General features: G+C 36.6%; 644 protein-coding genes, 9 tRNA genes, 3 pseudogenes and 2 riboswitches (2 of these 658 running past the window's edge). Of the genes and pseudogenes, 379 read left to right on the plus strand and 277 right to left on the minus strand.

Annotated features, from left to right (window positions below; translation table 11 throughout):
• The 4 genes from tgt to ACHZAX_RS01965 all read left to right on the plus strand — a co-directional run.
• Positions 1-341: the 3' portion of a tRNA guanosine(34) transglycosylase Tgt gene (gene tgt, locus ACHZAX_RS01950; RefSeq protein WP_124993242.1), read on the plus strand. 790 nt of this gene lie to the left of the window's left edge; 341 of the gene's 1131 nt are visible here — the last part of the coding sequence; the start codon falls outside the window, past its left edge; the stop codon is at positions 339-341.
• A 119-nt stretch (positions 342-460) separates the two neighbouring features.
• On the plus strand, positions 461-1537 hold the full coding sequence (locus ACHZAX_RS01955) for an LptF/LptG family permease (protein ID WP_101311117.1): 1077 nt from the start codon (positions 461-463) through the stop codon (positions 1535-1537).
• Between the two features lie 201 nt (positions 1538-1738).
• Entirely contained in the window at positions 1739-3283 is a 1545-nt protein-coding gene (locus ACHZAX_RS01960) for an acyl-CoA carboxylase subunit beta (protein WP_101311116.1), read from the plus strand.
• A gap of 12 nt (positions 3284-3295) precedes the next feature.
• Complete coding sequence (locus ACHZAX_RS01965) at positions 3296-3604, plus strand: biotin/lipoyl-containing protein (RefSeq protein ID WP_101311115.1); 309 nt, start codon at positions 3296-3298, stop codon at positions 3602-3604.
• Positions 3605-3669: 65 nt separating this feature from the next.
• Here ACHZAX_RS01965 and ispE read toward each other — a convergent pair whose 3' ends face one another.
• A complete protein-coding gene (ispE, locus tag ACHZAX_RS01970) occupies positions 3670-4485 on the minus strand; it encodes a 4-(cytidine 5'-diphospho)-2-C-methyl-D-erythritol kinase (protein WP_320017825.1) in 816 nt (271 codons plus the stop codon).
• 191 nt (positions 4486-4676) lie between these two features.
• Between ispE and dnaB the strand changes: the two genes are divergently transcribed.
• Positions 4677-6209, plus strand: a complete 1533-nt coding sequence (gene dnaB, locus ACHZAX_RS01975; protein WP_320017826.1) for a replicative DNA helicase — start codon at positions 4677-4679, stop codon at positions 6207-6209.
• 47 nt (positions 6210-6256) lie between these two features.
• Complete coding sequence (locus tag ACHZAX_RS01980) at positions 6257-7546, plus strand: hypothetical protein (RefSeq protein WP_320017827.1); 1290 nt, start codon at positions 6257-6259, stop codon at positions 7544-7546.
• Between the two features lie 842 nt (positions 7547-8388).
• Here the strand turns inward: ACHZAX_RS01980 and ACHZAX_RS01985 are convergent.
• Entirely contained in the window at positions 8389-9090 is a 702-nt protein-coding gene (locus ACHZAX_RS01985) for a YjjG family noncanonical pyrimidine nucleotidase (RefSeq protein WP_320017828.1), read from the minus strand.
• Positions 9091-9211: 121 nt separating this feature from the next.
• Between ACHZAX_RS01985 and ACHZAX_RS01990 the strand changes: the two genes are divergently transcribed.
• From ACHZAX_RS01990 to ACHZAX_RS02035, 10 genes are all read left to right on the plus strand, one after another.
• Positions 9212-11353, plus strand: coding sequence for a PA14 domain-containing protein (locus ACHZAX_RS01990; protein WP_320017829.1), 2142 nt, complete (start codon positions 9212-9214; stop codon positions 11351-11353).
• A 134-nt stretch (positions 11354-11487) separates the two neighbouring features.
• Positions 11488-15807, plus strand: coding sequence for a choice-of-anchor L domain-containing protein (locus tag ACHZAX_RS01995; RefSeq protein ID WP_320017830.1), 4320 nt, complete (start codon positions 11488-11490; stop codon positions 15805-15807).
• 339 nt (positions 15808-16146) lie between these two features.
• Positions 16147-18528: an HYR-like domain-containing protein gene (locus ACHZAX_RS02000; RefSeq protein WP_320017831.1), complete on the plus strand. Its 2382-nt coding sequence runs from the start codon at positions 16147-16149 to the stop codon at positions 18526-18528.
• Between the two features lie 18 nt (positions 18529-18546).
• Positions 18547-19224, plus strand: a complete 678-nt coding sequence (locus ACHZAX_RS02005) for a hypothetical protein (RefSeq protein WP_101311383.1) — start codon at positions 18547-18549, stop codon at positions 19222-19224.
• 19 nt (positions 19225-19243) lie between these two features.
• Complete coding sequence (locus tag ACHZAX_RS02010; protein WP_101311384.1) at positions 19244-20053, plus strand: hypothetical protein; 810 nt, start codon at positions 19244-19246, stop codon at positions 20051-20053.
• A gap of 28 nt (positions 20054-20081) precedes the next feature.
• Positions 20082-20936: a hypothetical protein gene (locus ACHZAX_RS02015; RefSeq protein WP_101311385.1), complete on the plus strand. Its 855-nt coding sequence runs from the start codon at positions 20082-20084 to the stop codon at positions 20934-20936.
• 85 nt (positions 20937-21021) lie between these two features.
• Positions 21022-21771, plus strand: a complete 750-nt coding sequence (locus ACHZAX_RS02020) for a hypothetical protein (RefSeq protein WP_320017832.1) — start codon at positions 21022-21024, stop codon at positions 21769-21771.
• A 6-nt stretch (positions 21772-21777) separates the two neighbouring features.
• The gene (locus tag ACHZAX_RS02025; protein WP_101311387.1) at positions 21778-22482 is read left to right on the plus strand and encodes a PKD domain-containing protein; all 705 of its coding nucleotides are present in this window, start codon (positions 21778-21780) and stop codon (positions 22480-22482) included.
• A gap of 48 nt (positions 22483-22530) precedes the next feature.
• A complete protein-coding gene (locus ACHZAX_RS02030) occupies positions 22531-25059 on the plus strand; it encodes a T9SS type B sorting domain-containing protein (RefSeq protein WP_394698206.1) in 2529 nt (842 codons plus the stop codon).
• Between the two features lie 214 nt (positions 25060-25273).
• Positions 25274-26332, plus strand: coding sequence for a PorP/SprF family type IX secretion system membrane protein (locus ACHZAX_RS02035; RefSeq protein ID WP_101311389.1), 1059 nt, complete (start codon positions 25274-25276; stop codon positions 26330-26332).
• 120 nt (positions 26333-26452) lie between these two features.
• Here the strand turns inward: ACHZAX_RS02035 and rsmI are convergent, their stop codons facing one another.
• Together rsmI and ACHZAX_RS02045 are read right to left on the minus strand one after the other, a co-directional pair.
• Positions 26453-27166, minus strand: a complete 714-nt coding sequence (gene rsmI, locus ACHZAX_RS02040) for a 16S rRNA (cytidine(1402)-2'-O)-methyltransferase (protein WP_320017834.1) — start codon at positions 27164-27166, stop codon at positions 26453-26455.
• 2 nt (positions 27167-27168) lie between these two features.
• Positions 27169-27801 carry a hypothetical protein gene (locus ACHZAX_RS02045; protein ID WP_101311391.1) on the minus strand — a complete coding sequence of 211 codons (633 nt, stop codon included), beginning with the start codon at positions 27799-27801 and terminating at the stop codon, positions 27169-27171.
• 212 nt (positions 27802-28013) lie between these two features.
• Between ACHZAX_RS02045 and ACHZAX_RS02050 the strand changes: the two genes are divergently transcribed.
• From ACHZAX_RS02050 to ACHZAX_RS02060, 3 genes are all read left to right on the plus strand, one after another.
• On the plus strand, positions 28014-28604 hold the full coding sequence (locus tag ACHZAX_RS02050) for a thymidine kinase (protein WP_101311392.1): 591 nt from the start codon (positions 28014-28016) through the stop codon (positions 28602-28604).
• 11 nt (positions 28605-28615) lie between these two features.
• Entirely contained in the window at positions 28616-31090 is a 2475-nt protein-coding gene (locus ACHZAX_RS02055) for a bifunctional UDP-N-acetylmuramoyl-tripeptide:D-alanyl-D-alanine ligase/alanine racemase (protein WP_320017835.1), read from the plus strand.
• Positions 31091-31328: 238 nt separating this feature from the next.
• A complete protein-coding gene (locus tag ACHZAX_RS02060) occupies positions 31329-32090 on the plus strand; it encodes an Eco47II family restriction endonuclease (protein WP_320017836.1) in 762 nt (253 codons plus the stop codon).
• Here the strand turns inward: ACHZAX_RS02060 and dcm (ACHZAX_RS02065) are convergent.
• The 3 genes from dcm (ACHZAX_RS02065) to ACHZAX_RS02075 all read right to left on the minus strand — a co-directional run bounded on the left by dcm (ACHZAX_RS02065) (position 32066) and on the right by ACHZAX_RS02075 (position 36085).
• Positions 32066-33319 (minus strand): DNA (cytosine-5-)-methyltransferase, encoded by a 1254-nt coding sequence (gene dcm / locus ACHZAX_RS02065; RefSeq protein WP_320017837.1) that lies wholly within the window; start codon positions 33317-33319, stop codon positions 32066-32068. The two genes, ACHZAX_RS02060 and dcm (ACHZAX_RS02065), sit on opposite strands and share 25 nt — an antisense overlap.
• Positions 33320-33566: 247 nt before the next feature.
• Entirely contained in the window at positions 33567-34283 is a 717-nt protein-coding gene (locus tag ACHZAX_RS02070; RefSeq protein WP_101311394.1) for a Crp/Fnr family transcriptional regulator, read from the minus strand.
• 155 nt (positions 34284-34438) lie between these two features.
• Positions 34439-36085, minus strand: coding sequence for an NAD+ synthase (locus ACHZAX_RS02075; RefSeq protein ID WP_320017838.1), 1647 nt, complete (start codon positions 36083-36085; stop codon positions 34439-34441).
• Between the two features lie 298 nt (positions 36086-36383).
• Here ACHZAX_RS02075 and gldB point away from each other — a divergent pair, with 298 nt between their 5' ends.
• From gldB to ACHZAX_RS02090, 3 genes are all read left to right on the plus strand, one after another.
• The gene (gene gldB, locus ACHZAX_RS02080; protein WP_320017839.1) at positions 36384-37397 is read left to right on the plus strand and encodes a gliding motility lipoprotein GldB; all 1014 of its coding nucleotides are present in this window, start codon (positions 36384-36386) and stop codon (positions 37395-37397) included.
• 101 nt (positions 37398-37498) lie between these two features.
• Positions 37499-38272, plus strand: coding sequence for a nitrilase-related carbon-nitrogen hydrolase (locus ACHZAX_RS02085; RefSeq protein ID WP_320017840.1), 774 nt, complete (start codon positions 37499-37501; stop codon positions 38270-38272).
• Positions 38273-38281: 9 nt separating this feature from the next.
• Positions 38282-38839 (plus strand): 5-formyltetrahydrofolate cyclo-ligase, encoded by a 558-nt coding sequence (locus ACHZAX_RS02090; RefSeq protein WP_320017841.1) that lies wholly within the window; start codon positions 38282-38284, stop codon positions 38837-38839.
• A 48-nt stretch (positions 38840-38887) separates the two neighbouring features.
• Here the strand turns inward: ACHZAX_RS02090 and ACHZAX_RS02095 are convergent, their stop codons facing one another.
• Positions 38888-39058 (minus strand): DUF362 domain-containing protein, encoded by a 171-nt coding sequence (locus tag ACHZAX_RS02095; RefSeq protein WP_096429549.1) that lies wholly within the window; start codon positions 39056-39058, stop codon positions 38888-38890.
• Between the two features lie 201 nt (positions 39059-39259).
• Complete coding sequence (locus ACHZAX_RS02100; RefSeq protein ID WP_320017842.1) at positions 39260-40441, minus strand: M20 metallopeptidase family protein; 1182 nt, start codon at positions 40439-40441, stop codon at positions 39260-39262.
• 429 nt (positions 40442-40870) lie between these two features.
• On the opposite strand from ACHZAX_RS02100, the gene ACHZAX_RS02105 reads away from it, so the two are divergent.
• From ACHZAX_RS02105 to ACHZAX_RS02140, 8 genes are all read left to right on the plus strand, one after another.
• Positions 40871-41971: a DUF1573 domain-containing protein gene (locus ACHZAX_RS02105; protein WP_320017843.1), complete on the plus strand. Its 1101-nt coding sequence runs from the start codon at positions 40871-40873 to the stop codon at positions 41969-41971.
• Between the two features lie 273 nt (positions 41972-42244).
• A complete protein-coding gene (gene meaB / locus ACHZAX_RS02110) occupies positions 42245-43372 on the plus strand; it encodes a methylmalonyl Co-A mutase-associated GTPase MeaB (RefSeq protein WP_320017844.1) in 1128 nt (375 codons plus the stop codon).
• A gap of 92 nt (positions 43373-43464) precedes the next feature.
• Positions 43465-44559 carry a TlpA disulfide reductase family protein gene (locus ACHZAX_RS02115; protein WP_320017845.1) on the plus strand — a complete coding sequence of 365 codons (1095 nt, stop codon included), beginning with the start codon at positions 43465-43467 and terminating at the stop codon, positions 44557-44559.
• Between the two features lie 227 nt (positions 44560-44786).
• Entirely contained in the window at positions 44787-45650 is an 864-nt protein-coding gene (locus ACHZAX_RS02120) for a metal ABC transporter solute-binding protein, Zn/Mn family (RefSeq protein WP_101311404.1), read from the plus strand.
• A gap of 11 nt (positions 45651-45661) precedes the next feature.
• Positions 45662-46402 carry a metal ABC transporter ATP-binding protein gene (locus ACHZAX_RS02125; RefSeq protein WP_101311405.1) on the plus strand — a complete coding sequence of 247 codons (741 nt, stop codon included), beginning with the start codon at positions 45662-45664 and terminating at the stop codon, positions 46400-46402.
• A gap of 3 nt (positions 46403-46405) precedes the next feature.
• Positions 46406-47242, plus strand: coding sequence for a metal ABC transporter permease (locus tag ACHZAX_RS02130; protein WP_320017846.1), 837 nt, complete (start codon positions 46406-46408; stop codon positions 47240-47242).
• Between the two features lie 89 nt (positions 47243-47331).
• Positions 47332-48726, plus strand: coding sequence for a dihydrolipoyl dehydrogenase (gene lpdA / locus ACHZAX_RS02135; RefSeq protein WP_320017847.1), 1395 nt, complete (start codon positions 47332-47334; stop codon positions 48724-48726).
• Between the two features lie 143 nt (positions 48727-48869).
• Positions 48870-50258, plus strand: coding sequence for a C1 family peptidase (locus ACHZAX_RS02140; RefSeq protein WP_320017848.1), 1389 nt, complete (start codon positions 48870-48872; stop codon positions 50256-50258).
• Positions 50259-50353: 95 nt separating this feature from the next.
• Here ACHZAX_RS02140 and ACHZAX_RS02145 read toward each other — a convergent pair whose 3' ends face one another.
• Positions 50354-50809, minus strand: coding sequence for a hypothetical protein (locus tag ACHZAX_RS02145; protein WP_320017849.1), 456 nt, complete (start codon positions 50807-50809; stop codon positions 50354-50356).
• A gap of 232 nt (positions 50810-51041) precedes the next feature.
• On the opposite strand from ACHZAX_RS02145, the gene ACHZAX_RS02150 reads away from it, so the two are divergent.
• Positions 51042-51521 carry a Dps family protein gene (locus ACHZAX_RS02150; protein WP_101311410.1) on the plus strand — a complete coding sequence of 160 codons (480 nt, stop codon included), beginning with the start codon at positions 51042-51044 and terminating at the stop codon, positions 51519-51521.
• Positions 51522-51563: 42 nt separating this feature from the next.
• On the opposite strand, the gene ACHZAX_RS02155 is transcribed toward ACHZAX_RS02150, so the two are convergent.
• The 4 genes from ACHZAX_RS02155 to ACHZAX_RS02170 all read right to left on the minus strand — a co-directional run bounded on the left by ACHZAX_RS02155 (position 51564) and on the right by ACHZAX_RS02170 (position 55528).
• Positions 51564-52175, minus strand: coding sequence for a DEAD/DEAH box helicase (locus ACHZAX_RS02155; protein WP_101311411.1), 612 nt, complete (start codon positions 52173-52175; stop codon positions 51564-51566).
• Between the two features lie 112 nt (positions 52176-52287).
• On the minus strand, positions 52288-53190 hold the full coding sequence (locus ACHZAX_RS02160) for a DMT family transporter (protein WP_320017850.1): 903 nt from the start codon (positions 53188-53190) through the stop codon (positions 52288-52290).
• A 269-nt stretch (positions 53191-53459) separates the two neighbouring features.
• Entirely contained in the window at positions 53460-54638 is a 1179-nt protein-coding gene (locus ACHZAX_RS02165; RefSeq protein ID WP_320017851.1) for a MalY/PatB family protein, read from the minus strand.
• 143 nt (positions 54639-54781) lie between these two features.
• Complete coding sequence (locus ACHZAX_RS02170; protein ID WP_320017852.1) at positions 54782-55528, minus strand: hypothetical protein; 747 nt, start codon at positions 55526-55528, stop codon at positions 54782-54784.
• A 256-nt stretch (positions 55529-55784) separates the two neighbouring features.
• Between ACHZAX_RS02170 and ACHZAX_RS02175 the strand changes: the two genes are divergently transcribed.
• The 3 genes from ACHZAX_RS02175 (at position 55785) to ACHZAX_RS02185 (ending at position 61515) form a co-directional block, all read left to right on the plus strand.
• Complete coding sequence (locus ACHZAX_RS02175; RefSeq protein WP_320017853.1) at positions 55785-56777, plus strand: lytic transglycosylase domain-containing protein; 993 nt, start codon at positions 55785-55787, stop codon at positions 56775-56777.
• A gap of 31 nt (positions 56778-56808) precedes the next feature.
• The gene (uvrA, locus tag ACHZAX_RS02180; protein WP_324292979.1) at positions 56809-59670 is read left to right on the plus strand and encodes an excinuclease ABC subunit UvrA; all 2862 of its coding nucleotides are present in this window, start codon (positions 56809-56811) and stop codon (positions 59668-59670) included.
• Positions 59671-59847: 177 nt separating this feature from the next.
• On the plus strand, positions 59848-61515 hold the full coding sequence (locus ACHZAX_RS02185) for a nucleoside kinase (protein WP_101311416.1): 1668 nt from the start codon (positions 59848-59850) through the stop codon (positions 61513-61515).
• Positions 61516-61809: 294 nt separating this feature from the next.
• Here the strand turns inward: ACHZAX_RS02185 and smpB are convergent, their stop codons facing one another.
• The 3 genes from smpB to ACHZAX_RS02200 all read right to left on the minus strand — a co-directional run bounded on the left by smpB (position 61810) and on the right by ACHZAX_RS02200 (position 63554).
• A complete protein-coding gene (smpB, locus tag ACHZAX_RS02190) occupies positions 61810-62256 on the minus strand; it encodes an SsrA-binding protein (RefSeq protein ID WP_101260304.1) in 447 nt (148 codons plus the stop codon).
• A gap of 33 nt (positions 62257-62289) precedes the next feature.
• The gene (locus ACHZAX_RS02195) at positions 62290-62880 is read right to left on the minus strand and encodes a YIP1 family protein (RefSeq protein WP_101311417.1); all 591 of its coding nucleotides are present in this window, start codon (positions 62878-62880) and stop codon (positions 62290-62292) included.
• A 101-nt stretch (positions 62881-62981) separates the two neighbouring features.
• Entirely contained in the window at positions 62982-63554 is a 573-nt protein-coding gene (locus ACHZAX_RS02200) for a Yip1 family protein (protein ID WP_320017854.1), read from the minus strand.
• A 143-nt stretch (positions 63555-63697) separates the two neighbouring features.
• On the opposite strand from ACHZAX_RS02200, the gene miaA reads away from it, so the two are divergent.
• Complete coding sequence (miaA, locus tag ACHZAX_RS02205; protein ID WP_320017855.1) at positions 63698-64612, plus strand: tRNA (adenosine(37)-N6)-dimethylallyltransferase MiaA; 915 nt, start codon at positions 63698-63700, stop codon at positions 64610-64612.
• On the opposite strand, the gene ACHZAX_RS02210 is transcribed toward miaA, so the two are convergent.
• A complete protein-coding gene (locus tag ACHZAX_RS02210; protein ID WP_320017856.1) occupies positions 64609-65244 on the minus strand; it encodes a cysteine hydrolase family protein in 636 nt (211 codons plus the stop codon). The genes miaA and ACHZAX_RS02210 overlap by 4 nt on opposite strands.
• Positions 65245-65447: 203 nt before the next feature.
• Between ACHZAX_RS02210 and ACHZAX_RS02215 the strand changes: the two genes are divergently transcribed.
• The 4 genes from ACHZAX_RS02215 to ACHZAX_RS02230 all read left to right on the plus strand — a co-directional run bounded on the left by ACHZAX_RS02215 (position 65448) and on the right by ACHZAX_RS02230 (position 71630).
• Positions 65448-66512 carry a sensor histidine kinase gene (locus tag ACHZAX_RS02215; protein ID WP_101311300.1) on the plus strand — a complete coding sequence of 355 codons (1065 nt, stop codon included), beginning with the start codon at positions 65448-65450 and terminating at the stop codon, positions 66510-66512.
• A gap of 15 nt (positions 66513-66527) precedes the next feature.
• Positions 66528-67232, plus strand: a complete 705-nt coding sequence (locus ACHZAX_RS02220) for a LytR/AlgR family response regulator transcription factor (RefSeq protein WP_218973162.1) — start codon at positions 66528-66530, stop codon at positions 67230-67232.
• 290 nt (positions 67233-67522) lie between these two features.
• The gene (locus ACHZAX_RS02225) at positions 67523-68356 is read left to right on the plus strand and encodes a hypothetical protein (protein ID WP_101311299.1); all 834 of its coding nucleotides are present in this window, start codon (positions 67523-67525) and stop codon (positions 68354-68356) included.
• A gap of 154 nt (positions 68357-68510) precedes the next feature.
• Positions 68511-71630 carry an ATP-binding cassette domain-containing protein gene (locus ACHZAX_RS02230; protein WP_320017857.1) on the plus strand — a complete coding sequence of 1040 codons (3120 nt, stop codon included), beginning with the start codon at positions 68511-68513 and terminating at the stop codon, positions 71628-71630.
• 46 nt (positions 71631-71676) lie between these two features.
• On the opposite strand, the gene ACHZAX_RS02235 is transcribed toward ACHZAX_RS02230, so the two are convergent.
• On the minus strand, positions 71677-72582 hold the full coding sequence (locus ACHZAX_RS02235) for a DMT family transporter (protein ID WP_320017858.1): 906 nt from the start codon (positions 72580-72582) through the stop codon (positions 71677-71679).
• Between the two features lie 268 nt (positions 72583-72850).
• Between ACHZAX_RS02235 and ACHZAX_RS02240 the strand changes: the two genes are divergently transcribed.
• Entirely contained in the window at positions 72851-73591 is a 741-nt protein-coding gene (locus ACHZAX_RS02240) for a DUF6261 family protein (RefSeq protein WP_320017859.1), read from the plus strand.
• Positions 73592-73725: 134 nt separating this feature from the next.
• Here the strand turns inward: ACHZAX_RS02240 and dpp5 are convergent, their stop codons facing one another.
• The 3 genes from dpp5 to bcp form a co-directional block, all read right to left on the minus strand.
• On the minus strand, positions 73726-75822 hold the full coding sequence (gene dpp5, locus ACHZAX_RS02245; RefSeq protein WP_320017860.1) for a dipeptidyl-peptidase Dpp5: 2097 nt from the start codon (positions 75820-75822) through the stop codon (positions 73726-73728).
• 196 nt (positions 75823-76018) lie between these two features.
• Positions 76019-77044 (minus strand): recombinase RecA, encoded by a 1026-nt coding sequence (recA, locus tag ACHZAX_RS02250; protein WP_101311294.1) that lies wholly within the window; start codon positions 77042-77044, stop codon positions 76019-76021.
• A 24-nt stretch (positions 77045-77068) separates the two neighbouring features.
• Complete coding sequence (gene bcp / locus ACHZAX_RS02255) at positions 77069-77536, minus strand: thioredoxin-dependent thiol peroxidase (protein ID WP_320017861.1); 468 nt, start codon at positions 77534-77536, stop codon at positions 77069-77071.
• Between the two features lie 367 nt (positions 77537-77903).
• On the opposite strand from bcp, the gene ACHZAX_RS02260 reads away from it, so the two are divergent.
• From ACHZAX_RS02260 to ACHZAX_RS02300, 9 genes are all read left to right on the plus strand, one after another.
• On the plus strand, positions 77904-80108 hold the full coding sequence (locus ACHZAX_RS02260; RefSeq protein ID WP_320017862.1) for a hypothetical protein: 2205 nt from the start codon (positions 77904-77906) through the stop codon (positions 80106-80108).
• 15 nt (positions 80109-80123) lie between these two features.
• Complete coding sequence (locus ACHZAX_RS02265) at positions 80124-80408, plus strand: ATP-dependent Clp protease adaptor ClpS (RefSeq protein ID WP_320017863.1); 285 nt, start codon at positions 80124-80126, stop codon at positions 80406-80408.
• Between the two features lie 26 nt (positions 80409-80434).
• Positions 80435-80899, plus strand: coding sequence for an NfeD family protein (locus ACHZAX_RS02270; RefSeq protein WP_101311290.1), 465 nt, complete (start codon positions 80435-80437; stop codon positions 80897-80899).
• Positions 80900-80909: 10 nt separating this feature from the next.
• Positions 80910-81887 carry a flotillin-like protein FloA gene (gene floA, locus ACHZAX_RS02275; RefSeq protein ID WP_101311289.1) on the plus strand — a complete coding sequence of 326 codons (978 nt, stop codon included), beginning with the start codon at positions 80910-80912 and terminating at the stop codon, positions 81885-81887.
• Positions 81888-82087: 200 nt separating this feature from the next.
• Positions 82088-82174: transfer RNA gene (locus ACHZAX_RS02280), tRNA-Ser, on the plus strand.
• Between the two features lie 63 nt (positions 82175-82237).
• A tRNA-Pro gene (locus ACHZAX_RS02285) sits at positions 82238-82312 on the plus strand.
• Between the two features lie 69 nt (positions 82313-82381).
• A tRNA-Pro gene (locus ACHZAX_RS02290) sits at positions 82382-82456 on the plus strand.
• Between the two features lie 59 nt (positions 82457-82515).
• A tRNA-Pro gene (locus tag ACHZAX_RS02295) sits at positions 82516-82590 on the plus strand.
• A 122-nt stretch (positions 82591-82712) separates the two neighbouring features.
• Entirely contained in the window at positions 82713-83918 is a 1206-nt protein-coding gene (locus tag ACHZAX_RS02300) for an L-serine ammonia-lyase (RefSeq protein WP_320017864.1), read from the plus strand.
• A 63-nt stretch (positions 83919-83981) separates the two neighbouring features.
• Here ACHZAX_RS02300 and ACHZAX_RS02305 read toward each other — a convergent pair whose 3' ends face one another.
• Positions 83982-85628: a M28 family metallopeptidase gene (locus ACHZAX_RS02305; protein ID WP_320017865.1), complete on the minus strand. Its 1647-nt coding sequence runs from the start codon at positions 85626-85628 to the stop codon at positions 83982-83984.
• A 190-nt stretch (positions 85629-85818) separates the two neighbouring features.
• On the opposite strand from ACHZAX_RS02305, the gene ACHZAX_RS02310 reads away from it, so the two are divergent.
• From ACHZAX_RS02310 to ACHZAX_RS02345, 8 genes are all read left to right on the plus strand, one after another.
• Positions 85819-86241: a DoxX family protein gene (locus ACHZAX_RS02310; protein WP_101311286.1), complete on the plus strand. Its 423-nt coding sequence runs from the start codon at positions 85819-85821 to the stop codon at positions 86239-86241.
• Positions 86242-86245: 4 nt separating this feature from the next.
• Complete coding sequence (locus ACHZAX_RS02315) at positions 86246-86761, plus strand: hypothetical protein (RefSeq protein WP_101311285.1); 516 nt, start codon at positions 86246-86248, stop codon at positions 86759-86761.
• A gap of 317 nt (positions 86762-87078) precedes the next feature.
• Complete coding sequence (locus ACHZAX_RS02320; protein WP_320017866.1) at positions 87079-87396, plus strand: hypothetical protein; 318 nt, start codon at positions 87079-87081, stop codon at positions 87394-87396.
• Between the two features lie 261 nt (positions 87397-87657).
• Positions 87658-88968 carry a sigma-54-dependent transcriptional regulator gene (locus tag ACHZAX_RS02325; protein ID WP_320017867.1) on the plus strand — a complete coding sequence of 437 codons (1311 nt, stop codon included), beginning with the start codon at positions 87658-87660 and terminating at the stop codon, positions 88966-88968.
• Positions 88969-89043: 75 nt separating this feature from the next.
• Positions 89044-89568, plus strand: a complete 525-nt coding sequence (locus tag ACHZAX_RS02330; protein ID WP_320017868.1) for a TlpA disulfide reductase family protein — start codon at positions 89044-89046, stop codon at positions 89566-89568.
• Between the two features lie 610 nt (positions 89569-90178).
• Positions 90179-90805 carry a hypothetical protein gene (locus tag ACHZAX_RS02335; protein ID WP_101311281.1) on the plus strand — a complete coding sequence of 209 codons (627 nt, stop codon included), beginning with the start codon at positions 90179-90181 and terminating at the stop codon, positions 90803-90805.
• 102 nt (positions 90806-90907) lie between these two features.
• Positions 90908-91852, plus strand: coding sequence for a tRNA-dihydrouridine synthase family protein (locus ACHZAX_RS02340; protein ID WP_320017869.1), 945 nt, complete (start codon positions 90908-90910; stop codon positions 91850-91852).
• Between the two features lie 4 nt (positions 91853-91856).
• Positions 91857-92525 (plus strand): adenosylcobinamide amidohydrolase, encoded by a 669-nt coding sequence (locus tag ACHZAX_RS02345; protein ID WP_101311279.1) that lies wholly within the window; start codon positions 91857-91859, stop codon positions 92523-92525.
• Here the strand turns inward: ACHZAX_RS02345 and ACHZAX_RS02350 are convergent.
• Positions 92498-93046, minus strand: coding sequence for an AAA family ATPase (locus tag ACHZAX_RS02350; RefSeq protein ID WP_101311278.1), 549 nt, complete (start codon positions 93044-93046; stop codon positions 92498-92500). The two genes, ACHZAX_RS02345 and ACHZAX_RS02350, sit on opposite strands and share 28 nt — an antisense overlap.
• Before the next feature lie 6 nt (positions 93047-93052).
• Entirely contained in the window at positions 93053-94525 is a 1473-nt protein-coding gene (locus ACHZAX_RS02355; protein WP_320017870.1) for a cobyric acid synthase, read from the minus strand.
• Between the two features lie 374 nt (positions 94526-94899).
• Here ACHZAX_RS02355 and ACHZAX_RS02360 point away from each other — a divergent pair, with 374 nt between their 5' ends.
• From ACHZAX_RS02360 to ACHZAX_RS02375, 4 genes are all read left to right on the plus strand, one after another.
• Positions 94900-95355 carry an Lrp/AsnC ligand binding domain-containing protein gene (locus ACHZAX_RS02360; RefSeq protein WP_101311276.1) on the plus strand — a complete coding sequence of 152 codons (456 nt, stop codon included), beginning with the start codon at positions 94900-94902 and terminating at the stop codon, positions 95353-95355.
• A gap of 140 nt (positions 95356-95495) precedes the next feature.
• Positions 95496-96881, plus strand: coding sequence for an aminopeptidase P family protein (locus ACHZAX_RS02365; RefSeq protein ID WP_101311275.1), 1386 nt, complete (start codon positions 95496-95498; stop codon positions 96879-96881).
• 367 nt (positions 96882-97248) lie between these two features.
• Positions 97249-109488 (plus strand): T9SS type B sorting domain-containing protein, encoded by a 12240-nt coding sequence (locus ACHZAX_RS02370; protein WP_320017871.1) that lies wholly within the window; start codon positions 97249-97251, stop codon positions 109486-109488.
• A gap of 229 nt (positions 109489-109717) precedes the next feature.
• The gene (locus tag ACHZAX_RS02375; protein WP_101311273.1) at positions 109718-110713 is read left to right on the plus strand and encodes a PorP/SprF family type IX secretion system membrane protein; all 996 of its coding nucleotides are present in this window, start codon (positions 109718-109720) and stop codon (positions 110711-110713) included.
• 91 nt (positions 110714-110804) lie between these two features.
• Here ACHZAX_RS02375 and ACHZAX_RS02380 read toward each other — a convergent pair whose 3' ends face one another.
• The 3 genes from ACHZAX_RS02380 to ACHZAX_RS02390 form a co-directional block, all read right to left on the minus strand.
• Positions 110805-111518: a hypothetical protein gene (locus ACHZAX_RS02380; RefSeq protein WP_101310829.1), complete on the minus strand. Its 714-nt coding sequence runs from the start codon at positions 111516-111518 to the stop codon at positions 110805-110807.
• Positions 111519-111623: 105 nt separating this feature from the next.
• The gene (gene yaaA, locus ACHZAX_RS02385) at positions 111624-112394 is read right to left on the minus strand and encodes a peroxide stress protein YaaA (protein WP_320017872.1); all 771 of its coding nucleotides are present in this window, start codon (positions 112392-112394) and stop codon (positions 111624-111626) included.
• A gap of 332 nt (positions 112395-112726) precedes the next feature.
• The gene (locus ACHZAX_RS02390) at positions 112727-115309 is read right to left on the minus strand and encodes a S9 family peptidase (RefSeq protein ID WP_320017873.1); all 2583 of its coding nucleotides are present in this window, start codon (positions 115307-115309) and stop codon (positions 112727-112729) included.
• Between the two features lie 603 nt (positions 115310-115912).
• Between ACHZAX_RS02390 and ACHZAX_RS02395 the strand changes: the two genes are divergently transcribed.
• Positions 115913-117349, plus strand: coding sequence for an MATE family efflux transporter (locus ACHZAX_RS02395; protein ID WP_101310826.1), 1437 nt, complete (start codon positions 115913-115915; stop codon positions 117347-117349).
• Between the two features lie 374 nt (positions 117350-117723).
• Here ACHZAX_RS02395 and rlmD read toward each other — a convergent pair whose 3' ends face one another.
• Positions 117724-119133 (minus strand): 23S rRNA (uracil(1939)-C(5))-methyltransferase RlmD, encoded by a 1410-nt coding sequence (gene rlmD, locus ACHZAX_RS02400; protein WP_101310825.1) that lies wholly within the window; start codon positions 119131-119133, stop codon positions 117724-117726.
• Between the two features lie 209 nt (positions 119134-119342).
• Between rlmD and ACHZAX_RS02405 the strand changes: the two genes are divergently transcribed.
• Complete coding sequence (locus tag ACHZAX_RS02405; protein ID WP_320017874.1) at positions 119343-120458, plus strand: glycoside hydrolase family 10 protein; 1116 nt, start codon at positions 119343-119345, stop codon at positions 120456-120458.
• A 238-nt stretch (positions 120459-120696) separates the two neighbouring features.
• Here ACHZAX_RS02405 and ACHZAX_RS02410 read toward each other — a convergent pair whose 3' ends face one another.
• Entirely contained in the window at positions 120697-121137 is a 441-nt protein-coding gene (locus ACHZAX_RS02410; RefSeq protein ID WP_320017875.1) for a SpoIIAA family protein, read from the minus strand.
• A gap of 163 nt (positions 121138-121300) precedes the next feature.
• Between ACHZAX_RS02410 and ACHZAX_RS02415 the strand changes: the two genes are divergently transcribed.
• The 4 genes from ACHZAX_RS02415 to rlmB all read left to right on the plus strand — a co-directional run bounded on the left by ACHZAX_RS02415 (position 121301) and on the right by rlmB (position 126126).
• Positions 121301-121936, plus strand: coding sequence for an AAA family ATPase (locus ACHZAX_RS02415; protein WP_320017876.1), 636 nt, complete (start codon positions 121301-121303; stop codon positions 121934-121936).
• Positions 121937-122132: 196 nt separating this feature from the next.
• Positions 122133-124073, plus strand: coding sequence for an ABC-F family ATP-binding cassette domain-containing protein (locus tag ACHZAX_RS02420; protein WP_320017877.1), 1941 nt, complete (start codon positions 122133-122135; stop codon positions 124071-124073).
• Between the two features lie 55 nt (positions 124074-124128).
• A complete protein-coding gene (locus ACHZAX_RS02425; RefSeq protein ID WP_320017878.1) occupies positions 124129-125373 on the plus strand; it encodes a DUF418 domain-containing protein in 1245 nt (414 codons plus the stop codon).
• A 12-nt stretch (positions 125374-125385) separates the two neighbouring features.
• The gene (gene rlmB / locus ACHZAX_RS02430; RefSeq protein WP_101310819.1) at positions 125386-126126 is read left to right on the plus strand and encodes a 23S rRNA (guanosine(2251)-2'-O)-methyltransferase RlmB; all 741 of its coding nucleotides are present in this window, start codon (positions 125386-125388) and stop codon (positions 126124-126126) included.
• A gap of 383 nt (positions 126127-126509) precedes the next feature.
• Here the strand turns inward: rlmB and ACHZAX_RS02435 are convergent, their stop codons facing one another.
• The 4 genes from ACHZAX_RS02435 to ACHZAX_RS02450 form a co-directional block, all read right to left on the minus strand.
• Complete coding sequence (locus tag ACHZAX_RS02435; protein WP_320017879.1) at positions 126510-127595, minus strand: 3-oxoacyl-ACP synthase III family protein; 1086 nt, start codon at positions 127593-127595, stop codon at positions 126510-126512.
• Between the two features lie 278 nt (positions 127596-127873).
• Complete coding sequence (locus tag ACHZAX_RS02440; RefSeq protein WP_320017880.1) at positions 127874-128428, minus strand: chalcone isomerase family protein; 555 nt, start codon at positions 128426-128428, stop codon at positions 127874-127876.
• 40 nt (positions 128429-128468) lie between these two features.
• Positions 128469-128762, minus strand: coding sequence for a PQ-loop repeat-containing protein (locus tag ACHZAX_RS02445; protein ID WP_101310816.1), 294 nt, complete (start codon positions 128760-128762; stop codon positions 128469-128471).
• Positions 128763-128764: 2 nt separating this feature from the next.
• Positions 128765-130003 (minus strand): mechanosensitive ion channel family protein, encoded by a 1239-nt coding sequence (locus tag ACHZAX_RS02450; RefSeq protein ID WP_101310815.1) that lies wholly within the window; start codon positions 130001-130003, stop codon positions 128765-128767.
• Between the two features lie 110 nt (positions 130004-130113).
• Between ACHZAX_RS02450 and ACHZAX_RS02455 the strand changes: the two genes are divergently transcribed.
• A complete protein-coding gene (locus ACHZAX_RS02455; protein ID WP_320017881.1) occupies positions 130114-131397 on the plus strand; it encodes a M64 family metallopeptidase in 1284 nt (427 codons plus the stop codon).
• A 79-nt stretch (positions 131398-131476) separates the two neighbouring features.
• On the opposite strand, the gene ACHZAX_RS02460 is transcribed toward ACHZAX_RS02455, so the two are convergent.
• Positions 131477-131812, minus strand: a complete 336-nt coding sequence (locus tag ACHZAX_RS02460; protein WP_101310813.1) for a DUF6249 domain-containing protein — start codon at positions 131810-131812, stop codon at positions 131477-131479.
• 361 nt (positions 131813-132173) lie between these two features.
• Here ACHZAX_RS02460 and ACHZAX_RS02465 point away from each other — a divergent pair, with 361 nt between their 5' ends.
• Together ACHZAX_RS02465 and ACHZAX_RS02470 are read left to right on the plus strand one after the other, a co-directional pair.
• Positions 132174-132749 carry an RNA polymerase sigma factor gene (locus ACHZAX_RS02465; RefSeq protein ID WP_101310812.1) on the plus strand — a complete coding sequence of 192 codons (576 nt, stop codon included), beginning with the start codon at positions 132174-132176 and terminating at the stop codon, positions 132747-132749.
• Between the two features lie 30 nt (positions 132750-132779).
• Positions 132780-133202: a hypothetical protein gene (locus ACHZAX_RS02470; RefSeq protein WP_320017882.1), complete on the plus strand. Its 423-nt coding sequence runs from the start codon at positions 132780-132782 to the stop codon at positions 133200-133202.
• Between the two features lie 98 nt (positions 133203-133300).
• On the opposite strand, the gene ACHZAX_RS02475 is transcribed toward ACHZAX_RS02470, so the two are convergent.
• The 6 genes from ACHZAX_RS02475 to ACHZAX_RS02500 form a co-directional block, all read right to left on the minus strand.
• Positions 133301-133672 (minus strand): DUF3127 domain-containing protein, encoded by a 372-nt coding sequence (locus ACHZAX_RS02475; protein ID WP_101310810.1) that lies wholly within the window; start codon positions 133670-133672, stop codon positions 133301-133303.
• A gap of 20 nt (positions 133673-133692) precedes the next feature.
• Positions 133693-134130, minus strand: a complete 438-nt coding sequence (locus tag ACHZAX_RS02480) for a peptidylprolyl isomerase (RefSeq protein WP_101310809.1) — start codon at positions 134128-134130, stop codon at positions 133693-133695.
• 351 nt (positions 134131-134481) lie between these two features.
• The gene (locus ACHZAX_RS02485; protein WP_101310830.1) at positions 134482-135183 is read right to left on the minus strand and encodes an FKBP-type peptidyl-prolyl cis-trans isomerase; all 702 of its coding nucleotides are present in this window, start codon (positions 135181-135183) and stop codon (positions 134482-134484) included.
• Positions 135184-135213: 30 nt separating this feature from the next.
• Positions 135214-135816, minus strand: a complete 603-nt coding sequence (locus tag ACHZAX_RS02490; RefSeq protein ID WP_101310808.1) for an FKBP-type peptidyl-prolyl cis-trans isomerase — start codon at positions 135814-135816, stop codon at positions 135214-135216.
• A 157-nt stretch (positions 135817-135973) separates the two neighbouring features.
• A complete protein-coding gene (gene mnmC2, locus ACHZAX_RS02495; RefSeq protein ID WP_320017883.1) occupies positions 135974-136666 on the minus strand; it encodes a tRNA (5-methylaminomethyl-2-thiouridine)(34)-methyltransferase MnmC2 in 693 nt (230 codons plus the stop codon).
• Positions 136641-138158: an MATE family efflux transporter gene (locus tag ACHZAX_RS02500; RefSeq protein ID WP_320017884.1), complete on the minus strand. Its 1518-nt coding sequence runs from the start codon at positions 138156-138158 to the stop codon at positions 136641-136643. The genes mnmC2 and ACHZAX_RS02500 overlap by 26 nt, the downstream gene beginning before the upstream one ends.
• Before the next feature lie 165 nt (positions 138159-138323).
• Between ACHZAX_RS02500 and dinB the strand changes: the two genes are divergently transcribed.
• The 4 genes from dinB to ACHZAX_RS02520 all read left to right on the plus strand — a co-directional run bounded on the left by dinB (position 138324) and on the right by ACHZAX_RS02520 (position 142265).
• Positions 138324-139391, plus strand: a complete 1068-nt coding sequence (gene dinB, locus ACHZAX_RS02505) for a DNA polymerase IV (protein WP_101310805.1) — start codon at positions 138324-138326, stop codon at positions 139389-139391.
• A 223-nt stretch (positions 139392-139614) separates the two neighbouring features.
• On the plus strand, positions 139615-140397 hold the full coding sequence (locus ACHZAX_RS02510) for a 5'-nucleotidase (protein ID WP_320017885.1): 783 nt from the start codon (positions 139615-139617) through the stop codon (positions 140395-140397).
• Positions 140345-141319, plus strand: a complete 975-nt coding sequence (locus tag ACHZAX_RS02515) for a bifunctional metallophosphatase/5'-nucleotidase (RefSeq protein WP_320017886.1) — start codon at positions 140345-140347, stop codon at positions 141317-141319. The genes ACHZAX_RS02510 and ACHZAX_RS02515 overlap by 53 nt, the downstream gene beginning before the upstream one ends.
• Before the next feature lie 58 nt (positions 141320-141377).
• Entirely contained in the window at positions 141378-142265 is an 888-nt protein-coding gene (locus ACHZAX_RS02520; RefSeq protein ID WP_320017887.1) for a cation diffusion facilitator family transporter, read from the plus strand.
• A 172-nt stretch (positions 142266-142437) separates the two neighbouring features.
• Here the strand turns inward: ACHZAX_RS02520 and ACHZAX_RS02525 are convergent, their stop codons facing one another.
• Complete coding sequence (locus ACHZAX_RS02525) at positions 142438-142791, minus strand: helix-turn-helix domain-containing protein (protein ID WP_320017888.1); 354 nt, start codon at positions 142789-142791, stop codon at positions 142438-142440.
• Positions 142792-143793: 1002 nt separating this feature from the next.
• Between ACHZAX_RS02525 and ACHZAX_RS02530 the strand changes: the two genes are divergently transcribed.
• From ACHZAX_RS02530 to ACHZAX_RS02545, 4 genes are all read left to right on the plus strand, one after another.
• Positions 143794-144354 (plus strand): hypothetical protein, encoded by a 561-nt coding sequence (locus tag ACHZAX_RS02530; RefSeq protein WP_320017889.1) that lies wholly within the window; start codon positions 143794-143796, stop codon positions 144352-144354.
• 17 nt (positions 144355-144371) lie between these two features.
• A complete protein-coding gene (locus tag ACHZAX_RS02535; protein WP_320017890.1) occupies positions 144372-147473 on the plus strand; it encodes a SusC/RagA family TonB-linked outer membrane protein in 3102 nt (1033 codons plus the stop codon).
• A 33-nt stretch (positions 147474-147506) separates the two neighbouring features.
• Positions 147507-148991, plus strand: coding sequence for a SusD/RagB family nutrient-binding outer membrane lipoprotein (locus ACHZAX_RS02540; protein ID WP_320017891.1), 1485 nt, complete (start codon positions 147507-147509; stop codon positions 148989-148991).
• Between the two features lie 95 nt (positions 148992-149086).
• Entirely contained in the window at positions 149087-150061 is a 975-nt protein-coding gene (locus ACHZAX_RS02545) for a metallophosphoesterase family protein (protein ID WP_320017892.1), read from the plus strand.
• Between the two features lie 302 nt (positions 150062-150363).
• Here the strand turns inward: ACHZAX_RS02545 and ACHZAX_RS02550 are convergent, their stop codons facing one another.
• Complete coding sequence (locus tag ACHZAX_RS02550; RefSeq protein WP_101310796.1) at positions 150364-151287, minus strand: DMT family transporter; 924 nt, start codon at positions 151285-151287, stop codon at positions 150364-150366.
• A gap of 116 nt (positions 151288-151403) precedes the next feature.
• Entirely contained in the window at positions 151404-152123 is a 720-nt protein-coding gene (locus tag ACHZAX_RS02555; protein WP_320017893.1) for an XRE family transcriptional regulator, read from the minus strand.
• 260 nt (positions 152124-152383) lie between these two features.
• Between ACHZAX_RS02555 and ACHZAX_RS02560 the strand changes: the two genes are divergently transcribed.
• The 3 genes from ACHZAX_RS02560 (at position 152384) to ACHZAX_RS02570 (ending at position 156085) form a co-directional block, all read left to right on the plus strand.
• Positions 152384-153775, plus strand: coding sequence for an aldehyde dehydrogenase family protein (locus tag ACHZAX_RS02560; RefSeq protein WP_320017894.1), 1392 nt, complete (start codon positions 152384-152386; stop codon positions 153773-153775).
• Positions 153776-154159: 384 nt separating this feature from the next.
• Positions 154160-154873 carry a pirin family protein gene (locus ACHZAX_RS02565; RefSeq protein WP_320017895.1) on the plus strand — a complete coding sequence of 238 codons (714 nt, stop codon included), beginning with the start codon at positions 154160-154162 and terminating at the stop codon, positions 154871-154873.
• Between the two features lie 192 nt (positions 154874-155065).
• Positions 155066-156085, plus strand: coding sequence for a LacI family DNA-binding transcriptional regulator (locus ACHZAX_RS02570; RefSeq protein ID WP_320017896.1), 1020 nt, complete (start codon positions 155066-155068; stop codon positions 156083-156085).
• Positions 156086-156130: 45 nt separating this feature from the next.
• Here the strand turns inward: ACHZAX_RS02570 and rlmN are convergent, their stop codons facing one another.
• Positions 156131-157174, minus strand: coding sequence for a dual-specificity RNA methyltransferase RlmN (gene rlmN, locus ACHZAX_RS02575; protein WP_320017897.1), 1044 nt, complete (start codon positions 157172-157174; stop codon positions 156131-156133).
• Between the two features lie 68 nt (positions 157175-157242).
• Complete coding sequence (locus ACHZAX_RS02580; RefSeq protein ID WP_320017898.1) at positions 157243-157914, minus strand: ferredoxin--NADP reductase; 672 nt, start codon at positions 157912-157914, stop codon at positions 157243-157245.
• Positions 157915-158103: 189 nt separating this feature from the next.
• Here ACHZAX_RS02580 and ACHZAX_RS02585 point away from each other — a divergent pair, with 189 nt between their 5' ends.
• Positions 158104-159084: a DUF4097 family beta strand repeat-containing protein gene (locus tag ACHZAX_RS02585; RefSeq protein ID WP_320017899.1), complete on the plus strand. Its 981-nt coding sequence runs from the start codon at positions 158104-158106 to the stop codon at positions 159082-159084.
• Positions 159085-159972: 888 nt separating this feature from the next.
• Here the strand turns inward: ACHZAX_RS02585 and ACHZAX_RS02590 are convergent.
• Together ACHZAX_RS02590 and ACHZAX_RS02595 are read right to left on the minus strand one after the other, a co-directional pair.
• Complete coding sequence (locus ACHZAX_RS02590; RefSeq protein ID WP_101310788.1) at positions 159973-161517, minus strand: MFS transporter; 1545 nt, start codon at positions 161515-161517, stop codon at positions 159973-159975.
• A gap of 151 nt (positions 161518-161668) precedes the next feature.
• A complete protein-coding gene (locus tag ACHZAX_RS02595; protein ID WP_320017900.1) occupies positions 161669-163039 on the minus strand; it encodes an MFS transporter in 1371 nt (456 codons plus the stop codon).
• A 256-nt stretch (positions 163040-163295) separates the two neighbouring features.
• Here ACHZAX_RS02595 and ACHZAX_RS02600 point away from each other — a divergent pair, with 256 nt between their 5' ends.
• Genes ACHZAX_RS02600 through ACHZAX_RS02610 form a run of 3 tightly spaced genes read left to right on the plus strand, consistent with a single transcriptional unit; the run spans position 163296 to position 166389 of the window.
• The gene (locus tag ACHZAX_RS02600) at positions 163296-164717 is read left to right on the plus strand and encodes a nicotinate phosphoribosyltransferase (protein WP_101310786.1); all 1422 of its coding nucleotides are present in this window, start codon (positions 163296-163298) and stop codon (positions 164715-164717) included.
• Between the two features lie 40 nt (positions 164718-164757).
• The gene (locus ACHZAX_RS02605; RefSeq protein ID WP_320017901.1) at positions 164758-165894 is read left to right on the plus strand and encodes an alanine racemase; all 1137 of its coding nucleotides are present in this window, start codon (positions 164758-164760) and stop codon (positions 165892-165894) included.
• Between the two features lie 57 nt (positions 165895-165951).
• On the plus strand, positions 165952-166389 hold the full coding sequence (locus ACHZAX_RS02610) for a DUF2062 domain-containing protein (RefSeq protein ID WP_320017902.1): 438 nt from the start codon (positions 165952-165954) through the stop codon (positions 166387-166389).
• A 246-nt stretch (positions 166390-166635) separates the two neighbouring features.
• Here the strand turns inward: ACHZAX_RS02610 and ACHZAX_RS02615 are convergent, their stop codons facing one another.
• Entirely contained in the window at positions 166636-168096 is a 1461-nt protein-coding gene (locus ACHZAX_RS02615) for an aminoacyl-histidine dipeptidase (protein ID WP_101310783.1), read from the minus strand.
• A 321-nt stretch (positions 168097-168417) separates the two neighbouring features.
• Here ACHZAX_RS02615 and ACHZAX_RS02620 point away from each other — a divergent pair, with 321 nt between their 5' ends.
• The 7 genes from ACHZAX_RS02620 to ACHZAX_RS02650 all read left to right on the plus strand — a co-directional run bounded on the left by ACHZAX_RS02620 (position 168418) and on the right by ACHZAX_RS02650 (position 178709).
• Positions 168418-169659 carry an ROK family protein gene (locus tag ACHZAX_RS02620; RefSeq protein WP_320017903.1) on the plus strand — a complete coding sequence of 414 codons (1242 nt, stop codon included), beginning with the start codon at positions 168418-168420 and terminating at the stop codon, positions 169657-169659.
• Between the two features lie 270 nt (positions 169660-169929).
• Entirely contained in the window at positions 169930-170829 is a 900-nt protein-coding gene (locus ACHZAX_RS02625; protein ID WP_320017904.1) for a nucleotidyltransferase family protein, read from the plus strand.
• Between the two features lie 17 nt (positions 170830-170846).
• On the plus strand, positions 170847-172226 hold the full coding sequence (gene glmM / locus ACHZAX_RS02630) for a phosphoglucosamine mutase (protein WP_320017905.1): 1380 nt from the start codon (positions 170847-170849) through the stop codon (positions 172224-172226).
• A 63-nt stretch (positions 172227-172289) separates the two neighbouring features.
• Complete coding sequence (gene gluP, locus ACHZAX_RS02635; protein ID WP_320017906.1) at positions 172290-173513, plus strand: glucose/galactose MFS transporter; 1224 nt, start codon at positions 172290-172292, stop codon at positions 173511-173513.
• A 56-nt stretch (positions 173514-173569) separates the two neighbouring features.
• The gene (locus ACHZAX_RS02640; RefSeq protein WP_320017907.1) at positions 173570-174673 is read left to right on the plus strand and encodes a phosphotransferase enzyme family protein; all 1104 of its coding nucleotides are present in this window, start codon (positions 173570-173572) and stop codon (positions 174671-174673) included.
• Positions 174674-174811: 138 nt separating this feature from the next.
• Positions 174812-177139 (plus strand): glucosamine-6-phosphate isomerase, encoded by a 2328-nt coding sequence (locus ACHZAX_RS02645; RefSeq protein WP_320017908.1) that lies wholly within the window; start codon positions 174812-174814, stop codon positions 177137-177139.
• Between the two features lie 616 nt (positions 177140-177755).
• Positions 177756-178709 carry an ROK family protein gene (locus ACHZAX_RS02650; protein WP_320017909.1) on the plus strand — a complete coding sequence of 318 codons (954 nt, stop codon included), beginning with the start codon at positions 177756-177758 and terminating at the stop codon, positions 178707-178709.
• A gap of 57 nt (positions 178710-178766) precedes the next feature.
• Here the strand turns inward: ACHZAX_RS02650 and ACHZAX_RS02655 are convergent, their stop codons facing one another.
• Genes ACHZAX_RS02655 through ACHZAX_RS02665 form a run of 3 tightly spaced genes read right to left on the minus strand, consistent with a single transcriptional unit; the run spans position 178767 to position 185653 of the window.
• A complete protein-coding gene (locus tag ACHZAX_RS02655) occupies positions 178767-180113 on the minus strand; it encodes a Gfo/Idh/MocA family protein (protein ID WP_320017910.1) in 1347 nt (448 codons plus the stop codon).
• A 24-nt stretch (positions 180114-180137) separates the two neighbouring features.
• Entirely contained in the window at positions 180138-181538 is a 1401-nt protein-coding gene (locus tag ACHZAX_RS02660) for a NapC/NirT family cytochrome c (RefSeq protein WP_320017911.1), read from the minus strand.
• Positions 181539-181549: 11 nt separating this feature from the next.
• On the minus strand, positions 181550-185653 hold the full coding sequence (locus ACHZAX_RS02665; RefSeq protein ID WP_320017912.1) for a hybrid sensor histidine kinase/response regulator transcription factor: 4104 nt from the start codon (positions 185651-185653) through the stop codon (positions 181550-181552).
• A 410-nt stretch (positions 185654-186063) separates the two neighbouring features.
• On the opposite strand from ACHZAX_RS02665, the gene ACHZAX_RS02670 reads away from it, so the two are divergent.
• From ACHZAX_RS02670 to ACHZAX_RS02710, 9 genes are all read left to right on the plus strand, one after another.
• Positions 186064-186990: a discoidin domain-containing protein gene (locus ACHZAX_RS02670; RefSeq protein ID WP_320017913.1), complete on the plus strand. Its 927-nt coding sequence runs from the start codon at positions 186064-186066 to the stop codon at positions 186988-186990.
• A 77-nt stretch (positions 186991-187067) separates the two neighbouring features.
• Positions 187068-190064, plus strand: coding sequence for a SusC/RagA family TonB-linked outer membrane protein (locus tag ACHZAX_RS02675; protein WP_320017914.1), 2997 nt, complete (start codon positions 187068-187070; stop codon positions 190062-190064).
• Between the two features lie 238 nt (positions 190065-190302).
• A complete protein-coding gene (locus ACHZAX_RS02680) occupies positions 190303-191964 on the plus strand; it encodes a RagB/SusD family nutrient uptake outer membrane protein (RefSeq protein ID WP_320017915.1) in 1662 nt (553 codons plus the stop codon).
• Between the two features lie 48 nt (positions 191965-192012).
• Complete coding sequence (locus ACHZAX_RS02685) at positions 192013-192135, plus strand: hypothetical protein (protein ID WP_320017916.1); 123 nt, start codon at positions 192013-192015, stop codon at positions 192133-192135.
• Complete coding sequence (locus tag ACHZAX_RS02690) at positions 192132-193934, plus strand: DUF3472 domain-containing protein (protein ID WP_320017917.1); 1803 nt, start codon at positions 192132-192134, stop codon at positions 193932-193934. Before ACHZAX_RS02685 ends, ACHZAX_RS02690 begins: the two co-directional genes overlap by 4 nt.
• Positions 193935-194184: 250 nt before the next feature.
• Positions 194185-194418: a hypothetical protein gene (locus ACHZAX_RS02695; protein WP_320017918.1), complete on the plus strand. Its 234-nt coding sequence runs from the start codon at positions 194185-194187 to the stop codon at positions 194416-194418.
• A 606-nt stretch (positions 194419-195024) separates the two neighbouring features.
• Entirely contained in the window at positions 195025-196686 is a 1662-nt protein-coding gene (locus ACHZAX_RS02700) for a hypothetical protein (RefSeq protein WP_320017919.1), read from the plus strand.
• A 255-nt stretch (positions 196687-196941) separates the two neighbouring features.
• Positions 196942-197406: a hypothetical protein gene (locus ACHZAX_RS02705; protein ID WP_320017920.1), complete on the plus strand. Its 465-nt coding sequence runs from the start codon at positions 196942-196944 to the stop codon at positions 197404-197406.
• Between the two features lie 251 nt (positions 197407-197657).
• Positions 197658-198533: a hypothetical protein gene (locus tag ACHZAX_RS02710; protein WP_320017921.1), complete on the plus strand. Its 876-nt coding sequence runs from the start codon at positions 197658-197660 to the stop codon at positions 198531-198533.
• A 376-nt stretch (positions 198534-198909) separates the two neighbouring features.
• On the opposite strand, the pseudogene ACHZAX_RS20825 reads toward ACHZAX_RS02710, so the two are convergent.
• Positions 198910-199176, minus strand: a pseudogene (locus tag ACHZAX_RS20825) (IS91 family transposase); the annotation flags it as partial.
• On the opposite strand from ACHZAX_RS20825, the gene ACHZAX_RS02715 reads away from it, so the two are divergent.
• The 6 genes from ACHZAX_RS02715 to galE all read left to right on the plus strand — a co-directional run bounded on the left by ACHZAX_RS02715 (position 199145) and on the right by galE (position 207654).
• A complete protein-coding gene (locus ACHZAX_RS02715) occupies positions 199145-200380 on the plus strand; it encodes an ATP-binding protein (RefSeq protein WP_320017922.1) in 1236 nt (411 codons plus the stop codon). The pseudogene ACHZAX_RS20825 and the gene ACHZAX_RS02715 sit on opposite strands and share 32 nt — an antisense overlap.
• A gap of 1071 nt (positions 200381-201451) precedes the next feature.
• A complete protein-coding gene (locus ACHZAX_RS02720) occupies positions 201452-202027 on the plus strand; it encodes a Crp/Fnr family transcriptional regulator (protein ID WP_320017923.1) in 576 nt (191 codons plus the stop codon).
• 74 nt (positions 202028-202101) lie between these two features.
• Positions 202102-203295: an MFS transporter gene (locus ACHZAX_RS02725; RefSeq protein WP_101309827.1), complete on the plus strand. Its 1194-nt coding sequence runs from the start codon at positions 202102-202104 to the stop codon at positions 203293-203295.
• A gap of 15 nt (positions 203296-203310) precedes the next feature.
• Positions 203311-204309, plus strand: a complete 999-nt coding sequence (locus tag ACHZAX_RS02730) for an aldo/keto reductase (RefSeq protein WP_320017924.1) — start codon at positions 203311-203313, stop codon at positions 204307-204309.
• Positions 204310-205030: 721 nt separating this feature from the next.
• Positions 205031-206515 carry a Gfo/Idh/MocA family protein gene (locus ACHZAX_RS02735; RefSeq protein ID WP_320017925.1) on the plus strand — a complete coding sequence of 495 codons (1485 nt, stop codon included), beginning with the start codon at positions 205031-205033 and terminating at the stop codon, positions 206513-206515.
• A gap of 122 nt (positions 206516-206637) precedes the next feature.
• The gene (galE, locus tag ACHZAX_RS02740; RefSeq protein ID WP_320017926.1) at positions 206638-207654 is read left to right on the plus strand and encodes a UDP-glucose 4-epimerase GalE; all 1017 of its coding nucleotides are present in this window, start codon (positions 206638-206640) and stop codon (positions 207652-207654) included.
• A 220-nt stretch (positions 207655-207874) separates the two neighbouring features.
• Here the strand turns inward: galE and ACHZAX_RS02745 are convergent, their stop codons facing one another.
• The 7 genes from ACHZAX_RS02745 to uxaC form a co-directional block, all read right to left on the minus strand.
• Positions 207875-208933: a LacI family DNA-binding transcriptional regulator gene (locus ACHZAX_RS02745; RefSeq protein ID WP_320017927.1), complete on the minus strand. Its 1059-nt coding sequence runs from the start codon at positions 208931-208933 to the stop codon at positions 207875-207877.
• A 147-nt stretch (positions 208934-209080) separates the two neighbouring features.
• Positions 209081-210529, minus strand: coding sequence for an MFS transporter (locus tag ACHZAX_RS02750; protein ID WP_320017928.1), 1449 nt, complete (start codon positions 210527-210529; stop codon positions 209081-209083).
• A 46-nt stretch (positions 210530-210575) separates the two neighbouring features.
• Entirely contained in the window at positions 210576-211757 is a 1182-nt protein-coding gene (gene uxuA / locus ACHZAX_RS02755; protein ID WP_320017929.1) for a mannonate dehydratase, read from the minus strand.
• A gap of 117 nt (positions 211758-211874) precedes the next feature.
• Positions 211875-212714 carry an SDR family oxidoreductase gene (locus ACHZAX_RS02760; protein ID WP_320017930.1) on the minus strand — a complete coding sequence of 280 codons (840 nt, stop codon included), beginning with the start codon at positions 212712-212714 and terminating at the stop codon, positions 211875-211877.
• A gap of 6 nt (positions 212715-212720) precedes the next feature.
• Positions 212721-213392, minus strand: a complete 672-nt coding sequence (locus ACHZAX_RS02765; RefSeq protein WP_101309835.1) for a bifunctional 4-hydroxy-2-oxoglutarate aldolase/2-dehydro-3-deoxy-phosphogluconate aldolase — start codon at positions 213390-213392, stop codon at positions 212721-212723.
• Positions 213393-213471: 79 nt separating this feature from the next.
• A complete protein-coding gene (locus ACHZAX_RS02770) occupies positions 213472-214509 on the minus strand; it encodes a sugar kinase (protein ID WP_101309836.1) in 1038 nt (345 codons plus the stop codon).
• A gap of 24 nt (positions 214510-214533) precedes the next feature.
• The gene (gene uxaC / locus ACHZAX_RS02775) at positions 214534-215937 is read right to left on the minus strand and encodes a glucuronate isomerase (protein ID WP_320017931.1); all 1404 of its coding nucleotides are present in this window, start codon (positions 215935-215937) and stop codon (positions 214534-214536) included.
• 748 nt (positions 215938-216685) lie between these two features.
• Here uxaC and ACHZAX_RS02780 point away from each other — a divergent pair.
• From ACHZAX_RS02780 to ACHZAX_RS02910, 27 genes are all read left to right on the plus strand, one after another.
• Positions 216686-219463 (plus strand): two-component regulator propeller domain-containing protein, encoded by a 2778-nt coding sequence (locus ACHZAX_RS02780; RefSeq protein WP_320017932.1) that lies wholly within the window; start codon positions 216686-216688, stop codon positions 219461-219463.
• A gap of 622 nt (positions 219464-220085) precedes the next feature.
• On the plus strand, positions 220086-223346 hold the full coding sequence (locus ACHZAX_RS02785; RefSeq protein WP_320017933.1) for a SusC/RagA family TonB-linked outer membrane protein: 3261 nt from the start codon (positions 220086-220088) through the stop codon (positions 223344-223346).
• A 38-nt stretch (positions 223347-223384) separates the two neighbouring features.
• Positions 223385-225187, plus strand: coding sequence for a RagB/SusD family nutrient uptake outer membrane protein (locus tag ACHZAX_RS02790; protein WP_320017934.1), 1803 nt, complete (start codon positions 223385-223387; stop codon positions 225185-225187).
• Positions 225188-225221: 34 nt separating this feature from the next.
• Positions 225222-226766: an IPT/TIG domain-containing protein gene (locus tag ACHZAX_RS02795; RefSeq protein ID WP_101309841.1), complete on the plus strand. Its 1545-nt coding sequence runs from the start codon at positions 225222-225224 to the stop codon at positions 226764-226766.
• A 76-nt stretch (positions 226767-226842) separates the two neighbouring features.
• The gene (locus ACHZAX_RS02800; RefSeq protein WP_320017935.1) at positions 226843-228102 is read left to right on the plus strand and encodes an alginate lyase family protein; all 1260 of its coding nucleotides are present in this window, start codon (positions 226843-226845) and stop codon (positions 228100-228102) included.
• Positions 228103-228565: 463 nt separating this feature from the next.
• Complete coding sequence (locus tag ACHZAX_RS02805) at positions 228566-229786, plus strand: glycoside hydrolase family 88 protein (RefSeq protein WP_320017936.1); 1221 nt, start codon at positions 228566-228568, stop codon at positions 229784-229786.
• Between the two features lie 118 nt (positions 229787-229904).
• A complete protein-coding gene (locus ACHZAX_RS02810; protein ID WP_218973084.1) occupies positions 229905-231386 on the plus strand; it encodes a glycosyl hydrolase family 28 protein in 1482 nt (493 codons plus the stop codon).
• 107 nt (positions 231387-231493) lie between these two features.
• Positions 231494-233197, plus strand: coding sequence for a glycoside hydrolase family 43 protein (locus ACHZAX_RS02815; RefSeq protein WP_320017937.1), 1704 nt, complete (start codon positions 231494-231496; stop codon positions 233195-233197).
• Positions 233198-233278: 81 nt separating this feature from the next.
• Positions 233279-234256, plus strand: a complete 978-nt coding sequence (locus ACHZAX_RS02820) for a family 43 glycosylhydrolase (protein ID WP_320017938.1) — start codon at positions 233279-233281, stop codon at positions 234254-234256.
• Between the two features lie 14 nt (positions 234257-234270).
• Positions 234271-235668, plus strand: a complete 1398-nt coding sequence (locus ACHZAX_RS02825; protein ID WP_320017939.1) for a glycosyl hydrolase family 28 protein — start codon at positions 234271-234273, stop codon at positions 235666-235668.
• Positions 235669-235843: 175 nt separating this feature from the next.
• Entirely contained in the window at positions 235844-236614 is a 771-nt protein-coding gene (locus ACHZAX_RS02830) for a hypothetical protein (RefSeq protein WP_320017940.1), read from the plus strand.
• Positions 236615-236639: 25 nt separating this feature from the next.
• On the plus strand, positions 236640-237476 hold the full coding sequence (locus tag ACHZAX_RS02835; RefSeq protein ID WP_320017941.1) for a hypothetical protein: 837 nt from the start codon (positions 236640-236642) through the stop codon (positions 237474-237476).
• A 25-nt stretch (positions 237477-237501) separates the two neighbouring features.
• A complete protein-coding gene (locus tag ACHZAX_RS02840) occupies positions 237502-239790 on the plus strand; it encodes a heparinase II/III domain-containing protein (protein ID WP_320017942.1) in 2289 nt (762 codons plus the stop codon).
• Positions 239791-239792: 2 nt separating this feature from the next.
• Positions 239793-241751 (plus strand): glycoside hydrolase family 97 protein, encoded by a 1959-nt coding sequence (locus ACHZAX_RS02845; RefSeq protein WP_320017943.1) that lies wholly within the window; start codon positions 239793-239795, stop codon positions 241749-241751.
• Between the two features lie 88 nt (positions 241752-241839).
• Positions 241840-242775 carry an ROK family protein gene (locus ACHZAX_RS02850; RefSeq protein WP_320017944.1) on the plus strand — a complete coding sequence of 312 codons (936 nt, stop codon included), beginning with the start codon at positions 241840-241842 and terminating at the stop codon, positions 242773-242775.
• Between the two features lie 100 nt (positions 242776-242875).
• Positions 242876-244060 (plus strand): MFS transporter, encoded by a 1185-nt coding sequence (locus ACHZAX_RS02855; protein ID WP_320017945.1) that lies wholly within the window; start codon positions 242876-242878, stop codon positions 244058-244060.
• A gap of 438 nt (positions 244061-244498) precedes the next feature.
• On the plus strand, positions 244499-247699 hold the full coding sequence (locus ACHZAX_RS02860; protein ID WP_320017946.1) for a SusC/RagA family TonB-linked outer membrane protein: 3201 nt from the start codon (positions 244499-244501) through the stop codon (positions 247697-247699).
• Between the two features lie 21 nt (positions 247700-247720).
• Positions 247721-249355: a RagB/SusD family nutrient uptake outer membrane protein gene (locus tag ACHZAX_RS02865; protein WP_101309850.1), complete on the plus strand. Its 1635-nt coding sequence runs from the start codon at positions 247721-247723 to the stop codon at positions 249353-249355.
• Between the two features lie 16 nt (positions 249356-249371).
• On the plus strand, positions 249372-251360 hold the full coding sequence (locus ACHZAX_RS02870) for a hypothetical protein (RefSeq protein WP_101309851.1): 1989 nt from the start codon (positions 249372-249374) through the stop codon (positions 251358-251360).
• 72 nt (positions 251361-251432) lie between these two features.
• A complete protein-coding gene (locus ACHZAX_RS02875) occupies positions 251433-253115 on the plus strand; it encodes a cellulase family glycosylhydrolase (RefSeq protein WP_320017947.1) in 1683 nt (560 codons plus the stop codon).
• A gap of 81 nt (positions 253116-253196) precedes the next feature.
• On the plus strand, positions 253197-256052 hold the full coding sequence (locus ACHZAX_RS02880; protein WP_320017948.1) for a TIM-barrel domain-containing protein: 2856 nt from the start codon (positions 253197-253199) through the stop codon (positions 256050-256052).
• Positions 256053-256118: 66 nt separating this feature from the next.
• Positions 256119-258536, plus strand: coding sequence for a glycosyl hydrolase family 95 catalytic domain-containing protein (locus ACHZAX_RS02885; RefSeq protein WP_320017949.1), 2418 nt, complete (start codon positions 256119-256121; stop codon positions 258534-258536).
• Positions 258537-258564: 28 nt separating this feature from the next.
• Complete coding sequence (locus tag ACHZAX_RS02890) at positions 258565-260742, plus strand: beta-glucosidase (RefSeq protein ID WP_320017950.1); 2178 nt, start codon at positions 258565-258567, stop codon at positions 260740-260742.
• A 66-nt stretch (positions 260743-260808) separates the two neighbouring features.
• Positions 260809-264903, plus strand: coding sequence for a hybrid sensor histidine kinase/response regulator transcription factor (locus tag ACHZAX_RS02895; RefSeq protein ID WP_320017951.1), 4095 nt, complete (start codon positions 260809-260811; stop codon positions 264901-264903).
• A gap of 107 nt (positions 264904-265010) precedes the next feature.
• Positions 265011-266408 (plus strand): sialate O-acetylesterase, encoded by a 1398-nt coding sequence (locus tag ACHZAX_RS02900; protein WP_320017952.1) that lies wholly within the window; start codon positions 265011-265013, stop codon positions 266406-266408.
• A gap of 20 nt (positions 266409-266428) precedes the next feature.
• Positions 266429-267514, plus strand: coding sequence for an SGNH/GDSL hydrolase family protein (locus tag ACHZAX_RS02905; RefSeq protein ID WP_320017953.1), 1086 nt, complete (start codon positions 266429-266431; stop codon positions 267512-267514).
• A 222-nt stretch (positions 267515-267736) separates the two neighbouring features.
• Positions 267737-269815, plus strand: coding sequence for a beta-galactosidase (locus ACHZAX_RS02910; RefSeq protein WP_320017954.1), 2079 nt, complete (start codon positions 267737-267739; stop codon positions 269813-269815).
• Between the two features lie 175 nt (positions 269816-269990).
• Here the strand turns inward: ACHZAX_RS02910 and ACHZAX_RS02915 are convergent, their stop codons facing one another.
• Positions 269991-270185 (minus strand): hypothetical protein, encoded by a 195-nt coding sequence (locus ACHZAX_RS02915; RefSeq protein ID WP_320017955.1) that lies wholly within the window; start codon positions 270183-270185, stop codon positions 269991-269993.
• A gap of 319 nt (positions 270186-270504) precedes the next feature.
• Between ACHZAX_RS02915 and ACHZAX_RS02920 the strand changes: the two genes are divergently transcribed.
• The 4 genes from ACHZAX_RS02920 (at position 270505) to ACHZAX_RS02935 (ending at position 283625) form a co-directional block, all read left to right on the plus strand.
• Entirely contained in the window at positions 270505-280035 is a 9531-nt protein-coding gene (locus ACHZAX_RS02920; protein ID WP_320017956.1) for a T9SS type B sorting domain-containing protein, read from the plus strand.
• A gap of 32 nt (positions 280036-280067) precedes the next feature.
• The gene (locus tag ACHZAX_RS02925) at positions 280068-281123 is read left to right on the plus strand and encodes a PorP/SprF family type IX secretion system membrane protein (protein WP_320017957.1); all 1056 of its coding nucleotides are present in this window, start codon (positions 280068-280070) and stop codon (positions 281121-281123) included.
• Between the two features lie 86 nt (positions 281124-281209).
• Positions 281210-282568 carry a hypothetical protein gene (locus ACHZAX_RS02930; protein WP_320017958.1) on the plus strand — a complete coding sequence of 453 codons (1359 nt, stop codon included), beginning with the start codon at positions 281210-281212 and terminating at the stop codon, positions 282566-282568.
• 1 nt (position 282569) lies between these two features.
• On the plus strand, positions 282570-283625 hold the full coding sequence (locus ACHZAX_RS02935) for an endonuclease/exonuclease/phosphatase family protein (RefSeq protein ID WP_320017959.1): 1056 nt from the start codon (positions 282570-282572) through the stop codon (positions 283623-283625).
• 43 nt (positions 283626-283668) lie between these two features.
• Here the strand turns inward: ACHZAX_RS02935 and ACHZAX_RS02940 are convergent, their stop codons facing one another.
• Both ACHZAX_RS02940 and ACHZAX_RS02945 read right to left on the minus strand, forming a co-directional pair.
• Positions 283669-285117 (minus strand): monomeric [FeFe] hydrogenase, encoded by a 1449-nt coding sequence (locus ACHZAX_RS02940; protein WP_101311348.1) that lies wholly within the window; start codon positions 285115-285117, stop codon positions 283669-283671.
• A 123-nt stretch (positions 285118-285240) separates the two neighbouring features.
• A complete protein-coding gene (locus ACHZAX_RS02945; RefSeq protein ID WP_320017960.1) occupies positions 285241-286689 on the minus strand; it encodes a CCA tRNA nucleotidyltransferase in 1449 nt (482 codons plus the stop codon).
• Between the two features lie 193 nt (positions 286690-286882).
• Between ACHZAX_RS02945 and trxA (ACHZAX_RS02950) the strand changes: the two genes are divergently transcribed.
• The 6 genes from trxA (ACHZAX_RS02950) (at position 286883) to ACHZAX_RS02975 (ending at position 293383) form a co-directional block, all read left to right on the plus strand.
• Positions 286883-287239, plus strand: a complete 357-nt coding sequence (trxA, locus tag ACHZAX_RS02950) for a thioredoxin (protein WP_101311350.1) — start codon at positions 286883-286885, stop codon at positions 287237-287239.
• A gap of 149 nt (positions 287240-287388) precedes the next feature.
• On the plus strand, positions 287389-287832 hold the full coding sequence (trxA, locus tag ACHZAX_RS02955) for a thioredoxin (protein ID WP_320017961.1): 444 nt from the start codon (positions 287389-287391) through the stop codon (positions 287830-287832).
• Between the two features lie 89 nt (positions 287833-287921).
• Positions 287922-288018, plus strand: a riboswitch (TPP riboswitch).
• 63 nt (positions 288019-288081) lie between these two features.
• Positions 288082-290544 (plus strand): TonB-dependent receptor, encoded by a 2463-nt coding sequence (locus ACHZAX_RS02960; protein ID WP_320017962.1) that lies wholly within the window; start codon positions 288082-288084, stop codon positions 290542-290544.
• Between the two features lie 54 nt (positions 290545-290598).
• A complete protein-coding gene (gene pnuC, locus ACHZAX_RS02965) occupies positions 290599-291189 on the plus strand; it encodes a nicotinamide riboside transporter PnuC (RefSeq protein WP_320017963.1) in 591 nt (196 codons plus the stop codon).
• A gap of 53 nt (positions 291190-291242) precedes the next feature.
• On the plus strand, positions 291243-291860 hold the full coding sequence (locus ACHZAX_RS02970; RefSeq protein ID WP_320017964.1) for a thiamine diphosphokinase: 618 nt from the start codon (positions 291243-291245) through the stop codon (positions 291858-291860).
• A 263-nt stretch (positions 291861-292123) separates the two neighbouring features.
• On the plus strand, positions 292124-293383 hold the full coding sequence (locus ACHZAX_RS02975) for a hypothetical protein (protein WP_320017965.1): 1260 nt from the start codon (positions 292124-292126) through the stop codon (positions 293381-293383).
• Between the two features lie 52 nt (positions 293384-293435).
• Here the strand turns inward: ACHZAX_RS02975 and ACHZAX_RS02980 are convergent, their stop codons facing one another.
• Genes ACHZAX_RS02980 through ACHZAX_RS03000 form a run of 5 tightly spaced genes read right to left on the minus strand, consistent with a single transcriptional unit; the run spans position 293436 to position 299216 of the window.
• A complete protein-coding gene (locus ACHZAX_RS02980) occupies positions 293436-295301 on the minus strand; it encodes a sensor histidine kinase (RefSeq protein WP_320017966.1) in 1866 nt (621 codons plus the stop codon).
• A 39-nt stretch (positions 295302-295340) separates the two neighbouring features.
• Positions 295341-296765 carry a D-alanyl-D-alanine carboxypeptidase/D-alanyl-D-alanine endopeptidase gene (dacB, locus tag ACHZAX_RS02985; RefSeq protein ID WP_320017967.1) on the minus strand — a complete coding sequence of 475 codons (1425 nt, stop codon included), beginning with the start codon at positions 296763-296765 and terminating at the stop codon, positions 295341-295343.
• Positions 296758-296958, minus strand: a complete 201-nt coding sequence (gene xseB / locus ACHZAX_RS02990) for an exodeoxyribonuclease VII small subunit (RefSeq protein ID WP_101259469.1) — start codon at positions 296956-296958, stop codon at positions 296758-296760. The genes dacB and xseB overlap by 8 nt, the downstream gene beginning before the upstream one ends.
• Positions 296951-298363, minus strand: a complete 1413-nt coding sequence (xseA, locus tag ACHZAX_RS02995; protein WP_320017968.1) for an exodeoxyribonuclease VII large subunit — start codon at positions 298361-298363, stop codon at positions 296951-296953. The genes xseB and xseA overlap by 8 nt, the downstream gene beginning before the upstream one ends.
• A gap of 52 nt (positions 298364-298415) precedes the next feature.
• Positions 298416-299216, minus strand: coding sequence for a toxin-antitoxin system YwqK family antitoxin (locus ACHZAX_RS03000; protein WP_320017969.1), 801 nt, complete (start codon positions 299214-299216; stop codon positions 298416-298418).
• A gap of 329 nt (positions 299217-299545) precedes the next feature.
• Here ACHZAX_RS03000 and ACHZAX_RS03005 point away from each other — a divergent pair, with 329 nt between their 5' ends.
• The 6 genes from ACHZAX_RS03005 (at position 299546) to ACHZAX_RS03030 (ending at position 305862) form a co-directional block, all read left to right on the plus strand.
• Positions 299546-300232 (plus strand): hypothetical protein, encoded by a 687-nt coding sequence (locus tag ACHZAX_RS03005; protein WP_101311359.1) that lies wholly within the window; start codon positions 299546-299548, stop codon positions 300230-300232.
• A gap of 402 nt (positions 300233-300634) precedes the next feature.
• The gene (locus tag ACHZAX_RS03010) at positions 300635-303757 is read left to right on the plus strand and encodes an SIR2 family protein (RefSeq protein WP_320017970.1); all 3123 of its coding nucleotides are present in this window, start codon (positions 300635-300637) and stop codon (positions 303755-303757) included.
• A 52-nt stretch (positions 303758-303809) separates the two neighbouring features.
• The gene (locus tag ACHZAX_RS03015; protein ID WP_320017971.1) at positions 303810-304346 is read left to right on the plus strand and encodes a hypothetical protein; all 537 of its coding nucleotides are present in this window, start codon (positions 303810-303812) and stop codon (positions 304344-304346) included.
• The gene (locus ACHZAX_RS03020; RefSeq protein WP_320017972.1) at positions 304339-304557 is read left to right on the plus strand and encodes a hypothetical protein; all 219 of its coding nucleotides are present in this window, start codon (positions 304339-304341) and stop codon (positions 304555-304557) included. The genes ACHZAX_RS03015 and ACHZAX_RS03020 overlap by 8 nt, the downstream gene beginning before the upstream one ends.
• Positions 304558-304717: 160 nt before the next feature.
• The gene (locus ACHZAX_RS03025) at positions 304718-305086 is read left to right on the plus strand and encodes a nuclear transport factor 2 family protein (protein ID WP_320017973.1); all 369 of its coding nucleotides are present in this window, start codon (positions 304718-304720) and stop codon (positions 305084-305086) included.
• A 20-nt stretch (positions 305087-305106) separates the two neighbouring features.
• Positions 305107-305862: a hypothetical protein gene (locus ACHZAX_RS03030; protein WP_320017974.1), complete on the plus strand. Its 756-nt coding sequence runs from the start codon at positions 305107-305109 to the stop codon at positions 305860-305862.
• On the opposite strand, the gene dcm (ACHZAX_RS03035) is transcribed toward ACHZAX_RS03030, so the two are convergent.
• Entirely contained in the window at positions 305859-306839 is a 981-nt protein-coding gene (dcm, locus tag ACHZAX_RS03035) for a DNA (cytosine-5-)-methyltransferase (protein ID WP_320017975.1), read from the minus strand. The genes ACHZAX_RS03030 and dcm (ACHZAX_RS03035) overlap by 4 nt on opposite strands.
• Before the next feature lie 192 nt (positions 306840-307031).
• A complete protein-coding gene (dnaK, locus tag ACHZAX_RS03040) occupies positions 307032-308933 on the minus strand; it encodes a molecular chaperone DnaK (protein WP_320017976.1) in 1902 nt (633 codons plus the stop codon).
• A gap of 358 nt (positions 308934-309291) precedes the next feature.
• On the opposite strand from dnaK, the gene panB reads away from it, so the two are divergent.
• Together panB and ACHZAX_RS03050 are read left to right on the plus strand one after the other, a co-directional pair.
• The gene (panB, locus tag ACHZAX_RS03045) at positions 309292-310110 is read left to right on the plus strand and encodes a 3-methyl-2-oxobutanoate hydroxymethyltransferase (protein WP_101311365.1); all 819 of its coding nucleotides are present in this window, start codon (positions 309292-309294) and stop codon (positions 310108-310110) included.
• Positions 310111-310230: 120 nt separating this feature from the next.
• Entirely contained in the window at positions 310231-310929 is a 699-nt protein-coding gene (locus ACHZAX_RS03050; RefSeq protein ID WP_180327392.1) for an RluA family pseudouridine synthase, read from the plus strand.
• Between the two features lie 180 nt (positions 310930-311109).
• On the opposite strand, the gene cdd is transcribed toward ACHZAX_RS03050, so the two are convergent.
• A complete protein-coding gene (gene cdd, locus ACHZAX_RS03055) occupies positions 311110-311595 on the minus strand; it encodes a cytidine deaminase (RefSeq protein WP_320017977.1) in 486 nt (161 codons plus the stop codon).
• Between the two features lie 321 nt (positions 311596-311916).
• Between cdd and ACHZAX_RS03060 the strand changes: the two genes are divergently transcribed.
• Together ACHZAX_RS03060 and ACHZAX_RS03065 are read left to right on the plus strand one after the other, a co-directional pair.
• Positions 311917-312852, plus strand: a complete 936-nt coding sequence (locus ACHZAX_RS03060; RefSeq protein WP_101311367.1) for a glucosaminidase domain-containing protein — start codon at positions 311917-311919, stop codon at positions 312850-312852.
• 283 nt (positions 312853-313135) lie between these two features.
• Positions 313136-313477: a hypothetical protein gene (locus tag ACHZAX_RS03065; RefSeq protein WP_101311368.1), complete on the plus strand. Its 342-nt coding sequence runs from the start codon at positions 313136-313138 to the stop codon at positions 313475-313477.
• Between the two features lie 173 nt (positions 313478-313650).
• Here the strand turns inward: ACHZAX_RS03065 and ACHZAX_RS03070 are convergent, their stop codons facing one another.
• The 3 genes from ACHZAX_RS03070 to ACHZAX_RS03080 form a co-directional block, all read right to left on the minus strand.
• Complete coding sequence (locus ACHZAX_RS03070) at positions 313651-314031, minus strand: hypothetical protein (protein ID WP_394698208.1); 381 nt, start codon at positions 314029-314031, stop codon at positions 313651-313653.
• 19 nt (positions 314032-314050) lie between these two features.
• Positions 314051-314632: a sigma-70 family RNA polymerase sigma factor gene (locus ACHZAX_RS03075; RefSeq protein ID WP_320017978.1), complete on the minus strand. Its 582-nt coding sequence runs from the start codon at positions 314630-314632 to the stop codon at positions 314051-314053.
• A gap of 703 nt (positions 314633-315335) precedes the next feature.
• Entirely contained in the window at positions 315336-316319 is a 984-nt protein-coding gene (locus ACHZAX_RS03080) for an NAD-dependent epimerase/dehydratase family protein (protein ID WP_320017979.1), read from the minus strand.
• A gap of 270 nt (positions 316320-316589) precedes the next feature.
• Here ACHZAX_RS03080 and ACHZAX_RS03085 point away from each other — a divergent pair, with 270 nt between their 5' ends.
• On the plus strand, positions 316590-316961 hold the full coding sequence (locus ACHZAX_RS03085; RefSeq protein WP_320017980.1) for a hypothetical protein: 372 nt from the start codon (positions 316590-316592) through the stop codon (positions 316959-316961).
• A 522-nt stretch (positions 316962-317483) separates the two neighbouring features.
• Here ACHZAX_RS03085 and ACHZAX_RS03090 read toward each other — a convergent pair.
• From ACHZAX_RS03090 to ACHZAX_RS03130, 9 genes are all read right to left on the minus strand, one after another.
• Entirely contained in the window at positions 317484-319268 is a 1785-nt protein-coding gene (locus ACHZAX_RS03090) for an acyl-CoA dehydrogenase family protein (protein WP_320017981.1), read from the minus strand.
• A 115-nt stretch (positions 319269-319383) separates the two neighbouring features.
• Complete coding sequence (locus ACHZAX_RS03095) at positions 319384-320559, minus strand: acetyl-CoA C-acyltransferase (protein WP_320017982.1); 1176 nt, start codon at positions 320557-320559, stop codon at positions 319384-319386.
• A gap of 26 nt (positions 320560-320585) precedes the next feature.
• Positions 320586-322988: a 3-hydroxyacyl-CoA dehydrogenase/enoyl-CoA hydratase family protein gene (locus ACHZAX_RS03100; RefSeq protein WP_320017983.1), complete on the minus strand. Its 2403-nt coding sequence runs from the start codon at positions 322986-322988 to the stop codon at positions 320586-320588.
• A gap of 21 nt (positions 322989-323009) precedes the next feature.
• A complete protein-coding gene (locus ACHZAX_RS03105; protein ID WP_320017984.1) occupies positions 323010-324779 on the minus strand; it encodes an AMP-dependent synthetase/ligase in 1770 nt (589 codons plus the stop codon).
• A gap of 286 nt (positions 324780-325065) precedes the next feature.
• Positions 325066-326031, minus strand: coding sequence for a methionyl-tRNA formyltransferase (gene fmt / locus ACHZAX_RS03110; RefSeq protein ID WP_320017985.1), 966 nt, complete (start codon positions 326029-326031; stop codon positions 325066-325068).
• A 6-nt stretch (positions 326032-326037) separates the two neighbouring features.
• On the minus strand, positions 326038-326205 hold the full coding sequence (locus ACHZAX_RS03115; RefSeq protein ID WP_180327393.1) for a DUF5522 domain-containing protein: 168 nt from the start codon (positions 326203-326205) through the stop codon (positions 326038-326040).
• A 1-nt stretch (position 326206) separates the two neighbouring features.
• A complete protein-coding gene (locus tag ACHZAX_RS03120; RefSeq protein ID WP_320017986.1) occupies positions 326207-326677 on the minus strand; it encodes a nuclear transport factor 2 family protein in 471 nt (156 codons plus the stop codon).
• Complete coding sequence (locus tag ACHZAX_RS03125) at positions 326670-328130, minus strand: LptF/LptG family permease (protein WP_320017987.1); 1461 nt, start codon at positions 328128-328130, stop codon at positions 326670-326672. Before ACHZAX_RS03125 ends, ACHZAX_RS03120 begins: the two co-directional genes overlap by 8 nt.
• A 185-nt stretch (positions 328131-328315) precedes the next feature.
• Positions 328316-328690, minus strand: a complete 375-nt coding sequence (locus ACHZAX_RS03130) for an START-like domain-containing protein (protein ID WP_101311379.1) — start codon at positions 328688-328690, stop codon at positions 328316-328318.
• A gap of 367 nt (positions 328691-329057) precedes the next feature.
• Here ACHZAX_RS03130 and ACHZAX_RS03135 point away from each other — a divergent pair.
• The 4 genes from ACHZAX_RS03135 to tsaA all read left to right on the plus strand — a co-directional run bounded on the left by ACHZAX_RS03135 (position 329058) and on the right by tsaA (position 330853).
• Positions 329058-329131, plus strand: a tRNA-Met gene (locus tag ACHZAX_RS03135).
• A gap of 389 nt (positions 329132-329520) precedes the next feature.
• Positions 329521-329594 (plus strand) — tRNA-Met (locus tag ACHZAX_RS03140).
• Positions 329595-329697: 103 nt separating this feature from the next.
• The gene (locus ACHZAX_RS03145; protein WP_245870355.1) at positions 329698-330210 is read left to right on the plus strand and encodes a DUF4494 domain-containing protein; all 513 of its coding nucleotides are present in this window, start codon (positions 329698-329700) and stop codon (positions 330208-330210) included.
• Between the two features lie 145 nt (positions 330211-330355).
• Positions 330356-330853 (plus strand): tRNA (N6-threonylcarbamoyladenosine(37)-N6)-methyltransferase TrmO, encoded by a 498-nt coding sequence (tsaA, locus tag ACHZAX_RS03150; RefSeq protein WP_320017988.1) that lies wholly within the window; start codon positions 330356-330358, stop codon positions 330851-330853.
• A gap of 137 nt (positions 330854-330990) precedes the next feature.
• Here tsaA and ACHZAX_RS03155 read toward each other — a convergent pair whose 3' ends face one another.
• The 10 genes from ACHZAX_RS03155 to nifH all read right to left on the minus strand — a co-directional run bounded on the left by ACHZAX_RS03155 (position 330991) and on the right by nifH (position 341365).
• Positions 330991-332109, minus strand: a complete 1119-nt coding sequence (locus ACHZAX_RS03155; protein ID WP_320017989.1) for a homocitrate synthase/isopropylmalate synthase family protein — start codon at positions 332107-332109, stop codon at positions 330991-330993.
• Positions 332110-332146: 37 nt separating this feature from the next.
• The gene (locus ACHZAX_RS03160) at positions 332147-332452 is read right to left on the minus strand and encodes a (2Fe-2S) ferredoxin domain-containing protein (RefSeq protein ID WP_320017990.1); all 306 of its coding nucleotides are present in this window, start codon (positions 332450-332452) and stop codon (positions 332147-332149) included.
• A gap of 46 nt (positions 332453-332498) precedes the next feature.
• A complete protein-coding gene (locus ACHZAX_RS03165; protein WP_320017991.1) occupies positions 332499-333758 on the minus strand; it encodes a radical SAM protein in 1260 nt (419 codons plus the stop codon).
• A 53-nt stretch (positions 333759-333811) separates the two neighbouring features.
• A complete protein-coding gene (locus ACHZAX_RS03170) occupies positions 333812-335209 on the minus strand; it encodes a nitrogenase component 1 (RefSeq protein ID WP_320017992.1) in 1398 nt (465 codons plus the stop codon).
• Positions 335210-335214: 5 nt separating this feature from the next.
• Positions 335215-336546 (minus strand): nitrogenase iron-molybdenum cofactor biosynthesis protein NifE, encoded by a 1332-nt coding sequence (gene nifE / locus ACHZAX_RS03175; RefSeq protein WP_320017993.1) that lies wholly within the window; start codon positions 336544-336546, stop codon positions 335215-335217.
• Between the two features lie 173 nt (positions 336547-336719).
• Positions 336720-338102, minus strand: coding sequence for a nitrogenase molybdenum-iron protein subunit beta (nifK, locus tag ACHZAX_RS03180; protein WP_320017994.1), 1383 nt, complete (start codon positions 338100-338102; stop codon positions 336720-336722).
• Positions 338103-338116: 14 nt separating this feature from the next.
• Positions 338117-339748 carry a nitrogenase molybdenum-iron protein alpha chain gene (gene nifD, locus ACHZAX_RS03185; RefSeq protein WP_320017995.1) on the minus strand — a complete coding sequence of 544 codons (1632 nt, stop codon included), beginning with the start codon at positions 339746-339748 and terminating at the stop codon, positions 338117-338119.
• A gap of 10 nt (positions 339749-339758) precedes the next feature.
• Entirely contained in the window at positions 339759-340139 is a 381-nt protein-coding gene (locus ACHZAX_RS03190; RefSeq protein WP_320017996.1) for a P-II family nitrogen regulator, read from the minus strand.
• Positions 340140-340157: 18 nt separating this feature from the next.
• Positions 340158-340484, minus strand: coding sequence for a P-II family nitrogen regulator (locus ACHZAX_RS03195; protein ID WP_394698209.1), 327 nt, complete (start codon positions 340482-340484; stop codon positions 340158-340160).
• 56 nt (positions 340485-340540) lie between these two features.
• Positions 340541-341365, minus strand: a complete 825-nt coding sequence (gene nifH / locus ACHZAX_RS03200) for a nitrogenase iron protein (protein WP_321318269.1) — start codon at positions 341363-341365, stop codon at positions 340541-340543.
• 520 nt (positions 341366-341885) lie between these two features.
• On the opposite strand from nifH, the gene ACHZAX_RS03205 reads away from it, so the two are divergent.
• The gene (locus ACHZAX_RS03205; RefSeq protein ID WP_101310168.1) at positions 341886-343442 is read left to right on the plus strand and encodes a sigma-54 interaction domain-containing protein; all 1557 of its coding nucleotides are present in this window, start codon (positions 341886-341888) and stop codon (positions 343440-343442) included.
• Between the two features lie 28 nt (positions 343443-343470).
• Positions 343471-343956: a GNAT family N-acetyltransferase gene (locus ACHZAX_RS03210; RefSeq protein ID WP_320017998.1), complete on the plus strand. Its 486-nt coding sequence runs from the start codon at positions 343471-343473 to the stop codon at positions 343954-343956.
• A gap of 458 nt (positions 343957-344414) precedes the next feature.
• Here the strand turns inward: ACHZAX_RS03210 and hemH are convergent, their stop codons facing one another.
• The 4 genes from hemH to ACHZAX_RS03230 form a co-directional block, all read right to left on the minus strand.
• Positions 344415-345428, minus strand: coding sequence for a ferrochelatase (gene hemH, locus ACHZAX_RS03215; protein WP_320017999.1), 1014 nt, complete (start codon positions 345426-345428; stop codon positions 344415-344417).
• Positions 345429-345729: 301 nt separating this feature from the next.
• Positions 345730-346623 carry an oxygen-dependent coproporphyrinogen oxidase gene (gene hemF, locus ACHZAX_RS03220; RefSeq protein WP_320018000.1) on the minus strand — a complete coding sequence of 298 codons (894 nt, stop codon included), beginning with the start codon at positions 346621-346623 and terminating at the stop codon, positions 345730-345732.
• A 37-nt stretch (positions 346624-346660) separates the two neighbouring features.
• Positions 346661-346972: a DUF6787 family protein gene (locus ACHZAX_RS03225; RefSeq protein WP_320018001.1), complete on the minus strand. Its 312-nt coding sequence runs from the start codon at positions 346970-346972 to the stop codon at positions 346661-346663.
• A gap of 191 nt (positions 346973-347163) precedes the next feature.
• Positions 347164-348678 (minus strand): peptide MFS transporter, encoded by a 1515-nt coding sequence (locus ACHZAX_RS03230; protein ID WP_320018002.1) that lies wholly within the window; start codon positions 348676-348678, stop codon positions 347164-347166.
• A gap of 310 nt (positions 348679-348988) precedes the next feature.
• On the opposite strand from ACHZAX_RS03230, the gene ACHZAX_RS03235 reads away from it, so the two are divergent.
• Positions 348989-350500, plus strand: coding sequence for an NAD(P)H-hydrate dehydratase (locus tag ACHZAX_RS03235; protein WP_320018003.1), 1512 nt, complete (start codon positions 348989-348991; stop codon positions 350498-350500).
• A 76-nt stretch (positions 350501-350576) separates the two neighbouring features.
• Positions 350577-351719: a DUF4831 family protein gene (locus ACHZAX_RS03240; protein WP_320018004.1), complete on the plus strand. Its 1143-nt coding sequence runs from the start codon at positions 350577-350579 to the stop codon at positions 351717-351719.
• 88 nt (positions 351720-351807) lie between these two features.
• On the opposite strand, the gene ACHZAX_RS03245 is transcribed toward ACHZAX_RS03240, so the two are convergent.
• From ACHZAX_RS03245 to ACHZAX_RS03270, 6 genes are all read right to left on the minus strand, one after another.
• The gene (locus ACHZAX_RS03245; protein ID WP_320018005.1) at positions 351808-353079 is read right to left on the minus strand and encodes an adenylosuccinate synthase; all 1272 of its coding nucleotides are present in this window, start codon (positions 353077-353079) and stop codon (positions 351808-351810) included.
• A 243-nt stretch (positions 353080-353322) separates the two neighbouring features.
• A complete protein-coding gene (locus ACHZAX_RS03250) occupies positions 353323-353781 on the minus strand; it encodes a Fur family transcriptional regulator (RefSeq protein ID WP_101259429.1) in 459 nt (152 codons plus the stop codon).
• 101 nt (positions 353782-353882) lie between these two features.
• Positions 353883-356129, minus strand: coding sequence for a RelA/SpoT family protein (locus tag ACHZAX_RS03255; RefSeq protein WP_101310092.1), 2247 nt, complete (start codon positions 356127-356129; stop codon positions 353883-353885).
• 182 nt (positions 356130-356311) lie between these two features.
• Positions 356312-357628 carry a M16 family metallopeptidase gene (locus tag ACHZAX_RS03260; protein WP_320018006.1) on the minus strand — a complete coding sequence of 439 codons (1317 nt, stop codon included), beginning with the start codon at positions 357626-357628 and terminating at the stop codon, positions 356312-356314.
• A gap of 2 nt (positions 357629-357630) precedes the next feature.
• Complete coding sequence (locus ACHZAX_RS03265; protein ID WP_320018007.1) at positions 357631-358869, minus strand: M16 family metallopeptidase; 1239 nt, start codon at positions 358867-358869, stop codon at positions 357631-357633.
• 34 nt (positions 358870-358903) lie between these two features.
• On the minus strand, positions 358904-359857 hold the full coding sequence (locus ACHZAX_RS03270) for an NAD(P)H-dependent flavin oxidoreductase (protein ID WP_320018008.1): 954 nt from the start codon (positions 359855-359857) through the stop codon (positions 358904-358906).
• A gap of 373 nt (positions 359858-360230) precedes the next feature.
• Here ACHZAX_RS03270 and ACHZAX_RS03275 point away from each other — a divergent pair, with 373 nt between their 5' ends.
• The 3 genes from ACHZAX_RS03275 to ACHZAX_RS03285 all read left to right on the plus strand — a co-directional run bounded on the left by ACHZAX_RS03275 (position 360231) and on the right by ACHZAX_RS03285 (position 366024).
• Entirely contained in the window at positions 360231-362006 is a 1776-nt protein-coding gene (locus ACHZAX_RS03275) for a chloride channel protein (protein WP_320018009.1), read from the plus strand.
• A gap of 306 nt (positions 362007-362312) precedes the next feature.
• Complete coding sequence (locus tag ACHZAX_RS03280) at positions 362313-364121, plus strand: chloride channel protein (RefSeq protein ID WP_218973095.1); 1809 nt, start codon at positions 362313-362315, stop codon at positions 364119-364121.
• Positions 364122-364248: 127 nt separating this feature from the next.
• Complete coding sequence (locus ACHZAX_RS03285; protein WP_320018010.1) at positions 364249-366024, plus strand: chloride channel protein; 1776 nt, start codon at positions 364249-364251, stop codon at positions 366022-366024.
• Between the two features lie 37 nt (positions 366025-366061).
• On the opposite strand, the gene ACHZAX_RS03290 is transcribed toward ACHZAX_RS03285, so the two are convergent.
• From ACHZAX_RS03290 to ACHZAX_RS03300, 3 genes are all read right to left on the minus strand, one after another.
• Positions 366062-366652, minus strand: coding sequence for a hypothetical protein (locus tag ACHZAX_RS03290; RefSeq protein WP_320018011.1), 591 nt, complete (start codon positions 366650-366652; stop codon positions 366062-366064).
• 136 nt (positions 366653-366788) lie between these two features.
• Entirely contained in the window at positions 366789-367295 is a 507-nt protein-coding gene (locus ACHZAX_RS03295) for a hypothetical protein (RefSeq protein ID WP_320018012.1), read from the minus strand.
• Positions 367296-367329: 34 nt separating this feature from the next.
• Positions 367330-367812 carry a hypothetical protein gene (locus tag ACHZAX_RS03300; RefSeq protein ID WP_320018013.1) on the minus strand — a complete coding sequence of 161 codons (483 nt, stop codon included), beginning with the start codon at positions 367810-367812 and terminating at the stop codon, positions 367330-367332.
• Between the two features lie 435 nt (positions 367813-368247).
• Here ACHZAX_RS03300 and glyA point away from each other — a divergent pair, with 435 nt between their 5' ends.
• Together glyA and ACHZAX_RS03310 are read left to right on the plus strand one after the other, a co-directional pair.
• Positions 368248-369528, plus strand: coding sequence for a serine hydroxymethyltransferase (glyA, locus tag ACHZAX_RS03305; RefSeq protein ID WP_101310101.1), 1281 nt, complete (start codon positions 368248-368250; stop codon positions 369526-369528).
• A gap of 204 nt (positions 369529-369732) precedes the next feature.
• Positions 369733-370503 (plus strand): sulfite exporter TauE/SafE family protein, encoded by a 771-nt coding sequence (locus ACHZAX_RS03310; protein ID WP_101310102.1) that lies wholly within the window; start codon positions 369733-369735, stop codon positions 370501-370503.
• Between the two features lies 1 nt (position 370504).
• On the opposite strand, the gene ACHZAX_RS03315 is transcribed toward ACHZAX_RS03310, so the two are convergent.
• The 5 genes from ACHZAX_RS03315 to ACHZAX_RS03335 form a co-directional block, all read right to left on the minus strand.
• Positions 370505-371452, minus strand: a complete 948-nt coding sequence (locus tag ACHZAX_RS03315) for a cell envelope integrity TolA family protein (RefSeq protein WP_320018014.1) — start codon at positions 371450-371452, stop codon at positions 370505-370507.
• 9 nt (positions 371453-371461) lie between these two features.
• Positions 371462-371854, minus strand: coding sequence for an ExbD/TolR family protein (locus ACHZAX_RS03320; RefSeq protein WP_101310104.1), 393 nt, complete (start codon positions 371852-371854; stop codon positions 371462-371464).
• 7 nt (positions 371855-371861) lie between these two features.
• On the minus strand, positions 371862-372572 hold the full coding sequence (locus ACHZAX_RS03325) for a MotA/TolQ/ExbB proton channel family protein (RefSeq protein WP_320018015.1): 711 nt from the start codon (positions 372570-372572) through the stop codon (positions 371862-371864).
• 121 nt (positions 372573-372693) lie between these two features.
• The gene (nhaD, locus tag ACHZAX_RS03330; RefSeq protein WP_101310106.1) at positions 372694-374082 is read right to left on the minus strand and encodes a sodium:proton antiporter NhaD; all 1389 of its coding nucleotides are present in this window, start codon (positions 374080-374082) and stop codon (positions 372694-372696) included.
• Positions 374083-374245: 163 nt separating this feature from the next.
• Complete coding sequence (locus ACHZAX_RS03335) at positions 374246-378613, minus strand: translocation/assembly module TamB domain-containing protein (RefSeq protein WP_320018016.1); 4368 nt, start codon at positions 378611-378613, stop codon at positions 374246-374248.
• A gap of 221 nt (positions 378614-378834) precedes the next feature.
• Between ACHZAX_RS03335 and tsaD the strand changes: the two genes are divergently transcribed.
• Positions 378835-379857 (plus strand): tRNA (adenosine(37)-N6)-threonylcarbamoyltransferase complex transferase subunit TsaD, encoded by a 1023-nt coding sequence (gene tsaD / locus ACHZAX_RS03340; protein WP_320018017.1) that lies wholly within the window; start codon positions 378835-378837, stop codon positions 379855-379857.
• A 37-nt stretch (positions 379858-379894) separates the two neighbouring features.
• Here tsaD and ACHZAX_RS03345 read toward each other — a convergent pair whose 3' ends face one another.
• From ACHZAX_RS03345 to ACHZAX_RS03370, 6 genes are all read right to left on the minus strand, one after another.
• The gene (locus ACHZAX_RS03345) at positions 379895-380332 is read right to left on the minus strand and encodes a hypothetical protein (protein ID WP_101310109.1); all 438 of its coding nucleotides are present in this window, start codon (positions 380330-380332) and stop codon (positions 379895-379897) included.
• A gap of 87 nt (positions 380333-380419) precedes the next feature.
• Complete coding sequence (locus tag ACHZAX_RS03350; protein WP_320018018.1) at positions 380420-380962, minus strand: class IV adenylate cyclase; 543 nt, start codon at positions 380960-380962, stop codon at positions 380420-380422.
• 143 nt (positions 380963-381105) lie between these two features.
• Positions 381106-381672 (minus strand): chemotaxis protein CheB, encoded by a 567-nt coding sequence (locus ACHZAX_RS03355; protein ID WP_320018019.1) that lies wholly within the window; start codon positions 381670-381672, stop codon positions 381106-381108.
• Entirely contained in the window at positions 381672-382505 is an 834-nt protein-coding gene (locus ACHZAX_RS03360) for a CheR family methyltransferase (protein WP_320018020.1), read from the minus strand. Before ACHZAX_RS03360 ends, ACHZAX_RS03355 begins: the two co-directional genes overlap by 1 nt.
• 3 nt (positions 382506-382508) lie before the next feature.
• A complete protein-coding gene (locus ACHZAX_RS03365; RefSeq protein WP_320018021.1) occupies positions 382509-384104 on the minus strand; it encodes a response regulator in 1596 nt (531 codons plus the stop codon).
• 82 nt (positions 384105-384186) lie between these two features.
• A complete protein-coding gene (locus ACHZAX_RS03370; protein ID WP_320018022.1) occupies positions 384187-387933 on the minus strand; it encodes a response regulator in 3747 nt (1248 codons plus the stop codon).
• A 310-nt stretch (positions 387934-388243) separates the two neighbouring features.
• Here ACHZAX_RS03370 and ACHZAX_RS03375 point away from each other — a divergent pair, with 310 nt between their 5' ends.
• The 3 genes from ACHZAX_RS03375 to ACHZAX_RS03385 all read left to right on the plus strand — a co-directional run bounded on the left by ACHZAX_RS03375 (position 388244) and on the right by ACHZAX_RS03385 (position 390542).
• On the plus strand, positions 388244-388780 hold the full coding sequence (locus ACHZAX_RS03375) for a hypothetical protein (protein ID WP_320018023.1): 537 nt from the start codon (positions 388244-388246) through the stop codon (positions 388778-388780).
• On the plus strand, positions 388764-389309 hold the full coding sequence (locus ACHZAX_RS03380) for a PepSY-associated TM helix domain-containing protein (RefSeq protein ID WP_320018024.1): 546 nt from the start codon (positions 388764-388766) through the stop codon (positions 389307-389309). The genes ACHZAX_RS03375 and ACHZAX_RS03380 overlap by 17 nt, the downstream gene beginning before the upstream one ends.
• Before the next feature lie 189 nt (positions 389310-389498).
• Entirely contained in the window at positions 389499-390542 is a 1044-nt protein-coding gene (locus ACHZAX_RS03385) for a tetratricopeptide repeat protein (protein ID WP_320018025.1), read from the plus strand.
• 65 nt (positions 390543-390607) lie between these two features.
• Here the strand turns inward: ACHZAX_RS03385 and ACHZAX_RS03390 are convergent, their stop codons facing one another.
• Positions 390608-391114, minus strand: coding sequence for a LytTR family DNA-binding domain-containing protein (locus ACHZAX_RS03390; protein WP_101310118.1), 507 nt, complete (start codon positions 391112-391114; stop codon positions 390608-390610).
• A 519-nt stretch (positions 391115-391633) separates the two neighbouring features.
• Between ACHZAX_RS03390 and ACHZAX_RS03395 the strand changes: the two genes are divergently transcribed.
• Positions 391634-392716 (plus strand): sensor histidine kinase, encoded by a 1083-nt coding sequence (locus ACHZAX_RS03395; protein ID WP_320018026.1) that lies wholly within the window; start codon positions 391634-391636, stop codon positions 392714-392716.
• A gap of 34 nt (positions 392717-392750) precedes the next feature.
• Here the strand turns inward: ACHZAX_RS03395 and ACHZAX_RS03400 are convergent, their stop codons facing one another.
• Both ACHZAX_RS03400 and ACHZAX_RS03405 read right to left on the minus strand, forming a co-directional pair.
• On the minus strand, positions 392751-395096 hold the full coding sequence (locus ACHZAX_RS03400; protein WP_320018027.1) for an ABC transporter permease: 2346 nt from the start codon (positions 395094-395096) through the stop codon (positions 392751-392753).
• A gap of 32 nt (positions 395097-395128) precedes the next feature.
• On the minus strand, positions 395129-395842 hold the full coding sequence (locus ACHZAX_RS03405; RefSeq protein WP_101310121.1) for an ABC transporter ATP-binding protein: 714 nt from the start codon (positions 395840-395842) through the stop codon (positions 395129-395131).
• A 225-nt stretch (positions 395843-396067) separates the two neighbouring features.
• Between ACHZAX_RS03405 and ACHZAX_RS03410 the strand changes: the two genes are divergently transcribed.
• From ACHZAX_RS03410 to ACHZAX_RS03445, 8 genes are all read left to right on the plus strand, one after another.
• Positions 396068-397441, plus strand: coding sequence for a sigma-54-dependent transcriptional regulator (locus tag ACHZAX_RS03410; RefSeq protein WP_320018028.1), 1374 nt, complete (start codon positions 396068-396070; stop codon positions 397439-397441).
• A 10-nt stretch (positions 397442-397451) separates the two neighbouring features.
• Entirely contained in the window at positions 397452-398810 is a 1359-nt protein-coding gene (locus tag ACHZAX_RS03415) for a sensor histidine kinase (RefSeq protein ID WP_320018029.1), read from the plus strand.
• A gap of 83 nt (positions 398811-398893) precedes the next feature.
• A complete protein-coding gene (locus ACHZAX_RS03420) occupies positions 398894-399472 on the plus strand; it encodes a TetR/AcrR family transcriptional regulator (protein WP_156195257.1) in 579 nt (192 codons plus the stop codon).
• 128 nt (positions 399473-399600) lie between these two features.
• Positions 399601-400674 carry an efflux RND transporter periplasmic adaptor subunit gene (locus ACHZAX_RS03425; RefSeq protein WP_320018030.1) on the plus strand — a complete coding sequence of 358 codons (1074 nt, stop codon included), beginning with the start codon at positions 399601-399603 and terminating at the stop codon, positions 400672-400674.
• Positions 400671-403727, plus strand: a complete 3057-nt coding sequence (locus ACHZAX_RS03430) for an efflux RND transporter permease subunit (protein ID WP_101310126.1) — start codon at positions 400671-400673, stop codon at positions 403725-403727. The genes ACHZAX_RS03425 and ACHZAX_RS03430 overlap by 4 nt, the downstream gene beginning before the upstream one ends.
• Before the next feature lie 107 nt (positions 403728-403834).
• Entirely contained in the window at positions 403835-405199 is a 1365-nt protein-coding gene (locus ACHZAX_RS03435) for a TolC family protein (RefSeq protein ID WP_320018031.1), read from the plus strand.
• 92 nt (positions 405200-405291) lie between these two features.
• A complete protein-coding gene (locus tag ACHZAX_RS03440; protein ID WP_101310128.1) occupies positions 405292-405480 on the plus strand; it encodes a hypothetical protein in 189 nt (62 codons plus the stop codon).
• Positions 405473-406552: an adenylate/guanylate cyclase domain-containing protein gene (locus tag ACHZAX_RS03445; protein ID WP_320018032.1), complete on the plus strand. Its 1080-nt coding sequence runs from the start codon at positions 405473-405475 to the stop codon at positions 406550-406552. Before ACHZAX_RS03440 ends, ACHZAX_RS03445 begins: the two co-directional genes overlap by 8 nt.
• On the opposite strand, the gene ACHZAX_RS03450 is transcribed toward ACHZAX_RS03445, so the two are convergent.
• From ACHZAX_RS03450 to ACHZAX_RS03485, 8 genes are all read right to left on the minus strand, one after another.
• Complete coding sequence (locus ACHZAX_RS03450) at positions 406529-409372, minus strand: ATP-binding protein (RefSeq protein WP_320018033.1); 2844 nt, start codon at positions 409370-409372, stop codon at positions 406529-406531. The two genes, ACHZAX_RS03445 and ACHZAX_RS03450, sit on opposite strands and share 24 nt — an antisense overlap.
• 200 nt (positions 409373-409572) lie before the next feature.
• Complete coding sequence (gene rsxA, locus ACHZAX_RS03455; protein ID WP_101310131.1) at positions 409573-410145, minus strand: electron transport complex subunit RsxA; 573 nt, start codon at positions 410143-410145, stop codon at positions 409573-409575.
• A 12-nt stretch (positions 410146-410157) separates the two neighbouring features.
• On the minus strand, positions 410158-410742 hold the full coding sequence (locus tag ACHZAX_RS03460; protein ID WP_101310132.1) for an RnfABCDGE type electron transport complex subunit E: 585 nt from the start codon (positions 410740-410742) through the stop codon (positions 410158-410160).
• Complete coding sequence (locus ACHZAX_RS03465) at positions 410735-411355, minus strand: RnfABCDGE type electron transport complex subunit G (protein ID WP_124992214.1); 621 nt, start codon at positions 411353-411355, stop codon at positions 410735-410737. Before ACHZAX_RS03465 ends, ACHZAX_RS03460 begins: the two co-directional genes overlap by 8 nt.
• Positions 411356-411357: 2 nt before the next feature.
• Positions 411358-412353, minus strand: a complete 996-nt coding sequence (locus tag ACHZAX_RS03470; protein ID WP_101310134.1) for an RnfABCDGE type electron transport complex subunit D — start codon at positions 412351-412353, stop codon at positions 411358-411360.
• Positions 412354-412430: 77 nt separating this feature from the next.
• The gene (gene rsxC / locus ACHZAX_RS03475) at positions 412431-413759 is read right to left on the minus strand and encodes an electron transport complex subunit RsxC (protein WP_320018034.1); all 1329 of its coding nucleotides are present in this window, start codon (positions 413757-413759) and stop codon (positions 412431-412433) included.
• A 15-nt stretch (positions 413760-413774) separates the two neighbouring features.
• Positions 413775-414725 carry a Fe-S cluster domain-containing protein gene (locus ACHZAX_RS03480; protein ID WP_320018035.1) on the minus strand — a complete coding sequence of 317 codons (951 nt, stop codon included), beginning with the start codon at positions 414723-414725 and terminating at the stop codon, positions 413775-413777.
• Between the two features lie 3 nt (positions 414726-414728).
• Positions 414729-415223 carry a SoxR reducing system RseC family protein gene (locus ACHZAX_RS03485; protein WP_101310137.1) on the minus strand — a complete coding sequence of 165 codons (495 nt, stop codon included), beginning with the start codon at positions 415221-415223 and terminating at the stop codon, positions 414729-414731.
• A gap of 603 nt (positions 415224-415826) precedes the next feature.
• On the opposite strand from ACHZAX_RS03485, the gene ACHZAX_RS03490 reads away from it, so the two are divergent.
• On the plus strand, positions 415827-416252 hold the full coding sequence (locus ACHZAX_RS03490) for an HIT family protein (protein WP_101310138.1): 426 nt from the start codon (positions 415827-415829) through the stop codon (positions 416250-416252).
• Positions 416253-416400: 148 nt separating this feature from the next.
• Here ACHZAX_RS03490 and recG read toward each other — a convergent pair whose 3' ends face one another.
• The gene (recG, locus tag ACHZAX_RS03495) at positions 416401-418506 is read right to left on the minus strand and encodes an ATP-dependent DNA helicase RecG (protein ID WP_320018036.1); all 2106 of its coding nucleotides are present in this window, start codon (positions 418504-418506) and stop codon (positions 416401-416403) included.
• A gap of 252 nt (positions 418507-418758) precedes the next feature.
• Here recG and ACHZAX_RS03500 point away from each other — a divergent pair, with 252 nt between their 5' ends.
• The 3 genes from ACHZAX_RS03500 (at position 418759) to ACHZAX_RS03510 (ending at position 420465) form a co-directional block, all read left to right on the plus strand.
• Entirely contained in the window at positions 418759-419526 is a 768-nt protein-coding gene (locus tag ACHZAX_RS03500; RefSeq protein ID WP_101310140.1) for a hypothetical protein, read from the plus strand.
• A 95-nt stretch (positions 419527-419621) separates the two neighbouring features.
• Entirely contained in the window at positions 419622-420182 is a 561-nt protein-coding gene (locus tag ACHZAX_RS03505) for a cob(I)yrinic acid a,c-diamide adenosyltransferase (RefSeq protein WP_320018037.1), read from the plus strand.
• A gap of 61 nt (positions 420183-420243) precedes the next feature.
• Complete coding sequence (locus ACHZAX_RS03510) at positions 420244-420465, plus strand: DUF2795 domain-containing protein (RefSeq protein WP_054714819.1); 222 nt, start codon at positions 420244-420246, stop codon at positions 420463-420465.
• Positions 420466-420484: 19 nt separating this feature from the next.
• Here the strand turns inward: ACHZAX_RS03510 and ACHZAX_RS03515 are convergent, their stop codons facing one another.
• The 6 genes from ACHZAX_RS03515 to guaB all read right to left on the minus strand — a co-directional run bounded on the left by ACHZAX_RS03515 (position 420485) and on the right by guaB (position 428486).
• Positions 420485-422065: an OstA-like protein gene (locus ACHZAX_RS03515; RefSeq protein ID WP_320018038.1), complete on the minus strand. Its 1581-nt coding sequence runs from the start codon at positions 422063-422065 to the stop codon at positions 420485-420487.
• Positions 422066-422071: 6 nt separating this feature from the next.
• Positions 422072-423037, minus strand: coding sequence for an AAA family ATPase (locus ACHZAX_RS03520; protein ID WP_101310143.1), 966 nt, complete (start codon positions 423035-423037; stop codon positions 422072-422074).
• A 78-nt stretch (positions 423038-423115) separates the two neighbouring features.
• Positions 423116-424468 carry a peptidylprolyl isomerase gene (locus ACHZAX_RS03525; RefSeq protein ID WP_101310144.1) on the minus strand — a complete coding sequence of 451 codons (1353 nt, stop codon included), beginning with the start codon at positions 424466-424468 and terminating at the stop codon, positions 423116-423118.
• 10 nt (positions 424469-424478) lie between these two features.
• Positions 424479-425321, minus strand: coding sequence for a hypothetical protein (locus ACHZAX_RS03530; protein WP_101310145.1), 843 nt, complete (start codon positions 425319-425321; stop codon positions 424479-424481).
• Entirely contained in the window at positions 425314-426933 is a 1620-nt protein-coding gene (locus tag ACHZAX_RS03535; protein ID WP_320018039.1) for a peptidylprolyl isomerase, read from the minus strand. The genes ACHZAX_RS03530 and ACHZAX_RS03535 overlap by 8 nt, the downstream gene beginning before the upstream one ends.
• Before the next feature lie 83 nt (positions 426934-427016).
• Positions 427017-428486: an IMP dehydrogenase gene (gene guaB, locus ACHZAX_RS03540; protein ID WP_101310147.1), complete on the minus strand. Its 1470-nt coding sequence runs from the start codon at positions 428484-428486 to the stop codon at positions 427017-427019.
• 179 nt (positions 428487-428665) lie between these two features.
• Here guaB and ACHZAX_RS03545 point away from each other — a divergent pair, with 179 nt between their 5' ends.
• From ACHZAX_RS03545 to ACHZAX_RS03580, 8 genes are all read left to right on the plus strand, one after another.
• Positions 428666-430573 carry a RecQ family ATP-dependent DNA helicase gene (locus tag ACHZAX_RS03545; protein ID WP_320018040.1) on the plus strand — a complete coding sequence of 636 codons (1908 nt, stop codon included), beginning with the start codon at positions 428666-428668 and terminating at the stop codon, positions 430571-430573.
• A 99-nt stretch (positions 430574-430672) separates the two neighbouring features.
• Positions 430673-431302, plus strand: coding sequence for a DUF5063 domain-containing protein (locus ACHZAX_RS03550; RefSeq protein ID WP_101310149.1), 630 nt, complete (start codon positions 430673-430675; stop codon positions 431300-431302).
• A 43-nt stretch (positions 431303-431345) separates the two neighbouring features.
• The gene (locus ACHZAX_RS03555) at positions 431346-431930 is read left to right on the plus strand and encodes a 3'-5' exonuclease (protein ID WP_101310150.1); all 585 of its coding nucleotides are present in this window, start codon (positions 431346-431348) and stop codon (positions 431928-431930) included.
• A gap of 149 nt (positions 431931-432079) precedes the next feature.
• Positions 432080-433267 (plus strand): class I SAM-dependent rRNA methyltransferase, encoded by a 1188-nt coding sequence (locus tag ACHZAX_RS03560; RefSeq protein WP_320018041.1) that lies wholly within the window; start codon positions 432080-432082, stop codon positions 433265-433267.
• Positions 433268-433392: 125 nt separating this feature from the next.
• Complete coding sequence (locus ACHZAX_RS03565; RefSeq protein ID WP_320018042.1) at positions 433393-434601, plus strand: DEAD/DEAH box helicase; 1209 nt, start codon at positions 433393-433395, stop codon at positions 434599-434601.
• Positions 434602-434620: 19 nt separating this feature from the next.
• Positions 434621-435823, plus strand: a complete 1203-nt coding sequence (locus ACHZAX_RS03570) for a protoporphyrinogen/coproporphyrinogen oxidase (protein ID WP_320018043.1) — start codon at positions 434621-434623, stop codon at positions 435821-435823.
• Between the two features lie 27 nt (positions 435824-435850).
• Positions 435851-437983: a Tex family protein gene (locus tag ACHZAX_RS03575; protein WP_320018044.1), complete on the plus strand. Its 2133-nt coding sequence runs from the start codon at positions 435851-435853 to the stop codon at positions 437981-437983.
• A gap of 43 nt (positions 437984-438026) precedes the next feature.
• Positions 438027-438263: a hypothetical protein gene (locus ACHZAX_RS03580; RefSeq protein ID WP_320018045.1), complete on the plus strand. Its 237-nt coding sequence runs from the start codon at positions 438027-438029 to the stop codon at positions 438261-438263.
• A gap of 315 nt (positions 438264-438578) precedes the next feature.
• Here the strand turns inward: ACHZAX_RS03580 and ACHZAX_RS03585 are convergent, their stop codons facing one another.
• The 6 genes from ACHZAX_RS03585 to ACHZAX_RS03610 all read right to left on the minus strand — a co-directional run bounded on the left by ACHZAX_RS03585 (position 438579) and on the right by ACHZAX_RS03610 (position 445060).
• Positions 438579-439304 carry a head GIN domain-containing protein gene (locus tag ACHZAX_RS03585; protein WP_101310158.1) on the minus strand — a complete coding sequence of 242 codons (726 nt, stop codon included), beginning with the start codon at positions 439302-439304 and terminating at the stop codon, positions 438579-438581.
• A 193-nt stretch (positions 439305-439497) separates the two neighbouring features.
• Positions 439498-440316: a uroporphyrinogen-III C-methyltransferase gene (gene cobA, locus ACHZAX_RS03590; RefSeq protein ID WP_320018046.1), complete on the minus strand. Its 819-nt coding sequence runs from the start codon at positions 440314-440316 to the stop codon at positions 439498-439500.
• A 408-nt stretch (positions 440317-440724) separates the two neighbouring features.
• On the minus strand, positions 440725-442428 hold the full coding sequence (locus ACHZAX_RS03595; protein ID WP_320018047.1) for an NADPH-dependent assimilatory sulfite reductase hemoprotein subunit: 1704 nt from the start codon (positions 442426-442428) through the stop codon (positions 440725-440727).
• Positions 442429-442526: 98 nt separating this feature from the next.
• A complete protein-coding gene (locus ACHZAX_RS03600; protein ID WP_320018048.1) occupies positions 442527-444302 on the minus strand; it encodes an assimilatory sulfite reductase (NADPH) flavoprotein subunit in 1776 nt (591 codons plus the stop codon).
• A 33-nt stretch (positions 444303-444335) separates the two neighbouring features.
• Positions 444336-444818, minus strand: a complete 483-nt coding sequence (locus ACHZAX_RS03605) for a precorrin-2 dehydrogenase/sirohydrochlorin ferrochelatase family protein (protein ID WP_101310162.1) — start codon at positions 444816-444818, stop codon at positions 444336-444338.
• Between the two features lie 11 nt (positions 444819-444829).
• Positions 444830-445060: a DUF2061 domain-containing protein gene (locus ACHZAX_RS03610; RefSeq protein WP_101310171.1), complete on the minus strand. Its 231-nt coding sequence runs from the start codon at positions 445058-445060 to the stop codon at positions 444830-444832.
• A gap of 754 nt (positions 445061-445814) precedes the next feature.
• Between ACHZAX_RS03610 and ACHZAX_RS03615 the strand changes: the two genes are divergently transcribed.
• The 7 genes from ACHZAX_RS03615 (at position 445815) to ACHZAX_RS03645 (ending at position 449528) form a co-directional block, all read left to right on the plus strand.
• Positions 445815-446033, plus strand: a complete 219-nt coding sequence (locus ACHZAX_RS03615) for a hypothetical protein (protein ID WP_143470902.1) — start codon at positions 445815-445817, stop codon at positions 446031-446033.
• Positions 446034-446140: 107 nt separating this feature from the next.
• On the plus strand, positions 446141-446395 hold the full coding sequence (locus ACHZAX_RS03620; protein WP_101310164.1) for a hypothetical protein: 255 nt from the start codon (positions 446141-446143) through the stop codon (positions 446393-446395).
• 21 nt (positions 446396-446416) lie between these two features.
• Complete coding sequence (locus tag ACHZAX_RS03625) at positions 446417-446605, plus strand: PspC domain-containing protein (protein WP_101310165.1); 189 nt, start codon at positions 446417-446419, stop codon at positions 446603-446605.
• A 273-nt stretch (positions 446606-446878) separates the two neighbouring features.
• A complete protein-coding gene (locus ACHZAX_RS03630) occupies positions 446879-447592 on the plus strand; it encodes a hypothetical protein (protein ID WP_101311419.1) in 714 nt (237 codons plus the stop codon).
• A 133-nt stretch (positions 447593-447725) separates the two neighbouring features.
• The gene (locus tag ACHZAX_RS03635; RefSeq protein WP_101311420.1) at positions 447726-448106 is read left to right on the plus strand and encodes a pyrophosphohydrolase domain-containing protein; all 381 of its coding nucleotides are present in this window, start codon (positions 447726-447728) and stop codon (positions 448104-448106) included.
• 16 nt (positions 448107-448122) lie between these two features.
• Complete coding sequence (locus ACHZAX_RS03640; protein ID WP_101311421.1) at positions 448123-448914, plus strand: PhzF family phenazine biosynthesis protein; 792 nt, start codon at positions 448123-448125, stop codon at positions 448912-448914.
• A 38-nt stretch (positions 448915-448952) separates the two neighbouring features.
• The gene (locus tag ACHZAX_RS03645) at positions 448953-449528 is read left to right on the plus strand and encodes a pentapeptide repeat-containing protein (RefSeq protein WP_320018049.1); all 576 of its coding nucleotides are present in this window, start codon (positions 448953-448955) and stop codon (positions 449526-449528) included.
• A 54-nt stretch (positions 449529-449582) separates the two neighbouring features.
• On the opposite strand, the gene ACHZAX_RS03650 is transcribed toward ACHZAX_RS03645, so the two are convergent.
• On the minus strand, positions 449583-451253 hold the full coding sequence (locus ACHZAX_RS03650; RefSeq protein ID WP_320018050.1) for an alanine/glycine:cation symporter family protein: 1671 nt from the start codon (positions 451251-451253) through the stop codon (positions 449583-449585).
• Positions 451254-451520: 267 nt separating this feature from the next.
• On the opposite strand from ACHZAX_RS03650, the gene ACHZAX_RS03655 reads away from it, so the two are divergent.
• The 3 genes from ACHZAX_RS03655 to ACHZAX_RS03665 all read left to right on the plus strand — a co-directional run bounded on the left by ACHZAX_RS03655 (position 451521) and on the right by ACHZAX_RS03665 (position 455534).
• Positions 451521-452147: a hypothetical protein gene (locus ACHZAX_RS03655; protein ID WP_320018051.1), complete on the plus strand. Its 627-nt coding sequence runs from the start codon at positions 451521-451523 to the stop codon at positions 452145-452147.
• Positions 452148-452265: 118 nt separating this feature from the next.
• Positions 452266-452943, plus strand: a complete 678-nt coding sequence (locus ACHZAX_RS03660) for a tetratricopeptide repeat protein (protein WP_320018052.1) — start codon at positions 452266-452268, stop codon at positions 452941-452943.
• Positions 452944-453041: 98 nt separating this feature from the next.
• On the plus strand, positions 453042-455534 hold the full coding sequence (locus ACHZAX_RS03665) for an endonuclease MutS2 (protein WP_320018053.1): 2493 nt from the start codon (positions 453042-453044) through the stop codon (positions 455532-455534).
• A 553-nt stretch (positions 455535-456087) separates the two neighbouring features.
• Here the strand turns inward: ACHZAX_RS03665 and ACHZAX_RS03670 are convergent.
• Positions 456088-457266, minus strand: a complete 1179-nt coding sequence (locus tag ACHZAX_RS03670; RefSeq protein WP_101311428.1) for a CD0519/CD1768 family membrane protein — start codon at positions 457264-457266, stop codon at positions 456088-456090.
• 243 nt (positions 457267-457509) lie between these two features.
• On the opposite strand from ACHZAX_RS03670, the gene recQ reads away from it, so the two are divergent.
• The 9 genes from recQ (at position 457510) to ACHZAX_RS03715 (ending at position 474503) form a co-directional block, all read left to right on the plus strand.
• Complete coding sequence (recQ, locus tag ACHZAX_RS03675) at positions 457510-459624, plus strand: DNA helicase RecQ (protein WP_320018054.1); 2115 nt, start codon at positions 457510-457512, stop codon at positions 459622-459624.
• Between the two features lie 241 nt (positions 459625-459865).
• Positions 459866-461983, plus strand: a complete 2118-nt coding sequence (locus tag ACHZAX_RS03680; RefSeq protein WP_320018055.1) for a S9 family peptidase — start codon at positions 459866-459868, stop codon at positions 461981-461983.
• Between the two features lie 81 nt (positions 461984-462064).
• Positions 462065-462832, plus strand: a complete 768-nt coding sequence (locus ACHZAX_RS03685) for a LytR/AlgR family response regulator transcription factor (protein ID WP_101311431.1) — start codon at positions 462065-462067, stop codon at positions 462830-462832.
• A 402-nt stretch (positions 462833-463234) separates the two neighbouring features.
• Positions 463235-464974: a hypothetical protein gene (locus ACHZAX_RS03690; RefSeq protein WP_320018056.1), complete on the plus strand. Its 1740-nt coding sequence runs from the start codon at positions 463235-463237 to the stop codon at positions 464972-464974.
• Between the two features lie 69 nt (positions 464975-465043).
• Positions 465044-465904, plus strand: coding sequence for a BT1926 family outer membrane beta-barrel protein (locus ACHZAX_RS03695; RefSeq protein ID WP_320018057.1), 861 nt, complete (start codon positions 465044-465046; stop codon positions 465902-465904).
• 340 nt (positions 465905-466244) lie between these two features.
• Positions 466245-468794, plus strand: a complete 2550-nt coding sequence (locus tag ACHZAX_RS03700; protein WP_320018058.1) for an NACHT domain-containing protein — start codon at positions 466245-466247, stop codon at positions 468792-468794.
• Between the two features lie 184 nt (positions 468795-468978).
• On the plus strand, positions 468979-472983 hold the full coding sequence (locus ACHZAX_RS03705) for a hypothetical protein (protein WP_320018059.1): 4005 nt from the start codon (positions 468979-468981) through the stop codon (positions 472981-472983).
• A gap of 36 nt (positions 472984-473019) precedes the next feature.
• Positions 473020-474252, plus strand: a complete 1233-nt coding sequence (locus tag ACHZAX_RS03710) for a nucleoside recognition domain-containing protein (RefSeq protein WP_320018060.1) — start codon at positions 473020-473022, stop codon at positions 474250-474252.
• 44 nt (positions 474253-474296) lie between these two features.
• The gene (locus tag ACHZAX_RS03715) at positions 474297-474503 is read left to right on the plus strand and encodes an RNA-binding S4 domain-containing protein (RefSeq protein ID WP_156196232.1); all 207 of its coding nucleotides are present in this window, start codon (positions 474297-474299) and stop codon (positions 474501-474503) included.
• A gap of 89 nt (positions 474504-474592) precedes the next feature.
• On the opposite strand, the gene ACHZAX_RS03720 is transcribed toward ACHZAX_RS03715, so the two are convergent.
• Entirely contained in the window at positions 474593-474976 is a 384-nt protein-coding gene (locus ACHZAX_RS03720) for an SRPBCC domain-containing protein (protein ID WP_320018061.1), read from the minus strand.
• Positions 474977-475195: 219 nt separating this feature from the next.
• Here ACHZAX_RS03720 and ACHZAX_RS03725 point away from each other — a divergent pair, with 219 nt between their 5' ends.
• The 20 genes from ACHZAX_RS03725 (at position 475196) to ilvA (ending at position 502202) form a co-directional block, all read left to right on the plus strand.
• Complete coding sequence (locus tag ACHZAX_RS03725; RefSeq protein WP_320018062.1) at positions 475196-476494, plus strand: dihydrolipoamide acetyltransferase family protein; 1299 nt, start codon at positions 475196-475198, stop codon at positions 476492-476494.
• Between the two features lie 3 nt (positions 476495-476497).
• Positions 476498-478594 carry an alpha-ketoacid dehydrogenase subunit alpha/beta gene (locus ACHZAX_RS03730; RefSeq protein WP_245870433.1) on the plus strand — a complete coding sequence of 699 codons (2097 nt, stop codon included), beginning with the start codon at positions 476498-476500 and terminating at the stop codon, positions 478592-478594.
• 124 nt (positions 478595-478718) lie between these two features.
• A complete protein-coding gene (locus tag ACHZAX_RS03735; protein ID WP_101311439.1) occupies positions 478719-479228 on the plus strand; it encodes a flavodoxin in 510 nt (169 codons plus the stop codon).
• A 668-nt stretch (positions 479229-479896) separates the two neighbouring features.
• The gene (locus ACHZAX_RS03740; RefSeq protein WP_320018063.1) at positions 479897-482077 is read left to right on the plus strand and encodes a S9 family peptidase; all 2181 of its coding nucleotides are present in this window, start codon (positions 479897-479899) and stop codon (positions 482075-482077) included.
• A gap of 484 nt (positions 482078-482561) precedes the next feature.
• Positions 482562-482939, plus strand: coding sequence for a NifB/NifX family molybdenum-iron cluster-binding protein (locus ACHZAX_RS03745; protein WP_101311442.1), 378 nt, complete (start codon positions 482562-482564; stop codon positions 482937-482939).
• Positions 482940-483305: 366 nt separating this feature from the next.
• A complete protein-coding gene (locus ACHZAX_RS03750; RefSeq protein WP_320018064.1) occupies positions 483306-485267 on the plus strand; it encodes a GNAT family N-acetyltransferase in 1962 nt (653 codons plus the stop codon).
• 21 nt (positions 485268-485288) lie between these two features.
• Positions 485289-485828 (plus strand): hypothetical protein, encoded by a 540-nt coding sequence (locus tag ACHZAX_RS03755; protein ID WP_320018065.1) that lies wholly within the window; start codon positions 485289-485291, stop codon positions 485826-485828.
• 437 nt (positions 485829-486265) lie between these two features.
• Positions 486266-486532: a YtxH domain-containing protein gene (locus ACHZAX_RS03760; protein ID WP_101311023.1), complete on the plus strand. Its 267-nt coding sequence runs from the start codon at positions 486266-486268 to the stop codon at positions 486530-486532.
• A 69-nt stretch (positions 486533-486601) separates the two neighbouring features.
• Complete coding sequence (locus tag ACHZAX_RS03765) at positions 486602-486970, plus strand: hypothetical protein (RefSeq protein ID WP_320018066.1); 369 nt, start codon at positions 486602-486604, stop codon at positions 486968-486970.
• An 88-nt stretch (positions 486971-487058) separates the two neighbouring features.
• A complete protein-coding gene (locus tag ACHZAX_RS03770) occupies positions 487059-487262 on the plus strand; it encodes a hypothetical protein (RefSeq protein ID WP_320018067.1) in 204 nt (67 codons plus the stop codon).
• An 835-nt stretch (positions 487263-488097) separates the two neighbouring features.
• Positions 488098-489933: a dihydroxy-acid dehydratase gene (ilvD, locus tag ACHZAX_RS03775; RefSeq protein WP_320018068.1), complete on the plus strand. Its 1836-nt coding sequence runs from the start codon at positions 488098-488100 to the stop codon at positions 489931-489933.
• A 91-nt stretch (positions 489934-490024) separates the two neighbouring features.
• Positions 490025-491761 (plus strand): biosynthetic-type acetolactate synthase large subunit, encoded by a 1737-nt coding sequence (gene ilvB, locus ACHZAX_RS03780; protein ID WP_320018069.1) that lies wholly within the window; start codon positions 490025-490027, stop codon positions 491759-491761.
• A gap of 121 nt (positions 491762-491882) precedes the next feature.
• On the plus strand, positions 491883-492398 hold the full coding sequence (gene ilvN / locus ACHZAX_RS03785) for an acetolactate synthase small subunit (RefSeq protein WP_101311018.1): 516 nt from the start codon (positions 491883-491885) through the stop codon (positions 492396-492398).
• A gap of 104 nt (positions 492399-492502) precedes the next feature.
• Entirely contained in the window at positions 492503-493549 is a 1047-nt protein-coding gene (gene ilvC / locus ACHZAX_RS03790; RefSeq protein WP_320018070.1) for a ketol-acid reductoisomerase, read from the plus strand.
• 455 nt (positions 493550-494004) lie between these two features.
• Positions 494005-495498: a 2-isopropylmalate synthase gene (locus ACHZAX_RS03795; RefSeq protein ID WP_320018071.1), complete on the plus strand. Its 1494-nt coding sequence runs from the start codon at positions 494005-494007 to the stop codon at positions 495496-495498.
• Positions 495499-495573: 75 nt separating this feature from the next.
• Positions 495574-496974 (plus strand): 3-isopropylmalate dehydratase large subunit, encoded by a 1401-nt coding sequence (gene leuC, locus ACHZAX_RS03800; RefSeq protein WP_320018072.1) that lies wholly within the window; start codon positions 495574-495576, stop codon positions 496972-496974.
• A 91-nt stretch (positions 496975-497065) separates the two neighbouring features.
• Positions 497066-497650 (plus strand): 3-isopropylmalate dehydratase small subunit, encoded by a 585-nt coding sequence (gene leuD, locus ACHZAX_RS03805; RefSeq protein WP_320018073.1) that lies wholly within the window; start codon positions 497066-497068, stop codon positions 497648-497650.
• A 14-nt stretch (positions 497651-497664) separates the two neighbouring features.
• Positions 497665-499236, plus strand: coding sequence for an alpha-isopropylmalate synthase regulatory domain-containing protein (locus ACHZAX_RS03810; RefSeq protein ID WP_320018074.1), 1572 nt, complete (start codon positions 497665-497667; stop codon positions 499234-499236).
• Positions 499237-499434: 198 nt separating this feature from the next.
• A complete protein-coding gene (gene leuB, locus ACHZAX_RS03815) occupies positions 499435-500505 on the plus strand; it encodes a 3-isopropylmalate dehydrogenase (protein ID WP_320018075.1) in 1071 nt (356 codons plus the stop codon).
• A 437-nt stretch (positions 500506-500942) separates the two neighbouring features.
• Positions 500943-502202: a threonine ammonia-lyase IlvA gene (gene ilvA, locus ACHZAX_RS03820; RefSeq protein ID WP_320018076.1), complete on the plus strand. Its 1260-nt coding sequence runs from the start codon at positions 500943-500945 to the stop codon at positions 502200-502202.
• 141 nt (positions 502203-502343) lie between these two features.
• Here the strand turns inward: ilvA and ACHZAX_RS03825 are convergent, their stop codons facing one another.
• Entirely contained in the window at positions 502344-502868 is a 525-nt protein-coding gene (locus ACHZAX_RS03825; RefSeq protein WP_320018077.1) for a transposase, read from the minus strand.
• 241 nt (positions 502869-503109) lie between these two features.
• The gene (locus ACHZAX_RS03830; protein WP_320018078.1) at positions 503110-503838 is read right to left on the minus strand and encodes a DUF6261 family protein; all 729 of its coding nucleotides are present in this window, start codon (positions 503836-503838) and stop codon (positions 503110-503112) included.
• Between the two features lie 723 nt (positions 503839-504561).
• On the opposite strand from ACHZAX_RS03830, the gene ACHZAX_RS03835 reads away from it, so the two are divergent.
• From ACHZAX_RS03835 to ACHZAX_RS03860, 6 genes are all read left to right on the plus strand, one after another.
• Positions 504562-506169 (plus strand): DUF6377 domain-containing protein, encoded by a 1608-nt coding sequence (locus ACHZAX_RS03835; protein WP_320018079.1) that lies wholly within the window; start codon positions 504562-504564, stop codon positions 506167-506169.
• 932 nt (positions 506170-507101) lie between these two features.
• Positions 507102-509177, plus strand: coding sequence for a glycoside hydrolase family 97 protein (locus ACHZAX_RS03840; protein ID WP_320018080.1), 2076 nt, complete (start codon positions 507102-507104; stop codon positions 509175-509177).
• 1034 nt (positions 509178-510211) lie between these two features.
• Complete coding sequence (locus ACHZAX_RS03845) at positions 510212-513487, plus strand: S41 family peptidase (protein ID WP_320018081.1); 3276 nt, start codon at positions 510212-510214, stop codon at positions 513485-513487.
• A gap of 421 nt (positions 513488-513908) precedes the next feature.
• Positions 513909-514496 carry a hypothetical protein gene (locus ACHZAX_RS03850; RefSeq protein WP_320018082.1) on the plus strand — a complete coding sequence of 196 codons (588 nt, stop codon included), beginning with the start codon at positions 513909-513911 and terminating at the stop codon, positions 514494-514496.
• 24 nt (positions 514497-514520) lie between these two features.
• On the plus strand, positions 514521-515939 hold the full coding sequence (locus ACHZAX_RS03855; RefSeq protein ID WP_180327365.1) for a flotillin family protein: 1419 nt from the start codon (positions 514521-514523) through the stop codon (positions 515937-515939).
• Between the two features lie 321 nt (positions 515940-516260).
• A complete protein-coding gene (locus ACHZAX_RS03860; RefSeq protein WP_320018083.1) occupies positions 516261-519092 on the plus strand; it encodes a M16 family metallopeptidase in 2832 nt (943 codons plus the stop codon).
• A 127-nt stretch (positions 519093-519219) separates the two neighbouring features.
• On the opposite strand, the gene ACHZAX_RS03865 is transcribed toward ACHZAX_RS03860, so the two are convergent.
• The 6 genes from ACHZAX_RS03865 to ACHZAX_RS03890 form a co-directional block, all read right to left on the minus strand.
• Positions 519220-520521: a S28 family serine protease gene (locus ACHZAX_RS03865; protein WP_320018084.1), complete on the minus strand. Its 1302-nt coding sequence runs from the start codon at positions 520519-520521 to the stop codon at positions 519220-519222.
• Positions 520522-520565: 44 nt separating this feature from the next.
• A complete protein-coding gene (locus ACHZAX_RS03870; protein WP_394698210.1) occupies positions 520566-521951 on the minus strand; it encodes an aminopeptidase P family protein in 1386 nt (461 codons plus the stop codon).
• A 504-nt stretch (positions 521952-522455) separates the two neighbouring features.
• Complete coding sequence (locus tag ACHZAX_RS03875) at positions 522456-523061, minus strand: LysO family transporter (RefSeq protein ID WP_101310998.1); 606 nt, start codon at positions 523059-523061, stop codon at positions 522456-522458.
• A 79-nt stretch (positions 523062-523140) separates the two neighbouring features.
• Entirely contained in the window at positions 523141-523425 is a 285-nt protein-coding gene (locus tag ACHZAX_RS03880; protein WP_218973145.1) for a LysO family transporter, read from the minus strand.
• Positions 523426-523606: 181 nt separating this feature from the next.
• Entirely contained in the window at positions 523607-524617 is a 1011-nt protein-coding gene (locus ACHZAX_RS03885; RefSeq protein ID WP_320018086.1) for an aldose epimerase family protein, read from the minus strand.
• A 177-nt stretch (positions 524618-524794) separates the two neighbouring features.
• On the minus strand, positions 524795-525067 hold the full coding sequence (locus ACHZAX_RS03890; RefSeq protein ID WP_101310996.1) for a DUF493 family protein: 273 nt from the start codon (positions 525065-525067) through the stop codon (positions 524795-524797).
• Between the two features lie 261 nt (positions 525068-525328).
• Between ACHZAX_RS03890 and ACHZAX_RS03895 the strand changes: the two genes are divergently transcribed.
• The 3 genes from ACHZAX_RS03895 (at position 525329) to ACHZAX_RS03905 (ending at position 530986) form a co-directional block, all read left to right on the plus strand.
• Positions 525329-526450 carry an efflux RND transporter periplasmic adaptor subunit gene (locus tag ACHZAX_RS03895; protein ID WP_320018087.1) on the plus strand — a complete coding sequence of 374 codons (1122 nt, stop codon included), beginning with the start codon at positions 525329-525331 and terminating at the stop codon, positions 526448-526450.
• A gap of 6 nt (positions 526451-526456) precedes the next feature.
• Entirely contained in the window at positions 526457-529621 is a 3165-nt protein-coding gene (locus tag ACHZAX_RS03900) for an efflux RND transporter permease subunit (RefSeq protein WP_320018088.1), read from the plus strand.
• A gap of 75 nt (positions 529622-529696) precedes the next feature.
• Positions 529697-530986 (plus strand): TolC family protein, encoded by a 1290-nt coding sequence (locus tag ACHZAX_RS03905; RefSeq protein ID WP_320018089.1) that lies wholly within the window; start codon positions 529697-529699, stop codon positions 530984-530986.
• A gap of 214 nt (positions 530987-531200) precedes the next feature.
• Here the strand turns inward: ACHZAX_RS03905 and ACHZAX_RS03910 are convergent, their stop codons facing one another.
• Together ACHZAX_RS03910 and ACHZAX_RS03915 are read right to left on the minus strand one after the other, a co-directional pair.
• Entirely contained in the window at positions 531201-531662 is a 462-nt protein-coding gene (locus tag ACHZAX_RS03910) for a PaaI family thioesterase (protein WP_101310992.1), read from the minus strand.
• Positions 531663-531940: 278 nt separating this feature from the next.
• Complete coding sequence (locus tag ACHZAX_RS03915) at positions 531941-532411, minus strand: PPC domain-containing DNA-binding protein (protein WP_101310991.1); 471 nt, start codon at positions 532409-532411, stop codon at positions 531941-531943.
• Between the two features lie 709 nt (positions 532412-533120).
• Here ACHZAX_RS03915 and ACHZAX_RS03920 point away from each other — a divergent pair.
• Positions 533121-533864 carry a DUF6261 family protein gene (locus ACHZAX_RS03920; RefSeq protein WP_320018090.1) on the plus strand — a complete coding sequence of 248 codons (744 nt, stop codon included), beginning with the start codon at positions 533121-533123 and terminating at the stop codon, positions 533862-533864.
• 548 nt (positions 533865-534412) lie between these two features.
• Here the strand turns inward: ACHZAX_RS03920 and ACHZAX_RS03925 are convergent.
• The 7 genes from ACHZAX_RS03925 to ACHZAX_RS03955 form a co-directional block, all read right to left on the minus strand.
• Positions 534413-535813: an ATP-binding protein gene (locus ACHZAX_RS03925; protein WP_320018091.1), complete on the minus strand. Its 1401-nt coding sequence runs from the start codon at positions 535811-535813 to the stop codon at positions 534413-534415.
• A 388-nt stretch (positions 535814-536201) separates the two neighbouring features.
• Complete coding sequence (locus ACHZAX_RS03930) at positions 536202-536894, minus strand: hypothetical protein (RefSeq protein WP_320018092.1); 693 nt, start codon at positions 536892-536894, stop codon at positions 536202-536204.
• On the minus strand, positions 536887-537408 hold the full coding sequence (locus tag ACHZAX_RS03935) for a hypothetical protein (RefSeq protein ID WP_320018093.1): 522 nt from the start codon (positions 537406-537408) through the stop codon (positions 536887-536889). Before ACHZAX_RS03935 ends, ACHZAX_RS03930 begins: the two co-directional genes overlap by 8 nt.
• 88 nt (positions 537409-537496) lie before the next feature.
• Positions 537497-538156: a metallophosphoesterase family protein gene (locus ACHZAX_RS03940; protein ID WP_320018094.1), complete on the minus strand. Its 660-nt coding sequence runs from the start codon at positions 538154-538156 to the stop codon at positions 537497-537499.
• A gap of 171 nt (positions 538157-538327) precedes the next feature.
• Entirely contained in the window at positions 538328-539281 is a 954-nt protein-coding gene (locus ACHZAX_RS03945; protein WP_320018095.1) for a glycosyltransferase family 2 protein, read from the minus strand.
• Positions 539282-539285: 4 nt separating this feature from the next.
• Complete coding sequence (locus tag ACHZAX_RS03950) at positions 539286-540869, minus strand: ArnT family glycosyltransferase (RefSeq protein WP_320018096.1); 1584 nt, start codon at positions 540867-540869, stop codon at positions 539286-539288.
• The gene (locus tag ACHZAX_RS03955; RefSeq protein ID WP_320018097.1) at positions 540832-541563 is read right to left on the minus strand and encodes a phosphatase PAP2 family protein; all 732 of its coding nucleotides are present in this window, start codon (positions 541561-541563) and stop codon (positions 540832-540834) included. The genes ACHZAX_RS03950 and ACHZAX_RS03955 overlap by 38 nt, the downstream gene beginning before the upstream one ends.
• A gap of 389 nt (positions 541564-541952) precedes the next feature.
• On the opposite strand from ACHZAX_RS03955, the gene ACHZAX_RS03960 reads away from it, so the two are divergent.
• A complete protein-coding gene (locus ACHZAX_RS03960; RefSeq protein WP_320018098.1) occupies positions 541953-542702 on the plus strand; it encodes a phosphatase PAP2 family protein in 750 nt (249 codons plus the stop codon).
• 214 nt (positions 542703-542916) lie between these two features.
• Here the strand turns inward: ACHZAX_RS03960 and ACHZAX_RS03965 are convergent, their stop codons facing one another.
• The 4 genes from ACHZAX_RS03965 to ACHZAX_RS03980 form a co-directional block, all read right to left on the minus strand.
• Positions 542917-543243: a sodium ion-translocating decarboxylase subunit beta gene (locus ACHZAX_RS03965; RefSeq protein ID WP_320018099.1), complete on the minus strand. Its 327-nt coding sequence runs from the start codon at positions 543241-543243 to the stop codon at positions 542917-542919.
• A gap of 126 nt (positions 543244-543369) precedes the next feature.
• Positions 543370-543813, minus strand: coding sequence for a type II toxin-antitoxin system death-on-curing family toxin (locus ACHZAX_RS03970; RefSeq protein ID WP_320018100.1), 444 nt, complete (start codon positions 543811-543813; stop codon positions 543370-543372).
• Positions 543810-544826, minus strand: a complete 1017-nt coding sequence (locus tag ACHZAX_RS03975; protein ID WP_320018101.1) for a DNA-binding protein — start codon at positions 544824-544826, stop codon at positions 543810-543812. The genes ACHZAX_RS03970 and ACHZAX_RS03975 overlap by 4 nt, the downstream gene beginning before the upstream one ends.
• 559 nt (positions 544827-545385) lie before the next feature.
• Positions 545386-548670, minus strand: a complete 3285-nt coding sequence (locus ACHZAX_RS03980; RefSeq protein WP_320018102.1) for a DEAD/DEAH box helicase — start codon at positions 548668-548670, stop codon at positions 545386-545388.
• A gap of 711 nt (positions 548671-549381) precedes the next feature.
• Here ACHZAX_RS03980 and ACHZAX_RS03985 point away from each other — a divergent pair.
• Positions 549382-550092, plus strand: coding sequence for a DNA-binding domain-containing protein (locus ACHZAX_RS03985; protein WP_320018103.1), 711 nt, complete (start codon positions 549382-549384; stop codon positions 550090-550092).
• Between the two features lie 415 nt (positions 550093-550507).
• Here ACHZAX_RS03985 and odhB read toward each other — a convergent pair whose 3' ends face one another.
• Positions 550508-551755: a 2-oxoglutarate dehydrogenase complex dihydrolipoyllysine-residue succinyltransferase gene (gene odhB / locus ACHZAX_RS03990; protein ID WP_320018104.1), complete on the minus strand. Its 1248-nt coding sequence runs from the start codon at positions 551753-551755 to the stop codon at positions 550508-550510.
• A gap of 136 nt (positions 551756-551891) precedes the next feature.
• Entirely contained in the window at positions 551892-554747 is a 2856-nt protein-coding gene (locus ACHZAX_RS03995) for a 2-oxoglutarate dehydrogenase E1 component (protein WP_320018105.1), read from the minus strand.
• 248 nt (positions 554748-554995) lie between these two features.
• On the opposite strand from ACHZAX_RS03995, the gene ACHZAX_RS04000 reads away from it, so the two are divergent.
• From ACHZAX_RS04000 to ACHZAX_RS04015, 4 genes are all read left to right on the plus strand, one after another.
• Positions 554996-555664, plus strand: coding sequence for a YiiX/YebB-like N1pC/P60 family cysteine hydrolase (locus ACHZAX_RS04000; protein WP_320018106.1), 669 nt, complete (start codon positions 554996-554998; stop codon positions 555662-555664).
• A gap of 41 nt (positions 555665-555705) precedes the next feature.
• Complete coding sequence (locus ACHZAX_RS04005; RefSeq protein WP_320018107.1) at positions 555706-558576, plus strand: PD-(D/E)XK nuclease family protein; 2871 nt, start codon at positions 555706-555708, stop codon at positions 558574-558576.
• Between the two features lie 164 nt (positions 558577-558740).
• Positions 558741-560687 carry an OmpA family protein gene (locus ACHZAX_RS04010; protein ID WP_320018108.1) on the plus strand — a complete coding sequence of 649 codons (1947 nt, stop codon included), beginning with the start codon at positions 558741-558743 and terminating at the stop codon, positions 560685-560687.
• Positions 560688-560698: 11 nt separating this feature from the next.
• On the plus strand, positions 560699-561859 hold the full coding sequence (locus ACHZAX_RS04015) for a cysteine desulfurase family protein (protein ID WP_101309345.1): 1161 nt from the start codon (positions 560699-560701) through the stop codon (positions 561857-561859).
• A 459-nt stretch (positions 561860-562318) separates the two neighbouring features.
• On the opposite strand, the gene ACHZAX_RS04020 is transcribed toward ACHZAX_RS04015, so the two are convergent.
• Positions 562319-562867 (minus strand): hypothetical protein, encoded by a 549-nt coding sequence (locus ACHZAX_RS04020; RefSeq protein ID WP_320018109.1) that lies wholly within the window; start codon positions 562865-562867, stop codon positions 562319-562321.
• 473 nt (positions 562868-563340) lie between these two features.
• Here ACHZAX_RS04020 and ACHZAX_RS04025 point away from each other — a divergent pair, with 473 nt between their 5' ends.
• Positions 563341-566451, plus strand: a complete 3111-nt coding sequence (locus tag ACHZAX_RS04025; protein ID WP_320018110.1) for a glycoside hydrolase family 3 N-terminal domain-containing protein — start codon at positions 563341-563343, stop codon at positions 566449-566451.
• On the opposite strand, the gene ACHZAX_RS04030 is transcribed toward ACHZAX_RS04025, so the two are convergent.
• The 3 genes from ACHZAX_RS04030 to ACHZAX_RS04040 all read right to left on the minus strand — a co-directional run bounded on the left by ACHZAX_RS04030 (position 566422) and on the right by ACHZAX_RS04040 (position 568686).
• Positions 566422-566880 (minus strand): CYTH domain-containing protein, encoded by a 459-nt coding sequence (locus ACHZAX_RS04030; RefSeq protein WP_320018111.1) that lies wholly within the window; start codon positions 566878-566880, stop codon positions 566422-566424. The two genes, ACHZAX_RS04025 and ACHZAX_RS04030, sit on opposite strands and share 30 nt — an antisense overlap.
• 18 nt (positions 566881-566898) lie before the next feature.
• A complete protein-coding gene (locus ACHZAX_RS04035) occupies positions 566899-567666 on the minus strand; it encodes a type III pantothenate kinase (RefSeq protein ID WP_101309340.1) in 768 nt (255 codons plus the stop codon).
• A 63-nt stretch (positions 567667-567729) separates the two neighbouring features.
• The gene (locus ACHZAX_RS04040) at positions 567730-568686 is read right to left on the minus strand and encodes an NAD(P)-dependent oxidoreductase (RefSeq protein WP_101309357.1); all 957 of its coding nucleotides are present in this window, start codon (positions 568684-568686) and stop codon (positions 567730-567732) included.
• 464 nt (positions 568687-569150) lie between these two features.
• Here ACHZAX_RS04040 and ACHZAX_RS04045 point away from each other — a divergent pair, with 464 nt between their 5' ends.
• Complete coding sequence (locus ACHZAX_RS04045) at positions 569151-570320, plus strand: ATP-grasp domain-containing protein (protein ID WP_320018112.1); 1170 nt, start codon at positions 569151-569153, stop codon at positions 570318-570320.
• Positions 570321-570337: 17 nt separating this feature from the next.
• Positions 570338-570862, plus strand: a complete 525-nt coding sequence (locus tag ACHZAX_RS04050; RefSeq protein ID WP_320018113.1) for a GNAT family N-acetyltransferase — start codon at positions 570338-570340, stop codon at positions 570860-570862.
• A 14-nt stretch (positions 570863-570876) separates the two neighbouring features.
• Here the strand turns inward: ACHZAX_RS04050 and ACHZAX_RS04055 are convergent, their stop codons facing one another.
• The gene (locus ACHZAX_RS04055) at positions 570877-571428 is read right to left on the minus strand and encodes a GNAT family N-acetyltransferase (protein WP_320018114.1); all 552 of its coding nucleotides are present in this window, start codon (positions 571426-571428) and stop codon (positions 570877-570879) included.
• A 289-nt stretch (positions 571429-571717) separates the two neighbouring features.
• On the opposite strand from ACHZAX_RS04055, the gene ACHZAX_RS04060 reads away from it, so the two are divergent.
• On the plus strand, positions 571718-572173 hold the full coding sequence (locus ACHZAX_RS04060) for a cold-shock protein (protein ID WP_101309336.1): 456 nt from the start codon (positions 571718-571720) through the stop codon (positions 572171-572173).
• Between the two features lie 85 nt (positions 572174-572258).
• Here the strand turns inward: ACHZAX_RS04060 and ACHZAX_RS04065 are convergent, their stop codons facing one another.
• The 4 genes from ACHZAX_RS04065 to ACHZAX_RS04080 all read right to left on the minus strand — a co-directional run bounded on the left by ACHZAX_RS04065 (position 572259) and on the right by ACHZAX_RS04080 (position 575226).
• The gene (locus ACHZAX_RS04065; protein ID WP_101260024.1) at positions 572259-572450 is read right to left on the minus strand and encodes a cold-shock protein; all 192 of its coding nucleotides are present in this window, start codon (positions 572448-572450) and stop codon (positions 572259-572261) included.
• A 467-nt stretch (positions 572451-572917) separates the two neighbouring features.
• The gene (locus ACHZAX_RS04070) at positions 572918-573109 is read right to left on the minus strand and encodes a cold-shock protein (RefSeq protein WP_101260022.1); all 192 of its coding nucleotides are present in this window, start codon (positions 573107-573109) and stop codon (positions 572918-572920) included.
• Positions 573110-573462: 353 nt separating this feature from the next.
• A complete protein-coding gene (locus ACHZAX_RS04075; RefSeq protein WP_320018115.1) occupies positions 573463-574218 on the minus strand; it encodes a DUF4197 domain-containing protein in 756 nt (251 codons plus the stop codon).
• A 120-nt stretch (positions 574219-574338) separates the two neighbouring features.
• On the minus strand, positions 574339-575226 hold the full coding sequence (locus ACHZAX_RS04080; RefSeq protein ID WP_320018116.1) for a hypothetical protein: 888 nt from the start codon (positions 575224-575226) through the stop codon (positions 574339-574341).
• Between the two features lie 359 nt (positions 575227-575585).
• On the opposite strand from ACHZAX_RS04080, the gene trhA reads away from it, so the two are divergent.
• The gene (trhA, locus tag ACHZAX_RS04085) at positions 575586-576269 is read left to right on the plus strand and encodes a PAQR family membrane homeostasis protein TrhA (RefSeq protein ID WP_320018117.1); all 684 of its coding nucleotides are present in this window, start codon (positions 575586-575588) and stop codon (positions 576267-576269) included.
• A 113-nt stretch (positions 576270-576382) separates the two neighbouring features.
• Here trhA and ACHZAX_RS04090 read toward each other — a convergent pair whose 3' ends face one another.
• Together ACHZAX_RS04090 and ACHZAX_RS04095 are read right to left on the minus strand one after the other, a co-directional pair.
• Entirely contained in the window at positions 576383-576709 is a 327-nt protein-coding gene (locus ACHZAX_RS04090; RefSeq protein ID WP_101309332.1) for a hypothetical protein, read from the minus strand.
• A gap of 218 nt (positions 576710-576927) precedes the next feature.
• Entirely contained in the window at positions 576928-578307 is a 1380-nt protein-coding gene (locus ACHZAX_RS04095) for a tryptophanase (protein ID WP_101309331.1), read from the minus strand.
• Between the two features lie 483 nt (positions 578308-578790).
• Here ACHZAX_RS04095 and ACHZAX_RS04100 point away from each other — a divergent pair, with 483 nt between their 5' ends.
• From ACHZAX_RS04100 to ACHZAX_RS04110, 3 genes are all read left to right on the plus strand, one after another.
• A complete protein-coding gene (locus ACHZAX_RS04100; protein ID WP_320018118.1) occupies positions 578791-580422 on the plus strand; it encodes a DUF3078 domain-containing protein in 1632 nt (543 codons plus the stop codon).
• Positions 580423-580536: 114 nt separating this feature from the next.
• On the plus strand, positions 580537-581004 hold the full coding sequence (locus ACHZAX_RS04105) for an HAD family hydrolase (protein ID WP_101309329.1): 468 nt from the start codon (positions 580537-580539) through the stop codon (positions 581002-581004).
• Between the two features lie 100 nt (positions 581005-581104).
• Positions 581105-581533 (plus strand): rhodanese-like domain-containing protein, encoded by a 429-nt coding sequence (locus ACHZAX_RS04110; RefSeq protein ID WP_143470861.1) that lies wholly within the window; start codon positions 581105-581107, stop codon positions 581531-581533.
• On the opposite strand, the gene ACHZAX_RS04115 is transcribed toward ACHZAX_RS04110, so the two are convergent.
• Positions 581530-582027, minus strand: a complete 498-nt coding sequence (locus ACHZAX_RS04115; protein WP_320018119.1) for an O-acetyl-ADP-ribose deacetylase — start codon at positions 582025-582027, stop codon at positions 581530-581532. The genes ACHZAX_RS04110 and ACHZAX_RS04115 overlap by 4 nt on opposite strands.
• A 232-nt stretch (positions 582028-582259) precedes the next feature.
• Here ACHZAX_RS04115 and ACHZAX_RS04120 point away from each other — a divergent pair, with 232 nt between their 5' ends.
• A complete protein-coding gene (locus ACHZAX_RS04120) occupies positions 582260-583354 on the plus strand; it encodes a 6-phosphofructokinase (protein WP_101309326.1) in 1095 nt (364 codons plus the stop codon).
• Positions 583355-583585: 231 nt separating this feature from the next.
• Here ACHZAX_RS04120 and ACHZAX_RS04125 read toward each other — a convergent pair whose 3' ends face one another.
• The 7 genes from ACHZAX_RS04125 to ACHZAX_RS04155 form a co-directional block, all read right to left on the minus strand.
• Entirely contained in the window at positions 583586-584011 is a 426-nt protein-coding gene (locus ACHZAX_RS04125) for a thiol-disulfide oxidoreductase DCC family protein (protein ID WP_101309325.1), read from the minus strand.
• A 44-nt stretch (positions 584012-584055) separates the two neighbouring features.
• Positions 584056-585093, minus strand: a complete 1038-nt coding sequence (locus ACHZAX_RS04130; RefSeq protein ID WP_320018120.1) for a permease — start codon at positions 585091-585093, stop codon at positions 584056-584058.
• 15 nt (positions 585094-585108) lie between these two features.
• Entirely contained in the window at positions 585109-585813 is a 705-nt protein-coding gene (locus ACHZAX_RS04135; RefSeq protein ID WP_320018121.1) for an aromatic aminobenezylarsenical efflux permease ArsG family transporter, read from the minus strand.
• 110 nt (positions 585814-585923) lie between these two features.
• Positions 585924-586391, minus strand: coding sequence for a nitrophenyl compound nitroreductase subunit ArsF family protein (locus ACHZAX_RS04140; protein WP_320018122.1), 468 nt, complete (start codon positions 586389-586391; stop codon positions 585924-585926).
• Positions 586392-586402: 11 nt separating this feature from the next.
• A complete protein-coding gene (locus tag ACHZAX_RS04145) occupies positions 586403-586639 on the minus strand; it encodes a thioredoxin family protein (RefSeq protein WP_101309321.1) in 237 nt (78 codons plus the stop codon).
• A gap of 93 nt (positions 586640-586732) precedes the next feature.
• Positions 586733-587029: an ArsR/SmtB family transcription factor gene (locus tag ACHZAX_RS04150; RefSeq protein ID WP_320018123.1), complete on the minus strand. Its 297-nt coding sequence runs from the start codon at positions 587027-587029 to the stop codon at positions 586733-586735.
• 269 nt (positions 587030-587298) lie between these two features.
• Positions 587299-588057, minus strand: coding sequence for a hypothetical protein (locus tag ACHZAX_RS04155; RefSeq protein WP_320018124.1), 759 nt, complete (start codon positions 588055-588057; stop codon positions 587299-587301).
• Between the two features lie 614 nt (positions 588058-588671).
• Here ACHZAX_RS04155 and ACHZAX_RS04160 point away from each other — a divergent pair.
• A complete protein-coding gene (locus ACHZAX_RS04160) occupies positions 588672-589331 on the plus strand; it encodes a PQLLE family protein (RefSeq protein ID WP_101309318.1) in 660 nt (219 codons plus the stop codon).
• An 80-nt stretch (positions 589332-589411) separates the two neighbouring features.
• On the opposite strand, the gene ACHZAX_RS04165 is transcribed toward ACHZAX_RS04160, so the two are convergent.
• Positions 589412-589957 carry a DUF4395 domain-containing protein gene (locus tag ACHZAX_RS04165; protein WP_320018125.1) on the minus strand — a complete coding sequence of 182 codons (546 nt, stop codon included), beginning with the start codon at positions 589955-589957 and terminating at the stop codon, positions 589412-589414.
• Between the two features lie 214 nt (positions 589958-590171).
• Entirely contained in the window at positions 590172-592622 is a 2451-nt protein-coding gene (gene pheT / locus ACHZAX_RS04170; protein WP_320018126.1) for a phenylalanine--tRNA ligase subunit beta, read from the minus strand.
• A 427-nt stretch (positions 592623-593049) separates the two neighbouring features.
• On the opposite strand from pheT, the gene surE reads away from it, so the two are divergent.
• From surE to lpxB, 3 genes are all read left to right on the plus strand, one after another.
• The gene (gene surE, locus ACHZAX_RS04175; protein WP_320018127.1) at positions 593050-593832 is read left to right on the plus strand and encodes a 5'/3'-nucleotidase SurE; all 783 of its coding nucleotides are present in this window, start codon (positions 593050-593052) and stop codon (positions 593830-593832) included.
• Positions 593816-594115 (plus strand): hypothetical protein, encoded by a 300-nt coding sequence (locus tag ACHZAX_RS04180; RefSeq protein WP_101309314.1) that lies wholly within the window; start codon positions 593816-593818, stop codon positions 594113-594115. Before surE ends, ACHZAX_RS04180 begins: the two co-directional genes overlap by 17 nt.
• A 253-nt stretch (positions 594116-594368) precedes the next feature.
• Positions 594369-595496 (plus strand): lipid-A-disaccharide synthase, encoded by a 1128-nt coding sequence (gene lpxB, locus ACHZAX_RS04185; RefSeq protein WP_320018128.1) that lies wholly within the window; start codon positions 594369-594371, stop codon positions 595494-595496.
• A gap of 23 nt (positions 595497-595519) precedes the next feature.
• On the opposite strand, the gene ACHZAX_RS04190 is transcribed toward lpxB, so the two are convergent.
• Both ACHZAX_RS04190 and ACHZAX_RS04195 read right to left on the minus strand, forming a co-directional pair.
• The gene (locus ACHZAX_RS04190; RefSeq protein ID WP_320018129.1) at positions 595520-596263 is read right to left on the minus strand and encodes a GIN domain-containing protein; all 744 of its coding nucleotides are present in this window, start codon (positions 596261-596263) and stop codon (positions 595520-595522) included.
• Positions 596253-597362, minus strand: a complete 1110-nt coding sequence (locus ACHZAX_RS04195) for an acyloxyacyl hydrolase (RefSeq protein ID WP_320018130.1) — start codon at positions 597360-597362, stop codon at positions 596253-596255. The genes ACHZAX_RS04190 and ACHZAX_RS04195 overlap by 11 nt, the downstream gene beginning before the upstream one ends.
• Before the next feature lie 196 nt (positions 597363-597558).
• On the opposite strand from ACHZAX_RS04195, the gene gldF reads away from it, so the two are divergent.
• The 6 genes from gldF (at position 597559) to ACHZAX_RS04225 (ending at position 604965) form a co-directional block, all read left to right on the plus strand.
• Positions 597559-598290 (plus strand): gliding motility-associated ABC transporter permease subunit GldF, encoded by a 732-nt coding sequence (gene gldF, locus ACHZAX_RS04200; RefSeq protein WP_320018131.1) that lies wholly within the window; start codon positions 597559-597561, stop codon positions 598288-598290.
• Between the two features lie 12 nt (positions 598291-598302).
• Positions 598303-600015 (plus strand): gliding motility-associated ABC transporter substrate-binding protein GldG, encoded by a 1713-nt coding sequence (gldG, locus tag ACHZAX_RS04205; RefSeq protein ID WP_320018132.1) that lies wholly within the window; start codon positions 598303-598305, stop codon positions 600013-600015.
• Positions 600016-600315: 300 nt separating this feature from the next.
• A complete protein-coding gene (gene dnaN, locus ACHZAX_RS04210; RefSeq protein ID WP_101309356.1) occupies positions 600316-601446 on the plus strand; it encodes a DNA polymerase III subunit beta in 1131 nt (376 codons plus the stop codon).
• A 99-nt stretch (positions 601447-601545) separates the two neighbouring features.
• On the plus strand, positions 601546-602313 hold the full coding sequence (locus tag ACHZAX_RS04215) for a 3'-5' exonuclease (RefSeq protein ID WP_101309308.1): 768 nt from the start codon (positions 601546-601548) through the stop codon (positions 602311-602313).
• 10 nt (positions 602314-602323) lie between these two features.
• Positions 602324-602935 (plus strand): fumarylacetoacetate hydrolase family protein, encoded by a 612-nt coding sequence (locus ACHZAX_RS04220; RefSeq protein ID WP_320018133.1) that lies wholly within the window; start codon positions 602324-602326, stop codon positions 602933-602935.
• A 233-nt stretch (positions 602936-603168) separates the two neighbouring features.
• Positions 603169-604965 carry an AMP-dependent synthetase/ligase gene (locus ACHZAX_RS04225; RefSeq protein WP_320018134.1) on the plus strand — a complete coding sequence of 599 codons (1797 nt, stop codon included), beginning with the start codon at positions 603169-603171 and terminating at the stop codon, positions 604963-604965.
• 70 nt (positions 604966-605035) lie between these two features.
• Here the strand turns inward: ACHZAX_RS04225 and ACHZAX_RS04230 are convergent, their stop codons facing one another.
• The 5 genes and pseudogenes from ACHZAX_RS04230 to ACHZAX_RS04250 form a co-directional block, all read right to left on the minus strand.
• On the minus strand, positions 605036-605905 hold the full coding sequence (locus ACHZAX_RS04230) for a class I SAM-dependent methyltransferase (protein ID WP_320018135.1): 870 nt from the start codon (positions 605903-605905) through the stop codon (positions 605036-605038).
• Between the two features lie 117 nt (positions 605906-606022).
• Positions 606023-606448: a GNAT family N-acetyltransferase gene (locus ACHZAX_RS04235; protein WP_320018136.1), complete on the minus strand. Its 426-nt coding sequence runs from the start codon at positions 606446-606448 to the stop codon at positions 606023-606025.
• Positions 606435-607133 (minus strand): NfeD family protein, encoded by a 699-nt coding sequence (locus ACHZAX_RS04240; RefSeq protein WP_462677421.1) that lies wholly within the window; start codon positions 607131-607133, stop codon positions 606435-606437. Before ACHZAX_RS04240 ends, ACHZAX_RS04235 begins: the two co-directional genes overlap by 14 nt.
• Positions 607134-607169: 36 nt before the next feature.
• Positions 607170-607868: pseudogene (locus tag ACHZAX_RS20830) on the minus strand (NfeD family protein); the annotation flags it as partial.
• Between the two features lie 96 nt (positions 607869-607964).
• Positions 607965-608771, minus strand: a complete 807-nt coding sequence (locus ACHZAX_RS04250) for an EI24 domain-containing protein (protein WP_320018137.1) — start codon at positions 608769-608771, stop codon at positions 607965-607967.
• Between the two features lie 189 nt (positions 608772-608960).
• Between ACHZAX_RS04250 and purB the strand changes: the two genes are divergently transcribed.
• The 4 genes from purB to ACHZAX_RS04270 all read left to right on the plus strand — a co-directional run bounded on the left by purB (position 608961) and on the right by ACHZAX_RS04270 (position 613375).
• Positions 608961-610298, plus strand: a complete 1338-nt coding sequence (gene purB / locus ACHZAX_RS04255) for an adenylosuccinate lyase (protein WP_320018138.1) — start codon at positions 608961-608963, stop codon at positions 610296-610298.
• 117 nt (positions 610299-610415) lie between these two features.
• Positions 610416-612239 carry an ABC transporter ATP-binding protein gene (locus ACHZAX_RS04260; RefSeq protein ID WP_320018139.1) on the plus strand — a complete coding sequence of 608 codons (1824 nt, stop codon included), beginning with the start codon at positions 610416-610418 and terminating at the stop codon, positions 612237-612239.
• Between the two features lie 55 nt (positions 612240-612294).
• Positions 612295-613029 (plus strand): carbon-nitrogen hydrolase family protein, encoded by a 735-nt coding sequence (locus ACHZAX_RS04265; RefSeq protein WP_320018140.1) that lies wholly within the window; start codon positions 612295-612297, stop codon positions 613027-613029.
• A 190-nt stretch (positions 613030-613219) separates the two neighbouring features.
• Positions 613220-613375: a hypothetical protein gene (locus tag ACHZAX_RS04270; protein ID WP_180327258.1), complete on the plus strand. Its 156-nt coding sequence runs from the start codon at positions 613220-613222 to the stop codon at positions 613373-613375.
• A 77-nt stretch (positions 613376-613452) separates the two neighbouring features.
• Here ACHZAX_RS04270 and ACHZAX_RS04275 read toward each other — a convergent pair.
• Positions 613453-613525: transfer RNA gene (locus ACHZAX_RS04275), tRNA-Trp, on the minus strand.
• A gap of 256 nt (positions 613526-613781) precedes the next feature.
• Between ACHZAX_RS04275 and ACHZAX_RS04280 the strand changes: the two genes are divergently transcribed.
• Positions 613782-614225, plus strand: a complete 444-nt coding sequence (locus tag ACHZAX_RS04280) for a (4Fe-4S)-binding protein (RefSeq protein WP_320018141.1) — start codon at positions 613782-613784, stop codon at positions 614223-614225.
• Between the two features lie 34 nt (positions 614226-614259).
• On the opposite strand, the gene ACHZAX_RS04285 is transcribed toward ACHZAX_RS04280, so the two are convergent.
• The 14 genes from ACHZAX_RS04285 to ACHZAX_RS04350 all read right to left on the minus strand — a co-directional run bounded on the left by ACHZAX_RS04285 (position 614260) and on the right by ACHZAX_RS04350 (position 638451).
• On the minus strand, positions 614260-615126 hold the full coding sequence (locus ACHZAX_RS04285; RefSeq protein ID WP_320018142.1) for a DUF4249 domain-containing protein: 867 nt from the start codon (positions 615124-615126) through the stop codon (positions 614260-614262).
• Positions 615127-615130: 4 nt separating this feature from the next.
• Positions 615131-617713, minus strand: a complete 2583-nt coding sequence (locus tag ACHZAX_RS04290) for a TonB-dependent receptor (protein ID WP_320018143.1) — start codon at positions 617711-617713, stop codon at positions 615131-615133.
• 8 nt (positions 617714-617721) lie between these two features.
• Positions 617722-618672, minus strand: a complete 951-nt coding sequence (locus ACHZAX_RS04295) for a FecR family protein (RefSeq protein WP_320018144.1) — start codon at positions 618670-618672, stop codon at positions 617722-617724.
• A 144-nt stretch (positions 618673-618816) separates the two neighbouring features.
• A complete protein-coding gene (locus ACHZAX_RS04300) occupies positions 618817-619365 on the minus strand; it encodes an RNA polymerase sigma-70 factor (RefSeq protein WP_101309295.1) in 549 nt (182 codons plus the stop codon).
• 142 nt (positions 619366-619507) lie between these two features.
• Positions 619508-619807, minus strand: a complete 300-nt coding sequence (hpf, locus tag ACHZAX_RS04305; protein ID WP_101309294.1) for a ribosome hibernation-promoting factor, HPF/YfiA family — start codon at positions 619805-619807, stop codon at positions 619508-619510.
• A 349-nt stretch (positions 619808-620156) separates the two neighbouring features.
• Complete coding sequence (gene bglX / locus ACHZAX_RS04310; protein ID WP_320018145.1) at positions 620157-622430, minus strand: beta-glucosidase BglX; 2274 nt, start codon at positions 622428-622430, stop codon at positions 620157-620159.
• A gap of 32 nt (positions 622431-622462) precedes the next feature.
• A complete protein-coding gene (locus ACHZAX_RS04315; protein WP_320018146.1) occupies positions 622463-623923 on the minus strand; it encodes a glycoside hydrolase family 30 protein in 1461 nt (486 codons plus the stop codon).
• 92 nt (positions 623924-624015) lie between these two features.
• Positions 624016-625551, minus strand: coding sequence for a RagB/SusD family nutrient uptake outer membrane protein (locus ACHZAX_RS04320; RefSeq protein ID WP_320018147.1), 1536 nt, complete (start codon positions 625549-625551; stop codon positions 624016-624018).
• Positions 625552-625654: 103 nt separating this feature from the next.
• A complete protein-coding gene (locus ACHZAX_RS04325; RefSeq protein WP_320018148.1) occupies positions 625655-628720 on the minus strand; it encodes a SusC/RagA family TonB-linked outer membrane protein in 3066 nt (1021 codons plus the stop codon).
• Positions 628721-629079: 359 nt separating this feature from the next.
• A complete protein-coding gene (locus ACHZAX_RS04330; RefSeq protein ID WP_320018149.1) occupies positions 629080-630813 on the minus strand; it encodes a glycoside hydrolase family 9 protein in 1734 nt (577 codons plus the stop codon).
• Positions 630814-630825: 12 nt separating this feature from the next.
• Complete coding sequence (locus ACHZAX_RS04335) at positions 630826-633258, minus strand: GH36-type glycosyl hydrolase domain-containing protein (RefSeq protein WP_320018150.1); 2433 nt, start codon at positions 633256-633258, stop codon at positions 630826-630828.
• 63 nt (positions 633259-633321) lie between these two features.
• Positions 633322-634926 carry an MFS transporter gene (locus ACHZAX_RS04340; RefSeq protein WP_320018151.1) on the minus strand — a complete coding sequence of 535 codons (1605 nt, stop codon included), beginning with the start codon at positions 634924-634926 and terminating at the stop codon, positions 633322-633324.
• 9 nt (positions 634927-634935) lie between these two features.
• Entirely contained in the window at positions 634936-635676 is a 741-nt protein-coding gene (locus ACHZAX_RS04345; protein WP_101309286.1) for an NUDIX hydrolase, read from the minus strand.
• Positions 635677-636495: 819 nt separating this feature from the next.
• A complete protein-coding gene (locus ACHZAX_RS04350) occupies positions 636496-638451 on the minus strand; it encodes a response regulator (protein ID WP_320018152.1) in 1956 nt (651 codons plus the stop codon).
• Positions 638452-638943: 492 nt separating this feature from the next.
• On the opposite strand from ACHZAX_RS04350, the gene ACHZAX_RS04355 reads away from it, so the two are divergent.
• The 4 genes from ACHZAX_RS04355 (at position 638944) to glpC (ending at position 644893) form a co-directional block, all read left to right on the plus strand.
• Complete coding sequence (locus ACHZAX_RS04355; RefSeq protein WP_320018153.1) at positions 638944-640407, plus strand: hypothetical protein; 1464 nt, start codon at positions 638944-638946, stop codon at positions 640405-640407.
• A gap of 339 nt (positions 640408-640746) precedes the next feature.
• Positions 640747-642372, plus strand: coding sequence for an anaerobic glycerol-3-phosphate dehydrogenase subunit A (gene glpA, locus ACHZAX_RS04360; protein ID WP_320018154.1), 1626 nt, complete (start codon positions 640747-640749; stop codon positions 642370-642372).
• 12 nt (positions 642373-642384) lie between these two features.
• Complete coding sequence (gene glpB / locus ACHZAX_RS04365; protein ID WP_320018155.1) at positions 642385-643626, plus strand: glycerol-3-phosphate dehydrogenase subunit GlpB; 1242 nt, start codon at positions 642385-642387, stop codon at positions 643624-643626.
• A 7-nt stretch (positions 643627-643633) separates the two neighbouring features.
• Complete coding sequence (glpC, locus tag ACHZAX_RS04370) at positions 643634-644893, plus strand: anaerobic glycerol-3-phosphate dehydrogenase subunit GlpC (RefSeq protein WP_320018156.1); 1260 nt, start codon at positions 643634-643636, stop codon at positions 644891-644893.
• Between the two features lie 244 nt (positions 644894-645137).
• Here the strand turns inward: glpC and ACHZAX_RS04375 are convergent, their stop codons facing one another.
• Both ACHZAX_RS04375 and ACHZAX_RS04380 read right to left on the minus strand, forming a co-directional pair.
• Positions 645138-645389 (minus strand): hypothetical protein, encoded by a 252-nt coding sequence (locus ACHZAX_RS04375; protein ID WP_394698213.1) that lies wholly within the window; start codon positions 645387-645389, stop codon positions 645138-645140.
• A 29-nt stretch (positions 645390-645418) separates the two neighbouring features.
• Positions 645419-645862: an Hsp20/alpha crystallin family protein gene (locus ACHZAX_RS04380; RefSeq protein ID WP_320018157.1), complete on the minus strand. Its 444-nt coding sequence runs from the start codon at positions 645860-645862 to the stop codon at positions 645419-645421.
• A gap of 523 nt (positions 645863-646385) precedes the next feature.
• Here ACHZAX_RS04380 and ACHZAX_RS04385 point away from each other — a divergent pair.
• Positions 646386-647282, plus strand: coding sequence for a hypothetical protein (locus ACHZAX_RS04385; protein ID WP_320018158.1), 897 nt, complete (start codon positions 646386-646388; stop codon positions 647280-647282).
• Between the two features lie 9 nt (positions 647283-647291).
• Here the strand turns inward: ACHZAX_RS04385 and ACHZAX_RS04390 are convergent, their stop codons facing one another.
• Positions 647292-649688 carry a PAS domain-containing hybrid sensor histidine kinase/response regulator gene (locus ACHZAX_RS04390; RefSeq protein ID WP_320018159.1) on the minus strand — a complete coding sequence of 799 codons (2397 nt, stop codon included), beginning with the start codon at positions 649686-649688 and terminating at the stop codon, positions 647292-647294.
• A gap of 588 nt (positions 649689-650276) precedes the next feature.
• On the opposite strand from ACHZAX_RS04390, the gene ACHZAX_RS04395 reads away from it, so the two are divergent.
• Positions 650277-651809 (plus strand): alpha-N-arabinofuranosidase, encoded by a 1533-nt coding sequence (locus ACHZAX_RS04395; RefSeq protein WP_320018160.1) that lies wholly within the window; start codon positions 650277-650279, stop codon positions 651807-651809.
• Between the two features lie 146 nt (positions 651810-651955).
• On the opposite strand, the gene ACHZAX_RS04400 is transcribed toward ACHZAX_RS04395, so the two are convergent.
• From ACHZAX_RS04400 to ACHZAX_RS04430, 7 genes are all read right to left on the minus strand, one after another.
• Entirely contained in the window at positions 651956-653512 is a 1557-nt protein-coding gene (locus tag ACHZAX_RS04400; protein ID WP_320018161.1) for a carboxylesterase/lipase family protein, read from the minus strand.
• A gap of 321 nt (positions 653513-653833) precedes the next feature.
• Complete coding sequence (locus ACHZAX_RS04405; RefSeq protein WP_320018162.1) at positions 653834-655441, minus strand: alpha-N-arabinofuranosidase; 1608 nt, start codon at positions 655439-655441, stop codon at positions 653834-653836.
• Between the two features lie 27 nt (positions 655442-655468).
• Positions 655469-656503: an arabinan endo-1,5-alpha-L-arabinosidase gene (locus ACHZAX_RS04410; protein ID WP_320018163.1), complete on the minus strand. Its 1035-nt coding sequence runs from the start codon at positions 656501-656503 to the stop codon at positions 655469-655471.
• 22 nt (positions 656504-656525) lie between these two features.
• Positions 656526-658139, minus strand: coding sequence for an arabinan endo-1,5-alpha-L-arabinosidase (locus tag ACHZAX_RS04415; RefSeq protein ID WP_320018164.1), 1614 nt, complete (start codon positions 658137-658139; stop codon positions 656526-656528).
• Positions 658140-658373: 234 nt separating this feature from the next.
• Complete coding sequence (locus ACHZAX_RS04420) at positions 658374-659951, minus strand: RagB/SusD family nutrient uptake outer membrane protein (RefSeq protein ID WP_320018165.1); 1578 nt, start codon at positions 659949-659951, stop codon at positions 658374-658376.
• 25 nt (positions 659952-659976) lie between these two features.
• Entirely contained in the window at positions 659977-662991 is a 3015-nt protein-coding gene (locus ACHZAX_RS04425) for a SusC/RagA family TonB-linked outer membrane protein (protein WP_320018166.1), read from the minus strand.
• Between the two features lie 155 nt (positions 662992-663146).
• On the minus strand, positions 663147-667499 hold the full coding sequence (locus ACHZAX_RS04430) for a two-component regulator propeller domain-containing protein (RefSeq protein ID WP_320018167.1): 4353 nt from the start codon (positions 667497-667499) through the stop codon (positions 663147-663149).
• Positions 667500-667791: 292 nt separating this feature from the next.
• On the opposite strand from ACHZAX_RS04430, the gene ACHZAX_RS04435 reads away from it, so the two are divergent.
• The 6 genes from ACHZAX_RS04435 to ACHZAX_RS04460 all read left to right on the plus strand — a co-directional run bounded on the left by ACHZAX_RS04435 (position 667792) and on the right by ACHZAX_RS04460 (position 675891).
• Complete coding sequence (locus tag ACHZAX_RS04435) at positions 667792-668472, plus strand: NUDIX hydrolase (protein ID WP_101309269.1); 681 nt, start codon at positions 667792-667794, stop codon at positions 668470-668472.
• 166 nt (positions 668473-668638) lie between these two features.
• Positions 668639-670123, plus strand: a complete 1485-nt coding sequence (gene araA, locus ACHZAX_RS04440; protein WP_320018168.1) for an L-arabinose isomerase — start codon at positions 668639-668641, stop codon at positions 670121-670123.
• Positions 670124-670205: 82 nt separating this feature from the next.
• The gene (locus ACHZAX_RS04445; RefSeq protein WP_320018169.1) at positions 670206-672062 is read left to right on the plus strand and encodes a sodium:solute symporter family transporter; all 1857 of its coding nucleotides are present in this window, start codon (positions 670206-670208) and stop codon (positions 672060-672062) included.
• 91 nt (positions 672063-672153) lie between these two features.
• The gene (locus ACHZAX_RS04450) at positions 672154-672840 is read left to right on the plus strand and encodes an L-ribulose-5-phosphate 4-epimerase (protein WP_101309266.1); all 687 of its coding nucleotides are present in this window, start codon (positions 672154-672156) and stop codon (positions 672838-672840) included.
• A 38-nt stretch (positions 672841-672878) separates the two neighbouring features.
• A complete protein-coding gene (locus ACHZAX_RS04455) occupies positions 672879-674591 on the plus strand; it encodes a ribulokinase (RefSeq protein WP_320018170.1) in 1713 nt (570 codons plus the stop codon).
• Positions 674592-674769: 178 nt separating this feature from the next.
• Entirely contained in the window at positions 674770-675891 is a 1122-nt protein-coding gene (locus ACHZAX_RS04460) for an aldose epimerase family protein (protein WP_320018171.1), read from the plus strand.
• A 78-nt stretch (positions 675892-675969) separates the two neighbouring features.
• On the opposite strand, the gene ACHZAX_RS04465 is transcribed toward ACHZAX_RS04460, so the two are convergent.
• On the minus strand, positions 675970-677028 hold the full coding sequence (locus ACHZAX_RS04465) for a M24 family metallopeptidase (protein ID WP_320018172.1): 1059 nt from the start codon (positions 677026-677028) through the stop codon (positions 675970-675972).
• 271 nt (positions 677029-677299) lie between these two features.
• Between ACHZAX_RS04465 and ACHZAX_RS04470 the strand changes: the two genes are divergently transcribed.
• From ACHZAX_RS04470 to ACHZAX_RS04550, 17 genes are all read left to right on the plus strand, one after another.
• Positions 677300-681337 carry a hybrid sensor histidine kinase/response regulator transcription factor gene (locus ACHZAX_RS04470; protein WP_320018173.1) on the plus strand — a complete coding sequence of 1346 codons (4038 nt, stop codon included), beginning with the start codon at positions 677300-677302 and terminating at the stop codon, positions 681335-681337.
• 359 nt (positions 681338-681696) lie between these two features.
• Positions 681697-684669 (plus strand): SusC/RagA family TonB-linked outer membrane protein, encoded by a 2973-nt coding sequence (locus tag ACHZAX_RS04475; protein WP_320018174.1) that lies wholly within the window; start codon positions 681697-681699, stop codon positions 684667-684669.
• A 91-nt stretch (positions 684670-684760) separates the two neighbouring features.
• Complete coding sequence (locus ACHZAX_RS04480) at positions 684761-686419, plus strand: RagB/SusD family nutrient uptake outer membrane protein (protein WP_320018175.1); 1659 nt, start codon at positions 684761-684763, stop codon at positions 686417-686419.
• A gap of 48 nt (positions 686420-686467) precedes the next feature.
• Positions 686468-687463, plus strand: a complete 996-nt coding sequence (locus ACHZAX_RS04485) for a DUF4859 domain-containing protein (RefSeq protein ID WP_320018176.1) — start codon at positions 686468-686470, stop codon at positions 687461-687463.
• Positions 687464-687732: 269 nt separating this feature from the next.
• The gene (locus ACHZAX_RS04490; protein WP_320018177.1) at positions 687733-689634 is read left to right on the plus strand and encodes a DUF4859 domain-containing protein; all 1902 of its coding nucleotides are present in this window, start codon (positions 687733-687735) and stop codon (positions 689632-689634) included.
• Between the two features lie 190 nt (positions 689635-689824).
• Positions 689825-691963, plus strand: coding sequence for a family 43 glycosylhydrolase (locus ACHZAX_RS04495; protein ID WP_320018178.1), 2139 nt, complete (start codon positions 689825-689827; stop codon positions 691961-691963).
• A 256-nt stretch (positions 691964-692219) separates the two neighbouring features.
• Positions 692220-694631, plus strand: a complete 2412-nt coding sequence (locus ACHZAX_RS04500) for a glycoside hydrolase family 127 protein (protein WP_320018179.1) — start codon at positions 692220-692222, stop codon at positions 694629-694631.
• Positions 694632-694669: 38 nt separating this feature from the next.
• Positions 694670-697075 carry a glycoside hydrolase family 127 protein gene (locus ACHZAX_RS04505; RefSeq protein WP_320018180.1) on the plus strand — a complete coding sequence of 802 codons (2406 nt, stop codon included), beginning with the start codon at positions 694670-694672 and terminating at the stop codon, positions 697073-697075.
• Positions 697076-697116: 41 nt separating this feature from the next.
• On the plus strand, positions 697117-699480 hold the full coding sequence (locus tag ACHZAX_RS04510) for a beta-L-arabinofuranosidase domain-containing protein (protein WP_320018181.1): 2364 nt from the start codon (positions 697117-697119) through the stop codon (positions 699478-699480).
• Between the two features lie 223 nt (positions 699481-699703).
• Positions 699704-702709, plus strand: a complete 3006-nt coding sequence (locus ACHZAX_RS04515) for a SusC/RagA family TonB-linked outer membrane protein (protein WP_320018182.1) — start codon at positions 699704-699706, stop codon at positions 702707-702709.
• 10 nt (positions 702710-702719) lie between these two features.
• Positions 702720-704336 carry a RagB/SusD family nutrient uptake outer membrane protein gene (locus ACHZAX_RS04520; RefSeq protein ID WP_320018183.1) on the plus strand — a complete coding sequence of 539 codons (1617 nt, stop codon included), beginning with the start codon at positions 702720-702722 and terminating at the stop codon, positions 704334-704336.
• A gap of 158 nt (positions 704337-704494) precedes the next feature.
• Positions 704495-705691, plus strand: coding sequence for a glycoside hydrolase family 27 protein (locus ACHZAX_RS04525; protein WP_320018184.1), 1197 nt, complete (start codon positions 704495-704497; stop codon positions 705689-705691).
• A 15-nt stretch (positions 705692-705706) separates the two neighbouring features.
• Positions 705707-706531, plus strand: coding sequence for a M90 metallopeptidase family protein (locus ACHZAX_RS04530; RefSeq protein WP_320018185.1), 825 nt, complete (start codon positions 705707-705709; stop codon positions 706529-706531).
• A gap of 85 nt (positions 706532-706616) precedes the next feature.
• Positions 706617-708884 (plus strand): S9 family peptidase, encoded by a 2268-nt coding sequence (locus ACHZAX_RS04535; RefSeq protein WP_320018186.1) that lies wholly within the window; start codon positions 706617-706619, stop codon positions 708882-708884.
• A 282-nt stretch (positions 708885-709166) separates the two neighbouring features.
• Positions 709167-710072, plus strand: a complete 906-nt coding sequence (locus ACHZAX_RS04540) for a helix-turn-helix domain-containing protein (protein WP_101309248.1) — start codon at positions 709167-709169, stop codon at positions 710070-710072.
• A gap of 339 nt (positions 710073-710411) precedes the next feature.
• Positions 710412-722678 (plus strand): MBG domain-containing protein, encoded by a 12267-nt coding sequence (locus ACHZAX_RS04545; RefSeq protein WP_320018187.1) that lies wholly within the window; start codon positions 710412-710414, stop codon positions 722676-722678.
• Between the two features lie 68 nt (positions 722679-722746).
• Complete coding sequence (locus ACHZAX_RS04550; RefSeq protein ID WP_320018188.1) at positions 722747-724180, plus strand: OmpA family protein; 1434 nt, start codon at positions 722747-722749, stop codon at positions 724178-724180.
• A 365-nt stretch (positions 724181-724545) separates the two neighbouring features.
• Here the strand turns inward: ACHZAX_RS04550 and ACHZAX_RS04555 are convergent, their stop codons facing one another.
• Positions 724546-724824 carry a family 20 glycosylhydrolase gene (locus ACHZAX_RS04555; RefSeq protein WP_320018189.1) on the minus strand — a complete coding sequence of 93 codons (279 nt, stop codon included), beginning with the start codon at positions 724822-724824 and terminating at the stop codon, positions 724546-724548.
• Positions 724825-725281: 457 nt separating this feature from the next.
• On the opposite strand from ACHZAX_RS04555, the gene ACHZAX_RS04560 reads away from it, so the two are divergent.
• The 4 genes from ACHZAX_RS04560 to ACHZAX_RS04575 all read left to right on the plus strand — a co-directional run bounded on the left by ACHZAX_RS04560 (position 725282) and on the right by ACHZAX_RS04575 (position 731206).
• Positions 725282-727669 carry a glycoside hydrolase family 2 protein gene (locus ACHZAX_RS04560; protein ID WP_320018190.1) on the plus strand — a complete coding sequence of 796 codons (2388 nt, stop codon included), beginning with the start codon at positions 725282-725284 and terminating at the stop codon, positions 727667-727669.
• A gap of 336 nt (positions 727670-728005) precedes the next feature.
• A complete protein-coding gene (gene istA / locus ACHZAX_RS04565) occupies positions 728006-729292 on the plus strand; it encodes an IS21 family transposase (protein WP_320018191.1) in 1287 nt (428 codons plus the stop codon).
• A 252-nt stretch (positions 729293-729544) separates the two neighbouring features.
• Complete coding sequence (gene istB, locus ACHZAX_RS04570; RefSeq protein WP_320018192.1) at positions 729545-730306, plus strand: IS21-like element helper ATPase IstB; 762 nt, start codon at positions 729545-729547, stop codon at positions 730304-730306.
• A 132-nt stretch (positions 730307-730438) separates the two neighbouring features.
• The gene (locus ACHZAX_RS04575; RefSeq protein WP_320018193.1) at positions 730439-731206 is read left to right on the plus strand and encodes a transposase; all 768 of its coding nucleotides are present in this window, start codon (positions 730439-730441) and stop codon (positions 731204-731206) included.
• Between the two features lie 160 nt (positions 731207-731366).
• On the opposite strand, the gene ACHZAX_RS04580 is transcribed toward ACHZAX_RS04575, so the two are convergent.
• From ACHZAX_RS04580 to ACHZAX_RS04590, 3 genes are read right to left on the minus strand one after another with little or no spacing between them, the layout of a single operon-like run.
• Entirely contained in the window at positions 731367-731567 is a 201-nt protein-coding gene (locus tag ACHZAX_RS04580; RefSeq protein WP_394698300.1) for a tyrosine-type recombinase/integrase, read from the minus strand.
• Between the two features lie 12 nt (positions 731568-731579).
• A complete protein-coding gene (locus ACHZAX_RS04585) occupies positions 731580-732308 on the minus strand; it encodes a LytR/AlgR family response regulator transcription factor (RefSeq protein ID WP_320018194.1) in 729 nt (242 codons plus the stop codon).
• The gene (locus ACHZAX_RS04590) at positions 732305-733372 is read right to left on the minus strand and encodes a LytS family sensor histidine kinase (protein WP_320018195.1); all 1068 of its coding nucleotides are present in this window, start codon (positions 733370-733372) and stop codon (positions 732305-732307) included. Before ACHZAX_RS04590 ends, ACHZAX_RS04585 begins: the two co-directional genes overlap by 4 nt.
• Before the next feature lie 131 nt (positions 733373-733503).
• Here ACHZAX_RS04590 and ACHZAX_RS04595 point away from each other — a divergent pair, with 131 nt between their 5' ends.
• From ACHZAX_RS04595 to ACHZAX_RS04605, 3 genes are all read left to right on the plus strand, one after another.
• Positions 733504-734436, plus strand: coding sequence for a viperin family antiviral radical SAM protein (locus tag ACHZAX_RS04595; RefSeq protein ID WP_320018196.1), 933 nt, complete (start codon positions 733504-733506; stop codon positions 734434-734436).
• Between the two features lie 109 nt (positions 734437-734545).
• Complete coding sequence (locus ACHZAX_RS04600; protein ID WP_320018197.1) at positions 734546-735643, plus strand: IS4 family transposase; 1098 nt, start codon at positions 734546-734548, stop codon at positions 735641-735643.
• Complete coding sequence (locus tag ACHZAX_RS04605) at positions 735556-736158, plus strand: cytidylate kinase family protein (RefSeq protein ID WP_320018198.1); 603 nt, start codon at positions 735556-735558, stop codon at positions 736156-736158. The genes ACHZAX_RS04600 and ACHZAX_RS04605 overlap by 88 nt, the downstream gene beginning before the upstream one ends.
• Before the next feature lie 206 nt (positions 736159-736364).
• Here ACHZAX_RS04605 and ACHZAX_RS04610 read toward each other — a convergent pair whose 3' ends face one another.
• From ACHZAX_RS04610 to ACHZAX_RS04630, 5 genes are all read right to left on the minus strand, one after another.
• Positions 736365-737576, minus strand: a complete 1212-nt coding sequence (locus ACHZAX_RS04610) for a site-specific integrase (RefSeq protein WP_320018199.1) — start codon at positions 737574-737576, stop codon at positions 736365-736367.
• A gap of 250 nt (positions 737577-737826) precedes the next feature.
• A tRNA-Ser gene (locus tag ACHZAX_RS04615) sits at positions 737827-737914 on the minus strand.
• A gap of 181 nt (positions 737915-738095) precedes the next feature.
• A complete protein-coding gene (locus ACHZAX_RS04620) occupies positions 738096-739631 on the minus strand; it encodes an ATP-binding cassette domain-containing protein (RefSeq protein WP_320018200.1) in 1536 nt (511 codons plus the stop codon).
• A 300-nt stretch (positions 739632-739931) separates the two neighbouring features.
• Positions 739932-740246 (minus strand): L-rhamnose mutarotase, encoded by a 315-nt coding sequence (gene rhaM / locus ACHZAX_RS04625; protein ID WP_320018201.1) that lies wholly within the window; start codon positions 740244-740246, stop codon positions 739932-739934.
• Between the two features lie 48 nt (positions 740247-740294).
• Positions 740295-741251 carry a glycoside hydrolase family 43 protein gene (locus ACHZAX_RS04630; RefSeq protein WP_320018202.1) on the minus strand — a complete coding sequence of 319 codons (957 nt, stop codon included), beginning with the start codon at positions 741249-741251 and terminating at the stop codon, positions 740295-740297.
• 188 nt (positions 741252-741439) lie between these two features.
• On the opposite strand from ACHZAX_RS04630, the gene ACHZAX_RS04635 reads away from it, so the two are divergent.
• Together ACHZAX_RS04635 and ACHZAX_RS04640 are read left to right on the plus strand one after the other, a co-directional pair.
• Positions 741440-745723, plus strand: coding sequence for a hybrid sensor histidine kinase/response regulator (locus ACHZAX_RS04635; protein WP_320018203.1), 4284 nt, complete (start codon positions 741440-741442; stop codon positions 745721-745723).
• A 101-nt stretch (positions 745724-745824) separates the two neighbouring features.
• Positions 745825-748314 carry a glycosyl hydrolase 115 family protein gene (locus ACHZAX_RS04640; protein ID WP_320018204.1) on the plus strand — a complete coding sequence of 830 codons (2490 nt, stop codon included), beginning with the start codon at positions 745825-745827 and terminating at the stop codon, positions 748312-748314.
• A gap of 682 nt (positions 748315-748996) precedes the next feature.
• On the opposite strand, the gene ACHZAX_RS04645 is transcribed toward ACHZAX_RS04640, so the two are convergent.
• The 7 genes from ACHZAX_RS04645 to ACHZAX_RS04675 all read right to left on the minus strand — a co-directional run bounded on the left by ACHZAX_RS04645 (position 748997) and on the right by ACHZAX_RS04675 (position 765509).
• A complete protein-coding gene (locus ACHZAX_RS04645; protein WP_320018205.1) occupies positions 748997-751825 on the minus strand; it encodes a glycoside hydrolase family 2 protein in 2829 nt (942 codons plus the stop codon).
• A 97-nt stretch (positions 751826-751922) separates the two neighbouring features.
• Entirely contained in the window at positions 751923-753344 is a 1422-nt protein-coding gene (locus ACHZAX_RS04650) for a glycoside hydrolase family 28 protein (RefSeq protein WP_320018206.1), read from the minus strand.
• A gap of 14 nt (positions 753345-753358) precedes the next feature.
• A complete protein-coding gene (locus ACHZAX_RS04655) occupies positions 753359-756139 on the minus strand; it encodes an alpha-L-rhamnosidase (protein WP_320018207.1) in 2781 nt (926 codons plus the stop codon).
• Positions 756123-756872, minus strand: coding sequence for a rhamnogalacturonan acetylesterase (locus ACHZAX_RS04660; protein WP_320018208.1), 750 nt, complete (start codon positions 756870-756872; stop codon positions 756123-756125). Before ACHZAX_RS04660 ends, ACHZAX_RS04655 begins: the two co-directional genes overlap by 17 nt.
• A 66-nt stretch (positions 756873-756938) precedes the next feature.
• Entirely contained in the window at positions 756939-760103 is a 3165-nt protein-coding gene (locus ACHZAX_RS04665) for a glycoside hydrolase family 88 protein (protein WP_320018209.1), read from the minus strand.
• A gap of 264 nt (positions 760104-760367) precedes the next feature.
• The gene (locus ACHZAX_RS04670; protein WP_320018210.1) at positions 760368-762314 is read right to left on the minus strand and encodes a RagB/SusD family nutrient uptake outer membrane protein; all 1947 of its coding nucleotides are present in this window, start codon (positions 762312-762314) and stop codon (positions 760368-760370) included.
• Positions 762315-762350: 36 nt separating this feature from the next.
• The gene (locus tag ACHZAX_RS04675; protein ID WP_320018211.1) at positions 762351-765509 is read right to left on the minus strand and encodes a SusC/RagA family TonB-linked outer membrane protein; all 3159 of its coding nucleotides are present in this window, start codon (positions 765507-765509) and stop codon (positions 762351-762353) included.
• A gap of 253 nt (positions 765510-765762) precedes the next feature.
• Between ACHZAX_RS04675 and ACHZAX_RS04680 the strand changes: the two genes are divergently transcribed.
• The 7 genes and pseudogenes from ACHZAX_RS04680 to ACHZAX_RS04710 all read left to right on the plus strand — a co-directional run.
• Positions 765763-766917, plus strand: a complete 1155-nt coding sequence (locus ACHZAX_RS04680) for a glycoside hydrolase family 88/105 protein (protein WP_320018212.1) — start codon at positions 765763-765765, stop codon at positions 766915-766917.
• Positions 766918-766928: 11 nt separating this feature from the next.
• Positions 766929-768140, plus strand: a complete 1212-nt coding sequence (locus ACHZAX_RS04685) for a rhamnogalacturonan acetylesterase (protein WP_320018213.1) — start codon at positions 766929-766931, stop codon at positions 768138-768140.
• A 10-nt stretch (positions 768141-768150) separates the two neighbouring features.
• A complete protein-coding gene (locus ACHZAX_RS04690; protein WP_320018214.1) occupies positions 768151-768891 on the plus strand; it encodes a DUF4450 domain-containing protein in 741 nt (246 codons plus the stop codon).
• Between the two features lie 12 nt (positions 768892-768903).
• Positions 768904-770337, plus strand: coding sequence for a rhamnogalacturonidase (locus ACHZAX_RS04695; protein WP_320018215.1), 1434 nt, complete (start codon positions 768904-768906; stop codon positions 770335-770337).
• A 72-nt stretch (positions 770338-770409) separates the two neighbouring features.
• Complete coding sequence (locus ACHZAX_RS04700; protein ID WP_320018216.1) at positions 770410-772674, plus strand: rhamnogalacturonan lyase; 2265 nt, start codon at positions 770410-770412, stop codon at positions 772672-772674.
• Positions 772675-772748: 74 nt separating this feature from the next.
• A complete protein-coding gene (locus tag ACHZAX_RS04705) occupies positions 772749-775742 on the plus strand; it encodes a glycoside hydrolase family 2 protein (protein WP_320018217.1) in 2994 nt (997 codons plus the stop codon).
• An 18-nt stretch (positions 775743-775760) separates the two neighbouring features.
• Positions 775761-776201, plus strand: a pseudogene (locus ACHZAX_RS04710) (GDSL-type esterase/lipase family protein); the annotation flags it as partial.
• A gap of 60 nt (positions 776202-776261) precedes the next feature.
• On the opposite strand, the gene ACHZAX_RS04715 reads toward ACHZAX_RS04710, so the two are convergent.
• Both ACHZAX_RS04715 and ACHZAX_RS04720 read right to left on the minus strand, forming a co-directional pair.
• Positions 776262-777131 (minus strand): DUF4861 family protein, encoded by an 870-nt coding sequence (locus ACHZAX_RS04715; protein WP_320018218.1) that lies wholly within the window; start codon positions 777129-777131, stop codon positions 776262-776264.
• A 510-nt stretch (positions 777132-777641) separates the two neighbouring features.
• Positions 777642-781910 carry a hybrid sensor histidine kinase/response regulator gene (locus ACHZAX_RS04720; protein ID WP_320018219.1) on the minus strand — a complete coding sequence of 1423 codons (4269 nt, stop codon included), beginning with the start codon at positions 781908-781910 and terminating at the stop codon, positions 777642-777644.
• Between the two features lie 572 nt (positions 781911-782482).
• On the opposite strand from ACHZAX_RS04720, the gene ACHZAX_RS04725 reads away from it, so the two are divergent.
• The 8 genes from ACHZAX_RS04725 (at position 782483) to ACHZAX_RS04760 (ending at position 800573) form a co-directional block, all read left to right on the plus strand.
• Positions 782483-785722: a SusC/RagA family TonB-linked outer membrane protein gene (locus ACHZAX_RS04725; RefSeq protein WP_320018220.1), complete on the plus strand. Its 3240-nt coding sequence runs from the start codon at positions 782483-782485 to the stop codon at positions 785720-785722.
• A gap of 116 nt (positions 785723-785838) precedes the next feature.
• Positions 785839-787905 (plus strand): RagB/SusD family nutrient uptake outer membrane protein, encoded by a 2067-nt coding sequence (locus tag ACHZAX_RS04730; protein WP_320018221.1) that lies wholly within the window; start codon positions 785839-785841, stop codon positions 787903-787905.
• A gap of 805 nt (positions 787906-788710) precedes the next feature.
• Positions 788711-790840, plus strand: a complete 2130-nt coding sequence (locus ACHZAX_RS04735; protein WP_320018222.1) for a hypothetical protein — start codon at positions 788711-788713, stop codon at positions 790838-790840.
• A 27-nt stretch (positions 790841-790867) separates the two neighbouring features.
• A complete protein-coding gene (locus ACHZAX_RS04740) occupies positions 790868-794473 on the plus strand; it encodes a DUF4450 domain-containing protein (protein ID WP_320018223.1) in 3606 nt (1201 codons plus the stop codon).
• Positions 794474-794720: 247 nt separating this feature from the next.
• Entirely contained in the window at positions 794721-796241 is a 1521-nt protein-coding gene (locus ACHZAX_RS04745; protein WP_320018224.1) for a sialate O-acetylesterase, read from the plus strand.
• Between the two features lie 18 nt (positions 796242-796259).
• A complete protein-coding gene (locus tag ACHZAX_RS04750) occupies positions 796260-797411 on the plus strand; it encodes a glycoside hydrolase family 88/105 protein (RefSeq protein ID WP_320018225.1) in 1152 nt (383 codons plus the stop codon).
• 21 nt (positions 797412-797432) lie between these two features.
• Entirely contained in the window at positions 797433-799088 is a 1656-nt protein-coding gene (locus tag ACHZAX_RS04755) for a glycoside hydrolase family 28 protein (RefSeq protein WP_320018226.1), read from the plus strand.
• A gap of 45 nt (positions 799089-799133) precedes the next feature.
• Positions 799134-800573 (plus strand): glycoside hydrolase family 28 protein, encoded by a 1440-nt coding sequence (locus tag ACHZAX_RS04760; RefSeq protein WP_320018227.1) that lies wholly within the window; start codon positions 799134-799136, stop codon positions 800571-800573.
• A gap of 89 nt (positions 800574-800662) precedes the next feature.
• On the opposite strand, the gene ACHZAX_RS04765 is transcribed toward ACHZAX_RS04760, so the two are convergent.
• Complete coding sequence (locus ACHZAX_RS04765; RefSeq protein ID WP_320018228.1) at positions 800663-801538, minus strand: AraC family transcriptional regulator; 876 nt, start codon at positions 801536-801538, stop codon at positions 800663-800665.
• A gap of 136 nt (positions 801539-801674) precedes the next feature.
• Between ACHZAX_RS04765 and rhaT the strand changes: the two genes are divergently transcribed.
• From rhaT to ACHZAX_RS04790, 5 genes are all read left to right on the plus strand, one after another.
• Positions 801675-802745, plus strand: coding sequence for an L-rhamnose/proton symporter RhaT (gene rhaT / locus ACHZAX_RS04770; protein ID WP_320018229.1), 1071 nt, complete (start codon positions 801675-801677; stop codon positions 802743-802745).
• A gap of 97 nt (positions 802746-802842) precedes the next feature.
• Positions 802843-804108, plus strand: a complete 1266-nt coding sequence (locus ACHZAX_RS04775; RefSeq protein ID WP_320018230.1) for an L-rhamnose isomerase — start codon at positions 802843-802845, stop codon at positions 804106-804108.
• Positions 804109-804184: 76 nt separating this feature from the next.
• The gene (locus tag ACHZAX_RS04780) at positions 804185-805546 is read left to right on the plus strand and encodes an FGGY-family carbohydrate kinase (RefSeq protein WP_320018231.1); all 1362 of its coding nucleotides are present in this window, start codon (positions 804185-804187) and stop codon (positions 805544-805546) included.
• 27 nt (positions 805547-805573) lie between these two features.
• Positions 805574-806728: an iron-containing alcohol dehydrogenase gene (locus tag ACHZAX_RS04785; protein WP_320018232.1), complete on the plus strand. Its 1155-nt coding sequence runs from the start codon at positions 805574-805576 to the stop codon at positions 806726-806728.
• A 60-nt stretch (positions 806729-806788) separates the two neighbouring features.
• Positions 806789-808087 (plus strand): class II aldolase/adducin family protein, encoded by a 1299-nt coding sequence (locus tag ACHZAX_RS04790; RefSeq protein WP_320018233.1) that lies wholly within the window; start codon positions 806789-806791, stop codon positions 808085-808087.
• Between the two features lie 78 nt (positions 808088-808165).
• Here ACHZAX_RS04790 and ACHZAX_RS04795 read toward each other — a convergent pair whose 3' ends face one another.
• Positions 808166-812242: a hybrid sensor histidine kinase/response regulator transcription factor gene (locus ACHZAX_RS04795; RefSeq protein ID WP_101309054.1), complete on the minus strand. Its 4077-nt coding sequence runs from the start codon at positions 812240-812242 to the stop codon at positions 808166-808168.
• Positions 812243-812582: 340 nt separating this feature from the next.
• Here ACHZAX_RS04795 and ACHZAX_RS04800 point away from each other — a divergent pair, with 340 nt between their 5' ends.
• The 20 genes from ACHZAX_RS04800 to ACHZAX_RS04895 all read left to right on the plus strand — a co-directional run bounded on the left by ACHZAX_RS04800 (position 812583) and on the right by ACHZAX_RS04895 (position 845249).
• On the plus strand, positions 812583-814727 hold the full coding sequence (locus tag ACHZAX_RS04800; RefSeq protein ID WP_320018234.1) for an alpha-glucuronidase family glycosyl hydrolase: 2145 nt from the start codon (positions 812583-812585) through the stop codon (positions 814725-814727).
• Between the two features lie 171 nt (positions 814728-814898).
• A complete protein-coding gene (locus ACHZAX_RS04805) occupies positions 814899-817787 on the plus strand; it encodes a glycosyl hydrolase 115 family protein (RefSeq protein ID WP_320018235.1) in 2889 nt (962 codons plus the stop codon).
• Between the two features lie 129 nt (positions 817788-817916).
• Positions 817917-820670 (plus strand): beta-galactosidase GalB, encoded by a 2754-nt coding sequence (gene galB, locus ACHZAX_RS04810; protein ID WP_320018236.1) that lies wholly within the window; start codon positions 817917-817919, stop codon positions 820668-820670.
• A gap of 553 nt (positions 820671-821223) precedes the next feature.
• Complete coding sequence (locus ACHZAX_RS04815) at positions 821224-824379, plus strand: SusC/RagA family TonB-linked outer membrane protein (protein ID WP_320018237.1); 3156 nt, start codon at positions 821224-821226, stop codon at positions 824377-824379.
• A 59-nt stretch (positions 824380-824438) separates the two neighbouring features.
• Positions 824439-826070: a RagB/SusD family nutrient uptake outer membrane protein gene (locus ACHZAX_RS04820; RefSeq protein WP_320018238.1), complete on the plus strand. Its 1632-nt coding sequence runs from the start codon at positions 824439-824441 to the stop codon at positions 826068-826070.
• 43 nt (positions 826071-826113) lie between these two features.
• Complete coding sequence (locus ACHZAX_RS04825; protein WP_101309050.1) at positions 826114-827499, plus strand: glycan-binding surface protein; 1386 nt, start codon at positions 826114-826116, stop codon at positions 827497-827499.
• An 82-nt stretch (positions 827500-827581) separates the two neighbouring features.
• On the plus strand, positions 827582-829768 hold the full coding sequence (locus tag ACHZAX_RS04830) for an endo-1,4-beta-xylanase (protein WP_101309049.1): 2187 nt from the start codon (positions 827582-827584) through the stop codon (positions 829766-829768).
• A 745-nt stretch (positions 829769-830513) separates the two neighbouring features.
• The gene (locus tag ACHZAX_RS04835; protein ID WP_101309048.1) at positions 830514-831983 is read left to right on the plus strand and encodes an MFS transporter; all 1470 of its coding nucleotides are present in this window, start codon (positions 830514-830516) and stop codon (positions 831981-831983) included.
• Between the two features lie 105 nt (positions 831984-832088).
• On the plus strand, positions 832089-833222 hold the full coding sequence (locus ACHZAX_RS04840; RefSeq protein WP_320018239.1) for an endo-1,4-beta-xylanase: 1134 nt from the start codon (positions 832089-832091) through the stop codon (positions 833220-833222).
• A gap of 121 nt (positions 833223-833343) precedes the next feature.
• The gene (locus ACHZAX_RS04845) at positions 833344-834315 is read left to right on the plus strand and encodes a glycoside hydrolase family 43 protein (protein ID WP_320018240.1); all 972 of its coding nucleotides are present in this window, start codon (positions 833344-833346) and stop codon (positions 834313-834315) included.
• 68 nt (positions 834316-834383) lie between these two features.
• Positions 834384-836324 (plus strand): sialate O-acetylesterase, encoded by a 1941-nt coding sequence (locus tag ACHZAX_RS04850; protein WP_320018241.1) that lies wholly within the window; start codon positions 834384-834386, stop codon positions 836322-836324.
• A gap of 40 nt (positions 836325-836364) precedes the next feature.
• Entirely contained in the window at positions 836365-837990 is a 1626-nt protein-coding gene (locus tag ACHZAX_RS04855) for a glycoside hydrolase family 43 protein (RefSeq protein WP_320018242.1), read from the plus strand.
• A 209-nt stretch (positions 837991-838199) separates the two neighbouring features.
• Positions 838200-838838 (plus strand): NUDIX hydrolase, encoded by a 639-nt coding sequence (locus tag ACHZAX_RS04860; protein WP_320018243.1) that lies wholly within the window; start codon positions 838200-838202, stop codon positions 838836-838838.
• Positions 838839-838892: 54 nt separating this feature from the next.
• Positions 838893-839699: an SDR family oxidoreductase gene (locus ACHZAX_RS04865; protein WP_101309045.1), complete on the plus strand. Its 807-nt coding sequence runs from the start codon at positions 838893-838895 to the stop codon at positions 839697-839699.
• Positions 839700-839709: 10 nt separating this feature from the next.
• Positions 839710-840915 (plus strand): mannonate dehydratase, encoded by a 1206-nt coding sequence (gene uxuA, locus ACHZAX_RS04870; protein ID WP_320018244.1) that lies wholly within the window; start codon positions 839710-839712, stop codon positions 840913-840915.
• A 282-nt stretch (positions 840916-841197) separates the two neighbouring features.
• Entirely contained in the window at positions 841198-842529 is a 1332-nt protein-coding gene (locus ACHZAX_RS04875) for a hypothetical protein (protein WP_320018245.1), read from the plus strand.
• A gap of 167 nt (positions 842530-842696) precedes the next feature.
• Positions 842697-842984: a helix-turn-helix domain-containing protein gene (locus ACHZAX_RS04880; protein ID WP_394698215.1), complete on the plus strand. Its 288-nt coding sequence runs from the start codon at positions 842697-842699 to the stop codon at positions 842982-842984.
• Positions 842985-843116: 132 nt separating this feature from the next.
• A complete protein-coding gene (locus ACHZAX_RS04885) occupies positions 843117-843713 on the plus strand; it encodes a BT4734/BF3469 family protein (protein ID WP_320018246.1) in 597 nt (198 codons plus the stop codon).
• The gene (locus ACHZAX_RS04890) at positions 843706-844089 is read left to right on the plus strand and encodes a PriCT-2 domain-containing protein (RefSeq protein WP_320018247.1); all 384 of its coding nucleotides are present in this window, start codon (positions 843706-843708) and stop codon (positions 844087-844089) included. Before ACHZAX_RS04885 ends, ACHZAX_RS04890 begins: the two co-directional genes overlap by 8 nt.
• Positions 844086-845249, plus strand: coding sequence for a VapE domain-containing protein (locus ACHZAX_RS04895; protein WP_320018248.1), 1164 nt, complete (start codon positions 844086-844088; stop codon positions 845247-845249). The genes ACHZAX_RS04890 and ACHZAX_RS04895 overlap by 4 nt, the downstream gene beginning before the upstream one ends.
• Before the next feature lie 503 nt (positions 845250-845752).
• Here the strand turns inward: ACHZAX_RS04895 and ACHZAX_RS04900 are convergent.
• The 11 genes from ACHZAX_RS04900 to ACHZAX_RS04950 form a co-directional block, all read right to left on the minus strand.
• Positions 845753-845902 (minus strand): hypothetical protein, encoded by a 150-nt coding sequence (locus ACHZAX_RS04900; RefSeq protein WP_320018249.1) that lies wholly within the window; start codon positions 845900-845902, stop codon positions 845753-845755.
• A 237-nt stretch (positions 845903-846139) separates the two neighbouring features.
• A complete protein-coding gene (locus tag ACHZAX_RS04905; protein ID WP_320018250.1) occupies positions 846140-846535 on the minus strand; it encodes a WapI family immunity protein in 396 nt (131 codons plus the stop codon).
• Between the two features lie 2 nt (positions 846536-846537).
• Positions 846538-852828, minus strand: coding sequence for an RHS repeat-associated core domain-containing protein (locus ACHZAX_RS04910; protein ID WP_320018251.1), 6291 nt, complete (start codon positions 852826-852828; stop codon positions 846538-846540).
• A gap of 116 nt (positions 852829-852944) precedes the next feature.
• Positions 852945-853400, minus strand: coding sequence for a T9SS type A sorting domain-containing protein (locus ACHZAX_RS04915; RefSeq protein ID WP_320018252.1), 456 nt, complete (start codon positions 853398-853400; stop codon positions 852945-852947).
• A gap of 1101 nt (positions 853401-854501) precedes the next feature.
• Positions 854502-855713, minus strand: a complete 1212-nt coding sequence (locus ACHZAX_RS04920) for a site-specific integrase (protein WP_320018253.1) — start codon at positions 855711-855713, stop codon at positions 854502-854504.
• Between the two features lie 250 nt (positions 855714-855963).
• A tRNA-Ser gene (locus tag ACHZAX_RS04925) sits at positions 855964-856051 on the minus strand.
• Between the two features lie 145 nt (positions 856052-856196).
• Positions 856197-857138 carry a molybdenum cofactor synthesis domain-containing protein gene (locus ACHZAX_RS04930; protein ID WP_320018254.1) on the minus strand — a complete coding sequence of 314 codons (942 nt, stop codon included), beginning with the start codon at positions 857136-857138 and terminating at the stop codon, positions 856197-856199.
• A 12-nt stretch (positions 857139-857150) separates the two neighbouring features.
• Positions 857151-857609, minus strand: coding sequence for a cyclic pyranopterin monophosphate synthase MoaC (gene moaC / locus ACHZAX_RS04935; protein ID WP_101311216.1), 459 nt, complete (start codon positions 857607-857609; stop codon positions 857151-857153).
• Positions 857610-857645: 36 nt separating this feature from the next.
• Entirely contained in the window at positions 857646-858473 is an 828-nt protein-coding gene (locus ACHZAX_RS04940) for a GTP 3',8-cyclase MoaA (protein ID WP_320018255.1), read from the minus strand.
• The gene (locus ACHZAX_RS04945) at positions 858430-859605 is read right to left on the minus strand and encodes a molybdopterin molybdotransferase MoeA (RefSeq protein WP_320018256.1); all 1176 of its coding nucleotides are present in this window, start codon (positions 859603-859605) and stop codon (positions 858430-858432) included. The genes ACHZAX_RS04940 and ACHZAX_RS04945 overlap by 44 nt, the downstream gene beginning before the upstream one ends.
• Positions 859606-859609: 4 nt before the next feature.
• Positions 859610-860155, minus strand: coding sequence for a hypothetical protein (locus ACHZAX_RS04950; protein WP_320018257.1), 546 nt, complete (start codon positions 860153-860155; stop codon positions 859610-859612).
• A 114-nt stretch (positions 860156-860269) separates the two neighbouring features.
• Positions 860270-860411, minus strand: a riboswitch (molybdenum cofactor riboswitch).
• 248 nt (positions 860412-860659) lie between these two features.
• Between ACHZAX_RS04950 and ACHZAX_RS04955 the strand changes: the two genes are divergently transcribed.
• Entirely contained in the window at positions 860660-861595 is a 936-nt protein-coding gene (locus ACHZAX_RS04955) for a cation diffusion facilitator family transporter (protein ID WP_320018258.1), read from the plus strand.
• A 26-nt stretch (positions 861596-861621) separates the two neighbouring features.
• Here ACHZAX_RS04955 and ACHZAX_RS04960 read toward each other — a convergent pair whose 3' ends face one another.
• A complete protein-coding gene (locus ACHZAX_RS04960) occupies positions 861622-862272 on the minus strand; it encodes an HAD family hydrolase (RefSeq protein ID WP_320018259.1) in 651 nt (216 codons plus the stop codon).
• 137 nt (positions 862273-862409) lie between these two features.
• The gene (locus tag ACHZAX_RS04965) at positions 862410-863141 is read right to left on the minus strand and encodes a hypothetical protein (RefSeq protein WP_101311222.1); all 732 of its coding nucleotides are present in this window, start codon (positions 863139-863141) and stop codon (positions 862410-862412) included.
• Between the two features lie 652 nt (positions 863142-863793).
• On the opposite strand from ACHZAX_RS04965, the gene thrA reads away from it, so the two are divergent.
• The 11 genes from thrA to ACHZAX_RS05020 all read left to right on the plus strand — a co-directional run bounded on the left by thrA (position 863794) and on the right by ACHZAX_RS05020 (position 876865).
• Positions 863794-866229, plus strand: coding sequence for a bifunctional aspartate kinase/homoserine dehydrogenase I (gene thrA / locus ACHZAX_RS04970; protein WP_320018260.1), 2436 nt, complete (start codon positions 863794-863796; stop codon positions 866227-866229).
• Positions 866230-866254: 25 nt separating this feature from the next.
• Positions 866255-867181, plus strand: coding sequence for a homoserine kinase (locus ACHZAX_RS04975; RefSeq protein WP_320018261.1), 927 nt, complete (start codon positions 866255-866257; stop codon positions 867179-867181).
• 65 nt (positions 867182-867246) lie between these two features.
• Entirely contained in the window at positions 867247-868542 is a 1296-nt protein-coding gene (gene thrC, locus ACHZAX_RS04980) for a threonine synthase (RefSeq protein ID WP_320018262.1), read from the plus strand.
• 469 nt (positions 868543-869011) lie between these two features.
• Entirely contained in the window at positions 869012-869284 is a 273-nt protein-coding gene (locus tag ACHZAX_RS04985; protein WP_101311226.1) for an HU family DNA-binding protein, read from the plus strand.
• Between the two features lie 74 nt (positions 869285-869358).
• Positions 869359-870042 carry a TrmH family RNA methyltransferase gene (locus ACHZAX_RS04990; RefSeq protein WP_101311227.1) on the plus strand — a complete coding sequence of 228 codons (684 nt, stop codon included), beginning with the start codon at positions 869359-869361 and terminating at the stop codon, positions 870040-870042.
• A gap of 170 nt (positions 870043-870212) precedes the next feature.
• A complete protein-coding gene (locus ACHZAX_RS04995; RefSeq protein WP_101311228.1) occupies positions 870213-870920 on the plus strand; it encodes a LytR/AlgR family response regulator transcription factor in 708 nt (235 codons plus the stop codon).
• A gap of 54 nt (positions 870921-870974) precedes the next feature.
• Positions 870975-872168, plus strand: coding sequence for an aspartate aminotransferase family protein (locus tag ACHZAX_RS05000; protein WP_320018263.1), 1194 nt, complete (start codon positions 870975-870977; stop codon positions 872166-872168).
• Between the two features lie 50 nt (positions 872169-872218).
• Positions 872219-873028, plus strand: coding sequence for a hypothetical protein (locus ACHZAX_RS05005; RefSeq protein ID WP_320018264.1), 810 nt, complete (start codon positions 872219-872221; stop codon positions 873026-873028).
• Positions 873029-873033: 5 nt separating this feature from the next.
• Complete coding sequence (locus tag ACHZAX_RS05010; RefSeq protein WP_320018265.1) at positions 873034-874998, plus strand: dipeptidyl-peptidase 3 family protein; 1965 nt, start codon at positions 873034-873036, stop codon at positions 874996-874998.
• Positions 874999-875130: 132 nt separating this feature from the next.
• Positions 875131-876405, plus strand: coding sequence for a M28 family metallopeptidase (locus ACHZAX_RS05015; RefSeq protein WP_101311588.1), 1275 nt, complete (start codon positions 875131-875133; stop codon positions 876403-876405).
• Positions 876406-876412: 7 nt separating this feature from the next.
• A complete protein-coding gene (locus tag ACHZAX_RS05020) occupies positions 876413-876865 on the plus strand; it encodes a hypothetical protein (protein ID WP_101311587.1) in 453 nt (150 codons plus the stop codon).
• Between the two features lie 486 nt (positions 876866-877351).
• Here ACHZAX_RS05020 and ACHZAX_RS05025 read toward each other — a convergent pair whose 3' ends face one another.
• Entirely contained in the window at positions 877352-879985 is a 2634-nt protein-coding gene (locus tag ACHZAX_RS05025) for a DUF5686 family protein (RefSeq protein ID WP_320018266.1), read from the minus strand.
• 407 nt (positions 879986-880392) lie between these two features.
• Between ACHZAX_RS05025 and htpG the strand changes: the two genes are divergently transcribed.
• On the plus strand, positions 880393-882444 hold the full coding sequence (htpG, locus tag ACHZAX_RS05030; protein WP_101311584.1) for a molecular chaperone HtpG: 2052 nt from the start codon (positions 880393-880395) through the stop codon (positions 882442-882444).
• Between the two features lie 831 nt (positions 882445-883275).
• Here htpG and ACHZAX_RS05035 read toward each other — a convergent pair.
• The 5 genes from ACHZAX_RS05035 to ACHZAX_RS05055 all read right to left on the minus strand — a co-directional run bounded on the left by ACHZAX_RS05035 (position 883276) and on the right by ACHZAX_RS05055 (position 889793).
• Positions 883276-883707: a hypothetical protein gene (locus ACHZAX_RS05035; protein WP_320018267.1), complete on the minus strand. Its 432-nt coding sequence runs from the start codon at positions 883705-883707 to the stop codon at positions 883276-883278.
• A 1-nt stretch (position 883708) separates the two neighbouring features.
• The gene (locus tag ACHZAX_RS05040; protein WP_320018268.1) at positions 883709-886552 is read right to left on the minus strand and encodes a hypothetical protein; all 2844 of its coding nucleotides are present in this window, start codon (positions 886550-886552) and stop codon (positions 883709-883711) included.
• A 116-nt stretch (positions 886553-886668) separates the two neighbouring features.
• Positions 886669-887169 carry a PAAR domain-containing protein gene (locus ACHZAX_RS05045; RefSeq protein ID WP_320018269.1) on the minus strand — a complete coding sequence of 167 codons (501 nt, stop codon included), beginning with the start codon at positions 887167-887169 and terminating at the stop codon, positions 886669-886671.
• 666 nt (positions 887170-887835) lie between these two features.
• The gene (locus ACHZAX_RS05050) at positions 887836-889164 is read right to left on the minus strand and encodes a DEAD/DEAH box helicase (RefSeq protein WP_218973175.1); all 1329 of its coding nucleotides are present in this window, start codon (positions 889162-889164) and stop codon (positions 887836-887838) included.
• A gap of 104 nt (positions 889165-889268) precedes the next feature.
• The gene (locus ACHZAX_RS05055; protein WP_320018270.1) at positions 889269-889793 is read right to left on the minus strand and encodes a DUF7935 family protein; all 525 of its coding nucleotides are present in this window, start codon (positions 889791-889793) and stop codon (positions 889269-889271) included.
• Positions 889794-889980: 187 nt separating this feature from the next.
• Between ACHZAX_RS05055 and ACHZAX_RS05060 the strand changes: the two genes are divergently transcribed.
• Together ACHZAX_RS05060 and ACHZAX_RS05065 are read left to right on the plus strand one after the other, a co-directional pair.
• A complete protein-coding gene (locus ACHZAX_RS05060; RefSeq protein ID WP_320018271.1) occupies positions 889981-891174 on the plus strand; it encodes a pyridoxal phosphate-dependent aminotransferase in 1194 nt (397 codons plus the stop codon).
• A 138-nt stretch (positions 891175-891312) separates the two neighbouring features.
• On the plus strand, positions 891313-891927 hold the full coding sequence (locus ACHZAX_RS05065; protein ID WP_320018272.1) for a hypothetical protein: 615 nt from the start codon (positions 891313-891315) through the stop codon (positions 891925-891927).
• A gap of 416 nt (positions 891928-892343) precedes the next feature.
• Here the strand turns inward: ACHZAX_RS05065 and ACHZAX_RS05070 are convergent, their stop codons facing one another.
• From ACHZAX_RS05070 to ACHZAX_RS05090, 5 genes are all read right to left on the minus strand, one after another.
• Entirely contained in the window at positions 892344-893543 is a 1200-nt protein-coding gene (locus tag ACHZAX_RS05070) for an FprA family A-type flavoprotein (RefSeq protein WP_320018273.1), read from the minus strand.
• A 199-nt stretch (positions 893544-893742) separates the two neighbouring features.
• Positions 893743-894414, minus strand: a complete 672-nt coding sequence (locus tag ACHZAX_RS05075) for a Crp/Fnr family transcriptional regulator (protein ID WP_320018274.1) — start codon at positions 894412-894414, stop codon at positions 893743-893745.
• A 124-nt stretch (positions 894415-894538) separates the two neighbouring features.
• Complete coding sequence (locus ACHZAX_RS05080; protein WP_320018275.1) at positions 894539-895774, minus strand: ABC transporter permease; 1236 nt, start codon at positions 895772-895774, stop codon at positions 894539-894541.
• A gap of 58 nt (positions 895775-895832) precedes the next feature.
• The gene (locus tag ACHZAX_RS05085) at positions 895833-896759 is read right to left on the minus strand and encodes an ABC transporter ATP-binding protein (RefSeq protein WP_320018276.1); all 927 of its coding nucleotides are present in this window, start codon (positions 896757-896759) and stop codon (positions 895833-895835) included.
• Positions 896760-896838: 79 nt separating this feature from the next.
• Positions 896839-899127, minus strand: a complete 2289-nt coding sequence (locus ACHZAX_RS05090) for a T9SS type B sorting domain-containing protein (protein ID WP_320018277.1) — start codon at positions 899125-899127, stop codon at positions 896839-896841.
• Between the two features lie 270 nt (positions 899128-899397).
• Between ACHZAX_RS05090 and ACHZAX_RS05095 the strand changes: the two genes are divergently transcribed.
• The 4 genes from ACHZAX_RS05095 (at position 899398) to ACHZAX_RS05110 (ending at position 902999) form a co-directional block, all read left to right on the plus strand.
• Positions 899398-900684: an ABC transporter substrate-binding protein gene (locus ACHZAX_RS05095; RefSeq protein WP_320018278.1), complete on the plus strand. Its 1287-nt coding sequence runs from the start codon at positions 899398-899400 to the stop codon at positions 900682-900684.
• Positions 900685-900719: 35 nt separating this feature from the next.
• A complete protein-coding gene (locus ACHZAX_RS05100; RefSeq protein WP_101311565.1) occupies positions 900720-901427 on the plus strand; it encodes a GTP-binding protein in 708 nt (235 codons plus the stop codon).
• A gap of 184 nt (positions 901428-901611) precedes the next feature.
• On the plus strand, positions 901612-902640 hold the full coding sequence (locus ACHZAX_RS05105) for an ATP-binding cassette domain-containing protein (protein WP_101311564.1): 1029 nt from the start codon (positions 901612-901614) through the stop codon (positions 902638-902640).
• A gap of 116 nt (positions 902641-902756) precedes the next feature.
• Positions 902757-902999 (plus strand): hypothetical protein, encoded by a 243-nt coding sequence (locus ACHZAX_RS05110; RefSeq protein WP_101308493.1) that lies wholly within the window; start codon positions 902757-902759, stop codon positions 902997-902999.
• 575 nt (positions 903000-903574) lie between these two features.
• Here the strand turns inward: ACHZAX_RS05110 and ACHZAX_RS05115 are convergent.
• Complete coding sequence (locus ACHZAX_RS05115) at positions 903575-903706, minus strand: hypothetical protein (protein WP_320018279.1); 132 nt, start codon at positions 903704-903706, stop codon at positions 903575-903577.
• Here ACHZAX_RS05115 and ACHZAX_RS05120 point away from each other — a divergent pair.
• From ACHZAX_RS05120 to ACHZAX_RS05130, 3 genes are read left to right on the plus strand one after another with little or no spacing between them, the layout of a single operon-like run.
• A complete protein-coding gene (locus ACHZAX_RS05120; RefSeq protein ID WP_320018280.1) occupies positions 903705-904256 on the plus strand; it encodes a hypothetical protein in 552 nt (183 codons plus the stop codon). The genes ACHZAX_RS05115 and ACHZAX_RS05120 overlap by 2 nt on opposite strands.
• Before the next feature lie 44 nt (positions 904257-904300).
• Positions 904301-904873 (plus strand): cytochrome b/b6 domain-containing protein, encoded by a 573-nt coding sequence (locus tag ACHZAX_RS05125; RefSeq protein ID WP_320018281.1) that lies wholly within the window; start codon positions 904301-904303, stop codon positions 904871-904873.
• A 25-nt stretch (positions 904874-904898) separates the two neighbouring features.
• Positions 904899-905549, plus strand: coding sequence for an HD domain-containing protein (locus ACHZAX_RS05130; RefSeq protein ID WP_101308490.1), 651 nt, complete (start codon positions 904899-904901; stop codon positions 905547-905549).
• A gap of 582 nt (positions 905550-906131) precedes the next feature.
• Here ACHZAX_RS05130 and ACHZAX_RS05135 read toward each other — a convergent pair.
• Positions 906132-906437 (minus strand): hypothetical protein, encoded by a 306-nt coding sequence (locus tag ACHZAX_RS05135; protein WP_101308488.1) that lies wholly within the window; start codon positions 906435-906437, stop codon positions 906132-906134.
• A gap of 390 nt (positions 906438-906827) precedes the next feature.
• Between ACHZAX_RS05135 and ACHZAX_RS05140 the strand changes: the two genes are divergently transcribed.
• The 3 genes from ACHZAX_RS05140 (at position 906828) to ACHZAX_RS05150 (ending at position 908496) form a co-directional block, all read left to right on the plus strand.
• Positions 906828-907781 (plus strand): CorA family divalent cation transporter, encoded by a 954-nt coding sequence (locus ACHZAX_RS05140; protein ID WP_320018282.1) that lies wholly within the window; start codon positions 906828-906830, stop codon positions 907779-907781.
• A 103-nt stretch (positions 907782-907884) separates the two neighbouring features.
• Complete coding sequence (locus ACHZAX_RS05145) at positions 907885-908094, plus strand: hypothetical protein (RefSeq protein WP_320018283.1); 210 nt, start codon at positions 907885-907887, stop codon at positions 908092-908094.
• A gap of 39 nt (positions 908095-908133) precedes the next feature.
• Entirely contained in the window at positions 908134-908496 is a 363-nt protein-coding gene (locus ACHZAX_RS05150) for a DUF1801 domain-containing protein (RefSeq protein WP_320018284.1), read from the plus strand.
• A 154-nt stretch (positions 908497-908650) separates the two neighbouring features.
• Here ACHZAX_RS05150 and ACHZAX_RS05155 read toward each other — a convergent pair whose 3' ends face one another.
• The 3 genes from ACHZAX_RS05155 to ACHZAX_RS05165 form a co-directional block, all read right to left on the minus strand.
• The gene (locus ACHZAX_RS05155; RefSeq protein WP_320018285.1) at positions 908651-908893 is read right to left on the minus strand and encodes a hypothetical protein; all 243 of its coding nucleotides are present in this window, start codon (positions 908891-908893) and stop codon (positions 908651-908653) included.
• Positions 908894-908896: 3 nt separating this feature from the next.
• On the minus strand, positions 908897-910033 hold the full coding sequence (locus ACHZAX_RS05160; protein WP_320018286.1) for a hypothetical protein: 1137 nt from the start codon (positions 910031-910033) through the stop codon (positions 908897-908899).
• A 159-nt stretch (positions 910034-910192) separates the two neighbouring features.
• Complete coding sequence (locus ACHZAX_RS05165; RefSeq protein WP_320020422.1) at positions 910193-910414, minus strand: YibE/F family protein; 222 nt, start codon at positions 910412-910414, stop codon at positions 910193-910195.
• A 160-nt stretch (positions 910415-910574) separates the two neighbouring features.
• On the opposite strand from ACHZAX_RS05165, the gene ACHZAX_RS05170 reads away from it, so the two are divergent.
• Positions 910575-910769, plus strand: a complete 195-nt coding sequence (locus ACHZAX_RS05170) for a hypothetical protein (protein ID WP_101308482.1) — start codon at positions 910575-910577, stop codon at positions 910767-910769.
• Positions 910770-910940: 171 nt separating this feature from the next.
• Here ACHZAX_RS05170 and ACHZAX_RS05175 read toward each other — a convergent pair whose 3' ends face one another.
• The 3 genes from ACHZAX_RS05175 to ACHZAX_RS05185 form a co-directional block, all read right to left on the minus strand.
• A complete protein-coding gene (locus ACHZAX_RS05175) occupies positions 910941-912095 on the minus strand; it encodes a YibE/F family protein (protein ID WP_320018287.1) in 1155 nt (384 codons plus the stop codon).
• 134 nt (positions 912096-912229) lie between these two features.
• Entirely contained in the window at positions 912230-913759 is a 1530-nt protein-coding gene (locus ACHZAX_RS05180) for an alkaline phosphatase (protein ID WP_320018288.1), read from the minus strand.
• A 96-nt stretch (positions 913760-913855) separates the two neighbouring features.
• Positions 913856-915757 (minus strand): AMP-dependent synthetase/ligase, encoded by a 1902-nt coding sequence (locus ACHZAX_RS05185; protein ID WP_320018289.1) that lies wholly within the window; start codon positions 915755-915757, stop codon positions 913856-913858.
• 325 nt (positions 915758-916082) lie between these two features.
• Here ACHZAX_RS05185 and ACHZAX_RS05190 point away from each other — a divergent pair, with 325 nt between their 5' ends.
• Positions 916083-917555, plus strand: coding sequence for an aminotransferase class V-fold PLP-dependent enzyme (locus ACHZAX_RS05190; protein ID WP_320018290.1), 1473 nt, complete (start codon positions 916083-916085; stop codon positions 917553-917555).
• 97 nt (positions 917556-917652) lie between these two features.
• A complete protein-coding gene (locus ACHZAX_RS05195) occupies positions 917653-918591 on the plus strand; it encodes a metallophosphoesterase (RefSeq protein WP_101308476.1) in 939 nt (312 codons plus the stop codon).
• A 15-nt stretch (positions 918592-918606) separates the two neighbouring features.
• Here the strand turns inward: ACHZAX_RS05195 and ACHZAX_RS05200 are convergent, their stop codons facing one another.
• Positions 918607-918984: a DUF7670 domain-containing protein gene (locus tag ACHZAX_RS05200; RefSeq protein WP_320018291.1), complete on the minus strand. Its 378-nt coding sequence runs from the start codon at positions 918982-918984 to the stop codon at positions 918607-918609.
• Positions 918985-919160: 176 nt separating this feature from the next.
• On the opposite strand from ACHZAX_RS05200, the gene ACHZAX_RS05205 reads away from it, so the two are divergent.
• On the plus strand, positions 919161-919850 hold the full coding sequence (locus tag ACHZAX_RS05205; RefSeq protein WP_320018292.1) for an HAD family hydrolase: 690 nt from the start codon (positions 919161-919163) through the stop codon (positions 919848-919850).
• A gap of 2 nt (positions 919851-919852) precedes the next feature.
• Here ACHZAX_RS05205 and ACHZAX_RS05210 read toward each other — a convergent pair whose 3' ends face one another.
• The 3 genes from ACHZAX_RS05210 to ACHZAX_RS05220 all read right to left on the minus strand — a co-directional run.
• A complete protein-coding gene (locus ACHZAX_RS05210) occupies positions 919853-920431 on the minus strand; it encodes a peptidylprolyl isomerase (RefSeq protein ID WP_320018293.1) in 579 nt (192 codons plus the stop codon).
• Between the two features lie 346 nt (positions 920432-920777).
• The gene (locus ACHZAX_RS05215) at positions 920778-921926 is read right to left on the minus strand and encodes a hypothetical protein (protein WP_320018294.1); all 1149 of its coding nucleotides are present in this window, start codon (positions 921924-921926) and stop codon (positions 920778-920780) included.
• A gap of 310 nt (positions 921927-922236) precedes the next feature.
• On the minus strand, positions 922237-922746 hold the 3' end of the coding sequence (locus tag ACHZAX_RS05220; RefSeq protein ID WP_320018295.1) for a DNRLRE domain-containing protein. It continues 840 nt past the right edge of the window; 510 of the gene's 1350 nt are visible here — the last part of the coding sequence; its start codon lies off the right edge, out of view — the gene reads right to left on this strand; its stop codon occupies positions 922237-922239.

Genomic DNA, 922746 nt, shown 5'->3' on the forward strand with positions numbered 1-922746 from the left:
CGAGAGGTGTTGATATGTTTGATTGTGTAATGCCTACCAGAAATGGAAGAAATGGTATGATTTTCACAAGTGAAGGAATTATCAATATTAAAAACAAGAAATGGCATGATGATTTTTCACCAATAGATCCTAATGGAACATCATATGTGGATCAGGCCTATTCAAAAGCTTACGTTCGGCATTTGATTCATTCGGGGGAGTTGTTGGGTTCTCAAATTTGCAGTATTCACAATCTGGCTTTTTATTTGTGGCTGGTACGCGAAGCAAGAGAGCATATTAATGCAGGAACTTTTGCATCATGGAAAGAAATCATGGTTAAAAAATTAGCTGCCCGTTTATAACTGTTAAAAAAGCTTACAATAGATTCTGCTCGATTGGTAATTGAAGAATAAGTTATACTTTTATTCCGAAATTTGTTATTCTGCAATTTTCGGGAAATAAGGAATTTAAAATTCAGGTTTTGAGAAAATTAGATTTATACATTATCCGAAAGTTTTTGGGAACTTTCTTTTTCGCTATTGTTCTGATAATAAGTATTTCGGTTATTTTCGATTTTTCGGAACATATCGATGAATACATCGATAAGGAAGCTCCTCTAAGGGCAATCATCTTCGATTATTATTTAAATTTTATTCCCTATTTCGCCAATCTTTTTAGTGCGTTGTTTACTTTTATTGCCGTAATTTACTTTACCTCTAAAATGGCTTATGATACTGAAATAATTGCCATTTTAAGCAGTGGGGTAAGCTTTCGCAGATTGATGTATCCTTACTTTATTTCAGCACTAATTATTGGAATATTTTCGTTTCTTCTAAGTAATTATATAATTCCTCCAGCGAATCAAAAAAGGCTGAATTTTACAGCGACCTATATCAGTAAGCAATTCAGAAATAACGAACGTAATATTCACAGGCAAATAGAGCCGGGTGTCTTTATTTACATGATTAATTACGAAACAGCCAGTAATACAGGATATAAGTTCGCGTTGGAGAAATTCGAAGGAAAGGAGCTGGTCTCTAAGTTGACATCCAGATCGATTCGGTGGAGTAAGGAGAAAAATAAATGGACTATAAATGATTATTTTATTCGAAGAATAGATGGGGATAAAGAATCATTTGAAAACGGAAGGACGAAGGATACAACTTTTAATTTTGGACCGGAAGAGTTTGGCTCTAAAAAAAATATTGTTGAGGCAATGAATTTGCCTCAATTGAACGCATACATTGAACAACAGTCCATGCGGGGTGACAGCAATATTGAAGCTTATAAGATTGAGAAATACAAGAGAATGGCGAATCCGTTTTCGACTTTTATTCTTACGCTTATTGGTGTATCACTTGCATCACGCAAAATTCGTGGAGGAATGGGTTTGCATTTAGGGATTGGACTACTGTTAAGTTTTTCATTTATACTTTTTATGCAGATATCTATCGTATTTGCAACAAACGGAAGTATGAATCCAATACTTGCTGTTTGGTTGCCTAATATTGTTTTTTCATTCATAGCGGTATATTTGTATCGAATCGCGCCAAAATAGAAAAAATCTAAATAGTTTTTTGTGAATTGATTTGATTATCAAGCTAAAGAGCTTATTTTATATGTGGCTAAATATGGGGTGGAGTTGAGTAGAGTTTTTTTCTACCCTAAAATTTAGTAATGTTGTATCTTGGAATTTCATGAACTGATGAAATTCAACATATATATGAAAGTATATATTTTCTAACTAAATGTACAAATTATGTCATTGAAACGAAACATTCTTGATCTTAGAAAGAGAAAAGAAAAAGTGCTTCAAGGTGGCGGTGAAAAAGCCATTCAGAAGCAAGTTGCGATGGGGAAATTGACTGCCAGAGAAAGAGTAACATCTATTTTAGATGAAGATTCTTTTCATGAATACGATATGTTTGTTGAGCACGAAGCTCGCGACTTTGGTATGGAAAAGAAAGAACTTCACGGTGATGGTGTTATCATTGGTACCGGTACTATTTATGGTGAGCCGGTGTGTATTTTCGCACAGGATTTTACCGTAGCCGGAGGTTCTCTAGGTCTGATGCATGCACGTAAAATTACGAAAATCATGGATCATGCATTAAAAATGCGTGTGCCATTGATTGGTATTAATGATTCGGGGGGAGCCCGTATTCAGGAAGGTGTTAATTCACTGGCAGGATATGGTGAAATCTTTTTCCGAAACACTCTTGCATCCGGAGTAATTCCTCAATTGTCAATAATTCTTGGTCCTTGTGCCGGAGGAGCTGTTTATTCTCCTGCACTTACCGATTTTGTGTTTGTGGTAGAGAACATTTCTAAAATGTTCATTACTGGTCCTGAGGTAATAAAAACAGTTTTGGGTGAGGAAATCACGATGGAAGAACTGGGTGGTGCTAAAGTTCATAGCGAAATAACTGGTAATGCTCATTTTTATGCTCTTAGCGAATACGAATGCTTCGAACAAATTAAGAAGCTGTTAACTTTCATTCCATGGAATAATACTAAAAAAGCTAAGGCATTTCCTCCTAAGCCACCAAGACCAGAATACAAAATTGAAGAAATTGTTCCTTCTGATCCTACTCAGCCATATGATATCCGAAACGTAATCAAATCTGTTGTCGATGATTCTGATTTCTTCGAAAGTATGGAGAATTTTGCACGAAACATTGTAGTTGGTTTCGGTAGGATGAATGGTGAAACTGTTGGTTTTGTTGCTAATCAGCCATTAGTGCTGGCGGGTGTATTGGATTGTGATTCATCAGATAAGGCAGCACGTTTTATTCGTTACTGTAATGCTTTTAATATTCCAATTGTTACTCTTGAGGATATGCCGGGTTATTTACCAGGTGTAGATCAAGAGCATATGGGTGTTATTCGTCACGGAGCTAAGATTCTTTATGCGTACAGTGAAGCTACAGTACCTAAAATTACTGTAATCATCCGTAAAGCCTACGGTGGAGGTTATATTGCAATGAACTCCCGCCATATGAAGGCTGATTTCATGTTCGCATGGCCAAATGCCGAAATTGCTGTTATGGGACCTGATGGAGCCGCTAACATTATCTTTAAAAAGGAGATTATGGCAGCAGCCGATCCTGAAGCTATGAGAAAAGAAAAAGTAGCTGAATACAGAGAGAAGTTTGCTAATCCTTATGTTGCGGCAGCTAAAGGTTATATCGATACAGTTATTGAACCACAGGAAACACGTAACATGTTGTTGCATTCAATTGAGGTTTCAAGTAACAAAGTTGATAGCAGACCTGCGAAAAAACACGGTATTCCTCCATTCTAAAAAGTATTCGACATGGGAAATTTAAAAGAATTCAACGTTGATGGTACTGTTTATACAACAGAACTAACCAAAAAGTTTGAGAATAGAAAGCCTTGGGTTAGACCTAATCCGAAGCATATTAATTCATTCATTCCAGGTACAATTGTTGAGATTTTAGTTAAAGAAGGGCAGGAAGTTAAAGAAGGTGAAAACCTGATGATTCTTGAAGCTATGAAGATGAAGAATCAGATTAAAATGCCTTTTGATGGTAAAATTGCCAAGGTTTATGTAACTGAAGGAGAAAAGGTTCCCAACAGATTATTAATGGTGGAAATTGAGTAATCTTTCTGAACTGAAATAAAAATGAGCCTGTTCGTTATGAACAGGCTCATTCTGTTTTAAGGTTTTTACAGTCTGCTTTTCCAGCAGAAACATTCACTCCATATTTCAGGGCACTCGGGTTCATCTTTAAAAATTCCGAATAATGAAGAGCCACTGCCCGACATTGAAGCATAAACTGCGCCCATGTTGTATAAATCATTTTTAATGTTTCCTAATTTGGGATGATTTGGAAATATGCTGTTTTCAAAATCATTAAAAATTAAGTTTTTCCAGTTTTGGATGGGTTCAGTTATAAGTTCTTTTAATGATTTGTTGGGTTGCGAAGGTGTAACTCTCGAATAAGCTTCGGGTGTGCTGATGTGGATGTTTGGCTTTACCAGAAGGATGTGATACCCGGAAAGGTCAATATGTATCTCTGAGAAAATATCTCCTTTCCCTTCTGCAAAAACAGGTTTGTTGGCAATAAAAAAAGGACAGTCGCTGCCAAGTTGTCCTGCCAATTTTTCCATCTCGTTAAATGAAAGTCCTAGTTTGTATTGTTCATTCAACATTTTTATCATGAAAGCAGCATCCGAAGATCCTCCTCCTAATCCTGCACCAAATGGAATATTTTTGTGCAGATGAATATTGGTTGAAGGGATATTGCATTTCCTGTAAAGCAAGTCAAATGCTTTGCAGACAATGTTATCCTTATCGTCTATTTTTATAGGAATGCCTGATGAACTGAAGTTGTAGATTGTTTCTTTGTTCGAATCGGCAATTTCCAAACCATCTGTAAGAGGAATGGGGTAAAATATAGTTTCTATGTTGTGAAATCCGTCAGATCTTTTTTCAACGATATTTAAGCCGATATTGATTTTAGCATTTGGGAAGCGAAGCACAAGTAATAAGTTTTATGATTGAATGGTAAAAATACTTGATTTATAAGAGCAAAAAAAATCAATTTGTAGTATTTTTATTTTCTATCTTTGACACTGCATTCTATATTTTTTTTAGAATTTTTTTTGAGCTTGAAAAAGTGCTTAGTATGCTGATTTTAAAGGAAAAGTAAACTGTTAGAATTTAATATTTTATGGCTGGGGCAAATAAATATAACAATCAACCGAAGAACAAAGTAGATCTTGATTATGGGAAAGTTCCTCCGCAGGCATTAGAGCTTGAGGAAGCTGTTCTGGGAGCATTGATGCTTGAAAAAGATGCAATGATTTCGGTTGGGGATATTTTAAATGCTGATTCCTTTTACAAGGATGCTCACCAAAAAATATACAAAGCTATACTATCACTTTCAATTAACGAGGAACCTGTTGATATCCTAACGGTTACTGAAGAGTTAAAACGACATGGCAATTTAGATGCTGTGGGTGGGCCTTTTTACATTACCCAACTTACAAATAGGGTTGCATCGGCAGCTCACATCGAATTTCATGCACGTATTATTGCTCAAAAGTTTATTCAGCGCGAATTAATTCGGGTTTCATCCGAAATTCAGACTCAGGCTTTTGATGAGAGTGTTGATGTTGCTGATTTGCTGGACAGGGCACAGCAAGATGTTTTTGAGATTGCAGAGGGAAATATCAAAAAAGAATCCTCGCATATTCGTCCACTGGCTGATGAGGTAATCAACCAAATTGTGGAAGCAGGGAAACGAACCGATGGTTTAAGTGGTGTCCCTTCCGGTTTTACTGCATTGGATAGAATTACATCCGGATGGCAAAAATCTGATTTGGTAATTATTGCGGCTCGTCCTTCTATGGGAAAAACAGCATTCGTGTTGTCGATGGCCCGGAATATGGCGGTTGACCACAAAGCACCAATAGCCATTTTCTCACTCGAGATGGGTGGTGATCAGTTGGTGAAACGTTTAATATCAAGCGAAACAGAATTAGGTTCTGAAAAGTTGAGAAGCGGGCGTTTGGAAGATTTTGAATGGGAACAATTACATGTTAAAATTAAAGATCTGGTTGAAGCCCCAATATATGTGGATGACACACCTGGTTTGTCAATTTATGAGCTGCGATCCAAATGTCGCCGTTTAAAGGCGAAACATGATATTAGTTGTATTGTGATTGACTATTTGCAGTTGATGACAGCTGGTTCTGATATGCGTGGCAATCGTGAGCAGGAGGTGAGTTTAATATCACGGCAATTAAAGATCATCGCAAAGGAATTAAACGTTCCGGTAATTGCTCTTTCTCAGTTGAATCGTGGTGTTGAACAAAGAACAGGGGATGCAAAAAAACCAATGCTTTCCGATTTGCGTGAATCGGGTGCAATTGAGCAGGATGCCGATATGGTGTTGTTTATTCACCGTCCGGAAAGATATGGAATAACTGAGGATGCTGAAGGAAATTCATTAATTGGTATTGCAGATATTATTATTGCGAAACACCGTAATGGTGCTGTCGGAGAAATACAGCTTCGTTTCCGTAACCAGTTGGCCCGATTTACCGATTTGGAAGGTGAATCATTAAACCCATTTGTTACGCCGGGTTTAGAGGATGTGAAAACATTCAGTTCCAGCATGAATCAGGAATCTTCCGGCTTTGATGATTTTAGTGCAGGATTTGGTGGGGGCAGCGATTTTGATGATGCTGCACCATTTTAATGACCTTATGAAACGTCTTCTCAAATAGAATGTGTTATTTTGTTTTTATGATAGAAGATAGATTGTTCCCGAAAATATTTTTTCGAAAAATAGTTATTTTACTGTTTTTCGCCTTATCTGCATATACATCCTTTTCTGCAAGTTTATTAATTCAGATGGATGATACTCAGAAGAATCATCTTAAAGCCTATGGTATTGCTTTTTGGACTCTGGAAAAGGATTATCAGATTCATTGGTTGCTAAATTATCGAGGAGGATCTTTTTTGCTTCCTTTCCAGAAAGAAATTCAGGATGAGTGTCAGATTCGAGGTGTCAGTTTTTCTGTTCTCAGCGATGTTTCTGCTCAGCAAATATTGACTGAGATTGCGAGCGATGAGTTGAATATGGATGCCGTTAAGTTGGAAAAACCGCCTTTGATTGCAGTTTATTCGCCAAAGGGGAAAAAACCTTGGGATGATGCAGTAACCCTGGCACTTAGCTACGCCGAAATTCCTTACGATATTATTTATGATGATGAGGTGATGACCGGGAAACTGTCGAAATATGATTGGCTGCATTTGCATCATGAAGATTTTACAGGGCAGTTTGGTAAATTTTATACCTCATACCGAAATATGAAATGGTATAAAGATGAGGTACAGTCCAATATGGAGATGGCTAACCGATATGGTTTCTCGAAAGTTTCCGATTTAAAAAAAGCAATTTCTGTTAAAATAAGAAATTTTGTAGAGGTTGGTGGATTTTTATTTGCAATGTGTTCTGCTACTGACACTTTTGATATAGCACTGGCATCGGGAGAACATGATATTTGTGATGCTGTGTTCGATGGAGATCCTATTGAGCCGGATGTTCAGTCTCAACTGGATTTTTCAAAGACATTTGCCTTTCAGAATTTTACGCTTGAAAGAAATCCTACTGTATATGAGTTTTCGGATATTGACGTGACTTTAACCAGGAAACTAAGGCAGGAGGAAGATTATTTTTCTTTGTTTGAGTTTTCTGCAAAATGGGATCCGGTACCAACCATGTTGTGCCAGAATCATAAGAATTTGATAAAAGGTTTTATGGGACAAACCACTGCTTTTAAGTTGGAGTTGATAAAACCAAGTGTACTTATAATGGGAGAAAATAAAGCTGCTGGTGAGGCGCGATACATTCATGGAAATTTTGGGAAAGGAACCTGGACTTTTTATGGGGGACACGATCCTGAAGATTACCAGCATTTAGTTGGGGATCCGCCTACTGACCTTAATTTGAAAAAGAATTCGGCCGGTTACCGCTTAATACTAAATAATGTACTATTTCCTGCTGCTAAAAAGAAGAAACGTAAAACGTAAAGAGAGTCGAAAGGTCCAAAAATCAAATGTTTTCGACTCATGTTCCTTGTCCTTTGGTTTGTTTTCTTTCTCTGTGTTCCTTTGTGTCCTCTGTGGTGGAAGGTATTTTGTGCTACTCCGTAGTCCGTTATTCTTGGTACTAGTCCCTAGGTTTTACTTTTATTTTCTTTAAACTTTCTCAGAATTCGGCCGGTTACCGCTTAATACTAAATAATGTACTATTTCCTGTTGCTAAAAAGAAGAAACGTAAAACGTAAAGAGAGTCGAAAAGTCTCGAAAGGTCAAATAGTCGAAAAGTCGAAAGGTCCAAAAATCAAATGTTTTCGACTCATGTTCCTTGTCCTTTGGTTTGTTTTCTTTCTCTGTGTTCCTTTGTGTCCTCTGTGGTGGAAGGTATTTTGTGCTACTCCGTAGTCTGTTATTCTTGGTACTAGTCCCTAGGTTTTACTTTTATTTTCTTTAAACTTTCTCCGTGGTACTTGTTTTCTCCTTGTCCCTTGACACTTTTTACAGAATTTAGGGCAAAAGAAAAGGCTGCGTCCCCTAAACGCAGCCTTCGTATTTCAACATCGGTTATATACCAGTTTCAATATATTATTAACCATTTGTAATCTATTAACCTTAGTAACTTCACTAACCCTTTAGAAGTATTTATGAATGTCACAGTACAAACCGATGTTGGCAGCAAAACTTGTTTGCATATCAGGTTTTGCTGATTACCTCTGCAAATATAAATGATATTTGCTTACTATTGATCTGTTAAGTGGTCTTTTTTATTGTGAATTGTTGAAGAACATTAAAATTTGATTGCAGATTGTAATGTAAATATGTTGGTTAGCATATTACAGTATCCTTTTGATTTCTAATAAATCATTAATCTCAAATGTTGGCTCGTCTTTGTGATTGATTTTGTGTGGGTTAAAATAAATTTGATCCATTTGGACTTTTTTTGCACCGGCAATGTCTGTAGAAAGATCATCCCCGATCATTATGCTGTTCTTTGCACAAGCGCCGGCCATCTTAAACGCATATTCAAATATTTGCTGAGTTGGTTTATTGGCACCAGCATCTTCCGAAGTTATTACTTCCATGAAATAACTGTCTAGTTTTGAATTTTTTAGTTTCTTAGCCTGCACTTCAATAAAACCATTGGTGATAATATACAATTGGTATCCTTTGTTTTTTAAATATTCAAGAATCTGATGCGAATTTGGGAAGGTAGCCGTTTGTAAAGGACTAATTTCGATAAAATCATTTGCAATCTCTTTTGCCAAAACCAAATCATCAAGTCCTGCTTCTTTTAATGTCAGGTAAAATCTTCGGTACATCAAATCCTCTTTTTTTATTCTGTTTTGATAATAGGCATTCCACAATTTGCCGTTATGATATTCATATCGTGATTTGAAAAACAGGAAACTTCCAAATATTGATTGCAATTGGTAATCCCTAAAGAGCAGATTTAGGCTTGCCTCGGAATTTTTATTGAAATCCCAAAGGGTGCGGTCAAGGTCGAAAAAAATATGTTGGTACTTTAAATTTGTCATTGCAGTAGGTGGTTGATTCTGTATTTTACAGGATAAAAGTAAACAAAAGTGGTAGTTTTGCGTACTATGCTTAAGTTTTTAGTCCCAAAATGAGTTTACCATCTGTCTTTAACTGTAAAATATGTACTCTACAAAAATACTCTTTATTAAATTCTCAATACTTTTTATTATTTATTTATGTACAAGTGCAGGACTTAGTGCACAAGAAGTTACTTTGGCTGAATATCGGTTTACTACAAATGGAGATTTGAGTGCGGAATCAGGTGCTATTGGTGCTCCAAATCTTAGTACGGATGGCAATCTATATTTTTCGGCTAATTATGGGAATTCTAAGTCTTCTCTTTATACTGATGTTGATGGACAAAGGCTTGAATTAAGTATTTCAACTGTTGGTTATAAGGATATTAAAGTGGAGTGGGATGGTGGTTATTGGTATGGGAATACCAATAAAACTCATCAATGGTTACTTTCAGCAGATAGTGGTGCTGGCTATGGTGGAACTTTGTATACTCAAAATTGTCAATATAATCAATGGGAACAAGTATCATATTCTTTGAGTAGTGGATTTGATAACAATTCCAGTGTGAAAATTAGGATTACGTCTAATGTTAGCAATAGTAGGTATGTGTATCTGGATAACTTAAAAGTTAAGGGTACGCTATTGGCTCCGGACACAGAGGCTCCCGTTTTTCAAAATCCTCAACCAAATATTACAGTTAATGCATCGGGAAGTGATTGTGGCGAGATTGTTAATTATGATATTCCTCAAGCTACTGATAATTTTCCTGCTTTTTCAGGAACTCTTCCTGGATTCACCTATTTGGGAGAACTGTATAATCATACTTATTACTATTCAAATGCCAGTGAAAATGCCACTACAGCAATACAAAATGCCATTAACAGCGGAGGTCATTTAGTTACAATTACCAGTCAAGCTGAGAATGATTTTATAGATAGTAAAGTTGGAGATATTTGGATTGGTTTGACTGATGCTGCAACTGAAGGAATATTTGTATGGGGAAACGGGGAGCCTGTAACTTACTTGAATTGGAGAGGGGGAGAACCAAATAATTCAGGAAATGAAGATTATACTCAAATGTATGATAATGGAGAATGGAATGACCTTCCTGATACTTACTGGAAGCGTTATGTTGTTGAATTTGAAGGTGCTTTAGTCACTCAGACGGGTGGTTTGCCATCTGGGGCATTGTTTCCTGTAGGGACTACAGTTAATACATTTACTGCGACAGATAATGCGGGCAATACAGCAACACATAGTTTTAATGTTACAGTTGTTGATGTTACTCCTCCAAAAATCTCACAATTGCAGGCAGATTATTATGATGGGAAAAATTTCGATACGTTCATGGAAACTTTACCCGTTGATGAAATAAATTATTCATGGGGATCTGGTGCACCAGAATCTTCGTTGGTAGGAAATGATAATTTTTCGATTCGCTTTCAAGGTAATATTCAAGCTGTTCAGGCAGGAACTTATACATTTTATACTACTTCTGATGATGGTGTGCGACTTTGGGTTGCGGGTCAGCAGGTTATTAATAATTGGACAAACCATAGCCCTACTGTTAATACAGGAACTATATCTTTATCTGCAGGACAAATTGTTCCAATCGTGCTCGAGTTTTATGAACAAGGTGGAGGAGCAGTTATTAAATTGGAGTGGCAGGGGCCAGGTGTTTCCCGACAATTTGTAAAAAGTAATAGTACTGGAACTTGTCAGGATATTACATTGGATCTTAGTGCAGCCGGTGGCTTGTATAATTTAACCGCAGATGAGGTTGATCCTGGTTATTCAGATGAATGTGGTATAGCTTCCAGAAGTTTGAGTAAGAGTGTTTTTACTTGTGATGATGCTGGAAGTAATTCAGTAACTTTTACGGTGGTTGATGTTAATGGCAATTCCTCGGAATGTATAATAGACGTTATAGTGACTGGTGTACCGGATATTAGCTTACCTGTTGTTGGCGATACGAAGTGTATTGGTGATGGTGCGCAACTTACTATACAAGGAAGCGAAAGTGGTGTTGTGTATTCCGCCTATAAAGGAGGAGTTCAAATTGGGAGTTCTGTTACAGGTAATGGTGCTGATGTTAGTATGAATATACCTACATTAGGTTTTTCTGTTGGGGATAATTTGATCAACATTAAAGCAGTGAGTGCTGTGTGTGAAGCGAACTTAACAAATACGGCGATTGTTGTAATTTATCAAAGTCCAAATCCAGAAGGCATTTATCATGAGTAAGTTGATAGGGGGAATTTGGTTTTTACGAAAAATTAAACAAAATTTCTTTTTTTACGTAAGCCATAGCAATTAAGAATAATTAATTATTTTTGAGCTCGACTATTTATTTGCCAGATATTTCTGAAAATTAGCCTATGAAAGATTCTACTCTTAATTCTTCTTTTGCCTCATTGTTACTTCGGATACTGTATGCTATTTTTCTTTTTACAGGTATTTCTATAGAAGTTAATGCTCAAACAGATCGTGTAATGCCAACCTCAGGGACTACAACTGTGAATGTAGTGACTGGAGATCGCTTTGTTGATAGTGGAGGGGCTACTTCTAATTATGGAAGAAATGAATCTGGTGTTATTATTTTTAGTTCAGCACCAGGTACTGTTATTCGTGTAGTTTTCACAAATTTTGCAGTTGAACAAAGCTGGAATTGTAATAAGGATGCTTTAAGTGCTCATGATGGAAACAGTACTGGTTCCACTCAGATTGGTACTTATTGCGGATATAATCTGCCTTCAATAATTACCTCTAGTGGGAATTCAACTACATTTTCTTTTGTTTCTGATAATAAATGGTCGACTAATTCAGGTTGGGTGGCCGAAATTTTGGTTATCGATGAAAGTGAGGCATTTTGTATACCATCTGTATCTAACTACCAATGGGGAAATAATGAATATATTAGTAACGTGCTTATTGGTGATATTAATAATAATAGTGGTTCTGATGGGTACAGCGATTATACAAACTCTCAGTCGACCGATGTTAAAATTGGGACTGATAATTTGTTGACGGTCACCAATGGTCGTTATGATAATGATACATATGGGGTTTGGGTGGATTGGAATCAAGATGGCGATTTTGAAGATGCAGGAGAGACCATTGCATCGGAAAGTGGTGATGATGTTTTTACCGTAATAGTTACTCCGCCTTTTGGTGCCGTGGTTGGAACTACAACAATGCGAATAAGAGTTAATTATTTGGATACAGCTACACCATGCGAGAATACAACTTGGGGAGAATTGGAAGACTACACCTTGAATGTAATTGCGAGCGGAGCCAGCCCGATTGCAATATGTAAAAGTTACACAGTTCAGCTTGATGCCTCTGGAAATGCAAATATAACTCCAGCAAATATAAATAATGGAAGTAATGATGTTGAGACAGCCAGTGCCGATTTACTATTGAGCTTGGATAAAAGTACTTTTGATTGTTCGAACATAGGTGTTAATGCGGTGACCCTTACTGTTGAAGATGAAGATGGGAATCAATCAAATTGTACTACGAATGTTACAATTGAAGATAATCTAGCTCCATCCTTATTGAATTTAATTGCAGAATATTATAATGGAGTAGCTTTTGATGAACTGAAGTACTCAGAATCTGTGACAGAGATTAATACCAATTGGGGGAATGGCTCTCCAAATACAGCTCTTCTTGGAAATGATAATTTTTCAATTCGCTATAGTGGAAGTTTTGTTGTTCCTGAAACTGGAGATTATACTTTTTATACAAATTCAGATGATGGAGTACGTCTTTTTGTTGATGGTTCCATGATCATTAATAATTGGACGAATCATGCTCCCGTGATTAACCCTGCCACGCTAAGCTTAAGTAAGGGCTCACATACAATTACACTTGATTATTTTGAAAATGGAGGAGGAGCTGTCATTGAATTGGAATGGGAGTCTGCTGATGCAGGAATAGCCCGGCAGGTGTTCTCTAAATCATCTATTGCTGATCATACAACTGTCGAAATTACATTAATACTTAATGAATCGGGTGCAGCCACTCTAAATGCAATAGACGTAGATCCGGGTTTTATTGATGCCTGTGGGGTGACGTCTAGAAGTCTGAGTAAATCAAGTTTCTCAAGTGCAGATATTGGAGTTAATACTGTAGTGCTTACAGTTGAAGATGCTGGTGGAAATTCTACAAGCTTTAATGTAAAAGTGACTGTTCAGGCTTTTATACCTGAGGTTAGTCTGTCCGTTGATGTAAATTCAATCAATGAGAATGGTGGAAAGGCCTTTCTTACAGCCACATTAAATGGAGTTGCTTCTACTGATGTTTTGGTTGATCTCGCTATGTCTGGTGTTGCTTCAGCTTCAGATTATTCAATATCTAAACCTCAGATTAAAATACTGAAGGGGAATTTAACAGGCAGTGTAACCTTAAGTGCCGTTGATGATTCAGACGTTGAAGGGAATGAAAGTTTGAATGTTAGTATTTCTAATGTTACAGGAGGAACAGAAAATGGGACTCAGATGGTGATGATTTCTATTGTTGATGATGATCTGCCTTCGACTGATCCCATACAGGTTGACCGACAAAGTCCTGAAAATGGCTATTCTCCTAATGAGTTAGTTCAGAATGTTTTAGTGAATGGTTGTTTGGTTGCTGATAATGTAACATACGGAGGGGATGTTAATCGAGGAATAGGATATTTTAATGCAGGAACTTCAGATTTTCCTCTTTCATCCGGAATTATACTTTCAACAGGAAATGTTCAGTCTGCTGAAGGCCCAAATAATAGTACTGGTGTAAGTTCAAATATTGGAGGTGCAGCCGTTGATGCAGATGTTACCAGATTGACTGGTAGCCCAAATGATGTTCAGATTTTGGAATTTGATTTTATTCCAGCTGGAGATAAGCTTGAGTTCAGGTATATATTTGCTTCTGAGGAATATCCGGAATATGCCTGCGGATCATACAATGACGTTTTTGGATTTATTATAAGTGGACCGGGAATTTCAGGGCCATTTTTAAATGGAGGAAAGAATATTGCCTTACTCCCAGGGAGTTCGAATTTTGTATCAATTAACAATGTTAATAATAGTGGTTGTGGTAGTTCAACTTATTACGTTGATGGAACAGGAGGATTTGCAACCCAGTTTGATGGACGGACTACTGTATTGACCGCTAATGCCGATGTTCTTCCTTGTCAAACCTATCATATCCGATTGATAATTGCAGATGTTGCGGATGATAAATATAATTCTGCAGTATTTCTTGAGGCTGAAAGTTTTAAATCTAACGAAGTTGTGATTCAAAATGGAATAGGCATTGAGAATGATGTTGATATTATGTATGAAGGTTGTAGTAATAGTTATATCAAATTTGTTCGGTTAGAGAATTTAGATGGAGAAATGAAATTTGATTTAAATATTTCAGGAACTGCCGAAAATGGTGTTGATTATATTTATGTAGATCAGTTGGGAAATCAGATTGGAGATGGTAAGTTGCCAAGTTCGGTTACTATACCTGCAGGAATTGCTGAGGTTGTTTATTACTACAAAGCATTATCTGATACGGGAATTGAAGGCGATGAAGAGTTGCGTCTCTCTTTTCTAAAAAGTTGTCCCTGTTCAGCACCGGATTACTATGAAAAGGTTGTGACTATTATTGATGTACCTGAAATAGAAGCTTCTCCAACAAGTTTGGTTTCTTGTATGGGAGCTACACCTGTTGCTACAATAACAGTTGATTTGAAGAATGGTTTAGATCCGTCAGATTATCAATATAGTATAGATGGAGGAGCTTTTCAGGATGACAATGTTTTTACACTAAATAATCCGACGGTAGGAACAGTTTATACCGTTACGGTTCAAGATAGATTTGCTTGTCGTTCTGAAGATTTTGATGTGACTATTCCATCGGTAACTCCTATCGCCGCGGAAGCAGGACCATCTAAACAAATTTGCGAAGGTGCAACTGTTCAGTTAAATGGTAGTGGAGGTATTTATTACGAATGGTCTTGTTCTCCTGCATCTGGATTAACGTATTTAAGTAATGTTAATTCTTCAAACCCTACTGTAGCAAATACTATTCCTTTTGGAACATATACATATACATTAACTGTTAAAGAGTCATCATCAGCTTCGGCTTCCTGTATTGATACCGATTTTATGGTTCTGACGGTGAATGAAAATTCACATTTTACGATCGCTTCAGATAAAACAGAATATTGTAGTGGAGAGGTGATTAATTTAGCTTCAACTATTTTAAATAGCAGTGGAGGTGATATCTATTCATGGACGCCTGTTGCAGGTATTGCCAGCCCAACTTCTGCGAATACAACTGCAATTTATAATACTGCGGTTCTAAGTGCTAAAGATTTTTCATTAACAGTTACAAAATCAAATGGTTGTAAAAATACGGAGTATATATCTGGGGTGTTAGTAAATCCACATCCGCTTGTGTCTCTTAACCCATCAAGCAATCTTTGTTCAGATGGAAGTAATGGTTTATTAAATGTAGATGTATCTGGAGGAACACCTTTTGGTTCTACTCCCCTTTATAATTATTCGTGGAGTCATGATGGAAGCCTGAATTCATCCAATGCAACAGGACTTAATTCTGGTAGTTATTCTGTTACAGTAACCGACTCTAAATCATGTGCCGAAGTTGGAAGTTACATTATAGGGACTGAACCTGCCCCTAAGGGAATATATCACGAATAGATACTAATATTGCAATGTTATTTAAATTGCAAATAAATAGTGCGTGGTAGATATTGGGTTAAGAATGGTGTAGAGCGTCTGTTTTTATAAAATTAGACTAGCGGTATTAAAACCTTGATTAATGAAAGATATTTTTAGGTTAAACAAAAATAAGTTACATAAAAAAATGCTTAAATCTGTGTTTTGCAGCTTGTTGTTGAAAAATTAAACAAATAATAAGCTGTTTATTATAAATAAAACACAACACTTTTTAACAATTGCCGTATCAGTGATTAGTTATAAGAAAAAAATGATTTATTTTGTTGCCTAATATATAATTTCCACTATAAAACAGAACGCTTGACGAAACTTTTACACATAAAAATTTTCATACTGGTTATTCTGATTACTTTGGTAAAAGTCGATCTTTATGCTCAGACAGTATTATCTCCTGCGGAAGATGTGTGTGCTGGTGAGTTAAAGCAATACAAGGTTGAAGGAAGTGCTGGATCTACAATTTATTGGTCTGTTGAAGGAGGTACCGTTTACAATGGTGGTTCTCCTGTTATTGATCAGGATTTGGTGACACCTGGGTTTCAGTATAGTGAGCTTATTGTTTCTGGTGAAAGTTTAATTGGAATATTGTGGAATGTTACTGCGGGAGATTATTTGGTTCGAGCATTTGAAGAAACAGCTGGTTCGTGTGTTTCTGCTAATATGGATCTGACTGTTACCGTAAGTAATTTACCGGATCAAAGTCTTACACTTAATAATTCTGCTGTTTGTCCTGGAGGAACAGCATCAATAACTCTTACTAACAGTGAATCTGGAGTTAATTATCAATTACGTTTAGATAGTGATGATAGTGATGTTGGAACTGCGATCGCAGGAACCGGTGGGAACATCACATTTGATGTTAATCCGTTAGTAACTACTGTTTATAATGTATACGCAGAAAATTTAGTTTCTACATGTGGTGTTGAGCTTGATAACAAAAGTACAGTAACAGTTGAGGATGTAATTGATCCTGTCGCAGTATGTCAGAATGTAACAATACAACTAGATGCTTCTGGTAATACAAGTATAACTCCTGCTCAAATTGATAATGGAAGTACCGATAATTGTACTGCAGTTGCTTCTCTTGAATTTTCCTTAGATAAAACAAATTTTACCTGTGCTGATTTAGGTGCAAATACGGTTGTTTTAACTGTGACAGATGCATCTTCTAATGTCGGAACGTGTAATGCAATAGTAACTGTTGAAGATACGACTAAACCTGTAGCAGACGCAGCAAGTTTAGCCGATGTTACAGCCCAGTGTGAAGTAACAAGTTTAACAGCACCGACAGCAACCGATAATTGTGACGGAGCAATCAGCGGAACACATTCAGAAACGTTCCCGATTACAGCATCAAAAACTGTAGTTTGGACTTATACTGACGGATCAGGCAACAGCACAACACAGACTCAGAATGTATTAATTAATGATACAACGGATCCATTAGCAGACGCAGCAAGTTTATCAGATGTTACTGCCCAGTGTGAAGTAACAAGCTTAACAGCACCGACAGCAACCGATAACTGTGACGGAGCAATCAGCGGAACACATTCAGAAACGTTCCCGATTACAGCATCAAAAACTGTAGTTTGGACTTATACTGACGGATCAGGAAATACCAGTACACAGACTCAGAATGTATTAATTAATGATACAACGGATCCATTAGCAGACGCAGCAAGTTTATCAGATGTTACAGCCCAGTGTGAAGTAACAAGCTTAACAGCACCGACAGCAACCGATAACTGTGACGGAGCAATCAGCGGAACACATTCAGAAACGTTCCCGATTACAGCATCAAAAAATGTAGTTTGGACTTATACTGACGGATCAGGAAATACCAGTACACAGACTCAGAATGTATTAATTAATGATACAACGGATCCATTAGCAGACGCAGCAAGTTTATCAGATGTTACAGCCCAGTGTGAAGTAACAAGTTTAACAGCACCAACAGCAACCGATAATTGTGACGGAGCAATCAGCGGAACACATTCAGAAACGTTCCCGATTACAGCATCAAAAACTGTAGTTTGGACTTATACTGACGGATCAGGAAATACCAGTACACAGACTCAGAATGTAGTAATTAATGATACAACGGATCCTGTAATTCCAATACTTTCAGATGTAATTGGAGAATGTACTGCAACAGCCATAGTACCGACTACAACAGATAATTGTGCTGGTGTTTTGACAGGAACAACAAGTGATCCTTTAACATACAATACTCAAGGAACTCACGTAATAGCATGGACTTTTGATGATGGAAATGGAAATTCAATTGTTGTAAATCAGAATGTAATAATTAATGATGTAACAAGTCCAATTTTAGCTGATTTATCAGATCTAAATATTATCGATTGCGCAGAAGATGAAAGCGTAATTCCTCAAGTGAAATCATTTACAGGCTTAGATATACAAGCAACTAGATATTCAGATAATTGCGCAACAAGTTTTATTGTTCAATATCGAATTCAATTACCGGATTCTTCATTTGCAAATGCATACGGTACAAAGGCTTTAGGGGCTAATTCGTTATCGGATCCATCCGGGTTTGAATTTCCTGAAGGAATCTCAATGATTCATTTTAGAGTATTGGATGCTAGTGGTAATATTTCAAATGCACAAACATATACAGTTACGGTTAATCATAAACCGATACCATCAGGAATAATTTATTAAATTTTAAATATAGTCAACATGAAAACAAATTTTACAAAACTATTAAGCGTATGCTTTTTCCTTTTTCTTGGATTTGCAGCTTCGGCGCAGACAGATACAAGAAGTGTTGGAGAAACCAAAGCTTATACTGTTACTCCCGAAAGTGGAAGTAATGGTTTACTGTGGACCCTATCGGGTACCTCAGGAACAGATTGGAATATTACTGCAGGAGCATTGAATTCAGGCTCAATTACAGTTTTATGGATGAAACCAGGTACGTACAACATGACTTTCACTGAAACAGAGAGCCATACAGGAGTTGATTGTTCTACCACAAAAAACTTAACAGTAACTGTTAATGCTGACTTTGATGTAGTGATCGCTGATGCGGTATCGGATTGTGCGACTGGTTCTACCGGTAACTCCACAGTAGACTATACCTTGACTAAGACAAATGGTGCTGCGGATTGGACATTCGATTATGCAACTACAGGTTTAACTCCTGAATTGTCTGGAACTGCAGTTGCAGTATCAGGAAATACGTATACTCTAACTTTAACTGTACCTAATTTAGCTGCAGGTGCGGATCAAACTTTTTCAGTTACTATTAGTAATGTAAAAGATAGTTTTGGTAACAGTGATAATACTGCTGGGAATAATGTTACTGGTGACGTAACTATTTATGGTGTGCCAAATACAGGAAACATTACATTTTAATAAGTTAAAATAAATCGATATGAAATCTCTTTTAAAACTTTTAATGGTTTTCGTGGGAGTATTATTAATTACTAATACTCAGGCACAAAATACAGGTACCACTCCATATGCTGGATCAACGCATGCATATACTATCACAAAAAGTAGTATTGCAGGTACAACCTTAGCTTGGTCTGTAACTTCGGGTACTCCAGGAACAGAGTATAACTTTGTTGGAGCAACGGATGGAGTAACTGCTAATGTAGAATGGTTACTTGCTGGTACATACATTTTACAAGTGGTTGAAACAAGAACAGATGTTACTCCGGCTTGTCCAACAACTCGTCAGATTTCTGTAACTGTAACTGCAAATACATTTGATGTTGTAGCTGCTTTAGTTACTTCTGCAACAGATTGTGCTACTGCATTTAACCCGGTTGTAGATGTTACTGCTGATGGCGATAATTCGAATGATGTATTTGGAACAACTACAAGAGAATATACAGTTAGTATGACTGGTGGAGATATAGCTAAAACATGGTCGTTTGATTATGCAATTAGCGATATTGCTACATCAGATAACGTAACAGGCGTTCTTGTAAATGGAGTTGCTGCTTTAACAGGTACAATTAATGTTCCTGCGAATACTGCATCTAAGACAATTACTGTTGAATACAATACCAATAAAAATACTGCTGGTGTGAATGGACAAGATCCAAATATCTCAATTGCTCTTACTATTTCTAATGGTAAAGATGAGTTAGGAACTCCTGACAGCAATGCAGTAAATGATGTGGCAACTTATACTGTAAATGCTGTTCCAGCAACTACAGGTATTATAACAGACTAATAGTAAACTCTGATAAAATTAATTGATCATGAAAAGATTATTAAAAATAACTCTGGTTCTTGCAATTTCTTTAATTGCTTTTGGAACATACGCACAGGATGCAACTCATGGAGTTGGTTCTATTCATAAATTTACAGTAAATGTGGATGCTAGTAAAGTACATTTGGCAGATCACGTAGGTAACACTTACACATGGGCTGTTTTTCAAGCTGATGGTACAACTGCTGCTGTAAGTGGAACAGATTATTCATTCACATCTGCAGGAGCAGGTGTGGACGCGAATACTGTAAATATTCAATGGTTACAAGCCGGGACTTTCTTTGTGGAAGTAACTGAAGCAAATGTTGCTGGAGCCTGTACAACCTTAAGACGTTTACAGATTCTTGTTTCGACTGGAACTATTGACTTGGCGGTTATTGCATCTGACAATGCAGGTGCTGTTGTTACTGGCGGTGCATTAACTGATTGTAATGATGGCAGTGGAGCACTAATTGATAATATAACGAATGATTTTGGTTCTTCAACTCGTTACTTTACAGTTTCGATGGCTAATGAGAGTAATCCTTGGACAACAGGAGCATGGGGATTTGATTTCGCAACTTCTGTCGCTTCAACTGTAACTTCATCAGCTGGTGGTACTGTAACTGGTTCAAGCGTAGCCGTAGCATCGGGAACTTCGCAAGTGATATTAGCTGTAACAACTGCTAACACTCCTGGAATTTCACCAGCGAATGATATAACATTGAATTTAGTTGCTTCTGGTGCGTTTATTACAACCGGAGCAGGAAATACAAGTGAAGATGTAGCTAATGCAGCTAATAATACACCTGATTCATTTGTTATTACAGCATCACCTGAAACGAGTGTGATTGCTATTGACTAAATATTGTAAAGTTTGTTGACTTACATATAGAATCCTTCCCGGACTAAGGTTCGGGAAGGTAATTCAAACATAAAAATAGAAAGATTTGTTTAAAGGTATACTGCATAGAATTCTGATTGTCATTGTATTTACAATGATGGCTTTGGCTTCAGCTAAGGCACAGAGTCCGTATGTAATATTGCCTGGTAGTACGCATAAACTTACTATTACTGATCATGTTGGGAATACTTATGAATGGAAAGTTTATAAGGTGAGCAACTGGACAGATCAAAAAGACGCTTTATTGGCGGATAATGATGGATTGGGAGGAGATGATGACTTTTTATTTGTTGGGGGAGAATTTGAAAAATCTGAAGTTGACATTATCTTCTTAAATGAAGGAAAGTATTACGCAATTGTGGAAGAGTTTAATGCAGGAACTACTTTTTGTTCTTCTCGAAGAGCTATACCCGTTGAGGTATTTGGCACTGAAGCCACTATTGTATTTAAAGATCTGACATCAGATGATTGTGCTGATTTAGATCCACAGTTTGCTGCAGAAATGATAGCAATGTTTAATTCAGGTACAGTGTTACCTGAATCACAATACCCGATTACAGTGAACTATCGTTTAGATGGGGATACTGCTGATCGAACTGCAACTGTAAGTTTTGCAGATAAAATGCTCCATGTAGCGGGTGTTATTGAAGATGAAAATATTGACACTATAAATACTATTACCATAAAGAGTGCAACCAATAAATATGGGGGTACGTTAAATGTGGTAACAGGAAAAGAAATTCATACAAGAACAATTAATAAGAAACCAAAAATATCGATCATAAATTTAAATTAAACTACTATGAAACTGACTAAAATATTTGGCTTGCTATTTATCAGCTTAATTGCATTTGCAGGAACTGTTAGTGCACAGGATCAAACTGTAACTATTAACACATCTCATACTTATAATGTTGATCCTGTTGCAGGAGTGACTTATACTTGGGCTACAACAGGTGGTACCAGCACTGATCTGGTTGCGCAAACAGGAAATTCTATGACACTGATCTGGGATGTTGCGGGAACATATGATGTAACAGTTTTTGGGACTGATGCAAATGGCTGTTTGACTGAAACAAGAACATCTCAGGTTTTAGTTGTTGGTGCAGCTTCTGTAATGTTTGCTAATTTACCTGCAAATGATGCAGTTGTAAGTTGTTCTCCATTATTGGGTGGTACTTTAACAGTTAGCGATTTCGATGTTGTATTCACCGGTGGTGTAGCTCCGTTCGAATTGACATATGAGATTACTGCTATTGATAATTCAAAAGAAACTAAGGTGGTTACAATGGGTACTGCAGGTGACGCAACTCCTTTAACAGGACAATTGTCAATTTCAGATTTTGAAAATCTAACTGCCGGTGATCAAACAGTAAGCATTCAATTGATTAGTGCAAAAACTGCTGATAATGGAACTGTTGCTGTTGATACTGATCTTGCTGATAACACAAGAAGTGTTACTGTTCATGGTAAGCCAGTTATTTCAGGTACTATTACACTTAACTAGAGATTAGTTTAGGAGTTTTATTTAAATAATTAAAAGAATAAAAATTAGATGTTGAAAACCTTACTACATAAAACACTGCTTACTGCAATAGCCATCCTTTTGGGAGGATGGGCTGTTGTGGCACAGCAGTATGTGGTTAAGGGAACAACACTTAATTTTAAGGTGGATGAAGTTACTGGTTATGAATATCATTGGTCAGTAACACATACATCAAGCGGTTCAGTAGCATATCTTGCATCAAAAACATTTGAATCAGGCGATTATGTATTCGCTAACGAAGGTGATTATGAGGTGAAAGTATATCCGGAGGATTTAGGGACACATTGTTTTGGTGATCCTTTAACCATGATGGTAGTGGTTGATGGCGCAGCTCCAACCGCTGAGTTTGATGATTTAGAGGTACCCTATGTTTGTTCTGCAAATAATGGAGGAGATGCAAATGGTAAAGTGAATATTACCGTTAATTATTCGGGTCCTAAGCCATGGACATTTAAAATTTCAGTGGATCGTGCACCTGCAGTAATGCCTGTTGGAGCAGACGAGCTGTATGGGAATACTTTTGAGTTTGAGCTTGAAATTCCGAATACTACCGGTAAAACACATAGAGCTGAGATTTTGTTGGTTGAAGCTAAAACAGTATCAGGAATTCCTGTAACTGAAGATCTTGCCAATCAAACTTTAGAGGTTGATGTAATGGCCTTGCCAAATACTATATTCGGGGATTATGCTCCGGTAATTCAGGCAGGAACAATTCAGTCTTATACTGCAACCATCGAGAAGAATGAAAATTATGAGCTTTTTGTTCCAGGTGGAGCAACAGTTCTAAATGAAAAGACGAAGAAGCTAAGCGATAAGTTCCATAGTGAATTAAGTTTTGATGTTCAATGGGGAAATACGCCTGGAGATTATCAGATAAAATTGTTGGAGCGCACAGCTTTTGATTGTGCCGGAGATACAATTTATGCAGCTATTAGTGTTGTTGAATCTTTCGTAGTTAGTTTGGGTGGAGATATTCAAATTTGTGAAGGAGAGCGTGCAACTTTAACTCCGACCATCGACTTTGATGGAACTTATACTTACCTATGGTCAGATGGATCAACAGGTTCTTCATTATCCGTAACTGAGACGGGAACATATTCTGTTACAGCAACTGATTCCGGAACAGGTAAATCATCATCGGCAACAGTAAATGTTAATGTGTTAACAGCTCCGCTTGTTGATTTGGGAGCGGATTACGAATTGGCTGATGCTGAAACAAAGGTGTTGGATGCAGGAAATCCGGGATTAACCTATTTCTGGTCGACAGGTGAAACGAGTCAAACAATAAGCGTTAATAGTAGTAATACTTATAGCGTGGATGTAACTAATGTAAATGGATGTGTAGGAACTGATGAAATCATTATAAGCAGTAAAAGCGATGTATTTGCTATAAATTTAGGTGGCGACAAAAACATTTGTGATGGTGAAGAGGTGATTTTAAATCCAAATCCAAGCATTTCTCAAAACTATACTTACCTATGGTCAAATGGAGCAGGAACCTCCACACTTACTGTGAGTGAGTCCGGTATTTACTCGGTAACGGTAAGAGACGGTGCTGGCAATGAAAAAACCGATGAAATTGAAGTAATTGTGCATGCTTTACCAATTGTTGATTTAGGTGGAGATATTACATTATACGATGGTGAAACCACGACTTTGGATGCCGGAGTTTCAGGATCAGGTTTGGTTTACGAATGGAGTTCCGGAGAGTCAACCCAGACAATATCGGTAAGTGATGAAAATGTATATTCTGTGAAGGTTACAGATGAATACTCATGTTATAATACAGATGATATTAGTGTTGTTCGAAAAGACGGTCATAAATTCTCTGTAGATTTAGGTGGTGATATTCAGATTTGTGAGGGTGACAGAGTGTATCTTGAACCAATTATTGATAGAACATTTATTTCTGATCCTATTTATAAATGGATACCGTCAGAGTCAACTGAAAAGGGAATCCTTGTCAATCAATCAGGTAAATATTGTGTTGATGTAACGGATCCATTTGGTAATACAGAAGGAGATTGTATCGAATTAACAGTTAATCCTTCGCCTATTGTGGATCTTGGAGAAGACCTTATTGTTCAAACCGGAGAAAATGTAACTCTTGATGCTGAAAATAATGGTAGCTTCTACCGTTGGTCAACAGATGATATTTCTCAGACTATAAATGTGAGTCAGGCCGGAGAATATTGGGTTGAAGTAACCAATCAACAGAGTTGTATGGGAAGGGATACGATAAATGTAGTTTATCCGGAAGGTGATCAATTTGTTGGATTAGCCAGCGGATTCTCTCCAAATGGAGATGGTAAAAACGATGTTCTGTTTGTTCGGGGTAACAATATTGGTTCAATGAATTTGATTATTTATAACCGATTGGGACATAAAATCTTTCAATCGAACAGACAAGATGTAGGATGGGATGGTACCTATCGTGGAGTAAAACAAGATATGGATGTTTATGTTTTCTTCCTGCAAGTGACCTTCCTTGATGGTAGTTCTGTACAAAAGCGCGGAAATGTTACACTACTGTACTAATATAGTTGATGAATAAAATGGATTATTACTGTTAAATTTCATCATATTAATTATATTTATGCCAAATAATTTGTCGCAAAAAAATAAATGTAAAATAAAATATTTCGCAGTGGGTAATAGGCTATTATTACCCATTTTTATATTTTTGCTTGGGGTATTTCGTTTTGCTGGTTGAAAACTTTGCTAATCGGCTGAAAGACCCGTAAAATTGGATATGAGGAAGAGTTTAATTGTTTTTATACTAATATCGTTATTCGGGGTCTGTCAAGTCTCCGCTCAGCGTGTGCACTCTTCTCAATTCTATTCTATCCCATTATTGTTAAACCCAGCTCTTACGGGAAATTCTGATTATAACCTTCGGGGCGGGATGAATTATCGTAACCAGTGGAATAGTGTAACAACGCCTTTTGTTTCTCAGGCAGTTTTTGTTGATGGTAAATTATCGACTCAACTATTAAGTTCTTCATGGCTTGGTGTTGGAGGTATGATCTTCAATGATAAAGCGGGAGAAGGTAGTTTAAAGACCACTCAGGTCATGTTTTCAGGATCATTAAATAAAAGTCTGAATGCAGGGAATACATTGTTCTTACATATGGGAGTTGGTTTGGAACTAGTTAATAAATCAGTTGATTATAACAAATTGGTTTTTGATGATCAATGGGATGGTACACTTTTCGATCCAAATTATCAAACAGGTGAACCTTTGGGAACGCAATCTTTATTTTACACTGACTTTTCTGCTGGGACTATGGTTACCTTTTTTAAAGGGAAATCAAAATATTTTATGGGGATGGCAATTAGTCATATAAATCAACCCAATGAATCCTTTTACGCAATTACCAATAACCTTAAAAGACGATTTGCATGGCATGGAGGAGTAGAGTCCAGATTATCTTCGAGATTATATGTCAAGCCCGAAATTATGCATACTACCGAGAGTGGTTCAAACGAGTGGATTGCCGGAACCAATTTTATGATGTTGTATGGAGAAAAAGGCACCATTCTTCATTACGGATTGTGGTATCGTTTTACTCAGGATATTATTCCTGCATTCGGATATGAGAAAAACCGCATGAAATTTATGATTAGCTACGATATTAATGTCTCTGATTTACAGGCCGCATCTTCTAACAGAGGTGGTTTGGAGATTTCTCTGACTTACAATTATAACTATTCCAATCCCAGGGAAATCAGAAAGTTGAAGCGTCGTCAGAAAGTTAAAAAATTGGGTGATAAGGCAATCTCTTGTCCTAAATTTTCACATGAAGACTAAATTAATTGCGAATTAGTAATTATGAGTTAGAAGTTAAGCGTATATTAATGTTAATATTTAATCTGTGTCTTATGTGTATCTGAAGAAAGGGATTCGTAATTATTAATTGGTAATTCGTAATTACATTCTGTCTTTTTTTACGTATTCTTTCTTCTTTTTCTCAACAAGCTTACCGCCAATAACAATTACAATTTCACCTTTTACAGTTTTAGAACTGAAATGAGCGATTAGTTCAGCGAGAGTGCCACGTACATTTTCTTCGTATAGTTTCGTTAACTCACGGGATACAGATGCTTTTCTATCTTCTCCCATTACTTCAGCAAATTGCTCTAAGCTTTTCACTAAGCGGTGTGGAGATTCATAAAAAATCATTGTTCTTGATTCTTCAGCCAGTTCGTCTAATTTAGACTGACGCCCTTTTTTTTGCGGTAAAAATCCTTCGAAACAAAATTTTTCATTTGGCAAACCGGAATTCACTAAAGCAGGGACAAATGCTGTTGCTCCGGGTAAACATTCAACATCAATTCCATTATCAAGACAATGTTTCACCAAAAAGAACCCGGGATCTGAAATAGCCGGTGTTCCGGCATCAGATATTAAGGCAATGGTTTCACCGGCTTTAATTCGGTTAACGATGTTTTCGGCCGTTTTGTGTTCGTTAAATTTGTGATGTGAGTGTAAGGGTTTTGAAATTTCGAAATGTTTTAATAAAAACCCAGATGTTCTTGTGTCTTCAGCAAGAATTAAATCTACTTCTTTTAATATTCGTAAGGCTCTTAAAGTAATATCTTCTAAATTTCCAATTGGAGTTGGAACAAGGTATAGTTTCGACATGTTTAAAATTTTCTTTTGGTGATTTCGATGAATTGGGTTACGGTAGGATCCTCCAGATCCCACTCTTTTTCAGCTTTTATCCAATTCATAACAGATTCAAAAGTACCTGCTTTATTTATGAAGGAAATGGCTGTATTGTATTCATCTATATTGTTTTCGAAAAGCTCACGGGCAAACAAAAAGCGATCATTAATTCCAATAGCCGACTGAATATCTTTCAGTTTCTGAGATGGAAGTTTCTCGCCTATCAGTTGAATAGGTTCCGATTGAACTTTTTGGATTACAATTTCTGATTCTATTTGCTCTTTTTTTTCAGTTTCAGGTTTTTCAGTACTGATATTGTCAATTACCTGTTGTTTTTCAGAATTTGTATTAGAAAAATCAATTTCTTTTTTGATTGGTTCAGGTGAAGCAGATATAATTTCTTCAGGAATATCCGTTGAAACTGTCCCGGCCGGTTTTAATTCACAATTCTTTTTCAGGATTTTAAAATCCTGACTTAAACCCAGTATTCTGGAATCAAGTAACTCAATACCATCATTTAAATCCGCAGGCTTATTGGTGAAATGTTCCAGTAAGTTTTGAATTTCTTCGGTTTTACTTTTAAGCAGTTGAATGACTAATTTATTATCCATGACCAGAATTTTAATATGCAACAGAATTCTATGTACTAATTTACAAAAGTAAAGCTAATTTTTTTTGTATTGATTGGTTGAGTGGTTTTTTCGGTTCAAACAAAATATTTTTTAGGGAGGTATTGTTTAAAAGTTTATTAGCTCAGTAATGCAAGTATGAAAGTGTTTTCCTATTTTTGTCTATCTATGTAAAATAACCTAAAGTTTATCACATGTTTCTTGAGAATGATATTAACAGAGCTGGCAGTAATGGTTGGATCGAAGTAATAGTTGGTTCTATGTTTTCGGGTAAAACCGAAGAATTGATCCGTCGGTTGAACCGGGCAAAAATTGCCCGTCAGAATGTTGAAATATTTAAACCTCATATCGATGTGAGATATTCAGAGGATGAAGTGGTTTCGCATGATTCCAACTCCATTCGCTCAACTCCTGTTGAAACATCAGCAAATATATTGTTGCTTGCCAGTAACGTTGATGTGGTAGGTATTGATGAAGCTCAGTTTTTTGATGCCGGCCTGTCTGACGTTTGTAACGAATTAGCCAATCAGGGTATTCGAGTGATTGTTGCCGGCCTGGATATGGATTTTAAGGGCAATCCTTTTGGTCCGATTCCGAGTATTATGGCTACTGCAGAATATGTTACCAAAGTTCATGCAGTTTGCATGCGTTGTGGAAATTTAGCCAATTACTCGCATCGTTTGGCTGAGGCTGATAAATTAGTGTTGTTAGGCGAAAAGAGTGAATATGAACCGCTTTGCCGAAATTGTTACCAGAAAATTTACAGAACATCTTCAACAAAATAAGCGGATGTATTATGACTGTTGCACAATCATATACTATTGAATCAGTAGCTTCTATAACAGGAGGTGTTTGTTATGGGAAAGAAAATCTCATTGTTAAAACCCTATCGATAGACAGCAGGTCATTACAACTTCCCGAGGAAATTTTATTTTTTGCTTTAGTTGGTGCGCGGCACGATGGTCATTTATACATCAAAGATTTGTATCAAAAAGGGGTTCGTGCATTTGTTGTTAGTAATTCTGAATGTACAGATTTAAAACAGTATCCTGAGGCCGGCTTTATTTTGGTTCCCGATACGCTTCGTGCTTTGCAGAATTTGGCCGAAAATCACCGAAAGAATTTCTCTTTTCCTGTAATGGGAATTACCGGCAGCAATGGAAAAACTATTGTAAAAGAGTGGCTGTATCAGTTGCTGAATGAATCGTATTCTATTGTTCGCAGTCCCAAAAGCTATAATTCTCAGGTGGGAGTTCCGCTTTCTGTCTGGAACATGAACAGTGAGGCCAATCTGGCCATTTTTGAGGCTGGTATTTCTCAACCGGGAGAAATGGATCAACTCTCAAAAATTATTCAACCTACCTATGGGATTTTTACTCATTTTGGGGATGCACATCGCGAGAATTTTAAGGATGAAGTTCAGAAATTAGAAGAGAAGATAAAATTATTCTCTTCCTGCGATTCGATTGTGTATTGTGCCGATAATAAACTTGTAGATGAATCATTAAAGTCCCGGTATGGACAGAATAAAGAATTGATTTCCTGGTCAAGAAATCAGGCTGCCAATCTGATGGTTGTTTCGGAAGAAATAAAAGGGAACCGGACATTCATTAAAATCAAATATAAGAAGGAAACAAAAGAAATAAATTTGCCTTTTAGCGATAAAGCTTCAATTGATAATGCAATTACCTGCTGGCTTTGTTTGCTGAACCTGAATGTTGATGATGAAACCATAAAAGAACGATTCCTGAAATTAGAACCAATTGCCATGCGATTGGAAATAAAAGAGGGAATAGGTGATTGCACCCTTATTAATGATTATTACAATTCAGATTTGGGTTCGCTGGGAATTGCCTTGGATTTAATGAATCAGCAACAAAAAGATAAGAGCAAAACCCTTATTTTATCAGATATTTTTCAATCGGGTTATACAAATCATCAGCTTTACAAGGCGATATCCAAATTGCTCGAACAGAAGAAAATAAATCGTCTGATTGGTATTGGGGAAGGCATTTCGTCGCAATCGAAACTATTTACCTGCAATGCTTCTTTTTATCGCTCAACCGATGTATTTCTGGCAGATTTGAATCGAAATCAGTTTAAGGACGAAATTATTCTAATAAAAGGAGCAAGAAATTTTCATTTCGAGAGAATTTCAAATGCGCTTCAATACAAAGCACACCAAACGGTTTTGGAAGTGAACTTAAATGCCATGGTTCACAACCTGAACTACTTTCGTTCTTTATTAAAACCAAGTACCAAACTGGTAGTAATGGTAAAAGCTTTTTCTTACGGAAGCGGATCAACCGAAATTGCTAATTTACTGCAATATCACCGGGTTGATTATTTAGCCGTTGCCATAGCCGACGAAGGTGTCGAACTAAGAAACGCAGGAATCACGATCCCAATTATAGTGATGAATCCGGAGCCTCATAGTTTCGATACCATGATTGAGTATCGCCTTGAGCCAGAAATATACAATCAGACTATTTGTCTTGAATTCGAAAAAGCATTAAAACGAAATGGAGTAAGAAACTATCCTATTCACATAAAACTGGATACAGGAATGAATCGTTTGGGTTTTGTTCATCACGATATTGACACTTTGTTGTCACTGATTGTGAACAATGATCATTTCTTTATCAGTTCTGTATTTTCCCATTTGGCAGGTGCAGATGAGCAGCAACACGATGATTTTACAGCTCGGCAAATTAATTCGTTTACCCAATGGAGCGATCAAATATTGTCGCAGTTTTCGTATCCTATCGATCGGCATATTTTAAATTCAGCCGGTATCGAACGTTTTCCGCAAGCACAATTCAATATGGTTCGTTTGGGAATTGGTCTTTATGGAATCAGTGCCACGCATCAGGAAAAACTGATGAATGTGAGCAGCCTGAAAACTACAATTTCGCAGATAAAAGAAGTGTCGAAAGAGAATACCGTAGGTTACGGACGAAAAGGGCAATTACAGACCGATACACGCATTGGAGTTATCCCAATAGGTTATGCCGATGGTTTCAACCGTAAACTGAGCAACGGCCATGGAAAAGTGATGGTGAACGGGCAATTGGTGCCTGTTATTGGCAATATTTGCATGGATATGAGTATGATTGATTTGACCAATACCGATGCTAAAGAAGGAGATTCCGTTCTGATTTTTGGCGACGATTATTCGGTAAGTAAATTGGCCGAACAATTGGAAACCATTCCCTACGAAATTCTCACCACCATTTCGCGTCGGGTAAAACGCGTTTATTTTCAGGAATAAAAATATTTTGGGTGTTCCCCTCGTTCCTCGTGGCGGGCTTTTCACTCTTACTCCTCGCTCATTCTTCGCTGTGGGGTATCCGTTACAATCCCTAACACAGCAGATTTAATTAGAAGTATTATTGAATCGAAACTGTTTTATGCTGTTGATATTTGTTGCTTAATTAGGATTTGTTAAATAGGAAAGTATTTTATACATTCGACATATTCTATTTAATAAAATTTAACTTAAATAAATAATGAGTAATAATTATCTGTCTTATATCTCTGATAAACATCTCATAGATTGTATTGAGAACTTGTATAATTCATATTTGAGAGCCAAAGAGAATATTAGTAAAAAAAAGTTTTATAATAATAAGGTTGATACAATTAAATTAACATTTGATGCAAAGTTTAATAAATTAGATGAGGAGACTTTAATAAAAACTGAGATTAGCCGACAGATTGATAAGTCTATTAATAACTCCATTGGAACTTTTCATGAACAAATTTTAGGTGGGGTAGAAGGTTATGAAGCAGGAAATTTAAGTGGATATGACATTAAAGCAACGAATAATACACTTTTTGCGGATATAAAAAATAAACATAACACGATGAATAGTAGTTCTGCCGAAAGTTTGTTTCAAAAGCTTGCCTCTTACGCAGATGCTTATAAAACTGCTAATTGTTACTGGGTACAGATTTTGGCTAAGAAAAGTTTTATTGAGAAGTGGTCTGGTGATATAAATGGAAAGGAATATAGTCACTCAAGAGTTTATAAAATTTCCGGAGATCAATTTTATAAATTATTAACTGGACGTGATAATGCCTTGTTTGAGTTGTATGCGGTATTACCAAAAGCCATTGATGATTTTATGGCAAGAATAGCACCACAAGGAAGAGAAATTGCTTCCGCACTTGAAGAAATAAATCAAAGTGCAGAAGATTCAAATAGGAATATAATAGATACAATAACTTTTGATAATTACAGTTATTATTTAGGTTTTGATTCTTTGTGATAATAGCTGTTTAAAAATTTCACAATAGAGTATCCTATTTCCTGTCCTAGATTAACAGGAACAGCATTGCCAATTTGTTTGTACTGTTGAGCCATAGAGCCTGAGAAAATCCAATTGTCTGGAAAGGTCTGAATTCTGGCGTATTCGCGAATTGTGAAAGGTCTGGTTTCATCTGGGTGACATCTTTCTGTTTGTTTTTGAGCTGGGCTGCATGTAAGTGTTAAAGATGGTTCGTCCCAGCCAATCCTGCGAGCCATTCCTGTTTTGCCTCCTCCTAGATAAAAACTGCCTCCCATATAGTCTTTTTGAATATCTAGTGGAAGATCTCTCCAGTATCCCTTTGGAGGAACTAAATCTAAAACCTCTTTTTTTGATTCCGGGTATTTTGCTCCTTCAGATTTAGGCACATCAGATTCGAATAAAGAGCCTTTTTTTAGTGCATCAATAAGATTGTATGTTTTTTTATGAGGTATAGGATACTCATATTCAGTTTTTATATCCTTTCGAATACCAACTAGAATAAGCCTTTCGCGTTTTTGGGGAACTTTATAGTGAATTGCTTTAAGAACTTGTATAGGAACAACTTTATACCCAATTTCATCTAGAATAGAGATCATTCCCTGCAGTGTTTTTCCTTTTTCATGACTTAATAGGCCTCTAACATTTTCGCCAATACAAATTGGTGGATTAACCTCTTGAACTACTCTGGCAAACTCATAAAATAAAGTTCCTCGGGCATCATTTAAACCTAATTTTTTACCGGCGTAACTAAACGCTTGACAAGGGAATCCTCCTGTTACAACATCAATCTTATTTTTATATTCTAAAAAATTATATTCCCGAATATCGCCTTCTAAAACATTCCAGTTAGGACGATTGTTACGTAATGTCTGACAAGCCCATTTATCTATCTCATTAAGGCCTACGCACCTTAGTCCAGCTCTCTCCAGTCCTATTGCTAATCCGCCCGCACCGGCGAATACTTCTAAGACAGAATAATCGCTTTCAGGTTCAACATAATTTGATGTTTCTTTTTCAGGATTATATAATTCTCCAAGAAGTAGTTGAATATCGCTTTTTTTATAAACCCGATAATTAGATACCGGTTCTCTAAATGCGACTAAAACTCCTTCATTATCCCATCTCCTAAGAGTTTCTTTGCTTTTACCAACAAGTTTAGATGCCTCTGCAAGAGTGATATACTTATTTATAACCATATTATATAACATTACACAATGGTTACGAATATATGAATAAAAATTGAATATGAAAAGCCTGAAACTAAATTAACAATAATAAAATAAGTCATCTGATTGATATTAAAAAGATTACTTGATTCTTGATTTCTTAATGTTTGAAATATAAAGGAATTTTTTTTATGAGTAATAATGTGCAACCGTCTTGTTTTGTTAAAATGTTTCTTAAAATAAAAGCCATCCCTAACGAGATGGCTTGCTATATTTTAAGAAGCAGCTCTTATCCAAGTTTACTCACACGGTCTAATCTAACCTTATCTAAAATCTTAATTTTCCGGCCATCAATTGAAATGATTCCTTCGCTTGCAAAAGTGGAAAGGGTACGAATTGCATTTGATGTTGTCATGTTTGATAAGTTCGCTATATCTTCTCTCGAAAGATAAACCTTTATGGTTGCTTCATCATCTTCAAAACCATATGTATCACGAAGAAAAAGCAGCGATTCAGCCAATCTTCCTCGAATGTGTTTCTGAGTAAGGGTGATTGTTCTGTTGTTTGAAAATCCTAATTCGGTAGAAAGCGAACGTATAATGCACAAAGAAAGGTCCGAATTGGTTTTAATGAATTTCAGCATCAATTCGTAGCTAACTGTACAGGTTATAGAATCTTCAATTGCAACAGCCGAAGCAATGTTGTTTTCTTCGGCAAAAAGTGCACGGTATCCAATAAAACCAATAGGTTTTGCCATTCGAACAATTTGCTCGCGACCGCCTACGCCTTCCTTAAATATCTTTACTTTTCCTTCAGATAAACAAATAAGCCCAATTGGTCTTTCACCCTCTTTGTAAATGTATTCACCTTTCTTAAAAAAAGAACAGGTCATGTTCGCCATTAACTCTTCTTTTTCAGAAGGAGTAAGAACATTAAATACTGAACTCGAATTATTAATTACTTCCCCACAAATAATCTCTCTGGATTTTCTATCATTCTCAATCATATACAAGGTGGAATATGGATTTAAAATACGTTGTATGTTTTAAAACACTTCAAAAGTATATAAATGAAATGAAATGTGAAAATGAATACAGAAATAATTCATTATTTAGGTGATGTTCGACAACATGCTGTTAAGTAGGTGTTTATACCCATTAATTAGTGTTTTGCTACTAAGGGGATTTTTCGGCCAAAGCCGAAAGCCTTCGATGAAACGCGTAAAATAGGCGGAGTCTGGAATCTTTTGTATTCATTCATATTGACTAACCTGAGCGCTTTTTGAACCGTTACTCTTTCGAAACCATCTTGAATAATTTCTTCCGAAGACATATTTTTTTCTATATATCGAAATAAAATGCCGTCTAACACATCGTAATCTGGTAAAGAATCCGAATCTTTTTGATCGGGACGTAATTCGGCAGATGGTGGTTTTACAATTGAGTTTTCAGGAATTACCTCTTTATCTTTATTGATGAACCAGGCCAATTTAAAAACATCGGTTTTGTAAACATCTCCCAATACGGACAAGCCTCCGTTCATATCTCCATACAAAGTGCCGTATCCAACTGCCGATTCACTCTTATTTGATGTATTTAGAAGGATGTGTCCAAATTTATTCGATAAGCCCATAACCAGTGTTCCTCTTACGCGGGCCTGTATATTTTCTTCAGCAACATTAAAAGGGAGATCGTCGAATATCGGCTCTAAGGATTTCTGAAATTCCTGAAAAATATTCTGAATTGGGACAATATCGTATTGAATGCTTAAGTTTTCAGCCAAGTCTACTGCGTCTTTTATGGAATGATCCGAAGAGAATTCGGAAGGCATCAACAGAACCCGTACATTTTCTTTGCCAAGAGCTCGTTCTGCCAAAACCACTGTTACGGCCGAATCAATTCCGCCTGAAAGTCCCAGTGTCGTTTTGGTGAATCCCATTTTCCCGAAATAATCTTTCAGGCCTAAAACCAAGGCATCATGAATTTTTTCTATGTAATTTACATTTCTGGCTTCTGCTTTTTTATTTTCAATCGCTTCAAGATCAACTATTTGATAGTCTTCCTCGAAATAATTTAATCGTTTGGCTACTTCTCCCTTCGAATTCATAACCAGAGAGTCACCGTCAAAAATTAATTCGGTGTGTGCACCAATCTGATTGACGTAGAATATTGGAAGTTGATATCTTTCCGAAGTTGCCTTCAAAATATTGGTTCGTAAATCTTGCTGATTATAGGAAAATGGCGATGCTGCAATGTTTACCACAAAATCAGGATTGAGTTTGCTTAGCTCTTCCATCGGTGAAATTGTGTACAATGCTGATTTTGCAAAGTTGTTGTCTACAGGTTGGGTTTCCCATAAATCTTCACAAATAGTGATTGCAATTTTTTTTCCTTTCAATTCAACCAAAGAGAATTCTGTATTGGGCTCAAAGTACCTGTATTCGTCGAAAATATCGTAATTAGGCAACAGAGTTTTATTGTGAATGCTCTCAATTTTCCCGTTGGAAATGAAATATGCAGAATTGTATAAATTTTTCCCTTTCGGATGAGGATTTACCGATGGTCCTCCAATTACGGCAGCAATATCAATGCAATGCTCCGCTACTTTTTGAAGTGCTGATTTAGACTTCTCAACAAATTCCTTACGTTCCAGTAAATCTTTTGGCGGATATCCACAAATGGCTAACTCTGAAAACAGAACCAAATCTACGCCGCTTTTGCGCGACTTATTGATTGCTGAAATAATTTTTTCAGTGTTGCTCTCGAAATTACCAATATGATAGTTTAATTGGGCTAATGCTATTTTCATACTTAAAAGATATGAGTCCCGAAATCTTTCAGGATGAGAAGAAAGATCATTTAATCTGCTGTCTCATTTTAATAATTGAATACTTTAAAGCTGTACTTGTTTTCAGCTTAGCAAATTTAGTGATAAAAATATGGAATAGGTATTCCTTCTATCAGCAAAAACAAAACCGTGACAAAATTAATTAATCCTTGTATTTATTAAGGCATTGTAAGGAAAAACCAATTTTTGAACCGGGCTTAACTTATTTTTAATATTTTTGAGAAACACAAAAACAAATACCTACAATTAAATCATAAGAATGCAGTTAAATCACTACAAAAATACAAGTGCGAGTATTTTAATCTTGTTGCTGGGTTTTCTTTATTCATGTAATTCGGACACTAAAAGTCCTGATGTTTCAAATATTGATTTGGAAGTGAAAATTCAAAGATTTGAGCAAGAGCTTTTCGCGGTAAAACAAGAATCAGATTTAAATCAGTTAAGACAGCAATATCCTGATGTATTGCAATTGTATAGTAACAAAGTGATTGGTCTGGGAGATTCAGATGATTCTGATTATATGGTTTATTTGAATAAGTTTTTAATTGATTCAACAATGAACCAGGTTGCTGACAGCGTTGCAAAAAAGTTTCCGACTCTGGATAAAGAAGAAAAGGAGTTGACAAATGCTTTTAAATATTTGAAATATTATTTTCCGGAAAAGCCGATCCCAAATTGTTATTCTCAAATTTCAGGATTTAATCAGTCGATTGTTGTTGCTCAAAATTTGATTGGAATAAGCTTGGATAAGTATTTGGGAAAAGATTGTGCATTTTATTCCTATTTGGGCACGCCAATGTATGCCAGAGAAAATATGATTCCTGAAAGAATTGTTCAGGATGTTGTGCTTGCTTACGCCTTAACTGAATTTCCTTTTACTCCGTTAAAGGATGATTTAATCAGCAATATGATTTATCAGGGAAAAATAAGATACTTTTTACAAGCCATGATGCCCGAAAAGAGCGAAGCCGATGTGATGAAGTATTCGCAAAAAGAATTGGAGTGGTGTGAGGAGAATGATGAGTTGATGTGGGGATATATTATTGAGCAAAAACATTTGTTTACAAGCGAATACCGTACGGTTATTAAGTATATAAACGATGGGCCGTTTACTCCGGGAATGCCTCAGGAATCGCCTTCCAGAACCGGTATTTGGATTGGATGGCAAATTGTAAAAGAATACATGGTAAAACATCCCGAGGTAACTATAAATCAGTTAATGACTGAAAATGATTATGCTGCAATGTTGCGGGAATCTGCTTATCAGCCTTAAAATGATCAAAAATGAAACGTCCATAACAAGGATATTTTGACACACAGGGAGATGATTATCATGGTAAGTTCTATATGACAAAAACTTAAAATTATATTCATATGAAAATTGCTTTGATTCAATTTGCACCTGTCTTTGGTGATTTACAATCAACGATAAAATCTTTAAGGGTATTGTTTTTCAGAGCAAAAGAAGCCGATTTAGTCGTTCTTCCAGAACTGTCCAATACCGGCTATAATTTCGATTCGAAAGAAGAAGCTTTTGAACTGTCGGAAACCGTAAAGGACAGTGTTTTTCTTGATTTTATTCAAGAATCGTGCTTGCAGCATAATTTTACCGTTGCCACTGGATTTTCAGAGAAGGATGGTGATCAATTGTACAATTCTGCTGTTTTGATGAATGCAACAGGGCTTGTTGGAACCTATCGGAAACTTCATTTGTTCATGAATGAAAAAAATATTTTCGAGAAAGGAAATTTAGGCCTTCCTGTTTTTATTGTTGATGATGTTAAAATAGGAATCCTGGTTTGTTTCGATTGGATGTTTCCTGAAGTTTGGCGTAAATTAGCTTTGCAAGGAGTCGATTTAATTCTTCATCCTTCAAATTTGGTATTGCCATATGCACAATCGGTAATTCCTTCCTATGCATTGGTGAACAGAATTTTTATTGCCACAGCAAATCGAATTGGAACGGAAAAAGAACTTTCTTTCACAGGTCAGTCTGTTATTGTGAATCCAAAAGGAGAAGTTATTGCTAAAGCTGATAAGCTAGAGCAGATTTTGTTTGTAGATATTGATCCTGAATTGGCCAGAGATAAAATGATTACGAAGAACAATAATGTTTTTAAGGATAGAAGAACTGATATTTATGAATAAGAGCCAGAAATGAGTGTGTTAAAGCGAAATATTGAAGAGGAAAAAGCAAGAATCCGAAAGGAGATAAGAGCTGTAAAGCAAAATTATTCTTTTGAGCAGAAAAAAGAGTTGAGCTTACCTATTTTGAAACGTTTGGAACAACTTCCGGAATTTATCCAAGCCAAAACAGTAATGCTTTACTGGTCGATGAAGGATGAGGTTTATACTCACGATTTTGTTTGCAAATGGGCCAACGAGAAAAGAGTGATTTTGCCTAGTGTTAAAGGAGAAACTTTGGATTTGAAACTTTTTGTAGGAGCGGATCAGCTGATAGAAGGTGAACATTATGGTATTCCAGAGCCTGAGGGATCTGTATTTATGAATGAGGACGAAATTGACCTGATTTTGATTCCTGGAATTGCTTTTGATCGGGAAAAGAATAGGATGGGTAGAGGAAAAGCCTATTACGACAGGTTGTTACAGTCGTTAAGTTCTTTTAAGGTTGGTATTTGTTTCGATTTTCAGGTTTTGGATCATGTACCAATTGATGAGCATGATATTAAAATGGATGTAATAGTATTTCAATAAAAAAGCCAGTGATTATCTCACTGGCTTTTTAATATCGCTAAATTACGATTATTCTGCGTGAATAGCTTCCACAGGACAAGCGTCAACGCAAGTACCACAATCAGTACAAAGATCAGCGTCGATTACATAATGCTCATCACCCATAGAAATTGCTTCAACAGGACATTCTCCTTCGCAAGAACCGCAAGAAATACAGTCGTCGTTAATTACGTAAGCCATTTTCTTTAAATTTTTAGTGTTAATACTATCACAAATGTAATATCATATTTTTAATGGAGAAACAATTTCGCCGAGAATTATATTATTTTGAAACAGATTAAATAATGAAGAATAAGCTTAGGTAAATAATTTGCACTCCCTATTGTGCAGAATTAAAGATGTTTGTTTTTTTATTTGGTTGATTTTAGCTAATTACGAGAACTATTTGTTTAAATATGAAATCGCTAACCACGCCATTGTACTCATTGATGTTCGTAATGAATCATCATTTGCTTCGAAAGTTGAAGTGTGCAAAGAGCCGTTTTTTTCAGATTGGACTCCAAAACGATAAAAAGTAACAGGATATTTCTGTGAATAGAAGCCAAAATCTTCGGTGGTCATTCTAATATCCATATTTACAACTTTTTCTTCGCCCAGTAATTCAATCGCATTTATTTTAGCTTCATGAGTGAAGTCTTCGTGATTGACTAAAAACGGATAGCCATGACGAATGTCTACTTCACATACCGCACCCATTCCTTTGGCTGTTGATTGAGCTATGTCAATAATTAATTGTTTGGCCTTAGCTCTCCATTCTTCATTCATTGTACGAAAGGTTCCTTCTATTTTTACTTCATCCGGAATGATATTGGTCGCTCCGTCAGCAATCATTTTTCCGAAAGAAAGTACGGTTGGGATTCTTGCATCGCAATGGCGGCTGACGATTTGCTGCAGTGCTATAATTATATGTGAGGCTATAAGAATTGTATCTGTGCATTTGTGAGGCATAGCAGCATGTCCGCCTTTGCCTTTAACGGTAAGATATATTTCATCACCGGATGCCATATACATACCAGATCTAAATCCTATAGTTCCAGCAGGCATATCCGGTAAAACGTGCTGACCAAGTATCCATTCCGGTTCAGGTTGTAAAGCTCCTTCTTCCATCATTAATTTGGCACCACCAGGTAATAATTCTTCTCCAGGCTGAAAAATAAGTAAAATTGTACCTTCCCATTCATCTCGGAATTCCGATAGAATCTTGGCTGTTCCAAGCAGACTGGCCATGTGCATGTCGTGTCCGCAGGCATGCATAACACCTTTGTTACGAGAGCAGTATTTATTATCCGGATTTTCGTTAATGGGCAAGGCGTCCATATCAGAACGAAGTGCAATAACCTTCTTTGCAGGGTTTTTTCCTTCAATTTTCCCAACAATCCCGGTTTTTACAAAGCCACATTTATAGGGAACTCCTAACTCACTCAAATAATTTTGAATAAATTTAGATGTTTCAAATTCTTCGAAAGAAAGTTCAGGATGAGCGTGCAGATGAGCTCTTATTTCTTTTATTTCATCATTAATCTGTTCTGAGAATGCTAATATTTTGGTTTTTAGTTTTGTCATTTGTGGTTTTTGGTTAATTTGCTGCAAATCAATTTCTTGTTTGGTTGATTAGTATCGCGTGGTAATATTTTAGGCATTTGAAATTTCACTTCAATCAAACACAAATCTACTAAATAGTTACAACAGATAGAAAGGTAAGCAATTTTGAAAGAAAATAATTTTGAACAGATAAACTTGGTTCGGTTTTTGGTTTTGGATACTGAAGAAACTCACTAATATTTTAGTATCCATAATCTTGAAAAACAAATGGAAAATATGTTATGGTTGCCTTTTGATTTGACTTAACAACTATTTAACGATATTTAGGTTTTCTTTTAGTGAAAAATAATTAATTTTGTTTGTTTGGCTAAATTTTCAAGGATTTTATGAACTCTTTAAATTGTTTGCCGTAATATACAAGATCATTGTAAATTAAAATAATTAATTGTTATGAGTAGAAAAGTATTTTATTTGTTGGTTGTTGCTATTCTAGGAAGCACATTGTCTGTGTCTGCTCAGGATGCTGCACCAGTAATGAAATTTGACACAAAGGAGTACGATTTCAAGACTTTTAAGGAAGAAGATGGATTAACATCTTACTCGTTTGAATTTATTAATACCGGAAATCAGCCGGTTATTATTAACCAGGTACGGTCCTCCTGCGGATGCACATCTCCGGAATGGAGTAAGGAACCAGTTGCGCCAGGGCAGAAAGGATTTGTGAAAGCAACTTTTGACCCTAAGAATCGTCCGGGGCCGTTCAATAAGTCGATAACGATAACTGCAAATACGAATCCAGCAATTACTATATTAAGAATTAGTGGTAATGTAATTGCCAGAGAAAAAACTGTGGCTGATTTGTATCCAAGAGAAATGGATGGCCTGCGATTGCAGAACAATCATCTTTCTTTTACTAAAGTGAAAAATACAGAGGTAAAAGATGCTTCAATGGAAGTTTATAATGATAGTGACAAACCAATAAGTATTGGATTTAAAAGAGTGCCTGCTCACTTATCTTTGAAGATGGTTCCTGAAACATTGCAGCCAAAACAAAAGGGTCAGATTATTGCGACTTACGATGCCAGCAAGAAAAAAGACTGGGGATTTGTGATTGATTACCTGGATGTTTTAATCAATCAGGAATATAAATCGGGTAACCGGCTAACTGTTAGTGCTAATTTGGTTGAGGATTTTTCAAGTTTATCGAAATCGGAATTGGCTAATTCTCCAAAAGTTGAATTTGTAAAGGATGTATTTGATTTTGGAGAATTAACTCAAGGTGAAAAAGCAGAATATTCTTTCACAATGAAGAATATGGGTAAATCTGATTTGATTATCAGAAAAACTAAAGCTTCATGTGGATGTACAGCTATTGCTCCGAGCACTAAGATTGTTAAAGCAGGTGAAGCATCGGAAATTAAAGTGGTATTTAATTCCAGAGGAAAAAGAGGCCGTCAAAATAAAATGATCACTGTGATTACAAATGACCCTGTTGATTCGGAAGTAAAACTTCGTATTTCGGGAAATGTGGTGATGCCTAAAACGAATTAATTGAGATTCTAAAATTAAGTTGTGAAACGTTCATGCCAAGGTGTTTTGACACTCAGGGGGATGATTCCGGAATGGTAATCCCGAGCTTTCGTGACCAAATAGCAAATAAAAACAAATAATAATCATATGAAATTATAATCATATGAAAGGCTTTTCCATCAGGAAAAGCCTTTTTTGTTGCTGACAAACATATACACTTTTCATGATGTTTACTAAATCATTACTTTGTAAATTTATAACTTCGCAAACAGAAACGAAAGGAAATTTCTTGTCATGACAGATAAAAATAAAAGAGATCATATCGAAAATGCACCTGATTACAAGGCGCTCAAAGTAAATAAAGGGATAAGTAAACCACCATCTATTAATCCAAGGATTGCAGATAGACTTATAAAGAATAAGCGTAAAAAACATTCTGTTGAGGATTATGTGCAGGGTATTTTAGATGGGAATATTGGGATGTTAAGTCAGGCAATAACTCTTATCGAAAGTTCAAAACATGAACATCAATCCGTAGCTCAGGAAATTATTGAAAGGTGTTTGCCTTATTCCGGAAAGTCTGTCAGGATTGGAGTAACAGGAGTTCCTGGAGCCGGGAAAAGTACCTTTATTGAAGCATTTGGAAAACATGTAACCGGACATGGGCATAAATTGGCAGTATTGGCAATTGACCCAAGTAGTGAAAGGAGCAAGGGTAGCATTTTGGGAGATAAAACGCGGATGGAGGAGTTGGCAGTTGATCCCAAAGCTTATATCCGGCCTTCACCTTCGGCCGGATCTTTAGGTGGAGTTGCACGCAAAACCCGCGAAAGTTTAATTCTTTGCGAAGCTGCTGGTTTCGATACAATTTTGATCGAAACAGTTGGTGTAGGACAGTCGGAAACAGCTGTACATTCTATGGTAGATTTCTTTTTACTGATTAAAATTGCCGGTGCCGGTGATGAATTGCAGGGAATTAAGCGGGGAATTATGGAGATGGCCGATGCGATCAGCATTAATAAGGCCGATGGGAATAATATTCACAAAGCTCAATTGGCAAGAGTTCAATTCGAAAATGCCCTGCATTTATTTCCTCAATCACCTTCGGGGTGGATTCCTAAAGTACTTACCTGTTCTTCTATAGAGAAAACCGGTATTGATGCGATTTGGGATAATATTATGGAGTATTGCTGTCATACGCAGCAAAATGGATACTTTGATCAGCGAAGAAGTGAACAGGCTAAATATTGGATGTATGAAACTATTAATGAGCAATTACGTGATAGGTTTTATCATTTGGAATTAATAAAAGGGCAAATTCCTGATTTTGAAAAGAAGGTTTTGAATGATGAGATGAGCTCTTTTGTTGCGGCACACAAACTATTGGATGCTTATTTTAGTGATGTAAAAAATAAAGAATAAAGCACTTGGTTTACTGAAAAACTTTTCTTTTTATTGTTTTATTTGGTAGTTTTAATGTCTAATAAAAAAAACAGATCAAAATACTTAATCACATGAAGAAAATTTTTATCGCAATTGCAGCGATTGGCCTTTTTTTAGGCTCTTGTACATCTAAAGATCAGTACAAATTAACTGGAAAAGTTGAAGGTATGACTGAAGGGAAAGTTTATCTTTCTAAACTTCAGGATAATAAATTGGAGAAAACAGATTCAACAGAAATGACTGCAACAGGTTTTTCTTTCGAGGGAACTGTTGCATCTCCGGATCTTTACTACCTTGAATTGGAGGGGCAGCGAGGCGCAATTCAATTGTTTCTTGAGAATACAGCAATTACTGTTGATGCTAATGTTGAAAATTTAAGGGAAGCTAAGGTTACAGGTTCTTTAAATCAAGATGTTTTAACAAATTTTGGTGCATTGCAGAAAGGATTTCAGGAAAAACAACAAGCTTTATATTCTGAATATCAAAAAGCAGCGGAAGCAAAGAATCAGGTTGCTATGGATTCTATCGAAGCAGAATTTAATAAATCAGAAGCTGATAAATTTACTGCAAGTAAGGAATTTTTAAAGTTGAATGGAAACACTGCAGCGGCAGCATTCGTTGCCTACAGAATTGCATCTCCGCTTGAAGTTGCCGAAATGGAAGAAGTTTACGCTGTGTTAGGAGAGAACGCTCTTAAATCATCTTACGCAGGATTACTTAAGGATAAAATTGAGGTGTTGAAAAAAGTTTCTGTTGGGCAACCTGCTCCTGATTTTACTTTAAATACCACAGAAGGAAAACCACTTAGCTTATCTTCTTTTAAAGGTAAGGTTGTTGTAATTGACTTTTGGGCATCATGGTGCGGGCCTTGCAGAGGGGAAAATCCCAATGTGGTTAAGATGTATACTGAGCTTCATCCTAAGGGAGTTGAGATTTTAGGTGTGTCTTTAGATGATAAGAAAGAAAAATGGTTAAAAGCGATTGAAGACGATGGGTTAGTTTGGAATCATGTATCTGATTTGAAAGGCTGGGAATCTTCTGCCGCTAAATTATATGGTATTAGTGGAATTCCTGCTACAGTAATCGTTGATCAAAACGGAGTTATTGTGGCAAAAAATCTAAGAGGTGAGGAATTAAAAGCAGCCATTGAGAAATTGGTTCAGTAGTTTTTATAGATAAAAGCATTTTTGACCCGAGAGATAATTAAATTTATCTTTCGGGTCATTTTTTGTTAAATGAGTTGGTTTTCACTAAATTCAAGTTCTGAATTCATTCGGTTATCTGTGTGATATACAATGAAAATTTAAACGGAAAATCTTTGTGGAAACAAAAAAACATCTACTTTTGTTATTTAAAGTAGATCTAAATAAAACAATATCCCCAAAACTTAGAAATGCACTTAGTAAATAAATTTATTCTGATCTTGCTTGCAGGAATTACAATGTCTTGTCAGTCAGGTAAAATCGAGAAGGACCCAAATTTGATATCGGTAAGTATATTGCCTCAAAAATATTTCATTGAGCGGATTGCAGGTGATGATTTTAAAGTGAATGTTTTGATTCCTCCGGGAGCCAGTCCGGCAACTTATGAGCCAACGCCAATGCAAATGAAAGATGTTGCCAAATCAATTGCATATCTTAGAATTGGATATATTCCCTTCGAAACTGTTTGGCTGGATAATTTATTGGAAGGAACAGATGGTATTAAACTTATTGATCTTTCGAAAGACATCGAATTGATCAAAGGTCAGGAGAAGCATGGCGATCATTTTCATGAAGGTGGAATTGATCCTCATATTTGGTCATCACTAAAATCAGTAAAAATACTTAGCAAGAACTTGTATCAGGAACTAATTAAAATGGCTCCTGAAAAGAAGGATATTTATGAAAAAAATTATCAGCAGTTTCTTTCTGAAATAGAAGAATTAGATCAGGTAGCTGAAGCTTCTTTGAGTAATAAAAAAGGAATGTCATTTATGATTTTTCATCCGGCTTTGACCTATTTGGCAAGGGATTATAACCTAAATCAAATATCTGTAGAGATGGATGGCAAAGAGCCTTCTCCAACTCATATGAAACACTTGGTAGAGGAAGCTCAGCGATTAAGTATAAAGCATGTTTTTGTTCAGAAACAATTTAATGTTGAGAATGCCAAAGCAATTGTTGCCGAAATTAATGGCGATGTTGTTGTTATTGATCCTTTGGCAGAAGACTGGCTGACAGAAATGAAACGAATCATTACTATACTTAAAGACTGAAATTGTCGGAAATGAAAAAAATTCTGGAATTAAAATCGCTGACTGCAGGATACGATGAAAAGATTGTATTGAAAGGAGTGAATTTGGTGGTGAAAGAAAATGATTTTTTGGGAATTATCGGTCCTAACGGTGGAGGTAAAACAACGCTGTTAAAAGTCATTTTGGGTACTATAAAGCCTGTTGAGGGAGAAATACTGCCGGATGGTAATGACAGATGTATTATTGGGTATTTGCCTCAAATCAATCAAATTGATAATAAGTTTCCTATTCCAGTTAAAGAGGTTGTTCTTTCTGGATTAATGTCTCATAAAAAGATATTTGGAAGATATAATAGTGAGAACAAGAGGCGTGCGGATGAATTAATGACGCAAATGGGCATTATTCATTTGAAGAATAAAAATATTGGAGAGTTGTCTGGCGGACAATTGCAGCGTGTGTTTTTGTGCAGAGCAATTATTGCAGATCCGAAGTTGTTGATTTTAGATGAGCCGGATACTTATGTGGATAGCAATTTTGAAGGAGAGTTGTATGAAATTCTTCATCATTTAAATTCTCATATGGCCATTATCATTGTTTCTCATGATGTTGGAACAATATGTTCTCATGTAAAGTCAATTGCTTGTGTGAATGAAACGCTATGTTACCATGATTCGAATGTGATATCGCAAGAGCAGTTGATGGCCTATAATTGCCCGATTGATTTAATAACACATGGCGAAGTTCCTCACCGAGTACTAAAGCATCACAAGTAAGATATGAACGAACTAATAGAGTTATTTCAATATAATTTCTTTCTAAACGCAGTTGGAGCAGCAATTCTGGCGAGTATTTCCTGTGGAATTATTGGTTCTTATATTGTTGCACGAAGAGTTGTTTTTATCAGTGGCGGAATTACACATGCCTCTTTCGGAGGAATTGGCCTTGCCTGGTATTTAGGATTGAATCCGGTATTTGGAGCTGCGGTTTTTGGTGTGTTATCTGCTTTAGGAATTGAATGGATCTCGAAAAAAACTGACGTGAGACAAGATTCTGTTATTGGAATTTTATGGGCTTTTGGAATGGCTTTGGGTATCCTTTTTATTTACATGACACCTGGTTATGCGCCCAATTTAATGAGTTTTTTATTCGGGAATATTTTAACTGTCGGAGCCTTGGATTTATACCTGCTTTTAGGTTTATGTGTATTCACAATTGCTGTATTTTTCTTCTTGTTACGGCCAATTTTATTTGTTGCCTTCGATGAAGAATTTGCACGAACACAGAAAGCTCCGGTTCAGTTTTTAAATTATTTACTGATATCATTGGTGGCTTTGACCATTGTTTTAAATATTAGAGTGGTTGGAATTATTCTGGTGATTTCTTTTTTGACAATTCCGCAAACCATAGCCAATATGTTTACGAATGATTTTAAGAAAATGATCTTCGGATCGATAGCATTTGGAATTTTGGGATCGTTTATTGGCTTGCTGGTTTCTTATCGAATTAATGCACCTTCAGGAGCAACAATTATTTTTTCGTTTGTGATTCTGTTTGTGATAGCAAAACTTGTTCAATTAGTAATGATTTCGGTTAGGCGGAAAAATTTGGCTTAATTCAATTGAAGAGGGTAAATCTTCTGAATTAAGAAAGAATATATAAATTAGTAAAACAAAATTTGTACTAATATAAACAACAAAATAAAATGAGTTACGATTTAATAGTAGTAGGAAGTGGTCCAGGTGGTTACGTAGCCGCCATTCGCGCTTCACAATTGGGTTTGAATGTTGCAGTTGTTGAACGCGCCGAATTGGGTGGGATTTGTTTAAACTGGGGTTGTATTCCAACCAAATCTTTGCTGAAATCAGCACAAGTATTTGAATATATGAAACATGCCGGAGATTATGGATTAACAATTGAAGGCGAGGTTAAACCTGATTTTGAAAAGGTGGTTGCCCGTAGTCGTGGCGTGGCTGAAAAAATGAGTGGTGGCATTCAGTACCTGCTTAAAAAGAACAAAATTGAGGTAATCAATGGTTTTGGAAAATTAGTAGCTAATAAAACGGTTGAAGTTACGGCCGAAGATGGAACTAAATCCAATCATGAAGCAAAGCATATTATTTTGGCAACAGGAGCGCGTTCCCGCGAATTGCCAAATCTTCCACAGGATGGAAAAAACATTATCGGATACCGCAAAGCATTAACTTTGGAGAAATTGCCTAAATCAATGATTGTAGTTGGTTCCGGAGCAATTGGATCGGAGTTTGCATACTTCTATTCTACTATGGGAACTCAGGTTACTTTAGTAGAATTTTTGCCGGAAATTCTTCCTGTTGAAGATGAAGAGGTATCGAAGCAAATGGGACGTAGTTTCAAGAAGAATAAAATTAAAGTCATGACCAATTCTACAGTTGAATCGGTAGAAGGGGCAGATGGCAATCTAAAAGTGAATATTAAAAATAAGAAAGGCGAAATTGAAGTTCATGAGTGCGAAATCGTGCTTTCAGCAGTGGGAATTGCGCCTAATACTGAAAATATTGGTTTGGAAGAGGTAGGAGTGGCTACTGAAAATGGCAGAGTTCTTGTTGACGACTATTTCAGAACCAATGTGGAAGGTGTTTATGCAATTGGTGATATAATAAAAGGACCTGCTTTGGCTCACGTTGCTTCAGCCGAAGGAATTTGTTGCGTTGAGAAGATTGCCGGAATGAATGTTGAGCCAATTGATTATACAACCATTCCCGGATGTACATATACAGTTCCTGAAGTTGCATCGATGGGATTGACCGAAAAAGCTGCGAAAGAAGCCGGATACGAGTTGAAGATTGGTAAATTCCCATTTTCTGCATCGGGAAAAGCAAGTGCGGCCGGAGCCAACGAAGGATTTGTTAAACTTGTATTTGATGCTAAGTATGGTGAATTGCTGGGAGCTCATATGGTGGGCGCTAACGTAACCGAAATGATTGCAGAACTGGTTACTGCCCGTAAGCTGGAAACAACAGGTCATGAATTGATTAAGGCGATTCATCCGCATCCAACCATGTCGGAAGCTGTCATGGAAGCCGCCGCTGCTGCTTACGATGAGGTGATTCACATTTAAGAGACACGAAAATAATGCCGTATAAAAAGCCATCCTTTAGTTTATAGGGTGGCTTTTCTATTAAAATCAGGCGTTTTTTTAGATTCGTTTTTTTAAGTTTGTGAGAATTAATTTAAAACTTCAACCGACTAACTACAAAAAAAATGAAGAAATTTTTATTGGTACCTATTCTTGCATTGACATTCAGTACCATGTCAATTGGACAAAATAAGGGAACTGTAGATGCTAAAATGTTGAACGAGATTCGTTCAAGTTTCAAATTGGATGCTTCGAGCAGAGCAATTCAAAATGCAATTACCAATTCGGAAAGCATTAGAGAGCTGTCTCTGAATCATGAAAAGATTGGGAAAACAGATCACTTTTTCAAATACAGAGTTGATGTAAAGGGAATTACGAATCAGGAAAGTTCAGGCAGATGTTGGATGTTTACTTCTATGAACACAATTCGTCCGGAAGTAATGAAAAAATTTAATTTGAATTCATTCGATTTTTCTCACAACTACAACTATTTCTGGGATTTGTTTGAGAAATCAAATTTGTTTCTTGAGAATATAATTGCAACTGCTGATCGTACGATGGATGATCGGGAAGTTGTTCTTTATTTTAAAGGCCCTGTTGATGACGGTGGCGTTTGGAATTCTTTTTTTAACATAGCTAAAAAATATGGTGTTGTTCCGGCGGAAGTAATGCCGGAAACAAAGGTGAGCAATAAAACCCGAGAAATCACCAGCTTGATCAATGAAAAACTAAGAGGAGAGGGATACAAGCTTCGTAATATGATTGCTGAAAAAGCATCGGTGAAAGATATTGCATTGGCGAAAATGAACGCTTTAAAATCAATTTACCGCATGCTGGCTTTAAGTTTGGGCGAACCTCCGGTAAATTTTTCATGGAGATTTAAGGATGCTGACGGAAAAATCAGCGAAAGTAAAATGTATACTCCTAAAGAATTTTTGGCTGAAATTAATCCCGATTTTGCGAATACTGAATTGGTGATGATCATGAATGATCCGACCCGTGACTATTATAAGGTATACGAAATTAAGAATTACAGAAATGTTGAGGAAGGAATAAATTGGACGTATTTAAATCTTCCGAATGATGAGATTAAGAAGTTTGCAATGGCTTCTATCAAGAACAATGAAGCAATGTATGCATCCTGCGATGTAGGAAAACAGCACAACAGAAAAGCAGGTGTACTGGATTTGAATACCTATGATTATGAGTCTTTAATGGGCGTTGAATTCGATATGGATAAAAAAGCCAGAGTTTTGACTCGTCAATCCGGTTCTTCTCATGCAATGGCATTGATTGGCGTTGATGTTGATGAAAATGAAGTGCCTGTGAAATGGGAATTTGAAAATTCGTGGGGAAGTACCTCAGGAAATAATGGATATTTAACTTTCACAGATGAATGGTTCTCGGAATATATGTTTCGTGTGGTAATCAACAAAAACTATTTGGATGAGAAAGCGAAGGAGGCACTTAAAACCACTCCGATATTACTGCCGGTTTGGGATTATATGTTTTAGGCTCAGCCCAAAATAAATTTATAGTAAAAGAACCTCGAAACTGAGGTTCTTTTTTGGTTTGTGACTTGTCTGTAGTGACAAGGAGCTATGTTGAGCTAATGAATAACATTTAGATTTAATAGCTGACCTATTTTTTGAGCTTCCAGTTTGGCTTCCAATAAATCTTTACACCTTTTAAAAGGAACTTTTCGATTGCGGTTTTTCAGAAATAAAACCACAAAGCAATCATCTGTCTTCAAATTCGTTTCTTTTTGTTCGGGAATATAGGAATCCCGCAGAATAATAGATGAGATTCCGGCAACACGGTCAATATTTTGCAAACTTCTCCACGAGCCCGATTTGAATAGTCCAAAGTAGGAGTAGTAGAACTTGTATTTTTTATCGTCCTTGTCCAGGTAGATTCCAGAGTAGGAAAATGCCATAAACGATCCGATTAGAATTAATAATAGTGTGAGAGGGAGAATGGATGAATAAATTCCCACAAGCATGATTATCCAGCCAAGTATCGATCCCGCTTGCCCAAATAGTTTATCGAGTTTGTTATGAATCATCTTTTTGGTTATTTAGTTTAATTACTATATAACCGTAATTGATACCAATTTACCCTACTTCTGTTTTATCCTTATTTTTTAAGGGTGAAAACGTGGTTCCGAATATTGATTTGGGAGTAGTAATTTCATTAATAAGTTTTTCTTATTGACATATGATTTTTAATAATCTGAATGATGTGATATTTGTATCAGAGAATTAGAAATAATATTAATAAACTAAAAATAAGAAAACATGAAAAACAGTAAAAGTAACCTGGAAGTAGTAGAATTAAATGCAAAAGAAAGAGAAGTAGAGCAATTGCAAATATTGTTGGCCAATTATCAATTGTATTATCAGAATTTACGCAATTTTCATTGGAATGTAGGGGGAAACGATTTTTTTGAGCTGCATGCCAAATTTGAAGAGTTGTATGTTGATGCCAGCGATAAAGTAGATGAAATTGCAGAGCGGGTATTAACATTGGGAGGTCATCCTTTGGGAAATTTTTCCGATTACGTTGCCATTTCAACCATTCAGGAAGCCAACTCAAATTGTTCAGGTACCGATATGGTGAAACAAATAATTCAGTCGCACAATATTTTAATCGGGAAGGTAAAAGAAGTATTAATTCAGGCAAATGAAAATGAGGATGAAGGAACTTTAGATATTCTGCCAGCCTATGTTTCTTATTTTGAGAAGCTAAACTGGATGTTTAAAGCTTATTTGCGCTAAAATAAAATGCCTCCAATTTTTATTGGAGGCATTTTTTATATCTTATTCAAAATCCAGAACAATAGGAGAATACATGTAGTTTTCCATGTAATCTTCCATTTTATTGGTGATTTTATTCGTAAATACAATTCGTTGTGATTTGGGAAGATTATCAGATAGTCGATTAATATCCGAAACAATTTGTTCTTTTATAATCATCTCAGCATCATCAATGGCAACTATTTTTAAATTGCTGAGATTGATTCCGCTAAATGAGTACAATTCGTTGAATTTTCTTGCTGTCGCGATAACAATATCCGAACCGGCATAGATCAAATCGCGAAGCTTGTGTAAATTTCCCGCATCACCTTCGCTAAATATCCGCAGGCTGGTATTGTGACTTAGCGCCAGAAACTGTTCTTTCAGTTGAATTGCCTTCTCTCTATCCGAAACAACAACAATGGCTCTGGGTACATCCTCAAATTCAGCTTTGAGCTGCTGAATAATACCAATAATTATGGTATGGGTTTTTCCGGATTCATCAGGAGCTTTAACAAATAAATCAACACCGCTTTTTATTTTTGAGATGCAACTCTTTTGAACTTCTGTTGGAGTTTCAAAACCATATTCTTCAATAGCTTCTAAAAGCTGTGGATCTAATTTTTTTAAAAACATTGGGGGATTGTATTTTTTGTATTCAATGCAAAATTACTAAATATACCATCATTAGAAACTTTATAGTGATATTTGAAAGAAAGAGGCAGGTAGAGTTGTCTCTTTTCTTATTCTATAAAGGTTTACAGCAAACTCTACTTACCTTTTTTTTATTTGTAAGATAAACACCCAAAAGAATACATGCCATACATGTCAGATGCAGAATAGTAATGGTTTCGCCATCAATAACGCCCCAGAAAACAGCAAAAACAGGAATGATGTAGGTTACCGATGAGGCGTAAATTGCAGAACTGTATCTGATTAAGCTATTCATTAACAGCATGGCAAGAGCAGTTCCAATTATTCCTAAAGCCGCCAATGCAAGAAAATGAATTGGCCAGTTTGGTGATTGAAGAACAGGTTCGAAATCTGTTGTTGCCAGATAGATTAATGCTGCAGGACCGGTAAAAAAGAAAGCCAAAGAGGTAATCTGAATACCCGTTAAATGAGATAATTTCGATTTAATTTCGTTGATGTTGATTCCGTAAAATACGGTGGCGAGAACAATTAGCAAGGCATGGCTGTTCACATTTCCCAAAGCCAACTCCTTACCTGAAGTAATTAAGCCCAAAGCACCAATTAGTCCGATCACCAAACCTGTAACCTGCAGCCATTTGAATTTAGTTTTGTGTAGCAGTATTCCAATGGCTAATGTGAATATTGGAGTAAGAGAATTCAACATGCCAGCCAATGCACTGTCAATTTGAGTTTGTGCCTTGGTAAACAGAAAAGCCGGGATAAAACTTCCAATAAAGCCAGCAATCAAAAGACTTTTTAAATCTTTTTTTTTCAGAAACTTTAAATTCTTAACTGAATAAGGCAAAAGCACCAGCGAGGCCAAAAGCATACGGATGCCTGCTGCCTGTTCGCTGCTAAAACTTTTCAATCCAATTTTCATCAGAATAAAAGAAGATCCCCAAATAAAGGCGAGCAACAGTAAAATTAAGAATTGAAACCAAGCTTTGTTCCAGTGCATAGTGTAGTGTTTTTTAGGATGTCAAAAATACTAGAAATTAGTTATATAACAAGAAGTCGGGATGGCTAATATAAAATGAGAGGAAAAACTAATTTTCTAAAAATAAACCCCCGATATCAGTTTATCGGGGGTTTGTGTGAAAAAACAGATTGAGGTTTTGCGCAAAAACCAACAATTGATCGTCGTTTAATTTTGCAAGACATTGTGGTAGTAACTTAATCTCACCTCTTTATTCCGTTTTTTGGTAAAAGGTAACCCTTAAAAAGGAATTATTTTTTTAATTGGTTTACAGTCAACTTTATTTTATTCAGAGCTTCCTCTACTACAGATCGGGGACAACCAATATTTATGCGCAGGTATCCCTCTCCTTCGGGTCCAAATTTAGTGCCGTCGTTCACAGCCAATCCTGCTTTGTTAATCAATAAATCATGAAGGTCTTTGGTCGAAATTCCCAGCGACCTGTAATCCAGCCAAAGCAAATAAGTTGCCCCGGGTTCAACCAGTTTTATTTCGGGAATGTATTCCTGCAGATACGTTCTTAGAAAATCAACATTGCCTTTTAAGTAGACCATTAGCTGATCCAGCCATTCAGCACCTTCCTCGTAACCCGCCTGCATGGCAACGTGTCCAAATAAATTTCCCAAATCCAAATGCAGGGCCGATACCATTTTCTTGTATTTTTTTCGAAATTCAGGATTCGCAATAATAATTACAGAACTTGCCAGACCTGCAACATTAAAAGTTTTCGAAGGCGCAATACAGGTAACTGTTCTTTGATTTAAATCCTTTGACAGCGAAGCCAGCGGAATGTGTTGGTATCCTTCAAAAATTAAATCCTGATGAATTTCATCAGAAATAATAAAGAAATCATAAGTTTTGGCAAGATCTCCAAGTTGAAGCAATTCTTTTTTGGTCCACACTCTGCCAACAGGATTGTGAGGATTGCATAGGATCAATGCTTTTAATCCCTGTTTCGCCAATTCCTCCAGCTGATTAAAATCCATTTCGTAACCCGTCTCTGTTCTTATCAAAGGATTGTAAACCAGCTCTCGCTTGGTGTCATTTACAACATGATAGAAAGGGTGGTAAACCGGAGGTTGAACAGCTATTTTATCACCTTCGTTGGTTAAGCTCATTAGTAAAAGCGACAAACCGGTAACCACACCCGGACTTGTTGATATCCATTTTTTACGAACAGACCAGTTGTGTCTGGTTTGAAGCCATGTTTGAATGCTTCCAATACAATCGTCGCTGCGAAACGAATAGCCGTAAATTTCATGATTTGCTCTTTTTATAATGGCATCGGAAATGCACGGGGGCACTTTAAAATCCATATCGGCTACCCATAGGGGAAGAAGATCTTTTTTCCCAAAGAATGCATCAAGTTTATCGTACTTTATGCAGTCCGTATTTTTTCTATCAATAATTTCATCAAAATTGTAACGCATATTTTCTTTTTTTAAGAAGAGTGAATTTAGATAAAAGGCTCAACTAAAAAAAGACTTTCAGGAGTAAGATTTTTGATGATAAAGAAATCGTTCGGGGTATTGTTTTCTTTTGGATAAATGTAAACGTGTGGTCTGAGTGAGTTTTACGGTAATTCTTTACCCGATTCGGCAATCAGTTCAACAATACCAGAGCCATACACACCTAACTCCCAATAGTGTCTGTTTATGCATCCGGAAGGACAATCACCCCAGCCATAGCTGTAAATCAGGTGAATGAAATCGGAAGTGTAATCTATAATTTCAATTTGAGATCCATCGCCTATGCATAAAGTTGATTTCGCAGAAAGTATGAAAGGGATTTTCTTCAGTTCGGAGGCCAATGCCAAATGATTAATCCCGGTTTCCGATCGATATTTGTATTGATTATTTCCAAGGGAATCAAGACTGATATTGTACTCGTAGATGTAATCATCCAGTTGCCTGTGATCCGAATAGCCATTATGATACCAGGAATTGATATGAGTATTTATAGTGTCTGAGCTTAGTATGCCTTCGTGCAGCTGAACGGGGCAAAGAGCATGAATCTGATATTCTCTGATTTCATGAGCCGATTGCAGTAAAGAATCCAAAAAGACCATTTGAAGAGCTGATATGACTGGCGCTACATGGGATTCATTGATCTCGATATTGTTTAATTCCCTGGTTTCTTCATTTAAGTACAGGTTTAAACAAAGAAGTTTGGCATCGTCCAAAAGAATTTGAAAAGTTGAGTCAGAAACTCTGGAGTCCTGAATGATATCAGTAGGAAAATCGATCGTAGTTTCACCATCACATGCAGCAAAGAATATGCCTGCCAAAAAGGAAGAGAGAATAAAAAGGTAGTTTTTCATTCTATTTGATTTTGGAAAAAGGTTCGTAATAGCCTTACGTGTTGTGATGCAATAGCTTATCTGTTATATAACGGATTCGAAATGAATTTGTTGCATTTTTATCTGAAAAAAAGGAATAAATAGTTGATTTAAATTATTTAGAATCATTCTTGATCAATGGTGGATTTTTGATGATGTAAACAGGTGTTTTTTCGGAACATTTCTGATTGAATTAGAGTAGAATCTTATACTTTTGGTAACCAATAAAAGATCAGGCATGACAACATATACTTCATTAAAAAATACTTTCATTATTATCGTTCTTCTGGGAGGAATCTACATGGCGGCTCAATTGTTTAATTATTCGAAGATTGATGATCCGGCAAAAGAGCATATTGGAAGCGAATACATGAGTAAATACAATGTGTACGCTTTAAAAACGCCCGATAAAATGACTTTTGCCGGTGAAAATGTACCATTGGAAAGGTGGGATGTGAAAGAATCTTTTGATAGAGAACTGTTGGTAAATACCTACTGGCAATCGCAGACACTTCTCTTTATTAAAAGAGCCAATCGTTATTTTCCCATTATCGAACCAATTCTGAAAGAGCAGGGTGTACCCGATGATTTTAAATATTTGGCATTGATCGAAAGCGGATTGGTTCCTACTGCAGAATCATCGGCAGGTGCTGTAGGAATATGGCAATTTATGAAGGGAACAGCTAAAGATTATGGTTTGGAGGTTGAAACAGAGGTGGATGAGAGATACAATGTTGAAAAATCGACCATCGCGGCCTGTAAGTATCTGAAGAAGTCGTATGATAAGTATGGAACCTGGAGTTTGGTTGCAGCATCCTACAATGCGGGCAGAAGGTTTATCGATAAACAATTGCAGCTGCAGGATGCAGGGGATTATTTTGATTTGCTTTTAGGGGAAGAAACAGGTAGATATGTATTTCGTATTATGGCTATTAAACGAATAATGGAGAATACGGATGAATTTGGATTTAGATACAGGGCATCCGATTTGTATCCAAATATCCCAACTCGTAAAGTGAAAGTTTCGGGAAATGTTGATGATTTTGCTGTCTTTGCAAAGGAAAATGGGGTTAATTATAAGATACTAAAGTATTTTAACCCTTGGCTTCGAAAAGCTTATCTAACAAATTTATCTAAAAAAGAGTACGAAATTACACTTCCTGCCAAAGGATATATTAATTTTGCATTTTCTGAATATAAAAGCCCTTCAGATTCTGTTGCGGTAAAGTAGCAAATTAAAGGGTGTAAAAGGAGATTGTAAATTGAGTATCAAAGACAGCAAGAATAGAAATGGGGAAGAGCGTCTGGAAACTGAAAGCATTGAGGTTTTTGGTGCCCGTGTTCATAACCTCAAAAATATAGATGTAAGCATCCCAAGGAATCAACTTTCGGTAATTACAGGATTAAGCGGAAGTGGAAAATCCTCTTTGGCTTTCGATACAATTTATGCCGAAGGTCAGAGGAGATACATAGAAACTTTTTCGGCCTATGCCAGACAGTTTTTGGGCGGAATGGAGCGTCCGGATGTAGATAAAATTACTGGTTTGAGTCCGGTAATTTCCATCGAACAAAAAACGACCAATAAAAATCCTCGTTCCACAGTTGGAACCATTACCGAATTATATGATTTTCTTCGACTTCTTTATGCCAGAGCAGGTATAGCCTATTCTTACGAAACGGGCGAGGAAATGGTGAAATATACCGATGAGCAGATTATCAATTTAATTCATGAAAAGTTCAGCGATAAAAGAATTCTTATTCTTGCTCCAATTGTAAAAGGCCGTAAAGGTCATTATAAAGAGTTGTTTGAGCAGATCAGGAGTAAAGGATTTCTCTACGCGCGTGTTGATGGTGAAATTGTTGAGCTGTACCATGGCTATAAAGTCGATCGGTATAAAAATCATGACATTGAAGTTTTGATTGATAAGTTGGTAGTTGAGGAGGTTGGAGATAAGCGTCTGAAGGAATCTGTGCAAACCGCAATGAAACATGGAAAGGGAATTACCATGATACTGGATAAGGATACTGATGAAGTGAGGTTTTACAGTCGCCTGCTGATGTGTCCTACCACTGGAATTTCCTACAATACTCCGGCACCGCATAGTTTTTCATTCAATTCTCCGCATGGAGCTTGTCCAAAATGTAAAGGTTTGGGGCGGGTAAATGCCATCGATATGGATAAGATTATTCCGGATGCGAATTTGAGTATTCGTGAAGGTGGAATTGTTCCTTTGGGAAAATATAAAAATTCATTGATATTTTGGCAGCTCGAAGCGATTGGCCGAAAGTATCATTTTGTGATGGATACGCCCATAAAAGAAATACCCGATGAGGCGCTAAGCATTATTTTGGATGGTTCCAGCGAAACATTCAAATTGGAAAATACACCATTGGGCGCATCTTCCAATTACTTTCTTAGTTTCGATGGAGTGATTAAGTACATTTCAAATCAGGAAAGCAATGTAACATCGAAAAAAGCTAAAAAATGGGCGGAGCAATTTATCATCACAAAAGTTTGCGAATCCTGTAATGGCAATCGTCTTAAAAGAGAATCTCTTCATTTTAAAATCCACGATAAAAATATCTCAGATGTATCAACGATGGATCTGGGCTTGTTGAGTGAATGGTTTCGGGATTTGGAACAGCACTTAAATGAAAAACAGCAAATTATAGCTCAGGAGATATTAAAGGAAATCCGATCACGTTTAGGCTTCCTGATTGATGTTGGTTTGGAGTATCTGTCTCTTAACAGAAGTTCTGTTACTCTTTCGGGTGGAGAATCGCAGCGCATTCGACTTGCTACCCAAATAGGTTCTCAGTTGGTTAATGTGCTCTATATTCTCGATGAGCCAAGTATTGGTTTGCATCAAAGAGACAATCAGCGGCTGATTTATTCACTGCAGCAACTGCGAGATTCGGGGAATTCAGTAATTGTTGTTGAGCACGATAAGGATATGATTCTGTCAGCCGACTATGTGGTTGATATGGGACCATTTGCCGGAAAGCATGGTGGAGAGGTTGTGGTTGCAGGAACACCTTCTGATATTTTAAAAGGTGATAGTTTAACTGCCCACTACTTAAATGGTGATAAGAAAATTATCATTCCTGAAAGCAGACGGGAAGGGAATGGAAAAACAATAAGCCTGAAAGGTTGTACGGGGAATAATCTGAAAAATGTAAATGTTACTTTGCCTTTGGGTAAATTTATTTGCGTTACCGGTGTTTCGGGAAGTGGCAAGTCAAGCTTGATAAATGGAACACTGCAGCCAATTTTATCTCAGCATTTTTATCGGTCGGTTGCAGATCCTTTGCCGTACGAAAAAATTAGCGGGATAAAGAATATCGACAAGGTTGTAGAGGTGAATCAATCGCCTTTAGGTCGCACACCGAGATCCAATCCGGCTACATACACCAATTTATTTGGTGATATCAGAAAGTTATACGAGAAATTACCGGAGTCGCAGATTCGTGGATACAAGGCCGGACGATTCTCTTTCAATGTGAAAGGCGGCCGATGCGAAACCTGTCAGGGGGCTGGAGTTCGGTCCATCGAAATGAATTTTCTGCCTGATGTTTACGTGCATTGTGATGAGTGCAACGGAAAGCGTTACAACAGGGAAACTTTAGAGGTGCGTTACAAAGGAAAATCGATTGGCGATGTTCTGGATATGACCATTAATCAATCGGTGGAATTTTTTGAACACATTCCTGCTATTCAAATGAAACTGAAGGTTCTTCAGGATGTTGGATTGGGATATATAACTCTTGGACAGCCATCTACAACTCTTTCGGGAGGTGAGTCGCAAAGGGTGAAACTGGCAACAGAGCTGGCCAAAAGAGATACCGGGCAAACTATGTACATTCTCGATGAGCCAACTACAGGTTTGCATTTCGAAGATGTGAGAGTTTTGCTTGAGGTATTGAACCGATTGGTGAATAAAGGAAATACAGTTGTAGTGATAGAGCACAATATGGATGTAATTAAAGTTGCCGACCACGTAATTGATATTGGAGTTGAAGGAGGTCGGAATGGTGGCGAAATCTTGTTTGAGGGTACACCCGAAGATCTGCTTGCATGCAAGAAATCATTTACTGCTCAGTTTCTGAAAGATGAAATGAAATAATTTACAATTGAAATTTAATGAAAAGGATCTCTAAATAGAGATCCTTTTGTTTTTATTAAATTGGGATTGTGTGAAGCTTAACAAAAATTAACCCGACAGCTTTTAAATGTGACATCCTAATTGTTATCTTTAAAAACAGTATAATCATAACCGGGCACATTGTAAATTTAGAATTCTATGGGAAAATTGATTGATATTTATTTTGAAGATATAAAAGAGAAAAGATCTTATCCAATTGGCACCAATCTTCAGACAATACTTGCAGATCTCAAGCCACAACCTAATGGGGCTGTGCTTGGAGCAATGGTTAATAATAAGCTTAAAGAGTTAAGTTATGAAATTTACAAGCCTAAAAATGTAAAGTTTGTGGATGGAACACATCCAGATGGGCGCAGAATGTACGTCCGTTCATTGTGTTTCCTTCTTTACAAGGCAGTTCATGATTTGTATCCAAAAGCAGGTTTCAGGGTCGAGCATTCAATTTCGAATGGCTTGTATTGTCGGATAACAGATAAGAACATACTGCTTACGCCTGATGATATTGAAAATATAAAAGAGAGAATGATTGAGATCATGGAGGCTGATCTGCCTTTTGTTCGAGAAGAAATTGAAACAGAGAAAGCAATAGAATTATTCGAAGCTCAGGGCTTGAAAGAGAAAACCAGTCTGTTTCGCACCCGGGGAAATCTATTCACATCCGTTTACCATTTAGGCGATAGTGTTGATTATTTTTATGGTTTTTTGGTTCCGTCTACAAGCAAACTGAAGGTGTTTGATTTATTGCCCTTTGCCCAGGGAATGTTGCTTATGACTCCTGGACGAAGAAATCCTTTGGAAACGGAAACCTTTATTCCTCAGGAAAAAATGCTAAAGATATTTAGTGAATACAAACGTTGGGGAAATGTTTTAAATATTGCTAATGTTGGTGATTTGAATGGCTATGTGGAGAATAACAATATTTCAGAGCTGATAAAAATATCGGAGGCTTTGCACGAGAAGAAAATTTCTCAAATAGCAGATAAAATCAGAAAGAAAAGAAAGCATGTAAAGCTCATCTTGATTTCCGGACCTTCATCATCAGGGAAAACAACCTTTGGAAAAAGATTAGCCATTCAGCTTAAAGTTGCTGGTCTTCATCCGGTAAATTTGTCTTTGGATAACTACTTCGTTAACCGGGAAAAAACTCCTAAAGATGAAAATGGAGAGTACGATTTTGAGGCGTTGGAATCTTTGGATGTTCGCCTTTTTAATGAGAATTTGGTGGATCTTCTGAATGGTGTAGAGGTTGAGTTGCCAAAGTTTTCATTCGAAACCGGTACTCGTTATTTCGACGGAGAAAAGTTGAAAATTAATGGCAAGCAGGTTTTAGTTGTGGAAGGAATTCATGCTCTGAATCCAAAATTAACTCCTCTTATTGCCGATGATTCAAAATTTAGAATTTATATATCTGCTTTAACCTCAATTTCTATTGATGGTCACAACAGGATTCCATCAACAGATAACCGTCTGATTCGAAGGATTGTTCGGGATCATAAATATCGAAATTACAGTGCTTTTGATACGATTAGTCGTTGGCCGAGTGTTAGGCGTGGTGAAGAAAAAAATATTTTCCCGTATCAGGAAGAGGCTGATGTGATGTTTAATTCAGCTCTTCAGTACGAATTGGGTGTTTTAAAGAGATATGCAGAACCAATATTGAAAGAGATTCAGCCCAATCAGGCAGAATATTCGGAAGCAAACAGGCTGTTAAAGTTTTTTAGTTACTTTCTTCCAATCAGCGATGCTGAAATACCTCCTACTTCCTTAATGAGAGAGTTTCTAGGTGGAAGTACTTTTGAGTATTAGTTTGTTAATAACTTTTTCCCTGTTCATATTCATTCCTGTTTTGGTTGTTAATATCCTTACTGACTAAAACAGGAATTTTTAGTTGTTAACAGTTGCGTTGATCTAAAATAGGGGTATTTAGAAGTTATTAACAATTAATCAACACTGTTGATAGCTTGTTAATACTCTGTTAAAAAGTAAGAAAATGGATTTTGCCTGGGTTTTTAGAACCGGGGTGCAAATATAGGATAAAAAGAAGGAGTTCTGGAAGGAAATATCTTGTTTTTTTTAATAAAAAATGATGCATTGAGCTAACTACCTCTTCATCATACGGTCTATCTCAATTTTGTGATCGCGTTGTTTTAAACTTTCCCTTTTGTCGTAGTGTTTTTTTCCTCTGCAAAGCGCAATTTCCATTTTTGCAAAACCTTTTTCGTTCAGGAAAATTCTCAAAGGAACAATGGTTAAACCACTTTCTTTAGTTTTTCGATCCAATTTATCCAACTCTTTTCGGTTAAGAAGGAGTTTTCGTTCTCTTTTTTCTTCGTGATTATAGTATGAACCAAATTTGTATTCTGAAATGTGCATTTCTTTTACGTAAAGTTCATTTGCGCTAAAGTAGCAAAAGGAGTCTCCTATGTTTGCTTTCCCTGCACGTATGGACTTGATTTCGGTTCCAAATAGTTGAATTCCTGCTACAAAGGTTTCGATGAATTCATATTCGAAGCTTGCTTTTTTATTTCTGATATTTATTTTCTGCATTGTAAATTCTTTATTGCCCGACAAATTTACGATTTAAATTGTAACCGGAAGCTTGAAAATAACGGAAAACATTCGTTCAAATATTAGTGGGAGAACTAAAATAAGCAAACTGGCTACAATTGTAAAGCCTGGTTTTTTATTTTCGGCTATAGGAAGCAGAGGAGATATTCCCAACCATAAAACACGAATAAAATACAATTCGAAAACCAGACATATCTGATTAAGAAAAGAGTAGGGTGAAAATAATTTTGCAAAACTGTGGAATAAACAGAAAACAGCTCCACTGTATACAATTAATTGATAGATAGTTGATGTCTTAATTTGTAATTGGAAGTTAGGAGCCAATAGTTCAATCATTTTTCCGGCCGTTAAAAAACCCAGGTTTAAGGAAATAAAAGAAACAATAAATTGAGAAATCACAATGCTAAGACTTCCTGTGTGGATGAAAGCTCCGATGGAAGAAAGAAGTGAGCAGACGGCAATTACAGGAAATGCAAAATGTATAAAAATAGATTTCACATCGGGTGTTTCCAGAGCAATAGCTTCCCACTCCTTTTTTGGTTCAATAAGCAGATTAAACCATCTGGAGAAAGAGTATGTAATTTTTTGTATGCGAAAATTCATTGCTGTAATTTCTTAATATTGATTGATATCAAAATTAAACAAGCTTTTTTAATTTACTGTGCTTTTTCGCAAAATTGTAGGCTTCTGTTACAGCTATTTTATTAAAATCCCATAAGGCTGGCTATTCCAATAAAAAATGCTCCTAAAACGGCATATATAGAAAGTAAACCAATCAGTATAAATGTAAAATAACCCGATTTTTTATCATCAGGAATAGATAGTATGGGAGATATTCCTTTGTATAGGATGTAAAAGCTAAAAAGACTTAAAATGGTCAGGTAGTTTATTGTGGGAATTAAAAATGCCAGTGAATTGAATAAAATACCTGGGATAAAGGAGAAACCAACAAGAGTGAAAGCTCGGTTAAATCTATCTTTTTTATCTTTGAATTGTGCAAATTTACTAACAAGAAGTGTGGAAATGTAGATGGATAGAATGGAAAATAAAAATGTTGCACTTGCCGAAAATAAGTGCATATTAATGTGTTGAGAAGGATTTTGGTCGAATAATTGATAACCTGAAAAATTACAAATGGCCATTAAGAATAGTAAGGGGAGCAAAAGGCTTAAGAATAATTGTTTTGGGCTGTGGTCTTCAGTTGAGATCGATTTCCAGGTTTGTTCAGGATGAATAAAAAGGAGTAGACTGTGTTTGTATGCACTTAGGTTTGTCATATTGAATAGAGTTATTGGTGAATTCAAAAAACTTAAAGTAATTTTACTGCGTAGTTTACATACACAGTCTTGTCTTATTGTAAGATAAACATTATCCGGATAAACAAAAACGGATCGTTTTAAGTTCGGAAAAAATATTTAAGATGCAGAATAACCTATTAGTTGTACTAGGAGCAACCGCTACCGGAAAAACAAGTCTGGCTGTAAAGTTGGCAAAGGAATTTAACGGCGAAATCATTAGTGCCGATTCGCGTCAGATTTACCGTGGAATGGATTTGGGTACGGGTAAAGATCTGGATGAATATGTTTTGGATGGAACTCCAATTCCTTATCATTTGATTGACATTGCTGATGCCGGTTATAAATACAACGTTTATGAATTTCAGCAGGATTTTGTAAAGGCTTTTGAGCAGATTACCGCAAAAAAGAAAATGCCTGTTGTTTGCGGAGGAACGGGAATGTATTTGGAGGCAGCCTTGAAAGGCTATAAGCTGATTGCCGTTCCAAAAGATCAGGCCTTTCGGGATACAATGCTTGATAAATCCATGGATGAGCTAGGCGTTATTCTTCGTTCTTACAAAGAAGTGCACAATAATTCCGATTTAGAAACACAAAAAAGAGCCATTCGTGCGATTGAAATAGAACGTTACTATGCTTCACATCCGGAAATTGAAATGGATTACCCGCAGCTGAATCCATTGCTGATAGGAATTAAGTTTGATCGTGAAATTAGACGGGAGAGAATTACTCAGCGCTTAAAAGAGCGGCTAAAATCAGGAATGGTTGAAGAAGTTGAGGCTTTGATGCAATCGGGAGTTTCGGCTGAAGATCTGATATATTATGGTTTGGAATATAAATTTTTAACACAGTATGTTGTTGGCGATCTAACTTACAATGAAATGTTCTGTGGTCTGGAGGTGGCAATTCATCAATTTGCAAAACGGCAAATGACCTGGTTTCGGAAAATGGAACGCAGCGGCTCAAATATACATTGGCTGGATGGTTTTATGCCTTTAGAGGAGAAAGTGCAAAAAGTAAAAGAACTGGCTGCTCTTTAATTCAGGTGTTTTTCAATTTCCGCAAATGTGATCCTTTTAACCTTTAATTGATCCCACTTGGAAAAGGGGAGGGGGATATTTGGTAATTCTTTAATTGCGTCCTCAATTACGTAAACCGAAATGCCGCGTTTGGCTAAACCAACAACAGCAAAGTCTACGCAAACATTGGTTGTAACGCCATACACAAAAACTTTTTTAGGTGCAATTAGTTCCAGTACTGCGTTAGTGTTCTCATTTCCTTGAAATACATCGAAAGCATCTTTTCGAATTACAATATTTCGGTTGATGATAAAATCACGAATGTCCTTCTCCGAATACTTACTATTCCAAAATACTTCTGAAAATGGAGTTTCTGGTATTGTTTCGCTCATGTATTCGGCTCCGGAGGTATTGGCCATACAATGCGGTGGAAAACTTGTAACGAAATCAGGAGTGTCAGACAATTCTTTTGAATTGGCATAATGAAAATCAGCAGTATTAACTACCTGAATATTATTGCTTTTTGCAAAAGCAGTTATTTGCTTTAGAGTAGGTTTAATTTGCTCAGCACCAGGAACGTATAGTTTCCCTGATGCACTCATGAAATCAAATTGAGTGTCAACATTCCAAAATAAAATATCTTTTGCAAACATAGAGTGTTCCTTATTTAAATTTGTATTTACTACAATATTACAACAGCATAAAAAGATATCAAAATCAAAACATTACTTATTCGGTGTAAGACATCTGAAAATTATCACCTTTTAACGGGAGAATTGCATGTGACAACGAATAATTTTCACTCCTGATTAATTCTTTTCTACTTTAATTTTGAAAATCATAGTTGAGAATATTTATGACTAACATAAAAAAGATATCCCCTAGTCGGATTGCTTATCATATATTGTTTTGGGTGCTTGCCTTTACGTTTTGGTTGTTCACCATGTTTGTGGCAAGTAATTTTAAAAACATACTAAGATTAGAACCTGTTTTAATGACATTTGTGTTCAATCTGTGTTTTGCTGCGGCGGTTTACTTTAATCTGCTTATTTTGATTCCATTGCTGTTTAAGAGGCAACGGTTTTTTCTGTATGTCATTTCCTTGTTGGGAGTGATTTCTTTGGCGGCTTTTTTTATTGATTTTTTGTTGGTTTATCCTTTGGGACGATTTGTGCAGGGGGAACAGTTTTTCGAGGAGTTGACTTTTGTTGTATGGTTCAATTTTGCATTTTTCACATTTATTTATGTTGGGGTTACCAGTTTTTTATCCTTAATGAGAGAGTGGTTTGTTTTGCAAAAATTATCATTTCAATTAAAAGATATTGAAAAGGAGAAACTGGAAGCAGAACTGAAGGCACTGAAGGCTCAGATAAATCCACATTTTCTGTTTAACACGCTAAATAACATTTATTCTCTTACGCTTGATAAATCGGATAAAGCGCCTGGTTTAGTGTTGAAGTTATCCGATTTAATGCGGTATATTTTGTACGATTGCAATGATCGTTACGTTTTGTTGGAGAAAGAGCTGGAGTTTATAAAGAATTATCTGGATTTACAGAAAATTAGATTGGATGATAGTATTCCGGTAAAAATGGAAGTGAAAGGTGACGCAGCAAGAAGCAAAATTGCCCCTCTCTTGTTTGAACCTCTTATCGAAAATGCATTTAAGCATGGTTCTTACGGAAGGAATAATGGTGGTTTTGTAAATATTCTCTTTAATTTTGAAGATAAGAATCATATTGAATTGTCAATAGAGAACCGATCGGAGAATGGTTGGAATAAAGAGAATGAAAAGAATGGTGGTATTGGAATAAAAAATGTAATTCGTCGGTTGGAGTTACTGTATCCTGAAAAACACCGGCTGGAAATTAAAGATGAGAATAACCTTTTTAAGATTAGCCTGCAAATTGATTTGTCCTAACTAAGTTTAGATCCTATGAAGTTGAAATGTTTAATAGTTGATGATGAGCCGTTGGCACAGCGGGTTTTGGAAAAATATATTTCGGAATTGCCAGGGCTTGAGCTGAAAGGGAAATGCAGCGATGCTATTGAGGCAATGGAAGTCTTGCAGGAGCAAGAGGTCGACCTTATTTTTCTGGATATTAATATGCCTCGTTTGAGCGGAATCAATTTTTTGAAAACCTATAAAAATCCACCCATGGTAGTAATTACCACGGCTTACACGGAGTATGCCTTGGAGAGTTATGAGCTGAATGTATTGGATTATCTGAAAAAACCTTTTTCATTTGAGCGATTTTTACAGGCGGTTCAAAAGGCAGAGGAAAGAGTGAGAGGTGGGGCGGAACCGCAGGAAACAGATAAGGACGAGCGGGAATTTATTTTTGTTAAGGCTAATAAGAAAACCATTAATATTAGTCTCGACTCAATTTTATATGTTGAAGCTTTAGGCGATTACGTTAAGATTTTTACAAAGGAAGGACATGTTGTAACTTATCAATCACTGAAAGGAATTGAGCGTTTACTGCCATCGCATAAATTTTACCGGATTCACAAATCCTACATCGTATCCTTGTCGAAAATTAAATCGATAGAAGGAAACATGGTACACATGGAAAAGAGTACGATTCCAATTGGAAATAATTACAAACAGAGTTTCTTTCAAAGAATACATCCGGCATAATATTATAATCAAGTTCTGTTTTTCAAGAGGTTCTGTGGAATTTTTTGCAGGACCTCTTTTTGTGTGTAAAGCTGTGTTTGTATCTGATTGATTCGCAGTAAAAATGAAGTGTGTATTGTTATGGAATATGAGATGGGTTTAAACTTATAATTTCTACTATGTTTGGAGCATTGAAAACTGGAATTAAGAAGTGTAAATATATTGGGGATTTCATGCTTGTAATTCGCTCCCTTTTTGTTAAATTTAGGCCTGAAAAAGTTGAATTTTTGATTTAAAAAAAATGAAAATCCATGAAAAAACTGACTAATTGCCGTTATATTGCTTTTCTTGTAGTAGTTGTCTTAGCTTTTAACTTTGTTGGCTGTAAGCCAGTTGGTAAAAAGAATACTGAAGGACAGACCGTGAAGCCTTTATTAAAGAAAGCAATTGAGAATGAGGTGAAAGATGTAGTTTATCCTCTTCCAACCACTTTTGAGTTGACCTCGATGTTGAATCGTATTGGTGCTGATTATATATTAGGCCTTTCTAATTCATCAGAGAATGCTGATAAATATTTTACTGAAAAAGCCAGAGCCTTGAATCTTGGTGTGTATAGTGCAGATTTGAGTTATGCAAGTACATATCAGCGCAAGCAGGAAACAATGTTGTTTTTGAAAGCATCAAAAGCTTTGATTGATAATCTGGAAATTACCAGTGCTTATAATGAAACTCTTGTAGAAGAGGTTGAAAAGAATTTGGATGATAAAGATCAGTTGGTGAAAATAATTACAAATTCGTTTTACGATACTTATGAGTTTTTAAATAAGAATGCCAAAGGTAATCTATCACTAATGGTTGTTAGCGGTAGCTTTATTGAAGGGTTGTATATTGCAACTCATATTTCTGAGAATACTTATTCTAATCCGGAAATTGTAAAAGTAATTTTTGATCAAAAGGAAGTTTTGGAGAAATTGCTGTCGGTATTGGAACCAGAGGCTAAGGATCCTAATATTGATTCTTTATTGATAGAATTAAATGGCCTTAAACTTAGCTATGATAAGATTGTTGATGGAAGTATGGATGAAGAACAGCTTAAGGAAATTACCACTAGTGTTGCTAAACTTAGAGATTCTATCGTTCAGTAATTGTTCGATGTAACAAGATATGTGACTGCCTTTCTTTTCGGAAGGCAGTTTTTTTATGCCAAGATCATTGGTTCAACTATCCTTTTGTTTACGAAATAAATTGTATTTTTAAAAATAGTCTGGTAAAGGCAAACCATAAATTCTGAGAAAGTAAATGGGGGAATCGATTTTAAATGCACTAATGCACCTTTTTGCCATTGTTGCCAATGCCAAAGAAGAAGGTGTTTCGCGGGAAGGAAAAGTAATTGTAGAAGGTTTTTTGAATCGCTATGTGAATTTCGAACTCCAGGTTGAGTATCTGCGATTATTTGAGAACTATTCTGAATTCTACCGTCGTGAGATGGAGTATCAGGCAAATGTGCATTCTCAGCAAGCCAATATTCTTTCATTAACAGAGGCCTCCAAGGTTTGTACTAAGATAAAAGCAGAATTGGTTCAGGAAGAACGTTTGATTGTTTTGCTGCGTTTGCTGGAATTCGTTTATGAAGATAAGATTGTCAGCGAAAATGAATTTGAGTTTATTAGTATTGTTGCGGAAAGCTTTAAAATACCCAGATCTGAATTTATCAATTGTCTTGCTTTTGTTTGGGGTGATACGCTCGATAAATACGACAAAAGTAAGTTCCTGATCATCGATAATAAGGTGACAGAGTGGTCCGAGAATCTGTCTTGGTTCATGAAGAAAGATGTAAAAAAGACAGAAAACGATTTTAAGCATTTGTTCTGTGACAACTTGTATGGAAGAATTGTTGTTCTATTCGCACAGAGTGTGAATTTATTGGTATTCAAATACGAGGGAGAGTTAAATCTTTATCTGGAGGGAAACAAAATAAAACCGGATAAAACTTACCAGTTAAGTAATGGTTCGATAATTAAAGGGCCCAATATTAAATCAATTTATTTCTCGGATATTGCCGGTAAATTTTTGAAGGAAGAGTCGCAGCAGAAAATAATATTCTCGGCTAAGGATATTGAATTTAAGTTTCGAAACTCAAACAATGGAATACACAAATTTAATATTTCGGAAGAGAGTGGGCAGCTGATTGGAATCATGGGAGGAAGTGGTGTTGGTAAGTCCACATTACTCAATGTTTTGAATGGAAATTTAAGTTTAAATTATGGTGAAATTCGTATTAATGATTACGATATTCATAGAAATAAATTGGCAGTTCAGGGATTGATTGGTTTTGTTCCGCAAGACGATTTATTGATTGAGGAATTGAGTGTTTTTCAAAATCTGTATTATAACGCCAAGTTATGCTTTAAGGAGTACAGTGAAATTCAAATCTTGAAAAAAGTATTGAAGATACTTCAGGATTTGGATCTGTATGAAGTGAGAGACCTTAAAGTGGGGAATCCATTAAACAAATTTATTAGCGGAGGACAGCGGAAAAGGATAAATATCGGTTTGGAGCTGATGCGGGAACCGGCTATTCTGTTAGTAGATGAACCTACATCCGGCTTGTCTTCTACCGATTCGGAAATGGTTATGAATCTGCTTAAGAGGCAAACGTTAAAGGGCAAATTGGTAATTGCCAATATTCATCAACCTTCGTCTGGAATATTTAAGATGTTCGATAAGCTTTGGATTCTCGATCGTGGTGGTTATCCTATTTATAACGGCAATCCGATTGATGCAATTGTTTACTTCAAGACTCAGAATTCGCAGGTAAATGCTTCCGAGAGTGAGTGTGTAACTTGTGGAAATGTAAATCCTGAACAGATATTGCAGATTGTTGAAACCAAATTGATTGATGATCAGGGAAAACCAACCCGCGAGAGACGAATTCTTCCAGTGGAGTGGTATCAGAAATATAAGGACAATATAGAATCCAATCATTTGCCATTGCGTGCCGATAAAAAATTACCACAAAGTGATTTTAAGATTCCAGGAAAATTAAAACAATTTTCAATTTTTTGGATTCGGAATGTTCTTTCGAAATTAACCAACAAGCAATACCTGATAATTAATTTGTTTGAGGCGCCACTACTTGCCGTGATATTGGGTTATTTTACAAAGTACACTACCGATGCAGGATATGTGTTTGGTGAGAATAAAAATTTTCCGGTTTTTCTATTCATGTCGGTTGTGGTTTCTATGTTTTTGGGATTAACCGTAAGTGCCGAAGAAATTATTCGGGACAAAAGGATTTTACAACGGGAGAAATTTCTAAACTTATGCAGGCTAAGTTATCTCAGCTCTAAAATCATCTTCTTATTTATTCTCTCTGCAATTCAATCTTTATCTTTTGTATTGGTTGGCAACTATATTTTGGAGGTTGAAGGAATGCTTTTTTCCTATTGGTTGGTATTGTTCACAACTTCATGTTTTTCGAACATGATCGGATTGAATATTTCGGCAGGATTGAATTCCGTGATTACTATTTATATCTTAATTCCTTTAATTCTGGTTCCTCAGCTCTTGTTGGGAGGGGCAATGATTAAATTTGATGATCTGCATGCCGGGATTACTGATAAGGTTTACGTCCCAATTGTTGGCGATTTTATGACTACGCGCTGGGCTTACGAAGCTTTGGCAGTTACTCAGTTTAAAGACAATAAATTTGAGAAACACTTCTTTGAGTTTGACAAAGGAATTAGTGATGCCTCTTTTAAAAGTTCATTTTTGATTCCTAAAATTGAATCTGTTTTACTGGAATGCGAACGAAGTATCGAGTTTGAAAAAAATTCAGACGATACAGAGGATCAATTTGATATGATTAGGAATGAGATTTCTCAATTGGGAAGTGAAGCAGGAATAGATATTTTTCCTGAGTTAAAGAAGTTGAATGTTCACGATTTTAATTTAAATGTTGCCGAACAAACCAGGAGTTTTTTGGATAAGATAAAGCTTTACTATTTGGGTTTGGCAAGTGAATCTGGTTATAAAAAAGACTTTGAGTATTCCCGTTTGGTCGATTCTTTGGGGCACGATGGTGTTTATGAGTTTAAGCAAAAATATTACAATAATGGTTTGGCTGATTTGGTTTTGAATAAAACGGAAATTAATAAAATGATTGAAGTAGATGATCAATTGATTCAGAAGAAAGATCCTGTTTTAATGTATCCGGATTCGAGATTTGGACGTTCTCATTTTTATTCTCCGGTAAAACGAATCGGCAGTTTTTATATCGATACATTTTGGTTCAATCTTGCTGTAGTTTGGCTGGGCACCGGCTTTTTGTTTCTGTGCTTATGGTCTGATGTGTTAAGAAAAGTAATGAACTACATCGAAGGGATTAAGCTGGTTCATAAAGAAAAGAAACGGAAGTAGCACTTAATTTGAATCAGCTGACAAAGTCATTGAACTTGTTGGAGTTTTATTTTACTACTTTTCGATTCAGATAATTAACAAAAAGCAAACTGCAGGCAATCACAATCATCCCGATAATTGAGAGCAAATCAGGATGTTCATCAGGAAGAATTAACCAGCTTAATGAAGCACCAAAAATTGGGACGATAAATTTCCATGTATTTAAATTGGAAACTTTTACGCCGGGACGTTGCAGCAAACCAAACCAAATGGTGATGGCAAATGCCGAAACCATAGCTAGCCAGGCCAGGGAAAAGTAATATTCACCTGAATAAATCGTAGTCCACGACGGATTTTCGATGGGAATAGAGATTAGCATCAGTACGGCGCCTCCAATGATCATCGAAAAGGAAGCCAGTACCCGTGGAGGCATGTCTTTTGCATCACGCGACACAATTACATTGCCGGTACTTCCTACAATGTTATTAAGGATTAAAATTCCTACGCCAAGTGGAATTGTTGTTGTCAGAACAAAATCAGCCCTGCCCAAACTAATAATACACACGCCGCATATTCCTAAAATAATGGCAAATATTTTTTTCCAGCTCATCTTGTCATTAGTAAGCATAAAATGGGCAAAAATAGCTGCGAACAAAGGTTGCGCACCAATTAACATGGCCGCCAAAGCACCCGGAACAAAACTAATTCCCGTATAGAACAATCCGTAAAGGAAAGTGGTTTGCAGCAAAGCTACCCAAAGAATGAACCGCCATCTTTTTTTCGATTCCTGGATTTTATACTTCAAATCTTTAATGAAGGGAAGAATAATTAATCCCGAAAGGAGAAATCGAATACCAGCAAATTGAAGCGGGGTAGTGTATTTTAAACCTATTTTAATTGCTGTAAATGGAGTTGCCCAAAGCAAGCATGCAAATATGGCCAATACGGTAGTTGAGAATAGGAATTTCTTCATGGGGCTCGGTAAATTTTCTGTAAACTTAGGGATTTTTAGTTGATCTCTGAGAAGAAGTGTGTTTTAATATTTACGTAGTTTATTGTGTTATATAAATAACTAAACCGATACGTTTAAGCTATTAATACAATATAAAATAGCATATAAATAGTAGTTATTACTAATTATAAGGTGTAAAAATAATTTTAATGATAAGATGATGTAATTTATTAGTTGTAAAATATATGTATCTTAATGGTTTATTATTTTAGTACAGAAAAATAATCCGATGAATCAACAATTATTAGCACATGCCAAAGCAATTGAGGTAGGAATGATTGCAATTGCGATAGTAGACTTCTGGAAAATGAAGAAGCCAAAAATAAATGATCACCTGCACCTGAATCTGGAAGAGTTAAACATTCAAAATAAGATTCTTCAAGATTCATTTGGAACCGTGCGTAATGGTGCTTATACTTTGGAGATGAAAAAGCTGAATAGTCAAATAGCAAGTTTATTTGTTGGCTTAAAGTATATGATAAAGGCTTACTTACATCATCCCGATAAGGAGATTGTAAACAGTGCAGGGAGAGTTTGGGGGCAACTTGCAGCCATTGGTGCAGATACTCACAAGAAAAATCTGGAAAAAAAAATTTCTGGTTTGCAAATATTAATTGAGAGACTATTATCAGGAAAACTAAAACCTGATACCGATAAACTAAAGGGAATCGAGAAGTATTTAACTGTTTTACACCTGAGCCTTGATCAATTGACAGCGCTTTACCGATTAACCAATAATGAGCAGGTTAAACGTAAACAAAGCGTGCAGACAACGGCACAGGCTCATATGGTGCATCGAATATTAAATGATGATATTTTTCCTTTTTTATTCACTTTCCGACAGGTAGATCCTGATAATTATGGGCCCTTAGCCAGGCTCGCCGAAATCGAATTGGCGGATATAAACAAGGTAATAAGAGCACGAAGAACCAGATGGGCAAATAGGAAGAAAGAGGATGAAAGAATTTGAATTCTCTTCCATTGTTCAGTTTTTGTTGTTTCTATTGAGCGGTAAAGACGATGATTTTTAAATTTAAATGGAAATAAAAATCCCCATCAGATTTTCGTTTGATGGGGATTCGGTATTGTAAATTTCTTTAAATTCTATTTTGCTTCTTTCACATATTTGTCAAGCCAGTTGGCGAAAGTACGCTGCCATAAAATTCCGTTTTGAACGCCCAAAACCCAATGGTTTTCTTCAGGTAAATGAAGAAACTGAGCAGGAATTCCGCGCAGACGTGCTGCATTAAATGCCTGCATTCCCTGCGATTCAACAATGCGGTAATCTTTTCCGCCGTGTATAACTAAAATCGGAGTATCCCAATTCTGAACAAATTTATGTGGTGAATTAGCATAAGAGCGTTGAGCAATCTTGTTGTCTTTCTCCCAGAAAGGACCGCCAAGATCCCAGTTTACAAACCACATTTCTTCGGTTTCTAAATACTGAGCTTCCAAATTGAACATGCCGTCGTGAGCAATAAATGCTTTGAATCTTTTTTCGTGGTGTCCGGCCAGCCAGTATGCTGAAAATCCACCGTAAGAAGCGCCAACGCAACCCAAACGGTTTTCGTCAACAAACGGTTCTTGTTTTACTGCATCAATAGCACTTAAGTAATCTTTCATGTTTTGACCGCCATAGTCGCCGGAAATTTGTTCATTCCACTCCTGTCCAAAACCGGGCAAACCTCTTCGGTTGGGTGCCACTACAATGTAGTCATTGGCTGCCATCATCTGGAAATTCCAGCGGTAACTCCAAAACTGTGAAACTGTTCCCTGCGGACCACCTTGACAATAAAGCAAAGCAGGATATTTTTTGCTGGCATCGAAATGAGGAGGATAAATTACCCAAACCAACATTTGTTTGTTGTCGGTGGTGGTGATCCATCTTTTTTCAACCTTGCCCATTTCAAGTTGGTCAAGAATATTTTTATTCACAAATGAAATCTCTTTTGCTTCACCCGTTGCCGGATTTACATTGTAGATTTCAGCTGGTTTCGACATCGATACTTTGGTTGCAATTAGTGCATCACCGGCAATGTGTATTGTATGGTAATCGTGAATGCCTTCTGTTATTTGTTTGATATTGCCATCGGCCAGGTCAAGTTTGTAGATTTCCTGAACGGCATGCCATCCCGAAATAAAATAAATACTTTTGCTGTCGGCAGTCCAGGTTAATGATTGAGCATTCTGATCGAAATCTTTTGTGTAGAAAGTTTTTTCGCCGGTAGCCAAATCCATTACAAATAAGCGGTTTTTGTCAGCTTCGTAACCATTTCTTTCCATGCTTTCCCAAGCCATCTTGCTGCCGTCGGGCGAGAATACCGGGTTCATATCGTAGCCCATCATTCCTTGCGTCATGTTTTTGGTTTCGCCGGAAGCGATATCATAAAAGTAGATGTCCGAATTGGTCGATTTTGCATATTCCACACCCTGTAATTTGCGGGACACATAGGCCAGGGTTTTTGAATCGGGTGACCAGGCTGTTTGTTCGGTTCCACCAAATGGTTTTACCGGAGCCGACCATTTTTCACCAGGCATAATATCTTTTCCTGATGTGATTTTTTCACTGTAATCAGCAAGGAAAATGTGAGTGTATGTATCTACCCAGCTGTCCCAGTGGCGGTAGTTCATGTCGTTAATTACGCGGGCATTTGCTTTCGGAAGATCCGGATATAAATCTTTTACTGCTTTTTCCAATTGTACTTCTTTCAGATAGAATATTTTACTCATGTCAGGTGAGTAATTGAATGCATCAATGCCTCCTTCAATATCCGAAACCTGAACAGGATTGGTTCCGTCAGGATTCATTTCCCACATTTGAGTGGTTCCGCTGGCAGAGCTAATGTATGCGATTTTTTTGCCGTCAGGCCTCCAAATTTCGTTGAATTCCTTTTTTTCTGTATTTGTTAACTGAACAGGCTCGCCACCTTCAACAGGAAGAGTATATAAATCTCGGTACGAGCGGTTTTCTTCTTTGTTGAAATAGCTTACTCCGTATAAGATTGTTTTGCCGTCAGGGGAAATGTTCTCTCCGCCAAGACGTCCGAATGACCATAAAACTTCAGGAGTCATTACATCCGACTCTAGTTTGGTTTCCGGTGTTTTGTACGATGAATCGTCTTTTGGTTCCTCAGCTTTTTGTTGACAGGATGATAATCCTGTAACAATTGCCAAGCCTAACAAAAGTTTTTTGTTTGTCATGATTGTATAGGTTTGTTGTGTTAATTTATTTCAGCACCGTAAATGTAAGAAATACGAAGAACATTTAATAATTGATTTGTTCGTACTATAAAGACGCGATATGTTCTAAGTTTAGATAGAAGGTGTTTTCGTTTTATAAGAAAAAAGACCCTCAATTTTATTGAGAGTCTTTCTATGTATTTTTTTTGCAGAAAAATTATACTGCAGCTATTGGATTATTGATTGCTTCAATAATTTTAGCTTCTAATTCTTCAGCCAATTCAACATTGTCAATAAGAAGTTTTCTTACTCCTTCGCGACCTTGTCCTAATTTAGTATCGCCATAAGAAAACCATGATCCACTCTTTTTAATTACGTTGTAAGTAACCCCAAGATCGATGATTTCACCTGTTTTGGAAATTCCTTCCCCGTAAATAATGTCAAATTCAGCTTTTCGAAATGGAGGAGCAACTTTATTTTTCACAACCTTAACACGGGTGTGATTACCGTTCACTTCATCACCATCTTTAATTTGTCCGATTCTTCTGATATCCAGACGAACAGAAGAGTAAAATTTAAGTGCATTACCACCGGTTGTAGTTTCAGGGTTGCCAAACATCACACCAATTTTTTCACGCAATTGATTGATGAAAATACAGGTTGTGTTGGTTCTGTTGATGTTCGCTGTAAGTTTACGTAAAGCCTGAGACATCAAACGGGCTTGAAGTCCCATTTTCGATTCACCCATTTCGCCTTCAATTTCAGCTTTAGGAGTTAAAGCTGCAACCGAGTCAATAACAATTATATCAATTGCAGATGAGCGGATCAGCTGGTCAGCAATCTCTAAAGCCTGCTCCCCATTATCCGGTTGAGAGATCAATAAGTTTTCAGTATCAACACCTAATTTTTCAGCATATGCACGATCAAATGCATGCTCTGCATCAATAATGGCAGCAATACCTCCTGCTTTTTGTGCTTCAGCAATAGCGTGAATGGCCAGAGTAGTTTTACCTGAAGATTCCGGTCCGTATATTTCAATGATTCTTCCTCTTGGAAGTCCGCCCACACCTAATGCCATATCTAAGGATAGAGATCCTGTTGAAATGGTTGCAATATCTTCAACGGCATTGTCACCCATTTTCATAATGGCACCTTTACCGTAGGTTTTATCAATTTTCTCCATGGTTAACTGGAGTGCTTTTAGCTTTTCCTTGTTGATTTCTACAACTTCTTTTGCGCTCATAATATATTTTCAATTATTTATTTTCTACACTAAGTCCATTTCAGATAAAATCTGATTGGTATGATCTTTTGTTTGTACTTTGGTAAATACTTTCTCAATAATTCCTTCTTCCGAAATTACAAAAGTTGTTCTCAAAACTCCCATATAAGTTTTTCCGTATAACTTTTTCTCACCCCAGGCACCATATGCATCTAAAATTTCTTTTTCTGTATCAGCAATTAAATTAAATGCTAAATTATACTTTGCAGCAAATTTTTGGTGCGATGATATTTTGTCCGGACTTACCCCAATTACTTCAAATCCTTTTTTTGTTAGATCATCGTAGTTTTCGTTTAAATTACACGATTCCGCAGTGCATCCGGGAGTATTGTCTTTCGGATAAAAGTACAGAATGACTTTTTTACCTTTGAAATCAGAAAGTTTTATTTCTTTCTCATTTTGATTTAAACCAGTGAATTCCGGTGCGTTATCTCCTTCTTTTAAGTTTGTCATGGATTCAGAATTTGAATTGCAAATATACCTTTATATGCATAGAGGCACGAATTTTTAGCGTTAAAATTATCAACCACTGAAGTTAAAAAAAAAAGCTTCTAAAACATGATGAATGGATTTCTTTTTTATTTTTTCAACTCGTTATTTTGTTAATCTTAATCTCTGTTTTGTTATTTCGTACTTACACATTATATATTATCTTTGTTATAAAATAATTACTATCTTAACTTTTTGTTAGATCCTGCATATTACAAGAGGTTTTTGTTGATGTAAATGATACGTTGCAGGAGGTTTATTGTTTTTTGGTTGTTAATTGGAGGGAAGCATTCTTTGTTTTCCCAATTTCCATTTTCAAGAAATTGATTCTATGAATAATAAAATGAGATTACACTACAGTTTACTTTTTCTTTCTTTTTTCTTCCTCCAGTTTTCGGTTGCACAAAGCTTTAGTGGAGGGAAAACAGAACAGCAGATTGAGCAGGAGGCTTTTACATTCTTCGACGGGGAGAATTTTATTAATGCATTGCCGTTGTATCAGGAATTAATAAATGTGTATCCTCAGGATCCGGAATACAATTATTATCTGGGAGTTTGTCAGGTTGAAGTGAATGAAAATATAAAGGAGGCAATTCAGCATCTTAAGATTGCATCAACGAAAAATGTAAATGCATCGGTTCCATATTATTTGGGACGGGCTTTTCATATGAATTATGAGTTTAATTCCGCAATAAGGTATTATCGGAAGTTTCGCGAATATTATAAAAAGAAATCGATTGGTATCGATCGGTTAATTGAGATGTGTCAGAATGGTTTACCTCTGGTAAATTCTTATTATGTGGTTGATGTAAAAAATAAAAAGGTAGTAAACAGGAGTGAATTTTTTAGGCACTACGATATTGAAGGTTTTGAGGACCGGTTGTCAAAGAAAGATAAATCTCTTACATCCAGATATGATGGTGAAGGAGATAAAGAGGTAGCTTGTCTGGCAAATAAAGGACAGTATATTTACTTTTCAAGTTATGGGAAAAATAAAAAGACAGGACGGGATTTGTATCGTGCCAAACGATTAAGAAACGGTGGATGGGGAGAATGGGAAGCACTAAACTCTCTAAATACTGTTTACGATGAAGCATATCCGTTTATGTCGAATGACGGAAGAACTCTTTACTTCTGCTCTCAAGGTCACACTAGTATGGGAGGATTTGATATTTTCAGATCGGTGTACAATGAAATATCTGACACTTGGAGTGAACCTCAAAATATGGGATTTCCGATTAACTCGACATCTAACGATTTGTTTTTTGCAACTGATTTGAACGATGAGTATGCCTGTTTTACTTCAAGCAGGGAGAATGGGAAGGATGAAGTAACTATCTACAAAATAAAATTAGCTGATTATCCGGAACAAAAAGTAGTGATGAACCCTGATCTGTTATCCAATATTGCAATATTAAATGTGGGCAGCAGTAATGTCGATGGAAATTTATTTGAACAAGGTGCGGAAGAACCTTCTTATTCGATGAAATATAACAAAGAAGATTTTCCATACTTTAATTTTCCGGTTACCAGTGAATTGACGTATCATTATTTGAATGAGTTTAAATCGAGCGAGGCCAGGGAGATTTTTATTGAAGCTAAAAATGACCAGTTTAATTCGGATAGTTTAATTGATGGGACGGAAGATTTAAGAAGCCAGTTGAATGGTTTGGAAGGAATGCCTCATAATGTTTTGGCTAATAAGATATCTAAACTGGAACAGAAGTCCTTCGAATTGAGTAAACAGGCCGAAAATAAATTATTGAAGGCTCAATCTCAGGAATCAGATTATCTGAATAAAAATATTATTGGAACTGTCACCGCAGAGGTGCACGCTCCTTCCAGTAAAGGACAATTGGTAATGAGTTCGGAAATAATTCCTTCCACAAATTCAAGGTCTGGTGCTAAAATTGTGAATAAAACTGAGGATGGATATGTTTATCATTTGCAGGTCGGCGTATTCTCTAACAGAGCAGAATCAGGCTTCTTCTCGGGTTTAGATGACGTGAAGGAAGAAATTGTTGGGAATGGGAAATTGTATAAATACATGGTAGGAATTTACTCAACATTTGCTGACGCAAAGAAAAAAATTCCTGAAGTTCGTCAATTGTTTCCCAATGCTTTTGTTGTAGCTTATAAGGATGGTATTAAAACCAGTTTAAGTACAGCAATTAAGGCAACCGATCAGGATTATAAGCCTGAGCCTCAACCTGTGGCTGCTGTTGTTAATACAAAGGCAATCCAGACAGTTACAGATGATCATGTTAATTTTAGAGTTCAGGTGGGAGCATATTCCGGTGAAGTTCCTGAGGATGTTAAGTTAAAATTGGAAAATTTCTCAAAGTACCCAATAGACTATTCCAAAGATTACAGAGGGTATACGATTTGCACTGTTGGTAATTTTGATTCTTACAGCAAAGTGAGTAAATTGAAAATGGAACTTCGTGAGGCCGGTTTAGTGGATGCTTTTACTGTGGCATTTTCAGATAACGATAAAATAACTATTCAGCAAGCACTCGAAATACTTAGACAATAATAGAGGAGATTGATAATGTTAGGGATTAATAAAACACATACAGATAAAGAAGAGAGCGATGTAATCAGCGATCTTTTAAACCGCAATACATTGATGCTGATTAATGATGATTTTCATACCTTCGATTTTGTTGTTGATGCATTGGTTGATGTTTGCAGTCATAATCCTGATCAGGCAGAACAGTGCGCTTACATCACTCACTATAAGGGGAAGTGTGATGTGAAAAAAGGAGATATGAGCACCATTAAACCTATGAGGGATAGGTTAGCAGAAAAAGGATTGAAAGTAAATATTGTTTAGCTTCAAATAAACCAGATTTATAACAAATGACAGCATTAATCATTGTACTTCTTATCGTATTTGGTATTGTTCTTTTACTGTTGGAGTTTTTGGTAATTCCAGGAATTACAGTTGCGGCCTTGGGAGGTGTGGTAATGATAGTCGGAGGTATTTATATGTCTTATCACCATTATGGAAATTCTATAGGACACCTTACTGTTTTGTCTGCTGTTGTTTTTAGTGGGATATCTTTGGTTTTAGCCTTAAAGTCGCAAACGTGGAATAAAATAATGCTAAATACAGAAGTCGATTCTAAAGTTCAAAAACTGGATGATGAAAATATTACTATTGGTGATCAGGGGATTTGTGTTTCACGTCTTGCACCAATGGGAAAGGTGAAGTTGGATAATAAAATTGTTGAAGCAAGATCTACAGGTACTTATGTTGATGAAAAAACAAAGGTTGTTGTTGTTGGTATTGTTGATAAGATTGTAATTGTAAAACCTATCTAAAATAAATCAAATGGAAATTGGTGCATTAATAATGTTAATTGTCGCCGTTGGGGTTGGAATATACATACTATTCTATTTCGTCCCAGTTGGTCTTTGGTTTTCAGCTCTGTTATCAGGAGTTAAAATTTCTTTACTTCAGCTCGTGTTTATGAGATGGAGGAAAGTTCCGCCAAAAGTGATTGTAAGTGCCTTAATTGAAGGTACAAAAGCAGGCTTGATTTTGAATCGGGATGAACTGGAAGCTCACTATTTGGCTGGAGGTCGTGTCGCTCAGGTAACGCATGCTCTGGTGTCAGCTTCAAAAGCTAATATCGATTTGACGTTTAAAATGGCTACGGCCATTGATTTGGCCGGTAGAGATGTGTATGAAGCCGTTCAAATGAGTGTTATTCCTAAAGTCATCAATACTCCTCCTGTAACAGCCGTTTCTAAAGATGGTATTCAGTTAATAGCTAAGGCCAGGGTTACTTTACGTGCTAATATCCGGCAATTGGTTGGAGGAGCAGGAGAAGAAACTGTGTTGGCAAGGGTAGGAGAAGGAATCGTATCTTCAATTGGGTCAAGCGAATCTCATAAAACGGTTCTTGAAAATCCTGATTTTATTTCACGTGTAGTGCTGGAGAAAGGATTGGACGCTGGTACCGCTTTTGAAATTTTATCGATTGATATTGCTGATATCGATATAGGAAAAAATATTGGAGCGGTGCTGCAAACAGATCAGGCTGAAGCCGATTTAAAAATAGCACAGGCAAAAGCAGAAGAGAGAAGAGCCATGGCTGTTGCTCTTGAGCAGGAAAATAAGGCATTGGCACAGCAAATGCGGGCAAAGGTGATTGAAGCGGAGGCAGAAGTTCCCCGGGCAATGGCCGAAGCTTTTCGAAATGGTCAATTGGGGATTATGGATTATTACCGAATGAAGAATATCGAAGCAGATACTAACATGAGGGATAATATTGCAAATCCATCAGATAAAGGGAAAAAGAAATAAATAAAATGATTTAATTTCAATTGGAACCGGGGAGTATTCGTATACTTTCCGGTTTTATTTTGGGTAATTTGAAAAAAAAATGAAATGAATCTCATTGATTTATAATTTACTATAATCCAAAGCACTGAAATCTTCTATTAATGGGAGGTAAATATTTTGCACATCTGAATTTTTTACATACTTTTGCTACCGCAAGATCAGGAGAGGTGGGTGAGTGGCTGAAACCACCAGTTTGCTAAACTGACGTACGGGAAACTGTACCGGGGGTTCGAATCCCCCTCTCTCCGCAATTTTTTCTATGAAGATGGAAAATGGAGTTGGTGAAATTTATTTCTCCTTCCGCAAATTTTCGGGGTGTAGCGTAGCCCGGTTATCGCGCCTGCTTTGGGAGCAGGAGGTCGCAGGTTCGAATCCTGCCACCCCGACGAAAATTTTTCAGAGGAGTTTAAAAACTTCTCTTTTTTTATCTAAATAGAGTACCGGAATGAAAGTTTCGGGGTGTAGCGTAGCCCGGTTATCGCGCCTGCTTTGGGAGCAGGAGGTCGCAGGTTCGAATCCTGCCACCCCGACAATATTTTAGAGAAGTTTTAAAGCTTTTCTTTATCAAATAGAATACCGGATTAAGTTCCGGGGTGTAGCGTAGCCCGGTTATCGCGCCTGCTTTGGGAGCAGGAGGTCGCAGGTTCGAATCCTGCCACCCCGACAAAAAAGAGAGATCATTTGGTTTCTCTTTTTTTGTGCAAAATATTTTCAAATGGCATATTGAGTATCTATTGACTTTCTTACATTTGCATCCAACTTACACAACAACAACAAAACGTCATAATGGAATCAATAAAAGAACTTTATCGAATTGGGTACGGACCTTCGAGTAGCCATACAATGGGACCGCGGAAAGCAGCAGAACAGTTTTTGCTGCGCCATCCTAACGCAGATAAATATGAAGTAACTCTGTTTGGCAGTCTGGCAGCTACAGGTAAGGGGCATTTAACGGGTGTTGCAATTGAAAAGGTATTTGAGGAGAAAGATCTGGATTTGATTTGGAAGCCTGAAGAGTTTTTGAAAAGGCATCCTAATGCGTTGTGTTTTAAAGCTTTTTCTGCATCAGATGAGTTAATTGAAGCATGGACTGCTTACAGTATTGGCGGTGGAGCAATAATAGATGACAACAGTGAGGTGTCTGCCCAAAAAATATATGGGTTGACCACAATGGATGAAATATTAGAGTGGTGCAAAAGCAATAAAAAGCAACTTTGGGAGTACGTGGAATTGATGGAGGGAGATGGTATTTGGGACTATCTGGATGAGGTTTGGACTGCAATGAAAAAGGCTGTAAAAAGAGGGATGAATAAAGAAGGTGAACTTCCGGGAGGTTTAGAGCTGGAGCGCAAGTCTCATTCATATCGATTAAAAGCGAAAACTTTAAGCGGACCTATGAGAAAACGATCCATGTTGTATTCATTTGCCTTGGCTGTTTCAGAAGAAAATTCTAGTGGAGGTGTAATTGTAACTGCTCCAACATGTGGCGCCTGTGGTGTTTTACCTGCAGTTCTTTACTATCATAAGAAATTCTATAAGTTTGGGAAAAAGGATGTGTTGAAAGCTTTAGCAACCGCGGGCTTAATTGGAAATTTGGTTAAGACCAATGCTTCGATTTCGGGAGCAGAAGTTGGTTGTCAGGGAGAAGTGGGTACAGCTTGCGCCATGGCTTCCGGAGCTGCGACTCAGTTGCATGGAGGAACTGTATATCAGGTTGAATATTCTGCCGAAATGGGTTTGGAACATCATCTGGGACTTACTTGTGATCCTGTTCTTGGTTTGGTTCAAATACCATGTATTGAACGCAATGTTTTTGCAGCAGCACGCGCATTAAACCACAATACCTACGCTTTGCTTTCAGATGGCCGTCACAGAATTAGTTTTGATCAGGTAACTGAAACAATGATGAAAACCGGACTTGATTTACCTTACACGTACAAAGAAACGTCTTTGGGAGGATTGGCTTCATTAAAGGTCTTTAATTATAAATAAAGCACGAATAAAATGAGCTTGATTCTATTATAAATCAAGCTCATCTCTTTAATAGATCTAAATTTATTTTAGATCTTTTTCTCTTCTTGATTTAAATTCCGATCCATCTTTCCATTTTGGAAATTCATCTTGATTGGCAAGTTCCCAACCAACACGAAAAAGCAGCCGGGCATCTTCGGCAACACCATCTAAATTCCACCATTCTTCGTATTCATCAAAAGGTTTGTGGTAATTATTGCTTAGCCACTCTTTTTCTTTTGCAGACATGTATTCTATTCCTTTTTCTCTGCTATTGTTGTTGCCACGAGCAAATAATGCCGGAACACCTACGCGTGCAAAGCTGAAATGATCCGATCGGTAATACATCCCCGATTGAGGATTAGGATCAGGCAGGATATATCTATCTTGTTTTTCAGCTTCGATTCTTACTATGTCTTCCAGATCTGATTGTCCATATCCTGTAATCATTACATCTTTCATGCGGCCATAAGGCAACATCAAATCATTGTTAATATTTGCAACAGTTTTGTTTAGCGGAAAAATAGGATTATCAACATAAAATCCCGACCCATTTAGTCCCGATTCTTCGGCAGATGGCGCTAAAAAAACAATTGACCGGCGAGGCTGATGAGGCATGGCTTTAAAAGCTCTGGCAATTTCAAACATCCAAGCAAGAGAGGTTCCATTGTCAACAGCACCATTGTAAATTGAATCTCCATTCATTTTTGGACCAATTCCAAGATGATCCCAATGAGCAGAATAAAAAACATATTCATTTGCCAGATCTGTTCCTTTTATTATTCCGAGTACATTGTGTGTGACGTCAAAATGAGCTGAATTTTTAAAGGCAACACTTACTTTCGTGCTTAAATTAAAACCTGTAAATTCTTTTTGCTTGGCTAATTGAATCTCCGTGTCCAGATTCTTATCTGCATCAGCAAATAATTGTTTGGCAGCATCTAAAGTTATCCAGCCTTCAACTAAACATCTTGATTGATAATTATCCTTAGCTTGCTGATATAATTTCGGAACCGATGCTGAGTTTAAAACTACTGACCATGGATATCCCGCAGGTTCGTCTTGATGAATAATTAGTATTCCTTTGGCTCCTTGGCGGGCTGCTTCCTCGAATTTATAGGTCCACCGACCATAATATGTCATTTCATTGCCCTTAAAGAAACTTTTATCAGTTGAGCCAAAACCGGGGTCGTTCACCAAAACAATTACGGTTTTTCCTTTAACGTCCAGATCTTTATAATCGTTCCAGCCGTATTCCGGAGCTGCAATTCCGTAGCCTGCAAATACCAATTCAGATTCTGTTAATGCGATTTCATTCTGAATGCGTCGGGAGAAGGTGACAAAATCTTTTCCATAAGTTAATTTTCTTACTTTGTCAGGTGATTTTAAACTAAGAAATTGGGGAGCCGTAAGTGATATCTCGACTAAGGGAACGTCCTGAAAATAGGATTCCTTGTTGATTGGATCAAGCCCTATTTCTTTATATTGCTGTGCGATATAGTTAATTGTTTTTACTTCACCTTCAGAAAATGGTTTTCGTCCTTGATATTTATCGGATCCCAATTCTTTGATGTAATTGATCATTCTCTCTGTTGAGATAACCGATTCTGCATTTTTTAAACTTTCATCGGAAGAACTGCACGCCATTGTTAGTGTGGCGATTGTTAGTGTTAGTAGTGTTTTTATTTGCATGTTGTCTGTTTTGCTTAAAAGTAGGAAACAAAGTTTAAATAATTGTAATGCATAACATATATTGTTTCTGTCTTTTTAATGTGATTCAGCTTACAATTTATGATTGGGATCCAAGCTATCTTGCATTTTAATAAGAAACTTAGAATACGTCCTGCTATTTTTGTAGATTTAAAAAAAAAGAAAAATTATTATGAAGTCGAAACGAAAATATCGAACTGTTGAAATGTTGCTAAGAATAGTAACGGCTATTATATTGATTCAAACATTACATTTTAAATTCACAGGCCATCCTGAGGCCGTTCATATCTTTTCTGCAATTGGGATGGAACCATGGGGACGGTTTGGTATTGGAGCAATTGAATTGATCACAGGCATTTTGTTTTTTCTACCTAATTTATGGAAAGCAGCAGCTGTAATAACCTCAGGATTGATGATTGGGGCAATTGGGATTCATTTATTTACCTCGGTAGGTATTGTTGTTGAATATGATGGTAGTTCTGATGGAGGTCAGTTATTTGCAATGGCAGTTGTTGAATTACTCTTTAGCTGCATATTAATGTATAGGGCTAATTTGCCGGAGATGTATAAGGGCTATTTCTCCAAAGGAGATTAGATTAATGATGGAAAAGCTTTCATATCAGGAGAAATGTGCTTGTTCCCGTAGTAGTTTTTGTACGTATGTGGAGCGTCAGGAATATTTTACTGTTTACGAAAAAGAATATCTGGTAAAGATTATCGTGAATGATAATTTGTCTGGAGTGTTATACGTTAGTTCTGTTTTAGTTGTTTGGAGTTTTATTGCAGGAATAATTGATGCAGTGCTTTTTCCTGGAATTATTGCTTATGCCATTTTTCATGGAGTTGTCGATTATAAAGTTCTTACTCCGCCGGTTGTATTTCTACTCGTTAATTTTTTAGTTAAGTTAATTTACATTGCAAGCAATTTAAAAGACAGAGTAAAGCACAATGATATATTTATTTCGGCCTTGCCATATGCTGGTTCTGCTTATCTTCTGAAAAAATTTCTGATTAATGATAAATTATTATCGAAAGCTGTAGTTCTTTACTTGAAAGAGAAAAAACTGCAGGCTAAAGATTATTTTCTAAACTTGATTATTAAAAGAAATAAGTAATCGAATGGATACTCTTTACAATACACCCTTTGCTCCAATTTTTTATAATTCCCTTTATTTGTATCAAAAGAATAAATATTTACGTGCTGTAAATTTATTTTATAGTAAATAAAAAGTGGAATTTATCCCCACATAACTGTGTAGTCTACAATTTTATGATGAGGGGTTTATTAATGCTTGTATTTATTTAAGGTTTGTAATTTTCACAAATAGAGTGTTTTGCGGTGTCTCTTGTCGCTGTACGGCATTTATGGCATAGAAATTTCATAATAGATCATGTTATTATATTTTAATATTTAATTAAAAATTGATTAGTTATGAAAAGAGTTTTGATTGTATCAGCAGTAGCATTAATGTGTAGTTTAAGTATTCCAACATCAGTTTCGGCTGGAAATTTAGTTTCAGGGACAAGTTTTGTGCAGGAAGATGTGAAATATGAGGAATTAAAAGCCGAAGAACTTCCTAAAATGGTTCAGACAGCACTTACGGAATCATATTCGGAGTATGCAATTCTTAAATCATTTATCGGAAATGATGGATCGTACAAGATTATCTTGTCTAAACCAGAGGGAAATATTGCTGTTTATTTCAATGCGAAAGGAGAATTCGTAAAACAGGAAGATTTGGCGGTTTAAGAAATAGATCCATTTAAGCAATTTATCCAAATTTTTAATGCTTAGACCTCTATCGAAGTTGTATTTCAATATTTCGATAGAGGTTATCTTGTTGTCTTTTAAATATCAGAGGAGTTCAATTTCACAAAACAAAATTGATCAGTATTGTGAAATGTCTATGGCAAGGATATTTTGACACGCAGGGAAATTATTTCAGTATGGTAAGTTCTCCCGAAACAATTTCGGGACAGGCTATATGGCAAAATATACAATTATAATGATATGAATAGTATTCTTATTGTGGATGATGATGCAACACTTTGTTTGATGCTGAAAAAATTTTTTGAGAGAAAAGAGTTTTTTGTTGCTACTAGTTTTTCATCGGTTGAGGCAAAAAAAAAGATTCAGTCGAAATTTTATGATATCGTACTTACTGATTTGAGAATGCCCGAGGGGTGTGGTATGGAAATCATAAGTTTTGTGAAGAAAATAACTCCAAAGACTGTAGTGGTTATGATGACAAGTTATGCAGATATCTCATCTGCAATAAAATCGATTAAATTGGGAGCATATGATTTTATTTCGAAACCATTTGTACCCGATGAAGTTTTGGATATTGTTAATAAGGCTCTTGCACATGAAAACCCTATTGTAAAATCGAAATCGCAAGTACCATCAGGTATTCAGGATTATTATCAGGGCAAAGGAAAATTATCGAAGCAATTACTAAAACATATTGATTTAATTGCACCAACACTAATGTCAGTATTAATTGTAGGTGAGAGTGGTACCGGAAAGGAAATTGTCGCGAAAATGATTCATGAAAAAAGTGATAGGTCTCAAAAACCATTTGTTGCCGTAGATTGTGGATCCATATCAAAAACTTTGGCTTTGAGTGAATTTTTCGGACATGAAAAAGGGGCATTTACAGGAGCTGTTACAGATAAAATCGGACACTTTGAGGCTGCGGATGGAGGTGTTCTGTTTTTGGATGAGGTAGGAAACCTTAATCATTCTACGCAAGTTCAATTATTGCGAGCTTTACAAGAAAGAAAAGTAAAGCATGTAGGCAGTAATAGAGAGGTATCGGTTGATGTTAGGATTCTTGCTGCAACAAATGAGGATTTAAATGAGTCGAAGCAGATTGGTGCTTTTCGGGAGGATTTATATCATCGCTTAAATGAGTTTCAGATTAATGTTCCTCCTTTAAGAGAAAGAAAGTCCGATATTATGCATTTTGCAGAATTTTTTCTGAATATGGCCAATAACAGTCTGGGGAAATCGGTAGTTGGTTTTGATAAAAGTGTAGAATATGTTTTTACTAATTATGCTTGGCCAGGTAACTTAAGAGAAATGAAAAATACCGTTCAGCGTGCAACACTGCTTACAAAAAGTGAGTTAATTACTTTAAATGAACTGCCGTCTTCTTTTTATGAAAATACTCAGGAATATCTAAATCCTTTATTTGAATCTGAAGGTGAGAGGATTAAAAGAGTTTTAAATATTTCGGATTATAATAAAAGTAAGGCTGCACGCTTGTTAAATATGGATAGAAAAACCCTTTACAGAAAAATTAAGATCTATAAATTATGAAGTAGATGGCAAAGTTTATCTAAATTTAATCTTTATTTGTTTAGTAATATATTTTTTTTTAATCTGAGAGTAGAAATGAATAAGGTAATTATAACAATTGGTTTTATTATGGGATTGGTTTTTTCAGGAATGGCGCAAGCTCAGGATTCCAGAGGGTATATAGTGAAAGTAGGAGATGTGGCACCTGATTTCGAAATGAATTTGACCGATGGAAGTAAATTGAAGTTGTCTGACTTAAAAGGAAAAGTTGTGATGCTGCAGTTTACGGCTAGTTGGTGTGGAGTTTGTCGCAAAGAAATGCCGTTTATCGAGAAGGAGATTTGGCAGAAGCATAAAGAGAAGGATTTTGCCTTATATGCTTTGGATTTGGACGAGCCACAAGAAAAGGCTGAGAAATTAATTGCTGCAACAGCAATAACTTATCCGGTTGCATTGGATGAAGGGGCAGGAATATTTACTAAGTATGCACACAAGGAAAGTGGTGTGACTCGTAATGTAATTGTTAATAAGGAAGGCAAAATTATTTATCTCACCAGATTGTTTAATCGTGAAGAGTTTGATGGGATGAAAATGGTGATTGAAAATGAATTGAAAAAATAATTTGTTGTTTATAAAAAATGCAGCAGATGAAATTAATTGCATTTTTTCAGCATTTATCCTTTCATGCAAGGAGCAAAATGGATTTTCTTTTTGCTTAAATGAAATGCATATCTGAAAAGAAAAAGGGCGGTGACTAGCCGCCCTAAACTACTACTTAAATTTACTTATGAATTAGTACAATCAATCACCTAAGTGTTTAACAGACTTTCTTCATCAACAAAGATAATGTATGATGTTAATTTTTATTGTTAAAACGCATCCTTTTTTATGAACCAATGATTTTGATAAATGAATCGCCATTTATTGATGAATAGTTATTTCTTTTTTGGGGAGAGAAACTCTATTTTTTTTTGCATTTGCATTATTGTGATTCATTTCCGGTCTGATTAGTATAAAAAATAAATCAGAAAGTCTGATATATTAGATGGATTAAATTCATCAATAGGTATATCATTAATTCCTCCATTTAGTCTTTTTTAGTTGTAGATATTTAAATCACTAAAATATTCATTTGTTTTACTTTCACAATTGAAAAATGCCTAATTTTATGCCTATCTTAAGGGGATCAAAAAGATTTTGATTTAGTTTAATTATTTAGCAGTAATAGTTTATGGACAAGGATTTTATTCATATTATAGAGAAGGTAAGGGCTTATTTATTCAAAAATGGTTTAAGTGGTTTTTCTTTTGATAAAGTTAAAGACTTTGGGGTGTCGCCATCTGATGTCTCCAAATTTGTTGATTCGGTAGAGGAGTTGGTTGAAAAAATTCTTGAATACGAACGAAAATCGTTTGAGTCCATTTTTACTCAATACAATTTTGAAGGTCAGAATGCGATTGATATATTATTTATCGTAAGTCAGGAGATGAATGATCGTTTCGAAAATTTAACACCATCCGTTACAATGGAATTTGAGAGTCATTTCCCGGAAGTGTATAAAAAGCATATGGATGAGCGGATGGAATTCATTTTTGATAAAATTAAAATAAATGTTGAAAAAGGAATAGCGCAAGGCATGTATCGCGATGATCTTAGCAGCGAGATTGTTGGGCGGATGTATCTGGCAAGACTTGAGGACATGCATAATCCTGAACTATATCCTCCGGAGAGGTTTAAATTTGGTACAATCTACGATACAATGATTGATCAATTTGTAAAAAGCATTGGTACCGAGGATGGAATTAATTATTATCGTCAGCGAAAACAATTACTGGGTGTTTTAAGTTTTGGACGATAAAATGATATTTGCAGGAATAGGTTCTCCTGTATTTTGGACTATTTATTCAGGCGATTGTCTTCCAAAAGCATTTGGGAGCGACAAACAAGAAATTATAATCACATGAAAATTTCATTAGCACCTCTTCAGGGATATACTGATTGGGTGTTCCGACAAGCATATGAAAAATGCATTGGGGGCGTAGATGAATTCTATACCCCTTTTCTTGTTCTTCAAAATTCAGGAGAAATAAGAACCTCTCACAAAAGAGAAGTAGAACCTTTTTTGGAGAGAAATAATCGATTGGTGCCTCAGTTTCTAAGTGGATCTGTTGAAGAGTTTCAATTTTTTGAGACGTATCTTTCAGGTTTAGGCTATGAAAAAATGAATTGGAATTTAGGGTGTCCTTTTCCTATGGTTACCGGGAAAAAGAAGGGATCTGGCTTGTTGCCATATCCTGAAAAGATAAAGGATATTCTGGAACGAGGATATTCCGGGAAAATAGACCTGTCGATTAAAATGCGGTTGGGTTTGGAGGATAAATCGGAGATACTTTCGGTTTTGGATGTGATGAAGAACTTTAATATTGATGAAATTATCGTTCATCCCCGCATTGGCAGGCAAATGTATAAGGGAAGTGCCGATAGGGATTATTTTCAGCAAATACAGGAAGGTTTTAGTAAAACAATTGGCTTTAATGGTGATGTTGAGACACTTGATGACTTTGAGAGCTTGAATGCTCAATTGCCAAACCTAAATCATGTGATGATAGGAAGAGGAGTTCTGAAAGATTATTGGTTGCCGGCAAAAATAAAGGGAATAGAAATTCCGTCTGCAGATATTCGTAAAAAAGCATTGCGTAAAATGTACGATGAAATTTTTTCTACTTATACTTCATTTTTAAGTGGAGATACACAGATCCTGCAAAAAGTGAAGCCGTTTTGGGAGTATTTCTCCAGCCATTTTGAGAATGAGAGAAAAGTTTACAAAGGAATCAAGAAATCGGGAAGCTTGAAAAAATATAACGAGGCTGTTTCGTTTGCATTCCAACAAAATGTAAAGGAGTAGAAGAATGAAATTTTCAATCGAATTAACGGATCAATTCCTTCATGTTGAGTTTAAGAATCCGGTTAGGATGGTAAGTTCTGCAATTTTAAACGGTGGTTGCCAAATTGCTGACCATTTTTTGAATACAAAGGTTGATGCTAATTTTAAAGGAGAAAGAACTGATTTTGAATCTCCGGATATTACGCTTAAAGGAATAGCTGACTCCCAAAATTGGGAAGGGAATTGTGTGGGAATGATGACTGCGGCCTTAATGAGTTCATTCCGAAGAATTCGAGTTGAAAAGCAGGGGGTTTGGATAGAGGTTTTTGTTACATCCGGAGTGTCAAATGCCCGCAGGGCAGGAGACGAGGCCGATTATCAATTCGTGAATGAGAAGTGTCAAAAAATAGGGACTATTAATATTCTGGTTACTACTAATGCTAATCTTTCTGATGCAGGTATGGTTGAATGCATAATGATGGTGGCGGAAGCAAAAGCAGCTTGTCTGCAGGATTTGAAAGTTCTGAGCCCGGTTAGTGGATTATTGGCAACGGGAACAGGAACTGATTCCACGGCAATTGCATGTGGTACAGGTCCTATAGTTCAGTATTGCGGCAAACATGTTTTGTTTGGGGAAATGTTGGCAAAAACAACTTATGAAGCCATTTATAAATCATTATCGGCGACTAAATAATTGGTAATAAATTGAGCTCTTTCTGTTGCTGAATATTTAGGAAGTTCAACAACAGTAAAACCCAATTCTTCATAAGTGTTTTTTAAGAAAACCGATATTTCCTTTGCATCTTCAAATGATTCCGGTCTTTCTGCATCGTTGATAAAAATCTCTTTCCAAGGCGGAGCAAGAAATACGGTTTGGTTGTATTGGTCGGATTTTTTAAAATATTTTAATGGAACAGTCAAGTTTCCTCGTCTTACGTAGGCAATAATGTCAGGTAACCCACGATCAAAAAAACACTTTCCTTCGGCTTTGCATTCAGTAAGTTGATAACTCATACGCTCATAACAAATTTCTGCAAATTCGGATAGATTCTGCCAGGGAACTTTATCTCCGCCAATTTGATGTTGCTCCTGAATAACAATCCTTGATATTTCTTCAAAACACTGATAGCCTTGTTCTGATAATTTATTTAAAAGAGTAGATTTTCCTGATCCCGGACCACCAGTAATTATGTATCGATTATGGTACTTGTTCATGTTCAGTTAATCTTCTTTTAAATGAGCGTAAAATAGATCCATATCGATGTTTTCTCTTATTAAATCAGCCAGTTTGTCGTATTGGTTTTCTTTAAATTCCTGATAATTAAAATCACTTTCTTGTTCCAGATTGAATCCGGATAACAGGTGTTGAATCACAATTTTGTTGTCCAGAATACCATGAATATAACTTCCCCAACAGTTCTGATTTAGAAAATAGCCATCAGTTTTTCCATTGGATAAAATGCATAGTGGTATGTTATTTTGGACAGCAATAGTTTCTCCCATATGAATCTCATATCCAAAGCACTCTTGATTTGAATCCCTGAATTTGAAAGTGCATTGTTCTGTGAGTTTTTCATTGGTGATTGTTGTTTCTACAGGAAGAATCCCCAAACCCGCAGTGCTTTCAATGTTGCCTTCAATTTGTAGTGGATCACTAATCTTTTCACCCATCATTTGATAGCCACCACAAATACCGATTACTTTTTTTCCATTTTTGTGTGCTTTAACAATAGATAAGGCAACACCGTTTTGTTTTAGTTCCTGAAGATCGGAAATGGTGTTTTTGCTTCCCGGAAGGATTATGATGTCGGCAGTTTCTATTTCTAAAGGATTGTTTGTATAGTAAAGATGAACTCTTGGATCGTGTTCCAGAACGTCAAAATCAGTAAAGTTGGCCATGCGTGGTAAAATAACAACAGCGCAGTTGATCTTTTCTTTACTGGATGTTTTTGATTTTTTTCCGAGACTAACAGAATCTTCTTCCTCAATATGGATATCTTTAAAATAAGGGAGAATTCCGATAACAGGTTTGCCGGTAAGATCTTCAATAATCTTTTTCCCGTCTTCGAATAGTTTTATGTCTCCTCTAAATTTATTGATAATAATTCCCTTGATTTGCTTTCGTTCGTCTTCGTCAAGTAACTGAATACTTCCATAAACACTCGCGAAAACACCACCTTTATCTATATCAGCTATTAAATAGGTAACCGCATTGGCTTCAACAGCCATTCGCATGTTGGTTATGTCACGGGTTTTTAAATTTAGTTCTGATATGCTGCCCGCTCCTTCCAATACTACGGGATTGTATTTTTGGTTCAATCGATGAAATGCAGATTTTGCTTCTTCAAATAAAGCATGCTTATTATTCCCCATAAAATATTCGACCGCAGTTTGAGTGCCAATAGGTTTTCCATTCAAAACAACTTGTGAACTTTTATCATTTGTAGGCTTTAGTAATACGGGATTCATATCTGTATGACAAGCTAATCCGCAGGCTTCAGCCTGAACAGCCTGCGCTCGGCCAATTTCAAATCCTTCCGGTGTTGCGAAAGAGTTTAGTGACATATTTTGAGCCTTGAATGGTGCTGGTTGATAGCCATCCTGCTTAAGAATTCTGCAAAACCCTGTGTTGATAATGCTTTTTCCAACATCCGATCCTGTTCCGACAAACATTAATGGTCTTAATTTAATCATAAAGTGTTTATTTTCAATTCAACTAAAGGAGATAGTTGATATTTAAAAAGAGCAATTTCAACTGGCTTTCAAAATTAGTCTTTTTTTATCGAGTTGTTTTTGTTGTAAAACAGTATTTTTGGGAAATTTAGTGAAGTTTGACTAAATAAAATGTAAGGTTGAGGTCTGAGTGAATTGGTTCTAAATATTGTTGATCTGTAGTTTTAGATTTTATTTGCTTATGAATTAGTAATAATTTTGCTAATATTGTAATGAATTGTAACAAGTGGTCTCTTTATAATATTAAACTAGCAGCATGACAATGTGGCTTGTGTAGAATGTTTAAATTTTTTGGAACCATCGACTAACTATTTAAATCTAAATTACAAATACTAATGAAAGTTCAAATTGATGCTGTAGATCAGAAGATTCTATCTTACTTGATTAAAAATGCAAGGATTCCATTCTTGGAAATAGCCAGAGAGTGTGGAATTTCTGGTGCAGCAATTCATCAAAGAGTTAAAAAACTGGAAGATGCAGGAATTATTGATGGATCTAGATTTATTGTTAAGCCAAGAGCTTTAGGATATGAGGTGTGTGCCTTTGTTGGTATTTCTCTTGATCATGCACATCAATATAAAATGGTTGTTGAGAAAATTGATGCTATTCCTGAAATAGTAGAATGTCATTTTACCACTGGTAACTTTACATTTTTGGTAAAGATGCTTTGCAGGGATAATCAACATTTGATGGATATTTTAATTAATACACTACAGAATATTCCCGGAATATCAAAAACGGAAACATTTATTTCTCTGGATCAAACAGTTGACCGGGAAATTAAACTATAATAATAATTTATTGAATTATGAGGCTTTCATTATCGGAAGCCTTTTTTTGTATCTATAAATAGTTGTTATCGTTTACCAAATAACTCTCTTTTTTGTATCTTTCGAATTCATTTTACAAAACACTTAAAATACAAAGCAATATGTTTCCAAAAGAAGTATACATTAAAAGACGTAGCCAATTACGTGAAATAATGAAAGACGGAATTGCATTGGTATTAGGTAATCCTGAAGCGCCAATGAATTACGCCGATAATGTTTATCATTATCGTCAGGATAGTACATTTTTGTACTTTTTCGGTATCGATCATCCAGGTTTTGCCGGTGTTTTTGATATCGATAATAATAAAGATTACATTTTTGGTAACGATGTTGATATTGATGATATAATTTGGATGGGACCACAGCCAAGTGTTGCAGATCAGGCAGCACGTTTTGGTGTTGAAAACACAGCTCCGTTTAATGATTTGAAATCTCTTGTTGCTGAAGCAATAAAAGAAGGTCGAAAAATCCATTTTCTACCTGTTTATCGTGCCGAAAATAAAATTTTGATTCATGAAATGTTAGGTACGCCTTTGAATGCAATTAAAGAGAATGTATCGGAGGAATTTGTTAAAGCCATTATTTCACTTCGTGAAATAAAAGATGAGTATGAGATTAAGGAATTGGAGCGTGCTGCTGCAATTGGTTATGAGATTCATACCACAGCAATGAAAATGGCCAAAGATGGAGTTTACGAAAGAGAAATTGCCGGAGAATGCGAAGCCATAGCATTAAGAGCGGGAGGACTGCTCTCATTTCCAGCTATTGTTTCAAGAAGAGGAGAAACCTTACACAATCATGAGCATGGTAATCTGCTTAAAGCTGGAGATTTATTGCTTGTGGATAGTGGTGCTGAAACAGATTCTCATTATGCTTCTGATAATACCCGAACAATTCCTGTAGGAGGAAAATTTAGTCAAAAGCAAAAAGAAATATATGAGATTGTACTGGCTGGAATCAACAAAGGGAATGAGTTGATTCGTCCATGGGTTACTTATCAGAGTATTCATCTGGAGGTTTGTAAAGTACTTGCCAAGGGCTTAAAAGAGGTTGGTTTAATGAAAGGTGATATTGAAGAAGCTGTGAAAGCTGGAGCACATGCCTTATTTATGCCTCATGGGCTTGGGCATATGATGGGATTGGATGTGCACGACATGGAAAATTTCGGTGAGAATTTGGTTGGATACGATGAAAAGGTACAGCGGATTGATCAGTTTGGAACTGCTTATTTGCGTCTTGGAAAAGAGCTAAAGCCAGGTTTTGTAATCACTAATGAGCCGGGGATTTATTTTATTCCGGCACTAATGGACAAATGGAAGCAGGAAGGATTGCATTTGGATTATATCAATTACGATAAAGTTTATGAATATCGTAATTTTGGAGGTATTCGTTTGGAAGATGATGTGTTGGTAACTGAACAAGGAAATCGTTTGATTGGAAAGAGGATTCCAATTAGTATAGAGGAAGTAGAGAAAATAATGCGTTAAATACACGCAGTAGGCATATTTTAAAGGCAGCATTTCTGGAGAATGCTGCCTTTTATTATTATCGTTAATTCGTTTAATTTTACTTAAATTTGCTTTTTTATAATATTCATGTAACAAAAATCATCTTTTATCAGTTTAAACAGATACTTTGCGGAGCTTTTTTAGGCCCACAAGGAAATGATAAATTGATTTAATGAATTGTATTGTTTAAATCTGTTTAAACTATCTGTTTGGGTGGTTTTGTGAGTTGTTTTGATTGATTAATTTATGTTGCTTTTTCAATGTAAAGTGTCTTTCATTGCAAATTAATTTCGTTTTAACTTTGAATCTTAATGACATGAGAAATGGTAAAATTTCTACCCTATTAATGAAAGTATTTAAGTTAGCCTGTATTGGTTTATTGTTTATTTTGCCATTCAGCGGAATGGCTCAGTATGACTATGAGCATTATGTGCCGCCGTTTTATTGTTCTGCTCAGGTGGGAAAACAAGAACTTTTCTTGTCAACCAATTCTGAAAAAGACCTTAAGGTTTTTATTGAAGATGGACAAGGTAATACAGTAGCAGGCCCGTTTACAATTAATCGTAATCAAAGCAAAACTTATGTTTTTAAAACTCCGGGAGGAGCTACGTATAGTTCGCATAATTCGAGTACTTATCCTGATGGGTGTAGTTATTCGTATGGAATTATAGGACCAAAAGAATTAAACAAACCTTTAAACGGAAGGGGTTTAAGAATTTATTCGTATGATGGTCCTTTCTTCGCAAATATAAGGCATGGCTTTAGTAATGGCGGGGAATATGGAGCATTAACGCATGGAGGTTCTCTTTCGGCAAAAGGAGCGTATGCCAAAGGAAAAGATTTTTATTCAGGGCATTTGTATAGCCACACAATTAATTATTCAGATCCTTCGTATAGTGGAGGTTATCCTATTCGAAGCCACTTTATTTCAGTGATGGCTGTTGAAGATGGGCAGACAACCGTTAATTTTTCTGGAATTAAATGTAAGTACATTACAAAATACGATGGTGCAAATGTAGTTTTACAATCAATAGATCCTTCTGATGTTATAACGGGGACACTAAGCAAAGGGCAGAGTTATGTCATTGGGGTAAATTTGCATACTAGTCAATTTAGTGGCGAAACTGCCATGGTGCGAAACGGAATGAATGGGACGCATATTACATCAACTCAAAAAATTGTTGTGAATTGTGGTTCATGGACAGCAGGGGCGAAGCCATCTCAGGATATTGGTTTCGATCAGATTGTTCCGGTGGATCAGGTGCGAGACAAATACATAGTAATGAAAGGAGAAGGAAAGGCTGAGCCAGATCCTACTGCTTATTATGCTGGACAGGAAAGAACTATTGTTGTGGCAACCCAGGCAAATACCGAAGTATGGGTAAATGGAAACAATAAAGGTACACTGGCTGATGCAGGCGATTTTATCATTTTGGATGACATTGTTAATCCTAAAGCACTTCCAACACTTTATATTGATACAAAAGGTAAAGATGTATATGTTTACCAAACCATGTGTGGTACAAGTCAGGACTGGACAAATATTGGACTTAATTTTATTCCTCCTCTTACAGGATTGGGAATTAAGGAGGTTGTGATTCCTCAAGCTAATTACATTACTACCGGTACCGGAGGTCTTATAAATCCAACGGTTACGGTTTTGTCGCAAAAAAATGTAGATGTACAGCGTAATGGAATATCCTTAAGTAATCCTCAGAATGTGCCTGGAACAACAGAATGGGTATATTATAAAGTACCGAATATAAGCGGTGATTGTCGTTTTACAGGGAGTAAGGCTATAAATGTTGCCTGGACAGCGAGTTCCTATACTTTGGGTGCTGCAGGATACTATTCTGGTTTTACAAAGGCAGTATCTCCAATTCATCCTACCTTAAATATAGATAAAGAAATAAGTCTGGTTTGTGAAAGTTATGATGATAATATAAGTGTTGCTCTTGTAGAACCATTCCCAGACTTTTATGAATGGTATGTAAATGATTTTACAGGGGATCCAATTATTGAGAATGGACCGCTGGTTGTGCCAGCTCCGGATGTAGAAACGATCTATTATGTTTTGGGATATTACAGAGATCCAAGTTTGGATATTTTATTTAACGGTGATTTTTCTGATGGTTTTAATGGGTTTGAGTCTGATTACGAAATAGTTACCAGTAATCTTGTTGACCCTGGAAATTTCGCATTGGCATCCACCCCTGTAGCAGAAAATCCTGTTTTAGCTGACTTTGGAGCAATGGACGGAGGAAGAATGTTCTTAGGATATTCGGATAGACAAGGAGAAGTGGTTTATCAGGTGAATGAATTACCTGTAGAAGAAAATTTCAGTTATATTTTTAAGTTGCACGGGCGTTTGGCAAAAGAGAACTCGACTTATAATCAGTCGCTTAAAGTGCTTGTTAACGATGAGGCAATTATTGAAGATTTTAAAATAGACAAATCTACAGAGTGGCAATCGGTTTCAGCTCTTTGGAAACCGGGAACAGCAAGGAAGGCAACAATTAAGATACTTAATCATAATCTTGATACTCAGGATGCTTTTTTTGCTTTGGATAGTATATCATTCGTTCAGGCAGTTCAGGATACTGCAAAATTCATCGCGAAGGTTGTTCCAAATTTCAGTTATGGAAGTGATGGCGATATTGTTCATTTTTGTAAAGGTATACAGAATTCATTGGATGTTTCAAATGGAGATATAACCTGGTACGACTATTCATGGTCTAAAGGTGGTGTCGATTTGGTTGATGGAACAGAATTTAGTGGAGTTAAATCACATGAATTAGTTTTTGTTAATCCTCAGAAATCACAAGAAGGGCAGTATATATGTACTATCGGATTTAAACCGGAATATCAAGACTGTGGAACTTCCGGAGCTACAGTGGATGTTACATTAAATGTATTAGTTGATGAGGAAGCAACAGTAAGTATTGATACAGACAAGACTAGTTTTTGTTCGGGATCAAGTACGATATTAAATGCGTTGGTAACTGGAGATGCTGGAGATGTAAAATGGTATGTTGATGGAGGAACTTCTCCTGTATCATTGGAAAATCCGTACACATTTAATTACCCAACCGGAACCTATACAGTTCGTTGCGAGGTTGAGAATGGTTGTGGGGTTGCATCTGATCAGGTTGTTATTAATGTGTTATCAACACCAGTATTAAATAGTATAACTTCAAATGATGATTTGTGTGTGGGGCAGGATATTGTTTTAACTGCTCTGGCAACAGGTGATGGTGTTTTAACTTATGATTGGAAAAGAGGATCTCAAACACTATCAGAAACAGGAAGTGTATTGAATTATACTGCTTCAATGTTAGATAGAGATGCTACATTTAAAGTTAAAGTAACCAGTGTTTATACAATTGCCGGTGAAACAGTCGAGTGTCCAAATAGTTTGGGGATGGCTGTATTTGATTTGGATATTTATCCATTGGTAGAGTTTGATAAACTACTGCAGGATGCAACGGTTTGTGAAGGGAATAATCATTCATTTAGTGTGGATATGAAATATCCCGGTGATTTTTATACCTATAGTTGGAACAAAGGCGGAGTTGATTTATTGAATAATTTATCTTCTCTTAATTTATCAAGTGTTAAGAATGCTGATGCAGGAAATTATAGGGTAGATGTTACAAATCGATGTAATTCTGGATTTTCGGCCGCAGATTTAATTGTAACCCCTAAAATTAAAGTAAATGGGTTTAGTTTAGACAATACTGGTCCGTTTTGTAATACCACTAGTGTTACAGCAACTTTTGATGTTGATATTAATGGAGCAGTATATATTTATCAGGTAAAGGAGCCTGATGGAACAATTAAAACCATAACTAATCCATATACCTTTACGGTTGATGCAAGCCATCAGGGAATCTGGGAATTTTTTGCTGGAAGTTCTTGTGATGCTCCGGTTTCTTTTAAGCGTACATTAAATATGTTTTCTGATTTTGGGACTCTTTCAGTTGCTGATGTTGGAACTTGTATTGGTGAGAATGTAACCTTTGAAGCTAAAGTATCTACAATACCTACCGCCACTGTTCTTCATTATGTTTGGACGGACAATTTAGGAAATCCAATTGGAACAGATTCTGATAAATTGGAATTGTCGAATGTTCAGGATGCTGACTTTGGAAACTACAAAGTTGTTGTTACCGATCAGTGTGGAAATACGAAAACAGCAACTGCCAATTTAACGAAAGAAGCTGTTACTTCTCCGGCAACAGGAACATCGACTGTTTGTGTCGGCGATAATTTTTCAACGACAATAACTTATTTAGGATCTCCTGTTTTCGAATGGAGATTTGGGGATAAGGATTCAGGCCCAATAGTTGGAACGACAGAAACTTTGAGTTTGACAAATGTTAGTTTGGCGGATGCGGGAGTTTATTATTGTAATGTTACTTTGAGCTGTGGAACTGCGGTTATTCAAAGAGAATTGAAAGTTAATACACATGTTTCCCTTGTTGATCCTTCTGATAAAATAATTAATATTTGTGAGGGTGAAAAACCATTGCTTAGTTTACTTACTACTGAGATTAATGGTAATTCTGCTGATTATTCAATTGTTTGGAAAAACTTTGCCGGTACGAATATAGGAATAGGAACTTCTATTCAACTGGATGCACATACTATTGTTGGTCCATATTTATATACCGCAACTGTTGTTGGAAAGTGTGAAACTCCGATAAAGACATATCGCGTTATTGTACATGCTAAGCCAGTAATAAGTGCTTTAGACAATACTCTGGCAGAGTGCTCCGGATCAGTTAGTTTAGATGTTTCGGCATCGGGAGAACATAAAGGGATTGTATGGTGGAAAGATGGAGCTGTAATTACAGATGGTAATGCTGATCCTGCTGATTTTGTTATTAATCCTGCCACAAGTCCTGCAGATGACGGTGATTACATTGCAAAAATTGAAACAGATTATTGTGGTGATGCACAAGTAACAATTAATCTTGATGTTAGAAATACAATTGTAGTAACTAATCAATCTCCTGCCAATACAGTGGTTTGTGAAAATGTTGCCACTAATTTATTTGTGACTGCAACAGGAGATAATATTGCATACAAATGGTATAAGACAACGGACCCTTCTACTACTTTATCGGATAAATCTAATTTAGATTTAGGAAATATTTTATTCTCTCAGTCAGGACAATATAAATGTGAATTAAGTAATGATTTAAATTGTGGAAATCAGACGCTCACATTTGATGTTCAGGTTAATAAACATGCTGCTGTAACAAATCCTGCAAATGTTGTGATGTGTGAAACAGATGCAGATCCTGTTTTTACAGTCATAGGCACAGGCGAGGCTCCGGTAACTTATCAGTGGTATGATAAAAATAACATTGCAGTAGCTGGTGCAACCAGTAATTCATTAACAGTAACTTCACCCGTTAACGGACAAAGTTATTATTGTGTTGTTTCGGGTAGTACTTGTAATACTGCGACTTCAAATAAAGCAAGCTTAACCATTATTAAAAATGTAGCTGTTACAAACCCTCTGGATCGAACAATTTCAGATGGAGCAAATGTTAGCTTTAGTGTTGTAGCTTCGGGTGAACCATCTTATACTTACAAGTGGTATGAGAATACTGGGTCTGGATGGAATCTCCTTTCAAACGGAGGGAAATATTCAGGTGTTAACTCGGCCAAATTGCAAATAACCGGTGCTGATAAAGCAACTTTTAATGGAAACCAATATCGATGTGAGGTTATTAGTTCTGGAGCGGTTTGTGCTTCATCAGTAACCAGCAATCCTGCAACACTAACGGTTACAGAGGTTACAAAGATTGCTGTTCAACCAACAAACACAACTGTTTGTTTTAATACCAATGCCAGCATTAGTGTTGAAGGTACAACAGCAGGATTAACTTACACCTGGTACTACAAAAAAGGAGCAGGAGCATACGAAACGGCTAACGGTAAAGATGGAATTTCTACTTCAGAAGCTGGATTAGTGTCAACATTAACAATTCCTGCGGATGATTTGGATATCAATAATTGGAAGTTTCAATGTGTTGTAAGTGATGGTGTTAGTGCTGATCAATATTCGAATGAGCTTGTCATAAATGTTTTGGCTGATATTTCAGTTACAACTGTTGATGCAACTTTTACTCCTTGCGTTGGTCAGGCATTTTCAATGTCAGTAACTGCAACGGGTGATAATATCAGATACAAATGGTATAAAGTTGGAGCTGAATCCTCAATTTTATCGACAAATGCTTCCTATAATATGGGTACCATTTCATCAGCTAAGGCAGGAACTTATAAATGTGAAATTTATAATAATGAACATTGTAGTGATGAGGTGAGAACTTTTGTTGTGGATGTGAAGGAATTGCCTGCTGTTACAAATCCTGCTGATGTTACTATGTGTGCAAATGATACAGATCCTGCTTTTACTGTAACGGGAACAGCTGAAGGAATTGTAAACTATGAATGGTATGATAAAGATGATAATCTTGTAGTTGGAGCGACAAGTAATATTTTAACAGTAACAAGTCCGGTTAACGGGCAGAGTTATTATGCTGTTGTATCAGGAGATTATTGCTCAACGGCGAAATCGAATAGTGCAAGCCTAACTGTTTTATCAGAAGTTAGTACAACTAATCCTGTTGATATTACTGTTGCCGATGGTGGTAATGCGAGTTTCAAGGTGACAGCATCCGGAGAACCAATTTATTCTTACCAATGGCAAGAGGATTCTGGTTCTGGATTTACTGATTTATCTGACGGTGCTGAATATTCTGGAACCACATCTTCCCAGTTAAAACTAACAGGAGTCTTAATGACAAATGGATTTGATGGAAACAAGTACAGATGTATTGTTACCAGCTCATCTTGTTCAGGAATAGCTACTAGTTTACCTGCAACTTTGACTCTAAATAATATTATTAAAATAAAAGATCAACCTGTTGATCAGAAGCTTTGTGAAACCAATACAGCTACTTTCACTGTTGAGGGAACGGGTGCTGTTACCAGTTTTATTTGGAAATATGACAAAGGTGCGGGTTTTGTAGATGCCGATGGACAAGACGGTATGACTGTTGTAACAGGAGGAGGAATTTCTACATTGACAGTTGCTAATTCAACAACAGCTATGAATTCCTGGACATTCAAATGTGTATTAAGTGATGGATTGACTGATGATGATACTAATGTTGTTCAGTTGGAAGTTTATGAAGCTATCAACGTAACAACAGCTGTAACTAATAACCTATCAAAATGTGAAGGAGAATCCCTTGTTCTTTCTGTTGCGACAAGTTCTGGCAGCAATATTCAGTATAAGTGGTATGAAAGTACAAGTCCGGGAGTTGTATTATCAACAAGTTCGAGCTACGATTTGGGCAATGTTTCGTTAGCTAATGAGAAAACATATAAATGTGATGTTTATAATGATCTTGCTTGTGGAGACGCTACTATAAGCTATGTGATAGATATTAAGGAAGATGCAACAGTTACTGATCCTACAGATAAAATAATGTGTGCCAGTGATGCCAATCCGGTATTTTCTGTTACAGGAACAGCTGAAGGAACAGTAAATTACGAATGGTTTGATAAAGATGATACTTCAGTTGGAAATACTTCCAGCCTAACGGTTACGACACCGGTTGATGGTCAATCTTACTATTGTGTTGTTTCGGGTGATGCGTGTAATACTGCGACATCCGCAGTTGCAACCTTAACAGTTTACGAAGAAGTTTCGATTGTTGATGATCCTTTGAACAGTACAATTCCTGATGGTGGAAATGCAACATTTACAGTAAAAGCTGCAGGAGAACCTGATTACACTTACCAGTGGCAAGAAGATACTGGTTTGGGATGGAATAGCCTTTCAAATGGAGGGAAATATACCGGAGTTACAAGTGCAACTCTTAGTATTACCGGAGCAGATCAGACAAATTTTAATGGAAATCAATACCGTTGTATTGTTGGAAATACAAAATGTTCTGCAAATGCAACAAGTAATCTGGCAACATTAACGATAACTTCTGTTGTTAAAATATCAGGGCAACCACAGAATATGGAAGCCTGTTTGGGGGGAGCTGTAGATTTTGAAATTACTGGAAAAACTTCAGGTTTGAATTACGATTGGGAATACAGTACAGATGGTATTGTTTATAATACTGTAAGCGGAGTTCCAGAATTAAATGTTGTAACAGATGTTAATGGTTCAAAATTAGAAATAGCAACAACAACTCTTGCAATGAACAGTTGGACTTTCCGATGCATCGTTCGTGATGGTGTGAGTGCTGCTGAAACATCTGGTGTTGCTTCGTTAAATGTTGTTGAACCAGTTAGTTTTGATGCTATTGCTGATGAGAATTTATGCTTTGATGTTGAGAAACAAATCAGTTTGGCTAATCTTTCAGGAACAGAGCCAATCTCATTTTCCTGGATGAAAGGTGCTGCTGAAGTTTCAACCACATCAACAGTAAGTATTGGTGCTTCAGATAATGGAAATTATCAGGTAACTGCTGGTAATGGTGGTGTTTGTCCTGATAAAACAGATAATTTTGTAGTTTATCATTATGACGAACTTACAATTGCTGCTTGGGGTAATTCTTCTCAGGTTTGTATTGGAGATACCGAAGTGTTATCTGTTGGTGTTACAACAATAGATGCAGCTAAGACAGCAAGCTATAATTGGTATAAGGATAATGTGCTAATAGGTACAGATCCAAGCTTCAGCTTGACTGCGACAGATAAAGCGCAAACGGGTATGTACAAAGTTGAAGTTTCAGACGGATGTACTACTAAAACAGTTTCTGGTTATGTAAGTGTTTATGAACCAATTGCAGCAAGTAATACATGGAATGCAGAAACAACCTTGTGTATTGGTGCAGAATTAAAATTGGAGACTAAAGTTATTGGTGATGTTACATCATATGTATGGACTAAAGATGGTGCAGGTTTTGCCGCGAATTCAACTTACGTAAAACCTTCTGTTGATGCTGCTGATGCCGGTACATATATTTGTACTGTCTCTGGAAATTGTGGGGTTGATATCGTATATACAATAAAAGTAAAAACATTGGATGTACCTGAAATTACAACGGGGATAGATGCTATTGCTGCAGTTTGCGAAGGAGAGTCTTTAGTACTCGGACCAATTGTTGTAAGCGGAACTTATGATGATCCTGTTTGGACACTAAATGATAATGTTACTCAAGTAACGACTACTGTTGATCAATTGGATTTAGGAACGGCAGAATTATCTGAAGCGGGAAATTATCTGGTTACTGTTAATAATTTATGTGGTTCGGATGCTTCTTTAGGCAATCAGGTGATCAATCCAATTTTAACTCTTAATCCAATAGCATCCCAAACTGTTTGTGCAGGAAACGACGTTGTGTTTAGAGCAGTTGCAACTGGAGCAAACCTCAATTATCAGTGGTTGGTTGACGACGTTGATCAATTCAATGATTCACCAGAATTAGTACTTGATGCTTCTGTTGTCGTACCTTTCGATTTAAATACATCCAAAACTTATAATGTTGAATGTAAGATTACCAGTACAACAGGTTGTGGTGACGATTCTCAATCAACAACTTTAACTGTTAAACCGAACACTCTACTTCATGCAACACTTAAAAATGTTCCTAAATATGTAGGTGAAAGTTATACAATGACAGTAGACGTAACTGGTGTTGATTTAGTTTTTGAGTGGACTCATGAATTAACAGATGGAACAAAAGTACCTTTGACAGAAACAGGGCCTTCTGTAACTCTTACTAATATTGCGATGGCTGATGCCGGTTATTATACTTGTAAAATTACTGGAGCTTGTGGTCAAAGATTGGCGTCAGGTAAATTAACTGTAAAGGAACCTGTCACTATTGTTTCCGGATTGAATACTTTAGAGGAAAAGTGTGTTGGCGATCCTTTAAGTTTGTCAATATCTGCAACAGGCCAAATCTCATCAGTTAAGTGGTTTAAAAATGATAATCTGATTCCTTCTGAAACAAGTCTGAATTTATACTTTGCTGCACTTGGTTTAGCAGATGCTGCAGTTTATACATGTGAGATTGAAGGCGAAGGAATTTCTGTAATAACTGAGACAACAACAGTACGGGTTTATTCTCAAACAGTTTTAAATACTTCCTTAAGTGATACGACCCTTTGCGAAGGAAGTGTTTTGGATTGGGTTCCTGATATTGATGGAACATCGAGCATGACATTTGAGTGGACGATGGACGGAGTTAACGTATCTGATCAGAAAATACTTCATTACGATCCACTAGCTTTAGGTAACGAAGGCAATTACGAAATTCAGGTTACGAGTATGTGTGGTGATGTTTCTTCAAGTGCGAATTTGGAAGTTATTCAGTTGCCGGTATATGTCTCTTCATCAGTTGGAAAAGCTGTTTGTGAAAATGAGCCATTGGTTGAATTTACAGTTGAATATACAGGAGAACTGCTAAAATATCAGTGGAGAAAAGATGGTATTGATCTTCCTGGAAAAACAAGTGAGACTTTAAGTCTTACAAATATTAAGCTTTCGGATGACGGAGATTATAATTGCAGAGTATATTCTACTTGTGGAGAAGAATTTAGTCCGGTGGTTGCTTTGAATGTAACACCGCAATTGCAGGTTCTGTCAGATCAGGTTGATATGGAAGTTTGTGCTGGTGAAGATGTATTGTTTACAGCAGATGCTGTGGGGAATAATGTAAATTACCAGTGGAAAGTTGATGGAGTTGATGTTGTTGATGTTCCAGGAGTTATTAGCGGAGCAAATACATCATCATTATCGATTGATTCGGCTCAGGTTTCCCATAGTGGTTATTATACTTGCATTTTATCTGATGATTGTACCGATTACCGATCAACGAAACCAACAGAATTAGTTGTTCATGCTCTTCCAAATACTGCGATTTATGGTCGAATGGCACTTTGTGCTAAAGAAGATCGTGTGACTTATGTGCTCAATCAGGTAAATGCTGATGTTTACAGTTGGAATGTTGACGGTGGTATATTTGCCGGTCCTGAAGAAGGAGCAAAAACCAGAGTTACATGGGAGGAACTTTCTCCGGGCAGTCTTTCTGTTTCGATTAGGGATTTGGCAACAGGTTGTCAATCTCGAGTTGATTCTGCAGTTGTATTAAATGCACTTCCAAACGTGAACTTAATAAGCTTAGGCTCTAAAGGAGTTTGTGAAAATGGATTCGTGTTAACCGGAGGTTTCCCTGAAGGTGGAATCTATTGGATTAATGGAATCTCACAAACAGAATTTAATCCTTCTGATCGTGGTGCAGGAACCTATGCGGTACACTATTCTTATACAGATGGAAACGGATGTTCGAATGTGACACCAGTTACTAATTTAACGGTAGATGTTTTACCAGTAGTTGATATTACTGATGATATTACTGTAGGTAGTTGTATTCCGACACCGCTTAGTGCTAAAACAGACGAAGATAATATCCAGTGGTTTAAAATGCAGGATAACAATAGGGTTTTACCGGATAATTTAGATAATCCTAATTCAATGAATCCTACATTTACACCTGGAAAATCGCAGGTATTATTGGCAATGGTTAAGGATGAGCATGGTTGTGAAGGAATTGATTTATTAAACCTTTCAGTAGCTCCTCTTCCTGTTGTAACAACTATTAATGATACAACAGTTAGTCAATGCAATCAGTTGGTTTTGCAAACCGATATCGTTGGAGATCAAGATGTAATTAGTTGGACAAATCCAGATCATTTGGATCATTCGGATATAAGAAGTCCTAAAATTATTGATGCACCTGCAGGAACACATACTTATTCCATTAGTGTAACTGATTTATACGGTTGTGATGCTGCAGGAGAAGTAACTGTTACCATGGTTGCTGATCCAACTTTAGAAGAGGATATGTTTGGCTGTTATGGTGATAAGTTTGAAGTTGATGTAGCGGGTAAGGAGAATCCTGTTTGGAATGATGATGATAGTTCACCGGTAAGAACGATTGACAAGCCAGGAGAATATAAATTGGAAGTTTCCAACGATTATGGTTGTGGTGATGAACAATTGTTCGTAATTAATCCAAAAATGGAGTTAGGACTAAAAGATACATTGGTTTTCGAAGGACAAACAGTGACATTTGCTCCTAATCTTCCTTTGGAGTTTACACCTTACTTTTTTGACTGGCAGGATGGTAGTATCGCTCATAGCATTGAAGTATCGAAAACAGGAATGTATAAATTAAGTGTTTCAGATAATCTAGGTTGTGTTGCTGTCGATTCTGCTTACGTGGAAGTGAAACCTGTTGGAATTGAGTCATCAAATGCATTTCTACCTTTAGCCGATGATGGAACGAATGATAGATTCTTTGTTGGCGATAATGAGAATATGGGAGGAAATGCCGATGAAAGATTCTCAATTATTGAAGAGTTTGAGATGTATGTTTACGATCGTTGGGGAGAATTGCTGTATAAGACTAACGAGCAAGGGTACAAAGGCGGATGGAATGGACAATACAAAGGGAAACTTTGTCCGGCCGGAGCATATGTTTGGGTTGTATTTATAAATGGGGAACTCACCAATAAAGGAACCTTTATGTTGATAAGATAATTTGAAGAAAGTTTTATTTTACGTGTGTTTGAGTTTCTGTTCGCAGAAACTCAAACTGCGTGAAATAACATTCATTACTAATAACGATTTAAGGAATTGGAAATTTGGTTTTGTAATGAAAAAATAAAATAATGCCGGATTTTGTTAACAAAATAAATTTTGGCGCGTATAGTTTGAATTAACCACTAAATGAAAATTCTCCTGGCGGAGAACTTTAATTATACTATTTATGAAAAAGGCACTATTCGCTTTTTGTATATTGATTGCAGGAATTGTTTCTACGGGTAAAGCTCAGGATATTCGGTTTTCTCAATTTTATGCCAATAAACTCTATTTAAATCCAGCTCTCGCTGGTTCTACTAATTATTCTAATGTAAGTTTAAATTATAGGAACCAATGGCCAAATTTGGATTTACCCTACGTAACCTATAGTGTTTCATTTGATAATTTTTATGAAGCTGTAAACGGGGGAATTGGAATCATGGTTATTCAGGATGATCAGGGAGACGGAGCACTAAAAACGACAAATTTTGCAGGAATGTATTCATTTTACCTGCGGATTAATGATGATTTAATTGTGAGACCAGCCATTCAAGCGTCTTTTCTGCAAAAAAGAGTAGATTGGACGAATTTAGTGTTCCCCGATCAGGTGTCACCAATTCATGGTAAAATATTTGAGCATAATAATAATAATGATCCTGCGAACAGGAAAAAAGATGGATGGGATTTCTCGTTGGGAGCAATTGCCTACTATAAAGACTTTTATTTTGGTATTGCGGCTCATCATCTGGCAAAGCCGGATCTTAGTTTTGATGATGAACATGAAGATAAATTGGAAACCAAATATACTTTTCATGCAGGAGCTGAATTTGTATTGGGTGGAAGAAGTCGTAGCTATGTTGATAAATGGATTTTGGCTCCGGCACTGTTATTTCAAAAACAAGGTGATTTTTCTCAGATGAATTACGGTTTATATGCCAGTAAGAGTTCAATGGTTTTTGGATTGTGGTTTAATCAGAATTTTGAGCTGAATTACGATTCATTTATAGCTATGGTTGGTTTTGTTACCGAAAGGTTTAAAGTCGCTTATAGTTACGACTACGCAATTACAAAATTGATCCATACCAATACAGGAGCACACGAGGTTTCGTTCTCATTTCCTTTGGCATTTGATACCAGTAAAAGGAAAAGAAAGATTAAAGCTGTTCGTTCTCCCGTATTTTAACAGCATTGTAATACAAATAGAAAATAAATAAAACTCATAAAGAAAGGGCTGTCGTTATCGACAGCCCTTTTCATATTTGATTCAAATTTAATTATTTAATTCTTTCAATAAATTTGGCTCTAATCTTTTTCAATAATTCAAGGTCAAGATTTTCAGCATAAATACGGATCATGTCTACAGCTTTAAAATTGTCGTAAATAAAGCCGAGAGAGGCATCAAAATGGAACATATCCATATTGTATTTCACCTGCTGTGTTAAGTGCTCAAATTGCTTCCAGCTTAGCTTCTGTGGAATGGTAAAATAGCCATGGTTTGGTTCAATGTGATCCGAGAAATATCCATTACCAAGTTCATCCAATGCAAAAAATTTATCCAATTGAATCATTGCTTTGGAGTTGTGCGGTATTGTCGCATTCGATTTTAAATTAATACCTTCTTCTATGTAGCACGATTGCAGATCTTTTATTTGATCATACTCGGTTAATCTTCTGATTCTTATTACATGATAAACATCGTTATAAATTGTAATGGTACCCATAGCAGCATGAAAATCCACTTCAAAATAAGACATGATTTTTTGAGTAACCCGTGTAAACTCTTCTAAATCACATTTTTTGCTGGTTACCAAATAAATGTAATGAGGTTTAATATCTTTTTGAATTCCTTCATAATATTCATAGTAGCCGGGAAAAGGGTTGGTCGCTTCTAAAACAATTGTATTAGGCAATATTTTACTGTCAATAACTTCAAGGGTTTCCTCTTTAAGCAGGCTTCCGAATTTAACTACAATGTTCTTATCAGTCATAGGAGAAGGATTTTCAGGTTTTTATTGAGATTGTCTTATTTAAACTTAGTAAAAATTGCGAGTAAAAACAAGGCCTTAAACGCTTTTAAATAAGGTAATTTTTCTTTAATGATCTCTTGTGAAAACAGGATTATTTTCGGTTGAAAGCATTGGGTTGTACATGTATCCATCCAAATCAAAAGCTTTTAATTCTTCGGGATCAGTAATTTTATTCTGAATAATGAATCGAGTCATTAATCCTCTTGCTTTTTTGGCAAAGAAGCTAATCATTTTGTATTCTCCATTTTTTAAATCCTTAAATACAGGAGTGATAATTTCAGCTTTTATTTTCTTTTTATTAATCGATTTAAAATATTCGTTGGATGCTAAATTGATTAAATGTTTGTGATCGTTTTCTTTTAAACTCTGATTAATTGATTTCGTAATCGTATCTCCCCAAAATTGATATAAATTGTCTCCTCTGCCTGTTTTTATTTTTTTGCCCATTTCAAGACGATAGGCCTGAATTAAATCCATTGGTTTAAGAACACCATACAATCCGGAAAGGATTCGAAGATCTGTTTGAGATCTGATAAAATCCTCCTCAGAGAAAGTTGTGGCATCAATACCCGTATAAACATCTCCTTTAAAGGCCAATAAAGCTTGCTTGGAATTCGCCGTAGTAAAGGGAGTATTCCACTCGTGGAATCGTTCAAAATTCAGTTGTGCCAGTTTCGGACTTATTCCCATCAGATCCGCAATGTTGTCGACTTTAAGTTTGCGGAGCTCTTTGATTAAAAGTTTGGATTCTTTTAAAAAAGAAGCATCAGAATATAGGTTTGAGAGTGCCGGACTTTCGAAATCCAGTGTTTTAGCGGGCGATATTACAATTAGCATAGCGTACTTTTTTAGTGTTGAATTTAAAATTACTTATAATTGACTGAAGCATCAATAGTGTTTATCATTATTGATAAAGACTTAGGTTTTGTCTATGAATTGATCCTGAAAAGCAAAAGGGTGCTCTGCTTAAGAACACCCTTTAATTTATCAGCATATTTTAGCCGGCTTTGGAGTATGGGATAAGCATCGGTATCAGAAAAGAACGCAGTAATTAGCCCTTGGTCTTTATCTGCCAACGGCTGATTGCTAATGACTTTTGCCATTGAAGAACACAACTAAAATTACAATTTGCTCTTGAAATCAAAGCGTTAACAATCAAAACCGTCAGACTATAAATTCTTATCCGGATATAAATCCTCCCACCATTGTGGCTGGTTTTTTAAGTGTTTTGCGAAATAGGCAAATATGGTGTTGTTCCAAAGTATTCGTTGAGTGTAATTCTTAATGTGATGATCTTGATTCTTTACTTGAACAAAGTCTACATCTTTTCCCAGTAATTTTAATGCCTGATACATTTGAATGCTTTCACCAAGAGGTACATTCGTGTCAGCACTTCCGTGAATTAGTAACATTGGTGTTACAACTTTATCTGCATTGAATAATGGACTTTGATCGATATATAGTTTTCGATTGTTCCATGGAAATGATTTGCCGGAAGCATTCACACTATAGGAATATCCCCAATAACCTTCGCCCCAGTAACTGGTAATGTCGCTAATGCCGGCATGCGAAATGGCTGCCACAAAAATATCGGTTCTGGTTTGCAGCAACATGGTCATAAAACCACCGTAGGATGCTCCAATACAACCAACATGATCTGCATCGGCAAAGGAATGGGCTTTTAAGAATTTTTTGGTTCCTTCAATAATTTCATCAGCGGTGGTAATTCCCCAGTTGTTTTGGTGCTCAGCTGAAAATTCCTGTCCAAAACCAACAGCTCCGCTTGGCTGAAGCAGATAAACAACATATCCCATTGATGCATAAAGATTCAAAGGATATCTGCCACCGTAACTTCTTTCAACAGGTGATGTGCCTGCATAATAATTTACAATTACAGGATATTTTTTATTGGAGTCGAAATTTGGAGGATAGTAAACTCTTCCAATAATGGTTTTACCATCTTCTTTGGTGAAATTCCAGTCTTCTGTTTTTCCAAATTCCACGTGTTTCAAATTCTCTTTTTGCGGATCGGAGATCAGTTTACTTGTATTCGAAGCCAATTCATAAACAAAAGCTTTGTAAGGTGAAGATATACTGCATGCTGTGCAGGCAATGTTTTTTCCGTTAGCCGAAAGGCTAAAGTTGCCAATAACATCTGAATTTATTTGTAAAGTGTTGAACGCCTTACTCGTTGGTTGGTAACGATACAGTCGGATATAATCTTTATCATTTGCTTTTAAATAGATATTTTTGTCCCTTTTGTTCCAAACAGCCTGGCTAACCGATGGGTCGAAATGAATGGTAATTGGATCGGCTTTTTTGTTTTTCAGATTGAAAATGTACAATTGTCCGTCATAATTATTGGCCAATGGCTGTTTGCCAATGTTTTCGCCAAGTTTACCAAAACAGGAAGGACCTGCCTGAACCAAAAGCTGAGTGCCGTCGGGAGAATATTGTGCCGAACCACCAAATAGTTTGTCTTTCCAGATGGTATCAATCCCAAAAGTTTCGAGGTTCATCTGATAAAGATTTTGTTTATCGTATGGATATTCCTTGTAATCGGGATGTGATTGAGAAAAAAGAATGTATTTGCTGTCGGGACTGATATCCTGCAGACTGGTTGTGATCGTTCCATAGGTTAAGCGTTGCTTTACGCCGCTGGCAACATCCAGTTTGTATAAGAAACTTCGGGTTCGAAACCAAGGCAAACGATCTTCCATTCCCTGAATTTTTCTGATCTTCCAATCTTCCGAATAATCTTTCGTTACTGAGAAAATGATTTGTTTTCCATCGGGAGTCCAGTTGTAATCCGAAAAGTCAGCAATACTATTGGTTATTTCCGTTTCTCTTCCGTTTTCAAAATCAAAAACAAAAAGACTAGTTTTTTCGTTGTATTCTTTGGTGTACGAAATACGGTTTCCTGTAGGCAGCCACTGTATGTTTGCCAGTTGACTTCCCCGGAAGGTGTATAAGGTTTTTCCGCTCTCAATTTCCTGAATTTCTTTCCAGTTCTCACTATTGTCCGATGGAGGAAGTGTTCTGCTAAAGCTTAGCAAGGCTAATTTTCCATCGGAAGATAATTCGATGTTTTGCACATTTTCACCATCCAATACTTTATGAATGGTAATGCTTTTCTCAGGCGATAAGGATAATGTTATATTGTTTTCATCCCAGGGCTTATTGGGAGTAATACCAAGTTTAAAGTCGTTCTTTTTCCCGCTAACAACTTTTACAAGAATGCAGTGTTTACCGGGTTCAAGCTTAAGTTCTTCCGAAAGCTCCTTGGCATCATCAGTTTCCTCCCCGTAGTGAGAAATCTTTTTTTCTCCATCAATATATACTTCAAGCATTGGATAGGCTTCTACAATTAATTTTGCTTGCAGCCATTCATCCGCAGAGAAATAAGACGCATAAAACAAAAGGCTGTTTTCGGCAGATTTGCTGTTTGTAAAACCTTTTTTATTGGCGGCTGTTTTGCTCCATTGTAAGTTTTCACCGTTCCACTTTAAATGATCCTTTTCAGCAGGTTGAAGTTCATCTATTTCAAGCTGATTGTCCTGTAAAAGGTTTTGTAATTCGAAGGTTTTTCCTTCGATGTTTTTTGTAGAGTGGAAAGCTGGCAGTTGTAAACTTACAGGATCGGTTTGAAGCCAGTTTTCAATTGTAATGCTTTTGCTGTTCTCTTTTTGTGCGAAGCTGCATGTGGTTGCAGTTAGCAGTACCATCATTGTAGGTACAAAATATTTTTTCATCTGTTTATAATTTTAAGTTTTTGTCAGATAGCCTGTCCCGAACTTGTTTCGGGAGAATTTAGCCTGCTGAGATGATCATTTCCCAGTGTGTTAAAAACCGCTTTGGCATTTTAAACATCAATACTATGGAATTTTAGTTTGATAAAAAAGGATATTTGTTGGGAAACCAGTCCTTTTTAGATATCTGTGCCGTTTAACACGATAAGTGCAAATTCATTTGTTTTTTATTCAATATTTCGGGAGTTGTAAAAAAAAAAGGTCATGTTATAAATGAATTAATGAAAATGACTTATATTTGTTTTACTCAAAAAAACGGAGGAAAGCTATGAATACAATTGTCACATCATCACCTTGCACTTATAAGAGCTAAACCAGCTTAAGCTTTCCGTATTCACATTAATTTTTATTTTTTTATTGTAACGGGGGCGAAAGCCACTCGATACGTATATCTACACACCTAAAATTTTGGAGGGTAAATTATGAGCACATCAATGTATTGCTGCGGGCAAGCCACGGTGAAAGATCCGGTTGGCAATAAAACAAATTGTTTTAGAATAAGAGAAAGAGTAAACGAGTTTATTGAACATCAAAAACGAAAACAGAATGCACCATAATATAAGAGTAAGGGAAGGAATTTTAGATCAATTAAATAAACTTGGGAGACTGTGGAACTATTTTCTGGAGGCACTCTCGGGAAGTGAAAAAATATATACCAACGGGAAGATTAGCAAAGCGCTTTTTATGCTTGCGATTCCTATGGTATTGGAAATGATTTTTGAATCGGTATTTGCTGTGGCCGATATATTTTTTGTTTCCAAATTGGGTGACGATGCTGTGGCTACAGTAGGAATTACCGAATCGGTGATTACCATTGTGTATGCAATAGGTTTTGGATTATCGATGGCAACAACCGCTTTGGTTGCCCGGCGAATAGGCGAGAACAAACCAGAAGAAGCATCAAAGGTTTCATTTCAGGCCATTGTAACAGGTGTGTTTGTATCTGTATTTATTGCGTTTGCCGGGATTTTTTATTCGAAGGATTTATTGGCTTTAATGGGAGCCAATTCAACCATTGTGAATGAAATGTCGGGGTATGCGACCATTATTTTGGGAAGTAACGTGATTATCATGCTTCTTTTTATCAATAATGCCATATTTCGTTCGGCGGGTGATGCTGCTTTATCGATGAGGGTATTAATTGTTGCGAATTGTTTGAATCTTGTTTTGGATCCATTGTTGATTTTTGGTTGGGGACCAATCCCGGCCATGGGAGTAGAAGGAGCCGCTATTGCTACAAGTCTGGGACGAGGCTTGGCTGTAGTTTACCAATTTGTTATGCTTGGCAAGGGAAAAGGGAAGATTCATTTAAAATGGAAACATATTCAGCTAAAATGGGCGACAATTAAGCAATTGGTCAGCTTATCGGTTGGAGGAATAGGGCAAAGTATCATTGCTACATCGAGCTGGATTGGTTTGATGAGGATCATGGCAGAATTTGGAAGTGCAGCTATAGCTGGTTATACCATTGCCATTCGGCTGCTGATATTCATTCTCCTGCCTTCATGGGGATTGAGCAACGCAGCTGCGACATTGGTTGGGCAGAACCTGGGAGCAAATCAGCCCGACAGAGCAGAGAAATCTGTTTGGGCGGCAGGAAAAATTAATGTCGTGTTTTTGGGCTTAATGGGAATTGTATTTTACTTGTTTCCACGTTTTTTTATCGAGTTGTTTACACCTGATCAATTCATTGTTGCTAATGGAATTCAGGCTTTGCAGGTAATCAGCATGGGTTTTGTTTTTTATGGTTTGGGAATGGTGTTGTTGAATGCAATAAACGGAGCCGGTGATACCCGGACACCAACCTATTTCAATCTGATTAGTTTCTGGATTATTGAAATTCCACTTGCTTATTTTCTGGCCATTCAATTGGGTTGGGATCAAAAGGGAGTATTTTATTCGATAATAATAGCAGAAATGACGCTTACATTAATTGCCCTTTTTTGGTTTAAACAAGGGAAGTGGAAGTTGATGAAAGTATAGTGAATAAAGCCTGAAGAACAACGAATGTTTCTTCAGGCTTTTTTTTTTGGCAGTGAAACAGTTAATAGCCGGATTTTGGTTACTAAGCAGGGAAATTTTGTTTTATAACGAAGGTGAGAATACCGCATAGTGAGGCAGCGTTTGAAGGATGCTTACCGCAAAAAGTTGCGGTGCTGTTCGCAAAAAATTGCGGTAACGTTCGCAACTTTTTGCGGTAAGCATAAAATGTGAAGGCTATGGTTTGTGATCGTTTTTTTCAAAATAGCTGTTCAATGAACTGTCATAGCATATTTAAATGTTGTGTTGGGAATTAATTCTAAATAAAAATCCCTCTTAAAGCAATTTAAGAGGGATTTTCTGTTCATTTTGAATGATTACCTTCTCTCCAGCTGCACAATATTCTCCACATGATGTGTGTGTGGGAACATATCAACAGCCTGTACTTTGGTTACTTTGTAGGCTTCGTCCATTAGGGCTAAATCGCGTGCCTGAGTGGCCGAATTACAGCTTACATAAACAATGCGTTTGGGAGCTGCGTGCAAAATTGTTTCCACTACATCGGCGTGCATTCCTGCTCTTGGCGGATCAACAATAATTGTATCCGGCTGACCGTGAAGCTCTATAAATTCTTTGGTGAGAACATTTTTCATATCGCCGGCGAAAAATTCAGTATTGCTGATTCCGTTAATTTCAGAATTCACCTTAGCATCGGCAATGGCTTCGGGAACGTATTCAATGCCAATTACTTTTTTTGCCTGTTTGGCAATAAAATTAGCAATGGTTCCGGTTCCGGTATACAAATCGTAAACTACTTCGTCACCTGTTAATTCGGCAAATTCGCGTGTTTTGCAATACAAATTGTAGGCTTGCTCCGAATTGGTTTGGTAGAACGATTTTGGACCAATTTTAAAACGCAGATCTTCCATTTGCTCAAAAATATGGTCTTCTCCTTTGTACAGGATGGCTTCCTGATCGGTAATTGAGTCGTTGGCCTTTTCGTTAATCACATACATTAATGAGGTGATTTCCGGGAATTTTTCTGCAAGGTGTTTTAGTAATCCTTCCCGTTTTTCAACATCTTCATGGTAAAAAACAACAATAATCATTACATCACCTGTTGAAGAGGTTCTAATTACCAGTGTTCTTAGAAAACCTTCCTGATTTCTGATATCAAAAAAGGATAAATCATTAGCGAAAGCATATTCTTTTATGGCCAAACGAACCGCATTTGATGGTTCGGGCTGCAGATGACATTTGTTGATATCAACCACCTTGTCGAATAATTTTGGCACGTGAAAACCAAGCGCAGGAGTTCTTTTTATATCATCGCTAAGTGCAATTTCCTCGTTGGTAAGATAACGCTTGTTCGAAAACGTAAATTCCAGTTTGTTGCGGTAAAATTCAGTTTTTTCTGATGCCAGAATATCATTTATACCATTCAGTTCTACTTTGCCAATCCGTTCCAAATTGTCAATAACTTCCTGTTGTTTAAATTTTAGTTGTTCTTCGTAGGGTAGATTTTGCCATTTGCAGCCACCACAAACTCCAAAATGCTCACAAAATGCATCTATTTTCATTGGAGAATGTTGGTGAAAAGCAACAGGATAGCCTTCCATAAAACTTTTGCGCTTCTTGTTGACCTGCACATCAACAATATCGCCAGGTATTACACCGGTAACAAATACAATTTTGTCATCAACTTTACCAATTGCCTTGCCTTCGGCGGCTAACTTCTCTATTACTAGTTTTTCCAGAAGTGGTTTTTGCTTTCTATTTCTTCCCACGATTCAATTGTTTTTAAATATGGCCACAAAGATAGATAAAAGTCGAAAGGTCGAAAGGTTGAAAGGTCAAAAAGTCGAAACACATTCTCATTATTATCAGAAATGCCCTAAACTAAAGCCTAAGAGCAAAAAGAGAATCGCTGTTTCTACTTAATTTTATATCTTTACTTCGTATTCCAAAGCCACATTTCAATTTTTATAAAAGTACTATGAACAAGTTACTTGCTGTTTTTGCATTGTTTGTATTGATTTCGTGTGGAACGAAACCAACAACAAAAGTTCCATGTTTTGCATGGGTGGGTGGTCCCGGTGAGGCCACAGATATTGAGTTAAAAGCAAACTTTACTGATTTAAAAGAAAAAGGAATTGATGGTTTGATGTACAACGGAGGTCATGATCTTTTAGTTTATCAACGTGTTGGTAAAATTGCCAAAGAGGCAGGCCTCGAATTTCATACATGGATACCAACTATGGTACAAGGACGTGATGAAAACATTCCTGCGGAATTGTATGCCGTTAATGGAAACGGGGAATCAGCTTACGAGAAACCTGCTTATGTAGATCATTACACATTTTTGTGTCCGAACAGGGAAGAGGTCTATCAATATTTGTCTGCATTATATACCAAAATCGCTGCCTTGCCGGAAGTTGATGGAATTCATTTGGACTATATCCGTTTCCCGGATGTAATTTTGGCGAAAGGACTTTGGAAGAAGTACGGTTTGGTAATGGATAAGGAATATCCTGAGTATGACTATTGTTACTGCGACAAGTGCAAAGCCGATTTCAAAGCTAAAACGAGTATTGAAATTACCAATCAGACCGCAGCAAGAGATATTCAGGAATGGAAACAATTCCGTCAGGATTTAATCACGAAATTAGTAAACCGTTTGGCTGAGGATGTACATGCGCAAGGAAAAGAAATTACAGCGGCAGTATTTCCCGGTCCGCATTCTCACGCAGTGAAAATGGTTCGTCAGGAGTGGGATAAATGGAATTTAGATGCTTTTTACCCAATGAATTATAACGATTTTTATTTAGAGGGCACAGAATGGGTTGGTAAGATGTGTAAAGAATCATCTGAAAGTGTAAAGGGAGAAAAACCTGTTTACAGCGGTTTATTCATTTGTCCAAAGCCTGATTCTAAGTCGAAAGAAGCAGACCCTGAAAATCATGGTTTACTGCCGGAGGAATTGGGCGAAGCAATACGCGAGTCGATGGTTAACGGAGCAAAAGGAATTTGTTTATTTACGCCCGATAGAATGACTGAAGCTCATTGGGCGGAATTTAAAAAAGCGATTTATAAAGATTATTCTAAAAAGTAAAGCATAGCCATGTTACGATGCATCTTTTTTAACGAAGATATGGCTGAAAGAAACATTTTATAAGGCATGTTTTGATGTTAATTTGGTATTAAATCTGGAAACAGTAAGAGGATGTCCAAAAAGTAATGTCTTGTATTGGACTGTCATGTTGAAGTCGAAACATCTGTTTTTCAGAGTGAAAGATTCTTCGACAAGCTCAGAATGACAATAAAAATGAACTTTTTGGACACCCTCTTTTTTATTTTAACACAATTGTGTTTTTAAAGCCTTCAAGCATCGATTTTATTTTGTCAATACTAACATCTGAATGCAGCCAGTTAATAGCTGGTTCGAGGGAACTAAATACTCTTATTGGTATATCGAATACTTCTTTTAAGCCATCGATGAAAAGTATGGTGTTTACAACCTGACTTGGTGTGTCTGTAACAACAGCAATACGGTTAATTTTTAAAGTTAATTCAGACTTCGAATAGAATTCGATAAAAGCATCATTCATTTTATGAAAAGGCTTATCGGTATTTTCTTGAATGTCAACCAAAACGCTAAATTTAGGCACTTGGCTTAAATTAGCTTCAATTTTATTTTTTAATTCAAATACATCTTCAATCTTCGTCTCTCCGCAAAAGCATTCTATAAGAAGCTTGTGTTCCTCTACATAGTTGTAATAAGAATTCCCCACTTTTTTTTATTTTGTTAATTAATTGATTTGCATATTCATAGGTTGGTTTTTTTATGGGTTTGCAAATGTAATTCTTTTTATAAAACTACCAAATGATTTTTTCCGGATTGAAGATTAAATGTTAGGTTTGCAAAATATTTAAACACAAACATATAAGCGAAGTATGAATCATTTATTTGTTCCCAATATGGGACGGGTCGATTTTGAGGATATTGTTTTTGATAAGGAGTTGTCGGTTCAAGTGGAACAGTTTTTAAGAGAGTATGAACACCTTGAAATACTGAATAGATTTGGTTTGCCGGTAGTGAATAAACTCTTGCTTTTTGGGAAGTCAGGTTGTGGAAAAACTATGACAGCCAGGGCAATTGCCAATAAGTTGGGCAAAAAGTTGAAAACGATTAATTTGGGTAATATTGTCTCGTCTAAATTAGGAGAGACTTCAAGAAATATTGCAGCAGCATTTAAAATGGCAGAAACTCAGGAAGCTGTTTTGTTTTTCGATGAGTTCGATTCTTTGGGCAAAGAAAGAAACTATGACAATACCGATAGCAGTGAGATAAAACGGGTGGTGAATAGTATGATTCAACAGATTGATTTGTTACCAAAAAACTCGATTCTAATTGCGGCGACCAACCAAATTGACCTAATTGATGAGGCCTTGGTTCGCCGTTTTGAGTTGAAGCTGGAATTTCACAACCCTTCAAAAATTTATTTGGATCAATTGTACGATCGGTTGATATCAAAATATCCGAAGGAATATCAGAAAGTAAACCGGATTTATGATATCTCTTTTGCCTAGGCTGAAACCATTGTGATGCTCGAAGTGAAAGAAAATATCATTCAATCAGAATTAATAAAAAAAGCAAAAATTTTGAAGGAAGATAAGCTGACTGTGATTTGTGATAATTAGGATGCTTGTATTTACTGATCAATGATTACAGATAACTGAGAACTGTTGTTATCTTTGTCGCTTTAACAGAAAAACATGAATTAGTATGATCTCTATTAACAATCTTACGGTTGAATTTGGTGGCTTTACCCTTTTTAAGCAAGTAAGTTTTATTGTAAATACTCGTGACCGAATTGGATTGGTTGGGAAGAATGGTGCAGGAAAATCAACTTTGCTAAAAATATTTGCCGGTTTTCAGGCACCTACAACAGGAACTGTATCATTACCAAATGAGATTAAAATAGGATACTTACCTCAGCAGGTAAATCATATCGACGGTAATACTGTGATGGAAGAGGCCTTATCTGCTTTTGAAGAGGTGTTAGGTTTAGAAAAGGAAATTGCAGCAATTAATTCGGAAATTGCCGAACGAACCGATTACGAATCGGAAGAGTACATGAAGCTGATAGAGCGGCTTACTGATAAAAACGACCGCTACCATATGATGGGTGGTGAAAATATCGAGGCCGAAGCTGAACGTACTTTACTTGGATTGGGATTTTTAAGAAGTGATTTTATTCGACAGACTACAGAATTTAGCGGAGGATGGAGAATGCGCGTAGAATTGGCCAAAATCTTGCTGCGTCGTCCACATGTTTTCCTTCTCGATGAGCCAACGAATCATTTGGATATTGAATCAATTCAGTGGCTGGAGGATTTTTTGAAAACTTATCCGGGAGCCGTAGTATTGGTGTCTCATGACCGGGCATTTTTGGATAATATTACCAATAGAACCGTAGAAATTTCTGTTGGTAAAATATACGATTACAAAGTTCCCTATTCACAATATGTTGTTCTGCACGCAGAGCGTCGCGAACAGCAAATGAAAGCCTACATTAATCAGCAAAAACAAATAAAAGATACTGAAGACTTTATTGAGCGTTTTCGATATAAGGCAACAAAATCGGTTCAGGTTCAGTCCCGTATCAAGCAATTGGATAAAATTGACCGTATCGAAATTGATGAGGAGGATAGTTCGAAACTAAGCCTGAAATTTCCACCGGCACCACGATCGGGCGATTTGGTTTGTGAGGTGAAAAATTTGAGTAAGACATATGGTGATCATTTGGTTTTAAATGAACTCGAATTTGTAATTGAAAGAGGAGAGAAACTTGCTTTTGTGGGTAAGAATGGAGAAGGGAAATCAACACTGGTAAAAGTCTTGATGGGCGAACTCGAGCATACGGGAACATGTAAGTTGGGACACAATGTGAAGATTGGCTATTTTGCTCAAAATCAGGCTCAGATGCTAAATGAAAACAAATCGGTATTCGAAACTATTGATGATGTTGCTGTTGGAGATGTCCGTACTAAGATTCGTGATATTTTGGGTGCTTTCATGTTTCGGGGCGAGGATATTGATAAAAAAGTGAAGGTTTTATCGGGAGGAGAGCGTTCCCGTTTGGCGATGATTCGCTTGCTTTTGGAACCAGTGAACCTCCTTGTACTCGATGAGCCTACCAACCATTTGGATATGAGATCGAAAGATGTTTTAAAAGAAGCATTGAATCAATTTGATGGTACGGTAATCGTAGTTTCTCACGATCGTGAATTTTTAAATGGTTTGTCATCAAAAGTGTACGAGTTTACCAATAAAAAGATAAAGGAACATTTGGGTGGAATTTATGATTTTCTGCAGACCAAGAAGATGGATTCCTTAAAGGAATTGGAAGTGAAGAAAGCTGTTTCTGTAGTTCAGGCAGATGTTGCGCCTTCTGATAATAAGTTGAATTATTTGGAGCGGAAAGAGATGAATAAGAAGATCTCTAAAATGGAAAGAGCTGTTTCAAATTCAGAAGATAATATAGCACGATTTGAAGAGCAAATAGCACAGATGGAAGAGTTACTTGCAAATCCTGAAAATATGCAGGATCAGTCTCTTTTTTCGAAATATGAAAAAGCCAAAAAAGATCTTGAAAAAGAAATGTCTGATTGGGAGAATTTAAATGAAGAATTAGAGCAGCTAATTGCCGAAAAAGGGGAATAGTAAATTTTAAAGTTCGAAGTGTTGATTTTTAGATAATTACTATCTTGGAACAAAAATGATGACCTCACTTTCTGCAAAGCCAACCTTACGCAATGAAAGAATTCAATCTCTCGATATCCTTCGGGGATTTGCTCTTTTAGGAATTTTGTTGATAAATATTCAGTTGTTTGGGCTTCCCAATGCCTCTTTTTCCAACCCATCAGTAATGGGAGAGTTGTCTGCATCCGATTATATATTCTATTATTTCGTGAATGTATTTGGTGAATTGAAGTTTATGACCATCTTCTCCATTTTATTTGGAGCGGGTATTGTTTTGTTTATTAACCGGCTAAATGACAAGGGATTTGATGGTTCAAAATTTCACATTCGACGCATGATGTGGTTGCTGCTGTTTGGAATGCTGCATGCTTATTTAATTTGGTTTGGAGATATTTTGGTTGCTTATGCCATTGTGGGTTTGATCGCTGTTCTGCTTCGAAAGTTGAAAGATAGATGGAAAATAATTCTGTGCGCACTACTATATCTAATCCCTATGGGATTTTATTACTTGGTAGGGAGCTCCATTGAAAGTATGTCACCCGAAATGGCTAAAGAGGCTATGGCAGATTTTAGCCCTGCACCAAACCTGTTGGCAGCTGAAATAGATTTGTATCGAATAGGAAGTTGGTTTGATATTTTCGTGAAAAGAGCTCAGTTGAATATGAATTATCAGGTAGGCTCATTTTTTATGCTGTCATTATGGAGAACAACCGGAGTCATGCTGCTGGGAATGGTATTGCTGAACAATGAAGTTTTGGCCGCGAAAAAATCGAAACTATTTTATTTACTGATGGCTATTCTGGGAATTGGCATAGGTACTTTCTTTGCCAATGAAGGATTTCATCGCATTGTTGAAACTAAATGGGAGGTAATTCATTTCTTTAAATATGGCTATCAGTTCAATTATTTTGGCAGTTTATTTTCCTCATTGGGCTATATTGGTTTGATCATTCTGATTTATCAATTGAAAATTTTGCGTTTTTTAACAAAAGGTTTTGAAGCAGTTGGTCGAATGGCTTTTACGAACTACCTTTGTCAATCCATAATTTGTTCCATTATTTTTTATAGTTATGGTTTTGGAATGTTTGCACGTTACTCAAGAATAGAATTACTGATTTGGGTTTTGTTAATCTGGACTTTTCAATTGATTTCTTCCATTATTTGGTTGAAATATTATAAAATGGGACCATTTGAATGGTTGTGGCGATATCTGATATATAAGGAGAAGCCACAATTATTAATGAATGTAAAACACCAATAAGCAAATTAATCGATGGCTAAACAAAGACAAGAGATGTTGTTCGGAATCAGAGCAACAATGGAAGCAATAAAAAGTGAAAAGGAAATTGAAAAGGTATTGATCAAAACGGGATTAGCAGGTCCTTTGTTTCAAGAATTATTCGATTTAATCCGCGAAAAGGGAGTTGAATATCAATTTGTTCCTGTTGAGAAGTTGAATTCTTTGGATCAGCATAACAATCAGGGAGTTATTGCTTTAATTGTTCCAATTCCTTATCAGGAAATAGAAGAAATTGTACCTGAACTTTTTGCTCAGGGTAAAACACCTCTTTTATTGCTTTTAGATGAAATTACAGATGTGCGGAACTTTGGTGCGATTGCCCGTTCTGCTGAATGTGCTGGTGTACATGCCATTGTAATTCCTTTTAAGAATTCAGCAAAGATTACTCCTGATTCTATAAAAACATCCGCCGGAGCTTTGTATAACATACCTGTTTGCAGGGTTCAAAATTTAAAGACGCTTGCCCGTTATCTGAAGAAAGAAGGAATTCGAATTATCGCAGCAACCGAAAAGGCTGAAAAAGTTTATACTGAAGGTGATTTTACATTAGCAACAGCTATTGTTATGGGATCGGAAGATGTTGGTATTGAGGATGCTTTGCTTCGCTTGGCTGACGAACAGGTTAAAATTCCAATTACCGGATCAATCCAATCATTGAATGTATCTGTTGCAGCATCCTTAATGGTATACGAGGCAGTGAGACAAAGAAGTTAGTCTTCTAAAAGAACATAGATTTGAACGCAGAAATTTAATTTCTGCGTTTTTTGTTATTGGTTAACAATAATAATCAAGAGAAGATTTAAATCGTTTTTTAATAAAGTTTTATTGAGGAAAATAAATTCTGACCTCGAATAGTCAGTCTGTCTTAAAAAAGAATTACCCGAATCAAACGAATTTGATCGGGTAATTATCTATAGTAATCTTAGGGTTAGAATGCAGTTTGATTCTGACTTCTGAATATTGTCTATCTCCTCTGTCTCCCTGTGTGTTTCAGATTCAGCTCCGCTAATTTGCTAAAATTAATTTTGGATTGCAAACCTTTTCGAAGATTCTTTTGAAGAAAGACTTGTTTTTTTACGCATCACTTTAGCATACAATTAAACCTTATAAACAAAAGCATTAATATTCATACCAGCACCAACAGAAGCAAAAACAACATAATCACCTTCATTTAATTTATGATCGTCTAATTTATCTTTGGCAATTTGATCGTAAAGAATTGGTACAGTTGCGACTGAATTGTTTCCCATTTCTTTAATAATCATTGGCATTATATCCTTTGGAATATTTTTTTCCTGATACAAACGGAAGAGTCTTTTAGCAATGGCTTCATCCATTTTTTCGTTGGCCTGATGAATAAGAATTCTTTTAATATCCTTAATTCCCAAACCGGCCTTATCAATACTTTCCTTTACTACGCCCGGAACATTTGTGATGGCATACTCGTAAATTTTACGTCCGTACATTTTAATGAAAAGACTATTGCTGTTTCCTTCAAAATCGGCATTGTCCGAAATGTCAGCACGCAAAAAGAAAGCCTCATTAATCGTGTCAGTTCTCATGGCATGAGATAATATTCCCGATGCTTCTTCTGCTTCACATGCTTCCAATATTGCAGCACCGGCGCCATCAGAATAAATCATGCTATCTCTGTCGTGCGGATCACAAACTCTTGACAAAGTTTCTGATCCAATAACCATTACCCGTTGCGCATCGCCCGATTTGATATAATAATCAGCTTGAATCATACCTTGAATCCAACCCGGACATCCAAATAAAATATCGTAAGCTATCGTTTTAGGATTCTCAATTTGAAGAAGATTTTTCACTTTTGCAGCTAAACAAGGCAACTGATTTGTCAGCGTAGAGTTTGGTTTAACATCTCCAAAATTGTGGGCAACGATTATATAGTCTAAACTTTCTTTATCTATTTTAGATGATTCTAAAGCATCTTTTGCTGCTAAATAAGCAAGATCAGAGTTTTGTTGATCATCAGAGGCATATTTTCTCTCCGTTATACCGGTAATATCTTTAAACTTTTCTATTATTATTTCGGGAGATGTTTCAATTTTCTGTCCGTTTGGTTCGAAAAATTCATGATTTAAAAAATGCTCATTTTTAATTTGAACTGTCGGGATATAACTACCTGACCCAACAATTTTCGAAAATCTTTTGGTACTCATTGTTATTGTTTTTGTTTCAAATAATTAAATGTGCACTTATTTTTAGGTGCACAAAATTTTCTTAAGAGACAATTTTTTGGTGTCCGAAAGATTTGTGTTTATTGATAAGTTGAAAGGTCAACTTACAGTTAGGTATACGTAGCTAAGGTAGATATTTATTTTAAATTTGGTGTTTTTTAAACGAAATTTAGGTGTTCTATTGCAATTTCACCAATCATAAAAGAAATAGGTAATACCTAACTAAAATAGTTTGAATATGTGTAATGCAAAGGGATTGACTAGTTTACTAATTTCTCTTTTAGGTTTTTATCTGCTGGTTTGTTACAAAGCCATATGCCAAATAGGGCTTGTTTGAATGACAACCCTTGAATAGATTGTTTTAATTTACCGTTTTTATATACTAAAGTTCCGTCTGCAGGCGAGTATATAAATTCAAAAACGTCTTTTTTCTCAATACCTCCCAGAAAAACAGAGATAAAATCATCAATTTCCTGTTTAATATTTTCCATTTCACCATTTGTAGCATTCTTAAAGCCATCTCTGGTGGCTTTTTCCATTTTTTCTGATGTAATTAATCCGGATATAATTTCCAAGCGGATTCCCATACTCTCATCTGCGGTGATAATTTTTCCAGCATCATTCATATCTTTTGAAAGATACAGACCCATTGCGTACATGTCCATCCAAAGTTTAACACGAGTTCCTGCACCTTTTAATTGCAATGAGTGCTCCTTAATAATCAGTTCGTTTGGTAGTTCAATCCCGCCAATTCTTGTTTGAGAAAAACCGTAAAAGCTTGAGAGTAAAAGAAAAAGAGTAAGTAGTTTTTTCATCTTTTTTAAGTGATTAGGTTGATGTCTGATGTAATTTTCATTAACTGAATATCAGTTTAGCGTAACACAGGTAAAAGGTAGCAAATATATTTACTAAATAATTAAGCCACAGTGGGTATTGACGCTTATTGGATTTTAAATCTCCGTTTACAATATAAATAAAAGTAAAGAACACTCCAAAAGCCCACATGAGTAAAAAAGGCCAGTTAAAACTTGAAACATCATGTGTTTTGTAGGTTTGTACTACCTGAGGTATTACGCCAATGCTTAAAATAATATTCCCAAACCAACCTAATGATTCAAAGAAATTCAATTTTGGTAATGTTGTTTTCATTCTTAATTTGCTAATTTTTGAAAATCATCTCCAGTTGGATTTTGGAATACTCTTAAATTAAATTCCGGAACAATTGCTAATATATGATCGAAAATATCAGCTTGAATGGCCTCGTAATTTGCCCATTCCTGGTCGTTTGAGAATACGTATATTTCTAAGGGTAATCCTTTTTCTGATACTTGTAACTGGCGCACAAGGAATGTCATATCATTATGAATTTTGGGGTGTTCCTGAAGATAAGCTTCAATATATTTTCGGAAGGTACCAACATTGGTCAGTCTTCTTTGATTCACAGGAATTTCACCTTCTGGATTGTTTGCCCGGATTTCATTCTTTTTTTCAATCAGATAATCCTTTAGCAAACGAATTTTTTCAAATTTTTCGATTTCTTCTTCACTTAAAAAATGAATCGATTTTACATCCAGATTTAGATGGCGTTTTATTCTTCGGCCACCTGATTCTTCCATTCCTTTCCAATTGTTGAACGATTCAGAAACCAAAGCGTATGTTGGAATGGTACTAATGGTCTTGTCCCAGTTTTGAACTTTAACAGTGTTTAAGCTGATATCTATAACAGTTCCGTCGGCTCCTTTTGATGGCATTGATATCCAATCGCCAATGTTTACCATCTTGTTGGCAGACAGTTGAATAGAAGCAACAAATCCGAGTATTGTATCTTTAAATATTAATAGAATAACAGCAGCAAAAGCTCCCATTCCAGCAAGAATTGTTAGTGGATCTTTATGAATAAACAGAGCTACAATGGAAATAATTCCCATTGAGTAAAAGAAGATTTTCACAATCTGCAGGAAACCTTTAATTGGTCTGGTTTTACTAATGGGGAGTGTATTGTAAATATCATTTCCAGCATTCAAAAATGTGTCAATCAGCATGATTGCCAATATCACCATATACACATATGAACTATTTTGGATGAAATTATTTAAGCCTTGATGATCAAGCATTCCTGCACTAAAATATATGATTGCGGCGGGAGCAAAATGTGCTATTTTATTGAATACTTTTCGTTCCAAAAGAATATCATCCCAATTTGTTTTCGTTTTTCGAACCAATTTGGTGATGATTGTGATTAAGACTTTTTTTGCAATAACATCACATATCCATGCAATGAAAATAACAATAATGATTGCGATGACTGATTGTAGTATTATTGCCCAATATTCGGTTATTCCTTCGTTGATCAACCAATTTTTTAATTGAACGCCCAAAAGTTCTTTCATGAAGTAAAAAGTTATAAATTAAAAATCTAAGATATCTATTCCTTGCAGGAAAAGAAAAGTGTATTCATTATAATTTGTAAATTTAGGCTCTAAATGCAAAAACAACTATTATGACGACAAAATCTTTACTGGTATTTGTACTAATTGCAATCTCTTCGGTTTGTTACGGACAAAATATTTTTGATAAATATTTTGAAAGTAAGACTCTGAGGATTGATTATATGATGGGTGGTGATGCCAATTCTCAAACTATTTTTCTGAAAGAATTGAAAGAAGAGCCTAATTGGGGAGGAAGTAAAATCAATTTAATTGATCAGTTTGGATATGGAACATTCCGTTTTAAACTTTTTGATGTGGAGTCCGGAGAATTAATTTATTCAAAGGGTTTTAACTCTTTGTTTCAGGAATGGCAGTCAACAGCCGAAGCAAAAGAATTAAAAAGAGCATTTTATCAGGTAAACGTAATGCCTTATCCTAAAAAAACAGCACTATTTGTGTTGGAATCCAGAAACTGGGATGGCAGTATGGAGAAAATATGGGAATATAAGATTGACCCGACTAATTATTTTATTGGTAAAGAAAAGCCCGGGAGTGTTTCATTTACAAAGATTATGGGAGATGGAGATCCTGCGGAAAGTGTAGATATTGCTTTTATAGCGGAAGGGTATACTGCTGATGAAATGGAAAAATTTAGGGCGGATGCCAAACGTGTAGCAGGTTATTTGCTTGATGTACCTCCATTTAACAGATATGCAGACCGATTTAATATATATGCTTTAGAAGCCGTTTCCGAAGATTCAGGAACTGATATTCCGGGCGAAAATATCTATAAAAACACTGCTGTAAATACTACTTTTTATACTTTCGATGTCGATCGTTACCTAACAACTTTTGATATTAAATCCATACATGATATTTCTGCAAATGTTCCTTACGATCAGATATTTGTGTTGATTAATACTGATAAGTACGGTGGAGGTGGATTCTACAATTATTATTCAAGTTGCTCGGCCGATAATGCATTGTCCTACGAGGTGTCGAGTCATGAATTTGGTCATGGGTTTGCCGGTTTGGGAGATGAATATTATTCCTCGGAAGTGGCATACGAAGATTTTTATAATCTGGAAATTGAACCTTGGGAGCCAAATATTACCACTCTGGTTAATTTTGAGTCGAAATGGAAAAATATGCTCGATGATTCGATTCCGGTTCCTACACCGCGAACGAAAGATTTTATTGATAATTTAGGCGTGTTTGAAGGTGGAGGTTATATGGCCAAAGGGATTTATTCTCCCATGCAGGATTGTAAAATGAAATCGAATAAAATGAAGCATTTTTGCCCGGTTTGTGAGAAAGCTGTTGAAAAGGTGATCCTGTTTCATATCGGGAAATAAATGATGTTAAGACCTCATAATAAGAAAATAAAAAAAAATGCGTTCCGGTTTGGAGCGCATTTTTTGTAAAAGGCTTGGTTTATTTCTCAGCCTCTTGTTTTTTCGCTAGTCCGTAGAATACTAACAGAGCAAGTCCACCAAATAAGAAGATCATTGAAAAGTAAGATACTTCTTCATTTAAACCAGTGTAAGCATCTAAAATGTTTCCTATTAGAATTCCAATTGCGAGACCAATTAGAAGAACGCCGTATTTTAAGCTTTCTAAAGTACTGCACTTTTTGTCTCCGACTAAAAGGCTCATATCCATGCCTTTTTCAATTAATGCCTTTCTTTCTTTGTGACGATGAACTAAAAATATGATCAAAGGAACGATTCCGAATGACGAAATGATTGCTATTACTGCAGTTATATCCATGATTAAAGTTTTTAAGATTAAACTATTATTATATTGATTATGAACGAAAATTAAAGCTTGATTTTTGCATTCAACTTTATGACGCCACCTCTTTCAAACAGGTTACAAATATTTTAAGATATTTTTAACGCTTACAATTATTTCATTAAAAATCATTGTCTTAACTTGCTATTAATGAATTGCAAAAAAAAATATTGAATTTATAGAATAAGCTGTAACCGATTTTAGATTCTTTGCGTCTAAGTTGTAGATGGTTCAATAAAAAGGGAAAAAAGAAGTGAATCAACGCAACATTATGAAGCGAAACGATGTCTTTTTAGTTGGTGACCTTGTTTTTCTAAATTGAAAGCACAATCTGTATATGAAGTTTCAAAAGGATAGCTATTATATAGCCAGAATTAGAGAAGGAGATCCCGGGGCATATGCTTTTCTTGTAAATAAATACAGGAAGATGACATTTAATGTTGCCTTACAATTGATGGGAAATCGTGAAGATGCCGAAGAAATTGCTCAAGATGCGTTTTTGAAAGCATATCAGGCCTTGGATAGCTATAAAGGAGATGCAAAATTTTCAACCTGGATATATCGAATTATTTATAATACAGCAATATCGCGATTAAGAAAGAAAAAATTAGATGTAAGTTCTATTGATGATGATTTTACAAGTTCGGTAAATGTTAAATCGACTCAATCAGCCTTGCAGGAAGTAAGAAATATAGAAAGGAAAAAATATCTTTCCGAAGCATTAAACAGGTTGCCTGCTGATGAAAGGTGTCTGATTACTCTGTTTTACCTGGAAGAAAATTCGGTAGATGAGGTTTGCTCTATTACCGGTTTAAGTGCTTCCAATGTTAAGGTGAAATTGCATCGTGCAAGAAAAAAGCTTTATAATCTGCTGGAGTTGGCTTTGCATGGTGAATTAAAAACGATATTATAGATATTCGAAAGAATATAAAATTAGACTACAATGAGCAAAAAAGAAGATATCTATAAAGATGATTTTATCAAAGAACTGATGAAGGATGTTGAGTTGGAGGATCCTTCTGCTCAATTTACGAATAGGGTTATGGATATGGTAATGCAGGATTGGCTTGCAAAACCAATTGAAATGAAGAAGCCTATTTCGAGAAATCAATGGATTTGGATAAGCGGACTTATTTTACTTGTTGTACTTATTCTTTTGGGGACTGATGTTAGAACCTTAATTCGTGCTGCTGAAAATCCATTTTTACATCAAATTGATGCTGTATTATTACAACCAATAAATCAGACCTTAATTAAGGTATTTGAGAGTTTAATTAAACTTCCGGTAATGGTTTACATTGTTGCTGTTTCTTTTGGAGGATTAGTGGCTTTCGATAGAATTGTTAATAAATTATTGCATCATTAATAGGAGAGCAAACACAGTCGGTATTGTATCGGCACTTCAGTAATATTTGATTTTTTTAATTGAAAAAACCGCACTTTTTAGTGCGGTTTTTGTATTTTCTAAAAAGGAAGATCATCTTCTTCCGGTGCAGGAGGAACGTCCTCTGCTCTAAATTCAGGCATTTCAGGAACCGGAGAACCAGCTTGTACTTTTTCAATTCTCCAGGCTTCAAGATTCGAAAAGTAGTTTACTTTTCCATCTTTTTCCCATTTACGGCCACGAACATTAAAAGAAACTTTAATTTCTTCGTACAAAGAAATTGTTTCCAATAAATCGCAGCGATCCTGTGTTAGTTGAAATTTAATAAAATCATTCCACTCAGAATTTCTTTCATTTTCAACTTCAATAACAAATTCTCTTTTTTTGAAACGATCGCTGATTGATTGAGTTTCCTCTTTCACGATCATCTTACCATTAATTTCAAAATTCATAATGTTCTATATATTTTGTATTATTCTTTTACGATTACAATTTTATCAATGCTGTCTCCTGCACGAATTGCATCAATCACCTCTAAGCCTTCAACCACTTTGCCAAAACAAGTATGCTGGCGATCTAAGTGGGAAGTGTTTTCGCGGCTATGGCAAATGAAAAATTGCGATCCACCAGTATTTCTTCCGGCATGAGCCATCGATAAAACGCCTCTGTCGTGATATTGATTTTCACCATTCAATTCACAATTGATTGAGTAACCTGGCCCGCCGGCACCTGTGCCATCCGGACAACCACCTTGAATCACAAAATTTGGAATAACCCGGTGAAAAGTCAGGCCATCGTAAAATCCAGATTCTGATAGATTAACAAAGTTCTCAACAGTTTTCGGAGCATCATTCTCAAAGAATTCCACTTTCATAATTCCCTTTTCGGTATGAATTTCTGCGTGCATCATTTTTATTTGTTTTAAATTATTTCAATTTTAGTATCAAAAGGAGAATTCCGACTCATTAATTCTCCTGCACGAGAATATTGAGAAGTAATTGTTTCCATTTGCAAAAGTCCGGTTTTTATAAAATAGAAGGATGTGCTTTGTTAAGACACTGGTTATAAGTGCATTTATATAAAATTAATCCATTCTTCTAAAAACAAGATTTTAAATTTACAACAATGCAATTGCAGTTGCAAAAGAATGCAAATCTAAAAAAAGATTCTTTGTCAAAAAAGAAAAAAGAACCCCTTCTGGAAAACTCCAAAAGGGGTGATTGTTTCTAAATTAATTGTCCTGATTAAAAGGAGTAATCAATTATTTTTTTTCTTCGTCTTTTACGATATCCAACAATTCAACTTCGAAAATTAAAGTTTCGTTTGCTTTGATATCAGCTCCCATTGCACGTGGACCGTAAGCAAGGTTCGAAGGAATAAATAATTCCCATTTAGAACCTACAGGCATTAATTGTAATGCTTCAGTCCATCCTTTAATTACACGGTTAGCAGCAAATGTAGCTGGTTCGTTTCTTTTATAAGAAGAGTCAAATTCATTACCGTCAATAGTCGTTCCTTTGTAGTGAACTGAAACTTTATCAGTAGCAAGAGGTTTAGGACCGTCTCCTTCGTTGATAATACGGTATTGTAAACCACTTGCAGTAACAACAACACCTTCTTTTGATTTGTTTTCTTCTAAGAATTTTTGACCTTTAGCTAAGTTTTCAGCACCAATTTTTTCCTGAAGACCTTTGATGTAGTTGTTGATAACTGCATTTCCTTTTTGAGGATCAATTACCAATGAATCTTTGTCAAGAGAAGCATACAATGCAGCCAAAAGAACTTCTTCGTTCAAATTAGTAAGTCCGTTACGCTCAAGGTTAGTACCAAAACTAGCACCTAAACTATAACTAACAGAGTCAAGTTCGTTGTTTAGAGCAACACTTTTATTTCTTTTTTGATTACAGGAAGCCAATGTTATTAGTCCAAGACCTAGTACAATAGATAATACTTTTAGTTTCATTTTTTTGGATTGTTATGGTTATTAATATAATTATACGATTTCAAGTAATTCAACTTCGAAAATTAAAGTTGTGTGCGGGCCGATAAGGTTTCCAGCACCCTGTGCACCATAAGCTAAGTCCGAAGGAACATATAGTTTCCATTTTGAACCTAAAGGCATTAGTTGCAGAGCTTCGACCCAACCTCTAATAACTCCATTTACCGGAAATACAGCAGGTTCACCTCTTTTTACAGAGCTATCGAAAACTGTTCCGTCAATTAAAGTTCCATGGTAGTGACATTTAACACTGTCAGTTCCTTTTGGAGTGTCTCCTTTTCCTTCTGTGATAATTTCGTATTGAAGTCCGCTTTCAAGGCTTACAACACCTTCTTTTTTAGAGTTCTCTTCTAAAAATTTTGTTCCTGCTTCAACCGCTTTTCCAGCTTGTTCTTCCTGCAGTTTACCAAAAAATTCCTGAAGAATTCCATTGGCCTCTTCCGGAGATAGTTCCGGCATTTTTCCATTAAATGCAGCATCCAAAGCTTCCATAAATGGCTCAACACTAATTGTTTTAACTCCTGAAGTTATTAAATTACTTGCGATGCTTAATCCAAGGCAATAACTTACCTTATCTTGTTCTTCTGTGTACTTCATTCGGGTATTGTATATTTAATTATAATAATTCAATTTTATTTATGATCAGCAAGATCATAAGAATCGTCTAAGGTAAAACTTTTCTCTCAGAATATCGAAAATCAACTTGTAATTAACCTTTTTTTGCATTTAACTTCCAATAAAAAAAGATCTTCATTCAATTATTTGGTTTTGTGTTGATGCATAACTTCTTTGCCCGCAGCATTTGTCGTTTACCGGGTGGGCCAGGCAGACGTTTTACCTCAAATCCTGCACCTCTCAGAGCTTGTTTTATGATTCCTTTTGTAGAGTAGGTTGTTAAAACTGCATCTTCTTTCAGGTGATTGTGCAGCTTTTCAAAAATATCCTGAGTCCATAAATCGGGCTGAATATCAGGAGCAAAGGCATCAAAATAAATAAGATCATACGCAGCAGGGAAAATGAATTTTCTGAGATCGCCCTGCAGTTTGTTTAGTGTAAATGCTTTTGTGATTTCAACTTCCTGATTCCATGCTGTCTGATGCAGCTTAAAAAAAACGTCTCTGTCTGATCCTTCTATTTGATCGGTGTAATTCAGGCTTTGAATGTGTTCTTTTTTTATCGGATACAATTCTATTGAATGATAAATAACGGTTCTGTTTTGTTTTTCGGCTTCAATAAGAGTGAGGAAGCAGTTTAGTCCTGTTCCAAAACCAATTTCTAAGATGTGAATTGGATCCTGCGTGCAAAAATTGAATCCTGCATTTACATACACATGCATCGCTTCCTGAATAGCGCCATGAGTAGAATGATAATGCTCATTTAATTCAGGAACAAAGAGGGTATGAGAACCATCTTCAGTTATTTTAAGCTCTCTTTTTAAATTCTTCATTCTCGATTGGATTAATGATTGTAGAGGACTGGCGTAATCTGCTTGGAATTATTCTTATCCATAAACGTTTTAAAGGAATTGGAGACTTGTTTTCGGGATGTTTGTTCAGTAAAAAAAGGAACCACAAAAATAAAATACTTCCTTTTAATATGCTGCTAATGGTTAATCCCCACCAAACACCTGTCGCCGAAACAGACTCAGAAGATATCCAGTTCTGAAATTCAGGTAGATAATCAACTAAAGTGTAGCTCAATATATAGGCAAAGGGAATTCGCATCAGGTTCCCAATAATTCCAATTATTGCAGGTGGAACTGCCCGTCCAATTCCGTTAAAGGCTCCTGTTGCTGTAATTTCAACACACATAAATATCTGTGAAATACCAAGAATAAAAAGGTAAACCATGCCCATATGCACCACATTATTTTCACTGTTATTTATAAACAATCCGAAAATATGATCGCCTGCAAAAAGGAAGAGCAAAGTACTAATGAATCCTATAAAACCTGCGATTCCTAATGTGATGAAGAAACCTTTTTGAATGCGTCTCCATTTATTTGCTCCATAATTCTGACCTGTGAATGTGCCCAATGCAGTTGAGAAACCCGAGGCGGTCATCCAGGATAGTGCTTCTATTTGTGATCCTATCGATTGAACTGAAAAAGGAATGGGATTTCCATGAGAAATATTGTTAATCACCCTTGCTAAAATCATAGCGATAAAGGCAAAACAAGCTGATTGGAGGGCAACAGGACCTCCGATCTTTAGGATTGGGAGGAAGAATTCTTTTTGAATTTTCCCTAAATAGTTTTTGATTTGTAAAGGATTCTGCCTGATATACAAGTAGTATATAAATAGTAGAAAAACACTTAGCTGAGAAATTACGGTCGCGATTCCTGCACCTTCGGCACCCATACCTGGAATACTTCCCCAACCAAAAATAAGAATTGGATCGAGTATCATATTTATAATCAAGCCGGAGGCATTGATCCAAAATGAGGTTTTTGTATTGCCAACACCATTATAAATACCCGCCATAGTGATGTTGGAATAGGTAAATGGCATTCCAACGGCAATTATCCGAAGGTATTTTAAGGCCGTTCCGTTTACAAATTCACTTTTAATATTAAAAAGACCTACAATAGAGTCGGCAAATATCCATACTGATAAAGCAAATGCAATGGAGATAATAAAAGATAAACTGAACGCGTTTTTTGCAAATGATTGTGCCCGTTCAAGATTTTTACTTCCAATTGATTGTGAAATTCCAACTTCAGCACCAATTTTGGTGATAAAGAGGAGTGAAGAACCAAACCAAACCAGATAAAGAGCTATTCCAACAGCACTTACAGTTTCGCTTCCAACTTGCCCCAACCACGCCATATCCGTCATGTTGTATGCCATTTGCACAAATGAGGTGGCAATTATTGGGATAGCCAGTTTTATAATTTGAGGAAAAATTTTTCCTCTGGTAAGATCTTTAATTTGATTCACTTTACTTATTTTGGTTCTTACAGGAACGGGTTTGGTTGTATTTATTCCCTATTTTCGCAAAGTGTTGAATAGGGAATATGAATCGATTCGCTTTTTTAGGGCGTGTAAAAATACAAAAATTGAAACGATTATTTTTTAAATTGTTTCTGGATATTTGAATTGAAAATGGAAGAGGAATATCGCAAAATAATTCACGTTGATATGGATGCTTTTTTTGCCTCGGTAGAGCAGAAGGATAATCCCGAACTTCGAAACAAACCAATTGCGGTTGGTGGATCCGGAGACAGGGGAGTTGTTGCTGCTGCCAGTTACGAAGCGAGAAAATTCGGTGTGCGTTCTGCAATGCCTTCTTCTATCGCGAAAAGGAGATGCCCTAATTTGATTTTTGTAAAGGGCAGGCATGACCGATACAAAGAAGTTTCGAAGCAAATTATGAGTATTTTTCATGAATTCACCGATTTGGTAGAGCCTCTTTCTATTGATGAAGCTTTTTTAGATGTTACTCACAACAAGAAAAATCTGCCTTCTGCGAGTCTGATTGCCAAAGAGATTAAGGAAAGAATTAAGGAGGTGACCGGTTTAACTGCTTCGGCAGGAATATCAGTAAATAAGTTTTTGGCTAAAATTGCTTCCGATTATCAAAAACCAGACGGTTTATTTGTTATTCCTCCCAAAGATGTTGAGCAGTTTATTGAGCAATTATCAATTGATAAATTTTTTGGAGTTGGAAAGGTTACTGCTGATAAAATGCATCAGTTGGGTATATTCAGGGGCAAAGATTTAAAGGAGAGAAGTCTGGCCGAATTAACCCGTACGTTTGGAAAAGCCGGAGTTTACTACTTTCAGATAGCACAAGGGATTGATAACCGTCCGGTGAATCCCAACCGGGTTCGTAAATCGGTGAGTACTGAGCATACATTTTATACGGATTTATCGAATAAAGATTTGATCAGAAAAGACATGATTGCAACTGCAGAAGATTTACTGCGCCGATTAAAAAAGAGTGGTTTTAGAGGAAGGACTTTAAGTTTAAAAGTGAAATACAGCAGCTTTGAACAGGTAACAAGAAGTAAAACCATTCTGCAGGAATTGAATCGGTTGGATCAAATTCTTAATCTGGCAAATGAATTGTTAAACCAAATTGAACTGAAAGAAAGCATTCGATTGCTGGGTTTAACTGTTTCCAATCAAATCAATTTTTCTGAACCTCAGCAATTAACCTTGGATTTTTGATTAATTCAGATTTATATAATATAGAAATCAAGCTATTTTTATAATTTTACATTCCCTTAAAAAAGGACAAGGGTGTGTTTAATCTCTCTTTCATCTATTTTCACATGAAAAGTACATGACAAAGGTGTTTTGACACACAGGGGGATGATTATTGGTTCATGGTAAGTTCTCCCGAAACAAGTTCGGGACAGGCTATATGGCAAAAACATACAATTATAATCATATGAAATTATATTTTAATAACTCAATTAGGATACTATTCTTACTGCTGATTTTTTCAGGTTGTTCTGTAAGCAGTAAGATAAATAAGCCTGATCATCAACAGAATTACACGATTGATTCGGTGATGGATTCTTATTCGCAGAGGGATACTGCTTTTGTGCATGTTATCGAAAGCTATAAATCTCAGCTCGACGGAGAGATGAATACAGTTATTTCTGTTTGTGATGAAGAAATGATTGCCGGCAAACCAGAGAGTAAATTGTCTGATTATATTGCCGATGCAATGCTTGCCATTGGGAAAGAATTCTGTGTTGAAAATCAATTGTCTCACTCTGTTGATTTGGCGATTATGAATCAGGGGGGAATTCGCACAGGAATGCCTAAAGGGGAAATAACAACGGGGCGAATTTTTGAAATGCTGCCTTTTAAAAATAAATTAGTGATTGTTGGAATGAAAGGGGACGATTTAATGAAACTTTTGAATCAGGTTGCCGGGTTTGGAGGCGAAGGTATTAGTGGTGTAAAAATGGGAATTAAGGATAAGCAGGCGGTTGATGTTCTTGTTAATGGAGCGCCGGTTGATTTGGAAAAAACATATCACATTTTATCAATAGATTATTTGGTGAATGGTGGCGGCGGACTGTCTGCATTTGAGACAAGGGAAACGTTCAGACATTTGCACCTTAAATTAAGATCGGAAATGATCAAATACATTAGCCGGGATTATCAAAATGGAAAACATATTTCGGCAGAACTGGACGGGAGGATTTACCATGAGGAATAGAAGGGATTTTTTGAAAAATATAGGTGTGGCGGGATTGTTTTTGGGAACAGGTATTCTTCCCAAAAGTGCTTCTGCTGCTAAAAAAGAATTACAGAAAATCACGGTTCTTCATACCAACGATTTGCACAGCCGTATTGAACCTTTTCCAAAGGGCGACCCTGAATTTGGTGGTTTGGGAGGTTTTGCAAGAATTCACGCTTTGGTTCAAAAAATCAGAAAGGAAGAGGAATTGGTTTTGTTGCTGGATGCAGGAGATGTATTTCAAGGCACACCTTATTTTAATTTCTTTAAAGGGGAAGCCGAATTTAAATTAATGTCGAAAATGCGTTATGATGCCGGAACACTTGGGAACCATGAGTTTGACAATGGTATTGAAGGAATTGCCGGTCAGTTGAAACACCTTAATTTTCCACTGCTGAATGCTAATTATGATTTTTCAGAAACAGAATTGGAAGGAAAGATACCTGAGTATAAAATATTCGATAAAGGAGGTTTGAAGATTGGTGTTTTTGGATTGGGGGTAGATTTAGACGGTTATGTTGAGCCTAAAAACAGAGGTTCTGTTTCCTATGTTGATCCTGTTGATGTTACTGAGAAAATGGTGGGTATCTTAAAGGATGAAAATGCATGCGATTTGGTTATTTGTCTTTCGCATTTAGGATTGAGAAATGATTTTGGGAGTGATTGTGATCTCGATTTAGCGAAGCGTACCAGAGGTGTTGATTTAATTGTAGGAGGACATACGCATACCTTATTGGAAACTCCGGAACGGGTTCTGAATTTGGATGGTGAAGAGGTTCTTGTCAATCAGGTTGGATGGGCAGGAATTGCTTTGGGAAGAATTGATTTTTACATCGATAAGAAAAATAAAACCAAATTAGCATCTTCAAAACTTCTTTCGGTTAATGAAGAATTAGTTTAATTGATATAATAATTGCAGCAAACTCAGGTTAATAACTTGTTGCTAAAGTTCGTTTACATTGAAAAATTCCAAGTTTAAATTAGACAAATCGAATTGGGCCTCGGTAGAAGGCTGGCTTTCAATAATTGGGAATATATTGCTTTTTGGATTAAAATACTGGGCTGGTTTGGCGACAGGTTCCATTGCAATTATTGCAGATGCATGGCATACCTTGTCGGACAGCTTAAGTTCTGTAATTGTAATTGTTGGTGCTAAGATTTCGAAGAAGCCTGCGGATGAGGATCATCCTTTTGGGCACGGACGAGCTGATTTAATAAGTGCCTTTATTATTGGAATCTTACTTCTCCTGGTGGCGTTCGATTTTATCATTGAATCCTATCATACCCTGCAAAGCCGGGAGTCATCGGAATTCGGAAGCATTGCTGTTGTTGTAATGATTGTGTCGGTTGTAACAAAGGAATTGTTGGCTCAATTTGCCTATTTCGGAGCAAAGAAAACCAATTCCAAAGTGTTAAAAGCTGATGCATGGCATCATAGAAGTGATGCAATATCTTCTTTGGTTATTTTGGTTGGAATATTTTTGGGTCCTTATTTTTGGTGGATCGACGGAGCTTTGGGAATGATAGTTGCCATACTAATTGGTCATGCCGCGTATGAAATTATTAGTGATTCCATTCACTCCTTATTGGGAGAGAGTCCCTCCGATACAATCATTCAGGAACTAAAAATGACCATTGAAGAAGTTAGTCCGGGTAATTTGGAACCTCATCATTTTCATCTTCATGTTTATGGGGATCATACAGAATTAACCTTTCACATATTGCTTCCGCAGGATATGCCAATAAAACAGGCTCACGATATTGCAACAGTACTGGAAGAATCCATTCTCGAAAAATATGGTTACGTTTCAACCATCCACATTGAACCGCATACACAGATTAATTGAATTGGGGTATTTGTGTCAAGCCATATTTGAATAATGAGTGAACCACGGACGGCGAAAAAAAAACGGTCTAATGCCGATATCTAATTTGTCAGCCGTTAAAAGCAAAGCTTAGAGATGGATACTGCAAATTAAAAACCGGTATTACGCCCCGAAAGGGCTGTTTAAACAACAATCACCTTCCTTGCAATCCAATCACCTCCTTTAGTAAATCACGCTCTTTTTTTAAATCTTCAATCTCCTTTTTCAAATTCTCAATTTCAGCGTCGCGCAATGTATTACCAGAGTCAACAGGATTTTCGATTCCAATTTCGTTGGCTAAATAGCGGAATACATTTAAATCGAGAGCCTCGCAAATAGTCCATAAGCGCCGTATTTGCATGCCTGGATTTTTGAGCATAAAAAGCACCGACGAATGATTCATTTGCAACTGGCGGGCCAACTCTGTATTGCTAATGTATTTCTCTTTCATTCGATTAACGATATAATCGTTAAGGTTTACGGGCATTTCATATTTCTTTTTAGTCATCTTGTTTTATGCTGTTTTTGGTGGCAATGCCATAGGATATTGATGCAGTTATATTTATAAAAGACGAAAGTTACAATAAGAAATATAGAATGTCAATATGGTACCGGAATTAAACCTGATATTTTATTGGTATTTACAACTGATTGAGGAGTAAAAATTTCATAAAGAATGATTATAATCTTAATTATTTTGAAAAATTAAATGTTTTTATGGTTATTTTATGTATTTCTGGTGCTAATTTATTGATAACAGTATTTTTTATAGTAAATACCATTGATAAATTTATAAAATCAGATTGGAAATTAATAATGTATGAGTCTTAATTATGGATGTATTGTAGGAAATTAATAAAATAAGATGAATAAATCATAATATACGAAATGAAATACATCATAAACATAGTGTAAATCAGATTAACACGAGAGAAACTACGTATTAACTTAGTTTAACTCTAATCTGAGTTCTTATTTCGGATTATTAATTGGCAGATTGCTTTGACTCAGAGCTTTTTTGTTCTTTCTCAAGAAGAAAACTGCTGCAATTGTATCACCAATTGCGAACACAGCACTATGCACAGCATACTATCTGTTTTATTCATTTAAGAGTGAATTGATCTCTACCTGCAAATAACTGAATGATTTCCGTCGAAATAGACTGCTTGTTTTCCTGTCATTGTTTCAGTAAAGTTTCAAAAGAATTTCAGTTCATTTTAAATTAACCTTTAGTTGTTTTGCCGACTGATGGGTTTGTGATGAAAGTTAGGATGTTTCCCTCCCGTTAAAACACAGTATCATCTTTTAATTGTCAATTGGTGAGTAGTTTATGCTTGTTTTATTTTGATTATTTCCTGCGAATCTGATTTGCTGTTTCCATGTTGTTTTTCATACAGATACATTTCAATATTTAAAATAAAGTTTACCCTAAGCTTATCATTAGGCAGCATGTGTTCCTGTACTTTGAGCCAGATAAAAAGCTTGAATATTCACAAATACATATGACGATATGAAAATTAGAACCACCTTAATTTTAGCCTTAGTGTTAGTCTTGTCAGGATTACGGGCACAGGAAGTTGCCAGTTTAAATTCTGATGATGTGACGGTATGGCCGGCATCAAATAAAAACGGGAATGATTTTTCAGAATCAACACCCGACGAACAATTCACATTTACTTACTACAGTCCTGATGAGGAAAAACTTTCCTTGCCGGTAAGGGCATCTGTGGAAAGTACCTGGGGGACAGAAATTGCTCAGTATTATGCACTGTTCGAGAGTGTTTACATGTATGAGGAACAGCCGGTAGCGGGAGACCCTAATGTGGTTTTGAGGATCAGAAAACCCCGCATTTATAAAAGTATAAAGGGAATTGAAAATTACCTGAGAAAAGAATTAAAAAAGGAGACTTGCTCTATGTCGAGTGCAAGTCAGCAAATAAAGCAGATACTGAAAATTGGCATCGCGGCTATAAGCGAAGATAGCGAATGGTTTGAGAAACAACTAAAGAAACAGAAAAGCAAAAATGAAGAGATTGCTCTTTATAATAAAATTGTATTAATCAATATCTAATTTGACATTTAATCGAAATGAAAAAAATTACTTTACTACTTCTGATTTTTACGAATGTACTGATCGTAAATGCTCAGATAAAATTGTCGGGTCGGGTTAACGATCAGCAAGGCAATTCGTTGCCGGGCGTTAATGTTGTGCTGAAAGGGACAGTAAAGGGAACGGTTACTTCTCTTGATGGTAATTACAGTATCGAAGTAAAATCTGATGATGTTCTGGTATTTTCGTTTATGGGATTTGCTACGAAAGAAGAGCCTGTTAACGGACGTACGCTGATTAATGTAGTGCTTGGCGAAGATGTGCAGCAACTGAATGAGGTTGTAGCTACAGCAATAGGTATTAAACAGCAAAAGAAAAAAATTGGATACGCTACAGAAAAAATTGTTGATGATGTAATTGTTCAGGCGAAAAGTTTGAATTTGGGAGGTGCTTTAACCGGGCAGGTTGCAGGATTAACGGTAACCAATCCAACAGGTATTTTTCAATCTCCTGATTTTCAGCTTCGGGGTAAAAAACCTCTGATTGTATTGGATGGAATTCCGGTTGAGACAGATTTTTTTGACATTCCTACTGAAAATATTGAAAGCATAAACGTATTGAAAGGAACTTCGGCTTCTGCTCTTTACGGAAGCAGAGGAAAAAATGGAGCTATACTTTTGACTTCTAAAAAAGGGACATCAAAAGAATTGCAAACAACAGTTTCAACAACCTTGATGGTGTCAGCAGGATATGCTGCTTTTCCTGATCCGCAGCATGAGTACGGCAGTGGCTCTAACGGACAATATGAATTTTGGGATGGAGCTGATGGTGGTATCTCTGATGGAGATATGACCTGGGGACCTAAATTTGAACCGGGAAAAATGATTGCTCAATGGAACAGTCCGATACGCGATAAAGTAACCGGTGAAACAATTGAATGGTATGGCGGGGTTAAAAACACTAAATATGATGATCGGTCACGTTATCAGAGAGTCCCAACTCCATGGATTCAGCACAACAATTTAAAGAACTTTTTGAGTACCGGAATTATTTCGAATACCGATATGTCAATCAGCATGAAAACAGATCGTGGACAATTTATGATGACCGGTAAGTATGCTTATCAGAAAGGTCAGGTTCCCAGTTCCCGTGTTAACAGCGGCGGTTTAAATTTTAATGGAAGTTATAAATTGACTGAAGATCTTACCCTGGAAGGTGGTTTGTCTTACTCTAAGGTATATTCTCCAAACTATCCACGATACGGATACGGACCTAAAAATCACATGTACACAGTTTTAGTCTGGATGAGTGACGATGTGGATGGTGAGGCTTTAAAAAATCACTTTTGGATACCGGGACAAGAAGGATATCAGCAGGCAAATTACAATTATGCGTGGTACAATAATCCATATTTTGCTTCCAGCGAATTAAAGCAGGCTCACGACAGAAATGTGATATCGGGTCAGGTGAAACTGCGTTGGGATATTCTTCCAAATCTTTCAATACAAGGGCGGGGTGCTGTTCGAATGAAGGATTTGTTTGAGAACATGCAAAGTCCTAAATCGTATATGAATTACGGCGATTCCCGTGAGGGTGATTACAAGACCTGGAATAGCGAGCAGACTAATTTCGATACCGATGTATTGCTTACTTATACAGCTAATATCTCCGATGATCTTAATTTAACAGTGAATGGAGGAGCTTCTTATTTTTACAGAAAATATCAGCAGGAATATGCGGCTACCGATGGATTAATTGTACCGGGAATTTACAATATGGGGAATTCTCAGGGGCCCGTTATGGCTACTAACTATTTAGAGGAAAAAGCGACATCGAGTGTGTATGCTACGGCAACTCTGGATGTTTTTAAATCGTGGTTTTTAACACTAACAGGTCGTAACGATAAGTCGTCAACCATGCCTACTCAAAACAACTCTTATTTTTATCCATCAGTTGCTTTGAGTACTATGGTTTCCGATTATCTTCCAATGCCAAAATACGTTGATTATCTTAAAGTGTATGGTTCATGGGCACAGGTATCCAGTGATTTGGATCCTTATCAGATAGAGTCAACCTATTCCAATAACGGGACATTTGGGATGAGTCCGAAAATCAGCTATCCGGCAGGAATTGTGAATTCAAATATAAAACCTGAAAAATCAACTTCAACAGAGTTTGGCTTGTCAACTTCATTTTTCAAAAATCGTTTGGGTCTTGAAGGAACTTATTACAAGGTGATTGATGAAAATCAGATTATACAACTGCCTTTATCCAAAGCTTCCGGATTTTCCAGTCGTTATGTAAATGGAAACGAGTATGAAACAAAAGGTTTGGAGCTTGCGCTTTCGGCTAAATTAATTAACAAGGCTTTTAAATGGAATGTAAGAACCAATTGGAGCTTTAATAAAAAGACGCTCACAAAAATTTACGGAGGAGAAGAAAAATATAACGATCTGCGGGTTGGCGACAGAGCCGATGATATGTGGGGAACACAATGGCAAAAAACTGATGACGGGCGGTTGATTATTGATCCCAACACCGGATTGACTATAAAAGACAGTGAAAAAGGATATTTGGGGCATTCAGATCCTAATGCCCGCTTCGGATTTCAGAATACATTTAACTACAAAAAATTCACTCTTAATGTCGATTTCGATGGAGTAATTGGTGGTGTGATGTCATCCAAAACCATTCAGAAATTATGGTGGGGAGGACGCCATCCCGAATCTACAACTGGCAGAGATGCTGAGTATGCAGCCGGAAAAGCAGTGTATGTTCCTAAAGGTGTTAATGTTCTTGCTAATGGAGATATCGTAGAAAACACGACTGCAGTCAGCTGGCAAACCTGGAGTCAGAATTATCCATACCGTGCAAATGTAACCGAAGATGAAAACAAGAAATTTGCCAATGTTTTTGATCGTTCCTATGTGAAACTTCGCAAGGTCGCTCTTACTTATAATTTTGATAATAACAATAAGGTGAGGCTGCTGAATGGGGCTGCTATTACTCTGTTTGCAAATAATGTGGCGGTTCTGAAAAATATTCCGCTTGTAGATCCTGATTTTAAAACAGGGAACGACGACGATTTGCAGGATCCATCAGCACGTTACATTGGTGTAACAACAAAATTCACTTTTTAATAAACATCCAAAGTGTCCAAAAAGATAATAAAAATGAAAATGATTGTTAGAATATGTACTTGTATATTGTTAGCTGCAGTAGCTGTTTCATGTACTGATTTTGAGGAGCTTAATAAGGATCCAAATAAACCAACCCAAACCTCACCTCAGCTTTTGCTAACTACAGCATGTTGGGATGTATTTAGCGAATTTGATAATTTTCAATACGAATCGCGAATGCTTGTAGCTACTGATGGAGAAAGCTCTGAACAGTTTTACAACTGGACAAGAGGAGATTTTGGTTCTTTTGATAATTTGAGAAATATACAGAAACTGGAAGAGGAATCCGTACGTGTAAGCTCCGATGCTAACTTGGCTCTTGCAAAATTTTTTAAGGCATGGTATTTCTATAACTTAACCATTAAGTATGGAGATATCCCTTTTTCTGAGGCTTTGCAAGGGGAGACCAACGAAATATATACCGCAAAATACGATACACAGGAAGATGTTTTTGTTGGAATTTTAAATCTCTTGAAAGAAGCTGATACTTTGTTGGAAGGAAATACTGAGATTATTACCGGAGATATTCTGAATGATGGTTCGTTGCCAAAATGGCAAAAATTAGTAAATGCCTTTCGTTTAAAGGTCTTGCTTACCTTATCTCACAAATCAACTATTGGAGGAGAATCTGTAGCATCACGTTTTGCAGGCATTTATTCCGGTAAAGCATTAATGAATGATGTAAGTGAAAGCACACAGATAAACTTTTTGGATCAATCGGGAAGCAGATACCTGAATTTTAATTCAAGTAGCTTTGGATCGGGATTGTATATGGATTCAACCTTTGTTCAAAAATTAATTGACCGGGAAGATCCCCGTTTGTTTGTGTATTGTACCCAAACACCAAATGCTCTTAAGGCAGGTAAAGCTGTTAACGATTTTACATCTTACGAAGGAGGAAATCCAACAGTACAATACAGTCTTGTAAACGCAAAAGCAGTGGCCGGAAATATTTCCAAGCCCAATTCCCGTTATTACGACGATCCGGTATGCGAATCAATGATGTTATTAGGATATCCTGAACAACAGTTTATTATTGCTGAAGCAATTTTAAGAGGTTGGATTAGCGGCGATGCTGTGGCTGAGTACAACAAAGGAATTAAAGCATCTTTTTCATTTTTTGCGGGTCAGGCATCAACAAAAGGCTATAGTTCGTATTTAAGTGCCGAAGCATGTGATCAATATCTGCTGAATTCTTTTGTTGATTTGGATCAGGCTCCATCGGTAGATATGAAGATCTCGTATGTAATCACACAAAAGTATCTTCAAACTTATTTTCAGGCTGGTAAAACTCCGTTTTTTGAGCAGCGCCGAACAGGTTATCCAATTTTTGAAACAGCACCGGGGGTAACAATACCTAACCGTTGGATGTATCCTCAAACGGAATATGATTACAACAAAACAAATGTAACCGAAGCCGTAACCCGCCAATTTTCAGGTAAGGATGATATCCGCGAAACTCCCTGGTATTTGAAATAGGGTAGTTTCATTTGTAATTAATTTTTCCTCGCTTCTCATCTGTAAGGATCAGGAGTGGGGAAATGCTTTTATTAAGTTTAAAAATATAGTAAGTAATGAAAAAAATAAGTCTGATATTATTCAGTTTTTTAATCGCTCAAATGTCTTTCTCTCAATCTGTTGAGTTTAAGTTTAACCCGAATGGGGAATTTAAAATCCTGCAACTGACAGATACGCATGTCACTGCAGGTAAAAACAATCAGCAGCACGTTATGGATTTGCTCACTACTTTGGTTCAGGAAGAAAACCCTGATTTGGTTGTGTTTACCGGCGATGTAGTAACAGATAGTGACAATCCTAAACCTTGTTATGAAATATTTGCTGAATTCTTTAAAAAGCACAAGCTGCATTGGGCTGTAACACTTGGAAATCACGATTCAGAGAATAAAATGCCTAGAAATAATGTTGTGTCTATTCTGAATGGTCTTGATTTTTGCATTAACCAATCTACAAATAATTTAAAGGGTACAAATTTTTTGTGTGAAGTAAAAAGCAGTACCAACTCTGACAGCAAGGCGATACTTTATTTTTTAGATTCTCAGGATTACAGCACAATAAAACCAAGAGTAGATGGTTATGGTTGGTTTTCAACCGAACAGGTGGTTTGGTACAAAGAGCAAAGCCAGAAGTTCATTGATGAAAATAAGGATACGATTCCTGCTTTAGCATTTTTCCATATCCCCTTGCCGGAGTATACTGATGCCTGGTGTAACAGTAAAGCATTTGGGACAAGAAAAGAGGTAGAGTGCTGCTCGAAAATTAATAGTGGCATGTTTGGTGCAATGGTAGAGCAGGGCGATGTTATGGGGACTTTTGTTGGGCACGATCACGTGAACGATTATGTTGCATCATATTACAATATTGCTCTTGCATACGGTCGTGCTTCAGGTGCGGAGAATACCTATGGTGACTTAAAGCAGGGGGGCCGGGTTATTGTATTGAAAGAAGGTAAACGAACATTTGATACATGGATTCGTGAAAAAGATGGAGAAGTAAAACAGGTTTGTAATTTTCCTGATTCGTTCCAATAATATCCTGTTACAATCTATATCAAGCTTTCGCGGATTTGGGTGAGTTTAATACCAATTTAATTTCAAAACAGACTTTAAATAAAATGAATTAATTTTTAGCTGTATCGAGGCAAAAAAGTAAAGCACAGCCATGTTACGATGCATCTTTTTTAACGAAGATATAGCTGAAAAGAAACATTTTATAAGGCATGTTTTGATGTTAATTTGGTATAAATACCAAACGCGATATTATTTAAGACATGATTGAATACATCGTTTTTAGCAATTGGTATTTTGTTGAAAACGATGTATTTGCTTATCTGTTAAATTTTGTTTTTCCTTGAGAAAAGAACTGCCGTAATTGCGCCGCCAATCACTAATACCGCACCAAGCATTGAGTAAATACTTAAACTGTCTGTTTTTATCCACGCTACATTCATCGAGGATAAAACGGCCATGGATGTTAGTGTGATAATTGGATTCACAGTAACAATTATACTTACTTTATAGGCTTCGGTGTACTTGAAAGCCAATGCCAGACAACCATAGGCCACGAGAGTATTCATGCCCAGAAAAATCACGATCACCCACGAGGAAAAATCAAGATTTGAGAAGGCTGTAAAATCAACAAAAGGAGCGTAGAGAATAGCCGGTACTCCGTAAAGAACCATGTTTAACAATTGAGCCGGATGTTTTTGCACCAGTTTTTTTTGCAGTGAAGCATACAAAACCCACATTACCGCTCCTAATTCGATCCAGAAAAACCCCGTGTTGAATGCTTCGGTATCTTGTATAAAGGCTTGCAGCTGATTTCTGTAAAAAAGAAATAAACCCAATCCTGCAATTCCAAATCCAAGTAATTGTTTGCTGTTTAATTTCTCTTTAAAAAAGAAAACTCCGACCATCGCTAATAAAATAGGAGCTGTTTGCATCGTAATTTGCGCATTACTCGGGCTGGTATAATTTATTCCCTGCATAAAACCCAGATAATTTACACCCAAAGCAAGTGCGGCAATTATCAGGATAAAAGGAGGTCGTTTTATAATATTTAATTGCTTTTTGTCGGTTATTAAATAGTAGAGAAACAGAATAGAAAAGGCAAACGTAAAACGAAACCAGACTATAGAAACGGGATCCAGATCTTTCAGGCTGACTTTTAAGAAAATTGGGAGAAACCCCCATAAAAGTGCTGTAACCATGGCGTACAAAACACCTTTGTAATTGCTTGAAATCCCCTTTAGACTCATTATTTTTGTTGGATTAAACTAATTTATTTAGAATGATTTTACAGAGCTAAAAGTAGGAAAAAAAAGGATGAAGCAATTCGCTGTCAGGATTTAAATTTGAAGATTTTTATCGTCTTTTATTTTTTATTATTTCCAGCCGGTTCAGGCAATGTAAAGCTTACAAATCCCAAGGATTTCCATACCTCCAATACTTGATTCAGGCTTACCTCAAAAGATAAATATTCCGGGTTGTCAGAATTGAGCAGCAATTGATTGTTTTTAAAATCTTTTTTTACTCGTTTATATACTATTCCATCGTCCTTAGTCAATACAATACAGCAGCTGTTCTCTTTTATTAGTTCCCAATCCTGAACGTATTCACAAATTATGTATGCGCCGGAAGGAATTGGCAGCATGCTGTCTCCTTCAATCTGAAAAGCCCGGTAGGTTTTGTTTTCCGATAGTTCGGCAAATGGCATTCTGAAATTGGGCAATTCGCTGATAAATTCAGCATCAGAATATCCGTTAAGGTAACCTGCAGCGGCTTTTACTGGAACCAGACTGATCATTTCTTCATTTTGTGCATCCACTAAAATGGGCAAAACCCGAAGTTTGTCTCCTTTGGTGTCCTGTGTTTTTTCCTGATCCAATTTGCTGATATCCTCGTTAACCAATTCATCTAAATTACGTTTGAAGAATTTCGAATATTTCATCAATGTGGTAATTTTGGGGACACTTCTTTTTTTCTCGTATGCACTGATTGATGAGGCTCCTATGCCAATTCGGTTCGATAATCTGCCTTGAGACAATCTTTTGCGCAGGCGTAAATGTTTAAGATTTTTATTTAAGTTTTCCATGCTGAGGCTTTGTACAGGTGAAATTTTTCGAGTTGCAAATGTACATGTTTGGAGCTTCTTTCGGAGAATAGGAAAGAACAATTTACCGGATTTTCTGTCTGTTCCGATATAGTTTGTTGAAGATTAATGAATTATAATGTGCAGATATCAACTCTTTAAATATAGTCCGTTCAATTATTGATTAAAATCAAATGGTTTTGAACGAAGATCTTTACTCGAAAACCTGTATTTTGTAGTATCAAAATAAATAAGTTGATACAATGAACACAATAAAAGTAAATTCCCCGTTCGATGGCAGTTTAATTCAGGAAATTCCTTTGCTCGATGAGCATCAGGTGGAAGAAAAGTTGGCCAAAGCCTATGCCTTGTTTCAGGACCGGTCCCGCTGGCTGAAACCCTTCGAACGCATTGCCATATTGGAAAAAACAAAAGCCATTATGCAGACGCGGGTCGAAGAATTGACAAAAACTGCGGCTTCCGAAGGCGGAAAACCTTATCAGGACAGTAAAGTGGAAGTGCTTCGTGCAATTAACGGCGTACAATTGGCCATTGAACACATTGGTCAGTTAAAAGGAGAGCAAATCCCCATGGGAACCACAGCCGCCTCCGTAAACCGATGGGCATTTACCCTGCGCGAACCAATTGGCGTGGTTCTCAGCATAAGCGCTTTTAATCATCCGCTAAATTTGGCAGTGCATCAAATTATTCCGGCTTTTGCCGTTGGCACACCCGTTATCATCAAGCCGGCAACATCAACACCGCTGTCGGCAATCGGGTTGGTAAAAATTATGAAAGAAGCGGGATTACCAGAGGATTGGGCAGAGGTGGTTATTTGCAGCCGCCAAAATGCCGAAAACATGGTGAAAGATTCACGGATCAACTATCTTTCATTCATAGGTTCGGCCGAGGTGGGATGGAATCTGCGGTCTAAGCTGTCGCCGCGAACCCGATGTGAATTGGAGCACGGAGGTTCTGCGCCTGTAATTGTCGGGGCAGATGCTGATCTTTCGCAAACCGTTCCCGCATTGGCAAAAGGAGGATTTTATCATGCCGGTCAGGTATGTGTATCCGTTCAGCGGGTATATGTCCACGAAAATATCATCGAAGAATTTACTGCTCAACTGGTCGCAAAAGCCAATGCTTTGCATGTTGGAGATCCTATGGATCCTAAAACAGAAGTGGGACCGTTAATTCAGACTTACGAGGTAGATCGGGTAGAGCAGTGGGTAAACGAAGCGGTTAACGAAGGAGCGAAAATAATGTGTGGCGGGAAACGGATTTCTGATACCTGTTATCAGCCAACAGTTCTTCTGAATCCTGATTCTGAATCGAAAGTTTCTCAGCACGAGGTGTTTGGTCCGGTGGTTTGTGTCTATGCTTATTCCAAATTGCAGGATGCCGTTAATCGCGCAAATTCATTGCCTTTGGCCTTTCAGTCAGCCATTTTCACCTCTAATTTAGATGTGGCTCTTGATGCCGTCAATCAATTGAATGCATCGGCCGTAATGGTAAACGATCACACCGCTTTTCGTGTCGATTGGATGCCTTTTGGCGGGCGCGATGCATCAGGAATCGGCATGGGAGGCATTCCGTATTCCATGCACGAAATGACCCGCGAAAAACTCATGGTGATTAAATCGAAAGTATTGTAATTAATAGTCCGTTAGATTTTAGTAATTAGTAACTAGTTTTATTTACAAGATGCTTATTTTTAATATTTTAACCGGTAATGCTTTGTTCGTAAAACACACTAAAAATCAAATATCTACAAAACCTTAACGAACTGTTTGTAATAAAAGTCAGGGCGGAATTCATTTTTCGCCTTTTTTCATGTTTTGGGCGTGTCCCTCCGGGTCAGGCTTTCCGTTACTACTCCTCGCTCATTCTTCGCTGTGGGGTATACACTCCAATCCTTCACGCAGGCTGATATTAGCTTTCGCTTCAACAAATAGTACAAACCAAACGCAATTCTGTCCATTTACCAACAAGCACCTCTGTATTAACTTTGTAGTAAAGATTTATAACAGGAGGTAAATATGGATAAGGTATTTCACGAAGCAGGAACAAGAGGAAGTAGTCAATTGGATTGGTTGGATAGCAAGCACAGTTTTAGTTTTGCTGATTACTACTGTCCGGAACGAATCCATTTTGGAGCGTTAAGAGTGATTAATGATGATGTTGTTAAAGCAGGAATGGGTTTTGGAACTCACTCGCATCAAAATATGGAAATCATTTCAATTCCATTAAAAGGGGCATTAAAGCATAAAGACAGTGCAGGACATTCCGAATTAATTAAAGTGAATGATGTTCAGGTAATGACAGCAGGACGAGGAATAATGCATTCTGAATACAATGCATCTGAAACGGAAGATGTACATTTTCTTCAGGTTTGGATCATTCCTGAAAAAGAAGGGCTGGAACCAGGTTACGATCAACGATCATTTCCGGATGTAAATGAGAATGGTGAATTGCAACTGCTTGTTGCTCCAAAATCATCACAACATAATGCTTTAAAAATTAATCAGAATGCATATGTATTCCGGGCAAAAGTAACTAGTGGAAATACACTCGAATATACAATAAACGGTAACGCAAACGGAGTTTATGTTTTTGTTCTTAACGGAGAGCTGACAGTTGATGGAGAAATTCTTCGGCCGCGGGATGGTATAGGTGTGAATGGTGTTAATTCATTGGAGATTATGGGTATTGTTAATTCAGAATTTTTGATTTTTGAAGTACCAATGCATTAATTAAATGTTAAGAATGGCTTAAGCTGACCCGTGATGTTGAAAATGGGTGTAATCAACCACTAAAAAGTAGATTTCACAGGATGGAAGCTGTCTAAATTATATTATCTTTGTTTCTTGTCGGGAAAAGTGATATAAATCAGTATTTTTATTACAATTTCAGACAATCGAATGTAAGATTCTAAAATTATTACTATGGCAAACAGACCTGTAACCATTAAAGACATAGCTGAAAAACTAAGTATTTCAGTTTCTACTGTCTCCCGTGCTCTTAAAAACAATCCCGAAATTAGCTTAACAACCAGAGAAGCAGTTCAGAAATTGGCAAAGGAATTAAAGTACCAGCCAAATCCGTTAGCTGTTGCTTTAAAAACACAAAAATCGAATACTATTGGTGTTGTTGTTCCGCAAATTGTTAGTTCTTTTTATGCTACTGTTGTAAAAGGAATTGAGCAGATTGCTGATGAGCACAACTATCAGGTGTTTGTTAGTTCTTCAAATGAAAGAATCGAAAAGGAAGAGAAAAATGTAAATGGCTTCCTGAACATGAGAATGGATGGAATTATTCTATCACTTACCCGTGCAACAACTACATACGATCATATTCATAAAATACAGGATCTGGGAGTGCCAATGGTACTTTTCGATAGAACATCTAAAGAATTAGAGGTTTCTAAAGTTGTTGCTGATGATGCTGCAGCTGCTCATACGGCAGTAACTCACTTGATTAATGGTGGTGCCAAAAGAGTTGCGTTCATGACCGGACCTGAGTTTATGCTATTCGGAACAAACAGACTAAGAGGCTATAAAAAAGCCTTGGAAGACAAAAATATTCCTCTGGATGAAACATTAATTTCCCGATGTGATTTTACTGTGGAAGATGCGAAAAGCCTGGCATTGGATTTATTGGCAAGGGCCAATCGTCCGGATGCTATTTTTGCTATAAATGATGATATGGCGATTGGGGCAATTGCTGCCGCAAAAGAGTTAGGCCTTAAAATTCCTAATGATCTTGCAGTAGTAGGATTCTCAAATAGCCGCAGATCGCGTTATATGGAACCTTCAGTTTCTACGATGGATCAAAATCCAAAAGAGGTTGGCCGGGAAGCTGCAAGATTACTGTTCGAACAAATGGAAAAAACTCCTGATGCCAAAGCGATAAAAGAGGTTGTTGTTCATGCCGATTTGATTGTTAGAACATCAAGTGACAGATAAAAATATAGATAAAAAAAATCCTGCTTAGTTAAGCAGGATTTTTTTTTAGAAATCTTCTTCTTGTCTTTTTACCAGTTCTTTTGTAGAAAGTAAACCGCAAGCCGCAAAAATATCAAGTCCTCTCGATCTTCTGACCGTTGTTGTAATTCCTTTTTTCGTTAGCTGCTCTTTAAAATCTTCCATCGTTGCATCATCAGATCCGTCAAGTGGAGTATCTGGAATTGGGTGAAAACGAATCAAATTGATTCTGCATTTAATTCCATCCAAAATCCGGCAAAGCTCTTTTACATGACGGGGCGTATCGTTAATTCCTTTAAACATGATGTATTCGAAAGAAATTCTGCGCTGAAGACCAAAATCAAAATCACGAATTATTTTCAATACATCTTTTATTGGATATACATTTTGAACCGGCATCAATTTTTTTCTTTCATCTTCGAAAGGAGTATGCAGACTAACAGCCAAATGACATTCACTATGGTTAAGAAATTCAATCATCCCAGGAATTATTCCAATTGTAGACACGGTGATCCTTCTTGGGCTCATAGCCATTCCATAATCCGAGGTTAGAATCTCCAGGGATTTCATCAGTTCAGGAACATTATCCAAAGGTTCTCCCATTCCCATGTAAACAATATTGCTTAAATTTTCTCTTTCGGGCAAACTCCTTATTTGATTGATAATTTCGCCGCTTGATAATTGTCCCTGAAAACCTTGTTTACCGGTCATGCAAAACAAACAACCCATTTTACAGCCAACCTGAGAAGAAACGCAAAGTGTATTTCGTTTCTGATCCGGAATGTAAGCGGTTTCTATAAATTTGTGAGCATGAGTAGTTGGGTAAAGGTATTTTTTTGTGCCATCAACCGAAACCTGTACTTTGGTTGATGCAGTAATACCAAGATCGTAATTCTCCAGCAAAGCAGTTCTTGCCTTCAACGAAAGGTTAGACATTTCTTCAATACTGGTAATGTCTTTTTTATACAACCAGTCGGCAATTTGCTTAGCTGTAAATTTGGGAAGCTTTAATTCAGTAACAATTTGAATCAGTTCTTCAAGTGTTTTTCCTAAAAGGGTATCTTTGGCCATTATTCTATTTTATAATTACACGAAAGCAGCGATTTTTATTCAGTCTGCTTTCATGTAAATTAATTGCATTAAAAGTAAATTTCAGCTACAATTCTTTCGTATTCAACTCCACGTTTAATCAAAAGGTCGCGAACTTCAACTACCATTTCAGGACTGCCGCATAAAAAGAAGCGGCAATTTTCCGGTAGTTTCTTTACATCCTGCAAATATCGTGTTAATCTTCCATGATACAAACCCTCAGCTTTATCTTGTGAGCAGCAACGAATGTAATTCTCTTTTAAAACAGGAATAAATTCTTTTTCAAAATAGAAAGAATGATCATATCTGCCTCCATGAATAAGGGTTTTGTTCTTGAGTAAACCTGAGCGAAACATGGCTGCATAAGGTGCAATTCCTGTTCCCGATGCAATCCACCATGCCGGCGATTCATCATCAATAAAATCTCCGTCAGGATTTGTCACATAAAGTTCTGATCCAGGTTTAATTTCGCTGAGTCTGGGGGTTAACCAGCCATCATCCTTCAAATTGTATAACACCTGAACTTCAGCGTCGTTTTCACCACTGGCTATGGTGTACAATCGTGGTGTTACACTTAAATCCGTGGTTAATCCAATGTACTGTCCGGCAGTAAAACTCTTTACTTTTTTATATTTTAAAACAAATACTCCGGGAGCAATTGCTTTGTTCTCAATTACTATGGTGGTTGAAAGTTTATTTTTTTGTTCTGTTATTGATTCCATATATTATTTGATTTTAATGGCGCAAAGATAATAAATTATTTATAAAGATTCTAAATTGTGATCAAATCAAATTTCTTTCCTTTTTGTAACTTTTATCGCAGGTTGAGCGTCTCATAATACATTAGGAATAGATTGAGAATCTGCTCTTGATTATTAATTTACTAATTCAATTTTTAAAACCCGTATAAAATGAAAACTCAAAATTTAATTAAAAGGAATCTATTACTTCTGGTCTTGTTCCTGTTTTCTCTTAATTCCTTTTCTCAAACGGTCTTTGCCGATGAAAAGGCAAATTATGATGGTGTGAAAAAAATAGTTGTAGAAGGAAGATTTTGTGATGTTACCTTGTTGGGTGAAAATCGTGAGGATGTAAAATTTGAGGGGACTATTAAAGGAGTATCCAGAAATGGGAGTTCTTATAAAATCAATCACAGGTTGGAAGGGAGCACTTTGAGAGTATGGGTAGAATCACCAAGAACATCTTGGGGGAATATTGATGCATCATTAAAATTTTTAGTCCCAACACAAATGGAGATTGACGTGAAAAATTCTTCAGGGGATGTTTATTGTGAGAATATTTCTTCGGATTACACCAAAATACACGCTTCTTCGGGCGATGTGAATGTGAAAAATATAATCTCTGATCTTGAGGTGATAACAAGTTCAGGAGAGATTAGTTTGTACGAAATCAAAGGGGACCTAAACTCGCAATCAAGTTCGGGGAATCATGAATATAATAAAGTGGCCGGAAATGTAAAATGTAATGCAACCTCAGGCGATATAGAAATGGTAAATGTGATTGGAGATATTTCTTCCCGAACCTCGTCCGGAAATCAGGAGTTTGATAAAGTGGAAGGGCAAATTAAAAGTATTTCTTCTTCGGGAAATGTTGGGATTCTTAATTCAAAAACAATTTTAAATTTAACCAGTAGTTCTGGTAATTTGAGAGGACAAGGATTGGTTTTGTTGGGAGAATCCTGTTTTAAAGCTACCTCGGGAGATGTTAGCATGAACTTGTTAAATGATTTTGAGCAATTGAGTTTTGATCTTTCAGCATCCTCAGGATCGCTTAGGGCGGGTAACCGTAAAGGAGATGATAACCTGTATCTCAAGAGTGGTGAAATATGGGTTCATGGAAAAACCAGCTCTGGAAATCAAACTTTTAAATAAGTAGTTGTTGGGCCTGTTCGAAAACGTACATCGTGTGTGATGTATACGTACACTTTTAAAGATGTAAATATCTTTACATTGTGTATAATTATTTGAAAAACAGAATTATATGCATTTTGGCCTGTAGATTGTTGTTGTATATTCGAAATCATTTGTTAAATGATTTCCCAAATATTGGGAGTGGTGTCCCGGGATTTTGGTTTTAATAGCATAATTAATTGGTTTTCTTTAATATGCCGTAACATTCAATTAGTTACGGCATATTATTTACCCTTATGACTTCAATTAGTTAGCAAAACCATCATGTTGCGTATTTGTTGTTTCGTAACATTTTAGAAAATGGGAAAAAAAATAAATTTAACTTTTGATTAAATATAATTTTTCCAGGTAATAAACAGTTAGCGCGGTAATCGGGTCAAGATTTTATTGTTAGGCAATGATACCAATAATTGTCTAACAGAAGTTCGGGAATATCTATAGGGGAAACTCCCGGACATTTTTAGTTGGTAATTGTTGGATGCAATGTGGTAATTCTAGACAACAATTCTAAAGGCTCCAAAATATAAGGGGTAACAAAGGATGCTCAAATTTGGGCATCCTTTCTTTACTTGGAAAAGTTGCGTACTCATTAATAAATCACAAAAGTGTAAAGGTGTGTGTCCGCTATAGAAACTTACAGGTCTGACAGAATCCTATTTGAAGTTTTCAAACCGCTAATGCCCTTATTTGGCACTTGCGTAAACCATACGGAAAATCACATTAAAAAAAAGTCGTTATCATGATTACTGGATTAGCCTGTCCCGATTAGATAGGTCGCCTGAGAGGATACTAAAAAAGCCGTCCTTTGGACGGCTTTTAATATATAAGTGGTTTTATAAAATCACCAGTTTAGCTGGGTAATTCCAAACCATAGTTTTGTTTTCTGTCAGCCTTTTTCAGTAAGAATGATAAGAAAATGGAAATTACACCACAGCCTACCAATACCAAAATCGGGATTGTATAATCTTTAGGTTGTCCTTCAGGTATTCCTTGATTTACAAAATCAAGCAGTGCTCCAATTCCCCAAAAGAATAATGCCAAACCCCAGTTTTGAAGGGTAAACATGGTAGCGTAAGCAGTTCCTAATCTGTTTTCTGCAACAATTTTAGCAACCGAAGGCCACATGGCTGCTGGTACTAAAGAGAATGCTACACCTAAACTTAATAATCCAAAATAAGCTATATATACATTATCTAATATCGATAGAGAGATATGAGCAAAAATCAGAAGTAATGATCCAAGAATCATTAAGGATGCTGCTTTTCCTTTTTTATCTACATAATTACCAAAAATAGGAGTGAATATAATTGTACCAAGAGGGATTAAACTCGCTGTTTTAGCACCATTTCCTAACCAAATTGCTAAAATATCTTTCATCACAAACAGATAAACACAGAAAGCAATCAGCGCTCCCGTTTTAAATAAAAATCTGGTTTGTTTATTTTCAAAGTTATTAGGTACAACAGCAAAAAGAATTGCAAACAAAAAGAAAATAAGATATACGCTTGAAGCTCCAATTGCTTTGCTTCCCCATAAAATTACTTCTCCCGCTTGAGGTAATATTTCTGAGAAACCGAATTTGTTTATCAATAAATCAGGAGCATATTGCATAAATGGGAAAATGGCAGCATAAAAGGTTACACAAAGAAGAGCAATGTATAAAAACGATTTGTTCTTGATTAATGCAACTAAATCAGAGAATTTAAAGTCTTCTTCAGGATCACAAACTTCGCCACTTTTATCACTATTCGCTTTTTCTTGTTTATCCAACTTAATGTCAAATACGGTATAAATCAGGAACATGATAAGAGCCAAGCCAATAAGTGAGGCAGCAAAAGTAACAGCAGGAGAAACATGTCCTCCTCCAATATCTAATGAAAGTGCCGTACCCATCGCACTGCCCAATCGGCCAAATCCCATATTGATAGCCATGGCCAAGGCAAGATCGTAACCTTTAAACCATTTTACAATGGTTCTGGTTGCTACAACACAAACAACTTCAAGTCCCGATCCAAATAGAACCCGGCCTACAATAATCATGTTTAACATGGTGCCGTGTTCAGTTCCGAAAAATCCCGAAGCAGCTAAAGCGGAAATGGATCCTCCCAGAACTGCAAGACCACCGAATACAATACCTGCAACCCGTATTCCCCATTTGTCGAGCATGATACCTCCAATAATGATCATACCAAACATATTGGCAATGGTGGTTAATGCAAGAATCCGACCAAATTCTTCACTGGAAAATCCCATTTCCGATTCCATCAGCCCTTTTAAGCCGGAAAAGAAATCCTGAAACCAGTAGGTACTAAAAGTTAGTCCCGAAAGGAGGATTAACATTGCCCAACGCATTGCAGACGAGTCGCGCAACGTTCTTTTTAATGTTTCTGTCATTTTCGTTGTATTTTTTAAATTAAACTCAGGTTTAAGAGGTTACTAAATTAAGATAAATGAATAAAAAAACAAATCAGAAACTGTATTGGGACTTATATGAAAAAAGCCGTCCCGAAGGACAGCTTTTTTTATATGATATTTACTATTTAGGCTATTTTTGAATATTTGGTAATTCTAAGCCATAACCTTTTTTCTTATCTTCCATTTTTAATAACATACCAACAATTATTGCTAAAGCTCCTAAGCCTGTAAAAATAAGCATTGGATTTGTGTAATCGTATAATGGTACTGCTGTGCCGTTAGCTTTTGCTAATGCAACTTCAGGATTCGATTGGTCCAATACATATCCAATTAACAATGGAATTCCCATTAATCCCCAGTTTTGAATCCAAAAGATCAATGAAAAAGCGGTTCCCAATTGATTTTCAGGAATGATTTTTGGAACAGAAGGCCACATTGCTGATGGCACAAGGGATAATGCTATTCCTAAAACGATAGTTAATACGACTGCTACTTGCCAATAATTTAATATCGGTAGAGAGAAAATTGAGTGCACAATCAAAATAAGAATTGCTCCTATAATCATGATAGTTGCTCCCTTTCCTTTTGTGTCGTAAATCCCTCCAAAAATAGGTGTTAGGAATAGTGTTCCCAATGGTAATAAACCAGGAATACTACCTGCTATTTCTTGATCTAAACCATATTTATTAACCATTAAATCTGCAGCGTACTTTATAAAAGGAAAAACTGAGGAATAAAATAACACACATAAAACAGCTATTAACCAAAATCCTTTATTCCCAACAATTTGTCGTAAATCTGAGTATATGCTCAACCATAATTCATTCATAGACATTGGCTTCTTAACTTCTGCATTAAGATCAGCTTCTGACAACTCTAATTTTTTATCCATAGACATATAGATGAAAAATGCTATGAAACCAATAATCAATAGCACCAATGCAAAAGCAATAGGTGCAGAAATACTTGGTGCCATTTTTTCAACTAGTTGTCCATTCTCAACAACTGTATGAACGCTTGAGAAATACATTGCCAAGGGTACTGGAGCAACTAAAGCTAGCATCGTTCCCAATCTGGCAACAGCCATTTGCATACCCATTGCAAATGCCATTTCGTGTCCTTTGAACCATTTAACGATTATTTTAGAGACTGTTATTCCGGCAATCTCAACTCCAATAGCAAAGATAGCAAATCCTATAGATGCCCAAAATACTTGACTGTGCATGCCCAAGATAGTATCGGTATCTAGAGTTGGATTTGTAACTGCCCAAAACTTAATTGCAGCACCAACAACCATAATACCTGACGACATTAAGCCTGTAAAACGAGCACCCATTTTATCAAGGATAATTCCTCCAAAAATGAGCATCAGTAGGAATACATTAAACCAGCCATATGCACTGGTGAATATTCCGTAGTTTGTACTCGACCATCCAAACTCGGATTCCAGCATTGGTTTTAAAGGAGACATTACATCGGTTAAAAAATAACCTGCAAACATTGTGATGGAAATTATTCCCAATGCTCCCCATCGTGCTGCTTTCGAATCTCGAAGAGTCAGTCTTAGTGCTTCAGTCATATTCTTTTATTTTATCTGTTAGAGTTGAGTAATTGTTTAAGGGGTGCTAAAGTAAGATTAATCCTTAAAGAAACAAAAAGCAGATATCATGTTTTATCTAAACATATCGATTCCAGATTTCTGGGCATAGTATCATATATTACTTATCTTTAGCAAGATTTTTATTTAAGTTAATCCAATGGACACATTAACAGAAAATACAGGCTTGTATACCGATTATTATGAGCTGACCATGGCTCAGGGATATTTTTTAAGTGGTAAGGAAAATGAACAAACCGTTTTTGACTACTATTACAGAACCAATCCGTACGAAGGTGGTTACCTTATTTTTGCAGGATTGCAAGACCTGCTTCAAATATTAAAAAACTTTAGTTACAGTAAAGAAAATATTGAATTTCTGAAGAAAACAGGATTGAAAGATGAGTTTCTGGAGTATTTAAAGGATTTTAAATTTACTGCCACTGTTTACAGTATGAAAGAAGGGGAAATTGTGTTCCCAAATGAACCTTTGGTAAGGGTCGAAGGAAATATAATCGAAGCTCAGTTAATTGAGACCTTACTTCTGAATTATTTGAATTTCCAGTCGTTAATTGCCACAAAAGCTTGTCGGATAAGAGATGTAATTGGTGATAAGGATTTTGCTGATTTTGGATTGCGAAGGGCTCAGGGCTTGGGTGGAATACATGCCAGCCGTGCCGCTGTGATAGGAGGAGCCAATGCAACATCGAATGTTTACAGTGCATTTAATTACGATATTCCGCTTACGGGAACACAGGCTCATGCCTGGATTCAGAGTTTTGATTACGAAGTGGAAGCATTTCGGCGTTATGCTGAAATCAATCCGGATAGTACTGTTTTACTGGTTGATACTTACAATACACTTAAATCGGGTATTCCTAATGCAATAATTGTTGCAAAGGAATTAGAAGCAAAAGGATACAAAATGATCGGCATTCGTTTGGATAGCGGCGATTTGGCCTATTTAAGTAAAAAGGCCCGAAAAATGTTGAATGAGGCTGGTTTGGAATATGTGAAAATCATCGCATCAAACCAGCTAAATGAGTATGTAATTAAAAGTTTGAACGATCAGGGCGCACAAATTGATGGTTATGGAATTGGCACTGAATTGGTTACAGGAAAAGATGCCGGAGCTTTAGATGGAGTTTATAAATTGGTTCAGAACAATGGAATCCCAAGATTGAAAATATCTGAGAATATTGAAAAAATCACCATGCCAGGAAAGAAAAAGGTGATTCGTTACTTTGATGAGGATGGAATGTTTTTTCGGGATGGTATTTTATTAGAGAATGAAGAATCGACGAATCGCTTGTTTCACCCTTTTCACAGCCATAAACACACCTATGTAACGGGCTTTTCGAGCGAAGAGCTTATGAGTAAAGTGATGGAAAACGGGGAAATATTAATTGAAAATCAATCTCCGGTCGAAATAAATGCATATGTAAGGAAGCGATTTGCACAGTTGCCTGATGAACACAAGCGGTTTATTAGTCCGCACATTTATAAAGTTGGTTTTTCAGAAAATATACTAAGTGTGAGAGATCATATTTTAATGGATTTACGATCAAAAATAAGAGAATAGCACTGTTTTTTTGATTGAGTACCATTTAAAATTAATTTCGATGCAAAATTTAGATTCCAAAATAATTCGTCCTACTCTTTTGCTTGACAAAGCAAAATGCATTGCCAATATTGAAACAATGCAGGCCAAGGCAAAGCGTTCCAATACGCGTTTGCGTCCTCATTTTAAAACACATCAATCGGCTGAGATTGGTGAGTGGTTCAAAGAAAGAGGAGTAGATTCAATTGCTGTTTCATCCATGCAAATGGCGGAATATTTTGCCAATAACGGATGGAAAGATATTACTGTTGCTATTGCTGTAAATGTGCGTGAAATTGATTTGATTAACGAATTAGCTTCAAAAATTCAGCTGAATTTAGTTGTTGAATCGCAGGAAACAATTGCGTTTTTGCAATCAGAATTAAAACATGCTGTTGGTGTATTTATTAAAGTTGATACAGGTTCTCAGCGCTCAGGTATGCCTGCTGAAGCAACTGGTTCTATTCGCTTATTGGTAAATTTAATGAATGAATCCGATAAATTAAACTGCAAGGGTTTTTTGGCTCATACAGGGCATAATTATCAGGCTTCAGATCAAAAGGAAATACACAAGAACCATAGTAAAACACTACTGGATTTAAATGAATTAAAGGATGTTTTTCGAAAAGAAATTCCTGGTCTTGAAGTATCCTTAGGGGATACACCAGCCTGCAGTATTAGCGATGAATTTTATGGGATTGATGAAATTCGTCCGGGGAATTTTGTCTTTTACGATATTATGCAATACGTGTTGGGATCGTGCGATGAGGATCAAATAGCTGTGGCGATGGCCTGTCCTGTTATTGCCAGAAATATTGATCGCAACGAATTGGTAATTCATGGTGGTGGAGTGCATTTTTCCAAAGAATATTTGGAAGCAGATGACGAGGGAACGAAACTTTTTGGCAGTATTGTTCGCATTACCAAAAATGGATGGAGTGAAATTATAGGCGGAGGGTATTTAGCAAGCCTGTCTCAGGAACATGGAATTATCCGCTGCAGCGACGAGTTATTCGATGAATTCGTAATTGGAGATTTAATTGGAATTTTGCCGGTTCATTCGTGTATGACTGCTAATTTAATGAGGCGTTTCATGACAACTGAAGGGAAATGGATTGAAACAATGAACAGTAAACAGTTGTCAGAGAACGGTGATTAGTAAACAATTATCAGTGCGATTTGTTTGCTGATGAAGGTGATGAATTATTAGGAAGTGATGCAAAGATTTAAACTTGACAAACTTAAAAAAGTTATTGTTACGGAAGTTACCTGTACCGACAATTCCAATTCTGTTATTGCTTTGTCTTTGGCATTAGGTGTATTTCTTGCATTTTCACCAGCTTGGGGTTTTCAAACAGTACTTGCAATAAGCTTAGCTTTGTTTCTGAAATTAAACAAAGTGCTGGCTTTGATAACCGTGAATATCAGCAGTATACCTCCATTAATTCCTTTAATTGTAATTGCGGGTTATCAGACCGGAGCGCTTGTTTTGCATGGTGAATTCCAGAAGGAAGTGCCCGATTTGATGGATTTAAGGAATTTGGGTGAAAATTACCTGCAATTTGCCTTGGGTTCGTTGGTGTTTGCAATAATGATTGGTGTAATTTTCTATTTGGTGATTTTTCTGATTTTAGGAAGATATCGGAAAGTTTAAAAGAAAGCGATGGGGTTTTTTGTGATACACCCTTTCGCCTGTCGGTACTTTGTTCACAATATGATTTCAAATTGCGTTCACAATCTTCACTGCTTTACGATACCCTGCAAGAGGAAAGATTCAACTCTTTTTTCTTTGTGTGGCTTAGTGGGTATCCTTCGAGTTTAGTTTGTGGTTAAATTCTTATGCTATAAAAAAAAAGGAACGCACAATCGTACGTTCCTTAGATATCAGTATTTGATAATATTATTTAACTGGAATGTTTTTCAAAGTTTCAACTAAGAAATCCCAGAATTTAGTAACGGTATCAATTTTAACTTTCTCATCCGGAGAGTGAGGGAAACGGATCGTTGGTCCGAAAGAAATCATATCCCAATGAGGATAAACAGCTCCTAATAAACCACATTCCAAACCAGCGTGAATCGCTTTGATTTCAGGAATTTTTCCGTATTTTTTATTGTACACTTCCTGCATGGTTTTCAAGATTGGAGAATCCATGTTTGGTTTCCATCCAGGATATTCACCTTCCAATTTTACTTTCCCGCCAGCCAATACAAAAGTGGAAACAATTGCTTGTCCCAAATCGTCTTTTGCTGAGTTTACTGATGAACGCAATAAGGCCTGAATGGTAACAACACCATCTTCACTTACCACACGTGCAAGGTTAGTTGATGTTTCAACCAATCCCGGCATGGCATCGCTCATGCGGATAACACCGTTAGGACAAGCGTAGATAGCGTTGATTAAATTTTTCTGGCTCTTGTTTTTGAACACGTGCTTTGGAGCATCGGTTGGCTCAGCAAAAAATGCTAAATCAGGCTCTACGGCAGAAAGTTCCGCTTTGTAGATTGCTTCGTATTCAGCAACTCCGGCAAGGAATTTCTCAGTATATCTTTCAGGAACGGCAACAATTGCAAACGACTCACGGGGAATCGCATTACGCAAAGATCCACCGTCAACAGAAGACATTCTTAGTTTGTATTTTTTAGTTGCCACTTTTAAGAAGCGGAACAATAATTTGTTTGAGTTTCCACGGCCCAAAATGATTTCCATTCCTGAATGACCGCCTTTTAAGCCTTTCATGTATAGCTTGTAGCCAACATATCCTTTTTCAAGTTTGTCTTCTTTGTATTTGAAAGTAATATTGGCATCGATACCACCAGCACAACCAACATACAGTTCGCCTTCATCTTCCGAATCCATATTTAGAAGGATATCACCATCTAAAACGTCGTTTTGAAGACCAAAAGCACCGGTCATTCCTGTTTCTTCGTCAGCAGTAAATAAAGCCTCAACAGGACCATGCTCAATATCTGCAGCCTGAAGAACAGCCATTGCTGCAGCAACTCCCATTCCGTTATCAGCACCTAGAGTTGTTCCTTTTGCAGTTACCCAATCGCCGTCAATAAGTGTTTCGATAGGATCTTTTTCAAAATCGTGAACGGTGTCAGCATTTTTCTGAGGCACCATATCCAGATGACCCTGCAGTACAATTCCTTTACGGTTTTCGAAACCTGGGGTCGCCGGTTTTTTAATGATGATGTTCCCAACAGCATCTTTAATGGTTTCCAGTCCCAAATCCTGTCCGAATTTCATCATGAAATCCTGAATTGCATTTTCGTGCTTCGATGGGCGTGGTATTTGTGTTAATGAATAAAAGTTTTCCCAAATAGCCTTAGGTTCGAGGCTTAAAATTTCTTTGCTCATTAGTATATTCCTCCGTTAAATTTTAGTGTTAATTATTCAAGAGCACTAAAGGTAGTATTTTTTAGTAAAGCCGAAAAGAGAATCGGGAAAAGTGATTGTGAATTAAGGATTTTTAAGAATACAGTAAAATTAGTACCGGGATATAACGGTTCTTTTAATAAAGGGCTAATTATTTTTTTGTCCGCTTTGGGTCTTAGTAAGGCCTGGTATTTACTAGTGTTTTATTAATAACTTCATTTTAAAGAATCATCATCTTTTAAAAAATATTTTAAAAGATGATGATTCTTTGCGAAAACTATATATATTTATCCTTTCAAAAAAATGATTAAAAACGAGATTAAATTGGAATTAGAATTTCTATACGAAAAGACACTTGAAGGTACTGTTAATGCTAAAAATAGGAAGCAGGATCAGTATCGTAGAATAATATCCCATTTGTATTATAATGGAGTTGCTTCAATTGCAGAGATCGTGAAAACGGCAAAAATGAGTCAGCCTTTGGTTGCTTCGCTTGTTGAAGATCTTTTGGGTTTTGGGGTGATTCTTGAAAATGGAATTGGAGAATCAATTGGAGGAAGACGTCCAAATTTATATTGTATGAATCCTGAATATCAATATGTAGTTGGTGTTGATATTAATCTGCATACACTCAATTTAGCTGTTTTCGACTTGAACAATCAGTTGATATACCGCGAGGAGTTTAAAGAATTTGAGTTGGAAAACAGCAGTGAGTATTGTCAGGCATTGATCGGAAAAATTAATGTTGCTCTTGATAATATAAATATTGGGAGGGAAAAGGTGTTGGCTGCAGGAATTTCAATTCCTGGTTTGGTTGATGCTGAAAAAGGATTGACCCATACGCATTTGTCGTTTGCGGAAGAAGGTCTAAGGGCTTATCTGAACCGGAAACTTGGATTTCCAATTTTGCTTGATAATGATGCCCGTACCATGGCATTAGGTGAGAAAGCTTTTGGAAAGGCCAAAGATAAAAAGAATGTGTTGTGCTTGAATTTAAGTAATGGTATTGGTTTGGGAATGATTTTGAATGGTGAATTGCATAGTGGTAAAAATGGATTTGCCGGTGAGTTTGGTCATATTTTAATCGATCCGGAGGGAACACTTTGTAATTGCGGGAAAATTGGTTGTCTGGAAACGCTGACCTCAGGGAAGATTTTGGTGCGGCAGATAAAAGAAGGAATTGAGAAAGGTCAGGAAAGCTTTTTAGCCAAATATCAGGATGAGGGGAAAAAGATTGATTTAAGAGCTGTTGTGGATGCAATTTTAGCCGGTGATCAGTTTGCTATTGACCAATTGAACAAGATGTGTGAATATCTGGGGAAAGGTTTGGTGACTTTGATTCACTTACTGAATCCTGAAATGATAATTATTGGAGGAAGATTGGCTCAGGCAGGAAAATATATAATCAGTCCGGTAAGCATGTGGATGAATAAATATGCTATGGATAAAATTAGTTCGGAGACTGAGCTGGTAAATTCTGATTTGCTGGATGATGCCGCTCTTATGGGAACCATGGCAAACGTTATGAAAAAAATATTTAAGTAACAGTTAGTGATTAGTTAAGAAGAGAATTGTCTCCCTGTTGTTTTCAACTTGCGTTGAAGATTTGTGTAGAAGTAGTGTTCTTACAGGGAGCAATTTTCATAAAGTATGGTGACCATCTGCCTTTTCTAAAAACCATTGGAACATTGTAGTAGTAGTGATGCACGGCAGGTGGTTGCTTTTTTTTTTTTGAGAAAACCTTTGCAGAAATGTATTGGTAAGGATAAAATTGAAGGGTAAAAATTGATTTGAACATTGATATTTAGATAAGATATGCAACCTACGTTATTGGTATTAGCCGCAGGGATGGGAAGTCGGTATGGGGGATTGAAGCAGATCGATCCGATTGGGCCAACGAATGAAACCATTATTGATTATTCGATACATGATGCAATTGAGGCCGGTTTTGGTAAGATTGTTTTTGTGATTAGAGAGAGTTTTGAGGAAGAGTTTAAAGAACTTTTTAATGCAAAATTAGCTGGTAAGATTGAAGTTGATTACGTAAATCAGGAAATAGGAAAGGTTCCTGAGGGATCAGTATATAATTTGGAACGTGAAAAACCTTGGGGAACAGGTCATGCAATTTTAATGGCTAAAGACTGTATTAATGAACCTTTTGCAGTAATTAATGCAGACGATTACTATGGAGTTGAGGCTTTTACAACTATTGCAGAGTATTTAAGCAACTCTATTACTGATGAAGAAAACTGCATGGTTGGCTACCAGTTAGGCAATACCATTTCAGAAAACGGTTCGGTATCAAGAGGAGTTTGCGGAACAAATGAGAATGATCACCTGACTACCGTTGTTGAACGGACTCATATTGAGAAGTTGGAAAATGGAATCGCATACAAGGAGAATGAAGAGTGGGTTCAGCTGGTTCCGCAAACGACTGTTTCGATGAATTTTTGGGGTTTTACTCCTAAACTATTCGATTATCTGGAAGCTCAGTTTACCCTTTTTCTGAAGGAAGAAGGGGATCAGTTGAAATCTGAATTTTTTATTCCTTCTGTAGTTGCCAATATCATTAAAGATGGAAAAACACAGGTTAAAGTATTGAAGTCGGATGCTCAGTGGTTTGGAGTGACTTACCGGGAAGATAAAGAAAAAGCGGTTAAAGCGATTGGAAAATTGATAGAGAAGGGAATATATCCTTCAAAGTTGTGGGCATAATTTTATAGGAGAGAAAAATGACTTTAATAAAATCAATATCAGGTATTAGAGGTACTATTGGAGGAAGACCAGGGCAATGCTTAACACCAATGGATATCGTCAGCATATCAGGAGCATTTGGCATGTGGCTGCAAAACAGCGGTGCAGCTAAAAAAGTAATCGTTGGCCGTGATGCCAGAATCAGCGGGGAGATGGTAAACCAACTGGTGGTTGGGGCATTGCTTTCAGTTGGTATCGAAGTAGTTGATCTTGGATTGGCAACAACACCATCAGTAGAAATGGCTGTTACCGATTTAAAAGCCGGCGGAGGTATTATTATTACAGCAAGTCACAATCCTAAAAATTGGAATGCACTTAAATTATTAAATGCAAAAGGCGAATTTATTTCTGATCAGGATGGAAAGGATTTGCTTCGCCTTGTTGAAGCACAGGATTTCAATTACAATGATGTTGATGATTTAGGAAAGTACTCTAAGAAAGATGATTACTTGGAAACTCATATTCAGCATATTCTTAATCTGCCATTAGTGGATAAAAAACTGATTGAAGAAGCTGATTTTTCCGTTGCAGTTGATGCTGTAAATTCGGTGGGGGGAATTGCAATTCCTCAGTTGCTGAAAGCTTTAGGAGTGAAAAGGGTGACGGAAATCAATTGCAATCCTGATGGTAATTTTGCCCATAATCCGGAACCTCTCCCTGAAAATATTGTGGAAATATCGGAATGTGTTAAGAATGAAAAGTTAGACCTTGGTATTGTTGTAGATCCGGATGTTGATCGTTTGGCTTTGGTTTGTGAAAACGGGCAGGCATTTGGCGAAGAATACACTTTGGTGTCGGTCGCTGATTATGTACTTCAAAATACAAAAGGCAGTTTAGTTGCCAATTTATCATCAACCATGGCACTTCGCGAAATTGCCAAAAAGCATGGCGTTGAGTTCTATGAATCAGCAGTAGGCGAGGTGAATGTGGTGCGCGAAATGAAGAATCATTCGGCAGTAATAGGTGGTGAGGGCAATGGAGGTGTGATTTATCCTGAACTGCACAATGGAAGAGATGCCCTTGTTGGAGTGGCATTATTTCTTACCTATCTGGCTAAATCAAAATTAACCTGCTCAGAACTGCGGGCAAGTTATCCCGACTATAAAATTATAAAAGAGAAAATAGAGTTGGAGGGTGTTTCCAATTTGGATGCAATCCTGGATCAGGTTCGCAGGAAATTTATCGATTATCCCTGCAATACCATTGACGGGTTGAAGATTAGTTTTCCTGAAGGATGGGTACACCTCAGAAAATCAAATACGGAGCCCATTATTCGAATTTACGCCGAAGCAACTACTGAGAAATATGCCGGTAATTTAGTGGATTGTGTAAAGCAGTTGATGAAAAACACAATTTGAGGAAGCGATTATTTTAGACATTAGAATATAATACAGAAATAGTAATCTTATAAATTTTAAATTATGGTAAGCGCACAAGTAGTGGATACTAAGGTAAATAGGTACGTAGTTCCTCTTATTATAGTTGGAGTCATGTTTTTTGCAATTGGATTTGCACTGGGGATAAACAGTTATATTATTCCGCTTTTAAATAAAGCTTTGGATATTTCTTCTGCCGAATCATACTTAGTGATTGCAGCTACTTTCTCAGCCTTTCTGATTTTTGGATATCCAGCATCATTGGTGATTGGTAAAATTGGCTACAAAAAAACAATGGCATTATCTTTTATCATGTTTGCAGTTGGTTTTTATTTATTTATTCCTTCTGCAAGAATGGAAAGTCTGCCTCTGTTTTTGCTGGCTTCCTTCATTAGCGGTATGGGAAATACTTTCCTGCAGGCTTCTGTCAATCCGTACATTACCATATTGGGACCTATTGAAAGTGCCGCAAAGCGGATGAGTTACATGGGGATTGCCAATAAACTGGCCTGGCCGATTGCGCCGTTATTTTTGGCTTTGATTATTGGAAAAGAAGTGGACAGTGTATCACTAACCGACATAAACATCCCTTTTTACATTATTATTGGTGTTTTTGTTCTTCTGGGAGTATTGGCACTATTGGCTAAACTGCCTGAAGTAAAAGCAGTAGGAGAAGATGAAGATTCAGCAGACGATTGTCCTTATGCAGCAAATAAAACATCAGTTTGGCAGTTTCCACACCTTTTGTTAGGCGTGCTTGCCCTTTTCCTATATGTTGGAGTTGAAACCGTTTCGTTAGGAACCTTGGTTGATTATGCAACTGCTCTGGGCTTAGCCAATGCGGAATATTATGCATGGATTGCGCCGATAGGTATGGTTATTGGATACATCTGCGGAGCCGCTTTAATTCCTAAATATCTTAATCAGGCTACAGCTCTTCGAATTTGCGCGGTAACAGCCTTGTTTGGATCCTTAATGGTTGTGCTTTCACCTCAGGATTTATCGATTTACTTTATCGCTTTTATGGCCTTGGGATGTTCTTTAATGTGGCCTGCTTTGTGGCCGCTTGCAATGACTGATTTGGGAAAATTCACTAAAGCAGGCTCATCCTTAATGGTTATCGCTATTGTTGGTGGTGCTTTAATTCCAACAATCTACGGTTTTATGAAGGATTTTGCCGGAGCACAAAATGCCTACTGGGTTTGTGTTCCTTGTTTTCTTTATATTCTTTACTACGGTTTAAAAGGACATAAAATAAGAACAAAATAATGAATCCAATTTGGGCATGAGTAATCATTTGCCGTGCCCTCATTCAAAGATGAAATATGACAAATAATTTAAAAGAAATAGCTTCGAAATTCTCTATTGAAGGGGAAATAGCAGATATTAAACCTCTTGGGGAAGGGTTTATTAACGATACATTTATTGTAACGACCGTTGCTGAAGAAGACCCAAGCTATTTATTTCAACGCAAGAATAAGAACATCTTTAAGGATGTTCCCGGAATGATGGGAAATATCTTAAAAGTGACAACTCACCTTAAGCAGAAAATAGCTGCAGCAGGTGGTGATATCATGCGCGAAGCAATGACAATTACACCTGCAAAGAATGGTGATTTGTTTTACAAAGATGAAGAGGGCGACTTTTGGACAATGTGTCTTTTTATTAAAGACAACCTGACCTATGAAGCTGCGGACAGTCCGGAATTGGCTTATGCAGGAGGAAAGGGAATCGGTAAGTTTCAATCGATGTTATCGGATATGAAAGAACCATTGGTGGATATTCTTCCAGGCTTTCATAACATCAGATTCCGTTTTAAGCAATGGGATGAAGTATTGAGTAAAGATCCTGCAGGCCGTAAGGCTGGATTGACTGAAGAGATTGCCTGGGTTGAGAATCGCCGTAAGGAAATGCTTGAATTCTGGACTTTGGTTGAGAACGGAACCATTCCTACACGGGTAACTCATAACGACACTAAAATCAACAACATACTTTTTGATAAAGAAGGAAATGATTTGTGTGTGATCGATTTGGATACCGTATTGAACAGCACCGTGCTGAATGATTACGGGGATGCTATGAGATCATACACCAATACTGGCTTGGAGGATGATGAGAATTTGGATCAGGTGAGCATGGACATGGAAATATTCAAGGCATATACCAAAGGATATCTGGAAGAAACAGTTTCGTTTTTAACAGCTTCGGAATTGGAATACCTTGCTTTTTCGGCCAGATACATCACTTTCGAACAGGTTCTTCGTTTTTTAATGGACTATATCGACGGAGATCAGTATTACAAAATAAAATCACCGCAGCACAATTTAATCAGAACTCATGCTCAGTACAAATTATTAACAAGCATGGAAGAGCAATATGAGCAAATGAAGCAAGTGGTATCAAAATACAGCAAAGAATTATCAGTGTAATAAACAAGGTTTTTGTTTCTGATACCAAACCCGGTATTTAATCGTGTGGTAGCGTAATTTAAAACAAACAGTCATTCTCTCACGAAAGTGAAGTGTTTTAAACGAGTAAGGTTAAGAGATTATAGAAATAAAAAGAAAATGAAAACATTATTTACATCAAAAGTAGAGCAGGCATTCCATGAATTATCAGGAGTGCAGGAAATTACAGCCAAAATACCTTATGTAACGGTTGATAATTTTCCAAAATTGGGTTTGATGACTTCACTTCGTTTTTTGGAGTGGGCAGAACAAAACCCTCAGGGAGTAATTAGTTTGCCAACCGGTAAAACTCCGGAGTATTTTATCAAGTATACTCAGTTTCTTCTTGAGAATTGGAACAAGCCTAAAGGAATCGAAATCCGCAGTCAGTATGGACTTGGGAACATGGCAAAACCAGATTTGAGTGGTTTGCAGTTTGTTCAGATTGATGAGTTTTACCCGATTGATCCGCGCCAGCACAATAGTTTTTACAACTATGTGATGAAATACTATATTGAAGGTTTTGGCTTGGAGAAATCCAATTCGTTACTGATTAATTCAGAGGAAATTCCTTTGGTGGACAATAAACATTTTTTGGAAGTTTTTCCTGATTACAATATTGATTTGTCGCTTCGTTACCGCGAGGCAACAAGTGTTGTGGAAGAGATGCAGCAGAAATCAATTTTCATGATTGATAACTGGTGTACTTCTTACGAGCAAAAAATCCGCGATAAAGGCGGCATTGGGTTTTTCCTGGGCGGAATTGGTCCTGATGGTCATATTGCCTTTAACACCCGTGGATCGGATCATTTTTCGACTACACGGTTAACAAAAACAAATTTCGAGACACAAGCAGTTGCGGCAGGCGATTTGGGCGGTATTGAAGTATCAAGAAACCGTTTGGTAATAACCATTGGCTTGGATACAATCACTCACGATCCAAATGCTGTTTCCATTATTTTTGCTGCAGGCGAAGCTAAAGCTGATATTGTAAAAGGATCACTGGAAAGCGAACCTGATGCGATTTATCCGGCTTCGGTACTTCAGCGTCAGAAAAACAGCCGCTTTTATTTAACAACGGGAGCGGCCTGTAAATTGACCGATAGCGTGAACCAATTTTACAAAACAGGAGATTGGACAAAGGCAAAAAGTGAAAGAGCGGTTATCGATCTGTGTCAGAAAATCAATAAGTATGGTCATCATTTAACTTTGGAAGATTTAAAGGCTGATCCTTACACCAGTCAAATTCCTGATTTGAATGAAGGAACTGTTCAGACTGTGATTGATTCCATCAAAAAGAAGTTGGAAAAAGGGATGAAGCCTGATACCAACGAGGTAATTTACCATACCGGTCCGCATCATGATGATATCATGCTGGGAATTATGCCATACACCAACCGTCAGATGCGTTCGGCAACCAATGATGTTCATTTTTCTGTTCTTACATCCGGTTTTACCGCAGTAACGAATGGTTTTGTTATAGGTGTATTAAAAGAGTGTCAGGAATTTATCGCCAAAGGTGAAATTCAGATGCTTGAATATCCTGATTTCTTCGAGGTAGGATTTAGTAAGAAATGGGATAAAGATGTATATCATTTCCTGAATTCGGTTGCAGCCCGAAATCAAAACGGAAAGCGAAGAGGTTTGTGTCATCGTGTAATTCGTGCTATTGTTGAAACCTGGAAAGTAAACAGCAAGGAACATCTGAATGAGACAATTGCTTTTATTATTGCAGATTTGGAAAGCAGTTACGATGGAGGTAAAAATTCTCCTGAAGTTCAGAAAATGAAAGGGATGATTCGTGAGTTTGAAGAGGAGTTGGTTTGGGCTCATTTCGGTACTCCTGTAAAAAATGTTCATCACCTGCGTTTGGGATTCTATAAGGGGGATGTGTTTACAGAAACACCTGAAAAGAACAGGGATATGCTTCCGGTTTTGGAGGAATTCAGAAAATACAAACCAACAATTATTAGTTTGGCTATGGATCCGGAAGGCAGTGGACCGGATACTCATTATAAAGTATTGCAGGCCATTGCAGGAGCAGTTAAGGAGTGGAAAGAAGAGGAAGATTTATCGAAACTTCGAATTGTTGGTTACCGAAATGTTTGGTTTAAATACCATCCTTCCGAAGCCGATTCTATTGTTCCGGTTTCTCTGAATGCTCTTGATGTTATGGAAAACTCATTTACCGAAAGTTATTTAAGTCAGGTGAATGCATCTTTTCCAAGCTACGAGTACGATGGCAAATTCAACGAGCTGACACAAAAGGTTTGGGTGCAGCAGTTGAAACAAATTCAGTTGCTTTTAGGCAAGAATTTCTTTTACGAAAATAGTCATCCATTGGTACGTGCTACTCATGGTTTGGTTTATATAAAAGAGATGAATGCTGAAGAGTTTGTGGCTATGGCACAAGACTTGGAAAAAGCAGTTGAGGAAAATCCGTTTTAAGTACCACACATAAATACCTCAGGATCGGGGGAGTATTCTCCCGATCCTTTTTTTTTGCAGTGTAACGAATAGATCGGAAACAGAATAAACAGAATAAAATGAGTTGGATTTCTTACTTTTGCGGAAGTGTACCCCCGCAATCGGACAATATAGAGGAATTATCGTTTTGCATGCAGCAAAAAAGTCCCCTTTAGGGGATTTAGGGGTAAAAAAGATAAACCCGACACGATACCGTTTCTCATATTTAGTATGAAACGTCCATGTCAAAGCGATTTTGACACACAGGGAGATGATTATTCTCAGCTTGGTAATTCCGAAAGCTTTCGGAACCATATGGCAACTTAAAAACAAATAATAAACAGATGAAAAGAGATGGAATTTAAGAATATGATACATTTTATTTTTAGGAAAACAATAGTCGTAGCACCACGACGGTAATGGTCGTAGTACCACGACGGTAATGGTCGTAGCACCACGACGGTAATGGTCGTAGTACCACGACGGTAATGGTCGTAGTACCACGACGGTAATGGTCGTCCACGACGGTAATGGTCGTAGCACCACGACGGTAATGGTCGTAGTACCACGACAATTTTTTGTATTAAAATCAATTGGAATGACAGATATAGCAATAGGTATAGACATAGGAGGAACCAATACAGTTTTTTCGTGTATTGACGCGAACGGAAAATCATGGGGAAATGGAATCATTCCTACTCAGGAGCAGGAACGATTCGAGGATTTTCTGAATGACTTGTGCAATTTAATGGATAAGACGATTGAAGATTCAGGTGAAGATTTGAAACTAATTGGAATAGGGATTGGAGCTCCCAATGGAAATTACCATACCGGTACCATCGAAAATGCCGCCAATTTACGGTGGAAAGGATTGCTGGAAATTTCCCGTTTGGTGAAGGAACGCATGAATGTACCTGTAAAATTGACCAATGATGCCAATGCTGCCGCTTTGGGTGAGCGTATATTCGGAGGTGCCAAAAACATGGATGACTACATGGTGATTACTCTGGGTACAGGTTTGGGTAGCGGCATTGTTGTAAACGGCGGTTTGCTTTACGGACATGATGGATTTGCCGGAGAAGTCGGACACATTATTATGCGCCCGGAAGGACGGGAGTGCGGCTGTGGACGAAGAGGTTGCCTGGAGACTTATGTATCGGCTACCGGAGTAAAACGAACTGCATATAAGATGTTGGCGAAGCATATGGGTGATAGTTCTTTGCGGGCTGTTCCGTTTAATGATTTAACTGCTAAGATGGTTGCTGATGCGGCCAATAACGGAGACCTGTTGGCGATGGAAGTGTTTGCCTATACCGGAAAAATGTTAGGGGAAGCTTTGGCAAATGTGGCTTCGGTAACCAGTCCTAAAGCTATTTTCTTTTTTGGAGGACTGGCAAAAGCAGGCGAGCTTCTTTTTGAACCCGTTCGTGAGGCAATGGAGAAGAATTTACTCTTTCTGTATAAGAATAAAATCAGCCTGTTGCCTTCTGAATTAGGCGATGATGCGGCAGTTTTAGGCGCAGCCGCTTTAATATGGAACGATCAGGCGTAATGATTCCAATAAAATACTGATTGATATAGCCGTTTCACAATGTGGTGAAACGGTTTTTTACTTCGGACTACTTCCTGGTTTGGGTATTTCTTTTGAAACAGCAACAGCTCCAATCACATAAGTTTTTGGTCCCAAATACAAATCAGAATTCATCATTTCGTCCCAGCTTACTTCTTTTCCGGTATAAGCAGCTATTCTTCCCATAATACCGGTAAGGGTTGATGCTGCAATTTGGAAAGCCTCATTTACCGGATTGCCGGTTCGAATGGCTGTAAGCAAATCGATATGTTCCTGATCGTAAGGATTTGTTGCAAGTCGGCTTACGTTAGAACCATTCCCTTTGCGGGGATAATCAAAAGTCCATTTTACCGATCCGTCAGGATTGTATATTGTGTTTTCACAATTTGTACTTCCTTTGCTGCCTTGAATACGATCAGAAATTGAATTGCTGCAATCATTAATCTGACGGCACATGCTGTGATAATGAACCTCTTTATCGTACACAAAATCGACACTGAACATGTCGTACTGATCGCCGGTAATTCTTTGCTGCCGGGCACCAAAACCAAGAGCCTTTTCGGGATGTTTGCCTACAAACCAATTCACGGTATCTAAATTGTGAACATTTTGTTCTACAATATGATCGCCCGAAAGCCAGCACCAGTTCACCCAGTTTCGAATCATATTTTCCAGCTCAGACCAACCGGCCCGGGGATTTCTGTGCCAGAGTTTACCCACATTGTAATAGCTGTTAGCCGATACAATTTCGCCGATTTCTCCCTTGGCTACCTGTTTAAACGTTTCAATGTAATCCTGCTGATGACGTTTTATGGTACCGGTAACTACCGATAATCCCAACATTTTAGCCTTTTCGGCAGATACCATTACGGAACGGACACCAACCGGATCAACAGCCACAGGTTTTTCCATGAATACATGCTTTTTGGCTTTTACACAAGCTTCGAAATGTTGTGGTCTGAAGTGCGGAGGCGTTGCAAGAATCACAATGTCTATGTCGCAGTTCATCAGTTTTCCGAAGGAATTGATACCTGAGAAACACTTGTCGGGAGAAATTTCAAGTCCCTTTTGTTCTTTTATTTTCAAACGACAAGCATCAATACGGTCTTGAAAAACATCAGCCAAGGCAACAATTTCAACATTGGGTCCGGCATTCAAAAAGTTTAATGCGGCACCAGTTCCCCGGTAACCACAGCCAACAATTCCAGCTTTTAAAAGTGGTCCATCAGGAGCTCTGTTCAACATGGGAGGAAAAGTATATTCTCTCTTTTTGCCCGATTGACAAGAAGTTAGAAAGGGATTAATTCCAATGGCACCTATGATTCCTGCAGCGGCAGCATTGCGCAGAAAATTTCTTCGGCTGTTGTTGTAATCATTGCTATTCATATTGTCGCAGAGTAAAAATGAAGATTATTTGATTCTGTTGTTCTGATTTTCCTGAGGCCATTCGCAAACTACACGGAAACCAACATCATTGCAATCGGAATACCACCAGATGCTTTTAGGGATTTGAGGATCGGTTATCATCCATTTGTCATGTTGAGTATGATCTTTAAAGCTCCAAAGAAGCTCCTGAGCAGAGCTTTTAAATGATCCTCCTTTGATTAGATGTTCGGTTTTCTGATCTATTCTTACCGTATCAAGGCAAAATTCGCGAACATTGCCCGGCAGGTTATAAATTCCGTATCTGTTTGGCAAAACCTCTTTCGGCAAACCCGTTTTTCCATTGCTGTTTTCTTTCCAAATCACGTAATTGTTAATTTTACCACCCGGTTTTTTAAATAGATTCAGAACAATATTTTTTGCTGTATAATCTGACGTTTTACCACCAAAAAAGAATTCTTCATTTTCATTGGTTCCGGTAGCGTATTCCCATTCTGTGGCAGTTGGCAAACGGTAAGTTTTCCCTGTTTTTTGAGAGAGCCATCTGCAATAAGTATTTGCAGCATGCCAGGTCATGGTAATTGCGGGCCGGTTTCCCATTCCCCATCCTTGCGAAGGATCTCCAAAGGGTGGGGTTGCTCCTGAAATGGCATCAACATCAGTATTGGTTTCGGTACGGCCTTCCGATTCAGTTTCGCGAAGGAATGCCTGGTATTCATTCCATGTCACCTCTGTTTTAGCTATAAAAAAGGATTTATTCAATTCTTTAACTATTGGCAGAGCGATCATTTCAAAAGCAATTGATGTTCCCGGTATTTTTTCTGTGAAATTCTTGAAATCGCTTACTTCGGCAGCCTTGTTGTATTTTATTTCAGTTTGTGAGGATTTTAAAAAATCGAAGTTTCCAATGTGCGATTTCTTTTCACCATGCCCAACACCTAAATGGCAATTGAAACAATCCAAATCAGCTTTATTGTTTTTATAGTAAAGATGTGCTTCATCTCCTTTCTTTGACAAGTGCAGGGGAAATAAATTTTGGTGACAGCTGATACAGGATTCTGTGAACGTATGATGCTTTGCTTTTTCCAGAGTGGATTTTTCGGTCCAATTAATCTTGTTCATATCCTTACACCAATAGGAGTAAAGGTCTCTTGCGCCTGCTTTTATTTTTTCAGGCCAATAAGCCATATGTTCTTTGGGTGGTAAATGGCAATCAACGCAGTGAACGGTAACACCACTTTTATTGTTGTGATGAGATGATATTCTCCATTCATTATCGGTATTAGAATGCACATGACAAGACATGCAGTATTCATCGGAGGAACTCAAATGATCAATTCCCTTAAGGCCTGTAACAAATACAAGTGCAAAAAGGAAAGACGAAAGTATGAACAGAAGAAATTTGTATTTACGGAGGGACTTATTCATCAGAAAATCAATTAATCAATATCCGGGCTTAAATTATCTGAAGAACTCAACGCTTTGTATTCTAGTTTGTATTGCTTAGGTGTTTTTTTATACTCTTTCTTGAAACATTTGGAGAAATATTTCGGATCATTAAATCCTACTTTAAAAGCAATTTCCGAGATGGTTAAATTGTGATTAAATAGTATAGGAACGGCTTTTCGCAATCTGAATGTGCGGACAAAATCGACTAGTGTTTTACCTGTTAAAGACAGAAATCTTCTGTAAATGTTGGAATAGCTCATGTTTAAACTCACGGCTAGTTCTTCCAATCTAAATTCCGGATCTTCAAAATTATTCTCTATTTCCTGAAGAACCGATTCTATGAACTTCTCATCCGGAGATTCTATTTCAAGCTCTTTGCAATCTGTAAGAATCTCAGCGCGATATTGTTCGATTACTCTTCTTTGAGCGTCTAAAATGTTGTTTACTTTTAACAAGAGCTCTTTTACATTAAATGGTTTGTTAATGTATTCAATAGCACCAAATTTCAGCCCTTCCAGTTTCGAGCTTGTCGTATTTTTTGTTGTCAGTAATATAATTGGAATGTGACGGGTGCATTTTTTCTCTTTTAAATTTTTGCAGAGTGTAATTCCGTCCATAATCGGCATCATTACATCACTTAAAATGATATCAGCCTTGTAGTCAGACAGGCAGGAAAGAGCCTCCTGTCCATTTTGAGCAACTCTTACATTGTAGAACATTTTAAAGCTATCTTCCAAAAACAGCAGCATTTCATAATTGTCTTCAACAATCAAGATGTTTTTTTTGTTTTCATCAGGAATTAATTCTCTTAATTCCTGAGTGATATTTGAAGGTAGAACCGGAGTTTCATTTATTTCTTCCCTGCCGGATTCATGATAAGCAAATTCGTCCTGTCCGAAATGCTGATTACCGGTTGGTATTGAAATGGTAAATGTAGTTCCTTTATGGAGTTCAGATTCAACAGAGATTTCCCCTTTGTGCAGGAGAATTAATTCTTTGCTTAAGGCCAGTCCTATTCCGGTTCCTCCAATTGCTTTTCCATCTTTCGATTGATAAAACAGATTAAAGATATTTGTGAGTTCATTGTTTGGAATCCCAATGCCGGTATCGGTTATTTTAATCTCTGCTTTTCTTTCTTCAATATTCTCAGTAACGGCGATTGTAATTTTTCCTTCCCTGGGAGTAAATTTGAAGGCATTGGCCAAAAGATTGTAAATTACATGCTCCAGTTTTTGCTGATCGTACCAAAGCATAATTTCTTCTTTTTCAACTCCTTCCACGTTAAAATCAATTTGCTTGAATCGGGCTTGCTCCATAAAAGAAAGAGCTGTTTTATGAATATCTTTAATAATGTTATTCTCGCTGACACTGATTTTTAATTTTCCCAATTCCTTATTTCGTATTGTCATTAATTCCATTGCAATCCGCGACAATCGGTTCGCATTGTTCTTAATAACCTGCAGGCGCTGTCTAAGCAGTAAATTCCCCTCTGCGCGTTCAATCATGTTTTCGATGGGCGATAAAATCAAGGTTAGCGGCGTTTGAATTTCATGCGACATTTTTGCGAAGAAATTCATCTTCAATTCATATAATTCCTTGTCCTTTTCATTTTGAAGTTCTTTTAAATACAGTTTTTTCTTTAATCGGGCCCACATAATGGAATAACGAATGATAAAAAAACTGATGATTAAAATCAGGAATGTATAAATCAAATAAGCCCACCATCTTAGCCAAAACGGAGGAAGAATTTTAACCTCTATTGTTTGAGTCTGAATATCCCAAACGTTTCTTTTGGTTCCTGCTTTTACTTCAAACGTATAATTGCCGTAAGGGATATTGGTATAAGTGGCCACCCGCATGTTTTCGGTGGTGATCCAATCATTATCAAATTCTTTTAGCCGGTAGGCATAAAAATAGTTTGGATCCAGATGATCGTTTATTACTGAGAATTGAAAAGAAAAAGAGGTCTGTTTGTGATTGAGCGTCAAAGTTTTTATTTGTTCGATACCTGCTTTCAGTTGTTCCGGAATTAATTCTTCTGCATCCCGGTTCACAATTTTAAGCTGATTAACGCGAAGGCGTAACTCCTTTTTTGTTTTTTTTATTCGGGAGGGATCAAAATGATTTAATCCTCCCACACCTCCAAAATAGAGGATCCCATCTTTATCTTTGGCAGCACTTCCCGAAAGAAAGCGATCTTTTAAAGTGCCGTTTTTCCAGGAATAAAAATAACTGCGGCCCGCCGCAAGATCCAGATGAGAAATACCGTTTACCCGTGAAACCCATAAATTTAAGCTGTCTGCAGCAATCACAGCTATTACTCCGTGAATTTCTTCATTACTAAATCCGGTAATAGGTACTGTTTTTTTCTCTTTAGTACTGAATTTAAGTAGTTTGGAATAAGAATTTACTAAATAGAGATTGCCGTGATCATCTGTAGTACCGTGGCTGATACTATTCTCAGGCTTATTTTTAGTGTTTACTAATTGAAAAGGGATGAAAAAGGAATCTTCCAATTTTTTTCCCTCTTGAAATAAGAACAATCCACCGTCAATCATTCCTATCCAAATCTGATTGTTTTCATCTTCTAAAAAGACCTCTGCAATACTTCCTTTAAGGCCGTTTTTATTGTGCGGATAAAAGGCTGTTTGTTTGCCGGATAGTGAGTAGACAGATATCCCCACGTTACTGCCAACCCAAATTCTGTTTTTATTGTCGATAAATAAAGACCTGATATCTGTAGCCATCTGTCCGACCTTATTTACTGCTTTTATCGATGAAAATTTATTTGTCTTTGTATCGTAAAGGAGCAATCCGTTAAGGTAAGTTCCAATCCATTTGTTTTGGTTTTCATCCTCAACCAGGGCTTGAATGTAATTCCCTGTCAGTCCATTGGCTGTGTTGGTTTTTGCAGCAAATTGCTGAACTGCCTTTCCCGTTTTATCAATTATGGTGATTCCTTCTCCATCAGTACCAATCCATAGATTTCCATTTTTACATTTTAATATGGATAGAACCCTTGCCGGGGAACCCGAAAGACTGCCGCTGTAATATCCAAAAGTTGATGATTCACTGGGTAATATATTGATATTGCCATAATTTGTGAAGACCCAGATATCATTGTTGTTTGTTTCTCCCAGTCCTATAATTGTATTGCTCTGTAATGAAAATTTATTGGTTTTCGAATGAGTGTATCTTCTTACTTCTTTTGTTACCGGATTCACTTGATACAGTCCGCCTCCGTCAGTACCCGCCCAAATGATTCCTTTGCTGTCGCGGAAAATGCGGATGATCATATTGGTTGGAACAAAATGTGAAGTTTTGGCTTTGTTGTGAAAATGATCGTAGGTTTCTGTTTCCGGATCGTAAGAAAATAATCCGTAAAGTTCTGTTCCAATCCAAAGATTTCCATTTTTATCAGTTGTTAAGATAGTGGTGTTGAATGGATTATTGAAAGGGCCTTTTAGTTCGGTAAGTTCCCGGGTTGATGTATTTCCCTTAAAGATTCGTCCTTTGTTGGTGCTGAACCATACAATATCGTTTTTTCCTTCTGTAATGGATGTAATGGTTTCATTGGATGAGTAAATGTCAAATCTAATAATTGTTGAATCGGCAAGAGACTGACCGATTACTGTTCCGAAATTGCTGCCCAACCAAATTACCGAAGAACCAACGTATACAGATTCCAGTGTTTGATGTTCTGCTAACATGGTGATGTTGGAATATTGCGGCGAAAATTTTTCTGATGACATCAGTTTGGAAATCGAGCCTTTTTTAGATACGCACCAAATGTCTCCCCGGGAATCTTTTAATAAGCTGAGAATTGAGGCAGCAGATGCTTCCTTTCCAAATATTTCGCTGTTTGAATATTGGCGGTAATCATATCCGTCAAAGCGCAGAATACCCGTGTGCGAATTAAGCCACAGATAACCAAGTGAATCTTCTGCTACACTTGTGGCAATGGTTTGCTGTCTCCCTGATTCTGCTCTTACATGAATAAAATTCGTTGATTCATCTGCGTATGAAAAGAGATACGTAGTACAAGCCAGTAATAGTAGAATCAGTTTAGCTGCAGGTGAATTTTTTCTCAACATGATGTATCTGTTTCTAAGTTCAGGTACAAACAAAAATAGACATCTGTTAGAAGCCTTCCAAGCAGAATTCAAATAAAATTGATTGAGTGGATGTGTGTAAGTGTCTTAAAATTAACAGTATGGGAAAATGTCTACCACTTAGCCTAAAATATCCACCTCCCAATATTAAATAATCCCCAATATTATATTCTCGAATTTAATAGTTCTTACTCCGGGTAAGAGATAATACGTGTTAAACCATGCAACTCATTCCAAACAATTTCGCCATGAGACGATATTGGCACAATGCAGCAGATGAGTTCTAAAAAAAATATCACGTTAGAATTACTTGCAATGGCTTCAGTGTCATGAGTGAAACTATATTATTAACCCAATACTTAAATCTTGTATGTTACATTAACTCTAATCTTATGAAGAATCAAAAAATGAAAAAAAGTAATTATCAGAAATTCATAAAAATGGATCTTTCCCGGATCGCATTTTTGTTATTTGCGATGGTTTCAATTTCTTTTATTACCAGTTGTGATAAAGAAGAAACAGTCAGTTTACCGGTGACCGTTACAGGCGAAGTTACCGACATTACAGGTCAGGATGCTGTTGTTAGTGGCAGCCTAACATCAAACGGGGGATCAAAAATTCTTGCTATGGGAATTTGCTGGACGACTGAAGATCGTGACCCAACAGTAGAAGATAATTTTACAGCAGTAGGTGAATTTACTCCAAATGGTATTTTGCAGGAAGATTGGAATTATGCAGCAACGCTAAACGGTTTAGCTGTTAAAACGGCCTATAAAGCCAGAGCTTATGCCTCAAATGAAGCAGGTACTGCTTATGGAGAAACCATTTCATTTACTTCTAAAGCAGGAAAAACTTTCCATACGCTGACAAATGAAATGATTGATACCTATACGCAAGAAGTTGAGGAAGGACCTAAGGAATCTCTTATTGATGACGATTTTGAGACCTATTGGCATTCAGCCTGGTCTGATGAGCCCGGCGCAGAAGTTATGCCACTGCCTCATCATATTCAAATTACATTTGCCGAAGATAAAAACATTGGAGGATTCCAATTCTGGACCAGAAGTACATCCAACAGATCAAACGATCCTGTCAAATTCGATGTGCAAACAAGTACAAATGGAACTGATTATACAACAGTATGGACTTCAGAAACTATAGCAACTCAGCCACGTCCTGCTGACAACACGATCGCTTTTGATAAGAATTATTCTTCTAAATATTTTAGGATTAGAGTTCTTGACACACGTACGACTGGATTAACCCACACTACAATGAGTGAGATAAAAGTGTTTGAAGATGGTATGCTGCCTTATTAAAAGGGAGTTGATGCAGAATCATCAGGAACAACATGTATAATAGTTTATTTATCTAATTGTGATTTAAGATATTAATTATGAGATATTTGCAACAAATATATATTTTTCGGAATAATATAAAAAATAAAATAAGGACCAATACTCCCGGTATTCAAAAAGCGATAAGTTTGTTTGTTTTTATGCTGTTTTTCACAGCAATTGCAAGTGCACAATCTGCTGAAATAAAAGGGAAAGTATTGGATAACGATACTCAGGAATCATTACCAGGTGTTAGTATTATAATAAAGGGAACTACCCAAGGTGCTATAACTGATATGAATGGAGATTATACTTTAAAAGTAAGGCAAGCAGATGCGCTTTTGGTTTTTTCATTTATTGGTTATGAATCACAGGAAGTACCGGTTAACGGTCAGGCAACTATTAATGTTAACCTAAAAAGTTCAACCAGTGATCTTGATGAGGTTATGGTTATTGCATATGGAACGACAAAAAAATCAAATTTAACGGGTTCTGCTGTAGCATTGGACAGCGAAGACCTAAAAGATGTTTTTGTATCGAATGTAGCATCCATGCTTCAAGGAAAAGTTGCCGGAGTGTACTCATCCGCAGGAAGCGGGCAACCGGGTTCCACTTCCGAAATCACTATACGTGGAAAAGGTTCATTGTCAGGAACGACATCACCTCTTTGGGTGGTTGATGGTATTATAATGGGCAATTCTGACCCTGGCTATAGTCCTGCTGACATTGAAAGCATTACTGTATTGAAAGATGCTTCGGCCACATCATTGTATGGATCTTTGGCAGCTAACGGGGTTATTTTATTACAAACTAAAAGAGCAAAAAAAGGGGAGTCCAAAATAAACGTCAATGCGACCTACGGATACACTACATTTAACACCGGGAATTTCTCAGTGATGAATTCTCAGGAATTATATGATTATCATAAAACATGGAATCCTGATGTTACAGAAGACGTATTAAACACGGATACTGATTGGATGAAGATTGGCACACAAACCGGAAAAGCACAAGAGTATAACGTGAACTATTCTGGTGGAAACGAAAAGATGACTGCCTATTTATCCGGTACTTACTACAACGAATCGGGTGCTTTAAAAGGATACGAATACGAACGTTATTCAGCGATTGCAAACTTTGATATTAATGCAACTGAACGCCTTAAAATAAAAGCGAATTTTTCCGGCGATTATCGTACCACAAAAGACCAGCAGCATTCCACATATGCTATGTTTACTTACATGCCATGGGATGAACCTTATTTGCCTGATGGTTCTGTTTTAGATCCAAGAGTTGATAGTGGTAAAGAATATTTACTCGCAAACAATAAAGTTTGGTATGGTAGAGACGAAAACAATTACCTGTACGATCTGCAATACAATTATGGCACATCACGCAGCAACAATCTTCGTGCAAATATCGGCTTTGATTATAAAATTAACGAATGGTTGACTTTTTCTTCCATGAATAACATCGCTCTTAATTTTGGACATTCTGAATGGTATACTGATCCTCGTTCTGTAAGTGGACAGGCAGACAGAGGAACATTATATGATAGTTATAGTTTTAGCCAAACCCGTTTTACCAACCAGATGCTTCGAATGAACAAGACTATTGGTCTTCATGCACTGAATGCATTTGTTGCATGGGAATATACAGATTACCATTCTGACGATGCCGAAGCCACAGGCAAAGGTATTGCTGCCGGCCTAACTGTACTTAACACCACTGCAGAAGCTGTTAGTGTTGGCGGGTACAAAGGGGAAAGTGCGAAACAAAGTATGCTGGTGAATTTGCAATATGCCTATGACGATCGTTACCTGGCTACCGCTTCGTTTAGCAGACAAGGTTCAAGCAGCTTTGGTCCAAACAAGCAATATGGAAACTTTTGGTCAGCAAGTATAGGCTGGAATGCCCATAGCGAAGAATTCCTGAAAGAAGTAGAATGGTTAAACACTTTAAAATGGTCTGCCAGCATGGGACAGGTAGGTAATGCTCCCGGAGGATTTCAATATCTTGGATACTTTGCTTTTGTAGATCAATACAATGGAAATAGCGCAGCTACACCTTATCAAAAAGGAAATCCTGATATTAGTTGGGAAAAAGTAACCAGTTACAATACAGCCATCAATACAAGATTATTCAACCGGGTAAGTATAAACTTAGACTTGTATTATAAAAATAGTGATAACCTGTTAACATATGTTCCACTTCCTGCATTGACTGGTTATAGCGGCATATGGATGAATGTTGGACGGGTTACCAACAAAGGGTATGAGCTGACTGTTTCACCCGAAATAATCAAAACTTCCAGATTTAAGTGGGATATGACTTTAAACCTTGCATACAACAAAAACAGGGTGGAAGAAATATACGAAGATAAAGCCTATACAAGTGGTAATACCAGAATCGAAGAAGGTTATGATATGGATGCATACTATCAACGTATATGGTACGGTGCAAATCCTGCCAACGGTGAGCCACTTTGGGAAAAAGTTACGAAAAACGAAGATGGCACAGAAACAATCAGTTTAACTTCAGACTACGCTGATGCTACTTTGCAGTTTACCGGAACCAAAGGGACTCCGACATATACAGGAGGTATCCTTAATAAATTTACGTTTGATAATTTCACTTTAACTGCCAACATAAGTTTTGTTGATGATATTTATAAATACAACAGTAACAGAGAATTATTTGACAGCGACGGATCATATGCTTCGTTTAATAATATGAATTTGGCTGATGGCTGGAGTCGTTGGGAAAAACCAGGAGATGTTGCCACTCACCCAAAACCATTTAAAGGAGGGGTTAATGCAAATAAAAACTCATCACGGTATTTAGAAGATGCAAGTTACATCCGTTTACGTAATGTAACCCTGGCATACAACCTGCCTAACAACCTATTGAATGTACTTAAGATATCAGGAGCCTCAGTTTATGTAAGTGCGGATAATATGATTACACTAACCGATTGGTCAGGAATGGATCCGGAAACCGGAGAATTATACCCACTGTCCAAAAAAATTATGGCAGGTGTAAAAATAAATTTTTAATAAGTAAAAATTATTAATGTTGAAAAAGATGAAACGAGCCACGAAAAACTCTTCGTCACAGACGAGTATGATTATCAAACGGCGACTTCCATATAACCTTAATAAAAAAATATAAACACATGAAACGAGCCATGAGAGCTAGACTCACACAAAGGAGGATGACTAAATTGGCGAGTTCTCCCGAAACAAGTTCGGGACAGGCTATGTGGCAAAAACTTACAATTATAAACACATGAAAATGAAAAATATATATTCTTTTATTGCGATTCTTTTAGCGCTTTCTTTTAGTGCTTGTGATATCGCCAGAGAACCGTTTCAGGATTTATCGGATGATAAAGTATTTGCCGACGAATTAGGTATCGAAGCCGCAGCTTTAGGGACTTATGCCTTATTGAAAAAGAATGAGTTTATGCGCCCTTATCACTTTCATGGTGAATTTGGAGGCGACAACATTGCATTAAGCGGTTCCACCACCGACGCCTTATTTTATATGTACAATTATCAGCACACTCCAACGAACGGCCACCTAAACAGCTTGTGGTCGGGATGTTATAAAGGGATTGTGAATGCGAATAAGGTAATTGACAAAGCGCAGGCAGGTACGCCCCGTTTGAATCATGTTATTGGTGAAATGTATTACCTGCGTGCATTCTTTTATTTTAATTTGGTAAATATTTGGGGACGGCCTTATGCTCAAAACCCAAGTTCGAATCTGGGTGTTCCAATTATTTTAGATGCTGAACCAGATGCAGATAATTTACCTCCCCGCGCTACTGTTAAGGAGGTTTACGATCTGATTTTAAGTGATTTGTTAAAAGGTGCAGAATTGATGAGTGAATTTAAAAGAATTGATTCAGAATATAACATATATGCATCGGAACAGGCTGCCAACGCTTTATTGTCCAGGGTGTATTTATATATGGAAGATAATGCAAAAGCAGCGGAGTATGCGACCAAAGTTATCGACTCAAAAAATTTCACATTACTGGAAGGCTCTGATTATGAAACTTTCCCAACAATGGTACCGGAAGAAAATTCGGAAATTATATTTGCATGCAGAGCATTAAAAGACGAAGATGACTACGGTTGGTATGCTTTTGGTGGTATGTATGCAACAATTGACGGGGTAGGCTGGGGCGAAATGTATGCTTCCGAGCCATACAGGAATTTGCTGGATAAAAACCCTTCGGATAGAAGACATAAATTCATTGATCCTCAGTATGTAGATGGAGACGATTATGAGATCACCTATTCTTACGACAAATCATCTCCGGCGGGTTCAAAAATGTTCAAAATGTATGCTGTGACTAATAATGGCGGCAATTGGGAATATGATTACAATGGTACAAAAACTGTCTCAACCGAACTTGTAAATGGCAACACAGTGTATTTTATCACTGAAGGGGAGAATATCAGTGGAAAAACCTATGTGAAACTGACAAAGAAAATGCCTGTAAGACAGGGATACCCTAAATATTTCGTGATAAAATGTTCGAATCAGGAAGGACAACCACAATTGTTTTCGCCGGTTATTTCGCGTCTGGCAGAAATGTATTTGAATCGTGCCGAAGCACGCGCTAAAGAAGGTGACACATCAGGGGCATTAGATGATATTAACATTATCAGAGAACGTGCAAATATTGATACTTACTCTGCAGTTCCTGCGGGTAGAACTCTTCTTGAAATAGTGCTTGAGGAACGACGCATAGAACTTGCTTTCGAAGCTCACCGCCGTTACGATATCTTCAGGAATGGCTTAACTTTAGATCGTAGATACCCGGGTACACACGATAGAGGTGCTAATCCTTTATTAACAGTTCCGGCAACAAGCCCTCGTGTTGTTGACTATATTCCGGAAGCTCAGATTTTAGCACAGCCTAATTTGGAACAAAATCCTTAATTCAGAAAAAACATTTCATACAAAAAGACTTTTGCCAAGTCTTTTTGTATGAAACGTTCATGCCAAAGTAATTTTGACACACAGGGAGATGATTATCCAGGCATGGTAAGTTCTCCCGAAACAAGTTCGGGACAGGCTATATGGCAAAAACTTAAAATTATAAATACATGAAAATTACCAAATTAAGTTTACTAATTTTTATACCGGTTTTGTTATTTCTCTATTCTTGCGACAAGGAAAAAGCGACAAAAGAAGATTCAGATTTAAAAAAAGGTAAATCTATAACTTATGATTTGTCAATATCAGTTCCTTGTGAAGGAAATAGTTGGGTTGTTGGGGATCCTGCAGCTACCGAAAATATTGTTGTAACAGGAGGTATTAAAAATTGGACGAATTCAAGCGATAAAATCCGCACCTATTTTTATGCAAAAACAACTGGAACGATTCAAGTTGGTATTCGTGCCAAATTAGCCGTATCCAGCACACTAAAAATAACTCTTGGAGATGAAATGCAGGAGCTTACCTTTGAAAAAGGAAATGCCTATAAAGATTATAATGTGGGCACCTTTACTGTTCATCAAACAGGCTATCAATTTATTGAACTGGAAGGCGTAAGCAATGGTGGAAGTTCTTTTGGTGATATTTCAGATATCTTATTAGGGGATTCGTCGTGGAGTTCTGACATAACTTATGTGGATGCAGAATGGTTCTACTGGGGGAGAAGAGGTCCTTCCGTTCATTTAGGTTATCAGGCACCGGACAATAAAGAGATCACCTGGTTTTACAACGAAGTTACTGTTCCTGTTGGAAAAGATCCAATAGGATCTTATTTTATGGCGAATGGTTTTTCATCCGGCTATTTTGGAATGCAAGTCAATTCAGCAACCGAAAGACGGGTGTTATTTTCTGTATGGAGTGCATTCGACACGCAGGATCCAAATCAGATTCCGGCAGAGTATACAGTGCAGCCTCTGGGATATGGGGCAGGCGTAACCGTAGGAGAGTTTGGTGGTGAAGGCTCTGGAGCTCAGAGTTATTTAGTTTATGACTGGAAACCGGGAACCACCTACAAATTTCTATTGAAAGGTGAATCCAATGTTGATAATTCGATTGATTATACGGCTTATTTTTATGCACCTGAAGTTGGCGAATGGAAGTTGATAGCCAGTTTTAGAAGACCATTTTCTACTGGCAAACATCTAACCCGCCTGCATTCGTTTTTAGAGAATTTCAATACCACAATGGGTGATGAAACCAGACAAGTGGATTACACCAACCAATGGGTTTATGATACTCAGGGAAGCTGGAGTGAAATGACTAAGGCAACATTTACAACAGATGCTACCGGAAGTAACGGCGCACGATTGGATTATGATGGCGGAAAAGAAGGGGATCATTTTTACCTGAGAAATTGTGGCTTTTTTAGTGATAATGAAACACCCAACACATCGTTTACGAGAACAGCTAATGGAACAGCACCAGCTATTGACTTTTCTAAATTAGAAATCCCCTCCATTTCAACTCAAACCTTAATGGACAGAACAGGATGGACAATAGTAGATTTCAGCACACAGGAAGATCAAGGAGGCGAAGGAGATACAGGTCGTGCTGCCGATGTGCTTGATGGAGACGAAAATACTTACTGGCATTCGTGCTGGTCGGGTTGCACTGCAGCAGCTCCTCATCATATTACCGTTGATATGGGACAAGCCAATACTGTAAATGGTTTTAGTTTTACACAAAGACAGAATCTGTCCAGAACGGTTCAGGATTTGGAAATACAAATAAGTGATGACAATGCATCTTGGGAAAGCCTGGGAGATTTTGTCCTGGAAAAGGCGACGAACCAGCAAACTATCGAACTAAACACAGCAAAAACATTCCGGTATTTTAAGTTTATTGCTAAAGTATCTCATGATGGAACCGATAATGCTGCTATGGCAGAAATTGCGGCTTTTATCGCAGAATAAGTTGAAATTGTAGTAAGAGGCCGTCCAAAATTTAAATTTGAGTCGGCCTTTTTTACCAGTTTAATTTCAAAACAGACTTTACTTAAAATGAATTAATTTTTAGCTGTATCGAGGCAAAAAAGTAAAGCACAGCTATGTTACGATGCATCTCTGCTTTTGCCAGACAATATCCTGAACCTTTAAAGCAATTCTATTTGATACCACCAAAACTGACCGCTCCCAACAGCTGGCGCGCGAGCTTTTCGACCTGTTGAACAAGATTGACGGCGTAAAAAACAGCAAAAACCGACCGGAAAAGCTGATGCGCGACAGAGCCTGCACCTACCTGAAACAATTGGTCGACGAAATTCGTGCTTATGGCAAGTACGCCTTCTGGAACGACAAAGAGAAACAAAAGAGGTATTCGAGTGAGTATCAAAGAAAGGTTTACAAGAAATACACTGAGGCAAAAGCAAGTGAAAAAATGCCAAAACCACTACAATAGTTGACTTGTTTACCAATAGGAGCACTTTTTTACCAATAGGAGTTAATTTTTGCCAATAGATTAGAATTGCCAAGCAATAGAATGTAATTTATTCCAATAGGAATAGTAATTATCACAATAGACACATAAAATTAGCAATAGACATATAAAGAATGCCGATAGCAATACCAATTCAAGCAACTGGAATCATTTTTTTTAATTACTGCATACAACTGAAGAAAAGGAAATACCCCGAGCGAGAGCTTGGGGTGTTTTTTTTATTTTGCATGATAAGGCAAAAAGCTCAGCTTATTTCCTGCTTATTTAATTTGATTCTGCTTTGCTAAACAATATTCATTTTATAATTTAGTAAACCTTTAACAAGAGCATGTAAATGAGCTGAAATTTACACTCATGTTTCTACTCAAAATATTAGTTTAATTAAGAATCCGATTAATGACATTTTTAGTGATTCATCATAATATGTGTACATTACTGCCCTATATGGGTCGGTAAATACACTTTTTAAAAAAATATAAACGAAATAAAGCCCATTGCTTTATTTAGGAGTTTATGGGCAAGCTAAAAAGAGCATCGTGCTAACATCAAACGATAAAAGAATCTAAAATGAGTGATAGTTTAAGAGATATTGCAAATCAGATTAATCAAATGTCAAAAGATTACGAGTTTGGCACTCTTCAAGATATTCGCAAGGATTTAAAAGGATTAAAGAAAAAAGCCAACAGCAATATTTTTGTGGACGACTCAAAAACTATGACTGACACTTGGGCTTTCCACTATGGTGGAAGGACTGAACTTCAATTTAATATCGGATTTGAGGATGAAGGATTTCGATATGGATTAGCATTTTCACTAGAACCAAGCCAAACATTACCAGATATTAATCTTTTAAAACCAAAAATTAAAAAACTTAATGCTTTGTATGAGGAAAAACCTGAACTTTTTTCGGATTACAAAATGTGGTATTGGCAAAATGGAGAAAGGAGTGAGATATTTGATTTTAGAAAAATAAGTTCTGACCTCATCCAAATTGGGACTTTTATCTTTTTCGGCAAATTAGTTGAGGAGGGTAAACATGACTATGGGGTAATCCTCAATACTTTCGATAAAATGTTGCCCATTTATACATCTGTAGAAACGGAGATTCCAGAAACTAATGTTCAAAACACAAAGACCTGTGTGTTAAAACCTATAATGTGGAATACAAACAATTACAAAGGTCCATCTGGATTTATAAGTGCTGGTGGATTTTCAAAAGATTATGGTTATGGACATGAAGAGTGGAATAATGATAATAAATGGATTTGGCGAAATTACAAAGTCTTTCATACAGAGAGTAAACCTAAATTACTGGAATATTCAAGTGATGGTAACTTATGTATAGTAATGATTGCCTCATTTGATAAAAATCAATATGCTGTAGGTATTGCAACGAATGTATATCATAACGAGGATGAGGAAAGAAAATTAATAGCGACTGAACTAAATACTTTTGATAACTATAATCAAGTATGGCAACAAGATTCAGTTAGAATTGCTTTCGACAACGATAAAGAAAATTTCCTTAAGCATTGGCAAAAGAATTATACATGGGTTCAATGGAAATGTCCAATTGAAAATTATTATTGGTTTGAAAAACCTATTTTGCTTAATCCGCATGATTTTTCGGATAAAGAAAAACTGATTTCTATGCATGGTAGTTATCAACGAGTATTGCCACAACAAATTTTGCAGACATTATCAAAGTATTTATCAGATAAAGCAGAAATAATTGATTGGTTAACTTCTGGCGAATTTGATACTGATTGGTTAGCCGATACGGCAAAAGTTAGTTCAAATGCAAAATTAAGAAAGAAATACTCTGGAAGTGGAGCCAATGCTCCGACAACGAAATCATTTTCTTATTGGGTGAAAGGACAACGAAATATTGAACCTTTACACGCAAAATTGCAAGCACTTTTTGTAAAACACCTTTCTAAAAAGGGCATCAGCTACGAGGAAAACAAAGACTTCATTGATGTGCAATATAAGCATGGGACTAAATTGTATTATTGTGAAATTAAACCTACTCAGAATATGGACAGTAAATATGCTATTCGTATTGCGGTTGGACAATTATTAGAATATCAATATTTCAATCAAAAAAATGCAAATTTGGAAATTGTTATTAGTTCAAAGCCAAAAGATTCCGAAATTGACTTTGTGAAATCATTAAATATGAGGTTGACTTATTTGGATGAACTAACAAATGAATTTATAACAGAATAAAGCCAGCCCATGTATAAAAATAATAGCCGATATAGTAGTAAATTCAAGGGTTGTAGCCCGCTTCAACTTTCTTGTAACCTGACAGGAAGGTGCCACGCAATCGGCTACTATTCTTATACTAAACGTTGGCAACAAGGCTAAAAAACGACAATGACACAGCAGATAAAAATAATAACGATTTTGACTTTGGGATTTTTGATATTTGACTCTTGTTCTGTATATAGGTCTGAGACTTGTATCGGCAAGATTGGAAATTTGAATTATGAAAACACATATATCAAGAAAAACAGGTATGAAGGAGTGATTTTTTCAAAAGACTATATTGGATTAATGAATAGTTCGGATAATAAATTCACTCCAACACAGACTGATATTGATTCCGCCGAAATAGTGTTAAGGAAAGGAATTAAATTAATTAATGTAAATAGACCTAATCAGTTTGACAATTGTCCAGTGATTGATAGAAAACTTGGAAAATATATAAGACAGTATTTCGGATACATTGACACAAACGGAGATAAAATAATATTCATCAATTGCTTTTGGGATAAAAAAGGATTTTATGGATTCATTGACAGAATATTTTACAAAGAACCTGACGATACAAAATGGAAAACCGAAGAAAAATATGTTTTGGACGGTTGCAGTTATTATTGGTCGATTAAGCTGAACTTGACTAAAAAGACACTATATGATTTTGGTGTAAATGGAATTGGATAAAAGACAGATGAACAAAGCCCAGTTGCCAACACGCGGTATAAAAAATTGCCGGGACAGTAGGTTATTTAAGGGTTGTAGCCCGCTTCAACTCTTGTGTAACTTGACAGGAAATTGCACGCAATCGGCAACTTTTCATACCGCCAACCGTTACAAAACATTTAAAACAAACATCATCCTTGTCAATTTAAATAAGTTAGAATCGTTCGAATCTGCATCAGATAAAGGCCTAGAAATTAAGAAATTCAATACATATGAAAGAGGAAACAATAATATTAGAATTATATGAGGACGAGCATAACTTGCAACTAGTACGCAGAATTTATTATCCAGATTACCATAAAGACAAAGCCTCTACCCAAGGCGTTAACATTGAAAATAAAGAAAACTTTATATATATACACAATGGTCGACTTAGTTGGCCCTCTAATGACCATGATATAGAATCCTCAGGTGCTATTGTAGCAGCTGAACAGGAGAAAGTTTTTTTGCAATTATTTAAAACTTATCCTTCTAAAAAATATTATAGTGATAATAGTATTTTTGAAACTGTTGTTTTAACTAAACATATTATATTAGAAGAGGATATTACGGTTTGGGAAAGAAGATCTGGATCCAGAATTTTTAGACATGCCTGTATTCGAACAAAAGATTACAAACATCTTGATGAAAAATGGTATAAGCAACGTAAAATTTTTCAAACAGAACCAGATATATTAGAAGAAGTATTTTTAAATCTAAATAGTCGAGAAGACAATCTTGATCTAATCATGATAACTAGAATTGATTCTGAGGATTATACCATATCTATATTAAATAATTCTTACGAAGACTTAAGTTACAGATTCACTTTAAAATATCCATGTGGTAAAGTAATAGTGCCTACTGAAAATAAAGAACGGTTTAAAGTTATATTCGACAGGTATAAAGAAAAAGTTGAAATATCAGAAAAAAAAGATAGTACAACCTATAATCTATCCATAGATAAAAAAATGCTATTAGACTTAGATTTATCAGTTTGGGAAAGAAACGAAAACAAAATATTTATTTCTCATCTATGTGTTAATGAATCTTTTTACAGATATTCAGAATTTTATTGGCGCAGGCAGCCAATAGTATTTAATAGTTAGAAAAGTATTATTAGTTAATTGAAATGCAGTGAAAGCATTAACAGACAGAGTTTAAATTACAATCTCTAGTGATTATAAACATACCGTAAACCTATAGCTACATTATAAAAGAAAACATTTTGTAACAACTAAGCGTTCGTGTGGCAGGAACTGCCCAGCATGAACGGTGGGTTGACGTAACCGATGACAGAATTCTGACTCTTATGGGGAATGGTGTAAGTGAAAACCTTTTTAGAAAGGGAATTTAATATGGAAAGATTTTTAAATGCAGTAATTTCAAAGAATAATAGAAAGTTGTAGATCCGTCTACAGCTTTTTTTGTGTTTTAGATTTAGAATAGTTGACAATGGCACATAGCTATGGCAGTAGCCTTTTGTTAAGACTTTATTTTTACAATAGCCTGAATAATTGATGTATCAAGAGCTTTGATGTTTTTCGGAGGGCCTCGATTATCAAAATACCGGATAGTGATGAGTTCTCCTTTTTTACAAGTTGGACAAATTCGATGTTTACTTTTTTGTTCTAGGCAAATAGTAATCGAGCCCAATTTCTCGTTCAAAATGGGCAGTATTTCTTGTTTTAGCGAACTAGAAAGTATGCCGTAATGACGAATGCGTGTAAACCCCTTTGGCAAAAATGACAATAGTGTTATTGTAGGTGTTGCAAAAGCGAAAAGATTGATGGAAGATATTCCAAATAAAATTCAAACGCAGCTAGGAATTATTTGTGATGTTGATTTGAAAGATGAAGATGGAAAAGATTACATCGAAATTGATGTAAAACCATACGATGTTTTAATTTCATATCAGGGTAAATATCATTACAGAAGTGGAAGTACAAAACAAGAACTTAAAGGAAATGCACTTAATAAACTTCTTTTAAAGAAAGCTGGTAAAACTTGGGATGCTGTTGTTGAACCACGGGCTAAATTTGATGATATTGACACATTGGCAATTGAGGCTTTCAAAAAAGGGGCAACTACAAGCAAAAGGTTACCGTTTATTGCTGATGAAGAAGATATTGAGCAAATTCTAGATAATCTGCTATTATTGGAAGATGGAAATTTAAAACGTTCAGCAATTCTTTTGTTCGGAAAGAATCCGTGTCGTTTTTTCATAAATGCATTCGTGAAAATTGGACGATTTGGACAAACAGATGATGATTTACGTTTTCAGGAGGTAATTGAAGGAAACGCTTTTCAATTGGCAGACAAAACTTTAGAAATTCTTGATAGGAAGTTTTTTGTTTCCCCGATTTCATATAAAGGACTACAACGTGTAGAAAGTTGGGAATATCCTTATGAAGCAATTCGAGAGGTTATTTTGAATGCGATTGTGCACCGAGATTATATGGGTGCGCCAATTCAAATAAGCGTTTACAATGATAAATTGATTGTTTGGAATGAGGGTTCATTGCCAGAAGATTTGACATTTGAGGATTTAAAAAAGAAGCATTCATCTCGACCTCATAATCCGTTCTTAGCGAGTGCATTCTTTAAAGGTGGGTTAATTGAAGCTTGGGGACGAGGAACAATCAAAATTATCAATGAATGTAAAAAGGCAGGTTTACCTGAACCAATTATAGAATATTCCTCTGGTGGAATTAGTGTGACAATTTTAAAGAATATTTTTTCAAAGAAATATCTTTTAGAAAAAGGATTGAATGAAAGACAAGTGGAAGCAGTTATCTATACCAAAGAAAATGGAAAGATTACAAATAGCATCTATAGAGGAATATTTGGGTTAACAGAAAAAACAGCTTTTAGAGATTTCGAAAAACTAATTGAACTAGAAATCTTAATAAAGGTTGGAGAAAGAAAAGGTACATATTATAAACTAAAGGTCTGATAAATGTCCGATAAAATGGCTGAATGTCCGATAAATGTCCGAAACACAAAAGTCAGGCGAAGTTGGAGCAGGAACATCATATAAATTGATTGGCTCATAATTGGCTCAATTGGCTCAAAAATGATTCTCAAAACCAGCCCAATTTACAAGCACATTGCCAAAGCTCCTCGAGCCAATGCTCAACCAACGCTTTGTCAAAGAGCTTGAAAGCCGTCCCGATTTGTCCACAGGGCATTAGGGTTTGCCTACGCTCAAAAAACAAAATAAATTCGTGCTCCGTAAGCAACTTCGGTGCGGATTGATAGAAAAAACAAAGAGTTCTAAATAATAAATTAATAAGCAATGAAGGAACACCAGCATACAATCGAATAGCCCGCCCCGCTAGTAATCACTAGCAGGGAGAGGCTTTTACTCCACTGTACGTAGTGTGCCAAGAGGCTGCACATCGGCATAAAACCGTGCAGCATGCTTTATTTGAGATGGTGGAAAGCAGTTGTAAGCTTGACCCACCGATGTCGTTTTACAGGAGAGGGCATCAATTGAAGCGAAGCGTAAATCATGAGTGCTTTTGAAATAAACAATTTACGAACTAAACCACCTAAAGGTGCTTTGGTAAAGAGCCATGGTATTGAGCGTTTAGGAATTGCGAAGCAATCACGAACACCCGTGATAATTTTCGTGAGTAAAATCTATACCAAGCAGGTATTAATAGAAGAGATGAATGAAAGTGAACCACTGAAGAGGTGTCGGGAAGTGGTAATATTCTGTCAAAAGTCGCAAAGTATGTTATGCGACGAAAGTACAAACGTTACAAGAATAGTATTTGTCGCGCTTATGCGTGGCTTAAGAGAATAAAGAAACAGTTTCCCTATTTGTTTTATTCACTGGAAATTGAATTTTTCTATTTAACTTGTAACTCGATTTATATACGACAAGAGCCGTATGATGGGAGACTATCACGTACGGTTCTGTGAGAGGCTTAGGGTGAATTGAAAATCGACGAAGTCAAACTCCCTTTGCCTACTCGACGCAAGACCGTTATGTGTAACTCAAAAAAAACACCTGAAATAAATGAACAAGCATCCTTTAAGGCAACAAATAGAAGAAATTATAAAGCTAACCGATAATGAATTTGACTTTGTGCTACAGCATTTTCGAAAAAAGTCATTTAAAAAGCACCAAATTATTCTTCACGAAGGAGACTATGCACAGTTTGACTTCTTTGTAGTTAAAGGATTAATGCGTGTTACAAAATTGGATTTTGACGGCAAAGAGCATATTCTACAGTTTGGAATGGAAAATTGGTGGATAACAGATGCAGAAGCTTTCCACAACAAAACGAAATCAACACTCATCGTAGATTGCCTTGAAAACACAGAAACACTTTCTTTGTCTTTAGAGAGCAAAGAGAAGTTGAGTAGGGAATTGCCGAAAATGCAAACTTTTTTTCTTAAAAAAACAACGAACGGATACATTGCTTTACAAAAGCGCATTCTGTGTTTTTTGAGCAGCAATGCAAATGACCGTTATCACAATCTTCTTACTTTATATCCAGGTCTAATCCAGAGAGTTCCTAAAGCAATGATAGCTTCTTATCTTGGTGTTACAAGAGAAACTTTAAGTCGGTTGTCAAAAATTAAAGCTTAAAATGTGACAAACCTCACACCATTTTTTTGACAAATGTCCTGTTCAGCAAAGTATGCTTTTCAGAGCTTTGTTATATGAAACATACATTAGTTACAAAAAAGAGTCGGTTACCTATTGCAATTTGGGCTTTGACTGTAAGTGTTTTTGCTATTGGGACAACAGAAGTTGTTATGATTGGCTTGTTGCCCACCATCGCAAAAGAATTTTTAACCAGTATATCTTCAGTAGGTTGGTTGGTAACTTCCTACGCCATAGGTGTAGCAATTGGTGGGCCAATTGTTACCGCTTTTACCAATAAAGTAAATCGCAAAAAATTACTGCTTACAATAGTATTATTTTTTGTTCTCAGTAATGGTTTAGCTTCTATTTCGTTCAATTTTACTCTTTTGATTATTGCAAGAGTATTATCAGGGGGTGCTCACGGAGTGTTTGTTGGCATCGGTGCAAATATTGCCAGTAGTATGGTTTCAGAAGAAAAAAGAGCTACAGCAATATCCATTATGTTTACAGGGTTAACAGTTGCTATGGTAACTGGTGTACCGCTTGGCACTTATATAGGGCAACAATTTGGGTGGCGTTATACCTTTGGTGGTATTGCCGTGGTAGGTTTTATTTGCTTATTGGCTAATCAACTTTGGTTACCAAACACTATAAAGAAAGGTGAAGCTATTCGTCTTAAGGACCAGTTCAAGGTTTTGACGAACAAATCAATGCTTTTAGGTTTTTCTTTGACCACATTTTCGTTTGCTGCACTTTTTGACACATTTACCTACCTATCGCCATTATTGGAAAAAATATCTGGGTTTACAGAAAATCAAATCACTTTAATATTACTACTTTATGGAATTGCTGTTGCATTTGGAAACCTCCTAGGTGGCAAGTTCTCCAATAAAAAACCTGCCAAAACGCTCATTATTTTATTTGCAATAATGTTTGTAACATTTGGGTTAATGTTCGCCTTGTTACCGTATAAAATACCCACACTTATTTTGATTGCAATAATGGGTTTTATCGGTTTTTCAACCGTTCCCGGAATGCAATTGTATGTAATACAGCTTTCAGAAAAATACTTGGCAGGAACAGGGGATGTTTCTTCGGTCTTGAATATTTCAGCATTCAATGTAGGAATTGCATTAGGTTCGTCTATTGGCGGTATGCTTATTTCAAAATCGTTGGGTCTATTGTCAATTACCTTAATGAGTGCTATATTTTCAGTACTCGCTATTATAATGGCAATTAATAGTATAAAAAGAGAAAAATTATTTTAACATAAAACATATAATATGGAATACAGAAATTTAGGAAATTCAGGATTGAAAGTACCAGTATTAAGCCTTGGAACAGGTACCTTTGGAGGAACTAACGAATTTTTTCAGCGTTGGGGACAAACAGACGCAAAAGAAGCTACTAGACTTATTGACATTTGTATTGAAAGGGGAATCAACTTTTTTGACACAGCCAATGTCTATTCAATTGGTGATTCAGAAATTGTTTTAGGCAAAGCATTGAAAGGTAAAAGAGATAAAACAATCATTTCTACCAAAGCTACTTTTCAAATGGGAGAACATCCCAACGAAAAAGGCTCGTCTCGATACCACTTGATGAATGCACTTGAAGAAAGCTTAAAACGACTGAATACAGATTATGTCGACTTATTTTTAATGCATGGTTTCGACAAAAACACACCTATTGAAGAAACATTAAGAACTCTAGATGATATGGTAAAAAGTGGAAAAGTTAGATATATTGGCTGTTCAAATTTTTCTGCTTGGCAATTGATGAAATCGCTTTCCATTTCAGAGAAGCTAAACTTAGAAAAATATGTTGTTTATCAAGGCTATTATTCGCTAATTGGTCGAGACTACGAGCAGGAATTAATGCCACTTTTAGAAGACCAAAATATGGGATTGATGGTTTGGAGTCCACTCGGTTGGGGGAGATTAACAGGGAAAATAAAAAGGGGAATGGAAATAAAAGGCGGTAGAATAAAGTCTGGAGGAGATATTGGAGCACCACCAGTTGATGATGATTTTTTACTTAATGCTGTGGACGTTTTGGAAAAAATCAGCAACGAAATCGGAAAATCAATACCACAAATTGCTATCAATTGGTTGCTTCAAAACAAAAGTGTTTCTAATATAATAGTCGGAGCAAGAAACGAAAATCAATTGTTATGGAACATTGAATCTGTCGATTGGAATTTATCCGATGAACATATAAAACTACTCAACAAAATTTCGGAACAAACACCGATTTATCCTCATTGGGTAGGAGAAAGATAAAAGGCTACACATAATATTGCATAAAAATAATAGCGGCTTTGGTGATTAATCAAAGCCGTTTTTTTTATTTACAATCGATTTTAAATGAAAGGTTAGCGTTTCATAATCTGCTATTATCCTTATACTCACCGTTACAGGGCATTCCCCACATAAGAGCAAGCAATTAATTACTGTTGCTAACGAATATCATCTTCGATTAAATTTTCCTGCTATATTTCGAGAGACTCTTTGTAAGACCGATTCTTTAACTGGTGCATTCAAATCCCGTGGTGCATTCTGGTTGAAATGAAACCCATTTTTTAATTTTTTAAAACTTGTATCCTTTTGTTTTTGGAGTATATTATTGTGCTCCGAAATTGAAAAACAATACAATTCAGGAGGTTGCGGTTTTACCGTAATGTGTTTTTAGGAAAATGTCTGCCAATTAGCTTAAAATATCCACTTATAAATAAAGGATGTTTATCATTTTTGACTTTGGAAATATTGGTATTCATATCAAGGTCTTGTGCAATAAAAAATGAATTATAAATAGGTTTCAATTTTGTTTTTTATTGAATCGGATGTGCTGATCAGTTTGAGAAAAATGATTTTTCAATGCAAGAGCTGAAGATTGCTTTTGAGGAAGAATTCTATATAATACCAAATTAATTTCATCGTAGGTAAATAGTAAAAATTGAGGAAGAAGGGCTGTAGCAGAAAATCAATCGAATAAAAATATATTATGGCAACAAACAGAAGAGCATTCCTAGGGAATTTGGCTTTAGGAGCTGGTGTTTTAGCAGCTGCGCCTCTTGCAGCATGCAGTGGCACAAAAGATGAAAGTAAATTTCCACACATCAAAGAATTGGTGGGAAAGAATCCAAAGATGAATTTTAATATGTGTGGTTACGCTGCACCAAAATTGGATACTGTGCGGGTAGGATTCGTAGGTATTGGTGATCGTGGTTCGGGAGCAGTAAAGCGCATGACTTTTATTGAAGGTGTAGAAATTGCCGCTTTATGCGATATCAGACAGGCGGCTGTTGACGGTGGACAAAAAATACTTGCCGATGCAGGTCTTCCTAAAGCAAAAGAGTTTGTGGGCGGAGATCTTGGGTTTAAGGAATTGTGCGAAAGTGGGTTGGTCGATTTGGTTTATATTGCCACTCCGTGGGAATGGCACGTACCTGTTGCAATTGCAGCCATGGAGGGCGACAAACATGCGGCAGTCGAAGTTTCAACGGCAAAAACTCTGGATGAGTGCTGGCAAATGGTTGAAACATCGGAGCGAACCCGCAAGCACTGTGTTATTCTGGAAAACTGCTGTTACGATTTCTTCGAAATGCTGACTCTGAATATGGCACGTCAGGGAGTGTTTGGTGATTTGGTTCATGGAGAAGGAGCTTACATACACGATTTGGATTATTGGCATTTTAACAAGCCTAAAGACAATCAAATGACTGACGGTGCTTACACCAAAATGTGGCGGATGCACGAGAACAAGCGAAAAGCGAATGTGTATCCCACCCATGGTTTGGGGCCGATTTGTCAGTCAATGAATATCAACCGTGGTGATAAGATGGAATATCTGACTGCTATGATGTCGGATGATTTTACCTTGAAACGCCGAATTGAAGAAAAAGCCAAAGAAGATCCGTTTTTCGAGCAGTTTGTTGGATGGGATATGCGTGGAAATATGGATTTGCAATTGATTCGTACCAACAAAGGGCGCACCATTATGATTCAGCATGACATTAGTTCGCCTCGTCCTTATTCACGTATTCACCTGTTGAGTGGAACGAAGTGTTTTGCACAGAAGTGGCCTTTGCAGCACATTGCCTTTGGACATAATGTTGCTGATGAAGCGAAGATGAAAGAGCTGGAAGAAAAATACACCCCTGAGTTGATTCGAAAAGTAGGAGAGATGGCCAAGCAGGTTGGCGGTCACGGAGGTATGGATTTTGTAATGGATTGGCGTTTGATTGATTGTTTGCGAAACGGACTTCCTGTGGATATGGATGTTTATGATGCTGCGGCCTGGAGTTGTATTACGCCATTAAGTGAATGGTCTATTGCAAACAAATCCAATTCAATTGAAGTTCCTGATTTTACTCGTGGTGCATGGGAAACCAATGCTCCTATCGACCTCACCTTAACAGGTGCAGGAACAACCGAGGTTCGGAATTTAATTAAAGCGAATTCTAAAGGACAGTTGAACGTTCATTAAGAAAGTTACACAGTTAATTTAAGCAATAGTGAAGTTGTGTTTTTATTGATTATTAGACTTCACTATTGTTGTTTTTGCAAAGCAACTAATGTAAATTTGTTTTTGATACTAAATTATATTAAATGAACAAACAAATTCTGGTAACCGGAGGAACTGGCTTTATAGGTTCACATACTGTTGTTGAGTTGCAAAACAGTGGTTACGATGTGGTGATTGTAGATAATCTTTCGAATTCGAAAGTAGAAGTATTGGATAAAATTAAAGAGATATCCGGCATTCGTCCAAAATTCGAGCAGTTTGATTTAACCGACAGACAAAAAGTAAAGGATTTCTTTCAGAAATATTCGGATATAGTAGCCATTATTCATTTTGCGGCATCGAAGGCTGTTGGTGAATCGGTTGAAAAACCATTGATGTACTACAACAATAATCTGAACTCTTTGATGAATATCATGGAGTCGATGATGGAATTTAATGTATCCAATCTTGTATTCTCATCTTCGTGTACAGTATACGGACAACCTGATCGTTTGCCGGTAACTGAGCAAACTCCAAGAAAAGAAGCAGAATCTCCATACGGAAATACCAAAACTATTTGTGAGGATATCATTCGTGATACAATTAAAGCATGTCCATCGCTTAAAGGGATTGCACTTCGATATTTTAACCCGATTGGTGCACATGCTACGGCAAAAATTGGGGAGTTGCCTTTAGGTGTGCCAAATAATTTGATTCCTTTCCTTACACAAACTGTGGCTGGTATCCGCCCGGAGTTGAGTGTGTTTGGTGATGATTATAACACTGCCGACGGTTCAGCAATTCGGGATTATATTCATGTGGTGGATTTGGCCAAGGCTCATGTTGTTGCCATTGAAAGATTATTGAATAACAGAAATAAGGAAAACTACGAGTATTTTAATGTTGGTACAGGAAACGGCGTTTCTGTTCTTGAGATTATTAAATCATTTGAAAGAGCAACGGGAGAGAGAGTTCCTCATAAAATTGTGGCTCGTCGGGCAGGTGATATCGAAAAAATATATGCCGATACGTCTTTTGCAAATGAGGAATTGGGATGGAAAGCAGAGAGCACTCTTGACGAAACGCTTCTTTCTGCCTGGAAATGGCAATTGAATATTTGAAGTTTAAACCAAGTGGCAAAGAATTATTTTAAGAGGATGTCCGAAAAGTAAAGTTTCCCTTGGAAATGTCATGTTGAGCGAAGCCGAAACATCTGTTATTCAAACATAAAGATTCTTCGTCCCGATTCATCGGGATCAGAATGACAATAAAATTGAACTTTTCGGACACCCTCTTATTCTTTTTATTGAGAATTACAATTTGGAAAAAGAGTATTGAAAACTAAGCCTCATATAATTTAATACATTCCCGATTGATAATATCAACAGGAAGATACTCATCTTTTGGAATATCGTGATTCAAAAGAACATATTCGAATAATTTTTTTACGGCTTTAAATCCTTGTTGGTGGGGATGCTGACCAATTAAGAAATCAATAGTTCCGTGATTTAGATATTTGATGTTTTGTTCGATAGGATCAAAACCTACAAGAATAATATCACTGAGCTCGTTGCTAATCAGATATCTTGCTATCTTATAAACCTTGGATCCTGTTATAAAAATGGCTTTTATGTTCTTGTTTTTCTTGATTACAGAATCTAATTTTTCTTTAATAATTTCAGTATCAGATTTAGGAATTTCAATGCTTATTTTCAGACCTTGATTTTTTCCTTTATCCATAAAATAGCTTAAAAATCCTTGTGTTCTTTGATTTAAGTGATGAACATTTTCCAGATTTTTAGCCAGATTAATAATTAAAATATCTCCATTTTCGGGAATGCCAAAGTCTATTAAATTAGCGGCAACTCTTCCGCCGTGAAAACCATCACTGCCAACATAAGCTAAATAGTTGCTTTTTGATAATTTTGATTCGATAAAAACATATGGAATTCCTTTTTGATCAAGTTTTTCGGTGAAATCAAGACTTTCTTTTGAGAAAATAGGAGAGAATACAACCCCCGAAGGATTAAGCTCTAAAACTGCTTCGGCTTGTTTAATGAAATCTTGTTCATTGTAATGTTCGAAAAAGAAATTTTTAACTTTTACTTGAAATTGTTCTAATTCCAAGGCGGCTTCAGTAATGCCATTTAATGGTCTTTTCCAAAATATATCTTCCTCGGTTGGGCTTGGCAACAAAGATGCAAAAACACATTGCTTTTTAGAAGTAAGTGCTCTGGCAATAAGGTTAGGTTGATAGTTATTTACTTTTGCGATTTCCAGAATTTTATTCTTGGTTTCTTCCGCAACTTCTCCTCGATTGTGGAGTACACGATCTACCGTACCAACAGAAACACCTGCCTGTTCAGCTATGTCTTTTATTCGAATCTTCGCTTTGGTCATTTCTAGTAAATAAAAAAATCAGGAAGGAATTTATCCTTCCTGAAATTAACAAACTCTAACTACAATTATGAAACAAAAGTAATACATTTACTCATAAAAAATTTAGAATCCTAAGGGTAAAGTATTGAGGGGTTTATTGAATTGCGGTTATTCTGTTATTGGCTTGTAATGAGGAACCAAAGATTTCATAATGGCCCAACCAATTAAATAAGCAACCGCACAAATTGAAAAAATGATGAAATAACCTGCTCTGATTCCTTCAAAGCCCATAAACTTCATATTGGTGTTTGCTGCAAAGTCGAAAAGAACTCCAGAACCTTTATTGATACAGAATGAACCTAAACCTCCGGCCATTCCTCCAATTCCGGTAATGGTTGCTATTGATGAACGGGGAAACATATCACCTGTAGTAGAGAAGATATTTGCAGACCATGCCTGATGTGCAGCTCCGGCGATACCAATGATAATAACAGGAAACCAATAAGAATAAGTACCTAAGGGTTGAGCTAATAAAGCCAAAAGAGGGAAGAATGCAAAAATAAGCATCGATTTCATTCGTCCGGCATATGGATCCATTCCTTTTTTATCAACAAAATAAGTTGGGAGCCATCCGCCAATAATAGACAACAATGTGATAGCATATAAAACAAACAGTAATAATTGTGCTGTTGTGCTGTTGGAAGTTAAACCGTAAACATCACTTAAGTAGGCTGGAGTCCAGAATAAAAAGAACCACCAAACACCATCAGTCATGAATTTACCAATAATAAACGACCAGGTTTGTTTGTATTTAAAAGTATCAACAAATGATATTTTCAGACTTTCGTTTGCCGTAGTTTTGTCATCATCACTACTGTCGTCCTGATTAATATATGCTAACTCGGCAGGGTTTACTTTACTGTGTTCGTGAGGTTTTTTGTACATGAACTTCCAAAAGAATATCCAAACAAATCCTAAAGCCCCTATAATAATAAATGCCATTTCCCATCCAAAATGAGAAGCAATTACCGGAATTGTTATTGGAGCAGCCAATGCTCCTATTGTTGCTCCGGCATTAAAAATACTAGTTGCATAAGCCCTGTCTTTTTTAGGGAAATATTCTGCTGTTGTTTTAATTGCAGCCGGAAAGTTTCCAGCCTCACCAATGGCAAGAACAAATCGTGCAAAGACGAAAAGAACTACACTAACATTAATAATTTTAGAGACGTTGCTCACCTGTTTTATGGCTTCTTTTGCATTTTCAAAATCAAGAAACCATTCGCCGCTAACAATACCCGATGTGGCAATACCACAAAAAGCATGTAATACAGCTCCTACTGACCAAATACCAATAGCCCAAATAAAACCTCTTTTTGTGTCCAGCCAATCAATGAACCGGCCTGCAACTAAAAGGCCTACGGCATAAAAAACAGAGAACAAAGCGGTGATATTACCATAGTCGTTATTGGTCCAGTGAAATTCCGGGGCTATAAAATCTTTCCATGTCAGCGAGAGTACTTGCCGATCCATGTAATTAATTGTCGTTGCAAAGAATAGTAATGAACAGATTTGCCACCTGTACTTAGTCATATTTCCTTTTATCTGTATTGCAGTCATTTATTTATCGTTAGAGATTAATAATTTTATTTTTTAAAGACAAACTTTATAAATTTTTGCTTATTCCTAATTCAAGACCTCGTAATTCTGCCAATCCTTTCATTCTGCCGTACAAAGAATATCCTGGGTTTGTCTTCTTTGGAAGATCATCCAGCATTTTATTGCCATGATCGGGGCGCATCGGAATTTGCCAGTCTTTTCGGCCTGATTCTTTACGTTCTTTTTCTTCTATCAGTAAAGCTTTCATTACAGCCGGAATATCAATATCTCCATCAAACAAGTAGTTTTCGAAGAAGTTTCCTTCCTCGTCTCTGGTCACATTTCTAAGATGAACAAAATTGATTCGGGGAGCTAATATCTTTGTCATTTCCGGCAGATCATTAAAATGACCAGCACCAAACGATCCTGTACACAATGTAATTCCATTTGAAACCGAGTCAACTACTTTAGTTAATTCCAGAGCGTCTTCGATGGTGCTTACAACTCTAGGTAAGCCAAGCAAAGCACGTGGCGGATCATCCGGGTGAATGGCCATTCTTACACCTGCTTGTTCGGCAACAGGAATGATTTCCTGCAAAAACTCATGCAGATGTTTTTTCAATTTGGATGCATCAATTTCTTTGTAGCCATCCAATACTCTTTGGAAACTTTCCAAAGTATATGATTCTTCGGCACCAGGGAGACCTGCGATTACATTTCGGGTAATTTTTTCGATTTCGGCTTCCGACATGCTGTCAAACTTTTCCTTGGCACGGGTTACCATTTCAACAGAATAATCTTCATCCGCATTTTGACGCTTTAAAATATAAATATCAAAGGCGGCAAAAGTCACCATGTCGAATTTTAGTGCATTCGATCCATCAGCAAAGTTGAATTCCAAATCGGTTCTTGACCAATCCAAAACAGGCATAAAATTGTAGCAAATGGTTTCAATACCACATTCACCTAAGTTTTTGATGCTCTGCTTGTAATTTTCTATGTATACTTTGTAATTGCCGGTTTGTTTTTTTATATCCTCATGAACTGGCACACTCTCAACCACCGACCAAGTTAGTCCGGCAGCTTCAATTTCGGATGTTCTTTTTTTGATTTCGTCAATGGGCCAGACTTCTCCGTTTGGAATTTGATGAAGAGCCGATACAATACCGGTTGCTCCGGTTTGTCTTATTTCCTGAAGTGAGATTGGATCGTTTGGACCGTACCATCTCCATGTTTGTTCTAATGACATGTTGTTTGTTTTATAGTTAATGGACAAAACGGACAAGAGGTGATTGAATTCTTGTTCCGTTTTGTCACATAAACACGCTAACCTAACTATAATATATAATTAAAACTAAAAAGCCTGTTAAACTCCGCTATACGCACTAAATCCTCCATCAACAGGAATCACAATTCCTGTTACAAATGCCGACCAGTCCGATAGCAGATATAGTAGGGTACCCTGCAATTCTTCAGGAGTACCGTAACGTTCCATTGGTGTATTGTTAATAATTTTTACGCCTCGTGCAGTTGGCTCACCTGTTGATTCATCGGTTAGCAAAAAACGATTCTGATTTGTCAGCAAAAATCCAGGAGCTATTGCATTTACACGTACTCCCATTTTTGAAAAATGAACTGCTAACCATTGCGTAAAATTGTTCACAGAAGCTTTTGCTGCCGAATAAGCTGCAATTCTGGTCAGAGGACGGTAAGAGTTCATCGAAGATACATTTACTATTGAACCTCCTTTTTTCTCAATCATATCCATGGCAAACACCATCGTTGGAAGAATCGTTCCTTTAAAGTTCAAATCAAAAACTCTATCAAAACCCTCCATTTTCATTCCAAAGAAAGTTTCTTCCAGATTTTCAAGATCAGAATCTACCATTTGATCTACACCAGATGTAGCCAGAGGTGAATTCCCTCCGGCTCCATTGATAAGATAATCTACACTCCCCAGCTTATTATTGATTATCCTCTTTGCTTCCTGCAGTGATTCTTTATCAAGTACGCTTGCTGCAACCCCAATTGAAGAAACATTGTATTTGGTTTCAATTTCCTGAGCTAATTTTTCAACAGCATCAGCATTAATATCAATCAATGCCGTTTTTACACCCATTGCAGCCAATGATTTAGCCATAGTAGAGCAAATTACTCCTCCGGCACCGGTAACAACGGCTACTTTATTTCTTAAATTGGTTTCCATTTTGGTTTATTTTCTGATTTCTTTGATGATAGAGACAGCATTTGCAGTTGCAGCTTCAATTGCTTCGTAATTGAATGATCCATCTGAATTTTTCACCATCAGCTGAGATCCCATTCCTACACAATGTACACCAGCATCAAACCATTTCGTTAGGTTCTCTTTTTCTGGTTTTACGCCGCCGGTAGGCATAATTGAAGACCATGAGAAAGGCCCTTTTACGGCTTTTACAAACTCAGGACCACCCACTTGTTCTCCTGGAAATATTTTCACAACCTCAGCACCTAATTCTTCAGCGTATGAAATTTCTGTTAATGATCCACAACCCGGTGACCAGGCTATTTTCCGACGGTTACAAACTTTAGCCATTTCCGCATTTAAGATTGGAGAAACAATAAAATTTGCACCCAACTGGATGTATAATGAAGTTGTACCGGCGTCAATAATAGACCCGACGCCTAAAATCATTTCCGGACATTCTTTAGCAGTCCATTTAATTAGTTCTGCGAAAACTTCATGTGCAAAATCGCCGCGGTTAACGAATTCAAATACGCGGGCACCACCTTTGTAGCATGCTTTAACAATCTCTTTACAAACTTCTATATCTGAATGAAAGAATACAGGAATCATTCCCACTTCTTTCATTTTTAAAGCAACTTCTATTCTTGAATATTGAGCCATTTTTTTTTATTAATTATGAATTGAGAATTAGGAATTATATGTCTGAAGTATTCTTCATTTATAATTCATAACTCATAATTTATCTGGCAACCCGTCCGGATGCATCACCTTCCATTAACTTCACCACTTCGTCAACAGTAACTTGATTGTAATCGCCATAGATTGTATGTTTCAAACAAGATGCTGCAACCGCAAAATTTAGAGCTTTCTGATCATCTTTTGGCCATGTAATTAATCCGTAAATTAAGCCTCCCATAAATGAATCACCGCCACCAACACGATCAACGATGTGTGTTATTTGGTACGTATTATTTGCTTTGTACAATTCTGTTCCATCATATAAAACACCTGTCCACGAATTGTGGTTTGCGCTGATAGATCCGCGTAAAGTGGTAATTACTTTTTTACAACGGGGAAATTGTTTCATGATTTGTTGAGAAACAGATAAGTAAGCTCCTGCTTCAACATGTCCGCCGGTAACATCAACACCTTCTGGTTTGATTCCTAAAACTTTTTCAGCATCTTCTTCGTTTCCTAATATTACGTCGCAGCCGGCAACTAATTCAGGCATCACTTCGTTTGCAGTTTTGCCGTATTTCCAAAGATTTTTTCTGTAGTTTAAATCAGTTGAAACGGTAATACCTCTTTTGTTGGCTTCTTTAATAGCTTGTAAGCAAACGTCAGCAGCACCTTGTGAAATGGCCGGAGTAATACCGGTCCAATGAAACCATGATGCACCTTCAAAAACTTTTTCCCAGTCAATCATTCCGATTTCAAGTTCAGCAGCAGCAGAATTAGCTCTGTCGTAAACCACTTTACTGCCTCGGCTAACAGCTCCAGTTTCCAAAAAATAAATTCCCAAACGATCTCCACCCCAAACGATGTTGTCAACACCAACGCCGTATTTTCTTAAATCCATCATACAAGCGTGGCCAATATCATTCTTTGGAAGACGGCTTACAAAATCAACCTCAATGCCATAATTTGCCAAAGAAACGGCAACATTAGCTTCTCCTCCGCCATAAGTAGCGTTAAAATTATCAACTTGAGAAAATCTAGCATAACCAGGTGTTGCAAGTCTTAGCATGATTTCACCGAAAGTAACTACTTTATTCATCTTTATTATTTTGTTTGAGTAAGATTAAAAATTGAAATAGTTTTTAGCATTATAGTAACAGATTCCCTGCACTATTTCTTTCAACAATTCTTCGTTGTACGGAATTAATCCCTTTTCAACATCGTTACCAATTAGGTTACAAAGAATTCTGCGGAAATATTCGTGACGGCTGTAGCTTAAGAATGATCTGGAGTCAGTTAGCATTCCAACAAAGCGACTTAAAAGTCCAAGATTAGAAAGTGCATTCATTTGTTTCTCCATGCCATCTTTCTGATCCAAAAACCACCATCCTGATCCCCATTGAATTTTACCAGCGATCTCACCATCCTGAAAATTCCCCAACATGGTTGCATAAACTTCGTTATGCGCAGGGTTTAGATTGTAAAGAATGGTTTTGGTTAATTTCTCTTCCGTTGCCAATCGATTTAGGAATTTTGACATGTCTTCAGCTACCAATTTGTCCGCAATTGAATCGAATCCGGTATCGGCACCTAATTTGTTGAACATTCCGGTGTTATTGTTACGAATAGCACCAATATGGAATTGCTGAACCCATCCTTTTGAATGATCCAAAACAGCAAATTCATACAACATTGCTGATTTGAATTTCAAAACGTCTGACTCGATTAATTCTTCACCTTTATGGATTTTTGCAAAGATTTCAGTGGCTTCATCATTTGTATATTCAGCGGCAAAAAATTGCTCTAAACCATGATCGGAAGCCTTACAACCCATTTCAGCAAAGAAATCATGTCTTTTTTGAAGTGCCGAAAGTAAATCTTCAAATGTGTTGATTTCCATTTCGGAAGCAATTGCCAGTTTGTTGATGTATGCGTTGTATTCTGATGCATCATCAACAGCCATTGCTTTATCTGGTCTCCATGATGGAACCACTTTGGTTTCAAATCCGGAATCTTTAATTGCTTTATGATATTCCAACGAATCGGCAGGATCGTCGGTTGTACCGATAACTTCAACATTGGCTTTGCGAATTAAGCTTCTGCATGAAAACTCAGGAGTATTCAATTTTTTATTGCACTCGTTCCAGATTTCCTCTGATGTATCAGGACTTAATATTTTTTCAATGCCAAATGGTTTTTTTAGCTCCAAATGTGTCCAGTGGTAAAGAGGGTTGCGCAATGTATAAGGAACAGTACAAGCCCAATTTTCGAATTTCTCTCTGTCAGAGGAAGATTCTCCGGTGACACCTTCTTCTTTTATACCGTTGGTTCTCATAGCTCTCCACTTGTAGTGGTCACCATATAACCATATCTGAGTCATGTTTTCAAATTGCTTATCATCCGCTATTTCTTTTGGGGAAATATGGCAGTGATAGTCGATAATTGGAAGATCGGCTGCAAATTCATGATACAGTTTTTTCGCTGTATCGGTCTCAAGAATAAAATCTTTGTCTAAAAATTTCTTCATCGATATTGTATCAAATAAGTTTCGTTTTCGCACACGGGAGTTTGTAAAAAAAATGTTTAAAACGATTGTTTAAATAATAAAAACCTTTTCAAAGTTTAAATCTAAAATACTTCCGTGTTCGGACACGAAGATAGTGAGGTTTTTTATTTATAGCAAACGAGTGGGTGATTTTAAATTAAATTTATTTAAGGTATAGCTGATTTTAATTCGTTATAATAGTCAATGCTAATCAATGCAAATCCTTTGGAATTGGTGAAATACCACATGTTAAAGAGTGTCGTAAATGATGTGGTGAATTGTAATAATGAATGCATTATTTAAATTGTATCTAGTTAATAATAAGGGGATTTGTATTTATTGTTTTGCTTGGTAAGTTAATTATTGATTTTATGAACAGGTATTTCTATGAAATCTGTTTTTCAAAACTTTTATATTTCGAATACAATATTTTGATTTTATGGATTGTAGAGAGCCGTATAGCGATCATAACCATTATATCATAGCTGTTTGCAGTTCTAGTATATTTTGAGGTTTTTTTATAGTTTAGAGGCTTCATTAGTATTATTTGTTTATTTTAACAAGCTTTAGTGAAATTTAACTGTCTGCATGAATTTTGAATTTAACTAAATGATTGCCGAGAGTGTATTTTTTGCTTAATCTGCTATTAAAAGCTGAATGGAATTATGTTAGTATTCCATTAGTTTATTCTGTATGATTTTTTAGTCATTATAAAACCTACTGGAACCTTATGAAATTGCTGAGTGTTATTATTTTCTTTATTGGTATTTCATTCAATGTTTATTCAAATAAGAATGAATCGTATGTGTTTAAGCATATTTCTGTTGAAGATGGTTTGTCTAATAATTTTGTGAAGAGTATCTATAAAGATCATTTTGGTTACTTATGGTTTGGTACATTGGATGGAATTAACAGGTACGATGGAGCTGAAATAAGAACATTTAGTGATTATTTCCCGAAAAATACGACAAGTGTTACCTCTATCTTTGAAGATTGTCATGGTAAAATGTGGATTGGTACAGAAACAGGACTTTTTTACTGGGATAGAATAGGCAGTACGTTTACGAAATTTAACAATGAAAAATTAGGGGATAAAAGAATTGATAAAATATTGGGTTATGGTAAGGATAGCTTGTTATTTTTTTCAGGCAGCGATTTCTTTTTTATAGATTCTCAATCGTTTGAGTTAAGCTCCATTTCCTTTCATAAGGATATTCATAATTTACTTAATCATATAACTGATTTTTATGTGGAGGATGATCAATTATATATTTCTACAGAAGGTGGGTTTATTGAATATGATTTAGTGGCTAGAAGTTCGTTGCTGTATAATGAATCAAATTTTGGTGAAGATGATTGTTTACATTTCTCACGCATTACGAAGCATAATAATTTACTTTTTTTTGGTACTCCAGATAAAGGGGTGATAAGTTTTAATCTTGAAACCAGGAAATTTTCGGAAATAGCGGGTACAGAGGGAAGTATTGTTTTATCACTTTCATGTTCTGAAGATTGTTTATTTATAGGCACAGATTCGAATGGATTATTAGTTTATGATTTTAAGCAAGAGCAAATTAAAAGAATTGAACATGATGACAATTTCCCATCCTCCATTTCTTCTAATGCTGTATATTCAATATTGATAGATGAAAATAAGACTTTATGGACTGGAACCTATGCCGGAGGGGTTAGTTTTTCTTCTTTGAAAGACAATAGTTTTAAAATATTAAATTCGGTAAGAGACGTTTCGTTTTTTAATAAAAGCGTTAGATCCTTGTGCTTTTGCGATTCAGTGCGATTGATCGGAACCAGAGATGGTATGTATGTGTTAAATGGTCAAGAGAGAGTTAAGTATTTTTCAATGCAAAACTCTGTATTAAAAGCTAAAATTATATTGTCAATGTTTCAGTATAATACTGAAACAGTATTGGTAGGAACATATAGTGGAGGTATATACGTGTATTCTCTTAAAACCGAAAGTTTAAAAGAATGGAAGGCGGATTGGTTTAGTGGGCAGTGCATTTATGCATTTGAGCAGGATAGCCATGGAAATTTATGGATAGGTACTTTAGATGGGGTTTTTAAAGTTCATGATAATAACGTAACGAAGTACGATGCTCAAAATAGCCCAATTCAGGAAAAATTAGTATATGCTTTAAAAATTGATCGTTTGAATCGTTTGTGGGTTGGTACTGATAAAGGAGTTAAAGTTTACAGTAATTTGAATAATAAATTAGTGCAGGTAACTGATTTTAAGTCTTTGTCTGGGTATAAGGCAAGCAGCTTTTATTGCGACTTGGGAAATATGATGTGGGTTGCTGTAGAAAAGCATGGACTTTATGGCATTAATGAAGATCTTGAGGTTGAACTTAGTATCTTGAAAGAAGATGGTTTATGTGATAACTCTGTTTCAAGTATTATTGAGGCTGATGCCGGGGAATATTGGATAAGCACTTTAAAAGGAATAAGCCGTTATAGTTCATATGATCATTCGTTTGATAATTTCTTCTTTTCAAATGGTTTGCCTGGTTTGGTGTTTAATCCAAATGCTGTAATTAAAGACCAGTTGGGAACTCTTTGGTTTGGAAATGAAAAGGGATTGGTATACTTTGATCCCAAGTCTATTAAGGAAAGTACGGATGAAAATAATTTAGTACTTACTGATATTTATATTGGAGGCAAACAGATTAATGAGAATTTAGTCAATAAACTTGATATTCCGGTTGAAAATGTTGAAGTTTTAAGATTAAGAGGAAAAGACAATAATATTGGTTTCAGATTTATCAATTTGTTTGTGCCACTTGCTGCAGAAACCAGATATGCTGTAAGGTTGGAGAAAAAGAATTCTGATGACAGTGAATGGATAAAATTGGATTATCAAAGAAAGGTGTACTTTAATTCTTTAAAACCAGGAGAATATAAATTTTATATGGGGGTTGTGGATAGAGCAGATTCGGTGTTGGCTGATAGTGTGAAAGTTTTAAGAATTCGAATTGCTTCTGAATGGTATCAGAGTCTTGCCGTTTTTTTGGCTGTGCCCCTTTTTTTAATCATGGCTGTTTTTCTTTTTATTTACTTGATAAAAAAAGCCCGTAAAAAATTGGCATCGTATAACGATCAGACTAAAGAAAAGTATGAGTTTTCGCGTTTGGATGAATCTCACAGCAGTAAACTTTTTTCAGAAATTAAAAATTATTTGGTTTCCTCGCAGCTATATTTAAATTCGGAATTAAAAATTGCAGATCTTGCTAAATTAATGAATTACTCCACTCAGGAGATTTCGCAGGCAATCAATCAAAATTTTGGACAGGGATTTACCGATTTTATCAATCATTATCGGGTATTGGAAATTAAAAAGGAAATGAAAGATCCGGCAAACAAGAATTTAACTCTAACTGCAATTGCCGAGAAATGTGGATTTAATTCAAAATCATCCTTTTACAGGGCATTTAAAAAAGTGTCTGGTCAAACCCCAGCTGAATATTGGTCTGAAATACACGACAAGTAAGCTGATAAATTTCATGAAATATGAAACAAATGTAAGGCAAATAGCTTATCTGTTGTTATATCTTTAATTTTGAGGATAGCATTGTGATAAGTAGTTTATTGAATCTTTATACTTTGTGCTGCTGCTTGTGTTAAGAAAACATTAAGTGAAAAAAAATGACTCCTTGAGCTCCTTTTAAATTTTCGTGATGACAAAATAATTGGCAAAAATTGACATTTTAAGTCGAATATTGTCAAGTTTAATGAATCTATTGCCTCTTTTTTATTTTCTCAAAATACAGCTTGATAGAGATTGTTTTCAAGTACTTATATTGAGTGTCAGATTGTAATATGACGCCTTTTTCGTTTTGTAAGTGGTAAGTAATTAGAGTGTTGTATGTTTTCAAATTTTTCTATCTCTATTTGTCTTTAATGTTCTGCCGTGGTGTTTCATTTTAAAATGACACAGTATAAAGTTTGTTTCATTGTATAACTCCAAACCTATTTTCAGCAATTAAAGTTTACAAATATTAACAATTGATCTAGTTTTGATGACACCAACGTTAACGTTTGCGTTTTGACGTAACATGATAAAACTAGTAAGTATTGTCTTCTAAATTAATATGAACTTAAACTTAATTTTCATGATTAAATCTATTAACTGTTGCAGCAAAAGGAATAGCAGATTGCTCAACATTAAAATCTGGTTTAAACCTATTGTAGTAGTATGTTTACTGATGCTGCAGGTGTTAAACGTGCAGGCAGTGTCTGCCAAGGATAGTGTCGGCGAAAGTAAGGCCGAAACCATGCAGGTTGAAAAGAAAGTCAGCGGTAAGGTGATAGATGATCAGGGTTTTCCGGTTCCTGGTGCTTCTGTAGTTATAAAGGGAACAACAATCGGAACAATTACCGATATTGATGGTAATTATGCAATTACTTCCGAAATAGGATCTGTTTTGATATTTTCTTTTATAGGGATGGAAACGCAGGAGGTAGTGGTTGGCGATCAATCGCTTGTTAATATCACTCTTCTTACTTCATCTATTGGCTTGGAGGAAGTGGTGGCCGTAGGTTATGGTATGCAAAAGAAATCTACAATGACTGGCGCTGTGGAACAGGTGTCTTCTAAGGCACTTGAAAGTAGAGCTGTTTCTAACCCAGTACTTGCATTGCAAGGCCAGACTCCTGGTTTGACAATCACCAGAACATCTTCCCGTCCTGGTAATGAGGATATAAATATGCAGATTCGTGGAGCTACTTCTGTAAATGGGGTTAGCCCGTTAGTGGTTATCGATGGAGTACCTGCAGCAACCGGTAATGCATTTTTTTCAATGAATCCCGATGATATTGAAACGGTGACGGTATTAAAAGATGGAATGGCTGCCATTTACGGATCGAGGGCTGCCGGTGGTGTTATTCTTGTAACAACAAAGAGGGGTAAAGGCAAAATGAAAGTTGATTACACCGGAAATGTGCGTATTAATACACCCGGTATTAAAACTCCTACTGCAAATATGCAGGAATATGCGACTTTGTGGTTAGATGCTAATGCACAGGAAACATCACCTCTTTGGTGGTTTGCCGGAAAGGACGAAATGTTGAGAATGCAGCAGGGAATTGAAGGAATATATTCTACGACACACTGGGGCGACATATTTATTGGTCAGGGTGACAGATATCCTGAATTGTTTCAGACACGTACTTCCCAACAGCATTCTTTAAGTGTTTCAGGATCATCAGATAAAACGAACTATCGTTTTTCAGTTGGTTATGCCAATAATGTGGGTAATCTTGCTACCGCTTACGACGGGCAAAAACAGTACAACCTAAAGTTGAATTACGATTTTAAAGTTTCTGATAGAATAACTTTAACGTCAGGTGTTACTTATCAGAAAGATCATACATCTTCCCCTTCAGGAGGGATCGACTGGTCAATGACTTCTCAGGATCCTCCGTTTTTTCCGGCTAAAAATCCTTATGGACAATGGCATTCTAATTTTGGAAATGCAGGGAATCGAAATGCGACAGCTCTAACTACCGATGGTGGAAGAGATGATAAATATAATAGCTTAACAAGAATTGATTTGAAAGTTAATGTTAAACTAATAAAAGACCTTGAATTTGAAAGTTCTGCTTCAATTCAGGAAAACCAATTTAGAAGGGAAATTTATAAATTGACTGTTCCGCTTTATACGTGGGATGGAGATCCAGCTGCCGGTTCGCTTAATTCAACCTCCAGTATCAGTGCTGAGACTCAAAATATTTACTATCAAAATTACAATTCTTTATTGCGTTATACCAAAGAGTTGGGCAATCATCGTATTTCAGCTTTGGCAGGTGTTTCTGCAGAAAAGAACGAATTTAAGAAACTGTTTGCCTCTCGTTCACCCATTACAGACAATGGAGTGTACGACCTTAATGCGGCAGATTATACCGACAAAGCCGGCAATAGCGGTGGTAGAAACCAATGGGGATTGTATTCTTACTACAGCAGGTTAAATTACAGCTATAATGATACCTACCTGTTTGAAGTACTTGGACGCAGCGATGCATCTTCTAAGTTTGCAGATGGTTCAAGGACAGCTAATTTCTTCAATGTTTCCGGAGGTTGGGTATTAACGAACGAAGATTTCGTGAAAGATCTTAACCTAAGTGCAATTGATTTTTTGAAGTTAAAGGTCAGTTATGGTGAAACCGGTTTGCAGTCTGGTATTGGTTTGTATGATTATTATTCAACCATTGGTTTAGGTACTGTTGTTTTAGGAAGCACTCCTGCAACTCAACCTTCGGCCGGTATAAGTGGAAATGGATTAAGTATGGATCCTTCAACTACCTGGGAACGTGTAGCGATGAAGAATATTGGTTTTGAAATGCGTTTGTTGAACAACCGCTTGTCTGCCGATTTTAACTATTACGAAAAACTCAATGATGGGATGTTAATTAGACAGACCTATCCTTCTATACTAGGAGGAACAGCTCCATATTCAAACAGTGGTGAATTAGAAGTAAAAGGTTGGGAAGCAATCGTGAATTGGAGAGATAAAATTGGTGATTTTACTTATAACATAGGTTTTAATATTACCGACAGTCGCAACAAGCTTGTTTCATACGAAGGAGCAACGACCTTTAATGCAGGATTGAATGATAGAATAATTGGTCGTCCTCTGGGTTCCTGGATGATGTATGAAACAGATGGATTTTTACAAAGTCAGGATGAAGTAGATGCCTACTATGCCAAATATACAGGTGGTTTGAGTGGGGATGCAGATTTAACGGCTTTGAAAGCAAGTGATCCTACAGCAACTTTACGCCCGGGTGATGTTAAAAAGGTTGATTTGGATGGCAATGGTTATATCAGTGCATTGGGAGATCCTGCTAAAGATAAAGGCGATTTGAAATACATGGGGGATAATGCTCCGCATTTTGTTTTTGGTTTGAATTTGGGTGCTTCGTGGAAAGGTTTCGATTTTAACGCTTCCTTCCAAGGAGTAGGCAAACAGTATATCCAACGAGGAGATTATTTGGCATACCCATTTAATGCAATTTGGTGCAATCAAAACGCTTCTTTTATTGGGAAAACATGGGCACCTGAAAATACAAATGCGTATTATCCGCGCTTAAGTACGTATACTAAACGTAACGAGTACAATTATAAAAACAATGATTTTATGTTACAAAATAACCGTTACATCCGCTTAAAATCATTGATTATAGGTTATACTTTACCAAAGGAGTGGCTTGCAAAAGCAAATATTGAGCGGGCAAGAGTATTTTTCTCTGGTAATGACTTGTGGGAAAGTACTTCGATTAAAGATGGTTACGATCCCGAACAGGGGATGGGTTCAAACAACGCAGGATACCCATTTATGAGAACATGGTCATTAGGTGTTAATCTTAGCTTCTAGCCTAATTTATTAATTGATCAAAAACAAATTATAATCATATGAAAAAAATATCAATTCTTATAGTTATCGGTTGCCTGATTATACTGGCAGTTTCATGCAGGAATGATTTTCTGGATTTGGCTCCGCAGGATCAACTGACCGAAGCATCATATTTTAAAAATCCTGATCAGTTTAAAGCTTCCACAGCTTCATTTTATGATAAGATGATAAGTTGGAAAAATGTCGACGGTGTTAATGTTTTCGGTTTCATGGATTTTGGATCTGATCTTTCTTCCAATGTAAAGGACCGTGGTTATGCCGGACAAGGGAGTTACGGACTTGGTTCTCTTACTTTACCAGACAATGATCAGTTTTGGGATAATTCTTACAAATATATTCGCAGTGTAAACCTTCTACTTGAAAAAGCCAGAGCCTATGAAGGCGATAAGGATGATATCAAACAGTATGTGGCTGAATCAAAATTTTTTAGGGCATGGCATCACTTCTTTTTACTGCAGCGTTTTGGAGGTGTTCCAATTGATACTGTAGTAATTGATTTGGATTCACCGGAATTGTATGGTGCGCGAAATAGTCGATACGAGGTTGTAGACCAAGTTCTTGCTGATTTGAATGCTGCGATTCCAAATCTGCCTACCGAACAGACTATTCCTGATGCAGACAAAGGGCGCGTGAGTAAATGGGCAGCCGAGGCATTTAAAGCCCGTGTTGAGCTTTATGAAGCTGCCTGGCGGAAATATACCGGTACTACTACCGATTTTACAGGTTCTGCCGGGCCCGCTAAAGATCAGGTTACAGAATTTTTGACTGATGCTGTGGCTATGGCAAAAGATGTAATGGATCATGGAGGATACGAGTTGTGGGATTACAACACCGGATTAAACAACAGGAGTAATTTCTACTTGTTCACGATTGACGGAACTGGTTCAAACCCTATGGGATTGGATAAGCCAAGCAATAAGGAATTTATTCTACAAAGTGTATACGACTATGAGTTACGTCAAAGTGCTGTTCAAATTACCCGTGAATCATGGAGATTAACACCTAGCCGAAAACTGATGGACATGTATTTGTGTACCGATGGTTTGCCTGCTGATAAATCGCCTTTGTTCCAGGGATATTCCGATGTAAGCAAGGAATTTGAAAACAGGGATTACCGGATGATATCCAATGTTTTGGGAGATGAATCTATACCTGCTGCAGGGGCTGTGAGTTTAACCGATGGGGTTCTCTATGGTTTTGGTAATTTTAAATTTACGAGCTGGAATTTTACAGAAAATTCTTATCGTCCGGATAACACAGAATCATCAAACTATCCTCAAATACGTTTGGCCGAAGTTTTTATGATTTATGCTGAAGCATTGTATGAATTAAACGGTAGTATTAGTGATGCTGACCTTGACATTTCTATCAATTTAATTCGGAAAAGAGCTGGTGTTGCAGCATTAACAAATAACTTGGTTTCTGCTAATGGCTTAGACATGTTAACTGAAATCAGACGTGAAAGAGCATTGGAAATGTACAGCGAAAACAATCGTTTTAATGATTTGAAACGTTGGGGTATTGCTGAAACTGAATTGAACCAGAATGTTTGCGGTATGGTAGTAGGCGATGCTTCTTATCCAACCGATTTTAAGGATGCAGCGGGTGTTGCGACAGATAAATACACTCCAAATAAATATGGGTATGGCGAAACTGTTGTAAAAACTGCAGATGGCGACTTGAATTGCCTTGTGATAATGCCTGCTGCCAGCCATGATTTTCAGCGGAAACATTATTTGTTCCCATTACCAACACAACAGTTGCTGTTAAATCCAAATCTTGTTCAAAATACTGGATATTAGGAGTATTGTAATATTTAATTAAAACATAGTATTTATGAAATCATATATAAAAAACATCCAATTCTTAGTGGTGTTTATGGTCTTAGCAGTCATATATAGTGGTTGCGATAAAGATCCCGAGATAAAGATGTATACTTATCCTGCTCCTCTTCCAACTGGGTTTAGCCCAGCCAGCGGATATGCAGGTACTTTGATTACAATTGAAGGTTCTGATTTTGGGGATTATAAGAACGCAGTCTCAGTATTTTTTAATGGTGTTGAGTCCGATTTGATCGTTTCATGTAAAGATGATGAAATCGTAGCACAAGTTCCTGACGGTGCTATTTCTGGGAAAATATCATTAAAAGTATGGACGGAAATAATTGATTCTATTGGTTCATATGTAGTTATACCATCTTCTGAGGTATCTTATTTAAGCTCTGAAAGGGGTAAACCAGGCGATGAAATTTCAATAATCGGTGAAAAGTTCGGCACTAATTTGGCAGATGTGCAAATTTTTATTGGTGATGCAGAAGCTGTAGTAATTTCAGTTTCAGATAATGAAATAAAATTCACAATTCCTGATGCCAGCTCTGGAGTATTGACATTATATGTAGGTACGCAAGTGATTCCTGTATCATATTTCCTTATTGGAGATGAACTGTTAACGGGTACACTTATTGGACATAGTAGTTCATGGGGCGATAATCCGGCTACATATATTACTGCAGCAGTTGATGGAGATATAACCACTTTTGTTGATGGTGCAACCAAAACTGGTTATGTAGGTTATGATGTTGGCGAAGGAAAAACAGCATTATTAACTTCCGTTCGTTATGTGCCGCGTGCATCTCATCCGCAACGTATGACTGGCGGAGAAATTCGTGGAGCAAATGATCCTACACTTTTTGATGCTGTAACATTATATACAATTACAGAAGAGCCAACTGTTGAGGTTTATACTGAGGCGGCTATTACTACCAATGAAAGTTATCGCTACATCTACTATTACTCAGCTGAGGGAAACTGTAATATCGCCGAAATTGAATTCTATGGGAATATTACTGATGCGGTTATACCAGAAGGAAAATTTATGTTTGAATTTGATGATCCAACTGCAGCTAATTATTGGGTAGGCGTAAACAGCTCGACTCCCACAAATGTAATTGAAGATGGGAAATTAAAAGTGACTTTTAATGCAAGTCAGTTTGAAGGAACAAACAAACGTCGTGCCGATTTAAAATATGTTGAAGGAGGAATTTTCCCAGGCGATTCTCCAACAGGAGCATGGAGATATTCATCAGAGTATCCTATTCTGGCTTATAAAATTTCGTTTACAGGCACAGGTGCTGCGGCTCCGGTTGCGGGTAATATTAAATTAGATAGGTTTGATAATAAAAACAATTCATATTTAGTAGACTTCATTTCAGACAACGTTATCTATTATGATATATCTACTGTAATTACTGAGAGTCAGGATTTAGCTTCATGGCAACTTAAGATTGCAGATATAACGTCGACAGAAGAAACAGGTTATGAGGTAGATTGGATAAGAACATTTAAAAATAAAGAAGAGTTACAGGCATTTATTGGTCAGTAAGTAATTATTAAAAATCATGCCTGAGCATATAGTACAGGCATGATTTTTCAAAAAATTAGGAATAATACTTTAACTCATGAAAAAAATATTTATTGCATTTTTAGTTGTCCTGCCATTTCTCATTTTTGGTTGCGGTGGCGGAGATGGATCTGCTGTCGTTGTGGAAGAAGAAAAACCACCAGTTGTAGAGGAAGAAGAATTTCCGATTGATCAAAACAAAACTTTTATACATCCGGGAATGCTTCATACAAAGTCTGACTTTGACCGAATAAAGTTGAAGGTTAAAGCAAATGCTGAGCCATGGCTGGCTGGCTGGAATATGCTGATTAAAAATGCGCACGCCAGCTTATCTTATAAGCCAAATCCTGTTGTAAAACTGATTCGGGGAGGAAATTCTGCGGAAGAACCGGAAGCTGATAATTACAGTCGTGCATTTAACGATGTTGCAGCGGCTTATCAGTGTGCTATCCGTTGGAAAATAACAGGTGATGATGCTTATGCCGATAAAGCTGTTCAGATTTTAAATGTATGGGCATCTACTTGCGAAAGAATTAGTGGGAACTCTAATGTAATGCTGGCAGCAGGAATTTATGGCTATCAGTTTGCTAATGCTGCAGAAATTCTGAGGGACTATGAAGGATGGGAAAGTGCAGATTTTGAAGCTTTTAAACAATGGTTGCTGGATGTTTTCTATCCACTTAGTTCTGATTTTTTAGTTCGGCATAATGGCACTTGTATTAGTCATTACTGGGCAAATTGGGATTTAGCAAATCTTGCTGATATAATGGCTGTTGGTATATTGACCGACCGGGCAGATATTTATAATGAGGCCATTGATTATTTAATTAATGGAGATGGCAATGGACAACTAAAAAAAACAATTTATTTTATTCATCCTAACGGACTGGGTCAAATACAGGAAAGTGGGCGTGATCAAGGGCATGCGCAATTATGTATTGGCCTGCTTGGAACGATTTGCGAAATGGCCTGGCACCAAGGAGATGATTTGTATGGTTATGATGATAATCGGGTACTGAAAGGAGCTGAGTACGAAGCAAAGTATAATTTTGCAAATTTAAGTGTTCCTTTTGAGCCTTATAATAACTGTGAAAATTGGAGTAGTACTGAAATTAGTCCTGATGGAAGAGGTAGTTTCCGTCCGATCTGGGCTAGATTATACAATCATTATGTTGTAGAGCAAGGACTTTCTGCTCCATATATTGAGTTGGCAGCTCGGGTGCACCTCCCAGAAGGTGGAGGTGGCGATTACGGACCAAACAGTGGAGGTTTTGATAATTTGGGTTTTGGGACACTAATGTATTCATTGGAAAAATAAATTAGGAAATGTTTAAATCAATTTAAAAAAAATATATCTATCCTATTTTTTTGTGAGATTCTTGTGGGTGAGTTGTGAAAATGATAGCATGGTTATGGTTCATGATTCAAGCAATGACGACATTGTTGTTACCATCAATACAGTTTTTGTCTATCCTATTACACCATGGATAATTTCGACAGGATAAAAGCGAAAGTGAATGATGCGAGGAGCCATACCCGTTCGAATGGAATAAGTTAGTTGCGAATAGTCTTTTTCTTCACCATGCAAGGTCTCATCAAAATGCCATTTGTTGAAAAGTTTCAGAGGATTAAAGTCATGCTAAAAAAGCAATTGGGATTCCTGGTGCCTGATTAATATGAAACAACTACAGAAATCCATAGCAAGTTTGAATAGGTAGATGAAAGAATCGGTTTTACAGACAGAAAGTTGATGTAATCCGTTTCCTAAAAGAATAAAAAGAATGGAAAAAAGATTTAATAAAATTGTAACTCTCTTTGCAGGTCTTGGACTATTGGTTTCATGTGTTTCCGAAAATAAGATAGAAGAAACTTTTGGAGTAAAAAAACTGGTGGATAACTGCGTTGAAAAAACTATATTGACTATTAACGGCTTGACTGATGCAGATAGTCTGCCACGCAATATTTTGCAGGGACAAACAGAATGGAATAAGGTTGGTATTCATGACTGGACTAGTGGTTTTTGGCCTGGAATTTTATGGTATGCGTACGAAGCCTTAGGCGACTCAACAATTTTGAGTAATGCCCGTAAGTTTACGGAGCCTTTGTATGGGGTGTTGGATGTTCCTGTAGACAATCATGATTTGGGTTTTATGCTGAATTGTAGTTTTGGCAATGGTTACAGACTAACGAAGGATTCTGCTTATCATGATTTTTTGCTTGTGGCAGCAGATTCGTTAGCTACCCTGTTTAATCCTAAAGTAGGAACAATTCTTTCGTGGCCTGCCATGGGTGAAAAAATGGGTTGGCCTCATAATACCATTATTGATAACATGATTAATTTGGAGTTGCTATTCTGGGCATCGAAAAACGGAGGCAGTCACGATTTGTATGATATGGCGGTACGTCATGCTGAAACCTGCATGAATACTTTGGTTCGACCTGACTATACTATTTATCACGTAGCTGTTTTCGATACCATTAACGGGCATTTTATTAAAGGTGTGACTCATCAGGGTTATAGCGACAATTCGATGTGGACCCGCGGACAAGGATGGGGAATATATGGTTATACTATGGTTTACAGAGAGACAGGCAATGAAAAATTTCTGGATTTGGCAGAAAAGCTTGCTGATAAATTTATTGAGCGATTGCCCGAAGATGGAATACCATATTGGGATTTTGATTGCCCATCTATACCCAATGCACCTAAGGATGCCTCAGCAGCAGCTGTTGCGGCCTCGGCAATGTTGGAACTTTCGACTTTTATGAAAAACGAAGAATTAACAACTAAATACAAGGATGCTGCTGTTTCCTTGCTAACCAGATTATCATCAGATGATTATTTGAGTAAGGATAAAAATAAAGCAATGCTGATGCATTCTACAGGACATTATCCAAATGGAAGTGAAATTGATGCTTCGATTATTTATGCTGATTACTATTACATGGAGGCTTTAGTGCGGTTGAAGAAAATGAACGCTAAATTGTTATCAGATAAGTAGGGTTGAAGAGTTAGAAACAGATAAAATGAAACGAGCAATGATAAAAATGTTTCTCACACACGAGGATGACTATTAGAGCGAGTTCCATATGACAACTGAAAAACAAAATTATAATCACATGAAAAAATATTTGGAGAACTGCAGTATAAATTTAAAATCAGGCTATTTCTTTATGAGGATATTGATACTGACCTTATTTATGGTGAGTACAATCTCTATTAAACCGGCGTATTCAATTGATAGCTTACTAGTTTATCCTGCTCCTGAAGGCGCAATTCTGAATAATAATTTTACCGTTAGTGTGAGAATTCCCGGTAAGGAATGGCAGGAGATTTCTTCGTATTTGGTTAAAGTGGATGAAGTAAAAGAAGCCAATCATCATGTCGAAAATGCTTCGATGAGTTATTTCGACTTTTCAGGAGAAGTTGAAGTTGCTGTAACATTTAATAAAGGAACTATTCATTCAGGTCGGGTGCGTCCGCTGTCATACGGTATTGAATCACAGATAACAGGGAATACTTTACTATTTAAATTGAATAGTCCCCAAAATCTTTCGGTTGAAGTGAATGGTGACATTTTTCACAACCTCCATCTGTTTGCCAACCCAATTGATGAATTCATTCCTAATAAAGAAGATTCTAACCTGATTTATTTTGGTCCAGGTATTCATAGAATTAAAGGAGGTAAACTAAAAGTAGCATCTGGCAAAACAGTATACTTGGCGGGGGGAGCCATCCTGATGGGGCAGGTTCTTATCGAGGGGGTTCATGATGTGAAGTTACTCGGGCGCGGAATAATCGACCACTCTGTTAAAATGGGCGTTCGGATTGCCAATTCTCAAAATGTTGAGGTCGAAGGTATTTTTTGTACCCAGTGTGCCACAGGAGGATCTGATTCTGTAGTTATCCGTAATGTAAAAAGTATAAGTTACTATGGTTGGGGAGATGGAATGAATGTTTTTGCCAGTAATAATGTTTTATTCGATGGTGTTTTTTGCCGAAACTCGGATGATTGCACAACGATTTACGGAACCCGCCTTGGTTTTATTGGAGGGTGCAAAAACATTACCATGCAAAATTCAACACTCTGGGCAGACGTTGCCCATCCCATCCAAATTGGAACCCATGGAAACACGCTAAATCCAGATGTACTGGAAGATTTGAATTACATTAATATCGACATTCTCGACCATAAAGAAACCCAAATTGATTATCAGGGTTGTATGAGTCTGAATGCCGGGGATAGCAACATGATTAGGAATGTGCGGTTTGAGAATATTCGGGTTGAAGATTTTCGACAAGGACAATTGGTTAATCTGCGGGTTTTCTTTAATAGTAAATATTGTACTTCTCCCGGACGGGGCATTGAGAACATTCTTTTTAAAAACATTACTTATAACGGGAATAATTCTGAAATTTCTATTATTTCAGGTTATGATGAAACCCGAAAAGTTAAAAACATTGTTTTTGAGAACCTATTAATCAATGGTAGATTGATTACTGATGATATGCCGGGAAAACCCAAATGGTTCAAAACAGGTGATATGGCAAGGATTTATATTGGGGAACATGTCGAGGGAGTTGTGTTTAAGGCCAAATAAGAATATAATCAAGATAAACTTGGAATGTATACACTCCTCTGCCAGTCGGGTAAATGTGCCTAATGTTGGGCTTGTTTATAATTTAAAAACTATAAAATAGATTCAGCATGAAGATTTTTTTCACAGATCACAGATTCGGTTTAATATTAATTAGTTTATTGATAATTGCATCCCTTTTGGGATGCAATTATAATGAAAAACCATCATCAAAAAATGAGTATACAAATACATCCAATTATGTCTCAAAAGTATGGAAATCAGATAATGAAGATGGCACCTACACCAATCCAATACTGAATGCAGATTATTCCGACCCGGATGTGATTCGCGTTGGAGACGATTATTTCATGACCGCTTCCAGTTTTAACTGTAGTCCGGGCTTACCTATTCTTCATTCAAAAGATATAGTAAACTGGAAAATTGTAAACTACGCCTTGCCTCATCTCAATTATAAAGAGTGTTTTGATGTACCTCAGCATGGGAAAGGAGTATGGGCGCCCTCCATTAAATTTCATAACGGAGCCTATTATATTTACTGGGGCGATCCCGATTGGGGAATTTATATGGTAAAAACCAACAATCCTTTTGGCAAGTGGAGCAATCCTGTTTTGGTAAAAGAAGCAAAAGGTGTCATCGATCCAAGTCCGCTTTGGGATGAAGATGGTAATGTGTATCTGGTAACTGCATGGGCAGCAAGCCGGGCCAATATAAACAGTGTGCTTACCATCTGGGAAATGAATGCAGAGGGCACAAAAATTATTTCTGAAGGAAAGCATGTTTTCGATGGACACGAAAATCATCATACTGCAGAGGGGCCTAAGTTGTACAAAAAAGATGATTACTATTACATTTTTGCACCAGCAGGCGGAGTGTCAACCGGCTGGCAACTGGTGTTGAGATCGAAAGATATTTACGGACCATATAAAGAGAAAGTCGTGTTAGCACAAGGGAAAACGGATATCAACGGGCCACACCAGGGAGCTTGGGTAGAAACGCAGACGGGAGAATCGTGGTTTGTACATTTTCAGGAAAAAGGCGCGTATGGACGAATTCTTCATCTTCAACCCGTTAATTGGGTTGAAGGTTGGCCGGTTATGGGAATTGACAACGATGGAGATGGTTGTGGCGAACCGGTATTAACCTATAAAAAACCTAATGTCGGGAAGAACTATCCAATCAACACCCCGGCAGAAAGTGATGAGTTTAACGATGGTAAACTTGGTTTGCAATGGCAATGGGCAGCCAACCACTCCATTAAATGGATGGTGCATCTGCCGGGGCAGGATTATTTGCGCTTATTGGCATATCCAAAACCTGAAACTACAACTCCTTTGTGGATGATCCCTAACCTTTTGATGCAGAAATTTCCGGCACCTGAATTTACCGCTACCACAAAACTAAAGCTAACTTTGGAATGGGAGGTGTGGCAAAGTAAAATGGCCGGATTGACTGTTATGGGCAACGATTATGCTTATTTAGCTCTGGCAAAAGATGAGGAAGGTTATAAAGTTGAACTATACAACGGTAGCATGATCGATAAATACACAGCCAAAGAAAGTTTGGAAGCAGCTGCAAGTATATCATCCAATGAAGTTTTTTTTAGGGTAGATGTCGCTGCTCTGGGCTTATGTTCCTTCAGTTACAGCGAAGACGGAACTAATTTTAAAAAGATAGGTATGCCACATCAGGCACAACCGGAGTTGTGGATTGGTGCTAAAGTAGGGCTGTTTTGTACTGCTGACCCCAGATTCAGAATGGGCGGATATGCTGATTTTGATTGGTTTAGGATAGATGAATTACAGAAGAAATAGTAATCTGAATAATATAGAGAATACGAAGAGCTGCTAATTCTGGATGAAAACTGATCAACTGTAAATTTAAAACGATAAAATATGAATGATAGAAAAACCAAAAATTGTTTGTTGCTAATTTTGATTATTGCAGGCATATCGGCTTGCAGTCGTCAAGAAGCAAAAATAATTTCCAATCCTATTGTTGATGGTTATTTTGCTGATCCTTCCATCGTTTTTTATGAAGGTAAGTACTTCATTTATGCAACTATAGATCCCTGGGGAGGCGAAGAATTGGCGGTTTTCGAAACGGTAGATTTTCTGCAATTTGAGCAAAAGCACATTAATTGGCCAACAAAACAAGCGTGTACAAGCCCTACTTCCGGGAATGATATGGTTTGGGCACCTTCTGTAGTACAGGGAACGGATGGGAAGTTTTATATGTATGTTTCAGTTGGCAACGAGATTTGGGCTGGTGTAGCAAACCACCCGCTTGGGCCTTGGAAGAATGCGAAGGAAGATGGCACTCCACTCATACCGGGTAATATGATTCCCGGGTACCACATGATTGATGCAGAGTGTTTTATCGATGACGATAATCAGGCATACCTGTATTGGGGATCAGGCTTAAACTGGGTGAATGGCAAATGTTTTATGGTTCCTTTAGCAGCTAATATGGTTGATTTTCAGAAAGAGCCAACAGATGTGACACCTCCTAATTATTTTGAAGGACCGGTTATGATGAAAAAGAACGGAACTTATTACCTGATGTATTCTAACGGAAAAGCAATTGATCATACCTATAATGTTCGATACGCCACCGCAAAAAGTCCATGGGGCCCATTTGAAGAAGGTTCCAATAGTCCCATCCTTAAAACTTCTGCCGACAGCACAACTTACGGCCCCGGTCATCACTGTCTGTTTTCTCGCAATGGACAGGATTATATGCTCTATCATCGAATTTTTCCGCAGAAAGAAGACTATGTTTTGAGACAACTTTGCCTCGATAGTTTAAATTTTGATTCTCAAGAAAATATCAAAAATGTTAAGCCTCAGGGGGTAGCACCTTTTATTCATTAAAAAGAGAAAAAAAAATGAAATATATTATTTGGACATTATTAGTAGGGATTACTTCAGTTATACAAGCACAGGAACTGATTACATACGAAGTACCCCGCCAGTTGTTTTACTCGGCACATAATGATGATTTTACAGTTAAAGTCCGCATCCCCGGAGGCGAATGGAAAGATCTTTATGAGTATAAAGTTGGGGTGGATATGGACACCCAAAGCACTGCATCGATGGTTTCATTCGATTTTACCGGAACGGTTGAAGTGCAGGTTCGAAAGAATAATGGATTGGTGAACGCAGTGCAAATCCGTCCGTTGTCATATGGAATTACTCCAAAAGTACAGGAGCGAATCATTACTTTTACGCTCGATCAGCCACGCAAAATATCGCTTGAGGTTAATGGCGACAAACTACAAAACCTGCATATTTTTGCCAATTCAATCCTGAAAGACAAACCTGATCCAGATGATCCGAATGTGATGTATTTTGGTCCAGGTATTCATCAACCCAAAGACCTGCCTGGCGATGTATTTCGCATCCCTTCAGGAAAAACAGTATTTATTGATGGAGGTGCTGTTATAAAAGCCAAGTTGTTGGTTGATACCGCGCATGATGTAAAAATAGTTGGGCATGGCATTGTTTTTCAACCGGAAAGGGGAGTTGAAGTTCGTCATTCACAAAATGTGACCATTGACGGCCCCATATTCATTAATCCCAAACATTACACAATATATGGAGGCCAAACAACTGGTTTGACTGTGCGAAATATTAAATCGTTTAGCAACCAGGGCTGGAGCGATGGCATTGACCTCATGTCGTGCTCTGATGTGCTAATTGACGATGTGTTTATGCGAAATTCCGACGATTGTATCGCTATTTACGGGCATCGATGGCAGTTTTATGGTAATGCTCAAAATTATCAAGTTAAAAATTCAACACTTTGGGCCGACATTGCACATCCGATAAATATCGGAGGGCATGGAAATGCAGAAGCTGGCGGTGATACCATTGAAAATATAACTTTTACCAATATCGATATTTTAGAACACGATGAAGATGATCGAAACTATCAGGGGTGTTTGTCTATAGCCTGTGCTGATAATAATCTGGTAAGAAATGTGAGCTACAAAAACATCCGTGTTGAAGATTTTCAGGAAGGACAGCTATTTCATTTCAGAGTTGTGTTTAATCCAAAATACAGCTCAGCTTCTGGCCGGGGAATTGAAAATATTACGTTGGAAAATATTGAATACAATGGAAATGGTGCAAACCCATCCACCATTCATGGATATAATAAGGACCGATTAGTGAAAGATATTCAGTTTAAAAACTTAAAAATTAACAGTAAGTTGATTGAGAATGCATCTGAAGGTAGCGTTAAGATTGGTGAATATACGGATGGTATAAAGTTTAAAAAGTGATATAACATGAGTTCGATTATTTAGGTGTGTTTTACTATTTAATGCACCAAATCCCCTAAGACTTTTACCCGGAATTTTAGGAAGACTTTGTTCTTCTTTAGGGATTGGGGGTATTTATTTGATATATCATCAGGAATCGATAAAATCGAATTAAATTTATAAAGAATTGATAATTATGATGGAATGCAATAAAGTGAAAATTACTGTTTTGATATGGATCTGTTTAACTTTTGCACCATTTGTCAATGCTGCCGTTTACCAATGGTCGGTACCGATAACAAGCATAGTTTCTTCTGAAACTAACGAACATCCTACTGCCTTTTTGTGGATACCTGAGCAATGCACGCAAGTTAAAGCTTTGATTTTTGGCCAGCATAACATGTGTGAGGAGACCATTTTTGAACACCCCGCTTTTAGAAAAAAAATGTTGGAATTAGGCTTCGCTATTGTTTGGGTTTCACCTGGCATTGACCAGCAATGGGATGTAAGGAACGGCTGTCAACAGGTATTTGACACAATAGTTAAAGCACTGGCAGAAACAAGTGGGTATCAGGAGCTGGAATATGTCCCTGTTGTTCCGCTGGGTCATTCGGCAATGGCAACTTTCCCATGGAACTTCGCAGCGTGGAATCCCGACAGGACTTTAGCCGTTATTTCCTATCATGGAGATGCACCCCGGACTAACTTGACAGGTTACGGCAGGGAAAATCTTGAATGGGGCAGGAATCGTAATATCGACGGTATTCCAGGGTTAATGGTTGAAGGTGAATACGAATGGTGGGAGTCCAGGGTAAACCCAGCGTTAGCTTTTCGGATGATGTATCCCGAAAGTTGTGTTTCCTTTCTATGCGATGCAGGGCATGGGCATTTCGATGTGTCCGACGAAGTTGTAGATTATCTCTCTCTTTTTCCTGAAAAAGGCTGCATTCTACCGTTTGCCAGATAATCAGCCGGGTGATAAACCAGTACTTTTGAGAAACCTAAACCCACATGATGGCTGGCTTGCAGAAAGATGGCATCCCAATCAGAAAAAGCGGGCAAATACTGCACCTCTTTTTCAATATATAGGCGATGTGCATGATGCGTTTTGGTATTTCGATAAGGAAATAGCTGAAGCTACTGAACAATATTATGCCCGGACACGGGGCAAAAAAGAACAATACATTTGTTACATGCAAAATGGTAATTTATTGTCTTTTAACGAAAAATCGCATGCGCGGATTGCAGGAAAATTTGAACCCGAAAAAGATGGCATTACATTTCATCTTACAGCAGTATTTACTGATACCATACGAAGTAGAAGAATAGATGACCATGCTAATGGGAACCCGTTGATATCAAGAATTTGTGGGCCCGTAAAAAAAATCAACGACACTACTTTCAGGTTGGATTTTTATCGCATGGGCTTCAACAATTCAAAGCGAACAGGTGATATATGGTTTATTGCCAGCCATCCTGGCGATGCAAAATATAAAAGTACTGTTCAGCAGTTCAATATGCGTATCCCTATTGCCAATAAAGAAGGAAAGCAGCAAACTATTGAATTTCCGACAATAGAAAATCAACAAACCAACGTACAGTCAATTAAGTTGGGTGCAACGGCATCATCAGGGATGCCTGTCTATTATTACGTAAAAGAAGGTCCCGCTGAAGTAAAAGCTGGAAAATTGGTATTCTCCCAAATTCCACCTCGCAGCAAATTTCCAATAAAGGTAACAGTGGTGGCCTGGCAGTACGGGCGTATAATTGAGCCCAAAATTCAATCTGCAGAACCAGTCGAACAAAGTTTCCTAATCACAAAAAACTAAGTTCAAAATTCAAAAGATATTGATTATGAGAAAGATTTTTCTATTTGCACTTATTTGTTTTATTACCCATTCGCTGTTTGCACAGAAACACAGTTACTTGTTGCATACAGACGTTAATATCGCCCGTCTGAAAGAACAAATAAAGACCGATGTTGAGGTAAAAGAAGCCTGGGAAAAACAATTGAAAAAGGCCGAAGATTTGCTGAAACGCGATAGGAATGGTGCACCTGATTTACAGGAACTGGGCTTGGCGTATCGCATGACCGGCGACAGTCGTTTTGCTGACCGGATTAAACAAACCTTGATACAAGTATGTGGTAAGGAAACATGGGAAGGTAGAGATTTACTACAACGAACTCCTCCATGGAAAGGTGGTTTGGGGACAGCACATACAACCTTTTATGTGGCTATCGGATTTGATTGTGTTTATGAATCTTTAAGTACTGAAGAACGTCGTCGGATTGCTGAAGGAATAGTCCGTCTGGGGATTAAACCTGCGATGGATGATTGGTTGAATGCCGATTCCGGCATTCACACTTTTGACACCATGGGGCACAACTGGTGGAGCGCTTGTGTAGATATGGCAGGCTTTGCTGCCTTGGCTGTAAGAGACGAAGTTCCTGAGGCCAGACAGTGGATTAAAGAAATTTCAACATATTCTGTTGAGTGGTTTAATTATGCCGGAAGTGTATTGCAAAATAAACCCAAATCATTCGATCGCAATGGTGGATTTTACGAAAGTATTAATTACGCCAACTTTGGTTTTTCGCAATACCTGCTTTTTCGTCTGGCACACCAAAATGTGTTTCCTAATATAGATTTACCCGAGATTTCTCAAATGGAGTCCATGGCCGATTTTTTTATTCAAACAACCTATTATTCAGAAGACGGACCGACAGCCGTTAATTTTGGTGATGGTGGTGCTCATCGGAATGGTAATGCGTGTGTGCTTTTACTTTGGAACTTAGGTATTCACAAAGACCGCTATGCCTGGTACCTTAAACAAACGAATCACGGCGATGATAAAGAGGGATTAACAGTAGGTACTGCAAATGGCCTTATTCTTAATCCTGATCTTCCTGAGCTCAAAGAAGCCTATAGCCCTGAATTACCCACGATGCAACTATTCCCGGATATGGGGTGGGCGATGTTACGAGATTCGTGGAAAGAGAATGCTTCGTTTTTAGCTGTTAAATCGGGTTTTACATGGAATCATTCTCATGCCGATGCTGGATCCTATATTCTCTTTCACAAGGGGAAAAACCTGATCATCGATTCAGGGCATTCGGGTTATAGTTCACCGCTTTACACGCAATACGATTGTCAGAGTGCCGCTCATAATGTTGTTTTATTTAATGGAGAGGGTCAACGAACAAAAGATGCGTATTTTGGAGTAGTCAATTCCGGAAGCCTTCATAACTTAATAGGAACAGACGATTTTAAATATCTTTTGGCCAATGCAACCGGGCCTTATTCTCATCTTCTTTCCAGAAACTACCGGAGCTTTATCTGGATAGGTGATGTGATCTTGGTATTCGATGATTTATTGGCTGACGAACCAGGACAGTTTGAATGGTTATTGCATTACGAAGGGGAGTCAAAACGCCGGGGACTTGATTTGTCGATAAAAGATGGAGATGCAGAGGTGCTTGTTCGCCCATTGTTTCCGGAGACATTTCCAGATGGAGGATTGCCACACGATTTCCCGGAGAAAATGCGTTTAGACGAAAAGTTGGGATATAAAGACTGCAACACTCGTCAGGCATACTGGTCAATTAGTCATTTTGAGCAAACAAGCCGTACCAAATTTCTTTCTGCCATAATTCTGAAAGATGAAGAAAAAAAAGCTGATTTACCGTTAATCGAGCGATTTCAGGGAAACAATTTTTTAGGTGTCCGCATCACTCAAAAAGGAGAAACAACAGAGGTTTATTTCAACCTGTTAGCTGATGGACGTTTGAAGCACCGTAACAGCATGATTAATATGAACGGCTGGGAAACTGATGCCTACCTTACTGCAATTACTTTTAATGAAGGTGCTGATAAATCAAAAGTGGAAAACATCAACGATTTATTTGTTACTCATGGAAGCTATGTAAGAAGAAACGGACAGGTATTGATGCATGCATTGTCGAAATATACAGCATTGGTCGAGAATTTAAACGGACAGGCCGAAGTAAGTTTTCAAGGGCAGTCAATAACCAGTTTTAGCCTATATTCTCCAATAAAAAAGTCATCAATATTAGTCAATAATAAAACTTATTATGGTGATTATAATGTGCAAACAAAACGGATTAAAATAATTATTAAATAGCTATGAAAAAATATAATATCGCCGTCATTATAGTCCTACTGATATTCAGCAGTAAAACAAATGCACAAAAAATTATTGAATCCACCAAGCAGGTTTTAAAATCGCCAAACGAAAAGTTTGTATTTGAGTTTTTCCAGAAAAGTGATCGTAATGGAAAAAAACAAATGTACTATCAGCTTTCTTTTGAAGGTAAACCTGTTGTTTTGGAATCAGAATTAGGAGTGTTAATAGAAAACAACTTGTTTGAATCGGCTTTAGCGATAGAAAACGATCCCAGTGATTTGTGGTGCGAGAATCTGGATTTTAAAGGTGTTGATCGAAATACTGTTGATGAAACCTGGAAGCCGGTTTACGGCGAACGGAGTATTGTCAAAAACCACTATAACGAAATAGTGATTCATTTCAATAAATTTGGAACAGAAGGTGATTTGGAAGAAGGATATGCCGGAACGTTTTACGATAAACGCCGAAGTTATAATATGGATCTTTTGGTGCGGGCATATAATGAAGGAGTTGCCTTTTCCTATCATTTTCCGGAAACATCAAACGGGCTTTTTATACATATCGAAGGGGAACAAACAAGCTACACCTTGCCCAAAGGCACTATGGCCTATTATGAAGGTTGGGCTCAGGGGCCTTATAGTTATTTGCCTCTAAAAGATTGGCCGGGAGAGTGTGAACGTCCTTTGACTTTAAACCTAAAGAGCGGATTACATGTGGCCTTACTTGAAGCACAAATGGTTGACTACAGCAGGGGAAAGTTCATTTTGGATGATGAAAAAGCAAATACCATTAAGCTTTCGATGTATAGTAAGGTTGATGCTGCCAGACCCTATTCAACTCCATGGAGAGTGATCATGGTTGCAGATACACCCGGAGGATTATTGGAGAATAACGACATTGTCTTAAACCTGAATAAGCCCAATCAAATTCAAAATACCTCGTGGATAAAACCAGGAAAGGTTGTCCGTTCGAATCTGACAACTCAGGAGGCGAAAGAATGTATTGATTTTGCAGCTGAGCATAACCTGCAGTATGTACATCTCGATGCCGGCTGGTATGGGTCAGAAGTGGATGTAACTTCGGACGCAACAACGGTTGATAAAAACAGGGATTTAGACATTCAAAAACTGGTAAATTATGGGGCAGGTAAAGGCGTTGGCATTATTTACTACGTAAATCAACGTGCTTTGACTAACCGATTGGATGAAGTGTTTGAACAATGCCGGAAATGGGGTGTAAAAGGTGTTAAGTTTGGTTTTGTTCACATCGGTTCAAACCGTTGGACAAGCTGGTTGCATGAGGCGGTAAAAAAAGCTGCTGAGTATCAATTGATGATCGATATTCATGATGAATACCGTCCAACCGGATTTAGTCGTACTTACCCAAATTTAATGACCCAGGAAGGTATACGAGGAAACGAGGAAATGCCGGACGCAACGCATAATACAACCTTGCCATTTACACGATTTTTGGCCGGGGCTGGAGATTACACCATTTGCTATTATAATAACCGTATTAAAACGACTCACGCTCATCAGCTAGCTCTTTCGGTTGTTTTTTATAGTCCTCTCCAGTTTATGTATTGGTACGATAAGCCATCGGCTTATCAAGGAGAAAAAGAGATTGCCTTTTTTGATGCAGTAAAAACAGTTTGGGACGATACTAAAGTAGTAAACGGGGAAATTGGTAAATATATTACGGTGGCCAGAAAATCAGGTAACGAGTGGTTTGCAGGGGCAATTACGAATAAGGAAGCACGCGAAGTGGAGATTCCTCTTTCTTTTTTAGAGCGTGGAAAGAAGTATAAGGCCTGTATTTATACCGATGATGACAAAATAAAATCCCGTACTAAGGTGAAAACGTCTGAAAGCGAAGTAGATGCCTCAAAAATATTGAAATTTAAATTAAAAGAGAGTGGTGGTGTCGCAATTCATTTTGTGATAGTGAAAAATAAATAATCTCATAAAATAAGTAAAAAACAACGAGTTGTGAGTTACACGGATTAGCTCATACAATCAATTCTATATTCACTCAATCAAAATAAAAATGAAAAAATACGCGATAGGTGCCGATATAGGTGGAAGCCATATTAGTTGTGCATTGGTTGATATGTTCGAAGGACATATTGTAGCCGATAGTCAAACCGAGATGAAAATAGATAACAAAGCTTCTGCTAATGAGATATTAAACGGTTGGAAGGATGCCATAGCATCAACGATTGAGAAAGCAGGTCGTGAAAATGTTGCAGGTGTTGGTTTTGCCATGCCTGGCCCATTTGCTTACGATAAAGGGATTGCTTTATTTGATGAATCAGTGGCTAAATTCGAAAAGCTCTGTAAGGTTAATGTGGCTAATGAGCTTGCCGGGCGTTTACGAACAAACGGTTCAATGCCATTTCGTTTTATGAACGATGCTTCTGCCTTTGCAGTAGGGGAAGCATGGCTGGGCGAGGCTAAAGAGGTAGGTAAAAGTGTCTCCGTTACTTTGGGTACTGGTTTTGGTTCTGCTTTCGTAAATAATGGAGTACCGGTAGTTGAAGGGGAAGGAGTTCCTAAGATGGGATGCGTTTGGCATCTTCCGTTTAAAAATGGAATTGGTGATGACTATTTTTCAACCCGATGGTGCATTGCGCGCTGGAAGGATCTGTCAGGTGAAAAGGTAAATGGTGTAAAAACCATTGCTGATGCGGTATCAGCAAATCCCAAAGCCAAAGGTTTGTTGGAAGAGTATGGCTCAAATATGGGTGAATTCCTGGGTCCTTGGTTAAAGAGTTTTGGAGCCGAAATGTTGGTGATAGGAGGAAATGTGAGCGGAGCTTATAACTTGTTTGGTACCGCCTTTGAAGCTGAATTGAAAAAACAAGGTGCAGATGTTCAAATTACCATCTCACGATTAAAAGAAGATGCTGCCATTATCGGCAGTGCCCGTATGTTGGATGATGCTTACTTTAAGCAGATAGAGAAGGTGTTACCCTTAATGTAAGCTATTTTGGGTATTGCGTGAAGAGCTTGAATCAATAGAAACTTGTCAACCTCTTCTGTATGCTGTTTCTGGATTTTAATAAAAATATTTTGTAAAGACAATGACAAATAAAAAAATAAACATCTCGCAGATTATGCCGGTTTTGTTTGGCTTTTTTGTAATGGGATTTTGCGATGTGGTTGGTATCACGTCAGCTCATGTAAAAGAAGATCTTTTGGGTGGATACGATCCGGCATTTAGAGATACACTTTCGAATCTTATTCCTGTAGCACTTTTCTCAATGTTTTTGCTTTTTTCTATTCCGACAGGGATGTTGATGAATAAAATTGGCCGAAAAAAAACAGTGATATTGAGTAATGCAATTACTATTGTGGCCATGTTTATTCCACTAATAGAGTATTCTTTTGTAATGTCTCTTATTGCTTTTGCCCTATTGGGTATTGCTAATACCATCTTACAGGTATCTCTAAACCCGTTAATTGCAAATGTAGTAAAAGGCGACAGACTGACCAGCAGTTTAACTGCCGGACAGTTTATAAAAGCAATTTCATCATTTAGTGCCCCTTTTATTGCTGCATTTGCAGCTTCTCAGCTTGACAACTGGCAGTATATCTTTCCTATTTATGCGCTAATTACCTTGTTATCTACTGTTTGGTTGATATTTACGCCAATAAAGGAGGATCCAATAGAAGAAAAGGCCAATTCGTTTGGCAGTGTAATGGCTCTTTTGAAAGATAAAACCATTCTGTTGTTATTCTTGGGAATATTGTTTGTTGTTGGAGTTGATGTGGGGGTGAATACTGCTTCGTCTAAAATATTAATGGAGCGTTGTGGTCTAAGTTCAATTGAAGCAGGCTATGGACCAAGTGTTTATTTTGCATTACGTACTTTGGGAGCCTTCTTAGGTGCAATAAGTTTAGCTAAATTCTCTTCTTCTAAATTCTTTAAAATAAATATTGTGGTTGCGGTAGCTGCACTGGTGATATTAATTTTTATGCAAAACCAGTATGCTGTTTTTGCTATTTTTGGTGTTATTGGTTTTACTATTGCCAATATTTTCCCTATTATCTTTGGAATGGCTATTCAGGCCCGTCCTGATAAAAGCAATGAAATCTCTGGTTTGATGATTACCGGAGTTTTCGGTGGGGCTGTTCTTCCTTTTCTGATGGGAATCCTATCTGATGTGGTGGGATCCCAGACAGGTTCTGTAATCGTTATTCTAAGCGGGGCACTATACCTTACATTTGCGGCTTTTGCATTAAGTACTAAAAAACACGAAGATTGAGTTGTTTTAAAATTGATTGGCAGAAAAACAGCTAATTTAAGTACAGAACAATTAATTTATTAGAAATTTCACAATCTGAAATTGGTTGTAATTCCAGGAGGTATGTCTTGGATTAATGTGATTTTAAAAACCGCATGAAACATTCGTTTTATGCGGTTTTTATGTTTTAGGAATCAGTAGTGAACTTATATTGCAGAGGTAACCGAAAAGGATATGTCCTTGAATTGAGATGACTTTGTGTTATCTTTATGAATATGAATGTTTTAAAGTTGATGTTTAGTGCTCTTAATTAACATCTGTGACACTGATTTGTATCATAAATGACACATGAGTTATCATTTTAACCCTTATCATTAACAAATTTTAACAGGTTGAAGTAGGACCCGTAATATATTTGCAACATGTTTAATAACCGAGTTTTATTTAAATCAGATTTCTATGATGATTAAAAAAGCGAAATTAAAAATTCCGGTGCAATCGTTATCAAGGCAGTTGCTAATTTTTACTGGAATTGCGCTGATGTTGCTTTCAGCAACTGTGGCATATGGGCAGACAGAGCGAACCATAACGGGTGTTGTTGTATCTGCGACAGACAATACGCCAATACCGGGTACGAATGTAGTTATAAAAGGAACTACAATTGGTGGAATTACCGATATTGATGGAAACTACTCTATTCAGGTTAACGAAAACGATGTCGTTGTTTTTTCTTTTATTGGATTTAGATCTCAGGAAGTTCTTATCTCCAATCAGCAGGTAATAAATATTATATTGGCTGAAGATGTATCCAGCCTTGATGAAGTTATTGTTGTAGGTTATGGTGTTCAGCAGAAAAAACTAGTGACTGGTGCTACTTCTCAGATGAAAGGAGACGCAATTCAAAAGCAAAATGCGACTAACCCTTTACAAGCCATGCAAGGTCAAACGGCCGGTGTTAATATTGCATCTACTTCAGGGCAACCAGGATCAGACATGAGAGTAAGCATTCGTGGTATTGGTACGGTTGGAGATTCTCAACCACTCTATATTATTGATGGAGTTCAAGGAGATATCACAACGGTAAATGCTTCGGATATTGAAAGTCTGGATGTATTAAAAGATGCTGCTTCTGCCGCTATTTATGGTTCTCAGGCTGCTAATGGTGTTGTTTTGGTTACTACAAAACAGGGGAAAGCCGGAAAAGCACAAATTTCCTTTGATGCTTATTATGGTGTGCAAAATGTAGCAAGAACCACTGATATGCTTAACAGAGATCAATACATTACAATGATGCAGGAGCAAGCATTAAACTCAGGGTCAGCTTTGTATGGCGCAAGTGTTTTTGATGGTGCTGCCGATACTGATTGGGTAGATCAAATGTTTACAGACAATGCTGTTACTGAGAATTATTCACTTGGAATTACCGGAGGAACAGATGCTTCTGTTTATGCTCTTTCCTTATCTTATATCAATCAGGAAGGTATTGTAGGTGGAGCAGATGTATCAAACTATGAACGATATGGCTTTCGTGTTAATACAGAGCATAAACTGTATGAAAATATTTTAAAGATTGGCCAGCATATGAACTTCAATTACATTAAGAATAATGGAGTTGCTGTTGGGAATCAATATAGTAACAGCTTAAGAGGTGCATTTGGTACGTCTCCTTTATCACCAGTATATAGTGATAACAATATTTACGGCAGTCCTTACAATGACACATCTAATTCTCCTTGGAATACCGGTGATGGTAATCCTTACGGATTATTAATGACAAACAATAAAAATGCAAGCGATCAGCAAAAAATGCTTGCTGATATTTATGCGGAGTTAGAGCCTGTTGAAAATTTAAAAATCAAATCATTGTTTGGTTTTAACTATTATGCTTCAGAATATCGAAGTTATTCACCATTGTATCAGTTCTCTATTTATTCATACAACAATGATCACACTACAGTGAATCAAAACATGAGTAAAGGACATACCATGACTTGGACGAATACAGCAAGTTATAGTTTTGATCTTAACGAAGTACATAAGTTTGATGTATTGGCTGGTATGGAAGTTATTCGTTTTCAGGGAACTAAATTGGAAGGTTCAAATTGGGATCTGCTCTCACAGTTCGACAATTTCGGAGGTGCTTATCTTGATAACACAAGTGGACAAGCAGAGTTGGATAAAGATCCGGAAACTGGTGAAGTAAAAGGAGTTATTGAGAAACGCACAGTTGGGGGTGGACCAGAGGTGAAATCACGTCGTCTGTCCTATTTCGGTCGTTTGGGATACAACTACAAAGAAAAATACATGCTGAATGCGACTTTGCGTGCAGATGCTTCATCGAAATTTACCAAAGGGAATCGCTGGGGATATTTCCCATCTGTTTCGGCCGGTTGGGTTGCAACAAATGAACCATTTTTAGAATCGGTTAGTACCTGGATGGATTTCCTTAAAGTGCGAGCAAGTTGGGGACAGGTAGGTAACCAGTCTATTGATGATTTTCAGTATGCAGCACCTGTTAATACATCAACCAATTTTTCAGGAACTGATCCAGCTGCTAATTATGTGTTTGGTACAGCACTGGTAAATACACCTGGAGCATATCCAAGCAGATTATCCAACCCAAATGTAAAGTGGGAGACCTCGGAACAAACCAATATTGGTTTTGATGCTTATTTTATGAATAGTCGATTGGGAGTTAATGCAGATTTTTATGTGAAAAAAACCAAAGACTGGCTGGTAACAGCACCAATTTTAGCAACTGCAGGTACATCTGCTCCCGTTATTAATGGAGGTAATGTAAAAAATACAGGAATTGAATTGGCCTTGACATGGTCCGATAATATTGGAGATTTGAATTATCATATTGGTGTTAACGGTGCTTATAATAAAAACGAGGTAGGGCAAATCCCTACTGATGATGGAATTATTCATGGTTATACAAATCAGTTGTACGATAATTCACCGGAGTTTTACAGAGCTGAAAATGGACATGCCATCGGATATTTCTGGGGTTATGCAACAGCTGGAATATTCCAAAATGAGGCAGATATACAAGCTTGGCGAAATGCGGGAAATGGAATTTTGCAGGACGATGTAAAACCAGGTGATGTGAAATATGTAGATCAGGATAAAAATGGAATCGTAAATTCTGAAGATAAAGTGGATTTGGGTAGTGGTATTCCTGATTTAACTTATGGTTTTAATCTTAGTTTGGACTACAAAGGATTTGATTTGGCAATTTCTGCTAATGGTGTTGTGGGTAATGAAATTGTACAGTCGTACCGAAACCAGGGGAATAAAAAAGCTAATTACACAACAGCGGTATTGCAGCGATGGACTGGTGAAGGAACATCCAATAACATGCCACGTGTTACAGAGACCAATGTAAACTGGCAATTCTCAGATCTTTATATACAAAATGGAGACTTCTTGCGCATTAGTAATATTGCTTTGGGATATGATTTTAGCAGATTAACAAAAAACTCACTATTCAGTCAGCTGCGATTATATGCTGCTGTTCAAAACGCATTTACTTTTACAAAGTATGATGGTATGGATCCGGAAATAGGATATGGAACACAAAGTTGGGTGTCAGGAGTCGATTTAGGATATTACCCACGTCCTCGTACTTTCCTGGTTGGTGTTAATCTTAAGTTTTAATGTTGATAAAGATTTAGAATTATGAACAAAATAAAATTAAATATTCTAACATTTGGAATGCTGAGTCTGGGATTATTTTCTTGCTCAGAATCATTTCTGGATGTAGAACCGGAAACCTCTATTTTTGATAGTAATTTTTACAAAACGGAGGCTGATTTTGAAATGGCTTTGGTTGGTTGTTACGATGGATACCAAAGAACAACATCTGATGGCGGAACGGCTTTCTATGTAGCTTCAGAGCTTCTGTCGGATGAATGTTTTGGTGGTGCAGGTGCAGGAGACGATAGAAACAATCAGCTTTTGGATCGGTTTGATCTAAGTCAGGCACCCTCTTACAATGATATCTTTAACGAGACCTGGAAATCTTATTATGCAGGAATTTTTCGCTGCAATAAGTTGTTAACAAAGCTGGATGATATTAGTTGGGAAGGCAAAGAAGATACTCGCAGCAGAATTGAAGGTGAAACTCGCTATTTACGTGCGCTATTGTATTTCGATTTGGCACGATTGTTCAATAAAGTGCCCTTGTTGCTTGAACCAACTACCGATAATGTGCCGCAATCGGAACCTGCTGCTGTTTATAAAGTAATTGCTGAGGATTTAAAGTTTGCTGCTGAAAATATTAATCAGCCGGCTTATTCCCCTTCATGGGCTGCCACAAATGACGGACGGGCAACTCAATGGGCTGCAAAAGCCGTGTTGGGAAGAGTGTTCTTATTTTATACAGGTTATTATGGTACTGCCGATTTAGAAGGAGTGGTTGATAAAGCTTATGTGTTGGCAGGCCTTGAGAATGTGATCGGCGAAGGAGGTTTTTCATTAGTTTCGGAATACAAAAATCTTTGGGAAGCAGCCTCGACAACACCAGTACCTGAAGATAATACTTTAGTTAGTACCTGGGCCGGAAGAGGAAACTCAGAAGCAGTATTTACACAGAAATTTAACTACACTTCTGATTATAATGGCAATGTAGATGGAAACAGATGGTTGGTGATGATGGGATTAAGAGAAACTACTTCTTCGCCTTATGGTTACGGATGGGGATTATGCACCGTAAATCCAAAAACCGCTCAGAGTTTTGATACTGATGATCAGCGGAAAACTGCCTCGGTTATTGATATGGTTTCTGAAGGTGTGATTGAAGATGTTGATCTATCCAAGTGGAGGGAATATACTGGATATTGTAATAAAAAGTACATACCTCTTGCTCTTCCTGATGGAACTTATATTGTTGACGGTTTAGGTGAAGGTGATAACCAAATTTCACAATTTCAGGATTTTATCGTGATGCGTTATTCTGATGTTTTATTGATGGCTGCTGAATTGGGAAGTGCAAAGGCTCAAACATATTTTGATGAAGTGAGAGGACGGGCAGGTTTAGGTACTAAAACCGTAACAAAGGAAGCCATTATGGCTGAGCGTAGAGTAGAGTTTGCTTTTGAAGGAATCAGATATTGGGATTTATTGCGTCAGGGAATTGATGTGGCGGCTACTGCAATTGCAGAAAGTAATACAGAAGTATTAAGTGCTGATGTGTCTGATTTTATTACAATCACAGAGGCAAACATCAAAAAAACAAATGGTTTTATGCAAATTCCAAATACACAAATTACTCTTTCGAATGGTGTCTTGAAGCAAAATGCAGGATGGGAGTAGTTTTAAAAAATATAATATGATGAAAAAACTATATAATTTATTAACATTTCTGATTCTATCAGCTGTAGTGTATACGAGTTGTACACCTGATAAATACGATCTGGAAAAAACCGATATCAAATCTGAAGATTTGGTGGAAGGCATAGCCTATACGATAACACATGATACTGAAAATCCAAATATTGTTTATCTGACAAGTTTAATGGAATCAAATTATCAGTCTTTATGGAGTCATCCTCAAGGAAGAAGTCAAACGCAAAAGGATACGTTAAAGATTGCATTTCCAGGTGTTTATAAGGTTCTTTTTGGTGTGAATACAAGAGGCGGTGTTGTTTTTGCCGCCGATTCTGCAGAATTTGTAATTGATGAATTCTATTCTGGTTTCGTTGATCATATACTATGGACTAATTTAACTGGAGGTGTCGGACATGAAAAAACGTGGCGACTGGATTATGGTTCTTATGGCCTTGCTGCAGGACCTTTAACTTATTGTGAACCTCAAACAACCTGGGATGAATGGCAAGCCGGTACTGCCTCAATTGGATGGGCTCCTGCATGGGTTGGTAATGAATGGATTATAGAGGAAGCTGATAAAGACAGTAGAATGACTTTTAGCCTGATTGACGGTGCTGAGATAACTACACATAAAGTTACCGAAGGAGTGGATGAGGAAGGAACTTTTTCACTGGATGTAGATAATCATACTATAACTACTACAGATGCTACCATTCTTCGTTCCAACAACTTTATTGCCAATGCAACTAACTGGAACCAGAATTTGGCTATTTTGGAGCTAACAGAAAATCAGTTGATGGTTGGCGTAAGAAGAACAAATGATGAAGGAGATTACCTGTATGTTTGGAATTTTGTTTCTGATGAATATGCTGAAAATTATGTACCGGATGATGTTCCTGATCCTGAACCACCATATGATGGTGATGCTAATAATGATTTAACAACAACAGTTACTGTTTCAAAAACATGGAACATTGATATGGATTACCCATACAATTGGTTTGGATTAGATGGCAGTGCACTAAGTGAGGTTGCTACCTACGGAAGTGATCCTGAAGGATTCACTTTTACAACATGGACACCTCCATATGATCAAGCTATTTTTGAATCCATAAACTTATCCTTAACTAAGCAGGGGGATAAAGATGGAAATTATGAATTAGTAACTGCAGACGGCACAGTGGTTGGAAATTATACAATTGATGATTCTAACAATATAGATTTTGGCCAACCTTTGAGTGTGTTTTCAGGTGTTGGAGGTTGGTTATCTTTTGGTACAAGCGAAGCTGAAAATCTGACGAATACTTTAAGAGTTATTGTTTCTGAAAAGGATGCTCTTGGGAATATTGAAGCCATATGGTTGGGCATGAGATCGGCTGATAAGGATGAATATTTAGCATTGCATTTAAAACCAAGTAGCTCCGGTGGAGAAGAGAATCCAGAAGTAGCTCTTAAGAATATTATTTGTGGAAGTACATGGAAAATTGATTCCGAGCGTAGCTATGATAAAACTACTAGCTGGGGAGCTGAACAAGGTCCTGTTATTTTTTCAGATTATTCTACTTGGGCTTATAATCCTCTTCCAGGACAACATTATGCTGCAGGTGAAGCTGATATTGACTATGGTAGTATGAAATTTGAATTAGACGGTACAGTATCTGTTAGTCAACATCGCAGAATCTACACGTATGTTGATGAAACATCTGGTGAAACTCTTGTTCGTAATGGTTCTCCTGAAGATGGAGATATTCTGGATACGGATGATATTGTAAATTTAAACGGCACATGGACACTTGATTTGGATAATAATAAATTAAGTATGTCTGTTGGAGTTGTTCACCCATGGACCTGCGATTATATGGTCTTGGATTGGGGAGATCTTACAATTTACCGTATTGATGGAGAAGCTATGTTGTTACAAGCTTTGCGAGATCCTAGATCAGGAGAGGATGCATTTCAAATGAATTATGTTTTTGTACCTGCTCAATAGATTAGAACTTTAACAAATGTTTTATCCCGCCCGTTAGTGGGCGGGATTATTCTATAATCAAAATCACAAACAATGAAATTACACCATATGTTACTATCCATTTTAATTGGGTTAATGGTTTTTGGAGGGTGTTCGAAGGATGAAACCAGTGTAGATCCGGAATTGGTAGTTTCTGTAGATAAGCTGGATATAACAAAAGCCGGGGAAACAAAAACCATTCATGTTAAAAGTAATGTGGATTGGACGATCGAAAGTTCAGAATCGTGGTGTAAAGTTACGCCTGAATTTGGAGGAGCCGCAACAAATCCTGTTCAAGTTGCTGTTGAGGCAAATGCTGATACCGATGAGAGATCAGCTACTCTTACAGTAAAAGCAGATAACCTGATTAAAGAAATTCAGGTGGTTCAGGCTCCGGATTATGCATTATTACTAAAACAAAGTGTTTTCAGCCTTACTGCTGATAACCAGGAGTTAAGTATCGGGTTTCAAACATCAGGAACGGTAGAAATTGCTATTGACGGAGATTGGATTACAAAGAAAGAAGCAAAAAGTATAGTTGATGGATCTCAGACCTTTATCATAAGTGCAAATGAATCTTTTATCGCACGGGAAGGCAGCATCAAATTTACTTTAGATGATATTACTGAAATTGCAACGATTAATCAAAATGGAATCGATGTGAACATTCCTGCTGACAAAACCGGTGTTGAAAGTGATGCCGTGACTTTAGCCGGTAAAATGATAGCCGGATGGAATATTGGAAACTCTTTGGAGGTAACCGGAGGAGAAACAGGCTGGGGAAATCCGGTTGTTTCCAAGCAACTAATAGATGGAGTTAAGGCTGCTGGGTTTAATGCAATTCGTATTCCATGTGCATGGGATTCTTATATTACTGACAGAGAAACTTACAGGGTCTCGGATGCTTGGTTTGTCAGAGTAAAAGAAGTGGTTGATTATTGTTACGAAAATGAAATGTATGCTATCTTAAACATCCACTGGGATGGTGGATGGTTAGAGAACAATCCAACTTACGATAAACAAGACGAAATAAATAAAGAACAATATGCCCTTTGGCAACAAATTGCTGTGTATTTCAGAGAATATGATGAGCACTTACTATTTGCAGGAACCAATGAAGTGCATGCTGATTATGGTACACCTTCAACCGAAAACATTATTGTTCAGCAATCATTTAATCAAAAATTTGTTGATGCTGTTCGATCTACAGGAGGAAAGAATGCCTACCGAAACTTAGTGGTTCAAACTTATAATACCAACATTGCTCATGGAGTTAATTTTCATGAAATGCCTACCGATGAAGTTGCAGATCGGTTAATGCTTGAAGTACACTATTATGATCCTTGGGATTTTTGCGGACAGGAAGAAAGCGGTTTCAAAACCCAATGGGGAGCTGGCTATACAGATATTTCCAGTTATGGACAGGAAGACTACCTAAATGAACAATTTGGAGCCATGAAAACCAAGTATGCAGATAAAGGTATTCCTGTAATCTTAGGCGAATACGGAGCCATGTTACGTGCTGATTTGACAGGAGATGCATTAACAACTCATATTGAATCAAGGAATAATTATTTGAAAACAGTTACAAGCGCAGCTAAAGCAAATGGGATGATTCCTTTTATTTGGGATAATGGAGGTACGGGTAATAATAGTTTTGGATTGTTCGATAGGAGTACTGGTAATGAAGTTCATTCTGATGCTATTGACGCTATAATTGAAGGTGCGACAGATTAAAAATACTTGATATATAGAAATTACTAATCTCAGTTCTTTCGATGAAAAAGAGTATTGCAATGGCTTTTAAAATAATATTTTATGATTTTAAAGAAAAAGAAATTAACTATATTTTGTGCAGGACTGGGGATGTTGGGAGTTCTTGCTTCTTGTTCGCAGCCAAAATATGAAAAGTTAGAGAATGGGGTAGTTGTTTCTCTTAATAAGAAGGAAAAAACAGAAGCTGCCTTGGTGAAATTGGAGGTTGTTTCTGACGACATTATTCGCGTTAGTTCCACACCGGAAAATTCATTTCCTGCAAGGGAGAGTTTGGTTGTATTGCCTCAATCAATTACAACAGATTATACTGTAGAAGAGAATCAAGATCAAGTAACACTTTCCACAGCAAGTATTAAAGCAAAGGTATCTCTTTCAACAGGAGAGGTTTCATTTTATGATTTAAATGGGCAAGTATTATTGAAAGAAGCAGAGGGAGTATCTAAAGGATTTACGCCAATTGAAGCCGATGGTTTTAAAGGATATTCTTTTCAACAGGTTTTTGATTCTCCTGAAGATGAGGCGTTCTACGGTTTGGGTCAGCACCAAAGTGATGAATGGAACTACAAAGGTAAAAATGAGGAGTTGTATCAGTACAATACCAAAGTATCTATCCCTTTTGTTGTCTCGAATAAAAATTACGGTCTTCTTTGGGATAATTATTCGTTAACACGTTTTGGCAACCCTAATGATTACGGTCAATTGTCACAGTTTAAGCTGTACAATAAAGAGGGAAAAGAAGGTGCTTTAACTGCAACATATACAACAGGAAAGGGTGAAGAATTTGCAAAAAGGGATGAAGCAGATATTGATTATGAAAATTTGGAAACAGTGAAGAAGTTTCCTGCAGATTTTCCTTTTAATAATTCCAAAATTGTTTGGGAAGGAGAAATTGAAGCCAAGGAATCAGGTATTTATCATTTTAAATTGTATTATGCCGGATATACTAGTGTTGAGATAGATGGAAAAGAAGTAGTTGGGGAACGTTGGAGAACAGCATGGAATCCGAATACTTATAAGTTTACCGTTGAACTTAAAAAAGGAGAACGTGTTCCTGTTAAATTGGATTGGAAACCTGATGGTGGTATTTCTTATGTCAGTTTGAAAGCATTAAGTCCTCGTCCTGCAGAAGAACAAGGTAAATTGGCTCTCTGGTCAGAAATGGGACAAGAGCTTGATTATTACTTTATTCACGGCGATAATATGGACAAGGTAATTAGCGGATACCGTCAATTAACAGGGAAAGCAACTATTTTGCCTCGTTGGGCATATGGTTTTTGGCAAAGTCGTGAACGTTATAAAACTCAAGATGAAGTAGTAGGAGCGTTGGCTGAATTTCGTAAGCGAAAAATACCGATTGATAATATTGTAATTGACTGGTCGTACTGGGAAGAGGATCAATGGGGAAGTCATAAATTTGATGCTTCACGTTTTCCTGATCCACAAAAAATGATGGATGATATTCATGCGATGAATGGACATGCTATGATTTCTGTTTGGCCTAAGTTTTATACAAACACTGATAACTATAAGGAACTTGATGCAAAAGGATTTATGTATCAGCAAGCGGTAAAAGATAGTGTGCGCGACTGGATTGGGAAAGGACACATTGGCTCATTCTACGATCCATATTGTAAAGAGGCACGCCAGCTTTTCTGGAATCAGATGAAAAGTAACATTTATAATTTTGGAATGGATGCCTGGTGGATGGATGCTTCTGAACCTGATATTGTATCTAATTCAAGCATGGAATACCGTAAAAAACTAATGACACCAACCGCTATCGGCTCATCAACAGAGTTTTTTAACACCTATGCACTAATGAATGCAAAGGCCATTTATAACGGACAGCGAAGTGTAGATCCAAATAAAAGGGTTTTCTTATTAACCCGCTCTGGCTTTGCCGGATTGCAGCGATATAGCACTGCAACCTGGAGCGGTGATATTGGAACGAGATGGGAAGATATGAAAGCGCAGATTACAGCAGGCATGAACTTTGCTATTTCGGGGATTCCTTATTGGACAATGGATATTGGTGGTTTTTGTGTTGAAAAACGTTACGAAAACGCAAAAGAAGGCAGTAAAGATTTGGAAGAATGGCGCGAATTAAATACCCGTTGGTATCAGTTTGGATCTTTTGTTCCATTATTCCGTGCTCATGGACAGTATCCATACCGCGAGATTTATAATATTGCACCAAAATCTCATAAAGCATATCAGAGTATTCTGTATTATAATAAGTTAAGATATCGATTAATGCCATATATCTATTCTTTGGCAGGACATGTATATTTTGACGATTACACCATTATGCGTGCACTGGTAATGGATTTTACAAAGGATACCAAGGTAAATGATATTGATGATCAATACATGTTTGGACCTTCAATAATGGTGTGTCCGGTTTCTAAATTTAAAGCACGTGAACGTCATGTTTATTTACCTGAGGGAAGCGATTGGTATGATGCATACAATGGCTCACTTTTAAAAGGCGGACAAACGATTAATGCTGATGCTCCTTATGAAAAGATGCCTCTTTTTGTAAAAGCAGGATCAATTTTGCCTGTAGGACCAGAAATTGAGTACACCAGTCAAAAGTTAAATGCACCAATAAAGTTGGTTGTTTATACCGGTGCTGATGCTCAGTTTGAATTGTATGAAGATGAAGGACTAAACTTTAATTACGAAAAAGGCAGGTACAGTACAATCTCAGTCAAATGGTCTGAAAATGACCAAAAGCTGACTATTGGAGAGCGGAAAGGTGAGTTTGAAGGAATGCCGCAGGAACGAATATTTACTATTGTGTTTGCCTCTGAAAATCACAAAGTAGATTTTAATTTTGATGACCACAAAGGCAAAGAAGTTAAGTACAATGGCAAATTAGTTCAAGTTGAATTGTAATAAGCCATAGCAAGTAATATAATCCCGGCAGGCAATTGTTTGCCGGGATTTTTTAAGGTAAGTATGATGAATATCAGAATAATATTTTTTTTATTGTTGGCAATGCTAATTCAAGTGTCAACTTATGCACAAAAGGAAAGTGTACCCGAAAAAGGATTTGTAAGTTGGTTGCCTGCAGCCAAATGGGAAGATGCTTTACTGTCGGGTAATGGAACTATGGGAGCTATGGTGATGGGGAATCCGTTTAAAGAAACTATTATTCTCAATCATGCTTTGTTGTACTTGCCCAATGAAGCACCTGTAATACCGCCGGATATGACTCCTTATTTAGACGAAATTAAACGTTTATCTTTTGAAGGGAAATATCAGGAAGTGGCCGAATTAGGTGTGAAAATTTGGAAAGATACCGGATATGGTGAAAAAAAATGGACAGATTCCTATGTGCCTGCGGCTAACCTAACGATTGATATGCCGGCGTCAAACGTAAAGAATTACCGGCGAATGGTAAATTACGAAACAGCGGAAGCCGTAGTTGAATGGACGGATCAAAATGGAACATTTAGCAGGAAAACTTTTGTTTCAAGGGCAGATGGTGTTGTTGTAACTCAAATTAAAGGAACTGCACCAATAAATGCTCAAATCTCTTTGCATCAACATCCGCACACTTGGGAGCAGAATGGTTTAATTGACTCACTGATTAAAAAATCGCAAACAAATATAGAAAGTGATTTGATGCATTATCATGTGGAGTATGCTAAGCCACATTCGCATTCTCCAGATGGTTACGATGGTCTTTTAAAAGTGATTAACAAAGGAGGTGAGGTTTCAAAAACTAAGGGGTGTTATGAAGTTGAAAATGCACAGGAAGTAATTATTCTTACCTGCATTGAACCATATAAAGGAACCAACGAAGAATTATTGTTAACCATTCAAAATAGATTGAATAATGCCGGCAATGATTATAATGCTTTACTGAACAGGCAAATAAACAGTCATGGTGAATTGTACGATAGAGTTTCTTTAGAACTGAACATTACGGAAGAAGAAAAAGAAATGACTTCAGAAACATTGGTTTCAAAAGTGAGAGTTGGCACAAGCGCAGGTATTATGCAGCGCCAGTTCGAAGCCGCACGTTACAATATTTTGTGCTCTACGGGAACTAATCCACCAAATTTGCAAGGTATTTGGAGTGGAACATGGACACCTCCATGGTCGGGTGATTTTACTCACGATGGTAATGTGGAAGTTGCAGTTTCAAATCTGCTCAATGGCAATATGCCCGAATTGATGATGGCTTATTTTGATTATCATGAACGAATGATGGATGATTACCGAATTAATGCGAAACAATTTTATGGGGCGAGAGGTATTCATGTTGCCGCTCATACCAGTACGCACGGTTTTAATAATCATTACGATGAAACATGGTGCATGGAGTACTGGAATGGTGGTGCCGGTTGGACAGCGTCTTATTTTTACGATTATTATTTGTATACAAAAGACAAAGAGTTTCTGAAGAAGAGAGCTTTTCCGTTTATGAATGAAGCCTTGATGTTTTGGGAAGATTTTTTGACGATGGGTGCGGATGGTAAATACATAGTAGTTCCGTCTTATTCTCCTGAAAATAATCCATTGGAGCATCGTTGGCAGAATTGCATCAATGCAACTATGGATATCATGATCATTAAGGAACTAACCCGTAATTGGATATCTGCAGCTAAGATTTTGGGTCTTAGTCGAAAAGAGATACAGGAGAAAGAAGAATTCCTGAGTCATCTGCCCGATTATCAAATAAGTAAAGATGGTGTTTTGCGTGAATGGCTTTGGGATGGATTCACCGATAATCAGGCACATCGTCATGCCTCGCATTTGTACGGATTATATGAGGTGCCGGATCAAGATATTTTGGAGTCGGAAGCTTTGCAAAATGCGGCTAAAAAAACGATTCATGAACGGATGAAAATTCGAAAGATGTACCAAGGTGGCGAAATGGCTTTTGGAATGTGCCATTTGGGGTTTGCAGCTGTAAATATGAAGGATAAAGCAACCGCATCAGAGATTCTCGAATATTTATCACGTTTTTACTGGACAAATAGTATGGCAACCACACACAATCCTGGTAATCTCTTTAATATGGATATTAGTGGAGGTTTTCCCTCCTTAATAACCCGTATGATTGTGACTGGCAGATCTGGATATATTACCATTTTTCCTACTTTGCCTGATGATTGGGGAAGTGGCGAGTTATCTGGTGTTTTAGCACGTGGAAATATTAAAATAAACCGCATTAAATGGGATGAACGGGAAGTTAAAATTCAATTGTCATCAAAAAACAAACAGAAAGTAACATTGGAAATTGGAAATGGTATTCAATTAACAAATAGTAAAGTAAATGGAGCAAAATATAAAATTAAAGATGGTAAATTAATGCTCTATTTAAGTAATGATAAAATTGTCGAAATTGAGGTTTCCCGTTTAAAGTAAACGAAAGAAGAAAATTAAAGGAATGAATATGAAAAATATACTATTATATATAGGATTAACACTTGGAGTGATGACCAATGCAAATGCACAAAGTGATGCAAAAACAGAAAAGAAAATTGATGAAATAATCAATCAATTGACTCTTAAAGAGAAAGTAGCGATGTGTCATGCGCAGTCAAAATTTAGTTCTCCGGGTATTCCTCGTTTGGGTATTCCAGAGTTATGGATGTCTGATGGTCCTCATGGAGTGAGAGGTGAAATAAACTGGGACGATTGGGGCTATGCTAATTGGACAAACGATTCGATAACTGCATTTCCTGCACTAACTTGTTTGGCGGCAACTTTTAATCCAGAACTTTCGCATGAATATGGTGTGGCTATTGGTGAGGAGGCACGATTTAGAAAAAAGGATGTTTTATTGGGACCTGGCGTTAATATTTACCGGACACCACTTAATGGACGTAACTTCGAATACATGGGAGAAGATCCTTATTTGGCATCAGTTATGGTTGTTCCTTACATAAAAGGAGTTCAGGAAAATGGTGTTGCAGCATGCGTTAAACATTACGCACTTAATAATCAGGAAGAATGGCGCGGACATATCAATGTAAACCTTAGTGACAGGGCTCTTTATGAGATTTATCTGCCGGCATTTAAAGCAGCAGTTGAAAAAGGTCATGTCTGGTCCATAATGGGAGCTTATAATCAGGTTTGGGGCGAGCATTGTTGTCATAGCGATTTGCTGCTTAATAAAATATTGAAAGGAGAATGGAATTTCGATGGAACTGTAATTACAGATTGGGGTGGAACTCATGATACAAAACAAGCCGCTTTTAATGGATTGGATATTGAAATGGGAACGTGGACCAACGGATTAACTTCTTCTGCTAAGTTTGCTTACGACAACTATTTTTTAGCGGATCCTTTTTTGAAAATGATTCAAGATGGCGAAATTGATGAATCGGTTGTTGATGACAAAGTACGACGAATCCTGCGGTTGATGTACAGAACCAATATGAACCTAAATCGTTCGCTTGGCCGGATGAATAATGTTGAACATACTCAGGCAGCACGAAAAGTTGCCGCAGATGGTATTGTATTATTGAAAAACAAGAATGAGTTTTTTCCAATTAATCCGGACACGAATATCAAGATTGCTGTAATTGGTGAAAATGCTACTCGTTCAATGACTGTTGGCGGCGGTTCGTCAGAATTAAAAGCAAAATATGAAATATCACCATTGGAAGGTATTAAAAACCGCTTCAAAAATGCGACCATTCTTCATTCAATGGGGTATGCTTCCGGACCATCAGCTTATGGACGTGAAATACCTTCCCAATTGAATGCCGATTCGTTGGTGAAAGCGGCAATTGATGTGGCTTCAAAAGCAGATGTTGTATTATTTATTGGAGGACTCAATAAAAATCATTTTCAGGATTGTGAAGGTGGAGACCGCAGGCATTTTGAATTGCCGTTCGGGCAAAATGAATTGATTGCAGAATTGTTAAACGTAAATAGCAATCTGGGAGTTGTGTTGGTTAGTGGAAATGCGGTTGAGATGCCTTGGTTAAATCAGGTTAACGGATTAATACAATCATGGTACAATGGTAGTGAGGCCGGAAACGCTTTGGCTGATGTTATTTCGGGAGATGTGAATGCTTCAGGAAAACTTCCTTTCTCATATCCGGTTAAATTAAAAGACAATGCAGCTCATTATTTTGGAGAACTTTCATACCCGGGCGATAGTATTAATCAGTACTACAAAGAAGATATTTTAGTTGGTTACCGTTGGCACGATACAAAAAAAATTAAACCTTTGTTTGCCTTTGGTTACGGATTGTCCTATACGGACTTTAAGATATCCGATCTTACTGCAGACAAGCAGATTTACTCTAAAGGAGATAAGATAAAAGTTAGCTGCTTGTTGGCAAATACAGGAGAAGTAAAAGGATCAGAAGTTGTTCAGGTTTATATTGGTAAGCTAAAATCAAAAGTTGAGCGGGCTCTAAAAGAACTTAAAGGTTTTAAAAAGGTTTCTTTGGATTCAGGTAAAGAAGAACAGGTAGAGATTGAAATTTCTGTTGATGATCTGGCATTTTACGATGAAGCAATATCAGATTGGAATCTGGAAAAAGGCACTTATATTATTTATATTGGTAATTCTTCTGATAATATTATTCAAAAACAAAAAATAAATATAAAATAGAGAATTAGGGATGGGGTTTGCCATCCCTTTTGTATTTTAACCCTGAAATAAATTTACAATTTATCTATGCATAGACTGATTGGCATAATCCTGCTTTTTGTTTTATCAAGTTTCTCAATTCAGGCTGAGAGGCAATACTCTTTTCTGAAGGTTAACAATGTTGATGGATTAGTTAATAATCATGTAACATGTATTTATAAGGATACAAGAGGTTTTGTTTGGATTGGAACAAGAGCAGGATTAAGCAGATTTGATGGGTTTGAATTTGTTAATTATAAACACACAACAAAAGATACAACAACAATAATAGATAACTACATAGAAAATATACAGGAAGATAATTATGGAAATTTATGGATTGGAACTTTGCAGGGCTATGTTGTTTTTGATATAACTAAGGAAAGGTTTTATCGGGATTTATCAATGTTTATTGGGCAAAAAGACTTTCCGAAAAATATAGAAAATTTATACATTGATAAGAATAAACAGAAATGGATTAAGCAGGATAATGAGTTTTATTATCAGAGAGTTGATTCTGTTTCGGGTAAACTGTACAGTGTTTTTCCTGTTCATGAAAAAGAAGAATGTTGTGTTGTGAATTTTCAACAAGCCAGCGGAGATTATTATTACCTTTTAAGCAATGGAATTATCGAATGTTACGATGGAGAGAATTACAATTTAAAATTTAGAAATGATCACTTGTCAGGAAAATTGGGGGCAGACAGCTTAAGTACATCTCTTTTTATTGATGCAGAGAATGATATTTGGTTGTATGGAAATAACGATGGGATCTATCATTACCAAGTATCACATGATGAATGGAATCATTACACCATTCATTCCAAACTTGTTTTAAGCAGTAACATTATAAGAAATATTATACAAGATGACAACGGGCTGATTTGGGTTGGTACAGACCATGGAGGTATTGATGTAATTAATAAATTCTCAGGAGAAGTTACCAAAATCTATCATCAATCGGATAATGATAAAAGTATTGCTCAGAATTCAATTACTGATTTGTACATCGATGATAATAATATTATTTGGATTGGAACATTTAAAAATGGGGTGAGTTATTATCATGAAAGCATTCATAAATTTCCTCATTACAGACATGTATTGTCTGATCCATCAAGCCTGCCATATAATGATGTAAATTGTTTCGTTGAAGATAAAAAAGGGAATTTATGGATAGGAACAAATGGAGGTGGACTTATTTATTGGAATCGTCATACAAATTCGTTTAAAAAGTATCAATATGATGAAAATAATCCCAATTCTTTAAGTAATAATATCGTTGTAAGTTTGTTTATCGATAGTAAAAATGAATTATGGATAGGAACATATACAGGAGGGCTAAATCGTTTTAATGGGAAATATTTTAAAAGGTATCAATACGGTATAAAATCGACTTGCGGAATTACAGGAAATAATATCTGGTCAATTACTGAAGATTTTAATTTGAATCTTTGGATTGGAATTCTGGGAGGAGGGATTGTAATTTATGATCGTACTAAAGATCTTTTTAAACCTGTTCCGAATAAAGGTAATGTGGATTTGCCAACAAAATTTGTTAAACAGATTTATAAATTGAACAATGGCAATTTCTTTATTGCAACAGAGAGGGGTGTGGTATTTTATGATCTTAAAGAACAGCGTTACAAGCATCATCCTTTTCTTGCAAGATCAACTCCGCTTCCTATTAGTAACAAAACAGTTAATGCGGTTTATGAAGATACTCGAGGCCTGCTTTGGATTGCTTCTCGTGAGGGCTTGATTGTGGTGAATCCAAATACCGGTTTTGTTAAGAATTTTACTGCATCAGATGGCTTATCAGAAGATTTCATTAATTGTATTTTAGAAGACGAGTTTCAATCGATATGGGTAAGTAAATCAAGTGGTTTAAGTCAAGTGGTAGTTAAACAGACTTCGCCGGGAGAGGAGTATTCATTCTCTATTTTTGATTACACGGAGGAGGACGGCTTGCAGGGAAAAGAGTTTAACACACAAGCTGCTTATAAAACATCTAAAAACGAACTGATTTTTGGAGGAAACAACGGTTTTAATATGTTTCAATCCAAAAACATAAAATACAACCAGATTTTGCCAAAGGTTGTGTTTACTGACTTTCAAATCTTTAATCAAAGCATAAAACCCAATACTTCAATTAAGAACACAATTATTCTTAAAGAATCTATAACATCTGCAAAGTCAATCGAGTTAAAGTATTCTATGAATGTTTTTTCAATTGATTTTACGGCACTTAATTTTTTTATTCCCAGTAAAATTAAATATCAATATAAGCTAGATGGATTTAATGATGACTGGATGTCATTAGATGCAAATCGAAATAGAGTGACCTACACAAATCTTTCGCCCGGAGACTATTATTTTAAAGTTAAAGCATCCAACAATGATGGAATTTGGAATGATGATTATGCAGAATTACATATTATTGTATTACCACCTTTGTATGCAACACCGTTGGCTTATTCTATATATATCCTTTTAATTGTTGGAATTCTTGTGTATTTCAGATATTCAATGTTGCGTAAGGAACGTGTAAAATTCCAAAAAGAGCAAGAACAAATACAGGCCAACCGTAATCATGAGATGGATGAAATGAAACTGAGGTTTTTAACGAATGTCAGTCATGAATTTCGTACGCCATTAACGCTGATTTTAACACCTTTGGATAAATTGTTAAAGCAAACCAGATCCGAATCGGATAAAAGATTGCTTGATACCATTGAGCGAAACGCCAAACAACTTCTTAATCTGGTAAATCAATTGCTGGATTTTCGTAAGTTGGAACTGCATGGATTGCGATATAATCCATCTTACGTTGATATTGTTACTTTTTTAAATGACGTGACTCATAATTTTGAGGATGCCTTTAACAAGAAGCGAATCAAATTCACATTCGAGCATTCAACAGAACACTTTATATTCAATTTCGATAAAGAAAAACTGGAGAAGGTAATGATGAACCTATTATCTAATGCTTTAAAATTTACTCACGAAAAAGGGAATGTAAAATTAAAGTTGGAGATAAAAGATGAAGATGGAATTGTTAATATTATTATTCAGGATAATGGTGTTGGAATAGATGAAGAGGATATCGACAAAATATTTGTTCGTTTTTATCAGTCCGAAAAAAATAAGAAATTGGGACTGTCCGGAAGTGGAATTGGATTGAATCTCGCCCGTGAGATGATTCAACTGCACAATGGCATTATTGAAGTGGAAAGCGAACGGGGTAAAGGAGCCAAATTTAAAGTGAGTTTGCCAATTGATAAGACAGTTGTAGTAGATAATGAAGATTTGGAAAGAGTAGATGAAGATTTTGCCAGACCTCAGCAAGAGTCTGAAAGTAGCGAGAAAATCAAAAAGCCAATTATTTTATTGGTTGAAGATAATATTGATTTCAGATCGTTTATGAAAGAAACACTGCAGGAACAATTTAAGATCTACGAAGCTCAGGATGGTCAAAAAGGATACGATACAGTTCATAAGGTACTTCCTGATTTAATTATTAGCGATGTGATGATGCCCAATGTGGATGGCCTTGAATTGTGTACAATGCTTCGTAAAGATATCCGGACATCTCATATTCCGTTTATCCTTTTAACTGCACGAACTGCTGATGAGGACAAAATTAAAGGGCTGGAAATTGGTGCAGACGATTACATAACAAAACCCTTTAATATGGATTTACTTCTTTTGCGGGTTCGTAAATTATTGGAAAAAAGAAGTCAGTTCCAAAAGCAATTTCAAAAAACGGTTGATATAAGTCCAAGCGAAGTTCAAATTACTTCAATGGATGAAAAATTGATTAAAAAAGCCGTTGCAACAGTTGAAAAAAACATTTCAGAATCTAAATTTTCAGTCGAAGATTTAAGCCGTGAACTGGGTATGAGTCGTGTCTATCTTTATAAAAAATTAATTTCGATTACGGGTAAATCTCCTATTGAGTTTATTAGAATTATCAGATTAAAAAGAGGACTGCAGCTTTTGGAAAAAAGCCAGATGAATATTGCAGAAATTGCCTACGAAGTTGGTTTTAATAGCCCGCGTTATTTTAGTAAGTATTTTAAAGAAGAGTATGGTATTTTACCAACGGCTTATGCGAAAAGGCATAAGGAAGATGGAGAATAACTGCATTTAATTCGGAATAAATACATTTAGTTACCCTTTTGGAAACATTTGGTAAGTAAAAATATTGCGTTTGTAATTATTTTTAGCCTTTAAATTAAAATAGAGTTATGAGTTCAAAATTTTTAGCTAAAGTAAGCCTTGTGCTTATGCTTTTTTATTTATTTCCTGATACTGCTTATTCTAATATTTCATTGCCCGCTATTTTTGGCAAACACATGGTGATGCAGCAAAATTCCGAGGTGAAACTATGGGGTTGGGGCAAACCAATGGAAAAAATTAGAGTAATTACCTCTTGGGACAATGATACCCTAAATACTGTGACCACTAATAATGCAAAATGGTCGGTAGTGTTAAAAACTCCTGAAGCAGGAGGTGCTTATTCAATAAAAATAGAGGGATACAATTCTGTAGTTATCGATGACATACTAATGGGAGAGGTGTGGTTACTTTCGGGACAGTCGAATATGGAATGGAAAACCAGCTTTGGAATTAATAATATAGGAGAAGAGGTTGAAAATGCTGACAATAATGAAATTCGGTTTTTTTCAGTAACGCTTAAAACATCACCAACTAAATGTATTGATGTTTCAGGTCAGTGGATGAAATGTACGCCCGAAAGCATGAATGATTTTAGTGCTATAGGTTACTTTTTTGGAAAGGAATTGAATAAGGAACTTAAGATCCCTGTTGGGTTAATCAGCTCCAATTGGGGTGGAACGCCAATTGAAACATGGGTTCCGGAGCAAGAAATTTTGGCTTCGAATGAGTTAACAGAATCTGCTCAAAAGGTACCTTATTTTCCTTGGGCACCCAATATGCCTGGTTGTGTTTACAATGCAATGATAGCACCGATTATGCCTTTCCCAATGAAAGGAGTTTTGTGGTATCAGGGAGAAGCGAATGTCGATAATTCAGCAACATATACCAAAACCCTTGAGACTTTAGTGAGAAGTTGGAGGAAAGGTTTTAAAACTGATCTTGCTTTTTATTATGCACAAATAGCTCCTTTTACTCACTACGCTAAAGATGCAGGAGTAAAAGTCCGCGAAGCGCAGCGCCGAGCTTTGGAATCTATTCCAAATTCGGGAATGGTTGTAATGAGTGATATTGGTGATACTCTTGATATTCATCCACGTAATAAAATTGACGCAGGGAAGCGGTTTGCACATCTGGCACTTAATAAAACCTATAAGTTGAGTGATTTTCCAGCATCAGGACCGCTTTTTAAGACTTTTTTGATTAAAGGATCTGAAGTCGAAGTAATTTTTGATTGTGCGGAAGGATTGCATTGTGAGAAAGCTGATTTGCCCTATTTTGAATTAGCAGGAGAGGATGGAACATGGTTTTCTGCTCAGGCTTTTATTAAAAACGACAAAGTACTTGTGAGATCAGAGGAAGTTAGGAATCCTGTAAATGTGAGATTTGCCTGGGCCAATTCAGCCACACCAAAACTTTTTAACAAGGATAATTTACCGGCTTCCTGTTTTACTACAATTGATTTCTGAAAACCATATAATTTTTATAAATGAGAGCTATAGTAAAGAATATCATTTTATTGTCCTGCGTATTTGTTTTTGGATTTTGTAATGTTCAAAATCAGGATATTGCATTCGATCAGCCAAATTTAACTTACGAAGGCAGAATTATGTTTCGACCCGATGCTGCGGAGCTTTCATGGTCGGGTTCTTCGGTAAGTATCCAATTTAAGGGAAGCAGTATTTCAGCTACTCTGCAGGATTTGGATACGGCAAATTATTACAATGTGATTGTGGACTGTAAGGTGATTTCGAAATTGCATACCGATACACTGAAAACAAAATACATACTAGCCTCAGGCTTATCCGAAGGAACACATCAAGTACAATTGTATAAACGTACCGAATGGGATAAAGGGAAAACATTGTTTTATGGTTTTGAATTACCCGGGGATGCAAAGCTTCTGCCGGCGGAAACACCAAAAAAGAGAAAAATAGAGTTCTACGGAAACTCCATTACCTCTGCGTATGGAAATGAAGATACTAGTGGTAAAGATCGTCCGTATGGTTATTTTCAAAATAACTATGAATCATACGCAGCTATTACAGCAAGACATTTTAATGCTCAATACCATTGTATTTCTAAAAGCGGTATCGGAGTATTGGTTAGTTGGTTTCCATTGATTATGTCCGAAATGTATGATCGAATCGATCCAAATGACTCAGTTTTAAAATGGGATTTTTCCAAATATACACCTGATGTAGTAGTAATTAATCTTTTTCAGAACGATTCATGGATCGTTAATATCCCCAAAAATGAGCAGTTTAAAAATAGATTTGGTAAGGAGGCACCCGATTCAACAACTATTATTGCAGCCTACAAAGATTTCGTAAGTTCCATTCGCGGTAAGTATCCACATTCGTCTATTATCTGTACCCTTGGCAGTATGGATGCAACCAAGGAAGGATCTCAGTGGCCTGGATATGTACAAACAGCAGTAAGTCAATTAAAGGATGATAAGATATTCTCTTGTTTTTTCCCGTTTAAAAATTCAGGCGGACATCCAAACATTAAGGAACATCATGCAATGGCTGACCAATTAATCGGGTTCATTGAAGAAAATATTGAATGGTGATTTAGAGACTAATTTAAAAAACTGCACTTAAATTGATATCATTAGCGTATTATTAAGGACCAAATGCAGTTGAGAGGTAGTGCTAGGAAACTAGTACTACCTCTCTTTACTAAAGTTATCCTGTTAACAATCGATTTTTGATCTAATCAGAAGGCATTGAAAAAAAATAGCTTACGATTTAGGCAGGACACCAAAATTGAGAAGATCTAATAAAGAAAAAATATGGCAAAGAAAATTAGCTTACTGGCATTACTAATCAGCAGTTGGATTGGTGTTTTATCTGCACAGGATTTTTTCCCTAAAAAGGATTTGATGTCTGTTGGTGTGTATTACTATCCTGAGCAATGGTCTGAAAATCAATGGGAAATGGATATTGAGAATATTGCCGGTTATGGATTCGAATTTATTCATATGTCTGAATTTGCCTGGGCTCAGATGGAACCATCTGAGGGCAAGTATGATTTTACCTGGCTTGATAAAGTAATTGAGTTGGCTGATAAAAATAAGCTGAAAGTGATTTTGGGAACACCTACGCCATGTCCTCCGGTATGGCTCGGAATCAAGTATCCCGAAATATACATACAAGATGGTAATTATCAATCTAAAGAGCATGGCACCCGTGCAAACATGTCATTATCCAACCCGATTGTTTTGGAGTATACACAAAAAATTGTTGATGAAATGGCTAAGCATTATGCACACAACAAAGCTGTAATGGGATGGCAAATTGACAATGAGCCGGAGGCTAAAGAAGATTACAGTCCGTCTGCGCAATTGGCATTTCGGGAATGGTTACAAAATAAATATGCAGATATTACTGAATTGAATAAGGCATGGGGAACGGCATTTTGGAGTCAGTTGTATTCGGCTTTTGATGAAGTTAGAATTCATAATGCTCAAAATGTTGGTTGGTGGGGTGCAAATCCTATTGCTTTATTGGATTTTAAACGCTTTACAGCGGATACGCAAGCATCTTTTTTAGATTTTCAGGCTGAAGAATTACGGAAATATATTGATGAGTCACAGTTTATAACCACAAACTATGTGGCAAAAGGCAGCCAGACGGATCCGAAAAGAAGTAAAAAACTTGATTTTGCTTCATTTACAGCTTATCCCAATTATGGAAGCAATAATCTGGGAGACTTGGGTTTTCGTTTAGGTGATCACTCCGTTTTAATGTATGCCAATGATTATTATAAGTCGGTAAAAGGTATTTCAGGTGTTATGGAACTGCAGCCCGGACAGGTAAATTGGGCCAATCACAATTCATTGTTACAGCCCGGAACTGTTCGAATGTGGTTGTGGCATTGTTTTGCAGGAGGGAATTCTTTTGCATGTACCTATCGTTACAGACAAGTACTTTATGGTGCCGAGCAATATCATCATGGTGTGGTTCGAACCGATGGTGTTACTTTGAGTCAGGGAGGAGAGGAGTATGTACAGGTGATCAACGAGGTGAATGAATTGAGGAAAAAATACAGCAAGAATACTCAAATGCCTGAAGCTATTAAGAAGAGGAAAACTGCTGTCATGTGGTCGTTTGACAACCTTTGGAATCTGGAAAGACAGAAGCAAACCAACCAATGGAATACATGGAAGCACATGCAGCGTTATCAGCAGATATTGCATTCATTTGGTGCTCCGGTGAGTTTCATTTCAGAGGAAGATGATTTTGATGATTATGAATTTATTATAGTTCCTTCTTACGAAATGGTAGACGAGGCGTTGGTTCAGAAATGGAAAAAGTTCGTTTCAAAAGGAGGTAAGCTTATTGTCTCACCAAGAACCGGAGCTAAAGATAAAAATGCTCATTTATGGGAAAATAATTTATCGGGCATTATGAATGAACTAATTGGTGGAAAGATTTATTCATTTGATATGCTTCCATTCGGAAAACAAGGTGATATTTTAATGGATGGGAAAAATTACAAATGGAGTTCATGGGGAGATTTAATTACACCGGAAGATAAAACTGAGGTCGTAGCTAGTTATACCGATCAATTTTACAAAGGAACTGCCTGCATTTTAAAAAATGAAATTGGTAAGGGGCAGGTTTGGTATATTGGAACAGAATCTGTTGATGGGGATTTGGAACGCAATCTTCTGAAAAACATATACCAACAAAATAATGTCGGGGTAGAAAATTATCCTGAAGGTGTTTTTGTTCAGTATCGCGATGGTTTTATGGTGGCTGTTAATTATTCTTCCGGTGAGTATATTTTAAATTATAATGGAGATTACCTGATAGGAGATAAAGTGTTAAAACCAGCAGATGTTGCCGTGTGGCGCATTGAGAAATAGCTTAGCGATTTTGAGTAAGTGCTCTTATAAAATTTCAACCACGTAAAATAGTTACGTGGTTTTTTTTAATAGTTTATTGAGGATGATGAATAACTTTTTATATTTCTGTTGCTGAGATGGGGTAAATTGGCTTTATTTCTTCTTTTCGGATAATTATGAAAATGCTGGTTTATCATCAGTGCTTTAAAGTTATGGTGTAAGTTTGACGCAATATTATTCCCTCTTGTTTTGCTGTTTTGTTAACCCGCTCAATTAATACAAACTCATGCTTTAAATTGATGAACCTTTTCAGGGAGGTGTCAAAAATACTTAACTGAGATGTTTTGTCTTGTTTTCCAACCATATCAGCAAGCTTTATGTCTAAATACATATTTACTTGCAAATTTAGAAACCTTAACAAAAAGTTTATCTGCTGGTTATCAGAATTATAATGCTTTTTTTAAGTTTGATTAGTTATGCTTATCAGTGTTTAAAATTATTTAAACGAAACTCTCACGAATATAATGTGTTAAAATAAGACTTTGACAGAAAGAAATATTCTGGGGTAATAAATAATATGTTGAAATTTTTCGCCAAATTTGAAACTTATTTATTTTTCTTTCGTCAAAGCAAAAGATTCTTTAACGCAAAGGAATGTATGTTTCTACCTAGGACAATTAGGATGTCGATTTATAGGAAAACCGATTATTATGAAAAGAAATGGAGCAAGTCTACTACTAATATTATTTTTACAATTAACATATTTATCTGCAGAAGCAAGTGATTTCTACTGGATTGGTGGTTCGGGTAATTTCAATGATATAGAGCATTGGAGTGATCAGCCAGGCGGAAAGGTAAACCCTGGTGCCCTCTTGCCGGATAAAGATGATAATGTGTATTTTGATGAATTTTCTTTTCCAGATCCGGGAGCAGAAGTGGTAATTACTAGTGTAGCGCGTTGTTTGAATATGTATTGGGGCAATGTACAAAACATGCCTGTTCTGAAAACGGATAATAATATTGCGCATTATTTGGTAATTTACGGAGGAGTGAAATTTAATACCCAGATGATCATTGACCTTGATCGTCCTCTTTATTTTAGAGCGAATACTCTTGGCAATGTTATTGATTTTGGAGGAAATTCATTTAATGGAGATTTCTATTTTGACAACAATGGAGGTTGGAGAATTACCAGTGAAATGAATCTGCTTGATAATACGGTTTATTTTAATCAGGGAACCTTAAGTATTGAAGCAGAATTAACCTGTGGAAGTCTTGTTGCTGAAAACCCGGTATCCAGGGAGCTCTATTTAAATTCTTCAATAATTAATCTTCAAAAAAGCGGAACATCTGTTTTGTCTGTTCAAACAGATAATTTAAATCTGTATCCGGGAAATTCAAAAATAATTGTTAATTCAGCAAATTCAACAATTGAAACGACTGGAACTAAACGAGTTGATTTTTACGATGTTCTTTTTCAAGGGAACAATGGAGCGATAGAAAGTAATGTTACTCTTACCTCTTTTAACGATATAACATTTGAATTGGATGGAAGTTTAAAAGGGGAAAACGATATTCAGAATTTGATTTTTACTGCTGGTCACAGTTATTCCATTTACGATGGTACTCAAAATATAAAAACTAAGTTTGAGGCTCTGGGAGAATGTTATGCCTATATTTCTATTACAGGAGATGTTCTTGGTGGAAATATTTCAGCTGAATTGGTTAATCTAAATTATTTAAAGGTTAAAAATATCAACGCAAGTGGAAATGCGGTTCCATTTTTGGCAAATAACTCCTATAACTTAGGAGGGAATAATGCGAGTTGGAATTTTGTTGCACCATCTTCCGCAGATTATATCTGGACAGGTGGAGCAGGTGATGGTATGTGGGGAACACCAGGCAACTGGGATTCGGGTTGTGTGCCATCCAGAAATAATAATGTAATAATACCAGCCACGTTTGTAGTTACTATAAATATTCCTGCAGAATGTAAAGCCCTTTCGATTAACGATAATTCCACTTTGCAGGGAGCTGAAAATATAGAGATTTTTGGATCTCTTGCTGCAGGAAACTGTACATGGAATGTTGCTGGTGAAACACAGTTTAATGGAGATAATACCAATACAATTGCAATCAATAATAATTTTGTGGGCTCTGTATCTTTTATTGGTGATGGTGATTGGACTCTTACAACAAACATTACTGTTGCAAATAATTTTGAGTTGTATAAAGGAAGTTTGCATCTTAACGGAAACAAATTAACTGTTGGGCAATTTATTTCAAACAGCACCTATAATAGAGTGTTGGATATGATAAATTCAGATATTGATTTAGTTGATGGTGTTTCCAAAGCATGGAATGTTTCCGGCAGTAATTTTTTTCTGTTAAGTAATAATTCTGAGATTCGGTTGCTGTCAGATGGTGCGGAACTTTATAATAATTCTTCTGATTTTATTTCTTACGGGAAAGTAACGTTCAATTACCCTGATGGACAGGTGTTTTTAACGAATGAAGGTTCTGCTCAGCCGACTTTTGAGTCTCTTGAGTTTAAAGGGAATGCTAAATTATTAGGCGATCATCAGTTCGATCAATTAATTTTCACCAAGGGTAAATCTTATCTATTTAATGTTGGTAGTAAGCAGAAAATCACAAAGGCAGATGGTTTGACAGCCCACGGTACATGTTCTGAATACATTTCTTTTAAAGGAGAAAATGGTGTTGCCTATTTTGATTGTGATGTGTCGTCATCGGATCTTTTTCGACTAAGAATTGAGGATGTAAATGTTATTGGAGGAATTGGTTCGTTAACTGCAAATGAATCGATAGGTATTTCTGGATATGATGGATGGGTTTTTCCTGACGATTTAACAGGAGGTACTGTTTATTGGACGGGAAATATTGATAATGATTGGTTTAAGGCTGGGAATTGGCAGGGAGGATGTTTACCAAACCGAAAAGATGTGGTTATTTTCGAAGATGCAAAAGTCTTAAACAGTTATGAAGTAAATATATCTAAAAAAGGGAGTTCAGCAGAGTGTTTGGATATGATCTGGACGAATGCCAATTTAATGAGTTTCACAGGAGATCAGCCAATATGTATTTTTGGAAGTCTGGATTTTTCGGGTATGGTAAATGCCAATTATTCATATTCAGGTGATTTTTATTTTAAATCAGAGAATCCTTCCAATATTAATGCGGGGGCAGTAGATTTACTTAGCGATCTCGTTTTTGAAGGAACTAAACAAGATGATGATTCCTGGCTTGCAGGAAGCTGGACTTTGAATAGCGGATTAAAGACATCAGGTACAATTCTTTTAGAGAATGGAGATCTGAACTCTAATAATCAGGATATTGAGGCTGCTGGTTTTATTTCTAATTTTGGTGTATCTAATACAAGATCATTAACATTAGGATCTTCGACATTTAAATTGGAACAATTTGAAATTTCACCTGACGGATTTACTTTTGATGCTGGTACTTCGGAGATAATATTTACTGCAGGAGGCGATTTAATTGTTTCAAAAGGAGCTGTTCCGGTAACATTCTATAATGTTACTTTCGATGATGCTGATGGAAATGCCTACATAGATACTTACTCAGACGACATTTACTTTAACAATATAGTATTGAATGGAAATACTTATTTCAGAAAAAAGAATGTTTCTGAAATAAGTTTTGTTGCCGAAAGTATTCAATTGGCTGTTGGGAAAACCTATGTGTTTGAAAGCAGTCAGACTTTTGTGCTTGGTAATGTAATTGCTAACGGAGCCTGCGAAGGAACTATTGATATAACAGGTTCGCGTGCCGATCCTGCAATTTTTAAAGCGAAGACGGGGGTAACTAATATAACAGTAAATTCAGTTAACATTTTAAATGTAAATGCTGAGCCTGCAGATGCATTTGTTGCAAAAGCATCTATAAACTTGGGTGGTGCTGACGGTTGGAAATTTGAAAATGAACCAGCAGGAACCAATTTGTATTGGGTTGGCGGAACAGGAAATTGGGATGATCCAAATCATTGGTCAACAGTTTCTGGTATTAAATCGGGAGGTTGTGTGCCAACAGCAAAAGACAATGTATTTTTTGATGACGGCTCATTTACAGATACAGAACAAACAGTATATACCGGAGCCAGTGATATTCGTTGCCGAACAATGGATTGGACTGGATCTGAAGCTGCGAGACCGAATTTTGAAATGGGCGCAACTGATATTTCAGGTGTTTATATTTATGGTTCTCTTATTTTTAATTCGGCTGTAGATATTAATCTATCCGCAGTGGTTAATTTTTACTTTAGAGCAACCGAACTGCAGGAGATAAATACATTTGGATATGTATTTCCAAATATTGTTGAGTTTGATGGGAATGGCGGAGAGTGGAAATTGCTCGATGATATGATTATGGAAGGTGATTGTTTCATCCGCTACGGTAAATTAGTAACCGATGGTTTCGATTTAGAATGTAAAAGTATCACCTCTATTGATCCGACTAATGGAGTTAATTCAAGAGGATTAGACATAAGAAATTCACAAGTTAAGATCACTGGAAGAGAAGATGTAATCGGTAGTTCTGTTTATCTTAACCTTGCTGATGCCTTTGCTGATCTTGGATTTGAGTTATTGTCGGATAATAGTACAATAACTTTTACAAATAATGCAAAAGTATCAATTATAGGTGCGGCGTCTCATAATATTAACTTTAATAAAATAGTTTTTGAGGATGAGGGCGAATTTTCAGCATACGATGTCTCTGGTTTTGTGCCTTATATTGAATATCTTCAATTTAAAAATAATGGTAAAGTTACTGGTAATGATAAATTTGGAGCAGTTGAATTAGGCAGGGGGTTTGAATTCCAGTTTCAGAATGGCAAAACGTATGAAATGGATTACCTTCTTGCTGAAGGAAGTTGTTTTGCTCCAATATCGTTGCATTCTACGAAAGATACTAAACAAACTACAATACTTGCGGCAAATAATGTGACAGGTAATTTTCTTGAACTGAAAGATATTAATGGCGATGGCTCAAAAGGAGCAACTTATACTGCAACAAATTCATTCGATTTAGGAAATGTTACAGGGTGGATTACTGATGGAGCAATTGCTCCAATCGCTTTATACTGGGTTGGAAAAGGAACAGACGATAGTTGGGATAATCATGAAAACTGGAGTCGGACTCAGGATGGTAGCGAAGAAGGTTGTGTGCCTACCTTAAACGATGATGTTTTTTTTACTGCGAATTCATTTTTAGGAAGCAAATTAGTCGAGTTAAGCTCCGCAGGAAAATGTCACAGCATGACTTGGTATGACGATGTGGATCCTGATGCAAATTTCAGCGTTGATGCAAATCTGCAAATTGGAGGATTCATGGATTTAACCGAAAATATGTCGATGAGTATGCGTGGTGTTTTCGAGTTTATTGGAGATGGATTGGCAGGTGATAAAATTGTTGATTTTGCGAATAAATCGATGGATGGTGATGTAATCTTCGATGGAGATGCACAGTCATGGGTTTGGAATTCCAGTCTGATCACTTCCGGTGATTTGTATTTGGAGAGTGGTTCTGTTACAACAAAAGGTAATTATTTTACTGTCGGACGATTCAGCTCATTGTCTTTGGGTGATCCTGATGCGGTTCGTAAGTTTGATATGAGCGGTTCTATCGTGACTGTTATTTCCGATCAGCCAACAGGCTGGAACATGAAGATGAATACTACAGGAGGATTGAATTTTATTGCAGTAAATACAAAAATTACATTTGCCAATGGAGGCGGAATTTATTGCGAAACCAATACTGATGTGACGTTTGGTTTTGTTGATTTTATGAATAATGGGATTATAAGAATAAAAGGAGCAGGACAAGGATTTTTTGGTTCTGTGACTTTCTTCGAGCAAGGACAGATTTATGGTGACAATACTTTTACCAATTTGGAATTCACGCTCGGATACGAAAACAATACCATTGAATCAGGAAAAACGATTACCGTTATTTATGATTTAAAAATGGAAGGTGTACGTTGTTCTTATGCTTTCCTAAAAGCAAGTACTCCTGGAGTCAAAGCGTTTATATATAAACCATCAGGATTGTTTGGTAAAATTTACAATGCTTCCTTAACGGATATTGCCGGATCATCAGGCTCCGGCGGAGATCATCCTGTGAATTATCATTTTGATGATGATAATACTACGGGTTTCGTTTTAGTGCCGAGTGTTCCTGGAGGAGATGAGGATCCACCGTCTTTTGAAGGTAGCTTCGACCAGCCTCGTGAAGAGTGGTGTAGTGATGTTGCAGTTTTGGATCATGTAAAGGGTTTTCCTATTAACAGCAGTACAACATTCCAATGGTATTATAGTGCAGATGGAACGGTTGGAACTTATACAGCCCTTTCAGGAGAAACCAATGCTGTAATTGAAGTTACTGTTTCTGGATTCTACAAAGTTGAAGTGATTTATGGTTATAATACTGTAGCGAAAGATGGTTCTTTGTGTAAAATTGAATCTGTTATTGAGGTTCAGTTAGGAACCAAATCGAATGTTTCTCTGGAAATTACTGCCAATAATGTAAAATGTTTTGGGCAGGGAAATGGACGGGTTGTTGCCAAGGTTGCGAATATTCAGTATCCGGAATATAAATTTTTCTGGAAAGATGAGGCTGGAACTGATTTTTCAGCATCAACATCAACCAACAAAACAACTTGGGAAAGTACAGCATTAAACTTAACACCTGGTAAGTATAATATTACTGTAGCTGATGGAAAGAATTGTGAATTTGATACCATCGTAAATATATTTGATGCTTACGAATTGTTAATCGATAGTATTGCAACAAAGGATTTGACTTGTTTAACGATTCCAGAAGGAGAGATTTTGGTTGCAGCCTCCGGAGGTACTGGAAACCTATCTTACTTTTTAGATAATGTAGTTCAGGCAAATGAAAATATTACAGGATTGTATTCCGGTGACTACAAAGTTCATGTTTCGGATGAGAACCTATGTCTGACTCCTGAGCAGGATATTACTTTGAATTCAAATCCTGAGATTGTAATGGATCTGAACGGAACTGACTTGCTTTGTTATAATGATAATAATGGATTGTTTAATCCAATTGTTACCGGAGGTGTAGCTGATTATACTTACGCTTGGACGGGGCCGGCCGGATACGCGGCAACAACAGCTAATATTTCAGGCTTGGCAGGGGGAACTTATCAATTAACAGTTACTGATGCTGTTAATTGTCCTTCGGTTTTGAGTCAGGAATTAATTGAACCACAGGAATTAATTGCGAACGAATTAACAATTAAGGCTGCAAATTGTAATGGGGAAGAATCGGGTGAAATATTTGTTGAAGCAGCTCAAGGAACTCCTGGGTATGTGTATTCTTTAGAAGAAGTTGAAGATTCAACAATTAAATATGAAAATACAACGGGTCTTTTCTCAGATAAAGCACCGAAAGATTATGTACTTCGAATTGTTGATGCAAACTCATGTGTGTTTGAACAAAATGTTACGGTTGCTGAGCCGGGGGAAATAGGATTCTTAATTGAAGATATTGTATTGCCAACATGTAAGAATACTACTGATGGTATTGTTAGAATCACACCTTATGGTGGTAATAGTGGCTACAGGTACAGCTGGTCAGGACCAAGCGATTACCGGTCATATTCTCAAAATATTGAAAATGTAGTTGCCGGTGATTATAGTCTGCTGATTACTGATAAGAATAACTGCTCTTCGGAGAACGGAGTCGACTTAAATTTAGGTTTGAGCATTCAGTTGGGCTTAGTTGTAGAACAACACATTAATGTTGCAGGAACCAAAAGTGGTATTCTTTCTATTGAAACTTTGGAAGGTACAATTCCTTATAGTTTTACCGTTACAGGGCCAGGAGGATATTCATCCGGTAGTCCTGATAATTACGATGACAACAGTTTCTTGATTGAGAATCTGGCGGGAGGCGTTTATACCGTTGTCGCAACAGACGCTTCCGGATGTTCAACAGTGAAAAAATCGATAATAATTGAAGAACCAGGAATGGCCTTCGCTTATATTGAGGAAAGACAAGCTGTTGGTTGTGCGGGAAGTCCTGTGGGAGAATTAAGGGCACATGCCAAAGGAGGTAATGGAACATTTACTTATGCTTGGTCTGGTCCTGCCGGATACAGTGGAACAGGAGAAACAATTTCAGGATTAGCAGCAGGCATTTATACTGTTACAGCAACGTCAGCTGGTCAAACGGCCACCAATACATATGAATTATTAGCTCCGGATCCTTTGTTAGCCAGTGTGGCAAATGTTGAAAATGTAAGTTGTAACAATGCCGCTGATGGTGAGATTGAATTGGATGTGAATTTTGGATCGGCAAATTATACAATAGCCTGGACAAATGGAGCAGGATTTTTATCGTCAGCAAAACATATTTTAGATCTGGAGCCTGGCACATATGATTATGCCATAACTTCAGAATATGGATGTCCTCCTGTTTTAGGAAGTCAGGCTATCACAGAACCAACTTCACTTGCATTGACTGTAACTCCGATTGATATTTCTGCCGTAGGTTTGCGTGATGGAGAGATTTCGGCAACAGTTACCGGAGGAACCCCTCCTTATATTTTCTTGATTTCAGGACCGAACGGATATTCATACGCTGAATCGTCAAATGTCACTGGAAATATTTCTGTGAATGGTTTGGAAATGGGTGTTTATGATGTTGTTGTATTAGATGCAAATGAGTGTAGGATTGAGGATGCTAAAAAAGTTCATGAACCAGACAAATTACTGCTGTTTGTCACTTCCAATACAGATGTTACCTGTCCGGGAGGAGCTGATGGAGCGGTTACTGTTGATGTTTTAGGAGAAAGTGATCCTAAAAATTTAACTTATTCATGGACAGGAGATAACTATTTTAGAAGTACAGATAAAGATGTTTCCGGTTTAAAAGCTGGTACTTATACTGTAACAGTATACGATTCGGCTGGCGATCCCGGTTATGAAAGTCAGAGTTTGCAGGTTGTGGTTAATGAACCAGACAAGCTTGTTGCTGAATTCTGGAAGAAAGATATTTCCTGCTTTGGAAGGACTGACGGTTACATCAACCTGCATCCTAAAGGAGGAACTCCGGGTTATACCTACTTGTGGGGAGGACCTGGAGTTAGTCCAACAAATGAGGATCAGCAAGGACTTTCTGAAGGAGCATATTCAGTTCAGGTTACAGATAGTAAGGGATGTAAATCAGAAATAACTCCTATTGAAATTGTAGAACCTAAGCAGATTTTTGTTACAGTTTCAGGTTTTTTAGAACCAAGCTGTTATGGTTTGGAAGATGGCTGGATTAAATTGGATATTTCGGAGGGTACTGAACCCTATTTGGTTAACTGGGATAATTATGGTAGTATCACTAAGGATATCTTTGATATTGAATCCGGGGATTATTCATATGTGGTTGTTGATAATAACGGATGTGAAACTTCGGGATCTAAATTGTTGAACCAGCCGGATACATTGATCGCTGAAATTAATGATTATCAGGATATATTGTGTTATGGAACAAATTCAGGAAGTGCAACCGTTGATATAACAGGAGGAACACCAAACTATACAATCGAATGGTCGGATGGTCAGGAAACAGATATTGCTTCAGATTTAATTGTCGGGACTTACGATGTCAAGGTTGTTGATAAGCATGGTTGCTCAGATATAGCCAGTATGGAGCTTGTTCAGCCTGATGAGTTAGTTTTAGAAGCCGAAGCCAGTCGCCCAACTACAGTTGATGCCAATGATGGTTCCATTCGGATTGATGTTACCGGAGGAGTTTTAGATTATACCATTAATTGGTCTGATCAGGATTTGAATCCATACTATGGAACAAGTATTGAGGATTTGGGAAGAGGTACTTATATAGTAAGTGTAATTGATAAAAATAATTGTCAGTTAGACTCAACAATTGTACTGGAATATTTATACGAAAACAGAATAACAATACCAAAAGCATTTACGCCAAATAATGACAGCTATAATGACTATTGGGATATTGATAGAATCGAGTTTGTACAAAACCTTAAGATTGTAATTTACGATCGATGGGGGAAAGCAGTTTATAAATTTAGTGGAACTGGTAATCAGTATCGCGGTGAGCCATGGACTGGAGCCGATGGAAATACTAATTTACCAATAGGTTCATACTATTATGCTGTAGAACTTGATGATGAAAAGCCGATACTGGGAACTGTAACAATTCTCCGTTAATTGATAATATTAAACCTGACCCTTAGATTCTAATGAGAATAACAATAATTCTAGGAGTGTTACTATTTGCATTCACTCAAGGAAAAGCTCAACAATTGCCACTTTATAGTCAATATGTGGAGAATGGATTTATACTCAATCCTGCCATGGCAGGAAGCCGGATGTATTCACCTTTGCGCTTAAGTTTACGTCAGCAATGGTCGGGAGTAGAAGGTGCTCCTGAAACACAGGCATTGAGTTTTAATAAAAATATGAGTAATAAATGTACCACTTGTAACGTAAAAGGAAATCCATTATCACGGCGGAATAAGCAAATGGGAGTTGGCTTGGGGGGATATTTTTTTAACGATAAAGCAGGAGAAGTTGCTAGAACAGGAATTGAGTTTTCATATGCCTACCACTTGCAATTATCAAAAAGTAAACTAGGGCAAACAGGAACAAAGCTTTCATTCGGATTGGGAGGTGTTTTTTATCAGTTTAAGTTTGATAAAAGATACATCCCGGTTAATGATCCAAAAGCAGGGCCGGATGAAGTTTCCTATGTGCCGGATGCAAACTTTGGTGTTTATTTGTATAATGATGATTATTTTGTAGGAGCATCAGCAGCTCATTTATTTGAATCTTCTGTTAAAATGGGAGATAACAATATCAATGATAATATCATGATGCGTCATTTCTATGCAACAGCAGGTTACACATTTCATTTAAAAGACCTTGTCGATTTGGAACCTTCGGTTATTGTTCGTAAAACAATGGATTCTGATATTTATTACGATCTGTCAGCAAAGTTGTTCATCAATCATTTTTGGATAGCTGCATCTTACAGAACAAACGATCAGATTGTGGGAATGGTAGGGGTAAATTACAATCAATATTACATTGGGTATTCATACGATTATTACACAAACAATTTAATTGCTGACAGCAGTGACGGAACTCATGAGATTACATTAGGAATCAATTTCGACATTCCAAATAAAATGAAGAGGGAAAGTAGATTGAGAGAAAGAAGAGCTGCTGATCGAAATTTCAGTAAAACAAAAACTTCCCGATACAAGAGAAACAGTAAAAGTTACATCTTCTTTTAAAAAATTTTAGAAGAACTTGAATCTGGTATTTTTACATAAAATACCGGATTTTTTATATCTTCAAGTTCGATTTAAACAAGTAAACCATGCAATTCTATCGTCTTCTGTTTTTTATTGTCATCTCATTTCTCATTATTTCTTGCGACCAAGATGAGAATTTTACGACCGATCCAAATTTTAGATTGACATTTTCAGCGGATACACTTGCATTTGATACATTATTCACTGGCTTTGGTTCAACAACCAAGCAGTTAAAGGTGAAGAATACTTCATCTAACGCAATTAATATCTCGCACTTATACCTTCAAAATTTAGAATCACCATATCGACTAAATGTGAATGGAATTCAGTCGAACAATTTGATGGATATTAAACTTGATGCCAAAGACAGCCTTTTTATTTTTGTTGAGGTAGGTCTTGAAGCAAAAGATGAGGATGCTCCCCGGTTATTAGAAGACCAATTGAAGTTTGAGCTGAACGGGCAGATGCAGGAAGTGATTTTTGAGACTTTTGCGCAGGATGTTTATATAGTTGATGGTGATATTGCTAAAAATACGATTTGGACGGGAGATCGGCCTTATTTTGTTACGAAGCCTGTTTGGATTGATGAAGGTGTTGACCTGATAGTTTATGAGGGAACAATGGTTTATTTCAAGAAGAATGCGGCACTTCATGTTAAGGGTAATTTTGAGGTAAAAGGAAGTTTTCAAAAACCTGTTTATTTTGGAAGTTCACGATTAGAGGAATTGTACAAAAATGTTCCCGGTCAATGGGATGGAATCTACTTTTACGATGAAAGTACGACTCATCTTCTCAGTCATTTTATTCTCGAAAACGGCATTAATGGATTAAGCTTTCCTAAAACCATATTGAATAACAATCCAATTTTGATTGAGTATGGAATTATTCGGAATTTTACGGGGAATGGATTACTGGCATCAAATTCTATTATTGCTGCTCATGATATGCTGGTCAGTAATTGTGGTGAGGAGTGTGTTCGGTTAAAAGAGTATGGTTCCTGTTTGATATCTCATTCAACTTTTTATAATGCGTGGTTTTTTTCTGCTCGTTCAAAGGCAATTCTCTCATACAATGGTCTTGGCGAAGAGGGCTTGACAATCAGAAATAGTATTCTGTATGGAAATAGATCTGATGAGTTGGAATTAGAAACACCCAAACATGTTTCTGTTCAGAATTCTCTCTTAAAATTGAGCAATTCAGGCCAGACTGATTATGCTTCAACATTCACTGAATGTTTGTTTAATGAAGATCCTGATTTTCTTAATTCCGAAGAGCTTGATTTTAGCTTGAGTGAGCAATCACCAGCCAAAAATAAGGGGAGTATTGAATTTATATCGACCTATTTTTTTGATTTGACAGGCAATCGCAGAGATAATGATGTTGCCCCGGATATGGGATGTTATGAATTTTCAGAAATTAAATAATATGAAGTTTTCTCTAATCCTAATCATTTGCCTGTTCTTGTGTGCGAGAATTAGTTTGGCACAATCTGTCATCGATGGATCGGAGGAAGGCATACGAGGTGATTTTAGGTTGATGTTTTACAATGTGGAGAATTTTTTTGATTGTTTTGATGACAGCCTTACGCTGGATGATGAATTTCTTCCAAGGGGAGAGCGAAATTGGACATGGGAAAAATATCAGAAAAAATCACAAAAAGTGGCTAAGGTAATTTTAGCGGCGGGTGGCTGGGAATTTCCCGATTTAATTGGACTCTGCGAGGTTGAGAACCGATTTGTTTTAGATGGTTTGTTTAAAATTGGATATCTGAACAAAGCAGGATATCAAATTATTCATCGCGAATCGCCGGACAGGAGAGGGATAGATGTGGCATTAATTTATCAGCCTGAAACATTTCATCCCATCGATACGACATTTCTTAAATTGATTTATGAGGGAGATTCAATCTCAACTACCCGGGAAATTCTTTATGTAAAGGGAAAAACAAATACAGATGATACTTTGCATATCTTTGTAAATCACTGGCCTTCGCGTTGGGGAGGCCAGCTGGAGTCCGAGAATAGAAGAATATCAGCATCACATTTGCTGAAAGGGAAAGTATCTGAGATTGTTAATCATAACGGCAATGCCTTGATTATAATAATGGGCGATTTTAATGATTATCCGGATAACAGATCTTTACAAACAGAGCTGAATGCTTTATCTCCGGAGAAAGAAATTTGCGATAATAGATTATACAATTTGGCTTATTTATTTTTAAACAAAACAGGAATAGGGAGTCATAAATATCAAGGGAAATGGGGAATGCTCGATCAATTTATTGTATCAGGAGCTTTGCTTAATAAGTCTGGTTTTTTGTATTGCGATCCAGATAATATGAGTCTTTTTAAACCCGAATTCTTATTGGAAACTGATAATACTTATTTTGGAGAAAAACCTTTCAGGAGTTTTGTAGGATATAAATTTAATGATGGTTTTAGCGACCATCTTCCTATTATTCTTGACTTGTGGAGGAAATAAAAATGGCTGTCAATAGATGTTGGCAGCCATTTTAATAATTTATTTATTCTGCAGAAATAATATCTGCAAGATTTTTTTCATATAATTTACTGCCCGTTTTCGGATCGAAATTCGAACTTGGACCGGAAATACAACCACCTTCACAAGCCATTACCTCTATAAAATTACCGCTTGTTTTGCCTGTTTTAGCAAATGCTTTCAGCATATTAATCTTCTTTTTGTCAAGACCATTTACAATTACAGGTTTAATGTTAACGTAAGGCTTAAGTTCAAGTACCGATTGTGCCACACCACCACTTGCAGCGTAAGCTCTTCCGTGATTTAAAATACTTTTGTCAAGATTTATTGAATTTTCCATTTCCATCTCAACTTTCCAACCTTTAAAAAGAGCCGATAATTCTTCAAATGTCATTACGTAATCTACGTTTGGATCATTCATTCCTTCCCGGCGTTTGGCAATACATGGCCCAATGAATACAATCTTTGCCTTTGGATAATTTGCTCGGGCAATCTCTGCGGCATAATACATCGGACTCTTGGTATGCGAAATATATTTTTTCATTTCGGGTATATGCTTGTCTACAGCAGAAACATAAGCAGGACAGCAGGAAGTTGTCATAAAAGGGGCTTTTGCTGCCAGACGTTCCAGTAATTCGTCGGCCTCATTTTCAGTAGTTACATTTGCACCTTTAGCAACTTCTATCACATCTGTAAAACCCAATTTCTTGATAGCACCCAATACATTCTCTATTTTAGAGTGGAATTGTCCAAGAACAGCAGGAGCAACTATGGCAACGGTTTCTTGCTCTTCCTCTTTTATGGATTTCATCACATCGATTATCTGAGAATTCTCCATGATTGAACCAAAAGGACAAGCCGTAATACATTTGCCGCAATCAATGCATTTATCTTCATCGATCCGTTCAATACCATACTCATCTTTGGTGATAGCGCCAACAGGACAAGCATTTTCGCAAGGTACAGGCATGTATATAATGGAATGATAAGGGCAAACACTCATGCAAATACCACAATTAATACAGGTTTTGGGATTGATTTGAGCCTGACCGTTTGCATTCCAGCTGATGGATTCCTTAGGACAGTTCATCATACACGGATGTGCAACACAACCTTTGCAAAGATTGGTTACGATGTAACTATTCTTTACACAAGAAGTACACGCCTCATCAACAACTGTCAATATTTTGTTGATTGGATTTTTTCTTTCAAGTGCTTCTTCAGCATACGAAGCCAGAGTTTTAAGTTCGTCTGTGTATTCATCCAAATCGAAACCTAAAAGCGGAATCAATTTTTCTTTAATGATTACACGTTCCTTAAAAATACAGCAACGATCAGATTTAGGGCTTCTGCGCGGGGCCATTTCAAGAGGAATTCTATCAAGTCCTTCCATTAATTTCCCTTCATTAAAAAGATCTGCCATTCTTGCCAGAAGATCTCTTCTGATTATCATTGTATTGTCAACATATGCCATTCCTGAATACTTTATTAGTGGGGTGCTTTCTTCTTTTTTTCAGGCCGCAAAAATAGATATTATTATTATATTTTATGATGCTGTTTAGCATGCAAAGGTTGTAAGTTAAAAAAAACCTTCGGACTAATCCAAAGGTTCTTTTTTGTTGCTTTTCTTTATGGGTTCAAGTCCCAGTTCTTTTCCTTTTTTCAGCATAAACTGATAGGCTGCATCATGTTCATTGGGAATTACTCCATCAAGAATAGCCTCCTTTATAGCCATTTTAATATCGCCAATTATTCTGCATGGCGATAAATTAAAAATATCAATAATTTCCTGTCCGTCAATTGGTGGCTGAAAGTTACGAACAGAATCCTTTTCCTCCACCTCTTTTAGTTTCCTTCGTACCAATTGAAAATTATCGAGAAACTTTTTCACTTTTTCTTCATTTTTAGAAGTGATATCGGCTTCGCATAATTTCATTAGTTCATCTACATCATCGCCGGCATCAAACAGCAATCTTCGGATTGCTGAATCGGTAACCACCTCTTGTGCCAATACGATGGGACGCATATGAAGAAGTACCATTTTCTGAACAAATTTCATTTTCTCGTTCAAGGGCAATTTCATTTTCTTAAAAATACCAGGCACCATTTTCTCACCAATAAAATTATGAGCATGAAACGTCCATCCAATTCCATCCACAAATCTCTTGGTATTCGGTTTGGCAATATCGTGCAGCAAAGCCGACCATCGCAGCCAAAGATTATTTGATTTTGGAGTTAATTGATCAAGAACCTCAAGTGTATGGTAGAAATTGTCTTTATGACTGATTCCTTTTCTGGTTTCCCGACCTTTTAGTCTAACAAATTCGGGAAATATTAATTTTAACAAGCCCGTTTCATCCAGCAGCTTAAATCCGATAGAAGGTTTATCTGAAAGAATTATCTTATTTAATTCCTCGATAATTCTTTCTTTTGTGATGATATTAATTCGATCTTTATTGGTACGAATAGCTTCAAGAGTTTCCTTCGATATTGTGAAGTTAAGTTGAGTCGCAAAACGTATTGCCCTCATCATTCGCAAAGGATCATCAGAGAATGTTATTATTGGTTCCATTGGTGTTTTAATGATTTTATTATTTAAATCATTAATTCCATTAAATGGATCGAGCAACTCTCCAAAATTATCCTGATGCAGGCTAAGAGCCAAAGCATTAATTGTGAAGTCCCTTCTTTTTTGATCGTCTTCGAGCGTACCGTCTTCAACAATAGGGTTTCTGGAATCCCGATTGTAAGATTCTTTTCTGGCACCAACAAATTCAATTTCCAGATCTTTGTACTTTAGCATTGCCGTTCCATAGTTCTTGAAAATGGAAACTTTTGATACTCCGGCTTCTTTTGCTGCTTTCTGGGCAAGTTCAATACCACTTCCAATAACTACAATATCAATATCTTTTGATTCCCGGTGTAAAAATAAATCTCTTACAAAACCTCCAATTACATAACTCTCGAGATTTTCACGGGTTACAATTTTGGAAATAATTGAAAATATAGGGTGTTTTAAATGTTCTTTCACTTTACTTTTTTTCAAACAGTTTACTCTAAATCATGTGCTTCAGGAGCCTAAATTCATAAATCCCTGATTCATTGCGCTGACAAAATTACAATTATTTAGATGGAATCTATAAAAACAAGCAAATTTTGAATTTGGCATACGAATTGTAAGATATAAATATGTATATTTATACATGTAGAATGATTGTATTATTTTAATATTGAAGGTTATGGTAGAACATTTGACAGTAGAAACATTTAAAGCGAAAGTATTCAATTTCGAACAAAATAAAGATTGGAAATTTGAAGGCAACCGACCTTGTTTGGTTGATTTTTATGCAGATTGGTGTGGGCCATGTAAAGCTGTTGCTCCTATTTTAGAGGAATTACAGGAAGAGTATGGTGATAATCTGGATATTTACAAGATTGACACTGAAAAAGAACGTGAGTTGGCATCAATGTTTGGAATTCAGAGCATTCCGTCTTTGTTGTTCATTCCTACAGACGGGCAGCCACAGATGTCACAGGGTGCTATGTCAAAAGAATCATTTAAGCAGGCATTTTCCGAGGTTCTTGGTGTAGGTTAATAATGTTTGCAGCTTAAAATTTTATTAAAGCTCCTGGATAATAATGATGGTTCTGAAAAAAGTATCATTTTTGTAAGAGAGTAATAATAAAAAAAGAAGTTGAACGAGGGGTTGTTCTTTTGTTGGGTTACCTCTGTAAAGAAACAAAGATGAAAAAAATATTTTTTGCATTGTTTGTAGCAATGATAAACTTAAGTGCATTTTCTCAGACAGCAAATGAAGTCATTCACTTGGATGATAATAGTTTTAAGGAAAAGGTATTTGATTTTACAAATAGTAAAGAATGGAATTTTAAAGGGGATAAACCTGTAATCGTTGATTTTTATGCAACATGGTGTGGTCCGTGTAAACGTGTTGCGCCTGTGCTTGAAGAGCTTCAAAAGGAATATGGACAGGACATTCAGATTTACAAAGTTGACACCGATAAATCACCAATGGTTTCAGGGGCATTTGGAATTAAAAGCATACCAAGTTTTTTATTTATTCCTGCTAAGGGAAAGCCAACAATGGCACAGGGAGCTTTACCAAAAGAAACATTTGTAAAAGCTATAAAGGATGTTTTGGGTGTTAATGCACCTGAATCAATTAAATAGGGTTGAAAAAAAGAAAGTTTAGGTTTTAGGAAGAGCCGGCATTTAGCCGGCTCTTTTGTTTTTGAACTATTTCCGATTACCTTTGTGGCAAAATCACAGTGGGGTGCCTTAAATAACAGGCTGAGATCATACCCTTTAAACCTGATCCGGATAATGCCGGCGTAGGGAAAATTGCGAATTAACTTTTCGCCAACCTGATCTTATTACAACCTCATTGCAATATATTATTAACGTTTTAACTTATAAACAATGTTTACAAGAAAGATGAACTGTGTTTTACGCAGAGCAGCAGTGTTAATTTTATTGCAATTTGTATGTTTTATTGGATTCTCTCAACTTACCTTAACCGGTAAAGTTACCGATAAAGCAGGAAAAGCACTTCCGGGTGCCACAATCGCAGTAAAAGGAACTTATTTAGGAACCGTTGCCAGTTCGAATGGTACATACAGGTTTCAGAATTTAAAAGAAGGAAACTACAGTTTTGTGGTTTCATTTTTGGGTTATGAAAGTGCTCAAAAAGAAGTGAAGCTGAGTAAGTCAGAAGAAATTGACTTTAATTTGGAAGCATCTGCCATTATGGCCGATGAGGTTCTTGTTGCTGCTACCCGTGCGGATTCAAAAACACCCGTTGTAGTGACTAATGTGAGTAACGAAGAGTTATCAAAGAGAAATTTAGGACAGGATATTCCTATGCTTTTATCGATTACGCCTTCATTTGTAACTACATCAGATGCCGGATCGGGTGTAGGTTATACCGGTTTTCGTATTCGAGGTTCAGATGCCAATCGTATCAATGTAACGGTAGATGGTATTCCTTTGAATGATTCTGAATCTCATGGTGTTTATTGGGTAAATATGCCTGACTTTACTTCATCTTTAGATGATATTCAAATACAGCGTGGAGTTGGTACTTCTACCAATGGAGCTGGTGCTTTTGGTGCGAGTATTAACATGCAGACACAGAATGTGAATGCTCAGCCTTATGCTGAAATTTCAAGTTCGGCTGGGTCATTCAATACATTCAAAAATACAGTTAAGTTAGGAACAGGACTTAAAAAAGGTTTTGCTTTTGATATGCGTCTATCAAAAATCACTTCTGATGGGTATATTGATAGAGCAAGTTCTAATCTTCAATCGGCTTATTTCTCAGCAGGCTATTTTGGCGATAGAACAAGTGTAAAGGCTAATGTTATTGTAGGGAAAGAAAAAACTTATCAGGCTTGGAATGGTGTACCTAAAGTTCGTTTGGAAAATGATGAAACTGGAATGCAACGTTATGCTGATCACTGGTTAGTTAGCCAGGAAGTGGTTGATCATATGATGGCTTCTGATTCACGAACTTATAATCAGTATACCTATAAAAATGAAACCGATAATTATTGGCAGAAGCATTATCGTTTATATTTAACACACTTGTTTTCGGATAATACCAAGTTCAATATGGCTTTTCATTATACACAAGGTGAAGGTTATTATGAGCAGTTTAAGAAAAATGACAAGCTGAAAGATTATGGTTTGGCTCCTATTGTTATTGGAACTGAAACCATCGAAAAAACTGATGTTATTCGTCGTAAATGGTTGGATAATGATTTTTACGGTACAGTATTTTCTTTTTCGAAGAAAATGGAGGGACTTAATTTTGTTGCTGGTGGTGGCTGGAACAAGTACGATGGTGATCATTTTGGTGAAATCCGATGGATGAAAAATGCTGGTGATGCATTTTTAGGTGATAAGTACTACGACAATAATGGTACTAAAGAAGAATATAATGCTTATCTGAAAGCAAATGTTGCCGTAGATAATTCGTTGAGTTTATATGCCGATATGCAATTGAGAGGTATCGATTATAAAATTAAAGGGATTGATTCGGATTTGAGAGATATTACTCAGAAACATGATTTTTTATTTTTTAATCCTAAAGTAGGCTTCAATTATGAGTTTAATGAGAATCACCGTTTATTCGCTTCGTTTTCTATAGCTAACCGTGAACCTAATCGAAGTAATTATATCGATATTGAAGAAGGAAAAGTTCCAACAAGCGAACGTTTGTATGATTATGAATTAACTTATAAAATTACAAAGGCTAATTTCCTTCTTGAAACTAACCTGTTCTATATGAATTATAAAGATCAGCTGGTTTTAACTGGTGGAGTAAATGATGTAGGTTCAGCTTTAATGATGAATGTTGACAGATCGTATCGTAGAGGTATAGAATTAAGTGTAGCAACGAATATCACAAAATCATTTTTATGGAAAGGTAATTTATCTTTAAGTGAAAATAAGATTAAAAATTTTACCGAAGGTGTTGAGAATTGGGATGAAGGTGGAAATTCATTGTTCTACTTAGGAAAAACCAATATCGCTTTTTCTCCTAATGTAATTGCTAATTCAATTTTTTCTTATAACAAATCAGGTTTTGGTGTTCAGCTTATTGACCAATATGTAGGTAAGCAATACATCGATAATTCATCAAATAATAATAGGAGTCTGGATGCTTACACGGTATCTAATATGAACTTTTCATATGAATTTAAGCCTGAATTTGCTGAGAGTATAAAATTCAATGTTTCGGTTAATAATGTATTTGATGCAGAGTACGAATCGAATGCATGGGTTTATTCATACATTTCAAGCGGTGAACGTTTTGCGATGGATGGGTATTTTCCACAAGCAGGAATTAACTTTCTTGCTGGCGTAACAGTAAGATTTTAAATAAATTTGCAGGGACACAGTAGGTTGTGTCCCTGCAAAATATATTCTAACAGCATGAATTGGATTGTTGATAATACCATTGAAATAATTGGAACCATTGCCGGTTTAATCTTTCTTTTTTTAGAAATCAAACAGAATAAATGGTTGTGGCCGGTTGGGCTTTTAACCTCGGTGATGTACATTTATGTGTTTTTTATTGCCAAGTTGTATGCCGACATGTCTCTTCAATTCTACTATGTTTTTATTAGTATTTACGGTTGGATTGTTTGGTCGAAAGGAGCTGGTCAGAAAGAAATTCCGGTGACCAAATTATCCAAAGGATTGTTTTTGATTCTTTTTGGAGCCAGCATGCTAATCTATGCTGTTATCTCATATATACTGGTGGCTCATACTGATGCTTCTATTCCATATTGGGATGCTTTTACAACAGCCTTGAGTATTGTTGCTACATGGATGCTGGCAAGGAAAATTTTAGAGCAATGGCTGGTTTGGGTAATTGTAAATGCGGTTTCTTTGGGGCTGTATATCTATAAAGGACTGTATCCAACTTCTGTTCTTTTCTTTTTTTATACTGTTTTGGCAGTGGTAGGATATATTCAATGGAAAAAAGATATGCTTTATACTGAAGCAATTTCCCGCGAATAATTACTTTTGTGTTTGGTAAAATTCAAATTCTGAAAGATTTAGATTAAGTAAGCATGCAAAAGAAAGCGGTAATTCTGGCTAATGGCTCATTCCCTACACACAAAATTCCTTTAAACGAATTAAAATCCTCAAAATATATTGTTTGCTGCGATGGTGCAATCAATAAATTGGATGAAGCTGGAATTGAGCCTTTCGCAATTGTAGGCGACCTGGATTCTTTAAATCCGGAAATGAAATGGAAATACCGCGATATCATTCACCATTTTGCCAATCAGGACAGTAATGATTTAACCAAAGCCATTAACTGGTGTCTGGAAAATAAATTTTCTCAGGTTATTATTGTGGGAGCAACCGGACAGCGTGACGATCATATGATTGGAAATGTGTTTTTACTGCCGCAATACGCAAAAAAAATTCGTGTGAGAATGCTTACCAATTATGGTTGTTTTACACCGCTTCTTCGTTCAAAAAATTTCGACAGTTACACTCGTCAGCAAGTTTCAATATTTTCTCCCAATTCGGAGACTTTAATTTCTACAGCCAACTTACGATATGCATTAACAGAGCAAAAACTGGAACTGATGAATCAGGGAACCCTAAATGAATCGATGGGGGACAGTTTCCGAATTGAATTTGAAGGCGGTCCGTTAATCGTTTATCAGGAATATTGAGATATCTGCATGATAGATAATTCTTTATTTTTTCTGAAATTCTTTTAAAATGCTTTGTTAGGTTTTTGTAAGTATTTGATTGTCAGGATGATTTGCTTAATATGTGTTTCAGTATAAAGATCTGAAAATAAGCACACTGCAAAACGATCTAATATCTCACATCTAAAATCTAACGATCTATTGCAAATGAAAAGCTGTTTTATAATATTCTTATAAACGAATATTCCTGTATATCTTTGCGACGCAAAAAACTAATACAATCTATGAAAAAAATTAACTACCTACTACTTTTAGCACTTTTCTGTGTTGGCATCCCTAAGCTTAATGCTCAAGAGAAGAAAGACGAAATTAAGGTGAAATTCGGAGGTTATGTACACTCTTTATTTACTTATGATACTCGTCAAACAGTTAGTGCCCGGGAGGGATTCATATTACTTTACCCACAAGATGAAGATTTGGATGCTGCCGGAAAGGACATGAACAAAGGTGGCGTTTATAATATGGCTGTTATTCAGTCGCGTGTAAATGCAAAAATTGCAGGTCCTGAAATTTTAGGAGCGAAGACCAACGGTTTATTGGAAGCAGAGTTTATCGGCAATGCAGAATCGGATGTGAACGGGTTGCGTTTGCGTCACGCTTTTGTGAATTTGGATTGGGGCAAGACTTCTTTGTTAATAGGACAAACATGGTCACCATTATTTGATGCTGAAATCTTTCCAACTACAGTTGGTGCCAATGCCGGATTGCCGTTCAAAGCTTTTGCGCGTAATCCTCAGCTGCGTTTAACGTACAAAACAGAGCATTGGAAATTGTTGGCAGCTATTGCATCGGAGCGTGATTATACAAGTACCGGACCCGACGGAGCGAGTAACAAATATTTAAGAAATTCAGGATTGCCTATTCTTCAGGGACTGGTTCATTACTATGCAGGAAAGCATGTGTTTGGACTAAGTGGAGAGTTTAAAAACATCAAACCATCTTTAACAAGTACAACCGGATCATTAGAAGATGGTAACTTAACCAAATGGAAGAATGATGAAACACTTTCGTCGTGGGCTGTGGTTGCATCTTATAAATTGAATTTAAAACCAATTACTTTTAAGACTCAAACTACTTACGGCACCAACTTAACTGATGTGTTAATGTTAGGTGGATATGCAGCGAAAAGTTTAAATCCAATGACTAATGAAGCCAGTTATACAGGTATAAAGGTTTTAGGTACATGGACTGATGTTTCTTACATTAAAAATAATTTTGAGTTGGCCTTACATGCCGGTTATTCAAAAAATATGGGTGCTGATGATAAGGTTATTCCAGGTATGATTTATAGCCGGGGAAAAGATATTGGAGAATTGTATCGTATTGCGCCACGGGTTGCGAAACGTTTCGAGAATTTGAAGATGGAATTGGAAGTAGAATATACAGCAGCAGCTTACGGTGATGTTACTGAGAAAGCAGAAGTTGAGAATACCCATTGGGTAGGAAATACAAGAATTTCGGTAGGCTTGTACTATTTCTTTTAAATAAGGAATTGAATTGAATACAGAAGGCGGACAGAAATGTCCGCCTTTATTTTTAAAACGGAATGGTAAAATAGAAGGTGGTTCCCTCATTTGGTTTCGAGATAAACCAAATTTCGCCTCCTAAAAGCTCAACCAGACTTTTACTGATTGCCAATCCCAATCCGGTACCTCCATATTTCCTTGTATCAGCATTTAAATCAGCCTGACGGAAACGGTCGAAAATAATTTTTTGTTTGTCTTCAGATATTCCGATTCCTGTGTCTTTCACAAAAAACCGGAGGAAGTCTCCTTTAATATCATATCCAATTTCAATTGTTCCTATGTTGGTAAATTTTATTGAATTTTCGATTAAATTATTGAAAATCTGAACCAAACGCATTGTGTCAGTATTGAATTCAGTGATGCTTTTATCATCAGGAACAGTAGTTATAATGGAAAGATTTTTATTATCATGCAAGTCCAGTATAGCTTCGTAAATTTCATTCAGATTTACGAATAGATTATCCAGAACACATTTGTTTTTCACAATTTTTAATTGATTGGTCTCAATTTTCGAGATGTCCAGTATGTCACTGATTAAGCGAAGCAGGTGTTTTGTGTTTCTTTGAATAATTGAGATAAAGCGGGTACGTTTTTCTTTTTCTACACCATCACCGGCCAATAGATCGGTAAAACCTAAAATGGCATTCATTGGAGTTCGGATTTCGTGCGACATATTGGCCAAAAATGCCGATTTCAATCTACTTGATTCCTCGGCTGCTTCCTTAGCAATTTTTAGTTCTTCGTGATTGGCTTTTATTTCCAGCAAATGAGCTTTTTCTTTTTGAGCACGAACCTTTCGTAAATGCATATTAATGGTCATCACAATGATAATAATTGTAAGAAGAATCAATACTGTTAGGGTTAGAATAACAATTTCTTTGTTTTCGCGGACAAAACTGTATGGTTCATTTATAATACGGGAATCTTTAGGGAGTTTCGATCTGTCAATATTGAATTGAGTTAGTTGTTTGTAGTCAAAACAATTCTCGTATTTTGCCTTTTGGGAAGGAATATCATCTATACTAGTACCTGATAGGACTCTTTTTGCCATTTCGGTAACTTGTTTTCCTTGATTTCTACCCGTAATTAATGTTCCTCCTACAGCCCCGTGACCCATGTAAAAATCCCAAACACAGTAAATTGGTACCTTGCAATAAGGTATTACTTCTCTAAAACTATCTTCGTAAGTATAATACTTCCCTTCAGAATCTCTATTGTAAAGCAGATATAAAACAATCGAATTTTTATCCAGCGAGGAGAGCTCTTTTTGAAGATTCGGCATATAATCCGGTTGAATGATTCTGTAAGGAATCAATTCTTCCATGTTTTTGATATCATCTTCAACAAATTGTACCATGGCTTTTCCTGTGGTGGTTTTGTCGCTGACGATAACAAGTTCTGAAAACTTTGGGTGATTTTCTTTAATGAGATGAATGGTAGAACAAAAATCCATATTTTCGAAAACTCCGCTGTATCCTTTCGGAACGTCAATAGTTGAGTTCAAACCGCAAAACAATACAGGTACAGAGCCAAAAATCTGATTCTTATATTCTAATAAGAAATCATAAGCATTGTTGTCTGTAGATATAATTAAGTCGAATTTCCTATTCTTATATTTTTCCTGATAAAATTTGGCAAGCAAATTCAAATAGTTTTGCGGGAAAAATCTTTTTGTATCCATATCCTCTATGTAAACAGAATAGGATGATTCCGTTGAAAGCTCCCGCTTGATACTTGATACGATGGAGTCGGTCCAGCTTAATCCATTGTGGTAGGAATTTAAGACTAAAATATCTTTCTGATTAGCGGAAAAACCTTTAAAGCAGAAAACCAGAACAAGGGATACAATGGGTAGGTACTTCTTTAAAATTCTCATAAACATCAAATTAGATCAGTAAACAGATGCAATCTGAAGTTATGAATTATAAAGCTGATTTAAAAGAGTTAAAAGTTTAATATTTACAGCAGATGATGAGCAGGAATAATTATTAATTAAAATTGTTACTGCATATTCTTTTCCTGATTTTGTTGCCAGATAGCCGCAATAAGTTCTTACGCCGGTCATCGAGCCGGTTTTAGCCTTCCAGTTCCCTTGCAGATCACTATTCCGGCCGAACGATTTTAAAGTGCCTGATATCCCGGCAACAGGCAATGAAGAGCTAAACTCATTTGAATACCTGCTCTGATACATGATTCTTAAAATCTGATCGAAAAAGTCTGCAGAAACAGCGTTGAAGTGGGAGAGTCCGCTGCCATCGAACAGTGATATGTATTTTGTGGGAAGACCTTTTTGATTCCAGAAATTTTTAACAGCTTCAATTCCATTTTCCCAGCTTGCCTTTCCTGATTCTTTTGCTCCAATCTCGAAAAGCAGATGATCGGCAAAAAGGTTGATGCTTTTTTGATTGGTAAGGCTTACAATGTCTTTCAGCTCCGGAGAATTCAAATTAAGAAGCAAACTTCTTTCTTTAGCAGGAAGAACCTTGTTTTCTATTGAGATTCCTACTTGCAGAAACGATTGATTCAGAGATTCGATTAAGCTGTTTTTTGGCTGCAAAAGGGCTCCTTTCACTTCAAATTGGGCTCTGTTTTGTGGAATGCTTCCTTCAATCCTTCGCTGATTACTGGTATTTCCACCAAAAATATAGGCCAGGTCGCGGTTTACAGCCGAGCTGATTACCTGATTATCAAAAACCAATCCTGTGTTTTGCGGTTCTGTTTTTGTCAATTGTGTTGCAGTGCCGGCTTTTCCCGATGAAAAAAACAGGCTGTACATATTATCATGAAAGCTAAGTCCGTTGGGAATTGCACCGTAGTAATTTCCGATATCTTCCCAGATCCATGTTGCTGGAATTTTGGCTTCAATATAAGAGTCGTCAGCCAGTATTTTTCCTTGGATTTTCAGGATGCCAAGTGCCTTAATTTTCTCTGCAATCTGTTGCTCAATCGGTTTTTCGTTCTCAAAATATTTCGACCCCAGTGTTGGATCTCCAAAACCTTTCACAATCAGATTTCCAACAAGAGTTCCATTTTTAAGAAGTTCTCCGTCGGTTTCAACTTGCGTTGTAAACTGATAATTGCTTCCTAAAATTTCCAGGGCAGCAGCCGTGGTAATTAATTTTTGTGTTGATGCGGGAACCAAGGCCAAATGAGCTTGGTTCATTGCTAAATTTTTACTTGTTTTCACATCCGAGACAACAATTCCTATTCCGGCCGAATAAAAACAGCTGTCCGATACAAACTCATTCACGTAAGTCTGTAATTTGTTAGGCCTGGGTTTCTGAGCTTCACAAGAAATTCCCAATAAGGAAACAATGAAAACAAGCAGTAATTTATTCATCCATCTCATTTAAAATTTTCTCAACTTCTTTTTCGGTATTGTGAAGCTTCTCTTTGCAGATTACAAGAAGCTCCGAAACCCGTTTTACTTTATCCGATAAATCATCCACATCCAGCTCGTCATTCTCGATGGAAGCAATGGTTTCTTCAATTTCGGTAATTGCATCGCGGTAGCTTGTCTTTTTTTTAGCCATTTGTATTTAATTTAGTCGTTTTAGTTTTTCGGTTGATTTTTTGAACCTGACTTTCAACGCTTCCGTTGGCAAACCGGGTTTCAATAATGTCTTGGGGTGATAGCTGATCAATATCCTTTATTATTTTTCCTTCTTTCAAACTTAAGGTATATCCTTTTTTCAGAATATGATCAGGATTAAGATATTTTACCGATTGCCCGAATAATGACAGATGGTGTTTCTGCTGCTCAATCTGTCTCTTAATCTTGGTTTTAAGTTTTATTTGCAACTGATTGATAAGCGTTTTTTGATTTTCAATTCTTCGTTCTGTAGAATACTGAAATTGTGAATTCAGTCTTTGCTGATAATGAAATTGATTGCCCAGCAAATGCGTGCCTGCAGTTTTTAGTCTCTGTTTGGCTGCACTCAGCTGATTCGATTTCCGTTCCAGTATCTGACTCACCATGGGCGAGAATTTGTTGGTTAAGTGCACCAGTTTTTCCGATGAGGATAAAAGAACTTCATTCACCTCTTCTAAAAATTGCTCGCGTAAACCATTCTGATATTCTCTGCATTCGTCGAAACAATCAATTAAGAATTCGGCAGCAGCAGTTGGTGTTTTTACTTTGGTATGAGCCACCAAATCAACAATCGTTTCATCTCTTTCGTGTCCGATACCCGAAATTACCGGCAATGGAAATTGAGCAATATTAAAAGCCAGCCAATAGCTGTCAAAACAATTTAAATCTGCCTGCGAGCCACCACCACGAATAATAACGGCAACATCAAATACATCTTCGTATTCATTTATTTTATCGAGAGCAGCAATTATCGATTCTTCGGCATTATTTCCCTGCATAACAGCCGGAAACAATTTGTAGTGGAATTTGTAGCCGAATGAGTTGTTATCGAGCTGATTTGTGAAGTCGTCGTAGCCTGCAGCCGTAGGCGAGGAGATGATGGCAATGCATTTTGGAATTTCAGGAAAAGCCAGTTCCTTATTCATTTCCAACACACCTTCTTCATCCAGCCGTGCAATAATTTCTTTTCTCCGTCGGGCCATGTCACCCAAAGTGTAGGTGGGGTCAATGTCTTTGATATTTAAGGAGAAACCATAAATTTCCTGAAACTCAACACTTACATTTACCAATACTTTTATTCCTGACGAAAAAGACTGACCTGTTGTTGTTTCGAAGTAAGGTTTCAGCATCCGAAAGGTGTAGGACCAAATGGTAGCTTTTGCTTTTGCAATAATCTGATCGCTGTTTTTATCTTTTTCAACCAGTTCCAGATAACAATGTCCGTTTTGATTGTAACGCAGTTCACTAATTTCAGCCACAATCCAAACGCCCGAAGTAAATGTATCGGAAAGTATATTTTTTATTTGCTGATTCAGCTGAAAAAGACTGATTCCTTTTTGGCTCATCTACTTATAATTAATGAAGTTGTGTTTCGGAGAATGGTAAATATGCAGGTGTTTATCTCATTTGCGAGCGAAGATAGGAATCCGGATCATCAACAAATTTTTCAGGATCGATTAAATGATCCTTTTGTTTCTCCATTTCCTCTAATTTTTTCTGTTGGATACTATCCAGTTCATCCTGATTGCCGGCAATGCCGTTTTTGTATTCTATATTGAAAAGAAGTTCGCCTTTTTCAGAATAAAAATCCCATTTCCCGTCACGTCTGTTGTTTTTGTAGGTGCCGCTAAATTCGATCACTCCATTTGGGAAGTACGATTGAGTTGTTCCATCTAAATTTCCGGAGCTGTAATTCGCTTCCAAATAGGTTTGTCCGTTTTCAAAAAAGCGTTTCCAGATTCCATGACGTTTGCCATTTAGGAAGTTAAGGGTTTCGGCAGGTTTTCCGTTTTTAAAGTAGTACACACTTTCACCATTTTTTATTCCCTTATTAAATGTTTCGCTGGCGCGGATGTTTTTATTCTTATCGAAATACACCCAAATGCTGTCTTTTTTCGATTGTATGAAATTTCCTTTTGCAATTAATCCTGCAGATTCATTGTAAAGAATAGCTTTCGCTTTTTGTCCTTCACTGGTGAAAAATAATTCAGCTTTTAAATTGCCGTTTTCGTGATAACGTTTCATTTCTCCAATCGGGAAATTGTCTTTAAAAGTTCCGGAATATTTAAGCCTGCCATTGGTGTGTGATTTTTCCCATACACCTTGTTTGTTCCCCAGCTCATCGGTTCTGTTAATTTGCTGTGCAAAGTTTAGCAGCGGCAAAAGGATAAAGGCGAATAATAGTATTTTTTTTGTCATCTTATTTTTATTGGGTCTATACAAAACTACTAAAAGATTGATTGATGCTAAAAAAAACAGATAGCTTTTCCCATTAAAATCAAGACCTTTTCCTATGCGATTCAAAAAACATGTTGTATATCATTTTTTATATTTTTCCGATCGTGCTGATTTTTTGTATTTTATGAGTCGGAAATGATCGAATTTCGTGTAATTATGTTATGAATTGCAGAAAGATTATTTCTTTAATTTTCGATGCTGTTTTATAAAAGATTCTGTAAGTGGTGAGATAGAATAGCAGCAAAGAAAGAGAGTGTAAAAATGTATGCATAACTAACAAAAATGGTGGTATGGAAACAATAGATTTTCCTTTTAGTTTTGATGAAATGCCGGTGGCGGCAAAATTCTTGCTGGATAGTTACACCCGGGATATGGCAGATTTCAACAGAATGTATCCGATATTCGATGAGACTTTTAAAGCCCGTGTAAGTGAACAAATTCAACGGGCAAAAGAATATGTGAATTGTGGTCCCGAGGGAGTACAGATTCAAAACCTTCGTTCTGGAATTTATAAACGGATCGAATCTCTGAACAACATGATACTTGAGGTTCAGGATAACTTCCCGGTATCCCGGATAAACGAATTTGATAAGATTGTAGAAATCGTTGAAAAGAAGGATTTGAAAGCCATTCTCACAGTGATTCCAAAATTCATAGTGCAGTTGGAAGCGAATATTCCCCGCGAAAATGCCGAGGTCACCCAAACGATTATTGAAAAAATTTTGACTCTTTTTCAGGTGCTCAAATTAAATAGAATAGAACTCAATCGTTTGCTTAACTCAAGAGGTTTGCTGAAAGAAGAAGTATTCCGTTGTTTGAATCATTTGTGGGCAACCATGCAGGATATTATGGAAATAGGCCAGGATTTGTATAGAAAATCAGATCCTATGAAATGCGTGGAGTACGAATCGAACTATTTAAAAATGAAAGTGAAAAGTTTTTGGCTGCATACCAGTCAGGATTTGGTAGCGTCCTGACATTTCATAATTAATTAAACTCTAAATAAAATACAAAGCCCGTTTTGAACCTTCGAAACGGGCTTTTTGTTGCCATCATACAAACTAATAGTACCTGCATAAATAAGGTTGCATTATCCTTTATTTGTTAGTCTATACTACGCTGTAAAATATTGTGGGGAATGTTTTGTTTCCGGATTCTTGTTTTGTAGATTTAGTGTGCGAATTCATAGAAAAACGCGCATTTGTTTTTGCAAAAAATTAAGAGTCCAGTAGACGATATTTTAACCGATAATAACAAGAACAACAATAGTTTAATAAAGCTACAGATAAGTGATATAAGACGCATAGCGTCTTATCCACTTGTTATGCCAATACAAAAAACGAGCTGTATAAACATTGAAGCTAGAAAAATAAAACTATATGAACCAATTACAATTTGATGAATTTCTGAGGTCTGTCGTAATAAGTAAGGATGACACTTATGCTCTTTTATTAGGAGCTGGAACATCAATTAGCTCAGGGGTTCCATCAGCAAATGATTGCATTTGGGATTGGAAAGGAACAATTTATAAAAGCAATAATTCTTCAGCAAATGACTGGATTAATAACTTTAGAAATCCGAAAGTTCAGAAAACTATACAGACGTGGTTGGATAACCAAGGAAATTACGTAGAGAATGGTTGTAAAGAAGAGTATTCGTTTTATGCAAAAAAGTGTTTCCCAATAGATAAAAATAGAAGTCAATATTTTCAAAAAATCTGTTCCAATGTAAAACCTGCTATTGGATATAGAACAATTCCTTTACTAGCTAAGCAAGGCATATTGGATTCCGTTTGGACTACAAATTTAGATGATTTAGTTATTAATTCATGCGTATTTGGTGGTGTGCAAGGAATAGAAATAGCACTAGACACAGTTAGTAGAATAAATCAAAGAACTCAAAATAGAACAGAATTACCAATTATAAAGCTCCATGGAGATTTTAAATATGGAGACTTAAAGAACACAGATGAAGAACTTCAAGAACAAGATGAAACATTTAGACAAAAACTGATTGATTATCTAAGTGACAAACATTTGATTGTACTTGGTTATAGTGGTCGTGATTCTTCATTAATGAAAGCTTTAACCGATGCCTATTCCCAAAAAGGTGGTGGTATGTTGTTCTGGTGTGGTTACCATAATGATTATAGTCAAGAGGTGTCAGATTTAATAGGACATGCCAGTAAAAATAACAGACAAGCTTTTTATGTTCCTACTGATGGCTTTGATACCACGATGTTAAATATTACTAAGTTAGTTGTTGAAGGGCATAGTGATTTAAAAAAAGAGCTCTCCTCAATACAGCAAGTAAATAATAGTAATGAGGCATTTACTCCATTTGATTTAAAGCCCCCACGAATTAACAAAGTACTTAAAAGTAACTGCTTCCCTTTAAAATTTCCTGACGAAGTTTTTGTGTTTGATGCTATTCTGGATGGAAAACCATGGGATATTGTTAATGATATTGCACTTAAAAGAAGTGATATAACTGCAATCCCACACGAAGGTAAAGTATGGGCTTTTGGAACTTTGTCAGTTGTAAAAGAAGCTTTTAAGTCAGTTATTTTAGGTGATATTGTTAGAAAGCCATTAACTGACACCCGAATTTATCATTCAGGGATAAACTCGCTAATGTTGACAGCAATCTGTAAAATTTTAGCATTGCCTAAAGGTTTAAAGACAAATTTTAGGGATAAAATATGGTCAGACCTATATCAACAAATCGCAAATCAAAAGGTATATAATTCTATAAGACTCGCATTAGAGAAGGTAAATGGTGAGTTTTATCTCACTCTTAATCCTAGTTTCACACTTGGAAAGGACGACATTTCAAAAGATATAATTCAGCAAGTAGGAGTATCATTTTACCATAAGATTTGGAATAGCAAGTTCAATGAATATGTTGAAAGTTGGAGAAAAGCTCTGTTCACAAAAGACAAATATGATTTTCCTGAAAATTCGGGAAGTGGATTTAGCTTTATAATCAGTAAAGCTCCCATATTCACAAATATCTGTGACCTAAATAATAAGTACACAAACACTCATAATGTTCCAGACAAATTTATAAAGCTTTGTGGTGTTCAGTTTAAAGAGTCTTCATTGTTATTTTCGACAAAGCATGGGAATAATCACTCTACGGATACTCATCCTATGCGTGGATTAATAGAAAACAAACCTTTCGAGACCAACCTGAATACATTCCTAGATACGACTATCAAATTGGGTGTAATTTCACCAGAACAAGATTCAAAAATTGTTTTTGAATTTTTATCTAAACAAAATCAAGAGATTCCAAAATACAGCGATAAGGAGGATTATATTATAGATTTCAAGGGTTTTTATAATACCTATGGCTTAAGCCTAAATATTCCAGAACCTACAGCTAATGATTGGGAAACAATTTCGGAACCTCAGAGCAATATTTTTAAAGAGAATATTCATGAAATAAAACGAAATATTTGTGATAAAATAACCAAGCTAAGTGCTACAGGTAATCAAAAAGTATTGGTTATTTATATTCCAGAAAGATGGGAAAACTTCACTAGTTACCATGACGATGATGAATCATATGACTTACATGATTATATTAAGGCTTTTTGTGTAGAAAAAAGAGTCACCTCTCAATTTATAAGAGAAAAAACTATTAGAGATTTAAAACAGAGCTGTCAAATAAACTGGTGGTTATCATTATCTTATTTCGTTAAATCTTTAAGAACACCATGGATATTAAGCAATGCAGATAAAACAACAGCTTTTGCTGGAATAGGTTACAGCATTGATTCAAAGAAAGAAGATAAAGGTCATATTATTTTAGGTTGTAGTCATATATATAGTTCTTCTGGCGAAGGTTTAAAGTATAAATTATCAAAGATTAGTAATGAGAAAATACAATGGAGACATAAAAAGCCTCACCTGAGCTATGATGATGCTTACGAATTTGGTAAAAATGTGATTAACCTGTTTTACGAGTCAATGAACGAAATACCAAAGAGAGTTGTGATTCATAAAAGAACTTTTTTTACGGAAGATGAAAAAAAAGGCATCCTTGATAGTTTATATGATAATACAAATATTGAATCGGTCGACTTAGTTGAAATTAACTTTGAAGATGACATAAAATATGTTTCAAGTAAAATAAGAAATGGAGAAACAGAAATTGATGGATTCTCTGTTTCAAGAGGGACTTGTATACAATTAAATGCTAGTGAGGCTCTACTTTGGGCGCATGGTGTTGTACCATCAGTTAAAAATCCGCATTATAATTTCTATCCAGGAGGTAGGTATATTCCAAAACCTTTAAAAATAATTAAGCATCATGGTACTGGTAGTTTAGAACAAATTGCGAATGAAATATTAGGATTAACCAAGATGAATTGGAATTCATTAAATATGTATTCACAATTACCAGCGACTATTTCTTCTTCCAATGATATAGCAAGAATTGGTAAACTGATAGAGAATAAAGAAAAAATAGAATATGATTATAGATATTTTATATAGACTAAATAAATAAAGTGCAGGCGGTAACAATGCAAAAAAAATCTCTACCAAAATGAAAGCAATATTCAAAAAGCAGATTTTTAATACATTATTAGATATAAAGTTCCATTACTACACTCTATCACTTCTTTCCGAGAAGTATTATAAGTATGATAGAAACGTAAATATATTTTTAACCCTTGCGTCATCTGGCAGTATTGCGGCTTGGGCAATTTGGGACAGATTCACATGGTTATGGGGCCTGATTATTGCAACATCACAAGTTATTAATTTACTCAAACCATATTTTCAATATTCAAAATATTCAAAAGAATTCAGTCAAAAAAGTTTATTGCTACAAGGACTAATTAATAGTTATGAGAAGTTTTATTTTAAAATTCATCGAAACAAATTGGATGAAGATATTGCAGCAGAAAGCTTTTTTGATTTTAAACAAGAGATAGATAAAATATTGAATTTCACTGATGAGATAGTATTTGATATTAATCCAAAGATGAAAGTAAAAGCCAATTATAAAATGAAAGTGTATTTAAAAAAGAATTTTAATATAAATCTTAACGAATCTCAAAAAATTTCTAAAAATGACTGACAAAATTGAAAAAGACAATTGGGATGAGCAAATTCCAAGTCAACCCGAAAGTAATCCAAGTCAACCTGAAAGTAATGAATATGATATTTCAATTTATCATGATAGAGGTGATTTAGATATTGGACAACGTAGTTGGGACTCTGATATTTTAGAAAAATCTGATTTGCCTAGTTTTGAATATGATGTAGATCCTCCAGAATCCGACGATTAAAAAAAAAATGCCCTGGAGGATGCATAAAAATAATAGCCGTAATGGTTATAAATTCAAAGTTTGCAGCCTATATCCCTTGCGTAATATAACAGGAAAGCAAACTTAAATAGCTATTGCTTGACCAATTAACCATTGTAGAAATGAGTTCAAATGCAAAAATATGACCCAAAACGAAGAAATAATTGAATGCGAAAATAGACTTTTAGAAGCTATGAGAACTGGTGATATCAAAGTTCTTGAGGAACTTTTACACGACAATTTAATTTTCACTATTCCAACAGGACAGACAATTAGGAAGGAAATGGATATTGAAAATTATCGTTCGGGAATTTTAAAGGTTTCTGAAATATTGGTAACAGATCAGATCATAAATTCGATTGACGACGTTTCTACCGTGGCAGTTACACTTTATTTAAAAGCAAAATATGCAGATCAATTGGTTGAAGGAACATACAGATATTTAAGAGTTTGGAAATTATTTAACCATTCGTGGCGAGTGATTGCAGGGAGTGGATTTCAAATTCAATAGTTAGGAGTTTATTGACTGAAATGAAATTAGAGCGTAAGAATTTCGGCGAATATTTTATTACTGCTAAAAGAGAATTTAAAGCAGCGGCGATTGACCGCACTACAATTGCTGTTTGTTTTGATTTTGCTTGGCACATGGTTTTTGGGGAAGGTCATCATCGAAAGCACCGTTCGGGAGGAAAGCAGGAAAGGAAAAGGGGCGAACTGTTTGCGAATACTTTTCAGGGGAAATTGGCCGAATTTGTTACCTACAGGGAGCTGTTAAAAAGAGGCTTTGCGGATGTTGAGAAACCCGATACCGGTATTTACGGCAAAGCCATTTGGGACGATGCCGATCTGGAATGCCGGGGCAAAAGAATCAATATTAAATCGGCGGCATTTTTTTCCAATTTGTTACTGCTCGAGGCAAAAGACTGGAATGGGAAAGGGGAGTACCTTCCTAATTTAGCGAACGGAACCAGCCAACACTACGATTTCTTTTTACTGGTGAGAACTAAGCCGGATAGTAAAAAACTGCTGAAAGACCATCAGCTTTTTTACGCCAACGAGCTTGATTTTGAGTCGCTGAAAGAGATAATATTGGGTGAGAAATGGACTTTCGATTTTGCGGGTGTTTGCACTCAGGAAACCATCAGGTACATTATTGGTGAAGGGTATTGGTTGCCTCAAAATTCTCTTTTAAACGGCAAAATAAAAATGGATGCAGCCAATTACTACATCCAGTGCGGCGATTTAAAGGAATTCGATTTTCTGATTTGTGAATTGCAAAAGCTTTAGTTACTGCTTATTTTGCAGTCTATCCCCTCAATTGCTTTCAATATGTTTTCGGCAATTTTCTCGATAACGGGAACACTCACCGAGTTGCCGGCTTGTTTGTAGAGGTGTGAGTTGGCAATTTCGGGCAAAATATAAGTATCGGGAAAGCCCTGAAATTTAAAACACTCTTTAGGCGTTAATTTTCTGATTCCAAACCCGGTTTTTATTAAAGGAACATTATGTCCGCCAGTGCCCATATTGGCGGTTAAAGTGGGACAGACATCCGATTTGTTCTCTCTCACATATTGTCTTCGAAACTGATATACGGTATCGTCTCTTGTGATATCGTTCTGCAGCATTTCAAACATGTATTTGTCTTCGCGGTAATAAAATTTCTCATCCACTTTACCTTTCAGGAATACACTTTTTACCTTTCGGGTTAACGTTTCTTTGGCCGGAAAATCGAAGTATTTATAGTTTTCGGGATACACATCTTTATCGAAGCCGACGATGAAAATCCGTTCCCTGTTGTGTGGAATGTTGCCGTAATCTTTTGTGTTCAGTACTTTGGAGTGAAAAGAATAGTTTCTCTTTTCGATTTCGTTCCGAATTACTTTAAAGGTATTTCCTTTATCGTGCCCAACCAGATTTTTTACATTTTCGAAGAACAAAACTTTGGGTCTCATTTCGTCTACAAAATCGAGCATTCTAAAAAAATGATTTCCCCGGTTGTCACCGAATCCTTTTCTGTAGCCTGCCACCGAAAAAGGCTGACAGGGAAAACCACCGGCAAGCACATCTACCTTATTCAAGCTACTGATATCAATTTCCATGATATCGCCTTCAATCAGTTTGTGAGTGAAATTTTCACGATAGGTAACACAGGCGTTTTTGTCATATTCATTGGCCCAGGAAACAGCAAATCCTGAGTTTTTAAATCCCAGACAGATTCCGCCAACACCCGCATATAAACTCCCAACCGTAAATTTGTTCTTCATAATTCTGATAATTGTGGTTTGCGAAAATAGGGGTTTTTATTGAAAAATGAGAACAGAAACAGGATAAAGGAGAGTGGGAAATAAGAATGAGGAACCGGCCTGCAGGTGAAAGTAAGAATCAGTTACAATCTGTACAAATAAAAAATGGCGGTCAATTAATTTGACCGCCATTTGCTTTTATCTGAAGTTGAATTATTTCACTTCTTCGAAGTCTACATCAGTAACTTCGTCATTTTTGGCTGCACCTTCAGTTTGAGGTTCGCCTTGTGGCTGACCAGCCTGAGCATCTTGTGCCTGAGCGTTGTACATTTCCTGAGAAGCTGCCTGGAAAACAGTGTTCAATTCTTCAACAGCTGCATTACATGCATCAACATCCTGTGCTGCGTGAGCAGTTTTCAATTTAGCCAAAGCATCTTCGATAGGCTGCTTTTTGTCAGCAGGAAGTTTATCGCCGATTTCTTTCAATTGCTTTTCAGTCTGGAAAATCATACTGTCAGCTTTGTTCAGAGCATCAACTTTTTCTTTTGCGGCAGTATCAGCAGCTTCGTTTTCTTTTGCTTCCTGTCTCATTCTTTCGATTTCAGCATCAGATAATCCCGATGAAGCTTCGATACGAATGCTTTGCTCTTTTCCAGTTCCTTTATCTTTCGCAGAAACATGAAGAATACCATTCGCGTCAATATCAAAAGTTACTTCGATTTGAGGAATTCCACGAGGTGCAGGTGGAATGCTGTCTAAATGGAAACGGCCAATTGTTTTGTTGCCGTTAGCCATCGGACGCTCACCCTGAAGAATATGAATTTCTACAGAAGGCTGGTTATCAGCAGCAGTTGTAAAAGTTTCAGTTTTCTTAGTAGGAATAGTTGTGTTTGACTCAATTAATCTTGTCATTACACTTCCCATTGTTTCAATTCCCAATGAAAGAGGAGTAACATCTAAAAGAAGTACATCTGTTACATCACCGGAAAGAACACCACCTTGAATTGCTGCACCAACTGCAACCACCTCGTCAGGATTAACACCTTTTGAAGGAACTTTTCCAAAGTAATCCTCAACCAGTTTCTGAATAGCAGGAATACGTGTAGATCCACCCACTAAAATTACTTCGTCGATATCGGATGTTGAAATACCAGCATCTTTAAGAGCCAATTTACATGGCGCAAGAACAGCCTGAATCAATTTATCTGACAGTTGCTCGAATTGTGCACGGGATAATGATTTAACAAGGTGTTTTGGAATACCATCAACCGGCATAATGTATGGCAAATTGATTTCAGTGCTTGTAGAACTCGAAAGTTCAACTTTAGCTTTTTCAGCAGCTTCTTTCAAACGCTGAAGAGCCATTGGATCTTTACGCAAGTCAATTCTTTCATCAGCAAGGAAACTTTCAGCCAACCAGTCAATAATCACCTGATCGAAATCATCACCACCAAGGTGAGTATCACCGTTAGTTGATTTTACTTCGAATACACCGTCGCCTAATTCAAGAATAGAAATATCGAAAGTACCGCCACCAAGGTCAAATACAGCGATTTTCATATCCTGAGCTTTCTTATCAAGACCATATGCCAAAGCAGCGGCAGTAGGCTCGTTGATAATACGTTTTACTGTAAGACCGGCAATTTCACCAGCTTCTTTAGTAGCCTGACGTTGTGAATCGTTGAAATAAGCAGGAACAGTAATTACTGCCTCGGTTACTTCTTGTCCTAAATAGTCTTCAGCAGTTTTCTTCATTTTTTGAAGAACCATTGCTGAAATTTCCTGTGCAGAATATTTACGGTCATCGATTTCAACACGTGGAGTGTTGTTATCACCTTTGATTACTTTATAAGGAACGCGGCCAATTTCTTTAGCCACTTTATCGTAACTTTCTCCCATGAATCTCTTGATAGAAGAAATTGTTTTTGTTGGATTTGTAATAGCCTGACGTTTTGCAGGATCTCCAACTTTTCTTTCACCGTTTTCTATAAAAGCAACAATAGATGGTGTTGTTCTTTTACCTTCGCTATTAGGAATAACAACAGGCTCGTTACCCTCCATTACAGAAACACAAGAGTTGGTTGTTCCTAAGTCAATTCCAATTATTTTACCCATTTTTAGTATTTATTTAATGTTTTAATTCTATTACTTGTTTGGGATGTTTGTTTCATCCGGTATCAATTTATCAAAGCCTGTGCCATTAGTTATTTTGCCAAAAGAAATGTTATTCTGGCATCGGCGGCCGAAATTTCACGCATTCGCCTGACATGTTTTCTGCCAAAAAGACAGAACAACCTGATTGTGCATTAAGAATTATTAATTGCGAATTGAGGGCTGTTCGGAAATAATTTTTACGCTTTTGCCTTTCTTCTTTTATCTTGTTGCTTTTGCCTTATTTTATAACTTTGCAATTCAAAATTCATTATTGTTGGTTAGATTTGATGAACCAAACTAATATCAAAAAAAAATAAAAATGTCAATCCATAAAGAATCCGCAAAGAGAGTAACTACACATGTACTTTCTGAAATGAAGTTAAAGGGCGAGAAGATCTCCATGCTTACTTCGTATGATTATTCCATGGCACTAATTGTTGACAGAGCAGGTGTAGATGTAATTCTGGTTGGCGACTCGGCTTCCAATGTAATGGCCGGACACGAAACTACTTTGCCAATTACCCTGGATCAGATGATTTATCACGGTGCTTCGGTTGTAAGAGCTGTGCAAAGAGCATTGGTTGTTGTCGATCTGCCGTTTGGAACTTATCAGGGAAATTCAAAAGAGGCTTTGAACTCATCCATCCGAATTATGAAAGAGGCCAGTGCTGATGCAGTGAAGCTGGAAGGCGGCCGTGAGGTTCTGGAATCAGTAAATCGGATTCTTTCTGCAGGAATTCCGGTAATGGGACATTTGGGATTAACCCCGCAGTCTATTCATAAATTTGGAACCTATGCGGTTCGTGCCAAAGAGGAAGAAGAAGCCGAAAAACTAATTGAAGATGCCAAACTGTTGGAGGAAGCAGGATGTTTTGCCATTGTTTTGGAAAAAATTCCGGCCACTTTAGCAGCTAAGGTCGCACAGAGTGTTGCAATTCCAATAATTGGAATTGGTGCCGGTGGCGGTGTTGATGGTCAGGTTTTGGTGATTCATGATATGTTGGGAATCACTCAGGAGTTTTCTCCACGTTTCTTACGAAGATATCACAACTTATTTGCTGAAATACAAGGAGCTGTAGAGACTTATATTGGGGATGTAAAATCAAGAGAATTCCCGAATGAGAGAGAGCAGTACTAAAAGCAGAAGAAGCGGGAATAAAGTCTAAGGCATCAAGTATCAGATTCGATGATAAGTATCAAGTCTTTTTTCTTATCTTTGCGCGCTTTCATTTGAAAATTAAATAAATAAGGAGTACCAATGGCGAAAGAACAATTGGATATATTATTCGAAGACAATCATATAATTGCCGTAAATAAAAAGTGTGGTGATATTGTGCAGGGGGATAAATCGGGCGACGAACCTTTAAGTGAAAAGGTAAAAGCCTATATAAAAGAAAAATACAACAAGCCAGGAGATGTTTTTTTAGGTGTTCCACATCGTATCGACAGACCTGTTAGTGGTGTTATTGTGTTTGCTAAAACCAGCAAGGCTTTAACCCGTTTAAGTATGATGTTTCAGCAAAAGGATAAGGAAATCAGTAAAATATATTGGGCAATTGTTCAAAACTGTCCAAGACTCGAGGAAGAAACATTAACTCATTACTTGTTGAAAAATGAGGAGAAGAACAAAACCAATGTGTTCGATAAATTGAAACACGGAGCTAAGGAAGCAACTTTAGAATATAAGTTACTGACTCGTTCTCAGAAATATTTTATGCTCGAAGTTAAATTGCACACCGGTCGTCATCATCAGATTCGTGCGCAGCTGGCTAAAATTGGTATTCCAATCCGAGGTGATTTAAAGTACGGAGCTCCACGGTCTAAAACCGGTGGAGGAATTGGTTTACACGCCAGAGAAATATCATTTATTCATCCGGTAAAGCAAGAGCCGGTTCGAATAGTTGCTCCTGTTCCCAAGAATGATAATCTTTGGAAAGAGCTGGCGAATCAGCTATAAGCAAACAAGACCTGTTAAAAAAAATAAATGAGGGTGTCCAAAAAGTATAGTTCCATTGTCATTCTGATCCCGATGAATTCGGGACGAAGAATCTTTCACTCTGAAAAACAGATGTTTCGACTTCGCTCAACATGACAATCCGATACAAAATATTACTTTTTGGACACCCTCATTCTTTCATTATTCATCCAGCATTTCTTTTTCAAAATACAGGGGAAGCATTTCTTTTATTGTTTCAACAACTCTGATTTTTTTCTCACCATACAAAATCAATTTGATAGGCTGATTGAATCTTTCTTCCGTTTCCAATAATACCTGCCGGCACGAACCGCAAGGAGGAATTGGTTTGTCTGAAAATTCACCATTGGTACGTGCAGTAACCACAATTGCTTTAACGGCTGCGTTGGGAAATTTTGAATTGGCATAAAACATGGCAACACGCTCGGCACACAGTCCGGAAGGGTAAGCCGAATTCTCCTGATTGTTTCCTTGAATGATTTCATCATTTTCGAGAAGAATGGCTGCACCAACACTAAATTTTGAATAGGGTGAATAGGAGCGGAGAGCTGCTTCTTTGGCATTTTTAACCAATTCTTGTTCTTTCAGAGGTAATTCATCTACCGAATCGTATTCGAATACAGTTGTAATTATTTGGGTTTTCTTCATTTGTTATTCTGTTTGCTCAGATTGTTTTTACGAACTACTGGTATTCCCGCTTAAAGAAATGGAAGCTTGTATCCATTATCAAACGGCAATTAAATCAATACTTTCTGAAATTTAAACATTTTTTTAATAATTATAATAAACAAGCAAGAATAGGCGTTTCCATACATCAGAAACAGATTGTTAATTAAATTAATTGTTTAAAGTAACGGAGGATAACAGGATTGTTATATTTTTATGGTTGTTTTGGAAATCGCGACTAATATATACATAAATAGATTGATTTCCCATTTTTCACACACGATTCAAAAAAACCTAAACCGAATGAAGAGAGTTTTCCTATATATCGTACTGAGTTTTGTTCTTGGTACATCTGTATTTGCAAAAGACTTAACCCGAAAACAATACATCGAAAAATATAAGGATTTGGCTGTGCGCGAAATGCTGCGGACAGGAATTCCTGCTAGTATTACATTGGCTCAGGGTTTGCTTGAATCCGGAAACGGCAACTCAATACTGGCAACAAAAGGCAATAATCATTTCGGAATTAAGTGTCACGACTGGATCGGTCCGAGTATGAAAATGGATGATGACCGCAGAAATGAGTGTTTTAGAAAGTATGATCATGCCTATGATTCTTATAAAGATCATTCTCAGTTTTTAACCACCCGCTCGCGTTATGCATTTCTGTTTAAATACGGTTCCAATGATTACAAACGTTGGGCTCATGGCTTAAAAAAAGCAGGATACGCTACCGATCCTCAATATGCTCATCGATTGATAAAAATTATTGATGAGGAGAATTTGCATCAGCTTGATCAAAAAGGGAAAGGGGAAGATCTGATTATTGAAAAACCTACAGGAACCGATCTGGCAGATATTGATTCCTATTTGGAAATTGATCCGTTTGGAGCACGCCTGGAAATTGCGAATGGAGTACATTATATAATCACCAAAAAAGGCGATACATTCTATAGTATTGAGAAAAATTTAGGAGTAAGCCGAAAGAAACTTCTGAAGTATAATGATCTTCCCAGGAATTATATTCTGCAGCTCAATCAACGATTGTATTTGCACAACAAGCGCGGAAGAGCTGCCAGAGGTTACAATTTCCACAGGGTGAAAGAAGGGGAAAGCTTGTATAGTATTGCGCAGGAATATGGAGTTCGGTTAAAGAGGATCCGAAGATTTAATGGGGTAGATAAGAATTACAAGCCCGAGCCTGGAGAAAGAATCTGGTTAAGAAATAAAAAGAGATAGGCAATACCAGATTATCATCAAAATTGATTTTATAAAATAGTGCTTATAGAATCAAGTCAGAGCATGACAAGCTGATATTTTAAGAAGGCTGTTGAAATTAAATTGGTACAATTAAATCCGGTTCGATAGAATCGGATTTTTCATTGATTAGGTTTTTTCTTATGTTTTACATAAATTTAAAATTCGAAAGAAAGATAATGGAGTATCCGTCGACACTAAGGGAAACCTGGGATATTTACGTCAGTATTTTGCATTTTTAATTATATAACCAAATCGAAAACAAATGAGACAGCTTTTTTTTATTGCTCTTTTAGCAATTTTTGCCAGTAGTTGTGCAATAACTCAGACTACGGTTACGCCGCCACCTAATGTAAATGTGCCCAAGCACGCTGTTTTTATTTCGCAATCGGGAACTCAGCATTATTTAATGCAAACAGTGCTGGATTTGAAGAACAACGAAATGGTGGTGTTGAGTTATGATTCTAATTATTTGTCAACTGTAATTAGAACAGGTATTTATTTAAATCCTGATGATTACAAAGGGGGGCATCTTATAGGAACAGATGCACCGTTTAAAGAAGAAGTGGAAGAAAATAAAACGGAAACTTCAGAAGGAAATAAATAAACTAAAAGAGGGCGTCCAAAAAGTAATATTTTGTATCGGATTGTCATGTTGAGCGGAAGTCGAAACATCTGTTTTTCAGAGTGAAAGATTCTTCGTCCCGAATTCATCGGGATCAGAATGACAATGAAACTATACTTTTTGGACACCCTCTTCATTTTTAAGACGATTAGAATTTATTCTTCCAATAGATCTTTTGTGCGGCTCAGCAGCAGTACATCGGCTGCCTGAATCAAAAGAATACAAAGCACACCAAACAGAAGAGGATATTTGTACGTGAAAACCAGTTCGAGAATGACATCCACTTTCGTAGATTTTAAATAGAAAAGCAATCCAAAAGCAATTCCGGGAATGCCAATATATCCCAAAGTCATCATTAACATGCGCAGCAGCGCCTCACGAACCGATTTTTGTTTTTCCACCTTTTCGGTCACTAAATCGGCAAAATCAGCAGGAATCGAAACCGAAAAATCCTGCTCAAGACTCTCGGTAAGCAGTTCATCAATCAGTTTTAGTTCATCTAAATTCCAGTTTTCTTCAGCATTTTCGAAATTCATATTCATCTGTATTAAAATCTCAAAGTTCTTTCCTCTCATACTTTGAATCTCTTTTCAATTCGCTTTTCTCCAGCATTTCTTTCAGCATTTTCCGGGCTCTAAAAATATAGTTTTTCACCGTACCTTCCGGCAATCCTGTAATTTCAACAATCTCATTGTATCCATATTCCTCCAAATGGTACAAACTCAAAACTGTTTTGTATTGAGCCGGCAGTCTGTCAACCATTTGCCGAACCATCTCCTTTAACTCTTTTTTCTGAGTCAATTGTTCCGGATTTTCCTCCGAAACCCTGCTGTGTTGAATCAATTCGTACTGCGATTCCCCAATATCCACATCGGGCTTTCGTTTTTTCAGATGATTTACCGATACCCGGTAAGCAATGGTTGCAATCCAGGTCGAAAGTTTCGAATCACCTCTAAAATCAGGCAATTTCTGATGCACCTTTAAGAAAACTTCCTGCGCTGCATCCTCCAAATCTTCCTGCTGATTCAACAATCTTCCGGCTACATGAAACACCAATCGCTCATATTGCTTCACCAAATATCGGAAAGCCTGAGGATTGCCATTACAAATCTGTTGTATCAGCTCGGTTTCGTTCATCTTTGAAGGAGTAGACAAGCACTCTTATTTATTTGTTGCACGATATTGCAATTAAATTTCATTTTCTTTTGGGCGTTCCCCTTCGGGTCGGGTCATCCGCTCTTACTCCTCGTTCGTACCTCACTGTGGGGTATGCGCTTCTACCCCTAACGCACACAATACACGAAAGCAATTAGTTATAAATATAAAACAATTCCGGTAGCTCTTGTAAATTGCAAATTTACAGGTAGGGAGTATTGGGATTTGTAATCCCATTTTCACGAATTTAAAATTGTAAGTGCATGAAGCCCTGGGATGCAAATTCGGGTCAGTTGATTGACCTCATCCTATCCTTTTTCTGAAGGAGAAGAGAACTCATCTTCAATTTTGTTGATCCAATCTTTATTTGGAGCGAGACTCCCCTTCACCTTTAGGAGAAGGGGCCGGGGGATGAGGTCCTTTTGACGAATTTTAAATGCCTAAATTTCAGATTGCAAATTCGGGTCAGTTGATTTACCTCATCCTATCCTTTTTCTGAAGGAGAAGAGAACACATCTTTAATTTTATTGATCCAATCTTTATTTGGAGCGAGACTCCCCTTCACCTTTAGGGGAAGGGGCCGGGGGATGAGGTCTTTTTGACGAATTTTAAATGCCTAAATCTCAGATTGCAAATTCAGGTCAGCTGATTTACCTCATCCTATCCTTCTCCTTTAGGAAAAGGCTTATAAGGCCTTATAGGCATTTAGAATATGATCAATCTTGGCATTGGTTTCAGGATTAATAAATTTCATATCTGGATTCTGATTCAGCCATTTTAAGGTTCTTTTTATTCCGGTGGAGAATGGGATTGAAGCCTTAAATTCCGGCACAAAAGTTTTGATCTTTGTATTATCAAAAATGACACTTTCACTTTTATCGGCAAGCAGCGTTCCTGTAAAAGAAGGTTCTGTTTTACAAATAAAATCAGAAGCAATATGCACCACCTTTGCTTCACAGCCCAAACTGTCAGCTAAAATTTTATAAATCATGTTCCAACTTAAAATTTCGTCGGAAGTAATATGAAAAGCATGTCCTATGGCTTGTGTTAAACCCAATAAGCCAACCAATCCTTTTGCAAAATCATCCGAATGGGTTACAGTCCATAATGAAGTTCCGTCGCCGTGAATAATAATACTTTTTCCTTTTAAAATTCTGTCAGCAGTTGTATATTCTTTAAATCCCCCAATGGCAATAGGAATTACAGTATCATATGTTAACGAAGGGCGCACAATTGTAACAGGGAAATTTTCTTCCTGATAAGCTTTCATTAACCGCTCTTCACATTTAATTTTATTACTTGAGTAATCCCATAAATTATTACTTAAGGGAGTAGATTCAGTAATTATAGGATAACTTAGAGGTGTTTGATAGCACGAAGCAGAGCTTATAAAAATGTATTGTTTGGTTTTCCCTTTAAAAAAGGCAATATCACGTTCAATATCATCTGGCGTAAAAGCGATCCAGTTGACAACAACATCCCAGTTGTGTTTTTTAAGATTGGGTACCTCATTAATTTTATTACTATCACCTAATATAACTTTAACGCCTGATATTTTCCGGAGTGTATTCCCTCTGTTCAGGTGATAAATTTCAATTCCTTTTTCAATGGCTAATCGGCTTGATGAAGTACTTATGTTTCCTGAACCTCCTATAAATAATACTTTCATTTTTGACAGTTGAATGGTTAATAAAATCTTGATTAGCAAGATAAAAATAAATTAATAGTAAAAGCCACACCTTTAATCTTATACCAATTTTGATGTTAATTTGGTATTGCATTTATTTCTGCAATTGAATCAGGTACTTTTCGGGTGAAAATTTATTTTTCGGACAGGTACTGGGGGATGAGGTGTAAAAAAACAAAAACTTTTTGCAACATTCTGCAAAGCACTCTGGTCTAATAGGCAAAATACATTCAGAAACTTAAAACTTAAAATATGAATTTAGGAGAATTGTTAATGGCCGCAGTGGTGTTCTTTAGTATCATCACCTTTGTGAAAATCTTATCCGCGCATTTTTTAAAGCGCAAAATTATTAAATCCGGTCATTTCGAAAAGGCTGGAATATTAGAGCAAGATGCTGAAATAGAAGTAAAAAAACAGGTAAAATACGATCAGTATCCGGCTTTAAAATGGGGTTTGGTTGCGTTTTTTGGCGGACTTGGATTCATTGTAATAGAAATATTGGGCTTAAATTATCCTGTGTTTAAACAATACGACAGCACAATGCCTTACGGAATCTTTTTTGTTTCTGTCTCTATTGGTTTCTTGTTGTATTATTTAATCATGAGCAAAAAAGTAAAAGAGTAAACTTCTTTATCGATCATAGTCAAAGTAAAACCTCCGGGGGCAAAATGATTTGCGGCCGGAGGTTTTTTTAATATGCTAATATTATTTGAGAGGTTTAAAACTCGTCTGTTTCAGCAGACGAATTTAATTGGAGACTATAAGGTTTATCCTTCTGTCAAAAAAGCAAGTCACGGCATTGAAATTCCCTATGTCAAAAAGTGCCTTCCCGGTACAAAAAAAGTGAACCCTATGCTAAAAAGTGCCTCCCTATGCCAAAAAGTGCCTTCCCGGTACTAAAAAGTGAATTCCCTATGTCTAAAAGAGCTTTCCCGATATTAAAAAGTGAGCTCCCTATGCTAAAAAGAGTTTTCCCGGTACTAAAAAGTGAATTCCCTATGTCTAAAAGAGCTTTCCCGGTACTAAAAAGTTCCTCTGCATTTAAAAGAGTGTTTTTCCCAATGGTATTTCTGTGTAAAGGCTAAGAATAAGCATACCTCAAATCCATCTCATATCTCATTCCTAACATCTAACGATCTACTGTTATCAGAAACAATACTTGTTTTCTTCAATCAATTTACCCGCAATTAGCCGGCGCTTTTCTTTGCTGTTGAGTCCGGAGTGTTTTGTGAATCGTTTCAAACCCAAAAGCATCATTCTTAATTCATCACCCTGAGATATTGAGTTTGCAGCATCTTTGGCATTTTTATGAATACGATCGGCAGCATCATAAAAAAAGACCTCGCACATGGCTGTTTGTTCTGCGCATGCTTCTTCACCTTTTAAGGCAATCAGCTTTTTCGTCCGCAATAAAAGAGATTCTGCCTGATAGCAATCGATAATCATATCAGAAATATTCATTAGTATTTCCTGTTCACTGCTTAGCTTTTGCATGAATTTTTGCGCCGCAGCTCCTGCAATTAACAGGGCACTTTTCTTAAAACCGACTATTAATTTGCTTTCTCCGGCCAACAGTGATGTGTCTTCTTCGCCAAATTCAGGAATTGCCATTAATTCTTTCACAACGTTTTGGGCTGCCGATAAAAGAGGCAATTCATTATTAAAAGCCTTGCGCAACAGGAAGTCGACCACCAGCATTCGGTTGATCTCGTTGGTTCCTTCAAAAATCCGGTTGATACGTGAATCGCGGTAAGCGCGCTCCATTGGTGCTTCGGAAGAGTAGCCCATGCCGCCGTAAATCTGAACGCCTTCATCGGTTACATAGTCTAAAGCTTCGGATGCTGCCACTTTTAGAATGGCGGCTTCGGCAGCAAATTCTTTTTGAGCCTGAATCACTGCCTTTTCCTTAGGCATTCCTTCTTCAAGTAAATGAAGCATTGCATTTTGTATGTCGTTGCTGCAGCGGTAAATGGCCGATTCAACCGCATAGGTTCGAATTGCCTGTTCTGCAATTTTGTATTGTATGGCACCAAAATTAGCAATGGCCTGTCCGAATTGTATTCTTTCATTGGCATAAGTAATTGAATGGGTAATTACTTTTTTTGAAGCTCCTAAAACGGCAGCGGCCAATTTTATTCTGCCGTTGTTCAGAATGTTTAAGGCGATTTTAAAGCCTTCGCCCCGTTCGCCAAGCAGATTTTCGGCCGGAACTTTACAATCTTCGAAAAACATCATACAGGTCGATGAGCCTTTAATCCCCATCTTTTTTTCTTCGAGTCCGAGCTTGATGCCATTAAACGTTTTCTCAACAATAAACGCACTCAGGTTTTTATCATCATCTATCTTGGCAAAAACGGTGTAGATGTCAGCAAAGCCGGCATTGGTAATCCACATTTTTTGTCCGTTTAAAACATAGTGAGATCCGTCAGCCGAAAGCATGGCTTTGCTTTTTCCTGAATTGGCATCCGAACCCGCTCCGGGTTCAGTTAAACAATAGGCTCCTTTGGCCTCACCGCTTGCCAGAAGTGGTAAATATTTTTCCTTTTGTTCCTGTGTTCCGTAATATAAAACAGGCAATGTTCCAATTCCCACATGTGCGGCGTAGGCAACAGCAAAAGAGCTGTAGGTTCCCATAATTTCGGTACTCAGCATCGAGGTATTCAGATCCTGACCGAAACCACCGTATTCTTCCGGAACGGCAATGCCTAAAAGGCCTAACTCGCCTGCTTTATCCATGAGGGAGGTCATTAATCCTTCTTTCTGACTGTCGATTTCATCCAACAGAGGAAGAATTTCCTTTTCCTGAAAATCATGACAAGTTTCCATGATCATTTTTTGCTCTTCCGAAATTTCTTCAGGAATAAAAATATCCTGAGGACTGGTTTCTTTTACTAAGAATTGTCCGCCTTTTACTGTTTTTATCTTTTCCATCTTTAATGAGTTTAGAGTTATTTTTTTCACCCCTAAATCCCCTAAAGGGGACTTTGAAAAAACAATGTCAATTATCTTTGAAGAAGAACTAGCCCCTAGGGGGTTGGGGGTAGTTTTATAGCATCTCAAAAATCCCCGCAGCTCCTTGTCCCGACCCAATACACATGGTAACCATGCCGTATTTTTGCCTGCGCTTTTTCATTTCGTGAAGCAGCTGCACGGATAATTTTGTACCTGTGCAGCCAAGCGGATGGCCAAGAGCAATGGCACCACCATTTACATTGATGATTTCAGGATTCAGGTTCAATTCTTTTATCACGGCAAGTGCCTGTACTGCGAAGGCTTCATTTAGCTCAATCTGTTCTATTTGATTCATTGATAAACCTGAGCGTTTTAAAACCTTAGGAATGGCCTCTACCGGACCAATCCCCATGTGTTTGGGTTCCACTCCTGCAACAGAATAGGAAACAAAGCGGGCTATTGGTTCAACATTCAGCTGTTTCAGCATTTTTTCGGATACCACCAAAACAAATGCCGCACCATCCGAGGTCTGCGATGAGTTGCCTGCGGTAACACTTCCCCCCTGAGCAAAAACAGGTCTTAATTTATTCAGGGCTTCCTCAGTTGTTCCCAATCTAGGTCCTTCGTCCACATTAATCATGTGTTCTTTGGTTTGTGCTTTGTCCTGTCCATTTACAAAAGTCTCCAGCACGTGAATGGGGACAATTTCGTCCGCAAAACGATTATGAGCCTGTGCTTCCAGCGCTTTTCGGTGAGAGTGAAATGCAAATTCATCCTGCTCTTTGCGGGATATGTTGTATTTCACCTGCAGGGCTTCGGCGGTAATTCCCATGTTCCAGTACCAGTCGGGGTGCGATTTTGCAATTCCCAAATTGGGCACCAAGCGCCATCCGCCCATGGGCATCAGCGACATCATTTCAACACCACCGGCAAAGATGCAATCGGCCAGACCGGCCTCAATTTTCGAAGCCGCAATGGCAATGCTCTCCAATCCCGATGAGCAATACCGGTTCACGGTCATTCCCGGAACCTGCACATTGTCCAATCCCAACAGGGCAATCATACGGCCAACATTTAATCCTTGTTCTGCTTCAGGAGTTGCATTTCCAACAATTACATCATCCACCATTGCAGCATCCAAATTTGGAATTTCTGTCATGATCCGCTGCACTACCTGGGCCGCCAAATCATCGGGACGAATGAATCTAAGATTTCCTTTTTTTGCTTTGCCTACAGGGCTTCGGTAGGCGGCTACTATATATGCGTTCATAAATTTCAGTTATCAGTTATCAGTTATCAGTTTCGAAGAATTTTGCCTTTTTGCAGCAGACTTTGCATTCGCTCCAGGGTTTTCTTTTGCTGACATAGTTTCACAAAAGCAATACGTTCCAAATTCAGTATGTAGTTCTCCGAAACTTCTGAAGGTTCGCTCAGTTCTCCACCACTCAATACTTTCCCAAGTTCAATAGATAGATATTTATCGTACTCCGAAATGTAATTGCCAACTTCCATTCCGTCGGCTCCCGAATAAACCAAGGCCAGCCCTTCTGCACCTAATACTCGAATGTCTTTGGCAGGCAGAGGAGGAGTGTAGCCTTTTTCGCACATCAGCAGAGCTGTTTTTTTAGCGTAAAGCAACTGGTGCTTTCTGCTCACAATCACTTCATCAACATCTTTTCGCAGGTATCCCAATTCGAAGGCCTCGTACCCTGATGTAGATACTTTTGCTTGTCCGATAGTCAAAAATTTATCCCGGAAACGGTTGGTTCTAATGTCATCTGCAGCCATTTCTTTCGAAAGGCGATAGGCAAATTCTTTGGTGCCTCCGCCCGCAGGAATTACGCCTACGCCCAATTCAACCAATCCCATATAGGTTTCGGCATGAGCAATCACCTTATCGGAATGCATGCAGACTTCGCATCCGCCGCCTAAAGTCATTCCATGAGGAGCTGTAATTACCGGAACTGATGCATATTTCAGTTTCAGCATGGTATTTTGAAAGGTTCGGACAACCATGTCCAGTTCTTCGAACTCCTGTTCGATGGCCAGCATAAATACCAGACCGATATTTGCTCCGGCAGAGAAGTTTTCCCCTTCGTTGGAGATGATCAGTGCTTTGTATTCTGTTTCGGCCAGCTCAATGGCTTTGCTAATTCCCTGAATAATCTCACTTCCAATGGTATTCATTTTGGTGTGGAATTCCAGATTAATAACGCCATCACCCAAATCGATAATACTACAGCCTTCGTTGCTCCATATGCTGTGAGTAGGGCGAAGATTGTTGAGCACGACCAATTCTTCCGTTCCCGGGATGGTCATGTAATTTTCAGAACCAACATCAAAGTATTGTTTGTTTCCAGCTTTAAGCTGATAGAATTTCTGATCTTTTTCTGCCATTTTATAAATCCAGTCTGCCGGTTTATATCCCAGTTCTTCCATCATGGGAATGGTCTTTTTCAATCCCAGAGCATCCCATATTTCGAACGGCCCCATTTCCCATGCAAAACCTGTGCATATGGCTTCATCAATCTTGTAAATTTCATTTGATATTTCAGGGATTCGATTTGATACGTAGGCAAACAATCCCAAAAATAATTTGCGGTAGAATTGACTGACTTTCCCTTCTCCTTTTAACAGCAGTTTAAATCTGTTGTTGAGATGAGGAATGGCCTTGGCAGCCTCAAATTCTGCAAATTTTATTTGTTGTTTGCTCTGATATTCAAAGCTGGATAAGTTCAGACTAAGGATTTCACTGATTCCTTCTTCATTTTTGATCTTTTTATAAAAGCCTTGTCCGGTTTTTGAACCCAGCCATTGGTTTTCCATTAATTTTTGAATGAAATCAGGAATCTCAAAAACATCTTTTGATTCATCATGAACAAGTGCTTTTTTCAGGTTTTGAGCCACGAGAACCAAAGTATCCAAACCAACAACATCGCAGGTGCGGAATGTGGCCGATTTTGGTCTTCCGATAATCGGGCCGGTTAGCTTATCTGTTTCTTCCACCGAAAGGTCGAATTCTTTCATCAGATGAAATACCGACATCATGGAATACACTCCAATTCTGTTGGCAATAAAGGCAGGTGTATCTTTACAAATCACTACTGTTTTTCCCAGATGCCTTTCTCCAAATTCGGTAAGGAAACCGATTACTTCCTGTGAAGTGTGTTTTGAAGGAATGATCTCCAGAAGTTTGAGATATCTTGGCGGATTAAAAAAATGCGTACCGCAGAATGATTGTTTAAAATCATCCGATCTTCCTTCCAATAACATTTCAATTGGAATTCCTGAAGTATTGCTTGTAATTAAGGAACCTGCTTTTCTAAATTCCTCAATGCGGGTATATAATTTTTGTTTGATTCCTAAATTTTCGATGATTACTTCAATTGTCCAATCACAATCTTGAATTCTATGAAGATCATCTTCAAAATTTCCGGTTAAAATTCGTTTTGCAAAACTTTTTAGATACAAAGGGGCTGGGTTCATTTTTAATGTTTTCCCAAGCATTTGGTTTACAATTCGATTCCTTACTTTAGGATGTTCAAGAGTGTAACCTGCTTTTTCTTCTTCAGCATTTAATTCTTTTGAAGGCATATCCAGCAAAAGAACTTCCAGACCAACATTTGCAAAATGACATGCGATTTGGGCTCCCATAACACCGGCTCCCAAAACGGCAACTTTCCTTATTTTACGATGCATATATAGTATTTTAAGTGTGTGTTAGGAATATATTTCTTCAATTATTAACTGATATTTAATTTTTAAAACGGTACGCTTTAGCTTTAGAGTAGGCGAGAGTTCTCCTGTTTCAGGAGTCCAAACATGAGGAACCAATCTGAAACTTTTAATTTTTTTCGGACGATCCAGATTAACATTCATTTTTTGAATTTCTTTCCAGATACGAACTTGAATTTTCTGGTTGTAAATGATCTGATCAGCACTCTCAAATGGTATTTTCTTACGTCTGCAATATTCTTTTAGAAATACAAAGTCAGGTGAAATGATTACGGAAGGGAATCTTTTAAATTCACCACAAACAATACTTTGATCAATAAATGGAGATTCTTTAAGTCTGTTTTCAATTTCCTGCGGAGCAATATATATTCCTCCGGATGTTTTAAACATTTCTTTTTTTCGATCAGTAATTTTTAAAAAACGTTCATCCTCCCAACAACCAATATCTCCCGTATGAAACCAACCATCTTCTTCCAGAACTTCCTTTGTTAATTCCGGATTTTTGTAGTAGCCAAGCATTACGTTCGGTCCCCGGACCAAAATCTCACCATCCTCCGCAATTTTAACTTCTACACCTTTTAATACCGGTCCCACAGTACCAAACCTCACGTTAGGATAAGAATTCTGATTTGCCGAGATAATTGGTGATGTTTCCGTCAGCCCATATCCCTCTTGAACAGGAATTCCCGCAGCCCAAAAAAGCCGCTCTAAACGAACTTGCAAAGGGGCACCTCCAGAGCACATGAATTTGATATTTCCGCCTAAGGCTTCCTGCCATTTGCTGAAAACCAGTTTACGGGCAATTTTCAATTTGAATTCATACCACCAGCCATTTGCCCTATTCAACTCATATTTTTGGCCGAGGTTAACAGCCCATAGGAAAATTGCTTTCTTTAAAAAAGGCTGACTTTTCCCCTTTGCCATGATTTTATCGTATACTTTTTCGAGCAAACGAGGAACTGTCGCAAAACCATGAGGCATTAGTTCACGTAAATTGTCACCAATGGTATCCATGCTTTCGGCGTAATAAATACTAATTCCTTTGTATTGATACTGGTAATTTACCATTCGTTCGTAAACATGGTTAATTGGCAGAAAACTCAAAGTTTTGTGAGATGAATCTAAATTTAAACTGGCAGCAGACGCCAAAACATTACTTATAAAATTGTTGTGGGAAAGCATAACACCTTTAGGATTTCCTGTAGTTCCGGATGTATAAATGATGGTTGCCAAGTCATCAGGCTGGATACTATCTTTTATCGCCAACAGCTCTTTTTGCATTTTGTTTTCAGCATTTTCGCCAGTTTCCAGTAAGCGGCTCCAGTGAGCAACTGATTTTATTTTTTCAAATGAATACACAAACTTTACTGATGGATGATTGCTTAGCAGAGGTGCGATCTTTTCATATAACACATGATTAGCCACAAAAATGACAACGGGCTGACATTGCAGAATAATGTAATCGTAACTTTTGGTATTTATTGTTGGATATAAGGGGACATGCACAGCGCCAATTTGTGCCAGACCCATATCAACAAAATTCCATTCAGGTCTGTTGTTGGTTATTGTAATAACGCAATCATTCTTTTTAATGCCATTTTCCAGCAGAGCATAGCTAATATAATCCGAATAAGTAAGGTATTGCTCAGTTGAAAACGGTATCCATCCGTCTTTTTCTTTTTTAGCAAAGGCATCTCTTTTGTCCGGAAAGTTTTTTCTGTAATTCTCCAGTAAGTCAAAAATGCGCGTTATCATAAATTATAAGTTTATGTAGGTAAATATTATAGCATATTAAAATGCAGAATTGGCACATGATGAGGCGCAAAAGAATATAGTCTCTATGGGGAAGAGGTGAGAGGATGAGAATAGTATTCCGGCAGCAGTGTGAATATAATCTAATCGGGAATTTAACTTGTTGAAAACCAAATTAGAGCTATAGAGAATTTACGAAAATGTTTTCGAAAATAAAAGAATAATTGGGGAGTCTGCTTTTTTATTTGGTGAGCGTAAAAAAAGGAAGCTGAAACAGCTTCCTTGTATATTATAAATGATAGTTCTTTATTTGTTGAAATCCTCGGAGGAAATCCTCAGTTTTCATTCGTTTTTTACCTGCCTGCTGCAACATTTTAATGGAAATAAAACCTCCGTTTACTGCTACTTTTAAATAGGATTTGCCATCGGTAACGATACGGCCAATTTCTTCACTGTGATTTGTTTTTTCTTTTTCTGTTGTGAAAACTTTAAGTCCAATTGCTTTTCCTGCTTCATTAGGAATCAACTCGGTCCATGATGCCGGGTAAGGGCTTAATCCGCGAATTAGGTTATGAATAGAGTCCAAATCTTTAGTCCAATCAATTTTACAATCTTCTTTGAAAATTTTTGGTGCCGATTTTAATGCAATTACTTCATCAGATAAATTTTCCTGAGGGATCTGAGGATATTCTCCTGCTTCTATGGCATGAACAGTTTTAACAACCAGTTCAGAACCAACAGTCATTAATTTATCATGAATAACTTCTACGTTATCATTATCTCCAATCAGAATTTTTTCCTGAAACAGGATATTACCGGTATCAATTTTATGCTGAAGCAGGAAGGTTGAAACACCTGTTTCTTTGTCTCCGTTAATAATAGCCCAATTGATCGGCGCAGCGCCTCTGTACTGAGGAAGAAGTGATGCGTGAAGGTTTAACGTTCCGTATTTTGGTATGTTCCATACCATTTCAGGAAGCATTTTAAATGCAACTACTACTTGAAGGTCAGCTTTTAATGCTTTTAATTCTTCCAGAAATTCTTCATTTCGAAATTTTTCCGGCTGAAGAATTTTCAGCCCTTTTTCTACCGCGAATTTTTTCACGGCAGCTTCCTGAATTTGTTGACCTCTGCCGGCAGGTTTGTCAGGATTTGTAATTACACCAACAACATTGCATCCTGCATTTAGTAAGGCTTCAAGAGGAGCAACAGCAAAATCGGGTGTCCCCATGTATACAATTCGAAGTTTATTCATAATTCCTTACTCTTTTAATGTTCTGTTTCCTTTGTTGTGTTTTGGGAAATAGGGGCAGTTTTTGCATCCGTTTCCACAGCAATATCCTCTTTCCGTCAAATACTTTTTCGAAAGTATTCGATATCCGTCGGGACTCATTGTATAATCAATATCTGGTTTTAAGTCGTCGAACATGCTATTCTTGATTGATTAGTAAGAATTCGTTCATCTTTTCATTCTTAATAGTGACTGAAAGATGATAGTGTGAAATTTTAAGTTTTCCATTTTCAAGAACAATAATACCCGATCCGCGGCAAACTCCCATCCATGTGTTTAGCAATTCATCAAACCAGATGGTTTTGTTATCGTCGGAGAAATATATTTGTCGGTTGAAAGGTTTAAAATCCCAGGTTTTTCCTTTTAAAAAGTGAGGTTCGCAGAATGTGAAAAATTCTTTTTTAGTCCAGCGTTCACCTGCATCTGTGCCAATGTAAATGGCATTTTCACTCATCATATCAAAATAGGATGTCAAATCGGCCTTGGCCGCAGCTTTGTGCCATTTATTAATGAATTCATCTACTTCCTTATTCTGTGGGGGCTCTGATGTGTTGCAGGAACCCGATATAAGAATAAAAAGTAATCCTAAAATGAGGGATAGTTTATGCATTTTTTTTCTTGAAAAATTTAAGAGGATTAATTTTCTTAAAGAAATCAATATAATTCTCAATATTGAATACCGCGGAGTCGGTTGTTGCCTTATAAGTAAGAATTATTCCTAAAGGCAGAACGATTAGTGAAGACATCCACATGCCCCAAACCGGTTCAAGAACCAATTCTTTTGAAAAACGTTCTGCTGTCATCGAAATAATGTAGTATACAATAAAAAATAAAATCGAGATAATTACCGGCATACCCAATCCTCCTTTACGGATAATTGCTCCAAGAGGAGCTCCAATAAAGAAAAAGATAAAGCAGGCAAAAGGCAAAGTGAATTTACGATGCCATTCGTTGGTGTATTTTCTAATCCATTTAATTTGGCCGGAAAATTCGCCATCTTTTCTGGAAATATTCTCACGGGCTTTTCTGCCTTTGTTTAAAGCATAACTAATTGTAGTAAGCTTTTTTGATAAGGAAAGTTTATTGAACAGGGAATCAGCATCTTGTATCTTTTCTGTAATCAAGACGGATTTTATTGAGTCCTTTAATAAGTTCTTAGGTTCTTTTTGAAAATAATGTCTGGCAAGCAAACTTTTAGTAAAGTTATCTTTTTCCTTTTTTAGGTTGAGTTCAAGAGAGTCTTCCTGATTTACCAATTGTCCCAAATTCAGCATTCTGTAACTGTTTTTGTAAACATTTTCATCAGTTCTCTTTAAATCTGTGCCCGGCAACGAAATATTTTGTTTAAATACTCTGAATTTTATTCTTCGGGAAGGATGATTTTTGTTTCTGTTTCGGGGTTTTTGTTTTACTTCCTGATAAATATTACCACTATACAGCGTAAGATTCATGGTTAGCTTGTCGGCAGAAGTTACCATAGTTCCCGAATCGGCTACAGTTACATCAGTATTTCCTAGATTTTCACGATGATCATAGATCAAAAGATCATACATCATTCCTGTGTTTTTATCTATTTTTCCAACCTTAACACTAAATTTTGGTAAGTCGTTCGTGAATATTCCTTCCTTAAGAATTAATTCAGGGTTTTGTCTTTTAATATCGCGCAGTAAGGTTGTAGTTTTAAGGGAAGCAACAGGCATTATATTGTTGGAGAAATAGAACGCACCTAAACTAATCAGGATAATTAGAATGGTTAATGGTTTCATGATCCTTTGTAAGGATATTCCAGCCGCTTTCATCGCTATAAGTTCGTAATTTTCACCCATATTGCCGAAGGTCATTATGGAGGCTAAGAGAATAGCCAAAGGAAGTGCCATGGGCACTAAAGTCGCAGAAACATAAAATAGAAATTCTGCAATAACAGTCCAGTCCAGACCTTTTCCTACCAATTCATCTATGTAGCGCCATAAAAATTGCATGAGTAACACAAACATGCAGACGAAAAAGGTAAATGCCAGAGGCCCTAAAAAGCTTTTTAAAATAAATGAATGCAATCTTTTCATTCCTTGCCATTTTGGTTGATAAATGGAATCTAAAATATCTTTCAACCAGATTAGTAAATCACGTTTGTTGAAACTTCACGATTTGTTCCATACAAAACAAGACCAATAACACGATGAGACTGGTCTTGAGGAATACAAAAATAAGGTATTTTAATTAGGTTTCGTAAATGTGGAGTGTTAAAAAATTAGATACCTAAAACTTGTTTTAGCTCTGAAATCTGAGAGTCCCATAATTCTATCCCTTCATCAATCTCATCTTCTTCAGCATAATCTGTAATGATTAGAGATAAATCGTTGGTTAAAGCATCTATTTCAATTTTGAATTCGAAGAAACTTTCATCGTCTTCGCTGTCCAGCCAATGAAAACGAATCAGACGATTGTCTTTTTTTTGAATTAATTCTGCTTGTTGTTCGGAGCCTTCCCAAATGAAAGTAAAAATTTTTCCTTTTTGATTAACATCATCAGCAAACCATTCTGATAATCCACTGGCACTGCTTAATCTATCGTAAATTACTTTCGGTGAGGCATGGAGCACATATTCGAGTTCAAATTGTTGCATTGGACGGGCTTTGAATTAGTAAAATAATTAGATGTAAATATGTAAAAAACCATTTATACAAGTCAATAGTTTTTTCATATAACCCAAAATACTGGATTTTTTCTAACTAAAAACGTGAATTGTAAGTTACTACTGAAATTTTTCGCAAGATACTTAAGAATATGGAATAAAAAAAAACAGGATTAAAACTTACCGGATTTTCATATTGTTCAGTATTCTTTATTTTTCAACAGTTTAATTTTAGTAATATAAGCAAAATTTAAGAAATAAATTTTAGAGATTGCAATTCTAAACTTTTCAGAAAAAAATGGGTGTGGATTTTTTTTAAATGAAAAAGGATTTTATATTTGCACCTCGTTAGAAAAACGGCGAGGTAGCTCAGCTGGTTAGAGCGCGTGATTCATAATCACGAGGTCGGCGGTTCAAGCCCGCCTCTCGCTACAAAAAGGGAATGACTGAAGAGTTATTCCCTTTGTTGTTTATTTAAATGCAGAACCAAATGGGATTTGATTCTGATGTATTTTCAGTCTTCGAGAATTGATTTGAATCAGGATATTTAGATACTTTAACGGGAGGAGGCTGCTTTGCAATTAAATTGTGGCAGGCAGACTACTTTTAGATACGAAATTGGTTCATATTTTAGGCCTGTTTTTTTAATTGAGTAAGGATTATATGCTTTTTTGAAAAAAAATAAAATAAATTTTAAGTGTAATATTTCTGTAATTGAGATAGTTTGCCCTATTTAAACCTAAGCTTGATTCAATTTCCAATTAAAAGATTTTTTTTAGAACTAAAATGCAATTATATTTGCACCGCAATCCAGCAAAAACGGCGAGGTAGCTCAGCTGGTTAGAGCGCGTGATTCATAATCACGAGGTCGGCGGTTCAAGCCCGCCTCTCGCTACAAAAAGGGAATAACTGAAAAGTTATTCCCTTTGTTTTTTTAATCTGACGATAATAAGCCGATGATTATTTTATCTTTGTTAATCAAAAAAAAATAATAGAATATGATGACAAATAATTGGTTCGAGTGCAAAGTAAAATATGTGAAAATTGATGAAGCATCTGGTAAGGAAAGAAAGGTGTCTGAGCCATATTTAGTTGATGCTGTATCTTTTACAGAGGCTGAGGCAAGAATTCACAAGGAATTGGAACAAATGATCAGCGGAGATTTTAACGTTACAAACATCAGTAAATCGAATGTGACAGAATTGTATCCAAATGAGAATGGTGATCGTTGGTTTAAGGCGAAGGTTTCCTTTGTAGATGTTGATGAAGCCTCCGGTAAAGAGAAAAAAGCGACTCAATATATGCTTACTCAGGCTAATAATGTAAAGCAGGCTTATGAGTTTTTGGAAGAGTGTTTAAGTACAATGATTGTTCCTTTTGAAATTCCTGCAATTTCAGAAAGTCCATTAATGGATGTATTCCCATATTTTAGCGATGAGCTTAATGAAGAGATTCCTGCACATTTAAAACCAATTGCAGAAATGGAAGTAAATAGTGACGAATTTGAATAGATCAGAATTCTTCGGATAATGAGATTTAATCTGTAATAATTAAAACAGATTTAGCATACAAAAGAGGTTGTTTCGTTTATCGGGGGCAATCTCTTTTGTATTGCTGAGAATTGTTAAATTTAGTGTTCGTTTTAAAATTGTAAGCATGACCGAAATAAAATTTGAATCCATTGGAGTAGTTCAGACTTCCTATAAGACTCTTGAAAATATGCCGATACAGCCAATGGGAGCGAAAGGGGTAAAGGCCAGTATTGTTTTAAATGATGAATTTGTTGATGGATTAAAGGATTTGGAAGAATTTTCTCATGTAATACTTATTTATCACTTGCATAAAGTGATAGATTACAAATTAAAAATAATTCCATTTATGGATACAGAAGAACATGGTGTTTTTGCAACACGTTCGCCTCGCAGACCAAATGCAATAGGTATCTCAACCGTGAAATTGATTGGTGTAAATGGAAATATTATTCATATTGAGGATGCTGATGTTTTGGATGGCACTCCATTGTTGGATATTAAACCGTTTTTTGGACAGTTTGATAATCGCGAACATGTAAAATCAGGTTGGTTAGATCGAAAGTGGGATGAGAAGCATATAACATTGAAATCTGATAAGCGTTTTAAGACATCGGTAGAATAGATGGAGATTTTCTAATCAGAAAAAAACTGCCAAACTTCCTTTTTACAAGAAGCCTGGCAGTAACCTAATTTACCACATATTACTACTGAATTGACTTTTGTATGTCTGTCTTCTGATTCGGTACTTTTGTGTTGAAATTAATTTGTGCAGCAAAATAGGTTATTGTACAATTGTTGTAATTCATTACTATTTAGTCCTGATTTTTTTCTGGTTGAGAGCTTTTTCACAGCTTCAATAAATAATTGGCTTTGTTTGTCGTTTAAATGAATTCCCATTTTTTTTAATGCATCTTTAAGAACAGCCAATCCAGAGTGTTTGCCTATAATAAATTGACTTTTTTGTCCGATTGATTGTGGATCAAAAGCGTGGTAACTTAATGGATCTTTAAGTAAACTGCTGCAATGAATACCAGATTCATGACTGTAAACTTTCTTGCCCGAAATGGGTTTTGATTCGGAGTTTTTTCGTCCGGAAGCCTTTTCTACAAATTCGCAAAGTTGTATGCAGCTCTCCAGATTAATACCACTGGATTCTGAAAGAGAAAAAGCCATGGCTGCCACCACTTCTTCCAAGGCTGCATTGCCTGCCCGTTCTCCAAGACCGTTAACTGTAACAGAGACAGAATCTGCACCAGCACTTAAAGCGGCAATGGTATTTGCTGTGGCCATTCCCAAGTCATTGTGAGCATGAAATTCCAGTTCTGTTCCTGCTAAACAATGTTGATATCTTTCAAATAGTTTTTGAACCGACATGGGATTCATGATGCCTACCGTATCGGCCAATCGAATGCGGTTTACTTTTAGGTTTTCAGCGGCAAAAACAAATTCATCAAGAAGGTCGGTTTGACAACGGGAAGCATCTTGTGCGCCTACTGCAACGAATGCAAACATATTTTGTGCTTGCTTAACCATTGTTGACAGTGAGCTGAGCATCCAGTTCCGGTCTTTTCCAATCGATGCCAGATGAATTGCTGAAACCGGGAAGGAAATATTGATTCTTGAAACACCCGTCCGGGCAGCGGCTTGCAGATCGCTCGTACAGGCTCGCGCCCAACAGGTGGCATTGAAACGAAATCTTTGATCATTTATGATTCTGATATCTTCTTCATCCGCCAAGGATATGGCAGGTGTTCCTATTTCCAATTCTTTTACACCAGCCTCATCCAGTAAAGCTGCAATTTTTAGCTTTTCTTCAAGAGAGAAAACTACTCCCGGAGCTTGTTCTCCATCGCGTAGAGTTGTATCAATGATGTGCATGGTGTTATTTTTTATTTACTGATTTTGTATTATAAGCCTATTCTGCGATTAAATATTCGGCTACCGTTTCGCCTTCTTCCAGGGCATCCAGAATTTCATCGATGCGATCGGTTGTTACACCACCATACCATAAGTTGTTGGGATGTATTACCATTACAGGACCTTGTGAGCAAACATTAAGGCAGCCAGTGGTTGAAACTGTTGCATCAAGTCCTCTGTCTGCACATTCTTCCATAAGGTATTGAACCATGTCTACTGATCCGTTTTTATTACAATATCCTTGTGCTTCTCCGGCTATTCGAAATGAATTGCAAACTAAAATGTGATAATCAGGTTTCTTCATGATGATAAAGATTTTATGTGTTTTTAATTGTTAATTTGAATGTTTATCAACCACATCCGGTAGCAGAACCTGTACATCCTGTTCCGCATTTAAATACGTCTTCCTTACAAAGAGTACGTAGTTCGGTGCCTTTGTAAACCGAGTCCAGTCCTTGGTCGATTAATCCGCTCATTTCGATCACTTTAATCCCACTTCGACCTAGGATTCCTGATGGTTTTGGTCCTATGCCTCCAACTAAAATTGCGCGGCAGTCAGCCAAAGTTTCCGTTAGTTTTTCCCAGCGGGAGTCGCCTTGTCCTGTGTCGGGAGTTGCTCTAACATTTACAAGCTTGTATCCTTTGGGTGTTTCGCGAAAAACATGAATCCGGTCTGCCTCACCCAAATGTTGATTCACCAAAATTCCTTCCATAGAGGTGACTGCAACACAAGGTCTTTCTTCTCCTTTTTCAACTGTAAGAAGAGCTGTTTCAGAAAGTAACTTGGCCGCTTCTGCAGAATCTTTTCCGAGTAATCCAGCTGCGTCTGCCCTGCATCGTGCGCAATGTGACATAGGCGGAAGAAATACTTCTACTTTTTTGCGTAATGATTTCATGAATTCGGGAGTAGGTTCCTCCATGTGCTCCATGGCGGTATCTTTTACCGGAAACAATGGAATTGTGTTCATTAAATCCACACCAAGTGTTGCAATTTTTTCTGCAATTTCTGCAATCTCATGATCGTTGATTCCCGGCATTATAATGGTATTTACCTTTACGGTAATGCCAGCTTCCTTTAGTTTGGCAATTGCTTCCAATTGTCTTTTAAGTAGATATTCTCCGGCTTGAGCTCCAAAATATCCTCTTTTGTCGTGTCGTACCCAACTGTAAACTTTTGCCAAAGTTTCGGGGCGCAAACTGTTCAATGTGATTGTAACATGAGATACGTCCAGCTCTTTTAATTCATCGATATACGATGCTACATTTAAACCATTTGTAGATAGGCAAAGCAACATATCCGGAAAGTTATCCCGAACCAAATGAAGTGTTTTCATGGTTTGGGTAGGATTGGCAAATGGATCGCCAGGTCCTGCAATTCCCACCACTTTAAGCTCCGGCATTATTTTTACCAATTTAATAAGATAGCTTAATGCCTGATCGGGTGACAGAACGCTGCTGGTAACTCCGGGTCTGCTTTCGTTTACACAATCGAATTTTCGATTGCAGTAGTTGCATTTTACATTGCATGTTGGGGCTACAGGCAAATGTACCCGGGCATATTTATGATGTGCGTCTTTGTTAAAACAAGGATGAGTTGATAAATCTTTCATGATGTGGCTTTTATGTGAGATTTCTTAACTTTATTAATTGTAAATGCTCTCTTTTACATGTATTTATATCCGATAGGAGAATTATTTTGTTTGTATTCAATCATGGCATTTACCACCTTGTCGAATAATTCCTGAGTCCCCTGATAACCAAGAAGAGTAATTCGTTGTCCTCCAATTCGATCGTGAATTGGGAAACCGACTCTTATCAGCGGGACGTTAAAATTGCCGGCAATGTAATTTCCTTTGCTGTTTCCGATTAGAAAATCGGGTTTAATTGTATTGCACGCCTCATTGATTTGTTCAAAATCAGAATCACTAATTACTTTGATGGTTTTTCCATGTTCCGGACAATGTTTGATGATTTCTTTTTGAAGTTTTCCGCTGTTTGCTCCCGAGGCTGCCAAGACAACTTCAACTCCTATTTCATCGAGAAATGAACACAAGCCCAGTACTAAATCTTCTTCGCCGTAAACCACAGCCTTTTTCCCAAAAATGTATTTGTGTCCATCGGCATAGGAATCCAGTAAACGGCCTCGCTGCATTTTATATTTTACAGGAATGTCTTTCCCGCTTATTTTACTTAGGATATCAAATAAAGTATCACTATTGCTCATGCCAATCGGTAAAAGGCATTGGTGGTTTTTTACGCTGTGCTCACTTTCCAGCCACGATGCTCCGCTAACTTCTGTTCCACCATTTTGCCCGCCTTGTTTTACTGCTGTGAAAACACCCAATTCAATAGAGGCGTATGCTTCGCCCATTTTCTCAAGCTCTGATATTGGAGTTCCTCCCTTTGGTACACGATAATATTGATCCCAAACGGGGTTGTCCAAAGTATCCGAGTAATCGGGAAGAATTGTAGTTTTAAGATCAAAGTCGATTAAAATTTCTTTGAGATGACGAATGTCTGCAGGGGAAACAAAGCCAGGAAATAAATTGATTTTGTCTGCAGATGGCAATTTTTTTGCAAAGTTTTTGACAACTTCCAATACTGTTGCATGAAATCCGTCCATGTGTGTTCCCTGATAACTTGGAGTTGAAACGGTGAATAAACTCGGTAAATTGGAATTTGTGTTGTCGTTTCTTATGTGACTTAGTTGTGATGCAACGTCTTCCCCAATGGTTTCGCTCAGGCAGGTTGTAGCAATGCCAATTGCCATTGGCTGATATTGATTAGTAACATTGGTTAGTGCAATTTTTAAATTCGCCTCTCCTCCGAAAATAGTCGTCTCTTCACTAAAATTGGAAGAGGCAATATCTACTGGTTCTTTGTAATGACTAATCATGTAACGGCGAATGTAGGTGGCACACCCTTGAGAACCGTGAATTACAGGAACGCAACCTTCAATGCCCTTTATAGCAATACAGGCACCCAAGGGTGAGCACAGTTTACACGCATTTCGCGTTGATACAAATGGTCTGATATATGATAATGTTGGGATTTTTTCCATGTGTGTTAGCGTTTAAAGAATTTCCATACAGGACTCGTAACCGAGGCGTAAACCTCGTTGGCAAAGTTTAGCATGCCTTCGAAACCAGCTAATGCTTCTTTTCTTTCGTGATTGTGATCGCAGAATCCGATTCCTAATTTGTAAGCAATCGGACGTTCTTTTACGCCACCAATAAAAAGGTCAACGCCTTTTTCTTTTACAAATTCGGAGAGTTCGTTTGGGTTCGAATCATCAACAATAATGGTTCCTTCATCGCACAATTTTTTAAGCAAATTGTAATCGTCTTTGTTTCCGGTTTGCGATCCTACCATTACGGTTTTCATCCCAATCAATCGAAGTGCTTTTACCAGACTGATTGCCTTAAAGGCACCACCAACATAAATCGCGGCCTTTTTGCCTTGTAATTTTTCTTTGAATGGTGCCAAAGCAGGTAGTAAAGTTTTAATTTCTTTTGAAACTAAATCTTTTGCTTTTTGAAGCATTTCCTCATTCTTAAAAAAGCCGGCTACTTCGTAAAGGGCATCAGCCATATCTTCTATTCCAAAATAGGATACTTTAATGAATGGAATGCCGTATTTCTCTTCCATTTCTTTGGCCAGATGCATCATGGAGCCGGAGCATTGAACCACATTAATAGAGGCTTTGTGTGCCTGACGAATTTCATTTATTCTGCCATCACCCGTAAGGCAGGTAATGATGTTTACACCAATTTTTTCGTAATATTCTTTTAGCATCCACAGCTCTCCGGCCAAATTAAAATCACCTAAAATATTAATGCTGAAAGGAGGTGCCTGAAATTCATTATCTGTGCCAACAAGTTTGGCCAAAGCATCGCAGGCTGCTTTGTACCCATCTTTTTTTGTGCCTTTAAAACCTTCGGCCATAACCGGCAGTACATCAATTTTTTGTTCTGCGGATACTTTTCGGCATACTGCCTCAACGTCATCGCCGATAACACCTACAATACATGTGGAGTAGACAAATGCAGCTTTGGGTTTGTAGGCTTCAATTAATTCAGTAAGTGCAGTATAGAGTTTTGGTTCTCCGCCAAAAACCACATCGCGTTCGCGTAAATCGGTCGAAAAACTTAATCGGTGCAATTGAGGTCCGGAGGATAATGCGCCGCGGATATCCCAGGTGTAAGTGGCACAACCTATGGGGCCGTGAATCAGGTGCAGAGCATCGGCAATGGGATAGAGTACAACCCGCGAGCCGCAAAAAACACAGGCGCGTTGGCTGACACTTCCGGCTAAGCTTTTCTTTTCACAATCTAAATCGTGGGCTGATGTCCCTATTGTGTGTACCTGAGTGGATCGTTCTTTGATTATTCTCTCCATGGTTGTTAATTGTATTTGTGCAAGGCACAGGTTCATATTGAGAGTGAAGAAAGTATGACTTTCTTTTGTTCCGGATGATAAAAATGAAGGAGGTGTGAGACACTTTATCCTAGTTATGAGAAAAGGGTATGATTTTCAAATTAGCTAGTTACCTCCTTCATTTCATCGCATCACTACATTACCAGTTCGAATGATTCTTCAGGGCAGGCTGCATCCTGCTGATCCATAAGTTCAGAAAGAATTTTTTCAAGAATTCTCAATCCTCCCATATAGCCTAGCGTTGGAAAATAACTGTGTCCGATACGGTCAATAATTGGGAAGCCCATTCGTACAAATGGAATCTTTTCATCTCTCGAAATGTATTTTCCATAGGTGTTTCCAATTAACAGATCTACAGGATTTTCTTTGATCCATTGGTGCATTAAAAACATATCGGCATTGGCACCGTTTTTATATTTGGCCTCTGGTACACTTTTGCTTAGAATCTTTTCCATTCTTTTTTCGAATGTTTTACCTGGAGTTCCTGAAACAATGTAAACTGGTTTCATATCCATGTCTACCAAAAATTCTACTAATGGAATCAATTGATCGGGATCACCCCATAATGCAACACGTTTACCATACAGGTATTGGTGCATATCAGTAATCACATCAACCAAACGTCCACGTTCATCGTTAATGGATTCAGGAACAGAAACAGATCCAAGTTTTGCCAGTGACTGAATAAAACGGTCAGTTGCCTGAATGCCAATTGGCAGATCCTGCATACTGAATTTTACTTTACACTGATTGTCGAGATTGATAGCTGCTTTTTCCGTTGCCCATTCACCCAAAGCAATAGTATGAAGGCTGTCACCCATGCTTACCATTTCAGGAATTGTAGTTCCTCCTTTGGGATACATTTCAAATTTCCCGTTCATTGGCGAATCCAAGACATCTGAAGTGTCAGGAAGCAAAACATTTTTCACCTTCATTAGTTTTAAAATCCTTTTTAATTCTCTCATATCAGAAGGTTCTACCCAACCAGAGAGAATATTCAGCTGATTTTTAAGGTTATCGCTTTTCTTAGCGAAATATTTTACAATACCTTCCAGCATATTGGCGTAACCAGTTATATGACTCCCCACATAACTTGGGGTTGGAGCCTGTATCACGTGCTTTCCTTCCGGAATTTTACCATCCGATGCAGCCTTACTTACAATCTGACCTAAGTCATCGCCAATTGTTTCCGACAGACAGGTGGAATGCACTGCAATTATATCCGGTTCGTATATTGTAAAAATATTCGTGATTGCCTGCAGTAAGTTTGCTTGTCCGCCAAAAACAGATGAACCTTCGGTAAATGAACTGGTTGCAGCCATTACAGGTTCTTTGTAGTGTCGGGTTAAAGTACTTCTGTGATAGGAACAGCAACCTTGTGAGCCATGACTGTGAGGCAAACATCCGTGTATTCCTAATGCGGCATACATTGCACCAATAGGCTGACAGGTCTTTGCCGGATTTACCGTTAAGGCCTTTCTCTCTACTATTTTACTTGTTGTATGATTTAATAACATCTATTTGTCCTCCTTTATTCGTTAATGGCAAAACTTCCAACAATTTCAGGGTCGGTTTTCCAAGGTGTAGTAACCATTTTCCAGATTCTTGTGCAAAGCATACGCTCCATTTCCAGATAGAAATTGATTGCTCCTTCAAAACCTGCATAGGGTCCACCGTAATCGTAACTGTGTAGTTGTTTCAATGGAACTCCTGACTTTTGTACCACATATTTTTCCTTAATACCTGCACAAAAAATATCAGGTTTGTAGTATTCAATCAGCTTTTCGGTTTCCCAATGGTTGATGTCATCAATAACCAGTGAGTTCTTTTTCATTTCGGGCATCATGCCGTCATAGTTGCTGAATTCGTAACCATTTTTAAGAAGCTTTTCTTTTTTTACAGCCAAGTCTTCGCGGTATAATTCAAGATCTTTCTCAACAGTCAGATCTTCAATGTTTCGGGTGTCGGCATCAATCTTAATACTTGGAATAACATCTCTGCCTTCGTAATCGTCACGGTGAGCAAATTCATATCCTGCCGATACTGTGGTTACGCCTATTTCTGTGAATAAATCCTGATAATGATGAGCCCTTGAACCTCCAACAAACATCATGGCTAATTTGCCTTCTGTTTTTGATTTCACGGCTTCTCTTACCACTTCAACCTTCTTCATTTCACGCTTAATAATTTCCTCCACTTTTGCGCTTAGTTCTGCATCATCAAAATATTCAGCAACTTTTCGAAGAGCTTTTGCACTTCCTTCAGCACCTATAAAGCTGACTTTCACCCAAGGGATGCCATATTTTTCTTCCATCATCTCGGCAATGTAATTGATGGAGCGGTGACACATAATCAGGTTCAGATCGGCCATGTGAGAGTATTCCATGCTTTCGATCGTAGAGTTTCCACTAAATGTGGATAACAAAGTGATTCCTGCTTCATCAAACAATCTTTCCAATTCAAAAGCATCACCACCAATATTGTATTCGCCAAGCAAATTAATTTGGTATTTACCGATTCGCTCTCTGTTGTTATTGCCAATTACATTTTTGAATACACCATTGTTTGCAATGTGGTGACCAGCAGACTGCGACACGCCTCGGTATCCTTCGCAACTAAAACCGAAAATATTAATTCCCAATTCTTCTTTCATTTCGCGGGATACTGAGTGAACATCATCTCCAATAAGACCAACAGGACAAGTTGAGAAAATACCAATCGCTTTGGGTTTAAAAATCTCGAATGCTTCGCGAACGGCATCTTTTAGCTTAGCTTCACCACCAAATACAATGTTTGAATCCTGTATGTCGGTAGAAAAACTGTAGGTAATAAAGTTGTCTTCTCCTTCAGCAGGTCTGGTTTGGTTTCTTCTTGTAAGCCAGGCGTAAAAACTACAACCAATTGGCCCGTGAACCAAATTGATAATATCTCTGGTTGGGCCTAAAACTACCCCTTTACATCCTGCGTAAGTACATCCTCGTTGTGTAATAATTCCCGGAATGGTTCTTACGTTGGCTTGAATTTCTTTTCCTTCGGCAGGATCATTAACCACCAATGACTTTTGACGTTTTTTGGCGATTTTTGTCGGGTATTTTGTCATAATTTCATCCATCACTTTCGATGGATCCGGCAAGCCCTGTGTTATATCTAATTTTTTTACCATAGCTTTTCGTTTAATTATCCAGAACTTGATCACCGCTTTCTGCGGTTCTAACACGTATCGCTTCATTTACAGGCAAAACGAAAATTTTACCATCTCCTGGTTTTTTTGATTGATTGGCTTCGATGATTGTTTCAATACATTCGGAAACCTTATGGTTCGGAACAACAACTTGAAGCAGGCGTTGAGGGCGAAGTCTGGGTTCTTTTCCTAAAAGCTCCAATGCTTCAGGCTGATCATTCTTTACACCTTCTAAAACTTTAGCATCCCAAAGGCCTTTGCCGCGTCCGAAAACACTGCCTGTGGCAGTCATCGAAGAAAATCCGGCATCACGTAAAGCCCTTTTGGTTTTGTTCATTTTGTTAATCTTGATAATGGACATTATACACTTCATACCTTCGAGTTTTTAGGTTTATAATTCTTTGGTCCCTCTACTTATTGTATAGGCTTCTTCAACAGGAGATACAAATATTTTTCCATCACCAAAGGCACCTTTTGGTGTAGATCGGGCAGCGTCCAAAATGGTATTGATGGCAAAATCCTTGTCTTCATCTTTTATCACCATCATTAGCATTTCTTTAGGAAGTTCATCATAGGTAACATCACCAATTTTTATTCCTCGCTGCTTACCGCGGCCAACAACCGGCATTTTTGTTACAGCGATGTACCCTGCTTCGAATAATGCTTTTAAGACCTTATTGGTTTTTTCAGGGCGGATTATTGCTTTTATCATTAACATAGTCTGTATTGTTTTAAATGTTTGGGATTATGTGTTTTATTAATTTGGGTGGGTTATTAAGCGTCGATACCAAAATCGATTAGAAGCTTTTCCAATTCTTCCATTTCCAGTGGTGTAGGAATTACAAACATTTCATTGCCATCAATGGCATTGGATAATTTACGGTATTCGTCGGCCTGACCATGTTCCGGTTCGTATTCAATTACTGTTTTACGATGAATTTCAGCTCTTTGAACAACATTATCACGAGGAACAAAGTGAATCATTTGTGTGCCTAACTTTCTGGCAAGTTCTTCAATCATATCACTTTCGTGATCCACGTTTCGTGAGTTGCAAATTAAACCTCCCAAACGAACAACTCCGTTCTGAGCGTATTTTTGAATTCCTTTACAGATATTGTTTGCGGCATACATGGCCATCATTTCACCGGAAACAACAATGTAAATTTCTTCCGCTTTTCCTTCACGTATTGGCATTGCGAAACCGCCGCAAACCACATCTCCAAGAACATCGTAGAATGTGTAGTCTATTTCGTATTTGTCATCCCAGGCACCCAGCTGTTCCAACATATTAATCGAAGTAATAATTCCACGACCGGCGCAGCCAACTCCTGGTTCAGGTCCTCCTGATTCAACACATCTTACTCCACCGTAACCAGGACGAACAATATCATCCAAATCAACATCTTCTCCTTCTTCACGCAGTGTGTCAAGAACTGTTTTTTGAGCTAATCCTCCTAATAATAATCTTGTGGAGTCGGCTTTGGGATCACATCCAACAACCATGATGTTTTTTCCAGCTTCAACTAGACCTGCTACAGTGTTTTGGGTTGTAGTTGATTTTCCAATTCCACCTTTTCCGTAAATGGCAATTTTTCTCATGTCTGTTATTTTTATTTGGGTTAATAGTTGCCAAGCCGTATTCATAAAGCGTACCATTTGCTTTTTTAGTTTCGTTTCTCCTGGTCTTTTGTGGTGTTTAAGTGTTTGTTGCAGAGGTGTTTATTGTTTCTTTATCCGTATTTGTTTTGCATTGCAGACACTTCGATTTCCTACAAATTTGTAGGAAATATGGTTTTGGAGTACATATTTGAATTTAAGTGTGTAATCGTTGGTTCAGTAAGGGATTTCGATCTGTTTGATTATTTGATTCATACAGAAATGTATTTTAAACACGATGTTGAATTGAGGATTCAAACTGTAATAAAATGGTTTTGTAAGTGATGGGAATTGTTTAAATGGGGGTGTGTTGGTTTTTAATGTGTTTTTATTCGTATCAAACTGTATTTTTAATAGGGTATGATTTGTAATAAATATAAATTATTAAATGAATTGTGTATTTTATGGGGGTGTTGTTGCTTTTTTTATAATTTTGCAGATGTACCCCCTTAAATATTCGCTTATGAGTTTAAAATGCAAAAAAGCAGGCGACGAATGTTATGGTTTTAATGAAATGTCTCTTCTTTTCGATATAAGCCAAAGACTTTTGAACAGTAATGAATTAAAAAAGGATTTATCTCCGATATTAGCTTGTTTGGTGAAACATTTGAATGCCGAAAGAAGTTTTATCACGATTTTTAATCGGCAAACAAACCGGATGATGATTGAGGCTGCCTATGGATTAAGTGCATCGCAGCAAGCAAGGGGAAAGTACGATTTGGGTGAAGGAATTATAGGTAAGGTTGTTGAATTGGCCAGACCTGTTGTTATTTCTGAAATATCAAAATCGAAACTTTTTATCAACAAAATTAAAACGGAACTTACAAAAGACGGACACGAGTTAACTTTTATTTGTGTGCCGCTTTTGCTTGATAATGTTGTAACCGGAGCCTTAAGTGTTGTGAGAATTTACAATTCCAATATTTCTGTTAATGAGGATATTCAGCTATTGAGTATTGTTGGATCGATGATTGCAAAAACGGCCCGATATAAGCAAGCTAAGCTTGAAGAATTAGAAGCATTACGAGAACAAAACAGAGAATTGCAAAGTCAGCTCGATAGCCAAAAACCGCATAATATTATTGGTAACTCAGGCAAAATGTGTGATTTGTATGCATTGGTGAATCGGGTGGCCCAAACAAACAGCACGGTTTTGTTACGTGGCGAAAGTGGGATTGGAAAAGAACTATTTGCTGAGGAAATACATGCCAAAAGCAAACAAAAGGATCGTAAACTAATTAAAGTAAATTGTTCTGCATTGCCGGAAAGTTTAATTGAAAGTGAACTTTTTGGACATGAGAAAGGTGCATATACAGGAGCTGATCAAATGAGAAAAGGACGGTTTGAATTGGCCGATGGGGGAACAATATTTTTGGATGAAATAGGTGATTTGCCTTTATCTACGCAAGTAAAATTGTTACGGGTTCTGCAGGAAAGAGAGTTTGAACGTGTGGGTGGTTCTAAAACCATTAAGGTTGATGTGCGAATAGTGGCAGCAACAAACCGTAATTTGGAGGAGCTAATTGAGAATGGTGATTTTAGAGAAGATTTCTATTACAGAATTAATGTTTTTCCAATATTTATTCCTCCTTTACGACACAGAAGAGATGATATTCCAATTTTGGTTGATCATTTTATCGATAAATTTAATCGAAAGAATAATTTTCAAATTAAAAGAATTACAACATCTGCAATAAATATGTTGATGGTTCATCGTTGGCCGGGAAATATTCGGGAATTGGAGAATGTAATTGAGCGATCGTGCATAATGACGAAAGATAATGTTATTCATAGTTACGATTTACCCCCAACTCTTCAAACTGCCGATTCAACAAACAGTGTAATGGAAGGTGGAATGATGGTTGTGGTTGAGCAGCTTGAAAAACAATTGATTCGGGATGCACTCACGACTACGGCCGGGAATGTGACAAAAGCGGCTGAATTGCTTTGTATTACAGAGAGAATGCTGGGGACAAGAGTAAAAAAATATGAGATTGAAACCTGGCGTTTTAAAGTGTAATTTTAAAATAGATTTCCAAACTATAAATATGACAAGACCTTCTTATTCTTATGTCGAGTTGGATCTTGATGATCCGGATCATCAGGCTGCATTGTTCAATTTAATGAATGCATATATGTTGGATCGGATGGGATGTGAAAAGCCATTGCACGTCGATTCTTTCAAAGAATTAGTACGTGGATTGCAAAAACAGGATAATTATATTGGTGTGTTGGTGATAAATGAGAATAAATATATTGCTTTGGCGAATTGCTTTGTGAATTTTTCAACGTTTAAGATGTCTTCTCTCATAAATATTCATGACTTAATAGTTTTACGTGATTACAGGGGGAAAGGTGTAGGGCGATTCTTAATGCAATCTGTTAAAGCCATTGCCAGGAAGATAGATTGCTGCAAAATAACCTTAGAGGTTCGAAACGACAATCAAACAGCTCAAAATCTTTACCTTTCGGAAGGTTTCAAGGAGTGTAATCCTCCAATGTATTTTTGGGAAACAACAATTGATCGGGCTTAAAATTAGAAACTATTTAAAAATTTATTCTTTAGCTTTTCATAAACCAAAAAGGTCAAGAACCACTATTCGCATCAAATTTGCCTTATTATGAGTCTTTTTTCTTCGATAAAAATTTCTATAAATAAATTTAAACAGCTTCTAAAGATACTTTTGAAATTAAATTGGTATTAACAACTAATAATTACCTGCCTAATGTATTGCCCTCGCTTTTATAAAATTATAATTGCGATTTTTTCATTTAACGAAGCCGTTAACGTATTATAATGACTTGCCTAAGCCTTTGGTGGAGGTATTAACAAATAATAATGGCCGTTTAAGCCTTTGGTGAAGGCATTAACAAATAATAACGACTTATTTTTGATGTTTCTCTGCAAAATGCTTATTGCTTCTGGCTTTCGAGGGTTTTACTTTCTAAAAATAAATTTGAACAGCTTCTTAGGCGAATTAATTATTTGAGGTTATGAATTAATTACCAAATCCTTCAAGGTGGCAATCCACTTCGGATGATCGTTTAGGCTCTCAACCAAGGCTAATTTTTCGCCACCGTTTTCCTCGAAAATTTCTCGGTATTCCATTCCAATTTCTACAGTTGTCTCTAAGCAATCAGCAACAAAAGCAGGACTGAAAACAAGTATCTTTTTAGTGCCATTTTTTGCTTTTTCTTCCACTACTTTATCCGAGAATGGTTCCAGCCAGTTTTTGTCCAATCGGGATTGAAAGGAAACGGTATATTTTTCTTTGGGAATAGATAATTTTTCAGCCAATAAGCGACTGGTCTCGAAGCAGGTTGAACGGTAACAATAATAATCTGTTTCCGGAATAAATTTTTTGTGACAATCGCATTTAAAACAATTCCGGTTAGGATGAACTTTGTTTATTTGACGAATTGGCAGTCCATGATAAGAGAATATGAAATGATCAAAATTGTTTAAATCATGCATTTTGGCATTTTCAGCAATAGTATCAAGGTATCCTTCATGGTCGAAGAATTGGTTTACAAATTTAACTTCAGGAATTACTTCCCAGGATTTGATAATTTCCATAGCCTTCTGGAAGGTAGAACCTGTTGATGAGGAAGCATATTGAGGATACATTGGAAGGATAATCAACTTCTGAGGCATATCCTTTTGTATTTTATCCAAAACGCTCTTCATCGATGGTTGCTGATAGCGCATGGCCAGCTCTACAGTAAAATTGGAATCCAGTTGCTTTTGAAGCAAGCCTTTTACTTTTTCTCCGTAAATCATCAGTGGAGAACCTTCTTTGGTCCACAACTTTTTGTAGATTTTTGATGAACCTTTTGCCCGAAAAGGAACGATAATAAGGTTTACTAATATTTTCCGTAACAACCAGGGAATGTCAATTACTCTCGGGTCGTTTAGGAATTCGAAAAGATAGGTGCGAACATCAGATACATCAGGACTTTTTGGTGTTCCTAAATTGAGTAGTAAAACAGTCGTTTTTTTTGACATAGTGTTCGTGTTGATTATTGAGATAAAAAAGGAGTGCTTAGCTGTTTCCCAGTTTAAAGTAATAAAAATTTTCTTCTACTTCTAAACAAATCAAACAGCGAATTGTTTTTTGATTTGGTAAGTAATACCAAATTAACATCAAAACATGCCTTATAAAATGTTTCTTTTCAGCTATATCTTCGTTAAAAAAGATGCATCGTAACATGGCTATGCTTTACTTTTTTGCCTCGATACAGCTAAAAATTAATTCATTTTAATTAAAGTCTATTTTGAAATTAAATTGGTATAAACAGGATTGTAATTATTCCACCCAATTAATTCCTTTTTTTAGAAGAGAAAGTGTTAACTCTTCTTTGGAACCGCTTTCAATTGGGTACTGATAAGTCCATTTTACTTCGGGTGGCATGCTGACCAGTATTGATTCAGTTCTTCCATTGGTATCCAGTCCAAATTTGGTTCCTTTATCAAGTACCAGGTTGAATTCTGCGTATCTCCCTCGTCGGTGCAATTGCCAGTCTTTTTCTTTCTCCGAATAGCTTTCCTCCTTATTCTTGCTCATTATTCGACAGTAAAGAGGTGCAAATAAATTGCCTACATCCATTGTGAAATTAAAAATTTCCTCCTTGCTAAAACCATCTGTTCCATTTAAATGATCGAAGAATATTCCTCCAATACCGCGGGTTTCCTCCCGAAAGGGAAGAAAGAAATAATCATCAGCCCAAGTTTTGAATTTTGAATAATATTTCGGATGATGACGATCGCATACTTCTTTCAGTTCCTTGTGAAAATCTTTGGCTTGATCTACATTTATATAAATAGGAGTAAGATCGATTCCTCCACCGAACCAAAACGTACCATCCTCTAATTCGAAGTAACGAACATTCATATGAACGATCGGTACGTGAGGATTTTCGGGATGCATTATTAGTGAGACTCCGGTTGCAAAGAAATTTGAATTGGAAAGATTTAATTTGTGTTTGATTTTTTCTGGTAGTTTGCCGTGAACTGCTGAGAATTGAACTCCACCTTTTTCTATAATGTTACCATTCACTATTACTCTACTTCTGCCGCCGCCACCTTCTTTGCGTTCCCAGGTATCTTCAATAAAATTTACTTTTCCATCGGTTGTTTCAATAGCTTTGCATATTCTGTCTTGTAGCAGGCGAAATTTTTCGGCGATTATTTCTTTATTCATGTAAGTGTGATTGTGTTCTTGGTCCATATCGCTTTTTCTAAGATAGAGGTTGTTTTTTCTTTTTAGGGATAAAACGGCTCAGCATTTTCTTCTCAAATTTCCAAAAGAATCGAAATTGACCCAATAGACTACCAACAATAATTAAAAACACTTGGTAGGTTGGAGTGATTATTAAAATGCTCATGAAAATTTTAATCAGCAGGTTTGTGTCAGTACCAATTGACAAGTAGGAAAAAACAGATTTGCGTACCATAACCGCGAGACTTCCGGTAACCGAAAAGGCAATAAAAATAAGTATCAATTGGATGTTAGAGGTGATCTCCCAACGCTTTTTAAGTTTCTCAAACATGAGGTTTTATTTAGAATTGTTTTGAATAAGAACAAATATAATATAAAATACCTTTATGTCTTAAATAGGATGCAAAAATTCTATTTGATTTTATCGATTGGAGTATCGAATATTTGATTGGAGAGCTGCAGGCATAAAAAAACCGCCTCAATTTGAGACGGTTTTATGTAATGTAATATATTTTTAGTTGCTTACTCAGAAACTTTCTCTAGCCATTTAAGCATAAAAATCATAATAAACATTGAGATTGAACAGGCAACAATGAATACTGTCCAAGTCAACCAGATTGGTACACCAGCATAAAGCATAGCACCAAATACTAAAAGTTGATTACCAGCACCAGTTGCACCCAACCATAAACCTTGCATTAAACCTTGATATTGAGGAGGTGCTACTTTCGATACGAAAGAGATTCCTAGCGGGCTAATAAATAATTCGGCTACAGTTAAGATGAAGTAAGCACCAATTAATAGGAATGGAGTTACTTTATCTATATCAGGAAGTCCCCCCATTTCTTTAACTTCCGACAATAATGGTACATTTAAAGAACCTAAGGTCATAAGTACATAAGCTAATGCTGCGATAAACATACCAATTGCAATCTTTTTAGGGGTTGAAGGCTCAATGCCACGATTACGCAACCAACCAAATATAGCTACAACGATAGGAGTTAAGAATACCACAAAGAATGGATTCATTGATTGAAAAATCTCAGGAGATAAATCATATCCAGCCAAACTTAGAAGCGTATAATCTCTAGCAAAGAATGTAAGGGTTAATCCATTTTGGTGGAAAGAAAACCAGAAGAAAATAACAACACCGAATACAGCTAAAAGAGCATATATTCTTTGTTTAACTTCTTTAACATCCATTTGAACAATAGTCTTGTCTTCTTTGTCTTTAGCGGCTTTTAAAGCTGGATCAGGGAAGTTTTTCTTGTTTTTTAGATAGATAGCTAATGAGATCAGCATTGCAATAATTGCAACGCCAAATGCGAAGTGAAATCCTTCATTAAATACATTTAAGTAGTCATTACTGAAAGCAGTAAAATCAGTTACAGGAATGGAGCTGACTTCCGACGCAAGTTTGTGATAACTCTCCGTAGCTTGCGCGGATAACGTGCCTGCAAGTTGTTGGTGACAAAGCTCAGGTAAAGCTGCCTCATAAGTATATCCAGAGCGAGCTAACCACCAGCTGCGTACGGTTGGTGCGATCATTGGCGCAAAGATACCACCAACGTTGATGAACATATAGAATAAAGAGAAACCTGAATCGCGGACTTTATTATACTTAGGATCATCATACATTTGACCTACTAAAGCTTGCAAGTTTCCTTTAAATAAACCGTTACCAAAGGCAATTACAGCTAAACCGACACATGTTGCAGTTAGGTATAAAGCCAAATTAGGCACTGGAGTAGGCGTTGGAATGGCTATTAATAGGTAACCAAATGCCATCATTAGTAAGCCGGCTAGAATAGTTCCTTTGTAATTTTTAGTTTTATCAGCAATAATACCTCCAACAATAGCTAGGAAATAGATTGATGAGTAAAATGTTGCGTAGATTAGACCTGAATCAGATTCATTTAAGCCAAACTTCGCTTGTAAGAATAATACCAGAATCGCCATCATGGTGTAGAAACCAAATCGTTCTCCCATGTTTGCTAAAGCAGCAGGAATTAGTCCTTTAGGATGTCCTTTAAACATAAATGTTAGTTTTTAATTAAAAGTAAAGTTTTAGTTTTAAGATTGACAAATATATAGAAAAAAACAGAAGACAGTGACGATTTGTTATCAGAATGAATCTATTTAAAACGTTTTCGTAAGCATATTCAATTATTGAAAGTTTAGTATCTTTGGTAAAGGCATTCAATACATGAGGAATTTAAACAAAAAAAGATATTGCGATAGCAAGCCTAAATTAGATACTTGAATTATTTAGGTATTATCAGATTGTGATGTTTTGTTTATTAACTTTTGTATAACCTATCATTTAACGATTCAAAACCCAATAATAATGAAAATATTTACTGCCAGACAGATTGCTGAGATTGATGCCTACACCATAGCGCATGAGCCAATATCTTCCATCGATTTAATGGAACGAGCCGCGGGTCAAATTTTTAAATGGATTACTTCACATTTTCCTGCTCCTCAAAGTTGCAGGATTTTTGCTGGTCCGGGAAATAATGGAGGCGATGGATTGGCCTTGGCACGCATGTTGGCCGATAAAAATTATGCTGTTGAAGTATTTGTACTTGGGATAAATGATAAGATATCGGCTGAAGCTGAGGTGAATCTGGAGCGAATAAGAAATTTGAATACATTGGATTTGTATGAAATGACTTCGATTGAATCGATGCCATGGCTTTTTAAGGATGATATAGTTGTTGATGCAATTTTTGGCTCGGGTTTATCAAGACCTCTGGAAGAATTGGCGTTGGATGTTGTGAAAGCAATAAATAACAGTGATGCAAAAGTTATTGCCATTGATATTCCATCGGGTTTGATGGGAGAGGATAATTCTAAAAATAATTTGAGAGGAATTGTCCGGGCAGATTATACATTAAGTTTTCAATTTCCCAAATTGGCATTTCTTTTTCCCGAAAATGCTGAATATGTTGGTGAATGGGAAGTTTTGCCAATTGGGTTGCATCCTGAAATAATTCAAACAGAACCCACTGCTTACAAGTTATTAAGTAGAGAGTTTGTGAAGTCTTTATTGATGCCCAGGAAAAAATTTGATCATAAGGGAACCTACGGTCATGGCTTGCTTATAAGCGGCAGTTATGGGAAGATGGGTGCAGCAATACTGGCTTCCCGTGCAAGTTTGCGTTCGGGAATTGGTTTGTTAACTACCCATATTCCGCGTTTGGGATATCAAATTATGCAAACAGCAGTCCCCGAAGCTATGGTTAGTATCGATCGTTCGGATATTATTTTTACAGAATATCCCGATTTAAGCCAATTTAAGGCGGTTGCTATTGGTCCCGGAATAGATAAAAAGCAAAATTCTTTTAAGGCAATGATTGATCTTTTAAAGGAAGTAAAAGTTCCGATGGTAATAGATGCCGATGCAATTAATATCATAGGAGAGCATCCTGAACTAAAAGAAGAATTGCCGCTTGGAAGTATTTTTACTCCACATGTTAAGGAGTTTGAACGTTTGGTTGGGAAAAGCGGTGATAGTTATACCCGCAATTGTATGCAGCGGGAGTTTGCAAAAAAACATGGACTAAGTCTGATGTTAAAAGGAGCATATACAGCTATTTGCTGCCCGGAAGGAACTTGTTATTTTAATCCTACAGGTAATCCGGGAATGGCAACAGCAGGTAGTGGTGATGTGTTAACTGGAATAATATTATCTTTGTTATCGCAGGGCTATTCATCACATATCGCGGCAATAATTGGAGCGTATCTGCATGGTTTGGCGGGCGATTTAGCTTCTGTAGATGTTGGTGTAGAGGCTCTTACTGCCAGCGATATAATTGACTATTTACCAAAAGCATGGTTGCATTTAAAAAAATAGTAAGCTTTGTATATTAGTTAGGTAATAATTACCGTTAGTTTTAGTAGCCGATTTTAAATAAAAAATTCAGATTATAATGAACCGAATGATTCTAAGAACTTTATTGGTATTACTTGTTGTAATTTCCTGTCAGTGGTATGCTGGTGCTCAAAAGAGAAAAACGCTGGATACTCCTAATACAGTAGTGTATGCATTGCCTCAAACCGTTTTAAAACTTAATGTGACTGCAGAAAAAACGATTTTGAAAAGAGGTCCTTTCGCCGAATATGCAAAGAAATATCTGAATATTTCGGATGTTGTTTCTGCCGATGGAGTGGAGTGGGAACTAAAATCAATTGATGTTTCCTCTTATGGTGAGGCAGATCCTGAAGAATATCATAAAATTACCACTTCCGTGGATTATGAGCCTAGTTTAATTTCTTTGACTCCTACCGGATTAATGAGAGGTTTTAATTTGGAGAAGAAAATGATATTGAAAGAAGAAAAAGAATCGGTTTTCATTACTGATGATAAGATTGATATAGAATACGGGAAATTTTCAATCGATCCAATAATAAAATATAAAGAGGATACCATTTTTAAAGTGGTGGAAACGGATACTGCTTTTGTAAAAGTTCCGGTTCTGGAAAAGCAGGCTTTGGTAAAATCTTTGGAGGAGAAAGCGGAAGAAGCGGCCCATCAGATATTTAAGTTAAGAAAAAGAAGATTTAAAATATTAACTGCAAATTATGAGGTATTGCCTCCGGATGGAAAGGCTTATGAGATCATTATTAAAGAATTGGAAAAATTAGAAAATGATTACTTATCTCTGTTTGTTGGCAAGAGAGTTGGATTTCAAGAGAATTTTCAGTTTTTATACACTCCTAAAAATGGAGAAAATGGCGGCGTAATTTTTCGAATGTCTCAGCAAGCTGGCCCGGTTGGAGTGAATGATTTGGGAGGAAAACCAATTCGTGTTGATTTTAAAAATTTAGAGATAACAAGAGAGTTGGCAATTATTCCAACAGTTGGAATTGTTCCTCAGAAGCAAATATTTTATAGGATTCCGGGAATGGCTGATGTATCTATTTCTAATGGGAAAGAAATATTATTTCAGAATAGAATGCCGATTGCACAGTTTGGAAAAATTGCGAATATGCCTGCTGAAGTATTGCTGAATGAAAATTACAGTATCGAATTTTTTCCTGATTTAGGATCAATCAAAAATGTAAGTAAATAATGTTTTTACAGAATTTAAAAAAAAACCTGTTTGATTTTCAAACAGGTTTTTTTTGTGAGTCTTAACAGACTTTTATTATATCGCCTGATTAATCAAGCATTCTTTCAATAGTTTGAGCTCTGTTTGGACCAACAGAAACAATTTTAACAGGTACTCCGGTTTCTTCCTCAATAAAATCAATATAAGCATTGAATTCTTCAGGGAATTCATTTTCATGAGTAACGGCAGTCATATCAGTTTTCCAACCTTTAAACTCTGTGTAAACAGGTTTGATATCGTCAGTCATTTCATAAGGAACATGCTCAACTTCTTCACCATTTACAAGGTAAGATGTACAAATTTTAATCGTATCAAAATCGTCCATTACATCCGATTTCATCATGGTTAATTCAGTAACGCCGTTAATCATGATCGAATATTTAAGAGCAACCAAATCCAACCAACCGCATCTTCTGGCACGACCGGTTGTCGATCCAAATTCATTTCCTTTAGCTCTTAGTAAATCTCCATCAGCATCAAAAAGTTCAGTTGGGAATGGTCCCATACCAACTCTTGTGCAATAAGCTTTAAAAATACCAATAACTCTGCCGATTCTATTCGGTGCAATACCTAAACCAGTACAAGCTCCTGCACAAACAGTGTTCGATGAAGTTACAAATGGATAAGATCCAAAGTCAACATCCAGCATAGTTCCCTGTGCACCTTCAGCAAGAATTGATTTACCATCTTTAAGGGCATCATTAAGAAATTGTTCACTGTCGATTAACTGAAATTCAGCTAAAACTTTAATGCCTTCAAACCATTCGGTTTCGTATTCAGAAATGTCGTAATCAAACTCATAAAGTTTGTCAAGCATTAAACGGTGCTTGTCAACTAACGAGTCGTATTTTTCTTTGAAGTTTAATTTGATATCTCCTACACGCAAACCGTTTCTTCCGGTTTTGTCCATATAGGTTGGCCCAATTCCTTTAAGGGTTGATCCAATTTTTGATTTTCCTTTAGCCGCTTCAGATGCCGCATCAAGAATTCTGTGAGAAGGTAAAATTAAATGAGCCTTCTTCGAAATAAATAAGGTTTTGGATAGATTGATTCCAAGTTTTTTTATTCCTTCAATTTCTTTCTTGAAAATTACCGGGTCGATAACAACACCATTTCCAATAACGTTAATCTTATCATCGCGGAAGATACCGGAAGGAATTGTATGCAGAACGTGCTTTATTTCATTAAATTCCAAAGTGTGTCCTGCGTTGGGGCCACCCTGAAAACGGGTGATAAAATTGTACTTTGGGGTTAGTACATCCACAACTTTTCCTTTACCTTCATCTCCCCATTGGAGGCCTAAAAGTACATCAACTTTCATCTGTCTAATAATTTGATAGTAAATCTTAACAAGTAATTATCCAAACCAATTATGATTGGATTTATAAAATTGGTTCGGCTACGCTGTTAAATCTTGAAGAATGTTTGCAAGTTTTAACAGTCAAAGGTAATAAATATTTTTATTTAGGGCAGTTGAAAACAGGTCTTGTTGATAAGTCATTTTTGGGCATAAAAAAACCTCTTATTTAAAGAGGTTTTTGAAAGATATTGATTGTTGATAAACTTAGTTGTTTTCTAATTTTCGACATTCCTGGCAAATTCCGTAGATATATAAGGAATGATGAGAAACTTTGAAGTCCATATCATCAGAAACATTTTTACGAACATCTTCTAAACGGGTGTCGCAAAATTCAAGAACTTTTCCACAACGGGTACAAATCAAATGATCGTGTTTGTTGCTGTCATATGCTTTTTCGAACTGAGCGATATTTTTACCAAATTGGTGCTTAACTACCAATTTACAATCTAAAAGAAGATCTATAGTATTGTAAAGTGTTGCTCTACTGACACGATAGTTTTTATTTTTCATAAAGATATAAAGAGATTCAATATCGAAGTGACCTTCCCGGGAATATATCTCATCTAGTATTGCGTATCTTTCCGGAGTCTTTCGATGTCCCTTTTTCTGAAGATATTCTGTAAACATCTTCTTAACAATTTCTTTAGTGTCTTCGTTGCTCATATCAAAAAATAACCTAGGTGTTATCTAATCTAATTTAAAATAATGGGTCTAAAATAGTGATTTTTTTTAGAACTGAAAGCTTATTTAGAATAAATTTTAATTTAGCTGTATTCTTCAATATTTTCGATACGTTTCACATTATCAAGACCTTTGATCTTGATAAGTTTCATAATTAAATTGTTAAGATCTTCAGTATTGTGAACATAGAGATGGATTAAGCCCTCAAACACACCATCATGGCTTTCAAAGTGCAGCGATCGCATATTTACATCATGATCTTTTGAGATAACATTAGTAACTTCATTAACAATGCCAATTTTATCAATTCCTGTCAATTCAATAATGGCTAGAAAAGACATTAATCGATGACTGGTCCAGTCTGCAGCAAGAATCCGATCGCCCTGACTTGACATTAATTTCAATGCGTTGGGGCATTTCCTTTTGTGAATGGTTACATTATTAGCCATATCCAGATATCCAAGAACTTCGTCTCCAGGTATTGGTTTGCAGCAGGCTGCAATTTTATAACTCTCATTAGCTGCCAATTCTGTAAGCATAAGAGTTTTCTTTTTATCAAGTTCTGGTTTTGCATTAGGAGTTTCAAGGATTTCTTCGTCCTCATTTTCCTCTGAATTGCCAAAAAACTGAAGTTTCCAGTACTTAATAAACTTACTTTTTGATTTTTTTCGAACAACACCATCAATTTCGTTGATGTTGATGTTTCCGATACCAATTTTATAAAATAATTCTTCTTTATTCGAAAGTTTATAGTGCTCCAGCATTTTTCGAAATGCTTTCGCATTTAGGAGAAGACCGCTGTCAGATAATTGATCTTCTATCATTCTGGCACCTTTTAAAGTGTATTCTTTTCTTTCTTTTTTAAAGGCAGATTTAATTTTAGACTTTGCCCGGGCAGTAATTACAAATTCAATCCATTCATATTTGGGTACCTGTTTTTCAGAAGTTAGAATTTCCACCTGATCACCACTTTTTAATTCATGGCTTAATGGCACCAACCGATGATTTACTTTAGCTCCAATACAATGATTTCCAATATCTGTATGGATGTCGTAGGCAAAATCAAGAGTCGTGGCTTTTTTGGGTAAAGTGCGAATGTGACCTTTAGGTGTGAAAACCTGAATTTCCTTTGAAAATAAATTCAATTTAAATTCGTCGAGGAAAGCCATCGCGTCAGCTTCCGGATTATCTAAGATTTCACGAACATCGTTTAGCCACTTATCTAATTCAGACTCTCCACCTCCACTGGTATTGTATTTAGAATGAACTGCAAAACCTTTTTCTGCAATGTCATCCATTTTCTCTGTTCTTATCTGAAATTCGACCCACCTTCCCTGAGGTCCCATGGCTGTTACGTGCAGCGCCTGGTAACCGTTGGCTTTCGGTGTACTAACCCAATCCCTGATACGTTCTGGTTTAGGTTTGTAAATATCAGTAATTAGGGAATAGATATTCCAACATTGGTTTTTCTCAGAAACACCTTCCTTGGGTGTAAAAACGACCCGTACGGAAATGAGATCGTAAATTTCTTCAATACTGGTATTTTGAGTTTCAATTTTATTCCATATAGAGAAAATTGACCTTGGTCGGTTTTTAATGGAGCATTGAATATCTGCTTCTTTAAGTTTCTCCTTAATCGGAGCAATTATGCTCTGTATTATTTTTTGTTGTTTTTCTTCTTGTTCTATTATCTTTTTGGAAATATTGTCAAAGTCATCCGGGTGTTCATATCTCAGACTTAAATCTTCCAGTTCAGATTTAATAGCATACAATCCCATTCGATGCGCTAAAGGAGCAAAAAGAAAAAGTGTTTCGCCGGCAATTTTCATTTGCTTGCGCAATGGCATAGAGTTCAGGGTGCGCATGTTGTGCAGTCTGTCCGCCATTTTTATCAGAATTACCCTAAGATCATCGGATAGGGTTAACAGCATTTTTCTGAAATTCTCTGCCTGCATTGAAGTTTGCTGATCAAATACGTCCGAAATTTTAGTCAGACCATCAACAATTTGGGCAACTTTTTCACCAAAATGATTTTGGATATCTTCAAGGGTGTATTCAGTATCTTCAACTACATCATGAAGTAAGGAAGCTACAATAGATTTTGTTCCAAGCCCCATTTCTTTTGCTGCAATTTGAGCTACAGCAATTGGATGCAAAACATAAGGTTCTCCTGATTTGCGACGCACCTCTCTATGAGCTTCCCATGCAAAATGAAAAGCCTTGTCTATCATTTGTTTACTTTCCGGCTCACGACTCCTTTTGCAATGTTTCAAAAGTTCCTCGTAGGCATCAAGTATTAGTTGTTTGTCTTTTTCGGTTTCACTACTCATAAAAACCCCTTTGTTCTGTATATATTGTTGCTACGATTAAAAGTAGCAAAATCTTATAATTTTAAGATACTATATGTAGGACTTGTTTACCTTTTTTTAACAGGTAATCATTAATATGCGAATTTTCACAACAAATTACCATCCATTAAACTGAAATATTATCCAGTTTGGTAAAAAAAGAATTAATTTGGAAAAGTAACGGCTTCTTCGCATTCCTTCGGTCCGCAGACTATAAGGTAAAGATCATCAAGCTGTAAATACTCATTCGCCAATTCCATTATTTTTTTTGCAGTAACGGCTTTCAAATCCTTAATAAATTGGGCAAAATAGGTGTTGTCTAATCCAAAAGGTAAATTTCCTTTTAATCCATCCGACAAGGCAAAAGGACTGTCTAAATTTCGAAGCAATTCACCTGAAATATAATTTTTCACTAATGTCAACTCATCTTCGGGGATCAATTCTTCTCTTAACCGCTTAATTTCGATGAATATTTCTTGAACTGCAGCCTTACAAACCTCAGCGCCAACCTCAGTAACAATGGTAAAATGGCCATCTTTTAGATGTGAGATCAGGATAGAGTTGATTCCGTAGGTATATCCCTTTTCTTCTCTAATGTTTTGCATCAACCGTGATCCGAAATAGCCTCCTAATATTAAATTTAAAAGTTGCATTCCCGTATGATCTGGGTGAGTTTTCGTGAACAATTTGCGGCCAATTCGGATTGTCGATTGAACAGCATCATCTTTGCATACGAAGGCTGACTTTTCTTTTGAACTTATTATTTTATGGTCGAAATCAATTGACGCACTTTGATTTGTCCATTTATTTTCACCAAATAAATCTTCAACCTCAGATAGTACATTATCATCCACCTTACCAGCTATTATAATATGGCAGTTGTTGGGCGTGTAATGTTCTTTGTAAAATTCTTTAACATCCTGCAGACTGCAATTGTCAAATTCACTACTATCATAAATGTTTGCATAAGGATGATTTTTTCCATAAATCATCTCTGTGAATTTTTCTTTAGCTAAAACATTTGTTTTTTGATGATCAATTTGATATTGCTGTTTTTTATTAGTTAAAATTGTTTTGAATTCTTTCTCGGGAAAAATGGAATTCTTGATTAGATCCGAAATTAAAGCAAGAGTTTCGGAAAAATGTTTTTTTAGGCTGTACAGCGTAACACTTGCATCATGTTTGCTCGCCGAAAATCCAATGTGAGCCCCAAGGAAATCAAATTTCTCTGCAATATCAGATGCTGATAAAGAGGAGGTTCCCTCGTTAAGCATTGTGTTGGTTAAAGTAGCAATTAGCGGTTTTTTCTGTTGCCAGATTCCAGCATTAAAAATAAATTCAATTTTCACAACATCCTGACTGCCACCATTAATGATGTGAACGGGAATGTTGTTGCTCAGCGAATGTTTTAGTGAGGGCAGAATTTCAACGCTATCTACTGTTTTGAATTCGGGAGCTGTGTTTCTGTATAAATTTTCCATTCCTATTTTTTTGAGTAGTAATAAAGTGTAGAGCAATTTTCTTTTCTGAAAATTTTAGCGGAACTGTTTAAAATGTCAGCAACACTTACTTTCTGATATTTTTCCACTTCTTTATTAATGTCGTCGGCATCACCTAGTAATTCATGAGTAGCCAAGTTCATAGCCTTGTTTAAATAGCTGATTTCTGAAAATACTAAGCTTGACTCCACCTTATTTTTTACTTTCTGAAGTTCGTACTCATCAACTTTTGTTGTGGCCATTTTATTCAGTTCTTCCCAAATGGCAGCTTCTGCTGTTTCCATGGCTACACCTTCAACCATTTTTCCTGATATCAGAAACAATCCAGGTTCAAATTCACCTGTAATATAAGCGTCGATGGAAGAGAATAAATTCTTTTCTTTTACCAAAGATTGAAAAATACGTGACGATTGCCCGTTAGACAAAACATCCGAAACCAAATCAATGATATAGAAATCCTCGTCCATTCTTTTTCCCATATGAAAGGCCATATAGATTGCATCGAATGGTACGTTACTTTCGATTCGTTTGCTCCGAAATTCATTTTGAGTTGGTTCAACAGGAAGATTTCTTTCTTGAATTTCTCTTCGTTCAATTGGTCCAAACCATTTTTCCGATAGTTCTTTAACTTGTTGAGTATCCACATTTCCTGCAACTACCATAATGGCATTATTGGGTGCATAATGGTGAAAAAAGAAATCTTTAACTTCTTCTAAGGTAGCTTTTTCAATGTGATCGATAGATTTTCCAATTGTAGGCCACTGGTATGGATGTTCTTTATAGGCCAAAGGGCGAAGGTGTAACCAAACATCGCCGTAAGGCTGATTGAAATATCGTTGTTTAAATTCTTCAATGACTACACTTCGCTGCACTTCCAGACTTTTTTCGCTGAAAGCAAGACTCAGCATTCTGTCGGATTCCAACCAAAAAGCGGTTTCTAAATTTGCTTTTGGAACAGTAAGGTAGTAGTTAGTGATGTCATTATTGGTCCATGCATTGTTGTCGCCTCCTACCATTTGCAGGGGTTCGTCATAATTTGGAATATTTATCGATCCTCCAAACATGAGGTGTTCAAAAAGGTGAGCAAATCCGGTTCTTTCAGGATTTTCATCTTTTGCTCCAATATTGTATAATATATTTACGGCAGCCATTGGAGTGGTTTCATCGCGATGCACAATTACCCGCAAGCCATTCTTAAGTGTAAATTTATCAAATTCAATCATAGTTTCTTCTGTGTAATTTAAGAATGGATACGCCTTAAAAGTTATATTTATTGGATTGTAATTGAGCCAGACTCTCTTGATATTCCTGTTCTATTTGGGATATAATTTCAGAAACGGTTTGGATTTTAGTGATTAGTGCTGAAACCTGCCCAATCTCCAATTCTCCGTCATCCAAATTTCCTTCAAACATGCCGCTTTTAGCGCGGCCTTTTCCTAAAATTTCCTTCATTTCTTCCGGAGATGCACCTCTGCACTCCGCTTCATTCACTTGATTGAAAAAATTATTTTTAACCAAACGAGTAGGGGCTAATTTTTTCAAAGCCAGTTTTGTTCCGCCTTCACCTAGTTCCAGTACCGATTTTTTAAAATTTTCGTGAGCCGATGATTCTTCAGAAATAGCAAAACGGGTTCCCATTTGAACGCCATCAGCTCCTAATATCATTGCAGATAACATGCTTTCTCCGGATCCAATTCCACCAGCCGCAATCAAAGGCAATTGAGTGGCTCTTCGAACCGAAGGAATTAATGTCATTGTAGTTGTTTCCTCTCTTCCGTTATGTCCTCCAGCTTCAAAACCTTCAGCAACAACTGCATCAACACCAGCTTCTTCGCATTTTTTTGCAAAAAAAGCACTTGATACAACATGCACCACCGTAATATCATGTTCTTTTAAAAATGGAGTCCATTTTTTAGGGCTTCCTGCCGATGTAAATACAATTTTAACACCTTCTTTTACAATGATGTTCATGATCTTATCCATTTCAGGATAAAGTAATGGAACGTTAACACCAAATGGTTTGTTGGTTGCAGCTTTTGCTTTCTGAATGTGCTCCTGAAATGTATCAGGGTGCATCGATCCGGCACCAATTAAACCTAATCCTCCGGCATTACTAACAGCCGTTGCCAACTTCCAACCTGAGCACCAAACCATTCCCCCTTGAATAATTGGGTATTTAATATTGAAAAGAGATGTTATTCGATTTGTCATTTTCTTTAAAATCTAATGTTATTCAATCAAAAAAAGACACAAGAACAAAGATTGTATGCTTGTGTCTGTTAAGTATGAATCGGTGATGATGCAAATTTAGAAAAATTCTTGATAAGAATAAGACGTGGAAGTATGATTTTAAGCATACCTATTCAACTTGTTACTCTTTTGAACGTAGTAATATGATCTGACAGATGTTCTTTAGATCTATTATATATATCAGATTACATTGGATTATTTTTTCGATTAGGGAGTTGCTTCTTGTATCTTAAGGAAGATATTCTTTATTTTAAGCTTCGAATGAAGGAATTTGGTGAACGATTGGCAATTGGTTGCGTTGGAATCGTGAGATTGGTTTTATTTAAATTTTAGGGTGAAAAAAAAATCATTATTAGGTCGTTTTTTAGTTTGGCGTTTAAAGCACATAAATAATCGTCAGTTTATTTCAATGTTAGCCATTATTATTGGTGTAACATCAGGAATAGCAGCAGTAATTATTAAAAATTCTGTGCATTTTATAAGTTCTCTTCTTCACCGTAATGCCTCTCCGGAATATGAAAATATTCTGTACGTGATTTATCCCACTATTGGAATTTTAATGGCTGTTTTATTTATAAAATATGTAATCAGACGTCCGGTTCGGCACGGTATACCTAATGTACTGTATGGCATTTCAAAATCCAATGCTCAAATTAGCCGGCACAATATGTTCTCATCGGTTGTAACATCGGCTCTAACAGTTGGATTTGGTGGTTCTGTTGGTTTGGAAGGACCAACCGTGGCGACCGGAGCTGCTCTTGGTTCAAATATTGGCCGTTTATTTCACTTAAATTACAAGCATATTACATTGCTTTTGGGGTGTGCCTGTGCGGGAGCAATGGCTGCCATATTTAAAGCGCCGATTGCCGCAATTGTTTTTGCTTTGGAAGTAATTATGCTTGATCTTACCATGTGGTCTTTAGTCCCGCTTTTGTTAGCATCTGCATCAGCTATAATCACCTCTTATTTCTTTCTGGGAATGGATGTTTTGTATCCTTTTAAGGTGCAAAACGGGTTCATTATGTCGGATTTACCTTACTACATTGTTTTGGGGATTTTCACCGGTCTGATTGCCACTTATTTTACAAAGTGTTACATGTTTATACATGGTATTTTTGAGAAGATTGATTCGATTTATAAGAGATTAATTTTTGGAGGATTATCACTTGGAGTTATTATCTTCTTTTTTCCTTCTTTATTTGGTGAAGGTTACGATGCGATAAATTCCTCTCTGTCTGGAAATTACTCTTATCTGTATAACAATTCATTTTTCTATTCTTTTCAGGATAGCTTTTGGATGATTATTGTTTTGTTGGTCATGGTGATATTTTTTAAAGTAATTGCTTCTTCAATTACTTTTGGAGCAGGTGGTATAGGTGGTATTTTCGCACCAACACTGTTCATGGGCGTTAATGCTGGAGTTTTGTTTGCAAAACTTGTGCAGCATCTGGGACTACGGAATTTAGAGGTTAATAATTTTGCTCTTATTGGTATGGCAGGAATGATCGCAGGAGTATTGCATGCACCGTTAACCGGATTATTTTTGATTGCCGATATATCAGGAGGATATCAATTGTTTGTTCCTCTGATGATTACAGCTACGGTTTCTTATGCTACCGTAAAAACCTTCGAAACACATTCTGTTTATACAATACAGTTAGCCAAACGCAAGGAGTTGATGACACACGATAAAGACCAGAATGTGCTGTCGTTGATGCGTGTTACCAGATTAATAGAGAAAGACTTTAGTACCGTAAATTCAGATGCCACATTAGGTGAATTGGTGAAAATTATTGCTAAAGCACATCGAAACATATTTATTGTAATTGATGAAGCTAATAATTTTCAAGGCATTGTAAAACTGGATGATATCCGGGAGATCATGTTTCAGCCGGAGAAGTATGATGACGTATTTGTTCGGGATTTGATGGTTGTTCCTGAGGTTGTTATTCAGCACGACGAGTCGATGGCTGATGTGGCCAGTAAGTATCAGTATTCCGATAAATTTAACTTAGTTGTTCTTAATGAAGGTAAGTATTGTGGGTGCGTATCGAGGGCACAGATTTTTTCTACTTACCGTCGTATGTTAAAGCACTTTTCAGAAGACTAATAAAATCGAAAACTAAGTTCGTTTCTTATACTGTGATATAACAAACGTTTGCTTTGTTTGTGCTGGTTGACAGTGATTTAATTTGTATTGGGAAAAGTTTATAAAATTTCCTGTCAAAAGGTTTTCTCCTTACTAATTATCTGTTACTTTTGCACTCCGTTTGAAGAGCTGTTATATAAATGTATAGTCTAATAAGTTCAGATAATCAATGGGATACATAAAATTAATGAAATCGCTGGATTTTTTTATGTAATTCTCTATTGGGTCGCCTGACTTCTTCAGCCATCCGACCAATACGTATTAATAATGTCGTTAGACATAAACGTTGATTTTTTAGAAATGAAGAATAAAAGCTTGCTTTCCCGGTTTTTAATTTGGAGAGTGAAGAACATCAAGGAACGACAGTTCGTTCTACTTTTAAGTTTTTTAGTGGGTCTTGTAAGTGGTTTGGCTGCGCTTCTGTTAAAGAATGCAATTCATTTTACACACCATTTTTTAACGCATCGATTGCATGTTGATTCAGCCAATCTACTGTATTTGGCTTATCCGGCAATTGGAATTTTATTGACTGTTTTGTTCGTGAAGTTCTTTGTTAAGGATAATATTGGTCATGGTGTGTCGCGGATCCTGTACGCAATTTCGAAGAAGAATTCTCAGATAAAATCTCATAACAACTACTCTTCAATTATCGCCAGTACTTTAACAATTGGTTTTGGAGGATCGGTTGGAGCTGAGGCACCGGTAGTACTTACAGGAGCATCCATTGGTTCGAATCTGGCTCGCTTATTCCACATGAATTACAAAATTGTAACTTTAATGATAGGATGTGGTGCGGCAGGTGCAATTGGCGGTATTTTTAAAGCCCCTATGGCTGGAATGATTTTCACATTGGAAGTTCTCATGCTTGATTTAACCATGGCTTCTTTAATTCCTCTTTTAATTTCATCAATTACCGGAGCCAGTGTTACCTACTTTTTTATGGGAAAAGCTGTCTTGTTAAGCTACGATGTTACAACCCCTTTTGTGATTAATAATATTCCTTACTATATTATTTTAGGTGTTTTCGCAGGTTTGGTTTCTCTTTATTTTACCCGCTTTTCAATGTATCTGGAATCTATATTTGGGAAGATTACCAACTGTTATCGAAAAATGGTTGTTGGAGGTATTTTACTGGGGATAATGATTTTCTTATTTCCTCCGCTTTATGGAGAAGGTTATAATACCATTCAATCTTTGCTGAATGGCAATCATACTGATTTAGTAAATAATAGTATATTCTATTTTCTGAAAGACAATTATTGGCTGTTGTTAGGATATGTTGTGCTGGTTATTGGTTTTAAGGTGATTGCCTCAACTGTTACTACAGGTAGTGGAGGGGTTGGAGGTATTTTTGCACCTTCTTTATTTTTGGGAGCTGTTGCTGGATTTTTTGTGGCCCGGGTAATTAACGGATTTAATTTTATTAAGCTTTCCGAAAGCAATTTTACCCTTATCGGGATGGCAGGGATGATGGCAGGTGTTATGCACGCGCCTCTTACAGCAATATTTCTTATTGTTGAAATCACCGGTGGCTACGCATTGTTTGTACCAATCATGATTACAGCAACCATAGCTTATCTTACAATCATGTATTTTGAGCCGCATTCAATTTACACCAAACGATTGGCAAAACGCGGCGAGCTGATTACCCATAATAAGGACAAAGCGGTTCTTACACTTATGAAAATGGGTAAGGTGATCGAGACGGATTTGAAACGAGTGAATCCGAACGCAACTTTAGGAGAATTAGTGAAGATTATTTCGCATTCACAACGGAATATTTTCCCTGTAGTTGATGAGGATGAGAAATTGTTGGGAATAGTGTTGTTGGATGATATCAGAGACATCATGTTTAATCCTGAGATGTACGATGATACATACGTGTGGAGTTTAATGATTATGCCGCCTGCAATTTTGGATGTTGATGCTCCTATGGATAAGGTGATGCGAAAATTTGAAGAAACAGGAGCCTGGAACCTTCCGGTTGTACAGAATGAAAAATATTTGGGGTTTGTCTCAAAAGCGAAAATATTCAATGTCTATAGAAGAGTTTTGGTGCATTTCTCGGATGAATAGATATTTACGATTGGTTATTAGATTTGTTAAGGTCCATTTTGCAATTGCGAAATGGACTTTTCTTTTTTTGTAAATAACTGATATTAAGATTCAATTTATTAAATTAGGACTAAACCAATTGAATTTCATGATCGGAAACACGCGATGGCGTCGATTTCTAATATGGAGACTACGTCGCATCAACAATCGGAGTTTTATTTTAATTCTGAGCGTACTTATCGGTATTGCTTCCGGAATGACTGCACTTGTATTGAAAACAGCAGTCTATCGCGGGCGTGAGTTTTTGCTGGAAGGAATCAATTGGAGTTATCAGAATTATTTGTTTTTTCTGTACCCGATGATTGGGGTTGGCCTTACTTTGGTATTCAGAAAATACATTCTTCACGATCTCGCAAAACACAATCTCACATCACTATTACATGCAATATCAAAAAGAAATAGTATTGTTAAATTGCACAAAACCTATTCATCCGTTATTGGAGCCATTATCACTGCAGGATTTGGAGGTAGTATCGGTCTTGAGTCTCCAATCATTTCTTCGGGAGCGGCTATCGGATCGAATATGGGGCGTAATTTTCATTTAAACTACAAAGAAATTACTTTGATGTTGGCTTGTGGTGCATCGGGAGCAATTGCAGCTATTTTTAATACTCCTATTGCAGCCATTGTATTTGCTTTGGAGGTATTATTAATCGATTTGTCGCGGTTTTCCTTAATCCCCTTACTAATGGCCTCGGTTAGCGGGGCAATAACAACAAAGCTTTTTTTTGATGAGGATATATTGATTGAGTTTGCTATCATTCATCCTTTTGTGATACGGGATATTCCCTTTTTTATTTTACTGGGCATTCTCTCAGGACTTATTTCTGTTTACTTCACCAAAACATTTCTTTGGATTGAAAAACGATTTGAACAATTTAAGTTTCTGAGACACAGAATGCTGATTGGAGGACTTTCTTTAGGAATACTCATATTTTATTTTCCCGCTTTATATGGAGAAGGCTATAACACAGTAAAAGCATTGGTGGGTGGGAATCTTGCAGAGGTTTTTCGTTCAAGTTTATTTGAGGATTATACTGATGTTTGGTATATGGTAGTTATTTTTATCGGAGCTTTGGTTTTTTTTAAAGTGATTGCAGCCTCAATTACTTTAGGTGCAGGTGGGATAGGCGGGATTTTTGCTCCTTCGGTTTTTACAGGAGCGATGCTGGGCTTTTTGTTTGTATTTGTATACAATCATTTCGAGTTGGGGGAGCCACTCTCAGAGAGTAATTTCACATTGGTTGGTATGGCCAGTGTTCTTGGCGGCGTTTTACATGCGCCATTAACGGGAATCTTTTTGATAGCAGAAATAACGAGTGGATATGAGCTCATTGTTCCACTGATGTTGTCAACTACTATTTCTTTTATTACTGTAAAAAGTTTGCAAAAAGAGTCGATTATTACTGCACAGTTGGCTAAAAGAGGAGAGTTGATTACTCACAATAAGGATTTGGCTGTTTTACGTTTTATGCAACTGTCAAAAGTGATTGAAACGGATTTAATAAGCATTTCGGAAGATGGGAATTTAGGTGATCTGGTGAAAGTGATATCCAAATCGAAGAGGAATATATTTCCAGTGCTTACCGAAGAAGGTTATTTAATCGGGATCATTTTGCTCGATGAAGTTCGTGAAATCATGTTTAATGATGAATTGTATTCTACACCCATTAGTAGTTTAATGATTATGCCTCCGGCATCAATATCTCTTACCGATTCAATGGAAAATGTGTTGGCCAAATTTAAGGAAACAGGAGCCTGGAATTTACCAGTTTTGGATCAGGGAAAATACGTAGGATTTGTTTCAAAATCCAAATTATTTTCTGCTTATCGGCAACATTTGTTAGATATAACTGCCGATTAAGCATTTTCTTGTAAAGGAACTATTCTTGCTGCAAGGATTACAAATCGATAGATTTACTTTTATCGTTCCGATGCTTCCAATATATAGAATCTCTTTGTTGAAAATATCTTTTTTGCTTTTTCATAAAATCATTGTGCAATGAGTCAAGATTTCGATGCATCTTTTCATTGTGTCCCTTGGAAAAATTCATGTGCTCTTCCATTATTTTCTCCATTTTTTGAAGAATATCATTGTGACTGGAATCACGGGAGAAAAAATCATTATTGAAGGATTGAGGATCGAAAAAATCATCATTAAAGAAATCTTCGTTGAAAAATGGATGGTGAAACTGGTTGTTTCCCGAACTGTCCTGATTAAGAAAATGCTCCAATTGTTCCTGCATCTTTTTTCTCATCTCATGGATGTCCGAAAAATTATGAAAGGCAGAGTCGGGAGTAATCTGTTGGCAGCTATCCGATGACCAAGTGTAAACATAGGTGGAATCATATCGAATCAGGTTTCCATCTTTATCAAATTCCTTATTTACTTTAATGTCCTCGTTGGGTTTTGTTTTTTTATTATTGTTTTGAGAAAATCCGGAAAGGGAAAACAGTAAGATCAAAACAAAAAATACATATTTAGTTCTCATTTTAAGTAAAGTTTAGTTTCCAATATCACTGTAAATTTACAAAAAGAGTGATTTTATTCCGAGTTAAATAATTTTAAAAAGTATTAAAAAAGCCACTCGGAACGAGTGGCTTGCATCTAATATCTTGTTGGTTTTGCTAGTCCATGTGTTTTAATTGCAATGCATAAAGGATGACAAATAAAGTAACTATCGCTCCTCCGATTAAGGAATTTGTCATTGATGCATCAAAATCGATTAAAACCAAAGGGACTAACACCCAAAAGTAATTTACAATGGTGTATAAGAAGAAACCATTCTTTTTCAATTTAAACATCATGAAAACGCCAAGTAAACTTAATAATGCAAAAAGACAATTTACACCAGTTATCAGACCCAGATTCTGAGACATTTTCTCTAGTACTATGATTCCATTTTCAGTGCTTTTGTAGAAAAAACCAGAATCCATTCCTGCCTGTTCTAATTGATCCATTGCGGTCGTTAATTTTTCCATTTGAGCAGGATAAGTGCTTTCAAATGTTGCATACTGATATACAGAATACAATAATCCAAATCCACCACTACCAATAAGTGATAGGATACAAAGAACGGTTAAGAAAGTTGGTCTTTTTTTAGGGGCTTCAATAGTTGTTACATTTTCTTCCATAATAGTTTGGTTTTTTAGGGATAATAAATATTAATTAATTCATTTTATTAAGGTTGATAGCATAAAGGGCAATAAATAGGATGGTGAATATACTTCCAAATAAGATTCCAATATTAACAAATAAGTTAAATCCAATAAACACAGGAGCTACAAAGAGAAGCAACACCTGAGCTGCAGAATAAATATAAAACCCTGTCTTTTTTAATTGAAACATTAGAATGGCACCTGTTAAGCTTGCTGCATACAATATGAATTGAGTCAGCGAAATTTCAAAAATATGTTGAAGCGCTTTTTGTCCCATTTCAAGCGCTTGTTCTACAAATTTTCGGGCATACTCATCATGAACATTGTCCAGTGCGTTTTCAAAGAACTCAGGATCCAGCAGATTTTGGAGAGGAGACATAATCATCCCAAGGATATTTTTTAAAACACCGAATCCACTTCCAATAAAGGTAAGAATGCATAAGGCAGTTAATAGTCCCGGTCTTTGTTTAGGGTTAATGTCTACGATTTCCATGATGGTTTGGATTTGGGTTAATTGCAATGTTAAATTTACAATAAATGCCTTAAGTTGCGAAATGAAAATTTAGAATTTAGATTTTATGCGCTTATTGAAAGGTGAGTTGCGATTTTTACAAGATGATTATTGGTTTTTACAGCTTCATGAAGTTTTGTAAGAATGTAGTGAGATCTGGGATTTTAATTGATCAATTTTCTATATGCTTTATAAATATTCATTTAAGGATGAATTATGCAGGAAATAATTTTTTTAATATGCTGATTTGTCTAATTTTGAACCTGCACTTTCAGGAATCTGTAATTTTATTTTTTTTGTGGTGCATCATCTTTTCAAGGGGGAGTAAATACTTTATCGATAAGGAATTATATTCCTTCTAAACACTAACAAATCATTAATTCATTTCGATTTATTTCGGAAAAAAGACAAACAACAATGGAAAGAGATATTCAAATTTTCGACCTAATTGATCAGGAATACCTACGTCAAAAGAATGGTATTGAACTAATTGCTTCTGAGAACTTCGTGAGTCAGCAAGTAATGGACGCAATGGGCTCATGCCTGACAAATAAATATGCTGAAGGATATCCAGGAAAGAGATATTATGGTGGTTGTCAGATAGTAGATCAAACTGAACAATTGGCTATTGACAGAGCATGTGAATTGTTCGGAGCAGAATATGCTAATGTGCAGCCACACTCTGGAGCACAGGCAAATGCAGCAGTATTTTATGCATGTATGCAACCAGGAGATACATTCCTGGGATTGGATTTGTCACATGGAGGTCACTTATCACACGGTTCTCCGGTAAATCTTTCCGGTACTTTGTATAATCCCGTTGCTTATCATGTAAAAGAAGAAACAGGTACAGTAGATTACGATGAGTTAGAGCAGTTGGCTTTGGAGCACAAACCAAAAATGATTGTTGCCGGAGCATCAGCTTACTCCCGCGATTGGGATTTTGTTCGTTTGCGTGAAATTGCAGATAAAGTAGGTTGTTTGCTTATGGCGGATATCGCTCACCCTGCAGGATTAATTGCAAAAGGATTACTAAGCAATCCAGTTCCTTACTGTCATATTGTGACTACAACAACTCATAAAACTCTTCGCGGACCACGTGGAGGATTGATTTTGATGGGAAAAGATTTTGAGAATCCTTGGGGACAAACAACTCCAAAAGGGGAAGTGAAAATGATGTCTCAGGTATTAAATTTTGCTGTATTCCCAGGACAACAAGGCGGACCTCTTGAGCATGTTATTGCTGCTAAAGCGGTTGCTTTTGGTGAGGCTTTAACCGATTCATATAAAGAGTACGCTGTTCAAATGCAGAAAAATGCAAAGGTAATGGCAGCAGAATTTATGAAATTAGGGTATAAAGTTATTTCCGGTGGAACAGATAACCACTCAATGTTGGTTGATCTTCGTTCTAAATTCCCTGAAATTTCGGGTAAAAAAGTGGAAAATGTATTGGTGCAGGCTGATATTACAATTAATAAAAATATGGTTCCATTTGATACTCGTTCTCCATTTGCAACATCTGGTTTGCGTGTTGGAACTCCTGCAATTACAACCCGTGGTTTAAAAGAGGAGCACATGCCAATTATCGTTCAAATGATTGATGAGGTAATTAGTAACATCGAAAGTGAAGAGGTTATTGCTTCTGTTCGCGAGCGCGTAAACGAAATGATGTGTGAGCGACCAATGTTTGCTTGGTAGGCTTATTTCACAAATATAGTAGAAGAGGAGAATTTGATTCTCCTCTTTTTTTTGTTCAATATTCTGAGAAATGCTTCGCAATTATTGGTTTTATATTTATGAATAATATGTATAATCCAATTAATTTCTAAAAGGTATTTTGTTTTTTAACATGTTTTGTTTCAATTTTTATTTTTAGTTTAAACGCCTAAAAAAGATGAAATTATGGAGTGGTATTATTATATTTTAATTGTAATTGTCGGCGTTTTTTGTGGGTTTCTAAATACGCTTGCGGGTAGTGGATCAATTATTAGCCTGGCTATGTTGATGTTTATGGGACTTCCCGCAAATGTCGCCAACGGCACTAATAGAATTGCCATTTTAATGCAGAATATTGTTGGGGTCAGCAGTTTTAAAAAGCAAAAAGTATTTTCTTTTAAAGAAGGGATTTGGCTGGCACTTCCAGCCATTGTCGGATCGGTAATTGGAGCAGGCCTGGCTGTTGAAATCAATGAGGATATGATGCAGAAAACCATTGGAGGTTTACTTATTTTCCTCTTTTTTATTGTGCTTTACAAACCGGATGCGTGGGTGAAAGGACAAGCTGGTTTAATTCGATCTAAGCCGAGTATCATACAAATTGTAATTTTCTTTTTTATAGGATTGTATGGTGGATTTATACAAGCCGGGGTTGGATTTTTTCTTCTTTCAGGATTGGTGTTGGGAGCAGGTTTTGATCTTGTTAAGGCAAATGCAATTAAGGTATTTATTGTTTTACTTTATACTCCATTTGCTTTGGGCGTTTTTGTTATGAACGGACAAGTTGACTACAAAATTGGTTTTATTCTTGCTGCAGGAAATATGATCGGCGCTTATATTGCGGCTAATTTTGCTGTTAGTTTAGGAGCTAAATTTGTCCGTTACATTCTTTTAGCGGTAATTATTTTCGCCTCTCTCAAGTTTCTTGGAGTTTATGAAATGCTTGGATTGATATAAATCAATCCAATTGAAAATGATAAGTGATTGATCCCTGTTGAAATGCAGAAGCTTTTGGGTCAGAATTGAAAACGGCTTTCATTGCGGCCTTTCTGGCCGCTTCGAACAGGGTAGAGTTACTGGTTGTAGAACCTGGCATTCCAGGTCTTGCATTAACTACTTTACCATTTCTGTCAACAGTTATTTCAACTACCACTTTTCCGCTTTCTTGCAGGTTGTATTGTGGTTTAGGGATGGACATAGAGTTTCGGCCTTTTAAATCGTACGAAACTCCTTTATTTCCTAATCCGGAACCACTGTAATTATCGGAGTCTGGAGATCCGTTAGGATCACCTTGATTACCCGATGGAAATGTTTTGCCCTGCGATGAATTTGAGGAAGTTCCCTGACCAAAAACGTTTTTTGCCTTGTTGTTGATGTTGGCAATTTTTTCCTGTCTTTCCGCTTCTTCTTTTTTAAGTTTCTCTATTTCAGCCAAACGTTGTTTTTCAGCCTCGGCTTCCTGTTGTTGTTTAATCTCTTCCAGCCGTTTCTTTTCGGTTTCGATTTTTTTCAGTCGATCTTGTTCTGCTTTTATTTTTTTATTTTTTTCAACTTCAGCCTTTTTTTTCGCAATTTCCTTTGCCGAAGGAACAGAAGGAGCTTCTTCGCTGTCTTGAGTAAGAATTTTTTCGTTGGCTGAACTTGCTGATTTTTCCGGTTTCGATTGAGAAACTTGTGGTTTTGTTGCAGGTTTCGAAACAGCAGTAATAGCTTGAGTTGACTGAGAAGGAGCCGGATCTTTTTTTCCCAGTCCCTGATTCGTATTCCCAAAATTCACCAAAATACCTTCTTCTTCTGGCAGAGGAAGTGGCGTATGAAAGCCTAGATAAAATAGTATAGCAAGCAATCCAATGTGGAAAATTATAGTTCCAACTAATCCAATTCGTTTCCCCTTAGAATTACTCATCTGATAAAATTATTTAGCTCTTGTTGCCAATATTAACTTGTACTTGTTGTTTTTCGCGATATTCATTACCCGAACAACTTGTTCCATAGGTACAGATTTGTCAACGTGCAGAGATATGGTTGGATCTTCTTCTCTGCCCAAACGTTTTTGCAGACGATTTTCAAGCTGTGAAAATGGAATAGGAGTGGTTTCAATAAAAAAGTTAAACTCCTTATCGATAGAAACTGTAGTTATTGGTTTTGCCGAAGTTTGATTCTTACTTTGCGGCAAGAGTAATTTTAGTGCGTTTGGTGCGATAAGGGTTGATGTTACCATAAAGAATATAAGCAACAAGAACACAATATCTGTCATTGATGACATACTAAAATTAGGATTTACCTTGTTTCTGGTTTTTAATGCCATGAGCTAATTACTTAATTGGTTCGTTCAATAAATCCATAAATTCGGTAGTGGTTGCCTCCATAGTGAAAATGACTTTTTCAACCTTTGCCACCAAAATATTATAAGCAAAATAAGCAATTATCCCTACAATAAGACCAGCAACCGTTGTTACCATTGCAGTATAAATACCGTGTGACAGAAGGGATACATCAATATTATTGCCAGCAGTGGACATATCGTAAAAAGCCTGAATCATACCCATTACTGTTCCAAGGAATCCAATCATAGGAGCTGCGCCGGCAACAGTAGCAAGAGTAGGTAGGTTTTTTTCAAGTTTAGAAACCTCAAGATTGCCGATGTTTTCAATGGCAGCATTAACATCATTTAGTGGTCGTCCAATTCGCTTAATTCCTTTCGAAATCATTTTTGACACAGGAGTGTCATTCGACTCACAAAGAGCTAATGCCGAATCCATTTTTCCTTCATGAATGTAATCTCTGATTCTGTTCATGAAATTTGAATCTACTTTTGTTGCTTTTCGTATGGCATAAAATCTCTCAAAAAAAATGTACATCGCAATACCCGAAAGTACTATGATTGGAACCATAATCCATCCTCCTTTAAAGGCCAGATCGATAAAATTAAGAGAAATTTCGGTGGCTTCTGTTCCTTGTCCTTCAAGTATGGCTTCATTTTGTGCCGCAGTTTGAATCCCAGCTAAAATCAAAAGATAATTCATATTTACTATTTTCAAGTTAAATCTAACACATAAAAAAACGAGATATAATACAGAATATTATATCTCGCTAAATTAATATTATTGTTTTTGATTCTCGATACAAAAACAGGAAATTCTAATTTTAATGCAATAAGACTGCTTCGAGGTAGTAAACCCCGGCACCAGCAAGGTATCCGGCTAAAGCCAGAAGTGAAATCTTTTTCAAATACCAGATAAAATCGATTTTTTCCATTCCCATAGCTGCAACACCGGCAGCAGATCCAATAATCAAGATGCTTCCTCCTGTACCAGCACAATAAGCTAAAAATTCCCAGAATAAACCATCCTGAACAAAGTTGGATAGATATCCTACGGCTCCTGCACCTTCAATAGAATACATTCCCATTGCTCCTGCTACCAATGGCACATTATCCACAACAGATGAGAGTATTCCAATAATTAGGTTGATGATGTAAATGTTATGAATGTTTTCATCCATATATCTGGCAAGAATATCTAAATGCCCTGCGGATTGTAAACTTGATACGGCTGACAATATACCTAAAAAGAAAAATACAGTAGGTACATCAACTTTTTTAAGAACCCCAATAACAGTTAGTTTTCTCTTATCTTCATGAGTCTTGTTTTTATGCATAATTTCAGTAACCACCCACATTGTACCTAATCCAAATAACATTCCAAGGTAGGGAGGTAAATGGGTTATGGTTTTAAATACAGGAACAAATAGTAAGGCTGACACACCCAGACAGAGAATGAAAACTCTTTCCTTATGTGTAGTGTATTCTTTTTCATCCCCATTTACATCAGTAGGACGCTTAATGATTCCTTTCATTGAGAAGGAAACGATGATTAGTGGTACAATCATTGTGAACAAAGAGGGAAGAAATACTCCGGTGACGATTTTAAGAGTTGTTACCTGTCCTCCAATCCAAAGCATAATTGTTGTAACATCACCGATGGGAGACCAAGCACCTCCTGCATTTGCGGCAAGTACAACCATTGATGCAAAAAACCAACGGTTTTCTTTGGCCGAAATTAATTTACGGATAAGGGCAACCATCACAATCGTTGTAGTTAAATTATCCAAAGCTGCAGACATGAAGAAGGTTAAAAAACTTAGTACCCAAAGTAGTTTAACTCTATTCGTGGTTTTTATTTTATCAGTAATGATTTTAAATCCTTGATGCTGATCTATGATTTCAACAATTGTCATTGCTCCTAAAAGGAAGAAGAGAATGGCTGATATTTCAGATAAATGATGAAGAACCTCATGATGCACAATAAAGTCAAGCATTCCTTCATGAGAATCAGCACTCGGGTTTATTGCAACATATTCATTCCAGGCTCTGCTAACGCCGGTTGAAAGAATATCTACTCCTCCAAATACGTAAAGAACCCAGGTTATAACTCCGATTAATAGAGCAGAAGCTGCTTTGTCAATTTTTAGGGGATGTTCCAGAGCGATAGCTGTATATCCGAGAACAAAAACCACAACCATTAGTGTAAACATAGTAATAGATTATTTTTGAATGAATTAATTTTTACTAGATAAGATGCTAATATAGCAATATTTGCTATTTAATATCCGAGGTAATTAAAGAAAAAAACCTCTAACTAATTCTGCTGAAAAACATTGAACTGGCAATTTAAAAACACATTTCCGCTGATAAAGGCTAGTTTTCTTTTTTGCCTTTATTTGATTTGAGGAAATTGAGGTATTTTTTCACTAATCCGGAAAACGTGTTGAAGTCTTCTTTGTAAAAAATACCAATTCCTTGAGTATTTCTCGTTTCCTCGTACACCAGATATTCATTTGAACGGGTGAAAGCTTTGAGTTGTAACTTTCCTTTTTTGTCCAATCTGAAGTTTACATCAACATCACCAACAATATCATTATTGCTGGTCTGATTATTTCCTGTTCCAATATTTCCATTGATAGTTACCCTGTCGTCAAAAACCTGTGTAGACAGAGCCAGATCAATCTCATCACTGGTCAGATTGTCTCCGGGGCGGTAACTTACACCAATATCAAAATCGTTACTGATTTTACTAAGCCAGTTTGATAGTTGATTGGAAAGCATTTCGCTTGCGGTAACTCCAACGGCATAGCTGGAATTTTTATTTTCAAAATCAGGATCAGTGGATCGCAGGTATTCGGGAGTAAAAAACCGGTTTAAAACAAGTAAGGATAAAATCTGCTTATTCATTTCATCTTCAGTTGAAAACAGGCCTTCCAGAATACTTTGTGTTTGCTGATCCAAAGTAGGGAAATTGATATCAAAGCGAATAAGCGGATTTTCAAGATTCTGGCTTAAGTTCATATTACAATCAACAGGAATCTTCTTGGAATTGTCAATGTAAGGAGTATTCAAAAGCAGATCGTACAATGTTGTTTTAACACTATATACTGCATCAATATTAAGTGTTGCGTTGTAAGGGTCACCGTCCCATTTGATGTTTCCTCCGCTTGCTAAATCAAACTTTTTATTGATGACATTTTGTAAGGTAAAAAGGTAACTACCTGTTTGAATTGTATAATCTCCAAAAATTTTAAAATCGCCCTTGGTGTCAATTTGTAGTTTTAAATTTCCTCCTCCTTTGGCTTTTAAAACATCACCAATTTTTGAGTCAAATATAATTTGAACTTCAGTTTCCGGAGTAATTTCCAAATCGCAGTTTAATCGGATACCTGACAGATCAATTTTGTATTCTTCTTCCAAATTTGAATCAGCATTCAGATTTGAAGTAACAAAGGTGATAAAATTACTTTCTTCGATATCTCCGCTGTTGTTAAGAGGAACATATAATTTGGTGTTTTTATTTGTTTTCACTCTCACCTCAATATCCAAATCATTCACCGGACCAAACAGAGTTGTAATTCCGGTAACATAGGCTTGTCCGTAAAATAGTTCGTTATCAGTCGGTTTTGTATTCAGGACATTAAAATTAAGTGCATTTACAGCTAAGTCTAAATTGAAGTTGTTGAATTGCTCGTGAGAAATCACTCCGTAAATAACAGCTGAGTTTTTATCTGAATCGATAAGTTTAAATTGATTAAACTGTAACTCTGACGGTGTTATTTTAATGCTGTCATTGCAGGAATAAGTTGTTTGCAGCTCGTTTATTGTGAAACTTGCATTTTCCAATTTAAGAAAGCCTGTCGATTTTGGTTTACTGGATGAACCTTCTATATGTACCCGGCCAGAGGCATTACCCTTTATGTTGGAAATATTTTCCTGCAGGTAAGGATTTAATAACCCCAGACGTATTTTATCAATATTAATATCCATATTCAGGGAGTCTGACCCGGGGAAGTAACTGCCGTGTAAATCAATCTCTTTATGAGTGTTGTAGTCCGTAAATGAGGAAAATGAGAGCTTTTTGTCAAATTTATCCCAATCGCTGATCAAGTAGAAATTCCCTAAGGTATCATTATTAAGAACAAGGTTCTCGAGCATGAGATTGGAGTTGGATAATCTGTCGCCATAAAAGTCGGAAACTTGCACGTAGCCACGAACAGTCCCATCAATTCCAATGTTTTGTTCTCGGGTTAAATCATTTAAATTCTTTAAACTAATGTTCTGAATTTGAAAGTTGATACTGTCAGCAGGATTGGAGGAGATTTTTCCATCTAATCCAAAGTATTGATTCTCTCTGCTGATTCTGAAATTATCAATGGCAAAACTTGTGCTGTCAATAATCAGGTTGGATTGTTGAACAGACCAAATACTATCGGCCATAATTATGCTGCTGGGAAGTAAATTAATATTCCAGACAGGACGATCTGATTCTTTTGATTTTTTGACATTCCCTTTGGCGCTAACAAAACCACTGTAGGTAACAGCATCCCAGTTATTCCAAAGCAGATCCAAGTTAACATTATTATTACTGGCTGTAATTTTTTCTGACAGATTGTACAATTTAAATTGATCCGAAAAGTTAAATTTATTTGTACGTCCCTTTATAACAAGCTCTTTATTATCGGTAGAGAGATCTAATTTGAGTTCTTCAAACGATTTATCTTGTATTGTAAGAATTGGCGAAGTAAAATGCATTTCGATTGACTGTTCTTTTGCATTTAAACTTCCTGCTAAGCTGGTATTTGGAGCTAATTTAATATCAGGATAAAAAAGCTTTGTAATGGGCTCTGTTTCTTTTAAATCTATTTTGAATTTGAAATTATTTGTACTGTCAGTATTTACAAATTCTTTTTCAGGAGCATAGGCTGGAAAATAGACATAGGCCATGTTTGCAACAGAAGAAATTAATTGATCAATTTCATAATTTCCTTCTATTTTGGCATCTGAAATATCAGAGTTCAGGATGATTCTTTTAAACGTTGGAGAGGAAAATGAGTTAATTGTAAATTTGTTGAGAACAAATTCGCCCAAACTGTTTTTGTATTCTGTATTTGTAAGTTCAATAATACCATTGGCGTTATCAAATTCGCTTCCTGAAAAATTCGCATCCAGAGATAAGCTAAGTTCTGATTTTGGATCTTTTGTATTTAAATGAAGGGGAAAAAGTTTAGCATTACGAAGATGGGAACTAAATTTCATGGTTGGAATTTCCTCTGAAAAGTCAATGTTACCAGTAAAATTAAACCCTATATTCGGATCTTCAATAGAAATTTGACCATCAAAGCTTGAATTCGTGAAAAATCCATCTAAGGAAAGGTTTTTATATTCGTAATCGTAGAAATCCACTTTACTAATATTTCCTTTCATTTTACCTTGGGTTGTATTTGTTTCAGTAAAACCATTTACCGAAACGTTTAAGGAAACATTTCCAACTTTTTCCTGTTCAATTAAACCTCCGAGGTAGAAGTTTGATGCTTTAATATCTCCCGTAAAATTTAATCTGCTGCTTCCAGGGTTAGGTTTAAATAATATATCCGTTTCTATTTCTCCCAATTCAGTTTTAAAATCTCCATAGAAAACAAAGTCATTTAAAAAACCATTAAATTGACCATTGTAATGGATTAAGCCTAAATTATCGAAGTATTCAGGCAAACTAAAGAATTCTTTTTCATAACCTGGAATGTAAACTTTTTCAATATCAGAAATTGTAGTTGTGAGTTCTTCAAAATCTGCCTCTAAATAAGCATCTTTAAGGTAAGGAAGACCATTCATATAAAATCGTCCTTTAAGAACCGTATTTGAACCATATACAATATCAATATCACGACCTCTTAAATCGTAAACAGTGCCGTAAATATGTCCGGAAAGAAATCCGGTCTCCCGAAATCCCAAGAGCAAACTATTAAAATAAGCTACGTCTAAAAAACTAACCCGAGAGGAGATTAATTGGAAATCCAGCTTCATTTTCTTAGTAAAATGCTGCCAATATTGTTTGCCCGGTTCGTAGTCGAAATATAAATGTTCTGCTTGAAGTTTACTGTTTGCTGATGTGATTTTTACATCTTTTAATCCCCATTGATGACTTGTTATCCATGTTTTGGCTGTAAAGTCTTTCAATTCGAATCCTGATTTTTCAATACAGCTTAAATGCTGCAGTTGAAAATCTACCGAATCGCCAATAATTTGAATTTTTCGGGCTTGAAGATTCAATTTTGAGACATAAATATTGTTATAATTCATGCCAAATTCTTGAGGTATAGTATCAGGTGCGCTATATCCAAACTGAGAATTGATAAGATCAACGTTGGTAACGGTAATTTCCCATGATTTTTGAATTGTATCTGTCGTATTTCCTTTTTTACCACTCGATAATGAGTCCAGAAAAACATCATAGTTAAATAATCTGTTCTCATCTTCGCGTAGGTTTACATAGGCTTTGTCTAAAGTCAGTTTGTTGATGAAAATCTTTTGTTTTCTGATGTTAAAAGAATCAATTTTAGCTGTCAGGCTACCCACATAAACCAAAGTGTCCTTCTGATAATCTTCAATATAAAGGCCTTTAAGTATTATGCTTTTAAAGGGGGAGATGTTAACTCCTTCAATTCTGACAGGAGTATTTGTTTGTTGGGAAATATAATTGGCAATTTTTTTGCTTGCGTAGGTTTGTACACGACTGTTCAAGAATATCAAATAGGTTAAAATGGGTATCATAATGATAACCACAAGCGTCCAAATTGATATTTTGAGAAATTTTTTGATAATTTTGCTTTTTTATGAGATGCACAAAATTAGCTAAAAAGAAGAAGATTTTTACACCTTAATATAGTGTTTCAAGAGATTTTTGATTTTTTTAACCATTTAAGTGTGTAAAGCCATTTTTATTCTGATTTAAATAAAATTTAATGAGTATTACTATATTAGGAATTGAGTCGTCATGCGATGATACTTCTGCTTCAATATTAAAGGATGGAGTAATTTATTCAAATGTCACAGCCAATCAGGATGTACACATGGATTATGGCGGAGTGGTTCCGGAGTTAGCTTCCAGGGCACATCAGCAGAATATAATTCCGGTGGTTCATCAAGCCATGCAAAAAGCAGGAGTTACTGCCGATGAGATTGATGCAGTTGCTTTTACAAGAGGACCGGGTTTGCTGGGGTCATTAATGGTTGGAACTTCCTTTGCCAAAGGTTTTGCTCTTTCTAAAAATATTCCTTTAATCGAGGTGAATCATCTTCAGGCACATATTCTTGCACATTTTATTGATGATTTAAAGAACAAATACGAACATCCAGACTTTCCTTTTTTGGCTTTGCTTGTGTCCGGCGGTAATTCTCAAATTATTGTGGTCAAAGATCATTTAGAAATGGAAGTAATTGGGGAGACCATTGATGATGCAGCAGGTGAGGCTTTTGATAAATGTGCCAAAGTGATGGGATTGCCTTATCCGGGAGGTCCAATAATTGATCGTAATGCAAAATCAGGCAATCCTCTTGCGTTTGAATTTAGCCGGCCAAAAATTCAAGGCTTAAACTATAGTTTCAGTGGCCTTAAAACATCATTTTTGTATTTTGTTCGTGATCGGATAAAGGAAAATCCGAATTTTATAGAGGAAAATATGAATGATTTGTGTGCATCGCTGCAATACACAATTGTTGATGTTTTAATGAACAAAGTTAAAAAAGCAGCAAAAGAAACCGGGATTAAGCAAGTAGCAATTGCCGGCGGAGTTTCAGCCAATTCCGGATTGCAAAAAGCATTGACAGAGGCAGCTGTAAAGTTCAGGTGGAAAGTTTTTATTCCTCAGCTTGGTTATTCTCTCGATAATGCTGCTATGATTGCAATTACCGGATATTTTAAATTTCTTAAAAAGGAATTTGTGGAACAGGACACAGCTCCCTTTGCAAGGATGACTATTAAATAACAAATGGAAAACGGAAGAAATTAAAGTCTTCCGTTTTTTATACATTCAAATAGTTTTTTAGTACCGTAATTGCATTATCACTAAAATAGCAGAGATTGATTGGTATTTTTTCTTTGCTTTTTAGTACAATAATTAGTTTGTGATCTGTAATTGTAAAATCTTTAATATCCTTTAAGTAAATTTTCAGCTCTTTATTTCCCCATCCGGTTTTATAAGTTAATTTTCTGGCGTTAATAGTCAAATATTCTTTTGGGTAAAGAAATTTACAACCTAAAAGTAAACCTATAAAATAAAGCGAAGCAATTACCAAAACAAGTACAAGGTATTCGCTAAAAGGAAAGAAATCAAGATAGTTGATAAATACAAAAAATAATGCGACGCAAATCAAAAAGGAAATACCCAAGGCAAGTTGTATTCCTCTCGATTCGTTATTGTTAATTTTATGGTTCCGTATATCAAATTCAAATTGGAGCATCAATACGCAGCTTTAGATTCTATTTTAAAGTTACTAAATTGTTCGATGATATAAGTAAAAAAAAATACGACTGATTCGCTAGAAATATTATTCATCAACAAAAATCTGACTAAAAAGATTATTCTGTTGTAACAGATCGGAGTATGATTCTGATATTAAATGTTTTGCATTGATTTCGAGGATTTTAATGTATTGATTGCATTGTTCCCGCAACTTATCAATTGATATACTGCCATCATTATTTTTGGCTATGATTTCAACAAAATCACCTAAACCTTTAACTGTGTCGATATGGCACGTCACATTATCTATAGCATAAATTTCTCTTGTTTTTTCGACTACAGACCTTGTACCTAAAGTCTGTGTAAGAATTTCTTTTAAAGTAGAATCAGGATTTGTTGAATAAAGGTGAACCTGACTTTCATTAGATCCTTTTTTGTCTTCCCTAATATAATGGATTAGCATATTTTCGATAGATCCTTCCTTGAACTTTAGTATGCCTGATTTGGAATGGAAGTAAGTGTCTGTTTGGTGATCAGTTCCGTTGCATCCGGCGCCAATTGACAAAAGTATTTTTCTAATTTTCTCCTTGTTTTCACAATAAGCTTTAATCTCTATATTAGTTGGCATTTTCTTCGAATTAGTTATTGCGGAAAGTTCGGGAAAAATAATGGTTTATATCTTACAAACTTAGGTTGGTTTTCCTCCAATATAATCTGAAATGTTTTGGAGCTTATTTATGAATAAATCTGGCTATAGGTTCAATTATCAGCTTAATATAGTTCACTTAATTCGATTATTTTTTTTGAAATCTGGTCTAAGGGTAAGATGTAGTCTGGTTTCATTATTTCAATGGCCGAAGCAGGCATTATTGTCGCAATAGCTGTTTCTGGATCTTCAACGATAGTAATACCAGCATATTTTTGAATTTCTTTTATTCCAAGGGCACCATCCTTATTTAATCCGGTTAAGAGAATACCAATCAATTGATTTTTAAAGTGCCAGGCTGCCGATTCAAACAAAACATCAATTGATGGTCTCGAATGATGTATTTTAGGATCAGCAGATAAAGCAATGGTAGAATCGTTTTCTATTAGTATATGATAGTTTGGGGGGGCAAAATAAACCGTTCCGGGTTTTATTTCTTCCTTTTCTTCGGCCTCTTTTATTTTTACTTTACTCTGTTTTTTTAGGTGTCGAATGAAGGAATCGTTTTTATTATCACCAATATGAAGTACAACAAAAACAGCCAAAGGGAAATCTTTTGACAGATGAGGAATAATGGCTTTTAAAGCATCTAAACCACCATAAGACGTACCGATAACAGCAGCTCTAAACATTAATTAATTCTCTTTTTATATATTTTTTGTGAGGAATCGATATTGGCAAAATTGCTTTCTAATTGCGTAAAACGAAGGCTCTCTTTTGTACCCAGACACAAAAATCCGCTTGATGATAAACTTTTGTAGAATAAGTCGATCACTTTATTTTGTAAATCTTTATTAAAGTAGATTAAGACATTTCTGCATAGAATTAAATTAACCTCAGCAAAAACATTGTCGGTTACTAAATTGTGATCAGCAAAAACGACTTTTTTTGAAAGAGATTGATCCAGTTTAAGAGAACCGTATTTAAGAGTATAATAGTCCGAAAGTTTCCCCTTACCGCCGGATTCGAGGTAATTTCGACTGAATTTTCCAAGATCTTGAGTTGAGTATATTCCTAATTTAGCAATATCCAAAACTCTTCGATTAAAATCTGTAGCATAAATCTGACATCTGTCAAGCAGATTTTCTTCTTTTAAAAGAATTGCAAGCGAGTAAACTTCTTCGCCGGTTGCACATCCGGCATGCCAGATTTTAATAAACGGGTAGGTTCTTAAATTTGGCACAACATGCTCACGAAAGGAGGAATAGAATTCCGGATCGCGAAACATTTCGGTAACGTTTATGGATAGATCTTCCAGCAAGCTGATAAAAAAGCTTTTATTCCGAAGAACTTTATCCTGCATCTGAGAAATTGTTTCAAATCTTCCAATTGCCATACGATGCATTAAACGCCTTTTAATATGTGCGGTTGAATAATCTCTAAAGTCGTAACCATACTTCTGAAATATTGCCTCAAGAAACAAAGGAATTTCTATATCGATATTTTCAATTAGGTTTGGATTCATATCTTATTGTGCGATGCTTTTTGAAGCCTGACTCAAAATTTTTCTAAGATCATCTTCTTTAAATGGTTTAGTCAGGAAATCGTTCATGCCTGCTTCAATACATTTTTGTTTGTCTTCGATAAAACTATTGGCTGTAAGAGCAACAATATATGTCGGTTCATCAATAGTTTCAGAAATTTCGAAGTTTCTAATTTTTTCGGTGGCGCTAATTCCATCAAGAACAGGCATCTGCATGTCCATAAGAATAATTTGATGACGATTTTTTTTATACAATTCAAGAGCTTCAACGCCATTTTTTGCAATATCACAAGTTAGCCCCATCATTCGAAGGGTGAGTGTAACCACTTTTTGGTTTATTGGATTGTCCTCAGCTACGAGTATCGATAAGTTAGAAGGGAGTGTTATGTTTTGATGAATGGACATGTTTTCTTTTCTTTCTTTGCATCCAAATTTCAATTCAAACATGAATTCTGAACCAATTCCCAGTTCGCTTTCAACAATAATTTTTCCGCCCATTAATTGAGTAATATTTTTTGAAATGGCAAGGCCAAGACCTGTTCCACCATATTCCCGGGAGATAGAACTGTCTGATTGGATGAATTCTCTAAACAGTTTTTTTTGTGCATCCTTTGATATTCCAATACCGGTATCTTTAATGGTGAAGAATAAAGATACATGCTCTTTCGATTTTTCAATGCATTTTATGGATAGGGTAACAGAACCGTTTTGTGTGAATTTGATTGCATTATTTGTCAAATTCATGAGTACTTGATTTAAACGAAAAGAGTCTCCTATTAAATTTTCAGGAATGATTTCATCTACCTCAATTTTAAATTCAATTTCTCTTTCAATGGCTTTATAATTTAAAAGATGAAAAATTGTGTCGGTTACTTTTCGGATATCAAAATCAATCTCCTCAATTTCAATTTGTCCTGCTTCAATTTTCGAGTAATCTAATATATCATTAATAATTTGAATTAAATTTTCACCTGATCTAGCCATCACATCAAGCATGTCTTTTTGCTCAGAATTGAGTTCGGATTGCTGTAAAAGTTTTGAAAGACCTAAGATTCCATTCATCGGAGAACGAATTTCATGTGACATGTTTGCCAAAAATAATGATTTTGATCGGGTTGCTTCCTCAGCTTTATTCTTTTCAATGATAAGTTCCTCATTCTTTTTTTCTAAATACACCAGCAACAAATCCAATTCTTTACGCTGACGGTATAAATCCAGAAATACACTTACTTTTCCTTTCAAAACTTCAGGAATAATAGGTTTCGGAATAAAATCGACAGCTCCGGTTTCTATTCCTTTAATGATGTGCAAATCGCTTTGATGAATTGCAGAAACAAAGATCACCGGTAAATACTTGGTTTTCTTTCGTTGCCTCATTAATTCAAGGGTTTCATAGCCATCCATTTCTGGCATTTGCACATCAAGAACAGCCATTGCAAATTCATCTTTCAGAGTATATTTTAGGGCATCTTCACCAGATGATGCACGAACAAATTCAACATCAAAATCGCTAAGAATTCTTTCAAGGCTTATCAAATTTTCTTCCTTGTCATCAACGATTAATATTTTGTCTTTTTTCATTTTCCTGTTATTGTTTGTTGTCCAATTGTATTTTGTTTGGTACTGATTTTCTGCTTTAATTGAATCTATTTTAAGCGTAGAGTTAGTTGTAAAGCCAAATCTTTAACATTGAAAACAATTTATTTTCATCAATTGGTTTTGATAAATAATCATTTGCTCCCGATGAAATGGCTTTTTCATAATCTTCTTTCATTGCCTTGGCAGTCAGGCAAATAATCGGAATGTTTTTAATTCCCGGAGTTTTGCGAATGATAGTCATGGCTTCATAACCATCCATTTCCGGCATCATAATATCCATAAGTACTAAATCTACGTTTTTGTTTTCTTTTAAAACATCAACTGCAATTTTACCATTCTCGGCTTCAAAAACCTCAATTTCCTTGTCTTCAAGTATTTTGCCCAGCGCAAAAATATTTCTGATTTCATCATCAACAACCAGTACTTTTTTTCCTTTAAAAATAGAATCATCTATTTCGGTAACCTTAATTTTAGGATTGTCGGGAATTGTTGTTGCAACATGATGAAGAAAGAGCGTGACTTCGTCCATTAATCGTTCATCGGATTTTAATCCTTTTAAAATAATTGAATTGGTGTATTTGCTTAGTTGTCGGTGTTCTTCCCGTGATAATTCTTTACCTGTATAAATAATTGTGTTTGGTATTATTATATTGGCTTCGGACAGCTTGGCCAGCAGTTCATTCCCTGTGAAATCAGGCAGACCTAAATCTAATATTACGCAATCGTAACTATTTTCTTTAATTAGCTTAAAGGCTTCAATTCCAGTAGAAACTTCTTCTATTTCAGCATTTGTTGATTTTAAAAGTGTCCTAATAATTTTTCGGGTAAACGAATGATCTTCAACGATTAAGATTTTTTTAGATTCTGAAAATAGTTCTTTTTGAATTTTTTTAATGGCACTCGAGAAATCTGTAGCTTTAACAGTTGGCAGTACATTTTTTTCCCTTTCTCTGATTCCCTCTACAGGATTTACGATATGAATTGGCAAATTAGATGCGAACGGATGTGATCTTAACCGATCCAATTCTGTTTCGCCATTTTTCATCAGTAATTCTACTCCTATGATTATTGCCGAAGGCTGGTGAGCTTCAATGAGTAAAATTGCATCTTCAACATTTGAGGCAGCTAAAGCGTGAAAACTGTTTTCGTGAATTTGGTAGTACAATAAGCTTGCTTCTTTTTTGTTGGGATGAATAATTACTACAGTAGAACCCGTGTGGGGTATATCTCTATCATCATCAATGAAAAGAGGAAGAACAATATGTTTTTCTTCATCAGGCTGCAAGTCTTTTTCCTGCAACTCTAAATCAGAGTTTTGAACGGTTTTAACAGGTTGTTTCACCGGTAATAGTAAGGTGAAAGAAGATCCTTTTCCAGATTCACTTTCCACATGGATTTCGCCACCCAGCATTCTGGCCAATTCTTTTGAAATAGACAAGCCTAATCCTGTGCCGCCATATCTTCTGGAAGTACTCCCGTCGGCTTGTTGAAATGCTTCAAATATAGCTTCTTTCTTTTGGTCTGGTATTCCTACTCCGGTATCAGTAACAACAAAAGCACATGTTTCAATTTCTTTTAAATCATCCCGTCGCACGATTTCCTGATCAGTAAGCTTTCTCATAGTTACAGAAATAGTACCTTTCGAAGTAAACTTGAATGCATTCGATAAAAGATTTTTTAAGATTTGAGCCAAACGCAATTGGTCTGTTTCTATTGTTTTTGGGAAATCCTCTTCAATATCGATTGATAAATTTATTTTTTTCTTTTCAGCCTGATGTTTAAAATTCATTAATATTTCCTGCGCAATACTGTCGGAACCCAGATTTTCGAAATGAACAGTCATTTTCCCTGCTTCAATTTTCGAAAGATCCAGAATTTCATTAATAAGCTGAAGCAGATCCTTGCCGCTTTTGTTAATAATTTCGATTGATTCAATATCTTCATCATCTAAATTACCCTTTTTGTTTTTCGCGAGAAGATTTGATAAAATAAGTAAACTATTTAATGGGGTTCGCAATTCGTGAGACATATTTGCAAGGAAATCAGTCTTGTACTGACTTGTTTGCTCTAATTCGCGTGCTTTTGTTTCTAATTTTTCATGTGTTTGGGATAAGCTAATGTTCTTGCTTTGAATTTCATCTTTTTGAATCTCCAATTGGTTGGTTCGTTCCTCCAATTCCTCGTTGGCAACTCTCAACTCTTCCTGCTGAACCTGAAGCTTTTTTTCGTTATCAATAAGTATTTTAGTTTGTTCAGCTAATTCTTCGTTGGCCACCCGAAGTTCTTCTTGCTGAACCTGTAATTCGCTGGCTTGTTTCTGAGTGGTATCCAATAAATTTTCCAATCGTGCGCGAGCTAATGTTGAGGCAATTTTCACGGTAATACTTTCACGAACAGCTTTAATGAATTCAATTTCCGATTCGCTAATTTTTTTAATTGATGCTAATTCCATTACCCCCCAAAGAGTGTTGTTGAAAATTAATGGAACAATAACAATATTGGTAGGTTTTATTTCCCCCGTTCCAGAGAAAATTGTAAAATAATCTTCAGGAACATCTTTAATGTGTTTTAGTTTTTTTGTCCGAGCCACCTGACCAATTAATCCATGTCCTATTTGAATGTTTCTGTATTGGTTTTTATTTGGTATGCCAATGGAGGCTGTAAGTGATAAATTCTTATTTTCTTCCTGATAAACGTAAATTGCACCAAGCTCAGCACTTAAAAATTCAGTCATAAATATAAGAGAGTTGTCCGAAACTTCATTTAAATTTTGATCCCCTTGAAGAATTCCATTCAATTGATTCACACCAGATTTAAACCAAGATGTTTCATCATTTATGCTTTTTGCATCCTTAAGGGTTTTCACCATCTGATTTAAAGAGGTTGATAATTCATCTTCTTTGGATTTAGGCGTAAGACTTATGCTTAAATCTCCCTGCGCAACTTTTTGTGTGTAGTTAACAACATTCTGAAAATCTTGTTGAATAATTTCGAAAGAATTAGCTAAAGCACCAATTTCATCTTTTGAATTAATATTTAAAGGAGTGCGAAAGTTACCTTTGGCAATAAGCTTAAAATTGTTCACCATTTGTTGAACAGGAACAGAAATTGATTTGGAAATATATCTTGACAACAGCAGAATTGTAATTGCCAGGAGTAAAGCAATTCCGAGCATCACCCAAATTAATGCAGAATTGGTTTTTTCCGCTAAATTACTAAGGACAGAACTAATTTCTGCATAGTGTTGTTTAATCTCGCTTAGCTGTATTTTTGTTGTATCAAGGCTTATATTTTCTCTTTTTGTAAGTAATTCTTTTTTTATTTTTTCAATAAGATCAAGAGTTTTTTTTGCATGAATTCTCGTGTCTTTAATATTGCTGTTGTTTAGTGCTTTAAGTATTTTTAAGCGATTCACTAAAAGTTTGGCATTATTAATCTCATTATTATAGATTTCAGGAAAATTCTTGAACAGATAGTTTGCTATTTCATCATCGCTTTTGAATGTGAAGTCATTGTTGATTTGTATAAAGTCTTCAGCTAAATGGTTTGCCTGGGTTAAATATTCGGCAGATTTTTCAAGATGTTCAACGTCTTTCGATATTTTGAAATTATAAAGTTCCTCAGTGGCGTTTTGAAGTAGAGTTTGATGAACACGTACACCATTAATTATTAAATCAAGAGTTTTGTTTGTGTTGAAAAAATAGTTTGAAGTCAAACTTAAGAAAAGGATACTTAAAAGTGCTAGAAGAGTCAGCAAAAGCAACTTGGATTTAATCTTCCAGTCTTTAAATCGTGTAAATCTTGTGAGCATAGTGTTTGAACCGTATTAAATACTTTATGAACAATTTTGTTTGTGTGTTCTTGTTATCCGTAGTAGTACGGTATTGCGTGCGAATGGTTACTAAAGTAGTGCGAATGTTACTTTTTATTACTTTAATTTCTAAAGTAGTGATTTTTTCAATTACCGGCATCAAAACCAATGGATATTTAATTTCATTTTTTTCATGTATTATGGAAAGAAATATTGTTAATGAATTGTTATTTTATTAGGATTTATTCCTTGGTAATCATAAGTTTGTGTGAATCAAAACAAACAATTAATAATCCTAAAAAGTAACACAATGAAATACGTAAGCATCATTGCAATTTTTCTTTTTTGTATGTCTTGTAATTCAAAACAAAAAGAGGCAAAGAAAGGTAATATTGAAAAAAATCAGTTAGCACAAATCAAAACAGCTGTTGTAACCATTGATCAGTTAATGGTAAATGCTGAAGAATTGGTTGGTAAAGAAGTTCATTTTACAGGATTGGTAAATCATGTTTGCGCACATTCGGGCAAACGATGTATTTTAAAGAATTTGGAAGGTAACTTATCTATTCGTGTTGAAGCAAGTGGGAATTTGGAGGGATTTGATAAAGAAATGGCCGGACAGGATATTACGGTGTCTGGAATTTTGAGAGAGAAACGACTTGAAGAAGCGGCGATAGATGAATGGGAGACAGAAGTGAAGGCTAAGGATGCTTCGGAAGACGGCGGAAAACATTGTAGTTCGGAAATGGCAAATATTAAGGAAATGCGCGACTGGATGAAAGAGAACAACAAAAATTATTATGCAATTTATTATGTAGACGGAAATAGTTATGAAGTTGTGGAATAATGTAAAGATTAGAAAATGGCTCCGTTTTATTCATCGTGATCTCGGATATTTTTTTGTTGGAATCACTATTATTTATTCCGTGTCAGGTATTATTCTAAATCATAAAAAGAATGGGGAAGATCCGGCTTACCGTACTGAGTCTAAAACAATGCAGTTGGCTTCAAATTTAACACCAGATCAGTTAAAGGTTTATTGGGACAAAAACATTACGAATTATCCTTTAAACCGAATAATTCCTGATGACAGTAAATACAATGTTTATTTAAAAGGAGGATTGGGAAATTACGATCCGGTAAACGGACGCTTGTCATTTGAGGTGTATGAGAAAAAAGAATGGGTCTATTTCATTAATAAACTTCATTACAATAGTAGAAAAGGATGGACACTAATGGCAGATATTTTTGCCGTTGTACTGATTGTGTTCGCTTTATCCGGGATGTTTATGGTTCCGGGTAAAAAAGGGATTACAGGAAGAGGGAAATGGTTGATTGTTATTGGAATAATCATACCATTTTTGTTTTTTCTGTAAAAAATATAATTAAGCAAAGAAGAGTTCATTGAGAAGGTTAAAAATACTTTTGAAATGAACTTTTTTTTGTAGTCGTTTTTATAAGCAAGTTGTGGAACGATAATTGACTGATCAATAAAGTTCTTTAAATACTCATTTTGTTAATCAATTTATTCCTGTAAATTGCTAGCTCTAAATCTGATTTATGCCATGAATAGAATACTTGTTACACTACTACTGATCATTTTCCATATTAGCTCGATGAGTCAAAATAAGGAGCTGAAAAAATTGTTCTCGAAAGAAAAATACGATCAGGTAATTGAGAAAGCACATTCTATGTTGCAGGGAAATGCAGTAGATCCGGATTTAAATTCGATTTTAGGTCGGGCCTACACAGATTCCAAGCAGTTTACAATTGCAATCCCGTATTTGGAAAAAACGATTGCATCGGCAACAGTTTCGAGCGATGTAAAAGAAATCAGTAAGGCGTATTTGGCAAAATGCTATTTTATAAATGGTGAAGAACAAAGAGCTGTAAAACTATTAAAAGAATGTCAGAATGACAGAAAATCAAAAGAGGCTGCTAATTATGCGGATAAATATTTGAATTTGTGTCAAACCGGGATTTATTATAAAGCATGGGAAGTGGTGGAATCAGAGAATATTCGATTTCATTTTCAGGATAAAAATAAATTGGAGAATGTGGGTGCATTCATGGCAAGAAACGATCTTAACTATAAAAGAATTACAGAAACCCTCGGCGCTGAACCAATTAAAAAAGTAGATTTTTTTGTATGGAGCGATAGAAATGAGGCATTTAGAAAGTTTAATCGTCCTCTTGGGTTCTCAAATTCGGATCTTCGTATAGTGAACGTACTATATAATACTCCTAATGACTACGAACTTTGCCATATGCTTTGTCAGATGGCAGTGCAGACAAAGTTCAGGACAATGTTGATCAAGGAAGGTTTGGGAATGTATTTCGACCAAATGGATCAGAATTTATTAAGAATTGCGCGCCTTAGAGTTCCAAAGGATAAATTTTCATTACTGCAGTTGTGGGAAGAGCCCACTAAATATGAAAGAGATTTAAGTTATCCTGTTGGAGCGGCTTTTATTGAATTTTTAATCAATAAAGGAGGAAAGCAAAAATTGAAAGAGTTCTTAAAAATACAAACCATAAAACATGCCGGGGAAGTTTATCCTGAGTTTCATAAATGGGTGAAAACTTTTGAAGCTATGTTAATGAGGTGAAATTTACCTCTCTTGGCAGGGAGGCATTTTTCATAAGAAAGTTTACTTCAGAATAGCAGCAAAAGCTATTCAATTCCTTCTGTAATTTCATTGAAATTAGGTGTTTTTTTAATCCATTTATAAAACTCCCTCTCTTTACTGTTTGTAATAGAAACTATTTTGTCTTTAGGTATTTTTAATCTCACCGAAATTTTACCATTCGAAGAGGTAATTTTTTTGATATTGTTTTTGTTGACAATACATTGTCTATTGATTCTAAAGAAGCTATCGTTAAGTAATTCCTCGTAATGATTAAGAGAATGTGTTAATACAAAATTGTTTCCTGAAAAATTGATCAACGTAACTATTTTGCATTCAATATACATATAAGCAATAGTACTGCTGTTTATAGTTAAAGTTTCACCTCGTTTTTGAATTTGTATTTGTTCTTCAGTATTGATACTTGTTCTGTTTAAAATTTGCAATGTGTTCGACGAGGTATAATGAAAGGGAGTCCCTTCTATCGTGATTTTATATTCTTGTTGATCTTCTACAGCTTGTTGGTATTTCTTGCAATTCTCTTTACAATTCATGTTTGTTGTATATGTGTTTTAATTATTACCATAAAGGAGGGAACTGGATAATCAGCTTAAATCATGAAAATTATTAACATATAAATAAAATGCTGAGTTGCTAATGTTTTGCTTGGAATTTTCGGTCTATTATCAGAGATTAATTGAATTTTAATAATTATGTGGTATGTGGATAATGACTAGCAAATATATAGAATTGAGATGATGAATATCAATGGAGGATTTGAATTTGTTGATGAATGGCCATTTATTGTATGCTAATCTTGCTTTGTCAGGAAATATTTTCTATCGATGAGGTAGAGTGATTGATAAACAAAGATTCGATTTCAATCATAATTTTATTTGTCATTTTATCATGTCGATGAATATTGTGAGTAAAAGGTTGTGGATATTTATTTTCTTTAAGAGGGGATTAGTATAATAAGTGATTTTCAAGTTTGGAAGTTTAAGCGTAAGAAGGCATTTTTACTATGGCATTGGGAAGAGGAATATTACCAATCGTAAAATCTTGATATAATCATGAGAGAAAATAAAAAGAAAGCTTTGCTATTTTGTGTTGATAATAAAGAGCGGGAGATGCTATCCATAATATTGGATGCTTTTTCTGTTGAAGTATTTGAGGAAACAAGTATGAATCGGGCAATAAATATAGTTAATGAACACAGTATTGATTACATCATTGGAAATGAAGAGGAAGAGAAATTTATTAGTGCAAAAAGCACTTTTACAAGACAAGTGAATATTTCTTTTCAATTTATTTGTTTTCATAAAAGTGTATTTTACTTTTATTTGAAAATTTTTAGGAATGAGGAGGATTTCTTTGATCTAAAAATCGATATAAATGATTTTTTTGGAAATCAAAAGTCACGTGAAATATCGAATAACAATCTTCTCTCTATTCTAAGTCATGAAATATTCACACCTCTTAATTCGGTACTAGGATTTTCTACATTGCTTCAGGAATATAGTTATACAGAAAAAGATGTGAAAAAGTATTCAGGGTATATTTATAAATCTGGCCAGGAGATACATAATAAATATCGATTACTCTTAGATTTTATTGCATTAAAAGAAGGAGGGAGAGATTGTCAATTTTCTTATTTTTCCATTGTCTCTCTTTTTAGTGATCTTTTGGAGAAATATAAATTAAAAAAGGAATCTATTCTGCTTGAAGTTGAATATAATTATGATCTAAGTCAGGTTGAAGTTTTTACAGATAAAACCAAAGTAGAAAAGATACTTGAAAATCTTTTAGATAATGCAATAAAATTCACTGAAGAGGGAACAGTTGTTTTTGGTTTTGCAATTAATAAGAATAAGTCATTGGTTCTTTTTGTGAAAGATACTGGTATTGGAATTTCAAAAGAACATCTGAATTCTGTTTTTGATGCTTTTTGGCAAGTGGATAACTCTGATTCAAGAAAATATGGTGGTTTGGGGATTGGATTGCATTTGGTGAAGGAATTTCTAGATCAGTTGAATGGAAAAATAGTATTGAATTCGGAGGAAAGTAAAGGCACTTGTATTCAGATAGAAATACCTCTTCCCGAATCAATTCAGTCTGAAAAGATTCAATTGGAAGAGGCATGTTCTTTTAAATAATAACTGCTAAAACACTAAAATGTTAACCGTGCTGTTATTCGTATTTTAAACTTTTAATAGGGTTTTGGGTGGCTGACTTCCAGCTTTGATATCCTACTGTAATAATTGCTATCATTAACAACAATATGAACACTGCAAGAAATAGCCAGAACGGAAAATCAATTCTGAATGGGTAGTTGACAAACCATTGTTCCATTGCAAAATAGGTGATTGGCCATGAAATTAACGAGGCGATCACGATCCATTTACTAAAATCTTTGCTGAATATAATAATTAATTGCTGCATTGAAGCTCCCAATACTTTTCGCACTCCAATTTCTTTAGTGCGTTCTTCAGCATTAAATGAAGCCAAGCCAAATAATCCTAAACAGGATACAATAATTGCAAAAATAGAGGCATAAAGTAAAGTGCTAACTGTAGCTCTTTGGTTTTCATACATATTATTGTAATTATCATCCAAAAACTGATATATCAATGGAAAATCAGGATTGTATTTTGAACATATTCTTTCGATTTCATGCACTGCTTTCATCGAATTTCCTTCAGCATATCTTATAAATAAGTAATTTGGATCGTGACACAAACGAAGCATGAATGGTTGTAATTTCCTGGTGTTTGGAGTACAATGATAATCTTTTACAACACCAATAATTCTTAAATCTTCGCTGTTTGAATGAATCATCTTATCTAAAACAGATTCTTTAGAAATCATTTTTGCCAATTTTTCGTTAATGATTACACAGCTTGAATCTGCTGCTGGGTTGTCAACATTGAAAGGTCTTCCTTTGATAAATTTGATTTTAAAAACATCAAAAAAATCAACATCAACGTACGGATAAGTGATTAATGGGTGAAAGTTTGGATCTTTTCCTTCCCAGTTTTCGCCCCAGCCATTGGAAAAAACCGTGTATGGAATGTGTGAGCTATAGGACACATTTTCAATAAGATAACTGCTTGATAATTCGTTTTTTATGGTTTCTATTTTGTCCCTCATTTGTTGATTTACATTCACCGAAATAACATTGTCTTTATTTAACCCAACATCCATATTGGCAAGATATTTGGTTTGAAGCACTATGGTTAAGGTAGAGATTAGTAGTGTAGAGGCTAATATGAATTGGATTACCACTAATGTTCTTCTGAATCGATTACTGCCTTTGCCTCCCGAGAAGGTTCCTTTTAATACCATAATAGGATTGAAGGAAGACAAGTAGAAGGCCGGGTAGGCACCTGCGACTAATCCTGTGAAAATAGTTACAGCAAAAATAATTAACCAAAATTCAAGCGATGAATAGTCTATAACCAATTGCCTGCTCATTAATAAATTGAATTGTGGTAAGAATAAATGCGACAATATAATTGCAAAATTTGCAGCTACAATTGTGATAAGTAAGGATTCACCCATAAACTGTTTGATTAATTGAGTATAGGTAGCCCCAATTGCTTTTTTTAAACCAATTTCTTTCGCTCTTTTTGCGGCTCGAGCTGTTGAAAGATTCATAAAGTTGAAACAAGCAATGATGAGGATAAAAATGGCAATCATGAAGAACATTTTCACCTGTGTTATTTTGGTTGGATTGCCATCCAGATTATACAAATGCACTTTGGTGATTGGGAATAAGAATGCATATTTTTCACTTTCCTTATCAACATGATCAATATAAAATTGGTCTAGCTTTTTATTCAGAGAGGTAATGTCAGTTCCTTTGGCGATTTTAGCATAACCAAAGTAATTGTGTGAACTCCAATTTTCAGAATAAGGATTTTGTTTTCTCATCATCTCAAAAGGGATCAGAAAATCAAACTTTATGCTGGAATTACCTGGAATATTTTCAGTTACTGCTGTAATCACCAAAGGCTGTTTATTATCGACCTTTACGATTTTACCGATTGGATTTTCCTCCCCAAATATACGTTTTGCCGCTTTTTCTGATATTATTAGCGAATTGATATCATTCAAACAGGTTTCCATATTTCCGTAAATCAATGGGAAATTAAATATTTTAAAGAAATCCGGGTCAGCGCTTTTAATATTTTCGTACTGCTTTTTACCTTTATATTCTACTAATAAATTTTCTCCCCAAGCATTATAATGAGTAGCATATTCTATTTCAGGATATTTTTCTTTGATTGCATCTATCAATGGAGTAGGTAAATTTGGCATTGCATTTTTTGTTCCATTCCAGGTTTGGTAGTTGGCCACCTGATATATCCTGTCAACTTCTTTATGAAAGTTGTTAAAGTTCAATTCATGGTTTACCCACAACAAGAGTAATATTGTACAAGCCATACCGATAGCGAGACCTGATATATTAATAAAACTATATCCTTTGTTGCGGATTAAATTTCGATAGGCAATTTTGAGGTTGTTAAAAAACATGATATGGGTTTTAATATTTTGAATTGTCTAAATTATAAAAAGGAAACGGCATTGGCAGGCGTTGCTATTTTGGATTTGTTGTTTTCGCTTACAATTTGTCCGTCGAATAATTGAATTATTCTGCTTGCCCTTTCTGCATCGGAGCTCGAATGCGTAACCATCACAATGGTTGTTCCTTCATCATTAAGCTGCGAAAGCAAGTTCATAACTTCATTGCCGTTAGCAGAATCAAGATTTCCTGTGGGTTCATCAGCTAAAATTAGATTCGGATTAGCAACTACAGCTCTTGCGATGGCAACCCTTTGCTGTTGTCCGCCAGATAATTGCTGAGGGAAATGCTTGCTTCTATTTTCGATCTGAACTCGTTTCAAAACTTCATTTACTTTTAATTTTCTCTCAACAGCAGGCACTTTTTGGTAAATCAATGGAAGTTCTACATTTTCATAAACGCTTAATTCATCGATTAAATTAAAACTTTGAAAAACGAATCCAATATTTTCTTTCCTTAGTTTCGTTCTTTGTTTTTCTGAGTAGTGAGATACTTCATTCTCAATGAATCTAAAATTGCCTTGACTTGGGTTGTCCAATAATCCAATAATGTTTAATAGTGTTGATTTTCCACAACCAGATGGCCCCATTATGGCAACAAATTCACCTTTTTTTATTTCTAAATTCACATTTGAAAGAGCCGAAGTTTCTACTTCTTCGGTTCTGAATGTTTTACATAGATTTTCAGTTTTTATCATGGCTTTGTGTTTTTAATAATTATTGATGCTGGAAGCTATTTTTGTACCAATATTCGTAATTGTCTAATGATGAGGTTTGTGTGATTGTTCGTGGTCGTTGTTAAGGTTTCAAAGTGTCACAAAATCATCCAAGAGATGTATCAGAATGGAACAATTGGTTTTTTAGTTGATCAATTTGATTTACTTTTAAATTTGTAAAAACGAAAGAGTAAATCTTTTTGAAAAATGAAAAAAGCAGGTAACGTATTAATTGTTGATGATAACAAGAGTGTTCTGGAATCTCTTCAATTGTTTTTGAAACGAAAATTCGATGAGGTGATTATTTGCAGCAATCCGAATCGAATCCCCAATCTACTTTCTTGTCATAAATTTGATGTTGTACTTCTTGATATGAATTTTTCAACAGGTATTAACAATGGGAATGAAGGCTTGTTTTGGTTGAAGGAGATATTGAAGATTGATTCGACTTTGGTAGTAATACTTTTTACAGCTTATGCCGAAGTTAATCTGGCAGTGAATGCAATGAAAGACGGAGCTGCTGATTTTATTTTGAAACCTTGGGATAATAAAAAACTATTTGCAACACTTAAAAGTGGTGTGGAATTGCACCAAACAAGGCAAAAAGTTGAAAGTTTAGAAAATCAAAAACAGTTTTTGGAACAAGATTTAAATCAGAGTTTCGAGAAAATAATTGGTGATTCTGAAGCCATGAAACCTATTTTTGAAACAATTAGAAAGGTAGCAAATACAGATGCTAACGTTCTTATTCTTGGTGAAAATGGTACAGGAAAAGAATTGGTTGCCAGAGAACTTCATTTGAAGTCTGCCCGGAGAAATGAAATTTTTATGGGGGTGGATTTGGGCTCCTTAAGTGAATCAATTTTTGAGAGTGAATTGTTTGGTCATGTAAAAGGTGCTTTTACCGATGCAAAGGAAAATCGACAAGGACGTTTTCAAACTGCCTCAGGTGGAAGTCTGTTTTTAGATGAAATAGGAAATTTATCGTCAGCCATGCAGGCAAAGTTATTGGCTGTATTGCAAAACAGAAAGGTAACACCCTTAGGTTCAAACCGGGAAGATCATGTAGATATTCGCCTGATTTGTGCAACCAATCAAAATGTTCAGGAAATGATAATTGCAGGAAATTTTAGAGAAGATTTGTTGTATCGTATTAATACTATACAGATTGAGCTGCCACCTCTTCGTAATCGGGGGAATGATATCATTACAATTGCAGAACACTTTTTACAACGCTATGCTGATAAATATGGAAAATCAGAGTTGAAGCTAAGACCTGAAACGAAAGATAAATTACTAAACTATTTATGGCCGGGAAATATTCGTGAACTCCGGCATTGCATGGAACGGGCTGTTATTTTAAATGATAAGGGAGAATTGAGCCCGGAAGATTTTCTTTTGGAAACACAAAATTCAGGTGTTGAGCTAGGAGACAGCCCTATAAGTTTGGATGAAGCTGAAAGATTAATCATTGTAAATTCAATAAAAAGGAATCGCGGAAACATTAGCAGTGTCGCTAAAGAATTGAATATTGGCCGGCAGACATTGTATCGTAAAATTGAGAAATACAATATTTCTTAAAATCTAAAATATGATTTATCCAAAATTAACGATAGTAATAATTGTTCGGGTATTTGCTTTACTGGTTAACTGTATTTTTTTGGCTTTGGCTTGGGTGTACTATAATGATGTACTTGTAATTGCGAATTTACTAATCATTTTAAGTATTCAGATTTATTTCTTTATTCGAAAGTTAAATGCTGTAAATCAGGATTTAGAAAATTTTTTTAAAGCAATTCGAAATAATGATACCAGTATTAAATTTCAAAACAGGAGATCAAACCTAGGTTATAATCAATTATTCACTCAATTCGATCTGATTAATAAAAGCATACAAAATATTAAAATTGAGAATGAAAACAGAAATCAATATTTCAAAGTATTGGTAGAGCATGTAGGAGTTGGATTGGTTTCTTTCAACGAAAAAGGAAAGGTGTTTTTATTTAATGGAGCAGCAAAGGAAATATTTAATAAGACTAATTTATTTCATATCCAGCATTTGGATAGAATTCAGGAAGGAATTTCGGGTTTGATATTAAATTTAGAGCCATCTGAACAAAAATTGATTTCTCTTTACCGAAATTATGAAATGATTCAGCTTTCTGTGAAAGCAACTAAATTGAAAATGTCCGGTCAAAACTTAACGCTCGTATCTTTTCAAAATATTAAAAATGAGTTGGATGATAAAGAGTTAGACTCATGGCAGAAATTAATTAGAATCCTAACTCATGAAATTATGAATTCTATCAGTCCGGTAAGTTCATCTCTTTCTACTTTAATTGATTTCTACCGCGATGATGATACAAATGAGCTGATTTCCAATAATGAGGTTGATGCAGAGATGATATCAGATACAGTTAGCGGACTGGAAATTATCGATGAACGAATTAAAGGTTTGTTGGATTTTGTTCATCGGTTTAGAGATATTGCTATAATTCCAAAGCCAAATATTCAACGAATTGATATTCTGGAACGAATCGTAAAGATTTCTAATTTATTTTCTGAAAAGTTTAAAAGTTCAGACATTAAATTCGATCTGATTTGCAGGGAAAAGAAAGTTGTTTTAAATGTAGATCCTGTTTTATTAGATCAGGTTATTATTAACTTACTGACAAATTCTATTCAGGCATTTCAAGGAATTGAGGATAGGAGGATAATTCTTCGCATTGGTAGAAATGAAGAAGACAGGAGTTTTATCGAAGTTGAAGATAATGGATGTGGAATCGAAAAAGATCTTCAAGAAGAGATTTTTGTTCCTTTTTTCACCACAAAAGAGAATGGCTCTGGTGTTGGTTTAAGTCTTTCAAGACAGTTGATGAGACTTCATGGAGGTACTATTTCTTTTAAATCAATGCCAAATAAACAAACTCTGTTTAGATTGCAATTTTAAATAATTGTTAAAAATCAATAAAGTATATTGGATGAAACAATTATTTTATATATTTGCACTCAAAATACTAAAATAGTTCATTTATGGCAAAATCAGATAAGGTTGAGATTCAGGAGAGGGTTACTAAGGTAGCGATGGATATGATGCTGAAATTTGGACTTAAAGGTTTGAATATGGTTGAATTAGCCCGGGAGTGTGGGCTGGCAAAAGCCACTCTTTATAAAATTATTGGAACAAAAGAAGATTTGGTAAGAGAAATTGCTTTTGAAATATTCAATGTGAATATGATTAAAATTTTAGAGCCTTATAAATCGAATAATGATCCTGCAAAGGCAACACAGGAGTTTTTAGATAACTATTTGAGCTATGCTATTGCTGGACAGAAGGTTCTAATACAACAGATTTATAAAGAATATCCTTTGATTGAGAAAGATGTTGATGAAAAATATGAAGATGAAATAAACATTGTTTATGCTAAATATACTGAATGGCAGGAACAAGGCTTAATTCGTCAGGATATTAATGTTGAGTATTGTATTGATGCATTAGAAAGTCTGAATGATATTTATATTACAAGGCATTACTCTGAAGAAGAAACGATTAATAGATTACGTGCTGCTTTTCGATGTATGATTATGGGAATGGGAATTCCTTTAAAGTAGAAAATAAAAAAACAGTCTTTTTGGGAATAGTATAGAGTGTGTAAAACTGTTGAGGTAGATATGCTTCAATATTTTTTTGATAAAAATGAACCTAATGAACGAAAATAGTTCAAAGAAACAAAATGAAAATGATGAAACTAATGAAAATGGTGATTCTTACTACAATTTTGTCAGTTGGAATTTTTGCTTGCAAGAAACAAGAGGAATCCAAAACGGAGATTATTCAGCCAGTTAAGGTGTATAAAGTAAGTGATAACCCCAATGGCACTTCAGTTAAGGTTTTTACAGGTTTGGTTAAAGAATCCAGAGAAGTGAAATTAGCCTTTCAGATTCCGGGTCCTCTTGTAAATTTGAATGTAAACGAGGGACAGTTTGTTAGTAAAGGTGACGTTGTAGCAGCCTTAAATGAACGTGATTATCTGGTGCAATTGGAATCGGCGAATGCTAATTTTGAAAATGCAAAATTACAAGCAGAAAGATATACTGCTTTGTACGAGAAGAAAAGTACATCAAAAAGTACGTATGATCAGATTCAGGCGGTATATAAATTGGCAAAAGCACAAAAAGAAGCTGCAGAGAATGCTTTAAAAGATACAAAAATTTACGCGCCATTTTCAGGATACGTACAAGCTATGTATGTTGAAAATTTTGAAAAAATTGGTGCAGGTCAGCCTATTGTTTCCCTTTTGGATTTAAATAATTTAGAAGTAACAGCCGCTTTAAGTGAAAATGATTTTCTTCAACATAAATTATTTACCGAATTCAGTGCGAATTTTGAAAACTTTCCAAATATTGATTTTAATCTGAAATTAATTGAAATTGAAAGAAAGCCAAACGGTGATAATTTTTTTAGAATGAGATTGAAAATCGATACTCAGAATAAACAAATTGTTCCGGGAATGGTTGCAAGTATTACCGCAAAATTAAAATCGACAACTATTACAGGTTGTAAAGTGCCGGTAGAATCTGTTTTTAGTAAAGAGGGAAAATCGTATGTGTGGGTTTACAATGAGAGCACGAATTGTGTAAAAAGAAAAGAGGTGCAGATGAAAGGTTTTGATTCTACGGGAATGATTAACATCACTAAAGGTATTTCAAGAGGAGATTTGATTGTGTCGGCTGGTATTAATAGTCTTCGCGAAGGTCAAAAAGTAAAGCAATTACTTCAAAAGTCAAACTCTAATATCGGAGGTCAGTTATGAATTTTACAGAGGCTGTATTGAATCATCGGAAGGTATTGCTTTTTGTGCTGATTGCTGTTGCAATTGGAGGTGTTGTTTCTTTTCTAAAAATGTCAAAGCTTGAAGATGCCGAAATTAGTGTGAAATCAGCTTTGGTAATTACTAAGTATCCGGGAGCTTCTCCCCACGAAGTAGAATTACGAGTTACAGATGTTCTGGAGACTGCGATTCAATCCATGGATAATATTGACAACATTGAATCCAGATCTATGGCAGGATACTCAGAGATTACTGTGGAAATTGCTTCATCTGTACGAACTAAAGATCTTCCTCAAATATGGGATGTTCTGCGTCGAAAAGTGAATGATGTAAGTGTTTACCTGCCATCAGGAGTATCTCATCCAATGGTATTTGATGATTATGGAGATGTTTATGGGATTTTTCTTGCTTTAAGCGGAGATGGTTTTTCTGATGAGGAATTAAAGGATTATTCCCGATACATGAAGAGAGAGCTGCTGCTTGTACCAGGAGTGAAACGAATTAACTTATTTGGAGAACAGCAATCTTGTGTTAATATTGAGATCTCTCAAGAAAAAATGGCTTTTTTAGGTATTCATCCTTACAAGGTGATTCAAATTCTTGATGCTCAAAATAAGATTGTTGATCCCGGAACTTTTAAAGTGGGAAGTAATAGGGTAAGAATTGCTTCCGATGGCAGTTTTCAGCAATTGGATGATTTAAAGAATTTATTGATTTCGGGCAGTGGTAAGAATTCGGTTTTTCTAAAAGATATTGCTGACATTAAGAAAGATTCCTATACGCCGTACACCAATAAAATGAAGTACAATCAAACTCCGGCAATTGGTCTGGCAATAGCCATGGATAAGGGGGGGAATGTGATTAAATTGGGTGAACTTGTTCAGGCCAAGATCGATAAATTAATGACGAATGTTCCTGTTGGGATACAGATCAACCGTGTTTTTTATCAGCCGGATCGTGTAAGTATTGCTATAGAGCAATTCATGGTGAATTTAATTGAATCGGTTTTAATTGTGGTGATTGTATTGCTTCTGGTTATGGGATTCAGAACGGGTCTTTTGATTGGTAGTGGTCTTATATTTACCATATTAGGAACTTTTATTGTAATGCTTGGTTTTGACATTGCATTGCAGCGGGTGAGTTTGGCTGCGATTATTGTTGCAATGGGAATGTTGGTAGATAATGCTATTGTTATTGCTGATGGTATTTTGGTTGATCTCAAAAAAGGGATTCCGCGAAAAGATGCTATGGTAAGGACATCTAAGCAAACTGCCATGCCATTACTCGGAGCTACTTTTGTGGCAATACTTGCTTTTTTGCCAATTTATTTGTCGCCGGACAGTACAGGTGAATTTTGTGCCAGTTTGTTTCAGGTAATTGCAATTTCTTTGTTTTTAAGTTGGTTGCTGGCATTAACTCAAACACCTTATTTCTGCGATTTATTTTTGAAAGGTAAGAAATATAGTAAAAAAGAAGGGGACAATACAGATCCATACAGTGGAAAATTCTATCAGTATTTCCGTGGTCTTGTTAAATATTCTTTGCGACACAAAACGTTAATTATTTCACTTACCTTATTAGTATTTGTATCATCAATATTTGCTTTTAAAAATGTGAAGCAACTGTTTATGCCAAATTTGGAGTACAATCAGTTTATTGTGGAGTATTATTTACCTGTAGGCTCTGATATTGAAAATGTAGAAAAGGATCTTGGCGAGGTTGAGGCATATTTACTGAAACAGAAAGATATACTAAATGTAACAACTAGTTTAGGTGCAACTCCTGCCCGATATACATTGGTTCGTCCTTTTATAAATAATAATTCAAATTACGGTGAATTGATAATCGATACAAAGGATTATGAATCAACAAAAAGATTAGGGAAAGAGGTTCAGGAATATTTAGATGCAAATTACTCCTCGGCCAGATGTCGTGTAAGATACTATTCTCCGATTTTTGCAGAATATATGATTGAGGCTAAGTTTTCAGGACCGGATCCTAAGGTTTTAAGAGATTTGTCCGATCAGGCGGAAAAAATTATGGCGGCAGAACCTACAGCAGCTAAAGTAACCAATAACTGGAAAAATCCTGTTAAGGTTTGGAATCCTGTTTTTTCGCAGGCACAATCGCGGGTAACTAATATTTCCCGTTCCGATGTGTCGAATGCATTGGCTTGCGCCACTGATGGTTTACCAATAGGGCGTTTTTATCAGGGTGATGATATGATGCCGATTATTCTGAAAACAAAAGCGAAGGCGGACAATTACATCGAGGCTTTGGAGAATACGCCTGTTTGGGGGAATGTAGCCCATAGTATTCCTTTGCGTCAGGTAGTTTCGGATATTAAAATTGATTTTGAAGATCCAATAATTAAACGTTACGACCGTCGAAGAGCAATTAAGGCTCAATGTGATCCGGCATCAGGCTATAATGCACCAGATACATTTAAGAATCTCCATAAAAAGATTGAAGGAATTCCTTTGCCCGAAGGATACGATTTAGAATGGTTAGGAGAGCATAAAGATAGTGTTGATGCAAATGATAGTATTAATAAATTTATGCCTTTGGCATTTTTGTTAATGGTAATTATTATCATGATGCTGTTCAATAATTTCCGACAGCCAATTATCATTTTAGCCATTCTTCCACTCGCTTTTATTGGTGTGAGTTATGGTTTATTATTTACCGGGAAACCTTTTGGCTTTGTGGCAATAATTGGTACGTTGGGACTGATGGGGATGATGATTAAAAATGCTGTGGTTTTACTGGATCAGATAAATGAGGATATAAGTGAGGGAAAAGAAATTTTAACGGCCATTATCGATTCAGCAGTTTCGAGACTGCGTCCGGTACTAATGGCGTCTTTTACAACCATACTTGGTATGATTCCTTTAATCAGTGATGAGTTATTTGGAGGAATGGCAGTAGCCATCATGTTTGGATTATTGATTGGTTCCCTTATTACATTGATTGTTGTGCCTGTTTTGTACGCGATTTTTTACAGGGTTTCAACAAAAAGCGTAATGGAATTATAAGTGTTAGCAGATATGAAACGTTCATGCCAAAACGATTGCGACACACGGGGAGATGATTATCCCGGCAGGATAAGTTCCATATGGCAAGAACATACAATTAGAATCATATGAAAAATAAAATATTTTGTCTTTTGATCTTTTCCCTGACAGCTTTTCAGGGAAAAGCTCAGGAGTTGTCTCTGAGCGAGAGTCGCACATTGGCATTGGAATACAATCAGAAAATTAAAATTGCTGATGAAATGATTGCTGAAAATGAGTCGAATGTTCGATTTGTATTCACACAGTTTTTACCGAGTTTAAAAGCAAGCGGCTCGTACAATTATTATCATGATATTGATGATATTAGTTTGCCTGGTTCATTTTTGCCTACTGCCAACAGTTTGGCTGAAGCGCAGCAGGGAATTTATAGTGGTACCAGTGATGTTTATTTTCCAGGCTTTAATTTAGAGTTGGGAAATATCGATTATTTTTCTTCTAATTTAACGCTTACCCAGCCAATATATATGGGAGGAAAAATAAGAAGCTCCTATCAAATGACTAAGATGGGAAGAGAGATTTCCATCTACAACAGGAAGTTGCAGTCATCGGATGTTTTGCTGGAAACTGATCAGGCATACTGGAATCTTGTTTCTATAAATGAGAAAGGCAAATTGGCTGAGAAATATGTGAAGATGCTTTCAGCTTTGGTTCAGGATCTGCAAAATGCATTTGATCTGGAGATAACCACTAAAAATGAATTATTAAAGGCTCAGGTACAATTGAATCAGGCAAAATTGGATTTGTTTAGGGTGCAAAACCTGATGGTGTTGTCTAAAATGTCCTTGTGTCAGGTGATTGGGAGAGATTTGATGAGTGATATTACCGCCACAGACACAACAATTACAATCACACAAAATGCAATTGATGCAGATTACATGCAAAAAGCATTAAATCAAAGACCAGAACTATTGATGTTGGGCAAACAGGTTGAAATTTCACAAGAACAGATTAAGAACACCCAGGCTGATTATTTACCTCAGTTAGGAGTTGGTGCATCTTACTCCTATATAAGTAGAATTGAAAGTTTGATTGGGTCATCAAAAATTCTGGCTGTTCAAGCGAATTTGTCTGTTCCGGTTTTTCATTGGCAGGAACGCAAGCATAAAGTAGCATCTGTGCGGTTTAAGAGTAAACAAAAGGAGTTGGAAATGGATCGCACCAGAGATCTGATTAGTCTTGAAGTTCAGCAGTCTTACTTCAAATTACAGGAAGCATATCAACAAATTGAATTGGCGAAAGTGTCAATGGATCAGGCAAATGAAAACGTTGAGCTTACTCAGAACAGTTTTTACGAAGGCTTGGCCAATACAACAGAATTGCTTGATGCACAGGCTTTTTGGCAAAGAGCACGTAGCGAGTTGATTGATTCAAAGATAAACTACAAGCTAAGGGAAATTAGCTTCTTGAAATCAATCGGAGAATTGGCAATCTAATAGTGGGGTGGACGTGACCGAATTAACCGGTAGGATGGGATTGATGTGTAATCATCAATTTTAATTCGGTCACTCCTTTTTTATATACAAGTATGATTAGCAGGTATCAGGACAGAGAGAAATTATATCAGTTTGGAATCACCCGATTGGGTAATACATCTCAGGAAAATATTAAAATATTAGAGAACCATTTGTTTCATCTTAAGATGAATGAGGATTATGTAATAAATTCTTATAAAGAAGTGGAGGAGTTGGTTCAATTTATTAATAGTAATGAATAAAATTTTATTTAGAATTAATAGTAAATCAGTTGGTATTTATTTTCTCACAATAATACCAATTTGGGTACTTGCATTTTTCTTTTTAATGATTTTTCAGGTGGATGAAACAAGTCATCTGTCTGTTTATAAGGTGCAAAATCTTATAAATTTATTGTGGTTTGGTATCATGGCTGGAATAATCTGGGGCACAATATTCAAACTTGCAAAATCTCTTCGCAATCAAATTCCTACTTATTTATTTACGATTATAGTAAGTTTATTGGTAAATGTAAGCAGTGCTTATTTGCTGGTTTATTGTATGTACCACATGGGAGATTTTTTTCCAATAGATAATTTTCCGGCGACCTTTCCTCAATTGTTGTCTTTGTATCAATCCAAGTTGTTTTACGCCATATTGGCTTATTTTTTCATTGTTGGAGGCTTAATCGAAATTTTCCACGAAATAGATCGAAAATTGGGTAAAGGTATACTTGTTAAATTTTTGCTTGGGCGTTATTACAAACCAAAAGAAGAGAAACGAATTTTTCTGTTTATGGATTTGAAATCGTCCACCTATTATGCAGAAAAGTTAGGGCATTTTAAATACAGCAGATTAATTCAGGACTGTTTTAAGGATATTTCTGATGCAGTAAGGATAAATCATGCTCAGATCTACCAGTATGTTGGTGATGAGGTTGTATTGACCTGGAAAATAAACGAGGGAATAGAAAATTTGAGATGTCTGCAGGTGTTTTATGACTTTTTGGATATTCTTGAGAAGAAAAAGGAGTATTATCAAAAGACTTATGGAATGATACCCATTTTTAAGGCTGGGGTGCATTCAGGTAAAGTAATGGTTGCAGAAGTTGGAGAGTTGAAATCTGAAATTGCTTATCATGGCGATGCAATAAACACGGCTTCAAGAATTCAGGGACTATGTAATTCTTATGAATCGAGACTGCTGATTTCCGGAGATTTGTTGGCAGAGTTGAAAAAGAAGAAAAAGAAGGTAGATATGTATACTTCTTTGGGAGAAGTTTTGCTGACAGGTAAAAAAATACCAACAGAATTATATTCCTGTTTGGTTAAGTAACCGATTTCCTTTTTTAAGGTGTTTATTAATAGTAGCAAGTAACTTCTTTTCGTCAAAAGGTTTTGCTATAAAATCATCACATCCGGCTTCAATACTTTTGCTTCGATCTTCTCTAAAGGCATTTGCTGTTTGAGCAATAATAGGTAGATTGTCTCTCATTTTTTTGATAGACTGAGTTGCTTCCAAACCGTTAATGTCGGGCAATCTTAAATCCATTAGCACCAAATTAATAGTTGGGTTTTTAAGACTTAACTCAATGGCTTTATTCCCGGATATTGTGTGTAATATTTTAACTTTTGTTGGTTTTAAAGCGGCTTCAATGTATTTAAAATTGGTTTCATCATCTTCTACAACCAGAATTAGTTTATCATCCCATTTGTAGTTTTTTTTATTCGTGCTTTTTATAATTTTCGCCTCCGAACCTACAGGTTTATAAGGAATGGTAAAGTAGAAGGTTGTTCCTTTATCTTCTTGAGTTTCCATTCTTATTTGTCCGCCCATTAATTCAACAAAACCTTTCGAAATCGCCAAGCCAAGCCCTGTACCTCCGTATTTACGGGTAAAAGTTTCTTCCACCTGTCGAAAACGTTCAAATATAATTTCTTGTTTTTCCTTTTGAATTCCAATTCCGGAATCCTGAACATAGAATTCCAGAAAATTATTATCAATTAGATGGTATCCATATTCAATATAACCTGAAGAAGTGAATTTAAAAGCATTGTTAAGTAAGTTGGAAAGTATTTGACGCAGCTTTCTTTCTTCTGTTATCACCAATGTTTCTTCATCCGAAAGTGTCTTGTTAACTCTAAAATCAATTCCATCGTCCGCACTATTTTCTCTAGAGAATTGGGCAAACAATTCATCTAAGATAATATTAAGGAAGCATTTCGTTTCTTTAATAAAAGTTTGCCCGGAATCTAGTTTTGAGATATCAAGAATGTCATTAATTATTTTCAGCAACTGATTCGAACTTTTATAAATAATGTTGATGTAAGTATTGCTCTGAGCTTCTGTTTTGTCTGGTCTGCGAAGCATATCCGCAAAACCAATAATGCCATTCATCGGTGTTCTTATTTCATGAGACATATTGGCCAAAAAGGCAGATTTTAAGTGATCACTCTCTTCCGCTTTCTCCTTGGCTTTCACCAATTCTTTTTGTGTAGATATAATTTTCGAAATGTCATTAATGATAATCATTGATGAGTTGTCAAAAGGAACCATAAAGAATTCACAATGACGAACTTCACCATTTTTAATTGTCATATGAAATTCCTGTTTCCCTATGTCGGTATGCTCTTTTTTTGCTTCAGCGATAGCCTCTTTCCAAATGTTTTTAACTTCTTCCCGGTATTTTCGATCAGGGAAACACGATTTATACCAGTCATCCGAAGTTTTTATGTCATTTAAAGTGTATTCAAACAGCTCTATAAACTTATCGTTAAAGTATTCAATGTTTTGTCTTTCATCAGTAATGACAATAGGAAGGGGAGATTGATGAATCATTTTTTTCAACCTTTTCTCGCTCTGTACAATTGCCTGCTGAGCATGTTTACGTTCTGTAATATCTCTTGATGTTGATAAGATTACATGTTTTCCCTGCAGAGTTACAAGCTGACTAACGGTTTCCATTGGAGTTTTTTTTCCATACTTGGAAACGAAGGTTTGTTCATGAGTGAATTGTTTCTCTCTTGTTAACCTTTTTATGGAGTTAATGATATAATCATCTGGAAGATCTTCAATGTAATCGGCTGGAGATAAAGTAAAAAGTTCATTTCTTGAATAACCCAGCACTACACAGGATGTATCATTTGCTTCTATTAATTTAGAACTGCCGTCACCAATATATTCATTTACCAGAATAATATCGGTACTCCCGTTTATTAGGTTGCGGTATTTTTCTTCACTTTCGGCTAAAGCCATTGTTCGTTCAGTAACTCTTTCTTCCAATTTATCATTAAAGAGTCTTAATTTTTCCGAGTATTCGTGAATTTCCTGATACTGAACACGAATGGTATCTTCGCCACGCTCCCGTTCTTTTATTTCATTCTGAAGCTTAGTATAGGTTTGAGTTAATTCGGTCATGGAGTGATCCAGAAGCTGTTCTTCACTAATATGACGGACAGAGCCTTTTCCTTGACCTTGATAGATTGCCTGCGCTTTGTAAATAAATTTTTTAATGGGTCTGGAAATACTCTCGGAAATAATATAGGTAATAAATAAACTTGCGAGAACAATTAATATGGCAACACCAATAAATATATATAATTTTTTTGTGTGTGCTAAAGTTGCTTCCTTATAGATACGATTTGCCTGTTCTTCGGCGAAATCAGTCATTACTTTCGTTTTTTCTTTTAATTTATTGAGGTGCTCAGCCGCAATTCCATCAACCATTTTTTTTGCACTCACCTCTTTGCCGCTAACTTTTAAATCGATGATCTGATTTCGAAGTTCTTCCCATTCTATAAAGGTATGATAGGCAATTCCAACATCTCTCTTATCGCCTAAAAAGCGATTGAAAACAGTATCGAATTGAGTCATTACTTTTAGGTGATATAAATTGATTGTATCAATAGCCTGATCGAATTCTTGTTGTGTTTTGGCAAGAAGAATATCCTTCATGGCGCTTTCCATGGTTTGGATATGAGTGTTGATATCCCTAACAGCGTTACTGACCGTATATGTGTGAGTATAAATGAATTCGGACTCGTTGCGAAGATCTTTTACCTGGAAAATAGAGAGGATAACAAATGATACCGTAAACAGTAATATTAAACCGAATCCGGCGATTACTCTGGTGCGGAATTTCATTTTATTTAACATGAAATCTCAACGGGTTTAAGTGTGTAACATAGTGGTAGTTGATTCCAATTAATCGCATTTGACACCAAGTTAATTATTATTACGGATTTACACAATAAATTTGATTAAAGGTAGATATTGACCCATGTAGAGGCGATAATATGCAATAAAAAAGGCAGCTCATTTGAGCTGCCTGTAAAGTATAATGATGTGTTTTTTAATTACACAATACCGGAAAATCCCATAAAAGCCATCGCCAGTAATCCAGCTACAATTAGTGCCGCCGGAGTGCCTTTTATTCCTTTTGGTAAATCAACAAGGTCGAGATGTTCTCGAAGACCTGCGAAGATTACTAAAGCAAGACCGAAACCAATAGCTGTAGATCCTGAGAAAACAACTGCTTCTAACAGATCATAGTCTTTCTGAATTGTTAAAATAGCAACACCCAAAATTGCACAATTGGTTGTAATTAAAGGAAGGAATACTCCCAATGCCTGATACAATGCAGGACTAACCTTTTTGAGAATGATCTCAACCAATTGTACCAAAGCAGCAATGATCAGGATAAAGGTGATGGTTTGCATAAAGCCAATACCAAAAGGATCCAACACCAATTTTTGAAGCAGATAAGTTACAATAGTAGCCAGAATCATTACAAAAGTAACAGCACTTGACATACCTACTGCTGTAGATACTTTCTTCGATACTCCAAGGAAAGGACAAATTCCAAGGAATTGAGCCAAAACAACGTTGTTTACGAATATGGCAGATATAATGATTATAATATAATTCATGATGATTTCTCTTTAGGCTTTTTTAATGCGGTTAATAATAGCAATAAGGTATCCTAATGCGATAAAAGCACCAGGAGCTAATACAAAAATCAGCATACCATAATTATCACTAAATATAGAAATACCAAAAACTTTTCCACTTCCCAATAGTTCACGAACAGATCCCAAAAGTGTTAAGGCCATTGAAAAGCCTAAGCCCATTCCTGCTCCGTCCAATATTGAAGGTAAAATTTTGTTTTTGGAAGCAAATGCTTCTGCACGCCCTAATACAATACAGTTTACAACGATAAGGGGAATAAATACGCCCAATTGTGCATGTAAGGCAGGAGTGTATGCTTCCATTAAAAAACTAATGATCGTAACAAAAGCGGCTATGATTACGATGAAGGAAGGTATTTTTACTTTTTCAGGAATCTGAGAACTCACCATTGAAATAACCATGTTTGACATGATTAAAACGAAAGATGTAGCCAGACCCATTCCCAGACCATTAATTGCCGAGGAAGTAACACCCAGAGTAGGGCACATTCCAAGCAGTAATACAAAAATGGGATTCTCTTTAATAAGTCCTTTGGTGAAATTTTGAATGTTACTCATTGCTTATCTCCTCCTTATTATTGTTTTTTTTCATGTACTCGTCATAACCAGTTTTTATGGCATCCAGAAATGCTCTTGAGCTAATGGTTGCTGCAGTAATTGCATCAATATCTCCACCATCTTTGCTTACCGTGAAATTTATAGAGCCAGGGTTTTTGTTGATAACACTGGATTTTTCACGTGATGGTTCTGTTGGTTTAAACCAACTTACCATTTTTGTTCCTAAACCTGGTGTTTCAGTATGTTCCAAAACAGAATAATTGTGAATAGTTCCATCAGGTTCAAAACCAACCATAATCCAAACATTACCGCCAAATCCTTTAGTGGTTAGAGTTTTAACTGCCGTACCAACTAATATTCCATCTTTTTTAGCTGGATAAAATTCCAGAGTATCCTTTTCGTTCAATCCAACTTTGTACATCTCATCGCTGGGATTGTTATTAAATTCAGGAACAACTTCTTTAATGGCATTGAGTTTTTTTGCCAATTTTGCTTTAGCAATAGGTTCTTTGGTGATTTCGTATACCGCACCTAAAGCAGCAGAGGCTATCAGTGTTATTACAAACAACACCAAAACCATATTTGTAAATGTAGATTCTTTTTTCCCAGCCATGATTATTTCCTTTTTTCGCCGAAACGCTTTGGTTTAACATACACATTAATCAGTGGCACAAATGCATTCATAATAAGAATCGCAAAAGATACACCTTCCGGATAAGCTCCGAATACGCGAATTATAACAGTAAGTAAACCAATACCAATACCATAAATAATCATTCCTTTATTCGACATTGGAGAGGTAACATAGTCGGTTGCCATAAAAATAGCACCAAGTAGTAATCCTCCCGTTAAGATATGGAATAAAGGACCCGCATAGGCTTCAGGATTAGACATGTGAAGAATACCCGAGAATACAGCTACAGTTCCAAGTACAGCAACAGGAATATGCCAGGTAATGATCTTTTTAAATAACATGTAAGCCAAACCAAGAAGTAAAGCAATACCCGCTACTTCTCCCATAGATCCACCCATATTACCCATAAGCAAATCCATATTGCCTGGTACATCATGCATTAATTGTGATAATGGTTCACCTTTCTTTAATCCCTCTTTTATAAGTGCTAATGGAGTTGCTCCTGTTTGCGCATCGAAATAAGCAGTGTCAAAACCTAAAGGTTTTGGCCAGCTTGTCATTTGTACCGGAAACGAGATTAAAAGAAATACACGACCAACTAAAGCCGGGTTGAAAACATTGTTTCCCAATCCGCCAAAGGTCATTTTGCCAATACCAATTGCAACCAAGGCTCCAATCAGAATAATCCAGATTGGAAGGTTGGCCGGAACGTTAAAGGCCAAAAGAATACCTGTAATTAATGCAGAACCATCAGTTATGGTAGGAACTTTTTTAAGCAGGTATTTCGAAATTAGAAATTCGAAAAGATAACAGGATGCTACGGCGGTTAGGGTTACGATGATTGCACCCATGCCAAAGTAAACGAATGAAAAAACAAGCGCCGGAAGCATCGCAAATACCACTCCATACATGTTCTTTTGTATGGAATCTCCACTATGAACGTGTGGAGATGGGGCGACTAGTACTTTGGTGTTCATATGTTAAATTTATTAATTAATTTACTGGTTTATTGAAATTTGAAGCACTTGTAGGTTGTTGTGTACACTATAAGTACTTACTTTCGAGATCTCATAATCTGACCAACTTTTCCTTTTCCCAATCGAATGTAATCCAATAAAGGACGGTTTGCCGGACATGTAAAACTACAAGATCCACACTCAATACAATCCATAACGGCATCGCTTTCCAAACGGTCGTATTCTTTTTTGTCAGCTAAAACCATTAACAAGAATGGTTCAAGTCCCATTGGGCAAACAGAAACACATTTACCACAACGGATACATGGTTTGGATTCTTTACGAACAGCTTCTTCGCGGGGCAACAGCAATAATCCAGAGCTGCCTTTGGTTAAAGGTACATCAACAGTAGTTAAAGCTTTTCCCATCATTGGACCACCGCCTACAATCTTACCTGTATCTTCAGGTAAACCACCTGCGGCATCAATCAAATCTTTTACCGGAGTTCCAATTCTGAATTTCCAGTTCGAAGGATTTTTTAATGATTTACCTGTGATGGTTGCAACACGCTCGAAAAGAGGTTTGTTTTTCTGAACCGCCTCATAAACAGCAAGTGCAGTTCCAACGTTTTGTACTACAGCACCAACTTCAATAGGTAGTGCTCCCGACGGAATTTCACGTTTAATAGTTGCTGAAATCAATTGTTTTTCACCACCCTGAGGGTATTGAGTTTTCAGCGGGCAAATTTCTATTCCTTTATAGTTTCCTGCAAGCTTGGTTAAATGAGCTATAGCATCAGGTTTATTGTTTTCAATTCCAACAATGGCTCTGTCAACACCTAAAGCTTTCATTAAAATTTGAGTTCCAACCAATACTTCATCGCCTTTTTCGAGCATAACTCTGTGGTCAGAAGTCAGGTAAGGTTCGCATTCTACTGCATTGATGATTAGAACTTCGGCAGTTTTTCCCGGAGGAACCGACAATTTCACATGAGCAGGAAAAGTTGCTCCACCCAAACCAACAATTCCGGCTTCGGCTATCTTTTTTATAATTTCTTCTTTGCCTGCGCTGATTTCTTTTACCAAATCTTCGCTTCGATCAATTGTTTCCATCCATTCGTCACCATCAACTTTAATGATAATAGATGTTCTGCGGAAACCACTTGCATCCATAATGTCATCCACTTTAAAAACGGTTCCTGAAACCGAAGAGTGAATGTTTGCGGATACAAATCCTGATGATTTTGCAATCAATTGTCCAACTTTAACTTCGTCGTTTTTTTTAACGACCGGAGTAGCAGGAGCGCCAATATGTTGAGAAATTGGAATACTTACTGTTTCGGGTATTGGCAATACCTGGATTGCGCTGCTTGCCGATAATTTGTTTTCGGCAGGATGAATACCTCCTAATGAGAATGTTTTTAACACTGATGATCCTCCTATTTATTTGTTCTCAGTTGTGTCGTCATTTGCTGTTGGCTCTATCTTTGGAGCCTCTTCCGCTTTAACCTCAGCTTTTGGTGCTGCAACAGGTTTTACGCTTGCCGCAGTAGGTTTTTCAGCTGGCTTTTCTTTACGAGGCGGAAAATTCAACTCGTGAATTGCATCTGTAGGGCAAACAATTACACACTTTCTGCAAAGTTTACATTTATTGTAATCGATGTATGCAAGGTTGTTTTCTAAAGTGATTGCATCGAAAGGACACTCCTTAACACATTTACCACAACCAATACAGGCAACGTCACAAGCTTTTTTAGCAATCGCACCTTTGTCTTTATTTACACAAGACACAAAAACTCTTCGACTTTTTGGTCCTTTTTTACGAAGCTCGATAATGTGGTTAGGACAAGCTTTTACGCAGGCACCACAAGAAACACATTTGTCTTCAATAATTACAGGAAGACCGGTTTCCTTGTCCATATACATTGCATCAAAATTACATGCATCAACACACTCGCCTAATCCTAAGCAACCAAACTGACAGCCGGTTTCACCGCTGTAAAGAGAGGCTGCAATTGTACAAGATGGTGCGCCATCGTACTGATTGGTTTTAGGTCGGTTTTCGCAGGTTCCGTTGCATCGGACCACAGCTACGGTTGGTTCGGCAGCTTTAACTTCGTGTCCAAGAATGGCACCTACATGCGACATTACAGGAGCTCCACCCACAGGGCAAAGAAAGTTGTCGATGTTGTCGGCCTTCACCAATGCTTCGGCAAAACCTCTGCATCCGGGATAACCACAACCACCACAATTTGCGGCTGGTAATGCTTCTTCTACCTCGTCGATGCGAGGATCTTCATACACTTTGAATTTTTGCGCTACAAAAAACAGTATAATTGCTGCCGTTACTCCAATAGCACACAAAGCCAGAATAGTGATAACTATAATGCTCATAGTTTAAATGTTTACGATTTTCTCGATTGTAAATGAAAAAGTTTTCTTAAAATGACCTTTATAAAAGGACAGTACTATATAATAGGGAAGTAATATGGCTAATGCCGAAATCCCGCTTATTAATTCATTATTAGTAATTGCTGTGGCAATGATTAGTGTAAGTATCACCAATACAAACGGCAACACATAGGCAAGGAACATTGCCAACCATCCTAAAGATTCCCGATAGCTTAGGATAACCTTTTCTCCAACTTTAAATTTGTTACTGTAATCAATAACATCAATTGATTTGTCTTTCATGTCAGACATGGTACAAGCACTTTTTGCATGACAACCTGCACAAGCAGAAATATTAACAATGCCCACCGTAATCTTACCATCCTCTATTTCAAGGATAGTCCCTTCGTGATCAATTTTTTTGTGATCCTGCATGTACTTTTCCCTATTAATTGTTGTTTCTAAGTAAAACTCCTGCGAAAGCAAATGAGTTTCATTCATGTAACATTCATCTAGTCAATTTGGTAGTGAATGGGTGCTGTTTAACACAACGCAACAAAAATAACACTTTCGGTTACATTCGATTCTGGCAAAAGTCAATTTATAGTGTGTTTAAATAGAGGCAGTTCCCTGCTTTTGTAAAGTAGAGATTACAATTTTTTTTGTATCTCTATTGAATACAGTTAGTTTGGGCTATTCCTGAAAAAAATCAGTAATTTAAGTCTGTTTTGCAATCGAGTTAATTTAGATTCATTATGAATAAAATAAAGATTGCAGGATTCTATTCAAAGAATTAATTGATGCTAATTTGATTAAATTTAAATTTATGCGGTAATTCTTTGATAGTATGTGTGATTAGTGTTTTTTTATAGTTCTCCTGTTAAACAAATTATATCGTTAAAATTGTCTTATTTGTGATAATAGAATTGAGAATTTTAAAGAATGTATTTTTAGTTATTTAAGAGGAATAATTAAAAAAAAACTTCCAAAACAATAGTACTTCAATACCAGTCAATCTTGTACTTTATTATATATTTGTTGCCTTACAAGCAGCATAAATATCAAATACATAAAAATCAATTATTTACATAAAATAAGCTTACTATGTCAACTCCTTTTTCTGAATGTTTGTATTGCCAAGACAATGAATTGCTGCACAGTTTAATGATTAAGATCTGTGATTTGGAAGTATCGAAATTATTCCTGTTTAAAGAACAATCGTATTTGGGGCGCTGTAATGTTGTGTACAAGGATCATGGTGTAGAATTTCATGAGTTGAGTGACGAACAACGCAATGCATTTATGAATGATGTGGCTAAAGTTGCAAAGGCAATAGATACTGCGTTTCAACCTGCAAAAATTAATTATGGTGCTTATGCCGATACTTTATCACATTTGCACATGCATATTGTTCCAAAACACAAAGATGGATACGGATTTGGTGGTGTTTTTGAAATGAATCCACAAAAAACAACTCTTTCCGAAGCGGAATATATTGAGCTAATAGAAAAAATTAAAATGGGATTATAGTTTAGTTTTAGATTGAAGATCATTTTTTTTGAAATTAAACTACAAATTACTTGCATCAAGTAATAAAACATGCAATATTCTCACAATAAAAAAACAGCGAAATTCCCAAAAGGGTTTCGCTGTTTTGATATCTCGATATGTTTGTTTTTTAGCTGATTACACTCCAGTTTATTTTGGTTTTACTCAATCGTTTAACCTGTTTTGCAAGAGTGAAATTTTCTTCTTTGTCCAGTAGGGGATCATTGTCCAGTATTTCCTGAGCAACATCTCTTGCGTATTGAAGCAACTGTCCATCTTTACCAAGATTGGCAATTTTTAGGTTGTAAGAAATTCCGCTTTGCTGAGTTCCTTCAATATCTCCCGGACCACGAAGTTTTAAATCTACTTCGGCAATTTCAAAACCATCGTTGGTTCGAACCATTGTTTCAATCCGCTTTCGCGATTCGTTAGAGATTTTGTAGGAAGACATTAGTATGCAGTACGATTGTTCGGCTCCACGGCCAACCCGACCACGTAACTGATGAAGTTGGGACAAGCCAAACCGTTCGGTACTTTCAATAATCATTACTGATGCATTTGGAATGTTTACACCAACTTCGATTACCGTTGTTGCTACCATTATTTGTGTTTCTCCTTTTGCAAACCGCTGCATTTCAGCTTCTTTTTCAGCTGGTTTCATTTTCCCATGAACCATACTTATTCCATATTTTTCGGGAGGGAAATATTGAGAAACACTTTCATATCCTTCTTCCAGATTTTTGAAATCCATTTTTTCAGATTCTTTAATCATTGGATAGACCAAATAAATTTGTCTTCCCAAATCAATCTGTTTCTTCATGAAATCGTAAACCTGGTTTCTTCTTTTCTCGAAGTAGTGAACCGTTTGTATTGGTTTTCTTCCCGGCGGTAACTCATCAATAACCGAAACTTCCAAATCACCATATAAAGTCATGGCAAGAGTTCTGGGAATAGGTGTAGCAGTCATCACCAAAATATGAGGAGGAATATTATTTTTTTTCCACAATCGGGCTCGTTGCGCAACACCAAACCGATGCTGTTCATCAATAATTACCAGGCCCAGATTATTGAATTGAACAATGTCTTCAAGAAGAGCGTGAGTGCCAATCAAAATTTGCAGCTCACCACTTAGTAATTGTTCATGAATAATTTTGCGGTCTTTCTGTTTTGTTGATCCGGTAAGCAAAGCCACTTTAATATCAAGTCCCTCAAGAAATTCACTGATTGATTCCATGTGTTGAGTGGCTAAAATTTCCGTTGGAGCCATCAAACAAGACTGACAACCATTGTCAAGTCCCATAAGCATGCACATTAGTCCAACCATTGTTTTACCACTGCCCACATCACCCTGCAAAAGACGGTTCATTTGTTTTCCCGAACCAACGTCTTTTCTAATTTCTTTGATAACTCTTTTTTGAGCATCGGTAAGTTCGAAAGGAAGATTATTTTGAAAGAATTGGTTAAAGTTTTCCCCTATTTTAGTGAACTGATGACCACGATAAAGCACCCTGCGCTTCATCTTCATTTTAAGAATGTTTAGCTGAATGTAAAACAGTTCTTCAAATTTTAATCGGTAAGTGGCTTTTTTTAGTATTTCTGCATTACTTGGGAAATGAATCTGCGTAAGCGCTTCGTGAAGATTAATTAATCCTAATTTACTCGTCAAACTTGCCGGAAGTGTTTCCGGAATTTTCCCATTTAATGATTGTAATGCATTTTCCTGAAGTTTGTGAATTGCTTTAGAGTTGATAAAACTGCTTTTCATCTTTTCGGTAGTCAGATAAAAAGCCTGCAGGGAGGCATTCAATTTCCCATTTTTGGCCTCACTCTCTTCCAGTTCAGGATGAACTACATTTATTTTCCGGTTAAATTCGGAAGGCTTACCAAAAACGATATATTCAGTCTTGGGTTTAAGGCTTGCTTTAATGTATTTAATCCCTTTAAACCAAACCAATTCCATTACACCTTTTCCATCAGTAAAATATGCTACCAGTCTTTGTTGTCTTTTTTCTCCAATTACTTCAATGCTGGTTATCTCACCTTTTACCTGTATGTATGGTAATTTAGAATGAATTTCACTGATTTCGTAGAACTTGGTTCTGTCGATATATTTGTAGGGAAAATGATACAGTAAATCTTCGTAACTGTAAATTGATAATTCCTGATTAAGGATGGAAGCCCTTTTGGGGCCAACGCCTGCTAAAAATTTTATGTCGAGTCCAGCTAATTCTGACATTCTTACGGTTCTAATTCTATTTTATATGGAGGGATAAAATTTCACCCTGTTTGTGAAAATGCTTTAAAAATCTAAAAGTACAAACAAAAGTAAATTGAAAAACTTTTATTTTAAAGAAATGATTGCTTAATCTTATGCCATATTATCATTAATAATATCAGGACAATACCTGCAACAGATGATATCTTGGCTTAAGAATTTGAAGAAATTCAAATTTACGATTAAATTCGCCAATTCTAGTTTATTGTAATTATGGGTCGAATCCGCTACAAATTAAAGAAACGTTTATATCGCTTAAAGGCCTTTCGCCGAAAAGGATTTGGGGTTCATTCACCCTTTACTTTCCATCTGATTGTTAATGTTATTGAGGCAAAATTGTCTTACTATGCATTTGGTCAGTTATTTCCTTATCGGAAAATTATTGTGAATGCGTTAAAATCAAAATTGGAAGATGGTGAGATTGGTAAGGATTTGGCAAAGAAGTACAAAGAGGAAATTCAAATTATTAAATCGACTGAAGCATTGGATCGATTGCTGTTTCGCCTGATGAACTTTTGGCATGCTGAAAAATCAGGCTATTTTGGAGGAGGAATAGGATTTACCATTGCTTACATGGCAAAGCTTGATTCTCGAAATAGTGTTGCATGTCTGGATCGGGGAGGTGTTTTCCCGGAATATTCGGATGATATTTTTCGGAACTATATGGGAATTCAGAATTATAAGAGTTTTAATTATAATGAGATTTTGAAGCAAAATCCAAAATATGATTTTCTTGTTTTTTCTGAAAATACCAGTAAAGAAATTCTGTCTGATTTTATTCTGAATTATGAACTTTTGCTTGCAGATAATTGCATGATTGTTATTCAAAATCCACATAAAAATGATACGATTAGCCTCTTTTGGAAACAGATGAAGAAATTGGAGAAAATTTCCGTGAGTCTGGATTTATTTCATTTGGGAATTCTGATTTCGAAAGACGGAATGCAGAAACAAGATTATGTAAGAAAGTATAGGTTTTAGCTATTGCATAGATTCTATGAAATTTTATCTTTGTAGTAGTTCTGCTGAAGGGTATAAAAAGATCCTAAATGTTGGAGCTAATTAAAACACACACAATGACTAAATTTAAAGTATATACAAAAACAGGAGATTCCGGTACAACAGGTTTGATTGGAGGAACACGAGTTCCGAAGCATCACTTGCGATTGGAAGCCTATGGTACCGTCGATGAATTAAACTCTTATATTGGTTTGATTCGATCGCATGATATTGAATCTAAATCAAAAGAGATTTTATTAGAGATTCAGAATAAATTGTTTATGATTGGTTCAAGGCTGGCAACTGATGAAGAAAAATCTGATTTAAAGGAGAAGTTACCTATTGTGGAAGCAGACATTCTTTTATTGGAAAAAGAGATGGATCGGATGGATGAAGAGTTGGCTGAACTTAATAATTTTGTATTGCCGGGAGGTAGTTTGGCCAACGGGTTTTGTCATGTTGCAAGAACGGTATGCCGAAGGGCAGAACGCCGGGCAAATCAACTATCAAATGATGTAAATATAAATCCACTATTGTTGAAGTATTTAAATCGTCTTTCGGACTATTTATTTGTGCTTTCGCGTAAGGTTTTGCATGATGCAGGAGCTGATGAAATTAAATGGAAGCCTGACTTGTAAATTCAAAAAAAAAAATTATATTCGCAGAATAATAAAAGAACCTAATAAAAATATTAAATATATGTACTGGACACTTGAATTAGCCACTAAATTAGAAGATGCACCTTGGCCTGCTTCCAAAGATGAATTAATTGATTATGCGATCCGTTCCGGAGCGCCATTGGAAGTGATTGAAAACTTGCAGGAAATTGAGGAAGAAGGTGAAATTTTCGAAAGTATTGAAGATATTTGGCCTGATTATCCAAGCAAAGGAGATTTTCTATTCAACGAAGATGAATATTAAGATATAAAAAAAGGGACTTTTATAAAGTCCCTTTTTTTATTGGTTTTTTTACGGCTGAATTTAATTTCCGAATTGGCGTATACTCTTTCCAGATAAATATGTCTTCCTTTGATTTTGGTTGGTATTCTTCAAGCCACTGAAAGTCTTTAAGAAATTTCATTTCCTTTTCTACTTCGAAGAGGGGATACATATTGCCGTCAGGTTTTTTAAGAAAGATGATTTTATCAATTTTATTTTTTTCGATGAGAATACTGATATTGCTGCTCTTGGCAATATTCATTCCCATAATTACCTCCTTGTCAACAGGATAATATAAGGTTTCACCATTGCCTCTAATATCAAGTTTGTAAAGTTTATTGTCTTTAATGTGTCCGAGCATATTTCTACCTTTTATCTGATTGAAAAAAGTGGTGTCTTCTTTAGCTGTTAAAAAAGAAGATCCTCGAAAATGCAGATAACGAATTGCTTTATTTTGGGTTTCAATACCAATTGTATCAGCTACCATTTGGTTTTGTTGTGCCCAAAGAACGGGATCATTGAATAATCTGATGGTCGAATCCTGCATGGTATAAACCAACGAATCGCAAATTCCCTGCAAATCTGTACGGTAAAATTTCACATGATGAAAAGCCTTAATCCGTTCAAATTTGGCACTGTCTTTTTCAATTTTCAGAGTGTCCGAATGAAGAAACAGTGAGTCACTGTCAGTAATCTGAATAAAGACTGCAGAATCGGTCATAAGAGCCTCCTCCGTATTCTTGAACGTTTCAAGATAATTGCCCTTCAATATTAAATTATTCACCGTGTCCCGCAACTCAACATTTTTAAAGATACGGGCCAGTTCGTTGTTCCGATCCAAATAAATACTGTCGCCTTTAATTTGATACGATTTACTGTCAAGAGTTGTGTTTTTAAAGAACTGAGAGATATTTGATTCTGTATTGTACCAACCATCTTCCGAATATAAGGTTTCTTTCTCACCAACAATTTTAGTTGGTCCTAAAATAAAAGCAATCTTGCTAACTGTATTGTATTTTAAAGTATCTGAATACAGCGTGTAATCAGTAGTTACAGCTTTAACACTATCTTTAAAAAACAGCAGTTCTTGTTTTGTATAATACCTTCCAATATCACTGGTAAGAGTATTTTCTGCGTCAACAATTTTGCCGCCGTTAAAATAGTATCCTACGCTTTCGTTCATGTCAAAATCAAGAAATTGTGTGGTAACGGTAACCGATTTGTTTTTTAGTTTCACGTTATCTCTCATTTCTGCAAATTTTGTATTGCCATAATATTTTAGGTAGTCTCCGTATATATGAACGGTGTCGGCATTAATAATATGAACATTGCCAAAAGCCTCTAAAGTGTTTTGCTTTTCGAATTGATAAGCACTGTCACAATACATTTTTATATCGCCATGTGTAATAAAAACATTGCCTAAAAATTTATTGAGTACAGGATCTGAGTTTCTCACAAACTGTACTTCGTCCGAATTTTTGATCAGTACTTTCGATTTCTTTTGAGCAGAAGACGAAATATTTGCCAGGCAGATAATGCCTGTAAGTAATATAAATGTGTATCGATTAGCTTTGCTAAGCATTCTTTTTTACTTTAATAGTTCTTGTATGATATTTTCAATACTGATTCCTTCAGCCTCAGCTTTGTAATTCTTCATGATTCTATGTCGAAGAATAGATACTGCAACCTCTTTCACGTCTTCAATATCCGGTGAATATTTTCCAGACAGCAAAGCGTTGGTTTTTGCGCCAACCACTAGATATTGTGATGCTCTGGGGCCTGCTCCCCAATTAATGTATTCGTTGGCCATTCTGTGAGAATGCTCTGTGTTTGGTCTTGTTTTAGCGGCTAAATTAACAGCATATTCCAATACGTTTCTATTAATCGGGACTTTCTGAATTAATTTCTGATAGTATAGTATTTGTTCTGCCGACATTATTTTATCAAGAGCAATTTCTTTGCCGGAAGTTGTGTTCTCAACAATTGCCAACTCGTCTTCAATTTTTGGATAGTCCAGATATATGCTAAACATGAACCGATCCAACTGTGCTTCAGGAAGGGGATAGGTTCCTTCCTGTTCTATTGGATTCTGTGTAGCGAGGACAAAAAATGGTTTTTTAATTGGATAAGTTTTACCGTTTACAGTAACCATTTGTTCCTGCATTGCTTCTAAAAGTGCCGACTGAGTCTTTGGAGGAGTCCGGTTTATTTCATCAGCAAGAAGAATGTTTGCAAACAACGGACCTTGAATAAAGTTGAATTTTCTTTCATTGTTCAATATTTCAGTTCCAATGATATCCGAAGGCATTAAGTCGGGAGTAAACTGAATTCGCTGGTATTTTAAATCAAGAACCTGAGCTATTGTATTTACCAGAAGTGTTTTAGCTAGGCCGGGAACACCAACAAGTAAGCAGTGCCCATTACTGAAAATGGAGATTAATACTTTTTTGATAATATCATCCTGTCCATATATTTTTTTCCTGATTTCAGCAGTTAATTTTTGGTAATCTGCTTGCAGGGCATTTGCAGCTTCAACTTCAGTTTTAAAATTCATAGGATTCCTTCTTGATTATTGCCGTTAATAAATCAGACACAGCTTAGGCTGTGTCTGAAAATTGTATCGGTATTTTATTTACTTTATCCAGCCTTTGAATCGGAATTTAGCATTTTTATAGGTGTCATCAACATGAACATAGGTCTTTTCTTGTTTTTCAGAAATCCATTTGTTCAGGATTTTTTGTTGCTTCTGGCCGGTCAGCATGTTTTCAAATATGCTCCAATCGTCAGATAGATTTGCTTTATGCGCTTTTGTTTCCGATTTTATTTTAATCACCTTATAAGCTTCCTTGCCGCCTGTAACATCCAGAAAAGCTGAAGATATTTCATTTATTTTAAGATCGTTTACAGTTTTAGATACAGCCGGAGGTAAATTGTCTCTTTCGAATTTAGAGGCTCCGGTATAAGGATTTACGAGTAATCCCCCGTTATTTCTGGTGTCTTTATCATCTGAAAAATAAAAGGCCGCCTCATCAAAATCCATTTTGTCCTCACGAATTAAATTGGCAATACTATCCAGCTTATTGATAGCTGCGGTTCTTTTTTCCTCTTCAATTTGAGGTTTTAGAAGAATATGACGAACATTAATACGTTCTCCTTTTCTGTCAATTAGTTGAATAATATGAAATCCATATTCAGTCTCAACAATTTTCGAAACTTTATCTGTTTTTAAGTTAAAAGCCACATTTGCAAATTCCGGAACTAATGAAGATCTGGGCGTATAACCAAGTTCTCCACCTTTTTGTGCACTTCCCGGATCTTCTGAATAAAGAACTGCAAGTGTTGCAAAGCTATCGCCGTTTAGCACTCTTTCCCTATATCCTCTTAACTTGGTTCTGATTCTGTCTTTTTCATTATCCGAAATCTGAGGGTATTTTACAAGTTGCTGAATTTGAAGTTCTCCTGGAATAGTGGGCAAACTATCCTGAGGAATAGAATTGTAAAATTCCCGAACTTCGGCAGGAGTAATATGTATGTCTTTTGTGATTTCAGCCTGCATTTTTTCTTTGATACGTTCGTCGCGGGTGTCATCACGAAGATCGTTTTTCATATCAACAATACTTTTGTTGAAATATTGTTCCAGTTTTTCTTTCGATCCAATGCGTTGAATATACATTTCCATCTTGCGCTCCAACTGATCTTCAACTTCCTGGTCTGTTACCTCGATACTATCAATTTGCGCCTGAGCAATCATCAGTTGTTGAATCAAAAGATCTTCAAATATTTCAGTCTTTAAATCAACACTCCCGGAAGTATATCCCTGAGCCTGCATGCTTAAAAATCTGTTTTCTACATCCGATTTTAGAACCACTTGATTCCCAACAACAGCAATTACCTTATCTACCACATTATCTTGAGCATTGGCAGAAAAAACGCCAATTAAAATCAAGGCTAAAAGAGTATTGAACTTCTTGAAAATGTTATGCATATTTTATGGATTAATAAATTTTGAATTTGTTTTTGGATTCAGCATCTCTGTAAATGTTTTCTTCCAAATTTTTAATAAACTGAATTTTACGTTTGTTTAATAATATTTTTTTAATGTCTTCCTTAACAAAAGGCAAAGGAGCAAGATTGTCTTTTAGTTCAAATTCCTGAATTTTCACAAAGTAATGATGTGTTGAATCACTTGTTTCATAGTATTTTGTGTGTTTCAGAAATTTAACTTCATCATTTATATTACCTGGAAGTTTATTCAAAAGTTCCTGAGCATAAATCCAACGATCGCTAAAATTATCAAATTTTGTTGCATTCTGAAAACAGTAGTCCTCTAATTCAGCCCAATCGTCTTCTTTTTCCGATTTGTAAAGCTTTTGAATTTTTGAAAGATTAGGAACTGGAATAGGTATTTTTATATATAATGCTTTAAGAATGTTTCGGTTTAAAATGAAATTAGCTGAATAACTTCTATAATAATTTTCGATTTCGAATTGACTAATCAGGGTGTCAATTTTCTGTTCTATTAATTGTTGTTGGTATTTGTGAATTATTAGTGACGATCTGTAGTCTTCAACCATTTTACTAACATCTTTATCTTCCTCAGACAGATTGAGTTCTGCTTTTGATATGATGAGTTGTTTTTTAATCCACTGGTGAGTGTAGTTTTGGGCAATAAGAAGGCTGTCATCCTTGCTGATGCCATTTGGAATTACCTCTTTAACAGTACTTAAATAAAGAATGTTGTCGTTTACTTTTGCAACTGGCTTATCGTTTTCACTTTTATTCGAATTGCATGAATAAAGAATTACAAAAAGTAGTAGCAGTAAGGAATGTTTAGTCATTTTGTAGTTGAACAATTTTGTTTAATGTTGATTGTGAGATTTCAATTTTGTAATTGTTTCGCAATTGATCTTCCCAAACTTCTTTTAAATACATTTTGTAATCAGAAGCGACCTCTTGTTTTATACTTTCAAAATCAACATTGTTGTTGTACCTATTTATTTGGTTTTGATAGAATTCCATCAAACCTTTATTATTTTGTTTTGCCGGCAACCAAACTTTTTGTTTTGTAATGCCCAAAACCAACACTCTGTTTTCATAATTTTGAATCAGATTTATGAGATCGGTATTGCTCTCAAGTAACTGATTTTTGTAAAAGGCTAAGATACTATTGTTTGAGAAATTATCGTAAATTCGGTTGATGTATTCTATAAAATTTTCATAAATATCTTTAGATGCCTGCTGGCTCAGATAATTTGCAAAATCTTCCTGAGTATATTCCTTCCCGGCTATTGTGAAAAGTGGCTCCCATAAATCAGCATAGGCATAATCTAAAATGGAATAAAAATTAGAAAGAAGCTCCCTGTTTTCTTTAAATTGGTAGTCTTTTTTGATTTTAGCAATCAATTCTTCAGTACTTAGTTTTGAACGACTATCTGATGCAATCAGGTATTGAATTTCTTCTCTGCAATCGTCTAATGAAGAGTAGTTTTTTTTATCGGTTAATTGTAAAATATGATATCCGAAATTGGTTTTAACGGGTTTCGATATTTCTCCAATTTCTTTTAATTGAAATGCTGTTTCTTCAATTTTCGGGTGTGTTTCAAATAATCCGAACCAAGGAAGAATTCCACCTGATGGAGCTGATCTTTTATCTTCGGAATATTCTTTTGCTAATTGTGCGAAATCAGCACCTTCCATAAGTCTTGTATAAAGCGAATCAATTTTTTGTTTTATTTCCGATTCATTTTCAGGTTGATACTCGAGTAGTATGTGTCTGATTTTTACTTTCCCAGGATTTGGTATTTTTTCCAGAATTTGAATTATATGGTATCCAAACTGCGTTCTTACAGGTTTTGAAAATTCGCCGACCTTCAATTTGTAAGCAGTAGATTCGAACCGGTATTCCATGTCAAATGCGGTAAAATAACCTAATTCTCCATTGTTTTCTTTTACAGATTGATCATCCGAATTTTTTCGTGCTGTTTTTTCAAATGATTTTCCTTGCAGCAGATCCTGATAAACCTCCTGTGCTTTCTGATAAGCTGCAAGTGTATCGTTAGCCCGTTTGCTGATTTTTACTAAAATATGTCTCGCTTTAAGAAAATATTGGATCCGGTTGAAAGCTTCCTGAATTTTTTCTTCGGTTATAACTGTAGGGTAAAGAAACGAATTAAGGGCAATGTCTCTGCTGATTTGTAATTCGTGTTTTACTTCGGGAAGTGTATCAATTCTTAACTTTTTTGCCTCGGTTAATTTAACTTGAAACAGGATGTAAAGATTCAGAGCTTCTTCTATAGACAACTGATGGTTTGCCTGATATAGGTCTTTAAACTCCTGAGAAGAGAAAGGGGTGTTGTTTATTGTAAAAAGAGTATCTGCTGGATGTGATTGTCCAAAGCTTGCCATTTGGCAACACAGCATTATTGATAGATAAAAGAATACTCTCTTCATTTAGCAGATTTAATGTGATCATTGAACCGCAAAAAAAAATGATAACCTGCACGCGGCAGATTATCATAAAATATCAGATATGACTATCTGCTGTAATTTGGAGCTTCGCGGGTAATTGCAACATCATGAGGATGACTTTCTGCCATTCCCGAAGCTGTTATTTTTACGAATTTAGCATTGTGAAGTGCTTCGATATTAGGAGCACCACAATAACCCATTCCGGCCCTTAGTCCGCCTACCAATTGATAGATAACTTCATAAAGGGTTCCTTTGTAAGGCACACGGGCTACAATTCCTTCAGGAACTAATTTTTTGATATCATCTTCAGCATCCTGAAAGTAACGGTCTTTTGATCCTTGCTGCATGGCTTCAATGGATCCCATACCCCGGTACGATTTAAATTTACGACCATTGTAAATGATCGTTTCTCCCGGTGATTCTTCAACACCTGCAAATAAAGAACCTGCCATAATTGAATCTGCACCGGCAGCAATTGCTTTTACAATATCACCGGAGTAACGTAAACCACCATCTGCAATTACAGGAACACCTGTTCCTTCAAGGGCTTTGGCAATTTCATAAATCGCGGTAAGCTGAGGCACACCAACACCTGCAATTACGCGTGTAGTACAAATAGAACCAGGGCCAATCCCAACTTTTACAGCATCAGCACCTGCTTCAACTAAAAATAAAGCGGCTTCAGGAGTTGCAATGTTTCCAACAACAAACTGCATGTCGGGAAATCTTTTCTTTGCAATTTTAAGCAGATCGGCTACACCTTTTGTGTGTCCGTGAGCTGTATCGATAATAATTGCATCGGCATTTGCATGCACCAATGCTTCAATTCTGTCGAGAGTATCGCCGGAAACACCTACAGCAGCGGCCACTCTTAGTCTCCCTTTTTCATCTTTACATGCCAAAGGTTTGTCTTTTGCCTTGGTGATATCTTTATAAGTAACCAGACCGATTAATTTATTGTCGGAATCAATTACTGGTAATTTCTCAATTTTATAGGCCTGAAGAATTGCTGCTGCTTTTTCGAGGTCGGTTGAAACCGAAGTCGTCACCAGATTTTCTTTGGTCATTATTTCAGAAATAGGTCGATCCATATCCAACTCGAAACGAAGATCACGATTGGTTACAATACCTTTTAATGATTTGTCTGATTCAACAACAGGAATGCCGCCAATTTTAAATTCTTTCATTAATGCCAATGCATCTTTAACTGTTTTGTAGGAAGCAATAGTAATAGGATCATAAATCATCCCATTTTCTGCTCTCTTCACAGTCATAACCTGTTTGGCCTGAGATTTAATACTCATATTTTTGTGGATAACGCCAATTCCACCTTCACGGGCAATAGAGATGGCTAAAGCCGATTCGGTTACAGTATCCATTGCCGCTGATACAATTGGAGTGTTCAGAGTAATGTTACGGGTGAAACGGGTTTTTAGATTTACATCTCTAGGTAATACTTCCGAGTATGCAGGAACTAAAAGTACATCATCAAAAGTCAGGCCGTCAGAAATAATTTTATCAGAAACAAATGACATTATGCAATAATTTTAGATTTAAATTGCATGCGAAATTACAAAAAAATAGTGGAACAGAGATTGTTCTGAATTCTAAAAAGTGTTAATTAGTTGATTCATTTCAAAAGTTACTATTTTTAATTTGTTATTTATCTTTCAAAATCATGTTTTTTTAATCAAATTACTTGTAATTCAGTTCAATGGATCGTTTTAACGGGATTCTAAAAAAATATTGGGGTTATGTAGGTTTCCGACCTTTGCAGGATGAGATTATTAAATCTGTTGCAGATGGGAAGGATACGCTTGGTTTAATGCCAACAGGAGGAGGGAAGTCATTAACTTTTCAGATTCCGGCATTGGCAATGGAAGGGATATGTCTTGTTGTTTCTCCTCTGGTAGCTCTAATGAAGGATCAGGTGCAAAACCTAAAAGACAAAGGCATTAAGGCTGAACTTCTGTATTCAGGATTGACACATAAAGAAATTGAAATTATTCTGGATAAATGTTTATTCGGAAATATTAAGTTTCTGTATATCTCGCCCGAGCGGATAGGCTCAGATTTATTTCAAATAAAATTAAGACAGATGAATGTTTGTCTGATTGCAGTTGATGAATCGCATTGTATATCGCAATGGGGTTATGATTTTCGGCCTGCTTACTTAAAAATCACACATTTGCGGGAGTTGCTTCCCGAAGTGTCGGTTTTGGCTTTAACAGCCACGGCAACCCCTGATGTAGTTAATGATATTCAGGATAAACTGGGATTTAAGGAGAAGAACGTTTTTCGAAAGAGTTTTGAACGTAAGAATTTAATTTACCTGGTTAGGGAGGTTGAGGATAAAAAGAGATATCTGCTTAAAATATTCAGCAAGCAGAGGGGGAGTTCGGTTGTATATGTTCGAAGCAGAAAAAGGTGTAAGGAATTAGCTGAGTTTTTAAAAACAAACAATATTAGGGCGGAATATTATCACGCCGGCTTATCAAATGAGGTGAAGGATCTCCGTCAGGACAGATGGAAAAGAGGCATTTTTCAGGTTATGGTTGCGACCAATGCTTTCGGAATGGGTATTGATAAAGCCGATGTACGAACCGTAGTTCATATGGATTTGCCGGATTCTCTCGAAGCTTATTTTCAGGAGGCGGGTCGTGCCGGTCGCGATGGGAAAAAAGCCTTTGCTGTATTGCTGTATTCGAAGCCGGACAGAGTGCAATTGTTGAAACGGATTTCTACTTCTTTTCCTGAAAAAGAGACGATTAAAAGAGTGTATCAATCGGTGGGGAACTTTTTGCAGGTTGCCGAGGGGGCTGGAAAGGATGCTGTTTTCGATTTCGATTTAGCTTTGTTTTGCCATAATTTTAAATTTAATGTGCTTCAGGCTTTTAATAGTTTAAAGGTTTTGCAAAGAGCTGGATATTTAGAGCTTACAGATGATTTGGAACACGAATCGAGAATACATTTTCGAATTGAAAGAGATGATTTGTATAAATTTCAGGTGGCCAATAAAGATTTTGATGCGTTTATAAAAGTTCTTCTTCGGTCTTTTACCGGTTTATTTACCGATTTTGTTCCTGTTAATATTGATTTACTGGCAAAACGGATAAAAACTTCCAAGGAGTTGATTATTTCTTATTTAAAAGAATTATCGAAATATAAGGTGATTCAATACATTCCAAGAAAAAAGACACCGTTTATTATTTATACACAGGAACGATTACCGCTCAATTTTATAAAGTTTACGAAAGAAGTTTATCAGGATCGAAAGGAAAATTTATCTCAGAAAATTAATGCAGTAATTAATTACGCTGAAACAACAACCATTTGTCGGTCGAAATATTTGTTGGAGTATTTCGGACAAAAATATGCTCCTGAATGCGGGCAGTGTGATATTTGCAAAGAGGCGGAAGGACATGACTTAAGCAAGGACGAGTTTGCTAAGATTTATAATGAAATTTGCGCCACATTGGGCAAGGAAACTTTATGTGTTGATGAGATTATTAAAGTGTCGAAATACTCAGAAGAATCTGTTTTGGAGGTGATTCGTTTTTTGAAAGACAATGATGAGCTTGAGTCTTTAGATGGCAATTGTGTTCGTTATATCTCCTTTTAACTCTTGTTTTTATTCTTTTATAAGCAGTAGTATATTACTATTCTGCCAAATATTCGTAAAATCTTGTTATTTTTGCATGCTTATAGTATTAGATAGAAGATGAAAGATCAGTTTGACCATATTGTTTATTCAAAAAATGTTATCGAGTTTGTAGCAGTTGCCAATGAGTTTTGTTTGCTGTTGGAAAACTGTGCTAAGATATCAAAGATTGAATTTATTGAAACAGCTCAGAAGTTATTGCCTTTGCTTTACCTAAAGGCATGTTTGCTGCCTAAAAATGAAACAGACTTAGAGGAAGAGATTGAAAAATTTGTTTCTGAGTCCGATTGGGAATTTATTCATTCTTCGGTTCAGTCAAAAATGGGAGCTCACGATCAGTATCTTGAAGTGTTCGAAGAAGATATGGAATATAGTGAAACACCAGTTGTTGCTTCTATATCAGAAAATTTTGCCGATATTTATCAGGATGTAAAAGATTTTCTTACCTCCTACAGAATTGGCACAATGGATGTGATGAATGAGGCATTGTGGGATCTAAATAATAGTTTCTATCAACATTGGGGACAGAATTTAGTAAATTCATTGCGGTCAATTCATAATTTGGTGGCAAAAAACGAAAATCTTGATGAGGAGATTGAAGATTCTGATCGCTCCAAATTAGATAATATCGACTTAAGTAACTCAATCTTTTCGCAGAGGAAAAGAGAATGGGGAGAAGAGGATCAATAGATGGGAAAATAAATTCATGTTTTCCTTAGAAAAAGAGTAATAGATGTTACCATTTCAAAAATCAATTACAAAGGAAGAAGTAAACGAATTGCCATTGCAGGGCTTTGATGGTGAAATTGTTCTGGTCGATCAAGACATGGAATTGGATAATGCTGTTCAGTATTTGAAAAAATTTCCAATTTTGGGATTCGATACAGAAACGCGACCGTCATTTAAAAAAGGAAGAGTCAATGATGTAGCTTTGCTGCAGTTGGCTGCTAATTCCAAGACTTTCCTTTTCAGGATAAATAAAATAGGATTGCCTGAGCAATTGCTTGATCTTCTTGCTGATCCAAAAATCATGAAAGTTGGGGCCGCTATAAAAGATGATATTCGGGGATTGCAAAAATTGAATGATTTTGATGCCAACGGTTTTCTTGAGTTGCAGGAATATGTCTCAAAATTTGGGATTGAAAGTTATTCTCTGAAAAAGCTGTCAGCTATTGTTCTTAATTTCAGAATCTCGAAGCGCCAGCAGGTTTCCAACTGGGAAGCTGAAGAGCTAAGTTTCGGACAATTAAAATATGCAGCTACCGATGCTTGGGTATCCCTTAAAATATTCGAAAAATTAAAGGCTTCAATAGCATAGTAAACAAAGCTTTAATTAAGAGAATTCTTCTTTAGTATCTGTCCTGAATTATAAAAGTTTGAATTATTATTTTTAAAGAGAGAATCGGCGGGGAAAATTATTTTTCCGATTAGATTCCTCTCTGTTCAAAAAGAAAAGAAATTTCCAAAATGATAAATTATCCAAAAGTTATCCTTAAGCAAGGGAAAGAACATTCTATTAAACGATTTCATCCCTGGATTTTTTCGGGAGCGGTAAGCAGAGTGGACGAAGGGCTTGAAGAAGGAGATTTGGTTGCTGTTTATTCGGCAAAAGAAGAGTTTTTAGGGATCGGGCATATAGCCATTGGATCGATTGTGGTAAGAATTATTTCCTTCGAAAAGGTAGAGATCAATCTTGATTTTTGGGTGGGAAAATTCGAATCGGCCTGCAAAATGAGAAAAGCAATTGGTTTGTATGGAACTGCAGATAATAATGTTTGTCGTTTGGTGCATGGTGAGGGAGATGGATTATCTGGATTAATCATCGATTTTTATGCAGGAACTGCTGTGATTCAATGTCATTCGGTTGGGATGTATTTGCATCGCGAAGAAATTGCGAAAGCATTATTAGCCGTTTTGGGTGATGATTTAAAAGCTGTTTACGATAAGTCGGAAGGAACAATTCCTTTTAAATCAGGTATTGAACCAAAAAATGAATATTTGTATGGAAATACAGATTCGTTTGTTGCTTTAGAGAATGGATTAAAATTCAATGTTGATTGGTTAAAAGGACAAAAAACAGGATTCTTTATCGATCAGCGCGAGAACAGAAGCCTTTTGGAGCAATACTCGAAGGGACGATCGGTGCTGAATATGTTTTGCTATACCGGAGGGTTCTCCTTTTATGCAATGCGTGGAGGTGCAGACTTGGTGCATTCTGTAGACAGTTCAGCACGGGCTATTGAGATTACAAAAGAAAATGTGGAATTAAATTTCCCGGGAGATTCCCGTCATGAGGCATTTTCGGAGGATGCATTCAAATATTTGGATCGATCAGCAGGAAAATATGATTTGATTGTATTGGATCCACCCGCTTTTGCCAAACACAAAAATGTGCTCTCGAATGCTTTAAAAGGATATAAACGCTTAAATACAATAGGTTTCGAACAAATAAGGAGTGGTGGAATCCTATTTACTTTTTCCTGTTCGCAGGCGGTAAGTAAGGAGGATTTTCGAAAAGCCATTTTTGCTGCGGCTGCGAGTGCCGGAAGAACAGTACGGATTCTTCATCAGTTAACACAACCTGCAGATCATCCTGTAAATATATACCATCCAGAGGGAGAATACCTAAAAGGACTGGTTTTATATGTAGAGTAGTATAAATATTTTCACAGAGGAATTGGTAACAGAATTATCAGTTTTTTGTATCTTCCCTGTCGCTTGATATTTAGTTGGTTTTCAAATTTGAAAACCCAGTAATCAATAAGTAAATCGAAAAAAAATTGAAGTTTTCTGAATTTAACTTTACACCTGAATTAATGGACGGGCTTGCAGCCATGGGGTTCGAAACTCCTTCTCCTGTTCAGGAACTTGCTATACCGCAAATTATCGATAATAAGGATTTAATTTGTTGTGCACAGACAGGTACCGGAAAAACAGCAGCCTATTTGCTGCCAATAATGGATAAAATACAAAAGAATAAAATTGATGGTTTTAGCACTTTAATTTTAGTGCCGACGCGTGAACTGGCGATGCAAATCGATCAGCAAATGGAAGGTTTTGGCTATTTCGTATCGATTACATCGCTTTCGGTTTATGGAGGTGGAGACTCTTCAGTTTGGGATCAGCAGAAAAAGGGATTAATGGAAGGCGCTGACATTGTAATTGCCACTCCCGGCCGAATGATTTCGCATTTGAGTCTGGGCTATGTAAATACATCTAAATTAAAGCATTTAATTTTAGATGAGGCGGATAGAATGCTCGATATGGGATTCTTTGACGATTTAATGCAAATCATTGGTCATTTGCCAAAAGAGCGTCAGAATTTAATGTTTTCGGCTACCATGCCACCAAAAATTCGCGAATTAGCGAATACAATGATGAATAATCCTGAGAGCATCAATATTGCCATTTCGAAACCGGCCGAAGGAGTTTTGCAAGCGGCATACATGCTTTATCCTGAGCAAAAAATACCTTTGATAAATCATTTGTTAAGAGACAAGGATATTAAGAGTATTATTATTTTTTCTGCTACAAAGTTGAATGTAAAAGCAATTACCAAAGATCTAATAAGGCATAAGTTTAAAGCCGCAGGGATTCAATCTGATTTGGAGCAAAAGGAGCGGGAAGATGTTCTTCGTGATTTCAAAAACAGAAAGTATCAGATTTTGGTGGCCACAGATATAATTGCCCGGGGAATCGATATCGATTCAATCGACTTGGTGATTAATTTTGATGTGCCTCATGACGCGGAAGATTATGTGCATAGAGTTGGCCGGACAGCGAGAGCTGAAACCGAAGGTGTTGCAATTACATTAATTACGCCCAAAGATCAAAACGATTTTAAAAAGATTGAAGATTTGATTGAATCCTCAGTTTATAAAATTCCTGTGCCCGAAGAATTAGGAGAAGCTCCTGAGTACAATCCAAAGTCATATAGTGGAGGCGGGAAGAAGAAATTTTTCAAGAAAAAGAATTTCAAAAAGAAATAAACGTAAACGAACCCAAATCATGAACCATTCTAAAGTATATGACATGATTGTTGTAGGCGCCGGTATCAGCGGATTAAGCCTCGCCTGTCAAGTTGCCAAAAAAGGAAAACAAGTTCTTGTATTAGAAGGTGATAATAGAATTGGCGGTTGTTTAAATACTTACTACCACGATGAAAATGATTTTTGGGTGGAAATGGGAGCACATACTTTTTATGCTTCCTATACAAACCTGATTGCGTTGATTCAGTCTTCAGGTTTGGAATCAAGTATTGAGCCTAGAGCCAAGGTGGGAATGAAGGTTTTTACCGACCGGCACGAGAAAATCATGTCGGGGGTAAGTAAATGGGAATTGTTAACATCAGTGCCAAAATTGTTTTTTTCGAAACGAGATGGCAAAACGGTGAAGGAATATTTTGGGAATATTGTTGGTAAAAAGAATTACGACAAGGTTTTTAACCGCATGTTTAGTGCAGTAATTGTTCAGAATGCTGATGACTTTTCTGCAGAATTTTTCCTGAAACGAAGGAAAACAAAAAGTAAAGAGCATCCTAAAAGCTTTATCCTGAAAAAGGGAATGCAGAGTTTTATGAATGCTTTGGCCGAAACAGAAAATATTACTTTGCTTACAGGGCAAAAAGTGGTTTCGGTTCAAAAAAAGAATGAAGTAAGTGTTACAACAGAATCAGGAGAAGAGTTCAACGCAAAAGACATTGCTTTTGCTGTAACTCCATCGGTTGCCGGAGGTTTACTTGCTGAGATTAATTCCGATTTGGCTGCTAAGCTGAAAGAATATACTACCAAAAATATTTTATCGAGAACCGTTGTCCTGCCAAAGGAAAAATTGTCTTTCGATCCGGTTTCTTTTATTATTCCCTTGCAAGGGTCTTGTCTTTCGATGGTGACAAGAGATGTAATGGAGCACAAAGAATCAAGAGGGTTTGCTTTCCATTTCGAGGAGAATAGTATTGTGAAAGAAGAGCAGGAAGCTTTAATGGCTAAAATACTGGGGGTGGATGCATCAGATTTGGGTGAGACAATTGTGGCAAATCACAGGTTGCCGGTTTTGGATTTGGGACATAAAGAAAGAATTCAGGAGATTCAGAAATTGGCAGAACAGGCAGGAGTTTATTTGACCGGCAATTATTTTAACGGACTTTCGTTAGAAGATTGTGTAGAGCGTTCGCGGCATGAATGTGAACGGTACATGAAAAATAACAGCTAAAAATACAGTCTTATTATCAAAAATAACATGACGCAAAAATACATAGATCATATAAAGAAAAGCTTGCAGTTGCAGGCTTTTCAGGTTGAAAATACCTTGCAGCTATTGAGCGAAGGTGCCACTTTGCCATTTATTTCCCGTTATAGAAAAGAGATGACGGGTAGTTTGGATGAAGTGCAGATTGGCAATATAAAAGACGAAATTGCCCGTTTAACGGAGCTGGATAAACGTCGCGAAAGCATTCTTGATTCCATTGAGAAACAGGATAAGCTCACCGATGAGTTGAAGCAGCGCATTATGGATTGTGGTGAGCTAAATAAGTTGGAAGATTTGTACCTGCCCTACAAGCAAAAGAGGAAAACCAAGGCGGTAAAGGCCAGGGAAAAGGGACTGGAACCCTTGGCAAAAATCTTAATGAAGCAGGAAGAACGTGATGTGGAAAGCAGAGCATCGCAGTTTTTGACGGATGAAGTGCCAAATACCGATGAAGCTTTGCAGGGGGCACGGGATATTATTGCCGAGTGGGTAAACGAAAATGAAGTGGCCAGAAATTCGGTGCGAAGTATATTTCAGCGTCAGGCGGTAATTCGTTCTAAAGTAGTAAAAGGAAAAGAGAAAGAAGGCGAGAAATTTAAAGATTATTTTGAGTCGGAAGAGCCTTTAAAAAGAGTAGCCTCGCATAGAATACTGGCTTTGCGAAGAGGCGAGGCTGAAGGCGTTTTGCGTGTGAGTATTGCTCCCGATGAGGAGGAAGTAATGGATCGGTTGAACCGGCTTTTTGTGAAAGGAAATACTGCAGCTTCCCAGCAGGTAGAACTTGCAGTAAAAGATGCCTACAAAAGATTGTTGGGATCATCATTGGAAACAGAATTTGCAAATGCTTCGAAAGAAGCTGCCGATAAAGAAGCCATTCGGGTGTTTTCAGAGAATCTAAGACAGTTGCTTCTATCATCTCCACTGGGACAAAAACGTGTTTTGGCTTTAGATCCGGGTTACCGAAGTGGATGTAAAGTGGTTTGTTTGGATGCGCAGGGAAATTTGCTGCACAACGAAACTATTTATCCGCATCCGCCGCAAAATCAGGGAAGTATGGCGGCTAAAAAGCTGACCAACATGGTCGAGACTTATAATATTCAGGCCATTGCTATTGGTAACGGAACTGCCAGCAGGGAAACAGAACGTTTTGTAACCAATCTTCATTACGATCGAAAAGTGCAGGTTTTTGTAGTGAGCGAGGCCGGAGCTTCTATTTACTCGGCATCGAAAGTAGCCCGCGAAGAGTTTCCCGAATATGATGTTACCGTGCGTGGTGCAGTTTCCATTGGCCGCCGGTTAATGGATCCTTTGGCCGAGTTGGTGAAAATTGAAGCCAAATCGATCGGTGTTGGCCAGTACCAGCACGATGTAGATCAGAATTTATTGCAGCAAAGCCTCGATCAGGTGGTAGAATCCTGTGTAAACAAGGTGGGTGTTAATTTGAACACGGCCAGTAAGCATTTGCTCAACTACGTGTCGGGTTTAGGTCCGCAATTGGCTCAAAATATTGTTGATTACCGTGCCGAAAACGGAGCTTTCAATACCCGCAAAGAGATATCCAAAGTGAAACGAATGGGTGCAAAAGCATTCGAGCAATGTGCAGGTTTCCTTCGGATTCCCAATTCGGATAATCCATTGGATAACTCTGCCGTGCATCCCGAATCGTATGGCATTGTAAAACAAATGGCGAAGGATTTAAAGTGTTCGGTGGCCGATTTAATTGCCGATCAGGAATTGCGAAAGCAAATCGACTTGAATAAATATGCTAGCGACGAGGTCGGATTGCCTACCCTGAAAGATATTAGGGAGGAATTGGAAAAGCCGGGTCGCGATCCGCGAACCATTATTAAGGTGTTCCAGTTTAAAGAAGGAATTTATAAGGTAGAGCAGTTGGAAGTGGGCATGGAGTTGCCGGGAATTGTAACCAATATCACCAATTTTGGCGCTTTTGTTGATGTGGGCGTGAAACAGGATGGTTTGGTTCATATCTCGCAGCTGGCAAACCGGTTTGTGTCAAATCCGGCTGATGTGGTTCAATTGCATCAGCACGTAAACGTGAAAGTAACCGAGGTTGATGTTGCCCGAAAAAGAATTCAATTATCAATGAAAGATTGCGAGCAGTAAATTTTTTTCTATCACTTTTATAAAATCAGAAAAAAGAGAAATTATGGAATTTAACGATCAGGAAGTAATTGTTGATTGCCCGCATTGCAAGGGCGAAATTATTGTTAATATATTGGAGATTACCAATCATAAAACAGTAAGCTGTCCAAAGTGTTTGGGTAAAGTCGATTTAGCAGCAAACGATCCTTCTGCAAAATTGGGAGTTCCCAAAACTTATATGCCGTTCGAAGGTTTGGGTGACTATCTGAAACAGGTAGAGGAGAAGAAAAAGAAGAAATAATTCATAAACCTCTGTGTCCCTCAGTGCTCTCTGTGGTAGAAAAGATGGTAGTTTGGAAAAAAAACAGGAAGAAATTTCGACCGCAGAGTACACGGAGTATCACAGAGAAAAAAAACGATTTCCTATCTCAATCTGGTGTTTCCTCTCTGATAAGTTTAAATTAAAATTGCACAATCCCTCAGTGTTCCTTAGTGTACTCTGTTGTAGAAAAAAATAAAAATAAATTTTGACTACAGAGTACACAAAGTATCACAGAGAAAAAAGGGGTGAGAATTGAAAGAGGCATTCCCGAATAGAAAATGCCTCTTTGTTGCTCTAACGACGATTAACATCTCCACCGCTTGAGTCACTTACGTTTATTTTTGCAGGATTTCCATAGTAGTTAACATCACCACCGGAACTTGCACTGGCCTCAATTTCTTCTTCTGCATAAACGCTTACATCACCACCACTTGATGCTTTTGCCTTACAAACTTTTGCGATTAATTCTTTCGCCTTAAGGTCGCTGCCACTGCTTGCTTTACCAGCAAAGAAATCAGCTTTTCCTCTTAGTGTAGCATCGGCACCAGAGCTAACACTGCAGCTTAATTCTTTAGCATTTAATTCCATTTTGGCATCGGCACCACTGCTTACCGAAATATCTAATTTTTCTGCGTTTATCATGTTTCTGGTTTCGAAATCGGCACCGCTTGAAACGTGTATTTCGGTAACATTTACCAGAGTAAGGTAAATATCCATTTTAGTCGCCCTGCGGATATTACCATCTACTTTAAGAATCAGTTCGTTTCCTTTTACACGGGTAATAATGTATTCCATAAGGTTTTCGTCAGCTTCAACACGTAAAGATTCTTTGTCGCCCTGAATCACATATACGTTCAATCCACTACTTGCCGAAATTGCAGAGAATGATCCAATTTCACGATCTTGAGTCTGAACATTGCCGTTCCCTTTTTCGCCCCAAAATTGAGCATTTGTATTTCCTGTAAACAGGAAAGTAAGACCTACAATTAGAAAGGAGGCCTTTTGGATAAATTTTTTCATAGGTATTGTGTTTTAAGTGAAAATGTTAATCAGTATATAGGACGCCGTGAACTCGAATTAAGTTACAGCCTAAATAAAAAAAGCAGAAATTCATAAGAAAGTCTGCTTTTTATATTTTGAAGAAAAGACGAGTAAATTGAATGGAGTGTTGCACAGAATCTATTTGTTCTGCTCTGTATATTCATCTGAATTTTTAAAACAGGTTTAAAAATGGTTGTCTGATAAAGTTTCTAATTCTACTCGAAACGGCCACTTTGCCTCTTAAACTGACTTTTCGGTTTTCAGGAATTTGAGTGTGATTTCCCAATACAATTACTGCTGGTGAAGCCGGCAATTCGCTGTTTTTTATTTGGCTGAAAAACTTTGTGTTCCCGCTTATCACATCACTGTCTGTATAGCTAACCTTCGATACTACATTGATATTGGTTTCCTTCGATAATTTTTTATGAAGCTCATCAGCCATGTCTTTTAAATGTTCCAAGCCCATGTAAATAACAACGGTATCGTTATTTTCAATTTCCCTTATAATTTCGTTTAAAGCACTTTTTTCACCACCAACTTTTACGGCAGAATGAAAATGGATGCCCGATGATTTCCCTCTTTCAGTAAGGGGAATCCAAAATTCACTGGAGGCGGCCATAGCAGCGCTGATTCCGGGAATCAGTTCAAACTCTAAACCCGCTTCCAGCAGGAAACGAATTTCCTCAACTCCTCTGCCATAAACCATTGGGTCGCCCGATTTCAATCTCACTACCTCACTGCCCAGCAAGTAATACATCAGCATCTGATCATGAATATATTCTTGTCTGCTTACCGGATTTTTACCATCGCCTGATCGCTTCCCTACATCAATAAGAATCGCTTTATTGGGAAACAGAGCCCGCACTTCATCGGTAATTAACGCATCGTATAAAATAACATCTGCATTCTGAATGCTACGTAAAGCTTTTATTGTGAGCAGATCGGCAGCACCAGGTCCGGCACCAACAATCCATATTTTTCCATTTTTCATATGTTTATAATTTTAAGTTTTTGTCATATAGCCTGTCCCGAACTTGTTTCGGGAGAACTTACCATGCCGGGAATAATCATCTCCCTGTGTGTCAAAAAATGTTTTGGCATGGACGTTTCATATTCAAATACATTTTTAACCACAAAGAGCCCGAAGTACAGTACAAAGTATCACTAAGAAATAATGAGACAATTTGTTGTAATGTAATTTTATTTTTCTCACCCCTAAATCCCCTAAAGGGGACTTTGATTTACAGCTCTTGGTTTCGTTTACTAATTTTGATCCTTCTCTTAGTTTCAAGAATTAAATGGAACTTCCTTAAATTTATGTAATGACTAAAAGTCCCCTTCATGGGATTTAGGGGTTTCTAGTCTTTCGACCTTTCAAGACCTATCGACTTTCCTATGTTTAATGCTTAAAATCTCTTGGATTCACAATTTCGGCAACATATTGTTTGCGGATCACAAAATCACCAAATTCTTCACCTTTTGTTCTGTTTTCGGAATAATCTTTAAGAATCGGACGAAGCTCATTCAGTATTTCTACCTCGTCCACATTTTCGCGATACAAGTTATTCAGGCGTGTTCCCTTAAAATTGCCACCCAAATAGAAATTGTACCTTCCAGGAGCTTTTCCGATAAAGCCTATTTCGGCTACGTAAGGTCTTCCACAACCATTGGCACAACCTGTCATTCGAATCACAATTTCATCCTTGGTTAAGCCAAATTCCTGAAGGCTGTCATCAATTTTATCGATTAAGAAAGGAAGATATCTTTCTGCTTCAGCAAAAGCCAGACTACAGGTGTTTAAGGCTACACAAGCAATGGAATTGGCTCTTGTCCCGGAAATTGCCTGAGGCAAAAGCTGGTGTTTTTTCAAAATCTGATTGATTTTAGCCTTATTTTCTTCCTCAATCTTGCCTAGAATCAGGTTTTGATTTCCTGTGAGGCGAAAATCAGAAATGTTTAGCTTTGCAATTTCCTGCAATGCCGATTTTATTTTGATATGATCAACATCCTTCACTCTTCCGCCTTCAATAAAAAGACCTAAATACCAAAGGCCATCTTTGGCTTTTTGCCATCCGAATTTATCGCCGTTGCGTACTAAAGCATAGCTTTTTTCAGGCTCTAATGAATAACCAAGCTTTTCATTCAGTAGTTCTTTAAATGTATCAACCCCAATTCTGTCGATGGTGTATTTTAAACGGGCATTCTTTCTCACTTTTCTATTTCCCAGCTCCTTTTGCAAGAGCACTACTTTCTCAGCAACATCCACAGTGTTCTCTACCGAGGTAAACCCTAAAACATTTCCCAATCGGGGATAGGTTTCCGCATCGCCAAAAGTTGTTCCCATTCCACCGCCGACAACAATGTTGAATCCTTCCAGAATACCATTGTTTTCTATGGCAATAAATCCCAAATCCTGAGTGAAAATATCTGTATCGTTAAAAGGAGGAGTGGTAAATCCAATTTTGAACTTTCGTGGCAGATAAACCGGTCCGTATAAAGGTTCTACTTCGCCGGCACTTCCTTCTGCCACTTTCTTTTGGTCGAGCCAGATTTCGTAATAGGCAGGAGTTCTGGGCGTTAAATGATCGCTCACCTTGCCAGCTAATTTCTGTACCTGATCGAAAACTTCCGATGCATACGGATGAGGACTGGCCATAACATTTCGGTTCACATCACCACAGGCTGCAATGGTATCGAGTAATGCCTTGTTTATGGATTGGATACTTGGCTTTAGGTTTCCTTTTAAAACACCATGAAACTGAAATGCCTGTCGGGTAGTTAATTTGATGGTTCCGTTGGCATATTTATCTGATATTTGATCGATTTGCAGCCATTGCTTTGCATTTACAACACCGCCAGGAACTCTCACCCGAATTAAAAAGGAGTAATCCGGTTCCAGTTTGGTTTTCTTTCTTTCCCGTTCATTATCACGGTCGAATTGCTGGTAAATACCATGAAATTTAGAGACTTGTCTGTCATCAAGAGCAATGGCTCCTGTAATTGGATCGGCAAGACTTGCCTCCAGTGTTCCGCGCAAATAGTTGCTTTCGGTTTTTATTTTTTCGACTTCGGACAATTCTGCCCAGTTGATATTATCTGACATAGGTTTTTTGAATTAAAACCTGACAGAGTCGTACGACGCTGTCAGCGTTTGGTTGGTTAAGACGCAGACAGGTTTTTCAAACTCTGTCAGGTCTCTGTTTAGTAAACATCAAGCAACAATCGCTTTTCTTTTTTCAGCTTTTTTAGATATTCTTCAGCTTTTTCAGAAGTTATTCCACCTTCGTTCTGAATGATTTCCAGTAAGCTTGTCTGAACATCTTTGGCCATGTATTTTTTGTCTCCACAGATGTAAAAATGAGCACCGTTTTCGAGCCATTGAAATACTTCTTTCCCATTTTCCTTCAGTCGGTGCTGCACGTAAGCTTTTTCTTCCTGATCTCTTGAAAAGGCAACATCTAATTTTTGAAGTATTCCTTTTTTAAGGAATTTCTGCCACTCAAGTTGATATAAAAAGTCTTTTTTGAACCGTTGATTTCCAAAGAATAACCAGCTTTTTCCTTTTGCCTTATTTTGTTCCCGCTCCTGCAAAAAGCTTCGGTAAGGAGCCACACCGGTTCCTGCGCCAACCATAATCAGTGGTTTGTTTTCATCATCCGGCAAACGGAACGACTCATTTTTATCAATGTAAATGGGCAAATGATCGCCTACATTAACTTCGTCGGTGATGTAACTGGAACAAGCACCGTTTCTGTCGCGTTTCTTACGATTGTATCTTACCGAAGCAATGGTAATGTGAACTTCCTCAGGATTCGCTCTCGGACCTGAAGAGATAGAGTAGAGGCGTGCATATAAAACCCGAAGAGTAGATAAAAATTGGTCACTGGTAATTTCTCCCGGGTAATCTTCCAATAAGTCATATGCATCAGCTCCGTGAAGATAGTTTTCCAACTCATCCTCATTATTCAATAGCAGTTCAAGATCCTTATTCTGAGTTATGGCTTTGTACTTTTCAAGCACTTCGCGGTTCAAAACAGTTATTTCCAATTTGTTTTGTAAGGCCCGAAATAAACTGATTTCTTTCTCATCAATTGTAACTATTCGTTCCGGATCATCTTCCAATTTGTCAATTATCAAGTCCACCAAATCAATAGGATTGTTGGGCAAAATACCAATACTGTCTCCCGCTGTATATTCAATGCCCGAATTTTCCAATGAAATTTCAACATGGTAAATTTCTTTTTCAGAATCAGTCGTTGTGATTCTCACTTTTTCCAAAACTTCGGCATAGTATGGATTGGCGCGGTTAAATTTCTTCTTAGGCACAGAAGCGCTTGCAGATTGGGTTGAAGCAATAACTTCCGGCACCAAGCTCTTCAATTCACCAGTCACTTTTTCGATCCATTGTTCTGCGACTTCTTCGTAAGCAACATCACTGGTTTGGACCGGCAAAATTGCCTGCGCACCTAATTTTGTGAAAGCTAGATCGAAATCAATTCCTGTCTGACAATACTTCTTGTAGGTTTTGTCACCCAAAGCAAGTACCGCATATTTGGTATCGGGTAGTTTTGGTGCCCTTTTGCCATGCACATATTCGTACAAATCTTCAGCCTGAATAGGAGCTTCACCTTCACCATGCGTACTTACGATCAGGAAAAGGTATTTTTCCTTTTTCAAATCATTTTTCGTGTAAAAGTCAAGGCCTTGTATCTTCGCATCGAAGCCCAGTGCTAAAACTCTATCGTGAAGATCCATAGCTATTTCCTTGCTGTGTCCGGTATGAGTACCAAATAAAATAGTGATACTTTCGGAAGATTCTTGACTGGAAATTACCGAAACATCAATTGCATTCTCTTTTCCATTAATAATCCCCGATAGGTATCCATTTACCCAAACCAATTGCTCGGCAGATAAATTTTGAATCAGCTGATTTAGCTGAGATAATTGTTCTTGATTGATTTGAAATTCTTTTCCCATGTTCTTTCAGTTATAGAAAATGTTATGCCGCTATTAGTTAGCAATTAGTTGTTTTTGAAGCTGGTAATTTTCAAAGTAATCTTTCAGTTGATTTCTCATGCGAATCGATTCGTAAACATCTTCACCATTTGAACTTACAGCAACACTAATGTTTGAATGTTTGTAAATGGCGGGGGAAACGAACTCACAAAAATCTGGTTGATCGTGCACATTTAGTAATACCCCGGCTTCTTTTGTGTCTCGCATTAATTGTCTTACAAAAGCAGGATCTTCAACACAACTGTATATTAGGAAATAATCTTTTAGCACTTCCTTGCTGTATTGTTTCTCGTGATAAACGACACCTGAATTTTTAATCCAGCTAATGATTTGAGGAGCGATTACCTCGATTAAATTTGTGCTTCGTTGTAATATTTTCAGCTTTTTATAAGCATCTTCATCGCCTCCAATAATTAGTATTTTTTTATCCGTTATATCTAAGGCTATTGGTAAAAATTGTTTTTTCTGTTTCGACATGATTGCTCTTTTTAAATGTGATAATCAATGGGATGTTCTTTTTCTTTTCCTAATTGGATTTTATTCCATGTTCTTTCATGGATAAAATAGAGTCCCATTTTTGTAAACAACTCAACCCCTCCAATCGACATGGCCCATTTTAAATCTCCAATCACTAAATAGGAGATTAAGATGGTATCAATGGTTCCAATCGTTCTCCACGAAATGGTTTTTAGTACACTTCGGTATGTTTTTTCCTTCATTTTAATCGACTTACAAGAATAAAAAAAGTCTTTCTGCGCAGCAGAAAGACTCGATATGTAATGTTCATTTAGGTACATAACGAATTCTGCTAGGGTGGATTCCATAACATACACATACAACAACATGTTGCTGCATTGGTTCTGTTTGTTGTATGATTTGAATTTATATTCATCCTTGTGCGAAAAATATATTCTTGAACTGATTAAGTCTGTTGTTGAGATCATTTTGTCGAATAAAAAAAGCCTTTTTGCTGTTGCAAAAAGGCTCTTGAGAATATTCTGATATCTAATTCGTCAATTTAAGCTGTTCCTTTTTGCATAACAATACTTTCCATACACATACAACATGTTGTACACATAGATAAAGACATTTTGTTATTTTGAAGAAATTGACTCATTGCTAAATTGGATATTTTGATCTGTTTATCGGATACAAGTTTAGGAAGATATATTGAGGATTCCAACAAAGAGATAATAAAAAAGACTGTTTTGTCTTCTTTATTATTTAAAAGAAACGTTTGCATGAAGAATAGTATTTATTGTCAATTGGACTTTTAATCAGTTTGTTACGCTTGTTTTTGTTGAGGGAGTAATTTAAACTGTATTTTTTAAGAAAACAACATATTTAAGATCGGAAGAAAAAAATAAGATTTATTTTACATTAAATTATTCATTTAGTAGTTCTGTCACAGTAAACTTGTTGAATGAATATTCAATTATGACGAGAAAAAACAGAATTATAAGCTTTCATAAGATGAAGCAGGAAGTTGTACATCTGATTCATGAAAAATATCCTTTTGGTTACGATGATGAGATTAAGTTTTACAATTTAGGAGCCGGAAAAAGTTTTTATGCTTTTAATTTTATAACGGAAGAGTACAATTATTTGGTTAAAGTCGATATGAATGTTGATTTTTTTGTGGAGGAAGTTGAGTTTGAAGAAGCTAAAAATGAGGAAACTGATTCATATTAAGTTTACTTGGGAAATAAAAAAACAGAATTAATAAATAGTTAAGTCTATTTTGTTGCTTGGAGTTCAATCTCTTCCTATATTTACATCACGAAATTAAATCAAAAATTATGCTCCCAAAGTTTTTATTAGCAGACAATTCACAAGAGTTACCAGACACTCTTTTTATCGTTCACACACGTTCGCCAAAGTGTATTATCGAATGTGATGTTGAGGATTTCAATTCTAACCAAACTGTTTATTGGCTGGAGAAAACCCCGGAAGATCAAAATCTGATTGAAGATTTGATGGATGAGGCTGAAACCTTCTATAATGATGAGTTAGAGAATCAGGAAGATCTTTATGATGAAGAGTTTGATGACTAATTAATTTGTAAAACAAAGATCATGAGTAAGAAATTGAAACGATCATCGGATAAGATGATTGCAGGTGTTTGCGCAGGTATTGCAGAATATTTAGGATGGGAAATTAGTCTTGTTCGGGTAGCTTATGTGCTGCTCTCAATATTTAGTGCAGGATTTCCAGGTCTGTTGGTTTACATTATTCTTTGGTTCGTATTGCCTGAAAATAATTAAAGAATACATTGTTAGTATATACAAGGGGAAGAGCGAAGCTTTTCCCTTTTTTTTATGTGTAAATCCGCGCAGTTTATCGGGGATAATAGTGGACAATTTGCTGTGTTTAATAACAGTTGACATAGGAGATATTTATCATGATTTCCGTTTTCTATTTCTTCTATTTTTGCACCGATTTTAAACAAGCAGGAGGGAATACAGACTAAAATAAAATTCTATTTTAAAATGCAATCTCTTTTTATACTAACAACAACACCTTAATTTTTTTTACTGATGAAGTTTTTTAAATCTATCGTATTGATAGGATTAGTACTTATCTGCGGGGGAGTAAAAGCAGACAATTTACCATCTAAAACCAGAGTGAATAGTAGTATTGATTTGGTTAGCCGTCATTTGTGGCGGGGGTTTAACAGTGGCACAGCACCAACTATCGAACCTACTTTAGAATTCCAAACCGGCAAGTTCACTGCAGGTGCCTGGGGGGCATATTCTTTCGATGAAAGTTATCAGGAAATCGATTTGTATCTGCAGTACAACACACCATTGTTTCAATTTAGTTTATACGATTTTTATTGTCCGGCTCCTGACTTTTCAAATTCAAAGTTTTTCGATTTTGACAGTAACGAAAGTGTTCACTTATTTGATGTTTCGGCAAAGTATAAAGGCTGTGCTAAATTTCCAATTTCGATTATGACTTCCGTATTATTTTATGGTGAAATGGATCGTGATGAAAACAATGATCAACGTTATTCAACCTATTTTGAATTTGGATATTCAAATTTTATTGGAGGAAAGAAATTCTCATGGGCTTTAGGTCTTACACCTTTTAAAGGGATGTATGATGACAAAATGAATGTCGTTAATGTGAACATGACCATGTACGATAAAATTAAATTCAGCGATCAGTTTTCTTTACCTGTAAGGGGTGGTCTTACTTTGAATCCTGTTACTGAAAAACTATTTTTGACATTTGCGGTTACGCTGTAATTTTAGAATTTACATATTTGAAAAAGAGGCTGATTATTACAGCCTTTTTTTATGCTATCTGCCCGACAATTATAAAAGAATTGGTGATATTTAAACTTTAAAGTCATTTTAAGAAAAATTGAATGAAAAGAGTATGACAGCATTAGAAAAGGTGAATGAATTTCACGAAGCATTTGGTGTAAATATTGAAAAGGAGCCAGTAATTCCAGCAATAGAAAGATGTGAATTAAGACAAAATATCATTCAGGAAGAAGTAGATGAATTGAAAGTGGCCTGGAAATCTGGAAATTTAGTTGAGGTGGCAGATGCATTGGCAGATATTCACTACTTGATTATGGGCACGGTGCTCGAATTTGGTCTTCAGGACAAATACGCTGAGATTTTTAGTGAAGTGCATCGAAGCAATATGAGTAAATTGGATAAAAACGGCAATCCTGTTTATCGGGAAGATGGGAAAGTGATTAAGTCGGAACTGTACTCAAAACCAGAGATTGCAAAAATCTTAAATCGTTAGGACAAATAGTTACATTATGAAACTTCAGAAATATCATGTAGATGCCTTTACAAATAAGTTGTTTGGTGGAAACCCGGCTTGTGTTATCCCTTTAAAAGATTGGTTGCCTGATGAAATCATGTTTTCCATAACCAAAGAGAATAATTTGGCTGAAACAGCTTTTTTTATTGAAGCTCAGGGTGGATTTCACATTCGTTGGTTTACTCCTGAAGTGGAAATGGATTTATGCGGGCACGCTACATTAGCAACGGCTCACGTAATTAAAAATCATCTTGATTATAAAGGTGATGTAATTCGGTTTCAATCGGCAAGCGGAGAATTACAAGTGAGTTTTGAGGCTGATAAATACGTGTTGGATTTTCCTTCCCGAATGCCTAAAATTGCCGAATTGCCCGAAATTATAAGTGCAGGTTTAACTATTCAGCCCAAAGAGGTTTATTTGGCCAGAGATTATGTATTGGTTTATGAATCGGAAGAGCAAGTAAAGGCATTAAATCCCGATAAAAATAAATTGGAACAAATTGATTTGGGACATGGAGGAATAATTTGCACTGCAATAGGAAATGAAGCAGATTTTGTATCCCGGTTTTTTACGCCGGGAGCAAGTATTTTTGAAGATCCGGTAACAGGATCGGCGCATTGCAGTCTGGTTCCATTTTGGAGTGACCGCTTGAATAAAATTGATTTGTTAGCTTATCAGGTGTCTGGTCGGCATGGTGTTTTGTATTGCACCAACAAGACGGATCGGGTATTGCTTCGTGGGAATGCAATAACCTATAGCATTGGAGAAATTTATTTGGAACGGTGAGAATAATTTAGGAAATGAACTAGTAAATTTAAAATGAAATGATGCCAAAAGTATATATAGAAGATCAGGTTTTTGAAAAGAAGAATTATTCCCTGGAAGCTTTGCCAAAAGGAGAGTATGAGAATTGTCGTTTTGTGAATTGCTCATTTGCCAACAGCGATTTGTCTGAGAATATTTTTTTAGAATGTGAGTTTGAGCAATGCGATTTAAGTCTGGCGAAATTAAATTACACGGCTCTTCGCGATGTAATTTTCAAAACCTGCAAAATGGTTGGACTTGGCTTTCAGGATTGCAACCAATTATTGTTGGCGGTTCAGTTTAATGATTGCCAGCTAAAACTGGCATCTTTTTACAAGTTAAAATTAAAGGCAACGAAATTCATTAATTGTAATTTGCAGGAGGTAGATTTTACAGAAACTGATCTTAATGGATCGACAATGGACAATTGCGATTTGAGCAGAGCCGTTTTCGAATATACAAGTATTGAAAAGGCAGATTTACGAAGCTCTTTTAATTATTTGATCAATCCAGAAATCAATAAAATTAAAAAAGCGAAATTTTCTTTACAAGGAGTGGTTGGTTTATTAAGTCAGTTCGATATCGAAATTGGATAATTGGGTTATAAAAAAAGAGACTCACTTTGAGTCTCTTAAGTTATGTGGGATGATTTAAATTTCGCCCGGATATTCTTTTGAAAATTTATCAAGGTAATTGTTCATGGTTCCTTTCATATCTTTTCGCAATAGTAAAATACCAATAAGATTGGGAAGTGCCATAAGTGCAATGGTAATTCCCGAAAGAGTCCAGATAACTGTTGTATCGGCAAACGAAGCAATAAAGAAACCAATGCAATAGATGATTCGGTAAGGAAGAACACCTTTTGCACCAAACAGGTAGGTTACCGAACGGCCACCATAGTAGGCCCAGGCAATAGCTGTTGAAAAGGCAAACAGAAGCAATCCAAGGGAGACAATCCATTTTCCCCATTCTCCAAACAAGCTTCTTGTAAATGCTTCTGCGGTTAAGGGAGCCGAGTGCATTAATGAATTTCCTTGAAAATATTCGCCATTTTTATTTACGTATTTTCCGTTTTCAATGCGAAGTGTTCCGCTGTACAATTCTTCATCGTTTTTGTAAACTTTCACTTCTTCGGCAAGTGAACGTGAATTAATAATAGAAACTGGATTTTGAACAATTCCATTTTCTACCTGTAATTCACCAGAGAAAACGGGCAAATCTGTTTTCCCATTTAAATAATTGTAAAGTTTATCCTGATCTTTCGTGTTCGAATCGTTATACTGATCAGCCATAATCACCATATCAGTATTTTGAAATCGGTTGGGAAGTTTTTCCTGCCAAACCCCCGAAGATAAAATAACCAATCCGGTTAAAGAACAAATAATAATGGTATCAATAAATGGTTCCAGAATAGCAACCATTCCTTCCGATACGGGTTCTTCGGTTCGGGCCGCGGCGTGAGCAATTGGCGCGGATCCCTGTCCGGCCTCGTTACTAAATAAACCACGGTTTACACCACGGTTAAATGCATAAGCAAAACCAGCTCCCAGGAAACCACCTGTTGCAGCTGTTCCTGTAAATACATTTGCGAATACCGAAACCAGCGAAGGGATGATATTTTCGTAGTTATAAAGAATTACGGATATTGCACCCACAAAATAGATGATAGCCATTGCAGGAACCAGTTTGTCAGTAACCTTTACAATTCTTTTTATTCCTCCCAAAATTACAAATGCGAGCAATACAGCCAAAACACCGCCGGTAATCATTTGATCGAAGCCAAAAGTAGAATATAGAGAACTTGATATGGAATTAATTTGCGGCAGACTACCGGTACCAAAAGAAGAAACAATTGTCATAGCGGCAAAAAAACCGGCAAGCCAGGGCATTTTTAGTTTGTTTTTCATGTAGTACATCGGTCCGCCGGATATAAATCCTTTTTCGTCCGTTTCACGATATTTATGCGATAGGGTAACCTCAACAAATTTGGTGGTCATCCCCAAAAATGCGGTTACCAACATCCAGAACAATGCAGCTGGACCTCCTAAATAAATAGCAAATGCAACTCCTGCAATATTCCCGGTACCAACAGTGCCGGAAAGTGCAGTGGCTAAGGCTTGAAAATGAGAAGCATCTCCTTTTTCGCCGGGTTTGTCGTATTTTCCCCGAACTACTTTAAGAGCGTGTTTAAAAAATCGGATTTGTGGAAACTTAAGGTAAATGGTGAAAAATATACCAGTGAAAAGCAGCAAAAGAGTAAACCAATTGCTTCCTCCTAAATAGATTTCAATTCCGGCTAAAAAGTCGTTTAATTTGTGCATAAAATAGGGGATTAGTAATTTTTGGGTTAATAGATTTATTTTAAAATCTTTCTAAGATAAAGGTTTATTTTGAATAGTCTAAAATTGAAATTAAGAACATTCTCTTATTGGGAAGTTACACGAACAGGGTGGTAAGGAATAATGCAGTACTTTATTCTTGATAAAATACATTACTTAATACTTTATATAATTTGTTTTTAAATAATAGTTATATTAAATTTATTGAGTTTTTTAATTTATGTTATTTTTAATAAAATATTAATTAAAATGAAAAAAGTATTTTTTACAATTTTGGCAGTTGCATTTTCCTTGTTGGTAATGGCACAGGAAAAAACGAAACAAAAAGAAGTCGGACTTTCCTTTAGTAATCTGGATGAATTTGGAATTACCTACAAAGTAGGTACACAAAAAGCGATGTGGAGATTTAATACTCTTCTTTTAACCGGAGGAAAGACTACCATGAAATATCCGGAGCAATATCGGCAGGTTCGAGATGAGTATACAGATAAAGACTTTGGCTTAAATTTAATGGTAGGAAGAGAGTTTAGAAAATCAATTGACGATAACTTCGAGTTTAGATACGGTTTCGATTTGTCTTTTAGCAACTATAAGCTAACGCATGAGGATAAAACGATGGAAGACTTACATGATTGGAGAAAAACGGTAAGTAAAGAGTCGAGCTATGGGTTTAATTTGGTTTTCGGGTTTAATTATGTGTTTAAAAATAAGCTTGTTGTTGGAGTGGAAGCACTTCCAAATGTAAGTATTATAGACGGTGAAATTAAGAAAAGTGCTTACTATGGAGGTTTTGAGACGGAGAAATCGGATATTTCAGGTTCTAGATATGGATTGAAGAATAGTTCTGTTCTATTAACTCTCGCCTATCGATTTTAAGAAATAGAACAATTCTTATTTTTAATGCTGAATTGGACTGTTATTCGATTCAGCATTTTAATAGATTTTTAACCTTTTGTTATAACATCACAATTGGTTACTGCCTAAATTTTAATTTATGAAATTAACAATATCATTTTTCTTACTGCTGGTTGCTCTTCAGTTTAACGCGGAAGCGCAAGTTTATGATGTTTCTCTTGCTGATAAAAACAAAGCGATCGAATTATACAATCTTGCAATTGAGAATAATAAGAATAGTAAGGTGAGCGAAGCATTTGAACAGTTTACTAAAGCAATTTCAATAGACTCAACTTTTCGTAATCCATATTTGCAATTATATACTGTCGCTATGAACGATTCTACTAAAATCGACACAGCTATATCCATTTTGCAGAAATCTAAAAAGATATTTCAGCAAGACGATGAGATCTGTTACTATTTGGGCGAAATGTATAAAGCTAAAGGAGAAGTAAAAAGAGCAATGGCAGAGTATAGTATGGCAATTGCTTACAGTAAAATGAATGGTGAGGATTTCTATCTGGTGCATCGTTACTACTTTAACCGAGCTAATATTTGTCTGGAAAAAAACATGATTAGTACTGCAGTTTTAGATTATACCTACGCACTTAATTTAAAACCTGATTATGGTGTTGCTTTTGCAAACCGAGGCATTTGTTTTTTTAAGATGGGAGAGATAGAGGCAGCATGTAAAGATTGGAAACAAGCTGTAAGCTTGGGAGTAAGTCAGTCTGAAGAATATGTCGAGAAAAATTGCCAGGCAGAAGTTCTTCAATAATATCAAGGAATAGCACAAGCGTGTTGTTCCTTTCTTTTTGTGCATCCAAGTCTTTTATTAATTTTGCAGAAGAAATAATTAAGATTGTAGAGCAGCGCGTGATATATCCGGAAAATTTTGAAGCAAAAATACGGTTCGATAGAGTAAGAGAACTGGTTAAAAAGCAATGTTTAAGTTCATTGGGGCGTGATTTGGTGGATGCCATTCAGTTTACCTCTTCTTTTAACATGGTGAATCGTTTGGTGAATGAAACCAACGAGTTTAAAACCATTTGTTTAGATGAGGACAGCTTTCCTTTAGGATATTTTATTGATGTTCGTCAAAGTCTCGAAAAAGCAAGAATTGAAGGGACTTATCTGGAGTTGGAAGAGCTTTACAATCTAAAAAGATCTTTGGAATCTATTTCTGCCATACTTCGATTTTTTCAGAATACAGAAGAAAAGGAATATCCATATCTGAAAAAGTTGACGGGGAATGTGAAAATGTATCCCTTCATTTTTGATCGGATCAATGCGATTATCACTAAAAACGGCAGAATAAAAGACAATGCATCGCAGGCACTGCAGCAGATTCGCAGTAGTCTTATTCAAAAGCAATCGACCATTTCGAAGCGGATGCAAACTTTGCTGCGTGCAGCACAAAAAGAGGGTTGGGTCGATCAGGATGTAGCTCTCTCTATTCGCGACGGAAGAGCTGTTATTCCCATTCCATCGGCTCACAAACGAAAAATTAAAGGAATTGTTCACGATGAGTCGGCAACAGGTAAAACCAGTTATATCGAGCCATCGGAAATTGTTGAAACAAACAATGAAATTCGTGAGTTGGAATATGCCGAACGTCGCGAAATCATTAAAATACTGCAGGAATTTACCGCTCAGCTTCGACCTTATATAGGTGATTTATTTAAGGCATTCGAGTTTTTGGCAAAAATGGATTTTATTCGTGCCAAAGCGATGTTTGCCATACAGGTAAAAGCAGTACTGCCAAAAATGGTGAAAACGCCGACTGCCCTTTGGGAGAAAGCTGTTCATCCCTTGCTTTACCTTACTCTTCAGAAAGAAGGACGAAAAGTAGTTCCTCTTAGTATCGAAATTAGCGATGAGCAGAGGATGGTGTTGATTTCCGGACCAAATGCCGGAGGTAAATCGGTTTGTCTCCAATCCCTGGGGCTGATGCAGTATATGTTTCAGTGCGGTTTGTTGGTTTCTATGGGCGAGGAATCTAAAATTGGAATTTTCGACAACATTTTCATGGATATGGGTGACGAGCAGTCCATTGAAAATGATTTGAGTACCTACAGTTCTCATTTAATGAATATGAAGCATTTTCTTCGTCACTCGAATACTGATACAATGATTTTGATTGATGAATTTGGGTCGGGAACCGAGCCCGCATTGGGGGGAGCCATTGCCGAATCAATTTTAGATAAGCTAAACCGCAAGAAGGTACGAGGTGTAATCACAACTCACTATTCGGGTTTAAAACATTTTGCATCAGAGGCCGATGGGATTGAAAACGGAGCCATGTTATACGATTCTCACCAAATGCAGCCTTTGTTTCAATTAGCGGTGGGGAAACCGGGATCATCTTTTGCATTCGAAATTGCGCGTAAAATTGGTTTGCCCGAGGATATTTTGAAAGATGCTACGGAAAAAATCGGTGAAGATCATATCAATTTCGACAAGCACTTGCGTGATATCGTCCGCGATAAGCGATATTGGGAAAGCAAACGTGATAACATCCGTAAAAGTGATAAGAGACTGAATGTGTTGGTAGAACAATACGACAAAGAGTTGAAAGAAGCCAGCAAGCTTCGAAAAGAGATAATAGAGAAAGCAAAAGAAGAAGCAGCTCAGTTATTGAACAGCGCAAACAAATCCATCGAAAAAACCATTCGGGAAATTAAGGAGAATAAAGCTGAAAAAGAGCGTACCCGCGAAATCAGAAAAGAATTTGAGCAGGTTAAAATTCAATTGACTGAGGGGGAATTGGAAGAAGAGGAGAGAATCAATAAGAAGATTCAGAAGCTGAAAGAGCGCTCAAATAAAACAAAAAAAGAGAAAGCAGGAGATGAATCCAAAGCTCCGGTTACAGCAAAAAGTAAAGTTCAGTTCAATCCCGATGTGATCGAAAAAGCCGATTTGGTGAAGCTTGACAATCAATCCGCCGTAGGCGAAGTAATTGAGATCAACAAAAAAACTGCGGTGGTGGCCTTTGGCAGTATTCTTACTTCGGTTAAGGTGAATCGATTGACGAAAGTGAGTCGGTCTCAGGTTAAAAAGGAGGAAAAGACTTATAACAGAACTTCTTCTTTAATTCAGGAAAAAATATCGAAACGCAAGCTAAGCTTTAAAGCCGATTTGGATGTAAGGGGAATGCGTGGTGAAGAGGCATTGCAGGTGGTAATTGACCATATCGATGATATCATCATGCTGGATGTGCACGAATTTCGAATTTTGCATGGAACGGGAGGAGGAATTCTTCGTCAAATGATTCGCGAATATTTACAAACAGTTGATTTGGTGCAGCACTTCCGTGATGAAAAAATTCAAATGGGCGGGGCAGGAATCACCGTTGTAACTATGGAGTAAGCTTCCCGCAAGTATTTAAGACCTAAAATTTGTTCGTGGTTTGGTGTCCTGCACTAGCTTGGAGCCTCCAATCAAATAGTTTGAAGGTTCCCTGCAAAGCTTGGAGCCTCCAATTAAATAGTCTGAAGGTTCCCTGCAAAGCTGGGAGCCCTGCTTCAGAATTGAAATTGTGCTCCCGCACGCTTGTTTACCTGCACCGTAAAGGTAGTTTTGTGTCTTGCAATAGTGAAATACCCCATCTAACAAGTGAAATTGATATCTGTACGTGTGCAGGGACAGAACCAGATAGTGCCAGTGAGGCTCACAGCTTTGCAGGGAGCGAACATTCCATCGATAGCTGGGCTTTCAATACATGTGGTATTGTATATTTTCTATTTTGCGCTGATTCCAACAAGGTTAAAAGACACAAAATACGAACCTCAATTAGGCTTTCACTATTGTTAAAGGCCAAATCGAAAACAATTTGAGGGAAAACAGATTCGCAGATCAATCCCAATTATAAAAAAATGCCATCTACAGGAGATGGCATTCAAAATATAGGTGTGAAATATATTTATTGAAATAAAGTTACAAGTACATAGAGGTAATGGGCAAATGTACCCGCTATAATTCCTCCGATTGTGTGCGAAAGCAAGGCTTTTGATGTTAATTCCCGATAGTTAAGTGTATCAAGCATGGCTGTATGAGTACTTAAATAGCCACTCCAACACATCCCCATTGCGGTAAACACAGCAATAACATTTCCATCAATAATTCCTTTTGCAATAAATGCTTTAACCAAAGACATTGCCGCACCTACCGCTCCTAATGATGTAATTGGGAATGCAATTAATTCAGGATGCTTAAATCCAAACAATCCTTCGAACAACCACCAGATGTGTCCGGCCAGTTCAGGCAGTAATGGAACTCCTTCGTAGGCAATTCCCTGATAACCCAAACTTGCATCTTTAGGGCCAAAAGTCAGCATCATTACCATGGTCGAAATAATTAGTACGCCGGGAATAATAGCCAATCCTAAATCAACACCCGACTTCCCTCCATCCAAAATAGAGTTCAGAAACCGCAGAAATACGCCACCTTCCGATTTAAAACTGATTTTTTCAGTCGCTCCTTCAAAATCATCATCTTTACGCACAGGAATATTACCTTTAATCAACCGCTGCATCAATCTGGTCGAAACAACAGCACCAGCCAAAGCTCCAGAAAGTCCTATTAATGCAGGTACAAATAGATTTTCTTCACTTCCTGGTATCCTAAGAGTAGACATGAAAGTGATTACGATTAAGCCCATTCCAAAAGCAGTACCAAAATTGGTTAAAGAAACGAGTTGGTAGTTTTTAAAATACTTGCTGAAATTTTTATCCTTTGCCAAACTGATAATAGCAGGGTTGTCGGATAGAAAAGTTAGAACTCCGGCCAAAGCAGCAACGCCAGGAAGATTAAACAGCGGCCTCATTAAAGGGGCAAGAATTTTCTCGAGTAAACGAACCACACCAAATTCAATCAGCAGCTTGCCTAAAGCTCCTGAAAGTACTGTGATTCCCATAATGTAGAATACGGTATTCATTAGTAGATCCCATGCCGTATGCATAATGGTATTTAGCATGTTGGCAACACCCATTTGGTGACCAACGTAACCAAAAATTCCGAAAAAAGTAAGCAGAAACATTACTGCCTCATACCTTCGTTTCTTAAGGAAATCAGTTTCCTTAATCGACTTAATTGCGTTCATAATTTTTGTTTGTGTGTTTGTTGTTTGTATTTCGCTGCAAAAGTAATTTTTTGGCTAATGATGATGTTTTTTTTGTGTATGATCTTTGTCAGGTTTAAGATATCATTGATATGTTTAAAAAAAGCCACCGGGAAATCTTGTTTTACTTGGATTATTAATGAATTGAGATCTGTTGTGTTGATAAAATCATTTTTTAGCTATGCACAATTGTAGTAGCTTTGTTGTCCCTTTCAAAATTGATCCATGACAACAGCCAAACGCGCATTAAAAAAATATTTTGGATACGACCATTTCCGCCCCTTACAGGAAAAGGTTATTAAATCCGTACTTCAGGGTGAAGATGCCTTGGTGATTATGCCAACGGGTGGCGGTAAATCCATCTGTTATCAAATACCTGCTTTAATAATGGAAGGAGTTACTGTGGTAGTTTCTCCTTTAATCGCTCTAATGAAAGATCAGGTGGAAGGTTTGCATGCCAACGGAGTTGATGCAGCTTTTTTGAACAGCTCACAGTCCTCGCAGCAACAGGCAGATGTTATGGAAAGAATCACGGAAGGAAGTGTAAAACTGCTGTATGTTTCTCCGGAGAAATTACTTAGTCACGATTTTTATTATTTGCTTTTACAGCTTAAGGTAAATTTATTTGCCATTGATGAAGCACATTGTATTTCTGTTTGGGGGCACGATTTTAGGCCGGAGTACGCCAAAATGGCCTATTTGAAAAAACAATTTCCTCATGTGCCGGTAATTGCTTTAACCGCTACTGCTGATAACTTAACTCAGAAAGACATTGTTAACCGGCTTGGACTGGCAAACCCTAAAAAATTTAACTCTTCATTCGATCGTCCCAATTTAAGTTTGAATGTGGCGCCGGGTAAGGACAAATTTAAAACCATACTTGGATTTCTTCGCCAGCGGCCACATCAGGCAGGAATTATATACTGTTTAAGCAGAAAAGCAACTGAAGGCCTGTCCGAAAAATTGAAAAATGCCGGGGTAAATGCTTCCTACTATCATGCTGGATTATCAGCCGAGGAAAGAGCACGCCGGCAAGAGGATTTTATTAATGATGAAGTTCCTGTAATCTGTGCTACCATTGCCTTCGGAATGGGAATCGACAAGTCGAATGTACGCTGGGTGATTCATTACAATCTACCGCGGAATATAGAATCTTACTATCAGGAGATTGGTCGTGCCGGCCGGGATGGATTAAAGGCTGATACACTTTTGTTTTATAGCTTTTCGGATGTAATCGTTCATCGGAAATTTATCGGGGAATCGGCACATAAAGAAGTTTCACATGCCAAATTGGAGCGGATCCAGCAATTTTGTGATGCTCAAATATGCCGAAGAAAGATTTTGCTTAATTATTTCGGTGAGCATTTGGAGGAGAACTGCAACAATTGTGACGTATGTAAAAATCCTCCCCGCGTATTCGATGGAACAATAATAGCACAAAAGGCATTTTCAGCCATTGTTCGGTTAAAAGAAAAAGTCCCTGCAGGAATTTTAATTGATGTGATTCGGGGTTCATCGCGTCAGGAAATTTTGAGTAAGGGATATCAGAAAATAAAAACTTATGGCGTTGGTAAGGATATCGCGCATCAGGATTGGCAGCAATATATGCTTCAACTTTTAAATTTAGGTTTTATTTCTGTTGCATACGACGAAGGGAATGCCCTAAAGCTGACAGCGCAGGGGCGAGAAGTTCTTTTTGGTGAACGATTTGTAAATTTGGTTCATTTGGCTTCTATGAAGTCCGATCCGGAGGTAAAACCTATCCTGAAAACCGGGAAGCAAGAAGCCAGAGAGGGTTTGTTCGAAGCATTGCGAAAATTGCGTTTGCAAATTTCAAGAGAAGAGAACATTCCTCCTTATTTAGTATTCTCTGATGCCAGTTTGCAGGAAATGGCTCAGGAAGAACCTACAAGTGAATTTGAAATGAAATTGATATCGGGAGTTGGAGTTCGAAAATATCAGTTGTACGGTGACTTATTCATTAATGAAATTGTAGAGTTTGGTCAGAAGAAGAATCAGGAAGCCAAAAAAAGCGGCGAATCTTTTTATCAGACTTATGAATATTACAAGCAGGGATTTTCGGTAGAAGAAATTGCGAGTATCCGTAAAATAAACCCGGTAACCATTTATTCTCATTTGGCATCACTCTACGAAAAGGGTGCAGATATCGATTTAACAGAGTATCTGAATTCTTCAGAATTGGAACAAATAGAAGACGCTTACCGGTCTTTGAATGAGACTGGTAATGTTAAGGATCTCTATTTATTTATGAAAGAAGAGGTTGAGTATTATAAAATACGACTAGGAATCTCCTATCTAAAAGTTCTTTCGTCCAGTTAATTTTAGCCTAAATCGTCCATATATCCACTGCATCGAGAATATTCGTATATTATAGTTATTTTTGTTAAATTAGTTCTGGTTTATTAACAAAATACCTGCAATTATTTTTTTATAATTGCAGGTGAAGTTTACACCTTTAAATAACCTACTAATATGAAACGTCCATGTATAAAGCTTTCTACACACAGGGAGATGATTATATGGTAAGTTCCATATGACAAAAACTTAAAATTATAAACATATGAAATTTAAATTGTTTTTAAGCATTGCTGTAACTGCACTTTTAGCAATGTCTTGTGGTCCGAAAGCAACAACACCGAAACCACCTGTTGCAAAAAAAATAGCGAAAGAACTTACAATCCATGGTGATACCCGGATTGATAATTATTATTGGATGAATCAGAGGGAAGATACAGCCGTAATTAATTATTTGAAGGCAGAAAACAGCTATACTGATGCTATGATGAAGCATACGGAAGAATTTCAAACAAAGTTGTTTGATGAAATGATTGCCCGTATTAAGAAAACAGATGAATCTGTTCCTGCTAAATCCAATGGATTTTATTATTACAGCAGAACAGAAGGTGATGCAGAATACTCTTTGTATTGCAGAAAAGAAGGATCTTTAGATGCAGAAGAACAAATCATTCTTAATGTTCCTGAAATGGCGAAAGGCTATAGTTTCTTTAGTATAGGAGATTATTCGGTTAGTGAAAACAATAAAATTCTTGCCTATTCTGAAGATACTTTAAGTCGTAGAAGATATACCATAAAGTTTAAAAGCCTGGTTGATGACAAAATTTATGCTGATGAAATTGTAAATACAACAGGAGGCATTACATGGGCAAGTGATAATAAAACAGTTTTTTACACTGTGAAACACCCTGAAACCTTATTGCCTTATAAAGTACTTAAGCATGTTTTGGGTACACCAGTTGAAAAAGATGAATTGGTTTACGAAGAAAAAGACAATACTTTCTATACATTTTGTTACAAAACAAAATCCAGAAAATATATTATAATTGGTTCAACCAGTACTCTTTCTGCTGAATACAGATATATCGATGCAAGTAAGCCTAACAGTGAATTCAGTATTTTTCAGCCCCGCGAAAAAGATTTAGAGTATAGTATTGATCATTTTAAAGGAGATTTTTACATCAGAACTAATTATCAGGCAAAAAACTTTCGTTTGATGAAAACTCCGGTGACTAAAACAACGAAAGAGAATTGGATGGAAGTAATTCCGAATCGTGATGATGTGTATTTAAGTAATTTTGAGATTTTTGAAAATTATTTGGTTGTCGGCGAAAGAAAAAATGGTTTGAATCAACTGCGAATCAGACGTTGGGCAGACAATGAGGAACATTATCTCGATTTTGGTGAAGAAACTTACGATGCCTGGATTTCGACAAATCCTGAATTTGAAACAGATGTTCTTCGCTACGGTTATACTTCATTAACAACACCATCGTCTACTATAGATTACAACATGGCTACGAAGGTGAAAACGGTAATGAAACAGCAGGAAGTTGTTGGTGATTTTGATAAGTCTAATTACGAGGCCAAAAGAATTTGGGCAACAGCTGAAGATGGAACAAAGGTACCTGTTTCGTTGGTTTATCGTAAAGATAAATTCAAAAAAGGAACCAATCCGCTCTGGTTGTCTGCCTATGGTTCTTACGGCAGTAGTTCCGATGTATATTTTAGTTCTGTTCGGTTGAGCTTATTGGATAGAGGATTTGTTGTAGCTACTGCACATGTACGCGGTGGTCAGGAAATGGGACGCTATTGGTATGAAGATGGAAAGCTTTTAAAGAAGAAAAATACTTTTACCGATTTTAATTCTTGTGCTGAGTACATGGTAGCCGAAGGATATGCTGCAAAAGATAAAGTTTTTGCCTGGGGTGGAAGTGCAGGAGGATTGCTGATGGGAGCAATTTGTAATATGCGGCCAGACCTTTATAGAGGAGTTATAGCTGCTGTTCCCTTTGTTGATGTTGTAACAACAATGTTGGATGAATCGATTCCATTAACCACTGGTGAGTTTGATGAGTGGGGGAATCCAAAGAATAAGGAATATTACGATTACATGCTTTCCTATTCACCTTACGATAATGTGGAAGCGGAAGATTATCCTGCTATGTTGGTTACAACAGGCTTGCACGACTCTCAGGTTCAATATTGGGAACCTGCAAAATGGGTCGCTAAATTACGTGATATGAAAACGGATCATAATCCTTTGTTGATAAAAATTAATATGGATTTTGGTCACGGTGGTGCTTCCGGGCGCTTTGAACGCTATCACGAAGTTGCATTAGAATACGCTTTTGTTCTTGATCTGGTAGGAATTACTAAATAATTAGACATAAATATGAAAAAAGCACTCTATATAGAGTGCTTTTTTTATATATTTAGGTTCATATTAACCTAATAAAGGCTGATGATAAAGACGCTAATTGTTGATGATGAATTAAAAAGCCAATCAACTCTGCATAAATTGTTGGAGATGTATTGTCCCGGAGTAGATGTTATTGGGTTTGCACATAATGTTGAAACTGGGATAGAAGCAATCAATACTTTAAAGCCGGATTTGGTTTTTTTAGATATCTCTATGCCAGATGGAGATGGATTTGAAGTTCTGGAAAGAGTCGCAAATCGTAATTTTGAGGTGGTTTTCACAACTGCTTTTAATGATTATGCAATTAAAGCTTTTCAGTTTGCTGCATTGCATTATTTGTTAAAGCCTATTAATTATATTGAATTACAGAGTGCTGTTAAACGTTTTAAACAAAATCATCAGGATGTTGATCTAAATGAGAAAATAAAGATTTTGTGTGATAGTTTAAGTAATCATCATCAGAAAATAATTCTCCCCACATCAAATGGACTGCGAATTATAGAATTGAATCAGATTCTTCGATGCGAAGCAGATGGCAGTTACACCAATTTCTATTTGAGTGATAATACCGTATTGATGGTTTCTAAGGTATTATCCAATTTTGAGGATATATTGCCTGAAGAGATATTCTGCAGAGTTCACAGCAAGCATTTGGTAAACCTGAACTACATCAGCCAATACATCAAGGGAAGAGGAGGGCGTATTATTTTATCTTCCGGAAAGGAAGTTGAGGTTTCAGAAAGTAAGAAAAAGGACTTTTTAAAAAGATTAAAGCACTTGGCTCATTCATTAAATAAAGTAAAGAAATAGTTAAAACTGATATCTGATTTTTGAAATTAGTTCATAAAGGGAAGCTTAAAAAGCTTCCCTTTATTTATTAGGAAAAATAAACATAAAACGTTAATAGATATAGTTTTATCTATATAATGATTCATAATAAATTAAAACATAAGTAATTAGAAGTTTAAATATTGTGTTTGATTGTTGCTTGATGTATCTTATTTAAATTCCTTGTATTTGTTTAAAATAACATAGTTATGGATTCATTTGACGTGATTGTAATGTTTAATAACGTATATACATAATAGAGATTGGTAAATCAAATGATATAAATTAAATTCGCGCTGAACAAAATATATAGGTGTTTGGTTTTGTAAATGCTGAATATGTTTTGTGTTTAATGTGAATTTTTAATATAAAACAAAAACAGTTATGAAGTTGAAATTATTATCTCTTGGTTTATTGGCACTTGGTTTTGTTGCTTGTGAAACTTATGAAGAGTCTGATTCTGTTGCAAATATGAGAAATGCCAGAGCAGAGTATTTTAAATCTGAAGCGGCTATTAATCTGGCAAAAGCCACAGTTGAAGAGGCGAATGCTGCCTATAGAAATGCAGAAGCAGCTCTTAAGAACTTTGAAGCAGCTCTTAAGGAAGCTGACGTTAAAGCTAAACAACTTGCGAATGCTAAAACTGAAGCTTTAAATGCAATGGAAATTGCGGAAGCGCAAGTAAGGAGTGATAATGCTATGCTTCAGTTGGCGAATGACAAAGTTGTTTTATCTAACGCATTAATATCCCTTGAAAATGCTAAAATTGCTTTAGAAGGACAAAAGATAACAGCTGAATATGATTTTACTGTGATAGCCAACGATTTAGTGAGACGTAAAGATGACGCATTAAATTTGGCTTATGGTAAGTATACAGGGGCTTATGGAGTATGGAATGCATCAACAAATGATTTATTAGATGCAAATGCTGATTTGATTAATGCTAAGTATGCATTAGCTGGTGCTAAGTATGATTTTGATAATATTGATGTTAAAGGTAATAAAGAAGCAGAAATTGCACTTTTAAACACTACCAAAGCTGGATATGTTGCTAGCTTAAAAGTAGTAAGCGACCTAAAAGAAACCAATGATTGGGATGCTTTTATTGTTAAAAGAGATGCTAAGGTAGCTGAGCAATTGGCAGCTGAGACAATTCAAACTAATAAAACAAATGCTGATGTAGCTGCTGCTATTGTTGCTAAAGATTCTGCTGATGCTGCTGCTGATGTTGCTGCTGATGTTGCTAAAAATGCTGCTGATGCTGTTACTGCTGCTGGTGATGTTGTTGCTGCTGCATATGATGATATTACGACTTGGGTTGGAGAAAATGCTGGTGCTGCTTCTAGCCTTGAAAAAGGTATTTACTTGACAGTTGCAGCCAGACAAGCTGGTTTTGATGCTGCTAAAAATGAAACGTCAGCTGCTAAAGATGCTATGGATGCTAAGCAAGATGAACTTGATGCTCCAGGTCTAACTACATATGAGACAGAATTATTAGAAGAAGAGTTAGCTGCTCTAACTAAAGATTATATTGATAAAAAAGCTATCTCTGATGATTTCGTAGCTACTTTTGATGCTAAGGTAGCAGAATTAAATGCTGCTTATACAGCAGCTATTGCGGCTGAAGATGTTGCTAAAGCTGCTGCCAAAGATGCTGCTGATGCTAAAGATGCTGCTGATTTGGTTGCCGCGGCCGCTGTTGCTGCTGCTGATGCTGCTGCTACTGCTGAAGCTGAAGCTATTTCTGCAATTAAAAAAGAGGTTGATCGTTTGAATGCTTTAGTATTCATTTATAATACTTCTACTGAGGAAAAAACATCAGCGACTCTTGACAATATGGCTGATAATATTGATGATGCTATTAAAGCCTTAGCAGGTGGAACATTAAAAGATGGAACTGAAGTAGTTGGTGATATCCCAACTGTTGAAAAAGCTATCTACGCAGCAGAGAAAACTCTTGCTGAAATTGTGGCTGGAGATTACGATCAAGCTAAAGCAGTTCGAGATCAAGAACTAGTTATCGCGAAAGCGGAAAGTAACATTGAAACACTTAAATTATTGGTTGCTAAAGCTAAAGCAGACTTAGACGCCAGACAAGCTGAATACAATGCTTTATTAAACTAGAAGTGAAAATACAGAGTCTTCTCTCTTGGGGGGAGGCTCTTATGAAATCAAATTCAAAAACAAAGAGTTATGTGTAGAAAAATTATTTCTTTGATTTCCTTATCACTTTTATTGTGTACTGCTGTATATTCTCAAGGTAAAATGGAATTGTTGCCAAAAAAAGGCAATTTCACGGTTGCATTGGTATTAGGTGATAATGACGTTACTGACATAGATCCAGCTGTATTACCTAATTATTCTGTATATGATAATTTTAACAATTATTATGTTTCAAGATTAGGTGCTGATGATAATTTCTCAGTAAAGCAACCAGCGTCAATAACTAATATGGCGGGTGTTTCGTTAAATTATTTTTTAAGTGACAAGATCTCCTTAAACTTGTTTGGTTCATATGGTTACAAATCTACTCCGGGTGAAGAAGCTTATAGTGGAGTGTTGCCAATGAGTGATTCTAAAGGGAATGTAATCGAAGGATCAGAGATCCCGGCTATTCAAGGAAGTCCTGAAACAACAAATCATAAGCTTTACTTGTCTGCTGGTGCTGATTATCATTTCAAATTTGATCAGGATGTGAAAGCACTGAGAAATACTGATTTTTATTTGGGAGGTCGTTTTAATTTTATGTACGAGCGTCTTGAGAAAAATCAGATTTCTTGGTTGAAAGATGATAAGGGTGATTACAGTGTGAATTCTGAAGGAGGTGGAGTTGCAACTGCAGAGGCTATTGGTTTCGGTGGTGCTTTGGTAGGTGGAGTTGATTACTATTTTACTCAGTCTTTATTTATAGGACTTGAGGTGAATGTTTTTAATTTTATGTATCAACATACCGAAATTGTTAAAATGCCAGGTGTTCAAGGTGCTGATCAAAAAACAACATTCATGAATGCGATGTCATACCCAAGACTTAAAATTGGATTTAAAATCTTTTAAGGCTTAAGTAGAAAGATTTGTATTTTACAAGAAATATTTGAATTCCCGGTTTTACCTATTGGTAAGGCCGGGAAAATTTTATTTTATGAAATCCTAACTAGGGTTTTGTGGTTATTCCATATAATAAAGATATTGTTACTGTTGGCGTATTTAGGGGTCTTAAATATTGTTTTAATCAGGTGTTTTCGCGATTGATAGTATCATCACGTTACTATAAGCTGAAACAACACAGATATAAATTTATTGTCCCTGAAGATAAATTGTGGATTGTCGCGATGAGATTTCTTATTTACTTTCATCCGAAATTTGATTAAGATCACTACAATATACTATTACGACAATGATTGAACGACTGAAATCGGAAGTTTTAAAGAAGTTTGGTTCAGAGCTATTGTATACTAAAGCGTGTCGTATTTTGGCTGATGAAATTTGCGAGGAAACCGGATACCGGATTAGTACTACCACTATTCGGCGAATTTATGGATTCTTAAAAACAAGGACTACTCCAGCAAAATTTACATTGAGTACACTTTCCATTTATGTTGGTTATTCAACTTGGGAGCAATTTTGTGCTTCACAGGGTGGTACTATAAAATCTACTTATAAGAAAAAAAGAAATTGGAATGATTTATATGAAAAATCACTCGAACTCAGTAAGGAAACGTATCAATTAGTTGCCGGGCAATCAGGTATTCCATTTCATTCAGTTGTTAGTCGGTTTCATGCCGAAGAAAGAATTAGATGTTTTTTGAATTCATCGAAAATGGCAACTGGTTTTATTGCTCCGGGAGGTTTTGGCAAATCCACTATGTTAGCCAAGTGGTTCGAGAAAAATTGGATTAGAAAACAAAGTGATGATGTCATTTTATATCTGAATGCATCATTCATGCTTAGTTTTATAAATAAGGATTTCAGCTTGGATCGTTGGATTCAGGATCAATTAGATTTTACAGAGAAGGATACTTTGAAACATTTTCTTGAAAATCCTAAAGATTGTGACGCTCGAATAATATTTGCCATCGATGCGCTTGATGAAATCACATATGATAATATTAAACTGGAAAGGCTGTTTCTTCAGATAAAACAGTTTATATCAAATTATAAGGATTCTGATAAGATAAAACTAATAATAACTTCCCGTTGCTCAACTTGGGAGAAATTTGCCTTACCATTTGTAATAAAAGGAAATGCTATTCAAAATAGTTGGTATGAGCTGGGTTTGAAAGTAGATTCTCAGGATTATCAGAATCTATATCCTTTAACAAATGATGAAATTGAATATGTTATTGATCGTACAATCAATAATAGTTTTTCGACTCAATTTTCAGTTAAGGAATTGTCCTTCCAACAAAAGAAAATGATTTCTAATCCTTTTTATCTGGAATTATTCGTGAAATTATACAATCCGAATAAGCATTATGGCAATAATCAGGGGCAAGAGTTGTTAAATGAATTTTTAAGAAACAAAGTGTTTTATTCCAGATTTTCGGAAGAGAAGATGGATATTTTATATGGTATTTTGAAATTGATTGAACATGGGAAGAATGGAGTCGCTGCAAAAAAAATGGAATTGCGGGATGCTTTTCCAATCCATCTGAAAACTGCAGGGAATTATTTTTGTGCCTATGAGGAATTAATTTCATATGGTTTGTTAACCGAATTTATCACCATAAATGAACACAATAGTTATTGTAAGTATGTGAAAATTACCAGCGAGTCCTTATGTGAGACTTTGATTGGTTTTAATCTCATTCAGCAAAATGGAGGGATTGATTTTCAGCTGATTAAAACTGTTGAAGATGAGTATTCTGGTTTTGATATTAAAAATAGACTAATTAGCTTTTTATACACGAATGCTTTCTATAATGGGAAACATCTGGAATTAAAAAACTTTTTTGAATTAAGTGACGAGACACTTTCAGATCGTGAGGTGATTGATACCGTTCTTAATTCAGCGATTTATTCAGATGATCGGAAAATAGAGTTAATGGAACATTTTGCAACACAGAAACGAGCTGAAAAGTATCTGTTTAAGGATTTTCCAGATATCTATAATATTAGTAAAGGAGATAAGGCTATATTAGAAATATTTGCAAAAAAAGGACAATCTAAAAGTGTACGAATAAAGTCACATTCACTGTTGCTGTTGAATTCTGTATTTACCATGGATATAGAGAATATAGAGCAGTATTATCAGGAATTAAATGCAGAAGAGATTGATTTGTCATGCACAGGAATTGATATCTCAATGAGGCTTTCCAGTATTTTGATTTACAATCATTTCATCAGTAAGGAATCTAATGAAATTGAGATTTTAATGATGTTTTATCACAGGGAAATGGCTTATAATCATCTGGATGATAATTATTCACTTAATGGTGAATTTGAGCTTGTTATTTGTATGGTATTGATTTATATGAAATCCTTTCATAAGGTTCTTCAATTAATTGATGATGTTGAGCATTTGTATAAAACAACTGAGTCGAAAAAATCAAGTTTAAATTACAGAATTCTGCAATGCTATAAATTATCTGCGCAGCATAGTTTAGGTATGGAAATGACTAAAACTCAAATTGAGTTTTTAAAATCATGCGAAAGTGAAATATTAGCTTCAAAAAATTATTTCCTGCAAATATATTATCATTCGTTTCTTAGTTCTGTTCAGTTTTCAGAAGGGAATCGCGTTCAGGTGGAAAGACATTTTAATTCAGCTATGGAAATTTGTGATGAAGCTAATTACAGATTGTGTTCTTTAGGAATCCTAAAGAAAATGGTAATATATTATAATGAATGGGGTGAGAAAACAAAAGAAAGCATTTGTTTATCGGAAGAAAAGGATATTTTAAGAGATGTCAGCTCAATATTTGATATGGAAACTCTTTTTGTTTAGAAGTTTAGAGAAATATTTGATAGAGCTGTTTGCAAGTGCAAATAGCTTTATTTAGTTTATAATCCTCTGTTTTCATTTCAAAATTTTAACTTTACCATTATTGCATTAGATTTTATTAATTTGCAAGAAGAAGTGGCTGATAAGTCTATTTTTTTTATGATAAAGTAAAAGCGTTTTTTTTGATATGAATAATCCTTCAAAATTTCACATATTAACAGTTTTTTCTATTTTTTTATTCTTTCTGTGTTGTTTTCCTGATTTCGCTGTTGCTCAGGATAAATATTCAATTTTCGGAAAAGTAAAGATTGAAAACGGAAGTATTGAGAATACTCGAATTACTATTTTAAAAAATGCAGAAAAGATGGAGTCGGGAATTGTTGATAATAGTGGTAAGTTTGAATACGAATTGGATTTTGGAAATGAATATATTTTCGAGTTTTCGAAAGAGGGATTTGTTACCAAGAAAGTTAGCATTTCCACTTTTGTACCATTAGATATTCTTAGCAGGGACAATCAATTTCCACCCTTTAAATTTATGGTTTCCTTATTTCCAGCTTATGAGGGGCTTGATCTTTCCGTTTTTGATCAACCCATGGGAATGATCATGTACGATAAGGAATTAGATGACTTCGATTATGATCGGGATTACGATGCGCAAATTAGAGATGCAATTAAAAAAGCTGAGGAAGAAGCCAAAAAAAGAGCGGCAGAGTTAGAGGCGCAAAGATTGGCAAAAGAACGAGCTTACAAGGCGGCGATTCAAAGAGGTGATGTTAATTTTAATGCAAAAAAATATGATCTGTCGAAAGCAGGCTATAATGAGGCTTTGGCAATTATGCCTGATGAGGATTATCCAAAAGCACAATTGCAAAAAATTGATGAATTGATAGGGCAGGAGCTGGCTAATGCGGAGGAAAAAGCCCGTCTCGAAGCAGAGCAAAAAGCCTTGGAAGAAAGGTATTTAGCATTAATCACTCAAGCTGATAACCAATTCGGGACAAAGGATTATAAACTTTCTAAAGCGAACTATACAAGTGCTTTAGAAGTAAAACCAAACGAAGCATATCCTAAAAACCAGATTCAGAAAATTAGTGATTTATTGGCGCAGCAAGCACAGTTAGATGCCGATAAAAAAGCTATGGAAGAGAAGTATGCATCAATAATTGCAATTGCTGATTCGCAGTTTTCAGATGGAGACTATCAGTCTTCCAAAACAAATTATGCAGAAGCTTTGAGTTTGAAGACCGGAGAGGTTTATCCAAAATCGCAAATTCAAAAGATTGATGGGATCTTGGCAGACCAGCAAGCTGAAGCTGATGAGGCTGCTCGCTTGCTTGCTGCAAAGAAAGCCTTGGATGAAAAATATGCATCGATCATTAATTTGGCTGATTCTCAGTTTTCCTCAGGCGATTATCAGTCCTCGAAAAACAGTTATTCAGATGCTTTAAGTTTGAAATCTGAGGAGGAGTATCCAAAATCTCAAATACTAAAGATTGATGGGATCTTAGCGGATCAGCAAGCTGAAGCTGATGAGGCCGCTCGCTCGCTTGCTGAAAAGAAAGCCTTGGATGAAAAATATGCATCGATCATTAGTTTGGCTGATTCTCAGTTTTCCTCCGGCGATTATCAGTCCTCGAAAAACAGTTATTCAGATGCTTTAAGTTTGAAATCTGAGGAGGAGTATCCAAAATCTCAAATCCAAAAAATTGATGGGATATTGGCAAAGCAACTGGCTGAAGCTGATGAGGCCGCTCGCTTGCTTGCTGAAAAGAAAGCTTTGGATGAAAAATATGCATCGATCATTAGTTTGGCTGATTCTCAATTTTCAGCCGGCGACTATCAGACTTCAAAGTCCACTTATTCAGATGCATTGAGTTTGAAAGTAAACGAGACATATCCAAAATTTCAAATTCAGAAGATTGATGGAATATTGGCACAGCAATTAGCTGAAGCTGATGAGTCCGCTCGCTTGCTTGCTGAAAAGAAAGCCTTGGATGAAAAATATGCATCTGTTGTTGCGTTGGCCGATTCACAGTTTTCATCAGGCGATTATGATTCTGCAAAAAACACATACAAGGATGCGTTAAATTTAAAGTTGGCAGAGATGTATCCAAAAACTCAAATTCAAAAGATCAATGAGATATTGGATGCTCAGCAAGCGGAAGCTGATAAGGCTACTCGTTTACTTGCTGAAAAGAAAGCCTTGGACGAAAAATATGCATCTATAATCAAATTAGCCGATTCTCAATTTTCATCTAATGATTATCAGGCTTCTAAAACAAGTTATTCCGATGCTTTAAGTTTGAAGATTGACGAAGTTTACCCTAAATTTCAAATCCAAAAGATTGATGACATATTGGCAAATCAGCAAACTGAAGCGGAAAATGCAAAACGTTTGTTAGCTGAGAAAAAAGCCCTGGATGAAAAATATGCATCTGTCATTAAGTTGGCTGATACCCAATTTTCATCAGAAGAATATCAATCAGCCAAAACCAATTATACGGAAGCTTTGCGTTTAAAAGCTGGAGAAGTGTATCCCAAAACTCAAATTCAAAAAATTGATGAGTTACTGGCTAACCTACAGGCAGAGGCTAATGAAGCAGCTCGATTGGCATCGCAAAAGAAAGCTTTAGATGATAAATATGCATCAATTATTGCGTTGGCAGACTCTCAGTTTTCCAGCAGTGATTACCAATCGTCTCGAACGAGCTATACGGATGCTTTAGAATTAAAGGGGAAGGAATCTTACCCAAAGGCACAAATCCAAAAAATTGATGATATTTTGTCTGAACAGAAACGTTTGGCCGAGGAAGAAGCTAGATTGGCTATAGAGAAAAAGGGACTGGATGAAAAATACAATTCATTTATTGCTTTAGCCGATTCTCAATTTTCTTCAGAATCTTATGAATCAGCGAGAAAAAACTATATTTTGGCTTTAGAAATCAGGAGTAATGAAAGTTATCCAAAAACTCAGATTCAGAAGATTGACGACATCGTGAAACAGCTGAAAGCCAAGGCTGAAGAAGAAGCCAGAATTGCTGAGGCTTTACAAGCCACTGAAAGAGAGTATAGTAATTGCATCGCTCTTGCTGATAAATATTATGAAGGAAAAAGATGGCAATCTGCAATTGGGGAGTATGAAAAGGCTCAAAAGCTGAAGCCAAAGGATGTTTATCCTCCGAATCAAATAGAAGAAATTAAATTGATATTGAAAGAGTTGGAGAGGTTGGAAGAGGAAAAATCAACATTACAGTATCAGTACAAAGCTTTGCTTGAGGAAGCAGATCAGTTTTTTGGCCGGGAAGACTACATAGCCGCAATTGGAAAGTATCAGGGAGCATTGGATTTAAAACCAGCAGAATCTTATCCTAAAAATCAGCTAAAGAGAATTGAAGTATTACTGGAGCAGCAAGCAAGAGAAGCTGAAAAGTTGAAAGAGTTGAATCGTTTATATGGCGAGGAAATAAAATTAGGAGATAAATTTCTGAAAGAAGAGCAATTTAGTGTTGCACGTCATCATTTCAATTCAGCACTTAGTATGAAGCCGGAAGAGGAGTATCCTAAGCAGAAATTGGAAGAGATTGAGAAATTAGTGGAAGCTTTAAAGCTGGCTGACAAGGAGGTTGTTTCAAACAACCCAACTAATTTTGAGAAAAAACTATCTATTGCAAAGGAACGGGAATATGCATCAAAAATTGCAAAGGCTGATGATTCATTTAACGCATCGCATTTTACGGTAGCGAAGGTGATGTATGAAAGAGCTCTTGAATTATTCGATAGAGATTATCCTAAAAAGAAATTAAAGGAAATTGATAAATTGATAAGAGAAGGTAAGAATTCTGAACTAACAGAGGAATATCGTAAGTTAATTGCCCGAGGTGATGAAGAGTTGACTAAAAAGAACTATTCCGTAGCAAAATTCTATTATCAGAAAGCCAAGGACTTAGATACTTCTGAAAAATATGCCAATAAGCAATTGGATAAAATTGAGGAGTTTATCAATTCGAAGAAAAATCAGAAGCTTGAGGCTGAGTATAAAAAAGTTGTTACCCAGGCAGATGAAGCATACGATAAGGGAAATTATTCTGTTGCCCGTTTCTATTACAGAAAGGCTGAGAATTTGAAATCGAATGAGTCTTATCCAAAAGAAAGATTGAAATTGATACAGGAAAACCAGAGAAATAAGTAGTATTTAACCACATTTTAATACATTAAAAATAAGTTTATGGCCTTAAATTACCTTTGGATTTTCTTTTTTGTTGTTGCTTTTGTTGTTGGATTGATCAAGTTGATCGTTTTTGGTGATATGGAGGTATTCCCTAATATGGTAAACTCCACATTCGATATGGCTAAAACGGGTTTTGATATTTCTCTAGGCCTAACAGGTGTTCTAACCTTGTGGTTAGGAATAATGAAAATTGGGGAAAACGGAGGAATTGTAAAAGTTTTTTCCCGTTTAATTGGTCCGTTTTTCAACAAGTTGTTTCCTGAAATACCCAAAGGACATGCTGCACATGGTTCAATAATGATGAATTTAGCTGCAAATATGCTCGGTTTGGATAATGCAGCTACGCCATTAGGATTAAAGGCTATGAAGGAAATGCAGTCTGTTAATCCATCGGAGGACACCGCATCCAATGCACAAATTATGTTTTTGGTGCTGAATACTTCCGGATTAACGATTATTCCAATATCCATTATGGTTTACAGGGCACAATTAGGAGCTGTGAATCCTTCTGATATTTTTATACCTATACTACTGGCAACTTATTTTTCTACACTGGCCGGTTTGATTAGTGTTGCCATTGTGCAGAAAATAAAACTATGGGATAAAGTTGTTTTGGCTTATCTGGGAGGATTAACTGTCTTTATTATTGGGTTGATAACTTATTTCTCAAGCTTGGAAAAGGATCAGATAACTCAGATTTCTACCGTAGTTAGTAACGTATTCTTATTCTCAATTATAATTGCATTTATACTTTTGTCAGCACGAAAAAAGGTGAATGTTTATGAGAGTTTTATCGATGGAGCAAAAGAAGGATTTTCAATTGCCATTAAAATTATTCCTTATTTGATTGCTATTTTGGTTGCAATAGGTGTGTTTAGAGCTTCAGGAACCATGGATTTGGTGATTGAAGGAGCGCGGCGGTTTTGTCTTTTTGTTGGTGTAAATTCCGATTTTGTAGAAGCCTTGCCTACAGCATTAATGAAACCATTGAGTGGTAGTGGTGCCAGAGGAATGATGGTGGATGCGATGCAAACGCACGGAGCAGATAGCTTTGTTGGCAGATTGGCATCAACACTGCAAGGAGCAACAGATACCACTTTTTATATTATTGCCGTGTATTTTGGAGCTGTGGGAATTAAGAATACCAGATATGCTGTTACTTGTGGATTAATTGCAGATTTTGCCGGTATTGTTGCCGCCATAGCAATTGCTTATTTGTTTTTTCATTAAGAGGCGAAAAAGATTACTTTTGCGATTCAAATTACTAGATAGTTATGATAAAATTTAAGATTGAAACTGAATATATTGAGTTGATTAAGTTGATTAAAGTGACTCGTATTAGTGAAAGCGGCGCTCAGGCTAAGATTTTTGTTGAAGATGGAATTGTATTTCGAAATGGAGAAGTGGAAACTCGTAAAAGAGCAAAAATTCGTCCTGGTGATAAAATTGAAATTTTCGATGAAGTGATTATTGTAGAATAATTCTTCTGAAAAATAGAAAAAGCGGAAGTACTTTAGAATACTTGCGCTTTTTTTTTGACCATAAGTTAAGGGCTGCTGGCCAAAATCTATTAATAAAACTCTAAAAAGTTTTTAACCGACCCTAAATAGTAATCTTTCCAACCTTCAACAATTTCATTGTAAGCTTCATCGGGTATATTGGTATGAGTCAGTTCAATTCGTGATCTTGAACCTGCTTTTTTAATCAGCAAGGTCACGATAGACGGACTTTCGGTTTCTCCAAAGAACCACTCCTGAACAATCTTATAATCTTTTACAATCTCCAGATTAACACCCGTAATATCTCCTTCCCAAAGAGAGAAAACAGTGCCTGTATTTTCATCCATTACAGCAGGATAACCGGTCCAAAGTTCAATTTGAAAGGAATTGGTTAGGGCATTATATACTTCCTCCTGCGTGGAAGTGATTTCTAGGCTAAATGTGAATTCTTTCATTTCATGTTATTTTTCTGTCTCAAAATTAACCTGAATAATAAGAATGTGGTAACTTTTATAAAATAATTTTATCCACATCAAGGAAATCTATACGATAATAAAAAATTGTAATGTAGAGATTGCAATTATTCTAAGCTTTAATAAATCTAAATAAGAATAAATTTTTATATTTGTATCGAAACATTTAAATATGATTATAAATATTAAACTATAAGTTATATGTCTAGCTTTGAAATCATAATGCCTAAGTTGGGCGAGAGCGTACAAGAAGCTACTATCACGAAAATGTTCGTGAAGTTGAATGATCAGGTGGAAGAGGATGATATGCTTTTTGAAATTGCAACGGATAAAGTGGATTCTGAAATACCTTGTCCGGTAGACGGAAAAGTAATTGAAATCCGATTTAAAGAAAATGATGTTGTTCCTGTTGGCGAGGTTGTTGCGATCATTGCCTTAGGTGATGCAGATGATGTGGAAGAGCCGGTTAAGGCAAGTGTTGCCACTTCTGTATCCGAAACAATACCTCAAGAAGCTGCAGGAAGCGTAAGTACCTCTGATATTCAATCTGCTTCTGGCCGATTTTATTCTCCGCTTGTGAAAAGCATTGCGAAAAGTGAAAATATTACTGTTCAAGAGCTGGAAACAATTACCGGACATGGTACCGAGGGAAGAGTTCAAAAACAAGATGTTTTGGATTACTTGTCCAGTCGCAACGGAACAACTGTTTCTGCTCCTGAAGTTAAAACAGTTTCTGCTCCTGGTCCGGCTCCGGCAGCTGAAAAACCAAAAGTATCCATGTCGATCGGAGCACAGGATCAGATTGTGGAAATGGACCGTATGAGAAGAATCATTGCCGATCATATGGTGATGTCGAAGCAAACATCTCCGCACGTTACCGCAATGGTAGAAGCCGATGTTACCGATATGGTTAATTGGAGAAATAAAGTAAAAGATGAATTCTTTAAAAAAGAAGGAACTAAGATTACTTACATGCCAATTATTATAGAAGCTGTTTCTAAAGCTTTACGTGAATTTCCGGGAGTGAATGCTTCTGTTGACGGATACAATGTTATTCTGAGAAAGAATATTAATGTTGGTGTTGCGGTAGCTCTGCCAAGTGGAAACCTAATTGTTCCGGTAATAAAGAATTCAGATCAGAAAAACCTAATTGGTTTGGCAAATGACATGAATCGTTTGGCAACCGATGCACGAAATAATAAATTAAGTCTTGATGATATTCAGGGAGGTACGTTTACTATATCGAATTTTGGATCCTTCAAAAATGTAATGGGTACACCAATTATCAATCAGCCGCAGGTTGCTATTTTAGCTGTTGGAACCATTGAAAAGAAACCTGCAGTAATCGAAACTCCGGCCGGAGATGCAATTGTTGTTCGTCACAAAATGTTCTTGTCTCTTTCCTACGACCACCGGGTTGTTGATGGAGCTTTGGGTGGAGCTTTTTTACGAAAAATTGCAGACTATTTGGAAGAAATTGATAGTAACAGAGCATTTTAAATCATGGAAACACTGGAAATAACATCCGTAGAAAGTACTACGGACAAAACTGATAAGATGACTGAAAGTAAAAAGTTTAGCATTAAAAAAACCTCAAAGGAATTGCTTGGTCGTTGGTTTCATTTGATGACTTTGGGTAGAGCATTGGATGAGAAAGCACCCAATTACCTAAAGCAGGCAATTGGCTGGTCTTACCATGCTCCTTATGCCGGTCATGATGGAATTCAATTGGCTGTTGGGCAGGTATTCGATCGTAAAACAGATCACCTGTTCCCTTATTACAGAGATATGCTGACCTCTATTTCGGCAGGTTTAACTGCTGAAGAGATCATTTTTAACGGAATATCGAAAGATACAGATGTAGCAGGTGGCGGTCGTCACATGTCGAATCACTTTGCAAAGCCGGAATGGAATGTTCACAATGTATCTTCCTGCACAGGAAATCATACTTTGCATGCAGTAGGTTTAGGTCGCGCAGTAAAAAAATACAAGCACAAAGGAGTTGTAATTAGTTCTCAGGGAGAATCTTCGGTATCGGAAGGATATGTTTACGAGGCCATTAACGGAGCAACCAATGAACAGCTTCCTGTAGTATTTGTGTTTCAGGATAACGGATATGGAATTTCGGTTCCAAAGAAAGATCAGACAGCGAACAGAAAAGTTGCTGATAACTTCCGTGGAATGAAGTATTTGAAAATTATTCATTGTAACGGAAAAGATGTTTTCGATTCGATGAATGCGATGACTGAAGCAAAACAAATTGCCTTGGAAACTTCAACTCCGGTAATTGTTCAGGCCAACTGTGTTCGTATGGGCTCGCATTCCAATTCCGATAAGCACGAGTTGTACCGTGATAACGCCGAATTAAACTACGTTACAGAATACGATCCATTGGCGAAGTACCGAAGGTTATTGGTTCGTTACAAGCGTTTTACGGAAGAGGAATTGTTGGCTATTGAAGCTGAAGTGAAACTGGAAGTTAAAAAAGCTCACAAAGCTGGTTTGAGTGCACCGGATCCTGATCCGGCATCCATTCACGATTTTGTGATTCCGGAACCTTATGTTTCTGAGAAATATCCGGAAGGATTGCACAATTTCACCGGCAACAACAAAAAGTTGATTGAAGGATTGAATGAGACACTAAAAGCAGAATTCCGTTTAAATCCGGATACTTTTCTTTGGGGACAGGATATTGCCAATAAAGATAAAGGCGGGATTTTTAATGTTTCCAAAGGGATGCAGCAGGAATTTGGTAAAGACAGGGTATTTAATGCTCCAATTGCGGAAGATTACATCATGGGAACAGCAAATGGAATGAGCCGTTTCAACGATAAAATCAGAATTGTTGTTGAAGGAGCAGAATTTGCTGATTATTTTTGGCCTGCAATGGAGCAGTTTGTAGAAACAACTCACGAATATTGGAGAACAAAAGGACAGTATTCACCGAATATCACAGTGCGTTTAGCATCTGGTGGATATATTGGCGGCGGATTGTATCACTCGCAAAATATTGAAGGAGCTTTGGCAACTTTCCCAGGTGTTCGAATTGTTTACCCATCGTATGCCGATGATGCCGCAGGATTGTTGCGAACCAGCATCCGTTCGAAGGGAATGACCGTATTTATGGAGCCTAAAGCTTTGTATAACGATCCTAAAGCATCGGCGGCAGTACCAGAAGACTTTGAAGTTCCGTTTGGAAAAGCAAGAGTAAGAAGAGAAGGTGCTGATTTAACGATCGTAACTTATGGAAACACAACTCATATGTGTGTTGAGGTTGCCGATAAGTTGGCCGAAGATACAGGAAAACAAATTGAAGTAATTGATCTTCGCTCACTGGTGCCATTGGATACAGAAACAATTCTAAAATCGGTAGCAAAAACCAATAAAGTAATGGTTGTTCATGAAGACAAAGTGTTTTCAGGATTTGGAGCTGAAATTTCGGCAACAATTACCGAACAGGCTTTCAACCAATTGGATGCTCCGGTAAAGCGTGTTGGATCTGAATTTACACCGGTTGGCTTTAATCGTATATTGGAAAAAGCAGTTCTTCCTAATAATGATAAAATTTACGCAGCAGCTAAAGAGCTAATTGATTTCTAATTGATAGAAATTGAGTAAATTAGTTAATGTGTGAATGAGATAGTCTTCACATTCTTAAAAATAATAATTTACGGAGCTGTAAATAGTCTGGTTACTATCTACTCTGTTCTAGATACTTAAAACGATGAAAAAAATAGGTTTATTCTATAGTTTCAATACGAACAAAACAGCTAAGAATGCTGAAAAAATAAAGAAAGCTTTTGGAACTTCTGCCGAAGTAGAAAGTGTAAATGTTGAGGAAGTTGATGAAGAAATTTTTCTTGCCTACGATAATCTGATATTAGGTGTTCCAACCTGGTTCGATGGTGAATTGCCAAACTACTGGGATGAGTTTATGCCTGCTGTTGAGGATCTAAAACTAAAAGGCAAAACAGTTGCTTTGTTTGGTTTAGGCGATCAGGTCGGATATCCTGAAAATTTTGTAGATGCAATTGGTCTTTTGGCAATTGCACTGGAAGAACGAGGAGCAAAGGTTATTGGACTGACTTCTCCGGAAGGCTATAAATACGAAAAATCGCGTGCTTTACGCGATGGTAAGTTCTTAGGTTTGGCTCTCGATATCGAGAATCAGGCAGGTTTGTCAAACGAAAGAATTGAAGCTTGGGTAGAGCAATTAAAAAAAGAGTTTAAGTAGATTCCTTTATTGTAATTAAATAGTTGACAGGCTTCCCCGAAAGGGGAAGCTTTTTTTTGGAAAGTGAATTGATAAACTAAAAATTGTTGTGCCACACTGCCGCACATGTCGTAGTACGGTACTATACAATGGTCGTGGTGTGGTACCATCAGTAGTCGTGGTAGTAGTCAGATGGTAGTCGTGGTACGATACTATTAGTAGTCGTGGTAGTAGTCAGATGGTGGTCGTGGTACGATACCATTAGTAGTCGTGGTAGTAGTCAGATGATGGTCGTGGTAGTAAGGCAACTATTAATTTGGTACTTTATCTGTTCGGTTTTATTCATTTGTATTACGTAGAACGATTTTAAATCAGGCCTGTAGTTGGTCATCAGAAATAGGAGTTCGGAAAAAAGTTATAGATTTACTTCACCTACAAAAATTTATGAATAGAATTGTTCCCATACTACACAAACATTCCTACAAAGGTCTCTACGAATGCTGGATTTGTTAATCTGGTCTTTACCTTTTATATTCAATCCGAGGTTTTTATCTAAGCCTTACCACCTAAAAATCATACTTGTTTGATGATATCCTGCTCGATATCAATTGATGTGACATTTACTATTTTAATGCCACATCAGTAGATTGCGGTATTTGACTCAAAACTCAACAAACACTAAAAAAAACATGAAAAAATTAACACTATTTCTATTTGCTCTGTTAAGCCTGACTCTGGTGCAGGCACAAAAGAGCTTCACGCTCGAAGACATCACAAACAATGGCACTTTTCGTGCCCGCTCTGTTTACGGATTACGTTCCATGAATAGTGGAGAATCTTATACCGTTTTAAAACATGGAATCCGAATTGAAAAGTTTTCTTACGCTACAGGTGAATCTGAAGAAATAATTTTCGATTTGGCAGAAGTTGGCACTGATAAAATTAAAAGAATAGATTCTTACCAGTTTTCTTCCGATGAGCGTAAGATTTTGATTGCAAGTAATCGTCAGAATATTTACCGACATTCTTACTCAGCAGAATTTTATGTGTACGACCGCGAGAAAAAGACTTTGGAAGCTTTGTCGGCAGGCAGACAGCAATTGGCTGATTTTTCACCTTCCGGCGATCAGATTTGTTTTTTTCGAGACAACAATCTCTTCATAAAAGATCTTCAGAAGAAGAAAGAGGTTCAGATTACATTCGATGGAAAATACAATCACATTATTAACGGAGCGCCCGATTGGGTTTATGAGGAAGAGTTTTCCTTCAGTCAGGCTTACCAATGGTCGCCCGATGGCAAGCGAATTGCCTTTATGCGTTTCGATGAGAGCAAGGTGAAACAGTTCAACATGACTGTTTTTAAAGGAACCAATCCTGAGAAAACAGAGAATGCCTTGTATCCCGAAAATTATACGTTTAAATATCCAAAAGCAGGAGAAGACAATTCTATTGTGAGTGTTCATGTTTACGATTTGCAATCGGAAGTAACTAAAACAATGGATATTGGAGAAGAAACCGACCAATACATTCCAAGAATGCAATGGACACAAGATCCAAAAGTGTTGAGCATTGTCAGAATGAACCGCCATCAGAATCATTATGAACTTTTGTTGGCTGATGCAGAAAGCGGAAAATCCAAATTATTGTACGAAGAGAAGAACGAAGCATGGATTGATATTAACGATGATTTGAGCTTTTTGAAGGATGGAAAACATTTTATTTTCACCAGCGAAAAGTCTGGATTCAATCACATTTACCTGTACGATTTGCAGGGAAATCCGGTAAAGCAAATAACCAATGGCGATTGGGAGGTTACCCGATTTTTAGGTTACGATGAGGCAAGCAAACTATTTTACTATCAGGCAGCATCCGTGTCTCCTTTGCAACGCGAAATTTATGCTGTAGATATCAAAGGAAAGAAAACTACTTTGCTTAGCGCGGATAAGGGAAGTAATACTGCAAATTTTAGCAAGGGATTTAAATATTACATCAATTATTTTTCGAGTAATGAGCAACCTGTTTTGGTGACTTTGCACAATGCAAAAGGAAAATTGATCCGCACGTTGGAAGACAACCAGGACCTTAAGAAAAAAATGCAGGAGTATCAGTTGCCAAAACGTGAGTTTTTCAGCTTTACAACCTCCGATGGTGTAGAGTTGAACGCCTGGATGATGAAGCCGGTTGGTTTCGACAGCAACAAGGAATATCCTGCTTTACTTACCTTTTATGGCGGTCCGGGCTCTCAGGAAGTATTGGATCGCTATAGTTTCGATTGGTCAGATTATTTGGCACAAGAAGGATTTGTAGTGGTTTGTGTTGATAACCGGGGAACAGGTGGCAGAGGAGAAAAATTCAAGAAGTGCACCTATATGCAAATTCAGAATCTGGAAGCCATCGATTTAATCGAAACAGGAAAGTACATGGCAAAACAACCTTTTATTGCGGCTGATAAAATTGGTGTATATGGCTGGAGTTTTGGCGGACAAATGTCCTCTTTGTGTATGTTTCGCGGTGCAGATGTGTTTGCTGCAGGAATTGCTGTTGCGCCGGTAACTACCTATCGTTATTACGATAGTGTTTATTCGGAAAGATACTTGCGTACACCGCAGGAAAATCCGAAAGGATACGATGAATATGCTCCTATCTACTTCGCAGATCAATTAAAAGGGAAATTCTTGCTGGTACATGGAACAGCTGACGACAATGTGCACATGCAGAATACTCTGGAGCTGGCCGAAGAGCTGGTTCAGCACAACAAAAAATTCCGGATGCATTTGTATACCAACCGAAATCATGGCATTTACGGCGGAAATACCCGTTTTCACTTGTTTGGTATGATGACCGATTTTTTAAAGGAGAATCTAAAATAGAAGATTAACACAAAGAATTTGTCAAAGGAAAATAATATTTCAGCCCGGAGCAACAACTTCGGGTTGTTTTTACCGGGGAATCCGCCGCGAAATGGAATTGATAAAAAGTTAATCTAAAATTGATAATAAGAACATCTGTTTGTATGCCGCAAACACGATATTTGAATTGTCCTCTTTTCTGAAATTTACCTATCAGATTATTATTTAGTTTAGAAAATGTTGTTGGAGAGCTCTCGTTTGAGGGCTCTTTTTTTGCATTAAAACATAGTAGTAAAGATTGCTTTGGGTGTGAAATTTTAAATTTGGGATATCTCATAACTTGTGAAGTTCATTTCCACATTCAATGCTATACAAACAGGAAGGCGTATCTCCTTATTTGGAATTATTCTGAGAATCGAAGCCCGGAGTTCTAACTAATGTTTTATTAATTTTATAAAACAAAAGGATAAGATACTTTTGTTTTAAATCAACTAATAAAAATAAAATGAAGATAGCAGTACCAGTAACAAGCAGCAGAGAAATCGATGGTCATTTTGGTCATTGTGAATTTTACAATGTGTTTGCAATTTCAGAAAACAAGGAAATTGTTGATGTACAAAAGATGGAATCACCACAGGGTTGTGGCTGCAAATCGAACATTGCATCGGTTTTGGCTGAAGCGGGCGTAACGGTAATGCTTGCCGGAGGAATTGGCAACGGAGCAATTAATGTGTTGAACAATTCAGGAATTGAAGTGGTTCGAGGCTGTTCAGGCAATGCAGAGGAAGTGGTTAAGCTGTATGTTGCAGGTCTGGTAAGTGATAGTGGTTCGAGTTGTCAGCATACTCATGGCGAAGGAGAAGATCATCAATGCAGTCACTAAAATTCTTTGTTTAAGAAGAAAATTGCGGGAGTAGAAAGAACATATTTTGCAGTTTGGCCGGGCAGCATACTCAAAAACCAGTTTAACGATAAAGTAAGCTGTATTTAAATAGCGGTCAATGCAACTGTTTTGTATAAGTAAAGAGGTTTATAGTCAGCACTATAAGTCTCTTTTTTGTAGTGGGAATAAGTGTTTGTTAAATAAGGACTTTTTTAGGGATTATATTGGGTGAAAATATTTGCAAAATTGCAAATCTTCAATCACTTTTATTATTTAATTTGTAGTGGTAAATGTTATTTGTATTTAAATTAAGAAGTAAGATTAGTCCATTATTAATCAGTGTTATAAACGACTGTAAGAAGTGTTATGAATGTTAAGATAAGAAAGTCCGACATCAATGATTTTAATTTTTTAGTAAAATTAGAAGAGGAGTCTTTTCCTGCTTTTCAGCAAAGTACAAAACAGAGTATCAAGCATGGTATTCAAAGTGAGTTTCAGGAGATATTAATCGTTGAAACAAAGGATAAGAACAGAGCGCCGATTGGTGCTTTGGTTTTGTTTAAATACAGTAAATCATTACGCATATACTCTATTGCAATATTGCCCGAATACCAAAATCTGGGATATGGTGATTATTTACTTAAACATGTATTTGAATTTGCCAATCGTCAGAATTATGAAAAAATATTGATTGAAGTAAGTGCCAAAGACACAAAACTAATAGATTGGTATAAGCAAAGGGGATTTAATTCTTTCGAAAGAATAGCTGACTATTACGGCGAAGGAGAGGATGCTGTGAAAATGGAGTTTAAAACCAATATTGCTTCATGTTCTCATAAAACAACCAATATTATTGTAATTAATCAACCTTATAAATGGACATTCCCAGATATAAATGCGAAGATTATTACAGTTAAGGAATATATCAATAACCCAGTATATCAGACAAATACTGATTTCAGAATCTTTAACTTGTGCAGCAGTTATAAGTATCAAAGTTATGGCTATTATGTTTCTTTACTTGCTTCGGCCCGCGGGCAGCGGATTATACCAAGTACAATTACGATTCGTGATTTTCGTATCGTGAACGTGATTCATTCCATTGCTTATGATATTGAGGAATACACCAATAAATCACTGCATAAGGAGAAGGGAAATACTTTTTCATTGCATATTTATTTTGGACAAACAAATACCAAAGGTTATAATGCGCTGGCGGCTAAGCTTCATCAATTGTTCGAAGCACCTTTGTTCAAAGTGGATTTTATTAAGCATGATGAAAAATGGATTATTAAAAAAGTACAGGTTTTAACCCTGAATAAGGTGGCAGAGCAGGATTTAAATTCGGTGTATGAATTTGCCAAAAAGTATTTCAATAAAAAAAGATTTCACAGCACTAAACTGGTTAATTACAAGTACGATATAGCTGTACTTGTAAATCCTAAGGAAGAGAATTCACCTTCTTGCCCTAAAGCATTGCAGAAATTTAAAAGTGCGGCCAATCGCAGAGGATTGTATTTGGAGTTTATAACAAAGCAGGATATTGATAAAATCAATGAATTCGATGCTTTGTTCATTCGGGAAACAACAAGTGTAAATGATCATACTTATGAATTTTCGCGTACAGCTTATGCCGAAGGTTTGGTTGTTATCGATGATCCCTGGTCTATTTTAAGGTGTTCCAATAAGATTTATCAGAATGAAATATTTAAGAAGCATAAATTATTAACGCCTGAAACAGAGGTTTTCACCAAGAATCTATTTGATCCTAAAGTTTTGAATCAAATGAATTATCCCTTGGTGCTAAAACAGCCCGACAGTGCTTTTTCATTAGGGGTGATAAAGGTTGAAGATAAAGTTGAAGCTCGTGCCGAAATAAATAAGCTTTTTAAAATTTCGGATATGGTTGTTTGTCAGGAATTTCTTTACTCCGATTTCGATTGGCGAATTGGAATTATTGATAATACGCCACTGTTTGCCTGCAAATATTACATGTGCAAAGATCATTGGCAAATATACAATTGGAAAGGCGAAGAGGAAGATAAAACGGGTAATTCCGAAACTGTCAGCATTGAATCGGTTCCTGAAATTGTGGTGCAAACAGCCTTAAAAGCATCAGCTTTAATAGGAGATGGTTTGTATGGCGTAGATTTAAAAATGATAGATGGTAAAGTTTATGTGGTTGAGGTAAATGACAACCCAAATATAGATGATGGCATTGAGGATTTTGTGTTAAAGGATCAACTGTACGACACAATTGTAGATTCGATATATCAGAGAATAGAGATTGCAAAAAATGTGCAGCGAATAGATTTCAGACGAAAATAAGTATCAAAAAAACAGATTAAAATGAAAACAAAATGTTTGCTGATTATGCTGTTCGTAGTCTGCACTATATCAGGCAGCTGTCAGCAATCGCCTAAAGAGTATTTGGAAATTTCGGTGGATGATTTGATTGCTAAGGCAGATCAATACGAAAACAAAAATGTTGAGGTCATTGGGCTTATTGTGCACATGTGCGGAGTTGATGGAAAGAAGATGAAATTGAAATCTCCAAGTGGTGCAATTTTAAAGATTGTGCCTAATGATCCTGAGGAAAGTTTCGATCCGGCATTTAAAAAGCAATTGGTTTGTGTGCAGGGATTGGTGGAAATTACACGCATAGAAAAGGCTTATGTTGACAAAATGGAAAAAGAGGGAACATTGCTTTGTCATATCGATCATACTCCATGCAAAGACAAACTTTGGGTGAACAATAAAATTGAATCTGGTGAGGATATTGCGATAGTAAAAAAAGACATTGTTAATCTTAGAGAACAATTGCAGGAAAAGGATGATATCAATTTTGTTACTATTCGTTCCGTGAAAGTGAAATTGTTAGACGAATAACTTCATAAACCATTATTCCCGTTTAAAAGATATGAAACTTCCATGACAAGGATGTTTTGACACACAGGAAGATGATTCTATAACCATATGACATATGAAAAATAAGAAGGAGGATAGCACATTGCAAACGGTAATTAAAGAACCGTCCCATGGTTATACTGATAATTATTCAATCTTCAATAAATACTCAAAAGATTAAAAAAAAATACAGGAACTGTCTATATGCCAATATCATCACGATATTGGCATATTTTATATGTAAAATTCCATGTGTAGATAGTTTTTAATAGTATGATCGGACAAAATATACATATAAAAAAATGCCTGATGCAGAATGAAAAAATTGACTACTGCAGTAAAAATCCTTAACTTGATATAAGGTGTTATACATCAAATCTTTATAATATATTTATTGTTTCATTTAAAAATTATATGATATGTCAAGTACAGGAGGAATTGTTGCGGGCTTGTTAGCCGGCTGTGCAATTGGTGTTGGTTTAGGTGTTTTATATGCTCCCGATAAAGGGGAGGTAACCCGTAAAAAAGTGAAAGCGAAGGCAAAAGAAAAGGCTGAAGAATTAGATGCTGTCTTCGATAAGAGTGTAGAAAATATGCGTGTTAAAATGGACGAACTAATTGTGGCGTTAGAGAAGAAATTAGAAGATTTCAGAAGAAAAGAAAAGGAAGAAGAAGAATTAGCATAATTCTTTCTGGCATCTGTTTGTTATTGGAATCAAATTATTGAAGTTTCAGTTTACTAAAACAAAAAGATATTGGGAAAAATCGCCGAACAGTTCACACAATTAAAGGAGTTGCTTATTGAGTATTTCGATTCTAATGTTGAATACTATAAGTTGGCTGGTTTCGAAAAATTAATGCGTTTCGTTGTTGCCATCACGTTTGCAGCTGTGTTTTTCATATTGCTTATGCTTGCATTGTTCCTTTTTGGATTTAGTGCTGCTATATGGCTGGGCGATTTGCTGGGAAATGAAGCTGCAGGTTATCTGGGCATAGGTTTCTTTTATCTCTTTTTGTTGTTATTGGTTTATCTTCTTAAAAAACCATTGATTGAGCGCCCATTGATCAGATTCTTTCATCGATTCCTTTTCAAAAAGGAAAATAAAAATAATGAATCAAGCTGAATTCTATCGATTCTAACGCCAAAGCTATGGGTTTATTATTCCAGACTTTTCACAAAATACGGTACACTGTAAAAAAAATAGATACTAAATGAAGCACTTTCGGTCACTTAAGGATATTGAAAAAGAAAGATATCGCCTTTATCTGGAAAAAGAATTGGCTGGTTACAAACTGGAATATTTCTTTCGAAATACCAGAACAAATTTTAGTGCTGAAAATTTTTTGGAGAACAGTGTCGGAAATTGGATTGGAAGAACAATTGGACGATTCATCAGGAAAAAAACCAATCCTTAAATTTCCATAGAGGGAATACTCTGGAATACAGAAAAATCCGAAGTAAAAAGTGATGAAAATTGGAGGCTGTTGAAAAATTAAATATCAATAGTCTCTTTTTTTTGCAGAATAGTAGATGGAAACTAAGAAAGAAGGATTAAGTATTTTGTTTCGAATTCGGCCAAAAGCAGAGGGGTGCAAAGCTTTGCATAAAATTATTTTTGGTTTATTTTATCTGTTTTTTGCCAATTGAAAGTTACATTTAATCACAATCACCTTAAAAATTATAAGTGTTGATAATCAGTGTTTAATGATGATTATTTAGATTATTATCAGATTAAAAAAAGCAATTGGGAATCGTAAGATTTGCAAATAAGGGATTTTTCCTCTTATATTTGTCGCATAGATTTGTCAACGTAATCAGATCGAAAGAGAGATTGTAGATGTTCGTTGACAAAATTAAAAACAAATTATGAATCTTTAGAGGTTCGAATCAACAAAAAGAATATGCAATTTAATTCAGTAATTATTATTAGCGTCATTATTCGCGTCCTTCTGGACACGATTCGAGGCTGAGCATATTTAAATTAAACGAATTTAATTTTACAAAATATCTAAGGCCTCTTCAAAACGAAGGGGCTTTTTTTTTTGATCCGGTTATTGTATGTTATCATTTAAGGTAGTCATTATCGTCATTATTATTTCAATTGTCATTATTAGAATGACAAGGAGGAAAAGCGTGCACAGACAATAACTTTCGGTAAAACGAAATTATTAGCGCTCTTTCCAACGAAAGGGCGTTTTTTTTGACGCAAACTGAAACAAACAAGAATAAACTATTAACGAATTAACCAAAATGTATAAAAATAAATTACGCAGTGATCAGACCACACAAGGCCGAAGAATGGCCGGAGCAAGAAGCTTGTGGCGGGCAAACGGAATGAAAGAAAAAATGTTCGGAAAGCCGGTTATTGCGGTGGTGAACTCTTTCAGCCAATTTGTACCGGGACATGTGCACTTGCAAAATGTAGGGCAAATGGTGAAGACGGAAATTGAAAAGGCCGGCTATTTTGCTGCTGAATTTAATACGATAGCTATCGACGATGGAATAGCAATGGGACACGACGGAATGCTCTACTCTCTGCCTTCACGCGACGTAATTGCCGATAGTGTTGAATATGTTTGCAACGCTCACAAGGTTGATGCCATGATCTGTATTTCCAACTGTGATAAAATTACTCCTGGAATGATGATGGCTGCCATGCGGTTAAATATCCCTACTGTTTTCGTGTCGGGTGGACCAATGGAAGCCGGTGAGTCGAAAGGCGAAAAGCTTGATTTGGTGGATGCCATGGTAAAAGCCGGTGACGATAGTGTCAGCGATGAGCGCATGCAGGAAATTGAAGAATCAGCTTGTCCGACATGTGGCAGCTGTTCGGGAATGTTCACCGCCAATTCTATGAATTGTTTGAATGAGGCACTAGGTTTGGCTTTGGCAGGAAACGGAACATTACTGGCTACACATAAACTTCGTAAAGATTTGTTTATTGATGCGGCACAATGCATTGTAAATATTACGAATAAATATTACAAAGAGGGTGACGACCGGGTTTTACCTAGATCAATTGCCACAGTGGATGCTTTTAGAAATGCAATGACATTGGATATTGCAATGGGAGGATCAACGAATACTGTGCTTCACTTGTTGGCAATTGCCCATGAAGCCGAAGTTGATTTCACCATGAAAGATATGGATGAGCTTTCCCGAAAAACACCAAATTTGTGTAAAGTAGCTCCAAATTCGCCTAAATATTACATCGAAGATGTGAACAGGGCGGGAGGAATCATGAGTATTCTTGCAGAATTGGATCGTGGAAATCTTTTAAATACTGATGTGTATCGTGTTGACTCTGCCAACCTAAAAGAAGCTTTGGAATTGAATGATCTTTTTTCTGAAAAGCTGACTGCTAAAGCACTGGAAATATATCATGCTGCACCAGGTCAATCGGGTCGGAACTTGACTTTTGCTTCTCAAAATACAGCTTTTAAGGAGCTGGATAAAGACAGAGAAACCGGTTGTATCCGAAGCATGGAAAATGCCTACACGCAAGATGGTGGATTGGCAGTTCTCTTCGGAAACATTGCTCCAAACGGAAGCATTGTAAAAACGGCAGGAGTAGATCCGTCAGTTTTCGATTTTACAGGTACGGCAAAAGTATATTATTCGCAGAAAGATGCTTGCGAAGCCATTCTTACAAAACAGATTAATGCTGGCGATGTTGTTGTGATTCGTTACGAAGGGCCAGCCGGCGGACCCGGAATGCAGGAAATGCTGTATCCAACCTCTTACCTGAAATCAATGGGATTGGGAGCAAAATGTGCTTTGATTACTGATGGACGTTTTTCTGGTGGAACTTCCGGATTATCAATCGGTCATGTGTCTCCTGAAGCAGGAGCCGGAGGAGCAATTGCTTTAATTCAGAATGGTGATAAAATTGAAATCAGTATCCCTAAAAGAAGCATTAATGTCTGTATTTCGGATGAGGAATTAGCACAGAGAAGAAAAGACGAAGAAGCATTTGGTCAGGAAGCATTTGTGCCGCGAGGACGTAACCGTCAGGTTTCAAAAGCTCTGCAAGCCTACTCAAGACTTGTGTCTTCGGCAGATAAAGGAGCAATCAGACAATTGTAAATTATTAATTAAGAATTAATAATCGAGTCCAAAAACTTAAAGGTATTCAGAGCTTTAAGCTTTTACTTTTTGGCTAAAAACAACAAACACGATGGAAATAGCAGCAAAAACAAAAAATACAAATGGAATGAGTAAAACCATTGAAAGAATATCGGGAGCCGAGATTTTGGTTCGAACGCTTATTCAGGAAGATGTAGATACCATGTTTGGATACATTGGTGGTGCAATCATGCCTGTTTACGATGCTTTGTACGATTATCAGGATGAAATGAAACAGTACATGTCGCGGCATGAACAAGGAGCAATGCATTCTGCCCAGGCTTATGCACGAATCAGTAAAAAACCGGGTGTGTGTTTTACTACTTCGGGTCCCGGCGCAACAAATGTAATTACCGGATTGGCGGATGCATATCTGGATTCGACTCCTATGGTTGTAATTACCGGACAAGTAGCCAGTGGTTTATTGGGAACAGATGCTTTTCAGGAAACCAATATGGTTGGTCTGTCAATGCCGGTAACAAAATGGAATTATCAAATTACAAGTGCTAATGAAATTGCCAGGGTAATTGCCAAAGCATTCTATATTGCCCGTTCTGGTCGTCCTGGCCCTGTTTTAATTGATATCACTAAGGATGCTCAGATTGCCGCAGCAGATTACGAATATAAAAAATGCGAAAACGTACGTTCTTATCAGCCGGTTCCAAAAATAAATCAATCGGAGATTGAAGCCGCCGCCGCATTAATCAATGGAGCAAAAAAACCATTGCTTTTGGCCGGGCAAGGAATTTCTCTTTCGGGAGCTGAAAAAGAATTGCTGGAATTTGTTGAGAAAACTCAGGTTCCTGTTGCTTGTACTTTATTAGGATTGTCATCATTCCCTACCGATCATCCGTTGTATGTTGGAATGTTGGGAATGCATGGAAATTATGGTCCGAATATGAACACCAACGAATGTGATGTTTTGATTGCTGTTGGTATGCGTTTCGACGATAGAGTAACCGGAGATACATCAAAATATGCCAAACAGGCAAAAATCATTCATATCGATATAGACAGATCAGAGCACAACAAGAATATTATAGTTGATGTACCTGTATTTGCTGATGCTAAGCAAGCTTTAGCCGAACTGAATAAGTTGGTTAGTGGTGGGGAAAAAGCAGAATGGATGAAGACTTTCAAAGATTACTATCAGCTTGAATTTGATAAAGTAATTAGCAAACAGGCTTATGCCAATAAGGATAACATTAACATGGCCGAGGTAATTCGATTGTTATCGGAACGGACCAACGGAGAAGCTATTCTGTGTACCGATGTAGGACAGCACCAAATGACAAGTGCCAGATATTATGAGTTTAAAAAACCAAATACTCAGATCACATCAGGAGGATTAGGAACCATGGGATTTGGTTTGCCGGCTGCCATTGGAGCTCAAATAGCCGATATGGATGCGACGGTTGTATCTGTTTCCGGAGATGGTGGATTCCAAATGACTTTGCAGGAGCTTGCGGTAATCAAACAGTACAACCTGCCGGTTAAAACAATTGTATTAAACAATTCGTTTTTAGGAATGGTACGTCAGTGGCAGGATTTGTTTTTTGAACAACGATTTTCAAATACTCAGCTGGAGAATCCTGATTTTGTAAAGATTGTTGATGGATACGGAATCAAAGGAAAAAGAGTATCGAAGAGAGAAGATTTGGATGCTGCAATAAAAGAAATGCTGGAAACACCGGGAGCTTTCTTTTTAGAAGTGATTGTTGAAACAGAGTGTAATGTTTTGCCAATGATTGCACCGGGAGCTGCAGTATCGGATATGCGGTTGGAATAAGTAATAAGGTAAAAGTTAATAAGGAGAAAGTAAGAAGTTAAAAGGAGAAAGGTAAAAGGAAAAAGATATCCGGATCATATCTATCTCGTATCTCATTTCTCACATCTAATATCTAAATAAAATGAAGGAATATACAATAACGGTTTTTTCTGAAAACGACATCGGTTTGTTGAATGAGGTAACCATCGTTTTCTCGAGAAGAAAAATTAACATAGAAAGCTTAACTGTTTCCGAATCGGAAGTAAAAGGGGTTTCACGATATACCATTGTTGCTTTTATGGATGAAATGAAAGTTGAGAATGTGGTTCGTCAAATCGAAAAGATCATCGGAGTATTCAAGGCCTTCTTTTTTGAGGCTGATGAGATTGTTCATCAGGAAGTGGCATTGTTTAAAATAGCTAACTCACCCGATTTAAATGGGAATTTAGAAGCATTAATGAGAAGTCAGAATGCAAAAATTCTTACCGTTCATCCGGATTTTCTGGTAATTGAAAAGGTTGGGTATAAGGCTGACAACCAGGAATTGTTTAATGAACTGGAACAGTTTGGTGTATTGCAGTTTGCCCGTTCGGGTCGGGTTGCAGTATCCTGTCAACAGAAAGAATTTACAAGTTATTTAAAAGAATTATCAAATTAAAAATAGATGTAAGATGATAGAAATGAGATGTGAGAAAATAGAATCGTTCACATTTCACTCTCAAAATCTAATATCTAAAATCTAATATCTAAAAATAAAAAAAAATGGCAACAATAAACTTTGGTGGCGTTGAAGAAAAAGTAGTTACACGTGAAGAATTTTCGTTGGAAAAAGCACGTGAGGTAATGAAAGATGAAACCATTGCGGTTATCGGATATGGTGTTCAGGGACCAGGTCAATCATTAAATTTAAAAGATAACGGTTTTAACGTAATCGTTGGTCAGCGTAAAGATTCTAAAACATGGGATAAAGCTGTCGCTGATGGTTGGGTTCCAGGAGAAACTTTATTCGAAATTGAGGAAGCTCTCGACAAAGCTACCGTTATTCAATATTTGTTATCAGATGCCGGACAGATTGCTGTTTGGCCTACGGTACAGAAATATTTGAAGCCAGGTAAAGCACTTTACTTTTCTCATGGTTTTGGAATCACTTACAAAGAGCGTACGAATATTGTTCCTCCGAAGGATGTTGATGTAATTTTGGTGGCTCCAAAAGGATCAGGAACCAGTTTAAGAAGAATGTTTTTGGAAGGACGTGGTTTGAATTCTTCGTACGCGATTTTTCAGGATGCAACTGGAAGAGCTTTCGACCGAGTTGTGGCATTGGGAATTGGTGTTGGTTCGGGTTACCTGTTCGAGACTACTTTTAAAAGAGAAGTTTACTCGGATTTAACTGGAGAGCGTGGAACATTGATGGGATGTATTCAAGGAATTTTTGCTGCACAGTATGAAGTTCTTCGTTCCAACGGACATTCTCCTTCTGAAGCATTTAACGAAACTGTTGAAGAGTTAACTCAAAGTTTAATGCCATTGGTTGCTGAAAATGGAATGGATTGGATGTATGCAAATACTTCAACAACAGCACAACGTGGCGCATTGGATTGGTGGAAGCCTTTCCGTGATGCTACCAAACCGGTTTTCGAGAAATTGTATAAAGAGGTTGCTGCGGGTAACGAAGCACAACGTTCTATTGATTCCAATAGTCAAAGCGATTATCGTGTGAAATTAGACGCAGAATTAAAAGAACTTCGCGAAAGTGAAATGTGGCAGGCAGGTACTGCTGTTCGTAAATTAAGACCTGAAAATAACTAGAAATACATTCAAAACCTGACAGATTTTTAAAACCTGTCAGGTTTATTTCAAGCTTGGATATCCCATTAATTAGAAAACAAAGATTGGCTTAGTATGCAGGTTAATAGGGTTTTGAGGCTTGTTTGGGTTTCTGGGAATGTATTTGAATTAGTTTGAAGATCGTAGCTGCAATTGAATAATTGTTTTTCCCAAAGGCCATAAGTTTTTAGGTTTGTCAGGGATTGGGAGATTTCTCCCATTATTCTAAAAATAGTCCAAAACTTTAGTAAGATGATTTATGATAGTATCCTTATTGGTTTTAACCTGATTATTGATCTCATTATTGGAGAATCAACAAGGAAGACTGTGTAATATTCTAACTAATGTAAGGTTATCATGCAAGGTTCTTCCAAAGACAGGGAGAATTTTTTTTTGCAGCAAAAACGAGTAATAGCATACGTAAAAACACAAATACAATGAGTGATAAAATATTTATTTTCGACACCACACTTAGAGATGGTGAACAAGTTCCGGGATGTCAATTGAATACAATTGAGAAAATTGAAGTTGCCAGAACTTTAGAGGCTCTTGGAGTGGATGTTATAGAAGCAGGTTTTCCTGTTTCAAGTCCGGGAGATTTCAATTCAGTCGTCGAAATAGCCAAAGCAGTTAGTAATCCCATAATCTGTGCACTTACCCGTGCTGTTGAAAAGGATATCGATGTGGCTGCCGAGGCTCTTAAATTTGCAAAAAGAGGGAGGATTCATACCGGAATAGGTACTTCTCCTTATCACATAAAATCAAAATTAAATTCAACCCCCGAGGAAATACTCGATCGTGCAGTTCGCGCAGTAAAGTATGCCAGGCGTTATGTCGAGGATGTTGAGTTTTATGCCGAGGATGCCGGGCGTTCAGATAATGAATATTTGGCCCGCGTAGTTGAAGCGGTTATTAAAGCCGGAGCTACAGTAATTAATATTCCTGATACAACAGGATATTGCCTTCCGGGAGAATATGGTGCGAAAATTAAGTACCTGATGGAAAATGTCTCCAATGTTCACAAAGCAATTTTATCAACCCATTGCCATAATGATTTGGGTATGGCTACTGCGAATTCTTTAAGCGGTGTAATTAATGGAGCCCGTCAGGTAGAGGTTACCATAAACGGAATTGGAGAACGGGCAGGAAATACGTCATTGGAAGAGGTGGTGATGGCGATTAAAACGCATCATGCCTTGCCTTTCTATACCGATATCAAGAACAAGGAAATTTATGCAGCCAGTCGTTTGGTTTCTTCTTTAATGAACATGCCTGTTCAGGCAAATAAAGCCATTGTTGGAAGAAATGCATTTGCTCATTCATCAGGAATCCATCAGGATGGATTCTTAAAAAACAGAGAGAATTACGAAATTATCGATCCTGTTGATGTTGGGATTAAGGAATCAGCAATTGTTTTAACAGCCAGAAGTGGTCGTGCAGCATTAAATCATCACCTAAGTCAAATGGGGTATACATTAACCAAAGATCAGCTGGATGATGCCTATAATCGGTTCTTGGTGATGGCTGATCAGAAAAAGAATTTGACAGAGAAAGATCTTTCGGAATTAATGGGTGATGCCAATGATTTGCAGAAATCAGTGGAATTGGAATTGCTGCAGGTTGTTTCCGGTAAATCAACCATTCCGATGGCTACGGTACATCTGAAAATAAAAGGAGTCAGCTGTGCCGCAACTGCTGAAGGAAACGGGCCGATAGATGCTTGTTTCAATGCGGTTAAAAAACTGATAGAACAACAATTCACTTTGGGTGAATTTCTTGTTCAGGCGCTTACCCGCGGAAGCAATGATCTTGGGAAAGTTCATGTTCAGGTAGAACACAAAGGTCGTACAGTCTATGGATTTGCGGCGAATGTTGATATCATTACAGCTTCTGTTGAAGCATTGGTTGATGCGCTTTCCAAAATAGTATAAGACAGATTTAGATAAGAATATTCAGAAACAAATTAAAACAGTTTCTCAAATACATAATCGTATTAAAAGAGTAATATGGAACCAAAAACACTATTTGATAAAGTATGGGATGCTCACGTGGTTGAGAAAATTGAGGGAGGTCCCAGTGTATTTTATATTGACAAACATTTGATTCACGAGGTAACCAGTCCGCAGGCATTCTCCGGATTAGAGGCAAGAGGAATGAAAGTTTTTCGTCCTGAAAATACCATTGCAACTCCAGACCATAACATTCCGACAGAAAATCAGCATTTAACGATTAAGGATGAATTGTCGAGAAAGCAAGTTGAAACTTTAACGGCTAACTGCGAGAAAAATAACATTACACTTTATGGTTTAAATCATCCATATAATGGGATTGTTCATGTTGTTGGTCCGGAGCTTGGACATACACAACCGGGAATGACTCTGGTTTGTGGTGACAGTCATACTTCAACACACGGTGCTTTTGGAGCTGTAGCTTTTGGTATTGGTACTTCGGAGGTAGAAATGGTTTTGGCAACTCAGTGTATTTTGCAGCCGAAGCCTAAAAAAATGCGGATTACTATTGATGGCGAACTGCAAAAAGGCGTTACTGCAAAAGATCTTACACTTTACGTGATAGCACAACTGGGAACAGGTGGAGCAACCGGATATTTTGTTGAATATGCAGGATCGGCAGTTCGTGCTTTGAGTATGGAAGGTCGAATGACTGTTTGTAACATGAGTATCGAAATGGGAGCCCGCGGAGGAATGATTGCTCCCGATCAAACTACTTTCGATTATGTAGAAGGTCGTGAATTCGCACCAAAAGGCGGGGATTGGACAAAAGCTTTGGCCAAATGGAAAGAGTTAAAAACTGATGAAGGAGCTAAGTTCGATAAAGAATATACATACAAAGCTTCGGACATTGAACCAATGCTGACTTATGGAACCAATCCAGGAATGGGAATTGGTGTTTCCGGAAGTATCCCAACTGCAAAAGATGTGGATCCAACCGAATTGCCAACTTTCAAAAAGTCATTGGATTATATGGGATTTGGTTTAGGAGACAAACTATTGGGTAAGAAAGTTGATTACGTTTTTGTGGGTAGCTGCACCAATGGCCGGATTGAAGATCTTCGAATTTTGGCTGCTGCAGTTAAAGGAAAGAAAAAGGCAGATTCAGTTACTGCATGGATTGTTCCCGGGTCAAAACAAGTTGAAAAACAGGCTATAGAAGAAGGATTGGTTGAAATTTTGGAAGAAGCAGGATTTAAAATGCGTCAGCCTGGCTGCTCTGCATGTTTAGCCATGAACGACGATAAAATTCCGGCAGGAAAATACAGCGTTTCTACATCAAATAGAAATTTTGAAGGAAGACAGGGACCTGGAGCAAGAACAATGTTGGCCAGTCCGCTTACGGCAGCCGCTGCTGCAATCACCGGAGTTGTTTCTGATCCCAGAGAATTGTTTTAATCAAATTCAGTTATCAGTAAATAGTAATTAGTAAACAGTATTTGGTTAGCGTAACGATAGCTATCGGCTAACTGCTAAAAGTGAAATTATTATGCCAATAGATAAATTTACCACATTGGAATCGACATATGTACCGCTTCCTGTTGAAAATGTGGATACAGATCAAATTATTCCTGCACGTTTCTTAAAGGCGACAAGCCGTGATGGATTTGGAGAAAATCTTTTCCGTGACTGGAGATATACTTCTGATGGAAAAGAAAATCCGGATTTTGTTTTGAATCAATCAGAATATTCAGGACAAATTTTAGTGGGAGGTAAAAATTTCGGAAGTGGATCTTCCAGGGAACATGCCGCATGGGCGATTCACGATTATGGTTTTAAAGTGGTTGTGAGTAGTTTCTTTGCTGATATTTTCCAAAATAATGCATTGAATAACGGAGTACTTCCTGTTATGGTTTCTCCTGAATTTTTAGCGAAAATATTCGATGCCGCAGAGAAAAATAAGGAGCAAAAAATCGTAGTTGATTTGGAGAAGCAAAGCATCAGCCTGAATGGAGTAAGCGAAAGTTTTGCAATTAATCCTTACAAGAAAAATTGTTTACTGAACGGATTCGACGATATCGATTTCCTTCTCGCAAGAAAAGAAAAGATAGAGGCTTTTGAAGCCAATAACTAATAGAACATGCAAAGATGAACGAACTGCGTAGCTTAGAAATAATGGACACCACTCTTCGGGATGGTGAGCAGACTTCTGGGGTAAGCTTTAATTCTGAAGAAAAATTAGGAGTTGCAAAATTATTGCTGCAATCCCTAAAAGTAGATCGGATAGAGGTAGCCTCAGCCAGAGTATCTGAAGGAGAATTTCAAGCAGTAAAGCGAATTACCAAATGGGCAGAAGAGAACGATTGTCTGGACAAAATTGAAGTTCTGGGTTTTATTGACGGAACTGCCTCTCTTGATTGGATTCACGCAAGTGGTGCAAGAGTAGTGAATTTGCTGTCGAAAGGTTCATTAAAGCATTTACAGGGACAGTTGAAAAAATCACCGGGACAGCATGTTCAGGATGTAAAAGACGCCGTGGCCTATGCATCAAATCTGGGAATCAAGGTAAACCTATATCTTGAGGATTGGTCGAATGGGATGATTTCTTCACGGGATTACGTTTGGTATCTGATGGATGAACTTCAGCATGAAAACATCCAGCGTTTCATGTTGCCCGATACTTTGGGGATATTGAATCAAGTGCAGGCTTTCGATTTTTGTTATGCTTGCCGGGAAAGATATCCGAAACTGCATTTCGATTTTCATGCTCATAACGATTACGATTTGGCAGTTGCTAATGTTTATTCTTCAGTTTTAGCTGGTGTGAATGGCATTCATACAACAGTGAATGGTTTAGGCGAAAGAGCGGGAAATGCTCCTTTGGCTTCCGTAATAGGAGTAATAAACGATCATTTGGTTCGAAAAATAAATGTTGATGAGAACAAAATCAACATTGTTAGCCGAATTGTAGAGACTTTCTCGGGAATTCGGATACCCAGAAATAAGCCTTTGGTTGGAGAGAATGTTTTCACACAAACCTGCGGTGTTCATGCCGATGGCGATTCAAAGGATGATTTGTATTTTAATCGTTTAATGCCCGAAAGATTTGGACGTGAACGCAAATATGCCCTTGGTAAGACATCGGGCAAGGCGAACATCAAAAAGAATCTGGAAGAGCTGGGGATTACTTTGGAAGAAGAAACCATGAAACTGGTTACCCGGCGGGTCATCGAATTGGGTGATAAAAAAGAAGTAGTTACCATAGATGATTTGCCTTACATTGTTTCTGATGTTTTGAATCAGACAATGGATGAGATGCCAATTCAGATCAAACATTATTCTTTGTCTTTATCCAAAGGAATGCGTCCGTTTGTTTCTATTAATCTGGAAGTAAACGGGAAAATGTACGAAGGAACATCTTCTGGTGATGGTCAATTCGATGCTTTTATGAATGCCATTTGGAGCATTTATGACGAATTGGGCAGAGAACGGCCAATATTGACCGATTATCTGGTTCGGATTCCACCGGGAGGAAAGACAGATGCTTTGGTGGAAGCTTTTATTGCATGGAATTACAAGGGTAAGGAATTTAAAACCCGTGGATTGGATCCTGACCAGATAGAAGCAGCAATAAAGGCTACTCTTCGGATGCTGAATTTAATTGAGCAGCATGACAATGTACTCACAGGGCAATTATCAAATAACAATAAAGAAAACTAAAAATATGTAATTAGATGGTGATTGAATTAATTCATCTCATATCTAATAATAGTTTGTTACCAATTTGTAAGCATTTGATTTTTTAGTGTGTTTTATGAATAACGTGTTATTGGTTAAAATATTGAAAAATAAACATCTTGTAAATCAAACTAATTACTAAAATATAACGGACTATTAATCTAAAGATCTTTCAACAAAATGAAGTGTAAAATAGCAGTATTGGCCGGAGACGGAATTGGTCCGGAAATCGTAGCACAGGCAAGAAAAGTTACCGATGCAGTTGTTCAAAAATTTGGACACGAATTTGAATATACTGAAGCTTTGGTAGGAGCTGTTGCAATTGATGAAGTGGGTAACCCTTATCCTGATGAAACGCATGAATTGTGTATGAATTCGGATGCCGTTTTATTTGGAGCCATCGGACATCCCCGGTTCGATAACGATCCAGGTGCAAAAGTTCGTCCTGAGCAAGGTTTACTTGCCATGCGGAAAAAATTGGGTTTGTATGCAAATCTTCGACCTGTAAATACATTTAAGTCGCTGATTCATAAATCTCCATTAAAAACCGAATTGGTTGACGGTGCAGATTTTATGTGCATCCGTGAGCTAACGGGAGGAATTTATTTTGGCCGTCCGCAGGGACGTACTGAAGATGGACAAACTGCTTACGATACATGTGTGTATTCGGCCGATGAAATTGAACGAATTGTTCGTTTGGGATTTGAATATGCAGGAAAACGCCGCAAAAAATTAACCATTGTTGACAAAGCAAATGTATTGGCCACATCAAGATTGTGGAGAGAAGTTTCTCAAAGAATTGAGCCTGAATTTCCTGAAATTGAAGTAGAATACATGTTTGTTGACAATGCAGCTATGCAGTTAATTACCTGGCCAAAACGTTTCGATGTAATGGTTACCGAAAATATGTTTGGAGATATCCTTACCGATGAGGCGAGTGTAATTTCAGGTTCAATGGGAATGCTGCCTTCAGCATCGATAGGTGTTCACACTTCGGTATTTGAGCCAATTCATGGATCTTATCCACAAGCTGCAGGTAAAAATATTGCCAATCCTTGCGCTACGGTTCTTTCTGCAGCCATGATGTTCGAATACGCATTTGGCTTGATGAAAGAAGGAGCTTTAATTCGGGAAGCAATTGATAAATCGTTGGAAGCCGGTGTGGTTACCGAAGATATTGCTGATGGCAAAAAGGCTTACTCAACGAGTGAAGTGGGAGATTGGCTGGCAAATTACATTCAAAATGCTTAGTTAATGATCTGAGTTCGATGATTGTTTCCTTTCATAAACCGTTGAATTATCCTGTGAACAGATCTTTAAGCAACAGGTAAATAGTACTTGGTAATGAGTTTTCTAACTACTAGTTACTTTTCCTGCTAAAAGCAGCTAAGCTAAAAGTAAATTCCATAGGTTATCAATAAGTTAACAATTGAACCCAGCTTAATACACATCATAAGTAAGAAGCTGTTTAAATTTGTTTTTAGAATTTATTATTGATGAAAAATGAAGCGTAATAAGGCAAATTTTATGAGAATAGTGGTTCTATTTAAATGGAATTTAACGCAGTTAGGCTTTATTTCTTCATATAAAAAAACTGAAGGATAAATTTGAAACAGTTTCTAAGAATAAGCCTGAAGGAATTGGTTACTTTCAGGCTTATTTATTTTAACAAAGAAAAGGGGGACGAAATGTCAAAAGAAAATTATTATCCGCTAATGGCGGATATTGTTAAGGCAAACAGGCGGGTTCAGGAGGTGGTGTTGGAAACTCCTTTACTCAAAAACTTAAATCTATCATCAAAAAGCGAAGCAAATATTTATTTAAAAAGGGAGGATCTGCAACAGGTTCGTTCCTATAAAATAAGAGGAGCTTACAATAAAATAGCCAGTCTTTCGAAAGAAGTGCTAGACAAAGGAATTGTGTGTGCAAGCGCAGGCAATCATGCTCAGGGAGTTGCCTATTCCTGCAATAAACTGAAATGTTTCGGAAAAATCTACATGCCCGAAACAACCCCTCGTCAGAAGGTTAAGCAGGTGAAAATGTTTGGCGGCGATCAGGTGGAAATCATCCTTACCGGCGATACTTTTGATGATGCCTCGGCCAAAGCAAATGCAGATGCCAAAGAACTCGGACAAACCATTATTCACCCGTTTGATGATCCAAAGATTATTGAAGGACAAGGAACCATTGGCTTGGAAATACTAAGGCAGCTTAAAGAGTGCATTGATTATTTGTTTCTGCCGATTGGCGGAGGCGGTTTGGCTTCCGGAGTAGGGGCATGGATCAAGGAATTTAGTCCGAATACAAAAATTATAGGTGTTGAGCCCGAAGGGGCTGCTTCCATGAAAATGGCATTTGAAAAAAAGGACAATGTTGCTTTGGAGACAATTGATCGCTTTGTAGATGGTGCTGCAGTAAGAAAAGTGGGAGATCTTACCTGGAAAATATGCGAAAAGGTTTTGGATGGAATTGTGGTGGTTCCGGAGGGACTCATCTGCTCAACCATTTTGCAGATGTACAACGAGGATGCAATTGTGGCTGAGCCTGCAGGAGCTTTATCCATTGCCGCTTTGCAATTAATGAAAGAAGAAATTAAAGGGAAGAATGTGGTTTGTGTGTTAAGTGGCAGCAACAACGACATTACCCGAATGGAGGAAATCAAAGAAAGAAGCTTGCTTTACGAAGGTTTAAAACACTATTTTATGGTTCGTTTCCCGCAGCGTTCGGGAGCTTTAAAAGAATTTGTAAACGATGTGTTGGATGCGGGTGATGACATTACCCATTTTGAGTACTACAAAAAGAGCAGCAGGGAAAAAGGCCCGGCAGTAATCGGAATCGAAGTACAAAATCCTACCGATTTACAAAGATTGCAAGAGAGAATGACCGAGCGCAACTTTATTTTTAAATACCTGAACGATAAAACGGACTTGTTTCAGTTCATAGTCTGAAATATTAGTTGATAACAATTAAAAAAAGCGATAGCCAGTAATTGGTTATCGCTTTTTTTGTGTCCAATTGTTTGATGATTTTCTTAGGGTGATTAACATTTTTTCAATGTAGGGATGTTGCATGCAAGGTCCCTACTGCATTTACCATTTTTCCGGATTGGAACGAATGTATTCCTCAATTCTGTTATATTCTTCCTGATTTCGAATGATTCTTTCATGGAAGCGGGCTAACCAGCTAAATGAATGGGAATCATTTAATCCGCACCATCGTGTTAGCGCAGATTTATAGGATCTGATTATTGCGGATAAACTCCCGGATTTTGGTGAGATGGATGCCATGTATTCGTTTTTATTTGATGTATCCGTAGGGATCTTGCATGCAAGATCCTTACTGCATGCAACGCCCTTACGGTTTACAATTCCAATTATTCCGTGGATATGATCTGGCATAATTACGAATTCTCCCAATTCAACATTCGGAAAATGTTTAGGGATCTCCAGCCAAAAGATCTGTGCCTGTTTTCCGATTACAGACAATTGCATTTCTTCATTCCTGATTTCACCGAAGAAATGCTCCCTGTTTTTTGTGCAGATTGTCACAAAATACCAGCCTGTATTGGTATAATCGTAGTTTCTTTTTCGGATATTTTTACGATTGGGATGCATCGATCTTTATTTATTTGTGATTGTGTGGTAGGGACATTGTGTGTTTGTATGGATCTTGCATGCAAGATCCTTACGGTTATCCTTGTATTTTTTTATCTATTGCAGTTCGGCTTTAGCCAACTGAAATTAAAATATTCCTTAAAGATTTGCTTTAGCATCATTTTCCTTTTGTAATCTCCTGTTAGCGAAGGGATCACAAAAAAAAAGGGCTTCACATGTTGCGAAACCCTTAGCTGTAGTTTTAAACCAATTCGGTATCTACTTCGTTTGTTTTGTAACGTCGTTTTACCAATTCATTGTTTTTAGCGATTAACTCGGCAATTGTTTTGGTGGTAGCCTCATAAACGGCAGGATTTACTTTTGCCATGGTGTTCATATAGCCCATCAAGTCATCATTAATCGTTGTGATGCCTTCTTTCTTCAATTGACTTGCTGAAGCCAAATCTTTCTTCACGCTCTCGCCTTTGGCTTGCTGCAAGGCTAAATTTTCAAAATCTTTTTGAGCTGCATCTAGATTTGCAACCGTTTCTGCGACCCCTTGCAGTTTTGATATAGCAGCTGCAACATCGGGTTTACTTAAATCGTTGAGTAAGGAGACAGTATCTGCCGATTCCTCGGAATAATCTTCTTTCTGTATGCTCAAACCATACTGCTCCAATACATTGTCTACTACCAGAGCCGCATTTTGTAGTTCAACAATAGGAATATGTACATAGCCTTCTACCAACTTAAACAAGGCTTTAATTTCCATATCGCGCACATGGTCTTTCTCTGCCAATTGAGAGTAAATCGTTAATCGCTTCAAAGCCTCGGTGAGTGCGGTGTTTATTGCACTTACTTTTGCAATAATAGAAGTTAAATAAGTGTCAGTACTCCAATCGTATTGTGAAAATGCTTTTAGAATAAGGCTTAATAATGCACTAAGGTCGCCATTGCGACTGGTTGTCTTAATTCTGGAAATCAATGTCATAACTTGTTATTTTAAATTAATATTTATGGATTATTCAACTGTTATTTTTGTTTTGTACTCAGTACATTGTGTAAAAACCCAAGTTTTCAAGCTTTGTACTCCCTACATTGTGTCAAAACCCAAGTTTTCGAGCTTTGTACTTAGTACATTGGGCAAAAACTTAAGTTTCCGAGCTTTGTATTCCCTACACGGAGTGAAAACCCAGGTTTTCAGGCTTTGTACTGAGTACACGTGGCAAAAGATCCATTTCTCTGTTTTTAACTATATGTTTATTGATCAAAAAACAATATTTTTCAATGTATGTTGATGTGTTTACTGATCAAAAACACTCGCGCTGTAGATCTATATCTCTTTTATAACAACTTATTTAAGTTTATTGTGCAGTGAGAATAACAAATATAGTATTTTTTTTAATTGAACAAAAAATAGTGATAAATATTGTTTTCATTTCTTCTATGATCAATAGTTTGTTGTGTTTTGCCGATTCGCCCCCTGCTACCCCTGCTTCCGTACGATTGCATCGTGTGGTTAAATCTATCAAGGAACGTGATGCAATGCCCTTACGGTTATCCTTGTGTTTTTATCTATTGCAGCTTTAGCCAGCTGAAAATAAAATATTCTTAGTGTTTTGTATGTAAAGGTTGGGGCTGTGCATTTTTTTTGCCGCAGAAAATATTAATCTTACTTTTACCCCTTGTTCAGCAAACCCATATCCCAATAAACATGTACAGAAGTGTCATTCTAACATTTTTTGTTTTACTAAGTCTGAATTCTTTCGGACAAAATGATTCTCTTGCATTTCAGTTTGCCGAGGCGAATAAATACATTGAAGCAAAAGACAGCATTGTTCAGGTAAAAAAGAACAAAATCGCTTTGCTTACAGATTCCCTGCAGCATTCCAATTTCGAGGACCGAAGAAACGAGGAGTACAATTTGTTGGTGAAACTGACCAAAGAATACGAGTATTTTGTTTACGATTCGGCGTTTCATTATGGGAATTTAGCATTGAAAACGGCCTACGGTTTACAGGAGGCATCAAAAATTGCCGAAGCCAAGTCAAATATCTCCCTGATTCTTCTGCTCCGTGGATTGTACAAGGAAACCATCGACAGTATTCAGACCATCGATCCGATGGCCTTGGATCAAAAAAAGCGCATTGATTTTTATTCTGCAGCTTATCGTGCCTATTACGATTTATCCAATTCCCGTTGGGGATATTATGCGCCCAAATACCGGAAAACAGGGAATTCATATGTGAAGAAAATTGCAGCAGAGGGTGATCCGGATTCTTTCGAATACATTCTGGCTTTGGCATTAAAAAGTCAAAATAATAACGCCAGTTACGATGTTCAAAAGTATTGCACATCCTTATTAAATAAAAAGGATTTAACCCCGCATCAGTCTGCGATTACCAACTGCATATTGGGGATTTCCTACTTAAAACTACAGGAAAAAGAAAAAGCAAAATATCATCTCTGTAAAGCTGTTGTTGGTGATATTCAGTCTGCCACAAAAGAAACACTGGCTGCGAAAGTATTGGCAGAACTACTTTTTCACGACGGAGATTTAGAGAAAGCAAACCGGTTTATCTCCGAAGCTCAAAAAGATGCTGTTTTTTACGGCAGTAATGCCCGGCAATTGGAGATATCATTCATCCGGCCCGATATTGAAGCTGCTGTTTTAAGCAAAGTAGAAAAGGAAAAAAAGATCATATCCAATATCTCTCTGATTGTATCTCTTTTGGCCTTGCTGTTAATTTCTTTTTCCATCATTATCTACCGGCAGGTAAAGGAATTGAAAAAAGCACGTAAAGAGATTTTGGAGAGCAATGGTAATCTTCGGCAATTGAATGAACAGCTTCGTGAGGTAAGTAAAATTAAAGAAGAGTATGTTGGTTACTATTTCAATTTTAGTTCTCAGTTTATCGGGAAACTGGAAGCAATGAAAAAAGCCGTTTCCCGCCAATTAATGACGAAACAGTACGATGCCATCGAATCGGAATTGAAAAATTACAATTCGAAGAAAGAACGCGAGAATTTGTTTGAAGATTTTGATCGGATTTTCCTGAAACTATTTCCTGATTTTGTAAATCGGTTCAATCAATTGTTCGAAGAAAAAGATCGAATCAGTTTAAAAGATTCTCAATGTTTAACTACCGATTTACGGATTTTTGCTCTGATCCGATTGGGCATAAACGACAATGAGAAAATAGCCGGGATTCTTAATTTTTCGGTGAATACCATTTATACCTATAAAACTAAAATTAGGAATCGCTCCATTTATCCGAATGAAGAGTTTGATTTAAAAGTGATGGCGATAAAGTCCGTTTAATCCATCTTTTTTTGAGAATTGGTTTTATTTTATTCTTTCATACATGATTATAGCTCCTGATAATTCTATGGAGTACTACTAACTAGGTGTTTCATTGGCATTTTTTTTAAAATTTATTTTTATTAATGTCACCTTACCCTAGCCCTCTCCTCAAGGAGAGGGAATTCCAATCTTCACTACGAATGAACTCCTCTTCTCCTGAAGCTACTCTTTATACACATCTTGTTGCTCTTGATTTTTTTCAACCAACAAGAAGTATAAAAAGGATAATATCAGGAATTAATACCCTTTTGCCTGTCGGCACTTCCCCTCAAGAAGGGAAGATTCTGTTTGTGAACGATTCTCCCATTTTAAGGGGAGATGTTCGAAGAACAGAGGGGTGCTTAGGTTTATAATCAAACTATTGCCTGGGAAAGCAAATATTTGTGAATAAAGAGTAGCTCCTCCAGGAGAAGGGGTTGGGGGATGAGGAATTTTTTATATTAAGTTCAAGTATTATCTCCAGTGAAGATTTTGAGCGCAAAAAGTGGTGATTAAGCCAGTTTAGCTCATTGTATCATCTTTATATCATCAATATTTTTCAAGGAATCTTATTTGTTCAATTGCCATAAAATGAAAGGATTGTATGTGTAGAGAGCTGAAATCCATCTATATTTGCAATTAGTATTTAGTTATTGAGCTTATTCTCTGGTTACTTTGATAATTATTCAGAACTTATAGAAATTAAGTAATGAAAACTCTTTATTGTCGTTTTTTAACCCCCAATCCCCTAATGGGGGCTCCCGATGCAAACACCCTCAATGTCTGCATCCGTAGAAAGTCCTCTTTAGGGGATTTAGGGGTAAATCCGTAAAGAATACGACATTTATTCATTCTTATTGCTTAACTATAGTTTGAACTTAATTAATACTAATCTTTTGATTCAATTAACTATGAATTTTAAATCAACACTGTGTTTTATTGCTGGTCTTGCAATGATATTGGCATCCTGTGCCAATGGCAAATTAGTCCGGAATGTTGAATCGCCCGATGGGAAAATTGGCGTTCAATTCAGTATGGTCGAAGGACAGGCCACTTACGAGGTTTTGTTCAATGGTAAAAAAGTAATTGAGCCGTCTACTTTGGGTTTCGATTTTCAGAACATGCCATCCATCGAAAAAGGATGGAAGATTGTCAGCTCACAACTTTCATCCAGTAACTCAACCTGGGAAATGCAGTGGGGCGAGAAAAGAGAGGTTGTGGATCATTTCAATCAATTAGTATTGAATTTAGAAGAAGAACAGGCTCCAAACCGAAAAATGAATTTGGTGTTTAAAGTATACAATGATGGTCTTGGGTTTCGTTATGAGTTTCCCGAGCAGGAAGCTATGCAAGAAGTTATCATTACCGATGAAAATACACAGTTTAATCTTACCGGCGATCACAAGGTATGGTGGATTCCAGGTGATTGGGACATTTACGAGCACTTATATCATACTACTTCGCTTACTGGTATCGATGCAATTGCATTGCGTTCCAACGACAATCTGGCTCAAACTTACATACCCGAAAATGCGGTGAACACTCCGGTTACTATGAAAACAGCAGAAGGTATTTATTTGAGTTTTCACGAAGCCAACCTTACAGATTATGCAGGAATGACTTTGAAAGTAAACAAAGAGAAATTGATGCTTGAAAGTGAATTGGTTGGATCGGACAGAACGGGTTACAAAGTAAAAAGAGCTGTTCCTTTTAACACACCTTGGAGAACCATTCAGATTTCTGAAAATGCAGGCGGTTTAATTGAATCCGACTTGATCGTAAACTTGAATGAGCCCAATAAAATTGGGTCGGTTGATTATTTTAAACCAATGAAATATGTTGGTATTTGGTGGGATATGCATCTGGGAACCAAATCGTGGGATCTGGCCAGCGGCAAGCACGGTGCAACAACCAAATATGCGAAGGAGTTAATCGACTTTGCTTCGGAAAATAAGATTGGTGGTATTTTGGTAGAAGGATGGAACACCGGTTGGGAACATTGGATTGGTTTTGAGGATCGCGAAGGAGTTTTCGATTTTGTTACTCCTTATGCCGATTACGATTTAAAGGAAGTGGTTCGTTACGGAAAAGAAAAAGGAGTAGAGTTGATCATGCATCACGAAACCTCAGCTGCCCCAAGAACTTACAATCAACAAATGGATACAGCCTATCAGCTAATGAACTCATTGGGAATTCATTCGGTGAAAACAGGCTATGTTGGCAAAATTATTCCAAAAGGAGAATATCATCACGGACAGTGGATGGTAAACAATTACCGGAGAGCTGTTGAAACCGGTGCTAAATACCAGGTTGCGGTTAACGCTCACGAGCCAATAAAAGCAACGGGTTTGCGCCGAACTTATCCAAATATTATTTCGCGTGAAGGATTGCGCGGACAGGAATTTAATGCCTGGGCAAGCGATGGTGGAAATCCTCCGGAGCACCTTTCAATTGTAGCATTTACACGAATGTTGGCAGGGCCTATCGATTATACGCCCGGTATTTTCAATATCAAGTTAACACCTCACAAACCAAACAATCAGGTGAATACTACTTTGGCGCAGCAATTGGCATTGTATGTGGTAATTAACAGTCCTATTCAAATGGTTCCCGATTTAATTGAGAATTACAAAGGAAACGATGCATTCCAGTTCATTCGCGACGTAGCCGTAACCTGGGAAACCAGCAAGGTGTTGAATGGTGAAGTGGGTGATTTTGTGACCATCGCCCGTAAGGATCGTAATTCTGAAAATTGGTTTGTAGGATCAATAACCGATGAAAATGCCCGCGATATGGATATAGATCTGAACTTTCTTACTCCAGGGAAGAAATACAAAGCAACACTCTATTTGGATGGTGAAAATGCTCAATGGGATCAAAATCCAACCGAGTTTCAGATCCTAAATAAAGAGGTAGATAACACGTCGAAATTGGAATACCATTTGGCTGAAGGTGGTGGCGCAGCCATTAGTTTGATAGAATTATAAGACTTAGAATTATTATTGTGTTAAAGAGGGTGTCCAAAAAGGAATATTTTGTACTGGATTGTCATGTTGAGCGAAGTCGAAACATCTGTTTTTCAAAGTGAAAGATTCTTCGTCCCGATTCATCGGGATCAGAATGACAATAGAACAATACTTTTTGGACATCCTCTTTTTGTTTATTACTGTAACCTCACCCAGCCCTCTCCTGAAGGAGAGGGAATTCCAATCTTCACTACGAATGAACTCCTCTTCTCCTTCAGCAACTCTTTAAACACATCTTGTTGCTCTTGATTTTTTTCAGCCAACAAGAAGTATAAAAGGATAATATCAGGAATTAACACTCTTTTCCCGACGTGTCGGGATCGGCACTTTGTTCACAATATTATTTCAAATTGCGTTCACAATCTCCACTGCGTTACGGTACCCTCAAGAAGGGAAGATTCTGTTTGTGAACAATTCTCCCATTTTAAGGGGAGATGTTCGAAGAACAGAGGGGTGCTTAGGTTTATTATCAAACTATTGCCTGGGAAAGCAAATATTTGTGCATAAAGAGTAGCTTCAGGAGAAGGGGTTGGGGGATGAAGTTTCTCTTAAAATGAATTCAAGTCAATCAGGATAATTAAATTTTAACAATGACTCTGCGCAGTTTTAAATTATTATTGTGTTAAAGTGGCATTCCTTTTTTTAGGAATGTCACTTTTTTTGTAGCTTCACGGAAACTTAAATATTACGAATCAATTGTGTCCTAAATGTTTTTGAGGATTGGTTTTAATTTATTCGTTTAGATAGGATTAAAGCCAATGATTACTTTTTTGGATATTATTTAGATTGCAGCCTTGATTTTTTTGCTTCCGTTTTTGTATTAAGACAAAAAATGAAGTCGGGTTTGGGCGGAAAGCCCAATTGATAACATCCATTGGGACAATATTAATTATGAATATTTAAAATTAAGAATGCTGTTTTACCATACTTTCTATTACATAGAAAGACCAAAAGTTTACACCAAATAATATTCACACACTAACTTATAAATTGAAATGTTAAAATTCAATCTTAAAATTGTGGCATTTTGTCTTATTCTATTTGGGACAATGAAAAGTGCTCAGGCCGAAAAGGATGTTCGTTTAATGAGATATCCTGATATCAATAAAAATTTAATTGCCTTTGTTTATGCGGGCGACATTTGGACAGTAGATTCCGATGGAGGTGATGCCAAAAGATTGACTTCGCACAAAGGAATGGAATTGTTTCCTAAAATCTCTCCTGATGGGCAATGGATTGCCTTTTCTGCTGAGTATTCGGGGAGCCGTCAGGTTTATGTAATGCCTTCAACAGGAGGAACACCTAAGCAGTTAACTTATTACAATTCGGTTGGAATGATGCCCCCTCGTGGTGGATTTGATGATGCCATTTTAGACTGGAATCCGGATAGCAAATCCATTTTGGTGCGTATGAATCGTACTCCTTTTGGAGAGCGAAACGGAACCTATTATCAGGTAAATATTGATGGCGGATTGGAACAGGCATTACAAATTCCTGAAGGGGGATTTGGAGTGTTTTCACCGGATGCAAAAAAAATATGCTATGCCCCAATCAGTCGCGAGTTTCGTACCTGGAAGCGTTACAAAGGAGGTAGAGCTGCCGATTTATGGATTTATGATTTGGAAAATGATCAATCGGAGAGAATTACAAAATTTGTAGGTTCCGATCAAATTCCTTCCTGGTATAAAAATGCCATTTATTTTGCATCAGATCGAGATTTAAAATTGAACATCTATAAATATGATGTGGACAGCAAAGAGATTACTCAGATGACTCATCATAAAACATTTGATGTAATGTGGCCATCGGGTGAAAACGGACAGATTGCTTATGAGAATGGTGGTCAATTGTTCAAATTAAATCTGGAAACAGGGAAAGAGGAACGCGTTGTTGTGAACATCAATTTCGATAATCCGAATACCTTGCCTTATTATAAGAATGTAAAAGATTTTATACAAAGTGTTGCCGTTTCTCCTTCAGGAAAACGTGCTTTGTTTGATGCTCGCGGCGATATTTTTTCGGTTCCTGCCAAGAACGGACCAAGTATCAACTTAACACAAACTCAGGGAGTTCGGGAAACTGCTCCAAGCTGGTCACCAAACGGGAAATACATTTCTTATTACTCCGACGCTACTGGGGAATACGAAATTTATCTTTTGGAGAATAAAAAAGGAGCAAAAGCAAAACAAGTTACTTTTGGTTCGTCAGCATGGATGTATGATGCCAAATGGTCGCCTGATAGTAAGTACATGTTATTTTTCGATCGGACTTTGAAGTTGAAATGTTTAAATGTTGAAAGCGGAGAAGTTAAAATAGTTGATGTTGCCAGACGAAATGAAATTACTGAATTCTCGTTTTCGCCCGATTCGCAATGGATTGCCTATGTGAAAGACAGTAATAATGATCAGGGAGCAGTTTGGGTTTACAATATCACGACCGGAAAGAATTATCATTTAACGGATGATACTTTTGGTGATTCATCACCGGTATTTTCGAAGGATGGAAACTTCATCTTCTTTTTATCAAACCGTGATTTTAACCTTGATTTTTCAAGCTTCGAGTTTGATTATTTGTACAACAATGCAACCCGGATTTTTGCCATGTCGTTAAAGGCAGACGGACCTAAATTGTTTGCTTTAAAAAATGATGTTGAAGAGGTGAAAGAAGATAAACCTGTTGTTGACGAAAAGAAAAAAGTGAAAAAGGATGATGCTAAACCTGAAGAGAAGGTCAAAGTTGAAATTGATTTTGAGGGCATATCCAATCGCATTACAGCTTTTCCTTTATCATCAGGAGATTACGAGAATCTGGAAGCTGTTGAAGGAGGAATCTTATATACCAGCGATAGAGCCTTACATCATTATATCATAGAAAAAGAGAAGGATGAAGTGATTTTAGATAAGGTTTCCGGTTATTCTTTAGCTGGAAATGGTGATAAATTCTTGTATTGGGCAGGTGCTGCATATGGAATTACCGATTTGTCTGCTGGTCAGTCGGCCGATGCCGGCAAACTCCAATTGGATGATTTGGACATGAAGATTGATCCTAAAAAGGAATGGAATCAGATTTACACCGATGGATGGCGTATTTTTCAGGACTTCTACTATGTGAATAACATGAATGGTGTAGATTGGGCGCAAATTAAAGCCAATTACAATCTATTGGTGCCATATGTAAGTCATCGTGCCGATTTGGATTACATTTTGGGAGAGATCATTTCGGAAACCAACACCGGACATTGCTATGTGAACTATGGCGATTTCGAAAAAGTGAAAGCTGTGGAAACAGGATTGTTAGGAGCAAAATTAAAAGCTGATACAAAAAACGGTAAGTACATCATCTCTAAAATTTATCAGGGCGAAAACTGGACTCCTAACCGACGATCACCCTTAACCGAGCAAGGTGTTGATGTAAAAGAAGGTGATTATTTACTAAGCATTAATGGCCACGAGTTAAGTACTGACGTGAATCCTTATCTTTATTTGGAAGATCAGGTGGGTAAAATGGTGGAGATTACCGTGAACAGCCTGCCCGGTTTTGAGGGAGCAAAAACCTATACCATTAAACCAATTGAAAGTGAATTGGAATTGATGTATCTGAATTGGGTGAACGAGCGCCGCGAGATGACAGACAAATTATCCGGAGGTAAGATTGGATATATCCATGTTCCCAATACCGCAGTGGAAGGCAACAGGGAATTGAACCGAGGCATGTATGCATATCACGATAAACAAGCCTTAATTATTGACGATCGTTACAATGGCGGTGGATTTATTCCTGATCAAATGGTCAGTCTTTTAGATCGTAATGTATTGTCTTACTGGCACCGAAGAGGTCTTGAGGCGAATCAAACTCCTGCAGTTGCCCACGATGGACCAAAGGCAATGCTGATTAATTCTTACTCATCTTCAGGAGGAGATGCGTTCCCATATTATTTCAAGAAAAAAGGTCTTGGCAAATTGATAGGAACCCGCACTTGGGGTGGATTAGTGGGTATGTCGGGCAATGCCGGATTAGTTGACGGCGGCTACATTGCTGTTCCCCGCTTTGGCATTTTCGATGAGAATCAGAAATGGATCATCGAAGGAGTTGGCATGTATCCTGATGTAGAAGTGTACGATGAACCACATTTAGTAGCTAAAGGAATTGATCCTTCACTGCAAAAAGCAATTGAAATGCTGATGAAGGAATTAGAGAACAAACCAGCAAAAGAGGTGACAGATCCTGCTGATCCAAATCGTTCCAATTGGATTGAAGTGGATGTGAAATAATAGATGAACAAAGTCTTAAACTATAAAAGGAGCATCATTCGGTGCTCCTTTTTGTCTGTATAAAATTTGGTAAGATAATTTCAGGAATCAAACCCTTTCGTATTATTTCAAATTGCTTTTACGATCTTCACTGCGTTGCGGTTTCCTTTCAGGGGAAAGATTCAATGCAAAAACACATACAAAAGTTAAAAGTGGTGAATTCTCACATTTTAATGGGAAGATGTTCGAAGAAAAGAGGGGCGCTTGTATTTACAAACAAACCTTTTTTTTTGAAGAAGTAAAAAAGGTTTTTTCACCCCCAAAAAAACACTTAAAAACACGTAAAAATAAGAATACGACAAAAAAGATAATAACTAGTAAGCATAATGGATAATAGGTCGATATTTATTATTATTTTCATCCAAAATAAAAAACAATAATTATGATACTACAAATTTCAGATTGGTGGAGTTCAATGGAAATGGTGGAAAAGATTTTCTGGAGCATTTCAGTCCCATTTTCTCTTCTGTTTCTAATTCAGATCGTACTTACTTTTGTAGGTGGCGATATTGATGATATGAGTGCTGAAGGAGATGCAGATGCTGTTGTGGAAGGAGATGCCGGAATTGATTTTCAGTTTATAAGCCTAAAGAACCTGATTGCCTTTTTTGCTGTATTCGGTTGGACGGGTATTATTTGTTTGGATATGGGTTTAGGAGCCGGTGTCTCTGCATTAATCGCTACTCTTGCTGGTTTGGCAATGATGTTAATTATGGCTTCTATTTTGTATTTTATGGGAAAACTGGTCGAAGAAGGAACCTTAAATATAAATAATGCCAAGGGAAAAATCGGCAATGTTTATTTGTCTGTACCGGCCAATAGAAAAGGAATGGGAAAAGTACAAATTGAAGTGCAGGGGCTTCAAACTTTGGATGCGGTTACCGATAGTGATTCAGATATTCCTACCGGTGCAGTAATTCAGGTTGTAGATGTTTTAAATGATCAAATTTTAATTGTAAAACCTTATTAAATAAACTATTAATAATAAGTTATCATGGGAGAATATGTTGTTCTATTAATTGCGGTCGTTGTAATTGCCGTTTTTTCTTTAATTGTATCGTTTTTTAAGAGATACAAAAGGTGTCCGTCCGACCGTGTTTTGGTTGTGTATGGAAAAGTTGGTAAAGGAGTAGATACCGAATCGCGTTCGGCCAAGTGTATTCATGGTGGTGCAGCCTTTATTTGGCCGATTATTCAGGATTATGCCTTCTTGGATTTAACACCGCTTTCGATTGAAATCAATTTGAAAAGTGCTTTGAGTAAGCAAAACATTCGTGTGGATGTACCTTCTCGTTTTACAGTAGGAGTTTCTACAGAAGGAGGAGTAATGACTAATGCTGCTGAGCGGCTATTAGGATTGTCTCAGGCAGATATCAGTAATTTGGCTAAGGATATTATTTTCGGTCAGTTACGTTTGGTAGTTGCTACCATGGATATTGAGGAAATCAATAGCAACCGTGATAAATTCCTTGCAGCAGTATCAAATAATGTTGAGGCTGAATTGAAAAAGATTGGTTTGAAACTGATCAACGTGAATGTTACGGATATCAACGATGAATCGGGATATATTGAAGCACTAGGTAAGGAAGCTGCGGCTAAGGCAATAAATGATGCCAAGAAAAGTGTTGCTGAGAAAAACCGTGATGGTTCTATTGGTGAAGCAAATGCACATCAGGCACAACGTGTGCAGGTTGCTGCTGCTGATGCATCGGCAGTTGAAGGAGAGAATACGGCAAAAATTACCATTGCCAATTCGGATGCGCGCAGAAGAGAGAGAGAAGCAGAAGCAGAACGTTTGGCTTCGGCTGCAGAGAAAGTAACTCAGGCGCGTGCTTTAGAGGAAGCTTATGCTGCTGAACAATTGGCTGAAAATGCCCGTGCAACCCGTGATAAAGCAACACAGACTGCTAATGTCGTGGTGCCTGCCGAGATTGACAAACAAAAAATTGAAATTGCTGCTGAGGCAATTGCAGAACAAACCCGTCGACATGCGAAAGGGGAGGCTGATGCGATCTTCATGAAAATGGAAGCAGAAGCGAAAGGTATTTATGAGATTCTGAGCAAGCAGGCTCAAGGTTTCGACAAACTTGTTCACGCTGCCGGCAGCGATGCTAAAGATGCAGTAATGTTAATGATTGCTGATAAGTTGCCGGAATTGGTTAAAACCCAGGTTGATGCTATCAAGAATATCAAGATTGATAAGGTTACTGTTTGGGAGAATGGAAACGGAAAAGATGGCAAAACATCTACCGCTAACTTTATGCAGGGCATGATGGGATCTATTCCTCCGATGGAAGAACTTTTCAAAATGGCTGGAATGGAACTGCCAAACTACTTGGGTAAAAAAGTAGAAGAAGGTGAAACCGTTGAATTCGACGATGTTTCGGATACAAAAGAAAAAGAAGAGAAATAAGCATATTTTTTTTAATATTGGAAAGGAGTGCCGGTTGGTGCTCCTTTTTTCATATTTATTCTTTTGATTTTTATTCATAGGATTTGACCCTATGTGGATACTATATTTCTTTTCATTGATTCTAAATCGATCAAGTTTTAGATTAATTACGGAAATTTTGACTGACAGGTAAATGATATCATTTTAAAGGTGAAAGAATAGTATATATATTGTGTTAAAAATCATTAAGAAAATTGTTAAATAGCTAATTATTTCTTTAATTTATAAAAGTTACACTTATGTTGTGTATTTTGTACTACAAATCACTAAAACAAATCACAAATGATTAAGAATTTATTTAGCAAAATGAGTCTTTGTACAGTTTTGGCACTAATGGGAACAGGAATGTTGTCGGCTCAAAACAATACAGAAGCTAAACTTCCTATGGATCCGAATGTGAGAACCGGGAAATTAGACAATGGTCTTACCTACTATGTTAGGCATAACGAAGAGCCTAAAGACCGGGCAAGCTTTTACATTGTTCAGAATGTGGGTGCAGTATTGGAAAATGACAGTCAGAATGGGTTGGCTCATTTTCTGGAGCATATGGCTTTTAATGGAACTGAACATTTTCCAGGAAAAGGTGTTCTTAATTATTTAGAGAAATACGGCGTAGCATTCGGTCGTAATATTAATGCTTATACCAATGTAGATGAAACTGTTTACAATTTAAGTAATGTTCCAACTACGAATGAAAATCTTCTGGATTCTACCCTTTTAGTACTGCACGACTGGTCGAATTACTTAAGTCTCGATGGAGAGGAAATTGACAGCGAACGTGGAGTAATTCATGAAGAATGGAGAACCCGCCGATCTGGAGGAATGCGTGTTTATTTAGAAAAAAACAAACTCGTTTATCAAGGCTCTAAATATGAAAAACGTGATGTTATTGGAGATCTTAATGTCATTGATAATTTTGACCATCAGGTAATCAGAGATTTTTATCACGATTGGTATCGTACCGATTTGCAGGCCATTATTGTAGTTGGAGATATTGATGCAGAGAAATTTGAGCAAAAAATAAAGGATATGTTTGCACATATTCCTGCTGTTGAAAATCCGGAAGAAAGAGTGTATTTCGAGGTTCCTGAAAATAAAGAGCCAATTGTTGGTGTAATTACAGATCCTGAAGCCAGCAGAATTAGTTTTGAAATTGTTTACAAACACAAAGCGACTCCTTTTGCCGAAAAAAATCTAAACTATTATCGCAAGCTTTTAATCGAAGATCTTTATTCAAGTGTATTGGGAGATCGTTATAACGAACTGCTTCAAAAAGGGAATGCACCATTTATAACCGGTTATGCCGCATACTATAACAAAGCCCGAAAAATGGATGTTTTTCAAAATGGAGTTACCCTTAAAGAGGATAATATTTTGGGCGGAATTGAAGTGCTTTTGAAAGAGACAGAAAGAGCCAAAAGATATGGTATAGTGACTTCTGAATTGGAACGTGCTAAAACGGCTATGTTGAGTAAAATGGAAAGAGCTTATAAAGAAAGGAACAAGCAGAACAATGATCGTTTGGTTCGTGGCTATCAGCAAAATTATTTAACCAATGAGCCTGTTCCTGGAATTGAGTTTGAGTTCGAAGCAATGAAACAATTATTACCTGGTATTAGCGCAGAGGAAGTAAGTGCGATTTCAAAAGGATGGGTTACGGATGAGAATGAGGTGATTACCTTGTCGGCTCCTGAAAAAGAAGGATTACAATTGCCAACTAAGGAGCAATTACTTGCAGTGGTTGCAAAAGTGAAACAAATGGAACTAAAACCGTATGAAGATAAGGTAGTAAACGAACCTTTAATTTCAGAGCAGCCTAAAGCAGGAAAGGTTGTGAAAGAATCTAATTTAAAGGGATTTGAAGCTGCCGAGTGGACATTGGCTAATGGCGCAACAGTTGTTGTGAAAAAAACAGATTTCAAAGAGAATGAAATTAGTATGCAAGCTTTTAGTAAGGGAGGAAATTCATTATACAGTGTAAAAGATTTGCCTTCGGCTGAAATGCTTGGCGGCTTTGTTTCGAATTTTGGATTGGGCAAATTTGATCAGGTTAGCCTTCAAAAATTATTGACAGGTAAAGAGGTTAAGGTATCACCATATGTAGGTGAATTATCAGAAGGACTTAATGGGAATTCATCTACAAAGGATTTTGAGAGCTTATTGCAGTTGGTGCATATGTATTTTGAGCAGCCACGTTTCGATCAGGAAGCTTTTAATGCATTGAAAGGAAGATATATGGCTTATGTGGCCAATATGGGAGCTGATATAAATAAGGCGTTTAGTGATTCCGTATCAATGACTTCTACCAATCACAATCCAAGAACAATTCTGTTTGATACAGATATGATTGACAAATTGGATTTTGAGACGATGAAACGCATTTATCAGGAGCGGTTTGTTGATGCCAGCGACTTTACATTTGTTTTTGTAGGGAATATTGATGCCGCGGAAGCAAAACCAATGATAGAAGAATACTTGGGAAGCATTAAGGATATCGACCGTGAGGATAACTGGAAAGACAATGGTGTGGATTATCCTGAAAAAGATACTTATACCCATTTTGACAGAGAGATGGAAACTCCTAAAACAACCATTGAAATTGATTTTCATGGTGATATTGAATATTCAAAAGAAAATTCAATATTGATGGATGTGGTTGCCAAACTTTTAGATAAGAGATATCTTGAGGTGATTCGTGAAAAAGAAGGTGGATCTTATGGTGTGGGAGTTGGTGCTTCGGTTGATAAATTTCCTCGGGAAGAGTATAAATTAGTGATTCGTTTTGATACAGATCCTGCCAAGGCTGAAAAATTAAAAGGAATTGTTTATAACGAGGTTCAGGCTCTTTTCAACGAAGGTGTTAAGGAAGATGACTTACACGAAGCAAAGAAAAATTTCATTAAGGTTCATCAGGAGAATCTTCGTAAAAATGGCTATTGGTTAAATACGATCAATCGTTACTATGTGTACGATGAGGAAATGATGAGTACAGAAGATTTCGAAAGCATGATCAACTCAATTTCAAAAGAGAAGGTTGAGAATTTTGCTAAAAAGTATTTTTCAACACCTGCAAAAATTGAAGTGGTGATGTCTCCAAAATCAAAAGAGATTTAATTCCAATTCATTAGTATAATAAAAAGGATGCTCATAAATGGGCATCCTTTTTTTTCGCTTTCTAAATCCCCTTCATAAGAGAGGATAAAGGAGTGCTTTGCTCTTTTCTACTTATTCCCTTAAATGATTACTGTTCATTGATAACGGTTAATTGCACATCCATCCATTCTTCCAAAGTGTTCAAAATTTCTTTCTTCATTTCAGGAGGAAAGCTGTTGATTCTTGATCTGTGAGATCCTTTGGGATTCACAAATTTTTTGCATTTGTCATTTCCTTTCAGATCAACTGCTGTTGCCGACCAAGTATCGTTCTCACCATATATGAACAATATTTTTTCCGCATCAGTCTGCAGCCATTTGTTAATTTTAATCATCGATGAGGCATCAAATTTCCGGATAGGTTCATTGGGGAAAGTAAAATCGAAAGTGATATCCTTTTCATCGTTCAGGTATTGTTTGAAAGGAGCAATTTCGTAGCTATACATTCCAATCTCGGTTAATGCCTGATGATAAAATGCAAGAAGCGGTTTGATGTTGCTTACATCGAAAAAATCGATACTTGATACTTTAAACAAATGCTCGAAAAGCTCTTTAGAATTGGCATTTTTATTGGGAATGCTGTCAATTCCGCCCCACTGCCAATAGGCAAATGGATATTCTAGAATACTTAAATCAAGTGCCCTTTCCAGACCCATAGAGAAAGAATAGTTCTTCTCTTTTGCATAGGCATCAGCAAGAGGAAGTAATTTTTCTCTGTTAGTAAAGCAAGCCAGCTGAAATTGATAAATCTGATCTCTGGTTTCTTTACTGCCTACACTGGCAAGGCGTTCGTGGATTCGTTTGTCTTCGCGAGCCAGATTAAGTGGTGCAACATAAGGAACACTAACATCAACATCATCAGGATAAAAATATCTGTGAAAAATAGTTGTTTGCCCTCCTTTACTGATTCCGGTCGACAGCCATTTTTTAGGATATATTTTACGCAAAGCCTGAATGATTACGTGCTGATCGGCAGCCGCTTGTTTGATGTTTAGGTATTGCCAATTCAGACTATCGGGCATTGAATTTTTAAAGTAACGGTGCTCAATGGTCAATTGATTAGCATTCAATAGTTTGCTCAACTCCCCAGCCTTTTCAGACCAAATTTGATAACCTTCCAGTTCCACAACCATAGGCTGATCGAAAGACTGATGACCCAATAAGACCCGTTGTTGAAATGTTCCCGCTTTGGGATTTTGATGATCGAGATCTTGTGTAAAATAGAGTTCGTAATACGCTGCAAAAGTAGAGTCTCCGGCAATCTTTTTTACACTTACTCCTGGGATTTCCTCAAGTTGGGTCAGCAGATTTTTTGGTTTTGTTTGTCCGCAGGAGATGCTGCCAACTATAAGAAATCCAATCAGAAGGAATGTAATTTGTTTAAGTTTCATTGATTAGTAATTTTAGAAAATATAGGGCGTGTTAATGATAATTTTTAGATTCTTTCTCTTTCTACATCAGCAATGCTTTTAGGAATAGGTTTTCCTAACAAACGGGCACCATCAGGAGTAATTAAGAAATCTTCTTCATTCCTAATGCCTCCAAAGTCTTTGTATTGTTCCACTTTATTGTAATTAATGAATTCTTCGAATCGTTTTTCGGCTTTCCACATGTCTATTAATTCAGGAATAAAATAGATTCCCGGCTCAATGGTTAATACAAATCCCGGTTCAAGTTCTCTTCCCAGGCGCAATGATTTTAGTCCAAACAGAGTGCTTTTTGCCTCGCCGTTGTAACCAACACAAACCTCGCCTAAATTTTCCATATCATGAACATCCATTCCCATCATATGCCCTGTACCGCATTGAAAGAATAAGGCGTGCGCTCCTTGTTGAACAGCATCTTCAACATTTCCTTTCATAAAACCCATTTGCTTCATTCCTTCGGCAACAGTTCGGCATGCAGTAAGATGAACATCTTTAAATTTAGTACCGGGTTGCAATTTTGCAATGGCAGCATTGTGTGCATTCAAAGCAATCTCATAAATTTCTTTTTGGCGGGTTGTAAATGTTTTATCTACAGGAAATGTACTCGACATATCACCCGAGTAATGCATTCCATTTTCAGCACCACAGTCAAGCAATACCATATCGCCGCTTTTTAATGTATTGCCATGATAATGGTTGTGAAGTGTTTGTCCGTTTATAGTTGCAATTGTTGGGAAAGATGGTTGTCCACCCATGCTGATTGCTATTTCCTGAACTTTGGCAGCAATTTCATATTCTTTCATGCCCGGGCGAGCCATACGCATGGCTGCAAGATGCATTTCTGCTGTAATGTTAACAGCCTCTTCAATTTGAATGATCTCTTCGGCTGATTTGTAATTTCTTTGATTTACAACCGCCTGAATGAATTCAGAAGATGCATTTTTTACTGAAATATTGGGATGAACATTCAATAAGGACTGTAATTTAATTTGATGTTCAGGACGGTAAGAGGGCAGGTGATGTACTCTTTGTCCTTTTGTCAAAGCTTTTTCAAGATATGTTTTTAATTCTGACTGGGGAGCTGTCTCTTTAATTCCAACAGCTTCGCTTTTCTCTTTTATGGTAGGCTGGGTACCCATCCAAACAATATCATCAATGGTTAATTCATCGCCGAAAATAATTTCACGATTTTCATCGATATCTATAATTGCATTTAGTCCGGCATAATCGGAACCAAAGAAATATAGAAAGGTACTGTCCTGACGGTAATGATAAGTATTGTCAGCATAGTTCATTCCACTTTCGTCGTTGCCAAGAAAAAGCAGGATTCCTGATTTTACGTCAGATTTAAGTTTGTTTCTTCTGTTGATATAGGTTTCTTTTGAGAACATCATTATGGGTATTTGGTTAATTAATATATATTATTGCGTATTTGTTTAATTACCTGAACGAATTGGTAAATTTAAACAGGATGTAATTTATTTGTTCAATGAGGAAACTATTAAATTATGCCTTCGGGATACAAGAATCTCACTAAAGGACATTATCAGTTAGAATGCACAGAACAAAATAAGTTGTGAAAAGAGGTATTGGGGAGATTTAACAAATCCAACATTCGAACAAACCTTTGTACGAACAATTGTAAAGAAGTATAAATTCGTTAAAACAAAACATGATAAGCTTGTTGATTCGGAGTAAATTTATAAAAAACAAATTAGTTTATTGGTGTATTATTTTTAAAATGAGTTTAAACTGCATTAAGTTCTTTTTTAAAGCTGAAAAAAAATTATATGAAACGTCCATGTATAAAGCTTTCTACACACAGGGAGATGATTATATGGTAAGTTCTCCCGAAACAAGTTCGGGACAGGCTATATGGCAAAAGTTTAAAATTATAATCATATGAATTTAAGTATGATTGGAATAATTACAGGGACTAATATGGTAAGTACTATTCCACTAAAAACGGCTATGACAGCATATTCTTTTCCTGAATAGCGTACAATAATCGGCAGGGTTGTATCCATTGCAGTTGCGCCGCCAGATGCAATCCCGGCTAATTTTCCAAAGTATTTTACAAATAAAGGAGTTGCTAAAAGAGTCAGTATTTCCCTGATGATGTTTGAAAGAAGAGCAATAACACCCAGCGTATCGCTATGGAATTCTGTAATAATAACGCTTGATAAACTATAGTAGCCAAATCCGGCTCCCACAGCCATTGCTTCACCAATACTAATATTCGAAAGCAAAACGGAAACAGCAGAAACTCCAAGAAGAGATCCTGTAATGACTGATAGAGGAACCAAAATAATCTTGATGTTCACCTCACGAATTACTTTCCACGAACCGCGATCGGTTCCAATGCCCACACCCACTAAAAACATCAGTAAATAAAGAGCATATATACTGAAATCTCCTTCTAAAAGGGAGGAAGGTAAAAAGCGTGTTAGTCCAAGGATTAAGCCCAGAATAAAGAAGCCCAGAATTATTAAACTGCCTTTCATGTGTCTAAATTTGTTTTTTATTGCCACATAGCCTGTTCCGAACTTGTTTCGGGAGAACTTACCATGCTGAGATAATCATCTATTTCTTTTTGAAAAATAGGATATAGGTAAAATAGGCACAAAGTAAAGAACCTAAAACAGCTCCGATTGTAAGGACCAAAGCTTGTATTCCAATAGAATCAAGATTGTTTAGTATTTGTTTATTGGTTCCAACACCTATCCCCAAAAGAAAAAGTAAAAGGAAGATTGAAAAGGAAGTTAAAACGCCTGTAATTTTAATGATCTTTGGTCTGTTGCCAATGAGGAGACCAATTCCGATTCCTAAAATCATTATGGATAAAACAATGATGATGTCTGTTAGCATAGTCGTGACAATCTTATTAAAATAAGTTTTGAAATCTGAGCCTGCAAGATTGGTTTTTTCTTTCAGATAATAAAATTGTAATGGCAGATAGTTTGTTTTTAGTGTAACGCGATTATTTCAGGAGGAGACACAGTCAATAAAAAAGGCTGAATCTTTTCGAAACAGCCTCTTATCTATTTTTTTAGAAAATAAGTTTGTAGTTTGTCTGATGCTGGTACACTTCGCCGGGTTGTAACCACCCCTGTTTAAAGTTCGCATGATTGGGAGCATCAGGATATCCCTGAGCTTCCAAAGCCACACCTGAGAAAGAACCGAATTTTCCTGCTGCGATGTATTTACCTGTGTAAACCTGTAAACCAGGGAATGTAGTTGCAACTTCCATTGTCACTTCACCATTTTTATCAGAAAGTTCAGCTACTTTTCTTGGCGTTTCGGTCGATTTGCCAAAAGCAAAACAGTCGTCGTAGTTCTCAATGTCTTCTATGTCCCGGTCTATCTGCTTTTTAGTTCTAAAGTCGAAAAGAGTATTCTTGATGTTGTATATTTTGCCGCTTGGAATCAACAGATCGTCTGTTTCTAAAATAAACTCAGTATCAATCTGAAGTTGATGGTCTAAGATACTCTCAAAATTGTCTGATAAGTTAAAATAGGCGTGTTGAGTTAGATTAACCGGAGTTGTTTTATCCGTTACAGCTTTGTAATGAATCTGCAATTCGTTATCATCAGTCAACTTATAAATTACCTCAGTATTTAAATTGCCGGGAAAATTTTCTTCTCCGTCGGGACTCAGGTAAGTTAATTTTAAATCAGTATTGTTACCGATTTCGGCTTTCCATACTTTTCGGTCAAAGCCAATGTTTCCACCATGCAAGTGATGTATTCCATGGTTGCATGGAAGTTGGATTTCTTTTTCATCAAGCGTAACTAATCCTTTGTTAATTCGATTTCCAAACCGACCAATTAAAGCACCAAAATACGGATAGTTTTTAAGGTATTCCTCATTTGTATACTCTTCAAGCGAATCAAAACCCAGTACAATTTCTCTCTCCTCATTGGGCAAAGGAAGGGTGAATGAGGTAAGAATACCACCATAATTGGTGATTTTTGCTGTCAGGCCATTTTTATTTCGGAGGGTGTATAGTTGTACATTTTCTCCATCACGAGTCAATCCAAAATCAATTACATCTATCATTTAAAAAGTTGTTAGTTTTATTCAGAAGCCCGAAAGTAAAACAAAATATCCACTTTTCATTTTAGAAAGGGGATTTTTCACAAATTAATTAACGTAAAGGCAATCAGAGGAATGGAGAGTTAAATCAGCTCTTTAGCATAATCAGTTTTTTAATGAGGATGTAAACAGTTGCTTTTGTTAAAGTATCACTATCCCTTCGATGTGCTGTGCTTTCATGTAAATATCGATTACATCATCAGCTGATTCCATCTCTTTTTTCACAGTAATTCCTATGAATTTTAAGTCTTTGGAAGTTTTAAACGAAAATTCAGTTTCAGGTGGGAAAAGTTCCTTAACAGCCTTTACTTTTTCATCTGAATTGGGAATGATAAATTTAAACATGTATAATGAAGGCCAGGTTAAGGACTCCATGAGTTGATATCTAAGTTTTGCGTATTTTTCTTTTTCCATTTTGTGTTCAAATAAAATTGGTGGTCAAAAATCGGAATTTTTTTTGAATTTACTGGTTTTTGAAAACCGAATGTTCAAATAGAAACGAATAAAACCCGCTATATGTTTCACTGAAAGTTTAAATCGGGATGTTTGTCGAAATCCTTATGAAAATTTTAAAATCGGTTAAGATTATCTCATAAATACCTATCTTTATGCATTATAAATAAAAATTACTGATCGTAAATATTCTTGTTAAGAAACTCCAAATAAATTTTATAAATGAATCGGAAAATAACCATCGTTTTACTGGTAATTGCAACATTGGCAATTTCTTTTGCCGCTATGAAAGGCTTAAGCAGTTTAAAAGAATCTCCTAAAAAGAATTTAGATAAAAAAAAGCTGCCACTTGTTAAAGTTGAGGCTGTAAAGTACAATGAAATATCTTCTCCTATAGTTGAGAAAGGACGATTGGCTTCTAATCTGGAAGTGAATTTAAGTTCGGAAGTTGCGGGCAGAATTGTTGAGGCAGGTGTTCCTTTAAAAGTGGGACAGAAGTTTAAAAAAGGCCAATTGCTGATTCGTATTTACGAGGAAGATGCAAAAATGGATTTACGTGCTCTTAAAAGTCGTTTCCTGAATAAACTGGCTGAGAATTTGCCTGATATTAAAGTTGATTATGCGGATAATTTTGAGGCGTGGATGAATTTTTTCAATGCGATCAATTTGGAGGAAAGCATTCCTGAATTGCCAAAAGTAAAATCCGATCAGGAAAAGGTATTTATGGCAAGCAGAAATATTTTAGGTGATTATTATGCCATTAAAAGTGCTGAAGTTAAGTTTGATAAAAGAAAAATATATGCACCCTTTGATGGTTCTTATGCCGAGGTAAATACACAGATTGGATCGGTTGCCGGAATGGGCACTAAGCTGGCCGGTATCATCGAATCGAATAATCTGGAACTTCAGGTTCCTATTGAATCGAAAGAAATTTCCTGGTTGAGTTTAAATGAAAAGGTAGATATTCTGGATTCGGATGGAGAGGTTATTTTTACCGGAAAATTGGTGAGGAAATCTGATTTTGTTGACGAGGGAACTCAGTCCATTTCGGTTTTTATAAAGTTGGAGAAAACCAATGGGAATGAATTGTATCAGGGACAGTTTTTAACGGCTTGTTTTAATGGGAAAAAGATTGCCAATGCGATGGAAATTCCCAGAAACGCAGTTTTTAGCTCTAACAAAGTGTTTGTTGTTGAAGGCGGTATCTTAAAAGAAAAGGAAATTAAGGTGATCAAACGAAATGAGAACACCTTGGTTTTTAATGGTTTGAAAGAGGGGGAGATGTTGGTTGTGGAACCTCCTGTTAAAGCAACTGAAAACATGCAGGTACAAATCAAGAAATAGCGTATAATGAGAAATATAATATCACAATTTGTAAGATATCCGTTTTACGGGAAAATGATTATTGCGGTGCTTGTTATTGCAGGATTTGTTTCTTTGATCTTTATGAAGAAATCATTTTTTCCGGAAACCGAGTCTAAAACCATCACTGTTTCTATGGTGTTTCCGGGCGCTTCACCAAAGGAAGTTGAAGAAGGCATAACCTCTCGGATTGAGGATGCTGTTCGGGGAATTGTTGGAATCAAAGAAATGAATTCCGTATCATCAGAGGGCTTTTCCCGATTAACTATTACCACAACCGGCGATTACGATTTGGATGAAACATTAGCTGATGTAAAAAATTCGGTGGATGGAATTCCGACCTTTCCATCGGGAGCCGAAAAAGCCGTTATTGCAAAGCAGAGAGCTACATCACCTGCTGTGCGCATGGTGGTTACAGGAGATATCGATTTAATCAGCCTGAAAAAATATGCCGATCTGATTTACGACGATTTAATGCGTTCGAAAGTCATGTCGCAAATATCTCTGTCGGGTTTTCCAAATCTGGAATTATCAGTAGAGGTGAAGGAAGATGATTTGCGAAGATACAATCTAACATTTAGTGAGATCTCTGCAGCAATCGCCAATAATAATATCGATATTTCGGGAGGAACAATTAAGAATGAGGTAGAGGAAATTCTAATTCGTTCGCGCAACCGATCTGTCGATCCGGATCAAATCGGCGAAATTATTTTAAAAGCAAATCCAGACGGAAGCTACATCCGGATTCGTGATGTAGCGAATACCCATTTTCAGTTTCAGGATGTTCCGAATTCAACCTATGTTAATAAAAATCCGGCGATATCAATTCAGGTGAACAAGCTGAATAATGAAGATTTGGACGACATATCGGTATACTGTAACAAATACGCCAAAGAGTTTAATGAAAAATATGATGATGCCCGGCTCGAAATCAGTTTCGATTTCATTAGTCTGCTTCAGTCAAGATTGAATCTTCTGTTTAAAAATGGCGGGTATGGTTTGTTGCTGGTGATTATTTCATTAGCACTTTTTCTGAGTTTCCGATTGTCTATATGGGTTGCGTGGGGAATTCCAGCGTCCTTTTTAGGGATGTTTATTGTTGCCAACTTAATGGGGGTTACCATTAATATGATTTCTCTTTTTGGGATGATATTAATAATTGGTATTCTGGTGGATGACGGCATTGTGATCGGGGAGAATATTTATTCTCATTTTGAAAGTGGTAAAAGTCCCCGAAGAGCGGCAATAGATGGTACAATGGAGGTTGTTCCAGCAGTGCTTACTTCGGTAACTACAACCATGGTGGCTTTCTCACCACTCCTGCTGGTTACCGGGAATATGGAATTTATGTACGAAATGGCATTTGTAGTGGTGGCATGTTTAAGTCTGTCGCTTTTCGAAAGTCTTTTTGTATTGCCCGGCCATATTGGAAACGAAAAAGTATTGCATAGAAACCGGAAGGATAACTTTTTTAACCGTTTTAGAGGAAAAGTTGAAAAGGGAATTCTTTTTGTCAGAGACCGCGTTTATGCAGGGACTCTGGATTGTATCGTTCGTTGGAGATGGTTTGTTGTTTTTATTCCTGTAGCTCTATTATTTATTACTATGGGCTTATTTAGTGGTGGATTCATTCAAAGTACCTTTTTCCCAAATGTAGCTTTCGACACCTTTGCTGTGAACATAGCTTACAAGCCTGGAAGCAATAAGGAAATCACCATAGCCAGATTAAAGCAGTTCGAAAAATCAGTTTGGGAGGTGAATGATGAATTGATGAACGAATTTCAGGATACAGCGAATTTCATCAAATATACAAGACTTTCATCGGGTAATGCATTTGGAGGACAGGAGTCTGGTCCGCATGCAGGAAACCTGTCTGTTACTTTGCGTGATATGGAAGGTGCACCGGTTTCAAGTTTTGATATCTCAGACAGAGTAAAGAAGAAATTGGGAGATGTTTCCGATCTTGAGAAATTTACCATTGGAGCCAGCAACCGTTGGGGAGCTCCTGTTTCCATTAGTCTGCTGGGAAACGATTTGGAACAGCTCAATCAGGCCAACGATTATTTTCAAGGGGAGTTACGCAAAATGTCTTCTCTTTACAATATCAACGACAATAACCCATTGGGAAGCCGTGAGGTAAGACTTAAATTAAAACCAAAAGCCTATTATCTGGGGATGAATTTAAGTTCCATAACATCGCAGATCCGGCAAGGCTTTTTCGGAGGACAAGCACAGCGCCTGCAGGAAGGAAAAGATGAGATTAAGGTTTGGGTTCGGTATCCGAAAACCGACCGGGTTTTTATCGGACAAATGGAAGACATGAGAATCCGTACGCCAAAAGGAGAATTTCCATTGTCGGAATTAATCGATTATGAAATTTTACGCGGGCCTGTTAGCATACAGCGTTACAATGGTGCACGTGAGATTCGTGTTGATGCAGAATTAATAGATCCGAGTGAACCGGTACCACCTATTCTGGATTACATAGAAACTACAATTTTACCCGATTTGGAAGCGAAATTTCCAAGCGTTCGTCCGGAGTATCAGGGACAGCAAAAACGTTCTGCCGAAGATATTCACGAGTTGAAAATCTATTTTAGCATCGCTTTCATGCTGATCGTTTTTATTGTGATGGTTCATTTCCGAAGCTTTACACAAGGAATAATCATATTGCTGATGATTCCATTGGGCTGGCTTGGTTCTGCCTGGGGACACGGAATTGAAGGATATCCTGTTTCCATGTTAAGTGTTTGGGGAATGGTTGCTCTTTCGGGGGTAATTATAAACGATGCTGTGGTCTTCCTGTCCAAGTACAACTCGCTGATTGAAGAGGGGATGGAACCTGAGCCCGCTGTTAAAGCAGCAGGTAAAGCCAGATTCAGAGCGATTATTTTAACAACAATTACAACCTCGGTTGGCTTGTATCCCTTGATTCTGGAAAATTCATTTCAGGCTCAGTTCCTAATACCAATGGCGATTGCCCTGGCATACGGAGTATTACTCGGCACCTTGTTTCTTCTGTTGTTCTTCCCGGTATTAATTTTAATTCTGAATGATATCAGAAGAATAACAAAAGGCATATGGGAAGGTGAAAAAATTTCGCCCAGAGATGTTGAGCCCAAGGTGAAAGAATCAAAGGTAAGTTTGGATTAAAAAATATGAATCGCCCTGTATAAATTACCCCGGATTATGATCCGGGGACCGGGGATCAAATAAAGAACAAAACAAATGATCAGAAAAGTGTCATTATTCATAGTCTTCATTCTGAGCAGTCAGTTTATTGTGCAGGCACAGGAAGAACTAAGTTTGTCCAAAGCCATCGAGGTGGGATTGGAGAACAATTATCAGTTAAAGATCTATCGAAAATCTGAAAAGGTATCTGAATTGAATAATACCTGGGGAAATGCCGGAGCTTATCCCAGTCTTGAATTTAATCTTGGGTATCGAAATACAAAAGATTATAACGAAGAAAAGGATTTCATGAGAAACAGTTTAATTCCCTCATTGGATGTAAGCTGGACTCTTTTTGATGGTTTTGCGGTGCAGATTCGAAAAGATAAATTCGATGATCTGGCTCAGTTATCAAAAGGCAACACCATAATTGCCGTCGAAAACAAAATTGAACTGATCATTCTTGCCTACTACAAGGTACTGCTGGAGAAAGAGCGGATGGAGGTGAACCAAAGAATCATGCAGTTGTCTTCCGATCGATACGAGAAGGTGAAAGTTGGCAAAGAGCTGGGAAGTTCGGTTACCTACGATGTTTTGCAGGCTCAGAATGCCTGGCTGCAGGATCGTTCCTCCTTCCTGATTCAGGAGGTGAATTTCAACAATGCTGTTCGCGATTTAAATTTTTTACTGGGGGTTAAAGAGAGCAAAACCTATGTTTTCGCAGATGAGTTTTTACCCGTAAGCGATGACTTTCAGATGGCAGCCTTGCTGGATAAAATGTTTTCGGGAAACAATACTCTTAAAAACAGGTACATACAGGAAATGCTGCTGAAACGGGATGTGGATATGGCACGAAGCAATTTTTATCCCCGAGTTTCATTGGGGGCCGGAGTACAGGAGAATTCAACCCGATTGAAATTGGATGGTCTGCCTGCTTCAACAACCGATTCGCATAACTTTTATGCCAATGTAAGCTTGAATTTCATGATTTTTAACGGGAATTCGAACCGAAGAGCCATGCAGATAGCCAAAATTCAGGAAGAAATTGGAAAAATAGAAACGGAAGATGTAAAACTTACTTTGACTAATTTACTGGCTCAGCAATTTGAGTTGTACGAGGTGCGGAAAGAATTGTATCAGCTTGCCGAAGAGAATTTGGCCGCGGCAGAGCTTAATCTCACTATTTCAAAGGAAAAATTTGAATCGGGGAGTATCAATTCATTCAATTACCGGGATGTTCAGATCACTTATCAGAATGTTGCCCTGGCACGCGTAAATGCCATTTTTAATCTCATTCAATCGAGAACAGCTTTGGTGCGGATTACCGGTGGAATATTAACCGAGTAGAAGTAATAAGTGAAAAATACAAGGCCATCAGGGGGAAAAATTCTGATGGCCTTTGTATTTACAGTTCGAAAAGGAATTGTTTCGTACTAAAATGAAATTCATTTTTACCTCTGCCCCTGAAGGGAGCCTGAATTTCAACAACTTCCCTTTCGGGAATTTAAGGGCAAAAGTGGTTGAATAGTATACGATTCAACTTTTTGTTCATCCTCATTTTTTACAGTCCAAAATTATCGGGAACCAGAACCGAAATTACCTCGCCAACAACGCAAAGCACTCCGTTTGCAAACAGTTCTGCTTCCACAATCACCTTTCGCGCTCCAACTTCCTTAATTTTTCCTTTAATTACTATTTCGCCGCCAATGGGTGTTGGCTTTAAATATTTTACCTGCAACGAGGCCGTAACACATCTTGGTGCGTTGGTTTCGGAAAGCTCAATGCCCTGTGCTTTGGCCAGAGCCAATGCCGCCGATCCGGTTCCGTGGCAATCTATCAGCGAGGCCAGTAGTCCGCCGTATACAAAACCAGGAATAGCCGTGTGATATTCTTTGGGCACAAAGCGGGTAAGCGTTCCTTCACCCTCCCAAAAAGTTTTAATCTGATGTCCGTGTTCATTTAACCTGCCGCAACCGTAACATTGTGCAAAATGATCCGGGTAGTAATCCTGAATTCCTTTCATTGTAAATATTTTTAAAAACTTTTTTTGTTATCAGACTTGAAGATACCAATAAGATCGGTATGCTGAAAAATTTGTCGGGAAATCCATGCCATCACATGGTGATAAACAGAAAATGAAAAAGCTTGTATGAGTTTTACAATTGATACCAATTTAATATCAACAGCCTGCTTAAAATAGCTGCTTGTTATATTCTTACTGTATACAAGTCGTTCTTGTCAGGGTATGACTTGATTCTATAAGCACTATTTTTTATAAGATGAGTTTTGATGTTAATTGAATTAGTTCCCCACAACTTCCAATTCGTAAAATGTTGTTTCAGGATCAACAACACGCGTAAAATTCAGGTCTTTATTATTGAGAAGAACAATTTCTGCAGTTGTGTAAATGATATTGCCATCTACCAGATGACCACCAATCGTATTGCCTGTGCTATCCGATACCGAGATATGAATATGATTGTTTTTACCATGGTCTGCAAATGTTCCGGTCAAAGAAACAATTTCGTAATGCCCCTTCAAATGCAAAAGCTCTTTCTGATTTGCCGGCCGGATAATCAGTTCTCTCAAACTCCCCACACAGGTAGAAACCGATGCCGATTGCAGCTGATTGGTTTCAACAAATTGCGCCATTTCTTGTTTCAGATCCATCCCCGGTTTTAACCGCAGGGCATACATTTCAACATTATTTTGCTGACAGGAAACCAAACTGATAAAACCTGCAAGAAGGATAAAGGCATTCAATTTCAACATAGATATATTTTTAGGAAAATGTAAAATTAGAAAATATAAAAATGGTAAGAGCCAACAGGGAACTAAAAGTTTTCACTAAAAAAACAAGCCGTTTAATGTGTGGTATTTTGGTTACAAACTTGTACCTGCATAAAAAACAAAGAGAACAATATCTGGCTGAACTTTAGCTGTTCTCCAAACAAATTTTTGATTACCTGGCTTGTGCCAGCAGCTCATCAAACATTTTTTTGATTGCCTGGCTTGTGCCAGCTGATCACCAAACTTTTTTTTGATTGTTTGGCTCGTGCCGGATGCTCTCCAAACTTTTTTTTGAATGTCTGGCTTGCGCCAGCAGCTCTCCAAACATTTTTTTGATTACCTGGCTTGTGCCGGATGCTCACCAAACGAAAAAGAGGATGTGCCGGCGGTCTTTTATGAACCAAACATTATTTTACAAAGTGCCTGTGTTAGTGGCAGTTCCTAATGTGATATTATTGTTTTTCAGTTGGGGAGTATTTTTATTCATAATAAAGGATTTATTCGTCCTTTTTTTTAGAGGGATTACAAGTGGAGGGATGTGTTTTCATTTGTTGGGAAGGGCATTGAAGCTTTTCTTGTGCAGGGAATGAAAAAAAACAACATAATTTTAATCGGATGTGTTTATATTATTTTAACTTTAATATTCTGTTAATAAAAAATTGGTTTTTGTATTCATTAAAAAGATTGAGATATGTTTATTAAAATGATTTTTAGTTGGTTGCGGATTAACGAAATGTTGGGCTTCTGCAACGAGATTGTTGGCTTTCTGCAATCCATTGATATGGAAGGTTTGCAGGTAGGCCCTGCGGTAGAAAAGTTAAGTGCGAAGTATCAGGAGGCATTAAAGGTATCGAATAGGAGCCGGTCGAGTGCTTATACCGATATGCTGCTCGAACAAGATTTCCGCAGAGATGAGTCTTTTCTTGCTTTCCGTAATTTAATGGAAGCATCAACTCACCGAAAAGATGATGCCATAACAAGTGCGGCCGAAACCATCTGTCGGATTATTCGTGCACACGGCTGGTCTTTGCATGCCGACGGACAAAAGGTGCAGTCAGCCAAAATGGCGAGTCTGCAAAAAGAACTTGAGCTGCCTGAAAATCAGGAGCTGATTCTTCATTTGGGTGCAGATTCGTGGTATCGCGATATGATGGCGGACAACATGGCTTATAATGAGCTAAAAGAAGACAAAACAAAGGCCAAAGCAAGTGTGGCAGATTACGATACCAATGAGGTGTATAAAGAGCTGCGCCTGGCTTGCGTAGAATTATTCGATGCCATAGAGGTGCTGAATCGCATAACACCAAACGGGAAATATGTCGAGATGGCTAATTTTATAAACGACTGCACTCAAAAATACAGTATTGCAGCCCGTACCCGAAAAACCAAAAATGAAAAAGCAGCTGCCGAAACTGCAGCAACAGAGGCAAAGTAAAAAAAAGCTGAGGCTCCTGAAATTCTCAAGCAAACCCGCGAAAGTTTAGTCTGGAATTGAGGGCCTCGGCTTGCTGATAAAAATACGATCTTTTTGTCAGCATTTATTGATCCTCAAAATTTTTGACCAATTTTTATTACAGATGATCCTCCTTTTCAGGAGGATTTTTTTTTATCCATACTCCCGGAAAAGTTTGCTTTCCCGAATGTGAATGGAGTCTGCCATAAAAACAAAAAGGTTTCCTTTTTGGGAAACCTTTTGTTCTGTATCGCAGGGGTGAAGATTTTTACTTCCGGCTTTGAGATTACTGATATTGGTGTTTTGATGTAAAAATTGTAATTCGTGTTGATTGTAGAATTATAGCTATGCCCGGGAATGAGAATTAAACTTTCTTTGCTTAACGCTTGCGATAAGAAACGTTACGCAGCTCGGAGCGCCTTGTTATCAAGGTACACAGCCGTTGAGTAAATATTGTTTGGTTTAAATTTGGCACCATCCGCGCAATGTTTTATGACCGCGTGTTAGCTGCTAATCTTATCAAATTAATATTATGCCTTATCAATCAACTTATAAGAATAATTAAATGCTGTTGCACTTTCATCTACGGGTTCAATTTTTTCGAGCTTTCTTAATTTCTGGAATGCCTTTTTAATTTTATTTACATCATCTTCACCACTTAACTCTCTCACAATTCGATTAGTAATCGTTCTGTTCTCAGAATCTTCTGAAAGGTAATTAAGAATAATATCTTCCAATGATGCAAGCTTCTTATGTTTAATTGTTATTTTTACGGAATTATCCAGTTCCTCGATAATAGGATCTATTAAACCTGCCTTTTTCATTTCATTTTTAACTGTGTCAAGACCTTCACCTATATCATGATTTACTGGATTAGGTAGATTATGTAAAAGCCTAACAATATTGGGATTTCTTGAAAAGCGTTCAGTATATATATTGTTTAATGTAATGTATCCTGGTAGTTTCCCCGGACTTATAACTTCAATTCTATTATCAAATATTCTAATATGTATATCGTCATTTAAGCTATAATCACGATGGATTACCGCATTAACCAATATTTCATGAATAGCTTTGCTTGGATAAATAAGTTTTTCCAATACTCCATTAACAGTAATTGAAGTATCCGTTAATAACTCATGAACCAACTTAACCGCTTCATGTATCTGATATTCAATTGGCCCATTAATTGTTTTTGGAGCTTCCTTTAACTGTTCCCGTTTGTATTCTTCATCGCTTGTCAATAGTCGATATATTTTTATAGCACATCGAGTATCTAATGTTGCTTGAGGTTCCTCTTCAAATAATAAAGCACACGCAACATTAGGCTTTAGTTCTTTATCGCGTATACTTAATAATCTTTGCTTTTTTAGAAAAATCGGAACATTCAAATTAGATTTTACTCGCACCATATATTCGAAAAGGGCTTCATTATATTCGTATTCATCAACATCCAATATGTCTATAGGTTGCTTTTCATAAACTAAAACACCTTTTGCATACCCCAACTGAGTAATCCTTTCTCCTTTAATTTTTTCTTTTCGTGCATTTATTCTCAAAAAACAATCACCATTTGAGCAATAATGTACTTTGGAACTTTTAGGAATATTTAAATGAAGTACAAATCCTTTATCACCAAAATCAATAAACTCTACATCCACATTTTCGACAGATGGTTCAGTTAATTCAAGTACAGTATGCAGAACATCATTTGCTTCTTCTTTAGTTGCAAATCCTTTTAATCTTTCTTCGGTTATTTTTTGATCTTCAACCCCAATCCAAATTTCGCCGCCATCAGCATTTGCAAATGCAACAAATGTTTCTTGTAACTTAGAAGGCTTTATATCTCTGCTTTTTAAATCATTAAAATGATCTTCATTAATTTCTAACAATTTATTATACTCATCTTTTCCGGGATGTCTTGTTTCCATATATTCTGTCTTTTTTTACTGGTTATTTAGCTCGACCATTTTCTTTGCTCTGGTTTGTAGCGCAAAAGTATTTCACTTTATCGGTTTTTAAAATTAACAAAATAGTATTTAGAATACTGATTTTAGATTCTGAGAATAGTTCTAAATAAAGGATAGAATAGGGCAATGTTGCTGGAATCAGGAGTATTTAAATACTTTGTTTTCAGGCAAGTAGTTTCCGGCTTTTCAAATTCGCCGTATCCGTTTCTATTTGGCAGGAGAATTTGCTTCGCCCGAAACGATTCTTTTAATTTTAAAGGGACTTTTTTGCTGCGATTTGTAGTAAGTCCGCATTTGTATTTCGGATATGATACCAATGGTAATCAGTTGAATTCCCCCAAGCACCGTATTATTCAGTACCTGCAATATTTTGGATTAGTTCCATAATAATTTCTGTAGCCTCTTCACCAGAGCCATAGGGCAAAGCACTTTCGATGCCTTCGGTTAAGCCTTCATTTTTCAGTAGTTTGGCACATTCCTCTTTTAAATAGCCTTTTACTGTTTCATTTGCACTCTTTATATTTTCTAGAAGCTCAAAACAATTGTCCAAAATGTAGATGATGTCTTCAAAATCATGACTCTGTCGTAAATCATTTCCACCTCGTCCTTTATGAGCTTCAAATTTTGCCGCTAAATAAAATTCAGGTGGAAATACAAATACTTCAGTACCGTCTGGAAGCGTTTTTGAAATTTTGTTTTCAATACCTTCATCATACCATTTATTGCTAAATCCAAGTACATCAGAATCGGAAGGCATAACATCTACCAAAATATCCTGATAAATCCACCGACAGATTGGAGCTCCTTTTGAGGTATCATTTGCAAAACCTAAAGCTCTTAAATTATCTTCTAATTTTGCATGAGCTGCCTTGGAATGGATTTCAATTACACAATCCACATCAAGCGTTGGTCTGATATCGGATAATTCAGGATTCCCTGCATATAATTCTGCAACAGCGCCACCAACAAATACCATATCGTCCTTTAAATCACCCAACCCATTTGCTACAGTTTGTAGCATCGTAATATTTGTACTAGGCATGTTTTAATCGTTTTTCAAGTTCTTCTTTGGCAATATTTATTTCTCTCACTCTTCCTACACGGATAGTATCAACAATAACTAATAATTCATAGAATAATTTGTCATCTTGTACTATCTGTGGAATGGATTTAAAAAGTGGTTCAATGGCTTGTCCGCGGTGAGTTCCTTTTGCACTCGCCCATACATATACATCATTTCCACTTGATATGTGTTCATTAATTGGTGGAGCTGAATGCGCTGTTGGAATTCCTTTTACGATTGCCCCTGGTTCAGTAGGAAATACATATTTTAACCCGTAAACCAAAAACTCCATGAAAGAATTGATATTCACCTTTCGTTTCTTAGAATCAATTAAGCCCCCAATTTTGCATCTGTTCAATACTTCAGATATTTCAGATGGACTGATTTTTAGTGCATGAGCCAAATCAGAGTTGTACCAATCATCGTGCTTTAGTGCAATGATTTTTAACAGAACAACAATATCCTGGGGACGCATCCCATTGTGTTTTTTCATGCGTTAGGTTTCATACTATTTATTTTCAGTTGGCTTCGTTGTTCTTCGATTCGCGATTCGCGAATTACAAACAGTCAAATATATAAAATTAAATCGAGAATCGTTTTTTTGAATGCAATTCAACAGCAGTCAACTTTCCGTATCCGGTTTTATCCTTGTAAACACAGCCTGTATCAATATTAATTACCTGCTGTTTGTCTTCAATTTGCTTTTTACAAAAATCAACAGTTATGGGTCTGTGTCCGTGAATTATTGTCTTTTCAACAAGCAATGGATGGGAATATGCAGCCTGACTTTCCCATATCATTGAATAAGTGTCCTGAAATGGATTTGGTATTCTATCATTAAAGCCTGCATGAACAAACAAGAATTCCTCAATAGAATAATAAGTCTGCAGGTTTGTAAAGAATTCAAGGTATTTTTGGGAAATCTCCTTTATCGAATCAATTCCAAAGCTTTTTAGTGTTTCGCCGCCACCATTCTGAATCCATTTAGGCTTGTTCTTTTCATCCTCCAAAGTTTCCAGCAGCAGCATTTCATGATTTCCCAAGAGTGGGACGATGTCAAATCCTTTTTCTTGTAAACTAATGATATAATCTATAACATCTTTGCTGCTTTTTCCTCTGTCAATGTAATCTCCTACCAAAACAAGTTGATCTTCTTTTGTAAGCTGGATTTGGTTTTCAACCAATTCTTTCAATGAATCAAAACAGCCATGTATATCACCGATAGCAAAGAGTCGTTTCATCTGTTTATTATTTGTTTTTCAGTTGCCATATAGCCTGTCCCGAACTTGTTTCGGGAGAACTTACCATGCTGAAATAATCATCCCCCTGTGTGTCAAAATATCCTTGTCATGGACGTTTCATATTACCGGTATAATCAATCTGTTTTTTCAATTTAGTCGTGTCCGTTTCTATTATTTGGCAGGAGAATTTGCTTTGCCCGAAACGATTCTTTTAATTTTAAAGGGACTTTTTTGCTGCGATTCGTAGTAAGTCCGCATTTGTATTTCGGATATGATACCAATGGTAATCAGTTGAATTCCCCCAAGCACCATAAGCAAGGCTAAAATAAGGATGGGTTTCCCCCAAATGTCTTCTCCCATTATTTTAAGACCCAACAAATAAACATTTAGAATGGCTCCGATTGTAAATATCAGAATGCCCAAACCGCCGAAAATATGCATCGGTTTTTGCATGTACCGGGTAAGAAAAACCATTAAAATAAGATCGCTTGCAACTTTAAAGGTTCTTGATAAATTGTACTTCGTTTTTCCAAATTGCCGGGCATGATGTTTCACCGGTATTTGCGTTATGCTTGCTCCGTTCGAGCTGGCAAGAATAGGAATAAACCGGTGCAGTTCTCCATAAAGTCCAAGTTCTTTGGCAATTTCATTTTTGTAAACTTTAAGCGTACAGCCATAGTCTTTTATATCCACTTTAGTGAGTAAACGAATTAGGTAATTGGCAATTTTGCTGGGAATTAACCGCAAAAGCAAGCCATCTTTTCTATTGCTTCGAATTCCTGCTACCAAGTCCCAATCTCCGTCTTCGGCCAATTGCAGCATCATAGGAATATCTGTCGGATCGTTTTGCAAATCCCCGTCAAGGGTGGCAATGTATTCTCCCGTGGCCACCGAAATTCCGGCAGCCAAAGCTGAGCTTTGTCCGTAATTTTTCCGAAGTTGAACCATTACAAAGCGTTCATCATTAATATTCAGAATGTTGTTTCGGGTTGCATCTGTTGAGCCGTCATCTACGAAAATAACTTCATATTCGTAATCGGTTAGTGATTGAATAATTTTCTCGCTTAAAGGAGCAATATTTAGTTCCTCATTGTAAACACAGATAACAAGACTGAGTTTTTTCATGCTTTTAGTTCTTAGTGAATTTATTCTTTAAGAGTACGGTGGTTCTGTTTTCGAAAACATCTTTTTGTTCAAATACTTTTACGGCAAAATCAGAGTAGTTTACATCCCGAAGGCTTTTGCTTGTACTGATAACACAAGCTTTAGGATGATTCTGCAGGAAATCTTTTATACTTTCAATACTTTCCAGCTTTATAACTTTTTGCTTTAGATAAAAAGGGTAGGAGGGATTGAACTTTTTATAGCAGGCAATGGGTTCATCTTTATTGATGTATGGCAGCGACAGGGTGACCGGGTTTTGTTTGGCAATTTGAAAAAAAACAATCTCCGAAAGGAAAAAGGAGAGAAGAATAAAAGAATAGCTGATTAAATGAATCGTGAAATTTAACGCTCTCTTTTTATGGAGTTTCAAAGCAAATCCGGCTCCAACGAGTCCGGGCAAAAGCAGTAATAGCTGTGGTTTTAAATGAGTGTATTGTTTCTCAATATTCAGAGCGAAATAACCTGCTGTAATAATCAGAATGGTAACAATAAACAGAACAATGAGCTCCCATCTGTATGCAAGCTGTTTTTGTTTGGCGAGCAAAGTACCAATAAGAATCGCAAAAAACGGGTAGGCCGGTGCAGTATAATTTGGCAATCGAGTTGACGACAGACTAAAAAACAGGGTGATTGTAAGTCCGGCAACAAGAGCTAACAGCAATACATCCTTCTTTTTATTTCGATAAGCATGCGATAGGGCACGAACCAGAAATATTGAAAAAGGAAACAAACCCATCAGTACAAAACCAGATGCCATTAAAAAGCTTCCTCCATGACCTTCTTTGGTACTGGCAAAGCGTTCCAGATTGTGTTCAAAGAAAAATCCATGCGTCCATGCGCCATGGGTTTCCAGATGGACTAAAATGTACCAGGGTAAAGCTATTGCTGCAAAAATGAGAAGTCCGGATATGGGTTTTAATCTCCAAATGGTTGAAAATTGTAATTTTTGGCTAAACAGTAAGTAGACGAGCATAATGAATCCGGGCAGCAAAACTGCAATAGGACCTTTCGATAAAACGCCCATTGCCAGGCAAATATACATGCCCATTGCAGCGAATCTGTTTTTTTCCTGAAGAGATTCAAAAAACAGGAATAAAGAAGCGGTAAAGAAAAACAGGAGGTATGGATCGGGTACTGCCATGTGAAAGAAAACCCCAAAATGAAGGGAAGATATCAGAACCAATGAACTGAAATAGGCTGATTTAATGCCCAGCCATTTTTTCACAAAAAAGTATGTAATTAGTAAGCTTAAGGCTCCAAAAACGATTGAAAAAAACCGGGCTGACCAGGATGAAACACCAAAAATTTTGTACGACAAAAGCATAAAAAAGTAGTGCAATGGTGGTTTGTCGGTGCGCAATTCATAATTGAATCCGGGAACAATATAATTTCCGCTTTCAAGCATTTCGCGGGCGCACTCAGCATTTTTTGCCTCGTCTAAAATATAAATTGAGCCGCTAATTCCAGCTGTTGCAACAATAACATACAAAAGCAGAATAAGAACAGGGATTTTAATTTTTGGGTGCATACTTAGAAGGAAGCTTCTCATTACTTTTAGGATTTATGGATGGCAATGGAATTTTAATTTTTGTGATAAGAAATGAATATAAGGATGAATTTAATTTGCTGTTTTGAAGCCGGTTTAATTTGGTTTCTACTATCCAAATGAAAAAAGCCGATTCAAGAACACCCAGAATAGCTCCAAAATACACATCGATAAAAAAATGCTGCAAAAGATAAACCCGGGAGATACAAACCAGGCTTGCTATGGTTAAGGACAGGTAACTAAGGAGGGATTTCCGATAAATCCATATGAGCAGGCTTGCGGCAACAAATGCGGTCATTGCGTGTCCCGAAGGGAATGAATTTTTATAGTAAAAATGAATTCCGTTGGGAATGTGAATGTTGGCGACTGATAAATAATGCAACGGACGCATTGAATTTACAAATATCATTTTTTTTAACAGATAGGAAATCAGACCCGAGGATATCAACAGCAGTACACTAAGTATTGCGTAATAGTATTTTTTGAAGAGGAAAACAAAGGCAAGAACCAGGAGTAAGCTGCCATCTCCAAGCAGGGTTATCCAGAAAAAAAACTGATCGAGAAAAGGAGTATGAAGTGCATTAATGAATAAGGAGAATTCAATTTCGGAAAAAGCAGACAGAATATAGCCTCCGTATACAAGTAAGAGGCAGAAAATGAGTGAGCTGTAAATTATCTGTTTTGAAATAATTCTCATAAGACAAAGTGTTTTTCTACTTATGATATAAGTTGTTTGTTAGCGTTATTGAAGTAGTAAATTCGCCCAGGCTTTTCTTCTGTATTAAGCGAACATATCTTAAAATGAATCTGTTTACATACAAGTTATTGCTTTTATTTGTTAAATAACCTAACTTGAAAATACTTTTTTCTATCTAATTTATTTTCTGTCATTTTGTTTGGTTCCAAATAAACAAGTAATTTCCAGATGCTTGGATAAAAAATACTTCTGTAGAAATAAGATAAACTTCAAATTTTCTTTAGGCTTTCGGATTACATTTAGTTCCTAAATTGAGCAATTGGAATCTGCACTCTTAAAATAGTTGAGTTGGAGTAGAAGGATTCATTAACCTAAATTATAAAAGAATTATGCGATTCTATTTCCTTATTATTTTTCTTCTTCCTCTTCAGGTTCTAGCCAACTATTCGGTAATAGATTCTTTGAATGCAAAGTCCAATGATAAATATGAGTACGGCTTGAACATCAAAAAAACAATTATTCCGGTTTCTTTAGTATTTGTTGGTGTAATTGGTTTTGAAAGTGATGGTTTTGAGATCTTTAATGAGGAGATTCAGGAGGAAGTGGCCGAGAATATTGACAGGCGTTTTACGATTGATGATTTTATGCAGTATGCTCCGGCAGGTGTGGTTTATGCGAATAACTTACTGGGAGTAAAAGGAAAACACAGCTTTTCAAATCAGTTGTTACTACAAGGAACTTCTTTATTTATTATGGGAGCGGTAGTTAATACTTTAAAATATACAGCAAAAGAGGAGAGGCCCGATCATTCCGGATTTACATCTTTTCCGTCGGGACATACGGCTATGGCTTTTGTGAATGCAGAACTCCTTTGGCAGGAATATAAAGATGTTTCAGTTTGGTATGGAATTGCAGGATATTCTATGGCAGCTTCAGTTGGGATATTTAGAGTTGTGAATAACAAGCATTGGGTGACTGATATTGCGGCAGGAGCAGGAATTGGAATACTAAGTACAAAAATATCCTATCTGATTTATGAAAAAATACTTACCAGAAAAAAGAACAGAAAACAAACTGCTCTGATGATACCATTTTACAATACAAAGCAACTTGGTCTTAGCTGTTCAATTACATTTTAAGAATTTAAACGATGATTAAATTCTAAATTTCCTGTAAAATTTACAAATGTTCTCCAGGTGGCATCTCTGTCCATTGTACGATGTTCAAGTTTTTCTCTGCCCATTCTTTTGGGGGGTAATAATATGTCTTCTCAAAGTTTAATTCCAAATCTTTTATAACTTTTCATTGATTGTCGTTGTAATCCGCAAGCTTGCCACTACTATTCAGTGGAGTTTATTTCTTCTTCAAATGAGTCAGTAACAAATATATTCCGCATATTATCTCTAAAGCAACCAAAACAACTGTATACCAATTAATTTGTGATGATATAAATATTGCGGTTGGTCCATCTATTCCTCCAATAATTCCAATTGCTCCTGCTTCTTGTTTTGTAAATAAATCAATCATATCTCGAAAAGGAAAAATATATGATATGATTAGCAGCGAATTAATAATGAACAATATCCAAATAACATTGCCTGTTTTAAAGTGTATTTTATTCATATTCTGTTTCATATTTGTTTTTTTGCTATTCTCAGAGTTTAATTCCAAATCTTTCATATGTAAACGTTCCGCTTCCGTGTTTTAATTTTCCGTTTTTGTACAATTCAGTAAAAGCCTTGTCCATATCTTTTATAATCGGCAAGGGGACATTTTGGCAATGTGTGTGGCTGTGAAGCGTTGGCATTAAATTTCAAGATATGATATAGCTTCAAATATTTTCAATTTTATTTCTTCATTAATCTCAGGCTCATTAATTACCGAGCTTATTACTTCAAATAGTAAATCTTTGTCAATTGCTCCTGATGCTACGTGATAACTAATGTTTTCCATTTCTCTGATAAATCTTGAAACAATAAAAACGTATCCGTTTATCAACAAGAAATGTGCTCCTAATGCAATTGCAATCCGTTTATTTCCATCGCTAAAACAATGAAATTTGTTTGAACAGAAAAACAAATGTGTCAACTTATCCACAAAATCGGGATAATACTCATCGTTCTGAATATGGTCTAAGACACTTTCAAGTTTGCCAATGTCAAGAATGCCGTCATCACCACCGCCACTAACTTCGACAGTTTTTCGATGAATTTCTTTTGCTTGTTCTATGTTGATATAAAACAACCTCATTCTCTTTCTTTTAGGCGTTTGAATACGTCTTTTGCTTCTTCAAGCCTTTCAGCAAGTTCTTTACTTTTCTCGCCAATGAAACGTTCGAAATCTTCTGCCGGTAATGCTCCAACGTATTCTTCGAGTTGTTGATGCAATACATCTCTAAATGCCAAATCACGACTTGCCATTTTCCGCCTTGCTTTCTCAATCAATGGAACCCATAAAGGTAACTGCTCAAATGCTGAGAACAAGTTGTCAAGTTCGAAACTTGTAAGCTTTCTACCAAGTTTATTGTAACGTTCTTCAATCAGTTTAGCTAAACCAAATTCGTAGCTCGAAATAAGGTCTAAAACCTCGCTATACAAGGTTTCCCGAACATTATCTTTTTCGCTAAGTTTTAAAATCTGGCGATATTCGCTTGCGTGTTCTTTAAATATTGATTGATAAATTTTATTTGTATAGATAGCATATTTTGCATTACCCATTGCAATGTAATTGCTCAAAGCATCGGTAAATTCTTTTCGGTAACTTTCTTCTTTGTAGTAGCTTAGTATAAAATCGCCATCACGCTGATTTATATATTTTGTACTTCCACCGGTTCGTTTGTTTATAGTATCAAGTACAATATCGAGAACAACACCTCTAAGCGTTTTTGCTTTTTCACTCTCAGTCAGCAACATACCGAGGTTTAAGAACGCTCGAAAATTAAAAAGTCCTAAATTTGCAGTCGACTGAGCGACATTTATGTCGGTCACCTCAATATCTTTGACCAGTAACTTAAACTCTTTCAATCGTTTACCTTTTAAAACCTCGTAACCATTTACCTTTAATTCCTTTTCATGAATTTCAAGATAACGCTCAACGGTTCGTTCATCGATTTCGAAAAATGATGCAATCTGATTTTTTAAAAAACGAAACTGATTTTCAAACACAATTCCTTCAATTCCTACAGCATTCTGAATTTCTTCAATAGCATAGGTATTGTTTAATATATTTTGCCGAGCTACGGTCGAGTTTGTAAGGTTTTTCATTCTAACTAAATGCCATAATTAATTCTAAAAGTTCACAATTTACTACTTTCTTTTCAACGAAGTGTGTGGGATAGCAAAAAACAGCTCTTTTGTATGCTGAAGCATCGGCTCATGTGTTGGGGCTTGCGAATGTGCTGTTTTGTGGGGTGGCTGTTTCATTTTTCTTTTTTTCTCACTGCAAAATTACCACTGTCGTTTCTCTTTTTTAGGCTTCCGACTAACGGCAGTTTGTCTAAAAACTCATTTGACTACCCATTTAGGATTTAAATATAGCGGTTTTAGGGATACTTAACCAGTACAAACGCTTTAAGCGCAGCAAAGTGAAAGCTGTGAAATGGTTAAGGCATATTTGTAATTGCTATCTCAATCTATTTTATCATTGGACATTGGATTATCAGTTAACCTAAGATTGAATTGACTGCATAATAAGAGCCATATGAATTGAGAGATTTGTTGCCCGTCCCGATTTTTTCGGGATACGGTTCTGTGAGCAGTTAGGGATGAATTGAAAATCGACGAAGTCAAATTCCCCTAGCTTACTCGACTAGGCACTGGCATTTTATTCATTTCCAATCACTTTTAGATTGATGTTTCCTTCTTTCTTTAGATGATTAGCTGTAACTCCCAATAAATTTAAAATCCCGTCAGTTGCACTGGTTTTAGATAAACCTGGCTGAACAATATAAATTTCAAAATTAATTGGTTTTGTTCTCTTTACTAAATCTAAGAGTTTATCTAGTTCTTCAATCGTTCCTTTTTTTAATCTTGTTTGATTTACTTTATTCTTCTTGAATTCTCTTTTTATTAAATGGTCAAAAAACTCTTTATTTTCTTTGTATTTCCATACTAAAGACTTTTGTGCTTGACCACAGACCTCATAAAAATTCTTGATTTGATTTGATATCCTTCCCTCAATTGCAAACTTTAAATGATATAACCCAACTTCAATGCTTTCTTCTAAATTTTTAATTGTAATAATGTCAGCAATTTCTCCACTATCATCATCATTATAGATAATATCAAAATCTCCCAATAATAATTTTTGAATACAGAAGTATTGAATTGAGTCAGTTCTTATATTATCAAATTTTTCAGATTCTTTATTTAAACTCACTCCATCCCAATTCCAATCCATAATATCATCCTTTGGGAACAATAAGATTTCTTCATTGAATTTCACATATTCATACCCTTGCAAGTATGAACCATCAGAAAACCAATACATCGGAGGATATTGATTGAAAAATTCTTCAATATTTTGGAATATTTTAGAGCCAAATCTTACAATTGCATTATTGCCTGAGACTTTGCTTATGTTATAATCATAATACTCTTCTCCATTGCGCTCCTGCATAGAAAGCTCTTGTCTAAAAGTTATTATATCACCATTCTCTGTTTTTATGAAAAATTTTAAGTCGTCATTAAGAGTTGGCTCAAATACATTAATTTCTAAAGTTGATAAATCAAATTCATTATTCTGTATTTTAATTATTGTTGTGTTTTCGGTCTCTTTATAAATGGCACTATGCCAATCTGCTGAGATTGGGAATAAATTTTCAGGTCTAGAAGCCAGTTTTCGAGGCTTAATAGTGTTCTGCAATAGTATATTTTCAGGGTCAATATCGGGATTAAACAGCTTAATACTTGCCTTATCACACCAATCTATAAATTCATTAATTGTTCCTCTTGAGTAAGACCATATCCTACCTTTTCTAGAACAACCCATTGATGTGACATCACCCTCTTCGAATCCAACACCAAATACGTTGTTATTTACACCCGATTTTTCTTCTATTTCAGAAAGAGCATCTTGTACACCTTTTCCATAATAAGATTGAAAGGTTATATCTTTTCCTAGACCTCTTCTTAATCCAACATTAAATAGTTTGACTCTGTCCAAATTATAAAATGTTTTAAAAACGTTCTCATCCTTAACAAGTGATGCATCTTCACCAATTATTGCTTTTGCCAATTCTTTAAATTCACTTCCTTTTTCAGATGAATGGATAAATAACGCATTCTTACTTTGCTCCCAATAAATGATGAAGATGTCCCAAACTATATTATAAACATCTTTAAAATTCCCCCAATCAACATTCTTTTTCGAGCCTAAAAAGATTACTAAGGTTTTTTTTCTGCTATTTACATCGTAGAATTTATAATCGTAATTTTCATAACCTTTAATTCCTTTCGTAAAGTTGCTCGGGAACCATTCATCTGTGTGGTTTTTATATACAACTGCACTAAAAGCAGGTTTAATATCCTGATATGGAATTATTGATTCTTCAATATTTTGAAAATCTGACAAGAATTCCTGTAAATCAATTTGTTCCTGTGTTGCTTGTTGACTAAGCGAAGGTAAAATACTATTCCAATTTGATTCTTTAACGTACAAAAGACTTAATTCATCTTCAATTTTTGGTTGATATAGATTAGCAATAAAACTTGCATTACCAAGGTTTGTATCTCTACTTGTACGTGTAAATCGACCTGCAAATTGCAAGGTTATTGGAAGGCTTTTACGAATATCATGAAATGCAGCAATTTTCAGTTCAGGTAAATCAAAACCTTCTCCAAGCATATCAACACAGACAATAATCTTATGTTCCTTATTTAGAATTCTGCTTTTTATCTCATTTTTTCCATTAACCGAAGAATGTATCATTACAGGATTCAATTCATCGTACTTAGAATAAATTTCAAAGACTTCTGCTGCCCGATTCTTATCTTCACATCTTGCCATCAGTATATGGTCAAACCCATTTCTTATATCTTCTCTGAGTTTATATACAGCTGTTTCCGCTATCTTATTGTCTGAAGATATTTTATCATATTCGCGAATGGGAATGAAGTCAATGGTTTTAAAATATCCTTGTTCCTGAGCTTCCTGCAATGAGAAATTATAGATGGTTTTTCCGTCCAATAACTGTCCATCATTACGATAAGGAGTAGCTGTAAACTGAACAACCTTCTTTTTATCAAATCTTTTTATGAACTTGTCCCAATTACCAGCTTTTGAATGATGTGCTTCATCCACAAACAAATGAGAACATAGACCTGCTACTTCTGACTGGAAAAAAGGCGTCAAACTTTTTGTTAGTAAATCCATTGTTGAAACAACAACGTTACATTGGTCGAAAAAATCCTTTAACTCTTCGATTGAATTAAAACCTGTATTTAAAACTCCCACTTTAGGGAATCTTGCAGAAGGTTTTAGAATTGAAACTCCATTTGAATCCTTTAATTTCAACAATCCAAGATTATAGAATTTTTGGGATAATTGAGCGCGTAATGAATCTGATGGAACCGTAACTAAAAGTTTTTCACACTGATTAGCAACCAATGTTGATAGCATTGTTTCAGTTTTTCCAGTTCCTGTTGGAAGAACAATAGTTGCAATATCTTTTGCATTTGTTAAATGTCCAAGAATTGAAAATATTGCACCAACTTGTGGTTTTCTTAAACCCAAAATATTATTGGTTTGGTCTTCTTTTTTAAAGGTGAAAGTATCTTTCCAACTTGTTAGAATTTCTAAAGGATTATATTCCCTAATTTCAGGATGTTTTAACCATTTAATAGCTGAAATATTTCCATTTGTAATATCTTCTCTTTTAAATTTTTGAATTAAAACTATATAGGTCTTATCTTCTGGAATATTCTTTTTGTTGGAGGTGATAAAGTATTCTGTATCATTCTGAGTTTTTAAAATAAAAGATGTCCTTTCAATTGATTTTGCATCTCCATCTACTATAGACTTTTCCTTGACAAAATGAAGAATGTGATTCTTTTTTGTTTTAGTTCCTATCTTTCTAATAGAATGAATTTCGGGTAGTTTTAGTTCCATAATAATTGGTTTGCAGTTTTTTCTTTATGCTTGCAGCTAACTTATTATATGTGCACAGGTGACTTATTTCTACTGTATCAAATAAAAAAGGTGCACAATACATACCCATATGGCATGTATTGTGCACCTTTTAGTTAAGTCTTGTTCCATAGTTCATCAAGAGGATTCACATTCTGTAGTTTTTCACAGTCACCACTAAAAGTAAGCATAAAATAAAAATAGGAAAGCAGGTTCGCTTATTCATTATCAATATAAATAGTGAAGGAAGGATTCGCAGTCAGGGGGTTGTGCTTTGTGTTGCCTGCCTGGCTTTATTAAGGAAAATTGATTTATTAAGGATTTAGTGTTGTTAGTCAGGAATAAATGTCTGTTTATGTGCTGTGAGCTGTTGTGGTGAATTTTTGAGAATCTGATAAATTTAACATTTTTTACATTTTCCCTTAAAGCCCAGTAAACAGAAAGCATGCCATGGGTTGATGTGCTATTGTTAGCATAAAAATGGATCTGTTTTACCAATTATGGTTTTGATATGTGGGGATAATTGAATAGTTTCAATCTGTTTTTGTTACGTGGAGAGGGGGTTTGGCAACAAATAGCCACCTTTTAACAATACAAAAAAAACAGGCAACCCATTGGCCGAGCATCTTCAACTTTTGCGGGTAGGAAATGCAGCCAACGGGCCCTGTCCCTTTTATATAATTTTTTCAAATTATGACACTAAGGTACGGATTAATTCCAAATCATCTTACCGATGATCCTGATGATTACATGGGCATGGTAACCGATAACGAAACGGTTACTACCGAGCAGATTGTTGAGCAAATGATTGGCAAAGGCTCTACCGTAACCAAGGCTGAGGCCTTATCGGTAATCGAAGAATTTAATTATGCTGTGGTGCAGGCCGTGGCCGGAGGCAACAACGTAAACACCGAGCTGTTTAAGGTGTATCCGAGTATTTCGGGGGTGTTTGTTAATCAGAGCGATAGTTTCGATAAATCACGCCATTCTATTCGTTTGAAGCTGAATGCCGGCAGTCGTTTGTCCGAAGCGGTTGGGAATATTGAATTGCGCAAGGTAGAAATATCTGTGGCACAGCCGGTGATTCAACAGTTCACCGATTTAAAAACCAAAGCCGTAAACGAGACCTTTAGTCCGGGTCAGATTGCTTCCCTAAAAGGATCGCTTTTAAAATTCGATGAGGAAGATGCCGATCAGGGAATCTTTTTTATTTCCGGCGATGGTGTGGTAACCAAAGTTGCTGATGTGGTAAAAAACAAACCCTCTGAATTGTTGTTTTTTGTACCTGAAGTCTTAAAGAGAGGTAGTTTTCAGGTAGAGGTGAGAGTAATTTTTAAGAACTATAAGAGTATGAGATCAGGTCGTTTTTTAACAGATTTGGTTCCTGTAGGTTCGGGAGATTAAGTTGTGCGGTTTTACGGTGAAATTGTATTCAGGAGTCGATTCAAACGAATCGGCTCTTGTTTTTTCACGACTGTTATGGTCGTAGCACCACGACCGTTGTAGTCGTAGCACCACGACCGTTGTAGTCGTAGTACCACGACTGTTGTAGTCGTAGTACCACGACTGTTGTGGTCGTAGTAGCACGACCGTTGTGGTCGTGGATATGGAAAAGGAAATGTTGGTTTGTGATCTTGTACAAATTGACGAATTTAGTCCCTGTTTTTATGTCATCTTGAGCTGGTCGAAACCTCATTTTTAATGAAGTGGATTCTTCGCCCCGAGCCATCTGGATTACTCAGAATGACAATTATGCATCAATTATCACACAAAAAAAGGACACGCCATGGCGTGTCCCTACGGTAAGGTATATTGTATTTTATATCCCCAACAACAATGAATCCGGATCTTTGCCTCCGAACAGCATTTTCTGAGGATTCTCAATCATCTCTTTAATCTTTACCAAAAATCCAACTGAATCTTTTCCATCAATTACCCGGTGATCGTAGGATAGGGCGATGTACATCATCGGGCGGATTTCCACCTTGCCGTTTACAGCAACGGGGCGTTCCACAATATTGTGCATGCCCAGAATACCCGATTGCGGCGGATTGATAATTGGAGTACTCAACAGCGAACCAAACACGCCGCCATTGGTAATGGTAAAAGTGCCGCCGGTCATTTCGTCCAGACTAATTTTACCCGAACGGGCTTTGTTGGCCAAATTCATCAATTCTTTTTCTATTTCGGCTAAACCCAAGGTTTCGATGTTTCGGATGACCGGAACCATCAAACCTTTTGGTGTTTGCACTGCAATGGCAATATCTGTGTATTCAGGACTTATAATTTCCTCACCATCCATCATCGAATTTACCGCAGGGTGCAGTTGCAAAGCCTCCGAAGCTGCTTTGGTAAAGAAGGACATAAAGCCCAGTTTAATATCGTGGGTTTCTACAAATTTCTTTTGATACTTGCTGCGCAATGCCATTACTGCACTCATGTCAACTTCATTAAAAGTAGTCAGCATGGCCGTTTCATTTTTTACGGAAACCAAACGGGTGGCCAGTTTTTTCCGAAGATTCGACATTTTTGTGCGTTTCACTTCTCTCGAAATGCTTTTGCTTTGCGCCGGAATTGCTGCCTGACTGCCCGGATTACTGACCACGGCCTGAATGTCTTTTTTCGACAAACGTTGAATGCCGGCAATTACATCATCAACCGAAAGGTGATTTTCTTCCATTAGTTTTTTAGCAATGGGCGAAATCTTAACATCCTTGTACGTTTCAGAATTTGTTGACTTAGATGCGGCAACAACTGCAGGAGCTTTTTTTTCAGCAGGAACTTCTTCTTTTTTAGCTTCCTTAGGAGCAGAGGAAGCAGATGCTTCTCCGGCAAAGCTTGTGTCTATGCTGCAGGCAACCGATCCAACAGCAACTGTATCGCCTTCCTGCGCCATAATCTTAATTTTACCACCTTCATCAGCAATAAGAGTCAGAGTGGCTTTATCCGATTCAATTTCTGCAATTTCCTGATCCTTTTCAACAATGTCACCATCTGCTACAAACCAGTTGGCTATTTCTACTTCGGAAATGGATTCTCCGGGACTAGGTATTTTTATTTCGATCATCTTTATTGTGTTATTGTTTTGTCATCGGGTAAAAGCAACTAAACCTGTTGCATGTCTTTATATTTTGTTCTTTTTTCTTTGATCCTTTGTACTTTAATCCTTTTTACTTGAGTACTTTTCACTTGGGTCTTTTGATTTACATTAGCAGCTTACTTTTCTTCTCTTCGAAATATTCGTGCTGAACAAGGATGTCTGCATGAGAACTGCCTTCCACACATTGTAATCCGCAATATTTCAATTTTAGATCGCAATTGCATTTTCGAAATACTTTGTTAATGATTTCGTTTTGCCCTGCCAGGTGAATTTTATTCAATCCGGTTGCCGGACTGCCGCTGGCCTGACGTGCTACAGGAACCAATTTAATATCTTTGTTTTTAAAGTTGTAGTTGATAAACTGCCAGGCGCCCATGTTTTCCGGTTCTTCCTGAACCCATAAATGAAGAAGGGCATTTGGATATCGATTCAAAATCTGATCAATCTGTTTATCAGGAAACGGATACAGCTGTTCCACTCGAACCAAGGCAATATCCTGAGCAAACAGTTCCTCTTTTCGGGTCAGCAAATCGTAATAGATCTTTCCGGAACAGAATACAACACGGCGAACTTCCTCAGCAATTATATTGTTGTCGTCAATCACTTCCTGAAACTGACCATTGGCCATGTCATCCATTTTCGAAACACATTTTGCATGGCGAAGCAGACTTTTTGGCGTAAAGCAAATTAACGGAACCCGTATGTCACGTTTCACTTGTCTTCGTAACATGTGAAACAGGTTTGCAGGTGTAGTCGGGTTGATAATCTGCATGTTGTTGTTGGCGCATAGAGTAAGAAACCGCTCCATTCTTGCGCTCGAATGTTCTGCACCTTGTCCTTCATATCCATGAGGCAGATACATCACCAAGCCATTTTTTATGCCCCACTTGTCTTCGGCAGCACTAATGTACTGGTCGATAACCGCCTGAGCCACATTATGAAAATCGCCAAACTGAGCTTCCCAAATGGTCAAGCCTGATGGATGTGCCAAGGCATATCCGTATTCAAATGCAAGTACACCATATTCGCTAAGCAATGAATTGTAGATATGGAAAGGGGCTTGCTTGCCGCTGATATTTTTCAGAGGGAAATACTTCTCGTCTGAGTTCTCAATCACCAAAGCTGCATGCCGGTGCGAAAAAGTACCTCTTTCCGAATCCTGTCCGCTTACACGAACACTGTTTCCTTCTTCCAGCAGACTGGAATAGGCAAGCAGTTCTCCCATGGCCCAATCCAATTCATCATTCGCGATCATGTTTTTGCGATCGGTCATTAGCTTCCCAATCTTTTTGAAGAAAGTAAGGTCGCCGGGCAAATTGGTAATGTTTCCGGCCAGCTCAAGCAAAGTCTTTTTCGCAACTCCTGTTTTAGGAGAAGATTCAAAATCTTCCTGGGTTGAGTATCGGATGTTTTTATAATAATCCTCCAGAAAAGGCTGTATAATTACCTTCTTAAATGTTTTGGATAATTCAAAATCTTTATCTAAAAGTTCGTTGTATTCGGAGTTAATCGTTGTAATTTCTTCTTTGGTATAAATTCCTTTTCCAATCAGGAATTCGGCATAAATATCCCGTGGGTTTTTATGTTTGGCGATTTCTTTGTACAGAATTGGTTGGGTAAAACGAGGTTCATCCCCTTCGTTATGGCCAAATTTCCGGTACGAAAGAATATCTATGAAAACATCAGAATTAAATTCCTGACGGTATTCCATAGCCAGCTTGATCGTGAAAATCAAAGCTTCCACATCATCACCATTTACATGAAACACAGGAGAACGGGTTACCTTTGCCACGTCGGTACAATAAGTACTCGATCGGGCATCCAGGTAATTGGTTGTGAAACCTACCTGATTGTTAATGACCAAATGGATGGTTCCTCCGGTTTTATATCCGGTTAACTGCGACATCTGAACTGTTTCGTACACAATTCCCTGTGCGGCAATCGCTGCATCACCATGAATGATAACAGGAACCAATTTGTCCTGATCGCCGGCGTAGTCGTTATCAATTTTCGAGCGTGAAATTCCTTCAACAACAGCACCAACGGTCTCCAAATGAGAAGGGTTGGGTGCCAAATGAAGTTTCACGTTACTGCCATCATCTGTTTTTACCGTATTTCCATATCCCAGGTGATATTTTACATCCCCCAAAGCAATGTCTTCTTCGAATTCTTCGCCCATAAATTCTTTGAAAATATTGGCGTAAGGTTTCTCTAAAATATTGGCCAGTACATTTAATCTTCCCCGGTGAGCCATTCCGAAAATGAACTCCTGAACACCAAGCTCAGCACCGCGTTCAATCATGGCATCCAAAGCAGGAATTAAGGTTTCTGTTCCTTCGAGGGAAAAGCGTTTTTGACCGACAAATTTTTTGTGGATATAGTTTTCGAAACCAACGGCAAGCTTTAAATGATAGTAGATGTGTTTGCGTTGCTCATGGTTAAAATCCGGAGTGTTTTTAGTGCCTTCCATCTTGTTCTGCAGCCATCGCATCATTTGAGGATGACGTACAAAAACATATTCTGCACCTATCGATTTGCAGTACGTTTCCTGCAAATGGGAGACAATATCTTTTAATTTGGAAGCACCCAATCCTATTTCAGTGCCGGCATGGAAAACAGTTTCTAAATCTGATTCTGACAGATCAAAGTTTTCGACGTCGAGTGTTGGGAAATATTTCCGTCGGGTCCGAACCGGATTTGTCTTGGTAAAAAGATGTCCGCGCTGACGATAGGCATGAATCAGATTCATAACATTGAATTCTTTACTCGTCGTATTTGCGGCAGGAATATTTTCGTTGGCCGTTTGTTCCTTAATTGGAAATTTGGCTGTTGCAAAATCAAATCCCCGAAAAAATTGTCTCCAGCTTTCTTCAACAGATTCAGGATCATTCTTATAGGATTGGTAAAGTTGGTCGATAGATTCGATTTCACTGTTACCTAAAAAGCTAAATTTATCCATGTAATTGTTCGTTGTACTTAGTCTGATTATCGTTGTTACTTAAACAAATGTATTAATTTTTAAGCCTTATGGTGATATCAAAAACGAATAAAAGATAAAAAGATCATTTTTTTTACAGATATCGATATAGAGTTTTTCTATAAGATGTTTTGGTTTAATATGACTAAAAATAAACAGCACAATTCTTTTATTTGATGCCTGTTCGAATTACTTTAGTTTTTTTAAGACAAACATGTAAAATCTCACAAATGTATTTTCTCCGTATTTTAATTGTTTTGGCACTTGGTGCTCAATTCACGGCCTGTAATAATTTACAAAAAAAACCTCGGTTTACTCTCGAAAAAGGAGATCTTCTTTTTCAGGATCTGGATGCTGATTCTATTTCAGATGCGATAGAATCAGTAACAGGAGGAGCTAAGAATTTGAGCTTTTCGCATGTTGGGATTGTGGATATTCATTCGAACGGGGATACTATGGTTTTAGAAGCCATCTCAAAAGGAGTTACCTACACCAAACTCACTGATTTTTTGCAGCGAAGCACAACTGCTGACCAAAAGCCAAAAGTTGAGGTGGGAAGGCTGAAGCCAGAATTTACTGCTTTTATTGATAAAGCTTTGGAGTCGGGAGAGAAGTTGATTGGAAAACCATACGATGATATTTACATCATGGGAGACTCAACTTACTATTGCTCTGAGCTGATTTATGACCTATTTGCAAATGCCGGAGATTCTATTGAAATCTTCCGGCTAAACCCGATGACTTTTAAGGATGATAAAACCGGTGGTTTTCTTCCTTTTTGGATTGAATATTACAAAAACTTAGGTGTGGATATCCCGGAAGGAAAACCGGGTTTGAATCCCAATGGGATGCACGAGTCTCCGAATATCGAGATTGTATTTTCCTACCTGCGGCAATAATTTCACATCTTTCATCTCATATCACAAATCTTACTTAAACAATGAACTCATTCTTACGCGAATTAACCAGCGAGCTGTACGAAAAATACGGCAGTAATTTATCCAATTGCATGTTGGTGTTTCCAAATCGCCGCGCCGGTTTATTCTTCTCAAAATATTTAAATGAATTGATTGAAAAACCCGTTTGGGCACCCAGGATTCTAACCATTAATGATTTTTTTAAAACTCATTCTCAGTTGCAGACAGAGGATAACCTGGGCTTGCTTTTTCGCTTGTATAAAATCTACATTCAAAAAATGGATGTGTCGGAAAGTTTCGATGAGTTTTACCATTGGGGAGAAATGCTTTTGGGCGATTTCGACGATTTGGACAAATACCGGGTGAATGCAAAGCATTTGTTTCAGAATTTAGCGGAGGAAAAAGAGATTGATAATCTGTTCGATTACTTAACGGAAGAACAGATTGCTGCGATACAATCATTTTGGAGTTCATTCCGTCCCGAGAAATATTCGGAGCATCAAAAGGAGTTTGTGAAGCTCTGGGAAAATCTGTATCCTATTTATTCTGATTTTCGGGATGTATTACAATCTGAAGGATTGGCATACGAAGGAATGGCTTCCCGAAAACTGGTTGATGAGTTGGAATCGGGGAAGATTACGATTAAAGAGGAGCGGATTATTTTTATCGGTTTTAATGCATTAAACCGTTGCGAACAGAATTTGTTTGATGAGTTGAAAAAGCAGGATAAAGCAGATTTTTATTGGGATTACGATGAATCCTATCTTCAGAATCCTTTTCATGAGGCGGGTTTGTTTTTACGCGAAAATATCAAACGGTTTCCGTCGCCAAAAACGAATATTCGGTTCGATAATATCAAGAATAATCAAACCAAAGTTGAATTTGTTTCACTTTCCTCGGAAGTGGGACAGGCGAAGTATGCCCACGCTGTGGTTGAGGAATTCTGCAGGAATTCGGAGGATGCCTTAGAGGAAACGGCTATTGTTTTGGCTGATGAGGAGTTGCTTCTTCCGGTATTGCATTCCATTCCTAAAATTGCAGAGAATGTGAATGTAACCATGGGATATCCTGCCAAAAACACGCCTGTTGCCAGTTTGCTGCGTTTGGTGATCGATCTGCAGAAAAGTGTGAAAAAATCAAATGGAGAGGTATCGTTTCATCACAAACAGGTATTGTCTCTTCTGAATCACCAATATTTGAATTCTGTTAATCCTGAATTGGCACATTCCATAACACAGGATATTCTCACAACCAATAGAATTGAGGTTCCACAACGTTTAATTCAAGGTGATTCCGTTTTGGAAAAGCTTTTTTCTCCGGTGAGTAGTGTGGAGCAGTTTTCAATATATCTGCTTGAATTGCTTCAGGGAATTTATCAGAAATTAGAAACGACTGACGAGGAAAAAACCTTGGTTGATAAAATTGAACAGGAATACATCTATCATTGGTTTTTGGCAATAAAACGTCTCAATTCTTTACTGAATCAGCACAAAATTGAACTAAAGCAGGATACTTTTTATAAGATTCTGGATAAAATGATTCAGAGTTTGAGTATTCCATTCGAAGGAGAACCTTTGGCAGGTTTGCAGGTAATGGGAATTTTGGAAACACGATTGCTCGATTTCAAAAAGATTGTGGTGCTTTCGATGAACGAAGGGAAATTGCCAAAAACAGGAGCTGCAAATTCGTTTGTTCCCTATCATTTGCGGAAAGGCTTTGGAATGCCGACAATCGACCATCAGGATGCAATTTTCGCCTACTATTTTTACCGGTTGATTCAGCGTGTTGAAGATCTTAAATTGCTGTACAGCACTCAAAGTGACGGGATTCGCACTGGTGAAATGAGTCGTTTTTTGTATCAGCTGAAATACGAATCAGATTTTGAGATTGTTGAGAACAGTCCGTCCTACAATATTTCTTTGCAGGAAACCAAGCCGGTTAGTGTGGCCAAAAACGAACGAATTCAAACCTGCCTAAGCGAGTATTGTGGTGATGGGATAAAGAGTTTTTCGCCGTCAGCCTTAAATACTTATATGAATTGCAGCCTAAGCTTTTATTTTAAATATTTGGCTGGTTTAAAAGAACCCGATGTGGTTTTGGAAGAGATCGATCCGCCGACTTTCGGGAATTTATTTCACTCGGTTTTGGAAGAATTGTACAAGCCTTTTAGTGGCAAAACAATTCAGAAAGAAGATTTGGAGGGATTGCGGAAAAATAAAGTTTTACTGGATCAGGTTTTGAAAGATGCTTTTCGAAGCATCTACTTTCAGCTGAAAAAGGAGCAGCCAATGGAAATTGGCGGCAGAAACCTGCTCGTATTTGATATCCTGAAGAAGTTTATTGACCGGATATTGATCTTGGATCAGAAATTTGCACCTTTTGAAATTGTTTCTTTGGAGGGAAAATATAAGATTCAAATGCCAATAGGAGAGAAAGCCGATCGAAAGGTAAACATTAGCGGATTGATTGACAGAGTAGATAAATTGAATGATACCATTCGTATTTTAGATTACAAAACAGGCAAGGCCGAATTGATTTTTAAGGATATCGCTTCTCTTTTCGAAAAAGAAGGGAAGAACAAAAATAAAGCGGCATTTCAAACTTTGCTTTATTGCTTGTTTTACGATGAAAATTACAATCCCGGTGCAGCAATTTCCCCTGGAATATACAGCCTGAAAGAGTTTTTTAACGATGGGTTTGATTGCACCTTAGCTCAAAAAGAGGGGCGTGGAAATGCCGTTCGCGTTGATGATTACAGAATGTTTAAAGCTGAATTTGTTGAAGGCCTGCAAGAATTACTGGAAGAGATTTTTAATCAGGATATTCCTTTTTATCAGGTAGAAAATAAAGATATTTGCCGAACTTGTGTGTATGCCGAAATTTGCCATCGATAAGTTGTGGCTTCTTTTGTTTTTGTTACGAATGAAACGTCCATGTTGAAAGCGTTCAACACACAGAGAAATGATTATTCCAGCTTGGAAAGTTCTCCCGAAACAAGTTCGGGACAGGCTATATGACAAAAACATAAAATTATAAACACTTGAAAAATATCAATACAATGTGTCGATCAGTTATTTTACTATTATTTTTCTTGTCCGTTGGTTTTACTTCCAATGCACAAAAAAAATACAGTATCAAGTCGAAGAGAGCCATCAAAAACTATGAGTTGGCTTCGGAGGTTTATCGGCAAATGGATAATTCCAAAGCTCTGAAATATTTAGATGCCGCAATTGAGCAAAGCCCTGATTTTATTGAAGCATGGCTTTTTAAAGCTGATGTTTTGCATGAAACGGGCAAGATTGAATCTGAAATTGAGGCCTATCAGGAGGCGATAAATATTGATGCCAAATTTTTCCCGAATGTGCATTTTAATTTGGGGAATGCCTACCTGAAAATAGGAGAATATCAAAAGGCATTAACGAAATATGAAGACTTTCTGTCACTTTCAAATAGCTCCGACAGAAATAGAAGGTTGGCAGCAAAAAGACTGGAAAGTTGCCGGTTTGCGATCAAGTCAATAGCAAATCCTGTCGATTTTAAACCGGTAAACCTTGGTGACAATGTGAATTCCGAATTTGATGAGTATTGGCCCAGCCTTACCGCAGATGAGAAATTGATGGTATTTACCCGATTGTTGATAGAAAAGAAAGAGGGAACGGAAGTGAAAATCAAAAGGCAGGAGGATTTTTATGTATCCCGCCAAAACGATAGTTTATGGATGCAGGCGGAACCATTATCCTTAGTTATCAATACAGATAAGAACGAAGGAGCTCAAAGCATTACGGCAGATGGCAAATACATGTATTTTACGGCCTGTGATCGTCCCAACGGATATGGCCGGTGTGATATTTACTATTCAGTTCGGGAAGGAGATGTTTGGTCGGCACCAATAAATGTTGGCAAACCAATTAATTCGAAAGCTTGGGAAGCTCAGCCAAGTATATCTGCTGACGGACGGGAATTGTATTTTGTGAGCAACCGAAAATCAGGAAAAGGGAAAATGGACATTTGGCATTCCAGATTAATTGAAACTTTGGAAGATGGAAAGCAAAGATGGACACAGCCGGCGAACCTTTCTATTAATACAACAGATAATGAAATGTCACCATTTATTCATGCCGGAAACCGGTATCTGGTATTTTCTTCAGATGGTTTAACCGGAATGGGAGGATATGATTTGTTTAAGACAGAACGCGATAAAGATGGGAAATGGAGCGAACCTGAAAATTTGGGTTACCCAATTAATACATTTAACGATGAAATCGGATTGATTATTAATGCGAAAGGTGATAAAGCTTATTTTTCTTCGGATCGCCTAAAAGGCAAAGGGAAAGATATTTTTAGTTTTGAGATGCCTGTAGATTTGCAGCCACAGTCTGTGTCGTGGTTAAAAGGCAATGTGTTGGATGCTAAATCCAAAAATCCTGTGCTTGCTTCGCTTTTATTAATTGATTTAATGAGCAATGATACAATTATTCAGATTAAATCGGATTGGACGGATGGCAGCTATTTGGTTTGTTTGCCTTCGGGAAAAGAATATTTATTTTCGGCCTCAGCCGAAAATTATCTTTTTTATTCGGAGCATTTTGCAATGAAGAATGATCAGAAGAAATCGAAGCCCCAACAATTAGATATCTTTTTAGATAAAATTGAAAAAGGAAAAGAAATCGTACTTCGGAATGTGTTTTTTGATATCGACTCCTGGGATATTTTGCCGAAATCTGAAATTGAATTGACCCGCTTGTATGATCTGTTGGCAGCTTATCCTAAATTAAAAATTGAAATTGCCGGTCATACCGATAATACCGGAACTGAAAATTACAATCTAAATCTTTCCAATAACCGGGCAAAGGCGGTTTGCGATTATTTAATTTCAAAAGGAATAGAAGCAAAACGGCTAAGCTTTAAAGGATACGGAGCTTCACATCCTATTGCAGCCAATGAAACCGAAGAGGGAAGAAGTTTAAATCGAAGAACAGAATTCAAAGTTGTTGAAAATCAATAATAATCAATAAAATGAAACCGATATATCTTGATTACAATGCGACTACACCTATCGCACCGGAAGTTGCAGATGCAATGATTCCCTATTTAAAAGGTTTTTTTGGCAATCCGTCAAGCTCACATTTTTATGGGCGCCAATGCAAAGAGGCTGTGGACAAGGCAAGAAATCAGGTAGCTTTATTGCTGAATTGTGATGCTGAAGAGTTGATATTTACCAGTGGCGGATCTGAATCGAATAATTATGCATTAAAAGGCTATGCTTTTGCAAATCAGGATAAAGGCAGGCATATTATCACTTCTTCTATCGAGCATCCTGCGGTTACAGAGGTTTGTAAATTTTTGGAGACACAAGGGTTCGAAGTTACCTATCTGCCTGTTGATGAAACCGGACAGGTACAATTGTCTGATTTGAAAAAAGCCATTCGACCAGATACTATTTTAATTTCGATCATGTATGCGAATAACGAGGTGGGAACTTTACAGCCAATTTCTGAAATTTCGAAATTGGCGAAGCAGAATAATATCATTGTCCATACTGATTGTGCTCAGGCTGTTGGTAAAGTACCTGTTAATGTTCAGGAACTGGGTGTTGATTTACTGACTCTTGCAGGTCATAAATTCTATGGTCCGAAAGGAATTGGAGCCTTGTATATTCGCGGGGGAATTAAATTGCAGAAATTGATTCATGGTGCAGATCATGAAAGGAATTTGCGGGCAGGAACCGAAAATGTATTGGAAATTGTTGGTTTGGGAAAAGCCGCCGAATTGGCCATGGAGGAGGAAGACAAACGAATGAGGCATGAAATGAATTTGATCCGGATTTTACGCAGGAACTTATCTAAACTTTCAGATGTTCAGTTTAATGGGAATAAGGATTTTTGTTTGCCAAATACCTTAAGTGTTTCCTTTAAGAAAATTCCGGTAAACGAGATTTTAAGTCGGTTAAAAAATGTGGCCGCATCGGCGGGTGCCGCATGTCACACTGATTGTGTGAGTGTTTCAGCAACCCTGGATGCTATGAAAGTTCCTTTGGAATATGCAATGGGCACAATTCGTTTTTCTGTAGGCAGATATACTACTAAAACTGAAATCGATTTAGCTTCAAATGAAATAATTGAGGTGATAAAAAGTTTACGCAGAGATGCCAATCAAAAGAAAAGCAATCCGGAATAAAGCCATTTAATTATTTGAAATCACCATGGCGGGCAATTTCGGAAAAGACCTGACAGCGTTTTTTCAACCTGTCAGAGTCGAACAATATCATGAAACGTTCATGCCGGGCAATTGCGGCACACGGGAAAACAGTTAAAAATTATAAATTAGGAAATTCGCAGGTTTCAAGAAGCTTTTTCGGAAAAGACCTGACAGCGTTTTTTCAACCTGTCAGAGTCGAACAATATCATGAAACGTTCATGCCGGGCAATTGCGGCACACAGGGAAAACAGTTAAAAATTATAATCTAGGAAATTCGCAGGTTTCAAGAAGCTTTTTCGGAAAAGACCTGACGGCGTTTTTTCAACTGTCAGAGTCGAACAATATCATGAAACGTCGGCAATTGCGGCACACAGGAAGATGATTATTCCGGCATGGTAATCCCGAAAGCTTTCGGGACCATGTGACAAAACCTTACAATTATAAACACCTGAAAAACTCATTTCCACCAGCCAGCAATTCTTCAGCTTTGGAAATGGTGTTTTCTTTAACCAAGCTGTTTAGCCAAGGCAGATTGCCTGTTTTTTTGCGCAATTTTGCTTTGGAGTACCAATCTTTAGGATAGGAAATTATGGCTGGAGTTCCTTGCTTCCCATATTCCGGATAGGATTGATAATAGATATCACCAATGGCAACAATTAATTGGTCTTCCGAACTGTGAATTGAAAGTGTGAAATGCATTTCAATCTGGAAAACGGAAGGTCTTTCGCTTAAAGAAACAGGAACCCGGCCTTTGTATCGAAATTCGCCTGAATTTGAATTAATATATTCGATCTTACCATTTACTTGATCAGGAAATGAGGAAATCCAGTCTCGAATTTGCTGATCTGTTATTGCTGTTTGCAGATATTTTGTTTCCAAACTAATATTTCCGTCATCATCTAAAAATAAGTCGATGTTCTTTGTTTGTTGGGCAATTATGAATGAGCTAAAAGTAAAGGACAGTAGAATAATGAAGATTTTTTTCATAATGTGTAGTTTAAGAATTGAACATACTATTTGGCATCATCTCAATTTTTAATTTAATCCTTTTTATTGATTTTTCAAAAAGAATAGTTTTCCTTGCAATTAAGTTGCAAGCCCTTGTTTTCGGGTAATCAGACAAATAGGGACTTGTATTTATGTTCAATACGAAGAAAATGGCACATTTGACACTTGTTTTATCATACCTATTGCAATATTTTTACTTGTGTAGTGAAGGTTTAAATTCCTTCAATTTTCATATTTGACTTGATAAGTTTCAGCTCTTTTTAAGTTTTAAGTATGGTTTTAGTTGTTAGTAATTAAAAGAGGGGCTTTGCCCCTTTTTTATGTTACTGTAAGTATTCTCTCCTAAATAATTTATTAATTTTTCATTTTAAGTGATGAATCATTCTGTTAATTGACAGGGTATTTATAATTTTGTTACACTTCACTGTTTTTATAGCCAAAGAAAGATTTTCATGACACATATATATTCTCTGAACAGATTGTTTATTATTCTTATTTTTCTTGTAAGTCATTTTTTTGTGTCTGCACAAAATATTGCTTTAGAAGAAGATAGGTTGGTTGACAGATTGTCTCAACCCAATGTTTGGGCAGATTCCGTTCTGTCGACTTTAAGTGATGACGAGAGAATTGCTCAATTGTTTATGCTTGCAGCCTATTCGAATAAAGGAGATGAAGAATCTGAGAGAATTGCGGGCTTAGTGAGTAAATATCAAATCGGAGGAATTATATTTTTTCAAGGAGAACCGGGGAAGCAAGCCGGGTTGACAAATAGGTATCAAGCTTTGGCAAAGGTTCCTCTTTGGATTGGAATGGATGCTGAGATTGGGCTCGGATCCAGATTAAAACAAACAATAAGTTACCCAAGGCAAATTATGCTGGGTGCAATTCAGGATAATGAATTGATTTTTCAGTTGGGAAAACAGATTGGGAAAGAGTGTGGCAGACTTGGTGTTCATGTGAATTTCTCACCCGTAATGGATGTGAATAATAATCCGCGAAATCCGGTAATTAACAGCCGTTCCTTTGGCGAGGATCGTTACAATGTAACCAACAAATCGTATGCTTTTGCCTCAGGAATGCAGAAATCAGGAATTATTGCTGTAGGCAAACATTTTCCAGGCCACGGAGATACCGAAACCGATTCGCATTTTGATCTTCCTTTGGTAGATCATCCTATTGAAAGACTTGATTCTATTGAACTATTTCCTTTCCGTCGTTTAATAAATAATGGTTTGGGGGGAATTATGGTTTCTCATTTAAATGTGCCGGCGCTTGATCCTTTGCAAAAAGTAGCGACACTTTCCCGCCCTATCGTTTCTCAATTGCTGAAAGAGGAAATGGGTTTTAAAGGTTTGGTATTTACGGATGCGTTAAATATGGAAGGCGTTCGTAAATTTTATCCGAAGGGTGTGGTTGATGCTAAGGCTTTGGTTGCGGGTAATGATGTTCTTCTTTTTACTGAAGACGTTGAAATAGCAATTAAAGAGATTAAATTGGCACTTAAAAGCGGTGAGCTTTCCTGGGATGATATCAACGGGAAGTGTTTGAAAATTTTAAAAGCAAAGTATTGGCTCAATTTGAATGAGTACAAGCCAATTGATCAGAATAGACTGTGGTCAGGATTAAATACACAGCAAGGATTTATTTTAAGACGAAAGTTGACCGAGAAGGCAATTACATTAGTGAAAAATGATGATCAGTTGTTGCCGCTAAAAAGATTAGATACCTTGAAAATTGCTTCTGTTGCCATGGGTGTCCCTATCCGAAACAGATTTCAGGAATATCTTGGCAGGTATGCAGATATAGATTTTTTTCAGATCGGGAAAAGCGCTTCGATTGAAAGTTATTATCAATTATTGAAAAAGCTTGATAAATACAATTTGGTGATTGTAAGTAAGCACGACAGTGATATGCGGGCATCAAAGAATTTTGGAATTACGAGTCAAACTATTGAGTTTCTTTCTGAGCTTTCAAAAAACAAGAAGGTGATTTTTGATCTGTTTGCAAACCCTTATGGCTTGGATTTATATGAAGGGACTGATCGGCTAAATGGGATTTTGGTTTCGTATGAGGATAATATAGAAACTCAGATGGCTTCTGCGCAAATAATTTTTGGTGGTTTGGCTTCTCAGGGACGATTACCGGTTACAGTTAATGGGCATTTTCCGGTTGGTACTGGTTTTGAAACCAAACACAACCGTCTGGGATTCTCTTTGCCCGAACAAGTTGAATTAAATACACTTAAATTGAATGTTATTGATTCGATAGTAAATGATGCCATTAAAAAAAAAGCAACCCCTGGCTGTCAAATTCTGGTAGCTAGAAAAGGAAAGGTTGTATTTCATAAATCATACGGTCATTATACCTACAAAGGAAAAGTAGAAGTTCGTAATCCTGATATTTACGATTTAGCATCACTAACAAAGATTACAGCTGCACTTCCGGCAATAATGCAGTTAAGCGACGAAGGGTGGATTAATGTGGATCATACATTGGGAGCGTATTTTTCAAAAGCCAAAGGCACCAATAAGGATACTCTTATTTTAAAGAAAATTTTAGCTCATGAAGCGAGATTGTTGAGTTATAAACCATTTCAATGGGAGGCTGTTGATTCGGCGAGCTTCGATGGAGATTTATTTAGTCGGAACTATTCGAAACGTTATAGTCTAAAAGTGGCTGATAAATTGTATCTCGATCGAAATTATAAATTTAGAGAGGGGATTTTTTCCAATCAAAGTTCTGAAGAATACCCGGTTCAAATTGCGGATAACCTTTTTATACATAAAGGTTATCACGATACGATAATCAATCAGATATTGGCAACCGAATTTAGAGAATCAAATGGTTATAAATACAGCGATCTTGGCTTTATAATGATGGGAGAGATGATTAAGGAGATTTCCGGCGAAAGTTTGGATGGCTATGTGAAAAGACATCTGTACGACATGTTGGGAGCCTCCAGTCTGGGGTATCATCCTTTGAAACGCTTTAGTGCCGATCGGATTGTGCCAACACAGGATGATAAGTTTTTTCGAAAACAATGGCTTAAAGCTTATGTGCACGATCCAACAGCAGCAATGCTTGGCGGCGTTTCGGGACATGCAGGAATGTTTGGTAATGCCGGCGATCTGGCAAAATTAGCGCAAATGTATCTTCAGGAAGGAACTTATGGCGGTGAAACCTACATAAGTGCTGAAACAATGAATCGATTTACTGCACGTGCTTACCCAAATTCAGAAAACAGAAGAGGAATCGGCTTTGATAAACCTTTTTACAATCCCGAAGAAAAAGGTGGTCCAACATGCAGTGAGGCTTCCGAATTAAGTTATGGACACACCGGTTTTACCGGCACTATGATTTGGATTGATCCCAAATATGATTTGCTGTATATTTTTCTGTCGAACCGAATTTGTCCTGATGAGTCGAATACCAAATTGATAGAAATGGATGTACGAACTAAAATTCAGGAACAAATATATAAGTCAATAATTAAAGAGGAAAAAGTTGATCCTGAATTCATAAGCCTTCCTTTTTCACCATTTGGAAAAGGGATGTTTTATTAGTTCAACATTTAAAAATTTACTTTCATTTGTGACTTCCCGATCAATCCATTGCGGCAGTTCAAAGTTTTCATTTTCAGAGCCAAGCTCAATTTCGGCTACAATTAAACCCTTGTTGTTGCCTTCAAATACGTCTATTTCCCAGAATAAATTATTTTGAGGGATCACAAATCGAGTTTTTTCAATCTTCGAATCACAAAGAACTAAAAGATCCTGAGCATCTTTCATCGGAATTTCGTATTCAAATTCAGATCTGCTCAACGGATTATTTCCGGTTTTGATGGTTAAAAAAGATTGATCTCCCGCAATTCTAATTCGTAAACTTTTATCCGGATCACTCCAAATGTATCCTTGAATAAGTTTTTTTCCCTCTTTGGGAAGATCCAGTAAATTTGGTTTTATGAGGAATTTACGTTCTATTTCTAAAGGCATATGTTGCTGAGGCTTGTCTTATTTGTAAAATTTATTTCCAACGATTTTAAGTCCGTCGAGGGTTAACATTGGCTCATGATGATCGAAACTGTCAAGAATAGGAAGCATCACAGTGGCCAACCCACCAGTGGCAATTACAGTAGTTTTTCCTTCCATTTCCTTTTTCATTTCAGTCAGAAGTGATTCAACAAGACCTTTGTAACCGATTACAATACCAGCCTGCATTGCATGAACCGTATTTTTTCCAATGCAGGAGGGAGGAACAACCAAATCGACATTTGGTAATTGAGCTGTTTTTTGAGAAAGCGATGCCATGGCAGTTTTAAGCCCGGGAGCAATTGTCACACCTAACAAATTTCCATCTGCTTTTATAACAGTAAAAGTAAGAGCAGTACCAAAATCAACAACAATGCAATTGCCCGAATATTTGTTGTGAGCTGCAACGGCATTGGCAACCAAATCTGTTCCTATTTCATAAGGATTACTGATTCCGATATCTAAGCGCGGATACAATTCCGGCCCCAGAACTAAAGGCTCTTGGTTGAACAGTTTTCGAATCATCTCACGGATAGGAAGTATCAGAGAGGGAACTACACTGCTCAGAACTACCCGGTTAATCTCTTTTAAATCGATATTCCGACTCGCAAGTAAAGTTCTGTAAATGACTTCGTATTCATCAGATGTTTTGTTGGCAACAGTATGAATTCTAAATTGTTCGGCCCAATGATTATTGCTGGATAAACCGCAGACCACATTTGAATTTCCTATGTCGATGGCTAAAAGCATATGTTGGATTGTATTTATTGCTTAACTAAAGATAAAGGTCGGCAAAAGCTTTAAAAGAAAAGCCTAATTAACCCTGTTTTTTGCAATTCCATTTTTTAAATACTCAATAATATTCTGACTGGCTTCGCGGCTCATTTCAATTCTGGTTTCGATTGTGGCAGTGCCAATATGTGGTACTGCAAGAGCTGTTTTCTGCTTTAATAATTTTGGATGAATAATAGGTTCATTCTCAAAAACATCCAGTGCGGCACCGGCAATTTCACCTTGTTCCAAAGCTATGGCCAAGTCAGCTTCATTAATAACTGCACCCCGGGATGTATTAATTAAAAAGGCCGTTTTTTTCATTTTCAGGAACTCCTTTTTACTTAATAAATGATGCGTTTCAGGAGTTAAGGGGCAGTGCAGGGAAATCACATCCGATTTTTCAAGTAGATCCGGCAAATTCATATAAACTGCATCCTTCCATTTAATCTCAGAAATGGGTTTTCTATTGTGATAAGCGATATTCATACCAAAAACCATTGCCTTTTCGGCAACCGATTTACCAATATTGCCCATGCCTACAATCCCTAAGGTCTTTCCCCGCAGTGTGCTTCCTAAATTTTTCATCACTCCCCATTCAAATTCCGGATTTGTTTTTAATCCATAATTGCACAACGAAATTTGTCTGCTCAGGGATAATAAAAGTCCCATACACAACTCGGCAGTTGGTTCGCAAACAGCTTCAGGAGTATTGCAAACAATAATTTTTTGCTCGTTTGCAGCATTCATATCGATATTATTAAAGCCAACTCCGTAATTACTGATAATTTTCAGATTTATTCCGGCTTTTATTATATCAGCAGAGACTTCCCGATTAAAAATAGACAGCAAACCAACGCAGTGCGGAATCAGTTCAATTAATTCTTCTTTTGTGAAGAATTCCTTTTCGGGATAAATCAAATCAAAATGAGTTTCCAATTCACTAAGTCCTTCTTTAGGAATAGGGTAGGCGATAAGTATTTTGTTTTTCACAGACATGCGATTAATGATTTTAGAGCATAAAAGGTACGAATTTGAATCAATCATCCAAAGGGATAACCTGTTGCCATCAATGTTTGCAGATCATGATCAATGACCCCAAACATCTGGTGGTGGCCTACCCTGTGTACGCATGGCAGTCACTCACGTGCACACATGGCGGTCACTCACGTGTACGCATGGCGGTCACTCACGTGCACACATGCCGGTTGGTCACCTGATAATCCATGAGTTGCCGCACCTTACATCAATCTTTCAGTAAAGGCTGACAGCTTGCCCGGGTTGCAGTGCAAACCTCAAATTCCCAGTGTCGGTTTGTGTTCCCTTATGTCGGTTCAGGGCAGCAAGCCTTTCTTGGTTTGATTGTGTTTCCCCGTCCTTTCTCAAAAGAGGATTTCCACAAACTTATTTTGTAGCTTTGTTTCAAATTTCAAATCCACCGAAACAACTAACACCGCCATTGCATGATTTTATTAGACAAACCTTACGTTTCCAAGTTTCTTAAAGAGACAATTGAAAAATATAATTTTCCAACTCTGGATACAGGTAATGTTATCGAAAAGGGGGAGCTTTCATTGATTGGTTCAGAGCAGATTGTTCAACATTTTCGTGATAATACAAATAGTCGAATTTATACTAATTCCGAGAATTCTATCAATTGGGTGCTGAACCATTTAAGTTTCACCAAACTACCTGAATACATTAATGTGTTTAAAAATAAAATAGAATTTCGAAAATTGATTCAGGGAATGTATCCTGATTTCTATTATAAGGAAGTGCTCCTTAAAGATTTGGATGAAGTTAAATTGGACGAATTACCAATGCCGTTTATAATTAAGCCGGCAGTAGGTTTTTTAAGTCTGGGAGTTCATAAGGTTGTTGATGAGAATGATTGGTTAAGAGTGAAGCAATTAATTCGTGAGGAATTTACAGATGCTCAGGCTTTATTTCCCATCGAGGTAGTAAACGCATCTTCCTTTTTAATTGAGGAAGTAATTGCTGGTGAAGAGTTTGCTTTTGATGCTTATTTTGATGAGAATGGCGAAGCGGTTGTGTTGGGAGTGTTAAAGCACCTTTTTGCTTCCGAAAAGGATGTCAGCGATCGGGTTTATTACACTTCAAAGGAATTGATTAAGGCATACCTTCCACAATTTAAGCAGTTTGTACAGGATCTCGGAGAGCAGGTCGAATTGAAAAATTTTCCTGTTCATATCGAAGTTCGTGTGGATGAAGCGGGCAAATTAGTCCCGATTGAAGTGAATCCAATGAGGTTTGGTGGCTGGTGTACAACGGCAGATTTAACTCATTTGGCCACTAAATTGAATCCGTATCATTGTTTTTTAAGCAATATTAAACCCGATTGGGATCAGATCTTAAACGAAATGGATGATGAGATTTATTCTTTGATTATTTTGGACAATTCCACCAAAATACCATCCAGTAAAATTTCACATTTTGATTACGAAAAATTATTGAATCGATTTTGCAATCCATTGGAATTACGTAAAATTGATTATAAATTGTACTCCATTTTTGGGATGTTGTTTACCAAAACTCCAAGAGATGAATTCCATGAAATTGAAGAGATATTAGTTTCTGATTTATGTGATCTTGTCATTGAAGAGTCTCATTAAAATATCATTGCATCGATATGATTACCGATTTTATTATTCGTAGAGCCGAAACTTCAGATGCTCTTTGTATTGCGATGTTTAAAATTCAAGTTTGGCTTGATACCTATGCTTCGGGAGGAGTAAATAATGAATACGCGGAATATTTGGCTTCTGAAATTACCAAAGAAAAAACGGAAACTATACTTCAAAATCCGAATAAAAAAATATTTTTGGTCGAGAAGGATTCGTGCTTAATTGCGTGTTATCAACTGGATTACGATACTTCTTGTCCTGTAAAAGATATTACAGATCCAGAGCTATCCGTACTATATGTGTCAAGACATTTTCATAGACAGGGAATTGGTTATAAACTTTTGCTGCATGCTGAAAATGAGGTGAGAAAAAATAATGGTTCAGGTTTATGGCTCACAGCTTATTACCAAAACCAAAATGCTCTTGATTTTTATCATCGCCGGAATTATTTGGTGGCCGGCAAGTGCTTTTTCGAAATGGGTGAAAATCAATATGAAAATTGGGTGTTCTATAAAAAGCTTGAAGTTTAGAAAAAGTGGATAAATTAATCATTCTGGATTTTATTGATCCACTCGTCTTTAAGAATTGCATAAATTACATCGTCAATCCATTCTCCATCAACAAAGATGCTTTTTATAAAATGAGCTTCTTTTCGAAAGCCTAAACGTTCAAGCATAGCTATCGATTTTATGTTTGCCGGATCGACCGAAGCAGTAATACGATGTTTGTTTAAATCAGTAAAAAGAAATTTAATTACTTCTGATAAAGCTTCATTAGCAAAGCCTTTTCCATGATAGGATTTTGCCAGAGTACAACCCAATTCGACCTGTTTTTTGTTTTCATCTAAAAAATGAATTCCAATATCACCAATTACTTTCTGATCTTCTTTGCAGATAATAACTAATTGATACCATGTGTCAATCTGGTCGATACTTTTGGAAACTTTATTGCTGATAAAATTATATACATCATCAATGTTTTGCGGAATCCAGCCTTGGTACTGATTGGTCTTAGCATCTGAACGATAATCGAATACTTCTTCAGCATGTTTATTTTGGATTGATTGTAAGCATAATCTTTTAGAGTGTAATTCCATAATAAATCTATTTGTTTCGAATACAGGAAAGATATTTTTTCTGGGTGAATTTTACAAATATGAATTTAAATCGTACAAATTTGGTTTTTTATATAAAATAGATGATTGAAATTACAGCTTAAATTTGTCATATTCAGGTGCATATTATACCCTTAAGGATAAATAATTAGCAATTTGTTGAGAATAATTCCGTACATTGCAGAACCTTTAAGAAATGATCAGATAGAAGTATTAATCATCGTGTTTAATTTTTGAAGGATTATAATGAATTTCGAATCTTAAAAAAGCTATGGCAAGACCAAAAGAAACTTACAACAAAAAAGAGAAAGAGAAGCAAAAACTCCAGAAAAGAAAAGAAAAAGAAGCGCGTAAAGAAGAACGTAAATCCAGTCCAGGTCGTACTTTCGAAGAAATGCTTGCCTATACAGATGAGTTTGGCAATTTGAGTGATACGCCACCAGATCCAACTAAAAAGAAGAAAGAGATTAACGAAGAAGACATAGTTCTTGGTGCACGAAATAGTGATGACGGTAACTTTGAACAACCTTTAAGAGAGGGTGTTGTATCTTTTTTCAATACTAGTAAAGGATATGGATTTATTAAGGATTTAGAAACCAAGGAGAGTATTTTTGTGCATATCAATGGTCTTGTAGATTCAGTAAGTGAAAATGATAAAGTTAACTTTGAAACAGAGCGTGGTCCTAAAGGGATGAATGCTGTAAATGTTACTTTAGTTAAAAAATAAACAGCCTTTTCGGTTGTTACAATTTTAAGAAATAAAAAACCACCCTTTTGGGGTGGTTTTTTATTTTGTATGAAAGTAATGTGAACTAGTCAATTACTCTTACATTTACTGCGTTCATACCTTTTCTTCCTTTTTCCATATCGTACTCAACTTTATCGTTTTCACGAATTTCGTCGATAAGACCCGATGAGTGTACGAAGATGTCTTCACTTGAATCTGCTGGTTTAATGAATCCAAAACCTTTAGATTCGTTAAAGAATTTTACTGTTCCTTCCATTGTAATGTTTTTTAAAATAATAAGATGTTTGTTTAAAGTCTGTATTCTTATTTAATTGCCAGTAACAGTTCTATTATTTTTATTCCTAAATGGAATGAATAGTAATGAATGGTATTGAAATTATTATTTAATAAGACTTTCGAACTAAACAAATATAAAAAAAACAATTTTTCAATCCAAAAATAACCGGCAAAGTTTTGAGTTCTGTAATGATACTTGTTGTGAGGTGATTATGGATTTAGTTTGGTTGGGTTTTCACTGTTTGGTCTATGTAGATTATTCGGGAGAAGGAGGGAAGTAGATCAGGAAAAGAGATAGTATTTATTTTTGCTGAATTAATTCTAAAGCATAGAAATGCAAAGCTGATATTTGTAAAGAAGAGCTGTTGAGATGTATTTATTGATTTATAGGCACAAAAAAAACCACCCTGTTGGATGGTTTTTTATTTTGTATAAAAGTAATACGAATTAGTCGATAACTCTTACGTTAACGGCATTCATACCTTTTTTTCCACGTTCTGAATCGTACTCAACTTTATCGTTTTCACGAATTTCGTCGATAAGACCTGTTGAATGTACAAAGATGTCTTCACTTGAATCGTCTGGTTTAATGAATCCAAAACCTTTAGATTCGTTAAAGAATTTTACTGTTCCTTCCATTGTAATGTTTTTTAAAAATAATAAATTAAACGTTTAAAGACTCTAATTTAGTAATTAACAGTAACAAACCTATTATTTTTATTCAAAAAGAAACAAATAGTAATGAATGATATTGAAATTATTGGTGGAGATAAATCTCCCTTAGTACTTTTAAACACTGCAAATCTATATAAAACTTTTATTCTATCCTAACTTCAGGCAAAATAGTTTTAGTTTGTGGCGTATAAATAACAAATACATCTTTTAAAGAATCATATCCTTGTATAATATGTCTGATTATTAGTTACATATATGTTTATTAAAAAAAGATGTTTGTGAAATCAGTTGTGTTTAGATACGAGAAACCTGTATTATTATTTATCCAGTTCACCAAATACTCTTTTTAAGAGATCATTAACCCTCTTTAAAGGGTCTTTTCTGATTAGTTTTTCTTCATCTGCAACTTTAAGAAATAAAGCACTTAGTGCTTTTTCTGTCACATATTCATCAAGCTTGGTATTTATTGGCTCTAAACTGGCTAACTTTCCGGCAAAACTTCCTGCCACCGCATTGTAATTTTTGGTTAATAAACTCCACGATTCATTCGTAGATAAATTTGCGACCAGCTTTTTATCTAAGGACGCTTTTACTTTGGGCATAAACAGCTCTTGTAATTTATTTTGAGTTTTGTTTTGAAGATATACGGTTGCAGCATCATTCCCTCCTTTAAGAATGCCGAATGCATCTGCAATTGTCATTTCTGTAATGGCTGAAACAAATATTGGTGTTGCTTCAGAAACTGCATCTTCAGCAGCACGGTTAAGTCTAAGAACAACTTTATCTACTAATTCTGCGCCTCCTGGTATCAGATTGATGTTCTTTGTAATGCTTTGTGCCTCCGGAGGTAACAGTATTTTAATCAACTCGTCTTTGTAGAAACCATCCTGCATGGATAACAGGTTTGACGCATTCTTACTGCCAATTTTTAATGCTTCTTTTAGTCCGGAACTTACTTCAGCGCTGGATATAGGTTTTGGTTGTGAGAGTGCATACTGATCCATGAAAGGCTGCAGCTCAGCGCAGGAAGCAAATAGGAAACAAATTAATAGGATTGAGATCGTCTTCTTCATAAATTGTTGCTTTAATGAAGCTGTTTGTTTTTAAACGCAACAAGGTATCAAAAAATGATAGGAAATTCAATAATAAAAGCCTGCATAATTTTCTGCAGGCTTAACAATCTAAAGTTGTATTTATTCAGTTATTGCTTTCATAAAATCTTCCACATCCCCGGGTGTGCTCATTATTCTCATAAATGTTCCCATAGTTAGTTCTGGCCAATACAAGGCAAAACGATATTTGCCATGCAGCATACTAGCCTTTTTTCCTTGCAGGATAATTTCATAAGGCATGGCGGCAATATGATCTTCTCCAATTATTGGAAGGAATTGTTTTTCCCCGTCTTCAGAGTCTAATAAACCAATTCCAAATACGGCTATGTTTTTGTTTTCAAATACTTGTTCGTAAATTAAATGGGCATTTCCTTTTTTTGCTTTTAAATTTTTACGGATAGTTGTTAGTCCTGCTTCAAATGATTCGAACTCATTTAAATTGACGGGATCACTAAAATATGGCATCATCATTTTGTAATGATACTTTTTTAGAGAGCCTTCTTTTACTTCCCCGCCAAATGGAGTGAATTCATCACCTATTGCTGATAAGGATTTTTTCACATCAGAAGTAATCTTTGAAAACAAAGGTTTGTCCGTTTCGTAGTTACTTAAATAGGCGCAAAAAACATAGTCTGGGTTAAGCATACTTACTATAGTGCTTTCTCCTTTTTTAACCAAACCTATTTTAAGTACACTGGCCAAAGCACCTCTATCTGATGATTTTAGGCACAATTCACTTAGATCATTTCGCGTGAAACAAATTACGTAGAGTTCTTGGCTGGCTTCAGGCTGGTATTCTCCTATTATTGAAAATTGATTTGTTTCAAGATTTTGTTTTATGTTTGAAATCAGTAAACTGATATCCGTTTGTGATGTTCCGGCTTTAAAGAACGGAGACATTTTTTTTTCTTGTGCATTGCTAATCTGCATCCAGGCAAAGCAAATCAGAACTAGGATTATTTTCTTCATAGTAATATTAGTTTGTAGTTATTAAGATGTTTAGAACTCCTAATATATAAATATGAAAATAGATAGACTGTGTTATGGGAATTGTTTTCTGTCTGAATTTTTTGAACTAAAGGTGTTTACGATCCGAAGCTTCAATCAATACACCACTTTTCATTCTATTTTAAATGATTGTAAATTGAGGCATTATTAATTTTGCGACGTCGAATCTTTTCCTGAAATTTGATTTTCTGTCAAAAAGGAAGTACGAAGCGGATATTTAAACTGGATGATATGAAAAGACCATGTAAAAAGTGTTGCATACAGGAGAATGAGTGTAATTTGGGAGTTATATCTGACCTTAATCAAAAAATTATAAACAGATGAAATGGATTTTATTGCTTGTGAGTTGGACTAAAGAGGAGAAGAAAAGATTTTCATCCGATAAGGAAGCAATTCATGAGTTTGCCAACTGGCTTTCTCACGGACTTGGCTTGATTTTTGGTATTCCGGCAGGCTTGTGGTTGTTAAGTGTGGCCTACGAAACGCAGAATATTTACGGATTTACTGCATGCTTACTCTTTGTGGTCGCATTTAATTTACTCTATGCTTCATCAGCTGTTTACCATTATATGGTAGGAAGTCCAAATCGTAAATTGTTTCGAAAGTTCGATCATATCAGCATTTTCTTTATGATAGCAGGAACTTATACGCCTTTTCTTGTTATTTATTTGAATAATCAGGTTGGCAGACTTTATTTGATGGTTTTGTGGGGATTGGTAGTTGTTGGAATATTTTATAAAATATTTTTGCTGGGCAGATACCGCTGGATTTCTCTCATGTTATACATATTTATGGGCTGGATTCTGTTTTTTAATTTCTCGGCATTTAGTTCATCTTTGCCTGCTTTGTGTTTGCAGTGGATAATTGCAGGTGGCATTTTTTATATGTTGGGTGTGGTTTTTTACATGTGGAGAAAGTTGCCGTTCAATCATTTTATATGGCATTTATTTGTATTTGCAGGTAGTATTTCTCACTTTATTGCAGTGTATTATTGCATTATATAGCAGAGGCTGACTCAAAATAAGAAGGGACATCTTTAATATACAGATGTTTCTATTTTTTGAATCAAAAAATGGTTTGTGCTTGAGACAGCCTCAGGATAATTTTATTTCTGTTGCTAGCAAATTCTGCAGTTTTTAACATACCAGGAAACAGAGTGCTCATTGTTGTCGACCAATTCTTTTATAATTTTTCGATCATCCCAAACAGCGCAACAAGAGGTTGATTGATTTAGGGCCTTAGTCAATTTAGACCAACGATCCATGATTTCCATGGTTAGAAAACTTTCGTACTCTTTGAATACTTCGATAGCACATGAACCACAAAAATGTAATTGATCTTCAAGCGGTTTAAGATTTTCATTTTTTGTAAAAATGTGTTCGCCTACCTTAAAAAATTCATTCTCTTTTAATTGAAGAGTTAATTTTAAATCAATTGTAGTCATAGGTTTGGAGATTAGGGTTTGCTTCTTTTTTTCTCTATTTAAATATTTATGGTTTTTCTTTTATTGCCTGATAATCTGCTGATTCTAATGCACAATTAAAAATACGCAATTTTGAAGTCCCGAAAAAATAAAAAATCATTAAGGATAGAATTCTTTATTTAGATTAAAAAAAAGCTTCCCGAAGGAAGCTTTATTATCTGATGTTTTTTGATTTTTTATTAGTCTATTTTTTGCAGTTGAACAGTGAAATGTCTCATAATTGGAGCTTCGTCAATAATTTTAAACCCATGCTTAATTTCATTTCTTCGATCATAAACATTTTTCAGAGCTACTGCAACAACATCCATATGGTTGTTGGTGTAAGTTCTTCTTGGAATTGCCAAACGCAGCAACTCTAAGGCAGGATAACGGTTTTCTCTGGTTTCAGGATCTCTATCCGCTAAAATTGCACCGATTTCAACCCCACGAATTCCTGCTTCCAAGTACAATTCACAACCTAATGTTTGTGCCTGATATTCTTCCTTTGGTATGTGAGCCAAGATCTTTTTGGCGTCAACAAAAATTGCATGTCCTCCTATTGGTTTTTGGAACGGAACACCAAATTCCTCTAATCTGCCACCTAAATATTCTACTTGCTTAATACGTGTTTCAAGATATTCAAATTCAGTTCCTTCATCAAGGCCTTGTGCCAGTGCATTCATATCACGTCCCGACATACCACCGTAGGTAACATATCCTTCAAACATGATATTGTAGGTAGATGCTTGTTTCCAAAGGTTTGCATCTTTCATCCCGATGAATCCACCCATGTTTACAATCGCATCTTTTTTGGAACTCATCGTTGCCATATCAGCATAAGTATACATTTCTTTAACAATCTCTTTAATTGTTTTATCCTGATATCCTTCTTCACGAGTTTTAATGAAGTAAGCATTTTCGGCAAAACGAGCAGAGTCAAAGCATACAGGAATTTCATATTTTTCGGCCAATTTTTTAACGGCTTTCATATTTGCCATTGAAACTGGCTGACCACCCGAAGTATTGCAGGTAACAGTCACAATAATCATTGGAACTTGTTCTTTTGGATAAGTAGAAAGAACCGATTCAAGCTTAACAAGGTCAAGGTTTCCTTTAAAAGGATGATCGATTACTGTATCAAAAGCTTCATCAATTGTGCAGTCAACAGCTTTTGCTTTTCTAAATTCAATGTGTCCTTTTGTTGTGTCAAAATGTGAGTTTCCCGGAACAATATTGCCTTCTTTAACCAATACCGAGAACAATACATTTTCTGCAGCCCGGCCTTGGTGAGTAGGTAGAAAATGATCAAATCCCATGATGTTTTTAATAGCTTCCTTCATTTTGTAGTAGGAGCGTGCACCAGCATAACTTTCATCTCCCAGCATCATTGCCGACCATTGTTTATCACTCATTGCACCTGTACCGGAATCGGTAAGCAGGTCAATAAATACCTGATCGCTTTTTAGATTAAAAAGGTTGTAATTCGCCTCTTTAAGCCATTGTTCCCTTTCTTCGCGAGTACTTCTTTTGATGGTTTCAACCATCTTGATTTTATATGATTCTGCGAATGGTAATTTCATAATGTTTCGTTGTTTATTTTATTGTGATATATAGCCGTGTAATTATCTATAGGATATAATTCTCCCATATCAATTATGTGCTTTTTGTAAATGTATACGTAAAAATTTGAGGCAGGATGCCTCAGGCGAATCTAGAAGTGAAACTCGTCTCTGTTTTTAATATTAAGGTAGACCTTGTGTGTCAGTTTTGGAAGTTGATATTTTGTTTCCATAGTTTCTGATTTTCTACTTTTGTCAAAAATAGAATAAATTCTGCTGAATAAAAAGGAAGGCAGTATATTTTATGCAAACGTTTGTTTTTGAGAACTGTTTGTTAGAGTTCCAAAAACTCACATTTTTTAACCTAAATGAACAGCATTATTCTTTTTATAAAGAAATAATTTCAACAAATTTGCATGTGCCGTATTTAGTTGGCGTTTTTCTTATTCAATAAGATTTTCCATTAGCCATTTAACTATTTAAAGAAGTAAAGATCATTGCCCTATGATTCGAGTTTTTTGTGTTTTGCTAATTTTGCTTCAATCATTAATTTCTTTTTCTCAACGAAATGTTAAGAAAGATTTTGTTTTTCCTGACAAAATAAAATTGGATAAATCTGCTTATCGATTGAAGCAAAATAAGGCTGATTCAATCAAGTATTGTTCCAATGATACTGTTTTAAACGGACTCATTGATCCTTTGCACCATATAGATAATGTGGGTTTTCGATTTATCGTTCGTGAATTGGAAATGAATTATTCAAAAAAGAAACATCAGACTGATTCTGTGCAGGATGCAGTAAATACTTTATTACAATACGTAAAAAATGATAGTATTCGGGATATGGTTTACTATCTGAAGAAATACATTGAAACACGAAAGACTGAAGAAGCGCTCCGAAAAGTAAAAAAACAAATGGAGTTGGAGAAGGTGTTGAGTTACCAGCCGGAATTATTAAAACCTGATGAGTTGGATACAGATGATTCTTGGAAGGCTCATGCATTGGAGGAGTTGTTTGAGTATGTTGAAAATGATCCGGTTCATCAATGGATCAGGGAAATCAGCAGAGATTCGGTTCTGTTAGGCGTGAAAAATTATCAGAACGATTCAATTAAATTCTGGATTAATAATGGAAAACAGGATTTTAAACGATTTTGGTTGAAGAAAAATAAAAGGGATTCTATCGGAATATGGGTTCAGAATACCAAAGATCGATCGGTTCGTATTCTTGTTGATGACGATGTATACCAGCAGTCAGTTCAGAAATCAAAAATGAGAGGAACGAGGGTGAAACTGGAAGAGAAAATTTCAAGTGATCAGTATAGTTTAGCGAAACTAGGTAAATATAAACGCTATTCTCAAAAATGGAAATTGGGTGCTACTATTGGCTTCTATTTTAATCAAGGTCATGTAAGTGATAGTTGGGCCGGAGGAGGCGAAAGTTCAATTGCTACCATATCAACCATAGATGCATTCGCAAACTACAAAAAAGGGAATCATACCTGGGACAATAAATTAGCTGTTAAGTATGGTCTTTTAAAGTCGGGAGACAATGGATTTCGAAAAAATGAGGATCGTATAGAATTTGAGACGAAGTATGGTCAAAAGGCTGTTAGGAAATGGTATTATTCAGCTCTGTTTAATCTGAAAACCCAAGCTGTAAGAGGATATACATACCCAAATAATGCTGAAAAAATATTAAAATCATCCTTTTTTGCACCAGCTTACATTATCGCATCAATTGGTATGGACTATAAACCCAGTAAAAAATTGTCGGTCTTATTGTCTCCGGTAGCAGCAAAATATACAATTGTAAGAGACACTGGTAATATTGATCAAACGGCCTATGGAGTAGATGCCGATAAAAAAGTTAAAAAAGAAGTCGGATCATATGTTAATGTCTATCACAAGTTTGTATTTTGGGATGAAATGAGTGTTGAAAATAAACTGACCTTATATTCCAATTACTCGGATAAGCCTAAAAATATTGATGTGGACTGGGAGATGATTCTGGTAATGCCAATTAATCAATACATATCTACAAAATTATCAACTCATTTGATATCAGATGATGATACAGGTTCAAAAGTTCAGTTCAAAGAAAATCTTGAGGTGGGAATCAGCTATCGCTTTTAGGGAAGTAATTACTGGTAATTATTTTTTTTGTATCGATATAAAAGATGTTTTAAAACCTTTTTTACTTACTATAAAAAATACTAATTTTCTGATCTAAATTTAAAGTATAAATCGATGAGTTTAATTTATAGAGTACCTGGTGTTGGAAAGATTGAGATTGACACATTAGTTGTTGATTCGAATGGAACATTAACGGTTAAGGGTGAAATTGTTTCTGGTGTGATTGAAAGAATACAGCGTTTACAATCCTTTGGAGTAAATGTTGTGATGATTTCTTCTGATCAAAGAGGAAACGCACGTGAATTATCTGATTCTACCGGAATTACCTACTACGAAGCTAATAACTCGAGAGAAAAAGAAGATATATTGCTTTCATTAGGAAGTAACAAGGTTGCTGCAATTGGAAATGCCCGTATCGATATTGGGCTGTTTGTGCAGTCGGTTGTTTCTATTGCTACATTGCAAGGCGAAGGAATTCATAAAGATGTGATTGATCATGTGGATGTAATTGTTCCATCTATTAATGATGCCTTAGACTTCTTTTTGGATGAAGACACATTTATAGCAACAATGAAACGTTAATAGTTTCGTGCTAAAATATTTAGAATCTCCTTATGGGAGATTTTTTTTTGTTTTGCTGAAAATAAGGGCTTCTTTTTGCGAAAATGATATTTATATAGATATGTTTTTATTAATTGTTTCAAGTGTGGCGATCGTTTTTGGAATTTATTGGTATTTTATTCATATTCCTGATTATACAGGATATATTTCGGTTGATGGCGGAGAATTAAAAAAATACAGCAAAGCTGAAGAATTATTTGCTTTAACTCAAAGTCCTGTTGATGATATTTGGATAGTAGATACCCGTGAGGAAGAATATTTTCTATTGGGACACATTCCAACGGCTGTTAATTATCCTTTTGATGAAATTGAAAATAGATATTCCGAAATGCCATTGGGAACCAAACTGATTTTTTATTGCGATTTAACATTGAAATCTCAAAATGTCATCAACTTTTTAGAGGAAAAAGGACATACCCAAATGCTGAATTGGGGCAAATACAAATACTGGACTTATCCTGAAATTGCAGAGGAAGATATATTTGTTTAAAGTAAATTTTGATAGATGTTAAGATTTTCATCATCGAAAATGCAAAAAATAATTTTGCGAATGGATTTTAGCTGTTTCGCTTCTTCCCGAATTGTTTTAATCGCTATCTCTGCGGCATCTTTTTTCGGGAAACCATAAACTCCAGTGCTGATATTTGGAAATGCAATGCTCTCTAAATTTAAATTTTCGGCCAATCGGATGCTGTTTTTGTAGCAATTCTTGAGGAGTTGTTTTTCATTGCAATTTCCTCCTTTCCAAATTGGGCCAACAGTATGAATAACATGCTTTGCCGGAAGATGGTATGCCTTTGTTATTTTTGCTTCACCCGTTGGACAACCATTTAATTTTTTACATTCTTGTAACAATTCAGATCCTGCTGCCCGATGAATAGCTCCATCAACACCGCCTCCGCCAAGCAGGCTTTCATTAGCTGCATTCACAATTGCATCAACATGTAATTTGGTCAGATCTGATTTCTCAATTAAAATTTCCATTATTGCAGAGGCTTTAAATCATGTTTTTTCAGCGCATAAATTCCAAAACAGGCTTTCAATTTTTAAATTTAGAGATTAGCTTAAAATTAGTAATTCAAATTCATTATAAAAAATGACCCGAAATCGATTGCAATTCACTGATTGTGAAATTGTTTGTTCGAGATTGAAAAAATATTTTTACTTTAGCCGAGCTAGCCAAGCAAATTGATTGAAATATATTAAATTGACAATTATGAAAAGAGTATTAGTTGCAACCGGAGGTGGTGATTGCCCGGGGTTGAATGCTGTAATTCGCGCCGTTGTGAAACGTGCAGCTCAGGAAAAAGATTGGGAAGTAGTAGGAAGTATTCAGTCTTTCGATGGAATATTGAAAGAACCAACTGAGATAAAAATATTAGATGATGCTGCTGTAAAAGGAATCCACTACCAAGGTGGTACAATAATTGGAACTACCACAAAGGGTGGTCCATTTGCTTGGCCGGTTAAAAATAAAGATGGCTCTTGGGGTTCTGCCGATCGTTCAGACGAAATGATTCGCAAATTACAATACTTGGGAATCGATGCTGTAATTAGTATTGGTGGTGATGGTTCCCAGAAAATTTCACAAGCTCTTTACGAAAAAGGACTGAACATTATTGGGGTACCTAAAACCATTGATAATGACCTTTCTGCAACAGATTTTACTTTCGGTTACCAAACTGCAGTTCAGATTTGTACGGAAGCTGTTGATAAGTTAAAAACTACTGCGGCATCTCATAACCGTGTTTTTATTTTGGAAGCTATGGGACGTGATGCGGGATGGATTGCTTTAAGTGCTGCTATTGCTGGTGGTGCAGAAGCTTGTTTAATTCCGGAGATTCCTTATGATATTAAAAAAATTAAGGAAAAGTTAGATACTCGTTTCCTAAAAGGGAAAGGTTTTGGTATTATCGTTGTTGCTGAAGGAGCTATGCCTAAAGGTGGTGCTGCGTTGGCTGCACAAAGTACCGAAGTAGGTAACCCTAACTTGAAATTAAGTGGTGCTGCCGATCGTTTGTTAGTTGAATTGAAAGAAGCAGGTGTTGAGGCTGATATTCGTACAACTGTATTGGGTCACTTACAACGTGGTGGTATTCCTTTGGCTTACGACCGTGTTTTGGCAACTCAATTTGGTGTTAAAGCATTCGAGATGGTGTTGGAAGGAAAATTCGGTCAAATGGTGGCGTATCGTCATCCTGAGGTTGTTGGAGTTCCTCTTCCTGAAGCTATCGGAAAACAAAACCTTGTTGATCCTAAAGCTAACTTGGTTAAAACAGCTAAAGGTGTTGGTATCGCATTTGGAGACTAATTCTTTTGCAAAAGATACAACCGGAGTCCTTATGGATTCCGGTTTTTTTATGCTTTAAGAGTTTTAATTGTACCAATTTAATTTCAAAACAGACTTTAATTAAAATGAATTAATTTTTAGCTGTATCGAGGCAAAAAAGTAAAGCACAGCCATGTTGCGATGCATCTTTTTTAACGAAGATATAGCTGAAAAGAAACATTTTATAAGCCATGTTTTGATGTTAATTTGGGATTACTCAGAAAACCGATGTTTCCACTCCGGTTTTGGAACCATGCATTGGTTTTTTTTACCAAACCAATTGTATCGGTTTCTTGAAATTAGATTGTATACCCAGTCGGTAATCATTCTTGGTACGAACTTAAAGAAGTACAATGCTCTCCAAGGATAAATTAAGTGTTTCGTTAGTTCTAAAACAGCAGTGCTTTTTGTGTAAATTTGCTCGTTTTCGATGAAGATTATGGTGCTAAGTTCTTCATTGGTAAGTTTGTATTGAGCCAGTAAATCTTTCGCAAAATCAGACTGAAGGGATGCAAAATGAAGATTTTCTTTTCTGTTACAGGCAAGTAAAAATTGAACGGAAGTAGTGCATAAATTGCAAACCCCATCGAAAAGTACGATAGGGTTTGAATAATTTCGATCTGATTTGATATGTTGCATATTAACTATTCGTAAAACAGTTTGCAAGACAAATTGTTCATCCCTTAATAGATAAAATTAAAAATAAATCCGACACAAAGAATTCCTGCAGCAACTATTCCTACAAATGCCAGTATCAAAGGCATTTTTAAAACTTTTTTAAGGATAATGATTTCGGGTAAGGACAAACCAATTACCGACATCATAAAGGCAAGTGAAGTTCCCAGCGAAGCTCCTTTTTCGATTAAAACGCTCACAATTGGAATGATGCCTGCAGCATTTGAATACATGGGAATCCCGATAAGGATTGATAACGGAACAGAGTACCATGCTGATTTTCCCATTAATGCAGCCATGTAATCTTCAGGAACGTAACCGTGTGCAGCCGCGCCAATTGCAACACCAATAACTATGTAGAGCCAAATTTTACCGACAATTTCTTTAACTGTATCCAAACCAACCTTAATACGATGCGAAAAGTTCATTTTGGTTTCATCTGTTCCTGCTTGTCCGGTTTTCACCTCAAAAACCCAGGCTTGTACATATTTTTCAAGCTTTAAAACTCCTATCAGATAGCCTGCAAAAATTGCAATGAGTAAACCGGTTAAAGTATAGATAATTGCAGTTTTCCATCCAAATAAACCAACCAACATAATGAGTGCTATTTCATTTACCATCGGAGCTGCAATCAGGAAACTGAAAGTAACTCCTAAGGGTACGCCAGCCTCAACAAATCCCAAAAACAAAGGAATTGCAGAACAAGAACAGAAAGGAGTCAGAACACCAAGCAGTGCTGCCAGAATATTTCCCATGAAAGTGGATTTTCCGGCCAAAGCGTTTCTGGTTTTTTCAGGAGAGAAATAACTTCTGATAATACCAACACCAAAAATGATTAGTACTAATAACAGCAGAACTTTAGGGACTTCGAAAATAAAGAAGCGCAAGGTTTCTGAAAGGTGCGTGCCTTTTTGCATCCGAAAAACGGTATCGATTAAAAAATCGGATATATTTTGCAAATTGGCGTACAATAAATACCATACGGGAAGTAAAAGAAAAGCCAGAAGAAGTTGCTTTCTATTTGTGATTTGTATTGATTTAATCATAGTGATTGATAGCCTTTAAGCAATAAAAAAGATGTAAGTGAAATAGAGACCGGATAGAATGAAAATGACAGCAGCCACTTTTCTGAACCAATACTCGAAACTTTTAACCTTATTGTAAAAATTACCTACACCGGATAGTGTGAAAGCAAGCAGATAAGCAATTATTATAACCGGAAGACCGGTTGCAAGGGCATAAACTATTGGGAGAAACAATCCATCGGGCTGCGAAATACTCAGTGGAATTAACATTCCGAAGTACAAAATGCCGCTATAAGGGCAGAACGCCAGTGCAAAAACAATACCTAAGAGCAATGCACCCCAGTAGCTTCCTTTAATTTTTTCACCATTAATTTTATTCGTTAGTTTTCCAACTCCTGGAAAATTGATCGAAATTATATCGAGCATAAATATTCCAACCAGAATTAAAACCGGACCCAATAATCGTTCCCCATAGGCGTTGAAGAATGAGGATATGTTAAATTTACTGGCTCCAAAATACAAAATGATGCCCAAAACAGTATAGCTAACGGCTCTGCCCAGTGTATAAATCAGTCCGCTGATAAAAATCTTTTTCCTGTTCCCCAAATCCTTACTGATATATGCAGTTGCAGTAATATTTGTGGCCAAAGGACATGGACTAATTGCAGTCATAAGGCCAAGCAGGAATGCTGAAAGAACGGGTAAGTTGCTTTGAGATAAAAGTTGATCTAAATATTCCATTTTGCAATTGTTTCTGAAAATAAAAACGGCAATAATATCTTAATCACATCACAATTTATATTGCCGTGTGTCATCAATATTTCTTCAATCAAGTCAATATTGAATCGAAATTACATATCGGCTTTTAAAGTAGATTCCAGTTTTTCAACGTAAGCTTTGGTGTCGTTAATAGCAGTACGGAATGCAAAATTGGTTAGGTTTTCAATTTCACCTGATTTAGTGTGCTTAATGAAAAGGGAAGAGCCCGATGCCTGAAATTCTTTAGCCAAAGCTTCATTTCCTTCTTCATCCAGATTAATATCGAAGAATTTTGCATTCATTTTTTCTGCAATCTCCTTTGCTTTTTCGCCTACAGCTTTACACGTTTTGCATTTTCTGTCGCCATGAAAATAATAGATACCTGCGTTTTCAACGTTTTGCGTGGTTAATTTACTTTCTGCAGATTTTTCACATTTACTGCAATCATTTGTGCAGGCAACTTTGGTTTCTGCTTTTGCAGTTTCTTTTTTTGTATTCGATTGACAAGAAGCAAAGCTGATACCAATTGCCAGAAGGCTATATAATGCTAGATTTTTCATTTTAGAAATGTTTATGCGTTTTGAATAAATTCTTTGATTTCAGATACTGAAGGCACTTTCCCGCTCACTACCACTTTTTCGTTGATAACAAGAGCCGGAGTTGACATCACACCATAAGAGAGAATCTTTACCATATCATCCACTTTCGTGATGTTTGCATCAATTGCAAGTTCTTCTACTGCTTTTTTGGCAGCTTCGGCTAATGTGCCGCATTTTTTACAGCCGGGACCTAATACTTTAATTTCCATAATAATGTTTTGTTTGTGTTAATAGTAATTTGCTTTGACGAGAGCGGGAGAGGAGATGGAGTCTGGAATCTCATATCTGGTATCTCACATCCGTTACTTGAAAAATTCTGTAAATAATTTTTGAGCCATAGCCCAGTTTTCTTTGTTTAGGCAGTATTTAATTTTAGGAGCGGTAATTTCGCCCTGAATTAAACCTGCATTTTTTAGTTCTTTTAAATGCTGAGACAGGGTAGATCTGGCAATGGGAACTTCCTCTGCCAAATCGCCGCTGTAACAGCAGGTTTGTTTCGAAAGTAAATCGCAGATATAAATGCGCACCGGGTGCGACAAGGCTTTGGCAAATCGGGCCAATTGTTTTTCTTCAGTAGAATAGAACTCTTTTACTTCCATTTGTTTCGTATTTCGTAAAATTACGAAACGAAGATAGTGGGAAATTTTAAAAGAGCAAAATTTTGATGGAAAAATTACTGATTGCCTGTTGTGGTTTTTAGCACAGGTATAATCTGTGCATGTTTGTTTCGTTCCATTAGTGTTAGCCCCAAGGGGGCGAAATATTTTATTTGACTGGAATTTCGACAATGCAACCCCATAGGTTTACTTGCATCTCTTATTTATGCTGAGGCATTTAAATTTATGCCGATGTAAAACAGTAGTTATTTTTATAATTTTTCAGGTGAATATCTTTCAAGTATCTTATTAATTTCCGGATTTCGCTTTATTATTTTTTCATAAATAAAGTGCCAATATTCTGTTGCATCTATATTTCCCTGCATGTTGTTTCGAACAAAATAAGCTGTTTTAATAAATTTGTCTTTCCTTAAATCTTCCCAAAAAACAGGGCTTTCTAATTTGCAAACCCTTTTTATTTCGGCAAAGTAGGCAGTCCCTTTTCTCCATGAAGCTTTCTCTTTAACTAATTCGCCTGTTCTTACAAAAATATCAGTGATTGCTTTTGTGGGTGAAGCCCTATAGATTAATAATAAATCTCCAATAGAAGAATTGGCAGAAAGTCCCCAAGTCAATTTGTTTTTATTTAGGCCTTGAGTTTGGTCAGAGATGACTGGTTGAATCCATATTTTAGTTCCAAATCCAAAGTAGTGCTTTAATTCAATTATTCTTAGATTATCTGGGCAGTCTGGCCAATTATCTTCCCAACAGACAATCCAGTCACATGCTTCCGGTGAGTGTTTGTGTGTTTTAAAATTTCGGGATTTAAATTCAAATTCTATTCGAATTTTTTTTTCGCCATTTCCTGTTTTCTGATAAGCGATACAATCAGGGAAAGCAGCGCGAATTTCTTCTACTCTTATTCTGAATTTAGGTGCAATAGACGCAAAAAGATAAACGACGCCAAATTCATTTGTTGGGGCGTAATGAAGTGGTGCTTTTTCTAATATTTCGGATCTTTTGTCTGGCATAGGGATTTGTGTTTGGAGAAATTTTAAATAATGTACAAAATATCGGAGAGGGTATTGTCCTTTGTTTATGATATATGACCGATTTGTTGTTCATTGAGAAATTATATAAAAATAAAACCCCAAATTAAGAATAATACTTAACATCCTGTCAATATTATTTGAGCATTACATTGTGTAACTAATAATTAATGCCTGTTTCCGCCTCGCAGGGCAGTATTCCCGTTGCAGGAGGCATCTTCCTGGTAAATGGGCTATGTTTCCATCAGATTTGCCCATTTCGACACCCGCTTAACCAATTTTCCCATCAGATCAGTCTGTTTTACTGTTTACATAGGCATGTTTCCGTCGTGCCAGGCTATTTCCCTGCCTTACTTGTCAATTTTACCGCTTCCGAATGTATCTTTCCATCATTTGAATTAATTTTCCTGTCAAATCAATCAATTCTGTTCATTGCAGAGATACTTTACCATAACGAAAGTATCAGAAACAGTGTGTTTTGTGATAAAATTAAATTTATGTTCCGTGAAAATTTTATTTTATCATTCTTAATAGGTAATTTAAGTATTCTTTAAAAGTGAACGTAAATAATATTATTAATTTAAAGAACGAAAATTATGTGGTTAAGTCCATCAAGATCCGAATCTAAGTTTTTTGAACGAGTTCGTATTGCGCTAACTAACGCCGAATCGCATTCTGAAATAAAGGCTGCTTTAATTGAATACGGTGTAAATGAAACTTTTATTGCCGAAGGCTGGCAGATGTTTAATCGTGCCAAAGAAGCTTGGGAGCGTAATAAAATGGAGGTGTCGGAAACCAAATTGGCATCGAATGTTTACCATAAGGCGTATAACGAATTAGAAATGAAATTTAAGAGGCATCGCCATTTAAGTCTGATACTTTTCAGGAAAGATCCCGATATGCAAATTCTGTTAGGTTTAAAAGGGCGTTTTCCGGTTGTCTACAATAAATTTTTCGATAGTGTGAAATTGTATTATACCAGCATAATAACTATTCCTGAAGTGCAAAATAAAATGGCAGTAATTAAGATTACTCCCGAAGTTGCATCTTCCCAGCTTTCAGAATTGGATCACCTGCTTACTCTTCGTGCCGATTTCGATAAGGAAAAGGGAGAGTCTCAGGATACTACTGTATCTAAAAATACAGCCCTTCATGAACTTAGCGAATGGATGGATAATTTCGATATATTGGCTGAAATTGCACTTTACGACAATCCACAACGTCTCGAAGTGTTGGGCGTACTAGTTAAGAGCTAAGGATTATCTTTAAATTTCCTATTATAAAAAGCCGGTTTCCTTCAAAGGAAACCGGCTTGCACTCATCGTTTAATTTGTATTTATTCAGCAGTTTGCACTTCGCAGGAATTGCCCATGCAGTTTGGTCTTACTTCAGGTTGTTTCATCAATTTCAGTTTAACGGCCAGAAAATAAAGCTGGCAGCCAACACAAATACCAAATGCGGTTTCAACAAACATTAAAAGCATGCAGAGCAGACAAAGCATGCAAACCGATTCGAAAATTGTGGGATCGCTTTGCAAAGGAATTGATAAAAAGAATACGACCGATGAAATGGCCAATCCTAAGCTCCATGCAAATCTTTTTTGCACAGCACCAATGTATATTGGTTCTTGTTTGATCACGATTAACCGGGCTATTATATTCGAAGGAGCGTATTTAGGATTAATAAACACACTAATCAGGAAGCTTAGCATCATAAATCCCGATACGTAAGGAATTGGCACATAATTTTGAAAAAATACTCCGGCAACAACAGCAACCAATCCCATGATGAATAGGATTCCTGCGCTTGCACGAACTTCTCTTTCGTTTAAAACTTTGTAGCTAATTCCGTCTACATATTCTCCAAAACTCACTATTGACATCTTCTTGTATTTTTATTTATAATCGATTGGCAAAATAATAAAAATACCTGTAGGTATTAAATGTAAATAGTTAAGCAAATGTTAAAGTAGGTTTTTCAATTGCCTCTGGATTTATCTTAGAAATAGGAATGAATGTTCCAGATTATTATTCATTCATGGAATAAAAAAAGCCGGCTCCCAAAAGGAAACCGGCTCTATAAATATTTGTGTGAGACTATCTAATCTGAGCTCCCAATTGTTTTTCGTAGCTCTTAATCAGTTTCTGCATAATCTTATCAATTTGCTTGTCTTCCAATGTTTTTTCAGTGTCCTGAAGAATGAAACTTACTGCGTACGATTTTTTATCTGCACCCAGTTTTTCACCTTCGTAAATATCAAACAGAGAAACAGATTTCAGCATGCTCTTTTCACAGTTAAAAGCGATGGTTTTAATTTCAGCAAAGCTGGTTGCCTTGTCAATCAGTAAAGCCAAATCTCTTTTAACAGCAGGGTATTTAGGAATTTCGGTGTAAGCAACTTTGTTTTTAGTTGCCTCTCCAATTAAAGTTTCCCAATCGAAATCTGCATAGTAAACAGGAACATCAATGTCCATTGCTTTTAGAATTTTACCGCTTACCATTCCAACTTCAACCAATACTTTTTTCTTAACTCCGTAGCTTAAGCCTTCGGTAAACTGGTCGTTTTCGGTTTCGTTAATTCTTAATTTATCAATCTTGAATCCGAAACGTTTCAGTACATTTTCAGTAAATGCCTTTATGTGGAAGAAGTTTGTAGGTTCTTCTTTTAAATTCCAGTTTGCAGCTGTTTTGTTTCCACACATGAAAACACTCAGGTGCTCTTTTTCGAAATAGTTGTCAACCGGATTTTCGTTTTCTTCCTTCTTAAAGTGTTGGTACGATTTACCAAACTCATAGAATTTTAAATCCGCATTTCTGCGGTTGATATTGTAAGCAATACATTCCAGCCCACCAAAAAGGAGACTCTGACGCATCGCATTTAAATCGGAACTAAGCGGGTTAAAAATACGAACGGTATTCTCTGGGTTCAAGCTTTCCAGGTTCTCGTAGTAAGATGCTTTGGTCAGCGAGTTGTTCATGATCTCGTTGAAACCAGAATACGATAACAGATCAGCAATGGTATTTCTTAGTTTGTGCTCGTCTGGTTTTGGAGCATAGCTTAATGATGCATTTACCTTACCGGGAACTTCAACATTGTTGAAACCATAAATGCGCAGTACTTCTTCTACAATATCGGCTTCACGCTTAACATCTACTCTATAAGGAGGAACTAAAAGGTTTAATGTATCACCATCTTCCTTTTCGATACCGATTTCAAGAGCTGTTAAAATGTTTTTGATCGTTTCCTTTCCAATTTTTTTACCGATTAATCTTTCAATACGATCAACGCTTACCTCAACTTTAAAATCGGCAACCGGGTTCGGATAAATATCAATCACTTCCGATGAAATGCTGCCACCTGCAATCTCTTTAATTAAAAGAGCTGCACGTTTCATAGCATAAATGGTATTGTTAGGATCAGTTCCACGCTCAAAACGGAAAGATGCATCGGTGTTTAAACCATGACGGCGGGCCGTTTTACGAACAGATACTGAATCGAAATAAGCACTTTCAAGAAATACAGAAGTAGTTGATGCGCTAACACCCGATTCTAATCCTCCGAATACACCTGCGATACACATCGGCTCTTCAGCGTTGCAAATCATCAGGTCGTTTTCGTTCAATTCCCTTTTTGTTTCGTCAAGAGTAGTGAATTGAGTGCCGCCAGCTAAGGTTTTTACGATTACTTTATTTCCTGCTATTTTCGAGTAATCGAAAGCATGCAATGGCTGACCTGTTTCAAACAATACGAAATTGGTGATATCCACTACGTTGTTAATTGGTTTTAAGCCAATTGCTTTCAAACGGTTTTGCAGCCACTCCGGCGATTCTGCTATGGTAATACCGTTTACACAAACACCTGAGTAACGGTGACAAGCTTCGGGGTTTTGAACCACAACTTCAATTGGAGTACTGTTATTTTCAACTTTAAAAGCTTCAACCGAAGGCATTTTATATTCTATTGCTTTTTGTTGCTTTAAATAAGCAGCCAAATCTCTGGCAACACCAATGTGAGATGCGCCGTCAATTCGGTTAGGAGTCAAATCGATTTCTATGGCAATATCATCTTCCACATTGAAATATTTAGCGGCAGGAGTACCAACAACCGCTTCGGCAGGAAGAACCATAATTCCCTCGTGACCTGTGCCAACACCAATTTCGTCTTCGGCGCAAATCATACCCAATGAAATCTCTCCTCTTATCTTCGATTTTTTAATGGTAAAGCTTTCGTCTCCATCATACAAAACAGTACCAACAGTAGCTACCACCACTTTTTGTCCGGCAGCCACGTTGGATGCGCCACAAACAATTGGTAATAATTCTTCGCCATTCACATCAACACTTGTTATGCTCAAATGATCCGAATTTGGATGGGGAATACAAGTTTTCACTTCACCTATAACCAAACCTTCCAAGCCACCTTTAATGGATTGGATTTTTTCGATTCCACCAACTTCCAAACCAATTTGAGTTAGAATGTCATCCATTTCAGCAGGCGTAAGATCAATATCAATGTAATCTTTAAGCCATTTGTACGATACCTTCATTGTATGTGTATTTTATCAGATAGTTTTCAAAATTATGGATAAAGTGATGCATTTGCTTCACCTTATTCTGCAAGCTTACAAAAGTAGAAATTTTACCTTCAAGTAACAAGCAGGATAGAAGCTTAAAATTGGCAAGCTTTAAGAAAATGAATTAAGCACAAAGAGAAAAGTACAGCACCAGGTAACTCCAAGAATAAAGGAGTTTAAATCTAACAGAAAACTAAACACTGAGCACACCGGGGTTTATGAAGTTTTTCCTCAGTGCCTCTGTGGTTCTTCTTTTTATAAGTTGAGACATTTGACACCTTGCTTTGTGTTTCTTTGTGAAATCCTTCGCGTTTCCTTTGTGGTTAAAATATTTATCGTTCCAGGAAATTGATTATTGCCCCTATTTCGAATATATTTGTAGAATTATCAAAACAGAATTATGAGCGAAGCTAAAGAGAAACCAATCATACTTGTAACGAATGACGATGGACTTAATGCCAAAGGGATAAAGGCTTTGGTTGCTATGGTTAAAGATTTTGGAGATATTTATGTGGTAGCGCCAAACCGAACAAATTCCGGCAAATCGAATTCCATAACTGTTGAGGTTCCTATTCGAATTAAAAAGGTTCGGGATGAAGAGAATCTTCATATTTACAGTTGTAAAGGAACACCTGTTGATTGTGTTAAGCTCGCATTGAATAAGATATTACCCAAAAAACCGGATTTTCTGGTTTCAGGGATTAATCATGGCGCAAATACATCGGTAAGTGTTTTATATTCCGGCACAATGGGCGCTGCTATCGAGGGCTGCATCAATGGAATTCCATCCATTGGATTTTCATTGAATGTATTTGATGCTGATGCTGATTTTACCCAATCAGTAAAGTATGGCCGTAAAATATTCGCTAATTTGTTGCAGAATGGAATAGCAGCTGGTGTTTGTTTGAATGTGAATTTCCCTAAAGATGAGATCAAAGGCATTCGTGTGTGCCGACAGGCTGCCGGCAGATGGAATGAGGAATTTGATCACAGACAAGATCCTTTTGGAGGAGATTATTACTGGTTGACCGGACATTTTAAGAATGCAGAACCTCATAATGAGGAAACCGATGAGTGGGCCATTAAAAATGGATATGCATCGGTGGTTCCAACTCAAATTGATATGACAGCACACGATTTATTAGAGAATTTAAAAAAATGGAATTATGAAGTCCAGGATTAATTCAACCCCTTTGGGATTGATTATTGGGATTTTGGTTCCTATTCTCTCAATTTTTCTTGTCTTTGCTGTCAGATTTAAAGCCGAGATGAGCTTAGAGACGTTTATCGACAGTTTGCTGGTTCATAAAATTTACACAAAGGTAATGGCACTTGGAGTGTATTTTGGGAACATTGTTTTCTTTTTCCTTTTTATAAAAACAGATCTGTTGAAGGCAGCAAGAGGAGTGTTGCTGGCAACAATATTATATTCTCTGGCGATAATGGTGTTCCGTTTTGGAATGTAACAAGGGGAGTAGTTAGTAACTTGTTTTTAGTAATTAGTTTTGTGAAGGATCTTGAATTTGTAAATTGTTCAGTCTCCATTATAAAACTATAAACAATCTTTAATTACTACTCAAGGCTGTAAATTATCTAAGTACTATTTACTCTGTACTAATTGCTGAAAAAAATGAAACGTCCATGTAGAAAGCGTTCAACACACAGGGAAATGATTATAATGGTAAGTTCCATGTGGCAAAAACTTAAAATTATAAACACATGAAATACTATATCATCACCGGGGAGGCATCGGGAGATCTTCACGCATCGAATTTAATGAAAGAATTGAAAATTCAGGATCCGGAAGCTGAATTTCGATTTTGGGGAGGTGATTTAATGCTGGCACAGGGGGGCGAACTGGTAAAGCATTATCGCGAAACTGCTTTTATGGGTTTTTTGACTGTGGTGAAGAATCTGGGAAAGATAAAAGCGAATTTTTCTCTTTGTGAAACAGATTTGCTGAAATTTAATCCGGATGTTTTGATTTTGGTTGATTACCCAGGATTTAATTTGCGTATGGCAAAATTTGCCAAAAAGCATGGATTCCGTGTTCATTACTACATTTCGCCTAAAATCTGGGCTTGGAAAGAATCCCGGGTGAAGAAGATTAAAGCCTATGTAGATAGGATGTTTACCATTTTTCCTTTCGAGACTGAATTTTATCAGAAGCACAATTTTGAGGTAAGTTTTGGTGGTAATCCACTTTTGGATGCGCTTGAGAATCGCCACAATAAAGAGGAAGGTTTCCCTGATTTTATTAAAAGAAACAAACTGAGTGAAAAACCAATTATTGCTTTACTTGCCGGATCGCGTAAGCAGGAAATTGAGCGGGTGTTGCCTGTAATGTTGGAATGTGCAGATTCTTTTCCTGATCATCAGTTTGTAGTTGCAGCCGCTCCATCAATTGATGCGGAATTTTATGCTTCTGTGGTTGGCGATCAAAATGTGCAATTTGTTTATGGGCAAACCTATGATTTGCTGCAGCAAGCGAAAGCCGCTGTTGTTACTTCGGGCACTGCAACTCTGGAAACGGCATTGCTTCGTATTCCTCAGGTAGTTTGTTATTTAACCGGAGGAGGGAAGCTGTTATTTACAATCGGGAAGCGGCTTTTAAAGGTGAAGTACATTTCGCTCGTTAATTTAATTATGGATCGCTTAATTGTAAAAGAGCTGATTCAGCACACCTGCAATAAAGAGATGATTACTCAGGAACTAAATCAAATTCTTTTCGATAAAGAGTACCGCATTCAAATGCTCTACGATTATCAGCTGTTAAACGAAAAATTAGGTGGTGCAGGAGCATCTGCACGCTTTGCTAAAATGATTTACGAAGATTTGCAGCGGTAGAAAAGCTGACAAATTGCAGCATGCTATTCCGGCAATATCTTTGCGGTTGGACTTTGGTTGTTTACCTGAACTCTACTAATTTCAATGTCCGGATTTCCAGTGTAATAAATATCTCCGCTGCTGTAAACGGTTACGTTTAGTTCATTTTCGGCCCAAACATGCGCTTCGCCTATTCCATTTTGTGCCAGATTTACTTTCTTGCTTTGTAACTCAGAAGCTTTAATGTTGATAATGCCGTTCAATACATAATTTGAAGTTGGGCAAATGCCTTTAAATTCATATCCTCCTGCTGCCGTTCCAAAAGAATGAAAATCGAGGAAATCATACTTTAAATCCAGCTTCATTTCTATCAATTCACTTTCTGAAGTGATGTCGATATCCAATCGATTTCCACTTAATACTCCTTTGCTGGAAAAAGAAGCCGGAGCATCTGCTGTAATTAGTTTGAGTTCTTTTAAATGAATTTCAGCTTCGATTAAATCAAAAATTTTAAGATTGTTTTTATGAGTATGATTAATAGTAAGGTTTTGATCGCTTATAACAACAGAGGCTTTTGAAATAATGTTCTCACCACCTTTTAACAGAAGAAATTCTTCTTCATCTTTCACTAATGTTATTTTGAATGTGTTGAGATTTTTAATACTGGAAATCTCAGGCAGATCAATCCTTTTTACCATGTACTCTCCTTCATTTTCAAAAGGATTCAGAGTTTCACAAGATGTTAGTGTGAGAAGTAATAAAACGAATATGTAAATTTTATTTTTCACTTTTATCTCTTTTGATTCGATACCCGATTCCCCATTCTATATAATCAGCTTTTCCCATATGTGCTTTTAAGCTCAAACTGGTTACTAAATGCTTATTAAGTCTGTAGCGAATGCCAAGTCGCGTATAAACAGGTTTCTCAGGCTCTGTTTTATAATAGGTGTAAACGCCAATGTTGGCAATAATACTAAATTTCTCTATAACAAGATCATGAGAAATAAAAAATGCTTGACTAAAACGATTTTCAAAGTCCGTCTCAGGTTCAAAATCCCATTTTCCTCTGTTGGCTGCTTTATTGTAAAATAAATCAATTCCAAAGCCTATTTTTTGTTTTGCATTAATTCCGAAAGAATAATTCCCTGTTACGCTGGATGTGTAATATTTATGATGATCTTTCTCCGAAGCCTGCTTAATTCCATTGCCATAAATCAATATAAATTCATTGGGTAATTTCTCTTCTCTTACTGCCGGGGTGAAGGATTTTCTGCTTTTTTCATTCCAATAGTACTTTACCCCAAAATTACTTGTTAAAATATTTAGTCCCTTGTTGGGAGCACTAATTGAACCATTTGAAATGTGATTGAATCCAAGTCCCGCATTAATTCCCCATTTAGAATTGATTGAATAACTTCCCTGAGCAATTAATTTAAAAAAAGCATTGAATTTGGTTCCGATGGCCAGGTTTGTGTAGTTTCTAACCGGATCGAAGTGTTTTTTTGTATAACCAAGCCCAATGCCCAATTGTGCGTTAATTTCCCATTTATTACCTCGTGATAGGGGGAAGTTTATGTATGGAAAAATAGCGGTTACATTCCCCAATACCTTATCGTTGCCCAAACTGCCATGATACAATCCAAGGCCAATTTCAGGTTGTTTGTACAACTTAGCCCAGTTTTTTTCATTCGATGGTATGTAACCCATATTTAATTCTACGGCAGAAATTTGATCATTTATTAAATAGCTGATGGATTTATGATGAGGCATAACCACTCCGTAATGATATCGAATAGTAGTTGTGAATATGTCCTTATTGTTCTTTCCTTGAGTAAATGCACTTTTACAGAAAACAAAAAATATAAAAAGGAGAAAGTAGTTTTTCATTTTATGGTATTGATTTCATCAAAGCTCATTGTTAAAATGTTAACTTAGAATTTATCTGAAAAAGTATCGTTTTCAATTGAATTTTGTAATCACGGATCAAATTTATGTAAGTTAAATTGATTTCGCAAAGAGTTTTTTTCAACTGGAATAATTTTGCAAATTTGTAGAATAAGAATTTTAACCAGAACTTAAATATATGTTGCCACTGCTTAGCAAGGAAATCAGGACTTTTTTCAGCTCAATTTCAGGGTACTTAATTCTCTCCATATTTTTAATTGCAACAGGATTGTTTGTTTGGGTTTTTCCAGGCAATTCAAATCCTTTGGACTCAGGATATGCGAATTTGGATGTTCTTTTTGAAATGGCACCCTGGATTTATTTGTTTTTGATACCGGCAGTATGCATGCGATTTTTCGCAGAAGAGAAAAAACAGGGTACAATTGAACTTTTAATGACTCGTCCAATATCCGATATGGGAGTTGTGTTGGCAAAATATTTTGCAGGTCTTGCTGTTGTTACATTTTCTCTATTGTTTTGTCTGGTTTACTACTACTCCATTTATTATTTGGGCAGTCCTGTTGGGAGTATTGATTCCGGAGCATTTTGGGGATCTTTTATTGGTCTGTTCTTATTGGCAGGAGTTTATGTTTCGATAGGTGTGTTTGCCAGTTCATTAACAGATAATCAGATTGTTGCTTTCTTATTGGCTTTGGTGTTTTGTTTCATTTTCTTTATTGGTTTCGATTATATAGGTGAGATTAACAGCATGCAATACTTGCAAAACCTGATTGTTTCGATGGGAATTAATGAACATTACAGATCCATTTCAAGAGGAATTGTTGATTCCCGGGACTTGCTGTATTTTATAGGGATTATAACGGCTTTTCTTTTGCTGACACGGACAGTTCTTAAGAGTAGAAAATGGTAATTGAATTTAGATATGGTACAAAATAGAAAATTAAAAGACCTTTTTCAATTACTGATATCGCTGTTGGCTTTGGTAATTGTTATTCAAGTTTTACAAGTGTATTTTTTCCGTTTGGATTTGACTTCCGAAAAACGATATTCTTTATCGGATAATACAAAAGAGTTGGTGTCTCATTTAGAGAAGGACTTGTATTTTGAAGTATATCTCTCGGGAGATTTACCCTACGGATTCACAAAACTGCAAAAGGCCTGTTTGGAAATGATTGATGAATTTTCGTCCTGCTCCAATGTTAATATATCGTATTCTTTGATCAATCCTAATGATGTTTCTAATCCGAAAAAGCGAAAAGAATTTCTTGATCAATTGGTGAGTAGAGGCTTGAAACCAATTAATCTGCAGGAGAAAACCACTGATGGCAGCTTAAATCAGAAGTTGGTGGTTCCGGGAATTATTGTTCATGACAGAGAGAAGGAGACAAGTGTTCATTTATTAAAAAGTGTGGCTGGTTTATCATCCGACCAAAATTTAAATCATTCCATTGAAGAGTTGGAGTTTGAACTGACCTCGGCAATTAGGATGCTTCAGAATAATAAGCCAAAAGAAATAGCATTTCTTACCGGACATGGCGAATTGGGAGAGTATGAAGTTGCTGATTTTACAGCTTCTCTTCTGCAGCGTTATGAAGTAAAAAGAATTCATGCTCAGTCTTTAAATATTCAAAAAAATCGGTATTCAGCCTTGGTAATTGCGCAGCCGCGTAAGGAGTTTTCCGAAGAAGATAAATATCAGATCGATCAGTACGTGATGAATGGCGGACGTGTGATGTGGCTGGTTGATGAGGTGATTGCTTCGATGGATAGTTTGGTGACTAAGGAGAGTACAATGGCCTTTTTTCAGCCGTTAAATATGGAAGACCAATTGTTTAAATATGGTGTAAGAATTAATCCTGATTTGGTGATGGATGTTCAGAGTCAGCTGATTCCTGTGCAGACAGCTTTGCCTGGTCAGCCAGCCAAGTTTACACCGGCACCATGGTATTACTCACCACTTTTGGCAGCTCCCGATTCTCATCCAATTACACGAAAATTAAATGTGATAAAAGCTGAGTTTGCAAACTCGATTGATTTTGTAGGCGATAATAAACAGATAAAAAAACAGGTTTTATTGGCCAGTTCAGAATATACAAGACTTGAAAAAGTTCCTAAGCCAATTAGCCTGAATATTGTAAATCAAAAAATGGAGGCTGCCGATTTTCCTGCCGGCTCAAAAAATATTGCGGTTTTATTAGAAGGGGTATTTCCATCTGTTTTTCAGAATAGAATCTGGAAAGGAATCAATAAAAATGATTTTAAAACGGAAAGTGTTCCAACTAAAATGATTATAATATCGGATGGTGATGTAATTAAGAACAGAGTAAGAGGAGTGGGGAATAATCGCCAGATTGAAGCTCTGGGATACGATAGATATAGTAAATCAACATATGGCAACAGGAGCTTTCTGCTTAATTGTGTTGATTATTTGTGTGATGATAATGGGTGGATGGAATTGCGGTCGCGCGAGGTGAAATTAAGAATGCTGAACAAAACAAAAATCCGATCGGAAAGATTGTTTTGGCAGCTTGTGAATGTGTTGCTGCCTTTAATTCTACTTCTTGTTTTTGGGCTTGTTCGTTTCTATATCAGAAAACGAAAATTTGCGTCATCGGTTGACTCAAATATTGCTTAGAAATACTATTTTTGCCGCCACTAAAATAAAGTTTAAGAAGGTCTTCTTTTATTCTGAGTTTTATTTTTTTATGATTTTTATTGTGGTGCAATAAAGAGTAATAATGGTAAATAACATCCATTCAATCAAATAGTGATTTTATTTACTGGAACCAGCTTTGTTTTTTGAATGAAGATTGTCAGGATTCCTTAATAAATTTGTATATTCACCACTTATTATTTGCCCTTTGCCACAATTGAATATTTCCAGTGTAAGGGTTACTGATTTTGAATTTTTGGTTAATTTTAAAATATTATGCAAATGAAATTTGTAGTATCAAGTACAGAATTGTTAAGTCATTTACAGGCAATTAGTCGTGTTATTAGTAGTAAGAATACCTTACCTATTCTCGACAATTTTTTGTTTGAATTAAAAAATGATAAATTGGTAGCTACTGCTTCGGATTTAGAATCTACCTTAATTACTACTATTCCATTAGAGACTTCGGTAGGCGAAGGGGTAATTGCTTTTCCAGCTAAAATTTTGACTGATACTTTAAAAGAATTTCCAGAGCAACCACTTACATTCGATATCGATCTGACTTCTTTGGCAGTAAAAATTACTTCCGAAAACGGGGTGTTTAGTATTGTAGGACAGAACGGAGAAGATTTTCCAAAACTTCCTGTAAAACAGGAAACCAATTTGGTGAATATTTCGGTTGAAGGTTCAGTTCTGTTAACTGGTATCAATAAAACATTGTTTGCAACGGCTGATGATGAACTTCGTCCGGTGATGAACGGGATTTTTGTAGAATTGGGAAATAACGACCTTACTTTTGTAGCTTCGGATGCTCATAAATTAGTTCGTTACAAAAGACTGGACGGAAGATCCGAGGTTGAATCATCGTTTATTTTACCAAAGAAACCAGCATCGCTGTTGCGTAATATTCTTCCGAAAGAAACGAATCCTGTTCGCGTAGAGTTTGATGAGAAAAATGCCTTTTTTACTTTGTCGAATTATAAGTTGATTTGTCGTTTGGTTGAAGGAAACTATCCAAGTTACAACTCGGTTATTCCTAAAACCAATCCTAATAAATTAACGATCGACAGGGTTGAACTATATAATACATTAAGACGGGTTTCTGTATTTTCAAATCCGGCAAGTAACCTAATTAAATTTGAATTGAAAGCAAATGAACTGGTTGTTTCTGCTCAGGATATTGATTTTTCAATATCAGCAAGAGAAAGATTACAATGCCAGTATGAAGGACAGGATCTGGAAATCGGATTTAAATCGGTATTTTTGTTAGAGATTTTGTCTAATATTTCGTCCTCAAATGTTATGGTTGAATTATCTGATCCAACAAGAGCAGGTATTTTCCTGCCTTACGACAATGATAATGCCGACGAGGATGTGTTGATGTTGTTAATGCCAATGATGATTAATGCGTAAGCAAAGATTTATATGATTACGAAATAAAATAACCCAGCAGAACGTAAAGTTCTGTTGGGTTTTATATTTTTGTCACAAGCTAAATTTCATAAGAATATCATGAATTTGAATTTAAAGAATCCAATTGCCTTTATCGACCTTGAAACAACAGGAATTAATGTTGCGAAAGATCGTATTGTAGAAATGTGTATTGTAAAAGTGAATCCTAATGGTGGTGAAGAGGTGAAGACCTTTCGGGTAAACCCGGGAATGCCAATTCCGGCTCAGTCAAGTGCTATTCATGGCATAACTGATGAGGATGTTAAAAACGAACCATTGTTTAAAGAAGTAGGTAAAACTATTGCAAAATATTTGGAAGGGTGCGATTTGGCCGGATATAATTCCAACCGATTTGATTTCCCTTTACTGGCAGAGGAGTTCTTACGTGCGGATATTGATTTTGACATGAAAAAAAGAAAGTTTGTGGATGTGCAGACTATTTTTCATAAAATGGAACAGCGCACACTTGTTGCAGCCTATAGGTTTTATTGCAATAAAGAACTAGAAGGTGCTCATGGTGCCGAGGCAGATACAAAGGCGACGTATGAAGTTTTAAAATCACAGTTAGACAAGTACGACAATCTTGAAAATGATATCGATTATTTGTCTAAGTATTCATCTCAGAATAATAATGTTGATTTCGCCGGTTTTATTATCAAGGATGAAAATGGGATTGAAACATTTAATTTTGGAAAAAATAAAGGTGTGGCTGTAGAAAAAGTATTGGCTGATCAACCTGGTTATTATGGTTGGGTGATGAACAGTGATTTTCCATTGTACACCAAAAAAGTGCTTACAGAGATTAAATTGAGAGGGTTTAATAAGTAATAGATTATTGATGAAAATTTTAGCAATAGGAAGAAATTACGAAAATCATGCTAAGGAGCTTAATAATCCGGTTCCTGAAGAGCCTGTGGTGTTTTCAATGCCCGACTCTGCACTTCTAAAAAACAATAATGATTTTTACTATCCTGACTTTTCAAAGGACATTCACCATGAGGTGGAAGTGGTGGTGAAAATTTGTAGAGTAGGTAAGAACATACCTTTGGAATTTGCTCACAGGTATTACGATGAAATCGGTTTGGGCATTGATTTTACCGCCCGGGATATTCAAGCTGAATGTAAAAAGAAAGGCTTGCCATGGGAAAAAGCAAAGGCATTTGATGGTGCTGCACCAATCAGTAAATTTATATCGAAAGATAAGTTCAGGGATGTTAATCAGTTGAATTTTCATTTGGATATAAATGGAAATCGGGTGCAGACAGGTAATACTTCAAATATGATTTTTTCAATTGATTATCTGATCTCGTATTTGTCACAATATTTCACGCTGAAAATCGGAGATCTGATTTATACAGGAACACCGGAAGGTGTAGGGCCGGTTAAAATCGGTGATCATCTGATTGCTGAGATGGAAGGGGAGAAAATGATGGATTTTAGCATTCGCTAAGTAAAATACTGTATTATTTCTTTATTTAATATATGGAACGACCGAAACACTTATGTTTACGGTCGTTTTTTTATAACCTGTTGAGAGGTAACTACTTTGATGATGTTTTGTTTGAGAGATGTTCTATTTCTATGATATTTAACACTTTAGCTTATTGGCTTTGCTTTCGAAAACCTTTTAATAGTAAGGAAACATCACTATCTTTGCGCTAATATCACAACTAAATGACTTTTATGGAATATCAACATTGGGGCAAATTAATTCGAGATCGTATTGAAAAATATTCAGATCGAATTGCTATGCACTATAAGGATGAAAAAAGTGGGGAATGGGTTGGTGTAACCTGGACTGAATTTGGATTGGAAATTCGGCAAATATCAAAAGCGCTGATAAAAATAGGTGTTGAGGAAAAGCAAATGGTTGCTATATTCTCACAAAATATGCCGGAGTGGATTACGGCCGATTTGGCGATTATGTGTGTGCGGGGTGTAACTGTTCCAATCTATCCAACGAATTCAACAGCAGAAGCAAAATATATCATTGAAGATTCTGAAACGCAGGTTATTTTTGTTGGAGAACAAGAGCAGTATGATCGCGCAGTGGAATTAATTAAGACAGTTCCTCATGTTAAAATGATTGTTGCTTTTGATAAGGATATTGTATTGTCCGATTTTGAAAGATCAATGCATTGGGATGAGTTCTTGATTTATGGAAAGAATGCTATGAATGGTGCTGCTTTTGAAGAACGGTTTGGAAGAGCAGAATTAGATGATCTTGCTACTCTGATATATACTTCGGGAACAACAGGAGAACCAAAGGGAGTAATGATCGATCACAACAATATTTCAAGTGTACTGGTCTCACATGATAAGGAATTGAATGTATCTGATAAAGATGTTTCTCTTAGTTTTTTGCCTTTAAGCCATGTTTATGAACGAATTTGGTGTTTCTTCTGCTTTCATCGTGGAATAGAAATTTATTTCAATCTTGATCCTAAAAAGATTGGTGATGCGATGAAAGAAGTGAAACCTACCCTAATGTGTACGGTTCCCCGAATTTACGAGAAAATTTATGCGGCCATTCAGGAAAAAAGTAAAGGTGCTTCAGCTGTAAAGAGATCTTTAATGAATTGGGCGATTAAAATTGGCGGTAAATATTATAATGAATACCTCCTGTTTGAGAAGAAAGTTCCTGCAAGTTTGAAATTCAAGCATAAGCTTGCTGATCAATTAGTACTGAGTAAACTTCGTGATATATTTGGTGGCAGAATAAATTTTATGCCTTGTGGCGGAGCTCCGTTAGATTCAAATATTATTGAATATTTTCATGCCACTGGTTTAAATGTAAAAATGGGATATGGCTTAACCGAAACCATGGCAACTGTATGTTTGTACGGTGATAAGTACATAGATTTTAACACAACAGGGCGTATAATTGTTGGAACTGAGATTAAAATTGGTGATAACGATGAAATTTTAGTGAAAGGACCCGGTGTTATGCGGGGATATTACAAGAAACCTGAAGCTACTGCTGAAGTAATAAAGGATGGTTGGTTTTGTACTGGTGATGCAGGTAGAATTGATGAAAATGGTGCTGTAACCATCACCGATCGGATTAAAGATTTGATGAAAACTTCGGGAGGAAAATATGTTGCTCCTCAAAAGTTGGAAAAAACCTTGGTTAACGATCAGTTTATTGAGCAAATAGCTGTAATTGGTGATTGCAGGCAGTATGTAACGGCTTTGGCAGTTCCGGCAATGGAACCTCTCCAAAAATATGCAATACAGAATAATATTGGTTTTGAAACCATTGAAGAGTTATTGGGTAATTCTCAAATAATAGAGTTTTTCGAAAAACGTTTTGAGGAAATGCAAAAAGAATTTTCGCGTTTCGAGAAGATTAAAAAATTTACTCTTTTACCGAAAGAGTTTTCGATCGAGGCTGGCGAGATAACTTCAACTTTAAAATTGAAAAGAAAAGTTATTCAGGAAAAATACAAACATCTTATTGATAAGATGTATAAAGAATAATAAACCCACCAGTTTATTTAGTAAACTCCGGCAGAATTAATTTTCTGACGGAGTTTTTTTGTTTTGCACATCACGTTTTTTGTGCAACAAATCCAATCCATGGACTGTTTTCCTCGAAAGGTTTTCCTTGAAGATCCGACCAATAGTCTTTCACACTAAATCCGCTTTCTTTTATCATAGAGACAGCTCGTTCCAACGAAAAATAATGTTTCCATATATTATGAGTCCGGATTTCGCCGTTTTTTAAAATCAGCGTGTATTTATCCAGTCTAACCTTATCTTTCTTGTATTTGTAATGAGATTGTAACAAAAGGTGCTCTTCCTCACTCCAAAATCCGTCTTCTTTGCTAATGTACCACGATTGGTCTGGTTCTTCATTCTCGAAATAATGCTTTGTGAATACATCAAAAATCAAGTAACCTCTGGGTTTTAACGCTTTTTTTACTTTTTGCAGAAGTAAGGTTCTGTCATCATGAGATAACACGCATAAATCGCCGTAAATGAGAGTGATTACATCGAATTCTTCTTTGTAATCCATTTCCATATAGTCCTTGCAGATGTATTTAATACGATAGTTAAATTCTTCAGCTTGCTCTTTGGCATAATCAATAGAACTCTGCGAGAAATCAATTCCAGTTACAGCAAAACCCTGACCATAGAAATTTTCGCTGTACAAACCGGGACCACAGCCCAAATCAAGTAATTTACTGTCTTCCGGAAGTTTCAGGTATTCGCTCAGCCAAAGTACAGATTGCAGTATGTCCTGATATTTTCTGGAACCCTGATCCGATTCATCGTCAAGATGAGCATTTAGCAGATGCTCTGAAACGTACGGGTCTTGCCAAAAATTCCCATCGTCTTTTGCAAACAATTTAGGCTTTTTGGTAATTTTTTCAAGAAGGGAGAAGTCGAGCAATCCCTTAGGTGAAATTAAAGTCATAGTTTTCTAAAAAATATATTACTGATTTTGTTGCAATTTTACTCTTTTAATTCCTGAAATACTAGAAACATAAGTCAAATCAGTTTATTTTACAGAGTGTAATGCGTGATTTTGTTTTTAATGCCTTCGTTTAATCATTACTTCGTATCCTTCAAGGATATTAAATCCTTGTTCTTTATAAATATTTAGTGCTGTTTTGTTTGAATGATGAACCTCCAGTTTAATTTGCATGTTTAAGCTTTTAGCATGTGCCAATGCTGTTTCTGTGAGAAGTCTTCCGTATCCTTGGTGTTGATATTCAGGATGAATTCCCAAATGGTGCAGATACAGTCGTCTGGAATCATTGGTGACCCAACAAGAACCAATCAGTTTTCGGGTTTTGGAATCTTCAAGAATCCAGAATTTGCCTCCGTGCAACAAGCTTACCTCGATTGTTTCTGCATTGTCGCCACGTTCTTCACCTCCCAAATTGGTTATTTCCCATAATTTAAGAATGTGCTGGTAATCGTCCGATTTATAACTCCTAGGCTTAATTGAGCTCATCATCTTCTTTTTTTATAACATATACCTGACCGGATTCAAAACGGATTACTTCTATGAGTGTGTCTTTGTCTATAAAACCATCCTCCGATTTAGCATCGTAAATTTGGTTTTCGATAAATACCTTGCCCGAAGGACGAAGAACGCTAAGGACGGTTCCTGTTTTCCCTATTAATGATTTGCCTTTCATATCCACACTAACGTAACCATCTTCTGATTTTTCGATTGTGCCAAGAGCTAAATGCCCTAAAAATGAATTGGTGGCAAACAGCCTTTTGCTTGCATAAATTGATCCCAGTATGGAGGCTAACATAGAAAAGACAACCAGCATAATTGCACCAAGCAAAGCTCTTATGTGACGAGGTTCAAAATCAAAAGCAACATTGTCAACCAAACTTAAAGCGAGACCGGTAATAATGAGAATGATTCCGGAAATACCAGCAACACCAAAGCCTGGAATAACAAATATTTCCAGCGCGAGGAGGATGACACCCGCCACAAATAAAAGAATTTCCCAGTTTTCGGCCATTCCTTCCAAATAAAGGGGCGAGAAGTAGAGAACCGCCGCAATCGCAGATGCCAGTATCGGAAATCCGATTCCCGGAGTTTGTAATTCAAAATAAATTCCTCCAATAATAATCATGATTAAGATACCTTGTAAAATAGGATTAATCATGAAATCAATCATTTTTTCAATTCCCGTTGGCTCATATTTTTTAATCGTATATTCTTTTATCCCAGCCTTAGCAAGGACTTCTTCCACACTGTTTGCGATTCCTTCGCAGTATCCGTTTTTAATTGCTTCAGCCGGAGTGAAAGTTAAAACTTTTCCGGTGTCAATCACATTTTCAATATAGGTACGTGGATCAACCATCGCTTCAGCAATTAACGGATCTCTTCGCCATTTGTAGATTGTGTCACCTTTTTGAATCAATGTGTCCTTGCCATGCGATTCGGCTGTTGCGCGCATTGTCGATCGCATGTACGATTGATATTTATCGGGCATTGCTGCACCTGTTTGATTTACAACGGTTGCAGCTCCAATATTGGCTCCGGTTCTCATGTAAATACTATCGCAGGCAATGGAAATAAGAGCTCCGGCAGATGCTGCATTGTTATCAATAAAAACATAAACAGGAATTTTGCTGTTTAAAATGGCTGTTCGAATTGAATCTGCATGAATCACCGTACCTCCGTAGGTATTCATATGAATAAGAATGATATCAGCATTCCATTCAACGGCTTCCTGAAGTGCATCTTTTGTCTGTCTCCAGACTGCAGGCCCAATCTCCCGTTTAATATCAAACTTGTAAACCTGTGTTTTGTTAATTTCGGGAATACTGTCAGCAGACTGATTTGCCATGAGCTGGAAAGCCAGCGATATAGAAAAAATGATAAGAAGAAAGCGACGAATGTTATTCATATTTGTATTTGTTTTACTGTGTCCGATTGTACTCAAAACCTAAGCCTGATAATTCACAGGAGGAATTTGAACTTATATGTAAGATAGCAATTAAGTTTAAATTTTGTTTGATTTTCTATTTAGGTATTTGTCATCATCCCAAATTTCGTTTACAGCTAAAGTTCCTGCAACAACTGAAATAATAGCCACAAAACTTGAAAAAGAAACGCCGCAAAATGGAACGATCAGGCAGAGTGAAAAAATAAAACCATTGGCAATTACGATTCCTTTGTTTTCTCTCATGAACAGAACACTTTGTGTAATGCTCATTTTTTTGCGTTCAATTGCATAGTCAAGAAATGAAAATCCGTAGAAATACGCTGAAATGAAAAACAGGAATATGGCGGCAATCCAACCTATTATCGGGATAAAACTTAAAATAAACATGAGTATCGTTAAAGCCAGTTCTATTAGCAAGTTTCGAACAGCAATAAAAACACCGCGTACAATGTCTTTTAGAAATTGTTTTATTTCAAATGGATAGTCATTTCCTGTTTTTATTTTTTCTGTTCGTTCTGATAAATAGGAGAATACAGGTGACATAATGATGAGGATGATGTAGCCACCAAAGTAGGCGAATATCAAAAAGAATAATAATTTGAATATCACCCAAATAAATCCCCCAAGAGTCGCTTTTAAGAAACCGGAACCCCAAAATTCAGCATTTTTTAAATCCAACCATCCTTCAAGGCAGGTTTGCGATTGCTGAGCCAAATCGCCAATGTAATCCCAGCCAACCCAAAATAAAATGATATTGAGAAGAATTGGGAATATGAAAAACCAAGCCAATCGTTTCTTGAAAATATATTGAATGGCTTCGGTGTAAGTTCGTAAGCCAAAGCTGAAATCTTTAATGAATTTCATCGATTCTTTTTTAAGTTAAGTGACTTAACAAAAATAACATTTATCGATAAAATGCGAAATATAAGGTTCAATGTTTGATTAGATAATGCTTTCTTATTGCAGATCATTCTCTGAAAGCTTTCGGGACTCATCGCTTTTAATTACCTTTGGGCTTCTAAATAACCATTATTGACATTTAATTTTTTTGAAATGCAGAGTTTGACAGCAATTTCGCCGATTGACGGACGTTACCGTGATAAGGTAAACGTTTTAGGAGAGTATTTTTCGGAATATGCTTTGGTGCGATACAGAGTTTTGGTAGAAGTAGAATATTTTATTGCTTTATGTGAGGTTCCTCTTCCGCAGCTAAAGGATTTCGATAAGGATTTATTTGCAGATTTGCGTAGTTTATATCTTGATTTTACAGTTGAAGATGCGCAAAAAGTTAAAGATATTGAAAGTGTAACAAATCATGATGTTAAAGCTGTTGAGTACTTTATTAAGGAAAAATTTGATGCTTTAAATCTTGAGAAATACAAAGAGTTTATTCACTTCGGATTGACTTCCCAGGATATAAATAATACTGCAACACCTTATTCATTGCGCGATGCAGTGCATGATGTGTACTATCCGCTTTTAGACGAATTGATTAATAAACTGGACAGTCTTTCTGAGGATTGGAAAGAAATTTCAATGTTGGCCCGTACGCATGGTCAGCCAGCATCTCCAACTCGTTTAGGAAAAGAAATTCAGGTATACGTATATCGTTTAAAGAAGCAATTGGATCTTTTAAAAAGTGTTCCATGTTCGGCCAAATTTGGTGGAGCTACCGGTAACTTTAATGCTCATCATGTAGCATATCCTAAAACCGACTGGAAAGAATTTGGGAACCATTTTGTAAATGATATTTTGAAATTGGAACGTGAGGAATTTACCACTCAGATTTCCAATTACGACAACATGGGAGCTATTTTCGATAATCTAAAACGTATCAATACGGTTTTGATTGATTTGAATCGTGATTTTTGGACTTATGTATCCATGAATTATTTCAAACAAAAAATTAAAGAGGGCGAAGTAGGATCATCGGCAATGCCTCATAAGGTTAATCCTATCGATTTTGAAAATTCAGAAGGAAATCTTGGATTGGCAAATGCTGTTTTTGAGCATTTATCGGCAAAATTGCCTATATCCAGATTGCAACGCGATTTAACTGATTCTACTGTTTTAAGAAACATTGGAGTTCCTTTTGCTCATACTATTATTGCTTTTAAATCTTTATTAAAAGGTTTGGATAAATTAATTATTTCGAAAGAAGCGTTTCAGGCCGATTTGGATGCGAACTGGGCGGTTGTTGCCGAGGCAGTTCAAACCATTCTTCGCCGCGAAGGATATCCAAATCCTTATGAAGCATTAAAAGCTTTAACTCGTACCAATAGTCACATCACAAAAGAAAGTATTGCTGAGTTCATTGATACTTTAGAAGTTGATGACGTCTTAAAGGTTGAATTAAAGGCAATTAGTCCTGCTAATTATACAGGAATCTAAAATATTAAATCTTGTTAATACTTTGTAAATAGGCTGTAAGAGTTGTACTTTTACAGCCTTATTTTTTTACTGCTTATTGATGAATTGTAAGCTTTTGTTTCACCCATTAATTACTTGATGAAAGATTTTATTAAGATTCTTAAACGATTCTTGCCTCCTTACAAAGGAGATTTAGTAATGAGTTTCGTATATAATTTACTGGCCGCTATTTTTGGTGTATTCTCATTTGTGATGATGCAGCCTGTGCTGGAAATTCTGTTTGAAATGGCAAAGCCAGTTGATAAATTAGTACCCTGGGAAGCTAGTATAGAGTCTTTAAAACACAATTTTTATTACTACACAACTCAAATGAAATTAGAGTATGGTGCAGATTCTGCTCTTTTGTTTGTAGGCATTGTTCTGATTATAACAGCACTGTTTAAGGTGGGTTTCACTTACTTAGGCTCTTATCATACTGTAGGGATTCGAAATTCAGTTGTTCGGGATATGAGAACCCAGATCTACAATAAGATTATTAGTTTGCCAATTCCTTTTTTTACAGAAGAAAAGAAAGGTGATATTATGGCAAGAACTACTGGAGATGTTCAGGAGGTTGAAAATTCGATAATGAACTCAATGGATATGTTCCTTAAGAATCCAATTTTGATTATTGTATATCTAACTACAATGATCATTATGAGTCCTCAATTAACAATTTTCAGTTTTATTCTTTTGCCAATTGCTGGATATATTATTGGACAAATTGGGAAAGGTCTTAAAAAAACATCGCGCTTGGGGCAGAATAAGATGGGTGATCTGCTATCAACTATTGAAGAAACACTCTCAGGACTTCGAATTATTAAAGCTTTTACAGCTGAAGATAAGGTGAAAGAAAAATTTTCCGCAGAAAATAATGATTACCGACGTATTATGAACAGCTTAATGCGCCGACGAATATTAGCACATCCCGTTAGTGAATTTTTAGGGACCATTGTTATTGTAATTGTATTATGGTATGGTGGCCGTTTGATTTTGAATGGAGAAGCTGGTATGAATGGAGCGGGTTTTATTGCCTATTTGGTAGTATTCTATTCGATCATTAATCCGGCAAAAGAATTTTCGAAAGCTTTTTACAGTATTCAAAAAGGATTGGCGGCAATGGAACGTATCGATCAAATCTTGGGAGCTGAGTCCTCAATTGTAGATAAGGCTGATGCTAAACAAGTTGATGCGTTCGATAACGTAATTGAATACAGGGATGTTACTTTTTCGTATAATGGAGATAGGAAAGTATTAAAGAATATTCAGTTGGAAATACCAAAAGGAAAAACTGTTGCATTGGTTGGTCAGTCGGGTTCTGGAAAAACTACTTTCGTAGATTTATTACCTCGGTTTTACGATGTAACTGCAGGTGGTATTTTTGTGGATGGAATTGATATCAGAGATTATAAAATAAAAGATTTACGGGAATTGATGGGGAATGTGAATCAGGAATCCATTCTGTTTAATGATACGATATTTAACAACATTGCTTTTGGGGTAGAAAATGCCACATTGGAAGAAGTTGAGGCGGCAGCTAAAATTGCCAATGCTCATGATTTTATTACGGCAACAGAAGATGGTTACTATACCAATATCGGAGATCGTGGAGGCAAACTTTCCGGTGGCCAGCGTCAGAGGTTGAGTATTGCCAGAGCAGTTCTTAAAAATCCTCCTATTATGATTTTGGATGAAGCTACTTCGGCTTTGGATACGGAATCGGAACGATTGGTGCAGGATGCTTTGGATAAATTGATGCAGAATCGTACTTCAGTTGTAATTGCTCACCGCTTGTCAACAGTTAAAAATGCCGATTTAATTTGTGTCTTTCATGAGGGAGAAATTGTTGAACGTGGCAAACATGAAGAGCTTATTGCAAAAAATGGCACTTATAAAAAATTGTATAACATGCAATTGCTATAAAATTCAATATAGTAAGTAGTTATTGGTCTTTGAACTTCAGGATAGAAACTTAAGTATGAGAATTTGTATAGGGCAAACAAATCCGATAAAAGGTGACATTGAAAAAAATATTGATCAGCACAAAAGATTTTTAGACTTTGCTGTCCATGAAAATGCTGATATAATGATTTTTCCAGAATTGTCGTTGACTGGTTATGAACCGAAATTAGCAAAGATCTTAGCCACGACACAAGACGACACAAGACTTGATGTATTTCAGAAAATTTCTGACTTGAATAAAATAGTGATTGGAGTTGGATTACCAACTAAAGAAAATGATGATACTTTCATAAGTATGGTGATTTTTCAATCAAACAAAGAACGGCTTACTTATTCAAAGCAATATTTATATCCAACTGAAATAGATGTTTTTACTCCAGGACAGAAGCAAATTTATTTGAATTTTAAAGGTGGAAATGTTGTAGCACCTGCAATTTGTTATGAATTATCAATTCCTGAACACTCAGAAACTGCGCATAAAAATCATGCGAACATTTATATTGCAAGTGTATTGAACTCTATAAATGGTATTAAAGACGATATTAAAAAGCTGTCTGAAATTGCAAAAGAGTTTAAAATGACTGTGTTTATGGCTAATTATATTGGACAATCAGGTGGATATGAATGTGCTGGAAAAACTTCGATATGGAATGAAGAAGGAAAATTAGTTGGACAATTAAATGATAAAAACGAGGGGCTTCTAATTTTCGATACAGAAACGAAAGAAGTGATCGAAAAAGGCATAAAATAAATCATAATTTGATATATCTATCAAATAGATATGGAGTTGCTGTAACTTTTGTCTGACAAAATTGGTTACCACTCTAATACTAAATGATGAGTCAGTTAATTGGCTCATCATTTTTTTTGTCACTTTTTTTTATTTCTTGCGTAGAAAATAAATGATAGTGTACACTTAGTTTTTTTTTAAATTTAAAGTTATGTCGAAAACTATTAGATCAGTTCAGCCCCAAAAAGAGAAGAAAAAAAGGTTTCATTCGGAAAAATCAAAAAGAGAGATTCCAAACTATAAATTGAGAGAAGGAATTGTAGAGATGGATGCAAATGAAAAGTACTACTTAAAGGATAATTTATAAAAAAGTGAAAAGCGATCAGAAATGGTCGCTTTTTTTATAAAATAAAAAACCTTCCTAAATAATTAGAAAGGTTTTTGCACGGGTGGAGAGACTCGAACTCCCGACACCTGGTTTTGGAGACCAGTGCTCTACCAACTGAGCTACACCCGTCTGTAATTAGCCTTTTCAAAAATATTTTCCCGAAAAGTCTGCGACAAAAGTAGGATATTTTTTTTGATGTGCAAGTCCTTTTTTTATCTGGATTTATTTTTTTACAGATGAAACTTTCCTTTGGTTTTGCAGGGGTTTCAGAATGAGATGATTGCTGTTGAAGGAGTAATTTTATTTGTTGGAAAATAATTTAATAATATTCATGAAAATGTAGTAAATTAATAGGTGAAGTAAAAAACATCAAAAATAATGAGCCATGATAAAAACGAAAAAGGAATATTCCAATGGAGTGGTTACAGTAGTGTACGAATCTGATTTATGTATTCATTCCGGTGTTTGTTCTAAAGGATTGCCAGATGTTTTTCAGCCGGGAACAAGACCTTGGGTAAAAGCAAAAGGAGCTGGTACTGAAGAGATCATTAAACAGGTGCAAAAATGTCCGTCCAGAGCACTGTCTTTTTATATGAATAGTCCCGATCGTGAAGACGGTGAAAAAGGTCCGGTTAAAGCAATTGAAGCCGGGCACAAAGTAGAAGTACTTAAAGATGGTCCTATTATGATGGAAGGACCAATAACTCTTGTTGGTTCAGATGGACAGAGAAAAGTAATGGCAGATGCTTGCTATTTTTGCCGTTGCGGTTCTTCTAAAAGTAAACCATTTTGTGATGGTTCCCATAAGGACATCGGGTTTAAAGAATAAAAAAAGAAAAGAGCACCAAAAGTGCTCTTTAAATTTATTGTTCAATGTTAACAGTGATGGAGTTGCGTGTGATGGCATAAACTGCAAAAAAGCCAACTGCATCATTCGAAATATTGCTTCTTATATTGGCGGGCGGACCTGAAAACATGGGTGTTTGTGTTTGATCCATAGTTTGAAATTCGTTAACAAAGTCAAAATAGTCTTCAGTCATAGCATAAGTTTCTAAAGTAATTTTGTCATTATCATAAATTATTTCGTCGGGTTTTTCCTGATCGAAAAATCCAACGTCAACACCTTTTGAATCTCCTCCATTAAAGAAAGTGTCTTCGGCTATCACAACTTCGGTTATGGTATCGTGTACCAATTTATTATTAATTTGGCAGGCAAAACCATAATAATTTTCTGTTTCGATATCATCTTGTAAATACAAGGAAAGAAGCCAATATGCTTTTCTATCACCATCGTCATTCATGTATCTTTTGTCGTAATTCATCTTAATTGAATCAACATCATATGGGAATGGCATCACGGATTGAGCTTGGTATATTTCCTTTTCACCATTCTGATCGATATCAACATCAGAGATTGATAAAGAGTATGTTGTGCCTGGCATTCCCGAAAATTTGGTAACGCTTTCGTAATATCCCTGGCTTGTTTCTTCATAAAGATAATTGGATGTGCCATCGCTGACTTTTATATTCGCTTTAGTAACAGGTATTGCTTCTTTGTTAAAGAATACGTCGCTCGATTCACTTAATTTTACGAAATGCTTTTTGAAATCATTTGTAATTTTGGCTTCAACACATAAGCGGGTAGAAGAGCTGTCTAATTCTACATCCATCTTCTCGGTGCAAGAGCTTAGTATTAATATAGATGTGATAAGATATATTATTCGTTTCATTATTTTAAAATTTAAAATTATAGGTCACTGAAGGAACAAAAGTGAACAGATACGTTTTTTCTGCATAAATCTTTTTAGGATCATTTTCATCCTGAACGAAATTTACGACCCAAGGATTTTTTCTTCCGTAGGCATTGTATAAGGAAAAGTTCCATTCTCCTTCCCATTTCCTATTTGGTTTTTTCTTATTCTTAACGGTTAAAGCCAAATCCATTCGATGATAATCCGGCAAACGGTAGGAATTTCTATCCGAATATATTTTTATAAATGCACCTTGATATTCTGCCCGTCCAGTTGGGAAGGTTATTGGTTTCCCTGTTGAATAGGTAAAATTAGCAGAGATGCTTGTTCTTTTCGTTAATTGATAACTTAGGGCAGCCTTAATATCATGAGGTACGTCGTAAGGTGAGCGATAGGTGTTGCCCTTATTAATACCTGTAACAGTTCGTTTGGTGCTTGCATAGGTATACCCAAACCATCCTTCCAGCCGATTTAAATTAAGCTGTGCCATAAATTCTATACCGTAAGCTTCAGAGGAACCAAATCGTAATTCGCCTTCCAGTTCTTTGTTTAAAAGCAGATTGGCAAAATCTTTAAAATCAACAGTGTTTTTCATTTTTTTATAGTACAGCTCCACTGATGTTTCTATTGCATTGTCTTTGAAGTTTCGGAAATAACCTATGGCATATTGATCTGATTTTTGTGGTTTAACATTAGGCGAAGAGGGAAACCAAACATCCAAAGGCATTCCCCCTGAAGAATTCTGAGCAAGCTGCATGTATTGTGAGGTTCTGGAATAGCTCATTTTAACAGAAGAAACCTCATTTAAGGAATATTTTGCTCCAAGTCGTGGTTCCCAGTTGGTATATGTGTTATATATATTTCCTGATTTGTAAATTGTAGAATCAGTAACTTCATAATTGTTATTAAAATCATAAACGGTACCTTTTCCAATATTGTTAAACATCGAAAAACGTATTCCATATTTTAATGTTAATCGTTCTCCTATTTTTTGTTCGTTGGAAACAAACAGGGCTTCTTCCAATGCATTCGAATTATTAACCTTGTATTCTGATATAAAGGATTCCTCACCAATTCCGCGTGCGTAACCAGGTTCAAATTTATGGTAGGTGAATATTCCTCCGAATTTGATTGTGTTGTTTGAGTTTAAAAAATAATTGAAATCTTGCTTTACGGACAAATCTTCAAGTTTAGAATCCCACATAAAGGCATTAGCTCCACTGCTATTAGATAATTCATAATTGTATTTGCTCCAAAGCAGAGACGTATTTGAGAAAAGTTTGTTTGAAAATAAATGATTCCATCTAAGAGTTAAGGTTTGATTTCCAAACGAAAGTTGGTTGTCGTTGTTTTTAAACTTGTCTTTCCCAAAATAGGTCGAAATAAATATTCGATTCTTACCATTAATCCGATGATTAATTTTAGCGTTTAAATCATAAAAATACACGATGTTGTCTTTTACATCTTCATTTGAAGAAAGACGAAGAAATAGATCCAAATAACTTCTTCGGCCACTTAAAATGAATGAGGTTTTATCATTTTTTCCAATTGGTCCTTCCAAAGTTAAGCGTGATGAAATGGTTCCTATTCCACCGCTTCCAGAGAATTTTTTAGAATTTCCATTTTTCATTCTGATATCTAAAAAAGAGGATAACCGGCCTCCTATGCTTGCAGGAATATCTCCCTTGTAGAGTTTTAAATCGCTGATGGCGTCGTTATTAAAAATGGAAAAGAAACCTAAAAGATGAGAAGCATTGTAAACGGGAGCTTCATCCAAAAGAATTAAATTTTGATCTGGATTTCCTCCACGAACGCTAAATCCGGTTCCTCCTTCGGCAGCAGGTTTTACTCCGGGAAGCATTTGAATGGCCTTGATTAAATCAACTTCACCCATTAGTGCAGGAAGTTTTTTTACCGTTGAAACAGGAAGTTTTACAACACTCATTTCATTTCGCTTGATGTTTTTGGCAGCACCTTCTCCAGTTACCACAACTTCATTTATTTGCTGACTTTCATTGTCTAATTCAACAGTTAAAACTTTATCTTCTTCAATTTCAATAATCGATTCGTTTGTTTTGTTGCCTAAAAAGGAATAGCTAACAGTGTATTTCCCGGAAGGTATACTGAGCGAATAAAATCCGTACACATTGCTAACTGTTCCCCTTGCCAATTCTTTAATGTAACATGCCGCTCCAATTAAGTCTTCACCCGTATTCTTATCACGAATATACCCACTAATGGTTACTGTTTTTTTTTGTATGATTTTAAATGATATCTGTTTCTCAATTATCCTGTATTTAAGTTGCAGTTGAAGAGATATTTTATCTAACAGAAGATCCAGTGCATATTCCTTTTTACCCAGATTAATTGTTTTTTGACTGAGATCACTATCTGTTGGATACGTGTAATTGTATCCGGATTGAGTCTTTATCAGGTTCATTAATTCATTAAATGTATAGGAATTCTTTTCTGTTTTTATAATATTATTGATTCTATTTTGTGACAATAGATTTGTACTCCCCAGCAACATTATTATGCAGCTAAGAGTAAGAATGATGTGCTTCATTTATTAATTTATTTTAGTAGGATTATATTTTCTTTTTGTTCGGATTCGAGGTTAAGAGTGAAGCAAAGAGATTTTATTATGCTTTCCAGATTTTCATCCTCAAATACCGCAGAAAGCGAAAGTTGAGATTTTGCTACATTTTGGGTCTGAATTGTGGTATTAAAGAGTTCGCTTAAATCTTTGCAAATAACTTCTAACCTCTCGTTATTATATTTTAATAGCTTTACAGTAAAATCAATTTCATTAGATTCAGAATTTCTTTTTAGAACCACTTTTTGATTGTTTACAAATTGCGCACAATCACCTTTCAGTAATCTGGTTTTATTTTTCGGATTTCCTTTTTCCATAAATTCCACAATTCCAGTCCGAACTGTTATCGTTGTTCTGTCAATTTCTTCTTTTATTCTAAAAGATGTTCCAACGACCATTGTTCGGGTTTGCCCAGATAAAATAACAAAAGGTTTTTCTTTATTTTTGGCAACATTAAAAAAAGCTTCTCCCTTTAAGGTAACCAGTCTTTCACTCTTCGAAAAATGATCTGGATATTCAATTCTGGATCCTTCTGCAAGAATAATGGATGTACCATCAGGAAGTATCAGAGTTTTTTCAGTTTGTTCCATGTTCGAAACAATTAAGTTTGAATTTTCAGGAGCAATAAAAAGATATCCGAACAAGCTGGTTGAAATAAAAGCAACTATAAGGGCTGCATACCGAAGTGTTCTTTTTAGATATTGTGATTTTATTTTTGATTTTTTAGCTAATAAATTTTGAAATCCTGCTTCTGAATCGAATTCGATTTTTGCAGTTATGGATTCTTTCGCATCCCAATATATCTTTAGTTCATTAAGATACTTCTGATTATCAGGATCTTTATCGAGCCATATTTCTAGCTTTTGCTTTGTTTTCTCGTCACATTTTTCATTTAAATAATCGGTTAATATTTCGGTGTTTACCTTCATGGCGCATGATATTATTGGCATTCGAAACAAAAAAATTGCAATTTTAGTTGTCAGAGTTTCTACAAAATGTGAGGTGTTTTGTTTAAACTCTATTGGTAAGACAATGATTATGCATTTTACCCCTAGTTGAAAAGTGATTTTTTTTTATTTTTTTTCGAGAAAGAAAAAATAGATTAGAAAATCGGACTTGCTTAATTGAGTTCTCAACTTTTTAATTGCTGAATTCATATGATTTTCAATGGTCTTTTTCGAGATATTCAATTCAATTGATATTTCATTATAAGACATTTGAAAATTACGACGAAGCAAGAAAATTTCCTTGCATTTTGGAGGTAGTGAATTGATCGCTTTTTCAATCTTTTTGTTTAAAGCTGTCAGGTCTTTTTCGCGGTTTAATTCATAAGGGGAGTCAATAGGATCTTCAATTTCTTCAATTGGAATAATCGACTGCTTATAACTTTTTCTCATATGGTCAAAGCAGGAATTTTTAACAGCTTGATATAGGTAAGATGATATGGAAGTGTTAATATCAGGAGATTTATCCCATATTTTCAGGAAAACATCTTGTACCAGATCTTCACATAAATCATGGTCAGGAAGGAAGGAGTATGCAAAATTGCACAATGGAGAATATAACTCTTTGAATGTTTTTTCAAAATCAAGATTTGTTTTTGTTTTAGAAAGCGCAAGCATAATATCTCCGTTTTAAAAGTCAAAAATAGAAAAATAATCTTGTATTAATGGCTTTTATTGTTTCGTTGACAAATAATTGAAGATGGAATAAGAGTAGGGAAGGGAAAAAGAAAACCCTCTGCGAATGCAGAGGGTTGATATTTTATTTGCTGGCTTTTACTTCTTTGTATTTTAATATTTGAGTTCGTAAAGCTTCTGAAACTAGGTCGGCAGCTTCTTCAAAAGAGGTGCTTTTCTTTTTTGCAAAAAGCTCACTTCCCGGAACTTTAATTTTCACTTCAACTACTTTATTGTCTTTTGTACTTGATTTGTCAACATTAAGTATTATATCGTAACCAGTAATTGTACTTTCCAACTTTTCAAGTTTCTTAAATTTTTGGTTAATAAAAGCTTCTAATTTGCTATCTGCCTTAAAACCTACGGATTGCATTTTCATGTTCATCACAATTCCTCCTATATTTTAATATGCAACTTATTGCACAAGTTAATATTCTGTTAAATATAAACCGGTTCTTGTTATTCGCGCGCTAATGACTTTTAAAGCCATAAATGATTAATCTTTCTAGATTGAAAATACGCAAAAAAACTAAGGAAAAGAAATGAAAAAGATGAATTTAAATGTCTTTAACAATTTTAATTTCACAAGAGCTTAAGGATAAGGTGTATAATTTTTATTGAAAATTTAACTTTTAAAATTCTATTGTTTCAATTTACCAAAAGGGGTTGGTTTTTTACAGAAAAAGGCGAAAAACAATACTGTTTTCCGCCCTTTTCAAATCAACTAATATTAACTAATCTATAAGCGTAAAATTAACTTGCTTAACTTCTTGTGAATTACCTCCAACATAAATGTGATATTCTCCCGATTCTATCAGGAATTCTCCTTCCGGGGAATAATATCCCAGGTCTTCAGGTTTTAATTTGAATGATACCTGTATGTTTTCGTCTGGTTTTAGCTTGATTTTTTTGAATTGTTTTAGTTCCTTAACCGGACGGGCATAGGTTGCTTTAGGATCCTGAATGTATAGCTGAACAACTTCTTCACCTTCATATTTTCCTGTATTGGCAAGTGAGATTTTAATCTCAATGGTTTCATCCTTTTTTATAGCACTGGAATTGATTGTTGCTTCCCCATAGGCAAAAGATGTGTAGCTTAAACCATATCCGAATGGATATAATGGTGTATTTGGTGCATCGGTATAGTGTGACCAAAATACATTGTTCGTAGAAGTGGGTCTGCCTGTGTTCATGTGATTGTAGTAAATCGGACATTGACCTGCATTTCTTGGGAAAGACATGGTTAATTTACCTGATGGATTGTAATCTCCAAAAAGAACATCTGCAATTGCATTTCCTGCTTCGGAACCACCAAACCATGTTTCCAGAACAGCAGCTGCATTTTCAGCTATTTCGGGAATGGCAAGAGGCCGGCCATTCATTAATACGACAACAATGTTCTTGTTTACTTTTTTTACTGCATTAAATAAGTCCTGTTGCTGTCCTTTTAAACGAATGTCTGTTTGACTTCTGCCTTCGCCGGATTGCCAGCAATCTTCTCCAAGAGCCATAATTACGACTTCTGAATTCTGTGCCGCTTTTATTGCATCCTGAAATCCTGATTTGTCATTTTGTTCATAAGAGAGCTCCTGAAGAAAACTTCTGTCTCCAATCGTCAGATTACAGCCTTTACTGTAGTTTATTTTCGTTTTTGCAGATACGGCTGACTGAATTCCTTCCAGTAAGGATACAGCCGAGTTTTTAATGGCTTTTGCTCTCCAACTTCCCAGAGGGATATCCTTACTGTCGGCCAAAGAGCCAATAAGGGCAATCGACTTTATTTGTTTAGATAAAGGAAGTAACTGAGCCTTATTTTTAAGAAGTACCATTGAGTGACGGGCTACGTTTCGGGCAGCAGCCCTATTTTCTTTGCTGTAGATTTCTTTTTTCTCACGTTCAATATTAGAGTATTGATATGGATCATTGAACAAGCCTAGTTTGTACTTAATTTTTAAAATGCGTTTAACTGCATCATCAATCAACTTTTCATCTACTTTGCCTTCATCTACCAATTCTTTAAGATATTTGCTGTAGGCATTGGATTCCATATCCATATCCGAACCTGCTTTAATTGCAAGCAGGCCAGCCTCTTTTAGATTTTCGGCAGCTCCGTGATTCGAGATTTCCTCAATGCTTCCCCAGTCAGAAACAACAAATCCTTTAAAATTCCATTTGTTTTTTAGTAAGTTGCGTTGCAGATATGGGTTTGCTGTAGAGGGCGTACCATTTATAATATTGAATGAATTCATGAAAGTAGAAACATCGGCTTCAGCTACCGCTTTAAAGGGTGGTAAAACAATATTGTGAAGTGTATAGGATCCAATATCAACAGTATTGTAGTCTCTTCCGGATTCGGAGAATCCATAGCCGGCAAAGTGTTTTGCACAAGCAGCAATGGTATTGTTTGCCGATAAATCAGTTCCTTGAAATCCTTTAATACGAGCTACAGACAAAACACTTGCTAAATAAGGATCTTCTCCGCAACCTTCCATTACTCTTCCCCAACGTGCATCTCTACCCACATCCATCATGGGGGCAAAAGTCCATTGTAAACCGGCAGCAGAAGCTTCTTTCGCAGCAACTTGTGCTGATAGTTTAACGATTTCAGGATCCCAGGAAGAGGCTTCAGCTAAAGGAATTGGGAACATGGTTTGATAACCGTGAATTACATCGTAACCAAAAATCATAGGAATGCCTAAGCGGCTGTTTTCAACGGCTAATTTTTGGGCATTAAGAGTAGCATCTGCTCCAGTAACATTTAGCATGGATCCAACTTCACCATTCTTTATTTGCTCCAGTTGATCCTGAGAGTCATTATTTTTTGGAGCAGGTCCTGTCATTTCCCACCGGCTTGTGTGTTGGTTTAATTGTCCTATTTTCTCAGAAAGAGTCATTTTACCGAGAAGTTCAGACACAAATTCATCTTCTTTAGATAAGGGGCTTTTCTCTTGATTACAGGATAAAAGCACAAGTAATGAGATGATGACCAGATTTACTTTTTTAATCATTATTGTAGTATTTTATATGGAATTTTATTTGATTAAAATATAATGGTTTGTATGGCTCTTGCCGGAATTTCAATTGATGTTGCAATATTGGCTCCAAAATATAATTTGTAACTCATAGTTTTTTCTGAACTGTTCATCACAATTGTTGCCATTTTACCATTTTCATTTATAAATGAAGTGCTTTGAAGAAAGCTGGAACTTGTAACAGTACTTACTCTTTTTGCTCCCGGGCGGATATATTTTGAGAAATGTCCCAAATAGTAATACGATGGGGTGTAAATTAAGCTGTCTGTTCTAGTATCTGCATGAATAGGGGAGAAACATAAATTTCCAACATGATTTGGGCCTCCGGTTTCATCCAATAGAATGTTCCAGTCAGTCCAACCAACGGTTCCACGATTAAAGTCATTAATTATTGAACGACCATATCGTTCTGCATTTGGCCAATACTGATATTTTGAAGAATCGAATGCTTCGTTACAACCTTCGGTAAAAAGTAGTTTTTTATCTGGATAGGCTTCTTGTATTTTCTGTACGTTGTCGAACATTGGTTCGCCGCCTCTCCAGGTTTCATACCAATGAAAACCGATTCCCCAGGCATATTTTGCAGCTTCAGGATCATCGAAAATGGTATTTGCCCTGTGTGTGATTAAATCTCTGTTGTGATCCCAAACTACAATATTTTTATCACCAAGCCCTTCTTGTTCTAATATTGGACCTAAATGGTTTTTCAGGAAATCTCTTTCTTCTTCCGCAGTGTAAATGCAAGATTCCCAGCGTTGAACCGCCATGGGTTCGTTCTGGATTGTTATTCCCCAAACAGGAATGTCTTCCTTTTCGTATGCATTAATGAATTTGGCGTAGTATCTGGCCCAGGTATCGTAATATTCAGGAAGCAATTTACCTCCCTGAAGCATGTTGTTATTGTCTTTCATGAATGCTGGCGGGCTCCATGGACTTGCATAAAATAGAATAAAACCTCCGGCTTTTGCAATTGCTTGTTTAATCATTGGCAAACGATATTGTCTGTCGTGATCAATTGAGAAGGTTTCTAAATTTTTGTCTCCTTCTTCGATATATGTGAAGCTGCCACTACTAAAATCGCAGCTGTGAATAGACGTACGAATTAAGGAATAAGCATTTCCTTCTTTGCCATAGTAGGCTGTAATCAGTTCTTTTTGTTTTTCTTCTGAAAGTTTTGCAAATACTTCGGCAGATGCATCGGTAATGGCTCCACCTATTCCGATAAATGTTTGAAATGTATTGTTTGGATTAACAAAAACGGAATTCTCAGTTTCCTGAGCTTGTTTGGTTTTAATAAATTCTACTTCTCCTGTTTTGGTTAATCTAAGATTTGTATCCTTGGCAGTAGTAATTACAGTTGCCGTTTTTCCTTCAGCAATAAACCCTTTAGTAAAATTGGTTTTCTCGTTCTTATTTGGTTGTGAGCATGCTGTTAAGGCAATTGCTATAATGGGGATGAATCTTTTCATAGTCTTTTTTCTATGTTCTAATGAATTAGTAAAAGACTACCCTAAAAATAAGGGTAGTCTTCTCTATGATTCAAATTTGATATAATAATATATTAATATCCAGGGTTTTGATCTGTGTCGTCAATTGAATTATTTGCGATTATTTCACTTTGAGGTATAGGAAACAACTCGTGTTTGTTTGCTGTATATCCTAAACTACCCAATTCTTGAACTGCAAGATCCCAACGAACTAAATCCCAATATCTACTTCCTTCAAATGCCAATTCCAATTGTCTTTCAGTTACAATTGCTTGGAAGATATCATCAGAAGCTTGAATGTCAATTAAGCCAGCACGATCTCGAACTTTATTCAATTCGATTAATGCTAGTCCATCTTGGGTTGAAAAATGGTAAGCTTCTGCTGCCAGCAGCAATACATCGGCATAGCGCATCAAACGCCAATTGGTAGTGTAATTTAAGTCAGCAACACCATCAGTGCCGGTTTCAGAAAGTTTTGTAACATATTTTAAACGCATGTATCCTTCGTAATCATGTGCGTTTGAATCTTTAATTACTCCTCCTGTTGCTGTAAAATCGGCCTCCGACATCAAAGTCGCATTTCTACGTTCAGTATCACCGGCATCCGCAAAAGCCTGACCAATTTTTGCAGAAGGCAGGTTGAATCCCCATCCATTTATAATGTCAATAGAAGAATTTGAAATGTCGAATAGATCGCTTCGGGGACCTTGCAGTTGAACCTCAATGTTATTTTCGTTACCACCATTCCAAGGAAAATTATTCCAGTCGTATGATTCTTGTGCAGTGTAAGAAACTTCGAACAATGACTCCTGTCCGAATTCAGTTTCTTTTGCCCACACATCGGCAAAATCTGGCTCTAAATCATATTCCAAACTGCTTATAACATAAGCAAGTTGAGTTGCAGCTTCTGAATACTTCTTTTGATACAACAATGCTTTTCCGAAGTATGCCTGAGCGGTTCCTTTTGAAAAGCGATAGCGATCTGCTACGCTATATTCACTTTTTAATGGAAGATCTGGAATTGCTTCCGTAAAATCTTTTTCAATTTGAGTATAAATATCAGCAACGGATGCTCTGGGTAAATGATAATCAACCTCGCTTACAGGATTTACCGTCATAAGAGGAACACCGCCAAACATGGTTACCAATTCAAAGTAGCAATAAGCCCTTAATGCTTTGGCTTCTGCAATCATTTCTTTTTTACTATCAGTATCTGGTTCAACCTGGTTAATAATGGTATTGGTTGAACTAATGGTTTTGTAAAAGTTAGACCATATTGCTTTTATTTTATCATTATCTGTTTGAATGGCAAAGTCATCAATATTTTGGTAACCCGATTGGTCACCTTCTGTAGATCCTGCCAAACAATCATCGGCTGGCAGATTCTTTGCAAAGTAAGCACTTGTCCATTCACCAGATGAGAAGTTGTTTTGCATGGCGTTGTAAACTCCAACGATTGCCAGTTTAACTTCACTATCGGTATTTAAGAAATTCTCACTGGTCACACGACCTGTTGGATCTATCTCGAGAAATTTGTCTTCGTTGCAGGAAGAACTGGAAATTGCAATGGCGATTCCCAAAATATATTTGAATATTTTTAAATATTTCATATTTGTATGATTTATGTTACCCCGATAAAATGAACGGAATTAGACTTTTGGCCCAGACTGTTCGTTTTATTTAATCTCGGTACATTTTAAAACTAAATATTGATTAAAAATTAACAGATAAACCAAAAATCACTTTTCCAGAGATTGGATAGATTCCCCGGTCAACACCTTGTCTTGTAACTTCTGAACTACCAGCTTCAGGATCTAAACCTTCATAATCTGTGAAAGTGAAGAAATCATCCAAAGAAACAAACACACGGGCACGATCGATACCAGCTTTCTGAGTTGTCGATTTTGGAAGTGTATAACCCAATTGAATTTGTTTGATACGCATGTATGAACCATCAGACACCATTAAGTCACTACGGTATACATAGTCGCTTGTATTGTCAGCAGCAGGTCTGCTGGCATTGGTGTTAGTAGGAGTCCATCTGTTATCATACATGAACTTTGGTTTGTTAGAGAAAGGTCTGTCGGAACGGAACCAACCCATAAATACATCATTCCCTTCAGATCCTTGTATGAAAAGGTTAAAGTCAAATCCTTTGTACTGAGCATTAAAAGTAGCACCATACAAAAAGTCTGCATGCGGATCGCCAATGTAAGTCTGATCGGCAGCTGAAATTTCACCATCCTTGTTTACATCAACTACAATAGGGGCTCCGGTAGTTTTATCGATACCATTGGTTTTGTATCCTTTGAAATACCAGATTGGGTATCCTTTTTCGAACCAGGTTAAATCATAACCTCTAAGATTATCACCGGCTATTGGAGATCCTGCTTGTTTGGTTACTTCGTTATCTTGGGTAGATAGATTTAAATTGATGCTATACTTGAATTCTCTATCGTTGTTTCTGTATCCTAATTCGAAATCGAATCCTTTATTGGTAACAGTTCCTGCATTTGCAAAAGGAAATTCGTTCCCGACAGATAATGGTCCTTGCTTAACAAAAATCAAATCTTTTGTTTTCTTGTTGTAGTAGTCCATTGTAAAGGAAAGTTTTCCATTCAAAGATCTCAAATCCAAACCAAGATCAAGTTGTTCTGTAGTCTCCCACTTTAAATTTGGGTTGGTTAATTTGTCGATTTCTGCACCAGGTTGGTAAACGTCATCAGTACCAGGATATTGTATTCCTGAGAATACCCAGAATTCACGATCTTCATTTCCTGGTAAGTTTGCTCTACTACCGTTTTGTCCCCAGCTACCTCTTAATTTCAAGTAATCAATACCTTTGATGTCAAAGAAATCTTCTTCAGACACAATCCATCCTACTGACGCTGCAGAGAAAACAGCAGATTTATCAGTCGTAGGAAATGCATCAGCGGCATCACGGCGAAGTGATAATTCCATCATATATCTGTTGAGGTAATTGTAAGATAAACGACCGAAATATGACGTCATTGTATGGTTTACATATCCACCACCTGTTCTGTCAAATTCATTAGATGTTGTATGTTCCTGATAGGCATACTGGTCACCTTCAGCAATTAGTGGTCCGGAGTGCATTGTGTAATTGGGTTCTTGGTTTTCTTCAGCAGAATAACCGGCTAAAAGAGTAAAGTCGTGATCACCTACTTTTTTATTGTACGTTGCGAAGTTCTCCCACAACCAGGTGTACCACTTGTTAATTTCATCATCAACCGAAGTTGCTGAGTTTTGGCTTTCGCTTGAGAAATAATAAGTTGGAGCCCATGAATGTTGAGTTTGATAAGTTAGATCAAGTCCAATACGAGTAGTAAAAGACAATCCTTTTATAGGCTTAACTGTTGCATAGGCCATTCCCAAGACTTTATCCTGAGTAATGGTGTTGTGATAAGTTTGCAACATAGCAAGCGGATTAGCTGTTTCCCCAGTTACATATTGTGCCAGACCGAAATAACGCCCATTATTATTTTTTAGAATAGTATTACCACCATCTAATAAACTTTGAACGTTGGCAGGAGTGCCATCGTAGGTTACAGGAGTAAGAGGATCAATTAAAAGTGCATTGTTTACAACACTTCTATATTCGTCATCTTCTCCAATATATTTTTGTTTAGAGTGTGAAAAACTAAAGTTGTTTCCAACCTCAAGCCATTCTTTAAGACTGCTTTTGGCATTAACACGAGCGGTGATACGTTCGTATTTTGCTTTGTCATCACCAACAATACCATTTTGTGAATAGTATGAACCAGAGACCATATAAGTCGATTTTTCGGTTCCAGCGGAGTAACTTAAGTGGTGTTTTTGCATTGGAGCAACTTCAAAAACTTCATCCAGCCAATCGGTATCGTTTCCATTTTGAGTAACGGTTCCTGCACCTGATTCCTGCATCCATTGTTGATACTCGCTGGCATTCATTAATTCCAAGTCACTTCTTGAACTTTGAAGACCATATTGAAAATCATAAGAGATTTTAGCTTCTCCTGTTTTACCGCTTTTAGTTGTAATGATAATAACACCATTAGCACCTTCGGTACCATAAATGGCTGCAGAAGCTGCATCTTTCAAAACATCAAAAGATTCAATATCACCTGGATCAATGTTATTAATATCTCCAGTTTTCATACCATCTACAATGAACAATGGATTTGAATTACCATTTGAGTTTACTCCACGAATACGAATATTTGTTCCTGCACCCGGAGAACCTGAATTTGATAAAACAGATACACCTGCTGTACGGCCTTGAATAGCCTGATCTGCTCTTGATGCCGGAGTATTCTGCAGCTCTTCGCCCTTAACACTGGAAATAGAGCCTGTATTCAGAGCTTTCTTTTGAATACCATAGCCAATTACAACAACTTCGTCTACACTTAAAGCATCTACATCCAGAACAACATTAATTGTTGTTTGATCGCCAACCAAAATTTCCTGTGTTGTGTATCCAATGAAACTGTATACAATAACGTTTTCGGGGTTGGCGGAAATAGAATAATTTCCATCGATATCGGAAACTGTTCCGATAGTTGTTGCCTTTAAGGAAATATTAACACCAGGTATACCAAAACCGGAGGAGTCAGTTATCTTACCAATAATTTCCTTGTTAGTACTTTGACCAAACATGATGGATACATTGCAAAATACCATCAGTAGTAACATGGATGACTTCAAAAGCCATCTACGGTTGTTTAGCTTCCCTGTTTTAAGGCAATGTGTGGGAGCATTAAAAATCTCAGATTTTTTCATAAAATTAATTCATTAGCGTATTATGGTTACAATTTATTTCCCAAAAGGAGAGGACCAACACATCCTAATGGGTTTTTGATATAAACTTTTTTTAATCTTTGTTTTTTATCATATGTGTATTTTTAGACTTTAAAATTTATGTGTAGTTACTGAAAATCAGATTTACATCGTTTTCGATATTCACAAAGAGAAAATAAGAGTATTGTCTTTTGTGAATAGTTGTTTCACTATTGCTTATCAGAGAATTAGTGTTCTTCTAATTCCCTTTTTTTTCATAAATTTGCGCCGATTCATTAGCGTATTAATAAAATGAATTATTTGTCGGAAGGAGAGGACCAACTAATCTTTCCGGCATTTTTTTATTCTTTTTTCCGACCTTTTCCATAAGCATCGATTCCTGAGGTTAAATAAACAAGCGGAGCATTCCAGTTAATGGCAATTTCATTAGTCGAATAACTACATTGCTCATCAGCATAGGATTTAGCAGGGTAAGTAGATCTGATAACATCAGAACCACAATCGTTGGGAACAATTAAATTGGGGCCGCCAACCAAAAAGCCAGGCACAGGTTCATGAACAGAATCGGCAGCAGAAGGTCGGTGGTGAATATTCATTGGGCTCAAAGAACCAAAACCTGTTACAAAGCAATAAGCAGTTGCATTTCGGCCAAGCAAATAGTCTAAACTCTCTCTTGCTGAGTTCAGGTATTTGGAATTCTTTGTTATTTGGTATGCAAGTAATTTCATCATTCCTTGATTGGCAAATTCTGAATTACTTCCCCATTCGTATTTCTCAACAGCGATTTTATATGGTGAATTGTTTTCAATCTCAATTAGTTGATCGATGTTCTTTAAAAAAACATCTTTCAATTCGGTGTATTCACCCTTCATATCAGAAGTTAGTAAGGAAATTATGCCTAAGGTATTTACATCCCGCCATCCCGGAGTTGTAATATTAATATCATTGTTTTTGTGATGCTTATTATACTTATTGTTGGCTGTTGCCAGATATAATTCGGCAGATGCCCAGTACCATTCATCGCTTAAGTTAGTATCGTCATAGGCTCCGGTATTTATATCAGAGGCTTGTTCGTATAAGATGTTTGGATTTTTAACTGCCCATTTCCATGCTTTTTCTGATTGAATTAAGCAAGAATCAGCCAAACCAGGCAAGCTCGAACTAAAATCAGCAAAAAGCCGGGAAGCATAAGCCATTGTTGCAGCAAAATCCAATGTTGCAGCCGTACTTTTCTGAACCAAATATCTTTTATTGGCAGCTTCATGCGGCATTACAAAACCTTCAAAATTTTTAGTGGTTAGCTTGTGATAAACGCCACCATCAAAAGTATCCTGCATTGTCATCATCCATCGTAAATTGTACAATGCTTCGTCCAAAATATCAGGAATTTCGTTATTTGATTCCGGAATGTTCACGTTCAGTTCATTGAAGTAAGCTGGGAATGATTTATATGCAAAAAGTAAAGTGTAGGTTGAAATACTGCTGTTAACGATGTATTTGTTGTAATCCCCGGCATCGTACCAGCCTTTTGGTGATGATACAATACTATTTTCGGGATGATTTTTATCTGCAGCAGAAGAGTGATAATATACAATTGTATCGGGGTGACCTTCCGGGCGAGCCCAAATTCCACCATACAAACTGTCAATTTTCATTCCTGATCGATTCAGATAGAAAGACTTAAGCGAAGCTTTTGCAAGTTCCGCGTAAGGTCTTTCTGTTATGATGATTTTATTTGAGATGATGCTGTCATTTGCTATAATATAATACTCCCCCTTATCTGTTAATTCCGAAAAATCTATTGATTGGATCGTATCACCTGATAATGAACTATATTGTTTCGAACCAACAGCTTTTTCAAGTATGATTTTACCATTGCTGTTTTTAATTTGAAACAGATCGGCACTTGTTCTGATCATTGCCTTTTTAGGAGCATTGTTCTCATATCCAACTTGATTGGCAAGTATGAGCTGTTCGTTTGCCGGAACAGGCTCATCCATTTTTTGGGTACAAGCAAATGCTGTAAATAATACAGAAAGCAGGCATGCGTATATTTTATAGTTCTTGATCTTCATCTCTATGTATTGTTATCCGATAATAACCGTTACTTTATGAGTTCCTGATTTTAAAATTGGAATTATGTTGCCATTCACTGGTGCTCCATCAATTTCCATTGATTTTACTCCTTTGTTTTTCCCATCAGGATTCAAGATCTTAATTTCATAACTTACTCCACGAAATTGACGGGTTATGGTGTATTCTTTCCATTCTTTAGGAATACAAGGATCAATTCTTAATCCATCGTAATCTGGTTGAATACCTAAAATGTATTGAGAGATGGCATAGAAATTCCACGATGCAGTTCCAGTCAGCCAGCTGTTTTTTCCTTCGCCTGGTTTAAAAGCATCTTTCCCGGCTACCATTTGGCAGTACACATAGGGTTCAACTTTGTGTAATTCACTTATTTCTTCTAAGTAAGAAGGACAGATTTTACGGAAATAATCCCAAGCCTGATCGCCTCTTCCTAAAAGGGCTTCACCAATGATTATCCATGGATTGTTGTGACAGAAAATACCTGCGTTTTCTTTGTATCCGGCAGGATAGGTAGAGATTTCACCATACTCAATTTTGTATTCGGTGAAGGCTGGATTATTTAAAACAATTCCGTAAGGCGTATCCATTCGTTCCTTAACACTGTCAAGAGCCTTTTCCATCAAGCCTTCCTCACGGCCAATTTCGGCCATGGTGCACCAACCTTGCGATTCAATGAAAATTTTACCTTCTTTGTTTTCTTCTGATCCCACTTTTTTACCGTAGTAATCATATGCTCTCAAGAACCATTCACCATCCCATGCATGATCCTTAATTGTTTGAGTCATTGCCTCAACATGCTTGGTGGCTTTGTCGGCCTCTTCGGTATTACCAATTCGATTGCAAAGTTTTATGAATTCTTTCCCATAAACCACGAACAATCCTGCAATCATTACCGATTCGGCAGTTCGTCCTTTTTTATTCCCTGTTGTTTGGAATGATTCGTTTGGATTTGTTGAGAAGCAGTTCAGGTTCAAACAATCATTCCAATCGGCACGACCGATTAAAGGCAATTGATGAGGTCCTAAATTATTGACAACATGATTGAACGATACTTTTAAATGATGGAATAAAGATTGTGCTTTCGATTCATCATTATCAAAAGGAACCATTTCATCCAGAATACTGAAATCACCAGTTTCTTTGATGTAACATGTTACAGATAAGATTAACCATAGCGGATCATCATTAAAATCGCCGCCTAAGGCATGATTTCCCATTTTTGTTAATGGTTGGTATTGGTGATAACATCCGCCGTCCTCAAATTGGGTGGCCGCTATGTCTAAAATTCGTTGTCGTGCTTCGGCAGGTATCTGATGAACAAAACCAATGATATCCTGATTGGAATCACGGAATCCCATGCCTCGGCCAATTCCACTTTCGAAGAAACTTGCACTTCGCGACATGTTAAAGGTGACCATGCATTGGTATTGATTCCAGATGCTAACCATTCTGTTTAGCTCGGTTTCTTTACTTTTTAAATTGAATTTGTCAAGAAGTTTGGACCAATAACTTTCTAAATCTGCGAAAGTAGCATTTACTTTTGCGGTAGTGTCAAATTGAGCCATCATGGCTTTGGCTTTCGCCTTATTGATGATTCCTTTTGAACTCCATTTTTCTTCGTCTTTGTTTTCTACGTAACCTAAAATGAAAACAAATTCCTTTTCTTCACCTGGTTGTAATTCAACTTCGATGTAATGCGATGCAACTGGCGACCATCCATGAGCAACACTGTTTCCAGCTTTGCCATTTTCGATTGCCTGCGGTTTGTCGAATCCGTTGTGCATACCAATAAAGCTTTCTCGATCGGTATCAAAACCGTTAATTTCAGAATTTACCGAAAAGAATGCATAATGATTTCTGCGCTCTTTGTATTCTGTTTTGTGATAAAGAGCAGAACCTTCTATTTCCACTTCACCTGTCGACAGGTTGCGCTGAAAGTTGGTCATGTCATCTTCAGCATTCCACAAACACCATTCAGCAAATGAGAATAGTTTTACTTTTTTTGCTTTGTCTGTTTCATTTTTAAGTCTCAAAAGATGCACTTCTCCCATGTAGTCGAGTGGGATGAAGCAAAGTAAATTTGAAGAAAGTCCATTTTTACTACTTAAAAAACGGGTATAACTAAGTCCGTGACGGCATTCATATTTATCCAGTTCTGTTTGAGTTGGTTTAAAGCCTGGGTTCCATGTGCACTCCTCATCTTTTATATAGTAATAACGTCCGCCCATGTCTACAGGAACGTTATTGTAACGATATCTCGTTAATCTTCGAAATTTCGCGTCTTTATAAAAAGTATATCCTCCTGCTGTGTTTGATATTAACCCAAAAAAATCTTTATTCCCAAGGTAATTAATCCAAGGGAACGGAGTTTTTGGTGAGGTAATAACATACTCCTTGTTGGCATCATCAAAGAAACCGTACTTCATAATACTAAAATTAAATTGTTTACTCTTTTAGGTGTTGTTGGTACCTAATTATACTTATATATTCTATTTTTTTTCTCTTGTTCTTCTGTCTGTAAGTTCCAGAGTTATTTCATTCATTTTCGTTTGATTCAATGGATATATTGTCATGAAAACTGCACCTAAAATGGCAATGATCGCGGGTACCCAACTCATCAACATTGTAATTCCTGGAATTGCTCCCTGAATGGCTGAATAATCTTGCCCGTTGTAATGAAAAGCAGCCAAAATAAAACCGATTATTGCACCTGCTATACCACCACCAAATTTGGTGGCAAACGAACCTGCGGAATAAATTAATCCGGTAGCGCGCCGGCCATTTTTAAATTCGGAATAATCGGCAGCATCCCCAAGCATGGCAAAGAATAAGGTTGGGAATATTGCGGCTGCAAATTCAGAAATAATACCTAAGGCAAAAATTGCGCTTATATCGCCCGGGCCGCAAAATATGATTGATGCATTCACTACTCCTGAGAAAATTAATGCGTAGATGAACAGCTTTTTCTTTCCTAATTTCTTGCTTAAGGGTGCAGTAATCATTGCGCCAGCAATAGAAGCAAACATTAATGCAACCATAAAAGAAGCAGCTAAAATCTGATTGTGTAAATAATGAGTGAAATAAATTACTACGATTCCCTGCTTAATTGAATTGTAGATGCTGAATAACAATCCGATTGTTAATAAGACTACCCAAGGTTTGTTGCTGATCAAATCTTTTAAATCTCTCCAAAGATCGCTTTGCTGCTCTTTAGGGGGGTGAACTCTTTCTGTGGTAGTCAAAAAGGTGATAAACATGAAAAGAGCTAAAAAAGCCGACATCAGATAAATGGAATAGCTATAACCACTTTTCTGATCGATCACAATTATTTTGTCTTTGTTTAGGTTCTTTTCACCTAAAACGATAAATGAATATGGCTTGTTGGCTTCCATTGAGAAACTCTTTCCTGTAGTAGGAGAATTAGTTGAATTGTTATTGTTTTCCCAAATAAAGTTTGCAATGCCATCTTTTGTTTTAATGTTTACATTTTCTACATCGGAAGGAGCAGAGACAGTCACCTGAAATCTATCGGAAGCCAACTCGTTTACACTAACCGTTGGATTGATATTTCCAAAATGTGCAACCAAATAGAGTAAAGCTCCTTGTACGAGCATTCCGCCGGCAAAAGCACCTACCATTCTGTACGATCCTATACTTGTTCTCTCTTTGTCGTCACCTGTCATTACCGCCATTAATGCGCCGTAAGGAATATTGTTGGCAGTATAAACTAATGTGAAAATAATATAAGTTGTATAGGCATATATTATTTTGCCTGTAGGACCTAGATTTGGAGCAGTGAAAAGAAGGGAAAGAATTACGCCTAATGGTATTGCTGTAAACAATATCCAAGGTCGAAATTTACCATACTTCGTATTTGTTCTATCGCCGGCAATTCCCATTAGAACATCACTAATGCCATCTGAAAAACGAGCAATTAACATTAGTAAACCTACAGCAGCTGGATTTATCCCAAAAACATCAGTGTAGAATATGAATAGAAAAGTTGCTACACCTCTCCAGGCTATATTAGCAGCGCCATCGCCAAGAGCGTAGCCAAGTTTTTCTTTAAAAGATATTTTAGTTGAATCTGACATTTTTATTTTTTAGACTGTGAAATCAAATAATTCCTTTTTTGTTTTTTCATAAACCTCTCTGCTAAATACATAAAGGCGTGCGGGTTTATGAGCAACTCCTGTTTGTTTTTCATCCGTAGGAATCAAATATTTCATGCGGGCAATTTTTTTTCTGAAATTTCTCTTGTCCAACTCAGTGCTTAATATCACCTCGTATATGTTTTGTAGTTGTGTCAGACTAAATTTTTCAGGAAGCAATTCAAAGCCGATTGGTTCTTGCTTAATTTTATTTCGTAATGCAATTAAAGCTTCCTCCAGAATTTGATTGTGATCGAATGCCAGTTCTCCAACTTCTGATACAGGAACCCATTTCACGTTTCTGCCTTTCCACTCCAAGGTAATATTCTGTGTTGCCAGAAGGGCAAAATATCCAATTGATACAATTCTTTTATCAGGGTCTCTGCCATCGTGAATTAACCATCTTCTGTCATTCTCTTTTTTTAATCTGTCGGGATGCGCAAATGTTTTAAATTGATCAAGGAATACATTTTTTAAACCTGTTAAGTCAAATAAAACACGATAAGCTGCCTGCTCAATAGTTTCATCTTCATAGATGTGATTTCCTGTTAATGTTAAATCAGTAAACTCGGGCTGTCCTGTGGAATTATTAGTAAGTGTTCTATCTACAAGTAGAACTTGTAGTTCTTGTCCATTGTATCCGAATATTACGCAATCTACAGATATGTAATCGTTAAGTGGTCTGCTTGGCATCTTTATAGTTGAGGTTTGTATCTTATTTTTTTAATTAAGTGTTAAAGTAACACTAACTATATTTAATGCTAATGTAAATCCTTTTTTAGAAAAATCAAAAAATGATTTATGTCTTTTTCGAAATCGTATGCGGAGCAGGTTGTATAAAGTACACTAAGCTAGGCTGTTTTTCGGGATTTCAGGATGTTGATTCTCTTTTATTAGAAAACGTTATTTATAATAATTATAAATAACATTAATCTGAAATTGAGGAGGAAGGAATTGACGTGGAAAATCATGCATAGTTAATAACTGTGCATTAGGATGAAGTTGAGGAGGTGTGGTGTAGATTAAATGAGATTTTAGATGTGTCTTTAGTCAGTCATATAAAAACAGCAAAGAGGGTGTCCAAAAAGGAATATTTTGTATTGGATTGTCATGTTGAGCGATCCCGATGGTTATCGGGACTAAACATCTGTTTTTCAAAGTGAAAGATTCTTCGACAGGCTCAGAATGACAATAGAACAATACTTTTTGGACACCCTCTTTGCTGAAGTGTGTTATCTTTTTTTTGAAATTCTATTGAGAATTTCTTCATATTCTTTGAATCGATGTTCTCGAACAGGCCTTATTTTTGGTTCTGTTGAAAAATAAAGTAACAAACAAGGAGTAATGTTTTTGTATTTCTCAACGTATTCGTAACGTATCAATTCATTGTTATTAATCCGTTGTTTAATCTTGTTATGATAGGGATACATTATTTCAAATTTAAACCATACTTAAATCCACCGGCAAAAAATGAGAAACCGATGAATAGTAAAAATAAAATTTATTTTTTCATTATTGAACTGTAGTTAGCTGGTTATTTTTGTTGAAACATTTATTGATTGCATCCAACAGTGTTTTTTTACCTACCGGTTTTGAAAGATAGAGGTCGCAGCCGGTGGATAATATTTTTTCCCGATCACCAGACATTGCATATGCTGTTTGTGCAATAATTGGAAGTTCCGGTTTTATATTTTTTATTTGTTTTGTCGCTTCATACCCATTCATTACAGGCATATTGATATCCATTAACAGTAAATCAATTTTTTCTATCGTTTTGCAATAATTGACTGCCTCCCTGCCATTTTTAGCATGAACGCATTTGGCGCCTTCTCTGCCAAGTATTTCTACCAAATATGAATAACTTGAAGCGTCATCTTCGGCAATAAGAATCGTTTTTCCTTTCAGACTAAGTTTTTGCTGACAAGTGCTATTGGTATTGATGTGTTTTGTATCGTCCACATAAATGGGAATCGTAAAAAAGAAGGAAGCACCTTTTCCTATTTCAGATTCAACCCATATTTCACCACCTAATAAATTAATTAATCGTTTGCATATAGTTAATCCTAAGCCGGTTCCGCCATATATTCTGGTTTTAGATTCATCGACTTGTCTAAATACCTCGAAAATTAGTTCCTGCTTATCAGGAGGAATACCAATTCCAGAATCAATAACAAAAAATTTCAGCATTGGAATTTGATTCTGGATAGATTCATGGCAGCCAAATTCAACGCTTCCCCAATGTGTAAATTTTAATGCATTTTTTAACAGATTAAGTAAAACCTGTTTGATTCTATTTTGATCTGAATTTAGAATCGGATTTATGTTTCCAAAGTCAGCATACATTTTAAGTTCTATTTCTTCTTTCCCCAAAATTAGCTGCTCATTTTTAATGATGAACTGTACTTCATCTAACATGGATTGGATTGAAAATAATTCACTCTCAATTCTGATATCGCCTGTTTCTATTAAAGAGATATCAAAAAGATCTTCGATAAGAGCTAATAAATTATTACCACTTTTGTTTATTATGTCATTAAAACTGAGAATATCCTCCATGCTTGAATTCTCATTAATAAGTTCTGAAAATCCTATTACAGCATTCAAAGGAGTTCTCAATTCATGCGACATACTTGCTAAAAAAGTCGATTTTATCCGGTCACTTTTTTCAGCATCTTCCTTGGCTGTAATTAAAGCTTCGGTAAGGTTTTTTCTTTGTGTAATATCTTCTATCATAGCTAAATGGCATGAGTCCCCTTTGACCTGTACATCGACTTTCGCAACGGTTAAAGTGATCCATACGTAATCTCCGTTAGGCCTTGTCAGCCTTTTTTCCAATGTAAAATCGGTAATTTCTCCTGTATTTAGCAATTTCATTTGATCCAGGTCTTGCTGTATATCATCAGAATGCGTTATCGATTGCCAATTGATTTTTTTTAAATGCTCTTTGGAGTATCCCGTGATTTCGCAATATTTGGAATTCATTTGAAGAAATTGGCCGTCAGCAGAATTGATCAGGGCAATGCCTAAAGGAGCTCCTTCAAAAATCTTTTGAAATTTTTCTTCGCTTTCTTTTCTCAATTTATCCTCCGCATCTTTAATACGAAGCATAGCATTCAATTGAGGAATTAATTCTTCTTCCTCAATTGGTTTGGAAAGGAATGCATCTGCTCCTATTTCTAATCCTTTAATTCTGCTTTTTTTATCGTCGCGCATGGCTGTAACCAGAATTATGGGAATGTGTTTGGTTTTTGCTTCTTGTTTTAATTTTTCAGAGGTTTCAAACCCATCCATTCCTGGCATAATAATGTCTAAAAGAATGGTGTCGGGTCGTTCTTTTATTGCTGTTTCGATTCCTTCTGAACCCGATTGGCAAGTTAAAATTGTACAGTTAGGATAGTACCTTTTAATTATTGTCTTATAAACCAACAAATTATCGTTATTGTCGTCAATTGCTAGAATTTTTCTCATAGAATTAAATAAAGAATTTTTCAATTTTTGATAGAATTTCCAAATGCCCAACCGGCTTTGTTTCATAAGCGTCGCAATCTGCTTGCAGTATTGCTTCTTTGTCTTCGGTCATTGCCATTGCAGTCAATGCAATAACTGGAATGTGTTGTGTTTTTATATCAGACTTAATTTATCTTACTGCTTCAATAATGTCTATGTTTTAAGGAAAAACAGATACTTTCCCCGAGCATAGAAAAAATCTTTGTGTAAAATAAAAACTTCGGAAATGCTACTAAAAATATTCATTATAACGCAAATAATCAATATAAATAGATTCTATCTTGTTAAATAAAATATTTATATGTGATGAATGAAAAAGAGAGATGGTAAGTGCTGACGATTTTAGAATAATCCCTTTAAAATTGGGTATTTATCTTGAGAAAGATAAGTAGGAAATAAGTACCTTTGATTTTATTCATTACATTATTCTATAAAGACAAAATAAAAGCGCGTATGATAAATGAAACTGTAAAAGTTCATGATAAATTTTCTGTAGAGATTAAATTGGGCTATGAGCCTCGTAAAGATCGAAAGGTGAGTGAGTTTTCTATAAAAACCTGGCTTTTTATACCCAGTGGTTTGGATATTAATTCGTCAACTTATACAAAAGAGGACTTTTACAATGATTTTAATTCGAACATTCGTCTGATTACACCGACCTATTTATTAAGGGATATTGCTTTAGGCGATCATTCAGTTTTCCAGTATCTGGAGGAAGCCTTTCATAAGCTGGCTGATGAATCTAATTCTAAAAATGAGGCCAATTATGAGTACCATATTCGAATGTTTCATATTATTACCAGATCGGCGCTTCGAAGGGAAATTCAGCATATTCTTCAAAACGAATTGCCTGAAGATCGACAGTACCTTATTGATGAATACATTTCGAATGTTCGGAAAATTGGACGACATTACCGCGATTTGCGTAGAATTGTGAATGTACCAACAATTCAAAAGGAAATGTTCGATTATTATTTGTTCGGTGATGAGTTCATGAGCAATCAGTTTGAGCAGCATTCCTACTATTTGCATCGGGGACTGCAGAAAATGCACCATTCCGATTTTGAGCTGAGCAAAGATGAGATTCTGCGCTTAGTTAGGGAAGAAGTAGCCTACAAAAGAAGCAAGGGATACTTGGTAGTTGAAGACAAGGCACATGATAAGAATCGTTGGCTGGTGCATCGAAGAGGTGCCTTTAATAAATATTTTGAAGGTCAGTTGCTGCTCAACTCCCGTAAGAAAAAGGAGGGGGTTTTGGCCATGCAGGTATTGTACAGTCTGGCTGCAGGTTTGGCTATGATTTTTGGAGCAGCACTTACCTTTCTTTTTCAGAAAAGCTTAGGAACTTTTACCATGCCTTTGTTTGTGGCTCTGGTGATTATTTATATGCTTAAAGATAGAATTAAGGATCTTAGCCGGCTTTATTTGGTGGGGAAGATTAACAAACGCTTTTTCGATCATAAAACCGTTATTCGCGTAAAAGGAAATGAGGAAATTGGTTGGTGCAAGGAGAGTTTTGACTTTGTTCGTGAAGATACTGTTCCTTTGCGGGTGATGAAACACCGCGACCGGTCTAGAATTGTTGATGTTGAAAGTCGTGGAGTTGGAGAGAAAATTATTTTTTATCGCAAACTGCTTCGTTTGGATAGGATGGCATTGGATAATTCGTATGGAGATTACAACATTACAGGAGTGGTTGATATTATTCGATTTAATGTATCGAAGTTTATTCAGAAAATGGATAATCCTGAAATACCGCTTTACTATTTAAAAGACGATGATTTTGAAAAAATATCCGGAGAGAAGGTATACTTCGTTAATATGATATTCCGCTTTAAACTCGACAATCAAACCAGTTACCGCCGTTACCGGATTATTTTTAACCGGCGGGGGATAAAAAAAGTAGAGAAAGTATAAGAAGCTATAAATTGAGAAGAGGCTGTATCAGTATATGATGCAGCCTCTTTTTTTTTGAATATCCTCAAATTATTTTTAGTTGGAGATTGTGTTTTTTTAGCCCTTGTTTTGGTAGTGTTATTGAGTATTTAGGATCAGAACTTTATAATACAGAATACATCTATATAGTAAGTACTTTGCAATACTAGGTAATTTATTTATATTTGCCATGTGGAAATCAGTAATTGTTGTTTGACTGAAATAAAAACAGAAAGAGTCTTATAAAAGGTTAGGAATAACAGCTTTTATTGAGATGTATACAATTGAGTATAGGAAGATGTTAAAAAAATAGAATTCATCATGAACAAGAATATATCCAAAGAGTACGATGTAATAATCATTGGAGGAGGAGCTACCGGCGCAGGAACAGCGCGAGATTGTGCGATGCGCGGGCTAAGTGTTTTGCTTGTTGAGCGTCATGATTTTGCTGCCGGGGCTACCGGACGGAATCATGGTTTGCTGCATAGTGGTGCACGATATGCTGTGACCGATCATGAATCAGCTGCAGAATGTATTAAGGAGAATATGATTCTGCGTCGTATTGCGAATCATTGCGTGGAAGAAAATGATGGATTGTTTATTACTCTGCCGGAAGATGACATCTCTTTTCAGTCTCAGTTTGTAGATGCCTGTAAAACTGCGGGTATTGGAACTGAGATTATTGATCCAGATTTCGCTCGTCACATTGAGCCTTCTGTTAATCCAAATTTAATGGGAGCAGTTAAGGTGCCAGACGGATCTGTGGATCCTTTCCGTCTGACAATGTCGAATGCTTTGGATGCCAGAATTCATGGAGCAGTTCTTTTAACACAACATGAGGTGACTGGTGTTGTTAAAGAGCAGAATCGGGTGACTGGTGTTGAATTGTTCAATCATGAAATAAAAGAAAAAGTAAAATATTACGGGAAAATAATAGTGAATGCCGGGGGAATTTGGGGGCACCATATTGCTAATTTGGCCGGTGTCAGTATCAATATGTTTCCTGCAAAAGGTTCCTTACTTATTTTTGGACACCGCGTTAATAAAATGGTGTTGAACAGATGCAGAAAGCCAGCTAATGCTGATATTCTGGTACCTGGAGATACAATTTGTCTGATTGGAACTACTTCGGAACGTATTCCTTATGACCAAATTGATAATATGTTTGTATCCAGAAAAGATGTGGATGTTTTGATACGTGAGGGGGTGAAACTTTCTCCGGCATTGGCAGCTACTCGTATTTTACGTGCTTATGCAGGTGTACGTCCTTTGGTTGCTGCAGACAATGATCCAAGCGGACGAAGCATTAGCCGCGGAATTGTACTTCTGGATCATCAGGAGCGGGACGGGCTTTCAGGTTTTATCACGATTACTGGCGGCAAGCTGATGACATACCGTTTGATGGCTGAAGAAGCTACTGATTTAATCTGTAAAAAGCTTTCTGTTGATAAGCAGTGTGAAACAGCCGAAAAATCATTGCCAGGAGCTGAAAAGAGTGAGCATCCACTAAGTATTGCTACGGAAAAAGTTTATACAGGGGCTAATATCTCTCAAAAGTCAGCGAAGGATCGTCATGGTACACTTGCGAAGAATATTTCGAATGGAGACAACTACGAAGATTCATTGGTTTGTGAGTGCGAGGGAGTGTCGATTGCCGAAGTGAAATATGCGGTTAATGAATTGCATGTTAATGATTTGATCGATTTACGTCGCCGTACCCGTGTAGGTATGGGCACATGTCAGGGAGAATTGTGTGCCTGCCGTGCGGCGGGTCTCCTTTGCGAATCTTCCGAAAAACCAGGCAAGGCAAAAGATGATTTGGCTAATTTTCTTCAGGAACGATGGAAAGGAATGCTGCCAATTACCTGGGGAGAGGGAATCAATGAGATTCAGTTTACCTCATGGATTTACGAAGGCATTTATGGTTTGAAACCGGATAACAATTAAGCAGGGATTAGTATGAAATTCGATAACATTATTATAGGAGGTGGGTTGAGTGGACTCACTTGTGGAATTAAATTGGCAGAGCAAGGAAAAAAATGTGCAATAGTTTCATCGGGACAGAGTGCCATCCATTTTTTTTCCGGTTCGTTCGATTTGCTTGGAAAGATGGATGGACAAGATGTAAAAAATCCGCTGGAAGCGATAAAAATATTGCCAGATAGGCATCCTTACCAACGTGTTGGGATTGAAAATATATCCCGGTTGGTTGTTGAAGCTCCCCGGTTGTTGGATCGTGCCGGCTTAAATTTTTTTGGCAAGGCAGACGAGAATCATTTTGTGTTAACCCCAATGGGAATTATGAAACCGACGTGGTTGACTATTGATGATTTTACCCGTTTCGAACAAAATGATGCATTTCCCTGGAAAAAAGCAGTCATCCTAAATTTCAGTGGATTCCTCGATTTCCACACTTTATTTGTTCAGGACGGACTGAAGAAATACGGCGTGGATACGCAAATTAAGAACTTTGCCATGAAGGAATTTGAAGCAATCCGCCGTAATCCGAGTGAAATGAGATCTACAAATATTGCGAAGGTATTTGATAGTGGAGATGCTCTTGACGAATTTGCTCAAAAGGTAAATCAGCTTAGTGAAGGTTTTGAAGTAGTCCTTTTGCCGGCAGTATTCGGGTTGTTTACTAAAAATGTTGCTTTAAATCTTAAAGCAAAAGTAAATAAACCAGTGGTACTGCTTCCGGCCATACCACCATCAGTTCCTGGTATCCGAAGTCAGATATTGCTTCGTAAACGATTCGAAGAATTAGGTGGGACTTATTTTTTGGGTGATAATGTGGAAGAAGGCACTTTCAAAAACAACCGACTGGTTGCTGTTCAAACCAATAATCATGGAGATATTAAATTGGAAGCTGATCAATTTGTTTTGGCCAGCGGAAGCTTCTACAGTAAAGGTATTGTGGCGACGCGTGAGAAGTTATACGAGCCTATTTTTGGGCTTGATATTGATGGAGATACCGATAGTGAAAAATGGCTCGATGAGAAGTTCTTTAACGATCAGCCGTATATGCATTATGGGGTTAAAACTGACAGTGGCTTTCGTGCATTAAAAAACGGGAAACCAATTGAGAATTTATTTGCGGCAGGTTCTGTGCTTGGAGGGGCTAATGCTCTTAAAGAAGGCAGTGGAGCAGGCATCAGTTTATTGACTTCGCTGCATGTAGCTGAGCAAATTTTAAAATAACAGGACGATGAAAAAGGAAATGTTTGAACCATTCAATAGCAGCGATAATAATTTTGAACAGTGTGTGAAGTGTACGATTTGTACTGTTTATTGTCCTGTTCTGGAAGTGAATCCGGATTATCCGGGACCAAAGCAGTCAGGCCCAGATGGAGAAAGGTTACGCTTGAAGGATCAAAATTTTTACGATGAATCATTAAAGTTGTGCCTCAACTGCAAGCGTTGCGAGGTAGCTTGCCCGCACGGAGTGAAAATTGGAGATATTATTCAGCTGGCGCGGATCAAATACAGTAAGAAAAAGCCGAAAGTCAGGGATATGATTCTTGCAAATACTGATATTGTAGGTACTATGGCGAGTACGTTTGCACCTATTGTGAATCCTATTGTTGCTCTAAAGCCTGTTCGGCTCATGATGGATGGTGTGCTGAAAATAGATCATCACCGTATATTCCCTGAATATGCAGGGATGAGGTTCGAAACCTGGTACCGCAGATATGCTGCATCAAAGCAAACTGATTTTAAAAAACATGTCAGTTACTTTCATGGCTGTTATGTAAATTATAATTTCCCTAAGCAAGGCAAAGACCTGATCAAAATTATGAATGCGGCAGGTTATGGTGTTCATCTTCTCGAAAAGGAAAAATGTTGTGGAGTAGCTTTGATTTCTAATGGTCTTATTAAACAAGCCACAAAACAAGCACGTCACAATGTGGAAGCCTTTAAAAAATCGATCGTAGACAAGAATATGCCGGTAATATCCACATCCTCAACCTGTATATTCACCATTCGCGATGAGTATCCGCATTTACTGGGGGTGAAGAACGACGAAATTCGCAACGAAAGCGAGCTGGCTACCCGCTTCCTGTTCCGTTTAATCGATTCAGGAAAGCTTAAATTGGTTTTTAAGAAGGATTACAGGAAACGTGTAGCTTACCATACTCCTTGTCACATGGAGAAGCTTGGTTGGTCTGTTTATTCCACCGCCTTACTTAAAATGATTCCGGGAATCGATTTTGTATCGCTTGAATCGCGGTGTTGCGGCATTGCGGGGACTTATGGCTTCAAAAAAGAAAATTACAAAACGTCGCAGGGAGTAGGGAAACCGCTCTTCGATCAGATAGAGAGCTCAGATATCGATTTTGTAGCTACCGATTGTGAAACCTGTAAGTGGCAAATTGAGATGTCGACCACAAAAAAGGTAGAACATCCTATTTCTATTCTTGCCGAAGCATTGGATGTGGAAGCAACTGTAAAATTATGGCAAAAGTAAATTGATGAGAATCATGAGAAGGGTGGCTTAACAGAGTGCCCGGTTTTTATAAATGTTAGGGTGTAATGCCGCAATTATTGGATGATAAAATTCTTTGCTTGTGGCATTATTGTTTCTGGTCGATTCGGTTTTTCTTTCAATAAGTATCGGTAAAAGCATAAAAAGAGACTATCTCATTTGAGACAGCCTCTTTTTAAACTAGTTTCTCTGTTTACTTTTTAAATTTAAGAAATCATTTATGTCATTAGGCTCCTTCCTGAATCAACGAATGTCTAAATGCCTGCTCAACACAATCTTTGTGAGAAAAATAGAAATTACTTTTTAACCAGGTAAACAATTCTACTTGTTCCTTTTCGGTTAACCATTCGAATGATTTCAGAAGTTCTTTTCGAAACAAATGTTTCTGATCTGAAACCGATTGTAAAACAAATTTCTGATGTTCTAACATAGCGGTACTATTTTTGATTTCAGTAACTTTCATCAAGTTAAGTTCCATTAGGGAAGCAAACTAGTTCTTCCTTTTCTTTAGGTAATAGAAATACTTCTTGAAGGTTTAGGTTTTGCTTCTTCCTTTTTGGGCAGACGAATGGTAAGAATTCCATCGTTGTATTTGGCAGAAATTTTATCGCCGTTTACCAAATTGATAGGTAATTGAAATGATCTGTGAAACGACTGATAACAAAACTCCCTTCGTGAGAATTTTCCATCTTTGTTTTCTTTTTCTTCTTTTCGTTCCGAAGAAATAGAAAGATGATTGTTGTCTAAATTGATTTTAAAATCGTTCTTTTTCATTCCTGGAGCAGCTACTTCAATAATGTATTCATTATCGTTTTCGCGAACATTTACTGCAGGTAATGTGGTGTTGGTGTTCGAAAAGTTCGAATTGTTCCAATCCATCCAGTCTCTTGAGAAGAAGTTGTCGAACAAAGATGGAAAGAGATTGTCTGAATTTCTTTTTACTAGTGTCATGATAAATCCTCCTAATTTTACAGTTCTTAATTCAAAAATAAATAAGTACGTACTTGCAAAAGTATTCGAATCGTGATTCATTATAATCCAATCAAAACAGATGCCAAGATAGAAAAGATTAGGAGTGTAATGCTTTTGTAAATGTAATAAAACCAAGTGTTTGAGGCAAAAACTTTTTGATGGTACAGGCAGTCTTTTTGCTTGACATTTTGGCGCTCAGGATTCGAAATGAATGTCATTTTGACGTTTCAGATTCGAAATAAATGTCATCCTGACTTAAGAGAGGCAAGCACTGTTGCATCTCCATGCAAAAGCCGCCGAACATAAGCATTATTAATTTTTAGGAGTCCTTAAATATTTGAAATCAGCTTGTTGTTGATGCGTTTTTTTGACCAATTTATTTTTTTGTTTTGCCAACGAATAAGATTTACTTTTACAAGGCTGTTGAGAATGGCTGCAGACAGTGTTTTAGCCATCATCAGGAAAGAAAAATATTGTAAAATTAAATACAAAGGAGATTGATATGAGTAAGTTGAAAATGATTTTACTGATGGGATTTGTGTGCTTGTACAGCATTAAATTGCAGGCACAATACATCATCGAACAGATAGAATATGAGATTCCCATTAACTACGAATTGCTTCCGGAGGATATGGAGTTTGATGATATTGCCGATGAGGCCCGGTTTTTTCTTCAGCTTTCCGAAAGTAAATTGAGAGATGCTGCTCAAAAAGAATATGGGGATATTGAGATTATTCAATCAACAATTTATATCGACGGCGATAACTTTGCGGTGGAATCTTCCTCACAGGAGGACGGAAAAACCACCGTGATTCTAAATCATAACAAAGGCCTAATTTACTACGTTTTATGGTCGCAGAAGAAGATTTACGAGATGTCGGCTGAGGACATGGCAGAAATTCAGAAAGGTGTTGGTGATGCCATGCAAAAAATGATGGCAGACTTGCCGCCCGAAATGAAGGAACAGCCGCAAACCGCAAAACAAATTACAGCAACCGGACGCGGGATGGTTAAATACGGACAGCGATGCAGCGAATATTTATTGGAAGATGAGCAGGAGATGATGGTAATTTGGGCCTCGGACGATAATATGGGGTTGGCCAAAAAAGCAAAAAGCATGTCGGAGAAACTGGCTGAAATTTTTCCTTCGATGGATGAGGACGAACAGGACGAATGGGATTTAGTGGCAGGGAAAATACCCGTTGAAGTAAGAACCTTTCGCCTCGATGCAATGGATGATGCTCAAATGGGGATTCAGGCAATTACCCGGATTACTAAAACCACTCCACCTGCCGAAAAATTTATTTTGCCTGCCGAGGCTGTCGGCTTCGAGAGAAGTTCTTTTAAAGACATGATGACCCAAATGCAGCAAATGATGCAGGGAATGGAAGAAGAGTAATCTCGAAGATTAATTTTTTAGCATTAAATAACTACTCGTTAAAGTAAGCAATTTTTCTTTTTTTATCGGTTTTGAAATAAAATCGTTGCAGCCTGCGGCTATCGCTTCTTCTTTCTCCTGAGATGTTGTGTATGCTGTCTGTGCAATAATAGGTAGGTTGTACTTCAATTGTCTTATTTTTTTGGTGGCATCGATACCGTTCATTACCGGCATTTTAATGTCCATAAGAATTAAGTCAATCTGATTATTGGTTTTACAAATATCTAAGGCTTCTTTTCCATTTTTTGCGCGAAGGATTGTTAATTTGTCATCAAACTCGGAAAGAAGAATTTCTAAAAACAGGAAATTAACGTCTTCGTCTTCGGCAACCAAAATGGTAAAGTTTCTTGTTTTGTCTGAGTTGGGAACAGGACTGCTTGGTGTATGACTTATGGTTTGTTTTGTTGACTTATAAGGCAGACTCACATAAAATGTTGTCCCTTTCCCTTTTTCCGATTCCAAAGTGATTTTTCCACCCAGAAGTTCTGCGTTTTCTTTGGCTATTGATAAACCCAGCCCTAAACCTCCAACATTCTGAGAGACTTCTTTATCTTCCTGCGAAAATCGTTCAAAAACAAGCTCTTGTTTTTCCGGATGTATTCCAATGCCTGTATCTTTCAAATAGATTACGATCTTATCATCCTGCAAAGTATATCCCAGTTCTATGAATCCGTCTTGCGTAAATTTTAATGCATTCTCCAATAAATTACTAACGATCCGGTTCAGTTTATAGGGATCGGTGAGCAGGGTGCTTTTGCTGTTGGGAAGTCCCATCTTTAGAGATAGCGGCGTCTGGTTTGCTTTTGCCTTTCTTTCGAATATTGTGAATAATTCCGATAAGAATTCATTTAGACACAATTCCTCTATTTGAGGTTTTACTTGTTTTGTTCCAAGTGCAGAAATTTCAAGAATATCATCGATAATGTGAAGTAACTGATTTCCGCTGCTTTGAATGATTTGGATGTAGTATTGTCTTTTCGCATTTGTAATATTCTGTTCATTTAATAAATCTGAAAATCCGAGAATCCCATTCATCGGTGTTCGGATTTCATGCGACATATTATTAATGAATTCAGTTTTTAGCCGGTCACTTTCTTCAGCCTTTTCTTTTGCTGTTTTAAGTTCGTATTCGGTTTTTTTCTGATCTGTAATGTCTCTAAATTCTACAACCCGAACATTTTTTTCCCCATATGGAATTTGGCGGGCTTCTAATCTTATCGGGTATTCATCTCCATTTTTCCGCAAGCCAATACTATAATACGGGGTTTCGTATTCGCTTAAGATATTTTCCATAACAAGCTCACGTTCCTGCTCAGCGATCAGCAGCAATCCATTCATTCCAATTAGCTCTTCAGTAGAGTAGCCGGTTATGGCAGCAAGTCCCTGATTGCAGTCTAAAATTATTCCTTTATCGTGTATGGTTATTCCTCCAAAGGAAGCATTGTGCAGTGTTTTAAAACGTTTTTCACTTTTTTCTGCTGTTTCTATAGCTGATAACAATTCTTCATTTTGGGTTTGATATTCTTCGTTAAGAACCAGATATTCTTCATTTTGTTCCTGAAGAAGAGTCTCTGCAATTTTCTTATCGGTAATATCTTCAACACTCGACCATATAAGCTCCTGATCACCTTTCTTAATCATTTTCCCATGCAATCGAATGGGAATTAATTTTCCCGACTTGTGAATGTATTCTTTTTCGTAAGGACCATAAGCTCCGGTATTAGCTAGCGAAGCTAATTGCAGTTCTTCCTGCCTGGTATATTTCTCAGGAGTAATATCCCAATACGTTAATTTTAGCGTTTCTTCTATAGAGCGGCCAATGATATTTGCATATGCGGCATTAACCTCTACCAATTCGCCGGTAAGTTTGGTTAGCACCAAACCAATTGGAGACTCGCTGAAAAGCATTTGAGTGAATTTTTCACTTTGTATAGACTGCTCTTTCGCACGTGTAGTTTCCTCGTGTTTTTGTTGTAATTTTTTTGATTGATCCGCTATTATTTCTTGATTTTTTTGTTTTGAAGCAATTTCTGCCGACAGCCATTTTTTGATCAGAATAGTTAAAATTACAATGGCTGCAATAAGGTTTATCATTTTTGGAATAAATACAACCTTAGCCTGGGCTAAATAGTGGAATATTTCAATTGGAATTATTTCGGAAAGTGAAGTATACCAGGCGCCAAAATAGATGCTTTCGAAAAGAGTGCGGAAAGCATCAATCGATAAAACAATAAGAAGTAATTTCAATAATTTGTCTGACTTACCAAGTAACCTTATTTTTCTGACATAAAATATAAGGATGTAAGACCAGATTAGTACCAATAGCCAATAGGTAATTGGTGTCGCAAATTTAAAAAAATTGTCCATATTATTGGTTTGGTGTTAATACAGCTGTTGATTATTCTACCTAAGATATTCATTTTTTTTAATATGCTGTTGATGATGTTATTGAAAAAGAGATGCTGTTTGTTGTTGTTGTTTATGTTTTGTTGTGGCTGATGCGGGGGAGAAGCGTGTTTTTGTAACGGTTTAATATAATTCCGATATTTTTTATTTACCTGTTATTTTTTTTAGTTCGTATTTTAATTCTTGTTTGTATTGTTACCAATTTCTTATTTTTTGGAGTTTGAAACTAAATACTTATTTCTAATTTTCAGTGGATTGGATCAATTTTGGAATATGTAATCATTTCATGAAAAATAAAAATTATCACTATGCCGGACGAAGGCAGACAGATTTTTTTTAAAGAGTTTGTAACCCGCTTTATTAATGAGTTATAATACATGTTTTTTTACCGTTTGCAATTAAAAAGTCTAAAATACTTTTATTATATTTATGAGCGTTTTATGACTGATGAAAATGAGGTGGTAAGTAAAATATATGTCAACTCATTTATCTCATGCATGGAGTCTCATTATTTAATTGAAAACCAATATCTAATTAAATATTTTTCGTATGAAAAAAAATACAATTTATTCAATTTTGCTTTTTTCCTTAATCAGCTTCAGTGCGATTGGGCAAAATACAATGACGGTTCATACCGATCTTGCAAAAACAAAAATTAACAAAGAAATCTACGGGCATTTTGCTGAACATTTGGGGCATTGCATTTATGGTGGAATTTATGTTGGTGAAGATTCTCAAATTCCGAATGTAAAAGGATTTCGGGAAGATGTAGTTGGCGCGCTTCTGGATATGAAAATTCCTTTATTACGTTGGCCCGGTGGTTGTTTTGCTGATACATATCATTGGAAAGACGGTATCGGACCCAGACAGCAAAGACCTTCTATGGTGAATATTCATTGGGGAGGAGTTACTGAGGATAATAGTTTCGGAACTCATGAATTTCTTGATTTTTGTAAATTGATTAAAGCGGAACCATATATTAATTTGAATGTTGGATCGGGAACGGTTCAGGAGGCTTCGGAGTGGGTTGAATATGTTACTTCGAAAAACATTAGTCCGATGACTGATCTACGAAAGAAAAACGGACAAGAGGAGCCTTGGAATGTTAAGTTTTGGGGAATAGGCAACGAAAATTGGGGTTGCGGTGGTAATATGACTCCGGAATACTATGCTGATTTGTACAATCGATTTGCTTCGTATTGTGGTGGTAATTTGTATCGTATTGCCGGCGGACCTAATGTTGATGATTACAATTGGATGGATGTATTGATGAAGAAAACAACCCGCCACCGCCATTTGGTTCAAGGTGTTTCGCTTCATAGTTATACATTTACAACAAGTTGGGAAGATAAAGGATCAGCTACTGATTTTGACGAAAGCGGTTGGTTTGCTGATTTGAAAAACACTTTGAAGATGGAAACTCTGATTCAGGAACATTCAAAAATAATGGACAAATATGATCCTGAGAAAAAAATTGGATTGATTGTAGATGAGTGGGGAAACTGGTTTAATGTTGAACCTGGTACAAATCCAGGATTCCTTTATCAGCAAAACACGCTTCGTGATGCATTGGTTGCCGGGATTAACCTGAATCTTTTTAATAATCATGCCGATCGTGTTGCGATGGCTAATATTGCGCAGGCTGTTAATGTGCTGCAATCGGTTATTTTAACCAAAGAGGATGAAATGGTGTTAACACCTACTTATTATGTGTTTAAAATGTACAGTGTGCATCAGGATGCTACTTTGATTCCTACAGATTTGAAATGTGAAAATTATGAGTTTAACGGGAAGTCAATTCCTTCAGTAAATGCTTCGGCTTCGACTAAAGATGGTGTTGTGTCTGTTACTTTTTGTAATTTAAATCCAAACAAGAAGGAAAGTATCGATCTTACACTGGCCGGACAAGAATTTAAAAGTGCATCAGGACAGATTATTACCAGCAAAAATATGAATGATTGTAATGATTTTGGCAAAGATGAAATAGTGAAGATTAATTCGTTCGAGGTAAAAAAACCAAAAAATAGAAAACTTAGCATTGATTTGCCTGCTAAATCAGTTGTTTTGATACAATTAAAATAGAATTAGTTCAATATACCAAAAGGGTGCTGTCACAATTGTGACAGCACCCTTTTTTGTTGAATCGCTGTTTCAGTGTATATAAACGTGTGTCAGAAAGATTAGGTAATTGTGATTCTGAACGAAGCTGAGGAAATAATTTTTTACAGCTATTTATACTCTATGGTTCGTCGCCATTTAAAATAATCATTTAATACCTGCAGCGGTTTTTCACTGGGAACATTACCAACAAAAGGTTTTGATCCAGATAAATACATCACATTCGGATGCTCGTTACTGAATGTTGGCCATTCAGGGACGCCTTTTCCATTAGGGTTTCCATATATAGTAAAGTTAGTCCAGTAAGTACCCATAACTTCGGATAATTTAAAGTCTGATGGGGTTGTATTTGGATTTAAAGAATCGAGATTCATAAAGGCGTAACGAACATCTTGTCCGTGAGGGGAACCATAACCATACTGGGGGGAACCTTTTGGATAATTGGGGTGCTGATCGAAATAATAGTAATACACGTTCGATTTTCCGGTTTGCGATTGCAAACGTGCCCAACTCCATGTATGCCACCCAAATGCGGCATCACGAGAAATGTCTCTTGCCGATTTTGGAACGGTATGTTCTCCTACCGGATAAACCTGCAGTAAAGTATCGGCAAATTGTCCAAATCTGTTTTTTACACTGGCTATATATTCTTCAGGTGTTCTTCCCGGAGAAAAGCTGGCACCTTCGTCCGAGTTGTAACCAATAAGCACAGGCACATCGTTGTATTTGTACGCTTCGTATAGTTTGTATTGGTCATCGGGAATTACATACCCATCTATAATGGGCCAACTGCCCGGCAAAGTCCAGGTTTTTGGAATAAATTTTTCAGCAGGTAGCTTGCGCAGGTCTGAAATTGAGGAAGCTCCCATATTTTTCATATATTCAACACCTTCCGATTCAGCCAATTGAAGTGATTTCATGTTTTCTCCCGGTTGAGTCGTTGATCGTTTTGGACCAAAGGAACCGCCACTCTGCGAAATGGCTCCTTTAAAAAGCCCTTTGGCCAATGGAGAAGCACACAACATACTCACCGAAATAGCACCGGCTGATTCGCCAAATATGGTTACCTTTTGAGGATCGCCGCCAAAATTGGCTATATTCTTCTGTATCCATTTCAAACCGGCAATCTGATCGAATAAACCATAATTCCCCGATACATGATTAGGGCTCTCTGCACTTAATTCAGGATGAGCCAAGAAACCTAATTGGCCAACACGGTAGGCGATGCTAACGACAATCACACCTTTTTTTGCCAGATTTTCACCATTACAAGCAGGATCATTGGTGGTGCCAAAACTAAATCCGCCCCCATAAATCCAAACTAATACCGGTAGTTTTTCATCGGATGACATTGCGGGTGTCCAAACATTTAAGTACAAACAATCTTCACTTATCCCTGAACTTGGGGTGACTCCCTGCATCGGGGCAGGTGCATACTCTGTTGTTTGTTTAATTCCTTTCCACTTTTCTGCAGGTTGAGGGGATTTCCAACGTAATTCGCCAACAGGAGGTGTAGCAAAAGGGATTCCTTTAAAAACTCTTAGTTCGTTTTCCATTGTACCTTGAACAATACCTTGTTCAACTTTTACCTGTTCCGGAGGAAGTGTGGAACAGGCACCTGTAATAAACAGGAGCAGTAAAGCAGTAAAATAATTGAAGTTTTTCATTTTTATAATTTAATGATTTAGAAAATTCCGCATTCTATTTTAAAGTTGGTTTCTTAAAGTATTCAATGTCTGTATTTGTGGAAATGCTGCATTTGCTGGTGCAATGATCGCACTCCAAATTCAATTTTTTTAATTAAAAAGATTGAATTGGCTTCTCTGTTATAGAAATATTGATGCCCGTTTTTAATTCTTTCCATGCCAAATTGCTGCATGTAAAATAAAGAACGGTGTTCAGGATTAGTTGCAAAAATACACATAAAAAAAAGAGATGAGAATTAGAATTAATTCTCATCTCTAACTACAAACTTTGAACAAATGTATTTACTTAACTATCGAGCCTTTTATCATGGTAAAAGAATGTGCCGGAAAATCGTAAGTGATTTTATCTGTTTTCTTCACTTTTAAAGAAGACTTTTTCTTTGTCTCGACACTTGTTTTCCCGAAGTCATTTTCAGATTTAATGTCAGGACCATTTATTTCGTACACCTCAAATTCGCCGTCAAAAATTCCTTCCTGACAAAGTAAGTCTGTTGTAATTGCCTTGTCTTTATTACGGTTCATTACGCAAACAATTACTTCGCCGTTATTATAGGTAGCCGAAACATCCAAAAATGGAACGTCTTTTTGAATGGTTGTTGATTCGCCCAATCCTATGAAAAATTCGCCGGTATCATACGTCTCACAATCAACATGAACATCCAGAGAGGTTCCTTTTACATTGTTGGCAAATAACTGAATAGGATAGAAGATGGTTTGCTTAAACATTCCTTTTTCGGATGTGAATATAGGCGCAATAACGTTCACAAGTTGTGCCATATTCGCCATTTTCACGATATCTGCATTACGGATAAATGCATTTAAAAATCCAGAAATTACCAATGCATCTTCTAAATTGTAGCGTTCTTCGAGCGCTTTGGTACCTGCCATAGTTTCTTCTCCTCGGGCACGATACCAAATGTTGTATTCATCCCAGGCGATATAAATTGGCGGGCGGTTTCCCCGGTCTGCATTTTCCATTTCGCGGTCAATCAAACCTTTTACAACACGGGTTCGTTCTTCCAGAACTAAAGGAGAGGAAACGAAATTGTAATAATTGTTTTCAACATTGCCAACATACATATGCAAGGCTAAATAATCAATAACATCACGCAATTCGTGAAGTACTTTTTCGTTCCATTCGTTGGGATCTGCATTGGGACGGTAATTTGACGAACCGGCTGCTATCAGCTTAATTTCCGGAGATGTTAGTTTCATCAATTTGGCTGCCTCTCTTGCTTTTTTGCTGTAATCTTCAGCATTTAGATGACCCATCTGCCAAAATCCATCCATTTCATTTCCCAGACTCCAGTATTTAATGTTGTATGGCTCTTCGTGACCATTCTTTTTCCGGAGTTCGGCATAGTAAGGACCGCTTTTAACGTTGCAATACTCTACCCATTCCTGGGCTTCCTTTATTGTTCCTGTTCCCATGTTTACAGAAAAATAAGGTTCTGTTCCCATTCTTTTGGCATAAGCCATAAATTCATCCGTTCCAAAGCGGTTGCTTTCCAAACGCGACCAAGCCAATTCCATTCTGGCAGGACGATCATCTTTTGGACCAATGCCATCTTTCCAATTGTAATTGGATACAAAGTTTCCTCCCGGGTAACGGGTAATCGATACATTCAGCTCTTTTACAGCATCCAGTACATCCAAACGAATTCCGTTTTCATCGGAAAGAGGAGAATTTTCTTCGTAAATACCTCCGTATACACAACGACCCAAATGCTCTACGAAATTTCCGTAGATATTTTTATCTACCTCACCAATAGTTCGGTCAACATCAATTTTGATGCGTGCATTTTGTGCCGATAATGTTTGCATACCCACCAGAATTGTCAGCGAGCTTAGAACAGCAATTGCATATTTTTTTGATTTTATAATCTTCATATTTACAGCTTTATTTTGTATTGTGTTTTATAATTTAACGGTTGGCCACTGATCTTTATCCCAGGTAATTTCTTTAATTAAGAGTTTTGGAATGCCATTATCAGAAGCATCATAAGCATGGAAAATTAAATAGTCGGTTCCATCAAAACTTACAGTTGCATTGTGTCCAAGTCCGTACCAATCCTTATTTCCTGCTAAAAGAATGGTACCACCTCCTGTGTTCATTGGCTTGTTGTCTCTATCCAGATAGGGGCCATTTACATTTTTTGATCGGCCGACAATCATTTTATAGTTGCTGTTTACACCTTTACAGCAATAATCAATAGATGCGAAAAGGTAGTAGTACCCGTCTTTTTTAAATATAAAGGGAGCTTCTATGGCATTTCCTCCTGCATCGACAGGATTGTTGTCAATTGCCGGAGGATTGGGTAAACGGGAATCTTCTTTACGAGAGGCTATGGTTGGAATTTCGGTTAAATCATCATCTACCGACATTGCATCATCGGAAAGTTTCACCAATTTGATTCCATCCCAAAAAGAACCAAAACTCAGGTATGCCTGACCTTGTTCATCTACGATTAGATTGGGATCAATGGCATTCCAATTTGTTTTGTTTGGAAAAGATTGGATGATTTTTCCATGATCAACCCATTTAAAATCAGGATCGTTTGCGTTTAGTGTTTTGTTGGTTGCCAAGCCAATACAAGAAGTGTTTTTTCCAAAGGCCGAAATGGAATAGTATAAATAATACTGTCCGTTAAAAAAAGAGATGTCCGGAGCCCAAATATGACCTTTAAAACCATCAACAGCTTCAACAGCCCATTTTGGAGGATTGTCAAATACAGGTTTCTCATCTGTCCAATTTTTCATATCTGTTGAGGACCAAACATTGATTCCCCATCCAGTACAAAACAAGTAGAACGTATCATTCTCGCGGATCATCACCGGATCATGAACGGAAATTTTATTTTGCCCAACAGATATTTGAGTGAACAATAATAAACTTGCAAAAAAGAACAACTTCACAAGCGTCTCACTAATTTTTATAGATGATTTTTGCATTGTAATACAGATTTTGTAACTATTATTTTGTTGTTTTTTTACCCCAAACAGGTCTTCCTCCGGCTGTTAAGCCTGAGTAGGTAAAAGTTGTTGTCCGGGGTGATGCTTCCCAGTCCCATCCTTTTTCCAGATTGAGCTGTTGCTCACCAATGGTAAGAATCTTTTTGTCCTGATCGTAAGACCATGTACCACTTAATGCCCCGGATGCTGTCATGTTGGACGAAAGAATCAGTTGAGATGATTTTTGCTGAACCTTATATTCGTAATTCATTGATATGTTTTCCCACGTACCTGTTAAATCGCTTTCGTTAATAGTAGGTTGTGGAACGCCTGCATAACGTTCAGGCATAACAACCGGCCAGCCGTCTTCTGTCCATGCAATTTTTCGAATATTCCCCATCATAATGGCATTGCTGTAGGCATTTCCATTTGTATTGGCAGGCAAGCGGGCTTGCGAGCTGTAGAACCATTCGTTTGTTTCTTCGTTTTTGAAAACAGCACAGTGCGAAATTCCCACCCAGCCTGAATGATTGTTGAACTTGTACGGATGTGTTAACACGGGCCAGCATTCGCCTCCTTCGGTAATATTGGTTCCATTAATACCAAAATAAGGACCTGTGATACTTGTTGATCGGCATACTCTGGTATTGTAGGCAACTGACAGTTCATCGTAAGCCAGGAACAGATAATAGAATCCTGTTTTTTCATTGTAAATAATTTCAGGACCTTCCTGTGCCTGCCAACGATTAAGTTCGCTGTTTTGACGGCGTGCAATAAGAGTTCCGTAGTCTTCAATTGATGCCAGTTTATCGGGTTTTCCTGTTGAAGGATTCACCTGTAATGCGACAATGCCTGAATGCCACGAACCGTAAATCAGCCAGTGATTTCCTTCCGGGGTAATAATAAAAGTTGGATCTATTGCATTCCATTTAAAATAGGCATTCCAATCGCCAGTATTTGAACGCGTCCAGTTGTTTTCTCTGTCCGAAACAGAACTAACTACCATTCCTTTATCCACCCAGGTATTACTGCTTAAGTCATCCGATTCCATAAGACCGATAAAAGCATGTTCTGTCCAGGAACCATCAAAGTTTGCAGGAGTATTGGCTTTTCCTGATTCAATGTAATTGTCAATTACAATGCTGTAATACATTCGGTACTTGTTTCCAACTTTCCGAACAACCGGAGCCCAGTGTCCATAAACAGGAGAGTCTATAATATCAAGCCCTGCCTGAATTCTCATACTGTTGAGTGTGTCTTTTACCCATGAAGGAGTTTCGGTCATTGCCATTCCACGAAATTCCCAGTCAACCAAATCCTTTGATCTGCGATAAAGAAAATGTCCGTGCCCCTCGTGTGCATTCCCATAGGAAGCATCTGTTCCGTACATGTAATAATACTCTCCATCATATACTACAGAAGGGTCATGAACATTGGCCAAATTCCAGAAAGTCCGATTGTCCCAACCTGATATGGCTGAATAATCATCAGCATATTTAGGACCGGAAAAATCATCCGCCGGAGGATTTTCTACTACCGGATCCGGTTCTTCGGGATCAATAATATTATCATTACTGGAACAGCCTGCAGTCATTAGAAAAATCACGAACGCTGCTGAAGAAATAAATCTCATCATCTGTTTTTTATAAAATAAGAGTTATTTAGGATTATAATTTCTGCTCTAAATAACTCTATTAATACTACTTTTTTGTCCTTTATTTTAGGGATTGAATTTGATGATTTTATCACCAAAACAGATCTATAGGGTCAGTAATACCAAAGTATTCTTCGTGATCTGATTATTTTAGATGATTAAATAAGGGGGATGTCCACTTTTTGTGGACATCCTCAAAATTAGGTCTGAATTGGCTTAGTAGCCATCATTCTGTACCATTCCCTTGTTTGTATCCATTTCGGATTGAGGGATTGGGAAATATTCACGGCCAGGAGTATAGGTGTTGAATTCAGCATCCCTTGATTTTAGCCAGGCTAATTTAGATGCATCTTCTAACCATCCCCAGCGGCAGATGTCATCAAAACGGTGTCCTTCCAAAGAAAGTTCTAAAAACCGTTCATGGGCAATTTGCTCTCTCATTGCGGTTTGTGTCATGTTTGGTTTAACGGTTGCTAAATCAGGCAGGTTTACACGATCCCTCACCATTTGTATATACTGATAGGCATCATTGGTGGCTCCGGTCTCGTTTAAACATTCCGCATACATTAACAGCACATCTGCATAACGCATGATGCGTTCGTTAATTCCAGATCTCCAATCATACTCGTTTGCAAAATCGCCATCAGAATTTTCATACTTTCTGCAGTATAAATCATTTAGATTGGATTCGTTAGCTGCATAAAATGTTGCGAAATTCTGACCGTATAATGACATTCCAACACCGTCGTATGCATTTTTATTGTAGAATATTGTTGCGTCTAACCGCGGATCTACTTCTCCATCAACTGTTAATTCTTCTCTGTATTCATTAAACAATGCCCAGGTAGGTTGTAAATCTGCATATCCAAAGCCCGCAGCACCATATGTAATTGCTCTTCCTGAGGTTCTTCCCCAACCAGGTGCAGGCGTTCCTCCCCAGCTTAGATCTACGCCACCAGCTTCTCTGCTAAATTGTACTTCAAATACAGATTCTGAATTGTTTTCGTTTGTTACGGTGAAATTATCACGGTAATCAGCAACTAAAGAGTACACTTTCAAATCGAGAACTTTCTTAAATGTCACTTTTGCAGATTCGAAGTCTTTTGTAAACAATTGTGCTTTTCCTATATAGGCCAAAGCTGCACCTTTTGTTGCTCTTCCTATTTGCCCTGCGTCCAGTCCGGATACATCATCGTAGGAAACAGGCAATAAACCGACAGCCATTTCTAAATCAGAAATTACCTGAGCCCAGCCTTCTTCATTTGTTTTTTGTTGGTGATATAATTCACTGTTGGATAATGGCAGCGGAACATTTTTAAACATGTTTACCATGTGGAAAAAATACAAGCCTCTTAGAAAATATGCCTGCCCCAGAACACGGTCTTTCAAATTGCTATCTTCCATTTCAATGGACGGCACATTATCCAATACCTGATTTGCGCGGTAAATTCCCTGATAAAAATCACGATACGCCCAACTGTAAATATCTGGATTTGCAATACTAGAGTTGAATTTGCCGATAACGGACATTGCGGTCCAAGGGCTGTTACTTCTGGTTGCATCATCCTTTAAATCCAGCATCATAGGAGTGCTTCTCATGTAACTGCCGTCTATTAGCATACTGCCATACACTGAATTAATTCCTTTAAGCGCATCGTTATCTGTCTTCCAAAATGCTTCTTCCGTATCAACATTTGGATCTATCTGTACTAAATCGTCCTCACTAACACAACTTGAAACCAAACTGGTCAGCGCAAACAAAATAGCTATACTGTAAATATTTTTATATCTCATTTTATTTCTGTTTTATTTAAGCATTTTAAAAGTCAATCTCTACACCTAAAATAAAAGTTCTTGGATTTGGAAAAGACCCGTAATCGAAACCTCTGGAGAATAATCCATCACTCATAAAGTCAGGATCATAGCCTTTGTATTTACTAATGGTCAACAAATTTTGTCCTGAAACATAAACTTTTGCATGTTCCACTATATTATTTGCTTTTAATGGAATATTATAGGCCAACTGGGCATTTTGTAGTTTGATATAGTTTCCGCTCTGGATAAATCGGTCAGATGCTCTTGCATTTTGATTGGTTTCCAATTGATCAGGACGTGGAATGTTTGTATCAGTATTGGTTGGAGTCCAGTAATTCAACATGTCTGTATGATGATTTACAAGCCCGCCAATCATCAAACTATTGTAAGTTCCATTGTAGATTTTATTACCTGCACTACCTTGCCAGAACATTGAGAATTCCCAGTTTTTGTAAGATCCGCTTAAGTTTAAACCATAGCTAATTTTAGGAATTGAAACGCCTTGGTAAGTTCTGTCTTCATCGGTAATTAAACCATCTTTATTTACATCTTTAAACTTAACATCACCTGCAACAGCTCCCGGCTGAGTTGCATGAGAATCAACATCTGCCTGACTCTGAAAAAGACCTTCCGTTTCGTACACATAAAGTTCACCAATAGACCGTCCTACTTCGGTTCTTGAGTTCGTCCCATTAATTGGAGTATCATCTGTTCCTATTTTTAATACTCTGTTTTTTAGTGTTCCAACATTTGCCGAAATATTGTACTTAAACTCTTTTGAGGAGTTGTTATAACTCAATAAGAATTCAAAGCCTGTGTTTTTTACTGCCGCTGCATTTGTCATAACTGATGATGACCAGTCGTTGCTAATTGTTCCGGTAGAAAGAGGTAGCGGAACTCTGGCTAACAGATCTGTCGATTTTTTCTCGTAATATTCAGCCGTAAACTGTAGTTTGTTATCAAACATTCCTAATTCTACTGCCGCATTTACAGTTTCAGTATCTTCCCATTTAAGATTAGGATCCGTTGCATCAACAACAATTGTACCTGGTGCTAATGTATTTCCAAAAAGATAGCTTGCAAAACTATTGGTTGTAGGAGTGTAGGCATATACTCCTGCAGTATTGTTTCCTAAAGTACCATAACCTCCTCTTAATTTCGCAGTATTCATCCACTGTGGAAGAGTGATAAAACTTTCGTTGTGCAATTTCCAGGCTCCGGAAACAGAGAAGTAATCTCCTGTATTATTTTGCTTGGCAAAAAGAGATGTTTTGTCTTGTCTGTAATTTGCTGTTAAAAAGTATTTGTTATCAAAATTGTAATTAATTCTGCTTAAATAGGATATGCCGGTTATTGTACTTTCGTATTCACCTGTAGAGGTGTCGTCAGCATATTCCAAATGACTGATTTCATTGTCTTCAAATCCAACTCCTCTTGACCAGTGATTGTAATAATTTGTTTTTTCCTGAACCCATCCAACAAGTGCATCCAACTTATGTTTGTTTATTTCAATGTTGTAAGTAAGCAGGTTGTCCAGCGAAGTAAAGGTTTTACGGCTATCGTTAATGTCAAGCGAAGATTCCGAATTTGTAGTAATATAATACCATCCTAAATCACTTGGTGGAACAAAATATCTTGTGTGAGTATCCAGTTGATCAGCACTGGCACTAATTTTATATTTTAAGCCTTTTACAATTTCAATCTGACCCCAGATATTACCAATAAATCTGTTTCTTTCAGCTTGATTATCAATCAGGTTGTTGAATCCAATCACATTTAAAGTGATTGCCTTTTGAGTCAGGTTATCAGTACCTCCGTAACCACCTAGTCTGTTTTCGTCATAAACAGGCATTGTTGGGATTGATTGAAGCAGGTTTATTACCGATGAGGTACCTACATTGTATTCGTTAAAACTTTCTTTATCTGATTTTGTATAACCCAGTTTAGCACCATATTTAAATTTGCCTTTTTTTCCATTCAAATTTAAGCTGGTTGAGATTCGTTCATAATCCTGAGGAGTATCTATATAACTTGAGTTTTTGTAATAATCTGTATTAAAATTGTAACCGAAATTTTCAGAACCTCCATTAAATGATATTGTATGATTTTGGATGATACCTGTTTTGAAAGCTGCATCCTGCCAGTCGGTATTTACGTTGTCAATATAATACTCGCTGGTAGGATCGTTGCCTGGAAGTATCGCTTGTCCTGAATTCAAGTATGCAGCATTGGTAATTTTTTGATATCCTTCTCTGTCGGTAAGTGAAATTTTCCTGGCAACATTCTGTATGCCAAAAAGAGATTTGAGTTTTACTTTTAAATCTCCATTTTGAACTCCTTTTTTTGTGGTGATGATTACAACACCATTTGCACCTCTCACACCATAAATGGCAGCGGAAGAAGCATCTTTTAGTACTTGCATTGATTCGATATCGCCGGGAGCGAAATCATTAGGATTGTCAACAATCATTCCATCGATTACAAATAATGGGTTGTTATTATTAAAAGAAGTAATGCCTCGGATTTTAATATTCACCGATCCTCCTGGCTCACCCGAAGATTGAACGGTAACTCCGGGAGCTTGCCCCTGCAGCATTTTGGCTACATCATAAGTCACTGTTTTTTTAGCATCATCGGTATCAATAACACTAACAGCACCTGTTAAATCCGATTTTTTTTGTGTGCCATATCCAATAACAACAACTTCATCAAGCTTTGATACATCTTCTTGTAAGGTAACATTGATTGATGTTTGATTATTTATTGGAATTTCCTGTGATAAATATCCTACAAAGGAATAAATCAAACTTGCATTTGGATCTTGAATGGTTAGGGAATAGTTTCCGTTAATATCCGTTATTGTTCCATTTGTTGTTCCTTTTTGAACAACATTAACTCCTGGGAGTGTTGTATTGCCGGTAGTTTCAAAAACAACACCTTTAACGGTAATTTGAGCTTGACTTACTCCTGAAAGAATCAGGAAGCAGAACAAAAATCCGCCTAAAAATATTTTTTTCATAGAATAGAAATTAAATGTTACTTATCGTTTATAACGTTTGCAATGTAAGTCGATAGCTCTTCAAAGAGGTGGACAATTACACAATTGGGGTGGATGATTTCGGAAAATGAAGAAGTATGCTTATTGGAGAATGTGTGTTACTTATTGTTTTTGAGTTAGTTGTGTGTAAAGTCGGAGGGGCTCATTCCATAATGTTTGCGGAATACTCTGCTAAAATATTTAGGGTCATTGAATCCAACGGCAAATGCAATATCAGAAATTGGGAGTTTGTTTTCCTGTATCAACTCCATCGCTTTTTTTAATTTGAATGCGTTAATAAAATTTGTAATGTTTAAGTCTGTTATTGCTTTCAATTTTTTGTATAACAAACTGCTGCTTACAAACATTTCGCCGGCAAACTGATTGATTGTGAAGTCGGGATTGGTGTAGTTTTTTTCCAGTATTCGATATACTTTATTAATGAATTCTTCGTCAACAGGGTTTGATGTAATGTTTTCCGCAGAAATGTTTTGCGACGAATTGAACATTCGTTTTAATTTCATTCTGCTTTCAATCAGATTTTTCATTCTAATCTGTAACAGTTGCAGATTGAAAGGTTTTGAAATGTAATCATCAGCACCGGTTTCAAGACCTTCAACCCAGTTTTCAACCATATTCTTTGCTGTTAACAGGATAATAGGAATATGGCTTGTCTGAATCTCCTTTTTCATACATTTACACAGTTCAATGCCACTAAGCACCGGCATCATCACATCAGAGATGACTAAATCGGGAGAATGCTTTTTAGCCATCGCAAAGCCAATGTTACCGTTTTCGGCTCCCAGTATTCTATAGTCCTCTTTTAAGGTTTGCATTAGAAAGGTACGCAAATCAAAATTGTCTTCAACAATCAGTACCAATGGTTTTGATTTGTCCTGTTTTCCAGTATTTTCAGATCCTAAATTTGATTCAGGATTAACCATGTTATGAACTAAGGTATCAACACGGGCTTTTAATTTCACCTCAGCCTGGGTGTTGTTGCGGTCTAAATCTTTTTCATTATAACGATCGGTTGTATATGGCAAATAGACTTGAAAACAGCTTCCTTTTTTGATTTCACTTTGAACTTGAATTTTACCGTGTAATATTTTAATAATCTCAGAGGTTAAAGCTAAGCCAATACCAGAGTTATTCTTGTCTAATTCTCTTTCGGATTCAACATGGTAAAACCGTTCAAAAATATATGGCAGATGTTCCTTTGCAATGCCTTTTCCGTTATCAGTAACTTCAATGTAAGCATAAGGTGCAGGGAAAATATTATCAGCATCTTTCTCTACAAATTTAACTTTCATTGTAATTTCACCATTTTCAGGTGTGTATTTAAAAGCATTGGATAGCAAATTGTAAAAAATATTTTCGAGCTTTTCAGCATCAAACCATGTTTCTGAATTTGTTTGCTGTGCTTCAAAATGGTACTTCATTTGCATGTGTTGAGCCAAATTTTCAAATGATTCAAAAATATCATGTAAGAATTCATTTAAATTGCCTTTACTCACAAGCAGATCCATTTTTTCGTTTTCGATTTGCCGGAAATAAATAAGACGGTTGATCAGATGAAGCAGTCGTTTGGCATTTCGGTCAATAATTTTTAAAGTGCTGATTGTGCTTTGATCATCGCTTAATTTTTTCATTAATTGTTCCAGAGGATCAATAATTAGGGTAAGCGGAGTTCTAAATTCGTGCGAGATATTCGTGAAAAAACGCAATCGAAGTTGGTTTACCTGTTTCACTTCCTTGTTTAATTCAATCATCTTGTCGCGCTGTTGGGCAATCTTTTTATTTTGAATTTCAAGTTCAAGTTTTTGTCCGCCAATTAACAGTTGCCTGTCAGCTAATTCCTGATTTGTTTGTTGTAAATACTCAGCCTGGTGTCTTAGTTTGTCTTTTTGTTCTTCAATTTTTTCAGTTCGTTCCAGTACCTGATTCTCTAACTTCTTTTTTTGCTCTTTTAAAAAACGTGTTCTGTATTGAATGTAGCTGATTATTATTAAAACGATTGCAATCAGGAGTATAAATTTAAACCACATTGTTTGCCAAAAAGGTGGATGAACTTTTATTTTTAATTCTGCAATCTTGTCTGACCACATACCATCGCTGTTAGAGGCTTTAACCATGAATTTGTATTCTCCTCCCGAAAGATTTGTGTAATTGGCAAATCTTCTGCTCGAAGGAACATTAACCCAATCCTTATCAACACCTTCCATTTGGTATGAATATTTTATTTTTTCAGGTAAAAAATAATCAAGAGCTGAGAATTCTATCGAGAAAACTGCGTCTTTGTAGGAGAGCTCAATAGAGTTTGTTTCAGATATGGATTTATTTAAAATTACATTGGAATGATATTCTTGTCCAATTTCAACGGGTCTGTTGAATACTGAGAATTCAGTAAAAACAGGTTTGGATGCTTCTTGGTAAGATTCAACATTTTCCGGCATAAAATAGTTCAATCCAGCTATTCCCCCAAAATAAAGTTTGCCATTTTCATCAACATCTGATGCTGACCAATAAAATTGGTTACTTAAAAGTCCATCTTTTACAAAGTAATTTTGAAAAGATTCAGTTTTCGGATTAAATTTAGAAAGACCATTGTCCGTACTGATCCATAAATTGCCTTGTTTGTCTTCTTCTATGGCATAGGCTACATTATTGCACAAACCATTTTGGTCATTATAAGTTATAAATTGAAACTTACCGTTATTATCAATGGTGTATTTACAGATTCCACTTCCGTAGGTACCAATCCATACGGTACCGTCTTTCGATTCAAACAAGGAAATGATGTAATTTCCAGGAAGAGAGAATGAGTTATCCTGCTGATTGAAAAAGGCATCATATTTAATGCTTGTTTTTTGATCAAGTTGATTTAATTCATCTTTTGGAATGCGGAATAATCCATTACGGGTACCAATCCAAACCTTATTTTGCTGATCACTTAAAACACATCCAACCTCAAGAGGGTTTAACAGTTTCATTTTCTTGTCGATATGGGTAAATGTGTTCAGCTTGATATTAAATAAATCGAGTCCTTTTAATGTTCCAATCAGCAATTGGTCTTTATCTAATTCTGTTATTGAGGAAACGAAATTCGAACAGAGACTGTTCGAAACTTCAAAGTTATTACGATAGGTATCAATATTTTTGGTGATTACTGATTTTAGTCTTTTTAAACCGTCTCCCCATGTACCTAACCAAAGTTGTTTACTGCTGTTTCTATATATTGAAGTAATAAAGTTCGCGCCAATTTGTTCTTGAGGTGAATTGCTAAGATTAAAATGGTCAACATTTTCTCCATTATTAACGATTCTGTTTAAACCACCGCCAGCGGTTCCTATCCAAAGAATGTTTTTTTCACTTAAAATTGAGTTGATTGTATTGTGACTTATGCTTTTAGGGTTTAATGGAGTATGAGTGATCGAATAAAAAGGCTTTTGATAAATGTTGTAGAAATTGACACCTCCTTTATCGGTACCTATCCATACATTCCCCTGTTTATCAGCTAATAATGAATTAATGAAGGGATTGTTTAATTTTTGATCTTCTTTGAAATCATCACCTAAATGATAAAAAGAGTGCGAACTTGGATCAAAAAAGTTTAGTCCGGCCAAAGTACCAACGATGATTGTGCCTGAATTGTCTTCAACAATTTCTGTAATTGCTATGTGGTTTAAACCTGATGAATTCTGTGGCTGATGCGTGTAAAAATAGATTTGTTTATTGTCTGGCTCATATTGATATAAGCCATTAGAGGTTCCGATCCAAACATTTTCTTTTGTATCAACAAAAATGCAATTTACAACAAGGTTTGCAACAGATTTAATTAGTTCGTTTAATGTGGTATCGTTTTGAAAATTTATCTTGTCAACAATCACCAAACCGTTCTCGGTTCCAATTAAAATATTTTCTTCATGAATTAAAATGTGACTGATGTGTTGGTTCGGCAAAACAATTTCAGTAATCTTCTTAGCTGAATATGAGTCTGTTTTATCTTCCTCAATAAGCCAAACTCCGTCATCTTCTGTCGCTGCCCAGATCTTATTTTGTTTATCAATGGATATATGAGGTATGGAGTGTCCGTTTAGATTCGACTTGATATTCTCAGGCAGTGAAAAGCGATTCTCATTAAAAAGGAATCTGGTTAACCCATTTTTTGTTCCAATCCAGATATTTCCTTTACTGTCTTCACTCATCGATTGAATAAAGTTGTCAGGAATACCGCTAAGATCCTTGGTTTTGTTATAGGTCGTAAAAGTGTAACCATCGTAACGACACAGTCCGTTCCACGTGCCAAACCACATAAATCCCCGGCTGTCTTGCAAGATACAATCTACTGTGTTTTGCGCTAACCCGTTGTTGTTATTTAAGTAATGGAAACGAATATGCGAAATTGGCGATTTTTGAGTTTCTCCAATAAGTGTATTGCTGCAAAAACAAAGAAGGATAAAGAAACTGGAAAAAATACATCGCCGCATGATATACTGTATTTTTATAATTTTAAATTAAGAGTGTATCGAACTATCAAAAAGTGGTATTTGTACAAGTATACTTACATTCTTTGAATGTGCAAAACCAAGAATTCGTAATTTGTATCATTTATTGTTGATTCCGACAGGAATAAATTAACCTTAAAATAAATTAATGCTTGTTATTGCTTAAGAGTTTAATATTATTTTTTTGTAAATTTCGTCGGAAATTTATTTTTTTTTTACAAGAAAATAATAAAAGTCAAAAATACTTTATATATTTGAGGAGAAAATTAATATTATGAATCCACAATATAAACACCCTAAATATCATGTTGCTGTCGATTGTGTGATCTTCGGTTATCATGAAGGGGAACTGAAATTATTACTTTATCCAAGAGGATTTGAGCCTGCGATGGGAAGATGGTCTTTGTTAGGAGGATTTGTTCAGGAAGATGAGTCAGCTGATATGGCTGCCCGCAGAGTGCTTAAGAAAACAACAGGGCTGAGTGATATTTACTTAGAACAAGTGCAATCGTTCTCAGATCCGTCAAGAGATGAGGCTACGCGTGTTATTTCGTTAGCATACTATGCATTAATTCGAATTGATAAGTACGATACGGATTTGGTTCGCGAAAATGGAGCGCATTGGTGGCCAATAAGTAAGCTTCCTACTATGATTTTTGATCATGAAAATATGGTTCACGAAGCGTTGGACAGACTCCAGAAAAAAGCAAGTTTTGATTTAATAGGAGAGGAATTGCTTTCAGAGATGTTTACACTCCTGCAATTACGAAATTTATACCAGGCAATTTTTCAGAGGGAGTTTGATCCGGGAAATTTTAGAAAAAAGGTTTTATCCTTAGGACGACTGGAAAAATTGAATGTTAAAAATACTACAGAATCCAAGAAAGGGGCATTTTATTATCGGGCAATTAAAGGAGATATTGAAAAAACATTTGATAGAGTCGTTAAATTTTAAAGCTTGATAATTTAAACTAAAGAAGCATTTTTTTGCTTTTTTTACTTAGTATAAAAGTAGAAAGTACTGATAAAATACTTATTTGAATCTGCTGGTAAATCTTATTGTTATTAATGTGAAGATTAATTGTATTTAATAAAAAAGTATAAAATACTATAAGAATAAAATGAAAGAGCTAAAAGAAAAAGAGATTTGGTTTGTAACCGGAAGTCAACACTTGTATGGTCCCGAGACACTAAAACAAGTAAAAGATAATTCAGAAGAAATTGCTGAAGGGCTTAATGCATCAGACGCAATTCCTGTAAAAATTGTTTTTAAATCGGTATTAACAACTCCTGACGAAATTTATAATTGTTGTCTTGAGGCAAATACAGACAACAACTGTATTGGATTGATTACATGGATGCATACTTTTTCCCCATCTAAAATGTGGATACAAGGTTTAAGTATATTGAGCAAACCATTTGCACATTTACATACTCAGTACAACAGAGATATTCCATGGAGTGAGATTGATATGGATTTCATGAATTTGAATCAATCAGCACATGGCGGCCGTGAGTTTGGATTTATCTGCACACGATTGCGATTAAACCGTAAGGTGATTGTAGGTCATTGGAAAGATGAAAAAGTTCGCAAAACCTTAGGAAGCTGGACAAGATCTGCTGTTGGATATAATGAATCCAAAAATTTAAAAATTTGTCGTTTTGGCGATAATATGCGTCATGTTGCCGTAACAGAAGGCGATAAAGTTGAAGCTCAGAAAATATTGGGCTGGCAAGTAAATTATCACGGGGTTGGTGATCTTGTTGTTAGTATGGATTCGATAACAGAGCAAGAAATTGATTCTTTAATGGATGTTTATGCTGCCGAATACAAATTGGCAGATAAAACAAATTCAAACATTCGTTATCAGGCTAAGATAGAATTGGGAATGAAGAAATTCCTGGATGCAAATGGATATAAGGCTTTTACTACCAATTTTGAAGACTTGCATGGTTTGAAACAACTTCCGGGATTGGCTTCTCAACGACTAATGGAACAAGGTTACGGTTTTGGAGCTGAAGGTGACTGGAAACAATCTGCTTTGGTAAGAATCATGAAAGTAATGTCGGCTGGTATGAAAGGCGGATGTTCTTTTATGGAAGATTATACTTACCATCTTGATCCTGCTTGTCCTTCAGTATTAAGTGCACACATGCTTGAGATTTGTCCTTCAATTGCTAAAGAAACTCCAAGTATCGAAGTTCATCCACTTGGCATAGGCGGAAAAGATGCTCCTGCCCGTTTTGTATTCGATGTGCCTGAAGGGGAGGGAATAAATGCAACTCTTGTTGATATGGGAGGACGTATGCGAATGATTGTTAATCCTGTGACAGTTATTACACCTAAAGCATTGCCAAAACTTCCTGTTGCCCGTGCCCTATGGGTTCCACAACCAAATCTGGAAATTGGTGCTGCTGCATGGATTCTTGCCGGAGGTGCTCATCACACTAGTTTTAGCATGGCATTAAACAAAGAATGTCTTGAAGACTTTGCCGAAATGGTTGGTGTTGAATTCGTAACGATTGAAAATACAACAACAATTTCAGATTTTAAAAAAGAGCTAAAATGGAATGATTTATATTACCATTTAGCGAAGGGATTGTAGCGTATATCAAATATCATTTAAACAATACTAATTCAAAATACTCTCGGCTTTTTTGCTGAGAGTATTTATAAAACTAATCACTATGAATGCAGGTTTTACGGCCATTGATTATGCTGTTTTTATTGCTTATGCAATATTAATTGTAAGTCTCGGTTTATGGATTTCCCGAGGAAAAAAAGGTGTAGAGGAAAGTTCAAAAGATTATTTTTTAGCTGGAGGTACACTTTCCTGGTGGGCTATTGGAGCATCTTTAATTGCAGCAAATATTTCTGCTGAACAATTTATTGGTATGTCTGGTTCTGGCTTTGTTGTTGGTTTGGGAATTGCAGCTTATGAGTGGATTGCTGCGATTACTCTTATTTTAGTTGCAAAGTTTCTATTGCCGCAAATGATCGATAAGAAAATTTACACAATGCCTCAGTTTGCCAAGGAAAGATATGGCAGCGGAGTCAGTTTCTTTTTCTCATTTTTCTGGTTATTGGTTTACGTTTTTGTAAATCTTACTTCTGTTGCTTGGTTAGGAGCTATTGCAATGGATCAAATTCTTGGATTCCCAATGGAATATGGAGTGCCGGCTTTACTTCTTTTTGCTGGTATATATTCTGTTTACGGCGGTCTTAAAGCTGTTGCCTGGACTGATGTTGTGCAGGTTGTCTTCCTTGTTGGAGGAGGATTAATAACTGCATGGTTTGCTTTGGATGCAGTAGCAGGTGATGGTTCTGCAATAGATGGTTTTTTGCTGGTTCTTAGTAAAGTTAGAGAAGTTCCCGGAGATGTTCATTTCAATATGATTATTGATGAAAATATAGATGCGACAGTCTTCAAAGATTTACCTGGTCTTGCTGTTATTTTTGGAGCTATGTGGCTTACCAATATTGGATACTGGGGTTTTAATCAGTACATTATTCAAAAAGGATTAGCGGCTAAAAATTTGAAAGAAGCAAAAAGAGGACTTCTTTTTGCAGGATATTTAAAAATTCTAATTCCGATTATTGTTATCGTACCAGGTATTACCGCTTACGTAATGTTTAATCATCCTGATTTAAGAGGAGCTATTGATGGATTATCAGGTGCTATTGACAGACCGGATCAGGCGTATCCTTGGCTGCTTCGTAATTTTGCTCCTGAAGGGATTCGAGGTTTAGGGTTTGCAGCACTTGCCGCGGCAGTTGTATCGTCTTTAGCTTCGATGCTGAATTCAACAGCAACAATTTTCACTCTTGATATTTATAAAGAGCATATTAATAAAAATGCATCCGAAAAGAAATTGGTATTGGTGGGGCGTCTTACTGCCGTTTTTGCCTTAATAATCGCTATTATTTCTGCGAAACCATTGTTGGGAGGATTGGATCAGGCATTTCAGTACATTCAGGAATACACCGGATTTATTTATCCTGGGGTAGTTGTTGTATTTGGAATGGGAATTCTTTGGAAACGAGCAACCAACAGAGCAGCTCTTTGGACTACTATTGCTACTTTACCAATGGGGATTTTTATGAAAATGTTATTGCCGGAATTGCCATTTATTATTCGCATGGGATATGTTTGTATGGCTTTAATTTCTTTGGCAGTAATTCTGGTTCTTACTGATAGTCATAAAATAGAAGCTGAAAAAATTTCAGAAAAAAATCGTGAGAAGTTGCTTTTGGGTGGTAAACTATTTACTGGATTAACAATTATTACTTTTGTTGCAGGTATTGTTTGGGGTACTGATTTGTTTGGTGTTAGTTTAGCTCATCTAGGTTTTCATTCAATTTTCATGATGACATTTATGATGGCCTTTTTAGCCGTAATCATGTTTACCAATGCAAATTCCAAGAAACAGGATGGCAAGGCGTACTCTTTCGATCCTGAACTTTTCCAGACAGATAAAACATTCTTTATTAGTGCAATGGGTATTGTTGTGATTATTGTTGCATTATATGCTTATTTCTGGTAAAATAATATAATAGGTGTGAATTAAATTGCCTGGTAGTTGAGTTAAATATGGTAAGGTTAATAACTATCAGGCAATTTTTAAAATTCAAATAATGGACTTAAATAAGTTAAAAGAAGAGGTTTTTAAAGCCAATCTTGAATTGGTGCAATACGGATTGGTACTCTTTACATGGGGAAATGTAAGTGCTGTTGACCGGGAAAATGGTTTGGTTGTAATAAAACCAAGTGGTGTTTCCTATTCCGAAATGAAGAGTGAAGACATGGTTGTGGTTGATTTGGACGGGAATGTTGTGGAAGGCAAATTACGTCCTTCATCAGATACGCCTACTCATCTTGAGCTGTATAAAAGTTTTAAAGAGATTGGCGGAATTGTTCATACTCATTCAACTTATGCAACCGGATGGTCACAAGCAGGAATTGGGATTCCAATACTGGGAACTACACATGCTGATTATTTTAACGGACAGATTCCTTGTACACGGGATATGAATGAAGCTGAGGTAAAGGGAGCTTATGAAAAAGAAACAGGCACCGTTATAATTGAAGCATTTAAAGAATTGAATCCGATGCATGTTCCTGGTGTGATTGTTAAAAATCATGGTCCGTTTACCTGGGGGAAAAATGCAAATGATGCTGTTCACAATAGTGTTGTTTTAGAGGAGCTGGCCAAAATGGCTTTCATAGCAAAAACCATTCAGCCAAATGCCTCAATGAATTCTCTTCTGACTGATAAGCATTTTAGTCGCAAACATGGTAAAGATTCATATTACGGTCAGTAGGTAAAACTGCTTTGATTTAATGATTAAAAATACAGTTTATGAGTGCAAAGAAATATGTAATAGGTCTTGATTATGGTTCAGATTCAGGAAGGGCTGTTGTAGTAGATGTTGCTACCGGAGAAGAAATTGCATCGTCGGTTATGAATTATCCCCGGTGGATGGAAGGCAAGTATTGTGATCCTGTAAAGAATCAATATCGCCAACATCCATTGGATTATATAGAAGTTATGGAGTATCTGATTAAAGATGCTCTGGAAAAATCGCCAAAAGGGGTTGCCGGAAGTCTGGTGGGGCTTTCATTTGATACAACAGGAAGTACTCCTGTGTTGACGGATGAAAATGGCACTCCTTTGGCTTTATTGCCTGAATATGCAGAAAATCCGAATGCAATGTTTGTATTGTGGAAGGATCATACTGCAGTTAAGGAAGCTGCCGAAATTAACGAATTGGTGAAAAAATGGGATGTTGATTATTCTCAATATGAAGGTGGAATATATTCTTCGGAATGGGTGTGGGCAAAAATGCTGCACGTATTGCGTGAAGATGAATCCATACGGGATAAAGCAGTTTCCTGGATAGAGCATTGCGATTGGATGTCGGCGGTATTAACAGGAAAACTGAAGCCAACAGAAGTGGTGCGCAGCCGCTGTTCAGCAGGTCATAAAGCGATGTGGCATGATTCATGGAATGGATTGCCTTCAGAGGAATTTCTGACCAGTCTCGATCCTTTATTAAAAGGTTACCGCGATCAGTTATATAAAGAAACTTATACGAGTGATGTTTCTGTGGGGAAAATTTCTCCAGAATGGGCTGAACGTTTGGGTATAAGCACCGATGTAGCTGTTGGAGTTGGAGCATTTGATTGCCACATGGGTGCTGTTGGGGGCGAGGTAACTCCAAACGTATTGGCACGGGCGATAGGAACTTCAACCTGCGATATCATGATCGCTTCTTACGATCAGATTGGTGATAAATTAATTCCTGGTATTTGCGGACAAGTAGATGGTTCGGTAATTCCTGGTTATGTTGGGTTGGAAGCAGGACAATCAGCTTTTGGTGATTTGTATGCATGGTTTAAAAATGTTGTTGCCTGGCCAATCGAAAATATCCTTTCAAAAACGACTTTGATTGATGAGGAAACCCGTGAAAAATTGATTGATGAAGCTATTTCTCAGATAATTCCGGAGTTAAGCAAAGAAGCTGAAAAAATTTCAATCGAAGAATCTACAATTGTGGCTGTTGATTGGATGAACGGACGACGCACTCCAGATGCAAGTCAGGAAGTAACTGGTTCTATTGCTGGTTTAACTTTGGGTTCATCGGCACCTCGTATTTTTAGAGCATTGGTGGAAGCAACTGCTTTTGGGTCAAAAGCTATTGTCGATCGTTTTGTTCGTGAAGGTGTTGAGATTAAAGGAATAATTGGTTTAGGTGGAGTAGCTAAGAAGTCACCTTTTGTGATGCAGACTTTAGCCGATGTGTTGAATATGCCGATAAAAATTGCGCGTACCGAGCAAACATGTGCTTGCGGTGCAGCAATGTTTGCCGCTGTTGCTGCCGGAGTTTATAAAACAGTAGGAGAAGCTCAAAAAACAATGGGGCAAGGTTTTGATATGGAATACATACCTAATCCGGATCACGCTAAAAAGTATCTGGAGATTTACGAAAAGTATGTGAAATTAGGAACTTTCACCGAGCAGGAATTGTTTGGAAAAGATAAAATAGTTGAAACAACAGGACAAATTAGTTAGATTAGTTAGCGGGAAACCGAGGGGGAAATGTTAAGTTTCATTCCCTCGGTTTTTTTGTAACATTTCGGAGTTTATGCAAGCTTCATTTAAAAATTAGTGGTGAATTTAGAATCGATTAATATTGATCTTTTCAGGATTTATGCAATGAGAAGAAATTGATAACAATAAACTAAATATTATGAAACTATTAAATGTGTTATGTGTTGTAATTATTCCTGTTATGATGAGTTGTCAGAAGCCACAAAAAAAGGAATTGATTTCTGAAACAGATTTTTCTTGTGGTTATAATGGAAAAAAGGTTGAACTTTTTACATTAACTAATAAGAATGGTCTGGTTTGTCAGTTAACAAATTTTGGAGCAAGAGTTGTTAGTTTATGGGTGCCGGATAAAAACGGAAATTTTGCTGATGTTGCTGTTGGATATGGAACAGGAAAGGATTTTATAGATAAAAAAGAATATTTTTTTGGGGGAACAATAGGTCGTTATGGAAACCGAATTGGTCAGGCTAAATTCACTCTGGATGGAATAGAATATCAGCTTGAAGCAAACAATGGAGAGAATCATTTGCATGGTGGATCAAATGGTTTTTACCGACAAATTTGGGATGTGAATCAAATTGATAAGCAAACTTTGGAGTTTAGCCTTCATTCAGCCGATATGGACGGAGGATACCCTGGTAATGTTGATGTAAAAGTAAGATATCAGTTCACAGATGATAACGAATTAAAAATCGAATACTTTGGAACAACAGATAAGCTTACGGTTCTAAATCTTACCAATCATACTTATTTTAATCTTAAAGGAGCAGGAGCAGGAACAATTAACGATCATCAGTTAATGATCAATGCTGATTCTTTCACTCCCGTTGATGCCGGTTTAATTCCAACAGGTGAAATTTTACCTGTAAAAGGAACAGCATTCGATTTTAATAATTTGACTTCTATTGGCGAACGCGTTGATAATGATGAAATGCAGCTTACCTATGGTAAAGGTTACGACCACAATTGGGTGTTGAATCAATCAGACGAAAAGCTGACTTTAGCGGCAAAAGTGGTTGAGCCATCATCGGGAAGAATTCTTGAAGTTTATACCATTGAACCTGGAATTCAGTTTTACGGTGGTAATTTTTTAGATGGAGTTGTTGGTAAAGGGAATAAGAAATATGATTTTAGAACTGCATTTTGTTTGGAAACACAACATTTCCCAGACAGCCCAAATCAGGCAAACTTTCCTGATGTGACAGTTACACCGGGAGAAGAGTATCATTCAATTTGTATCTACAAATTTTCAAGCAAATAATTTTTAGTTAGTGTAAGTGAAACAGGCTGAATCTGTAATGGATTCAGCCTGTTTTATTTCTATTGCGAGTAAAAGAGTTTACAATTCAATTAAATTTCGTTCGAATAAATTGAGAGGTTCGCATCCATCCTTTGTTACCAATAGAGAGTCTTCGATACGCAAACCACCCCATTCGGGGATATAGATTCCAGGTTCCATTGTGATCACCATGCCCGATTGAAATGTAAATGATGCATCGTCTCTGATAAAAGGGGGTTCATGTATGTCCAATCCAACTCCATGACCAATTCCCGGATAATAATATTCTAAATATTTAGAAGGTATTTGTTTTCGCACCATCTCAGCAATTTCTTTTCCCTCAACTCCCTCCCTTATTGAATTGATGGCTAGTTGGCCGGCATTATTTATACAATCGTAAATTTCTCTTTGCTGATCGTTTACTTGTCCAAGAACAAAACTTCGGCTTATATCTGCATGATAACCATTGTATAAAGCACCAAAATCGAACAGGATTAAATCACCATTTTCGACACGTTTTTTACCTGGTTTCCCATGTAACAGGGAAGTTCTTTTTCCTGACAACACCATCGTTTCAAAAGAAAGATTATCTGCGCCGCACTTTTTAAGGTTGTATTCAAGTTCAGCAACGATATCAATTTCCATAACTCCTTCTTTTATTGAAGAGAGTGTGTTTTCAAGTGCCTTATCGGAAATTTGGCTGGCTTTTCTCAGATTTTCAATTTCATCTTTGGATTTTATAATACGAATCTGTTCCACTAAATTTTGAGTAGGAACTTTTTCACCATTAATTTCAGAATATTCCTGAAATGTGATATGATTACTTTCAAACCCAATTCTTTGAATGAGTAAGGATTTAATGAGAAAATCATAAGTTAAAGAATTGTATCTCTTGTCGTTAATCCATTCAAATACAGTTATATCCTTATAACATTCATTTTTGGCCTGTTCAGTATATCTGGGGTCTGTTATCAGATAACAGGATTGATTTGCTATGAGCAAGCGTGATGAATCTCCTGTGAAACCCGATAAATAGGTAACATTTGATTCGGAGGTAACCAGTAAAGCATCAATATCCTGTTCTTCTAATAGCTGAAGTGCTTTTTGTATTCTTTCCATGTTTATATTTTCAAATGAGCTTGATGTAGATTCTATGTAAAGTAAATAAAAATTCAAATTCGCAACTACAACAAATGTGTACCAAACTTATATAGGTGTTTTATTTTCCGCTGTAGAAAGAATATTTCTATATTAGAAACAGAGAGTAAAAGATTCAAGAAAATCACTGTATTTTAAAACGTATTTAGTACCTTTAAATTCCAATTTAAAGTCTTGTGTTTAGGTAGTTATATGGGGTGTTAGGGCTTTTATTAAAATAATATTTATTTGTATGAATAGAATGATTTTAATTGTTTTTGCTTTCGTTTGCTCAACTTTGGGAAATTTAGCTCAAGCGGATAATGATTTCTTAAAATTTGTTCATTATACAAATGTGGATGGATTGCCATCATCCTATGTGAAGAGTATAACACAAGATCAGGATGGTTTTATCTGGGCTGCAACAAGAAGCTCTGTATGTCGGTTTGATGGAAATAAATTTGAAAATTTTCAATGCATTGATGATGGTAAGTATTCGGATATACAGAGTGATAAAATTTTTGTATTGTGTGATACAATTTTAGTGTGTAGAACAATTAAAGGAAAGTTTTATCAATTTGATTTTAATAATGAATATTTTAAACCCTATGAACCATTAAATGAAATAAAGGGGCTGGAGATTATTGTTCCAACTGAAGGAGGTGCATGGTTATGTGTTCAGCAGCAATTAAAATATTTTGACGGTGAAAGTGGTCAATGTATAAATCTGGAAGATAAAATTAAATTTGCGGTCTTACCTAAGGATACGAAAATTGTTGATGTTAGGGAAAAAAACAATAAAATTGTTGCTTTAACAGAGAATTCGATCATATATGTTATAGATCTTGCTAAGAGATTTGTGAAGGGGATAGACTTACCCCCAGAGGCGAATGGAGAATCCTTTTTGGGATTTTTTTTAGATAGCAGCAATAAGATCTGGCTGGCAACCTCTAATACCGGTATTTGCCGGATTAATATAGAGAATGGGCAATACATTCATTTTTCAGAAGAACAAAAAGGTTCGCACCATATATTGCACAATATGGTGCATTGTTTGGCTGAAGATTCGATTGGAAGGGTTTGGATGGGGACCGAAAACGGATTGTGTGTATGGTCTCCAGCCACAGAGAAATTCACCTATCAGCAGTTTGATCTGACCAATCCTGATGGAATCAATACCAATCCGATATATAATGCTTTTAAGGACAGTAGTGGAAATATTTGGTTTGGATCCTATTTTGGGGGGATAAATCTATGGTGTTCTAATTCAAGGTTTTTTAAGAAATGGAAGGCCGGAACTGGTACAAGAGATTTATCAGGTAATGTAGTTAGTTGTTTGGTTGAAGATCAGAAAGGAGATCTTTGGATTGGCCTTGAAGATATGGGGTTGAATAAAATGAATATTTCAACTGGAGAGATAACGAAATTCCAAAGTTGCGTAGAGGGTAATGGTTTGAATTTTAATAATTTGCACTGTCTAATTTTTGAATCCCCCGAAAGATTATGGATTGGAACCTATACCCATGGGATTAATATTTTAAATACTAAAACAGGTCGGTTTGAATACATAACAACAAAAAATCACCCTTTATTACCCTCCGATAATATTTATCATTTTTTGAAAAAGGGAAATCTGATCTATATTTCAACAAGTAGTGGTGTTGCAGTTTTTAATACAATAAGCAAGTCGATATCTCCATTTTTTAAAGAAATATTGGGCGGAGTGCAAATCGAATATATGTGTGATGCAGGTGAATACATCTGGCTTTCATCATTTACAGGTGTGTATCGTTACAAGGTGCAGGATCAAACGCTGTCAAAATTTGATAAGATTCCTTTTATGAAAGGAATAAATTTTGTAAAAATAGATTCAAAAAGACGGGTTTGGATAGGTGACTCTTATGAGGCACTTTGTTATTACGATGAAGCGAATGATAAAGTGGTTCGATTCAATAATGATAATGGATTTCCTGTTTCGTGGATTTTTGGTTTGGAAGAAGAAGAAAATGGTGATTTTTGGGCCAGCAGTGATAAGGGCTTGGTTAAATTCAATCCTGAATCAAAGAAATACACTTTATTTGATCTTGATTCAGGCATTCCTTTTGAACAATTCAATTACAGAGCTTCGTATAAGGATAGTCGTGGGAACATATATTTTGGTGGAAATAATGGGATGGTTTCATTTTATGAATCGGGAGAAGAAGTTAAATCTAAACCTCTGGATGTTGTGTTTACCGAAATGCAGCTATTCAATAAAGCTGTAGTTCCTGGTGTTAATTCACCGCTTAAAAAATCACTGAACAGATCATCTGAAATCAACTTAAAATATAAAGAAAATGTTTTTACAATAGGTTATACTGCACTAAACTATGAAAATCAAGGTAAGTGTCAGTATGCTTATTATCTTGAGAATTTTGATAAATCATGGAATTACGTTGGAAACAGGGGGTTTGCTACCTATACCAATCTTAGTCCGGGAAATTATACTCTTCATGTTAAGGCTTCTACCGATAAATCGGAATGGAGCGATCATCAACGATCAATCAATATCCATGTTAAACCGCCATTTTATCTGTCCATATGGGGTTATCTAATTTATTTTTTTATTGTTTGTTTCATATTTACAGGTATTTATTTTGTTGGTTCGCGGATTCAAAAATCTAAGGCTATTGCTAATCTGGAAAGACGTGAGAAAGAATATGCCGTAGAGTTGAATCAGGCAAAACTTGAATTTTTCACTAATATTTCACACGAATTCAGAACTCCTTTATCATTAATTATTGGTCCTCTTTCGAATATGATTGAAAATGAGAATATCAGTTTTTCGGTAAAACAGAAATTTATAGGAATTGAAAAAAATGTAAAAAGGTTATTGCGGCTTGTAAATGAACTGCTTGATTTTAGAAAGGTAGAGCGGGGAAAAGAAACATTACAGGTCAGCAAAAACAATATCAATACTCTTTTACAGGACTTGAAGGAATCATTTTCGACTACAGCTGAAATGAAAGGTGTTGATCTTATCCTTGAGACAGAAGGTTCTGATTCCGAAGTGTGGTTTGATTATTCTAAAATGGAAAAGGTGCTTGTTAATTTATTATCCAATGCTTTCAACTTTACAGACAAGGGTGATTCAATCAGACTGACCGGAAAGGTGCAAAACGAAATTTGTTTAGATAAAGAATTGAAGCAGACTCTTGTGTTGTCGGTGTTGGATACTGGACATGGGATAGAATCCAATAAGCTTGATAAAATTTTTGACAGGTATTTTCAAGCCGAAGATAAGGTCAAAGTTTATTCAGGATCGGGAATTGGATTGGCATTTGTAAAGGGATTGGTTACTCTTCATAAAGGAAGTATAGTTGTAGAAAGTAAACTTCAGGAGGGGACTAAATTTATGATTTCACTACCAGTATCTGAATCGGATTACTCTGATGATGAATTGACAGACTGTTGCGGCAGGAGAAGTATTCTTGAGGATATTGAAGTGGAAGACGATCATAAGAGTTATGCTTTGGCAGATAAACCGGAACAAATAAAAAATTCGCCGTCAATTTTGGTCATTGATGATAATCTGGAATTGCTTGAATTTATTCGTGAAAGTCTTCAGGAAGATTATAATGTAACAACGGCTTCAAATGGTGAAGAGGGGCTGATCCGGATTGCTGAATGTGCTCCGGAACTCATTATTAGTGATGTTATGATGCCGGGAATTGACGGTTTGGAACTAACGAAAAGAATAAAAACCAATATTGAAACATCACACATTCCAATAATTTTATTAACTGCAAAAGGAGGAACTAATAATGAATACATCGGTTTAAAAACGGGTGCTGATTTATTTATTGAGAAGCCTTTTTACCCACAGATATTAAGTCAGAATATTTGTAATATCTTAAATACCAGAAGAAATGTTATTGAGCGATTTAAGAAAGATGCCTTTATTGCACCTGCTGACATAACTCATTCTGAATCGGATCGTGAGTTTGTTCAGAGTCTTACTTCTCTTATCATTGAAAATTTAGATCAATCTTCAATGGATGTTTCTTTTATCACAAAGGAAATGGGGATTAGCAGATCTCTTTTGCATATTAAATTGAAAAGAATAACGGATTGTTCGGCAACTGAATTTGTTCGTACTGTTCGGTTAAGAGAGGCTGTGAAATTAATTTCTGATGGGAAATGTAATATCTCTGAAGCTGCTTATCGAACAGGATTTTCCAATCCTGCCTATTTTAGCCGAAGATTTAAAGAATTTTTCGGGAAATCTCCGCGTGATTATTTTGAAATTTAGTTTTCATTTTCCTTATTTTTTGACAAGAGACTTCCTGCATCATTAAAATTCTGAGTTTTTATTATTGATTTTTTTTCTCAATTGAAGTTTGAACTGCATAATTTCTATTTTTTTCGGAATCGATTTCAATGAATTTCATCTTCTGTCTTTGTCAGACATTTATCTTCCATTTGTAATATCTCGAAAGCTCATAGTTTTATTGGTCAAGATATTGATATTCAGTAGTATTTATTATCGTATTACTTTCAATTACACATGTGTGTATGTTATTTCAACATACGTGCATGCACTTTTGTCATTGTAAATACATCTTTGAAATATCAAAATGATCCTAAATCTATTTATAAAATTAGAAACGTATGAGAAAAAAACTAGAACAAAAGAGTAGAAGTAATTTAAAACATTATCAGTTGATGTTTTTATTATTTCTAAGTGTTGTGTTTTGTTCCTCAACTATTGGCTTAGCCCAGGAAAAAGTTGAAGGAATTGTTTTGGATGAAATAGGTTCTCCTTTACCTGGAGTTACTGTTCTTATTAAAAGTACAACAATTGGTACCATTACTAACTCTGAAGGATATTTTAATCTTGATGCAAAAGTGGGTGATATTGTAAGTATATCTTTTATTGGATATAAAACTTATGATATTAATGTAGTAAAAGAAATGCCAAAGCAGGAAGTACACCTGGAAGCTGATTTTATTGGTTTGGAAGAGGTGGTGGCAATTGGTTATGGAACCCAGCGAAAAGGGGATGTAACTAGTGCTGTTGCAAGTGTGAAATCGGAGGATTTTCTTTCAGGTAACACACAGGGAGCTGCAGATCTTATTAAAGGTAAGGTTGCAGGACTTGTTATCACCAAGGCTTCAGGTGATCCAAATGCATCTTCAAGCATTAACTTAAGAGGAATGGTGTCTTTAGAAGGAAGTTCCAATCCTTTAATTTTAGTAGATGGAATCCCAGGAGGTTTAAATACAGTAGCTCCTGAAAATATTGCTTCCATTGATGTGTTAAAAGATGCATCTGCTGCGGCTATTTATGGTACCCGTGGTGCTGGTGGTGTTATTATTATCACTACAAAATCAGGTAAAAGGATGCAGAAACCTGAAGTTTCTTATGCAGGCTATTATACAATTTCTGAATTTTATAAAGAAGCTGATTTTATGGATGCAGAAGATATAAGAGCTGGCAAAACTGTGTTTAAAGATGCCGGTTATGATACTGATTGGTTGAAAAGTATCAAACAAAAGGCTTATACCCATAATCATAGTGTAAGTATTTCAGGGGGAACTGAAAATGCAACTTACTCAGGTAATATTACTTACCGTCAGGAAGAGGGGATTATTAAATCAACAGGAAATGATGAGTTAAAGCTTAACTTTGATGTAAATCAGTATTTTTTAAATGATATTGTAAAAGTTAATTTGAATATTGTAAAAGGACTTCACAAGCATGACATTGCTGATCCAAAAGATGCTTATCGACAAGCATTAATTAGAAACCCAACTTTACCGGTAAGAAATGAAGATGGTAGCTACAGGGAAGATTTTTCGGTTCTTCAATATTATAATCCTGATGCTATCCTGCAAGAAAAGAATGGGGAAAACAGAAGCGAGTATACTCGTATTACCGGTAATTTAACTGTAGAGCCTATTAAAGGTTGGAAAACAAATGTAATGGTTGCTACAAAGCGTAGTTTCTCAAATGACAAAACCTATACAACATCAAAATTTTATAAGGCAACAACTAATAATCGAATTGGTGAAGCTTATCAAAAATCATATAATGATCAAACTGATTATTTGGAGGCAACTTCCAGTTACGAAAAAACAGTTGCCGATCATCGTATTTCGGCATTAGTCGGATATAGTTACCAAGAATCATTTTTTGAGTCGTTTTTGGCTTCAAACTATGGATTTCCAACAGATTATTTTGGATATGATAATCTTAAGGCCGGTACTGCTCTTACTGATGGAAAAGCAAATATGGAGAGTGAAAGAAAAGAAGACAAATTGATTGGTTTTTTTGGCCGTGTGAGTTACAGCTTTAAGAATAGGTATAATATTTTAGCAAGTATCAGACGCGAAGGTTCTTCTAAATTTGGAGAAAACCATGAATGGGGTAATTTCCCTTCTGTATCTCTGGGGTGGACAATTAGTGAGGAATCATTTATGAATTCATTTTCATGGTTGGATAACTTGAAATTAAGAGCTGGTTATGGTGTTACTGGTGTGGTTCCTAAAGATCCTTATCTATCTATATCGAGATATTCATATGGTGATGATAATTACTTTGATGGCAGCGATTGGAAAAAAGGTTTGGGAGTAGTTTCAAATCCAAACCCTGATTTAAAATGGGAAAAATCTGCAGAATACAATATCGGACTTGACATTTCTGTCTTTGATAATAGATTGAGTGCTTCAGCTAACTATTATCAGAAAAAGACAACAGATATGTTATACTGGTTTAATGTTCCAGTGCCTCCAAATTTATATAATCAAACTCTTGCCAATGTTGGAGAGATGAAAAACACTGGTTTTGATATTTCTATAGATGCTACACCAGTTAAATCAAAAGATTTTACATGGCATACAAATGTTACATTATCTCATAATGAAAACGAATTGGTAAGCTTATCGAATGATTTGTATCAATCAGAAAATTATTGGTATACAAATTATGCTACTGATCCAATTTCTTTACCTACTCATCGTGTAGATGTTGGTAAATCAATGGGGCAATTCTGGGGAATGAAATCTGTTGGTTTAACAGAGGATGGATTTTGGCTAATTGAAGATCCTGAAACAGGCGAATCTGTAAAATTCAACGATGATGTAAAAGCTGATGATAAGTACCGCCAATATTTAGGATCTGGTATTCCAAAGCTAAATGTTGGATGGAACAATACATTTAAGTATAAAGATTTTGATTTAGTACTTCAAATGAGCGGGCAATTTGGGCACAAAATTTTAAATGCTCAGAGAATGTTCTATGAAAATAACTCTATTTCCTATAATCGTTTAAAGTCTGCTGCAGATGATGTATATGGTATTGCACCTTTAGCGAATAACTTAACTCAAACATTTGTTAGTTATTATCTTGAAGATGGAGATTATGTGAAAATGGATAATATTACTTTTGGGTATACATTCTCAAAAGTGAAGTTCATCGAAAATCTTCGTGTATACGTATCCGGCGAAAATTTATTTACGATTACAGATTATTCGGGTTTAGATCCTGAATTGGCAACCGATTTTAAAGCTGCAGGTTTGGACGATCGTGATAAATATCCATCCATTCGTTCTTATACTATTGGGGTTAACTTAACCTTTTAATTTATTTTAGATGAATGAATCCTATTAGGCGTTAAGTATTGTTATACTGTGAGTTAATAGGTTTTTTTATATAAACAGAAAAAAAAATCTCATGAAATTTTTCAAAAACACATATAAATTCATCGCTTTGCTTTTTGTCGGGTTGATTTGCTTCAATTCATGTACTGATCTTAAAGAAGAGCTGTATAGCGAAATCCCCTCAGAGGGGTATGATTTTTCTGATAATGATATTCGGGCAATGTTTGGTCCTGCATATAAGAATCTAAGATTATTGTATTGGGGTTGGAACGGAACTTTTGATATTTATGAAGAATCTTCTGATTTAATTATGACTCCGCTTAGAATAGGAGTAGGATGGGGTGATCTATACGTTACAATGCATAAGCATACCTATACGAATCAGACTGGGCATTTTTGGACCATATGGAATCAAGCGTATTCAACAATTACCAGTTGCAACCAATTGTTAGAGCGTGATTTAGTTAAGAAAGCTCCACTTTCATCAGCAGAGTTAAGAGGAATTAGAGGGCTGTCTTATTATCTTCTTTTAGATAATTTTAGAAATGTACCATTGGATACACTTTTCACACATAAACCTGGTTTTTTACCAGAGCAAGAAGACCCGCAAAAGATGTTCGAGTTTATCGAATCTGAAATGAAAGATATAAAAGAGGTCTTAAAAGGAAAAGAAGTAGTTTATGGACAGTTTAATTATTATGCAGCCTCTATGGTGTTGGCTAAGATGTATTTAAACTATAATGCTTGGTTTGGAACTAATGATAATACATATTACCAGAAAGCTTATGACGAAGTAAATGATATTATCAAGAATGGACCATTTACTTTATCTTCTTCCTATACAGATCCTTTTAAAGCTGATGGATCAGCATGTTCTGAAACCATTTATGCTATTGTATATGATTTTGTACATGCAGGAGGTAATTATTTGTCAAATAAATGTTTACATGGTGGGAGTAAAGCTACATTTAATTTGAAAGCTGCACCATGGAATGGCAGTTGTGCTATTCCTCAGTTTATTCAAACTTACGATCAAGATGATTCAAGATTTAGTGATACTTGGTTAATTGGTGTTCAAAAGGACATTTCAGGTTCTGATATTATCATTGAAGGTGTACCCCTGAATTATACCCAGTCGGTTCATAGTATTGATAATCCCGGAGCTTATCAAATGGAGGGAGCGCGATTCCATAAATATGAAATTGTTGCCGGGGAAGAAGGTACTGCTGGTGATGATGTTCCTTTCTTTAGATTGACTGATGCATATATGATTAAAGCTGAATGTCTATTACGTTTAGGTTCATATAATGGTGAAGGAGAACAGGTTGCAGCTAACATCGTGTCGATGATTCGGGGAAGAGCTTTCAAAGCAAATCCTGAGAAAGCGGTACGTACAGTTGCTGACCTTAAAGGTCCAAGTGTGTATTTGTATGGTCATCAGGAAAATACAGCTCAAGAAGGAGAAGTGGATAACTTAATTGTTACTAATGAGGGTGGTGCGGATATTGAATTTGGAGGCTTTTTAGATGATTTAGCTTGGGAATTCGTTGGAGAACATCATCGTCGTCAGGATTTAATTCGTTTTAAATTAACTAGTGGTTCAAGTGTATATATTGGTAAGTCCTGTTTTTGTCGAGATGCTCATTTTGATGTTACCAAAGAGATTTTTCCTATACCTAAGGATTTTCTTGAATCAAATTCGAAATTAGTTCAGAACCCTGGATATAATTAATAGAAAATTAGAGTGGTTAATTTATTTTGAGAATAAACTATGAAAAGTATGAAAAAAATTAAAATATTAATTCTATTGTCTTGTATAGCTGTTGGGTTATGTGGTTGTGACGACTATAATGATTTCACATCTAAACATGTGTATGGTGATACCGAGAATCCTTATTTGAGAGTAGATGCTGAAGCAAAAGTGGCGATAAATATGGAATTTGAGGTTGGGCGTTTCGAAGCTAAAATAGTGAAGTTAGATGATTATTCAGATAAGTTTCAAAATGAAATGAATATGACTGTTGATCAGGTTATTACTGGTTTGAAAAATGGTAGTATTCTATTCTATAATATTAATGCCAGTAAAGGCAATTGGGATAAATCGGAGATGACAAAAGGCACTACAGGTTGGTATTACAACACTGCAGGTGGTGTAATGTCCGATAGTGAAACGCAAACGGCAAGTCTTGATATTGATACTGAAACAAAAACTCTAATTGTTAATGTAAATGAGCAGGCAAAGGCTGGAACGATTCTTAATTTTAATATTGGTTTTGCCATAGATGGTCCGGATTATGATCGTTATGTTCGTTTCGCATTCAATGTGTCTGTAACCGATCCGTCACTCATTATTGCGAGTGTAAGTATTCCTGAAGGAGATTATAGTAATACTACTATTGATTTCAATGATTATGCAGAGACAATAAGTTATAATTTGGGATTGAGTGTAGAAGAGTTTTTAGCCAAGTTAGATACGGAAACTGGTGGCAGTATTCATATGTCTGTTATTAACATTGGAACAGGAGAATGGGATGTAATAAGTGATTATACAGCTAATCCTCCTGGATATTGGATTAATAACTTAGGAGCTGTTTGTTCATGGAATGATGCCGGTTTTTCAATGTTTGCTGAAACCAATTCGGACGATCAGGTTCTGTCTATTGGCAGAGCTCCGGCACTTAGTGCAGGAACAAATTTTACTATTGGTTTAGGCTATAAGGATATAGAGGATGAAACGAAGTTTTTCAGTTTTATTATCTCAGTCACTTTAGAATAAAAACTCCATTTAAGTATTGATTGTATTCGTGATTGGCTGAAACATAACAGTTTCGGCCAATCTAATACTAGGAAGAATCATTCTACTCAAAAGTTTGGTTTTATAAATGAGGTGCTCTTTATGTCTGAAGAGAACTGGTCACAATTATATTTTAATTGAAGATCAGTCCACAAAAAAGTGATGATGGAATACAGGTGCAATTTATAAAATATTTGTACCTGTTTTATTTTTCCTGGTCAGTTGTAGACAAGAATTAAAATTTAAAAATAATGAATCAAATACAGAATAAACATCTGATAAAAGATCGGTTACATCTTAGGATGCTTTTTACACTGATTATCTTTACTCTATTCTTTTTGGCATGCAGTGGAAGTAATTTGGTTTCTGATGAAGATGAGAAAGATAAGCCAGATTCAGAAACACCAAAAGCAGATACAACTGCATTCGATAAGAGTAAATTTTATGTTCCTTTGGAGTTTAAGAATAATGATTATACTTCTACATCCAGTACATGGTGTTACGAAAGAAGTAAGCAATCAGATCATTTTATATTATTTTGGGCTGCAGGATATGGAAAAAGCGATCCGGGGGCTGCAGGGGTTCCAGATAACCTGCGTGTTGATATTGATGACTTATTAGAAAAGGCGGAGGTGTTTTATGATCTAAATGTAAATACACTGAAGTTTGCTGAAACAGGTGTTGGTAAATCAAATTTGGATCAATATAAAATGCAAATTTACCTGTTTTATCAGGAAGAATGGATGGCTTTTGGAGCCGGATATGATGATACTATTGGTGCCTTATGGGTTAATCCGGGTACGGTTCAGCCGGTTGGTGCTGTTATTGCTCATGAAATAGGGCATAGTTTTCAGTACCAAACATTTTGTGATTTAGGTGGCAAGGTTGGATTTCGTTATGGTTTTGGTGGAAATGGTGGAAATGCATTTTGGGAACAAACAGCGCAGTGGCAATCTTTCCAGGCTTACCCGGAACAAGTATTTGAGAATAATAACTTCCCTGTTTATTGTGAGAATTGTTTTCGACATGTTTGTCACGAGGACTATAGGTATGCCAGCTATTTTATACATTATTACTGGGCAGAAAAACATGGAATTGATATTATTGGAAAAATTTGGAGAGAAGCTCAGGAGCCGGAAGATCCAATTGAAGCATATGTGCGTATCACCAATATTACGGTTGATCAATTGAACGATGAGATATATGATGCAGCTGCAAAATGTGTGACATGGGATCTTGATGCTTTAAGAGAGTATGGAGCTAACCATATGGGACAACAGTCTTTTAAATCAATAACACTTGAAGACGGGAGCTATCAGGTAAGTTATGATCGTTGTCCGGGAACCACAGGATACAATACAATTCGTTTAAATGTTCCAGATGAAGGCACTGAAATATCTACTGAATTTACAGGACTTGTTAATGCTTCAGGGTTTAATCAGGTAGCTGATGTGAATAGAGCTGGATGGTGTTATGGATATGTTGCTCTCTTGGAAAATGGGTCGAGAGTATATAGTGCTGTAAATAAAGAGTCGCATGGAAACGCTGTATTTACAGTACCTTCCGGATGCGTTAAATTATGGTTAGTTGTAACTGGAGCTCCAAATTCGTATACTGCTCATCCTTGGGACGATGATGATACAAATGACGATCAGTGGCCTTATAAAGTGAAATTTACTAATACTGATCTTTATGGAAATATTGTATTCGATGGAACGGAAGTGCCTGAGGATTTAACTTTAACTTATGATGTGAAATTTTCACCAAGTTCTACAGGATATACAGGAAGTACTGTAAGTATAGATCTAACAAAATTAGTGAAGGCACTTGTTTTACAAAGTTCCGAAATTAGTGATAAGATTGGAAATGAAATTACCTTTTATGGAGTAGAATCTAATGAAACTTTGAATATAACCACCACAGCTACCGGATTAGGGCATTGGTTTGATATCGATGGTAATATTTGTGCTTATGGTGATAATGCTAAAGTTTTTTCGGAGTTTGATAAAACAAACTTTACTTTCTCAATTGGTCAATATCCCGGGCATTGTTCTTCTGGTAATCAGTTTAAAGTTAAACAGGCCTTGGTTTACCAATATGCAGCAGGTAAAAAGGTACAAGTTACGTTTGTATTTAACATTACAATAAAGTAACACACTATCTTCGGCGTAGACTAAAAACTACGCCGAAATCACCAGAATTAACATATGGGGCAGTGTATTGCGGGATAATGAAGTTGCTGCGTTGAAAAGGCAATAGGAATCGTCTCTGTTTGATTTAAATTTAACTCAGGGGATGGTGAATTTAAAGGAGAAATTGGTAAACATGAATTCATAATATTACATGGAAAAATTTATTTGTATCGTATTATTAATCCTATTTTCTTTTTGCGCCTTAGCGCAAAAAGAAAATAGAGATTTGACAATTGAGAATAACCCATTACTACCAGGCTACTTTGCCGATCCAACCATTAAAAAATTTGGAGAAACCTTCTATCTGTATTCCACTACCGATGGAATTAAATTGGCTTCGGGAGAACCACAGGTTTGGGTAAGTAAAGATTTTGTGAATTGGTACAACACCGAAATGGATATTGAGTTACCGGATGGCTTAACCAATTGTTGGGCTCCTGATGTGATGAAAGGGAAGGATGGAAAGTATTACTATTTTATGGGGAATTGTGAACATGGTTGTAATATCTATGCCTATGTTTCTGATTCACCAATCGGGCCATGGAAAAGTCTGAAAAATGGACAGGCTGTTATTCCTGTGGGAACAGCGATTAAGGGGTTACCTGCTTTGGATGCCCAGTATTTTTTGGATGATGATGGATCAATCTATTCCTATTTCGGGACTTGGTGTTCTAGTTTCGGTGGACTTGGCTGGGCTAAAATTGATCCCAAAGATCATTGTACAATATTGGAAAGCGGATCAATTCCAATCACTCAAATTCCTGAAGTATTTGAAGCCGCTTATTTATTAAAACACAATGAAAAGTATATTCTGATGTATTCGTCAGGTGATTGCAGGTTGAGCAGCTATGCAGTTCATTACTCTTATTCTGATTCTCCGGTAGGTCCCTTTAACTACGGAGATAATTCTCCAATACTGAAAACAAATCAGGACGGAAGTATTGATAGTCCCGGGCATCATTCGGTTTTAAAAGATGGCGGTGATTATTATATCCTGTATCATCGTCATGATAATCCACATAGTACTGGTGGTGAGTTCAGACAAGTTTGCGCTGATAGACTTGATTTCCTGAATGACAGTACTATTCTTCCGGTAATTCCAACGCATAAAGGAATTGGTTATTTGAGAAAAAACCAGATCCCTGAAAAAGATTTGGCCTTTAAAGCCAAAACAACAGCTACATCTTATTATCATTTGGAATCACCGGCAACAAAATATACAAATAGCCCGGTTGATTATAAATATCTGCCTGAATATGCCACAGATAATAATAACGGAACGATGTGGAAGGCGGCATCAAGTACATACCCTCAATCATTGGTTATTGATTTGGGCAAAAAAGTGAAAGTTGCCAGAGTAATGACTCAGTTTGAGTATTCAACTTTTTACTATCAGTATAGAATTGAATGTTCTTCTGACAGCATTAATTGGTTTTTATTTTCAGACAGAACAAATAACAGGCAAAGTGGGTCACCAATGATTGATGATAACAATACAAATACCCGCTATGTTAAATTGACGGTAACCGGAGCTGAAAAAGGAGGATTGTTTCCTGCAATATGGAATTTAAAAGTTTATCCTGATTTATTTGAAATTCCTGAATTGGCCTTGCTGTCGAAAACTTCTAAGGATAATCTTTTAACGGATGATCATTTATTAATGAATTTTGACGTCGAAAATTTCGTAATGGACTCATTTGATTATTCCTTCAAAAATTCAGGAAGTTTAGGGGGATATTTTATGAAAGAAGGTGCTCCCGAAATAAAGTATATAGACAATGTAAAAGCAATTTCTTTTGATGGAGAAAGCTTTTTTAAATTAAGTGAACCTGCTCCTAACAGTTTAAGCTGGAACTCAACGTATACTGTATCTTCGTGGGTATTTAATCCTGAAATTGGAGATGGAGAATGCCTGATAACCTGGAATAGTCGTGAAAATATGCTGCAAGGCTCCTATTCAGCATTAATGTATGGTAAAAGTAATTTTGGAGCTGTGGCTCATGGAGATGGATCTGTTGATTTAGCCTATAAAGAAATCCCCGAAGCATCAAAATGGCATCACATAGCACTGAGCTTTGATGGAATGGTTGAATCGGTATATGTTGATGGTGTTCTAAATACTCAACAACCAATTAATCTATTTGTTAAAAACAGTGATATTCTGATTGGCGCAAGTGGTTTATACGCAGAGAATTATACAGGTTATATTTCAAATTCCCAGCTTTTTAACAGAGCATTAACCGAGCAGGAAATTATTGAATTAATGAAGATTACATCTCCGGATAAATAATATTCATTAATCAGTTTATTTTTCGGCAATAAGTTAAATCCAGTAAAATTAAAGGCGAAAATATTTACTCTTATTTGAGTTCATTTAGAGAATGGAGTGGATAAAGCCTTGATAAATCGATGTAATTGAAGAATTAAAAACATTTGTACTATTATTTTGAACAAACCGACAACTTAATGTGAGCATTTCGATACAATTTTACATTTGAAAAGTAATTAATTTCTGAAATAGTAATATTAAAAAATAGGATATAACAATGACAACAATTAAAAGAGTTTTAACACTTGCACTTTGCATTTTGTGTTTTGCTGCAAATGCTCAGGAAAAAAATAAAACAGGTGGATATCCCATTTCTCCTGTTCCTTTTACTTCAGTAAAAGTTACAGATTCGTTTTGGGGACAAAGACTGAAAGCAAGTCGTGAAGTTACTATTCCATTGGCTTTTAGTAAGTGTGAAGAAACGGGTCGATATGAAAACTTTATTAAGGCAGCACATCCAAGTGATACGATTAAAGTGGAAGGCTTTTCATTTGATGATACCGATGTGTATAAAACCATTGAAGGAGCAAGCTATTCAATGCAGACTTTTCCGGATAAAAAATTAGACAAATATATTGACAGTGTGCTGACAATTGTGGCCGCTGCGCAGGAAGCAGATGGATACTTATACACTTCCCGTACAATGAATCCTGCACATCCGCATGAATGGGCAGGAACCAAACGTTGGGAAAAAGAGGAAGACCTTAGTCATGAGTTGTACAATCTGGGACATATGGTTGAGGGTGCATTGGCACATTATCAGGCAACTGGGAAAACAAATTTTTTAGATATCGCGAAAAAGTATGCCGATTGTGCTGTAAGGGAAGTTGGCGATAAACCCGGACAGGTAACAGTAGTTCCAGGTCATCAGATTGCAGAAATGGCTTTATCAAAACTATATGTTGCAACGGGAGAACAGAAATATCTGGACTTTGCAAAGTTCCTGCTCGATAAGCGTGGTTACACCACAATAAAAAGTGAATACAGCCAGTCGCACAAACCGGTTTTGGAGCAGGACGAAGCGGTTGGGCATGCAGTTCGTGCTGCCTATATGTATACCGGCATGGCCGATGTGGCTGCACTTACCGGTGATACTACCTATGTAAACGCCATCGATAGAATTTGGGAAAACATTGTGGGCAAAAAATTATACATCACAGGAGGTATTGGTGCTACAGGGCATGGTGAGGCTTTTGGTGAAAATTATCAGTTGCCTAATATGTCGGCGTATTGCGAAACCTGTGCTGCCATCGGAAATGTTTATCTCAATTACAGATTATTTCTGCTTCATGGCGAATCAAAATACTACGATGTACTGGAACGCACTCTTTATAATGGGTTGATTAGTGGTGTTTCATTGGAAGGCGATGGATTTTTCTATCCAAATCCTCTTGAATCAATTGGTCAGCATCAACGCCGGCCATGGTTTGGCTGTGCCTGCTGTCCGTCAAATATTTGCCGCTTTATTCCTTCTGTTCCCGGATATATTTATGCAGTGCATAAAAGTGATTTGTATGTAAATTTGTTCATGTCAAATAATTCGGAAATTAAGGTAGATGGAAAACCGGTAGTATTGAAACAAACAACCAATTATCCTTGGGTTGGTGATATTAATCTGGATGTAAATCCAAAGAAAAAACAAAACTTCAACCTTAAAATCCGTATTCCGGGATGGGTGTTAGGTCAGGTAGTACCAAGTGATTTATATACTTTCACCGATAACAAAAAATTATCATATTCAGTTAAAGTAAACGGGCAGTCTGTTACAAGTCAACTTAAAAATGGTTATTTCACCATCAGTCGTACTTGGCATAAAGGCGACAAGGTTGAAGTTCATTTCGATATGGAACCGCGTACCGTAAAAGCTCATCCATTGGTTGAGGCAGATCAGGGCAGAGTATCTATTGAGTGCGGTCCGGTAGTTTATTGTGCCGAGTGGCCTGATAATGATTATAGTGTATTGAGTGCTGTTATTCCACAAAAACCGGTATTTACTGTTGAAAACAAACAAGACTTGCTTTATGGCATCAATATGATTCATACCGATGCTCAGGTACTTAATTACAACAAACAAGGTAAAATCGAAGTAAAAGATGTTCAATTGAACATGATTCCTTACTATGCCTGGGCTCATCGTGGAAGCGGTGAAATGACAGTCTGGCTTTCCAACGATTTAAGTACCAGTCGTCCCATGCAGCAACCCACTCTTGCTTCCGAAAGTAAAGTTAATGCCTCGCATTTGGTGAAAGCACTTAGTGCGGTTAACGACCAACTCATCCCTAAAAATGGTAAGGCTCAAGCTGTACCTTATTACCATTGGTGGCCTAAAGAAGGAACAACAGAATGGATTTCATACGAATTTGACGGTGAGAAAACAGTAAGTGGTTCAACAGTTTATTGGTATGATGATGCTCCTTGGGGCGGTTGCCGTATTCCAAAAGAGTGGAAAATCTACTATAAAAATAAAGATAGTGAGTGGATGCCTGTTGAGAATGATGAACCCTACACTGTAACAAAAGATGTTCCCAGCAAAGTTTCATTCAAAGCAGTGAAGACCACTGCAATAAAACTTGAAGTGAAATTGCCTGAAAAAAATGCGTCAGGAATTTTCGAATGGGAATTAGAATAGTTCCGATACCGAATTTTCATACTAAATATAGATATATAATGAAATTAAGATATTATAGTTTCCTGATATTGTTTGGTTTTCTTGCATTTTCTTGTGCTAAAAAGGAGAATGAAACTGTAGGACATTTAAATCCGGTTCCCTTTACCTCTGTTCATTTAAATGATCAGTTTTGGGCTCCTAAAATTGAAATTAACAGAACTGTGTCAATTCCATCAGCATTTAAAAAGTGTGAAGAGACCGGGCGAATGGATAATTTTGCTCTTGCCGGTGGTTTGATCAAAGGAGAACACCAAGGTGATTTTCCATTTGATGATACGGATGTTTATAAGGTGCTGGAAGGAGCTTCATATACGCTGGCGGTAGAGTACGATGCTAAATTAGACCATTATTTGGACAGCCTGATTACTTTAATTGGCGCAGGACAAGAAGAGGATGGTTACCTGTACACTTGCTTAACCAACAAATGTGAGCGTTTAAAAGGCTGGTACGGAAAAGGGCGCTGGGATCGGTTAAACAGTCACGAACTTTATAACTGTGGTCACTTGTACGAAGCTGCAGTTGCTCATTATCAGGCAACAGGAAAACGTTCCTTACTTACTATTGCGATTAAAAATGCTGATTTGGTGAATCAGGTTTTCGGCCCGGGCGAAGGACAAAAGAAAGTTCCATCAGGGCATCCGATTGTGGAGATGGCTTTGGTAAAATTATATCGGGTTACAAATGATGAAAAATACCTTAAACTGGCACGATTTTTTATCGACGAAACAGGTAAGGGTACCGACGGTCACAAATTGAGCGAATACAGTCAGGACCACAAACCAATTGTGGAACAGGATGAAGCAGTTGGTCATGCTGTTCGTTTGGGATATCTCTACTCAGGTGTAACTGATGTTGCTTCCTTGATGCACGATAAGCAATTGATGGAAGCCACCAAATGTGTTTGGGAAAATGTGGTTTCGAAAAAATTATACATTACTGGTGGAATTGGTTCCCGTGCTCAAGGTGAAGGCTTTGGCCCGAATTACGAATTGCCTAACATGACTGATTATTGTGAGACTTGTGCTTCGATATCAAATGTTTACTGGAACTACCGTTTGTTTCTGAATGATGGAAATTCAAAATACTACGATGTACTTGAACGTGTGTTGTACAACGGAGTGATTTCGGGTGTATCCTTAAGCGGCGATAAATTTTTCTACGATAATCCTCTTGAATCTGTTCATAATCACGATCGTGCACCTTGGTTTGGATGTGCTTGTTGTCCGGGCAATATCACCCGGTTTATGGCCTCGATACCAGGTTATGTTTATACTACTGATGAACATTCTGTGTATGTAAATCTATTTTCTGAAGGTCATGCTGACATTGCAGTAGGAAAGGATACCCTGAGTCTGTCACAAAAAACACAATACCCTTGGAGTGGTAAGCTTACAATTTCAGTTGATAAAAAGACAAATGAACGTATTGGTCTGAAAATTCGCATTCCGGGATGGGCACAAAATCAACCTGTACCATCTGATTTGTATCACTTTGTTGAAAATAGTACTGATACTTATACCATTAAAGTAAATGGAAAGAAGAAATCACCCGAAATGGTGAATGGTTATGCTATTTTGATAGAAAAGTGGGATGCGGGAGATCAGATAGAAGTTGAATTTCCAATGCCTGTGCGCAAAATTAAAGCCAGTGAAAAGGTGATCAATGATCATAACAAATTGGCTTACCAACGTGGTCCAATAATGTATTGCTTCGAGGATAAAGACAACAATAATGCATATTTATTTGATGAGTTTGTATCGCCGGATGCAAAGGTGAGTTCTCAATTTGAAGAAAACCTTTTAGGTGGGGTGGTAACACTTACAATGAAAGCAAGCAGGGTAAGTCAATCTGGAGATGCAAAAACAATTGAACCTGCAAGTCTTAAAGCCATTCCATATTATGCATGGAACAATCGGGGAACAGCAAATATGTTGGTTTGGCTGCCTTCCGCGGAAGAATCGGCTATAGTAAAACCAGCATATTCACCTGCTGATTCGGCCAAGGCATTTTCATCAACAGATTGGGCTCCGGGTTTGAATGATGGATTTACTCCTAAAAATTCGGGGGATACTGATAAATCATATTTCTACTGGTGGCAGAAAGAAGGATCGGAGGAAACTGTTGATTATGAATTTAAAGAACCTGTTGTATTGTCTCAGTCATCGGTTTATTGGCTTAATATGGATCACTACGACGGAAATTATAAGGTGCCCGAAAAATGGTCATTATTATACAAAGACAGCAAGGGGAAATGGGTTCCTGTTGAAATAAGCGATGCTTTTACAGTGGAACTTGATAAATACAATACAGTGAATTTTAAGCCTGTAAAAACAAAAGCACTTCGAATTACGGCTCAACTGCAAAAAGACGAGTCGGGTGGTATTTTGGAATGGAAAGTAAAATAATTGAGACTGTAATTTTCTGATAACTATATAATTATTAAAATATGAGATTCGATTTTTGTAGAGCTTTATTCTTTTCAATTTGTATTGGAGTTGGATTATCTTCCTGTTCAGGTATCGAAGATAATCGGATAAGCACGAACGGTCCTGAAGTGGTTGAATTTAAAGTACTGCCATTTGATTTAAAGGATGTTAAATTGCTTGATGGCCCTTTCGAAAAGGCCATGGAATTAAATGTGCAGAGTTTGTTGAATTATGAACCAGACAGATTGCTGGCAAAATTTCGGATCGAAGCAGGTCTTCAGCCTAAAGCAGAGCATTATGACGGCTGGGAGGCAAATACAATAGCAGGACATAGCTTAGGGCATTATTTAAGTGCCTGTGCCTTAATGTATAATTCAACAAACGACAAGCGTTTTCTTGACCGGGTTAACTACATTGTAGATGAACTGGAAGCTTGCCAGAATGCTGACGGTGAAGGATACATAGGTGCTTTCCCTGACGGAAAGCGGATTCTTGAAGAGGAAGTAGCAAAAGGAGATATACGTTCGAAAGGATTTGATTTGAATGGAATATGGGTACCCTATTATACCGAGCATAAAGTGATGGCTGGTTTGACTGACGCTTATAATTTATGCGGGAATAAGAAGGCTTTACAAATCAATATAAAATTTGCAGATTGGTTAACAATCATTGTAAAAGACTTAAATGATGAACAAATTCAGAACATGCTGGATTGTGAGCATGGAGGAATTAATGAGTCCTTGGTTGATCTCTACGGATTAACGAAGAATGAGAAATATCTGCAGCTGTCTAAAGTATTTCATCACAAAAAGGTGCTTGATTCTTTGGCTCATCATGTTGATATTTTGCCGGGAATACACGCGAATACACAAATTCCAAAATTAGTTGGATGTGCTCGCCGTTATGAGCTTACCGGGGATTTGTCTGATAGAGAATCGGCTGAGTTTTTCTGGGATCGTGTTGTAAATCATCACTCCTATGTTACAGGAGGTAATTGCAATCATGAGTATTTTGGGGAGTCGGATCATTTGCGCAACCGCCTTAGTCAAAATACCACTGAAACATGTAATGTGTACAATATGTTGAAGCTGTCCCGTCATCTTTTTGAGTGGGATGCCGCTCCTGAAGTTGCCGATTTCTATGAAAGAGCATTATTCAATCACATTTTATCCTCTCAGCACCCTGTTGATGGTCGGGTGATCTATAATTTGTCATTGGAAATGGGAGGTCATAAGGTATATCAGGATCCGTATTGGTTTACATGTTGTGTGGGCACAGGAATGGAGAATCATTCAAAATATGGAGCAAACATTTATTTTCACAACAATAATGAATTATATGTGACTCAATTTATTGGTTCTGAATTAAACTGGAAAAGCAAAGGTGTGATTGTAAAACAGACAACTGTTTACCCAGAAGAACAAGGAACAAAATTGGAGTTTAACTGCGAAAAACCAAGCAAATTTGTGCTTAAGTTACGCTACCCAAAATGGGCTGAAAATGGTGTGGAGATTTATATCAATAAGGAAAAGATATCTGTGGATCAAAAGCCGCAAAGTTTTATTTCCATTGAAAGAATCTGGAAAAATGGAGATGTATTGGAATATAAGATGCCTTTTACACTTCGTTTGGAAACCATGCCTGATGACAGCAACCGTGTTGCAGTTATGTATGGTCCAATGGTAATGGCTGGTGAATTAGGCCCGGAAGACGATCCAAAAGCAACTGATGCAATGTATGTGCCTGTAATTATGACAGAAGATAGAGATCCTTCGAATTGGTTGAGTTCTGTTGAAGGAGAAGTAAATACATTCAAAACCGACTCGGTTGGATATTTGCATGATTTTGTTTTGAAGCCATTCTATAAAGTGCATGATGTAAGGTATTCTGTATATTTTGATATTTTCAACCAGGAATCATGGGCGAAATACCAAAAGGAATACCAAGCTAAACAAGCACAGAAAAAGAAATTGGAAGAAATGACAGTTGACTTTTTCCAACCAGGAGAAATGCAGCCCGAACGGGATCATAATTTTACAAGCGAAAAATCATCCGTTGATGTGATAAAAAATAAAAGATCCCGTGTTGTTAACAGAGGTGGTGTAATGTCCTTCGAAATGGGATTGATGAAAGGAAATCGATTGGCTTTGGCTGTTGAATATTGGGGCGGAAGTACCGGTGCTAAAACATTTGATATCTTGATTGACGGAAAATTACTTGCTACAGAAAATATCGCAGATAAAAAGCCGGGTGAATTCGTTGATATCTTATACCAATTGCCCGATGATATTTGCATGACCAAAGATAAAGTGTTGGTTACATTTAAACCTCACGAAGGGCATAGAGCAGGACCGGTATTTGGTGTAAGAACTGTTAAGCAATAAATAAGGAAAGAATATTTTAGTTAGTTTTTAATGGTGGATAGTTCTGAAAACTGCAAATCTCAAAAGAGAGATTTGCAGTTTTTTTTTTGTCTGTGAGAGGATATTTTTTTTCAATAAAATGACTTATAACACATGCTTGTTACTTTTTTAAACAATAGTGATAGTCCAAAGCCTAAAGAATAGACAGATTTGAGTCATATTTTTTAACCCAAAAATAACATTTATGAAAAAAATTGTCATCCCCCCTCAACAGCTTGGTAATAAAAACAGCTGTTTAAGGTTTTTACTTGTTTTAGTGATTTTTATGTGCTTATCTGGGCAGGTTTTCTCCCAAAAACTTGCTCAAGGTTCTGTCGTCGATGATTCTGGAGTTCCATTACCGGGTGTTTCTGTATTTATTGATGGAACAACCGTTGGCACAGTGTCCGATATCGATGGTAAATTTATGATTCAGGCATCTGCTGGAGATGTAATTCATTTCTCATTTATTGGATTTAAAGATCAGAAGGTTGAGTATACTGATCAGGTATTAAGCATTGTTATGAGTCCGGATGTTTTTGGACTGGATGAAGTTGTTGCAATTGGTTATGGTAGTGTTAAAAAAGGAGATGTTACCAGTGCTATTGCATCCGTTAAGTCTGATGATTTTATTAAGGGAGCTGTAAAAGATGCTGCTCAATTGATTCAAGGAAAAGTTGCGGGTTTAACCATTGCAACACCTTCAGGAGATCCAACAGAAGGTGCGGCAATCATGTTGCGTGGAAATTCCTCATTGTTAGGAAGTTCTGCTCCTTTGGTATTGGTTGACGGTGTTCCGGGAAGCCTTGAATCTGTTGCTCCGGAAGATATTGAATCTATCGATGTATTAAAAGATGGATCGGCTTCGGCAATATATGGTACCCGTGGAACAAATGGAGTTATCATTATTACAACAAAAAGAAGCACTAAAGGTATGGAACCTACCATTTCCTACGATGGTTATGTCTCAATTGCATCTATCAGCCGAAAGCTCGATTTTATGAATGCTGAAGACTTAAGAGCAAAGTGGAATGAAGGTTATTCGTTTACAGGAGCTAATTTGGAAGATTATGGAGCCAATACAGATTGGCTGGATGAAATTACAAGAAAAGCTGTCAGCCATGTTCATAATGTTGTTTTTAGAGGTGGCACTAAAAATACAAGTTTAACAGCCTCACTTAATTATAAAAATAATCAAGGTGTTTTTATTAAAACAGATAATGAAAAATATACCGGTCGTATTGATGTTAGTCACAGCATGTTTGATGGTAAATTAACTGCAGATATCGGGACTATAATCAGCGAACAGAATTTTTGGGCAGGAGGTTCTGATGAGGGGTATAGTTTTAATAAATACGTTTACCGACAGGCATTAATCCGAAATCCGACTGAACCAATTAAAAATGAAGATGGTCGTTGGTATGAGCGCGATGTGTATTTTTACGATAATCCTGTTGCGTACCTGAAAGAATCTGATGGTGAAAACAAGTACCGTAATGTGAGATTTAAGGCCAGTTTAACTTATAAATTATTTGAAGGGCTTAATGTAAAGGGAATGTACACCAGAAAAAGCAATTCAAACATTCGCGGATATTATGAAACTAAAAATCATGTATCAACCACTAAGTATGGGTCAGAAGGTTTTGCTTCCCGTGGTACCGAAAATTATTTGGGTAACTATACAGAGCTAACTGTAAATTATAAGAAAGTGATAGCCGGGGATCATAATTTATCTGTTCTTGCTGGTTATAATTATGAAGACAACATGACGGAAGGATTCTGGGCCAACAACAAATACTTTCCTACTGATGGATATACGTACAATAATCTAGAAATTGGAAGTGGTTTGACCAAAGGAGAAGCCGGTATGGATAGTTATAAATACTCTGATAAATTGATTGCTTTCTTTTCCAGAGTAAGTTATTCTTTTGCCAATAAGTATTTATTCATGGCAAGTCTTCGTAGAGAAGGTTCTTCCCGGTTTGGTAAGGATCATAAATGGGGAAATTTCCCTGGAGTTTCTTTAGGATGGAGAATGTCTGAAGAAGATTTTGTTAAAGAAATTAACTGGATTGATAACTTAAAATTACGTGCTGGTTTTGGTGTTACCGGTACTAATGTGGCAGATTCTTACAATTCTTTAAGTAGTTTAAATTATAGCGATTATTTTTATTCCAATAAAGAATGGGTTCGAAAGTTAGTTCCTGCCCGAAATGATAATCCTGATTTGCGTTGGGAGAAAAAAGAGGAAATTAATATAGGACTTGATTTTGGATTATTAAATGGTAGAGTTAGCGGAGCTTTTGATTTTTATAACAGAAAAACCAAAGATGCTTTATGGAATTACGATGTTCCAACACCACCATACCTGTATGGCAGCATCATGACAAATGTGGGAGAAATTAAAAATCAGGGTTTTGAAGCTTTGATTAATGTGACTCCTATTAAAACACCAAACTTTGAGTGGAAAGCTAATATGACCTTTTCAACCAACAAAAATGAATTGGTTTCTTTATCAAATGACAAGTTTAAAACCACAAATGATTTTTTCTATCCGGAAGATGGTTATACCGGCGAGCCGATTCAAACAACAACTCATATTGTGAAAATAGGGGGCGAAATAGGAAATTTCTATGGATTAAAGAGTGTTGATATCTCAGACGATGGCATTTGGATAATAGAAAAACCTAATGGTGAAAGAATTTCTGCAGCAGAATCATCAACAGATGATCGTCAGGTATTGGGGAATGGAATTCCAAAATACTATGCCAGCTGGAACAATAGCTTTCGATACAAAAACTTTGATTTGAACATAAACATGAGAGGAGCATTTTCTTATCAAATTTTAAATTTTTCTCGGATGTTTTATGAAAATCCAAAGATTGCATACAACACCTTAAATTCTTCTTATGATAAAGTTTATGGAAAAGCTGTATTGAATGATGATCAGCGTTATGTAAGTTATTATGTTGAGGATGGTGATTATTGGAAAATTGATAATATTACCTTGGGATATACTGTAAATCTTAAAAATAAAGATGTTTTCAAAAATCTAAGGGTTTACGTATCAGGATTGAATCTACACACTTTTACTGGTTACAAAGGGATTGATCCTGAGGTGAAACAAACAGGTTTAGCTCCGGGTAATGATGAACGAGACAAGTATCCTACTACAAGAACATTTACATTTGGTGTTAACGTAACCTTTTAAACTTGGAATCATGAAATTAATATATAAAAAAGAACGTATATATGTAAAACCGGCATTTACTGGTTTTATTTTATTGCTTGCAATTTTGTTTGGAGGCTGTGTTAAATTGGATGAGGAAGTTTATTCTGAAGTATTGGAAGAAACTTTTACGGCAACCGAAGCTGATGTAACAGCATTAATCGCTTCTGGTTATACCCCGCTTCGTTACATTATGGGGTGGCAGGGCTTATTTGATATTCAGGAGGAACCTGGTGATATTATTATTACTCCAACAAGACCAAATGGATGGGATGATGGGGGAACTTATAAACGAATGCACTTTCATACATGGGATAACGAACAATGGCAATGCCGAAACACCTGGCTGACCTGTTATGAGGCGATAAATAATGTAAATCGGGTGATGTCTCAAATTCAAAGTGGATCACTTCCAATTGAAGAAGAACAATCAGTAAAAGTATTAGCAGAGTTGCGTGCATTGCGTGCATTGTGGTATTCAATTCTTTGTGATACTCACGGAAATGTTCCTCTTGTTATTGCTTATAATGATGAATTGCCTAAACAATCTTCAAGGGCAGATATTTATAAATTTATCATTGATGAGTTAACTGATACTGATGTTATTGAGAATTTAACCGAAGTTGTAGATCAAACGACATACGGGCGTATCACAAAATGGGCTGCTTATCAGCTATTGGCCAGGATGTATATAAATGCAGAAGTGTATAGTGGCACTGCAGAGTGGGAGAAATGTATTCTTGCTTGTAACAAAGTGATTGCTTGTGAGAAATATGATCTTGAATCAAATTATAAAGATATTTTTAAAGTTGATAACGAAGATTCTGATGAAATAGTTTTTGCTGTTCCTTATGACAATAAAAATGGAACTGGCTGGAATGCGCACATGAAACAGCTACTGCCTGCACATCGTGATGTTTTTAATATGACAGCGCAACCATGGGGTGGTTCAAGTGCAAATCCTCAGTTTATTAATAGTTATAACCCTCAGGATAAGCGATTTGATGCGACATGGTTACATGGTGATCAGCTTAATGCGACTAATGGGAGTGTTGTAATGACTTTAGTCAACAAAATGCCTAGTATTTATGATTGCGAATTTGAGGAAGGTTATCGTGTTTGTAAATATGAAATTGAAGCTGGATGTAAAAGTAACATGAGTAATGATTTGCCTTATTTTAGATATGCAGATGTATTACTCATGAAGGCTGAATGCCTGCTTCGTACAGGAAAAAGTGATGAGGCAGCAGTTTTGGTTAGTGAGGTGAGAACACGTGATTTTGACGATATTAACGATGCAAAGGTAACCGGAGCTGAATTGTTGGGAAATACAACCATTCAATATGGAACATTGGCCGAAGATGGAACAATCGATTCTCCCGGAGATCAGTCTGCTGTATTGTATGGTAGGTTTTTAGATGAATTGGGTTGGGAGTTTGCTGCTGAATTCAGACGTAGAACAGACATGATTCGATTTGGTGTATACCAAACAAAAAGCTGGTACAATCATGAACCTCAAGGGGCGCATACGATCCTTTTTCCAATTGGACTGGAAGAACTGAATACCAATTCAAATTTGGTTCAAAACCCTGGGTATACCGGAGGTTAATGACCTTTAGAATAGAATAACATATCGCAAAATCATTTTAAGGTTCTTTTGAACATAGAATGTTTTTGCGATTTTCTTGTAAGTTGGTTTATAATCTTTTTTACTTAGGGGATTCATCTGTAAATAAATAATTTCATCGAACTGAAAAAATATTGAAAATGATAAGAAAGTATTTTTTAATTTTGATTGTTTTTCAGGTATTTCAAGGATACAGTCAAAAATTTGAGGAGTTAGCACTTACGCCTCCAATGGGATGGAACAGCTGGAATAAATTTGGCTGTAATGTAAGCGAAAGTCTGATTATGGAAATGGCTGATGCAATGGCCGAAAGAGGAATGCGGGAGGCTGGTTACGAATATTTGGTGATTGATGATTGCTGGCAGGTTGGTCGCGACAGTCTTGGAAATATTATTGCCGATCCGGAACGGTTTCCGTCAGGAATGAAAGTACTTGTTGATTATGTGCATAGCAAAGATTTAAAATTTGGCATTTACTCCTGCGCCGGATCAATGACCTGTCAGTCTCGTCCGGGCAGTCGTGGATATCAGTTTCAGGATGCGCGTACTTATGCATCGTGGGGCGTAGATTATTTGAAATACGACTGGTGTTTCGATGAGGGACAAAAAGCCGAAGCCGCCTACAAAACAATGAGTGATGCTTTAAAGGCATGCGGAAGACCAATTGTATTTTCTATTTGCGAATGGGGCGAAAGTGAGCCTTGGAAGTGGGGGAAAGGAATCGGACATTTGTGGAGAACAACGGCCGATATTCGGGATTGTTACCAATGTACTTTTGATTGGGGCGGGCTTGGAATTCTCGACATCATTGATAAACAAGCTGATTTATATGAATTTGCAGGTCCCGGACATTGGAATGATCCTGATATGCTGGAAGTGGGAAATGGAGGCATGACACCGGATGAAAATAAAACACACTTTTCGATGTGGGCCATGTTGGCCGCACCATTGATGGCAGGAAACGACCTGCGAAATTTGGATAAGGGAACAGCTGAAATTCTTATGAATGAGGAGGTAATAGCAATTGATCAGGATTCAGATGGGCACCAGGCCAGAAAATTTATGGACATGGGCGAATATGAAATCTGGGCAAAACCTCTTGCTGACGGAGAAGTGGCTGTTTGCTTTTTAAACCGTACTGATGAAGTCTGGAAACTGGATTACGACTGGAAAAAACAGACGATGTATTTTGCCACAGATGTTAGTATCCATCGAAATGTATATAAAGTAAAAGATTTGTGGGAACATAAAATTATTGGGAAAACCAATGAAAATCTTGTTAAAGAAATTCCTCCTCATGGAAGCTTGTTGGTTCGCTTGATGAAGTTAAATAAATAATAAAAAACATTATAAATGAAAAAAATTCTTATTCTTATCGCGGTTTTGATGCCTTTGTACATGGCATCTGCAAAGAATGAAAAAACGGATCAGTCAGGGCAAAAAATATTTACTATTACATCTCCGCCTTCCGGTTTTAAATTCGATTCATTCTATAAAAAGTATGTTAACGTGAATGGAATTCATATTATGAGCTCCAATAAGGTTCCTGATTCCGCTTTTTATGTAGCTTGTAATATTGTCGATTTTATGACTAAAAGTTTGCCGGGTGAAGTTTTGAATCAGATGGTTAAAGAAAATGCCCGGCTTGCAATTATGGCTCGCTACGAAGGGACAACAGATATTCCGGAACATGCTCATTTGGCTCAGGACACTACATTGAACTGGGATTTGAGAGCCCGGGGACTTGGCGGTGATATGGAACTGCCGTTAACATCTTGTGCTGAAGAGAATCTGCTTGCTTATCAGATTGATAAATATCATGCTGAAGATATTTTGGTTCATGAATTTGCACATGCAATTCATTTGATTGGAATTGCACCAATCGATTCTACATTCAACAATTTACTGCAGGAAAAATTGGATAACGCCATTGCTAAAGGGAAATACAAAAAAATGTATGCCGCTACTAATATATATGAATACTGGGCCGAAGGAGTTCAGAACTGGTTTAATGTGAATGCCGAAGTTAAGGTTCCTGATGGAAAACACAATTGGGTGAATACCCGGGAAGATATGAAGAAATACGATCCGGATTTGTATGAAATTGTTGCGCGGTATTTTCCTGAATTCGAAAAAAGTCCATCCCGTCATTCTACAGCCAATTTATATCGGGAATAGGAAAAGAAAAAATTGGTTGCTGAATTAGGAGTGTGAAAGCCTTTAATAATTTAATAATGTACATCATACTATTAATTAAAAACAAATGAAAGTTCAGAAAATAACGATCATTATATTTTTACTGCTTTGCGCAGGAAATATATTTGCACAGGGAGAGTTGAAAGACTATCAGGAAGCTGAAAAGTGGCTTTACTATAATTCCCGGGCTAAAATTTATAATGCAGGAATTCAACCCAACTGGATTGGTAAGGGAGATTCATTATGGTATTCAACCAAAACAAGAAAAGGGAATGAGTATTTTTTGGCAGACTTAAAAAAGAAACAAAAAACACCTTTGTTTGATCATGAGAAACTGGCAGAAAAAATTTCCGGTTTTTTGCATAAAGAATACAAAGCGTATGATTTAAAATTAACCGGACTTAGTTTAAAGGGTAGAGATACATTAAAGTTTACTGTAGACACTTCTTGTTTTAAAATCAATTTAAAAAACTATCAATTAAAATTGGCAGTTAATCCCGAAAAAAGAAATATAACTGAGGTGCCTGCTCCAAACAACAAACAAATTGCATTTATAAAGGATTATAATATCTATCTGAAAGATAAAGATGGGAGTAACGAAGTGCAGTTGAGTAAAGATGGGTGTGAAACACTTAGTTATGGCAATTCCATTCCGTGGGAATTTGTGCGAAATGAAAGCAAAAAGCAAGATGTAGAATACGGAATAAGTGCGTATTGGTCTCCTGACTCAAAATATCTTATTTGCAGCAAATTTAACCGTAAAGAAGCTCAAAATTTATATATGTATCACAGTGCTCCTGAAAAAGGATTGCGGGCCGAAGTATACTCTTATGAACGTGCACTTGCGGGTGATACATGTCTTGCTAAAACTTCGTATGTTATTTTTAATATCGAATCGGGTAAACAAATAGAATGCGACCTTCCTGAATATGCAAGCTTTTTAGAAGGTGGTTTTGAATGGAAATCTGATACACATGCTTATATCATTCGCTACCAAAGAGGTTATCAAACAAGGGAATTAATTGATGTAAATGTTGAGACAGGGAAAACCAGAACCGTAATTTCCGAAACCGCTGACACCTATGTGGATGTAAATATGCTTTTGTACCGGATAAATAAAACCAGTAACAAAATTATTTGGTCATCGGAGAAAGAAGGATGGAATCAATTGTATTTGTACGATTATGAAACCGGTAAGCAAATAAATAAAATCACCAAGGGTGAATATGTGGTCCGCGAAATCTGTAAAGTGGATGATAAAAAGGGGAAAATATATTTCACTGCCTGTGGTATCGAAAAAGGCGATCCATATTACACGTATTTGTATTCAATCAACATTGATGGCTCAGGATTGAAATTGCTGAGCCCTGAAAATGCAACTCATACCTGTTCAATAAGTCCGAATGGTAAATATGTATTCGATGATTATTCGCGGGTTGATTTGCCAAACCATTTTTTAATTCGAGATGCGAAAAATGGAAATAAGATTTTGGATATTGCACAGCTTGATATTGAGGACCTTGTTGCAATGGGATGGAAAGCTCCGGAGATGTACAAAGTAAAAGCGAGAGATAACAAAACAGATATCTATGGAGTGATTTATCGTCCTTTTAAGATGGATTCTACAAAAAGGTATCCGATAATAGATGGAACTTATTCTGGTCCGCAAACAATTCGAACACCTAAATCATTTACTTCGGCCTTGTACAGTATGGATGTGTCATTGGCACAAATCGGTTTTGTGGTGATTACGGTCGATGGATTGGGCTCTGCTTACCGGTCCAAAAAATTTCATGATTTCTCTTATAAAAACCTTGGCGATATAGGTGCTCCCGATCATATCAAAGCCATCAGGGAAATGGCGGTTAAATATCCATATATCGATATCGAAAATGTTGGAATTTATGGTCATTCGGCCGGAGGATACGATGCGGCACATGCACTGTTAACTCATCCTGATTTTTACAAGGTTGGCGTTTCTTCTGCCGGGAATCACGATCACAGAATTGCCAAAGCATGGTGGCCCGAATTGTACATGGGTTTTCCGGCAGGGAAACATTACGACGAGCAATCCAATTTGTCTTTAGCTGATAAACTGCAAGGGAAATTGATGCTGGCGCATGGTAACATGGACAACAATGTAAATGCGGCTTCATCCATGCGAATGGCAGATGCCTTAATAAAAGCCAATAAAGATTTTGAATTGCTGTTGGTACCGGAATGCGATCACAGCAGTCTTTATTACAATAAATATTTCATCAGGAAACGCTGGGATTATTTTGTGAAGAATTTGTGGCACAAAGAAGCTCCTGATTGTTACGAGATAAAAAAATAAATTGTAATTATTTAGTATATATATCATAGGTAATTGACGCCCACTGCTTTAATGGAAAGAAGTGGGCGTTTTATTTGAAATAATAGGCGCTGAATAAGGTTGAACTTAATTTCATTGTTGCTAACAATATGACCGGGAATAGTCGCTTATTTTTTTATGTTTTTTGTAGTTTGACGGGAAAAAAGTGACTTAGCATAAATAAAAAAATACTGTTTTTTACACGAAATGTTTAAAAAAAATTACACATTTTTGTTTAAATTCTGTAATAAAAATCTTTTATAAATGGAAACAATCATCAAAGTAAATTCTATTTCGCAACTGCATAGTATGTTAGCGGTTGCCCCTCCCCAGCATCCTTTAATCAGTGTGATTGATGTGTCGAAATTGAAAATAACAGAAGAGTTAGTCGGTGTTAAAGTTAGTGCTGATTTTTATTATATCGGGTTAAAAAATGCCGATTGTGCTTCTCATTATGGGAAAAATGATTACGATTTTGATAAAGGAGTATTGGCATTTACAGCTCCGCAACAAGTTATTGCAGCAAAATCGACCACTGATTTTGATCAGGAACATGGCTGGATGTTGTTCTTTCATCCGGATCTGATTAGAGGAACTTCTTTGGGTGATAACATTGACAATTATTCATTCTTTAATTACGATACTCATGAGGCATTGCATTTATCAGATAATGAAAAGGAAACATTAAATGACTGTATTCAAAAAATAATAAGAGAATGCAGCTTGAGTACTGATAACCATAGTCAACGAGTTATCGTTTCATGTTTGGAGTTGCTCTTAAATTATTGCCTGAGATTTTATGAAAGACAGTTTGAATCCAGAGCAATCCAGAATAAAGATATCCTGGTGAAAGTTGAAAATGTACTAAAAGAATATATGCAACCAGAGTTGCTTGAGAAGTATGGGTTGCCTAAAGTTTCATACATAGCGGAAAAAGTAAATCTCTCGCAAAATTACCTTAGTGACTTATTGAGAAAAGAAACCGGCAGAAGTGCCAAAGATCATATTGATAGTGTTCTAATTGACAAAGCAAAATCACGCCTTTTATTTACTCAGGACTCTGTTTCCGAAATTGCATATTCATTGGGATTTAAATATCCGCATTATTTTGGTCGCTTATTTAAAACAAAAACAGGTCTTACACCTCAGGAGTACCGAAAATTGACATAAAATAACATAGTTGATCTTTAAAAACAAAAGAGGCTGTTGTGCAAACCGAGCATAACAGCCTCTTTTGTTTTTCCAATTCTCCCAAAATAGTGGTTTTGTGTTGCGAAATCGGTGATTTGTGTTGTCAATACAGTGATTTATGTTGTTGTAACCTCTGGCCAACTTGTATATTTGAACATAGAAAGTTGATTTTAATACGGTGTCTATAGGTTCTAATTCGGAGATTGTTTGTCAGTATCTGTAAGTGTCTTATTCACTTTCATCCAAACAGGCAACAATCGAATAGAAGATAATATCTACAACCTTAACCATTGATTTCATAATTAAAAACCCAATATAATGAAGCCTAACTATTTCTCACTTTTGAAAATCTGTTTTTTATTTTTATTGATGGGGCTAAACCCGTTATATGCAGTCGATAATCCACCAGTAATGAATGGAAATGATACTTCTCCAAAGTATTATACCGAAACAAATACTCCGGTAACTGTATTCCCAAACTTTACCATTACCGATGCTGAAGGTGATAATATTAAAGGATTAACCATATCTTTTAATTCTACCGGCCATCACAGCGACCAGGATAATCTTTCATTTATTAATCAAAGCGGAATAACCGGAAGTTTTGATAAAAATACCGGAATCCTTAAATTAAGTGGAGATGCCTCACCCACTAATTACCAGGCCGCTGTACGCAGCATTACCTATTCAAATGATGCTGCCGCCGGTTCTGCGAGCTATGACCAGCGCACAATGACCATTTCATTGGCCAATAGCGACTATTTCTCACAAGATGGAGGTTTGGGGAATGGGCACTTTTATCAGGTTGTATTAACAGCTAAGGGTTTCAATACTTCTTCGTCAGAAGCCAGTGCAAAAACATATTATGGCTTGCAAGGGTATTTGACTGCTATTACATCTGCTGAAGAAAATACATTTATCAAAAATAAAATACCTTCGAATATTGGAGCTGTGTGGCTTGGTGGTAGTGATGCAACTACAGAAGGTAGCTGGTTATGGACCGGCGGAACAGAATCCGGAACAAAGTTTTATGACAAAGGAACTAACGTAAGTACCGGTTATACAAACTGGTATCCGGGAGAACCCAATAACGATGGTGGTGAGGATTGTCTTCTGATGTACAAGGCAAGCCGCACAGCGGGAACATGGGGAGACGGAGCTAATACCACTGGCTTAAGCTATATTGTTGAGTATGGAGGAACACCCACAGATCCTGATATCAACCTGGCAATAACTACCAATTTGGATATGGTTCTTCCGAAAGCCCCCGGTGGTATTGTCGATAACCTTGAGCTTTGGCTTAATGCCGAAAAAGGGTTTACTTATACCAGTTCGACTAATGCCGAATGGATAGACCAGTCGCAAAATAAAATGGCGTTGAACGTTAGTTTAATACAATCCCCAAGCATTGGTACTGTAGCTCCAACTTTAGCTGAGAATTCGAATAATTTCAACTCAACCATTGCTTTCGACGGAGTGGGCACAGGATTGGCGTCCGCTGTTAATGCAGCCGATTTTGATTTTTCAGAAATGTCGGTTTTTTCAGTACAGCAGGTGGCTTCAGGTGTGTACTCTCATACCGTTTGGCACTATGACAACAATGGTTCTAACGATCTCGCTTTTTTTATAGACGGTAGCACTACTGGCAGCCAGTTCAACATCACAGTAAATAATTCGTCACTGGGAAATCTTACCACTCCTGTTTTGACTGATGATATCCCTCATCTTGTTGGATTTACGAGCAATGCTTCGTCTGCCCAAATTTATGTGGATGCAGCTACAGTGTTAAACGTGGGAGGTCGATCACAATTGGCCGCCAATGGAGCGCTGATGATCGGTCTTGACGCTGATGGAGCAGAAGCCCAGGATGGCGACAATCATTTAAAAGGAAATATTGGCGAAGTAATCATGTTTCGTAAAAAATTGTCCGATTTGGATCGACAGAAAGTTGAGTCGTATCTTGCTCTTAAATATGGCATATCGTTGACCGGGAATTACATAGCCTCAGATGGCATTACGAGTATGTGGACCGACGATAGTGACGGCTATAACAAGGACATTTTTGGTATTGGCCACGATGATGCCAGCGGCCTGAACCAAAAAATTTCCAAATCGGTTAACGCCGGAAGTATTTTGACCCTGTCACTGGATGCCGATTTTACTTCGGCCAGCAACGATGCTAGCCGAACTACTGAGCATACGAATGATCTGCAGTTTATAACTGTAGCCAACAACGGAGCTACTTTGACGGCTCAGTCCACCGAACTGGATGCTGCCTCAGGCTTTAACGTCCGGATAGGAAGAGAATGGAAGGTAGATGCCACCACCAACTTCTCTCAGAACGTAAATCTTAAATTTGATGGCTATGATAATGATTGGTCTTTGATTGCTACTACTAACGGAGATTTCTTTTCGGGTGTAACCACCGTAGGCGCCTTGAACGCCGATGGTGAAATTACAAATGTGTCCTTAAGCAACGGCGATTACCTTACCTTAGCTAAGATACAAAAGGCGCCGGGCGGAGTAACAAATGGCATTTCGCTTTGGATAAAGGCGAACGATCAGGTTTTTTCTGATTTGGGCGCCACTGAAGCTGCAAATAACAATACAATAGAACAATGGAGTGACCAGGGCCCTTATGGGAACAATGTTACTCAGGTAAATCCAGAAAAACCAATATATCTGGAAAATTCTTTAAATTTTAATCCGCAGGTATATTTTAATGGTACCACTGCCATGGATGGTGCGAGTTTAACAGGACTTCCTTCAGGTTCTGATGCCCGGTTGATGCGCGTGGTAGCAAGTCAAACAGCAGCTTTTACAGGAAATCATGTGCCTTTTGCCCATGGAACAGCAACCCAAAATCAAGCTCATGTAATAGCGGGTTCGGTAAATAGTAATAGTCTTGTTTATGGTTCATGGGAGGCTACAAACGATATAACCAGCAGTAGTTTTTGGACATTGAACAAACCACACATTATTGGCGGAGGTTTCGACGGCTCATCAACAACATATCTTCAGGCTGACGGGGTAACATTAACAACCGATACCGACGGTGCACCTCCAACCTGGAACACGGTGAACAGTCGAATGCGTATTGGAGCTGATATTGCAGATGTTACCGCCGAATTCTGGACAGGAAATATTGCGGAGGTCGTTGAATACAGTGCCAATATCTCCGTTAGCGACCAGCAAAAGATAGATTCATACCTCGCAATTAAATATGGTATTACCCTGAATCAAACTTCAGCTACCGATTATCTGGCTTCTGATGGTACTGTTATCTGGTCAGCTTCCGATAATACAGGCTATGTAACCGACATTTTTGGTATTGGTCAGGATGACGCTTCAGGATTAAATCAAAAGGTATCACAATCAGTAAATAACAGTAACAGCCCTATTCTGGCAACAACGAATGATTTTACTTCGTCAAACTTTGATGGAAGCAGAACGGTGCTTGGTGATGGGAACTTTATAATGATGGGACACAACAACGGCACCGATAATTCGTTTACTTCAAGTTTTAACGGTGGCACCAATAACCGTTCGGACCGTGTCTGGAAAGTAGATGAGACCCGTATAGTGGGTAATGTATATTTTGCTATACCAAAAACAGCGATAACGTTCCCTTCAGGAATACCTGTTTTGGTTGCATCTAATGACTTAACATTCAACAGTTCTGACGATATTGTTAATTTAGCTGATGATGGAACCTATTATTGGGCTTCGATAAATCCTGATAATGGAGCATATTTAGCCTTTGCATCAACAACACCAGGCTTTACGGTAAGCGAAACAACATTAACAATTGATGAAAATGCAGGAACAGGTACGTTCACAGTTGTTTTAGATGTTCAGCCATCCAACGACGTGGTTTTTGATGTTACGAGCGATAAAACGGTAGAAGCCACGGTAGATATGGTAACACTGATCTTTACATCGGCTAATTGGGACACGCCGCAGACGGTGACAGTTACTGGTTTGGATGACGATATCGACAGAGATGACACGGCAACAATCACTGTTGCCGTGAAGGATGCTTCCAGCGATGACCATTTCGATGCGCTGACCGATCAAACCGTAGGAATCACCCTGACCGATGATGATACAGCTGGTTTTATAGTTAGCGAAACAGCTTTAACAGTTGCCGAAAATGCAGGAACTGGTAGCTTTACCGTAGTTTTGAATGCAGAACCAACAAGTGATGTTGTTTTTGATATTTCGAGTGATAAAACGGAAGAAACCACGGTAGATAAGGCTACTCTGACCTTTACATCGGCTAATTGGAACACGCCGCAGACAGTAATAGTAACAGGTGTGGATGATGATATCGACAGAGATGACATGGCAACAATCACTGTTGCGGTGAAGGATGTTTCCAGTGATGACACTTTCGATGCGCTGACCGATCAAACCGTAGGAATCACCCTGACCGATGATGATGTGGCACCAACAGTTTCTACATCTGCGGTTTCTTCTATCACTTCAAGCTCAGTAACTATGGGAGGTGATATGTCAGATAAAGGTAGTGCTGATGTAACCGAAACCGGGGTTGTCTATTCTTCGATAAACGCATCTCCCGAGATAGGAGGAGCAGATGTAACGCAAGATTCAAATGGGGCAGCGACTGGAATTTTTAGTGAAACTATTGGTTCACTTGCTCCCAATACCACCTACAACTTTCAGGCGTATGCAATTAATAGTGCTGGAACGAGCTATGGTGGGGTGCAAAGTTTTACAACCAAACAAACTCAAACCATTACGTTTAATTCTCTTTCAGATAAAGCGTATGGTGACAGTGACTTTAATCCTTCAGCTGCGACAAGTAGTGGTTTAACGGTCTCTTATAGTAGTTCAAATACTTCTGTGGCTACTATTGTGGCCGGAAAGATTCATATTGTTGGAGTTGGTTCATGCACTATTTATGCTGACCAAGCCGGTGACGACACTTATGATGTGGCAACCCAGGTTTCGCAAGGATTAAACATCACTCAAAAAGCCATTACGGTTACAGCTGATGCAGGTCAGACAAAAGTTTACGGAGGTGCAGATCCGACTTTCACTTACACCACGTCAGCAACATTGGAAAGCGGTGACTCATTTAGCGGGGTACTTTCAAGAACAAGTGGAGAATCTGTAGGTTCCTACGCCATTTTACAGGGAACACTGACTGCCGGATCGAACTACGATTTAACTTTTGTGAGTAAAGATTTTAGCATCACTCAAAAAGCCATTACGGTTACTGCAGATGCATTACAAACAAAAGTTTACGGAGATTCAGATCCGACATTTACTTACACGGCATCTTCCGCATTGGAAAGCGGCGATTCCTTTAGCGGAGCACTGTCAAGAACAAGTGGAGAGTCTGTAGGTTCCTATGCCATTTTACAGGGAACACTGAGTGCAGGATCGAATTACAATTTAACTTTTGTGAGTAAAGACTTTAGCATCACTCAAAAATCCATTACGGTTACTGCAGATGCATTACAAACAAAAGTTTACGGAGATTCAGATCCGACATTTACTTACACGGCATCTTCCGCATTGGAAAGCGGTGACTCCTTTAGCGGAGCACTGTCAAGAACAAGTGGAGAGTCTGTAGGTACCTATGCCATTTCTCAGGGAAGCCTGAGTGCTGGATTGAACTACGATTTAACTTTTGTGAGTAAAGACTTTAGCATCACTCAAAAAGCCTTGACCATTACAGCCGAAGGCAAAAGCAAAGAGTACGACGGAGCAGTATACAGTGGATTTACTGTTACTTACGCTGGATTTATAAGTGGAGAAGATGAAACTGATCTGGGAGGAGCACTTGTTTATAGTGGAACAGCAACAACAGCAACCAATGTTGGAACCGGCTATGTCATCACTCCGGGCGGATTGACTTCATCCAATTATGCCATTACATTTGTTGATGGTTCATTGGACATTAGTCAAAAAGCCTTGACCATTACAGCCGAAAACAAAAGCAAAGAGTACGACGGAGCCGTATACAGTGGATTTACTGTTACTTACGCTGGATTTATAACAGGTGAAGATGAAACTGATTTATCAGGCACACTGGCATTCACGGGAACAGCAAGCACAGCAACCAATGTTGGAACCGACTATGTCATCACTCCGGGCGGATTGACTTCATCCAATTATGCCATTACATTTGTTGATGGTTCATTGGACATTACTCAAAAATCCTTGACCATTACAGCCGAAAACAAAAGCAAAGAGTACGACGGAGCAGTATACAGTGGATTTACTGTTACTTACGCCGGATTTATAACAGGTGAAGATGAAACTGATTTATCAGGAACACTTGTTTATAGTGGAACAGCAACAACAGCAACCAATGTTGGAACCGGCTATGTCATTACTCCGGGCGGATTGACTTCATCCAATTATGCCATTACATTTGTTGATGGTTCATTGGACATCACTCAAAAATCCTTGACCATTACAGCCGAAAACAAAAGCAAAGAGTACGACGGAGCCGTATACAGTGGATTTACTGTTACTTACGCCGGATTTATAACAGGTGAAGATGAAACTGATCTGGGAGGAGTACTTGCTTATAGCGGAACAGCAAGCACAGCAACCAATGTTGGAACCGGCTATGTCATTACTCCGGGAGGTTTGACTTCATCCAATTATGCCATTACATTTGTTGATGGTTCATTGGATATAACCCAAAAAGCAATAACGGTAACCGCTGATGCAGGTCAGACAAAAGTTTACGGAGATGCAGATCCGACATATACTTACATGTTATCTTCCGCATTGGAAAGCGGCGACTCCTTTAGCGGAGCACTGTCAAGAACAAGTGGAGAGTCTGCAGGTTCCTACGCCATTTTACAGGGAACACTGAGTGCGGGATCGAACTACGATTTAACATTTGTGAGTAAAGACTTTAGCATCATTCAAAAAGTCTTAACCATTACGGCGGAAGACAAAAGCAAAGAGTGCGACGGAGCCGTATATAGTGGATTTACTGTTACTTACGCTGGATTTATAACAGGCGAAGATGAAACTGATTTGGGAGGAGCACTTGTTTATAGCGGAACAGCAACAACTGCTACGAATGTTGGAACCGGCTATGTCATCACTCCGGGCGGATTGACTTCATCCAATTATGCCATTACATTTGTTGATGGTTCATTGGACATTACTCAAAAATCCTTGACCATTACAGCCGAAAACAAAACCAAAGAGTACGACGGAGCCGTATACAGTGGATTTACTGTTACTTATGCTGGATTTATAACAGGTGAAGATGAAACTGATTTATCAGGCACACTGGCATTCACGGGAACAGCAAGCACAGCAACCAATGTTGGAACCGACTATGTCATCACTCCGGGCGGATTGACTTCATCCAATTATGCCATTACATTTGTTGATGGTTCATTGGACATTACTCAAAAATCCTTGACCATTACAGCCGAAAACAAAAGCAAAGAGTACGACGGAGCCGTATACAGTGGATTTACTGTTACTTACGCCGGATTTATAACAGGTGAAGATGAAACTGATTTATCAGGAACACTTGTTTATAGTGGAACAGCAACAACAGCAACCAATGTTGGAACCGGCTATGTCATTACTCCGGGAGGTTTGACTTCATCCAATTATGCCATTACATTTGTTGATGGTTCATTGGATATAACCCAAAAAGCAATAACGGTAACCGCTGATGCAGGTCAGACAAAAGTTTACGGAGATGCAGATCCGACATATACTTACATGTTATCTTCCGCATTGGAAAGCGGCGACTCCTTTAGCGGAGCACTGTCAAGAACAAGTGGAGAGTCTGCAGGTTCCTATGCCATTTTACAGGGAACACTGAGTGCCGGATCGAACTACGATTTAACATTTGTGAGTAAAGACTTTAGCATCACTAAAAAATCCTTGACCATTACGGCGGAAGACAAAAGCAAAGAGTACGACGGAGCCGTATACAGTGGATTTACTGTTACTTACGCCGGATTTATAACAGGTGAAGATGAAACTGATTTATCAGGAACACTTGTTTATAGTGGAACAGCAACAACAGCAACCAATGTTGGAACCGGCTATATCATCACTCCGGGCGGATTGACTTCATCCAATTATGCCATTACATTTGCCGATGGTTCATTGGACATTACTCAAAAAGCCTTGACCATTACAGCCGAAGACAAAAGCAAAGAGTATGACGGAGCCGTATACAGTGGATTTACTGTTACTTACGCCGGATTTATAACAGGCGAAGATGAAACTGATTTATCAGGAACACTTGTTTATAGTGGAACAGCAACAACAGCAACCAATGTTGGAACCGGCTATGTCATTACTCCGGGAGGTTTGACTTCATCCAATTATGCCATTACATTTGTTGATGGTTCATTGGACATTAGTCAAAAAGCCTTGACCATTACAGCCGAAAACAAAAGCAAAGAGTACGACGGAGCCGTATATAGTGGATTTACTGTTACTTACGCTGGATTTATAACAGGCGAAGATGAAACTGATTTGGGAGGAGCACTTGTTTATAGCGGAACAGCAACAACTGCTGCGAATGTTGGAACCGGCTATGTCATCACTCCGGGCGGATTGACTTCATCCAATTATGCCATTACATTTGTTGATGGTTCATTGGACATTACTAAAAAATCCTTGACCATTACAGCCCAAAACAAAAGCAAAGAGTACGACGGAGCCGTATACAGTGGATTTACTGTTACTTACGCTGGATTTATAACAGGTGAAGATGAAACTGATTTATCAGGCACACTGGCATTCACGGGTACAGCAAGCACAGCAACCAATGTTGGAACCGGCTATGTCATTACTCCGGGCGGATTGACTTCATCCAATTATGCCATTACATTTGTTGATGGTTCATTGGACATTAGTCAAAAAGCCTTGACCATTACAGCCGAAAACAAAAGCAAAGAGTACGACGGAGCAGTATACAGTGGATTTACTGTTACTTACGCTGGATTTAGAACAGGCGAAGATGAAACTGATTTATCAGGCACACTGGCATTCACGGGAACAGCAAGCACAGCAACCAATGTTGGAACCGACTATGTCATCACTCCGGGCGGATTGACTTCATCCAATTATGCCATTACATTTGTTGATGGTTCATTGGACATTACTCAAAAAGCCTTGACCATTACAGCCCAAAACAAAAGCAAAGAGTACGACGGAGCCGTATACAGTGGATTTACTGTTACTTACGCCGGATTTATAACAGGCGAAGATGAAACTGATTTATCAGGAACACTTGTTTATAGTGGAACAGCAACAACAGCAACAACAGCAACCAATGTTGGAACCGGCTATGTCATTACTCCGGGCGGATTGACTTCATCCAATTATGCCATTACATTTGTTGATGGTTCATTGGATATAACCCAAAAAGCAATAACGGTAACAGTTGATGCAGGTCAGACGAAAGTTTACGGAGATGCAGATCCAACATTTACTTACACGGCATCTTCCGCATTGGAAAGCGGTGACACCTTTAGCGGAGCACTGTCAAGAACAAGTGGAGAGTCTGTAGGTTTCTACGCCATTTTACAGGGAACACTGAGTGCAGGATCGAACTACAATTTAACTTTTGTGAGTAAAGACTTTAGCATCACTCAAAAACTCTTAACCATTACGGCGGAAGACAAAAGCAAAGAGTACGACGGAGCCGTATACAGTGGATTTACTGTTACTTACGCTGGATTTAGAACGGGCGAAGATGAAACTGATTTATCAGGCACACTGGCATTCACGGGTACAGCAAGCACAGCAACCAATGTTGGAACCGGCTATGTCATTACTCCGGGAGGTTTGACTTCATCCAATTATGCCATTACATTTGTTGATGGTTCATTGGATATAACCCAAAAAGCAATAACGGTAACAGTTGATGCAGGTCAGACGAAAGTTTACGGCGAATCCGATCCGACTTACACCTACATTGCAGCACCGGGATTGGAAAGCGGCGACAGCTATAGCGGAGCACTATCAAGAGCAGCAGGAGAGTCTGCAGGTTCCTACGCCATTTTACAGGGAACACTGAGTGCGGGATCGAACTACGATTTAACATTTGTGAGTAAAGACTTTAGCATCATTCAAAAAGTCTTAACCATTACGGCGGAAGACAAAAGCAAAGAGTGCGACGGAGCCGTATATAGTGGATTTACTGTTACTTACGCTGGATTTATAACAGGCGAAGATGAAACTGATTTGGGAGGAGCACTTGTTTATAGCGGAACAGCAACAACTGCTACGAATGTTGGAACCGGCTATGTCATCACTCCGGGAGGTTTGACTTCATCCAATTATGCCATTACATTTACTGATGGTTCATTGGACATTACCATTGCATCTCAAATCATAATTTTCAATCCTTTGGGAACAAAAGTTTATGGTGATGCACCATTTACAATTTTTGCAACAGGAGGTATTTCTGGTAACCCAGTTGTTTTTACTAGTTCAGATCAAAATGTTGCTGTTTGTTCGGGAGTTAATGGCGAAATTGTAAACATTATTGGAGTAGGTACATGTATGATTAACGCGAATCAGGCAGGTAACAGTAATTTCAATTCTGCAATTCAGGTTAGTCAAATACTCACAGTTAATAAATATATTGCCGGAGACACCGATGGAGATGGTGTTATCACAGATCCGGAAATAGCAGGAGACACTGATGGAGATGGTGTTATTACTGATCCGGAAATAGCCGGAGACACAGACGGAGATGGTGTTATTACTGATCCGGAACTTGCCGGAGACACAGACGGCGATGGTGTTATCACAGATCCGGAAATAGCCGGAGACACAGACGGAGATGGTGTTATCACAGATCCGGAAATAGCCGGAGACACAGACGGAGATGGTGTTATTACTGATCCGGAACTTGCCGGAGACACAGACGGCGATGGTGTTATCACAGATCCGGAAATAGCCGGAGACACAGACGGAGATGGTGTGATCACAGATCCGGAACTTGCCGGAGACACCGATGGAGATGGTGTTATCACAGATCCGGAAATAGCCGGAGACACAGACGGAGATGGTGTTATTACTGATCCGGAAATAGCGGGAGACACTGACGGAGATGGTGTTATCACAGATCCGGAGATTGCAGGAGATACTGACGGAGATGGTGTTATCACAGATCCGGAAATAGCAGGAGACACTGACGGAGATGGTGTTATTACTGATCCGGAACTTGCCGGAGACACGGACGGCGATGGTGTTATTACAGATCCGGAAATAGCCGGAGACACAGACGGCGATGGTGTTATCACAGATCCGGAAATAGCGGGAGACACAGACGGCGATGGTGTTATCACTTATCCGGAAATAGCCGGAGACACCGATGGCGATGGTGTTATCACTGATCCGGAAATAGCAGGAGACACAGACGGCGATGGTGTTATCACAGATCCGGAAATAGCCGGAGACACAGACGGAGATGGTGTGATCACAGATCCGGAACTTGCCGGAGACACCGATGGAGATGGTGTTATCACAGATCCGGAAATAGCCGGAGACACAGACGGAGATGGTGTTATTACTGATCCGGAACTTGCAGGAGACACCGATGGAGATGGTGTTATCACAGATCCTGAGATTGCAGGAGATACTGACGGAGATGGTGTTATCACAGATCCTGAGATTGCAGGAGACACCGATGGAGATGGTGTTATCACAGATCCTGAGATTGCAGGAGACACTGACGGAGATGGTGTGATCACAGATCCTGAGATTGCAGGAGACACTAATGGCGATGGAGTAATTGATGATTCTGAATCAACTGAAATCACTTTAAATCTGGTAAATGATGTTGATAATCCATTGAGTCTTTGTGATGATACTGAGGTTGAACTTGCATACACCGATTTAATCGGGAATCCAAGTCAATATAGAATCACATTCGAAGAATCAGCGAGTGCTGCAGGATTTCATGATATAGATTATACTGATATTATATCGAATTCAGGAGTGTTTCAATTTGCAGTTCCTGTTGGGGTTCCGGATGGTGTGTATGAAGGGAATCTGCAATTGAGAAATAACTTTGGGATAGAGTCTGTGGCTTATAAATTTCAGTTTATCGTAAATGTATCAGCAGAATATATTATTTCGAAGTATGATGATGTGGTGCTGTGTGACAACAGCAGTGAACGATTTGTAGCTTATCAGTGGTATAAAGATGGAGTTGCGGTTCCGGGTGCTGTTAATCAATTCTATAATGATCCTGATGGTCTGATTGGTTCGTATTCTTTGGATTTAATAACTATTGACGGACAGCATTTGACAACCTGCTCAAAGGAATTCAATATTCCATTAAATAAATCAATTAGTGTTTATCCTAATCCGGTAAGTAGTAATAGTAAATGTACTGTTCGTATGAATGGTTTTGACGAAGAGGAATTATTGGGAAGTCAATTGTCAATATTCAATTCGTTTGGAGCAAAAGTATTTTATACTGAAGATGTGATAAAAGAAAATGTATTACTGCTTCAATTGAAAAATGGAGTTTATGTTGGATATGTCACTACTGAGACGGGATCTAAGTATTCATTTAAAATTCTTATTCAAAAATAGCAGGTGTATCTTATCATGAGAAAAAAATTACAATCAACAGTATTCGTGAAAACTCAAGAAATCAATCAATGAAAAAATATAAAATACAGGTTCTAATAGGATTTTCCCTCTTTGTTTTTGGATCTGTTCAAGCCCAGAAAACAGATCAGTTTTTATCACTTGATATGGGTGGTGGACTGCATAGTATGCAATATTCTCTTCAAAATGGGAAAGTAAAAAGACAGTTTGGATATGGCTTCCATCTGTCTTACAGCTATTTTTTTAATTCACATTGGGGAGTGCAGACAGGTATTGGAATGCAGAAGTGTCGAAGTGAGGCAACCTTAAATTATCAGTCGAGTACCAGCGAAATTGATTCTGATGGCGATTCGTATGAGTTTCGTAACAGGTTTGATAACTGGCAGGAAAAGCAAGATGTTTATTTTGTTGACATTCCGTTATCCATACAGTATCAAAAGATGTTAGGGAAAAAGTTTGGGATTTTAGCTGGGTTAGGGGCTCAAATATCTATTCCTGCACAGGCTGCTTATGAAACAACAGGAGGTGAAATGGTAACCACTGCCTATTACAGTCAGTGGAATGTAGAGTTATACGATTTGCCGCAACATGGTTTAGGCTCGGTTACAACTAAATACAAAGGCGACATATCTTTAAATCCATCTTATTCTGCGATTGCAGAATTGGATGGGTTTTATCAAGTATCTGAGAAAATAGATGTGTATGCAGGATGTTATTGTAACTATGGTTTTACTAATTTAATAAGCCCTGAGAAAAAAATAGTTTATCAGCCAGACGGAGTCTACAATGGAATCTTAGCATCAGATCAGGTTTCTAAGGTTGATCTGTTGTCATTTGGACTTAAAGTTGGAGTCCGTTTCCGAATAAATAAGGTAAGGCGCAGTATTAGCAGGAAAAAAGGATCAATAAACGAGGCACAAACAGCAGAACATTCTGGTTCGTTGCTCCCAGCAGGTTCGGTAAAAGAAGAATTAGGTATTGAAGCAGCAAAAACAGGATCAATGAACGAGGTACAAGCAACAGAACATTCCGGTTTGTTGCTACCCGCCGATTCGGTAAAAGAAGAATTAGATATTGAACCAGTAAAATCAGAAATTAAAACCTCAGTTAATAAAGAAGAAACACCAATTGAAAAGGTAAGACAAATATCAGACTCTATGAATCTGGAGTTTAGTTTTAATTCTATAGAACTTATAAAAGAGCAAGATAGTAATTTCAAGATATTGAGTAATCTCTTGAAAGAAAATCAGGAAATACAGTTGCGAATAATTGGACACACATGTAATATTGCAGATTATGAAACAAATATGATAGTTGGTTTAAAAAGAGCAGAATATGTAAAGTCTAAATTAATTGAGTTGGGTGTTCCTCCTTTTCAAATGGAAATAGAAAGTAGGGGTTTAAATGAACCACTTTTTGAAAATACATCCGAAGAAAACAGAGCGAAAAATAGAAGAGTGGAAATAAAGGTTATCTCTAAATAATGAGGTTTTGTTGGATGAGCAGGAGAGAGAGGGATTATGCCTCTCTTTTTTGTTTTCGTAATGAGCACGTTAAGAATCCCAAACGGATACTTCTCGTCCCTTTTTCAATATTTTAAAATATGCTCAAAAAAAGAGAGTCTCAAATGAATGAAACTCTCTTTCTAGATTAGAATAATACAATTAACATCTTCGGGAGTTATTGATTTTAGTGTTATTTCCCCGAAGGAAACTCTTGTTTTTTATTCAATAGTGCTTCATCATTTGCGATCAATCATTTTCCCCAATCTAGATCATTGCATAAATGCCGCTAACTAATCCTTATGGTAGTTTATTTCAAGTAGATCCCATCTTTTTTCTAATTTTGATTATGAACCTAAAAACTTAGAGTAATCCTTTTCTTCTTTGATTGTCCAGCTAACTTCGGCATATGCAGCCAGTCTTGGAAATATCTGTAAATTTATTTTCTGAACTGTAGGAATCCATTCACTCCACATCTGACATCCCAGTCCCAGAATTTTGGAATCATATTTTGGATCCAGACCTTCGGGGATTGGGTCGAATGAATAGGCTTTAGTCAAGGGAATTGTTTCATACTCTTTTGCAACTGGATGATTCAAATGAACATGTTCGAATAATTTCTTCACCACTTTAAAAATTATCTGGCTTTAGAATGACTTTTATTAAAACCTTTAGTTAGAACGTTTATTAAAAAAAAACAGGAAGGAAGTCACTTCCCTGGGATCAGTCTGTTATTTTTAATACAGGTTGTAAATGGAAGATCGTTTGTGTGGTTTAATCCAATTTCCGATCTTTGCTGGATGAAATGTCAAAAATACTTTTAAAGCTTTTAAAAAAACTGGAGAGGCTGTTGAATCCAACACTGTTTATTATTTCGGTAATGTTACCTTTCTTGTTTTTGATCATTTGAACCACTTTTTAAGCCTGTGATTTCAGGATGTCTTTGGTTGATTGGTAATGGCATTTAGTTTGCGGTATAAATGCGTGAAACTAAGGTTCATTTTTGAGCTGATCATTTCAACGGATAAATCAGGATTACTAATAAACTAACTAACTAACAATATTTGATAAGACTAGAATGTAATGATGAAATTTAAATTGAAAATGTTTTTTGTATTGGCTCTTTGTGCGGGGCTTTTGTCGTGCAGTAATACAAATAATTTAGAGTATGCGAAAGGAAGAAATTCTTTTAATAAGGAATGGGAGTTTGTTAAAGATGTAAACAAATCGGTTGATGAATTGATGAATCGTAAAGACAAGGATTTTTCATGGGAGAAAGTTTCATTGCCTCATACTGCAAATATTGAACCTTTGGTGATTAAAGGCGATCAGTGGCAGGGAACTTGTTTTTACCGCAAATATTTTTCTCTTTCCAAGAATTTATCCGGGAAGCATTTGGGATTGTATTTTGAAGGAGCTATGCAGGTTGCAGAGGTATTTATGAATGGTAAACTGCTTTATACCAATCTGGGAGGTTACCTTCCTTTTTATGTAGATATTACAAAAGATGTTGAATTTGGAGCAGATAATTGTCTTCTTGTAAAACTGAATAATAAAGATAATCCTGTCGTTCCACCGGGGAAATCATTAAAAGTACTTGACTTCAATACTTATAGTGGAATTTACCGCAATGTTTGGTTGGATGTAAAAGATCCTTTGCACATATCGAACGAAATGGAGGTGAATCACATTGCTGCAGGAGGTGTATTTGTAACTTATAGTAATGTTAGTGAAGAGTCGGCTAAGGTTCATGCTCAGGTGGATGTAAAAAACGATTTAGCCACTGAAAAAGAAGTGGAAATTCAATTGGAATTAATTGATGAGACTAAAGCAGTAGTTGGGAGTTCTTCTCAAAAACAAGCACTAAAAGCCAATTCTACAGCAAAAGTAAACACGGATATAGAAGTTAAACAACCAAAACTTTGGTCGCCTGGTTCTCCGTCTCTTTATACTCTCAGAATTAAAGTATTGTTGAGGGGAGAGGAGTTGGAGACCAAAGATGTAAAAATAGGAATCAGAACATTTAGCATCACAGCAAAAGAGGGGTTTACAATAAATGGAAAAAGGCTGAATTTGCGGGGAACCAACCGACATCAGGAATATCCATATGTGGGATATGCTATTTCAGACAATGCCAATTACAGAGATGCCTGGAAAATTAAAATGGCAGGTTTCAATATTGTGCGTTTGTCGCATTATCCTCAAAGTCAGTCCTTTTTAAATGCTTGCGATGAGTTGGGAATATTGGTTATGGATGCCATACCTGGCTGGCAGTTTTTTGGGGATGAGGAGTTTCAGAAAAATGCAATTCAGGATGTACGTAAAATGGTTCGGGCTGATCGCAATCATCCTTCTGTAATAATGTGGGAATCTTCCTTGAATGAATCAGCAATGAATCAATCTTTTATGGAGAAGTCGCACGAAGCAGTTCATGAAGAATATCCCGGAACTGATGTTTATACCTGTGGATGGAAAGATTTTGCATACGATGTTTTTAATCCCGCCCGTCAACATGCTAAGCCTCCATATTATTGGAATAAGTATGAAAAAGACAAACCGTTTTTTGTTGCTGAATATGGCGATTGGGAATACTATGCCCAAAATGCCGGGTTCAATCAAAAAGCCTTTCAGGATTTGTCTGATGAAGAGCGGAACTCCAGACAGTTAAGAAGTTCTGGTCAGAAACGATTGTTGCAGCAAGCCTTGAATTATCAAGAGGCTCACAACAGTAATCTTCAGGGAAAAGCGATAGGTGATGCCAACTGGCTGATGTTCGATTACAACCGTGGCTATGCGCCGGATCTGGAATCTTCTGGAATCATGGATATTTTCCGTCTGCCTAAATTCGCCTATTATTTTTACAAAAGTCAGACAAATATCGGAGAATCAAAACTAAAACAGTTTGCCGAACCAATGGTGGCTATTGCCAATTATTACAATGATCCATCCTTTTTAAATGTGAAGGTGTACAGCAATTGCGAGGAAGTGGAGCTATTGGTAAATGGCAAAAGTGCAGGAAAACAAAAGCCTGATCAGGATAAAAACAGTACTCATTTAGCGCATCCTCCGTTTTCATTTCAGTTAACCTCATTTACGTCAGGTGAACTGGTGGCAAAAGGATATATGAATGGCAAAGTAGTATCCCAAGCAGTTCAGAAAACTCCGGGCGAAGCCGTGGCTTTGAAATTATGGATTGATGAAAGTGGTAAAAAATTAGCAAGTGGGTGCAACGATCTTGTGTTTGCATATGCTGCGGTAGTTGATAAAGAGGGTAACATACTTCCTTTGGCTGAAAATAGTATCCAATTTATGATTGATGGAGAAGCAGAGATTATTGGAGCAAATCCTGTTGATGCCGAAGCCGGAATAGCAACTGTTTTGCTGAAGGCAGGAGACTTATCAGGCGATATTAAACTAACAGTTGTGTCGGAAGGTTTACTTGAAGGTACTTTAGAGGTTCATATCGAATAGTAGTATTATTAATGGCAATCAACAGTTGAACTGATATCACAAAAAAGTTACTTAAGCAACTAAAAATCAGCACCTTGCAATAGTCTCTCACGCTATATGTAGATATGATTCCCAAGGATAAATACGACAAATTAATAAGAATATATTTTATAATCTGTGATTATTACAACGAATTGCAATATTACTGTGAACGGTTCAGTAATAATAATACGCCAAAGTTTACTGATCAGGAAATAATGTATATACTAGCTGAAAAGGGGACCATTTAATAATTGAAAAGTATACCAGCTCAACTCATCAAAGAATGATTTTATCGTTCTTTAAAAAATGATAAGCATGTATACTGAACAGGAAATAATTTTACAGAGTTTTCGAGAAGGTAAAAGCCAACGTCAAATTTCAAGAGATCTTCACATTAGTCGCAAGACAGTTAAGAAGTATCTTAAATCTTATGAATCTACACTTTCAGCAGGAGAATCAACTACATTAAATCTTGTTGATCATCTATCTAAAAGATCAGGTTATGATTGTTCTACCCGCAAAAAGTATCGTTTAACATCTGATATTGAGCAGCGGATAGATAATTTATTAGAGGACAATAAGCTTAAGTTATTGGGTGGTTTACGTAAGCAGATGTTAAATAAAATTGATATTTACGCAGTCTTACAAAGCCAAGGATTTGATATCAGCTATAGTACAATATGTAATTACATTCGTAGTAAATCAGAAAAAACTCAGGTTAAGGAAGCTTTCATTCGTCAGTTATATCAGCCTGGAAGTTGTTGTGAATTTGATTGGGGAGAGATCAAATTAACTATTTCAGGAAAACTACGTCGTTTTCAATTAGCAGTATTTACTTCAGCTTATAGTAATTACCGTTTTGCAGCTATTTATCAGCGTCAGGATACTTTAGCTTTTATGGAATCCCATGTTGCTTTTTTCAGTTATACGGGAGGTGTTTATTCCGAAATGGTATATGATAACATGCGAGTTGCTGTGGCTAAATTTGTAGGTAAACACGAAAAGGAGCCCACTCAGGCACTACTTAATCTTCGAGGACATTATCAGTTTAGTCATCGCTTTTGTAATGCCTACCGAGGCAATGAGAAGGGACATGTTGAACGAAGTGTTGAATATGTGAGGCGAAAAGCTTTTGCTTTAAAAAGTGATTTTTCAAATATTGAGGAAGCGGATCTCTATTTGGCTCATATTCTTAAGACTATAAATGCCTCCAAGCAACAACTAACAGGCAGGAGTGCCGATGAGTTATTTGAAGAAGAAAAGCACCTGTTACTAAAAATATCTCATCCTCTTTCGTGCTGCGAAATGGTACAATTGCGTGTCGATAAATATGCGACTATTTGTTATCACACCTGCCGATATTCAGTGCCGGATAACCTTGTTGGCAAATTCGTATATGTTAAAATTTTCAGTTCCAAAATAGAAGTTTTTCAGGATAATACTTTAGTTTCCATGCACGATAAAACCTATGGTAAACACCAATGGATAATATCTATAGAACACTACTTGAATACTTTTAAGAGGAAACCGGGAGCATTGCTTGGCAGTATGGATCTGGCGAAGGAAGTATTTAAAAGAGCTTTATACTGTGCACTTTATTGATTGTCCTCGTGATTTTATTGATTTACTCCACTATTGCGATCAGCATCATATAGATGATCAAAAACTAGAGGTCAGTGTATCTCGATTATTAAAAAGCTGTAAAAATGGTGTTACATCAGAAAAAATAAAGGCTTTATTGGGCAATCAACCAACATCAAAGCCCAGTTTAGAATTTATACAGAATGAAACTAGTCATTTTGCAAAAAATCTATTAAAACAAGCCTCTAATTTATTCACTTCACAAGCACAATCATGATGACAGAAAAGGAAATTAACCAACAGATAACTATTTTGAGTAAAGAACTTCGTTTGCCTGTTTTAAGACGTGATTATAATATAGTGTCAGCAGAGGCCACAAAACAGCGACATAGCTATGAGATGTTTTTACTGAATTTAATGCAACGAGAGTATCAGCAGAGATTGGAAAATCGCAAGAAATCACAAATTCGTCAAGCTGGGTTTCCATCAAAATTGTATTTACAGGATTTAACAAGGAGTTTTTTACCCTTAGATGCTCAGGAAAAATTACCCCTGCTAGAAAAGCTTGATTTTATAGAATCAGGACAAAATATAATACTGGCGGGAAATCCCGGAACCGGTAAAACTCATATTGCCATAGGACTTGGATTAAAGGCCTGTCTGAATGGCTACAAGGTTTTGTTTACCTCTGTTCATAGATTATTGACTCAACTAAGAGAATCTCATTCTACCAGGATCTTAAGGCAGATGGAGATCCGTTTTGAAAAATATGATCTGGTAATCTGTGATGAATTTGGGTATATATCATTTGATAAGGCTGGTGCAGAACTACTCTTTAATCATTTGTCACTTAGAGCAGGTCGGAAATCAACAATCGTAACAACAAATTTAGGTTTTGATCGTTGGGAAGAAATATTTGGAGATCCGGTATTAACAGCTGCTTTAGTTGACAGATTAACACATAAAGCATATCTGGTAAATATGAATGGAGAATCATTCAGACTAAAAGAAACTATGGAAATAAACAAAAATTGAAATCAAAATCAAAGATTCTACTCTCAGTAGGGTACCCTACTGAGAGTAGAATGAAACTTTTTTATTAAATTGTTGTGGTATACTTTTCAATTAAAATACTGGTATACTTTTCGGTTACAATAAACAGAAATAATGACTATTTACCTTTATGCACTTCATCATCAAGGTCACACTAGAGTAAAACACATGTATCGGTTTGCTGATGAGTATTTAAGAACATGGTTTCCACATTTAGGAAGCTATCAAGCTTTTAACAAACGGTTAAATAGATTATATGGTGCATTTAATCGTTTAGTCAGCTTACTGCTTGAGAATCATGCTCCGGAAGATTGCCTGTTTGACCAGAGTCTTTTGGATTCAATGCCAATAATCACATGTTCCGGCAAGCGTCAGGGAAAGGTGGCACGGGAGCTGACAGACAAAGGGTATTGCTCAACAAAAAGCATGTACTACTATGGCATGAAGTTGCACGCACTGGGATTCAGGAGGATTGGTACATTGCCACACCCAGAACAATTGTTGTTGACGCCGGCTTCTGTAAATGATATTACGGTTTACAAGCAAGCTTGGGCTCAAATTGAAAATAGGTTTTTCTTTGGTGATAAAATTTATATGGATAAAGAACTAAACCAGAGTATGATTAAAAATTTAAACTCAGAAATGTTGACTCCTGTAAAAGCTGTAAAAGGCATGAACGACAGTATTAAAAAACGAATTAAAGCAGCTGATGATTTGTTTTCAACTGCAGTCTCTAGAGTTAGGCAGCCAATTGAGGCTCTGTTTAGCTGGCTTATCCAGAAAACAGATATTCAAAAAGCCAGCTTGGTAAGATCGCTCAAAGGTCTGCTTGTACATACATATGGGAAACTGGCTGCTGCTTTTATTAAACTAGCATTTTAACTATTGATTCGAATTACTTATTTAAATACAACAAACTCGCTCTTCCTTCGAGAAAAAAGTAAATCACAAGATTCAATAAAAGTAACTGTTGTAGCGTTCGAGAGTGTAAATCAAAATCCCCGAGCAACATTAATGTTGCTCGGGTAATTAGAGGTTAATTTTATACATATTGGTACATCCCTTCAATCTTACTCATCTCGTTTGAAATGAGCTTTTCGCTAGCTCTGGCATAGTTTTCTGTCATTCTGGCGTTGGTATGTCCCATCATCTTCGAAATAGCCTTACTATTGAGATTATTGCCCAAAGTAACAGTTGTTGCAAGTGTATGTCTGGCTGGATGGGTGCTTAGGTTATTACTGATATTAGTATTTTTTTATCTGAACTTTCTTTTCAGCCATGAGAAGAAGCCATCTTTATCTTTTTCGCCTATACTAATCTCAATATCATCACCATTTGAGTTGACTATAATATCACGATGCTTTTTCATTTTTATACCATTCTCAAAAATGATATAACTTCTATTTGCTTCAATAAATTCAACACCTTTATCTCTCAGTAATTGTTTGGCATCTTTAAGGAGTAGGTTTACACTTGTTACTGAAGGGCTGTCGATAAAATGCCAAATAGTATATTTTTCATCTGCTTTTACACATGATAGTTTAAATAGATCAAAATAATAGGCTTCCTTTTTCCCATTAGGAATGGAAATTCTTCCAGCCGATGTTTTTTTCTTTATTGTTGAGTTTAGTTTTAAACAAATGTTTTTAAGTTCTTCTTTACTTATTGGCTTACTAAGATAACCTTGTATTGAAGCAATTCCATCATGATTTATTACCTCTTGAATAGGGGTGAAGTTGCTAGTAATAAAAACGATTTGACTTTTGAAGTTGATAGCTTTTAAAACATCTCGTCCATTTATTCCAGGCATATCATGATCTAAGAAAACGATATCTGGCTTTTTACTATTTATAATTTCAATTGCTTCAAAAGGATCGCTTATTAAATCTAACTCATTCAGAAAAGGGTAGGTGCTTAAATGTCTATTTAATTCTTTTAGGAAGATGGGTTCATCATCAACGGCAATATAATTTAGTTGTATCATAGTGCAATCTTTAGATTAGCAATGTAAGTGTTGTTTACAATTTCGTTAGATATTTCATATGTGTTACTGTTTCGATTTATACTATTTTCAAAATCAGTATTTCCAATGCCTCCCAGAATTTTTTCAGGATCCATTTTTGGATGTAAAGGTGTTTCAATAGCGTAATGTAAAATGTTTTTTTTGCAAGAAAGCTCGATGCGTAAAGGTTTATTTTTGAAATACCCATGCTTTATTGCATTATCAAGGTAATTGAATAGTATCGTTGGAGGAATGTAAAAGTTTGAATTATCAAGTTCACTGACCATTTCCACTTTAATATCTTTATTTATTTCAATTAATTGGCAAAATTTCTGCAATTGTGATGTCTCTGTTTCTAGGTGTACTTTTGTAACACCAGAGCTGTATAAAAGATAGTTCAAAGTATCAATAAGAAGTAATAGACTTTTATCCAACTTTTCATTATAAATCTTGAGCTGATCTATTAGGTTTTCCTTTGTACTATATTTTTTTCCAAGTATTGAGAAACTTGTTTTTAGATCGTCATCATCGAATGATAATTTCGATTCAATGAATGTTTTGTTTATTAGATTTTTCAGAAAGTGAGGTGATAAACGATATGTCTGCAGTTGGTTAGCCGTCGCTTTGTTATTTTCTCTTGAGTGGAGCAATTGTTCGTATGAGCTCGAATATTTTTCTCGTATTTTGTTGAATTCAATTTTCAACTCAGATATTTGATCCCTAAATTGTGTTTCATTTTTTTGATATGATTCAATTTGTTTACGATTTTTATTTAGGTCGATTTTAAATTTTTCACGTTCATTTTCAGCCTCTTTTTTAATTTGATTCAAGTCAATCTCTAATTTTCCTTTTGCTAGTTCAGTATTCTTTATTGCCTGTTTAGAATCTAGTATATCCTTGTTCAAATCCTCATTATCCCATTGCGTAGATTTTCTTCTAAAGTATGAAATAATAAGAAGGATTATAAGTGCTATAATTAAAATGGCATTGCCGTCCATATCTATGGCATCATTTATTAGACGCTTAAAAAATCTCAAAATATTCATTTCGTTCCTTTTTTATTGGTGTTCATTCCTTTTTCAAAATATGACAATTTCTATCATATAGATTTGAACTGTATTCGAATTCAAAAATAACTAAAAGTAATTCATTTAAGTTAAATTAAAATAAGAAAATAATGAACAAGTCTAATGATCGTTGCTCAACAATTCACGAAAATAATAAACAGTTAATTCCTAGTGTTAATTTTCATCTTTGGGAGCCTTGTAATATGCGTTGTAAATTTTGTTTTGCTTCTTTTCAGGATGTGAAAAAATCCATTTTACCCAAAGGGCATTTATCGAGAGAGAACTCAATTGAAGTGATTAGACAATTAGCCAATCACGGTTTTAAGAAAATCACATTTGCAGGTGGTGAACCAACGCTTTGTCCTTGGTTATCTGAATTAATTTCAGAAGCAAAAGGATTAGGTATGACTACTATGCTTGTTACCAATGGTAGTATGCTTACAAACCAATTTTTAGAGGATAATAAGGATTATTTGGATTGGATAGCTTTAAGTATTGATAGTTTAAGCGAGAATAGTAATGTTTTGATTGGTAGATGTATTAATGGGAATTCTGTTCCGAGAGAGAACTATTATAAACTTGTACATAAGGTGAAGAAGTATAATTATAGATTGAAGATAAATTCTGTAATTAATAAATATAATTACTCCGAGGATATGCTTGATTTTATAACTGAGGCAGATCCTGAAAGGTGGAAAGTTATTCAGGCTTTGCCAATAAAAGGGCAAAATGATAAAGCGATTGAAGAAGTTTCTATTACTGAAGATGAGTTTTCAATTTTTTTAGAAAAACATAAAGATCTAAAATCAATGGTATCTGAATCAAATGATGAAATGAGGGGATCTTATGTGATGGTTGATCCTGCGGGACGATTCTTTGATAACTCACAAGGTGAACATGTGTATAGTGAATCAATTCTTACTAATGGGGCACGTTCAGCTATTGAGGAAATGAATTATAGTTTCACTAAATTCGAAAATAGAGGAGGGATTTACGATTGGGAGGGAAAAAGTCAAGAAAACAATTTACCAAGTAGAACTTAGTACATGACAATAATACAAATCATTGATTTCCAACAAAATAAGCCTCTGTATATTTAAATAAGACGTTGATTTTCATTATCTTAGAAGAATAATACCACTCATTTTTCTAATGAAGAAAATCAACGTCGAGAATAAAAGTAAGGAATTCATATCAATATTGAATACCCATTTTGAAGGAAAAGTTAATTTATCACGTCTGAAATTTATTTCCATGTTTGTGTTTGCCCTATGCAAAGTCCAGACTGTAGGTTTCGAAAAATTAGCTAACGCATTTGATAGTAAGGCTCAGGCAGAATCATGTTTAAGGCGTGTTCAACGTTTTATCGCGCAGTTCATGTTAGATTCTGATTTGGTTGCAAAACTCATTTTTGGATTATTACCCCAAAAAGAAAACTTGAGACTTAGTATTGACAGAACAAATTGGAAATTTGGGAAAACTAATATCAATATCTTCATGCTTGGTGTAACTTATAAAGGAGTGGCTTTCCCTCTGCTGTTTTCTATGCTGGATAAACGTGGCAATTCCAATTGCCGGAAGAGAATTGATTTAGTGAACCGATTCATACGGCTTTTCGGAACGGAATGTATTGACTGTTTGATGGCTGACCGTGAATTTGTTGGAGATAAATGGATCGAATATCTAAATGAAAATCGTATTCGATATTATATCCGAATCAGGAATAATTTCAAAATTTACGTGCCTCATAAAAATGAGGAAATTAAAGCAGCATGGTTGTTTAAATCGCTTAAGTTTGGGGAGTTTGTTCATTATAAACGAATTGTTAGAATGGGATCACAGCTTTGCTATATCTCTGGATGTAAACAAAAAGGCAAAAAAAAAGATGAAGAATTATTGATGATCGTATCGTTCAATAAACCAGAGCAGGCTCAAATAAATTATAAAGAGCGTTGGCAAATAGAAACTTGCTTCAGAGCAATGAAATCAAGTGGCTTTGACATTGAGAAAACACATTTACAAGCCATTGATCGAATTGAGAAACTGACTCTTCTTGTTATGATAGCTTTCGTCTGGTGTTATAAAATCGGAATATTCATACATGAAAATGTGAAGAAAATTAAAATAAAAAAACATGGACGAAAAGCTAAAAGTATATTCAAATGTGGATTATCTTATATTGCAAACGTCTTGTTAAATTCAGAAAATCAGAACAATATAAATGTGTTCAAGTTTTTGTCAGGTACTTAGCAAGTAGAATTACAATTTCAGGTAATGTTGCTTCAGGTAAAAGTACAGTTGGAAAAATTCTAGCTGAAAAATTGAATTATTCTTTTACATCTATTGGTTTAAGAACAAGAGAGTTTGCTAAAGAAAATAAACTCAGTATTGCGGAATTTCAGAAGAAGTGTCTAGAAAACCCATTATTAGACAAGAGAATTGATAAAGAATTCTCACAAGAATGCAATTCGTTAAAGAATTTGGTTATCGATTACCGTTTAGGCTTTCATTTTATTAATTCATCTTTTAATATCTTCCTAAAAGTTTCTGATGATGTAGCCTTAAAAAGACTTAAGAATGCTCAAAGAGATAATGAAACTTATCATACTTTAAATGAGAGGAATGAATCTTTCGTTAAGCAGTTTCATAAATCATATAATATCGATTTCACCTCAGAAAAGCACTATGATTTAATCCTTTCTGCAGATAACAACTCCCCAGAAGAAATAGCAAACTTGATACTACAGAAAATAAATTTTAATTAGGCTAATGATATGTGCTATGTTCTTAGAAAATCAAGATTCTATTCCTATTCTTGAAGAGTTACTTTTGGATTTGGATGCATTCTATATAAAGATTGAAGAAATACAACAAGTGTTTGAAAAAAGTGATAGGATAAGGTGATTATATTAGTAATGTTTATATCACCGAACAACATTGATATTGCTCGGGGATTTTCGCGCGTTGATTTTTATACATATTGGTACATACCTTTAATTTTACTCATCTCGTTTGAAATAAGCTTCTCACTAGCTCTGGCATAGTTTTCTGTCATTCTGGTATTGGTATGTCCCATCATCTTCGAAATAGCCTTACTATTGAGATTATTGCCCAAAGTAACAGTTGTTGCAAATGTATGTCGAGCTGAATGTGTACTTAAGCTTTTATTGATGCCACATAGGTCTGCTATTTCCTTTAAATAGGCATTCATTTTTTGGTTGCTGGGTACAGGCAATAGCTTTTGCTGAATCTTACAAATAGGATCGTCTTTGTATTTAGCAAGAATGGCTTTGGGGATCTCAAAAAGCGGGATTTCAAATTCGACTTTAGTTTTTTGTCTTTTACTTTTTATCCATATATTACCATCTATGCCTTTTACAATGTGTTCTTGGCAAAGAGATTTTACATCTGAAAAAGCCAATCCTGTAAAGCAACAAAACAAGTAGAGGTCTTTAATAATTTCAAGACGTTTGATTTCGAAGCTTTTCTCCATCAATTTTTTCAATTCTTCATCATCTAAAAACTCTTTATCTACTTTCTCCATTTTAAACTTGATCTTTGCAAAAGGATCTGATCTCATCCATTCGTTTGCAAGAGCCCAATTCGTTATTTTCTTAAAATTCTTAAGGTATTTAAATGTGGTATTGGTAGAACATTTCCGTATCGTTCTAAAGTAATGTTCAAAATCGCTAATAAATTGATGGTTGATTTTAGTAAGCGGTAAATCTTTTAAATTGTATTGTTGCTTTATGAAGTCTTGAGCGTGTTTCAAACAGGTTTTATACCGCTCTACTGTACCTTCTGCCATATCTATCCCAATACGTTTTTCACACCTTTCATTGTGTTTCTGAAAGATGCTTATAATGCTATAATCATCATTCTCCTGATTTAAGCTGGCTTTTACATTTTTACAAGTAAGCTCTTCCTGAATTTCAAGATCATTAATGATTTTCAAGAGTTTTTCATCCATATATTGAATGTATCGATTGTTTTCCTTTGCCTTAAGAGAATTGCCTTTACATTTCCCTTTATTAGAATCCCAGAACTTAGCATCAATACTTCTTTTAAGAGATATGTCTAATCTTTGACCGTCAATTGTAATTCTTACGAAGATTGGAGATTCTCCGTTTTTCAGTTTGGTAGTTTTTCTTGCAAAAAATAAAATTGAAGTTGTTTGTCTCATTTTTACTGGTTTTTAAATGTTTTAAAACGATTTTCAAAACTAGCAAACGAGTGATTTTTCGATAGAGCAAAAGGGTGTATTGTAGTGTATTAGCACCTCTGTAAGGTGTAGCGTTTTTCAATATTCTAATCTACACCTTTCAAAACACCATTATAATGTACTTTTTGGTGCTTTATTGCGTCGGTGCTAAATGAAGAAAGCCTTGTAAACGTTAAGTTTACAAGGCTTTTCTTTTTATTGCATTTCTGCATGGCGGAGAGAGAGGGATTCGAACCCCCGGTACCTTGCGGTACACATGCTTTCCAAGCATGCACAATCGGCCACTCTGTCATCCCTCCAAGCAATATCTGTTAGGATAATTGTGCGGGACAAAAGTAAAACAAAATAGCGGATTACAAAAGATATTATACGAAAAATGATTTAGAGCAGTCAATCGAATTTTACAGGTCATCAATTGTTTTTTGGAAATAGCTGTATATGTGGTTTTTATTGGGAAAAAGTACAATGATTCTGCTTCTTTTAATTTTGCAGTTGAGAGTCGGCTTTTTCTGCATCTTCAATTTGTTTCCCTTTTTCTAATTTCAATGTATATTGAACACTTTCCGGTATTTCATGCTTGTAATGACTTACATATATAAGACTTACATTGCTGTGTCTGCATATTTTTTCAATAATGCGTTTGAAATTATTTTGTTGGTGAAGGTCTAATCCTTGAGTGGGTTCATCAAATATCAGTAATGGTGGATTTTTTACCAGTGCTCTGGCAAGGAGGCACAAGCGTTGAGTGCTTGCCGATACATTTTTGAATCCTTGAGTGGCAGAACTCTCAATTTTAAGAAGCCGCATCCAACGTTTAGCAATTTCAGCTTTAGCAGGATTTGATTTTCGGAAGAGACCTAAAGTGTTGTGAAATCCCGATTCAATTACCTGAAGGCACGAATTTCCATTTGGGAAATATTGAAAGAATTCAGGAGAGACGAAACCAATTTTCTTTTTAATATCCCAAATGCTTTCTCCGCTTCCTCTTTTCACACCAAAAAGAGATATGTTGTTAGCATATGCCTGAGGATTATCTGCGTTAATTAAGCTTAATAAAGTTGATTTCCCGGCACCGTTATGACCAAGTAATGCCCAACGCTCACCTTGCTTTATAGTCCAGTTCACATGATCAAGAATGGTGTGTTCACCATATTTAATCACTACATCTTTCATTTCAACAATGTTTTCGAAATTCTCTTGTTTGCTTGTTGCCAGCAGCATTTTAAGTTCCTGAGAGTCAATTTCAGAAATGGCTGAAAAACTAACTTTTTCAGGCTTAAATTCAGATCGGGTGAGACTGCTTGTAATTCTTCCTTCGCTCAGAACAGCAACATGAGTAATTGCTTCCGGAATTTCGTTGGGCGAGGTAGTCATAACAATACTAATACCTGAATCAGATATTTCAGTTATCAGATTATTAATGTCTGTTCTCATAGCAATATCGAGCCCTGTAAGCGGATTGTCCAATAGGAGCAGCGTGGGATTTTTCAGCAGCGCCTTAGCTATAAGCAGTCTTTTTGTTTCCCCATTTGATAGCTTGATAAGGTGTTTATTTTTTAAGTTTCGAAGATGTAAGCGATCCAGTACCTTATTGAGTGTCCACGTTTCGGGGGGTGCAGATGCTTCAATTTTTGAAAGATACTGCTCAACGGTTTGAGTGTCCTCCGAATCTGCAGAGTTAAAGCGTTGCTGATAATAAAAACTGGTGGTGTTGGATAAATTTGTAAAATTATGCTTTGTTGAGACCTGACTGATTAAACTCTTCCAGGTAAAAAGAATTTGATTTCCATCTCGTTTTTTTGTTTTTTCATCCAGTAATGGATGTTTAAATTCTCCTTGCGAGATATGGAATTTACCAGCAATTGTTTTTAGAAGAGCACTTTTACCCGAACCACTTGCTCCGATTATCGCCCAGTGCTGCCCTGTTTTCACCGAAAGATTAATATTTTCAAGAAGAATCTGATTAAGATACTGTACTCTTACATTTTCAAAAGAAATAATGGTTTGATTGGTCATAAGAAGTTGGTGTGGGCAAATTTTCTGCAAGTGGTAACTTTGGAGTCATTCAATTTTTATCGAAGTAAAGATAATTTATCTTTTTAGGATTTTAATATTGAAAGATGAAATTCAACAGGTAGTAAATTTTATCCGTTCTTTTTCCTGTTTTAAAATTTAGCACATAAAACGAAAGTTTCAAATGAATGAAACACTTTTTACTTGTATAAAGAGTTTTTTAGTGAGTGGATGTTTTTGGGGCTCCGGCGAGTTCACGCAATAAATTATTAGCGGCCAATTTTCTTTTAAGATTCGGGTGTTTTACTCCAGGTAAAATACTTCCTCTAAAGGAACTGAAACGGGGGAGTTGTCTGCATTGGTTTTCATTATATCTGCCATAAATTTCCACCATTTTTTAACAACTTCAGTTTGTCCTAAGTCTTGCGAGCCTCCGTTGCTGCTTAGCTTTTGAAATGCAAATAAAGTATTTGTTTCTTCATCTATAAAAATGGAGTATTCATTTACTCCAGCCTCTTTTAGTAATTGTTTAAGCTCTGGCCACAATTCACTATGGCGTTTTTTATATTCTTCTTTCTGACCTTCGTTGAGGTGCATTTTAAAGGCTAATCGTTTCATTTTTTATGGAGTCTTGTATTTGGAAATTAATTATTCAAAAGGATGTAATCATTTACCGGAAGTATTGTCCAGAAGATTATTCAGTGTTTTTTCAGATACTTTAAATGCAGTGCCGTGTCGAATGCCTCTTGGTAAATTAATTGATTCTGAAATATCTTCCCAATTTTTTCCATCAAGTGAACGTATGGCACCATATTTTTTGTCTCTGTATTTATCGAAGTAGATGTAAATGTATTTCCCAATTTTTAATGGAGTTGGTCCCTCTACCCAGGAGTTCCCCGAAATATTATCAGAAACCTTTCTTGGGAACCCATCGGCCAGATTTTTTGTGAAAACAATGCGTAAATTTTTCTCTTTAGGAACCGACATTTCATTTTTAATAACCATCATGTAGGTTGAATCGGTTTTAAGAATGGCTCCATCGATGACACTAAACCCCGGATCATAAAAGAGAGATGTGGGAGAGAAAGTTTTAAAATCAGTTGTAGTTGTGTAATATAGTCGGTGATTTAGCCCTTTTTCATTGCTTGTGGTTTCAATTTCCGGGAATTGTCCGGGAATTGTCGATGCCCAAACAATATAAAATAAATGGGATGCATCATCAAAAAATACTTCGGGAGCCCAGGTGTTTCTGGTTTCTTTCAAATGCTCCATTACAGGGATGTTTTTTTGTTCCGACCAGTGAATTAAATCTTTTGAGGAAGCGTATCCAATTCCTTGATCCCACCATCCTGTTGTCCAAACAAGACGAAAGATTCCATCCTTCCCTTGGGTGATGCTTGGGTCGCGCATTAAACGATCTTTACCAACAACCGGTTTTAATAATGATTTACCATCCTTTACTGTTTCCCATTGATGGCCATCGTAACTATAGGCCAGATGAAGCCCATCCTGACCATTGTTTGTGAAATAGGAAAATAAGTAAACGTCTTTGTGATTTTCAGAACATCCAGGCAAAAGGATTAAAAGACAGATGATTAGTTTGAAGAAATTAAAATTGATCATGAAAAATATAGTTATAAAAAATTTATTACAAGATAAATGTAAGGATAATTATAATCATGGATTATCATACAAACTCCTGTAAAAAATGCCGTTTTAGATGGTATTTTTATTTAATTGTCTATTTTTAATTTTTGTAGTACAGTTGTTGCTAAATCAAAGAAAACAGTATGTTCTTAAGGGATGATAAAATGAATAAAAGGCAAAATATTTTCATTGGAATATTTACAATTTCTCTTTTCTTTTCTTCCATGCTATGTGCCCAGGAATCCATACTATTTAGTCAGATTAGTACCAAAGACGGATTGCCTCAAAATACAGCCCGAAGCATTGTTGTTGATAATATGGGTTTTTTGTGGGTTGGTACTCTGGATGGTTTGGTGCGGTATGACGGAACCCGGTTTATAACCTACAAACCAGAACCCGGAAGACCCAAAAATATTACCGATCAAAGAATCAGAAGTATTCATGAAGACAAGGATGGTTTTTTGTGGATTAAAACTTATGATAATTCATTTAATTGTTACAATCCCAAATTGGAACGTTTTATCGAATTTAGTTACGAAGGAAATACAGTACCGCTTTTGTTTACTAATTATTTGGAAACCCAAAAAGGGGAGGTTTGGTTATGGGGCGATAGTGGTTGTGTTAAAATCGAAAAAAATATGGCGGGGACACCTGTTATTGCTTTTCATGCTGGATCAAATTCAAGCAAACTATCAGATAATAAAGTGAATTTTGTGTTTGCAGATTCTTTAAACAATGTATGGATTGGCCGCGGTTCGGGATTAAATAGAATTGATTCATTGGGCAATGCAGATGAGTTTTACAATCAGGAGAATCTTGGTGCTTTCCGAAAGGCGATGCAGTTAAATTCAATTGTTTATTTTATGTCCGATGATGTGATTTGTCGTTATGATTTGAAGAAACATCTGTTTTTAGAGGCATTTAAATCTTCGGAGCGATGTTCTCTTCGGGATATGGCACAGCTGAACAAAGATAATTTGATTGTTTCATCATTGGAAAAAGGATTGTATAAAGTTGACGTAAATACGGGTGTATTTTCTAAAAATCCTTTAGGTAGCTCAAACCCTATTATTGCGGCTCCGCGTATAATTGTTGATGCCAAAAAAGGCATTTGGGTGTATGATGATTCAGGACGGATGATTTATACCAATCCTATTACAGGCAAAACCAAAGAGATGCAGTTGATATCACCCGAGGTAGCCAGTGTTATTGATGATGGAAGATATAATGTTTTAATTGATTCGGAAGGAATTTACTGGATAACCACCTATGGAAATGGGTTGTATCAGTATAATGTGGAGAATGATGTATTAACCAATTATTTGTATGATAAAGTAGAAAACAGCCCGGCTTCAGATTATTTATTATCTATTGATGAAGATCGTTTTGGAAATTTGTGGATTGGCAGTGAATATGCAGGTGTTATTAAGGTTACCAGAGAAAAATTCGATGTAAAATATATTATGCCGGAAAAGGATGAATCTATTGTTGCAAGTAACAATGTGAAGGTGATTTTTAAAGACTCAGACGGTAAGATATGGTTGGGTACAAAAAATGGCAGTCTGTATATATATGATGATCAGCTAAAAAATCAGAAACGAATTGAGAAAAACATTAATCCCTATACCATAGTTGAAGATGACAAAGGACGGATTTGGGTAGGTACCAAAGGAAATGGTGTGTATATATACGATAAAAAATCGTATCAGCAATATCAACATTTTGTTAATGAGGAAGAAAAAGTCAATAGTTTGTGCAGTAATTCCATATTTGATATCATACAAGACTCAGAGAAAAGAATTTGGATTGCATCCTTTGGCGGAGGTATTGATTTGGTAGAGGAATCGGGGAACCGTTTTCGGTTTAATCATTATTTAAATAACAAAGGGAATATCAGTTTTGTAAGATGTTTACTGGAGGATAAAAAGGGACTTATTTGGGTAGGTACTTACGAAGGATTGATCTGTTTCCAGCCGGAGGAATTCATTCCGGATCAGAATGTATATACAATTTATACATACAATCCAGGACATCCGGAAGGTTTAAACTGTAATGACGTAAAAGCGATTTTTGAAGATAGCAGAGGCGAATTGTGGATTGGAACTGCTGGCGGGGGATTGAATTTATTTGATGCTGACAGTCCTGATAAACAGGGTTCTTTCGTAAAATACACAAAAAAGGAGGGACTTCCGTCAGATATTATTACCTCCATTTTGGAAAGTAAGGATAGTGTACTTTGGGTAAGTACAGAAAGTGGTTTAACGCATATAGAAAAAGGGAAGAATACCTTTTTAACTTATCAGTTTTCGAACAGTACGTACGGCGATTTTTATAATGAGAATGCCTGTTTATTAAAAGAAGACGGCGAAATGCTGTGGGGAACTTTAGATGGCATGTTAGTACTGAATCCTGCCAGCATTGTTGTCAATCAAACAGTTCCTTTGGTTCAGTTCACCGATTTTTTTGTGAATGATCAGCGAATTGAAGCGGGACAGGCTGATTCACCGTTAAAAGAGTCAATAAGTATTACAGATAAGATTGTGCTGGAACATGATCAAAATACTTTTACACTTAATTTTGCCTGTTTAGATATAACAGACCCTTCAAGAAATAAATATACATACAATCTGGAGCCTTACGATCAATATTGGAGTTCTCCAAACAGCAACAATTGGGCTACCTATAAAAATATGCCCAGTGGCAATTATAAGTTTCAGGTAAAAGGAGCTAATGCTGACGGCGAATGGAATAATGAGATAAGAACGTTTCAAATTACTGTTTTACCTCCTGTATGGAGAACGAATTATGCAATAGCTTTGTATATTCTAATAATTCTGGGAATAGCATTTGTAATTATTCGTTTTTTATTGCGAATCAGTTCGCTGAATAATGCTGTTAAAATGGAAAAACAGTTAACGGATTATAAACTACGCTTTTTTACGAATATATCACATGAATTCAGAACGCCGCTTACTTTAATTAAAGGAGCTGTTGAAAGAATGAATGATATGAAAGAGCTTCCTGCCGAAGTCTCTAAAAATGTCAGCTTGCTTAATCGCAATACGACTCAAATGTCGCGATTGATTGATCAGCTGTTGGAATTCCGCAAACTGCAGAACAATGTATTGACTCTAAATCTGGAGATGACGGATATCTCAGATTTTACCCGTAATGCGTACTATGCTTTTAAAGAAATAGCGTTTCAAAAAAATATAGAATACCAGTTCGAAGGGATCAATGGGAAATGGGATTTTTATATCGATAGAAATAAAGTTGAGAAAATATTGTTTAATCTGCTTTCCAACGCCTTTAAGTTTACTCCTGCAAAAGGAAAGATTACCTGCAGAGTAGTTAGGGATGCTCATAGCGGGAATTGCATAATAAGTGTGATTGATACAGGAGTTGGTATTCCCAAGGAAAAAAGGGAGTTTCTTTTTGGCCGTTTTATGAAGTTGAATACTTCGGCAGAAGGAACCGGAATTGGTTTGGAGTTGGTGAAAGAATTCACTGAAACTCACAAGGGCAAAGTGAAATACAGCCCAAATCCAGAGGGAGGTTCTATTTTTACGGTTGAATTACCTTCTAAAAAAGAAGTGTACAGCGATGTTAAATTTTTAGATGTTGTAGATGCCGCTGATAAAGAAGTGGTTCAGGCGGAGCACAATGAGGATCACGTTATTCAAAGACCCGTTAATCCGCATCATTGGAAAATATTGGTTATCGATGACAATTATGATATTAGGGAGTATTTGAAAGACGAATTGCAGCATCATTTTGATATTGAGTTGGCTGCAGATGGTAAAGAAGGATTGGATAAAGCAATTGAATTGAACCCAACATTGATAATCTGCGATGTAAAAATGCCGCAAATGGATGGTTTGGAAGTAACCCGAAGGCTGAAAGATAATTTTGAAACAAGTCACATTCCAATTATTTTACTGACTGCCATGTCCTCAGATACCATTAAGCTGCAAGGAAGCGAATGTGGTGCCGATGAGTATATTATGAAACCTTTTAGTTTTAAATATTTACTATCCCGGGTATATTCTTTAATTGATCAGCGGGAGAGGCTTAGAAAACGTTTTTCTGTTGATATTGAGGTTAAAAAAGGATTGTTAAGTCAGGGGAATAAAGATCAGGCATTTTACGATTTAATTAATGAAATTATCGATAAGCATCTTGCCGAGCCAAGCTTTACTGTAACTGAGTTTACAGAACTGGCAGGACAAACCCGCACCATATTTTATAAAAAGGTGAAAGGCCTCACTGGGTATTCGCCTAATGAATTGATTAAAATAAAAAGAATGAAGAGAGCTGCCGAGCTAATCATTGAAGATAAGTACAATGTATCTGAGGTTTCCTGGCAGGTAGGAATTGAAGATCCATTCTATTTTAGTAAGTGTTTTAAGGCACAGTTTGGCTGTGCCCCTTCAAAATATGGAAAGTAAAGATTATAGCTGAAATTACATGCTTAGAGTACGATTTTACTGGTAAATCCATAGGGTGAGAATTATCTTCGGAAAATCTTTTGATACAATATTTATGCTTTATGAATAAAATTTTATATGCGGTAGTTGTACTGATTTCGGTACTATCCTGTCAACAAAAAAAGACGGACTTTTACACCATTGCAGGATCTTCTTCCACAACAACTATCTACGTGAGCGGACAATGCGATTCCTTACTTCGCTGGGCTGTTAAGGATGTTGCTCAGTCTGTTGAAAGTATTACAGGAACAAAATTGCTTATAAAAGAGGCGAATGAACTTCCCGAAACAGAAATAGGGGGGAATTCGATAATAGTAGGTTTGTATACTGATGAGTTATTAAAAAATGAAAAGTTTATTGAAGATAAAGACTGGAAAGGCGTCTGGGAGCAGTTTCTGATCAAGCAGGACCGCGGAAAATTATTTATTGTTGGAAGCGATATCCGGGGAACGGTTTACGGACTTTTTGATATGGCTGAACGGATAGGTATTTCGCCATGGAATTGGTGGGCTGATGTAAAACCGCTGCCACGGGATGTTGTAAATCTTACTTTGCCTTCGGAAGGTATTTTGCAATCTCCGTCGGTGAAATTCAGGGGCATTTTTTTAAACGATGAAGACTGGGGACTTCAGCCTTGGGCGGCAAAAACATTTGAACCGGAAACCGGCGATATCGGGCCTAAAACGTATGAAAAGATTTTTCAGCTGCTGCTGCGTTTAAAGGCAAATACCATTTGGCCGGCGATGCATCATTGCACAAAACCATTCTTTGCCACCGAAGGCAGTAAAGAAATGGCTGGGAAATACCATATTGTACTGGGTTCGAGCCATGCGGAACCAATGCTTCGGAATAATGTCAGGGAATGGGATCAGCAAAAGAATGGGGCGTTTAATTATTTCAGCAATAGTAAAAATGTACAGCAATATTGGCAGGATCGGGTAAAAGAGACAAAAAATGCGGGCAATGAATGTCTGTATTCAATGGGCATGAGGGGAATTCATGATTCTAAAATGGAAGGCGCATCGAGTCAGGAAGAAATGATTGATATGATGCATACCATAATTAAGGATCAGAGAGATATGTTAGCAACTGCCTTAGAGAAATCAGTGGAAGAGATTCCTCAGGTACTGGTGCCTTACAAAGAAGTGCTGGATTTGTATAACGCCGGATTGCAGGTGCCTGACGATATTAGTTTGATGTGGTGCGATGATAATTATGGTTACATCCGAAGATTGAGCAGCAGGGAGGAACAAAAACGTTCCGGCGGAGCAGGTGTATATTATCACCTTAGCTACTGGGGACGGCCTCATGATTATTTGTGGTTGAGCACAACACAACCAGGTCTTATTTGGTACGAAATGACCCGTGCCTATCAAAACGGAGCCAAAAAGATATGGATTGCAAATGTAGGTGACATTAAACCGGCAGAGTACAACACCGAATTTTTTCTTGATTTGGCCTGGGATATCAACAGTATTAATTCATCAGGCGTTAAGGATCATTTAAGGGCTTGTTGTGCACGCGATTTTGGCGTTGAAAATGCAGATGGTATTGCTGATGTAATGCAGGAATATTACCGTTTGGCATTTTTGCGCAAACCCGAATTCATGGGCTGGAGTCAAACGGAACCAACCACCAAAACTCATTTGTCAGCCTTCAGTACCGATGCCAATGATAATGAGTTACAGCGGCGAATTGATGATTATCAGCAATTGGTTGATAAGGCAGATCGTGTAAAACAGTCCGTCAGTACAAATCTGCTGGATGCCTTTTTCCAATTGGTTGAATATCCTGTTAAAGGTGCTGCTTTAATCAATCACAAGTTTTTGTATGCACAACTGGCTGATTGCATTGCTGATGAAGATGATAAAGCAATATATCAGAGCAGGTCGCAGGATGCTTATCACAAAATTGAAGAACTAACAAATTATTATAACAAAGGCATGCTTTCGGGGAAATGGAACGGAATGATGAGTGCTGCCCCACGAAATTTACCGGTTTTTGCAATGCCTGATTTTAGTGCTGAAACAGTTATGAAAGACACAATGCATTATCAGTTAGATATAAAACCTGTTTTTATTCAGGCAAAGGATTATACCAATTGCAGAGGTAAGAATGATTATAACTGGCAAAGCATTGATGGTTTAGGCAACAGCGATGCTGCAATTACCCTTTATCCGTTATCAATTCATACTTTTGAAGGGGAGTTGCCCTTTGTCGAATATGAGTTTGAGATTGATCAGCCGGGAGAATATGAAATCGAAATTAGATGTTTGCCAACTCATTCTAACAATTTCAACCATGAGTTAAGGGTTCAGTTTGATGAAAATAAGCCTGAAGTTTACCCGTTAAATACCAAAGGCCGCAGCAATGAATGGAAAACAAATGTATTGCGGAACTTTGTATCGGTTAAAAGTAAGCTTGATATAACAAATACAGGCAGGCATCAAGTAAAGATATTTGTAAATCAAACGGGTATCGTGATCGATCAATTGGCGGTTAAGCAGGAAGCTTATCCTGCTTATTATGAAATTCCGAATAAGACGAATTAACTCTGAGCGAAACAGAAAGCAGCAAGTCTTTTACAGCATATGAATCTATGCGTGCACGGATCAATTATTTCTCAGCAAAATTAAGCGACAGAACTACAGCTTTTACAGCCGATCTGTCGCTCTTTTTTTTGTATTGAGCTATCCGCCCAAACCCGACTTCATTTTTTTTGCTTGATTTAAAAAGCGAAGCTGCCGAACAAAGTGAGACCAAGAACATCCTAAAAATTAAAATCGTGAATAAAAAAAATCAAGGATGCTTTTAAAATAACTTCCTTATTTATCTCACACTTAAGTGTGGCAGGGCGATTTTCGAACAAATTCTCAACTTCCCGGTCTTACTAAAGCGTCGAGTTAAAACAAAAGCTATTTAAAAAATGCCGAAAATGCATGGCGCATAAAAACGAGCCCTGCAACTATTTGTGTAAAGAGGAGAGAAAGAAGGGGTAGTATTTGCCACGACCGCTGCAGTCGTAGTACTATACCGGTAACCGTCGTGGTACTGTACCAACAACCGTCGTGGTACTATACCGGTAACCGTCGTAGTACTGTACCAACAACCGTCGTGGTACTATACCGGTAACCGTCGTGGTACTATACCAATGACTGTCGAAGGAAAAACTATAAAAAAAGAGGCTGCCTTTTAATAAGACAGCCTCATAAACATTACAAAATGGATTGACTACTATTCTTTAAAATCAAAATCCAATATCATTCTAATTCCTTCGTCACCTACTTTTATCCGGATATTTCCCGGCTGACTGTGAGGTCCCTGCATGGATATTGGTTTGAAAGATTGAATTGCTGGAATATCGTATAAAAATGAGATATCACCCGACGGGAAGACCGGCATTGTGTGTCTTCCTTCCATTCTTCCTTTAGGTTCTTCGGGGGTCAGCATTCGTAAGAATACGCCGTCGCTTTCAGAATATACCGTAAATGGAGCCTCATCAGACTGTATGGCAGCCCAATATAAATTGGCATGAAAGCCTTTGAATTCAGGATAAGTTAATCCGTATTCACTTTCTCCGGTAATTGTGTTGTTGTAATCTTTTTGCCAAAGATCATAATTGGTTCCTTTTACTCTGTTTTTCCAAACCCGGTAAGGACCACGGCCGAACCATTCCATTCCTTTCACTATTTTTTCGGGGTACGAGAAGGTCAAACCAAAATTATTTATTTCGTTGTCGGTAAATGCATCGTCAAAGCCTTTGCCTCCGCCAGCTCTGTTCAGCATAACAGCGTTCATATTTAAAAGTCCTTTTGCATCCATTGTCCAAACAATAGAATCGATACCACCCAGATATTTGGCAACAAACTGAGCGCTGTGCAGATTTTGTTTTGCATAGCATTCTTTGTACTGAATTTTCATGCCTACAGCAACAGGTCCATTGGTAAAAGGCACAATTCCTTTTTTGTTTTTTACCTGTAAAATCTGACCATTTTGCTGATTAAACGATACGGAGACTCCATTTGCTTCCAAAGTAGTAATACTGTCCGTTTCAGTAAGTTTTACATCTCCATCTGCGGTTTTACCTGCATGTTGTAATTTGAAGTATTCACCGGCGTATTTTACAGGCCAGCTCCAGTTGCAGATTTTATGCCCGGCAGGATCGAATGCTTCAATCTCTAAAACCGTTGCATCAAAGAAATCAGCCGGCAATTCCATTTTGGCAAAACCTGTTTCGCCAGGATCTATTTGTGGAAGAGAAACAATCCCCTTGCCTAAAATCTCTTTTTTAGATCCTTTTAAAGGAGAATTAATTTTATACAGTTGATAAGTCATTTTACAGTCCTTTAAATTGGTATAAAGGAATTTGTTCGATACTGTAAATTTACCATTAAACGAAGGGGTGATGTATAGCTTTTTGAACTGAATAGGAGCCCAAACCTCACGAACGGTAAATACACTGCCTTCTTTTTCCCGGTAAGGCCCAACAATACCGTCGGGAGCTCTAAAGTCGTCAGAGTCTAAAATGCCGTTTTTATCAGTACGTTTCACAGCATTATCAGCAAACGACCACATAAAAGCACCTGCAAATAATGGGTGAGAGGTCCAGTTGTCCCAAAAATCCTCTAAACCTGCACCAAGTCCCTGATCATACATTCCATGCATGAATTCGGTTGGCATAAATACTTTATAGCCGTTGGTCAATCGTGCAACCCCGGTTAAGTAGGCAGGGTAGTGGTGGGCATCAATTCCATTAAAGTCAGCCCATGGGTGAATTACATGTCGGTTCTGAGGATCGTAATCGGCAAAATGCTGATCAAGATCGTAGTTCCAGCCTCCTTCATTTCCATTGCTCCACAATACAATACATGGGTGATTTACATCGCGTGTCAGCATTTCTTTCTGCAGTTTTGATCCCACTTCGGTGTCGTAACAGTTTTGCCATCCGGCCAATTCATCTACTACAAACAAACCGATTGAATCACACATTTCCAGAAAGTGCTGATCCGGCGGGTAGTGAAAACGAACAGCATTAATGTTCATTTCTTTTAGTAAAAGAGCATCGCTTTTGCTGATTTCACGATTGGTGGTTCGTCCTCCTTCCGGATAAAATGAGTGGCGGTTGATCCCTTTCATTACAATTTTGGTATCATTCACATAAATACCATCTTTTGCCCTGAATTCAACCGTTCTAAAACCAATTCTCGACGACCACTCGTGCAAAGTTTTATTGTTTTGGCCGATTAATTTTAGGTGCAGTTTGTAAAGTTGAGGATTCTCAGGATTCCAGCTGATAACATCATCCCATTTTGTGCTGATGTGTTGTTTTTTGCCATTCTGAGTCAATGGAATGGTCTTAGACGCAAATTTTCCTTTTCCTGTTAAGGGTTCAATGCTGGCAATAATTTTACCTGATTTTATTTCCTCAGACAAATCAATGTCAGCCTGTAAACTCCCGTCGGCTTTTGCATCCAATGCCACATGATTCATTGCTGTTCGAGGTTTTGCCTCTAAATAAACCGGACGGTAAATGCCGCCGAAAGTCCACCAATCGGCTTTTCTTTCGGCGTTGTTGATGCTGTTGTTTGCCGAGTGTTTGTGAACAATTACCTTAAGATCATTCTTTTTTTCGGTAGTGATTTTATGGGTAATATCGTATGAAAAACGATAAAACCCGCCTTGGTGCATATCTCCGGCTTTTTCTCCGTTGATGAATACTTCGGTATCCGTCATGGCACCTTCAAAAACAATCGAAATTTGTTGTCCGCTCCATTTTTTTGGCACCTTAAATGAGTATTTGTAGGTGCCGGTTTCTTTCGAAGGTTCAACTCCCTTTTTCTTGTACCATCTGCCATAAGTGTATTCTCCAAAGCCCTGAAGTTCCCATTGCGAAGGAACTTCTATCTGACTCCATTTTTGGCTGTTTTGACCAGCCGAGCAGTAAAAATCCCAGGTAACAGTATTTCCCAATCCAGTTCCTGATAAATATTGCCGTTCAGTTTGCTGTCCCGTTGCGCAGAAACAGGTTAACAAAAGCAGGTAGGTAATGAGTTGATGTTTCATGTGGTATGTATTATTGTTTGATATTAAGCTTGTCTTGGAAATGTTATGAGTTATGAGTTGTGCCCAAGAACCTGCAACATATAACTTTTTAGCTAATCTAATTGTTTTCCAAATCTATATTCTTGTTATTTTCCAGAGATAAAGTATCGTTTGATTTTATCTTAAAATGTTCACATTTCCAGTTTTTGGCATATTTGATTACACCTGAATTTTCACCTTGTATTGTTACATTGCTGAAATTAAAGTCTTCAATAGTACTGCTTTTAATTCCAACAACATTGATACAGCGTTTAGCTCCGGTGGCTTTAATATCGGAGAAGGATATGTTTTGGAACTTTGGAGTTCCATCCTTAGGATCAACATAAGCCAGCATTTTTTTCCAATGCTCAGGCAGTGTTTTATTCTTGTATTCTTCAGGAAGCAATGATGTGCTGTAAGCCGGATTCCAGTCCAAATCAACAGACAGAGGATATTTAACCTTATTCATGGTGATATTTGCCAAATGAATATCCTCGATTTTGCCTCCCCGTTGAATCGTACTCTTAAAACGTAAACCAAAAGATGTGCCTTCTGCTGTTAAATTGTAGGCAACCACATGTCTGATGCTGCCTGATGTTTCGCTCCCGATTGTAAAAAGTCCGGCTCCCATACCAGCATAACAATCTCTGATTACAATGTATTCACAAGGCCGGTTTACCCGAAGACCATCGCTGTCGCGTCCTGCTTTTAAACAAAAATTGTCATCATTGCAATTGATATTGCTGTTTTGAACCAAAATAAACGAAGAGGAGTCAATATCCACACCATCAGTACTTGGTCCGTGCCCCTCTATATTGTTACTAATAGTAACATCATTAACGGTTACGTATTTCGAGTACAGAATATGAAGACTCCAAAAGCCCGGCTGATACAGTACAATTCCATCAATAGTGATGTTTTCAGAATCAGATATTAGTATTCCCCGAGGTCTTTCACAATCGTAATCTACAATCCAGCGAAGTCCTTTGGGTTCATATTCCCTACGCATGTTCCAGTATTTATCCCAAAACACTTTTCCTTTGCCGTGAATTGTTCCATTTCCTGTAATGGCAGCATTCTTTTTGTTAATAATATTAATGAGTGCAGCCGGCCATTTCATCTCAATTCCTGCAACACGGGTATCAATTTGTTTGTAATCTTCCAGATTCTGACTCCCGGTCAGCATGGTTCCTTTCGGAATGTTGAAATTAACGTTGTTGCCGATAAAAAGAGATCCTGTTAAATAAACACCGGGTTTAAACGTTACTGTTCCTCCTCCGGCAGCTTCTGCTTCATCAAGTGCTTTTTGAATGGCTTTGGTGTTTAAAACAAGTGCATCTCCAACAGCCCCGTAATCTTCAACACGAAACACGGTTTTCTGATCTGGAAAAGTGTGGCTGCCTGCATTTTCCATCCAGGTAAATTTAGGGATTGAAGAATTATTCTGCCCCAATGCGCCAAATCCGCAAAGTAGGAGTATGATAAATTGTAATGACTTCATAGGGTATTTAAACTTTAATTCGAAAAGTTAACGGGTATTAATTTTACTTCACTGTTTAAGCCGGCAGGCATTGTTTTCCAATTTGCGTAACCTGTTTTTTTGTAATTAAGGTCAACGATATTAATTTCCTTGAAAATACGCCATTGAACTCCTTTTTGATCTAAACTTGCGATATGATTGGCTGGTAAACCTGTTACCTCTATTTCTATTGCATTAAGACCGTTTTTAAGGTATTTGCCAACAGAAAGTTCGTAGGGTACCGACCAGAGTGTTTGAATATCAACATCATTCAGCCTTACTCTGGCTGTTTCTCTCACATCACCCAAATCAAGAATCCAGTCATCAGCCGTTTTTTTATTTACCGTAAATGTTGTTGAATATACGGCTGTACCCATATTTTCTTTGACCTCAGGAATCTTTAGATCGGTCCAGGGAACTAATTTTGGAATAGCAAAGGTGTCGGTGACAGCAGGGATGCTCTCTTTAAAGAATATTTTCCAGTTGTTGTTCAGCACAAATGGACTTCCTGTTTCTTTAAGATAAGGCCAGTTTTCACCCGTAACGTTTGTCGAAAATGTTTGGAGTATCAATGATTCTCCGGATTTTAACTGCAGCCTTACTTTTGTTTTATCATCGGTTTGTTTTATTTGTGCTTTTCCTTTTTGTCCATTGATTGGATTGAAAAACACGACAGATTCAGCTTGCTTCGGTAAAGTAATCCAGCTATCTGTATCCTCAGCTTTAAGTGCAGAAACAAAATAATGATACCCTTTGCTGTTTTTCCTGCGAATGTATTTAAGATCCGCTTTTGTTTTAAATTCTTCAGCAACAACTCCGGCAGCAGCAAGTGTGTTTTTATAATCCGTTCCGGTAATTATTTTTCCTTTCGAAAAGGAGCTTACCATGGTTTCGTTAAAGTCAACATCAGGTAGTTGATCACTGAAAGTAAGAAATTGTTTTCTTCTGTTTTCCAGATTTCCATATCCGGGAACATCTTTAGGGTAATTACCCATGAACACAATTTGTGCGCCTTGTTTGGCCAGATCGATCAGTTTTTTAATAACCTCTACCGGCATTTTATCTACGGCAGGAACAATTAAAGCTTTGTACGAAGTTCCTCCCGATGTAATTAGATGTCCGTCTTTAAATTCGGTACTGGTGATAAATGAATCCGAAATATAGTCCATGTCATAGCCGGCGTCACTAATTTGGTTGACTACATGAATAAATTCCGGAGCACGTTGTTTCATTTTATGGATGTCGAACTGCAATAATTTACCGTCCACTTTGTGCCACATATCGTAAACAGGTAAATAAACCAGAAAATCATTATCGGGTTTACCTATTTGCAAAAACGATTGTACGCGTGATATATATTTAAAAAAGGGTTTTGCATCGCGCCACAATGGGTTGGTTGGACTCATGTCCACCGAAGCATAAAATTTCCATCCCGGCCATGCAGCCTTAGCCGGGCTATAGGTTGTGCCGTGAAAGTAAACGTGATTAACGCCTGAAACAAACATCAAATCCAAATCGGGTTTACACTGAGAGAAAGAGGTTCTGAAATGCTCGGTAAGCCATGTAAATGTTTCTGATGAAGTATACTTTTTTCCTGAAATATGAGCTGCCGACGAGGCGTACTTTAACATGGAAAAATCGGAGTCGTTATGACGTGTCAAAGAATCTTTACGAAGACCTTTAATGTGAAAGTCGGACAATCCAAATCCTTCGCATTCGGGAACATCTACTGCGGCATAAATATCAATTAAGTTAGCCGGCGAACCGTGTGCCTGATTCCGCGTTTTACTATTCAGCTTGTGTGCCCACTCAGTCCAGGGCTTGGTAAAGTTTTCCAATAATAAATTCGAAAGTGTTTCCCTGTAATCCGAAACGATTCTTGCTGTAGTTTCGTTTCGTGCTGTATCTAAAAATTGAGGAAGATAATCCTGCAGTTTATAGCCCTGCATTTGTTCAAATTCAGTTAGAAAGCCTGGAGTCCAGTCTGCATTATATACTTCATAACTATCATTAAAAAAGTAATTGGGAACAGGCGCACCGCTTTCGTTAAAGGCTTTCGTAAATTTACTCAGGTATTTCGCTGTACTTTCTTTCGAGAAATGATTCAAAACCAAACCTTTGCCACCAGGAGCCGCTCTTTTAACCTGTTGGAATGTGTTTCCCTCGAAAAGAGCAATTAATGTCCATTTACCAACAGGTGCTTTCCAATCAAGCTTTTGGTTGATCACTTTATCTGTCAGGTCTAATTTTTCACCTGTTTCGGAAAAAGCCATTAAACTTGCCAGTCTTGCCGTTTCTGCCTGCTTTTTCTCTTCAGGAACAATCAATTGATTGAATTGTTGTCCTGTCGATAATTTAAATTCCTTGATTAACAATCGACCGGCAGCATCTTTTAGCCCAACATCAGGTCCGCCAAATGGCCAACCAGTTCCGGTATTCATATCGATATTTATCCCCAGTTTTTCAGCCTCCTTTTGGGTGTGAGAATATAATTCCATCCATCTGTTTGATAAGAAGTCAACTTCATTGGAATCATTTCCCTGAACACCATAAATTGGTGTGATCTCCAGGGAACCTAGTCCGGCATCAGAATACAATTCCAGATTTCTCGACAGGTTTGCTTCATCAACAGCACTGCCCATCCACCACCACCGGGTTCCGGGTTTCGTGTTCACAGATTCTTCGGGCCATTGAACATCCGACTGGCAACGTACAATTAGAAAAGGAATTAAAAGCAGAGTCGCTAATTTAGCTGTGTTTTTACGGGATAAGAACATGGTTCGCTATGTCTTTAAGGTTTTGTTTTTTGATTTCTGCTGCTACTATTTCTGCAATTGCTGCAGCTCCGGGAGCCTGAAGGTGTGTATCATCCTGAGAACCATTTGGTCGGATTGAATCAACACCAGCTTCTATCCACATGTACAATTTTTTTGAGGGTTCATCACCCATCATGATAATCAAATCCCTGGATTTAAGCCAGGTATCAATTAAAGGAATGTTTAAAGAATCGGCCAATTGACGGGTAATGGCTGGATATCCTTTTAACCGATCATCAAGTAAGCCATTGTCTTTAAAGGTTCTCATCACAATTGATGTAGCCAGAATTGGCCGGGCTTTTTTTGCCTGTGCTTCCTTCACCATAGTAATCAGATTTCTTTTGTAATCAGGGTAGGAGGCATGTCTTTCCGGTTTTGATGATGCATCGTTGTGACCAAATTGTATGATCACATAATCATTTGGTTGAAGAGAATCAACTACTTCTTTCCATCTACCTTCTGCCAGATAGCTTTTGGTACTTCTGCCTGCTTTCGCCTTGTTAACAACAGTAACGTGTTCGTCGAAAAAACCGGGCAGCATCTGTGCCCAGCCTCTCATTACGGTTTTTGTTGTGTCGTAGCTTTGAGCTGTTGAATCGCCTGATATAAATAGACGAACGTCTTTTGGTTCTTGTGAGCAGCAAACCAAAAGGAATGTGCTTATAGTGAGTAATGATATTGCTTTAAATTTCATGTTTTTACTGATTTTTTATCGTGATTTGAATGTGCTTAAAAAACTTCTTGAATTAGCTTACTGATCTTAAGGATTCACTAATTTAATATCTACCGGTAAATTACGATTACAGGATATTTGATTATTTACAAATTTTAATTCTCCAACCTGTATGGATGATCTTCTGGTTTCATAATTGTCATCATTTACGCCTTCAAGTCTTCCCGGATGAGTAAAATAGAAAATGTAAGCTCTGCCATTATTGATTACTACATCAGCATGACCTCCTTTTACCTGATCATCTTCATAACATCCGGGTTTATCCAATATGTTTTCCTTTTGAAGATGCCAGTTTTGCATGTTTTTGGAACTGAAAACAGATAATCCATCCCATGAATCAATTATCATGAAATATTGGTTTTGCCAGAAGAAGACAACAGGGCCTTCGCCGCGTTTATTTCCTACAGCCAATCCTTTGTCCTCCCAATTGTACAGGTCGTTGCTTTCGGCATAGTAAATGGATTTATTATTTTTCTCATTGTTGTAGTACATTCTCCATTTTCCGTTTGGAGCTTTTACAACTTCAGCATCAATTACTTTATCTGAAGCCAAATTTAGCTGAGATTCAAATTTCCAGTCAATCAGGTTACTGCTGGTCAAATGAATGATGTGGCGGGGATGATTCCAATCGCTGAAAATTCCCGGTACAACAGTCAGGTACATGTGATAAATCCCGTCATGTTCTATTACTTCCGGAGCCCAGTAAGTTGTGCTGTCACCACCATAATTAATGTTTGCATCGGCGCGGTATTTCCAGTTTAGTCCTCCATCTTCTGATTCTGCAATACCAATTGGTGTTCCGTGTACCCAGTCAACTCCATTTGTATTTTCCAGATTGGCTCTTCGGTTGGTATAGAACATGAACCATTTTTGTTCTTTTTTGTTCCATATTACAACCGGATCTGCAGCTCCGTCAAATTTGGGATCGCGGTACAAAGGTTTTGATGCCACCTTAGTTGGATTGTCAATGGCTTCTTTTTTCATATATTTTTTCAGGTCGCAATTTTCGAGATTATATGTGGCCTTGGCAATTGTATTTCCGTTCGTTATTGCTCCAATGTATGAAGTGTGTACATTGTCTTTATAGTAGGGTTTAGTGGCCTCCAGACCTATTTTTTCGTATTCTTTTGCACAAAGATCGTTGGCATCGATATAGCAAACGCCTTCGTCTTCTGCGGCCTGCTTGGTCCATTTGGCATAAGTGTCTGTTACACGCACCATTTTACCATCTTCCCAGTTGTTGCGTGGTGTGTGAGCCAAGGCAATTACTTTTACACCATGAGCTTTAGCTTGTTCAATATAATGACGCATGTAATGACCAAAAGTATATACAGTTTCCGGTCCGCCGGTAGCTTCCATGGTATAAGTTTTTGATTCTTCGCCAGCTCCTTTGATAGAAGCCCGGGCGCGTCCGGTATCAAAGGGACCGCCATCATTGTGACCAAACTGAATAAACAGGTAGTCTCCTTCCCGTAAGCCTTCCAGCACATTTTGCCACAATCCTTCGGTTAGGAATGTTCTGCTGCTTCGGCCCCCTAATGCATGGTTTTCCACTGTAATTTTTGATGTATCAAAAAAGCGATCGAAAAAACTGGCCCAGCCCCATTGACCTAAATCACCTTTGTCCCGGCCATTTTTTACTGTTGAATCACCAATTACAAACACAACCGGTTTTTTTCCTTTACGACTACTGCCTGCTTTTTTATATGGCGGATGTCTTGGATCACCAACTTCAAAAATGGGTTCCGAATAGGGTAGTGTTTGTCCGTAAAAATGAATTGCACTATCGTTCATTTTAGGAAACCAGTGATTGCATAATTCGATCATTTCAGCACCAGCGAGCAACATTGGTCCGTATCCGTGAGCGGCAAAAGCACTGGTTGGACGATAATAATAGAATGCCGGATCAAATCCCATTCCCGTTCCTACGCAAGTACCTTCAACTTGTCCTTTCGGATTTATTTTTTGAGAAAGAGCATTCCATCCCAAAGTAACTACAGGACCGTATACTCTTGCATTTAACCATCCCTGATTGATACCGTGAGCAATTGCAAATACGTAAATTGCACTTGCTGAAGTTTCCAGGTAAGAATCGTTTTTATCTATTAGTTGGTGCCATAAACCTTGTCCGGATTGATACTGAACCAATGAACCAATTTGCTGTTGATAAAGATCCATGATCCATTTTCTATCTTCATTATCTTTAGGCAAAACATCCAAAGCTTCGCAAAGGGTTAGCAAAGCCCAGCCATTGGCCCGCGCCCAGAAAAATGTTGGTTCAGGTTCTAAACCTTCAGCCCATCCGTGACGAAAAAGGCCTTCGTTTTCAACAAATAGTTTATCTTTAAACAGTTTGATTTGTTTAACGGCTTCCTGAGTGTATTTGTCATCATGCCTGTATTTTCCCATTTGCAGTAAAGCGGGAATACTCATGAATAGATCATCTAACCAAACAGTATTATACAGCGGACGTTTGCGTGCAAATGTTCCATCTTTTAAGCGATATTGGTGGTACATGATATAATCGATGTAGTTACCGATTAAAGTATCTAATTTTGAAGAGGTTTTGTCGAATGTTGATGTTTTGATCATTGCTGCACAGATGGCGCCGGCATCATCTAAAGCTTTGGGTTGTAAAACCTTTGTCATCAAAGGATCAATCGTTCCAACTTCATCCAATTGTTTTTTGAAATAAGGAGCTGTTTCTGCTAAAAATGCAAATCGGTTCCGTGCATAATTCAAATACGTTTCATTATCAGTTACCTGGGTCATGCGCAGCATAGCCGCATAGGTAACTCCCCATTCGTATGAGGTTAATCTAAAATCTCCTTTTTTTAATTGACTGTATCTGTCGATGTTTTCATACTTAGTAATAACTTTTTGACTTTTTGAATCAATTATACCAGCCGGAGTAACCTGCTCCAGATAATTTACAATTGTTTTAAGTTGATTTTCAATTTGATCTTTGTCTGGAGCCTGATAGTTTATTGGGTAATCAGGTTGTAAAAGATGAAGAGGTGTGTTTGCATCATTAAATTCCGTTTTATTTGTGACGTTGGATTTTCTATTTTTTCCAGAGTTAGATTTCTTCTCCTGAGCATAGGAAAGAGAATTTAACGAAATTATAAAAATGACAATTAAAAATTGTGCTAAAAAAGTCTGATGTTGTGTACTGCCAAATGAGAGTTTCATTGCGAATATTTTATAAGCTGTTATCTGTTATTACTTACATCAAAAGTAGAGATGAATAAATTGCAACAGATGTATATTTTTCCGTATTCATGTCAAATCATCCATATTTGGAGATGTATTCGCCAAGAATGTATTTAATATAGTGGATATTGCTATTCGGAAGAGCCTGGCAATTTATTTTTGTTGGAATAATCAGAGTAAAAAAAAATCACTAAACGGGAACAGATTTGAACCGGTTTAGTGATTTTAATAGTTTAGGATTTATTAGTATCCTGGGTTTTGCAAAGCGTCTTGTTCTTCTTGAGTTAAGTTTGATCCATCCTCATGAAGTAAACCATCAATAAATGATTGTGGTATCGGACGTAAATAGTGTTGCTCTGTAACATTTACCGCTTCAGAATTAAAAGCTTTTGCGCGTTGTATAAGTGTTTTGGTTCGACTTAAATCAGCCCAGCGTAAAAACTCTCCGTATAACTCTCTTGAACGTTCATCAAGAATGAAATTTAACATACGGTCATATTCGCTTGTAGCTCCTATCTTATTTAATATATCTTCATCTTCTTGAGGAAGTGTAGTATAAGAAGCTATTTGTAAGCTTGTTGCTTCTGTAGAGTATGGAATGTTAAGTGATTCGTAGTAAGAATTACTATTGGTATAAGCATCAAAATCTTCATCTGCGCCACCATTAGCAGCCTGAGCACCATCAGTATGGTGTTCACGCAATTCACCATCGTTAAATTCAGCACGGGCGCGTAATATATTTACTACATCTATAGCATCTTGATATTTGCCCTGACGTACCAGTGCTTCTGCTTTAATTAGGTACGTTTCACCTGTTCTCGCCAAAACACCATCTCTATTTCCGCTGGCTTTAATTGCTGTACGTGATCCATCTTCGTATTTACTAAGAGAAACGTAACGATTGTTTCCCCATTTTTGAGCTACCCAAGCACCACCAGCATAATTAACAAAAGTATTAGGAACTACTTTGTTGGTAGCAGGATCTACATAACTGAATGAACCATTCCCTAATTGAGAAGCATCGAATCGGTTGTCATCTTTATCATTAATGATATATATAACTCCTAAATCGCCGTTTTCAATACCATATTCATTGTCTGCACTTGCTTTATTAACTCTGTATTTTGTTTTGAATGATTTCCAGAATCTAGAATCGTTTTTACGATTGAATAAATTGCATCCATATTCGGTGGTTCTTAAGCGTTGAAAATCTAAACCTCCGGCAACAGTTCTTGTCATATATGGAAGATTAGAGTATTGCGATAGAAAATAACAGTAAGTTCTGTTTTGATATCTTCCTGCTGTTGAAGCTCCGGCGTTAAATTGAGCAGCCATAAGGATCTCAGGTAACATTTCAGCATCACAGTCAACACCTGTCCAGTCCCATAAATCGGCAAAGTTATTAGCCAATGGACGTTCAGCAATTACATAATCAGCTAGTGTAATAATTTGATCTAAATCAGCAGCCTTATAAGAAGTATTCCAATCTTCATTGCGTTCAGAGCATCTCAACAATAAAGCTTTAGCTAACATGTGAGCTGCTAATGGTTTAGAAAAAGTTCCTTTTCCTCTAAATTCGGATACAGGAAGTAATTTGTATGCTTCTTCAAGATCCGATACAATTACTTTCATGCATTCTTCAGCAGAACTACGTGTGTAATTACGTTGAACGGCAGTTTTTGATTCTAAACTTAGAATTACACCTCCGTATTGTTCTACAAGACGCATGTAGTTATACCCACGTAAAAAGTAAGCTTCACCAAGGCATTTATTTTTTAAGTCGTTATCTTTAAAGTATTCTGCATTTTGAATTAAAACATTGGCACTGTTAATACCAAAATACATTTGATCCCATAAAGCTTGAGGTGAAGGATAATTTTTGTTTGCAGCTCCGGTAACATAAGGTGCTAAACGTGAATCATAGGTGTTCCACATTTCGCTGGTAAGATCGGTTCCACTAGAAAACTCATCAGTTCCATAATTAGTTGTACCATATGCCCATTCATATGCAAAATGGTAACGGATATTGGCATATAAGCTTGTCGCTAAAGCATTAAGACCTTCTTCCGTTTTATAATAATCCATATTATAACTGGTGGTCATTTCTTCATTTAGAAAATCCTCGCTACACGATGGTGCCAAAAAAGCAGTAGCAATTAATCCTAAACATATATTTTTAAATTTACTCATTATCATCAGATTTTTGTATACTAATTAAAATTTTGACTAGAAGTCAATATTCATCCCAAAAACAAAACCGCGGTTATATACAGAACTGTTGGTATCCATATCTTTAAAATTGATATCCGAGAAAATATTACCTAGGTTTTTGGCCTGTGCATATACTTTCAGGTTTTGGATTTTTAATTTTCGTGTAATTTTAGATGGTATATTATACCCCAAAGAGATAGTACGTAATTTTAAGAATGATCCTGAACGGTATCCCAGAACTGAAGAATACGCATCTCCGCCAGCTTCATTGTAAATAGGTTTTTGATATTCTGCATCTGTGTTTTCTGGTGTCCAATAGTCAATTTCACGTTGATTATATCGTCCAATTTGTGATTCTCCTTTGGTTGATACTTGATAGCCAAGCCTTCCGTACATTAAAATATTAAGTTCTAATCCTTTGTATTCAAATGTATTGTTGAATCCTACAGTCCATCTTGGGTTTTTGTTTCCAATAATAATTCTGTCATTTTCATCAATCACATAGTCCCCGTTTTGATCAACTGGTCTTGCTTTTCCTACTTCAAAATCGGCACCGTTAGCATTGAATTTTTCCATTTCAGCAAGGTCTTCTTTTTGCCAAATTCCATTACCATCAATACCATATAGGACGGATAACGATTCTCCAATAAACCAAGTATTACCAACCATATCTTGTTTGCCGTAAGCTAACTTTGTAATCTCATCTTTTTGCCATGCAGCATTGATATTTGTACACCATTTAAAATCTTTCTTAGCGATGTTTACAGTAGTAAGCGAAATATCAATTCCTCTGTTTTTAGTTTCTCCGACGTTAGCATATGTTGTTGCATAACCTGATACTGTTGGTATTGCCATCTTCATAAGCAAATCAGTTGTGTGAGATTTGTACACATCCAAAGCACCACCAACTCGGCCTTTAAAAAATGAAAAGTCCACACCCAAATTGTATTGTGTAGTCATCTCCCAGCCAAGTTCTTTGTTTGGCATTGGGATAAGGTCTTTATTGTAGTTTGGTTCGTTAATAGAGTATGCTTGTTGGTTATCTTGTCCTCCAAAAGGAACAAAAAACGACGCGATATTTCCAAGTGTTTGATATGGATCAATAGCAGAATTTCCTGTTGAACCAAAGCCTAATCTCAATTTAAGTTGATCAACAAAGTTATTGTCTTCCATAAAACTTTCTTGATCAATGCGCCATCCAAGGGCAGCAGAAGGGAAAAATGCCCATTTGTGTCCATCTGATAATTGTGATGCACCGTCCCATCGTCCGGATACGGTTACTAAGTATCGATTGGTGAATGAGTAATTGAACCGTCCCATGTAAGAAGTTAGTTGTCTTTCAGATAAACCTGATCCAATACCCACTTTCGAGTCAGGATTTGTGGCATCTAAAGTTCCAAAAGCGTTCCATAGAAAACTCGGTTTTTCAATGTTTTGCCCACTCATTGAACTTGATTCAATATTCCATGAAGAAGCTGTTTGCAACAATGTTGCCCCAACAGTATGGTCTCCAAACGATTTATTATAAGTTAACAAGTTGTCAAGAGTCCAGGAAAAATCCCGTTGGTTTTTTAATCGGGCATATGATGTACCGCCTAGACGATTTACAGAATTACCATCGATATAAACACCTTCGCGCCAGTTTCTGTAATCAGGCCCAAAATTCATTCGATATTTAAATCCATCTAATTGATCGATGATTTTGCCAAAATCCAGTTCACCATAAAAACTACCCATAACTCTGAACATTTGGCGTTGTTGCGAAGATTGCTCAGATTCACCAATAATAGTGTATACATTTCCATCTCCTCCCGGAGCAATTATACGATTACCTTCACTATCGTATGGCAAAGCATAAGAATAAATTCTTTGCGCCGCGTTGTAGATGCTATTAGGTCCTGAACTGGAAGAACCACCCAAGGTTGACATTCCGTAATCTTGATTACTCCAAGCGGCATTAATAGAGCCACCCATACTAAACCAATCTTTTGGTTTGATATCAATACTTAGTTTAGTTGTATATCGCTCATAGTTTTGTCCAATTTGTGTACCTTCTTGGTTTAGGTAACCAAATGATCCATAGGCTTTCATCTTTTCAGTACCACCACTTGCACTTAAAGTGTGTTCGTGAGTAATTGCAGTTTGTGAAACGTAGTCGGTCCAGTCTTTCGAAGCAACTTTTGAACCATCCCAAGTACCACCTTCCCATCCTTTTTGGATATTTGCCCAAGCTGTTGGATCTGCATCACTTAAAAATATGATCTTATCATTTTCCAAAGTGGGTTGATCACCGCGAGGGAAACTTTCTGGGTTGTTGTTGTAATAAGCCCAACGACGCCAAGTTAGATAATCACTGGCATTCATCATTGGAGCTTTATCTACAAGGTTCTCTATGGTTAATGTACCAGAGTAGTTAAGAGAGAAAGCTCCGGTTTTACCTTTTTTTGTGGTAACAAGCACTACACCATTAGCACCACGAGATCCGTAAATTGCTGTGGCAGATGCGTCTTTTAATATATCTATCGATTCTATGTCTCGTGGATTAAGAGTCTCAATTGCACTTGATGACATCAAAGGAATTCCATCTACAACATATAAAGGTTTATTAGCACCCGAAACAAGAGAGCGAACACCTCTAATTGTTATAGATCCAATTTCACCCGGACGCTCGTTTGAAGTAATGTCAACTCCTGCAGCCTTACCCTGTAATGCTTCAAAAGCGTTGGCAACAGGTCTGATTGTTAAGTCATCTGCGTCAACTCTAACCATTGCACCTGTTACATCGCTCTTTTTTTGTACACCGTAACCAACTACAACTAGTTCGTCAAGATTTGTAGTTTCTTCAGCTAAGGTGAAATTAATTACTGATTTTCCGGTAACGGGTACTTCTTGAGTTGAAAAACCAATAAAACTTACGGTTATTGTTGCATTTTCAGGTACTTTAATATGGTAATTTCCATCAATATCGGTTATAGTACCATTTGTTACCGATCCCTTTTCTACGATAGTGGCTCCGATTATGGACAGACCTGTTTGATCTTTAACACTACCTGTAACGGAAATCGTTTGTCCTTGTGCGCAAACGTTGACGTTTCCAGCCATAAAAAAACAACTTGTAAGCAGTGTTATGAAAAACACTTTAAATTGTTTTCTTTTTGATTTAAATAAATTCATACTACACTAGATTTAATTAGGTTCATAAAAACTTTTTAATAGATTAAAAATTGAGTTACTAACTAGCTTTTTTAATGGCTGTAAAAATAAGGTGTGCGTACACGATAGAAAATGGAAAATAGTACTAAAACATGTATTTATTTTGATGCTTTGTTGTTGTGGATGATATTCTAGGTTTGTGTATAATTTTCCTTTTTTTCAGATGTGCTATGTGATACATTTGGTGATAAAAATTTCTAAAATACTATATGAAATGGGATTATTGAGCAGAATGTATTTATTGCAGTTTATATTACTAATTGTTACGACATCAATGAATTTTTCTCCGGTGTGGGGACAAGAATTGATTGATCATGAACAAACTTTGAAAGAAATAATTAAAGTGAATGATTATTTTATGGAAAAATACAGTGATTGTAAAGCACCATCGAATGTGGGGCGGGAAAGGCCAAGTAATATATGGACAAGAGGTGTGTACTATGAAGGATTGATGGCTTTGTATTCTATATTGCCTCAAGAAAAAATATACGATTATGCCTATCTGTGGTCCGAATTTCATAACTGGGGATATCGAAACGGAGCAAGCACAAGAAATGCAGACAATTATTGTGCCGGTCAAACTTATATCGATTTGTACCGACTGTCTAAAGAGCCTAAACAAATTAGAAAGGTAAAAGCAAACTTAGACATGTTGGTAAATACGCCGCAAAATGATGATTGGACATGGATAGATGCTATTCAGATGGGAATGCCGGTTTTTGCGAAGTATGGTGTCACAATGAATGACACGAAATATTTTGATAAAATGTGGGATATGTATGCCTGCAGCAGAAATGATATTGGAGGTGGTCTTTATAACAAAGAAGATGGTTTATGGTGGCGCGATGCCGATTTTGTTCCTCCTTATAAAGAACCAAACGGTGAAGATTGTTATTGGTCAAGAGGCAACGGATGGGTATATGCTGCTTTGGTAAGAGTATTAAGCGAAATACCGAAAGACGAAAAGCATTATAAGGATTATGTGAATGATTTTATGTCCATGACAAAGGCATTGGTAAAATGTCAGAGAAAAGATGGATTTTGGAATGCGAGTTTACACGATCCTAAAAATTACGGTGGAAAAGAGGTGACCGGTACTTCTTTATTTGTATATGGTATGGCATGGGGAATCAATAACGGATTCTTGTCAAAGGAAAAATACATGCCTGTTGTTGCAAAAGCCTGGAATGCTGTTGTGAAGGATGCCATTCATGAAAATGGATTTTTAGGTTATGTGCAGGGAACTGGAAAAGAACCTAAAGACGGTCAGCCGGTAACCTATGATAGTATGCCTGATTTTGAAGATTATGGTATTGGTTGTTTTTTATTAGGTGGAGTAGAAGTATATAAATTACAAGAATCAAAATAATATTTTTTTTAATGAGTTTTAGAAATATAAACAGAAAGGTTTCCGCTTGCTTGATTGCTGCCACTTTAATCATTGTATTTTTTTCGTGCACTGAAAAAGACTCCCAGTTTAAGATTATGGATCCTTTAAGCAAAGCTGATAATGGTTTTGTTACTTTTACAAATGTTCCGGATGGAAATTACAAAGTACATGTGAGAGTAGGATCTGAAAATAGTGCAGGACATACCGTAATCAGAGGGGAATCCAGAAGACTGTTTTTTGACGGAATATCCACAGGAAAAGGAGAAATCAAAGATGTTTATTTCCATATCAATAAAAGAGATACGATTATAACAGAGGGAAGAAATGTTAAAATCAAAAAAAGAGAAAAGAGCAAATTAAATTGGGATAGCAACTTGACTTTTGAATTTAACGGCGAGTCTCCTCAGGTGGTTTCTATTGAAATAACACCTTCAGATTCTGCTCTTACTGTTTTTTTATGTGGAGATTCAACTGTTGTTGATCAGGAAAACGAACCTTGGTGTTCCTGGGGACAAATCATTCCTTGTTTTTTTAATGATGATGTTTGTTTTGCTAATTATGCTGAATCCGGAGAAACTACAAGTGGTTTTATTGCCAGACGAAGGTTGGAGAAATTGTTAACGCTGATTAAACCGGGAGATTACATATTTGTAGAGTTTGGACATAATGATCAGAAGGAAAGAGGAGAGGGGAAAGGAGCCTATCTGAATTTTACCGATCGATTAAAAGATTTTATTGTTGCAGCTCGGGAAAAAGGAGCAAATCCTGTTTTTGTTACCCCAACGCAACGCAGAAGTTTTAACGGGGAAGGGAAAATTGTTGACACTCATGGGGATTATCCGGATGCGATGAGAAAACTGGCTGCCGAAGAAAATGTTTCTTTGATTGATCTTCATTCCTATACACGCACTCTTTATGAAGCCATGGGGGTAGAAAATTCAGTGAATGCATTTGTTCACTATCCGACCAATACGTTTCCAAATCAGGAGACGCCTTTGAAAGATAATACTCACTTTAATCCTTTTGGTGCTAATCAAATTGCGAAATGTGTTGTTTATGGAATGAAACAAATTCATTTGCCTTTGGTACAGTATTTAAGAGATGATGTAAAGGATTTTAACCCCGCTGCACCTGACGATTTCAAGAATTTTAAATGGTATCCAACACCTTTTGCTGAAATTCAAAAACCAGACGGAAACTAAACAATTTATGATGTCGAAAAAAACATTCGCCTTTTTACTGGCTTTTTTATGTTTGGGTTTTGTAAAAGCTCAAAATCCGGATTGGTCTCTAATTACACCAGAATTAGCAGGAACGCTGCGAATTGGAGTTGTCACTCAAGGTACAAGTAAGTGGTTTTCCGAGTTTAAAAGCATAAAGCTGAAATCATCCGAAAAGGAAATAAAATACATTTTGAAGGACGAGATATTGGCGAAGGGTGCTATTGAATTTTTAATTCGTCCTTTGGCTGACAGCAAAGGGGCTGTAATGAAACTATGTGGTGAAAATCTCCCTAAAGATTTACAACTGATATGGACATATGGAGGAGCTTCAAACAATAAGGTGGATATTGAAATGTGGAAGCCTGTGATTTTACCAAAGGATTGTTATCAGAATGTTTTTAGTATTGAGGGGAATTCATTTACTCTTTATTATGGAAACAGCCGTAAGCTTAAAATTCTGGAAGGATTAACACCTGCTGGAGGGACATTGAGATTGGCAGATGCGAATCAACAGGCGAATCCAATTCAATTGTTGAAATCCGGAAAGAAAACTGTGGCGCAAGTGTTGACTGCTGATCTTAAAATGGTGGATGAACAGAATTACTATTTTTGCTTCTACTTTCTGAATCCTACGGCCGACTACAATTATTTTATGCTTCCAAAGCTTTTTGAAGAAGGAAGTTACAGGGTAAATAAAGAAACAGAATGGATGAAATCGACACCAGATTAAAAACAAAAAAATATGCGACAATTATTCCTGCTTATAGCATTACTATACGGTATCTCTTTAAAGGCCGAAACTTATAATATTAAAGATTTTGGAGCTAAGGGAGATGGTGTTACCATTGATTCTCCCGCTATTAACAGCGCTATTGAAGAGGCGGTTCAAAATGGAGGAGGAACAATTTATATTCCTGCCGGAACATATGCCTGCTATTCCATTCGTTTAAAAAGTAATATTACTATTCAAATTGAATCTGGTGCTACAGTTTTAGCGGCTTTCCCTTCCGAAAAGGAAGGTTATGATATTGCTGAACCAAATCCGGATAATCCTTTTCAGGACTTTGGACACAGCCACTGGGAAAATTCCTTATTTTGGGCTGTTAATGAGCACGATATAACGATCTGCGGTAATGGATTAATTAATGGGCAAGGCTTAACAAGAGAAGAAAGCCGATTACCGGGAGTGGGCAACAAAGCGCTGTCATTTAAGGAGTGTCATAACATTACCGTGAAGGATGCAGCGATGCTAAACTGCGGTCATTTTGCCATTTTAGCAACAGGAGTAGATAATTTGCACGTACTCAATCTTAAAGTAGATACGAACCGCGATGGTTTTGATATTGATTGCTGTAAAAACGTACGTATTTCCGATTGCAGTGTAAATTGTCCATGGGACGATGCCATTGTTCTAAAATCGAGTTATGCTTTGGGATATTTTAAAGATACAGAGAATGTAACCATAAATGGTTGTTTTGTTTCTGGTTACGACAAAGGATCTGTATTGACGGCGAAGTGGGAAACCGACGAGGCTGTAGCACCTGATCACGGGTCAAATACCGGACGTATTAAATTAGGAACTGAGTCAAGTGGAGGCTTTAAAAATATTGCCATCACCAATTGTATTTTCGAACGAAGCAGAGGTTTGGCCATTGAAGCTGTTGACGGAGGTTGGCTCGAAGATGTGGTGGTTTCGAATATTACCATGCGCAATGTGGGCAATTCGCCGTTTTTCATTCGCTTGGGAGCACGTCAGCGCAGTCCGAAAGGCACTCCCGTAGGAAAACTACGAAGAGTTCAAATCAGTAATGTGAATGTGTTTAATGCTGATTCGCAATTTTCAAACATCATAAGTGGTGTGCCTGGTCACCAGGTTGAAGAGGTTTCTTTTTCAAATATCAATGTTCATTTTAAAGGAGGTTATACTGCAGAAGATGGAAAAATTGTACCTCCCGAAAGCGAGAAAACATATCCTGAACCATGGATGTTTGGAACAATTCCAGCCTCAGGTTTTTATGTGAGACATGCTAAAAATATATTTTTCGAGAATATCAGATTTTATTTTGAGCAAAAGGATGCACGTCCCTTATTTGTGTTGGATGATGTAGAAAATTGCGATGTTGATCGCGTAAGAGTAGATGGAAAATTGGTAGAAAAACCATTCGAAGCTCACTAAAAATGATATTTCGATAATCGTAAACACCATTGCAGCCCTTTGGTAAGCAGTTGCAATATAATTTGATACAACATGTTTAATTCATTAGGTTCGTTTGCAGATAAAATTCTGGTTCTAATTCTTTGTGGTGTACTGCAATCCTGTTGTACAAAAACACCTTCCCAAATAGTAAAAGGACCAAATTATGCTCCATCTATTCAAAAGGAAAATTTAGGGAGAGGATTAGTTGCCATTTATCAGGGAAATGGAATTGCAGCGGTAAGCTGGAGATTTCTTCCAAAAGATAAAGCCGAAACACAGTTTGATGTTTATCGCATCAATAAGAATGAAAAAGAGCGTAAGCTCAATGCAACTCCAATAGCTGCAAGTACCTTTATTAAAGATAGCTTAGCAAATACAAAAACATCAACAACCTATGTTTTAAAAGATGCTAAAACACATCATGTGCTGGCTTCTTATGTACTTACTCCGCAAATGGCCGATCATCCATACTTATCAATTCCAATACAAGCATTTCCTGGCGACAGTTTATGGCAATACAGTCCCAATGATGCAACTGTGGCCGATTTGGATGGAGACGGAGAATTGGACATTGTACTAAAACGTGAAAATAGCGGTCATGATAATTCGCACAACGGTGTGTGTAACGGAGGCCCGTTGCTCGAAGCTTACAAGCTTGACGGGACTTTTTTATGGCGCGTTAATTTGGGAATTAATATCAGACAAGGTGCTCATTATACACAAATGATGGCATACGATTTTGATGGGGATGGAAAGGCTGAGATTGCAGTTAAAACCGCTGAAGGAACTCAATTTGGAGATGGTCAGGTAATTGGTGACGTAAATAAGGATGGAGTAAGTGATTATGTAGATAGAGATCCTTCGTCCCGGACTTATGGCAAAATAATTACCGGACCCGAATTTTTTTCTGTAATAGAAGGGGCAACTGGCAAAGAATTGGCAAGAGCGAATTACATTTCGAGAGGAGCTCCTGATGAGTTTGGTGACATTACCGGTAATCGGGTAGATCGTTTTTTAGGAGGAGTGGGGTTTTTTGACGGAATGCGTCCGAGTATTCTAATATGCAGAGGCTATTACGAAAAAACAGTACTGGAAGCCTGGGATTACAGAGATGGGAAGCTAACGCAGCGCTGGCATTTTAGCACAACCGATAACAATGGCGAATACAAAAGTTTCGAAGGACAAGGAAATCATCAATTAAGTATTGGTGATGTAAATGGAGACGGGAAAGATGAAATTACCTATGGTGCTTGTTTGATTAATGCAGATGGAACAGGTGGTTACAATACACAGTTGGGGCATGGCGATGCCTTGCACTTAACGGATATTGATATTGAACGACCGGGACTGGAAATTTGGGATTGTCATGAACATGTTCCGACTAAGGCCGGATCGGAATTACGTGATGCCTGTACAGGTGAGTATATTTGGGGCATTCCATCTTTCGAAGATGTTGGAAGAGCTATGGCTGCTGATATCGATCCGCGATTTAAAGGCTGCGAATTATGGACAACTCATTCAGGAGGAGTATATACTGCCAATGGAAAATTTATTACCGCAAACACTCCGTCAATTAATATGGGCATTTGGTGGGATGGTGATTTAAACCGTGAATTGTTGGATGGATCGAGTGTTACTGGCCGCGAATTTGTTGGTATCACAAAATGGACTGGTGATGGTGTAATAAATTTACCGATCCCGTTTAGTGAAGACTTAACCGCCAATAACTGGACGAAAGGGAACCCTTGCCTGCAAGCTGACTTGGTGGGAGATTGGCGTGAAGAAATTTTGGTTCGAACAAAAGATAACAAAGAACTTCGCTTGTACATGACCAATTACAGTACTTCTTATCGTTTTAACACCTTGCTGAGTGATCATATCTACCGGCTTAGCGTGGCTGATCAAAACATTAGCTACAACCAACCTACACAGCCAGGTTTCTATTTGGGATCTGATTTAGGGAAATTTTGGAACAATGAATACCGGCTTCAAAGAGGAGCACATTCTAAATCGGGTAAAGCCAAGGATGGAAAAGCCAATGGCATGAATACCCGTTACCAAGAAGCTCAAAGAATTATTCTTGATACAATTGCGTGTTCGCAGGAAACTTACACATTAGATGCCGGCTACGATTACGATAAGTATATTTGGACAGTAAACGGGGCAGAGATAAAATCAGACAGGTCGCTTACTCTTAAGTCGAAAGATTATTCAGCAGATCAACCAATTAAAGTTAAGCTGCAGGTTCTTTATAAAGGATGTGTATTTGCGGATGATGTTGTTGTAATATTTGCTAAGAAGAATAAGTCGTTTTAAAACCGTTTTATTAATGTTAAAACAGACAGTATTATTCTATTCAGAAGAAATGTAAATTTTAAAAATAAGACTTAATGATATTGGTTAAAAATATGTTACGATTGTGTTTGTTGATTTTTATATTATTTGCAAATCATATAGCAGCAAAGGCAAAAGATCCAATTCGAAAGAAATATAATTTTAATTCAGAATGGCTTCTTATGATTGGTAATACAACAAAAGCTAGTCTGCCCGATTTTAATGACTCAAACTGGAAGAAAGTAACCCTACCCTATGCATGGAATCAGGATGAAGCATTTAAAATTTCCATCCATGAATTATCAACCGGAATAGCTTGGTATCGTAAACATTTTAAGTTACCAAAATCAGACAAAGACAAAAAAGTATTTATCGAGTTTGAAGGGGTGCGTCAGGGAGCCGATTTTTATGTGAATGGAAAACATGTTGGTTTTCATGAAAATGGTGTGATGGCAGTTGGTTTCGATATTTCGGAATACCTCTATTTTGGGAATAAAGACAATGTAATTGCTGTGAGAACAGATAATGATTGGAAATATAAAGAAAGATTATCAGGTTTCCCATATCAGTGGAATAATGATAATTTTAATGCCAATTATGGGGGAATTCCAAAGAATGTTTATTTGCATGTAACTAATAAAGTATATCAAACACTGCCTGTATATTCTAATTTGGAGACTACGGGTACTTATGTTTATGCCAGCAAAATTAATGTTAAAAAGAAATCTGTTTTATTAAATGTTGAAACACAAGTGAAAAATGAATTGGACAAAAGTCAGAAAGTTCAATTGAAAATTGAAATTAAAGATGTAAATGGAATAGTTGTAGGAGAGTTTGCAGGAGAAGAGTCCTTAATTAGATCAAATGCTGTTGCAATTTTAAAATCGTCATCTCCTCTTACTAATGTTGAGTTTTGGAGCTGGGGTTATGGGTATTTGTACGATGTAAAAACCTCTTTACTTATAAATAAAAAAGTCGTTGATGAAGTTGTGATTCGCACAGGTTTTAGAAAAACAGTTTTTAAAGACGGTATGTTTTATTTAAACGATCGAGTATTACAGCTGAAAGGTTATGCTCAACGTACAAGTAATGAATGGCCTGCTATTGGGATGTCATGTCCACCATGGATGAGTGATTTTTCTAACCGATTAATGGTAGAGAGTAATGGAAATTTGGTTCGTTGGATGCATGTGACTCCTTGGAAACAAGATGTTGAAAGTTGCGATCGTGTGGGTTTAATACAAGCTATGCCAGCTGGTGATGCTGAAAAAGATATCGATGACCGACGATGGGGGCAACGAGTTGAATTAATGAGAGATGCCATTATTTATAATCGGAATAATCCAAGCATTGTATTCTATGAAGGAGGTAATGAATCAATTAGTGAAGAGCACATGACTGAATTAAAGTCCATTCGTGATAAATATGATCCTTTTGGAGGACGTGCCATTGGAGGACGTGAAATGCTTGATAGTAAGGTGGCTGAGTATGGAGGGGAAATGCTATACATTAACAAGAGTGGCGATATTCCTATGTGGGCTATGGAATATTCTCGCGACGAAGGTTTACGAAAATATTGGGATGACTACTCTTATCCATATCATAAAAATGGCGATGGTCCGTTGTATAAGAATAAAGATGCCAGCGATTATAATCGAAATCAGGACTCACATGCTATTGAGGATGTGATACGTTGGTTTGATTATTATGAAATGCGTCCAGGAACAGGAACACGTGTAAGTTCTGGAGGAGTTAATATCGTTTTTTCTGATACTCAAACTCATTTCAGAGGAGCTGAAAATTACCGAAGAAGTGGGGAAGTGGATGCAATGCGTATTCCCAAAGATGGCTTTTGGGCGCATCAAGTGATGTGGGATGGATGGGTAGATGTAGAAGAGCAGCGGACTCACATTATTGGACATTGGAATTATAATGATACTATATGTAAACCAATATATGTGGTCTCTTCAGGCAATAAAGTTCAATTATTTGTCAATGGTAAATCCAAAGGATTTGGAAAACAGAGCCATCAGTTTCTTTTTGTATTTGATAGCATAAATTGGGAGTCTGGGATTATAAAAGCTATTTCGTATAATGAGGATAATGTGCAGGTGAGTTCTGATTCGATAGAAACAGTTGGTGTACCGAAATCGATACGTCTTACTAAACATGTAAATCCTGCAGGCATGAAAGCAAACGGTACTGATATTGCCCTAATAGATATAGAAGTAGTTGATTTAAATGGGAAAAGATGTCCGCTGGCTAATAATTTAATAAATTTTCATTTGGATGGAGAAGCCACTTGGTTGGGCGGAATTGCCCAAGGTTCCAATAATTACATCCTATCTGAAGTATTACCTGTTGAGTGTGGTATAAACAGAGTTATGGTTCGATCGACTACAAAAGCAGGCATTATTAATTTAGTTGCAACAAGTGAAAATTTAGAATCAGGTTCAGTTAGTTTGCAAACAGAACCTTTTGAGCTTGTGGATGGTTTGACTAAAGAATTACCCTCAGATGGTTTGGGTGTTTATTTAGAGCGAGGAGCTACTCCTGATACTCCTTCATATTCAGTTTCGCGGGTTGAAAATCTCATTGAAAGTGCACAAGCGGGAGCCAATTCAGATGAAGCTATATACAGTTTTGACGATAATGAATTAAGCGAGTGGGGAAACGATGGTCAATTATCTGCAGGTTGGATTACTTATAAGCTATCAAAACCGGCTGTAATTGATGAGTGCGTTATTAAATTAACCGGCTGGAGAATGAGGCAGTATCCCATTCGAATTTTGGTAGATGGACATGAAGTATTTTGTGATACCACACAGCGAAGCCTTGGATATGTTACATTGCCATTGAAGAAAATGAAAGGAAGCGAAGTGACAATTCAATTAATTGGCACAAGCAAAGAAGAAGATGCCTTTGGTCAAATTATAGAAATTACCGGGCAAAAAGAATTGGATTTGTATAAAGATCCCAATGCTTATAAGTCACAAGGGCAGTTAAGAATTGTTGAAGTTGGTTTTTTCACATTACTTGATTTACCCTAAGTATTTGGCTGGGATCGCACACAGAATGTTTTGTGGCGTTTGGATCATGGAGAATTGGATGGTTTGCATCCCCGGACTGTAATCATTCATATAGGTACGAATAATACCAGTCAGACATCTAATGCCCGGGCAAATACGGCTGATGAAATTGTAGAGGAGATAGTGGCCGGATACTCACGTGTTCGATCTAAAGTTCCAGGAGCTAAAATCATCTTAATGTCTGTTTTTCCAAGGGAAGAAAAACCTGATCATCCGAGACGACAGCTAATTAATAAAATCAATATCAAATTGGAGCAGTTTGCACGGAAAAACAACATTAAACTAGTGGATATTGGTCCGCGATTAGTAACGCAGGAGGGAATTCTGACAAGAGTAATAGCTGGAGATTATTGTCATCCGACCGAGAAAGGATATCAAATTTGGGCAGATACGATAAAATCGATACTTGAAAAGGAATAACAATCTTTTTGTTTTAAAAGGAAAAAGGTAAGGGGCTTTATGGCCCCTTACTTGTAGAATTTATTTTGCAGTTTTAACAACGTATGCTTTAAATTTTTCAAAGGTTCCCATTTTTTTATCTTTTTCAATAGTGGAGGTTACCCAAGAGCTTAAATATTTTGTTGGTTTTGAGATGTAAAGTTGTTGTTTTCCATCATCTTTTCTGTCCAGATAATCATCTGGATTAATCATTATTGCAGCTCCAACTTGAATTTTCTCTGCAGCTACATCTTCAGGATGATAACCCCATGCAATCATATAATTATCGGCTTTTTCAACTTTTTGTCCTTTGTGGTAGTTAATTCCGGTAACAAACTGAACATCCTCATCTGTTAAAGCAAAAGCTTCCACTCTCATTTCCCGAATTCCGGTGTAAGCGGTTACACGAACCAATACATCTATCTTTTTTCCTTTATATGGAACATCTTTTGATAACATTTCCATTTGAGAATAAGTGGCTTCCTTTTTAACGGTGGCGATACGATTCGAAACAGGAGCTAAAAGCACTACATTTTCTCCATCCCAAAGGCGAACACCTCCAAGTCCAACTGTAGATCCTACTTTATAATAATCAGCACCCAGACCTTTTTTCTGTTCTTTTTCGGAAGGATACCATTTGGCATTCTTTAATTCGAGACCTTTTTTTTGTTTGTTGTAAACATCAATCGAAGTAGCTTTATTATTAAAATACAAGCGAATTGCCAACCATTCATTTTCAACAGCAGGTCCGTGATGTCCTATTGTTTTGTATAAGTCACCGGATTCTTCCTGAATCATATTGGTGTAAACAGAGTCGCTTCTAAGAAATAAGCTGGCATCGGTAAGGTTTTGTCCTATTACAGAACAGCTGATCATTGCAAATAATACAATGGATAAGATTGTTGATTTCATATGATTATAATTTGTTTTTGATTTGCCATATGGAACTTACCATATAATCATCTCCCTGTTTGTAGAAAGCTTTATACATGGACGTTTCATATGTTTATAATTTTAAGTTTTTGTCATATGGAACTTACCATATAATCATCTCCCTGTGTGTAGAAAGCTTTATACATGGACGTTTCATATGATTATAATTTGTTTTTGATTTGCCATATAGCCTGTCCCGAACTTGTTTCGGGAGAACTTACCATGCTGAAATAATCATCTCCCTGTGTGTCAAAATCGATTTGGCATGGACGTTTCATATGAAATTATGTTGTGATTAAAAAAATACATTTTAATAAAATTGAATCAATTTTTTAATAAAAGATCCTAAATTATGAGCTACTAAAATTACTAATTATTTTTGGTGCTGCCTTGGAACTACTAATATAAAAAGAGCATCAAAATAACATTATCAAGCATATTTTGCTGGCTCAATACTAAGTGTGTTTATGCTCAGTTATTATTCTAAAACTAACTTTTAGCACTTCCATTTTTAATATAAACAGAAGGAGATACCCCAAATTGTTGTTTAAAACATTTACTAAAATAAAAAGGATTACTACTTCCTACTTTATAGGCTACTTCCGACACATTAAGTTTAGTGGTAGTTAATAATTTTGCAGCTTCTTTCATTCGAATAACTCTGATGTAATCATTAGGTGTAAAACCGGTTAGACCTTTTACCTTTTTGTAAAATATGGTTCTCCCCATCGACATTTTCTCGTGAAATTCATTAATAGAAAAATCAGTATTAGAAATGTTTTGTTTTATGATCAAATTCAGTTCTTTTATAAATTTATTGTCCTTATTAACAGTAAAATTGGGTAAGGAGCTTACGCCAGGTTCCATGGCGTATTTTTGTTGCAAGGTATGTCTTTGTTCTAATAATTTCACCATACGCATGATCAAATACTGAGAACTAAAAGGTTTCGTGATATAGGCATCAGCTCCAGCTGTAATTCCCTTAAGTTGGTAAGGAGAACTAACATAAGCTGTTAACATCACAATGGGAATATGACAGGTTTGAAAATCGGATTTTATTCGTTTAATAACTTGAAAACCATCCATCTTAGGCATCATCGCGTCGCAAATAATTAATTGAGGATTCACCAGACTACATTTATTTATTCCATCAAGACCGTTTACAGCAACAATTACTTTAAAATATTGTTGCAAAAAGTCATTTAAATAATCGGAAACATCAGGATCATCTTCAATCACTAATACTTTAAAATTCTTATACCGCTCTAATTCTTTTTCTGACAAAGTAGTTAAGGGATTGCTTTCCAATTCTATTATTTCAGGATTGGTTGGCAGCAAAACCTGTTGCTGATGACGGATTACTTTTGTTTCGGTATTAGTAAGAATAGGTATAGAGGCAATAAAAGTTGCTCCTCCACCGGGAGTTTCGGTGTATTGAATGCTGCCATTATGTAGTTTTATTATTTCGTAGGATAAATTTAAACCGATACCAATGCCAGGTTCGGATGGTGAAATCTGTTTAAATCGTGTAAACAACAATCCTTGTTCTTTTTTTGGTACTCCTTTGCCGTTATCCGAAACACTAATGCAAAGGGTATTTATTTCTTGATTAATATTGAGAAGGAAGCTTATTTTCCCTTTTCTGTTAACAAATTTAAATGCATTGGATAATAAGTTGTAGGCTACTTTTTCCATTTTCTCTTTATCCAATTGCATAACAAATGAGGGAAGATTGGATGCAAAATCAAAAGACAATATTTTTCTTTCGGCCAGTTCTTCAAAGGTGGAAAAAATATCTTCAAAAAAAGCGACAACTTCGGTTGGTTCGCATTCAAGTTTAGCCTGCTCGTTCTGTATCTTCCTGTATTCAAGAAATTGGTTGGTCAGTCTTAATAGTCTTCTTGAGCTTTTATCGAGGAAAAGCAAGTGTTTTTTGATATTTTCCGCCATATCTTTTTGTGCCATTAAATTTTCAATTGTGCTTCGAATAATGGTTAAAGGCGTACGAAATTCATGCGAAATATTTGTAATGAACCGAATTTTATATTCGCTTAATTGATGTTCGAATTGAATGGCGGCATTCAAATGATATATTTTTCTGTTTATTTTGAGAGCAATTGCACCAATAACAATCACCAAAATAAAATAGAGTATGATGGCTTTAGTTGAACGCCAGATGGGTTGTTCGATGGTAATTAAAAGTTCTGTTTCATTTTCACCCCACGTCCCCATGTGGTTACTTCCTTTTACCCTAAATGTATATGTACCAGGTGGTATATTTCGGTAGGTTGCCTGGTTGTGTTGTGTTGATGGGTTCCATTGTGTTTCAAAACCATCTAATATATAGGTGTATCTGTTCGTATTCTGATAATTTAATATCGCAAATTGAATGGTAAAAGAATGTTGATTGTGCTTAAGATTGATTTCTTTGGTTGAAGATATGGATTGGGATAAGGGAGATATTTTACCTTCAGGTAACATTTTAGTTCCGTTAATAAAAAGTTCGGTAAGAATAATTGGTTCTGAATTTGAATGATTTTTAATACTGTCGGGCTGAATGGTATAAAAACCATCATAACTGCCCAAATAGATTGCTCCGTTTTTGTTTTTGCAAATGGCCGATTCACAAAATAGGTCTCCTTCCCATTTGGATGACAAAGAATAATTTTCGAAATGATTTTCTTGAGGAAAGAATAATGAAATACCACTTTCGGTACTAATCCACAGGTTTTGGTTTTCATCTTCCTGAATCCCTTGTATGATATCATTTACGAGTCCTTGCTTTGTTGTAAAATGCTCAAAATGCAAATGTTTATTTTCTCTTTTGATGATTTTATTTAAGCCACCTCCTGATGTGCCGATCCATAAGGTGCCTTTGCTGTCTTCAAATATTGTTTTTACTTCATTATTACTCAGTGAAGCATCATCTCTGTTGTTAAACTGATAATGACTAAATTTTGATTTATCTTGTAGTATGGAATCAGGATCAAAGGTAAGTAAGCCGTTATTTCCACCCAGCCACATTTGACCGTTTTTATCCTGAATAATGGTTCGGATTCTGGTTTGTTTCTTTCTTAACTCCGGAAAATCGATTAGTTCCAATGTGCCATTGTGCTCTTTGGCTAAAAGAAGGCCAAATCCAAATGTTCCCAGCCACATTCTTCCTTTAGAGTCTTTGCAGACAGCATATATTTTATCTGCTTGCAGATCTAAATTAATAAGCTCTTTCTTGTAAGTCTTATAGCTTGTAAAGCAGTTATTATCAAATATTAATAACCCATTTCCTTTTGTTCCGATCCATTTATTTCTTTTGGTATCTGCTGCAAGGATATAAGGCATTCCGCCTTTAATCTGATGTTTGGCTATCAACGAAAAAAATTTGTCGTAGATATATAATTGTCCGCTTTTGGTGCCCAGCCAAACATTCTCTTTTTCATCTTCATAAATCAGCCTCACTATATTGTCCTCATCACTTGATGATTTGTGCCCGGGATAAAATGATTGGTATTTGTTTTCAATTAAATTTATTTTTGATATCCCGGCATATTCTGTTCCTAACCAGATATTTCCACTGCGGTCTTCAGTTATGGATAGTAAAAAATTTGTCCGAAGTCCATCAAACTCATTTTTATGATGTTTTAAATGAAATATTTCATTGTTTTTTTGTTGAATAACGAACAAACCGTTTCCATAGGTTGATATCCAAATCATATCTTTTGAATCGTGATAAATTGAATAACGCTCCATGTCAATATTGGAAATAATGGATGGTGGTATTAATTCAAAGGACTTAAAGCTATGTTGCTCAGAATTGTATTGCCAAATAACACCGCTTTTGTTATAAACCCAGATATGATTTTTGTTATCCATTTGAGTATAGGCATTTTTAAGCGATTGACCTTTAAAAAGTGAATTTGCCAAGTGAATTTGTAACGTTTGCGTATTCAAAACATAGCTTTCTTCATGGGTGGTGATAAGTATGTTGTTTAAGGAAAGAAGTGCTGTGTTGTGCAGCGAACTATGAATAGGAAAGTGAAGCTTTACCTCATTGGTAATTTTATGCGATTCTTTATCTATTTTGTACATTTTGTTGTTATCGGTAAAAACATAAACAAAAGCACCATTTTCAATGATGGAATGAAAATTGGAATTTTCAATGAGTAGCTTCAATTGCTTGTCTTTAAAGCAGAATAGTTTGTTATGTGTCCCAATCCATATTTCTCCGGATTTCACTTCTGAAATAAAATTAACCGTACCAGAGCCTAATGAATTATTTCCAAAAGACTCTGATTCCAGTCCTTTTGGGGTGTGAGTAAGCTTGAGGCAATCGTTTTTATTTCCCCAAAGCCAAACATCTCCTGATTGAGCAAAGTAAATATTTGCATATTGATTATTTGCAGAATTAAGGCTAATAAAGCTTTCTGATTGAGGATTATAGCAATTTATATGATCTATATTGGTTTGGATCCATAAATACCCAAATTTGTCTTCGCGAATGTTTTTTATTCTGCTGTCGGATAATGTGGTGGTTTGTCCATAGCTCGGCTGAAGAGCCGTAAACTCATCTCCATCGTACTTATTTAAACCATTTAATGATCCAAACCATAAAAATCCTTGTTTATCCTGCAGAATGCAACTAATGGTGTTTTGTGATAAACCATCTTTAGTGGTTAAGTTTTGTATTCTGAAAGATTTTTCAGCACTTACATTTAGATAGATAAATAAAAAGCAACTAAGAAAAAAATACTTAATGTTCATTTGTTTTCATTTTTGGCTAAATCTTCAATTTATACGCTTCCGGTAAACGTATGATCTCTTATTCGTTTTTATTGATACGAGTTGGATTCCAGTTTATAAAGTTCAAGAGAAAGGTTTGTATCGTAACAAACGGAATGTAAATATTGCATTTACAAATAGGTTCTATAAAACGATTATAAAAAAATAATTGGATTGAATGAGTATTCGCTGATTGATATTTATATAGGCTTGTAAAAATAGTCATGTTTTGGGTTTAAGCTAATCTGTTGATGCAAAAAATACACATACTTATCATTATTTTGATGGAGATACTTCCGTAGATTCATTCTATCCACCCTGCTTTTTATGTTTTGTTTGTTCTTAATCATTCATGTACAATAGTGAATGTATTGTTTTGTAAGTTGCATGTATGTAGACTATTGTGCTTTTGTGTACGGGTTGAGATGTACAATATTGTAGTGATTTGGACAATAGTGTATTTGATACGAATACTCGTGACCGTAGTTTTAGCGGATATAAATAACAGATAATTTTTTATCCACTAAAAAATAAGTTTATAAAATAGTATTTCTATGAAAAAGCACACAAACAAAACACGTATCGTGAAACGGTGGTTGGTTTTAATTATCATCTTGTATGGATTTAGTTTTAATGCCATCTCTCAAATTACTGTTTCCGGAAACGTTACAGACGGAGTTACTACCATACCGGGCGTGACTATTATTGAAGAGGGGACGTCAAACGGAACTCTTTCTGATATTGATGGTAATTATTCCATAACGGTTGCTGGTAAAAATTCAAAAATTACTTTTTCATTTGTTGGCTTAATTACACAAACGATTGTAGTTAATGATGCCACCACCATTAATATTCAATTAAAAGAAGAGATTTCAGAATTGGATGAAGTCGTTGTTATTGGTTACGGAACGGCTAGAAAAAAAGATTTAACCGGTGCTGTAAGTTCTGTGGGAGGGAAGGAGCTTGTTCAGGTTCCGGTAACTACTGCAGCGCAAGCCATTACAGGAAAAATAGCTGGGGTGAGTGTGATTACTCAAAGTGGTGCTCCCGGAGCAGATATAAATATTGTTGTACGAGGAGGTACGTCTATTACTCAAGGCTCTTCTCCATTATATATTGTGGATGGTTTCCAAATGGATGATGGTTTAAAAAATATCGATATTAATGATATTGAATCGATTGATGTAATGAAGGATGCTTCTGCAACAGCGATATACGGAGCAAGAGGTTCGAATGGAGTAGTTATTATTACCACCAAATCTGGTAAAAAAGGAAAAACAGAAGTTAATTACAATGCTTACGTTAGTTTTGAAAAGCTGGGTTCCGAGTTAAATCTGTTGAATACACAAGAATATGTTGAGTATCAATATGAGTTTCAAACATTAAACGGACAAATTAATAACTGGGCTAATGTTTATGGAGGCGATATCTCCAATAGTAATTTTTATACCGGTGCTTACGACCGCATTCAAAGTCAATATGGTTCTGTCCCTGGTATCAATTGGCAGGATGTTGTTTTTGGTGGTACTGCAAAAATGACAAATCACAATCTGAACATTACCGGTAGTGGCGAAAAAACCCAATATATGTTGAGTTACAATTATACGGGTCAGGATGGTTTGGTTGATAAATCAGGTTATACCCGAAATGGAATAAGGGCTAAAATCAACCACGAGTTACGAAAAGGAATTAACCTTACATTTAGTTCAAGCTTTTTAGGAACAAAATTAGAAGGAGGAGGTTCTTTAGGAGGTTTATTGAAAATGTCAATTTTGCAGCCTGTAACTGGAGGTGTATTGTATACCGATGATCAATTAATTAATACAGATATTAGTGATGAAATGCAGGATATTGATTCTCAATACGACATTTACAATCCTTTAATTACAAATGATGCGGTTACCAAGACAAAGTATACGCGCTTGTATACCACCAATGCCTCATTGGATATTGACATTAATAAGAATATTAAATTCAGAACAGCAGGTAGTTATTTGTGGCAGCAGGTAAGATCCGAATCTTGGGATGACGGACGTACAAAATCAGCCCAAAACAATAAAGGACCTTATGGGAATAGGGACAACAGCGAAAAATATAGTTGGCAGGTTACCAACACTCTAACATGGAAAGGAGAAACAGGTGCTCACAAATTCAATGTGTTATTGGGACAGGAAACATACTATTCCGAGTCGATGGATTTAAAAAACACGTACTATGAATTTCCTGAAAATAACTTTGGATTAAATGATGTCAGCATGGCTGGTCAGGTATATTCATATTCATCCGGGAAAAGTTCAAATGGACTTGTGTCAGCTTTTAGCCGGTTAAACTACAATTTTGATGAAAGGTATTTAGTAACCGCAACAATTCGAGGAGATGGTTCTTCTAAATTTTCAAAAGGGAAACAATGGGGATATTTCCCATCCGTATCCGCAGCATGGCGGGTTTCAGAAGAGTCTTTTATGAGTAATATGGATGTGCTTAACAATTTAAAATTGCGCATCGGTTATGGAACTACCGGTAATTGCAATATTAGCAATAATATGTATGCTACCGATTATCAGTCTGGTTTTTATGCCGTTGACAACAAGCAGGTTGTAAGTTTAAAGCCCGGAAATACAGTAGGGAATCCAAATTTAAAATGGGAAACCACAAAATCTACAAATATTGGTCTGGATGTTTCATTTTTTAATAGCAGAGTAAATTTAACTGCAGAGTTCTATAATAACAAGTCAAATGATCTTCTGATAAAAAATAAAATACCAACATCAACAGGTTATAGTTATCAATATCAAAATATTGGATCAATTCGAAACAGAGGATATGAGTTTGTGCTAAATACGACTAATATTAAGAATGATAATTTTAAATGGACTACCGATTTCAATATTTCATTTAATAAATCAAAAGTATTGGCAATATACGGTGATGATAAGGATGATTATTTTAAGCAAAATTATGACTCTCGTATTGATTTTCTAATAGAAGTTGGTAAACCCTTAGGTCAGTTCTATGGTTATCAGTATGATGGTGTATATACTACAGATGACTTTTCTCAAAATTCAGATGGATCTTATTCTTTAAATGATGGTGTACCTAGTTTGAAGGGAAAAATAAGAAGTTCAATAAAACCTGGAGATGTAAAATATAAAACTACAGAAGGCAATACGGATGATGATGGAAACCCTGTTTGGTCTACAGATGATAGAAAAGTAATTGGTAATGCTGAGCCTCTTTTTACTGGAGGTATAGTAAATACCTTTAAATACAAAGGGTTTGATTTTTCAGCATTTATGAGTTTCTCCTACGGAAATGATGTGTTTAATATGAATTCGCAGCGATTCATCGGTCCTTATCTGCCAAATCAAAATTCATTATCTGTTATGGCAGACCGCTTTGTATTGGTGGATCCTACAACAGGAAAAGAAACAACAAATTTGCAGCAATTGGCAGGACTTAATCCTCAGCAGCACAATAGCGATGCTATGTGGAGTTTAAACTCAAGTAATAAAATAGCCATCACCGATGCATTGGATTATTATATTGAAGATGGATCCTTTTTGCGGATAAACAACATTACATTGGGATATACCTTACCCACCAAGATCCTAAAACGAATGAAAGTGAATAGCCTTAGGTTTTATTGCACTTTAAATAATGTTCATACGTTCACGAAATACTCAGGATACGATCCTGAAGTATCTGCTACTTCGAATTTGTTAACAAGAGGTATTGATAATTCTGCTTACCCAAGAGCAAAAAGTTGTGTTTTGGGTTTAAATCTTACTTTCTAATCATATGAAAGGTCCATGTATAAAGCTTTCTACACACAGGGAGATGATTATATGGTAAGTTCTCCCGAAACAAGTTCGGGACAGGCTATATGACAAAAACTTAAAATTATAAACATATGAAACGTCCATGCCAAAGCAATTTTGACACACAAGGAGATGATTATTTCAGCATGGTAAGTTCTCCCGAAACAAGTTCGGGACAGGCTATATGGCAAATGAAAACAAATTATAATCATATGAAACGACCATATCAAAGTGATTTTAACACACAGGGGAATGATTATTCCAGCATGGTTAGTTCTCCCGAAACAAGTTTGGGACAGGCTATATGGCAAATCAAAACAAATTATAAACAGATGAAAAAAATAAATATAAGTTATATAATGATTCTTTTGTTGCTGAGTTTTACACTTAGTTCCTGCGAAGACTGGTTAGATATGCCTTCGGAATCGAAATTCGATAGTAGTTCAGTTTTTGAATCTGTCAGCAGAGCTGAAATGGCGGTTTTAGCCTGTTATCCAAATACTTTTAACCGTGAATTGTATTACCAATTGGGTATGGGTACCGACGAGTGCATATCAAGTGAAGGTGATACCAATTCAAAAAATCAAATTGGAAACTACGTTTACACCACCTCAAACATTCCTTCATCAACATATACAGCCTTATATGCAGGTATTGAATATGCTAATGTTTGTATAAAGAAGCTTACAGCGATGCGAGAGGGGAGCTCTGTTGCCGATCAAAAAAATATTGATTATTTGTTGGGTGAAGTATATGCCATACGAGGTATGAATCTTATGAATATTGTTAGATTTTTTGGTGATGTGCCATATCCAACAAAACCTGTTGAAGATATGGATACGTTTACCTCATCAAGAGTAAGCCGCGATACTATTATGGACGGAGTTATTTCGGATCTTCAAAAAGCAGCAGAATTACTTCCCTGGAAAAGCCAGGGTGTATATCCAACCCCTGAACGATTTTCAAAAAATGCAGCTTATGGTATACTGGCCAGAGCCGCTTTATATGGGGCAGGATATTCATTAAGATGGGATCTGGAATCGTATTCTTCAGGATCGGTTACTTTGGCTCAAAGAGCTGATGTAGAAAGAATTAATGAGCTTTATAAGATAGCTTCCGAAGCTTGTTATGAAGTTATTCAAAAAGGGGAAAATGAATTGGAGAATAACTATGCAGATGTTTTTCGGGACTTAGTTAATGGCCGGTATAACTCTGAATCTTTGCTTGAAATAGGTCAATATGGATCTAACGTGAATGGATATTCTATAGGTTATACGAATGGTATTTATTCTCATCCTAATAGCATGTATTCAAAGGTAAAACCAGCTATGCATGCTATTCCCACCTACTGGTTCGATTTTAACGATGGGGATACCAGAAGAGATGTAACGATTTGCAATTATGATATTAATTCAGATGATGAGCGTAAACTAAGTACATATGCGGGATGTACCATAGGCAAATTTAGGGTAGACTGGAAAGCTGAGATTGGTGTTGCGGTGAATAAGCGTGATATTAATTGGCCTATGTTACGTTATGCAGATGTTTTGTTAATGTATGCTGAAGCAGAAAATGAGTTGCATAGTTCACCTGGAACTGAAGCTGAAAAAGCCTTAAAGGCTGTACGTATGAGAGCATTTAACAATGATGAGTCTAAAATTGGTGATATTCCCTCTACTTACAATGAATTTAAAAAAGCGATTATAAATGAGCGAAAACTAGAATTAGGATTTGAAAGTTTAAGAAGAACGGATCTGATTCGCTGGGGTATTCTTTTTGAAACATTAACAGAAACGAAGCAAAATTTAATAAAATTAGCTAACCATACAGGATCTTATCATGATGCTGACATGTATAGAGCATATAATTCTATTAAAGCAACAGAATTTGAAGATCCACTTGTTGCCGTAAATTATTTGAGTTATAAAAATGAATTATCTGATACTGAAATAGCAGATTTGAAAACCCAGGGATATACCGTACTTGACATGTTTGGAAATGATGATTTATCCAATTCAAAAACTTTAAATGCAGATGAAATATGGATTGAATCTCTATTTAGAGGATTAGAAAAAAATAAAGTAGAACTATTACCATTAAATCAAAATATGATTGATGTGAATTCAGGATTAGAGGGGCAGCAACATCCTCTTTATTAATGATAATTGGTTCTTGTTTTTAAATTACCTGATATAAAATTAGTTTAGGAAAATAACAAAATTACCATTGCTGGGCAATCAGCGCCTGGCAGTGGTATTTGTCTTAAATAGTTTTTGGTTAAAACAATATTGACAATGGGTTGTTGGTTATTTGTAAATTATTGATAATTAATGTTTTGAGTGGATTGTGTGCTGTTGGTTAAAATACCAATTACTAATAAGAGTGTTATTTCTTCTTCTGTTATGAAACGTCCATGTATAAAGCTTTCTACACACAGGGAGATGATTATATGGTAAGTTCTCCCGAAACAAGTTCGGGACAGGCTATATGGCAAAAACATACAGTTATAATCATATGAAAATCATTTTCCAGTATAAGCCTGATTATTTAAGAAATGCAGTAAAATCAACCATTTAGATCTGCAGTATGAGCCCGTACAATATTCCATAGATTTGTACAATCCTTCATACGATGCATTATCTTCATGTCTTAGATTTGAGTTTCCATATCTATATCAAAATCAAAGTCTGTTTTTTTAGTAAATGACGAAAATTAAATCCATAAATAATATAGAATTTATCCTATTATGAAACGTCCATGCCAAAACATTTTTTGACACACAGGGAGATGATTATTCCCGGCATGGTAAGTTCTCCCGAAACAAGTTCGGGACAGGCTATATGGCAACTGAAAAACAAATAATAAACATATGAAACGTCCATGTATAAAGCTTTCTACACACAGGGAGATGATTATTTCAGCATGGTAAGTTCCATATGGCAAATGAAAACAAATTATAATCATATGAAACAATTCTTACTAATTGGAATAGCCTGTTTGGCCTTATTCGCCTGTCAAAACAAAGTGCCTGAAAAAATAAACAGGTACGAATTAGTAACGCGAAATAATCCGGTCGTAACCAAAATTGACGAATTAAGTTCTTTATCGGTTGGGAATGGAAATTTTGCTTTTACGGCAGATGCCACAGGATTGCAAACTTTTCCAACCAACTATAAAAAAGGTGTTCCTTTAGGAACTCAGTCACAATGGGGATGGCATAGTTTTCTTAATCCCAATAATTATAAGCCGGAAGAAGCTTTAAAAACCTACAATTTTAGAGGAAAAGATGAGTTGTATGCTGTGCAAAGTAAAACTCCGGGAAGAGCGCATGATGCAGCCAACTGGTTTAGGAAAAATCCGCATCGTTTGCATTTAGGCTATATAGGATTGGAATTAAGTCATCAAGATGGGAGTGCGGTTAATTCTGATGATATCACTGATATTCATCAGGAATTGAAATTGTGGGATGGTTTACTGCTTAGTCAATTTAAATTGGATTCTGATTCTGTTTTGGTGAAGACAGCATGTCATCCATCTATAGACGAAGTGCAGGCACAAATATCATCAGCACTTATTGGCAAGGCTCAGTTAAAAATCAATTTTAAATTTCCTTACCCAACAGGAAACCATTCGGATGATGCCAGCAATTGCGATGTACCCGAAAAACACAAAACGGAGGTCGTTTCTCAAGGTGATGGATTTTGTCTGTTGAAACGAACATTGGATAATGACTGTTATTTTGTGAAAATTAAATGGGAAGGAAAGGCGCAGATGGATGAAAAAGCTCCTCATTATTTTGTTTTATCGCCAGGCAGTAATCAATTTTCTTTTACCTGTGCCTATTCGAAAGAGAAACCTGATGATAATACAGATACTTTAGACAATGTTCTTGCGAAATCATCGGAATATTGGCAATCATTTTGGAAAAATGGTGGTGCCATTGATTTTTCGAAATGTACCGATAAACGAGCGAGCGAATTGGAACGACGCGTAATTTTATCTCAATATTTAATGGCGATACAATGTGCCGGATCCATTCCTCCACAGGAAACAGGTTTAACCTACAACAGTTGGTTCGGTAAATTTCATTTGGAAATGCATTGGTGGCATGCTGTTCAATTTGCATTATGGAACCGTACTGATTTATTGGAGAGAAGTCTGGATTGGTATTCTACAGCTTATCCTGTTGCAAAATCCATAGCCGAACGACAAGGCTTTGATGGTGTTCGCTGGATGAAAATGACCGATCCTTCGGCCACCGAAGCACCTTCTTCGGTAGGTTCGTTTTTAATTTGGCAGCAACCTCATTTTATTTACATGAGCGAGCTGGTATACCGCAGTCATCCTTCGAAAGAAGTCCTTACCAAGTACAAAGATCTGGTGAATGCAACAGCTGAATTTATGGCGTCGTTTGCCACTTATGATGAGACGGGAGACAGGTATGTTCTGAAAGGAATTATTCCTGCACAGGAATCATTAAGGGCTGCAGAAACTATTAATCCGCCATTCGAGTTGTCTTATTGGCATTATGCCTTGTCAGTTGCCCAAAATTGGCGCGAACGATTAGGCGAAAAAAGAAATGAAAAATGGGATGATATAATCAATAAATTATCGCCGTTAGCCGAAAAGGATGGTTTGTATCTGGCAGCAGAAGATGCTCTGGATACTTACCAAGATATCCGTTTTACTTCCGATCATCCAGCCGTATTGGGTGCTTTGGGGATTTTGCCTCAATGTAAATTGGCAAGACCGGATGATATGAAAAACACCCTTAATTGGATTTTACAAAACTGGAATTGGGACAAAACATGGGGATGGGATTATCCAATGACAGCAATGTGCGCGGCCAGATTGGGTGAACCTGAAAAAGCAGTGGAAGCTTTATTAATGGACAAACGAACCAACACTTATTTAATCAATGGTCATAATTATCAGGATGATCGTTTAAGGGTTTATCTGCCTGGTAATGGTGGTTTGTTAACTGCTGTTTCCATGATGTGTGCAGGATGGGATAACAATACGATTGGCACTCCCGGATTTCCTAAGGATGGAACCTGGAATGTGGTATGGGAGGATTTGGCTGTAATGCCTTAATCAGGAATGAAAATACAAAAAAATTAAATGAGATTATTCTTAACAGCAATATTATCCCTTTCATTTATCTGTGCAACAGCTCAGTATAAATCTGATGCAAATAATAAATTGGAACGGGAACTTCGATACCAACCGGACAATGATGGTTTTGTTATCCTTAACGGGAATAAAAAATTTAATCGGGCGCTTTATGGAGGACACAGTGCATTTCGTGTAGAGACCGGAGATGTGCCTGAGTTTGGTTTTTTTATGCCAAATATGGGTGGAAATCTTCAATTGGGTTTTGTGAACGGGCAAAACAGCGTCTGGTTAAATAGTGCTTCTCAAATTAAAAGTACTTATTATCCGGGATGTCGAATTTACGAAATACAGGATTCTTTTATCAGTAATGGTATTATAAAACTTGCGGTATTGGCTTTGGCAGATTCTGATGGGATGATCATGAAAATTGAAACTGAGAACATCCCTGAAGGTATTGAACTTTTATTGATGTATGGCGGGGCAAGCAATAAACGGTTTTCGCGAAATGGGGATCTTGGTGTGGATAAACCGGACTGTTTTGATTTGCATGCCGATGATTGTTTAGGTAATGATTATAGCATTTACAAGAACTGTTTTTCGTTGGACTATGGACAGAACACTAAAAACCCCAGATCTATTGAAGCTTGTTTTCCTGCAGATTCAAAGCTAAAAACAGGATCTCCGTTCTCTTTAGATTCTCCCATGCAGGTTTGGAACTCTAAAGTATCTGATAATAAATCTGTTTTGGTGGCAAAAATACCGTTGGAAAATTCGGTAAAAAAGTTTGTGTGTATTCAGTTGAAGAGTGATAAATCTTTAAATTATAGTGATTTAACGGAATGGTACGATCAGGCAGAAGCAAGAAGAAAAGAAATTGCAAATGCAGTTCAAATAGAAACGCCGGATTCTTTTATTAATCCATTAGGAGGTGTATTGAGTACTGCTGCCGATGCCATTTGGGACAATTGCTGGATGCATGGAGCCATTGGTTGGAGGATGCCGCTTAATGGCTGGCGGGCTGCTTATGTTGGAGATTGTGTTGGCTGGCATCACAAAGCTAGGCAGCATTTCGATAATTATGCAGCATCGCAAATAACCGATATAGAACCATCAATTCCTCATCCGGCTCAGGATTCCTCTTTGAATTTGGCAAGAGCTGAAAAAAAATGGGGGACGCCAATGTATAGCAATGGTTACATTTGCCGAAATCCAAATCAGACAACAAAAATGCATCATTACGACATGAACCTGTGTTATATTGATGAGTTGCTTTGGCATTTGAACTGGACAGGCGATTGGGAATATGCCAAAAAAGTTTGGCCGGTTATCAAGCGCCATCTGAAATGGGAAAAATTAAATTTTGATCCCGATAACGATGGCCTGTATGATGCTTATGCAAGCATTTGGGCAAGTGATGCTCTTTATTACAACAGTGGTGCAGTTACTCATTCTTCGGCATACAATTACAGGGCGAATAAAATGGCTGCATTAATAGCTTCAAAAATTGGAGACGATCCGCAAGCTTACATTGTTGAATCTGAAAAAATAATGAAAGCACTTAACTCAAAACTTTGGTTGACTGAGAAAGGATGGTGGGCAGAATACGTTGATTTAATGGGGAATAAAAATGTTCATCCCGATGCAGGTGTTTGGACAATTTATCATGCCTTGGATTCTGATGTATCAGATATATTTCAGGCTTATCAGGCCACAAGGTATATCGATACTGAAATTCCTCACATTCCTGTTAAAGCCAGGGGATTGAATGATGGGATCAATTACGAAACCATTTCTACAACGCATTGGTTTCCATATTCTTGGTCCATTAATAATGTGGCTTTTGCCGAGGTGGCTCATACAGCACTTTCTTATTGGCAGGCTGGTAGATACGATGAGGGTTTTAAACTGTTCAAAAGCTCGGTTTTAGACGGAATGTATTTGGGAAGCAGTCCCGGTAATATCGGACAAATTAGTTATTACGATAAAGCCCGCGGAGAATGCTACCGCGATTTTGGTGATCCTGTTGGAATGTATTCCAGAGTATTGGTGGAAGGATTATTTGGAATTCATCCGGATTTATTAAACAACCGGCTGGAGCTTCGTCCCGGATTTCCTTCCGGATGGGAGCATGCAAGTATTGCTACTGCTGATATTACTTTGAAATTCGATAGGGAAGAAGAAACGGATACTTACTTGATTAGAAATAAACTGGCTGAAAAGGTAAATCTGGAATTAAAAGTGTTGGCAGTAAGAGACCAAATTTCAGAGGTTTTGGTTAATGGAGAATCAAAATCATGGTTGCTTGTTGAAAATATTGGAAGTCCTTTGATTCAAATTAATGCTGAAATAAAAGATAGTGCGCAGGTTCAAATCATTTGGAAGGGTAAAAATCTTAAAAAATCAGATTACCAAAAAATAGGAGTGGCTGATGATCAATGGAAATTTAGCACAACAAATAAAATTGCAGCTATTTACGATCCTCAAAATGTATTGAATCAGGCATCTGTGAAATCCAAATCCATTTCGGGACAATTAGTGGGTGAAGTAGGAAACCGGACTTTATTCGTACAATTAGAACAAGGTCAAATGAAATGGTGGGAACCGGTAAATATTGAAATTAAAGATGCATTTGATATTTCTTACAATGCCGAAGATGAAGAACTGGCCTTTTCAATCACCAACAATGGCAACAAGTTATTTTCGGGCAATGTGATGGTAAATCAGTTTTCAATTTCGTTGTCAGTTGAAGCAGGACAAACATCAGCTTTAATTGGAATTCCGGATACTTGTGCTGTATTTGGCAGTAATCGTCTTCAAATTTTGAATGATGATAAGTGTTTGTTTCAAAAAACAATCACCAATTGGAATGTGAAAGCAAATTCCGGTAATTATAAAATGGTGAATATGGATCAATTTTTTAATGCATCTGTATCGGATATATTTAAGCAAGAATATTTGTCGCCAAGATCGCCTTATACCACTTTGCAAATTCCAACACAGGGAATTGGCGAATGGTGTCATCCGACCCATACAGCAGAAATTGATGACAGTGGATTAAGAGCTTCTGCTAAAAATAGCCTTCTAAATACACCATTTCATGTTCCGTTTCGCACGATTTGTGATTTAGAAAGGAAAAACATTGTTTTTACCAGTTTGTGGGATAATTATCCAACGAAAGTGGATATTCCGGTATCAGGAAAGGCACGACATGCCTATTTTATGATGGCTGGAAGCACAAACCACATGCAATGTCATATCCCAAATGGACTCATAAAAGTTCATTATACCGATGGCACTCGCGAAGAATTGAATTTAGTGAATCCGGATAATTGGTTCCCAATAGAGCAGGATTTGTATGTAGATGATCACGCTTTTGCTTTGAAACGACCAGCTCCATACCGAATAGCTTTTAAAACGGGAATTGTCAGCAGGAATTTGGGTGAAGAATTAGGGATAAGCAAAGACGAGGTATATGGTCGTGGGATAGATGGCGGTGCAGGTATTTTTATTGATTTGCCTTTAAATTCATCGAAAGAATTGCAAAGCATAAGCTTGGAAAGTTTGGCAAATGATGTTGTTATCGGATTAATGGGAATTACTTTATTAAAATAAATATTCAACGATCTATTGTTTGACCATTGAGAAATAGATTTAAATAGATGAAACGACCATGTATAAAGCTTTCTACACACAGGAACTGATTATATGGTAAGTTCCATCTGACAAAAACCTAAAATTATAAACAGATGAAACGAGCCATGAGAAGACTTTTCTCACACACGAGGATGGCTAAGTTGGCGAATTCTCCCGAAACAAGTTCGGGACAGGCTATATGGTAATAAAAAACAAATTTAGACAAATGAAATACAGGTTATTATATACTTTTTTTTTGCTTTTTGTATTCTTTAATACTTCGGCAAAAGTGTCATTACCAGCTATTATTTCAGATAATATGGTATTGCAGCAACAATCAGAAATAAAATTGTGGGGCAAAGCCTCTTTTGGAGAAAAAATAAATATAAACACCAGTTGGGGAAAGAACTACTTTACTACAAGCAGTAAAGATGAAAAATGGAGTCTTATTATAAAAACACCAAAAGCATCAGTAAATCAAACTATTACTATAAAAGGTGAAAATACAATTGTTATTAAAAATGTATTAATTGGTGAAGTATGGTTATGCAGCGGGCAATCAAATATGGATTTTCCGGTAGACAAAAAACTCAGGTGGCAAACAGGAGTCGTCAACTATGAGGAAGTTATTCAAGAAGCTAATTATCCTGAGATCAGATTATTTCATATCGATCAAAAATTATCACCCGAGCATGAATTGGATAGCTGTAGTGGGCATTGGGACATTTGTAATAGTGAATCCGTAAAAACGTTTTCTGCTGTGGGCTATTTTTTTGGACGTAAACTTTACCAAAACCTCGGTACTCCAATAGGTCTAATTCAATCTACATGGGGAGGAACTCCTGCCGAAGCATGGACAAAAATGGAGGTGATGGAACATGATTCTGTTTATGCCGCTTTAATTAAAGAATTTTATTCTTCGAGAGATCATTACCCCGAAGACCTACAGCAATACGAAACAAATCTAAAAAACTATGAGCTGGAAGTTGCCAAATTAGCTTCTGATAATACGGATAAAAAGATAAAGAAACCATCCAAACCCAAAGGTATCTATCACAACAAGGCTCTTTCAACATTATGGAACGGGATGATCCATCCAATTATTAACTATTCCATAAAAGGTGTGGTTTGGTATCAGGGCGAATCCAACTCCATCAGATATAATGATTATCAGCATGTGTTTACCAAAATGATTAAAAGTTGGCGTACAGAATGGCAGCTGCCGGAAATGCCTTTTTACTTTGTACAAATTGCACCCCATTACAAACAACCGCCACAAATTCGTGAAGCTCAGTTAAAAACATGGCAATCAGTAAACAACACAGGAATGGTAGTGATAACCGATGCCGGAGATTCAATTAATATTCATCCGCGTAACAAACAAATTCCAGGAGAGCGTTTGGCAAACTGGGCTCTGGCAAAAACATATAAAAAGAAAATACCCTATTCAGGACCAAGATTTGTATCCATGAAAATAAAAAACCATCAGGCTGTACTGTCTTTTGATTTTTGCAATAACGGACTTATGTGCCCAAATGATTCCATAAAAGGTTTTACGGCAGCATCTTCCAATGGTGTTTTTTATCCTGCCAAGGCGACAATAAATGGGGGAAAGATAATTGTATCATCAGAACAGGTAAATAAAATTGAAAATGTAAGGTATGGATGGGACAATTTTTTTAGGGCTGATTTATACAATATAGAAGGACTGCCTGCATCTCCTTTTAGAACTGACACTACAAAATAAAACGATAATTATTACAATATGAGAACAATAATTCTTTATTCACTACTCCTGATAAGTCAGCTAACACAAGCACAATCAACAGCTGTTCAGTTTGCCGATTCGGAGATGAAACGATTTCCGGAAGCCTGGCAGTTGGATCATGGTAAGAGATTGTATTTTGGTTATTCGCAGGGCTTGGGATGCCTTGCAATGTTGAAAGTATGGAAGGAAACCGGCAACAGAAAATACCTCGATTATGTCATCAAATGGGCCGATTCGCTTATAAATGAAAATGGAGAGATTCATTTATACAAAGTTGAATCGTATAACATCGACTACATTAATTCCGGGAAAATTCTTTTTGATGTATATAAACAGACTGGAAATGAGAAATATAAATTAGCCATGGATCGGCTAATTCAGCAACTAAAGATGCATCCCCGAACACACGAAGGAGCTTTTTGGCACAAGCTTATTTATCAGCATCAGGTTTGGTTGGATGGTTTATATATGGGAGCTCCTTTTTTAGCTCAGTATGCTGTTACTTTTGACCAACCGGATTTGTTGGATGATGCTATTAATCAGTTTGTAATATGCGCCAAACACACCCGAGATGCGAAAACAGGTTTGTATTACCATGCATGGGATGAGAGTCATAATCAGAAGTGGGCTGATAAAATAACCGGTCAGTCACCAAATTTTTGGGGAAGAAGTATGGGCTGGTGGTTTATGGCTCTGGTTGATGTATTAGATTACGTTCCTGAAAATCATCCGCAAAGAAAAAACTTACTGAATATTATTGATGGTGTGGCCGAAGCACTGTCGAATTATCAGGATGAAACAGGATTATGGTATCAGGTTTTGGACCAGGGACATAGAGAAGGAAATTATTTGGAAGCTTCTGCTTCTTCGATGTATATGTACGGTTATGCAAAAGCTGTAAATAAAGGCTACATCAATAAAAAATACCGAAAAACAGCACTTAAAGCTTACAATGGCTTGATGAAAAACCTGATTGTAAAAAATGAGGATGGCACATTAAGCTTAACCAAATGTTGTGCCGTTGCTGGTTTGGGCGGAAAACCATATCGAGATGGCAGCTTCAATTACTATGTCAACGAAAGAATTAGAGATAACGACAGCAAAGCTACCGGACCATTTATAATGGGATGTCTGGAGTTGGAGAAATAAAGAATCACTAAAAAAAATAAAATGAAATTATTCACGAAATATATCTGGTTTATACTTTTAGCGGGTTGTTCCATGGGGGGACAAAACCCAGAAAATGAGTCTTATAGATTTTCATATTTGTATGAAAATTTACCTTTTAACATGCCTTTCGTTTATGCACCGCAGTTTCCCGATCGGGAAATAAACATTACCTCCTTTGGAGGTATTGGTAACGGGCAATTCAAAAATACAGTGGCATTTAAAAATGCCATAGATGATTTGGCTGAAAAAGGTGGTGGAACTTTGCTGGTACCTCAAGGGATATGGTTAACAGGACCAATTGAACTGAAGAGCAATATTAATCTTCGTCTTGAAAAAGGAGCTTTGATTCAGTTTAGCCGGGACTTTAACGATTATCCATTGGTGGAAACCAGTTTTGAGGGACTCGATACACGTCGTTGTCAATCACCTGTATCAGGAAAGAATCTTAAAAATATTGCGATAACAGGACAAGGATGCATTGACGGATCCGGAGATGCTTGGCGACCAGTAAAAAAACAAAAGGTTACAGAGAGTCTGTGGAAAAAAATAACAGCAAAAGGAGGCGCTTATAAAAGAAGTGATTATTGGTTTCCCAGTGAAAAATCGCTTAAAGGTGATGGTGTAAGCAATATGAATGTTCCTAGGAACTTAAAGACAGAGGAAGAATGGCAATCCATTAAAGATTTTCTGCGTCCGGTTATGATTAGTTTGATTGAATGTGAAAATGTGCTTTTGCAGGGAGTCAGCTTTTCAAACTCTCCAAGTTGGAATATACATCCGTTACAATGCAAAAATATAATTATTGACGACATAACGGTAAGAAATCCATCGTTTGCTCAAAATGGTGATGGACTTGATTTGGAATCCTGCGAAAATACCATTATCGTAAATAGTAAATTTGATGTTGGTGATGATGGTATCTGCATTAAATCGGGAAAAGATGAAGATGGACGCAAACGTGGAATTCCGACCGAAAATGTGATTGTTGATAATTGTTTTGTGTATAAAGGCCACGGTGGTTTTGTGGTTGGTAGTGAAATGTCCGGCGGGGTTAAAAATATTAAAGTTAGTAACTGCTCGTTTTTAGGTACTGATGTTGGATTGCGTTTTAAAAGCCGAAGAGGAAGAGGCGGTGTTGTTGAGAACATATATGTTTCAAACATTAGCATGCAAAATATTGTTACCGATGCGCTTTCTTTCAATTTATATTATGGCGGAAATTCACCCTCTGCAGAGCTCATAGGAGACAAAAAGTCTGATGTGGAAGCAATAAATATCCCTGCTGTAAATGTAGAAACGCCAAGTTTCCGTAATCTTTATTTTAAGGATATTGTTTCTGTAAATTCACGACGGGCTATGTTTTTTAATGGTCTGCCGGAAATGAAAATCAGTGGTATTCAAATTGAGAATGTTTATATGTCGGCTCAATTGGGTGGTAAATTCTGTGAAGCGGAAAATATTAGCTTGAAAAATGTTTCTATTTCGCCGCTTTCGGGACCGGCTGTAACCGTCGAAAATGTTTCAAACATAGAGTTTGACAATGTTTCATATCCTGATAGTTTGAAAACAGGATTGGAAATCTGGAATACTGATATCAATCAGATTAAGGGAATAACAGGCAGTTTTCCAAAAGATAAAATTGAATTGAAGAACTGATATTAATAGAATAGAAAATCAATTAATAATTAGAAAAACAGACAGATGAGTTGGAAACAAATAAGTTTAATAGGAATATTCCTGATGATATTTATTTCAAGTATGGGGCAGGATTTTGAGCCAGATCTTTCGAAGTGCGATTGGATTACTGATGTAGGGGCTAGAACACAACCAGTTTCAAGAGGAGTAATCTACAATCCTTCTGATTTTGGAGCTGTTGGAGATGGAGTAACGTTGTGTACCAAATCCATACAGGCATGCATCGATAAATGTGCTGAATCGGGAGGTGGTGTTGTTCGATTTAAAACAGGTATCTACCTTTCAGGATCGGTATTTTTAAAATCAAACGTAATTCTCGATATTCCTAAAGGGGTGCAGATTTCAGGAAGTCAGGATCTTAAAGACTATAAAGAAATTCCAACAAGAGTGGCAGGTATTGAAATGGATTGGCCGGCAGGATTAATTAATATTATTGATCAGCATAATGTGGCCATTACTGGTGATGGTGTTGTTCATGGCAAAGGAAAAGTATTTTGGGACAAATATCACAGCATGCGGGACGAGTATAACCCGAAAGGTTTGCGTTGGGTTGTTGATTACGATTGCAAAAGACCAAGAGGTATCATTATCGAGAATTCAAAAGATGTAACGCTGAAAGATTTTGTATTGTATCAGGCTGGTTTCTGGTCTGTTCATATTTTGTATTCGGAGTATGTAACTGTTCAGGGGATGACAATTAATAATAACATTGAAGGGAAAGGACCTAGTACCGACGGAGTTGATATTGATTCATCAAGCAGAATTCTGGTGCAAAATTGCTATATAAATTGTAACGACGATAATTTTTGCTTAAAAGCAGGCCGGGATTCTGATGGTTTAAAAGTAAATCGTCCGTGTGAATATATTGTGATTCGTGATTGTATTGCCGGCCGAGGCGATGGTTTGTTTACTTGCGGAAGCGAAACCTCAGGAAGTATCAGAAATGTGCTGATATACAACATGAAAGGATTAGGAACTAAATATGGTTTGCGTTTTAAAAGTACTTCGCAAAGAGGGGGTACAATCGAAAATATTTACATGTATAACATCCAAATGGATGGGGTAAGGGATCCGTTTGTTGTGAACTTAAATTGGAATCCATCCTATAGCAATTCAAAATTGCCAGAGGGTTATAATTATGAGGAGTTACCGATTCATTGGAAAAAATTATTGGGGGTAGTACCACCTGAAAAAGGCATGCCTAAATTCAAAAATGTATTTTTTGAAAATGTTCATGCCATTAATGCTCAAACGTGCATAAAGGTAACCGGTATGGAGGAAAGTACCATTGATAATTTTCAGTTCAAGAATGTTAGCTTCGAAGGTGAGAATGCAGGAAATATATCCTTTGCAAGAAACTGGAAGTTTACTGATTTTAAAGTGCGGGGAGTAAAAGAAAATAAGTTAAAACTTAGCAATAATAAAGATGTAAGTATTAAAAACTAAGTTGCTATACACAATGGATTTAGCTTTTAGTATATCTAAGTAAAGGAAAAGAGGCTGTCTTAAATAGATGGTCTCTTTTTTGTTTTCAACTATTTTGTAACGGTTCCACGCAGTTCTGATGGATTTTGTCCTACTTTTTTCTTAAATATCCGGCTAAAATAATGGATAGACTGAAAGCCGAGTTCGTAACTGATTTCTTTCATCGATTTATTGGTTGTTAGAATCAGTTCTTTTGATCTCATGATTTTTAAATCCAAATGATATTGGTGGGGGGAGATCCCTGTATATTTTTTAAACATCTTTCGAAAGTAGGAATATCCAATGCAATTATCTTCTGCAAGTTTTTGAAGATCTACCTCTTGTTCAATATGTTCCCGCATGTAAAAACGAGCTTCCTGAATCAGCTTTTCAATAGGTTTTCCAGAGAAGTTTTTTTGCTTTTCCCAGGCAACTATACATCCCAGTAATTTAATCACCAGTCCGGCAGCAATGTGCTGGTTTCCTGGATCTTCGTTTCGAACCAGCTCGAAAATTTTGTAGTAAGTATCAATAAAATCTTCGCGCACACCGCAATGGATAACCGATTGTCCTTGCAGAATTTGATTTTCCTGCAAAAAGTGGTTCGCAAACATGCCGTCAAAACCAATGTAATGTTCAAGCCAACCTTCATTTTTGGTAGGTCTGTAGCGATGCCATTCCCCTTTTCGGATAATTAGTAATGAACCAGGCTTAACCGCAAATTTTCCCCGGGCGTTTTCGAGTGTCCCTGTTCCTTTTGTAATGTAGTTAATCTGATATTCATTTAGAGTGCGCCCTTTGGCCCATGAAAAGTGATATCCACTGGGATGTTCTGCAGAGGGATAGCTGATTCCTGAGGGGACTTTTGATTTTCCGGCCACATTTAAATAGAGTCCCCAATCCTTGTCTTCTTCACTTGCAGATATGTATTTGAAAAAATCTTCCATTATTGGTCCAAAAAGTGCAAATGAAACGCCAGTTTGTGTATTGAAATTATGTAGGTGTCAATATACATTTGTGTTTCATATTATCAGAATATAACAAAAACAAAAATACCAATTAAATCAAACTAAATCCGAAAATATGCACGCGTTATTAGGAATTATTTATCATTCATTAGGTGGAGTCGCATCAGGTAGTTTTTACATGCCTTTTAACAAAGTAAAAGGCTGGGCATGGGAAAGCTTTTGGATTGTTGGCGGTTTATTCTCATGGTTAATTGTACCACCAATAGCAGCATATTTAACGATCCCAGGCTTTTTTGACATTATCTTAGCCAGTTCACCTCAGATTTTTGCTCTTACATTTACATTAGGTCTTTGTTGGGGAATTGGCGGCCTTACTTATGGTTTAGGTGTTCGTTATTTAGGCATGTCATTGGGGAATTCGGTGGTTCTTGGATTTTGTTCAGCTTTTGGCGCAATAGTTCCTTCTATATATTACAATATTAATCCAACAGCGGGGAAGGTTTCTTTTACCGATATGTTGGCTTCTTCAGGGGGACAATTAGTGTTAGTTGGAGTAGTTGTTTGTCTTGTTGGTATTGCCTTGTGTGGTTATGCAGGAATGTTGAAAGAAGGTGAGTTAAGCGAAGAGGATCAAAAAAAGAGTGTTGCAGAGTTTAGTTTGGTGAAAGGTTTAGTGATCGCTATTTTATCTGGTATCCTTAGTTCATTTTTTAATTTTGGTATTGAAGCAGGTAAAACCATGGCCGAATCGGCAGCCTTATTACCCGATTATTTATTCGAAGGTTCAAGTCACTTGTTTCAAAACAATGTATCATTTGTAGTGATTCTTTGGGGTGGTTTAACAACCAATTTAATATGGACTACCATTTTAAGTTTAAAAAATAAGTCATATAAAGATTTTGGAAATAAATCGACACCTATCCGAAATAACATCTTGTTTTCAGCACTGGCCGGAACTACATGGTTTCTTCAGTTTTTCTTTTACGGAATGGGCGAGAGCAAGCTTGGGAATGGTGCAAGTTCATGGATTCTACATATGTCCACCATCATTCTAACCGCTAACATGTGGGGAATCTACCGAAATGAATGGAAAGGAGTAGCCCCTAAAACCAAATGGACGATAACTATCGGTATTGCCGTAATTATTGTTTCCGTGGTGATTGTTGGTTTGGGGAATGCAATGTAAATGACATTTTTTTTAAGTTTTAGAGAATATTAATTCAGATGATTCACCTGTTTCTGTTGAATTAGAAGAAGTATTTTATTTAGAATATATACGTGTTATGGCAAATAAAGAAATGATTAAAAAGGCCTATGAGTTGGCCAAGGAGCAGTATGCTGCTTTAGGTGTCGATACTGAAGCTGTATTGAATAAAATCAATGAAATTAAAATCAGTCTTCACTGTTGGCAAACTGATGATGTATCTGGTACTGAGAATCCTGACGGTCAACTTTCCGGTGGTATTCAGGCTACAGGTAATTATCCTGGAAAAGCACGTAATGTAACTGAAATTATGGCTGATCTGGAAAAGGTAATGTCATTGCTGCCAGGTAAGCAACGCGTAAACGTACATGCTTTATACGGTGACTTCTCTGGTGGAGCTGCTGATCGTGATGCTATTGAAGTAAAGCATTTCCAAGGCTGGATAGATTGGTGTAAAAAGCAAGGTATTGGTATGGACTTTAATGGTTCATTCTTCTCTCACCCTAAGGCTGACAGTGGATTTACCTTATCTTCTAAAGATGAAGAAGTACGTAAGTTTTGGGTAGAACATCTTAAGCGTACACGTGAAATTGCTGCTGAAGTTGGTAAACAACTAAAAAGCCCTTGTGTATTGAATACTTGGATTCCTGATGGATCTAAAGATACCCCGGTTGATCGTAACGGAATGCGTTCACAGTTGACTAAATCTCTTGATGAAGGTTTCGCAGCAGAATTTCCAAAAGAATACATGAAGGATGCTGTTGAGAGTAAAGTATTTGGTATTGGTGCTGAGTCTATGACTGTAGGTTCACACGATTATTACCTGGGATATGCTATCAAGAACAACAAAATGATTTGTTTGGATAATGGTCACTTCCATCCAACAGAGGTTGTAGGCGATAAGATTTCTTCTTGTCTTCAGTTTGTAGACGAAGTATTACTTCACGTGACACGTCCTGTTCGTTGGGATTCTGATCACGTGGTAACACTTAACGAAGAAGTACAGTTGATCGCTTCAGAAATTGTACGTAACGACTTTATCAGTCGTGTAAATGTAGGTCTTGACTTTTTTGACGCTTCCATCAATCGTATTGGTGCTTATGTAGTAGGAACACGTGCAGCACAAAAAGCGTTTATGATTGCTATGTTGGAGCCTACTTCTACATTAGTGAAATATGAAGAAAACGGGCAGAATTTTGAACGTTTAGCACTTCTTGAGGAGTTGAAAACAAAGCCATTTGGTGCTGTTTGGGATTACTACTGTTTGCAAGAAGGTGTACCTGTTAGCGAAGATTATATCGCAGAAATACAAGCTTACGAAAAAGAAGTTTTATCTAAAAGATAAGTAGAAGGAGCTGGATGATGAAACACATTTGTTTCATTATCTGGTTCGCTTTTTTATAGAATAAAAATTACAATGGATGGAGATTAAAGTAATCGCAGTTTTTGATATTGGCAAAACCAATAAAAAGATTCTTCTATTCGATCAGGTGTTTAATTTGGTTTATCAATACGAAGAGAAATTTTCGACGACAGTTGACGATGATGGTTTTGAATGCGATGATATTCAATTGATTCAAAATTGGATGGTGAATACTTTGAGTGTTCTTGTTGAGGAAGGAAAGTTCGATATTCAGGCCATTAATTTCTCAACTTATGGTGCATCTCTTGCCTTTTTAAACAAAGAAGGTAAATTAGTAACGCCAATTTACAACTACCTAAAGCAAGTAAATCCTGAAATTCAGGAATCACTATTTCAAGAATACGGTGGAATGGATGAGTTTTGCCGTCAAACGGCCAGCCCGGCTTTGGGATTGCTTTTAAATTCCGGAATTCAAGCACTTTGGTTAAAAAAAGAAAAACAAGATATTTGGGAAAAGGTGGAGAATGCACTTCATTTTCCACAATATCTTTCTTTTGTTTTAACCAGACAGATCACTTCTGAACCAACCTCTATTGGCTGTCACACTTTTATGTGGGATTTCGATAAAATGCAATATCACCCATGGCTAAAAAAGGAAGGCTTAAAATTGCCAAAACCTGTTAATAACGATCAGGTTTATCCTGCTCTGATTAAAGGAAAAGAAATTAAAACAGGAGTTGGTATTCACGATAGCTCCGCATCCTTGGTTCCTTATCTTCACAACTCAAAAGAAGATTTTATTCTGGTTTCTACCGGAACGTGGTGCATTAGCATGAATCCATTTAACGATGAGCCTTTAACAAGCGAACAATTAAAGAATGATTGTTTGTGTTTTCTGACTCCTGAAAAGCGACAGGTGAAGTCATCCCGGTTATTTATGGGGCATTTTCATGAAACGTGCATTGCCAGGCTCAATCATTATTTTAACGCAAGTGATAAGTATTTTCAAAATATTGATTATTGTGAAGATGCAGTAAATTCCATCAACTTAAAATTCGGCAGGGCTTTATTGTTTTTCCCCGAAGGAATTGAAAAATTTAGTGAAGGACTCGAAAAAGTGGATTTATCTGTTTTCGCAGATTATGATGAGGCATACACTCGCTTGGTAATGGAATTAACACAGTTGAGTGTTCGTTCTATAGAACTTGTTATTCCGAAAAGGGATACAACAAAAACGATTTACGTATCAGGAGGTTTTTCGCGAAATAAAATATTTGTAAGTCTTCTTACCAATTACTTTACGGATAAAAAAGTTCGTACTTCTGAAATTGATAATGCAAGTGCACTTGGAGCGGCTCTGGTAATTGCCGGAAATATAGAGGGTTTTACGACCAATAAAATTGAATTAGAATCAAAATAAAACATAACAATCTCAAAATAAACAAAAATGAATACTTGCAGACGAATTTACTTACCACCTTTAAGTTTGGTAGGCCCAAATGCTTTACTGGAATTAAAAGATGAACTGGCCGCCAGAGGTTTTACAAAAGCTTTATTTGTAACAGATGAGGTTTTGGTGAAGATTGGTGTGGCAGAAAAAGTGGAAGATGTACTAAAAGGAGCTGGCCTGGATTATGTGACTTACAGTAGTGTAAAGCAAAATCCAAATACCGAAAACGTAAAGGAAGGTTTAGCTATTTTAACAGAAAATAAATGTGATTGTATCATTACCTTAGGCGGTGGTTCTCCTCAGGATTGTGGTAAAGCTGTTGGTATTTTAGCAACCAATGGTGGTTCTGTTGAAGATTATGAAGGAGTTCATGTTTCAAAAAAGAAATCTTTACCGATAATTGCAATCAATACAACTGCTGGTACTGCAAGTGAAATTACGATCAACTATGTGATCACCGACGAAAAGCGTAAAGTAAAAATGGTGATGGTTGATAAAAACTGTTTGGTAGATATTGCAGTTAATGATAGTATGTTAATGCTAAATAAACCTGCCTCTTTAACAGCCGCAACAGGAATGGATGCCTTAACTCACGCAATTGAAGCTTACGTAACTGTAGGTGCTTTTGAATGGTCAGATACGCTTGCATTAAAGTCGATAGAGCTAATCGGCAGTAGTTTAAGGGATGCAGTAAAAGATGGACAGAATATTGAAGCAAGAACTAAAATGGCTTGGGGACAATTCATTGCCGGACAAGCATTTTCAAATTGTGGATTAGGCTATGTACACTCTATGGCTCACCAGCTGGGCGGAATGTACGATTTGCCTCATGGTGTTTGTAATGCAATTCTTTTGCCTTATGTAGAAGAATTTAATGCAGAGGTATGTGGCGAAAAATTGGGTAAGGTAGCAGAAGCTTTGGGTGCTGATACAACCGGCATGTCGGTAGATGAAAAGAAGAAAGCGGCTATTGCAGCTATTAAAAAATTGTCGAAAGATGTTGGCATTCCTGCAGGATTAAAAGAATTGAATGTTGATCCGAAGGACTTTGAAGCGATGGCGAAAAATGCGATGGCAGATGTTTGTACTGGAGGTAACCCAAGAGAAGTTTCCTTGGAAGAGACCATTAAGATTTACGAAGCAGCATACTAAAAAGAAATTATTTAAATCTTGTGTCTTGATATTTGCGTCTTGATACTAACTTATAAAATGATGAAAAATTTTAATCCGAATTTATTACATCCAAAAACTCAGTTAACACAAGTTATTGGTAAAATTTACAGAGATGGAATGACCACCACATCAGGAGGGAATATTTCTATCATGGATGAAAATGGCGACATGTGGGTAACCCCATCGGCTATTGATAAAGGCAAATTGACCGAAGATGACATTATTTGTGTAAAAAAGGATGGATCGATTGTTGGCAAGCACAAACCTTCGTCGGAATATCCTTTTCACAAGGCAATATATGATGCTCGTCCTGAAATAAAAGCAGTAATTCACGCGCATCCGCCGGCATTGGTTTCTTTTAGTATTGTTCGTGAAATACCAAATACCAATATTATTCCTCAGGCTAAAAAAGTATGCGGAAAAATAGGTTATGCAGAATATGAATTGCCGGGCAGTGAGGCTTTGGGAGCAGTAATCGCGAAACAATTTATTGGCAGCGATTATATGGCCGTAATTATGGAAAATCACGGTACTGTTTTGGGTGGTACAGATATGCTGGATGCTTATACTCGTTTTGAAACATTGGAGTTCTGCTGTCAGACCATCATTAACGCTAAGGGAATTGGGAATCCAACTTACTTAACCGATGAGCAAATTAAAGCCTACGAAGCTCAAATGCCCGAAGTTAAAGACTGTAATACCAATGTGGTAAATACAAGCATCGAAAAAGCGCTTCGATCGGAGCTTGTTGAATTTGTTCACCGTGCTTGTCGTCAAAATTTAATGATCAGTTCTTTTGGAACAATCTCGATGCGTGCCGAAGGAAACGATTTTTTGATTACTCCAACAGGAATAGCCCGATGGGATCTTAAAACTGAGGATATTGTTCAGATTAAAGATGGTAAACCGGAGGAAGGCAAAACACCAAGCCGTTCAACCAAGTTGCATCAGATGATTTATGAGCAAAATCCAAATGTGAATACAATCATTATTACTCAGTCTCCCTATTTAATGGCTTACGGTACAACAGGCGTTAAATTTGATGTAAGAACGATACCAGAAAGCTGGATTTTCTTACAAGATGTACCTTGTTTGCCAATTGAAACACAATTTCAGGGGAATACTACAATTCCCGAAATGATTTGCGATACAGTTCCTGCTGTTTTGGTTGCAAACAACTCATTTTTGGTAACTGGTGGCTCTATGATGCAGGCATTCGACCGACTGGAAGTAGCTGAGTTTAGTGCTAAATCTTTAGTGATTGGTGCTCCTCTTGGCAAAATGGTTCCTATTAATGATGAGCAGGTTGAAGATTTGAGAAAGAAATTCTTAAGTTAATTTGAATTAGTTTTATATAGCAAAAAGATGAACTCAACGGTTCATCTTTTTTATTTTATTAAAATGAATTAAGATTTTTCAACTCTCGTGTTGCTTTGATGAATATTCTTTAGGTGATACACCATAATAAGCTTTAAAAGATTTTGAAAAATGTGATAAATTGGAATACCCGATCGCATAACCTATTTCTCCGATGTTAATTTTACTTGTTGTAAGCAGATAGGCTGCCTGTTTCATCCGAATGTTTTTGATGAAATCACGGGCCGACTGATTGGTTAGTTCTTTTAATTTTCGATGCATATGTACTCTGCTGATTCCAACACCATCGGCCAGCATTTCAACATTTAGCTCACTGTTAGAGATGTTATCTTTAATAATTGCCATTACTTTTTGCATCAATATTTCGTCGTGCGATTTTATTTCTATATTTTCTATTTCATGCTCTTTCTTAGTCTGTAATTTGCTATATATCTTTTTCCGGTTTTCTAAAATATTAGAAATCATTTTAAGGATAAATTCACTTTTGAAAGGTTTTACCAAATACATGTCGGCACCCGTTTCAATGCCTTCTGTTTCATTTTCTTCCTTAGAAAGTGCCGTAAGTAAAATAACAGGAATATGGTTGGTTAGAATATTTGTTTTTATTTTTTTGCACAAAGTGATACCATCCATTTCCGGCATCATAATATCACTAATAATTAGATCTGGTTTTTCGTCCAATAAAATTTCATGAGCTTTTTTACCATTTTCACACGCCACTACTTTATAACAGGCAGATAATTCATTGTACAGATAGTTTCTGATGTCAACTTCATCATCAACAATCATAATCTTGTAATTGGTTTTGCGTTTTACACTTTTATCAATAGGAGTTTGGATGTTCTCTTTTGATACCTGCGAAATATATTTATGCGACGGAGCCTGAAAAGCTGTTTTTTCTGTGATAAGATCTTTTGGGGAAAGATGCTCATTTCCAAGAGGAAGTGTAATAATGAATCGACTCCCGGTTTGGTCATTACGGTTTTCGGCCAACAGTTTACCTTTGTGTAAACTAACCAATGAACGGGAAAGATGCAAACCAATGCCTGTACCTGTTGATTGTTTTGTATCCGGAGAATAAACTTGGTAAAAGCGATCAAAAATTCGCTCAATTTCACTTTCCTTAAGTCCTACACCTGTATCGCTGACAGTTATTTTTACCTGTTCATGTTGATGATTTCCTTTTCCAATGGTTTCTTTTGTAATACTTAATTCTATTTCACCTCCTGAAAGTGTAAATTTAAAAGCATTTGATAATAGGTTGAAAACAACCTTTTCAAAATTCAGAGGATCTATCCATACCTCAATATCCGGATCGCTGGTAGTTATACTGAAAGATATGTTTTTATCGTTGGCTAACAGTTCGAAAGATTGAGCTATCTCCTTAATAAAGCTGTAGATGTTTGTTTGTTGAAATTTTATAAGGATCTGTCCTTTGTCAATTCGTCTCACATCCATCATTTGGCTAACCAAACGGTATATTCTATTGGCATTTTGCTGCATAATAAAGAACAGTCTTGAGTTTTTCTCATCAAAATTTTGTTTGATTAATTTTTCTAAGGGATCTAATATTAACGATAAAGGGGTTTTAATTTCGTGAGATATATTGATGAAAAACTGCATTTTCATTTCATTCACTTTTTCCGCATTCAGGCGTTTTACTTTCTCCATGTATAACATAAATATTCCATAGAATAAAGAGCCGATTAACAGAGTCCATAAAATTTTTGCCCAAATCATTTTATACCAGGGAGGGAAGATAATGATGGTAAGTTTTCTTGGCGTTGACAGGTTCTTTTTATCAACGGCACGCACCGAAAAGGTATAAGTACCATGATTTAAATTGGTGTAGGTAGCCCTTTTATTTGTCGAGCTGGTTACGTTCCAGCTTAAATCAAAGCCTTCCATTAAATATTCGTAAGAAACAGCTGTTTGATTGGCAAAATCCGTTGAAGTAAATCCAATCGAAAATACATTATCCTGTTCGCGAAGCCTGATTGTATCTGCAAGAACTATTGATTTATCCAGTATAACATGCTTACCCGATTTATCACCAATTTTCACCGGTTTATCGAAACTTAAAAATTCAGTAAGCATTACATCTCTTACTTCCCTGCTGATAGTTGCATAATCTTTGCTGATTTGCGTTATTCCATTTATACCACCAAAAAACAGTTCTTGTTTATCCGATTTAAAAGCCGCATTTCTCGAGAATTCATTGGCCTGAATACCATCGTAGGAATAATAATTGGTAAAAGACTCATCTTTTGGATTGAATCTGGACAATCCGTTATGTGTTCCAATCCATAATTGGTTGTATTCATCTTCAACTATTGAACAGATCACATTGTTGCATAAGCCATCGTTGATATCATAAAAGCTGGAGCTATCACCGTTTATTTTCACCAATCCCTCGTAGGTACCAACCCATATGTTATTTTCACTATCGGAAAGAATACAGTCGACGGTGTTATTTTTTAGCAGTCCGTTTTCTTTCGAATACTGAGTTAGTGATTTTGTTTTTAGGTTAATATGAAAGAGTCCTACGTAGGTGCCGATCCATAAATTTTGAGCTTTATCAATGTAAACGCAAAGAATCCATTTAGGAATTTTTTCATTCAGCGATTTGGGAATGTCTAGTCCGTCGTAGAACAATTCTTTTTGAGTGTCAAACCTACATATGCCATCATCTAAGGTTCCTATAATCAATTCGTTCTGCTTGTTTTTTGTGATTGACGTGATTTTATTATAAGTTTTACCTGAAGTGTTGTTCTTTTTAGTAGTAAAGGTCTTAAAGCTTCCGTTTTTCTTATCATATCTGATAAGACCATTAATATATCTGCCTAACCACAGATAGTCGTTTGTATCATTATACAGAGTAAGAATATTCTCTCCAACAAAAATTCCACTTTCATTTTTTAAAGGGATGTGTTTAACTTTTTTAGTTGATCGGTTCAAATAATACAGGCCATCTCCATCTGTTGCAATCCAAAGTTCTTTGCCATTTCCGTCAATTGCCGTTATGCAGCTCGACCCGATACTATTTTGATCAAAGGCTTTATACCCATAGGTTTTAAACGTTTCCTGTGATTCGGGCAGTAAATAAATGCCTTTTTGAAAAATACCCAACCAAATATTACCAGTTTTATCTTCAATAATAGAATGAATTTTACTCTTTAAAAAATCGAAAGAGGCATTCACGGTGGTATAGTTTTCCAATAGATTTGATTCTTTGTTCAATAGCTTTAAGCCAAAACCATCTGTTCCTACCCACAGCCTGTTTTTTGAATCAAAAAGAATATCTTTTACCGGAAGATTGTCTTCATTTTGGTTTGCACAGTTGATTGGTTTTACAACTCCGGTTTGTTTATTTAATTGAGCTAATCCACCGTTTAAAAACCCTATATATATAATGTCCTGATCTCCTTCACAGATACATGAAATTTCTTTGTTCAAGAAGAATGTTTGATTGTTTTTGGATAAGGTGAAATTCTTAATTTCTTTCGTGTCCGGATCAAAAGAATTTAAACTCTGGTTGGAAGCGATCCATAATATTCCTTCTTTGTCTTCAAAAATATCTATCAGACTATGTTTGCCAAATTGTTCATTTAGCTTTTCACAATAATCTGGTTTTAGGGTGTTTTTATCGATTCGAATCAATCCATGCCCTGTTGTTGCCAACCAAATGTCACCATTTGATAATGTTATCATACAGGATATAAACAGATGATCTTTTTGATGAGACAGAGCTAATTCTATTTCATGGAAAGATTCTGTTTCATGATTGTATATTTGCAATCCATTTATTTGAGCAACCCATAAATTTCCCTTTTTATCTTCAGTTAATGCAGTTACAAAGTTGTTTTTTAATGAGTTGCTAAAATTTATATTATTTGCGTACGACTTAAATTTGATTCCATCAAATCGATTTAATCCATCTTCGGTAGCGATCCATAAAAAATTTAAATGATCTTGGTAAACCTTATTAATAAGACTATTGGATAACCCTTCGTTATAGTCGAATAATTTTTTTTTTTGAGAAAAAGCGGATATTGAGAATAAGAGAAGAAGAAGAGTGAGATATTGTTTCGGGCGCATAGTTTTGTCAGTTTTCATTAACGGTGTCTAAAAATATTAAAAAATACTAAAGAGTGTGAAAATTACAAGCCTTAATTTAAGCCTTACAGCACAATGTAACCAATAGGAAAGATAATGTAACAAATATGTAATTCGCAGTAACTAACAGAAAATAGTTGGTAACAAGAGTGTTTTAGTTCAAGAAGAGACTATATGTATCTTGTAGTCCAAAGAAATTAACACTTGTAATGCTTAATGCCATATTCTATGGCTGAGGTAAAAAAGTGAATTTGATAAAAATAAAGAATCTGATTTGTTAACCCTAATATGTTTTTAGCAATTGCGAAAATATATTTTAATAAAGCCAAAACCGATACATATGCTTACTAAATATTTCTTGATCATATTTTTGTATTTTATTACTGGAACGCAATGGGCTTCAGGTCAAAATAAATTGGATGGTTCAGAATTGTGGTTTACACATATGGAAACGATTGAAAGCGCGTCGTTTGCCTGCCCATCTTTTATTTGGATACCACAATCATCTCCAACTTTTACCATCATTCACAAAGAACTCAAAAGTGGTCTTAATAAATTGTATAATAGGGAGGTGAAGGATGTAAGCCGATTGAATTCAAATGGTTTATGCGTTGGCACATCCAGCCAAAAAGATTTATCATCTTACTTTAAGAAAGAAGAGTTGAGTGTATTAGGGAATGACGGTTATATCATAAGAACAACAGGCAATAATGTGACCATTATTATTGCAAATACAGATTTAGGAGCATTATATGGTACCTATCATTATTTAAGATACTTACAAACTGATAATACACATAAAGCAAATTTTGACATTGTAGAAGTACCATCATACCAACGAAGAATTCTGAATCATTGGGATAATTTAGACGGCACGGTTGAAAGAGGATACGCTGGTCATTCAATTTGGCAATGGAAGGATTTGCCTCAAAAAATAAGCCCCAGATATATAGAATATGCACGGGCAAATGCTTCCATTGGCATTAATGGAACCGTTTTGAATAATGTAAATGCAAATCCGGCTGTTTTAAGTATTGAATATCTTAAAAAAGTAAAGACGTTGGCTGATATTTTTCGTCCTTATGGGATTAAGGTTTATTTGTCCATAAATTTTTCTTCTCCTTCTGTTCTGGGTGGGCTTACAACAGCAGATCCTCTTAATAAGGATGTAAGAATCTGGTGGCAGGATAAAGCAAAACAAATCTATTCTCTGATTCCTGATTTTGGAGGTTTTGTTGTGAAGGCAAATTCGGAAGGACTGCCGGGACCTCAGGATTTTGGGCGTACTCATGCTGATGGAGCGAATATGCTCGCCGATGTTTTAGAATCTTACGGTGGAATTATAATGTGGCGTGCTTTTGTTTACAATCCTAACGGAAACGATCGCGCTAAGCAGGCTTACAATGAATTTAAACCTCTCGACGGAAAATTTCGCAAGAATGTAATCCTTCAAGTGAAAAATGGTCCTGTTGACTTTCAGCCCAGAGAGCCATTCAGTCCTTTGTTTGGTGCAATGCAGCACACTACCCTGATGCCGGAATTACAGATAACACAAGAATATTTGGGTTTTTCGGATCACTTGGTTTATTTGGGAACACTGTTTAAGGAGTTTTTAAACTCAGATACCTACACAAATGGAAGAAACTCAACAGTATCCCGGATTACTGACGGATCTGTTTACGATGACTCCATAACCGCTGTTGCCGGAGTAGCTAATATCGGTTTAGACAGTAATTGGTGCGGACATCATTTTGCTCAGGCCAATTGGTATGCTTTTGGTCGTTTGGCCTGGAATCATCAATTATCTGCCCGGAAAATTGCAAAGGAGTGGTTAATGCAAACCTTTTCACACGATCAGGATTTTTTGAATCAAATGTCAGGTGTCATGATGGAATCGAGAGAAGCCACCGTAAATTATATGACACCACTGGGATTACATCATTTAATGGGGTGGGGCCATCATTATGGTCCGGAACCCTGGTGTGAGATTTCCGGAGCAAGACCAGACTGGTTGCCAACTTATTACCATAAGGCAGATAGCATAGGTGTTGGATTTAACCGATCATCAAGCGGAAGTAATGCTGTCAGTCAGTATGCAGAACCTTTGCTTTCAGTTTATAACGATCCTGCACTTTGCCCGGAAGAACTTTTGCTGTGGTTTCATCATTTACCATGGAATTATGAATTGATTAATGGCAGAGATTTATGGTCAGAATTGTGTTACAGATACAGCATGGGAGTTGAACAGGTAAAATATTTTCAATGCACCTGGAATTCTCTTCAATCAAAAGTAGATAAAAATAGGTTTAATGATGTGCAAAATAAATTAGCAATACAATTAAAGGAAGCTATCTGGTGGAGGGATGCGTGTTTGCTTTATTTTCAAACTTTCTCTCACAGACCAATTCCTTCTCAACTGGATCAACCTAAATCTAAATTGGAAGATCTTAAGGAACTTAAATTTTTAAAGACTCACCATAATTAATGATTAACAATAACCAAATGGATGATAAATGTTTTTTTTAAAATGACTGGAGAAGGACTTTAGAAATTTAAGTTTTATTGAACTTCAGCTGAGATTGTGAGTGAAAACAGCCAATTTATGCAGCCCGAGGTGATGTGTTTCAGTTTAATGATAAAAACAAATAAAATCAATATGATAAGATTTATTGTGTTAGAGTTGATTGTCTTGTTCAGTATAATCTCTTGTAAAAATGATACTGGGAAGGAATTAAGTGAGAATAAACTTGTGTCTTTTTCAGTAAATGAGAACAATTTCCCGATAGTAAAATCTCAAAAAGGCACTCCCATATATATTGATGATAAAGACTATTCAGGTGTAATCAAAGTCGCTGAATTATTTCAAAAAGACATCGGAAAAGTAACAGGAGTAACTAGTCCTTTGCATATTGGAAAAAATCCTCAGGGTACTGCTATTATTATAGGAACAATTGGAAAAAGTCAATTGATAGACGGATTAATTAAGTCTGGTAAGTTAATCGCAGATGATGTAAAGGGGAAATGGGATAATAGTTTAATTGAAGTAGTTGAGAATCCTTTACCAAATGTTGATAGAGCCTTGGTGATTGCCGGGAGTGATAAAAGAGGCACAATTTACGGCATGTTCGATATTAGTCGTAAAATGGGAGTTTCTCCTTGGTATTTTTGGGCTGATGTACCTGTAAAAAAGCATTCCGAGGTATTTATTAAACCAGGCAGATATAATTTGGGTGTACCTAAAGTTAAATATCGCGGTATTTTTTTAAACGATGAGGAACCAGCTTTGGGAAGATGGGCGGTTGAGAATTACGGCGGATTCAATCATCAAATGTATGAGCATGTTTTCGAATTGATTTTACGCTTAAAAGGCAACTTCTTGTGGCCTGCTATGTGGTGGGCTGGTTTTAATAGTGATGATCCTTTAAATGCTAAATTGGCAGATGAATATGGGATTGTGATGAGCACATCGCACCATGAACCGATGATGAGAGCACATGCAGAATGGAAACCATACGGTGGAAAAAAATGGAATTATAAAAAAAATAAAAATCAGTTGGATGCTTTCTGGAAAGAGGGAATTGAACGAATGGGGAATAAGGAAAGTGTTGTTACTCTGGCTATGAGAGGAGATGGCGACGAAGCCATGGAAGAAGGAACCAACATCGAACTACTGGAAGATATCGTTGCCAATCAACGAAAAATTATAGAAGAGGTAACTCAGAAGCCTGCTAATGAAACACCTCAGGTTTGGGCTTTATACAAAGAAGTTCAGGAATATTATGACAAGGGAATGAAAGTACCTGATGATGTTACACTATTGTTTTGTGATGACAACTGGGGAAATGTTAGGGTATTGCCGGAACCAGAATCTGCTGAACGTTCGGGAGGTTACGGTATGTATTATCATTTTGATTATGTTGGAGGTCCGCGTAATTACAAGTGGCTCAATACGAATTCCTTACCACGGGTTTGGGAGCAATTGAGATTAACCTATGAACACGGAGTTGATCGCATTTGGATTGTGAATGTTGGTGACTTGAAACCAATGGAGTTACCTATTTCATTTTTCTTCGACTATGCATGGAATCCTGAGTCGGTTACTGTAAATGAATTATCAGAATATACAACGAATTGGGCATCAGAACAATTCTCTGGAAAATATGCAAAAGAAATCGCTGAACTGCTGGATTTATATACAAAATATAACAGGCGTCGCACACCTGAATTATTGGACGATCGTACCTATAGTTTGATTCATTACCGGGAATTTGAAAAAGTAGTTGAGGATTACAATCGTTTAGCACAAAGAGCTAAAAGTCTTTATGATATCATAGATGAGGATCAAAAAGATGCCTTTTATCAGTTGGTTTATTTTCCAATAAGCATTTGTGCCAATCTGAATGAAATGTATTGGTATGTGGCTAAAAATAAGCAGTATGCCAAAGAAAAAAGAGCTGCAACTAACTTGATGGCTGATAAAGTAGTTGAACTTTTTAAACGTGATTCGTTGCTTACTCTTGAGTTTCATACGGAATTAGCAGATGGTAAGTGGAATCATATGATGGCACAGCAGCATATTGGTTATACATATTGGAACCAGCCGGACAGTAATACGATGCCTCAGGTAACCTATTTGAAAGTGCCGGAAGTAGGACAGCTTTGTATAAAGATTGAAGGGAAAGATAAAATTTGGACAAAGCATGATTCTACTGCGAATCTTTCAATCTTCGATAATATCAATCAGCAGGAAATTTATTTTGAGCTTTTCAATACTGGAAAAAGAGCAATAGATTATAAAATTGAAGCTCCTAAGTGGATGAAAATCAGTGAATGTGAAAATAATTTGAAAGAGGAAGAGCGACATTTTGTTTCTGTTAACTGGGATCAGCTTCCTGTCGGTAATTCAGCAGGAACAATTTCTGTATCTGCTAATGGTCAGGTGATTGAACTAGGCGTTATTGCAGATAAAATTGATCTGAATCAAAAGAAGTTACAAGGATTTATTGAGAACGATGGAGTGGTAAGTATTGAAGCTGCAGACTTTAATTCAAGCAGTACCAGTCAGGGATTTGATTGGGAAGTGATAAATGGTTTGGGGAATACAAAAGGAGGTGTAACATCATTGCCGGTAAATAAAGGTTATCAGGAGTTTAGTAAGGACAATTCACATTTGGAATATACATTCACATTGCTTAACAAACCTAAAAATGATTCCATTACTCTTTTCATGTGTTTGGCACCAACGCAGGATTTTAAGAATAAAGACGGATTAAAATATGCGGTATCTGTAGATGATGAAGAACCTCAGATTATTAACCTGCATGAAGGTTGTGCAGGTAAGGATTGGAATTATGCAGAATGGTGGTGTACAGCGGTATCCGATAATAAATTAGTAAGAAAGTCAAAGCACAAACTGAATAATACAGAAACCCATATTGTAAGATATTGGTTGATTGATCCGGGAATTGTGCTTCAAAAATTGATGATTGATAATGGTGGACTCAAACCATCTTATTTGGGACCTCCTGAGAGTAAATTGTACTAATGAATACTAACTAATGTAGTATTTGTTGGAGCATATCCTTTTGCAGAATAGTATCGGATATAAAGTTTTGTAGGTGAAAACGAGATGCTGATAGTAAGAGTTAAACAATCAACATAAAAACAAAAGAGTATGAGAGCAAATATAAGATCATTTAAGAATTGGATAGCAAGGAGCCTTTTTGTGCTTTTAGGATGTTCAATTTTCCTGTCATGTTCGAAAACAAAAAATAGCGAAACAAATTCCCGTGAACGGATTTTAATCAACAGCGATTGGTATTTTTTTAAGTATGCTTCGCAGGCAGATGCAGATAGTCTTATTTATGATGTGCGTCCTGAAGTGAACGATAGTAAGGATGATAAGGTTGCAGATTCGAAACCAACAGAAGCGGTTCGTGTTGATGCAAAGCAAACTGTACTGAAAGCTTGGGTTTTACCAACAGGAAATCATTTTATTAAGGATTCTGAAAAGCGTCTCATTCGTCCGGAAGGAAATCCTGGAAGTGATTTTCCTTTTGTTCAGGCTGATTTTGATGATAGTTCCTGGAGAAAATTGAATTTACCTCATGATTGGGGTATTGAAGAACCATTTCAGGAAGGTTGGGAGTCTGAAGTTGGAGGAGGAATGGGACGTTTGGCGAGTCATGGAGTAGCATGGTATCGCAGGAAACTTGATATTTCATCTGATGATGCCGGAAAATCAATTTTTCTGGAAATAGAAGGTGCTATGTCATATGCAATTGTATGGTTAAATGGAAATTTGGTGGGAGGATGGCCTTACGGTTATAATTCCTGGCAGGTTGATTTAACGCCTTACATTATTCCCGGTGGAGTGAACCAATTGGCAATCCGAATTGATAATCCACCCAACTCTGCCCGATGGTATCCTGGTGGAGGATTGTACCGTAGTGTTTGGCTAACAAAAACAAATCCGGTTCATGTCGGTCAGTGGGGAACAGTTGTTACAACTCACAATGTTTCCGAAAAATCAGCTGAAGTAGATTTAGTTGTAACTGTTGATAATGACAGCAAGTCTGAAGCCCATATTGAAGTGAATACAACTGTTTATGCTTTGGACAAAAATGGTGTTCAAACAGGTGATCCTGTTGCCCGTTTTTCTCCGGAAAAAGTTATAGTTTCCGCTTTGGGAAAAACTGAAATTAAAAACTCTGTAGTAATTGACAAACCAGCTTTATGGGGACCACTTCCAACACAAATTCCAAATTTGTATTTGGCGGTAAGTTCAATACAAAAAGAGGGAAAGATTATCGATACTTATGAAACCCGATTTGGTATTCGCTCCATGGAGTTTGATCCAGAGAAGGGTATTGTGGTGAATGGAGAAGCAATAAGAATTAAAGGTGTAAATCAGCATCACGATTTAGGAGCTTTGGGAGCTGCTTTTAACAAACGTGCAGCTGAGCGCCAGTTGGAAATATTGCATGAATTGGGCTGTAATGCTATTCGTTTGTCGCATAATCCTCCGGCACCTGAATTACTTGAATTGACTGATAGAATGGGATTTTTGGTGGTTGATGAGATTTTTGATGTATGGGAAAGAAAGAAAACACCGCTTGATTTTCATCTGATTTTTCCGGACTGGTATGAGCAGGATACACGCGCATTTGTGCGCAGAGACAGAAATTGCCCTTCAGTTATCATGTGGAGTTATGGCAACGAAGTAGGAGAACAATATACAGATAAAGAAGGCGCTTCAATTTCAAAACGTTTACGCGATATTGTAAAAGAGGAAGATCCTTCACGACCTGCAACGGCATCTATGAATTTTGCAAAACCAGATATGCCGTTTTCTGAAGTGCCGGATGTAATCAGTTTAAATTATCAGGGAGAAGGGATTCGGAATGCACCCGCTTATGTTGCGATGAAAGGAATTCATACACATCCGCTTTATCCAGATTTCCATGAGAAATATCCCGGTAAGCTTATTGTGAGTAGTGAAACGGCATCAGCATTAAGTACCCGGGGAACTTATTTGTTTCCGGTATTTGCAGGAAGCAGTGCACCTGCTATGGATGGTTCTGGTGGTGATCCTAATACGAAATATGTAAGTTCCTACGAATTGTATACTGCTCCGTTTGGCTCGTCGGCCGATAAGGTATTCGCTACTCAGGATAAACACCCCTATGTTGCCGGTGAATTTGTTTGGTCGGGCTGGGATTATATTGGCGAACCAACACCATATTATCTTTCACGCAGTTCGTATTCAGGAATTATCGATTTGGCAGGCTTTAAAAAAGACAGGTTTTACCTTTACCAGGCACGATGGCGCCCTGATTTACCAATGGTACATATTTTCCCGCACTGGAACTGGCCCGAAAGAGTAGGAAAGCTCACTCCGGTACATGTTGTAACTTCAGGTGATGTGGTAGAATTGTTTTTAAACGGAAAATCGCTTGGACATCAGAAAAAAATAGATGGAGAATACCGTTTTCGTTGGGATGAAGTGAAATATACTCCGGGAGAGTTGAAAGCTATTGCTTACAAAAATGGAGAAAAGTGGGCTGAAGAGATCGTGAAAACAACAGGAAAGGCAAGCCAATTAAAACTTTCTGCGGATAGAAATTATATTACAGGTGATGGAAAAGATTTATCCTTTATTACAGTTAGTGTGTGCGATCAGGAAGGAATTGTGGTGCCTCGTTCAAATAATCTGATAAAATTCAGCATTGAAGGCCCGGGAGAGATTGTTGCTACAGATAATGGAGATCCATCCGATCTGGAAATATTTTCTTCTCATGAACGCAAAGCATTTAACGGACTGGCATTGGTAATTGTTAAGGCAAAGCAAGGAGAGGCCGGAACAATTAAAGTGATTGCAGAATCAGAAGGTATCCGGAAAATTGCAACGACTGTTCAGGTAAAATAGAAAAACGAATCGAGTTAAGGGATTTTTTGACATCATTTAGCGGGCTGTATTTCGGAAGTAAAGAATCGGTTTAAATGCGTAGTGTACGATTGTCTGATCTTTATATGTTGGAATTATTTTGTTAGAGTGAAATTCAATTTAGCCTTCAATATCTGTATTTCATTTTCCGAGTAATTATGAGAGTTTATATTCATATTCAATGAAGCTTAGCTTGATCCGAAGTTCTTTACTAAAAGATAAATATAAAATGTTGAAAATGTTTTTAGGTGGCTTGAAAATGGTTAAATACAAGCAATTAAGCCGTCAATGTAACCAAAATAAAATAAAATGTAACGGGTACGCAAACGATGTAACAAACAAACAATTATTGGTAACATGCAGGCATGTTAGTTTATTTCAATAGAGGTATTTTTAATCAACAAATTTAAGTGTTTTCATATTTATATTATAATTCACTAAGGAATCAATAAAACCACCACATATAGAACCACTGTTTTTAATACTTAAGCAGTTAGTAATTAAATCAGAATTAAATACTACAAATTTTAAATCTATGAAAAAATGCTATGTTCGAACAAAAAAGGGGATATTACTATTGCTCCTTTTAATCGCTGTGCCTTTGGTAACATTAGCCCAGACGATAAGAGTAACTGGTAAAGTAACTGACTCAGGAGGAGAATCCTTACCTGGTGTTAATATTGTTATTTTAGGTACAACCCAGGGTACTATTACTAATATTGATGGTGTTTACAGTATGGATGTACCTTCAAATGCCAAGCTTACTTTTAATTTTATTGGTTTCAATACACAAACGATTGAGGTGAATAATAAAAACACCATTAATGTTGTAATGGTTGAGGATGTACAATCTCTTGATGAGGTTGTTATAGTTGGTTATGGACAAATGAAGCGTTCCGACTTAACAGGATCAGTGGTTTCTGTTTCAAGTGAAGCAATTAATCAATCGGTTACCACGTCTATCGATCAGGTTTTACAAGGGCGTGCAGCAGGAGTACAGGTGCAGCAAAACAGTGGAGCGCCGGGTGCCGGTTCTTCTATTCGCATTCGCGGTATCAGTTCTCTTAATGGGTCAAATGAACCAATTTTTGTTATTGATGGGATAATTATTGATGGGGCTACAGGTTCTGGAACCGAAAATGCTCTTTCTTCAATAAATCCATCAGATATTGTTTCTATGGATGTTTTGAAAGATGCTTCGGCAACTGCGATTTACGGATCTAGAGCTGCAAATGGAGTTATTATTATTACCACCAAGCGTGGAAAGAAAGGTGAAGCTACTATAACTTACGATGGTTATATGGGATGGCAGGAGATGCCTAAAAAGCTTGATTTACTTAATTTGCAAGAGTATGCGATACATAAAAATACTCGTGCAGACATGGGTATTGTAATGCGTGATAATAGTTTTGTTCGTCCTGATCTGTTAGGGGAAGGTACTGATTGGCAAGATGAGATGTTTACTCATGCAATGATGCAAAGTCATAACTTGTCAGTTTCCGGAGGTACAGATAAGAGTACTTATGCCATGGGAGTAGGCTATCTTGATCAAGATGGTATTGCTATTGGTTCAGCATTCGAGCGATTTAACCTAAGGGGAACTTTCGATTCTCAGGTGAAAGATTTTTTGAAAGTTGGGGTGAATTTTGCATTTAGTAATTCTAAACAAAAAACAACAGTTTCAGATGCATCATTAATCTTAACTGCCCTTAAACAAACTCCTAATGTAGCAGTTCGTAATGCAGATGGATCTTTTGATGGACCGGATACTGACGAGTACGTTCAGAACAATCCAGTTGGTTTGGCTATGATCAAAGACAACCGAAATGAAAAGGCTGGAATAAGAGCCTCCACTTTTGCAGAAGCGACACTGATAAAAGGACTTACATTTAAAACAGAATATTCATTGGATTATGGTTTTGGCAATGCCTATACATTTAATCCATCCTATACTTTTGGAGCTCTTGTTAACGAAGTACGCGAAGGATCACGAACAAAGTCATACAATAAGTATTGGAATTGGAAAAATATTCTGACTTACAATTGTGAATTTGGTATTCATAATATCAAAATGATGTTAGGACAGGAAATGCAGGAATCTCATTGGGAAAATCTTTACGGTTACCGTTCAGGATATTTAACCAATGGAGCGACAGATTTAAATGCCGGTGACGCTACTACAGCCAAAAACTCAAACGGTAGTGGTGTTAGCTCAATTAGTTCCTATTTTGGTAGAATGTTCTACTCTTTTGATGATAAATATTTATTAACAGCAACTCTGCGTTACGATGGTTCATCAAAATTTCATAAAGATAACCGATGGGGATGGTTTCCTTCGGCGGCAATAGCCTGGAAAGTATCCAATGAAAATTTCCTGAAAGATAATGATATTATCAATAATTTGAAACTTCGTTTGGGATGGGGTACAGTGGGTAATCAAAACGTACCTAATTATGCTTATACCTCAACTTATGCAGCATCAGCTACAAATTGGGGAACTGGATTACTTGCAGCTAATACTGCAAATGAAGATCTGCAATGGGAAACTACTTATTCAAGTAATGCAGGAGTTGACCTAAATCTTTTTAACAATCGCATTGAGTTTATTGCTGATATTTACTATAAGAAAACGAAGAATTTATTATTGCAGTTGCCGTTACCTGCTTACGTTGGTACATCAGGGGTAGGAGCAACATCAGCACCATGGGTAAATGTTGGTTCTCTTGAAAATAAGGGAATTGAATTAACATTGAATACCGTTAATATAGATAAAGGAGATTTCCTTTGGCGCTCTAATTTTGTTTTTTCCGTTAATAGAAATAAAGTGTTGTCTCTCAATACTGAAACCGGAATATTAAACAGAAATATTCAACAGGGATCTGATAATACAATAGTTACCCGAACTGCAGTTGGCAAAGCAATTGGTCAATACTACGGATATAAAGTGATTGGCCGTTTCGAGAAGGCTACTGATTTTTATTACAAGAACAGTGCCGGAGATGTAGTACCAACAGCCTTACCAGAAGGAATGGATATTGGTGAAAATAGTGTTTGGATTGGAGATTATATTTTTGAGGATATAAATAAGGATGGTGTAATCAACGAGGAAGACCGAGGTTATATTGGGAATCCTGAGGCTGATTTTACCTTCGGAATTGGTAATTCCTTTTCTTATAAAGGATTTGATTTGAATATCTTTCTATCTGGTTCATATGGAAATGAAGTAGTAAACTACCAACGTCGCTGGTTAGAAAATCCACGTGCAAATACTAACTTGTTGAAATCTGCATTGGGGTATGCGCAATTGTCGTTAATCGATCCAAACGGACCAAATGATTACCGTAACGTACAAATCGCAGGAGGAGCTTCAAATATGCCACGAATAAGTGCTTCTTCAGCTTCTTCAACTTCTAACTATCGTTACAGTAATAAGTTTGTGGAGGACGGTTCTTATTTAAGAATTCAAAGTATTTCTTTTGGTTATAACCTTCCACGTAAACTAGTTTCTCGATTTGGAATCCAAAATCTGAAAGTTTATACCAATTTGCAAAATGTGTACACTTTCACGAAATACTCAGGCTATGATCCCGAAATTGGATCAACCAATCAGGATGCACTTTTAACAGGTATTGATAATGCACGTTATCCCTCACCTCGGATCTATACATTTGGGGTAAATGTTTCATTTTAAATGAAAATGTTCTGAAGATGAAACGAATAGCTAGCATAAGTAATAAAAATATGATACAGATGAAAACAAAATATATTATATATACGGTTCTATTGATGGCTTTCCCCATTATTTGGACCGGTTGCAGTGATTTTTTAGAGGTACAGCCTCAAGATCAAATCACCAGTGAGAATTTCTATCAGTCAGAAGAGGATTTTAAAGCAGCAACGGCACCACTTTACAACAAAGTTTGGTTCGAATTCAATGACAAATTTTATTACGGATTGGGCGATGGACGTTCTTACAATTTATACGCTCCATACTCTGACTACGTTTATCCGTTTAGTGATTTAACGGAAACGGGTCTGACCGGACCTTTGGTTTCGGCATGGCAATCATTTTACAATGTAATTCAACAATCCAATAAAGTAATTATTGGTATAAAAGGAAGTAATGTTGATGCTGATATTCAAAAACAATATATCGCGGAAGCACGCTTTATGAGGGGGACAGCTTACTGGTATATGGCTTCGTTATGGGGAGATGTAATCATTTCTGAAGATCCCGGAACATTGGTAAATAATCCAATTGTAAACACCAATCCGATAACAGATGTGTATGAATTTGTAATGCGGGATTTAGAATATGCTGCTAAATATTTACCTGAGCAGGCTGCTCAAGGTGGTCGTGTAACAAAATACAGCGCATTTGGGATGCTATCTCGTATTTATTTATCATATTCTGGCTTAAGTGAGGATCCAAACAGTGGAATACGTAATCAGGAATATCTTGATTTAGCTAAAAAAGCTGCTGAAATGGTTATGGATAAAGGTCCTTATGAATTAATGGATGATTATGCTGATTTATTCATGATAGAAAATAACAACAACTCAGAGTCGATGTTTGCATTGCAATGGGTTCCAAATGGCGACTATGGTGTGACCAATACGCAGCAAGCTTATTTTGCAGCAGGATCTGAAATTACCGGCGATGATGCGGCATGGGGATACTGGACAAGAGCTTCCTATGATGTACTAAAGGAGTATGAATCTGCAGATGCTCGTCGTAAAGCTACCTGGATGGGATATGGTGACTTTTATCCTGAAATTAGTAAAGCTAATGGTGGATATACCTATGAAAAATCACACGAAGCTTTAAATGTAAAAAAGGGTGTAGTAGGCTCTACAAAAGATAACCCGAAAATTTCAAAACAAAACTCTGCTCTAAATACTAATATGTTACGTTTGGCTGAAGTTTATTTGAACTACACAGAGGCTGTTTTAGGTAATACTGCAAGCACTTCTGATGCAACAGCTTTACTATATATAAATAAGCTTCGTTCCCGAGCAGGACTTGAAGATAAAAGCAGTCTTACTTATGAAGATATTATTCATGAAAGAAGAGTTGAATTATGCATGGAAGGTCAGTACTGGTATGATTTGGTTCGCCGATCGTATTACCAACAACAGGAGGTAGTCAATTATATTACAAGTCAGGATCGTGGCACTATTGTTCCTTTTACTTATGATACTGCAATAAATACTGCCACTGAAGATGAAACCCGTACTAGATCTTCTCGCTCTATTGGTAATGTGGATGAAACGATCTTTCTGTTACCTTATCCAGAATCAGAAGTTGTGCAAAATCCATTGTTGAAAGCATCACCTGTATCGTATGAGTTTACTGAAGAAAAAATAACTGATTTATTCTAATATTCTCACAGTAAGTGAATTGGAATTTAAAATATCAATTAACATGAAGAAAAATAATTTAAATAAAAATCGTTGGACATCTGTCGCATTCCTTGGAATAATGCTTGTTGCAATGTTGTTTACAGCTTGTGATGATGAGGATTTGAGTACTGGCCCAATTACGATAAGTAAAATATATTTAGAAGATGTGAATTCATCGGTACCTGACAGAGAAGTAACATTTGCCCGTTTGGGACAAATGATTCGAATTGAAGGTTCGGGTTTTATGGGGCTAAGGAAAGTTTACATTAATGGACTTTCATCTTATTTTAATCCAGTATATGTTTCGGATAATTCAATGTTAGTTAGTGTTTCCAAAAATACACCTACAGTTGAAGCCGAAGCCGATGTTCGAAATATCATTCGAATGACAAAGGATGGCAATGAAGCTACGTTTTCATTTGAAATTCGCTCAGCAGCACCATCTATAACAAGTATCTCGCATACTTTACCATTAGCAGGTGAAACTATTACTGTAAATGGTTTTGGTTTAGTTGAAGTCAGTAAAGTTGTTTTTCCTGGTAATGTTGAAGTAACAGAAGGAATTACTTCTGATGTTGGAGGAGAATTTTTTACAGTAATTGTTCCTGAGGGCGTTTCAGATGAAGGTGGTTCTTTACTGATTGAATGTTCTAATGGAGGTGCTTATTCTCCAGCCTATTTCAATTTCAAAAAAGGGGTAATACTTGATTTTGATGGAATTGGAACGCATGGTTTTTGGGGGAGCGCAACAAGTATGATTATGGATGAGGATTTGGAATCTGCTTCTATAGGTACCGAAAATATTTCTCAGGGAATCTATGTGCCGCATCGTCCTTCCCGTATAGCATCATTTGATCCAGCAACACCTCGTTGTTCAGAAGTATGGACAGCAGGAAATGGCACAGATGACTGGCGTGGTCAGTTAACGCCATATATTCCGGCAACAACACCTCTTTCCGAAGTGGCATTGCAGTTTGATATTTATGTACCTGAAGCATGGTCCGAGACAGGATTTTTAAAAATATGTTTAGTAAATGGATTTAATGGAGGTGAATGGGCTGGTGCCTGTTACAATTACGTACCATGGATCGTTAATGGCGAGGCGGAAGCTTTTCAAACAACGGGTTGGACTACTGCAACCATTCCTCTGAATATGATTTATGATTATTCAGAAGACGGTTTCACTTTTGAAGATATATTGACTTATCGGGAAACAGCCAATTATAAGAACTTTGGATTTTACTTCGAAAACACAGATTTTACTCTAGCGAATATTACAGGCAATGATAGTGACAGCGAAACAGAATTCACTTCCGTGGCTACATCTGTTAGTGTTTATACTGATAATTGGAGAATCGTTTCTTTGGAAACACCAACTTATAGTGATTTTCCTGAAGATGAAGAATAAACATATTTAAGCGATAATAACCATGAATTTGTCAAGTTGAGATAATGCTTAGATAAATCGTGTTATTCTAAAACAAAGAAAAATGAAATACATAAAATTATTACCTATAATCGCTGTGGTTTTAACGGTCTTTTCATCATGCGATGATCAAATAATGGACTGGAAAAAAGATTCAACACATGGTGAAGTTACAACAGAGGAACTGCCTTTGGGATTGGTAGAAAAAATTAGCCGTTATGACGCCTTAAATACCTATACTGAATTTACTCTTGGAGTTGGAATCGGTCTTAATCAGTATCTGGAGAATGAAGCATATCATAATTTGACAAATGCAAACTTTGATGAAATTACCGTTGGATACGATATGAAACATGGACCAATGGTTGATGCTAAAGGAGAAATACAATTTGAAAAGGTTGACTCATTTCTTGAAGAAGTGACTGGAAACGGACTTTCAGTATTTGGTCATACCTTGGTTTGGCATGCCAATCAAGATGCAAGTTATTTGAATGGTTTAATAGCAGCGACAGTAATCCCTGCTTCCGGAGGGAGTAATTCACTCGATTTATCAGGTTTAAAAGATGGAACGCTCGCAGGTTGGGGTGCCTGGAATAGTGGAGATGGAATTACTGTTGAGGATGGTTCTGGTTTATCCAGTAGTTCACAAGCGGTTAAAATGATTGCAAGTTCTTCATCTGCTCAAGCATATGAACTACAGCTAATAACACCAGAAATTCCTGTTGTAAGTGGACATACTTATGAGGTTTCTTTCTATATCAAATCAGATCAGGCAGGTAAAGGCCGCATCTCTTTTAGCGGCTTAGAGAATAACTATCCTTATAAGGATTGGTATAACACAGGTGGTAGTTGGACAGAAGCTTTTGAAACAACCTCTCAATGGCAACAGGTGAAATTTACTGTGAACGATTTTACAGGTGTAACATTCAAAGTGAATTTTGATTTAGGTTATTTGCCTGGTGTTACATATTTAATTGATGTTGATAATATTAAGGTAGTGGATCAGGATGCAGTGCCTGAAGTTGTAAATATGATTGCTAATGGAACATTTGACGGAGGCATTGATGGATGGGCAAAGTGGAATGGTGGTGATACAGCATTAAGTCTTGCTGATGTTGCTGATGCTTACGAAGGCAATGGTGCTATGAAAATAATTGCTGATGCTGCTAATAGTGGTGCAGGAGGCCAGTGGAAAACACAAATTCATTCTGATTTTACTGCAAACTTAACTGCAGGCGAAGAATATACTATTTCTTATTTTATAAAATCTGAAGCTGCAGGTTCTGTTCGTTGTTCTACAACTGGTTCAGCACATTACCAGAGCGATCAAGCTACATCTCCAACATGGCAATATGTAGAATGGGTATTTACTGCCGATGGTGGAGAAACAGGTTTAAATTTTGATTTGGGAGGTGTTGAAGGTACTTATTATGTAGATAATGTAGTTGTTACTACAGGAGCTACTGATGGAGGTAATTCAGGCCCAACTATCATTGAAAAAACAGATGAGGAAAAATCGGAAATCATTGGAAATGCAATGGAAGATTGGATTACCGGAATGGTCACTCATTACAAAAACAATATTCATGCATGGGATGTAGTGAACGAACCAATGAAAGAAGATGGAACACTTAGAGATGGGAATAAAACTGATCCTGAAAGTGATTACTTCTCATGGGTAAAATACCTTGGAAAAGACTATGCTGTAACTGCATTTAATTTAGCTCGCCAAAATGGTAATGCAACAGATAAGCTTTTTATCAATGATTATAATCTCGAGTCTAGCATATCCAAATGTGAAGGGTTGATCGATTATGTAGAGTACATTGAAAGCCAGGGGGCAATCGTTGATGGTATTGGAACTCAAATGCACATATCTATTAATAGCGATCGTGATAAGATTGCAGAAATGTTCCAAAAGCTAGCAGCTAGTGGAAAATTGATTAAAGTCTCGGAGCTGGATGTGAGATTGGGAACTAAGAATCCAACGGTAGCACAACAAGCTTCTCAGGCAGACATGTATCAATATGTTTTGGATATGTACATGAAATACATTCCTGCAGCACAGCAATATGGAGTAACGATATGGGGTGTTTCCGATAATGAGGATGAACATCAATATTGGCTTCCAGATGAATCACCTAATCTTTGGGATGCGGATTACAATCGAAAACATGCTTTTAAGGGAGTGTGTGATGGTCTTGCAGGACGCGATGTAAGTGAAGATTTCTCGGGTGAACTAGAATACTAATTTCTAATATTAATTCATTGTAATCCCTCACAATCAATGTGTATCTTAACATGCTGATTGTGAGGGGATTCTATAAATCTGTGTCCAATAGTGTAAGTAATAAGTGAGTTGATTCTGGAATGATAGAAGGAATTAAAATGAACAATAACCGAATTGGATTCAGTATTCTTTTTTTTTGATCTTTTTATTGATTGTTTGAATGGGAGAAGAATATTACTGTACGACGAAGATTGTGATTAATTGTTTTATTAAACGGATAGTCAGCCTAAATTAATAATACATCGCAGGCATAACATTCAATAAACTTAAAGGTCATCATAATAAGCCTAAAGGGCTTGGACAGGCAAAAATCAGGAATTATAAAGACCGGATTTTTCTATGTCTGGAAAAGATAGATAGGTTTTTTTACTGAATAATCACAATTGTTGTACCAATTGAAATTAGCGATGTCGGGAAGAACTTTATGCATATAATATATTGCAAACAGACAGTGAATAGTTATACAATTTGATCTTTAAAGAAGTTCCACAAACAGGATGTAACCAAAATGAAATTAAATGTAACGGGAATGAAAACGATGTAACAAACTAACAAATTTGTGTAACACAGCATTACGAGAGTTTATTTCAATACAAGTATTTTTGGTTAACAGTTTTGGGTGGTTCGCACAATAATTGAAGTTTATAAGGAGCCACTTTTTTAATAAATAACATCGAATAATAAAGTCAGTATTAAATATTACAAAATGACATTAAAATCAGATAAAGTATCGGTAGTTGAAAAGATTGGATACAGTTTAGGGGATCTTGCTGCTAACCTCATTTTTCAAACGTTGATGACGTTTTTGGCCTTCTTTTATACCGATGTGTATAAGATTCCGGCAGGAACAGCCTCCGTAATTATTTTTTCGGGAGGTATGATTGGAGCATGCTTTAACCCAATAATGGGTGTTATTGCTGATCGTACCAAAACAAGGTGGGGGAAATTTCGTCCATGGATTCTTTGGACATCAATCCCTTTTGGGCTTATGGCCTTATTGGCTTTTAGTACGCCGCAGTTTGGTCCGGGAGGTAAAATTGCATACGCATTTATTACTTATATCTTATTAGTACTACTTTATAGTGCCAATAACTTACCATACTCGGCTCTGAGTGGCGTTTTAACAGGAAATATGGCAGAACGCAACAGTATTTCATCATATCGTTTTACTGCAGTAATGGTAGCTCAATTCATAGTTCAAGGTTTATTATTACCATTGGTGTTAATATTTGGTGACGGCGATAAGGCAAAAGGCTTTGAAAATGTAATGGGAGTTTTTGCACTTGTTGGTATTGTCTTTTTTATCATCACTTTTTTAACAACAAAGGAACGTGTGGTTTCAACTCAGACAGAAACAACATCGGTAAAACAAGATGTTAAAGATTTGATGAAAAACAGGCCGTGGATTGTAATGCTTGTTGTTACTGTATTCGTATTTATTACGCTGTCGCTGAAAGGCGGTATGTATGTGTTTTATTTCGAAAATTATTTAAGTGAACAACATTTAGCAGTTTTTTTAAATGATATTGGCTTTAATTCTTTTATTAGTGGTTTAAATAATCTGTTGTCAAATATGGGCTTTGTGGGCTTCTTGTGGCCCGAAGATGTTGCAACATCAGGTTTTAGTCTTTTTAATGCCGGAGGAATCATTTTCATGATTATTGGAATTATGTTTTCAAAGGGCTTGGCCGATAAATATGGCAAAAGGGATGTATTTGGAGTGAGTCTTTTTCTTGCCACTTTATGTTTGCTTTTATTTTATTTTTATTCTCCGGAATCTATAGCTTTGGTATTTATAAGTCAGTTATTGCATGGTTTCTTTTATGGCATTACCACACCGCTGTTATGGGCAATGATTGCCGATGTGGCTGATTATTCCGAATGGAAAAATAACCGTAGGGCAACTGCAATTATTTTTTCCGCAATGATATTTGGTTTAAAGGCAGGTTTGAGCGTAGGTGGAGCTTTAGTGGCCGGAATTTTAGCAAGTTATGGATATAGCCATCTGCTTGATGTTCAAAGTCCTGAAACAATTAATGGAATAAAACTTTCTTTAAGCGTATTCCCAACTATTACATTTTTTATTGCAATTGGATGCTTGTTTTTCTACAAGATTGATAAAAAGAAGGAAGTAGAAATTGAGGATGCGTTAAGCAAACGAAGAAATGAATTATAGTTTTTAACATTGTCTGCTGGCAGGTTAATTGTATCGGGCAATAAGAACTGTTGATGTTTTTATTTGCTTATGAAAAATAAAAAAAAATAATAAAATAAACAATTTATGAGTCAATTAAGGCGAATTTGCATTTATGAGTTTTTTTCGGTTTTACTACTGAGTATGTTGTATGGTTGTTCAAAAACAGAAGTAAAGCCAGTATCATTAAAAATGGCTGTTGGCGATAGGTTTTATATAGGTACAGCATTAAATAGTGACCAAATAGTTGGTGCTGACACCTCTGCCATAAAAATCATAAAACAACATTTTAATGCTGTTGTAGCTGAAAATGTGATGAAAAGTGAATTGGTTCAACCTGTTGAAGGTGAGTTTGATTTTAATATGGCGGATAAATTTGTCCGGTTTGGACTTGATAATAAGCTATTTATAACGGGGCATACTCTGATTTGGCATTCTCAGGCACCAGATTGGCTTTTCGTAGATAAGCAGGGAAATGATGTCTCAAGAGATGTTCTTATTGAAAGAATGAGAAGTCATATACACACAGTGGTAGGTCGTTATAAAGGAATTATAAAAGGCTGGGATGTTGTTAATGAAGCTGTTTTGGATGATGGAACCTGGCGTAAAAGTAAATTTTACGAAATAATTGGGGCAGACTTTGTTAAGTTAGCATTTGAATTTGCACATGAAGCAGATCCGGAAGCTGAGCTTTACTACAATGATTACTCGATGGCGAAAAAGGGCAAAAGAGAAGGAGTTATGGCTATGGTGAAATCATTGCAGGAACAAGTAGTCAGAATTGATGGTATTGGCATGCAAGGACACATCTCAATGGATGATCCTACGATTGAGGATTTTGAGAAAAGCATAGTGGCTTTTTCCGAATTGGGTGTTAAGGTGATGGTTACGGAGCTGGATTTGACTGTTCTTCCTATGCCAAATATGAATGCTGGGGCCGATATAGCTTTAAATTTCGAATTTCAGAAGAAGTTGGACCCATATGCAAATGGACTGCCTGATTCTATGAGTATAAAAATTACAGAGCGCTATCAGGATTTTTTCAAATTGTTTTATAAACATAGCGATAAAATTAGCCGTGTTACCCTTTGGGGAGTTAGTGATGCTCAGTCATGGCGCAATTATTGGCCTGTTAAAGGACGTACAGATTATCCTCTTTTGTTTGACAGAGAGTATAAAGCAAAACCAATTGTTGAAAAAATAATTAAAGAAGATCTGTAATCGGTTTATTGGTTAAAGTGTTGATCCCAAAGTGTCATTTAAATAAGAATTTGATACACGTATTCTATTGAATTAATAATATGAATAGAGCTTGGTAAAAAAGCTTGAAAAAAATAAGATAATGAAGAACCCAAGGTATTTAGTTGATGGTTTATATACCGCAGATCCATCAGCACACGTATTTAACGGCAAACTGTATATTTATCCATCTCATGATATCGAATCAGGTATTCCTGAAAATGATAATGGTGATCATTTTGATATGCGCGATTATCATGTATTCTCAATGGATGATATTGATGGTGAAGTAACAGATCATGGAGTGGCTTTGGATGTGGAAGATGTGCCTTGGGCCGGTCGCCAGATGTGGGATACTGATGTTGCTCATAAGAACGGTAAGTATTATTTGTACTTTCCGGTAAAAGATAAAACAGATATTTTCCGCATTGGTGTTGCAGTAAGCGATAAGCCTGAAGGGCCTTTTGTTCCTGAAAAGCACCCTATTATTGGAAGTTATAGCATCGATCCTGCCGTTTTTGAAGATGAGGATGGTCAGCATTATATGTATTTTGGTGGTCTTTGGGGAGGTCAGTTGCAACGTTACCGAAACAATAAAGCACAGGAGTGTGGTTCCGAACCCGCCGATGATGAGCCTTCATTACCGGCTCGGGTTGTAAAAATGTCAGATGATCTGTTGGAATTTGCTGAAGAACCTAAAAGCCTTGTTATCTTGGATGAAAATGGAGAGCCTTTAAAAGCCGGAGATCATGATCGTCGCTTCTTCGAAGCATCGTGGATGCATAAATACAATGGCAAATATTATTTTTCTTACTCAACCGGAAATACTCATTTGCTTTGTTATGCTGTTGGAGATTCACCTTATGGTCCTTTTACTTACAAAGGAGTAATTCTTACACCTGTAGTAGGCTGGACTACGCATCATTCTATTTGTGAATTTAAAGAGAAATGGTATCTGTTTCATCACGATAGTAAACCTTCTGGAGGAAAAACATGGCTTCGCAGCATGAAAGTTACAGAGTTGGAATACAATGAAGATGGTTCTATTAAAACGATCGATGGAATGGACGAATAACCATATGATTTGTATCGCAGCAAGATTACAGAATTGAATTTCTAAATAAAGTTAAAAAAAATTACAGCATGTATTTTAATCGAAGAGCTCTTTCTTTTATTCTTTTGGGTAGTCTGTTTTTGATGCCTTTTATGGTATCAGCTCAGTTGCGTTTGCCTAAACTGATCTCAAATGGATTGGTGCTTCAGCGTGATGTGGATGTCAAAATTTGGGGCTGGAGTGCGAAAAATGAGAAGGTATCAGTTAATTACAGAGATTCTCTGTATAAAACCATTGCCAATGATAAAGGGGAATGGTTTGTTATGCTTCCGATACAGAAAGCCGGTGGCCCTTATGTAATGAATATCTGCGCAAGCGATACGATTCATCTTAAAAATATTTTAGTTGGTGATGTTTGGGTTTGTTCAGGTCAGTCCAATATGGAATTGCCTATGCGAAGAGTGAGTCCTCTTTACAAGGAAGAGATTGCAAAAGCCGATAACAGAAACATCAGATATTTTGAAGTGCCGAAGAAATATAATTTCAACACGGTTAAAAATGATTTGCAAAATGGAAATTGGGTAGATATTAATAAGAACACGATTAATAATATTTCTGCAGTATCTTATTTTTTCGCCCAAAAATTAAATTCAGAATATAATGTGCCTATTGGGATAATTAACAGCAGTTTAGGTGGCTCTCCGGCGCAAGCTTGGTTAAATGAGGAGGCACTTAAAGAGTTTCCGTCTTATGATGCTGAATTGCAAAAATTTAAAAATCAAGCTGTAATTGATTCAATTGAGCAAAGTGATAATAGTAGAAGTAACAATTGGTATCAAAAATCAACAGTAAATGACGAAGGTCAGAAAGAAAACTGGCGGGCTAAAGGTAGTAATACTTCAGATTGGAGCAGCATGACCATTCCTGGTTATTGGGCTGATGGGAAGTTGGGATATGTGAATGGCGTTGTTTGGTTTCGAAAGGAAATTGAGATTCCTGCTGAATATTGTAACAAAGAGGGCTTACTAAATATGGGGCGAATTATTGATGCTGATTCAGTCTTTGTAAACGGAAAATTTATAGGAACAACCAGCTATCAATACCCACCACGTCGATATACTATTCCTGCAGGAATATTGGTTGAAGGAAAAAATACGATTTCGATTCGTGTGATCAGTAATGGTGGAAGAGGTGGTTTTGTAGACGGTAAGCCATATCAAATCGTATTCGATGATTTTAAAATAGATCTTAAAGGAGAATGGAAGTACAAACTGGGAGTGGCAATGGAGCCTTTACAAGGACCAACTTTTATCAGATGGAAATCAGGAGGCTTATACAATGCAATGATTGCTCCATTATTGAACTACAAAATTAAAGGTGCGGTATGGTATCAGGGAGAATCTAATACTGGTCGCCCCAATGAGTATGAACATCTGTTATCATCTCTTATTAAAAACTGGAGGAAGCAATGGGGGCAAGGAGATTTTCCTTTTTTATGTGTTCAGTTACCTAATTTTATGTCACCTAAAGATCAGCCGTCAGAGAGTAATTGGGCAATGCTAAGAGAAGCTCAGTTCAAAGCATTATCAGTTCCAAATACAGGAATGGCTGTAACTATTGATATTGGAGAGTGGAATGATATTCATCCGCTTAATAAGAAGGATGTAGGTGAAAGATTGGTTCTTGTTGCAAAAAGGATTGCTTATGGCGACGATCATGTTGTTTATTCAGGTCCCATGTATCGATCTATGAAGGTTGAAAAAAACAAGGTAATTCTTTTTTTTGACCAAATTGGAAGCGGTTTGATCGTAAAAGGAGGAGGAGAGCTTAAGGAGTTTGCTATTGCTGGAAAAGATAAAAAGTTTGTCTGGGCAAAAGCAAAAATTGTTGACAATAAGGTTATTGTATGGAGCGATAAGGTTAAAAAACCATTAGCTGTACGATATGCTTGGGCAGATAATCCTGAGAGTGCAAATTTGTTTAATAAAGAGAAATTGCCTGCTTCTCCTTTTAGAACAGATACTTGGTAGTTGGTATGTGTTGAGAATTTTAATCACCAAAATTAAGCTAATGAAGAAAAATATATTTTCACTGATGATATTATTTTTGCTCTTAATGACAGGACTTAGAGCACAAGAAAATAATACCGAAACGAATAAAACTTACCATAACCCAATTTTAAGAGGATTTTATCCAGATCCATCCATTTGTCGCGTAGGTGATGATTATTATATGGTTAATTCTTCCTTTGAATGGTTTCCCGGAGTACCGATTTTTCATAGTAAAGATTTGGTGAATTGGAAACAAATAGGCCATGTGTTGGATAGGCCGGAGCAATTGCAATTGAATGAAGGCTTGGGTGCATCAAGAGGAATTTTTGCGCCTACATTGCGTTATCACGATGGTTTATTTTACATGATAACGACTTGTGTAGGTTGCAAAGGTAATTTTTACGTTACGGCAAAAGATCCGGCAGGACCTTGGAGTAATCCTGTTTGGTTAAATACACCAGGAATAGATCCTACTCTTTTCTGGGATGATGATGGTACATGTTGGTACGTTGGAGCTCATAATATTTCAGGGAAACGTGAATGGGAAGGTCAGAATGGCGTTTTTATTCAGCAACTCGATTTGGAGACAAAACAACTTGTAGGTGAGCCGGTTCAGGCCACTTTTGGTCATGCCACAAATGCAGTTTGGGGCGAAGGACCACATCTTTATAAAATAAATGATCGTTATCTGTTGATGATTGCCGAAGGTGGCACAAGTTTTAATCATGCCATTACGGTTTTTGAGAGTGATAAAGTAAAGGGTAAATATACACCATCAAATATTAATCCGGTATTAACACATCGTAATTTAGGACGCGATTATCCCATTTCTGCAGTTGGACACTGCGATATTGTTCAAACGCAAAATAAGGAGTGGTGGGCTGTGATGTTAGCTGTTCGCTCATGCGGAGGAAAAAATTTATTAGGCCGCGAAACTTACCTTGTGCCAATGGAATTTGAAGATGGTTGGCCGTTGTTTAATCGTGGAGTTGGTAAAGTACGTTTCGAGGAAAAACGACCAAACTTACCCTGGACACCAGTTGAGTCATATCCAGTCCGTGATGATTTTGATGATGATAATTTGGCTTTGAAATGGGTTTTTCTGCGCACGCCGTATGAGAAATGGCATGATATTTCAAAAGGCAAAATTACTTTGGATACTCGTCCTCAAATGATGACTAAACTTGAGCAACCTTCATTGTTGGCACAGCGAATCAGTGAATTTTCTTTTGATTCTTTTACAAAAGTGAATTTTAATCCTGCCAACGATAATGAAGAGGCTGGTTTTGTCGCAGTTTATAATAATGCACGTAATTTCAGATTAGTAAAAACATCAGAACAGGGTAAAAATATTGTGAAACTATATCGTGTTAAAGTGGGCGAAGAGATGCTGGTTGCAACAGAGAATGTTATGTCTGGGGATTTAATTTTGGGTTTAAAAGCAAATAAATTAAAATATCAGTTTTATTTTGGCAAGGATAAAACCTCGCTTCAGCCTATTGGCGATATTCAGGACGCTACGGTAAATGCTAGTCAGAGCGGTACCGATTTTACCGGGCCTATGCTTGGGTTTTATACCAGCAGTAATGGTCATGAGTCAACAAATAAGGCTGAATTTGATTGGTTTGAGTATGATGCAAAATAGTTAGAAGTCTGTTAGTTGTATTGATTCTGTCAAATATTTCAATTTTAAAAATGTATGGTTGTTCGTTGTTCTGCGGACAGCCATTTTTTTATGTTGAGTAATTGTTGTTGCTATATTAATCACATTACTAATGGTATAGCTAATTTTTTTTAGAGAGTCTCTAAAAAATTCAAACAATATACGTATATTGTACGCAAACTAATTATTTCATGCGGGATATATTATTAAATGTTTCAATTGACTGTGCCATATTTGGTTACGTGAATGGAGAATTGAAGGTCTTATTAATAAAAAGAGATAAGGAGCCTGAATATAATGAATGGTCACTTCCGGGTGGAAATATTTATATCGATGAAAATATTGATGATGCTGCCCATAGGTTACTTAACGAGTTAACGGGTATGTCAAATTTGTTTTTATCACAAGTAGGCTTGTTTGGTGTAACCAATCGGTATCCTGATCGCAGAGTTATTTCAATATTGTATTGTGCTTTGGTAAAACCTGAGCAGTTTGAATTGATAGCAGGAGCGCATGCGAAAAGAATCAAGTGGAGTAAAACGAATAATCTTAAAAAATTGCCTTTCGACCACAATGCAATGATAGCATATTCTTTAAAGTGGTTAAAGGACGAAATTTGGAGAAAACCAATTTTAGTTAATTTATTGCCTGAAAAATTTCCGCTCAATCAAATGCAGGACTTGTATGAAACTTTTCTGCAGCAGACAATTGACAATAGAAATTTCAGAAAAAAAGTAATGGTTCAGGGACTAGTTGAAAAACTGAATGAAAAAACAATTGGTGGAAAACAGCGTCCTGCTTTTTTATATCGATTAAAAGAAAATAGCTAAAAAAATTTATACAAATGATATAACGTATAATATACGTTAAAAATAAATTAAACGATGTTTGAAATTAAAGGAAAAGTTGCCGTAGTAACCGGTGGAGGGGGCGTATTAGGAGGAAGTATTGCCCGTAGTTTAATTAATGCAGGGGTAAAAGTTGCCATACTGGATATCCGGGAAGAAAATGTAAACAACCGGGTAAAGGAGTTGGAAGAATTGGGTGGTGAGGCCATTGGTTTTGTATCCAGTGTTTTAAGCATGGATGAGCTCAAACAAGCTCGGGAAATAATCATTAAAAAATGGGGAAAGGTTGACATTTTAGTAAATGCAGCTGGTGGTAATTTGCCCGGAGCAACACTTACCGAGCAACAAACTGTTTTCGATATGAAAATTGAGGACTTTGAGAAAGTAAATAACCTCAATATGAATGGAACTGTGTATCCAAGTCTTGTTTTTGGCGAAGCAATGTCTGAACAAGGGGAAGGCAGTATCATAACCATTTCATCAATGGCGACTTATTCTGCAATTACAAGGGTTTTGGGATATTCCGTAGCTAAAACAGGAATCAATATTTTCACTCAGTGGATGGCCATGGAAATGGCAACGAAGTTCAGCGAAAAAATCCGTGTAAATGCAATTGCTCCGGGTTTCTTTATTGGAGATCAAAACCGGAATGTATTAATTAACCCGGATGGTTCATATACTGAAAGAAGTGAGAAAGTATTGGCACGCACGCCAATGGGACGATTTGGGGATATTAAAGAATTAAATGGAGCAGTTCAATTTTTATGCTCTGATGCAGCATCCTTTATCACAGGTGTGATATTGCCTGTTGATGGAGGTTTTAGCTCATTTAGTGGTGTATAAATCGTAGATTATGGCATTAGAAAAAACTTGGCGTTGGTTTGGTGTTAAAGATCTAATTACGTTGGATATGTTGGTTCAGATGGGGGTTGAAGGTGTAATTACAGCTTTACATCACATCCCCAACGGGGAAATTTGGGAAAGAGCTGAGATTCTTAAAGTGAAGGAATTGATAGAATCCAAAGGAATGCGATGGAGTGTGGTAGAGAGTTTACCTGTATCCGAAGGGATAAAACTGCATTCGGAGGATTATCCCCGTTTAATTGAAAATTATAAGCAATCTGTTCGGAATTTGGGCGGGTGTGGAATTGATACGATCTGTTATAATTTCATGCCGGTGCTCGATTGGGCCCGGACTAATCTTCATTACAAGCTGGCCAATGGTGGTGAATCCATGTATTTTGATTTCCCCACTTTTGTAGCTTTTGATATCTACATCCTAAAAAGACCCGATGCAGTGAAGGATTATCCACAAGAGATTGTGGAAGCTGCAACTAAGGCATACGAATCAATGTCGGAAGAGGAGGCCGAAGAGCTTGCTTACAACATTATTGTAGTTACTCAAGGGTTTATTGATGGTTTGATTGATGGTTCTGTAACGGATCCAAAAGCACTTTTTCTGCAGTTTATTGAGAAGTATCGAGGACATGATAAAAATTCGATGCGCAGTAATTTGAAGATGTTTCTGGATGACGTTATCCCTGTAGCTAAGGAAGTAGGAGTGCGATTTGCTATTCATCCTGATGATCCTCCATTTCCTGTTTTGGGTCTTCCTCGAATTATCGGGCAAGAGGAGGATTACGAGTGGCTTTTTGAAGCAAATAAATCAGTAAATAATGGGATCACTTTTTGTGCCGGATCTTTGTCAGCACGCAGAGAAAACGATTTACCACATATTATTGAGAGGTTTTCAGAACGCATTCATTTTGTTCATTTGCGTAATACTCAAATGCTTGAAGATGGCAGCTTTTATGAGTCAGGCCATATTTCGGGAAGCCAGAATATGGTGAAAATAATTAGTGCTTTATTAAAAGAGCAGAAACGCCGGATAGCCGAAGGACGGGAAGATGTGCGCATGCCGGTTCGTCCCGATCACGGAATAAAAATACTTTCAGATTACGAACATCAGTACAATCCTGGTTATCCATTAATTGGTAGGTTAAAGGGCTTGGCTGAGTTAGATGGTTTAATGACAGGAATTGAATCATTTATAGAGTAGATAAAAAAAGACTGTAAATCAATTGATTTACAGTCTTTTAGTTTAGGATGATTCCTAAATTGCGGAGAGAGAGGATCTTGAACTATCCCTGTCTCGTATGCTGTAATACAATGCTTTAGCCTTGTAAACAATTTTTCACTACACCGAATTATGTAACTACCTGATTGCTTTGCTTTTTATCAAAATGTCCTCGTTTGCGAGTGATTCAAAGATATAAAAAATGTTCAGAATGCACTGCATTTTATTAGTTTTGCGCTCAGAATATAAATTAGAGCACCAAGCATGAGAGATGAATTTGAGTATCTGGAGAGGTTGTTTTACGACACTTATGAAAAAATTGAGAATGAAGATGAAATTCATATAGTTTTTCTAAATAAAGATATAAGTGAAAAGTTAGCATACGAGTTTGATACGATCAAAAAATTATACTTTGACATTGCAGGACAAGGTAAATCCCGTGAAGCGGTTCAATCTATGTTTGAATTTAGGGCGAGGAGACTGTTGAATTTTAAAACAAAAATTGAATCTCATCTAAAATTTGCTCTCGAAGATTTAGTGATTCTCCAAATAAGGGATGATGATGATAACTATGACGACTACTCAAATCTTCTTGTCGCTTATCAGGGGATTGTAGGCTTGTTGAAGTTTATTACTGTTAAGTTGTATGTGTCTCTTGATGATATTTTAGATGATGAAAGTTTAATTTTAAGATATAAGCAAATTAATGAGACACAAGTGGAGATATGGCGTAAAGAATTATTTAAACGTTTTTCGCTTGGAAATGATTACGTGCTTTTCGATAGCGTAACATTTGAAGCTGGCGAATATGCTGATTCTCCTCTTAATTCGCTTTCTGATGTCCAAAGTGAACCAAAGGATGAAGAAATTGAAAAAGATGATATAGGAAAGAATTCTATGTCATTTCAAGACTTTGTAAGAGTAGTTAAGTCTCACATGCGTGTTGAGATGTATGATTCTAATAGAACTTATTTGTTCTTTCAAAAAAACTTAAAAGTGTTAGATGGTTTGTTAGAGACTACAGATAACTTTGTTCGGGAAGAGGAGGTACTCAATTTTTTAATCGAGACAAATATTACTCCAGCAGAGACTTTTGATTATAGTGTTGAGCTCCTTAATATTGCGTTATCTGGTAAAAATGAGAAAGAGCGATTTGAGGTTTTGATAGCTTTCAAAAAAAGGCTTTTTACCTTGAAAGATAGTCCTTCGTATCGCCATTTGCATTTATCTAATATCATGACTTTGGTTGATAATACATTGGATAAGTTGATTGCCTTTGTTGATAACAAATTGGTGAAATATGATAGAGATTTACTTGATAATACGGGCAGTTCGAACGGTTTTGGAAAGATTAAGTCCAATTTAACTGTGTCACAAATGGCTTTGTTTTTCCGATTGCTTAGCGATGAAAATATCTTGGAGACTAATAATATCACAAAACTATCCAAGCAAATAGCATCAAGTTTTTCATCAAAGCAAAAAGATGATATAAGTTATAAATCGGTAAAGAATAATTTTGATAGTCCGCAAAATGAAGCGATTGAATTTTGGGAGACTAAATTGGTTCGTTTGCGTCAATTGTTGAATAAATACTAGAAAAAACACATTGGTTTATCATGCAGATAATCAGTGAGCTTACTGAGGGTTGTACAAGTTGGTTGCAACCCTTTTTTTTGCTTTGTCCTGCCTATGTTTGCTTCCGAAACGATCTACCGGCGCCAGATAGATTTGATTTTTATTAATTAACTCTAAATTTCAATATTATGGAAGTAGTAACAATGAGCAGTGATGCTTTTCTAAAGATAAACTCGCAATTAAGAAGCATGGAAGAAGCTGTAGAAAAATTAAGTAGAAAACACTTTTATCCATTGGAAGAACGTTGGCTCGACAATCAGGAAGTTTGTCAAACACTTCTTATCAGCAAACGAACGCTTCAAACTTATCGAGATAACGGTACTTTAGCCTTTTCTCAAATTGGTTCAAAAATATACTACAAGAGCTCGGATATTGAAACTCATTTGAACAAACATTACGTGAGATCTTTTAAGTAAACCTTTCTTAAAAGGAATCTTTTTTTCCTTTAAAACAATCGGATTGTATGGCATAGAATATATATGCTGTGAAGTGGTAACACTTTGCAAACAGGATAACTATGCCCTTATTTTTCTAAAAAATGAAATGATATGACACCAAATTTAAGTGATAAAATAAATGGTTATCCAGATAACAAGATAAAGATCCCTGAGTTTAGTTTCTTCAAAAAACCAATATCTAATACCAAGCCATACAGGACAATAACTGTTCTTGATGCTTATATCCTAATAAAAGGACATTGGAATGTTGAACGAACTCAGACTTTACGACAAATCAAAGATATTGAAGAAGCCAGAACTTTTAAAGCAAGCCAATTCAACTATGTCTGTTTTTCTGGAGAGTTTACTAAAAGAAGTGAGAAACATTTTCAATATCATTCAGGCTTGATGGTATTAGACTTTGATCACTTGGCAGATGTTGATGGAGTTAAAAATATGCTACTGGCAGATGAGAGCTTGGAAACGGCTCTTTTGTTCCGTTCTCCATCAGGTGATGGTTTAAAATGGGTGATTGCTATCGATATCAGTTTGATTGATCACAAGAGCTATTTTAAGGCAGTAGCTAATTACTTGAAACAAACTTATCAACTCGAAGTTGATGCTTCAGGAAAGGACGTTGCACGTGCATGCTTTTTGCCTTATGACCCTCAAGTTTATATAAACCCTAACTATTTGAGTTATGAGTAAGGTATTTAATCCACATGCGTGGTTAGAAGCGAACAGTAAACCACAAAAAGTCAAATATAAAGCACCAACAACTACGGTTGTTGGTGACTCGTTGGCAAATGTTGAACAATTGGTTGCAAAGGTTGAGTCATGCAGCATAGACATTACTCAAGGCTATGAAAATTGGAGAAATATTGGGTTTAGTCTTGCTGAATCTTTAGGGGAATCAGGGCGAAATTATTTTCATCGATTAAGTCGTTTTAATCCTGATTATAGTTCTAGCAAATGCGATAAACAATATACAAATTGTTTGAAGCGCAGGGGTGGAGGAATTACATTGGCAACTCTTTTTTGGATCGCTAAAACAAATGGTGTACTGATAAAAAACAGGATATGACAACTGAAAATACTGAGAAAGTGAGTAAAATCGCTCCTAAGAAAACAATTGCAAATAAGTTCAGCTTAACTGAAGAATATCTGAATGAACGCTATTTGCTTAGAAATAACATTATAAGTCTGGACATAGAGATTAGAACCAAAGATGCTTCTAAATGGGGGATACTATGTGAAAATTCACTTTATATAGAATTGCAGAAAGAAGGTATCAATATTAGTATTGCAAACCTTTTGGCTCTTTTAAAATCTGATTATGTACCCGATTACAACCCATTCGAAAGTTATTTTTCCAATCTTCCGGAGTGGGATGGGATTGATCATATCGGAAATCTAGCTTCCTATGTTTACACCAAGGATCAAAATTCTTTTGAATTACATTTTCGCAAGTGGATGGTTCGGGTTATCAAAACAGCAATTGATCCTAGATTTTTTAACAAGCAAGCTTTAATATTTGTTCACGATAAGCAGAACAGCGGGAAATCAACTTTCTGTAGGTCTCTATGTCCGCCAACTTTGGGTGATTATATCTCCGAGAATATATCGATTGATAAAGACAGCCGTATTGCTCTGGCAACAAATATCCTGATCAATCTCGATGAATTGGCAACACTTTCACGAAGAGATATCAATAGTCTGAAGGCACTTTTTTCAAAGGAGAAGATCAACGACAGGTTACCCTATGAACGAAAGGCTTCCGTTATTCCCAGAAGATGCAGTTTTATTGGTTCCACCAATGAAATGGAGTTTTTAATGGATGAAACAGGATCTGTTCGCTGGCTGTGTTTTGAGATTGAAAAAATTGATTGGGAGTATTCAAAGAAGATTGATATTGATTTGGTCTATGCTCAGGCATTTCATCTTGTGAAAACCAAGTTTGATTGTAATTTGTCATTGGATGAGATCAACGAGAATGAGAAGAGGAATCAGGCATTTCAAATCTTATCAGAAGAAAGACAGTTAATTCAAAAACATTTTAGTCATGATGAAACAGAAGATCCTAATTCGTTTCGGACGGCAACCGATATCAAGACGAAACTTAGCCAGATGTTGAATATTAACTATCTGAATGTTGTGAAAATTGGTAAAGCTTTAAAACAGATTGATATTCCCAAGAAGAAACTAAATGGAGTTTATGGTTATTATCTGGATTCAAAAATTTAGTTTTTTCAGGTTTTCTTCTTACCCTCTTACCCTGACTACTTAAACGATAAGTATTCAGGGTTTTACTTCGGGTAAGGTGTGGTTTTTCCTCTTACCCTTGGGTAAGAGAATTCTTGCAGTTTTCTCAAAAATGGATTTTTGGGTAAGAAGAGTGAATTTATCTTACCCTGTCAGAAGCTTTGCAAATGAGTGAGTTGTGGAGGTTGGGTAAGAGGGTAGGAAGAAAACACGATTTTTCTTAAATTTGAGAATATGGATGATCAGGTTATCTAGATAAATAACCGGGCTAAGACCGGGATAAGCCCTGCTTAAAACACCTTTATTATTGCTTATTGATTAGGTTTTTATTCTCTGTATTGACTGATTTTACTAGTAAAATGGGAGTTTCCATTAAGATAATTTGTTTTGCTATCTGGATGATCTGGTTATCTAGATAAATAACCGGGTTAAGACCGGGATAAACCCTGCTTAAAACCCCTTTACCATTGCTTACTGATTAGGTTTTAATACTCTGTATTGACTGATTTTACTGGTAAAATGGGAGTTTCCACTATATTAATTTGTTTTTCTGTCTGGGTGATCAGTTTATCTAGGTAAGAAACCGGGCTAAGACCGGGATAAGCCCTGCTTAAAACCCCTTTATTATTGCTCATTGAGCAGGTTTTGATTCCCTGTCGTAAACTGTTCTTTTTCTTTTATTTATATGTCTAAAGATAGGGGCTTAACTCATTGTCCAGTCAAATGTAGTAGTTCCAATCACTGTCCATTCAAATGTAGCAACTTCATTATTTTCAATTCAAAGTTCAAATACATTAAAAAAGAAACTTCAATGGCTTTAGAAAGCCATTGAAGTTGTAATATCTCTTTAATCCCAAATTAGTCAACCTAATTTAGAGTAGGTTGCTTAGTTCAAATTCTAATTCATTAATTAAGCTCTCAACATGAACAACATCTGTTTCCATTTTGAAGTCTAATATGTTCCCGTCACCAATAGGATATTGTAGCTTCCCTCTCCATTGTATTTTTCCCAAATCATCATATTTTCCGTTAAGAGTAAGGGAATCTTCAAGAGTGGTAAAAGCAATCTCCTGCGTATTGTCTATTGACCATTTTTTTAATGTTTCTAGAAAAGAAGTAAAACTTTCTAACTCTATTGATATATTATAAGAAGCTGTAAACCCTCTTAACTTCGCATCAATAAACACTATTAACCACTGATATTCATCAGTACTATTTCCTTGTATGAGTTCAAGGTTAATATTACCCAAGTCTCCTTTTATATTCATAATTATTGCGGAATTACTGTTATTACATCTCCATACTGATTTATAATCACTTTCAAACCATCTCCAAAAAATTGCCATGTATTAAGCTTGTTTCCACGTACAATTCGTAATGGATTTTTTATTGCTTCTTCAATAACGGAAGGCATAATCCCCCTTCCTTGCATTCGATCAAGAGCATGACCAGAATAATTTCTCCCATTAATTGTTGTTGGTAAATTTGTTCCACCCGCAATATCAATAGGGTTTCCTCTTCTTCCAATAGGATTTGATGCATCAGTTGCATCATTTATTGCATTATCAACTCTTTGCTCAATACTTGTTCTATTTGCTTTCCAGCGTTCTGATATTATATCAGATGCATACATTGTTGCAAGCCCGGTAACTGCCCTTTGCCCAAATTGGTCAAACGAAACATCTTGCCAACCTTCACCTGTTATATCGACTGCCGACGTTAATAAAACTTCACCAGCCGTCACATACTTAGCATTATTAACCATGAACATGCCTACCTTACCAACCGTTTCACCAGCTTTTATGGAAGCTCCCCATCCAGCGGTGAGCCCTCCAATCGCTCCAGATACTGCTACGTCAAAAAAGTCAACCTTATTAAACCATGCATCCTTTCCACTATAGCCATTGGCATAATTCATTGCTACCTGAATTCCATAATCAATTACAGCTGAAACTGCCAGCCCTATCAAGAATGCTGTTACTATAAATTCTCCGTCAGGGTCAGTATAGATAAGCGGGTTATTCAGGCAATAACCAAATCTATTAAAATTTTGAGTAAAATCATACAGTTGGACGTAGTTATCCGGACTAAGGAAACGTTTTAAAAGAGGATCATATACACGCCCATTCATGTTAATTAAACCAAATGCCAGTAAATGTTCATGCCCAGTATATCCTCTGTCAAGCCTTAATGTAGGTTCTTGTCCCTGTCCATAAGTTTGCCAATTGGTTGGATTTCGTAATCGCCCCCAGGCAGTATAACTATATTCAGCCTCTAAGTTTCCATTTTGATTGGTAATGTGAGTGATGCTTCCCAAATGGTCACGATGAATATAAAGCGTTGTAAGTGTAGTCCCTCTCTTCTCGATTACAACAGGAGCTCTGTAGGGCGAACCTCCAATGTATAATCTTTCCGTTGTTATGCCGGCTTTAATCTCCTTTTCGTATTTTCCTTCGGCAAAGGAATATTTTGTGCTGTTGGAGCCATTGTTCGAAGTCGAAGTCTTCGCACGATAATAGGCATCATTGTACTTGTAATTTACCGAAACAGATCCTTCGCTAATTTGAGAAGGACGTTTAAAGCTTGTATAGGTAATGTTTTGAGTAGCATCAGGAACAATTCCACTGGTATTTTCAACACCACTAACAGCATAAGGTTTATTGGATACTCCGTAGGTGTATGTGCCCAATTCGCTTGTACTGGCAATATTTCCATTACTTAGGTAGTTTACCGACTTTGCAGCTCCAAGTGCGGTACATTTTGTTAGTCGATCTAAATTATCGTAATCGAAAGATTCAGCCAGATTTCTTTTTTGATCGCTTCTGCTTCTTAAGTTTCCTGTTGTAGTATTAAAATCGTAACCAAAATGTTGTAATACACTGCCTCCTTTTACTGATTTTATTTCTGTTGGCATTCCATAGGTGTTGTAGTTGTTTGTTACAACAACTCCATTTCCTAAAGTTTGTTTGGTTAAATTACCAAATACATCCTGAGTATTCACTGTCCATAAAGCAGTACCGTCATGTATTAAAGAAGCAAGATGATTATTGGTGTTGTAGTCGTAATTAACAGTATAATTTAAAGGGGCATAAGTTGTACTGCTTAAACGACCATTCTGATAGACATAGGTTTCTGTGTAGCTGTTGCCATCTATAATTTCTGTTTTAGCAGTTAATTGCAGGAGGCTGTTGTAGGTATAGCTTATACTTGTGCCATTGCTACTACTGCTTGATGATAAAAGTCCATCAGAATTGTAAATGTATGTGCTTGTAAACTCAGGAGAAACTTTTTGCTTGAGGCGGTTGTATTGGTTATAAGTACTTGAGATGGTTTTGTTGTTACCGTCAATTACTTTGTTAATGTTCCCATCGGCATCGTATTGATACTGAACCGTACCGCCACTTGGGTCAATCATCTTTGTTTTTCGTCCATAGGCATCATATTCAAAACTCGTTTGAATCCCACCAGGTGCGATAATTGAAACCGGCTGTCCATCTCCTCTGATATTATATATGATGGTTCCTCCGGGGTCGGAGGAACTTACCATATCGCCGCGAGCATTACTTGTTTTTGTACTTGTGCGCCCAGCTTTACTTGTTGTTACACTATTACCACTATAACTGTAAGAAGTAACAGATCCGCTGGCTTCAGTTACTGATGTTGGCCGACCGTACAAGTCGTAAGCATAAATATTCCAAAGTTTGCTACCTCCAGCCACATAAGGGACGGATTGTTTACTCACTTGGCCTTTACTGTCGTATTCGTTATCGGTATATGTCCAACCCCCATTTAAACCAATAACTCCTCTTCTTAAGCTTCTGCCGTAAGCATCAAAATGTTCTGTAGTTGAAGGAGAAACATTAGAGCTAGTTGTTAGTTTGTGTAAATAATCCCCATCATTGGAATCCCATGAATAGGAATAATTGTTTATCTCACCATCGGGTAAAGCTACCTGTGTTTGTCTACCCAGCTTATCGTAGGTATAGTTAATTGTCTTGCTCTTAAAATTAGTTTCACTGGTAACTTGCCCTAAAGCATCTCTTACAAAAGTCGTTTTTTGATTCATGAAATTGGTTGACTCAGTAAGGTATCGAGAATTGGCATCATACTTAAAGCTTGTGGTAAATAGTTTTGAGGAAGAAAACGCTTTCTCCTTCTTCTTAGTTATATTTCCAAAACCATCATATTCGTATGTAATATCACTCGCTATATTATTATTAGCATACGTTTTAGTATTTATAGGACGATAACCAGAATAAGACCATTCACTTTTCGAGGTAAAAGTGTTTCCATTAGCTGTTTCACTAACTGTTTTTGTTAAAGGTAATCCCAATAAATATATGCCAGAAGAATTTGTGTTGGAATAGGTAATATTTGTTGTAGTACTTAACCCACTACCATAATTTAGAGTTTCGCTTGTAGGACTTCCATAAGAATCGTAAGTATATGTTGAGGTAAGAGTGTTGCTTTTCAATTTATCAATAGTAGTTTTTTTATCCAAATTGATTTTGGCAATTTTATTGCCTACAACGCTAACGTAATACTGATTAGTAATTGTAGCAAGTGGACTTTCTTGCTTAGTTAGAATACCAAATTTTAATGGATCGTAGTAATTGATTGAGGTTTGATTTCGTATTTCATCATTGGTACTAATTCGCTCAAAGCCCCTAAATCCAAGCCCATGCATGTGAATTAACGCATTGTAATAACTAAATGTTTGGTGTGCCCGCTTTGTATTATTTAACCAAGTTTGAATTTCTGCAGTGAGGTAAATAGGCCCACAAAATTTTTGATAAGGGAAGGTTGAACCATAAGATTCAGAATAGAGCCCATAATCACCTGAATTCATCAGCTCATACCTGGTTTTGGAAACAATGCCAAAGCTATTAACCACTCCTGTTAATAATTGTTGTCCGGTTTCATTAATTGTGTATCGCAGCTTATGTATTTTATTGTTATTCAAAGCTAAAATTTGACTATGATAATTACCATTGGCAATAATAGAGGGTACTAAGTAGGTATCGCTTCCTACATTTACCGCTCCTGATAATTTTTCAGTTGACAAACTCCCTTTTCTAGCCGGATAAATTGAGACGTTTCCTGATTTAGTAGCACATACTAAATCTGTTGTTCCATCACCGTTCATATCTTGCAGGACATAAGTATCATCCCGATCATTGTTTTTAACATCAACAACTTTGGTTTCAAAGTAACCGTTTCCTTTCCCATAGTGAATAGTCCATCTTTTCCCATTATCAACATAATTGGGTCGAGAAACAAGAACAGTGGAACCATGAACAGGACACTGTATTCCTCCTTCAAGCTCAATAGGTGCTATTTTGGGTTGCAGTTCTGCAGATCGCAGTAATTCCCCACCTCCATTAAACTCTAAAATCCGGTCACAATCGTAGCATCTGTCACTGGGGGTTATTCTTTGATTACAATATCTGCAGTTGTATCTAAATTCGGTGAATGGGGTTCCTGGAGCAACCGGATCCAGTCCTTTACAGCTCGGACATCTGTGTGGAGCATTAACGGGCATCTGAATGTAATTGGAACTTGTATATGATTCAGTAGGGGATACAATAAAGTCTACTTTTCCGTCAGCATTAAAATCTCCTAATAAGAACTTTTTATTTTTTATCACCGATCGCGTTATTCCGGAATAAGTTGCCACCTTTGACATACTATAAGAAGATCCATTTATATTAAATGTGTAGATGTGAAGACCAGAAGCATTTATTAATCCAATATCAGTTTTCCCATCTGAATCGTAATCAAATGGTATGATGATATCATTATTGTCTGACGTAGAAAAATCAACATTGTAATCGAAAACTTGTCCGTCGAACCGCTGTATACCATTATGAAGATCGTATAAATAGCATCTTGAATGGATATCAGTTTTTCCCAAAGGCTGATTGCAGGAAACGGCAAATACCTCATGTCTGCCATCACCATTAAAATCTCCTGAATAGAAAAATTTTGGGTGAACACTCTTAGTTCCTTGCCAATCTAATGTCGTAGCTGTTTCAAATGATTTAGTTTTCCATAATACCAAACCTCCGGCTGAGGCAAGGGGTTTGTATAAACGAAAATCAACCTTATCTTTTGACCCATTAAGATTCAAATTAACTTTAACTACTTCTTCATCTGCGACACCATCAATATCCGCCGCAAACATATCAATAAAACCCGCTTCTGTTTTTGTCTTTTGAGGAAAACAAAATGCATCCCCTAAACCATGATAAACTAGAATATCCTGATCTGGGCTCATTAAGTTCATGTACTTCTTTACTGAGTGAGAAACCCATGTACTATGCTTGTAGTATTCATAATAAGGCGTTTTAGGAGGATATACAATCAATCCATCATCTTCACTCCATGCAGAAAACTTCCCTTTTTTTATTGCTAAATTACTTACTGTTGTATTCGCAAACCATGACCCAAGGTCAGTCGTTAATTTGTTAATTGCTTGTATTTGATCATCTTCACCATAATAAAATTTGAGTGGATTCAATTCACTCCCATTTATATTACAATTGATTTTATCAAGTAATTTTTGATTTAAGCCAGTATAAGAAAATGTATAAGTCCTAATCGGAGTTGAATTATCTTTGCAAATAATACTGCTTAATAAATAATCACAGCTTGATTTTACACCCATATGCCATGAAAAGGAAGTGTCATCTCTTGAAATATAGTTAAAATGAACAGATGCATAATTTGATCCACCTTGCGTAGAGTTTCGTCCATACGCAAAATCCTTAATTCGAAATTGATTACCAATATGATCGTAGTTGTAATCTATAATGTTGCTGTGTATATCCATGTATTGAATAATCGGATACACATTTGTGTTAATTAATTGGTAGGGATACCCTAAGACAGCCGTTCCTCCATTTGGATAACGAACCTTGAAATATTTTATATTACTGCCACTAATGATTCCTTCTACAATAATATTCCCCTGTTCGGATTGATAAAATACCGAACTGGATGATTGGCTTGTTTTGATTAAGCGCATACCATCCAAATAGAATGGATCATTAATGGAATTTGCTGCACTTGTTGTTTTACCATCAAAATAAATACTGAAATTACCTCGTGTAATTGCTGATAACCCAATTAAACTCCATCCTTTGCCAAGAATCCCGTTACCTGCTTGACTAATATAGGTGACGTTTATCTGTGGTTGAGCACCCTCCCTGCCTGATACAAGATCAATAGGAATGGTATAAGTGCGGGCACCCGTTGGACTTGTCCCTTCTATAATTGGAATTTCGCCTACAGTTTTGTTTTTATCAATACTAACCTGATTAGGTATGTGAGTGTGTAAATTGCTAGAAATAAAAGACTTATTTAACAAGCTAGATGAAGCATCAAAGGCTTTTACCGGAGTGGGGAAATTTATAAGTGGTATTACCTTAGGAACAGTATCGTTAGTAAGATTCACACCATACACACCTTTATAAACAGAAATGTTATTATCATTTATAACCTGAGCTTTGGCACAATAGGTTATGTATGTTATCAGTATTAAAAAAAGTATACGTTTCATCATATTTTATATTTATTTTTTGGCACTGAAAAAAATGTTTGTCGACTAATTGGTAACTTACACATTAAGAATACGATCTATTTGTAATAACTTATGATTTGTCTTATATGTAAATGTTATTGCTTTATAATTTTATAAGTTAATTTCTCATTGTCAAAAATTAAAATCAGTAAATAAGTTGCCGCTGGAAGATTATTCATGTCAATAGGATTAACAGTATTCATATGAATTTGAACCTGCATCAATTTCTTTCCCATCAGGTTGTATAGATGGGCTTGACAACTGGTATTAAAATCAGCCCCGGAAATATCAATTCCAACATTCCCTTTAGTAGGATTTGGGTAGATAGTAATTTTTCTCTCATTAAGCTGTTCCTCAAAAACATCATCTTTCTCAATTTCTGTTAGACTGTTTTCCCCACTTAAAGCTGTTTTGGAGGTTGTTTTTAGAGTTATAACTCTGCGCTCAATTCGATTACCCGCCCCATCATAAGAATAGACTATTCCATTTTGTGAATAGGTGAGTAAGGAGCATAATAAGATACCACAAAAGGTAAGTAAGAGTTTTTTCATAAAAATAAATTAAAGGAATTAGTAAATATCACATGTAATTATCTTGATCTTTCTGAAATTAATTTATGTCAATTGTTGAGCTCTCTCAGGATAATGTTTTTATCTAATTATTTTTCTTGTATGTCATTCATTAAACTAAACACATAAACTTTACTATGATCTATACGTTAATTCTGATTTTATTCAAAAGGTAACCCTAAACATTCAATTACTAGATAAACGCCGACTTATTCATGGTAAACTGTGTGTTTTTAATGATGAATCCAGTATTTAATATTATCACCTAGACCAATCATGCCAGTAGTGAATATTAAGGCAATCCGAATTTCAATGTATTTTATCTTTTAAATTGCTATTCTTTACCGTGATTTCAGAATTTGAAGAAATATTATTCTTAAAAAGGAAATAGAATTAAAGATTTAGTAGTAATAGTTGACGTTAATTTAGGAATACGCAATTGCTGAACTTGTTATTTTTACTATCCTTGTATCTCGATAACTATATCCATTAAACTATTTTGGTAAATGGATATTTATTCTTAGGATTAGTTTAATTTTTCAAACGAAAGTGAAATTTACGCTAAACAGATTTGTTTTGCTTGCTGGATAATTGGATAAGTGAAGCAGGTAGAAGTGAGATATGACTGTAATAATCACTTTTTACAGCCCCTTTATAATAAATCTATTATTAGGTTTTGTTATCTGTGTATTAAACTACCGATGTGGTTTTTTATTCACGAATAGAAATACATCGTTTCTTCACTCATTATTGAGCTTATCCCGTTATTGAGATAGCGATCTTGAATTCTGATCAAATGGAGTGTGTTAAAAATCCTGTAATAGGATCAACTGACAATATAACCAAGAGTATTTTAGTAAATACTCATAGCATAATGTGGTTGAGTAATAACTAAGTAATCACTGAAAATACTAAAGTGGACAAATAATGTTGAATTTTCAAGGTTTTTTGGTAGTGCGTTATGAGAAAAGTGATTAGTTCTGTTGAGGCTACAATCTAAATCATTTAAACACTTCATGGAATACTACTTTATAATTTGCAACCGAGCAACATTAATGTTGCTCGGGGATTTTTATGTTGATTTTACGCATATTGATACATTCCTTCGATCTTACTCATTTCGTTTGAAATCAACTTTTCGCTGGCTCTGGCATAGTTTTCTGTCATTCTGGTATTGGTATGTCCCATCATCTTCGAAATAGCCTTAATGTTTAGATTATTGCCCAAAGTAACAGTTGTTGCAAATGTATGTCGAGCTGAATGTGTACTTAAGCTTTTATTGATGCCACATAGGTCTGCTATTTCCTTTAAATAGGCATTCATTTTTTGGTTGCTGGGTACAGGCAATAGCTTTTGCTGAATCTTACAAATAGGATCGTCTTTGTATTTAGCAAGAATGGCTTTGGGGATCTCAAAAAGCGGGATTTCAAATTCGACTTTAGTTTTTTGTCTTTTACTTTTTATCCATATATTACCATCTATGCCTTTTACAATGTGTTCTTGGCAAAGAGATTTTACATCTGAAAAAGCCAATCCTGTAAAGCAACAAAACAAGTAGAGGTCTTTAATAATTTCAAGACGTTTGATTTCGAAGCTTTTCTCCATCAATTTTTTCAATTCTTCATCATCTAAAAACTCTTTATCTACTTTCTCCATTTTAAACTTGATCTTTGCAAAAGGATCTGATCTCATCCATTCGTTTGCAAGAGCCCAATTCGTTATTTTCTTAAAATTCTTAAGGTATTTAAATGTGGTATTGGTAGAACATTTCCGTATCGTTCTAAAGTAATGTTCAAAATCGCTAATAAATTGATGGTTGATTTTAGTAAGCGGTAAATCTTTTAAATTGTATTGTTGCTTTATGAAGTCTTGAGCGTGTTTCAAACAGGTTTTATACCGCTCTGCTGTACCTTCTGCCATATCTATCCCAATACGTTTTTCACATCTTTCATTGTGTTTCTGAAAGATGCTTATAATGCTATAATCATCATTCTCCTGATTTAAGCTGGCTTTTACATTTTTACAAGTAAGCTCTTCCTGAATTTCAAGATCATTAATGATTTTCAAGAGTTTTTCATCCATATATTGAATGTATCGATTGTTTTCCTTTGCCTTAAGAGAATTGCCTTTACATTTCCCTTTATTAGAATCCCAGAACTTAGCATCAATACTTCTTTTAAGAGATATGTCTAATCTTTGACCGTCAATTGTAATTCTTACGAAGATTGGAGATTCTCCGTTTTTCAGTTTGGTAGTTTTTCTTGCAAAAAATAAAATTGAAGTTGTTTGTCTCATTTTTACTGGTTTTTAAATGTTTTAAAACGATTTTCAAAACTAGCAAACGAGTGATTTTTCGATAGAGCAAAAGGGTGTATTGCAGTGTATTAGCACCTCTGTAAGGTGTAGCGTTTTTCAATATTCTAATCTACACCTTTCAAAACACCATTATAATGTACTTTTTGGTGCTTTATTGCCTTGGTGCTAAATGAAGAAAGCCTTGTAAACGTTAAGTTTACAAGGCTTTTCTTTTTATTGCATTTCTGCATGGCGGAGAGAGAGGGATTCGAACCCCCGGTACGTTGCCGCACAATAGTTTTCAAGACTACCGCATTCGACCACTCTGCCATCTCTCCAATATATTTTGAGCTTTAATTGCTCTGCTATCTCTTGTGATAACGGGTGCAAATGTAGAATAAAAAATACTTGCAGCCAAACATTATTTTACTTCAGAGAGTAATTTATTTGAAATAGCTTGATCTTCAATTCAATTATTTTTAATTACCCATGAATATCCAACTCATTCATCATGTAAAGTGAGTGTTCAATCGTCTTAAAAATCTCCGGGCAGTATTCATTTACGGCTTTTGGACTGCCAGGCATGGTATAAATTAGAGATTTATTCATAACACCTGCAATGCCGCGACTAACCAATGCATTTGGCTTTTCCATTCCATATTTTACCCGAATCAATTCCATAATTCCGGTTATTTCTTTTGTGATGTGTTTTTTTACTACATCAGGCGTAATGTCATTTGGTCCAATCCCGGTACCACCTGTGGTGAAAACAAGATCGAAGTCCTCTTTTTTTGCTTTTTCCAGTAAATTGGTAAGATCAGATTCTTGATCAGGAATAATGAATTTTTCTATTTGATAATGGCGGTTTTTAGATTTGAAAAACTCTTCAGCCATTTTCTCCAGTAACGGACCACTTTTATCTGCATATTCACCTCGGCTGGCTCTGTCGCTAAGAGTAATTACCATTGTTTTTATTACTCTAGGATGATAGCAAAGAACATCACCGGCTTTTAAATTACCTCCGTTTAAAACTCTGCAAAAAATGCCTTCTTTTGGCATTACACAGTTTCCTATTTCGCGAAAAATACTGCAATTGTCACCGTGACATTTTTTTCCAATTTGAGTCACTTCCAAAATCATGTCACCTATATGGAAACGATCAAGCGGAGCAGTCAGATGAAGTAAAAGTCCTTCGGTGGTGATATTCTCGGCAAATTCTCCAAAATTGATATTGCGTTTGGCTTGTACCGAAAATTTGTCGATACTTTCTTTGGCCAGCAAGCTAACCTGACGGTGCCAATTTCCCGAATGAGCATCATTTACAACACCAAGTGAATTCAATTCTATGGAATCAACAGGCTTTTTGATCACTCCTTTTTTTTCAGATATATTTACAGAGAGTACTGATACTTCTTTTGTGCTCATGTTTATCGTGTTTTATTGCTTCAAATTGGTTTTTGTTTTTTCTATAAGCTCAATTTCGCCTAATACCATTGATTTATCAACAGCTTTGCACATATCGTAAATGGTTAGCAGAGCGATGCTGGCAGCGGTTAACGCTTCCATTTCCACTCCTGTTTGTCCAATGCATTTTACCCGGGTAATTACCTGAACGCCCTTTTCAATAATACTGCACTTTACTTCAGCCTTTGTAATCTGAAGCGTATGACAGAGAGGAATCAAATCACTGGTACGTTTGGCCGCCTGAATACCAGCTATTTCGGCAATAGTTAATACATCGCCTTTTTTAAGGGCATTTTCTTTTATTAATTCGATGGTGCGAGCCTCTAAGTGGATGATACCAGCAGCTTTGGCTTCTCGTATTTGCGGAGCTTTATGTCCGACATCAACCATATTGGCTTTTCCATTCTTATCGATATGACTAAAATCTCCCATAAATTAAATGTTGTTTACTGATAACTGCTCTCTGTTTTAACCTCCAATACCGTAAAAACTGCCGTTTTTATTTTTAGTGCCGGCCTCTGGTTTTTGGTTGATCGATTTATCGATTGCCTCTTTATTGCCTAATTCTTTACTGTCGAATTCGCTGGCATTAAACAAGCAGGGTTTTACTTTTCCGTTGGCAGTAAGCCTAATCCTGTTGCATTCCAAACAGTTACCGCCTTTTCCACCTTCAACAACAGAGAATTCTCCAGTGGATAAATCCATCTGTTTAATGAATCGTAATTCCAGATTATTACTCTTGCAAAACTGGCGTAAATTTTCCAGATCATCCAAATCTGCATCGAGCATGCGAACACAGTTTATTTTTACGGGATGCAATCCGGCCTTTTGAGCCGCTTTAATTCCTTTAAAAACATCTTCGATATCACCCAAACGGGTTATTTTCTTATATTTTTCAGGATTAAGTGTATCCAAACTAATGTTTACTCTTCTTAAGCCAGCTTTGGCTAATTGATCAGCAAACTGATCAAGTAATATGCCATTTGTTGTCATTGCAATTTCACCAATACCTGGAATATCAGATAACAACTGCACCAAATCAACAATTCCTTTTCTAACCAAAGGTTCGCCACCGGTAAGTCGTATTTTGGTGATTCCACTTGCAACAGCTTCTTTCACAAAATTGGTAATTTGCTCAAAACTCAATATTTCATCGTGAGCCATTAAATCAATACCCTCTTCGGGCATACAATATGTACATCGAAGATTGCATCGGTCTGTTACCGAAATTCGCAGGTAATTTATATTTCTGTTATAATTGTCTAACATGAACAAATTCTCCTTCCGTAAATTCATCAACCTCTCTTGGAACTGCCATAATTCCATTGGCTAAAGTAAAAGAATTAATGTGTGCTGAGCCATGATAGCTAATGGGTACAACCTGATTGTCAGCATTAAAGCGAACGGGCAAAAATTCAAGTCTGTCAGTTCTTTTTCGCTGGTAATCTGATGCAATTGGCATTCGTACCATAGGTGCGTTGTAATCATGCCCCATAAGTCGGTAAAGTAATGGTTTGCCGAGTAATTCGAATTGTACGAAAGAGGAAACCGGATTTCCTGGTAAACCCAAAACATATTTCTCCTTACAGGTTGCAAATACTGTGTGTTTACCGGGTTTAACCATAAGCGTATGAAACCAGATGTTGAAACCCATTTCTTTTAGAATTTGGGGAATGTAATCGAAGTCACCAACCGAAACACCACCCGAAATAATAAGCACATCATTTTCTTCCAAACATTTTACCATTGCTTCTTTAGTAGCCTCTTTCGAGTCAGAAATAATTCCGAGACTATTGCCACGAATGCCCATTTTTTGCAATTGCGCCTGCAACTGCCACGAGTTTACATTGCGTATTTGAGATATTTCCGGTTTTTGGTCTGGTTCAACCAATTCGCTTCCGGTTGCAATTGTCGCAACTTTTGGCTGTCTGAAAACAAGGGGATTCGCGCATCCTACACTTGCCAAAACAGAAATGTGCTGAGCCTTTAATCGGGTTCCTCTCTTTAGAACGACATCATTTTCTAAAATATCTTCCCCTTTAAGGCAAATATTTGATTTTGTTTTGTCTTTCGTAAAACGAATGTGAGTGTTATCAATTTCTTCCGTGTGTTCAATCATGATTACTGTGTCGGCACCTTCAGGCACCATCGCTCCGGTCATAATTTTGGAACACTGATTGTTCCCGACAGCTTTGCTTGGAGCAGACCCTGCTGCGATAATCTCCAAAACTTCAAGATTGTTTGCCAAATCAGATTGTTTACAAGCATATCCATCCATAGCCGACTTATTAAATGGCGGAATAGACATGTCTGAAAGAACATCTTCTGCAAGAACCCGATTCAAGCAATCAGCAAGATTGATAGTCTCAGTATCTAACTTTTTAGTGGCATTTTTTACAGTTTTTAAAGCCTCGTGAAACGTAATCATATTGTTAGTTTTTTATTTTCCATTCATTATTAGTAAAAGAAATGTTATCTGCAGTAAAATTGAAATTCTCACCATTAAATTCAATCCATTTATCTGCTAATTTTCCATAACCAACAGCTCTGGTTTTTATATTTTTATTGTCTTCTTTGTTGATCATTAGAAACAAACCTGGTTCAATAAAATCCCGCATGCCTCCCGATTCACAAATTACAGGAGTTTCTGCCGAAAGTATTTTCTCGAAAAAGGAGAGAACCTCAGGCAAATGATCATCTTTAGCCTGCACGTAATAAACCTTTTTGCTTCCTGCCTGAAACAAGCGATTGCTATCCTTACTGCCTGTTTTACTAGTTTCTTTTGCAATTACAAAATTATCAGTTTCGCTGATAATTTCTAATTCTTTGTTTAATTCATGAAAGTGAGGAGATATTTTAATACAAACCAACTCATTTTCACATTTCAATTTTTCTATCAATCGACATGCAAATAGGGTTTTCCCAACGTTTCTGCCGGTTCCTGCAATTAATAATATGTTCCTTTTGCTACTTATCATTTCTTAAATATAAGAAACCTCCAATTCAATTCAGAATCGGAGGCTTATGTTTTTAGTTTCAACAGTATATAAATTGCTAAGGCAAAGCACATTTACTTAACTATCGGGATCACACTAAATCACAAAAACACTCCTTTCCAATTTTAGGGTTTAAGCCTAGCGGGAGGCAAATTCGTTTCCCAATTTACCCATCGGTTTATAATTCGTTCCGTTTTGTTGTGGTTTAGAAATTATAAACTCGGAGATCACTTTATTTCAACGGTAAAGATATAAATATTAATGAATCTACAAATGTGTATGTGTAATGATATAAAAATTGACGCAAAGCTTGGTTATTCTATAAGAATGGGATTTCTGAAGAAAGCCTGCAGTCTGTAGTATTTAAAATGGAAACGATTGTGTTCTAAATGAAAAGGGAACGGAATTTATTTTGCAATTTATAATTAGTTTGATTAAAAAAAAGAATTCATTGCTATATTTATAGGCTTATTAAATGAGGCTAATATGGGAAAAGGGAATCATGGACATGCGCATCACGATCATGGTGATTTAAAAGGGCGAAATTTGGGAATTGCAATTCTACTGAATATTGGAATTACTGTTGCTCAGGTTATAGGCGGATTTATGTCGGGCAGTTTGGCTCTTTTGTCTGATGCCATGCATAATTTTAGTGATGTTCTTGCTTTAATCATAAGTTGGTTTGCAAGTAAATTATCGAGTCGTAAACAAACTGCAAAACAAACATTCGGATATAAAAGGGCTGAGATATTAGCCGCTTTGTTTAATTCAATATCTTTAGCTGTAATCGCATTTTTTCTTTTAAAGGAAGCTGTCCAGCGGATTTCAGAACCTCAGGAAATTGAATCAGGATTGGTGATGATTCTGGGAGGATTGTCAATTTTATTGAATTTGCTTAGCATGTTATTGGTAAAGAAGGATGCTAAGGATAATATTAATATGCGATCGGCTTATTTGCATTTGTTATCGGATATGATATCATCGGTTGCAGTGGTATTGGGAGGATTGGCAATGTATCTTTGGGAAATTTCGTGGGTCGATAGTGTACTTTCAATACTCATTGCGCTCTATTTGGTTTATTCGAGTTGGGGCTTGGTAAAGGAAAGTATCCGTATCCTTATGCAGTTTGCTCCTGTTCATCTCAATCTGGACGAAATTCTTCTGAAAGTTAAAGAGCTGGAGGAAATTGAAAATATGCATCATGTGCACCTGTGGCAACTGGATGATAAACAGATTAATCTTGAAGCTCACATTAGTTTTAGAAACGATATCAATTTGAGTGAAGTAAGTGAGGTGCTGCATAAATTGGAACACATGTTTCATGACGAATTTGAAATTAATCATGTTACACTTCAGCCGGAAATAAATGGTTTTTGCGAAGATGAGAGTGTTGTAAGTCAGGAAAGAAAACATACCCATTAGCCTATTTTCTTTCCCGATTTAATATCTTAATTGAATGAATTAAGCAAGTCCATTGGGTTTTCGACAAGGATTTTTGCTCCGTTTTCAAGTAATTCTTCCATGTCGCGGAACCCCCACAAAACGCCTGCTGCGTACATTCCCGAGTTTTCTGCTGTCCGCATATCAACGCCCGAATCACCGACATACATCATTTCTTCAGGAGCAATGCGCATTCTTGTACTAATAAGTATTGCTCCTTTAGGATTTGGTTTTCTTGGAATATCACCACCTGCACCAATTACCATTTCGAGTGTCCAGTCAGCGAGTAAAACATTCACTACTTTCTGAGTTAACTCATTGGCTTTGTTCGAGAATATGCCAATTTTAATATCTCTTTTCTGCAGTTCGGTAAGAAGTTCTGCAATACCGGGATACAAACAAGTTTTAGTAATGCAGTTTTCATCATAAACAATCATCATCCTGTTAAAGCAGGCTTCTAATATAGATTCATCATTTACAGAATCGGGCAGGGCATTTTCAACCAGAGCTTTCAGTCCGCGGCCAACAAATGTTTTGTACGTATCATAGTCATGTGTTGGAAATCCTTTTTCTGCTAAAACAACATTCATTGAATCGGCAATGTCTTCAATTGAATTGGCCAGTGTGCCATCAAGGTCAAAAACTACTCCTTTTATCATTACAATCTGTATTAAGTTTAAGAAGTACAAATATTGTAAACTCAGGTTAAGTATGCAAAGGGAATCTAATAAAAATTGAGCATAAAAAAAGCAGTTAATTAGAATTCCAATTAACCACTTAAGCTCTAAAGTTTTATTTATCTAATGATGGTTCTTAATTCAGCATTGTAATCATTGGTAATATCCATCCATTCATTGAACATGTTTTGCCATGATCCTTCTCCGTATAGTTTTTCAAACTCTTTTTTAAATCCACTATCCGAAGACCAATCGGCATAGCTTTTAAAATCCCATATCATTCCAACATCCGCACTTTCGCTTGTATGCAATGGGTTGTTGAAAATTAGAAATGCAAATCCTAATTTCTCCGATGTTTTCATTAATTTTTCAGCAAGTGCTTCAAAACGGTAATACTGTCCTCTTTTCAGATCGATTGCCCAGGCTTCATAATACTTGGCATTCATTAAAATTTCTTTTCCAAAAGATAATTTCGGGTTGTAATTCCAAAGATTGATTGGACCATATTTTTGAACCAGAGGTTCTACTGTTTTATCCCAATCGTCCTCATGACCATTTTCTTTTGCCGGGCGGGTATCCAGAGCAGCATATGTTGTGGGACCCATAATCCAAACATACCAGCCGGCTTTATCACCGTATTCAACTTTTCGTAAACCTGCCACATAATCACCTTTTGGATGAAATTTTTCATTGTGAGCTTTAATTGCTTTTTCGAACTCATCAGCCATTCCTTTTTTTGGCAGAATGTAAACACTTTCAACAACTGTTTTCTCTGCTTTCTCATTGGTTTGTGCTGTAACAGCAAAACTGAAACATAAAGCAATTGCTAAACCAATTATTCTCTTTCTCATGATAATATTGTTTTGGTGAATAAAGACTTAATTTACAATTTTATTTAGAATAATTCTAATTAAGATTTATTAAACATCTAATATTGAGGGTGTAATGGGTATTTTGTTTTTAGTTCTAATTGAGGAGGAATCACAATGAAAATTGTTGGAATTGTATTTCTGCAAAAGCAAAAAAAGGAAGAATATATCGTTTGCATTGGGTTGCAGCATTATTATTGGGCAATAAAATTTGAAAGAATCCTTTTGAAATGATACAGATAAGAAAAAAAAAAGCATATATTTGAAACTCTTAAAGATGAGGAATAGCTTTTTTGAAACAGATAAATAACATAGCGATTGAAATGAACATGTTGGGAATCAGCATGGGAATGTCTATGTCTGAAACTTCTATTTGTACTATTCCTACGATAATCACAACTACAACCACAACCCTTTAGGGGGTTGAATTTTTACATATCGCCACAGGTGAGTAGTTGATTGCTCAAAAACCATAGGGTATTTTGTACCTTGTACAATAACTGATTATTCAATAGTTAGTGTTGTCGGAGCATTCTTAATAATAAAGCAGAATAACTATTTAACCAAAATTTATATCAACCGATGGACAACCGGACATTTGTACGGAAGGGAATCTATCTTAAGAAATTAATCAATGAAGGTTTTAAAATTTGGAGGGAGCTCAGTTTCTAATTCAGAAAATTGTAAGCGCGTTCAGGAGATTATTAAAAGGAATTATGCCAACTGTAAGCAAGTTGTAGTTGTTTCAGCTTTTGGCGGAGTTACCGACGAGCTGGAAAGATGTATTAATCTGGCCAGCAATAGGAATAAAGAATATGAAAATTCCCTTTTTAAAGTAAAGGAAAGGCATTTTCAAGTAATTAATGAACTTAATTTACCAGCAGAAATAGAATTGGGTACATCAAAGAAATTTGATGAGATAGCAGAACTACTTCAAGGGGTTTATCTTTTGGAAGAAATCTCGCAAAAGGTAAAAAATTCTGTAATGGGATCAGGTGAGATATTATCATCTTTAATTTTTTCAGCCTATTTAAATCAATGTGGGATGAATACTGTGCTTTTCGATTCCAGAGACTTTATCAAAACACAGAATGGCAAAGGAGTATTTCTAAATAGCGAGCAGACCAATAAGAATTTGAAAGCCGTTAAAGATGTAGAATTTCAAGTTGCTTTGTTTCCCGGTTTTATAGCTTCCGGTCAAAAAGGTGAAATGACATTGCTTGGGCGTGGCGGATCGGATTACACAGCTTCTATTTTGGCGGCAGGATTAAAATGCAGCGAGTTGGAAATTTGGACTGATGTCAGTGGTATGTTTACTGCCGATCCAAGATTGGTATCGCAGGCTTTGCCGATTGAGCAAATGTCTTTTCAGGAAGCAATGGAACTTTCTCATTTTGGTGCTAAAGTCATTTATCCTCCAACCTTAATTCCGGTATTGCAGAACAAAATAAATGTTCGTATTAAAAATACGTTTGCTCCCGACGAAAAGGGAACTCTGATCACTTCTGCACCTAAAAGTGAACGTTCAATAGTTCGAGGACTTTCTTCAATCAACAACATTAATTTATTTACTCTTTCGGGCAGTGGAATGGTTGGTATAAGCGGATTTGCATCTCGCTTTTTCACTTGTTTGGCTCAGAATAAAATTAATGTTGTTCTAATTACTCAGGCTTCATCGGAGCAGAGTATGAGTGTTGGGATTAATGAGGGTGATAGGGCGTTGGCTATTGAAGCGGTTCGTTCCGAGTTCGAAATGGAAATTAGAATGAACTTGGTAAATGAACCGGCTGTTGAGCAGGATTTGTCAATTGTAGCCGTTGTTGGTGAGGACATGGGATATACTCCTGGGATTTCAGGAAAAGTATTTAGTGTACTTGGAAGAAACGGAGTGAACATTAGGGCTATGGCCCAGGGCGGTAATGAATTAAACATTACTTTCATGGTTCCAACCTTTGATGTAAAAAAAGTATTAAATGTTATTCATGAGGATTTTTTCATCTCAACTCATAAGAAAGTGAACCTGTACATTGCAGGAGTAGGTAATGTAGGGGGAAAATTATTGGAATTCATTAAAAATCAATACGATTACCTTCTTGAAGAGAAAGGTTTGCAATTGATTGTTCGTGCAGTGACCAACAGTCGGAAAATGTGCTTTGCAAAGGATGAAAATATGCTTCAGAATTGGAAGCAGAAATTGGAGGAAGAATCAGAGGTAGCCAATTTGCAGGAATTTGTAAAGCGGATGGATCAGGCAAACCTCAGAAATTCTGTGTTTGTAGATATCACCGCAAGCGAAGCTGTAAGTAAGGTGTATCAGCAGGTTTTGAACTCCACTGTTTCTATTGTGGCATGCAATAAAATTGCAGCTTCATCGGAATTTGATAATTACCTGAGAATTAAGGAGGCGGCAAAAAAGCACAATGTGGAATTCATGTTCGAAAGCAATGTTGGAGCAGGATTGCCGGTGATTAGCACAATTAACAGCCTGATTCATACCGGCGACAAAATTGTTGGAATTGATGCTGTTGTATCTGGCAGCTTAAACTTTATAATGAATGAGTTTAATAATGGTAAATCGTTTGTTGAAGCGGTGAAAATGGCAATGGAGCAAGGATTTACTGAACCAGATCCGAAAATCGACCTGAGCGGAATGGATGTCTTAAGAAAACTTTTAATATTATCTCGTGAGGCTGGCTACAAGTTAGAGGTGAAGGATGTAGAGCATGAACCTATGATCCCATTATCTTGTTTGAATGGTGAGACAGCAGCTGATTTGATCCGCGATCTGGAAGCTCACAATGATCATTTTGAGGCATGGAGAACTGTGATGGCTGAAAAAAATATCAGGTACCGTTACATTGCTTCTTTCGCAGATGGCAAAGCCAATGTAAGCCTTAAAGAGGTTACACCCGATCATCCATTTTACGATATACATGGTAAGGATAATGTGATTTCGTTAAAAACGAAGTGGTACAGCGATCAGCCATTGATTATTAAAGGTGCCGGAGCCGGAGCAGAAGTTACAGCTTCGGGAATTTTTGGCGATATCATTAGAATAACCAGCAATTAATTACCAACAAAGAAAATTGAATAACATGTCAGATAGTGTGAAAGTTTTTGCTCCGGGCAGCGTTTCCAACGTTGGTTGTGGGTTCGATATATTAGGATTTGCCATCGATGGGGTGGGCGATGAAATGATTATTACCAAAAATGACCAGAATAAAATAATTATACAAACAGTAAAGGATTATGAGGATCTTCCTACCGATCCAAAGAAAAATGTTGCAGGTGTAGCTATTCAGGCTTTATTGGATGATTTGGAAAGCGATCAGGGCTTTGATGTTGAGATGATTAAAAATATTAAGCCCGGAAGTGGAATCGGATCTAGTGCGGCAAGTGCGGCAGGTGCGGTTGTTGCAGTAAATGAATTGTTGGGTAAGCCATATACAAGAATGCAACTGGTTGATTTTGCCATGAAAGGTGAGGAGGTTGCTTCGGGTGATGTTCATGCTGACAATGTTGCTCCGGCAACACTTGGTGGTTTTTGTCTGATTCGAGGATACAATCCTCTGGATGTAATTCATATTCAGCCACCGGCAGATTTATGGTGTGCTGTTATTCATCCACAAATTGAAATCAAGACCAAAGAAGCACGGGAAATATTGTCTCCCCAAATTCCTCTAAAAAAGGCAATTCGTCAGTGGGGAAATGTGGCAGGCTTAATGGCCGGACTTTATACCGCAGATTACGATTTGATCGGACGTTCTCTTGAAGATCATATAGTAGAGCCACAAAGGAAGGTGCTGATACCTGAATTTGATGAATTGAAACTGTCCGTAATGGAAGCAGGAGCATTGGGTTGCAGTATTTCCGGATCAGGGCCATCGGTATTTGCATTGGCAAATGGAAAGGAGTCTGCAGATGTTATTGCTGCTGCTATGGATACAGTCTATAAACGTACCGGTTTGGATTACAAAATATACGTGTCCAAAGTAAGTGAAGGTGGAGTGAAAATTCTGTAACAGGAAGTAATTAGTTAAAAAATCGAATAGATTTTGATTCAGGAACTTGAAGAAAGGATAGACTTGTGAAATACTTTAGTACAAATAATAAAGATATACGTTATAGCTTTAAGGAAGCTGTAATAAAAGGGCTTGCGCCGGATAACGGTTTGTTTTTTCCGGTTTCAATACCAAAGTTGGAAGATGAATTCTTTCAACGATTGACAGAATTAAGTTTGCCTGAAATTGGATATGAAGTGGCTAAACACTTCGTTGGTGACGACATTTCCGATTCTGATTTGAGGGAAATTACCAAAGAGGTACTTAATTTCCCGATCCCAGTTGTGCCGATAGAAGATGGTGTTAACACTTTAGAACTGTTTCACGGACCAACTTGCGCATTTAAAGATGTAGGTGCCAGGTTCATGTCTCGATGTCTGAGTGCTTTCGCAAAGCAGAATCAGGAAGAGGTAACCATTTTGGTTGCAACATCAGGAGATACGGGCAGTGCAGTTGCCAATGGGTTTTTAGGTGTCGAGGGTGTAAAGGTGATTATATTATATCCTGCCGGAAAGGTGAGTAAGATTCAAGAGCAGCAATTAACCACTATGGGACAAAACATCACAGCTCTTGAGGTTGACGGCACTTTTGATGATTGTCAGGTATTGGTAAAAACCGCTTTTGGAGATACTGATTTGAATGCAGAATTGAGTTTGACTTCGGCAAATTCTATAAATATTGCTCGCTTGTTACCGCAAAGTTTTTACTATTTCTACGCTTGGGCACAATTGCAGCCAACAGATAAAAAAGTTGTGTTTTCAGTTCCCAGCGGGAATTATGGAAATCTTACAGGAGGATTGCTGGCAAAACAAATGGGATTGCCAATCGATTCATTTATTGCATCAGCAAATACAAATAAGGTTGTACCGGATTATTTAAGTTCCGGGAAATATGAGCCAAAAGCTTCTGTTCAAACCATATCAAATGCTATGGATGTTGGAGCTCCAAGTAATTTTGCTCGTATGATGGAATTGTATCAGGAGAAACATTTTGACATTGTTAAGGATGTAAAGGGAGCGTGGTTTTCAGATGAGGAAACTCAAGAGGCAATAGCAGATGTATATAGTAGGAATAAGTACATTCTTGATCCACATGGTGCCGTTGGATATCTGGGTTTGAAAAGATACTTAAATACGGATAGTGAGGTAGGTGTTTTTTTGGAAACAGCGCACCCGGCAAAATTTAAGGATACAGTTGAAAAGGTACTTAATACTGAAATAAGAGTTCCGGACTATCTTCAGCAGTGTTTGGGAAAAGAAAAAAAGAGTATTTTAATAAGTAAGGATTTTTCAGAGTTTAAAAGCTTCCTTTTACTTAAATAGGATCTCCCGAAAGGCTGTCATTATTTATGAACAGCCTTTTGTTTCCAATCATCTTATAATGATGCATATCATTGTGTAATACATTTTAATGAAATATACAGGAGATTGTGATGATGGTTTTATATTCTTTAAATCTAATTATAGTGCTGAATATTAGTTGTTTGTGTGTGTGATGTTGAGGTTTAGGTTTATTGTTGGCATGTCATATTAAATGTTAGTGAATAAAGCATTTTAGTAAATCAGTTAAATAAGAAAGACCTTTAAATAGAGTTATGATTTAATTCACATTCTTCTCTTTATTGTTTACGGGGAATAGCTTGAAAATTTATAGTTTTATTATGTTTCGATCTTTGAAAGGTTAAATTTCTTATTTTTTCTTATCGGAAATTTGCAAACCATCAGAAATCCTTTATATTTGTATATGATTCAAATTTAAAAGCAATTTTTAACCCTAAAATTTTATAAAGTTATGAACAAAGCTCAATTAATTGATGCAATTGCAAGCAAAGCTGGTTTGACTAAAGCTGATTCTAAAAAAGCATTAGATGCTTTCATTGAAACTACTACTGAGGCATTAAAAAGTGATGATAGAGTAGCACTAGTAGGATTTGGTTCATTTTCTGTTTCTAAGCGTGATGCTAGAACCGGTAGAAATCCTCAAACTGGTAAACCAATCAATATTCCAGCAAAAAAAGTTATCAAATTTAAGGCTGGTTCTGAATTAGCAGACTCTGTACAATAGATAATTGTTGTCAAAAGATGTTAGAGGGGGTGTATCAATAATACCTCCTTTTTTTTATTCCTAATTTTTTGTGGATGGAGAAGAAGTTATTGCAGGAATCGATTCATTTTTTGGAAGGTTTTACCAGTGAAAAGCGCATCGGATTACTGGATAAAAATATTGAAAACAGAACAAGATATATAACCTTGGTTTTGGAGGATATTTTTCAAGCTCAAAATGCCAGTGCCGTAATTCGTTCATGCGATTGTTTTGGTGTTCAGGATTTGCATGTTATTGAAAATCACAATGAATATCATTTAAATCCTGATGTTGTAATGGGAGCGTCAAAGTGGATGAATTTGCACAGATACAATAAAGAAGAAAGAAATACCTTAAGTACAATTACGAAATTAAAAAATCAGGGATATAGAATTATTGCAACAAGTCCTCATTCAAATGATATTCTTTTACCCGATTTTGATCTGACTAAGGGGAAAGCTGCATTTTTCTTTGGAACGGAACTGACTGGATTGTCGGATGAAGTAATGAATAATGCCGATGAATTTGTGAAAATTCCAATGTACGGTTTTACGGAAAGTTTTAATATATCGGTTTCTGCGGCTATAGTACTAAATCATCTTGCTACGGAGCTTCGGCGATCAGATATTTATTGGCAATTGTCTGAGTATGAAAAACTGGAGTTGAAATTAGATTGGTTGGTGCGATCTGTAAGATCGGGGGATGAGCTTCTCGGTAAATTTCTAAAAAAGAAGCAATAAAATAACCAATTTGAAAAAAAAATTATATTAAGTTAAATTTTGTGAAAGGGAATATTTTGGTTAAATATTTCGGAAATGGTAAAAAGATTGTTATTTTTGATGAAAACTACCTTGCCATAGATAAATATGATTTATTTACCTATTTTTGAATAAAAATTAACTACCACTATATGAATTGTGTTGTAATTGACGATGATAAGCTTTCGAGAAAAGTTGTTGAAAGTTATATTGAAAGAACAGACTTCCTAACATTTGGAGCATCCTACCCAAGTGCAATTGAAGCGATAAATAATATCAAAAAAAACGAACCTGTTGATTTGATATTTTTAGATATTGAAATGCCGGAAATGAGTGGCATGGAATTTTTAAATAGCTTAAGTACTACACCGCAAATTATTATTATCTCTTCAAAAGAACAGTATGCTTTGGAAGCTTTTGAGTATGATGTTACTGATTATTTATTAAAACCTATTAGTTACAGTCGGTTTTTTAAAGCGGTTAGTAAGGCAAACCGTCGCTATAAAAACAGCGAAAGTTTTATGCAGGATAAGAATGAGATTTTTATAAAAAGTAATTCGGCATTGGTTCGTTTGAATTACGATGATATTTTATGGATTGAAGCTCTTGAAAATTATGTTGTTGTAAATTCTTATCATGAAAAATATACAATACATTTTACCATGAAGGCCATCGAAGAAAAGATGCCCTCTACTCGTTTTTCAAGAATCCACCGTTCATATATCGTTAATTTGAGCAAAATTGGAGTGATTGAAGATAATTCAGTTGTGATTGAAACCGAAAGTGGGTCTAAAGCAATTCCTATCGGAAAATCATATCGTGATAAATTATTAGGAGATATTAATTTAATGACACGATAGTTTTTTTATGGCAGGATTTTTATTGAATTTTGTATTTAAATAAAAATTCTGTTTATGATTACAAATCGACAATTATTTCTGCAGCATGTAGCTACAACCTCTGATTTTCCTATTGCATTGGAAATAGAGAGGGCAGAAGGTATATATATGTACAGCCCGGACGGAAAGCCATATTTGGATCTCGTATCGGGCGTTTCTGTTAGTAACCTTGGGCACGGGCATCCTCGTGTTCGTCAGGCCATTAAAGATCAGGTTGATAAATATATGCACTTAATGGTATATGGTGAGTTCATTGAATCTCCTCAGGTTCAATTGGCCAAGCTCTTATCCGATAATCTGCCAGAGAGTTTAAATTCGGTTTACTTTGTGAATTCGGGGAGTGAAGCTAATGAGGGAGCTTTAAAATTGGCTAAGAGATATACCGGTAGGTCTGAAATAATTACTTTTAGAAATGCATATCACGGAAGTACTCATGGAGCTTTAAGTGTATTGGGCGACGAGGAATTGAAAAATGCCTTTCGTCCATTATTGCCGGACATTCGAATTATTGAATTCGGAAATATTTTGGATTTAGAGCAAATAACCAATAAAACAGCCTGTGTTATTTTGGAGCCCATCCAGTCCGAAGGGGGAATGATTATTCCAACCAAAGAATTTATTCAGGCTTTGAGGGAAAGGTGTACCGAAAAAGGGGCTTTACTGATTTTTGATGAGGTTCAAATGGGATTTGGACGAACAGGAAAACTTTTTGCATTTGAGCATTTCGATGTTGTTCCCGATATTCTTTGTCTGGCGAAGGCAATGGGAGGCGGAATGCCAATTGGAGCTTTTATATCGGATAAAAAGATACTTGACACGTTCAAGAGCAATCCAATGTTGGGGCACATTACCACTTTTGGAGGACATCCGGTTTGTTGTGCAGCTGCTAAGGCTGCTTTGGAAGTACTTTTGGAGGAAAATATTGTTGATGATGTTCAGCGCAAAGGAGAACTTTTTGTGACTTTGCTAAAAGATCATCCAATGGTGAAAGGATTTCGACAGTTGGGACTGTTTATTGCTGTAATTGTAGAATCTCAGGAGATCATGCTTGCTATTATGAAAGAAGCATATGAGTTGGGTGTTATTATGGATCCTTTCTTATTTTGTGCCGGAGCTTTTCGAATTGCACCCCCCTTAAATATTACTGATGAGGAAATTCATCATGCCTCGGATTTACTAATTGAGGCAATGAATAAGGTGAAAAAATAATATTTCACGGAATTGATGTTGTTCCTGTAAGAATATTCAAAAATAGATTGATGAGAAAATTATTACTTGTGTTTTTTGTCTTACTCGGGTCTTCAAGTCTTTTTTCGCAGATTAGTTTATTGGAGAAGGAACAGCAAATCAAATCTGAGTTTGATAGTTTAATTCTGGCTGATACTGATTCTTTAAAATTGAGTATCTGTTCTGAAATCGAAAAAATATTTTCGGATGTATTGGTTGAAGAACAGAGTTTTGATTATCCGTTTTCTGAATTATCAAAAATGGGTAAGTTGATTTCTCCCGATCAGAAATTTCGGATTTTTAATTGGAATTGTGTTTTGGATGATGGGACTTACCAATATTTTGGGCTGTTGCAAATTAAACTGAAGAAATCAATTCAGGTTGAGGTTTTGCATGATTCGAAGCTTGTCGCTGATATGTTTCATCAATACCCGGCAGTAAATTGGCCGGGAGCGCTTTACTATCAGATTATACCGTTTAAGGCAAAATCTGGTAATTCTTATTTCCTGTTGGGATGGGATGGAAATGATTTCCGAACCAACAAGAAGCTTGTTGAAGTGCTCAGTTTTGATGAGAAAGGACAAGTTACTTTTGGTATGCCGGTGATTATCTGGAAAGGAAAAACTTTAGACAGAATAGTTTTCGAATACGCCAAACAGGCAAGAATGACTATTCAATACAACGAAAAAGATAAAAGAATTGTATTTGATCATTTGGCACCGTCATTGCCAGTTTATCAGAATCAATTTGAATATTACGGACCTGATTTTTCTTACGATGCACTCGAGTATCAGAAAGGTAAATGGGTATTAGTTGAAAATATTGATGTAAGAAATAAGTAATAGAAATGAGTAAAATATTCCAATATCAAACAGAGCAGTTTGCTGATATAAAGATATTAAGATACCAGGTTCCCGGATTCGGGGAACTAAGTTTGAGTCAGAAAGAATTGATTTATTATCTGGCGGAAGCAGCGCGTTGTGGCCGCGACATTCTGTTCGATCAAAACAATAAAAATAACCTTAGCATTCGCCGTACTTTGGAGGCTATTGCTAGATCATATGATGGCGATCGGGAATCGGATGAATTCAAAAGCTTTTTGGTTTATGCCAAGAGAGTTTGGTTCTCAAACGGAATTCATCATCATTATTCGATGGATAAGTTCATGCCTGAATTCTCTGAAGAGTACTTTGGAGAGTTGCTGAGCAATACAAATTATGAATTACTGCCTTTGTTGGAAGGAGAAGATGTTGTTGGTTTGCTGACCAGATTGGTTCCTGTTTTGTTCGATGAAGATGTGGATGCAAAACGTGTGGTTTTGAGTCCTGAACTGGATTTAATAAAGGATTCTGCAAATAACTATTATGAGGGAGTTTGTGAGAAGGAGGCGGAAGATTTTTATGCCAAAATGGAAAAGGGAGATCCGGAAAGACCAATTTCTGCAGGTTTGAATTCCAAGTTGGTGAAGGAGAATGGGGAGCTGATTGAAAAAACATGGAAAGTGGGAGGAATGTATTCCGAGGCCATCGAAAAAATTGTGTTTTGGCTGGAGAAAGCAATTCCTGTTGCGGATAGTGAACTTCAAAGAGAATCTTTGGTGAAACTGGTGGAATTTTATAAAACCGGCGATTTAAAAGCCTTCGATGAATATTCAATTTTATGGGTGAAAGATTTAGATGCTCATGTGGATGTAGTGAACGGTTTTATTGAAGTGTATGGTGATGCTTTGGCGATTAAAGGCAGTTGGGAATCTATCGTTAATTTTAAAGATATTGAAGCCACCAAAAGAGCTGTGATCATTTCCGATAATGCACAATGGTTTGAGAATCACTCTCCTGTTGATGAACGATTCAAGAAAAAAGAGGTGAAAGGAGTGAGTGCAAAGGTAATTACGGTAGCCATGCTTGGGGGCGATTGTCATCCGGCAACGCCTATTGGGGTTAATTTACCAAATGCAGAATGGATTCGTAAAGAGCATGGAAGTAAGTCTGTTACCATTGATAATATTACGCATGCCTATCATCAGTCGTCTTTAAAAAGCGGAATGATTGACGAATTCGCCTATAGCAAAGAGGAAGTTGCACGTGCGAAAGAGCATGGATATTTGGGAGGAAACCTGCATACCGACTTGCACGAATGTCTTGGACACGGTTCGGGACAGTTGTTGCCTGGTGTGGGGATGGATGCATTGAAAAATTACCATTCTACTTTGGAAGAGGCCCGTGCTGATTTATTTGCTTTGTATTACATGATGGATCCTAAAATGGTAGACTTGGGATTAATGCCAGGTTTGGAGGTTGCCAAAGCTGAATACGACGGGTACATTCGCAATGGATTAATTACTCAGCTGACCAGAATTGAGTTGGGAAAAGAGATTGAGGAATCGCACATGAGAAATCGTCAGTTAATTGCCAAGTGGGTTTTTGAAAAAGGAGAAGCTGATAAAGTGATTGAGAAGATTCATGAAGCTGGGAAGACCTACTATGTAGTGAATGACTATCAGAAACTGAGAACACTATTCGGAGATTTATTGAAAGAAGTACAACGAATAAAATCGGAAGGGGATTTTAAGGCTGGTAAACGTCTGGTTGAAGATTACGCCGTGAAAGTAGATACAGAATTACATAAAGAGGTGAAGGAAAGATTTGAAAAGCTGAATCTGGCTGCTTATGCCGGCTTTATTAATCCGGATTATCATCCGGTTTACGAAGAAGACAAAATTGTTGATGTTCAAATTTCTTATCCAATGGATTTTATGGAACAGATGCTTCAATATGGAGAGAGATATTCTTTTCTGCCTAATATAAATTAAGATTGAGGAGATGATTTTTTCATCTCCTTTTTTTATCTTGAAAATTAACGTTTTTATCGAATAAGCGGGAAAGCTTAATTTCCTTAAACGATCTTTTGCTAATTTTAGGCTCAACCTTAAAACAGACAAGAAATGATAAAAAGAATTACTCTGTTCGCAAGCTTTGGACTGGCATGCCTTGGTGCTTTTGCACAGGATATGAATTACACCAGACAATTGGTGGAAAAGTTAAGCTCGGAAGAGTTTCACGGACGCGGTTATGTGAATAAAGGAGACAGCATTGCAGCAGTTTATTTGGCAACAGAGATGAAAAGTATTGGATTAAAAGGCTTTTCGGATAATTATTATCAGTCATATGCCACTTCGATCAATACCTACCCAGCAAATCCTAAATTGATTTTAGACGGCAAAGAGTTGGTGGACGCAAGTGAATATATTGTGAATCCAAACACAAAATCGTGCGTTGGAGAATCTGAATTAATATGGATTACGAAGGATGTTTTAACAAATTCCCGTGTGCTGGGTGATTTTATGAAGAAAGATCATTCCAATTCCTTTTTGGCTATTGATTCTACCGGATTAAATAATAAGGATTTGTATAATTTTGCGCAAAGCATGTTAAAAAAGAATGTGTTTGATGCAAAAGGGATTGTTCTGATTGATGGAAAATTGAAATTCTCCGCACGAACACAAACTGTTGTCTATACAACCTTCATGGTAAAGCCGGATGTGATTTCCTCGGATGCAAAGAAGATTACTTACGATATAAAAAGCGAATTTATTGAAGAGTATCAAACGCAGAATATAGTTGGTTATTTGCCAGGAAAATCGGACACATGTATTGTTTTTTCGGCACATTACGACCATTTAGGACATTTTGGTGATAATATGTATCCGGGGGCAAACGACAATGCAAGTGGAGTTGCAATGGTTTTGAATTTGGCAAAGCATTTTAAATCCTTAAAAAAGAAGCCTAACTACACATTGGTTTTTGCGTTGTTTAGTGGAGAAGAAGCTGGATTGCTTGGCTCGAAATATTATGCTGAAAATCCTTTGGTTTCATTAAGCAAAACCAAAATCAATCTTAATTTTGATATGGTGGCAACTGGTTCGGAAGGAATATTTGTTATTAACGGGAAAATGGTTCCTGAGGAAATGGCGAAATTCGAGGCAATTAATAAGGAGAAAGAGTATGTGTTTAAGATGTTTGGAACAGGAGAATCATCTTCTTCCGATCATGCATCCTTTCACGAGAAAGGTGTAAAAGCAGTTTTCTTTTATACGCATGGCGATAACTCCGATTATCATGAAACAACCGATACTGCCGATAAATTACCTTACACACAGTTCGAAGGAATGTTTAAATTGGTGAGAGATTATACTAACGGTAAGATAACTCGTAAATAATTGTGATATGAGAAGTATATTTGTATGCATTCTTTCTATATGTTATTCTTATTCTATTTATGGGCAAGAGCCACCTAAATATAAACTTAATGATATAATGAATCCTAAGCTCCAAGATGCAATTGGAGTTGATTTACTAAGCGAGGAACAAAAAGATTATTTGTTGTTTTTTTGTGATTCAATGTTTAAAAAAGGCTATTACAAAGGGTATGCTGAAGCTGCTAAAACGTCTCAAAGCCCCGATGTGATAGAAACTAGAATAAATGGAGAATTTACTGGATGGGAGGGCGAGACTGTCGTGAAATTGATAAATGGAGAGATTTGGTTACAGCAAGATTATCAAATAGACTATAAATATCTTTTTAGTCCAGAAATATTGATATATAAATCTAGCTCAGGAGTATTTAAAATGAAAATTGAAGGTGTAGAAAAATCTGTTATTGTTAAAAGGTTAAAATAGATAGTGAGTTTTTGTCGTTGGAAAAATCCATGGGTAAAAACACTCTCCACGATTATTTTGCTGCATATTCCGTTGGCAAAATGCCCTCCGGCAGTCATAGTTGGGGAAATCCACGTGGCAAAATGCTCTCGACAATAAAAGTTGAGGAAATCCACATGGCAAACTGCTCTCGATGATTGTTTTACTGCTTTTTCCGTTGGCAAATTGCCTTTTGTGGAAAAAAGTTGGACAAAACTATGTGGCAAATTGCTCTCGACGACCAATGTTGGGGAAATCCACTCGGCAAAATGCTCTCGACGATCAGAGTTGACCAAAACCACGTGGCAAACTGCTCTCGACGATTGTTTTACTGCATTTTCCGTTGGCAAACTGCTCTCGACAATAAGGCTTGATTAAAACCATCGGATAATTGTTCTTTACTGTTTAATAAAACCACAAAAGCTGACAAGATTCTAAGATCTGTCAGCTTTTGTGATAAAAGATTAGTTACAAGTTAAATTTTAATTTAATTCCAGTATCCCGGTGGTGCTTGCCATCAAAACTCCAAACAACTTCTACGTCCAGCAAAAGGAATATTTGCGACAAACTGTAACCAACTTCCCAATAGTTCTTTTTGTCAGCATGAGTTAAGTAATTGGCAAATAATTTCTCCTGAATGGCCAATGAATTGTTCAGTATTGGCAATCGTTTTAACAGAAATCGATCGGATGTGTATTGAATATGTGCTTCCAAATAATCCTCGGTAGTAGAGTGCTGGTAAAAATCCAGTAATCGGAAAGTATCCCATTTGTTCGCAAACATAAGTACTGGTTTGCTGGTGTTAAAATGGCAGTAATCAGCAAAGAAAGTCTTGTTGTTGGTAAGGAAACTTCCAGCTCGGGCACTATAGTTTATTCGATCGTTAAAACCTATATCAAATGCTTGCTTTACCGAGGCTTCCAGTAAAGAATAGTCGGTTTCCGAATCGAGCACATCGCTAATTCCCTGTTTGTAAAGCAAGGAGAAAACTGGTTGGGAATGGTAATTGACCATGTCCTTAACACCTTTCTTTATGGAATATCGATGGCGAGGGGTGTATTCTAATTCGGCTGTAAAAGTGAAAGCTTTATTGTCTCGAATCAATTCTGGATTTACTCCTGCTGGGATATTGGGAGTGTAGGCATTCTCTTTCGGACCCGTGAAATAGAATTTATTGGTGTTGTATAATTGTTTTCGGTTGGCATACTCCAATTCTGTATGGAGATTTAATCCATTTGCCAGATCGGTTTCATGCCAGATATTCACATAGTTTTTGTCATACAGTTTTAAGTGATTGTCCTTATAGTATAATGAAGTCATAGCATTCAGCATCGGATTAATACCTGAGTTTTCATTGAAATCAACCGCTTTACTTCCTCCTTTAAAACCTATCCAAGCACGTTTCATACCGTTGTAACGATACCTGCTGCTTAATGAATAATCGAGATGCTTTCGGGAGAAGGCATAAGTGAAATCAGGTGATAAATCGAAATAATGACCAATGGTATCCTTTTTAGTATATCTGAAAGGTGCATTAAATGTAAAACCCTGAACCGTGTTGTAGGAAATCTTATCGAAGGCAAAAAGGCCTGGAATCGTGAGTGAAGAATTTTCTTCTTTGTACTGATACGTTTTTCCAAACAAAACATGTTTGAATTTAAACTTTCGATTAGCCTGACGAACAGAATCTTTGTATTCAGGAGTGTTACGAACAATTTCGATCGAATCCTTTTTTGTGAAACTAATCTTTTCATCTTCCGATAGAGGAATGGGTCTCATCTGAGTCCAGTACAAGGAATCTTTATCTTTGGCATCTTTAGCAATTTTCAGCTTTTCGATTTTAATTTCCAGTGGTTCTTTTACCTTCTCTGAACGCTTTTCCTGATTTTCTTTTTCCATCAAGCGGTACAACTTTCGCATCTCCGCATTATTCATATCGTCCTTTTCCAAAAGATTTTGGATTTCATCTTTCCGCTTTTTTTCTTTAACAGACAGAACTTTTGAATCTTGCTGGTTGGTTACTTCCTTGATGCTTTCAGCTTCCTGCTTTAAAGCCAGTTCCTGTTGTTTTAGGTAATCATGATCCAAATCTGGATTTAATACAATTTTATAATCTTTAATGGAAGCAACATATATCATATTCATGCCAAATCCCATGCCTTTAAAATTCACATCAAAATCGAAACTTACCGGCATCCACACGCTTTCGCTTACCGGAGCATACAATTGATGCATGTGTACATCGGTCATTGGAAGATTGAGTTTTAAATCGGCGGAATGGATGTTCCAGAAATTTTCGGCAATATTCAAAAACCCACGAAACAAATCTTTCCCTTTTCGTTTGGGTGTTACTTTAATTCTGTTGATCATTCTTCCCTGATCTTCAAAAACTGATTCCAACTCAAATTTATAGACTGAAAATGCCGTTTTATCCAAAGGGGAAATGAATCCATCTTCTTTGGTATCGTATAAGTTAGCGGTAATAAACTGCATTGGGTTGGCCTCTTCACCTAAACCCGATGAACGAACCGATATTACTTCCTCCTCAATTTTATCGGGCAATTCGAAGTGAATTTTTGATATGTTTTCCGTTACAAAGGTCTTGCCTTCTGTAATATCTTGTTCTGCCAATTTCTTTTTAAAAAGCCGAGGAACACTGGTAATCTTTCCCGATCCTTTTAAATATACCGTATTGTTGTATTCGCTGACTTGCTTGGTATAATAATCGCCCATTGCAATTGCTTTTCGCATTACATAGCAGGCCGGATCCTCACCGCTGGCCAATACTTTTACTTCCTTTAACTGATAGGTTTGAGGAGCCAATGCAACATTCATTTCCACATCTTTGTTGTTGATGCTCACCTTTACATTTTTGGTTTTAAAACCCAAATACCGGTATTCGAGCTCCCATTCGCCTTTGGGGAGGTCTAATTGATACTGTCCGTCGATATTTGAAGTCGTTCCGGTAGCCAGCATTTTTATGTAGATATTGGCAAAGGGAATGGCATTGCCATCCGTATCGGATATTGTACCTGTAATTTGTTGTGCGTTGCTCAGTACGGAGCATAAGAGTATTAGGGAGCTAATTGTGAATTTGATCATACTTTGTTTTTGTTATTGGTAAGACTAAGACGATTGAAAGTTTGAAAAGGATACAATGGAATTTTAATTGGCTGATATTGCTTCCTTTTGAGGAATGTAAATTTATCAGGAAAATATAATATAAAGTTAAACAGCAGTTGCGTTTTATAATTTTTTAACAAAAAGGAATAGTATTTAATATGCTTTGTCAAGTGCCAGTATACAATTATCAGTAATATGACGCCAAATGGCGATGTGTTGCAGCTAAGAATTATGTACTTTATTTGTCGTTTAATTTGAGAAGAACTGACAGTATTCTGAAATTTTTTCTTGTTTCCTGTCTTATTGACAGAAAATTTCTCTTGGCATAGGCTTTGACTATTCCACATTCGAAAAATTGTAATTCAAAATTTTAAAACGATATAACTATGTCAACAGGAAAAATTGGTGTTACCAGTAACGATCTGTTTCCAATTATTAAGAAGTTTTTGTACTCAGATCACGACATCTTTTTGCGTGAAATTGTTTCAAATGCAGTTGATGCAACTCAGAAATTGAAAACTTTAGCTTCCTCAGGAGAATTTAAGGGGGAAGTAGGAGAATTAAGAGTTTCTGTTAGTATTGATAAAGAAGCAAAGACGATTACTATTTCCGATAATGGTATTGGTATGACTCAGGAAGAGATTGAAAAATACATCAATCAGATTGCTTTTTCGGGAGCGGAAGAATTCATGGATAAATACAAAGATCAGGCGAATGCCATTATTGGTCATTTTGGATTGGGTTTTTACTCTTCGTTTATGGTATCCGATAAGGTGGATATTGTTACTCTTTCGCACAAAGAAGGCGCCGAAGCAGTAAAATGGAGTTGTGAAGGAAATCCTGAATATACTTTGGAGAAAGTAGAAAAAGCTGACCGGGGAACTGATATTGTAATGCACATTTCGGAAGAGGAAGAAGCCTTTTTGGAAGAGAGCCGTATTCAGGAATTGTTGAACAAATATTGTAAGTTTTTACCTGTAGAAATTGCTTTTGGAAAGAAAAAGGAATGGAAAGACGGTAAGAATGTTGATACTGATGAGGACAATATTATTAACGATACAAATCCTGCATGGACAAAGAAACCTGCAGATTTGAAAGAGGAAGATTACAGCGATTTTTACCGTCAGTTGTATCCAATGGGTGAGGATCCATTGTTTCACATTCACCTGAATGTTGATTATCCTTTTAATCTGACCGGTGTGCTGTATTTCCCAAAAATTAAAAACAGCGTTGAAATTCAAAAGAACAAAATTCAATTGTATTGCAATCAGGTATTTGTTACCGATTCGGTAGAAGGAATTGTTCCTGAATTCTTAACCATGCTTCATGGTGTGCTTGATTCTCCGGATATTCCATTAAACGTATCTCGTTCTTACTTGCAAAGTGATGGTAATGTGAAGAAAATTGCCAGTCATATTTCTAAGAAAGTTGCCGATAGCTTGAATGATATTTTCAAGAATGACCGTGCAGATTTCGAGAAAAAATGGGATGATTTACGCATTTTTATTCAGTACGGAATGTTGACTGAAGAGAAATTTTACGATCGTTCTAAAAAATTCATGTTGTTCAAAAATACCGAAGGAAAGTATTTTACAATGGAAGAATATGAGGCGATTATCAAGGAAAATCAGACCGACAAAGATAGTAATATCATTACCTTATATGCTACTGATGTAGATGCTCAGTACACTTACATTGAGGCTGCGAAAGCAAAAGGATATGATGTTTTGGTGATGGACAGTCAGTTGGATAATCACTTGATTAACCATTTGGAGCAAAAAACACCAACTACAAAATATGTTCGTGTTGATTCAGATATCATCGACAAATTGATTCAGAAGGATGAGGTAAAAGCATCGAAGCTTACCGAGGCTCAAAGAAATGATTTGATTCCTGTTTTTAATTCTCATTTGCCATCGGGGAAAGTAAACTATATTGTAGCTTTCGAATCGTTAGGAGCAGATGCACAACCATTACTGATTACTCAATCGGAATTTATGCGTCGTATGAAAGATATGGCTGCTATGAATGCAGGAATGGGTTTCTATGGTGAAATGCCTGATTCTTTCAACTTGGTAGTGAACTCCGATCATGCTTTAATTGCAACTATTCTTGCTGATAAGGATGCTAAAATGGGAGAGAAGCTTGCTGAGGTTTCAGCAAAATTGACACCAATTTTGGAGGAAAGAGCCCAATTGGATGCTTTGAAAAAGGACAAGAAAGAAGACGAAGTTCCTCAGGAGGAAAAAGATAAAATGGCTGAGGTTCAGAAGCAAATTTCTGCGGTGAATGCTGAAAAAGAAGCATTGCTAAAAGGATATGGAAAGGACAATCAATTGGTGAAACAATTAATCGACCTTGCATTGCTTGCCAACAACATGTTGAAAGGTGCTGAGTTAGCAAAATTCGTAAAACGAAGTGTTGATATGATTAAGTAATTGATCGTTCATACAATATAATTTGCAGCCGGGCCTTAGGGTTCGGCTGTTTTTTTTTTATTCTTGATTGGCTTTTCCAGCAAATAGAAAGTCGGTTCAGTACAGTTCTTCTACAGCTGAGATAATAATTTGCCTTGTATTTTCTTTTTTGCTGATTGAAAAATCAATATTCAATTTTGAGAAACGGATACAATTGGTGTTCGGAATGATTTTTTAATTTCGAAAATGGCCACAGTCTTCCGAGTGATGATGTTTTAATTTCGAAAATGGCTACAGTCGTCCAATGTGATCATTTTTCAATTTCGAAAATGACCACAGTCTTCCGAGTGACGATTTTTCAATTTCGAAAATGGCTACAGTCATCCGAGTGATCAATTTTCAATTTCGAAAATGGCCACAGTCGTCCGAGTGATGATTTTTCAATTTCGAAAATCGCTACAGTCGTCTGAGTGATGATTTTTCAATTTCTAAAATCGCTCAAGTTATTGAATGAGGATATTTTACTAAAAAGAGGGTGGGGCAATTGCCGATTTTGGAAACTTATTTAATTCTGAAAATTGAAGTGCTTGTTGTTTTGCACCATTGGGTTAGTATAACTTCCTCAGGGGTTTTGAACTTATAATTTCTACTCATTACATGATTTAGTTCGGTAATAAATAGAATAGTAAAGTAACATAAATTCATGAATACAAAAAGCTTGACATTTATGCCAAGCTGTATTTGTTGTTTATCAGTTATTACCACACGAAAGGATTTATTGCATCGAACTTCGTTTCGTGCGGTAGGGGGGACAGTGTCAATTATTTATCTATACTTTCCTATTAACTATTTTCAATCATACTTTTCAATAAGTTGCAAATTATTTTTAATTATAGCGTAATAAGAGAAACTCCTCTCAATATTTCCATTATATGTATAATCCCACTTAGAAATTTTCTTTTTATAATCAATCCAAGTAACTTTATAATACCAGTCAACATTATGAATGGAAATTTTAACACCATTTTCTAAGTCTTCAATATTTTCTATTTTATACAGACATGATTCCATTAAATCTAATTGTATTTCATTTTCAGTAACAACAATCTTTCTTATCCATTCAGAGGATAATGGTTGAAAATCATCACCTTTTTTTTCAACCTCAATCCATTCTGAATTTCTTATACTAAATGAATCATCTCCTTTTTTATTTTTCACTTCTTGACCCTGACAAGAAAGTGATAATGTGATCATTAACCACAAACAATAACGTTTTAATCTCATATCAATTATTTTTTCTTACTTGAGTAACTGTATACTTATGTTTTGATGTATAAGCAGTTGATCCTCTTAATGAATTATCCGATTGAATATAAAGCTTGTTTTCATTACTAATTCCATATCGTTCAAAAGAAGTTCCAACTTCATAAAAGAGATAATATGATCCTTGAGTATCACTCGATCTTCCAGCTAACACAATAAAATGATCTGTCGTTAAGTCATTATTAAAACCACCTTTGTATTTATATGTATGGTCAACTCCTACTAATATTGGTTTGTCCGCTTCTAATTGTTCATCAATATACTCAATGCTTTTTTTTGCAATATTTTCATCTACAACTAACTTATTGTTAGATTCTGTGGCAATTTGAAAACGAGCAGTACCATTAACTAAATTTCCTCCGTTAACATTATGATTGGCTAGGACAATCATACAGGATCTCCAGCATGCAACATTTTGTTTGTCCTTATTTCCAAATTTTGAATCAAACTGTGTTTGCCATTTATCACGTTTTCTAAGATCAATATCTTCTTTCAAAAAAATCCTCCTCATCTGCTCCACAAAAGCTACAGGATGAAAATGGGAAACCACTGGGTTAGCTATAGGGAAGGGGCTTAGTGGAATTTCTTCTTCCTTTTTATCGCCGTATGCCATTCGCTCGTAGACCCATTTACCCAGTTTATAGATTAGATATTCCCCCATAATAATCGGCGAGCTCATTAGGGCACCATTCACAAACTTAGTTCGGTAGCTACTTTTTCGAACTTCAATACCTTCCCATATTTCTAAATCGGACACTTTTGCTTTTAGAGCATCTAAACGCTCCTGTTTTATTTCATCTAATTCTTGCTGATTGGCTAAAGCTTTTCCTTTTGCGTCTTTTTTAACTGCTTCTTTATAAAAGTTATCGTACTCATCAACTAAACCTGCAATGTATTTACTCCCATAGGCCCACTCGTTAAAATGTTTACAAACTAAATGAGAGAGTTTATCTGCTGTATAATGATTGCTTAAAGCTCTTTGTAGTTCGTATGGTTCCAATATACCATCGCCATCCTCATCTACTATTTTGCAGATGTCTGAGAAAAAACTTGTTTTTTTACCTAAACTGTAAATATAGTTGTTAGCAGTATCTTCTTTTAGCTCAAATCCAAACTTAGTCCAATCGTAGGGCGAAAAATTTTCCTCTAAATCATCTTTACAAACTAAGCCTTTGTACTTAATGGCGACTCCGTTTTTTTGTACTCCTATAGGTTCAAGAAAATACCATTCCTTTTTATCCTTGTCTTTATAAATTTTGCCTTCTTTTATATTTACAATTACATCGGCTACTATTTTGGTATTTACATTTTTCTCGTCAGGTGCAATCAGATATACTTCCGATATTTCTTTGTTGAGCCTATTGTATTTTTTCGTTTCAACAGTACTTTTTGGTGCCGGGGGTGCAAGCACCGCAACATTAGATGTATTGGTAGTTTGGCTCGGAGCTTTAGCTACCGAAGCTTGTTTTATCGTAAAACTTAGTATTTTTTCTTCTATATCTTCACTTTTCACCCAAAATGTAAATCCTTTATTTACATTTATGTAGCTCACTCTCCTTTGATCTCCGTCAAGTTCTTTTTCAAGCTTTACTTGATCACCCATTTTAGCTATATCGCCTACTATTTTATTGAAATTAGCAAGCGCACTAGTATTTGCAAGTTTACTCGAACCAGAATCCTTAAAAATATAGAAACCACCGAGACATTCAGGTAGCTCTGTCTTTTTATTATCAACAATAACTTCTAGGTTATCCAGCTCAATCTCCGTATAAGCATCAGTAGTTTTTCCTGTTTTTTTTACGGGAGTGTTTTTAATCACTTGTAAAGGGTACTTCTTTTTAAGCTCCGTTCCTTCTGTCAGTTTTGTAAAGTTCTTATTTTTATCGCCATCTTTATTTACATTGCTTAAAAAATTAGTTACGTCATCTGGCGTAAATACCTCTACATGAACTCCTCGATAGGCTTCCTGCTTTTCAAATCCATTTTTCCCTGTAAAACCAATAATATCACCAGCTTTAACTTCTATACAAGGATTTACCACAGTGTCTAATTGATCGTTAGTAAGCGTGAATACGTCTACTTTTTTTAAAGCACCACTATTGCAGTAGCCACTTACTTTTTCATCTCCAACTTTAGTAACTTTTAACCATCCTGTTTTGCCACGATCTTCTTTTGCAATTTCAATAGAACTACCTCTTACTATAAGTTGCTTAATTTCTGAACTGTTTTTTGCTTCTTTATAAAGATTCGCACCATATTCGTTATCTCCATCATTGCCTTTAAAACTCTCTGCTAACACCTCTCCACTTGTTGCATCAACAATTTGTACGGTGTTAAATTTTGCCACATAAGTATCACCTACAATAGACTTTCCTTTGGGTGTTTTATACTCAACTTTTCTTCTATCCTTATCTTTATCATCGGCCAGAAATTTAAGCTTAGTGCCCATTGGTGCTATGGCTAATAAATTACCACTTGCATCTTTTATTTTAGCACCTTTTACCTCCTTGGTATCTTTAGCTGTATCTTTTACCGAATAGGCATTAACTTTAAAAATAGCTGGTATTTTATTGCCAATCATTTCCTGAAAAAAAGACAAATGATTGTACAGGGAATAAAAGCATAATTTTTGTTTGTTAGGACTTTCGTACTGATGCTGAATCAATACAAAACTATTGGAGAAGGATCTCTTTTTTCCATCCTTGTCGATATCTGAACAGACTCTATATGCAATGATATTGCCATCGGAAATAGCATTTATTGCATTATCTCCTTCGTAATGAATTCCACCATGCCAGGTATTCATTCGTCCTATGGGATAATAACCGGTTCTATTGGATGCACCTTTTAGATAAAACAGTTTATCGTCATTTCCATTTTTAGGAGTAACTGGATATACAAATCTCATAATTTAATCTTTAATTAATGGCTAAAATCAATATCTGGTAAAAAGCCATTCTTTTTTGCCTCTTCCCGCAATGTTTCCTGGTTAACTTGCGCTTCCTGAAGGTTTGCGGGACTATCGCCACGCACAATTTCTACCACGCTTGAAGCCAGTTTTTGTGCAATACTTATTTCGGGAAAAGGAATTTCCTGTATTGGGCTGGTCACTTGTGGGTTGGGGGTAGAGGTGCTGATAAGGATGTTGGCTTCGCCAGACATTATGATGCCACCATGAGCTGTCATATCGCCTTGGCACACTACAGGTACGCCATTAATTAGTACCGAAGGATTTCCTTGAGCGACCACATCGGGTGGACCAACGCACACGCACATATCGCCCATTAGGGCGGCGGGTTTTCCGTTAATTAACACATTGGGTGATCCGGGACCTGCTATTGGTCCACCTACATGGGGCACAAGTCCACTGCACATCGGACACACGTGCATACTTCCTATTGTTGCAATTGGTTTTCCAGCCATATTATTTGTTATTTGGATTTTCAAAATCTGTTTCTGTACTTTATTTCAGAAAAAATGGAACTTATCCTCTAATTCCTCTACTAATCAGTAATAAATAAGATCAAAACAAGTAAACCAGGCGACTAAGGTAATTATTCTATTTTATATAACAAATTACGAGTAAAATAACTCCATAGATATATCAATAAAAATAATCACAGCAATACAATGTTAAAAGATGAAAAAACATATCATAGCACTCTTTTTATGAATAACTTAATGGTAATACTATAGAGCTTAAAAAGGAATTAAAACACAAAATATTTAATTGTATTGTGGTTTTTAGGAAGAGGCCACTTACTATAAGTTATTTTGAAACATTTCAAATAAAAAAGGAGTCCGGAAAAAAATATTTTATCATAAAACTTGCCGTAAAAATAACTGTTAACTTGCGTGAAGGATTGAAATGGAAACCCCACAGCATTGATTCAATATTCAGGAGAGGAGATAAATTGATAACAGTTTGTTGATGTAGGCATAAAACACTAAGATGAAAAGGCGAGGAGTTGTAATGGAAAGCCTGACCTGAAGCATTGAGGGGCACGCCCAAAAATTAAAATGCCGCTCCAAATGAATGAAACGGCATTAATTGATATTATCCAGCAAAGTGTGTAAGTGATATCTTGTTTATTTCTTAGATTTCTTCTTTCGGTTTCGTTTCTTATTTTCAATTGCCTTTTGGCGGCCTTTTGAACCCGATGGAGTCTTTGAATTTTTAGCTGATTTCTTATGAAAGGCACCACTGGATAAATCCAAACGGATGGTGTTTTTAATTTTAATATTTCGGGTTTGTATTTTTTCATCTTCAAGCAATTGGCTTGTAAATACAACTTCGATAGGAACAACTCCTATTTCAACAGGCTTTTTAATTAAAGCTTCTACCTGTTCCATCAACTCCTCTTCGCCTTTATTTACAAAGCTAATGGCAGTACCATCTCTTTCGGCACGTCCGGTACGACCTACACGGTGAACATACTCAACGTAGTTGCTCGGAATGTCGAAGTTGATCACGTGGCTGATGTTATCAATATCAATACCACGGGCAGCAACATCAGAGGCAATCAATACTCTTGATCTGCCTTCTTTAAAGTCGTTAAGTGCTTTAATCCTCGTGTTCTGTGCTTTGTTCGAGTGAATTACACTTAGGTCTTCGCCCAAAAATTCTTCCAAACGATCTACAATCCGATCGGCATTCTTCTTGGTCTCGGTAAATATCATCACCTTGTTAAATACCTCTTTGTCTTTTAAAAGGTGTTTAAGCAGAGCTATTTTACTAAGAATATTAGGAGCCTGATATTGAATTTGATGAATGTTTTCAACGGTAGAAGCCTGTGGGGCAATTTCTATTCGCTCAGGACTAATTAGGAAATCATCAGCCAATTGAGCAACCGTATCCGAGAAAGTTGCCGAGAACAGTAGGTTCTGATGAACTTCAGGAATGATTTCGAAAATTGCTTTTAACTGAGGCATAAACCCCAGATCCATTAATTTATCAGCCTCATCAACAACAAGAGTTTTTATCAGGGTAAACTTCAGGATTCGGGTCATGTAGATATCCATTAAACGACCGGGAGTCGCCACAATGATATCAATACCAGCATACAATTTTTCTTTTTGAGTATTGATGTTCACTCCGCCATACACCCCAACGGCGCGCAGATTGATATAAGGAGACAGTAATTCAATTGTTTCAATAACCTGCAAAACCAATTCACGGGTAGGAACAACGATTAATGCTCTTGGATCAAATCCTTGTGCGTAGTTTAATTTCATTAAAATCGGCATCAAATAGGCCAGGGTTTTACCCGTTCCTGTTTGGGCAATCCCAATTACATCTTTGCCTGCACGAATAGGGGAAAATACCTTCTCTTGTATTTCTGTTGGTTTCTCGAATCCCGCCTCGTCAAGCGCCATTCTAATCTGTTTGCTTATTTTGATGTCGTCAAATGAAATCATTACCATGGTATTTGAAAATTTGTGCAAAAATAGGCAAATAAACCGACATTAGCGATCTTTCATTGTTTATCGTCCTTATTTGTATAGCTGTTCAATGCTTTAAATCAGTTCCATATTTGTTGAATCTCATTTTTTAATGCCGAAATTGCTGCTGCGATAGCCGGTTTTTGCAGCTGCATGTGTGTTTCAATAATCGCTTTGCACAAAACAATTGAAGAATCTTCAGGTACTGTTTGCGTGGCCTCAGTATTAATTAATCGAATTGTACTGTCTTTTGCATTTTTTAACAGCATCCACGATTCATCGGTAACATACAGTTGCTGTGCAAGATTGTGCTCGTATTCAGTACGAATAGCAAGAATCAATTTTTGCTGCAATTGTAAATTTGTTAACCCGCTTGTATTTTCTCTAACAATTAATGATTCGGGATGAATACGTTCCAGAAAAATAATTAACCGTTCGCAGGCCTGAAGTCTTATTGGAGTGGTTTGTTTTTGATTCTTCAGTAAAAGCTGATGTTTAATTTTGCGCTGTTCATGCTTTAAAAATTGCTTTATCAGCAGATAAGCAGTGGCAAAAACAACCAATGATGGCAGGATATACTTACTAATTTCAAGAATGTCTTTCATTTTAATAGTTTCTTTATATTTTTCGATAGTTATGGATTCCCTATGTATTTAAAAACTGTATCTTTATCCACTGAAATGATAATTCGAAGATAAACTAATCGCACCGTTTATTTTAATTATCAAGGGGGAAAACAACAACAAACACAAAAGTATTAAGCAATTTACTAAATCCCTAAATTAATTTAGAATGTTGAAAGTTTCAGATCGAATTGCAGGAATGGAAGTGTCTCCAACTCTTGCGATGTCTCAAAAAAGTAGAGAAATGAAAGCTCTCGGAATTGATGTTATCAATCTGAGTGTAGGTGAACCAGATTTTGATACTCCTGACCACATTAAAAAGGCAGCACAAAAGGCTATTGATGATAATTATTCTCATTATTCGCCGGTTCCTGGTTATGTTGAATTGCGTAAGGCAGTGGCAGGTAAGCTAAAACGGGAAAATGATTTGGAATACACCGTTGATCAGATTGTTGTTTCAAATGGAGCAAAACAATCTATTACCAACGTTATTTTGAGTATCATCAATAAAGGAGATGAAGTAATTATTCCTTCGCCTTATTGGGTAAGTTACAGCGAAATTGTAAAGTTAGCTGAAGGAGTTAATGTTTTTGTATATGCACCAATCGAGCAGGATTTTAAAATTACTCCTGAGCAATTGGAAGCAGCGATTACTCCAAGAACAAAGGCCTTTTTATTCAGTTCACCAAGTAATCCAACCGGAAGTTTGTATTCTAAAGATGAGCTAAGAGCATTGGCTGACGTTTTTGTGAAATATCCGGAGATTACGATTCTTTCAGATGAAATATATGAGCACATCAATTACGTTGGTGCTCACGAAAGTATTGCCCAGTTTGCAGCTATTTTTGACCGCGTAGTGGTGATTAATGGTGTTTCTAAAGGTTATGCCATGACAGGATGGAGGATTGGCTACATTGCAGCTCCGTTATGGATTGCAAAAGCTTGTAACAAATTACAGGGACAGATGACATCAGGTGCATCTTCAATTGCTCAAATTGCCTCTGTTGCTGCTTTGGATGGCGATCAGTCAACAACCGTTGCCATGCGAGAAGCATTTCACAAAAGAAGAGATTTAGCTTTGGAACAAATACGAAAAGTTCCTGGTTTCGAAACCCGTGAACCCAATGGTGCATTTTATCTGTTTCCTAAAGTTTCTCAATTATTTGGGAAGGCAAATGGAAGTTATACGATTAACAATTCTACAGATTTAAGTTTGTTTTTGTTGGAAGATGCTAATGTAGCAACAGTAACTGGTGAGGCATTCGGATCTCCTGAATGTTTGCGATTGTCTTATGCCACCAGCGAAGAGCAAATGGCAGAAGCTATCAGTCGAATAAAAGCATCGGTTGAGAAACTGAAATAATCAATCGAATTATATAATTGAATGGCTGTCTTATACAAATGAGACAGCCATTTTTTGTTGGAAGATGCTGTTTGAGTAAGTGAAGAGGTTTAGTTGTTTGTCTTATTAGTGAAAAGGATCAATTCTAAAAAGGACATCATGAAAACTAAACTCTTTTTATTATCTGTCATTGTTTTGTTGGCGAATCAATCTTTCGCTCAGTATACTTACGAAAAACCCGTAGAGAAATATTCTTCTGATATCGATCACATTTCAAAATTTGAAGTTGGTTTTCATTATGGTCCGGCATGGACATCCGGTGATGTGAAAGAATTCTCAAAATCGGGATCTGCTTTTAGCTTAAACTTAGGTTCTTATGATGGAATGGTGTATTGGGGAACTGAATTTACGGTTACCTTTTGGCGAGATTACTATGATATTGGCTATGCTGATGAAATAAATTTTAAAGAGACCAATTTTTTATGGTTGATGAATGCAAAATTATTTCTGGGTGAAGGGAAAGTGAAACCTTATATTGGATTGGGAACCGATTTAATTACAATAGCATTGGGGATTATTGATCCGGAAGATGAAGATGATTGTAATTATTCTTATTGTAATGATAATCATTATAAGGATTATAATGCGTGGCTGGTTCCTTCCTTTGGTGTTAGATGGGAAATGGGATCGGATATTAGTGGTAACATTGGTTTTAGTGCAAATTTTTCGCGGAATTATGATTTTATTCGTCTTCAGTTGGGGATTGTTTTCTAATCTAATTAGTAATTCTCTATTATATTGAGAAACAACTTAATTATTGAGGGAGTTGTTTGTTGTAAATTTTGTCTTCAAGCCAGACGGGCTTTTACTTTTTCCTTGGATGAAAAAGTAAACAAAAAATCATCGAAAACGTCCTCAACCACCCGTTATTAGTTCGAATACTAAACTACCGAGCTTGTGAGATCATGAACTCCTATTTATGAAATTTATATATGAATAAAAAGAACTCGCTGCGCTCAGACAACTTTTTGTTCTTAACGCATTCTTCACTAAACGGGTTCCGGTCTCCGGACTCAATTTCGAACTCCACATTTAATCAGACGATACTTTATAGAATATATATTTTAATTAAATGACACAAAAAAACTCCCCCGAATGCGGAGGAGTTCATTATATCGAGTACTAATTTTCTATTTGTAAAGTTCTTTTAAACGGCTTGCCATTCCTTCAGCCAAAGCTTCGCACAAATCGAAATCTTCGCTGTTAGGAGCGCAAAGAGCTTCTGGTGTTGCTTCAATAGTTTCCCATTTAATTTCTTCGGCAAATTTGTTCAGGCGTTTTAAGCCGCCACCGCCCCAGGATTTGGAGCCGAATACGCCTAAAACGTGATCTTTAATGGCCATGTGCTCCAATTCATTAATCAGAGTTTCCATGGTTGGGAAAACATCACCATTATAAGCACAGCTGCCTAAAATTACACCGCGGTATTTAAAAATATCATTGATGATATAAGATGGATGTGTTTTTGAAGAATCGTGAATACGAACTTTCTTAATTCCTTTTTTAACCAATTGGCGGGCAATATTATCAGCCATTTTCTCTGTGTTTCCGTACATCGAAGAATATACAATAACACAACCTTCATCGGTTTTATACTGACTCCACTTGTCGTATTTGGCAACAATATCAGCTACGTGACTTCTCCAGATTGGTCCGTGGGTTGCACAAATCATTTTAATTTCCAACCCACCTAATTTCTTCAATGCATTTTGGGTTGGGCGACCATACTTTCCAACAATATTGGAATAGTAACGGCTGATTTCTTCATCCAAATAATCCAAATCCAACTCATCATCGAAAATACCACCATCCAAAGTTCCGAAAGCACCAAAAGCATCTCCTGAAAATAAAATTCCTTGTGTGGATTCAAAAGTAACCATGGTCTCCGGCCAATGCAGCATCGGAACCATATAGAAGTTTAATTTGTGTTCTCCCAAGTCAATTTGATCACCTTCCTGAACTTCAAAAAGATTTTCTTTGATTCCATAGAAACGCTCCAACATCGGAAATGTCTTCTTGTTTCCTACTATTTTCATTTCAGGATAACGTTCAACCAAAGAACGGATAGAGCCTGAATGATCAGGTTCCATATGGTTAATGATTAAATAATCTACTTTTCGACCATCCAATACCTCAGTAATGTTATCCAAATATTCATCCATAGTACCTTTTTCAACAGTATCTACAATGGCTGTTTTTTCATCAACGATAACATAGGAATTGTAAGCTACACCTTTTGGCAACGGCCAGTAGTTTTCAAATAAATGAGTGCTTCGGTCATTTGTTCCTACCCAGAAAATTTTGTCAGTAATGTTGTTTCTATTGTGCATTCTTTATGATTTTGTCGATTTTGCATATTCAGACCTTTCTATCTCATTGAAGCAACTACTGTCGCGACAAAAATGAGTTTGAGATCTTCGGAACTCTGATTTGGATCAAAAAAACAGATCACTTTGTTTACAGCCCACAAAATTAAGAATATTTTTATTTTCGAAATGCTTCTACAACATCTTCTTTCAATTTTCTTACCTATTGCTGTAAAAGTCTGATGAGTTGTTGCTTATTTAGGATTTTTATTTCTCTTCTGTTGGTTTCAATTAAGCCTTCCTGTTCCATTTCTTTTAAACTTCGGGCAAAAGAAGGACGTGTAACGCCAAAAAACTGAGCCATTTCTGCCTGAGATTTTGGTAAAGTAATTTCAGTTTTATCGGGGGCAGCCAGTTTTAAAAGGTAGTTTGCTAACTTTCCTTTTATCGTTTTAAAATTTAAAAACATCAGTTTGTTGGCTAAAAACTGACTTCTATTCGATATAGAATTTAAGTAATTGGTCAGAAATACTTTATTTTTTTGAAACATTTCAATTACTGAGTTTTTGGACAGGTAGAAAACTTCCACTTCATCATTTGCAGTTACATTTACCGGAAATTGATTTCTCTGTCCGAATAAAAATGCTGATGCAATAGGATAGGGAGCCATAATATCCTCAATCTTAATGCTTTTTCCTGATGGATCGAGCATTTCGCCTTTTACACTGCCTTTTAAAACAATCATCAGATTTTCGCATTTATCTTCCCGAAAAGCAAGCATGTCACCTTTCGAAAATTTCTTAATCTGATACTGTGAGTCGACCAGCAAATTTTCCATCTCGTCAGGAGAAATTCCTCTGAAAACGGGTGATTGTGATAGTTGTTGAAATAGCATTTTTCTTATGAGGTTTTAAATTACTCTCAATATTAGGTGTTTCTTTGCAGTTTGCAAAGAATAAGGGATGAATTGGTCTTAATTTTTGTATGTCTTTTAATGATTCAATTGAATAAGAAGGTTTTTAGACTAATTTCAGAAGATTTCGTTTAAAACTAATAACTGAAATAGAGGTGAGAACGATACCAATACCCATCAAGACTAACATTTTTGGATAGATTTCTGATAAAGGAAGTTGTCTCCAGAAAATATCGAAAAAGCCTTCTATTGCCCAATAGTTTACAGAAACGACAGCTAGTTTGTGCATGATTTCGGGCATGAAAACAAGTGGCATCATACTTCCTCCCAGTGCAGATATAACCAGTATTATCAAGGTCGATAAGCTTTCCACCTGCTTTCTGCTTTTGCAGATAGTAGCCATGAAAATCCCAAAACTGGTACAGGCAATTGCTGCCGATAAAATCATAAGGAGTAAGGCTGGCAGATTAATAAATATATCCAATCCTAAGGCAAGCCATGAATACAAGAACATGACTGTTAGTTGTAACACGGCCATAAAAAGTGTCGACAGCATTTTGCCGTAAAGAATACTGGATGGAGAAATAGGAGATACCAATAACCGGCGAAAGGTTCCGTCTTCTTTTTCTTTTAGTAAGGAAGCACCACTTCCCGATACGCTAAAAAGCAACATCATAATTGCTGTGCCTGCAATGGCCTGCACCAATCCCAGATTACCATTTTTTTCTTCACTAACAATTGCAGTCATTGGCAGGTTCGACTTTTTTTCCATTTCTTTTGAGTCATCCGAATTATCGAAATCAGTAAACTGCTCTTCAACCTGTGCCTGAATATTCAGAAGTTCTGCATCTGACAGATCTGGATTTTTTTCTTTGATCCAGGTGTTGACTTTTCCTTTGATTCCTTTTTTCATTGTGATACCAAATAAATTAGACCACAATGCCTGTTGCAGTAAACCCATTTCAATTTCCTTGGCTTCATCGTAAAATAATTCCATCGGGGCTTTGTTTCCTGCTTCTACAGAATCCTGAAATCCTTTATACAGAACCAATACTGCAGTGTTTTTACCTTTTTTGATTAGATCGGAAGCTTCCCCGTAGCTTTTGGAAAAAAGCTGCATTCCATCCTGATTGTTCAAAGTTTTAAATACTTCTTTTGACAGTTCAGTATTGTCCTGATCAGTAAACAGAAGAGAAATTGGACGTGATTTTTCTTTTTTCCCTATTCCTCCATACATCAATGCAAAAAGTGTAATTAATACGATAGGCAGTAATAGCGAAAGTAAAACTGCTGTGCGGTCTTTAAAATATTGTCGAATGCCTTTAAATGCTATTGTGAACATGATTTTTTCAGTTTAAATCGAATGGAAGATCATTAAATTGGTAATGGATATGCACTATTTAATCGCGTAAGGATTTTCCTGTTAATTCAAGGAAGATACTCTCCAGACTTAAACTTTTTACCTGAAGATTTTCCAAGTGCAGATTTGCATTTGTACACATTTGAATTAGAATGGGCAAATCGGTATTTGCCTGCGAAGTTGACAGTACCATCTGATTCTCATGAATTAAAAGTTGGCCATTAAAATGATTATTGATATTTGAGAGGTCAGTTTTTTGAACATTTGTAAACCTTACACGAATTTCCTCATTGATTTTAGATGATTTTTTAAGTTCTTCGAGACGACCTTCAGCAATAATTTTCCCTTCATCAATAATGCCGATTCTGTCGCATAGACGTTCGGCTTCTTCCATATAATGTGTAGTGTAAATCATTGTCAGTCCACGGGAATGGAGTTCTTGAATGACTTCAAAAATAAGATTTCTGTTTTGCGGATCAATCCCTACCGTTGGTTCATCCATAAAAACGATCTTTGGATCGTGAAGAAGAGCTGCTGCAATATTAATTCTTCTTTTCATTCCACCCGAATAGGTTTTTATTTTGTGGTTTTTCCGATCCGATAAACCCATAAAATCTAATAGTTCTTCCGTTTTTGATTGCAGTTCTTTGCCTTTTATGCCATATAAAGTTCCCCAGAATTTCAAATTCTCTAAGGCTGTCAAATCTTCGTAAAGAGCTATTTCCTGAGGAACAATACCAATCATTTTTTTAGATTCAGTCAGGTTTTGGTAAAGCGATTTTCCCTGATAAAGGATTTCGCCGCTATCTGGCTTTAGCAGTGAACTTAAAATGCTGATTGTTGTTGTTTTTCCGGCTCCGTTTGGCCCGAGCAGGCCGTATAATTCGCCTTCCTGAACAGCAAGAGAAATATTGTTTAATGCATTAACTTCTTTGAAGGATTTACTTAGGTTTTTAGCAACAAGCATGGGTAGAGTTGTTTTTAGTTTGTGACAACTCTAAATTTACACAACTTATATGACAAACAGAAGATGATTTTGCTGTTAGTTAGCGGAGTAAGGCTACATTTCCTTTTTTCATGACTGTTTTTCCATCCAAAAAAGTCACTTCCAGAACATAAACATAAACATCAATATCCTGCATCTGTCCTTTGAAAAATCCATCCCATCCGCTATTGATATTTGTGGTTTCGAAAAGTTTTTGTCCCAATCGGTTGTAAATTATCAGGGTAACTTCTTTCACATCCTCACCTCTTACAAATAGTTTGTCGTTGTGACCGTCGCCATTCGGAGAGAATGCTTTTGGTAAACCAACATATGGATAGTTCTCGAGAAAGCCTACATCTATTGTATCACTGGCAGTACAATTTGAGTCGGTGGTAACTTCCACCCAATATTTTCCTTCGGTTTGAACGGTAATTTTTCGGGTAATATCTCCGGTTACCCATTTGTAAAAGCAGTTTGGAGTACCTGCATCCAAAACAATTTTTTTATCTGCATAACTCTTCAGATCCTGTCCTAAATCAATTTTCGGAGTAGGCAATAAATTAATCTCCAAACAATCCGATTCTGTATTGCCGTTAGCGTCTGTCACTTCCAGACAGTAATGGCCGTTTTCTTTTAAATAGATTTCAGGTGTTTTGTTTGCAAATCCGAGCCAATTGTATTGCAATGGATAAACCGGATTTCCTTCAATTACAGGATTGATTAATATTGAATCGCCCGAACAAATTGAATAATCTTCACCCAAAAACACACCGAATTTCTCACCTTTTCTGTGGTGTATGTATAAAGTGTCCTTATTTAAACAACCGTTATGATCTTTTACTTCAACAACAAAAACACCACCACTGTTTACATTTATGCTTTGAGTGTTTTCGCCTGTATTCCAAATAAATTCAGAGCCCTCATTGCCGGCATCTAAAACAGCACTTTCTCCATCCCACAAAGTAATATCTGTGCCCAAATCTATTATTGGGTTTGGATGATAGATTACTTTTGTGTTTGCTGTCTGCTGAAAACCATCCGGATCGGTAATTTTTACCCAATAGTCTCCGGCTTTATCGATATCAATTGAAGGATCTGATGAGCCATTTTTCCAAAGATATCTATACTTCTGATCAATTGATAAACTTGGTTCCAAATTCATTTTTTGATTGCCGCATAACTGAATCACTTCCGGCAGATTTATTTCAAAAAGTTCTGATTTCATTTTAGCCGAAAATGATTTTGCAGAAGAACAACCATTACCGGATGTTACTGTAACAGAATATTTGCCTGATTCCGAAATGTTAAGTTCTGAATCTGTCGAGCCATCTGACCATAAATAAGTGGATCCTTTTTCGAAAATATCAAGAATAGGATTTTCATCATCTATTACCACATGATCTTCAATGTTTACAACAGGTGATTTTTGAGTTGAAACTTCTATTTTGGATTTTACAATTTGGTTGTCATTTAGGTCAGTAACAGTAAGGTTATAGGTTCCTTCTTTATCTACGCTAATTTCTTTTGTATTTTCACCGGTGCTCCACAGATAGGAATAATCAGAAGGCAAATCAATAATTGGTGTGAGTACGAGGCTTTGACCTTCGCATAGATTGTTGTTATCACCGAAAGTAACCTGAAAACTTTTCACTACTTCAAGGCCTGCAAAAATTGTATCACTGTTACAGCCAAATGCATCTGTTTCTATCAATTTAAAATAGTTTGATGCTTCGTGATCCGGCCATTTAATTTTTAATTCAATTTCTTGTTTATGATCCTCAATTTTACTTTCATTTTTCAGTATTGCAGCGCCCTTGGGCACCCAAACAGAATAGCTTGAGTTTTTCCCAATTTTAGCGGCATATCTTTGCGAAGTATTGATTTTTACTTTTGGGTGATAATCCTCAATTTCAGGAGTTGCCAATGGCATCACCTGCACTGTTGCAGATTTGTATTTTTCAGGAATAACAAGCGGGGATAAGTCTTCAAGCCATGCTTCCTTTAATTCGATGGTATAGTTTTTTACGTGCCCCGAAGTGTTCTTAAAAAAGAGAGACATGTTGTACTCTGAAAAATCGATGCCTTCATTACCATTAAGAATCATGGCAGGACTGTTGTTAACAGAAAAGCTTACAAACCACTTTTTATCTTTTGGTCCTTTTAAAAGAAGTTGTATTTCCTGCATGGGCAACACAGTACCATTGGTTGCCGAGCAATACATGATCTGATAATCGGAATTGATACGAACCGTATCGTTTTGAGAAAACCCTGAAACAGCTGAGAACACCAATAGTAAAACGAAACTGGTTTTTATGGATAGATGCGTTAGTTTGGCTTTGTATCTGCTCATCATCTTCTTTTTTTTATGGAATTAGAACTTAAACGAATCAATTTTGACTGATGTAAATATAGTCTAAAATAGTCAAGAGGCTAATTTTGGTCAGTAAAAATAAGCCGTTAATCATTTTTATAAATCGTTTCATCACGTATTTTACGTTTAGATGTCATTTTTTGTTCAGTTTTTCGGCATCTATTTTTTAGATGTGTAACATCGGTTACAGTTTTCTGAATGGATCGGTTATACATTTGTATTAGGAAATCATTTAAATTCTGTTTCGAAATGAAGAATCAATATTTTAAGACCACGGATAGTTTGCTTGATATTTGTACTAAGTACCCTGAAACAATTAAAATTTTTGTTTCAAATGGATTCAGACAATTAGAGGATGAGGCGAAGAGAGCAATTTTTGGTAAATCTCTTTCTTTGGAATTGGCTTTAAAAATGAAGAAACTAAATGTGGACACGTTTTCTGAATTATTGATAGAAGGAATCGATTTAAACAGAAATCAGGTTGATGGTGATCTGAATCAGAACAGTAAAGTGCAAAAGGCGGACTCGATACACGTGCAGGGTTTGTTGCCTTGTCCGGTTCGAATTCCTTTGGTAGAAGGGATTGATGCTTTTATTGAGGAATACGAAAAAAATCATGAAAATGAAATCGTTTATGATTTAAAGGCTGCTTCAATGGGATTGGATTGGTTAATCGATGATGTGATTAATCAGGAAAACACGGATAATTTAGCAGATGTATTTATTTCAGCAGGTTTTGATTTATTCTTTGATGATAAATTGATGGGAAAGTTTAAAAAACAAGGTGTTTTTAAAGACAGTACTGGTTTTGAGAGTTTGAACAAAGATTTTGATAACGATGAGATTTGTTTGAAAGATCCGGAAGGACACTATTCAATGATTGGTGTTGTACCTGCAGTTTTTTTGGTAAATACAGCCGAATTAGGAGATCGTCCTATTCCACGTACATGGTCAGATATTTTTAAACCGGAATTTAAGCGCAGTGTAAGTTTGCCAATCAGCGATTTCGATTTGTTCAATTCAATGCTATTGCACATTTACAAGGCATACGGCGAAGAAGGAGTAAAAGGTTTGGGTGCTTGTTTGCTGGAAAGTATGCATCCGGCTCAAATGGTAAAATCTCATACCAAAAAGAACGTGCGGCCAGCAATTACAATTATGCCTTACTTTTTTACTAAGATGGTAAAAGTGGGAGGTCCAATGATTGCTGTTTGGCCGGAAGACGGAGCAATTATCAGTCCTATTTTCATGCTAAGCAAGAAGGATGAATTGGAGAAAACGCAGCCTGTTATTGATTTCTTTGCCTCGAAAGCGGTAGGAGAGATTCTTTCGCATCAAGGTTTGTTTCCAAGTATTAATCCTGAAGTGGATAACCGATTACCTGCAGAGAATAAATTTATGTGGTTGGGTTGGGATTACATTAACAGTAATGATATTGGTGCTTTAATAAAGAAATGTGAGCGCATTTTTAATAAGTCTATACAGGACGAATCGTTTGCAAATTTAGGGCCGTTAAACTATGTGCCACAGAAGTAGTATTACTAAAATTACAGATTTTAAAATAATCAGATATGAACTTAGTTACAGTTTCAGGACCTCCATCATCAGGAAAAACAGCAGTGATTTTAAAAACCATAGATTCGCTGCAAAAGCGTGGATTAGAAGTTGGTGTGGTGAAATTTGACTGCCTTTATACCGATGATGATATTTTGTACGAAAAGGCAGGTATAAAAGTGAAAAAGGGATTGTCCGGTTCACTTTGTCCGGATCATTATTTTGTAAGTAATATTGAAGAGGTAACACAGTGGGGAATTAAGGAAGGATTGGATTTGCTAATCACGGAAAGTGCCGGTTTGTGCAACCGTTGTTCGCCATATGTGAAAAGTATTACGGCTGTTTGTGTTATCGATAATTTGAGTGGAATTAACACGCCAAAAAAAATTGGACCGATGTTGAAAAGTGCAGATATCGTGATTATCACAAAGGGCGACATTGTATCGCAGGCTGAAAGAGAAGTGTTTGCATCGAGAGTAAATTCTGTAAATCCGGGAGCAAGCATTATGCATGTAAATGGATTAACTGGTCAGGGGGCATACGAGTTAAGTACTTTGCTGTACGATGAGAAAGTTGAAGTTAAGACTTTAGTGGGGGAGAAATTGAGATTCTCAATGCCATCGGCTTTGTGTTCCTACTGTTTGGGCGAAACCCGAATTGGGGAAAGCTACCAAATGGGTAATGTTCGTAAGATTGATATGAGCGACAAGAAGGGCGAAAAGTAGAAAGGAAAAAGGAAAAAGTAGAAAGCACCAAGCTGAGTCCCCCTTCGCCTGTCGGCACTTCCCCTGAAAGGGAAGATATCGATTCGAAGATGCGAAAGCAAAATAAGGACTTGCTCCCTTTTTAAGGAGATCCCGATAGAGAGAGGCTTGTTGAAAGCGATATAACAATTACAAAAGCAGAAACATGATCACAGTTCAAGATATACAAAACCAAAGTATTGCCGGTTTATTTGAGCAATATCCTTTTCTTCCCGGATTTTTTGAGGAGAACACATTACAGGTTAATGAGCAGATTAACGAAAAGCTAATCGATTATCTGAAGTTTTTGGATGATGAGGAAGAGGCTGAGAACAGAGCCATTGATAAAGATCAGTTTTTGAATTCGATGACGATCTATATTTCTCAGATGCTCGAATTTTTGGGTGAAGATGAGGATGATGGAGTTCATAGTATTAGCATTCTTCCCGGAACCAATAAATCGGGCGAAGCCGAGCAGTTTGGTGAATTAAAAATCAGTAAAAGCGAGATTGTTTGTATTGTTGGACCCACCGGATCGGGAAAAAGCAGATTGCTTGCCGATATCGAGTGGGTAGCCCAAAAGGATACCCCAACTTCGCGAACCATTTTGGTGAACGAAGAAATGGGAGACCAAAAATGGCGGGTAAGTTCAGGACACAAATTGGTTGCTCAGCTATCGCAGAATATGAACTTTGTCATGGATCTATCGGTTTATGAGTTTTTGGAGCTGCATGCACAAAGCAGATTGGTTGAAGATATTGAAGGTGTTATTGCCAAGATTATAGAAGAAGCCAATAAGCTTGCGGGAGAAAAGTTTGAGTTAACTACTCCTATTACAAGTTTGAGTGGTGGACAATCGAGAGCCTTGATGATTGCTGATACTGCCATTTTGAGTAAGTCGCCGATTATTTTGATTGATGAAATTGAGAATGCAGGTATCGACCGCAAAAAAGCACTCGATTTGCTGATTGGCGAAGAAAAGATTGTATTGATGGCAACTCACGACCCTATGTTGGCTTTAATGGGCGACAAGCGAATAGTAATCAAGAATGGTGGAATTCACAAAGTGATTGAAACCAGCGATGAAGAGAGAAAGTTGTTGGTTGATTTGGAACGTATGGATGCTGTGGTTCAAAACATGAGAACAAGACTTCGTAATGGTGAAATCATTAAAAAGGAAGACATTGGGTTTTAATTATAAATGATGAATTATTAATTAGGAATTAAAAATTAAAATACGGTATTGAGAGTTATGAGGATCTCAGATCTAGTATCTCATTTCTCATATCTAAATTAAAAGGAGATAAAATTATGCATGACGGATGCGCAGGAAGTTTCGAGAATGGAAAACAAGTAGTTGACAAAGTAAGAATGATGGGTTTTGCTCAGCAATTAATGCCAATGCCTTTGGATATTGAATGTCATGGCTGTAAAGAAACCTTCACCATGGAAGAATTCGAAGGACATTGTCCGAAATGTGATATGGTACACGGTGTAACGCCTTGTCACGCTTTTGATCCGAACAACATTATGGCGGCAGGTATCGGCTATTAATTTTTTAACTGCAGGGACATGCCATGGCGTGTCTATATGGAATAAGATTGGAAGGAAAATCCCAACAGAGCAATTGTTCTGTTGGGATTTTTCATTTTCAGACAGCCTTCCTGGTGCGTTTTCGCAATTTTGCAATCCGATCGGCATAATAAACCCTCAATTCTTCGACTTCGGGATACCTCAACCTATCCTTCTCCTCAAGGAGAAGAGAACACATCTCCAAATCAGCACAAATCAGAAACTCCCTTTCTCTTTTAAGAGAAGGGGCTGGGGGATGAGGTGTCCTGTTGAATGAGAAGAGAACACATCTCCAAATCAGCGCAAATCAGAAACTCCCTTTCTCCTTTAGGAGAAGGGGTTGGGGGATGAGGTGTTTTGGAAATCCGGATTAGTTTTACATGTATCATCTTCGGGATGCCTCAACCTATCCTTCTCCTTAAGGAGAAGAGAACACATCTCCAAATCAGAAACTCCCTTTCTCCTTTAGGAGAAGTGGCTGGGGGATGAGGTGTCCTGTTGAATGAGAAGAGAACACATCTCCAAATCAGCACAAATCAGAAAACTCCCTTTCTCCTTTAGGAGAAGTGGCTGGGGGCTGAGGTGTTTTGTTTTGCCAATACAGCACCAAAACGAACTTTATTTTTAACTTTTTCTTCCACAATACATTTTTCCCTATCTTCAGCTACTGCAAAAATTAACTGCAACATGAAGAAACGGCTTATCATATTATCGGATTTGTGGGGATTTGAAGAGGCGGTATGGATGCATTCTTATCAAAAGATATTGAATCCGTACTTCGAAATAGAATACTTCGATTCCCGTAAGTTGGTTGATCTTGATTTGTCGGATAATTCGGAAGGACGGCTTCATGCCAGGTTTGTAAACGGAGGAATTGATCGTGGAGTATACAAACTTGGCCTGCAGGAGAAAGAGACCATTATTGTTCTTGCCTTTAGTGTAGGAGGGGTAATTGCATGGAAAGCCGGGCTGAAAGGTCTTAATATCTCCACTCTTTATGCTATCTCATCAACTCGGTTGAGATATGAAAAGGAAAAGCCGGACTGTAAGTGTGTCCTTTATTTCGGAGCCAACGATCGATACAAACCAGATGCAAAATGGTTTCAGGATTTGAATCTTGATTTTAATTTAATAGAAGATAAAGAGCATGAAATGTATAGGGAAGATGATTTCGCAGAAAGCCTTTGTCAAAAAATAATAAAAGAACAAACCGAAGCCGGAAACCAGTTAATAAATTGATTAAACAGTAGAGTTGTAATACGAATATTATTAAAAAAAATATCATGGAAAATAAAGAATATTCTAAAATTTACCGAATTATTCATTGGGCAATAGCTGTTTCTTTTTTACTGTTGTTAGCAACTATATTTTTGAGATCAACTTGGTTGAATAAAAATAATGTGGCAGATATTATACAGAATTATTTGGTGAGTATTGATCTGTCTTTATCGCATGACCAGCTCGTTCGTTTAGCAAAACAAATACGACAACCAATGTGGAATTGGCATTTGTACATTGGATATGTATTGGTTGGGTTATTTGCGGTTCGTTTCACGATTCCATTTTTTGGACAAATGAAAATTCAAAATCCACTGGATAAAAATTTATCAGTAAAAGAGAAAATTCAAAAATGGACGTACATCATTTTTTATGTATGTGTATTGATTTCATTAATTACCGGAATTTTTATAGAATGGGGACCGAAAAGTTTGAAAAAATCAATGGAAGGAATACATGTACTTTCTAATTATTACTTGATTCCTTTTATCGCAATTCATTTGGCGGGGGTTTTAATTGAGGAAGTTACGAGTAAAAAAGGAACCGTTTCGAGAATAATAGGAGGATTGAAAGGTTAGAACCGCATTGGTAAAATTGACAAAGATGAATAAGGAACACATTATAGGCAGAACCGTAGAATTTGTAAAACAAACACTTGCCGATGCTGAAGGCGGGCACGACTGGTGGCACATCTATCGGGTTTGGAAATCGGCAAAAGAGTTGGCTAAGACAGAAAAGGTAGATTTGTTTGTGATAGAGCTGGGTGCTTTGCTTCACGACATTGCCGATTCTAAATTTTACGATGGAGATGAGGAAATTGGCCCGCGTTTGGCCAGAGAATTTCTTTGCTCCCTTTCGGTGGATGAGCAAACCATTCTTCATGTAGAGAACATCATTACCAACATCTCGTTTAAAGGAGGCAGGGAAGTTCAGAAATTTAAATCGCCGGAGCTGGATGTGGTGCAGGATGCCGACCGGATGGATGCCATTGGCGCCATAGGCATTGCCCGGACTTTTAACTACGGCGGGCATAAAAACCGCGAAATATACAACCCAGGCATTCCTCCCAACCTAAACATGACGAAAGAGGAATACAAAAACAGCGATGCGCCAACCATCAATCACTTCTACGAAAAATTGCTTTTGTTAAAAGATAGAATGAACACAAATGCAGGTAAAGCGATGGCCGAAAAACGCCATGCTTTTATGCAGGTATATCTTAATCACTTTTATCAGGAGTGGGAAGGGAAATAAGTTCCAAGGAGAAAGGCAAAAGTCCGTCAGTGGTTTTCATTCCTTACGTTGACTGGAAAGTCGAGAAGTCGAAAGGTCAAACAGTCCAACAGTCAAGAATAAGCCAATTTACTAGTTCTCCCATCTTGAGGGGAGATCCCGACAGGGAGAGGGGTGCTTTGAAAGTTAAAGAGTCTTGAAGAGTCAAACAGTTCAATAGTCGAAAAGTACAAAATGGAAGTGTGGATTATTTTCAATTGCTTTAGCTGTTGCATTGTTTTGGGAAGTCTTGAAAAGTCAAAGAGTTGCTGTTGCATTGTATGGCATAACTCACCTAAATCATAGCCGGTTCCTCCAATTTCAGCCCTGACTCACATGCAAAGCCTGTTTTTGTTCCGAATTACCCTTCACTTCATTAGAAATGATCGATTCTCACATTGCTTGCAGCCTTTTCTCTAAAGAAAAGGCCAGAAATGAACTCGTATTTGCATTGCCGAAGAGAAAATGGACAGTTTGACATGCTCACAAGCCCTTTTTTATAAGGAAATATCCGAATTTGCATTAAAATGAATACCGCCGAAGAGAATTTGATCATATTAACATTCAATTCGCCCATTTCACATCAGAATTGCTCACAATTACATTCAAATCGTTCATTGCCGAAGAGAAAACGCTCAAATTTGCACAAACGAGTTCATTTTTAATCAGAAATCTGCCAATTTGTCCTTCACTTATCAATGCCGAAGAGGAATTACTTGCATTGGTACTGAAATGCACAATGCCGAAGAGGAATCGCTTGCATTGGTACTGAAATGCACAATGCCGAAGAAGAATTACTTGCATAAATCTATTTGTGCTTGAATCACGAAGAGTAATCCCTTCAATTTTCCATTCAATACTTGGTTGCATCCTAAACTTTATAGACAGCATCGAACTATTGATTATAATTTGCTGGATTTGGATTTGTGGAACGGGAATGGGTGTTGTTGCTCTATATTTTTGGCCTCAAATGACCTCGACTAAATATTTGAAATTCGTAAAGATAGATTATGAAGAACAAATAAGTAATAAAGACTTCAAGTTGCTAAGAAAACTTGCAGGTGAACGTATTGGCGAGAAATATGCAGAGCCGGATAATTAAGATTTCAAAAGTGTGGGGTTTGCAATTTTCTTCCTTAGGCACCGGGAGCCCAATAAATTTCAGAAAGACAATCAGACTCAAAAAAAAAGTATAACTTGATTGCAATTGATTTAGGGTTTTAGACAAATTACTGTTAGCTGTACTATAAATAAGAGAATATGATTGAGATCTATTATAAGAATAATGCGATACAGAAATATAAATCGATTGATGAAATTGAATATTTACCAGACAATATATTCAGTATCCGGTTTATTGATTTTAGGAATTCAGATTTGGAACTGATTTCTGAAAAGTTTGATCTTGATTTAACTTCTTTCAGTAAAAAAGAAGATATCGAAATAAGTTCCCATTATATCGATTCACCTGACCAGTTGTCTTTAAACTTTACGATTCCAAGCTATTCTTCCAGTGATTTTTTTGAGGAAAAAGACATTTCCATTCTGATTAAAAACGAAATTGTATTTACATTTCTTTCACCCGATATAGAAGATAGCTTGAATCAATTAACACAATCTATTTATAATTTTGAGAACACAAAAATTGACACCTATCATCAACTTTTCATTTTTCAAATAGGGGTAATCTCCGATTACTATGCTGATATTGTCGAGCTGATTTCAAAAAAAATCAGAGACCTTTTCCAAAATACGCTCAAATCGAAACAATTCAAGGAAAATGACTTGGATTACATTGCCGGATTAAGGTTCAATAATCTTCTTATTCGGGAATCCCTTTCCGAGTTTCAAAGGATTCTTCTTCTTTTAAAAAAGAGCTATAAAAATAAGAACCACACATCCATTAAAATTAGTGAAGAACTAAACGATCTTAGAGTAATAGCAGATTATTTGCAATACAATTTTAATAGATTGGATGATTTGCATGGGAATATAAATTCGAAGATAGAATTGGAACAAAATAAGATTTTTAAAATTCTTACCATCATTACAGTATGCATATCACTGCCTACTTTAATTGCAGGTGTATATGGAATGAATTTTAAATACATGCCGGAGTTGGAATGGGATTTCGGATATCCATTTACTGTTCTGGGTTTAATTCTGAGTTTTATTATCCCATTAGTCTATTTTAAAAGAAAGAAATGGTTTTAAAATCGTATCGAACGAATAACAATACAATCAATAATACTTAAGAATATAAGCAAGTAGATTATAGCTTATAAGACAAATTGGCCTTATTCCAACAAACTTAATCATGACAAATAAAATCAAAATTACAATTGCATTTCTCTGCCTTGCGGCAGGAGTAACTTATCATTTTTATTTCCAGGGCAGGATTGTTATTATCGACGAAGAAATTACGGATTTTCTTTCGGGTTTTTTAAGTGGTGCAGGAGCAAGTATCCTGCTTGTCAGTATTTTCAGGAAGGATAAAAAACAGCTTGCATCAGGTTCTGAGCAGTAAGAAGTAAATAAAAAAGATTGACCTAACAACAACGCGCAAATGGAAAAATCAGTAAACAAAGGAGTTCAGGAATTTATAGACAAAACGGGAGCAAGTGATCCTATAAAGCATCAGATTTTACTTGAGCTGCGTAAGATTGTTTTTGAGAATTTCGCTGATGTTAAGGAACGAATGATGTATGGTGGCATCCTGTTTTCTCTTGACGACGATTTTGGAGGTGTGTTCGTATATAAGAATCATGTTTCTTTTGAGTTTGGTAATGGATTCTTATTTCAGGACCCTGAAAAGCTGCTGGAAGGAAATGGTAAATATCGCCGCCATGTAAAAATCAAATGCCTTGATGAGGTGAAAACAAAGAAGCTTGATTTTTTTGTGAAACAATCTCAAATGGACGAACAATAAATGTTGCAAGAGGGTGTCCGAAAAGTAAAGTTTTATTTGAAAATGTCATGTTGAGCGAAGTCGAAACATCTGTTATTCAAAGATAAAGATTCTTCGTCCCGATTCATCGGGATCAGAATGACAATAAGATTGACCTTTTTGGACACCCTCTTTTTTATTTCACCTGATTTCTCCAGCTAAGATCACAAGCTTCGTTTAAAATTGTATAAACATCATATTCGGTAAGGCTGGTCTTATTTAGTAACTGATCGCGGAAATTATCGGCATACATGTTCATATAACTAAAATCGGCTCCTGAGCCCAATAGATTTCGGGCATAAGGAGTAAATAATTTTACAAGCTCATCCAAAACTTCTTGTCTGGTAGATTGCTTGTTTAGTACGGATAAATTATTCATAATTTATTGTTTTTTATAAGAAAACATTTTGCGGTAGCAGCGTTTGCGTTTGTGCTGAATGTGATCGAATGATTTCCAAAGCTGAATAGCTACATGATTGTTCTCAAGCATTCCGGTTGTTTCCGCAAATTTTAGTCCGTCACTATTTGATGTTTTTAGCAATTCATTCATCAATATGGATACGAATCCCAGTTTTTGGCAGTCGTGATCTACACCAGTCAGCATCAAATCCATTTCGGTAGGATGTTTAAGTGCCTTTTTCAGATGCCACCATCCGAATGGTAATAATTTGCCCTTGGCTTTTTGCAGGGCTTTCGATAAGGAAGGCAAAGCAATAATGAATCCAACCAATTTATCTTCTTTGTTTAAAATGATTTTAACGTATCGGGGATTCAGAATGGGAAAGTATTTTGAAATGTAGAAACGGATTAACTTTTCGGGGAGTTTAATAGAGCCAAACAAATCGGAGAAGGCATCGTTAAAAACCTTAAATATTTTTTCTTTGTAGGGTTCCAGCTCTTTTTTTGTTGTGAAGTTTACGGTTTGCAAATCATATCTTTTTTTGATTAGTTCGGCAACCCGGCTTGCTTTTTCCGGAGTTTCTTCCGGCAGACTGATTCTGAATTCCAACCAGTCAATTTCCTTCACATAAGCCAACCTTTCGAAATGGTTTTGATAGTAGGCAAAATGATAATCGGAAGCCATGGAAGGAAGCCATTCATGTCCTTCAATCAACAAACCGGCATGATCTAAGTTCGAAAATCCCAGCGGTCCGCTCACACCAATCATACCTTCACTTTTTAGCCATTCTTCAGCCACTGCAAAAAGTTTTTCGGAAACTTCATGGCTGTCAACAAATTCCATTCGGGTAATCCGGCCAATTTTCTCACCTTGTTTTTCGATACACAAGTGGTTTACAATGGCGCCTATTCGGCCAACTATTTTGCCATTTTTGTAAGCCAGCCAAAATTTAGCCTTGCAAAAATCAAAAGCGGGATTCTTTTCGGGCAGTAAGAGTTCCAGTTCGCCTGCTTTAAAAGGAGGTACCCAAAATTCATTATTCTTATACAATTTAAACGGAAAGTTAACGAATGCTTTGCGTTGATTTTGATTTTGAACTTCTGCGATTTGGATACTCATAAAAAATATGTTTAGGCGAATTCAGCATCATCAATGATACTCCTTTCCTGAATAGATTTGTGGAAGGCTAAAAGTAAGGAATAATGGCTGTAATACCTACTCGTGAAATTAAAGGGAAATTAAATTTAGAATGTTTATACTTAAGATCAGGCCGGGTTTTTAGTTATGGCTGGTTCTTTGTTTTCTTGTAAACACCCAGGCACCAATAATTGCTGTGAAAGGAGCAACAAGCACCAACCCAAAACTCCCGACCAATGTGTGCAGTATTTCACCTGAAACGTAATTTAGGTTCAGGATATTAATCATTGGGGTTCCGTGTGCAATGCTAATTATATTTTTGGCATATTCTAATATTATTGTAAATTGGTGAATAGTTGTGATAAAAGGTCAAAAAGATATGATAAAAGCAATTTAGAGGGTGTTTTTAGAGGTGAATAAAAAACACTATGAATAATTGAGAATATAATTGAATATAGATAATAGAGACTAGAGTCTTGGGTGTCTTTAAAGTGCCAAGGCATAATTAAAAGATAAATTACATATGCAAAATTTAGTAAATATTCATGGGGTTAAGATTCTAAGTAAAGTGGAACAAAGAAAAATTAGTGGTGGACAGCCAGTATTAAAATCGTGTGGACCTGAGGGAGAATGCCCTTCTGGTTTTTGTTGTCGAGGTGGAGCCTGTATTGATGATACTCCTGTAAATGGAACTATTCCTGCATGCGATCCGATGTAGAAATTAACATCAAAATCCTGCTTAATTTGTAATTATACGTTTAAATTGAAGTACTTCGCTTCAATATAGAATCCATATGTATTTCAAAGTAATATAAGTTTTCTCCAACCTTTGAATTTAATGAGTTATAGAAGCAGTGTAATAGAAATTAATTCGTTAAGAGACTGTTTTTTATTTGAGAGAAATGGTCTCTTGTTTTTTTCTCGTAAACACCCAGGCACCAATAATTGCTGTGAAAGGAGCAACAAGCACCAATCCAAAACTCCCGACCAATGTGTGCAGTATTTCACCTGAAACGTAATTTAGGTTCAGGATATTAATCATTGGGGTTCCTTGCGCAATAAATACCATTAATAAAGCTGAAAATCCGCCTGAATAGGCAAGAAGCAGAGTTGTTGTCATTGTTCCTACAACGGCTTTTCCTACCGAGAAACCTGATTTCCGTAACTGTTTGGCTGTAATGCTGTTGTTTTGTTGGTACACTTCAGCCTGCGAAGCGGCAATATCCATAGCAATATCCATTACGGCTCCTGATGAGGAGATGAAAATTCCGGCCAGAAAAATTTCCGTTAAGTTTAGATATGAATAGCCTGAATAGAGCAAGGTTTCGGAAAACGGTTTAATGGCACCATGAATATTGAATAGTTTTCCAAAGAGTATGGCCATGATACAGGTGACAGCGATACCACTCAAGGCTCCGAAAAAGGCCACAAGCCCTTTTCTATTGGTTCCGGCTACCAAAAAGATGATTACAGAGGTAAGCAAAGCAACGATACCCAGCGAGAGAGGGATTGGGGCATAACCTTTAAGTAATCCGGGCAATAGTAATTTCCAAATAGTGATTCCGGCAAAAAGAAACGAAAGCATTGCCTTTACACCGGTCCATCCTGCAAAGGAAACCAGAAAAAGAACAAATAATCCAAGTAAGAAAGCTTCCAGATTAATTCTGTAATGATCGATTACATTGGCGCTGATTATTTCAGATTTATTCTGATTAAAATTAAGAACCGTGAGTGTTTTATCACCGGGGAAAAAATATTTATCGAATTCCATTCTTCCAATCAACTGATTAAAGGCAGTCAGTTCTTTTCCTTTGAATTTCCCGTTTAATATTTTAATCTGAACTGTTTGCGATCCTGTTTTTAGAATTCCGGTTTCTACAACAAGAGAATTATCTGTTGCTAAAACCAAGGCTTTTACACGTTCTGAATTTTCATAATTATTCTCAGAAAATCCTGTGGGAAGATATAGTATAACTGTACTTAAAATCAGAAGCAAACCAACCAATATAAGATCTGATTTTTGAGGAAGCTGGAATTTGAACATAGTTGTAAAGGTATTGAAAAGTTGAAAGTTTTGAGGAGTCTTGAATGGTCGAAAGGTGAAATAACCATGGACTTTTCGGCTTGATAAAAAAACGCCCTGCTAAGCTGCAGGGCGTTTCATATCTATTTCAGATTTTATTTGTTTTCAATCAGTTTCATCAGGTTTTTAGGAATGTCGATATTGTCAAAAAAACCAGTAAACAAACTTGCTCCGGTACCAATTGAGCGAATAGGTATTGGTGAAGCCGTGTGCGAATAAGATGTCCAGCCGATACCTGCTTTGTGCGATAGAATATGGCAAGCAGTTACGGTAAATGGATCGTAACTTCCGTACAGCAAATAGAACTGATCATTTTTTGTCATTTCATCAGCATAAGTCATACTCTTTTCAAAGGCATCTTTCAATTGCTGCATTTCAAATGGTGATAATTGAAGGCCTTTTGATGCATCACCCAGACCAAAATGTTCTTTTACCAGTTCCAAACCATCAGCAACGCTGTAATTATCTGCATGTTCTTGTTTGTACAAAGCTAATTTATCTGAAAAAGCCTCGTAAGATATGTTTTGGTATTGAAGTAAATTAAAAGACGAGTCGTAATGACTGCCGGCAAATCCCAATGCCAAACCTCCAGTTTCGTGATCGCCGCAAACAAGAATTAATGTTTCTTCAGGATGTTTATTGTAGAATTCCATAGCTGTTGCCACAGCTTTATCGAATTGTAATACTTCTTTTATTACCGAAGCAGCATCGTTGGCATGACTTGCCCAGTCAATTTTTCCTCCTTCAACCATCATGAAAAAGCCATTGCTGTTATCTAAAAGCTGAATGCCTTTTTCGGTAAAATCGGCCAATGAAATATCCGCTCCGTTTTTCTGATCTATTGAATAGGGAAGGGCAGAGCCTGCGGCTAATTTGGGAGCAATAGCAATAATTTTATCATCTCCTTTTTTTAGCTTTTTAAAATCATGAACCGTATTTACAAAAGTATATCCTCTCGATTCAGCAACTTTCATAGAGTTAGGTTCTTTATCTTCAATATCTTCAGTTGCTCCCATTCCAAAATTCGACAGGGAACTTTCTTCTGTTGTTTTGCCATCTCCCTCAGGATGCTTAAACCCACCACCAGCAAAATAATTGAAATCGCTTTTACTTAAATCCAGGCTGATTTTATAATACATGTTTCGGGTAGGCTGATGAGCATAGAAAGTTGCCGGTGTAGCATGATCGATAGAAACCGATGATACAATTCCAACTTTATAGCCTTTTTCTTTTGCCATTTCAGCAATGGTTTTTAATGGCTGCAATCTTTGTGCATCCATCGAAATGGTGTTAATTGTAGTTTTATGTCCGGTAGCCAGTGCAGTACCTGCAGCGGCAGAACCTGTAATGAATCGGTTGAGTGCGTAGGTGGTATAAAATCCTTGATTAGGAAGAGTACTCAACTGTAATTTTTTAATGCCGTTCCCGTTTTCCAAAGATCCCAAGTAGGCTTCTGCCGCATTGGTTTGCGATAAGCCCATACCATCGCCTATAAAATAGAAAATATATTTGGGCGCTTTACTTTTGTAAGAATCTCTTTTGCTGGGTTGAGCAATGCTGTTAAAGGAAATCAGCAGCAATGCAATGGCAAGAATTTGTTTCAAGTTGATCTTGGTTTGTAACATTTTATTTTGTTTAAATTTTACCAAATCTACTAATTAAATATTATTCGTAATGAGTTTAAATAGTTAATTTGATATTAATTTATAGTCGTGTTGTTTTTAAAAATCCCTAAGGTTTTCTTTGTTTCTGGAATTAAATAAATCTTTTCCTTCCGGCGTATAAAGAAAATCAATTTGTTCTTTAAAAAAGTCAATAACTTTGCTGCGAACCACTTTCATGGTAGAGTTTAGCAACTTATTTTCTTCGGTAAAAGCTTCGGGTAAAATTCCAATTGCTGTTGGCAGCCATCTGCGAGGAAACATGTCTTCGTGTTTTCCTCCCGGACGATACTCATTTAGCTCGTTTTGTATTAATTCCAAAGCTGCTGTTTGTCCTTCCTCCGATTCCAAAGTAAGATGGAGTGGTTTTAATCGAGCCAGAACAGCCCCTTTGTTGGGAACCACCAGTGCAATGGTATAAGGATTTTGGTTGTTATAAAGTAAACACTGATCAAGTAATGGTGATTGATCCACAAATGCTTCTTCAATTCCTTCGGGGCTAAATTTCTCACCATCATTGGCAATCAAAAGAGATTTGAAGCGGCCCAGTACATAAAGAAAACCATCCTGATCTACATAGCCCATATCGCCGGTATGCAACCAGCCGTCACGAAGAGTTTCAGCAGAGGCTTTATCGTTTTTCCAGTAGCCTTTCATTACATTACCACCTTTGATCACAATTTCGCCTTTTTCGCCAACAGGAACTGTATTTCCATTGTCGTCACAGATTTTTAAATCCATATTGGGAACAATAAAGCCCGATGATCCTAATTTATGATTGTGGTGGGCATTGGAAGAAATAATCGGCGAAGCTTCAGATAATCCATAACCTTGATACATAGGAATTCCAATTGCGTAAAAGAAGCGTTGCAGTTCAATATCTAACAGAGCACCTCCGCCAACAAAGAATTTTAAGTTGCCGCCAAAATTTTCTCTCACTTTCGAAAAAAGTATTTTGTCATAGAACATGTATATTGGCTTTAGAAACATACGTGTTCCTTTTCCTTTATTCCAGCCGGCATCATTGTATTTGTAGGCTACTTCAAGAGCCTTATTAAAAAGTTTCTCGGCCTTAGGGCCTTTGGCTTTAATTCCTTTTTCGATATTCTTTTTAAAATTTTTAGCCAGAGCAGGAACACTTAAAATAATGTCGGGCTTAATTTCTTTGATATTATTGGGGATATTCTTTAATGCCTCCATAGGCGATTTACCTTGCTGAACAGCAGCAATCGAAGCACCTTTTAGCATGAAGCTGTAAATTCCCGCCGTGTGTGCAAATGAATGATCCCAAGGGAGAATTAACAAGGTTTTAAAGCTGGCAGGAATTTCCATCAAATTCGATGCCTGATACACATTACTCGCGTAGTTGTTGTGTGTAAGAATAATTCCTTTCGGATCGGCAGTGGTTCCGGAAGTGTAGGAGATGTTTGCATCATCATCTGCCGCAATGTTTTTTTGAATCTCTTTAAGTTTGGATTTATCATTTTCAGATAACTCTTCACCCATTTTCAGTAGTTGAGAAAGTGAAATTTCCTTCTCCTGAAGCTCAATATTTTTATCAAGAACAATTATGGTTTCAATATTCTCCAATTGGTCTTTAATTGATCTGATTTTTTCGAGATGATTGTTTGAAACAACAACAATACGGGCTTCCGAATGATTAAGGCGAAATTTAAGTTCGTTTTGAGCATCCAGCTTTACAGATAAAGGAACATTTACCGCACCGGCAAATAAAATTCCAAGCTCGGAGAGCACCCATGCATTTCTCCCTTCGGAAAGAAGCCCGATTCGATCTGCTTTTTGAATCCCTAAAGAAAACAAGCCGGCCGCAAATAGCTGCACCTCGTCGTATAGTGATTGGTAACTAACAGATTGATAGTCTGAATTGGCTTTCTCCCACAGAAAAGGATTTTCACCAAACAGATCAACGCTGTTCTCAAAGAGTTGTATGATAGTTTTCATTTACTTCTATATTGTAAGAATGTTCTTGATTTTTAACGAGTTTCAAAAATAGCTGATTAGCCCGTTTTAAACAAGCTGTATGTATTAAAAAATTGTGAATGTATTTTAGTGCCGCTGCTTTAATATGTAAATAGCTAAAAACCTGCAAAAACTCCTTGATTTTCGTGTGAAGAATATCTAATTTCCCACTCGTTTTATTGAATGAAATTAATAAATGTTTTTTCTAAATCTTTTTCACCCAAAAGCGGGTTTTAGTTGTCTTTAAAGAAAGGATAATTAATAAATTACGACACAAACAACAACAACATACATAAGCCTAAACTAAATGAGTAATCTGGAAAAATATTTTAAAAAGTTTCGTAAAAATACGATTGGTCACGATGCCAGCTTTTATTCCCCATTCGGAAAGCAAAGAATTATTTACGGCGATTGGATTGCAAGTGGTCGCTTATATGCACCCATAGAAAAGAAAATAGCGGAAGAATTTGGTCCGTATGTAGCAAACACGCATACTGAAACGAACGAAACTGGTACTTTAATGACTCAATCCTATCGTCGGGCTCAAGAGTTGATTAAAAAGCATGTAAATGCAGATTCTGATGATGTAATTATTCATGCCGGTTTCGGAATGACTGCGGTTATTAATAAGCTGCAGAGGATTTTAGGTTTGAAAGGTTGTGGAATTTTAGGACGACATGCCTGTCAGAAAGAAAGAGAAAAACCAGTTGTGTTTATTACACATATGGAGCATCACTCCAATCAAACTTCATGGTACGAAACCAATGTTGATGTAGTTGTGATTCCTCCAGGGAATGATTTGACTATTGATCTGAACGAGTTGAGAAATCAGTTGGAGAAATACAAGGAACGTAAAATGAAAATCGGATCCTTTACTGCTTGCTCTAATGTTACCGGTATTGCGACTCCATTTCATCAAATGGCTAAATTAATGCACGAATTTGGTGGGATTTGTTTTATTGATTTTGCAGCCTCAGCACCTTACGTTGAAATTAACATGCATCCTGAAGATGAAATGGAAAAGTTGGATGGGATTTTCTTTTCACCCCATAAATTTTTAGGCGGTCCGGGTTCTTCCGGGGTAATGATTTTTGATTCAAAATTATACAAGAACGAAGTCCCCGATAATCCGGGCGGAGGAACAGTAGATTGGACCAATCCATGGGGGAAATACAAATACGTTGATAGTATTGAAGCCCGTGAAGATGGCGGAACACCTGGATTTCTGCAGTCGATTCGAATTGCTTTGGCAATTGAAGTGAAAAATCAGATGGGTACTAAAAATATTGCTGCAAGAGAAGAAGAGCTTCTCAATTTGGCATTCGATCGTTTAAAAGCAGTTAAAGACGTACATGTACTTGCCGAGAATATAAAGTCACGTTTGGGAATATTGTCTTTTTATGTAGAGTACATTCATTACAATCTTTTGGTAAAACTGTTGAACGACCGTTTTGGAATTCAAGTACGCGGCGGTTGCGCCTGTGCAGGAACCTATGGTCATTATCTGTTGGAGGTAAGTCAGGAACAGTCTGATGCGATCACAAGTGAAATTACATCAGGCGATTTAACTCACAAACCAGGATGGGTACGTTGGTCTCTGCATCCTACAACAACAAATAAAGAGGTTTTGTTTTTTATTGATAGTCTCGAAAAAATTGTGGAGAATTTCGAAGACTGGAAAAATGATTATTCTTACAATCGCAAAACAAATGAGTTTTTCTATAGTGGAAATCAAGAAGTCAAGAAAAAGATTGTTGTTAATGATTTATTCAAATTCTAATAAATTTGTCTCTTCTTTATAGATATGATTTTAATCCTGAGAATTTCTTTTCAGGATTTTTTTATATTTTTGATTTGAATAAAAAATAAAGATAAACGTGTACGATATTATAGGAGATGTTCATGGTGAGGCTGCAACATTGCAGCATATGTTGCTTAGTCTGGGCTATATTGAAGGGGAGGAAGGATATTTTCATCCTGAAAGAAAAGCTGTTTTTGTTGGAGATTATGTGGATAGGGGACCCCATATTTTTGAGACACTCAGAATAATCCGGGAAATGGTTACTGCCGGTAATGCTTTTGCTATAGTGGGAAATCACGAACTGAATGTACTTACTTATTATACCAAAGATAATGATGGTCTGTTTTTAAAAGGGCATAATTTGAAAAACAAAACTCAAATTAAAAAGACCTACGAAGAGTTTAAATTGGATAAGGTGAAACGAAAATCTTATCTGAAATGGTTACGGTCATTGCCTTTGTATTTGGAGTTGGATGGATTTCGTGTTGTTCATGCTTGCTGGGATCAGGAAGCGATAGAACTTCTGAAAAAGGAAAACCCGGAAAATTGTTTGAGTAAGGAGTTTTTAAGAAAAATAAATTTTGAAAGAGGCAAAGTATTTGATGCTGCCATGCTTCTGTTAAAAGGGAGAGAGTTTGCGTTTCCTGATAATTTGGTGCTGAAGGATGATTATGGTTTTAAACGTTCAGCTTATCGGATTAAATGGTGGGAGCCGATGAATGGGAAAAGTTTTGATGAGATTTCATTTGGAAACAGATTTCGCTTGCCCCAATACACCATTCCATCTCAACTCTACTTTGATATTCCACTTTACTCCGAAGATGAATATCCGGTATTTTTTGGACATTATTGTTTGGGAGATAAAGCAGGTGTTGTTCGTAGTAATTTATGCTGCGTGGATGGCTGCATTGCTAATGACGGCGTTTTTGTTGCCTATCGTTGGGATAATACACTTCCATTGAGTCAGAAGAATATTGTTTCGGTAAAAAAAGTTAAGAAATCTTTGGTGAAGTAGACAGAATATTGCTCTCTATTTGTTTCGTTTTTTCTTCCAGTAAATCAGAAATAAAATTCCGGAGAAGGAAAGGGGAATAAACAGGAGTAAAACCATCCAACTATTGGAATCAATAAATGCATAAAGAGTGATTAAAATACTGCTGATTACTAGCAGTAAACCACCCAGTCCAACTTTCCGGAAAGAGATTAGAAAGCCACAGCCATAGGCAATCGAAAGTAGATAAAAGAGCAATGTCCATCCTTCATTGCCAGCAGTTTCCTTACTTAATAAGGCAATAAATTCAGGCACTATAAATAGCATGAAGATACCTGTAATCAGGAATCCGATAATTCTGGCTGCAATAAGATAAAACTGCGATGAATCGTCTTGAAATAACGTGCGTTTTTCCATAGGTTATGCGCTTTCTGATAATTTGCATTTTTAAATTACGGAAATACTAAAATAGAATCAAATTTAATTGCAAATGAGTGGCTTGCATAGATTGTGATGAGTGACTGTTTTTTGCAGTTTAGTTTTTTGTATTCTTAAAGTCTTTTTGCAGCTTTGCTCTATCAAAAGAAATAAACATGGATGAAATAAAAGTGATTGCATTTGATGCAGACGATACCCTTTGGGTGAATGAACCCTATTTCAGAGAATCTGAAATGGAGTTTTGTAATCTGATGAAAAATGGAATGAGCCTTGAGGAGGTTACCGAAAAATTATTTACAACGGAGATTGGCAATATTCCTTTGTATGGATATGGAACAAAGGCTTTTATTCTATCAATGATAGAAACAAGTTTGAAAATCACCAAAGGAAATATTAGTTCCGAAAAAATTCAGTCAATTATTGAATTGGGAAAACGGCAGATGAACAAGTCGATTGAATTAATTGATGGTGTTGTTGACGTACTGGAAAGTCTGCAGGGAAAATACCGATTGATTGTTGCTACCAAAGGCGATTTGCTCGATCAGGAAAGGAAATTGAAAAAATCAGGATTGCTAAAGTATTTTCATCATATCGAGGTGATGAGTGATAAAAGGGAAGATGACTATAAAAAGTTGATTCAACATCTTGATATTCCTGCAAGTGAGTTTTTAATGGTTGGGAATTCCTTAAAATCGGATATTCTTCCGGTACTTAATTTGGGTGGAAAAGCAGTTCATGTTCCATTTCATACAACCTGGGAGCATGAATTGGTGAGCGACGAAGAAATACAAACAGTAGGAATAACCGGAATTCAAAACATCAGGGAATTACTTCAGCTGGTATAAGTCTACTGTATTCTGGTTATTGATAAAATATCGATTCGTTCAACCAGCATTTGTTCATCATCTTTTTGTTGTTGAATTAATTTGACAACGTCCATTCCTTTGATCACTTTGCCAAATGCGGCAAAACCTTGTCCGTCCGGATTACGCATTCCTTCAAAATCTAAATTGGGTTGATCGCCGATACAAATAAAAAATTCTGTTGAGGCCGACCCCGGCTGATTTCTTGCCATGGAAATAACACCATCGGTATGTAAAATACCGGTTTCCTTTGTTGTTTCATGTGCAATTGCCGGCTTCTGATCTACAATAGAATCAAAGAACAATCCGCCTTGAATAACTTCAATTTTAATGTCATTATTAGGTTGGTTATCCATTCTGACCACACGGTAAACGCAAGCATCCTTAAAGACATTGTTGTTCACATTTTCCAAAAAGTAATTGGCAGTAATGGGTGCTTTATCTTTGAAAATTTCCAATTCGATTGTTCCTAGCGTCGTGGTAATTTCAACTTTAGGATTTTGAGCGCTCGCAAAGTCTGCAAGTGTTATAACAGATACAAGAAGAAGATAAATGTGTTTCATGATTCGCGTTTTTCTCATTTCAATATCTCAATTGAATAATCTGTTTAGATCAACCCTCTGGACTTAAATTCAAGATATTTGTTGAGTGTGTTAATTGTTAGATCTTTAGGATTGCTCAATATCGCATGAATTCCATATTTTTCCAATTCTTTTACGATTAATTTTTTGTCGTAAAACTATTTTATGACAATATAACGAGACATTCTAAAAAAAAACAAAGAGGCAGAAAAATTAAATTTCTGCCTCTTTGTGTATTTCTTAGTTTTTTCAGATTATACTCTTGTTTACTATAGTTGATAAACTAACGTTGACGTCAAATATTCTTTTGTAAAAAAAAGTTTATTAATTAGTATCGATTATAGAATCGTCTTAACTCTGCGGTAAGATCGGTGAAAATAGGCTTTGTAAACTCTACAAATAAATCCTGATGAGCAGGAGGGAGAATTGGCTCGCTATGGCAAATATTCAATTCTTCTTTTGTTAAAGCTCTTTCGTCACCATTGTAATTTCCCCATTGGTAAAACCAGTTAAATTGACCACCAAATTGTTTGTTATTTACTTCCTTTTGGTTTTCGAATTCAATAATATGAAGAGAAAGCATTCCTTTCGAAATCACCTCACGTTTGTGAATATGCAATTTAGCTTTCACAATATTGTATACTTTAATTGTTTCGCCATTTTTTAGTTTGGTCGATCCAACTTCAACACTATCAGCGCTTACAACTTGCTTTTCTATATCTGTATCGTGAGTTTCGCCAACTACGAAATCTTCGAAACGCATTCCAATAATCTGATCAGGATATTCCAGTTTCTCTAACTCAGCTTGTTTGGGTGTGTAGAATCGTACAAATCTTCGTTTGATATTGTTGAAGATAAACTGTGTTACCTGATCTTGAAAAAACTCAGCACTCAATTGATATTTTGTGGAGTTCACAGGCACATGATCGATAATCACTTTTAAGGTTGCCATTTCCTCTGCTTCAGCCATTTTATCAGCAACATCTTTGTAGTTGGGAACAAAATTATTGGCTTTTTCGAAATGCGTAAATGCAGTTACCGCATCTTGACGGGTTCCTTTTGCAAGTTCCATTGCGCCTGCTTCATAACATTCAGGCGCTGCATTTTGCCTGGCCATGTATTCTTCTGTCTGGTATTGCTTTGGATTAGGAATAACGCGCAATGCACCCGGGCATCTTCTAATTTCATCAGTCATTCTATTCAAAGTCTGGTAATGTCCAACGGTTTTTGAATACTTAAACGGATCATTCGAAGATAAAAGCGTACTGATTTCCTGCTGATACCAGTTCACTGCCAAAGGATAACTTTCTCTTAAAGTTAATTGAGCCTTTGCTTTATCAGGATTTGATCGTAACCGGTCTACCGATTTAATAACAGCAGAGTAATAATCTCCATTTTGAAGAGCTTTATTTCCGGTGCTGCAGGCTGCAGAAATAAATAGAAGAGCAATAAGTGTGAAGCGTATCATTTTATTCATAGATGTAGGATGTTAGTTTTGATGCAAATTTAATTTTAAAATTGAGAATACGCCGGTAAATTGATAAGGTTCTTTTTTTTTCGGTTTTATTTAGCCCATACAGCAACGGGTTTGCACGAATAGGTTTTTTGCTAAACAAATAGCATACCATTATTTCTGCAGCAGGTTAACTTCGAATCAGATTCATCTGCAAAATAGAATAACAACTTGCAAAAAAGCAGTAGCCCACAAGGTCACCTTTGTGGACTACTGAGAATGTTATTAATTTGGTACAATAATCTGTAACGCTTATTGTAGGATGAGATAATTATTAATTAAGAATGATTTTAAGTATTGGTCTTTTATCAACAAACTCATTTTCTGTTGAAGCAAAAAAGCTTGATTTGTATATTGTTTCGACAACCTGCGATATTTTAATTCCAAAACTACCATCGGAGTTATTTATCATGGCTTGAATTAATGGAGTAATGTCAATATCGGGTTTGTCAATTTTTCCGTTTTCATCTGAAGGTATAATTATTGCTCCGTTCGAAATTGTAGATGGTTGGTTGTTCCAGGTAACTGTAGTTTCGTCCCAGACTTGGTCTACTAATTCAATTTTTAAATCATTTTGGCCACCATAATATTCTTCAAGAGAAGCGATATGATTGTCGGCATAGAATAATGAGAGTTTAGCACTTTTTATCTGTTGTCCTTCAGGAATCTCGCTCAAATCAAATCCCATAAGAAACCTGCAGCTTACCGGATCTCCAGTAAAAGTCCATGTAAAAGCTTGAATAAAAGTTCCATTTTCGTTATTGTCGGGATAGTAACTTGTAAG

The organism is Labilibaculum manganireducens, from assembly GCF_963665805.2.
In the GTDB taxonomy this organism is placed as follows: Bacteria; Bacteroidota; Bacteroidia; order Bacteroidales; family Marinifilaceae; genus Labilibaculum; species Labilibaculum manganireducens.

What these genes read in the sequence shown, in the direction of transcription:
- ACHZAX_RS01960 (WP_101311116.1), top strand. Translation starts at nt 1,739, where the DNA reads ATGTCATTGAAACGAAACATTCTTGATCTTAGAAAGAGAAAAGAAAAA.
- ACHZAX_RS01965 (WP_101311115.1), top strand. Translation starts at nt 3,296, where the DNA reads ATGGGAAATTTAAAAGAATTCAACGTTGATGGTACTGTTTATACAACA.
- dnaB (WP_320017826.1), top strand. Translation starts at nt 4,677, where the DNA reads ATGGCTGGGGCAAATAAATATAACAATCAACCGAAGAACAAAGTAGAT.
- ACHZAX_RS01980 (WP_320017827.1), top strand. Translation starts at nt 6,257, where the DNA reads ATGATAGAAGATAGATTGTTCCCGAAAATATTTTTTCGAAAAATAGTT.
- ACHZAX_RS01985 (WP_320017828.1), bottom strand. Translation starts at nt 9,090, where the DNA reads ATGACAAATTTAAAGTACCAACATATTTTTTTCGACCTTGACCGCACC.
- ACHZAX_RS01990 (WP_320017829.1), top strand. Translation starts at nt 9,212, where the DNA reads ATGTACTCTACAAAAATACTCTTTATTAAATTCTCAATACTTTTTATT.
- ACHZAX_RS01995 (WP_320017830.1), top strand. Translation starts at nt 11,488, where the DNA reads ATGAAAGATTCTACTCTTAATTCTTCTTTTGCCTCATTGTTACTTCGG.
- ACHZAX_RS02005 (WP_101311383.1), top strand. Translation starts at nt 18,547, where the DNA reads ATGAAAACAAATTTTACAAAACTATTAAGCGTATGCTTTTTCCTTTTT.
- ACHZAX_RS02010 (WP_101311384.1), top strand. Translation starts at nt 19,244, where the DNA reads ATGAAATCTCTTTTAAAACTTTTAATGGTTTTCGTGGGAGTATTATTA.
- ACHZAX_RS02015 (WP_101311385.1), top strand. Translation starts at nt 20,082, where the DNA reads ATGAAAAGATTATTAAAAATAACTCTGGTTCTTGCAATTTCTTTAATT.
- ACHZAX_RS02025 (WP_101311387.1), top strand. Translation starts at nt 21,778, where the DNA reads ATGAAACTGACTAAAATATTTGGCTTGCTATTTATCAGCTTAATTGCA.
- ACHZAX_RS02030 (WP_394698206.1), top strand. Translation starts at nt 22,531, where the DNA reads ATGTTGAAAACCTTACTACATAAAACACTGCTTACTGCAATAGCCATC.
- ACHZAX_RS02035 (WP_101311389.1), top strand. Translation starts at nt 25,274, where the DNA reads ATGAGGAAGAGTTTAATTGTTTTTATACTAATATCGTTATTCGGGGTC.
- rsmI (WP_320017834.1), bottom strand. Translation starts at nt 27,166, where the DNA reads ATGTCGAAACTATACCTTGTTCCAACTCCAATTGGAAATTTAGAAGAT.
- ACHZAX_RS02045 (WP_101311391.1), bottom strand. Translation starts at nt 27,801, where the DNA reads ATGGATAATAAATTAGTCATTCAACTGCTTAAAAGTAAAACCGAAGAA.
- ACHZAX_RS02050 (WP_101311392.1), top strand. Translation starts at nt 28,014, where the DNA reads ATGTTTCTTGAGAATGATATTAACAGAGCTGGCAGTAATGGTTGGATC.
- ACHZAX_RS02055 (WP_320017835.1), top strand. Translation starts at nt 28,616, where the DNA reads ATGACTGTTGCACAATCATATACTATTGAATCAGTAGCTTCTATAACA.
- ACHZAX_RS02060 (WP_320017836.1), top strand. Translation starts at nt 31,329, where the DNA reads ATGAGTAATAATTATCTGTCTTATATCTCTGATAAACATCTCATAGAT.
- dcm (WP_320017837.1), bottom strand. Translation starts at nt 33,319, where the DNA reads ATGTTATATAATATGGTTATAAATAAGTATATCACTCTTGCAGAGGCA.
- ACHZAX_RS02070 (WP_101311394.1), bottom strand. Translation starts at nt 34,283, where the DNA reads ATGATTGAGAATGATAGAAAATCCAGAGAGATTATTTGTGGGGAAGTA.
- ACHZAX_RS02075 (WP_320017838.1), bottom strand. Translation starts at nt 36,085, where the DNA reads ATGAAAATAGCATTAGCCCAATTAAACTATCATATTGGTAATTTCGAG.
- gldB (WP_320017839.1), top strand. Translation starts at nt 36,384, where the DNA reads ATGCAGTTAAATCACTACAAAAATACAAGTGCGAGTATTTTAATCTTG.
- ACHZAX_RS02085 (WP_320017840.1), top strand. Translation starts at nt 37,499, where the DNA reads ATGAAAATTGCTTTGATTCAATTTGCACCTGTCTTTGGTGATTTACAA.
- ACHZAX_RS02090 (WP_320017841.1), top strand. Translation starts at nt 38,282, where the DNA reads ATGAGTGTGTTAAAGCGAAATATTGAAGAGGAAAAAGCAAGAATCCGA.
- ACHZAX_RS02095 (WP_096429549.1), bottom strand. Translation starts at nt 39,058, where the DNA reads ATGGCTTACGTAATTAACGACGACTGTATTTCTTGCGGTTCTTGCGAA.
- ACHZAX_RS02100 (WP_320017842.1), bottom strand. Translation starts at nt 40,441, where the DNA reads ATGACAAAACTAAAAACCAAAATATTAGCATTCTCAGAACAGATTAAT.
- ACHZAX_RS02105 (WP_320017843.1), top strand. Translation starts at nt 40,871, where the DNA reads ATGAGTAGAAAAGTATTTTATTTGTTGGTTGTTGCTATTCTAGGAAGC.
- meaB (WP_320017844.1), top strand. Translation starts at nt 42,245, where the DNA reads ATGACAGATAAAAATAAAAGAGATCATATCGAAAATGCACCTGATTAC.
- ACHZAX_RS02115 (WP_320017845.1), top strand. Translation starts at nt 43,465, where the DNA reads ATGAAGAAAATTTTTATCGCAATTGCAGCGATTGGCCTTTTTTTAGGC.
- ACHZAX_RS02120 (WP_101311404.1), top strand. Translation starts at nt 44,787, where the DNA reads ATGCACTTAGTAAATAAATTTATTCTGATCTTGCTTGCAGGAATTACA.
- ACHZAX_RS02125 (WP_101311405.1), top strand. Translation starts at nt 45,662, where the DNA reads ATGAAAAAAATTCTGGAATTAAAATCGCTGACTGCAGGATACGATGAA.
- ACHZAX_RS02130 (WP_320017846.1), top strand. Translation starts at nt 46,406, where the DNA reads ATGAACGAACTAATAGAGTTATTTCAATATAATTTCTTTCTAAACGCA.
- lpdA (WP_320017847.1), top strand. Translation starts at nt 47,332, where the DNA reads ATGAGTTACGATTTAATAGTAGTAGGAAGTGGTCCAGGTGGTTACGTA.
- ACHZAX_RS02140 (WP_320017848.1), top strand. Translation starts at nt 48,870, where the DNA reads ATGAAGAAATTTTTATTGGTACCTATTCTTGCATTGACATTCAGTACC.
- ACHZAX_RS02145 (WP_320017849.1), bottom strand. Translation starts at nt 50,809, where the DNA reads ATGATTCATAACAAACTCGATAAACTATTTGGGCAAGCGGGATCGATA.
- ACHZAX_RS02150 (WP_101311410.1), top strand. Translation starts at nt 51,042, where the DNA reads ATGAAAAACAGTAAAAGTAACCTGGAAGTAGTAGAATTAAATGCAAAA.
- ACHZAX_RS02155 (WP_101311411.1), bottom strand. Translation starts at nt 52,175, where the DNA reads ATGTTTTTAAAAAAATTAGATCCACAGCTTTTAGAAGCTATTGAAGAA.
- ACHZAX_RS02160 (WP_320017850.1), bottom strand. Translation starts at nt 53,190, where the DNA reads ATGCACTGGAACAAAGCTTGGTTTCAATTCTTAATTTTACTGTTGCTC.
- ACHZAX_RS02165 (WP_320017851.1), bottom strand. Translation starts at nt 54,638, where the DNA reads ATGCGTTACAATTTTGATGAAATTATTGATAGAAAAAATACGGACTGC.
- ACHZAX_RS02170 (WP_320017852.1), bottom strand. Translation starts at nt 55,528, where the DNA reads ATGAAAAACTACCTTTTTATTCTCTCTTCCTTTTTGGCAGGCATATTC.
- ACHZAX_RS02175 (WP_320017853.1), top strand. Translation starts at nt 55,785, where the DNA reads ATGACAACATATACTTCATTAAAAAATACTTTCATTATTATCGTTCTT.
- ACHZAX_RS02185 (WP_101311416.1), top strand. Translation starts at nt 59,848, where the DNA reads ATGGGAAAATTGATTGATATTTATTTTGAAGATATAAAAGAGAAAAGA.
- smpB (WP_101260304.1), bottom strand. Translation starts at nt 62,256, where the DNA reads ATGCAGAAAATAAATATCAGAAATAAAAAAGCAAGCTTCGAATATGAA.
- ACHZAX_RS02195 (WP_101311417.1), bottom strand. Translation starts at nt 62,880, where the DNA reads ATGAATTTTCGCATACAAAAAATTACATACTCTTTCTCCAGATGGTTT.
- ACHZAX_RS02200 (WP_320017854.1), bottom strand. Translation starts at nt 63,554, where the DNA reads ATGACAAACCTAAGTGCATACAAACACAGTCTACTCCTTTTTATTCAT.
- miaA (WP_320017855.1), top strand. Translation starts at nt 63,698, where the DNA reads ATGCAGAATAACCTATTAGTTGTACTAGGAGCAACCGCTACCGGAAAA.
- ACHZAX_RS02210 (WP_320017856.1), bottom strand. Translation starts at nt 65,244, where the DNA reads ATGTTTGCAAAAGATATTTTATTTTGGAATGTTGACACTCAATTTGAT.
- ACHZAX_RS02215 (WP_101311300.1), top strand. Translation starts at nt 65,448, where the DNA reads ATGACTAACATAAAAAAGATATCCCCTAGTCGGATTGCTTATCATATA.
- ACHZAX_RS02220 (WP_218973162.1), top strand. Translation starts at nt 66,528, where the DNA reads ATGAAGTTGAAATGTTTAATAGTTGATGATGAGCCGTTGGCACAGCGG.
- ACHZAX_RS02225 (WP_101311299.1), top strand. Translation starts at nt 67,523, where the DNA reads ATGAAAAAACTGACTAATTGCCGTTATATTGCTTTTCTTGTAGTAGTT.
- ACHZAX_RS02230 (WP_320017857.1), top strand. Translation starts at nt 68,511, where the DNA reads ATGGGGGAATCGATTTTAAATGCACTAATGCACCTTTTTGCCATTGTT.
- ACHZAX_RS02235 (WP_320017858.1), bottom strand. Translation starts at nt 72,582, where the DNA reads ATGAAGAAATTCCTATTCTCAACTACCGTATTGGCCATATTTGCATGC.
- ACHZAX_RS02240 (WP_320017859.1), top strand. Translation starts at nt 72,851, where the DNA reads ATGAATCAACAATTATTAGCACATGCCAAAGCAATTGAGGTAGGAATG.
- dpp5 (WP_320017860.1), bottom strand. Translation starts at nt 75,822, where the DNA reads ATGACAAACAAAAAACTTTTGTTAGGCTTGGCAATTGTTACAGGATTA.
- recA (WP_101311294.1), bottom strand. Translation starts at nt 77,044, where the DNA reads ATGAGCGCAAAAGAAGTTGTAGAAATCAACAAGGAAAAGCTAAAAGCA.
- bcp (WP_320017861.1), bottom strand. Translation starts at nt 77,536, where the DNA reads ATGACAAACTTAAAAGAAGGAGATAACGCACCGGAATTCACTGGTTTA.
- ACHZAX_RS02260 (WP_320017862.1), top strand. Translation starts at nt 77,904, where the DNA reads ATGAATAATAAAATGAGATTACACTACAGTTTACTTTTTCTTTCTTTT.
- ACHZAX_RS02265 (WP_320017863.1), top strand. Translation starts at nt 80,124, where the DNA reads ATGTTAGGGATTAATAAAACACATACAGATAAAGAAGAGAGCGATGTA.
- ACHZAX_RS02270 (WP_101311290.1), top strand. Translation starts at nt 80,435, where the DNA reads ATGACAGCATTAATCATTGTACTTCTTATCGTATTTGGTATTGTTCTT.
- floA (WP_101311289.1), top strand. Translation starts at nt 80,910, where the DNA reads ATGGAAATTGGTGCATTAATAATGTTAATTGTCGCCGTTGGGGTTGGA.
- ACHZAX_RS02300 (WP_320017864.1), top strand. Translation starts at nt 82,713, where the DNA reads ATGGAATCAATAAAAGAACTTTATCGAATTGGGTACGGACCTTCGAGT.
- ACHZAX_RS02305 (WP_320017865.1), bottom strand. Translation starts at nt 85,628, where the DNA reads ATGCAAATAAAAACACTACTAACACTAACAATCGCCACACTAACAATG.
- ACHZAX_RS02310 (WP_101311286.1), top strand. Translation starts at nt 85,819, where the DNA reads ATGAAGTCGAAACGAAAATATCGAACTGTTGAAATGTTGCTAAGAATA.
- ACHZAX_RS02315 (WP_101311285.1), top strand. Translation starts at nt 86,246, where the DNA reads ATGATGGAAAAGCTTTCATATCAGGAGAAATGTGCTTGTTCCCGTAGT.
- ACHZAX_RS02320 (WP_320017866.1), top strand. Translation starts at nt 87,079, where the DNA reads ATGAAAAGAGTTTTGATTGTATCAGCAGTAGCATTAATGTGTAGTTTA.
- ACHZAX_RS02325 (WP_320017867.1), top strand. Translation starts at nt 87,658, where the DNA reads ATGAATAGTATTCTTATTGTGGATGATGATGCAACACTTTGTTTGATG.
- ACHZAX_RS02330 (WP_320017868.1), top strand. Translation starts at nt 89,044, where the DNA reads ATGAATAAGGTAATTATAACAATTGGTTTTATTATGGGATTGGTTTTT.
- ACHZAX_RS02335 (WP_101311281.1), top strand. Translation starts at nt 90,179, where the DNA reads ATGGACAAGGATTTTATTCATATTATAGAGAAGGTAAGGGCTTATTTA.
- ACHZAX_RS02340 (WP_320017869.1), top strand. Translation starts at nt 90,908, where the DNA reads ATGAAAATTTCATTAGCACCTCTTCAGGGATATACTGATTGGGTGTTC.
- ACHZAX_RS02345 (WP_101311279.1), top strand. Translation starts at nt 91,857, where the DNA reads ATGAAATTTTCAATCGAATTAACGGATCAATTCCTTCATGTTGAGTTT.
- ACHZAX_RS02350 (WP_101311278.1), bottom strand. Translation starts at nt 93,046, where the DNA reads ATGAACAAGTACCATAATCGATACATAATTACTGGTGGTCCGGGATCA.
- ACHZAX_RS02355 (WP_320017870.1), bottom strand. Translation starts at nt 94,525, where the DNA reads ATGATTAAATTAAGACCATTAATGTTTGTCGGAACAGGATCGGATGTT.
- ACHZAX_RS02360 (WP_101311276.1), top strand. Translation starts at nt 94,900, where the DNA reads ATGAAAGTTCAAATTGATGCTGTAGATCAGAAGATTCTATCTTACTTG.
- ACHZAX_RS02365 (WP_101311275.1), top strand. Translation starts at nt 95,496, where the DNA reads ATGTTTCCAAAAGAAGTATACATTAAAAGACGTAGCCAATTACGTGAA.
- ACHZAX_RS02370 (WP_320017871.1), top strand. Translation starts at nt 97,249, where the DNA reads ATGAAAGTATTTAAGTTAGCCTGTATTGGTTTATTGTTTATTTTGCCA.
- ACHZAX_RS02375 (WP_101311273.1), top strand. Translation starts at nt 109,718, where the DNA reads ATGAAAAAGGCACTATTCGCTTTTTGTATATTGATTGCAGGAATTGTT.
- ACHZAX_RS02380 (WP_101310829.1), bottom strand. Translation starts at nt 111,518, where the DNA reads ATGACTGATAAGAACATTGTAGTTAAATTCGGAAGCCTGCTTAAAGAG.
- yaaA (WP_320017872.1), bottom strand. Translation starts at nt 112,394, where the DNA reads ATGCTAATTGTAATATCGCCCGCTAAAACACTGGATTTCGAAAGTCCG.
- ACHZAX_RS02390 (WP_320017873.1), bottom strand. Translation starts at nt 115,309, where the DNA reads ATGAAAAAATATTTTGTACCTACAATGATGGTACTGCTAACTGCAACC.
- ACHZAX_RS02395 (WP_101310826.1), top strand. Translation starts at nt 115,913, where the DNA reads ATGCACCATAATATAAGAGTAAGGGAAGGAATTTTAGATCAATTAAAT.
- ACHZAX_RS02405 (WP_320017874.1), top strand. Translation starts at nt 119,343, where the DNA reads ATGAACAAGTTACTTGCTGTTTTTGCATTGTTTGTATTGATTTCGTGT.
- ACHZAX_RS02415 (WP_320017876.1), top strand. Translation starts at nt 121,301, where the DNA reads ATGAATCATTTATTTGTTCCCAATATGGGACGGGTCGATTTTGAGGAT.
- ACHZAX_RS02420 (WP_320017877.1), top strand. Translation starts at nt 122,133, where the DNA reads ATGATCTCTATTAACAATCTTACGGTTGAATTTGGTGGCTTTACCCTT.
- ACHZAX_RS02425 (WP_320017878.1), top strand. Translation starts at nt 124,129, where the DNA reads ATGATGACCTCACTTTCTGCAAAGCCAACCTTACGCAATGAAAGAATT.
- rlmB (WP_101310819.1), top strand. Translation starts at nt 125,386, where the DNA reads ATGGCTAAACAAAGACAAGAGATGTTGTTCGGAATCAGAGCAACAATG.
- ACHZAX_RS02435 (WP_320017879.1), bottom strand. Translation starts at nt 127,595, where the DNA reads ATGAGTACCAAAAGATTTTCGAAAATTGTTGGGTCAGGTAGTTATATC.
- ACHZAX_RS02440 (WP_320017880.1), bottom strand. Translation starts at nt 128,428, where the DNA reads ATGAAAAAACTACTTACTCTTTTTCTTTTACTCTCAAGCTTTTACGGT.
- ACHZAX_RS02445 (WP_101310816.1), bottom strand. Translation starts at nt 128,762, where the DNA reads ATGAAAACAACATTACCAAAATTGAATTTCTTTGAATCATTAGGTTGG.
- ACHZAX_RS02450 (WP_101310815.1), bottom strand. Translation starts at nt 130,003, where the DNA reads ATGAAAGAACTTTTGGGCGTTCAATTAAAAAATTGGTTGATCAACGAA.
- ACHZAX_RS02455 (WP_320017881.1), top strand. Translation starts at nt 130,114, where the DNA reads ATGACGACAAAATCTTTACTGGTATTTGTACTAATTGCAATCTCTTCG.
- ACHZAX_RS02460 (WP_101310813.1), bottom strand. Translation starts at nt 131,812, where the DNA reads ATGGATATAACTGCAGTAATAGCAATCATTTCGTCATTCGGAATCGTT.
- ACHZAX_RS02465 (WP_101310812.1), top strand. Translation starts at nt 132,174, where the DNA reads ATGAAGTTTCAAAAGGATAGCTATTATATAGCCAGAATTAGAGAAGGA.
- ACHZAX_RS02470 (WP_320017882.1), top strand. Translation starts at nt 132,780, where the DNA reads ATGAGCAAAAAAGAAGATATCTATAAAGATGATTTTATCAAAGAACTG.
- ACHZAX_RS02475 (WP_101310810.1), bottom strand. Translation starts at nt 133,672, where the DNA reads ATGAATTTTGAAATTAATGGTAAGATGATCGTGAAAGAGGAAACTCAA.
- ACHZAX_RS02480 (WP_101310809.1), bottom strand. Translation starts at nt 134,130, where the DNA reads ATGATGCACGCAGAAATTCATACCGAAAAGGGAATTATGAAAGTGGAA.
- ACHZAX_RS02485 (WP_101310830.1), bottom strand. Translation starts at nt 135,183, where the DNA reads ATGAAACTAAAAGTATTATCTATTGTACTAGGTCTTGGACTAATAACA.
- ACHZAX_RS02490 (WP_101310808.1), bottom strand. Translation starts at nt 135,816, where the DNA reads ATGAAGTACACAGAAGAACAAGATAAGGTAAGTTATTGCCTTGGATTA.
- mnmC2 (WP_320017883.1), bottom strand. Translation starts at nt 136,666, where the DNA reads ATGAAGAATTTAAAAAGAGAGCTTAAAATAACTGAAGATGGTTCTCAT.
- dinB (WP_101310805.1), top strand. Translation starts at nt 138,324, where the DNA reads ATGGAAGAGGAATATCGCAAAATAATTCACGTTGATATGGATGCTTTT.
- ACHZAX_RS02510 (WP_320017885.1), top strand. Translation starts at nt 139,615, where the DNA reads ATGAAATTATATTTTAATAACTCAATTAGGATACTATTCTTACTGCTG.
- ACHZAX_RS02515 (WP_320017886.1), top strand. Translation starts at nt 140,345, where the DNA reads ATGGAAAACATATTTCGGCAGAACTGGACGGGAGGATTTACCATGAGG.
- ACHZAX_RS02525 (WP_320017888.1), bottom strand. Translation starts at nt 142,791, where the DNA reads ATGACTAAAAAGAAATATGAAATGCCCGTAAACCTTAACGATTATATC.
- ACHZAX_RS02530 (WP_320017889.1), top strand. Translation starts at nt 143,794, where the DNA reads ATGAAAATTAGAACCACCTTAATTTTAGCCTTAGTGTTAGTCTTGTCA.
- ACHZAX_RS02535 (WP_320017890.1), top strand. Translation starts at nt 144,372, where the DNA reads ATGAAAAAAATTACTTTACTACTTCTGATTTTTACGAATGTACTGATC.
- ACHZAX_RS02540 (WP_320017891.1), top strand. Translation starts at nt 147,507, where the DNA reads ATGAAAATGATTGTTAGAATATGTACTTGTATATTGTTAGCTGCAGTA.
- ACHZAX_RS02545 (WP_320017892.1), top strand. Translation starts at nt 149,087, where the DNA reads ATGAAAAAAATAAGTCTGATATTATTCAGTTTTTTAATCGCTCAAATG.
- ACHZAX_RS02550 (WP_101310796.1), bottom strand. Translation starts at nt 151,287, where the DNA reads ATGAGTCTAAAGGGGATTTCAAGCAATTACAAAGGTGTTTTGTACGCC.
- ACHZAX_RS02555 (WP_320017893.1), bottom strand. Translation starts at nt 152,123, where the DNA reads ATGGAAAACTTAAATAAAAATCTTAAACATTTACGCCTGCGCAAAAGA.
- ACHZAX_RS02560 (WP_320017894.1), top strand. Translation starts at nt 152,384, where the DNA reads ATGAACACAATAAAAGTAAATTCCCCGTTCGATGGCAGTTTAATTCAG.
- ACHZAX_RS02565 (WP_320017895.1), top strand. Translation starts at nt 154,160, where the DNA reads ATGGATAAGGTATTTCACGAAGCAGGAACAAGAGGAAGTAGTCAATTG.
- ACHZAX_RS02570 (WP_320017896.1), top strand. Translation starts at nt 155,066, where the DNA reads ATGGCAAACAGACCTGTAACCATTAAAGACATAGCTGAAAAACTAAGT.
- rlmN (WP_320017897.1), bottom strand. Translation starts at nt 157,174, where the DNA reads ATGGCCAAAGATACCCTTTTAGGAAAAACACTTGAAGAACTGATTCAA.
- ACHZAX_RS02580 (WP_320017898.1), bottom strand. Translation starts at nt 157,914, where the DNA reads ATGGAATCAATAACAGAACAAAAAAATAAACTTTCAACCACCATAGTA.
- ACHZAX_RS02585 (WP_320017899.1), top strand. Translation starts at nt 158,104, where the DNA reads ATGAAAACTCAAAATTTAATTAAAAGGAATCTATTACTTCTGGTCTTG.
- ACHZAX_RS02590 (WP_101310788.1), bottom strand. Translation starts at nt 161,517, where the DNA reads ATGACAGAAACATTAAAAAGAACGTTGCGCGACTCGTCTGCAATGCGT.
- ACHZAX_RS02595 (WP_320017900.1), bottom strand. Translation starts at nt 163,039, where the DNA reads ATGTTTGCAGGTTATTTTTTAACCGATGTAATGTCTCCTTTAAAACCA.
- ACHZAX_RS02600 (WP_101310786.1), top strand. Translation starts at nt 163,296, where the DNA reads ATGGACACATTAACAGAAAATACAGGCTTGTATACCGATTATTATGAG.
- ACHZAX_RS02605 (WP_320017901.1), top strand. Translation starts at nt 164,758, where the DNA reads ATGCAAAATTTAGATTCCAAAATAATTCGTCCTACTCTTTTGCTTGAC.
- ACHZAX_RS02610 (WP_320017902.1), top strand. Translation starts at nt 165,952, where the DNA reads ATGCAAAGATTTAAACTTGACAAACTTAAAAAAGTTATTGTTACGGAA.
- ACHZAX_RS02615 (WP_101310783.1), bottom strand. Translation starts at nt 168,096, where the DNA reads ATGAGCAAAGAAATTTTAAGCCTCGAACCTAAGGCTATTTGGGAAAAC.
- ACHZAX_RS02620 (WP_320017903.1), top strand. Translation starts at nt 168,418, where the DNA reads ATGATTAAAAACGAGATTAAATTGGAATTAGAATTTCTATACGAAAAG.
- ACHZAX_RS02625 (WP_320017904.1), top strand. Translation starts at nt 169,930, where the DNA reads ATGCAACCTACGTTATTGGTATTAGCCGCAGGGATGGGAAGTCGGTAT.
- glmM (WP_320017905.1), top strand. Translation starts at nt 170,847, where the DNA reads ATGACTTTAATAAAATCAATATCAGGTATTAGAGGTACTATTGGAGGA.
- gluP (WP_320017906.1), top strand. Translation starts at nt 172,290, where the DNA reads ATGGTAAGCGCACAAGTAGTGGATACTAAGGTAAATAGGTACGTAGTT.
- ACHZAX_RS02640 (WP_320017907.1), top strand. Translation starts at nt 173,570, where the DNA reads ATGACAAATAATTTAAAAGAAATAGCTTCGAAATTCTCTATTGAAGGG.
- ACHZAX_RS02645 (WP_320017908.1), top strand. Translation starts at nt 174,812, where the DNA reads ATGAAAACATTATTTACATCAAAAGTAGAGCAGGCATTCCATGAATTA.
- ACHZAX_RS02650 (WP_320017909.1), top strand. Translation starts at nt 177,756, where the DNA reads ATGACAGATATAGCAATAGGTATAGACATAGGAGGAACCAATACAGTT.
- ACHZAX_RS02655 (WP_320017910.1), bottom strand. Translation starts at nt 180,113, where the DNA reads ATGAATAGCAATGATTACAACAACAGCCGAAGAAATTTTCTGCGCAAT.
- ACHZAX_RS02660 (WP_320017911.1), bottom strand. Translation starts at nt 181,538, where the DNA reads ATGAATAAGTCCCTCCGTAAATACAAATTTCTTCTGTTCATACTTTCG.
- ACHZAX_RS02665 (WP_320017912.1), bottom strand. Translation starts at nt 185,653, where the DNA reads ATGTTGAGAAAAAATTCACCTGCAGCTAAACTGATTCTACTATTACTG.
- ACHZAX_RS02670 (WP_320017913.1), top strand. Translation starts at nt 186,064, where the DNA reads ATGAAGAATCAAAAAATGAAAAAAAGTAATTATCAGAAATTCATAAAA.
- ACHZAX_RS02675 (WP_320017914.1), top strand. Translation starts at nt 187,068, where the DNA reads ATGAGATATTTGCAACAAATATATATTTTTCGGAATAATATAAAAAAT.
- ACHZAX_RS02680 (WP_320017915.1), top strand. Translation starts at nt 190,303, where the DNA reads ATGAAAAATATATATTCTTTTATTGCGATTCTTTTAGCGCTTTCTTTT.
- ACHZAX_RS02685 (WP_320017916.1), top strand. Translation starts at nt 192,013, where the DNA reads ATGAAACGTTCATGCCAAAGTAATTTTGACACACAGGGAGATGATTAT.
- ACHZAX_RS02690 (WP_320017917.1), top strand. Translation starts at nt 192,132, where the DNA reads ATGAAAATTACCAAATTAAGTTTACTAATTTTTATACCGGTTTTGTTA.
- ACHZAX_RS02700 (WP_320017919.1), top strand. Translation starts at nt 195,025, where the DNA reads ATGAGTGATAGTTTAAGAGATATTGCAAATCAGATTAATCAAATGTCA.
- ACHZAX_RS02710 (WP_320017921.1), top strand. Translation starts at nt 197,658, where the DNA reads ATGAAAGAGGAAACAATAATATTAGAATTATATGAGGACGAGCATAAC.
- ACHZAX_RS02715 (WP_320017922.1), top strand. Translation starts at nt 199,145, where the DNA reads ATGCGTGTAAACCCCTTTGGCAAAAATGACAATAGTGTTATTGTAGGT.
- ACHZAX_RS02720 (WP_320017923.1), top strand. Translation starts at nt 201,452, where the DNA reads ATGAACAAGCATCCTTTAAGGCAACAAATAGAAGAAATTATAAAGCTA.
- ACHZAX_RS02725 (WP_101309827.1), top strand. Translation starts at nt 202,102, where the DNA reads ATGAAACATACATTAGTTACAAAAAAGAGTCGGTTACCTATTGCAATT.
- ACHZAX_RS02730 (WP_320017924.1), top strand. Translation starts at nt 203,311, where the DNA reads ATGGAATACAGAAATTTAGGAAATTCAGGATTGAAAGTACCAGTATTA.
- ACHZAX_RS02735 (WP_320017925.1), top strand. Translation starts at nt 205,031, where the DNA reads ATGGCAACAAACAGAAGAGCATTCCTAGGGAATTTGGCTTTAGGAGCT.
- galE (WP_320017926.1), top strand. Translation starts at nt 206,638, where the DNA reads ATGAACAAACAAATTCTGGTAACCGGAGGAACTGGCTTTATAGGTTCA.
- ACHZAX_RS02745 (WP_320017927.1), bottom strand. Translation starts at nt 208,933, where the DNA reads ATGACCAAAGCGAAGATTCGAATAAAAGACATAGCTGAACAGGCAGGT.
- ACHZAX_RS02750 (WP_320017928.1), bottom strand. Translation starts at nt 210,529, where the DNA reads ATGACTGCAATACAGATAAAAGGAAATATGACTAAGTACAGGTGGCAA.
- uxuA (WP_320017929.1), bottom strand. Translation starts at nt 211,757, where the DNA reads ATGTCATTAGAACAAACATGGAGATGGTACGGTCCAAACGATCCAATC.
- ACHZAX_RS02760 (WP_320017930.1), bottom strand. Translation starts at nt 212,714, where the DNA reads ATGGAAACCAATTTAAGAAATAAAGTAGCCGTTGTTACCGGTGCCGGA.
- ACHZAX_RS02765 (WP_101309835.1), bottom strand. Translation starts at nt 213,392, where the DNA reads ATGGCTCAATATTCAAGAATAGAAGTTGCTTTAAAAATGAAAGAAGTG.
- ACHZAX_RS02770 (WP_101309836.1), bottom strand. Translation starts at nt 214,509, where the DNA reads ATGAATAAAGTAGTTACTTTCGGTGAAATCATGCTAAGACTTGCAACA.
- uxaC (WP_320017931.1), bottom strand. Translation starts at nt 215,937, where the DNA reads ATGAAGAAATTTTTAGACAAAGATTTTATTCTTGAGACCGATACAGCG.
- ACHZAX_RS02780 (WP_320017932.1), top strand. Translation starts at nt 216,686, where the DNA reads ATGAAATTGCTGAGTGTTATTATTTTCTTTATTGGTATTTCATTCAAT.
- ACHZAX_RS02785 (WP_320017933.1), top strand. Translation starts at nt 220,086, where the DNA reads ATGATTAAATCTATTAACTGTTGCAGCAAAAGGAATAGCAGATTGCTC.
- ACHZAX_RS02790 (WP_320017934.1), top strand. Translation starts at nt 223,385, where the DNA reads ATGAAAAAAATATCAATTCTTATAGTTATCGGTTGCCTGATTATACTG.
- ACHZAX_RS02795 (WP_101309841.1), top strand. Translation starts at nt 225,222, where the DNA reads ATGAAATCATATATAAAAAACATCCAATTCTTAGTGGTGTTTATGGTC.
- ACHZAX_RS02800 (WP_320017935.1), top strand. Translation starts at nt 226,843, where the DNA reads ATGAAAAAAATATTTATTGCATTTTTAGTTGTCCTGCCATTTCTCATT.
- ACHZAX_RS02805 (WP_320017936.1), top strand. Translation starts at nt 228,566, where the DNA reads ATGGAAAAAAGATTTAATAAAATTGTAACTCTCTTTGCAGGTCTTGGA.
- ACHZAX_RS02810 (WP_218973084.1), top strand. Translation starts at nt 229,905, where the DNA reads ATGAAAAAATATTTGGAGAACTGCAGTATAAATTTAAAATCAGGCTAT.
- ACHZAX_RS02815 (WP_320017937.1), top strand. Translation starts at nt 231,494, where the DNA reads ATGAAGATTTTTTTCACAGATCACAGATTCGGTTTAATATTAATTAGT.
- ACHZAX_RS02820 (WP_320017938.1), top strand. Translation starts at nt 233,279, where the DNA reads ATGAATGATAGAAAAACCAAAAATTGTTTGTTGCTAATTTTGATTATT.
- ACHZAX_RS02825 (WP_320017939.1), top strand. Translation starts at nt 234,271, where the DNA reads ATGAAATATATTATTTGGACATTATTAGTAGGGATTACTTCAGTTATA.
- ACHZAX_RS02830 (WP_320017940.1), top strand. Translation starts at nt 235,844, where the DNA reads ATGATGGAATGCAATAAAGTGAAAATTACTGTTTTGATATGGATCTGT.
- ACHZAX_RS02840 (WP_320017942.1), top strand. Translation starts at nt 237,502, where the DNA reads ATGAGAAAGATTTTTCTATTTGCACTTATTTGTTTTATTACCCATTCG.
- ACHZAX_RS02845 (WP_320017943.1), top strand. Translation starts at nt 239,793, where the DNA reads ATGAAAAAATATAATATCGCCGTCATTATAGTCCTACTGATATTCAGC.
- ACHZAX_RS02850 (WP_320017944.1), top strand. Translation starts at nt 241,840, where the DNA reads ATGAAAAAATACGCGATAGGTGCCGATATAGGTGGAAGCCATATTAGT.
- ACHZAX_RS02855 (WP_320017945.1), top strand. Translation starts at nt 242,876, where the DNA reads ATGACAAATAAAAAAATAAACATCTCGCAGATTATGCCGGTTTTGTTT.
- ACHZAX_RS02860 (WP_320017946.1), top strand. Translation starts at nt 244,499, where the DNA reads ATGATGATTAAAAAAGCGAAATTAAAAATTCCGGTGCAATCGTTATCA.
- ACHZAX_RS02865 (WP_101309850.1), top strand. Translation starts at nt 247,721, where the DNA reads ATGAACAAAATAAAATTAAATATTCTAACATTTGGAATGCTGAGTCTG.
- ACHZAX_RS02870 (WP_101309851.1), top strand. Translation starts at nt 249,372, where the DNA reads ATGATGAAAAAACTATATAATTTATTAACATTTCTGATTCTATCAGCT.
- ACHZAX_RS02875 (WP_320017947.1), top strand. Translation starts at nt 251,433, where the DNA reads ATGAAATTACACCATATGTTACTATCCATTTTAATTGGGTTAATGGTT.
- ACHZAX_RS02880 (WP_320017948.1), top strand. Translation starts at nt 253,197, where the DNA reads ATGATTTTAAAGAAAAAGAAATTAACTATATTTTGTGCAGGACTGGGG.
- ACHZAX_RS02885 (WP_320017949.1), top strand. Translation starts at nt 256,119, where the DNA reads ATGAATATCAGAATAATATTTTTTTTATTGTTGGCAATGCTAATTCAA.
- ACHZAX_RS02890 (WP_320017950.1), top strand. Translation starts at nt 258,565, where the DNA reads ATGAAAAATATACTATTATATATAGGATTAACACTTGGAGTGATGACC.
- ACHZAX_RS02895 (WP_320017951.1), top strand. Translation starts at nt 260,809, where the DNA reads ATGCATAGACTGATTGGCATAATCCTGCTTTTTGTTTTATCAAGTTTC.
- ACHZAX_RS02900 (WP_320017952.1), top strand. Translation starts at nt 265,011, where the DNA reads ATGAGTTCAAAATTTTTAGCTAAAGTAAGCCTTGTGCTTATGCTTTTT.
- ACHZAX_RS02905 (WP_320017953.1), top strand. Translation starts at nt 266,429, where the DNA reads ATGAGAGCTATAGTAAAGAATATCATTTTATTGTCCTGCGTATTTGTT.
- ACHZAX_RS02910 (WP_320017954.1), top strand. Translation starts at nt 267,737, where the DNA reads ATGGCAAAGAAAATTAGCTTACTGGCATTACTAATCAGCAGTTGGATT.
- ACHZAX_RS02915 (WP_320017955.1), bottom strand. Translation starts at nt 270,185, where the DNA reads ATGTATTTAGACATAAAGCTTGCTGATATGGTTGGAAAACAAGACAAA.
- ACHZAX_RS02920 (WP_320017956.1), top strand. Translation starts at nt 270,505, where the DNA reads ATGAAAAGAAATGGAGCAAGTCTACTACTAATATTATTTTTACAATTA.
- ACHZAX_RS02925 (WP_320017957.1), top strand. Translation starts at nt 280,068, where the DNA reads ATGAGAATAACAATAATTCTAGGAGTGTTACTATTTGCATTCACTCAA.
- ACHZAX_RS02930 (WP_320017958.1), top strand. Translation starts at nt 281,210, where the DNA reads ATGCAATTCTATCGTCTTCTGTTTTTTATTGTCATCTCATTTCTCATT.
- ACHZAX_RS02935 (WP_320017959.1), top strand. Translation starts at nt 282,570, where the DNA reads ATGAAGTTTTCTCTAATCCTAATCATTTGCCTGTTCTTGTGTGCGAGA.
- ACHZAX_RS02940 (WP_101311348.1), bottom strand. Translation starts at nt 285,117, where the DNA reads ATGGCATATGTTGACAATACAATGATAATCAGAAGAGATCTTCTGGCA.
- trxA (WP_101311350.1), top strand. Translation starts at nt 286,883, where the DNA reads ATGGTAGAACATTTGACAGTAGAAACATTTAAAGCGAAAGTATTCAAT.
- trxA (WP_320017961.1), top strand. Translation starts at nt 287,389, where the DNA reads ATGAAAAAAATATTTTTTGCATTGTTTGTAGCAATGATAAACTTAAGT.
- ACHZAX_RS02960 (WP_320017962.1), top strand. Translation starts at nt 288,082, where the DNA reads ATGTTTACAAGAAAGATGAACTGTGTTTTACGCAGAGCAGCAGTGTTA.
- pnuC (WP_320017963.1), top strand. Translation starts at nt 290,599, where the DNA reads ATGAATTGGATTGTTGATAATACCATTGAAATAATTGGAACCATTGCC.
- ACHZAX_RS02970 (WP_320017964.1), top strand. Translation starts at nt 291,243, where the DNA reads ATGCAAAAGAAAGCGGTAATTCTGGCTAATGGCTCATTCCCTACACAC.
- ACHZAX_RS02975 (WP_320017965.1), top strand. Translation starts at nt 292,124, where the DNA reads ATGAAAAAAATTAACTACCTACTACTTTTAGCACTTTTCTGTGTTGGC.
- ACHZAX_RS02980 (WP_320017966.1), bottom strand. Translation starts at nt 295,301, where the DNA reads ATGAGAATTTTAAAGAAGTACCTACCCATTGTATCCCTTGTTCTGGTT.
- dacB (WP_320017967.1), bottom strand. Translation starts at nt 296,765, where the DNA reads ATGAATAAATTACTGCTTGTTTTCATTGTTTCCTTATTGGGAATTTCT.
- xseB (WP_101259469.1), bottom strand. Translation starts at nt 296,958, where the DNA reads ATGGCTAAAAAAAAGACAAGCTACCGCGATGCAATTACCGAAATTGAA.
- xseA (WP_320017968.1), bottom strand. Translation starts at nt 298,363, where the DNA reads ATGAGCCAAAAAGGAATCAGTCTTTTTCAGCTGAATCAGCAAATAAAA.
- ACHZAX_RS03000 (WP_320017969.1), bottom strand. Translation starts at nt 299,216, where the DNA reads ATGACAAAAAAAATACTATTATTCGCCTTTATCCTTTTGCCGCTGCTA.
- ACHZAX_RS03005 (WP_101311359.1), top strand. Translation starts at nt 299,546, where the DNA reads ATGGAAACAATAGATTTTCCTTTTAGTTTTGATGAAATGCCGGTGGCG.
- ACHZAX_RS03010 (WP_320017970.1), top strand. Translation starts at nt 300,635, where the DNA reads ATGAACCAATTACAATTTGATGAATTTCTGAGGTCTGTCGTAATAAGT.
- ACHZAX_RS03015 (WP_320017971.1), top strand. Translation starts at nt 303,810, where the DNA reads ATGAAAGCAATATTCAAAAAGCAGATTTTTAATACATTATTAGATATA.
- ACHZAX_RS03020 (WP_320017972.1), top strand. Translation starts at nt 304,339, where the DNA reads ATGACTGACAAAATTGAAAAAGACAATTGGGATGAGCAAATTCCAAGT.
- ACHZAX_RS03025 (WP_320017973.1), top strand. Translation starts at nt 304,718, where the DNA reads ATGACCCAAAACGAAGAAATAATTGAATGCGAAAATAGACTTTTAGAA.
- ACHZAX_RS03030 (WP_320017974.1), top strand. Translation starts at nt 305,107, where the DNA reads ATGAAATTAGAGCGTAAGAATTTCGGCGAATATTTTATTACTGCTAAA.
- dcm (WP_320017975.1), bottom strand. Translation starts at nt 306,839, where the DNA reads ATGAAGAACAAATTTACGGTTGGGAGTTTATATGCGGGTGTTGGCGGA.
- dnaK (WP_320017976.1), bottom strand. Translation starts at nt 308,933, where the DNA reads ATGGGTAAAATAATTGGAATTGACTTAGGAACAACCAACTCTTGTGTT.
- panB (WP_101311365.1), top strand. Translation starts at nt 309,292, where the DNA reads ATGTCAATCCATAAAGAATCCGCAAAGAGAGTAACTACACATGTACTT.
- ACHZAX_RS03050 (WP_180327392.1), top strand. Translation starts at nt 310,231, where the DNA reads ATGGCGAAAGAACAATTGGATATATTATTCGAAGACAATCATATAATT.
- cdd (WP_320017977.1), bottom strand. Translation starts at nt 311,595, where the DNA reads ATGAAGAAAACCCAAATAATTACAACTGTATTCGAATACGATTCGGTA.
- ACHZAX_RS03060 (WP_101311367.1), top strand. Translation starts at nt 311,917, where the DNA reads ATGAAGAGAGTTTTCCTATATATCGTACTGAGTTTTGTTCTTGGTACA.
- ACHZAX_RS03065 (WP_101311368.1), top strand. Translation starts at nt 313,136, where the DNA reads ATGAGACAGCTTTTTTTTATTGCTCTTTTAGCAATTTTTGCCAGTAGT.
- ACHZAX_RS03070 (WP_394698208.1), bottom strand. Translation starts at nt 314,031, where the DNA reads ATGAATTTCGAAAATGCTGAAGAAAACTGGAATTTAGATGAACTAAAA.
- ACHZAX_RS03075 (WP_320017978.1), bottom strand. Translation starts at nt 314,632, where the DNA reads ATGAACGAAACCGAGCTGATACAACAGATTTGTAATGGCAATCCTCAG.
- ACHZAX_RS03080 (WP_320017979.1), bottom strand. Translation starts at nt 316,319, where the DNA reads ATGAAAGTATTATTTATAGGAGGTTCAGGAAACATAAGTACTTCATCA.
- ACHZAX_RS03085 (WP_320017980.1), top strand. Translation starts at nt 316,590, where the DNA reads ATGAATTTAGGAGAATTGTTAATGGCCGCAGTGGTGTTCTTTAGTATC.
- ACHZAX_RS03090 (WP_320017981.1), bottom strand. Translation starts at nt 319,268, where the DNA reads ATGGAAAAGATAAAAACAGTAAAAGGCGGACAATTCTTAGTAAAAGAA.
- ACHZAX_RS03095 (WP_320017982.1), bottom strand. Translation starts at nt 320,559, where the DNA reads ATGAACGCATATATAGTAGCCGCCTACCGAAGCCCTGTAGGCAAAGCA.
- ACHZAX_RS03100 (WP_320017983.1), bottom strand. Translation starts at nt 322,988, where the DNA reads ATGCATCGTAAAATAAGGAAAGTTGCCGTTTTGGGAGCCGGTGTTATG.
- ACHZAX_RS03105 (WP_320017984.1), bottom strand. Translation starts at nt 324,779, where the DNA reads ATGATAACGCGCATTTTTGACTTACTGGAGAATTACAGAAAAAACTTT.
- fmt (WP_320017985.1), bottom strand. Translation starts at nt 326,031, where the DNA reads ATGAATAAACTTCGAATTGTATACATGGGGACACCCGATTTTGCTGTT.
- ACHZAX_RS03115 (WP_180327393.1), bottom strand. Translation starts at nt 326,205, where the DNA reads ATGTTCGACGACTTAAAACCAGATATTGATTATACAATGAGTCCCGAC.
- ACHZAX_RS03120 (WP_320017986.1), bottom strand. Translation starts at nt 326,677, where the DNA reads ATGCATAAACTATCCCTCATTTTAGGATTACTTTTTATTCTTATATCG.
- ACHZAX_RS03125 (WP_320017987.1), bottom strand. Translation starts at nt 328,130, where the DNA reads ATGAAAAGATTGCATTCATTTATTTTAAAAAGCTTTTTAGGGCCTCTG.
- ACHZAX_RS03130 (WP_101311379.1), bottom strand. Translation starts at nt 328,690, where the DNA reads ATGCAACAATTTGAACTCGAATATGTGCTCCATGCCTCACCGAAAGTA.
- ACHZAX_RS03145 (WP_245870355.1), top strand. Translation starts at nt 329,698, where the DNA reads ATGATGACAAATAATTGGTTCGAGTGCAAAGTAAAATATGTGAAAATT.
- tsaA (WP_320017988.1), top strand. Translation starts at nt 330,356, where the DNA reads ATGACCGAAATAAAATTTGAATCCATTGGAGTAGTTCAGACTTCCTAT.
- ACHZAX_RS03155 (WP_320017989.1), bottom strand. Translation starts at nt 332,109, where the DNA reads ATGCACATCATTGATACAACTCTACGCGATGGAGAACAAGCTCCGGGA.
- ACHZAX_RS03160 (WP_320017990.1), bottom strand. Translation starts at nt 332,452, where the DNA reads ATGAAGAAACCTGATTATCACATTTTAGTTTGCAATTCATTTCGAATA.
- ACHZAX_RS03165 (WP_320017991.1), bottom strand. Translation starts at nt 333,758, where the DNA reads ATGAAAGATTTATCAACTCATCCTTGTTTTAACAAAGACGCACATCAT.
- ACHZAX_RS03170 (WP_320017992.1), bottom strand. Translation starts at nt 335,209, where the DNA reads ATGGAAAAAATCCCAACATTATCATATATCAGACCATTTGTATCAACG.
- nifE (WP_320017993.1), bottom strand. Translation starts at nt 336,546, where the DNA reads ATGGAGAGAATAATCAAAGAACGATCCACTCAGGTACACACAATAGGG.
- nifK (WP_320017994.1), bottom strand. Translation starts at nt 338,102, where the DNA reads ATGTTATTAAATCATACAACAAGTAAAATAGTAGAGAGAAAGGCCTTA.
- nifD (WP_320017995.1), bottom strand. Translation starts at nt 339,748, where the DNA reads ATGGTAAAAAAATTAGATATAACACAGGGCTTGCCGGATCCATCGAAA.
- ACHZAX_RS03190 (WP_320017996.1), bottom strand. Translation starts at nt 340,139, where the DNA reads ATGAAGTGTATAATGTCCATTATCAAGATTAACAAAATGAACAAAACC.
- ACHZAX_RS03195 (WP_394698209.1), bottom strand. Translation starts at nt 340,484, where the DNA reads ATGTTAATGATAAAAGCAATAATCCGCCCTGAAAAAACCAATAAGGTC.
- nifH (WP_321318269.1), bottom strand. Translation starts at nt 341,365, where the DNA reads ATGAGAAAAATTGCCATTTACGGAAAAGGTGGAATTGGAAAATCAACT.
- ACHZAX_RS03205 (WP_101310168.1), top strand. Translation starts at nt 341,886, where the DNA reads ATGAGTTTAAAATGCAAAAAAGCAGGCGACGAATGTTATGGTTTTAAT.
- ACHZAX_RS03210 (WP_320017998.1), top strand. Translation starts at nt 343,471, where the DNA reads ATGACAAGACCTTCTTATTCTTATGTCGAGTTGGATCTTGATGATCCG.
- hemH (WP_320017999.1), bottom strand. Translation starts at nt 345,428, where the DNA reads ATGTCAAAAAAAACGACTGTTTTACTACTCAATTTAGGAACACCAAAA.
- hemF (WP_320018000.1), bottom strand. Translation starts at nt 346,623, where the DNA reads ATGAATAAAGAAATAATCGCCGAAAAATTTCGCCTGCTACAAGACAGA.
- ACHZAX_RS03225 (WP_320018001.1), bottom strand. Translation starts at nt 346,972, where the DNA reads ATGTTTGAGAAACTTAAAAAGCGTTGGGAGATCACCTCTAACATCCAA.
- ACHZAX_RS03230 (WP_320018002.1), bottom strand. Translation starts at nt 348,678, where the DNA reads ATGTTTAAAGGACATCCTAAAGGACTAATTCCTGCTGCTTTAGCAAAC.
- ACHZAX_RS03235 (WP_320018003.1), top strand. Translation starts at nt 348,989, where the DNA reads ATGAAAATATTTACTGCCAGACAGATTGCTGAGATTGATGCCTACACC.
- ACHZAX_RS03240 (WP_320018004.1), top strand. Translation starts at nt 350,577, where the DNA reads ATGAACCGAATGATTCTAAGAACTTTATTGGTATTACTTGTTGTAATT.
- ACHZAX_RS03245 (WP_320018005.1), bottom strand. Translation starts at nt 353,079, where the DNA reads ATGAAAGTTGATGTACTTTTAGGCCTCCAATGGGGAGATGAAGGTAAA.
- ACHZAX_RS03250 (WP_101259429.1), bottom strand. Translation starts at nt 353,781, where the DNA reads ATGAGCAACGAAGACACTAAAGAAATTGTTAAGAAGATGTTTACAGAA.
- ACHZAX_RS03255 (WP_101310092.1), bottom strand. Translation starts at nt 356,129, where the DNA reads ATGAGTAGTGAAACCGAAAAAGACAAACAACTAATACTTGATGCCTAC.
- ACHZAX_RS03260 (WP_320018006.1), bottom strand. Translation starts at nt 357,628, where the DNA reads ATGGAAAATTTATACAGAAACACAGCTCCCGAATTCAAAACAGTAGAT.
- ACHZAX_RS03265 (WP_320018007.1), bottom strand. Translation starts at nt 358,869, where the DNA reads ATGATTGAATTTGATAAATTTACACTTAAGAATGGCTTGCGGGTAATT.
- ACHZAX_RS03270 (WP_320018008.1), bottom strand. Translation starts at nt 359,857, where the DNA reads ATGACAAATCGAATAACATCTCTTTTCAATATTAAATACCCAATTATT.
- ACHZAX_RS03280 (WP_218973095.1), top strand. Translation starts at nt 362,313, where the DNA reads ATGTCGTTAGACATAAACGTTGATTTTTTAGAAATGAAGAATAAAAGC.
- ACHZAX_RS03285 (WP_320018010.1), top strand. Translation starts at nt 364,249, where the DNA reads ATGATCGGAAACACGCGATGGCGTCGATTTCTAATATGGAGACTACGT.
- ACHZAX_RS03290 (WP_320018011.1), bottom strand. Translation starts at nt 366,652, where the DNA reads ATGAGAACTAAATATGTATTTTTTGTTTTGATCTTACTGTTTTCCCTT.
- ACHZAX_RS03295 (WP_320018012.1), bottom strand. Translation starts at nt 367,295, where the DNA reads ATGGAAGAAAATGTAACAACTATTGAAGCCCCTAAAAAAAGACCAACT.
- ACHZAX_RS03300 (WP_320018013.1), bottom strand. Translation starts at nt 367,812, where the DNA reads ATGGAAATCGTAGACATTAACCCTAAACAAAGACCGGGACTATTAACT.
- glyA (WP_101310101.1), top strand. Translation starts at nt 368,248, where the DNA reads ATGGAAAGAGATATTCAAATTTTCGACCTAATTGATCAGGAATACCTA.
- ACHZAX_RS03310 (WP_101310102.1), top strand. Translation starts at nt 369,733, where the DNA reads ATGGAGTGGTATTATTATATTTTAATTGTAATTGTCGGCGTTTTTTGT.
- ACHZAX_RS03315 (WP_320018014.1), bottom strand. Translation starts at nt 371,452, where the DNA reads ATGAGTAATTCTAAGGGGAAACGAATTGGATTAGTTGGAACTATAATT.
- ACHZAX_RS03320 (WP_101310104.1), bottom strand. Translation starts at nt 371,854, where the DNA reads ATGGCATTAAAAACCAGAAACAAGGTAAATCCTAATTTTAGTATGTCA.
- ACHZAX_RS03325 (WP_320018015.1), bottom strand. Translation starts at nt 372,572, where the DNA reads ATGAATTATCTTTTGATTTTAGCTGGGATTCAAACTGCGGCACAAAAT.
- nhaD (WP_101310106.1), bottom strand. Translation starts at nt 374,082, where the DNA reads ATGTTTACACTAATGGTTGTGGTTTTTGTTCTCGGATATACAGCTATC.
- tsaD (WP_320018017.1), top strand. Translation starts at nt 378,835, where the DNA reads ATGAGTATTACTATATTAGGAATTGAGTCGTCATGCGATGATACTTCT.
- ACHZAX_RS03345 (WP_101310109.1), bottom strand. Translation starts at nt 380,332, where the DNA reads ATGCTCCAATTTGAATTTGATATACGGAACCATAAAATTAACAATAAC.
- ACHZAX_RS03350 (WP_320018018.1), bottom strand. Translation starts at nt 380,962, where the DNA reads ATGCCAACTAATATAGAGATTAAAGCTTATTGTGAAAACAAGGAGAAA.
- ACHZAX_RS03355 (WP_320018019.1), bottom strand. Translation starts at nt 381,672, where the DNA reads ATGTTTAGAGCTGCTGTTATCGGTACGTCTTATGGTGGTTTAGATGCT.
- ACHZAX_RS03360 (WP_320018020.1), bottom strand. Translation starts at nt 382,505, where the DNA reads ATGAATCCAAACCTAATTGAAAATATCGATATAGAAATTCCTTTGTTT.
- ACHZAX_RS03365 (WP_320018021.1), bottom strand. Translation starts at nt 384,104, where the DNA reads ATGAAAAAAGACAAAATATTAATCGTTGATGACAAGGAAGAAAATTTG.
- ACHZAX_RS03370 (WP_320018022.1), bottom strand. Translation starts at nt 387,933, where the DNA reads ATGCTCACAAGATTTACACGATTTAAAGACTGGAAGATTAAATCCAAG.
- ACHZAX_RS03375 (WP_320018023.1), top strand. Translation starts at nt 388,244, where the DNA reads ATGAAATACGTAAGCATCATTGCAATTTTTCTTTTTTGTATGTCTTGT.
- ACHZAX_RS03380 (WP_320018024.1), top strand. Translation starts at nt 388,764, where the DNA reads ATGAAGTTGTGGAATAATGTAAAGATTAGAAAATGGCTCCGTTTTATT.
- ACHZAX_RS03385 (WP_320018025.1), top strand. Translation starts at nt 389,499, where the DNA reads ATGAATAGAATACTTGTTACACTACTACTGATCATTTTCCATATTAGC.
- ACHZAX_RS03390 (WP_101310118.1), bottom strand. Translation starts at nt 391,114, where the DNA reads ATGAATTGTAAAGAGAATTGCAAGAAATACCAACAAGCTGTAGAAGAT.
- ACHZAX_RS03395 (WP_320018026.1), top strand. Translation starts at nt 391,634, where the DNA reads ATGAGAGAAAATAAAAAGAAAGCTTTGCTATTTTGTGTTGATAATAAA.
- ACHZAX_RS03400 (WP_320018027.1), bottom strand. Translation starts at nt 395,096, where the DNA reads ATGTTTTTTAACAACCTCAAAATTGCCTATCGAAATTTAATCCGCAAC.
- ACHZAX_RS03405 (WP_101310121.1), bottom strand. Translation starts at nt 395,842, where the DNA reads ATGATAAAAACTGAAAATCTATGTAAAACATTCAGAACCGAAGAAGTA.
- ACHZAX_RS03410 (WP_320018028.1), top strand. Translation starts at nt 396,068, where the DNA reads ATGAAAAAAGCAGGTAACGTATTAATTGTTGATGATAACAAGAGTGTT.
- ACHZAX_RS03415 (WP_320018029.1), top strand. Translation starts at nt 397,452, where the DNA reads ATGATTTATCCAAAATTAACGATAGTAATAATTGTTCGGGTATTTGCT.
- ACHZAX_RS03420 (WP_156195257.1), top strand. Translation starts at nt 398,894, where the DNA reads ATGGCAAAATCAGATAAGGTTGAGATTCAGGAGAGGGTTACTAAGGTA.
- ACHZAX_RS03425 (WP_320018030.1), top strand. Translation starts at nt 399,601, where the DNA reads ATGATGAAACTAATGAAAATGGTGATTCTTACTACAATTTTGTCAGTT.
- ACHZAX_RS03430 (WP_101310126.1), top strand. Translation starts at nt 400,671, where the DNA reads ATGAATTTTACAGAGGCTGTATTGAATCATCGGAAGGTATTGCTTTTT.
- ACHZAX_RS03435 (WP_320018031.1), top strand. Translation starts at nt 403,835, where the DNA reads ATGAAAAATAAAATATTTTGTCTTTTGATCTTTTCCCTGACAGCTTTT.
- ACHZAX_RS03440 (WP_101310128.1), top strand. Translation starts at nt 405,292, where the DNA reads ATGATTAGCAGGTATCAGGACAGAGAGAAATTATATCAGTTTGGAATC.
- ACHZAX_RS03445 (WP_320018032.1), top strand. Translation starts at nt 405,473, where the DNA reads ATGAATAAAATTTTATTTAGAATTAATAGTAAATCAGTTGGTATTTAT.
- ACHZAX_RS03450 (WP_320018033.1), bottom strand. Translation starts at nt 409,372, where the DNA reads ATGTTAAATAAAATGAAATTCCGCACCAGAGTAATCGCCGGATTCGGT.
- rsxA (WP_101310131.1), bottom strand. Translation starts at nt 410,145, where the DNA reads ATGAATTATATTATAATCATTATATCTGCCATATTCGTAAACAACGTT.
- ACHZAX_RS03460 (WP_101310132.1), bottom strand. Translation starts at nt 410,742, where the DNA reads ATGAGTAACATTCAAAATTTCACCAAAGGACTTATTAAAGAGAATCCC.
- ACHZAX_RS03465 (WP_124992214.1), bottom strand. Translation starts at nt 411,355, where the DNA reads ATGGCTGGGAAAAAAGAATCTACATTTACAAATATGGTTTTGGTGTTG.
- ACHZAX_RS03470 (WP_101310134.1), bottom strand. Translation starts at nt 412,353, where the DNA reads ATGAACACCAAAGTACTAGTCGCCCCATCTCCACACGTTCATAGTGGA.
- ACHZAX_RS03480 (WP_320018035.1), bottom strand. Translation starts at nt 414,725, where the DNA reads ATGAGCATTATAGTTATCACTATTCTGGCTTTGTGTGCTATTGGAGTA.
- ACHZAX_RS03485 (WP_101310137.1), bottom strand. Translation starts at nt 415,223, where the DNA reads ATGAATGAAACTCATTTGCTTTCGCAGGAGTTTTACTTAGAAACAACA.
- ACHZAX_RS03490 (WP_101310138.1), top strand. Translation starts at nt 415,827, where the DNA reads ATGTCAACTCCTTTTTCTGAATGTTTGTATTGCCAAGACAATGAATTG.
- recG (WP_320018036.1), bottom strand. Translation starts at nt 418,506, where the DNA reads ATGTCAGAATTAGCTGGACTCGACATAAAATTTTTAGCAGGCGTTGGC.
- ACHZAX_RS03500 (WP_101310140.1), top strand. Translation starts at nt 418,759, where the DNA reads ATGGGTCGAATCCGCTACAAATTAAAGAAACGTTTATATCGCTTAAAG.
- ACHZAX_RS03505 (WP_320018037.1), top strand. Translation starts at nt 419,622, where the DNA reads ATGACTAAATTTAAAGTATATACAAAAACAGGAGATTCCGGTACAACA.
- ACHZAX_RS03510 (WP_054714819.1), top strand. Translation starts at nt 420,244, where the DNA reads ATGTACTGGACACTTGAATTAGCCACTAAATTAGAAGATGCACCTTGG.
- ACHZAX_RS03515 (WP_320018038.1), bottom strand. Translation starts at nt 422,065, where the DNA reads ATGCTTAGCAAAGCTAATCGATACACATTTATATTACTTACAGGCATT.
- ACHZAX_RS03520 (WP_101310143.1), bottom strand. Translation starts at nt 423,037, where the DNA reads ATGAATTTTAAAACTGAAGTTGAAGCTGCAAATGCCCTGCAAGCAGAT.
- ACHZAX_RS03525 (WP_101310144.1), bottom strand. Translation starts at nt 424,468, where the DNA reads ATGCATAACATTTTCAAGAAGTTCAATACTCTTTTAGCCTTGATTTTA.
- ACHZAX_RS03530 (WP_101310145.1), bottom strand. Translation starts at nt 425,321, where the DNA reads ATGACTAAACATTCCTTACTGCTACTACTTTTTGTAATTCTTTATTCA.
- ACHZAX_RS03535 (WP_320018039.1), bottom strand. Translation starts at nt 426,933, where the DNA reads ATGAAGAGAGTATTCTTTTATCTATCAATAATGCTGTGTTGCCAAATG.
- guaB (WP_101310147.1), bottom strand. Translation starts at nt 428,486, where the DNA reads ATGTCATTTGTTTCTGATAAAATTATTTCTGACGGCCTGACTTTTGAT.
- ACHZAX_RS03545 (WP_320018040.1), top strand. Translation starts at nt 428,666, where the DNA reads ATGGATCGTTTTAACGGGATTCTAAAAAAATATTGGGGTTATGTAGGT.
- ACHZAX_RS03550 (WP_101310149.1), top strand. Translation starts at nt 430,673, where the DNA reads ATGAAAGATCAGTTTGACCATATTGTTTATTCAAAAAATGTTATCGAG.
- ACHZAX_RS03555 (WP_101310150.1), top strand. Translation starts at nt 431,346, where the DNA reads ATGTTACCATTTCAAAAATCAATTACAAAGGAAGAAGTAAACGAATTG.
- ACHZAX_RS03560 (WP_320018041.1), top strand. Translation starts at nt 432,080, where the DNA reads ATGATAAATTATCCAAAAGTTATCCTTAAGCAAGGGAAAGAACATTCT.
- ACHZAX_RS03570 (WP_320018043.1), top strand. Translation starts at nt 434,621, where the DNA reads ATGAACCATTCTAAAGTATATGACATGATTGTTGTAGGCGCCGGTATC.
- ACHZAX_RS03575 (WP_320018044.1), top strand. Translation starts at nt 435,851, where the DNA reads ATGACGCAAAAATACATAGATCATATAAAGAAAAGCTTGCAGTTGCAG.
- ACHZAX_RS03580 (WP_320018045.1), top strand. Translation starts at nt 438,027, where the DNA reads ATGGAATTTAACGATCAGGAAGTAATTGTTGATTGCCCGCATTGCAAG.
- ACHZAX_RS03585 (WP_101310158.1), bottom strand. Translation starts at nt 439,304, where the DNA reads ATGAAAAAATTTATCCAAAAGGCCTCCTTTCTAATTGTAGGTCTTACT.
- cobA (WP_320018046.1), bottom strand. Translation starts at nt 440,316, where the DNA reads ATGAAAAATGGAAAAATATGGATTGTTGGTGCCGGACCTGGTGCTGCC.
- ACHZAX_RS03595 (WP_320018047.1), bottom strand. Translation starts at nt 442,428, where the DNA reads ATGTCAGATAATATCAACTGGGCAGAATTGTCCGAAGTCGAAAAAATA.
- ACHZAX_RS03600 (WP_320018048.1), bottom strand. Translation starts at nt 444,302, where the DNA reads ATGGGAAAAGAATTTCAAATCAATCAAGAACAATTATCTCAGCTAAAT.
- ACHZAX_RS03605 (WP_101310162.1), bottom strand. Translation starts at nt 444,818, where the DNA reads ATGTCGAAACAGAAAAAACAATTTTTACCAATAGCCTTAGATATAACG.
- ACHZAX_RS03610 (WP_101310171.1), bottom strand. Translation starts at nt 445,060, where the DNA reads ATGAAGGAAAAAACATACCGAAGTGTACTAAAAACCATTTCGTGGAGA.
- ACHZAX_RS03615 (WP_143470902.1), top strand. Translation starts at nt 445,815, where the DNA reads ATGAAGCAGGAAGTTGTACATCTGATTCATGAAAAATATCCTTTTGGT.
- ACHZAX_RS03620 (WP_101310164.1), top strand. Translation starts at nt 446,141, where the DNA reads ATGCTCCCAAAGTTTTTATTAGCAGACAATTCACAAGAGTTACCAGAC.
- ACHZAX_RS03625 (WP_101310165.1), top strand. Translation starts at nt 446,417, where the DNA reads ATGAGTAAGAAATTGAAACGATCATCGGATAAGATGATTGCAGGTGTT.
- ACHZAX_RS03630 (WP_101311419.1), top strand. Translation starts at nt 446,879, where the DNA reads ATGAAGTTTTTTAAATCTATCGTATTGATAGGATTAGTACTTATCTGC.
- ACHZAX_RS03635 (WP_101311420.1), top strand. Translation starts at nt 447,726, where the DNA reads ATGACAGCATTAGAAAAGGTGAATGAATTTCACGAAGCATTTGGTGTA.
- ACHZAX_RS03640 (WP_101311421.1), top strand. Translation starts at nt 448,123, where the DNA reads ATGAAACTTCAGAAATATCATGTAGATGCCTTTACAAATAAGTTGTTT.
- ACHZAX_RS03645 (WP_320018049.1), top strand. Translation starts at nt 448,953, where the DNA reads ATGATGCCAAAAGTATATATAGAAGATCAGGTTTTTGAAAAGAAGAAT.
- ACHZAX_RS03650 (WP_320018050.1), bottom strand. Translation starts at nt 451,253, where the DNA reads ATGCACAAATTAAACGACTTTTTAGCCGGAATTGAAATCTATTTAGGA.
- ACHZAX_RS03655 (WP_320018051.1), top strand. Translation starts at nt 451,521, where the DNA reads ATGAAAAAAGTATTTTTTACAATTTTGGCAGTTGCATTTTCCTTGTTG.
- ACHZAX_RS03660 (WP_320018052.1), top strand. Translation starts at nt 452,266, where the DNA reads ATGAAATTAACAATATCATTTTTCTTACTGCTGGTTGCTCTTCAGTTT.
- ACHZAX_RS03670 (WP_101311428.1), bottom strand. Translation starts at nt 457,266, where the DNA reads ATGAACGCAATTAAGTCGATTAAGGAAACTGATTTCCTTAAGAAACGA.
- recQ (WP_320018054.1), top strand. Translation starts at nt 457,510, where the DNA reads ATGACAACAGCCAAACGCGCATTAAAAAAATATTTTGGATACGACCAT.
- ACHZAX_RS03680 (WP_320018055.1), top strand. Translation starts at nt 459,866, where the DNA reads ATGAAATTTAAATTGTTTTTAAGCATTGCTGTAACTGCACTTTTAGCA.
- ACHZAX_RS03685 (WP_101311431.1), top strand. Translation starts at nt 462,065, where the DNA reads ATGATAAAGACGCTAATTGTTGATGATGAATTAAAAAGCCAATCAACT.
- ACHZAX_RS03690 (WP_320018056.1), top strand. Translation starts at nt 463,235, where the DNA reads ATGAAGTTGAAATTATTATCTCTTGGTTTATTGGCACTTGGTTTTGTT.
- ACHZAX_RS03695 (WP_320018057.1), top strand. Translation starts at nt 465,044, where the DNA reads ATGTGTAGAAAAATTATTTCTTTGATTTCCTTATCACTTTTATTGTGT.
- ACHZAX_RS03700 (WP_320018058.1), top strand. Translation starts at nt 466,245, where the DNA reads ATGATTGAACGACTGAAATCGGAAGTTTTAAAGAAGTTTGGTTCAGAG.
- ACHZAX_RS03705 (WP_320018059.1), top strand. Translation starts at nt 468,979, where the DNA reads ATGAATAATCCTTCAAAATTTCACATATTAACAGTTTTTTCTATTTTT.
- ACHZAX_RS03710 (WP_320018060.1), top strand. Translation starts at nt 473,020, where the DNA reads ATGGCCTTAAATTACCTTTGGATTTTCTTTTTTGTTGTTGCTTTTGTT.
- ACHZAX_RS03715 (WP_156196232.1), top strand. Translation starts at nt 474,297, where the DNA reads ATGATAAAATTTAAGATTGAAACTGAATATATTGAGTTGATTAAGTTG.
- ACHZAX_RS03720 (WP_320018061.1), bottom strand. Translation starts at nt 474,976, where the DNA reads ATGAAAGAATTCACATTTAGCCTAGAAATCACTTCCACGCAGGAGGAA.
- ACHZAX_RS03725 (WP_320018062.1), top strand. Translation starts at nt 475,196, where the DNA reads ATGTCTAGCTTTGAAATCATAATGCCTAAGTTGGGCGAGAGCGTACAA.
- ACHZAX_RS03730 (WP_245870433.1), top strand. Translation starts at nt 476,498, where the DNA reads ATGGAAACACTGGAAATAACATCCGTAGAAAGTACTACGGACAAAACT.
- ACHZAX_RS03735 (WP_101311439.1), top strand. Translation starts at nt 478,719, where the DNA reads ATGAAAAAAATAGGTTTATTCTATAGTTTCAATACGAACAAAACAGCT.
- ACHZAX_RS03740 (WP_320018063.1), top strand. Translation starts at nt 479,897, where the DNA reads ATGAAAAAATTAACACTATTTCTATTTGCTCTGTTAAGCCTGACTCTG.
- ACHZAX_RS03745 (WP_101311442.1), top strand. Translation starts at nt 482,562, where the DNA reads ATGAAGATAGCAGTACCAGTAACAAGCAGCAGAGAAATCGATGGTCAT.
- ACHZAX_RS03750 (WP_320018064.1), top strand. Translation starts at nt 483,306, where the DNA reads ATGAATGTTAAGATAAGAAAGTCCGACATCAATGATTTTAATTTTTTA.
- ACHZAX_RS03755 (WP_320018065.1), top strand. Translation starts at nt 485,289, where the DNA reads ATGAAAACAAAATGTTTGCTGATTATGCTGTTCGTAGTCTGCACTATA.
- ACHZAX_RS03760 (WP_101311023.1), top strand. Translation starts at nt 486,266, where the DNA reads ATGTCAAGTACAGGAGGAATTGTTGCGGGCTTGTTAGCCGGCTGTGCA.
- ACHZAX_RS03770 (WP_320018067.1), top strand. Translation starts at nt 487,059, where the DNA reads ATGAAGCACTTTCGGTCACTTAAGGATATTGAAAAAGAAAGATATCGC.
- ilvD (WP_320018068.1), top strand. Translation starts at nt 488,098, where the DNA reads ATGTATAAAAATAAATTACGCAGTGATCAGACCACACAAGGCCGAAGA.
- ilvB (WP_320018069.1), top strand. Translation starts at nt 490,025, where the DNA reads ATGGAAATAGCAGCAAAAACAAAAAATACAAATGGAATGAGTAAAACC.
- ilvN (WP_101311018.1), top strand. Translation starts at nt 491,883, where the DNA reads ATGAAGGAATATACAATAACGGTTTTTTCTGAAAACGACATCGGTTTG.
- ilvC (WP_320018070.1), top strand. Translation starts at nt 492,503, where the DNA reads ATGGCAACAATAAACTTTGGTGGCGTTGAAGAAAAAGTAGTTACACGT.
- ACHZAX_RS03795 (WP_320018071.1), top strand. Translation starts at nt 494,005, where the DNA reads ATGAGTGATAAAATATTTATTTTCGACACCACACTTAGAGATGGTGAA.
- leuC (WP_320018072.1), top strand. Translation starts at nt 495,574, where the DNA reads ATGGAACCAAAAACACTATTTGATAAAGTATGGGATGCTCACGTGGTT.
- leuD (WP_320018073.1), top strand. Translation starts at nt 497,066, where the DNA reads ATGCCAATAGATAAATTTACCACATTGGAATCGACATATGTACCGCTT.
- ACHZAX_RS03810 (WP_320018074.1), top strand. Translation starts at nt 497,665, where the DNA reads ATGAACGAACTGCGTAGCTTAGAAATAATGGACACCACTCTTCGGGAT.
- leuB (WP_320018075.1), top strand. Translation starts at nt 499,435, where the DNA reads ATGAAGTGTAAAATAGCAGTATTGGCCGGAGACGGAATTGGTCCGGAA.
- ilvA (WP_320018076.1), top strand. Translation starts at nt 500,943, where the DNA reads ATGTCAAAAGAAAATTATTATCCGCTAATGGCGGATATTGTTAAGGCA.
- ACHZAX_RS03825 (WP_320018077.1), bottom strand. Translation starts at nt 502,868, where the DNA reads ATGCATCCCAATCGTAAAAATATCCGAAAAAGAAACTACGATTATACC.
- ACHZAX_RS03830 (WP_320018078.1), bottom strand. Translation starts at nt 503,838, where the DNA reads ATGACATTGATTTCCAGAATTAAGACAACCAGTCGCAATGGCGACCTT.
- ACHZAX_RS03835 (WP_320018079.1), top strand. Translation starts at nt 504,562, where the DNA reads ATGTACAGAAGTGTCATTCTAACATTTTTTGTTTTACTAAGTCTGAAT.
- ACHZAX_RS03840 (WP_320018080.1), top strand. Translation starts at nt 507,102, where the DNA reads ATGAATTTTAAATCAACACTGTGTTTTATTGCTGGTCTTGCAATGATA.
- ACHZAX_RS03845 (WP_320018081.1), top strand. Translation starts at nt 510,212, where the DNA reads ATGTTAAAATTCAATCTTAAAATTGTGGCATTTTGTCTTATTCTATTT.
- ACHZAX_RS03850 (WP_320018082.1), top strand. Translation starts at nt 513,909, where the DNA reads ATGATACTACAAATTTCAGATTGGTGGAGTTCAATGGAAATGGTGGAA.
- ACHZAX_RS03855 (WP_180327365.1), top strand. Translation starts at nt 514,521, where the DNA reads ATGGGAGAATATGTTGTTCTATTAATTGCGGTCGTTGTAATTGCCGTT.
- ACHZAX_RS03860 (WP_320018083.1), top strand. Translation starts at nt 516,261, where the DNA reads ATGATTAAGAATTTATTTAGCAAAATGAGTCTTTGTACAGTTTTGGCA.
- ACHZAX_RS03865 (WP_320018084.1), bottom strand. Translation starts at nt 520,521, where the DNA reads ATGAAACTTAAACAAATTACATTCCTTCTGATTGGATTTCTTATAGTT.
- ACHZAX_RS03870 (WP_394698210.1), bottom strand. Translation starts at nt 521,951, where the DNA reads ATGATGTTCTCAAAAGAAACCTATATCAACAGAAGAAACAAACTTAAA.
- ACHZAX_RS03875 (WP_101310998.1), bottom strand. Translation starts at nt 523,061, where the DNA reads ATGAAAGGCAGTTTAATAATTCTGGGCTTCTTTATTCTGGGCTTAATC.
- ACHZAX_RS03880 (WP_218973145.1), bottom strand. Translation starts at nt 523,425, where the DNA reads ATGCTAACAGACATCATCATTGTTTTATCCATAATGATTTTAGGAATC.
- ACHZAX_RS03885 (WP_320018086.1), bottom strand. Translation starts at nt 524,617, where the DNA reads ATGATAGATGTAATTGATTTTGGATTGACTCGTGATGGAGAAAATGTA.
- ACHZAX_RS03890 (WP_101310996.1), bottom strand. Translation starts at nt 525,067, where the DNA reads ATGGAAAAAGAAAAATACGCAAAACTTAGATATCAACTCATGGAGTCC.
- ACHZAX_RS03895 (WP_320018087.1), top strand. Translation starts at nt 525,329, where the DNA reads ATGAATCGGAAAATAACCATCGTTTTACTGGTAATTGCAACATTGGCA.
- ACHZAX_RS03900 (WP_320018088.1), top strand. Translation starts at nt 526,457, where the DNA reads ATGAGAAATATAATATCACAATTTGTAAGATATCCGTTTTACGGGAAA.
- ACHZAX_RS03905 (WP_320018089.1), top strand. Translation starts at nt 529,697, where the DNA reads ATGATCAGAAAAGTGTCATTATTCATAGTCTTCATTCTGAGCAGTCAG.
- ACHZAX_RS03910 (WP_101310992.1), bottom strand. Translation starts at nt 531,662, where the DNA reads ATGAAAGGAATTCAGGATTACTACCCGGATCATTTTGCACAATGTTAC.
- ACHZAX_RS03915 (WP_101310991.1), bottom strand. Translation starts at nt 532,411, where the DNA reads ATGTTGAAATTGAATGCCTTTATCCTTCTTGCAGGTTTTATCAGTTTG.
- ACHZAX_RS03920 (WP_320018090.1), top strand. Translation starts at nt 533,121, where the DNA reads ATGTTTATTAAAATGATTTTTAGTTGGTTGCGGATTAACGAAATGTTG.
- ACHZAX_RS03925 (WP_320018091.1), bottom strand. Translation starts at nt 535,813, where the DNA reads ATGGAAACAAGACATCCCGGAAAAGATGAGTATAATAAATTGTTAGAA.
- ACHZAX_RS03930 (WP_320018092.1), bottom strand. Translation starts at nt 536,894, where the DNA reads ATGCCTAGTACAAATATTACGATGCTACAAACTGTAGCAAATGGGTTG.
- ACHZAX_RS03935 (WP_320018093.1), bottom strand. Translation starts at nt 537,408, where the DNA reads ATGAAAAAACACAATGGGATGCGTCCCCAGGATATTGTTGTTCTGTTA.
- ACHZAX_RS03940 (WP_320018094.1), bottom strand. Translation starts at nt 538,156, where the DNA reads ATGAAACGACTCTTTGCTATCGGTGATATACATGGCTGTTTTGATTCA.
- ACHZAX_RS03945 (WP_320018095.1), bottom strand. Translation starts at nt 539,281, where the DNA reads ATGAAAAAACTCAGTCTTGTTATCTGTGTTTACAATGAGGAACTAAAT.
- ACHZAX_RS03950 (WP_320018096.1), bottom strand. Translation starts at nt 540,869, where the DNA reads ATGAGAAGCTTCCTTCTAAGTATGCACCCAAAAATTAAAATCCCTGTT.
- ACHZAX_RS03955 (WP_320018097.1), bottom strand. Translation starts at nt 541,563, where the DNA reads ATGAGAATTATTTCAAAACAGATAATTTACAGCTCACTCATTTTCTGC.
- ACHZAX_RS03960 (WP_320018098.1), top strand. Translation starts at nt 541,953, where the DNA reads ATGCGATTCTATTTCCTTATTATTTTTCTTCTTCCTCTTCAGGTTCTA.
- ACHZAX_RS03965 (WP_320018099.1), bottom strand. Translation starts at nt 543,243, where the DNA reads ATGAAAGATTTGGAATTAAACTCTGAGAATAGCAAAAAAACAAATATG.
- ACHZAX_RS03970 (WP_320018100.1), bottom strand. Translation starts at nt 543,813, where the DNA reads ATGAGGTTGTTTTATATCAACATAGAACAAGCAAAAGAAATTCATCGA.
- ACHZAX_RS03975 (WP_320018101.1), bottom strand. Translation starts at nt 544,826, where the DNA reads ATGAAAAACCTTACAAACTCGACCGTAGCTCGGCAAAATATATTAAAC.
- ACHZAX_RS03980 (WP_320018102.1), bottom strand. Translation starts at nt 548,670, where the DNA reads ATGGAACTAAAACTACCCGAAATTCATTCTATTAGAAAGATAGGAACT.
- ACHZAX_RS03985 (WP_320018103.1), top strand. Translation starts at nt 549,382, where the DNA reads ATGACACTAAGGTACGGATTAATTCCAAATCATCTTACCGATGATCCT.
- odhB (WP_320018104.1), bottom strand. Translation starts at nt 551,755, where the DNA reads ATGATCGAAATAAAAATACCTAGTCCCGGAGAATCCATTTCCGAAGTA.
- ACHZAX_RS03995 (WP_320018105.1), bottom strand. Translation starts at nt 554,747, where the DNA reads ATGGATAAATTTAGCTTTTTAGGTAACAGTGAAATCGAATCTATCGAC.
- ACHZAX_RS04000 (WP_320018106.1), top strand. Translation starts at nt 554,996, where the DNA reads ATGTATTTTCTCCGTATTTTAATTGTTTTGGCACTTGGTGCTCAATTC.
- ACHZAX_RS04005 (WP_320018107.1), top strand. Translation starts at nt 555,706, where the DNA reads ATGAACTCATTCTTACGCGAATTAACCAGCGAGCTGTACGAAAAATAC.
- ACHZAX_RS04010 (WP_320018108.1), top strand. Translation starts at nt 558,741, where the DNA reads ATGTGTCGATCAGTTATTTTACTATTATTTTTCTTGTCCGTTGGTTTT.
- ACHZAX_RS04015 (WP_101309345.1), top strand. Translation starts at nt 560,699, where the DNA reads ATGAAACCGATATATCTTGATTACAATGCGACTACACCTATCGCACCG.
- ACHZAX_RS04020 (WP_320018109.1), bottom strand. Translation starts at nt 562,867, where the DNA reads ATGAAAAAAATCTTCATTATTCTACTGTCCTTTACTTTTAGCTCATTC.
- ACHZAX_RS04025 (WP_320018110.1), top strand. Translation starts at nt 563,341, where the DNA reads ATGACACATATATATTCTCTGAACAGATTGTTTATTATTCTTATTTTT.
- ACHZAX_RS04030 (WP_320018111.1), bottom strand. Translation starts at nt 566,880, where the DNA reads ATGCCTTTAGAAATAGAACGTAAATTCCTCATAAAACCAAATTTACTG.
- ACHZAX_RS04035 (WP_101309340.1), bottom strand. Translation starts at nt 567,666, where the DNA reads ATGCTTTTAGCCATCGACATAGGAAATTCAAATGTGGTCTGCGGTTTA.
- ACHZAX_RS04040 (WP_101309357.1), bottom strand. Translation starts at nt 568,686, where the DNA reads ATGTCTGTGAAAAACAAAATACTTATCGCCTACCCTATTCCTAAAGAA.
- ACHZAX_RS04045 (WP_320018112.1), top strand. Translation starts at nt 569,151, where the DNA reads ATGATTTTATTAGACAAACCTTACGTTTCCAAGTTTCTTAAAGAGACA.
- ACHZAX_RS04050 (WP_320018113.1), top strand. Translation starts at nt 570,338, where the DNA reads ATGATTACCGATTTTATTATTCGTAGAGCCGAAACTTCAGATGCTCTT.
- ACHZAX_RS04055 (WP_320018114.1), bottom strand. Translation starts at nt 571,428, where the DNA reads ATGGAATTACACTCTAAAAGATTATGCTTACAATCAATCCAAAATAAA.
- ACHZAX_RS04060 (WP_101309336.1), top strand. Translation starts at nt 571,718, where the DNA reads ATGGCAAGACCAAAAGAAACTTACAACAAAAAAGAGAAAGAGAAGCAA.
- ACHZAX_RS04065 (WP_101260024.1), bottom strand. Translation starts at nt 572,450, where the DNA reads ATGGAAGGAACAGTAAAATTCTTTAACGAATCTAAAGGTTTTGGATTC.
- ACHZAX_RS04070 (WP_101260022.1), bottom strand. Translation starts at nt 573,109, where the DNA reads ATGGAAGGAACAGTAAAATTCTTTAACGAATCTAAAGGTTTTGGATTC.
- ACHZAX_RS04075 (WP_320018115.1), bottom strand. Translation starts at nt 574,218, where the DNA reads ATGAAGAAGACGATCTCAATCCTATTAATTTGTTTCCTATTTGCTTCC.
- ACHZAX_RS04080 (WP_320018116.1), bottom strand. Translation starts at nt 575,226, where the DNA reads ATGAAGAAAATAATCCTAGTTCTGATTTGCTTTGCCTGGATGCAGATT.
- trhA (WP_320018117.1), top strand. Translation starts at nt 575,586, where the DNA reads ATGAAATGGATTTTATTGCTTGTGAGTTGGACTAAAGAGGAGAAGAAA.
- ACHZAX_RS04090 (WP_101309332.1), bottom strand. Translation starts at nt 576,709, where the DNA reads ATGACTACAATTGATTTAAAATTAACTCTTCAATTAAAAGAGAATGAA.
- ACHZAX_RS04095 (WP_101309331.1), bottom strand. Translation starts at nt 578,307, where the DNA reads ATGAAATTACCATTCGCAGAATCATATAAAATCAAGATGGTTGAAACC.
- ACHZAX_RS04100 (WP_320018118.1), top strand. Translation starts at nt 578,791, where the DNA reads ATGATTCGAGTTTTTTGTGTTTTGCTAATTTTGCTTCAATCATTAATT.
- ACHZAX_RS04105 (WP_101309329.1), top strand. Translation starts at nt 580,537, where the DNA reads ATGAGTTTAATTTATAGAGTACCTGGTGTTGGAAAGATTGAGATTGAC.
- ACHZAX_RS04110 (WP_143470861.1), top strand. Translation starts at nt 581,105, where the DNA reads ATGTTTTTATTAATTGTTTCAAGTGTGGCGATCGTTTTTGGAATTTAT.
- ACHZAX_RS04115 (WP_320018119.1), bottom strand. Translation starts at nt 582,027, where the DNA reads ATGGAAATTTTAATTGAGAAATCAGATCTGACCAAATTACATGTTGAT.
- ACHZAX_RS04120 (WP_101309326.1), top strand. Translation starts at nt 582,260, where the DNA reads ATGAAAAGAGTATTAGTTGCAACCGGAGGTGGTGATTGCCCGGGGTTG.
- ACHZAX_RS04125 (WP_101309325.1), bottom strand. Translation starts at nt 584,011, where the DNA reads ATGCAACATATCAAATCAGATCGAAATTATTCAAACCCTATCGTACTT.
- ACHZAX_RS04130 (WP_320018120.1), bottom strand. Translation starts at nt 585,093, where the DNA reads ATGATTAAATCAATACAAATCACAAATAGAAAGCAACTTCTTCTGGCT.
- ACHZAX_RS04135 (WP_320018121.1), bottom strand. Translation starts at nt 585,813, where the DNA reads ATGGAATATTTAGATCAACTTTTATCTCAAAGCAACTTACCCGTTCTT.
- ACHZAX_RS04140 (WP_320018122.1), bottom strand. Translation starts at nt 586,391, where the DNA reads ATGAAAAATCTAGCATTATATAGCCTTCTGGCAATTGGTATCAGCTTT.
- ACHZAX_RS04145 (WP_101309321.1), bottom strand. Translation starts at nt 586,639, where the DNA reads ATGGAAATTAAAGTATTAGGTCCCGGCTGTAAAAAATGCGGCACATTA.
- ACHZAX_RS04150 (WP_320018123.1), bottom strand. Translation starts at nt 587,029, where the DNA reads ATGGAAGTAAAAGAGTTCTATTCTACTGAAGAAAAACAATTGGCCCGA.
- ACHZAX_RS04155 (WP_320018124.1), bottom strand. Translation starts at nt 588,057, where the DNA reads ATGCCAGACAAAAGATCCGAAATATTAGAAAAAGCACCACTTCATTAC.
- ACHZAX_RS04160 (WP_101309318.1), top strand. Translation starts at nt 588,672, where the DNA reads ATGTGGTTAAGTCCATCAAGATCCGAATCTAAGTTTTTTGAACGAGTT.
- ACHZAX_RS04165 (WP_320018125.1), bottom strand. Translation starts at nt 589,957, where the DNA reads ATGTCAATAGTGAGTTTTGGAGAATATGTAGACGGAATTAGCTACAAA.
- pheT (WP_320018126.1), bottom strand. Translation starts at nt 592,622, where the DNA reads ATGAAGGTATCGTACAAATGGCTTAAAGATTACATTGATATTGATCTT.
- surE (WP_320018127.1), top strand. Translation starts at nt 593,050, where the DNA reads ATGAGCGAAGCTAAAGAGAAACCAATCATACTTGTAACGAATGACGAT.
- ACHZAX_RS04180 (WP_101309314.1), top strand. Translation starts at nt 593,816, where the DNA reads ATGAAGTCCAGGATTAATTCAACCCCTTTGGGATTGATTATTGGGATT.
- lpxB (WP_320018128.1), top strand. Translation starts at nt 594,369, where the DNA reads ATGAAATACTATATCATCACCGGGGAGGCATCGGGAGATCTTCACGCA.
- ACHZAX_RS04195 (WP_320018130.1), bottom strand. Translation starts at nt 597,362, where the DNA reads ATGAAAAACTACTTTCTCCTTTTTATATTTTTTGTTTTCTGTAAAAGT.
- gldF (WP_320018131.1), top strand. Translation starts at nt 597,559, where the DNA reads ATGTTGCCACTGCTTAGCAAGGAAATCAGGACTTTTTTCAGCTCAATT.
- gldG (WP_320018132.1), top strand. Translation starts at nt 598,303, where the DNA reads ATGGTACAAAATAGAAAATTAAAAGACCTTTTTCAATTACTGATATCG.
- dnaN (WP_101309356.1), top strand. Translation starts at nt 600,316, where the DNA reads ATGAAATTTGTAGTATCAAGTACAGAATTGTTAAGTCATTTACAGGCA.
- ACHZAX_RS04215 (WP_101309308.1), top strand. Translation starts at nt 601,546, where the DNA reads ATGAATTTGAATTTAAAGAATCCAATTGCCTTTATCGACCTTGAAACA.
- ACHZAX_RS04220 (WP_320018133.1), top strand. Translation starts at nt 602,324, where the DNA reads ATGAAAATTTTAGCAATAGGAAGAAATTACGAAAATCATGCTAAGGAG.
- ACHZAX_RS04225 (WP_320018134.1), top strand. Translation starts at nt 603,169, where the DNA reads ATGGAATATCAACATTGGGGCAAATTAATTCGAGATCGTATTGAAAAA.
- ACHZAX_RS04230 (WP_320018135.1), bottom strand. Translation starts at nt 605,905, where the DNA reads ATGACTTTAATTTCACCTAAGGGATTGCTCGACTTCTCCCTTCTTGAA.
- ACHZAX_RS04235 (WP_320018136.1), bottom strand. Translation starts at nt 606,448, where the DNA reads ATGAGCTCAATTAAGCCTAGGAGTTATAAATCGGACGATTACCAGCAC.
- ACHZAX_RS04240 (WP_462677421.1), bottom strand. Translation starts at nt 607,133, where the DNA reads ATGATTGATTTCATGATTAATCCTATTTTACAAGGTATCTTAATCATG.
- ACHZAX_RS04250 (WP_320018137.1), bottom strand. Translation starts at nt 608,771, where the DNA reads ATGAAATTCATTAAAGATTTCAGCTTTGGCTTACGAACTTACACCGAA.
- purB (WP_320018138.1), top strand. Translation starts at nt 608,961, where the DNA reads ATGCAGAGTTTGACAGCAATTTCGCCGATTGACGGACGTTACCGTGAT.
- ACHZAX_RS04260 (WP_320018139.1), top strand. Translation starts at nt 610,416, where the DNA reads ATGAAAGATTTTATTAAGATTCTTAAACGATTCTTGCCTCCTTACAAA.
- ACHZAX_RS04265 (WP_320018140.1), top strand. Translation starts at nt 612,295, where the DNA reads ATGAGAATTTGTATAGGGCAAACAAATCCGATAAAAGGTGACATTGAA.
- ACHZAX_RS04270 (WP_180327258.1), top strand. Translation starts at nt 613,220, where the DNA reads ATGTCGAAAACTATTAGATCAGTTCAGCCCCAAAAAGAGAAGAAAAAA.
- ACHZAX_RS04280 (WP_320018141.1), top strand. Translation starts at nt 613,782, where the DNA reads ATGATAAAAACGAAAAAGGAATATTCCAATGGAGTGGTTACAGTAGTG.
- ACHZAX_RS04285 (WP_320018142.1), bottom strand. Translation starts at nt 615,126, where the DNA reads ATGAAACGAATAATATATCTTATCACATCTATATTAATACTAAGCTCT.
- ACHZAX_RS04290 (WP_320018143.1), bottom strand. Translation starts at nt 617,713, where the DNA reads ATGAAGCACATCATTCTTACTCTTAGCTGCATAATAATGTTGCTGGGG.
- ACHZAX_RS04295 (WP_320018144.1), bottom strand. Translation starts at nt 618,672, where the DNA reads ATGAAGGTAAACACCGAAATATTAACCGATTATTTAAATGAAAAATGT.
- ACHZAX_RS04300 (WP_101309295.1), bottom strand. Translation starts at nt 619,365, where the DNA reads ATGCTTGCGCTTTCTAAAACAAAAACAAATCTTGATTTTGAAAAAACA.
- hpf (WP_101309294.1), bottom strand. Translation starts at nt 619,807, where the DNA reads ATGAACATGAAAATGCAATCCGTAGGTTTTAAGGCAGATAGCAAATTA.
- bglX (WP_320018145.1), bottom strand. Translation starts at nt 622,430, where the DNA reads ATGATTAAAAAAGTAAATCTGGTCATCATCTCATTACTTGTGCTTTTA.
- ACHZAX_RS04315 (WP_320018146.1), bottom strand. Translation starts at nt 623,923, where the DNA reads ATGAAAAGATTCATCCCCATTATAGCAATTGCCTTAACAGCATGCTCA.
- ACHZAX_RS04320 (WP_320018147.1), bottom strand. Translation starts at nt 625,551, where the DNA reads ATGAAATATTTAAAAATATTCAAATATATTTTGGGAATCGCCATTGCA.
- ACHZAX_RS04325 (WP_320018148.1), bottom strand. Translation starts at nt 628,720, where the DNA reads ATGAAAAAATCTGAGATTTTTAATGCTCCCACACATTGCCTTAAAACA.
- ACHZAX_RS04330 (WP_320018149.1), bottom strand. Translation starts at nt 630,813, where the DNA reads ATGAAGATCAAGAACTATAAAATATACGCATGCCTGCTTTCTGTATTA.
- ACHZAX_RS04335 (WP_320018150.1), bottom strand. Translation starts at nt 633,258, where the DNA reads ATGAAGTACGGTTTCTTTGATGATGCCAACAAGGAGTATGTTATTACC.
- ACHZAX_RS04340 (WP_320018151.1), bottom strand. Translation starts at nt 634,926, where the DNA reads ATGTCAGATTCAACTAAAATATCTTTTAAAGAAAAACTTGGCTACGCT.
- ACHZAX_RS04345 (WP_101309286.1), bottom strand. Translation starts at nt 635,676, where the DNA reads ATGCCAAGCAGACCACTTAACGATTACATATCTGTAGATTGCGTAATA.
- ACHZAX_RS04350 (WP_320018152.1), bottom strand. Translation starts at nt 638,451, where the DNA reads ATGAGAAAAATTCTAGCAATTGACGACAATAACGATAATTTGTTGGTT.
- ACHZAX_RS04355 (WP_320018153.1), top strand. Translation starts at nt 638,944, where the DNA reads ATGATAAATGAAACTGTAAAAGTTCATGATAAATTTTCTGTAGAGATT.
- glpA (WP_320018154.1), top strand. Translation starts at nt 640,747, where the DNA reads ATGAACAAGAATATATCCAAAGAGTACGATGTAATAATCATTGGAGGA.
- glpB (WP_320018155.1), top strand. Translation starts at nt 642,385, where the DNA reads ATGAAATTCGATAACATTATTATAGGAGGTGGGTTGAGTGGACTCACT.
- glpC (WP_320018156.1), top strand. Translation starts at nt 643,634, where the DNA reads ATGAAAAAGGAAATGTTTGAACCATTCAATAGCAGCGATAATAATTTT.
- ACHZAX_RS04375 (WP_394698213.1), bottom strand. Translation starts at nt 645,389, where the DNA reads ATGGAACTTAACTTGATGAAAGTTACTGAAATCAAAAATAGTACCGCT.
- ACHZAX_RS04380 (WP_320018157.1), bottom strand. Translation starts at nt 645,862, where the DNA reads ATGACACTAGTAAAAAGAAATTCAGACAATCTCTTTCCATCTTTGTTC.
- ACHZAX_RS04385 (WP_320018158.1), top strand. Translation starts at nt 646,386, where the DNA reads ATGAGTAAGTTGAAAATGATTTTACTGATGGGATTTGTGTGCTTGTAC.
- ACHZAX_RS04390 (WP_320018159.1), bottom strand. Translation starts at nt 649,688, where the DNA reads ATGGACAATTTTTTTAAATTTGCGACACCAATTACCTATTGGCTATTG.
- ACHZAX_RS04395 (WP_320018160.1), top strand. Translation starts at nt 650,277, where the DNA reads ATGAAAAAAAATACAATTTATTCAATTTTGCTTTTTTCCTTAATCAGC.
- ACHZAX_RS04400 (WP_320018161.1), bottom strand. Translation starts at nt 653,512, where the DNA reads ATGAAAAACTTCAATTATTTTACTGCTTTACTGCTCCTGTTTATTACA.
- ACHZAX_RS04405 (WP_320018162.1), bottom strand. Translation starts at nt 655,441, where the DNA reads ATGAAGATTATAAAATCAAAAAAATATGCAATTGCTGTTCTAAGCTCG.
- ACHZAX_RS04410 (WP_320018163.1), bottom strand. Translation starts at nt 656,503, where the DNA reads ATGCAAAAATCATCTATAAAAATTAGTGAGACGCTTGTGAAGTTGTTC.
- ACHZAX_RS04415 (WP_320018164.1), bottom strand. Translation starts at nt 658,139, where the DNA reads ATGATGAGATTTATTTCTTCAGCAGCGTTCGTGATTTTTCTAATGACT.
- ACHZAX_RS04420 (WP_320018165.1), bottom strand. Translation starts at nt 659,951, where the DNA reads ATGAGATATAAAAATATTTACAGTATAGCTATTTTGTTTGCGCTGACC.
- ACHZAX_RS04425 (WP_320018166.1), bottom strand. Translation starts at nt 662,991, where the DNA reads ATGAAAAAAATATTTTTAGGCGGATTTTTGTTCTGCTTCCTGATTCTT.
- ACHZAX_RS04430 (WP_320018167.1), bottom strand. Translation starts at nt 667,499, where the DNA reads ATGCGGCGATGTATTTTTTCCAGTTTCTTTATCCTTCTTTGTTTTTGC.
- ACHZAX_RS04435 (WP_101309269.1), top strand. Translation starts at nt 667,792, where the DNA reads ATGAATCCACAATATAAACACCCTAAATATCATGTTGCTGTCGATTGT.
- araA (WP_320018168.1), top strand. Translation starts at nt 668,639, where the DNA reads ATGAAAGAGCTAAAAGAAAAAGAGATTTGGTTTGTAACCGGAAGTCAA.
- ACHZAX_RS04445 (WP_320018169.1), top strand. Translation starts at nt 670,206, where the DNA reads ATGAATGCAGGTTTTACGGCCATTGATTATGCTGTTTTTATTGCTTAT.
- ACHZAX_RS04450 (WP_101309266.1), top strand. Translation starts at nt 672,154, where the DNA reads ATGGACTTAAATAAGTTAAAAGAAGAGGTTTTTAAAGCCAATCTTGAA.
- ACHZAX_RS04455 (WP_320018170.1), top strand. Translation starts at nt 672,879, where the DNA reads ATGAGTGCAAAGAAATATGTAATAGGTCTTGATTATGGTTCAGATTCA.
- ACHZAX_RS04460 (WP_320018171.1), top strand. Translation starts at nt 674,770, where the DNA reads ATGAAACTATTAAATGTGTTATGTGTTGTAATTATTCCTGTTATGATG.
- ACHZAX_RS04465 (WP_320018172.1), bottom strand. Translation starts at nt 677,028, where the DNA reads ATGGAAAGAATACAAAAAGCACTTCAGCTATTAGAAGAACAGGATATT.
- ACHZAX_RS04470 (WP_320018173.1), top strand. Translation starts at nt 677,300, where the DNA reads ATGAATAGAATGATTTTAATTGTTTTTGCTTTCGTTTGCTCAACTTTG.
- ACHZAX_RS04475 (WP_320018174.1), top strand. Translation starts at nt 681,697, where the DNA reads ATGAGAAAAAAACTAGAACAAAAGAGTAGAAGTAATTTAAAACATTAT.
- ACHZAX_RS04480 (WP_320018175.1), top strand. Translation starts at nt 684,761, where the DNA reads ATGAAATTTTTCAAAAACACATATAAATTCATCGCTTTGCTTTTTGTC.
- ACHZAX_RS04485 (WP_320018176.1), top strand. Translation starts at nt 686,468, where the DNA reads ATGAAAAAAATTAAAATATTAATTCTATTGTCTTGTATAGCTGTTGGG.
- ACHZAX_RS04490 (WP_320018177.1), top strand. Translation starts at nt 687,733, where the DNA reads ATGAATCAAATACAGAATAAACATCTGATAAAAGATCGGTTACATCTT.
- ACHZAX_RS04495 (WP_320018178.1), top strand. Translation starts at nt 689,825, where the DNA reads ATGGAAAAATTTATTTGTATCGTATTATTAATCCTATTTTCTTTTTGC.
- ACHZAX_RS04500 (WP_320018179.1), top strand. Translation starts at nt 692,220, where the DNA reads ATGACAACAATTAAAAGAGTTTTAACACTTGCACTTTGCATTTTGTGT.
- ACHZAX_RS04505 (WP_320018180.1), top strand. Translation starts at nt 694,670, where the DNA reads ATGAAATTAAGATATTATAGTTTCCTGATATTGTTTGGTTTTCTTGCA.
- ACHZAX_RS04510 (WP_320018181.1), top strand. Translation starts at nt 697,117, where the DNA reads ATGAGATTCGATTTTTGTAGAGCTTTATTCTTTTCAATTTGTATTGGA.
- ACHZAX_RS04515 (WP_320018182.1), top strand. Translation starts at nt 699,704, where the DNA reads ATGAAAAAAATTGTCATCCCCCCTCAACAGCTTGGTAATAAAAACAGC.
- ACHZAX_RS04520 (WP_320018183.1), top strand. Translation starts at nt 702,720, where the DNA reads ATGAAATTAATATATAAAAAAGAACGTATATATGTAAAACCGGCATTT.
- ACHZAX_RS04525 (WP_320018184.1), top strand. Translation starts at nt 704,495, where the DNA reads ATGATAAGAAAGTATTTTTTAATTTTGATTGTTTTTCAGGTATTTCAA.
- ACHZAX_RS04530 (WP_320018185.1), top strand. Translation starts at nt 705,707, where the DNA reads ATGAAAAAAATTCTTATTCTTATCGCGGTTTTGATGCCTTTGTACATG.
- ACHZAX_RS04535 (WP_320018186.1), top strand. Translation starts at nt 706,617, where the DNA reads ATGAAAGTTCAGAAAATAACGATCATTATATTTTTACTGCTTTGCGCA.
- ACHZAX_RS04540 (WP_101309248.1), top strand. Translation starts at nt 709,167, where the DNA reads ATGGAAACAATCATCAAAGTAAATTCTATTTCGCAACTGCATAGTATG.
- ACHZAX_RS04545 (WP_320018187.1), top strand. Translation starts at nt 710,412, where the DNA reads ATGAAGCCTAACTATTTCTCACTTTTGAAAATCTGTTTTTTATTTTTA.
- ACHZAX_RS04550 (WP_320018188.1), top strand. Translation starts at nt 722,747, where the DNA reads ATGAAAAAATATAAAATACAGGTTCTAATAGGATTTTCCCTCTTTGTT.
- ACHZAX_RS04560 (WP_320018190.1), top strand. Translation starts at nt 725,282, where the DNA reads ATGATGAAATTTAAATTGAAAATGTTTTTTGTATTGGCTCTTTGTGCG.
- istA (WP_320018191.1), top strand. Translation starts at nt 728,006, where the DNA reads ATGTATACTGAACAGGAAATAATTTTACAGAGTTTTCGAGAAGGTAAA.
- istB (WP_320018192.1), top strand. Translation starts at nt 729,545, where the DNA reads ATGATGACAGAAAAGGAAATTAACCAACAGATAACTATTTTGAGTAAA.
- ACHZAX_RS04575 (WP_320018193.1), top strand. Translation starts at nt 730,439, where the DNA reads ATGACTATTTACCTTTATGCACTTCATCATCAAGGTCACACTAGAGTA.
- ACHZAX_RS04585 (WP_320018194.1), bottom strand. Translation starts at nt 732,308, where the DNA reads ATGATACAACTAAATTATATTGCCGTTGATGATGAACCCATCTTCCTA.
- ACHZAX_RS04590 (WP_320018195.1), bottom strand. Translation starts at nt 733,372, where the DNA reads ATGAATATTTTGAGATTTTTTAAGCGTCTAATAAATGATGCCATAGAT.
- ACHZAX_RS04595 (WP_320018196.1), top strand. Translation starts at nt 733,504, where the DNA reads ATGAACAAGTCTAATGATCGTTGCTCAACAATTCACGAAAATAATAAA.
- ACHZAX_RS04600 (WP_320018197.1), top strand. Translation starts at nt 734,546, where the DNA reads ATGAAGAAAATCAACGTCGAGAATAAAAGTAAGGAATTCATATCAATA.
- ACHZAX_RS04605 (WP_320018198.1), top strand. Translation starts at nt 735,556, where the DNA reads ATGTGGATTATCTTATATTGCAAACGTCTTGTTAAATTCAGAAAATCA.
- ACHZAX_RS04610 (WP_320018199.1), bottom strand. Translation starts at nt 737,576, where the DNA reads ATGAGACAAACAACTTCAATTTTATTTTTTGCAAGAAAAACTACCAAA.
- ACHZAX_RS04620 (WP_320018200.1), bottom strand. Translation starts at nt 739,631, where the DNA reads ATGACCAATCAAACCATTATTTCTTTTGAAAATGTAAGAGTACAGTAT.
- rhaM (WP_320018201.1), bottom strand. Translation starts at nt 740,246, where the DNA reads ATGAAACGATTAGCCTTTAAAATGCACCTCAACGAAGGTCAGAAAGAA.
- ACHZAX_RS04630 (WP_320018202.1), bottom strand. Translation starts at nt 741,251, where the DNA reads ATGATCAATTTTAATTTCTTCAAACTAATCATCTGTCTTTTAATCCTT.
- ACHZAX_RS04635 (WP_320018203.1), top strand. Translation starts at nt 741,440, where the DNA reads ATGAATAAAAGGCAAAATATTTTCATTGGAATATTTACAATTTCTCTT.
- ACHZAX_RS04640 (WP_320018204.1), top strand. Translation starts at nt 745,825, where the DNA reads ATGAATAAAATTTTATATGCGGTAGTTGTACTGATTTCGGTACTATCC.
- ACHZAX_RS04645 (WP_320018205.1), bottom strand. Translation starts at nt 751,825, where the DNA reads ATGAAACATCAACTCATTACCTACCTGCTTTTGTTAACCTGTTTCTGC.
- ACHZAX_RS04650 (WP_320018206.1), bottom strand. Translation starts at nt 753,344, where the DNA reads ATGAAGTCATTACAATTTATCATACTCCTACTTTGCGGATTTGGCGCA.
- ACHZAX_RS04655 (WP_320018207.1), bottom strand. Translation starts at nt 756,139, where the DNA reads ATGTTCTTATCCCGTAAAAACACAGCTAAATTAGCGACTCTGCTTTTA.
- ACHZAX_RS04660 (WP_320018208.1), bottom strand. Translation starts at nt 756,872, where the DNA reads ATGAAATTTAAAGCAATATCATTACTCACTATAAGCACATTCCTTTTG.
- ACHZAX_RS04665 (WP_320018209.1), bottom strand. Translation starts at nt 760,103, where the DNA reads ATGAAACTCTCATTTGGCAGTACACAACATCAGACTTTTTTAGCACAA.
- ACHZAX_RS04670 (WP_320018210.1), bottom strand. Translation starts at nt 762,314, where the DNA reads ATGAGTAAATTTAAAAATATATGTTTAGGATTAATTGCTACTGCTTTT.
- ACHZAX_RS04675 (WP_320018211.1), bottom strand. Translation starts at nt 765,509, where the DNA reads ATGAATTTATTTAAATCAAAAAGAAAACAATTTAAAGTGTTTTTCATA.
- ACHZAX_RS04680 (WP_320018212.1), top strand. Translation starts at nt 765,763, where the DNA reads ATGGGATTATTGAGCAGAATGTATTTATTGCAGTTTATATTACTAATT.
- ACHZAX_RS04685 (WP_320018213.1), top strand. Translation starts at nt 766,929, where the DNA reads ATGAGTTTTAGAAATATAAACAGAAAGGTTTCCGCTTGCTTGATTGCT.
- ACHZAX_RS04690 (WP_320018214.1), top strand. Translation starts at nt 768,151, where the DNA reads ATGTCGAAAAAAACATTCGCCTTTTTACTGGCTTTTTTATGTTTGGGT.
- ACHZAX_RS04695 (WP_320018215.1), top strand. Translation starts at nt 768,904, where the DNA reads ATGCGACAATTATTCCTGCTTATAGCATTACTATACGGTATCTCTTTA.
- ACHZAX_RS04700 (WP_320018216.1), top strand. Translation starts at nt 770,410, where the DNA reads ATGTTTAATTCATTAGGTTCGTTTGCAGATAAAATTCTGGTTCTAATT.
- ACHZAX_RS04705 (WP_320018217.1), top strand. Translation starts at nt 772,749, where the DNA reads ATGATATTGGTTAAAAATATGTTACGATTGTGTTTGTTGATTTTTATA.
- ACHZAX_RS04715 (WP_320018218.1), bottom strand. Translation starts at nt 777,131, where the DNA reads ATGAAATCAACAATCTTATCCATTGTATTATTTGCAATGATCAGCTGT.
- ACHZAX_RS04720 (WP_320018219.1), bottom strand. Translation starts at nt 781,910, where the DNA reads ATGAACATTAAGTATTTTTTTCTTAGTTGCTTTTTATTTATCTATCTA.
- ACHZAX_RS04725 (WP_320018220.1), top strand. Translation starts at nt 782,483, where the DNA reads ATGAAAAAGCACACAAACAAAACACGTATCGTGAAACGGTGGTTGGTT.
- ACHZAX_RS04730 (WP_320018221.1), top strand. Translation starts at nt 785,839, where the DNA reads ATGAAACGTCCATGCCAAAGCAATTTTGACACACAAGGAGATGATTAT.
- ACHZAX_RS04735 (WP_320018222.1), top strand. Translation starts at nt 788,711, where the DNA reads ATGAAACAATTCTTACTAATTGGAATAGCCTGTTTGGCCTTATTCGCC.
- ACHZAX_RS04740 (WP_320018223.1), top strand. Translation starts at nt 790,868, where the DNA reads ATGAGATTATTCTTAACAGCAATATTATCCCTTTCATTTATCTGTGCA.
- ACHZAX_RS04745 (WP_320018224.1), top strand. Translation starts at nt 794,721, where the DNA reads ATGAAATACAGGTTATTATATACTTTTTTTTTGCTTTTTGTATTCTTT.
- ACHZAX_RS04750 (WP_320018225.1), top strand. Translation starts at nt 796,260, where the DNA reads ATGAGAACAATAATTCTTTATTCACTACTCCTGATAAGTCAGCTAACA.
- ACHZAX_RS04755 (WP_320018226.1), top strand. Translation starts at nt 797,433, where the DNA reads ATGAAATTATTCACGAAATATATCTGGTTTATACTTTTAGCGGGTTGT.
- ACHZAX_RS04760 (WP_320018227.1), top strand. Translation starts at nt 799,134, where the DNA reads ATGAGTTGGAAACAAATAAGTTTAATAGGAATATTCCTGATGATATTT.
- ACHZAX_RS04765 (WP_320018228.1), bottom strand. Translation starts at nt 801,538, where the DNA reads ATGGAAGATTTTTTCAAATACATATCTGCAAGTGAAGAAGACAAGGAT.
- rhaT (WP_320018229.1), top strand. Translation starts at nt 801,675, where the DNA reads ATGCACGCGTTATTAGGAATTATTTATCATTCATTAGGTGGAGTCGCA.
- ACHZAX_RS04775 (WP_320018230.1), top strand. Translation starts at nt 802,843, where the DNA reads ATGGCAAATAAAGAAATGATTAAAAAGGCCTATGAGTTGGCCAAGGAG.
- ACHZAX_RS04780 (WP_320018231.1), top strand. Translation starts at nt 804,185, where the DNA reads ATGGAGATTAAAGTAATCGCAGTTTTTGATATTGGCAAAACCAATAAA.
- ACHZAX_RS04785 (WP_320018232.1), top strand. Translation starts at nt 805,574, where the DNA reads ATGAATACTTGCAGACGAATTTACTTACCACCTTTAAGTTTGGTAGGC.
- ACHZAX_RS04790 (WP_320018233.1), top strand. Translation starts at nt 806,789, where the DNA reads ATGAAAAATTTTAATCCGAATTTATTACATCCAAAAACTCAGTTAACA.
- ACHZAX_RS04795 (WP_101309054.1), bottom strand. Translation starts at nt 812,242, where the DNA reads ATGAAAACTGACAAAACTATGCGCCCGAAACAATATCTCACTCTTCTT.
- ACHZAX_RS04800 (WP_320018234.1), top strand. Translation starts at nt 812,583, where the DNA reads ATGCTTACTAAATATTTCTTGATCATATTTTTGTATTTTATTACTGGA.
- ACHZAX_RS04805 (WP_320018235.1), top strand. Translation starts at nt 814,899, where the DNA reads ATGATAAGATTTATTGTGTTAGAGTTGATTGTCTTGTTCAGTATAATC.
- galB (WP_320018236.1), top strand. Translation starts at nt 817,917, where the DNA reads ATGAGAGCAAATATAAGATCATTTAAGAATTGGATAGCAAGGAGCCTT.
- ACHZAX_RS04815 (WP_320018237.1), top strand. Translation starts at nt 821,224, where the DNA reads ATGAAAAAATGCTATGTTCGAACAAAAAAGGGGATATTACTATTGCTC.
- ACHZAX_RS04820 (WP_320018238.1), top strand. Translation starts at nt 824,439, where the DNA reads ATGAAAACAAAATATATTATATATACGGTTCTATTGATGGCTTTCCCC.
- ACHZAX_RS04825 (WP_101309050.1), top strand. Translation starts at nt 826,114, where the DNA reads ATGAAGAAAAATAATTTAAATAAAAATCGTTGGACATCTGTCGCATTC.
- ACHZAX_RS04830 (WP_101309049.1), top strand. Translation starts at nt 827,582, where the DNA reads ATGAAATACATAAAATTATTACCTATAATCGCTGTGGTTTTAACGGTC.
- ACHZAX_RS04835 (WP_101309048.1), top strand. Translation starts at nt 830,514, where the DNA reads ATGACATTAAAATCAGATAAAGTATCGGTAGTTGAAAAGATTGGATAC.
- ACHZAX_RS04840 (WP_320018239.1), top strand. Translation starts at nt 832,089, where the DNA reads ATGAGTCAATTAAGGCGAATTTGCATTTATGAGTTTTTTTCGGTTTTA.
- ACHZAX_RS04845 (WP_320018240.1), top strand. Translation starts at nt 833,344, where the DNA reads ATGAAGAACCCAAGGTATTTAGTTGATGGTTTATATACCGCAGATCCA.
- ACHZAX_RS04850 (WP_320018241.1), top strand. Translation starts at nt 834,384, where the DNA reads ATGTATTTTAATCGAAGAGCTCTTTCTTTTATTCTTTTGGGTAGTCTG.
- ACHZAX_RS04855 (WP_320018242.1), top strand. Translation starts at nt 836,365, where the DNA reads ATGAAGAAAAATATATTTTCACTGATGATATTATTTTTGCTCTTAATG.
- ACHZAX_RS04860 (WP_320018243.1), top strand. Translation starts at nt 838,200, where the DNA reads ATGCGGGATATATTATTAAATGTTTCAATTGACTGTGCCATATTTGGT.
- ACHZAX_RS04865 (WP_101309045.1), top strand. Translation starts at nt 838,893, where the DNA reads ATGTTTGAAATTAAAGGAAAAGTTGCCGTAGTAACCGGTGGAGGGGGC.
- uxuA (WP_320018244.1), top strand. Translation starts at nt 839,710, where the DNA reads ATGGCATTAGAAAAAACTTGGCGTTGGTTTGGTGTTAAAGATCTAATT.
- ACHZAX_RS04875 (WP_320018245.1), top strand. Translation starts at nt 841,198, where the DNA reads ATGAGAGATGAATTTGAGTATCTGGAGAGGTTGTTTTACGACACTTAT.
- ACHZAX_RS04880 (WP_394698215.1), top strand. Translation starts at nt 842,697, where the DNA reads ATGGAAGTAGTAACAATGAGCAGTGATGCTTTTCTAAAGATAAACTCG.
- ACHZAX_RS04885 (WP_320018246.1), top strand. Translation starts at nt 843,117, where the DNA reads ATGACACCAAATTTAAGTGATAAAATAAATGGTTATCCAGATAACAAG.
- ACHZAX_RS04890 (WP_320018247.1), top strand. Translation starts at nt 843,706, where the DNA reads ATGAGTAAGGTATTTAATCCACATGCGTGGTTAGAAGCGAACAGTAAA.
- ACHZAX_RS04895 (WP_320018248.1), top strand. Translation starts at nt 844,086, where the DNA reads ATGACAACTGAAAATACTGAGAAAGTGAGTAAAATCGCTCCTAAGAAA.
- ACHZAX_RS04900 (WP_320018249.1), bottom strand. Translation starts at nt 845,902, where the DNA reads ATGAGCAATAATAAAGGGGTTTTAAGCAGGGCTTATCCCGGTCTTAGC.
- ACHZAX_RS04905 (WP_320018250.1), bottom strand. Translation starts at nt 846,535, where the DNA reads ATGAATATAAAAGGAGACTTGGGTAATATTAACCTTGAACTCATACAA.
- ACHZAX_RS04910 (WP_320018251.1), bottom strand. Translation starts at nt 852,828, where the DNA reads ATGAAACGTATACTTTTTTTAATACTGATAACATACATAACCTATTGT.
- ACHZAX_RS04915 (WP_320018252.1), bottom strand. Translation starts at nt 853,400, where the DNA reads ATGAAAAAACTCTTACTTACCTTTTGTGGTATCTTATTATGCTCCTTA.
- ACHZAX_RS04920 (WP_320018253.1), bottom strand. Translation starts at nt 855,713, where the DNA reads ATGAGACAAACAACTTCAATTTTATTTTTTGCAAGAAAAACTACCAAA.
- ACHZAX_RS04930 (WP_320018254.1), bottom strand. Translation starts at nt 857,138, where the DNA reads ATGAGCACAAAAGAAGTATCAGTACTCTCTGTAAATATATCTGAAAAA.
- moaC (WP_101311216.1), bottom strand. Translation starts at nt 857,609, where the DNA reads ATGGGAGATTTTAGTCATATCGATAAGAATGGAAAAGCCAATATGGTT.
- ACHZAX_RS04940 (WP_320018255.1), bottom strand. Translation starts at nt 858,473, where the DNA reads ATGAATTTACGGAAGGAGAATTTGTTCATGTTAGACAATTATAACAGA.
- ACHZAX_RS04945 (WP_320018256.1), bottom strand. Translation starts at nt 859,605, where the DNA reads ATGATTACGTTTCACGAGGCTTTAAAAACTGTAAAAAATGCCACTAAA.
- ACHZAX_RS04950 (WP_320018257.1), bottom strand. Translation starts at nt 860,155, where the DNA reads ATGATAAGTAGCAAAAGGAACATATTATTAATTGCAGGAACCGGCAGA.
- ACHZAX_RS04955 (WP_320018258.1), top strand. Translation starts at nt 860,660, where the DNA reads ATGGGAAAAGGGAATCATGGACATGCGCATCACGATCATGGTGATTTA.
- ACHZAX_RS04960 (WP_320018259.1), bottom strand. Translation starts at nt 862,272, where the DNA reads ATGATAAAAGGAGTAGTTTTTGACCTTGATGGCACACTGGCCAATTCA.
- ACHZAX_RS04965 (WP_101311222.1), bottom strand. Translation starts at nt 863,141, where the DNA reads ATGAGAAAGAGAATAATTGGTTTAGCAATTGCTTTATGTTTCAGTTTT.
- thrA (WP_320018260.1), top strand. Translation starts at nt 863,794, where the DNA reads ATGAAGGTTTTAAAATTTGGAGGGAGCTCAGTTTCTAATTCAGAAAAT.
- ACHZAX_RS04975 (WP_320018261.1), top strand. Translation starts at nt 866,255, where the DNA reads ATGTCAGATAGTGTGAAAGTTTTTGCTCCGGGCAGCGTTTCCAACGTT.
- ACHZAX_RS04985 (WP_101311226.1), top strand. Translation starts at nt 869,012, where the DNA reads ATGAACAAAGCTCAATTAATTGATGCAATTGCAAGCAAAGCTGGTTTG.
- ACHZAX_RS04990 (WP_101311227.1), top strand. Translation starts at nt 869,359, where the DNA reads ATGGAGAAGAAGTTATTGCAGGAATCGATTCATTTTTTGGAAGGTTTT.
- ACHZAX_RS04995 (WP_101311228.1), top strand. Translation starts at nt 870,213, where the DNA reads ATGAATTGTGTTGTAATTGACGATGATAAGCTTTCGAGAAAAGTTGTT.
- ACHZAX_RS05000 (WP_320018263.1), top strand. Translation starts at nt 870,975, where the DNA reads ATGATTACAAATCGACAATTATTTCTGCAGCATGTAGCTACAACCTCT.
- ACHZAX_RS05005 (WP_320018264.1), top strand. Translation starts at nt 872,219, where the DNA reads ATGAGAAAATTATTACTTGTGTTTTTTGTCTTACTCGGGTCTTCAAGT.
- ACHZAX_RS05010 (WP_320018265.1), top strand. Translation starts at nt 873,034, where the DNA reads ATGAGTAAAATATTCCAATATCAAACAGAGCAGTTTGCTGATATAAAG.
- ACHZAX_RS05015 (WP_101311588.1), top strand. Translation starts at nt 875,131, where the DNA reads ATGATAAAAAGAATTACTCTGTTCGCAAGCTTTGGACTGGCATGCCTT.
- ACHZAX_RS05020 (WP_101311587.1), top strand. Translation starts at nt 876,413, where the DNA reads ATGAGAAGTATATTTGTATGCATTCTTTCTATATGTTATTCTTATTCT.
- ACHZAX_RS05025 (WP_320018266.1), bottom strand. Translation starts at nt 879,985, where the DNA reads ATGATCAAATTCACAATTAGCTCCCTAATACTCTTATGCTCCGTACTG.
- htpG (WP_101311584.1), top strand. Translation starts at nt 880,393, where the DNA reads ATGTCAACAGGAAAAATTGGTGTTACCAGTAACGATCTGTTTCCAATT.
- ACHZAX_RS05035 (WP_320018267.1), bottom strand. Translation starts at nt 883,707, where the DNA reads ATGAGATTAAAACGTTATTGTTTGTGGTTAATGATCACATTATCACTT.
- ACHZAX_RS05040 (WP_320018268.1), bottom strand. Translation starts at nt 886,552, where the DNA reads ATGAATACCTGGCATGGTGGAATTCATTACGAAGGAGATAATGCAATA.
- ACHZAX_RS05045 (WP_320018269.1), bottom strand. Translation starts at nt 887,169, where the DNA reads ATGGCTGGAAAACCAATTGCAACAATAGGAAGTATGCACGTGTGTCCG.
- ACHZAX_RS05050 (WP_218973175.1), bottom strand. Translation starts at nt 889,164, where the DNA reads ATGATTTCATTTGACGACATCAAAATAAGCAAACAGATTAGAATGGCG.
- ACHZAX_RS05055 (WP_320018270.1), bottom strand. Translation starts at nt 889,793, where the DNA reads ATGAAAGACATTCTTGAAATTAGTAAGTATATCCTGCCATCATTGGTT.
- ACHZAX_RS05060 (WP_320018271.1), top strand. Translation starts at nt 889,981, where the DNA reads ATGTTGAAAGTTTCAGATCGAATTGCAGGAATGGAAGTGTCTCCAACT.
- ACHZAX_RS05065 (WP_320018272.1), top strand. Translation starts at nt 891,313, where the DNA reads ATGAAAACTAAACTCTTTTTATTATCTGTCATTGTTTTGTTGGCGAAT.
- ACHZAX_RS05070 (WP_320018273.1), bottom strand. Translation starts at nt 893,543, where the DNA reads ATGCACAATAGAAACAACATTACTGACAAAATTTTCTGGGTAGGAACA.
- ACHZAX_RS05075 (WP_320018274.1), bottom strand. Translation starts at nt 894,414, where the DNA reads ATGCTATTTCAACAACTATCACAATCACCCGTTTTCAGAGGAATTTCT.
- ACHZAX_RS05080 (WP_320018275.1), bottom strand. Translation starts at nt 895,774, where the DNA reads ATGTTCACAATAGCATTTAAAGGCATTCGACAATATTTTAAAGACCGC.
- ACHZAX_RS05085 (WP_320018276.1), bottom strand. Translation starts at nt 896,759, where the DNA reads ATGCTTGTTGCTAAAAACCTAAGTAAATCCTTCAAAGAAGTTAATGCA.
- ACHZAX_RS05090 (WP_320018277.1), bottom strand. Translation starts at nt 899,127, where the DNA reads ATGAGCAGATACAAAGCCAAACTAACGCATCTATCCATAAAAACCAGT.
- ACHZAX_RS05095 (WP_320018278.1), top strand. Translation starts at nt 899,398, where the DNA reads ATGAAGAATCAATATTTTAAGACCACGGATAGTTTGCTTGATATTTGT.
- ACHZAX_RS05100 (WP_101311565.1), top strand. Translation starts at nt 900,720, where the DNA reads ATGAACTTAGTTACAGTTTCAGGACCTCCATCATCAGGAAAAACAGCA.
- ACHZAX_RS05105 (WP_101311564.1), top strand. Translation starts at nt 901,612, where the DNA reads ATGATCACAGTTCAAGATATACAAAACCAAAGTATTGCCGGTTTATTT.
- ACHZAX_RS05110 (WP_101308493.1), top strand. Translation starts at nt 902,757, where the DNA reads ATGCATGACGGATGCGCAGGAAGTTTCGAGAATGGAAAACAAGTAGTT.
- ACHZAX_RS05120 (WP_320018280.1), top strand. Translation starts at nt 903,705, where the DNA reads ATGAAGAAACGGCTTATCATATTATCGGATTTGTGGGGATTTGAAGAG.
- ACHZAX_RS05115 (WP_320018279.1), bottom strand. Translation starts at nt 903,706, where the DNA reads ATGTTGCAGTTAATTTTTGCAGTAGCTGAAGATAGGGAAAAATGTATT.
- ACHZAX_RS05125 (WP_320018281.1), top strand. Translation starts at nt 904,301, where the DNA reads ATGGAAAATAAAGAATATTCTAAAATTTACCGAATTATTCATTGGGCA.
- ACHZAX_RS05130 (WP_101308490.1), top strand. Translation starts at nt 904,899, where the DNA reads ATGAATAAGGAACACATTATAGGCAGAACCGTAGAATTTGTAAAACAA.
- ACHZAX_RS05135 (WP_101308488.1), bottom strand. Translation starts at nt 906,437, where the DNA reads ATGCAACCAAGTATTGAATGGAAAATTGAAGGGATTACTCTTCGTGAT.
- ACHZAX_RS05140 (WP_320018282.1), top strand. Translation starts at nt 906,828, where the DNA reads ATGATTGAGATCTATTATAAGAATAATGCGATACAGAAATATAAATCG.
- ACHZAX_RS05145 (WP_320018283.1), top strand. Translation starts at nt 907,885, where the DNA reads ATGACAAATAAAATCAAAATTACAATTGCATTTCTCTGCCTTGCGGCA.
- ACHZAX_RS05150 (WP_320018284.1), top strand. Translation starts at nt 908,134, where the DNA reads ATGGAAAAATCAGTAAACAAAGGAGTTCAGGAATTTATAGACAAAACG.
- ACHZAX_RS05155 (WP_320018285.1), bottom strand. Translation starts at nt 908,893, where the DNA reads ATGAATAATTTATCCGTACTAAACAAGCAATCTACCAGACAAGAAGTT.
- ACHZAX_RS05160 (WP_320018286.1), bottom strand. Translation starts at nt 910,033, where the DNA reads ATGAGTATCCAAATCGCAGAAGTTCAAAATCAAAATCAACGCAAAGCA.
- ACHZAX_RS05170 (WP_101308482.1), top strand. Translation starts at nt 910,575, where the DNA reads ATGCAAAATTTAGTAAATATTCATGGGGTTAAGATTCTAAGTAAAGTG.
- ACHZAX_RS05175 (WP_320018287.1), bottom strand. Translation starts at nt 912,095, where the DNA reads ATGTTCAAATTCCAGCTTCCTCAAAAATCAGATCTTATATTGGTTGGT.
- ACHZAX_RS05180 (WP_320018288.1), bottom strand. Translation starts at nt 913,759, where the DNA reads ATGTTACAAACCAAGATCAACTTGAAACAAATTCTTGCCATTGCATTG.
- ACHZAX_RS05185 (WP_320018289.1), bottom strand. Translation starts at nt 915,757, where the DNA reads ATGAAAACTATCATACAACTCTTTGAGAACAGCGTTGATCTGTTTGGT.
- ACHZAX_RS05190 (WP_320018290.1), top strand. Translation starts at nt 916,083, where the DNA reads ATGAGTAATCTGGAAAAATATTTTAAAAAGTTTCGTAAAAATACGATT.
- ACHZAX_RS05200 (WP_320018291.1), bottom strand. Translation starts at nt 918,984, where the DNA reads ATGGAAAAACGCACGTTATTTCAAGACGATTCATCGCAGTTTTATCTT.
- ACHZAX_RS05205 (WP_320018292.1), top strand. Translation starts at nt 919,161, where the DNA reads ATGGATGAAATAAAAGTGATTGCATTTGATGCAGACGATACCCTTTGG.
- ACHZAX_RS05210 (WP_320018293.1), bottom strand. Translation starts at nt 920,431, where the DNA reads ATGAAACACATTTATCTTCTTCTTGTATCTGTTATAACACTTGCAGAC.
- ACHZAX_RS05215 (WP_320018294.1), bottom strand. Translation starts at nt 921,926, where the DNA reads ATGAATAAAATGATACGCTTCACACTTATTGCTCTTCTATTTATTTCT.